This is a genomic window from Burkholderia savannae (genome assembly GCF_001524445.2).
Taxonomy (GTDB): domain Bacteria; phylum Pseudomonadota; class Gammaproteobacteria; order Burkholderiales; family Burkholderiaceae; genus Burkholderia; species Burkholderia savannae.
In genome coordinates this window covers 1,261,839-2,184,584 of record NZ_CP013418.1, presented here as the reverse complement: position 1 = coordinate 2,184,584, position 922,746 = coordinate 1,261,839, and the positions used below count along the sequence as shown (strand labels likewise).

The window sequence follows — 922,746 nt, the reverse complement described above, 5'->3', positions numbered from 1 at the left end:
GCGCCGTTCGGCGGCGTCAAGGAATCGGGCTACGGCCGCGAAGGATCGCGCTACGGGCTCGACGACTATCTCGCGATCAAGTATCTGTGCGAAGGCAATCTCGATTGACGCCTTTCACGATGAAACGTGCGCGCGCACGCATGAAATCGCTCACCGAACGGCGCCGTATGCGCGGCGCCGGCCAGGTTCGCGATCGCGCGCGCACGTGATCCGCCGCGACATTTTCATCGACTCCCGAAAAAGCTCACCATGACCGAATCGGCTCCCGTATTTCCTCACTATTCGATCGAGGTCGACTTTCCGAACCTCGATGCGCATCGTGCCGGCAACGCCGGCGTCGACTACGTGCATCGCTTCGATTCGGGCGCGCCCGGCCCGCACGTGATGATCAATGCGCTCACGCACGGCAACGAAGTGTGCGGCGCGATCGTCGTGGATGCGTTGTTGAAGATGAGGTTGCGGCCGCGCCGCGGCGTGCTGACGCTGTCGTTCGCGAACGTCGCCGCGTACGAGCGCTTCGATGCGGACAAGCCCGACGCTGCGCGCTTCGTCGATCAGGATTTCAATCGCGTATGGACGCCCGCGGTGCTGGACGATCCGTCGAAGCGCTCGGTCGAGCTCGATCGCGCGCGCGCAATGCGGCCGTTCGTCGACGAAGCCGACTGGCTGCTCGACCTGCATTCGATGCACGAACGCAGCGCGCCGCTGATCGTCGCCGGGCCGCTCGACAAGGGCACCGCGCTCGCGCTGCGGATCGGCGCGCCGGCAACGGTGATTCGCGACGAAGGCCATCCGGAAGGCAAGCGGATGCGCGATTACGGCGGCTTCGGCGATCCGGCGAGCGCGAAAAATGCGCTCCTCATCGAATGCGGTCAGCACTGGGAGGCGCGAGCGGCGGCCGTCGCGCGCGACAGCACCGCGCGCTTTCTGGTCGCCTCGGGCATCGTCGACGGACAGGATCTGCCCGTCGACTGGTTCCTGCCGCTGGCAAAGACGATGCGAGTCGTGCAGGTGACGGAACCCGTCGTCGCGACGAGCCACGACTTTCGTTTCGCCGATGCATACACCGGCCTCGAGCATTTCGCGAAAGCGGGCGAAGTGATCGGCTGGTCGAACGGCGAGCCCGTCACGACGCCGTATCCGGACTGCGTGCTCGTGATGCCGTCGCTGCGCCAGTTGCGCCCGGGCGTGACGGTCGTTCGGCTCGGCCATCTGGAGCGCGAGGTGCCGCAGCGAGGATGATGCGAACGGCACCGGGCGCCGCCGTTCGGGGCGCCGCCGAAGCGGCGCCCGATCGCATTCGACGCTCGCGACAGGCGGTCGTCGCGCTATGCTTAGCGTTTGGCGTTTGGCGTTTGGCGTTTGGCGCTTGGCGCTTGGCGCTTGGCGCTTGGCGCTTGGCGCTTGGCGCTTGGCGCTTGGCGTTCAGCGTTCGGCGTTCGGCGTTCGGCGTTCAGCGCTCTACGCGCGGCGTCCAAACATCGCACGACGCAACGCCCCGACGCATCGCAACCACCCGCGCTACCCATGACGAATCGCGCGACGCTTCGGCAACGCACGCCGCTCGATGGCGGCGCGACGTCGCGCGCCGCGCGCCGTCGCTCAAAGCCCGAGGTCCGACAAGCCCGGATGATCGTCGGGCCGGCGGCCGAGCGGCCAATGGAACAGGCGATCCGATTCGCGAATCGGCATGTCGTTGATGCAAGCGTGGCGATGCGCCATCAGCCCGTTCTCGTCGAATTCCCAGTTTTCGTTGCCGTACGAGCGGAACCAGTTGCCCGCGTCGTCGCGCCATTCGTACGCGAAGCGCACCGCGATCCGGTTGCCCGTGAACGCCCACAATTCCTTGATCAGCCGATAGTCGAGCTCGCGCGTCCACTTGCGGCGCAGCAGCGCGACGATCTCCGCGCGGCCCGTGGCGAACTCCGCGCGGTTGCGCCACTTGCTCTGCGGCGTATAGGCGAGCGACACGCGCTCGGGGTCGCGCGTGTTCCAGCCATCTTCAGCAGCCCGAACTTTTTGAATCGCGGTTTCGCGCGTGAACGGCGGAACGGGCGGGCGGATTTCGGTTGAATCGGACATCGTGTTCTCCAGATTGAGGACGTGAAAGGGCCTGCCCGGCTCGCCGACGGACGGCGGGCAGGTCGAGGTACGGCTATTCGAGTGAAGGAAAAGGGGGAGCGTCAGCCGGACCGGCTCGGCAACGTCGCGTCGAGCAGCAGCTCCGCCGCCGCGCGCGCGTCGCGCGCCGCCGATGCATCGCCGCTCACGAGCGCGACGCCGATCGCGCCGTCGATCAGCACGAGCCACTGGCGCGCGAGCCGCGCGACGTGCCGGCGATCCGCGCCGGCCTCGGCCGCATGCGCGTCGAGCTGCTCGCGCACGAACGCGCGCAGGCGTTCCTTGTGCTCGCGCGCGACGACACGCACCGGATCGTCCGGATGCTCGATCTCGCCCGCCGCGTTCAGGAACGCGCAGCCATGAAAATCCGCCTGCTCAAACCATTCGCGCAGCACGTCGAACATGCCGACGAGCCGCGCGCGCGGCGTCTTGCCGCGTTTTTCCGTCGCGTCGACGAACCACGTCATCCAGCGTTCGTCACGACGTTCGAGCGCGGCGGCGACGAGCGCCTCCTTCGATTCGAAGTGCGTATAGAAGCTCTTGCGCGCGGCGCCCGACAGCTTGACGATCGCGTCGACGCCCGTCGCATGAATGCCGCCCGCGTAGATCAGCGTCTCGGCCGCGTCGAGCAAGCGCTCGCGCGCGCCGGCTGCGGCGGGGGAAAGGTCAGGTTTCGTGTTCATGCGTTTACGGTAGAACGATCATTCTCCTTTGTCAACCTCGAATCGATGCGCTATCGTCTTTCGACGCGTTCGACAAACGAGGTTCGGATGAAACCGGCGAGATGGGCGGGATGGATCGCATGCGCGGTTGCGCTCGCGGGCGCGACGGCGAGCTGCACGCCGCTGCGGGTCGTCACGCACAGCGTGTCGACGGCGGAAGCCGCCGTTCCGGCCGGCCGCTACACGCTCGATCCGCACCACTGGAGCATCGTGTTCGACGTCGACCATTTCAAGTATTCGCGCTTCACGATGCGTTTCGATCGCGCGAGCGCGCAGCTCGACTGGCGCGCGGGCGGGCTTGCCGACAGCGGCGTGACGGCGTCGATCGACGCGGCAAGCATCGACACCAACGTGCCGCTGCTCGACAAGCTCGTCGCGGGCGCCGACGCGCTCGACGCCGCCCGCTATCCGCAGATCCGTTTCGACGGCGCGCACTTCACGCGCACGAGCGCGACGCAAGGCACGTTGGCCGGCAACCTGACGATCCGCGGCGCGACGCGCCCCGTCACGCTCGCCGTCACGTTCAATGGCTACGGCCGCAATCCGTTGACGAAGCAGGACACGCTCGGCTTTTCCGCGAGCGGCACGTTCAGCCGCGCGCAATTCGGCGTGACGAGCTGGTTTCCGGCCGTCGGCGACCACGTGCGCGTGCGCATCGAGGCGGAATTCGTCAAGGAAGGCGTAGCGCCGGCGCAATGACGCGCCGATGACGTACCCTCTCACGGCGCTCGCGATCCGCGACGATACTCGATCCTCATGCACCGCGACTCACGTCGCCGTCACGAAAATTTTTTACGACATTTTTTCTTGAAAGGCGCGCTCGCGCCTCCCTACACTTCGGGCAACCGTCGAGGTTTGGGAGGTGTCATGCAACAGCAACGAGCGAAGAACGAACGAGCAATGCATTTCGCATGCGCGAAGCGCGTGGAAGGCCGTGTCGTGCTGAGGCGTTTCGATCCGGCGCACGACTCGTACGAAGAGCTGACCGCGCTGCTGCATCGCGCATTCGCGCGGCTCGGCCAAATGGGACTCAATTGCCCTTGCGTCGATCAGCCGGCCGCCGTCACGCGGCAGCGCGCGCTCGCGGGCGAGTGCTTCGTCGCCGTCTGCAACGGCCACCTGGTCGCGACGATGACGCTTCATACGCGCGATTTGTCGTCGCCGTGCGAGCTCTATCGCCGCGCCAACGTCGCGACGCTGCGCCAGTTCGGCGTCGATCCGGTGTGGCAAGGGCGCGGCATCGGCTGCTCGATGCTCACGTTCGCCGCGCATTGGGCGGCCGCGCGCGGCTATCGGCGCCTCGCGCTCGATACGCCGCAACCCGCCGCGCATCTCGTCGAGTTCTATACGCGTCAAGGATTCCGAATCGTCGACGTCATGCATTTTTCCGGCAAAGGCTACGACAGCGCGATCCTCAGCAAGTCGACGGACGCATCGCCTTCGTATGGATGGAAAATGCGCGAACTGCCGCTGATACCGACGCCAACGCCGACACCGCTCGGTCGCGTCGCATGAGCGCCGACGACGAAACGCACCGGCGCGACCGCACGCACGATTCGGGCGATTCTGGCGATCCGAACGCGCGCAAGCCGGCCAACGTGCGAGCCGCGATGCGCGCGCGCGGGCTCGCCAAGGTCGTGTGCATCACGATCGCGGTGAGCCAGGTGTTGACGACGGCATTCGCCGGCCTCGCTCACGCATTCGGCCACGACGTCGAACCCGGCCCGCTGCTGCTCTTCAATTTCGTCACGTGCGCGCTCGTCAGTTTCTGGCTGCAATCCGATGCGCAGCGCGCCTATCTCGATGCACGAGCAAGCGGGCGCCTGCGCAAGGCCCCGACCGTCGATACGCTGCCCGACGTTCCGACCGGTTGCCCGAAACGTTGGCTAGTCATCCTGAACATTGAATTGAATCCGCATTTGCTCGACGAAGCGAAATAGAGCACGTGCGCATGGCGTGAAATCGCGGAGCGTCGCTTGGAAATATTGATGCGATGTTTACTCCCGCCACCCGAGTCTTTCGATCGATTTGACACGTGCCGCGCTGTAATGGAGACATGAAGCGCGGCCGAACCGACTGCCGAAGCGGGAGAATCGATGGACAAGCACGCGTATCTGCAAATCAGCCTTTTCGTCATCGTGCTGACGCTGCTCGTCAAGCCGCTCGGGCGCTACATCGCCCGCGTCGCAAACGGCGATCCGCCTTGGCCGATGCGAATGCTGCGGCCCGTCGAGCGATGGACGTATCGCGCGGCGGGCGTCGATCCCGAACAGGGGATGAGCTGGAAAACTTACGCGGTCGCGTTGTTGTCGTTCAGCGTGCTCGGCACGATCGCGCTCTACGCGTTGCAGCGTCTCCAGCACAGGCTGCCGCTCAATCCGCAGGCCCTGCCGGCCGTCGGTGCGGATTCGGCATTCAACACGGCCGTCAGCTTCGTCACCAACACAAGCTGGCAGGGCTACGCAGGCGAAACGACGCTCAGCTATCTGAGCCAGATGGGCGGCATCGCCGTGCAGAGTTTCCTGTCGGCCGCCGCGGGCATCGCCGTCCTGTTCGCGCTGATCCGCGCGCTCGCGACGCGCGGCACCGGCTCCGTCGGCAATCTATGGGCCGACCTCACGCGCGCGACGCTGTACATCCTGATTCCGTTGTCCGTGCTGTTCGCCGCCGCGTTCATCGCGCAAGGCACGATCCAGAACTTCTCCGCCTATCGCGCCGTTCACATCGCGCAAAGCGTCACCTGGCAGCAGCCCGCGCTCGACGCCAGCGGCACGCCGTTGCGCAACGCCGCCGGCCAACCGGTCGTGCGCACGATCACGAGCCGCGAGCAGCTTCTGCCGATGGGGCCCGTCGCGTCGCAGGAATCGATCAAGCTGTTGAGCGGCGACGGCGGCGGCTTCTTCAACGCGAACTCCGCGCATCCGTTCGAGAATCCCACGCCCTTCAGCAACTTCCTGCAAATGCTCGCGCTGCTGCTGCTTCCGGCCGCGCTTTGCTACACGTTCGGCGCGATGGTCGGCGACACGCGGCAGGGCTGGGCGATCTATGCGGCGATGCTCGCGATGTTCGTCGCCTGCGCCGCGGCAACGATGCGCGCGGAGCAGGCGGGCAGCGCGACGCTCACGGCGCCCGGCATCGACTCGCGCGCATCCGTAGCGATGCCGGGCGGCAACATGGAAGGCAAGGAGACGCGCTTCGGGATCGCGTCGTCCGCGCTCTACGCGGCGATCGCGACGGCGAGCGGCGACGGCGCCGTCGACGCGATGCACGATTCGCTGACGCCGATCGGCGGACTCGTGCCGATGGCGTTGATGCAGACGGGCGAAGTGGTGTTCGGCGGCCCCGGCTCGGGACTCTTCGGCATGCTGGTGCATGCGATGCTCGCCGTGTTCATCGCGGGATTGATGATCGGCCGCGCGCCCAAATATCTCGGCAAGAAGATCGATCCGCACGACATGAAGCTCGTCTCGATCGCGATCCTCGCGACACCGATCGTCGTGCTCGTCGGCACGGCCGTATCGGTGCTGCTGCCGGACGGCGTCGCCGGCATCGCGAACCCCGGCGCGCACGGCTTCAGCGAGATCCTCTACGCGTTCACGTCGGCCGCGAACAACAACGGCAGCGCGTTCGCCGGCCTCGCCGCGAACACGCCGTACTACAACACGGCGCTCGCGGCGGCGATGTGGCTCGGCCGCTTCGCGACGATCGTGCCGGTGCTCGCGCTCGCGGGCTCGCTCGCGCCGAAGGTGCGGCGCGCGGCCGGCCCCGGCACGCTGCCGACGCATGGCCCGCTCTTCGTCGTCCTGCTGATCGGAACGGTCTTGCTGATGACGTTGCTCACGTATCTGCCGGCGCTTGCGCTCGGGCCGATCGTCGAACAGGTGACGATGGGCGCCGCGCATTGAATGCCGCGCGAGGCTCGACATGCCGCCTCGCGCGGTTTTCGGATCATCGTTCGCAGTCCGTAGCGCGGCGTGACTCGTGACTCGTGACTCGTGACTCGTGACTCGTGACTCCCGGCCCGGCGTCACACGGTCCAGTCGAGAATCACCTTGCCGCTCTCGCCCGACAGCATCGCCGCGAAGCCCTTCTCGAACTCGTCGACCGGAAAGCGATGCGTGAGGATCGGTGACAAGTCGAGCCCGCTCTGCAACATCGCGACCATCTTGTACCAGGTCTCGAACATTTCGCGCCCGTAGATGCCCTTGATCTCGAGGCCCTTGAAGATCACCTGATTCCAGTCGATCGCGGTCTGCGCGGGCGGAATGCCGAGCAGCGCAACCTTGCCGCCGTGATTCATCGATTCGAGCAGCGACGTGAACGCGCTCGGCACGCCCGACATCTCGAGCCCGACATCGAAGCCTTCGGTCATGTGCAGATCGGCCATCACGTCGCGCAGCGATTCGCGCGACACGTTCACCGCGCGCGTCGCGCCCATCTTGCGCGCGAGATCGAGGCGATAGTCGTTGATGTCGGTGATGACGACGTTGCGCGCGCCGACGTGCTTCGCGATCGCCGCCGCCATCACGCCGATCGGCCCCGCGCCCGTGATCAGCACATCCTCGCCGACGAGGTTGAACGACAGCGCGGTGTGCGTCGCGTTGCCGAACGGATCGAAGATCGCGGCGAGATCGTCGGAGATCTCGGGCGGAATCTTGAACGCGTTGAACGCGGGAATCGCGAGATACTCGGCGAACGCGCCTTCGCGATTCACGCCGACGCCCACCGTGTTGCGGCACAGATGGCGCCGCCCCGCGCGACAGTTGCGGCAGAAGCCGCACGTGATGTGGCCTTCGCCGGATACGCGATCGCCGATCGAGAAGCCGCGCACTTCCTGGCCCATCTCGACGATCTCGCCGACATACTCGTGGCCGACGTGCATCGGCACCGGAATCGTCTTCTGCGCCCAGTCGTCCCACTTCCAGATGTGGATGTCGGTGCCGCAGATCGCGGTGCGGCGAATCTTGATCAGCACGTCGTTGTGACCGACCTCGGGCTTCTTCACGCGGGTGAGCGTAAGGCCCGGGCCGCGTTCGAGCTTGGCAAGCGCTTTCATCGCGAGCCTCCGTCTAAATGACGCCGAGCGTCTTGCCGACGCGCACGAACGCGTCGACCGCGCGATCGATCTGCTCGGGCGTATGCGCGGCGCTCATCTGCGTGCGAATGCGTGCACGGCCGCGCGGCACGACGGGATACGAGAAACCGATCACGTACACGCCTTCGGCGAGGAGCGCGTCGGCCATCCTGGATGCGACCTGCGCGTCGCCGAGCATCACCGGAATGATCGGGTGCTCGCCCGGCACGAGCGTGAAGCCCGCCGCGCTCATCTTCTCGCGGAAGTGCGCGCCGTTCGCGCGCACGCGCTCGCGCAGCCGCGCGCCCTCGTCGCTCGCGAGCAGCTCGAGCACCTTCAGCGACGCGGCCGCGATGCTCGGCGTCAGCGTGTTCGAGAACAGATACGGGCGCGAGCGCTGCCGCAGCAGTTCAATGATTTCGCGCCGCGCGGCGACATAGCCGCCCGACGCGCCGCCCAGCGCCTTGCCGAGCGTGCCCGTGATGATGTCGACGCGGCCCTCGACGCCGCAATGCTCGGGCGTGCCGCGCCCGTGCTCGCCGATGAAGCCGACCGCATGCGAATCGTCGACCATCACGAGCGCGCCGTAGCGATCGGCGAGATCGCAGACGCCTTTCAGGTTCGCGATGATGCCGTCCATCGAGAACACGCCGTCGGTCGCGATCAGCTTGAAGCGCGCGCCCGCGGCGTCGGCCTCGCGCAGCTTCGCTTCGAGATCGGCGAGATCGTTGTTCTTGTAGCGAAAGCGCTTCGCCTTCGACAGGCGAACGCCGTCGATGATGCTCGCGTGGTTCAGCTCGTCGCTGATGATCGCGTCGTTTTCGTCGAGCAGCGTCTCGAACAGGCCGCCGTTCGCGTCGAAGCAGCTCGAATACAGAATGCAGTCGTCCGTTTTCAGGAACGCGGAAAGCGCCGCCTCCAGTTGCTTGTGCACGGTCTGCGTGCCGCAGATGAAGCGCACCGACGCCATCCCGAACCCGTCCCGCTCGAGCGCCGCCTGCGCGGCGGCGATGAGGCGCGGATCGTCCGCGAGCCCCAGATAGTTGTTCGCGCAGAAATTCAGCACGTGCGCGCCGCCGGCAAGCCGGATGTCGGCCGCCTGCGGGCTCGCGATCTCACGCTCGGTCTTGTAGAAACCGTCCGCGCGAATCTGCTCGAGGGTGCCGCGTAGATGGGCGAGATAGGCATCACGCATCGCATAAGCTCCTGATATGGGCTGCAAGCCTCGGCGCTCGGCCGCGCTCGTGGCGGCGGCAAAGCAGCTTGCTACTGTTATAGTCGGCCGTCGGGTTCAGCGTATTTTTCCTGTATTTCGAACTAAAATTCGAAATACCGAACAACTCTAAGCGAACGGAATTCAAATGGCAAGCTCTTCCGGCGCGCGGCGCACAGCCGCGCCCGCTTCCGCCGGCGTCGCGCCGCCGCGGGTCGGCGAGCAAATTCAGCGCCTGCGCAACGAGCGCAAGCTGACGCTCGACGATCTGTCGCGCGCGGCGGGCGTATCGAAATCGATGCTGTCGGAAATCGAGCGCGACAAGGCGAATCCGACGATCGCGGTTGCGTGGCGGCTCACGAACGCGCTTGGCATCAGCCTCGACGAGTTGTTCGCGCAGCCGAAGGCGCCGGAGACGATCCGCGTCGACGGCCCGCACGACATCCCGACGCTCGCCGGGCACGACGCGCAATACCAGTTGCGCGTCTGGGGGCCGATCGAGCTCGCGGGCAAGTTCGAGTGGTATGAGTTGACGCTGCCGGCGCACGGCGCGCTCGTATCGAATCCGCACGAGCCGGGCACGCGCGAGCATCTGACCGTGCTGAACGGCACGATCGAAATCGAAGCGGCGGGCATCGCGCGGCGCCTGAAGGCGGGCGACACCGCGCGCTACGCGGCCGACGGGCCGCACGCGATCCGCAACGCGGGCAAGAGCGAAGCGAAGGCGCTCCTCGTCGTGATCCATCGGCAGCACGGCGTCTAGCCGGCTCGTCAGCCAGTTGCGCAAAATACTGTATATTCGTACAGGTGCGACCTGAAAGTCGCTATCACAACTGTCTTGCCAATAGCAACCGGACAAGACCTGCTGTTCTGCCAGCAGTAGCCCACTCGATCGTGCGTCGCTGGTAACGGCGGGGTGCGGAGCATCGGGGACAACAACCGGGGCCGCGAGGCCTAGCCCGAGCCGCGAGGTGAAGGTGACACCTGCAAGCACCGATGCGGGAGCCGTAAGGGCTTGGATGGCATGGTTAACGGAAGTGAATTCTCGCAAGCGTCGTGAGCACAGTCCAGCCAAAGGTGCTGTCAGGCTGAGGGCAAAAGCTAAGCGATCGGGTGCATTCAGTCTGTAGTGGGTGCACGCAGAACATGGCATCGCCGGCGTAAAGAGGAAACCTTCGTCATCTCGTTGCGATAGCGGAACAGGGTAAGCCCATCCCGTCGCCCGTACCGGGCAGGCCAACCGCAAGGAAAGCTGGTGGCGGAGTGGGTAAAGGAGGTTGGAGAAAGCGAACGCCTGACCGTAATGGCCGGGATACGGGCTGAAACATCGCTCGACACGAAAGTGGGCAGACTTCCAACTGGTCTCTCATCACGAGATAACTTGCGTAATCTTTGAAGGCGAGAAAGCAAATGAACGAGCAGTCAACGTGTGCACTGGCCGACCAAGGTACGTCGTGGCACAGCATCGACTGGGACACGGCCCACACCACGGTCAAAAGAATGCAGGCACGTATCGTGAAGGCGACACAGGCCGGTCGCTGGAACAGGGTCAAGGCCCTGCAGCGGCTACTGACCACCTCGTTCTACGGCAAAGCGTTAGCCGTTAAACGAGTGACGGAAAACCAAGGCAAACGTACACCGGGCGTCGACAAAGTGCTTTGGTCGACCCCGGATGCCAAATACATGGCGATAGGTTCTCTGACACGGAGCGGCTATCAACCGCTGCCGCTGAAGCGAATCTATATACCCAAAAGTAACGGCAAGCTGCGTCCGCTGAGCATCCCCACGATGCGAGATCGGGCGATGCAGGCCCTACACCTGCTCGCCCTCGACCCCGTATCCGAAACGATCTCCGACGGGCAATCCTATGGATTCCGAAAAGAGCGATCTACTCATGACGCGATAGCACAATGCTTCATGAACGCCCGATACCACGGCAACCCAAAAGACCGGGGCGCACGGGTTTCGGCGCAGTGGATTCTCGAAGCGGACATCCGCGGCTGCTTCGACAACATCGACCACACGTGGCTCCTAAAGCACGTGCCGACGGACAAGGCCGTGTTGGCGAAATGGCTGAGGGCCGGTTACTTGAAGGACGGTGTATTCGCGAGGACAACCGAAGGGACGCCACAGGGCGGCATCATCAGCCCGGTGCTCGCCAACTTTGCGTTGAACGGGTTGGACAAGGTTCTATCGTCCGTCTTCAAATACCCGTCACATCGCATAGCCCACAAGGTCAATCTTGTGCGATACGCCGATGACTTCGTCATCACTGGAGTGAGCCGGGAAGTGTTGCAAGACACAGTTACTCCGGCAGTCACCGCGTTTCTTGCAGATCGGGGACTGGAACTCGCTCCGGAGAAGACGAAAATCACCCATCTGACAGAAGGCTATGATTTCCTTGGCCAGAACATCCGGCGATACGGCAAGAAGTTGCTTATCAAACCGGCGCGGAAGAACGTGCAGTCCTTCCTGCAAAAGGTTCGGGACATCATTAGACGGCTATGGTCGGCGCCGCAGCATCTGCTGATCGACGCCCTGAATCCTGTGATAACCGGCTGGGCCATGTATCACCGCCACGTTGTTGCTCAGGAGACCTTCTCGAACGTGGACAGCCATATCTGGTACGCAATATGGCAATGGGCCAAGCGACGCCACCCCAAGAAACCTCCGGAATGGGTACGACGACGGTACTTCCACCAAATCGGCCTGCGACGATGGGTATTCGCCGCCGCCACCGACCAAGTGGACGATAGCGGACATCCCCTGCTTCGGACGCTTCGGTCGGCGGCAAGCGTAACCATCGAACGGCATCCGAAAGTCCAGTCGGACGCCAACCCCTACGACCGTGAGTGGTACACCTACTTCGCGCAGCGTGCTGCGATCCGAAGTCGGGTCTCCCGCGCACACCGCAAGGGGAGCGGCCGCAGCTAGTACGCGTGCTGCCATAAAGCAGGTACACACGCCGGTCGGTACGTTGTGCCGCCGGGTTAGTTTAACCACTGGCCTTATAGAGGCTTGAGCCGTATGCGGGGAAACTCGCACGTACGGTTCTTAGGGGGCGGCGGCGCAGCAATGCGTCGTCGCTACCCGACTATACGCAAAACAGGAGCCCGCGATGACCGAACAGGATCTGGCCGCGCTCAGCTTCAAGGCTGCGGCGCACGATATGGAAACGATTGTCCGCCACATTGCCGAGCGCTATATCCGGCAAGGCGTGCCGCTGACGTGGCGGCTCCTGCACGCGGTCGAGGCCGAAGCGCTCGCCGATCTCGGCTTCGCGAGCCGGCACGATTCGATGGTGCGCTGCCTGTTCGACCGCCCGGCCGAACTGTGCTTTCCCGAAACCGACGATCTCGTCGACTTCGGGCGGTCGAACGCGCTGCCTGCGGTGTTTTCGTTCGCAGTCGCCGCGTACGAGCGGGCCGCGAACGTGCGGAACGACGCGACGGAAGCGCCGGCGCGCCCCATGCGCGTGTCGCGCGCGTGGGGCGACTGACGCCACCGCGCCCAACCCAAGCCGTCGAGCGGCTCGCGCCTCGCACGCAGACAGCTGGCTTCCGGCGGCACGATGGCTGCCGAATTTGTTCGGCCGCTGACTCGAAACACTTTATCGAGCGAATGCGACACGCTATGATGAATTGCAACTAACGGGACAATAGACATGTCGCTGCCCACCTTGACGAGCCCCACATCGCCGCCCGACATCCCGAGCGATCTGTTCGATCGCGACACGTCGGATTGGCTCAACCGTCCGGACACCGCGTTCGACGCATGGCTGGCCGCCCAGGAATTTCGCCGTTCGTCGGCCGACGTCTATCGCGCGCAGTGGGGCGCGTTTCTCGGCTGGCTCGCAAAACGACAGAAAAACCTCGCGACGGTCGACACCGAGACGATCGCCCACTTCGTCGGCGAACTCCCGATCAAGAAGACGCAAAGAGTCCGCTATTTGAGGCTGATCGAGCGCGTGCTCGACCACGTGCGCAAGAGCGAGCTGGGCTCGACGAATCCTGCTCGCTTCATCGCTCAGGATGGCGAAGCAACTTGGCGTAGCGCGCGAGACAATGAACCAACCAGTTTCCTTGCGCCGGCCGAACGCGCGGCGCTGCTCGCGTATCTGTTTTCCCCGCTGCCGGCGATGGGCGCGGCGCTCTGGAAGGAGCGCCGCGATCGCGCGCTCATCGCCGCGTTCCTCGGCGGCGGATTGAAAACCGGCGAGGCGCGCACGCTCACGATTAGTTGCGTGAAACTTGGAACGACGATGCTGACGATCCCGGCGACCCAGCCGGAATTCACACGCGAAACACATCTTGCATCGTTCGCGATCGCGCTGTTCGACGCGTGGCTCGTCGAACGCCAACGCTGCGGCATTCCGGGCGAACTCGTCTTTCCCGCATCCCAATCCGGCCGGCCAATGCACAAGGCAACGATGCTGCGTGCGGTCGACGCGATCATCGACGCGGCGGACATCGCGCAATCCCGCACCGCGCGCGCCAGTCCGCAAACGCTGCGCAACACGTTCGCGGCCGAGTTGTTCGAAAACGGCGTCGATCCGGAGAAAGTCGGGCAGTGGCTGGGATTCGCGCAGCCGATATCGTCGAACCGGCTGCACCGCGCATGGAGAAACTGGCGAGAGAACCTCGCAAGTGCGCTGCCCGACGCCGAGCCGCTCACCGATGATGCGCCTGCCGCGTCAAGCCAGGCTTGAAGCCGGGATTTTTCACCCCCCGAAAACGCTCACCTTTCGACTCCCGAATTTCCTCACGTTTGAGAAATCCGGACGCATGCCGTCACCGCTTCCGGGCGAAATACGCGGCCGCCGCAAAGCGCGACGACCGCGCTCCCGACGTGTGCTCGCATTCTGGGCAGAGCAATTCGTAGCCGCGTGCGTCGTGTGACAGCTCGGGTTCGCCGTCGCCGCAATTCGGACAGCGCGCCGGCAGCGACACGTGCTGATCCAGTGATGTGCCGATCGCGTCGAACGCCGCTGCATCCAGACTCCCGGCGTCAGCCAGACGCTGAATCAGAGCGGCAATCTCGGGCGTCATGCCCTGACTGGCCCGCAATACCTCGACTTCCTTGACCGCGTCGGCCAATTCGTCGCCTTGCTCTTTCAACTGCGCGTCGAGCCGGTCCGCGCGCGCCTTGGCGGTACTCAATTGCTGCAGGAAATCGAATTCCTTGCGGTTGACGTCACGCAACCCCTGCTGGTAAGTCGACGCCATGCTGCGCAAGGAATCGAGCTCGACGAGCATCGGCTTCACGCGCCGCTCGGCTTCCGCGATCGCGTCCTTGATCTGCTGTGCGTAGTGCTCGGTGTTCTCGCGCAGCTCCGCGTGCAGCGCGTCGATGCGCTCGCGCAGCGCGGCGTTTTGGCCTTGCTCGGTTTCGAGGCGCTGATTCAGCAGCGCGTTTTCGTTTTCCATTCGATGGATCAAGCCCTGCAGCGAATCCTGATGGACTAGGCCTTGCGTCGACGCGGACGCCAGCTGCACCTCGACTTCGGTCAACCGATTCTGTAATTGCTCGGCGCGCGCGTCGCTCCGGCCAAGCGCGTTTTCAAGCGCTTCCTGGCGAATCAGCGCGTCGCGATATTTCTGTTCAGCGGCGGCTACGTCCTCGCTAGCCTGCTGCCGCTCGACATCGAGACTCTCCCGCGCCTGCTTCAATGCCTCTTCATATAGCGTGCCGAGCAGTGCCCCGGCCTTTTCTTCGAGGGCCTTCGGCAAAGCAGCGCCCTCGAGCCTGACTTTGGACGCCGCACGAATGCGTTCCCAAAAGTAGTCGATGTCCTTCGGGATGTCGCTCGCGCTGCCGGTCTGGGTCAGATCACGGACGTTCGCGGCGGACGGGCGGATGCCGAGATCGAAGAACAACCGCTTGCATGCGTGTAGCGACAGTTCTTGCCGACGGGCGCCGGATGCGCGCAACGCATCGAGTTCTTCGCGAATGGTTTGCCGGATCTCATCGAGCGTCATGGTCGTTGTGCTAAATCAAAACGTATCAATCATAACGAAACACGTTTGTTTCAATACGTTTTTGATCTGCTTGTTGTACTTTTGCTACTGCTGAAGCGGGGTTGGGAAATCTCGAGTCCTTTTGCTCACGTTGATGTCCTACATCCGTGAAACAAAGCGAAGAATCGTCATTAAGCCCATGTTTTTAAAAGATTACCGGATAGGGCCCGAATAACGGCAATTGTTTCACGTGCTGGGCGCTGCGGTTCTCGAGGCTTTTCTGGAGGCTCAAGGGGGTTCTGTGGAAAACTCGTCGGGGGCGTCTTGAGAGTATTAGAAGTAAACACCCTTGAACCTTCGTTAAAAACGTTAACGCCACGGGGAAGCCTTGCCCAGCAAGGGATTGCGGCCGATAAGGTGAAGTTATACGGGATATGAGGTGAAAATTTTCGGGAGCCGACGTGATGGGGTTCGGGGATCAGCGTGAGCCGATGCAGGAAAGATCGTGAGCGGGTTCAGGACAGTTTCCCACAGAAGAAATTTCCGAAGGTGAGGTTTTTCAGGGGCTCTGCGATGGTGAAGCCGCGTGGAGCCTGATTCGATCTGTCCACAGTTGGGTGGCCACAGGTGAGGCTTTTCGGGATGGGTGCGAGGTAGCGATTCTGCCCTTCTTTTAAGCAAAGTTGGGGCATAGGTGAGATTTCTCGGGATTCCAGCCTGTTTTGATGTGAGCGTTTCCGGGAAGGAGCGCCTGTAAAGGCCCGTCCGGCGGGGCTTCCGAGCCTGAAATGTGCCAAAGGTGAGGTTTTTCGGGAAACCTTCGTCGACCCAGGAACTAGGGTTGCCGCCAAAGGTGAGGGTATTCGGGCGTTTGATGCGATGGCGTCGATTGAACTCGAGGTGAGCTTTTTCAGGACCAGGAATGCTCCCGAGATTTGGTAAAGGTGAGCTTTTTCGGGAGAAGTTGACGCCTACTTGGTCGCGAACGCCCGTGGATATTGGCGGGCGAGCGCTGTTCACGTGCCCGCTTTTCATCAAAGGTGAGGATTTTCGGGAAATGGCGTCGCGCGAGCGGCATCAGCCCGCTTTGGTAAAGGTGAGGGAATTCGGGAGAAGAAGATTTCGACTGGCGTCTCAGCCATGTTTCGTAACTACTTGATGTAGTTATGTTTTTTGCCATTCGAATGCGATGGTGAGGCTTTTCGGGAGTATCCGGTGCGTTATCTAGTCGGACGAAAGTCGGCTTGAGGTGAGACTTTACGGGGGCTGAATGCCGTCGATCGCCCATGTGCTGGTCCTGTGGCAACGATCGTCGATGAGCTCGATGGATTTGAACGGTGAGCTTTTTCGGGAATAGGCCTGAATGGCGGGACCGGCGACGAGGGAAATATCTCTTTCAGATCCGTTCGACGGGCCTGCCGAAGGGCGGCGGGCGGTAGAAAACGACGACGTTTGGGGCGGTGAGGCGAGTCAAATGCGGACGTTCGCTTTGGCTGCCTGCGGCGCACAGTGAGTTGGTCGCTGCGAGGCGGTGTTTGGGTTTGGGCGAGTCGGAGCGTGCTTGCTCGAGCTATTTCTTTGGCGGGAGCGCCGCGAGCAGGACGTTGCCGCGGGTTGGTTCGGGGGAGTCGATTCGGGTGAGGACGAATGGGCGCCGGCAGTTCATGCCGCATTTCGGTGTCGTACGTCTGCGGCTGATGTGGATCGGTATCGTTTGGTTCGATGCTGCGTGGAAGAGCACCGCCGGTGCCGATGGTGAGCCACTGCGGCAAGGCGAACTCACGTCGCCTGGCGGGCGCCAACGAACGGTGGAATTGACCGTTCGCGTTGCCCAGCTTGGGCAGCGGCAGTCCGGCGGCGGGATTATTCGGATATCGATCGACGTGCTCCGAGACCGGCTTGGGGTGAGGCGCATCGGTTGCTGGTCGCTCACGTCGCGCGTCTTGGATGGTAATTGCCGGTCTCGACGTCTGCCGGCGGACGCCGCCCCATTCGCCGGCGGCTGCGTCCTGCTGATCTGTCGGTTAGTCGAAGCAACCCGTTGCGGCTCACGTTTGGTCCTCGTAGGGCTATTCGGTTAGTTCGAAACGTCCGATCCGCTCACGTTTGCCGGGATTTCGGGTGAGTCGATTCGGTCTGGAGGCGCTCACGCTCACGGCTTCGGGCTGATTGCAGCGCGGACGAAGAGGCTTGCGTTCGTGACGCCGGCGGCGGCTCGTATATCTCTTGGATGGTGCTTTTTCGTGCATGTCGCATTGCGAGGGGTGAGGCGAGCGAAGACGTGCACGCTCACGTTGTCGACCTGCGACGTCCTAATGTGCGCCATGCGTTGACGGACGTCGTTTGCATCGGCGGTGGCTGAGCGTGGTGACGTGCCATGCTCGAGGTCACGCGCGATCGGCTGCGGTCACTTGTCCGATCGCACGGGCGCTCGCGTGATTGCGGTGAGTCAAATCGTCTTCAGCTGCTCACGCGTCAGTCATTTACGTCGAGGGCTGGCGCCGATGCCCGTTCCGTACGGGCGGGCTCGGCAAAACCGCTCAAGCGCGTCGCTTGGGCGGGCTCCGCGTCGTCTGCCGGCGTCAGTCGGACCTCAACGCCCAAAGATCCGAGGCTGACGTCCTGCGAGTCCGCATATGCACATACATGACGCCTGAACTCTTCGGTAGCCGTTTGCCCGACGGATGGTCCGGCGCCATCCCGGGCGGTGACTCGGCCGACATCGAAGCCGGCCGCCTGTGCGCTGCTTTCCGATTCGGCACCGCGCGCCGGCCGCGGAAACGCGCGCGCACAGAAAATTCGTCGTAGCAATTTCGCGACAGGATTTGAGGTGAGACGATACGGGAACAGCCGCGCCGCGAAACGTGCGCGAGAAAAAGCCGGCATTCTCGGTGCCTGCCGCGGCGCGCAAAGGTGAGTCGGGGATGATCGAATTTTGGACCGGTGAGCCTATACGGGAGCTCGCTCGGGTGAGCGAGCGCAAATCGCCGAGCTTCACCGCATATGGTGAGCAAGCCGTTCTGGACGCACATCACCACAGACGCTATCCTTCCGGAAACTTCTCCTCCGACCCGACGCATGGCCACCAAGCGCGCCAAGAAAACCGATGTGGATGTGGTGAGTGCTAGTTCCGCCGAATTGCGTAAGGCCGTCGAGGCAATCGCAATTCAGCCGAAGAACGGCAAGATCACCCTGCTGACTCGCAAGCTGTTCAACGTGCTGCTTGCGGTCGCCCAGCAAGCCGACGATTCCGGCGACACTTATCGCGCGCTGCTGTCGGACATCGTCGCCAACTCCGCGTTCGACTCCAACGACACGGCGCTCGTCAAGGAGCACTTGCGACGCATGGTGTCGGTGCAGGTCGAATGGAGTACCGGCACATCGAGCCAGAAGCCCGGCCGGAAATGGGGGATCTCCACGCTGATCGCCGACGCCGAAATTCTCGAAGATCCGGCGACGCGGCGCGTGTGGGTTGAATTCTCGTTCGCGCCGAAGATCAAGAAAAAGCTGCTCGACCCGGTGCAGTACGCGCGCCTGAGCCTGCAATTCCAGAGCCAACTGCGCAGCAGCGCGGGGCTTGCGTTGTACGAAATCTGCGTGCGCTATCTGACGAACCCGAGCCATCTGACGATGCGCGAGCCTTGGGAATGGTGGCGGCCGATTCTGTCGGGCACGCCGGATACCGAAGCGGGCGACGAGGCGAAGCGCGAATACAAGTATTTCAAGCGGGACTACCTGCGTCCGGCGATCGCCGAGGTGAACGCCGTGACGAACATCTTCGTCGAACTGGTCGAGCATCGCGAAGGGCGCCGGGTCGCCGAGATCCAGTTCCGCGTGTCGGAGCGAAAGCAGCCGATGCTCGCCCTCGACGAGCATCCGAACGTGTTCGACAGCACGCTCGTCGACCGCATGGTGAAGATTGGCATTCCACTGAAGGAAGCGCAAACGCTTTACGCGGACAACGAGGAAAACCGGATTCGCGCGGCGCTCCAACTGACCGAGCAGCGGGTGCGCAGCACGACGTTGCCGCCTATTCGCAGCGCGCCCGCCCTCTTCAAGGACGCGCTGAAGAAGGGATATGCGCCGCCCGTCGATACGGTCGAAACGCCTCCGCTCGGAGGCAGCGGCAAACTGGCCGCTGCTGCGGCGGCGGCCAACGCCGGGCAAGCGGACGATCCGAAGGCGCGTCTGCGCAGCGAGTACGACGCGTACCGGCGCAAGGAAGCGAAACAGCTGTACGAGGAGCAAGGCGACGCGGAGCGGGAGGTTGCGCGCGAGTCGTTCGAATCCGACGTGTTGCCCGCGCTGGGCTCGCATCTGCGCGACGATTGGTGCCGGCGCGGGCTCGAGTCGAAGCTCGTCGAAACGGCCTTCTTCGACTGGCTCGCTCAAAAGACTTGGGGCGAACCGACCGACGGCGATCTGCTTGCCTTTACGCTCAGCCAATCTCGCGCGGCTTGAGCGATTGTCGATCGATTCGCGGATTCGACTTCTTCGGTAACGAGCAACAAAAAACGGGGCCCGCTGGGCCCCGTTTCTTTTTGACTCACGCGTTCAGTTCGACAACAGCATCCGCTCGAGTTGCTGAAGGATTTCGTCCCGCTTTTCTCGCGTCAGGCCGCGCAGCCGCAGTTCCAGTCGATCTTCGCCGTACGACTTCAGATCGCCGACCGATACGCCGTTTAGCTTGATCTCGTGCCGTTGCGCATATCGTTGCCGGCTCGCGGGCTTCGGGCTTTCCTGCGAGGTCGCCCTTCCCTTCACGATGTCGGCCACCTGGCGGGTGCTGAGATCATCGGACAGGATCTTGTTGATGAGGCGCAGCGTTGAGTCGGTGCCTCGCGCCGTATGGTATCGGCCGACTTGATACGCCATGTTCGAACCAAAGCGATCCGGGCGCGCCACCATCTCCTGCATCACGGCCTCGGGCAGTTTGCCGATCGAGAGCGCGACGGCGACCGTCGATTCGTCGAGTCCGAGATGCTCGGCCAGTTCCTTCTGGCTGTGAAAATACTTTTCCTCGAGAAAGCGCTTCCAGACGATCGCATTGTCGAAGACCGTTTGCGAGTCGCGCTGGACGTTGAGGTCGTAGCCGAGCTTGTAGCTCTGAATGCCGATCGGCAGATCGATGACGATTGCCTTGACCGATTCCTTGTTCGCTTCCTTCAGCGCACGGACGCGGCGGCCGCCGTCGCTGACGAAGTAGGAGCCGGGATTGTCGTAATCGGGGATGACGTGAATTGCTTGCTGCTGCCCTTGCTTTGCCAGATTGACGGCAAGTTCCGCGATCGACGATTTCAGATAAAAGTGCCGAGGATTGAAGGGGCTCGGCTTGATCGTCTTGAGCGGCAGTTCGATCACCTGGCCGGGCTGATAGCGATTCTCGATTCGCCACGTGCGATAGTGGCTCGATTCGTCGGCCGGATCTGTAGGAGGCGTTTCGACGATGGTGACAGGAATGTTTTTCTTCGATGATTTGCTGGCGGGAGCAGCGGGTGCGGCTGGGTCGGACTTGACGAGACCATCGATCGCGTTGAGCCGGTCGAGCGCCGTGCGCTTTTCGCTGGTTGTGATGTCGGGGCGCGCTTGGAAGCCTTTGGCGAATTGAGAGGGTTTCATTCAGGGTCCTTTATGCGCATAAAGTCAGGGCAGCATCGCGCCGATCTCGTCGGCACATGCACGGATTTCCGCCGCTGCGAGCTTTGCGCCGCGGTCGTTCATTTGCAAGACGGTTTGGCCTAGCGCCATCGCTTGTTTATAGGCTTCTCGCGTGGGAATTTGCGTCCTGAGGAGCGGGAAGCCGAGTTCTTCGAGTGCACGCTTCAATTCGCGCGTGAGCATCCGCTTCTCTTCGGTCTTGTTCAGTAGAAACACGGCGCGAAGATCCTCGTTCATCACCTGCGCTTGCTGAATCAGTTTGACGAGGCCGACGCTCGACCAATAGTCGGCCGGCGACGACGAAGTCGGGATCACCGCGATCGTCGCGGCGAGCAGTACGACACCGGAGACCTTCTCGGTGATCGACGGCGGGCAGTCGACGATGATGACGTCGTAGTCGTTGATGAATTTCTTGATTTCGCGGTGAATCTGGCTGCCCGCTTCGGCGAGGTTGACGACGGGGAACGGGATGCCGGTGTCGCTATCTGCGGAGGCGCTGGACCAGTGAACGAGGGTGTTTTGGCCATCGGCGTCGATTACCAGAACGCGTCGCCCTTTTTCGTGGAATGCGGCGCCGAGGTGCATCGCAATGGTGCTCTTGCCGACACCGCCCTTTTGCTGAGTGACTGCAATGATTTCAGCTGCCAATTTTCACTCCTATTTTGATCGGGAGAATTCTACCGGACGAATTTTTTATTTCAATGAATTTGTTGTGAACTGACCACGCGCTAGCCATTTGGCCGATGGTTTATGCGCATAAAGCCGAGGCGGGTGTCGGGCGAATCGACGGGGTGCGGTCGTGATGGGCGGCCGATCGATAACGCAGGTTCGACACTGCGATCTGAGTTGGTGGGCTGTAGCGCGTCGAGGGAGATCAAACTTGTGCGCGAAGCGGCCATCGTTGTCACGCAGATGCTGATGTGATGATGTTCGAAGCCGAAGCCGAAGCCGAAGCCGAAGCCGAAGCCGAAGCCGAAGCCGAAGCCGAAGCCGAAGCCGAAGCCGAAGCCGAAGCCGAAGCCGAAGCCGAAGCCGAAGCCGAAGCCGAAGCCGAAGCCGAAGCCGAAGCCGAAGCCGAAGCCGAAGCCGAAGCCGAAGCCGAAGCCGAAGCCGAAGCCGAAGCCGAAGCCGAAGCCGAAGCCGAAGCCGAAGCCGAAGCCGAAGCCGAAGCCGAAGCCGAAGCCGAAGCCGAAGCCGAAGCCGAAGCCGAAGCCGAAGCCGAAGCCGAAGCCGAATGTCATCGCATTGCGTCGGACTTTATGCGCATAAACTGGCGCCGCCGCGATATCGTCTGTTGCGTCCGTAGCCTACGATGCGCGTCGATTCAACCGCCGTGGGTCAACGACAACTAAGCACTTGACGCCCAGACCTACCAGCGATTCGCCCGCAATCCCCAGCGCCCAGCCGCCTAATGCCGCGGCCGCTACAATACCCGCGTCATTCACCCACTTTCATCCGCTGACCGATGATCACGATCTATCACAACCCTCGCTGCTCCAAATCGCGTGAAACGCTGGCGTTGCTCGAAACGCTCAACCAGGCCGGGGACGCCATTCATGTCGTCGAGTACCTGAAACAACCGCCGACCGTCGCGCAATTGAAGGCGCTCCATCGGCAACTGGGGCGCCCGGTGCGCGAAATGATCCGTGACAACGAGGTGCCTTACAAGGACCTCAATCTTGATGATCCCGCCATATCTGATACGCAGCTGTATGACGCGATCGCGGAGCACCCGGTCCTGTTGCAGCGCCCTATCGTCGTGTACGGCGATAAGGCAGTGATCGGTCGCCCGCCTGAAGTAGTGAAATCGTTGTTCGAATAATTATTGAAAAAATAAACTTTCGAAGAGAGTGTCGGTCCGGCAGCTTTCTTTGCTACGGATGCAGCCGGCCTGAGGCTTATCAGGTCAGCTATCGTGGTTGTCCAAGCGCAGCGTGGCAGAAGCGGTTTGAGCGCGCGTAGTTGCTCGCCCGATCCCGAGCAATTTCAGGCGAACGTCGAATTTGCCGCGCCGCTTGTAGATCGGCTGACCTGGCATTGAACGATCCACGCGGTTCTCCACCGCCCCGGCCACGCGCGATTCGTGCGCATCGAGGAACGAGGAGCGCTCACTCGCCCTGTTCCGTCCCGCGCCCGCCTGACACGCGCGCGGCCTCCCGCAGCAAGCGAATCTGCATGCGATAGTTGCGGCAGCCGGAGCAGGCCGGCAGATGCACGCGCACCCGGAGCCGTTCGTCGAGCGACAGCGAACGATCGAGTTCGTCCGACAATAGCCGCGTGATGTCCTTACATTTCCCCAGTAGCATCTTCGGTCGTCAGGCCTTTTTCGGTGAGACAGGTGCGCAGCCGGGTTCGTGCGCGGTATAGCAGGACGCTGCAATGATTCGCCTTCAACTCGAGCTCCATGCAGATGTCCTCGATGGCGAAGTCGAGGAATTCGCGCATCATGAACACGCGGCCGATCTGCTCCGGCAGATGATCGAGACACATCTCGAACAGCATCCAGAATTGCCGCTGCTGCAGGACGGTTTCCGGCTTCGGCCACGGACGCGGCTTCGCATGCGGCGCCCAGTGGCCATTGTCCGCGAACAGTTCGCGATCGAGAAGTGCTTCGCCGTCGAGTTCGGCGTCGAGCGCCGACGCATTGATCGTCCGCCGGCGTGCCCGCATCGTGTCGATCAGTTTGTTGCGTAGGATGCCGAACACCCAGGTCTTGTGGCTCGACTGTCCGTCGAAGCGCCCGGCCTGAGCCCACGCGGCCGCAAGCGCTTCCTGGACGGCGTCTTCGGCTGCATCGGCATCGCGCAATTGCAGGCGCGCGAAGCGGAGTAAATCGTGGCGCAATTGCGCGAGATAGGCGGGATCGTCGTGCGCGGGGCGCGCGTGCTGCATGGGATGGCTTCCGGTTCGTGCCCGCGCACACGGCACGCGCAGGCGGCAGCGCAAGATTATCCATGCGACGCGCGTCGTTGCAAGGGTGTTGCAAGCGATGCGTGTCGTTGTCGGGCGCGTTCGCGTTTCTCGACGCGCCGTCGCGCGCTATGCTCTCATCGTAGACCATGCCGCCAATCGGCAACATACGCGCTGAACTGACATCGGCGACATAAATGGAACGGCTATACATATTCACAAAGTTATCCACATTTTCTGTGGATAACTTTGTGGAAATCCGGTTCGAAGTCCCGATCTACCGGGATTCAAGCTGGCTTGCTCATAAAAGGGCCAATTGATGCGAAATCAGAAACAAAACAGATTGATTACCTACTGAACGGAAGGAGAATCAGATGGCTTATCGAATTGCGGTGATTGTCGGCAGTCTGCGGCGCGAATCGTTCAATCGCGCGCTCGCGCAGGCCGTAATTTCGCTTGCGCCCGCCGATCTGTCGTTCGAATCGATCGATATCGGCTCGCTGCCGCTATATAGCCAGGACTACGACGCGGATTTCCCCGACGTCGCGAAGCGTTTCAAACAGTCGATCGAAGCCGCGCAGGGGCTGCTGTTCGTCACGCCCGAGTACAACCGCTCGATGCCCGGCGTGCTGAAGAACGCGCTCGACTGGGGGTCGCGTCCGTGGGGCAGCAATTCGTGGACGGGCAAGCCGGCCGCCGTGCTCGGCACGTCGCCGGGCGCGACCGGCACGGCGCTCGCGCAACAGCACCTGCGCAACGTACTCGCGTATCTCGACGTCCCGACGCTCGGACAGCCCGAAATCTTCATCAAGCACGACGCGTCGAAGATCGACGCGCAGGGCAACCTCGTCAACGACGACACGCGCAAGTTCCTGCAAGGTTTCGTCGATCGCTACGCGGACTGGGTGCGCCGGCACGCGAAGCCGGCCTGAGCGATTGGCGGCGCGATCGGGACATACGGATGTCGAGGCGCGCGCGCGTTCAAGCGTTCGTCTTGGCATCGACTGCCACGGAAGGGTGACGGCTTGGCCTGACGCCATCGCGGCCCGATGCTGCCCGCCAACCGCCAACCGCCAACCGCCAACCGCCAACCGCCAACCGCCAACCGCCAACCGCCAACCGCCCACCGCCCACCGCCCACCGCCCACCGCCCACCGCCCACCGCCCACCGCCCACCGCCCACCGCCCACCGCCCGCCGACTCACTCGCGCATCGCCCCATCCTTCATCGACCAACGGGCAGCCGGCGCGCCGCCGCTCACCTCAATCAGCACGCCCCGCGTGCCCCATATCGCGCTCGTGCTGAATCTTCAGCAGCAAGTCGTCGAGCAGCGCGATGTCGAACGGCTTCGACAGCAGGCGCGCATGCACGCGCCGCGTCCGGTCGAATTCCTCCGCATAGCCGGTGATGAGAATCACCGGCAGCTTCGCGTCGCCGCGCTCGATCGCCTCCGCAAGATCGATTCCGTTCATCGTGCCCGGCATGTGGATGTCCGAGATCACGAGATCGAATGCGCCGGGCGCGGTCGGCTCGGCGTCTGCTTCGTTCAGCATGCGCAGCGCGTCGTCCGCATTCGGCGCGTGCGTGACCTGGTGGCCAAGCAGCTCGAGCAGCGCCTCGGTGCCCGCCGCAACTTCGCCGTTGTCTTCGACGAGCAGGATTCTCAAGCCCGCCGGCGTCGATGCGGCCGGCTTATCGATCGCGTCCGGCGCGGCGGCGGGCGGCGCGAGCTCCATCGTGCGCGGCAGATAGAGCCGCACCGACGTGCCGGCGCCGACTTCGCTCTCGATCGTCGCCAGGCCGCCCGAACGCTCGCAAAACGCGAACACCTGCGGCAGCCCGAGGCCCGTGCCCATCCCCTTCGCCTTCGTCGTGAAAAGCGGTTCGAACGCGCGCGCGAGCACGTCGGGCGGCATGCCCAGCCCCGTGTCCTCGACCGAGATCCGCACGAAGTCGCCCGTCAGCGGAAAGCCGTCCTCGCGGCGAAACGTAATGTTGTGCGCGCTGATCTTGAAGCGGCCGCCCTGAGGCATCGCGTCGCGGGCGTTGACGGCGAGATTGATCACCGCGAGCTCGAGTTCCGCGACGTCGACGCGTACGGGCCACAAGTCGAGCTGCGCGTCGACGGCGAGCGTCGATTTCGAGCCGAGCGATGTCTTCAGCAATTCGCGGCACGATGCGAGCCATTGCGCGATGTCGATCGTCTCGCTGCGCAGCGGCTGCTTGCGCGCGACGCCGAGCAACTGGCGCGTGAGCGACTGGCCGTTCTTCAGCGCGCGCTCGATCGCGGCGAGCTCCGTGTCGAGATGCTGGACGCCGCGCCGCCGCGCGATCTGCACGTTGCTCGAGATGATCATCAGCAGATTGTTGAAGTCGTGCGCGACGCTGCCGACCAGATTGCCGAGCGCTTCCATCTTGCGCGATTGCCGGTACGCCGATTCGATCGAGCGCCGCATCGACGCCTCCGCCTGCCAGCGCTCCCACGCCTCCTCCTCCGCGCGCAGCCGCTTGAGCGACAGCCAGATCACGCCCCACAGCGCGGCGGACGGCGCGAACATCGAGATGAACAGGACGCTCAGGTGTTCGTACCAAGCGCTGCGGATCGCCGACGTGCGGTACGCGCACGACACGAACACCGGATAGCTGCCGACCTGCCGGTACGCGACGATCTCGCTGTCGCCGTCGCGCTTCACGCGCACGACGCCCGCGTGCTGATCGCCTTGCGCGCCGCCGAACGGCGTCGCGCTGTCGGCCTGCGCGGCGGCGTCGCCCGGCGCGCCGCGCGGCGCGGGCGGATACGACGCGAGCACGGCGCCGTCGCTGCGCGTGAGCGCCATCGACATCGGCGCGTCCGCGCCGCCGAGCAGATCGCGATAGAACGCATTGAAATACGCTGATTTCAGCGCGATCGACACCATTCCCGCGAACGTTCCGTCGCTGTGACGCCGCGCGACGCCCGTGTTGAACACGGGCCCCGGATTCGCCGCCTTGAGCGGCCCCGGCATCACGCGCGAGATGTGCTCGATCACCTTGCCGTCGCGGATGCCGACGAAATCGTCGCGATTCGCGATCGACGCATACGGCGCCGGGTAATAGAGGCTGTTTGCGAGCAGCATCCCGCTCGCGCCGAAGATCGACACCGACGCGACCTGCGGATAGCCGCCGCCGATCGTGTTGAGCGCGTCGTGGATGTCGGCTTCGGCGTTGCGGACCGCGGCGTCGTCGAGATCCTGAACGAGATCGACGATGCGCGCGTCGAGCGTCTCCGACAGGTCGAACACCTTCAGCGCGTGTTCTTCCGCGACGCGCACGGTGCGCATCGTCACGTCGCGCGCGGTCGCTTCGCGCGTGCGCATGTCGTTGTACGCCATCACCGCGACGTAGACGCACGGCAGCACGATCGCGGCGACGAGCATCACGATGAGCGTCACGCGCCGCACCGCGAAGTCGTGCTCCGGCGCGCCGGATGCGAACGACGCATCGTCCTCCCAATCATTGTCGGGCGGTGTCGAGCGTGAGGCGTCGGGCCGTTCGGGCGTCATGGTTGGCGAACGAGTGCAAGAGGATTGATCGGCATCATAAACGAGTCGCGCGTGCGCGCCCCGATGCGGCGCGGGCATTGCGCAAGCCCGGATTTCCTTCGCTTGCGGCGGCTTCGCGCAAACAGCGACGAATTCAAAAGCGCAAACGTAAGCAAAGGAATAATTTGCGTGCTTATCGCGAAAACAACCCGAGCTATTCCCGGATTCGAATTCGGGCTAATCAATTCTGTTCGAACCCGCAAAAATGGCGAGTTGCAACGCACGGGGTTTACTCCCAGAATCCCGCATCGCTTTCCTATGCGGAAAATGCCCGCGATGCCCGGGCGCGGCCTCGGCGAGGTTCATCCGCGGGCGGGCGCATCCGGCGTGTCGAGCCGGTTCTTGCGAGCCGAGCGGTTCGCGCGTGGTTCGTCCCTCGTATCGCCCAGTCGCACCTTGCCTAAAGAAGCGCGGCGAACCGTCGTTAACGCGAGACACACGACTCCGTTTACCGTTACGACAGCCATGCCCCTGCCGATTGTGATCGCCGATGATTCCTTGCTCGCTCGCAAGCTGCTGACGAAGGCGCTGCCGGCGGATTGGGACGTCGACGTGAACTATGCGTCGAACGGTCGCGACGCGTTGATGCTGTATCGCGACGGCAAGGCATCGGTGATGTTCCTCGATCTGACGATGCCGGACATGAGCGGCTACGAAGTGCTCGAGACGTTGCGCGGCGAGGATCTGAACACGTTCGTGATCGTCGTGTCCGCCGATATCCAACCGATGGCGCAGGCACGCGTGCGCGAGCTGGGCGCGGCGGCTTTCGTCGCCAAGCCCGTCACCTCGGAAGCATTGCTGCCCATTCTCAAGGAGTATGGGTTGTATGTCTGAGACGGTGTTGACGGCGGAGCAACGCGACGCCTTGCAGGAGATCGCCAACCTCGCGATGGGACGCGCGGCGGCGCGCCTCGCGCTTCTCCTCGGCACCTTCATCGAGCTGTCGGTGCCGCGCGTGCGCGTCGTGCGCGCGGCCGACGTCGGGCGCGTGCTGCGCGACATGACGGGCATTCACGACAACGTGACCGCCGTGCGTCAGGGCTTCCGCTCCGACATCAAGGGCGAGGCGCTGATGCTGTGCCGCAGCGCGGGCGTCGGCCAGCTCGTGTCGCTCGTCGACGATGCGTACGCGGACGGCGAGTTCGGCACCGTCACGCAGGCCGAGCTGATGTTCGACATGGCGAACGTGCTGATGGGCGCGTGCGTGTCGTCGATTCTCGACGAACTCGGGCGCACGCCGGTGTTTTCGCCGCCGGGGCTGCTCGGCGAAGACATCGCGCTCGACGACGTGTTTCAGCCCGACGTGCTCGCGTGGAGCGAGACGCTCCTGCTCGAAGTGAATTTCGGCGTCGCGGACGACGGTGCCCGCACGCATTTCGTGATGCTGCTCGCGGAAGACTCGATTCGTCACATGAGCGACGCCCTCGATACGTTGCTGTCCAGCTTATGAACCTGCTTGCTTCGCTGAGCGATCTCGTCATCGAACGGGTCAGCTTCGGTATTTTCGTGCTCGACCGCGAGATGAAGGTGCTCATGTGGAACCGGTTCATGCAGGACCACAGCGGCGTCGCCGCGGCCGACGTGATCGGCCGCAATCTGTTCGACTGCTTTCCGGAGCTGCCGCGCGCGTGGCTGTCGCGCAAGATCGAGAGCGTGTTTCAGCTCGGCAGCTTTGCGTTCAGTTCGTGGGAGCAGCGCCCGTATCTGTTCCGCTTCGATCATGACCGGCCGATCACGGGCGGCGTCGACTTCATGCAGCAGGACTGCACGTTCGTGCCGATCGCGCGCGCACGCGAAGTGGAGGCCGTCTGCGTGACGATCTCCGACGTCACGCACGTGAGCGTGATGCAGCGCGAGCGCGAGGAGGCCGTCGCGAAGCTGCAGGAATATGCGAACCGCGACGGCCTGACGGGCATTGCGAACCGGCGCTTCTTCGAGGCGCGGCTGCGCGACGAGTTCTCGCGCTGGCAGCGTTACGGCGGCAATCTGTCGGTGCTGCTGTTCGATCTCGACCACTTCAAGACGATCAACGATCGCTTCGGCCATGTCGTCGGGGACAACGTGTTGCGCGTGATGGCGCAGCGCGTCGCGGACGTCGTGCGTTCGCAGGACACGTTCGGCCGCTTCGGCGGCGAGGAATTCGCGCTGCTGCTGCCGTGCACGTCGCTCGACGAGGCGATGCAAGTGGCCGAGAAGATTCGCCAGACGATCGGCAGCACGCCGATCGAAGCGGAAGGCGCGCGGGTGCCGGTGACGGCGAGCGTGGGCGGCGCGGCCGCGCACGTGGGCGCGCTCACGCACGAGACGCTCGTCAACGAAGCCGATGCCGCGCTTTACCGCGCGAAGCGGCAGGGGCGCAATTGTTCGGTTGCGTTTGGGTGAGGTGGTGGGTTGGGAGGGGGCGATGCGCTTGCTTTGGGGGCAAATGATTAGACTGCCTGATCGCCTGATCGCCTGATCGCCTGATCGCCTGATCGCCCGATCGCCCGATCGCCCGATCGCCCGATCGCCCGATCGCCCAATCGATCAATCGATCAATCGATCAATCGATCAATCGGGCAACCAGCATACGCTCGAGAAACGCTTCAGCGCGCACGAAGCGAGGCGATCGGCGCGCCGCACCGCTTCGGCGCGTGAGCGGCGAGGCGGCGAGCGTCAGCCGCGCGCGATCGCGGCGAGCGTATCGGCGACGGCGTGCGGCTGCGCGATGAACGGCGAGTGGCTGCTGTCGAGCGTGTGCACGCGCGTGCGGTTGCCGGGGGCGAGCGCGTCGGCCTCGTCGACGAAGCGCTGCTGCAGCGCGGGCAGCAACACCCGGTCGCGCAGGCATTTGATGTAGTGACGCTCGATCGAGCCCCACCGTGCGGCCGTCGTCTCGATGCGCGTCGCGAACGGCGCCGCGGGCACGTCGCAACTGAGCAAATGGCCGATCGCCGTGTGGTCGGCGTCGCTGGCGTCGTCGCAGAGCGCGCGCTTCGCCGCCGCGCGGTACGCCGGGTCTTCGCTGCGCGGGTCCATCCGCAGCGCGCCCGTCGCCTTCGGGCTCGCCATCATCAGCGGCGCGAGCATCTCGCCCTGGTTCTCGGGCGCGCGCACGTAGTCGAGGCCCGTGGTGCCCGCGGTCGGCATGAACGCAGCCAGGTAGACGAGCTTCGCGATTTTCTCGGGCGCGCGCTCGGCGGCCATCGTGATCGCAATGCCGCCCATGCTGTGGCCGACCAGCACGACCTGTTCGTGACCGAGCGCGCGAGCCTGATCGACGGTGCGCAGCACGTGGTCGACGTAGTCGTCGAGCGTCGTGCCCGCGACGGGCGACGGCTCGCTCGCGAACGCGGCGGCGTCGAGCGGGCGCTGGAAGAACGATGCGGGAAAGCGGGCGTTGATGCCGTGCGCGGGCAGATCGCGCGCGAGCGCCGCGTGGCCGTGCGCGGCGAGCGCGGGAATCACCCGTTCGTAGGCCCATGCGCCGTGCCACGCGCCGTGCACGAGCACGAAAGGCAGAGGGGACGAGGCCGCGGGGTCGCGGCGGTCGGCGGTGGTGTCGCGCGGTTCGGTCGGCAAGTCTGTCTCCTGTCGGTCATGGTTCTTGTGGCTGATCGTAAGCCAGCGCCATCTTAGTGAGGAATCGGCGCGGTGTCGCGTTTGATCGAGCCCCGAGAAAGTATCTTGTTGCGGGCATATGGCATGCGGGCGCCGACGGCGGATCGTTCGGCGCCGCGCGGATTGCGGGCTACCGAGCACCGTGTGCCGGATGGCGTACGCTCAACGCCGAAGCCGAAGCCGAAGCCGAAGCCGAAGCCGAAGCCGAAGCCGACGCCGAAGCCGACGCCGACGCCGACGCCCAAGCCCAAGCCCAAGCCCAAGCCCAAGCCCAAGCCCAAGCCCAAGCCCAAGCCCAAGCCCAAGCCCAAGCCCAAGTCAACGGCAACGGCAACGGCAACGGCAACGGCGATCGAAATGCAACAGACGGCAGAAAGGCACGGATTCCGCCGAATAATGATGGGGGCGGACCATATCCGCCAAAGAGGGCGTCAACTAAATTCGAACAGCCATTAATCCATATCCAATCCGACGATTCGAGGCCGTCGGAAAACGAAATCCGCCGCCACCGCCCAGCCATCGTCGCGTTTGCGCCCCCTATTCCATCAAGCCATCCAGTTCCGCATCGTCAACGAAAACGAACCACTGGCCGCACTATTGACAAGAACCCGCCACGAACCCGCCGCACGTCGCCGCCCGCCCGTATTCGACAGCCGAACCGCGCGGCAGCGACCCTTAAAGATTGCTATACTCTCGCCCAATTCCGGTTTCCCGCCGGTAATTTGTGCCTGTCTGCGCCGATCGTTCGCGCATCTCGCACGCATTTACCATCCCAGCCGGGCATGGCTTCTTCAATCGCCCCGCAAGGGCGCCATAGCGGAGCTCGTCTTGGCCGTTTCCAATCCCGTCGTGGACGATAACGAAACCGACGCCGCTGCCGCCACATCGGGCAGCTCTTTCTATCTCGCGATGCGCATCCTGCCCGCGGAGCAGCGCGACGCGATGTTTCAGGTCTATGCGTTCTGCCGCGCGGTCGACGACATCGCCGACGAAGGCGGCCCGCGCGCCGAGCGCGCGGCGCAGCTCGACCGCTGGCGCGCCGACATCGACGACTGCTATGCGGGCAAGCCGCGCGCGTCGCTCGCACCGCTCGCGCGCGAGATCGGGAAGTTCGGTCTGCATCGCGAAGACTTCCACGCGATGATCGACGGCATGGCGATGGACGCCGCCGAGGACATCTGCGCGCCCGACGAACAGACGCTCGACCTGTATTGCGACCGCGTCGCGAGCTCGGCCGGCCGGCTATCGGTGAGGATTTTCGGGATGCCGGACGAGCCCGGCCGCGTGCTGTCGCACCACCTCGGCCGCGCGCTGCAATTGACGAACATCCTGCGCGACATCGACGACGACGCGGCGATCAACCGCTGCTACCTGCCGCGCGAGCTGCTCACGCGCGAAGGGATCGCGATCACCGATCCGCAGACGATCGCGCGCGATCCGAATCTGCCGCGCGTCTGCACGACGCTCGTCGAGCGCGCGCGGCGGCACTTCGCGCAGGCCGATGCGGTGATGGATATGTCGCGGCGTGCGCAGGTTCGCGCGCCGCGCATCATGTCGGGTGCGTATCGTCTGATTCTCGAAGCCGCGGTGGCGCGCGGCTTCGCGCCGCCGCGCGCGCCGCTGCGCAAGCCGCGCGCGCGGATGCTGCTGCTCGCGGCGCGCTACGCGCTGTTCTGATTCGATGCGGGACACCGTCGATGCGGGCCGCGCACGCCCGTCGGGCCGCATCGCGACGCTCGAACGGCGGCGCGCGCCGCGCACCGCATCGCCATTTGCCGCCGCACACGGGCGGCGCCGATCCGATCGCACGCAGCGCATGACGATCGGATGCGGCGTGCGCATCGTGCCGACGGTTCGCCGCGCGGCTCCCGCGCGGCGGATGCAACCCCCCGGCACGCGTACGCGCGTGTCGAACCAGGTGCTCGCGGGCGCTTGGACGGCCGCAGGCCGGCCCGCGACGAACGGGCGCGCGCTTCGACCGGGCAAGATCGCCGGGCGCGCGCGCCGTCAATAAGAGAGGGACCGATGAACGACATGACCGAAATGCAGACGCTCGACGCAGCCGCCGCGCCCGCCGTGGCGGAAGGCCTCGATGCCGCCGTCGCGCGCGCGACCGACGCGCTCCTTGCCGCGCAGAACGCGGACGGCCACTGGGTCTACGAGCTCGAAGCCGATTCGACGATCCCGGCCGAATACGTGCTGCTCGTCCACTATCTCGGCGAGGAGCCGAACGTCGAGCTGGAGCAGAAGATCGCGCGCTATCTGCGCCGCATCCAGCAGCCGGAGGGCGGCTGGCCGCTGTTCACCGACGGCGCGCCGAACATCAGCGCGAGCGTGAAGGCGTACTTCGCGCTGAAGGTGATCGGCGACGACGAAAACGCCGAGCACATGCAGCGCGCGCGCCGCGCGATCCACGCGATGGGCGGCGCGGAGATGTCGAACGTGTTCACGCGGATTCAGCTCGCGCTGTACGGCGTCGTGCCGTGGTACGCGGTGCCGATGATGCCGGTCGAAGTGATGCTGCTGCCGCAGTGGTTCCCGTTCCATCTGTCGAAGGTGTCGTACTGGGCGCGCACCGTGATCGTGCCGCTGCTCGTGCTGAACGCGAAGCGCCCGGTCGCGAAGAACCCGCGCGGCGTGCGCATCGACGAGCTGTTCAAGAGCGCGCCCGTCAACACGGGCCTGCTGCCGAAGCAGCCTCACCAGAGAACCGGCTGGTTTGCGTTCTTTCGCGCCGTCGACGGCGTGCTGCGCCTCGTCGACGGCCTGTTCCCCCGCTACACGCGCGAGCGCGCGATCCGGCAGGCGGTCGCGTTCGTCGACGAGCGCCTGAACGGCGAGGACGGCCTCGGCGCGATCTATCCGGCGATGGCGAACGCGGTGATGATGTACGCGGAGCTCGGCTATCCCGAAGATCATCCGAACCGCGCGATCGCGCGCCAGTCGATCGAGAAGCTGCTCGTCGTCGGCGAAGAAGAGGCGTATTGCCAGCCGTGCCTGTCGCCCGTCTGGGACACGTCGCTCGCCGCGCACGCGCTCCTCGAAACGGGCGACGAGCGTGCGCGCGAAGCGGCTGTGCGCGGCCTCGACTGGCTCGTGCCGCGCCAGATTCTCGACGTGCGCGGCGACTGGATCTCGCGCCGTCCGCACGTGCGTCCGGGCGGCTGGGCGTTCCAGTACGCGAACCCGCACTATCCGGACGTCGACGACACGGCGGTCGTCGTGATGGCGATGGATCGCGTCGCGAAGCTCGATCAGACGGATGCGTATCGCGAGCAGATCGCGCGCGCGCGCGAATGGGTCGTCGGCATGCAGAGCAGCGACGGCGGCTGGGGCGCGTTCGAGCCGGAGAATACGCAGTACTACCTGAACAACATTCCGTTCTCGGATCACGGCGCGCTGCTCGATCCGCCGACTGCCGACGTGTCGGGCCGCTGCCTGTCGATGCTCGCGCAGCTCGGCGAGACGAACGCGTCGAGCGAGCCCGCGCGCCGCGCGTTCGACTACATCCTGAAGGAGCAGGAACCGGACGGCAGCTGGTACGGCCGCTGGGGGATGAACTATATCTACGGCACGTGGACCGCGCTGTGCGCGCTGAACGCGGCGGGCCTCGGCCATGACGACCCGCGCGTGAAGCGTGCGGCGCAATGGCTGCTGTCGATCCAGAATCAGGACGGCGGCTGGGGCGAGGACGGCGAAAGCTACAAGCTCAACTATCGCGGCTACGAGCGTGCGCCGAGCACGTCGTCGCAGACCGCGTGGGCGCTGCTCGGCCTGATGGCGGCGGGCGAAGCCGACAATCCGGCCGTCGCGCGCGGGATCGACCATCTGCTCGGCGCGCAGCGCGAGCACGGCTTGTGGGACGAGACGCGCTTCACCGCAACGGGTTTCCCGCGCGTGTTCTACCTGCGCTATCACGGCTACCGCAAGTTCTTCCCGCTGTGGGCGCTCGCCCGCTATCGCAACCTGAAGCGCGCGAACACGACGCGCGTGACGGTCGGGATGTAACGGACGATGGCAAGTTCCGGCCGGTCGGCCGCGCCCGTGATCGCCGTCGCCGGGATGGCGTTCGAAGCGCGCATCGCGCGCGGCGCGGGCGTCGAGGCGGCCTATGCGGCGCGCGCCGATCGGCTCGAGCGCGCGCTCGCCGAAGCGGCCGACGCGCACGGCTGCGCGGGCATCGTCAGCTTCGGAACGGCGGGCGGGCTCGCGCCCGATCTCGCGCCGGGCGCGCTGATCGTCGCCGATGCGGTCGACGGGCCGTTCGGCGTGCTCGACACCGATTCCGCGTGGAGCGCGCGCATCGTCGCCGCGCTCGCGGGCACGCCGGTCGCGTCGCGCACGCGGCGCGGCACGGTCGCGGCGGTCGGCGCGCCCGTCGTCGACGCGCGCGAGAAGGAAACGCTGCATCGGGCGAAGGGCGCGCTCGCGGTCGACATGGAATCGCACATCGCCGGCGCGTTCGCGGCGGCGCGCGGCGTGCCGTTCGCGGTGTGCCGCGCGATCGTCGACCCGGCATGGCGCACGCTGCCGAAAGCGGCGACGGCCGGGCTGCGCGACGACGGCAGCACGGCGATCCTGCCGATCCTGCGCGAGCTCGCGAAAGAGCCTTCGCAACTCGGCGCGCTGCTGCAGGTGGCGGGCGATGCGCGCGCGGCGCGCTCGACGCTCGCGCAAGCGCGGCGGGCGTTCGAGCGTGCGGGGGCGTGGCGGATCGGTTGAGCGCGGTGCGCGGCGGGCTTCGGTGCGTCGCGCAGCGGCTTGCGATGGGGCGCGTCTCTCGCGCGAGCGCGACGTGAATCGGTTCGCCGTTCGAAATGATTGCGGCGCGCCGTCTCGGCGTCGATTTCGCTTGGCACGGCGGCGATGTCGAGTTTAGGCTTCCGCTTTCCGCTTTCCGCTTTCCGCTTTCCGCTTTCCGCTTTCCGCTTTCCGCTTTCCGCTTTCCGTCTCGCGCTTTTCGTCTTCCTATTCGATCTGAATTCCGAGGCCGCAACGAGCGATCCGTACCCTCATGGCCATCCGTCATCGTCGGCACGGCGGGCCGCCTCCGCGGCCTCATGTTCCATGTGCGGCTGCTCGTGCTTGCCGCGCCGTTGCGCCGCCTACGCTGAGCCAAATCGCTCCGACCCCGATCCCGACCCGAATCCCCCGGTCCCGCGCGCGCATCGGCGGGCGCGCCCGGCCATCGGCCCGCTCTTCCTGCCGAGCCAGCCAGCCTCCCCGCAAACCTAGGGTTTCTCGCGACGCAAATTCCTGTTGCATTCTTTTTTGGCGGCTTAGCATCCGTCGTGACAACACATGTTGCACGATTTACAATCACGACATCGCGTGTTGCGGTGCGGCTGGTGTTCGTCGCCAATCCCCGATCGGATCGGGGCATCGCCACTCACTGCGGAGAAGAGAAATCATGGGACGCCGTTCGTTCATCAAGACAGTCGTCGCGGTTGCGCTTGCCGGCGCGAGCCTCGCGAGCGCGCATGCGAAGGAGCTCGTCGTCGGCACCGATACTTCGTTCATGCCGTTCGAGTTCAAGCAGGGCGACAAGTACGTCGGCTTCGACCTCGATCTGTGGGCCGAGATCGCGAAGGACGCGGGCTGGGCCTACAAGATCCAGCCGATGGACTTCGCCGGCCTGATCCCGGCGCTGCAGACGCAGAACATCGACGTCGCGCTGTCCGGAATGACGATCAAGGAGGAGCGCAAGAAGGCGATCGACTTCTCCGATCCGTACTATGACAGCGGCCTCGCCGCGATGGTCCAGACGGGCAACACGACGATCAAGTCGATCGACGATCTGAACGGCAAGGTGATCGCCGCGAAGACGGGCACCGCGACGATCGACTGGATCAAGGCGCACCTGAAGCCGAAGGAAATCCGCCAGTTCCCGAACATCGATCAGGCGTATCTCGCGCTGGAGGCGGGCCGCGTCGATGCCGCGATGCACGACACGCCGAACGTGCTGTTCTTCGTGAACAACGAGGGCAAGGGGCACGTGAAGGTCGCGGGCACGCCGGTGAGCGGCGACAAGTACGGGATCGGCTTCCCGAAGGGCAGCCCGCTCGTCGCGAAGGTCAACGCGGAGCTCGCGAAGATGAAGGCCGATGGCCGCTACGCGAAGATCTACAAGAAGTGGTTCGGCTCCGAGCCGCCGAAATCCTAAGCGATGAATCGCGCCGGCGCGGCGCGCCGCGCCGCGTCGATCGGAACTCAATCGGGAGCTGGATGTGCAATTCGACTGGTCAGCGATATGGGCTGCATTGCCGGACTTGATGGACGGCGTGCGGCTCACGGTTTTCATCGCGTTCTTCGGGCTGGCGGGCGGTTTTCTCGTCGGCATGATCGCGGGCATGTTTCGCGCGTACGGCCCCGCCGCGCTGAACGTGCTCGCGCAGGTATACATCGAACTGATCCGCGGCACGCCGATCGTCGTGCAGGTGATGTTCCTCTATTTCGCGCTGCCGCTGCTCGCGCACATTCGAATCGACGGGCTGACGGCCGCGGTCGTCGCGATCACGCTGAACTCCGGCGCGTATCTCGCCGAAGTCGTGCGCGGCGCACTGCTTTCTATTCCTAAAGGATTGACGGAAGCCGGGCTCGCGATGGGATTGCCGATGCCGCGCGTGCTCGTGAAGATCGTCGGGCCGCTCGCGTTCCGGCGGCTCATTCCGCCGCTCGGCAATCAGTGCATCGTCAGCCTGAAGGATACGTCGCTGTTCATCGTGATCGGTGTCGGCGAACTGACGCGCAAGGGGCAGGAGATCATCGCCGGCAACTTCCAGGCGGTCGAGATCTGGACCGCGGTCGCCGCGATCTATCTCGTGCTTACCGGCGTGATGACGCTCACGCTTCGCTTCGTCGAGAAAAGGATGCGTATCCTATGAGCATGGTCGAATTCCGCAGCGTGTCGAAAAGCTTCGGCCACGTGCCGGTGCTGAAGGACATCAACCTGCGCATCGACGCGGGCGAGGTCGTGGTCGTCGTTGGGCCGTCGGGCTCGGGCAAGTCGACGATGCTTCGCTGCATCAACGCGCTCGAGAAGATCACGGGCGGCGATCTGCTCGTCGACGGGCAGAGCGTGAAGGGCAAGGCCGCGGTGATCCACAACATCCGGCTCGAAGCCGGCATGGTGTTTCAGCAGTTCAATCTGTTTCCGCAGATGACCGCGCTCGAGAACGTGATGTTCGGGCCGATCCAGGTGCGCGGCGCGTCGCGCGCGCAGGCGCGCGATCAGGCGGTGGCGCTGCTCGCGAAAGTCGGCCTCGAGGCGCGCGCGAACCACTATCCGTCCGAGCTGTCGGGCGGCCAGCAGCAGCGCGTCGCGATCGCGCGCGCGCTCGCGATCAAGCCGAAGCTGATGCTGTTCGACGAGCCGACGTCGGCGCTCGATCCCGAGCTGCGCCACGAAGTGCTGAAGGTGATGCGCGATCTCGCGAACGAGGGCATGACGATGATCGTCGTCACGCACGAGATCGGCTTCGCGAAGCAGGTCGGCACGCGCCTGCTGTTCATGGACCAGGGCGGCATCGCCGAGGACGGCGATCCGAAGACGCTGATCGATCAACCGCCGACGCCGCGCCTGAGGGAATTTCTCAAACACGTTTCGTGATCAGGACAACCGATGAAGTTTCTCACGCCCGCCGTCGTGACGGGTTCGCCGCATGACATCGGCCGGCAGCTCGGCGAGCTCGCGCGGCCGGCGATGGACGCGTATTTCTCGCAGAGCAGCGCGTGGCGCGCAGTGGCGCGCTGGCGCGGCCATCCGTTCGTCGCCGAGCTGCGCCGTGCGGCCGAGGCGGCGTTTCCGGCGCTCGTCGCCGAACTCGACGGGATCGCGGCCGGGCTCGGCTGGCGTGCGGAAGACGTGTTCGTCTGGAACTGCCGCGGCGAGCTGATCCACAACGCGTCGGACGGCTGCACGACGCTCGCGGTGCGCACGCCGCGCGAGCGGATGATCGCGCACAACGAGGACGGCGATCCGCATCTGCGCGGCAAATGCAGGCTTGTCGACGTGCGGCCCGACGGCAAGCCGGGCTTCGTCAGCTTCTACTATCCGGGCTCGCTGCCGGGCCATACGTTCGCGGTGAATCGCGCGGGGCTCGTGCAGACGATCAACAACGTGCGCATCCGCCGCCCGGCGGCGGGCGTGCCGCGAATGATCCTCGCGCGCGCGGTGCTCGACGCGGTGTCGCTCGACGGCGCGCTGCGCGTGCTGCGCGATACGCCGCGCGCGAGCGGCTTCCATCACACGCTCGGCTGCGCGGGCGACGCGCGCGTCGTCAGCGTCGAGGCGAGCGTCGCGCGCACGTCGACGCTCGACGTCGACGGCGTGTACGGCCACGCGAACCATCTGATCCACCCGGGCTGCGACGGCGAAGCGCAGATCGTCACCGCGTCGTCCGCCGATCGGCAGGCGCGGCTCGCTCAGTTGCTGCCGCCGCTCGGCGGCGCGGCCGACGCGTCCGCGCTGTGGCGCGTGCTTGCCGATCGCGCGGGCGACGGCCTGCCGATCTATCGCGACGATCCACGCGATCCGGACGACGAGAACACGCTCGCGACCGCGCTGTTCTCGATCGGCGACGACGGCGTCGCGTTCGAGGTGCGCGAGCAAGGCTCGGTGCGCTTTCAGCAATTCGTGCCGCGGGACCCGCAGCGTCCTTCGGCGCTTCGACACGGACAAGGACACGCATGACCACCGTATTTCATCGCGCGCCGCGCGCGAACCTGCCGGTCGCGATCGCGGGCGACGGCATCGAGATCATCGATTCGACGGGCAAGCGCTACATCGACGCATGCGGCGGCGCGGCCGTGTCGTGCCTCGGGCACGGCAACCAGCGCGTGATCGACGCGATCAAGCGGCAGGCGCAGCAACTGCCGTACGCACACACGTCGTTCTTCACGACGCAGCCGGCCGAGGAGCTCGCGGACAGGCTCGTCGCGGCCGCGCCCGCCGGGCTCGAGCATGTGTATTTCGTGTCGGGCGGGTCGGAGGCGATCGAAGCCGCGCTGAAGCTCGCGCGCCAGTACTTCGTCGAGCGGGGCGAGCCCGCGCGCCGGCACTTCATCGCGCGCCGGCAGAGCTATCACGGCAACACGCTCGGCGCGCTCGCGATAGGCGGCAACGCATGGCGGCGCGAGCCGTTCCTGCCGCTCTTGATCGAAGCGCATCACGTGAGCCCGTGCTACGCGTATCGCGAGCAGCGCGCGGACGAAACCGAAGAGGCATTCGCGCAGCGTCTCGCCGACGAGCTTGAAAGCAAGATTCTCGAACTCGGGCCGGACACGGTCGCGGCGTTCGTCGCGGAGACGGTCGTCGGCGCGACGGCGGGCGCGGTGTCGCCCGTGCGCGAATATTTCCGCAAGATCCGCGCGGTGTGCGACAAGTACGGTGTCCTGCTGATTCTCGACGAGATCATGTCGGGGATGGGGCGCACCGGCTACCTGTTCGCGTGCGAAGAGGACGGCGTCGCGCCGGACATCCTGACGATCGCGAAGGGGCTCGGCGCGGGCTATCAGCCGATCGGCGCGACGCTCGTGAGCGACGCGATCTACCGGACGATCGTCGACGGCTCGGGCTTCTTTCAGCACGGCCACACGTACATCGGCCACGCGAGCGCATGCGCGGCGGCGCTCGAAGTGCAACGCGTGATCGCCGAGGATCGCTTGCTCGACAACGTGAAGGCGCGCGGCGAGCAATTGCGCGCGCGGCTGCGCGAGCGCCAGGCCGATCATCCGCACATCGGCGACGTGCGCGGGCGCGGGCTGTTCGTCGGTGTCGAGCTCGTGCGCGAGCGCGACACCAAAGCGCCGTTCGATCCGAAGCTGAAGCTGCATGCGCTCGTGAAGCGCGAGGCGATGCAGCGCGGGCTGATGGTGTATCCGATGGGCGGCACCGTCGACGGCAATTTCGGCGATCATATCCTGCTCGCGCCGCCGTTCATCTGCACCGCGCCGCAGATCGACACGATCGTCGAGCGGCTCGGCGACGCGATCGACGCGGCGCTCGCGTCGATCGGTGCGGCGGCGCGCTGATGCGTGATTGCGTGCGTTTGCACGGTCCCAATGAACCGACATGACGAAAGCGAAGATGAGGCTTCCTGAATTCCACCGCGAGACTGCAACCGACGAGCAGAAGGCAGTGCTCGACGAAATCCTGAGCGGGCCGCGCGGCAACCTGAACGGGCCGTTTCTCGGCTGGATCGCGAGCCCCGAGCTCGCGCAGCACGCGCAGCGGCTGGGCGCGTTCTGCCGGTATCGAACGGGGCTGCCGCTGCGGCTGTCCGAGCTCGCGATCCTCGTGACGGCGGCGCGCTGGCGCTCGCAGGCGGAATGGCACATCCATCATCCGATCGCGCTCGAAGCAGGCGTGCCCGCCGCGGTTGCCGAAGCGATCCGCACCTGCACGGCTCCGGCGTTCGACGAAGCGGACGACGCATTGATCTTCCGCTTCGCGACCGAGCTATACGAGACGAAGCGCGTGTGCGATGCGACATACGACGAGGCGGTTGCGCGTTTCGGGCATCAGGTGGTCGTGAATCTCGTCGCGCTGCTCGGCTACTACGCGCTTGTCGCGATGACGCTGAACGTGTTCGCGATGCGCGCGGACGGGCAGACGGTGCTGCCGTTCGCGGAGTGAGCGGCGGGAAGAAGTGCCGATGAGGCGGACAATGCGCGCGCCGCGTTCGGTTCGTGTGACGGCCGAAGGCCGAAGATCGATGGGCGCACGGCGTTGCCGCACGCCGGCTGATCGGCGGAAAGACGAAGCGCGAAGGACATGGTGCGGCGCGCGTGCGTGCCTGATCCGGATAAGACAACGGCGGCCGTTTCGGATTCGACGCGGCCGCCGTGTCGTTGCGCAGCGCGAGCGTCAGTTCGTCTTCGGCGAGGCGTTCGCGGCGGGCGCGGATGCAGGCTCCGCCGGCGCAGCCGCCGATGCGGGCGTGGGAGCCGTTGCGGATGCCGCAGCCGGCGCCGCGCCGCTTGCACCCGCGTCGCCCGGGTCCTGATACCGCGGCAGCCCGGCCGGCTCGCGTGCGTCGCCTTGCGCGCCGCCGGACGGCATGCCGCCCGCGCCCTCGCCCGGGTCCTCGTACTGCGGCAAGCCGCCCGGCGCGTTGCCGCCCGCGCCCTCGCCGCCCGGTTCGTTGTAGTTCGGCAGCGATTCTTCCTCGCTCTTGCCGTGATACGTGAGCGAGCGGCGCTGCTGCACGTACGCGTCGCGCACGAACGAGTATTTGTCGAGCGCCGCCTGCTGCAGCAGGTCGGTCGCGCCGAGCAGATCCGAGCGCGCGCTGATGAACTGCGCGATATACATCGGATTGCGCGCGGCGGGCTCGATGTAGTTGAGCAGATTGAAGCGGACGTCCACCGCTCGGCCGACGCCGTCGCGGATCGAGCTCGGCCCGAAGATCGGCAGCACGAGATACGGGCCCGCCGGCACGCCCCAGCGCGCGAGCGTAAGGCCGAAGTCCTGGTGATGCTTCGGCAGCCCGGCGAGCGTCGCGACGTCGATCAGCCCGGCGACGCCGAACAACGAGTTCATCGCGACGCGCATCACGTCCTCCGTTGCATCCGTGATCCGGAGCTGCAGCAGGTTGTTCGCGATGTTGCCGAGATCGCCGAGGTTCGAGAAGAAATTGCTGATCGCCGTGCGCAGCGGCGTGGGCGTCACTTTTTGATAGCCCTTCGCGATCGGCACGGCGATCGTCGAGTCGACCGCGTCGTTGAACTTGAAGACGGCGCGGTTCATCGGCTCGAGCGGATCGCCCGGGTGCCGGTTGGGGCCGGTCGCGCAGCCGCTTGCAAGCAGGCAGACGGCGAGCGCCGACGTGGTAATTCGCATTTTATTCATCGATTCCTTGCGATTGATTCGTCACACGCTTCGTGCGCGGCTTGCCCATCAGCACGGGCTGGAAGACGACGGCGCCGATCAGCGTGCACGACAGCGCGAGCGCGAGCAGCCGCCCCATGCTCGCCGTGCCCGGATGATGCGACAGCCACAGGCTGCCGAACGCGGTGGCCGTCGTCGCGGCGCTGAACAGCACCGCGTGCGTGAGGCTCGACTGCAGCAGGCCCGTCTGGCCCGCGCGCCACGCCATCACGAAATACACCTTGAACGCGACGCCGACGCCGAGCATCAGCGGCAGCGCGATGATGTTCGCGAAATTCAGCGGCATGCCGAACAGCACGCACAGCTCGAGCGTCACGACGCCCGACACGAGGAGCGGCACGAGCGTGCGCAGCACGTCGCCGAAGCGGCGCAGCGTGATCCACAGCAGCGCCGTGATCGATATGACGGACAGCGCGGCCGCCTGCAGGAATGCGCGGATGATCGTGTCCGCCGAATGCAGGATCGAGATCGGGCCGCCGATCGCGCCCGGCTCCGCCGCCTTCACGGCCTTCGCGAAACGGCGCAGCATCGCGTCGTCGCCGGGATCGACGCCCTTGGGCACCTTCGGCGAGATCTGCACGAGCGCGCGGCCGCCCGGCGCGATCCAGTCGCGCGCGATCTGCGGCGGCAGGTTCTCGCGCGTGATCTCGGACGGCTGCAAGAGCATCGCGAGCTGGTTCAGCGCGATCCGCAGCGGCGCGGAGAACGCGTGCTCCGCGCGGTCGCGCGTCGCGGCGTCGGCGGCGGCGAGCTTCGTGAGCGATTCGGACAGATGCTTCGCGGCCGCCGCGCCCGGGCCCGGGTAATCCTCGGACGCATATTCGAGCAGGTTCGACGCGCGCTTCAATGCCGCGACGCGCTGCGCGTCCGACGCGGGCGCCGCGGCCGGTTGCGTGAGCGCGGGCAGCAGGTCGCGCGCGGCCGCCGCGATCGTCGCGAGCTTTTGCGGCTGTGCGTCGGGGATGAACGTCGACAGCGTCGTCGTGCGGCCGACCTCGGGCAGCGCGTCGAGCCGCTTCGCGGCGGCGTCGGCGGCCGCGAGCGACGGCGCGAGCATCGACACGTCGTTGACCGACGCTTCCGGCGAATCCTTCAGTGCGAGCAGCGTCGCCATCGATTCGCTGCTCGGGTCCTTCAGATGCAGCGGGTTGAAATCGAAGCGCAGATGCGCGAGCAGCGGCAGCGCGCCGATCACGACGGCGAGCGTGCCGATCAGGATCGGCTTGCGATGGTGGTCGAGATAGTCGTCGACGGGCGCGAGGCGCGGAAAGCCCGGCGGCTTGCGCTCGCCGGGCGGCGCGAACAGCCTGAGCAGCGCGGGCAGGAGCGTGAGCGTCGTGAAGAGCGCGACGAACATCCCGACGCCCGCGATCAGGCCGAGCTCCGACACGCCGCGATACGCGGTCGGCAGGAACGAGAAGAAGCTCGCGGCGACGGCCGCCGTCGCGAGCGTGAGCGGCATGCCCATCGCGTGCGCGGCGCCGACGAGCGCGTGATCGAGATTCGGATAGCGGTGGCGCTCCTCGCGATACTTGACGCCGTACTGGATCGCGAAATCGACGCCGAGGCCGACGAACAGCACCATGAACGCGACCGAGATCATGTTCAGCGAGCCGACCATCATCAGCCCGAGCGCGGCCGTGACGACGAGGCCGACGAACAGCGTGACGAACACCGCCGCGATCATTCGCTTCGAGCGCAGCGCGATCCACAGGATCACGAGCACGATCGCCAGCGTCGCGATGCCGTTGACGAGCGCGCCGTCCTGCACCGACGCGAATTCCTCGTCGGCGAGCGGCTGCTCGCCCGTCAGCCGCACGGCGGCGCCGAAGCGCTTGTCGAGCTCGAGCGCCCGCGCGGTCGCGCGGATCGTCCGCGACGCCTGCTCGCCCGCCTTCAGCGCGCCGTAGTTGACGACCGGCTGCACGGTGACGAACGCGCGCGCGGGTGCGCGGGCGGCGTCTGCGTCGACGAGCGCGCGCCACGAGAACGCGGCCGGCTTGCCGGCGAGCACGTCGTCGACGGTCGCCGCGCTGCGCGACAGCAGCTTCGCCATCCCCGAGAGCTTGACCTGGCCCGACTGCAGCGGCACGCCGAGCGTCGTCGACAGCGTCGTCGCGAGGCCCGCGATGCTCGGGTCCTTCGCGAGCACGTTGACGAGCGGCCGCGCGCTCGCGAGCTGCGAGGTCGTCGTCGCGACGTCCTGCTCGGGCAGGAACAGCAGCCCGTTGTGCTCGAAGAGCGGCCCGCCCGCGGGCTCCGACACCTGGCCGATGCGGCCCGCCTCGGTTTCGCGGCGCAGGCCCTCGGCGAGCGCATCGGCCGCGGCGGTCGCGAATTCGGGCGCGGGCGCCTCGACGACGGCGAGGATCGTCTGGCTGCGCTGCGGGAACGCATCGTCGATCGCGTTGCCGAGCGCGGCCCATTGCGGGTCGTTCTCGACGAGCTTGCTGATGTCAGTGTTGATCTTGAAATGGTGCGCGACGTACACGCCGCTGAGCGCGGCGGCGACAAGCGACAGCACGACGACCCAGATCGGGCGCCGCACCGACCAGGCGACGAGTCGGACGAGGACGGAAGTCAGCATGAGGCGGCGGGTTGGGGGCTGCGAAAAGGCAAAGTAGCCAAGTATACCGGCGCGCGGGTTTGAGAGTCGGCTAGGTTCGGGCGCGTGCGAATCCCGCCGGATTGTTGCGAACCGGGGTTGGAATGCGGCGGAAAAAAGGCGGGGACATATCGAACGCGGGCCGGGGCCGGAGCGCGATGCGAATGCGGGCAGAGGGAAACGCGGGAATTCCGCGCGTGCGCCCGCCCGCAATCGCACCGATTCGTTCGCGACGGCCGCCAATCTGGAGTGCCGCGCGCGAATATCGATTTTCAGTCGGTTAATTCAAGATTTTTAACAAATATTGTCGTGAATCTGACTTTAAGATCGGGCCCGCGCGACGCGGCGCCATGCATATTCGATGCGTAAATGGGCACAGAAGATGTGTAGTTTGGCGAACATAGGTGTGTAAGCACGTATGTTACTTTACGCCAATGCATTAATGGATTTAAGGATTGCATATCGCCCCGCGATGCGTAATCGAATAAATGGACGGCAGGAGGCTGGGGAGACAGATTCTCGACCGATCGACATCGGGCCGTTTGGCATTGGTGGTGGGTAAAGGCAATCACATGGCGCAAGTTGCATTTCTGTTTCCCGGGCAAGGCGCATTCTATGCGGGCGCGACGCGGGCGTTGAGCGGCGCGTACCCCGTGGTACAGCGGGCCATGCAAGCCATCGACGCCGTTTCCGTGCGGCGGCTGCGCCGCCCGCTGCTCGCGACCGTGTGGGACGAGCACATCGGCGTGGAGGATCTCCTGCAATACGCGCCGGACCTGCTGCAGCTCGCGATCTACGCGACGTCCGTTTCGTACTTCGAAGCGCTGCGCGCGCGCGGCGTGCGGCCCGACGTGCTCGTCGGGCACAGCTTCGGCGAGGTCGCCGCGCTCGCGTGCGCCGGCGCGTTCTCGTTCGAGCAGGGCGCGGACATCGTCTGCGACCGCATCGACGCGCTGCGCGAAGCGGCGCCCGCCGACGGCCGGATGGCGGCCGTCGGCGCATCGCCCGACGCGGTGCGCGCGCACCTCGCCGCGTGCTTTCGCGGCGCGCCGCAAGGGCGCCCGGGGCGCGTGCAGATCGCAGTCGAAAATCATTCGTCGCAGACGGTCGTGTCGGGTGCGCGCGAATATGTCGACGAATTCACGGCCTATTGCGCGAGACACAATATCTCCGCGCAAATATTAAATTCGCCTTACGCATTTCATCATGACGATCTGGAAAATGTGCGCATCGAATTTGGACGGCGTCTGAAAGCTTATAAAAATAAAGCGCTCGAATATCCGGTTTATTCGCCGATATTGAATCGCTATTACGCGGCGGCCGACGATCTCGGCGCGTGTCTCGCGCGCCACCTGGTGCTGCCGGTCCGGTTCGGAGATGGGGTCGCAAGACTGAAAGCCGCCGGCATCGGCGCGCTCGTCGAGTGCGGGGCGCTGAACGCGCTCAGCAGGATCGCGGTGCGCGCGCTGGGGCCCGGCGCCATCAAGACCTTTTCGGGCGCGTCGAGCGTGGGAGGCGAACTCGGCGGCCTGGAGAACGTTCTCGCATATTTCAATGGGGGTAGTGTCATGAACGACGACATTCGCGCAAGCAATCTGCAACTCGATTTCGACGAGTTCTGGCGCAACAGCGGTCCGGGGATCGTCGAGAAGATCAAGGGCGAGCTCAAGCGCTTCTTCGACGCGCGGGGGCTGCAGGCGACGCCCGCGCCGCACATCGTGACTGCTCGCGGCGCCGCGGCCGGTTTCGCGCCGGTTGCGTCGGCTGCGCCCGCTGTGCCCACTGCGCCTGCTGCGCCCGTTACGCAGGCCACGCCGGCTGTCGCACCCGCGGCGCCGGCCGCGCCCGTTGCGCATGCAGCGCATGCCGCGCCGGTCATGCAAGCGCCGGCCGCGCCCGGCGCGGGCGCCGAACCCGCCGACGCGCCGGCCGCGCGCGTGCCGCGCGATCGGCTCTTCGCCGAGCTCGTCGCGATCTATGCGGAGGCGATGGAATACCCGGTCGAAGTGTTTACCGAGACTGTCGAGCTCGAAGCGGAGCTCGGCATCGATTCGGTCAAGCAGACGGAGATCATTCAGCGGATCAGCGCCCGCTACGGGCTGCCGCCGCTGCCGGCGAATTTCCGCGCCGGCGATTTCAAGGCGATGGGCCAGATCGTCGATTTCGTCTACGAGCATCAGGGCCAGGCGGCGGCGCTCGTCACGAGCTGAAGCGCCGCACACGCACCGCGCGCCACGAGAAGAACGAGAGGAGAGGGCCGGATCAGACGGAGAGTCTCGTCCGAATGTTTGGTAATCCTGACCACTGCGATTTATGTCGAATTCCTATCTGTTGGGGAAACGGGTTCTGGTGACGGGCGGGGCAAAGAATGTCGGCAAGGCGATCTGCCGCCGCTTTGCCGAAGAAGGCGCGCACGTCATCGTCAATTTCTTTCATTCGCTCGACGCGTCGAAAGAGACCGCGGCCGAGCTGCGCGCGCTGGGCGCGACTGTCGACGTCGTGCGCGCGTCCGTCGCGCAGCCGGCGCAGGTCGAGCGGATGTTCGACGAAATCGAAGCGAAGTACGGCAAGCTCGACATTCTCGTCAACAACGCGGCGTCGGGCGCGCTGTTGCCCGTCGACGACATCGAGGCCGCGCACTTCGACCGTGCGCTCGACACCAATCTGAAGGGCGCGTTCTGGTGCGCGCGCCGCGCCGCGCGGCTGATGGCGCGCGCGGGCGGCGGCGCGATCGTCAACGTGTCGTCGGTCGGCTCGACGCTCGTGCCGGCGAACTATCTCGTCGTCGGCACGGCGAAGGCCGCGCTCGAATCGCTGACGCGCTATCTGGCGGTCGAGTACGCGAGCCTCGGCATTCGCGTGAACGGGGCGTCGTCGACGCTGATCGACGGCGACGTGGCCGCGCAGTTTCCCGACCCCGACAACACGAAGCGCTCGAGCATCGCGGCGACGCCGCTCGGCCGCCTCGCGACCGCCGAGGATCTCGCGGACGTCGTGCTGTTCCTCGCGTCGGATGCGGCGCGCTGGATCACGGGGCAGGTGATCGTCGCCGACGGTGGGCTGTCGCTGTGCAGCGAGGCGCTGTCGCCGCGGCGCGAATGGAGCGGCGCGGCGAACGGCGTGCAGGGTGGCGACGCCGCGCCGTCGGCGGCCGCGTTTGCGAGCCGGGCGAGCGCCGGTGCGGCGGCTGCGCCGGTTGCGTCGCACGTTGCGGATGTCGGCGTCGCGACGGCGGCGATGGCCGGCGTTGGCGCTGCCGGTGCGGCGGCGTCGTCGGCGGCGTCGGCGATTGCGCGGAACGTCGCGAGCGAGCGTGCGAGCGCGCCGTCGAACGATTCCGCTTCGGCGCATGCGCCGGTCGAGCCGAGCGCATCGGCGTCCGGCGGGCGCGCCGACGTTTCGGCATCGTCGACGGGTTCCGCGTTGCCGCGGGTTTCGAGCCCGGCTTCGGCTCAGGCGGGCGCAGGCATCGACGCGCCGTCGTCTTTCGCCGTCGCGGCATCGCACGCGTTTGCTGACGCGAACGTCGCGGACGCGAACGGCGTTCGTCCCGCGACGCCGGCCGGCGAGATCGACGCGCCGCATGCCGAACGCGCATCCGACGACACCGAAGCCGACGACATCGCCGTAGTCGGCATGGGCGTCGCGCTGCCCGGCGCGAGCGACCCGGAAGCATTCTGGCAGGCGCTGCTGAACGGCCCCGAGCTGTTCGGCAACGTGCCGCCCGATCGTTGGGATTACAGATCGTTCTATTCGCCGGACTCGTCGGCGGAAGACAAGAGCTACCAGTCGCGCTCGGTGTTCATCGAGCGCTTCGAGCCCGAGGCGCGCCTGCGCGCCGAAATCGAAGCGGCCGCCGCGCCCGACGAGCTGACGACGCTGTGGCTGCGCCATTCGCTGCGCCAGGCGCTCGACGGCGTGCGCGTGCGCGCGGGCGACCGAACCTCGTTCCTCGTCGGTTACACGGCCGACGGCAGCCAGCATCTCGAGGAAGGGATGGTGCTCGCGGCGATGCGCGCACGGCTGCGCGACGCGCTCGACGAAACCGGCGCGTCACCCGACGAGCGCGAGAGCCGCATCGCGCAGATCGACGCGGTGCTGCGCGCGCGCTATGCGCGCGGCACGGGCGAGTTGTCCGAGTATTTTCCGCATCGCGTCGGCCTGAACGCGATGCGCGGCGTGCTGCCCGACGACGCCGAGTACATGATGGTCGACACCGCGTGCTCGTCGTCGCTCTATTCGGTCGATCTCGGCATCAAGAGCCTGCTCGCCGGCAAGCACGACGTCGTCGCGTGCGGCGGCGCGTTCGCGCTCGCGCCGCGCGGCTCGATCCTGTTCTCGAAGCTGCACGGGCTGTCGAAGAGCGGCGAAGTGCGGCCGCTCGACAAGGCGTGCGACGGCGTGCTGTTCGCCGACGGCGCGGGCGTCGTGATCCTCAAGCGCCTGAAGCGCGCGCTCGCCGACGGCGACCGCGTGCTCGGCGTGCTGAAGGCGTTCGGTTCATCGTCGGACGGCAAGGGCAAGGCGATCTACGCGCCGAACTCGGCCGGTCAGAGCATCGCGATCGAGCGCGCGTATCGGCAGACCGACGTGCCGAAGGCCGCGGTCGACTGGGTCGTCGCGCACGCGACGGGCACGCCCGCGGGCGACCTCGCCGAATTCCAGAGCCTGCGCGACATGCTCAAGCGCGACCGTCCGGTGTACGTGACGTCGAACAAGTCGCTCGTCGGTCACACCGGCTGGGCGGCGGGCGTCGTGTCGCTGATCCAGGTGCTGCTTGCGCTCGAGCACGGCCGCATTCCGCCGCAGCATCGGTTCTCCGAGCCGCCGCGGGAATTCGACATCGGCGCGAGCGGCTTCACGATTCCGACGCGCGCGGTCGACTGGCCGCGCAAGGCCGATGCGGCGCGCGTCGCCGCCGTGTCGGGCTTCGGCTTCGGCGGCACGAACGGCCATCTGATCGTCTGCGAATACCGGCCAGACCTGGGCGCGTCCATGCCTGCCGCGCGCGTCAATCGCGAGCCGCTCGCGATCGTCGGCTGGTCCGCGAATTTTCCCGGGCTCGACGGCCGCGACGCGATCGCCGCGTGGCTGAACGGCGCGGGCGCGGCGCCCGGCGCGAGCTTCGGCCTCACCTATCCGCTGCCGAGTTTCGACCGCGTACGGATGCCGCCCGCGGTGCTGCGCGCGCTCGATCGTTGCCAACTGATGGCGCTAGACGCCGCGCACGACATGCGCGAGCAACTGCGCGACTACTGGAGCGGGCATGCGAACACGATCGGCGTCGTGATGGGCCACATGGGGCCGACGCGCAACGCCGCGCTGTACGCGAGCCGCTGCTATCTCGACGACATCGCGACCGCCGTGCGCGCGAGCTTCGACGACGCATCGCGCGCGCCGCTCGACGATGCGCTCGCGCGCGTCGCGGAGCACACGAAGCGCCTCGTGCCGCCGACGACCGAGAATTCGTTTCCCGGCATGATGCCGAATGTGATTCCCGCGCGCGTCGCGAATTATCACGATCTGCACGGGATGAACATGACGGTCGACGCCGGGCACGCATCGACGCTCGCCGCGTTCGAGGTCGCGTCGCGCTTCCTGAGAAGCGGCGAGCTCGACATGGTGATCGTCGGCGGCATCAACGGCAATTCGGCCGACGAAGTGCAGCCGGCGTTCGACCGGCCGCTCGCCGAGGGGATCGTGCTGTTCGCGGTGACGACGAAGGCGCAGGCCGACGCAGCCGGGCTGCCGGCGCTCGCGTGGATCGAGAGCGGCCGCGAGTTCGCGGACGCCGCCGCAGCGGCGCTCGCGCCGCGCGATGCGCAAGGCCGCGCGGTCACGTACGCGGGCGCCGACGGCGCGCTCGCGGTGCTGCGCGCGCTCGTCGGCCGCGAGGACGCCGCGTCGATCGCGTTCGGCAACGATCGCGATCGGGTGCGCTTCGGCCTGCGCGTCGATCGCAACGCGCCGCCGGTGAGCGGCGACGGCGGACGCGCACGCGACGCTGCGGACGCGAGCGGCTTGTCGACTTCGGCGCCGGTGCCGGTGCCGACATCGACATCGACATCGACATCGACATCGACATCGACATCGACATCGACATCGACATCGACATCGACATCGACATCGACATCGCCGGCTCCCGTTTCTTCTCACCTTTCGGAACCGTCGTCGACGCCCGCCGTTGCGTCGGCGCCGCCGGCGCATCTCGTCGCGCCGCTCGCAACGACCGTGCACGCGGAGCCGCCGGTGGCCGTCGCGACGGCCGAGCCGATTGCCGGCGCGTCGGCCGACAAGCGCGTGCCGATTCCCTCGACGCTGAAGGCGACCGATGTCGCCGCCGACGGCGAGCCGCTCGGCGTCGCCCGCTATCGGATCGATCTGCAGGAGACGCCGTGGCACGCGGGCGCGGGCGCGATCGCGTATCTGCCCGCGGGCAGCGTTGTCGTGACCGACGCGCCCGAGCTGCTCGACGGCATCGGCATGCTGCCCGCCGATCTGCTCGTGCTGTCGACGCGCGCGACGGCGTTCGCGCGCGCGCGGCTCGTCGTCGTCGATACGCTCGGCGAAGCCGCGTTGCAAGGGCTGATTCCGGCGGGCACGCGCCACGTGCGGCTGCTGACGTCGCTGCACGCGGGCGCGCTCGCGCCGGACCGCTCGTCCGCGCCTGCGCCCGAGCTGCTGAAGCTGCACGACCTCGCGTTCCTCGCGCTCAAGCAGTGCTACGACGGCGTCGCGCAGCAGGGCTCGTTCATCGCGCTGCTGCTCGACGCGGTGAAGGACGACGTGCTGCATCCGGACGCGGGCATGTTCACGGGCCTCGTGAAGGCGCTCGCGATCGAGCTGCCGCATGCGCGCTCGCTCGCCGTGCTGACGGACGACGCGGACATCCGGCACGGCGTCGCGCGCGCCGAGCGCGAGAGCGGCGCGCAGCATCTGCTGCCCGTCGTCGCGCTGTGCGGCGGCCGGCGCCTGACGCCGCGCGTGACGCGCGACGCGGGCGAGCTGCCCGCCGACGGTTTCGCGCGGCTCGGGCCCGACTCGGTCGTCGTTGCGTTCGGCGGCGCGCGCGGGATCACCGCGGAGCTGATGAAGGCGGTTGCCGAGCACTTCCAGCCGACGATCCATCTGATCGGCAGCAGCGCGCTCGACGCATACGGCCCCGACGTGTTCTCGGGCAGCGACGAGGCGTTCGCGCGCCGTCGCCCCGACTACATCCGCGAGCAGAAAGCGCGCCATCCGCATTTGCCGCTGCCCGCGATCATCAAGGCGTTCGAGCGCCAGGTCGAGGCGCGCGCCGCGCGCCGCAACATCGACGTGATGAAGTCGTACTGCGGCCCGAACAAGGTGTTCTACCTGCGCGCCGACGTGCTCGACGCAGGCAGCGTGCGCGAGGCGGTCGGCCGGATCGCGGCGGCGGGCCAGCCGATCGATCTCGTCGTCAACGCGGCGGGCCTGAACCGCTCCGCGTCGGTCAACGTGAAATCGTTCGACGATTTCGTCGCGGTGCGCGACATCAAGATTCGCGGCTACTGGAACGTGCGCGACGCGTTCGGCGCCGCGCAACCGCGCGCGTGGTGCAACTTCGGCTCGTTCATCGGCCTGACGGGCCAGGCGGGCGAGACCGATTACGCATCGGGCAACGATTTCCTCAACACGCAGGCCGCCTACCATCGCGCGGCGCTCGCGCGCGATGAGTTCACGATCGGCTGGACGCTGTGGCGCTCGGTCGGTCTCGGCGCGAATCCCGTCACGCGCGCGTTCCTCGAAAAGAGCGGGCTCTTCACGAGCATGCGGACCAACGAGGGCATTCATCACTTCCTGCGCGAGATCAATCTGACCGAGCGCGCGGCGAGCTCCGTGCATCTCGGCGCGGCCGAGCGGCGCGCGATCGAGACGCATCTGCCGACGTTCTTCGATGCGCCGCCCGCATCCGTGCGCGCCGCGTCAACGCAGCGGCCCGTGCAATCGGCGAGCGGCGCGGCCGACGCGCAAGCCGTCGTCGCCGCACATGCGGGGCACGCGGCTTGGCCGTCGCCGCAATCGCATCCGACGCCGCCGCCGCGCGAGCGCATCGCGCAGCCGCCGAGCCACGATTTCTATCTCGGCCGCGAAGTGCGCCGCACGAGCGACAGCGTGACGTTCGAGCGCATCTTCGATCTGCGCACCGACGCGTATTTGCAGCACCACGTCGTGAACCGCTTCGCGACGCTGCCCGGCACGTTCGTGCCCGAGCTCGCGGCCGAGGCGGCGATGAAGCTGCTGCCGGGCCTGCGCGTCGTCGGCTTCCGCGACGCCGCGTTCCGCCACTTCCTGCGCGTGTACGACGCGCAGCGGCCGAGCACGAAGCGCATCCACGCGCAGGTTGTCGGCCGCGAAGGCGACGCGGCGGTCGTGCAGGTGCGAATCACGGGCGACGTGCTCGCGCCGAACGGCCAGGTGCTCGTGCAGGACAAGCTGCACTTCGAGATCAAGGCGCTCGTCGCGCCGCGCCACGCGAGCGCGCCCGCCTGGCCGATGCGGCCGGACGAGCCGCGCACGCCGGTCGCCGATCCGTATCATTTCGAATCGGCGCCCGTGCGCCTGACGGGCATGTTCGTGTCGACCGCGGATACCGGCGTCACCGCGTCGGGCAAGGTCGCGCGCTACCAGCTGAACGTCGCCGCCGACGATCCGGTGTTCTCGCGTTTCATCGTCCCGAGCATCATGCTCGACGGCCTCGCGCGCGTCGCGGTGCTGAATTACGTGGCGGACGACTACATTCCGCTCGCCGCGCCGGTGTCGATCGGCAGGATCGAACTGTACGAAAGCGGCAACGACTGCGAGCTCGCGCGCCGCTACGAGCGGATCGATTTGTACGCGACGCCCCGCGCATTCGCGCTCGAGGGTGCGCACGGCGGCAACCGCTTCGCCGCGGTGCGGCCCGACGGCCGCATGCTGATGGAGATGAGCGACGTGTCGGGCGTCGTGATCGGCTATGTGCACCGGACGACGGGCGCGTACGCGACGAAGGCCGAGGTCGACGCGCTCGCCGCGCGCCTCGCAACCGAGCGGGAGACGGCATGAGCAAGCACCGCCAGGCGCCGGGGCCGCGCGGCAGCCTCGTGATGGGCAACCTCGCCGCGTACAAGCGCAATCCGATCACGATGCTGCTGCGCCTGCATCAGCAGTACGGCGACGTCGCGCGCAACCGGCTCGGACCGTTCGTCACGCATGCGCTCGCGCATCCGGACCACATCCAGTACGTGCTGCAGGAGAACCATCGCAACTACGTGCGCGGGCGTTTCTACGACAACTTCAAGATGTTTTTCGGCGACGGGCTGCTGACGACGGACGGCGAATTCTGGCGCCGCCATCGGCGCGCGGTGCAGCCGCTCTTCCACAAGAAGCAGGTCGATGCGCACACGGCCGCGGTCGGCGACGCCGCGCTCGCGCTCGCGAATCGCTGGAGCGCGCTGCCGCCCGGCAAGTCGGTCGACGTCGTCGAGGAGATGATGCATCTGAGCCTGAGGATGCTCGGGCTGATGGTGTTCAACACTGACGTGTCGTCGCACGCGGAGGCGGTCGGCCCGGCGGTGCGCTTCGGCATCGAAGCGATGATGCCGCAGGGCAACATGAACGACTTCATCCCGCGCTGGGCGCCGACGCGCTTCAATCGTCGGATCGCGCACGCGCGCCGCGCGATCGACACGATCGTCGCGAAGATCATCGCCGATCACCGCGAAGAACGCTGCGAGCCGAGCGACGTGATCTCGCTGCTGCTGAACGCGCGCGATCCCGACACCGGCGCGCCGATGACGCAGCAGGAAGTGCACGACGAAGTGATGACCGTGTTCCTCGCGGGGCACGAGACGACGGGCGCGGGCCTGGCGTGGGCGCTGTACGCGCTCGCGCAGCATCCGGCCGTGCTGCGCCAGCTGCGCGACGAGCTCGACGCGCGCCTCGGCGGACGCGCGCCGACCATGCAGGACTTCGAACAATTGCCGTACCTGTCGCAGGTCGTCGACGAGGCGCTGCGCGTCTATCCGCCGATCTGGGGCTTCACGCGCGATCTCGTCGAGGACGACGAGATCGGCGGCTACCGGATTCCGGCGCGCACGTCGGTGTTCATGTCGCCGTACGTCACGCATCGCCATCCGGCGTTCTGGCGCAATCCCGACGCGTTCGATCCGGAGAACTTCGCGAGCGACGCGCCGGCGCGCCATCGCTTCGTCTATTTCCCGTTCGGCGGCGGGATGCGCAAGTGCATCGGCTTTCAGACCGCGCTCTTGCAGATGCGCGTGCTCGTCGCGGTGGTCGCGCAGCACTTCGATCTGAACGTGCTGCCAGGCCATCCGATCGAACTCGGCGCGACGATCTCGCTGCGGCCGGTGCACGGCATTCGTCTGATCGTGAAGCCGCGCGAGCGGCAGCAGAGCCATCTCGCGCGCGTGCGCGAGCAAGAATCGGTGCGCGCCCTGCGGCCGCTCGGCGATTCGGTCGAACCGACGGGCGCTGTGTGTCCGATGACGGCGGCGCACGAGATCGGCGCGAACGCGACCGCCGCCGCGGCGGCGGAGGCGGGCGCGCTCGCCTGCGCGCCTGCGGGCGGCGCGACCGTCGCCGCGGAGCACGAGCATGCGGCGGCCGGGCAGCCTGCCGATGCCGCGCGGCTGTCGCTGGCTACCGCGCCCGCGGCGGCGCCGCACGACGCGGCCGCCGACGCGAATGCGCGCGGCGTGCCCGCGTGGCGCTTCACGTGGAAGCCGGTGCCCGTCGATGCGGTGCCCGACGAGCCGTCGCCCGCGTTGAGCGGCAAGCGGATCGCGCTCGTCAACGGGCGCGGCGGCACGGTCGAGCGCGTCGCGGCCGCGCTCGCGCGGACCTGCGCGAAGGTATCGGTGTTCGCGCCCGCCGCGAGCGCCGATCACGCGGAAGCCGCGCGAACCTTCGTCAACGAAGCGGGGCCGCTCGACGGCATCGTCGATCTCGGGCTCGAAACGCCGTTCGCGCTCGACGACGCGAGCGCATGGGAAGCGCCGATGCGCCGCACGGTCGAGCTGCTGAAGGCATGCTACGGCGACTGGGCGGCGGAGGACGACACGTCGCGGCTCTTCTACGTCGCGCTCACGTGGATGGACGGGCAGATGGGCTACGGCGGCGACGCCGGCGCGCAGCCGCTCGGCGGCCTGTGGGCGGGGCTCGCGAAGACGCTGCCGCAGGAGCTGCCGAACTGCAACGTGCGCGTGCTCGACATCGCGCCCGACGAGACGGGCCGCGTCGACCGGCACGTCGTCAACGAGCTGTATCGCTGGGGCCTGTTCGAGGTCGGCTATCGCAACGGCGTGCGCTACACGTTGCACGCGAAGCGCAACGAACTGCCGCCGCTCGCCGTCGACGCGCAAACGGCGCTCGCGCCCGGCGACACCGTGCTGTTCTCGGGCGGCGCGCGCGGGATCGGCCTGCTGTGCGCGCGTGCGCTGGCCGAACGCCACGGCTGCGCGGTGATCGTCACGGGGCGCGAGGCGCCGCCCGACGGCAGCGAGCCATGGATGGCGCTCGACGACGAAGGCTTCAAGCGATACGGCCTCGAACAGCTGCGCGCGGCGACGCCCGACAATCCGCCGAAGTCGATCCGCGCGACGCTGCAGCGCCTGAAGCGGCGGCGCGAGCTGAAGGCGGCGCTCGACGAGATGGCCGCGCTCGGTCTGGCGGTGCATTACCGCGTATGCGACGTGACCGACCGCGCGGCCGTGCGCGCGCTGTGCGACGAGCTCGGCGATTCGCTGCGGATGGTGATCCACAACGCGGGCGTCGACCAGCCGGTGCGGCTGATCCAGAAGCGCGCCGACGATTTCGCGCACACGGTCCGCACCAAGGTGCTCGGCTTCGCGAATCTGTGCGATGCGGTCCGCGCGCGGCCGCGGCTCGTGCAGTTCTGCAACGTCGGCTCGCTGACGGGCCGCTGGGGCGGGATGACGGGCGAGACCGACTATGCGGCCGCGAACGAGGCGCTCGCGCGTCTGGGCCTGTGGGCGGCCAAGCACGCGCTTTCGCCCGCGTGCGGCGTGAAGACGCTCGTGTGGCCGACGTGGGAAGGCGTCGGGATGATCACGAACTTCGCGGTCACGCAGCGCTACATCACGCCGATGAACGTCGACGAGGGCGTGCGCCACTGGCTGCGCGAGCTCGCGTCGCCGGGCAGCGGCGAGGCGATGTTCATGGGCGCGGTCGGCCGCGCGCCGACGCCCGTGCAGATCAAGGGCTTCCAGCCGATTCGCGAGCTGCCGAACATCGGCGAGCTCGTCACGCGCCGGCATCACGTCGGCGAGCCGCTGCGCTTTCGGCCGTTCAAGCGTTTCGAGGGCCGCTACGCGATCGATCCCGCCGTCGCGCCGTACTCGCACGCGTTCCGCTTCAACGGCCGCGCGGTGCTGCCCGCGTCGCTCGTGCTCGAGCACGCGTGCGCGGTCGGCGACTGGGTGATGCCGCCGACGGGCGAGCCGCGCGACCTGAGCGAGATGACGAACGTCGTGTTGCGTCTCGACGCGCTGCCCGACGTGTCCGGCGGCGGCGAGCCCGTCGAGATCGGCAGCGAGGCGGCCGGCTACATGATCGGCGACGTCTGGTGTGTCGACGTGCGCTGCAGCGACGCGCGCACGCGCGCCGAGCTGCTCAGCATGACGCTCGTCTATCGGCCGCAGCCGGAGCAGATCGGCGCCGCGTATGCGCGCCCGCCCGGCACGACGCCGGAGCCCGCGCGGCTCACGAGCGCGCCGCATGCCGCGTGGAACGGCGAGCTGCTGCCGGCGGGCGACTGGAGCGTGCCCGACGACGCGTCGGCCGGCATCGTGCGGATCGGCCGCGTGCCGCCCGCCGCCGTGTTGAGCCTCTGGGCGCTGCCGTTTCCGCTCGAACTGCGCCTGCCCGTCAATCACGTCGAGCACGTGCTGCGCGTGCTGCTCGCCGAATGGGGCGCCGCGCAGCCCGACGCGCCGGCCGTGTGGCGGATCGGCGGCGCGAAGCTCGCGCGTCTGCCGGCGTCGTCGGCAGACAGCGTCGTCGAGTACGCGACCGGCCGCTTCGCGGTGCTCGACGCGCGCGGCTACGTGCTGCTGCGTGTCGACGACACGCGCGTCGGCGCCGATGCCGACGCCGCACATGCGACGCAGTCCGAAACAGGCGCGCTTGCCGATCCGCTGACGGCATGATGCGCGACCGTACAAGTGAAGGAACGACAACGATGACGACGACGAACACGACGACGGAACCGAGCGCGGCAGCGGCAGCGACGTCGGCGCACCGGGATTGCAGCGGCCGCTATTGCATCATCGGCGGCGGCGCGGCCGGCATCGCGACGGCGAAGAACCTGCGCGAACACGGCATCGCGTTCGATCTGATCGAGCGCGAGGACGACATCGGCGGCACCTGGTACTACGGCAAGCCGTGCAGCGCGATCTACAAATCGGTGCACATGATCAGCTCGCGCGAGTTCTCCGAATACACGGATTACCCGATGCCGGCCGATTACCCGACGTACGCGCGCGGCGATCAGGCGCTCGCGTATCTGCGCGACTACGCGCGCCGCTTCGGCGTCTACGAGCACGCGGAGTTCAACCGGACCGTGCTGGAAGTCGCGCCGCTCGCGGAAGGCGGCTTGTGGCGCGTCGAGCTCGACGGCCACGACGTGCGCCACTACAAAGGCGTATTCGTCTGCAACGGCCATCTGTCGAAGCCGCAGGTGCCGGATTATCCGGGCCGCTTCGACGGGCTGCAGCTGCATTCGGCGCTGTACAAGACGCCCGACGTGCTGAAGGACAAGCGCGTGCTCGTCGTCGGCGCGGGCAATTCGGGCTGCGACATCGCGGTCGAGGCGGCTCATCACGCGAGCGCGGTGTTTCACAGCACGCGGCGCGGCTACTTCTACTGGCCGAAATTCCTGTTTGGGATTCCTGCGGATCGCTGGGCCGAGTGGCCGCTGAAGCTGCGTCTGCCGCTGTGGGCGCGGCGCTTGTTCGGCGAACGGCTCTTGCGTCTGACGACGGCCGGCCAGCCGGAAGACTACGGGCTGCCGAAGCCGGACCACAAGCTGTTCGAAGCGCACTTCATCATCAATTCGACGCTGTTCTATCACCTCGGGCACGGCGATCTCGCCGCGAAGCCGGACGTCGTCGAGCTGAAGGGCGACCGCGTGGCGTTCGCGGACGGCAGCGAGGAACAGATCGACGCGATCGTCTACGCAACGGGCTTCCAGCTGAGCTTCCCGTTTCTCGACCAGTCGTATCTTCAATGGGACAAGATGCAGCCGCGCCTCTACCTGAACATCTTCGATCGCGCGCATCCGAACCTGTTCTTCATCGGCCTGTTCCAGACGTCGACCGGCAACTGGCCGCTGATGGATTATCAGGCGCAGCTCGTCGCGCGCTACCTGCGCGCGCGCGATGCGGCGCCGCGCAAAGCCGCTCGGATCGACCGGCTGACCGGCCGCGACCGCTCGAACTGGAACGGCGGAATTCATTTCAGCGCTACGCAGCGGCACGTGATCGAAGTCGAGCACTTCGCGTACCGGCTGCAACTGAAGCGGCTGATTCGCTCGCTGCCCGATTCGCGCGTCGCGTCGCGGCAGGCGCGGCCCGTGGCCGTCGCGGCTTCGGCTTCGCCTCCGGCGCAAGCCGCCGCGCGCGTGCAGGCGGGGGACGCGTGATGCCGATCGTGCGCGTCGAGAACGTCAGCAAGACCTACTTGCTCGACAGCGTGAAAGTGACCGGCCTCGCCGGCGTGTCGATCGACATCGACGCGAATCGCTTCACCGTGCTGAGCGGCCCGTCCGGCAGCGGCAAGACGACGCTGCTCAACATGATCGGCTGCATCGACCGGCCGGACGCGGGGCGCGTGAGCGTGGCGGGGCAGGACACCGCGACGTTGTCCGACGATGCGCTGTCGGATTTCCGCGCGAGACAGGTGGGCCACGTGTTCCAGTCGTTCAACCTGCTGCCGGTGCTGTCCGCGTACGAGAACGTCGAATATCCGCTGCTGATGGCGCGCACGCCTGCACGCGAGCGCGCGGAGCGCGTCGCGTATCTGCTCGATGCCGTCGGCTTGAGCGGCAAGGGCGCGCACCGGCCGAGCCAGCTGTCGGGCGGCCAGCGGCAGCGCGTCGCGATCGCGCGCGCGCTCGCGGCGGGGCCGTCGCTCGTGCTCGCCGACGAGCCGACCGCGAACCTCGACAGCGTCACGGGCCAGGCGATCATCGCGTTGATGCACAAGATGCAGCGCGAGAGCGGCGTGTCGTTCATCGTGTCGTCGCACGATCCGCAGGTGCTGGATGCGGCCGACGACGTCGTGCAAATTCGCGACGGGCGCATCGTCGATCGCCGCCGCGTCGCGCAGGAGGCGCAGAGCTGATGCATACCTTCATGTTGGCGCTGCGCAATCTGCAGCGAAACCGGCGGCGCTCGATCACGACGCTGCTCGCGATGATCGTCGGCGTCTGCGCGATCCTGCTGTTCGGCGGCTTCAGCAAGGACATCACGTTCGGATTGCAGACGGATTTCGTGCGGCGCAGCGGGCACTTGCAGATCCAGCGGCACGGCTATTTCCAGTACGGCAGCGGCAACCCGGTCGCGTACGGGATCGGCGGCTACGAGCGGCTGATCGCGCAGCTGCGCGACGATCCGGTGCTCGCGCCGATGATCGCGGTGATCACGCCGACGCTGCAGTTCGGCGGGATCGCCGGCAACTTCGAAGCGGGCGTGTCGCGCACGGTGCTCGCGCAGGGCGCGATCGCCGACGAGCAAGACCGGATGCAGCAGTGGAACGACTACGGCTTTCCATTGACGCCGAAGCCGTATCCGCTCGTCGGCACCGTGCCCGATGCGGCGATCGTCGGGCACGGCGTCGCGCGCGTGCTGCATCTATGCGGGCCGCTGCGCGTGCCCGATTGCGGCGACGGCGGCATCGCGAAGGGGGCCGCAACGGCCGCGTCCGGCGTGGCGACGCCCGACGCAGCGACGTCCGATGCATTCGCGCCCGCCGCGGCCGACGCGCCCGCCGACGTGCTCGCGCTCGCCGCGGCCGAGGCGGACGCGCAAAAGCGCGAGCGAAAGAGCGACGGCGCGGGCGCGACGCACATCGAGGTGCTCGCGGCGAACGCCTACGGCGCGCCGAACGTCGGCGGCTTCACGGTGGTCAAGGCCGAGCAGCAGGGCGTGAAGGAGCTCGACGACGTTTATCTCGCGATGCATCTGCCGCGCGCGCAGCGGCTCGTCTACGGCGGCGACGCGCCGCGCGTGACGGCGATCGAGATCCAGTTCAAGCACACCGCGCAACTGCCCGCCGCGCGCGCGCGGATCGACCAGCTGTTCGGCGGCCGCTTCGAAGGCCAGCCGCTCGACATGCTCGATTTCGCCGCGCTCAATCCGTTCTATGACCAGACGAACCGCATGTTCTCGATGATCTTCGGCTTCGTGTTCGTGCTGATCGGCGCGATCGTGCTGTTCGTGGTCAGCAACACGATGAGCACGGCGATCCTCGAGCGGACCGTCGAGATCGGCACGCTGCGCTCGATGGGCGTGCGCCGCGGCGGCATCCAGGCGCTGTTCGTCTGCGAAGGCGCGCTGCTCGGCATCGTCGGCGCGTCGGTCGGCGTGCTCGTCGCGCTCGGTCTCGCGGCAGCGGTGAATCACAGCGGGCTCGCGTGGACGCCGCCCGCGCGGATCGATTCGGTCGCGCTGACGGTGCGCGTGTGGGGCGAATGGCGCCTCATCGCGTTGACGTTCGTCGGGCTCGCGTTCGTCGCCGGGCTGTCCGCATGGCTGCCCGCGCGGCACGCGGCGCGGCTGTCGATCGTCGACGCGCTGCGCTACGTATGAGTTTCGTGAATTTTCAGTTTGAACAACGAAAGATCGAATCGATCGGGAGGTGGAGCGTGCGTCGCTTGTTTCGTACATGGTGGATCGGATTGAGTCTCGGCGCGGCGGCGCTCGCGCATGCGCAGACGCCGCCCGATCCGCAGAAGCTGCTCGCGGAAAGCGACGCGATCCGCACGCCGGCGAAGTCGTTCGTGCTCACCGCGACGCTGACCGAATACCGGTCCGGCAAGCAGGTCGACGGCAACACGCTGTCGATCTATTCGAAGCCCGACGCGCCGGGCGGCGCGTTCCGCACGCTGGTGCGCTTCGTCGCGCCCGCGCGCGATGCGGGCAAGCTGATGCTGAAGAACGGCAACGACCTGTGGTTCTACGATCCGGCGAACCAGGCGAGCATCCGCATCTCGCCGGACCAGCGGCTGCTCGGGCAGGCGGCGAACGGCGACGTCGTGACCGTCAATCTCGCGCACGATTATCAGGCGGAGCTCGAGGGCGCCGAGGACGTGATGGACGGCGACCGGCAGACGCGGCATTGTTACAAGCTGTCGCTGAAGGGCAATGCGCAGGGCCTCACGTACCATCGGATCGAGATGTGGCTCGACGCGTCGAACAGCCGGCCGGTGAAGGCGAAGTTCTATTCGGAAAGCGACCGGCTGCTGAAGAGCGCGTTCTATCGGCGCTATACGATGGAGCTCGGCGTGGAGCGTCCGACCGAGACGGTGATCATCGACGGCCTCGATCCGAACTGGGTGACGGTGATGCGCTTTTCCGGATACGCGTGGCGCGACATTCCGGACGCGTGGCTGCAGCGAGATTATCTGCCCCGCTTCCAGGCGCAATGACGCTCAGATCGTTGGCGGTCCTGATTTGCGCGGCGGCCGCGGCGATGCCGCTGCGCGCCGCGGCGGCAGGCGATGCTGACGCGCCGGGCGACGCGACGAACGCGGCGCTGGACCTGGCTGACGCAACGCCTGTCGCCGCGCCGGAAGCGGCGCGATCGTGGAAATTCAGCGTGCAGGATGCGGTGCGCTGGAGCGACGACCGTGACGCCGCTTCATCGTGGCGTAACCAGCTGTCGCTGGAATTCCAGTTCGAGCACGCGCTCACGCCGACGCTGAACGTGAACTTCGCGATGCGGTTCGATCGTTTCGATCCGTTGTCGTCCGGCGCGGCGTCGCACCGTGACGTGATGCTCGTCAAGGAGGCGTATGCGAGCTGGAAGCCGTCGCCGCTGCTGGCGATCGACGCGGGCCGGATCAACGAACGCATCGGCGCGGCGATCGGCTACAACCCGACCGATTTCTTCAAGGCGGGCGCGGTGAGCCTCGACGTGCCGCCCGATCCGGACAGCCGCCACACGAACCGGCTCGGCAGCGTCGGCGTGCGCGCGCAGCGCGTCTGGGATTCGGGATCGATCGCGTTGATGCTGTCGCCGCGGCTCGCGAGCCGCAGCGTGCCGGGCGATCCGTTCGCGTCGTCGGACCTGCGGCGCACGAACGGCGTCGATCGCTGGATGCTCATCGGCAGCCAGCGGATCACGCCGGCGATCCAGCCGCAGTGGGTGCTGTACGGCGAGAGCGGGCAATCGCCGCAGTTCGGGCAGAATCTGAGCGTGCTGCTGGGCAACGCGGTGGTCGCGTACGCGGAATGGACGCTCGGCTGGCGGCCGTCGCTGATCGGCTCGGCGACGGGCGGCGGCAACGGCAACCGCGCGTTTCGCACGCGCTCGGCGGTCGGCTTTACGTGGACGCTACCGATCGACTTGTCGCTGACGGCTGAGCTGCAAGGCAACAGCGGCGGCGCGTCGGCATCGCAATGGCGCGCGCTGCAGGCGAGCGATCCTTACGCGTGGGGCCGCGCGGTTCGTACGTCGATCGCCGCGCAGGAGTTGCCGTCGCGGCACGGGCTGTTCCTGATGGCCGCATGGCGCAACGTGTTCGTGCGCCGCCTCGACCTGACGGGCTTCGCGCAACTCGATCTCGGCGCGGGGCGGCAGTATTGGGTCGAGCTGCGGCGGCGCTTCGACACGTTCGACGTCGCCGTGCAGTTCCTGCGGCAGACGGGACCGTCGTGGAGCCGCTTCGGCGCGATGCCCGAGGCGAGCAGCGTTCAGGTGCTGGGCATTTTTTATCAATGAGACGTCGTCAATCGTCGAATAACAAGGACAAGGGCCACTCTTCGATGAGCAAACGCATTCTGCAAATCGCCACCGCGATTCTCGCGGCCGTGCCGGTCGCAACCGGCGCGCTCGGCATGATGGGCATTCACGATCCGCTGTACGCATCGCTCGGCGTCGCGCTGCCCGCCGACGCGACGCTCGACAGCAACCTGCGCTTCTACGCGGGCGTCTGGTTCGGCCTCGGTCTCGGCGCGTTCTGGACGATCCCGAACATCGAGCGCAACGGCGTCCTGTTCCGCGCGCTGTGGACGATGATCTTCGTCGGCGGAATCGGGCGTCTCATCTCACTCGTGTCGCTCGGCGCACCGTTCCCGCCGTTCATCGGCTTTACCGTACTCGAGATCGTCGGCGCGCCGCTGTTCGTCTGGTGGCAGCGCCGCGTCGCGGCGACGGCCGGCTGACGGGCGACGTCGAGCGCGCAGCGCGGCCGGCGCCGTCGGCGTGCGTTTGAAACACTTAGGTTGACTGACAAAAATGATGGCGGAAGGATTGCCGCGCGCGGCACCGCATGACGACGCGGCGGCGCTGCGGTTCAGCGTCGCGCGGCCGTCGGCGGCACTGACGGAGCGGTTGATGCGCGGCGAGGCGCACGTGTGGCGCGCACGCGCGGACGAAGCGGGTTCGTATCTGAAGCGCGATTGCTTGTCGCTGAGCGAATACGAGCGCGCCGCGCGGCTCAAGTTCGGCGCGCATCGCGAGTTGTTCGTGTTCGCGCGCGCGATGGTGCGCGTCGTGCTCGGCGAATACCTGAGCGCCGATCCGGCGCGGCTCGTGTTCGACGTCGAGCCGGGCGGAAAGCCGGTGCTGTTCGGCCGCGATCTCGAATTCAGCGTGAGCCATGCGTGCGGCGCGGTGCTGATGGCGGTCGCGAAAAAGCGGGTGGGCTGCGATCTCGAATCGCTCGGTCGAAAGCTCGACGTCGACGCGCTCGCGGCCGCGAGCCTCGGCGAACGCGAGCGCGACCTGTTCGAGCGCGCGCCGAAAAACGCGCGCGAGCGGCTGTTGCTGCAATTGTGGACGCGCAAGGAGGCGCTCTTGAAGGCGCACGGCGCGGGCCTGCGGCGCGATCCGCGGGAGCTGGAGATGCCGTGGCCCGTGTCGCCGGGCGCGCGGGACGAATGCGTGAGCGACGGCGTGCGGTGGGCGGTCGCCGACGTCGCGCTCGGCGCGCAGTGGCGCGCCGCGGTCGCGATGGAGGATCGCGGCGCGCACTTGCGCGGATTCTGTTTGGGGTGGTGAGCCGCCGTCCGGCGTCGCGATCGTGGCGATTGCGGCGAACGGGCGTGCGGCATCGTTCAAGTAACGCTACATGCAGGGGAATCGTTCATGGAGTCGATGTTCAAATGCGTCGCCGACGCGGCGCGGGCAGCAAGAAAAAGTCTGATGAATGCCTGGGCGACGGCGATCGTCGCCGCGATGTGCGCGATCGCCGCGCCGGCAGTGCACGCGGACACCGCGGCGGGCGCGGTCGACGATTACGCGGCGACGCGCTATCCGATCATCCTCGTCCACGGCCTGACGGGCACCGACGACTATTTCGGCATCGTGCCTTACTGGTACGGCATGCAATCCGATCTGCAGCGGCACGGCGCGACCGTGTTCGTCGCCGATCTGTCAGGATTCCAGAGCGACATCGGCCCGAACGGGCGCGGCGAGCAGCTGCTCGCGTACGTGAAGCAGGTGCTCGCCGTCACCGGCGCGCAGAAGGTCAACCTGATCGGCCACAGCCAGGGCGGGCTGACGTCGCGCTACGTCGCGGCGGTTGCGCCGGATCTCGTTGCCTCGGTGACGACGATCGCGACGCCGCATCGCGGCTCGCAGTTCGCCGACTTCGTGCTCGGCGCGCTGAGTCTCGATCCGACCGGCCTGTCGACGCCGATTTTCGGCGGACTGCTGAATATTTTCGGCATCCTGACAAGCCACACACACAACACGAATCAGGATGCAATCGCCGCGCTGAACGCGCTCAGCACGCCATACGCGACGCAATTCAACACGCTGTTCCCGAGCGCGAGCCTCGGCGCGGCCGGCGCGTGCGCGTCGGGCGTGCCGAGCGAGACGGTCGGCGGCAACGTGCACCTGCTGTATTCGTGGAGCGGCAGCGCGTACCAGCCGATCAAGGTGCTCGGCGTCACGACGGGCGCGATCGACACGAGCACCATTGCGCTCGTCGATCCGGCCAACGTGCTCGATCCGTCGACGCTCGTGTTCCTGACGGCCGGCAACATCATGGCGCTCAAGCAGGCGGGGCCGAACGACGGCTTCACGTCGACCTGCAGCTCGCTCTACGGAACGTCGATCTCGACGGATTACAAATGGAATCACTTCGACGAGATCAACCAACTGCTCGGCGTTCGCGGCGCGTATGCGCCCGATCCGGTCGCGGTGCTGCGCACGCATGCGAACCGGCTGAAATTACAGGGCGTTTGAAAGAAGGTTGAGCGGCGGCGCGCCGCGCGTCGTATGATTGTCCGACGAATGCGCCGCCGCTTGCGCGAGCGGCGGCGCACGCGCATTCATGCAGCGGACGCGTCATATGTAACGCGACGAGCAGACGAATGCGCGCAAGATGGCCAGTCTACGCACGACCTCCACGAGGATCTGCGAGACAGGCCACGCTTCGAGCATCTGGCGGCGGACCGGCAACGGGTCGCCGCCGGTTCGTTTCCGGCGTTAGCGCGCGCCGGGGGAATACGAGACCGCCGCGGTGAAGCGGCGCGGCGGCGGGGCTGAGGCAAGGTGGACGATGAACGGGACTTCCAGCATGCGCGAACAGGCGCTCGGCTTGAACGACGCAAGAGGCCAGGCGGCCGAACTGAGGCCGGCGCTCGACGTCTGGCCGATCCTGCTGATGGTGTCGGTGCTCGTGTGCGTCGTGATCGTGAGTCTGACGGTGGTGTCCTTCCTTAGGGTGTACATCGGCGGCGAGAGCACGTGGTCGAAGTCGCAGAAGGACGCGGTCATCTATCTGATCCGTTACGCGGAGACGGGCGACGAGCGCGCATACAAGCTCTACGAGGCCGCGATCGACAAACCCTATCGGCTGAGCCTCGCGCGCGCCGCGTTGCAGCGCAAGCCGCCCGATCGCGCGACCGCGCGCGAGGCGATCATCGCGAGCGGCATCGACCCTACCGACGCGGCGGCGGCCGCGCTGCTGCTGCCCGCGCTCAGCTGGGTCGCGAAGATCAACTACGCGCTGCAGTGCTGGATGCAGGCCGACGTCGAGCTCGCCGAGTTCCGCAGCGTCGCGAGCCAGCTGCACGCGCTCGTCAGCAGCGGCCATCGCGACGATCCGCGCGTGAAGGAGCTCGAATATCGCGCGTGGGACATCAACGAGCGCGTGTCCGGCCTGCCCGATCGCTTCTCGAAGGCGTTCAGCGACGAATTCCGCTCGAGCGTCGCGCTGCTGCTCGTCTGCTACTTCGTCGCGTCGATGTTCCTGATGTATCTCGCGCTCGTCTGGGCGCGCAAGGCCGCGTTGCAACGGTTGTCGATCCAGTACGCGCTCGACCGCAGCGAGGCGTTCGCCGAGGCGGCGCTGAGCTCGGTCGCGGAGGCCGTGATCACCGTGGGGCTCGCGAAGAACGTCGACTTCATCAACAACGCGGCCGAGCAGTTGCTCGGCTATTCGGCCGCCGCGTGCGTCGGCGCGCCGGTGTCGAGCGTGCTGATGCTGCTCGACAAGGAGACGGGGAACGCGGTCGACATCGTCGACGAACTCTGGGCGCGCGAGGAGCGTACGCCGATCAAGCGCGAGGTGCATCTGCTGCGCCGCGATCACTCGAAGATAGTTGTACAGACAACCATCTCGGAAATGGGCGACCGCGTGCATGGCCACATCGGCTACGTGCTGATCCTGCGCAACATGACGCGCGAGCAGCAGTTCCTCGAAAGCCTCGCATGGCAGGCGACGCACGACGTGCTGACGGGGCTCGTGAACCGCGTCGAGTTCGAGCGCCGTCTCGAAGTCGCGCTCGCCGACGCGACCTCCGGCAAGGCCCGCATCGATTCGATGCTGCTGATGCTCGACCTCGACCGCTTCAAGGAGATCAACGACACGTGCGGCCACGCGGCGGGCGACGCGATGCTGCGTGAAGTTACGCAGCGCTTCCAGAGCTGCCTCGACGACGAGGACGTGCTCGCGCGGCTCGGCGGCGACGAGTTCGGCGTGCTGCTGCCGCACGGCGCGGGCTCGTGGCCGTCGAAGAACAAGGCCGAGCGGCTGCGCCGCAGCCTCGAGGATTTCGTGTTCCTGTGGGAGGGCGAGCGCTTCACGGTCAGCGTCAGCATCGGCGTGCTCGAGCTCTGCAAGGCGCCGCGCAATCTCGAGATGGCCGTCAAGCTTGCCGACATCGCGTGCTACATCGCGAAGGAGCGCGGGCGCAACCGCATCCAGCTCGCCGACCCGAGCGACTTGCAGCAGGCGCGCCACGTCGGCGACGTGCAATGGAGCCGCCGGATCAAGACCGCGCTCGAAACCGACGGCTTCCGCCTGTACGTGCAGCCCATCGTCCACACGCGCCCGGATTCCGGCACGCCCGAGCGCGCGGAGGTGCTGCTGCGCATGACGGGCGGCGCGGGCCGCGACATCTCGCCCGCCGCGTTCCTGCCGGCCGCCGAGCGCTACGGGCTGATGGGGCTCATCGACCGCTGGGTGGTCCGCACCGTGTTCCACAAGTTGAGCGCGATGCCGGTACGCGAGTACCACGAATACAACGTGAACTTGTCGGGCGCGTCGATTTCCGACGAGCGCTTTCTCGAATTCGTGATCGCCGAGCTGTTGAGCTCCGGTCTCGAACCATCGGTGATCTGCTTCGAGATCACCGAAACGATCGCCGTGAAGAATCTCGAGCTTGCGTCGCGCTTCATGAGCGAGCTGCGCACGATAGGCTGCCGCTTCGCGCTGGACGATTTCGGCGCGGGCATGTCGTCGTTTCGCTATCTGCGCAACCTGCCGATCGATTACCTGAAGATCGACGGCGAATTCGTGTCGAACATGATGTCGGACCGGGTGAGTTTTGGCGTCGTCAGCGCGATCAACGCGGTCGCGCACTCGATGCGTTGCAGCACCGTCGCCGAGCATGTGGAATCCGACGCCGAGCTCGGCATGCTGCGCGAGCTCGGCATCGACTTCTGCCAGGGATATTTCTTTGCTCAGCCTTCGCCGTGGCGCGAGGGCGGCTATTGACGTGGTTGGGTGACTTTATCTAAGGAGAGGAAATTGCATATCCCTTTTGAACGCGAAGGCGACTTGATGGATATCGGGAGCTATCCACACTGGCTACAGGACGTGGTCGGCACGGTGCGGGCGGCGCGCGACCGCGTGCGCTTCCACGAGGTTTTCTCGCTGATGCGCGACGGCCGCCTCGCGCCGCGGCAGCTCGCCGCGTTCTTCGTGAACGGCTGGCCCGTCGTCGAGCAGTTTCCGAAGTACATGTCGATGAACCTGCTGAAGGCGAACGGCACGAGTTCGTCCGGCGACGAGAAGGCGCGCCGCTATCTGATTCGCAACATTCGCGTCGAGCTGAACCACGTCGAGCACTGGGTCAACTGGGCGGAGGCGAGCGGCTTGCCGCGCCGGCAGCTGATCGACGGCGACAGCCCGCCCGCCGCGCTCGCGCTCAGCCACTGGTGCTGGAAGAGCAGCAGCGCGGATTCGCTCGCGGCGAGCATCGCGGCGACCAACTACGCGATCGAAGGCGTGACGGGCGAATGGAGCGCGGACCTGTGCCGTTCGGACGTCTATGAAATGGGTTTTCCCGAGCATGTGCGCGGCCGTGCGATGCGCTGGCTGAAGCTGCATTCGAGCTATGACGACAAGCATCCGTGGGAGGCGCTCGACATCGTCGCGACGATCCTCGGCCAATCGCCGAGCACCGAGCAGGTGCGCGACGTCTCGGCCGGCATCGAGCGCAGCTTCCGTTATTTCGAGATGAGCCTTTCATGCTGCCTCGACGCGTGAGCTCCGCGCGTCGTCGTCTGGCGGCGGGCGAACGCAAGCCCGGCCGGCGACGGCGAGGCGAGCCCGCTTCGCGGGCGATCCGCGGTGGCGCGCGTCGATCGGTCGCGCATGCGTGTCCATGCGTGGCGGCGACGGAGAGGCGCACCGCTTCGCCGGCCGCGTCGTAAATATTTCGTCTATTCGGTAACAGACCGTCACGGCGCCGCGCGAGCGCGCCAAGCTCGGTATACTGTCCTGTCTGCGCCGGCGCCGTGTCGCGTCCGGCTTGTTCTCTTCCTAGTTCGATACACGCTACACGCATGAAACGTCATCTGTTTGCTTTTGTGGCCGCGGCCGTCGTGTCCGTTTCGGCAATCGCTCAAACCGCGCCCGTCGAGGTGGTCAGGAACGCCGTGGAGGGCACCGTCGGCGCGATGAAGGCGGACCCCGCCGCGCGCGGCGGCGACATGGCGAAGATCACGCAGATCGTCGAAGCGCGCTTTCTGCCCGCGACGAACTTCGAGCGCACGACGCGCATCGCGGTGGGCGATGCGTGGAAGCAGGCGAGCCCGCAGCAACAAGAGGAGCTGTACAAGCAATTCCGGATTCTGATGACGCGCACGTACGCGGCATCGCTCGCGCAGCTCGGCAGCCAGGACGCGAAGTTCAGTTTCAAGGCGGCGGGCGCGGGCGGCGCCGACGCGCTGGTGCGCTCGACGGTGACGACGCCGGGCGACAGCCAGTCGGTCGGCTACCGGCTCGGCAAGATCGGCAACGACTGGAAGATCTACGACATCGACATGTCGGGCGCGTGGCTGATCCAGGTCTACCAGGGCCAGTTCAAGGCGCAGCTCGCGCAGGGCGGCATCGACGGTCTGATCGCATTCCTGACGAAGCACAACGCGCGCGCGAACTGAGCGCGCCGGCCGATTCGTTCGGCATTCGTCATTCGTCATGCAAATGGGCGCTTCGGCGCCCTTTTTCATGTCGCGCGATGAAGATGCGGGGTGTGTCGAGCGCGCTGCGCGCTGCGCGTGGCGTGCGCTCGCCGCTGATGCTTGTGTCGCGCGTTCGCCTAGCGCCTGCGATGCTCGACCGCGAACTTGATCAGCTCCGCCTGGCCTTCGATATCGAGCTTGCGTTTCAGATTCAGCCGATGCGTTTCGACCGTGCGCACCGACAGGCCGTTGCGCTGCGCGATCTGCTTGCTCGACAACCCGTGCGCGAGCGCATCGAGGATGTCGCGTTCGCGCGGCGTGAGCCGGTCGAGCGGCGACGCTTCCGCGCTCGCGTGAATCATCCGTGCGGCGATGCCCTCGCTGAAGAACGTCTGACCGGCGAGCACCGCACCGATCGCGCGCACGATCTCGGTCGCGGGCGAATCCTTCAGCAGATAGCCGCTCGCGCCCGCGCGCACCGCCTGCGTCACGTATTCGACGTTGTCGTGCATCGACAGCATCAGCACGCGAATCGCAGGGAAGCGCTCGTGAAAGACGCCCGCGAGCGCGATTCCGTTCATGCCCTGCATGCCGATGTCCATCAGCGCAAGATCGGGCTCGAGCGATTCGGCGAGCGCGAGCGCTTCGTCCGCGTTGCCCGCTTCGCCGACGACGGCGAGGCCGGGCGCCGCTTCGAGGCGCATCTTGAGGCCGTCGCGCACGAGCGGATGGTCGTCGACGAGCAGGAGGCGCGCGGGGCGCGTCGTCGAGGAGGAAGTCGTCATCGCGTGGTTCCTGTTGAGTCGGCGCCGGACAGCGGCACGCGCGCGGCGACGACCGTGTGTCCGACCTGCGAGCTGATCGCGAGCGCGCCGCCGAGCGCGTCGAGCCGCTCGCGCATGTTGCGCAGGCCGACGCCGCCGCGCGCGTCCGCCTGCGCGCGTTCGGCGTCGAAGCCGCGGCCGTTGTCGGCGATCGTCAGCGCGGCTTCGCGCGACGACAGCTCGAGCGTAACGGCCGCGCGCGTTGCATGCGCATGGCGCAGGATGTTGGTCAGCGCCTCCTGCGCGATGCGAAAGAGCGCGGTTTTCACGGGTGCCGGCAACGACGGCGCGCCGCCGTGCTCGACCCGCGTGAAGCCGAGCTCGACGCCCGTCTCCACGCCGAGTTCGCGCACCAACTGGTCGAGCGCGGCTGCGAGGCCGAGGTCGTCGAGCATCGTGGGGCGCAGCGCGTGCGAGATGCGGCGCACTTCGCGCAGCGTGTCGCCGAGCCGCGCGATGCCTTTCGACAGCGCGGCTTCCGCGGCGGTCTCGCGCGTCGGCAGGCGCGCGAAGCGTTCGAGCGCCGATTCGAACATCAGCTTCGCCGACACCATCATCTGGCTGATGCCGTCGTGCAGCTCGCGCGCAAGGCGCGCGCGCTCCTGTTCCTGTGATTCGACGACTTGCTGCGCGAGGCGCTTGAGCTTCGCGTCCGCGCTGCGCGACTCGCTCACGTTCAGCACGAGCGCGCACAGCGCGATGACCGCGGCGCCCGCGAGCGCGATCGCGCTCAACCACGTCATCGTGCGCTCGATGTTCGCCGATGCGCGCGCGTCGATCCGCGCGAGCGCGGTGTCGACGTCGTCCAGATAGATGCCGGTGCCGACCATCCAGCCCCAGCGCGGCAGCGAAACGACGTAGCCGAGCTTCGGCGCGAGCTTGCCTGTCGACGGGCGCTGCCACACGTAGCGCACGTAGCCGCCGCCGCGCGACGCGGCCGCAATCAGCTGTTGAATCGCGAGCGAGCCCCGCGGGTCGCGCAGCGACCAGAAATTGTGACCGACCCGTTCGGGCTCGCGCGGATGCATCAGCGAATTGCCGTGCAGATCGTAGACGAAGAAGTAGCCGTCGGGGCCGAATTCCATCTTTTGCAGCATCGCGAGCGCTTGCTGGCGGAGCATCGCGTCGTCGCGCGCGTTGTCGCGGCCTGCCTCGTACAGCGGCGCGACGGCGCTCGTCGCGAGATCGACGTAGTGCTTGAGCTCGATTTCCTTGCTCGACAGGTACGCGGCCTCGATCGTCGCGTGCTGCGTGCGCGCGAGCAAGGTTGCTTGCTGGCGCACGCCCAGGCCGATCGCCGCGATCGTCACGAGGAAGGGCACGATCGCGAGCAGGAAGATCTTGAACTTCAGCCTCATCGCAATGGGCATCCGGCCGTGGGGGCGCGCGCCGCGCACGCGCGGCGGACCGCGCGCGGGGGCGCGCCGTCGATTGTCTGTCTGGTCGGCGGCGCGCCGCCTTCAATGATGTCGCGCGCGAGTCTCATCTGGGTTCCATCGCCGGGATTGGCACATGTCGGCGAGCGGCTTGTGGTTGTCGTTCGGCGCCGATCGTTCCGCCGAGCGCATTCTAGCGGAAGATTCGCGGCCTCGACTTGACGGCGCGCGGTATGCGCGCGGCGGATGCTCGAAGAAGCGGTCGGAAACGGGCGGCGTTCACCCGCGTCGTTTTGCGTGTATCGCTCGCGTGGCGACAAGCGCGTGCGAAGAGGGGGCCTTCCGGCGTCTCAAGCGCGAGTCGATCGGCACGACGGCGGCGCGGCGATCGAAGCCGCGACGCTCATGCCATGCCGGTCAGGCTGCAACCACCTGCTTCGTATGCGAATCGACAAGTCGCGCCGAGCGTCATGCGATGCCGCCGGCATCCCGATTCGAGCGCTCGCCGCCATGTGCGCGACGGCTGCCCGGAAGGGCGATGCGGGCTCTCGCGGTTTCGTTTCTCGGCATATTGATTAGAAATGCGAAGTAATGAGATGGGGGGGAATGCGCCTGAAGAGATGCGGTCGAAGGAGGGTATTTTTGAGATACGAGGATGCGCCGTAAAAGAAGACTTGAAATTGCAGCGCACCAAATAAGAGAATTACGCGGCTTAGAAGATAATCGAATTGCCAACCCATACAAATCAATTACTTTATCGACAATTTCAATTCAAATTCCTTACTAAATCGTTTTTCGAATAATTGCTCCAAATTTTGTGTGGGCACATCAAATAAAGTTTGACGGCAAAATTTTTTCCTTGCTATCTTCTGCTCCCAAGACACGCGCTACATACAGGCTGATCGAAGAAAGTGAATGAAGAACCGGCGTTTCGTCTGAGAAATGGGGTGCGGGCCTCAACCTGACGAATACCTGTCTGAAAAGCGTTGCTGCAACATCAAAACCGGCGAACCGGCCGCGGGGAATAAATCAATAGCGTCGTATCGATTGAATTCGCATCGTACACCGCGGCTAATAATTTGGATTCCAAAACAAATTGAAAGCTTGCGGGCCGATGGCGAATGAAGAGTCCAGCGCATCGCGTCGCAGCTGGACGGCTGGACGAATCGTGCTTTGGGGGTGAAAGTGGGTATGAAAGTCGACGAAGGCTTGGCTGTTTCAAACGACGGACTCGCTCGGCTCGGTCGTCCGCGCGAATTCGGCAAAAGGCAGCAGAACCCGGCTCGGCGCTTCGGCGGCCTCGCGATCGTGCTCGCGCTGCACATCGTGCTGGTTTATGCGCTCCTCAACGGCCTCGCGACGAAGGTCGTGCAAGTCATCCAGCATCCGATCGAGACGCGCATCATCGAACCGGTGAAGCCGCCGCCCCCGCCGCCGATGCCGACGGTCAAGCTCCCGCCGCCGAAGTTCGCGCCGCCGCCGCCTCCGTTCGTGCCGCCGCCGGAAGTGCCGGTGCAGGCGCCGACCCAGCCGACGATCACGCACCAAGCTGCGCCCGTGCAATCCGCGCCCGCCGTGCAGGCGCCGGTGGCCGCCGCGCCCGCGCCGGCGAAGGCGGTCAGCCATGAAGTGGGCGTCGTGTGTCCGAATTCCGACCAGATCCGCGCATCGATGCAGTATCCGAAGGAAGCCCAGGAGAACAACATCACGGGCGACGTGACGATCGAATTCGTCGTCGATGCGGAAGGGCGCATCACGAGCGAGCGCGTCGCGCAATCGGCCGATCCGGTGCTCGATCGTGCGGCGTTCAATGCGGTCAAGCAGTTCAAGTGCGTAGCGCAAGGGCAGTCGGTGCGCGTGCAGGTTCCGTTCTCGTTCAACCTGAACTGAGCCCGTACGCGGGCCGGACAGGATCGGGAGCGAACCCGGTTAATCAGTTCAACGAAAAATTTGGAGTGGGGTATGACCAAGCGTTCACTGGCCGCTCTGGCGGCAAGCATGTTGATCTCCGTCGCTGCGGTTGACGCGCTTGTCGCGCCGCAGCAGGCCTTTGCGCAGGCGAGCGACGCGGCGGTCGCGGTGTCCGCGGCCACGGCACCTCAGACGGCGAACACGGCGGCAGAACCCGCGCCGCCGCCCGCGCCCGCGGCGACCGAAGCTGTCGAGAATCCGTACGGCCTCGGCGCGTTGTGGAAGAACGGCGATTTCGTCGCTCGCTTCGTGCTGCTGTTGCTCGTCGTGATGTCGATGGGCAGCTGGTACATCATGATCACCAAGTTCCTCGATCAGCTGCGCGCGAACCGCCGCGCGAAGGTCGCCGACGAGCAGCTGTGGAGCGCGCCGTCGCTTGCCGAAGGCGCGAAGCGGCTCGACGAAGCGTCGCCGTTCCGCTTCATCGCCGAAACGGCGATCGAGGCGGGCGAGCATCACGACGAAGCGCTGCTCGAAGCGGTGGATCGCAATACGTGGATCGACGTGTCGGTCGAGCGGGCGATCACCAACGTGTCGAACCGCCTGCAGGACGGGCTCGCGTTCCTCGGCACGGTCGGCTCGACGGCGCCGTTCGTCGGCCTGTTCGGCACCGTGTGGGGCATCTATCACGCGCTGACGGCAATCGGCATCGCGGGCCAGGCGTCGATCGACAAGGTCGCGGGGCCGGTGGGCGAGGCGCTGATCATGACCGCGATCGGCCTCGCTGTCGCGGTGCCGGCGGTGCTCGGCTACAACTTCCTCGTGCGTCGCAACAAATCGGTGATGGAGCGCGTGCGCAACTTCGGCGCGCAACTGCACACGGTGCTGCTCGCGGGCGGAAAGCGGGCCTCGCGAGCGAACGTGCAGGCCGCGTCGCTCGTTCGCTGAAGCGGGGTGCGCCATGGGCATGAGCGTCGGGCAGGACGATAACGACGAGGTGATCTCCAACATCAACACGACGCCGCTCGTCGACGTGATGCTGGTGCTGCTGATCATCTTCCTGATCACGATTCCGGTCGTCACGCACACGATTCAGCTGCAACTGCCGAAGGAAACGATCCAGCCGCTGCAGACCACGCCGAAGAGCGTCGAGATCGCGGTCAATCGCGACGGCGATGTCTTCTGGAACGAGACGCTCGTCGACGCTTCGACGCTGCTGTCGAAGCTGAAGACCGTATCGGTGATGAATCCGCAGCCGGACGTGCACGTGCGCGGCGATCAGAGCACGCGCTACGAGTTCATCGGCCGCGTGATCACCGCATGCGAGCGGGCCGGCATCGCGAAAGTCTCGTTCATCACGGAACCGCCCGCGCGCGGCGGCTAGGAGGCGACGATGGGAATGAACGTATCTTCGGGCGGCGGCGAGCCGGACGTGATGGTCGACATCAACACGACGCCGCTCATCGACGTGATGCTGGTGCTGCTGATCATGCTGATCATCACGATCCCGATCCAGATGCACTCGATCAAGATGAATCTGCCGGTCGGCAATCCGCCGCCGCCCGCGACGCAGCCGGAAATCGTGCAGATCGACATCGATTTCGACGGCACGACGACGTGGAACGGCGCGCCCGTGCCGAACCGCGCGGCGCTCGAGGCGAAGCTCGCGCAGGTCGCGGCCGAGCCGGTGCAGGCGGAGATTCACCTGCGGCCGAACAAGCTCGTGCCGTACAGGGACGTCGCCGCGGTGCTCGCGTCCGCGCAGCGCATCGGCGCGACGAAGATCGGGCTGATCGGCAACGAGCAGTACATGCAATAACGAAGCGAGCGTGTCCCATGATCCAACGATGGTTGAAGTGCGCCGTGCTGGCGGCCGCGCTCGGGGGCTGCTGCGTCGTCGCCGCGCCGTTCGGCGCGGCGGCCGCTGCCGAAACGTTGCGCCCGGACGTCGCGCGGCCGCTCGGCGCCGCGCAGGACCTGTATCGAGCGCACAAGTACCGCGATGCGCTCGGCAAGATCGCGCAGGCCGCAGCGGTGCCGAACAAGACGCCGTACGAGACCTACATGGTCGAGGAGATGCGCGGCGCGGCGGCGATGGCGGCGGGCGATACCGGCGCGGCGATCCAGGCGTACGAGGCGGTGCTGGGTTCCGGCCGGCTGTCGAAGGACGACGAGCAGCGCACGACGGCGGCGCTCGCCGGCGTCTACTTCCAGCAGCGGAATTATCCGCAGGCGATCAAGATCGCGCAGCGCTATCTGAAGGCAGGGGGGGGCGATCCGGACATGCGCACGCTGCTGGTTCAGTCGTACTACCTGTCGAACGATTGCGCGGCGGTGATGGGCCAGCTCAAGCCGAGCGTCGACGCGCAGGCGCGCGCCGGACACGCGCCCGACGAGGCGCAGTTGCAGATGCTCGGCACATGCGCGCAGAAGATGAAGGATGGGGCGACTTATCGGGCGTCGCTCGAGAAGCTCGTCGCGTATCACCCGAACCCCGCGTACTGGGACGAACTGTTTCGTTCGATTCGCGACAAGCCCGGCTATCTGTCGTCGCTCGATCTCGACATGTATCGGCTGCGGCGCGCGACAGGCGCGCTGAACGGCGCCGACGCATACATGGAGATGACGCAGCTGGCGCTCGTCGCGGGTTCGGCGGCGGAAGCGAAGCAGGTGATCGATCAGGGCTTCGCGTCCGGCACGCTCGGGCGCGATGCCGGCGCGGATCGCGAGAAGCGGCTGCAGGCGCTCGCGGCGAAGCGCGCGCAGGCGCCGGCCGACAACGCGAATCCCGTCGCGCCGATCGACGCCGGGATGAATCTCGTGTTCGCCGGGCAGACGAAGCAGGGCATCGCGGCGATGGAGGCGGCGCTTGCGAAGGGCGGCATCGAGCATGTCGACGAAGCGCGGCTGCGGCTCGGCGAAGCGTACTACGTGGCGGGCGAGAAGGCGCGCGCGGTGCAGACCTTCCGCAGCGTGCAGGGCGGCGACGGCTCGGCGGATCTCGCAAGACTGTGGGCGCTCGTCGCGGCGAGATAGCGGCGCTCGCGCGCTTGGAGGGGCGGGAACGGCGGTTATCGGCGAAACACGGGGAAAGGAGCGGCTTTGCTGATCGGTGAAACGAACGGTGCCATCTTGCGCGGCGCATCCGGGCTCGGGACGTTCCCGGACAGCTTGCGCAAGGCGTGCACGTCGCCCGCGCGGCCCGCATCGCGTATGGCGGGTCGCCGCTTCGCGATGCGGGCTGCGCGGGCGCAGCGCAGCCGGCTTCTTCATCAAAAACGATTCTTGATCGCGGGATTGTGTGTTGCCATGGTTTTGCCACTCGACGAATCGGCGGTAGTCGCAGCCTCGATTGGAAACAAGATACGAGCGCTGCGCCAGCGGCTCAAGCTCACGCTCGACGAAGCAGCGGCGGCGGCCGGCATTTCGAAGCCGTTTCTGTCGCAGGTGGAGCGCGGACGCGCGACGCCGTCTATCACGTCGCTCGTCGGGATCGCGCGTGCGCTCGGCGTGACGATGCATTACTTCGTCGATGCGCCGACCGAAGCGCGTTCGGTATGCCGCAGCGAGGCGCTGCAGTATTTCAGCCTCGCGAACTCGACGAACGCGTTCGCGCGCCTGACGAACGTTGTCGACGGCCGGCAACTCGACGCGATTCTCGTGCGGATGCCGGCCGCGCAACCGCTTTCGGAAGTCACGACGCACGCGGGCGAGGAGTTTCTGTACGTGGTGAGCGGCCGCGTGGAACTGACGCTGGAGGACGTGACGTTCTCGCTGGCGGCGGGCGACACCGCGCATTACGAATCGACGACGCCGCATGCGTGGCGCAACGGCGGAGACAGCGAGGCGCTGGTCGTCTGGGTGGGGACGCCCAGGTTGTTCTGAGCAAGCCTGGCAACTCGGTTTGATCTTCGAATGTAAATGTAAGGAATCCTGATGTCATGAGGCGGTGAGATGCCGAAGCAGACGGGATGAAAAGAAACGAATAACAGGGCTCGCTTCGTAGAAATTTCGTGAACCTAACAAATTGAAAAGAAGCGAAGGGCCGTGAAGACGCGAGCGCGTCGATCGTTTGGCGGCGTCCGGCGGGCAGTCGGGCGGCAGCGGGGGCGGTACGCGAGTGCCGCGAGTCGGGCGCGGGGTTCACAAGATTGCCGCGCGCAACGGGTGGGGTCTTACTGACGAGTGAGAGGGGAAAGATGAAGCAAAGAGCATTGGCGTTGGCGATCAAGCGGATCGTCTGGGCCGAGTTGGCGTTGACGGCCACGCTGGCGGCGCCCGCGTTCGCGCAGAGCCAGCCGGCATCTGCCGGCGCGGCGGCATCGGCACAAGGCGCGAGCGTCGCGCTCGCGCAGGCGGATGCGGCGGCGAGCGCGACGGGCGCGGTTTCCGCGCCGGCCGCGGCGGCGCCCGCGGCCGCCTCGGGCGCCGCCGAAGCGGCGGGCGCGACGCCGGCTGCACCGGCTGCACCGGCCGCGAAGAACGGCGTCGCGCAGATCAAGCGCTTCGAGGTGACGGGCTCGCTGATTCGCAGTGCCGACAAGGTCGGCTTCCAGCAAGTGCAGACGGTCACCGCGAAGGACATCCAGGACAGCGGCTACACGAACGTCGCGGACTTCCTGCGCGGCGTGTCGGCGAACTCCGCGAGCAGCTGGAGCGAAGGGCAGACGAACGGCTTCGCCGCGGGCGGCGCGGGCATCGCGCTGCGCGGCCTGAGCGAGAAATACTCGCTTGTGATGGTCGACGGCCAGCGCGTCGCGCCGTACGCGTTCGCGTCGAACGGCACCGACACGTTCTTCGACCTCAACACGCTTCCCCTCAACATCATCGACCGCATCGAGATCGTGAAGACGGGCGCCGTGTCGCAGTACGGCTCGGACGCGATCGCGGGCGTCGTCAACATCATCACGAAGCACAACTATCAGGGGCTGCAGCTCGACGGCAGCTACTCGGGCGCGACGCAAGGCGGCGACGGCACGACGAAGTTCAGCATTCTCGGCGGCTTCGGCGATCTGAACTCGGACCGCTTCAACATCACGGCGGCCGCGAGCTACTACAAGGCGAACGGCTTCACGATCGCCGATCGCGACACGACGAAGAACCAGGATTTCACGAACCAGGCGGGCGGCCTCTCGCTGCTCGCGCCGTCGTTCTGGCAGACCAACGGTGGCGCGACCGCGCAGGCGCTCAGCGGCTGCCCGTTCGGCGGCGCCGTGCGCCCCGCCGCGAGCAACTATCTGAGCGCGGGTGCCGGCATGGGCGGCACCGTGTGCAGTTTCAATTCGGCGGAATCGACGTCGATCGCGCCGTGGACCGAGCGTCTGAGCGCGAAGGTGCATGCGGACTTCAAGATCGACGACAAGACGACAGCGTTCGCCGATCTGTGGGAAAGCAACAATACGACGGTGCAGAACAACGGCGTGCTGACGGTGGGCAGCCCGACGTCGCCGAGCCTCGTCCTCAATCCGGCGACCGGCAAGCTGAGCCAGTTCAATTCGGTCGTGCCCGCGAGCAATCCGTACAACCCGTTCGGCGTCGATACGCCGCTCGCCTATACGTTTCCGGCTGCGGCGTCCGACCGGACGAGCTCGAACTTCTGGCGCGCCGCGACGGGCGTCAAGGGTTCGTTCACGCTGCCGTACGGCGATTGGGACTGGTCGGCGGCCTACTCGCATTCGCAGAGCGTCGTGTCCAACACGTTCAATAACGTGCTGAACGCGTCCGTCGTCAACGACATCTATCAGAACGGCACGCTGAACTTCGCGAACCCGTCGGCGACGCCCAACGCGTTCAACGGGCTGTACATGTCGACGACCAACCTCGGCGTGTCGAAGCTCGACGCGGTCGATGCGACGCTGTCAACGCCGAACCTGTTCAAGCTGCCCACGGGCGACGTCGGCTTCGGCCTCGGCGCGCAGTTCCTGCACGAAAGCGAATTCATCGGGCAGGGCTCCGAGGCGCTGAGCGGGCAGGTGCTGAACCCGCTGACGCAATCGGTGAACGGCTCGCGCAACGTCGCGGCGGTCTACTATCAGTTCGATATCCCGATCATCAAGAACCTGACGTTCAGCCAATCGGGCCGCTACGACCATTACAGCGATTTCGGCGGCGCGTTCTCGCCCCGCTTTGCGCTGCGCTACCAGCCGATCAAGGAATTCACGATGTACGGTTCGTACAATCGCGGCTTCCGCGCGCCGACGTTCGTCGAGAACACGCCGTCGCAGAACATCGGCCTGCAAACGTTCGGCAACACGCTCGTCAACACGCTGCAGACCGGCAACACGAGCCTGCAGCCCGAACGCACGCGCAACATCAACCTCGGCTTCCAGGCTTCGCCGACGCGCTATACGGATTTCGGCTTCGACTTCTACAAGATCTTCATCGACAACGTGATCGGCCAGGCGAGCCTGAACTCGGTGATCGCGGCGAACAACCCGTCGCAGGTCGTGCGCGATCCGGCGACGGGGCAGATCACATACGTCGTGCTGCCGTATCAGAACCTCGGCACGCTCGAAACCGATGGCTTCGAGATGACGTTCCGCCAGGCGCTGCCGACGAAGTACGGCACGTTCACGCTGTCGGCCGACTGGGCATACGTGCATCACTTCAACATCGGCTTCCCGGGCTCGGCGACCGTCGATTCGGCGGGCAACAACTTCGCGATCACGCAGCCTTTCGGCGCGAGCATCCCGCGCTGGAAGGGCAATACGTCGCTGAACTGGGCGTATCGCAAGTGGAACGCGACGCTGAGCTGGGAATTCACGGGCCCGTACGCACAGGCGCTCGGCGTGGCCGCGCCGACGCAGGCGGCGGACCACGTGGGCTCGTACAGCCAGTTCAACCTGTACGCGAGCTACACCGGCTTCAAGAACTGGACGCTGTACGGCGGGATCAACAACATCTTCGACCGTGCGCCGCCGTTCGATCCGGTCTGGCAGAACGCGCTCAACCAGAACGGCTACGACCAGTCGCTGTACATGTACTACGGGCGGGTGATCCAGGTCGGCGCGACTTATAAGTTCTGACGCCGTTTCGCATCGTCCTTTGGCATTCGACGGGCCGCTCCGCTTCCCTAACCACCCCTTTGGAGCGGCCTCTTTTTATCCGATGCCGGAGTACTGCGATGCAGCAGGCAAACAGCGACGAAACGGGACTGGACGCGCGTTGCTGTTCATGCCGCCGCGTCGCGCGAGAATTGACTCTGCGTCGGCACAGCGCCGATGCGATCGTACGCAGGTGACGATGAGACCAACGAAGTTGCGTTTGCCGTTCGACGCGAGCTGGGCGATGCGCGCTTGGGCGGCCGTGCGGATCGCGGCCATCGCGTGCGGGATGCTCGTCGCAAGCGCCGCCGCGCCGTCGCACGCGCTCGCCGCCACGGCGCTCGCGCAATACGGCGAGCCGAAGTATCCGCCGACCTTCACGCATTTCGATTATGCGGACCCCGACGCGCCGAACGACGGCCCGTTGAATTTCGAAAACTACAACGAGGCGCAGAGCTACGACTCGTTGAATCCGTTCCTCGTGCGCGGCTCGCCCGCGCCGGACATCCAGAACCTGATGTTCGACACGCTGATGCAGCGCAGCTGGGACGAGCTCGCCTCCGAATATCCGCTGATCGCGGACAACGTCGACGTCGCGCCCGACGGCGGCTCGGCGACGTTCCACATCAATCCGGCCGCGCGCTTCTCGAACGGCGAGGCGATCACCGCGGCCGACGTCAAGTATTCGTTCGACATGCTGACGAGCCCGCAGGCGTCGCCGCTCGTCAACGCGCAGTTCGCGGTCATCAAGCGCGCGACGGTTGTCGACCGGCTGACGGTGCGCTTCGACTTCAAGCGCCCCGAACGCGCGGCTCCGCTGATCGCGGGCGACCTGCCGGTGTTCTCGCCGAAATGGGGGATGCGGGCGGACGGCACGCGGCCGCCGTTCGACCAGATCGTGAGCGAGCCGCCGATCGCGAGCGGCGCGTACCTGATCGAGCAGCGCAAGAACGACAAGCAGATCGCCTACGTGCGCAATCCGCGTTACTGGGCGGCCGATCTGCCGACGCGGCGCGGGATGTTCCGCTTCGCGCGCGTGTCGTTCAAGCTGTATCTCGATCAATACACGATGCTCGAAGCGTTCAAGGCGGGCGATGTCGACGTGCGGATGGAATACAGCTCGACGCAATGGGCGCGCCGCTACGTCGGCAAGAACTTCCGAAACGGCATGCTGAAGAAGGGTGAGTTCCCGGACGGCCCCGCGCAGATGCAGGGCTTCCTCATCAACATGCGCGAACCGAAGTTCCGCGACGCTCGCGTGCGTCATGCGCTTGCGCTCGCGTTCGATTACGACTGGATGAACCGGATGATGTTCTACGGGCAATATCGCCGCACGAACAGCTTCTGGGAGGCGAGCCCGTTCGGCGCGTCCGGAATGCCGAGCAGCGAGGAGCTCGCGCTGCTCGAACCGTTTCGCGCGGAACTGCCGCCCGAAGTGTTCGGCCCGATGGTCAAGCAGCCGTCGACGGTGCCGCCCGGCTCGCTGCGCGCGAACCTGAAAGAGGCGCGCGACCTGCTCGCGCAGGCCGGCTGGCACTATCGCGACGGCGCGCTGCGCGACGCGAGCGGCACGGCGATGACGATCGAGATCATGGACGACGAGCCGGGCATGGACCGGCTGATCCTGCCGTACATCCAGGCGCTCGGGATGCTCGGCATCCATGCGCACATGCACGAGATCGACAGCGCGCTGTATCAGAAGCGCCTCGACAACTTCCAGTACGACATGACGACGCTCATCTATCCGCCCGTCACGATTCCCGGCGCCGAGCTCGTGCGCCGCTTCGGCAGCGCGGCGGCGTCGGAAGTCGGTTCGGAGAACTACCCGGGCGTGCGCTCGAAGGCGGTCGACGCGCTGATCCGAGCGGCGCTCGCGGCGAACACGCTCGACGAGCTGAAGACGGCGACGCACGCGCTCGACCGCGTGCTGATCAACCTGTACATCCTCGTGCCGCAGTATTACCTGCCGAACGCGCGGATCGCCTACAAGACGACGTATGGGCATCCGCCGGTCATTCCGGCATCCTATCAATACGAGGACTGGATCATCGATTACTGGTTCAGGAAGAAGCCGGCGGCCGGCGCGGTTGCGCAAGAGCCGGAACCGGCCGCCTAGCGGGGAGCGACGATGCTTGCATACATTCTCAGACGATTGCTGCTGATGGTGCCGACGCTCGTCGGCGTCGTGACGATCACGTTCGTCGTCACGCAGTTCGTGCCGGGCGGCCCGGTCGAGCAGGTGCTGACGCAACTGCGCCACGGCACCGCGCGCGGCGGCGAGGCGGGCGGCGGCGGGGGCGGCTATCACGGCAGCCAGGGCGTCGATCCGCAGCAGATCGAGCAGATCAAGAAGCAGTTCGGCTTCGACAAGCCGCCGCTCACGCGTTACGTGATGATGCTGAAGAGCTACGCGACGTTCGATCTCGGGCAGTCGTACTACGCGCACGAGAGCGTGTGGGGCGTGATCCGCTCGAAGCTGCCGGTATCGATCACGCTCGGGCTTTGGACCGTGATCCTCACGTATCTGATCTCGGTGCCGCTCGGCATCGCGAAGGCCGTGCGCAACGGCTCGCGCTTCGACACCGTGACGAGCGTGCTCGTGCTCGCCGGCTACGCGATTCCCGGCTTCGTGCTCGGCGTGCTGCTGCTGATGCTGTTCGGCGGCGGCACGTTCTGGCAGGTGTTCCCGATGCGCGGCCTCACGTCGGACAACTTCGACGAGCTCACCGCGCTCGGCAAGGCGCTCGATTATCTGTGGCACGTCGTGCTGCCCGTCACCGCATCGGTCGTCGGCAACTTCGCGATCGTCACGATCCTGACGAAGAACACGTTTCTCGAAGAGATCGGCCGGCAATACGTGCTGACCGCGCGCGCGAAGGGCGCGCCCGAGCGCGACGTGCTGTGGAAGCACGTGCTGCGCAACGCGGCGATTCCGCTCGTCACCGGCCTGCCCGCCGCGTTCGTCGGCGCGTTCCTGAACGGCAACCTGCTGATCGAGACGCTGTTCTCGCTCGACGGCATGGGGCAACTGTCGTACGACTCGGTGATCCGCCGCGACTATCCGGTCGTGCTCGGCTCGCTGTTCCTGTTCACGCTGATCGGTCTCGTCACTAAACTCATCGCTGACGTCTGCTATGTCCTCGTCGACCCCCGCATCCAATTCCACCGCGTGGACCACTGATCCCGCGTGCGTCGCGTGCGCGGCGTCGCCGTCGCCGTGGCGGCGCACGTGGCTGCGCTTTCGCAGCCAGCGGCTCGGCTACTGGAGCCTCGTGATCTTCGCCGCGCTGTTCGCGATCAGCCTGTTCGCCGACGTGCTGTCCAACGACCGGCCGCTCGTCGTCCGCTACGAAGGGCATTATTATTTTCCGATCCTGAAGGATTATCCGGAGGCGCAGTTCGGCGGCGATTTTCCGGCGAAGACGAATTATCTCGATCCGTACATCCGCTCGAAGATCGAAGCGAACGGCAACTTCGCGATCTACCCGCCGAACCGCTATCGCTACGACACGATCGACTATTTCGCGTCGCGCCCGTATCCGGCGCCGCCGTCCGCGAGCAACTGGCTCGGCACCGACCAGTTCGGCCGCGACGTGCTGTCGCGTCTTCTGTACGGCTTCCGGCTGTCGGTGCTGATGGCGATCGCGCTGACGGTGTCGGGCGTCACGATCGGCGTGCTCACGGGCGCGTTGCAGGGCTTCTACGGCGGCCGCGCCGATCTGATCGGGCAGCGCCTGATCGAGATCTGGAGCGCGCTGCCCGACCTGTACCTGCTGATCATCTTCGCGGCGATCTTCGAGCCGACGCTGTGGCTGCTGTTCGTCCTGCTGTCGATGTTCGGCTGGCTCGTGCTGTCCGACTACGTGCGCGCGGAGTTCCTGCGCAACCGCGCGCTCGACTACGTGAAGGCCGCGCGCACGATGGGGCTCACGAACTGGCAGATCATCTGGCGGCACGTGCTGCCGAACAGCCTCACGCCCGTCATCACGTTCCTGCCGTTCCGGATGAGCGCGGCGATCCTGTCGCTGACGAGCCTCGATTTTCTCGGTCTCGGCGTGCCGCCGCCGACGCCGAGCCTGGGCGAGCTGTTGCAGGAAGGGAAGAACAATCTCGACGCGTGGTGGATCTCGATGTCGGCGTTCGCGGCGCTCGTCGTCACGCTGCTGCTGCTCACGTTCATGGGCGACGCGCTGCGCAACGCGCTCGATACGCGCACGCGCGGCTCGGCGTTCGGAGGAGGTCCGCGATGAACCGGCCGCTTCTCGAAATCGACGGTTTCTCCGCGGCGTTCGGCGAGAAGATCGCGGTGCGCGAACTGAGTCTGTCGATCGCGCGCGGCGAGCGCGTCGCGCTCGTCGGCGAATCCGGCTCGGGCAAGAGTGTCACCGCGCTGTCGATCCTGCGGCTCGTGCAGCACGCGACGCTGTCCGGACGGATGCTGTTCGACGGCGAAGACCTGTTGACGAAGACCGAGCAGCAGATGCGCGGCATCCGCGGCGCGGACATCGCGATGGTGTTCCAGGAGCCGATGACGGCGCTCAACCCGCTTTACACGATCGGCAAGCAGATCGCCGAAAGCCTGCGGCTGCACGAAGGGTTGCGGCCGGGCGAGGCGCGCGCGCGCGGAATCGAGCTGCTGCGGCGCACCGGCATTCCGGAGCCCGAACGCAGGATCGACAGCTTCGCGCATCAACTGTCGGGCGGCCAGCGGCAGCGCGCGATGATCGCGATGGCGCTCGCGTGCCGGCCGCGCCTGCTGCTCGCCGACGAGCCGACGACCGCGCTCGACGTGACGGTGCGCGAGCAGATCGTCGATCTGCTGATCGAGCTGCAGGAGCAGGAGGCGGCGGCGCGCGGGATGGCGGTGCTGCTGATCACGCACGATCTGAATCTCGTGCGGCGCTTCGCGCAGCGCGTCGCGGTGATGGAGCACGGCGAGCTCGTCGAGACGGGCGACACCGATGCGCTGTTCGCGAATCCGCAGCATCCGTATACGCAGCGCCTGCTCGACAGCGAGCCGCAGCGCGCGATCGAAACCGTCGCGCCGTCCGCGCGGACGATCCTCGACGTCAAGTCGCTCGCGGTCGATTACCGGATCGCGCCGAAAGGCTGGCGCGCGCTGTTCGGCAAGACGACGTTTCGCGCGGTGCACGACGCGCAGTTTGCGCTGCGGCGCGGCGAGACGATCGGCATCGTCGGCGAATCGGGGTCGGGCAAATCGACGCTCGCGTCCGCCGTGCTCGGGCTGCAGCGGCCGGCGGCGGGCGGAATCGAGATCGACGGGCTGCCGCTCGAAGCGCTGCGCTCGGCGCGCGGCCGGCGCGGCCTGTACCGGCGCATGCAGGTCGTGTTCCAGGACCCGTTCGGCTCGCTGTCGCCGCGGATGACGATCGAGCAGATCGTCGGCGAGGGGCTTTCCGTGCATCGGCCGGAAGTCACCGGCGACGCGAGGCGTGCGCGGATCGCCGGGCTGTTGCAGGAAGTCGGCCTGCCTGCCGAGGCGATGCTGCGCTATCCGCACGAGTTTTCCGGCGGCCAGCGGCAGCGGATCGCGATCGCGCGCGCGCTCGCGGTCGAGCCGGAACTGCTCGTGCTCGACGAGCCGACGAGCGCGCTCGACGTGTCGATCCAGAAACAGGTGTTGAACCTGCTGACGAATCTCCAAAAAAAGTACAAACTCAGCTACTTGTTCATCACGCACGACCTGGCGGTGATGCGGGCGATGGCCCATCGGGTGCTCGTGATGAAGGAAGGGCGCGTGGTCGAGGCGGGCGACACGCTGGACGTGTTGGGCGCGCCGTCGCACCCGTATACGCGGTCGCTGCTGGCGTCGTCGATGCTGACGCCGCGGCGCAGTGTGCGAGAGAGGGCGGATGATTGACGAACGCTGGGCGCAAGCCGCCCGACTATTGCGCAGCGACGCCGATTTCTGGTCGCTGCGCGTCGTCGACGAACGGATCGACGAACACGCGGTGCGCAACGACGTCGCGCAGCCGCTCGCGAGCGTGCGCGACCGCGGCGCGATGCTGATTGCGTGGTCGGGCGCGGGCGCCGGCTACGCGGCGACGGCCGATCTGTCGGCGGCCGGCCTGCAGGCGGCGCTCGATGCGGCCGCCGCGCGCGCGAAGGCGAGCGCGGCGCTGTCGCTGATCGACCATCGCGCGGTTGCGCGGCCGGACGCGAGCGGCGGCTATGCGTCGCCGCACGCGGACGAGGCGCTGCCGTCCCGCGCGGAATGGATCGAGCGCCTCGCGCATGAATGCGCGGCGGCGGCCGTCGATGCGCGGATCGTCGAGCGCACGGCGGGCGTGATGCTCGTGCATGCCGATCAGCTCTACGTGACGAGCGACGGCGTGCGGATCGATCAGCGCTTTCGCCACGTGATGCCGCAGCTGAGCGTCGTCGCGCACGCGCGCGGCGATACGCAGGTGCGCACGCTCGGCAACGCGGGCACGCTCGCGCAGGGCGGCCTCGACGTGCTCGCGCGCTACGGCTTCGACGGCGCGGGCGCGCGCGTCGCCGGCGAGGCGCTGCAACTGCTCGCCGCGCCGAACTGCCCCGCCGGAACACGCGACCTGCTGCTGATGCCGGACCAGATGATGCTGCAGATCCACGAATCGATCGGCCACCCGCTCGAGCTCGACCGGATTCTCGGCGACGAGCGCAATTTCGCGGGCTGGAGCTTCGTGAAGCCGGAGATGTTCGGCTCGTACCGGTACGGCTCGCCGCTCTTGAACGTCACGTTCGATCCCGCGATGCCCGGCGAGGCGGCGTCGTACGCGTTCGACGACGACGGCAGCGCCGCGCGCAAGCAATACCTGATCCGCGACGGCGTGCTCGAGCGGCCGCTCGGCGGCGCGCTGTCGCAGGCGCGTGCGGGCTTGCCGGGCGTCGCGAACGCGCGCGCGTCGAGCTGGAACCGGCCGCCGATCGACCGGATGGCGAACCTGAACGTCGAGCCCGGCTCGCATTCGTTCGAGGCGCTCGTCGCGGGCATCGAGCGCGGCGTCATGATGCGCACGAACACGTCGTGGTCGATCGACGATCACCGCAACAAATTCCAGTTCGGCTGCGAATTCGGGCAACTGATCGAAAACGGCGAGCTGACGCAGGTCGTCAAGCGGCCGAACTATCGCGGCGTTTCCGCGAGCTTCTGGCGCAGCCTGCGCGCGGTCGGCGACGCGAGCACGTTCCGCGTGTACGGCACGCCGTACTGCGGCAAGGGCGAGCCCGCGCAGATCATCCGTGTCGGCCACGCGTCGCCCGCCTGCGTGTTCGCCGACGTCGACGTGTTCGGAGGCGCGTGATGACCGACTTCGCGAAGCCGGGGCGCGCGGCCCCGATCGCCCCGATCGACTGGCACGCGCATTTCGCGCGGCTCGCGGACGAAGCCGAACGACTGAAGCAGCCGGGCGAGACGGTGCTGCTGTGGTTCGCCGGCGAGACGTCCGATTTCATCCGCTTCAACGCGGGCAGAATTCGCCAGACCGGGCGCGTGCTGCAAGGCAAGCTCGGCGTGCGGCTCGTGGCGCACGCGCGGCAGGCGTCGTTCACGCAGACGGTGAGCGGCGATCCGGCGACGGACGTGCCCGAGCTCGCGGATGCGCTCGCGACGCTGCGCGACGGCCTGCGCGACGCGCCCGACGATCCGCATCTGCTGTTCGATACGTCGACGTGGCGGCAGTCGACCCGCCGCGCCGGCAGCCTGCCCGACCCCGACGCGCTCGCGCGCGTCGTCGCCGAAGCGGCGCGCGGGCTCGACTTCGTCGGCTTCTACGCGGGCGGCTCGCTCGTGCGCGGCTTCGCGTCGTCGGCGGGCAGCCGCGGCTGGCACGAGGTGGAGAATTTCGATTTCAGCTGGTCGCTGTACGACCCGAGCGGCCGTGCGATCAAGACCGTCTACGCGGGCGACGCGTGGAGCGACGCCGCGTTCGCGCGCAAGGTCGAGGAGGCCGCCGCGCGCTTGCCGGTGCTCGGCCGCGCGCCGAAGGCGCTCGCGCCCGGCCGCTACCGCGCGTATCTCGCGCCGGCCGCGGTCGCGGAGATCGTCCGCCTGCTGCGCTGGGACGGCTTTTCGGCGCGCGCGAACGCGAGCGCGCGCAGCAGCCTGCACCGGCTGCACGCGGGCGAGGCGGCGCTCGATCCGCGCGTGACGATCACCGAGGATTTTTCGCTCGGCGTCGCGCCCGCGTTCAACGCGGACGGCTATCGCCGCGACAGCGTGCCGCTCGTCGTCGAGGGGCGCAGCGCGGGGCGGCTCGTGAGCGCGCGCACCGCGCGCGAGCACGGCCTGAGCCCGAACGGCGCGTCTGCGGACGAGATGCCGGAGACGCTGTCGATCGCGGGCGGCGCGCTCGCCGACGCCGACGTGCTCGCGGCGCTCGACACGGGCCTCTACATCGGCAATCTCTGGTATCTGAATTTCTCGGACAAGATGAATTGCCGGATCACCGGGATGACGCGCTTCGCGACGTTCTGGGCCGAAGGCGGCAGGATCGTCGCGCCCGTCGATGCGATGCGCTTCGACGACAGCCTGTACCGGCTGCTCGGCGGCGAGCTCGAGCAGCTCGGCGCGACGCCGGAAGTGCTGCTGAGCGACGAATCGTGGGGCGAGCGGCCGACGGGCGGCGCGAGGCTGCCGGGCCTGCTCGCGCGCTCGTTCGAGCTGACGCTGTAACGTGATGGAGCGCGCCGCGAGTTCACCGCCGCCGCCGGACGTGACGATCCGCGCGCTGCGCGCGGCGGACGCCGACGCGCTGCACGCGCTCGCGCGGCAGCCGTCGATCGACGGGCGCTTCGCGAGCGCGCCTCACGCATCGCTCGACAGGCGGCGCGAATGGCTCGATGCGCTGATGCGCGAGCAATACGCGCTCGGCGCATGGATCGGCGAGGCGCTCGTCGGCTGGAGCGAGCTCGCGCCGGGCAAGCTGCGGCGCTCGCATGCGGCGTCGATCTCGATCGCCGTGCATGACGCGTGGCATCGTCGCGGCGTCGGCGGCGCGCTGATGCGCGAGACGCTCGCGATCGCCGACGACTGGCTCGGGCTGCGCAGGATCGAGGCGCAGCTCTACGCGGACGATTTCGTCGCGCTCGCGTTCCATCGCAAGTTCGGCTTCGAGATCGAGGCGACGCAGCGCGGTGCGGCGCTGCGCGACGGCGTGCTCGTCGACGGCTGTCTGATCGCGCGCCTGAAGGACTCGCCGCCGCTTGCGGCGGCCCCCTCCGAGACTCCGGCATGACGACGCAACGAGCAGGCGATCGGACCGATGCGAACCCGTCGCGCGCGGGCGCGAGCCGCGTGATCGTGCGTGCGGCCGAGCTGGCGGACGCGGCGGCCATCGCGCAGATGCGCAACCAGCCGCTCGTGCAGCGCGGCACGCTCGCGATGCCGCACGCGTCGGCCGACGCGGTCGCCGCGTGGCTCATGCGGGTCGCGGCGCGGCGAGGCGGCGGCGTCAACCTGTGCGCCGAGGTGGACGGGCGCGTCGTCGGTCACGGCGGGCTCGAGACGTTTTCCGGCCGCCGCGCGCACTGCGCGCTGCTCGGCATCGGCGTGCACGACGCGTATGCGGGGCGCGGCGTCGGCGGCGCGCTGATGGCCGCGATCGTCGACTGCGCGGACCGCGCGCTCGGCCTGCGCCGCGTCGAGCTCACGGTGTTCGCCGACAACGCGCGTGCGATCGCGCTGTATCGCCGCTTCGGCTTCACCGAGGAGGGGCGCTCGCGCGGCTACGCGATCCGCGCCGGCGAGCTGGTCGACGTGCTGCACATGGCGCGGCTCGCCGACGCGCCGCCGTTTGCGCCGCGCTGAGCGCGCGAGCGGATGCCGGCGCGCCCCATTCGAACGACGATTGCGCAATCACGGAGACATCGATGAAGCACGCCGACGCAGCGGCGCTGGACCGGCTTGAAAACCTGCCGAGCGAGAATCGCCGGCTGCCCTGGCTGAGCGAGCGGGCGCGCGGCGTCTTCGCCCGTCGCGCGAAGGCGTTCCTGCATTTTCACGGCGATCCGCGCGGGCTCTTCGCGGATCTGCGCCGCGGTGAGCGCTTCAGGCGCTTCAAGTACTTCGATTGCTTCGATTGCTTCGGGCGCCTCGGCGCGAGCGCGGCCGCCGCGCGCCGCGTGATCGGCGCGACCGTGCGCGCCGAATTGAACGCGTCGCGCTGACGGAGCCGCACGCATGCCGTCGTTCTTCATCGACCGCCCCGTTTTCGCGTGGATCGTCGCGCTCGCGATCGTCGTCGCGGGCGTGCTCGCGATTCCGCAACTGCCGGTCGCGCAGTATCCGCGCCTCGCGCCGCCGCGCGTCGTGATCAACGCGACTTATCCGGGCGCGTCGACGGAGACGGTCGACGGCGACGTCGGCAGCATCATCGAGGAGAGCCTCGACGGCGCGGACGGGCTGCTCTATTACGAGACGAGCAGCGACGGCCACGGCAACCTCGAGATCGACGTGACGTTCGCGCCCGGCACCGATCCGGACCTCGCGCTCGTCGACGTGCAGAACCGGCTCAAGCAGGTCGAGCCGCGGCTGCCGCAGCAGGTCGTCCAGCAGGGCATCGGCGTGTTCAAGGCGGCGAACACGTTCCTGATGCTCGTCGCGCTGACGTCGACCGACGGCACGCGCGATTCCGCGCAACTGAGCGACTACCTGAGCCGCTATGTGCTGCGCGAGCTGAAGCGCACGCCGGGCGTCGGCTCCGCGCAGCTGTGGGACGCCGACGAGGCGCTGCGGATCTGGCTCGACCCGATGAAGCTGCGCGAGTACGGGCTCGGCGCCGACGACGTGATCGCGGCCGTCGCGTCGCAGAACGCGGCGGTGACGGCGGGCGCGATCGGCGATGCGCCGTTCGTCGCCGGCCAGCAGACGACCGCGTCGGTGATCGTGAAGGGCCAGCTCGCATCGCCCGCCGAGTTCGGCCGGATCGTGCTGAAGGCGAAGCCGGACGGCTCCGTCGTGCGGCTCGCGGACGTCGCGCGCGTCGAGCTCGGCCGCGACGACTATTCGTTCTCGTCGCGGCTGAACGGCAAGACGGCCGCGACGGTCGGCATCCAGCTCGGCCCGCGCGGCAACGCGCTCGAGACGTCGAACGCGATTCGCGCGCGCCTCGCCGAATTGTCGAAGCGGCTGCCGCCCGGCGTCGCGGTGGCCATTCCGTTCGACGGCGCGCATTTCGTCCGCATCGCGATCGACGAGGTCGTGCTGACGCTCGTCGAGGCGATCGTCCTCGTGTTCTTCGTGATGTGGCTGTTCCTGCGCGACCTGCGCTGCACGCTCGTGCCGACGATCGTGATTCCGGTCACGCTGATGGGGGCGTTCGTCGCGATGTGGGCGTTCGGGCTGTCGATCAACGTGTTCACGATGTTCGGCCTCGTGCTCGCGATCGGCATTCTGGTCGACGATGCGATCGTCGTCGTCGAGAGCGTGCATCGCGTGATGGAGGAGGAGCGCGTGTCGCCGCGCGAGGCGACGCGCCGCGCGATGAAGCGCATCGTCGGCGCGATCGTCGGCGTGACGGCCGTGCTGACCGCGGTGTTCGTGCCGATGGCGTTCTTTCCGGGCGGCGTCGGCGGGATCTATCGGCAGTTCTCGGTCGCGATGATCGCGTCGATGCTCGTATCGTCGTTCATGGCGCTGTCGCTCACGCCCGCGCTGTGCGCGAACCTGCTCAAGCCGCTGCCGCCCGGCGGCGCGCGGGCGCGGATCGGGCGGCGGCGCGGCGTGCGCGGGCTCGGCGCGTGGGCGGCGGACCGCTTCGCGGCGGGCTTCGCGCGCGCGTCGGCGGGCTATCGCTCGCTCACCGCGCGCACGGTCGCGCGCATCGGGCCGATGGCCGCGATCTACGCGGCGCTGCTCGTCTGCGGCGCGGCGCTGTACTGGGCGATGCCGAACGGCTTCCTGCCGACCGAGGACCAGGGGCAACTGCAGGTGATGATCCAGCTGCCGGCGGGCGCGACGCAGGCGCGCACGATGGCGGTCGTCGAGCGGGTGGAGGCGATCCTGCACGCGCAGCCGGCCGTCGCGAACGTGACGAGCGTGATCGGCTGGAGCTTCGCCGGCAGCGGGCAGAACGTCGCGATGGCGTTCGTCGAGCTGAAGGACTGGGCGAAGCGCGGCGTCGATGCGGCCGCGCTGCGCGATCGGCTGAACGGCGCGTTCGCGCGGATTCGCGACGGCGACGTCGATGCGTCGCTGCCGCCGTCGGTGCCCGGCATCGGGCATTCGGACGGCTTCACGCTGCGGCTCGAGGATCGCGGCGGCATCGGTGTCGACGTGCTGAAGGCGGCGCGCGAGCGCCTCGCCGACGCGGCGAAGGCCGATCCGGCGCTCGCGTCCGTGCGCACCGAGGATTTGCCGGACGCGCCGCGCGTCGAGCTCGACGTCGACCGCGCGAAGGCGTACGCGTTCGGCGTGCCGTTCGAGCGGATCGCGGGCCTGCTCGGCGGGCTGCTCGGCTCGAACTACGTCGACGATTTTCCGGCGGCGGGGCGGATGCGGCGCGTGATCATCGAAGCGGACGCCGGCGCGCGCAGCACCGACGATCAACTGATGGCGCTTTCCGTGCCGAACAAGACGGGCGACATGGTGCCGCTGTCGGCGATCGCGTCGCGGCGCTGGAGCGTCGGGCCCGTCGCGCTGAACCGCTTCGACGGCTATCCGTCGCTCGACGTGGTCGGCCGTCCGGCGAACGGATACAGCCTCGGCGCGGCGATGGCCGAAATGGAGCGGCTCGCCGCGAACCTGCCGACGGGCGTCGGCTATGACTGGGTCGACGCGGCGCGCGAGGAAACCGTCGCCGCGCGGCAGACGCCGCTGCTGATCGGCCTATCCGTGCTCGCGGTGTTCATGGCGCTCGCCGCGCTGTACGAAAGCTGGACGATTCCGCTGTCGGTGCTGACCGTCGTGCCGCTCGGCGTGATCGGCGCGGTGGCGGCCGTGCAGTTGCGCGGCATGCCGAACGACGTGTATTTCAAGGTTGCGATGATTACGGTGATCGGGCTGTCCGCGAAGAACGCGATCCTGATCGTGCAGTTCGCGCGCGATCTGCACGCGCGCGGCGTCGCGCTGCGCCAGGCGGTGGTCGACGCGGCGTCGGCGCGCTTTCGGCCGATCGTGATGACGTCGATGGCGTTCGTGCTCGGCGTCGTGCCGCTCGTGAGCGCGACGGGCGCGGGCGCCGAGAGCCGCCGCTCGATCGGCACGGGCGCGTTCGGCGGCGTGCTCGCCGCGACGCTGTTCGGGCTCGTGTTCGCGCCGGTCGCGTTTCAGGTGGTCGCGTCGCTCGGGCGGCGCGGGCGGCGGGCTGTCGAGCGCGATCGCGAATCGGGCGAGCACGGGGTAGCGGCGAACGAATGAGCGCGCCGATGCGGGCGGGCGCGCATCGGCGTTGTGCTCGCGCACTCGCCCGTTCGCCGGCTCGCGACGGCGACGCGGCCGGCGAGCGAGCAAGGGTGCGCGAGCGTCAGAGCGAGAATCGCAGGCCGAGGCGCGGGTTGACGATGTACGTGCGATGCGAAAGCTCGCGCTGAATCGCCTCGCAACGCTGCTGCTCGGGCAGATGGTCGTTTTCGGGCAGCTTCGCCTTGCGCTCGACCGCGCCGAGCCATTCGCCGCTGCCGGGATCGGGGCCGTGCCCGCCGTCGTCGGTGATGTGGAATTGCTTGTCGACCGCGTCGAACCATGCGTCGGTGCACGGTTGCGAGGTGGGCGCGAGCAGGATGGTCGTCGTCGCGGCGAGCCAGCCGACGACGGCGAGAAAAGCGATGACAGCGAGAATCTTCTTCATTGAGTCCTTCAAAAAAACAGTGGCTTTCGATGATCGTGCGCGCGCCGTGGGCGGATGCGGCCGGTTTCGCAGCGGAAGCCGGCCGCCGACGGTGACTCGCGCACTTGCGCCGGCCCGCGCCGGCCCGCGCCGACCCGCGACGACCCGCGACGACCCGCGACGACCCGCGACGACCCGCGACGACCCGCGACGACCCGCGACGACCCGCGACGACCCGCGACGACCCGCGACGACCCGCGACGACCCGCGACGACACGCGACGACACGCGACGACACGCGACGACACGCGACGACACGCGACGACACGCGACGACACGCGACGACACGCGACGACACGCGACGACACGCGACGACACGCGACGACACGCGACGACACGCGACGACACGCGACGACACGCGACGACACGCGACGACACGCGACGACACGCGACGACACGCGACGACACGCGACGACACGCGACGACACGCGACGACACGCGACGACACGCGATAAAGGGATCGCGATTCGTCGCGGAAGTTCACTATGAACGGCGCGAAGCGGCGAGATCGCTTCGCCCGGCGCGCGAACGTTGCGTGCGCATCGATTGCCTTTCGCCTACACTCCACCGGCGCGTGCGCCCGGCGACGCGCGACACCCGCGCCGTCAGCCCCGGCCCCGGCCCGGCCCCGGCCGCATCACGACAACAGGACGTACTCAGGACGTACTCGAATGAAACGACGCCATTTCCTTCACTCGCTCGGCGCGCTGAGTTCGGCGCATGTGGTGCTCGCGAGCGCGCCGGCATCGGCGACGACCGCTGGCGGCGAGCGCGGCGGCCAATCGGCGCTTGTGTCGCCGCGCGAAGAGCGCAGCGCGGCGCAGGCGGTGCGCGAGACGCTCGAGCGCGTCGCGCGCATCGATCGCGGCGGCCCGCGGCTGAACGCGATCATCGAACTGAATCCGGACGCCGAGGCGATCGCGCACGCGCTCGACGCCGAGCGGGCGGCGCGCGCCGTGCGCGGCCCGATGCACGGCGTGAGCGTCGCGCTGAAGGACAACATCGCGACGGGCGACCGGATGGCGACGACGGCCGGCTCGCTCGCGCTCGACGGCGTGCGCGCGGCACGCGATGCGCATCTCGTCGCGCGGCTGCGGCGCGCGGGCGCGGTGATCGTCGCGAAGACCAACCTGAGCGAGTGGGCGAACTTCCGCTCGACGCGCTCGACGAGCGGGTGGAGCGGGCGCGGCGGGCTGTCGCGCAATCCGTACGCGCTCGACCGGACGGCGAGCGGATCGAGCTCGGGCTCGGCGGCGGCGGTCGCGGCGGGGCTCGTCGAGATGGCGGTCGGCACCGAGACCGACGGCTCGATCGTGTCGCCCGCCGCGATCAACGGCTGCGTCGGGCTGAAGCCGACCGTCGGGCGCGTGAGCCGCGACGGGATCGTGCCGCTGTCGCACACGCAGGATACGGCGGGGCCGATCGCGCGCACGGTCCGCGACGCGGCGCGGCTACTCGGCGCGCTCGCGGGCGGCGATGCGAACGATCCCGCGACGGCGGGCGCGCCGCCTCCCGCCGACTACGTCGCCGCGCTCGACGCGAACGCGCTGCGCGGCGCGCGGATCGGCATCGCGCGCGCGTTCTTCACCGGGCATGACGAGGTGGACGCGCAGATCGAGCGCGCGATCGCTCGGATGCAGCGGCTCGGCGCGGTGGTGATCGATCCCGTCGACCTGCCGAAGCCCGACTACGAGGACGACGAGAAGACCGTGCTGTTGCACGAGTTCAAGCACGGCTTGCCGCTGTGGCTGCACGCGTTCGCGCCGCATGCGCGCGTGCGCACGCTCGCCGACGTGATCGCGTTCAACGCGGCGCAGCGCGCGAAGGAGATGCCGTACTTCGGGCAGGAGCTGCTATTGCGCGCGCAGGAAGCGGGCGGGCTCGACGCGGCGGCCTATCGCGACGCGCTCGCTCGCTGCGGCCGCCGCGCCCGCGACGAGGGGCTCGCGCGCGTGCTGCGCGACGCGCGGCTCGACGCGCTCGTCGCGCCGACCGAGGGCACCGCATGGCTGATCGACCTGATCAACGGCGACAGCGGCACCGACGGCTTCTCGACGCCTGCGGCCGTCGCGGGCTTTCCGCATCTGACCGTGCCCGCGGGGCTGGTGCGCGGCTTGCCGGTCGGCGTGTCGTTCGTCGGCGCGCCGTGGAGCGAGGCGCGGCTGCTCGCGCTCGGCTACGCGTTCGAGCAGGCGACGCAGTGGCGGCGCGAGCCGCGGTTCGTCGAGCGCTCGAACGTGCCGGCGGTCGATGCGTGATGCGCGACGGGCGGCTCGCCGCCCGCGACTGCCTGGCGTGCGCGACGCGCCGTCTCGGCGCGCGGGCGATGTCGGCCGGCCGCATGGCGGCGGCCGGCCGCGACCCGCCTCGGTGCCGGTGATGCGCATGCCATGCGGACCGTTCGGCGGATGTGCGGCGGCGCGAGGCGTCGTCGAACGAATTTGCCGGCCACCGCCCGATCGAGGGACAAACGCGACGCGCATTTGCGCAACGCGGCCGATCGATTGGCGGGCGGCCGCCGAGACGGCGGAGCACGCGGGTTCTTGGCACGGCAAGAACCCGGCGTCGCGCCGCTTCACGCGCGCATGAAGAGAGCGCACGCCCGGCCGGCGCGAAGCCGCGCCCGGGCCACCGACGCTCGGACGAACCTGTTCACTGGTTGTTCGGGTTGCCCGGCTAGTCGGTTTCTTCGGAACGCGGCCGCTTGCCTGCCTGCGGCGAGCCCTGCTCGCCATGCGCGCGCGGAATGCGCGCGTGAGCGTCTCGCCAGCCTTCCCGGCTCGGCAGATGCAGAGGGCGGTAGCCGTGGCGTCTGCCTGCCTGCGCGATTTCGCCGACGCGCGCCGCAGGCTTGCTCGAGTCGGGTGCGATCGGCCGATAGCTGAAGACCGAACGCGAAAGTTTGAGCGCCGCGCACACCTGGCGTTGGCTCGCGTCGAAGCGATGCATCAGGTCGACGGCGAGTTCGCGCAGCCGGGAAGGCTTCAGGCTTTTTTTGACAGGACATCCTGCAACATCGCCTTGTCGAGCGAGAGGTTTGCGACGAGCCGCTTGAGCTTCGCGTTTTCTTTCTCCAGTTGCTTGACGTGATTCACCTTCGTCGGCGTCAGGCCGCCGAATTTGGCGCGCCAGTTGTAGAAAGTCGCTTCGCTGATCCCCATATCGCGGCACACGTCCGCTATCGGTGCGCCCTGCTGCGCGCGCCTCAGCGCATCGGCGATCTGCTCGTCGGTGTATTTGCTTTTCCTCACCACGTTTGCTCCTCGTCTGAACGGCGCGCCGCGTGCCCCGGGCAAGCCCGGCGCTGCCTTGGATGACTGCCGATTCCGCGATCTGAAAGAACGTCACGCGCAGGACGAATCGCAGCGGACTCGATGCGCCGCGCGCACAACCGAGCGAGCAGGCTGCGGTCGACGTTCGTTGATCGGCGGTCACCGGCTTCGTTGAAAAATCGGACGGCCCGATGCCGTGCCGGCTCATGCGTTCTGCACGACGTGCGCCTCGGCGCGCGCGGGCGGTGATCGTTTCGCGTCGAGGATCGGCGCGATCCGTGCGACGCTCGGCGCGGCGAACAGATCGCGGATCGACAGCTTGACGCCGAATGTCGCCCGCACGCGATTGATGACGCGCATCGCGGCCAGCGAATCGCCGCCCATCTCGAAGAAATTGTCGTCCGGGCCGATGGTGTCGACGCCGAGAATGTCCGCGAGCAGCACGCAAAGCGCGCGTTCCTGCTCGCCGGCGGGCGTGCGCGTGCCGTGGCTCGAGAAAACAGGTGCGGGCAACGCGCGACGATCAAGCTTGCCGTTCGGCGTCAACGGCAGCGCATCGAGCGCGACGATCGCGGAGGGCACCATGTGCTCGGGCAGATGCCGCGAGAGATCCTCGCGCAGCGCCTGCGGCTGCGCGGAAAAGCCCGCCGCCGCGACGACGTAGGCGACGAGGCGCTTCTCGCCGGGCCGGTCCTCGCGAACGACGGCTTCCGCTTGCGCGATGCTTTCGTGCCGCATCAGCGCGTGGGCGATTTCTCCCAGCTCGACGCGAAACCCGCGGATCTTGATCTGATCATCCTGCCGGCCGATGAAGTCGAGCGTGCCGTCGGCGCGCCAGCGCGCGAGGTCGCCGGAGCGGTACATGCGCGCGCCCGGCGCGCCGAACGGGTCCGCGACGAAGCGCTGCGCCGTCAGGCCTGGTCGTCGGAGATAACCGAGCGCGAGTCCCGCGCCGGCGACGTAGATTTCGCCCGTGACACCGGGCGGCACGGGATTGAGCGCGCCGTCGAGGACGTAGAGGCGCAGGTCGGGAATCTTGCTGCCGATCAGGCTGTGAGCGGGCTCGGCGGCCATGCGCCGCGTCAGCTCGAGATAGCTGACGTGCACGGTCGTCTCCGTGATGCCGTACATGTTGATCAGTTGCGGCGCGTTTTCGGCGTGGCGCGCGTACCAGTCGTCGAGCTTGCGCATGTCGAGCGCCTCGCCGCCGAAGATCACGTAGCGCAGCCGCAACGACCGGCCGAGCGCCGGATCGTCGCGATCCGCCTGCATCAGCTGCTGGAACGCCGACGGCGTCTGATTCAGCACGGTCACGCGCTCGCGCGCGAGGAGGCTCAGAAATTCGACGGGCGAGCGGCTGACCGGAAACGGCACGATCACGAGCCGGCCGCCGCGTAGCAGCGCCCCCCAGCATTCCCATACCGAGAAATCGAATGCGCACGAATGGAACAGCGTCCAGACGTCGTCGGCGCCGAAGCCGAACCATCGATCGGTGCTCGTCAACAGACGGATCACGTTGGCGTGCGGCACGACGACGCCTTTCGGCTTGCCGGTCGACCCGGACGTGTAGATGACGTACGCCGGGTCCGACGCAAGCAACGGCCGGAGCCGGTCGCCGTCGGCCGGATCGTGTGCGGCGGCGGGCGATGCGTCGTTTTCGGCGGGGCTGTCGACGTACAGCACGTCGCCGCCGCCGCCGACGCGCGCCGCAAGCGCCGCGGTGGTCAGCGTCGCAGCGGGCCTGGCGTCGGCGAGCATGAACGCGAGCCGCTCCGGCGGATAGTCAGGATCGAGCGGCAGATAGGCGGCGCCCGCCTTCAGGATCGCAAGCAGCGCCACGATGAGCTCGGCCGAGCGGGGCACGCACACGGCGGCGATCGCGCCGGGACCGACGCCGAGCGCGATCAGCCGGTGCGCGATGCGATTCGCGCGTGCGTTGAGCGTCGCGTAGGACAGGTGCTGCGTGCCGAAGGTGAGCGCGATCGCGTCCGGCGTGGCGGCCGCCTGCTGCTCGAACGCGGCCGGCACGGTACCCGTCGGCGCCGTGACGACCGCATTCCAGTCGTGCAGGATGCGGTGCCGCTCCGCGGCGCTCGTCAGCGCGATCGTCGCGACTGGCCGCGCGGGCTCGGCCACTGCCGCCTCGATGAGCCGCACGAAGCGTTCCCGGTGGCGGCCGAGCTCGTCGTCGCCGTACTGCGCGGCGTTCGCGTCGAACGCGATGCACAGCTCCTCGTCGCCGCCGTGGGCGTAGACGGTCCACGAAAAATCGTCGACCGGGCCGGCCGACAAGTGGCGAAAGCGCGCGCGATGGCCGGCGAAATGGGCGTCCAAGTCGAATGTCATCACGTTGACGACGTGCGCGAAGAGCCGGGTGCTCTCGCCCTTTTGCTGCGCGTCGCGGAACAGCTCGACGCTGCGGTAGCGCGCATGGCGCAGCGCCTGCCGAACCTCTCGCGCGGCCTGGCGCGCGACGGCCCGCAGGGACGTCGCCGCGTCGAACGCGAAACGAAGCGGCAGCACGTTCGCGCACATGCCCGGCGTTTTGCGCAGGTCGGGCCCGGTGCGCGCGGTGGCGGACATGCCGACCACGATTTCGTCCTGGCCGAGCGCGCGATGCAGATAGGCGGCCGCCAGCGCGATCATCAATTGCGGGACGCCCGTGCCTTCGGCCTGCGCGAGCGCGCGCAGCGCGCGGCTCGTGTCGGCCGACAGGTGCTCCCATTCGCGGCGAAACCGGCCGAGCGGCGAGAACTCGCCGGGATTCGCGTCGCTCGCGAGGCTCGCGGGCGACGGCCGGCCGGCGAGCCGCGCGCTCCAGTACTCGCGGTCGAGCGCGAACGACGGCGACGCGCGATATGCCGCGTCGATCCGAAGCAGGTCGGCGAGCGTGCCGAACGGCGTCGGCGCCGGCGTCTCGCCGGCGGCGAGCGCCGTGTAGATCTCGGCGCCGCGCCGGATCAGCAGCGAGATGCCGAACCCGTCGATCACGATGTGATGAAAGAACAGATACCAGTAGAACCGGTCGGGCGCGACGCGCAGCAGCGCGAAGCGAAACGGCGGATCGCGGGTGAGATCCGTCGGGCGAACGCGATCGGCGGCCATCCATGCCTCGGCGGCTTCGTGCGGATCGTCCGCGAAACCGAAATCGAGATGGACGACGTCCCGGTCGTCGCGTGCGCGCGCGATCTGCACCGGTATCGAGCCGCGCTCCGCGAACGCGACGCGAAGACACTCGGTTTCGGCGACGAGGCGGCGGACGGTCGCGTCGAAGCGTCCGGCGTCGATCGGACCGTCGATGTCGAGATAGGCGGCGGTGTTGTACGCGCTGGTTCCCGGCGCGAGCTGCTCCGCGAACCAGATTTCCTGCTGCGCAGGCAGCAGCGGGTGGGATGGGGGGGCGAACTCGTTCGTCATGTCGGCGTGTCCTCGTTGGGCGGCGCGTGATCGGGCGATCGCCGCCGCGACGGCGGCGCGCGGCGTCCGCGTTCCGCGGTGAAGCGTCGGCGTGCGCGTGCGCGACGTCAGGCGGCGTGCGGGCGGCGCGGGGTCAGGTCGGTCCAGTGCGCATCGAGGTAGTCGACGCAGGGCTGACGCGCGGCTTGTCCGAACACGACGCTCCAGCCGGCGGGCGGCGCGATCGACGCCGGCCAGAGCGAGTGTTGTCCTTCGGCGTTCGACAGCACGACGAACGTGCCGTCGGGATCGTCGAGCAGATTAGTCATGGCTATCCTCTCTAGCGTAGGGTGGGAGCGACGGTGCCGGAGCGCGCGCGTGCGCGCCGGAGCCGCCGCGCAGGATGGCGGCGAGCGACAGCACGTACAGCGCCGCGGCAACCAGGAAGGGTGCACCGGGAAGGCGAAGCGGGGACGATGGCCCCGCGAAGAAGTGAAACAGGTTCGCGCCGGCGAGCGGCGCGCAGGATGCGGCCAATCCCATCAGGCAGACGAGCGCGCCCTGATATTCGCCTTGCCGGTCACTGCCGGCGCGCAGCGAGATCATCGTGCGCACGGCGGGATCGCTGACGAGCGCGAGAGCGTGCAGCGCGATCGCGACGATCACGACGGCAGGCGACGCGGCGATGCTGTAGCAGAGATAGGCCGGCACGAACAGCGCATAGCCGGCGGCCGCCGTCCCGCGCTCGCCGAGCCGCGACACGAGGCGCGGCAGCACGAAGCTTTGCGTGAGCGCGATGCCGAGACCCAGCATCGCGAGCGCCAGGCCGTTCTCTCTCGGTCCCCATCCGATCCGCTGCTCGTTCGAGATGACGAAGCAGGTGAGGAAGATGCCGTAGGCCATCATGCCGCAGCACACGGCGAACGACAGCCGGCGAAAGTCACTGTCCTGCCGCAGCAGCGCGAGGCTGCCGAACGGATTCGCGCGCCGCCGCGCAAACGGGCTGCGCCGCGTCGCGGGCAGGCTCTCGGGCAGCGCGAACAGCGCGCACGCGCCGTTGCAGAGCGCAAGCGCGCCCGCCGCGTAGAACGGCGCGCGCGGCCCGAGCGTGCCGAGCAGGCCGCCGAACGCGGGGCCGGCCACGAGACCGAGGGCGACCACGCCGCTCGCGAAGCCGAACCGCGCGGCGCGCAGGTGGGGCGGTGTGACGTCGGCGAGATAGGCGGTCGCGACGCCCGTGCTGGCCGCGGTGGCGCCGACGAGCAAATGGCCGGCGAGCAACCACGCGAAGTCGCGCGCGGCGGCGAGCAGCAGGAATGCCGTCGCGTTGCCGAACAGGGCTGCCAGCAGCACCAGCCGCCTTCCCTTTGCGTCGCTCAGCGTGCCGAGCAGCGGCCCAAACACGAACTGCATGAGCGCGGCGCACGTCATCAGCACGCCGATCAGCAGTGGCACGTTCGCGGCGCCGTACCCGATCGCCCGCAGCAGCTGCGGCAGCACAGGCACCGCGACGCCCATGCCGATCGCATCCACCGCGAGCGTCAGCAGCACCACGGCGACCTGCCTAGGCGGGCGGGGGGCACGCCTTTGCGTCGGAGGCGCGCTCATGCGACGGCGGGATTCGCGGCAGAGGCCGCGTCGGCCGAAGCGAGCGCCGCGCGCACGCAGGCGGACACGTGCTCGACGTAGTCGGGCATCAGGCACGAGTAGTGATTGCCCGGCACTTCGCGGCACTCGACCGGCAGGCTCGTGAACCGTTCCCAACCCCACGCGGCGGTGTCGCGGATCTCCGGCAGATTGAAGCCTTCCGGCGTCGGGCCCGCCGCCTTCACCAGCAGCATCGGAATCGGCCGCTGCACGCGCGGCGGATCGTACTTCGGCGACAGGTCGGCGGCCGCTCGATAGACGTTGAACAGCCCGCGGATCGAATTGCTGTCCGCTTGCGAGTGCACGACGCCGGATGCCGCGAGCCGTTCGCCGATGAACTCGAGCAGCGCGGCGCGCGAAAGCGGCGCGAGCGCGGCGTCGATGCCGTCGACGAGCTCGGGCTTGTCCGCGTAATACGCGAAGATGCCGAGGATGAGGCGAGCCATCTCTGCATCGTCTTGATACACCATGGGCGCATAGGGCGGCGCGGCGGAATCGAACAGCACGACGAGCCCGATGCGTTCGCCGGCGTCGATCAACTGCCGGGCGATTTCATAGGCGATCTTGCCGCCGAGCGAATGACCGCCGAAGTGATACGGGCCTTGCGGCTGCACCGACCGCATGCAGGCGATGTAATGCGCGGCGATCTGTTCGATCGACGTGTGAGGCTCGGCCATGCCGTCGAGCCCGAGATATTGAAGCCCGACGACGGGCCGGTCCGCGCGCAGCGTCTTCGCGAGCGGCAGCAGTTGCGTGATGTTGCCGCCCATGCCGGGAATGCAGAAGAACGGCGCCCGGCGGCCCTCGTCGACCATCGGCACGATGCAATAGCGGATCGCCGCGTCGTTCGATTGCGGCGAGTCGCTTGTCGCGTTGCCCGTCGCGTCGATCGAGCGCAGGATTCGCGAGATCGTCGGCGCGTCGAGAAACTCGCCGAGCGTCAGGCAGCGGCCATACAGATCGCGCACTTGCGAAATCAGCTGCGTCGCCAGCAGCGAATGGCCGCCGAGATCGAAGAAATCGTCGTCGATGCCGACGTCGTCGACGCCGAGCAGGTCGCGCCAAAGGCCGACGAGCGTGCGCTCCACGTCACTCGAAGGCGGCGCGGCGGCCGTTTTGCGCTGCGCGTTCGATGGCTGGCGATCGAAGCCGAACTTGCTGACTGCGAGTTGCGCGATGCCCGAGCCGGGCATGCGGATCGCGAGGTCGAAGATCGCGCGGCCCTCGCGATTGGTGAGGCCGCGCACCGAGTCGGCACCGCGATGCGCGGTGCGCTCGGTGTAGTCGACGGCCATGCCGGTTTCCGTCCACGCATCCCAGTTCAGCGAAACGACCGGGATGCGCGCTCGGCTCCAGTGGCGCGCGATCGCGTCGAGGTAGCCGTTCGCGGCCGCGTAATCGGCCTGACCGAGGCCGCCGACGAGTGACGCGAGCGACGAGCAGAGCACGACGAAGTCGAGGCGATCGGCTGCGACGAGATCGATGAGGTTGTGCGTGCCGGCGACTTTCGCGGCGAGCACGCGCCGCCACGCGTCGGGCGCGCCCGTCTCGATGAGGCCGCTCGCCTCGACGCCTGCCGAGTGGACGATGCCGTTCACCTGACCGAAGCGCGCATGCAGTTCGGCGATCGCCGTACGCATCTGCCGCGCGTCGGCGACGTCGGCGCGCAGCACGAGCACGTCGGCGCCCGCGGCTTCCAGCGCGCGTAGCCTGGCCGCTTGCTTGTCGGTCAACCCTTCGCGCTGGCGGCCGATCAGCGCGAGTTTCGCGCCCGGCGCCGTTTCCGCGATGTGCCGGGCAAGCTCGCCGCCGATGCCGCCCAGCCCCCCCGTGATTAGATAGACGCCGCCGTCGCGCAGCGGCGCGCCTTGCGTCGTATCGGGCGCCGGCGCATCGACGAACCGGAGCGTTTCGCGTGAGCCGGCCGCGAGGCAGACGGTCGCCGCTTTGTCGAAGTAGCCGATGCCGCTCTCGGAAATCTCCGGCACGATCGACAGTTCCGTGTGCAGCGCCTGTTGCGTCGACGGCTCGTCGTCGTCGACGTCGAGATGCCGGCAGACGATGTCGGGAAACTCCCACTGCACCGCCTTGAGCGACGCCGCCGTCGCTGCCGTCGCGCAGGCGGCGGGCGCGTCGGCGCGGCGCCATCGTCGCGTGACGAGCGTCACGCGCGGCGCGATCGCTCGGCGCGCGAGCGTCTGAATCAGCGTGACGAGATGCGTGAAGCCGTCGAGCGTTGCGTCGAGCGCCGGGCGCGATTCGTCGGCGCGCCACGCGTAGACGATCTGCGACGGCAGCCGTCCGGCGCGGGCGAGCGCGTCGAGCAACCGGGCGTAGTCGTCGCCGGAGCCGGCACGCAACGCGAAACGCGCGTCGTCGAGCTGCCGGAACGCGTCGCCCTTGACGACCAGCACGCTGCGCGGCGGCGCGTGCGCGGCAAGCGGTTCGTCCGGCGCATCGGCGAACGTCAGCCAGGCGCCCGTATCGCGTTGGTGCGCGGGCAGCGGCGCCCGCGCCCAGGCGGGCGTGCGGCACCAGTCGGCCGGCGTCGCGCCGCCGGCCCGGTTGGTTTCCCGCAGGCCGAATCCGCGGACTTCGACGAGCGTCGTCGCGCGCCGCGCTTGCGCGTTCCACGAGAACAGCGTGACGTCGAATGTCCGCGGCGCGCGTTCGATCGCGAGGCTGTAGCACTCGGCCGTCAGCGGCGCATGAACCGTCAGCGTCTCGTACCGGAACGGCAGCGATGCGTCGGCGGGGCGCAGGCACGCATGCAGGAACGCAACGCCGAGATCGAGCAGCGCCGGATGCAGCGCGAACGCGGGCAGGTCGCGCTCGAACGTGTGGGGCAGGCGCAGGCGGGCGAGGCCTTGGCGCTCGCCGAGCCACACCGCGTCGATGCAGTGCCAGCGCGGGCCGTACTCCGCGAACGCGCGCCGGAACTGCGCCGGCGCATCGGCGAGCGGCTGCAGCGACAGGCGGGCGCACAGCGCGTCGATCGAGCCGTCGGAAAGCGTTGGCGCGTCGGCGAGGCGCGTCGCCGAGACGTTGCCGCTCGCGTGCGGCGTCCAGGCGCCGGATGCGTCGTCGGGGCGGCTCTCGAGCACGAAATCCAGCGCGCCGTCGCGCTGCTTGAACACGGCGCGCAGGCTGCGCTGCACGCCGGCGTCGAACACGAGCGGTGACGGGAAATAAACGTCGCGCAGCACGGGCTGCGACGCGCCGTGCGAGATGACGAACGCGCGCCGCACGAGCTCGAGGCAGCCGGTGCCCGGCAGCACGCCGTGGCCGCCGAAGATGCGATGTTCGTCGACGAACCAGTAACGCTCGCTCAACGTGAAGCAGACGTCGATGCGCTGCGCGTCGATTTCCTTGCGCTCGAAGCGCAGCGTGCCGTCGTCCGGCGAGGACGGCGGTGCGGGAGCCGGCGCGGCGTCGGCTGCCGGGCGACTCAGCCAGTGGCGTTTGCGGGTGAACGGATAAGTGGGCAGTGCGACGCGGCGCGCGGCGGCGCCGTCGCGCAGGCGTTCCCATTCGACGTGCGCGCCGTGCGCCCACAGCGAGCCGACGCCCGTCAGCAACGCCACGTCGTCCGTGCGCGGCTCGCGCGCATGTCGCATCGTCGTCGCGACGCGCGAACGCTCGAGGCCGTCGACGCCGGCCGCAAGCGATGCGAGCGCGCGGCCGGGACCCACTTCGAGCAGCAGCGGGCGATCGAATGCGGCGAGCACGGTCGACAACCCTTCGGAGAACCGAACCGTGCGGCGCACGTGGTCACCCCAGTAGCCGGGGTCCCGTCGGTCGCTTTCGTCGAACCACCGGCCGCTGCGATTCGAGATCATCGGCACGGTGCCGTCGGCGGTCCGCAGCGATGCGCCGACGCGGTTGATCTCGCCCACCGCGTTTTCCATCAGCGAGCTATGGAACGCATGCGAGGTCGCGAGGCGCTGGCACGGCAGGCCGGCGAGCACGCACGCGTCTTCGAGCTTTGCGATGTCGCCGGGCGCGCCGGACAGCACGAACTGGTCGTCGCCGTTGACGGCGGCGAGCTCGCAGCCGGTCGCGTACAGCGCGTCGAGATGCTCCGGCGACGCGGTGACGGCGAGCATCGCGCCGGCCGGCTGCCGTTGCATTGCCGATGCGCGGGCGGCGACGAGCGCGAGCGCATCGTCGAGCGCGAGCCGGCGCGACACGCACGCGGCGACCAGTTCGCCCAGGCTGTGGCCGATCAGCGCGTCGGGGGCGATGCCCCAATCCTCGAGCAGGCGCGCGAGCGCGTATTCGACCGTGAACAGCGCGGGCTGCGCGTAGCGCGTCTCGCGCAGCCGGTCCGCGCCGGCCGTGCCGCCGCCGTCGCTGTCGCCGCGGATCAGCGCGCGGATGTCGACGTGAAGATGCGGCATGAGGATGTCCGCGCAGTGGTCGACGACATCGCGGAATACGCGATACCGGCGATACAGCGCCTGTCCCATGCCCGCGTGCTGGCTGCCCTGGCCGGGAAACATGAAGACGACGGGCGCCGACTTGCGCGCGCCGACGATCGGCAGGTCCGCGGCGCGCGCAAGCTGCGCGGCGACCGCGCTCATGTCGTCGCCGACGACGAAGGCGCGATGCGCGAACGCGGTGCGTCCGGCCTGAAGCGTGTGGGCGACGTTGCCGAGCGTCGCGCCTTCGACGCCGTTCGACAGGCGCGCCGACAAGCGTCGCGCGGCCTCGCCGACCGCCTCGGGCGATTTTGCCGACACCGGGAGCAACTGTGCGCCGTCGTCCGCGTCCTGCCGTTCGATCGGCGCGATCGGCGCTTCTTCGACGATCACGTGCGCGTTGGTGCCGCCGACGCCGAACGAGCTCACGCCCGCGCGCCGAGGCCTCGGGCCGCGCGCCCACGCACGCGCGGCGCGGACGACCTCGAACGGCGTTTCGTCGAAGCGGATTTCCGGGTTCGGCTCGTTGCAATGAATGCTCGGCGGAATCGTCTCGTGGCGCAGCGCGAGGATCGTCTTGATGAGGCCCGCGATGCCGGCCGCGGCGTCGAGATGCCCGATATTGCCCTTCACCGAGCCGATCCCGCACTTGCGGGCGGACGGCGCGGCGGCGTTCGCTTCCTCGCTCGAAGCCGCCGCGAACGCTTGCGTCAGCGCCCGCACTTCGACCGGATCGCCGAGCGGCGTGCCGGTGCCGTGCGCTTCGACGTAGTCGATCGTGTCGGCGGCGACGCCCGCGGCGCGCAGCGCGTCGCCGATCACGGCCGCCTGGCCGCTAACGCTCGGCGCCGTGTAGCTGACCTTGCTGCCGCCGTCGTTGTTGATCGCCGAGCCCTTGATGACCGCATGGATCGTGTCGCCGTCGCGAATCGCGGCGGATAGCTTCTTGAGCAGCACGAGGCCCGCGCCGCTGCCGCCCGCCGTGCCGTTGGCGGCGGCGTCGAACGGCCTGCAGCGGCCGTCCGGCGACATGATGCCGCCTTCCGAATAGACGTAGCCGGCCTGCTCCGGATCGAGTCCGACCGCCCCCGCGATCGCGAGTGCGCACTCGCCGGCGCGCACGCTCGCGCAAGCCATGTGAACGGCCGTCAGCGACGACGAGCAGGCCGTCGCGACGCTGACGGCGGGGCCGCGCAAATCGAGCTTGTACGCGGTGCGGGTCGCGACGAAATCCTTGTCGTTGCCGAGCATCCACTGACCCGCGTCGAGGCGGTGCGTGCGGATGTTCGGAATCACGTTCTCGACGAGGTAATAACTGAACGCGACGCTGCCGAACACGCCGACGGGCCGCTGCGCGTCGCGGTCGCCGTAGCCCGCCTCCTCGAGCAGTTCCCACGCGAGCTCGAGAAAGATTCGTTGCTGCGGGTCCATCACCTGAGCCTCGCGCGGGGAGTAGCCGAAGAACTCGGCGTCGAAATCCGCGACGCCGTCGAGCACTTTCGCGCGCCGCACGAAGTTCGGATGCGCGATGACCTCGGGGGGCACGCCGCGGGCGCGCAACTCGTCGTCAGACAGATCAGCGCCGGCGTCGTAGCCCGACAGCAGGCGCGTCCAGAACGTTTGCAGATCCGGCGCCTGCGGGAAGCGCCCGACAAGGCCGATGACGGCGATCGCGTGCTCGTCGACGGCGGCCGCCGCCGTTTCCGCCGGCGGCGGCGCTTCGCTCGCGGCCGGTTCGTGCCGGCGTCGCAACACGTCGATTTGCGCGGACAGTGCGTGAATGGTCGGATATTCGAACACGTCGGTAAGCGTGACCCAACTGCCGAATTCTTCGCCGAGGCGCTGATGCAGCGCGACCGCGCGCAGCGAATGGCCTCCCGCCTCGAAAAAATTCTCGTCGTCGCCGATGTCGGCGCGTCCGAGCAGTTCGCGCCAGATGGCCGAGACCTTGGCGATCGTGGCCGCGGGCGTTGCGCGCGGCGAGGCCGGCTTGTCGGGCGGCGTGCGCGCGATCGCGCGCGCAGCGCCGTCCGCCGTCGGCTTGATCGCCTTCAGCGCCTGCAGGTCGACCTTGCCGGTGCGTCCGGTCGGCAGGCGGTCGAGGAACACGAATGCGGTTGGAATCATCACGTCGGGTATCTTGCCGCGCAGCGCGTCGGCGATCGCATCCCGGTCGCTCGTGCCGACGACGTAGCCGACAAGCTCCGACTGGCCGCGCGCATCGGGATGGACGAGCGCTTCGGCCGCGCGCACGCCCGGCGCTTCCATCAACGCGGCGCGGACTGCGTCGAGCTCGATCCGGAAGCCGCGGATCTTCACCTGGCGGTCCGCGCGGCCGATGAACTGGACGCTGCCGTCGTCGAGCTGTCTGACGACATCGCCGGTGCGATACATCCGCGCGCCCGGGCGCGCGGCAAACGGATCGGCGACGAACGCCGACGCCGTGCGGGCGGGCTTGCCCAGATAGCCGTGCGACACGCAGACGCCGCCGACGAACAATTCGCCCGCGGCGCCGTCCCGCGTTTGCTCGAGCGCGTCGTCCAGCACGTAAAAGCGCGCGCCGCCGAGCGGGCGCAGCACGAGACGTTCGCCTTCGGCCCAGTATTCGGCCATCGAGACGGCGATCGCGCATTCCGTCGGGCCATAGCCGTTGAAGAGGCGTCGCCCGGCCGCCCAGCGCTGCGCGACTTCGCGCGGACACGCTTCGCCTCCGACGACGATCGCCTCCAGCGCGGGCAGCGGCGCGTGCGGCACGAGCGCGAGCGTGGACGGCACGATAACCAGATGCGTGATGCGCCGTTGCGCGAGCCATTCGACGAGATCGCTGCCGGGCAGCAGCCTCTGGCGGTCGCCGAAGACGATCGCCGCCCCCGACGCGAGCGGGGGGAATATCTCGGCGAGCACCGCATCGAAGATCGGCGAAAGGTACTGCGCGATGCGCGAGCCGTGCGTGATGCCCAATGCGTCGCGCATCGCGAGCACGTTGTGGCACACGCTTCGATGCGGGACCGCGACGCCCTTCGGCATGCCCGTCGAACCGGACGTGTAAATGACGTAAGCGGTGTCGCCGGGCGCGATCGCGGCGTCGGGCGCGGGCGCGCCGGCGGATGCGTCGACGTCGACGAGATCGGCATCGACGAGCGGCAGATTCAGGTGCGACACCTTGGCGGTGAGCGCGTTGCGGCTCACGATCGCGCGCAGCGCCGCGTCGTGCGCGATGTATTGGTTCCACTGCGGCTTTTGATCCGGATCGAACGGCACGAATGCGGCGCCGATGCGCGCGATCGCGAGCATCGCCGCGATGGCGTACGGATGGCGGCCCACGCAGATGCCGACGCGGTCGCCGCCGCGAACGCCGACGTTGCGCAGCGCCGTGGCGATCGCCGCTGACAGCGCATCGAGTTCGCGATACGTCAGTGAGAGATCGTCCGCTTCGACGGCGACGCGCTCGCCGCCGTCGGCGACGCGCGCGGCGAACAGCGCGTAGAGGTCGGCATGCCCGGCGTCGCTTTCGCCGTCCGCGTCGGCGATCGCGGCCGCCGCATGGCCGTTCGGCGCCGCATCGGTGCGCCAGTCGACGTCAGCCGCCGCGCGTGCCGCGAGCGCGAGCATGCGATCGCGCATCCGCGTGAGCGACGCGCCGCCGAACGAGCCGGGCCGCGACATCAGGTGCCCGAACACGGCGTCGCCTTGCCGCGTGACGGCGAACTCCAGGTCGAGCTTCGCGACGTAAGTCTCGAGCGGATGAGGCGTCGCGCGCACGCCATCGAGATCGAGCGAGCCGACTTCGTCGAGGTCGTACGAGAATCCCGCCTGGAAAATCGGGCTGCGCGTCGGATGACGCGCCGGATTGAGCGCCTGGACCAATTGCTCGAACGCAACGTCCCGGTGCTCGAACACGTCGAGGCAGGTTTGCTTGACCTGCTCCAGCAGGCTCCGGAACGTGCCGGCTTCGCCGAAGCGCACGCGCAGCGGCAGCGTGTTCGTGAAGAAACCGATGACGGAGTCGAACGCCTCGGTCGGGCGCAATGAAATCGGGATGCCGATCGCGAGGTCGTCGTCGCCCGTTTCGTCACGCAGCGCCTGCGCGAACAGGCTCAGATAGAACATCAGCGGCGTGCAGTTGAGTTGCCGCGATGTTTGCTCGATTCGCGCCGCGAGCGGCGCGGGAATCTCGAAGCTCGACGATCCGGGTTGCGCACGCGCGGCGTCGTCGGCGGGAATGCGCAGCGTCGGCGGCAGTTCACGCAGGCATTCACGCCAGTGCGACAGCGTCCGTTCGAGCGCGGGCGCGTTCGCGAGTGCGCGCTGTCGCGCGACGAAATCCGCGTACGTCGCGTCGGGCGGCGGCGGATCGAAGGCTTCGCCGCGCGCGCGGGCGTTGTAGGCAGCCTGCAGGTCGCGCCAGAAGATGCTGAGCGACGGGCCGTCGAACACGATGTGGTGGACGGTCACGCATAGCAGGTGACAGCGTTCGCCGCGAGCGAACAGAACGGCGCGCACGAGCGGGCCCGTCGTCAGGTCGAACGGCGCGGTTTCTTCGTCGTGTAGCAGGCGGGACAGTGTCTCGTCGTCGGCGACGTCGACGATGCGCAACGGCGCGTGCGCCGCGTCGGCGACGATCTGCGCCGGTTCGAGCGATGCGTTGCCCGATTCGTCGTCGAGCGGCACGAGCTTCGCGGAAAACGTCGTGCGAAGCGCGGGATGGCGGCGTGCGATATCGTCGAGCGCACGCGCGAGCGCGTCGCGATCCGGCGCGCCGTCGAGGCGCCAGACCATCGGGATGTTGTACGTGAAATCCCGAGGCCGCCGCTTCGCCGCGAGCCACAGGCTGTTCTGCGCGAGCGAGAGTCGGCGGGGATCGCCGGATCGCTGCGCGGCCGATCCGGGGGCCGGCGCGTCCGCGGCGCTCGCGAGCGGCGCTTCCGGCGCGTGGCTCGCCCGCGGGCACGCGCGTCGCGCGTCGTCGACGTGCTCGGCCATTTCGGCGACGGTCGGGTGCTTGAACAACGTCGCGACCCGCAGACGCACATCGAATGCGTCGTTGACGCGCGAGATCAGGCGCGCGGCGATCAGCGAGTGGCCGCCGCAGAAGAAGAAGTTTTCGTCGACGCCCGTGACGGGCGCGGGCAGCACGGCGCGCCAGAGCTCGAGCACGCGGCGCTCGGTCTCGGTGCGCGGCTCCGCCCGGCTGCCGCCGAGCGGCGACAGCTCGAGCGCCTGCAAACGCTTTCGATCGATCTTGCCGCTTGCCGTCAGCGGCAGCTCCGGCAGTTGTTCGATCACTGTCGGCAACATGTGCGCGGGCAGGCGTTCGCGCAGGAAGTGATAGAGCGCGGCAGTCGGCGCGTCGCTGACGACGTATGCGACGAGCACGGCGTCGTCGAACTGCTCGTTTTTCGTGGTGAGCGCGCATTGGCGCACGTCCGGATGCGCGGCGAGCGTGCTTTCGATTTCGCCCAGTTCGACGCGGAACCCGCGAATCTTGACCTGATGATCGCGCCGTCCGAGGAATTCGATCGTGCCGTCCGCCAGCATGCGGCACATGTCGCCCGTGCGGTAAAAGCGCGTCTGGCCGGGGGCCTGCGCGAGGCGGCCGCGCGCATCGAACGCGCCGGAGATGAACTTCTCGCGCGTGAGCTCGGGGTTGTTCAGATAGCGTTGCGACACGGCGGGGCCCGCGATCAGCAGTTCGCCCGGCACGCCGATCGGCGTGAGCTGCAGCCTGGCGTCGGCGACGTAGAGCTCGCAACTCGACAGCGGCCGGCCGATCGGAACGACGCTGCCGGGCGCGAGATCGTGCTCGGCCGGATCGAACACGGAGCTGTCGATCGTCGCTTCGGTTACGCCGTACGAGCCGAGCACGCGCGCGTGCGGCGCGCACAGCGCTTGCGCCGCCTGCAGTTCGTGGCCGAACCAGACGTCGGCGCCGCACACGAGGGTCGCGAGGCCGTCGAGTCGCGCATCGTGATCGTGACAGTAGCGGATCAGCTCGCGCAGCACGACGGGCGGAAAATCACCGAACGTGACGCGCTCGTGCTCGATCAGCGCATGCACCCTGGATGCGTCGAGCATCCAGTCGCGCGGGCACATCACGAGTTTGCCGCCCGAGCCGAGCGTCCGGCTGAGGTCGCCGATACCGAGGTCGAACGTCGGCCCCGCGAGCTGCAGCGCGATCGGATGGCCGGGCTGATCGAAGCGATAGGCCTGACGCCACGCGTGATACGACAGATTCAGGTTGCCGTGCGACACCTCGACGCCCTTCGGCTTGCCGGTGGAGCCCGACGTATAGATCACATAGGCGGGATCATCCTCCTGCAATGCCGGGATTTCGAACGGCGGCGCGCTCGAGGTGTCGCGGGCCGGGTCGCCGGCTGCTTCGTCGAGCACGAGCGCGAGCGCGCGAAGGTCGCCGTCGAGCCGCGCGAGATCGTGCGCCGTCGTGACGATCGCGAACGGCTTCGCGTCGTCGATCTTGTCGCGAAAGCGCGGATCGTCCGGTCCGATCGGCAGATAGACGCCACCGGCTTTCAGGATCGCGACGAATGCGATCGGGACCTCGTGCGAGTATGAGACGAACGACGCGACGCGGCTGCCCGCCGTCACGCCTCGCGCGCGCAGCTGCGCCGCGACGCGATCCGACAGCCGATCGAGTTGCGCGTACGTGAGCCGCGTCTCGCGATGAACGACGGCCTCCGCATCTGGCGTGCGTCGCGCCGCAGCGCGAATGCGCTGCGGAATCGGCGAGAATCCGTCCGACACGAGTGGTTCGCCGGGTTTGGCGAGCCGCAAAATGTCGGCAAGCTCGGCATCGCTCAGCAGCGAGCCCTTCGTCACGGGCTCGTTCGGCGCGTCGAGCACGGATTGCAGCAATTGATCGAGATGGCCGGCGAGGCGCGCGATCGTCGCTTCGTCGTAGAGGTCCGTGTCGTATTCGAGATAGCCGATCAACGCGTCGTCGATTTCCTCGAGCGACAACGTCAAATCGTATTTCGCCGTGCCGTTGTGGATCAGCGCCCCCTCGACTTGCGCGCCGGCGAGCGACAGCGCGTGCGACGAGCCCTTCAGGTAATCGAACATGACCTGAAAGACAGGGGCGTGGCTCAGCGAGCGCGGCGGCTGCACGGCGTCGACGATTTCGTCGAACGACAGGCCGATGTGCTCGAATGCATCGAGCACCGTGGTCGTCGCTTGCGCGAGCAGCTCGAGAAAGCTCGGTGCGCCGCTGAAGTCGAAGCGCAGCGGCGCCAAGTTGATGAAAAAGCCGATTTGCCGCTGCTCATCCTCGGTCGCGCGGTTCGCGAACGGGCTGCCGATGACGATATCGCTTTCGTTCGAATACCGATGGAGCAGCGCGGCGAACGCCGCGACGCCGATCGTGTACGGCGTCACGCCGGCCGTGCGACAGAGGCGCGCGATGCCGGTGGCGATCGACGGCGAGAACGCGTGCTCGACGACGGCCCCCGCGCCGCGCTGCTGCGGCGGGCGGGCCCGGTCGGTCGGCAGCTTGTGCAGGTTCGGAATGCCTTCGAGACGACGCTGCCAGTATTGGCGCGATTCGTCTTTGAGCGCCGCGTCGGCGAGCTGATCCATGGCCTCGTCGACCGTCGCGTACCGCACGGCGGCGAGCGCCGGCTCGCGGCCGTCGCGCAGCGCGCGATAGGCGTCGCCGAGTTCGCGATAAAAGAGATCCAGCGACCATGCGTCGATCGCCATGTGATGAATATTGACGAGCAGCACGTGGCGATCGCCGCCGATGCGCAGCAGCGTCGCGCGCAGCGGCGCTTCGTTCTCGAGATCGAACAGATGCGCGGCCAGCTCGCGCTCGTGCTGTTGCACGGCGGCCGATTGTGCGTCGGCCGCGAGCTCGCTCAGGTCCGCGACCTGCAGCAGCGAGCCGGCGGGGCGTACGTCGATGACGAGCTCGCCGTCCACGGTGCGCAAACGCGACGCGAGAATCGGATGCCGGTTCGCGACGAAGACGAATGCGCTGCCGAGCGCGCTTTCGTCGAGGTGACCGCGGATTCGAAATGCCGCTGCGATGTTGTAAGTGGCCGAGCGAACGTCGCCGCTCGTGATGAACCACAGACGACGCTGCGCCGCCGTTGGGGCGAGCGTGAGCACCCCGTGTCCGGCAGCGGCGGTGTCGCGCTCGACTTCTTCGAGCGATTTCAATCGAGTAGAGCGATTAGTCACGGACGGGCTCCGGATTGGATGTTGGCACGATTGGGCGAGCGGCGTCCGACGGTGAGCGGACGACTGCATCGAGCGGCGTGAAATCGATGAGGATGACGGTGCGCATGCCGCACGGCGCGCCGGGCGCGCACGAGATCGACGTCACGTGATGGCTGACGGCTGCGTCGTCGATGATGTAGCTCTCGAGCGGCACGTGAAGCGAGAATGCGCGAACCTGTTCGTCGGGGACGTCGTCCACCTGGCGGCCCGCATACTGCGGCGGCGCGATGTAATTGACGCCGCCGACCGCGCTGGTGCGGTCGATCAGATGGACGGCCGTGAACGGCTGGCCGTCCTGGTGCAGGCAGTCCGGCGTGATTCTCGACATGACGCCCGGCAACGCGCGCATCCGGAGCACGTGCAGACCGCACAGGAGCGGCTCGTCGAGTTCGCTCAGCGGCGTGAGCGCGAGATCGAAGCGGATGAGCTTGCGGATCAGCGGCAGTGCGAGAATGCTGTCGCTCGTTCGCAGGAAACGGCGGTGCACGCCGCCGTATTCGGGTTGAAAACCGATTTCCTGGCGATATTCGATTTCGATCGCGCCGTCGAGTCCGACGAAGCCCGGCTTCCATGCGACGTGGCCGTCGTTCGGCGCGAGAACGCCTTCCGCATAGCTGCGGTGCCGGCCGGCACCCCCGTGGCGATCGACAGGCAACTGATCGGCGTAACGGCTGAGCTGTGCGAGGCAGTGTGATTTTGCTTCGACGTGGTCGAGATCGGCGGCGTCGAATCTGGCCCAACCTTGCTGTTGCAACTTTCCTCGAATGCCTCCGTGTGTGGAGCCGGATGTTTCCGCTAGGGTTTGCGTCTCGATTAGCATTGCTAAATATCCGTCGAAGTCAAGATCAAATGAGCAGACATTGATAATCCGCTTGCCGCAGGCTGCTTTCCCGCACAACATTTGACAGCTTGGAATTTATTGTTATTTTCGAAGGAATGTCGGAGGCACTTTTGCCGGAATTTATCGTTATATCGGTTATTCGACTGAATCCTGCAAACAGGATGAATTCAATCGATGAGAGACGATGGCCCGGCGAGTCGAGTGAATTTAACCATAGGATTCTCGTAACTGTCTAATGAATTTTTAAGGATCTTGTAATTGATCTGTGACAATAACGTGTTGAAAGCGGAATTAGAGCCGATGTTAATTAGAAACTAAAATTTTGATCGTATTTGAAGTGGTTGATTTAAAAGGGTAATGTGGGATTCGTGGAAGCTGAATGGTGATCCTTGTCCGAGATATGTGAGACGGCTGTCTTTTGCGACCTGTCGGCGGCTAATGCGGCTTCCGCGCGTGGATTTATGATTGATGTGTCGGGTGGGCATTAATCGACTTCGGTCGCCGCGAATCGAGTTCGAAGTGGATCGGGGATGCTCGCATTGCGCGGCTGGGGCCGCGTAATCAAGATCGGCGCGGGCCGTTGGGGCAATAAGGCCTTCGCCGTCATGTGGCCGAGTAAGGCGCGCGCGAACCCGATTTCGACTTGAATGACCGCGTCGCGGCCGTCAACTGGCCTATTCGAAATCTGCAATGCGCGTCGGTTGCGTCGTGAATTCGGCTGATGCGTTCGTGCGCGCGCACGCTCCGGTGCCCGATATATGGTGTCGGTGTCGCGCGCGGCGAATCGGGCGGGCGCGGCGCCGGCGACATTGTCGCGGGCGCGTGCCGAGTTCGGCGATCCGGCGCCCATCATAACCATCGCAGAATTAATTGGTTTTCGGTTCGTCGTCCTGTCCGTATCGTTCAGCGATTCCAACAACAAGTCGACTACGAGGACAACCACCACATGAAGCAAACGAAGCACCTCGCCGCGCTCGCCGTGCCGGCCGGCCTCCTGCTCTGCGCCGGCGCGCACGCGCAAAGCAGCGTCACGCTGTACGGGATCGTCGATGCGGGCATCGCATACGTGCACAACGCGCAGGGAACCGACGGCCGCAATCAGTCGTCGCTCGTGAAATTCAGCAGCGGCAACCTGTCCGGCAGCCGCTGGGGCCTGAAGGGGACCGAGGATCTGGGCGGCGGCCTCGCGGCGCTGTTCCAGCTCGAAAACGGCTTCAATCTCGGCACCGGCCAGCAGAACGGCAATCGCGAGTTCGGCCGCAAGGCGATCGTCGGCCTCGCGAGCAACACGTGGGGCACCGTCACGCTCGGCCGCCAATACGATCCGGTCGTCGATCTCGTGCAGGGGCTTACCGAGGACAATTACTTCGGCGGCGTGTTCGCGACGCCGGGCGACCTCGACAACTACGACAACAGCCTGCGCGTGAGCAACTCGGTGAAGTACACGAGCCCGGTGCTGTCGGGCTTCCAGTTCGAAGCGCTGTACGGCTTCGGCGGCGTGGCCGGCGCGACGGGCAGCGGCCGCACGTACAGCTTCGCGGCGAGCTACGCGAACGGGCCGCTGTCGCTCGGCGCCGGCTATCTGTACGCGGACGGCGGCACGACCGCCGCGAACGGCGTGCGCACGTGGACGGGCAGCTCGGACACGCTGTTCAACACCGTGATCAACCAGGGCTTCGCGAGCGCGAAGTCGATTCAGATCGTGCGCGTCGGCGGCCAGTACGTGCTCGGCTCGGCGACGTTCGGCCTCGCGTATTCGAACACGCACTACGGCCGCGATTCGCTGTCGACGTTCAACGAAACCGCGAAGTTCAACAGCGGCTCCGCGTTCTTCAACTATCAGTTCTCGCCGGCGCTGCGCGCGGGCGTCGGCTACAACTACACGTCGCTGACGGGGCCCGCTTCCGCGCACTATCACCAGGTGAACCTCGGCGCGGGCTACGCACTGTCGAAGCGCACCGATCTCTATGCGCTGTTCGGCTATCAGAAGGCGAGCGGCCGCACGCTCGGCGCGAACGGCTCGGTGGTCGATGCGCAGGCGTCCGTCGGTTCGTATGGCGTGAACTCGGGCACCGATTCGCAGGAGCTCGCGATCGTCGGGATTCGGCACAAGTTCTGATCCGGGCGCGCGATTCGCGGTGCGCGACGGGCCGGGCGGGAGGTTGCGCGCGGGCGTCGTCGCGTCGCGTCGTCGATGGAATCGAGCGAATCGGCGCAAGCGATGCTCGCGATGCGGCGGACGAAAGCGCGACGGAGCCGCGCAGATCGGGTGTCGGGATCGAAGGGCGGGAAGCGATCGAGAAGATCTACGTCGCCGCCGCTCCGACTGCCATTGCGGCGATCGTCGCGAATCGCGCGCGTGTCGATGATGTCGATCCATCGCGACGACGTCGGCTCCGTCCGCCGCCGCGGACGTCTCGGCTGCCCGGCTGGTCGTGAACGACGCGCTCGTGTCGACGGCCGCCGCGCCCGCGGCACGGCGGTCAAGCAAGCCGCCGCGGCACACGAGCCCGTTGCCCGATCCCATTGGCGAGTCCGTTGCGCGACCCTTTTCCCGCCGAGCCCTTGCCGCGTTCTTGCCGAGTTCTCGCCGAGTTCTCGCCGCGTTCTTGCCGAGCCCTCGCCGAGTTCCCGCCGAGTCTCTCGCGTCACACATCGAGGCCTCCCGCAGCGCCCGAGATTGTTTCTATACTTCATACGATTGCGCCGTGAAAGAACGGAGCGCGCGGCCGGCGCGCTCGAACGTCAACCCGATGCGGGCCGCCACCAAGATGCCGAACGACGCGGCGCCGCCCCAACCGGACTCTCATCGATGAAAACTGCGATTCGAAAGCTGACGGCGTCGCTGCTCGTCGCCGCCGCGGGCGCGTGCTTCGCCGCCGACGCGCCGCACGCGCCCGAGCATCTGCCGCCCGGCATCGCGTGGCGGCAAGGCGACGTCGACGCCGCGTTCGCCGAGGCGAAGCGCACGAACAAGCCGCTGTTCCTGTATTGGGGCGCGGTCTGGTGCCCGTCGTGCAATCAGGTGAAGTCGACGATCTTCAGCCAGCAGGCGTTCAAAGCGCGCTCGTCGTTCTTCGTGCCGGTTTATCTCGACGGCGACACCGAGAATGCGCAGAAGATCGGCGAGCGCTTCAAGGTGCGCGGCTATCCGACGATGATCCTGTTCCGGCCGGACGGCGCCGAAGTCACGCGGCTGCCGGGCGAAGTCGATCTCGACCGCTACATGCAGGCGCTGTCGATCGGGCTGAACGCCGCGCATCCGTTCAAGCAGACGCTCGCGGCCGCGCTGAAGGACGGCGCGCGCGTCACGCCCGACGACTGGCGCGTGCTCGCCGACTACTCGTGGGACACCGACGGCGATCTGCCGGTGCCGAACGAGCGCGTCGCGACGACGCTGCAAACGCTCGCCCGCCACGCGCGCGCGGGCCATGCGAGCGCCGAGGGGCTGCGGCTCGATTTGAAGGCGGTCGTGTCGGCGGCGCTCGGCGATCCGCCGCAGCGGGGCGATGTCGACAAGGCGGCGGGCGCGGCCGCCGTGCGCGACGCGCTGCGCGACCCGAAGCTTGCGCGCGCGGACTATGACGTGCTCGTCGCCGCGCCGGACGACGTCGTCAAGTATCTGGCGGGCGGCGACGCGGCGGCGCGCGCGACGCTCGCGAAGCAGTACGATGCGGCGCTCGCGCGGCTGTCGACCGATAGGTCGCTCGCCGCGATCGACCGGACGATGGCGCTGCACGGCCGCGTGCGCATCGCGCGGCTCGACGCGAAGCCGGGCGCGCCGCTGCCGTCCGCGCTCGCCGACGCGGTGCGGCGGCAGACCGCGTCGGCGCTCGCCGAATCGACGAACGTCTATGGGCGGCAGGCGGTCGTCAGCGAGGCGGCGGACACGCTGACCGACGCCGGCCAGTTCGATGCGGCCGACGCGCTGCTGAAGGCGGAGATCGCACGTTCGCCGACGCCGTACTACTTCATGTCGGGGCTCGCGGCGAATGCGAAGGCGCGCGGCGACCGCGCGGCGGCGCTCGCTTGGTACAGGAAGGCGTATGAAGCGGCGACCGGCCCGGCGACGCGGCTGCGCTGGGGCGCGGCGTACTTCGCGAACGCGGTCGATCTCGCGCCGGACGACGCCGAGCGAATCCGCGCGATCGCAAGCGACGTGCTGACGCAGGCGAGCCAGACGCGCAACGCGTTCTACGGCGCGAACCGGCGCGCGCTGACGCGCGTCGTCACGCAGCTCGCGCATTGGCGGCAGGGCGGCGCGCACGACGTGGCGGCGCTCGCGGTCGTCAGGCAGTTCGAAGGCGTGTGCGGGAAGCTGCCGGCGGGCGATCCGCAAGTCGGGACCTGCGAGAGCTTGATCAGGAGCGCGAGGGCATGACGGCGTCGAACGACGCCTCGCGTGCAGGCGCGCGCGGGGCGCGAGAGGGGGACGCGCTGGGTTGGCGCGCTTGAGCGGCGCGCCCGCGAGCGCGCATTGCGCGCGGACGTCGCGCATTTCCGTGGCGCATGGCCGGAAGCAACATGCGTCGTCGCTCATGCGAAATCGTTTGTCGCGCGAGCCGGCAATGCGCCCGCGCCCGCCCGGCCGCACTGAAGCCACGCGAAGCCGGTGCCCGGAAGCGGTTCGCGCGGCCGGCCCACGCACTTTCCGGGTCAAAATCGAAACAAGCGCCCGGTATTCGAAAGAGGTTCGCGCCCGACTGCCTAACATTGGCGCCGTACGAGCAACCAAGAGCCAATCGATGGAAATGACGAACGCCCTGCTGGGCGAATTCGGCGCGCGGATCGGGCTATCCGATCTGAAATTCGACGCGACCGGCGTATGCCAGCTGCGAATCGACGATCTGAAGCTCGCGCTTTACGACAACCGTGCGCTCGACTGTCTGACGCTGCTCGCCGAATTGCCGATGCCGACGGTCGACACGCTGCAACGCGAAGCGTGGACGCGCTTCGTGCTCGCCCGCCAGTTCGACGCGTTGCACGAGCACGTGCCGACCATCGGCCTGAATCCGCAAACGGATGCGCTCGTGGCGATGCGTCATTTGTCGCCCGCGAACCTGACGCTCGAACGTCTGACGGGCGCATTCGCCGGGCTCGTCGAATGGCTGGCGGCCTGGAGCCGCGAGTCTTGCGCGATCGAGCAACAGGCGTTTTCCGCGTCGCACGATGCGCTTCGCTCGACCCGCGAATACGATGCGCTCGCCCATGCTTGAGCTTGATTCGGCCCCGTTCGTTTCCACGCAATCCGGCGTCGGCCCGGCCGCGGCGGCCGAGCGCAACGCCGGGCGTCTCGACGTCGCCGGAGCGCCGCGCACGATCGCTTCGGCGGCGCATCGTTTCGCTTCGATTTCGACGATCCGCATTTGCGCGATACCGCGTGGCTCAGCCTCGTCGAAATGTGTTTCGCGCGCACGCCGAAGCTCGATCGGCACATCGAAGGCCCGAGCCGGGACGAATGCGCGCGCTTGTCCGGGCGCACGCCGCAGCCGCTCCGGACGGCATTCGCCGGCGAGGTCATGAAGGCGGGCACTGCGCTGTCCGTCGTGCGCGACGGGCGCGCGAACCTGCCGCCGGACGCGCGGGCGCGCGTGCTCGGCGGCGTCGACGACGTGCCTGTCAACAAGCTCGCCGACGCCCTGCATCGCCCGGAGATCGGGGCGGCGCGCCGCGTCTTCTCGAACCGGTACATGGAAGTCGCGGTCAAGAAGGACGACAAGTTTTGACGCCGATGCGGCGGCGCGGATGACGGCCGCCGCCGTCGCCGCGGTGCGCGCCCGTTGCCCGGAACGACGGGCGTGAACCGCGGCGTCGCGGGCGGGGCCGCAGTTGCGACGCGTCGGCGTCAACGGCGGCATCGGCGGCAGCATCGCGATGCCGCTCCGGCCCCGCCATCCTTCGGGCGCGTCGCCGCGTTTGGTACGATGCACGCTTTCCCACCCATTCGCATCACCGCGTGAATCGCCGAATCGTGTCGTCCCTCCTCGACCGTTGCGCGGCCTGGCTCGCCGCCGCAAAGCCGCACGCCGCCAACGTCCTGCGCCGCTTGCGTCATCCGACGCGACGCGGCGTCCTGCTCGCGCTCGCCGCCGTCCCCGCGCTGTTCGTGATCTACGTGTTCGCGCTGATCCCGTTCACGCCGGGCATCGGCGACATCCGCAAGGCGCGCGTCGACGCGCCCGCGCAGATCCTGTCCGCCGACGGCAAGCTGCTCGCCGAGTTCAAGCCGTCGAACCGCGAATGGGTGCCGCTCGCGGGCATCTCGCCGAAGATGGTCGATGCGCTGATCTCGACCGAGGACCACCGCTTCTACGAGCACCACGGCCTCGACTGGCGCCGCACCGCGGGCGCCGCGCTGCGCACGTTCTCGGGCGAGCGGCAGGGCGGCTCGACGATCACGCAGCAGCTCGCGCGCAATCTGTATCCGGACGAGATCGGCCGCGCGCCGACGCTCACGCGCAAGCTGAAAGAGGCGATCACCGCGCTGAAGATCGAGGCGGTCTACAGCAAGCCGCAGATTCTCGAGACGTATCTGAACACGGTGCCGTTCCTGTACAACGCGTACGGCGTCGAGATGGCGGCGCGCACGTACTTCGACAAATCGGCCGATCAGCTCGACGCGCTCGACGCCGCGACGCTCGTCGGCATGCTGAAGGGCAACAGCTATTACAACCCGGTGCTGAACCCCGAGCGCGCGCTCGCGCGGCGCAACACGGTGCTTGCGCAGATGGTGAAGTACGGGAAGTTGTCGCCCGCCGCGTATGCGTCGCTGCAGAAGAAGCCGCTGCGGATCGACTTCGAGCGGCAGAAGGAGCCGCCCGGCCCCGCGCCGCATTTCGCGCAGCAACTGCGCAAGTGGCTGATCGCGTGGGCCGACCGCAACGACTACAACATCTACTCGGACGGCCTCGTCGTGCGCACGACGATCGATTCGCGGCTGCAGACGTACGCGACGCAGGCACTCGCGCGGCAGACGAATCAGCTTCAGGGCGTCGCGAACGGGATGTGGAACGCGGGCAGCGGCTGCGCGCCGGGCAATCCGCTATTCCGCGCGTTCGTGCGCGAGACGCCGCAGTTCCGTGCGGCGCTCGACGGCGGCGCGACCGAGGGCGCGGCGCTCAAGCGCCTGCTCGCCGATCGCGGCTTCGCGCGCGCGCTCTGCAAGACGAAGGCCGACGTGCAGGCGGGCTTTCTCGCGATCGATCCGCGCAACGGGCAAATCAGGGCGTGGGTCGGCAGCCGCGACTTCACGACCGAGCCGTTCGATCACGTGCAGCAGGCGCGCCGGCAACCGGGCTCGACGTTCAAGCCGTTCGTCTACGGCGCGGCGTTCGCGGCGGGCGCGACGCCCGACGACACGTTCGTCGATCAGCCGGTCGAGATTGCGCTGAAGGGCGGCGAGATCTGGCGGCCCGACGACGACGCGCCGCCGACCGGCAAGCCGATGACGCTGCGCGACGCGATCGCGTATTCGCGCAACCGGATCACCGCACAGCTGATGATGAAAGTCGGCCCGCAAAAGGTCGCGCGGCTCGCGCGCGCGATGGGCGTGCGCGACAGCGAGCTCGACGCGGTGCCGGCGCTCGCGCTCGGCACGAGCCCCGTCACGCTCAAGGAGATGGTGTCCGCGTACGCGACGATCGCGAACGTCGGCGAATACGTCGAGCCGCGGATGGTCACGCGCATCGAGGATCGCAACGGCGAGGTGCTCGCCGAATTCGCGAGCGCGTCGCCCGAGCGCGCGCTCGACGCGGCGGCGGCGCGCACGCTGATCGACGTGATGCGCGGCGTCGTCGAGCGCGGCACCGGCGCGCCGATCCGCTCGCGCTACGGCATTCGCGCGGACGTCGCCGGCAAGACCGGCACGACGCAGGGCGACACCGACGGCTGGTTCATCCTGATGCAGCCGGAGCTCGTGGCGGGCGCGTGGGTCGGCTTCGACGACGGCCACGTGACGCTCGGCAGCGACTGGGGGCAAGGGGCGAGGAGCGCGCTGCCGATCGTCGGCGACTTCTATCAGCGGGCGATTCGCGCGCGGATCGTCGATACGCGCGAGCGCTTCGCGACCGAGGCGCCGCCGGGCGCGTTCGACACGTTCCGCGACAAGCTCGGCGACTGGTATCGCTATCTGTTCGGGAAGCCCGAGCCGCAGAAGGCCGCGCCGCCGCCGAAGGCGCCGCGTGCGCCGGTGGAGGAGGTGATGCCGGCGTCCGAGGTCGAAGCGGCTTCCGAGGCAGCCGCGGCGGCGCGCGCCGCGTCCGAAGCGTCAGCCTCGGCCGCGTCGGCCGTGAGCGTTGCGCCGTTCGCGCCGGGCGGCGCATCCGCGCCTCAGATGCCGCCGCTGCTGCAGCCCACGCCGCCTTCGTCCGTGCAGCCGCCGCCCGCCGCGCAGCCGGATAACGGCTTGCCGAACGACAGCGCGCCGATGTCGCCGACGCCGACGCCCGACGCGCCGGCGGCGAGCGGAACGGGCGCAGGCAACTAGCGGCGCCGCGCGAAGGAGGGGCGGAGTCGCGACGCGCCCGCGCATGCCGGCGGCGTGCGCGTCGCCGGATCGGCCCGCGCCGGCTGGCGCGCAAGCAGGCGGTGCGCGGCGGCGCGGGACATCGGCGCGGCGGCGCGTGCCGCCGTCGAGCACACGCAAACACTGCGGCCTCGAGACGAGTTCGAGAGCGGCCGTGTCGATCCGCTCCGCGCGGCCACGCCGTGCCGCCGCGCGCTCATTTCGGCAACTGTTGCGGATCGTAGCGATTGCGCGCGTTCCACAGCATCCAGCCGTCGGTGTCGGCGGCCTCGGCGGCGTCGACCTGCGCGCGGATCTCCTCCGCCGCGAAATCGCGGCGGTCGAACGCATAGTCGCGAAACGCCTGCAGCCATGGCCGGAACCGCACGCCCGGCAGCCCGGTCCGCGAGCGCGCCTCGGCGAGCGAGCGGCGCACGATCTGCCCCGGATCGGCAGTCGGCTGCGTGCAGCCCGGCAATCCCCACGTGAAGCCGGACGGGTAGAGCATCGGCGAAATGTAGTCGAGCGGCCCGCCGAGCATTTCGATCTGCTGACCGATCGCGGTGTCGTCCTCGTTCCAGCAGACGTAGCCGAAGATATCGGCGGCGACGAACACGTTGTACGGCGCGAGCCGGCCGCGCGCCGCCTGCAGGAAGCCCGTGATCGCCGCGGTGCGGTTCGCGCGCGTGTTCGGCACGCTGAAGCGCAGCCCGCGCGCGTCCGGAAAGCGCACGTAGTCGAACTGGATTTCGTCGAAGCCGAGCTTCGCCGCTTCCTCGGCGACGTCGAGGTTGTGCGTCCACGCCTCGCGCAGCGTCGGATCGATCCAGCGCAGCTTCTCGCGATCGTGCCACACGTCGCCGTCCGCATCGCGCACCGTCCAGTCCGGATGCGCGGCGGCGAGCGGATCGTCCTTGAACACGACGATCCGCGCGATCAGATAGAACCCGCGCCGATGCAGATCGCCGACGAGCGCGGCGAAGTCGCGCACCACGGGCGCGTTCGGCGTTTGCGCGGCCGCGCCCGACGCGCGCCGCGCCGCGCTCGGATACGGCGCGATGCCGCGATCGCCCTTCATGTCGATGACGAGCGCGTTGATCGCGGTGTCGCCCTTGAGTTTCGTCGCGGCGTCGCGCAGCGTCTTGCTCGTGATCCCGAATACGGACAGATAGACAGCCTTCGGCCGGAACGGCGCGAGCGCGACGGTGACGGGTTTGCCGGTTTCGACGGCCGCGCGCGTCGCGAGATAGCCGGGCGCGCGCACGGCGATGTCGGCGGCGGCCGCGCCGCTCGAGAACGCGCCGTGGTCGTCCGCGCGCATCGGGCGGCCGCCGATCGTCACGACCGCGGCCGCGATCGTCTTGCCGGTTCGCGCGTCGACGACGGTGCCGCGGACGGCGGGCGCGGGCGTTGGAGTTGGCGTCGGTGTCGGCGTCGGCGTCGGCGATGCGGCCGCCGGTGCGCCGGATGATGCGTCGGCGGCGAGCGCATCGCCGGCCGGCGGCACGGCTGCCAATGCGACGGCGAGCACGCACGCACGGGCGCTCGTACGCAACCATTGTGCGATTGTGTTCATGTGCGGTCCTCTGCATGCGTCGCGACGAACGCGTCGGTAGGCGCGGCGGCGGCAATGGCGAGCGCGCGTGTGCAAGGGCTCGTTCGCAGCCGTCGGGCGAGCCCGTTCATGGTCGATCTCCCGCGTGCGTCACGGCGATCGCATCGATGAGTGCGGGCGGCGATGGCGAATGTGCGCGCACATGCGCAGGTTTTCAGCCATTGCGAACACGCGTTCATCGCCGGCCCGCCCGCATGCGTCGCGGCGAGCGCGCCGGCGGATGCGGCGGCCGTGACGGCGAGCGCGTCCGCAGCGGCGTTGGTCCGTGATCCATGATCGAACTCGGGCATGAGCGATGCTTCGAGTGAATATCGGCGCTCGCCGTGGCGGTTACGGCGGAGGTGGTTGCCGTGAGCGTGCGAGTGATCGCGCACCCGTGGCCGAGAGTCGATTTCGTTCACTGCGGAACCTCCGCGTGCATGTCGCCATGAGTATCGGCGTGAGACGCGGCGTGAGACGCGGTGTGAGAAGCGGCATGCACATCGTCGCGCTCGCCGAGCAGCCGCGCGAGCGCGGCCGGCGTGCAACCTTCGACGATCAGGAAGCGCGGCAGCGCGAGCGGCGCGTCGCCGCGCCGGGCCTTGCGCGCGTCGAGCGTGAAGCCCGCGACGTAGCCCGCCTGAGCGGCGAGCGCCGTGAGTTCGTCGTCGTAGAGGCCGAACGGCCATGCGAGCAGATCGATCCGGCCGCCGACTTCGCGCTCGAGCAACGCGCGCGAATGCGCGAACTGCGTCGCGGCGAAGCGGCGGAACGCGTCCGGCGCGAGACGCCGCCGCTCGGTGCGGAAGTTCGGATGCCACCACGTGTGCGACTGGATGTCGAAGCGGCCGGTGTCGCGCAATGCGCGCAGCTCGTCCCACGTCATTGCGTACGATGCGTTCGAGATCGCGGACGGATAGATGAACAACGTGACGGGCAGCCGCTCGCGCAGCACGATCGGCCGCAATAGTTCGTACACCGAGCGATGGCCGTCGTCGACGGTGATCGCGACCGCCTTGTCCGGCAGCGACGCGGACGGCGACGCCGCCCATGCGACGACCTCGCGCAGCGGCACGACGGTGTAGCCATGCGAGCGGAGGAATGCGAGCTGCGCTTCGAATGTGCTGACTCGGATGGTCATCGAGTCGGGCGGCGCCGATATCGAGAAACGGTGATAGACGAGAATCGCGGGGCGCGACGCGCCGTCGGCGGGCGGTGCGGCGGCATCGGCGTTTGCCCCGGCGAACGCCGGCGATGCGACGCTCGCCGCCGATGCGAGACACCAGGCCGCCGCCGCGAGCCGGAATCGGGTGAAGCGGGAGCCTGAGTGTCGCAATGGCGTTCCTTCGGTTGTTCGAAACTTGTTCGGGCGGACCGATCGCGATTGCGCCGGGGCGTCGCGAGTGGCGGCGAGCATGCGTGCGCACGCTTCGTCGCCGTGCGCTTCGCCTCGATCGGCGGGTGCTTTCGCCATGCGGCCGCGCTCACCGAGCCCGCCGCGCAAGCATGCCCGCCGCGCAAGCATGCCCGATGCATCATGCGGCACGATGATTCGCCGTCGGCGAGCCACGGCAGCGCGACGAGGCCGATTCACCCCGCTCTTGCGGGCGGCCCGGGGGCGACCGTCACGGCAGCGCGCCGAGCGGAGCCGGTGGACGCCACCGGTTCCCGTAAAGGCTCACGTCAGCTCCCGTAAAGACTCACCGCCGCGGCGCCGAACGCCGTTGCGGCGGCCACGTGAGCGGCCGGCGCGCGTGGCCGGGCGGATCGCATCGAATCGAACCGGTTACGCCATGTCGAACATGCTGCTATGGTTTGAGCGGCGGCGATTGATCGTGGTCAATAACGCCGGCCTTGGCGCCGCGAATTCGACGGACGCGGGTCGCGCGGACGGCGGCGCGAGCGAAGAGGAAAGACGAACGATACCGGGGCGCGACGCGAAAGACATCGGCAGGCGGCGTCGGCGGGGCGGCGGGGCGCTGCGGGGCGGCGCATGCGTCACGTCAGGCGGCGAGCGCCTCGGCCGAGCGCAACGTCCGCATGCCGGACGCGCGCATCGAGCGCAACCTCGATGCGCTCGATGCGCACGCGCCGTTCGTCACGCGGCGCTCTGGTAATAGACGTTTTGCGGATGCCGCGCTTCGGCGAAGAAAAACCAGCGTTCCGCGACGAGCCCCGCATACTGGATCGCGAACGCGCCGCACGCAAGCGCGAACGACGCGACGGCCGGCGCGGCCGCGCCGCCGATCGCGAGCAGCAGGAACGGCAACGCGAACGCGCAGATCAGGAACGTCCACTTCACGCGTTGCAGCGTGCGCGGCGTTTTCCCGTGAAAGAACTCGCGCAGGTTGAACGCGCCGGCCGTGAAGCCGCGCGATCGCTGGACGACCTGCCGCGCGCGAATGCCGGTCGCGCTCTGCACGGTCGAGCGCGGCCGCAGCCGCGCGTTGCGCGCGAGCGACGCGACGCGCGTCGCGCCGCCCGCGAGGGTCAGCGCGCATGCGCACGCGGCGAGCGCGGGCACGAGCGGCGGAACGAACCACGCGGCGCCGGCGGTCGCGAGCGTGAAGCCGGACGCGCAACCGAGCAGCACGAAATTGGTCATCGTGAGCGGCGTCGCCCATTCCTGCAGAAAGCGCAGACAGATGTAGATCATGCCGGTGCAGACGAACAGCGCGCCGCCCGCGATCGTCGCGAGCAGGCCGAGCGCGAGCGTGTACGGCAGCGCGAGCAGATGCGCGCCGCCGTAGGCGGTCGTGCACGCGAGAAACACCGGCAGCGCGATGCATTCGCGCGCGAGCCACGACGTGCGCCACATCGCGATCGCGCGCCACGCGCGCTCCGGATGCCCGAGATGGAAGAACGACGCGAACAGGCCGAGCGAGCCGAGCAGCACCGACAGCGCCGCGTTCGCGACGAAGAACGCCTGCGGCGGCGCTGCGAACAGCCCGAGCCGCGCCGCGAGCTCGACGCCGAACAGCGCGATCATGAGCCCCTGGCTCGCGCCGCACAGCGTCGTCAGGAAGATGACCGAGAAAGCGGGTTTCATGCGTGGTGCTCCGGATTCGTTATCAAAGGCGATGGCCGGTGACGCGCGCGTCCGGCGCGTTCAGGCGCGCTTCGCGAGCGCGGCGAGATTCACCGGTGCGTACGCGAAGTCGTCGTCGGCGGAAGCGGGCGCGGGCGCAGGCGAGACCGCCGCGTCCGCCGATCCGCATGCGCACGCGTTGCCGCCGCCGCCGCAGGCGGTCGTCGTGCGGCGCGGCAGATAGTGATTCGCGGGCCGCGTGCCCCATTCCGGCATCAGCTGATAGCCGCCGCGCTCGCGAATCGCTTGCGATACGGCCGAATCAGGATCGTGAATGTCGCCGAACAGGCGCGCCGACGTCGGACATGCGAGCACGCAGGCGGGCTGGCGGTCGCGCTCGGGCAGCGCGTCGTCATGGATGCGGTCCGCGCAGAGCGTGCACTTCGTCATTTCCTTGCGCGCCTCGTCGAGCTCCCGCGCGCCGTACGGGCACGCCCACGCGCAATACTTGCAGCCGATGCACTTGTCGTAATCGACGAGCACGAGCCCGTCTTCCTTGCGCTTGTAGCTCGCGCCCGTCGGGCACACGGGCACGCACGGGGGGTCTTCGCAATGCAGGCACGACTTCGGAAAGTGGATCGTGTCGGCGAGCGGAAACTCGCCCGCCTCGAACGTCTGCACGCGGTTGAAGAACGTGCCGGACGGATCGGCGTCGTACGGCCGCACGTCCGACAGCGCGCCCGCCGCGCCCGACGTGTTCCATTCCTTGCAGCTCGTCACGCAGGCATGGCATCCCACGCACACGTTCAGATCGATCACGAGCGCCATTTGCGTCATCGCATGCTCCTCGTCAACGGCGTTTCGCCGGGTTGCGCAGCCGGGCGGCGAATTCGCCGCGGCCCGCGAAATAGCCCTGCACGATGCGTCGCACCGCGCCCGTCACGCCCGGCAGCGCCGGCATCGGCGCGAATTGCGGCAGCGTGTGGTCGGCGTGCGCTTCGGCCGGGTAGATGCGCACGCGCACGTCGTACCACGCGGCCTGGCCGGTGATCGGATCGGAGTTCGAGATGCGCGGCGCACGCGCGGCGTCGCCGGGCAGCTCGTCGGTGATCACGTGGTTCAGCAGGAAGCCGCGCTGCGATTCGTTCGCGTGCGGGCCGAGATTCCACGCGCCCGCCGCCTTGCCGATCGCGTTCCAGGTCCACACGGTGCCCGGCTCGACAACCTCGCTGTAGCGTGCGCGGCAACGCACCTTGCCCCATTGCGATTCGACGTAGATCCAGCCGCCGTCGCCGATGCCCGCTTCGCGCGCGGCCTTCGGGTTCACGAACAGATAGTTCTCCCCATGAATCTGGCGAAGCCACGCGTTCTGCGAATCCCACGAGTGATACATCGCCATCGGCCGCTGCGTGACGGCGGCGAGCGGGTAGCGTTGCAGATCGGTCGCGCCGAGCTCGAGCGGCTCGTACCAGAACGGCAGCGGATCGAAATAGCGCGCGATGCGCGCGCGCAAATGGTCGGGCGGCTGCCGGCCGCTCGTCCTGCCCTGGGCGGCGAGGCGGAATGTCTGCATCACGTCCGAATAGAGGTGGATCACGATCGGCTCGTCGAACTTGCGAAAGCCCTTCTCGACCGCCCATTTCAGATACGGGCCGTTGCAGCCGCGCATGTACTGCAGCGTATCCGGCAGCGTGTGGTGGAACACGCAGCCGTGCTTCGCGTATTCGTCCCATTGGCGCGGATTCGGCGCGCCGACGAGCGCGTCGCCGCCGTTCTCGCCGCGCCAGCCCATCAGGAAGCCGACGCCGGAATTGGGCGCGGTCTGATAGTCGACGACGAAGTGCGGATAGTCGCGGAACTTGCGTGTGCCGTCCGGATTCGTGAACGCCGGCAGCTTCAGCCGGCTCGCGAGTTCGATCAGCACGTCCTGAAACGGCTTGCATTCGCCTGTTGGCGGCACCACCGGGACGCGCACCGAGTCCGCCGGGCCGTCGAATTCGGAGATCGGGCGGTCGAGCATCGACATCGCGTCGTGACGCTCGAGGTACGTCGTGTCGGGCAGGATCAGATCGGCGAACGCGGTCATTTCGGACTGGAACGCGTCGCACACGACGATGAACGGGATCTTGTATTCGCCGTTCTCGTGCTTGTCCGCGAGCATCTTGCGGACCTCGACCGTGTTCATCGACGAATTCCACGCCATGTTCGCCATGAAGATCATCAGCGTGTCGATCGGATAGGGATCACCGCGCCACGCGTTCGTGATCACGCTGTGCATCAGGCCGTGCACGGCGAGCGGGTATTCCCACGAGAACGCCTTGTCGATCCGCACCGGGCCGCCGTGCTCGTCGACGAACAGATCCTCGGGCGCGGCCGGCCAGCCGAGCGGGCCCGCCGCGAGCGGCGTGTTCGGGCGCACCGCGTCCGGGCCGTTCGGCGGCTTCGCCGAAGGCGGCACCGCGCGCGGATAAGGCGATTTGTGCCGGAAGCCGCCCGGCCGGTCGATCGTGCCGAGCAGCGACATCAGCACCGCGAGCGCGCGGATCGACTGGAAGCCGTTCGAATGGGCGGCGAGGCCGCGCATCGCATGGAATGCGATCGGGTTGCCGGTGACGGTGTCGTGCGTCTCGCCCCATGCGTCGGTCCAGCGGATCGGCAGCGTGATCCGGTGATCGCGCGCGACGTCCGCCATTTCGTGCGCGAGCCGGCGGATCGTCGCGGCCGGGATGCCCGTGATCCGCTCCGCCCATTCCGGCGTGCATTCGGCGGCGCGCTCGCGCAGCAGCGCGAACGACGGCGCGACGGGCGTGCCGTCGTCGAGCGCGTAGCGGCCCTCGAGCGCGGGCGTCGCGCCGCGCGTGTGATGCGGCACGGGCCGGCCGCTGCCGAGATCCCACCACAGATGGTTTTGCGGAAACAGCGGATTGCGCTCGGGCGTCGCCGCGTCGCGCACGAACAGGCCGAACGTGTCGGCGTCGGCGCGCATGTCGAGCAGTTCGGCCGCGTTCGTGTAGCGCGTGACGAAGTCGCGATCGTAGCGCTGCGTCTCGATCAGCTCGCGGATCAGCGCCATGAACAGCGCGCCGTCGGTGCCGGGGCGGATCGGCACCCATTCGTCGGCGATCGCCGCGTAGCCGGTGCGGATCGGATTGATCGCGACGAACCGGCCGCCCGCGCGCTTGAACTTCGAGATCGCGATTTTCAGCGGATTGGAATGATGGTCCTCGGCGGTGCCGATCATGAAAAACAGCTTCGCGCGATCGAGATCGGGGCCGCCGAATTCCCAGAACGAGCCGCCGACCGTATAGATCATTCCGGCCGCCATGTTCGCCGAGCAGAAGCCGCCGTGGGCCGCGTAATTCGGCGTGCCGTACTGTTTCGCGAAGAGGCCCGTCAGCGCCTGCATCTGGTCGCGGCCGGTGAAGAGCGCGAAACGCTTCGGATCGGTCGCGCGCAGGTGCGCGAGACGTTTTTCGAGCACGCCGAACGCGCGCTCCCACGACACCGGCTCGAACTGCGCGCTGCCGCGCTCGGCGTGCGCCGTGCGCATCAGCGGCTGCGTGAGCCGCGCGGGCGAGTACTGCTTCATGATCCCCGATGCGCCCTTCGCGCAGATCACGCCCTGATTGAGCGGGTGATCAGGGTTGCCGTCGATGTAGCGGACTTCGCCGTCGCGCAGATGCACGCGGATTCCGCAGCGGCACGCGCACATGTAGCAGGTCGTCGTCTTGACTTCGAGTTTCTCGTTGCCGGATCGCACACGATCGTTCATGTTCGCTCTTTGTCGTGGGGCCTGTCGAAGCGAGCGCGACCGTGGTCGACTCGCGCTTTGCATGCTACGTGCGACGTTCTCGTATGAAAAATCGCGATTTCGAACGGAAGTCATCAGCGGGGCCGATAGATCGCCGATGCAGGCGGAGCGTGCGCACACACAAGCCTCATACGCGGTGCGGTGCGGCGCGGCCGGGCACGTCGCGCGAGCGAGCGGCGGATGCTCGCCGTCCGGTCGCCGCCGAGCCGGCGCGGCGCGCGGACGGAACGAAACGAACCGAAACGAACCGGGCGCGCCGACGCGAGACATCGATGCCGCTGCGGCCCGTTCGGACACCCATGAGCGCTGATTGACTCATGTCAATGCCGGCCGGGCCTGCGGCGCTACGCTGAAATCGGCCGGTATCGATCCGGCCTGCATCAACGAATCGAGAGGCGTTCGGCGAGCGCCGGACGCCGTGTGCGGCGTCGGCCGCGCATCGTGCGCGGCTGCGAATTCCTGGAGAGAGCAATGAGCAATTTGACGCGTTACGACCCGTTTTCGCTGGAGCCCGTGTCCGACCTGTTCCAGGGTCTGTTCCGTCCGCTGCGCAGCATGGTCGACGTCGAAGAAGAGAAGCTCGCGTCGATGAAGATCGACGTGACCGAGAACGATCAGTCCTACATCGTCAAGGCCGAGCTGCCCGGCGTCGACAAGAACGACATCAACGTGCAGATCGAAGGCAACACTGTGTCGATCAACGCGAAGGTCGAGCGCAACAAGGAGCTGAAGGAAGGCGAGCGCGTGATCCGGCGCGAGCGCTATTCGGGCGAGTTCGGCCGGACCTTCTCGCTTGCGAACGAAATCGACCGCGACGCGGCGGTCGCGCAGTATCAGGACGGCGTGCTGTCGCTGACGCTGCCGAAGAAGGCGACGGCGGAGAAAAAGAAGCTGGCGATCAGTTGAGCATGCGCGCGCCGCGGCTGACGCGGCGTTGCGCGATGCGGGCCGGCGCGCGTTCGGCGGCGCGTCGGCCGCGCTTGTGCCGCTTGTGCCTTTTGGCCTGACGCGGCCCGCGCGCGGTTGCCGTCGCGCAATTGATCTGCGATGCATATGTCGCGCACGGCGAAGCGCGCGCTGAATGCGGCGCGTGCTCCATGCTACGGCGCGAGGCGCGCGGCGCGTGCTGAGCGCCGCCGGTCATCCGTTGCCGGTCATCCGTTGCCGGTCATCCGTTGCCGGTCATCCGTTGCCGGTCATCCACCGCCCGTCATCGCCAGCCCCGATCGACGCGCGGCGTCACGCACCGCTCCCACCCGCGACGCCGCCGCCGAATCGTCATGCGTTCAGGCGTGCCGCGCGCCGCCCGCGTGCGCCGCCGGCTTGCCGACCGTCTGCGCGAGGATCGGCAGTTCGTCTTCGTTCAGGCTGAGCGCGTCGGCGAGCAGCCGATGGTTGATCCAGCCGCGCACGACGCAGCCGAGTCCCGCCGACGCGCAATACAGCGCGACGTTCTGCGCGATCGCGCCCGCCGCCACCGCCGGGAACGCCTCGCGCAGCGGCTTGGGCATCGACAGCAGCCGCGACGTCCGCACGACGTACACGAGATCGAGCGGCGCGGCGCCGACGAAATCCTGGTAGCCGGTCAGGTTGCGCGCGTCGATCGAGCGTTTGAGCAGCAGCCGGTGCAGCGGCGCGTCGTAGCGATAGACGCCGTCCGGCAGCGCGACGTAAACGTCGATTTCGTTGAACGCATGCGCGGACGGCGCGGTGCGGCCGCCCGTTGCCGGGCGGTTGACGCCGTCGGCCGCCCACAGCAGCTCGCCGAGCGTCGTCGGCGCGAGCGCCGCGGACGAGAATTCGCGCGCGCTCGCCCGCAGCGACAGCGCGGCCATCAGCGGCAGGCCCGCGCCGAGATCGGGTTGCGGCAGGTCGATGATCGCGGGCGCCTGCGCTTCGGCAGGCGCGGGCAATGCTACGGCGATCGGTTGATAAGTCAGCAATTCGGGTTCGCTCATGTCCGTCTCCAAGACAGGGGAAAGCCGCGCCGCACCCGCGCGCGAGCGCGTCCGTTCGTCAACGATAGCGAGTGTGCCGGATGCCGAACTGATCCCGATCAAGCGTCGCGCGCCGGCGCGTGCGCGTCGCCACGTCGACGCCGACGCCGACGCCGACGTTGACGTTGATGTGCGTCAGAATGCGCGAAGGTCGCGCGTGCGACGCTGACCGTTCGCTTTAGCGCTCGCAGGACCGGGCACTTCACCGCATCTCGTTTCGTTTCGTGTCGTGCCGTTGCGCGCCGCGCTGCCGGAACGCCGTCGCGCGCCGGCCGCGCCGCGCGCGGGCGCCCTGCATATGAAAACGGAGGCCGATCGTGAACGCTGCCGAAATCTGCACCCGCGACGTCGCCGTGTGTCGCCGCACCGACACCGTGCTCGACGCCGCGCACCTGATGCGCGACCGCCATGTCGGGGACCTGATCGTCGTCGACGACGCGGGGCGCGCGCAAGAGCCGGTCGGCATGCTGACCGACCGCGACATCGTGCTGTCGCTGATCGCGAAGGAGATCGACCCCGCCGCGCTGTTCGTCGGCGAGATCATGTCCGCGCCGGCGACCGTCGTGCACGAGCAGGACAGCCTGTGGACGATCGCGCACCGGATGCGGCTGACGGGCGCGCGCCGGATGCCGGTCGTGAGCGCGGGCGGCGCGCTCGTCGGCATGGTGTCCGTGGACGACGTGCTGGCGTGCGCGGCGTCGTTGTTCGACGAGATCGCGTCGATCTCCCGGCGCCAGATTCACTTCGAGGAGAAGGCGCGGAGTTGACGCGCGCGCGGGGCGAAGGCGAGCGGGTGCGCTTCCGGCAGGCGATAGATATTCTCTGCGGCGAGATGCCGGAGAAAATTGTCGACCTCTCGGAATGCGCGACGAATTGCTCGTGCGGCGTCGGTAAGGAAGCCCCAAAAACCGCATGCGAGCACTTCGCAACCCCGTTTTCAACCGCCCGCCAGAACCTGCGATCAGCGTGACCCGGCTCTGGCCGGGTGCGACGTTCCGCGCGCCGTCATCGCCGCGGCTTCGCCAGCGAATGCGCGGAGCGGTTTCGCTGGAATGGCGTTGCGTCGCGGGCGCCGCGCGGCCAGTCTCGCCGCCGCATCGATCGCCTGCGCGCGAGCGCCGTTGCCGGTCGGTTTCGCGCTGCGTTCGCGCAACCGGTTCCATGTCCGCGGATTGCGGGCGATTCGCCGGAGATCGATGCGTGCCGTGTCGCGCGGTCGTGGTCGTATGTCCCGTCGCACCCTGCGCGGACGCCGTGCGCGGCGCGATCGCGCGCGCCGCCTTCACGCGATCGTTTCGTGCTCGCGGATGACGGAGGCATGTCTGCAATCGATCTCATCTGTTTCGCGCGATCGCCGCCGAGCGCCGCCGCCGGGCTTCGTTGCGGTGCTGCGGTCTTGCGAACGATGCACGATGCGTTGCCGCGGGCCGCATGCGAGCAACCGGTTTCATCCTCGCGGAGCGAGGGGCGGACCGCCGCCCGACGCGGCCTGAATCAGGCAATCGCCGTCACGCCTTCGCGGCGCGCCGAAATCGGCGCGGCGGCCGCACTGCCGTCGCGAGCCGCATGCGCGCCATGCGATCCGGGTGGTGTTCGACGAGCGAAACAACGCGGTTTCGACCGATTCCGCCGCGCGCGATCGCAGGCATGCGTGCGCAACGCAACGCGCCGCGCCTGCGCCGCACGCTCGGCGAAATTTCATCGCCGCGCCCGCCGCGCGGCCGCCGCGTCCTTGCGCACCTGCGCGAAGCGCGCAACCGCGTCCGTCACAGTCGGAAAGAAGTGATCCGCGCCGATCTTGTCGAAGAGCCCGTACGTGCGCAGCCGGTCCTTGACCGGCCCTTTCATCTCCGCGATGTACAGCGTGATGCGGCGCGCGGCGAGCTCGTCGCGCAGCGTCGCGAGCATGTCGGCGGCGGTGACGTCGACGTCGGTGATCGGCTCGGCCGCAATCACGACGCAGCGCACCGGCGCATCGGCATCGGCGATCGCGTCGCGCACGTGGTCGCGAAAGATCGTCGCGTTCGCATGAAACAGCGGCGCGTCCCAGCGGAACGCGACGAGACCGGGCGTGAGAGCCGCGTCCGGATGGCGCGACACGTCGTGAAAGCCGTGCATGCCTTCGACGCGGCCGAGCACCGCGTCATACGGATGCCACGCGCGCCAGACGAACGACAGCAGCGAGAGCCCGACCGCGAGCAGGATGCCCGGCACCACGCCGAGCAGCACGACGCCCGCGAAGCACAGCAGCGACACCGCGCACTCGCCGCGCCGCACGCGGTAGAGCCGGACGATCGCGCGCACGTCGACGAGGCCGCTCGCCGAATAGACGACGACCGCCGACAGCGCCGCGAGCGGCACGCGGGCGAGCAGCAGCGGCGCGACGAGCAGCAGCGCGATGCAGCCGGCCGCGACGACGCTCGTCAGCTGCGTGCGCGCGCCGGCCGCGAGCGCGACGGGCGTGCGCGACGAACTGCTGCTGACCGCGCAGCCGCGCAGCGCGCCGGCGAGCAGGTTCGCCGCGCCGAGCGCGATCAGCTCCTGATTGCGGTCGGTCTCGCGGCCGTCGTCGGCGGCGAACACGCGCGACAGCACGCTGATGTCGGCAACGGACACCAGCGCGATCGCGAGCGCGCCGGCGACGAGCCGGCTCGCATCGGCGAGCGCGATCGACGGCAGGCCGGGCGGCGGCATGACGCCGGCAAGCGAGCCGACGAGGGCGACATGCGCGTTTGCGACGTGCGCGTTTGCGACATGCGCGTTTGCGACGTGCAGATCCGGCGCGGCCCCTAGCCACGCGGCGGCCACTGACGCGGCGGCGACCGCGATCAGAATGCCGGGCCACGCGGGCGCGACGCGCCGCAGCAACACGATGGCGGCAAGACAGCCGCCGCCGAGCGCGAGCGATGCGATATCGATCCGGCTTTGCGCGACGGTGCCCGCGATGCTCGCCGCTTCGTCGACGAACGTGCCGCCGCAAGGCGCGGCGCCGAGCAGGCTCGGGAGCTGGCTCGCGATCAGCGTCAGCGCGAGCCCGTTCAGATAGCCGTATTGAATCGGCTTGGACAGCAGATCGGTGACGAAGCCGAGCTTCAGCAGCCCGGCGAGCACGCAGAAGCCGCCCGACATCAGCGCGAGCGCGGCCGACAGCGCGACCGCGTGCGCGGGATCGCCGTGCGCGAGCGGCGCGACCGCGCCGGCGATCAGCGCGGCGAGCGCGGAATCGGGGCCGAGCACGAGAATCCGGCTCGGCCCGAAGATCGCGTAGCCGACGAGCGCGGCGATCGTCGCATACAGGCCGGAGACGACGGGCAGGCCGGCCGCCTGCGCGTAGCTCATGCCGACCGGCACGAGGACGGCGGTCAGCGCGACGCCCGCGAACAGATCGCGCGCGAGCCACGCGCGCCGGTAAGTGCGCAGCGTCGCGACGCCGGGCAGCCAGCGGCGCCATGATTCGGTGCCGCCGCCGCGGTTGTCACTGCCACTGCCACCGCTACCGCCAATACGGCGGTTATCGTCGCGACTTCCGCCACTTCCGTTACCGCCGCTGCTGCCACCGCTGTCGCCGCCGCCACTAGGATCGCTATCGCCGCGACTTCCGCCGCTTCCTCTATCGCCGCGGCCACCACCGCTTCCGCCGCTTCCGCCGCTTCCGCCGCGCCGCGCGGCGTCCCGTCCGCGCGCGGCGCGTTCCCGCTCGATCAAGACACGACGTCCGTCAGCGGACGCCGTGGCGCGTGCGCGACGACCGGGCCGCGTCCGACGCGCAGCAGCAACTGCGGATGCGCGTCGACGTGCAGCAGCGGCCGCAGCCGCTCGCGCAGCGTGTCGATTTCGATCGGCTGATTCAGATACGACGCGGTGAGCCCCGCGGCCGTCGCGACGAGCAGCACGCGCTCGAGCGCCTGGCCGGTCGCGACCCAGGCGTCGCGATCGTCGCTCGCCGTCGAGATGCCGACGATGAGCGGCGAGCCGTCGACGAGCTTGTGATGCATCGCCGCCATGCCGCCGCCGAGATCGAACGTGCGGACCACCGACGCGACGACGGGCGTCGCGAAGTCGAGCAGCGCGGGCACGCCGGCCGCGAACGCCGGCATCCCGTCGTCGCGGCGGCGCGGATGCACCCAGTTCGCGAGCTCGCGGCGAAAGCGCGGATCGGCGAACTGCAGGCGGTCGGCGTCGGCGATCATCTCGGCGATCTCGTCGCGCGCGCCGGGCGCGTCCACGCACGCGATCTCCGCGCCTTCGGCCTCGCCGGCGTCGACGAGCGCGCGCTGGACCTCGCACGACACCGCCTCGCTCGCGAACGGCGCGCGGGTCGTCACGCGCTCGACGATCGCGTCGAACAGCGGCACGAGACTTTCGTCGTGGTAGCCGTGGGGATCGAGCCGCACGAGCGCGATCACGTCCGGGTCCGACGTCGACGGGAACATGTCGATCGAGTAAGCGAACCCGAAGCGGCTCAACGCGACGCGCAGATTGAAGAGCGCCGCGCCGCAGCTGATGAGCAGCTCGCGATCGTACGGATCGACGACGGACAGCGCGCGCAGCCGGTCCGCGCACAGCATCACCGACGCGTCGCCGAGGATGAAGCGCCACGGCTGCGTGTTGTGGCTCGACGGCGCGAGGATCGCGTAGCGGATCGCGAGGCGCAGCTGGTCCTCGACGCTCGCCGACGGATCGAACGGGGGGATGTCGTCGTGCGTCGTCGTCTGGAGCGGGGATGTTTCCATGTTGCAGGTCTCCTGTCGGGAAGCGCGGGGCCGCGCGCGGGCGGGTACGACGCGCCGGAATTCGAGGGCGGGGCGGATCGTGTAGGACCGATTTCAGTCTATGGAGCGGCCGTCCGGCGGAGCTTGACCCAGATCAACGGGGGATGGGCGGCGGGTGGAGCGCGCACTCGGTCGTAGGGCTGGCGGACGCATGTCTTTCTGCCCGAATGGACGCCCGTTGTAACCGGAGCAAAGGTGCGTGCGTTTCTCATCGAGACCGATCTGTTTTAATTGAGGTGGTAAATATGGAAAGCGGGCCTGTAATGCTTCATATGCGATTGAGGGATTCATTCGAACTTTGACGGGAAGTCAGGTATTTCGGGGGGCGTGGATTTGAATTGTGTGACGGTGAGTGAATTGCTTTGATGGATGGTAAATTGAATTCAAATCGATCCCGGAAGGCAAAATTGGTGACGGGCCCGCCGTTGTTCTTGTTATGGCGATTGCCGGGTTGGTGATTGCCATGATGTACGCGAAAGTCTGCGACGGAGGCGATGGAGTTTGCCCCGATACGACGCGACAGGAGATTAAATAAAAAATCGCGAGGTACGCGTATCGAAATAACAAGAATCCAAGAATTGACTTCGATGAATATTTTTTATATCCGAGCGATGTCGTGCAATGGAAGGTTCCATATAGGGTGCGACGGGCACCGGCACGTTGTCGAGATGACCTGCAAAGGCTGGGTCGTGGATAACGTCGGCCCGCATGGCTGAGCTGTTGGGCGAGCGCTCGCGTCGCACCAGAGCCAGTCGGCGGGATGCGCTGTATCGCTGCGGCGCGCTTCGTCAGATCATACGATCCGGTACGACGTATTGCCGGTATGAAATGGGCGGCCGCGGCAGCGCAATTGATCAGACCCAGGCGGTTCATCCGACAGTGGCGAGCGTTTCCGGCGCGGGGCCTTTTCGGCATCAACTCGTCGTCGCGGCATCAAGTGAGGCCGTATCGAGCGCGTCGAGCACCGGCCGCCAATATTCGGCCGACCGGATTGCTTGCAGCGGCACGTCGGTATCGAAGCCGATCGTGTGTGCGCGTTCGTCGGCGTCGAGCGGATCGGCGCTCGCGAGCTGCGTCGCGAGCACGGCCGCGCCCGCGTCCGAACGGTCGTTTTGCGCGGCGGCGCGCGCGTCGACGCGCTTTTCGAGACACGCGCGGCTCGCGCGGAAATCGAGAATGAAGACGGGCACGCCCATTTCGCGTGCGAGCGCGACGAAGCGCGCGCGGCGCGCCTGCGAGAGAAACGTCGCGTCAACGAGCGCCGTGTAGCCGGCGCGCAGCACGTCGCGCGCGAGCGCGCGCAGGCGCTCGTATTGCGCATCGATCTGTTGCGGCGTGTACGCGGCGGCGGGCAGCGGCCGCGCGTCGACCGCCGCGAACGGTCGCGCGCGCTTGCGCTCGCTGTCGCTCGACAGCCGGATCGCGCCGCATACGTCGGCGAGCGCGCGGCTCGCCACCGATTTGCCCGAGCCCGAATAGCCGTGGCACAGCAGCAGGCACGGGCGGCGCGCGCGGGCCTCGCGCGCGGCGACGTCGACATACCTGCGCGCGCGCTCGATGTGCGCGGCGCGCGCCGCGGCGTCGCCGCCGCCGCGCATCGTCGCGACGAGCGCGCGCACGAGCGCCCGGTACGCGACGTACAGCGGCAGCGCGGCGAGGCCCGCGAAATCGCCCGTCTCGTCGAGCCAGCGGTTCAGCAGCCGGTGCGCGAGATCGGCGCGACCGTGCGCGTGCAGATCCATCAGCAGAAACGACAGGTCGTTGATCACGTCGATCCAGCGCAGCGCGTCGTCGAAATCGATGCAATCGAACATCAGCGCGTCGCGGCCGTGCTTCACGACGTTGTCGAGATGCAGGTCGCCGTGGCACGCGCGGACATAGCCGCTCGCGCGGCGTACGTCGAGATGCGCGGCGAGCTCGTCGCAGCGGCGCACGCACCACGCGCGCAGCGGCGCGGGCAGCGCCGTGCCGAGTGCGCGCTCGAGCGGCGCGAACACGTCCGCGATCTGCCTGCGCAGCTCGCGCGCGCCGCCGTACTCGCGCCGCGGAACGTCGCGCGGCGCGTGCAGATGGTATGCGGCGATGCGCGTCGCGGCGGCGTCGATGTCCGCCGCGCCGAGCTCGCCGCGCGCGAGCAATCGGGAAAACAGCATCCGTTCGTCGAAGCGGCGCATCTTGACGACATGATCGACGGCGACGCCCGCGTCGAACAGGCGAAGGCCGCGCGCGCGGCGCACGATCGGGCCGGCCGCGAGATATATGGGCGCGGCGAGCGGGCGGTTCAGCGCGAGCTCGGCTTCGCACGCGCGGCGGCGCGCGGCCAGATCGCCGAAGTTCGCGAAGCCGAAGTCGAACGGCTTCAGGCGCTTGTACGCGAAGCGTCCGACAAGGTAGACGACGGAGATGTGCGTTTCGATGCGCACGATGCGGCCGGCCGGATGCGGGTATGTCGACGCGCGGCGCAGCGTCGCGTCGATGTCGCGCGACAGGCGGCGGGCCGCACGCTCGCGCACGGCCCGCCGCTGCGGGCCGTTGCCGCGCATGGCGGCTGCGCGCGCGCGGCGCGGCATGTCGGCGGATTGCGCGAGCTTCGGTCGGCGCGCACGGCGCATCTCGTCACCTCCGGGGTTCGTGATCACGCGGGACGGGACGCAGCCGGCCGCGCGGTCGACGTGCCATGGAAACCGCCGCGCCGCGATTGCGCCCGTTGTCATTCGACCCGATTGCGGCGAGCGCCGGCTTGACGTGGGTCAAGCGCTCGCGCGCGCCGCCCGTGGCCTCAGACGCCGCTGCCTTCGCCGCCCGCCCCCGCCCCCGCCCCCGCCCCCGCCCCCGCCCCCGCCCCCGCGTCGCGCGCGAGATCCGTGCGCCGTATCGCGACGCTCTTCAGCTTCGCGCGCCATGCGCCGAACAGCAGCGCATTGATCTCTTCGAGCGAGTAATGCTTCGCGAGCGTCAGCGTGCTCTCGACCCCCGCGTCGACATAAGGCTGCAGCGCCGCGCGCATCGCGAGGCGCTCGCTCGGCGCGACGTCCGCATCGGTCGCGAAATAGTCGGGCAGCGCGACGCGATCGCCGCGCAGCGACCGGAACAGCCGGTGCGCGTGGTTCTCCGCGCGCATCCCCGCCGCGCCCGCGCGCACCGCCCGGTGCTCGATCCACGCGTGCGCCGGCTCGACGCCCGGCGAGCAGTTGTCCCCGAACGCGAGGCTCACGCCGACGGCGGGCGCGAACGACGTCAGATGGCTGTTGCGCAGCCCGTCGCGCTCGATCGCGTGGCGAACCGCGTGCGGCAGCGGCGGCCCCGCGTGCAGCGCGTCGAGGTGCGCGTGCCGGTCGCACAGCGGATACGCGCCGCGCTCGGCGGCGAGCTCGGCCGACGCCGCATACGCATGATTGCGCAGATCGGACGCGATGTAGCGCGCCATCTCGCGCGCGGCCGGCGAGTCGTAGCGCAGCCGCATCATCGCGAGCATGTCCGCGAGCCCCGTCACGCCGACGCCGATCCGTCGCTTTTGATACGACTCGCGCGCATGCGCGGCGAGCGGCCAGCGCGTGACGTCGAGCGCGTTGTCGAGAAAGCGCGCCTGGACGCGCACCGCCGCGTCGAATGCGGCGAAATCGAAGCGCGGCTCGCCGCCGACGCCGAACGGATTGCGCACGAACCGCGACAGATCGATCGCGCCGAGCATGCTGCTGCCGTACGGCGGCAGCGGCTGCGCGCCGCACGGGCTCGTCGCGTCGATCCGCTCGCGGCCGCGCAGCGGGCCGGCGGCGTCGATCGCGTCGACGAACACGAGCCCGGGCCCCGCGCCGTCGCGCGCCGCCGCGACGATCTCGCGCCACAGATGTCGCGCGGGCACGGTCGCGTATGTCCATGCGCCGTCGGCGGCGGGCAGCGCGCCGCTCGGCGCGCCCTGCGGCGGCGCCGGATGCCGCAGCGTCCACGGCAGATCCTGCTCGACCGCCAGCATGAACGCATCGGTGGCGGCCACCGCGAGATCGAGCGTCGCCCGGCACGCGCGCTCCCGCTTGTGCTCCCGCTTCGCGGCGGCGAACGCGAGCAGGTCCGGATGATCGCAGCGCAGCACCGCGAGCTGCACGCGGCGGCGTCCGTCGCGCTCGCCCGCCTGCGCGCCGATGCGGTCGAACCGGTCGAGCGCCGCGCACACGCCGGGCGACGTCGACCGGTCGGTTTCGGGCCGCGCGCTCGCGGGCGGGATCTCCGAGAAGTCGTAGCCGATGTCGCCGCCCATCGCGAGCGTGAGGCGAGCCTCGTCGATCGCCTGGTCGAGGTCCGGATGAAAGCGCGTGAGCGCGGCGGGCGCGCGGATCGGATGAACGAAGCAGCTCGCCATCGTCTGATCCTGCGCGGCGCCCGCGCGCGCCATGATGCTGCCCGCGCCGAGCGCGCCGGTCAGCAGATTGCGGTAGAAGCGCCGCGCGGTGCCCGGGCGCGTCGCGACCGGCTCCGCGAGCGCGAGCGCGCGAGCGACCCGCGCGAACGCCTGGGAGCGCGAGTTCTCGCCCGGCAGCGCATAGCGGTCGGCGAATACGGCGTCGCAGATCGGTTGGTCGTCCATGACGCCGATCATGCGGACGAACGAATCCGTGTGGCGAGCGGCGCGCGTGCGTTTGTTGATCGTCCGCAAGCGGCGTGTGCGCGGGCCGGGCCGGGCGGCCCGATGCGCGGCGCGATGCTCGATTCAATGCGCGGCGCGGCGCGCGTGGTCCGAGTCCGGCGTTTCGGCGCGCGTCCAGAACGCCTCCAGCGCCGGATAGATCGATCGCTGCCAGCGCGGGCCGAGGAAGAGATCGTAGTGATCGCAGTCCGGCTCGGTGATCCGCTCGCGCGCGGCGTCGGGCGGCGCGTTGCACAGCCGCTGCGCGGCGTGCGTCTGGCCGGCGCCGGAGATGTCGTCGCGGCCGCCTTCGATCGTGCAGAGCGCGGTGCGCGTGAGCCGCTCCGGCGCGACGCGGCGGCGGCCGATCGACCAGCGGCCCTCCGCGAGCAGGCATTCGTGAAAGATCACGCGGATCGTGTCGAGGAAATAGCGCTCCGTCATGTCGAGCACCGCGCCGTATTCGTTCATCTCGCGCAGGCAGCGCGCGGCGCCCGCGAAGTCGCCCGTCATCCACGCGGCCCAAAGGCGGCTTTCGAGCGACACGCGCCGCTGCGGGTGCGCGACGACGATCGCCGCGTGCTGAACGAAGCCGGGATAGACGCGCCGCCCCGCGCCCGCGTACGGCGGCGGCACGACGTCGATCGCCGCACGGCGGAACCAGTCGAGGTCGTGCTCGAGCGCGAAGCGATCGACGAGCGTCGGGCTCGTGCGCGTGTCGATCGGGCCGCCGAGCAGCGCGACGCTCGCGACGTGGACGCCGCGCGCGGCAAGCAGCGCGGCCGCCGCGAGCGCGGGCACCGTCGCCTGGCAGACCGCCATCACGTGCAGCCCGTTCGCGTTCGCGCCGGCGATGAAGCGTTCGAGCGTGAGCACGTAGTCGTCCAGGCCGAACGCGCCCGCCTCGGGCGGGACGTCGCGCGCGTTGCGCCAGTCGGTCACGTAGACGTCGCGCGTCGCGAGCAGCGTTTCGACGGTCTCGCGCAGCATCACCGCGTGGTGCCCGGCGAGGGGCGTGCACAGAAACACCGCGGGGCGCGCGGCGGCTGCGCCCTGGAGCCGGCGGGAAAACTTGCGCAGCGCGCAGAACGGTGTGTCGCCGACGATGCGCTCGTCGATCGGGACGACCGCGCCGCCGCTCGCGACCGCCGCGATCGCGAACGGCGGCGGCACCGGCACGGCGTCGGCCGCGCGCGCCATCGGGCCCCATGTCGGCCAGCCGGCCGGGCGCGAGTTGGTGTCCGCGCGCTGCGCGGCGCCCGCCCAGGGCTGGCATGCCCGGACGAATTCACGTTGCGCTTCAAGCCACGCGTAGAGCATCGAATCTCCTTACTGGCGGCGCGGGATCGGGCGCCGCGGCCGCGTCGCGCGTAGGCCGCGGGTGGCGGCATGCGCGCGACGGCGAGGGCGGCGCTTGCGGCGGGCGGGGCGCTTGCGGCGCCGAAGCGCCCGCTGTCGCGAGGCGACATCGGCGATGGCGGCCAAGCGCCGCGCGCCTGCCGCCGCGCGCCGGATTTGCTGCGCATCGGATGGGGAAAGAATAGGCCGGCGGGCGCCGCATGACCAGATTAAAAGCCGGGCTCGCGGGGTTTTTGACGATCGTCAAGCAGGCGGCGGATGACGTTCGCCGCGGCGCGCGGCGGCTGGCTGTGACGCGCCGTTGCGGCCTCGGCTCGGCGGAACGCGGCGGGGACCGGCGTCGCGCTTCGCCTCGCGTTCAGGCGGTCGCGGCGCTGCGAACGGCCGCGCGGCGATACGGCGCGGCGGCGCCGCCGCGCCGCGGACGGCAAGCGGCGGCGGGCTGCACCGCGCACATGCGGCGCGACACGTTGCGGCGGACGCGGCGCGGTGGCATCGTGGCGGGAACGCGCTGCGGTGCGGCGCGTAGCCGCCGCATCGGCGAGCGCCGATTGACTCAAGTCAACGCCGGCGGGCCGGCTCGGCATACGCTTGCGCAGCAATCGGCCGAAGGCCGCGCCGAGCCGCCGCGTCCGAAAAACGGAAACGGAAACGGATCGGCGTCCGGCGTTCCGGCGCGCCCGTTCGTCGGGCGCGGCGCATGCGGCGCGCGCGACAGGGGCGGCGCATGCGCCGCGAACCTGTCGCGCGCACGAAACACGCGCACGAGCGGCTAGCAACCAGCCCGCCTCGTCCGCCCGTCGGTGCGGACCCGATGCGGCAACGCAATACGCGGAGGATCGGATGGCAGCGTTCGACGAGCATCAACTCCAGGTTCTAAGCGATCTGCTGCATGCGTGCAGGCAGGTGCTCCAGGCCGACGTGCGCGCATGCGAGCGGCAGCGCGCCGACGAACCGTACGCGAACCTCGCGGGCACGGCGCCCGACGAAGGCGACGAGGCGAACGCGAATCTGTTCGTCGACGTCGACCATGCGCTGATCGGCATGAAACTCGCCGAGCTGCGCGCCGTCGACGCCGCGCTCGAGCGGCTCGCGCGGGGCGGCTACGGCTACTGCGCGGACTGCAGGCAGCCGATCGAATACGAGCGCCTGCTCGCGCGTCCGACCGCGTCGCGTTGCGCGCCGTGCCAGCACGCGCACGAGCGGCGGTTCGCGACGCTGCCGAGGTCGTCGCTGTGAGCGGCGGGGCCCGGCCGCCCGCCGCATTCGCCGCGCGCGTCTGCTCGACGGGAGGCGCCGATGCGTGAATTCGACTATCTGCTCGTCGGCGGCGGCATCGCGAGCGTCACCGCCGCGCGGTCGCTGCGCGGCGAGGACGCTTCGGCGAGTATCGCGATCCTGTGCGGCGAACCCGTGCTGCCGTATCAGCGCCCGCCGCTCAGCCAGGAATTCCTGATGGGCACCGCGCAGGCCGCGAGCATCGCGCTGCACGACGCGGCGTTCTACGCGTCGCAGCGCATCGACGTCGTGCTCGGCGCGAGCGCCGAGCATCTCGATCTCGCGAAGCGGGTCGTGCGTGCGTCGAACGGCGCGGCGTACCGCTATCACAAGCTGCTGATCGCGACGGGCGCGAGCGCGAAGGTGCCCGCGCTGCCGGGCATCGAGCTCGACGGCGTGCACGTGCTGCACACGATCGCGCAGGCGCAGACGCTGAAGGACGCAGCCGCGCACGCGCGCCGCGCGACCGTGCTCGGCGGCGGCTTCCTCGGCGTCGAGATCGCCGCGACGCTGCAGGCGCTCGGCCTGCAGGTGACGCTCGTCGAGCATGCGCCGGAGCTGATGCCGCCGCTGCGCGCGCCGGCGCTCGCGCGCCATTTCGAGGCGCTGTGCACGGCGCGCGGCATCGACGTGCTGACGAGCCGCGAGGTGCGCCGCGTGCTCGGCGCGCAGCGCGTCGAGGCGGTCGAGACGAGCGACGGCGAGACGCGGCCGTGCGACCTGTTCGTCGCGGCGGTCGGCGTCGCGCCGAACTGCGGCTGGCTCGAAGGCAGCGGCCTCGCGCTCGGCAACGGGATCGAAGTCGACGCGTTCCTGCAGACGGCCGATCCGAACGTGTTCGCGGCGGGCGACGCCGCGCACTTCGACGATCCGATCTTCGGCGTGCGGCGGCGGATCGAGCATTGGGACAACGCGGTGCGGCAGGGCAAGATCGCGGCGCGCAACATGCTCGGCCACCGGCTGCCGTATCGCGACATATCGATCTTTTACGGCAGCGTGTTCGGGCTGTCGTACAACCTGGTCGGCTATCCGGTCGGCGCGACGGAGACGATAGAGCGCGGCGCGTTCGACGATCGCTCGTACGCGCTGCTCTATCTCGCCGACGACGTGCTGCGCGCCGCGTTCACGATCGACCGGCCGGCCGTGGAGATCGCCGCGCTGAGCGACGCGATCAGGCTGCACGTGAACGTCGCCGCGCAGCGGGCGACATTGAGCGATCCGAACTTTTCGCTCGACAAGCTGCCGGTGCAGACGATGCTGATCCTGCAGGGCGGCGGCGCGCTCGGCGCGTTCGAATGCGGCGCGATCAAGGCGCTCGAGCAGCACGGCGTGCGGCCCGACGTGATCTCCGCGGTGTCGATCGGCGCGTTCAACGGCGCGATCGTCGCGAGCCATCCGACGGGCGCGGCGAAGGCGCTCGAAGCGTTCTGGCGCGAGCTGTCGATCGCGCTGCCGTCGCCGTACGGCTCGCAGTGGCATGAGGCGTGGCTGTCCACTTACGTGCTGTGGTTCGGCGTGCCGAATTTCCTGAAGCCGCAATGGTCTCGGCTCGGCTTCGACCTCGACCGGCTGCGCGCGAAATGGACGAGCTTCTTCGACGCATCGCCGATCGAGAAGCTGATCACGCGCTACGTCGATTTCGATTCGCTCTGCGTGAGCCCGACGCGGCTGCTGATCAGCGCGGTCGACGTCGAGACGGGCGAGCCGCGCATCTTCGACAGCTACGTCGATCGCCTGAGCCCCGCGCATCTGCTCGCGAGCGGCAGCCTGCCGCCCGGGATGCCGTGGACCGTCGTCGACGGCCGGCCGTACTGGGACGGCGGCGTCGTCAGCAATTCGCCGCTCGATCTGGTGATCGAGCGGTGCGGGCAGATCGGCGGGCGCGTATTCATCGTCGATCTGTTCTCGGGCACGAAGACGCTGCCGACGAACGTCGTCGAAGTGATGCTGCGCCGCGAGGAAATCGCCTACATGGACCGCGTGCGCAACGATCTGCGCTTCGAGGAATACGCGAGCGATTTCGGCGATCTCGTCGACGGCATCCTCGCGCACGTCGACGCGCAGAGCGCGAACGAGATCCGTCAGCAGCCGCTGTACATCCGGCTGATGGGCAACCGCGGGGCGCTCGACATTGCGCGGATCACGCTGAATCGGGACGGGCGGCTGTCGTTCATCGAGGACTACGATTTTTCGTCGGACGCGGTCGCGCAATTGCAGAAGCAGGGCTACGACGCGGCGCTCGTCGCGCTCGCGAACGGCCGCGCGAATCATCGGCGCAGGCGTCGCGGCACGTGACGTGTGACGTGTGACGTGTGACGTGTGACGTGTGACGTGTGACGTGTGACGTGTGACGTGTGACGTGTGACGTGTGACGTGTGACGTGTGACGTGTGACGTGTGACGTGTGACGTGTGACGTGTGACGTGTATCGCGCGCGGCGGACGCCGCGCGCGATACCGTCGCGCCTGGGTTTCATGCGTGCACGTCGATCGCCACGCACCACACGCACCGTGCGCCATGCGCCGCGTCGACACCCCCCCCACGCCGCCCCCACTCACGCCGCGAGCTCTTCTCCGATGCTGTCCCAGCGCTGCTCGCCCGCGGCGGGCACGTGGCTCATTGCGTGCTCGGCGAGCGCGGTGATCGTGAGACTCGGGTTCACGCCGAGATTCGCGCCGAGCACCGAGCCGTCGCAGATGTACATGTTGTGATAGCCGAACACGCGGTTGCGCCCGTCGCACACGCCGTCGCGCGCGTTGCGCGCCATCGCCGCGCCGCCCATGCAGTGCGCGGTCATCGGCACGTTCAGCAGGATCTCGGTCAGCGACGTCATCGGCACGCCGCCGAGCGCGCGCGCCGCCTTCTGCGCGAAGTCGTTCGCGGCCGGGATGTACGCGGGGATCTTCGCGCCCGACGTCGCGAGCTGCTTCGAGAACGGCCAGAACCAGCGGCGCTTCAGGCGCATCGTCAGGTGCCCGTCGAGCGTCTGCATGCACAGGAAGATCATCGTCTCGCGCGCGAAGCCGCGCGGATCGATCATCCGCAGCGCGGTCAGCGGCCGCGTCGCGAGCAGCTTCGCGAGCGAGCCGAGCCACACGAGCGGACGCAGCCCGCCGGGCGCGCCGCGCGTGAGCACGGTCGTCAGCAGTCCCATCGTATCGGAGCCCGAAGGATAGCGGGTGGCCTCGATGTGCGTGTGCTCGTCGATATAGATGCCCGAGCCGATCGCGACGCCCTTCGAAAGATCGACGCTCGATTTCGGAAAGCGCACGCCGATCAGCGATTCGGCGTTCGTGCGCACGCGCTTGCCGAGCGCGCCCGACAGATGCGGCAGCGAGCGCTTCTCCCGCAGGCGCATCAGCAGATCCTGCGTGCCGAGCGACGACGCGGCGAACACGACGCCGCGGCACGTGATGCGGCGCTTCGCGCCGCGCGTGCCGGCCGCGAGCGACACGGTTTGCACCGCGTAGCCCGCCGCGCCGTCGTCGCGCGCGCCGAGCGGGCTCACGTCGACGACCTTCGTCTGCTCGCCCACCTGCGCGCCGAGGCGCTCGGCGAGATACAGGTAATTGCGATCGAGCGTGTTCTTCGCGCCGTGGCGGCAGCCGACCATGCAGCCGCCGCAGCCGATGCACGACGTGCGTTCCGGGCCCGCGCCGCCGAAGTAAGGATCGGCGTAGCGCGTGCCGGGCGCGTGCGCGTCGTCGCCGAAGAACACGCCGACCTCGGTCGGATAAAAACTCTTCTCCACGCCGATCAGCTTCGCCATCTCCTTGAGCCGGAAATCGGCCGCGTCCATTCGCCGGTTCGTGACGACGCCGAGCATGCGCTTCGCGGTCGCGTAATGCGCGGGCATCACGCGCTCCCAGTCCGCGAGGCCCGCCCAGGTGCCTTCGCGCCACACCTTGTCGGGCGGCACGAGCAGCGTGTTCGCGTAAGTGATGGAGCCGCCGCCTACTGCATTGCCGTGCAGCACGACGACGTGCTTGAAGAAGCGCATGCTGAAGAAGCCGCGCAGCCCGAGCGCGGGGCGCCATTGCCAGCGCGACAGGTTCCACGTGCTCTCGGGCAGGTTCTCGGGCGTCCAGCGACGGCCCTGCTCGATCACGAGCACGCGATAGCCTTTCTCGGCCAGACGCAGCGCCGACACGCTGCCGCCGAAGCCGGACCCGACCACGACGTAGTCGTAATCGTAGGACTGCTGCTTCATTCGGTTCACCTTTTATGATTGTTCGAACTGCCCGGCGTGCGCGACGACGCGCGTGCGGTTCGTCTCCCTGTCTTCTTCGTCGCGCGATCCGGCGCACGACGCGCGCCGGGCGCCGGATGCGCATGCGCTACGCACATGCGCGTCGATCCGATGCGCGTCCGCCCGCGCGAACCGTTTAGTTTCGAGCGCCTTTCGCCGAGCATCAATTCGAAACACGGCGCGCGCGTTATCGCATTGAATTCGAATTCGTTTACGCGGCGATTCAAACGGGCGGCGACGAAGCGTTCGGCCGGATCGGCGCGCGCGCTTGCCGGCCGGGCCGTGTTGATCTAGGGTTCCTGCACCAGCATCAGCCCGATGCGGAATTTGCCGCCACCACACGAACGATGACCGCCATGCCCATCTCGAGGAAACTGCTTTGCACCGCTTACGGCGTGATCGCGCTCGTCGCGCTGATCGGCACGTGGGCCAACAATCTGCAATATCTGCCGCTCGGCGCGGCGAACGCCGGGCCGCGCTTCCTGCTCGACACGCTCGCGAATCCCGCAAGCCGATCGATCACGGTCGACATCGTGCTGCTCGGGCTCGCGCTGTTTCTGTGGCTCGTGCTCGAAGCGCGCCGTCTCGCGATGCGCGGCGCGTGGATCTACATCGTGCTGAGCGTGGCCGTTGCGATCAGCGTCGCGTTTCCGCTGTTCCTGATCCATCGCGAGCGCGCGCTCGCGGCCGCGCAGCGGCCGACGCCGGAGACGCGCAGCCTGCGCGCGGGCGACATCGCGGGCCTGGTGCTGATCGCGCTGTTCGCGATCGGCTACACCGTCGTCGCGCTGCGGCACGCCTGAGCGCCGCCGCCGCGGCGCGCGTCACGCCGTCGCGCGTTCGGCATTCGCGACGATCGCACGATGCGTGTGCACGATCTGCTCGCGCAACCAGCGAAGGCCCGGCTGCGCATCCTGCTGCCGATGCCAGATGAGGCTTACCTGGATCGGCGCGATATCGACCGGCAGCGGCGCGATCTGCAGCGCGTAGACGTCGGCGAACCGTTCGGCGAGCCGGCGCGGAATCGTGCCGAGCAAGTCCGATTTCGCGACGAGCGCGGGAATCGTCAGATAGTGCGGCACCTGCAGATGCACGACGCGCCGCACGCGGGCGGAACCGAGCACGATCTCGAGCGGCGAGCCGCGCCGGTCGCGCGGCTGGATCGACACGTGGCCGCTTTCCTCGTAGCCGCGCAGCGTGAGACCGTTCGTGAACGCCGGATGGCCGTCGCGCCCGATCACGACGAGATGCTCCTCGTGCAGCGGCTCGTAGCAGAGCTCGGGATTGTCGAAATGCAGGTAGTCGATGGCGAGATCGAGCGTGCCCGTCGTCAGCTGAGCGGGAATGGAGCCGGCGTCGTCGCTCTGCACCGACAGCATCACGTTCGGCGCGCGCGCCTTGATGTGCGCGAGGAGATCGGGCAGCAGCACGGCCTGTCCGTAGTCGTTCATCGACAGCCTGAACAAGTGATGCGTGTCGAGCTCGAAACCGGATTGCGGGCCGAGCCCGATCTGCAGCAGATACAGCGCTTGACGCACCGGTTCGTACAGCGCGCGCGCCTGCGCGGTCGGCGTCATCCCGCGCGCGGTGCGCGTGAAGAGCGATTCGCCGAGCTGCTGGCGCAGCCGCGTCAGCGCGTTGCTGACGGCCGGCTGGCTCATGTGCAGCCGCACCGCGGCGCGCGACAGGTTCTGCTCCTGCATCAGCGCGTCGAAGACGAGCAGCAGGTTCAAGTCCAGTTGTCGCAGGTTCCGGATCATTCGGCGGCGCTCCGGAGCGTGCGCGCGCCGCTCGCGCAACGCCCGCCGCTCGCGCGACGGCGCGAGCGCGCGTTGCGCCGTCGCGCCGACACGGGCGGCGGACGTTCGCAATCGAATGCATCGTTCGACATATCGGAGCGGCGCATGATCGAATTCAGGTCGATGAATAAGTCAAATCACGATTCTCCATTGGAGAAATCATCGAGGCTACTCTAATCTGCCGTCAAGCCGGCGCGCATCGGATGCGCCGCGCTTGCCCGACGACAGGAGACGACGATGACCCAGGACGTGACCGCGTTCCGGACGCACTATCGCGCGAACGTTCATTCGCGCTACAACGCCTGGCGGCACGGCGGTTTCGTGTTCGCATACGGCGCGGCGGCGATCGCGTTTTTCCTGAAGGGCGTCGCGCACGTGAGCGCATATCAATGGGCGACCGTGCCCGTCGCGTTCCTGCTGTTCAACTGGCTCGAATTCTCGATTCATCGGCATGTGGGCCATTTCAAGCGCCGCTTCGGCGCGATGTTCTATCGGCGGCATACGGGCGATCATCACAGCTTCTTCGTGAACGAACAGATGACGTACCGCGACGCGCGCGACTGGCGCGTGATCCTGTTCCCGGCCTGGCTGATCGTCGCGTTCAGCATCGGGCTGTTCGTCGCGCATGCGCTGCTGAGCCGCGTCGACGCGAACGTCGCGGGGCTCTTCGCGAGCACGATGCTCGGCGGCTATCTGCTCTACGAATGCATGCACGCGTGCGAGCACTTGCCCGATGCGCATCCGCTCGCGAACTGGCCATGGATTCGGCAGATGCGCACGCTGCACCGGATTCATCATCGCCGCGACCTGATGCGCGCGTGCAACTTCGACGTCGTCTGGCCGCTGATGGACTGGCTGCACGGCACGCTGCGCTGGAGCGCCGAGCCCGGCGCGGAGTTCTCGACGCGCATGCGGCACGAGATCGATATCGCGCGCCGCCCCGAGGACGTGCTCGCGTATGCGAGCACCGCGGCGTGCTGGCCGCAATGGCATCCGTCGTCGCTGCGCGTCGACGGGCCGGCGGGATCGCTCGCGGCGGGCAGCCGTTTCGACGAGGACGTGCGTGCGGCCGGGCGCGTCGATCATCTGCGCTGGGACGTCGTTCGCCACGAGCCCGGCGTGATCTGGCAGGCGCGCGCGGCGAACGCGGCTGGCAGCCTGCGCATCCTGCTGACCTACGAGTGTCGCGGCGGCGCGCACGGCGCGCGTTTCGTCCGCACGCTGCACTATCATTCGCCGAATCCGCTGCTGCGGCTCGCGAATGCGCTCGTGATGCGCAGGCGCGTCGAACGCGAGTCCGCGCATTCGCTCATGCTGCTGAAGCGGCGGCTCGAAGAGGCGCGCGACGAATGACGTCGGGCGCGCGCGGCCGTTCGACGATGCGTTCGCCGGCGCGGCGACGCATGCCGGGCAAGGTGCAATGTTGCGCATGTCGCGTATGTTGCGTATGTTGCCCCTTGCGTCGCTCGAATCGTTCCGGCTGCCCGCGTCGCGCGTGTTTCGCACCTTCGGCACGTCGCGCGCTCCGCGCCCTCCGTGTCCTCCGCGCGCCGCGCGGCGGACACGCCCATTGCCGCATCCCGCACGCTCATGCCCAGAGCCGCCGCCGCGTCACTTTTCCGATCCCGCGGCGAATGCTGCCCTCGAGCACGTGCCGCACGATCGGCGCGACGAGCGGCACCTTGCCTTCGAACGTGATCACGTAATGAAAATACGTGCGGCGCTCGTCGATCGGAACGAAGCGCATCACGCCGTGATGGTCGCGTAGGGGGCTGCCGCGCGTGATCCGGTATTCGATCAGTTCGTTCTCCAGATAGGCGGTCACCGTCTCGACGAACGGCGGCGCGCCGGGCACGCGCATTTCGCGCGCCGAGCCTACGCCGTTGCGCGCCGGCTCGCCGTCGCTGATTCGGCGGATCTTCGCGGGCGAGAAGATTGACCCGAGATTCTCGTGCTCGCTGAAGAAGCGGAAGACCTGCTGGACCGGGGCGTCGAACTCTTCTGCGATTTCAATGCGTTGCTGTTTCATACGAAGGTCGCTTGTCGAGGGTTGAGGAGCGGCCGGCGGGCGGTCGAGCGGCGTGTCGCTCGATCGGGCGGCGGCCGATGCTGCGGTGCGTCACGATGGCCGGTGTTGTCGCGCATGCAATGACGATGACATTGATCAATGTCATCGTCAATCGGGGTGATTGCGCGTGCGAATGCGGGGTCGTATCGCAAGCGCGGTGCGTGCATGCTCGCTGCTGCTGCTGCTGCTGCTGCTGCTGCTGCTGCTGCCGTTGCCGTTGCTGCCGTTGCCGCGAACGGCGAACGGCGAACGGCGAACGGCGAACGGCGAAATGCGAAATGCGAAATGCGAAATGCGAAATGCAAAACCGCCGCGGCCCCGTATGCCCGAGCAAGCAAGCGCCGCGCCGCGTGACATCGCATCCGACGCGCGGCGGACCGCACGCGCATGGCGAGCCGTGGCGGCCGCGAAGCCGCGAACGCGGTGTTCAGGCGCCGCCGCCAAGCCGGCCGTTGCGCACCCACCGGCCGAATGCGAACGCGAGCGGGCCGGCGTGCAGATAAGCGGCGAACAGCCAATACGGCACGCGCGCGAACTGCTGCAACGCGTAGTCGAACAGGCCGAGCGACGACACGAATCCCTCGATCAGCGGCCCGGTCGCGGCCACCATGACGGACAGCGCGGCGATCCGCGCGCGATGTTCGGCCGTCGCGGCGATGCGCGCGAGCCACAGCGCGACGAGCGCGATCGACAGCGCGAGCGGATGCGTATTGCCGAACACGCCGGTTGCCGCATAGACGAGATGCGAGACGGCGACGAGCGCGATGAGCCTCGAAGCCGGCGGCGGCGCCGTGCCGCGCGTGAACGGATACGTCACGGCGAGTATCGCGCCCGCGCCGGCGACGAAGATCGGCCACACGAGCAGCGATTGACCGTCGAGCCGCGGCGCCCAGTTGTACCAGAGGATGCCGTTCCACACGTGATAGAAGTGATCGCCGACGCTGAAGATGCCGAGGCCCGCGATCAGCGCCGCGACGACGGCGCGCCCCATGACCGGCGATTGCGCGGCCGGTTGACGAGCGGCCGGAACGACTGAAGTCTCCATGTTTTCTCTCCCTGTTGATGACGTTGAAATGCCGTCTTTGATACCGTCGCGGCGCGCGATCCGATCCGGTTCCACCGCGCCGGCGAGCGGGCGCGCGAGAAGCGCGAGACGCGCGCGGAGGAGCGTCTCACGATCGATGCGACGTGCAGCCACGTGACGCGAGGCGATGCAACGCAACGCGATGCATCAGCGATACGACACCTCGCAATCGACGTACTCGATGTACCCGCGCCCGCTGTACGCGCGGCCCTTGACGCTTCCTTCGAAGCGATAGCTGGCGACGTAGCCGCGCCCGTGGCCGAAGCGCCACGGGCTGTCGATCGTGCCGTGCAGTTCGAGCCATGGCCGGCCCGCGTCGTCGCGCGCGGTCCACGACAAGCGATGCGGCAGCCGCATGCGCTTGCCGTCCGGCGACGTCGCGAGCGCGTCCCGATATTCGTCGACGACGAACGCGACGCCGCGCTCGTGAATCTCGGCCGTGCCGTCGAGCGCGCGCAGATGGATGCCCTTGAACGCCTTCTCGCCGAGCACGCGGACTTCGGTCAGCAGCAACTGCACGCCTTCGTCGAGATTCACGATCTGGTACGTGAAGAAATCGAGCGGCAGTTTCCAGCGCTCGCTCAACGGCCGCGCTAACCACGCTTGCGGCGTCGTCATCCGCGCGTATTCGAACGTGCACATCGTGTCGACCGGCATCGTGCGATCGCCGTGGCGGATCGTGCCCGAGCACGTCGCGAGCAGGCTCAGGTGGTCGTAAGCGACATTGCGGACGAACCACGAGACGACGTCGGTGCAATCGATCGCGATATCGAGGCCGAAGTGCGCGTAGTCGGCCTTCACCGTGTAGCGCGGGTACGCGCCCGAGATCGTCAGGTCGTCGCCGAACGCGACGACCGTGTCCGCGCGCCGCGCCGCGCATTCGCGCTTGATCGAATACGCGCGGTAGTGATGCGCGTCGTCGGCGGCCGTCGACGACAGCACCGTCGCGACGTCGCGCGGATCGCCGTCGACCAGATAGTCGTTGTCGAACGCGACGCTGCCCGTCGCGCCGAGCAGCGTCATCACGTTGCAGTACCGGTGCGGCTCGGGCAGGCTCGGAAAGAAGATGCCGTAATGCGTGAGCCCGTAGCGCTTTTCGCGCACGTGCGGCACGAGCATCTCCGGCGTGCGGAACGGATGCGTCGACGCGTCGGCCGCGCGATCGATTCTCGGCAATAGCGCGGCGACGACGAACCGGGCGATCGCCGCCATCAGCGGGCTCGTGCGTGCGGCGGAGGTGGGCGGGGCGTTGCCCGGGGCGATGACTGTGTTCATGGCGAGAGAGGTCGATGAGTCGGGCGGGTGGCGCGAGCGGCGAAGTCGTGACGATTCGGGATGCGAACGACGTCGCGCGCTCGTGCGGTCTCCATGTCGTGAATGAATCGAATATCGCGCGGCCGTGCGAGCTGCGCGACCGGCGCGCGACCGGCGCGAACGGCCGGCGCGGCCTCCGTGCGGTCGACCATTACATCGATCGATGTCATGTTTTGGTGAGTCTAGGACGAAACGCGAAGCGGCGGAAATTGAAAATGGTGATAAGCGATATTCGAATCGCTATGCGTCGCCGACGATCGGGCGCAAGCGAATAACTCGTGACGAGAGTGGGGAGATCGGCGGGGGCGCGCGCCGATTATCGGCGCGCGAATGCGCCGCGACATCGAACGCGCATTCATCCGCAAGCATTTGCGCGTCGCACAAAATACAGCCCGGCGAACATGCCGGCGGCGCGCGCAGCAAGACGAGGCGCGGCATCGCATTCGCAGCATCCGGCCGCCGCGATCGCGCCGCCGCGAACGAGCGTGCTGAAATACGTCATAACATTCCGGCGTCCGTTTGAGAATCGGGGCGACTCCGAGTCCGAAGAGACTTTCACCACGTGCGATAACTTTGTTACGCTCTGCGGCGAAGCGTGCGACAAAATCAAACGTGGAGACAATTGAATGAGCCAGTACGGGCCATTGCGATTGCATGTGCCGGAGCCTACCGGGCGTCCGGGATGCAAGACCGATTTTTCCTATCTGCACCTGTCGTCCCCCGGCAAGGTGCGCAAACCCCCCATCGACGTCGCCCCGGCCGACACGAGCGACTTGGCCTATGGCCTCGTGCGCGTGCTCGACGACGACGGACGGGCGCTCGGGCCATGGGCGCTCGATCTCGATCCCGACATCCTGCGCCGCGGCATCCGCGCGATGCTGAAGACGCGCGTCTTCGACGCGCGCATGCAGATCGCGCAGCGCCAGAAGAAGATCTCGTTCTACATGCAGTGCCTCGGCGAGGAAGCGATCGCAGTCGCGCATACGCTCGCGCTCGAACGCGGCGACATGTGCTTCCCGACGTATCGGCAGCAAGGAATCCTGATGGTGCGCGACTATCCGCTCGTCGACATGATGTGCCAGCTGATGTCGAACGAGCGCGATCCGCTGAAGGGCCGCCAGTTGCCGGTGATGTATTCGAGCCGCGAAGCGGGCTTCTTCTCGATCTCGGGCAATCTCGCGACGCAGTTCATCCAGGCGGTCGGCTGGGCGATGGCATCGGCGATCAAGGGCGACACGCGCATCGCTTCCGCGTGGATCGGCGACGGCGCGACGGCCGAAGCCGATTTCCATACCGCGCTCACGTTCGCACACGTGTATCGCGCGCCCGTGATCCTGAACGTCGTCAACAACCAGTGGGCGATCTCGACGTTCCAGGCGATCGCGGGCGGCGAAGGCGCGACCTTCGCCGGGCGCGGCGTCGGCTGCGGCATCGCTTCGCTGCGCGTCGACGGCAACGATTTCCTCGCGGTCTACGCCGCATCCCGCTGGGCGGCCGAACGCGCGCGCCGCAACCTCGGGCCGACGCTGATCGAGTGGGTCACGTATCGCGCGGGCCCGCACTCGACGTCCGACGATCCTTCCAAGTACCGCCCCGGCGACGACTGGACGTACTTCCCGCTCGGCGATCCGCTCGAGCGCCTGAAGCGCCACATGATCGGCATCGGCGCGTGGTCCGAGCAGGAGCACGAAGACACGAAGGCAGCGCTCGAAGCGGAAGTGCTCGCCGCGCAGAAGGAAGCGGAGCGCTACGGCACGCTCGCCGACGAGCACGTGCCGAACGTCGCGAGCATTTTCGAGGACGTCTACAAGGAGATGCCCGCGCACCTGCGCCGGCAGCGCCAACAGCTCGGGGTTTGACAGCGATGACGACAGCAAGCAAAGAAGGTCCGGCGGCTTCGCCGATGACCATGATCCAGGCTTTGCGCTCGGCAATGGACGTAATGCTCGAGCGCGACGGCAACGTGGTGGTGTTCGGGCAGGACGTCGGCTACTTCGGCGGCGTGTTTCGCTGCACCGAAGGACTGCAGAACAAATACGGCAAGTCGCGCGTGTTCGACGCGCCGATCAACGAAGGCGGGATCGTCGGCGCGGCGGTGGGGATGGGCGCGTACGGGTTGCGCCCCGTCTGCGAGATCCAGTTCGCCGACTATTTCTATCCGGCGTCCGACCAGATCGTGTCGGAGGCGGCGCGGCTGCGCTACCGGTCGGCGGCCGAGTTCATCGCGCCGCTGACGATCCGCATGCCGTGCGGCGGCGGCATCTACGGCGGCCAGACGCACAGCCAGAGCCCCGAGGCGATGTTCACGCAGGTGTGCGGGCTGCGCACCGTGATGCCGTCGAATCCGTACGACGCGAAGGGCCTGCTGATCGCCTCGATCGAGAACGACGATCCGGTGATCTTCCTCGAGCCGAAGCGGCTCTACAACGGCCCGTTCGACGGCCATCATGACCGGCCGGTGACGCCCTGGAGCAAGCATCCCGCGAGCCTCGTGCCGGACGGCTACTACACGGTGCCGCTCGATTCGGCGGCGATCGTGCGCCCCGGCGGCGACGTGACGGTGCTGACCTACGGGACGACCGTGCACGTGTCGCTCGCGGCCGTCGACGAGAGCGGCGTCGACGCCGAAGTGATCGACCTGCGCAGCCTCTGGCCGCTCGATCTCGACACGATCGTCGAATCGGTGCGCAAGACGGGCCGCTGCGTCGTCGTGCACGAAGCGACGCGCACGTGCGGCTACGGCGCCGAGCTGATCTCGCTCGTTCAGGAGCACTGCTTCCATTGGCTCGAAGCGCCCGTCGAGCGCGTGACGGGCTGGGACACGCCGTATCCGCACGCGCAGGAGTGGGCGTATTTCCCGGGCCCGAACCGGGTCGGCGATGCGTTGCGGCGCGTGATGGAGAATTGATATGGGCATCCACGTCATCAAGATGCCGGATATCGGCGAAGGCATCGCGGAAGTCGAGCTCGGGCTGTGGCACGTGAAGGTCGGCGATCGCGTGACGGAAGACCAGGCGATCGCGGATGTGATGACCGACAAGGCGTCGGTCGAGATTCCGTCGCCCGTGACGGGCGTCGTCGTCGCGCTGGGCGGCAAGGAAGGCGACGTGCTCGCCGTCGGCAGCGAGCTCGTGCGGCTCGAGGTCGAGGGCGAGGGCAATCACCAGGGCGATCAGAGGAGCGGCCACGGAGACGATCGCGTCGGCGCCGCCGCGAACGGCGTTGCAAATGAAGTTGCAAGCAGCGCTTCGAATGACATCGCGCGCGGCGAAACGGCCTCGTCCTCGGCGCGGCCGGAACGCTTCGCCGACGCGGCGCATGCGCGCGCGAACGCCGCCGCGAGGGCGGCTCGCGCCGGGCGCGATGCCGACGACGCGCGCGCCGCGTCGCATCCGGACGGCGATCGGGCGGCATGGGCCGAACCCGAAGCATCGCATGACGAAGCATCGCGGCGCGCATCGCCGCCGGGCGGCGGCGTCGCGCGCGATGTCGCATCGCCGCCGCCCGCGCGCCGGCCGGGCGAGCGCCCGCTCGCGTCGCCCGCGGTGCGCAGGCGCGCGTGGGATCTCGGCGTCGAGCTGCGCTTCGTGCATGGCACGGGCGAAGCGGGGCGCATCCTGCACGAGGATCTCGACGCGTACCTGCAAGGCCGCGGCGCGGCCGCGCAGGGCGCGCGCGGCGGCCACGCGGCCTACGTCGAGCGGCACGACGAGGAGGCGGTGCCCGTGATCGGCTTGCGCCGCAAGATCGCGCAGCGGATGCAGGACGCGAAGCGTCGGATTCCTCACTTCAGCTACGTCGAGGAGATCGACGTCACCGAGCTCGAAGCGCTGCGCGCCGAGCTGAACCGCACGTACGGCGAGTCGCGCGGCCGCCTGACGGTGCTGCCGTTCCTCGCGCGCGCGATGGTGATCGCGCTGCGCGATTTCCCGCAGATCAACGCGCGCTACGACGACGAAGCCGGCGTCGTCACGCGTCACGGCGCGGTGCATCTCGGCGTCGCGACGCAGAGCAAGGCGGGCCTGATGGTGCCCGTCGTGCGCCATGCTGAGGCGCGCGATCCGTGGTCGCTCGCGGCCGAGATCGCGCGGCTCGCGGACGCGGTGCGCACGGGCCGCGCGGAGCGCGACGAGCTGTCGGGCTCGACGATCACGATCACGAGCTTGGGCGCGCTCGGCGGCATCGCGTCGACGCCCGTCATCAATTCGCCCGAGGTCGGCATCGTCGGCGTGAACCGGATCGTCGAGCGGCCGATGTTCCGCGCGGGCGCGGTGGTCGCGCGCAAGCTGATGAACCTGTCGTCGTCGTTCGATCATCGCGTGATCGACGGCATGGACGCGGCCGAGTTCATCCAGGCCGTGCGCGCGCGGCTCGAGCAACCCGCCCTTCTTTTCGTGGAATGACCCGATGACGGACAACAAGACTACGACCCTGCTCGTGATCGGCGGCGGGCCGGGCGGCTACGTCGCCGCGATCCGCGCGGGGCAGCTCGGCGTGCGCACGATTCTCGTCGAGCGCGACAGGCTCGGCGGCACGTGCCTGAACATCGGCTGCATTCCGTCGAAGGCGCTGATTCACGCGGCGGGCGAATTCGACAAGGTGCGCGGCTTCGCCGGCGATTCGCCGCTCGGCATCCGCACGGAAGCGCCCGCGATCGACATCGCGCGCACGGTTGCGTGGAAGGACGACATCGTCAAGAAGCTGACGGGCGGCGTCGGCGCGCTCTTGAAGAAGAACGGCGTCGAAGTCGTGCACGGCGACGCGCGCATCGTCGACGGCAAGACCGTCGAAGTCGACGCGTGCGGCGGCGCGCGCGTGCGCATCCAGTGCGAGCACCTGCTGCTCGCGGCGGGGTCCGAGCCCGTCGAGCTGCCGGCGATGCCGTTCGGCGGCAGCGTGATCTCGTCGACCGACGCATTGTCGCCGGGCAAGCTGCCGAAGCGGCTCGTCGTCGTCGGGGCCGGGTATATCGGGCTCGAGCTCGGCATCGCGTACCGGAAACTCGGCGTCGACGTGACCGTCGTCGAGGCGCGCGAGCGTATCCTGCCGATCTACGACGCGGAGCTGACGAAGCCCGTTGCGGCGTCGCTCAAGCGCCTTGGCGTGCGCGTGCACCTCGGCCACAAGGTGCTCGGGCTGAACGCGCGCGGCGACGCGGTGCGCGTGCAGGACGGCGAGCACGCGCAGACCGAGCTCGCCGCCGACCAGGTGCTCGTGACGGTCGGCCGCCGACCGCGCACGCAGGGCTGGGGGCTCGAGGCGCTGCAGCTCGATCGCGCGGGCGCCGCGCTGAGGATCGACGACATGTGCCGCACGTCGATGCGCAACGTGTGGGCGATCGGCGACTTGACGGGCGAGCCGATGCTCGCGCATCGCGCGATGGCGCAGGGCGAGATGGTTGCGGAGCTCGTCGCCGGCAAGCGGCGGCACTTCACGCCCGCGGCGATTGCCGCGATCTGCTTCACCGATCCCGAGATCGTGTCGGCCGGGCTCGCACCCGACGAAGCCGAGCGCGAGTTCGGCGAGTGCCTGAGCGCGTCGTTCCCGTTCGCCGCGAACGGCCGCGCGCTCACGCTCGAAAGCGCGGACGGCTTCGTGCGCGTCGTCGCGCGCCGCGACGATCATCTGATCGTCGGCTGGCAGGCGGTCGGCGTCGGCGTGTCCGAGCTCGCCGCCGCGTTCTCGCAATCGCTCGAAATGGGCGCGCGCCTCGAAGACGTCGGTGGTACGATTCACGCACACCCGACGCTCGGAGAAGCGGTGATGGAAGCCGCGCTTCGCGCGCTCGGCCACGCGTTGCACATCTGAAGCACGCAATTGCGATCGCGCACGCCGCGCGGTCGCGTCCGATATCAACGACGCCGGGACGCGTCGCGATCCCGGCCATCAGGCACAGAGGCGAGCGAGGGCGAATGGCGATCTTCAACATCCACTACGACGAAAACTAAGCGGTACGGCGACGTGCCGGACGCGTTCGCGCGTCGCGGGCTGCGCCGGCCGACGCGTTTCGTTCGCCATTCCGGCGCGCGCCGCCGGCGTGGGGCGTCGTGCCTCGCGCCGGCGGCGTGCGGCGTGAGCGAACGCAGCCTCTGCCGCGCGCTTCGCGCGCGTTTTCGCCTTCGGTGCGCCGTGTCGGCGTACCGGTTCCAGCTCCGATAACGAGGCCCGCCGGGCCCGCCGGCGTTCGACTCGCCCGCGCATCGCGCGGGCGCGCCCTCCCTTTTTCCTTTGCTCGACTCCGCTTGACGACGGCAGCGCCGCTGCCGCGCGACTGATCACCACCGATGGCCGCCGGTGGCCGTGATGCAGGAGCAGCTCTTTTCTTTCCCGACTCCGCACGACGCGTTCACGTCACCGTTCGCAATTTGACCTGCTGCCGTGAGCCGCCCGGTCGTCGTGCGCTTTGCGGCCGTCGGGCCGAACCGCCATCGCCTTCCTACCCCAACCGATGGATCGGCGCCATGGCTCGACAATCCACCTCTGTTTCGTTCGAACTTTCTTCACCCGACCTCGCGCGCACCCGTGACGGCATCGTCGACGGCAAGCGCATTTCGCTCGGCGTCCGAGGCGACGCGCTGTGCGGCTTCGTGCTCGAGCGACGCTGCAAGAGCCCCGGCGAGCCGGTATCGACGCAGCGCGTCGGCCTGCGCGACCCGGCGGCCGTCGCGGCGTTCGTCGAACACGATCCGTATGCGGCGCAGCTCGGAATCGACTACCGGGCGCTGCTCGACGTGCATCGCGGAGCCGACGCGGCGGCTCCGCACGGCGCGCACGCAGCGCACGATGTGCGACATGCGCGTGCGGCGAACGACGCGCTCGATGCATCCCGCACATCGGAGCGCACCGGCGCGGCGGCTGCGGCGGCCGCGCCGGCGACGCAGCCGGAATTCGCGGCCGAATGCGAGCACGACGGCGCGCTGCTCGCGCTGATGCGCCGCATTTGCGCGTCGTGCGGCGCGACGCAGTGCTTCTATCACTGGTTCGTCGTCGACGAAGAGACGGACGAGTTCTCGACCCACGATCTGCTGATCGGCGGCGCACCCGCATGGGCGCAGCGTTACGTGCATCAGCACTGGTATCTGAACGATCCGGCCGTCGCGCACGCGCGCGACAACACGCAGCCGCTGCGCGGCTCGACGCTCGCCGAATTGCCGCCCGATCATTGGCTGAACCATTACGCGCAGACGCAGGGGCTCGGCAGCAACGTGTTCTTTCCCGCGCACCGCCGCGACGTTTCGACGTTCGGACTGCTGCACGTCGCGACGCCGCTGCCGGCGCCGCAGGGCGAGGACATGCCATGGCGCAACCGGCGCCTGCTGCGCGGGCTCGCGAACGAGATGCTCGAATGGCGCGTCGTGCGGCGACGGCGCGAGCTTGCGCAGGAGCTGTCGCTCGCCGCGCAGGACGTGCTCGCGCTGCGGCTCGTCGCACGCGGCGGCGGCGCGCGTCATGTCGCCGAGGAACTGCGGCTCGACGAGCGCGCGGTCTATCAGCTGTTTACCGCGATCAACCGCAAGATGGACAGCAAGCACATCAAGAGCAGCGCGACGAAGGCGAAGCGATTGGGATTGCTCGCCGAAGGCTATATCTCGAAATGAGCGGAACCTCGCCCGTCATATGCCGTAAACGATCTAACGCATTACGCGGGCGTTTTCCGTTAGCCTGTATCGCATGCATCGGCCGCCAAGCGCGATGCGTCTCGGGACCAACGCCGCGCACGCGCGCGGCGCGCCGTCCGGATGCGCGGTCAAGTTTGCCGCCGTATCCATTGCTTCACGATTCAAGCTGAACGAAAGACGCAGCGCGTTCGGCGCGGGCCGTATCCGCATCCGCATCGAACGCCGAGAAACAGAAACGAGCAGGTTCGAACGAGAGGCAATCGAACGACGAGGGGCCGGAAGTCATCGACGAACGATCGCGCACACGAATGCACGGACGCGCGCGGCATCGTTCGCCCGTGCGCCCGTGCGCGATGTCGGCTGAATCGCGACGGGAACGCGCCCCGCGTCGACGCTTCGCAGCGAGGGTCCGGTCAGATGGCGACATGCACCGAATGGGCGCGGCGGTTGCGGCGGATCGTGCGCGGCGCGGGAACGCGCGCGCTGTCGGCCGCCGTGGTGGGGGCGGGCGATGCACGGTGTCGAAGCGACGCCCGCATCGCGTCCGCCGGTCCGCTGTACATCGGTGACGGCTGGTTCCTGATCGGCGGCGCGGCTTCGCGTCCGGGCGCATGCGAATTCGCGCTGTTCGACGGGCCCGTCGCGTCGACCGCCCGAAATCCGAAGGAGGAGACGTAATGGCGAACCCATGGACCCACCGCGCGGCGCGCGCCGCAACCGACGCGCACGCCGCACTCGAGCTGCCGATGCTCGAGCGGGAACGCGAGCGGCGCGACGCGCCGCGCGCCGAGCACGGCATATCGGCGCCGAGCGGATACGCGCCGGCGTCGAACGGCGCCGCATCGCGCGCGCCCGACGCGCTGACGCAGCATTTCAAGGCCGCGATGCGCCGATTGACGTCGGCGGTGTCGATCGTCGCGACGCGCGACGCGTGCGCGCGCTTCGGAATGGCGGCGACCGCGGTGAGCGCGGTCAGCACCGATCCGCCCGCGATCCTCGTGTGCATCAATCGCGCGGCGACGCTGCATGCGCCGCTGATGCGCACGCGCCGCTTCTCGTTGAATCTGCTGCACGAACGGCAGCTCGACCTGATCGCGCCGTTCAGCGGCAAGCTCGATCACGACGCGCGCTTCGCGCACGGCGAATGGCGCGACGCGCACGGCGTGCCGATGCTCGCCGGCGCGCAGGCGACGCTGCTGTGCGAGGTCGACGGCGATTTCGGCTACGGCAGCCACACGATCGTGATCGGCCGGGTCGATTCGGTGTGGGTCGCCGGGCCCGTCGCGCCGCTGTTGTGGCAGGACGGCGGACCATGCGCGGCACGCGCCCTGACCCCAATCGCGCACGATGCGCAATGACACGACGCCGACGGCGGATTTCCTGCACAAATGCGAAACGCTCATATAGACTGCAAAGCGAATCATCCGATGGTTCCCTGGCCGCCGCGCGGCGCGTCGATGCGCGCCGGATTGTTGCGCTGCCAAGTCTTCGATCGCTCCGAGGCTCGCGCGCGGTGCGAGCGCAAGCGAGATCGTCGCGTGCAACCGAGGGCCGGCGACAAACCGCTTGCCGCACGACGCGCCACCGCGTTCGCGAGTACGCGCACTTGTCCGCGCCGCGTGACCGAGGGTGCGACGCCGTATCGACATAAAACGAATCGCGTTGCCCGCGACGCGCGCGCGCCGTGGGCAGCCGCCATAACAGGAGCGGACATGTTTGCACCCGAAACGCATCGACGCGACGGTTCCCCACGCATTTTCAATCCCGCGATGATCGCCGTGCTCGCCGGCGCGCTCATCATGAGCGCCGCGATGGGCGTGCGGCAGACCTTCGGCCTCTTCATCGGGCCGTTCTCGTTCGACCACGGCTTGCCCGTCACGACGATCGCATTCGCGATCGCGTTGCACAATCTCGTCTGGGGCGTTGCGCAGCCGTTCGCCGGCGCGGCCGCCGACCGCTACGGCGCCGGGCCGCTCGTCGCGATCGGCGCGCTCGTGTTCGCGCTCGGCCTCGCGATCGCGGCGGTCGTGCCGTCGGGCACGATGCTCGTGCTCGGGATGGGCGTGCTCGTCGGCATCGGCATCAGCTGCACGAGCTTCGGCGTCGTGCTGACGGCGGTCGGCCGCGGCGCGCCGCCCGAGAAGCGCAGCATGGCGATGGGCATCGCGAGCGCGGGCGGCTCGCTCGGCCAGGTCGCGCTCGTGCCGGTCGCGCAGTGGTTCACGACGCATTCGGGGACGATGGCGTCGCTCCTCGTGCTCGCCGGCTGCCTGATCGCGATCGCGCCGTTCGGCGTGCTGCTCGACCGCAACGCGGGCGCGGGCCACGCGAGCGCGCACGAAGCGGCGGCCGTGTCGCTGAAGGACGCGCTGTCGCACGCGGTGCGGCATCGCGGCTATTGTCTGCTGACGGTCGGCTTCTTTACGTGCGGGTTCCAGCTCGCTTTCATCGCGACCCATCTGCCGAACTATCTTCTGCTATGTCACATGCCGGTCGGGCTCGGCGCGACGGCGCTCGCGCTGATCGGTCTGTTCAACATGGCGGGCAGCTGGGCGTGCGGCTGGCTCGGCGGGCGCTACCGGCAGCATCACGTGCTCGGCTGGCTGTACCTGATTCGCGGCGCGACGATCGCGGTGTTCTTCCTCGCGCCGAAGACGGATGCGTCGGTCGTCGTCTTCGCGGCGATCATGGGGCTGACGTGGCTCGGCACCGTGCCGCTGACGAGCGGGCTCGTCGCGAAGGTGTTCGGCACGCGGCATCTGGGCACGCTGTTCGGCGTCTGCTTCCTGAGCCATCAGATCGGGTCGTTCCTCGGCTCGTGGCTCGGCGGCTACGTGTTCGACGTGACGGGGTCGTATTCGCTGATCTGGGGCGCGACGGCGCTCGCGGGGCTGTTCGCGGCGCTGCTGCATTTCCCGATCGATGACGCGCCCGCGCATGGCGGCGCGGCGCTCGCGCGGGCGTGACCGGCATGCGCCGGGCCGCGGCGCACGTGAGCGCCGCCGCAGTCGTGCGACGATGCCTTCGCGCCTTGCGCACGACGGACAGCGCCCGCGCGCTCGACGTGAACGCCCGGCACGCATGCGTGACGATGCGGTGCGTACACGCGGCGGCGCGGATGCAATCGCGATCGAAAACGCGAGTGCGAACCTGAAAACGTGAATGTGGACGCGAGTGCGCGCGCGAACGGCGCACTCGCGCACGATACGGCAACCCGAATGACAAACGCTTCGACGACCGACCCGACGATGAACGCACCGACCGCACTGCCGCTCGGCGAACGCGACGCGCACGTGTGGTACGCGCGCACCGCCGCATGCGATGCGCCCGCGCTGCGCGAACGGTATCGCGCGCTGCTGAGCGCCGCCGAGCACGAGCGCCTCGAGCGCTTCGCGTTCGATCACCTGAAGCTCGAGTACCTGGTGACGCGCGCGTTGTGCCGCACCGTGCTGTCCGCGTACGTCAATGACGTCTCGCCCGCGCAATGGCGGTTTCGCGCGAACGCGCACGGCCGGCCGGAGATCGACGCGGGCGATGCGCGGCCGCCGCTGCGCTTCAACTTGTCGAACGCGCGCAGCGTCGTCGCATGCGTCGTCACGCGGGCGGCCGATGCGGGAATCGACGTCGAGGAGGTGGCGCGCAGCAACGATCTCGACGGCATCGCCGCGTCGCATTTCTCGGCGAGCGAGCGCGCGGCGTTCTTCGCGCTGCCGCCCGAGCGGCGGCGCGAGCGCTTCTTCGAGCTGTGGACCCTGAAGGAGGCGTACATCAAGGCGCGCGGCGTCGGGTTGTCGATCGATCTCGGTCAGTTCTCGTTCGCGCTGCCCGCGCAGCCGATCCGCATCGCGTTCGATCGGCATGTCGACGACGACGCGAGCCATTGGCAATTCGCGCTGCTCGGCATCGGCGCGGAGCATCGGATGGCGCTCGGGATTCGCGACGCGCACGCGGCGGCGCGACCGTTCGACGTCCGGATGCGCGAAATCGTGCCGGACCCGGCGGCGAGCCTGCACGGCGAAGCCGCGATCGGCTGAGCGCGCCGAAGCGCCGATGTGCTGAAAGCGCTTGACGAAGCGCCGGCCGCACCGCAAGCGGAGCGGTCCTGCCGATTTATTTAGCATCGCGAACTGATGGGCGACGTTCGCCCGATGTTCGAGACAGGCGCTGCCGCGTGACGAAGTCCGGGTTCGGCGGACGGCGGCGCCGCGAGGCCGCGCGACGTCGCACGCGGCCTTCCCGGGCGCGCGGCCCGGCGGCATCTGCGCCGCGGCGTTCGCGCGCGCTGTTTGAACGTTTCGATAGAGCCTTCCCATGACCAGAAAACACATCCATTTCGGCGTCCTGATTCAAGGGGCAGGGGCGAACATGAACGCATGGAAGCATCCGAGCGTGCCCCCGGACGCAAGCATCAATTTCGACTTCTACGTGGATCGAGCGCGCCGTGCGGAGGCGGCCGGCATCGCGTTCGCGTTCATCGCGGATTCGGCGTACGTGACGCCGAAGTCGGCGCCGCATTTCCTTAATCGCCTCGAGCCGATCTCGCTGCTGTCCGCGCTCGCGGCCGTCACGTCGAAGATCGGTCTCGTCGGCACGGTGTCGTCGTCGTACAGCGAGCCGTACACGGTCGCGCGGCAGTTCGCGTCGCTCGATCTGATCAGCGGCGGGCGCGCCGGCTGGAACGTCGTCACGTCGTCGATCGAGGGCACCGGGAAGAACTACGGCCGCCCGCACCCGGATCATGCACAGCGCTATGCGATCGCCGAAGAGCATCTCGACGTGGTTCAGGGCCTGTGGGACAGCTGGGACGACGACGCGCTCGTCCGCGATCGCGCCGCCGGCCGCTTCTTCGATCCGGACAAGCTGCACCGTCTCGATCATCGCGGCCGCTTCTTCTGCGTCGAGGGGCCGCTCAACATCCGTCGCTCGCCGCAGGGGCAGCCGGTGATCTTCCAGGCCGGCTCGTCGGACGACGGGATCGATTTCGCGGGCCGCTGCGCGGACGCGGTGTTCTCGAACGGCGGTACGTTCGACGACGCGCGCGTCTTCTATCGCCGCGTGAAGGCGGCGGCCGCCGCCGCGGGCCGCGATCCCGATCACGTGAAGGTGTTTCCGGGCATCGGCCCGATCGTCGGCGCGACGCAGGACGAGGCCGACGACAAGTACCGGCAGGTGCGCGACCTGCTGTCCCCGCGCGAGGCGCTCGCGTATCTCGGTCACTTCTTCCAGCAGCACGACTTCAGCGCCTATCCGCTCGACGGCCCGTTTCCGGACATCGGCAATCTCGGCAGCGACGGGTTCCAGTCGACCACCGACAACATCAAGCGCCTTGCGCGCGAGCGCAAGCTGACGTTGCGCGAGGTCGCATACGAAGTGGCGACGCGGCGCTCGAACATCGGCACGTCCGAGGCGTTCATCGGCACGGCGGAGAAGGTCGCCGACGAGATGATCCGCTGGGTCGACGAGGGCGCGGCGGACGGCTTCATGCTCGGCCTGCCGGTGACGGGCTTCGGGCTCGACGATTTCGTCGACCGCGTGCTGCCCGAGCTGACCGCGCGCGGCTACTTCGATCCGGTGCTGCGCGGCGCGACGCTGCGCGACCATCTCGGTCTGCCCTACAAGGAGAGCCGCTACGCGCATGACGCACAGGTTGCGGCAATTTAGCTAAACTGGCCGGCGGCGCGGCGTGCAACCCGCCGCCAGCCAGGGCGCCCGGCCGGCGCCAGCGCACCGGTCGCCCGCAACCTATCCGATGCGCCGCCGCCACGAGCGGCGGCGAAATCATGGAGACGCTCATGAAAGTAGGATTCATCGGCATCGGCGTGATGGGGCAGCCGATGGCGCTCAATCTCGCGCGCGCCGGCACCGAGCTCGTCGTGTGGAACCGCACGCCCGAGCGCTGCGAACCGTTGCGCGCGGCCGGCGCGCAGGTCGCCGAATCGGCGGCCGACGTCTATCGACACGCGCACGTCGTGATCCTGATGATGGCGACCGACGCCGCGCTCGACGCGGTGCTCGGCCGCGGCACGCCCGCGTTCGCGGGCAACGTCGCGCAGCACACGATCGTCCATATGGGGACGGTGTCCGCCGAATATTCGCGCGGCCTCGAAGCCGATATTCGCGCGGCGGGCGGCCGCTATGTCGAGGCGCCGGTGTCGGGCTCGCGCAAGCCGGCCGAGGCCGGGCAGCTCGTCGCGATGCTGGCGGGCGATCCGGCGGCCGTCGACGAAGTGCGTTCGCTGCTCGCGCCGATGTGCCGCGAGATCGTCGTGACGGGACCGGTGCCGACCGGCCTGCTGATGAAGCTCGCGGTCAACACGTTCCTGATCTCGATGGTGACGGGGCTCGCCGAGGCCGCGCACGCGGCGCGCGGCTTCGGGCTCGACATGAAGCAGTTCCAGGCGGTGCTCGACGCGGGGCCGATGGCGAGCAGCGTGTCGCGCGTGAAGATCGACAAGCTCGTCAACGAAGACTTCGAAGTTCAGGCGTCGATTACCGACGTGTTCAAGAACAGCCGGCTCGCGACCGAGGCCGCGCACGCCGCGCATCTTGCGTCGCCGCTGCTCGACGTCTGCCGCGATCTGTATCGCGAGACCGAGGCGCTCGGGCACGGGCAGGCGGACATGGCGGCCGTCGTGCGCGCGATCGAGGCGCGCAGCGCGGCGCGCAACGCGGGCGGCTGACGAGCGCGCGCGTGCATCGAATGGGCCGCGACGTGCGCCGCATGTTTGCAATGGCTTGCCGCTCTCGACGCGAGGATCGTGCGCGCGAACGGTGGATCGTCGCGGCCGTTCGCGATCGGCGCGCCGCGCGCCGTTTGCATTTGCGCGCGAGCTCGCAGGCGCGCGCTCGCGCGCGAACGGCGTGCGGCGCGCGTGAAACGGATCGATCGGCGAGCCCGCCGACGCGTCGATCGGCTCGCCGGCACGCGATCGAAGCGGCGCAGGCGCGTTGCGCCGCGTCGATTGGCGACGGATGCCGCGCATGACGAACTTGCATCCGAACGGCCCGCCGGTCGCATTGACGGTCGCCTCGGCGGCGGACCGGCCGCTCGTCCGATCGATGTTGCATCGCTATCTGGCGGAACTCGGTCAGCATGACGAAGTGAGTTTCGACTATCCCTATTTCGATCTTTACTGGCAGCCCGGCGAAGCGCGCTGGCCCTATCTGCTCGACGTGGGAACGGCGCGCATCGGCTTCGCGTTCGTGCGCGCGCACGACGAACCCGAGGTCGACCATTCGATTGCCGAGTTCTTCATCCTGCCGCACGCGCGCGGCCACGGCTGCGGCGCCGCGGCGGCTTGCGCGCTGTGGCGCGCGCATCCGGGGCGCTGGGAAGTGAGCGTGATGCGCGGGAACGCGCCCGCGCAGCGTTTCTGGCCGCGCGCGATCGCCGCAGTCGGCGCGGCCGATGTCGTGTGGCTCGAAAGAAACGGCGGCACCGTCTTTCGTTTCGACCTGACCGCTTGATCTCGGATCGGATCGTTTGCATGCCGAAGCGTTTCTCGGCGGCGCATCGCCCACATGGCGCTTTCGTTCAAAAGCATCCGGCGAGACGATGCGCGCCGCGCCCACGCTAACGCGGTGCTTCGGTCTCGCGCACGCGCATCGGCGTAAGCCGGTTGTGCAGCGGCTCGAGGCCGATGCCGAGCGCCTTGGCGATGCGCGGCTTGTCGCCGTTGAAGTATTCGAGCGACGCGGCAATGAAGCGCTGCCGTGAGCGCGCGAGCGTCGCGCCGAGCGGCGGCGGCAGCGCGTCGCGGCGCACGTCGCCGTGACGCGGCGTGCGCCGCGACGGCGCCGCCTCGATCTGATCGTCGGCGAGGGTGAACGCGTGCCCGATCGCGTTGCGCGGCTTGCGCGCCGGCGTGCGGTGCGTGCGCGATGTCGAGACCGGCCGCGGCGCGCGCGCCTTCTCTTCGGCCGGCATCGCGGAAATCCGTTCGCCGTGGCCGAGCGTGCGATCGTTGATCCATCCGGCCGACACTTTCGTTACAGCGCATTGGTAAAAAAATGCGCGACGCAGCCGTCATCGCGCAACGAGCGGGCGCGCGAAGGGCCGCTCCGCGGTCGAACTTCAGGTTCTCGCGCGTGTGCATGGAGCAGCGAGCCGCGCGGGGCCGCGTGAGCGGCACGGCCGCTTGCGCGGCGCGCGGCGGACGGACGGGCCAACGGACGGACGGGCCAACGGACGGACGGGCCAACGGACGGACGGGCCAACGGACGGACGGGCCAACGGACGGACGGGCCAACGGACGGACGGGCCAACGGACGAACGGGCGGACGGACGAACGGACGAACGGACGAACCAACGGACCAACGGACCAACGGACCAACGGACCAACGGACCAACGGACCAACGGACGAACGGACGAACGGGCCAACGGGCCAACGGGCGAACGAACGGCCGGGCCGGGCCGTCCGCGGCCGCGAATGAGGGCGGCGACGAACGATTTGGCGTGCGACGGAGCGGTTGTCGCGGCAGGCAGCATTTCGTGCGCCGATCTTGACAAAAGTACACAGATCTTTTCCAAAATCGACACAGCCGAATGTAACGAAAAGTAATAATTCCGCGGCTCCCACCCGCGCCGACCGATGATCGGCTGAATGCGTTCAGTCCCGATGCAACACGAATCCGCAGCAAACTCCCCGATTCTGACCGTGCCGATCAGCTTGGCGCTGCGTCCCGTCATCGACGAAGTCGTCCATCGAAGCGTGTCGGAGGCGACGACCAAGAACGGCTACATGCGCTGCGCCGATTACGCGATCGTCGGCGCGCGCGTGCTGACCATGCTGACCGGCACGCGGTATCGGCCCGTCGCGGGCGGCGAGGTCATGGATTTCGGCGACGACACACTCTTCGTGCTCTGCTCGACGCGCGAGCGGCGCCGCGCCGCGAAGCATCTGTCGCAGCTCGCGCGCTATCACTGCTGGATCGAGGCGCGCCACACCGATGCCGCCGGGCTCGCGCGAACGGAGGTCATCGACTTCACGATGCGCCACGACGAAATTGTCGCGAGCATGGTCGGCATGTCGTTCTCGCGTTCGCATCAGGCGTATTTCTGGGGATGGGACGACGAGCACACGGTGCCGGCCGAATTGCGGGATCATCCGGCTTTCGCGAAGCAGGGGCCATACTGGCGCTGGGCGGAACGCGAATGCACGACGCTGCTGCGCGCGTACGAGCGTGAGCGCCCGGGCTACTTCGGGCGTCAGGTCGCGCGCGCGCTGAATCTGTTCGCGGATCGCGTCGAGCGCGAGGCTTGAGCTGACGCGCCGGCGTGCGCTCGAGGCGCCGGTGGCGCCGGTGGCGTCGGGGCGCGCGATGTGCTGCAATCGCGTGCCGGCAAAGGTTGGTTCGCGCGCGGGTTCGCCGCGGCGACAACAATCCGAACAACGAGGACAGCACATGGCCGACGCACGAGCCGTTCCAATCCGGGGAGCCGTCGCACCGCGCCGCGCGCCGGCGCGACGGCGCATCGATCGCATCGATCGCGCCGTGCGCGGCATCGTCTGCATCGCGTGCGCGGCGGCGGCCGTTTCGGCGCGCGCGCAGACGCCGTCGCCGGCCGCCGAGTGGCAGTATTCGGCCGGCGTGCCGCTCGACAAGCTTTTCGATCCGCAGCAGCCGGCATGGCAGATCGCGGTCGGCGCGGCCGCGACGCTGCAGCCGCGCTACGACGGCTCGAACCAGTATCGTCCGATGGCCGGGCCGACCCTCGACGTCCGCTATCGCGACCTGTGGTTCGTGTCGACGGGCGAGGGGATCGGCGTCAACGTGCTGCGCGGGCCGAACTGGCGCGCGACGATCTCCGTGGGCTACGACTTCGGCCGCCGCGAGGCCGACGACCGCGGTCATCTGACGGGCGTCGGCAACGTCAATCCGGCGGCGGTGATCAAGCTGTCGGCCGATTACGTGATCTCGCGCGATTTCCCGCTCGTGCTGCGCGCGGACGTTCGCCGCAGCGTCGGCGGCGCGAACGGGTGGGTCGCCGATCTCGCCGCGTACATGCCGCTGCCCGGCAGCTCGGAAACGTTCTACTGGTTCGCGGGGCCGACCGTCACGTTCGCCGATTCGCGCTACATGAACAGCTGGTTCGGCGTGAACGACGCGCAGGCGGCGCGCTCCGGCTATTCGCGCTATGCGCCGAGCGCGGGTGTGAAGTCGGTCGGCGGCGGCGTGACGCTCGTCTGGTTCGTCACGAAGCACTGGTTCGTGACGGCCGACGGCGCGGTCGAACAACTCGTCGGCAGCGCCGCGCGCAGTCCGCTCACGCAGCGCTCGACGGATTCGGCCGTCGACGTGTCGATCAATTACCAGTTTTAGCGGGGTGGCGCGTCGCCGCCGGTGGGCGGCGCGGCGGAGATCGCGAAGATCCTGCTCTATGCGTTCGCCGTGATCTTTCACGTCGTGCTCGCGCTGGGCATCGCACGACGATGACGGCCGCGAGCGGGAAAGCGCGCTCGGTGCAACGCCGGCCGGCCGTCCGCAACGGCCGATCGGCGCTCGTCTCGGCGGATGCGTCAGGGCTTGCGGCCGAACGCCTCGCGCAATTTTTTCTTCGCGAGCTCGAGCGTTTCCCGGCGCGCCTTCGGAAGGTTTCGGCCGGCGCGGTTCACGTAGAAATTGAGCATCGACATCGCCGATTGAAACGGATTGGCCTTGCGCCGCGTGCTGTCGAGCGCGGAGCGTTTCAGCGATTGCGCGATCGCTTCGGGGTCGTCGGACTTGAAGATGTCGGGTTCGAGATCGAGCGCGTTGCTGTGCCGCATCACGTCGTTCGACCAGTCACGGCCGGATTTTTCCTGCGCGGTGCGGGCGCGCTTGCGGCCGGACGCGGGCGGACGGGGCGCGGTCTTGCGCGGGGCGCTTTTGCGGGCGGGCGTCTTGCCGGTAGCCATCGCGCGCTCACAGCTTGATGCCGCCCGCCTCGGGCGCGTTCGACGAGCCGGGCTCGACGTCGCCGGCGCCGAACCGCTCGGGACGCCGAGGCTCGAACGGCGGCCGCCGCGTGCGCGACGCCTGCGGCGCATGCATGTGCGCGGCGTGCGGACGGCCCGCATGCGCGCGGCGCGACGGACAGGCGCGGCACGCCGCGCGCGCGCCGACGCGCGAACCGGCCAAGCCTTCGGAACGCGGCCGCCGGCCGGCGGCGCGCGAGAACAGCAGGGCGATCGTTTCGAATATCCGCATCGCGTGCTCCTGACGGGCGGCGAGCATGCGCGAGATGCGCGAGATGCGCGAGATGCGCGAGTCTCGGCTCGCGCGCCGCGCGCTCGCCGCGTTGGCGTTCGGCCGGCCACGAGGCGGCCGGCCGTGAATCGAGAATGCAGGCAACGGATGTTCCGACGCGCGAGGCGCACGTGCGTCGCGACGAACGGCGGCGATGTCCATCGTCGCATATATCGCATATAAATTCTTCCGCGCGCAGATGAATGAGCGAAATCGGGCGCGCCCGCGCGGTGATGGTCGAGGGAACGGTCACGCTCGGCTTGCGCTGTGCGCGCTTGCGGGACGATGCGGCGTTGGGGCGCACGGCGCGCATCGTTTCATTTCAGGAAACGGTGCGGCGGATATGTTTTTAATGCTTCGGGCGCGACGGCTAATGTGCACACATTGCGTGCGTCGGCGCGAGATCGAGCGGCGATCGCGGTTCGGCTGGATATCGGGCATCGCCGGCTTCGAGCGAGTCGGCCGCGCTGTCGAGCGCCGTCCGCGAATGCATGCCGCCGCTCGACGTTCGCATATGCCGGCGCGTTGAGAAAAACGACGCTTCGCGATCGGCAAGCCCGACGATCGCATCTGCGCGTTGCAGCCCGAACGTTCGTGCGCCCGATCGCGGGGCCGCTTCGGCGTGCGGATTCGTTCGGAGAACCGATCGAGCGGAGCGTTTTCGATTGCCGCATCGGCCGAGCGCATCGTTCGCGCGACGCGCCGGCGCTCATGCGCTCCCGCGCTCACGTGCGCGTGCGCGTGCCGCGTCGGCGCGCATCAACGATCGCGCGCCGGCGGCGCTTCGCGCGCCGCGCGTCAAACCTTGAACGACGGCAAATCCCGCACGATCTGCGCGAGGATCTCGTTCGCCGCGCGCGGCAGCGCGCGCTCGTTGTGAACGAGCACCTTGCCGCAGGGCGAGTTGAACAGCGGATTGCGCATCCGCAGCGCGACGATCTCGCCGCATTCGAGATCGTCTTCGATCAGCAGGCGCGTGAGGAACGCGACGCCGTTGCCCGAACGCACGAAGCGCCGCATCGCGGGCACCGAGTTCGTGACGAGCCGCGGCGCGAGCGGAATGTTCTCCGCATGCGCGACGGTGTGCACGATCTGCCCGACGCCGTAATACGGCGCGGGCATCAGCGCGAGCGGATAGCTGACGGCCTCGCGCAATTCGAGCGGCTCGCCGCGCTTCGCGAGCGGATGATCGGGCGCGACCGCGAGAAACGTCGGATGCGCGACGCTCAGGCACTCGCGAATCTCTTGCGGCAGCGACGGATTGTACGTGAGGCCGATATGCGCACGTTTGCGTAATACGTCATCTACGACGCCGTCCGCGGTGCGCACGTTCAATGCGACCGATACGTGCGGATGCCGATGCAAAAAACGTGTGATAACGGAATCCATCAGGTCTTCGACATAGCCGACCGTCAGTGCGATCTCGACGCGCCCGCGCAATTCGCCGTGCAAGGATTCGTGGAATTGCTCTAATCCGATTCGGCACGCGTGCGTGTATTCGACGAGGAGGGTGGCGGCTTCGGTCGCGATCATGCCGTGCTGCCGGCGCTCGAACAGCGGTGCGCCGATTTCGCTCTCGAGCAGCTGCAACTGCCGGCTGACGACGGATGGCGCGGTGTTCAGCCGTTCTGCCGCCGCGCGGATCGATCCGTGGTCGAGGATTGCGTGGAAGTAGCGGAGGCGGTTGAGATTGACCTGGAACGATTGATCCATACACTTGTTGCCTTGCAAAGCAACGGCCGTACACCAAAGTTGCTGTCACTGGGATCATACAGTATGGAGATAATGGCCACGACAAATGAGCGCGGGAGTACGCGCACGCAGATTCCAATACGGGCCATATGAGAGAACAGAACGCTTCCGGAAACGCGCGCTCGCGAATCTATCGAAAGGTCGACATCCGCATCCTCGGGTTTCTCGCAGTCTGTTACGTCACGGCCTATATCGATCGCATCAACATCAGTTTCGCGAAGCTCGCGATGCAGACGGACCTCGGATGGAGCGAGGCCGTGTACGGCCTCGGCGCCGGAATTTTCTTTCTCGGCTACATGGCGTTCGAGGTGCCGAGCAATCTCTGGCTCACCCGTATCGGCGCGCGGCTCACGCTGAGCCGCATCATGGTGTTGTGGGGGCTGACATCGGTCGCGATGATGTTCGCCACCGACGTGACGACGTTCTACGCATTGCGTTTCCTGCTCGGCGTGTTCGAGGCGGGTTTCAGCCCCGGCATGCTGTTCTGTCTGACACGCTGGTATCCGGAGGCGCGAATGGCGCGCGCGATGGCGATGCTCTTGTGTGCGGGACCCGTCGGCGCCGTGATCGGCGGGCCGGTGTCGACGCTCATCATGACGCAGCTCGCGGGCGTGTATGGTCTGACCGGCTGGCAGTGGCTGTTTCTGCTCGAAGGGTTGCCGGCGGTGCTGCTCGGCGTCGTGCTGTTCTTCACGCTGAGCGAGCGGCCCGCCGACGCGAAGTGGCTGAGCGAGAGCGAGAAGGCGATCCTGCTCGCCGAGATCGGTTCGGCGCCGCGTGCGGCAAGCCGGCACACCGCGTTTCGCGAGGTCCTGAAAGATCCACGAATCTATGCGATGGCGTTCTCCTATTTCGCGATCATCTGCGGTCTCTATGCGGTCAGCTTCTGGCTGCCGACGCTGCTGCGCGGCGCCGGCGTGAAGAACCTGCTGCATATCGGCGCGCTGACCGCGCTGCCCTATCTCGCGGCGATCGTCGCGATGCAGGTGATCGGCCGGCGCTCCGACAAGCGCGGCGAGCGGCGTCTGCACAGCGCGATCGCGCTGCTGCTGAGCGCGGCCGCGTTGACGGTCACGGTGGTCGCGGGCGATCGCTTCGTCGTCGCGATGGTCGCGCTCGTCGCGGCGACCGCGCTGATGTATTCGGCCTACGCGGTGTTCTGGGCGATTCCCGCCGATTATCTGAAGGGCGACGTCGCCGCGGGCGGCATCGCGCTCATCAATTCGATCGGCCTGTTCGGCGGCTTCGTGAGCCCGACGGTCATCGGCTGGATCAAGACCACGACGGGCAGCCTGCAGGCCGGGCTGATGGTGATGGTCGCGCTGTTCGTCGCGGGCGCGATCGTGCTGCTCGCGAACCGCGTCGACGCGAAGAAATGGAGCGCCGCCGCATCATGAAGATCCTGGTCGCCGGATTCCGGCACGAGACGAACACGTTCGCACCGAGCAGGGCGTCCTACGCGAGCTTCGTCGCGGACGGCGGCCGCTATCCGCTGTCGCGCGGCGCGGAGATGCACCGGCTGAAGGGCATGAACCTGCCGATCGCGGGCGCGCTGGCGGCGATCGAAGACGCCGGGCATGTCGCGCTGCCCGCGATCTGGGCCGACGCGGCGCCGTCGGGCGTCGTCGAATCGGTCGCGTTCGAGCGGATCGCGGGCGAGATCGTCGACGCGGCGAAGCGGTGCGACGCCGACGGCATCTACGTCGACCAGCACGGCGCGATGGCGGCCGAGCATTACGACGACGGCGAAGGCGAACTGCTGCGCCGGCTGCGCGAGACCGTCGGCGCGCGGGTGCCGATCGTCGCGTCGCTCGATCTGCACGCGAACGTCACGCGGCAAATGCTCGACAGCGCGGACGCGCTCGTCACATATCGCACCTATCCTCACGTCGACATGGCGGACACCGGGCGCCGCGCGATCGCGCTGCTCGACACGCTGCTCGGCAAGCGCGGCCGTCATCGCCATTTCCGGGCCGCGCGGCGCGTGCCGTTCCTGATTCCGGTCAACGCGATGTGCACGTCGCTCGAGCCTTCGAAGAGCGTGTTCCGGCTGCTCGACCGGCTGGAAACGGGCGGCGTGCGGTCGCTTTCGTTCGCGCCGGGCTTTCCGGCCGCGGACTTCGCCGAATGCGGGCCTTCGATCTGGGGCTACGGCGCCGATCCCGTCCAGCTCGCGCGCGCCGTCGACGCGCTGTACGAGCACGTCGTGTCGATCGAATCGGAGTGGTCGGTGCGCTTCATGTCGGCGGACGAGGCGGTGACGGAAGCGATCCGGATCGCGCGCCGCGCGGACAAGCCGGTCGTGATCGCCGACACGCAGGACAACCCGGGCGCGGGCGGCGGCTCGAACACGACGGGTTTGCTGCATGCGCTCGTTACGCATCGCGCGCCCGATACGGCGCTCGGGCTGTTCTTCGATCCCGCGGCCGCGTGCGCCGCGCACGCGGCGGGGCTCGGCGCGTCGCTCGAGATCACGCTCGGCGCGGAGAGCGGGCTGCCGTTCACGGGGACGTTTCGCGTCGAGTCGCTGTCGAACGGCCGCTGCCATTGCCATGGCCCGATGCTCAAGGGCGCGACGCTCGAGCTCGGCCCGACCGCGTGCCTGCGGATCGGCGACGTGCGCGTCGTCGTCACGTCGGCGCGCGTGCAGATGACTGACCGGAGCTTCTACCGGATCGCAGGCGTCGCGCCGGAAACGATGAAGATTCTGGTTAACAAGAGCTCCGTGCATTTTCGGGCGGATTTCGATGCGATCGCAGATTGCGTGCTGATTGCGAAAGCGGGCGGCTGGATGGCCGCCGACCCGGCCGATCTGCGCTGGACGTCGCTTGCCGACGGGATGCGCGTGAGCCCGTGCGGCGCGCCGTTCTTCGGCTGCGGCGCGCCGTGCTCGACGCACGCGGACGGGATCACGGGAGAGATGCGGATATAGGACGAATGCAGTGATGCGAGCGGCCGCGCAAGGTGCGCCAACACCCGGCGCGGCCTGACCACGGAAGACTTTCAGCGAAGACCCCACCATGGCTGTCGGCATTGTACGGCAACGTCCATGCCTCGTCGCGCGCGCGCCGCTGCGACGGCGCTGCGCGTTGCGTTTCCTGAGGCAGGCGCGAGGTCGCGGCGAGCGTCCGGCCGCGGCCCACGCGTTCGCGCTCGCGCTCGTGCCGCGCGCGGGCGCCGCGCATGCGGCGGCCAAACCGTCGCGCGCGCCGGACTCGCCGGATGCGCGCCGATCGCCGTGTGCGCGGGAACAGGAACAGGTCATTTCCTCGCTGCGCGCCGATGCCGCCGCGCCGGCCCGGCGCGCGCCCGGCTCGCCCGCTTTCCGCTCCTTCGCGCCCGGCACGCGCCCGGGCGCATCGAATCGATTGTCACGACGCGCTCCGCGCGCGTCGCGCCCCATCTGCCGCCCGGTGGCCCGGTTGTCTGCGGCAGTGGCCTTGCGATCGGAACATGCTCCGATCGCGCTTTTTATTCCCGAGGCAGCGATTGTCGCAGCCGGTCCCGCCTTCGCATGCGTTCGTCGCGTTGCGGATGCGTTCACGTCGTCGCGCCTTCCGTTTTCAGCGAAGGAACCCCGTTCCGAACTTGGATGAGTACGATGAACTCCTTTGATACCAACCATCTCCTTAACCCGGCGCGCGCGCTGGCGAGACCGTTCGGCGATTCGGCCGAGCGCCGTTCGCTGAAGGCGTCCCCGCGCGTGCAGCGCGTGCTCGACGAGCTCGTCACGCGCATCGTCGACGGCGAATACACGTCCGGCCTGCTGCCGCCGCAGGACGTGCTCGCGCGCGAGCTGGGCGTGCCGCGCTCGGTGATGCGCGAGGTCACGCGGATGCTGACCGCGCGGCGGATGCTGCACGCGCGGACCAAGGCGGGCACGCGCCTCACGCCGCGCAGCGAATGGCGGCTGTTCGACGATCACGTGATGCAGTGGCGGATGCGGATCGCGTCGGACACGGATTTCCTGCTCGACGTCGCCGCGATGTGCGACCTGATCGAGCCGGAGGCGGCCGCGCAGGTGGCGGTGCATTCGGACGACGCGCAGCGGCGCGCGATCCGCGCCGCGCATGCGGCGCTGCGCGAGGCGATCGAGCCCGACGCGCTGCGCCGCGCGCTCGAGCTGCTGCATGCGTCGATCGTCGAGGCGAGCCGCAATCAGTTCATCCGGCAGATGGCCGAGGTCGCGCGTGCGGGCGTGATGGCGATCGATCTCGACGCGGCGACGCTGCAGGAGCGCAACGACGCGATCCGCGACGCCGCCGCCAAGCTCGTCGCGTCGATCGACGGCCGCGACGGGGACGGCGCGCGCACGGCGATGGTCGCGCTGCGCGCGGCCGTCAGCGAGGCGAGCCTCGATCCGGCCTGAGCGGGCCGGGCGTCGTGATGCGCGCCGCCGCGCCGCCGCGCCGCCGCGTGTGCGGCGTGCGTCTGACGTTTCGCGCCTCGCGCTCCACGTCTCGCGCCCCGCGCTTCGCGCACGGCGGCGGCGCGCTTATCGCGGCAGCGTCTGCGTGTCGGCGAGCGCTTCCGGCCGGCGGCGATATCGCGCGAGATACAGCACGCTCAGCGCGACGAGAAACGGCACGCCGAACACGAGCGTCATGTGAAACTCGGGCGTGAAGTACGTCGTCGCCATGATCGCGAGCATCAGCGCCGCGCCGGCGAGCGTGGCGAACGGGAAGCCGGGCATCCGGAAGCCGGCCGCCGGCCGCCCGCTCGCCGCGCGCTTGCGGCGGAAGAAGTAGTGCGTGACGAAGATCATCATCCACGTGAACATCGCGCCGAACATCGAGATCGCCATCATGATCGTGAACGACGCGTCCGGGTAGACGATGCTCACGAGCGTCGCGATCGCGATGCCGGCCGTCGACAGCAGCAGCGCGTTGAGCGGCACGCCGCGCGCGCTGAGCCGGCCGAGGCCGTGCGGCGCGTGGCCCGCGCACGCGAGGCTGAACATCATCCGCGTCGTGATGTAGAGCTGGCTGTTCATCGCGGACAGCGCGGCGATCAGCACGACGAAGTTGATGACGCCCGCCGCGCCCGGCAGGTGAATCGCGGTCATCACCTTGACGAACGGGCTCTCGTCGCGTCCGGCGGCGGTCCACGGGACGATCGCCAGCATCAGCGCGAGCGTGACGAGGTAGAACAGCACGAGGCGGACGACCGTCGAGCGGAACGCGCGCGTGACCGCGCGCTCCGGGTCCTGCGCCTCGCCCGCGGCGACGGCGATCATCTCGATGCTCAGGTAACTGAAGATCGACACGATCACCGCGACCCACATCCCCCATGCGCCTTTCGGGAAGAAGCCGCCGTGCGCGACGTAATGGCGCAGGCCCGGCGCGCCCGCGTTCGAGCCCGCGACGAGCGACGGATCGACGAACACGACGTAGCCGCCGATCGCGATGAACGCGACGATCGCCGCGATCTTCACGACCGAGAACCAGTATTCGACCGAGCCGAACACGTCGACGCTCAGCGCGTTGACGAGCACGAGCACGGCCGAGAAGCCCGCGATCCAGATCCAGCCGGGCACCGCGGGAAACCAGTACTTCATGTACAGCGCGATCGCGGTGACTTCGGTGCCGACCGCGAGCACGATGCACGCCCAATACGCGTAGCGCACGAGAAAACCCGCCCAGGGGCCGAGGTAGTGCTCGGCGTGCGCGCCGAACGAGCCCGACGTCGGATGCGCGACCGTCATCTCCGCGAGGCAGCCCATCAGCAGCAGCGAGATCAGCGCGCCGATCGCATAGCTGATCAGCACGCTCGGCCCCGCGAAACCGATCGCGAAGCCGCTGCCGAGAAAGAGGCCCGTGCCGATCGCGCCGCCGATCGCGATCATCGTCATCTGGCTGGCGCTCAGCGTGCGGCGCAACCCGCCTTCGCGGGCCGCGATCGCGTGAAATTGCCCTTCCGAACTCATTGAATGCTCCTCCGATTGTCGTTATGGATGGCGGGCGCGCTGCGGCGCGCCCGCGCGATTGGCGTGAACGATCCGGACCGTTCGTCAGAACATGTGCCGCAGGCCGACCGCGACGCCCGTCTGATTGCCGCGGCCCGGCATCTCGGTGACGGCGCCGCCGGACACCTTGTTGTAGTCGACGCTCGCGTACGCCTGCGTCGCCTTCGACAATGCGTACTCCGCTTCGAGCACGCCCGCGTAGCGCTTGCCGCCGTTGCCGTCGATGCCGTTCACGTTGCGGATCGCATCGTAATAGAACGCGCCCGTGAGCGTGATCGCCGGATCGATCCGGTACGCGGCGCCCGCGTAGCCGATCGTGTCGTAGCGCGGATGATCGGCGAACGAGCCGTAGGCGACCGTGCGGCCCGGATCGTTCAGGTAGTCGCGATCGATCGTGCCCGTCGCGTCCTTGCCGCCGAGATAGCCGACGAACAGCGTCGCGGGGCCGACGGCGTAGCGGCCCGCCGCGCCCCACATCTGCTGCGCGCGGCCGCCGGCGTCGCGCGTCTGCTGATAGACGGCGCCGATCGTCAGTGCGCCGTGCGTGTACGCGGAGCGCACGCCCCAGTACGCGTTGCGGCTCATGCTGCCCGCGACGCCGCCGAAGCCGTAGCTCGCGCCGAGCGCGAGGCCGCCGAGCGTGTTCGCATAGCTGACGACGTTGTTCGCGTAGCCCTGCGTGAGGAAGTACGGCCACATGTTCGCCGTGTAGTTGCCGATCGTCAGCGGATCGAGATCGCCGAACAGGTTGAAGCCCTCGGTGGTCTGGCGGCCGAGCTCGACCGTGCCGAAGCGGCCCGACAGGCCGACGTACGCGTAGCGGCCGAACAGGCGAGCGCCGTCCGCTTGCCCCGATTGCGGCTCGAAGCCGTTCTCGAGGCGGAAGATCGCCTTCAGGCCGTCGCCGAGATCCTCGGCGCCTTTCAGGCCCCAGCGGCTGTTCGTGATCGCGCCGTTCGCCATTTGCACGGCGCCGCCGTTCGCGGCGTCCGCGTGCGTCGTGTAGCGGATGCTCTGATCGACGATCCCGTACAGCGTGACCGAGCTCTGCGCGAATGCAGGGCCCGACAGCGCGATGCCGATCGCGACCGGCCATGTCGTTGCTCCAAACCTGTTCATCTTCGTTTCCTTGTCGATGTGTCGTTGTGCCGGACGGCGGGAAGCCCTCGCCGCGCGGCAAACTGCCGCGGCGAGGCGAGCGGGCCGCCGCCGTCCGTGTTGCGACGCGCTCCGCGCGCGCCGCCGCCGGCCTCGTCGGCGGGCGGCGGCGCGTGGATCGAATGCGAAACTAGTCGGCCGCGCGGCTCGACGCGCGGCCGAGCGCGACGTGCGCGACGAGCTCGATGCGCATGTCCGGATGCGCGAAGCCGTGCACCGCGACGCATGCGCGGTTCGGGTACGGTGCGTCGAAGAACTCGCGGTAGACAGCATCGATGATGGGGATGTCGCGTGCGTCGGCGACGTACAGCAGCACCTGGGCGACGTCCTGCATCTGCGCGCGGGCGGCGCGCACGGTTGCGGCGAGGTTCGACAGCGTGAGACGCGCCTGCCGCGCGATGTCGCCGCCGACGATCGCGCCCGTCGCATCGACGGGACCGTGCGCGGTGAACATCAGGCCGTGCGCGTGCGTGGCCCACGAGAACGGCTGTGCGGGTGCGGGCAGATCGACGGGAATCAGTGCGGGCATGGGAGACTCTTTCGGATGTCTGATTATTGGAGCGGGGCCGCGGGCGTCGCGGCGCTCGCGCGCCGCGGCTCGGGGCGCCGGCTGGCTTCGGGTTCGGCTTGGGGTTCGGGTTCGGGTTCGGCTTCGGCTTCGACTTCGACTTCGACTTCGACTCCGGCTCCGGCTCCGGCTCCGGCTCCGGCTCCGGACCCGGACCCGGACCCGGACCCGGACCCGGCTTCGGTTCCGGAATTCGGCTGCGGCATCCGGCTTTGCCTTTCGATTTCAGCCCGGATGCCGTGCATCACGAATCACGCATCGCGCATCGCGCATCACGCCGCGACGCGCGCCCGGCGCGTCTTCAACACGCCGGCGATCGCGTTCGCGACATGATCGACGTTCGCGTCGCTCAGCCCGGCGATGCACGCGCGCCCGGAGCGCAGCAGGTACACGCCGTCGCGCTCGCGCAGCGCGTCGACTTCGGCGGGCGCGAGGCCGGTGTAGCTGAACATTCCGCGCTGCTCGACGAGGTAGTCGAACGACGCGCCCGGCACGAGCGCAGCGAGCCGCGCGGCGAGCGCCGAGCGCATCCGCTTGATGCGCTCGCGCATCGCGGCGACGTCGCGCGCCCATTGCTGCGCGAGGGCTGCGTCGTTCAGCACGGTCGAGATGAGCCGCGCGCCGTGAAGCGGCGGGCTCGAATAGATGCGGCGCACGCCCGCCTGAATCTGGCTCAGCACGCGGGCCGCCTCGCTTTCGTTCGCGCACGCGATCGACAGCCCGCCGCAGCGTTCGCCGTACAGCGAGAAATTCTTCGAGAACGAATGGCTGACGAAGACGGGCAGCCCCGCGTCGGTCATCGCGCGGATCGGCCAGGCGTCGTCGTCCAGGCTGTCGCCGAAGCCTTGATATGCGATGTCGAGGAACGGGATCAGCCCGCGCCGGCCGCACAGCGCGGCGAGCTCGCGCCACTGCTCGCGCGACAGGTCGATGCCCGTCGGGTTGTGGCAGCACGGCTGCAGCAGCACGATCGCGCGCGCGGGCAGCGTGTCGAGCGTCGCCGTCATCGCGTCGAAGCGGATGCCGTTCGTCGCCGCGTCGTAGTACGGGTACGTGTGCACGTCGAGGCCCGCCGCCGCGAACAGCACGCGGTGGTTGTCCCATGTCGGATCGCCGATCCAGATCGCGCTGTCGGGGAAATAGCGCTTCAGCAGGTCCGCGCCGAGACGCAGCGCGCCGGAGCCGCCGACCGTCTGCACCGTCGCGATCCGCTTGTCGCGCAACGCGGTGCTGTCGGCGCCGAACAGCAGCGATTGCAGCGCGCGCCGGTAGTCGGCCATGCCTTCCATCGGCAGATACGTGTGCGCGTCGTGCCGCTCGCTCAGGCGCGCCGCCGCCGCGCGCACGCTGTCGAGGACGGGCACGGCGCCGCTTTCGTCGTAATACAGGCCGATGCTGAGGTTGACCTTGCGCGGCTCGGGATCGCGCTGGAACGCCTGGAACAGCGACAGGATCGGGTCGCCGGGGTACGCGTGGATGTGTTCGAACATGGTGGAGGCGGCTTGCGGGTGACGGTGGCGGAAACAGCGGCTCGGCGCGGCGCGTCGCATCGCCCGCGGGCCGCGCCGCCGCGCCGCGTGCGGCCTTGCGGGCCGCCTCCGCTGCACGATTCATGGGGCGCATGTTATCGACGAAAAAATGAAATGTGCTTCGGAAATCGTGCTTGCCTACGTTTCGTCGTGATAGAGTCTGCGAATTGAGATTGTTTTTTTGCGGGATTCTGCGAAATGAGCCTGGATCGTACCGATATGCGCATTCTTCGCGAGCTGGAGAGCGACGGGCGCATCAGCAATCAAGACCTCGCGACGTCGGTCGCGCTGTCGCCGTCCGCGTGCTTGCGGCGCGTCAAGCTGATGGAGGAGCAGGGCGTGATCGAAGGTTATCGGTGCGTGATCGCGCCGAAGCGCATCGGCGTCGAATTCGAGGCGCTCGTGCATGTGTCGATGCGGCCCGACATCGACGACTGGCACGATTCGTTCGTCGCCGCGATCCAGTCGTGGCCGGAAGTCGTCGCCGCGCAGGTGGTGACGGGCGAATCGAACTACGTGCTGACCGTGCGGGCGCGCAGCCTCGATCACTTCTCCGAGTTCGTGATGAACAAGCTGCACCGCGCGCGCGGCGTGATGTCGACGAATTCGAGCATCGTGCTCGCGACGCTCAAGCGCGACGGCTCCGTGCTCGATCTCGCGGCCAAGCCCGCTTAGCGCCCGTTTGGAAATGCAAATTTCCGCCCTCGTAGCCACGCTGATGTAGAGCGCTGCTTTGAAAGTGGCCCGTGGGCAAGGAATGCAGGCGTGGGCCAGATGAGCTGGAATTCGCCATTTCATCCATTTTCAAACGGGCTCTGAGCGCGGCGCGCGGCGGGGCAAGCGCGAGCGCCTTCCGTACGTGATTCACGCCGCATGCGCGGCGTGTCTTCTTTCGGGTGATCGGGTGATCGGGTGATCGTGCAATCGGACGGCGCGGGCGTGCGGCGAACGTGCGGCCGCCGAACGCGGCGCGCGGCCGGCTTTCCCCGCCCCGCCCGCCGCGCGGCTTTCGCATTCTTGTCGTCGGCGCGGCGGGCCGGCCGCCCGCGCGGCGCCGGCGGCACGGCGATACCACCCGGCGCCGCCGCGAGCGCCGCTCAACCGCCCGTCATCGTCGGCAGCAGCGTCCGGTAGATATGGATGAACGCGGGCCCGAGCAGCACCGTCAGCAGCGCCGGGAAGATGCAGAAGATCAGCGGAAACAGCAGCTTCAGCGCGATCTTCGCCGCGCGCTCCTCCGCGCGCATCCGCCGCTGCGTGCGCAGCGTGTCCGACAGCACGCGCAGCGACGCGCCGATGCTCGTCCCGAAACGGTCCGCCTGGATCAGCATCGCGCTGAACGCGTCGACGTCCTCGGCGCCCGTGCGCAGCGCGAGGTTGCGCAGCGCGGCTTCCTTCGAGAAGCCGGAGCGCATCTCGAGCAGCATCAGCCCGAGCTCGTCCGCGACGACCGGGCTGCGCAGCCGCAGCTCGTCGGCGACTTTCGTCAGCGCCGCGTCGAGCCCGAGGCCGGCTTCGACGCACACGGTCAGCAGATCGATCGCGTCCGGAAAATCCTCGACGATCATGCGCTGGCGCGACGCGATGCGGCGCGCCAGCATGGCGTTCGGCAGATAGAAGCCGAACGCGCCGATCAGCACGAGCATCGCCGACACCGAGTACGGGCTGTCGCCGAGCGCGGTGCCGATCATGAACGGCATCGCGGCCGCGGGCAGCGCGAGCGCGAGCACGGTCTTCGCGGCGAAGTACAGGTGCGCCGCGCCCGGCGAACGCCATCCGGCGTTGATGAGGCGCAGCCGCAGCGGCGAATTCTCCCAGCCGGCCTTCGGCAGCGACAGCTTCGAGATCGGCTGCGAGATTTCGGCGAGCTTCTCGACCCAGACGGCCGGCGGCGCCGGGCCGTCGCCCGTCGCAACCGCGGCGCCGCCGATCTGCTCGAGGCGGCGCGCGAAGCCGCGCGGCGCGAGCGCGAGCCACGCGCCCATCACCCCCGCGACGACGACCGCGAACAGGCCGAACAGCAGCAGGATTTGCGTGACGTTGAGATTTTCCATGACAGTCCCCGAATGTCGTTCAACGAATGATTGATTGCCGGATGTGCCGCGCGCCGCTTCACACGCGAATGCGGATGATGTGCCGCATCCACAGGATGCCGAACGCCATCGACGCGATCGTGACCCCGACGAGCAGCATGCCGGCCGGGTCCTGCCAGAGCACCGCGATGAAGTCGGGATTCATGATCGACAGCAGGCCCGCCGTGCCGAACGGCAGCAGCGTCAGGATCAGCGCGGACAGCTTGCCTTCCGCCGACAGCACACGGATCTTGTCGAACAGCTTGAAGCGCTCGCGGATCAGCAGCGCAATGCCGTCGAGCAGCTCGGCGAGGTTGCCGCCCGTCTCGCGCTGGATCAGCACCGCGATCACGAAGTAGCGCAGGTCGGGCACCGGCACGCGCGTCGCGAGATTCAGCAGCGCTTCCTGAAGCGGCACGCCGTAGTTGATCTCGTCGAACGTGATCCGGAACTCGCCGCCCATCGGCTCGGCGAATTCGCCGCCCACCATCGAGATCGCGCTCGAGAACGCGTGGCCGGCGCGCAGCGCGCGCGCGATCATGTCGCATGCGTCCGGCAGCTGGCGTTCGAGCTTGCGCAGGCGGCGCGTGCGACACCGCAGCACGAACAGCGTCGGCAGGCTCACCATCGCGACCGACACCGCGGCGGCGGCCCACAGCGGCAGCGGCGCGAAGCTGAGCGCGACGAACACGACGAACGGCATCGCCAGCGAAATCCACGCGAGCTTCACGACCGACCACGCGAGGCCCGATTGCTCGATCATCAGGTCGAGCGTCTGCACGCGAGGCAGGCGCATCAGCAGGCGGTCGAACGGCTTCGCGTCGTTGAGCATCCGCTCCTTGAGGATCGACAGCCGCTCCTTCTGCACCTGGCCGCCCGCCGACATCGCGCGGATGCGCGCCTCGATGCGGCGCGCGGCCGGCCCGTGGCGGGCGTTCCACCATTGATAGACGCCTTCGAACGCCAGCACCACGGCGACGAACAGCAGCAGGATGAAACCGTAGAAGATCGGGTCCATGACAGGCTCCTTCATGCGGCGCGGGCTTTACGCCACTTCGAAGCGGCGCGCGGGATCGTACATCGCGTCGGGCAGCTGGATGCCGAACGCGTTCAGACGCTCGGTGAACTTCGGCCGCACGCCCGTCGCGGTGAAGTGGCCGAGCACGTTGCCGTTCGCGTCGAGACCGGTGCGCTTGAACGTGAAGATCTCCTGCATGTTGATGATTTCGCCTTCCATGCCGGTCAGCTCCTGGATGCTGACGATCTTGCGCTTGCCGTCCGTGAGGCGCGTGGTCTGCACGACGACCGACAGCGCCGAGCTGATCTGCTGGCGCATCGTCTTCGGCGGCAGCGAGAGGCCCGCGACGCCGATCATGTTCTCGAGCCTCGTCAGCGCGTCGCGCGGCGTGTTCGCGTGGATCGTCGCGAGCGAGCCCTCGTGGCCGGTGTTCATCGCGTTGAGCATGTCGAGCGCTTCGGCGCCGCGCACTTCGCCGAGAATGATGCGGTCGGGGCGCATCCGCAGCGCGTTGCGCACGAGCGTGCGCTGCGTGATCTCGCCCTTGCCCTCGATGTTCGGCGGGCGCGTCTCGAGCCGCAGCACGTGGTGCTGCTGCAGCTGGAGCTCGGCGGCGTCCTCGATCGTGACGATCCGTTCGGCATCCGGAATGTAGCCGGACAGGATGTTCAGGAGCGTCGTCTTGCCGCTGCCGGTGCCGCCCGACACGAGCACGTTGACCTTCGCGCGCGCGAGCGCTTCGAGCAGCTGCGCCATCGGCGGCGTGAGCGTCTGGTAGTTGACGAGATCGTCCATCTTCAGCGGGTTGACCGCGAAGCGGCGGATCGACATCAGCGGGCCGTCGATCGCGGAAGGCGGGATGATCGCGTTCACGCGCGAGCCGTCGGGCAGGCGCGCGTCGACCATCGGGCTCGATTCGTCGATGCGCCGGCCGACGCGCGACACGATCTTCTCGATCACCTTCATCAGGTGCGCGTCGTCGTAGAACGTGACGTCGGTCAGCTCGAGCCGGCCGAACCGCTCGACGTAGACGGCGCTCGCCGTGTTGACGAGGATGTCCGACACGGTCGGGTCGCGCAGCAGCGATTCGAGCGGGCCGAAGCCGAACATTTCGTCGTAGATGTCGATCGTCAGCTGGCGGCGCTCGAGATCGTTCGCGAGCAGCTTCTCTTCGTCGAGAATGCGCGCGATCAGCGTCGCGATCTCGTTGCGCACCTGCTCGGCGGGCAGCCGCGACAGGCGCTCGAGCTCGACGCGCTCGAGCACGGCGCCGTGCATCTGGCGGCGCAGCTTCTGATACGCTTCGCGCGCCATCGCGGTGGCCGCGCCGACGGCCTCGTTTCGGGACATGAACGGTGGCGCGCGCCGCGTGGACATCTGGTCTCGCAATGACATGATGGTCTCCTCGAACGGGTATTACATCGATTTGAGTTTGGGCGTCGCGCCGCGGCTGAAGAGCCGGGCGAACAGCGGCGCGTCGTGCTCGGCGTCGCGCCGCGGGCGCTGCGCGCCGTCGACGAGATGCTTCGCGAACGCCTGCAGGCTGCGCGCGACGGCGCAGCCGCGCGCGAGCCGCGACAGCGGCACGCCCTGGTCGACGGCCTCGCCGACCGCAGCGGGATCGTCGGGTATCACATACGAAGCGCGCATGCTCAGCACTTCCTCGAGCGCCGCGCGCGCGCGCTCGGACGCGCGCGTCTGCCGGTTCAACACGAGCTGGATGCGATCGAGCGGGCAGCCGAGCGACACGAGCAGCTCCTGCAGGCGCCGGGCCGCGCGCACGTGCGGCATGCTCGGCTGCAGCACCACTTCGATGTGATCGCTGCGGTCGAGCGCGACCATCGACACCGCGTTCAGGCTCACGCCGAGATCGAAGATCACGAAGTCGTAGCGCGGCGCGGCGACGCCGAGAATCCATTCGAGCGCGTCCTCGCGCAGGTCTGCGGCCTTGAGCGGATCGCCCGCGCCCGCGAGCACGTGAAACGTTTCGGTCACGCGCACCACGCTCGCGTCGAGAAACGCGCCGTCCAGTCTTTCGAGCTGCCCGCAGAGCTGCGCGATGGTCGACGGCGGCGTCTGGTCGCTGACGAGGAACGCGGCGTCGGCGAACTGCTGGTTCAGGTCGATGAGCAGCGTGCGGCGCTTCGAGTCTTCGGCGATCTCGTACGCGACGTTACCCGCGATGAAGCTCGTGCCCGCGCCGCCCTTGCACGACATGAACGACACGACGCGCGTGTCGGGCGTGTCGCGCTGCGTGCATTGCAAGGCCGCGCGCTCGAGCGCGGCGTCGAGCACGCGCGGCTCGACCGGCCAGGGCAGCACGTCGCGCACGCCGGCGCGCATCGCGTCGAGCAGCGTCTGCGACGACGCGTCGGTCGTCACGAGCATGCACGTGAGGCCCGGATGCAGGCGGCTCAGCTTCTCGATCGCGGCGAGCTCGGCGGTGTCGAGCGCGACGCCGTCGATCATCAGGATGTCGAATGCATCGAGGCCGTCGGTGCGCTGTACGATCTGCGCGGCGCGGCCGACCGTGCGCGTGACGCGATAGCGGCCGGCATCGCCGACGAGCCGCGCGAGATGCGCGAGCCGCGATGCGTCTTCGGAAGCGACGAGGATGTTGATCATGGTCGTTGACCTCGCGTGGATTTCATTGACAGACCGTGCCGCCCGTCGACGTCGCGAGACTTTCGCGGGGCAGCGTGGTGACGAAGGGGGGCATCGCGAGCGTGAGCGGCACGAACGGAATCAGCGTCTTGACCGTCACGTTCGTGACCGACACGGTGACGAACGTGCAGGTGCTGCGCGCCGTCGCCGCGTCGGAATCGCAGCCGGCGGGCGCGTACGACAGGCTCACGTTCGCATTGCCGATGAGCGGCATCAGCTGGCTGATGCGCGTCTTCACGACGGACGCGTCGGCGTCGCAGACGGCCGCCGTGCGTGCGCCGAGCCGGACCGCCTCGCTCGCGGTGTTCCAGTAGAACAGCACGCGGCTGAACTCGCAGATGCCGATCAGGATCGTGCAGAGGATCGCGGCGACGAGCGCGAACTCGACGGCCGCCATGCCGCGCTGCGCACGGCGCCGGGCGAGGGAGAAGGGGCGCGCGTTCATGACACTTGCCTCATCACGGTGACGATGTTGCCGAAGGTCAGCGTCGGCAGCCCCGGGAAGGCGGGGATCGGGCGGTATTGATAGCCCTTGATCTTGACCTCGACGAGATTGATGCTGCCCGCGAGGTTCGCCGGATCGGGCGAGCCGTTGTTGGTGTCGTAGGTCGGCACGTTCGCGAACTGCGCGGGATCGGACGCGTCGCCGCAGTTCGTCGTGTGCGACGCGTCGCACACGACGACCATCGACGTCGTGAGGCCGGGCGCGAGCTCGCTGCCGGTCGAGCCGCAGGTCGTGCTGCCGTAGACGGCGAGGCACTGCGCCTGCGCGACCGGATACGCGGGGTCGGTCGACAGGTACGTCGACAGATAGCGCGTCGCGTCGCGCGTCGCTTTCGTCAGCGCCTCGTACTGGTAGATCGCGCGGCCGAACTCCGCGACGCCGGTCACGAGCAGCACGAGCGGAATCATCACGATCGCGAATTCGACCGCGACGGCGCCGCGCATGCGCGACGCGCGGGGAGGCAATGAGAGTCGGTTCATGATCGTCTCGGTTGATCATGCGTTCATTGGAGCAGCACGGGCACTTGCGGGCCGACCGAGCTGCCGTTGCCGGGCGTGCCTTGCGTCGCGCACGGGCTGCCGGCCGCCGTCGACGAGCCGCGATATTCGAGGTGCACGGGGCTCGCGCTGCCGCCGGAGCCCATCGGGTCGAGCATCAGCACGCAGTCCCACGACAGCACGGGCGCGCTGTGGCCGTTCAGCAGCACCGAGCAGTCGACTTCCGGCGCGAGCGCGAGACGCCGGTCGGCGCCCGCGGGGTAGTAGCTCGCGTTGTACGAGCCGCCCGTGTTGATGCCGGTGATCAGGTCGCCCTGATAGCTCGTAAACGTCAGGCGCTTGCTGACGAAATCCGAGTACGCGCTGCTCTGCGCGGGCCACGTGGTCGCGTCGTACGCGTAGCCGGTGAAATCGGGCGTGCCGTACGACGGATTCTTGTACGGATTCGCGTAGATGCCGAAGCGGGTGTTGTATGCGTTCGTCGTCGCCGCCTTGTTGCCGGGCGTGCCGACCTGCGAGCCGGTCGCGGGCAGCGAGCAGTAGTTGCCCGTCAGCTCGTTGGCGATCGACGACGCGCTGTTCGATCCGTCGAGCGCCGACCAGCCGAAGTTGCCCGAGCCGAACGACGGCGGCGAGCCCGTCTTCGCGGCGAGCCAGTCGCCGATGTTGTACGACGCGCCGGCCACGGGCGGGCTCGTTTGCGTGCCGGCCTTGCAGATGAACACCGGGATCGCGCAGGTGGTCTGCGCGGCGCCGACGGTCGCGACGGCCGTCGCGGACACCGACGCGTTCGCGACGCTCACGCCCGGCACCATGTTGAGCGTCTGGATGAACCAGTTGACGATGCCCGTTCGCGACGTCGTGCACTTCACGTACTTGATCGACGACGGCGAGGCGATCGAGCTCTTCGGCTGGAACGGATTGCTGAGCGAATCGGTGAACGTGACGTTCGAGTTCGTCAGCATCTGAACGGGAAACTGCTCGAACAGCGCGTAGTTGAGGTGGCCGGCGGTGATGCCGGCCGCCTCCGGCACGGACAGGCTGATGGCGCCCGTCAGGTCGCGCGCCGCGGCGAGCGCGCACGCGTCAGCGCTGTTCTGCAGCTCGCTGCGCGTCACGTAGAGCTTGCCGAGATCCAGCGCGAGGCCGACGAAGCCGATCAGCACCGCGAGCATCAGCGCGACGAGAATCGACACGACGCCGCGCTGGCGGCGCCGCCCGCCGTGAAGGGCGGCGCCTGACGAGGAAGTGACGCGAGACATGACGGTCTCCCTGAGCGAATGGTGGTTATTGGCCGCCCGCCTTGCCGCCGCCGACGCCGATCACGAACGCGTTCGGCGTGGGCTCGATCTGCTGGAACGACTTGTCGTAGTTGTCGAGCGCGGCGGCGGCGGCGCGGCCGTCGACGCCGGCTGCCGACTTCGCGTGTTCGGCCGCGTGCGGATCGATGATCTGAGCCTGCATCACGGTGCGAACCGAGTCGCCGAAACGGCTGTCCCAGACGGGCGTGCTGGTCATGCAGCCGCCGAGCGAGGCGGCGAGCGACGCGGCGAGCACGAGGCGGCGCGTCAGCGTGAAGTAGTCGAGGTTCATGAGCGTCCCCTTGCGATGGTTCAGCGATCGAAGTCTTGCGCGATCGCGCTGGTGTTGGCGAGTTGTTGCGACGGCAGCGCGCCCTGGCGCTTCGCGGTCGCGCCGGCTGCGGCCGGCGCCGCGAGCGCGGCGGGTGCGGGCGATGCGGCGGCCGGCGCGGCGGGCACGGCGGCCGCGGTGGCGGCGGCGTTGGGCGATGCGGCGCGCACGCCTTGACGCTGCGCGAGCGCGGCCGCGGCCGGCGTTGCGGGCGGCGGCGCCTGCACGGTCGCCGACGGGCGCGCCGGTGCCGGTGCGGGTGCCGCGGGCTTCGCCGGCTGCGCGGCATCGGGCGCGACGCTCGCCGGCGCGGCGGGCGGCGCGGCAGGCGCCGGCGCGGCGGCCGCCGGTGCCGCAGGTGCTGCAGGCGCAGCGGACGTGGCAGGCGCAGTGGACGTAGCGGGCGCGGCAGGCGCCGTGGCCGTCGGCGCGGCACCGGCGGGCGCGGCGCTCATCGGCGCGGCGTTCGCGGGAGCGGCGTTCGCCGGCGCGGTTGCGTGCTGGCGCAGTCCGCCGCGGCCTTCCATGTTGCCCGTCGCATAGACGTCGATTTCGTTCGGCTTCGTGAAGCTGTCGGTCGGCAGCGGCACGTCGGCGGTGTCGAGCGGCTTCACCAGGTGCGGCGTGATGACGAACACGAGCTCGGTGCGGTCCTGCTGGAACGACGTGCTGCGGAACAGCGCGCCGAGCACGGGCAGCTCGCCGATGCCGGGCAGCGCCTTGAGCGAGCCTTGCGCGTTGTCCTTGATGAGGCCGCCGATCGCGAACGTTTCGCCGTCGCCCATTTGCACGGTGGTCGACGCGCGCCGAGTCGTGATGAGCGGCAGGATCGACACGTTGCCCACGTTCGCCGCGGACAGCGTGACGCCCGTCGGCGACAGCTCGGACACCTCGGGCGCGACCTTCAGGCTGATCCGCCCGTTCGACAGCACCGTCGGCGTGAACTTCAGCCCGACGCCGAATTCCTCTTCCTGCAGCGTGATCGTGTTCGTGCCGATGCCGCTGCTTTGCGGAACCGGGATGAAGATCTTGCCGCCCGCGAGGAACGTCGCTTCCTGGCCGCTGATCGTGACGAGCTGCGGCTCGGCGAGGATCTTCACCGGCTGGTCGGTGTTCTGCGCGTCGATCGAGCCGTTCAGCGGCAGCTTGTTCGACTTGCTCGCCGAGATGCCGCTGCCCACGCCCGTGAGCAGGCTCGTCACGAGCGCGCCCGTCCACGAGCCGAAGCCGCCTTGGATGTTGACGGCCGATCCCATCTGGTTGATCAGCGTCTTCGATACCTCGGCGACCTTCACCTCGAGCATCACCTGCTGCGGCGACGTGACGGTCAGCATGTTGAGCACGTCGGCGCGCGGGCCGCCGCCGCCGCCGTTGCCGTTGCCGTTGCCATTGGCGGCGGCGCCGGCGTTCGTGCGGTCGCTGTACGCCTTCGCGATCGCGACCGCCTGCTGCGCGGCCTGCGCGCTCGACACGTTGCCCGCGAGGACGATCGTGTCCGCCGCGGTCGACACGCGAATGTCGCGCTCGTGCGGCATCAGCTGGCGCAGCGACGCCTGCAGGCCGCCCGCGTCCGCGCCCACCGCGACGTCGATGATCTGGCACGCGCCGCTCTTGCCCTGGACGATCATGTTCGTCGTGCCGACGGACATGCCGACGAGATAGAGCGTGCGCGGCGACACCATCGTCGCCTGCGCGACGGCGGGATTGCCGATCGTGCGGTTGCGCACCGGCTCGTCGAGCGGCACGAGCAGCGACTTGCCGAGCGGCACGCTCACGCTGGTCGATTCGCGCATCTCGCCGACGCAGTTCGGGCCGCGCAGCGGCGCGGCGGCCGCCGCACCCGCGGCGCCGGCGACGGGCGCGGGCGCCATGCTGATCGTCATCTGCATCGGTCCGCGGCCGATCGCCATCGGCGCGGCCGAGGCGCCCTTCGCGATTGCGGCGTTCTCGACGGCGTCCTGCGCGGACGCGGCGAAGACGGTGAAGAGCCCGGCACAGCACGCGGCGGCGAGCGCCGCGCCGCGCACGACGCGCATGCGCGTCGGCGTCGGCCGGGAAAGTTGCGATTTGGTGTCCATTTCGTGTGGTCCCCCAGTGCCCGGCGCAGTGCGCCGGGTTTGACTATCGAAAGCTGCCGGAACGCAAGCGGGCAGCGGAAACGCCAGGCATCGTCAGTGCTTTGCCGCTTATGTCAGAAACATTCGACGCTGCCCGTCACGCCGGACAGCACGCCGACGCAGTCGCGGCCGGCCGCCGCGCGCGCATGCGCGACGACGACGCGCGTGCGCACGGTGCGCGGTTGCGCGGCGGGCGCCGCGACGGGCGCTGCCGCGGCCGCCGGCTGGCCGAGCAGCGTGTTCTTCGTCGCGCCGCCGGTGTTCAGCGCGTCCTTGTCGACCTGGTTGCGCAGCACGAGCGACAGCGTGCCGACGCTGCGCGCGAGGTCGAGCTTTTCCGCCTGGTCGGGCGTGACTTCGAGCGTGACCGCGTTGACGACCTTCGGTGCGGTGTCGTCGCGGCTCACTTGCTGCGCGACGGCGAGCACGAGGATCTTCTCGAGCACGATCTTCGAGATGCTCTGCTGCGGATCGGCCTTCGCCTGTTCCTGCGTGTTGACGATCACGTCGACGTAATTGCCGGGCAGCGCGAAGCCCGCGACGCCGACGACATCGTTCACGCGCACGGTGATCGCGCGGTCTCCGGGGGCGATCACGGCGGACAGGCCGCCCTTCGTGCCGACGGGCGCGAGCTTCGAGCCGAGCACGGGCTCGCCGCGCGCGAGGCTCGTGCGCACGACGCGGCCTTCGAGCGACTTGACGTCGTTGAACGCGCCGGGCGGCACGCTCGCCGTCGGCCAGTTGACGATGCGCAGCTGGTTCGGGCCGAGCGGCTCGCCGAGATTCACGTCGGTCGCGGCGACCGCGACGGGCGTGATGGCGCTGCTCGAGGTTTGCACGAGCCATCGCGAAGCGAAGGCGACGGCGGCCAGCCCCGCCAGGATGGCGATGGCGAGCATCGTGAATGCGCGACTGTTTTTCATGGCGGTACTCCTCGCTAGTCGTATCAAGAACCAATGGGCCGGACGCTACCAATCGCGATCCGCATCCGGCGGGGTGAGCGGCGGTTCGTCGGGCGCCGAGCCGAAGAAACTGCGCCACGCTTCGTGCAGCGCCTGCGGCGTGACCGTGGGCGTGTCGCCGCGATAGTGCACGGACGCCGCGACGAGCCGCAGCAGGTCGCCCGGATAGCACGCGAGAAACGGCATCCGCGCGGGCGCGTGCAGGCGTTGCAGCAGGTAGTCGAACGTCGATGCGTCCGAGTGCAGCGCGAGCGATGCGCAGCTCGCGTCGTACAGGTCGCGATAGCGGGCGACGGGCAGCGGCCCGACGTGCAGCTTCGAGCCGAGCCGGCGCAGGAACGCTTCGTCGCTGAACTGCGCGGGCGCGAGGTTGCTCGAGAACACCGGCCACACGTCGAACGGCATTTCGAGCCGCACGCCGCTCGCGAACGTCAGCTGATCGACGTTGCGATCGAGCGGCAGCAGCCAGCGGTTGAGCAGATCGCGCGGCGCGATGCGCTGGCGGCCGAGATCGTCGACGATGTAGAGGCCCATGTTCGCCTTCACGTGCGGCGGGGCCTGGTAGTAGCCCGTCGAGTCGTCCCGGCGCAGGTCGAGCTCGGCGAGCGTCAGCTCGCCGCCCGACAGCACGATGGGCCGGCGGCACAGGCGCCAGCGGCGGTCGCCGTTCGCGCTGTCGGTTGGGCGCGGCGCGTCGACGTGCGCGTGCGGATCATGAATCTTGATCACCTCGCCCGACGCATAGATCGCATACGGAATCGGCACGTTGCCGCGCAGCAGCGAGCCGAGGCGCTCTGCGAGATAGGTCTTGCCGCTGCCCGCGGGGCCGTAGATCAGCAGCGGGCGGCCCGCGTTCATCGACGCGGCCGCCGCGTCGAGCATCGACGGCTCGATCACGACGCCTTGGAACGCCGCGTGTGCGTCGGCGCGCGAAATCGTCACGTGCCGCACCGAATGCGCGGCGACGCTCGCGACGTACGCTTCGTGCGTGACGGGCGCCGGGCCGCAGTAGCTGTTGCGCGCTTTTTCCTCGAGCGCGAGCGCGCGGCCGAGGTCGGTCAGGCGCAGCGTCATGTCGATGTCGGACAGGCCGCGGTGCGTGACTTCGATCAGGCGCTCGCACGCGAGGAACGTCAGCACTTCGTCGAGCACGACGGGCGGCAGGCCGTGACGCTCGACGATTTCGGTGAGGCTCGAGCGTCCGTGCGCGAGCATCGATTTCAGCAGCAGCGCCGCGACGAAGGCTTCGTCCAGGCCGGTTTCCGCGAGCGTGCGCGGCGCGGCGGGCAGGCGCGCGGCGTGCCTTGCGCGGTATGCGCGCAGTGCGGATGGCTCCGGCAGATGGGCGATCTGCGCGTCATGCCGCGGTTCTGCTTGATCCAGGTTCATGGTCGCTCCAATCGTTGGGTGGGAGGCGGCATGCGCATCAGGCCGCCGCCGTGAACAGCACGCCGAGCGTGCCAATCGCGATCGCGACGCCGTACGGCAGCGTCCCGACCGAGTCGAACTCGGGTGCGGCGCGCGGCGCGGACGGATTGCGCAGCAGCGCCGCGCTCACGAGCAGATGACGCACGTTCGCGAGCAGCTTGCGGAACCGGCCGCGCTTGAGCACGACCGCGAGCGCCCATGCGCCGCCGACGACGAACGTCGCGAGCACGATGTGCAGCGCGAGCGAAGGGCCGACCCACGCGCCGATCGCGAGCATCAGCTTCACGTCGCCCGCGGCCATCCCGCGCACGAGGTAGAACGGCAGCAGCAGGCCGGCGCCCGTGGCCGCTCCGGCGAGCCACACGGCGAAGCCGGTGTGCGGGCCGGGCAGCCAGCACTGCGCGACGAGCGCGCCCACGAGGCCGAGCGCGATCAGTCGATTGGGAATGCGCCGGCTCGCCAGATCGATGCTGGCTGCTGCGATTGCAAGCAACGTCACGCAGAGCGGGATCGGTTGCGGCGGCAGGGCGGAGAACATTGAAGGCCTCGTGTCGTATTCGATCGTTCGATGAGCTGCTTTGGTGACGCCAGCCGGCATGCCGGACTGGCGCAACCAGGCGGGCTTGAGTTCACACATCCGAAGCGATAGTGCTGAACACCGACTGCAGATTGGTGCCGACGATCTGTACCGAGCCGATGATCACGATCGCGATGAGCGATGCGATCAGCGCGTATTCGATCGCGGACACCGCCGATTCGTCGCGCAGCCAATGCATGAAGGCATGGGCGGGTTGCGCGTCGATCCGGTGCGGACGGGTCGACTCCCGGCAAAAGGAATGGGTTCTCATGAATCGCTCCTCAGCGGTATCGAACGGAACATCTAAAGGAAACGAACGGAAGGGAAGCGACGGACGGCGAGTGGGGACATAGCCATCCGTCTTTCCGCCGACGCGCCCTTACAGATCGTTGCCGATCGTCGAGAAGACGGTGTTGAGGTTGGTACCGACCGTCTTCACCGCACCGATGATCACGATCGCGATCAGAGCAGCGATCAGGCCGTATTCGATGGCACTGACGCCGCCCTCGTCGCGAACGAACTGCTTCACGTATTGAACGAGGCTGGACATGACTCTCTCCTTTCGGATAACAAAAAAACCCCTTGCCATCGATGGCGCGGGACGTACAACGGGAACTGCTTCGACTACAAGGTGCTGCCGGAACTGCAAGGCACTACGGGTACTACGAGGCACTGCTGGTACTACAAGGCACTACGGGTGCTGCTGGCACGACAGGGCACTACAGGCACTGCAAGGCACTGCTAAAAAACGGGCCGCGGATCAGAACAGCCGCAGCGGGGCCTGCACGCGAATGCATGCGCCTGCGCGAGCGGAGCGATCGGCGGGATGAGGCTTGCCGGCGCGCGCGCATGAATCGATGCGCGCCGTGCGGCGCCAGCCTGGGAAAGTGCGGAACCGGCGGCCGTTGCGGCCGGCGGAGGGATAGCGGGAGACGGCGCAGGTGCGCGCCGTTTCACTGCTTGAGCGGCCGACGGGCCGCTGGACGGAATAAGTGGACATTGCCTTCACCCCGGTATTCACAACGAGCAATTTTTCCTGGCGCACGGCCGCAGCCGGCGCCCCGCTGGTCGAACGGCGACTGCCCTGTACACATCCGGCGCGGCACTTGCACTTGCATGCGTTGCACCGGATGCGACCCCGTGGGTGACGTCGGCGGATTCTGTCTGTTGATCTGGATGCCGTGAATCTTTCGATCGTCGCGTCGTCGTTTGCCGCGCAGGACATTTCGCAAGGAGTGGGCCAGCTTTCGGGAACGCACGGCGGGACAAGGACGAGCGGCTCACCGGTGTAACGCGGCGGGCATGACGCGGTGCAGAAGGTTTCGGATTTGATACACGCGAACGCGTGCCGGCGCGTGGCCGCCGCCCGCAAACGCCCGCCAGGCAAGGCCATAAAAATTTTGTCGGGATTTTCCCTGACCCGGCATTCCGTGAATCGGGCCGTGCCGGCCGACTTCGGCGGAGACGTCCGGCGAAGGAAAGTGTTTCAACGCCGAAACGCGGACACCGCCGTTCGTCATTTTTCATGCGGAATTCGCTTTTTCAGGCTTGCGCGCGGCGATATCGCGCGCCGCCGCGATTTGCATCGACTCGCTTTTTTATCTATCAATGGAAGCGCGACGACGTCATGCAAACAAGAACGCCGTCCGAATGAATCGATAAAAGAATTCGACGTGTTTAAACAAAACGCTTAATCACACATCGGGGCATCATGGATCTTGCGAATCGGGGAACATGCTTCGGCATGTTGCGTTCCAGCGGATGGCTGACCGGCGATCGCGTGCTCGCATACGGCGGCGCGACGCTGATTCTCAGCATCGCGCTGCTGGGCGCGTGGGGATGGACGACACACGGTTTCACCGCGAACACGACCGTGCGGCCCGGCATCGATTTCACGGTGTTCTGGAGCGGCTCGCACGTGATGCTGCACGGCGCGCCCGCGAGCGTCTACGACTATCCGGCGTTCTCGCGCGTCGAGGCGGCGCAGCTCGGCGCGTACGTGAACCGCAGCTTCCTGCCCTGGGTGTATCCGCCGACGCTGCTCGTGCTCGTCACGCCGCTCGCGCTGCTGCCTTATGTGCCGTCGCTGCTGCTCTTCTGCGCGCTCGGCCTCGCCGCCTATGCGAAGGGTGTCGGCGCGCTGTCGGGCTTGCGCGATCGGCTGGCGCGGCCGCGTCTCGCATCGTTCGCGATCCTGTCGTTTCCGGGCGTGCTCGTCGCCGCCGCGATCGGACAGAACTCGTTGCTGACGGCCGCGTGCGCGGCGCTTGCGGTGCGATCGCTCGCGAAGCGGCCGGCGATCGCGGGGCTTTGCATCAGCCTGCTCGCGGTCAAGCCGCAGATGGCGCTGCTGTTTCCGCTGCTGCTCGTCGCGACGCGCGCGTGGCGCGCGTTCTTCTTCGCCGCCGCCGGCACGCTGATCTTCGCGGCGGCGAGCGTCGCCGTTTGCGGCACGGCGTCCGTGCACGCGTTCCTGTCGGGCACGACGATGCTGCGCGAGCTCGTGCTCGAGCAAGGCACGCAATACTGGCTCGCGTCCCCCGCGCCGTTCTCGACGATGCGGCTCGCCGGCGCTTCGCTGCATGTCTCGTATGCGGTGCAGATCGCCATCGGCGCGCTCGCGGCGATGGCCGCGCTGAACGTGTGGCTGCGCACGAGCGACGCGCGCCTTCGCGCGGCGGCGCTTGCCGTCGCGACGCTGCTCGCGACGCCGTATCTGTGGCATTACGAACTCGCGTGGCTCGGCATCGCGCTGTTCTGCGTGCTCGCCTGCGCGCTCGATACCGGCTGGCTGCCCGGCGAGCAGCTGGTGCTCGTCGCCGGCTGGCTGCTGCCGTTCTTCGAGTTCTTCAATCGCGCGACCCGCTTTCCGCAGATCGGGCCCGTCGTGCTGCTCGCGGTGCTGCTGATCGTCGTGCGCCGCGCGCGGGCGATGCCGGGAGCCGCGCGATGAAAATGCATCCGCACGGCCATGCGCCGACGCGTCTCGACGTCGAGTGCCCGGAGCTGCCGGCGGCCGGGCCGCGCCGCCGTCCGCACTGGCTCGACGCGAAGCGGGTGCGCACCTATGCGATCGCGGCGCTCGTCTGCTATGCGGCGTTCGCAGGCGTCTGCGTGATGCGCTGGCTGTCGGGCGGACCGGACTCGCCGATGCCGCCGACGATGGACTTCGTGCCGACCTGGAGCGCCGCGTGGCTCGCGGTGCGCGGTCATGCGCTCGACGCTTGGCAATTCTCGACGCTGCATGCGGTCGAGCTGCACGCGGTGCCTTCGATGCGCGACATGCGCGGCGTGCTGTTGTGGCTGTATCCGCCGCAGACGCTGCTGCTCGTGTCGCCGCTCGGCTGGCTGCCGTATCCGGTCGCGGCGTTCGTGTGGATCGCCGGCACCGGCGCGCTGTTCGTCGCGACGGTGCGCGCGATCGTGCCGCGCCGTCTCGCGGCGCTCTGCGCGCTCGCGTTCCCCGGCACGTTCTTCGTTGCGCTCGTCGGCCAGAACAGCCTGCTGACGGCCGCGCTCGCGGGCTTCGGCCTCGTTGCGCTGCGCCGCCGCCCGGCGCTCGCCGGCTGTTGCTTCGGGCTCCTCGTCATCAAGCCGCAGCTCGCGCCGCTGTTTCCGCTCGCGCTGCTGTGCGCGTCGCAATGGCGCGCATTGCGCGCATGGGCCGTGACGGTCGCGCTCGTCCTGGCGCTCGGCACGCTCGCGTTCGGCTTCGGCGCGTGGACGGCGTTCGCGCACGCGGCCGCGTCCGTGATGCAGACGATCGGCGCCGGGCAGGCGCCGCTCGCGCGGATTCCGACGTTCTTCGCGTTGGCGACGTTCGCGGGGCTGTCGCCCGCCGCCGCGCAGCTGTTGCAGGCGTGCTCGATCGCGTTCGCGGCCGCCGCGGTGATCTATGCGTGGCGCGGCGCGTGCTCGCATGCGCTGCGCTCGGCCGCGCTCGTCTGCGCGAGCCTGCTCGTGAGCCCGTACCTGTACGACTACGACCTCGCGTGGTACGGGATCGTGATCGCGTGGGCCGTGCGCCACGCGCGCGCCGACGGCTGGCGTCCGCTCGAACGCGAAGGGCTCGCGTTGCTCGCGTGGATGCCGCTCGCGGGACTCTTCGCGGCCGGCCCGCTGCGGTTCCAGTTCCTGCCGCTCGTGACGGCGGGCGCGCTCGCGGCGATCGTGAGCCGCATCGCGCACGAGCGCCGCAGCGCACCGTGTCTGCCCGGCGACGAAGACGCGGCGGACGCGATCGATTCAGTTCGTTTCATGACGGCGCGCGGCGCATCGGACGCCGCCGCGCGGCACACGCGAGCGGCGCCGCCGCTGGCCGGCCGCGGTCGTCACGGGGATCAGGGAGAAACACCATGCGGGATCAAATAAACACACCGCTCATTTCGCTCGTCGTGCCGTTCTACAACGAAGGCGCTGCGGTCACGCGGTTCTTCGCGGAAGTCGTGCCGTTGATGGAGGCGATCGAATCGATCCGCTTCGAGATCGTCTGCGTGAACGACGGCAGCCGCGACGATACGCTCGATCAGCTCGTCGCCGTGAGCGCGCAGGACGCCCGGGTGCGCGTGATCGATCTGACGCGCAACTTCGGCAAGGAGGCCGCGCTGACGGCCGGCCTCGACGAATCGAACGGCGACGCCGTGATACCGATCGACGCGGACTTGCAGGACCCGCCGAGCCTCATTCCGGTGATGATCGAGCATTGGCGCGGCGGCGCCGAGGTGGTCGCGGCCAAGCGCAGCAACCGCGCGTGCGACACGTTCGCGAAGCGCACCGCGGCCGCGCTCTATTACCGCGTGCACAATGCGTTGTCCGAAGTGAAGCTGCCCGTCAACGTCGGCGATTTCCGGCTGATGGACCGGCAGGTCGTCAACGCGCTGCGCAGCCTGCCCGAACGCCGGCGCTTCATGAAGGGGCTGTTCGCGTGGGTCGGCTATCGGACCGTGATCGTCGAGTATCAACGCGAGGCGCGCTGCGCCGGGCATTCGAAGTTCTCCGGCTGGAAGCTCTGGAACTTCGCGCTCGAAGGAATCACGAGCTTCAGCACGGTGCCGCTGCGCAGCTGGACCTACATCGGGCTCGGGATCGCCGCGCTCGCGTTCCTGTACGGCGGCTTCATCGTCGCGCGCACGCTGTGGATGGGCAATCCGGTGCCGGGCTATGCTTCGTTGATCTCGGTGATGCTGTTCATCGGCGGGATCGAGCTTGTCGGCATCGGCGTGGTCGGCGAGTACATCGGCCGCATCTACTACGAATCGAAGGAACGGCCGATCTACCTCGTGCGCCGCCGCTATCAGGCGCGCACCAAGGTGAGCGCGCTGCCTGTCGGCAGCGCCGCGACGCGCGCCGCGCACGGCGCGCGGATCGATTTCGCGCGGCGGCGCGCGATGCCGCGCGCCCGCGCCGCGAGCCGCTGACGGACAGGAGGACGCCATGTCACCCGAAGCTTATCTGCAGATGGCCGCCACCGAATCCACGCACTGGTGGTTCCGCGCACGGCGCGACATCCTGCATGCGTTGCTCGCGAAGCTCGCGTTGCCGGCGGGCGCCCGCATACTCGAGATCGGCTCCGGCACGGGCGGCAATCTCGAGATGCTGGAGGAATTCGGCGCGGTGAGCGCACTCGAGATGGACGACACCGCGCGCTCGATCGCGAACCGCCGAACCGGCTGGCGCTTCGACATTCGCGCGGGCCGCTGCCCGGACGACGTGCCGTTCGGCGACCAGCGCTTCGATCTGATCTGCTTCTTCGATTGCCTCGAGCACATCGAGGACGACGCGGCCGCGCTGCGCCGCGCGAGCGACCATCTCGCGCCGGGCGGCGCGATCGTCGTCACGGTGCCCGCGTATCAGTGGCTCTGGAGCGCGCACGACACGTTTCTCCATCACTACCGCCGCTACGACCGCGCGGCGCTCGAGCGCTGCGCGCAGGCGGCCGGCTGCAAGATCGTGCGAAGCTCGTATTTCAACACGCTGCTGTTTCCGGTCGCCGTCGCCGCGCGGATGACCGACCGGCTGCTGCATCGCGCGCGCTCGAGCGGCGACGCGATCGGGCCGCGCGCGGTCAACTCCGCGTTGTACCGCATCTTCCGCGCGGAACGCGGCTGGCTGCCGAAGCATTCGCTGCCGTTCGGCGTGTCGCTGTTCGCGGTCCTGACGAAGCACAGCGCGCCGCAATGAGCGCCGTCACCGACATCGGCGTGCGCGCGCGGCTCGTGCGCTTCGGCGTGTCCGGCGCGCTGTCCACCGCGCTGCACGCGGCGATCGCCGGCGCGCTGATGGGTGCGTTCGCCGCGACCGCGGTGCAGGCGAACGCGGTCGCGTTCGTCTGCGCGACGGGCGCGTCGTATCTGCTGAACACGTTGTGGAGCTTTTCGGCGCCGCTGCGCTGGCGCAACGTCGTGCGCTTCCTTGCGGTGTCGGCCGCGGGCCTGATGCTGACGATGGCGATCTCGCGCGGCGTGCAGGCGCTCGGCGTCGCGGCCGCGTGGAGCATCGCGGCCGTCGTCGCGCTCGTGCCGCCGTTGACGTTCGCGATGCATCGGCGCTGGACGTATCGCTGACGGCGGCGCATGCCGGTGCTGGAGGGGCGAGATCGCGCGAGAGGGCGCGCGCCGCTCACTGCCGGCGGCCGCCGAACAGCGTGGCGTCGGCGGTGTCGCGCGCGCCGCTCGCGAAAACGCCACGTCTGCCGCATCGATTGCCCTGCACGGCGCATTCGGCTGCGCACGCTCGCCGCCGCGCGTTCGTTCGTCCGCGGTTGCGCAGCTTTCGTCACCTTTCGTTCGCTTCTCCTCTCCTCCTTTCGATGCATTGCCGCGCGCACGCTCGCGAATGGGCCGGAGATCGGCTAACGCGCGCATTTGTCGTGCGCGAAGCGGCGTTGGATCGGGCCTTCGCGTCGCACGCGTTCGACGCAGCCGCGCGCGCCATCGGCGCCCGCTCTCGCCGCGACGCGCGGCGCGACGCAACGGCGGCGCGAACGAAGCCGAGCCGTTCGCGGCAGCTCGCGCGCGTGTGCCGTCGAAGCCGCCGCCGCTGCCGCCGCCGTCGCCGTCGCTGCCGTCGCCATCGGCGAATGCGAAGCGCGCGGCCGCCGCGCGCAGGCCCGAGCGGCGACGCGGCGCGCACCGCACGCGCGGCGTCGGGCGGCGCCTTCGCTCGCCCCGATGCTTCGGCCACTGGCACACCGAAGCGGCGCCCGCCTAGGACGATCTTCCCGTTTGCGCGGCGCTCGCCGCCGGGCGCGCGAATCGATGCGAAACGCATGGTCCGGCGCGCAAGAACGCGGCGGTTGTGCCGAATCGGCTTTTTTGTCGACGATTGCCGCGATGCGCGCCCCATTACGATTTACGCCAGGACGTGACGAGCCGAAACCGCGCCGCCGGGACGCCGTTCGCCGGCGGGTTTTCGCGGATGCGCAGCAAATCGTGCTGCGCGGACCACCCAAAACGGTCGAATCGTGTTGTCGAGGCGCGTCTAATCGCGACATTCGGCATTTTTTTCGATGCTTAAATCGTCTTGAAACGCGCATCGCGGGAACCGGCGCCAGCAGGCGGACCCGGGCCAAACGTCGGAACAAAAAAACTGCTGGACACCCAGGATCAACCTTCTTGTTAGGAGCTGTTCGGATGAGCGACGAAATCAAGCATGGCGGCTTCACGCGCCGCGACATGATGCGCGTGATGGCCGCGGGGGGCGTGTTGGCGACGGGCGCGGCGGGCGGGCTGCTGGCCGGCGCGCGATCCGCGTTCGCCGCTCCGGCGCCCAAGCGCGGCGGCAAGATCCGCGTCGCGTACGACGCGAGCTCGACCGCCGACACGCTCGATCCGGCGAAGGGCTCGACGGGCGCGGACTACATCCGCTGCTTCCTGTTCTACAGCGGCTTGACGCAGCTCGACGAGAGCCTCACGCCGCAGCCGAACATCGCCGAATCGGTGCAGACGAAGGATGCGAAGACCTGGGTCGTCAAGCTGCGCCGCGGCGTGACGTTCCACGACGGCAAGCCGCTCGCGCCCGCCGACGTCGTCTATTCGCTGACGCGCCACAAGAACGCGGCGACCGCGTCGAAGGTGAAGTCGCTCGCCGACCAGTTCGCCGACGTCAAGGCGACGGGCCCGAACGAGGTCACGCTCACGCTCGACAACGCGAACGCCGACCTGCCGGTGATTCTGGCGACGCCGCAGTTCGTGATCGTGAAGGACGGCACGACCGATTTCTCGCAGGCGATCGGCACGGGCCCGTACAAGCTGAAATCGTTCAAGCCGGGCGTGTCGACCGTCGGCGTGCGCAACGACGGCTACTGGAAATCGGGCGCGCCGTATCTCGACCAGATCGAGCTGATCGGCATCGGCGACGCGGCCGCGCGCGTGAACGCGCTGCTGTCGGGCGATGTGCAGCTCATCAACGGCGTCGATCCGCGCTCGACGCAGCGGGTTGCGTCGACGGCGGGCTTCGTGGTGAAGGAGACGAAGTCGGGCCTCTACACGGACTTGATCCTGCGCCGCGACAACGCGATGACGGGCAACATGGATTTCGTCAACGGGATGAAGTACCTGTTCGACCGCGAGCAGATCCGCTCGGCCGTGTTCCGCGGCTATTCGGTGATCGCGAACGATCAGCCGATTCCGCCCGGGCATCGCTACTTCAACGCGTCGCTGGCGCAGCGGCCGTTCGATCTCGACCGCGCGAAGTTCCATTTCCAGAAGGCGGGCGCGATCGGCACGACGCTGCCGCCGATCTACGCGACGACCGACGCGAACGGCTCGGTCGAGATGGCGGTGCTGCTGCAGCAGACGGCCGCGAAGATCGGCGTGAACCTGACGGTGAACCGCGTGCCCGCCGACGGCTACTGGTCGAACCACTGGATGAAGCATCCGATCGGCTTCGGCAGCATCAACCCGCGCTCGAGCGCCGACGTGCTGTTCACGCAGTTCTTCAAGTCGGATGCGACGTGGAACGAGTCGGGCTGGAAGAACCCGAAGTTCGACCAGCTGCTGCTCGCCGCGCGCTCGGAAACCGACGAGGCGAAGCGCAAGCAGATGTACGGCGAGATGCAGGCGCTCGTATCGGAGCAGGGCGGGATCGGCATTCCGGCGTTCATCAGCCTGCTCGATGCGCACGACAAGCGCCTGAAGGGGCTCGGCTCGATCCCGACGGGCGCGCTGATGGGCTTCCAGTTCGCCGAGCATGTCTGGTGGGAAGCGTGACGCGCGCGTGATGCGCACGTGATGGAGCCGGCATCGCCGGGCGCGCGTCGCTCCCGGGCCCGGCTCGCCGCATATCGAAGAGGCTTCGAGCATGAACCAGACCATAGTCGAATTGATCGGCAAGCGGATCGCGCTGACGGCGCTCACGCTGCTGATCGTGTCGGTGATCATCTTCGCGATCACGAACCTGCTGCCGGGCGACGCCGCGCAAGCGGCGCTCGGGCAGTCGGCGACGCCGGAGACGGTCGCCGCGCTGCGCCAGCAGTTCGGCCTCGATCAGCCGGTTCATCTGCGCTACGGCCACTGGCTCGCGCAGGTGCTGCACGGCGATTTCGGCAAGTCGCTGTCGAGCGGGCTGCCGGTCGCCGAGATGATCGACGGGCGGCTGCCGAAATCGCTGACGCTCGCCGCGATCACGACGGCGGTGTCGGTGCCGGTCGCGCTCGTGCTCGGCATCCTCGCGGCGGTGAAACGCGAGACCGTGATCGACCGGATCGTGAGCCTCGGCACGCTGTCGCTCGTCGCGACGCCCGAGTTCCTGATCGCGACGGTCGCGGTGCTCGTGCTCGCGGTCAAGCTGCACTGGCTGTCCGCGCTGTCGTACGGCGGCGAGATCGACAGCGTCGATCACTTCCTGCGCGCGTATGCGATGCCGGTGCTCACGCTGTGCGCGGTCGTGATCGCGCAGATGGCGCGGATGACGCGCGCGGCGGTGATCGAGCAGCTCGGCGCGTCGTACGTCGAGATGGCGATGCTCAAGGGCGCGAGCCCCGCGCGCGTCGTGCTGCGCCACGCGCTGCCGAACGCGATCGGCCCGATCGCGAATGCGGTTGCGCTGAGCCTGTCGTATCTGCTCGGCGGCGTGATCGTCGTCGAGACGATCTTCAACTACCCGGGCCTCGCGAGCCTGATGGTCGACGCGGTGTCGAACCGCGATTTCCCGCTCGTCCAGGCGTGCACGATGATCTTCTGCTCCGGCTATCTGGCGCTCGTGCTGCTCGCCGACCTGTGCTCGATCGTCTCGAATCCGAAGCTGCGGACATGACGACCCCCGAACCTCTTTCGACGGAGACGCGGCCCATGAACCACGCCGATCTGATTCAACGCAGCAGCGCCACGCCCGCCGACGGCCGCGAGCCGGCGTGGAACGGCGGCTCGCCGCCCGGCGCGCCCGCCCCGCGCGCCGCGCGCAAGCCGCTCGCCGCGCGGCTGCGGCTGTCCAAGGGCGGCTGGGCGGGCCTCGCGATGGTGAGCGTCGCGCTGTTCGTCGCGGTGTTCGCGCCGTGGCTCGCGCCGCACTCGGTCGGCTCGATCGTGTCGGCCGACGTGTTCGCCGCGTTCAGCGCGAAGCTGCCGCTCGGCTCCGACTACCTCGGCCGCGACATGCTGAGCCGCATCATCTACGGCACGCGCCTGACGGTGCTGCTCGCGCTCGCGGCGGCGCTTCTCGCCGCGATCACCGGCACGTCGCTCGGCTTGCTCGCGACGGTCGCGGGCCGCGCGGTCGACGAAACGATGAGCCGCCTGCTCGACGCGATCACGTCGATCCCGTCGAAGATGTTCGCGCTGATGCTGGTCGCGGTGTTCGGCTCGTCGCTGCCGCTTTTGATCGTCACGGCCGCGATCAGCTACATGCCGGGCTCGTACCGGATCGCGCGCTCGCTCGCGCTCAACATCAGCACGTACGAATACGTGCAGGTCGCGCGCGCGCGCGGCGAGAGCCCGGTCTACATCGCGTGCGTCGAGATGCTGCCGAACATGATCCACCCGATGCTCGCCGACACCGGCCTGCGCTTCACGTTCGTCGTGCTGCTCCTGAGCGGCCTGAGCTTTCTCGGCCTCGGCGTGCAGCCGCCGTACGCGGACCTCGGCTCGCTCGTGCGCGAGAACATCGCCGGGCTCGGCGACGGCTCGCCCGTCGTCATCATGCCGGCGCTCGCGATCGCGATCGTCACGGTCGGCGTGAACCTGCTGATCGACGGCCTGCCGCACCGCGGCCGCCGCAGCGACGCGGCGCTCGCCGCAGGAGAACACTGAATGAACGCGAATCGCGAAAACCTCGTCGAGGTGCGCGGGCTGCGCGTCGTCGGCGGCCGCCCGGGCGAGCCCGTCACGACGATCGTGCACGGCGTCGACTTCGACGTGCGGCGCGGCGAAGTGCTCGCGCTGATCGGCGAATCGGGCTCCGGCAAGACGACGATCGCGCTGTCGCTGATGGGCCACGCGCGCAGCGGCTGCCGGATCGCGGGCGGCGCGATCCGCGTCGGCGACGCCGACGTGCGCGCGCTGTCCGACCCGGCGCTCGCGTCGCTGCGCGGCCGCAAGGTCGCGTACATCGCGCAGAGCGCGGCCGCCGCGTTCAATCCGGTGCGCACGATCCTCGATCAGGTGATCGAGAGCGCGCTGATCCACAAGACGCTGACGCGGCGCGCGGCCGAGGCGAAGGCGGTCGAACTGTTCCGCGCGCTCGCGCTGCCCGAGCCGGAGAAGATCGGCGCGCGCTACCCGCACCAGGTGTCGGGCGGGCAGCTTCAGCGGCTGATGGCCGCGATGGCGCTCATCACCGATCCGGAGCTCGTGATCCTCGACGAGCCGACCACCGCGCTCGACGTGACCACGCAGATCGACGTGCTGCAGGCATTCAAGCGCGTGATCCGGCAGTGCGGGATGACGGCCGTGTACGTGTCGCACGATCTCGCAGTGGTCGCGCAGATGGCGGACCGGATCGTCGTGCTGAGCGACGGCCGCATCCGCGAGATCGGCGACACCGAGCAGATTCTGCACGCGCCGGCGCATCCGTACACGCAGAGCCTGATCGCCGCGGTCACGCCGAGCGATTTCGCGCGCGCGGCCTCGGGCGCGACGGCGCGGGCCGCCGCGCGGCCGCTCCTCGAAGTGCGGCGCGTGACGGCCGGCTACGGCCGCAAGGACGCGAAGGGCCGGCCCGCGAAGACGATTCTCGACGACGTCGAGCTGTCGATCGGCCGCGGACAAACCGTCGGCGTGATCGGCGAATCGGGCTCGGGCAAGACGACGCTCGCGAAGGTGATCGCGGGCCTCGTGCCGGCCGCGGGCGGCCAGCTGCTGCTCGACGGCGCGCCGCTGCCGGGCGATCTGGGCCGCCGCACGAAGGAGCAGTACCGGCGCATCCAGATCGTGTTCCAGAACGCGGATACCGCGCTCAATCCGGCGCACACGGTCGAGCGCACGCTCGCGCGGCCGCTCGCGTTCTATCACGGGATGAAGGGCGAGCGCGCGCGGCGGCGCGTCGCCGAGCTGCTCGAGCTCGTGCGGCTGCCGGCGTCGATCGCCGCGCGCCGCACGGTCGAGCTGTCCGGCGGACAGAAGCAGCGCGTGAACCTCGCGCGCGCGCTCGCGGCCGAGCCGGATCTGATCCTCTGCGACGAAGTGACGTCCGCGCTCGACACGGTGGTCGGCGCGGCGATCATGGAGCTGCTGCGCGACCTGCAACGCAAGCTCGGCGTGTCGTATCTGTTCATCACGCACGACATCGCGAAGGTGCGCGCGATCAGCGACGACATCGTCGTGCTGTACGCGGGCCGGCGCGTCGAGACGGGCAGCCGCGACGCGCTGTGCGCGCCGCCGTTCCATCCGTATTCGCATCTGCTCGTGTCGTCCGCGCCCGAGCTGCGCGCGGGCTGGCTCGACGACGCGACCGAGCGCTGCCGCCGCCCGCTCGCGCCGATCGGCCCGCCGGCCGACAACCCCGAGCTGTGCGCGTTCCTGCCGCGCTGCGCGGCGCGCATCGACGGCGTGTGCAACCGGGCGACGCCGTCGATGCGCACGCTCGACAACGGCGCGCAGGTGCTCTGCCATCGCAGCGAGGCCGACCTGATCCAGTTCCAGGCGCTGCCCGCGGCGGCGGCGCTCGCGGGCGCGGAGCGCGCGTGAAGCGGGCGGGCAAGCGGCGCGGCGCTCGCCGGCGCGCGGCCGCGCGTCCCGAAGCGCGGCTTCGGATGGTCTTTCCGGTCGTTCGGCGGGCCGCGTCCGCCGGGCATCAATGAACGAGGAATCTTCGTGGGAATCCGAATCGGGGTGGACATCGGCGGCTCATTCGCCGATTTCGCGGTGCTCGACGACGCGACGGGCGAATTGAAGACGCTGAAGGTGTTTTCGCGGCCGGACAGCCCCGGCAGCGAAGTGCTGCGCGGAATGGAGGCGCTCGGCGAGCGCTACGGGATCGCGCCGCGCGACGTCGCGTACTTCACGCACGGCACGACGGTCGGCGTGAACGCGGTCGTGCAGCGCAAGGGCCTGCGGCTCGGGCTCGTGACGACGCGCCATTTCGAGGACGTGCTCGACCTCGCGCGGCTGAAGGGCCCCGACATGTACAACCTGCTGTCGAAGCGCCCCGCGCCGCTCGTGCCGCGCGAGCGCGTGTTCGGCGTGATCGAGCGGCTCGCGGCCGACGGCGGCGTCGAGACGCCCGTCGACGAGGCGAGCGTGCTCGACGCGATCGCGCGGCTGCGGCGCGCGAAGTGCGAAGGCGTGGTGATCGCGCTGCTCCATGCGTATCGCAATCCGGCGCACGAGCACGCGGTGAAGGCGATCGTCGAGCGCGAGATGCCGGGCTTCTTCGTGTCGTGCTCGTCGGACGTGTGGCCGATCATCCGCGAATACGAGCGCACGTCGACCGCCGTGATCGGCGGCTACGTGCAGCCGAAGGTGTCGCATTATCTCGGCTCGCTGCAGCGCGCGCTCGCGCAGACGGGCGTGGCGTGCGACATGAAGGTCACGAAATCCAACGGCGGCGTGATGAGCGCCGAAGCGGGCAAGACCAACTGCGTGCAGATGATCCTGTCCGGCACCGCGTCCGGCGTGATCGGCGCCGCGTACGTCGCGAGGCAGAGCGGCCTCGCGCGCTGCATGAGCCTCGACATCGGCGGCACGACGGCCGACGTCGCGCTGATCGTCGACGGCGAGCCGCAGTACGCGAGCGGCGAATACATCGGCGATTTCCAGATCCACATTCCTTCGGTGTCCGTGTCGTCGATCGGCGACGGCGGCGGCTCGATCGCGTGGGTCGACGATTTCGGCGTACTGAAGGTGGGCCCGGACAGCGCGGGCTCGAATCCGGGGCCCGTCTGCTACGGGCGCGGCGGCACGCGCGCGACGATCACCGACGCGTTCGTCGTGCTCGGCGTGATCGGCAACGCGAGCCTCGGCTACGACTCGGTGAAGGTCGACCGAGCGGCCGCGCATCGCGCGATCGACGCGCTCGCTGAGCGGCTCGGCGCGGATGCATACCGCACCGCCGAGGCGATCGTCGACGTCGCGGTGTCGGGGATGTACGCGGGCGTGAGCCGGATCGTGTCGCGCTTCGGGATCGATCCGCGCGCGTTCGCGCTGCTGCCGTTCGGCGGCGCGGGGCCGATGCTCGCGTGCCATTTCGCGCGCGCGATCGGCATCGACGAGATCGTCGTGCCGATCGCGCCGGGCGTGCTGAGCGCGCTGGGCGGCCTGATCGCCGATACGCGCAACGATTTCGTGAAGACCGCTTACTACGATCTCGACGCGGCGTCGCTCGCGCGCCTTTCCGACGACGCGCGCGCGCTCGAACGCGCGGCGCGCGCGTGGATCGCCGATCAGATCGGCGACGATCGCGACGCGCGAATCGCGGTGTCGGCGGACATGCGCTACAAGGGCCAGTCGTTCGAGATCGACACGCCGCTCGAGCTCGACTGGCTGCACGGCGGCGATCCCGCGCCGCTGCGCGACGCGTTTCATCGCGAGCACGCGCGCCTGTACGGCCACGGCGATCCGGGCGCGCGCGTGCAGGTGGTCGCGCTGCGGCTCGTGATCTCGGCCGCGACGCCGAAGCCCGCGCTGAAGGCCGTCGACGCGAGCGACGCGCCGCCCGCGCCCGTGAGCACGATCCGCGTGTTCATGAACGGCGCGTTCCACGACGCGGCGCTCTACCTGCGCCGCGACCTGAAGGCGGGCCAGCGCTTCGACGGCCCGGCCGTGATCGCGCAGGACGACTGCACGACGACGGTGCTGCCGGGCTACCGCGGCCGCGTCGACGCGCTCGGCCAGCTGATCCTCTTGCGCGCGAACTGATCCGGAGAACGCAATGCAATTCGACAAATCGGTGCTGCAGATCTTCGCGAACTATTGCGTCGCGGCGGCGGAAAGCATGGCGTACACGCTCGTGCGAACCGCGCATTCGACGTTCGTGAAGGAAACCGAAGATTTTTCGTGCGCGATCATGACGCCGGACGGGCTCACGTTCGCGTCGCCGAAGACGCTCGGCGCGACGTGGTACGTCGGGCTCGACTACGGCTCGGTGATCCGGATGATCGACAGCTACGCGCCGGGCGACGTCTGCATGACGAACGACGCGTACAGCGGCTTCGTCGCGACCCACACGCCCGACATCGTGATCTGGAAGCCGGTGTTTTACGCGGACGAGATCGTCTGCTTCGTCGGCGGGCACATCCACAACACCGACATGGGCGGCGCGGTGCCGGCGTCGCTGTCGCGCACGCTGACCGAGATCCAGCAGGAAGGCGTGCGCTTTCCGCCTTGCAAGATCGTGCGCGCGGGCGTCGTCGACGACGCGCTCGTGCGGATCATGGCGACGAACGTGCGCGCGCCCGAGCAGAACGTCGGCGATCTGCTCGCGCAGCTCGCGTCGCTGCACACCGGCGAGCGGCGCGTGCTGGAGATCGTCGAGCGCTTCGGCATCGACGGCTTCAAGGCCGGGATGCGCGCGCTCCTCGACTATTCGGAGGAGCAGGCGCGCACGATCCTGCGCGGCATTCCCGACGGCGACTACTCGTTCGCCGAATACGCGGACGAGGATTCGGCGAACGGCAAGCCGATGCGCGTCGCGCTGACCGCGCGCATTCGCGGCGGCGAGGTCGAGATGGACTACTCGGGCAGCGATCCGCAACTGCAATCGTCGCTGAACATGCCGACGGGCGGACACGAGCGGCATGCGCTCGCGCTCGTCGGCCTCGTGTACGTGCTCTATACGCTCGATCCCGACATCCTGCTGAACACCGGGATGCTGCGCGTCGCGCGCTGCGTGCTGCCCGAAGGCTCGGTCGTCAACGCCGTGCCGCCCGCCGCGGTCGGCATGCGCAGCCTCACGTGCAAGCTGCTGCATCTGCTGACCTTCGGCGCGTTCGCGCGCGCGGTGCCCGAGCGCCTCGCCGCGTGCCCGGCGGGCGGGCTGTCGATTCTCAGCGTGAAGACGATGAACCGCGAAGGGCAGACGGTGATGGCGTCGATCGGGCCGATCGGCGGCGGCGCGGGCGGCAGCGCCGCCGACGACGGCGAGGACGGCTCCGGCGCGAACAACGCGTTCCTGCGCAACACGCCGGTCGAGATCAACGAGACGGAAGTGCCGATCCGGATCACGCGCTACGGCGTCGCGCCGGGCTCGGGCGGTGCGGGGCGGCATCGCGGCGGGCAGGGGCTCGTGATGGAGTTCCAGGTGTTCGCGCCGAACACGCTCGTGACCGCGCGCAATCGCGATCGCACGCGCTTCGCGTCGTGGGGGCTGCACGGAGGGCGGCCGGGCGGCAACGCGCGCTTCACGCGCAATCCGGGCACGCCGCGCGAAGAGGCGCTCGACAACAACGATCTCGTCGTCTGCGCGCCGGGCGACGTGATCCGGCTCGTCGGCGCGGGCGCGGGCGGCTACGGCCGGCCGATCGAGCGCGAGCCGGCGAAGGTGCGCGACGACGTGCTGCGCGGCTACGTGAGCGCCGACGATGCGCGCGACGTGTACGGCGTCGCGCTCGACGGCGACGAGATCGACGTCGAAGGAACGGCCGCGCTGCGCGAAGCGGCGCGTGCGCGGCTAGCGGGCGACGCCGCGCCGGCGTTCGCGTTCGGCGCGTACCGCGACGCGTTCGAGGCGAAGTGGACGGCCGCGCGCTACGCGGCGCTCACGCGCATCCTCGCCGGCGTGCCGGTGCAATGGCGCCACTTCATCAAGCATCGGCTGTTCGACGCGCTCGATGCGCGCATCGCAGCCGACCGGGCCGGTTGCGCGGGCGGCGGCGGTGAACTCGTCGATGCGCTGTTCGCCGAGCTGTGCCGCGCGTATCCGCAATTGACGCAGGCGGCGTGACGCGATGCGCGGCGTCGTGCGAACGCTGCGCCCGATGCGTACGTCGCGGACGATCCGGGCGGCCGCGCGGACAGGGGCGGCGAACTCGTCGATGCGTCGTTCGCCGGGCCGCGCCGCGCGCATCCGCCACGGGTGCGGCCGGCGTAGCGCGATGCGCGGCGCCGCGCGACGAATGCACACGATGCGAGCGGCGCTGACGGCGTCGCGGGGCCTCGCGCGACGCGTCTCTCGCGGCGCGGTTTCGGTTTGTGCCGCAAGAGGCGGCCGCGTTGCGCGCATGGCCGGCGTTGCGGGCATCGACGGCGTCGCCCGCGGCGCGAGCATGCGCCGTCGTCGCCGCGCATCGCGAGCGCTGCCGCCGCGCGCGTCGCGCCGTTTTTTCTCCATGTTTCAGGAACACACACGATGGACAGTTTCGATCCCGCGCGCGTCGCGGTCCGCAGCGCGCACTTCATCGGCGGCCGGCATGTCGACGGCCCGGGCGTCATCGACGTGAAGCGGCCGTCGGACGGCGTCGCCTACGCGGCGCTGCCGGCGGCGGACGCGTCGCTCGTCGACCGGGCGGTGGACGATGCGTGGCTTGCGTTCAGGACGAGCGACTGGGCGCGCCGCGCGCCGCGCGAACGCGCCCGCGCGATGCGCCGCTGGGCCGAGCTGATCGAGGCCGACGTCGCGACGCTCGCGCCGCTCGAAGCGGTCGGCTCGACGCGCCCGATCGCCGACGCCGCGCGCTGGGACGTGCCGTTCACGGCCGAAGGCATCCGCTTCTTCGCCGAGTGCGCGGACCGCGTCGGCGGCGAAGTCGCGGCGACGCGCGCCGACCATCTCGGGATGACGATCACCGAGCCGTACGGCGTCGTCGCCGCGATCGCACCGTGGAATTTTCCGCTCGTGATGGCGTCGTGGAAGATCGCGCCGGCGCTCGCCGCCGGCAACGCGGTCGTGCTGAAGCCGTCGGAGCTCACGCCGTTCTCGTCGGTGCGGCTCGCGGAGCTCGCGATCGAGGCGGGCGTGCCGCCCGGCGTCTTCAACGTCGTGCACGGCGACGGCCGCACGACGGGCGATGCGCTGTGCCGGCATCCGAAGGTGTCCAAAGTGACGTTCACGGGCTCGAGCCAGACGGGCGCCGCGATCATGGCCGCGTGCGCGCAGCACGGCACCAAGCCCGTGACGCTGGAGCTGGGCGGCAAGAGCCCGCAGCTCGTGTTCGCCGACGCGCCGAATCTCGAGCGCGTCGCGCGGCGCGTCGCGGCGGCGATCGCGGGCAACGCCGGGCAGGTGTGCGTCGCGGGCTCGCGGCTGATCGTCGAGCGCAAGGTTCAGGCGCGCTTCGTCGACGCGGTGGCGGCCGCGTTCGCCGAGCTGCGCCCCGGCGCGACGTGGGCGCGCGGCACGACGCTGCCGCCGATCATCTCCGCGCCGCAGCTTCAGCGGATCGACGGCATCGTGCGGCGCACGCTCGACGGCGGCGCACACGCGGCCGCGGGCGGCGCGCGGATCGAGCTGGCGGGCGACGGCGCGTTCTACGCGCCGACGATCCTTACCGGCGTGACGCCGCAGGCGGAGGCGGTGCGCGAGGAAATCTTCGGGCCGGTGCTGACCGTGCAGGCGTTCGACGACGACGACGAGGCGCTCGCGCTCGCCGCGCACGACCGGTACGGGCTCGCGGCGGGCGTGCACACGGCCGATCTGAGCCGCGCGCTGCGGATGATGCGCGCGATCGAGGCGGGCACCGTGTGGATCAACCGCTACGGGCGCACCGCGGATTTCGCGATTCCGACGGGCGGCTACAAGAGCTCGGGGATCGGCAAGGATCTCGGCCGTCACGCCTACGAAGCGAACCTGCGCGTGAAGAGCGTGCTGATCGATTTCGGCGAGAACGTCTGATGCGGATGCGGATGCGCGGCGTGCATCGTCGGGTACGTGTCGGTTCGATGCGCCGATCGATCGCGCGAGCGTGCGCTTGCGCTCGCGCTTGCGCGATCGCGAAGCGTTCGACGCTGGCGGAAAAGCTGCCGGGCGTCGGCCGGACGGCTTTCGGACAGCATCCGGGCAGCGCCCGGACAGCGGCCGAAAAACACCGCGCCGCCGCGCCGAAATCCGCGCCGCATAGTGTGCTGCGCGGATCGGAAAAAACGGTGGATTCTGTGCCGCGCGAGCGCCAATACAAGGCAACTCGGCTTTTTGAAGGTGATTAAATGATTGGCAACAGGCGTGACCGGCGGCGTGATCGCGGTGCGCCGCGGCTTCGCGAAGGCGGACGGCGGGCATGCGTCGCGCACCCGCCGCCGCGCGGTTTCCGAGTTTCGAATGGTCCCGTCGCACGGGCCTGGTTTTGCTGATTACTGGACAAGCTACAGGACAAGGACATGACCCGATTCAAGCCCAAATACATCACGTTCGACTGCTACGGCACGCTCACGCGCTTCCGGATGGGCGACCTCGCGCGCGAGCTGTTCGCCGATCGCGTGAGCGCCGAGAACATGGAGCAGTTCGTCAAGGACTTCGCCGCGTACCGGCTCGACGAAGTGCTCGGCGCATGGAAGCCCTATCAGGACGTCGTGAAGAACGCGGTCCGCCGCACCTGCAAGCGCTGGCACATCGCGTACGACGACGCCGAGGCGCAGAAGTTCTACGACGCGGTGCCGACCTGGGGCCCGCATCCGGACGTGCCGGAAGGGCTCGCGAAGGTCGCCAAGGAGATTCCGCTCGTGATCCTGTCGAATGCGTCGAACGATCAGATCCAGCGCAACGTCGACAAGCTCGGCGCGCCGTTCCATCGCGTGTACACCGCGCAGATGGCGCAGGCGTACAAGCCGCGGCTGCAGGCGTTCGAATATCTGCTCGACAACCTCGGCTGCGGCCCGGAGGACATCCTGCACGTGTCGTCGAGTCTGCGCTACGACCTGATGTCCGCGCACGACATCGGCATCCGGAACAAGGTGTTCGTCGCGCGCGGCCATGAGCCGTCAACGCCGTTCTACGGCTACACCGAGATCAAGGACATCGGCGGCCTCGCGGGCGTCGTCGGGCTGTGATCGGCGCGAGCCGGCGTCGCGCGACGCCGGCTCGCCTGCGTGGGTCAATCGTGTGAAGGAACCGATGAAATTCGAATCGTACTGGCTGGATACGCGCCCGGAATTTTGCGAAGGCTGCGAGGCGCCCGTCGAAGGGCGCGCGGACGTCGTCGTGATCGGCGGCGGCTTCACCGGGCTGTCGGCCGCGCTCGAACTCGCGAAGCGCGGCGTGCAGGCGGTCGTGCTCGAAGCGGGGCAGATCGCGGCCGAGGCGTCCGGGCGCAACGGCGGCCAGTGCAACACCGGGCTCGCGCAGGATTACGCGGCGCTCGCCGCGCGCGTCGGCGCGCCGCGCGCGCAGGCGTTCTATCGCGCTTATGCGAGTGCCGTCGCGACCGTCGATTCGATCGTCGCCGAGCATGCGATCGACTGCGACTTCCTGCGCACCGGCAAGCTGAAGCTCGCGGCGAAGCCGCAGCATTTCGCCGGGCTCGCGAAGACTTTCGAGCTGCTGCGCCGCGACGTCGATCCGGACGTCGAGCTGATCGAACCCGCGCACATGCGCGACGAAGTCGGCTCGGACCGCTTCTACGGCGGCCTGCTGCAACGTACCGGCGCGCAGATGCACATGGGCAAGTTCGGCGTCGGGCTCGCGCGCGCGGCCGTCGCGCGCGGCGCGCGCGTCTACGAGCACGCGGCCGTCACGCAGTTGAAGCGCCTCGACGGCGAGCGCCATGAGATCACGAGCACGCGCGGCACGATTCGCGCGGATCGCGTGCTGGTCGCGACGGGCGCGTCGCAGCTCGGCCCGTTCCAGTGGTTCCGCCGCCGCATCGCGCCCGTCGGCAGCTTCATCGTCGTCACCGAGCCGCTGCCGAAGGCGCAGCTCGATCGCCTGTTTCCGAACCGGCGCGCGTACGTGACGACGCGCCACATCGGCAACTACTTTCGCGTGACGCCCGACGATCGCCTGCTGTTCGGCGGCCGCGCGCGCTTCGCGCTGTCGAATCCGCACTCCGACGCGAAGAGCGGCGACATCCTGCGAGCGGGGATGGCCGCGTATTTTCCGGAGCTCGCGAACGTGCGGCTCGACTATTGCTGGGGCGGCCTCGTCGACATCACGGCCGACCGCCTGCCGCGCGCGGGCCAGCACGAAGGGCTGTACTACTCGATGGGCTACAGCGGCCACGGCGTGCAGATGTCGGTGCACATGGGCCGCGTGATGGCGGACGTGCTGTACGGCGCGGCCGCGAGCAATCCGTGGCGCGAGCTCGACTGGCCGGCGATGCCGGGCCACTTCGGGCACGCGTGGTTCCTGCCGTTCGTCGGTGCGTACTATCGCCTGCAGGACATCCTGCATTGAAGCCGACGACGCCCGGCGCGCGCCGCGCCGCTTCCGATCACGATGCGCTTCGTTCACGCGGAGCGACTGGAGGGCACCCATGAAATCGCGATTCGTTCGGCTGGCCGAAACCGAACGCGCAACCGTGACGTTTCGCGTCGACGGGCGGGCGGTCGACGCGCTCGAAGGCGACACGCTGCTCGTGGCGATGCTTTGCCACACGGGCCATGTCCGGCAATCGGAATTCGGCCCCGAGGCGCGCGCGGGCTTCTGCCTGATGGGCGCTTGTCAGGACTGCTGGGTATGGACGGCCGACGGCGGGCGCGTGCGCGCGTGCACGACGCTCGTCGACGCGTCGCTCGACGTCGTCACGCGACAGCCGGAGGCGCAATGGCCGAACCTCGCGTGATCGTCGTCGGCGCGGGGCCGGCGGGCGTGCGCTGCGCGGCGGCGCTGGCGGAGGCGGGCGTGCGAGCGCTCGTGATCGACGAAGGGCGCCGCGACGGCGGACAGATCTATCGTCGGCAGCCCGAACAGTTCTCGCGGCCGTATGCGAAGCTGTACGGCACCGAGGCGCGACGCGCGCTCGATCTGCACGGCACGTTCGAGCGGCTGCGCGCGATGGTCGACTACTCGCCCGACACGCTCGCGTGGAACGTGTCGGGCGGCGCGCTCTACACGATGCGCGCGGGTTGCTCGGCGCGCCATCCGTACGATGCGCTGATCCTCTGCCCCGGCGCGACCGATCGGCTGATGCCCGTGAAGGGCTGGCAATACGCGGGCGCATACAGCCTGGGCGCGTCGCAGATCGCGCTGAAGGCGCAGGCGTGCGCGATCGGCTCGGAAGTCGTGTTCATGGGCACGGGGCCGCTGTTGTATCTGGTCGCGAGCCAGTACGTGCAGGCGGGGGCGAACGTCGCGGCGGTGCTCGACACGTCGCCCGCGCGCAACCGGCTGCGCGCGCTGCCGAAGCTGCTCGCGCGGCCCGACGCGCTGTTCAAGGGAGCGCGGCTCGTCGCGTCGCTCAAGGAGCGCGGCGTGACGATCGAAACCGGCGTGACGCCCGTCGAAATCCACGGCGGCGACGCGTGCGGCGTGACGGGCGTGAGCTATCGCGATGCGCGCGGCGAAGCCCGCCGCATCGGCTGCGATGCGGTCGCGCTCGGCTATCACCTGCGGCCCGAGACGCAATTGGCCGATCTCGCGGGGTGCGCGTTCCGCTTCGACGCCGGCACGCGCCAGTGGCTGCCGCAGCGCGACGACATGGGGCGGGCGACCGTCGAGCGCGTCTATCTGGCGGGCGACGGCGCGCGCATTCTCGGCGCGGACGGCGCGGAGGCGGCGGGCGAGCTCGCCGCGCTCGCCGCGTTGAAGGACCTCGGGCGTGCGGTCGACGAACGCCGGATCGCCGCGCTGCAACGCACGCTCGCGAAGATGGACCGCTTTCGCGCGGGCCTCGCGCAAGCGTTTCCGTGGCCCGCGCGGCAGGCTGCGCAACTGTCCGACGATACGATCGTGTGCCGCTGCGAGGGCATCAGCGCGGGCGAGCTGCGCCGCGTGATCCGCGACGAGGGCGCGTGCGAGGCGAATCGCGCGAAGGCGTTCAGCCGCGTCGGCATGGGGCGCTGCCAGGGGCGTTATTGCGGCCACGCGGCGGCCGAGGTGATCGCGGACGCGACGAAGCTGCCGCTCGAGGCGGTCGGCCGGTTGCGCGGGCAGGCGCCCGTCAAGCCGCTCGCGATCGCCACGCGCGCGAGCGAGGACACGCCGCGCACCCGCGCGACGGACGAAACAGTGGAGGAATCGTGATGCGGGCCGATGCGGATGTGGTGATCGTCGGCGGCGGCTTCATGGGCGCGGCGGCCGCGTTCTTCCTGCGCCGGCGCGGACGTTCGGTGATCCTGATCGAACGCGCGCTGATCGGACAGCAGGCGAGCGGCACGAACTTCGGCAACGTGCGCCGGCAGGGCCGCTACCTGCCGCAACTGCCGCTCGCGAACCGGTCGCGCGAGATCTGGGGGCGGCTGCCCGAGCTGATCGGACACAGCGCGGAGTTCCTGCAGACCGGGCACATTCGCGTGTGCTACCGGCAGGAGCAGGACGACACGTTCGAGGCCTACGCGAAGGAAGCGAGCCATTACGGGCTGAAGCTCGATCTGTACCGGGGCGCGGCGATGCGCGCGAAGTTTCCGTTTCTCGGCCCCGAGATCCTGAGCGCGTCGCATTCGGAGATGGACGGCCATGCGAACCCGCGGCTCGCGGCGCCGGCGTTCGGCCGCGCGGCGGCGCGCGCGGGCGCGAGGATCGAGGAGAACACCGCGATCGTGACCGTCGAGAAGGACGGCGACACGTTCCGCGCGAGCACCGCCGACGGCCGCGTGTTCTGCGCGCCGAATCTGCTCGTGACCGCGGGCGCGTGGGGCAGCCAGTTGAGCGCGCAGTTCGGCGAAGCGGTGCCGATCGAAGTGAACGGCCCGCAGATGGCCGTCACCGAGCCCGTGCCGTACGCGATCCGGCCGGTTGTCGGCGTATCTTCGCCGCACATCGAGGAAGTCGTGTACTTCCGGCAGGTGGAGCGCGGCAACATCGTGATCGGCGGCTGCGCGCGCGCGAGCGCGTATCTCGACGAGCGCCGCGCGAAGGTGCTGCCGGAAAGCACGCTGCTGCAGTTTCGCCAGCTCGCGCGCGTCGCGCCCGCGCTCGCGCGGCTGAACATCATCCGCGTGTGGAGCGGCGTGGAAGGCTACATGCCCGACGATCGCCCGATCATGGGACGCAGCGCGAAGGTCGACGGCCTCTATTACGCATTCGGCTTTTGCGGGCATGGCTTCCAGCTCGGGCCGGGCGTCGGCGATACGATGGCCGAACTGATCGACAGCGGCGCGACGCGCACCCCGATCGAGCCGTTTTCGATCGCGCGCTTCGTGTCGCCGCCAACGGTCGCGCAAGCGGCGGCGTGACGGAGCGCGCATGGCGAACGTTCCGGATCGCATCGACGCCGCCGCGCCCGCTGCGGCGTGCGCGGCGGCGCGCCCTGGGGCACGCCCGGAGTCTCGTCACGGGTCTCGTCCCGAGTCGCGCGCCGTATCGCGTCCCGAGTCGCGCCCCGTATCGCGCGCCGTGTGCTGCGCGCTGCGCTTCATCGACACGCACTTCGCGCAGCCGCTCAATCTGCACATGCTCGCGGACGTCGCGGGCCTGAGCGTGTCGCGATTCGCGGCGCGCTTTCGAGACGAAGTGGGCCTGTCGCCGCATCGCTATCTGTGCCGCGTGCGGATACGTCGCGCGCAGGATCTGTTGCTGCGGGGCGTGCCGCCTTCCGTCGTCGCGACCGAAGTCGGCTTCTTCGACCAGAGCCACCTCGGCCGGCATTTCCGGCGGGCGGTCGGGCTCACGCCGTGCGACTACGTCGCGCGGCCTGTCGCGCTGCTCGACGAACCGAATCTCGATGCGCCTGACGATGCGCCCGCGCGGATGAGCCGCGCGCGTGCGGCGTCGAGACCGCCGGGACGCGGCGCCGAGTGCTGCGGCGTTCGGTCGAGCGCGTGTGGCGACGCGTGAGCGTGCGGACTGAGCGCGATGCGGGCCGCACGCGGCGAGTGCGATGAGTGAGATGAGTGCGATGCGTGCGGCGCGATGTCCGCGCACGTCGCTCATTGCCGGATAGCGCTTTGCAATAAGCATTTCGCAAATCGATGTTTGTTCCGCTTCGGGCGATTCCATAAGCTTGGCGTTTCGTCGGTCGTGCGATCGTGCGCGGCGACGTTCGTTCGAGAGGCTTCCGCCGATGAATCGTCACGCTTTCCCGCCGCCGTTCGCCGCCCGCCGCCGCGCGTTGCGCTGCCTTGCCGTCGCGTCGGCCGCGGCGCTCGCCGGCCGCGTTGCGCCGACAACGGCGGCGCAGCGGGCGGCGGCCGCGACGGCGGGCGTCGACGTGTCCGGCGTCACGCTCGTGCTCGGCGATCAGGCGGGCGGCCTGCGTGCGCTCGCCGAGGCGGCGCGCGTGCTGAACGACACGCCGTATCGATTCCGCTGGGCGAATTTCCAGGGCGCGGCGCCGCTCTTCGAAGCGCAACGCGCGGGCGCGATCGACCTCGCGCCCGCGGGCGACTTGCCGGTGCTCACCGCCGCGCTCGGCGATCCGGCGCTGCGGATCGTCGCGACGCGCGTCGGCTCGCCGGCGTCGCTCGGCATCGTCGTGCAGCCCGATTCGCCGGTGCGCGACGTGGCCGACCTGAAGGGGCGCACGGTTGTCGTATCGTCCGCGCGCGGCAGCATTTCGCAGTACCAGCTTTACGGCGCGCTCGCCGAGCGCGGGCTGTCTCGGCAGGACGTCGACGTGAGATTCGTGCTGCCCGTCGATGCGTTCGCCGCGTTCGAGGCGAAGCGTATCGATATTTGGGCGACGTTCGATCCGTATTACGGGCATGTCGTGAGACGCGGCGCGCGCGTCGTGCGCGACGGCGGCGGCATCAACTCGGGCCTCGCGTTCCTGACGTCGCCCGTCGGTACGCTCGACGACCGCGCGAAGCGCGCGGCGCTCGCCGACGCGCTCGCGCGGCTCGAACGGGCGGGGCGCTGGGCGCTCGCGCATCCGGACGAATACGCGAAGGTCTATGCGGCGCTCACGCGGTTATCGCTCGACACGGCGGCGGACATCACGCGCCGCGCGGCGCTCGCGCAGCGGGCGGTCGGCGCGGCCGACATCGCGACGCTGCAGCAGGTGGCCGATCGCGCGGTGCGCGACGCGATCCTGCCGCGCCGCGTCGACGTCGCGTCGATCGCGGTGCAACGCATCGGCGCGGCTTGATCCGCGAGCGGCCTTCGTTGCGGCGCGATGCGATGTCGCGCGGCGCGAGGCTCATCGGCCGCCCCGGCGACCGGCGTCGGCCTCGATGATCGAGACGCCGTGCCGGCCCCGCTACGCGCGGTGCCGCCGAATCGGGCCGTTCCCGATCTCCGTCGTTGCGACGAAATCCGTCTGCTCGCCGGCCGGCGTCGCGCGCGGGCGCGCCGAGGCTTTTTGCTCGGTGAGCGCGTGACATTCGCGCGCCGCAACGTGATCCACTTCGAGCAACGACCGTCGCACGCCGAGGCCTAATTCATGGACAGCGATTCCCTGATTCGCGCGCACCTGGCTCCGCCTCCGCATAGAGCCGATACAAACGCTCGCCTTGACGATCGCACAGATGTAGCTCCCGTGGCCCCCGTCCGCGCAGCCAAAGCAGCCGCCAGCCGCCGTTCGCGGCGGGCAACAAGCCGCCGAAACGGAATCCGCCGCGCGTCAACACGGGCGCGTGCGCCACATTTTCCGCCGTGGCCGGCAAGCTCAGATCGAGCAACGAACGCGCGGGCAGCGCGGCAATCTCGGCGATCTGCGCTTCACTTGCCCGCGACGTCTCCAGCACGACCCGCAAGCCGTCCCGCGTCAGCGTGAAGTCCGACGCGGCGGAGTCCGGTGCCGGCGGCGCCTCGCCGAACGCCGCGCGCAAACTGTCCAGCCATGCGCGCCAGTGCGCCGGCCAGTCGAGCCGAGGCAGAGGCCACGCACGCAGCGGCAGGCACCCGACCACGATGCTCTCCCGTTCCGCCTGCCCGAACGGCGATTCGACGTAGTCGATCAGCAGCGCCGTGCTGCGAAACCCCAGCGCCAGCGCGACATGCTGGCTGCGCGGATGCGAACAGACCTGCTTGATCGTCACCATGCCGACGCCGAGCCGTCCCGCCGTCGCGTGCAGATGACGGGCGAGCCGGCTCGCGATGCGCTGGCCGCGCGCGTCCGGATGCACAACGTTCAGCGCCAGTTCCGCCAGCCCGGGCCGCGCCGCATCCCGCCACAATGTCGCGTGGCCCAGCAGCCGCCCGTCGCGGACCGCCACCGCCGAGCGCCATCGGCCGCTGACGTTGTGCGCGTGAATCCGGCTCGGCAGATAGACGTCCGGATACACGTAATGCTCGCCATAGACCGCGCGAAACAACGCGCTGACGGGTTCGGCATCGGCCGCCTGATAGTCGCGCACCAATGCCTCCAGCGGATCGCGCTCGCTCATCGCCAGGCCTCCGCATGCGCGTAGTCGCGCTGGTCGACGATCCGCAGCAGCTTGCCCGAGCGCGGATGGGTACGCATCCGTTCCAGTGGCGTCTGCCGTAGCGCCACGCGCAATTGCTGTTCGGCGCACAGTGCCGCGATCGCCGGCTGAGCCATGAATACGGCATCGCGGATTCGTTCGAGATCCAGCGGCGCGCGCGCCGCCAGCAGCAGCGTCAGGCAATCCACGCCGTCCGCGCGCGCGACTTCCAGTTGCCACCCCAGCAGCGCGCATGCTGCGTCGAGCACGCGCCCGAGCGCCTCCGGAAACAGCGACAGCGTGCCGACACGGACCCGGTGGCCATGCGCGGCGCGCCCGAGCAGCGCGAACTTGCGCGCGGGGCCGGGCGGTTCGCGCCAGCACGCGAGATCGCCGCTGGGATAACGGATCACGGGCATCAACCGGCGCTGCAGGTTGGTGACCAGCAGGACGCCCCGGCGCCCGGCTTCGTCGATGGGCTCACCACTCTCCTCGTCGACGATCTCGATCATGCTGTCGTCGTCGAACACGCGATGTTCGCCGTGCCCGCAAGCCTGATCGGCATAGCCGATCAGGCCCGCGTCGACGCTTGCGCAGCCCACCGAGCCGACGCGGGCACGCGGCAATACCTGTGCGAGCAGCGCGATCTGCTCGTCGAACAAGGTCTCGCCGCCGTAGAGCACTGCCCGCACGTCCGGCAAGGTGTGGCCATGCGCCGCCAGGTGACGGGCGAAACGCAGTAACTGCGCCGGCACGCCGGCCAGGACGTTGATGCGGTGCTGGCGAATCGCGGCCGCCAGCACGTCGTGGTCGACATGGCAGGTGAACGGGTACTCGACGAGGGCCACGGGCGCATGCGACAGCGCGCCGTGGATGAACAACAGGCTGGTGTAGAGGTCGCCCGCGAAGAACAGGTTGGCGACCCGGTCGCCGTCGCGCAGCTGGCGCGCGAGGCCCGCGCCGAACGCCTGCACGAACGCGCGCCATTCGGCGCGGCTGAACACCGACAGCTTGCCGTCGCCGGTGGAGCCGCCGGTCTTGAACACGTGGCCGTCGTTCGGCGCGGCGGTCAGCGCGCGCCAGCGCGTCAGGTCCTGCGAATCCCGCCAGTAATCGGCGGGATCGATCGTCGGCAGGTCGGTCAGGCGCCAGCCGTGGGCGGGCAACGCACGGTACAGCGCGCGGTAGTGAGGCGAATGCGCGCGCGCATGCTCGACGAGGGGAATGAGGCGTGGATGCATGGTGATGAGCAATGTATGGACGACGGAAGTTCAGCCGCGCAGATCCATGACGAACGGCGTCTTGCCGCTGTGTGGATGGCGCTGGAACGCGGCGGCCGCAACGGCGCTCACCTCGAGGCGCAGCAGCCCGCCGCTCACGACCTGGTTCAGCATGGCGTCGTCCAGCACGCGTGCGCGGATCGAGGCCGGATCACCGTCGACGAGCAGCCGGATGCGGTCGCGCCCACCGTCATCACGATCGATCAGCCACTGCATCGGCTGGCCGATGGGCCGGCTCAGTTGCTCCGGATCGACGAAGATCGTGCCGACCCGCAACAGCGCGCCATGGCGGCCGGCGAGCCGGAAGCGCGGCGTCTCCAGCCCGCATGGGCAGACCCCCGGTAACCACCGGCCCAGGTCGCCCAGGTCGTAGCGCAGCACCCGCTGGGCTTCGCGGTGGCGCGACGTGAACACCAGCCGGCCGGTCTCGCCCGGCGCGGCAGGGACGTCGCGCGCAGGCTCCAGCACTTCCAGCCATTGCGTGTCCGCCAGCAGGTGGAACTCGCCGTCGGCGCAGCTCGCACACGCATGGCCGAGCGGACCGGCGTCCACCGAGCCGTAGATCGCCGAGCGAATCAGCTCGACGCCGAAGCTCGCCAGATACGTGCGTTGCCCGGCGTTGACATGCTCGCCGCCGCAGAACACCTTGCGCACCCCGCCGTAGCGGCGCAGCGCGTCGCTTTCGCGTTCGAACAGCCGGTGCACGGTGCCCGGCATGCCGATCAGCGTGTCGATGCGCTGTTCGACGATCAGCCGGGCGATCTCGCTGAAATCATCGTCGACGGGGCCGCCCATCGGATACTGCGGCACCCCGAGCGCTTCGAGGATCGTGAAGAAGCTGAGCATGCCGCCGTACAGATTGCCGCCGTAGAGGAGATTCATCACCCGATCGGTGGCGGGGTCCAGTCCGGCGGCGAACAGGCCGTCGGCCGCGGCGCGCATCTGGCGGTGGTAGTCGCGATAGCTGAAGCGGGCCAGCTTGGGCGTGCCGCTGCTGCCGCCGCTCCGGAAGTAGAGTTGCGCCCGCGCGTGATCGGGCTGGTGTTGGAACGCGGCCTTGTCCATCACCGGCGACGCGTGCAGGCCTTCCGGCATGGCAGGCGGTGCGTCCAGGTGGGCGTGGCCGGGCAGCGTGGCGGGGTCGAGGCTCACCGACACGCGGCGCGACAGGCGTTGCAGCGCATAGGCGCCGTCGTGCGGCTCGCCGGCATAACCGTCGTGCATGCGACCGACGGGCGTGATGCGGCTCACGCCCGCCGCGAGCAGCAGCCGGCTCAGCTCGGGCACGCGGGCGGCGGCGACCAGTCCGCAACTTTGCAGACGAGTGCGCCACGGGCGCAGGATGCCGGCCAGTCTCGCACGCGGGGCCGGGCGCAGCTCGACGGTGCGGAACAGCGGCGATGGCGTCAATTCCTCGCGCAAGGTCCACGCGATCCGCCAACCGTCGCCGTCGATGACCTCGCCCGGCGCGTCGGCGAACGCCTGGTCCAGCCGATGGAAGGCCATGCGGGTGCTGATCTCCGCTGCCTCCTGCCGATCCGCGCGCAGCGCGGGCCAATGGGGCGCCCGGCGTCGCAGCGCGGCGGCGAGCCGGCGCGCAAGCGTGTCGAGCGTCGCCGGATCGTCGCTGTCCACCAGCACGGCCTGCGGACTGGAGCAGGCCTGCTGGTCGTGGCGGCACACGTCGTCGGCGAGCGCGTCGAGTTGCGCGTCGCTGAGGGCGTCCGGAGCCAGGTAGGCGAAGCTGATCCGGTGCCCCCAGTCGATCCAGCGGCAACCGGGCGGCAATTGCGCGCGCAGGGCCGCGAGCGCCGTGGCGCCGCCCCACGCGGACACGCCGTCGGCGCAGGCCAGCAACGCACCGAGTCGCGCGCTCGGCACCGGCAGCACGGCGATGTGCGCGGCGAGCCGGCCGCTCGCGTCGTGTCGCAGCAGTTCGGCGAGCAGGCGCGCGCTCAGGTCGTCGGTGCGGCTGCTCGGGCGCAGCCAGTTGATGTTGCCCGCCAGCAGACCTTCCAGCACGGCCATGAAGGGCAGCAGTGCGGCGTTGGCGGGCGTCACGTGCAGCACCACGCCGAGTGGCCGCCATGCTTCGAAGCGTGGCTCGCGGTAATCCGGACGACGCAGCGAGCCGGGCTGCTCGCCCAATTCCCGCGAGAGCTTGGCTTGCAGTGCCGGGCGCCGGCAGAACGCGGCCAGTTCGGCGCGCGCGGCGGTGTCCGGCAGCGCCGACGGCGCGCCTTCCTGCAGCGCCTCGGCGAAACGTTCGGCGCAGGCGAGCACGGTCTCGCTGTCGAGCGGATCGGCGAGCGTGTCGGCGAGCCGTTCGCGCAGCAGCGCGAGCGCCGTGTCGAGGTCGTGGTCGGCGTGCAGCACGCCGTGAAGCAGGTACATGTCAACGCTCCTTGATCAGTTCGGATGCCGCCATCGCGCAGCTCCGGTTCTTGCTGGTGCCGGCGCGGCCCAGCAGGTCGAACCAGTCGGTGGGCGCGCCGCAGCCGCAGCGCTCGGCCGGCCACAACACGGCCAGGTCGCTCAACAGCAGGCTGTGCGCCGGGCTGGAGGAAATGAAGGGCGACGCCAGGTGGAGAAAGCCCGGCGCACCATAGGGCAGCCGGGCCAGCGTGGCGGTGTCGCGGGCCCACGCGCGCGCCCAGCTCGGCACGTGAAAGCGATGGCGGGCACACTCGACGTAGGGCACCGGATGCTCGACCGAGCCATAACCGTCGCGACAGCGCGAATCCGGCACGCCGAGCTGTTCGCCCAGGCGGCGATACAGCTCGGGCTTTGGAATCGCGGCATCCGCATGGGTTTTCCAGCCGCCGCCGAGAAACACCAGCGAGTCGGGATGCAGCGTCAGCGGCGGGACGCCCATGTCGCCCATGCGCCGAAGCGTGAACCACAGGAACGCGGGAAAACCGAAGATGCGCACCGGCAGGCCTTCGTCGGCGAAACGCTGCAGCGCGCGGATCGCGCCAAACGGGTCGAACTCATGACCCGTGCCGGTATGGCGAAGCACATGGACCGCGTGATTGACCGGCGCGTACTTGCACAGGAACTGGTCGGTATAGGCCGTGCCGAGCGTGATCGCGCCGCGGGGTTCGTAGCTGAGCAGCAGGTAGTTGCAAGGTTGATCCGGCGTATGCCAGCCGTAATGCTCGAAGACCCGGTCCACCATCCGCTGGGCGGCGCCCATGCTGCGCGCGTCGTAGCGCATGCGGCTCTTCTGGCCGGTGGTGCCGGACGAGGTCAGCTCGAGTGCGTCCTGGCCGGTTTCGCTGAGCAGCAGATTGCGCTTGAAGTAGTTGGCGAAGATCGGCGGCAATGCCGACCAATCGGACAGTGCGCCCAGGTCCGCGGGCGGACAGCCGTTCCGCTCCAGCCAGCGGCGGTAGCCGGGGCTTGCGTCGCAGTGGTAAGCGACCAGTTCGCGCATCGCGGCGTCGAACAGGCGGTCGCAGGCGTCGTCGGCGCGGTATGGGTGTTCGAGCGCGCAGAGCGCGTCCACATGGGGCAGCGTAGTCATGAGAGGGGGAGCGGGGAAGGTGGAAATCGGGCGACGGTGGGAGCAGGGCGCGCTTGGCGCAGCACGCGCCAGAGCAGCGGCGCGGCCAGCAGCGAGACCAGCAGCGAGACCAGGCTGACGCTGATGCCGAAGCGGGTCGGCGAATCCCCGGCGCGGACCCACGCGAGGGCTGCGCCGCCGGCCGCCGGCATCGCGACGGACGGCATGCCGAGCGGCGCGGCGACGCTGCCCGTGGCCTCGTCGGTACTGTATAGCGTCAGCCGATAAGGCGTCGCGTTACCCAGGCCCACGCCGAATGGGTGGACGGAGAGGCCGGCACGCAGCAGTGGCAGCGTGGGTGACAGCGGCACGACGGCGCCCAGCAGTAGCAAGCCAGCGGTAGCCGGGTACAGCGCGATGCGCAGCAAGCGGGACACGTCGGGCCGGACGGTGAGCCGGTTCAATGCCAGGTTGCCGGCGATCACGGCGCCGAACACGGAAAGCTGCCAGAGTCCGTAGGCCAGCCCGCCGTACCCCGGATCGCGGATCAACCGCGGCGGCAGGCCGATCGACACGATCGGCGGCAGCGGCAACAGGCCGAGCGTGAGGCTGCCGTACACGGGGTCTCGATGACGTGGCTGCGTCGCGTAGTGGGCAAGCACCGCCCACGCGCGCGGCGGCCGGGGCGGCGGCGCGGCGCGCGCCGTTTCCGGCATACAGCGCCACAGGCCCAGTGTGACCAGCGCGCCAACGGCGCCGATCGCGACGAACAGCTCGCGCCACGACAGTGCCCGCAGCAGCAGCGTGCCGGCCAACGGTCCGGCGAGTGGCGACTGGAGCGCGATATCGGCGAACAGCGCCATCAGCCGTACCGCGTCGCGCTCGGCAAAGGTCTCTTGCAGCGCCGGGTAGCTGACCACGACGAAAAGGTGCCCTTGACGAAGCGCCGCAGGTTGAAGCCGCCGATATGCCGGCTGGCGACCGCGGCCAGGCAGGCGGCTGCGAACACTAGAGTGCCGGTGAGCAGCAACGGCCAGCAGCCGATGCGGTCCGACAGCGGCCCCCGCGGCCATTGGAACGCGATGTCGCCGAACAGGAAGGCATGGAGTGCGACAGGCGCGTGGTGCCGCGCGGCGGACAAGTCGTGGGTGACCTGCAACATCGTGGGCATCACCATATCGCTGGCGAGATGGGCGAGCAGTTCGAAGGTGGTCAGCGCAAGACAGAACAGCACGTCTTGACGGCGGGAAATTTCCAGCAACGGGCGAAATACGGATTCAGACATGGATGATGAATGCGTGATATATGCGGAAAATCAATGGAAATGAATTTTCCAAAGAAATATTGATTTATTTGATTTTAGAATTTCAGAAACTTATTGAACTGAAAAACAATCGTGCAATGAATTTTGAATGAGTCAATTGTCTCGTCATCAGATGCGGCGATGCCGCCTCAACAGTCTCAGGGAAGTCGATCCAGAAAGATTGACGAGGTCGTTGCCGGCAAAAGACGACGGCAGAACGATTCCGGCCACCCGTGCCACGCAGCCTGCGTCAACAATCTATATCAATAGAAATCGGACTAACTCGAAAGATGGATTCCGAAGAATGGCCATTCAAAATCAATTTGAATGGAATTTCTTGGCGCCAGATAATAGTCTAGATGAAATGGAAATGCAGCGATGTGTTTCGTCGGCGCTACAGTGAGAAAAATCAATTGACCGATCGGAATCGAAAAGAAAGTCAGCGAAATCGAAGAGGGGGGAGGTGTCGACGGCGGTCGCAATCCGCGCTTTTCCGGCGGCGTCATAGAGTGGCAGCACGACACATGCATAAAGACGCGGCGTTCGGTCTGCGCAACTGGCCGGGCACTTCGCGGTGCGGCCGGGGCTGCTGAAGGCGTCGACGAGCCTGTTCCGGATCGACGTGCGCGGCGCCGGCCGCCATGGCGCGATACCGCATCTCGGCTGCGATCTGGTGTTCGCGGTCGTGCAGATCCTGACCGCGCTGCAAGGAATCGTCACACGCAACAAGAATCCGCTCGACGCGGCGGTGTTGTCGGTCACGCAGATTCACGGCGATGAACGGAATCAACGATCAGTGTTTCAGCGCCGCCCATGGGGCGGGCTTCACGATGGCGAATCGGCCGGGCGACCGGCCCGTGCCGATTTGCTCGCACAGGCGATGCTCAAGCAGCAAGGGCAACGCTGCGTCGCTTGCATCATCATGGTCGACACGCCGTGGGTACGACGTCGTGATCGCCGGCGACTATTACGTCCCCGTGCTGGTAAGGTCCGGTCTGCTGTTCAGGCTCGATAAGAACAGGTTGCCGAACATGGCAGACATTCCTATCGTGCGGACCGGAGCCGTCCGCCCGCAACCGCCCGCAACCGCTCGGCCGGTGCGTCTCGCGAATTTCGAGCCGCCATCGGAGTTGCCCGATTTCGAGCGGAGGCGTTTGCGACAAGCCGGGCCAAGCCGCATCGCGGCCCCGATGAGCCACCCGCGACGGTTGCGAGTTCGCCATTCGATGCACCGGTGATACTCGTCACGGTCATGCGCGCGATGGCGTTGTTTGTGCGAACGCGATACGTTCGCGGCGAATACGAGGTTCTTGCTGACGCGCCAATGTCGCAGGATTGCCGATGGCGCTCCGTGGCTCGCGACGCAAGGCCGGCAGCGACGCCTGAGGGCCGCCAAGGAAAACCATGGATCTCCGCGGCTCCTCGTGTGGCCCGTGAATCCCATTGCAATCGACGCGTTCGCCCATGTCAGCCACCGTGACAAAACGAAGCAAGCACTGAATGCAAGCATTCAATGCTTGCCGTGTCGACTCTTTCGTTTTTCGCCGCCGCCGGCAGCCGGCCCCGAAAACACCGCCAACCGAGTCTCGATCCATTTGAGCAATTCGAGCGGACCGGGCGCGAGCGGCCGTCCCGACTTGACGAGCACCCGCGCATGCGTCCCCTCGAATAGCGGATGCGCGATCGGCACCGTCGTCAGCTCGCCGTTCGCAATCTCCCGATAGGCGGCGAACTCGCCGATCAGCGTGATGAAGTTCTCCGCGGTGACGATGCGCTTCAAGGCCGTCAGCGAATTCGTCGTCAACGTCGGCCGGATCGCGACGTTCTCGGCCAGCTCCAGCATCTTCACCACGTGACCGATGCCGAACGTCGGCGGCATCAGTGCGAGCGGGTACGCGCGAAGATCGTCGATGGCCGCCGGCCGCTTGCGCCGCGCGAGCGGGTGATCGCGCCGCAGCAACAGCACGACCGGCTGCGGCGAGCTCGCGCGATACGCGATCTGCGGATGGGGCGGCGGATTGTACGCGAGCCCGATGTGCGCGCGGCTTTGCGCGACCTCTTCGAGAATCGAATCGACCGCCAGCATGTCCACGCCGATCGCGAGCTTCGGGTATGTCGCGCAGAACGGCGCCAGCACGTCGTCGACGAGCGTGTCGACGAATCCTTCGCTGACGACGATCCGGATGTGCCCTTGCTGCAGGCCCTTCAGCGCGTGAAGCTGGTCTTCGAGCTTTTCCTGTTGCGACCGGTAGCCCCGCCAGAACTCGAGCAGATGCGCGGCGGCCTCAGTCGGCCGCACGCCGCGCGCCTGCCGCTCGAACAGCGCGGTGCCGAGCTCTTCCTCGAGCAGCCTGATCTGCCGCGTGATGACGGACGGCGACGTGTTGATGTGCTCCGCTGCGCCGCGAATGGTGCCGTGCGTCAGCACTTCATGAAAGTACCGAAGGCGCTGGAGGTTGATGTCTCGCATCGAGGGCTCCCGTGTCGATCTGTCGTTGCTCACGAGTCAACGATATGTGAACTTAGTTGCTCTTGCTAGTAGCGCCATGCGCTGCCAACATGAACGCCATGCAGCGATCGTCCGGCGAAGGCACGCACGAGATGCCGTCCTCCACACGGAAAGGCGAAATGAACATTCTGATTGCAGGCTTCCAGCACGAGACCAATACGTTCGCGCCGACGCGGGCGTCGTATCAGAGCTTCGTTCGCGGCGAAGGCTTTCCGCCGCTGGCGCGCGGCGCGGACGTGCTGTCGCTGCGCGACGTCAACGTGCCGGTCGGCGGCTTCATCCGGGCCGCTCAGGCGAACGGGCACGCGCTGCTGCCCGTGATCTGGGCGGGCGCGTGCCCGTCCGCGCACGTCACGGCCGACGCGTTCGAGCGGATCGGCGGCGAGATCGTCGCCGCGGTCGAGGCGGGCGGGTTCGACGCGATCTATCTCGACCTGCACGGCGCGATGGTCACCGAGCAGCACGACGACGGCGAAGGCGAGATCCTCGCGCGCGTGCGGCGGATCGTCGGCAGCCGGATGCCGATCGTCGCGTCGCTCGATCTGCACGCGAACGTCACCGCGCGGATGGCCGCGCACGCGAGCGCGCTCGTCGCGTATCGCACCTATCCTCACGTCGACATGGCGGCAACCGGCGAGCGCGCCGCGCAGGTGCTCGAGCGAATCGTGTCCGAACGCCGGCCGCTGCATTGCGCGATGCGCCGGCTGCCGTTCCTGATCCCGATCAACGGCATGTGCACGCACGCGGAGCCCGCGGGCGGCGCGTATCGATTGCTCGCGCAACTCGAACGGGACGGCGTCGTATCGATGTCGTTCGCTCCGGGTTTTCCGGCCGCCGATTTTCCGGAATGCGGGCCCACGGTGTGGGCGCACGCGTTCGATGGCGACGCGGCCGAGCGTGCGGTCGACGTGCTGTGCGCGAAACTCGTCGACGACGAAACGCGCTGGGGCGTGCCGTTCCTGACGCCCGACGCCGCCGTGGCCGAAGCGATTCGCCTGAGCCGCGGCGCGACGAAACCCGTCGTCATCGCCGACACGCAGGACAACCCCGGCGCGGGCGGCGACGCCGACACGATGGGCATGGTGCGGGCGCTGCTTCGCCGCGCGGCGACGGACGCGGCGGTGGGCGTGATCTGGGACCCCGACGCCGCGGCCGCCGCGCACCGCGCGGGCGTCGGCGCGCGCATCGGCCTGAGCCTCGGCGGCCGCTCGGGCGTGCGCGGCGATGCGCCGCTCGCGGCCGATTTCGAGGTCGAGCATCTGTCCGACGGGTGTTTTCGTTTCGACGGCCCGATGTTCAACGGCGCGCGCGGCGATCTCGGCGCGGTGGCCTGCCTGCGCATCGAAGGCGTCAGGATCGCGGTGAGCACGAACAAGATGCAGACCTTCGAGCGCAACCAGTTCCGTGTCGCGGGCATCGAGCCCGAGCGGATGCGGATCGTCGTGAACAAGAGCTCGGTTCATTTTCGTGCGGACTTCGAAGCGATCGCCGAGGCGATCCTCGTCGCGAAAGCGCCGGGGCCGATGGCCGCCGATCCCGCGGATCTCGCGTGGGCGCGCCTCGATCCGGACATTCGCCTCCGGCCGAACGGGCAGACCTTCGGGGCGTTTCGCGCGGCGATGCGTTAGTTCGTTTCCGTTTCCATTCGATTGCACGTCACCGGTGCGCGCGACGTCCGCCTGCCGGCCCGGCTCGCGCCCGCCGTTCCGCGAATGCGGGCGCGGCCCGCGTGTCCGGTGACGCCGATGGTTCGCAGTCCGTCGATTCGATGCATTGCTTCGTTCCGGGAGGCCGGGCGATGCCGCGCAATGCCGATCGATCGCCTGTTCATGCGGCGCGCCATGCGCCGCGCATTTCGCCGCCGCATGCGATGCGGCGTTTTCCGGCAACCTTGAAGGAGGACTGATCATGTCCAATGCGATAAACGTCCGGCGCCGCCGGCTGATGGGAACCGCGCTCGCGGGCGTCGGCGTGATGAACCTCGGTCTCGACGGGCTCGCCCGCGCGCAGTCCGCGCCGCGCTCGGCGGGCGCGAGCGGCGCAACGGGCGATTCAAGCACCCCGAACGTCCCGAACGTCCCGAACGCCCCGAACGCCGCGAACGCCGCGACGTTCGACACGATCCATCAGATCGACGCCGGCCCGCTCAACGTCGGCTACGCGCAAGCCGGGCCGAAGGACGGTCCGGCCGTCATCCTGCTGCACGGATGGCCGTACGACATCCACAGCTTCGCCGACGTGGCGCCGCTCGTCGCATCGGCCGGCTATCGCGTCGTGGTGCCGTACCTGCGCGGCTACGGCTCGACGCGCTTGCTGTCGGACGACACGCCGCGCAACGGCCAGCAGGCGGTCATCGCCGCCGACATCGTCGCGCTGATGGACGCACTGAAGATCGATCAGGCCGTGCTCGGCGGCTTCGACTGGGGCGCGCGCACGGCGGCCATCGTCGCGGCTTTGTGGCCCGAGCGCTGCAAGGCGCTCGTGTCGGTGAGCGGCTATCTGATCGGCGGCCAGGAGGCGAACCGCAAGCCGCTGCCGCCGAAGGCCGAGCTCGCGTGGTGGTATCAGTTCTATTTCGCAACCGAGCGCGGCGCGGCCGGCTATGCGGCGAACCGCGACGATTTCAACCGGCTGATCTGGCAGCTCGCGTCGCCGAAGTGGCGTTTCGACGACGCGACGTACGAACGCTCGGCGCAATCGTTCCGGAATCCTGATCACGCGGCGATCGTCATCCACAACTATCGATGGCGTCTGGGGCTCGCGCAGGGCGAGCGTCGATTCGACGCGCTCGAGGCGCGTCTCGCGGCCGCGCCTGCGATCACGGTGCCGACGATCACGCTCGAAGGCGACGCCAACGGCGCGCCGCATCCCGAGCCCGCCGCTTACGCGAAGAAGTTCGTCGGCAAGTATCTGCATCGCGACGTCGCGGGCGGCGTCGGGCACAACCTGCCGCAGGAGGCGCCGAAGGCGTTCGCCGACGCGATCCTGCAAGTCGCGCATCTGTGACGCGAGGAGGATAGTCGATGTCGAAGCGAAGTTTTCGAATGGCCCGCGCGCTCGCCGCAGGCGCGTTTCTGCTGTTCGCGGTGCGGGGCGGCGGCGCGTTCGCGGACGCATCGAAGCCGGCCGCGTCGCCGATCTACGGTGTGACGCTTCCCGAAGGCTATCGGAAGTGGGAGATGATCGCGCCGGCCGAAGAGGCGGCGCCGCTCGACGAACTGCGCGTGGTGCTCGGCAATCCCGCCGCCGTGAAGGCGATCGAGCATGCGACGTTGCCGTTTCCGGACGGCGCGATGCTCGTGAAGCTCGCGTACAAGCGCAAGCCGTCCGCCGAGTTCGAATCCGCGACCGTGCCGGGCCAGGCGACGACGGTGCAGGTGATGGTCAAGGATTCGCGCCGGTATGCGTCGACGGGAGGCTGGGGCTTCGGCCGTTTCGTCAACGGCGCACCGGCCGACGAAGCGCAGCATCGGACCTGCTTCGCGTGCCATCAGGCCCGCGTGAAGGATCGCGATTTCGTCTTTACGCGTTTTGCACCGTAGTGTCGCGCCGCAGCGCGCCGGCGAGGCGGCGGTTTCCTTTGTCGCCGTTCGGTTTTATATTCCGAGGAATCGAACGGCGCTCACCCCCTCGCAAACCCCTACGCAATGCTACGTAGATGCCGTACGTAGTCATGCGCTTGTTAGGTTTGCATCGAAGGCGAACAATATGGCCCCATCGCTACGTCCCGACGGAGCGTGACGCTTGCCGTCGTTGCGCGCGGCTCCCCGCCGCGCATATTTCGAAAAAATAGACAGGAGACGCCATGAATCGGGCTTCCGGTTATTTGCTCTGGATCGCCGTCGCGCTGCTCGGCGCGTTCGCGTTCGGCACGATCGCGCTCGCGCACGGCGAGCGGGTCAGCGCGCTATGGATCGTGATCGCCGCCGTTTGCGTGTATTTGATCGCGTATCGCTTTTACAGCCGCTTCATCGCGAGCAAGGTCGTCCAGCTCGACGGCCTGCGGATGACCCCCGCCGTCAAGTTCAACGATGGCCTCGACTACGTGCCGACCAACAAATACGTGCTGTTCGGCCACCATTTCGCCGCGATCGCGGGCGCGGGCCCGCTCGTCGGCCCCGTGCTCGCCGCGCAGATGGGCTACACGCCCGGCATGCTGTGGATTCTCGCGGGCGTCGTGTTCGCGGGCGCGGTGCAGGATTTCATCGTGCTGTTCATCTCGACGCGCCGCGACGGCCGCTCGCTCGGCGATCTCGTCAAGATGGAGCTCGGCGCGGTGCCCGGCGTGATCGCGCTGTTCGGCGCGTTCCTGATCATGGTGATCATTCTCGCGGTGCTCGCCCTCATCGTCGTGAAGGCGCTGACGAATTCGCCGTGGGGCACGTTCACCGTCGCCGCGACGATTCCGATCGCGCTCTTCATGGGCGTCTACACGCGCTACATCCGGCCGGGCCGCATCGGCGAAGTGTCGATCATCGGTTTCGTGCTGCTGATGGCGTCGATCGCGTACGGCCAGCACGTGCACGATTCGCCGACGCTCGCCGCGTGGTTCACGTTCAGCGGCACGCAGCTCACGTGGATTCTGATCGGCTACGGCTTCGTCGCGTCGGTGCTGCCGGTGTGGCTGCTGCTCGCGCCGCGCGACTATCTGTCGACGTTCCTGAAGATCGGCACGATCGTCGGCCTCGCGATCGGCATCCTGATCGTCGCGCCGGAGCTGAAGATGCCGGCGCTCACGAAGTTCGTCGACGGCACGGGCCCGGTCTGGTCGGGCAACCTGTTCCCGTTCCTGTTCATCACGATCGCGTGCGGCGCGGTGTCGGGCTTCCACTCGCTGATCGCGTCGGGCACGACGCCGAAGCTGCTCGACAACGAAACCAACGCGCGCTTCATCGGCTACGGCGCGATGCTGATGGAATCGTTCGTCGCGATCATGGCGCTCGTCGCCGCGTGCGTGATCGAGCCGGGCGTGTACTTCGCGATGAACGCGCCCGCGGCCGTGCTCGGCACGACGCCGGAGGCGGTTGCGCAGACCGTCACGCAATGGGGCTTCATGCTGACGCCCGACATGCTGACCGAAACGGCGAAGGCCGTCGGCGAGACGACGATCATCGCGCGCGCCGGCGGCGCGCCGACGCTCGCGGTCGGCATGGCGCAGATCCTGCACCAGGTGATCGGCGGCCAGGCGATGATGGCGTTCTGGTATCACTTCGCGATCCTGTTCGAGGCGCTCTTCATCCTGACCGCGGTCGACGCGGGCACGCGCGCGGGCCGCTTCATGCTGCAGGACCTGCTCGGCACGTTCCATCCGGCCTTGAAGCGCACCGAATCGCTGCCGGCGAACCTGATCGCGACCGCGCTGTGCGTGGCCGCGTGGGGCTACTTCCTGTATCAGGGCGTGGTCGATCCGCTCGGCGGCATCAACACGCTGTGGCCGCTTTTCGGCATTTCGAACCAGATGCTCGCCGCGATCGCGCTCGTGCTCGGCACCGTCGTGCTGTTCAAGATGAAGCGCGAGCGTTACGCGTGGGTGACGATCGTGCCGACCGCGTGGCTGCTGATTTGCACGCTGACGGCCGGCTGGCAGAAGGTGTTCGATTCGAACCCGAAGGTCAGCTTCCTCGCGCACGCGGCGAAACTGCAAGCGGCGGCGGCCGACGGCAAGGTGCTCGCGCCCGCGAAGACGCTTGCGCAAATGCAGCGGATCATCTTCAACGACTACGTCGACGCGGCGCTCGCGGCGCTGTTCATCCTCGTCGTCGTGAGCATCGCGGCGTACGGCGTGATCGCGGTCGCGCGCGCGCGCCGTGCCGCGCAGCCGACATCGCGCGAGACGCCGTACGAGCCGATGCCGGCCGCGCAGGCGCTCGGCAGCGGGCGCTGACGGGAGGCCGCGATGTTCTCCGATCTCGGCGGCGAATTGCGCACCGCGGGCCGTTATCTGGGGCAGGCGCTGCGATTGATGGTCGGCCTGCCCGACTACGAAGGCTACGTCGCGCACATGCGCGCGACGCATCCCGATCGTCCGGTGATGACGTACGAGGAGTTTTTCCGCGAACGGCAGAATGTGCGATACGGTTCGGGAGCGGGGAAATGCTGCTGACGGCGTAGTCCGCGGGCGGCGGCGGTTTCGCGATGCGCTTGTCGCGATCGCGCAAAAGCGTCACGGTGCGAGCCGTGGCGCTTTTTTCATGGGCGGATGCGGCGGGACGACGCGTTGGATCGAAGCGGCGAACGGCCAGGCGGATGGATGGACGATGGCCCGATGAGTATCCGCCGACATCTGCGCCGCTCAGCGCCGCTTCGACGGATCGCCGCAGAAATGCTCGATCAATTCCTGCATCAGATAGCGATGATGCGGCGAGAGCGCCTCGATCTTCGATGCCAGCTCGATGGTCTCCGCCGTCGGCGCGTATTTTTCGTCGCGTCGCGCCGGCTCGTGCGTCCTGCCGCCGGGCGCGCCGGGCGGCGGGCCGTAATGGAGCCAATGCAGATCGACGCGCAGCCAATCGGCGAGCGTGCGCAACTTGTCGGGCGTCGGGATCGTGCGGCCCGTCAGCCATTTGTGTGCGGTTTGCGGAGAAATCGGGTGTTCGCCGCGATGCCGCAGATTGAAGTGCAGCGCAAGGGCGGTCGCGCCGGAGATTTTCTCCGGGCTGCGCTGCAGGGCGAATTTGAGGCGTTCTGCGAACGCCGCTTTTTCTTCGAGCGTCGGCATGGCCGCATTGTGCGGCTGCACATCATCGAAGCGGACAACCAATCAGGCTATTAATAGCCTATATGAGATATATTTGGCTTGGCGTTGAAAGGTTGAGAAGATTTATTTTGGCTGCTTTATTCGCCGCCCAATCTGACATTGAATTCCGCATTGTGTCGCGACGAGTATCCAGTTGTCAGGTTTTAATTAACTCGCGTGAGATAATGTGTCTGGCATCCGGTTACTCGTGCGAACTGGCGCGCTATTCGGCATCCTCCGTGTTCCCGTCGCCGACAAGCGTTCCCGCGGCACGCATGCACGCACGCACGCTCGCATCGCTCTTCATGGCGTCCGCGCGACGTCGCTCAGACCATCTCCCCGATGCATGCATCGAATGCCGCGACCAGCCGATCGACGTCTTCCGCGCCCGTTTCCGGACACACGAGCATCATGTTGTGGAACGGCGTGATCAGCACGCCGCGGTTCAGCAGATACAGATGCACGATGTGCTCGAGCTCGCCGTCGAGCTGCATTCCGGCGATCGCGCCGTTGCGCGGCGGCGTCGGCGCGAACTGGAATTCGGTGCGCGCGCCGATCCGCGTCACGCACCACGGCAGCCCGCGCCGCGCGATCGCCTGTTCGAGGCCGGCCGCGAGCCGTGCGGCGAGGTCGAACATGTGCGCGTACGCGGCGTCCGTCATCACGTCGGCGAGCGTCGCGCGGATCGCGCGCATCGCCAGCATGTTCGCGGTCAGCGTCGTGCCGATGCCGGAATGACCGGGCGGCGCGCTCGCTTTCGCGTGCTGCGCGCGCTCGGCGAACGACGCACTGAAGCCGTACACCGCGCACGGCACGCCGCCGCCGATCGGCTTGCCGACGACGAGCAGATCCGGCTCGAGCCCATGCGCGACCGCGTAGCCGCCGGGGCCGCTGCTGATCGTATGGGTTTCGTCGATCGCGAGCAGCGTGCCGTGGCGGCGCGTCAGCGCGCGCGCTTCGCGCCAGAAGCCGGGGTCGGGCAGCACCATGCCGATGTTGGTCAGCGCCGGCTCGGCGAGCACGCACGCGACGTCGCCGCTCTCCAGCGCGGCTTTGAGCGCGGCGAGATCGTTGAATTCGACGACGCGCGTGTACGCGAGCAGATCGTGCGCCTGGCCGAGCAGGCTGTCGCGCTGCGCCGGCTTGCCGTCGACGAGATCGACGAACACGTCGTCGACGGTGCCGTGATAGCAGCCGTTGAACACGACGATGTGCTTGCGGCCCGTTGCCGCGCGCGCCCAGCGCAGCGCGAAGCGGTTCGCGTCGCTCGCGCTCAGCGCGAACTGCCAGTACGGCAGCCGGAAGCGGCGCGCGAGCTCCGCGCCGACCCACGCGGCGTCCTCGCTCGGCAGCATCGTCGTGTAGCCGCGCGTTGCCTGCTCGGCGAGCGCGCGCGCGACGGGCTCGGGCGCGTGGCCGAACATCGCGCCCGTGTCGCCGAGGCAGAAGTCGGCGTAGCGATGGCCGTCGACGTCGGTGAAATGCGCGCCGCGCGCGTGATCGACGTGCAGCGAGAAGGGCGTCGACCAGTCGCGCATCCAGTGCAGCGGCACGCCGAACAGCAGGTGCTGCGCCGCTTCGGCGCAGCGCGCGCGCGATGTCGGCATGGCTCGTTCGAAGGCGTCGCGTTCGCGTGCGAGGAGCGCGCGGGCGCGCGTCAGATTGACTCCGTGGCGAATTTCCAAGTGGGCTCCTTTGCGGAATGAAACGGAATCGCGGAACGTCGGCGAAAGCTTCGCATATTCATTCGAGTTGGTCGATCCGCGGGAGCCGGGCGGGCGTCGGCGCGCGCCCGGCGCGACAGGCGATGGTCGAGCCGGCGCGCGGGGACGGGCGGGGGACGGCGAAACGCGCCGCGAGATGTCGGAAGCGTCGCGCAAGGCGATGGGCGAACGGGCGTTGTCGGTCGCAGTGCGTCGCGGACGATCGACGGGCACCGGCGCTCGGCGCATTGACCGCCGTTGCGGGCGTCGAGACCGGAGCGGCGAGCGCGCCGAAAGACACCTATGCCGGGCGGCGAGTGTCGTCGTCGTCGGCGGCGCGGCGTCGAAACCGACCACGTCGCATCGGCATGCCGCCGCAGCGACGCCGCCGGCATGCGCCGTCCGCGCATCGCCGGCGCACGTTCGCGCCGGCGCCGACGGCCGAGCGTGGCGACTTCGGCCCGGATCGCCGCCTTGCGCATCAGGTCCGCCGCGCGTGCGTTTCGACGCCGGTTGCGCCGCTCGCTGCCGTGAGCCGCGCGGCGAGCGCCGTCGCCTCGCCGAGCGACGCGACCGCCTCGTGCGGAATCCCGAACGCCTTGACGGCCATCCGGCCTTGCTCGGCGACGGCCGCGCGCCGCTCGGGATCGGGCTCGACGCTGATGAGCGCCCTGCACACCGCGCCGAGCGCCGTCCTGTTCCGCTTGAGCCACATCGCGCGATGCTTGCGGTCGTCGTGGCTCTCGCCGGCTTCGAGCGAGACGTACACGACGACGAACGGCGCGCCGCCGCGCATCAGCGCGTCGATTTCCTTCTCCCATTGCGTCGCGTAGCCGGGCGTCGCGGCGCTTTCGCGGAATACGCACATCGGAAACCGGCTCACGTCGTGCACGACGAAATCCTGCGGATCGAGATTCATGGCAATGCTCCCGGAATGGATGACGAAAAAAAAATCCGAAGACGAAGACGATGGCAAAGGCAAAGGCAAAGGCAAAGGCGAACGCCACGACGAGGCGCGAAGCGAAGCGGCGCAGCGCGGCGGCCGTCAAGGCCCGCGCGCGTCCGGCGGGCCGTCGGCTTGCGCGACCGGCGCATCGCGCCGCCAGCCTGCGCCGAGCGCCTTGTACAGCGCGATCACGCCCTGCACATGCGCGAGGCGGCTCAGCGCGAGCGCGTCGCGCGCGCGGTACGTCGCGCGCTGCGCGGTCAGCACCGACAGGTAATCGCTCAGTCCGCCGCGATACAGGCGCATTGCGCGCGACTGCGCGTCCTGGCTGCTGTCGGCCGCCGCGACGAGCGCCTTCTGCCGGTCGCGCTCGGCGCGGATCGCGGTCAGCGCGTCCTCGACCTCGCGGAACGCGACGCGCACGCGCTGCGCATGCGCGATGCGCGCCGCCTCGGCGGCGGCCTGCGCGGCGCTGACGCCCGCTTTCGCGCGGCCGCCGTCGTAGAGCGTTTGCGTGCCTTCGAGCGCAATGGACCACGCGACGCTCGCGCTCGCGAACAAGTCCTGCACGAGGCTCGCGGTCGAGCCGACGCTCAGCGGAATCGCGAAGCGCGGCAATTGCGCGGCGCGCGCGACGCCGATCTGCGCGGTGGCGGCCGCGAAGCGCCGCTCGGCGGCGCGGATGTCGGGCCGCTCGCGGATCACGTCGGCCGGCAGCGCGACGGGCAACTGCGGCGCGACGGGCAGCGTCGCGCCGGGCGCGGCGAGCGCGTCGCGCAGCTCGCCGGGAAAGCCGCCCGTCAGCACGCCGATCGCGTGCGCGAGCCGCGCGACGCTCGCCTGCAGCGGCGGCAGCGCGGCCTGCGCGAGCTCGAGCTCGGCGCGCGCCTGCGCGACCTCGAACGATGTGCCGAGACCGCGCCGCTGCGCGCGCTCGGTCAGCCGCAGCGTCGCGTCGAGGCTCGCGACGTTGTCCGCCGCGAGCCGCAGCCGGGCCTGGCTCGCGCGCAGTTCCGCGTAATCGGACGCGAGCTCGGCGACGAGGCTCACGAGAATCGCGCGGCGGTCTTCGTCGATCGCCTCGACTTGCGCATCCGCGGATTCGATCGCGCGCCGCGTGCCGCCGAAGACGTCGAGCTCCCACGACGCGTCGAAACCGAGCCGATACGTTCGCGATTGGCCGATGCCCGGCGGCCAGTCGAGCGCGCGCGACGAACGCAGCGCGTCGGCCGTGCCGCCCGCGGAGACGGCCGGGCCGAGCCGGCTCGCGATCCGGTCGCGCTCGGCGCGCGCCTGCAACAGCCGCTGGCGCGCGATCGCGAGGTCCTGATTGCCGCCGATCGCCTGCGCGATCAGCTTGTCGAGCAGCGGATCGCGGAACGCGCGCCACCAGTCCTGCGATTGCGCGGGATCGGCCGGCGCGGCGTCGCCGCCGCGCGCCGTCCAGTCGGACGGATGCGCGGGCCGCGGCGGACGATAGTCGGGGCCGACCGCCGTGCACGCGGCAAGCGCGATCGCGCAGGCGCCGGCCGTGAGCGCGGCGGCGCATCGTGGCGGACGGAAAGAAATGGATCGCATCGCCGCCGCCTACATCAACGTGTGCAGCCACGACGCGAGCCGGCCGCGCGGCGTCGAGCGGCGGCCGGCCTCGCCGATCTCGACGCTGCAGGTCATGCCGGCCGCGAGCAGCACGCCCGCCGGCACGCGATCGAGCTCGATGCGCACCGGAATCCGCTGCGCGAGCCGCACCCAGCTGAACATCGGATTGACGCTCGGCAGTCCGAGTTCGTCGAGGCCGCCGTTCTCGTCGGCGATGCCGCGGCCGATGCTTGCCACACGGCCACTCAGCAGCGGATCGAAACCCATCAGCTTGATCCGCGCGGGCGCGCCCGTTGCGATGCGGCGCAGCTTCGTTTCCTCGAAATAGCCAGTGATCCAGAAGCTGTGCGCGTCGAGCACCGAGATGCCGGGCTTGCCCGCGACCGCGTAGTCGCCGCGACGCAAGCGCAGCTGCGTGACGTAGCCGTCGACCGGCGAGCGCAGCGTCGCGCGCTCGAGATCGAGCTCCGCGACTTCGAGCGCGGCGAGCGCCTTGCGGTATTCGGCCTGCGCGATCGACACCGCGCGGCCCGAGCGCTGGATGTCCTCTTGCGGCACGAGATCGTCGAGGCCGGTGCGGCGGCGCGCCTCGTCGCGTTTCTGCCGCATCGCCTCGGCGCTCGCGGCGACTTGCGCCTGCGCCTGCTCGAGCGCGAGCGCGAAGCGCCGCGGATCGATCCGGTACAGCACGTCGCCTTTCGATACGCGCTGGTTGTCGGCGACAGCGACGCCGATCACGGTTCCGGACACTTCCGGCGCGATTCGCACGACGTGCGCGCTCACGCGGCCGTCGCGGGTCCAGGGGGCGAGCACGTACGCGTGCCAGAGGGCGGCGACGAGCGCGATCGCGAGGCCGATCGCGACGAGCGTCGCCACGGAGCGGGTCAGGGGTTTGAGCGACATGGTGCGATGTGGCGAACTAGAGAAAGAGGATCAGCGCGGCGACGAGCACGAGCGAAACCGCGAACTCGAACAGCGCCGGGTGCCACACGCGGCGCAGCAGCCCGGCGCGCGCGAGCGCGGCGCGCACGGCCAGGTAGAGCGGCACGGTCGCGCATGCATAGACGAAGAACGGCGGCAGGTAGACGCCGGCCACGGCGAATTCACTGAGCACGGCGGGACCTCGGCGGAACGGGGGTGAAGTACGCGGCGTGCGTGTGCAGCAGCGTGTGCACGTCGGCGAACGCGGCCATCAGCCGCTTCAGCTCGACGTCGTGGCCGGGATGCGCGGCGGCGAGCCGGGCGATCGCACGGGCGGCGCGGCGCGCGTGCAGCGCCGCGCGCGCGGGCTCGGCGGCGCGGCGCGCGAGCCGCGCGAGGCCGGTGCGTGCGCAGTCGAGCGCGGGCGCGGGCAGATCGCCGCGCGCGACGAAGCGCCGGATGCGCAGCAATTCCTTGCCGACGTGCAGCGCGGCGAGCCCTTCGACGCTCGCCTGCGTCATCGCGGCCGGCCGGCTTTTCAGCAGCGCGGCGAGCTGCGCGATGCGGTGTTGCTGCCGCTGCGGCCACTGGGCCGCCGCCGGCCGCCTGTGGCGAGAAGCGAGGAGCCCGAGCGTATCGTCGCGGATCGTGCGGCGTAGCCGCGCGATGTCGGCGGCGAGGTTGCGCGGCAGGATCAGCTGGAACGCGAGCAGCGTGACGAACGTCGCGAGCACCCACGCGACCGATTGATTGAGGAACAGGCCGAGGTCGGGGCGAAACGGATTGGTCGCCGCGTTCAGCGTGTTGAACGCGACGAGATACGCGAGGCCCGCGAGCGCGGTCTTCGGCGTGCTCGTCGCATAGATGCCCGGCAGCCAGAACAGCGCGAGCGTCGCGACGAGGAGCGGAAAGCCCTCGATGCGCGGCAGCACGCCGAATGCGCAGACGAACGCGGCCGGCACCGCGGCGACCGTGCCCTTGATGAATGCCTTCGCGCCTGCTGCGGGATCGCCGGCCGTGGCGAGCAGCGCGCAATACGGCGCGACGACGAGCAGCATCATGTCGCCCTGATCCCAGCCGGTCGCGAACCATATCGCGCCCGTGATCACGATCGCGCACATCGAGCGCGCGCCGTTGCGCACGGCCGAGCGCGCGTCGCGATGAAAGCGCACGGGCGCGGGCTTGCCCTGCGGCCTTGGCCGCTGCAACTCGGCAAGGCCGCGCAGCGCGGCGAGATAGTCGTCGATCTGCTCGATCAGGCGCTCGCCCGCGATCAGCAGCGTCGCCTCGTCGCGCGGGTCGGCGAACGCGATCCCGGCGAGCGCGTTCCGCAAGCGCGTGCGCGCGTCGCCGAGCAGCGCGGCCGCGTGCGCGGCGCCGTCGGGACCGTCGTCGAGCGCGTCGGCGGCGGCCCGCCACGCCGCCTCGAGCCGCGGTTGCAGGCGCGCGATCGCGCGTGCGCCCGGACTGTCCGCGGGCAGCGGCGGCGTGCCGCCCGCGAGCGCGCCGAACAGCGACGCCATCCCGTGCCGCACGGCCATCGCGCGCTGCGCGAGGTCCTCCGATTCGGCCTTGCCGAGCGCGAGCAGATCGTCGATTCCGTAGATGTCGGCCAGCAGCGCGAGCCGCGTGTCGTCGCCGGGCGCGGCCGCGATGCCGCCGCGCTGCGCGGCGATCGCGCGCGCGACCGCCGCGGCGAGCCGCGTCACCAGCGCTTCGAGCTTGCCGCGAACGTCGCGGGCGCTGAACAGCATCGACACGAGGCTCAGGCACAGCACGCCGATCACGACGGTCGAGCCGCGGCCGATCACGCGTTCGAAGGTGAGCTCGGGGCGCAGCATCGCGCCGTATGTCGCGAGGCCGATCGTGTAGCCGGCGACCACCGTGCCCGACGCGCGAAAGTGCCGCAGCATCGTCATGCCGGCGACGCACAGGCCGAGCCAAAAGCCGAAGCCTAGAATGAAGAGCAGCGGCTGCTGCGCGAAGCAGCCCATCAGCACGAACGCGACGAGCATCCCGGCGATCGTGCCGGCGACGCGCCACACGCCCTTGCCGATCACCGCGCCCTGCACGGGATTGATCACGAGCAGCACCGTCGACGCGGCGGAATACGGCGTCTCGAGCGCCAGCAGATACGCGACGCCGAGCGCGAGCGCGGCCGCGGCGATCGAGCGCGCGACATACGCGCCGCGCGGCGTGAACAGATCGAATTCGAATCGCTCGAGGCGCGCGAGCAGCGCCGCCGTCGCTCGGCTCGGTCGTCCGCGCGCCGCCGAGACGGCGGCCGTCTGATCTGCTGCGTCACGCACTGATCGCGCTCCGTGATGAATGACGGAGGCAGTCTACGGGCGTCGCTCGCGTTCAGAAAAGTGAAGTCTTTGCAATCGGCGCATGCGTGAGACGCACGCGTCGCGCGCGCGTCACGCGTGCGCCGGCTGCAACGCGGTCGGGCCCGTGCACAGCCCGCGCACGACGCGGCGCAGCCATTGATGCGCGGGGTCGCTCTGGAAGCGCGGATGCCACGCCTGCGTGATCAGCACGGTCTCGAGCGGCACCGGCAGCTCGAACGCGCGCACGTCGAGCCCCGCCTTCACTGCGCCGCACGCGAGATGCTCGGGCAGCGGCAGAATCAGATCCGACGCGTGCAGCGCGAATACCGCCGCGTACGGCGTCGGCACGACGAGCGCGACGCGGCGCTTCAGCCCGCGCTCAGCGAGCGCGGCGTCGATCGGCCCGGACGACTTGCCGCGCCGCGACACGCCGATGTGCGGCCAGCGCGCGAAGCGCTCGGGCGTGATGTCGTCGCCGAAGATCGGATGATCGCTGCGCGCGAGCCCGACGAACGTCGTCGTGAAGAGCGGCTGCACGCGGATCTCGGGCCCGAGGCGGCGCGACGCGCTGATGAACAGGTCGATGCGGCCGCTGCGCAGCGCGTCGTCGTCGACGTCGTCCTCCTCGGGCGTGAAGCGCAGCATCGCGCGCGGCATGCCGCGCTCCATCTCCTCGAGCAGCCGGCCGCTGTGCATGCCGACGAAGATGTCGTTCGCGCGCACGTTGAACTGCTTGTCGAGCGTGCGCAAATCGATTTCGGCGCTCGGCGCGAGCAGTTGCGACGCGCGCTCGATGGTCTCGCGCACGACGCCGCGCAGCGCGAGCGCGCGCGGCGTGGGCACCATCCTGCGCCCGGCCTGGACGAAAATCGGATCGCCGACGGTTTCGCGGATGCGCGCGAGCGTGCGGCTCATCGCGGGCGGGCTGAGATTCATGCGGCGCGCGGCGCCGACGACGCTGCCTTCTTCGAGCAGTGCGTCGAGCGCAATCAGCAGATTCAGATCGGGGGCCATCGGCTTCTCCGTGTCGTGGCGTGCATGCCACGCAATGGTAGTGCGAGAGTCGATCGTCCGGCGTTACCGCGGCGCACGCATCGATTGCGCGGCGCGCAACGCTCGATGAACGTATCGGCGGCTTCGTTCGCCGGTTCGGGCATGCGACGGCGCGCGAACTGCGTCGCCGCTCAATCCGTTGCGATGTCGGTCTCGCGGCGAGATATTCGCGCAGATCCGCGCGTATTCGGCTGCATGGGCGATCGGTGTCGCCGCACGGCGCTCGCACGCGCGATCCGGATGACGGGCCGTCGACGTGGGTGCGGCGTGACGTTCGACGGAACTTCTTCGATTGCGACGCGGGCCGAGCTCGATATGACGCGATCGAATGCGGAGCGGGCGAAAGTGCTTCGGCCCGGCGCGACTCGGTCTGACGTGCGCCGGTTTGAGGCTGACGCGACTCGGTCTGACGTGGCCCGGCCCGGCTCGGTACGGCACGGCGTGACGTGGCGTGGCGTGGCGTGGCACGGCTCGGCACGACGCGACGCGACGTGACTCGGCCCGCGTGGCCTGGCTCGACCCGACCCGACCCGGTCCGACATGTTCCTGCTCGACGCGACCCAACCCGGCTCGACGTGCGCCGGTCGAGCGTTCGCCGGTCGAGCGTGACCCGGTCGAACCCGACGCTATCCGGCCCGATTCGCCGCTTTCGCGACGTGGCCGACTTCGCGGCGCGATACGCCGATGCGGCGCGCGTCGCGTCGTTTAGCCGCTCAACGCATCGAGATTCAACGCATATGAATGGCCGATCCAGACCGCGGCGTCGCGATGATCGCGCAGCTCGTCGCCCGTGTTCGGATGAAGGAACACGTCGAGCGCGCCGTGGTGCAGCACGAGCCACGGCACGACTTCGGCGAATTGCGCCGGCTCGAACGCGATCTGATACGACCACGTCGGATGCGGCCCGACGAGTCGCTCGTGAAAACGGCCGAGCTGCACGGTCGCGCCGAAGCGTCGTTCGACGATCGCGCGAAACGCCCACGCGGCGTCGCGGCTCGATGCGTCGAAATATACGTGGGCATGCCAGCCGATGATGTCGGCGACGTCGGAAGATGTCATGGCGGTTCTCGGAATGTCTGCGCGTGCGCGGCGGCGTCGTGCGCCCGTGCGCATCGTTGTCGGTGGCGGCGCGTCGTTGGCGCCGGCTCAACGCGCATCGTAACGCGGCGCGAGCAAGCGTGCTTGCGGGTTAGCGGCGCAAGTGGCGCACGCGGCGCAAGTGGCGCAAGTGGTGTGTGTGGCGCCGGCTCGGCTCGGCGGCCGTCGCATGCGACATCGATCGGTTGCGCAAGCGGACGTGACGAAAAAGTGCGACAAAGACGCGTGAAGCGGGGAATTTCGCTGAACGTGCGCCAGGATTTCCATGTCGAGGCGTTCGACGATGCGAAATCGCATCGGCATCGATATCGGTACCGATGCCGCCACGGCCACCGCCACCGCCACCGCCACGGCCACGGCCACCGCCACCGCCACCGCCACCGCCACCGGCCTGACACCGGCCTGACACCGCTCATTCATCCCAAAACATCGTCCGTCGCGCGCCGACCGACGTATCGCAACCGACGCACGGCGCGCCGAAAAAATGCATCGCGGCGAACTGCGCAAAGGCGCGGCCGGACCCCGGCGACACGCGCGCCAAAACAAAAGGCGCCCCGAATGTCATTCGGGGCGCCTCGGCCGTCGACGGCGGGCGCGCAATCTCGCGCGTCGCCGGCGATCGTCGGGTCAGGCCGTCGCGGCCGGCTTCGGCGACTTTTGCAGCTTGCCCTTGCCCGCGCGCTGGATCTCTTCGAGCTTGATCTCGACGTGGCGGGAGAACACGTACTCGGCCGGACGCTGCTTGTCGATCGGAATGTCCGGCGCGAACGGGCCGTCGGTCTTGATGCCCTTCTGGCTCACGCGCAGCGCCTTCAGCGGATGCGCGATCGTGTCCATCACGGCGGTCGCCTCGAAGCCGCAGTGGACCATGCAGTCCGCGCACTTCTCGTAGTTGCCGACGCCGTAGTTGTCCCAGTCGGTCGTCTCCATCAGTTCCTTGAACGACTTCACGTAGCCTTCGCCGACCAGGTAGCACGGCTTCTGCCAGCCGAACACCGTGCGCGCCGGGTTGCCCCACGGCGTGCACTTGTAGGTCTGGTTGCCGGCGAGGAAATCGAGGAACAGCGACGACTGGCTGAACGACCAGCGCTTGCCGCCTTCGCCGCGCTTCAGAATTTCGCGGAACAGGTTCTTCGTCTTGTCGCGGTTCAGGAAGTGCTGCTGATCCGGCGCGCGTTCGTACGCGTAGCCCGGCGACACCGTGATGCCGTCGACGCCGATCGGCTTGAGCGTATCGAAGAACTTCGCGACGCGCTCGGGGATCGCATCGTTGAACAGCGTGCAGTTGATGTTCACGCGGAAGCCGCGGCGCTTCGCTTCCTTGATCGCCGCGACGGCCTTGTCGTACACGCCGTCCTGCGACACGGAATGGTCGTGCATGTCCTTGTCGCCGTCGAGGTGAACCGACCAGACGAAATACGGGCTCGGCTGGTAGTCGTCCATCTTCTTTTCCATCAGCAGCGCGTTCGTGCACAGATAGACGAACTTCTTGCGCTTCATGATGCCCCGGACGATTTCCGGCATTTCCTTGTGGAGCAGCGGCTCGCCGCCCGCGATCGACACGACGGGCGCGCCGCATTCGTCGACGGCCTGCAGGCATTCCTCGATGGACAGGCGCTGGTTCAGGATCGGATCGGGGTAATCGATCTTGCCGCAGCCGTTGCACGCGAGGTTGCAGCGGAAGAGGGGCTCGAGCATCAGCGCGAGCGGATAGCGTTTGTTGCCGGACAGGTGTTGGCGCACGATGTACGCGCCGACGCGGGCTTGCTGGAGCAGCGGAATAGACAAGAGATGTCCTCCTTAAACTTCGCGGGCGACAGCTTGCATGAGCTTCGCCGGCAGCTTGAATTCGACTTTTTCCTCGCGGCCCGACATCGTCGCGACCTCGACCGGGCCGAGCGCGCGCAATGCGGCGATCACGTCCTCGACCATTTCCTCGGGCGCCGACGCGCCGGCCGTGAGGCCCACCGTGCGCGCGTTCGCGAACCATTCGGTGCGGATTTCCGAGCCGTCCGCGACGAGATAGCTCGGCACGCCGCTTTCGGCGCCGATCTCGCGCAGCCGGTTCGAGTTCGAGCTGTTCGTCGCGCCGACGACGAGCAGCACGTCGACCTGCTCGCTCAGTTCGCGCACGGCCGCCTGGCGGTTCTGCGTCGCGTAGCAGATGTCGCGCGTGTCCGGGCCGACGATGTCGGTGAACCGGCGCTGCAGCGCTTCGATGATGCCGCGCGTGTCGTCGACCGACAGCGTCGTCTGCGTGACGTACGCGACGGGCGCGTCGGCCGGCAGCGTCAACGTATCGACCTCGGCTTCGCTCTGGACGAGGATCACCTCGCCCGGAATCTGGCCGATCGTGCCTTCGACTTCCGGATGGCCGGCGTGGCCGATCAGGATCAGCCGGCGGCCGGCCGCGACGTACTGGCGCCCCTGCACGTGCACCTTCGTGACGAGCGGGCACGTCGCGTCGAGGACGTCGAGGCCCCGGGCATCGGCATCCTTTTCGACGGTCTGGGCGACGCCGTGCGCGCTGAAGATGGCCACGGCGCCATGCGGCACTTCGTCGAGCTCCTCAACGAATCGCGCCCCTTTATTTCTCAGGTTTTCAACTACGTGCCGATTATGGACGATCTCGTGACGTACATAGACCGGCGCGCCGTGCTGTTGCAGCGCGCGCTCGACGATCTCGATCGCGCGGACAACCCCCGCACAAAAGCCGCGAGGCTGGGCAAGGATGACTCGCATATTTGGGCGAACTCCGACGACTGACGCGGGGTGCGAGCGGCCGGCAGGCCGGGCCGATCGCCCCAACTTGGATGTTATGAATGCAGGAACGGGCCCGGCACCCCGAAGTAATCGCGCATTTTAACCCTATCGGCTTTTGCGTGCTTTACCGTTCCTGACGTTGTGGCAATTGGAGCAACCCCGGAGGTCCGGCGCTTGCGCGCGTCAAACCCAGTAAACTAGGCGGTTTTCACCGAACCTTTCGGCTCGCTGACGCCGGAGGGCACCTAAAGGGCTGATTTGCATGGAAGTCGATCGTAACGAAACGGGCGCGCCGGCGCGCGCGGCCGCCGGTCCGGGCGGCGCGCCGGGCCGCCGCCGCGCACGGGCGGAGGGCCGCGCATGACGCTCATCGTCGTGTTTCTGCTGTCGTGCCTGTCGCTCGTGATCTGGCTCGTGCTGCTGTTCGGGCGCGGCGGCTTCTGGCGCGCGCGCCCCGCGCGGCGGCTGCCGCCCGACGCGCGCGGCGCGGCCGCCGGCGCCGGCTGGCCCGCGGTGGCGGCCGTCGTGCCCGCCCGCAACGAGGCCGACGTGATCGGCGAGGCCGTCAAATCGCTCGTCGAGCAGGACTACGCAGGCTCGTTTCATCTGATCGTCGTCGACGACCACAGCACCGACGGCACCGCCGACGCCGCACGCGCGGCCGCGGCCGCCGCCGGCCGCGCCGACCGGCTGACCGTGCTGACCGCAGAGGCGCTGCCCGCCGGCTGGTCGGGGAAGGTATGGGCGCAGTCGCAGGGGATCGCCGCGGTGCGCTCGCTCGGGCTGCCCGCCGACTACCTGCTGCTGACGGACGCCGACATCGGCCATCCGCCGGACGCGCTCGCGCAGCTCGTCACGCGCGCTCAGGCCGAGCAGCGCGATCTCGTGTCGCTGATGGTGCGGTTGCGTTGCGATTCGTTCTGGGAAAAGGCGCTGATCCCGGCGTTCGTGTTCTTCTTCGCGAAGCTGTACCCGTTCTCGTGGGTCAACGATCCGCGCAACAAGACGGCGGGCGCGGCGGGCGGCTGCATGCTCGTGCGCCGCGACGCGCTCGAGGAGGCGGGCGGCATCGAATCGATTCGCGGCGCGCTGATCGACGATTGCAGCCTCGCCGCGCAGATCAAGCATCGCGGCGCCGGTCATCACCCGATCCGGCTCGACCTCGCCGAGCGCAGCGTGTCGTTGCGTCCGTACGATAGCTGGCGCGACATCTGGAACATGATCGCGCGCACCGCGTTCACGCAGCTTCGCTATTCGCCGGTGCTGCTGCTCGGCACGCTCGTCGGGATGACGATTATCTATCTGATGCCGCCCGTCGCCGCGCTCGCGTATGGCGCGCGCGCGTGGCCGGCGTGGCTCGCGTGGGCGTCGATGTGCACCGCGTATGCGCCGATGCTGAGCTATTACCGCCGCTCGCCGTGGTGGGCGCCGGCGCTGCCGCTCGTCGCGCTGTTCTATGTCGGCGCGACGTTCGCGTCGGCGGTGCGCTACTGGCGCGGCAAGGGCGGGCAGTGGAAGGCGCGCGTGCAGGCGCCGGTGCAGGATCGCTGAACCGTTGCGGGCCGGTCGGCGGCGTTCGGGAGCGGCCGCGTCGGCCGGTTGTTCGTCGGTTTTGGCTTCGACTGCGATCTTTGCCGGACTGCGCGCGCAAGCTGTTGCGCGAAGCGTTTCGTCGGGGTGCGAGGGCGCGGCACGGGGCACGCGGCCCGGTTTCCCCGATCGTCCGGGTGCGTGTGAGTGTGCGGGCGTGGCGCCGGCGCCGCGAAAACTGCGGATGCTTGCGGACCCGCGGGGCTCGGTTGCTGCTGCGGGCCGTTATCCGTTGTCAGTGGTCTCGATTGAGCGCGTCCCCCGCGTTTATTCAGGAGAATGCGCTCGCTCGATCGGGCGACTTCGCCATTTCCCGGCCGGCGGCCGTCTCGACCGCCGTTCCGGTCACCACTTCCCCTTTCCTTCCGACGGTGCGGCGCCGGCGCTGGCCGTGGTCGGCCGCGCCGCGTCACTTCTGCGTGAGCAGCATGTACAGCTGGATCACGACCTCCGGCGAGAACGTGAACGGCACCCAGCCGAACCCGCTGTGCCGCGCGACGAGCAGGCGGTCGCCGTTCGCCTGCTTCTGCACCGCCATCAGCGGATTGCGCGTCGTCACGAAGCGCCAGCCGTTCGGCAGCCCGTTCGGCTGCTCGATCGTCATCGACGCGCGCACGTGCGCCAATTCCTCGATCAACTGGCTGAGCTGCTGAGGCGGCAGCGACACCGAGTGCTCGCCGAGCGTGAGCGTGATCTGGTCCTGCGACGGCCGCGCAACGTGCAGCGATAGCTCGCCGTTCGCCGCTTGCACTGCCGCGACCGGCGCCGCGGCTTCGGCGGCCGCCCGGTTCTGCTCGGCCTGCGACGCGAGCGATTCCGCCGCCGCCTTGTAGCTCGCCGCGCGTGCGGCGGCGGCCTCGGCGGCCGAACGTTCGGTCGTGGCCTGCGCGAACAGCGACTCGGCCGCGTCCTTGTCGGCCGCCGCCTGGGCCGCGGCCTGCTCGGCCGCGGCGCGGTCCGCCGCGGCTCGGGCGGTGAGGGTTTCGGCTTCCGCCTTGTCGTTGGCGGCTTGTGCGGCCGCTGCGTCGGCGGCGCTGCGTTCCGCCGTCTCTCGTTCGGTTGCGCGCGTTTCGGCCGCAGTGCGCTCGGCGCTGGCCTGCGCGGCGAGCAATTCCGCTGCGGCTCGATCGGCCGCCGCCTGGGCGGCGATCTCTTCGGCTGCGGCCTTGTCGGCCGCCGCCTGAGCGGCGGCTTGCTCGGCGGCGGCACGGTCCGCCGCGGCTTGCGCGGCGAGCGTGTCCGCCTTTGCCTTGTCGTCGGCGGCCTGAGCGACAGCTTGCTCGGCGGCGGCCCGATCGGCCGCTGCGCGCTCGGCGATGCCCGCATCCGCCGCTGCGCACTCGCTCGCCGCTCGAGCCGCGAGCGATTCGGCCGCGGCCTTGTCGGCGGCCGCCTGCGTCGCAGCGTGTTCGGCGGCGGCTCGGTCCGCGGCCGCTAGCGCGGCGGCATGCTCGGCCGCCGTGCGCTCCGACGTCGCCTGCGCGACGAGCGCTTCGGCGGCGGTCTTGTTAGCCTCGGCCTGCGCCGTCGCGTGCGCGGCGGCGGCGCGATCCGCCGCTGCCTGAGCGGCGAGTGCTTCGGCGGCAGCCTTGTCGGACGACGCCTGTTCCGTCGCCGCGCGTTCCGTTGCGGTATGGGCGGCAAGCGCTTCGGCGGCCGATTTGTCCGCCGCTGCTTGTGCCGCGGCCTGTTCGGCGGCGGCCCGATCCGCGGCCGCCTGCATCGCGAGCATTTCGGCCGCGGTCTTGTCGGTGACCGCCTGCGCGGCGGCGGCTTCGGCCGCGGCCTGGACGGCGGCCGCTTGCGTCGCGAACGCTTCGGCCGCCTTCTTGTCGGCGGCCGCTTGGGCGGCGAGGGATTCGAGCGTCGACTGCTCGACGGACATTCGGGCGGCTTCCGCGTGCTTCGCCGCGGCGGCTTCGGCGGCGGTCGCGGAGGCTTCCTGCGCGGCGCTCGCTACGTCGCACACCGTATGGATGAGCTGATCGACGCGGCTGTCGAGCGTATCGATCTGATCGTTCAAGTTCATGCGTGCATTCTCTACGTAAGACCCGCGATTTTACCCGCAGGCCCTGTCCAGGTTCGAACGTTGCATGTAACAAAATGCTGGCAACGTGGCAGACGCGGCAGCGAGCGCGTGTCGGACCGCGCACTTGGAGCGGTTCGGCGACATTGGCTGACGTAATGGGCGAGAAGTCGACGGATGGTGCTGCCGAGGTCGACGTGTGCCCGAAGTGTGGGCCGGCGCCTCCCGGATCGTCTTCGATCTTCGAGGCCGCATGGGGGCGTTTCGTGTCAGCGGCGATCGGAAAGGGCGGTCGACGCGCGCCGGCGGCCCCGCCGGCGGCCCGTTAGGCAGGTTCGTCGTCGTATCGGCCGCGATACGGTGAGATCCGCGGCGAGATCGCGGCGCGAACGCTGGTTGGGCGGCGAGATGTCCTTTGCCCCGTGGTTGCCGCACGCTTTGCTGCTGCGGCAGCCTGCTCGAGGGTCTTTCTCGATCGAAAGCGTCGGGCGATCACATGCTCGACGCGTTCGCATCGATCGCTTCAAGATCGATGGGGATCTTGCCTGATGGCGACAAGAAGAGCGACGGCGCGAATGCGCATCGCAGCCGCGGGCCGCTCGTGGCGAGCCGAGCGCCGCGCGATGCGTCGCGATCGCCGATTTTCGATCCGGCACGCGGATGCGGGCGTCCCGTTTTCCGGGAAGAGGGGCGAATGCGTCGATAACCCGTCGCGGTCCACGATGAGTCGGCGAAAAATCGGAACGTTGCGCGGACCGTGAACGGCACGCGCAGAATTGCTGCCGAAACCCCGAAACCCCGAAACCCCGAAACCCCGAAACCCCGAAACCCCGAAACCCCGAAACCCCGAAACCCCGAAACCCCGAAACGCCGCTCAGCGCAAATAACCCGCCTGCCGGAACCAGTCGAGCGCGTCGCGAATGCCCTCGCGGTATGGCCGAGCGCGATAGCCGAGCTCGCGCTCCGCCTTCGCCGACGTGAAATACATCTTGTTCTTCGACATCCTGAGCCCGTCGACCGTCACGAACGGCTCGCGCTTCGTGATCTTCGCGACCGCTTCCGCGCCGAGCGCGATCGGATACAGCGGCCAGCGCGGCAGCGCGAGCGTCGGCGCCTTGCGGCCCGTCAGTTGCGCGATGTCGGCGAGCATCGTCTGCAACGGCAGGTTCTCGCCGCCGAGGATGTAGCGCTCGCCGGTCCGCCCGCGCTCGAGCGCGAGCAGGTGGCCGTGCGCGACGTCGTCGACGTGCACCAGGTTCAGGCCCGTGTCGACGAACGCGGGAATCTTGCCGAGCGCGGCTTCGACGATGATCCGGCCGGTCGGCGTCGGTTTCACGTCGCGCGGGCCGATCGGCGTCGACGGATTGACGATCACGGCGGGCAGCTTGTCCTCGGCGATCATCCGCTCGACCGCGCGCTCCGCGAGCACCTTGCTGCGCTTGTAGACGCCGATCGCCTGCTCGGCCGTGAGCGGCGACGACTCGTCGGCCGATGCGCCCGACGGCGTCACCTTCAGCGTCGCGACGCTGCTCGTGTAGACGATCCGCTCGACGCCCTCGGCGAGCGCCGCGCGCATCGTCGCGACCGCGCCTTCGAGATTCGCACGCTCGATCTCGAGCGGATCGGGCGCCCACAGCCGGTAGTCGGCCGCGACGTGCAGCAGGTAGCGCACGCCGCGCAGGGCGGCGCGCATCGACGCTTCGTCGCGCATGTCGCCCGTCGCGATCTCGGCGTCGAGATCCGCGACGTTCGTGCGCGGGCTCGTCGGCCGCACGAGCACGCGCACCCGATAGCCTTGCTGCCGCGCGGCGCGCGCGACGGCGGAGCCGACAAAACCGGAGGCGCCGGTCACCAGAACGAGATCGCGTTGTGTGTCAGTCATAGTCCTCATGGCCGCGCGCTCGTGCAGCGCGGCGTGTTGTGCGTCGTGCGAGATTGTACGTGGTCGCCTCGCGCGGGCGGCGCGCGGTTTCGTCGAGCATCGTTCGCGGCGCGCGACTACAATGCCGGGCTTGGATCGACTGGATGACACGGGGGATGCGATGAGCGGCGACGATCTGGACGAGCGTCTGGACGAGCGGATCGAAACCTATTACGTGCGGGTGCGCGGCGTGGTGCAGGGCGTGGGCTTTCGGCACGCGACCGTGCGCGAGGCGCATGCGCTCAAGCTGCGCGGCTGGGTCGCGAATCTCGACGACGGCTCGGTCGAGGCGATGCTGCAGGGCCCGGCGCCGCAGATCGACCGGATGCTCGCGTGGCTGCGGCACGGGCCGCCCGCCGCGCGCGTGACCGAGGTGACGTTCGAGGAGCGCCGGACGGACAAGCGCTTCGAGCGCTTCCAGCAGCATTGAGCGCCGCGGCCGATTATCCGCAGGCGGGGCGCGGGATCGCGCTGTCGGTGGCGGCGTCGGCGCTGTTCGCGCTGCTGTCCGCGTATGCGAAGCTGCTCGCGCCGCTCACGGGGCTCGACATCTTCGCGTGGCGGATCGTCTGGACCGCGCCCGGCGCGATCGCGGTCGTCGCGCTGCGCGGCCGCTGGCCCGCGTTGCGCGAGCTGCTCGCGCGCGCGTTCGCGAACCGGCGGCTCGCGCTGTCGCTCGCGGCGAGCGCCGCGCTGCTCGGCCTGCAGCTATGGCTGTTCCTGTGGGCGCCGCTGCATGGCCGGATGCTCGAGGTGTCGCTCGGCTATTTCCTGCTGCCGCTGACGATGGTGCTCGTCGGGCGCTTTTACTACCACGAACGTCTGAGCGGGCTGCAATGGCTCGCGCTCGCGTGCGCGGCCACGGGCGTCGCGCACGAGATCTGGGCGACGCGCGCGTTCGCGTGGCCGACGCTCGTCGTCGCGCTCGGCTATCCGCCGTACTTCGTGCTCCGACGCCGCGTGAATGCGGATTCGCTCGCGCTGTTCTCGGTCGAAATGCTCGCGCTGCTGCCGGTCGCGGCCGCGACGCTCGCGATGGGCGGCACGCGCGTCGCGGATCGGCCGCTCCTGTGGGCGATGCTGCTGCCGGGCCTCGGCGCGATCAGCACGTTCGCGCTCGCCAGCTATCTGAAAGCGAGCCGCATGCTGCCGATGGCGCTCTTCGGGATTCTCGGCTACGTCGAGCCGGTGCTGCTCGTCGCGGTTGCCGTGTTCGTGCTCGGCGAGGCGCTGAGCTGGGAGCAGCTCGCGACGTACGTGCCGATCTGGGCGGCGGTCGCGCTGACCGCGTGGCACGGATTCTTGCTCGCACGGAGGTAGGCGCGCGCGTTCGGTGCGCATGGCGATTGCGTGTTCGATGGCGCGGCGCGTGGCTCGAATGGCGGGCGTTGGCTGGCTGGGCGATGGGAGCGGATTGCCCATGCCGACCTGCCGGCGCGCTGACCTATCGACCTGCGGACCCGTCGACCCGCTGAACCGCTGAACCGCTGAACCGCCGAACCGCCGAACCGCCGAACCGCCGAACCGCCGAACCGCCGAACCGCCGAACCGCCGAACCGCCGAACGGCTGAACGGCTGAACGGCTGAACGGCTGAACGGCTGAATTAGCAATTCCGCAATTCCGCAATTCCGCAAATCGGCAAATCGGCAAATCGGCAATTCCGCAATTCGATGACCGATCAACGTCGAACCACGACCGGCGACCGGTGACGCGCTGCGTCACGGAGATCCCGGCTGACGGATTCGCCAATCGACGGCCGTGATGCGAGCCGGCGCATTGCAGCCGATTACACGATGCGTCCGCCGCGCGATTCGCTGCTGCGCGGCGACGCGCTTGCCGACGCCCACCGCGCGCCGACCGCATGACACGCACGCGAATCAATCCCGTTGCGCCGAGCACGCCGCATGCCCGGCGGCATTCGCGATGCGCGATCCGTCTTGTAATCCGGCTAAAGATTTCGTTGCATTTTGTTACTTAGGGCATACCCTGAGCGGCGATTAAAATTTTTAGACGAATTCTTTCGCCCACGGGCCCGCCCATGAACGGTCATGTTTTCACGTCGCAGGGGCGTTGCTCCGTCACGTCGGCGCATCGCCGGATTTTCAGCCGGCATTTGCATTGCGCCGCGGCAGAACGGCTCGCAAGCCCGACTTTCCCGCTTTCCGCAGATCGCCCGGCGCGCGCCGCGCGCATCGGTCCGGCCGTGCGATGAGCGTTCCCGTCATGTCTGCCCAAGCGGCCGCCGGACGCTCGATCGAGGTCGATTTCTTTCGCGGCCTCGTGCTGCTGACGATCGTCGTCGACCACATCGGCGCGAGCGTGCTGTCGCGCGTGACGCTGCACGCGTTCGCGTTGTGCGACGCGGCCGAGGTGTTCGTGTTCCTCGGCGGCTTCGCGACCGCGAGCGCGTATCTCGCGGTCTGTGCGCGCCACGGCGCGGGCGCGGCGCGGCGCCGTTTCGTGCGCCGCGCCGCGCAGATCTACCGCGCGTTTCTCGCGACGTCGACGCTGATGCTCGTGGTATCGGCCGCGCTCGATCACTACGGCATCGACGCGCCGAACATGGCGCTCGACGACATCAGCGTGCTGCTCGCATCGCCGCTCACGGGGCTCGTCGAGCTGCTGACCTTCAAGCGCCAGCCGTATCTCGCTTCGGTGCTGCCGATGTACGTGCTGTTCGCGCTCGCGACGCCCGCGGTCGTGCCGCTCGCGCGCGCGAAGCCGTGGTGGCTGCTGTTCGGCAGCGTGCTGATGTGGAGCTGCGCGCCGTGGCTCGCGGCCGACCTTCTCGACACCGATTCGTTCCGCTGGAGCTTCAACCCGTTCGCGTGGCAACTGATGTTCGTGGTCGGCGTGATCGTGCGCTGCTGGCCGCTGCATCGCGACGTTGCGGCGCGGCCGGGCGGCGCGGCGATCACCGCGGTCGCGCTGGCGGTCGTGCTCGCGTGCGCGTACTACAAGCTGTTTGCCGGGCTGCCGCTGCCGGAGGGTGAGCTCAAGCGCCATCTCGCGTGGCCGCGCGTGATGAACTTCGTCGCGTTCGCGTGGCTGATGGCCGAGCTCGTCCGCCACGGCTGGATCGCGCGGATCGCGCGGGCGGCGTGGCCCGTCGTCGCGGTCGGGCAGCGCGGGATGCTGTGCTTCGTCGTCGGCGCGGCGATCTCGCTGACGTTCGATTCGCTGCTGCACGGCATGCAAGGCAACGCGCGGATGCTGCAATTCGGCGTCGGCCTCGCCGCCGATGCGTGCGCGCTCACGCTGATGCTGACCGTCGCGAGCTCGGATCTCCTGTTCCAGCGCTTGCGCAGAAGCGTCATTGCGTGAAGCAAGCGGGCGACGCGCATCCGGATTCGATTTCGCCGCAGTTGCCGTTTCCGGGCCGACTCGTCTGCGTGTCGAGCCGCCGTCGTCCGGACGCGCACGAGCCGCTGACGCTCGAACGCCTTAGCCGCGCTCGACGCTCCAACGTGTCGATCAGTCTTGCCGACAGCCGCCTGATCGCCGCGATGCTCGCCGATATGTGCGCCTTGTGCCGCGCGCGGTCGATGCACCGCACCGGCTCGTCGCGGCAAGCATGCTCGATACGTTGCCGCTTGCCGTGAACGTATCCGCGCCGTTTGCGCCAAGTGTTTGCGAACCGCGAACCGCGAACCGCGAACCGCGAACCGCGAACCGCGAACCGCGAACCGCCAACCGCCAACCGCCAACCGCAAACCGCAAACCGCAAACCGCAAACCGCAAACCGCAAACCGCAAACCGCAAACCGCAAACCGCAAACCGCAAACCGCCGCTCGATACGGAGTCCGTAACGCGGCCGCTGCATCGGCATCGTCGCGAACGACGACGGCAGCGTCGCGCACGCATCGCCGCACGATTGCATGGCGGACATCGTCGACGAAATCGATCGGCGCGGCTTGCCCGAAAAGGCGAGCGCGGTCGGCCGGGCGGCGCGAGGCGTTACGTCGCGCGGCGCGAGCGCGCATTGCGTGCATTGCGCCTGTCGTGCGTTCGGCTCGAATTGCGCGCGCCGGCTTCGCCGCTCCAGCGCGATCGATCCATTTGACCAACGCGTCCGCGCCCGCCCGCTCGCGTGCGTCGCCTTGCGTTTAACCGCGCCGTCATGGGCGGTTCGTATACTCGGTCCCCGCCGTTGCGTCGCAATGGGCAGCAACGGACGAAATCGACCGAGGAAGAATCTTGCGGACTACGAATTCAATTGGCATCCTTGCCGCGCGCCTGCTTCCCGCCCTCGCGCTGGCGCTCGCGAGCTGCGGCGGCGACGATCTGACGCCCGCCGCGCAGCGCTGGGCGATGCCCGCGAGTGAAATGCCGCTCGGTCCGCAAGGGCTTGCGCAGAACGTGTCGTCGCAAACGGTCGCGACGGGCGTCGCCTATTACCAGATCAAGCGCGGCGCGCCGAGCGCGGCCGATTTCTGGACCGTCAACATCGGTTTCTACGCGACGCAGGCCGCAACCCAGGCCGATGCGGCGAACCTGGCCGCCGCCGGCTTCGCGACGCGCGTCGACGCGTCGGCGGGCACCGACCTGCAGGGCAAGGTGCTCGGCTACTGGCTGTCGGTCGGCCGCTACGCGGCGCAGGCCGATGCAACGGCCGCGGCCACGCAGATCGCGCAGGCGACGCAGAACCGCTACAAGCCCGGCACGCGGCATACGTCGCTCGCCGGCAATCCGACGACGGGGCCGTGGATCGTCAACGTGCTCGCGATCGATCCGTCGCAGGCCGGCGCGAAGCTGTCGATTGCGCTGCCGGGCGGCAACGATCTCGGCGCGGGCGGCGAGACGGTGTCGGCCGCGCGGGCGCGCGTCGACGCGCTCGCCGGCGTCAACGGCGGCTTCTTCACGAACGTCAATCCGTTCGGCGCGCCGCTGCCGCCGCGCTCGCCCGTCGGCGCGACGGTGGTCGACGGGCGTCTCGTCGCCGCGGCGATCGGCAAGCGTCCCGGCCTGCTGCTCACGCGCGACGCGAACGGCCGCCAGCGCGCGACGATCGCGCGCAATCTCGCGACGGCGATCACGCTGACCGACGCGCAGGGCGGCGCGATCGCGGTGCAGACGCTGAATCGGCCGATCCTCGGCACGGTCGCCAACTGCGGCGTGCAGGCGAAAGTGCCGACGAGCGAGCCCGCGCAGGACACGGTCTGCACGAATTACGACGATCTCGTGATGTACGACGCGCTGTACCTGCGCGGCGGCGCATCGAACACGCTCGTCGACGCCGGCTATCAGGGCGCGCGATATGAACTCGTGGTCGATGCGAACGGCGTCGTCGTCGCGGGTCACGCGACGCTCGGCGCGGCGCCGCCGCCGAACGGCTACGTGCTGCAGGGGCTCGGCGCGAGCGCCGCGTGGCTGCAGGCGCACGCGGCGCCGGGCACGCGCCTCGCCGCATCGCAGCGGCTGTCGGCGAACGGCGCGGATCTCGCGCTCGCGTCGGGCACGTCGCTCGTCGAGGCGGGGCCGACGCTGTCGGTGCCGAATCTCGCGCAAAGCGCCGCGCAGGAGGGTTTTGCGCCGACGGTGGGCGGCGTCGACGCGGGCGAAGGCGGCGCCGCGAACGGCAGCTGGTACAACGGCTGGTACGTCGCGCGCAACGGGCGCACGGCGGCGGGCGTCGCGGCCGACGGCACGATCCTGCTCGTCGAGATCGACGGCCGGCAGCCGGCGCTGAGCGTCGGCACGAGCATTCCGGAGACGGCGGCGGTGATGGCGTGGCTCGGCGCGACGTCGGCCGTCAATCTCGACGGGGGCGGCTCGAGCAACATGGTGATCGGCGGCAAAACGGTCGGACATCCGTCCGACGCAACGGGCGAGAGAGGCGTCGGCGACACGTTGATGCTGTTGCCGAGCTGACGGGACGAAAAAGCCGCGCGCAGGCGGCGCGCGCGGCGCGGCGGTGTCAATGGCGCAGATCGGTCCTCGCGCGCTTCGCGCTCGACGCGTCGTCCTGAGTCGCGTCGTCCGCGTCGGGAGGATCGTCGTCGCGCTCGGTCAGGAGCGCGTCCACGTCGGCGGCGGCCGCCGCCGCGCGCAGCGCCGTGCAGCGCTGTGCGCGGCGGATGTCCGACAGCATCCGCCAAAGCCTCGTAGTCTTGTTTTTCATCGTTCTCTCCCTGCCGATGTCGCCCGTGCCGGCGAGTTGGTTTCAGTGTAGGACGCTTGCGGGCGAACCGTAGGGAGAATGTGGCGCGCAAGTCACATGTCGAGGGATTTCACTAGTGCGCGGCAACCGCCTGCGCTTCGCGGCGCTCCGTCTCGCAGCGGTGATGCTCGCGCGACAGCTTGTTCATCAGCGGCAGCATCAGCAGGCCGATCGCCGTGCCGCCCGCGGCGAGCCAGCCGAGGCCCGTGAACAGCTCGATGTAGAGCGGCAGCGACGCGGTCGCCGGCAGATCGTTCGACGGCATCTGCGCGAAATTCGCGACGACGCTGCCGAGATATTGAGATACGCCCGTCGCGACGAAGTAAGCGCCCATCATGAAGCCGCCCATCCGGGCCGGCACGTAGCGCGCGATCATCGCGAGGCCGAGGCCGCTCACGAGCAACTCGCCGAGCGAGTAGAAGCCGTAGCCCGCGACCATGAACCACGACGACACGCGGCCGTCGACCGCGAAGCGCCCGCTGATCGCGAACGCGAGATAGCCGATCGCGACGACGGCGAAGCCGAGCGCGTACTTGCCGGCGACGGGCAGATCGCGGCCGCGCTTGCCGAGCCCGTTGTAGATCGCGACGAGCACGGGGCTCAGCAGCATGATCCAGATCGGATTGAGCGCCTGGAACTGCGCGGGGCTCCACGTGAAGAGCGTCGTGCCGAACAGCATGAAGCGCGGATCGACGTTGCGCAGCGCGAACAGCGTGAGCGACGTCTGCATCTGCACGTAGAAGATGAAGAACAGGATCACCTGCGCGATCAGCAGCAGCGCGGCGATGAGGCCCGAGCGCTCGGAACGGTTCGATTTCGCGATCATGTACGCGAAGATCGCGAGGATCGCGAACGCGGCGGCCCACACGCTCGCGACCGCGAGCTGCTTGTGGCCGAGCACGTACATCGTGACGAGGCCGAGCGCGATGCCGCCCGCCGCGACCGCGGCGAGGCGCCGCCAGTGAACGGGCTGCGCGTCGGGCTGCGAGCCGATGCGCGCGAGCGTGCGGTGCATCAGCACGAAGTTGAGGATGCCGAGCACCATCCCCGCGCAGCAGACGGCGAACGCCGTGTGCCAGCCCCAGTGATCCTTGATCCACGGCGTCGCGAGCATCGACGCGGTGGAGCCGATGTTGACGGCCATGTAGTAGATCGTGAACGCGCTGTCGATGCGCGCGTCGTCGCCCTCATAGATGCGGCGCACGAGATTCGCGGCGTTCGACTTGAAGAGCCCGTTGCCGACGACGATCACGCCGAGCGACGCGTACATGAACGCCAGATGATCGTTCGGAATCGCAAGCATCAGGTAGCCCACGCACAGCACGACGGCGCCGATGATCATCGAGCGGCGCGCGCCGAGCACCTTGTCGCCGATCCAGCCGCCGATCGACGGCGACGCGTAGACGAGCGCGGTGAACGCGCCCCAGGTCAGGTTCGCCCGGCCGTCGGTGAAGCCGAGCTTGTCGACCATGAACAGGACGAGCAGGGCCGCCATCCCGTAGTAGCCGAAACGCTCCCACATTTCGATCAGGAAGACCGTCGTGAACGAGCGGGTCTGGGAGACGCGAGTATTCATTGTGCACCTCTGGATTGAACAGACGAAACGCCGCGCGCGGCGGCGCGGCGGATGGCGGGCGAGACGCCGGCCGCTGTGCGGCCGCGAACCGGTCCCGGCGGATCGGTGCCGGCCGGAGGGTTGCGCGGTGAAGGGGGCGAGGTGCTCAGGCGCGCGCGCGCGGCGCGCGGCAAAGTGGAAAGGGTCGTCATGTCGATAAGCGGGCAAGCGCACCGATCGGGGCGCAAGACGAGGCGCGGCGCGCGGCGGATGGTCCGCGCGACTTCACCGTTGAAAAACATGCGGACCGCGAGATCGTCGCAGTCCGCCGGGCGGCCGCGATTTTCGCGGCGTGTCGGATCTTCGTCACTCAGGGTAATCCCCGAAAAAGAGGGCTGTCTTCTTTGCTGCTCATGGTCGTGGGCGGGTTGAAAGCCGTTGGTCGAGCTCCGCCGCAACACCCGCAAACCCGCTTGCAGCTTGCCTGTGAAGGCGGCGAGTCTGGCAAGATAGCGTGCTGTCTCGATTTCGGCGCCACGGCTTGCTGCGTCCGCTTCGGGGCGACAGCGCTGCGCGAGACGACGAAGAGTAAGTCATATCTATCAAACTTCGTTATTTTCCATCAAACATTTTTTGACGATAAGATTTCGGCCTGCTATGGTTCCTTCCACTGAAAACACGCGGCCTGCCAATGCCGGCATCGCGCTCGGGAGCAAGATTCGGGCGCTGCGGCAGAGGTTGAAGCGCACGCTCGACGAAACAGCGACCGCCGCGGGTATTTCCAAGCCGTTTTTGTCGCAGGTCGAACGCGGGCTCGCATCGCCGTCCATCACGTCGCTGGCCGGCATCGCGCACGCGCTGGGCGTCACGGTGCAGTACTTCGTCGAGACGCCGAGCGAGGAGCGTTCGGTTTGCCGCGGCGATCAGTTGCGCTTCTTCAGCTTCGCCGATTCGGCGAACCTGTTCGCGCGGCTGACGAACGTGCCGGAAGGGCGCCAGCTCGAGGCGATTCTCGTGCGGATGCCGCCCGGGCAGAAGCGCTCCGAGGTAACGACGCATGCAGGCGAGGAATTCCTGTATGTGATCGAGGGTGAAGTTTCGTTGACGCTGGAAGGCAAGTCGTTCGTTCTGTATGCAGGTGACAGTGCGCATTACCAGTCGACGGTCCCGCACAGCTGGGTCAACACCGCGAAGATCGAGTCGGTGGTGGTCTGGGTCGGGACGCCGAGGCTGTTCTAAGACGGGGCATTCCTTCGTTCTTTCGACGGGGTGCCTGTCGAAAGGAACGTAAGGATGACTAATATGAAATTCAGGAACCAGGGGCCTCCCGTTTTCGCGCGCCCATAAGCGTTCTTCGCGCCGCGCCGCGCACGGCCTCGTGTCGCGCGCTGCATTCCCGCTATCACTACCAATCGCACACGATGAAACACACGCATGCCTTCGCGGCCGTGCTGGCCGCGCTCGCCCTGACGACGTCGCAATCCGCCTCGGCCGTCTCCGTTCCCTCGAACGTCGTCCTCGCCGATCAGCAGGACATGACGCGACAGATGCCCGCGGAGGTCGAGTCGCTCGATCCCGCGCACATCGAATCGTGGACGGGCAACACGATCGGCCTCGATCTGTTCGAAGGGCTCGCGCGTATCGCGGCGGACGGAAGCGTGGTGCCGGGCGTCGCGCAATCGTGGGAGCACAAGGCGCCGGATACGTGGATTTTCAAGCTGCGCCGCGACGCGAAGTGGAGCAACGGACAGCCGGTGACGGCCGCGGATTTCGTGTATTCGTGGCAGCGTCTCGTCGATCCGAAGACGGGCTCGAAGTACACGATCCTCGTCGAGTTCGTGAAGAACGCATCGGCGATCATCGCGGGCAAGCAGCCGCCGAGCAGCCTCGGCATTCGCGCGGCCGATCCGTACACGATCGAAGTGCAAACCGAGGTGCCGGTGTCGTACTTCCCCGAGCTCACCGCTATGGCGCCGCTCGCGCCCGTCAACAAGGACGCGGTCGCGAAGTTCGGCGATGCGTGGACGCGCCCGAAGAACATCGTGAGCAACGGCGCGTACACGCTCGTCGACTGGCAGCCGAACAACCGCATCCTGATGGCGAAGAGCGACAAGTACTGGAACGCGCGCAACGTCGTGATCCGCAAGGTCACGTATCTGCCGATCGAGAACGACGAAACCGCGCTGCGCATGTACCAGGCGGGCCAGATCGACTACACGTATTCGATTCCCGCGGGCGCCTTCGGCCAGGTCAACAAGCAGTTCGGCAAGGAGCTGCGCCCGGGGCTGCAGCTCGCGACGTACTACTACTACTTGAAGAACAGCGATCCGGCGCTGAAGGACAAGCGCGTGCGCGAGGCGCTCGCGATGGTGCTCGATCGCGACATCCTCACGTCGAAGATCACGCAGGCGGGCGAAGTGCCGATGTACGGACTGATGCCGAAGGGCGTGAAGGGCGTGCAGAAGCCGTTCACGCCGGACTGGGCGTCGTGGCCGATGGCCAAGCGCGTCGACTACGCGAAGCATCTGCTGAAGCAGGCGGGCTACGGCGAGGCGAATCCGCTCGTGTTCACGCTGACCTACAACACGAACGACCTGCACAAGAAGGTCGCGCTTTTCGCGGCGTCCGAATGGCGCACGAAGCTCGGCGTGACGGCGAAGCTCGAGAACGTCGAGTTCAAGGTGCTGATGAAGCAGCGTCATGACGGCAAGGTGCAGGTCGCGCGCGACGGCTGGTTCGCCGACTACAACGATGCGATGACGTTCTTCGATCTGATCCGCTGCGGCAGCCCGCAGAACACGGTCGGCTATTGCAATTCGAAGGTCGATTCGCTCGTGGCCGACGCGAACCAGAAGCTCGACGAAGGCGCGCGCACGGCGCTGCTCACGCAGGCGCACGATCTCGCGATGAGCGACTATCCGATGCTGTCGCTGTTCCAGTATTCGGCGGACCGTCTCGTGAAGTCTTACGTCGGCGGCTACACGCTGACGAACTACATCGACATGCGCGCCTCGCAGGACATGTACCTGACCAAGCACTGAGCGGAGCCGACCATGCTGGCCTATGCATTGCGGCGCACGTTGTGGGCGGTGCCGACGATCCTCGCGGTCGTCACCGTCTGCTACCTGCTGCTGCACTTCACGCCCGGCGGGCCGTTCGACAGCGAGAAGCAGCTTTCCGCCGCGACGCTCGCGAACCTGAACGCGAAATACCATCTCGACGAGCCGCTGTGGAAGCAGTACCTGCTGTATCTTGGCTCCCTGCTGCACGGCGATCTCGGCCCGTCGTTCCGCTATACGGACTGGTCCGTCAACGATCTGGTGCGCAAGGCGTTTCCCGTGAGCCTCGGCGTCGGCGGCGTGTCGATTCCGCTGTCGATCGTGCTCGGCGTGCTGCTCGGCACGATCGCCGCGGTGCGGCGCGACAGCTTCGTCGATCGCTTCGTGATGCTGATCGGCAACTTCGGCAACGTGATACCGCCGTTCGTGCTCGGCCCCGTGCTCGTGCTGATCTTCGCGATCCTGCTGAAGACCTCCGAGGGCGTGGGCTGGCTGCCTGCCGGCGGCTGGAGCGACGGCGGCTGGCGCTATCGCGTGCTGCCCGTCACGCTGCTCACGCTGATCAACGTGTCGCTGCTCGCGCGCGTGATGCGCGGCTCGATGATCGAGACGCTGTCGAGCAACTACATCCGCACCGCGCGCGCGAAGGGCCTGCCCGGCCATACGATCGTGCTGCGCCACGCGCTGAAGCCCGCGCTGATGCCCGTCGTGTCGCTGTTCGGCACGGTCTGCATCTCGTCGATCACCGCGGCCGTCGTGACGGAATCGGTGTTCGCGCTGCCGGGCCTGGGCCAGCTCGTCGTCAACGGCGCGATCAATCGCGACTACACGCTCGTGCTCGGCCTCGTCGTGCTGACCACCGTCTGCGCGGTGCTGTTCAACCTGCTGGTCGACCTCGCGTACGCGTGGCTCGATCCGCGCATCCGCTATTGAGAGGGCGACGCGATGACGCCTGTTTCCTCTTCGATCGAGGTGCCGCAGCCGGCCGATACGCCGCCGCGCTCGCGCACGCCGCTCGAGCTCGCCGCACGGCGCTTCGTGCGCAACCGCGCGGCGCTCGCGAGCCTCGCGGTGCTCGTCCTGATCGCGCTCGCGTGCTTCGTCGGGCCGCTTCTTTCTCCTAACGATCCGGCCGCGAGCGACTGGTCGTCGATCAGCCTCGCGCCGACCGTCGCGAACATGCACTGGTTCGGCACCGACGAGCTCGGCCGCGATCTGCTCGTGCGCACGCTGATCGGCGGGCGCGTGTCGCTCGAAGTCGGCCTGCTCGGCACGTTCGTGTCGGGGCTCTTCGGCGTAGCGTGGGGGGCGATCGCGGGCTTCGCGGGCGGCCGCGTCGACGCGACGATGATGCGGGTCGTCGACATGATGTACGCGATTCCGTATCTGCTGATCGCGATCCTGATGATGACGCTGTTCGGCCGCTCGTTCATCCTCGTCGTGCTGACGATCAGTGCGTTCTCGTGGCTCGACATGGCGCGCGTCGTGCGCGGCCAGACGCTGTCGCTGCGCACGCGCGAGTTCGTCGACGCGGCGCGTGCGATCGGCGTCACGCCGGCCGCGATCGTCCGGCGCCACATCGTGCCGAACCTGCTCGGCGTGGTGGTGGTTTATGCCACCGTCAGCGTGCCGGCGATCGTGCTGACCGAATCGGTGCTGTCGTTTCTCGGGCTCGGCGTGCAGGAGCCGATGACGAGCTGGGGCGTGCTGATCCAGGACGGCGCGCAGAAGCTCGAAGCGATGCCGTGGCTGCTGCTCGCGCCCGCCGTGATGCTGTGCGTGACGCTCTATTGCGTGAACTTCGTCGGCGACGGTCTGCGCGACGCACTCGACCCGAAGGACCGCTGAGATATGGCGCTACTCGAAGTCAAGAATCTCGGCGTGCGCTTCACGCGCAGGGAAGGCGAGCCGGTCGACGCGGTGTCGGGCGTGTCGTTCTCGCTCGAAGCGGGCAAGACGCTCGGCATCGTCGGCGAATCGGGCTCCGGCAAGAGCCAGACGGTGATGGCGCTGCTCGGCCTGCTCGCGGGCAACGGCTCGACATCGGGCGAGGCGCTGTTCGACGGCGAGAACCTGCTGCGGATGAGCGCGCGGCAGTTGAACGAAGTGCGCGGCAACCGGATCGGCATGATCTTTCAGGACCCGATGACGTCGCTCAATCCGTTCCTGACGATCGAGCGGCAGATGACGGAAAGCCTGCAGCTTCATCGGAAGATGTCGCGCCGGGATGCGATCCGACGCGCGGTCGAGGCGCTCGAATCGGTCAGGATTCCTGACGCGGCGCGCCGAATCCGGATGTATCCGCACGAATTCTCGGGCGGCATGCGCCAGCGCGTGATGATCGCGATGGCGCTGTTGCTCGAGCCCGAAATCCTGATCGCCGACGAGCCGACGACCGCGCTCGACGTCACCGTGCAGGCGCAGATCATCGAGCTGCTGCGCGAGCTGAACCGCGAGCGCGGCACGTCGATCGTGCTGATCACGCACGACATGGGCGTCGTCGCGGGGCTCGCCGACGACGTGATGGTGATGTACGCGGGCCGCACGGTCGAGTACGCGAGCGCCGACGCGATCTTCTCCGCGCCGTCGCATCCGTACACGATCGGGCTGCTGAACGCGCTGCCGCGCCTCGATGCGCCCGACGGCGCGCCGCTCGTCGCGATTCCCGGCAATCCGCCGCTGCCCGGCCAGGGAATGCGCGGCTGCGCGTTCGCGAAGCGCTGCTCGCACGCGTCGGATCGCTGCGGCGCCGAGCGCCCCGAGCTGGCCGCCTATTCGGACGCGGGCGCCGTGCGCGCGTGTCATCGACCCATCGCGGAAATCATGGGAGGGCTGCGATGAGCGCCGCGATTGATCTCATTTCCTCTACGTCCTCGTTCGCGCCGGATTCGCCGGATTCGCCGGATGCGTCGGGCGGCGTGGGCGCCGCCGGCATCGGCGCGCCCAATGCCGATGCGCAACGAGACGGCGCGCCGCCGGATGCCGATGCGCTGCTGTCGGTGCGCGATCTCAAAGTGCATTTCCGCGTGCCGCTCGGCGGCTATCCGTGGTCGCCGAAGGGCACGCTGCGCGCGGTCGACGGCGTGTCGTTCGACGTGAAGCGGGGCGAGACCGTCGGGCTCGTCGGCGAATCGGGTTGCGGCAAGTCGACGCTCGCGCGCGCGCTGATCGGCCTCGCGCCGGTGACGGCGGGCACCGTGCAGTGGCGCGGCGAGCCGATCGTGACGGGCGCGCGCCGCGACGCGCGCAAGATCCGCCGCGAGATGCAGATGATCTTTCAGGACCCGCTCGCGTCGCTCGATCCGCGGATGACGATCGAGCAGGTCGTCGCCGAGCCCATCGTCACGCATCGGCCAGGCATCGGCCGCGACGAGGTGCGCCGCCGCGTGTTGACGATGCTCGAGCGCGTCGGCCTGAACGCGCATCATCTGCTTCGTTATCCGCATGAATTTTCCGGCGGCCAGTGCCAGCGCGTCGGCATCGCGCGCGCGTTGATCGGCGAGCCGCATCTCGTGATCTGCGACGAGCCCGTGTCCGCGCTCGATGTGTCGATCCAGGCGCAGATCGTCAATCTGCTGCGCGATCTGCAGCGTGAACTGTCGCTCTCCTATCTGTTCGTCGCGCATGATCTCGCGGTCGTCAAGGCGATCAGCCAGCGCGTGCTCGTGATGTATCTCGGCCGCGTGATGGAGTTCGGCGCGCGTCGCGACGTGTACGGCGCGCCGCAGCACCCGTACACGCGCGCGCTGCTCGCCGCCGCGCCGACGCCGGAGCCCGCGCGCGAACGCGCGCGGCGGCCGCTGTTGCTCGCGAGCGAGATGCCTTCTCCGCTCGATCCGCCATCGGGCTGCGTGTTCCGCACGCGCTGCCCGGATGCGATCGATGCATGCGCGCGCGAGGTGCCGCAGCCGGAGGTGCGCGGCGGATCGTCCGCGCGCGTCGCGTGCATCCGGGCAGGCGTCGCCGGCGCGCAGCGCTGAGCAGTACCGACAAAGACACAATAAGCCAACAGGGGTGTGGACGGCGCGAAAGAACTTCGCGCCGTGGGAAGACGCGCCGTTACGGCGGCGCGTTGGGGTGTCGCCGGCCGCGCATCGCGGCCGGCGCGTGGGTAGTCAACATAAAAAGAGAAGCGCAATGACACAACATCAACCGATGAAGAGGGTCGCGCGGGCAGTCATGCTCGCGTGGGGACTGCCGGTGCTCGCCGGCGTGTCGATCGCAGGCGCGGCGCGCGCGGACGATGCGGCGCCCGCCGCGCCGCTCGCGCAGCAGGCGACGACGCCGAACGCGGTCATCAACGCCGACGCCACGCAGGAGGTCATGCCGGCGGAACCGGTGTCGAGCCAGGCGAAGTCGAAGGGCTTCATTGCCGACAGCCATTTCGACGTGCTGCTGCGCAACTACGCGGACGTGCTCGACGCGAAGGGCGGACCGCATCGCCATGCATGGGTGCAGGGCGTGATGGCGAACTTCGAGTCCGGCTACACGGGCGGGCTGATCGGCTTCGGCGTCGACGCGTCGATCTACGCGGCGCTGAAGCTCGACGGCGGCGCGGGCGCGGGCAACATGGTGCACATCGCGAAGGGCGGCGGCGGCTCGAACCAGCTCGCGTGGGCCTTTCCCGGCATCTACGACGTGAAGGCGCGCATCTCGAACACGGTGATCAAGTACGGCCTGCAGGCGGTCGACAATCCGTTCATGGAGCAGCACGACAACCGCGCGCTGCCGCCGACGTTCCTCGGCGCCACGATCGTCAGCAACGAATTCAAGAACGTGATGCTCGAAGCGGGCAGCTTCACGAAGACCAACGCGCGCGGCCATACGACGCTCACGAACCTGACGACGCAATACGGCGGCACGCGCGTGGATCGCTTCACGTATCTGGGCGGCACGTGGGATTATTCGTCGACGGGCTCGGCGACGTTTTACGCAGGCCAGGCCGACGACGTATGGCGCCAGTACTACGGCTCGGTCAAGCAGAGCTACGGCTCGCCGCAGACGATCAAGTGGACGGGCTTCGGCAACTTCTATTCGACGCACGACACGGGCGATGCGCGCCAGGGCAAGATCGACAACAACGCATACAGCCTGTCGCTCGCCGCGCAGCATGGCCCGCACGAGCTGCTGCTCGGCTATCAGCAGGTGCTCGGCGACCAGTTCTTCGATTACCTGAACGAAACGAACGGCGTCTTCCTCGTCGATTCGATGGACGTCGACTACAACGCGCCGCACGAGAAATCGCTGCAGCTGCGCTACACGTTCTACGGCAAGGACGCGGGCCTGCCCGGCTTCAAGGCGACGGTGTGGGGCGTGACGGGCTGGGGCGCGGACGGCTCCGCGAGCGCGGCGCTCGATCCGACGCGCTCGAGCATCTACTGGAAGGACGGCGCGCCGGTGCAGGGCCGCCATCACGAGTTCGGCTTCATTCCGTCGTACACGATCCAGAGCGGCAAGTTCAAGGACACGAAGATCACGTTCATCGCGATGTGGCACGTCGGTTCGGCGCATTACTCGGACAGCACCAACCAGGAATACCGGCTCGTCGTGAACGTGCCGGTGAAGGTGTTCTGAGCACGCCGAAACGATTCGGGCGGCGGCGAGCGCGAGGCGGCCGACGGGGCGTCCGCGCTTTCGGCCGCGGCGACGGCGGTTGTGGCATCGGCATCGGTGTTCGGCGACGGCGTTCGACGTGAGTGTTCACGCGCCGGCCGGCACCGTTCGGCCTGATTCGCGTGATGCGCGCGTGTGCGGCCGCGCGCCCGACCGATCACGCGAATCGGGCAGCCAGGACGGATCGCTCCGATCAGCGGAAGTGGGATCAGGCGGTTTTGTGCGCGGGCGCGAGCCCCACTTCGCTTGCCAGTTGCGAATCGAGCTCGATCAACTGCCGGCCGGTGTCGCGCCATGCGTCGAGGCCGCCGCGCAGCGCGAGCGCATCGGCGAAGCCTGCCTGCTTGAGGCGCTGCGCCATCAGCGCCGCCGACACCTCGTTCGGACACGAGCAATAGATCACGAATTTCTGCGTCGCCGGATAGCGCGCGACGATGTCGCGCAGATCGCGCTCGTCGGCGAATTGCGCGCCGGGGATCGCATAGGGGTCGAGCTTGCGATGCTCCGCCGAGCGCGTGTCGAAGACGATCGGCGCGGAATCGGTTTGCAGCAGCCGATCGAGCTCGTCGACGTCGATCCGCGCGTTCGCGAGCTGACGAATCAGCGCGCGGCGGCGCATCCAGCGCACGGCCGTATAGAGCGCGAGCAGCGCGACGATCACGGCGAGCACCGCGCGGCCGAGCTGGTTCGCGCCGGTGAACAGCCAGTCGATCTGCCGCGCGAACACGAACCCGACGGCGACGCCGCAGCCCGCCCACAACAGCGCGCCGAGGCCGTCGTAGCCGACGAAGGTGCGATAGCGCGTGCCGAGCGCGCCCGCCATCGGCACCGAGATCAGCGACAGACCGGGAATGAAGCGCGCGACGGCGAGCACGCGCACGCCCCAGCGGCCGAAGAAACGCTCGGTCTTCTTCACGCAACTGTCACGCGACAGTGAAAGCTTGCATAAGGTTTTCAGCGCGCGGCCGCCGAAATGCCGGCCTGCCACGTACCACACGGTGTCGCCGATCAGCGCCGCGAGCACCGCGAGCGCGAGCACGGGCGCGAGCTGCGCGCCGAGCGCGTCCGGATGCAGCGTCGCCATCGCGCCGAACAGCACGAGCGTCGGCATGGCCGGCACGGGCAGGCCGATCGCGGCCGCGAGCACGTTGACGAACACGATGAGCGGCCCGAAACGGGCGACGAGATCATGAAGCATGACGAAACGATGGACGATCGCCGCGAAGCGCGCGCGGCATGAAGCGCGTTGATGTGCCGATTATCGGCTATTTTCGGAAAGGAGATCGCGCCGCGCATGGACGCGCGGCGAAGACGGCGAGGGCGCGGGCCAGCCTTGGCTTCACCGCGGCGGCGGATCAGGGCGCCGCGGTGCGGGCGAGCGGAACGGTGCCGTGCGTTTCGCCCGGCAGTTCCGCGCCGTGCGAACGTATCGCGGCGATCAACTCGGCGGGTGTGATCTCGTAGCGTACTTCCCGATGGATGCCGGGTTTGCGTTCGTCGATTTCGATAAGCAGTACGCTTTTACCGTCTTCGGTGGCCGCGAGACGCAGCGAGCGAAGCTCGCGCCCGTCGGCCTGATCGAATTCGGTCAACAGGGTCATGGCCCCGGAAGAACCGGTCGTGCGCATTGAACGTGTCCTCGTGTCGTGAAGTAGGAAATGTTGCTCTGCGAACTGCTTCAATGCAGTTTAGCCGAACCGGACGACGGCAATGAGAATTTTGCGAGATGTTGGAGCCGTGGGGCCGGGCGGCCCGACGGCGCGCTGCGGCGCGTTGAACAATGAGCCGTTCGGTGTACGCGCAAACCCGCATGTTGCGGCGGCGCGTCACGGCAAAAAGTATGAGCGAAAACGCAATCGGCCCGGCGCGCCGTCGATCGGCGAGCGCCGGGCCGATGCAGCGGGCGGCGCCGCGCCGAAGCAGTCGGGCTGCCGCCGCTGGACGGGCGCGTTGCGCCCGTCGCCGGATCAGACGAGCCCTGTCAGATAATAGACGGCGATCACGAAGAACACCGCGAGCGTCTTGATGACGGTCACCGCGAAGATGTCGCGATACGATTCGCGGTGCGTGAGGCCCGTCACCGCGAGCAGCGTGATCACCGCGCCGTTGTGCGGCAGCGTATCCATGCCGCCGCTCGCCATCGCGACGACCCGGTGCAGCACGTCCATCGGAATCTGCGCGGCCTGCGCGCCCTTGATGAAGAGATCCGACATCGCCGCGAGCGCGATGCTCATCCCGCCCGACGCGGAGCCCGTGATCCCCGCGAGCGAGCTGACCGACACGGCCGCGTTGACGAGCGGATTCGGAATGTTCTTCAGCGCGTCGCCGACGACGATGAAGCCCGGCAGCGCGGCGATCACGCCGCCGAAGCCGTATTCGGACGCGGTGTTCATCGCGGCAAGCAGCGCGCCGCCGACGGCCGCCTTGGTGCCGGTCGCGAAGCGCTCGTGCACGCGCCTGAACGCGGTGATGACGACGAGCAGGATGCCGAGCAGCAGCGCCGCCTCGACCGACCAGATCGCGACGACGGTCTTGATCGGCGTCGTGATCGGCGTGTGGACGCCCGGCAGCACGTCGGGCGGCACCGTGTACGATGCGCCGCCGTACCACACTGGAATCAGTTTCGTCAGCGTGAAGTTCGCGACGCCGACGAGCACGAGCGGCGACACGGCGAGGATCGGATTCGGCAGCGACTGCGTCTCGACGCGCTCCGGCTCGTTGACGAGCGACGTGCCGTAGCCTTCGCCGCGCGCGAGCGCCGAGCGGCGGCGCCATTCGAGATACGACAGGCCGACGACGATGATGAAGACCGAGCCGATCGTGCCGAGCGCGGGCGCGGCCCACGCGGTCGTCTTGAAGAACGTGGTCGGGATGATGTTCTGGATCTGCGGCGTGCCGGGCAGCGAATCCATCGTGAACGAGAACGCGCCGAGCGCGATCGCGCCCGGCATCAGGCGCTTCGGAATGTTGCTCTGACGATAGAGCTCGGCCGCGAACGGATAGACGGCGAACACGACGACGAACAGCGACACGCCGCCATAGGTGAGCAGCGCGCACACCGCGACGATTACCGCATTCGCGCGCGAGCGGCCGATGTAGCGGATCGCGGCCGCGACGATCGCCTCGGAGAAGCCGGACAGCTCGATCACCTTGCCGAACACGGCGCCGAGCAGGAACACCGGGAAGTAGAGCTTCACGAAGCCGACCATCTTTTCCATGAAGATGCCGGAGAAGACGGGGGCGACGGCGGCGGGGTCGGTCAACAGCACCGCACCGAGCGCGGCGACGGGCGCGAACAGGATCACGCTGTAGCCGCGGTACGCGGCGAACATCAGGAACGCCAGCGCGGCGAGGACGATCACGAATGACAAGAGAGTCTCCTAATCTTGGTTGTTGTGCGAGCGTGCGCGCCTCGCGGACGGCGCGACGCTGCGGCAGGCGCTGCCGCAGGATTCGTGCCATCCGCCGCGCGGCGGGCCGCTGCCGCACGGGCGGCGGGGCGCGCGCTGCGGCCGGGTGCCGGCTGCGTCCGATTCTACAGAAAACGTCTCTTTGGCTAGACGAATGCGCCGCCCGGTGCTCGTCGTTTCGCGGTTTGGTCTTTATTGACAAGCGCTTGCCGGATGTCTCCCGCGTGAGATAATTCGTCTCGTTTTGTGGACAAGAATGAAAAAGTGGAGACGAGTGCACAGATTTCGGACGGCTGGGCCGCGCTGCCCGCCGATTACGGCGATGTGCTGCGGCGCGCGGCGGCGTCGCTTTTCAAGACCTTCGAGCATTCGAGCGTCGGCACGCTGATCGTCGACAAGGACGCGCGCGTCGTCTGGATCAATCAGCGTTACGCCGCGCGCTTCGGGTTCGCCGATCCGCAGCAGGCGATCGGCCGCGATTGCGAAGCGGTCATTCCGCACAGCCTGATGCGCGAAGTGGTCGCGACCGGCCGGCCGATTCTGCTCGACATCATGGAAACCGGCCGCGAGCCGCTCATCGTCACGCGCCTGCCGCTCACGGACGACGCGGGCGAGACCGTCGGTGCGATCGGCTTCGCGCTCTTCGACGAGCTGAAGACGCTGACGCCGCTTTTCTCCCGCTACATGCAGGTCCAGCAGGAGCTGATCGCGACGCAGCGCTCGCTCGCGCAGGCACGGCGTCCGAAATACACGTTCGCGAGCTTCGTCGGCACGAGCGCGCTGATTCTCGAGACGAAGCGGCAGGGGCGGCGCGCCGCGCAAGTCGATTCGCCCGTCCTGCTGCTCGGCGAGACGGGCACCGGCAAGGAGCTGCTCGCGCATGCGATTCATGCGGCGTCCGCGCGCGCGCTGAAGCCGCTCGTGACCGTGAACGTCGCGGCGATTCCTGATGCGCTGCTCGAGACCGAGTTCTTCGGCGCGGCGCCGGGCGCGTACACGGGCGCGGACCGCAAAGGCCGCGTCGGCAAGTTCGAGCTCGCCGACGGCGGCACGCTTTTTCTCGACGAAATCGGCGACATGCCGCTGCCGCTGCAGGGCAAGCTGCTGCGCGTGCTGCAGGACAAGGAGTTCGAGCCAGTCGGCTCGAACCGGATCGTGCGCGCGAACGTGCGGATCATCGCGGCGACGTCGGCCGAGCTGCCGGCGCTCGTCGCCGAAGGGCGCTTTCGCGCGGATCTCTATTACCGGCTGAACGTGCTGACGATCCACGCGCCGCCGCTGCGCGAGCGCGCGTCGGACATCGAGGCGCTCGTCTACACGATGCTCGAGGAACTCGCCGCGCAGCACGGACTCGCCGAGCACTGCGAACTGACCGACGACGCGCTGCGTCTGCTATGCGCGTATCCGTGGCCCGGCAACGTGCGCGAATTGCGCAACACGCTCGAGCGGGCGCTGATGCTGTCCGATCGCGCGTTGATCGATGCGCGCGCGCTCGCGCCGTTCATCGGGCCGGGGCGCGGCGCGGCGTCGGGCGGCGGCGCAGGCGCCGGCTTCGGGGCGGGCGCGGGTTTGGCCGCGGGTGCGGCGCCGGCGGCCGTATCCAACGCAAGCGCTGCATCTTCTTCTTACTCGGACGCATTGGCCGCGTGGGAGCGTCAGTTCCTGACGGACGCGCTGGCCGCATGCAACGGCAAGGTGACGGAAGCGGCCGCGCGCATCGGCATCGGGCGCGCGACGTTCTACAAGAAGCTCGCGGCGCTCGGCATCGATACATAGCGGACGGTTCGCGCGACGCGCGGAACACGTGCGCTGCGAACGCGTCGGCGCTCGCACGCCGAGCGGGCGCATCCGTGTGGAGGTCGCGATGAAGCGCATCAGATTCGCCGCATCGTGCGTGGCGTTCGTCGCCGTCGCCGCGCAGGCGTTTGCGCAGGGCGGCGCGGTGCGCGTATTGCCTGCATCGCCTGCATCGTTTGCGTCGTCTGTGCCGTTTGTGCCGTCCGCACCGCTTGCGTCGCTTGCAGCGCTCGCATCGTCCGAATCGGCTGCGAAGTCGTTGCCCGCGATGTCGGCGTCGACGATTTTCGTGGCGTCGTCGCCGGCATCGTCAACGTCACCGGCATCGCCGGAATCATCGGTTTCGTCGGTGCCGGACGCATCGCCGGGATCGACCGCTTCGATCGAACGACGCAATTGGTACGACGATCCTTTTTTTGTATTGTCGAATTCGATTGCCGAATGTCCGATGCCGCTGGGTCCATTGATGACGCGTGCGCAAATGGAAGACGATGCGCATTACCGCGTCGAGCGCGGAACGACTTGCTGGCTCGCACGTCGCTGCAGCAAACCGAATTCCTATTTATACGACAAGCAGATTGCCGAAGAACTGAAGCAGCGATTTCTCGCCGGCGATCCGGCTTTGGCGGGCACGAGCATCTGGATCACGATTCAGCGCCGCTTCATTTATGCCGAAGGATGCGCGCCTGCGTCGTTCGATCGCGATGCGCTGCGACGCAGGCTCGAAGCGCTGCCGGACGTCGAGCAGGTATTCATTCGGCTTACCGACGATCCGCGCGGACGTGCGCCCTACAAGACACTCGTTGCACCTGATTGACCCTTTGCCGCGCGCGTTGGCATATACTCGCGTCGTCCAAGAAGAAAGCGGAGCGATAGGCAGATTCATGAAACAGACGGGTGCGCCAGCGCCGGGGCAATGCGGCGCGTTCTTGCGGACGGTATTTTTGATTGCTTTAATGGCGGTGCTCTCGGGCTGCGGGGGTAGCGCGCCGCTGTTTACGCCGGACGGGCGTGCGACCACGATGGTCCAGTGTCCGGAAGGCGGTCCTTGGGACACCTGCGTTCAGAATGCGCGCGGCATTTGCGGCGGCGATTTCGATACGATCAAGCAATCGGTCGATAACGGCGTGCGAAACCTTCTCTTCGCATGCAAGGCTAGAAATGGCTTTTGAGCATCGCTTGCGGAATATGAAAGCAATGCAAAAAATATTCGATTGATCCTGAATAGATTCATATAATTCCCTCTATAAATAACGAGACGGAGCTTCATCCATATGGCGACCTATAGGCAACTGACCGCACAGCTCGAAAAACTTCAGCAGAAAATCGACAAGGAACGCGAAAAAGCAATCGCGGACGCCATTGCCGATATCAGGGCGAAGATCGAGGAATACGACATCACGCCCGAGGAGTTGGGGTTCAGAAGCATCAAGACCGCGGCGAAGCCGAAGCGCCAGCTGCCGCCGAAATACCTCAATCCGAAGACGGGCGAGACCTGGAGCGGCCGTGGCCGTGCGCCGGCGTGGCTCGGCAAGAACCGCAACCGTTTCCTGATCAAGGACTGATCCCGAAAAACCTCACCTTTGGCGCCTTGAACGACGGTGCGAACGGCAAGCCTGCCATTCGCACCGTTTTGTTTTGGCCCAACGGCTGCTTGTTTCACGGCAGCCACGCGATGTCGTGCCGCACATGGTTGCACGCTGATTCGGCGATGAAACCCGTGGCTTTAGACGGATATTGCGTCATTTCACAATCGAAGCGAATTTTCCGATTCGTTGAAATTGTTTCACACCGCATCGCGCATATGGGACGGCGTTCGCGAATTTCCCGTTTTGATTCGAGATTTCGGCGCGACTCGACGACCTATCCCGAACATCCTCACCATGACTCCCGAAAACGCTCACCTTTGACGGGGCGAAGCGAGCCTCGTATTCGTCGCGGCGGCATACCTTTCGAGACTCGGTTCGGAAGCCGGGCACGCGCTTAGATCGCGATGCCAAAGACGCGATGACGTGTCGATGATGCGATTCCTCGGTCCTGATCCGCCGACCGGTATGCCGGAATGGACATCGCATTCGAACCGCGAATGTGTGCGGACGGCATTTTTGAGACGGGCTTCTCATCCGATTGACGATTGGTTTGAGTCGCACGGCGGCCGGCGAGAATGGAATGCGTTCGTTGTTTTCGCGAGATATATTTCTTAACGGCTTGTAATGTTTGCCGGTGTGCATGCGCATTCGCGTTCGTCGTGAAGCGCCGGCGCCGGCACTGCTACATTGCGAGCGACATGTCGCTTGCGGGACCTCGATCGCAGGCCCGTTCGACGAAGCACCATGCGCAATGGCCGTTGCGCCCGCATTCGAACGCAATCGTGCGATGGAGCCGCGCAATGAACGCGATTTCGGTCGCATGCCGGACTTCGTCGCTCGACCGATTCCGCAGTGAGCCCGCACACCGCACGAAAGTTGGCCGCTATTGAGCAATGCATCGAATTCGTTGAATCGGGGCGCGCGATGCTTCATCCGGCTGGATCGGATTTTCGAGACGATCGTTTCAACACGAATCAGCATGTCTTTTAAAGCCGTGTGGCGAGACATGTCGGCGCGTGCAATCAAATGCGGACGAACGGGCCGTTTCGGGATTGCGCGTCTTCTGTAATCGATTCCGGGGAATGGGCGCTCGTTCGGGCGGACCGTGGCCGGCCGTGTGTCGGGCAGCGGTATCGCGAGCCGCGCCGCCGAGGCAGGCGAATTTCGCGCCGCGCGCCGTTGGTCCGCATCGCCGCGTTCGCGGCAAAGCCGGCGGGCAGCTTCGTCGAAGACGAGTAGCGCCGCCGCCGATTGCGTGGCTTGCTCGATCCATCCTTGCATGTTGTCCTGCTCCATTTCAAAAGGCCGGTATCTCCGTTCCGTGTTTCTGGCGGAGATGGGGCTGCGTCGGCGACCGGCAGGGAGGTGTCGATGTCGATGATGCCGACGCTTGCGCGAATCGGCGACTCGGCCGAACGGCATATAGGCGACGTGTGGCGCTTCGCCTATCCTATGGGCTCACAGGTTCGGTTCGGCCCGGCCGCGCCGTCGAGTGCCGTCATTCAACCTTTCAACGGAGTTGCCGTGACCGTTCGCAATCTCGATGCGTTGTTCCAGCCGACTTCCGTCGCCGTTGTCGGCGCGTCGCCGCGTCCGGGCAGCGTCGGCGCGATGGTCTGGGCGTGCGTGCTCGACGGCCGGTTCGGCGGTGCGATCTGGCCCGTCAATCCGAAGTACGGCGAACTGAACGGGCACAAGGTTTATCCATATGTCGATCAACTGCCGAGCGCACCGTCGATCGCGATCGTCTGCACGCCGCCCGCGACATGGCCCGGCATCGTGCGCAAGCTCGGCGGCTTGGGCGTTCGCGCGGCGATCATCGTCGGCGCGGCCCGATCGAGCGCCGATCGGGCCGCGCTCGAACGGGCGCTCGCCGCGGCGAAGCCTCATTTGCTGCGGATCATCGGGCCGGGCAGCCTGGGTGTCGTTTCGCCCGTGCTGAACGCGCACTTCGGCGCGCCGGCATGCATCGTGAAGGCGGGCGGGGTCGCGTGGGTGTCGCAGTCGAATGCGCTGACGAACGCGGTGCTCGGCTGGGCGCATGCGCGCGGGCTCGGTTTCTCTCATGCGATCGCGCTCGGCGGCGAGGCGGACGTCGACGCGGCCGACGTACTCGACTACCTCGCGAGCGACGCCGCGACACGCGCGATTCTGCTCGAGCTCGACACGGTGAAGTCGGCGCGCAAGTTCATGTCAGCGGCGCGCGCGGCGGCGCGCAACAAGCCCGTGCTCGCATTGCGCACCGGCCGTGGCGATTCGGGCGATCTGCTTCATACGGCCGCGTTTCAGCGCGCCGGGATGGTGCGCGTCGACGCGCTCGACGATCTCCTCGACGAAATCGAGACGCTCGGCGTCGGCAGGGCCGCGGCGAGCGGCGCGGCGACGCTCGTGACGAGCGACAGGGGCGTTGCGAAGCTCGCCGTCGATGCGCTGGCGGCGGCCGGAGAGACGCTCGCGCAATGGCCGCAGGCCGCCGTCGACGAAGTCGGCGGCGCGCTGCCCGCCGGCATCGACGCGGGCAATCCGCTGCTGCTCGGCGACGATGCGCGTCCCGAATATTTCGGCGCGGCGCTGAAGGCGCTCGCGCAGCACCCGCAGACGGGCACCGTGTTCGTGGTGCACGCAACGTCGCATAGCGCGCCTGCCGACGACGTCGCGCGCGTGCTGATCGAAGCGCGCAAGTTCGCGCGCCGCGGCATGCTTGCATGTTTCTTCGGCGGCGTCGATGCCGCGACGCGCGACGCGTTGCACGAGCACGGCATTCCGGTGCACACGACCCCGCAGCGTCTCGCGCGCGCACATGCGCGCCTCGTCGACTATCAACTGGGGCGCGAACTATTGATGCAGACGCCGGAGGGCACGCCGCCGCAGCCGACTGCGTCGGTCGCCGCTGCGCAACAGGCGGCGCGCGCGGCGCTCGCACAGGGGCGGGACGTGTTCGAGGGCGACGCGGCGCTCGGCTGGCTGGCGGGTTTCGGCGTCGAGCGTGCGAGCGAGGCGGACGTCGGCGATGCGATCGTCGACATTACGGTCGAGATGTACGACGACCAGAACTTCGGGCCGGTGTTCCGCTATTCGGTGCCGCCGGCGGACGGCATCTCCGCGCCGTTTGTCGTCTACGGGCTGCCGCCTTTCAACACTGTGCTTGCGCGAGCGGTCGTCGCGCGTTCGCCGTATGCGCGCCGCGCCCCGCCCGAGCCGTTGTTGCATGCGCTGACCGCGCTTTCTCAGGCGGTGTGCGAGGTGCGCGAGGTCGTCCAGATGTCGCTCGTGCTGCGCGTGAAATCCGAGCGCGTCATCGCGGTGAGGCCGTGCATCAGGCTCGCGACGGGACGCAGCCGGCTTGCGATCGTGCCGTATCCCCGTTACCTGGAGCAGAGAATCGACTGGCACGGAGAGCCCATCACGGTGCGTCCGATTCGCCCCGAGGACGAGGCAGCGCATCGCGAGTTGCTGAGTGCGATGACGCCGGACGATTTGCGGATGCGCTTCTTCGGCGCGGTTCGCAACTTCGATCACTCGCAGATCGCGCGGATGACGCAGATCGATTATGACCGCGAGATGGCGTTGATCGCGACGGTCAACGACGCCGACGGCCGCGCGCATACGCTCGGCGCGGTGCGCGCCGTGACCGATCCGGACAACGAAGCGACCGAGTTTGCGATCGCGGTGCGGCCCGATCAGAAGGGCAAGGGGCTTGGGCGGCTGCTGATGGCGCGCATCATCGAATATGCGCGTTCGCGCGGAACGGCCTGGATGATCGGCGAAGCGTTGCGCGAGAACACGGCGATGATCACGCTCGCGAAAAATAGCGGCTTCGCGGTGTCGGCGACGGAAGAGCCGGGAGTGGTCGGGTTCAGGTTGAAACTGCAGCCGTGAGCCCGGCGGCGTGGCATTCGGCGTCGTGCGCGTGCGTTCGGATGAGGGGTTAAGTAGCCGCTGCCGGATGTCGTCGATGTGGCCGAAGTTTTGAAATCCGATGCTTGAGGCGCGGACGGTGCTTCGGGCGTTGCCGATATTTTCCAAGCCGTCGACATTGCTGATTGCAGACCGCGGCCGACGATTTCAGCGTCCCGGTTGCCATTGCCGCCAACGACGCCAACGACGCCAACGACGCCAACGACGCCAACGACGCCAACGACGCCAACGACGCCAACAACGCCAACAACGCCAACAACGCCAACAACGCCAACAACGCCAACAACGCCAACAACGCCAACAACGCCAACAACGCCAACAACGCCAACAACGCCAACAACGCCAACCGCCGGCGGTGAGACTTTACGGGACGCACCTTCAGAAGGCAGGTGAGATTTTTCGGGAGACGAACCGACCGACGCGAAACGCGGCGCGAACGGCTCGTCATCGACCACATCGGGCTGGGCGGCGACACATCGGCGGGCACGCACGAACGCGCATCCGTCGATCCGTCGCGCCCGAGCGCGAGTGAACGCGCTTGCCGGACGGGATCAGGCCGCGAGCTTCGTCGCGGCCTCATCCACCTGCATGCGCGAGACCGAGAGCTCTTCGAGCAGCGCTTCCGAGTAGACGGCGCCCGTCTCGCGTTCGAGGCGCGCGACCGTCAGCGCGCAGCGCGCGCTGTCCTTCGGCATCGCGATGAAGCGCTTGATCGATTCGCCCGCCTTGAATGCGTCGAAGAGCGGCAGCCGCACGTCGTCGGGCAGCGTCTTCGTCCATTGATACGGCTTGCCGTTGAACGTGAGCGACGGCGGCAGCGAGCGCTCCTTCTTGCCCGCCGCGATCAGGCCGTAGGTGCGCGCGGCTTCGCCGATCTGCTCGGGAGAGAAGAGCTCGTCGGGCGTGATGTCGAATTGCGCGATGTGGTCTTCGATTGCCTGCATCGCGGCCGCGCGATCGTCGCGCTTCTTCTGCGCGCGCGCGACGATGTCGCGCAGTTCGTCGGCCTCTTCGGGCGTGATCGTGAAGCTTGCCTGCTTCTGCTGAAGTTCGGAGAAACGTTGGAATTCGAGATCGGTCAGAAGTTTGGCCATGACATCCATGAGTCGCCCGCCGTCGGCGAAGACGGCGGCAGCGTTTTGAAGGGGGCGCTATTTTAGCGTAGCGCCGCGCGGGTGGCGGAATCGTGTGCGCGGCTCGCGCGCTGTGCGACGCGCCGCGTGTGCATCATGCGTGCGCCGCGTGTGCGTCATGCGATGCGTGCGAGCAGCCGCTCCACTTCGCGCGCGATCGCGAGCAAACGGCGGTCGTTGCCGGCCGGGCCTTCGAGCATCAGCCCGACCGGCATGCCGGTGTGCTTCGACAGGCCTGCGGGAATCGACACCGACGGCACGCCGCCGAGCGTCGCCGGCCCCGTCTGACGAATAACGCGTGCAAAAAGCGCGTGCGCGGCGTCGGGCGGAAGATCGTGGCCGCTGTCGGCGACGAGCGGCGCTTCGCATTGAACGGTCGGCAGCACGATGCAATCGACGCCCGTCCGATGGAACGCCTGGTCATACCATCGCACGATGCTTTGCAGCACGCGGATCGCGGCCGCGTACGCATCGCTCGACGGCGGCGCGTCGATCAGCGTTCGGAAGATGTGCCGCACGTCGTCGCTGCCGAGCCGGGCGACGAACTCCGTGAACGGTTGATCGAGCCGCTCGGCGCTGAAGCGTTGCCAGTACGCGAGCGCCTCGAAACCGGCGATCGGGAAGCCGCACGCTTCGTCCGCCTCGTACAGCGCGCGGGCGGCGAGCGGGATGAGCCGCGCGCCCGCACCCGTGAGCGCGGCGAGCGCGCGCTCGGTCAGTTCGGCGACGGCCGGATCGAGCCCGTCGAAGTATGGCGCGTCCGGCACGCCGATCGTCAAACCGGCGAGCGCGAGCGGCGCGGGCTCGGACGCGTCGCGCGTCAGCACCGCGTCGAGCAGCAGCAGATCGTCGACGCTATGCGCGATCGGGCCGACCGTATCGCGCGTCGGCGACAGCGCGAGCACGCCTTCCGTCGAATAGCGGCGCGGCGTCGGCCGCAGCCCGGCGACGCCGCAGAACGCCGCCGGAATCCGCACCGAGCCGCCCGTGTCGGTGCCGAGGCCGAACGGAATGCCCGCCGCGACGGCGGACGCCGTGCCCCCGCTCGAGCCGCCCGCGATGCGCGCCGGATCGTGCGGATTGCGCACCGCGCCGAAATGGCCGTTCGCGCTCGTGATGCCGAACGCGAGCTCGTGCATGTTCGCCTTGCCGATCGGCACGGCGCCCGCGTCGAGCAACTGCTGGACGGCCGTCGCGTTGTGCGCCGCGCGCAAGCCGAGCAGCGCGGGGCTTGCCGCGTGCGTCGGCATGTCGGCGGTGAAGATGTTGGCCTTGATGACGAACGGCACGCCCGCGAGCGGCAGCTTGCGGCCGCTCGCGATCTGCGCGTCGACGTTCGCGGCGGCCTCGCGCGCGATGTCCGGCGCGACGTGCGTCATCGCGCGGAGCGGCTCGATGAGCGCGAGGCGTTCGAGTGCGGCCTCGGCGTGCCGGATCGCGGGCGTGCGCCCGCTGTTCACGGCGTCCGCGACGTCCCGCACGCTGGCGGGCCGGGCGAAGGTTTCTCGGTGTGACGACATGGGCCTGTCTCCTTGTGCTGCGCGCCGGCGGACGCGGCGCGCGTTTTCGGCTGGATCGGAACGGCGAGGCCCTGATGATTTCACATTTGCTTCGGACGGATGCCGAGTGGGCGTCAGGCGGCCGTCTCCTTCCACATCGACAGATGCCTGGCGGTTGCGCGCAGCTGCGCGGCGACGTCGTCGATCGGCGGCGCGACGTATGCGTCGATCCGGCGGATGTACGGACACGTGAGCGTGGCGATCGCATGGCCCGAGGGCCCGAGCACCGGATACGCGATGTCGGTGACGCCGAACGCCTGGCGGCTTCCCTGCAGCAGCCGCCCGGTCGCGCGAATCTCGCGCAGCAGCGCGTCGAATTCGCCCATGTCGAGCGCGGTCTCGCCTTCCACCTTCGTATGCTCGGCGAGCATTTGCGCGCGCTGCTCCGGCGTCTGGAACGCGAGCATCACGGGGCCAGACGCGGTGTCGACGAGCCCGATGCGCGAGCCGAGCCGCACCGAAATGCCCCATCCGCCCGGCCCGTCGACCTGCGCGATCACGAGCAGGTTGCCGCGGTCGTAGACGGACAGGTGGCACGACTGCTCGGCGGCATCGGCGAAGCGCTGCATCGGCGGCAACGCCTCGGCGATCAGCCGCTTGAGCGGCGGATGGCGATGCGCGAGCGTATAAACCTTGAGGCTCAGCGTGTAGCGGTCGCCGCCCGGCGAGCGGATCACGTACTGGCGCGCGACGAGCCGCTCGAGCATCCGGTAGATCTCGCTCGCGTTGCGGCCGAGCTCCTTCGTGATCTCGGTGCGCGTGAGGCCTTCCTTCTGTTCGGCGAGCAGTGCGAGGATGTCGAGCCCCTTGTCGAGCGCAGGGGCGCGATAGCGTTCGATTTCCTCGCAATCCTGCGTCTCTTCCGCGGCGTCGGCGGGCTGGTCTTTCCTGGGTTTCATCGGTGAGTCGATCTGGTGGAACGCGACGCATCGATCGCCGGCGCGGCGCCTGCTTCGCGGCCGCGCGCATGCATCGATGGATCATTGATTTGTCTGTAAATTAAGTAACTGCTCCAACGGCAATGATAATCAACGGATGCGAAATCAACGCTAACTTTGCCGACAATTGTTGAATAAGAGTATCGGTGTTGCGTCGATGGAGTCAAAGTATGCGTCGGGCTGCTCGGCAAGAATCGGCGTGGGGCGGGAGCCCGGCGCGAACTCGGCGCGAAACCGGCGCCGGGAACGCGCACCGGTGCGAACGTTGGCGCGGGGATGCGCGCGGCAGGCCCGCGCGGCGGGCCTTCGGCGGCGATGACGAACGGCGTCGGGCGCCGTCGCCGACGGTGATCCCGCACGTCGCCAGCGTCTGCTCCAATAGTCGTTATCCGCGATGCAACGTCTCACCGTGTGCGACGGGTGGTACAAATTCCGCAACGGGCTCACGCACGGCGCCGTCGCGCCGGCCGCATCGCGCTCGCTGGGTTCCCGTCCGTCCAGAACTGAAGAGGTCGCCTGCCATGAAACTGCTTCGTTACGGCCCCGTGGGCCAGGAAAAGCCCGGTCTGCTCGATGCCGACGGCCGCATTCGCGATCTGTCGCCGCTGATCGGCGACGTCGCGGGCGACGCGCTGTCGGACGCGAGTCTCGCGCGGCTTGCCGCCGCCGATCCCGCGTCGCTGCCGCTCGTTCCCGGCGAGCCGCGGATCGGCGCGTGCGTCGGCCGGATCGGCAAGTTCGTCTGCATCGGCCTGAACTACGCGGACCACGCGGCGGAAGCGGGCCTCGCGGTGCCGGCCGAGCCCGTCGTGTTCGGCAAGTGGACGAGCGCCGTGTGTGGCCCGCACGACGGCATCGAGATTCCGCGCGGTTCGGTGAAGACCGATTGGGAAGTCGAGCTCGGCGTGGTGATCGGCCGCGCGTGCAAGAACGTCGACGAGGCGGACGCGTTGTCGCACGTCGCCGGCTATTGCGTCGTCAACGATGTGTCCGAGCGCGAATGGCAGATCGAGCGCGGCGGTCAGTGGGACAAGGGCAAGGGCTTCGACACGTTCGGGCCGATCGGCCCGTGGCTCGTCACGCGCGACGAAATCGCCGATCCGCAGGCGCTCGATCTGTGGCTCGACGTGGACGGCCGGCGCTATCAGAACGGCAACACGCGCACGATGGTGTTCACGGTCGCGCAGCTGATCGCGTACCTGTCGCGCTGCATGAGCCTGCAGCCCGGGGACGTGATCTCGACCGGCACGCCGCCCGGCGTCGGAATGGGCGTGAAGCCGTCGCCCGTCTATCTGAAGCCGGGGCAGACGGTGCGCTGCGGTGTCGCGGGGCTCGGCGAGCAGTTGCAGACGACGCGCGCGGCGGTGTGACGCCGCTGAGTGTCGGCGCGCGGCGGGCGATAAGCCGGTAGCGGAAGGGCGGCCGTCGGGCCGCCGCGGCGTGCGGTGGCGCCGCAGGCCGTGATGGAATGGCCGAAGCGCAATGTGCGTGAGCGATCGACATTCCACTTTATCGCGCGGCGGAATGTGATGAACGGTTGCATGCTCACGTGCCGTTTCCGCGGGCTGACCGGCAAGTCGCCGCCTCGGTGGCTTCAGACCGCGTATACCACGCAGACCGCGCGTGCGAGGCGCGCGCAGCAATGGCCGGAGACGACGGCGCTATCGGCCGCCGAGCAGATCGCGACCGAGGCGGGATTCGGCTCGGCGAACGCGTTGCGCGAGCGCTTCGGGCGGATCGTCGGCGCGACGCCGAGGCGAAACCGGCAGGCGTTCACGACGCAGGCCGCTGCTAGTTGACGGCGAAGCGGCGAGGAGGGTGGTGGCGCGGAAACGAGCGCGCGCCGGCAGTGTGCGTCGCGCGGCTTCGCCCGTCACTTCGAGCGTCGGCGGGCGTATCGTGTCGAGCCGACGAACCGACGAACCGACGAACCGACGAACCGACGAGCCGACGAGCCGACGAACCGACGCACCGAAGAACCGAAGAACTGGCGGAATAGAGGGACAGCGCAACACCGCAACACCGAAACACCGACGCGTCGACCACTGCCGCTGCGCCTTGCGCCGCGAATCGAACGCGCGGACGTTCGATTCGCGTCGTCGTCGTTCACACTTTCGCGAGCGCCTGATCGAGATCGGCGAGCAGATCGTCGATATGTTCGATGCCGATCGACAGCCGCACCGTCTCTTCCTTCACGCCCGCCTTCGCGAGCTCTTCCGGCGACAACTGGCGGTGCGTCGTCGAAGCGGGATGCGTCGCGAGCGACTTCGCGTCGCCGATGTTGACGAGCCGCGTGAAGAGCTGCAGCGCGTCCTGGAACGCGGCGCCCGCGGCGCGCCCGCCCTTCACGCCGAACGTGAGGATGCCCGGCGCGCGGCCCGACAGATAGCGGCCGACGAGCGCGTGATCCGGATGGTTCGGCAGCCCGGAATAGTCGACCCATTCGACCTTCTCGTGCCGAGCGAGATGCTGCGCGATCTTCAGCGCGTTGTCGCTGATGCGGTCGATGCGCAGCGCGAGCGTCTCGATGCCTTGCAGGATCTGGAACGCGTTGAACGGCGAGATCGCCGCGCCGGTGTTGCGTAGCGGGACCACGCGCGCGCGGCCGATGTACGCGGCCTCGCCGAACGCTTCGGTGTAGACGACGCCGTGATAGCTGACGTCCGGCTCGTTCAGCCGCTTGAAACGGTCCGCGTGCGTCGCCCACGGGAACTTGCCCGAATCGACGATCGCGCCGCCGAGGCTCGTGCCGTGTCCGCCGAGATACTTCGTCAGCGAATGCACGACGATGTCCGCGCCGTGCTCGAACGGGCGCAGCAGATAAGGCGTCGGCACCGTGTTGTCGACGATGAGCGGCAGCCCGTGGCGATGCGCGACGTCGGCGAGCGCGGCGATGTCGGTGATGTTGCCGAGCGGATTGCCGACGGATTCCGCGAAGATCGCCTTCGTGCGTGAATCGATCAGCGCCTCGAATGCGGCGGGGTTGCGCGGATCGGCGAAGCGCGTCGTGATCCCGTACTGCGGCAGCGTGTGCGCGAACAGGTTGTAGGTGCCGCCGTACAGCGTGCTCGACGAGACGACGTTGTCGCCCGCTTCGGCGATCGTCAGGATCGAATAGGTGACGGCCGCCTGCCCCGACGCGAGCGCGAGCGCGCCGACGCCGCCTTCGAGCGCCGCGACGCGCTGCTCGAGCACGTCGTTGGTCGGATTCATGATCCGCGAATAGATGTTGCCCTGAACCTTCAGATCGAACAGGTCCGCGCCGTGCTGCGTGTCGTCGAACGCGAACGCGACCGTCTGGTAGATCGGCACCGCGGCGGCGCGCGTCGTCGGATCGGGGCGATAGCCGCCGTGCACGGCGATGGTTTCGAGGCGCCAGTCGGCGGATGCGGGTTCGGTCATGATGGGTCTCCGGTCGGCCTGTTTTCGTGAAGGTGTCGGCCGATTATAGGAGCCGCGGTTGCGCGCTTTTAGCTTGTTTGGTGACAAGCTTATGCGCGGGCGGGAGAAATGCCGCGGGCGGCGTGCGATGCGGGGCGCAATGCCGCGCGGAAGGCGGACGGAAGGCGGGCGATGGATGGCGCGCCGGGCGCGAACGTGCCGGATGTGCGCTTTTGCCGCTGGATGGTTCGCGGGTTCGCGTGCGCGCTCGTTCTTCCGCTGCGCGCACGTGCCCGCGTCGCGCGCGAGCGTCAGCCGTCGACGTTCGCCGCGAAATTCAATTCGACGCCGTTGCCCGCCGGATCGTCGAAGAACAGCTGATGCTGGCGCGTGAGCGGCACGTCGGCGCTCGAAAACCGGATGCCGAACCGCTGCAGGCGCGCGATCGTTTCCGGCAGATCGCTGCACGCGAACGCGACATGATCGAACGTGTTCGTGACGTTCGGCGCGCGCGATTCGCCGGGGCTCGCTTCAGACAGATGCAGCACGGCCTGCGCGCCGGCATACAGCCAATAGCCGTGGCTGCGGAACGGCGGGCGATCGCCGGGCCGCAGTCCGACGACGTCGACATAGAAGTCGCGCAGCGTATCGAGGAGCGGGCGCGGCGCGCGCAGATTGTAGTGATCGAGGCCGGTGACGGACATGGCGGGCGGGCAGCTGGCTGGAGAATGGACCCGAAGCGGTCATTCTAGCGCGCGCCGGAGGGCGGCGTGACGGCGTGCGTCGATTCGGCGGACGCGCGTGCCGGCGATCGATTCGCCGCTTGCAACGCCGGCGAGGCGAGTTGCGCCGGGCGCGACGATGCTTCGAAAGATGCCGCTCGTTCGCTGGCGACGGTCGTGCATTCAAGACCGGCGACGACGTGCGGGGCATTCGGCGCGCACGCCGCACGCGTGCACGCTTGCCGGAGACGTCGGCTTCAGGATGTCTCGCGCGAAGCACGGCGGCGCTTCGGCGCGCGCGGCCCGCACGCCGCACGCGTGATGTCGGACGATGCGCGAATGTGCAGCCGCTTCGCGGTTTTTCGTGCCTCGGCGCGAGGAACCGCATCGTTGCGATGCGGCACGCTGTCGACGGGCGGCACGCGATGCGTCGCGCCGCAAGGGCGCGGCGCGCGATCGGCGCGGCCGTATCGAAGGCACGCGGCATGCGCACTTGCGAACGCCGGCTTGCGCATGCCGATGCTTGCGCAAGCCGCTCGTGCGACTCATCGGCGATGGGCGATCGAGGCGTGCGCCGGCCGGGCGCCGACAGGCTCGGTACGGTTGGGCGACGCGACATGTCGCCGTGCGATGCGGCGTTTCAAGCGCTTCCGCTACACTGCGCCGCATCGCATCGCATCGCATCGCATCGCATCGCGTCGCGTCGCGTCGTACGCACCGCATCGCGCCACGCCACGCCACGCCACATCACATCACATCGCAAAGCAAAGCAAAGCAAAGCAAAGCAAAGCAAAGCAAAGCAAAGCAAAGCAAAGCAAAGCAAAGCCGCGCCGCGCCTCCCAACACCTACGCGTCCGCCCGCCCCCGCAGATGACGCGCGACCGAAGCGAGCTTTTCGCAAGTCTCCGTCCATTCGCGCTCCGGCGTCGACAGCGGAACGAGCCCCGCGCCGGCCTGCAGCCAGCAGCGCTCGCCGTCCCGATACACGGAGCGCAGCACGAGCGCCGCGTCCATCGCGCCTTCGCTGTCGACGACGAACACGCAGCCGCTGTACAGGCCGCGCAAGCGTCGTTCGTGGCGCCGGATGCTGTCGAGCGCTTCCCGCTTCGGAATGCCCGACGCCGTGACGGCGGGGAACAGCTTCTCGAACGCATGCCACGCATGGCGGCCCGCCGCGAGCCGCCCGCGCACGCGCGACGCGAGATGCTGGACGGTGCCGCGCCGGTAGACGCTCATGAATTCGCTGACGCCGAGCGAATCGGCGTCACAGACGGACGACATTTCGTCCATCGCCAGTTGCACCGATACCGCATGTTCGGCGATTTCCTTCGCGTCGCGCAGCAGTTCGCGCCGCAGGCGCGCGTCTTCGGCGTCGTCGCCCGTCAGTGCGCGCGTGCCGGCGAGCGGCTGCGTGCTGACGAAGCCGTCGGCGCTCACTTCGACGACCGTCTCGGGGCTGAAGCCGTAGGCTTCGAAAGCGCCGTCGCGAAGCAGGAACGAGCGCGCCGGCGTGTTCGTCCGGCGGCCCGCGACGTAGCTCGACACCGTGTCGAGCGATGCCGGAACCTCGACCGCGCGCGACAGGATCACCTTCTGATACGCGTCCGCCTGCATCTCGCGCACCGCGGACGCGACCTGCTCCTTGTATGCGGCGGCGTCGCGATCGTCGTCGATCGCCTCGAGACGCGCGCCGGACTCGGCGTCGCGCGCGGCGTCCTGCGTCATGACCAGCTCGGCGAGCGTCGCGAGCGCGTCGGGCTCCAGGCTGCGGATCAGCGCGCGGCCGCTCGACATCCGGATCTCGCTTTGCGGAATCGCGAGCCGCAGCAGCGGCGCGTCGCCGCGCGCGCCGGCGACGCCGTACGTCAGATGCGCGAACTCGAAATGGGCGCGGCCGTACGCGCGCCATGCGTCGATCCCGACGTCGGCGAGCGCGGTCGCGATCGCGTCGCACGGCGGCACGTTGCGCCAGCATGCGCCGTCGCTGCGGCGCACCGCGCCGTCCGGCTCGACAATCACGCTCAACGCCGAATCGATGCCGACGCTCCATTCGCCGTCACGCTCGTAGAGCGTGCAATGCCGGCTCGGCAACGCGCGCATCACGCGCGACGCGAGCTCGAGCGGCTCGCTTCGCACGCTCAGTTGCCGCTCGACGTAACGCCGCGCCGGGGCGGCGTCGCGCGCGCGGGCGAGCGCGATCAGGCGCTGCTTGTCGATCTTGCCGACCGACGTCAACGGCCAATGCGCGGCGATTTCGATCTGGTCCGGCTGCTTGAATTCGCTGAGCCCGCGCGCGCGCAGCGCCTGCTTGAGCGTGGCGGCGTCGAGCGCATCGCGCTGCGGGCGCACGAACGCGCAGATGCGCTCGCCGAGCAGCGCGTCGGGAACCGCGACGACGGCCGAATCCTGCACGCCCGGCAGCGTATTGAGCAACTGCTCGATTTCCGCGGCGGAAATTTTTTCGCCGCCGCGATTGATCTGCTCCTTGATGCGGCCTTCGACGATCAGGTTGCCGGCCGCATCGCGGCGCACGAGATCGCCGGTGCGGTAATAGCCGTCGGCCGTGAAGCTGCGCGCGTTGTGCTCCGGCGCGCGATAGTAGCCGCGGATCGTGTATGGCCCGCGCGTCAGCAGCTCGCCGATCTCGCCGGCGCCGACGTCGCGGCCGTGCGCGTCGACGATGCGGATGTCGTCGCGCGACGACAGCGGCCGCCCCTGCGTGTGCACGATCGTATCGAGCGAATCGTCGAGCCGCGTGTAGCAGAGCAGCCCTTCGGCCATGCCGAACACCTGTTGCAGACGGCAGCCGAGCACGTCGGGCAGGCGGCGCGCGAGCGGCGGATCGAGCCGCGCGCCGCCGACCTGGACGAGCCGCAGGCTCGACAGATCGCTGCGCTCCCATTCGCGCGCCTGCGCCCAGAGCTGCGCGAGCGGCGGCACGAGCGCGACGTGCGTGACCCGCTCGCGCGCGATCAGCGGCATCGCTTCGTCGCAGCTCGCCGTGTCGGACAGCACGACGGTGCCGCCGCGCGACAGCGTGCCGAGTATGCCGGGGCACGCGAGCGTGAAGTTGTGCGCGGCCGGCAGCACCGCCAGATAGACGCTCGCTTCGTCGAGCCGGCAGAGCTCGGCCGACGCGCCGAAGTTGTACGCGTAGTCCGCATGCGTGCGCGGAATCAGCTTCGGCGTGCCGGTCGTGCCGCCGGACAGGAGCAGCAGCGCGACATCGGCCGGCGCGGGCGGCGTCAACGCGCGCGGCGGCGCATCGAGCGACGCGAGCGGCACGATGCGTTCGTCGCCGTGCCGGCCCGGCCCGCCGTCGACGACGACGCGGCGCAGCGACGGATGCGCGTCGAGCATCTCGACGGCGAGCGATCGCGCGTCGACGCCGTCGGTTTCGTCCGCGACGAAGTAGGCGGCGGGCTCGGCGATGCGGCAGAGCGCGTCGATGTCGCGCGAGCGCTGCGTCGGCATCGCGAGCACGGGCACCACGCCGAGGCGAAAGAGGGCGAAGCAGACGGTGACGAACGCGATCCCGTTCGGCAGCTGAACCATCGCGCGGTCGCCGGGGCGCAGGCCGAGCCCGTGCAGCCCGGCCGCGAGCCGATCGACGCGGCGATCGAGCGCGGCGAACGGCACGCGCTCGCCGCCCGCGACGAGCGCGGTGCGCGTCGCGTGATCGGCCGCCCAGCGGCGCAGATGCTCGCCGAGCGGCAGCGCGGCGCCGGAGTGGTCAGGGGCGGCCGCGACGGTGCGGGCCGTTTCGTTCGGATTCGGATGAAGAAGAGTTTCCATGAGCTTCTCTGAGGGTCACACACATGCGGAAGTCGACTCGAGCCGGCGCAGGATCTGTTGCAGAAACGCGCGCGGCCTGCGGGTCGCGTAGAAGTGGTCGCCGGGCATCGCGATCGGCTCGTCCGCGTGAGCGAGCCAGTCGCGCCACGCGGCGACTTCGTCGCGCGACGCCTCGGCGTCGCGGCTGCCGTAGACGAGCAGCGTCGGCGTGTCGATACGGCGCCGGGCGGCATGCGGCGGGCGGCGATAGGACTCGGTGATCCGGAAATCGGCGCGCAGCATCGGCAGGAAGATCGCGAGCAGCGACGGATCGGACAGCAGCGTCGGGTCGCTGCCGCCGATCTCGACGAGCTGATCGACGAACGTGCGGTCGTCGAGATGGCTGAGCAGGCGCCGCCCTTGCAGGTGCGGCGCGTGGCAGCCGGACAGCACGAGCGCGAACGGCGGCGCGCCGCGCCGCTCGAGGCGCTCGCAGGTTTCGAACGCGACCTGCGCGCCCATGCTGTGGCCGGCGAGGATCAGCTTGCCGGGCGACGCGCGCGTGTCGATCAACTCGTCGGCGAGCTGATCGGCGAGCCCGCCGATGTCGTCCGCGGCCGGCTCGCGCATCCGGTGGTCGCGGCCCGGATAGATCGCGAGCGCGACGTCGACGCCGAAATCGTCGACCTGGCGCCAGTCGCGGAACGCGCTGCTGCTGCCGCCCGCGAACGGGCACATGACGAGCCGCCACGCGGCCGGCTCCGGCGACGCGATCCATGGGCGCAGCATCCGCCGCTCGTTCATGCCGCCACCTGCTCGTCGGATTGCGCGTCGACGAGCGCGCGCGGATCGATCGCCGGCGGCGGCGCGACGCTGCGCTCGCGCGCGGGGCCCGCGCATTGCAGCGCCTTTTGCCAGACGCGGGCGAGCGCGAGCTGGTAGGCGGCGTCGAACGCGGCGGGCGGCAGCGCGCCGTCGAGATGCCGGCGCAGCGCGTGCAGCACGTGCGCGACGCCCGCGGGGCCGTCGGCCTCGAGCGCGTCGCGCCAGCTCGCCGGCGCGGGATGCAGCGGCAGTGCGGGCGGCAGGTCGAGATGCGCGCCGTCGGCGCCCGTCGTCCGGTACGCGCTGCGCTGGCTGTCGCGATGTCGCGGGTCGTACAGCGCGGCGGTCCAGACGACCGGGCCGTAGCTCGCCTCGAGCGACAGATAGCCGGACGGCCAGCCGAGCGTGAGCTGATGCATCGCGAGGCTGTGCAGATCGGGATCGTCGGGATCGAGATAGGTCTGCAAGCGCAGCGTCGCGCGGCATCCGGGCAGGCCGATTCGCAGCGTGCGGAACGCGGGATCGTCGTCGGCGGCGCCGTCGACGGTCGCGTCGACGGCGCCGCTCGCCTGCAGCAGCAGATCGAGCGACGAATAGAGCAATTGCCGGCTCGTGGCGAGGTGCGCGAAATGCGCGGGCTCGCCGCCGAGCGCATGCCGCACGCGCCGCGCGCGATCGATCCAGCAGCGGCCGGCCGGCGTGTGCGCATAGAAGCTGTTGACCCAGTGCGCGCATTCGCGCTGCGCGGCGAGCCGTTGCAGGCGGGCGATGTCGTCCGGATGCAGCGGATGCTCCTGCACGACGTGCACGCCGCGTTCGAGGAACGCCTGCGCGAGCGACGTGCCGGCGCCGCCGACGACCGTCGAGCGGACGACCACGCACGCGATGTCGATGTCGCCCGGCACCTCGTCGATCGACGTGTAGAGCGGAATGCCGAACGCGTGAGCCAGTTGCCGCGCGCGCGGGCTGCCGTTCGCGAGGAGGCCCGCGAGCTCGAGCCCCGGCTGCGGCGCGAGAAACGCGTTCAGATAGGTTTCGCCGAATTTCGCGCCGGCGACGAGTACGCGCCTGTTGCGCGCGTGAGTGGATTTCATGCGACTTTCTCCTGCGGGCGGCGATGGTCGTCGCGCCACTGCCGGAACAGGGCGGCGACATGTTGCGCTCGTGCGTCGTCCATCACGAGCGTCCAATGGTCTGCGTCGAGCGTGTGGCGTTGCGCGTGCGCGCCCCAGCCGTGCCAGTCGCGCTCGGCCGGCTGCCAGACGGACGGGCGATGCGCGGCGGCGATCCACAGGCAGCGGATCGGCAGCGGGGCGGGCGCGGGGTGGCGCGCGAGCAGGCCGAGCAGATCGCCGATGCGTGCGAGCCAGCGCTCGCCGTCGGCGGCGTTCGAGCGTTCGGGCAGCAGCCCGGCCGCCTGCGCGGCGTGGACGAAGCATGCGGTCTGCTCGTCCGCGTCGCGCTGTTCGAGATCGTCGGGCAGCGGCACGGCGACGCGCCCTCGTGCGAGCAGACGCAACAGCGATGCGCGATCGGCGTGGCGGAAATCGTCGCGGCACACGGGATCGAGCAGCACGAGTTCGACCGTCTCGCCGCGCGCGTGCAGCAGGCGCGCGGCCTCGGCGGCGACGGTCGCGCCGTACGACCAGCCGATCAGCGTGTACGGCCCGTGGGGCTGCGATGCGCGCATCGCCTGCACGTAACGGCCGGCGAGCGCGCCGAGATCGGCGGGCAGCGCGGCGTCCGGCGCGCGCAGGCCGTGGACGCGGCAGTCGAGGCGGCGCGCGAGCGTCACGTACGCGGCGAGCTCGCCGTCGGACGCGTGGAACACGAACACGCGCGCCGGATCGCGTCCTTCGGCAAGGGGCACGACGCAGTCGCCCGCCCGCGCTTCGGTCGCCGGCGGCGCGGTCAGCGTCGCGCAGAACGCGCCGAGCGTCGGCTGCGCGAAGAGCGCCTGCAGGCTCGCGCCGCGCATGCCGCCGCGATTGAGCTGCGCGATCATGCGCGTCGCGATCAGGCTGTCGCCGCCCGACTGGAAGAAGTCGCTGTCGCGATGGATCGGGCACTTCAGCAGCGCCTGCCACGCTTCGCCGACGCTGCGCTCGAGCGCGGCCTGTGCGTGCGGGTCGCGCGGCGGCGCGACGGGCGCGCGCGCCGCGCGGGCCGGCGTTTCGTCGGCCGCTTCGCGATGCCGCTCGGCGACGCGGTCCGCATATCGATCGATGCGCTCGCATTGCCGGATGCGCGCGGGCGGCAGCGCGCGGCCGAAGCGCGCGCGCAGCTCGCGTTCGAGCGCACGGGGCTCGAGCCGGCCGACGTGCGTCGCGCGCGCGAGCACGAGATGCTGGCGCAGCGGGCTGCGTTCCTGCTCCGGCCACGCGAGCTCGACGGTGAAGCCCGCCTGCCCGAGCGCGTCGCGCCATGACGGCAGATCGAGCATCGGCTTGTCGTCGGCCGTGCGGAAGTCTTCGTAGCCGTTCAGGCCTTCGATGAAGCCGATGCTCGCCATCTGCAGCGCGCTGTCGCGTTCGGTCGCCTCGATCATCAGCAGGCGGCCGCCCGGCTTCAGCAAGCGCCCGAGGCGGCGCAGCGAGCGCACGACGTCGCTCGCGTCGTGCAGCACGTTGACCGCGACCACGACGTCGTAGCCCGCTTCGGGATGCGCATCGAAATCGACCGGCGCGTTGATGTCGAAGATCGCGTAGTCGAGCTTCGCGTGATCGGCGAAGCGTTCGCGCGCGGCGTCGAGGAACAGCGTCGACACGTCGGTGAAGCGGTAGCCGTGCAGTCGGCCGTCGAGCGCGGGCACGAGATGGCGTGTCGTCGCCGCGGTGCCGGCGCCGACTTCGAGCACGCGCAACCCGCCCGCCGGCTCGCCGAGCGCGCGCGCGATCTGCGCGGCGCTTCGGTTCAGGCAGTCGATCGCCGGATTGTCGCTGTACAGCGCGCGGGTGACCGCATCGTCGTCGTCGAACAGCAGCGCGAGCGGCGCTTGCGTGCCGTCGAACAACGCGTCGTGGCGCGCGATGCATGCGTCGAGATACGCGCCGAGCGCGCGGCTCCAGTCGGCTTGCGGCAGCGCTTCGGCCGCATCGGGAACCGCATCGAGCGCGCGCTTGCAGACGAACGCGTCGCCTTCGCGCCGCAGCCAGCCGCGCTCGCCGAGCGCGATCAGCCATTGGCGCGCCAGCCGGCGATACTGCGGCAGCGCGCGCAGGCGCGATTGCACGTCGTCGAGATCGTGGCGCTGCCCGGCTTGCGCGAACAGGCCGTGGCGATTCAGCGTCCGGGCGATGCCGTGCAGCGCGCGCGCTTCGAGCCAGCGCCACGTCGCATCGATTTCCGCGAGCTGAGCGGCGTCGAGCATCGGCAGCGCGGACGCCAACGCCAGCGGCGCGTCGAGCGACGGCGGCGGCGCGCCGCATGCGTGCGCAGCGCAGACGACGATGTCGAGCGTGCGTCCGTCCTCGGCGAGCGCGGCGTCGGCGTCGGCCACGCCGTGCTGCGCGCGCAGTGCGTCCTCGATGTCGCGCAGATCGACGCCGGCGTCGACCGGGTCTTCCGAATCGCCTGCGTTGCCGACATGCAGCGGCCAGCGCCGACGTTCGAAATCCGCCCATGCGCCGTCGTCGCGCAGCTTCGCGAGCCCCGGCTGCATCATCCGCTCCGGTTGCGCGGCGGCGCCGCGCAGCAGGCACCGGTAATCGTCGAACATCGCCTGCGCGGCGCCGGGCGCGAGCACGTCGTCCATGCAGTACCAGCTGAACACGAGATCGCCGTCGACTTCCATCACCTGATGGTCGAGCCAGACCTGCGGCGTCTGCGTGAACACATGAACGGGCTCGCCGAACAGGCTCGTCATCGCCTGGTCGATGCTCAGGCCGTCGAGCGACATCCCGAGCATGCTCGTGAACACGACCGGCATCAGCGGCCGGCGCGGATCGTGCGCGCGGCCGCGCGACAGCTCGCGCATCAGCTCGACGCCGTTGACCTGGCTGTGCGCGAGGCGCTGCCAGAGCCGTTGCTGCGTGCGCTCGATCGTGTCGCGCAGCGTCGGCCCGCCGCCGAGCGCGAAATCGATCAGCAGCACCGACGTGAAATCGCCGATCAATTGGGAGACCTGCGGATGGTCGGGCCGCCGGTTGAAGAACGTCAGGTTCAGCGTGAAGTCCGGATGCCGGCTCCAGCGTTCGAGCGTGTGCGCGAAGAGCGCGAGCAGCGCGGCCGACGGCGTCGCGCCCCAGCGCTGCCATTCGCGTTTGAGCGTGTCCCAGTCCGCGCGCGCGAGGCGCGCCTGATACGTGGTGAAGCGGGGCCGCGCATCGTCGGCGCGCGCGGGCGCGAGCGGCAGCACGGGCGCGGGCGGCAATTGCGGCAGCGTGCGCTGCCAGTAGCGCCACGATGCCTGCCAGTCGGGCGCGTCGCGGCGTGCGTGCTCGGCGAGCACGTAATCGCGGAACGTGATCTGCAGCGGCTCGAGTGCCGCGCCGCGATACGCGCTCGCGAGATCGTCCATCATCACCTTGAAGCTCTGCACGTCGAACAGCAGCAGGTCGAGGTTCATGTGGAGCCGGTAGCGCGTGTCGTCCAGCTCGGTCACGACGAGCTCGAAGAGCGGCCAGCGGTCGGCGGGCAGCACGCGGTACGACAGCTCGTCGCGGGTGCGTTCGAGCGCGCGCGCCTGCTCGTCGGCGGCGGCGCGCGTCAGGTCGCGCCGCTGCGGCCGGTATGCGGGCACGTCGCGCAGAATCCGCTGGCGGCCGTCGGCGTCGACGATCATCCGGAGCATGTCGTGGCGCGCGACGAGCGCGTTCCACGCGGCCTCGAAGCGCGCGAGGTCGAACGTGTCGTGCCGCATGTCCCATTCGAACAGCACGTGGCATGCGACGCCGCCGTACGCGATCAGATCCGTGCGGCCGAGCCAGTACGCGTGCTGGATCGGCGTCAACGGGAACGGCTCGAAGCGGTTCGCGGGATCGTGGACGAGGATGCCCGCGGCCGGATCGGGCGCGCCGGCGCCAGCGGGCGCGGATTCGGCGATCAGGCGGCCGATTCCGGCGACTGTCATATCGCGGTACGCGCGCTCGGCGTCGAGCCTCACGCCGAGCTGCGACTCGACCGCGCTGCGCAATTCGAGGAACAGCAGCGAATCGAGGCCGAGCTTCAGCAGATCGCGTGTCGGCGTGAGCTGCGCGAGGTCGTCGAGCTTCAGTTGCGCGGCGATGCGCGCGGTCAGCCAGCGGCAGACGGCCTGGGCGTCGCGCGGATCGGGGCGCTCGGCGGCGAGCGTTGCGCCGGCGGCGGCCGGTGCGCAGGATTCGGCGGAAACCCCCGCCGCCGGGTTGCGCGCGAGTCGGGCGGGCGATTGATCGGCGTCGGTGCCGAACAGCGCGCGGCGGCCGACGTCGAGCCGCTCGTGCAGCACGCGCATCGCGAGCCGGTACGGCGCGCCGCGCATCACGGCCTGTTCCAGATGCCATAGGCCCTCCGCGGTCGACAGCACGCCCATTCCGTTTTCCGCGAGCTTGCGCTGCAACGCGGATTGCGCCGCGCGGCCGGCTTCGCCCCACGCGCCCCATGCAACGGAGATCACGCTCGGCGTTTCGTCGCCGGCGTGCGCGTCGGCGAGCCCGTCGAGATACGCGCTCGCGAGCGCGTGCGCGCCTTGCCCCGGCGCGCCGAGCGCGGCGGCCGCCGACGAATAGCAAACCAGATAGCGCGCGCCGTGCGCGCCGAGCCAGTCGCGCAGCACGCGCGCCGCGTCGGCCTTCAGCGCGAGCACGGGCGCGACGCGTTCGGCGTCGAGCGCGGCGAGCGGCGCATCGTCGAGGATGCCAGCCGCATGAATCGCGCCCGCGACGCCGCCGTCAGCGTGCAGCGCGTGCAATGCCGCCGCCAGTTGCGCGGGCTCGGCGACGTCGCAGCGCACCCAGCGCAATTCGCCTCGATGCTGCGCAGCGATTTCGCGCTGGAACGCGGGCCAGTCGTCGTGCGCGCGCGGCGCGACGAGCGCGATGCGGCGCGCGCCGTGGCGCGCGAGCCAGCGCACGCTCAGTCGGCCGAGGCCGCCGAACGCGCCGGTGACGACGTGCCAGCGTTCGTCGGCGAACCCGCCGGCGGGCAACGCGGGCGCGGCGTAGGGCTGAGCCGCGAGCGACGGCGCATGCACGCGGCCGTCGCGGACCGCGAGCCAGCGCGCGCCGTGGCCGAGCGCGCCGAGCGCGCCGAGCGCCGGCGGCAGATCGCGCCATGCGGCGTGCGGATGCAGATCGATCGCGGCGAGCATGCGGTCCGGCTGCTCGGCGGCCGCGACGCGCAGCAGCCCCCAGGCGGCGCGATGGGCGGGCGCGACGGGATCGTCGGCGCGGATCTTCCATGCGCCGCGCGTCACGACGACGAGCGGCGCACGGCTTGCATCGGACAGCGCGTCGAGCAAGGCGGCGGCGACCTCGTGCGGCGAATGCGCGTCGGAGTCAAGCACGAGCAGCCGGCACTCGGCGCTCGGCGAGACCGGGACGCCCGCCGCGCGCAGCGTGTCGGCGAGCGGCGCGGATTCGGCGTGCAAGGCGATGTCGCTCGCATCCGGCGACGCGTCGGGCACGGGCCGCCAGCGCCAGCCGTAATGCGTGTCGCGCGCCGGCTGCGGCGCGGGCAGGTCGCGGGCGTCGGAGCCGGAGTGGCCATGGCCGGAGTCGGCATTGGCGTCGGCGTCGAGCGGCCGCCACGCGCCGGCCTCGTCGCGCGCGTCGAGCGCGATTCGCGCCGCGCCGAACAGGCTGCCGCACCAGCGCAGGCGCACGAGCGTGAGCCATGCGGGCGCGCATTCGGGCGCACGAATCGCCGGAGCCGCCCGGCCGCCGCCGTGGCGGGCCGCGAGTTCCGCGGCGCTGCGCGCGAGCCGTTGCCGCCACGCGTCGCGCTCGCCCGCGCAATCGGACCAGTCGGCGAGATAGACGCCGTCGTCGGTGAGCGGCTGGCCGACCAGCGGATCGGCGTCTTCGTCGAGCCACGACGCGGCGCCCGCCGGGCGGCCCGGCATGCTCGCGAGCACGATGTGCTCGCTGATGCCGGACGTCGGCGCGCCGTCGTCCGGCAGCCAGTCGACGCGCTCGAAGCCCGCCTCGACGCATTGCGCCTTCCAGCGCGCGGTCGACAGGAACAGCTCGCCGCCGCGCGCGTCCTCGTCGTGCAGCGGCAGCACGAGCGGGCCGAACACGAAATCGAAGAGCCGCATCGGCCGCGTGATCTCGCGCATCAGCAGGCGGCCGCCCGGCTTCAGCAGCGGCGCGAGGTTCGCGAGCGTGCGGCCGACGTGCTGCGTCGCGTGGATCACGTTCGCCGCGACGATCAGATCGTATGCGCCCGCTTCGAAGCCTTGCGTTTGCGCATCTTTCTGCAAATCGAACACGCGATAGTCGACGCATCCGTGAGCGGCGAATTTCTGCTCGGCGCGCCGCGTGAAGATGGGCGAGATGTCGGTGAAGTCGTAGCGCACGTTCGGCGCGCCGTCGAGCTCCGGCAGCAGCCAGGCGGTTGTGCCGCCCGTGCCGCCGCCGACTTCGAGGATTCGGAACGGGCGATGCGCGCGCCGGCCCGCCTGCCGCTCGCGGACGAGCCCCGCGACGACGCCCGCGGCGATCTGGTTGAAATAGCGGCCGAAGCTGAATTCCTGATACAGCACCTCGACGCCGCTCGACGCGCTGTCCGGGAAGATCACCGCGACCGGCTCGATGTCGCCGCGCATCATCGCGTACAGGCTGTCCCCGGCGCGCGCGACGGTGTCGGCGATCGCGTCGAAGCCTTCGCAGCACTCGCGCAGGATTTGCAGCAGCGCGTCGCGATCGGCGTGCGGCACGGCGAGCGCGGGGGCGTAGCGGTCGCCGTCGCGGCGGTAGTAGCCGTCTTCGACGCATGCGTTCAGCAACCGCACGAGCAACTGGCGATGCCGCGGCAGCAGACGGCCCGCGCGCAGGATGCCGAGTGCGCTCGCGCCTTCGTCGAAGCGCTCGCCGACGCAGCGGCGCACGAGCCGGTCGACGTAGATCGCATGCAACTGCGTGACGCAATCGTAGAGCCGTTGCAGGCGCGGCAGATCGAGCGAGGCGGCGGCCGTGGCCGCGATTCGCCGGCCTTCGGCGAGCGCGAGATCGAAATCGCCGCCGTGCGCGGCGGGCGGTGCGGCGGCCGCTGCCGGCCGCGCGTCGCGCCAATAGCGCTCGGTATCGAACGGATAGCGCGGCGCGTGCAGCTTGCGGCCGGACGAAGGCAACACCTTCGCCCACGGTAGCGCGACGCCCGCCGCATAGAGCTCGAGCAGCGCCTGCCGCGTTTGCGCGAGCGCGGGCTGCCGCCGCCGCGCGCTCGCGATCCAGCGCGCGCCCGGCTGCGCGCCGCGCAGGCCGATGCCCGTCAGTTGCGCATCCGGCCCGAGTTCGAGAAACACGTTCGCGCCCTGCGCGAGCGCGTGACGGATCGCGTCGGCGTAACGGACCGGCTCGCGCATGTGCCGCCGCCAGTAGTCGCGCGCGTTGAGCCCGTGCGCATCGATCGGCCCGCCGAGCAGCGTCGACACGAGCGGCACGCGGCCGGGCGCGGCATTCAACTGCGCGGTCGCGCGCTCGAACGCGTCGAGAACCGGATCGAGCAGCGCCGAATGCGCGGCGCCCGTCACCGCGAGCCGCGCGTGCCGGATGTTGCGCGCGACGAGATCGGCCGCGAGCGTGTCGATCGCATCGCTTCGGCCGGAGAACACGAGATGGCGTTCGTCGTTGTACGCGGCGACGTCGACGCCGGCGCACGCCGCGAGCGGCAGCAACGCGTCGGCGCCGGCGAACGCGGCGAGCATCGCGCCCTGCGCGCAGCGCTGCATCAGCGCGCCGCGCAGCCGGACGAGCGGCATCGCCTGCTCGATCTCGTAATGCCCGGCGACGACCGCGGCCGCGTATTCGCCGACCGAATGGCCGATCACGAGCTGCGGTTCGAGACCGAGCGCCCGCCAGTGCGCGGCCATCGCGAGTTCGAACGCGACGATCGCGGGCTGCGCGTAGTCCATCCGTTCGAGCAGATCGCCGCGCTCGCCGAACATCGCGTCGCGCAGCGGGACGTCGAGTTCGCCGTCGCAGGCCGCGAAGCAGCGATCGAGACACGCGGCGAACGCGCTCGACTGCCGGTAGAGCGTCTGCCCCATGCCCGGCCAGTGCGAACCCTGGCCCGTGAAGAGCCAGGCCATCTGCCCGGCGTCGCCGCTGCCGCGATGGACGAGCGCATCGTCTTCGCCCGCCGCGAACGCGTCGAGCGCCGCGATCGTCTCCGCGCAGAACGGCACCGCGAGCCGGTGCGGCAGATCGAGCTGCCGGCCGTGCAGCGCGGTGTGGAGCAGGTCGCGCGCGTTCGCGCGCTTCAACGCATCCGCATAGCTGCGCGCGAGGCGCTGCAGCGCCGGCTCGCTCGCCGCGCTCAGCAGTAGCGCCGCGCCCGCGTCCGGCTGTGCGTGGCTGTCGTCGCTTTCGCTCTCGCTTTCGCCTTCGCTTTCGGTTTTGCCGTCGCCATTGCAGTCGATGTCGCCATTGCCGTCGCCGTCGCGGTTGCCTTCGCCATTGCCGCCGACGGCCGCGCGCAGCGCGTCCGGCAGCGACGCGACGACCATATGGCAGTTCGTGCCGCCGATGCCGAACGACGACACGCCGGCCACGCGCGATGCGTCGTTCCACGGCTGCGCGTCGGTGGGCACGAAAAACGGGCTGTCGTCGAGGCCGAGCGCCGGATTCGGCTTGCGCAGATGCAGGCTCGGCGGAATCGCGCGCCGCTCGACGGCAAGCACGGCTTTCAGCAGGCTCGCGATGCCGGCGGCTGTGTCGAGGTGCCCGACGTTGCCCTTGACCGAGCCGAGCGCGCAGCGCGGCCCTTCGTCCGCCCGATGGAAGACGCCGCGCAATGCTTCGAGTTCGATCGGATCGCCGAGCGGCGTGCCGGTGCCGTGCGCTTCGACGAGGCCGATCTGCGTGCTGTCGACGCCCGCGAGCATCAGCGCGTCGCGAATCGCGTCGCGCTGGCCGGCCGCCGACGGCGCCGTGTAGCCGACCTTGCGGTCGCCGTCGTTGTTGATTGCGCTGCCGAGCAGCACCGCGACGACGGGGTCGCCGTCGCGCAGCGCGTCGCCGAGCCGGCGCAGCACGATCGCGCCGACGCCGTTGCCGGCGAACGTGCCCTGCGCGTCGGCGTCGAACGGCCGGCAACGGCCGTCGGGCGAGAAGATCATGCCCGGCTGATGCAGATAGCCCGCGTGCTGCGGAAACGACACGGCCACGCCGCCCGCGACCGCCATGTCGCATTCGCCGGAGCGCAGGCTCTCGCATGCGAGGTGCGCGGCGACGAGCGAGCTCGAGCACGCGGTCTGCACGGCGAGCGCCGGCCCGCGCAGGTTCAGCTTGTACGCGACGCGCGTCGCGACGTAGTCCTTGTCGTTGCCCATCAGCGACTGCAGGCCCTTGACCTGCGCGACTTCGGCGATCCGCAGCGGTTCCTGGCCCGGATACGTGCTCACGCGCGCCGAGCCGAACACGCCGGTGCGATGCGCCACGTTGCGCGGCGCGTAGCCCGCGTGCTCGAGCGCATGCCAGACGATCTGCAGGAAGAGGCGCTGCTGCGGGTCGATCGATTCGGCTTCCTGACGGGAATAGCCGAACAGCGCGGCGTCGAACGCGTCGGCGTCGCGCACGACGGTGCCGACATTAACGAAGTTCGGCGCATCGATCGTCGCGGCGTCGAGGCCCGCGTCGAGCATTTCCTGCCGCGTGAAGCGGCGGCTGCATTCGGCGCCGGCGAGCAGGTTGCGCCAGAACGCGTCGCTGTCGTCCGCTTCGGGGAAGCGGCATGCGTGGCCGATCACGGCGATCGGCTCGCCGTGCGGGTAGTGCGTCGCGAGCAGCGCGTCGAGGTCCGCGGCCGGGCGCGCGGACGAGGTGGCTTTATCCATGACTGGTTTCGAGAGAGGGTTCGTGAACGGCGGGTGAGGGCGCGGCCGCGGCAGGCCGCGCGAGCCGGCGGCACAGCCGGATCGCGGGCCACAGGCTCGCGACGGCCAGCGCGGCGAGCAACGCGAGTACCGGGCGATAGCCGGTGACGTCGCTCACGCGCAGCACGGCCATCGACATCAGCATGGCGACGGCCATGTCGGTCGACTGGAACAGCGCATAGTCGGATGCCGGCTGGTGAGGGCGGGTGAGCCCCATCAGCACGTTGTAGAGCGTGACGAAGCCGATCGCCGCCGCGACGTTGACGGCGCCGAACGCGAGCGTCCATTCGCGCACGCCGAAACGCGGATAGCCCGCGGCGAGCACGCCCGCGATCAGCGGGAACGAGAGCATCACGGGCAGAACGCAGCGCCATGGGCCGAAGCGGCGCATCGCCCAGCCGCCGAGCGCGATGCCGACGCCGCTCGCGACCGTGCTGTAGATCGTGACGACTTCGCCGAGCGCGCTGAGGCCGAGCCCCGCGTCGACGAGCAGCACGGTTTGCAGCGCCATCAGCCCGCGCATCGCGACGAGGTAGACCGCGGTCAGCGCGAGCGCGGGCCCGATGCCGCGCAGATCGCGCCACCGCAGTCGCGGACGCGCCGAGCCTGCGGGCGTGGCTTGCATCGGCTGCCGGATCAGCAGCGGCGGGATCGCGAGCAGCAGCGACAGCGCGGCGATGGCCGCGAAGCCGTAGCGCCATCCGGCATGCTCGGTGATCGCGAGGAACACGAACGAGCCGAGCGGAATGCCGAGATAGCTGCCGCCGACCTGCGCGACGTTCGCGAGCGGGCGGCTGCGCGCGTCGGTCGTGCAGATCGCGATGCCGTTCGCATAGATGCCGTGGCTCGCGGACAGCAGCGACAGCAGCGTCAGCGCCGCGACGATCGCGCCGGCCGCACGCGCCGGCGGCAACAGGCCGATGCATGCGATGACGGCGGCCATGCAGAGCTGCAGTGCGACGAGGCTGCCGAGATAGCGGTTGCCGCGCAGCGGCCGTGCATGACGCTCGCACCACGGCGCCCACAGGAACTTGCCGACCCACGGCAGCATCGCGAGCGACAGCCAGCTCAGTTGCGCGAGATCGGCGCCCGCATGCCGGAAGTAGCCGACGACGCCCTGCATGGTCAGCGCGCTGACCATGCCCTGGTGCGCGTAGTACGACCAGTACGGCAGATAGCGCTTCATGCGGCGGCTCCTCGCCGGCGTTGCAGATTCGCCTTGCGTTGATCGAGGCGCGCGCGGCGGTTCGCGTCGTCGGCCGGGGCGGGCGCGCTCGCGCCGCCGAGATGCGCGGCGAGCGCGTGCGGCGACGCGTGCGTGAAGAGATCCGTCACCGCGAGCGACGCGTAGCCCGCGTGCCGGAGCCTGACGTGCCATTGGACGAGCTCGAGCGAAGTCGCGCCCGCCTCGAAGAAGCTCTGCCGCGCGGCGATCGGCAGGCCGAGCGTTTGCTCGAAGTGCTGGCGCAGCCGGCCGACGAGCGCGGCGTCGACGGGCGTGTCGCCGCGGGCTGCGTCGATCGGCGCGGCGGCGGCGTGCGTCGAGCGCGCGGCGTGCGTCGCGGTCGCGATGTTCGCGGCGGCGGGCGCGTCGCCGCGCGGCGTCCGCGCGCCGGCCTGGCCGACACGCGGCACGAGGACGTCGAGCGGCAGCCGCCACGCCGATGCGTCGGACGCGAGCCGCTGCAGCAGCGCGACGTACTGATCGAACATCGCGCGCAGCCGATCGGGCTCGAACAGCGCTTCGACCGCATCCCAGTTGAAGCGCAGCTCGCCCTCCGATTCGTACACCTGGTGATCGAGCCAGACCTGTGGCGTCTGCGAGATGCCCCATCGCGGTTCGAGCCAGGACGCGTGCGCGAGGAAGCGGTCGTGCTCGAAGCCGAGCGCGCTCGTGAACACGACGGGCATCTCGGCGGCGGCGCGGCCGTGCCGCTGCGCGAGCTGGCGCATCACCCAAAGCGCGGACACGTCGCGGTGCGCGAGGTCTTGCCACAGCCGCTGCTGCAATCGCTGCGCGCTCGTGAGCCAGTTGTTCGCGGGCTGCCACGCGAGCAGCAGCAGCGACGTGAAATCGCCGAGCACCTGCTCGATCTGCGGATGGACGGGCTGCCGGTCGAACAGCGTGAGGTTCACGCACAGCTCGCGCTGCGCGCTCCACGCGGACAGCACGGCCGAGTACGCGGCGAGCAGCAGTGCCGACGGCGTCAGGCTCGCCGCGCCGGCGCGCGCCTTCAGCGCGTCCCATTGCGCGCGCGTGAGCCGCGCCGACAGGCGCGCGAAGCGCGGCGTGCCGATTTCGCCGGGCGCGCGGCGAAGCGGCAGTTGCGGCGCGCACGGGAGATCGTCGAGCCGGCGCCGCCAGTAGGCGAGCGACGCTTCGCTCGCGCGGCGGCCGGCGGCGTGCGTCACGTAATCGCGAAAACCGATCTCGAGCGGCGGCAGCGCGCGATCGGGCGCGACGTACAGCTGTTCGAGCTCGGCGAGCAGGATCTGCATGCTGAGGCCGTCGAGCAGCAGATTGTCGAGGCATACGTAGAGCCGGCTGCGCGCGCCGCCGTCTTCGGCCGCCTGCACGTCGAACACCGGCCAGCGCGCCGGGTCGAGCACCTGGTGCGCGAGCCGCTCGCGCAGCGCGATTGCGTCGGGACCATCGAGGCTCGCGACGCGATGGCGCGCGAGGACGAACGGCGGCGCGTCGGCGAGCACTTGCTGCCGGCCGTCGCGCACGACCGCGCGCAGCATGTCGTGACGCGCGATCAGGCGGTTCCACGCCGCCTCGAAACGCGCGACGTCGAGCCGCTCGACTTCGAATTCGACGAAGAAGTGCGAGCCGACGCCGCCGAGCGCGAAGCCGGCCTGGCGGCCGACCAGATACGCCTGCTGGACGTTCGTGAGCGGGAACGGCGCGAAGCGCGACGCGGCGTCGCGCCGCAACGCGGCGGCCGCCGGCTCGGCGCGCGGGCGCAGCGTCGCGGCGAAGGCGGCGAGCGTCGGGTAGTCGAACAGATCGCCGAGCCGCGCCGCGTAGCCGGCCCGATCGAGCTCGCCGATCACGCGCGTCGCGAGCAGGCTGTCGCCGCCGAGTTGCAGGAAGTGGCTGTGCCGATGCACGGCATCGATCTGCAGCAGGCGTCGCCACACGTCGGCGACGGCCGTCTCGATTTCGCCCTGCGGCGCTTGCCGCGCGGCGTCGGCGGCGTCGGCAGCGGCGGGCGCGCAGTGCGAGAGGAGCGCCTTGTGATCGATCTTGCCGTTCGCGGTGAGCGGCAACGCGTCGATGAAATGCAGGCGCTGCGGCAGCATGTACGACGGCAGCTGCGCGGCGAGCGCTTCGCTCAGCTTGCGCGGATCGGGCGTGCGCACGACGGCGGGCGCGCGCAGCACGAAGCGCTGGTGCGCGCCGATGTCGTCCGCCTGCTCGCACGCGAGCCCGCGCGCGTCGAACGCGCGCCGCCAGTCTTGCGCGCCGCGCAGGCCGTGCTGCGCGGCTGCGCCGTGCGCGAGCAGGTCGGCGCTGACGAGCGCGAGCGCCGACGCGCGACGCAGCTCGGTCACGTAGACGAGCGCCGACGGCGCGGCCAGCGCGGCGAGTTCGCCGAGCGCGGGCTCGCCGAGGCGGTGCAGCGCGTTGTTGGCCCAGATCGCGTCCGCGGCGTGCGCGAGGTCCTTCAGCGCCGCGGGGTCCGCGCGCCGCGCTTGCGCATGCGGGAATTCGGCGAGGCGCGCCTGGGCGCGCAGCACCATGTCCTGCGATGCGTCGATAGCCGTGTAGGTGAGCTGCCGCGCGTCGAGACGGCGCAGCAGCGCCTCGCCGAACATGCCGCTGCGCGCGCCGGTCTCGACGAGTCGCACGGGCCGCGCGAGCGTGCGGGACAGCGCCGCGAGCGCGGCGGCGAGCGCGTCGATCGTCCGTCCGGCGCCGTCGCTGCGCAGCAGCAGCGATTCCGGCGACCAGAACGGGTGATCGAGCAGCGTGTGCGCCGGGCGTTGCCCGCGCAGGATCGCGGCGAGCGCGTCGTGGTGGGCGAGCAGCGCGTCCGCGGTCGTGAACAGCGGATCGTCGGCGCGCGGCCGGCGGCGCGCGCCGTCGTGGCGCGGGCCGCGGCGGTATGCGCCGCGCTCTTCGGCGACGCGGCCGTGCGCGGCGAGCAGCGCGAGCCAGCGTGCGAACAGCGCGCGCCACGCCGGCTGCGCGCCGTATCGCGCGAGCGCCGCGTCGACGTCGAGCGGCGTGTCGAAGTTCACGCCTTCGCGTTGCAGATGGTCGTGCAGGAAATCGGCGACGAGGCGCTCGACGTCCGCATCGGATTTCGCGATCGCGGCGGGGGCGTCGCAGGCGGCGGCGTTCGCGCGCGGGTCGCCGCCGGTGTCGGCATCGACATCGACATCGACATCGGCGGAGCGGGCGTCGTCGCCGTTCGCATTCGCATCCGCATCGGCGCTTCGCGCGATGCCGGATGCGTCCGGCGGCGCGAACCATGCGCGAAAGTCGGACGGCCATGCCGGATCGGCGCGCCGTTCGTCGAACAGCGCGTCGCCCGACGGCACGACGAACGCGGCGAGCGATTTGTCGCGTTCGCCGAGCGCGAGCGCGATGCCGGTCTTGACGCCGTCAATGCGATTGAGCGCCGCGTCGATCTCGCCGAGTTCGATCCGATAGCCGCCGATCTTCACCTGCTTGTCGCGCCGGCCGAGAAACTCGAGCGTGCCGTCGGGCCAGTAGCAGCCGAGATCGCCCGTCCGATACCAGCGCCCGTTCGCGTCGTCGACGAACTGCCGCGCCGTTCGCTCGGCGTCGTTGAAGTAGCCGAGCGCGACGCCTTCGCCGCCGATCCACAGCTCGCCCGGCACCCAGTCCGGGCAATCGCGGCGCTGCTCGTCGACGACGCGGTAGCGCTGGTTCGCGAGCGGAAAGCCATAGGGGATCGAGCGCCATTGCGGCGGCACGTCGCCGACGTCGTATGCGTTCGACCAGATCGACGCCTCGGTCGCGCCGCCCATTGCTACGAGCTCGCCGTCGGCGCGAAACGCGCGGTAGCGCGCGGGCAGGTCGAGGCCGATCCAGTCGCCCGAGAGCATCGCGATGCGCAGCGCCGACGGCGCGCCGAGCGCGAAGCCGTCGGCGTACGTGAGCAGCATGTCGAACAGCGCGGGCACGCTGTTCCATACGGTCACGCGATGGCGGTCGATCAGTTCGCACCACGCGGCGGGGTCGCGCCGCTGCGCTTCGTCGACGAGCACGAGCGCGCCGCCCGCCGCGAGCACGCCGAAGATGTCGTAGACCGACAGATCGAAGTGCAGCGCGGACAGCGCGAGCACACGGTCGCCCGCGCCGACGCGGTAGCGGCGGGTGAGCTCCGCGCACGTGTTGAGCGCGCCGCGATGCGGGATCACGACGCCCTTCGGCGTGCCGGTCGAGCCGGACGTGTAGATCACGTAGGCAGGCGTGCGCGGATCGACCGCGACGGGATCGCGCAGCGCGTCGGCCGCGATCGCGTCCTGCCACGCGAGGTAGCGCGCCGGATCGTCCGCCGCCGCGACCGCCGACGGATCGTCGCGACACGCGAGCACGAGCTTCACGCGCGCGTCGTCGTAGATCTTGCGGCGCCGCTCGTCCGGCTGGTCGAGCGGCACGGGCACGTAGACCGCGCCCGCGTGCAGCGCGCCGAGCACCGCGACGATCTGCCCGACGCCCTTCGACATGCTGACGGCGACCGTGTCGCCCGCGCGCACGCCGCGCGCCGCGAGCGCGCCCGCGCAGCGGCGCGCCTGCTCGGCGAGCGTCGCAAAGCTGAGCCGCGCGTCGCGATGGATCAGCGCGACGGCGTCGGGCGTGCGCGCGGCCGCGTCGAAGAAGCCGTCGTGCAGGCGGCCTTCCGGCACCGGCCGCGCGGTGTCGTTCGCGCGCGCGCGAGCCGCGCGCTGCGCGTCGGGCATCGGATCGGGCAGCGGCTTGCGCCATGCGTCGGGCTCGCGCACGAGGCGCCGCACGAGCGCGACGTACGCGTCGAACAGCGCGTCGACGAGGCCCGGCGGAAACAGCGCGTCGATGCTGTCCCATTGCAGCCACGCCGACGCGCCGTGCTCGAACGCGAGATGGTCGATCCACACCTGCGGCGTCTGCGAGATGCCCCACGCGGGCTCGCCGAGCGCCGCGGCGGTGTCGCGGCCGTACAGCGGCCGGCCGAGATTGCTCGTGAACACGACGGGCGCGCCGTACGGATGGCGTTGCGCCTTGCGCAGCTCGCGCAGCAGCTCGACGCCGGACCAGCGGCGATGCTCGTAGGCGTCGGCGAAGGTCGCCTGATTCTCGCGCGCGAGCGCGTCGAACGGCTCGCCTTCGGCGGCCAGATCGATCAGCAGGATGTTGGTGAAATCGGCGATCATCCGCTCGACGGCCGGATCGAGCGGCTCGCGGTCGAACAGCGTCAGATTCAGCAGCAGGCGCGGCTCGCCGCTCCAGCGCGCGAGCACCGCGCCGAAGCACGTCGCGAGCGCCATCGTCGGCGTGACGCCGGATGCGCTCGCGTGCGCCTTGAACGCGCGCCAGTCGGCGTCGACGAGCTCCGCGCGGCGGCGGCGGAAGCGCACCGGCGCGACGCGCTCGGGCTCCTGCGCGAGCGGCAGTCGCGGCGCGGCGGGCAGCGCGGGCAGCTTCGCGCGCCAGTAGCGTTGCGCGGCGTCGCGCGCGGCCGCGCCGTCGTGCGCCAGTTGCGCGACGTAGCCGCGAAAGTCGTAGCCGCCGCCGCCGACGTCCGGCAGCGCGCGGCCGCCGACGAGCGCCGCGAGTTCGTCGAACACGAGCGTGAAGCTCGCCGCGTCGAGCACGAGCAGATCGAGATCGACATGCAGGCGATGCCGCCCGCCCGGCAGCAGCGACAGCTGGAAGTCGAACGTCTCGCCGTGCTCGACGTCGAGCACGCGATGGCCGAGGCGTTCGCGCAACGCGGCGAGCGCAGCGTCGCGCGCCGCTTCGCCGCATTCGCGCAAGTCGTGCACGGCGACGCCGGGCCAGCTCGAGCGCGCGCGCCATTGCTGGCTGCCGTCCGCGCGGAACGCGACGCTCAGCATCGGATGACGGGCGATCAGCGCGCGCACGGCGGATTCCAGCCTGTCGGGCGTGAGCCCCGCGCCGTCGAATTCCTGATACAGATGGCAGCCGACGCCGCCGAGCGGCTGCTGCGCGGAGCGGCCGACGAGATACGCATGCTGAACGGGCGTCAGCGCGAACGCTTCGCCGTCGCGCATCGTCGGCCACGAGCGCGGCGCGGCGGGCCGCTCGACGGCGCGCGCAGGGCTGCGCCGCATCAGCGCGAGCCAGCCGGCGAGCGTCGGCTCGCGGTACAGCTCGCGCAGCGTCAGCGTATGGCCGCGCGAGCGCAGCCGGTTCAGCCACGCCATCAGGCGCATCGAGTCGAGGCCGAGCTGCAGCAGGTTCGCGTCGGCGTCGAGCCGTTCGGGCTCGACGGACAGATCGGCGGCAAGTTCAGCGGCAAGCTCGGCGCGCAGCGATGCGCCGTCGAGCGCGACGCGGTCGGCTTCGGCGGCGGGATCGGAGGCGAGGCTCGTGTGAAGGTCGGACATGAATGAAGCTCTCGAGTCGGTTGGAATGCGAAATCCCGGAACGCAAGGACGCTCCGCCGGCGCGTCGCGCCGCCGCCCGTTGGCGGGCGATGGCGCGACGCGTCGTGCGGTCGCCGGTATTCGGATGGGGGGGCGGAAACGCTCGCGTGACGAGGCGCGTCGGCTGCCGCGGCACGTGCGGCGCCGTGCGCCGGTCAACTCGGCGCGGCGTTCGCTCTCGCGGCGCTACGGACTTCTGCGCGCGGCGCGCGGCGCGGCCGGCGTTCGCGCGCGGCCGCCGCCCTGTTCAAGCCACGCCTGCGCCTGTGCGCGCGCTTCGACGTGCGTCGCGGCGATGCGAAACGGGTAGGGCGCATGCCCGGCGCGGTCCCACGCGCGGGCCTTGTCTTCATAGACGCGCCGCCGCGCGCCGTCCGCCTCGATGCGGATCGCGCCGGCGCACAGCCGCTGCTGCTCGGCGTTGTCGCGACTCCATTGAACATACGCGGATACGAAGCGCGGCGAATGACGCGGCAGCTCCTCGCCGTCCATCACCAGCACGAACGGCTCGGCGCGCGCGTACAGCGCCTTGAACTGCGCGAGCCGTGCATCCGCCTCCGTATCGGGCACCTGCGCGGGCATGTGCAGATACACGAGCGGCCAGGATCGGGTGTCGATGAAGTCGTTCATGAATCCCTCGTCGGTAACGCCACGCAAGCGACAAGACTCGGGACAGACGAACCCGCGCGCGGCCTTCGAGCGACACGCGCAATCGATCGGCGGCCGCCTGAAAGATCCGTTTGAGGATCGGCGAGCCATCGTCTGCCTGCCCCGAGTGCAACGGCGCTGTGCGACGCGCGCTGCCTCGATTTGTCGTGCTTCTTATTATTGAGAACGATAAGCGTTATTGTTTAGAGCCTCTACCCGAAACGGGTTTATTTGCGCTCGTATCGGTATCCGGCCGCCGCCGAAAAACGCTCGCCCGACACGGATGGCGCGGCATCCGCATCGGGCGAAAAGAGGGGGGGGAGGGCGCAGCCGGGGTGCGGACAGCGACGGGCGATGCCGCGAAAGAGCGCGTCATGCGGATATCGCGCAAGGCCCGGATGTCGCCGGACGAATCGTCAGCGGCGATGCTTGAACGCCGACGGGTTGACGCCGAACTGCTTCTGGAACGCCGCCGTGAAATGGCTCGCGTTCGCGTAGCCCATGTCGGCGGCGACGGTCATCACCGGCATGTCGGCGCACGCCAGCCGACGGCGCGCCTCGTGCATCCGCTCGTGCTGGAAGAGCCCGTAGACGCTGTGATCGAACAACTGGCGAAAGCCGCGCTTGAGCTTGAGCACGCTGAGCCCCGTTTCCTTGGCGAGCGCCGCGATCGTCGGCGCGCGGCTCAGATCCGCGAGCAGCAGATCGCGCGCGCGCAGCAGCTTTTGCCGGTCCGCGGCCGGCAGCGGCCACGCGTGCTGCGCGGGCTCGCCGTGCGCCTCGATCACGAGGCTCGCGAGCGCGAGGCTCTGCCCGAGCAGCCACAGCGACGGGCGGCCCGAGCGGCCCTGCGCGCATCGATGCCTGTCTTGCAGCGCATGGCTCAGCGCCTGCGCGGTCGCGCGCATCTCGGCGTCGCATCGGCATGGCGCGCAACAGCGCGCCGAATCGAGCTTGCGCTGAAGCGCCGTGTCGAGATCGGGCGCGAGCTCGCGCACGAGATCCGGCCGGATCGACACGGTCACGCTTTCGATTCGGCCCGCATGCATCGCGCGGCCGCTGCAATCGGGCGTGTAGCTGATGCATCCCGTGCCCGCCGACAGCACATGCTCGGTTTCGCGGACGCCGGTGTCGATCGAGAAGCGCGAGCGGCCCTGCAGCGCGCAACAGAAATGCACGCGGCCCCAGTCGTCGCGAAGGTTCATCGAGACCGGCTGCCGCAGCTCGCCTTGCCAGACGAGCACGTCGATGCCGTCCTGCAACGCGACGCGCAGCAGCCGGCAGTCGGGCGCGGATTCGGGGGGCGGCGTGGAATCCGCGAGCAGCGTCGATATCGCGACTTCGGGTGTTGTCGCATGCGTAGGACTGGTAGCAGGCATCGGTGATCGTCTCCGCGCACATACCGATCGGGGTAGAAGTCGATCCGATCGGGGTGGCAATGTAAATGAGAATTGTTATCATTATTGCAATTCCAGTCGCCGCCGTCGAGACGATTCGCTCATTCCGGGAGAGCCGGTCGGTTTCGGCGGCTTCACGCGCCCTCGGGCGCGCGACGGCTTCGTCTCGTCATGGCGCGCGCCCACGACGACACGGGATTGCTCGTGAGGCACGATCGCACGAGGAGTCCGCCGGCCGTCCTACGAGATCATCAAGGAGTGTGTTTCATGCGGTATCAGCGGGCCTGGCGGGGCAGGCTCCAGGCGTCGAACGCCTTTGCAACGGCAGTAGCGGTTTCTCTCATTTCTTTGGCGGGCATCGCCCGCGCAAGCGCGGCCGACGCATCGCCGGCGCAGCGGCCGGACGGCGCTCCGGCTCGGGCCGGCTTGCCGCCCGGCGCGGCGCAGGCCACCGAGCTGTCCGCGGTGACCGTCACCGCGAGCAAGCGCGATCAGCCGCTCGCGACCCTCAACGGCGCGGCGGTCGTCGTCGAGCAGCCGGCGCTCGACGACGCGCAGATCGCGAACACGCTCGATCTCGCGCGCGTGCTGCCCGGCGTGCAGATGACGGGCGGCGGTTCGCTGCTGTTTCCGCTGATCGGCTTGCGAGGCGTCACGTCGGCGCAGGATTTCTACAATCCGGCGCTGACCGTGTACGTCGACGGCGTGCCGCAGTTGCCCACGTTCGCGTCGCAGACGCTCATGAGCGTCGATCGCGTCGAGTTGCTGAAGGGGCCGCAGGGCACGCTGTACGGCAAGAGCGCGGAAGGCGGCGTGCTGAACATCGTCACGATGCCGCCCGACAACACGCCGCGCGTGCACCTGCGGGCGGGCGTCTCGAGCCGCGGCGGCAACGTCGAGCAGGCGGAGGTCGCGGGGCCGCTCGTCAAGGATTTGCTGTACGGCGCGGTGTCGCTCGCGCACGTCGACGCGCCCGGCGATCTGCGCAATCCGGTGAGCGGCGCGGATCATCAGGGCGGTTCCCGCTCATTGGCAGGCAGCGCGAAGCTGCGCGTCGCGCCGACCGGCGCGCCGTGGGAAGTGAACGTATCGGTCGGGCGCGATTGCGCGAAGGCGACGCAGGATATCTACGTGCCCTTCGACGACATCGGCGGCCGCACCGCGAACATCGATCCGCGGCTGCCCGCGCAATACGCGGAGTCGTACATGCGCCGCTGCGGGAACAGCTACGCGCTGTCCGGGCGCTACGACATCGGCGACTGGCGTCTGTCGGCGGTTTCCGCGTGGCAGACGCTCGACATCGAGCGGCGCTTCCCGTTTCTCCAGTACTTCGTGCAGCAGCCGGAGAACTGGCGGCAGAACGTCCAGGAACTGCGGCTCGCGACGCATGCGCCCGGCCGGCGCTGGGACGCGGTGTTCGGCCTGTATCGGCAGGACGTGCATCAGTCGCGCACGTACGTCAACGACATGATGATTCCGTCGGTCGTCAATCTGTCGACGACCGCGTCGAGCAACGAGAGCAAGTCGATCGCCGCTTACGGCGACGTCACGTGGCACGTGACGGGCGCGCTCGATCTGTCGGCCGGCCTGCGGGCGTCGCGCGATCAGGCCTGGACGCAGTTCGCCGGCACGGCGATGGCGTCCGCGTCGACATACGCGCCGTTCGCCGGCGCGAGCGGGATGGCAGGCAACCGGATTCTCGGCAAGCTGTCCGCCGGCTATCAGATCGATCCGGCGTGGCGCGTCTATGCGAACGTGTCGCAGGGCTACAAGCCGGGCGGCTTCAATCTCGCGCCGTCGAGCCTCGCGGATGCGCAAGGCTTCGGCCCCGAGCGCGCGGTGAGCTACGAGCTCGGCGCGCGGTACACCGGGCAGAAGCTGCGCGGCAGCGTGGCGCTCTATCGGATCGACATCCGCAATGCGCAACTCTACGGCAGCGATCCGCTCGGCTACCAATCGCTGCGCAACGTCGGCGACACGCGCTCGACGGGCGTCGAGTTCGGCGTCGAATGGGGCATCGCGCGCGGCTGGACGGCGGCGCTCGACGGCTTCTTCAACCACGCGACGTTCCGCAGCTACGTCGATCCGTTCGGCTGCGCCGCGTGCGCCGGCAACGACGTTCCGTTCGCGCCGCGCTACGGCTTCACGCTGAACGTGGGCGGCGACGTGCCGACGAGCGTCGGCACGGTCCGGCCGCGCGTCGCGGTGCGCTGGGTCGGCGCGCAGTACTTCGACGTCGCGAACAAGCTGCGCCAGGGCGGCTATGCGCTCGTCGACGCGTCGCTCGGCTGGCGCGTGCGCCGCGACGTCGAGCTCACGCTCTATGCGCAGAACCTGACGAACCGCGACTACCGCACGTATGCGTTCCGCGCGCCGACGGGCAATCTCGCGCAGGTCGGCCTCGGGCGCACGGTCGGGGTGACGGTTGCGTTCGACTACTGACCGCGCGAGCCGCGGCGCGGCGGATCGCTGCGCGCGCCGCGCCGCGCTCGATGCGCCCGCCCGCCGCGCGCCGCCGGGCGGCGACGTCGCCCGCGATGCGCCGCCGCGCGCGATCGCGTGCCGTCGCGCGACGCGGTGCACGGCCGTCGCGCGGACGCGCACGGTTTCTCCTGCCGCCGCGCGCCGCGCGTGATCGGCTTGCGCCGCCGCGCGCCAACCAGTCTCGCCCGTTGCCGGGCCCACGAGGAATCGCCATGTCCGAACCACCGACCGAATCCGCCCGTCCAGTACGCCGACGGCGCGCGGATGCCCGCCCCGACCCGTGGCGCATCATGCGCCCGGTGCGTGCGCAGATCCGCTTCGCGATGTTCGTCTCGTCGCTCGCGACGCTGCTGAACGTCGCGTTCCTGCTGTCGCTCGCATGGACCGTGCGGCAGCTCGCCGAGCGGCCGCACGCGTGGCCGGCGTGGCCTCTCGCGTGCGCCGTGCTGTGCCTCGCCGGCAGCTATTTCCTGCGGCTCGGCGCGTTCAGCCAGTCGCACTACGCGGCGTTTCGCCTCGAGAAGATCCTGCGCGGCGATCTGGCCGAGCGCCTGACGCGCGTGCCGCTCGGCACGCTGCAGCAGGTCGGCGCGGGCGCGCTGTCGAAGGTCGTCCACGACGATGTGAAAGCGCTGCACATCTTCGTCGCCGACAGCACGCCGCTCTATGCGCGCGCGTTCGTCGGGCCGGCGTGCACGCTCGTCGCGCTGCTGTGGCTCGACTGGCGGCTCGCGCTCGGTGCGGCGGCGGTGATGGCGATCGGGTTCGGCGTGCTGACGCTCGCGATGCGCAATTCGGTCGAGATGAGCCGGCTGTACAACGACGCGCGCGAGCGCGTGAGCGCGGCCGTCATCGAATTCGTGCAGGCGATGCCCGTCGTGCGTACGTTCGATGCCGGCTATTCGACGTTCGGCCGCTTCCAGCATGCGCTCGACGCGTATCTAGACGTGCTCACGCGCTGGTATCGGCAGGCGGGCTTTTCCGCACGCTTCTCGTTCGCGGCGCTCAATCCGCTGCCGACGTTGCTCGTGATGCTGTGGCTCGGCGCGTGGCTCGTCGCGCGCGATGCCGCGGATTTCGGCGCGTGGATCGCGGTGCTGCTCGTCGGCACCGGCATGGCGGAGGCGATGATGCCGATGATGATGCTCAACCACATGGTCGACAAGGCGAAGCTGAGCGTCGCGCGAATCCAGCAGACGCTGGCGTTGCCGACGCTGCCGATGCCCGCCGTTGGGCGAGCGCCGGCCGACGCGAGCGTCACGTTCGAGAACGTCGGCTTCGGCTACGGGGCGACGGCCGGGGACGATTCGGACGCCGCGCCCGCCTGCCGCGACGCCGGTCGCGTTCGGGGCGCCGGCGGTGGCGCGAGCGGCGACACAAGCGGCGACATAAGCGGCGACATAAGCGGCGGCACAAGCGGCGACAAGCACGCCGACGCCGACGCCGACGACCGCGACGGCGCGCGCGTGCTGCGCAACGTGAGCTTCCACGTTCCGCAGGGCTCGACGACGGCGCTCGTCGGCCCGTCGGGCGCGGGCAAGACGACCGTCGCGCGGCTGATTCCGCGCTTCTGGGACGTGGACGCGGGGCGCGTGCTCGTCGGCGGCGTCGACGTGCGCGACATGACGGCCGATACGCTGATGTCGCAACTGGCGTTCGTGTTCCAGGACACGTTCCTGTTCGCCGACACGATCGCGAACAACATCCGCCTCGGTTCGCCGAATCGCACGATGGACGACGTGATCGCGGCGGCGAAGGCCGCGCAGGCGCACGACTTCATCATGGGCCTGCCGCACGGCTATGACACGCGCGCGGGCGAGCGCGGCGCATTCCTGTCGGGCGGGCAGCGGCAGCGCGTCACGATCGCGCGCGCGATCCTGCAGAACCGCCCGATCCTCGTGCTCGACGAGGCGACCGCGTTTTCCGATCCGGAGAACGAGGCCGAGCTGATGCGGGCGCTGTCCGCGCTGATGCGCGGCAAGACGGTGATCATGGTCGCGCATCGGCTGTCGACGATCCGCCATGCCGACCAGATTCTCGTGTTCGATCAGGGCGAGCTCGCCGAAGCGGGGCGTCACGATGCGCTGCTGGCGGCGCGGGGCGTCTATGCGCGGCTGTGGGACAGCCACGAGCGCGTGCAACGCTGGGCGCTGCGCGGGGGCGCGCAGGAAAACCGGAACCGCGTCGAACAGGAGCGCGCGTGATGAAACACGAATCGACCGAAACCCCCTGCCCGACGTCGTGGCGCGTGACGTATCGCCGGCTGACGAGCGTCGCGGGCCCGAATGCGGCGGCGCTGCGCGCGAGCATCGTCGGCCTGTGCGTGGCCGCGGCCGCGCAGGGGCTCGCGCTCGCGTGCCTGTTTCCGCTGATCGCCGCGATCGTCGGCGCGCGCTCGATCGAGTCGGCGTTCGGCTGGCTGGTCGCGATGACGCTGATCGCCGCGTTCGCGACACTCGTTCGCTGGCGCGCGCAAGGCTTCGAATACAACGGGCGCATGGCGCACACGACGCACGCGCTGCGCATGCGGCTCGGCGAGCAGTTGCGCCGCATGCCGCTCGAAACGCTGCAGGACAAGCGCTCGGGCGAGATGAACGCGCTGCTGCTCGGCAACGTCGACGAGAACCTGAACTACACGCTCGCGATTGTCAACATGATCGCGCTCGCGACCGTCACGCCCTGCGTCGTCGCGCTCGCCGCGCTTTTCGTCGATTGGCGCGTCGGCCTGATCCTGCTGCTCGTGTTTCCCGCGATCGTGCCGCTGTACCGCTGGCGCCAGCCGGCGCTCGGACGCGGGATGCGCGCGCTCGCGGACGCGCACCGCCGCCTGAACGCCGACATCGTCGAATTCACGCAAGGGCTGCCGGTGCTGCGCGCGGCTTGCGGCGACACGGCGAAGGCGTCCACGCTCGCTGAGCGCTGCGACGAGTTGCTCGCCATGCAGACGGCCGCGCACCGCAAGAGCGCGAAGCCGAATCTCGTCGTCGCGAGCGTCGTCGAGCTGGGCCTGCAGCTCGTCGTCGCGGCGGCCGTCACGTGGGTCGTGATGGGATCGCTCGATCTGTCGGTCGTCGCGGCCGTGATGGTGATCGTCGTGCGCTTCTCCGAGCCGATGGCGACGCTGATCGGCTATGCGGCGGTCGTCGAGATGATCGAAGCCGCGCTGGAGCGCATCGAGGCGCTGCTCGCGGTCGAGCCGCTGCCGTTGCGTGAGCCGTCTTGCGTGCCGAGCCGCTTCGATTTGCGTTTCGACGACGTGTCGTTTCGCTATGCGCGTGCGGCGGGCGACGCGCTCGGCGGCTTCAGCGCGACGCTGCCGGCGAACGGGATGACGGCGCTCGTCGGCCCGTCCGGATCGGGCAAGTCGACGATCGCACGTTTGCTGCTGCGCCATGCCGATCCTCAGCGCGGTGCGATCGAGATCGGCGGCGTCGACATTCGCCGGATTCCGGAGGCGGCGCTGAATTCGCTGATTTCGGTCGTGTTCCAGGACGTCTACCTGTTCGACGACACGGTGCTCGCGAACATCCGGATGGCCCGCCCGGACGCGACGGACGACGAAGTCGAGGCGGCGGCGCGCGCCGCGCAATGCCACGCGTTCATCGAACGCCTGCCGCAGCGCTGGCAGACGCGGCTCGGCGAGATCGGCGGCCGGCTGTCGGGCGGCGAGCGTCAGCGCATCTCGATCGCGCGCGCGCTGCTGAAGAATGCGCCGATCGTGATTCTCGACGAGCCGACCGCGGCGCTCGACGTCGAAAGCGAACTGGCGGTGCAGCGCGCGATCGATGCGCTCGTGCGGGACAAGACCGTCATCGTGATCGCGCATCGTCTGTCGACGATCGTCGGCGCGGACCGGATTCTCGTGATCGACGGCGGCCGGCTCGTGCAGCAGGGGCGGCACGACGAGCTGATCGCGGCCGACGGGCGCTATCGGGCGATGTGGGACGCGCAGTATCGGGCAAAGGCGGCTCTCGACGGATTCGGCGGGGCGCCGCGCGGGCAGCGCGCAACGCCGGCGACGAACGCGGACGACGCGGTGGCGCAACGCCGCTGACACGGCGGCGGCGCGGTCGACGCATGGGTTCGGCTCGTTCTCGCGCGGACGTGAGCGGCGACGAAGCCGCATGCGAACCGGGCGCCGCGGCACGGCTCGGCGGCGTAATGGCGAACGGCACGAGGGTACGATCGCAAGACGGCTAGACCGCACGACCGCACGACCGCACGACCGCACGACCGCACAACCGCACAGCGGCGAAACAGCGAAACCCCAAGGCGGCGGCCTCGTCCGTCCGCGCCTGCTTGCATCAATCCGCGGTGTCGCCGCCCTTCGGCACCTTCGCCTGCGCCTTCTTGCCCGGCGCGGGCGACCATGCGGGGCGCGTCTTGCGCGCCGAATCGACGACGACGAGAAAGCGGCCCGCCCAAGGCGTGACTTGCCGATGCGCGCGCAGCACCCAAGGCGTGTCGCCGGTGGCGGCGCGCGCTTCATACTCGGCGTCGAGAATCCCGTGCTGATCGATGAAGACGTTCAGCGTCGCGGGAATCCGCACGCATCCCTTCGAGTGGCGAATGCCGAGCAGCGGCTCCAGATATTCCGGGTCCGTCGCGTGCATCTGAAAGCGCATCTGAGACACGCCGCCCTTGCCCCAGCCGCGCTCCGCGTCTGCCCAGCCGAAATCGTAGATGCGCATGTCGTGGCGGCCGTAGCCGCGAATGCCGTTGTCGTTCATCGTGCCTTCCGCGCGGAAATCCATGTTCGCGGGCGTGTGCTCGAACACGCCGAGCGGCGTCACGAAATGGTCGTACTGGCCGGGCAGGCCGGTCGCGACGGGCGATGCGCCGATCATCTCCCACGTGTTGTTCCGCGTCGTGCGGAAGTAGATGAATGCCGCCTGCACGTTCGGCGCGCGATCGACGAGCACGACGTATTCACGGGCCAGCTCGCCCAGATTGCGCGTATCGAGCATTTGTTGCAGGCGCTCGCCGTATGCGCGCTGCTCCGCTGCCGGGACGTTCAGGCGTCGCGTGACTTCGTGCGCGAACGTTGCGCGCAACGCGAGCGCGCGGCGCGTTACGTCCGCTGCTTCGGCTTCGGTCAGCGTCGGCAGCGGCGGGGCGGTTAGCACGCGGGGCGTTGCCGATTGTGCGCTCGACGCTTGCAAAGACGCGGATGCGCCGGATGCCTCCGACGCGCTCGACGCGCTCGATGCGCTCGAAGTGCCTGAAGTGCCCGAAGTGCTCGATGCGCCGGATGCGTTCGACGCGCCCGATGGAGCGCGATGTGACTTCGTGGCGGGCGCGACCACTGCCGAAGCCGCGCTGGCCGACACGGATGCTTTGGTGGTAATCGTCGCAGCCAGTTCGGCGCTAACCGGTTGCGATACGAATATCGCGAAGCCCGCAAGCGATGTGCGTGCAACGACGCAAAGCATGCATGCGCATTGAAGGAGACGTGGCTGCGTAGTGTGAGGACGGTTCATCGAAGCTGCCCCCGGCGAATCCGAAAATGCCGGTCGGTCTAGCCGCGGCACACACCGGTTCCATTCGCCGCGAATGTCGAGGCTTTCTTTGCTTGGTTTGCGATTCCGATGCCGAAGTTCCGGCTTTCATCGGTCGTGGGGGCGCGCCGCCGCTTGGGTGACGTGCGCTTCGTCATGCCCTTTCATTCTAGATAGCTGCGCCTGAGCCGCGTTGATCCGGATCGAATGCGCGCGTCGGGCGTCGCCGGAGTGTTTGCATTTCGCATTCGACACCCGGCAACAGCATGACGAGCCGGATCGTGCGCGTCTTCCCGTGACGGTTAGCGCGCACCGGTGCTTCGCGGCGGCGTGCGTCGCGCGGTGCGCTCGGAGCGTGTCGCGCCGCGCGATCGGCGTGGGTGGCGCGCTGCACGCCGGAACGCGTGACGCGCGGATGTCGAGCGAGGCAAGGCGGGACGCGCAATGATCCGGGCGGGGCGTGATCGTGGGCCGACCGTCCGGACGATTGCATGCGCGAGGCGGCGGCCGGTGAATTCGACGTTCGGCAGCGCCGGCGCGGAATGATTCGGTATCCGGTGCAATCGGCGCGCGGCCGTCGCTGAGGCGAAGGCGCTCTAAGGCACGTTCCCGTGATCGAAAAAATCCGTCGAGGGGCTGGCCGCCAGAAGGGCCGATCGCTGCGTCATGCTCCTCGCGAATACGTCGAGTATTCACTTCGTCGCAATCCTTGTGCTCGGCCCTTCTGGCGGCCAGCGCAAGCCCGTTATTAGCGGGAACAGGCCCTAGGGCGCTTTCGTTGACGTTCCATGTGCAATGCGCTTGGCATCGCGGCCCGGGGCTCTCGTCGTGTCCGCGGCGTCGAGACAGGCATCGAGACAGGCATCGAAACAGGCATCGAAGCGCGGCACGCGGCATCAGATCGCTTGTTGGAACCGTTTTTGTCGGCGCGCACGACGATTAGACGAACGAAACGTGCCGATGAGCGCAGGCGCGGCGGAATTCGCGCGAGCGCGCATGCGAGTGCATTCGTCTCGCGATCGGCCGATGCGCGGCCTACACTGGATTCATCGAACTTTTCAGACGAGGTGTCGACATGGCGTTGACAGCAGCGCAGACCGGCGCGCGACCGATTGCGATGGTCGCCGTCGAGCAACGGCTTCCCGCGGAGCGGCGCATCATCGTCGACGAACTGGCGGGCGCGATCGCGCCGCTTGGCACGCGAGCGATCGTCTCGTTGATCGGCCCGCGCGGGGCGGCCTGGATGGCCGCGAAGTCGGACCGGAATTTCCCCGGCGTCTGGGGCGGCATCCTGTGCCGCAAGCGCTTCATCGACGAGAAGTTGCTCGAATCGGCCGGCGAGATCGATTCGTTCGTCAATCTCGGCGCGGGTTTCGACACGCGCGCGTATCGGCTCGCGCCGCTCGCGAGCGTGCCCGTGTGGGAAGTCGATCAACCGCGGAACATCGATGCGAAGCGGCGGCGCCTTCGCCGCCTGTTCGGCGAGGTGCCCGAGCACGTGACGCTCGTGCCGATCGATTTCGAGCGCGAGACGCTCGCCGCGGAGCTGGCCCGGCACGGCTATTCGAGCGGCAGGCGAAGCTTCTTCGTGTGGGAAGGCGTCACGCAATATCTGACCGAGGCGGGCGTGCGCAAGGTGCTGGATTTTCTCGCGACCGTCGCGCGCGGCAGCCGGCTTGCGTTGACCTACGTGCGCAAGGATTTCATCGACGGCCGGAATCTGTACGGCGACGAGAATCTCCATCGGCGCTACGTCGAGCAAGGCCGGCTCTGGCATTTCGGCCTCGATCCGCAGGACTTGCAGGGCTTTCTCGAACCCTATCGCTGGCGCGTCGTCGAGCATCCCGAACCTGCGGCGCTCGCGCGGCGCTACATCGAGCCGACCGGTCGGGCGCTCACCTGCATGCCGCTCGAACGGACGGCTTACGCGGAGAAGATCTAGGCGCGATCGAGCGGCCGATCGCCGATCGCCCGATAGGCCGATAGTCCGGCGCGCCGACGAATTCACGTCGCGCAGGGCCGCCTCGAGCGTGCGCTCGACGGCGGGTGCCCGGGGAATCCGGGCTCTTACCTCCACCATGCGGGCCGCCGGCAGCCGCCGGCGGCGTTCGCGCTGCTCGTCGGCGCGTTGCGCCGCGACGGGTAGCGCGGGCGGCCGGGCGATGACCGCGCGCAAGCGGTGCTACCGGGCGCGGACTGGCGCGGACTGGCGCGGACTGGCGCGAACGGGCGCGCCGATTTTCCGTCGACTCGGCATAATGAAGCGTCGCTTTCGACGCCGAACCGGGGCTGCCGGCCGCCGGCCGACGATGCGCACCCGCGCCCGTCGTCCGCGCACGATCGCTCCGGTCGTTTTCTTCCATTCATCCGGAGCGCCTCTTGTACCCACCGATCGAACCCTACGCGCAAGGCTTGCTCGACACCGGCGACGGCCATCAAGTGTATTGGGAGCTGTGCGGCAATCCCGACGGCAAGCCGGCCGTCTTCCTGCACGGCGGGCCGGGCGGCGGCTGCCGCGCCGATCACCGCCGCCTCTTCGATCCCGCGCGCTACAGCGTGCTGCTGTTCGACCAGCGCGGCTGCGGCCGCTCGACGCCGCACGCGAGCCTCGAGAACAACACGACGTGGCATCTCGTCGACGACATCGAGCGGCTGCGCGAGATGGCGGGCGTCGAGCGCTGGCTCGTGTTCGGCGGCTCGTGGGGCAGCACGCTCGCGCTCGCGTACGCGCAAACGCATCCGTCTCGCGTGAGCGAGCTCGTCGTGCGCGGCATCTTCACGGTGCGCCGCGCGGAATTGCTGTGGTACTACCAGGAAGGCGCATCGTGGCTGTTTCCCGATCTTTGGGAGGCGTTCGTCGCACCCATTCCGCCGTCCGAGCGCTCGGACCTGATGGCCGCGTACCGCCGCCGGCTGACGGGCGACGACGAGGCGGCGAAGCACGAAGCCGCGCGCGCATGGAGCATCTGGGAAGGCCGGACGATCACGCTGCTGCCGAATCCCGTGCACGAAGCGCATTTCGGCGACGCGCATTACGCGCTGGCGTTCGCGCGCATCGAGAATCACTACTTCGTTCATCAAGGTTTCATGGAGGAAGGGCAGTTGCTGCGCGACGCGCATCGTCTCGCGGGCATTCCGGGCGCGATCGTCCAGGGGCGCTACGACGTCGCGACGCCCGCCCGCACCGCGTGGGAGCTCGCGAAGGCGTGGCCGCGCGCATCGCTCGAGATCGTGCCCGACGCGGGACACGCATATGACGAGCCGGGCATCCTGCGCGCGCTGATCGCGGCGACCGATCGCTTCGCGCGCGAGCGTTGATTCGCGATCGGGCATCGCGTGCGACGCACGTCTCGCCGCATCGCGAAGCGGTGCGCGCGTGGCGCGCCGCTTCGAGCCTTTCTTCGAAATCTCCGCCAGTGTAAGCCGCAGAACAGAGATGCGTGAGCGCGCATGACGATACTCGAAGCGAGTTCAACGAAGTGCGGCGATTCGCCGAGGCTGTCGGCGAAGAGGGGGAGTCGTGAACGCAGGTTTCGTGCAGGACCGCATCAATCAGGCCGTCTGGCGCAGCCGCAGCGCGCTTCGCGGATACGGGCGCGCATCCGGCTGGACCGATCCCGGCGAGGCGGCGGCGTTCGCATGGATCGCCGAGCGCGTGCGCGACGAGCCGATCCTCGACGTCGGCGTGGGCGGCGGGCGCACCGTGCCGCTGCTGAAGTCGATCAGCGCCGACTACACGGCCGTCGACTACACGCCCGAGCTCGTCGAGATCTGCCGGCGCAATCATCCGGGCACGCGCGTGCACCGGATGGACGCGCGCGACATGTCGACGTTCGCCGACGAGAGCTTTTCGCTCGTCGTGTTCAGCTACAACGGCATCGACGCGGTCGATCACGATGGCCGGATGTCGATCCTGAAGGAGTTCGCGCGCGTGCTGCGGCCGGGCGGCTTCGCGCTGTTCTCGACGCACAATCTCGCGGGGCCGAGCTATCGGGAAGGGCCGTCGCGGCTCGTTCGTCTGCCGCGGCGCTCGGCGAATCCGCTCGCGCTCGCGATCGATGCGGCGCGGATCGCCTATTCGCTGCCGGTCGGCGCGTTCAACTATGTCCGGAATTCGCGTTTCAATCGAACGTTCGACGGCTATGCGATGCGCGTGTGCGCCGCGCACAAGTTCGGGATACTCATCATGTATACCGATTTCGACACGCAGCAGCGGCAGCTCGAAGCCGCCGGCCTGAAGCTGCGCGCGGCGTTCGGCGGCTCGACCGGCAAGCCGTTGCGGCGCGAACAGGATCTCGGCGGCGAAGCGTGGTTTCACTTCGTCGCGAGCAAGCCGGGTGCGTAGCGTGGATGCGGTTGCATTGATGCGTCGCATGTGATTCGCTGCGTCGCGTTCAGTTTCGTTCTGTTGCGTTCAGTCGTTCGGTCACGCTCAGTCGCGCTTAGCCGAGCCGTGCCGTGCCGAGCCGTGCCGCGCCGTGCCACACCGAGCCACACCGAGCCACACCGAGCCGCACCGAGTTGCGCCGAGGCGAGCGCCGGTGGTATGCGCGCGGCTCGCCGGGCGTTCAGACAAACGCGTCCGCCAGCCGAAGTTTTTGCTCGGCGGGCTGCTGCGCGCCGCGAGCGTCGCCGCGCTCGCTCACGCGATCGTCTTGCAGCCTGAACACCGCGACCGCGCCGTGCAGCGCGCGCGCCTGCTCGGCGAGCGCGTGCGCCGCCGCCGACGCCTCCTCGACGAGCGCCGCGTTCTGCTGCGTCACGTTGTCCATTTGCGCGACGGCATGGTTGACCTGCTCGATGCCGACGCTCTGCTCGTTCGACGCCGACGCGATCTCGCTCACGATGTCCGTCACCTGCCGCACCGAGCCGACGATCTCGCCGATGATCCGCCCCGCGTCGCCGACGAGCGCGGAGCCCGCGCCGACGCGTTCGGCCGACTGCTCGATCAGCGCTTTGATTTCGCGGGCCGCCGTCGCGCTGCGCTGCGCGAGCGTGCGCACCTCGCCCGCGACGACCGCGAAGCCGCGCCCTTGCTCGCCCGCGCGCGCGGCTTCGACGGCCGCGTTCAGCGCGAGGATGTTGGTCTGGAACGCGATGCCGTCGATCACCGCGATGATCTCGGCGACCCGGCCCGAGCTGTCCGCGATCCCGCGCATCGTGTCGACGACTTGCCGCATCACGTCGCCGCCGCGCGTCGCGGTCGTCGACGCGCCTGCGGCCACCGCGCACGCATGCTGCGCATGCTCGGCGTTGCGGCGCACGGTCGACGTGAGCTCGTCCATGCTCGCCGCCGTTTCCTCGAGCGACGCCGCCTGTTCCTCGGTGCGCGACGACAGATCGAGATTGCCCGACGCGATCTGCGCGCTCGCGGTCGCGACGCCGTCGGCGCTGTGCCGCACGTCGTGGACGACGCGCGACAGGCTCGCCTGCATGTCCTTCAGCGCGGCGAGCAGCTCGGCGATCTCGTCGTCGCCGCGCGCGTCGATCGGCGTCGACAGATCGCCCGTCGCGACCCGGCGCACGCAAGCGAGCGCGCGCGCGAGCGGGCGCGTGACGGCGCCGCTGAACCAGACGCCGCCGGCGAGCGCGAGCGCGAACACGACGAGCGTCGCGACGATGCTGACCGTCGTCGCGTGCGCGGCGTTGCTCGCGGCTTCGGCCGATTCGCGCGCGCTGTCGGCGGCGATGTCCTGCGCGGCCTTTTCGAGGAGCGCGGCGGGCGCGCGATCGACGCCGGCCACGGCTTGGTCGCCCACCGACGGATCGAAGCCCGACGCCTTGAATGCTTCGAATCCCTTACGATAGCCTCGCCCCATTTCCACGTGCGCCGACGCGAATTGCTCGATCAGCCTGCGGCTTTCGCCGTCGGGCAGCTTCGATTCGAGTTCGGCGGCGAGTGCGCCGACGGTTCGTTCGCGCTGCTGGAACGCGCTCCAGTATTTGTCGAGTTTCGCCGGGTCCTTGCCGCGCAGCAGCGTGTCCTTCCATTCCTGCACTTGCAGCTTGAACGCGACGAGCGTCGCGGACACCATCCGCTCGTTCGCGGCGTTTTGCTGGACCGTCGTGGCGTACGTGTCGAGCGAGCGGTTGAGCGCATGAATGCCGTAGAACGCGCCGGCGGATGTGAGGACGAGGGCTGCCGCGAAGGCAAGCGGGATTTTGTGGCGGAGCTTCATCTGATTTCGGGCGTTGCTGGGTGAATGCCGTGTGGCCTGCGTCGATGGCTGGTTATCGGCGCGGGCCTGGGTTCCTTAAATCAGATGATTGAGCGCGACGGGCAGGCGAATCGCGGATGCCGGGATGCGATGGGATGCGTCGGGATGCGTCGGGATGCTCGGGATGCGCGTGCGAGCGGGCGGGGCGCGCAGGCAATGCGGGCGCGTTGCGGCCGACGAATCGCGTGACGAAGCGAGAATCGCGACGAAAGGCGCGAGGACAACGCGCTGCGAATGCCGCAAGCTGAAAATCGCGAGACGCGAGACGCGAGACGCGAGACGCGAGACGCGAGATGCAAGTTGCAAACCGCAAACCGCAAACCGCAAACCGCAAACCGCAAACCGCAAGAACCGAAGCGAAAGCGCTTCGCCGCAAGTTCCCGGTTGCGCGTCACACGCCGCCGCCGCGCTTACCGCTGCCGCGCTTTCCCTTCGTCGGCGGCGAGCTTGCGCCACAGCGTCGTCTTGCTGATGCCGAGCATCGCGCACGCGCGATCGCGATCGCCGCCGCATGCGTCGAGCGCGGCGCGGATTTCGTCGGCTTCCGCGCGCCGGCGGCGTTGCACGAGCGTCAGGCCTTGCGCGGCGTCATCGTCGCCACCATCGCCTGCATCCGCGTTGCCGCCGCGCTCGCCTTGGCCGCCCGCCGCGAACGCGTCGCTCGCGAGCACCTCGGGCGCGATCGCGCGCAGCGTGTCCACGCTCGCCGCCGCGTCGCCGCGCTCGTCGGCATCGGCGAGCTCCACCGCGATCCGCTCGATCACGTTTTGCAGCTCGCGCACGTTGCCGGGCCATCGATAGCGGCTCAACGCCGCGTTCGCCGCCGCGAGCGCGCGCGCCGCGTCGTGCGCGTCGCGCAGCCTGTCCGCGAGCCGCGGCTCGCGTTGCGCGGCCTGCGCGAGCAGCGTCGCGGCGAGCGCGGGAATGTCGGCCGCGCGTTCGCGCAGCGGCGGCAGCCCGATGTTCAGGATGTTGAGCCGGTAATAGAGATCCGCGCGGAACGCGCCCGCCTCGACGGCCGCGAAGAGCGGCCGGTGCGTCGCCGCGACGACGCGTATGTCGATCGGGATCGGCTCGGTCGAGCCGACGCGCACGACCTCGCGCTCCTGCAGCACGCGCAGCAGCCGGCTTTGCAGCGACGGCGGCATCTCGCCGATTTCGTCGAGAAACAGCGTGCCGCGATGCGCGGCCTCGAAGAGCCCCGCCTTGCCGCCGCGCCGCGCGCCCGTGAACGCGCCTTCCTCGTAGCCGAACAGCTCGCTCTCGAGCAGCGCTTCCGGAAACGCGCCGCAGTTCACGGCGACGAACGGATACTTGCGGCGCGCGGACAGCGCATGCAGGCTCTGTGCGATCATCTCCTTGCCGGTGCCGCTTTCGCCGAGGATCAGCACGGTCGCGTCCGATTTCGCGTAGCGCCGCGCGAGATCGCGCGCGTGCGCGATCGCGGGCGACGCACCGACGACGTCGTCGAGCCGGTAGCGCGCGGTGAACTGCTGCGCGTGCTGATGCGAGCGCAGCGTGCGGTCGAGCCGCTCGACCGCGCGCGATTCCTGGAACGTCAGCACGCTGCCGGGCGCGCCGCCGCTCGCGGCGAGCGGCCCGCGATGCACGACGTAGCGCACGCCGCGCAAGGTCGCGAGCGTGTCGCCGTCGGCCGCGCGCAGCGTGCGCAGCTCGGGCGTCAGCTCGTGCAGCGCGCGGCCGACGGCGGCCGACGGCTCGACGCCGAGCGCGAGCGCGAGCCGCTCGTTGATCGCCTCGACGCGCCCGTCGCCGTCGAGCGCGACGACGCCGTCGCGCAGATGCTGCAGCAGGTTGTCGAGGCGCTCGCGGCGCAGCGCCTCGGCGTGCGTCGCGTGCGCGACCTCGAGCGCGGTGTTGACGGCCGCGCGCACCGACGCGTGCGAGTACACGAACACCGCGCCCATCCCGACGTTCGCGGCGAGATCGGTGACGAGCCCCGGCCCGACGACGGTCTGGATGCCGCGCTCGCGCATTTCGAGCACGCGCGTTTCCGCTTCCTGCGCGCTTTGGTACGACGTGAACACGACGTCGAGCCCGTACGCGGCCACGAAGCTGCGCACCTCGGGCGGCGTTTCGCCGTAGCTGACGAGCGCGATCCGGCTCGCGTCGCGCCGCGCGCGGGCGAGCGCGTGCATCACGTCGAAGCCGGTCGGATTGACGAGCACGACGGGCACGCGCACGCGCGCCTTCAGGTAGGTGCCGTTCGAGCCGGCCGCGACGATCGCGTCGGGCCGCTCGCCGCCCGCCGTCGCGAGCGCGGTGATCGCTTCCTCGTAGCCGCGCGCGACGATCCGCAGGTCGGCGCGCTCTTCGTATTCGTCGGCGATGTCGCGAAAGAGGGCGCGCAGCCGGCTGATGCCGACCGCCCAGACGCGCGGGCGCACGCCGGTTTCGGGTAGGGTGCTCATGATCGAGACCGAAAGGCCGGGCGCGCGCGGCGCTCGGCCGGATGGATGACGATTCGCATTATCGCGCGTCGATTTCAAATATGGAATTTCAATTTCGAAATTGCAATTGTCCGACATGAGCGGCAAGCGCGGATTGCGCGCAGAATCAGCAGCTTAGCGGCCGGCGATCGGCCTGGCCCGGACCTTGCTCTTGACGAGCATCTTTCAGGAGGAGTCGATGGGCAACCCACAACTGATCAGCGCCGGCGCGAAGTTCCGCGCGGCGGTCGCGGCCGAGCAGCCGCTGCAGGTGGTCGGCGCGATCACCGCGTACGCCGCGAAGATGGCCGAGGCGGTTGGCTTCAAGGCGGTGTATCTGTCGGGCGGCGGCGTCGCCGCGAACTCGCTCGGCATTCCCGATCTCGGCATCAGCACGATGGACGACGTGCTCGTCGACGCGAACCGGATCACCAACGCGACGAACCTGCCGCTTCTCGTCGACATCGATACCGGCTGGGGCGGCGCGTTCAACATCGCGCGCACGATCCGCTCGTTCATCAAGGCGGGCGTCGGCGCGGTGCACCTCGAGGATCAGGTCGGCCAGAAGCGCTGCGGCCACCGTCCGGGCAAGGAATGCGTGCCGACGGGCGAGATGGTCGACCGGATCAAGGCGGCCGTCGACGCGCGCACCGACGAGACCTTCGTGATCATGGCGCGCACCGACGCCGCGGCGGCCGAGGGCATCGACTCGGCGATCGAGCGCGCGATCGCGTACGTCGAGGCGGGCGCGGACATGATCTTCCCCGAGGCGATGAAGACGCTCGACGATTACCGCCGCTTCAAGGAAGCGGTGAAGGTGCCGATTCTCGCGAACCTGACCGAGTTCGGCTCGACGCCGCTTTTCACGCTCGACGAGCTGAAGAGCGCGAACGTCGACATCGCGCTGTACTGCTGCGGCGCGTATCGCGCGATGAACAAGGCCGCGCTGAACTTCTACGAGACGGTGCGCCGCGACGGCACGCAAAAGGCCGCGGTGCCGACGATGCAGACGCGCGCGGAGCTGTACGAGTATCTCGGCTACTACGCATACGAAGAGAAGCTGGACCAGCTCTTCAGCCAAGGCCGGAACTGAAGCGCGGATGCGCGCGAGCACCGAAGCAGGGAATCACGGATTCGAACCCAGGAGAGTATAAGGATGAGCGAGACGAAGGAAGCGGCGGCGACGAGCGCCGCGGGCGGTTTCAAGCCGAAGAAGTCGGTTGCGCTGTCGGGCGTCGCGGCGGGCAACACGGCGCTGTGCACGGTCGGCAAGACCGGCAACGATCTGCATTACCGCGGCTACGACATTCTCGACATCGCCGGCTCGAGCGAATTCGAGGAGATCGCGCACCTGCTCGTGCACGAGACGCTGCCGAACGTCACCGAGCTGGCCGCGTACAAGGCGAAGCTGCGCGCGATGCGCGGGCTGCCCGCGAACGTGAAGGCGGCGCTCGAATGGGTGCCGGCGTCCGCGCATCCGATGGACGTGATGCGCACGGGCGTGTCGGTGCTCGGCACCGTGCTGCCCGAGAAGGACGATCACAACCTGCCGGGCGCGCGCGACATCGCGGACCGGCTGATGGCGTCGCTCGGCTCGATGCTGCTGTACTGGTATCACTATTCGCACAACGGCCGCCGGATCGAAACGGAAACCGACGACGATTCGATCGGCGGACACTTCCTGCACCTGCTGCACGGCAAGACGCCGTCGAAATCGTGGGTCGACGCGATGCACACGTCGCTGATCCTGTACGCGGAGCACGAGTTCAACGCGTCGACGTTCACGGGCCGCGTGATCGCCGGCACGGGCTCGGACATCTATTCGTCGATCACGGGCGCGATCGGCGCGCTGCGCGGGCCGAAGCACGGCGGCGCGAACGAGGTCGCGTACGAGATCCAGAACCGCTACCGCACGCCTGACGAAGCGGAAGCCGACATCCGCCGCCGCGTCGAGAACAAGGAAGTCGTGATCGGCTTCGGCCACCCCGTCTACACGATCTCCGATCCGCGCAACAAGGTGATCAAGGAAGTCGCGCGCAAGCTGTCGAAGGAAGCGGGCGACCTGAAGCTCTTCAACATCGCCGAGCGCCTCGAATCGGTGATGTGGGAGATCAAGAAGATGTTCCCGAACCTCGACTGGTTCAGCGCGGTGTCGTACCACATGATGGGCGTGCCGACCGCGATGTTCACGCCGCTCTTCGTGATCGCGCGCACGTCCGGCTGGAGCGCGCACATCATCGAGCAGCGAGTCGACAACAAGATCATCCGCCCGAGCGCGAACTACACCGGGCCGGAAGACCTGAAGTTCGTGCCGATCGAGAAGCGCTGATCGGCGGCATCCGGCGGCCGGGCGCGACGCCCGGCCGTTTCGCGACGATCGTTACCCAGTCTGTCCCCACGCAATGAACACTGCCAACCGCAAACCCCTGCCCGGCACGTCGCTCGATTATTTCGACGCGCGCGCCGCCGTCGACGCGATCAGCCCGGGCGCGTACGACGCCCTGCCGTACACGTCGCGCGTGCTCGCCGAGAACCTCGTGCGCCGCTGCGACCCGGCGATCCTCGCCGATTCCCTGAAACAGCTCGTCGAGCGCAAGCGCGAGCGCGATTTCCCGTGGTTTCCGGCGCGCGTCGTGTGCCACGACATCCTCGGCCAGACCGCGCTCGTCGATCTCGCGGGCCTGCGCGACGCGATCGCGGAACGCGGCGGCGATCCGGCGAAGGTGAATCCGGTCGTGCCGGTGCAGCTGATCGTCGATCACTCGCTCGCCGTCGAGTGCGGCGGCTTCGATCCGGACGCGTTCGCGAAGAACCGCGCGATCGAGGATCGCCGCAACGAGGATCGCTTCCACTTCATCGAGTGGACGAAGAAGGCGTTCGAGAACGTCGACGTGATTCCGCCCGGCAACGGCATCATGCACCAGATCAACCTGGAGAAGATGTCGCCCGTGATCCAGGCGCACGACGGCGTCGCGTACCCGGACACCTGCGTCGGCACCGACAGCCACACGCCGCACGTCGACGCGCTCGGCGTGATCGCGATCGGCGTGGGTGGCCTCGAGGCGGAGAACGTGATGCTCGGCCGCGCGTCGTGGATGCGCCTGCCGGACATCGTCGGCGTCGAGCTGACGGGCAAGCGCCAGCCCGGCATCACCGCGACCGACGTCGTGCTCGCGCTCACCGAATTCCTGCGCAAGGAAAAGGTGGTCGGCGCGTATCTGGAATTCCGCGGCGAGGGCGCGAAGAGCCTCACGCTCGGCGATCGCGCGACGATCTCGAACATGGCGCCCGAATACGGCGCGACGGCCGCGATGTTCTTCATCGACGGGCAGACGATCGATTATCTGCGCCTGACGGGCCGCAGCGACGAGCAGGTGAAGCTCGTCGAAACCTACGCGAAGGCGGCGGGCCTGTGGGCCGATACGCTCGCCAACGCGCAATACGAGCGCACGCTGACGTTCGATCTGTCGAGCGTCGTGCGCAACATGGCCGGCCCGTCGAACCCGCACAAGCGGCTGCCGACGTCGGACCTCGCCGCGCGCGGGATCGCCGGCCAGTGGGAGGAGAAGGCGGGCGAGATGCCCGACGGCGCGGTGATCATCGCCGCGATCACGAGCTGCACGAACACGAGCAACCCGCGCAACGTGATCGCCGCGGCCCTGCTCGCGCGCAACGCGAACGCGCGCGGCCTTACGCGCAAGCCGTGGGTGAAGAGCTCGCTCGCGCCCGGCTCGAAGGCGGTCGAGCTGTATCTGGAAGAAGCGAACCTGCTGCCGGAACTCGAGAAGCTCGGCTTCGGCATCGTCGCGTTCGCGTGCACGACCTGCAACGGGATGTCCGGCGCGCTCGATCCGAAGATCCAGCAGGAGATCGTCGAGCGCGACCTGTACGCGACGGCCGTACTGTCCGGCAACCGCAACTTCGACGGCCGCATCCATCCGTATGCGAAGCAGGCGTTCCTCGCGTCGCCGCCGCTCGTCGTCGCGTATGCGATCGCCGGCACGATCCGCTTCGACATCGAGAAGGACGCGCTCGGCCACGACCAGGACGGCAAGCCCGTCACGCTGAAGGACATCTGGCCGACCGACGAGGAGATCGACGCGATCGTCGCGTCGAGCGTGAAGCCCGAGCAGTTCCGCCGCGTCTACGAGCCGATGTTCGCGCGCGCGGCCGACGCCGGCGAGCGCGCGGCGCCGCTGTACGACTGGCGGCCGCGGAGCACGTACATCCGCCGCCCGCCGTACTGGGAAGGCGCGCTCGCGGGCGAGCGCACGCTGCAGGGCATGCGAGCGCTCGCCGTGCTCGGCGACAACATCACGACCGACCACCTGTCGCCGTCGAACGCGATCCTGTCGACGAGCGCGGCGGGCGAATACCTTGCGAAGATGGGCCTGCCGGAAGAAGACTTCAACTCGTACGCGACGCACCGGGGCGACCACCTGACCGCGCAGCGCGCGACCTTCGCGAACCCGACGCTGATCAACGAGATGGCGGTGGTCGACGGCGCGGTGAAGAAAGGCTCGCTCGCGCGCGTCGAGCCGGAAGGCAAGGTCATGCGGATGTGGGAAGCGATCGAGACTTACATGAATCGCAAGCAGCCGCTGATCGTCGTCGCCGGCGCCGACTACGGCCAGGGCTCGTCGCGCGACTGGGCGGCCAAGGGCGTGCGGCTCGCGGGCGTCGAGGCGATCGTCGCGGAAGGCTTCGAGCGCATCCACCGCACGAACCTGATCGGCATGGGCGTGCTGCCGCTCGAGTTCAAGCCGGGCACGAACCGCACGACGCTTCGCATCGACGGCACCGAGACGTTCGACGTGATCGGCGGGCGCACGCCGCGCGCGGATCTCACGCTCGTGATCCATCGCGGGAGCGGCGAGCGCGTCGAGGTGCCCGTCACGTGCCGGCTCGATACGGCCGAGGAAGTGTCGATCTACGACGCGGGCGGCGTGTTGCAGCGCTTCGCGCAGGACTTCCTCGAATCGTCGAAGGCGGCGTAACGGTGCGGTGACGCGCGTTGCCGGGCGATGCGGCGACGCGCCGCCTTGCGGGGCCGTTCGCCGCGCGCGGGCGGCCCCGGCCCACCTGCATTGCATGAGATCGGAGTCGGTGCCGAAGCACTCGCTCCGATCGATCGACACAGGACATCACGAACCATGGCTCACCTCCCTCAAATCAGGATTCCCGCGACGTACCTGCGCGGCGGCACCAGCAAGGGCGTGTTCTTCCGCCTGCAGGATCTGCCCGAGGCCGCGCAAAAGCCCGGCGCCGCGCGCGATGCGCTGCTGATGCGCGTGATCGGCAGCCCCGACCCGTACGGCAAGCAGATCGACGGGATGGGCGGCGCGACGTCGAGCACCAGCAAGACGGTGATCGTCGCGAAGAGCGCGCGTCCCGATCACGACGTCGACTACCTGTTCGGCCAGGTGTCGATCGACAAGCCGTTCGTCGACTGGAGCGGCAACTGCGGCAACCTGTCGGCGGCGGTCGGCCCGTTCGCGATCGCGGGCGGGCTGATCGATCCGGCGCGCGTGCCGGAGAACGGCGTCGCGATCGTGCGGATCTGGCAGGCGAACATCGGCAAGACGATCGTCGCGCACGTGCCGGTCACGCGCGGCGCGGTGCAGGAGACGGGCGACTTCGAGCTCGACGGCGTCACGTTCCCGGCCGCCGAAGTGCAGCTCGAATTCATGGACCCGGCGGCCGACGAGGAGGGCGCGGGCGGCGCGATGTTCCCGACCGGGAATCTCGTCGACGATCTGGAGGTGCCCGGCGTCGGCACGCTGAAGGCGACGATGATCAACGCGGGCATTCCGACGATCTTCGTCGACGCGGCGGCGATCGGCTACACCGGCGCCGAGCTTCAGGACGCGATCAACGGCGATGCGAAGGCGCTCGCGATGTTCGAGACGATCCGCGCGCACGGCGCGCTGCGCATGGGCCTCATCGCATCGCTCGACGAGATCGCGACGCGCCAGCACACGCCGAAGGTTGCGTTCGTCGCGAAGCCGGCCGACTACGTCGCGTCGAGCGGCAAGCGCGTCGCGGCCGCCGACGTCGATCTGCTCGTGCGCGCGCTGTCGATGGGCAAGCTGCATCACGCGATGATGGGCACGGCGGCCGTGGCCATCGGCACCGCGGCCGCGATTCCGGGTACGCTCGTGAATCTCGCGGCGGGCGGCGGCGAGCGTGAGGCCGTGCGCTTCGGGCATCCGTCGGGCACGTTGCGCGTCGGCGCGGAGGCGAAGCAGGCGGGCGGCGAGTGGGTCGTCACGAAGGCGATCATGAGCCGCAGCGCGCGCGTGCTGATGGAAGGCTTCGTGCGGGTGCCGGGCGACGCGTTCTGACGCTTCGGCGCTTGGACGGGGCGATGACCGGGCGTTCGGGTGTTTAGTCGTGGCGCTGTTTCGATGATCGGGTGCTTCGGCGTTTTGACGTTCCTGCTTTCCGATGCCCGGAAGCTCCGATGCTCGAAGGCTCGAAGGCTCGAAGGCTCGAAGGCTCGAAGGCTCGAAGCTCGAAGCTCGAAGCTCGAAGCTCGAAGCTCGAAGCTCGAAGCTCGAAGCTCGAAGCTCGAAGCTCGAAGCTCGAAGCTCGAAGCTCGAAGCTCGAAGCTCGAAGCTCGAAGCTCGAAGCTCGAAGCTCGAAGCTCGAAAGTTCCGGAGTTCCTTGAATTTAGTGCTTCAAAGCTTCGACGCGCGTGCGGTTCGCCATCCGGGCGCTTCCGCGTCCCGATGCCGCGGTGATCTGAAGCTTCCATGATTTGGCATCCCGACGATCGCGCATGGCGGTGATCCGGGATGCCGCTATTCCGATGTCCGGCGCGACCGCTTTGCAACGGCGGATTCGCTGCCGCACCGTGCGCCACCCAAGTCACCCAAGCCGCGTGCCATCTTCCACGCTTGCCCCGCCGTTTCACGCGGCCGACGAGGCCGCTCGCCTTCCCGCACGCGCAGCTTGCCGACGCGCTACGCCTTTTCTTCGACCGCACCCGGCTCGCGCCCGTCCCCGACACGGTTGATCGTGCCCTGAGCGACCGCGACGAGCCGTTCGTGATCGCCGTCGATCACGAACACGTGGCACTGGCAGGTCGCCTGATTCCGTCCCGCGTAAATCAGCTTCGCGCGCGCGATCAGCGTGCCGACGACGGCCGGGCGCAGGTAATTGATCTTGTATTCGCTAGTGACGACGCGCGGACCGAGCGCGAGCGCGCCGGCGAACGTCAGCGCGTTGTCGGCGAGATAGCTGATGACGCCGCCGTGGACGAAGCCGTACTGCTGCCTGAGCTCGTCGCGGATCGGCAGGCGCAGCGATGCCTCGTCGCCGCCGATGTGCACGAGCTCGGTGCCGAGCAGCATGCTGAAGGGTTGCGCGCGCAGGGCGCCGCGCGCGTGGTCCACGATGTCGGTCATCGACGTTCCTTCGCTATCGATTGAATTGATACGTTGAACAATGCGGTGCGATGCGCGCGCCGCCGATGCAATCCGGCTCTTTGCGCTCCACTCTAGGAAGGGGGCGGGCGATACGCAAGGAAATTCGTCGTGCCGGCGCACTATTGGCGGGGTTCGTTCGCCGAATCGCGCCGAAGCCGTGCCGAATCGCGCCGAAGCCGCGTTTGGCGGCGCGAAACCGGGGCATGCTCGAAGGCGGCGGCTCCCGACAATGCTGCCGCGGCTGGCGGCTGGCGGCTGGCGGCTGGCGGCCGGCGAATGACGGTTGGCGAATGGCGAATGGCGGCGCGCGGCGTGCTGCGTGCGGTGCGATGCACGGTGCGCGGCTTGCGATGCGCGATGCGCCGGCGCATCGTCGGACCGATGCCGAGCGGGGCGTCGGTCGCTGCATCGATCGCCGGCAGTTCGCCGGCGGATCGCGCGCCGAGCCCGCGCCGACCGCGCGCCGAGCCCGCGCGATGCAACGCTCGAGCCGAGCGTTGCGCATGCCTGGCGCCGGGCCGCTCGCTCCGCAGGCCCGGCATTCGGCAGACCACTACCAGTTTTGGTAGATAGCGAAAGCGCGCAGGCGACCTAACCTTAGTACGCAGACCCGCCGACGACGCGCAAGCGTCCCGCCTGACGGGCGTACGGAGACAACCGCGTTACCGCCGCAGAACAACGACGCGCCTGTTCAGAAGGACAAGTAATGGCAAATCACGGGCGGCAAGCGGCACGGCGCGGGACGCCGTGTCGCCGCATGGCGAGAAACGCGTCATTCATCGACGAAACTCCCGATCCTGCAGAACCACGACAGCCAGACGCATATCGCCGGTTGCAGGAGAGGGCACGGGGCTGTCGGCCATCGTCATTTTCAACGAGGAAATCATGAGTCAAGCACACGGTCATCCGATCACGCCGTATGGCGTGGCGATCCATCAGGCGATCGCCGGCGGCGATCTCACGCAGATGAAGTCGCTGCGCAAGCAGGCACAGACGCTGCTGAGCGAACAGGGCAACCTGGCCACGGCGCTCGAGCTGCTCGAGATCGAAATCGCCAAGCTCGAACAACGGAAGTAGCCGCGAGAGCGCCGCTTCGGCGCGCCGTTTCGCCGCGGCGGCGTTTCAGTGTTTCGTCGTCGTTCAACCACCCGCATCAAGGAGGCTCACATGTCCGAAGATCTTCGTGTCGGTTTGTTTCCGGTTCGCTACATCGTCGGCACCGGGCTGCCCGGCGCGCCGCAGCTCGTGCTCAATCTGGTGGTCGACACGGTCGACCATAGCGTCGTCGGCACCGCGACGATCTCGCAGGCCGTGAATCCGCCGCTCAACTTCCGCGCGGACGTCTGGGGCACCTACGTGTTCCGGCTCGGCCCGCCGCCGCGTCGCGACGGCCGCGGCGCGATCGTGCAGATCTCGCTGCAGGGCAACCAGGGCGGGCCGCACTCGAATTCGATGATCACGTTCTTCGGCGAGCTGCTGCTCAAGGGCGACGGCAAGACGGGCGTCGCGTCGTATCGCTATTACTCGAACGGCACCTGGCACGAAGTCGAGAACGTACCGGTCAAGGCCGATCCGGAAGTCGTGCCGCTCGAGCCCGGCCCGGTCATTCGCGAATCGTCGCGCACCCCTTACGGGCCGGTGCCGCTGTACGGGGTGACGATCCAGTATGCGGCCGCGTCCGGCGATCTCGCGCACATGAAGACGCTCGCCGCCTACGCGCGCCAGCAGCTGGAAAGCCGCGACGACATCGCGTCCGCGCTCGGCGCGCTGAAGGCGGAAATCGCCAAGCTCGAAAGCCGGCAGTGAGCGGCGCGGGCTCGCATCGACATCGTTCGTACATCTTCGTGGAGCTAACGTCATGGCTACTACCGGTCTGTTTCCCGTCCAACTTCGCGTCGCGACGCCCAATCTCGGCGCGCCGGTCCTCTGGTTGTATCTGCTCGTCAACGAAGTCGAGAAGATCGTCTCGGGCTTCGCACGCATCACCCAGCCGATCTATCCGCCGCTGCATTTCCGCGCGCGCGTCACCGGGCAGTTCCATCTGATGAGGATCGACCCGCTGTCGCCGCCGATGATCGCGCTGAGCGTCACGGGCAGCCCGAGCGGTCCGGTCGCGCCGCAGGTGGTGATTCTGGAGTTCAACGGCTTGCTGACCGAGGACTGGCAGTCGGGTACGGCGAATTATCGCTACCTGCACGAAGGGCGCTGGCATTCGATCGAGCACGCGATCGTGTCGAAAGACAACTCGCTGATCCCGCTCGATCCGCCGCACGAGCACGTGGGCGTGCTGTACGGAGTCAGCCTGCAGGAAGCGCGGGCGTCCGGCGATCTGAGCCGGATGAAGGGGCTCGCGCAGCAGGCGGAGCAGCAACTCGCCGACCACGACGCGATCGCCGCCGAGCTCGACAAGCTCGAAGCGGAAATCTCGCGCCTGGAAGCGCGCCGCTGAGCGCGGCCGCGCGACTTGCCGCACGCGCGGGGGTGTTCCGCGCGTGCGGCGGCCACTGCCCCACGAGGAGACATCGACATGAGCACACTGGACGCGCGCCCGGCCCGCTACCTGGTCGACCGCGACTATCAACGCTTCGTCCCGGTTCATGCCGTTTGGGAAATCACGCTCGCCTGCGATCTCAAATGCCTGCACTGCGGCTCGCGGGCCGGCCGCCGGCGGACGAACGAGCTGAGCACCGCCGAATGCCTCGAGGTGATCGACGCGCTCGCGCGGCTCGGCACGCGCGAGGTGTCGATGATCGGCGGCGAGGCGTATCTGCGCAAGGACTGGACGCAGCTGATCCGCGCGATCCGCTCGCACGGCATGTATTGCGCGATCCAGACGGGCGGCCGCAACCTGACGCCGAAGCGCCTCGCGCAAGCGGTCGAGGCCGGCCTGAACGGCGTGGGCGTGTCGCTCGACGGGCTCGCGCCGCTGCACGACAAGGTGCGCAACGTGCCGGGCGCGTTCGATCGCGCCGTCGACACGCTGCGCCGCGCGCGCGACGCGGGCCTCGCGGTGAGCGTCAACACGCAGATCGGCGCGCAGACGATGGCGGACCTGCCCGCGCTGATGGACACGATCATCGAGCTCGGCGCGACGCACTGGCAGATTCAGTTGACGGTCGCGATGGGCAACGCGGTCGACAACGACGAACTGCTGCTGCAGCCGTACCGGCTGGCCGAACTGATGCCGCTCCTCGCGAAGCTGTATACGGACGGCCTGAGCCGGGGCCTGCTGATGAACGTCGGCAACAACATCGGCTATTACGGCCCCTACGAGCATCTGTGGCGCGGCTTCGGCGACGAGCGCGTGCACTGGAGCGGCTGCGCGGCCGGCCAGACCGTGATCGCGCTCGAAGCGGACGGCACCGTGAAGGGATGCCCGTCGCTCGCGACGGTCGGCTTCTCGGGCGGCAACGTGCGCGACCTGTCGCTCGAGGACATCTGGCGCACGAGCGAAGGCATCCATTTCGGCCGGTTGCGCTCGGTCGACGATCTGTGGGGCTTTTGCCGCAGTTGCTATTACGCGGACGTGTGCCGCGGCGGATGCACGTGGACGTCGCATTCGCTGCTCGGCAAGCCGGGCAACAATCCGTACTGCCACTATCGCGTGCTCGAGCTGCGGAAACAGGGCCTGCGCGAGCGGATCGCGAAGGTGCAGGACGCGGGCCCGGCGTCGTTCGCGGTGGGCCGCTTCGATCTCGTGACCGAGCGCATCGAAGACGGCGAGCCAGTGTCGAGCATCGTCCGCTCGGGGCAGGTGATCGAGCTCGCGTGGAAGAACAGGGGCAAGCGCTCGCCGGACGTCGGGCGCGTGCCGCCGAGGCTGAAGCTGTGCCGCAACTGCGACGGCTACGTGTACCCGAGCGAGCGCACCTGCCCGCATTGCGGCAGCGACATCGAAGCGGCCGCGCGAGCCTACGAGCAGGAGACGCAGCGCCGGCACGCGCTGATGCAGGATCTGGAGCGCCTGCTGGGCCTGCCGGCGTCGACGTAGGGCGGCCCGCGCGGGCGGGCTCGCCCGCGCCTCGTTCGGCTCGCTCGGCTTGTCCGGCGGGCCTCGAGCGATCGAAGAGTCCCTACGCCGCATGCGTGATCGCTCAAGTCCGCCGCCGAAATGCCGCTAAAGCCAAGGCAGTATCTCTTCTTGGCTCTAACGGAAATTCATGTTCAGCAAAATCAAGCTCGCATCCGGGCTGCTCGGCGTGCTCGTCGTGTTCTGCCTGTTTCTGATCGCGGTCGAGGGGCTCGGCTTCTGGTCGCTGTCCGCGTCGCGCAGCAACGTCGACGATTTGTCCAACGTCGCGATCAAGCAGGTCGATGCCGCGACCGTCGCGACCCAGCACATGCTCGACGCCCGCACCAACCTGTCCCGCGCCAGCACGCGGATGGTGAAGGGCGATCCGATGCCCACCGAGACGCTCCAGCACGTGCGCGACCAGCTCACGCTCGCCGATCGCGCGTTCGCCGACTTCACCGCCGCGCCGACGATCAGCGCCGAGAACACCGAGCGCGCGGCGGCGCTCACCGACCGCTACCGCAAGTACCACGCGGCGCTCGTCGATCTCGTGCGGTTCCTCGAAACCAACAACATGCAGGCGTTCTTCGACCAGCCGACGCAGGAGATCCAGGACACCTATCTCGGCGAACTGCGCACGTTCTCGGACTTCAGCGGCCGGACGAGCCAGCACGCGCTCGGCATGATCGACACCGGGATGCGCTGGTTCGAGACCGTCGGCGTGGTGCTGCTCGTGCTGATGCTCGCGTGCATCGCCGGGATCTACGTCGTCGCGCGGCGCGCGGTGGTCGCGCCGCTCGCGCAGGCGTGCGTGCACTTCGACCAGATGGCGCGCGGCCGTCTCGACGAGAAGGTGACGCCGCACGGCGTCCATGAAATCGAGCGCCTGCTGCGCGGGCTCGCCGACATGCAGGCGAGCGTCGCGGGGACCGTGCGCACCGTGCGCAACGCGTCGAACGCGATCCACCTCGGCGCGGCCGAGATCGCGAGCGGCAACGCGGATCTGTCCGCGCGCACGTCGAGCCAGGCCGCGTCGCTCGAGGAAACGGCGGCGAGCATGGAGGAGCTGACCGCAACCGTGCGGCAGAACAGCGACAGCGCGCGCGCGGCGAGCGCGCTCGCCGACGATGCGTTGCAGACGACGAAGAACGGCGGCGCGATCGTCGACGACGTGATCGACAAGATGCACGCGATCGCGCACAGCTCGGGCCGGATCGCCGAGATCATCGCGGTGATCGACGGCATCGCGTTCCAGACCAACATTCTCGCGTTGAACGCGGCCGTCGAGGCGGCGCGCGCGGGTGAGGAAGGGCGCGGCTTCGCAGTGGTCGCGGGCGAGGTGCGCTCGCTCGCGCAGCGCAGCGCGCAGTCGGCGAAGGAGATCAAGGCGCTGATCGAGGAATCGGTCGCGCAGATCGACGGCGGCTCCGAACTCGTCGAGCGGGCGGGCGAGGCGATGCGCTCGGTGTCGGCGTCGATCGGGCGGGTCGTGCAGACGATGACCGAGATCACGGCTGCATCGATCGAGCAGAGCGCGGGGATCGAGCAGGTGAATCAGGCCGTCACGCAGATGGAGCAGTTGACGCAGCAGAACGCGGCGCTTGTCGAGGAAGTCGCGGCGGCGGCCGGGTCGCTGAACGAGCAGACCGAGCAGTTGCAGCGGTCGGTTTCGGTGTTCGAGCTGGGCGACGCGCGCGGACGCCGGCCGGCCGGCGCCGCGACGCGCGCCGATGCGGCCGAGCCGCGGCTCGCGGGCGCGTAGCGTCGAGCGAGCCGGGCGCGAGGCGCGAGGTGCGAGGCGCGAGGTGCGTGGTGCGAGGCGCGTGGTGCGTGGTGCGAGGCACGTGAGCGGCACGGGCCTTGCCTCATCCGTCGCTCCGCTCGGGCCGCGACAGCGGCGCGTTCACGCGGCCCGCTTCGGCGTCGCGCCGACGAGCAGCCGCACCGCGACGGCCGCCGCGAGCGCGAATGCGCCGCTCACGCACAGCGCGACCGAAAAGCCGCTCGCGAAGCCGGACGGCGCGATCCGCGCGAGCGCCGCGCCGGCATGCGGCGAGAGGCTGCGTAACGCCTGCGCGAGGTCGCCCGCGAGCAGGCTCGACATGAAGCGCGCGTCGAGCGCGCCGAGCAGGTCCGGCGTGTGCGCGACGCGTTCGGCGAGCGCCGCGTGGGTCCGCGCGGCGAGCACGGCGCCGAGCACGCCGACCGACGTCACGATCGCGGAAAAGCGCGTCGTGGTGCTGATGCCCGACGCCATCCCGGTCCGCTCCGGCGGCACGCACGCCATGATCGCCTTTTGCGTGTCGCCGTTCAGGATGCCCGCGCCGCATCCGGTGATCAGCATGCCGAGCGCGACGAGGCCGTAATGCGACGCGCCCGCGAACGCCGCGGTCGCGAAATTCCCGATGCCGATCAGCGCGAGCCCGCAGCCGAGCACGGTCGCGGCCGGCGCGCGCGCCGACAGCGCCGCGCCGAGCGACGGCCCGACGACCATCGCGAGCGCGAACGGCAGCATGCCGAGCCCCGCGTCGATCGCGGACATCCCGAAGCCGATCTGCAGATAGAGCGGCAGGAACGTCATCATCACCTGCGCGCACGCCGCGTAGCCGAACATCGCGAGCAGCGCGCCGACGAAGCGCGGTTCGCCGAACAGCGCGAGGTCGATCATCGGGCGCCGCTGCCAGCGCTCGACGCCGACGAACGCCACCACGAGCGCCGCGCTCGCCGCGAAGCGCGCGAGCGTGCCGGGCGCCGACCAGCCGAGCGACGGCGCGTCGATCAGCGCCCAGATGCCGATCGCGAGCGCCGAGCCGAACAGCACGCTGCCCGGCACGTCGATGCGCTTCGCGTGCGGGTCGCGCGATTCGTCGATCGTCGCGCGAACCGCCACGGCGAGCGCGATGCACACCGGCAGGTTCAGCAGGAAGATCCAGCGCCACCCGATCCATTGCGCGATCGCGCCGCCGACGAGCGGCGCGATCGTCGTCGCGATCCCCATGCACATCCCCCAGATCGCCCATGCGCGCGCGCGGTCGCGGCCGTCGGGGAAGCGGTTGGCGATCACGGCGAGCGCCGACGTGAGCACCATCGCGGCGCCGACGCCCTTGACCGCGCGCGCGACGTTGAGGAACACGGCCGACGGCGCGAGCCCGCAGCCGAGCGACGCGACGAAGAACACCGCGAGCCCGGCGAGCAGCACGCGCTTGCGGCCCGCGCGGTCGGCGAGGCCGCCCGCCGGCAGCAGGCACGCGGCGAACGCGGTCATGTACGCGCTCACCACCCATTCGATGTCCGCGAAGCTCGCGTGGAACGTGCGGGCGATCGACGGCAGCGACACCGCGACGACGTTGGTGTCGAGCACGATCAGCGAGCAGGTCGCGGAGGCGGTCGCGAGCGCGCGCCAGGCGGTGCTGCGGTGCGCGCGCGGGGGCGCGGCGGAGCCCGGCGCGGCAATGGGCGCGGGGGCGGGCGTGATCGCGGGCGTGGGTGCGGCGGGCGACCCCGGCACATGAAGGATGGGCTCCATCGGAGCGGATCGAGAAGGCGAATCGTGCATGCCGGACACCGTGACGCGAAGGGGGAACGGCATGTTAGGCTGGTCGCCTATTGCACGTCATTGATATAGAAATTCATCTTTATTGCATCATGGAGCAATAAATGGATCGCCTCGAACTGCGTCACGTCCGCGCATTTCTCTGCGTCGCCCGGCATTTGCACTTCGCCCGCGCGGCGGACGAGCTCGACATCGCGCCGCCCGCGCTGACGCGGCTCATCCAGGACGCGGAGCGGCTGCTCGGCGTGCGGCTGTTTCATCGCACGCGGCGCTCGGTCGCGCTGAGCGCGGCGGGCGCCGTGTACGTCGGTCAGGCCGAGGCGGCGCTCGCGCATCTCGCGCGCGGCCGGGAGCTGGCGGCGCTCGCCGAGCGCGGCGAGATCGGGCGGATCGAGGTCGGGTACGTGTCGTCGGCGGCGTACTCGGGCGTGCTGCAACGCACGATCGGCGCGTTTCGCGACGCGCATGCGGGCATCAGCGTGGACGTGCGGGAGGTCTCGATGGGCGCCGTCGCCGCGCAACTCGACGCGGGCACGCTCGACGTCGCGTACGTGCGTCCGCCGCTGCCGTTGCCGGACGGCGTGCTGACGCACACCGTGCATCGCGACGTGTTCGTCGCGGCGTTGCCCGCGCATTCGCCGCTCGCGGCGGGCGAATCGATCCGGCCGGCCGCGCTCGCGGGCGAGCGCTTCGTCGTGCCCGAGCAGGCGCTTGGCACGCTCGAAGTCGCGCGCCGCGGGCGTTTCGAGCCGATCGTCGCTGCGCGGCCGGGCGCGCTTGTCGCGGTGTTGGCGTACGTGTCGGTCAGCGGATTCGTCGCGGTCGTGCCGCAGGCGCTCGTCGGCTGCGTCTCGCTGCCGGGCGTCGCGTATCGGCCGATCGTGGGCAAGCCGATTCCGTCGGAAGTCGCGCTCGCGTACCGGAAGCACGAGAAGGCGCCTGCCGTGCGCGCGTTCGTGCGGTACGTGCGGCAGGCGACGCTTTAGCGGAGAGCCGAGTCGTGCGCGGCGGGGGATTCGGCGGTTGGGGGGATTCGTTTTCCGGGGCTCGATGCCGCGAGCTTGGGGGGCTCGGTTGGGAGCTCGGTTGGGAGCGCGGAATTCGGAACTTGCGGCTTGATGGTCGAGACGTGGAGCACGGAGCGCGAAACTCGGGGTTCAGGTTTCCGAACCGGGAACTCGGGACTCGGAGCCGGGTCCGGAGCTCGATGCTCGATGCTCGATGCTCGATGCTCGATGCTCGATGCTCGATGCTCGATGCTCGATGCTCGATGCGAGAGGCGCATGAACACACCTGCAGGCTTTGCGATATGAAATCGCGACTGCGCCGACGCAAATGCGCGGGCGCGCACGGCGGCGCGGCACATCGGCCTCTCGCGCCGAGGCGCCTTCGCCGCGCCCCGCGCCCCGCGCCCCGCGCATCAAGCATCAAGCATCAAGCATCCGCAGGCAGCGATGCGTACGCGGTCGCGAGGTGATACGGCGTCGTCGACGGCATGTCCGCGCGCGACACGTCGCCCTGCGCGGTCTTGCACTCGTACCAGCCGCGCGGATGCAGGAATCGCTCGGCGAAGCGGGCGATCTGACGGGCGAGCGCGTCCGGCTCGCCGCCGTGCGTCGCGAGCGCGCGCAGATATTCGGTCTGCGCCCAGATGCGCTGCGTGCCGTCGATGCATGCGCCGTGCTCGTCGGTCGCCGCGCGGACGCCGCCCGTGCCCGGATCGACGCCGTGCCGCTGCGCGAACGCGTACGCACGCGCGAGCGCGTCGGGCAGGCCCGTCGCCGCGAGCCGCGCGCCCGCCGCGTTGACGAGATAGAACCATTCGAACTGATGGCCGGGCTCGAAGCGATTGTCGGCGCTGCCGAGCGGGAGCTCCGCGACGCAGCCGGTATGCGGATCGACGAACGTGCGCTCGACCGCCTGCGCGGTGCGCAGCAGCGCGTCGTCGAACGCGGCGTCGCCGAACGCGCGGCTCGCGGCGAGCCAGCCTTCCGTCAGATGCATCAGCGGATTCTGCAGCGGGCCGCCTGCCGTCGCGGCGAAGTCCTCGCCGCGTGCCGAATCGAGCAGCGCGCTGCCGGGCGCCGGCGCGAAGCGCTCGCCGATCAGCGCCGCCGTGCGCTGCGCGACCTCGCGCGCGTCGCGATTGCCGAACGCCGCGAAGTACTCGGCGCACGCGAACACGACGAACGCGTGCGTATACAGATCCTTGGTGCGATCGAGCGGCGCGCCCTGCGCGTCGACGCTGAAAAACCAGCCGTCGTGGCGAGGATCGCGAAAGTGGCGGCACAATGCGGCGAAGAGCGCGTGCGCGTGCTCGGCGTCGCCCGCGTGCGAGAACACGAACAATTGACGCGCGCACGCCATCGCGCGATAGCGGGTGACGGGCAGCGGCGCGTGCGTGTCCGGCGCGACGGCCTCGAACGGCAGTTGCAGCGCCTGGTTGAAGCCGGGCCCGCGCCAGAGCGGCAAGACGACTTGCGCGAAGTGGCGGCGCAACTGAGCGGCCTGGCCGGAAGCGGAGACGGGTGCGGACATGGCGAATGACGACGCGGTTGACGGTGGAAGAACGCGGCCCCGGACATGCGGGCCGAGCGGCAAGGATAAAGCATGCGGCCCGCCGCCGTCGAAAAAAGGAGAGTGCGGATGCTGAACAACGTCGAACTCATCATGCGGCTGATTCTCGCGGCGGCGCTCGGCAGCGTCATCGGCATCGAGCGCGAGCGACTTTCGTGGGCGGCGGGGCTGCGCACGCACATGCTCGTGTGCGTCGGCTCGGCGCTCATCATGATCGTGTCGGCGTTCGGTTTCGCCGACGTGCTGGGCGAGGCGCACGTCGATCTCGATCCGTCCCGGATGGCCGCGCAGGTCGTCTCGGGGATCGGCTTTCTCGGCGCGGGGTCGATCCTGCTGCGCGGCGAGATCGTCCGCGGGCTGACGACGGCGGCGAGCCTGTGGTCGGTCGCGGCCGTCGGGCTCGCGGTGGGCGGTGGACTGTACGTGGCGGCGATCGCGGCGACCATCATCATTCTCGTGATCCTCGCCGGCATCAAGCCGCTCGAGCGGCGCTACCTGACCGTGCGCCAGCGCCGTCATCTCGTGCTGCTGGTCGAGCGCGGCACGCTGACGTTCGATTCGCTGCACGCGGCGCTCGGCGTCGACAGCGCGCGCGTCAAGCGCTTCATCGTCCAGCAGAGCGAGGATGCGGCGGACAGCGACGAAGTGACGATCGCGCTTAGCCGCGTATCGGACGGCGAATACGAGAGCATGTGCGCGCGGCTGCGGCAATTGCCGGGCGTGAGGGGCTTCACCGAGCAGAAGAGCGGCTTGCCGGACGATTGAGGCACGGGATCGCGCGGCGGGCGTGAGACAATGCGGCCTTCCCGAAATTGTTCGCAGCACATGCCCGGCGCGCGTGCGGCGCGCCGCTGAACGATCCATGACCGATTCCGCAGCATTCTCACGTACTCGTTCCTCCCGTTCGTCCACGACCAGGCGGCGGCCGCGCGCCGCGGCGGCGAACGGCCGCGTGCAATCGCGCGCGGCGGTGCGCTCCGGTCGTGACGCGGCCTCGAGCGAAGCGTTTCGCGACGAGCACACGCTCGATCTGTTCGGCGCCGCCGCCGCGGGAGCGCGCGCGCAGACGGACGATGCGGCTGCCGGTTCGGGGGGCGACGGGAAGCGCGATGCGCAGGGGCGTGCGCAGCAAAGCAGTTTTGAGGGCTTCGATTCGCCGCGCGGCGAGGCCGACTTGCGTGCGGGGCATGCGCGGGACGCGGAGGGAGCGGCTCGTGGCGGGATGGCGGGCGGCTCGGCTGCTGGCGTGACGGTCGTGGAGGCGGCGGCCGATGCCGTGGCGGCTGATGATCGGGCAGGGGCTCGCGCCGATGCTCAGGCCGATGCTCGTACCGATGCTCACGCTGACGCTCGTACCGATGATCAGGCCAACGCTTGGGCCAATGATCAGGCCAACGCTCAGGCCAACACTCAGGCCAACGACGGGACAGCCAGCGCTCCAGCCGACGAATCGGCGGACCAGACGAAAACGGGCGTGTCGATGGCCGAGCCTGCCGACAAGACATCGGACGACGCAACGCGGAGCGCGCCTGCCGCGCCGCCGATCGCAGAAACGGCGGATGCCGTCGTCATGCCGCGTGCGGCGGGCGCGGCGACGTCGAACGCCGAGGCGGAAAGCGCGCGCGGCGCGCGTGCGTCGGTGCGCGAAGCCGAAAGCGCCGGCGAACGGGCGGATCTGCTGGGCGGATTCGCTGACAGCACGACCGCACATACGCAAGACGGCGCGCACGAGCGCTCCGCCGCCGAGACGACGGGCGAACGCCCGCAAGACAAGACTTCGGCGCATGAAGCGACAAGCACCGCAGCGAGTTCCATCGAGGCCGCATCGGCCGATGCGGCCCCTGGGCGGCGCGATGCATCCACCGTCGACATATCGGCCCCGGTGGCGCCGAACGTCGGCGCTGACGACGCGGCGGCCGCCCGGCCGCCCCGTTCGCGCCGTTCGTCTTTGCGTCGCGCGAACGGCAAGAAGCAGGCGGCCGAAAGCGGCACGCGTGCGCGCCGCACGCCTGAAGGCGATGCAGCTCGCGGCCAGGCGAGCGGGGGTCGAACCGTCACAGGCGAAGCGGCTCGAAGCCAAGCGTCGGCGGAATCGGTGCGGCAGGAATCGGTGCGGCAGGAATCGGCCGAACACGGCCGGGCCGCCGAAGCGGCCGCGAAGAAGCGCGCGGCGGATCGCGCGCCAACGAACCCAAAGCGAGCCGATTCGATCCCGGCGAATTTGCAGCCGGCATCGCCGGTTGCGATTCGAACGGCAAGCGCCGCGGCGCGCAGCGACGCCGCCGCGTCGGATGACGCACAGGCGCCGTCGCAATTGTCGAACGCGCGGCACGCAAACGGCAATGCGACGCCTGCCGCGTACGCATTCGGGGCGACGAACGGCGCCGGCGGCGTCGGTAATAGCGTCAGCAACGACAATTCCGACAATCCCGGCAATCCGCCCCATCCCCCCGCGACTGTCGCGCATTCTGGATCGCCCGCGTCTGGCGGAGCGTCGGCGTCTCCCGCACCCGATCGCCAGACGGCCGAGCCGCACGCGGCTCCCGCGCCGTCGAATGCGCCCGCCGCGCCGCTCGACCTCGACGCCCAGTTGCGTCCGCTCGCCGACCGCGTCCGCGCGCTCCAATCGGAAACTATCGATCTGCGACGGGCGGCCGATACGGAGATGCGCCGGGTCAACCGTCTGCTGCTCGCGCTCGCGGTGGTCGTGCTCGCGGCGATCGCCGCGCTGATCGTGCAGGCGATCCAGTCATCGCGGCAGCGTGATGAATATGCTGCATTGCAGCAACGCATCGACCGACTCGTCGCCGCTCAGGCGACCCAGGAGGCAACGATCGCGACGCTGACCCAGCGCCAGGACGAGCTCGGCGCGCAGCTGGAACGCTTGACGACCCATCCTTACGGCGTCGCGACGCCGGCCAGGCGGCCACACCGAGGCCGCGGCCACTGATTGGAAAGGGACGGCTGGCCGATGCGGCGCGATGCCGCGCGCATGTTGCGAGAACGCGACGCGCCGGTTCCATTTGTGCGGGAAACGAACATTCCGCAGAGATTTTGCTGCGACGCACTAGCGCAATCTAGGGAAAACCCGTAGAATTTTATCTACGGGAAAACCCTAGATGCTAGCTGACAGGAGTCGCAAATGAGCCTCATCTTCGCACTGCTTCAAAAGATCGAAGACCTTTTCGCGTCGCCGCATCTGCCGCTCGACGCCGACTATTCGTACAAAGCCCGCCACGCCGAATCGGAGCGGGTGCGCAAGTCGCACGTCGCTCAGATCGGCCTGATCCGTCGCTGATTGACGCCGTCGGCGAGGTCGCGGCCCGTTCGCGCGTTCGCCAGCCGGCGGATGGGAAACCGCATCCGGTGAAATAGCGGCCCGCGCCGGCAGGCACGACGCGCCCGGTCACGGCGAATTCAACGAACCGCCGCTGCGCCGAAAGCCGGCGGCGCAGCGCGCCTTTGCGCCAGCCGCGATCGACCGGCGTCTTTCGTCGCGTGCATCGCCGATCGCGCCGTGATGCGGCCGACGATCGATCGACGACGGTGCGGCAGCGGCCGCGCCAGCCTCGGTTCGAACCGCCGCGCGCCGCTTCTCGCTTGCAGCTCACTCGCCGCCTTGGTGGAGCGCAGCCTCGCCGCGATAGACGCTGATCGCCATCGCGATCGCGGCGAGGCTGCACACGACGCCGACGACGAACACCGCCGACGTGTCGGCGAATTTCGCGACCACGCCGGCAAGCGGCGCTGACAGGCCGATCGCGATGTCGAAGCATGCGTCATAGAAGCCGATCGCCATCCCGAAGTCGTGCCGCGCGATACCGCGAATCGCGACGAGCGCGAGCAGCGGATAAATCATCGACACGCCGAAGCCGCTCAGCGCGGCGCCGAGCATCGACATCGACGGGCTCGTCGACTGCCAGATCAGCAGTTGCCCGACTGCCTCGATCGACAACATCCCCACCGCCATCACGGGCGAGCTGTTCCTGTCCGTGCTCGAGCCGAGCAGCAGCCGTGCGCTCACGTAGCCGATCCCGAACGCGGACAGCGCATATTCCGCGCCCGACCAGCCCTTCTCCATGTATGCGATCGCCACGAACGACGTGACGGTCACGTAGCCGACGGTCGCGAGCCCGAACACGAGGCCGGGCCGCCAGATTTTCCGGATCGTCCGCAACGCGCTGCCCTTGTGACCGGCGGGCGCGGCAAGGTGCGCGTTCGGCAACCGCACCGCGATGAGCAGGCCGATCAACGGAATGACCGCGGTCGCGAGCGCGACGATCGTGAAGCCGAACATCTCGTTGAGCGCGGCGGCGAGTGCCGCCCCGGCCGAAATGCCGGCGAACATCGCGATGCCGATCCACGACAGCGCCTTGCCCGCGTTGCTCGCGCCGAATATGCCGATCGGCCAGGTGCTGCCGCCCGTGAACAGCAGGCCCTGCGCGAAGCCCATCGCGATCCGGCCGACGACGACGAGCGCGAGGCCGAGCGCCGGCGTCGACGCGAATTCGCTGCCGACGAAGTAGAACGCGCCCGACGCGAAGCTGCCGATCAGGCCGATCGTCACGGCGATCTTGGGGCCCTTGCGGTCGGCGGTGACGCCGGCGAAGTGCCGCGTAAGCAGCGTCGCGACGGATTCGACGCCCATCACGAGCCCGACGACCGTCATTCCGTATCCGAGCTTCGCGTTGACGAACGCGGGGACAGATCCGAGCGGCATGCCCATCGCCATCAGGCCGAGAAAGACGACCACTGCTATCGGAACGAAGCGGCTCAGGCGGGCCGGCTGCACCTCCATACATTCGCTCATCGATGTTCCTGTCGGAAAAAAAGCGTCGAGAAAACGCTCGCCGTGAGCGATCGCCTTCTGCAAACGGACGCGTTGTGCAATGTCGTCGTTGTCGTGCCGACGCGCGGAGCCCGGTTTCCGACGGATTGTATCCGCTGCGGCGATTTTGTTCCGACGATTGATTCGCGCGGTGGAACGCTGCCGGTGTGACGGTTGAATTCGCGACGTCGAGGCCGTTTCGTCGGCGGACGGGCGGACGGGCGAGGAGAAGCGAGATCGCGTGGGAACGGGGCTAGACGGCGAACGAAGCAGCGAACGAGACAGCGGGCGAGGCAGTGAACGAGGCAGCAAACAAGAGGGCGGACGTGGCCGTGGGCACGGCGGGCACGCGGATCGCGCGAAGCGATGGGCGGAGACGCCGCCGGCGCGTTCGGCAAAATGGGAAACGGACGGCCGCGTACCGAGCGCGCAAATCGACGCGCTCGAACACGATCGAGCCGACAGCGCGAACGCACGCATCCGGCGGCTCGCGAGCGAATTCCGATTCGCGCAATCTCCCGCCGCCCGCTACACTGGGTGATACACCGGCATCTTCGAAGAGGTGCGGCATGCTCCAGATGCGCCCGATGACCCAGACGGAATTCCGCGAATACCGGGAACGCGCCGCGCGCGGCTATGCGCGGGATCTGATCGAATCCGGCCAGAGCGAGCCCGACGAAGCCGACGAGCGCGCGCTTGCCTGCATCGACACGCTGCTGCCCGACGGGCTCCTCACCGACGACCAGGTGTTGCTCACGCTGCGCGAATCCGGCGACGGCGTCGTGCTCGGCCACCTGTGGTACGGCGTGGTCACGGAAGGGCCGCACCGGACGCTCTTCATCTACGATCTCGAAATCGAGCCCGCCTTTCGCCGCCAGGGCTGGGCGACGCGCGTGCTGCAGGCGCTCGAGGACGATGCGCGGCAATTGCGCGTGAGCGAGATCGGCTTGTCGGTGTTCAATCACAACACGGCCGCGCTCGCGCTGTACAGCGAGCTCGGCTTCGCCGCCGCGACGACGACGTTCGTCAAGTCGATCGAACCGCTTTGAGCGGGCGGTCGCGCGGCCGCCGCGTGCGCGTCGCGCGTGGCGTATCGCCGCGCCGCCATCGTAGATTGCGGATCGCACGAATGCCGCCGATGTTGCCGATGTCGCGGGGCGGCGGCGCGAGGGGCCTTCGTCCTCGATGCGATTCGCGCCGTTTCCGCGTGCGTTTCGATATTCGCGCGCCGCTGGGCGATGCCGCGCGCGTTCCTGCTCCCGCGCTTATTCCGGCTCCTTGAGCCGCTTGTCGCGCCGGCACCTCGAGAGCGGCAGTTGCTTTGCTTTCAGCACCTTCACGATCCGGCGTTCCTGCTTGTCGGTGATCACGGTGAGGCACGCGCATGCATAGCCGTGCGGGCCGTTGGTCTCGACGTACTGCTTGCCCGCCATGTCGGGAATCAAATCCATTCCTTCGGCTTCGGGGCTGCCCATCGTGCCGAGCGTCCATGAGCCGGTGCGGTCGTCGAGCCACCAGTTCGCGGGCGTCGGGTTCTGGAGCCAGCCGCAGCGGATTTCGGCGTACGCGTATTGAGTGCCGGCCAGCGCGAGGACGAGCACGGCGAGCAGATGGCTTGCGGCGCGGCGCGATCGCGAGGTCGTCGCGATCGCCGGCGCGTGCTTGGCGTTGCGGTGGGTAGGGGATAAGGTCATGCTGCGTGATGCGCGGTGCGTTCGTCCGTCGCCGTCGTTCTATCGATGGATGAAGTCTAGCGCAGCCGCGCACGCGGGCGTGTCGCGATTTGTCGCGAGCGGTCGTGGCGAGCGGTGTGCGGTGCGCTGACGTCGAATGCGGAGTGCTGACCGCTGAGCGCTGAGCGCTGACCGCCGACCGCCGACCGCCGACCGCCGACCGCCGACCGCCGACCGCCGACCGCCGACCGCCGACCGCCGACCGCCGACCGCCGACCGCCGACCGCCGACCGCCGACCGCCGACCGCCGACCGCCGACCGCCGACCGCCGACCGCTGAAACGTTCAAACGTTCAAACGCAAAAGTGCAGAACCGCTCAACCGTGCCTCTCGCTTCACGCGCGGATCGCGCCTCTTCACGCTCAGAGCCCGTTTGAAAATTGATGAAACGGCGAATTCCAGCTCATCTGGTCCACGCCTGCATTCCTTGCCGACGGGCTACTTTCAAAGCAGCGCTCTACATCAGTGTGGCTACGAGGGCGGAAATTTGCATTTCCAAACGGGCTCTCAGCGCGCGTCGCCTTTCCAGCGCCGCAGCAGCAGCGCGTTCGTCACGACGCTCACGCTCGAGAACGCCATCGCCGCGCCGGCGATCATCGGATTCAGCCAGCCGAGCGCCGCGAGCGGAATCCCGACCAGGTTGTAGACGAACGCCCAGAACAGGTTCTGCTGGATCTTCCGATACGTGCGGCGCGAGATGTCGACCGCATCCGCGACGAGCGCCGGATCGCCGCGCATCAACGTGACGCCCGCCGTGTGCATCGCAACGTCGGTGCCCGTCGTCATCGCGATGCCGACGTCGGCGGCAGCGAGCGCGGGCGCGTCGTTGATGCCGTCGCCGACCATCGCGACGACGCCGTCGCCCGCCGTCGCCTTCATCTGCGCGACGACGCGCGCCTTGTCGTCCGGCAGCACTTGCGCGTGGACTTCGTCGATGCCGAGTGCCGCCGCGACGGCCGCCGCGCTGCCCCGGTTGTCGCCCGTCACGAGCGCGCTCCTGATGCCGCGCGCCGCGAGCCGTTCGATCGCGCGGCGCGCGTGCGGCTTCACCGTGTCGCCGAACGCGACGAGCGCGAGCGCCTCGCGCGGCGCATCGGCGCGCATCAGCCACGACACCGTGTTGCCCGCCGCTTCGAGCTCCGCTGCGCGGCGCGCGACGTCGGCGGGCACGGCGATGCCGAGCTCGTCGCGCCAGCGCGTGCTGCCGAGTGCGAGCAGGCGGCCGTCGACGTGCGCCTCGACGCCGCGCCCCGCGACCGCGCGCGGCGTGTCGGTACGCGCGGCGGCGAGAGGCGAGCGGCGCGCGTCGGCGTCGGCGTCGAACGCGGCGACGACTGCGCGGGCGAGCGGATGCGCGCTGTCGCGCTGGACGGCGGCCGCGAGCGCGAGCGCGTCGGCGCGCGCAACGCCGATCGCGTCGAACGCGGTGACGGTCGGCTTGCCTTCCGTCAGCGTGCCCGTCTTGTCGAATGCGACGATGCTCGCACGCTGCGCGAGCTCGAGCGCCTGCGCATCCTTGATCAGCACGCCGTGCCGCGCGGCGACGCCCGTGCCCGCCATGATCGCGGCGGGCGTCGCGAGGCCGAGCGCGCACGGGCACGCGATCACGAGCACCGCGACCGCGTTGAGGATCGCCGTCTCGACGCCCGCGCCCGCGACGAGCCAGCCGGCGAACGTGACGAGCGCGATCGCGACGATCGCGGGCACGAACACCGCGCTCACGCGATCGACGAGGCGCTGGATCGGCGCTTTCTCGGCCTGCGCGGATTCGACGAGGCGGATGATGCGCGCGAGCGTCGTTTCGGCGCCGATCGCGGTCGTCGCGACGGTGAGCGCGCCTTCGCCGTTGATCGAGCCGGCGGTCACGCGGTCGCCCGGCTCCTTCGGCACGGGCAGGCTCTCGCCGGTGATCAGCGATTCGTCGACGTGCGTGATGCCCGCTTCGATCCGGCCGTCGACAGGCACGCGCTCGCCCGGCAGCACGCGCACGACGGTGCCGATGCGCACCTGCGCGAGCGGGACGTCGCGCTCGACGCCGCGCTCGACGATGCGCGCGCGATCGGGGCGCAGCGCGTTGAGCGCGCGGATCGCATCGGTGGTCTGCCGCTTCGCGCGCGCTTCGAGCCATTTGCCGAAGCGCACGAGCGTGACGATCACCGCGGACGCCTCGAAATACAGATGCGCGGTGTGGCCGGGATCGCGCAGCATCAGCCAGATGCTCAGGCCATACGCGGCCGACGTGCCGAGCGCGACGAGCAGGTCCATGTTGCCCGCGCGTGCCTTGAGCGCGTGCCACGCGGCGCGGTAGAAGCGCGCGCCGAAGCCGAACTGCACGATCGACGCGAGCACGAGCTGCAGCCAGGCGGGCAGCGCGGCGTCGATGCCGAACGGCGCGGCGAACATCGGCAGCGCGAGCGGCGCGGTCAGCAGGGCGGATGCGATCACGAGCGCGCGCTCGCGGCGCGCCTCGGCGCGCTTGCGGTCTTCGGCGGCGGGCGGCGCGGGGCGGGTCGGGGCGGCCGGTGCAGCCGGTGCGGCTGCGGCGGAGGCCGCGGGCGCGGCGCTCACCGGCGATGCGCGATAGCCCGCTCGCTTTACCGCGTCGACGAGCTGAGCGGCGTCGAGATGCGCGTCGGCGTCGACCGTCGCTTTCTCGGTGGCGAGGTTGACCGTCGCGCGGGTGACGCCGGGAATGTGCGACAGCGCTTTTTCGACGCGGCCGGCGCATGACGCGCACGTCATGCCGTCGATGTCGAATTCGAACGTCGTGTGCGGTGCGGGGGAGGCGGCGGTTTCCTGCGGTGCGAATGCGGCTGCCGAGTCGCTGCTCACCGGCGATGCGCGATAGCCCGCTCGCTTTACCGCGTCGACGAGCTGAGCGGCGTCGAGATGCGCGTCGGCGTCGACCGTCGCTTTCTCGGTGGCGAGGTTGACCGTCGCGCGGGTGACGCCGGGGAGGTGCGACAGCGCTTTTTCGACGCGGCCGGCGCATGACGCGCACGTCATGCCGTCGATGTCGAATTCGAACGTCTTGGCCGCCGCGCCGTGCGTCGCGGGAGCGACGGTTGCAGTCGTTTCGTCGGTTGCGAGCGCCGTGGGCGACGCGGGCGAGTGCGCCGCGTCGTCGAGCAAGCATGCGGGCGGCGTCGGCGAAGCCTCCGCATGCGCGTTGCGCACCACGTCGGCGCGATACCCGGCCTGCTCGACGGCCGCGACGAGCGTTCGCGGATCGGCGTCGCGCGCGATGCCGACCGTCGCGCGCGCCGTCGCGAGATCCGCCGTCGCGGCCGTTACGCCGCGCACTTTCCGGAGCGCCTGCTCGACGCGTCGCGCGCAGCCGCCGCAAGTCATCCCGCCGACGGTCAGCGTCACGGTCGCCGTGCCCGTCGCGATGGCGTCGCCGTCGCCTGCTTGCGCGCCTTCGCGTTGCGTATCCGGGTCCCGGCGCGCGGCGGGGGGCGTTGCGACCGTCGCGCGGTATCCGGCGGCGCCGAGCGCGTCGATGAGGCGGGGCGCGTCGACGGCGGGCGTCGCGTCGACGGTCGCCGTGCCGGCGTCGAGGTCCACGGTCGCGCCGGTCACGCCCGGCACCCGGGCGAGCGCCTTCTCGACGCGCGCCGTGCAGCCGCCGCAATGCATGCCTTCGACGAACAGCGTCGTCGTGACCGATGGGGCGGGAACGAGCAGGTTTGTCATCTGCCATCCGATTCGATGAGGCGGACGATGCCGCCGATGACCCGAAGTATCAACTTTCCCATGATGGGAAGGTCAAGCGTGCGGTGGCGGGCCGATGGCGGTCGCGCGGAGGCGGGCGGAGCGGGGCGATCTCGGCCGAGGACCGCCGCGCGGCGCTGCGGCGGACGTTCGGGCGGCGGGCGCGGCGCCGTGGCCTTGAGCGACGCCGCGGCGTTTGGCCGCGTATCGGCGGAGGCACGGGGACGGTCGGGACATTCGGCTTGGGTCTTGCTGCCTGCAACCGCCAACCGCCAACCGCCAACCGCCGACCGCCGACTGCCGACTGCCGACTGCCGACTGCCGACTGCCTACTGCCGACTGCCTACTGCCTACTGCCGACTGCCTACTGCCACTGCCCCTTGCGTGCCCACCGCTCCCAATGTGCCTAATTCGCCCAACGTGCTGAATGCCAACCGCCAAACGCGCCAAATTTCCCCGACGCACCAGCTCGCTGCCGTTGTCGCCACCACCGCTATATCCGCCATCACTGCCGCTACCATTGCTAGCCGCTGCCGCTGCCGCTGCCGCTGCCGCTGCCGCTGCCACCGCCACCGCCACCGCCACCGAAGCGCACCTCGCGAACGTTCGCCGCATCGCCGAATCGAAGCACCGCAAGGAGGAACCATGTCGACGAATACGACACGACTGATGGCCGCGGCGCTCGGCGTCGCGCTGACGTTCGGCGCGCCGTTCGCGCGCGCCGCGAGCTTCGACTGCGCGCGCGCCGCGCGCGCCGCCGAACGCGCGATCTGCAAGACGCCCGCGCTCGGCGAGCTGGACGTCCGCATGGACGCGTACTACGAGATCCTGCGCAACGCACGTCCGGCCGACGAGGGAATGGCGTACCGCGAGTTCCGCGACGCGCTGCGCGACGAGCAGGAGCATTGGCGGCGGCGCGTGCGCGACGCATGCGGCGCGCGGACCGATTGCCTGACGAGTGCGTACACGGCGCGCATCGCCGCGTTGCGCGATGTCGCCGGCGAGCGGCTCGTGCTGCGAATGACGGGCGCGAACGCGTCGCCGCCCGGCGCCGCCGACGCGACTTACGTGATCGACGGCGAATCCGTCAAGCTGACGCGCGGCGAATCGGTGCAGGCGGCCGCGCCGGGCTCGGCGACGAAACGTGTAACGGCACTCGTCGCGCAGAGCGCACCGGCGACGATCGCCGGCCGCGCGGTGACGGCCGTCCTGTTGAGCGACGATCCGGGCGGCAGCGGCCGATTCCTGTATGTCGCGACCGCGCAGCCGGACGGCGGCGGCGCGCCGGCCGTGCTGCTCGGCGATCGGCTGACGCCGGTGTCGGTGTCGATCGAGCGCGCGGCGACGGGCGGCGCGCTCGTCGTCGTCGAATATCTGGACCGCCCGGAGGGCGCGCCGTTCGCGCAGGCGCCGACGGTCAAGGTCGTGCGGCGCTTCATGCTCGAGCGAGGCCGGCTCGCCGAGCGGCGCGGCTAGCCGCGTGCGCGGCCGGCGCGCACGGACCGGCGCGCATGCGAGGCTCACGTCATTCGGGCATTCGACTTGCGGCGCATGGGCGGCCGATTCCACCCGAACCGCGATGCGCCGCCGCCTATCGTTGATCGTCGGCCGCAACGCGCCGCCGCCCATCCGCTTTCCGCTGCCGCAATCCCAAATAGTGACCACGCGCCGCCGCAACCGTGCCGCCATCGCGCCGCGCCCCGTCTCGCGCCGCGCCGAATCGCCCTATTGTGCGATCAGGCATTGTTTTTGCCGGTGCGACGAGAGTACGATACTGCCGATCAAAAAATAAAGAGCTGATCAAGCAACAGCCGGCCGGCACGCACGCTACGAGGAAACCACCGCGCCCTACGCGCCGGCCGCCGATCAACACGCGCGGCCCTGCCGCGCGTTCGCCGTGCCACCGAATGACAACAAACCGACGAGAATCCGCTGTTTCTCTGCGGCGCGCTTGCGCGTCGCTTGCCGCGCTGGCGCTGCTCGCCGCCTGCACGTCGACGCCCGAGGCGATCCAGCGCAAGACGGGCTGGATGCGCAGCGAGGTCGCGGATTCCTATATCTACGCTTACCCGCTCGTGCTGATGGACGCCGCGAAGGAGGCCGCGACGGCCGACGGCGCGCCGGGCGGCACGCCCGTCAACACGCTGCGCCACGCGCAGGCGCAGCCCGCGCCGGGCTCGGCGAATCCGCCGCTCGCGAGCGTCGACCTGCTCGATTCGTCCGCCTGGCTCGACGTCGCCGACGAACCGGTCGTCGTCGTGCTGCCCGACACGCGCGGCCGCTATTTCGACGCCCGCGCGCTCGACATGTGGACCAACGTGCTGTGGTCGACCGGCCCGTCGGCGAATCCGCGCTCGGGCGTGAGCCGCGCGCGCGCGGTCGCGTTCGTCGGCGCCGGCTGGGAAGGCGCGCTGCCCGAAGGCGTCACGCGCGTCGACGTGCCCGCGCGCAACGCCTGGCTCGACGTGCGGATTCAGACGAGCGGCGGGCGCGATCTCACCGCCGTCAAGAAGCTGCAGCGCGCGATCCGCGTCGTGCCGCTGTCCGTCTACACGGGCGATGCGCGCGGCGCGTCGCGCGCGGTGCACGCGGGCGCGGCGTCCGCCGATCCGGCGTCGGAGGCCGCTTCGCCCGTTGCGCGGGTCGCGGCGCTCGATCCGCCCGCGTTCTTCTCGCGCGTCGCGCGCGCGTTGCAGGACAACCCGCCGCCCGCCGCCGACGCGCACGCGCAGGAAATCCTCGCCGACATCGGCGTGACGGCGGGCGCGCCCGTGCAATGGAAGGGCGACAAGCTGATCGGCGCGGAGAACGGCGCGGCCGAGGCGCGCGAGCGGCTCGCCGCGCTGCCGCCGAACGTGCTGGCCGCGAACGGCTGGAACTGGCTCGGCGACAGCGCCGGCCGCTACGGCCAGGACTACGCGCTGCGCGCGTACGCGGCGTCGACCCAATTCGGCGCGGCGACGCGCGACGACGAAACCGTCGCCGTCGTGAAGACCGACAGCGCGGGCCGGCCGCTCAACGGCGCGAATCGCTATGTGATCCGCTTCGCGCCGAACGCGTTGCCGCCCGCGCGCGCATTCTGGTCGCTCGCGCCGTACACGCCGGACGGCGCGCTGCCCGATCTCGGCCGCGCGCGCCGCTCGATCGGCGAGCGCGACCGGCTGCGCCGCAACCGCGACGGCTCGCTCGAGATCGTCGTGTCCGCGACGCCGCCCGGCAAGGGCTACGCGTCGAACTGGCTGCCCGCGCCGCGCGCCGATTTCGCGCTCGCGCTGCGGCTCTACGCGCCGAAGCGGCAAGCCGCCGACGGCACCTGGCAGCCGCCCGCCGTCGTTCGCAAGTGAACGTTCGCGCTCGCCGTCCGGTCATAAGGCCGGGCGCTGCGCGCGCCGACGCCCGTCTCCCACGCTGCGTCGCGAAAGGCGCAGCGCCTATACTGGCGAAAGCCGGACGCTCCCGTCCCGATTTCCTCGCTGCCGTTCCCACGGCGATTCAGTAATGGCATTCAACAAAGAAACCGTCCAATCGACCTTGCAGAAGCTCGGCGCGGCCGCCCGGTCGCGTCGCGCGAAGCGCGCCGGCATCGGCGTGCTGATTTTTCTCGCCGTGTTCGGGCTGCTGGGCTTCTTCGCGGCGCCGCCGCTGATCCGGCACGTCGCCGAGCAGCAACTGAGCCAGCAGCTCGACCGTCCCGCGACGATCGCGCGCATTGCATTCAATCCTTACACGCTGCGGCTCGAGGCCGACGGCGTCCATGTCGGCGAGCGCGGCGGGCAGGGCGATTTCGTCGACATCGGCAAGCTCGTCGTGCGCGCGTCGTGGTCCTCGCTCGCGCGCCTCGCGCCGATCGTCGACGAAGTGCGGCTCGATCAGCCGCGCCTGCGGATCGTTCGCTACGACGCGCAGCGCTTCAACTTCACCGATCTGGTCGACAAGTTCTCGAAGCCTTCGCCGCAGCCGTCGACGAAGCCGGCGCGCTTCTCGGTGTCGAACATCCAGGTCAACGACGGCCGCATCGATTTCGACGACCGGGTGCTGAACGCGAAGCACGTCGTCGACCAATGGTCGCTCGGCGTGCCGTTCATCGCGACGCTGCCGTCGAAGACCGGCATCTTCGTCGAGCCGAAGCTGCGCGCGCGCCTCGACGGCAGCCCGATCGCGCTCGACGGCAAGACGAAGCCGTTCGCGCAGTCGCGCGAATCGTCGATCAACCTGAAGTTCGACAGCCTCGACGTGCCGCGGCTGCTGTCCTATGCGCCGACGAAGCTGCCCGTCGACGTGCGCTCGGGCAAGCTGTCGAGCGACCTCGACGTCAATTTTTCGATGGCGGGCGAGACGCCGTCGCTGCGCGTGTCGGGCACGGTCGATCTGAACGACGCGCAGGTGACGAGCCCCGCGAACGAGCCGCTCTTCGCCGCGCATGCGGTGCACGTGGCGGCCGCGCAGCTCGAGCCGCTGCGCAACGTGCTGCATTTCGACGACATCCGGATCGATCAGCCGGTGGTGTCACTCGCGCGCGACAAGGCGGGCGCGCTGAACGTGATGAAGCTGGCGGGCGGCCCGGCGGGCGCGCCGGCCGCGGCGAGCGCCGCCGCGGCCTCGTCGTCGGCGGCTGCGGCAAAATCCGCGGCGGCATCGGCATCGGCATCGGCAGTGGCTTCAGTTTCAGCGGGGGCTTCAGCTTCGTCCGACCCGGCCGCTTCGGCGTCGTCCGCATCCGGCGCGGCTGCATCGGCCGCCGCGCCGGGTCCGGCCGCGCCGGGTCCGGCCGCGTCGAGCGCGGCGAGCGCCGACAAGGAAAAGGCGCAGCCGCTCGACCTGACGATCAAGCGCTTCGCGATCAACGACGGCCAGTTGAACCTGAACGACGCGTCGCTCGCGACGCCTGCCGCGATCTCGCTCACGCACGTCGCGACGACGCTCGCCGATTTCACGCTGGCGGGCAAGACGCCCGCGCGCTACACGCTTGCGACCGACGTCGCGAGCGGCGGCTCGCTGAAGGCCGAAGGCGCGTTCAGCCTCGCCGCGCGGCAGGCCGGCACGAAGCTCGTCGTCGACGCGCTCGCGCTGCCGGTGGTGCAGCCGTACCTCGCCGGCGCGACGTCCGCACGCGTGCTCGACGGCGCGCTCAGCACGTCGATCAACGCGAAGGCGGACTGGTCGAAGACGCCGCTCGACGCGCAGGTGAGCGACAGCGAGCTCGGCCTGAAGTCGCTGAAGATCGCGCTGCCGAACGCGAAGACGCCGGCCGTCGCGTTGCCCGAAGCCAGCGTGAAGGTGACGAAGATCGACCTGGCCGCGCGCACCGCCGAGATCGCGAGCGTCGACGCGACGGGCCTCGCGCTCGACGTCGCGCGCCTGCAGAACGGCCAGATCGATCTCGCGTCGCTCGCGGGCGAAAGCGGCAAGGCGGCGGGCGCGCGTGCCGCCGCGCGCGGCGCGCAGCCCGCCGCGCCCGCGTGGCGCTACCGGATCGACGAGCTGAACGTGAAGGACGCGAAGGCGAACTTCACCGACCGCTCGACGCCGCGCCCCGTGAAGCTCGCGTTCGCGCCGCTCGCGCTGAACGTCAAGCAGATCAGCGAGGACTTGTCGAAGCCGCTGCCCGTCAGGCTGACGACGACGCTGAACCGCAAGGGCTCGCTCGACGTGTCGGGCAACGTGACGGGCTCGCCGCTGAAGGTCGGCCTGAAGCTGAACGGCAACCGGCTCGACGCGGCCGCGTTCGAGCCGTACTTCGGCAGCATGCTGAACGCGACGGTCGCGAGCGCGCTCCTGAACGCGAAGGGCGATTTGAGCGTCGAGCAGGCGAAGCAGTCGATGAAGGCGTCGTATCGCGGCGACGCGGCGCTCGTCGACGTGCGGATGCTCGACAAGGTGACGTCCGATCCGTTCGCCGGCTGGCGCTCGCTCGCGCTCGCGAACCTGAAGGCGAACTACGACGACGTGCGCGGCACCGACGTCGAGGCGTCGCGCGTGACGTTCTCGAACTTTTACGGCCGCGTGCTGCTCGACGCGCAAGGCAAGCTGAACCTGCGCGAGGTCGTCGCGAAGGAAAGCGGGCCCGCGCAGTCGCTCACGCGCGACGCGAGCGGCAAGGAGCCGGTGCCGCTCACGCCGCAGGCGGCGCCGGAAGCGAAGGCGGCCGTCGCGGCGTCGGCGCTCGAGCCGGCGTCGGCGCCGATGCTCGCGTCGGCGGCCGCATCGGCGCCGGCCGCACCGGCCGCGGGCGCGTCGGCCGCCGCGGCAGCGCCCGCGTCGGGCACTGCCCTCGTGCGCGCGGCCGCGCCGCCGCAGCATCCGGTGCGGCTGCATTTCGGCCAACTGCTGTTGCAAAGCGGCCGCGTCACGTACACCGATAACTTCATCAAGCCGAACTACACGGCGAACCTCGTCGCGATCAAGGGCACGGTCGGCGCGTTCGGCACCGATTCGACGACGCCCGCGCCCGTCGACATCGCCGCGAATCTGGCGGCGAACGGCCCGATCACGATCAAGGGGACGGTGAATCCGCTGATCGAGAAGCCGGCGCTCGACCTGACCGCGACCGCGCACGACATCGAGCTGACCAACCTCACGCCGTACTCGGCGAAGTACGCGGGCTATCCGATCACGAAGGGCAAGCTGAACGTCGATCTGCACTACAAGCTCGACAACGATCAGCTGAGCGCGAACAACCACATCTTCATCGATCAGCTGACGTTCGGCGAGCACGTCGAGAACGACACGGCGACGAAGCTGCCCGTGCGGCTCGCGATCGCGCTCCTGAAGAACTCGCGCGGCGAGATCGACGTGAACGTTCCGGTGTCCGGATCGTTGTCGAACCCGGAGTTCAGCGTCGGCAGCCTGATCTGGCGCGCGGTGCTGAACCTGATCGCGAAGGCCGTCACGTCGCCGTTCACGCTGCTCGCGCACGCGTTCGGCGGCGACGGCGAGGAGCTCGGCTACGTCGAGTTCGAGCCGGGCCTGGCGACGCTGTCCGACGCGTCGCAGAAGAAGCTCGACACGATCTCGAAGATGCTCGCCGAGAAGCCCTCGATCCGCCTCGACCTGATCGGCCGCGTCGATCCGGACAAGGATCTGCCCGGCCTGCGCGCCGCGTACGTCGAGCGGCTCGTCAGGCAGCAGAAGCTGAGGGACGTGGTCGGCCAGGGCGAGAGCGTCGATCCGAGGGCGGTGAAGGTCGATCCCGCGGAATACACGAAGTACCTGACGAAGGCCTACAAGGCCGCCGACTTCAAGAAGCCGCGCAACATGATCGGCTTGACGAAGACGCTGCCCGACGACGACATGAAAAAGGCGCTCGCGGATCACGCGAGCGTCGACGATTCGAGCCTGCGCACGCTCGCGCAGGACCGCGCGGAGGCGGTTCGCCAGTATCTGGAGGGCAAGGTCGATTCGAGCCGGATGTTCATCGTCGCACCGAAGCTCGACGCGAGGGGCATCGAGGACAAGGGGGCGACGACGCGCGTCGATTTCGGCCTGAAGTGACGGCGCGCGACGCCGGCGCGATGCGCGCGGGCGGCGTCGATTCGACGAAGGCGGTGCGGCTCGGTGCGCGCCGCCTTTTTTTGTTGTCGCCGTGCTCGCGCGCGGCCCTCGCGCGCGGCGGGCGCGCCGCGTCAGCGCGTCGCCGCGACCGGATCTCGCTTGTCGCGCTCCTTGCGCGCGGCGAGCGGAATGCGCGGATCGTCCCATTCGGTCAGCCACTCGACTTCCTTCGCGGTGAACACCTGACCGTAGTTGCGCAGCGTGTACTGCAGCGCGTCGATGATGTGATGACGAATGATCTCGGGCGTGCGCGCGTCGTCGAGCACGCATCGGAAGGCTTCCAGCGTGGCCATCGTGATGCTCCGGATAAGGACGATCTTCTTATCGCATGACAATAGTCCGCAGCCAACCTCGAAAAAAAATCGCCCGGCGGGCCGGACGTGCGGGCGTCGCGGCGGGCGTCGGGCGGCAAGCCGCCGCAGTGGGCGGGCGGCGGACGCGCTGATGTGCGCAGCGCGGTGTTCGGATTAAACGGAACCGGGTGGTTTTCGGATCGGGCGGGCGCGCCGGCCGCCTGCGGCGGCGGCCGGCGCGCCCGCGCCGCTTCCGCGCTGTCAGCGATCGAGGCCGAGGCCCGGCAGCACGCGCGTGCCTTCGAGCGCGACCGCGTGCAGCAGGCGCGGCTCGAGGCCGAGCGAGCGCAGGATCGTCGGCGCGACTTGCGTCGTCAGCACCGGCGCGTCGATCGTGCGGCCCTGATGGAAACCCGCGTACGACACGACGAGGCCGAGATGGCTGTCGTCCGGCGCGTTGCCGCCGTGCTCTTCATCCTTCTTCTTGCTCGACGTGTAGATCACGCCCGGGTTCGGTTGCACGACGATGTCGGGCGTGCGGCCCTGCGCCGGATTGCCGAAGCGCTCGGCGACGCTCGCGCCGGACAGGATGTACGCTTGCGGGCCGTCCGCGCAGATCCCCGGCGCGTTGCAGCCGAGGTTCGCCTTCAGCTTCGCGACGACCGCGTTCAACTGGCTCTGGTCGCGCAGCCAGACGAGGCCGACGTCGTCGGTCTGCACGAAGCCCGTTCCGACGAGGCCCGTGCCGTCGTTCAGGTTGCCCGACGCCGTGTTGTTCTGGCCGAAGTTGCCGTTCGGGTCGAGGAAGTTGTTCGCCTCGAGGAGCGCCGTCAGCGTGTCGCCGTTCTTCACGAGCTTCGTGTGATCGGCCGGCGACTGGCCGTGCTTCGCGGTGACGATCACGACGGTCGAATCGTACAGGCCGCGCTGCTTGAGCTCGGAGACGATGCGGCCGAGCGAGCCGTCGACGTACGCGATCGCGTTCGCGACATCCGGCCCCGGCGTGAAGCTCGCGTCGAGATAGCCGCCGCCCGATGCGACGGTCGCCTTCTGCGCGACCGACAGCGTCTGGAAGTTCGTGCCGAACACGGTCGGCACGGGCGCGGCCGCGGTGCCCGTGGAGTTCTTGCCGTCGATCTGGTTGACGATCGCCTGCACGTGATAGTTGTCGAACTTCTCGGTGTGCGTGTAGATGTCGGTGTAGTTGCTGTTCGTCGCCGGATCGATCGAGTTGATCTCGGTGCGCGCGAGGTCGTCGACGCCCTTGCCCGACGGGCCGTTCACCCAGTCGTAGCCCCACGCGTGCTTGTCCGCCCAAGCGGTGTGCGAGCCGCGGATGTGCTCCTTGACGACTTCGAACAGCGTGTTCGTCTTCACGTAATTGTGCGGGTAGACGCTCACGCACTGGCCGTTCACGCGCGCATGCGGGATCGCCTGCGGGTTGAATGCGCCGCCGCCGTCGAGATGCGTGAGCGCGCCGCCGTTCTGCGCGTCGATGCCGGTGGTCTCGTCGAACACGACGTTCCAGCCTTGCTTGCCCGAGCACGTCGTATCCGACGGCGCGTACAGCGTGCGGTCGTACGACACGTCGTAGAAGAGGCCCGCGCTCTTCGGCGAGCCGCCCGTCACGAGCGCGGCGAGGCCCGGGAACGAATCCGACAGGCCCGGCGTGTGCGCGTTCGTGTACGTGACGCCCGATTTCGCGAGCAGCGCGAGGTTCGGGCACGTGTTCGCGCCGACGCAGCGCGCGAGGTCCTGCTCGTGCAGGCCGTCGACGCTGACGAGCAGCACGTGCTTCGCGTCGAGAGGGCGGCGATCGTGATCACGATCCTGCGCGGTGGCGGCCGAAGCCGCGCTCGCGAACGCGAGCGCGCCGGCGCCGAGCCACGCGCCGATTTCGAAGGACTTACTGTTGAGTTTCATCGTTGACCTCGTCGTTAGGACTGGCATACCCACACCCGGGGCTGCAATCTGCACGCGGATTGCGAACGTGTCGTGACGCGCCGCTTTCGTTTGTCTGTCGACGCGCGGCACGACGCGCGGCGCAAGCGAGACGGGCAGGGCGGCGAAGTTGTGAGAATTTGTTTCCGGGCGGGCGGCGCATCGGCGGCCGGGAGGGCGTTCGGGATCGGTGCAATGGGGCGCGGCGGCGCATTCGAGCGCGCGGGCCGATGTGCTCGGGGAGATCGCGTCGCGCACGCCCGCTCTTTGCGACGAGCGGGCCGCCGTTCAGCGCCCGACGGATGCGGCTCGCGCCGGGCGTCGTCAGGGATCGGACGAACGATCGATTGCGAAGGATGCTTGATCGATCGCGGCGGATGCGCCGCGACGCATGCGAAACTTCGTGTCGCGAGGCGCTTTCGGCGCGTTGTTCGTCGAGGTCATTGCATCGGGGCCGATCGGGAATCCGCGGCATTGCGGCGAAGCGGCGCGCGGCCGGCGCATCCGTCGCAGACGGAGAACGGCGAACTATGTCACCGGGATGGATGCGTGCGCAACGATCGCATGTCGCGCGTCGCGCCTGTTGCGCCGATGTCGCGCAGCATGATGCCCGGCGCACCGCACGACGCAACGCGCGCCGCGCGCAAACGCGATCGCGCGCGAGCGCTCAGCTCGGCTGCGAGTTCTGCAGGACGATCCGGTAGCCGTCCGGATCTTCAAACGTCACGCCTTCGCGATCCCAGTACGGATTTTCCGGGGGGAGCGGCACGGCGCCGTATGCACGCATGCGCTCGACGGCCTCGGTCCATGCGCCGCGATCGGGCAGATAGAAGACGAGCAGATGCTCGGCGGTCGGTGCGCGCGCAACCGTCACGCCATGCTGATGCGTGAATTCGATTTGCCACGGATAGCCGGCGCGGCCGACGATCGCGCCGTCGAAGCCTTCGTGATTCTCGAAGCGGGCGACGACGTCGAAGCCGAGCGCCTTTGTGTAGAAGCGGACGAGCGAGTCGATGTCGTTGGTCGGTCGGGCAACGCGCAGGACGGGTGGATTCATCACGGCACTCCTGTATTAGAGGATTCGACGAGAGCAAGGATGCGGAGCTGCGTTTTCAGCATAGGTCGAAAATGCGCCGCGGGCCCTGCATGACGTCACCGTGCGCGTCGCGCGACGCTCGCGGCGTTTACTTCGCGGTTTCGTCGAGGCCGCGCTGCAACAGTTCGGTCAACAATCCGGTCATCCCGTCCGGATGCGCTGCGGCCCGCTCGTTCAGGTGCGCGACGAGTTCGATGTTGAGCTTGCAGGCGAACGGCACCAGGCCCTGCGCCAGTTCGAGCCTGCGCCGCTCGCGGCGGTCGGGCGCGGCTTCGGAGCTCTTGCCGAAGCGCGCGGATGTCGACTGCTTCATCGCGTGCGTCAGCTTCAACGCCTTGTTTTTTTCGAGATCGGTTTTCTTCATGGCCATTGCGTTCACCTCTTGCGGGAAAGGATGCGATTGTACGCATTGCCGCGCGGCGCGGATATCGATTGCGGCCTCGTCGGGAGCTGCGTTGAGCGGATGCCGCGTGCGATGCGGCGGCGCGCTCCGGGCGCGGATGGGTGGCCTCGGGGTGGCGGCTCCGGTGCGTTCTTGCAGACGGGCGCGCGCGGCGTTGTGCGGGAACGTCGTTGCGACGATGGGCGCTGCGGCCTATCCTTCGCGTCGCTGCCGGAATTCGTTTCCGACAGTCGAACGCCCGCGACTCTGAGTTCGTCTGCGGCGAGCCGCGAGCCGCGAGCCGCGAACCGCGAACCACGGACTGAGAACCGAGAACCGAGAACCGAGAACCGAGAACCGCAATCGGCGAACCGCAAGCGCTGAGCCGCGCGCCGCGCGCCGCGCGCCGTAATCCGTGAGCCACGCACCGCGCGCCGATCGGCACGCACCGCCCGCTGTCCGCGAATCGCCCGGCGAGCCACGCGCGTTTGCCGATACAATGCGGCAGCAAATCGTATGACCGACCTGATCCGATCCATGGGCAATCCCTCCCGGGCCTTTCTGCTGGGCCCTCTGCTGAAGGGCGTCTCGCGCTCCTTCTATCTGACGTTGCGCGTGCTGCCGGAAGGCATGCGCGACCCGATCGGCCTCGCGTACCTGCTCGCGCGCGCGGCCGACACGATCGCCGACACGTCGCTGATCCCGCCCGCGCAGCGGCTCGAACTGCTGCTGTCGCTGCGCGCGCAGGTGAACGGCACGCCCGATCCGGGCGCGCTCGCGCGGATCGCGGGCGAAGTCGCGGGGCAGCAGATGCAGTCGGACGAGAAGACGCTGCTCGAATCGCTCGGCCCCGCGCTCGCGGTGCTGTCGCAACTGAGCGCGCCTGATCGCGACGCGGTGCGCGGCGTCGTGACGACGCTCACCGAAGGGATGGAGTTCGATCTGTGCACGTTCCCGGACGAATCGTCGGGGCGGATCGCCGCGCTGCGCGAATGGCCGGAGCTCGATCGCTACACGTATCTCGTCGCCGGCTGCGTCGGCGAGTTCTGGACGAAGATGACGTGCGCGCATTTGCCCGGCCTGCTGACCGAGCGCGAGGACACGATGGCCGCGCGCGGAATCCGCTTCGGCAAGGCGCTGCAGATGACCAACGTGCTGCGCGATTGCGGGAAGGATCTGCGGATCGGCCGCTGCTACCTGCCGCAGGCGATGCTCGACGAATACGGTTTGCGCGCGGGCGATCTGCTGCGGCCGGACGCGTCGCTGCGCGCGCGGGCGCTGATGCATGCGCTCGTGCGCAGGGCGCTCGAGCATTTTCGCGCGGGCATCGATTACACGTTCGCGATTCCGCGCCGCGCGCCGCGCTTGCGGCTCGCCTGCCTGTGGCCGATCGTGATCGGGCTGAAGACGCTGGCGCTGCTCGCGTCGAACGATGCGTGGCTCGATCCGGCGCGCGCGTCGAAGGTGCGGCGCGGCGATGTCTACCGGATCATCGCGTATTCGCTGCCGCTCGCGATGTCGAACGGGGCGCTGCGTGCGTGGCTCGACCGGCTGGTCGCGGATGTCGAGGCGCGGCTCGTGGCGTGAGGGCCGGCGCTCGCGCGAGCGCGTCCATGCTCGCGCTTCGCATCGCGCAACGAGAAAGAAGAGGGGGCGCGTGTTGCCGATTTTCAGCGTTCCGCAGCGGGTCTTGCTCGTTGCCCCGTCGCCTCGTTGCCCCGTCGCAGCTTGCCCGGTCCGTCCGCCGAACGTCGGTTCAACGCTCAGGCCCGGACATTCGTTTCGCACCTGTCATGCAATCGCATGCGATTCATGACGCCACATCGCGTCTCGCCTCATTCATGCCCGATACGCCCGCACTGCCCGAGTTGATTGCAGCGTTAAGCGAACGCGGAATCGACTTGTCCGGAGCCAACGTTCGAAATGGCGGCTATGGCGACTCGGAGGAGTCGTCCGCCATGCTCATTGCATTGATAGCGGCTAGGGTGAAGCGCTGCACGTCCAGCCTGCTGTGGTCGTGGGAATTTGACGGCGAACGCCTGCCGTGGGAAGGGGACATCGAAATCGTTCTGGATTTTCGCAATCGTCCCGTTCTGCTGCTACGGACGACGAAAGTCGAGATCGTGCCGTTCGAGAAAGTCTCCGGCGAGTTCGCGGCGGCAGAAGGAGAAGGCGACCGCTCGCTCGAATGCTGGCGCGTGGAGCACTGGCGGTTCTTCGGCAAGGAGTGTGAGCGCATAGGGCGGCAGCCTGTCGCGTCAATGCCGCTCGTTTGCGAGACATTCGATGTGATCGCCGATTTGGGGCGATAAGCGCGATTCGATTGCCGCGGGCCCGCAGGCAGACATGCGCCGGGTGGTTTCCATGGATCGTCGTTTCCGGCCGAACACGGGCGATTTGCCCCGTGTCCTCGCGCCGATCCGCGATGCGCCCTTTTAAGGACCGTTTAATTCCGAGTCTGCTATAACGATCGCGCGGCGGCCTCGCACGCTGGGCGGCCGCGCGAACGGCGGGCGATTCGGCGAACCGCGTTGCGCGTGCGACTTGAAATCCGGCGCCGAATCGCCACCTATGCGCCGATCGACTTCGATCATCGGCAATCCGACCAAGAGGAAATCACGATGCGTCTTCTGCTCGCCTTGCTGCTGCCCTGGCTGCAGTTCTTCACGATCGGCCGCCCGTTCGCGGGCATCATCTGCCTGATCCTGCAAATCACGTTGATCGGCTGGCTGCCCGCCGCGATCTGGTCGGTGTACGCGCTCAGCCAGTACAAGACCGACAAGAAGATCGAGGAGGCGCTCGGCCGGCGTTCGTGATCGCGCGGCGTGCGCGTTTTCGCGCATTGTCGCGAGGCGGAGTGCATAGCTTGGACAGCCGATAGGGCGGACGCGGCGCGCAATTTTCCGGCGCGTCGCGCCCGCCGCATCGTCATGTCACGGCTTCGATCGTCGATTGCACCGACGTTGCGCGATATGGTCGTCGCGGCGCATCGCGCGGCGGCGCGTTTATCGCGCGCTTATCGCGGCGGCATCGTTGTGGAAGCGCTTTGCATGGCGTCACCGCGTTGCATTGAGGCGCGGTGCGGCGGCGACGCATCACGGCAAGCATCGCCGCCGCGCTGCCTCGCAGCCCGAACGAGCCGCACGATGCACGATGCCCGACGCCCGACGCCGCATCGCGCGGCGTCCTCTCATTTCCGCTCCCGCTCACTTCACGGCGAACAGCGTCGCATACATGAACAGCTTGAACGCATAACCGAGCGTCACCGCGCCGGCGACGCCGCCCATCCACAGCAGTCCGAACCACATCCAGCCCGGCAGCCGCGTGCCGCGCGCGGCGGCGTGCGCTTCAGTGGTGGTAGTAATGCTGGTCTTCATGGCGCACCTTTCCACGGAACACCCAATAACCCATCGTCGTGTACGCGAGGATGATCGGGATGATGACGGCCGCGCCGATCAGCGTGAACATCTGGCTCGAGCGCGGCGCGGCGGCTTCCCACAGCGTCACGCTTTGCGGAATCGCATACGGCCACAAGCTCACGAGCAGACCGACGTAGCCGAGGAACACGAGCGCGAGCGCGAGCACGAACGGCACGGTGTCGTGGCGCTCGCGCACCGCGCGGCGCATCAGCACCGCGCAGCCGGCGACGAGGAACGGCACCGGCAGCAGGCGCCAGAACAGGCCCGACGCGAACCAGCGCTGCGCGATGCTCGGGTCCTGCAGCGGCGTCCACAGGCTCACGACCGCGATGAAGCCGAGCAGCACGACGGTGAGCGGCCACACGACGCGATGCAGGCGGCGCTGCAGATCGCCTTCCGTCTTCGCGACGAGCCAGCAACAGCCGAGCAGCGCATAGGTTGCGATGAGGCCCAAGCCCGTCAGCAGGCTGAACGGCGTGAGCCAGCCGAACGCGTCGCCGGCAAAGCGGCCGCCGTCGACCGGAATGCCCTGCAGGAACGCGCCGAGCGCCACGCCCTGGAAGAACGTCGCGCCCGTCGAGCCGCCGATGAACGCGAGATCCCACAGGTGCTTCGTGCGGCGCGCCTTCGCGCGGATCTCGAACGACACGCCGCGAAAGATCAGGCACACGAGCATGAACACGAGCGGCAGATAAAGCGCCGAGAGCACGGTCGAATAGACGATCGGGAACACCGCGAAGAGCCCCGCGCCGCCGAGCACGAGCCACGTCTCGTTGCCGTCCCACACGGGCGCGACGGTGTTCATCATCAGGTCCCGCTCCTTTTCGGCGGGAAAGAACGGAAACACGATGCCGATGCCCAGATCGAAGCCGTCGAGCACGACGTACATGAACAGGCCGAGTGCGATGATCGCGGCCCAGATTACGGTGACATCCATTTGCTAACCTCGCTTGGCTTTTTGGCGCGCCGGCTTCACGCGGCGTCGATCAACTGGTTCGCGGCCGACAGCGGGCGGCGGGCGGTGCGGTCGGCTCGCGCGTCGTGCGCGTCGTCGGGCGTGTCGCCCGGCAGCGCGGGGCCCTTCTTCATCAGCTTCAGCATGTAGTACGCGCCCGTGCCGAACACGAGGAAGTAGACGACGACGAACGTCATCAGCGATACGCTGACCTGCTGCGTCGACAGCGGCGACACCGCGTGCGACGTGCGCATCACGCCGTACACGACCCACGGCTGGCGGCCCACTTCGGTCGTCACCCAGCCGGCGAGCAGCGAGACGAAGCCCGTCGGGCCCATCGCGAGCGCGAACTGGTGGAACCATTTCGCTTCGTAGAGGCGCCCGCGCCGGCGCAGCAGCCACGCGGCGGCGGCGAGGCCGATCATCGCGAAGCCGAGCCCGACCATCACGCGGAAGCTCCAGAACACGACGGTCGAATTCGGGCGATCCTCGGGCGGGAACGACTTCAGCCCGCGGATCTCGCCGTCCCAGCTATGCGTGAGGATCAGGCTGCCGAGGTGCGGGATCGACACCGCGTAGCGCGTCGTTTCCGCCTTCATGTCGGGGATGCCGAACAGGTTCAATGCGGTGCCGCCCTGCTCGGTTTCCCACAGGCCCTCGATCGCGGCGAGCTTCGCGGGCTGGTGGTGGAGCGTGTTGATGCCGTGCTGGTCGCCGATCACGGCCTGCAGCGGCGCGAGCACGAGCAAGAGCCACAGCGACATCGAGAACATCTTCTTCACGGCCTTGTCGCGGCGGCCCTTCAGCAGGTGCCACGCGGCCGTCGCGGCGACGACGAGCGCGGCGACGATGAACGCCGCGAGCGCCATGTGCGCGAGCCGGTACGGAAACGACGGGTTGAAGATGATCGCGAACCAGTCGGTCGGCACGACCTGGCCGTCGACGATCTCGAAGCCCTGCGGCGTCTGCATCCAGCTGTTCGACGCGAGAATCCAGAACGTCGAGATGATCGTGCCGATCGCGACCATCAGCGTCGCGCCGAAGTGCGCGCGCGGGCTCACGCGGTTCCAGCCGAACAGCATGATGCCGAGGAAGCCCGCTTCGAGGAAGAATGCGGTCATCACTTCGTACATCAGCAGCGGACCGGTGACGGAGCCGGCGAAGCTCGAGAAGCCGGACCAGTTCGTGCCGAACTGATAGGCCATCACGACGCCGGACACGACGCCCATGCCGAACGCGACGGCGAAGATCTTCGACCAGAAGAGGCAAAGGTTTTTGTAGTACGCCTTGCCGGTCTTGAGCCATCGGTATTCGAGCACGGCGATGAAGCTCGCGAGCCCGATGCTCAGCGCGGGAAAGACGATATGGAAGGAGACGGTGAATGCGAACTGCACGCGGGCCAGATCGAGGGCCGAAATAGCGGTTTCCATGCGGGTAGACCGAAGCTGACGACACCCGCCGGCGGGGCTGCCGGCGGCCCCTGCGCCGCGCGTGCAAGGCCGCGGCTGAAGAGTCGGTTCGGAGTATGGCGCTGCATGTTGCGGTGCGAAATGCGCCAACTCGTCGCAGATGTCCAGCGCCGCCGCGCGGTTGGTCGACTTAAATCATTGATTGGTATCAAGTTTGAAGCGCTTTTGTGTGATAGCGCGGGGCGCGTCGGGTTGACGCGCCTGCGGCAATTGACCGCGCTGCGATTGCGCGGCCGGCGCGGCGCGAGCGCGCCGACGGCGCGAACTGCCGGCAGTTCGCGTTCGGGCAGGTGGGCGGCGTGAGCGCGAACCAGGCGTCGACGGCGAGCGCGCTCGGCAGCGCGGCGGTCGGCACGGCGCTCGGCGCGGCGGCGGGCGCGGCGTTCAACGGCGGGCGCGGCGCGGCGCTCGGCGCGGGAGCCGGCCTTCTCGCGGGCGGCGTGGTTGGCGCGGGCACCGCGCAGGGCTCGGCGTACGAAGTGCAGCGCCGCTACGACTATGCGTACATGCAATGCATGTACGCGGCGGGCGACCGCGTGCCGGTGCCGGGCGGCGCGCGGCGCGGCGGTTATGGCTACGGAGGCTACGGAGGCGGCGGCTACGCGCCGGACGCGCCGCCGCCGCCGCCCGGCATGCCGCCGCCACCGCCGCCGGGTGCGTACTGAGCGGCGTGCGGCGGGATCTGAGCGGCTCCGGCCGTCGGCATGCGCTGCCTGCCGGAGGTCGCGCCGGGCGCGGCGGCGCCACGGCTCGGCGGGCGAGAAGGCCGGCTCTCGCGCCGACCTCGCCGCGCCGGTCGTTCGTTCGCCGCACGCCGTTTCGCGCCGCCGCGCTCAGCGGCGCGCGGACGATTTGCGTACACTCGGAGTATCGCATCGCCGCGCGCGAGCGCCGGCGCTTCTTCGACGAGACTCCGACGGGAACCCAGATGATCGATTTACGCAGCGATACCGTGACGCGCCCGAGCGCGCCGATGCTGGCCGCGATGACGGCCGCCGAAGTGGGCGACGACGTGTGGGGCGACGATCCGACCGTCGCGCGTCTGCAGGCCGCCGTCGCGGAGCGCGCGGGCAAGGAGGCGGCGCTGTTCTTTCCGAGCGGCACGCAGAGCAATCTCGCCGCGCTGATGTCGCATTGCGAGCGCGGCGACGAGTACATCGTCGGCCAGGCCGCGCACACGTACAAGTACGAAGGCGGCGGCGCGGCGGTGCTCGGCAGCATCCAGCCGCAGCCGATCGAGAACGCCGCTGACGGCACGCTGCCGCTCGAGAAGATCGCGGCCGCGATCAAGCCGATCGACGATCACTTCGCCCGCTCGCGCCTCTTCGCGCTCGAGAACACGATCGGCGGCAAGGTGTTGCCCGCGGGCTACGTCGACGAAGCGGTCGCGCTCGCGCGCAGCCGCGGGCTCTCGACGCATCTCGACGGCGCGCGCGTGTGCAACGCGGCCGTCGCGTCGGGCCGCCCGATCGCCGAGCTGTGCGCGCCGTTCGATTCGATTTCGATCTGCTTTTCGAAGGGGCTCGGCGCGCCGGTCGGCTCGGTGCTCGTCGGCAGCCGCGCGCTGATCGACCGCGCGCACCGCTGGCGCAAGGTGCTCGGCGGCGGCATGCGGCAGGCGGGTGTGCTCGCGGCCGCGTGCCTGTATGCGCTCGAGCACAACGTCGAGCGCCTCGCCGACGATCACGCGAACGCCGAGCGCCTCGCGCAGGGGCTCGCGCGGATCGAGCCGGTGAAGGTGCTGTCGCAGGCGACGAACATGGTGTTCGCGCAGATCCCCGAGGCCGATTGCGCGCCGCTCGAAGCGTGGCTGAAGGAGCGCGGCATCCTCACGCAGATGCTGTATTCGTCGCGCTTCGTCACGCACTGCGACGTGTCGCGCGACGACATCGACACGGCCGTCGCCGCGATCAGCGCGTACTTCGCGCGTTCGCGCGCCTGACGGACGCGGGCCGCGCGGTCGCGGCGGCCGTCGCCCCGGCGGCGTGCGGCGGCGCGAGCAGTTGCCGCGCGGCCTCGACGACCCGCGACGACAGCGATTCCATCTTCGGCGACTGCACCGTCCACGCGTGCCAGTACAGCGACACGTCGGTCGAATGCGCGGGCGCGAGATCGACGAGCCCTTGCTCGGCGGGCGAGCCGGGGCCGAGCAGCAGCTCGGGCACCATCGCATAGCCGAGCCCGTGCCGCACGGCCGCGAAGTGCGCGTGCGTGCCCGGCACGTAATGGCACGGAAACGCGCCGTCCGGCAGGCCGAGCTTGTCCCTCAGAAACGACGACTGCAGCGTGTCGCGCCGGCCGTGCGCGACGACGGGCGCGTCGCGCGCGCTCTCGCGCGTCAGGCCGTGCGGAAACCAGCGCGCGGCGAATTCCCGCGCGGCGATCAGCCGGTAGCGCATCGTGCCGAGCGGCTTCGCGAAGCAGCCGCGCATCGGCTTGCTCTGCGTCGTCACGCAGCCGATCGCCATCCCGCTTTCGAGCAGCGCGAACGTGTGATCCTGATCCTCGACGATCAGCTCGAACAGCATCCGCTCGCCCGCGAGCACCGACGTCAGCGCGGGCAGGAACCACGACCCGAGGCTGTCCGAATTGAGCGCGATCGCAACCGCGATCGTCGAGCCGCGCTCCGCGTCGAGATCGGCCTGCAGATCCGCCTGCAACAGCGCCATGCGGCGCAGGTGCTGCAGCACGCGCTGGCCGGCGGCCGTCGGCCGGCACGGCCGCGTGCGCAGCAGGAGCGGCGCGCCGAGGCTCGTCTCGAGCGCGCGCACGCGCTGCGTGACGGCCGACGCGGTCACGTGCAGCCGGGCCGCCGCCTGCTCGAAGCTGCCGGTATCGGCAACGGCGACGAGCGCCGCCGCCTGTTTCGGATCGATCGTCATCTATGAATCGCGTTGCGCCGGCGAAACCGGCTTCCTAAATAAAATTTAGCGTAATCAACTTAAGCTAAATATTGTACCGATGTCTGTGTCCTCCCCGGACAATGCGCGCGTGCGCATCGTGCACTGCAACATTCGCACGACGCCGCACGCCGCATCTGCAAAGGAAGGATTTCGACATGACCGATTACACGCCGAACACGTCGCGGCAGGCCGCGCCGACGCCACCGCAGGAGCCCGCGCCGCGGCGCCGCCGCTATTTCCGCACGCTCGCGGGCCTCGTGCTCGGCGCGGCGATCGCGGGCGGCGCGGTCGGCACGTGGACGCTGCAGCGCATCTGGACGCAGTTGCCGTCCGTCGAGCCGCTCTCCGTCTACCGGCCGGCGCTGCCGCTGCGGATCTTTTCGCGCGACGGCGAGTTGCTCGCCGAATACGGCGTCGAGCGCCGCGAGTTCGTGCCGCTCGAACGCATCCCGCCGCTCGTGCGCCACGCGCTGCTCGCCGCCGAGGACGCGCAGTTCTACACGCACGGCGCGGTCGACATCGGCGGCCTCGCGCGCGCGACGTTCGCGAACGTCGTCACCGGCCAGCCGGGGCAGGGCGGCAGCACGATCACGATGCAAGTCGCGCGCAATTTCTTTCTCACGCGCGACAAGGTGCTGAGCCGCAAGCTCGCCGAGATCCTGATGTCGTACAAGCTCGAGCGCGCGTACAGCAAGGACAAGCTGCTCGAGCTGTACATGAACGAGATCTATCTCGGCGAGCGCGCGTACGGATTCGCGGCCGCCGCGTCGGTCTACTTCGGCAAGCCGCTCGATGCGCTCACGCCCGGCGAGGCGGCCGTGCTCGCCGGCTTGCCGAAGGCGCCGTCCGCGTTCAATCCGGTCGTCAATCCGGCGCGCGCGACGACGCGCCGCAACTACGTGCTCGGCCGCATGCGCGCGCTCGGGTATCTCGACGAAGCCGCATACCGGCAGGCCGCCGGCGCGCCGATCGCGCTCGCGACCACGCCGCCGCCCGGCATCGTCGCCGCGCCGTACGTCGCGGAGCGCGCGCGGCGGATGATGGTCGAGCGTTTTCATGACGATGCATATACGCTCGGCCTCGACGTGACGACGACGATCGCGATGCGCGATCAGCGCGCGGCCGAGGCGGCGCTCGCGCGCGGCCTCACGCGCGGCGGCCGGCGCGACGCGAAGGACGCGCTCGAGGGCGCGCTCGTGTCGGTCGACGCGGCGACGGGCGACATCCTCGCGCTCGCGGGCGGCGCGGATTTCGCGCGCAATTCGTTCGACCACGCGCTGCAGGCGTACCGGCAGCCCGGCTCGAGCTTCAAGCCGTTCGTCTACTCGGCCGCGCTGGAAAAGGGCATGTTCCCCGGCGTGCTCGTCGACGACGCGCAACGCACGCTGTCGCGCGAGGAGACGGGCGCGAACCCGTGGCGGCCGCGCAATTTCGGCAACAACTACGAAGGCTTCATTCCGGTGCGGCGCGGGCTGATGCGCTCGAAGAACCTCGTCGCGGTCAGCCTGATGCAGGCCGCGCAGCCCGACTTCGTGCAACAGCACGCGGCTCGCTTCGGCTTCGAGCCGCAACGCAATCCCGCGTCGCTGCCGCTCGCGCTCGGCGCGGGCGCGGCGACGCCGCTGCAGATCGCGAGCGCGTACGCGGTGTTCGCGAACGACGGCGTGCGCATGGAGCCGCGCCTGATCGAATCGGTCCGGCAGCGGCACGGCGGCGTGCTGTTCGACGCGCAGCCGGCAACCGGCGTGCGCGTCATTTCGGAGCGCAACGCATTCGTGATGGACGACATGCTGCGCGACGTCGTGCGTCACGGCACCGCGCGCCGCGCGCTCGCGCTGAATCGTTCCGACGCGGCGGGCAAGACCGGCACGTCGAACGGCTCGAAGGACGTCTGGTTCGGCGGCTATTCGTCGGGCGTCGTGTCGGTCGTGTGGATGGGCTACGACGCGCCGCGCAGCCTCGGCCGCGCGACGGGCTCGTCGCTCGCGCTGCCTGTGTGGGTCGACTACATGAAGACCGCGATCGGCGGCCGCAAGGCGATCGACCGGACGCCGCCCGCGGACGTCGTGCTCGTCGACGGCGATTTCGTCTACGCCGAAGCCGCGAGCGGCAAGTGCACGCCGCCGCTGCCGCCGTTCGTTCGCAGCCCGTTCGCGTGCGACGCGGTGCGCCGTGCGCCGGCGGCCGCCGGCGCGCCGGCCGCCGCGCTGGCGGGCGCGTCGACGCCGCCCGCCGTCGACGCGGCTGAACGCGCGCGCGTGCTCGAACTGTTCCGCACGGAAGACTGACCGAGGGCACGCATGCATACGCTCTACCTGATCGCGATCGTCGCGGAAGCGATGTCGGGCGCGCTGATGGGCATGCAGCGCGGGATGGACCGCTTCGGCCTCGCGCTCGTCGGCGCGGTGACGGCGCTGGGCGGCGGCACCGTGCGCGACGTGCTGCTCGGCCGTTATCCGCTCACCTGGGTCGCGCATCCCGAATACCTGCTGCTGACGCTCGCGGCGGCGACCTTCGCATCGATGACGGCGACGCACGTCGCGCGGCTGAAATCGCTGTTCACCACGGTCGACGCGCTCGGGCTCGCGGCGTTCTCGATCATCGGCTGCGACGTGGCGGCGACCGTCAACGACAGCCCGGTCGTGATCGTGCTCGCGGGCGCGATCACCGGCGTTTGCGGCGGGATGCTGCGCGACCTGCTCTGCAACGAGATGCCGCTCGTGCTGCGCAAGGAGCTGTACGCGAGCATCGCGTTGCTGACGGGCGGGCTGTATGTCGGCATGACGACGATCGGCGTCGCGCAAGGCATCGCGACCGTCGTCGCGCTGATCGCGGGATTCTCGGTGCGGATGCTCGCCGTGCGCCGCGGCTGGCGGCTGAAGGCGTTTCACGCGGCGGACGCGAGCTGAGGCCCGCGCCGCATGCGCGCGGCCCGCTCATGCAGGCACGATGACGGGCGCGACGCCGTCGCCCGCGTCGACGAGGCGCACGCGAAAGCCGTAGCAACGCTCGATCGCATCGGGGCGCAATACGTCGGCGGGCGCGCCGTCGGCGACGATCGCGCCGTCCGCGAGCATCGCGATGCGATCCGCGTGGCGCGCGGCGAGATTCGGATCGTGGACGATCGTCAGCACGCCGATGTTCCAGTCGCGCGACAGGCGTCGGACCGTGTCGAGCAATTGATGCTGGTGCGCGAGATCGAGCGCGGCGGTCGGTTCGTCGAGCAGCAGGTAGCGCGGCGCGCGCGCTGCGTCGCCGGACGGCCAGAGCTGCGCGAGCACGCGCGCGAACTGCACGCGCGCGAGCTCGCCGCCCGACAGCGTCGTCACGTCGCGCGCGTCGAGCGCCGAAGCGCCCGCCAGCGCGAGCGCCTGTGACGCGATCTCGTTGTCCTCGCGCGCGGGCGCGCCGGTGCGGCGCGTGTGCGGATAGCGGCCGAGCAGCACGACGTCGAGCGCGCTGAACGCAAACGCGGGCTGCGACGCTTGCGGAAGCACGGCGCGCAGCCGCGCGAGACGCGGGGCGTCGATCCGGCCAAGCGGCTCGCCGTTCAGCGTGACGTCGCCGCGCACGGTCGCGCCGCGCGCGCCGCCGCCCGTCGACAAGTCGCCCGCGAGCACCTTGAGCAGCGTGCTCTTGCCCGCGCCGTTGCGCCCGAGCAGTGCGGTGACGCGGCCGGGCGCGATCCGGACCGACAGGTCGTGAAGGATCACGCCGCCGGCGCGTGCGACGTGAAGGCGATCGGCGATCAGCATGGCGTTCGATGCGGCGTCGAAGTGCGATTCGATATGCGATTCGATATGCGATTCGATATGCGATTCGATATGCGATTCGATATGCGATTCGATATGCGATTCGATATAGCCGATCGCAAAGCGGCGCGTAAGTTCACCTTCGAGATCATATCGATGTGACAAATCGACCGGCGCGCGAAGAGGCGTGCGACATGCCGACCATGAAATCTCATGCGCATCCTACGCCCCCAGTGCGCCGCGCCGCTTCCACAGCAGCGCGAGAAAGAACGGCGCGCCGATCAGCGCGGTCAGGATGCCGAGCGGAATCTCCGCCGGCGCGGCGAGCGTTCGCGCGGCGAGATCGGCGGTGACCGCGATCAGCGCGCCGAGGAGCGCCGCGCCCGGCATCGCGATCCGCTGATCGGGGCCGGCCGCGAGGCGCACGCAATGCGGCGCGACGAGCCCGATGAAGCCGATCGCGCCGGTGCACGACACGAGCGCGCCGACGCACATCGCGGTTCCGACGAGCACGCGCCGCTTCACGCGCTGCACCGGCACGCCAAGATGCAGCGCTTCGGTTTCGCCGAGTTGCAGCGCGTTCAGCGCGTGCCGCTCGCGCGCGAGCAGCGCGCAGCCGGCGAGCGCGAACGGCGCGACGGCGGCGATCGCGCGCCACTGCGCGCCGCCGACGCTGCCGAGGCTCCAGAACGTCAGCGAGCGCAATTGTGCGTCGTCGGCGACATACGTGAGTAGTCCGATCGCGGCGCCGGCGAGCGCGTTGATCGCGATGCCCGCGAGCAGCAGCAGCGGCAGCGCGAGCCGGCCGCGCGAGACGGCGAGCCGGTAGACGAGCGCCGCAACGGCGAGCGCGCCGCCGAATGCGGCGACGGGCAGGAAGCCGAGCGCAACCGGAGCGGCCGCGAGCGGGCCGAGCACGATCAACGCCGATGCGCCGAGCGCCGCGCCGCTTGATACGCCGATCAGGCCCGGATCGGCGAGCGGATTGCGAAACAGCGCCTGCATCGCGGCGCCCGCTGCGCCGAAGCCCGCGCCGACGAGCAGTGCGAGCACGACGCGCGGCGCACGGATGTCGAGCAGCACCGCGCGCGCCTGGCGCAGCGCGGCATCGCTCGCGAGCCGCGCATCGGTCGCGGCGAGCGCGTCGAGCAGTTGCGCGGGCGTGAGCCGGTACGCGCCGATGCAGAGCGCGGCGATCGACGCGGCGGCGAGTGCGGCGATCAACACGGCGAGCGTCCACGTCGCGCGCCGTCGGCGGAGCGCGGCGGCGATCGACGATGCGAACGTCGGCCTGTGCGCGGCGGCGCGCGCGGGGTCGACTGACGGAGAACGGGCGGCGATGGTCATCGTGAGATATCGAACCGGTGAGACGGCGAGCGCGTCGACGCGGGCGAGAAACGGCCGACGTCCGCCGCGTGCCGTGATGGGGCGGACGCTTCGTGGCGCGCGAAGCGTGGCGTTTCGATCGCGCCGCCCCGGGGGCGCGCAAGTGCGGCGAAGACTTCAGGAAACCGAACGATTGCGTGCGATCGACGCGCGACGCGATGCGCCGCGGCGATCCGGCGCGGATGTCGTCGATCTCGCATGTTCAGGCGAGCGTGCTGTTCAGCCGGCGTTGCAGCGCGGCGACCGCCTGCGGCAGACGCGGCCCGAAGCCGAGCAGGAACAGCGCGTCGAGCGACACGACGCGCCGCGCGCGCCCGGCCGGCGTCGCCGCGAAGCCGGGCGCGGCGAGCAGCGCGTCGCGCCCGCCCGCCGCCTGCAGCCCCTCGTCCGAGATCAGCACGACGTCGGGCTCGGCCGCGACCAGCGCCTCGGCGGTCAGAGGCTTGTAGCGATCGAATCCCTGCATCGCGTTGTGCGCGCCCGCGTAGCGGATCATCGCGTCGGCGGCCGTCTGCTGGCCGGCGACGAGCGCCTGGTTGCCGGTGTGGTTGAGCACGAACAGCACGCGCGCGGGCGTGTGCCGCGGCGTGCGAGGCGGCGCGGCGTCGACCGCCGCGCGCGCCGCGAGCCAGTCGCGATCGAAGCGCGCGAGCAGCATGTCGCCCGCGCCCTGCAGCGACAGCGCCTGCGCGATGCCGCGGATCTTGCGGCGCACCGATTCGACATCGTGCGCCTCGTCGAACGCCGTGACGGCCACGCCCGCGCGCGCGACCTGCGAGAGCGCGGCGGGCGGCCCCGCTTCCGCCGACGCGAGCACGAGATCCGGCCGAAGCGACAACAATCCTTCCGCGGACAACGCGCGCTGATAACCGATCTTCGGCAAGCGCCGCGCGGCTTCCGGATACGTGCACGTGGTGTCGGTGCCGACGAGTTCGTAGCGCGCGGTCCGCGCGCCGCCCAGCGCGTAGATCGTCTCGGCGAGCGCGCCGCCGATCGCGACGACGCGCTTGGGCGGCGCGCTCGCCGGCGTGCGCGCGAAAGCGCCCGCATGCGCGGCCGCGAACACGAGCGCGCCCGTGCCCGCGAGCCATGCGCGCCGGCGTGCATCGATGCGCGAAGACCGGCTCATCGCGCGACCTCGGCGTCGGTCGAGTCGGGCGCGCCGGCCACGTCCGTCGCGTGGGCCGCATCCGCGGCGTCGATCGTCGGCAGCGCGCGCACGAGATCGCGCCAGCCCGCGAGCTCCGGCTGTCCCGGCTTGCGCGCGCCGAACAGCATCGCGATGTTGTCGCCCGCAGCATCGAACAGCTCGACCGACGTGACGACGCCGTCGCTCGTCGGCTTTCTCACGGCCCAAGCGGACGCGACGAGATCCTCGCGCAGATGCAGGTTGAAATCCTCGTCGAGCACGTTGATCCACGAGCCCATCCGGCGGATGTTCGTCACGGTCCCGGTGTGGATCTGAATCATGCCGCGATTGCCGACGAACACCATGATCGGCAGCCGCGTCTGCGAGGCGCGCTCGAGCACGCGCCGCATCGCATCGGTCGCGACGCGATGCGCGCGCTTGTCGCCGGCTAGCCGCAACGCCTGCGTGCGCGCGACGCCGAAGCGGCGCACGATGCCATGGAACTGGTGCGTGTCGGTCATCGCGTCCCACGCGGCGCGCAGGCCCGCCGCGTCGATTTCGCCGTCTGGCCGCTCGACGAACGCGAGCGGCGCGGGCGCGGCCTCGAACGCGGGCGATTGCACCGGCATCCGCCAGCGCGACACGAACGCGTCGAACGCATCGTGATCGCTGTGCTTGCGCAAATAGACCTTGTGCACCGCGTCGCCTTGCGCATCGAAGAACTGCAGGCTCTTCATCACGCCGTGCGCGGTCGGCTCGTACACGGCGAAGCCCGCCGCCCAGTTGCGGTAGAAGATGCGCAAATCGATCGCGCCGAGCGCGAGCCCGACCGGGCCGTCGTGGCTCATCTGCTCGAACGCGCCGTCCTTCTCGTGCACGGCGGCCGCGTTGCGCGTGAGCGCCATCACGGCGCCCAAGCGCGGCATCTCCTCGAACAGCTCGACGAAGCTCGGCTCGAGCCGCACGACGCGCTCGCCCGCGAACGCCGCGAGCGCTTCGCCTTCGCTGATGCCGAGCAGGTGCGCGACATCGCGGTTGCGCAGCTTGCGGGTTTCTTTCAGATGCAGGAACGCATCGCGCAACTCGGCCGGCGCGAGCGCGCGGGGCGACGAAGAGGCGGGAGCGGCGGTGTTCATCATGACGGAGATCCTCGATTGCCGGACGGGCCGGATTGGGAAAAGGCGTGCGGGCCGCATCAGAAATCCACCTTCATGCTGACCGCGACGCTGCGGCCCGGAGCCGTGTATGCGTCGAGCACGTTCGAATCGGCGGCGATGCCGCGCACGTCCGACCAGTTCCAGTACTTGCGGTCGAACAGGTTGTGAATGCCGAGGTACGCGCTCACGTGCTTGTTGAAGCGATAGCCGCCGCGCACATCGACGACGAACGACGAAGGCGGCGTGAAGCACGTTTTCTTCTGGCACGCGGCCGACGACACGTCGCGGCCGCGCTTGGCCGCCTGGAACAGCAGGTCGGCCTGCGCGAACCAGCGCTCGCTCGGCTCGTAGCGCACGCCGAGCACGGCGGAGAACGGGTTGACCGTGTCGAGCGGCTCGCTCGCCGCGCCGTTGTCCTGCGTCGTGCCCTTCGTGAACGCCATCGCGGTCTTCAGCGTGAAGCCGTTCGGCATCACCCACTCGGCGCGCCCTTCGAAGCCGTGGATGCGCGCGTTCGCGAAGTTCACGTACTGGAACACGAGCGGATCGTTCGGCCGGCCGCTGCCGCCGATCGTGCGTTGCGAGATGAAGTCGCGATAGCGGCCGGCGAACGCGGCGACGCTGTAGCGCAGCGGCCCGTAACCCGTGCCGAGCGTGCCGCGCAGGCCGGCTTCGACGGTGTCGCTCGTCTCGGGCTTCAAGTTCGGATTCCCGATCGACGTATAGCCGTAGAGCGGATTCGAGAAGCTGTTGTTGACCTGATCGGGCATCGGCGTGCGGAAGCCGTGCGCATACTGCGCGTACGGAATCAGCGCGGGCGTCACTTCGTACAGCACCGCCACGCGCGGCGAGAGCTCGTGATCGCTCGAGCTGACCGTCTTGCCGGTGAAGAGCGGATCGCCCGACGTCGGGCTCAGCCGATATGCGTCCAAGCGCAGCCCCGGCGTGACGAGCAGCTTGCCGAAGCCGATCTGGTCCTGCACGAACGCGCCGAACAGCGTGTAGTCGGTATCCGGAAACGCCTTGTTCGGAAACGATTCGCCTGGGCTCGCGACCGTGCCGTCGCGCAGGCTCTTGATCCGGTCGATGCTGCCGTCGACGCCGTACAGCAGCTTGTGCGCGAGCGGTCCGGTCGAGAAGCCGCTTTCGGCGAACGCGGAGCCGCCGAACGCGCGCTCGCTGTAATGGTTCGAGCGTGAGCGCGACTGCAGCCGGCCGCCGCGCGTCTCGAACGAATCCTGATCCTGCGTCGATTCCTGATAGTAGAACTGAACGTGCGCGGTCTGGAACCAGCGTGCGGCGTCGTCGCGGAAGTCGTAATCGACGCTGAAGCGGTTGCGCTCGAGCTTGTCGTTCGCGGTGAGGCCGAGCGTCGTCGGCGGGTTGATCGCCGACAGCACGTTTGTATCGACTCGGCGCCGCATCGTCTCGGCGGTGAACTTGAACGTGTCGCGCGACGTCGGCGTGATCGTCAGCTTGCCTAACAGCGATTCCGTGTAGACATCCTGAGGATTCGCGGTCGTGCGCTTCGTGCTCGCGGAATTGTCGCCGCCGTGCGTATCCACTTCGTGGCCGCGGCGGCCGGATGCGATCAGCATCCCCTGCACGCGATCGTTGCCCGCGGCCGCGGACACGGTTGCGCCGACGCTGCGGTCGACCGAGTCGTAGCTCGGCCGCAACGAGAAGTAGGTCTTCTTGCGATAGATCGACAGCAGGTCGGACGGGTCCTTCGTGATGAAGTTGACGGCGCCTGTCAGGCCGTCGCTGCCGTACAGCGACGACGCCGGGCCGCGCAGGATCTCGATGCGTCGGAGCGTATCGAGATCGGCGTAATCGCCGCGGCCCGCTTCGAGCGGGCCGAACGAAAACGCGCTCGGCAGCCGGATGCCGTCTTCCATCAGCAGCACGCGATTGCCTTCGAGGCCTCGGATGTTGATGCTCGAATCGCCGTCGCGGCCGCCGCCGAGCGCCGCCGTTGCCGGGCGGTACGCGGTGCGGCGCACGGTGACGCCCGGCTCGTAGCGCAGCGCGTCCTTGATGTTGTCGGCTTGCTGTTCTTCGAGGTCCGAATCGGTGATCACCGACACGCTCGCCGCGGTGCGGCTCGCAGCCGACGCGGTGCGCGTCGCGGTGACGGTGATCGGGTCGAGCGCGCGCGCGCCGGCGATCGCCGCATGCGGCGCGGACGCGGCGGACGGCGGCGCGGCGACGGCGGGTTCGGAGGCGGCGCCGGCGGCGCGCGCGGCTGCCGCGTAGATGCCGAAGGCGCCGAACAGCGCGGCGCGAAGCGGCCGCCGCGCCAACAGAGGTTGATGCACGGTTTGGTCTCCCAGTGACGTATGAGCCCGGAGGCTGGCTGGGTGACGCGTGCACCTGGCTGGCGCCCGCGCGCCGCGAACGGCGCGGGCAGGTTGAAAGGAAAGGTTCGTCGAAACGAACGCAGATTGTAATTGAGAATCATTCGCAATTCAATTCGAGAAACGGCCTCGCTCATCATGCGGGAAGCCGGTCGATGTGGCGGGCGACGTCATGCCGTCATGTCTGCGAGCGCTTATTGTCCGCAACTAACGGTCTGCGCCGGTCAACGCCTTCGAGGATGAGCGCACGCGGGGCTGCATCCAGCGCGAGCGCTGAACGGCGCCCGCCTTCGGCGTGCATGCGCGCCTCTCGACGCGGCGAGCCGATGCGGTTTCGATGTAGTTTCGATGTGGCGTCGATGTGGCTTCGATGTGGTTTCGCAGCAGCGGCCGTGCAGGCGGCACAATCAGACGGCATCGGCGGCCGTCGCCTAACGGCCTTCCGCGTTTTCTACCGCGGCGGCTCGCGGCGATTCTCCGCGATTCGTGGCGGGGGCTGCGCGCGCGCCGATTACGCCATCGATTCGAGCCGGATCAGCAGCTTGCGCACGTGCGCGAGAAACGCCTCATGCGCTTCTCGATCGCGCGGCGAGTCGAGATGCGACGATTCCGCGAGCTGGATCTGCCGGTCGAACTCGTCGGCGAGCGCTCGGCGCGTGTCGACCGGAAGCGCGCGGATCAGCGAGACGAGCAGCAATTCCTGAGCGTGAAGCATGCCGGACAGCGCCTGGACGTTCATGCCGACCTCCGTCGAAGAAAGCGAGGCGGCGCCGCGGGATCGCGGGCCGCTCACCTTTTCATACTAGGTCCGCCGCGCGCAAAAGCCGAGCGGCGCGCGCATTCGTCGCGACAAGGCGCCCGCGATGTGCGCGCGCACGAAACAATCCGGAGCGCATCACGTGCGTGCGCACTCGCCGAGCATCCATGCGCGCAAGCGCCGCAACGACTCGCTCGTTTCCAGCCGCTCGGGCGCATAGCACAGATAGTGGCCTTGCTCGTCGACGTCGACGGGCGCGTCGAGCGGCTGCGCGAGCGTGCCGGCCGCGAGCTGATCGCGGATCAGGAACGCCGGGACGAGCGCGATCCCGAGCCCTGCCTGCGCCGCCTGGATCAGTACGGAGTACTGCTCGAAGCGCGGCCCGGCGAGTGCGTTCATCTGCGTGACGCGATGCCGGTCCGCCCATGCGATCCACGCGCATTCGGCCTGCTCGTGCACGAGCCGCGGCGCGTTCGCGACGTCGGCGGGCGCGCGCAGCGCGTAGCGCTCGGCGAATTCGGACGCGCACACGGGCACGAACGTGCGGCCGTCGAGATAGTCGCATCGAACGCCTTCCCAGCGGCCGTCGCCGTAGCGGATCGCCGCGTCGAGCCCGAGCGGGAACGGGTCGCCCGGTGCGAGATGGCGTCGAAAGCTGAGCGTGACGTCGGGTGCGGTCTCGAGAAAGTGCGGCAGACGCGGCACGAGCCATTTCGTCGTGAACGTCGGCACGCTCGCGATCGTCAGCAGGTCGCTGTCTTCGCGCGCGCTCAGCAATTCGAGCGATGCATTGCCGATCTCGCGCAACGGCCCGGCGACGCGCGCCTGGTAGACCTGGCCCGCGCGCGTGAGCGCGAGGTTGCGGCCCTCGCGGACGAACAGCTTCACGCCGAGCAGCGCCTCGAGGTTCGCGATCTGCCGGCTGACCGCGCTCGGCGTCAAGCCGAGCTCGCGCGCTGCGTACGAAAAGTTCAGATGTTTCGCAGAACTGGCGAACGCATGCAGCTCGGCGACGTTCGGGTACAGGTGCTTCATCGTGAAGTGTTCCGTCGGTGCAAAGAGCGATGCGGAGTTTGTACGTTTTTTTCATGACGATGCCATGTCGCGCACACACACTGGCGGCCGTCGTCGCGATGCGCGCAACGCCTGCTCCAGCGGGCGTTGCGCGCGCCGCATCCCTTCGTCGCCTGCGAGACCAGTCATGCGCTCAACCACCGCCGCGGCCATTGCCGACGGTATTCCGTTTCGTCGCGGCAGAAGCCGTCCGTCGCTCGGCGCGGTCGTCGTCAACGGCACCGTCGCGCTGTTCGCGCTGTATCTGCTGATGCCGATCGTGCTGCTGCTGATCGGATCGGTCGGGCAGAGCTGGACGAACACGCTGCTGCCCGTCGGCTTCACGTGGCGCTGGTTCGCCGAGCTGGCCGCCGATGCGAGCTTCAGGCGCGCGTTCGGCGTGAGCTTTGCCGTCGCGCTCGCGTGCTGCGGGCTCGACGCGATCGTCGGCGTGCCGCTCGCGTATGCGCTGCATCACCGCGCGCTTCGCGGGCGCGGCATCGCGGCGCGCATCGTGATGCTGATGCCGATCGGCGTGCCCGCGCTCACGCTCGGCTTCGGCTACATCGTGATCTTCGGCGGCGATGCGCTGCCGTGGCTCGGCACGCTGCCGCTGATGATCGCCGCGCACGCGGTGCTGACGCTGCCGTACCTGCTGCAGACGCTGCTGAGCGACCTGCGCCATCTCGATCTCGCGAAGCTCGAAGCCTCGGCGGCGACGCTCGGCGCGCCGCCGTTGCGGCAGTTCTTCACGATCGTGCTGCCGAACCTGCGGCAGAGCCTGTTTTCCGGGCTCGTGATGGTCGCGGCGCTGTCGATCGGCGAGTTTCAGATGTCGAACCTGATCGCGGGCTTTCGCTATCGCAATTTCCCCGTCGTGCTGCTGCAGGCGTTCTACGGCGCGTCCGGCATCGCATGCGCGGCGACCGTCGTGCTGCTGCTGCTTGCCGTGCTGGCGACGCTCGCATCGATCCATTCCGTGCAACGACTGAAGTGAAGCCATGAGCCTCGAATTCGACAACGTCAGTTTCAGATACCCCGGTGCGGCGCACGGCGTCGACGCCGTCACGCTGCACGCGCAGCCCGGCGAGCTGCTCGCCGTGATCGGGCGCAGCGGCTCCGGAAAATCGACGCTCCTGCGCCTGAGCGCGGGGCTGCTGAGCGGTTACGACGGCCGCGTCGCGATCGGCGGGATAGACATGGCAGGCGTGCCGGTGTGGCGGCGCGAGGTCGGCATGGTGTTTCAGCAGTACGCATTGTTTCCGCATCTGTCCGTCGTCGACAACGTTGCGTATGGCCTGCGCATGCGCGGCGTCGCGGCCGCCGCGCGCCGGCGGCGCGCGCTCGAGATGCTCGAGCGAGTGGGGCTGGCGGCGTATGCGGCGCGCAGCACGACGCAGTTGTCGGGCGGTCAGCAGCAACGCGTCGCGCTTGCCCGCGCGCTCGTGATCGAGCCGGCCGTGCTGCTGCTCGACGAGCCGCTCGCCGCGCTCGACGCGGGCATCCGGCATCAGCTGCGCGACGAGATTCGCGCGCTGCAGCGCGCGTGCCGGGCGACGACGCTGTTCGTCACGCACGATCAGGACGAGGCGCTCAGCATGGCGGATCGCGTCGCGATCGTCGACGGCGGGCGCGTGCTGCAGGTCGGCACGCCGCGCAATTTGTACGAGCGACCTGTGTCGACGCAGGTCGCGCGTTTCATCGGCCACTCGACGATCCTGCGCGCCCGCGTGCTGGCGAGCGACACGATCGACGTGCGCTTCGCGACGCTGCGCGCGGATACGGGCTCGCATCGGCCGGGAGACGAGGTGGACGTGCTCGTGCGTCCCGAACACGTGGAGCCCGATCCGGCCGAGCACAGCGTGAACCGCATCGGCGGCGCGCTCGGCGAGGTTCGTTACTTCGGTGCGACGCATTGCTACGACTTCGTGCCGCACGGCGCAATGGAGCCGCTGCTGTGCGAGGGCCGCGTGCTCGCCATGCGCGGCATCGCGATTGATCCTCGCCATCTGCTCGTGCTGCCGGCGCAGGCCGGCGCGCAATGATTGTTTCGTTCAACGGAGATTCACGATGTTTTCAGGTCGACAAATCCTGACGGCGCTGCGTCGCGCCGCATGCGCGCTTGCGCTCGGCGCCTGCGCGACGCTCGTCGCGAACGGCGCGCAGGCCGCGCCGCTCTACGCGGGCGAAGACGCGCTTTATGCGAAGGCCGCCGACGAGGGGCTCGTCGTGTCGTTCGACACGGGCCCCGAGTGGGCGAACTGGAAGGCGCTGTTCGCGGAGTTCCGCAAGCGCTACCCGAAAATCGAGCTCACGTACAACGACATCGGCTCGGCCGCGACGGTCGTCGCGCTCGACAAGTCGCGCCGCCGTCCGCAGGCGGACACCGCGTACTACTTCGCGGCGTCGGCGCTCGACGCGGCGGGCAAGGACGTCGTCGCGCCGTTCAAGCCGATCAACTTTGACAAGCTGCCGCCCGTGTTTCGCGAGGCGGACGGCCGCTGGTTCACCGTGCATTCGCTGAACGTCGCGTTCCTCGTGAACAGGAAGCTCGTGAAGGACGTGCCGCAGCGCTGGTCGGATCTGCTGAAGCCGGAGTACAAGAATGCGGTTGTCTATCTCGATCCGCGCTCGACGGGGCAAGGGCAAGTCGTCGTGATCGCGGCGGCATCCGCGTTCGGCGGCGGCGTCGACCATCCGAAGCCCGGCGCCGATTTCTTCGGAAAGCTGAAGAATGCGGGCAACGTGTTGCGCATCGAGGGCACGACGCCCTATGCGAAGTTCGTGAAGGGCGAGATCCCGATCTTGATCGGCTACGAGAACGACGGCCTGAAAGCGAAGTACGCGGACGGCATGGGCGACGCGGTCGACGTCGTGATTCCGCAGGACGGCAGCGTGTCCGCGCCGTACGCGATGAGCCTCGTGAAGAACGGCCCGAATCCCGCGGCCGCGCAGCTCTGGCTCAACTTCGTGATGAGCGATGCCGGCCAGGCGCTCTTCGCGCGCGGCTACGTGCGGCCTGCGGTGCCGGGCGTCGCGCTCGCGCCGGACGTCGCGGCGAAGATGCCGAACGCGCCGCAGGTGCACCCGCTCGACGTCGTGAAGGCCGCCGCGCGCAAGGCTGAAGTCGACAGGCTGTGGTCGCAGGCGACGCTCGGCCAATAAGGAGCGCGACGTGCAACGATCGTCTCTCGAAGGCGGCCTGCTGCGCCGCTTCGGCGCGGCCCCGGCAGGCGGGCTGCTCGCGCTCTTCTTTGTGCTGCCGCTCGCCGCGCTCGTGAGCGCGGCGTTCGCGGAAGGCGGCCGCGCGTTCGGCGCCGTGCTGCGCGATCCGCTCGTCGCGGACGCGATCGGCCGCTCGGTCGCGCTCGCGATCGGCACGGGCACGCTGTCGACGTGCGTCGGCATGCCGCTCGCGATGTCGCTTGCCGATCAGACGCCCGCGCGGCGCCGCTGGTCGCTCGCGCTGCTCGGCGTGCCGCTCGCGTTCTCCGGGCTCGTGATCGCGTACGGCTTCATCCTGACCTTCGGCCGCGCGGGCTTCGTCACGACGCTGCTCGCCGGCCTCGGCGCGGACGCCGCGAAAGTCGGCGGCGTGATCTACACGACGTTCGGCCTCGTCGTCGCATACGCGTACTACCTGATTCCACGCGTCGCGCTGATGCTGTTTCCGGCATTCGCGAATCTCGACCGCAGGCCGCTCGAAGCGGCGATGTCGCTCGGCGCGAAGCCGTGGCGCGCGTGGCTCGACGTCGCATGGCGCGAACTGTGGCCGTCGATCGCGGCCGCGTGGTGCCTCGTGACGGCGATCGCGCTCGGCACGTACGGCACCGCGCTCGCGCTCGCCGGCACGCAGATCAACATCCTGCCGCTCCTGATGTACCTGAAGCTGTCCGACGGGCAGACCGATTTCTCGCAGGCCGCCGTGCTGTCGATCGTGCTGACGGCGCTGTGCACGTGCGTCCTCGCGATGGGGGAATACGTTGCGCGACGACATCATTGAACGCACGCCGGGGGCGAACGTTGCGCTCGCGCGCGTCGCGCGGCGCCAGCAGGGGCCGCGCCGCCATCTGATGCCGGTCGGCCTGATCGGCCCGCGTGACGCGACCGATGCGCAGCTGCACATCGCGGAGACGATCGCGCATGCGCTCGCCGCAGCGGGCATCGCGATCGTCGGCGGAGGCAAGGGCGGCGTGATGGAGGCGGCGGCGCGGGGCGCGCGCGGCGCGAATGGCCTCGTGATCGGACTGTTGCCCGAGGACGATGCGGCCGGCGCGAATCCGCATCTGAGCGTCGCGCTACCGACGGGGCTCGGCATCACGCGCAACGCGCTGATCGCGCGCGCGTCGCTGTGCCTGATCGCGGTCGGCGGCGGGCTCGGCACGTTGTCCGAGATCGCGCTCGGCCTGCAGTGGGGCAAGCCGGTTTTCACGATTTGCGATGCGCCGCAAGTGACGGGCGTCGAGAACTTCGGCGCGCCGGAGCCGCTGCTCGCGCGCGTCGCGCAATGGCTCGTCGATTCGGTCTAGGGCCTGTTCCCGTGATCGAAAAAATCCGTCGAGGGGCTGGCCGCCAGAAGGGCCGATCGCTGCGTCATGCTCCTCGCGAATACGTCGAGTATTCGCTTCGTCGCAATCCTTGCGCTCGACCCTTCTGGCGGCCAGCGCAAGCCCGTTATTAGCGGGAACAGGCCCTAGCCGCGTCTAGGTTGGGAGAGGAAGGCGCTTCATTCGTTTTGATCCTATTTAGCAGGAATCCTATTCATGAAAAAGGCGGCAGCAGCATTGTTGGTGACGGGGAGCGTGTGCGCGGGCGCGCATGCGCAGGGCACGGTGACGCTCTACGGGATCGTCGACGCGGGGCTCGGCTATGCGAGCGATCAGCGCGTCGCGCAGAGCAAGGGCGCGCTCGGCTCGCCAGTCAGCTATCGGAACGCGTCGAGCTACAGCTTCGCGAGCGGCACCTGGTCGGGCAGCCGCTGGGGGCTGAAGGGCAAGGAAGATCTGGGCGGCGGCCTCGCCGCGGTGTTCCAGCTCGAGAACGGCTTCAACATCGGCACGGGCCAGGCGGGGCAGGGCGCACGGATGTTCGGCCGACAGGCGTGGATGGGGCTGTCGAGCGAACGCTACGGCACGCTGACGATGGGCCGCCAGTACGATCCGATCGTCGACTTCGTCGGCACGATCAGCGCGGGCACGTTCCTGACCGGCATGGGCGCGCATCCGGGCGATCTCGACAACATCGACAACCAGTCGCGCGAGAACAACTCGATCAAGTACGTAAGCCCGAAGTTCGGCGGCTTCACGCTGGGCGCGTTGTACGGTTTCGGCAATCAGGCGGGCAGCGTGAAGAACCAGAACACGTGGAGCGTCGGCGGCCAGTACGTGAACGGGCCGTTCTCGATCGGCGCCGCGTACCTGTACGCGACGAACGCGTACGGCGCGAACGGCGGCGCATGGACGGGCTCGTACGACGGCACGTTCGCTTCATCGATCAACGAAGGCTTCGCGTCGGCGAAGCGCATGCAGATCGTCGCCGCGGCGAGCACCTATCAGGTCGGCGCGGTGACGCTCGGCCTGTCGTACAGCAACACGCGGTACAAGTCCGGCTCGTTCTCGACGTTCAACGGCGCGGCGACATACAACTCGATCGGCGGCACCGTGTCGTGGCAGGCGACGCCGGCGCTGCGCGTCGCGGCGGGCTACGATTTCACGCGCGGCAGCTCGATCGACGGCCAGCCCGCACCGAAATACCATCAGCTGAACTTCGCGTCGTACTACTACCTGTCGAAGCGCACCGCGCTGTACGGCCTCGTCGGCTATCAGAAGGCGAGCGGCAAGACGCTCGATCCGTACGGCAACGTCGTCGCGGCGACGGCGTCGGTCGGCGACGTCGGCAACGGCATCTCGTCGGCGGGCGATACGCAGACGCTCGTGCGCGTCGGCGTGCGCCACACGTTCTGACGCGCGATGCGCGCGCAGCGCCGGCCGTCTTGCACCAGCGGCCGGCGCTGCGCGCGCTCGTGCCGCGATCAGCGCGGCACGCTCACCCGCATCTCGCTCAGCAGATTGTCCGCGTGATCGAGATGATGCATCACCCACAGCATGTAGCGAACGTCGACGTGGATCGATCGATCCATGTCCGGCATGTAGCGCCAGCCGGAGCTCACGCCTTCCCACGTGCCGTCGAACGCGAGGCCGACGAGCCGGCCGTTCTTGTCGAGCGTCGGCGAGCCGGAGTTGCCGCCCGTGATGTCGAGATTCGCGAGAAAGTTGACGGGCAGCGTGCCGAGCGCCGGCGACGCGAAGCCGTCGAACGCGCGCTTGCGAATCGCATCCAGCTGCTCGGCGCTCGCATTGAACGGCTCGACGCCCGTCTGCTTTTGTGCGATGCCGTCGACGGTCGTGAACGGCGCATAGCGAACCGCGTCGCGCGGCGCATATCCCTGAACCGTGCCGAACGTCACGCGCAGTGAGCTGTTCGCGTCGTGATAGACGGGGCGGCCGCGCGATTGCTCGAACGCGATCAGCGCGGTCATGTAGCGCGCCCGCAGCCGCGAATCGTCGGCGGCGATCGACTTCTGCTCGCGCTCGTACGCGAGCAGGTCCGGCATCAGCGCGCGCATCAGCACGAGCCAGCCGTCGTCGCTCGCGGCGATCTGCGCGGGCGTCGCGTCGAGCCAGCGCATTCGCGTCGCGGTATCGGCGAGCTTCGAGCCGCGATAGAGATCGGCGACCTTGCTCGCGATCGACGCATCGTCCGACGCGCCGGCGAGCCAGCGATCGAGCGCGGCGAACCGCTGGCCGGCCGGCAGCTTCACGTGGCGCTCGAGCGCATAGACGAGCATCTGCTGGTCGACGGCCGGATTCATCGTGCGTTCGAGCCGCTGCGCCTCGCCCGCGATGCGGATCTCGTCGCGCTTCTGATAGCCGGTCTCGCGCTCGATGTCGTCGGCTTTCTGCTTTTCGTCGGCGAGCCGGACGATCTTGTAGGACGCCTGATACAACCCGACGTTCGACAGCAGCTCGCTGACGAAATCGCGCTCGCGCAGCGCGTTGCGCCGCGCGACGAGCTGCCGGAGCGCAGCGAAATCGGCCTTCAGGCCCGCGCCGTCGAGCTTGCCGCTTTCGGGCCGAGCGGCGAGCCAGCGATCGAGCGCGGCCTCGTCGGCGCGCTTGTCCGCGAGCGCGGAACTGTGCGCGAGCCCGTCGAGGTTGCCTTCGAAATTCTTCATCCTGTTGTTGAGCCCGGCGACGCGGTTCGCGTAGAGCACGCCGACCGCCGGATTCTTCTTGTTCGCCGCGTCGATGATCGCGAGGTTATCCTTCGCCATCCCGATTTCGGTCGGATAGCGCCAGTCGATCGCGTTCCGCAACTCGTCGGCGAGCCGGTAGCGCTCGGTGCGCCCAGGATAGCCCGCCACCATCACGAAATCGCCCGCGTTCACGCCGCCCGGATTGACCGTCAGCCAATGCGCGGGGCGATACGGTACGTTGTCCTTCGAATACGGCGCGGCGCTGCCGTCCTTCGCGACGTACGCGCGCAGGAAGGTGAAGTCGCCCGTGTGGCGCGGCCACGTCCAGTTGTCGACGTCGCCGCCGAACTTGCCGATCGACAATGGCGGCGCGTAGACGAGCCGCACGTCGCGCAGTTCGCGCTGCCGGATCAACTGGTAGCTGTAGCCGCCGCTGAACGTGTAGACGTCGCAGCGGTAGCCGGGCTGTTCGCAGTCCCGAACGAGACGCTTCCTCGCGGCGTCGATCGCGACGTAGCGCGCGTAACCCGCCATGCCAGGCGTGAGCGCGGCTTCGATCTTGCCGGTGACGTCGCTGATCCGCTCGGTGACGTACACGCGTTGAGTCGGGTCGGCGGGCAGCTCGTTGCCGCGTTGCCGCGCGAGAAAGCCGTTTTCGATCAGGTTGTTCTGCGGCGTCGAGTTGTATTGCAGCGCGCCGTAGCCGCAGTGGTGGTTCGTGACGATCAGCCCGTCGGGCGACACGAACGACGCGGTGCAGAAGCCGAGGCTGACGACGGCGTCCATCGGCCACGCGGTCAGCGTCGAGAGCGTGTGCGGGTCGAGCGCGAGGCCGCGCTGTTCGAGCGTATCGGCGAGGCCGGGAAGCTGGGGCGGTTGCCACATGCCTTCGTCGGCTTGGGCGGCGCTCGCGGCGAGCGCACAGGCGAGAAGCAGGGAGCGGGCGACTGACGGTGCGGGTGACGCGGGTGATCGCATGTGTTCCTCGGATGGTTCTTCGCATGCGGGCGCCTGCGCGCGGATCGGCGCGCGGGCGGGCGGTGCCGTGCGGCCGGGTAGGCCGCGGCGGCTCAAGCTGACGAAGCGAAAGCTGGGTGCAGCGCGCGGGGCTTCGCCGCGCGACAGTGTAGCGGCTGCGCGCGCATTTTCAATTTTCGCTCGTCGATCGAGCGATGCGCCGATGCGGCGATGAGGTAGTGCGCCGATGCGCCGATGCGCCGATGCGGCGGCGCGGCCCGCGTTCGGGCGCGCGAGAAGCGGCCGCCGAAAACGGCTCGCCGCCGCCGTGCGAAGCGCCTCTATTCCGCTGCGGCCGTCTCGGTCGCCTGCGCGAGGCTCAGCACCGTTTGCGCGATCGACTGCGTGGTCGCGAGCGTGTTGATCACGCCGGAGCGCAGCGCGCCGAGGATGCCCGTCGCCTTCGTCGGCTCGCTCGCCGTTGCGATCACGTTCGGAATTCGCTTCAGGTCTTCGAGCGTGAGGCCGATCACGCGGCCGCGCAGCATCGTCGTCGCCGGGCGGCCGTGGATGTCGATGAAGTCGTAGCCCATGATGTCGCCGACCGCGCCCGCGCGCTTCGCCTCCGCCATCTCCTCCGGCGTGAACCAGCCCATGCGGACCATGTTGCTGTCCTCGAGGATGTCGCCGATCCCGACGAGCGCGATCGACGCGCGGCGCGCCTTGTCGAGCGACTGGCGCACGACGTCGTTCTCGAGCAGCGCGGAGAAGAGTCGCGCATCGTTGACGAGCGCTGGCGCGTACAGCGTCTCGCTCTCGCCGCCGAAGCGCGCGGCGAGGCGGCGGCAGATGTGATCGGCGTTCATCGTCTCGCCGCCGCGATACGAGCCGCCGATCGCGGACACGAACGAGCAGTTGCGCTGCGTCGTCGACACCGCGTGGCGCGACACCGCGCTCACGTTGCGGCCCATGCCGACGGCGACGATCGCGCCGTCGGCGAGCACGCGGTCGAGATAGCTCGCGACGAGGCCCGCGAGCAGCTCGCGCTGGCTGTCCTGATCCTTGTGGTCGACCGAGATGATCGCGCGCTGGATGCCGAAGCGCGCGACGAGTTCCTGCTCGAGCTCCTGCACCGCGCGCGGATGATGGCGCACGCGGATCTCGACGATGCCCTCTTCGATCGCGCGCTTGAGCAGCCGGCCCACCTTCGGGCGCGAGATCGCGAACTTCTGCGCGAGTTCTTCCTGGGTCAACCCGTCGACGTAATAGCACTTCGCGAGTTGCGTGAGTTCTTCGTTCGTCATGTCGTTATCGAGTGGGGCGGCGCGCGGCGCGGCGTCATGAACCGCAGTGCGCGTCGTTCGGGCCGGCCTGGGTGAGGCCGGTCCGGCGTTCGTAGTCGGCGATCCGCTGCACCTTCGGCTGCGAGCGGCCGCCGTCGAATTCTGCCTTGAGCCACGCGTCGACGATGCTGTTCGCGAGCTCGGTGCCGATCACGCGCGCGCCCATCGTGATGATCTGCGCATCGTTGCTGCGCCGCGCGCGCTCGGCCGAATAGGTGTCGTGACACTGCGCGGCGCGGATGCCCGGCACCTTGTTCGCGGAGATCGCGACGCCGATGCCCGTGCCGCACAGCAGGATCGCGCGCGGGAACTCGCCCGCCGCGACCCGCTGCGCGACTTCGATCGCGATGTCGGGATACAGCACCGCCTCGTCCGCGCTGTGCGTGCCGAAGTCGGCCAGCTCGACTTCGGGATGCGCCGCGCGCAGGTGCCGCTTGATCGACTCCTTGAGCGCGTAGGCCGCTTCGTCGCAGCCGATCGCCACTTTCATGGTGGACCTCCGGAGGGCAGAGTGGAGTGCGCAAATGCGCAGGGTTGAGCAATTATAAAGGTCTGTCTGAACATTTGGCAAAGGATGAAATTTTGCTCACTGATCGCATCGCATTGAATATTTCCATGAAAATCAACAGAGTATGGGTATTTTGGCGGTGGTGGCTAGCGTTTACCAGTAATTGACACACCAAAAAACCGATGATTACCATGCCGTCACGCTGTATCAAATCATCGTGAATGAACAAAAGTTCAGTCACCATCCGGGATACGACAGTGACTCCTGTTCTGCTCGAAGCAAGTCAGGTAGCGAAGCGGTTCAACGGCGTGAGCGCATTGCGCGACGGGCGATTGAGCCTCATGGCCGGGCGCGTGCACGCGCTGTGCGGCGGCAACGGCACCGGCAAATCCACGTTCCTGAACATCCTGATGGGGCTTCTGCGTCGCGACGAGGGCACGATCCGGCTGAACGGCCGCGATGTCGATTTCGCGTCGCCCGCCGAGGCGCTTGCGAACCGCATGGCGATCATCACGCAGGAGTTGTCGCCCGTGCCGGGGATGACGGTGGCCGAGAACCTGTACCTCGGCCGCGAGCCGACCCGCGCGCGCATCGTCGTCGACTTCCGTGCGCTGACGCGCCGCGCGCAGGCGCTGCTCGACCGCCTCGGCTTCGCGATCGACGCGGGCGCGCCGATGCATCGGCTGAGCCTCGCGCAGACGCAACTCGTCGAGATCGCGAAGGCGTTCAGCCACGACTGCCAGGTGATGATCATGGACGAGCCGACGTCGGCGATCGGCGAGCGCGAAACCGAGACGCTGTTCGCTGCGATTCGCAACGTCACCGCGCACGGCACCGGGATCATCTACGTGTCGCATCGGCTGAGCGAGCTGTTCGATATCGCCGACGACTACACGGTGTTTCGCGACGGCGCGTATGTCGAGAGCGGCAGGATGGCCGACATCGATCGCGCGCATCTCGTGCGCGCGATCGTCGGCCGCGAAATGCCCGCTGTCGACAAGGCGCGCCGGCCCGCGCACGGCGAGCCTTGCCTGCGGGTCACGGGCCTCGCGCGCGCGGACGAATTCGAAGACGTGAGCCTCGACGTGCGGCGCGGCGAGATCCTCGGCATCTACGGGCTGATGGGCTCGGGCCGCAGCGAATTCCTCAACTGCGTGTACGGCTTGACGCGGCCCGACGCCGGCGCCGCGACGCTCGGCGGCGCGCCGCTGCCGCAGGGCGATCCCGCGCGGGCGATTCGCGCGGGCATCGCGCTCGTCACCGAGGACCGCAAGGATTCGGGCCTCGTGCTGACGGGCAGCGTGCAGGAGAACATCGCGATGGCCGCGTACCGGCGCCTGTCGCGCGGCGGCGTGATCCGGCGTTCGCGCGTGCGCCGCCTCGCGCAATCGATGGTCGAGCGGCTGCGGATCAAGGCCGCGTCGCTGCGCATGCCCGTGTCGGCGATGAGCGGCGGCAACCAGCAGAAGGTCGTGCTCGCGAAATGCCTGTCGACCGAGCCCGTGCTGCTGCTTTGCGACGAGCCGACGCGCGGCATCGACGAAGGCGCGAAACAGGAAATCTACCGGCTGCTCGATGCGTTCGCGCGCGACGGCGGCGCGGTGATCGTCGTGTCGTCGGAGGCGCCCGAGCTGCTGTATCTGAGCGATCGCATCGCGGTGTTCAAGGGCGGCCGCGTCGCGGCGATCTGTCCGGGCGACGGCGCCACTCAGGAATCCCTGCTCCATCTCGCTTCATGAACAAGACCATGAATACCCAGACCCTGTCCCGTCTCGATGCGGCGCCGAAGCGCGTGAATGTCGCCGAGCTCGCAAGCCGCTTCGGCATCCCGATCATCTTCGTCGCGCTGTGTGTCGTGCTCGCATTCGCGAGCCCGTACTTCCTCACGTGGCGCAACTGGAGCGACATCCTGCGGCAGACGTCGATCAACGGGATTCTCGCGATCGGCATGACATACGTGATCCTAACCAAGGGCATCGACCTGTCGGTCGGCTCGGTGCTCGCGCTCGCCGGCATCGTGAGCGGCCTCGCCGGCGCGGCGGGGCACGGGCTCGCGGCGTCGCTCGCAGCTGGCGTCGCGTGCGGCGCGGCGCTCGGCGCGATCAACGGCGTGACGATCGCGCGCTTTAACGTGCCGCCGTTCGTCGCGACGCTCGGGATGCTCAGCATCGCGCGCGGCGTCACTTACATCGTCAACGACGGCAGCCCGGTCGCGAACCTGCCCGACGATTATCTGTCGCTCGGCGTCGGCAAGCTCGGCCCGCTCGGGATGCCGGTGCTGATCTTCGCGGCGGTCGCGCTCGCGTGCTGGTGGGTGCTGCGCTACACGACGTACGGCCGCTATCTGTATGCGGTCGGCGGCAACGAGAAGAGCGCGCGCACGTCCGGCATCGGCGTGCGCAAGGTCGTGTTCTCGGTGTACGTCGTGTCGGGCGCGCTCGCGGGCCTCGCCGGGATGATTCTCGCCGCGCGCACGACGTCCGCGCTGCCGCAGGCGGGCGTGTCGTACGAGCTCGATGCGATCGCGGCCGTCGTGATCGGCGGCACGAGCCTGTCGGGCGGACAGGGCGGCGTCGTCGGCACGCTGTTCGGCGCGCTGCTGATCGGCGTGATCAACAACGGGCTGAATCTGCTCGGCGTGTCGTCGTATTACCAGCAGATCGCCAAGGGGCTCATCATCGTGCTGGCCGTGCTCATCGACGTGGCCCGCAAACAGCAGCGCTGACGCAGCGCATTCCCATCCGGACGGAGGAGACGACAATGCAAACACGAAAGACCTGGTTCGGCCGCTTCGCGGCCGCCGCGGCGCTCGGCGCGACGCTCGCGATCACGGCGGCGCCGGGCGCGGCGCACGCGGCGAGCGGACCGTATCGCGTCGGCGCGGCGGTCTACGGGATGAAAGGCCAGTTCATGCAGAACTGGGTGCGTGAGATCAAGGCGCATCCGGCCGTGAAGAGCGGCGCGGTGCAGCTCACGGTGTTCGACGGCAACTACGACGCGCTCACGCAGAACAACCAGATCGAGACGATGCTCACGCAGCAGTACAGCGGCATTCTGTTCGTGCCGATCGACACGAAGGCGGGCATCGGCGTGGCCACGCGTGCGGCCGCGTCGGACACGCCGCTCATCGCGTCGAACACGATGCTCGCGACGCCGAAGGTGCCGTACATCGGTAACGACGACGTCGAGGGCGGCCGCCTGCAGGCCGAAGCGCTCGCCAGGCAGATCGGCGGCAAGGGCAACGTCGTGATCATCCAGGGGCCGATCGGCCAGTCCGCGCAGATCGATCGCGAGAAGGGCGAGATGGAAGTGCTCGCGAAGTATCCGGGCATCAAGGTGATCGAGAAGAAGACCGCGAACTGGTCGCGCGCGGAAGCGATGAACCTGATGGAAGACTGGCTCAACGCGCATCCGAAGCAGATCAACGGCGTGATCGCGCAGAACGACGACATGGCGCTCGGCGCGCTGCAGGCGGTCAAGAATCGCGGGCTCACGCCGAAGGACATCCCGATCACGTCGATCGACGGCATGCCCGACGCGATCCAGGCGGCCAAGCGCGGCGAGATCACGACGTTCCTGCAGGATGCGCAGGCGCAGTCGCAAGGCGCGCTCGATCTCGTGCTGCGGCAGTTAGTCGGCGCGAGCTACAAGCCGCAGTCGGTGATCTGGCAGCGCTACGCGAAGGATCTGAAGTGGGACGGCGGCACCGCGAAGCGCTACATCCTGCCGTGGGTGCCCGTCACGCCGGCGAACGCCGATCAGCTGTACAAGCAGGTCACGGGCGGTTGAGCGAGGCGGCCATGACGAATCTCTGGGACAGGGCGTTCGATCTGACGGGCCGCGTCGCGCTCGTGACGGGCGGCGCGGCGGGCATCGGGCACGCGTGCGCGAAACTGCTCGCACAGCGCGGCGCGAGCGTCGCGCTCGTCGATCGGCATCCCGAAACGATGCGGATCGCCGCGATGCTTGAAGGCGGCGCCGCGCGCCATAGCGGGATGTCGCTCGACCTGCGCGACTGCTCGGCCGCGCAGGCTGCCGTCGAGCTCGTCGCGTCGCGCTTCGGCGGCGTCGATCTGCTCGTCAACAGCGCGGGCGTCGCGCTGCTCGACAAGGCGCTCGACGTCGGCGAGGCCGCGTGGGACGCGACGATGGCGATCAACGTGAAGGCGTCGTTCTTCGTCGCGCAGGCGGTTGCGCGGCAGATGATCGCGGGCGGGCGCGGGGGGCGGATCGTCAATCTCGCGTCGCAGGCGAGCGTGGTCGGGCTCGACAGGCACGCCGCGTATTGCGCGAGCAAGGCCGCGATCGTCGGGATGACGAAGGTGCTCGCGCTCGAATGGGCGCCGCACGGGATCACCGTGAACGCGGTGTCGCCGACGATCGTCGAAACCGAGCTCGGCAAGCAGGCGTGGGCGGGCGAAGCCGGCGAGCGCGCGAAGCGCGAGATTCCGGCCGGCCGCTTCGCGCAGCCGGACGAGATCGCCGCGCTGGTGCTTTATCTGCTGAGCGACGCGGCCGCGATGATGACGGGCGAGAACGTCGTGATCGACGGCGGCTATACCGCGCGTTGAAGCGGCGGCCGAGCCGCCGTCTGAACAACCGACCGACGAAAACATAGGAGACGTTGCATGTCGTCGATAGCCGAAGCGCCGCCGCAACGCGCGGCCGAGCGCAGCGACGCGGGCGCGCTGCCCGCCACGATGCGCGCCGTGGTCTGTCACGGCCCGCAGGATTACCGCCTCGAGCAGGTGCCCGTGCCGAAGCCGGGGCCCGACGAGATTCTGACCGAAGTGGAGCGCGTGGGCATCTGCATGGGCGACATCAAGACGTTCCGCGGCGCGCCGTCGTTCTGGGGCGACGCGGTGCAGCCGCGCTACGTGAAGCCGCCGATGATTCCGGGCCACGAGTTCGTGTGCCGCGTCGTCGCGCTCGGGCCGCTCGCCGAGCGGCGCGGCGTGAAGATCGGCGATCGCGTGATCTCCGAGCAGATCGTGCCGTGCTGGGGGTGCCGCTTCTGCGGGCACGGCCAGTACTGGATGTGCCAGAAGCACGATCTGTACGGATTCCAGAACAACGTGCACGGCGCGATGGCCGAGTACATGATCTTCACGAAGGAGGCGATCGTCCACCAGGTGCCCGATTCGATTCCGGTCGACGAGGCGATCCTGATCGAGCCGCTGTCGTGCTCGCTTCATGCGGCCGATCGCGCGAACGTCGGCTTCGACGACGTGGTCGTCGTGGCGGGGGCGGGCACGCTCGGGCTCGGCATCATCGGCGCGGTGCGGCTGCGCCATCCGAAGAAGCTGATCGTGCTCGACATGAAGCCCGAGCGCGCGGCGCTCGCGCTCGGAATGGGCGCGGACGAAGTGTGGAATCCGGGCGAGGAGAACGTGATCGAGAAGATCCGGTCGATCACGGGCGGCTACGGCTGCGACATCTACATCGAGGCGACGGGCCACCATCGCGCGGTCGGTCAGGGCCTCGCGATGCTGCGCAAGCTCGGCCGCTTCGTCGAGTTCAGCGTGTTCAACGACGACGCGGCCGTCGACTGGTCGATCATCGGCGACCGCAAGGAGCTCGACGTGCTCGGCTCGCATCTCGGCCCGTACATGTACCCGCGCGCGATCGAGTTCATCGGCTCACGCAAGATCGACGTGCGCGGCATCGTCACGCACACGTTCCCGCTGTCGCGCTTCGCGGACGCATTCGCGGTGATGGAGCGCGGCGAGCAATCGTTGAAGGTCGTCCTGGACCCACGAGGTTAATGCATGAATCGTGTCATCAATCATCCCGACTACGTCGTCGAGGATATGCTGCGCGGGATCGCCGCCGCGCATCCGGAGCTCACGCTCGATGCGGACAATCCGCGCGTGATCGGCGTCGCACGGCCGGCGGCGGGCAAGGTCGGCGTCGTCACGGGCGGCGGCTCGGGCCACGAGCCGGCGTTTCTCGGCTACGCGGGGCCGGGGCTCGTGGACGCGGTCGCGGTCGGCGAGATTTTCTCGTCGCCGACCGCGAAGAGCTTTCTCGACGCGTTCCGGCGCGCCGATCGCGGTGCGGGCGTCGCATGCCTGTACGGCAATTACGCGGGCGACAACATGAACGTGAAGATGGCGATCAAGATGGCGGCCGCGCAGGGCATCTGCGTGAAGACCGTCGTCGCGAACGACGACGTCGCGTCGGCGCCGCGCGACGAACGCGCGAAGCGTCGCGGCGTCGCGGGCGAGATCCTGATGTGGAAGGCGGGCGGCGCGCGCGCGGCGGCGGGCGGCGATCTCGACGCGGTGATCGCGAGCGCGCGCAAGGCGATCGACAACACGCGCTCGGTCGGCATCGGGCTGTCCGCGTGCACGATTCCGGCGAACGGCAAGGCGAATTTCCACATCGCCGACGGCGAGATGGAAGTCGGCATCGGCCACCACGGTGAGCACGGCGTGCGCGTGATGCGCACGGTGAGCGCGAAGGACATGGCCGCGATGATGCTCGACATCGTGCTGCCGGATTTTCCGCTCGAACGCGGCGAGGAGGTGGCCGTGCTCGTGTCGGGACTCGGCGCGACGCCGCTGATGGAGCAATATATTCTGTATGCCGAAGTAGCGGAGCGGCTCGCGGCTGCCGGATTGAAGATCGGCTTTCGCCTCGTCGGCAATCTGTTCACGTCGCTCGAGATGATGGGCGTCACGCTGACGATCACCCGGCTCGACGACGAGCTGAAGCAACTGTTCGCCGCGCCGTGCAGCAGCATCGGCCTCACCGTTGGAGACCGCGCATGAACGCCGCCACCCTTCAGAGCCTGCCGCTCGCCGGCGCCGGTTTCGTCGTGCGCGAGCTCGTCGACGTGATCCGGCGCAATCGCGATCAGTTATCCGAAATAGACGCGGCGATCGGCGACGGCGATCACGGCATCAACATGAGCAAGGGCTTCGGCCAATGCGGCGAGCGGCTCGACGCGCGCGGCGCGACGAGCCTGCCGGATGCGCTCGATATGTTGTCGACCTCGCTCCTGGACGGCATCGGCGGATCGATGGGCCCGCTTTACGGCAGCTTCTTCATGGATTTCGCCGTGGTGCTGAAGGGGCGCGACACGCTCGACGCGACACTGTTCGGCGAAGCGCTGTCGGCGGGGTTGGCGGGCGTGCAGGCCATCAGCGACGCGAAGGTCGGCGACAAGACGCTGATCGACACGCTCGCGCCGGCCGATGCCGCGTTTCACGAAGCGCTGCGCGCGGGCGACGATTTTCGCCACGCGCTCGCCGCGATGAGCGCGGCCGCGGAGCGCGGCAAGGAGTCGACGCGCTGGCTGCAGGCGAGGATCGGACGGGCGGCGCGGCTCGGCGAGCGGTCGGTCGGCACGCTCGATGCGGGGGCGGCGTCGTGCTGCCTGATTCTGTGCAGTATCGCGAGCTCGATCGGCGCGCGGCTGAACTGACCGGGCCGAACTATCCGGATAAGGCGCCGCGTCAGCGTTGCAGCGCCTTGCGAAAGAAGACCGCGCGCTCGGTTTCGGCGAAGCCGAGCGCGCGATGCAGCGCGTGCGACGCGGCGTTCTCGAGCGGCGCGTCCGACGCGAATTCGGTGCAGCCGCGCGCCTCGCCCCACGCGGCGGCGGCCGAGCACAGCGCGCGCGCGACGCCGCGGCGGCGCGCGGCCGGAGCGACGAAGATGCCTTCGAGAAACAGCACGGGCGACGTATCGCAGCCGTTCACGTAGTCGCGCCGAACAGCGACTTCGGCGAAGCCGAGCGCGGCGCCATCCGCCGCCGATGCGATGAAGCAGGCATGTCGATCCGGCGCGCCGAGTTGTCGCGCGATGTCGCGCGCGTGTGCGGCGTCGTCGGCATGCGGCCACAGCGCGCGCCGAAGCCGACGCCATGCGTCGTCGTCGGACGCCTCGGCGGCGCGAATCGTGAAATGCGCAAGCGAGTGCGTCAAGTTGCCGCAGCCGCCGCGCGTGCGGCGTTCACCGCTTGCGCGACGCGCTCGACGAATTCGCGGTCGACGCTCGTGATCGCCTCGCGCTTGCCGTCGGGCATGTCGACGATGAGCCGATGCGTGACGTCCTGCGTGGTCCACGCGAGATAGCCGACGACGACGAGCATCACGCCCGCGACGAGCGTCGCGCTCGAGCCGAGCGAGCCGCCCGCGACGGCGGCGGCGACGCCGATTAGCGAGATCGCGTACGGAACGATCTTGTTCTTCCTGACGGTGAGAACCTCGACGCCGCGAATCTCGCGCAGCGCGAAGATTTGCCCGGCGGCGGACAGACCGTTGCGCGTGACCATGACGCCGTGTTCGTTGAAGGCGTTTTCCATCAAAAGGGTGTCAATCGAAAACGCGCAGCGTAGCAGATTTGACCGATGCGCGAACGAGGCCCGCTGACGCACGACGCCGACATCGGGAACGAGCGTCGCGCGCGGCGAACGGGCGAATCGGCAAGGACTGCCGGCCACGGCGGCGGGAACGCGGCCTGGCCGGCGCGGTTCGCGAATGCGACGAACGGGGAGCGGCTCGCGAGCGCGGCGGATCACGCCGGCTCATCGGGCGAAGCGGCGAAAGAAGGGATGGAACGTGAAAAGCGAGGGAAGAGAGAGGCGAGCGCGCCGGCAGCGAGCGAAAGCCTCGCGTTGGCGCGGGAGCGCCGAAGCGCGCGCGGCCGGGGCGTGCCGCGACGTGTGCGCAGGCCCTCGTCGCGCCGAGCGGCGAACGAAGCCGCGGCGCTTGTCAGTAGAGCGCGGTGCCGCCTTCGTACAGACGCCCGGGCACGTGCGACGCGACCGCCTCGGCGATCTCCGCCTCGGTGCTCTCGGCCGGCACGACCTGGCGGCGCGCGGGCGCATCGAGATGCATCGTCCATTCGACGAGCCGATACGGGCGCCCCCACGGGCGCTGCATCGCAACCGACACGCGGCAGCTTTGCACGGGGAACGCGTGTTCGTGCGTGAGTAACGTGCGCAGGCCGCTGAAAACGGTATCTTCGACCATCGTTTCCTCCGATCCTGTCTTGCGTTGGACGGTCTACGCCGCCGCAATCCGGGTAAAAAAAATGCCGCCGATGCTCAGGCGGCCAACAGGGGGGGTGTGAGCATCCTCTCAACCCAGAATTAAACGAAACTTAAAAGCAGCAAAAAAAGCGCCCCGCACGAGGCGGGGCGCTTTTGCCGTAGTGTGCCGCGAGTTGTCGAGCGAATGCTCAGAACTTGTGGCGGATACCGACGCGCGCAGCGATCTGGTTCTTCGAGCCGGTGCCCGACGTGTTGAAGTAGCTCGTGCTCGAGCCGATCTGCGCTTGCAGGCCCTTGCCCGACGCCTGCTGATAGACCGCGAGCAGGTAGACGTCGGTGCGCTTGCTGAGCGCGTAGTCGAGCGCGCCGTTGACCTGGTTCCAGTGGCCCGAGTTCGCCCCCGACACGCGCGAGTACGTGTAGCCGACGCCCGCCGACAGCGCCGGCGTGAACGCATACTTGCCGCCGGCTTCGTATGCGTTGTACGTCGTGCTGCCGCCCGTGACCGGCTCGAGGCGCGTGTTCGTCCACAGCGCCCAGACGGTTGCCGGGCCCCAGATGTAGCGGCCGCCGACGCCGAGGCTGCGCAGGTCGCGGACGTTGTTGATCGTCAGGTTCGCGATGTTGGTCGTGAACGCCGGCGTCGATTGGCCCGGATAGCGGATGTCGGTGTACGCGGCGCCGAGGCCGATCGGGCCGTTCGCGTAGTTCAGGCCGAAGCTGTACGCGCGCGACGAGCCGGGCGTCGTCGTCGTGCCGTTCGTCGTCGCCGGCGCGCCGGCGAACGACGTCGAGTTCGAGAAGCCGTACAACGCGCCGAACGTGAAGCCCGAGTAGTTCGCGCTCTGGAACTTCACCGCGTTGTTGATGCGGCTCGACGTCAGCTGGTCGATGTCGTTCACGTGGTACGCGTAGTTGCCCGCGACCGTGTTGCCGCCCGTCGAGTAGTTCGAGCCGAGGATGTCGGTCGAGAACGAGTACTGACGGCCGAACGTCAGCGTGCCGGCGTCCTTGTGCGACAGGCCGACATAGGCCTGGCGGCCGAAGATCGCGCCGCCCTGGCCGATCGTGCCGTTGCCGCTGTTGAAGCCGTTTTCGAGCACGAAGATCGCCTTCAGGCCGCCGCCGAGGTCTTCTGCGCCGCGCAGGCCCCAACGGCTGCCCTGGGCGATGCCGTCGTCGTACTTGAAGAGCTTGCTGCTGCCGTTGGCGCTCTTGCTGTGGTTCACATAGCTGACGCCGGCGTCGATGAGGCCGTACAGCGTGACGCTGCTTTGTGCGTGAGCCGCGCTCGCGGTCGCGGCGAGGATAGCGGTGGTCAACAGTTTCTTGTTCAAGGCAAATCTCCGAGCAGTAAGAATGTTTGCGGTTCCGCTGCGCTCTTTAAGGCGTTTGGAAGGGGAACGGAAGCGCACTGTATCGACGGGGCGCTTAATGAATATGACAATTGCGGACATGTTCACGGTGTGTCGCGCCCACGCCACACGTGATGATGGCGACTTGCGCCGGCCGCGTTATACCGATTTGGCCGGTTGATTGACCGGGCGCAGGAATATATGTATGAAAATTGCTTGGTTTGTCCCTTCGACGCCACATGCGACGATGCGCGCTTTCCACATGACGGGATGCGAGGACAAGCCATGCAACGATTTGTTTCGATCTTCCGCCGGGCGGCCGGCGGCGCGGCGTTTGCAATCGCGGCGACGCTCGCGCACGCGGGCGGCCCGGCGCTGAAGATCGGCACGATGAGCGGCCCGGACGCGCAGATCTGGACGGAGGTGACGAAGGTCGCCGCGCGCGACGGGCTTGCGATCAAGGTGATCGAATTCAACGATTACGTGCAGCCGAACGCGGCGCTCGACGCCGGGGATCTCGACGCGAACGGCTTCCAGCACCAGCCGTTCCTCGACAGCCAGATCAAGCAGCGCGGCTACAAGATCGTGAGCGTCGGGCTCACGTACACGTCGCCGATGGGCTTCTATTCGAAGAAGCTCAAATCGCTGAAGGATCTGCCCGTCGGCGCGAAAATCGGGATTCAGAACGATCCGTCGAACGGCAACCGCGCGCTTCTGCTGCTGCAGAAGTACGGGGTCGTCAAGCTGAAGCCGGGCGCCGGCGCGAACGGCGTGAACGCGACGCCGCTCGACGTCGCCGAGAATCCGAAGAAGATCAAGCTCGTCGAGCTCGACGCCGCGCAGCTGCCGCGCGCGCTGCCGGATCTCGACGCGGCGTCGATCAACACCGACTACGCGGTGAAGGCGGGGCTGTCGCCGGTGAAGGACGCGATCGCGATCGAGGACCTGAAGGGCCCGTACGCGAACCTGATCGCGGTGCGTGCGCAGGATAGGGACAAGCCTTGGGTGAAGAAGCTCGTCGCCGCGTACGAATCGGACGACGTGCGCAAATTCATCGAAACGAAATTCAACGGTGCGATCATTCCGGCGTTCTGACGAACGAGGCCGACAGGGGCGGGCGGCGCGCGAAGCGTGCGCCCGGAAGCATCGCAGCGAGCGGTGCTCATAAAGGCTCGGGCGGGACGCGCCCGTCCATTCGAATAGAGCCGGTAAGCAACTCGCCCGCATTGCGCGGGCGAGTTTTTTTCACGTGACGGTTCGATGCACCGCCGCCGCTCGCGCGCTCAGGCCGACAGCAGTGATCCACTGCGGATCGGCGTCGCGCCGGCGATGCGCGCGACCTCCATGCCGGCCGTCGCGAAGCGCGCGATCTGCCGCGCGTACAGCACGCCGGACACGCTGCTCTTGAGCGTGACGACGCGGTCGGTCAGCGGATCGACGATGTCGGCCACTTCCTGGCCCGCTTCGATCCACACGCCGACCGGCGTGCGGAACACGATCACCCCCGACATCGGCGCGACGAGCGGATCGGTGCCCGCGAGCGGCGTCGCCGCGAATTCGAGCGGCGGCTGCGGCGCGGGCGCGCCGTCGATCGCGCCGCGCAGCGTCAGGTATTCGATCAGCGCCTGCGCGTCGTGCTCGGCGAGCTCGTACGACACGTCGCGTTCGCTGCGCAGCTCGACCGTCACCGAGATCGTGCCGTTTGGAATCGGATGACGCTCGCCGAAGCGATGGCGCAGCTCCGACCAGCAGAAGCTGTGGATCTCGTCGAACGGATTGCCCACCGAGTTCAGCGCGAGCAGCGACGCCTTCGCGCCCAGATAGCGCGACAGCGGCTCGACGTCTTCCCACAGGTCCGGATTCGTGTAGATGTGCATCACCGCGTCGCAGTCGCAATGCAGGTCGAGCACGATGTCGGCGTCGTGCGACAGCCGCTGCAGCGCGAGCCGCTGCGATTCGAGCTCGGTGCGCGGCTGCTGCTCGTCGAGCGCCTCGCGCATCGCGCCGCGCACGGCGGCGAGGTTCGCGGCCGCGTCGTGCGTGAGGCTGCCCTCGATGCGCGGGATCACGAGCGCCGCGAGGTCGTGGAAATTGCGGTTGAAGTTCTGCATCGAGCCGAGCTCGAAGCGGCCGAGGTGATCGCCGAACACGTGCTGCGCGAGGCCGATCGGATTCGCGACCGGCACGACGACGATCTCGGCGCGCAGCTTGCCCGCCGTTTCGAGCGCCGCGAGCTTGCGGCGCAGCAGCGTCGCGACGAGCATGCCGGGCAGCTCGTCCGCGTGCAGCGACGCCTGGATGTACACCTTCTTCCCGCTGCGCGGGCCGTAATGGAAGCTCGTGATGTGGCGCGCCGTGCCGACGGCCGGCGAGATCAGCGGATGGGTCTGCGTTTGCATGATGGGAATGAGCGGCGCAGCCGCCGCGCGTCGTTCGATGTCGGTGAATCAATGATTGTACGTGGATCGTCGCGGATGCACCAAACCTGTGCTGTATGCGCACGGTTTTTCTGTTCAATCAATGACTTGCGTCGAAATTCGCGCATTCGGCGAATCAAAATTATGGCGATTTTTTAATCGATACACTGTTGGCCGCAGCGGGTGCGGGGCGTCGATTTTTTTTAGCGTGAGCGCGCGTGCGGCGAAGGCGCGGCCGGGGATCGATCCGATGACAGTGAGCGAACTGCAGTTGACGGGCAGCCGGGCGGGCTTGCCGGGCGCGCGCGAGACGAGCGCCTACTTGCCGTACGTCGACGGCCTGCGCGCATGGGCGGTGCTGTCCGTGGTGCTGTACCACCTGGACGCGCGCTGGCTGCCGGGCGGCTTTTCCGGCGTCGATATCTTTTTCGTGATTTCCGGCTTCGTCGTGAGCGCGTCGGTCGCGAATCGGGGGCCGATGTCGTTCGGGCAATTTCTTTTGTTTTTTTACGCCCGGCGCATCCGGCGAATTCTGCCGGCGCTCTTCGTGGTCTTGCTCGCGACCGGCCTGCTCGCGGCGCTCTTCATCCCGGCTTCCTATCTGAGCGACAGAAACCAGAAAACCGCGCTGCTCGCATTCTTCGGCTCGAGCAACGTGATCCTCGGCGCGACGGGCGGCGATTATTTTTCGCCGAAGGCGGAATTCAACCCGTATACGCATACCTGGTCGCTCGGCGTCGAGGAGCAGTTCTATGCGATTTTCCCATTGCTGTTCTGGCCGTGGATCGCGGGCAGGGACCGCCGATACGTGTCGACCGCGCTGTTCGCGGCCGGGCTCGGCGCGTCGCTCGCGTGGGTGCTCTGGACGGGCCCCGCGCGGCACGCGCAGGCGTTCTATTTCATCTTCGGGCGCTTCTGGGAACTTGCCGCGGGCGTCCTGCTTCATCAGTGCATGGCGTGCTTCGGATTCGCGTCGGGCAGGCCGGCGCGATTGCCGGCGACGCCCGCGATCCGGGCGGGCGCGTGGGCGTCGGCGGCCGCGGTGCTGGCCGGATTCGTCGTGTCGAGGCCGGCGCTCTATCCGTTTCCCGGCGCGATCGTTCCCGTCGCCGGCACGCTGGGGCTGCTCGGCTTGCTGCACGGGCGCGGGCATGCGGGACCGATCTCCACGGCGCTCGAGAACCGGGCGCTGCGCTTCGTCGGCAGGATTTCCTATTCGCTTTACTTGTGGCACTGGCCGATCTTCGTCGTGCTTCGCTGGACGGTCGGGCTCGATTCGGCGGGCAGCCGCGCGTGCGCGCTGGTGCTCGCGTTCGCGCTGTCGGCCGCGTCGTATCGCTTCGTCGAGACGCCGTTTCGGCGCGGAGCATCCGCGCGGCGGGCGGCGCGCTTCGTCGTGCTCGCGTGCGCGGCGGGCGCGATGGCGGCGGGCGCGGCATTCTCGTCGATGCTGGCTGCCGCGCAGCCGCAGCTATCGCTCAGCACCGTCGCGCGAAATCGGCTCGACTGGTATCCGTACGGCGCCGACACGAACGCCGCGTATCCGGGTTGCGTCGCGGATGTCGACAGCGCCGACGTCGACGGCGGCAAGCTTTGGATCTATTCGCGCAAGCACTGCGACCTGCGGCCGGCAAGCCGGCATCGCGTGTTCGTGATCGGCGATTCGCACGCGATGGCGTATGCGGGCATGTTCAAGCAGTTCGTCGTGCGCACGGGCATCGCCGTCTATTCGTACAACAACGCGGGATGTCCGTTCGTCAGCCTGCAGCCGTGGCGCGAGCGCGGCGATCCCGGATGCCGCCGGTACGGCGACGCGGCGCGGCTGGACATGCTGTCGAAGCTCGAGCCCGGAGACGTCGTGTTTCTTCCGTCGCTTCGCCTGCCGCGGCTGACCACGCAGTGGGCGTTCGTCGGCGACGAAGCCGCGCGCCGCCTGATGTTCGGCGGCGATGCGGCCGAGCAGCGCGATCGGGCCGTTGCGGCCGCCATCCCGGTATTGCGGGACATCGAGCGACGCGGCGCGCGGATCGTGCTCGAAGCGCCGCCGCCGGTTTTCCGGATGGTTCCGTACCGCTGCTCGGACTGGTTCAATCGACGCAACGCGATCTGCGCGCACGGCCCGCTCGTCGGCCGTGGCGAGATCGACGAACTGAGGGCGCCCGTGCTGGAATCGTACGCGCGGATCGCCGCCCGGGTGCCGGACGTCCGCACGTGGGACCCGCTGCCGCTCCTGTGCGGCGAGAAGACGTGCTCGGCGTACGACGGCGGGCGGCCGTTGTTCTTCGACGGCGACCACATCAGCGGCTATGGAAATTCGCGCGTGCTTCCGGGTTTCGAGGCGTTCATGCGTCAGATGATGGGCGCTGCGTAGCGAGTTGCTTGCGCCGTGCCGATCGGATCGAGGCGCGAGGCGATCGCGAGCGCCGACGGTCGATGAAGGGAAGGCGCGCCGCGATGGGCCGTCTCGATAGCGCGACGTGACGAGACTCGCGACGAGCCGGCGCGGCAGGTGGATGAAAAACGGGCGGACAAAAATCGCGCAGACAAAAAGCCGGCAGACAAGAAGCCGGCAGGCGAAAGGCAAGCTGTCGGCGGCCGCTTCGTCGGCAGACTCGCGCGCCGGGACATTCCGATCCGGCTCACGTCGAGCGGCTCCGCTGTCCGACGGCGACGCGTGCCCGATGGCGGACACCGGCGCGGCCGCGCGCAAAAAAAACGGGCTTCGCCGCGAAGCGAAGCCCGTTTTCGCCGCGAACCGCGGCGGCGCGCCCTGCCGGACGCGCCGCGCGCGAGCCGGCTTACTTGCCGTACACGTTGAAGTCGAAGTATTTCTTCGCGATCTTGTCGTACGTGCCGTCCTTGCGCATGTCGGCGATCGCCTTGTCGATCTTCGCCTTCAGATCGGTGTCTTCCTTGCGCAGGCCGATGCCCGCGCCTTCGCCGAGCGTCTTCGGATCGTCGAGGTCCGAGCCGGCGAACGCGAAGTCCTTGCCGCGCGGCGTCTTCAGGAAGCCGATGTCGGCCTGCACCGCGTCTTGCAGCGCCGCGTCGAGGCGGCCGGCGATCAGGTCGGCGTAGACCTGGTCCTGATTCTGGTACGGCTGGACCTTCACGCCCTTCGGCGCCCAGTAGGTCTTCGCGTAGGTTTCCTGGATCGTGCCCTGCTCGACGCCGACCGATTTGCCCTTCAGCGAATCCGCCGTCGGCATCACGTTCGCGCCCTTCTTCGCGACGAGGCGCGTCGGCGTGTTGAACAGCTTCGACGAGAACGCGATCTGCTCTTCACGCTGCGGCGTCATCGACATCGACGACAGCACGCCGTCGAACTTGCGCGCCTTCAGCGCGGGGATCATGCCGTCGAAGTCGTTTTCGATCCACACGCATTTGGCTTTCACACGCTTACAGATCTCGTTGCCGAGATCGACGTCGAAGCCGACCACTTTGCCGTCCGGGCCTTTCGATTCGAAAGGCGGGTAGCTCGCGTCGACGCCGAAACGGATCGTCGACCAATCCTTCGCCTGGACGCCGCCTGCCGACACGGCCAGCAGGGCCACGGTCAAAGCCGCCAAGAATTTTTTCACTGTTATTCCTCGTGTAGTTCGATGGTTGCGCGCGGTCGTGCCGCGGATGCGCTTGCTGCCCGGCGCGGCAGCGGCCGGGCTGACTGGTGCCCTCGTCCGGTGCGGGGGACGAGCGGTGCGCCAAGCTTACCAAGACAAAATAGCGCGAGGCTGCCTAGTGGAAGACCCGATAGCGGTCCGGCGCGCGCCGAGGCGGTTTGCGCGGCACGGCGCGACGTTGCCGCTCGAGGAATGATTTACGTCAACGTTTCATCGGCCGCCTGGCGAAGACATGCGATGAACTGCGTGACGGCGGGCGTCGGCAGCAGGTCGCGGCGCGACAGGATCGACAGGTCGTAGCTCGGCAGCGTGTCGTCGAGGCGCGCGGCGCGAATGCCGAGCGGCGCGACCATCGCCGCGAGCGGCTTCGTGAAGCAGCCGATCACGTCCGAGCGCGCGACGAGCCCGAGCGTCACCGCGAACGACGACGGCGCGCGCAGCAGCCGCTGCGGCAGCGGCAGCCCGTGCGCGTTGAACATCGACATCATCACGCTGTGCGGAAAGTGATCTGCGCCGACCGTGACGATCCATTCGGCGTCGAGCAGCTCCGACAGCCGCCGCGCGCCCGCGAGCGGATGGCCTTCGCGCATCGCGACGACGAACTCCGTCGAGCACAGCGGCAACTGCGTGAAGTCGCGCTCGAGCGCGGGAATGTGATGGATCGCGGCGATGTCGAGCTCGCCGTTGCGCAGCCGCGCGAGCGCATCGGGCACCGTGACTTCCTCGAGCGACAGGCTCACGCGCGGCATCGTCGCGCGAAACTTCATCACCGCGCGCGGCAGCGCGGTCAGCGCGATCGACGGCATCGTGCCGACCGCGACGCGCCCGGACAGCTCGCCCCTCACCTGCTCGACCGCCTCGACGGTGCGGCGCATGTCGCCGAGCAGCTGTTCGGCGCGCGGCAGCAGCGCATGGCCGCACGCGGTGAGCTCGACGCCGCGCACGCTGCGCACGAGCAGCTCGGCGTTGAGCGCGCTTTCGAACTCGCGGATCGTGTGCGTGATCGCGGGCTGCGTGACGCCGAGCTCGCGCGCGGCGGCGCGCAGGCTCTTGTGGTGGGCGGCGGCGACGAACGCCTGCAGTTGCTGGAGCTTCATGGCGGCGAGGGCGGGTGATAAACGTAGTTTATCGCGGTGAAAAAAACTGCATCTTATTGAATCGTTATGGCGTGGCTATAGTGGCCCGCTTCTGCGCGTCCGATTGTCCGGGCGCCGCCGTCACGGAGCCTTCGATGAACGACGCACGCTTGACCGGGGTCGACGACCTCGCCCCGCTCGCCGACGAATTGCGCGAAATCCGCCATCGCATTCACCGCCATCCGGAGCTCGCGTACGAGGAGCTCGAGACGGCCGCGCTCGTCGCCGGCAAGCTCGAGGCGTGGGGCTGGCAGGTGGCGCGCGGCGTCGGCGGAACGGGCGTCGTCGGCACGTTGCGCGCGGGCGACGGCGCGCGCCGCGTCGGCGTGCGCGCGGACATGGACGCGCTGCCGATCGTCGAGGCGACCGGGTTGCCGTACGCGAGCGCCGTGCCCGGCAAGATGCACGCGTGCGGCCACGACGGCCACACGACGATGCTGCTCGGCGCCGCATGGCGGCTCGCGCAGACGCGAAACTTCTGCGGCACCGTCCATCTCTATTTCCAGCCGGCCGAGGAGCACGGCGTCGACAGCGGCGCGAAGCGGATGATCGACGACGGCCTGTTCGAGCGCTTCCCGTGCGACGCGGTGTTCGGGATGCACAATCATCCGGGCGTCGAGCCGGGCGTGTTCCTCACGCGGCGCGGCGCGTTCATGTCGGCGGGCGACAAGGCGGTGATCGAGATTCACGGCGTCGGCGGCCACGCGGCGCGGCCGCATCTCGCGGTCGATCCGATCGTCGTCGCGGCGAGCATCGTGATGGCGCTGCAGACGATCGTCGCGCGCAACGTCGATCCCGCGCAGCCTGCCGTCGTCACGGTCGGCTCGCTGCACGCGGGCACCGCGAACAACGTCATTCCGAACGGCGCGCGGCTCGAACTGTCGGTGCGCTCGTTCGATCCGGCGGTGCGCGCGCTGCTCAAGCGCCGCATCGCGGCGCTCGTCGACGCGCAGGCGGCGAGCTACGGCGCGACGGCGAGCGTCGAGTACATCGAAGGCTATCCGGTCGTCGTCAATTCGGACGACGAAACCGATTTCGCCGCGCAGGTCGCGAAGGAACTGGTCGGCGAGCGCAACGTCGTCGAGCAGGCCGACATCCTGATGGGCAGCGAGGATTTCGCGTTCATGCTGCAGCGGCGGCCGGGCTCGTTCGTGCGGCTCGGCAACGGCGCGGGCGAGGACGGCTGCATGGTGCACAACCCGAAATACGACTTCAACGACCGCAATCTCGTGATCGGCGCGGCGTTCTGGGCGCGGCTCGTCGAGCGGTATCTCGGGCGGTAGGCGTGCGCGTCGGCGGCGCAGACGCGTTTGCGGAGCGCCGGTGGGGCGGCCGGGCGGCAAATCGGCGGATTGGTGGATCGGTGGATCGGTGGATCGGCCGGTGCGCGGTTCGCGACTGATGCGCGGTGCGCGCGGGCGGGCGTTGCCGACCGACGCGGGCGGCGCGCGCGACGCCTGGACGGTTGCCGCGCGCCGCTTCCGCCGATTCGATGGCTTCGATGCCGGCTCGCCGGACTTCGTTGCTTGGTGTCGCTACGCGTCGCTTCGAATAGGCCGTGTTTGTCGGCTCCGCGAAGCGGCGTGCGAATGGGTTGCAAGTTGGCGTGCGAATCGGTGTGTGAAGCGGTGTGTGAGTCGGTATGTGAAGCGGCTTGCACATTGATATGCGAGGCGCGACGGCAACGCGCGGTTGCGCCTCGCGACGCGCGGCGAGTGGTTTGCATTCGCGGCTCGCGGCTTGTGGCGTGCGGCTCGTGGCTCGTGGCTCGTGGCGTACGGCGTACGGCGTACGGCGTACGGCGTGCGGCTTGCGGCTTGCGGTTCGCGGTCGTGGCCTGGCGTGAGGAAATCGGGCATGCGGATCGCTAGTTTGGGTTGGCGGCCGGCGGGTAACGCGACTGCGGCTGCGGCGCGCGTTTCGTCGCCCGTCTCGACAGCGGCGCCGAGGCGGCGCTGACCGGCTGCCGGCGACGACGCGAAGCCACGTGTCTCGTCGCTTGCCGCGCGGCACGAGAGGAACACGAATGACGACGGCCGGCCGATTTCGGCTGACCGCTCGCGAGCCGATTGCGATCGCAGCGAGCGACGCGCCGCTCGCGCCGGCGAGGGGCGCGAGGGGCGCGAGGAGCCGGCCGGCCGAAGCGGGGCGGCCCGTCGGCTGCCGATCGCGGTTCCGATTCGGTTCCGAGATATTCCAGGAGGAGACGACGACATGCATGACGACAATCTGACGATGCCCGCCGCCGACCGCGCGGGCGCCGCCGCAGCCGCATCCGCGCGCGCGGCGACCTCTCGCGCCGCGCGCGGCGGCGCCGTCGCGGCGGCGGTGATCGGCAACTGGCTCGAGTTCTTCGATTTCACCGTCTACGGCTTTTTCGCGGTGATCATCGGCAAGCTGTTTTTCCCGTCGCACGACGCGACGACGTCGCTGCTGCTGTCGGTCGCGACGTTCGCGGCGGGCTTCTTCACGCGCCCGCTCGGCAGCGTCGTGCTCGGCGTCTACGCGGACCGCCGCGGCCGCAAGGCGGCGCTGAACCTGACGATCATGCTGATGGCGCTCGGCACCGGGATGATCGCGCTCGCGCCGACCTACGCGCAGATCGGCGTGCTCGCGCCCGTGATCGTCGTCGGCGCGCGGCTGATGCAGGGCTTTTCGCAAGGCGGCGAGTTCGGTGCGGCGACGTCGACGCTCGTCGAGCAGGGCGGCGCCGCGCGCCGCGGCTTTCGCGCGAGCTGGCAGCTCGCGACGCAGGGCGGCGCGGCGCTGATGGGCTCCGGGTTCGCGGCGCTGGTGTCGAACACGCTCGCGAAGGACGCGCTCGAGAGCTGGGGCTGGCGCGTGCCGTTCGCGCTCGGCGTGCTGATCGCGCCCGTCGGCATGTATCTGCGCCGCCGCCTCGCCGACGACGCGCCGGGTGCCGGCCATCACGGCGTCGACGGCGGCGTGCTGCGCGAGCTGTTCGCGCAGCACGGCCGCACGGTGCTGCTGCTGACGCTCACGGTGATGGGCGGCACGGTGTCGACGTACATCCTGACGTTCTACATGCCGACCTACGCGATCCACACGCTCGGCTTGCCGATGAAGCTGTCGATGTTCGTCGGCGTCGCGTCGGGCTGCGTGATGCTCGTCACGTGCCCGCTATTCGGTTGGCTGTCCGACAGGATCGGCAGCCGGCGCCTGCCGATCTTCGTCGGGCGCGGCGTGCTCGTCGCGCTGCTGTTTCCGGCATTCGTGCTGATGAACCGCTATCCGTCGCTTGCGGTCGTGATGCCGCTCACGGCGCTGATGCTGCTGTTCTATTCGATGGGGTCGGCGTCCGAGTTCGCGCTGATGTGCGAATCGTTTCCGCGCCGCGTGCGCGCGACCGGCATCTCGATCGCCTATGCGCTCTCGGTGACGCTGTTCGGCGGCACCGCGCAGCTCGTCGCGACGTGGCTCGTGCGCGCGACGGGCAGCAAGCTCGCGCCCGCCGCGTACGTGGCCGCGTGCGTGACCGTGTCGCTCGTCGCGGTCGGGATGCTGCGCGAGACGGCGGTGGAGGCGGTCGATTGAGTGCGTGACGGCGCTCGGCGGCGCGGCGCGCGAGCGGTTCGCGGTGCGCCGTCGCCGGCCGGACGCGGCCGACAAATTGGAAGAAAAGGTGGGGGTGGCAGCGGCGTGTCTTGAATCTCGACCCCGAGCTCCCACCGAGTCACGAGCTTACCGAGGCCGTTTTTCAAGATTGAAGTGAGCCGAAGAAATCGGGCGGCGCGCTCGGAGGTCGAGGCCTAGCGTCCGAATCACAAAGCCCCGAGGCAGCGCCCGAGTTCGAGCCCGAGCCCTGAGTCCCGAGGTCGGGCCTAAGCCTCGAGCCTCGAGCCTCAAATCTCAAATCTCAAATCTCAAATCTCAAATCTCAAATCTCAAATCTCAAATCTCAAATCCCGAGCCCGAGCCCGAGCCCGAGCCCGAGCTCGAGCCCGAGCTCGAGCCCGAACCCGAACCCGATCTCGAACCCAAGCATCGGGCTCCAAGCCAAGTGCCGAGCCCAAAGCCGAGCCTCGAGCCTACGCCCAAGGCCAGCGAACCCTGAACCGCCGCCGGTCCCGCTCGCCGCGCCAGCCTACGCCCGATTCCGTGCGTGCGGCGACCGCGCGCCGCACGCGCGCAGGATCAGCCGCACGACCTCGTCGGTCGTCGCGTCGAACGCCTTCGCCGACAGCGCGCGCTTGCCGGACAGCGCGACGATCTGCGCGTCGAAGTCCGCGTAATGCTGGGTCGTCGCCCAGATCATGTAGAGCAGCGTCTTCGGCTCGACCGGCTCGACGAGCCCGCGCGCGATCCAGCGCTCGATCAGCGCGAGCCGCGTCTGCATCCACGGCTTCACGCGCTCGAGCAGCAGATCCTGCATGTGCTCCGCGCCGCTGATGATCTCGTTCGCCCACACCTTCGAGCCGAGCGGCCGCTTGCGCGACAGCGCCATCTTCGCGCGCACGTATCCGCCGAGCGCGGCGACCGGGTCGTCGCCGACGTCGAAGCTGTCGGCGGCCGCGTGCCAGTCCTCGAGCAGATCGTCGAGCAGGCGCCGGTACAGCGCGAGCTTCGTCGGAAAGTAATAGTGCAGGTTCGCCTTCGGCAGCCCGGCGCGTTCCGCGATCAGCGCGGTGCTCGCGCCCTCGAAGCCGCGCTCGGCGAACACGGCTTCCGCGCACGCGAGCAGGTGCGCTTCGTTCAGCTCGCGAATGTGCGCCTTGCGCGCGCGGCTCGGCGCGCGGGCCGCCTGGGTTCGCGCGCGGGGCGCGGGCGTGTCGGGAGGCGTCGTCGTCGGATCGTCGTGTTGCATGGCGTGCGCTCGTGGTCTGGCGGCAACGGGAGGCCGTCATTGTAGACGCCGCGCCGGCCGGCCGGCGCATCGCGGCCCGCCGGCGGCCGTTTCGCCGCGGTTGCGCGACATCCTTTTTTTAATTCATTGAATTCACGGCGCTAATGCGCTATAACCTGACCATTCGGACAGGATTCGATCGGCGAGCGGCGCTGCTTGATAAAGCAAAACAAAGATAGGGCCGTGCAAGCGCCGCCGTGCCGTTCTGGCCGAAGATGAAGCGGAGAGTGCGCGCTTGGGGGCAGGGCGGCTCCCAAGCGCGCCAATGTCAGCCGCGGCGCGCGACGAGCTGCGACACGGTCTGCGAGGCTTCCAGCAGCGGTTCGAGGAACGCCTTCACCATCTGCTTCGCGGTGTGCCGCTGCGCATTGCCGCTGATGTTCATTGCGGCGATCACGTGGCCGCGCCGGTTGCGGATCGGCGCCGACAACGAAATCAATCCCGCTTCGAGCTCCTGATCGACGATCGCCCAGCCCTGGCTGCGCACCTGCGCGATCTCTTCCTTCAGCGCCGCGGGCTCGGTGAGCGTGCGCGGCGTGTACGCGCGCAGCGTGCTTTGCGCGAGCGTGTCGTCGAGCGCGGCGTCGTCGAGTGAAGCCAGCAGCACGCGCCCCATCGACGTGCAGTAAGCCGGCAGCCGGCTGCCGATCGACAGGTTGATCGTCATGATCTTGTGCGTCGGCACGCGCAGCACGTAGACGATCTCGGTGCGGTCGAGCACGGCTGCCGAGCAGCTTTCGTGGATGCGCGCGGACAGTTGCTCCATCACCGGCTCCGCGAGATTCCAGAACGGCATCGACGTCAGATACGCGAACCCGAGATCGAGGATCTTCGGCGTGAGGCGGAACAGACGGCCGTCGGCCTCGACATAGCCGAGCGTCTGCAGCGTCAGCAGGATGCGCCGCGCGCCCGCGCGGGTCAGGCCGGTCGCGGCCGCGACCTCGGTCAGCGTCTGCTCGGGATGCTCGGCGTCGAACGCGCGAATCACCGCGAGTCCGCGCGCGAACGACTGGACGTACGAGTCGCCGGGTTTTGCCTCAAATTCTGTGCTCATGGCCGGTTGGAATAATGTGCAGCGGAGAAGATTAGCGCATGGGGTCGGGTTGCGCCAACCCGCGCCCCGCATGGCCACGCGCTTGACGGGAACCGGTGCGCTCCCTATGATCGCACGGGAACGTTCGATTGGCGATCTTAAGTTCATGGATCGAACAATCGTCGGGCGATTATCGCGACATTTTCGAGGCGAGCGGGGCGGCGCATCACGCCGGGCGGCTCGCGGAACCAGACCGACCGGAGACGACATGACCGAAGCATTCCTGTGTGACGCAATCCGCACGCCGATCGGCCGCTACGGCGGGGCCCTCGCGCCGGTGCGGGCCGACGACCTCGGCGCCGTGCCGCTCAAGGCGCTCGTCGAGCGCAACCGCGACGTCGACTGGGCCGCCGTCGACGACGTCATCTACGGCTGCGCGAACCAGGCCGGCGAAGACAACCGCAACGTCGCGCGCATGTCGCTGCTGCTCGCCGGCCTGCCCCAGGCCGTGCCCGGCTCGACCATCAACCGCCTCTGCGGCTCCGGGATGGACGCGATCGGCGTCGCCGCTCGCGCCATCAAGGCCGGCGAGGCCGGCCTCATGATCGCGGGCGGCGTCGAGAGCATGAGCCGCGCGCCGTTCGTGACCGGCAAGGCGACGAGCGCGTTCTCGCGCCAGGCCGAGATCTTCGATACGACGATCGGCTGGCGCTTCGTCAATCCGCTGATGAAACAGCAGTACGGCGTCGATTCGATGCCGGAGACGGCCGAGAACGTCGCGACCGATTACCGCGTGAGCCGCGCCGACCAGGACGCGTTCGCGCTGCGCAGCCAGCAGAAAGCGGCGCGCGCGCAAGCCGACGGCACGCTCGCGCAGGAGATCGTGCCGGTGACGATTGCGCAGAGGAAAGGCGAGCCGGCCGTCGTGTCGCGCGACGAGCATCCGCGCGAGACATCGCTCGACGCGCTCGCGAAACTCAAGGGCGTCGTGCGGCCGGACGGCACGGTGACGGCGGGCAACGCGTCGGGCGTGAACGACGGCGCGTGCGCGCTGCTCGTCGCGAGCGAGGCGGCCGCGCGGCGTCACGGGCTCGTGCCGCGCGCGCGCGTGCTGGGGATCGCGACGGCGGGCGTCGAGCCGCGGGTGATGGGCATCGGCCCGGCACCGGCCACGCACAAGCTGCTCGCGCGGCTCGGGATGACGATCGACCAGTTCGACGTGATCGAGCTGAACGAGGCGTTCGCCTCGCAGGGGCTCGCGGTGCTGCGCCTGCTCGGCGTCGCGGACGACGATGCGCGGGTGAATCCGAACGGCGGCGCGATCGCGCTCGGGCACCCGCTCGGCGCGTCCGGCGCGCGGCTCGTGACGACCGCGACGTATCAGCTGCATCGCACGAACGGCCGCTACGCGCTCTGCACGATGTGCATCGGCGTCGGTCAGGGGATCGCCATCGCGATCGAGCGCGTCTGATTCGCGCCGCCGCGCAGCGCGCGGCGATCGGCCAATCCGACCTTACGGCCCTACGGCCCGTGCCCGCAAGCGCACGGGCCGTTTTGCTTCATGCGCATCGCGACGGCGGCGTCGGGCGCACCACGCCGCACTGCACCGCACCGTGTCGCGCAATCGTGGCGAATCGCGTCGGGCCCATCGCCCCTTCCCGCAGGATCGCTTTCGCATCGTCCGGCGAGCTCTTCATTATTCGGATAACTCCTTGCTTGAAAAAGGTAAATCCGATTCGTCGCGGAATTCCCGCTCACTCATATTGGCGCGCGCCGCCCGCTTATCTCGTCATTCGAGGCAAGCTCCGAATATCAATGCATCTTATTTCCAATTCATGAATATTCCGGTGATAAAAATCGTGAAATAATTCATCTTGAATTATTTGATGTCGATCGGAAGCGCCGAATGGGTTCGAGCAAACATTCTAGTGCTGCAGGGCCGGCAACGACGACGAAAAGCCACGCCGGAAGCCCGCGTGCGGAACTCCGGTTTGATATGCGTCAAAGCGCAATTCATCATCTCGTGTTTTCGGGCGCGCCGGATTTGCCGAATGGCTGACGAAAACGGGGTGCAGGCCGATCGAACACAATTCGATCGATTTTTCTCGGCCGATGAAATCAATTAAAGGACACAGATCCAGCAATCGGAGCGTTCATGCGTAACAACCAACCCGTCACCCAACACGAATTCGATTATCCCGACGATGCGACCTTGATGTCGACCACCGATCCGCACGGCCGAATCACGTATGCGAACGCGACGTTCGTGCACGTCAGCGGGTATTCGAGCGACGAGATCGTCGGCGAGGCGCACAACGTCGTGCGCCATCCCGACATGCCGCGCGAGGCGTTCGCCGACATGTGGGCGACGTTGAAGCGCGGCGAGCCGTGGACCGCGCTCGTCAAGAACCGCCGCAAGAACGGCGACCATTACTGGGTGCGCGCGAATGCGGTGCCGGTGATTCGCGCCGGGCAGACGCAAGGCTACATGTCGGTGCGCACGAAGCCCGCGCGCGGCGAGATCGCCGCCGCCGAAGCGCTCTATCGCGGCTTGCGCGAAGGCCGCGCGGGCAGCCGGCGCTTCCACAAGGGCCTGATCGTGCGCACGGGGTTGCTGCGCGTCGGTTCGCTGCTGCAGACGATGTCGGTGCGCGCGCGCGTCCATTTGCCGATCGTCGCGCTGACGCCGGCGGTCGTCGGCGTCGCCTGGGCGGCGGGCGTGACGGGCGCGCCGCTCGCGCAGCTCGCGGGCGCGACGCTCGGCGGCGCGGCGCTCGCCGCGTGGTGGCTCGACGCGCAGATCGCGCGGCCGCTGCGCACGCTGCGCCGGCAGGCGCTCGACGTCGCGACCGGATCGAGCCGTCAGGGCGTCAACATGAACCGCACCGACGAGATCGGGATGACGCTGCGCACGATCAACCAGCTCGGGCTGATGTTCCGCTGGCTGATCGACGACGTCAGCGAGCAGGTGCTGACCGTGCAGCGCGCGATCAACGAGATCGCGCAGGGCAACAACGACCTGAGCGCGCGCACCGAGCAGGCGGCGACGAGCGTCCAGCAGACGGCCGCGTCGATGGCGCAGATGACGGCGACCGTGTCGAGCAACGCCGAGACGGCGACGCAGGCGAACCGGCTGTCCGAATCGGCGAGCCACGCGGCGGAGCGCGGCGGGCAGGCGGTGCGCGAGGTCGTCAGCACGATGGGCGAGATCACCGAGAGCTCGCGGCGGATCTCGGAAATCATCGGCGTGATCGACGGCATCGCGTTCCAGACCAACATCCTCGCGCTGAATGCCGCCGTCGAGGCCGCGCGCGCGGGCGAGCAGGGGCGCGGCTTCGCGGTCGTCGCGGGCGAGGTGCGCGCGCTCGCGCAACGCAGCGCGAACGCGGCGAAGGAGATCAAGACGCTGATCGGCGCGAGCGTCGAGCGGGTCGACTCCGGCGCGCAGACCGTCGACTGCGCGGGCAGGACGATGGACGAGATCGTGTCGCAGGTGAAGCGGGTGTCCGATCTGATCGCCGAGATCAGCGCGTCGACGAGCGAGCAGCGCGCGGGCGTCGCGCAGGTCGACGACGCGGTCGTCCATCTCGACAACATCACGCAGCAGAACGCGGCGCTCGTCGAAGAGAGCGCGGCGGCGTCGGAAAGCCTGCGGCAGCAGGCGACGATGCTCGTCGACGCGGTGGGCGTGTTTCGCTGAAGACGGGGCGGCGATGCGCGCGCATGCGTGCCGGCCTTGGCCGGGCGCGGTGCGGCGCGAAGCGCATGCGTGTTTCGTCGCCGCGCGAGGTTCGGGCTGGCCGGCGCGTCGCGGTGTCCGTGTCCGGCGATGCGCGTGTTCCGCCGATGTCGATGTCTGCCGCCGCGCGCGGCCGAACGCGCGCCGGCGTCTCGAGCGGCCGGTGCGGCGCGCATGACGCATGTGCGCGCGTCGGAGCGCGGGCTCGGCGACGCGGCTCGGGCGTTCGTCGTTTTGGCGTCTTGCTTGGAGGCGGCATCGGATGCGATCGCCCGCGCGCCGCCGATCGCGGTGCGTCGGCGGTGCGTCGGCGCGCGGGCTTGGCCCAGGTCTGCGTTCATCTCGGCGTTGCGCGCGTCGTCATGCGATCGCGCCATCGCATCGGCGGGCTTTTGCGCCTTGACGTCGCCGCCGCGGCGCGTGGCGCATGCGTCGCATGGCGCGTAGCGCCCGATCGTCGGGATGCCACGGCGCGGCGCGTGCGTCGCGCATGACCGGCATTTCCGGCGGCGGAATCCGCCGCGATTTCAGCGCGCAAAACAAGAAACGCCGCCGGAGCACGAGGCGCCGGCGGCGTTTCGCATGCCCGCGCCGCTCGCGCGGCGCGCGTCGGACATCACACGGCGACGCACATGTACTTGATCACGACGTAATCGTCGATCCCGTAATGCGAGCCCTCGCGCCCGAGCCCCGACTGCTTGACGCCGCCGAACGGCGCGACCTCGTTCGAGATGATTCCCGTGTTGATGCCGACCATCCCGTATTCGAGCGCTTCCGCGACGCGCCACACGCGGCCGATGTCGCGGCTGTAGAAGTACGCGGCGAGGCCGAACTCGGTGTCGTTCGCATGGCGAATCGCTTCGTCGTCGGTCGAGAACCTGAAGAGCGGCGCGAGCGGCCCGAACGTCTCTTCCTTCGCGACCTTCATCTCGGTCGTCACGCCGGTCAGCACGGTCGGCTCGAAGAAGCCGTGGCCGAGCGCGTGGCGCTTGCCGCCCGTCGTCACGCGCGCGCCCTTGCCGAGCGCGTCGGCGATGTGCGATTCGATCTTCTGCACGGCCGCCTCGTTGATGAGCGGCCCCTGCACGACGCCCGCGTCGGTGCCGAGCCCGACCTTCAGCTTCGCGACGGCCGTGGAGAGCTTCTCGGCGAACGCGTCGTAGACCTTCTCGTGCACGTAGAAGCGGTTCGTGCACACGCACGTCTGCCCGCTGTTGCGGTACTTCGACGCGATCGCGCCCTCGACCGCCGCATCGAGATCCGCATCGTCGAACACGATGAACGGCGCGTTTCCGCCGAGCTCGAGCGACACCTTCTTCACGGTCGGCGCGCATTGCGCCATCAGCAGGCGCCCGACGGGCGTCGAGCCGGTGAACGACAGCTTGCGCACGACGGGGTTCGACGTGAGCTCGCCGCCGATCGCCTTCGGGTCGCCCGTGACGACGCTGAACACGCCGGCCGGCACGCCCGCGCGCTCGGCGAGCACCGCCATCGCGAGCGCGGAGAACGGCGTCGCCTCGGCCGGCTTCACGACGATCGGGCAGCCGGCCGCGAGCGCCGGGCCGACCTTGCGCGTGATCATCGCCGCCGGGAAGTTCCACGGCGTGATCGCCGCGCACACGCCGACGGGCTCCTTCGTCACGACGATGCGCTTGTCGGCGGCGGGCGTCGGGATCGTATCGCCGTACACGCGCTTGCCTTCCTCCGCGAACCATTCGAGGAACGACGCCGCGTAGCCGATCTCGCCCTTCGCCTCGGCGAGCGGCTTGCCCTGCTCGGTCGTCAGGATGAGCGCGAGGTCGTCCGCATGCGCGACCATCAGGTCGTGCCACTTGCGCAGGATCGCCGCGCGTTCCTTCGCGGTCTTCTTGCGCCACGCGGGCCAGGCGGCGTTCGCCGCGTCGATCGCGCGACGCGTCTCGGCCGCGCCCATCGCGGGCACGGTGCCGATCAGCGCGCCCGTGGCCGGGTTGCGGACTTCGAACGTCGCGCCGCCTTCGGCGGCCTGCCATTCGCCCGCGACGAACGCGCGCTCGCGCAGCAGCGCGGGATCTTTCAGTGCAAGGGTTTCGTGAGCTGTAGTCATCGTGTGTCGACCGTATGCGGAACCGATTGGCGCCGCCCGCGCGGCGCGGCGAGGGCCGCGACGCGCGCGGGCGGGCGGCGAAAAACTCAGGCGGGCACGCCCACCGCTTCCTTCAGCACGCTCTCGAGAATGCCGAGCGCTTCGTCGAACACGGCGTCCTGAATGGTGAGAGGAAACAGGAAACGTATCACGTTCGCGTCGACGCCGCAGATGAGGAGCAGCAGGCCGCGCTCGAGCGCGAGCGTCTGCACGCGCTTCGTGAACGCGGCGTCGGCCGCGCGCGTGTCCGGATCGACGAATTCCGCCGCGACCATCGCGCCCGGGCCGCGCACGTCGGCGATCTGCGGCACGTCCGCGCGCCATGCGGCGAGCTTCGCCTTCAGCTTGTCGCCGAGCACGGTCGCGCGTTCGGCGAGCTTCTCTTCGTCGATCACGTCGAGCACCGCGTGCGCGGCCGCGACGGCGAGCGGGTTGCCCGCGTACGTGCCGCCCAGGCCGCCCGGCGCGGCGGCGTCCATCACGTCCGCGCGGCCGACGACGCCGGACAGCGGCATCCCGCCCGCGAGGCTCTTCGCGATCGTCATCAGATCGGCGGATACGTCGTAGTGCTCCATCGCGAACAGCTTGCCCGTGCGCGCGAAGCCCGTCTGCACTTCGTCGGCGATGAGCAGGATGCCGTGCGCGTCGCACAGCTTGCGCAGCGCGCGCACGAAATCGGCGGGCGCGGGGTTGAAGCCGCCTTCGCCCTGCACCGGCTCGAAGATGATCGCGGCGACGCGCTTCGGATCGATGTCGGCCTTGAACAGCGTCTCGACGGCGGCGATCGAATCGGCGGTCGTCACGCCGCGCAGCGCGTTCGGGTACGGCGCGTGGAACACGTCGCCCGGGAACGGGCCGAAGCCGATCTTGTACGGCGCGACCTTGCCCGTGAGCGCCATGCCCATCATCGTGCGGCCGTGGAAGCCGCCCGCGAACGCGATCACGCCCGGCCGGCCGGTGTATGCGCGCGCGATCTTCACCGCGTTCTCGACCGCCTCCGCGCCCGTCGTGAAGAACGCGGTCTTCTTCGGCAGCGCGATCGGCGCGCGCGCGTTGATCTTCTCGGCGAGCTCGACGTACGACGCGTACGGCACGATCTGGTACGCGGTGTGCGTGAAGTGCTCGAGCTGGTCGGCGATCGCCTTCACGATCTTCGGATGGCGGTGGCCCGTGTTCAGCACCGCGATGCCGGCCGCGAAGTCGATGAAGCGGCGCCCCTCGACGTCCCACAGCTCGGCGTTCTCCGCGCGCGCGGCGTAGAAGTCGCACATCACGCCGACGCCACGGGGCGTCGCAGCGTTCTTGCGGGCGTGCAGATCGGCATTTTTCACAATCGTCTCTCCTGGCGGTTCGAATGCGCGGGGGGCGGCGGCCGCCCGCGGGCACGTTGTCCCGGCGTGCGCGTTGAAACCACTATAATCAAACTTGGCTCTGAAAATCAGAGCCATTTTGATAAATATGTAGGAGCCAATTATGCGGGTGAGCGTGCTGTCGGACTGGCTGGCGCAGCGGATCGTGCGCGGCGGCGGCGCGCAGCCGATCTACCGGCAACTGCACCGGCTGCTGCAGCAGGCGATCCTGACCCGCGAGTTGCCGGCTGGCGCGCGCGTGCCGTCGTCGCGGCTTCTCGCGGCGGAGCTCGGGATCGCGCGCAACACCGTCACGCAGGTCTACGAGCAGCTCGCGCTCGAAGGCTACGTGAGCTCGGCGACCGGGCGCGGCACGTTCGTCGCGGACAGTGCGCCGGACGAGATCGTCGGCGCGCCGGCCGAATCGCCGCGGGGCGCGCGCGGCGCGGCGGCGTCGGGCGCTGGAGCGTCGATCGGCGGCTCGGCGTCCGGCACGGCATCCGGCACGGCATCCGGCACGGCATCCGACCCCGCATCCGCGCCCGGTTTCGCGCGCCGCTCGCTGTCCGCGCGCGGCGCGTGCCTCGTCGGCGGCGCGGGCGTGTCGAAGCGGCAAGGCGGCGCGTTCATGCCGGGCGTGCCGGATGTGTCGCGTTTCCCGGCGCGCGTGTGGACGCGGCTGCACAACAAGTACTGGCGGCGTCTGCGCCCGGAGCTGCTGACCTACGCGCCGGGCGGCGGCCTCGCGTCGCTGCGCGAGGCGCTCGCCGATTATCTGCGCACGTCGCGCTCGGTGCGCTGCGCGCCCGAGCAGATCATCGTGACGACGGGCATTCATCAGTCGATCGATCTCGCGGTGCGCCTCCTGACCGATCCGGGCGACGTGATCTGGACCGAAGACCCGTGCTACTGGGGCGTGCGCAGCGTGATGCACGTGTCGGGCCTGACGACGCGGCCGATTTCCGTCGACGAGGAAGGGATCGCGCCGACGCCCGCCGATTTCGCGGCGCCGCCGAAGCTGATGCTCGTCACGCCGTCGCATCAGTATCCGCTCGGCATGGTGATGAGCCTCGCGCGGCGGCGTACGTTGCTCGAATACGCGCGCCAGCACGGCGCGTGGATCATCGAGGACGATTACGACAGCGAGTTCCGCTACGGCAGCCGGCCGCTCGCGTCGCTGCAGGGGCTCGACACGGCGGGGCAGGTGATCTACGTCGGCAGCTTCAGCAAGACGCTGTTTCCGGGCCTGCGGGTCGGCTATCTGGTCGCGCCGGAGCCGCTCGCCGAGAGCTTCGCGACCGCGAGCGCCGAGCTGTACCGAGAAGGGCAACTGCTGCAGCAGGCGGTGCTCGCCGAGTTCATCGCGGAAGGGCACTTCGTGTCGCACATCCGCAAGATGCGCACGCTGTACGGGCAGCGCCGGCAGACGCTGCTCGACGCGCTCGCGCGCCGCTACGGCGATGCGCTGCCCGCGGTCGGCGGCGATGCGGGGCTGCATCTCGTGATGCGGCTGCCGGACGGCGCCGACGATCGCGCGGTCGCGCGCGCGGCGCTCGAGCGCGACATCGTCGTGCGCGCGCTGTCCGGCTATTACGCGGATGCGAAGCGTGCGGGCTCGGGCCTGCTGCTCGGCTACGCGTGCGTGCCGGAGGACGAGATCGGGCGCGCGTTCGACACGCTGTCGTACGCGATCGACGACATGGTGTTCGGGCGCGAGGCGGCGGCATCGGCGGCGGATCGGGCCGAGCGGGCCGCCGCCGCACGCTGAGCGGCGCGCGCGTTTGCCGGCGGCCGATCCCGCGCGGCGATCGCGATCGCGAGCGCGCCGCGCGATGCGCATCATCCGCACGCGAACGCGGGGGCGGCGTTTTCCGGTTTCCTGTCGAAGCGCACGGACGTCGATCCGAGCGGGTTTCGTCAGCGCACGTCGCCCGGGGGGCCGCGGCACCGTCGGGCACGCGCTGCGGAGCGCCGCCGCGGCGGGCATCCGGCACCAGTTCCGACGCGCCGCTCGCGCGCGGCCGCGCCGCGTCACAGCCGGATCAGCATCGCGCCCGCGACGACGAGCACGCATGCGGCGAGCCGTCGCGCGTTGGGCTGCTCGTGCAGCGCGAACCAGCCGATCGCGACCGCGAAGATCGAGCTCGTCTCGCGCAGCGCGGACACGGTCGCCACCGGCAGGTGCCGGTACGCGACGATCGCGATCGCATACGCGGCGAGCGACAGCGTGCCGGCGACGAGCCCGCGCGAGGCGGCGGCGCGCGTGCCGACGACCGCGCGCAAGCCGCGCAGCCGACAGATCAGCGTGAACTGCGGCGCGTTCCATAGCAGGTACACCCATGCGACGTACGCGAGCGGGTTGCCGGCGAGCCGCACGCCGCGGGCGTCGACGACGGAGTACGCGGCGATGAAAAGGCCCTTCAGGATCGCGTACGGCACGCTTTCGCCGGAAAAGCGCAAGCCGCGCTTGAACGCGAGCGACACGATGCCGAGCGACACGAGCGCGATGCCGGCGAGCGCGAACGGCGTCGGTTTTTCGCCGAGCGCGCCGAGCGCGAGCGCGCAGACGACGAGCGGCGACAAGCCGCGCGCGATCGGATAGATCTGGCTGAATTCGCCGCTGCGGTACGCGCGCAGCAGCGCGACGCAATAGCCGAGCTCGAGGAGCGCCGAGCCCGCGATGTACGGCCACGCGGCGGCGGGCGGCAGCGGCAGCGCGAGCGCGAGCGCCGCGCCGAACAGCAAATACGGCACCGACATCGTGCCGAGCTGCGCGACGCGGTCTTCGCTGACGTGCAGGAACGCGTTCCACGCCGCGTGCAGCAGCGCGGAGAACAGCACGAGCAGGACGAATAGTTGATCCATCGGCGCGGGAGCCAGCGGCCGGCGAGCGGCTTGCCGGAATGGCGGAGCGCACGATTATCGCCGCGTTTGCGATCTCGCGTCGGTTTGCGCGGCGGCCGCGCGTCGCGCGCCGTGCGCATGTGCCGCCCGAAAAAAGGAGCACAGCGAACGAGCGCGGCGGCGGCGCGGTCGGCTCGCGCGCAATTGCGCGCAGGATTGTCGATAATAGAGCGTTCTGTCCTTTATCGGATTCAGCGATGACCGAGACCAAGCCAACCGACGCGGCGGCGCCGCGCCTCACGAGCCTGTCGCACGGCGGCGGCTGCGGCTGCAAGATCGCGCCCGGCGTGTTGTCGGAGCTGCTCAGGCGCAATGCGCCGCCCGCGCTCTTTCCCGATCTGCTCGTCGGCACCGAGACGTCCGACGACGCGGCCGTCTATCGTCTGAACGACGAGCAGGCGATCGTCGCGACGACCGATTTCTTCATGCCGATCGTCGACGATCCGTTCGACTTCGGCCGCATCGCGGCGACGAACGCGCTGTCCGACGTCTACGCGATGGGCGGCAAGCCGATTCTCGCGCTCGCGCTCGTCGGCATGCCGATCAACGTGCTGCCGCACGAGACGATCGCCGCGGTGCTGCGCGGCGGCGAGGCGGTGTGCGCGGACGCGGGCATCCCCGTCGCGGGCGGGCATTCGATCGATTCGGTCGAGCCGATCTACGGGCTCGCGGCGCTCGGCGTCGTCCATCCGGCGCGCGTGAAGCGCAACGCGGCCGCGCGCGCGGGCGACGTGCTCGTGCTCGGCAAGCCGCTCGGCGTCGGCGTGCTGTCCGCCGCGCTGAAGAAGGACCGCCTCGACGCCGACGGCTACGCGCAGATGATCGCGACGACGACGAAGCTGAACCGGCCGGGCACGGCGCTCGCCGCGCTGCCGGGCGTGCATGCGCTGACCGACGTGACGGGCTTCGGCCTGCTCGGCCACACGCTCGAGCTCGCGCGCGGCGCCGGGTTGACCGCGCGCGTGCGCTACGGCGCGCTGCCGTGGCTCGCGGGCGTCGAGGCGCTCGCCGCCGACGGCGTGTTCACCGGCGCATCCGGCCGCAACTGGGCCGCGTACGGTCACGATGTGCGCCTGCGCGACGGCCTGCCCGCCGTCGCGCAGGCGCTGCTGACCGATCCGCAGACGTCGGGCGGATTGCTCGTCGCCTGCGCGCCGGAAGCGGTCGACGACGTGCTCGCATGCTTTGGCGACGACGGCTTCGATCGCGCGGCGGTGATCGGCGAAATGGTCGACGGGCCGGCGCGGGTCGATGTCAGCTGACGAGCGCTCGCGGAGGTTCACGCGAGCTCATGAGAGCCCGCGAGCGCCCACGAGGCGGCGCGATGCGCGCTCGCGGCGCGGCCCGCGGCCCGCGGCCATGCGCCGCGGCGAACGCGCCTGTCGCGTCGCCATGCGCCGCGAATCGCTCGGCGCGATCCTCATCGCACCTGCCTCGCCGGCCCGCGCTCGTCTCCTGCGCGAGCGCGCCGGCCGGTCAACGCTTTTCCTGCTCGCCGAACTTCGCCAGCAGGAAATCGATGGCGCTGCGCAGCTTGGCCGTCGGGCGGCGGTCCTGCGCGTAGACGAGATACATCGGCGACGGCGCGAGCGACCACGCGGGCAGGACGGGCACCAGGCGGCCGGCGGCGAGATCGTTGGTCAGCACGGCTTCAGGCTGCAGCACGATGCCGAGGCCTTGCAGTGCGGCGACGCGCAACGCATCGCCGTGGTTGGCGGTGAAGCTGCCGCGTACGGCGACCTCGCGGATCTCGCCGCGCGGCCCGACGAGCCGCCAACGGTCGCGGCGCCGCCAATACGACAGGCCGAGACACGCGTGCTCGGCCAAGTGCTCGGGACGCTTCGGGGCGCCATGCCGCGCGAGATAGGACGGCGCGGCGGCGAGCCGCCTGCGGTAGGGCTTCAGCGGCCGCGCAACCAGCCCCGGCGCGTCGATGTCGCCGATATGGACGCGCAGTTCGAAATCGTCGTGCCAGAAGCGCGGCGCGTCGTTGTCGAGCGTCAGGTCGACGCGAACCTGAGGATGTTGCGCCATGTATTCGGCGAGCGCGGGCACGAGGCTGTAGCTTCCGAAACCCACCGGCGCGACGACGCGCAGCACGCCGCTCGGCGTCGCGTGCAGTTCGGCCGCGCTGTGTTCGGCCGCTCGACTTCCGCCAGCGCGCGCTTGCAGCGCTCGTAATAGAGCTGGCCGACGTCGGACAACTGCTGCCGGCGCGTCGTGCGATGAAGCAGCCGCGCGCCGAGGCGCGCTTCGATGGCCTGCACGCGTTTGGCCACCATCTGGGCGGACACCTGGCTCGCTTCGGCCGCGGCGGCGAAGCTGCCGCATTCGACGACCCGCACGAACATCTCCATATCGGCGAGGACATTCACGATTGACAACCCATGGGTTTGGAGTGCCGTGAATTGTCGCATGTTTATTCGTCGCGTCTTTGCGCTCATCCTGTCGCTTCGCCCCGATTCCCGGGGTCTTGGACGAGGACATGCGATGCCTACGATTCATCTGGAAATGCACCCGGGCCGCACGCTGGAGCAGAAGCGCGCGTTCGTGAACGAAGTGACGCGCGTCACGGCGCAGACGTTGAACTGTCCCGTCGAGAGCGTCGACATCGTCATCACCGAAGTGCCGCGCGACGCATGGGCGAAAGCGGGGAAGCTGATTTCGGATCGCTGAGCATGAGCGCGCGCGCATCGGCCATGCGCGCGCGTTCGCGTGCTCGGCGTTCCGGGACGACGCACGACGAACGTACGTTCGCCGCGGAGATCGGGGCGCGTGGGAGCGGACTGATCGCTTGCTCGCGCATTCGCGATGAATGCGCTGAATGCGATGGGCGCTCGCATGCTGTCGCGGGCGAGCGCCCCATCCGTGCCGTGCGCCGGAAGAAGCACTGCCCGCATTGCGCGTGCGCCGGCGCGCTTCGCCGCGCTCGCGAGCCCGCGACGATCGTCCTCTTCTTCCACGCCGATGCGCCGCCACCGGCCGCGTCCGTTCGCGCGCATTGCCCGCCGCGCACGCACACGGCTTTTGCCGCCAGCCTCGCCGGACAGCGCATGTTCGCGCGCGGCCGCGGCGCGAACGCGCGTTTCGCCCGGTCTTCGAGCCGGCTCGCGGCGACGCGGGCCGCAACCGCCGTCGTCGTGCTCGCATGCGGCGCCGCAGCCTTTGCACCCGTTTGAATATTGACGTCCTTTATACTGCTCGCGCAGTCTCCGAACGCCGTTCTCATCGAACCTACTTTTAATAAGGAACGCTAATGCTGACTCGCTCGATACTTTCCGCAGCCGTGTTTTCGCTCGCCGCTTGCGCGACGGCGCAATCCGTCGCGCAGAACAACGGTGACGCGTTCGCCGAAGCCGGTGCACAGGGCCGCCCGGTGAAGGTGATGATCGTCACGATGTTCGGCCCCGAAGGCCAGGCGTGGCTCGACCGTCTCGGCCCGTGGAAGAACATCGCGGTGCCTGGCCTGTCGCCCGATTATCCGGACGTGCATTGCAACAAGCAGGACGTGTGCGTCGTTACGACGGGCATGGGCTACGCGAACGCGGCGTCGACGATCATGGCGCTCACGTTCTCGCGCCGCTTCGATCTGCGGCAGACGTACTTCCTGATCTCGGGCATCGCGGGCGTCGATCCGGCGCGCGGCACGCTCGGCACCGCCGCGTGGGCGAAATACCTCGTCGACTTCGGCCTGCAATGGGAGCTCGACGCGCGCGAGATTCCGGCCGGCTGGAGCGGCGGCTATCTCGGCATCAACACGAAGAGCCCGAGCGACAAGCCGCCGCTCGACTATCGCACCGAGGTGTTCCAGTTGAACGGCACGCTCGCGGACGCCGCGTACGCGCTGTCGCGCAACGTCCAGCTCGCCGACAGCGCGCAAGCGCAGGCGGCGCGCGCGAAGTTCAACTACGCGCCGGCGAACCAGCCGCCCGTGGTCACGCGTTGCGACACGTCGTCGGGCAACACGTGGTTCTCCGGCACGCTGCTCGGCGAGCGCGCGCGTCAATGGACGAAGATCCTCACCGACAACAAGGGCACGTATTGCATGACCGCGCAGGAAGACAATTCGACGTTCGAAGCGCTCAAGCGCGCGGCGAGCGTGAACCGCGTCGATCTGAATCGCGTCGCGGTGCTGCGCACCGGCTCGGATTTCGATCGCCCGTATCAAGGCCAGACGAGCGTCGACAATCTGCTGAACTACGCGGATCAGGGCGGCTTCCCGCTCGCGACCGAGAACCTGTATCGCGCGGGCAACCCGCTCGTGCAGGACATCGTCACGCACTGGGGCGAATGGAAGGACGGCGTGCCGCGCCGCTGACGCATGCGGCGCGCGTCGGTCAGCGTGACGGCGCGGTCGAGCGGAACGGTTTCCACACGGGCGTGCTGTCGTCCCAGTGATCGAGCTGCGATGGAATCGGACTGTTCATGATCGTGATCTCGCACTGAAGAATGACGTGGCTGCATGCTGCATGACGCGCCGCGCATCGGCTTCGATGCGCGGCGCGTCGCGTTTACCGGCCTGCGCCCGCGAGCTGATTCGCATCGGGGTCCGGACGATACGCACGCTGCGCGACGAGCTCGGCGCCGGGCGGTGCGTACGACATCGACTTGCGCAACGCGGCGAGCGTGCCGTCGCGTTGCGCCTGTTCGAGATCCGCGCGGACTTCGGCGCGCGTGCGGGGGCTGTGGCTGTGCCACGACGCGTCGCCGTCGCTGCCCGCAGGGCTGATCCCGCCGTCCGCGAATGCCGGCGCGGCAACGGCGAGCGCGAAGGCGGCGACGGCGAGAAGACTGCTGCGTTTCATGATGTGACTCCTGTCGATTCGATGCGCACGTCGAAAGCGGTGCGCGACAGGCTGTACTCTAGGCGCGCGCGCGGCGGCGATAAATGGCGATGTCGCGAATTGAATTGTCGCGAGGATGGAACAATCGGAGTCCGTGACGTCGGCAGGGGCTTGCGACGAGGGCGCGCGACGCGTGTCGTGGAAAAGTGGCGCGGCGTGCGAGCGGCGACGTGCGCGCCCGGGCGGAACGCCGCGCCGCGTGCGAATGCGCCGCGCACTTTCGCGGCGCGCCGCAACAAGCGCGGCGGCGCGTTGCGCGAATCATCGCGCCGAATTTTCCGGGCGAGGGCGGATCTGCGCATTACGCGATATGCGCTACGCGAACGGAGAGCGCAGCGAGCAGCGGCGACGTCGAACGCGAGCAACAAACTGGCTCGTCGTCCGAACGGGACGCGATGGGCTCGCGTCCACGTTTGCCCTCGATCATCGCGCGTCATGCGCGGGTTTCGATCGACAGGCGCTGCCGCGATCTCGCGTGCGGGCCGCGCCGGCCGTCGTGCGCCGCGCGTTGCACATCGCACATCGCACATTGCACGTCGCAATCAACCGTTGAAATGACGCAAGCCGGTGCGGCAAAGAGATTCGCGCAGTGCCGGGTGACATGCAGAGAAAGAGGACCTGCGAAGATTGTGCGCGTCGCCAGTCCGTTCATCGTTCACGCGCGCGCTGCGATATGCCCGAGCGCTTCGCAGGCGAGGGAGCCGGCGCGCATTCGCTGCTGCGGCTCGCAGGAACGCTGTCGGCGAAGGCGCTGCGAACGCCGCGCCGTCGACGTTCCGAATGCACTGGGAAGACGGTGCGGGGCCGGCAGACCGAATCGCGGCGCGCATTGCGCCGGGAGCGTTCTCGAGGACTGGCGAACGCCGCGAAGCGCCGATTGCGTCAACCGGCCGATCCGCTCTTAAGAAGGCGTTCAATTAAAAGTGGACAAACGAAAGAATGAGTTGCGTACGATCATTTATCGCGGCGCTTGCCGGCGCAACGCGGCATTCCCGCGCGCGGCCGCTGCGGCGCGCCCGTTCGTCGACGGCGAAAAAATTGGACGACCGGCCCGCGCGCGCTTTTGCCCGCGCGCGCGACCGACCCCGACCGCTCAAGCGACCCACTCGTTCAACACCGGCGTGTCGAGCGACGGCGCGCGCTCGGCTTCCTCGAACGTGCGCTTGCTGCAGGTCGCATCGAGCCCCTTGCGGCCGCTCAGCAGCGGGCAGCGCTCGAAGATCTCGGCGATCCAGTCGACGAACACGCGCACTTTCGGCGACAGATGCCGGCTGTGCGGATAGACGACCGAAATCGGCATCGGCAGCGGCTTGTAGCCCGGCAGCACCTCCTTCAGCGCGCCGTTGCGCAGTTGCGGCAGCACCATGAAGAGCGGCGGCTGGATCAGCCCGAAGCCTTCGATCCCGCAGGTCACGTACGCGTCCGCGTCGTTGACCGACACGAGGCCGTTCATCTTCACCTCGACTTCCTTGCCGTCGATCAGGAACGCCCAATCGATCGTGCGCCCGGTGCGGCTCGAGAAGTAGTTGACGGCCTTGTGCTGCGCGAGCTCCTCGATCGTCTGCGGCTCGCCGTACTTCTCGAGATACGCGGGCGAGGCGACCGTCGTGCCCTCGAACAGCCCGACGCGCCGCGCGACGAGCGACGAATCCTGCAGCGCGCCGACGCGGATCACGCAGTCGATGCCTTCCTGCAGCAGATCGACCGGCCGGTCCGACAGGCCGAGCTGCAGGTCGATGTCCGGAAAGCGCGAATGGAATTCGCACAGCGCGGGAATCACGATCAGGCGTCCGATCGAACCCGGCATGTCGACCCGCAGCTTGCCGTGCGGTTTTCGATTGTTCGTCTGGAAGCTCGCCTCGGTTTCCTCGACGTCCGCGAGAATCCGCACGCAGCGCTCGTAGTACGCGGCGCCGTCGGGCGTGAGGGACAGACGGCGCGTCGTCCGGTGCATCAGCCGCACGCCGAGGAAGGCTTCCAGATTCTGGATGATCGTCGTCACCGACGCGCGCGGCAGGCCGAGCGTCTCGGCCGCTTTGGTAAAGCTGTTCGTATCGACGACGCGCGTAAACACCTGCATGGCCTGCAGCCGGTCCATTACTTTACCTCCGCGATATTGACGCCCTGAACAGACGCAGGCCGCGACACCGATGAAGGCGGCGCAGCCGACGATTGTTCAGGGGACGTGAATTGTGTTGCCGGATTATAGGCATTTATCCCGATGTCTGCCGGACCCAGAATTCGATCCATCTCGTAATGGACGCGCGACGCCGCGCACGACACGTCATGGACGCATTCGATTTCCGCCGCCCAATCCCCCGCACGAGCGCAGAAGGCGCGCGCGCGCGGCCGGCGCTCGCGGTGTCGGACGTCGTGATCGGCGGCTACGCGCAGGACATCGTGCTGCGCCTCTACCGGCGCCCCGAAAAGTCCTCGTTGCCGGTAGTGCTTTATTTCCACGGCGGCGGCTTCGTGCGCGGCTCGCTCGACGATGCCGACCGCGCCGCGCGCCATCTCGCCGAGCACGTGCCGGCGCTCGTCGTGTCGGTCGATTATTCGCTCGCGCCGCGGCATCCGTTCCCGGCCGCGCCGGAAGACGCGTACTGCGCGGCGCGCTGGGCCGAGGCCCGCGCGCGCGCGTTCGGCGGCAATCCGCGCAAGATCGGCGTCGCGGGGCACGACGCGGGCGGCCAGCTCGCGAACTGCCTCGCGTTCATCGCGCGCGACCGCGGCGAGATCCGCATCGCCGCGCAGGCGCTGATCGGCCCGATGCTCGATCCGAGCCTCACGCGGCTCGCCGACGCGGCGCGCGTTGCGTCGTCCGACATCACCGCGCAGGAGTGCGCCGCGTGCTATCGCGCTTACTTGCCGCAGCCGTCGCAGCGCATGCATCCGTATGCGGCGCCGCTCGAATCGGTGCGCCTCGCGGGGCTGCCGCCGACGCTCGTCGCGACCGCGCAGAACGACGTGCTGCACGTCGAGGCCGAGAAATACGCGAGCTGCCTGATCGACGCGGGCGTGCCGACGCAGGTGGTCCGCTACCGGGACGTGTCGCACGCGGCGCTCGCCGATCACGCGCCCGCGCTCGAAGAGGCGGCGCGATTCTTTCAAAGCCGCTTCAGCGCGGGTTCGCCGGGCTGACGCTGCTTTCATCCGAATCCAGAACAACCGACAACTTGGGGGTTTATTCATGGCTATCTTGCGTACTTCCCGTTCGCGGATCGCGGCCGCGACGCTTGCGGCCGTCGTCATCGCGGGCCTCGGCGCGTTCGGCGCGATCCGCGTGAACGCGGGCGCGCCGGACAAGGCGGCGGCGCCGCTGCCGGAGGTCGACGTCGCGACCGTGCTGTCGAAGACGATCACCGACTGGCAGTCCTATTCGGGCCGGCTCGAGGCGGTCGAGAAGGTCGACGTGCGTCCGCTCGTGTCGGGCACGATCGTGTCGGTGAACTTCAAGGACGGCGCGCTCGTGAAGAAGGGCGACGTGCTGTTCGTGATCGATCCGCGTCCTTACCAGGCGGAAGTCGATCGCGCGGCCGCGCAGCTCGCCGGCGCGCAGGCCCGCAACGGCTACGCGCAGAGCGACTGGCAGCGCGCGCAGCGCCTGATCGGCGACAACGCGATCGCCAAGCGCGACTACGACGAAAAGCAGAACGCCGCGCGCGAGGCGACGGCGAACCTGAAGGCGGCCGAAGCCGCGCTCGAAACGGCGCGGATCAACCTCGGCTACACGAGGATCAGCGCGCCCGTGTCGGGCCGCGTGTCGCGCGCGGAGATCACGCTCGGCAACGTCGTGTCGGCGGGCGCGTCGGCCGCGCCGCTCACGACGCTCGTGTCGGTGTCGCCGATCTACGCGTCGTTCGACGCGGACGAGCAAACGTACCTGCAATACATCGGCGGCGCGAAGGACGGCCGCAAGGTGCCCGTCGAGCTCGGCCTCGCGAACGAGCGCGGCTACTCGCGGCAGGGCGTGATCGATTCGGTCGACAACCGGCTCGACACCTCGTCCGGCACGATCCGCGTGCGCGCGCGCTTCGACAACGCGGACGGCGCGCTCGTCCCGGGCCTCTATGCGCGCGTGAAGGTGGGCGGCAGCGCGCCGCATCCGGCGCTGCTGATCGACGATGCGGCGATCAACACCGACCAGGACAAGAAGTTCGTGTTCGTCGTCGACCAGCAGGGCCGCGTGTCGTACCGCGAAGTGCAGCTCGGCTCGCAGCACGGCAATCAGCGCGTGATCGCGGGCGGGCTCGCGGCGGGCGACCGGATCGTCGTGAACGGCACGCAGCGCGTGCGTCCGGGCGAGCAGGTGAAGCCGCATCTCGTGCCGATGACGGGCGGCGACGACGCCGCAGCCGCGACGCCCGTGGCGGGCGGCGTGCAGCGTCCGCAGGGCGCGCCGGGCAACGCGCGCGCGTGACGGGCGGCCGTATTCCCGGAGCGCCCGCCGCGCCGGCGCGCCTAATCAGATAGAGCCTTCCATGAACATATCGAAATTCTTCATCGATCGACCGATCTTCGCAGGGGTGCTGTCGGTCGTCATCCTGCTCGCCGGGATGATCGCGATGTTCCTGCTGCCGATTTCCGAGTATCCGGAAGTCGTGCCGCCGTCCGTGATCGTCAAGGCGCAGTACCCGGGCGCGAACCCGAAGGTGATCGCCGAGACGGTCGCGTCGCCGCTCGAGGAGCAGATCAACGGCGTCGAGGACATGCTGTACATGCAGTCGCAGGCGAACAGCGACGGCAACATGACGATCACCGTCACGTTCAAGCTCGGCACCGATCCGGACAAGGCCACGCAGCTCGTGCAGAACCGCGTGAACCAGGCGCTGCCGCGCCTGCCGGAAGACGTGCAGCGGCTCGGCATCACGACGGTCAAGAGCTCGCCGACGCTGACGATGGTCGTGCACCTGATCTCGCCGAACGACAGCTACGACATGACGTATCTGCGCAACTACGCGCTCATCAACGTGAAGGATCGTCTGTCGCGCATTCAGGGCGTCGGCCAGGTGCAGCTGTGGGGCGCGGGCGACTACGCGATGCGCGTGTGGCTCGATCCGCAGAAGGTCGCGCAGCGCAACCTGACGGCCGACGACGTCGTGCGCGCGATCCGCGAGCAGAACGTGCAGGTCGCCGCGGGCGTGATCGGCGCGTCGCCGACGCTGCCCGGCACGCCGCTGCAACTGTCGGTGAACGCGCGCGGCCGCCTGCAGAACGAGGACGAATTCGGCGACATCGTCGTGAAGACCGCGCCGGACGGCGGCGTCACGCACTTGCGCGACATCGCGCGCATCGAGCTCGACGCGTCCGAGTACGGGCTGCGCTCGCTGCTCGACAACAAGCCGGCCGTCGCGATGGCGATCAACCAGTCGCCGGGCGCGAACTCGCTCGCGATCTCCGACGAAGTGCGCAAGACGATGGCCGAGTTGAAGCAGGACTTCCCGGCGGGCGTCGACTACAAGATCGTCTACGACCCGACGCAGTTCGTGCGCTCGTCGATCAAGGCGGTCGTCCACACGCTGCTCGAAGCGATCGCGCTCGTCGTGATCGTCGTGATCGTGTTCCTGCAGACGTGGCGCGCGTCGATCATTCCGCTGATCGCGGTGCCGGTGTCGATCGTCGGCACGTTCTCGCTGCTGCTGCTGTTCGGCTATTCGATCAACGCGCTGTCGCTGTTCGGGATGGTGCTCGCGATCGGGATCGTCGTCGACGATGCGATCGTCGTCGTCGAGAACGTCGAGCGGAACATCGAGAACGGGCTCACCGCGCGGCAGGCGACCTACAAAGCGATGCAGGAAGTGAGCGGGCCGATCATCGCGATCGCGTTGACGCTCGTCGCCGTGTTCGTGCCGCTCGCGTTCATGTCGGGCCTGACGGGCCAGTTCTACAAGCAGTTCGCGATGACGATCGCGATCTCGACGGTGATCTCGGCGTTCAACTCGCTGACGCTGTCGCCCGCGCTGTCGGCGATCCTGCTCAAGGGCCACGGCGACAAGGAAGACTGGCTCACGCGCGTGATGAACCGCGTGCTCGGCGGCTTCTTCCGCGGCTTCAACAAGGTGTTCCATCGCGGCGCGGAGAACTACGGGCGCGGCGTGCGCGGCGTGCTGTCGAGAAAGGCGGTGATGCTCGGCGTGTATCTCGCGCTCGTCGGCGCGACCGTGATGATCTCGAAGATCGTGCCGGGCGGCTTCGTGCCCGCGCAGGACAAGGAGTATCTGATCGCGTTCGCGCAATTGCCGAACGGCGCGTCGCTCGACCGCACCGAGAAGGTGATCCGCGACATGGGCGCGATCGCGCTCAAGCAGCCGGGCGTCGAGAGCGCGGTCGCGTTCCCGGGGCTGTCGGTGAACGGCTTCACGAACAGCTCGAGCGCGGGCATCGTGTTCGTCACGCTGAAGCCGTTCAATCAGCGTCACGGCAAGGCGTTGTCGGCGGGAGCGATCGCGGGCGCGCTGAATCAGCAGTACGCGGCGATCAAGGATTCATTCGTCGCGGTGTTCCCGCCGCCGCCCGTACTCGGCCTAGGCACGCTCGGCGGCTTCAAGATGCAGATCGAGGATCGCGGCGCGGTAGGCTACGCGCGGCTCGCGGATGCGACGAACGACTTCATCAAGCGTGCGCAACAGGCGCCCGAGCTCGGGCCGCTCTTCACAAGCTACCAGATCAACGTGCCGCAGCTGAACGTCGACCTCGACCGCGTGAAGGCGAAGCAGCTCGGCGTGAACGTGACCGACGTGTTCGACACGATGCAGATCTATCTCGGCTCGCTGTACGTGAACGACTTCAACCGCTTCGGCCGCGTTTATCAGGTGCGCGTGCAGGCGGACGCGCCGTTTCGCCAGCGCGCGGACGACATCCTGCAGCTGAAGACGCGCAACGCGGCGGGCGAGATGGTGCCGTTGTCGTCGCTCGTCACGGTGTCGCCGACGTTCGGGCCGGAGATGGTCGTGCGCTACAACGCGTACACGGCGGCCGACGTGAACGGCGGGCCCGCGCCCGGCTACTCGTCGGGGCAGGCGCAGGCGGCCGTCGAGCGGATCGCCGCGCAGACGCTGCCGCGCGGCGTGAAGTTCGAATGGACCGATCTCACGTATCAGCAGATTCTGGCCGGCGACTCGGCGTTCTGGGTGTTCCCGATCAGCGTGCTGCTCGTGTTCCTCGTGCTCGCCGCGCTGTATGAAAGCCTGACGCTGCCGCTCGCGGTGATCCTGATCGTGCCGATGAGCATTCTGTCGGCGCTCACCGGCGTGTGGCTCACGCAGGGCGACAACAACATCTTCACGCAGATCGGGCTGATGGTGCTCGTGGGGCTGTCCGCGAAGAACGCGATCCTGATCGTCGAATTCGCGCGCGAGCTCGAGCATGACGGCAAGACGCCGTTCGAGGCCGCCGTCGAGGCGAGCCGGCTGCGGCTGCGCCCGATCCTGATGACGTCGATCGCGTTCATCATGGGCGTCGTGCCGCTCGTGCTGTCGACGGGCGCAGGCGCGGAGATGCGGCACGCGATGGGCATCGCGGTGTTCTTCGGGATGCTCGGCGTGACGCTGTTCGGCCTGATGCTGACGCCGGTGTTCTACGTGGTGCTGCGCACGCTCGCGGGCGGCAAGATTCACGTCGCGCAGAAGGATTCGGCGGGCTACGGGCTGCCGGCTCCGGACGCTTGAGGATAGGAAGATGAACAAGACCAACATCAACGAACGCATCGCGCGCGTCGCGAAGATCGCGGCGGCGAGCGGCCTGCTCGTCGCGCTGCTCGCCGCGTGCGCGGTCGGGCCCGACTACAAGCGGCCGGACGTCGCGACGCCCGCCGCGTTCAAGGAAGCGCCGACGCTCGCGCAGGGCGAGCAGGCCGGCACGTGGAAGGCCGCCGAGCCCGCCGACGACGCGCATCGCGGCGAATGGTGGCGGGTATTCGGAGATCCCGTGCTCGACGCGCTCGAGGAGCAGGCGCTCGCGGCGAACCAGAACCTGAAGGCCGCGGCGGCGCGCGTCGAGCAGGCGCGCGCGGCGACGCGCGCCGCGCGCTCGCAGTGGTTCCCGCAAGTGGGCGCCGGCTTCGGGCCGACGCGCGAGGGGCTGTCGTCGGCGTCGCAATTCCAGCCGCAAGGCGCGGGCCCGACGAACGCGACGCTCTGGCGCGCGCAGGGCACGGTGTCGTACGAAGCGGATTTGTTCGGCCGGGTCGGCCGCAACGTCGAAGCGTCGCGCGCGGATGAAGCGCAGAGCCAGGCGCTGTTCCGCTCGGTGCAGCTCGCGTTGCAGGCGGACGTCGCGCAAAATTATTTCGAGCTGCGCCGGCTCGATTCCGACCAGGATCTGTACCGGCGCACGGTCGAACTGCGCGAGCAGGCGCTGAAGCTCGTGCAGCGGCGCTTCAGCGAGGGCGACATCGGCGAGCTCGACGTGTCGCGCGCGAAGAACGAGCTCGCGACCGCGCAGGCGGACGCGGTCGGCGTCGAGCGGCGGCGCGCCGCATCCGAGCATGCGCTCGCGATCCTGCTCGGCAAGGCGCCCGCGGATTTCTCGTTCAAGGAAACGCCGATCGTGCCGGTGGCGGTGCGGGTGCCGGCGGGGCTGCCGTCGGCGCTGCTCGAGCGGCGGCCCGACATCGCGGCCGCCGAGCGCGCGATGATGGCCGCGAACGCGCGCATCGGCCTCGCGAAGTCCGCGTACTTCCCGAAGCTCGACATCACCGGCTCGTTCGGCTATGAAGCGGCGACGCTCGGCAATCTGTTCCTGTGGTCGAGCCGCACGTTCCTGCTCGGGCCGTTCGCGGGCACGGCGCTCACGCTGCCGATCTTCGACGGCGGACGGCGCAGCGCGGGCGTCGCGCAGGCGCGCGCGAAGTACGACGAGGAAGTCGCGAACTACCGGCAGCAGGTGCTTGTCGCGTTCCGCGAGGTCGAGGACAACCTCGCCGATCTGCGTCTGCTCGACGATCAGATTCGCGCGCAGAGCGATGCGGTCAACGCGTCGCGGCGCGCGGCGACGCTCTCGCGCACGCAGTATCAGGAAGGCGCGGTCAGCTATCTCGACGTGATCGACAGCGAGCGCTCGGTGCTCGAATCGCAATTGCAGTCGAATCAGCTGACGGGCACGCAGGCGGTGTCGACGGTCAACCTGATTCGCGCGCTCGGCGGCGGCTGGGCGGGCGACGTGGCCGTCGGTGCGCGCGAGCCCCGGCAGCAGGACGTCGCGTCGCGTTGAGCGGTGCGTGCGGCGGCTGCGGATCGTGAGCCGCCGCATGCGCCGATGCGCGTCTGACTTGCTTGGTCGGAAAACACGATAGCCGGGGGCACGGCGTCAGGAAGTCCGATGACGCTCACGAGCCTGAGAGTCGGAATCTGATGGGCCGAATGTTCGAACGCTCGATGATCGAAGCGCTCGAATGCTGAAGAGCTGAAGAGCTGAAGAGCTGAAGAGCTGAAGAGCCCTGCTGCCTGAGTGTCCAACTGCCTGCCTGACGGCCCAAGAGCCCAAGAGCCCAAGAGCCCAAGAGCCCAAGAGCCCAAGAGCCCAAGAGCCTGAGGACCGCGCGAACGCGACGGGCGCACGAATCCGACGCCCGTCGCGTGACGGCCGGCATGCGCGATGAAGAGCGGGAGGCGCAGCCGTCGCTTCGCATCGGCGGCGCAAGAACGACGATTCGTATCGAATCGATCCAACCGGCCTGCGGCGGCGCGACGCCTGTTTCGCGCGCCGTGTCTCGGCCTACACTTGGCAGCGGCGCATGAAACGCGAACTCATCGTTTCGTTGCGCCGCTGGGTCCGACAATAAAAAGCGCAGTCCCAGCGTGGGGCGACAGGGACTGCGTAACCGCCTGCATCCGAGGGCCAGAAATACTCGCAGACGGAACTACAATCGCGCGGGCGATGTCATGCGAGGCGGTTGCCGTGTCGTGCGCCGCCGCACGCGCGGCGTGCCGCATCCACCGAACCGCCGAGCATCGCGCTCGCAAAAACTTTCCCGCATCGGCCGGCGCGCCGCGCCGGTCGTCGAATCTTCGGTTTCCGGCAGCCTTCGCCGCGCCGTTTCCGCGTCGCGCGCCGGTGTCGACGGCGCGCACGACATGCTTCAGACGCGCGACGCGTGCGCCGCGGCGTCCGCGATCTCCGGCGTGACGCCCGACACGCGGCTCGCGAGCGTCGTCGCGACCGTGCTCGCGTACACGTTGAGCGCGGTGCGGCCCATGTCGAAGAACGCGTCGACGCCGAGAATCAGCAGCACCGCTTCGGCGGGCAGCCCGATCGCGGCGAGGATCACCGTGATCGCGACGACCGCGCCGGACGGCACGTTCGCGGCGCCGTCGATCGTGATGATCGTCAGCACGGCGATCGTGATCATCAGCGGCCAGCTCCATGCGAGCTGATACGCGTCCGCGAGATAGCACACCGCGAGCACCGTATAGAGCACCGCGCCTTCGCGATTGAAGATGTACGACAGCGGCAGCACCGTCGACGCGACCGACGCCGGCACGCCCATCTCCGTCAGCTTCTTCAGATGCACGGGGAACGTGATTTCGGACGAGCGCGTCGTGAAGCCGAGAATCAGCGGCTCGCTGACCTTGCGCACGACCGCGCGCGGCGAATGGCCGGCGAGCTTGACGATCAGCGTGAGCCACAGCGCGAGAACCGCCATGCCGAGGTATGCGATGCCGAGCAGCTTCGCGAGCGGCGCCATCGCGGCGAGCCCCTTCGACGACAGCAGCACTGCGATCGCAGCGAAGATCGCAATCGGGGACAGCGACACAACCCACTCCGTCATCTTGAAGAATGCGGCGAGCATCGATTCGCAGACGGCGACGAACGGCGCCGCGCGATCCTCGACGGCGGCGAGCGCGCAGCCGAGCAGCACGCCGAACACGAGCACCGGCAGCGAATTGCCGGCCGCGAGCGCGCCGACGATGTTCGACGGGATCATGTCGGTCAGGAACTTCAGCCAGTCGATGCCGCTTGCGAGATTCGCCGGCATCGACGCCGTCTGCGCATGGCTCGCGCCGATGCCCGGCCGGAACAGCCAGTTGAGCGCGAGGCCGAGCGACGCGGCGAGCACCGTCATCAACACGAAGAACACGAGGCTGAACGCGGCCGTCTTGCCGAGCCGGCCGCGCTGCGTGCCGGCGCGGAACGCGCCGAGCGTCACCGACAGCAGGATCAGCGGCAGCACGACCATCTTGATCGCGTGGCCGAACAGCGTCGAAATGAATGCCAGATCGCGGCTCGCGGCGGGCGCGATCAGGCCGAAGGCCACGCCGAACGCGAGGCCGAGAATCATCAGCAGCGATAAAGGAATTTTTTTATTGGCCAGTGTCATATTGAGCTCGAATTAATCGGATTCTGTCCGGAGTGCCGTCGATCACGTGATTCCACATCAGGCGCCGCGCCGTTTCCGCGTCCCGCATATCGATGGCCGCGCAAATCTCCAAATGTTCGAGCGTGCCGCGCCTGACCGTCGCGAAATCGCTTCGCGGCAATTCGTTCAGCGCGTGAGTTTGCGCGCGCAGTAGCTTGTATGTCGTAAATAGCCGGTCGTTGCGCGCGGCCTTGAATATTTCGTCATGAAAGACCCAGCCGATTTTCTGTTCGACCATGATGTCGGCGCTGTTTTCGTCGACGAGCCGGCGCATCTGCGCGTGCGAGCGCGACAGGCCGTCCGTCGCGCCGCCGCGCGCGGCGAGGTACGCCGCGGTGCTTTCCAGCGCGAGGCGCAGCTCGTAGATTTCGCGCAGATCGTCGCGTGTCGGCTCGTTGACGAAGGTGCCGCTCTTGTCGACGATGTTGACGAGCCCTTCCGACGCGAGCAGTTGCAGTGCGCTGCGCACCGGCATCTGCCCGACGCCCAACTCGTGTGCGAGGCCCCGGTGAGAGATTTTCTGCCCGGGCGACAATCGGCCGTCGAAGATCCGCGAACGGATCTCGTCATAGGCGCTGCCCGTATCGGACGAGATTTTCTCCATTATCTGTGATCGCAGTTTGTTTGCTTGAAATTAATGAAGCGAGCAACATTTATTCAGATTAACCGCATCGGCCGGGGTGAACAACAAATATTTTTTTGCGAACGAAAACATTCGCGCATTTAGAATGGGTCAATCAATTTTTTCGTAAACAGCCGATGCTCGTCGATCAACAGTCGTACTCAATCGTGACCGTGCCGGTTGCGTCCGTGTTGCCGCTCAGGGCCAGAATTCTGCTGGACGGGGACGAGAACGCGAGCCGCTTTCCGTGCGACGACCACGAGGCGACGCTTCATCTGGCGGCCCGAACGCCGGACGGGATCGTCGCCGTCGCGACGATCTGCCGGCAGGCGTTCCGCGATTTCCCGCCGGACAGCGCGTGGCGGCTGCGCGGCGTGGCCGTCGAGCCGTTCATGCAGGGGCACGGCGTCGGCACGCGGCTGATGCGCGCGTGCATCGAGTACGCGCAGCGGCGGGACGGAAAGGTCGTCTGGTGCACTGCACGCGATTCGGCGCGCGGCTTTTACGAATCGCTCGGCTTCGTCGCGTCGGGCGTGCCGCTGAAGATTGCCGCGCGGCCCGACATGGTGTTCCACGAAATGCACCGGTTGTTGCCCGACGGTGCGTGACGGCCGCGCGAGCGCCGTTGCGCCGCGTTCGACCGACGGGGCGCGGCGCGCTTTTCGCCACGGTTGCGGCGAGAACCGCCGCGTGCACGCGATATCCGCGCCGGGCCGGGCACTCGACGAAGACCGTGCGCCGCGGGCCGGACGGTTCGTGTTCCGAATCAAATCTCGCGGCCGTTTCGGCCGTCTCAATAGGGCAGCGCGCCGCGCCATAGCCACGCGGCCGCGATCGACGCCGGCACGCCCAGCGTCATCAGCGCGCCCGCGAGCGGCGGGTCGAGCTTCTTGTCGATCGCGATGAGCCCCGCGATGATCATCGGCGGCATCGTCGCCTGCACGAGCGCGACGGCGAGCGGCACGCCCCGCTGCGCGAACAGGTAGAGCCCGCACGCGAGCACGATCGCCGGCACGACGAGCAGCTTGAGGCCGATGCCCACGACGAAGTTTCGCGCGGCGTCGCGGGCGCTGCGCAGGCTGAAGCTTGCGCCCACCGAGATCATCGCGATCGGCGTGAGGGTTGCGCCGAGCGCGCTCAGCACGTCCTCGACGGCGGGCGGGAACGGCACCGGCCGCAACAGCAGCGCAAGCGCCATCGCCTGAATCGGACGGTAGCCGGCGAGCTGCCGCGCGACGCCGCGCCAGCTCGTCGCGCTGCCGGCATACAGATCGGCGGCGACGAGGCCCGCCGTGCACATCACGATGAAGTTCGCCTGGTCGACGACGAGCGCGTGGCCGACCGCCGCGCCGCCGATCAGCGCCTGCACGACCGGCACGCCGACGATCGACGTGTTGCTCGTGCCGCAGACGAGCGTGAGGCAGCCGACCGTCGCCTTGTCGAGGCCGAGCAGCGCGCCCGCCGCGAGCGCGAGCGCCGCGGTGGCCGCGAACACGATGACGGGCGTCGCGAAGAGCCACAGCACGTCCGCGCCGAAGGCGATTCGGTGCAGATGCTGCAGCACGAGCGCGGGCAGTGAAATCTGGATGACGAAATAATTGAGGCTGGCCGGGAAGTTGTCCGGCAGGCGCTTGCTCCGTGCGAGCGCGGCGCCCGCGACGAGGCAGGCGAGAACGAGAATCAACGAAGCCATCGATCGGCGTTTGAACGAATCGGATGCCGGACGGCCCGGCGGGCCGCCCGTGCGGGTTGGTGTCGAAGAACGGCGCGACGCCGGGGCGGAGGCGACGGGCGTGCGCGTGGCGCATGTCACGTCGCGCGGCATGCATGCGTGCGTGCGGCGCGCGCACGCCGGACTATAACCCGGTGTGCGGCGCGATGCGAGGATTCCGGCGATGCGTGTCCGCGAATTCCGCTCGATCCATGCACGGCGTTCGCGGGACCGACGATCGCCGCGCAGGTAGAAAGTGGAGCGTAGAACGTACGACGCACGACACGCGCGACACGCACGACTCACGACTCACGACACGCGACACGCGACACCCGGCGCAGAACGCAGAACGCAGAACGCAGAACGCAGAACGCAGAACGCAGAACGCAGAACGCAAAACACCGAACGCCGCCACGCGACCGTCCGAGGAATCGAGCGCGAGCGCCGCGCCGCGCGCGGTCAGGCGACGGCCCGCGCGTCGCCTGAAGCCTCGCGGCCACCGCCCGCGCACCGCTCGATCAGCGGCGCGAGCCACGCTTGCGCGGCGTCGTGCAAATGCGCATCCTCGATCGTGAACGCGCCGTCCGCGAGCATCTTCGCGCAGGTCGCGCGCTGGATCTTGCCGCTCGACGTCGTATGGATCTCGCCCTTCTTCACGCGGATCACGCCGCTCAGCGTCAGCTGGCACGCGTCCCACACCTCGCGGCCGATCTCCGGCGCGAGCGTCGCGAGATCGAACCGGCCGATCGCCTCCAGCACGACGACGACCCCCGCCTGCTCGTCGCGCTCGACCATGATCGCGGCGAGCCGGTTCGCGCGGATCTGGTCGGATACGTTGAGCACCGCGCCTTCGATATCCTGCGGATAGTAGTTGACGCCGTTCAGGATGATCAGATCCTTGATCCGCCCCGAGACGAACAGATGGCCGCGATCGTCGACGAAGCCGAGGTCGCCCGTGCGCAGCATGCCGTTCGGAAAGGCGTCGCAGCGGTATGCGCGGAACGTTGCGTCGGTTGCGTCCGGGCGGCCGAAATAGCCGTGGCAGACGCTGTCGCTCGCGACGCAGATCTCGCCGATCGCGCCCACCGGCTGCGGCTCGCCCGTCGAAGGATCGACGATGCGAAACGTCTGATCCGCATGCGCGAGCGTGCCGACCGACACGACGTCGATCGACCTGCCGTCCCCCTCGTGCGGTTCGAAGCGCCCGTCGGCGAGCGCGCCGTAGTCGGCGCGCCGGATGACGACGGGCGCGCCGAGCTGCTTCGACGTTGCCGCGAGCGTCAGCTCCGCGAGCCCGTAGCAGGGCGCGAAAGCGTCGTAGCGAAAGCCGGTGGACGCGAACGCGTCGGCGAACTCGCGCATCGTGCGCGGCCGCACCGGCTCCGCGCCGTTGAACGCCTGCTCCCATGTCGACAGATCGAGCCGCGTGAGATCCATGCGGCTCGCGCGCCGGCGGCACAGCTCGTAGCCGAAGTTCGGCGCGCCGCTGCAGGTCGCGCCGTAGTCGGACACCGCGTGGAGCCAGCGCGCCGGATGCTGGAGGAAGTCCTGCGGCGACATGAACACGGCGGGCCGCCCCGCGTAGATCGGATGCAGGATTGCGCCGATCAGCCCCATGTCGTGATAGTGCGGCAGCCACGACACCATCAGCCAGCGCTCGCGATCGCTGCCCCAGTGCCGGCGCAGCAGCCGCTCGTTCGCGAGCAGGTTGTCGTGGCCGACCATCACGCCCTTCGGATCGGACGTCGAGCCGGACGTGTACTGGAGGAACGCGATGCTGTCGGGCGCGACGGCGGGCAGCGCGGGCGCGGCATCGTCGGCGATCGCGTCGATCGCGTCGAACGCGTCGAACGCGTCGAACGCGTCGACTTCGCGGCACGGCGGCGCGACGACGCCCGCCGCGCACAGCTCGGCGAGCACGGTGTCCCGCTCGCCCGCGCCGCAGATCGCGAACGACGGCGCGCAATCGCGCGCAATCGAAATCAGCCGGCGGCGCTCTTTCTCGGTGCGCGGCGGCAGCGCCGGCACGGCCATCCGGCCCGCGTACAGGCAGCCGAAGAACGCTTCGATGAAGTCGGCGGCGGACGGGAAGATCAGCAGCACGGGGTCGCCCGGGCGGCCGTGCGCGACGATTTCGCGCGCGATCGCGAGCGCGCGGCGGTGAATGTCGCCATAGCGCATCACGCGGTCCGGCATGCGGCCGTAGCCGAGGTAGCCGTATGCGAACTCGTCGGGCGTCGTTTCGGCGCGAAAGCGCAGCACGTCGGCGAAGTTGGACGCGGGCGCGAGCGGCGGCGGCGCGGTCAGCGTCCGGCAGGCGGCGAGGGCGGATTGGAGGGGTGACATGTCGGATCGGTCCTCTTCAAAGAGATGCGGGTGACAGCGCGGCGGGCTGTTCGGGCTGTTCGCGCCGGATTGCGTCGACGAGGCGCGTCAGGACCCGGCGGCCGGGGCCGAGCTCGACCCATTCGTCGACGCCCGAGCGCAGCATGTGACGGACGCTGTCGCGCCAGCGCACCGGTTGGTCGAGTTGCTCGACGAGATAGTCGGCGGGCGTGCCGGGCGGCTGATAGGGGCGCGCGGTCACGTTCGACACGACGGGCCGCGCGGGCTCGGCGAGCGTGAAGCGCGCGAGGAATGCGTCGAACTCGGGCTTGAGCGGCGTCATGCAGCGCGAGTGGAACGCGCCGCTCACCTTCAGCGGATGAACGGTGACGTCGCCGCACGCGTCGAGCATGCGCGCCGCGCCGTCGACCGATGCGGCCGGGCCCGCGATCACGGTTTGCCCGGCGCTGTTGTAGTTCGCGAGGTCGACGTCGTCGAAGCCGCGCGCGCGCAGGCGGCGGCCGAGCTCGGCCGCGCTCACGCCGACGACCGCCGCCATCGCGCCGCCTTCGACGGACGCGAACAGCTCGCCGCGCCGCTTGACGATCTCGAGCCCGGTGCGGAAATCGAACACGCCCGCCGCGAGCAGCGCGCTGTATTCGCCGAGGCTGTGCCCGGCGAGCCAGACGTGCGCGTCGTCGTGCGTGTCGCGCCAGGCGGCGAGGCAGAGCGCGTTGACGACGAAGACGGCCGGCTGTGCATAGCGGGTGTCGGCGAGCAGGCCGTCCGGATCGTCGATGCAAAGGCGCGCGACCGACAGGCCCATCACGTCGTCCGCCTGCTCGACGATCCGCGGATGCCGTTCGAACAGATCGCTGCCCATGCCGGCCGCCTGCGAGCCCTGGCCAGGGAAAATCAATGCCTTCATTTATGCTCCTGCGAACATGTAGCCGCCGATGCCGAGCGCGACGAGCATCGCGATCGCGACGATCCCGCCGAGCTTGTGCTGCACGCGGTCGATGCGTTCCCACGCCGCGTAGTCGTCGCGCGCCGCGTAATGCCTGCGGCGCACGACGATCCACACGCACACGGCGTTCAATGCGATCGCGAGCGTGCCGAACGCGACCTTCGTGAGCAGCAGCGGCGTCGGCGCGCGATGCGCGAGCAGGATCGCGCCCGTGATCAATACGATCGTGAAGGCCGGAATCTCGACGTATTTGTCGGTGGCCCAGTGCAGCTTCGAGATGAACGCGCGCTGCTCCGGACTCCGATCGATCGCGTGCTCGAAGATGCCTTCGACGATCACGCAGCTCATCCACGCGGCAACGAAAATCAGATGCAGGAACAGTACGAGCTTCATGGCGTCTCCTTCATGGTCGGTCGATGCGGTTCGGTGAAATGCGCGAGGCCGGCGGCCCGGCGCGTCATGCGGATTCCCGTTCGCGCCGCGCCGCGAAGTGCTCGAGCAGCTTGCGCCGGAGAATCTTGCGCGTCGGGCCCTTCGGCAGCTCGGGCAGATCGTCGAGCTCGTTGAGCAGCACGACGTGGCGCGGGCACTTGTAATGCGCGATGCGGCCTTCGCACAGGCGGCGGACGTCGTCCTTGCCGAGCGTCGACGACGGCCGCAGCTTCACGTACACGCACACGTCCTGGCCGAGAATCGGATCGGGCACGCCGAGCGCCGCGCATTCGACGATGTCGGCGCAGCCGTGCAGCACGTTCTCGATCTCGGCCGGATAGATGTTCTCGCCGCCCTTGATGATCAGGTCGTCCGCGCGCGTCGCGAAGAAGAAATGACCTTCGTCGTCACAGTAGCCGTAATCGCCCGTGTGCAGCCAGCCGTCGCGAAAGCGCCCGGCGGTGAGCTCGGCGCGCGCGTGATAGCGCGCAGCGACGTTGTCGCCGCGGATCAGCATCTCGCCCGTCTCGCCCGCGGCGACGTCGCGGCCGTGCGTGTCGACGATCCGCAGCGCGTTGCACGGCAGCGCGACGCCGATCGAGCCGAAGCGGCGGCGCTCGGCGGGATGGCGGTTCATCGTCGCGAACGATGTCGTCTCGGTGAGGCCGAAGCCCTCGAACACCGGCACGCGGTATTCGCTCTCGAAGCGGTTGCGCACCTCGTCGAGCAGCACCTGGCCGCCGCAGACGATGCCGCGCAGCGTGCCGTCGGTGCGCTTGAGCCCGTATTCGAGGAACGCGGACAGGAACGCGGGCATCACGCTCGTCCAGTTCACGCGATACGCGTCGATCAGCTTCCAGAACGACGGCAGCGCCGATTTGCCTTCGAGGATCACCGAGCTGCCGCCCGCGATCAGCGGCGACAGCAGCGTGATCACCTGGCCGTTGTTGTGGAACAGCGGCAGGATGCACATCGTGCGCGTGCCGGGCTCGAACGCGAACCAGTCGGCGAGCGCGCGCGCGTCGGCCAGCAGGTTCCGGTGCGACAGCACCACGCCTTTCGGGTGGCCTGTGGTGCCGGACGTGTAGAGGATGCTCGCGTCGTCGTCGGCGGCGAGATCGGGATCGGCGGCGATCGTCGCGTGCTCGGCCGCCGCCGCGAGCGCTTCGAGGCCGAAGCCGGACGCGGCGTCGGCGCTCGCGAGGCGCGCGCTGTCATCGTCGCCGAGCTCGGCGCGCACCGCGTCGCGCAGGTTCGTCATTCGCCGGTCGAACACGACGAGCTTCGCGCCGCTGTTGCGGACGATGTACGCACACTCGGCCGCGCTCAACGCCGGATTGATCGGCACCGACACGACGCCGAGCAGATGCGCGCCGAAGTAGTACGCGAGGAACTCGGGGCCGTTCGGCAGCACGACCGACAGCCGGTCGCCGCGCCGCAACCCGTGCGCGCGCAGTGTTTCGGCGGCGGCGCGCGAGAGATCGTGGAACGCGCGATACGTGTAGCCGCGATCGTCGGCGGGAAAGAACAGGAACGGCTCGTCGGGCAGTGCGTCGGCGCGCGCGTGCAGCAGCGCGCCGATCGTGGCGGGGGCGGCGCCGGCCGTATCCGCGGCCGATATGGGCGTTGCGCCCGCTGGCGGCGCGTCGCCGGCCGGCCCGCGCTGCCGCTCGATGTAATGCAGCAGCCGCTCGAAGCTGTCGAGCCGGTAGGCGTCTTCGAGGCCGATGTCGATGCCGAATTCGGCGGCGACCTTGCCGAGCAGTTGCACATGCGCGAGCGACGACCATTCGGCGAGATTCTGCATCGACACGCCGGGGCCGAACGGCGCGCTCGTGAAGATCCGGCTGCCGAGATCGCTCAATTGTCGTGAAAGCGAGGACACGCTGGGGCTCCTTATCGTTGAAGTTGAGGTCAATGCGGCGCGGCGTCGAACAGCGCGAGCTCGCGGAACTGTCCGCGCAGGCAGTGGTTCGAGCTCATCGACGACGCGTAGCCGCCCGCGTTCAGCAGCGCGACGAAGTCGCCCGGCTCGACGGGCGGCAGGCTCACGTGGTCGCCCCACACATCGAGCGCCTCGTTGATGTTGCCGGCGAGACACACCGATTGCACGGCGCCCGGCCGCCGCACGCACGGCACGGGCTCGCACGGCAGGCCGTAGAACGCGGGCTCGATCGCGAGGTTGAAGCCGCCGTTCAGGCCGACGAAGCGGCGGTTGCGCTTGAGCTCGACGTACGCGACGCGCAGCACGAGCATGCCGCCGTCCTTCGCGATGAAATCGCCGGGCTCGATCGCGAGCGCGAGCGGGCGGCGGCCGAAGCGCGCGTGCACGGCCGCGCGCCAGCGCTCGAGGTCGAGCGGCCCGTCGGTCGCGCGATGCGGCAGGCCGAGCCCGCCGCCGAGGTTGACGCCGCGCAGGCCGGGCACGCGCGCGACGAACGCGTCCAGCGCGTCGAGCACGCGCTCGAACGACGCGAGTTGCGCATCGAGGTAGCCGCAGCCCGCGTGGCAGTGCAGCCACGTCACGGCGAGCCCGTGCCGCGCGGCGAGCTCGAGCGCCGCGCCGAACTGCTCCGCATAGATGCCGAACTTCGTCACGTTCGCGCCCGCGTAGCTCAGGCGTTCGCTGTCGCCGTAGCCGATGCCGACGCCGGGATTCACGCGGATGCCGATCTTGCGGCCGGGCGAGCGGCTGCCGAGCAGCGCGATCGCGCTGAGCGTGTCGCAGTTCACGTGCACGCCGGGCAACGCGGCGAGGAGGGCCGCTTCGTCCGGCATCATCCCGTGCGCCGTGTACGAGATGCGCTCGGGCGCGAAGCCGCACGCGAGCGCTTCGCGCAATTCCTCGGGCGAGCACGCGTCGATGCCGAAGACCGGCGAGCGCCGCAGCTCGGACAGCAGCGGGCGAAAGCGATTCGCCTTCATCGCGTAATAGACGCGGAAGTCGCCGCCTTGCAGGCCGCCGAGCGCGCGTTGCAGGCGTTCGACGTTGTCGACTGCGCGCTGCGTGTCGTACAGGAAGAGCGGTTCGGCGAAGGCGGCCGCGAGCTCGGCGACGTTGCGGCCGCAGAAGTGCAGCGCGCCGTCGCGGTAGTGCAGCCTGTCGCGCGCCCACCAGTCGTCGGGCGGTGCGGCGCGGGATGGGTTGAAGGCGTCGGGGTTCGCGTTCATCGGTGGGCGGTCGGGTAAGCGGTTGAACGGAAGAAGAGCGGGGCGAGGTCGAGCGCCTGCGCGCTCGACGCGAGCGCGTGAGGCGCTTTCGCGCAGGCGAGCACCGCGTCGGCGAGCGCGGCGGGCGCGATGCGCAGCCGCGCGCGCGGGCCGCTTCGCTCGACGGCGACGCCTGCCTGCGCGGCAATCGCGTCGACGAACTCGACGGCCGGCTGATTGCCGTCGGTGCGCACGTAGTCGAGCGCGACGGCCGGCAGCGCGGCGCGTTGCGCCGCGAGCGCGAGCGCGAGCAGCACGCCGTGCTCGGCCTGCTTGCCGAGCACCGTGCAGCTCAGCACGAATTCGGCGAGAACGGGCAGCCCGGCCTCCGCGCGCACGAGCACGAAGCCGCTGCAGCCGTATTGGCCGAAGCGGTCGGCGATGGTCAGCGCGAGGCCGCATGCGTCGCGCGCGATCGCGTCGAGCAGGTCGGCTTCGAGATACGGGCGGCCGCTCAGGTGGAACGTCGCGGCCGTGTGGCTCAGGCGCGCGCTTTTCGCGAGCGCCGTTTCGTCGTCGAGCGCCACGCTCGCGACGCGCAGTTGCAGGCGCTCGAAGAAGCGGGCGAGCGACGGCGCGGGCGCCGCGGCCGTCGTGCCGCTGGCTGGCGAGCCTGTGTGCGGCGGCGCGGCGTCGTGCGTGGCGGCGGTGTTCGTTTGAATGGCGGCCCCGGTGGCCCCGCCGAGCGCGGGGGCGTGCGCACTCGTCGCGGCGGCTCGCGAATCGGCGCTTGCGCGCGCGCAGGCCGGCGTGTCGGCGGCGCGGGTTTCGACGGCGCTGGCTTCGGCGGCGGCGGGCGAGTGCGCGCTCGCAACAGCGGCCAATTCGGCGCGTGCGGTATCGTTCGCGTTCGCCGCGGCACGCGTCGTTTCGCTTGCTTCGCCGCGCACACGCTCGGCGAGCCACCGCGCGAACGCGGCGAATCCCTCGATCGTCAGCGGCACGTGGCCGAGCTTGTCCGCGACCGGATCGAACGGCTGCGCGATCGCGCTCGACGCGGCGAAGTCGGCCCAGTCGAGCGCGCGCAAGCCGGGCACGCCGAGCAGCGCGTGTTCGAGCCGTCGGCACGCATCGGCGAGATTCGCGCCGCGCGCGTCGAGCGCGGGCGACGGCAGCACGACGATCCACGACGGCGCCGCACGGTTCGCGCCGAACGATGCGAGCGCGTCGAGCCATGCGTGCGCACGCTGCGCGAGCAGCGCGGCGAGCGCGTCCGGCGTTTGCGCGCGCTCGCCCGCTTCGTGACGCACGAAGTCCGCGAGCCGCACGAGCAGCAGCGTCGCGTCGCCCGCGTGCCGCGGATCGGGGGCGACGAGCGTTTGCAAAAGCTGGTTGTAGCGCGTGAACGCGACGTCGTCGAAACCTTGCGCGCGCAGCAGCGGATCGAGCGGCGACGCCGTGAACGTCGCGCCGACGAGAAGACGCCGGGCGCTCATCGTGCGATCTCCGGCTCGGCGTCGGCGGCGGCCGCCGCCGTCGATTGATAGAGCCCGCCCGCGCTCTCGGTCGGGAAGCGGAACGCCGCGCGCACTTGCGCGTGCGTCACGTTGAGCGGCCGCTTCAGCACCGCGCGGCGCGCCGCGTCGAGCGACGCGTAGTCGTTCGACGCATGTTCCTTCAGATAGGCGGAGAAGTCGCCGCTGTCGATCTGATCGAGCACGCGCGCGGCGAGCTCGCGCACGGCGGCGGGCAGCGTGCGGCCGCGCCAGCGGTGATAGCCGACCTGACAGGTCGGCGAGCCTTGCAGCGCGACGACTTCGTCGAGCCCGATATCCGCGCCGTCGAGCATCATCTTGCCCATCTCGCCCGAGCCGTAGACTTCGAGCAGCGCGGCCTTCGGATTGAAGCCGCGCTCGACGAGCGCCTGAAACCCCGCCTCGACGAGATCGACGAGCGCGGGCGCGAGGAACTGCTCCTGAAACAGATCGAGGAACGTCTCCTGCCGGTAGCCGAGCGCCATCACGCCCGCGCGCGTGAAGCCGACCGCGCGCGCGACGGCGAGCACCTTCTCGCGCGCGCGGCCGGTGTGGTCCGCGACGATGTCGAAGTAAGCGGGCGCGCCCTGCCCGGCGAGATAGTAGCGGCGGATCGGATCGCCGTACATGCGCGGCGCGAGCATCGCGAGATCGCGCCCGGCGAGCGGGCGCACGTCGCCCTGCACGAGCGAGTGCCCGTGCGCGACGCACAGCAGCGCGCCTTCGCGCAGGTTGGGCGCGATGCCGGCATCGAACACCGCGCCGTGCGCCTCGTCCGGAATCAGCAGCAGCACGATGTCCGCGTGCGCGACCGCCTCGGCGATGCCCGTCACGCGATGGCCTTCCACGCGCGCGAGCTCGAAGTAGCGGTCGTCGATGTTGCCGACGCGCACCGATACGCCGCTGTCGCGCAGATTCGCCGCGAACGCGCGGCCCTGAATGCCGTATCCGATCACGCTCACGGTCAGGCCTTCGAGCGGTTGCAGCGACGCATGTTCGTCTTGATAGATGAGATCGTCCATGAATTTCATTTCACGTGTGGGAGTGAAGGGAAGAAGCGCGCTCGCCGTCGTCCGGCTCGGGCGCGAGCGCGCGCAGGTCCGCGTCGTCGTCGAACATGCCGCGCAGGTATCGCTGCAACAGCGCGTCGTCGAACACGGGCACGACGATGCCGGCCGCCTCGAGCTCGCGATGCGTCGCCGTGCAGTCATAGATGAACGTGGTTTCCTCGCGCTCGCGGGCGAGCTTCACGAGCTCCGCGTCGCTCATGTTCATCATCCATTGCACGACGGGCACGATCGGCTGCACGTCGCCGCGCCGGTAGCGCACGCGCAGCTCGTCGATCCATGCGCGGTGCGTGAGCATGCGCATCGGCGCCGGCAGGTGCGCGTTCATCATTTCGAACACCGTGCGCATCGGCGTGACCTGCATCGTCGACAGATGAAACACGCGGCCGCCGCCCGGATGCTTCGCGCCGAGATGCGCGAGCGCGCGCGCGACGTAGTCGACGGGCGTGATCACGAGGTCGTAGCGGAAATCGTCGAACGCCGCGCCCATCAGCACGCAGCTCTTCAGCAGCCGGTAGTACGCCTGCAGCGCGTCGTAACGGCCGTGGCGCACGTCGCCCGTCACGAGGCCGAGACGGAACACGTTGCACGGCACGCCGCGCGCGGCCGCGAGATGCGCGAGCTGCTCGCCGACCCACTTGCTCGTCGTGTAGCCCTGGTCCGACGGATGCTGTTCGGCGTCGATCGGCGCGGATTCGTCGAATACATGCGTGCCGGTGCGCTCGCGCATGCTGAACACCGCGAGCGTCGACACGTAGTTGAACGTCTTCGGCCGGCCTTCGGTCGCGATCCGCAGCAGCTCGATCACGCCGTCGACGTTGGCCGCGCGCGCCATCTCGAACGATTCGAGATGGTTCATGCTGGTGCCGTTGTGATAGATCGCGTCGACTTCGGCGACGAGCCGCGCGCGGTCGGCGCTCGACAGGCCGATTCGCGGGCGGCCGAGGTCGCCCGGCACGGCGATCACGCGCGCCTCGTCGCCGTCGCGCCACAACGACCAGCGCTCGAGCGTCGCGCGCAGCCGCGCGAGGCCCTGCGCGGCGTCGGGCGAGCGCACGAGGCAGTAGATCGTCGCGCCGGTGCGGTCGATCAGCTCGCGCAGCAGATGGCGGCCGACGAAGCCCGTCGCGCCCGTCAGGAGCAGCGCGCGCGGCGTGCCGGCGACGGGCTCGGGCAGCGGCGCGACGTCGTCGGGCAGCACGGCCGCGCTCGCGAGGTCGACGTATTCCGGGCCGTCCGGCGCGTCGCGCATCCGCTCGGCGAGCCGGCGCACGGTCGGCGCCATGAAGATGTCCGCGACCGACAGCGACGTGCCGAATGCTTCGTTGATCTGATAGACGACGCCGATCGCGAGGATCGAATGGCCGCCGCAGTCGAAGAAGTTGTCGTCGACGCCGAGATCGTCGAGCTTCAGCGCGGCCGCGAAGATCGGCGCGAGCGTTGCCTCGGCGTCGTTCGTCGGCGGCGCGTACGGCGCGCGGCGCGCGCGCGCGTCGCCGGCCGGCACGGCGAGCAGGTGCTCGGCGTCGTCGCGGATCTGCGCGGCGAGCCGGTTCCATGCGTCGTCGAGCGGCACCGACGCGTGCTGGAACGCGGTGCGCGCGATGTAGCTCGCGAGCGCCGCGTAGTACTCGCTCGTGAACGGCACGTGGCCCGCCGCGTCCGCGTGCGGATCGAACACGTCGGCGACCGGATAGATCGCCGCGACGTCGCGCCAGTGCGCGACCGTCACGGCCGGCAGGTCCGCGAGCGCCGCGGCGAGCGTGCGGTACGGCGCGAACGTCGAATCGCGCGCGCGTTGCTCGCCGCAATCGCCGCCGCAATCGCCGATGCATTCGCCGCCGCTGAGCGTGTCGCACGCCGCGAGCGACGAGGCGTCGTCGGGCAGCACCAGCACGAGCAGCGGCACAGCGAGCGACGGCGCGGCGTCGGCGAGCGCGTCGGCAAGCTCGTCGACGTAGAGCGCGATTTGCTCAGCCGCGGCGCTCGCGTCGGCGTCCGCGTTGTCGTCTGCGTCTGCGTCCGCGTCCGCGTCTGCGGCTTCGGCGCTCGCGCTCGCCTCGCCGAAGCGCAGCCAGTCGCGCGGCCGGACGAGCACGACGTTCATTCCGCGCCGGTTCGCATGGAACGGCGTCGACGGATCGTAGAGCGTCTGGAGCAGTTGCCCGTACGGCGCGAAATTCGGCTCGATCGGCTGGCCCGTCGCGGCGCCCCAGTAGCGCAGCGTGCCGGCGAGCGGGCGATCCGTGAACGTCGACGCGATCTCGATGCGCAGCGGCGGCATCGCGTCGGCGATCGGTCGCGCGAGCGCGAGCCCGGCGGGCGGCGCGAGGCCCGCGAGCGGCAGCGACGGAAGCGCGAGCAGCGTATGCAGCAGCTCGACGTAGTACGTCGCGATCGCTTCGGCGGTCGAACGATCGAAGAGATCCGCGCTGAATTGCAGCACGCCTTCGATCGCGCGGTCCGATGCGCGCAGCCGCACGAACAGGTCGTAGTCGAGCCAGCCGGAATCCACTTCGACGGGTTCGACGCCGTCCGGCAGCGCAGGCATCGGGATCACGTTGAACATGATCTGGTAGAGCGGATTCGCGCCGCCGTGCCGTGCCGGATTCAGCGCCTCGACGAGCCGCGGATACGGCACGCCGAGGTGATCGAACGCGCCGTGCACGGTGCGTCGCACGAGCGAGACCGCATCCGCGAAGGTCTCGGCTTCGCCGACGCGCGTGCGCAGCACGAGCGCGTACGCGAGGCAGCCGATCATGTCGGCCGTGTCGTCGTCGGCGCGGTTCGCGTAAGGACTGCCGACGACCACATCGTCGCGGCCCGACAGCACGCGCAGCGCGACCTTGAACGCCGCGAGCATCACGACGAAGCGCGACAGCCCGTGCGCCTTGCAGTATGCGTCGAGCTGCGCGGTCAGCTCCGGCGGGAACGCGAGCGGCACGCTCTGCCCGCGATAGCTCGGCACGGGCGGCCGCGCACGGTCGCACGGCAGCGGCAACGGCGGCGGCACGTCGCGCAGGCGCTCGAGCCAGTAAGGCAGCTCGCGCTCGACGAGCGCGGCGAGCGGCTCGTCCTCGCGCGCGGCCCACTCCGCATATTGCGGATGCGCATCGCACGGCGCGCTCGCGCGGCCCGTCAGCGCGGCGCGCGCGAGCGCGTCGAGCAGCGCGACGACGGACACCGCGTCGCCGACGATGTGATGCAGGTTCAGCAGGATCACATGATCGTCGTCGCGCAATTCGAGCACCGTCAGCCGGCTCGGCTCGCCCTGTTCGAGCGCGAAGCCCTCCCGGCTCGATTCGGTCAGGCATTCGGCGATGCGTGCGGCCTGATGCTTCGGCAGGAGCGCCGACAGATCGTGACGGCGGATCGTCGCCGCGCGGTGCGGCGCGACTTCGGCGCACGGCTCGCCGCCGCGCACGACGAAGCGGGTGCGCAGCACGTCGTGCGAATCGATGAGCGCCTGATACGCGGCTTCGAGCGCGTCGGCGTGCCACTCGCCGCGCACGCGCAGCGCGCCCGGCAGGTTGAACGCCGGGTTCGCCGGGTTCAGGCGATCGAGGAAGAAGAACTGCTGCTGGTTCGGCGACAACTTGTGCACGCGCGGGATCGCATCGCGCGGCGCGGGGGCGCTGCGGCGCGGCGACGCGGCCTGCAACGACGATTCGTCCGCGGGCGACGTGCCCGGTTCGGACGCGAACGCGCGCAACGCGGGCTCGCCTATGTCGATCGAATCCGCCGTGGAGCTGCACGCCGCCGATGCGTCGCCCGCCGGAGTCAGCGTGCCGATCGCGCGCACGCAATCGGCGAGCGTCTTCGCTTCCAGCATCAGGCTGAGCGGAATCTTCACGCCGAGCGCCTGTTGCAGCGTCCGGTGCACGCGCGCCGCGCGAATCGAATCGCCGCCGAGCGACAGGAACGACTCGTTCAGATCGACCTCCGGATAGCCGAGCGCCTGCGCGACCGTGCGGCGCACGAGCGTTGCGACGTCGGGCGTCGATGCGGCGCGCGTCGACGCGTCCGGCGCGCCGGGCGCGTCGGCAATCGCGTCGCGCATCGCAGGCGTGCCGACGCGCGCGGCGTCGATCGCTTGCCGGCGCACGGGCTCGGCGGCGAGCGCCGCTTCGTCGCGCAGCCGGTAGCTCGGGCCGTCGAACGGATAGGCGGGCAGATGCATGCGCCGGCGCGCGCGGCCGCGATGCAGCTCGGACCAGTCGACGCCGAGGCCCTGGCACCAGAGCGCCGCGAGCCTGTCGAGCTTGCCGGTCGCGATGCATTGGCCGATGAGCGACGCGCGCAGCTCGGGATCGGCGTCGAGCTCGGCAAGGCCGTGGTGGCCGGCGGCGAGCCGATGCGCATGCCAGCCGTGCGGCGCGTCGCCTTCGACGAACGCGGCGAGCATCGCCTTAAGCGCGGCGGCGCAGCCGGCGACGCAGCCAAAGCGCGCGGCCATCGGTTCGCGGCCGACCTGCAGCGTATAGGCGAGATCGTGCAGGCGGTCGTCGCCGATTTCGCCTTCGGCGAGCAGCGCGTGAAGCTGTTGCGCGCGGCGGCGCAGCGCGTCGTCGGTCGCGGCGGACAGCACGACGATCGCGGGGCCGCGCGCGTCGTCGGCGGACGCGGCGCGCGCGTCGACGAACTCCTCGAGCACGACGTGCGCGTTCGCGCCGCCCGCGCCGAACGACGACACGCCCGCGATCCGCGGCCAGCCGTCGAGATCCGGCTTCGGCCACGGCGCGAGCCGGCGTTGCAGCGCGAACGGCGACTGCGCGAAATCGATGTCGGGGTTCGCTTCGTCCGCGTGCAGCGTCGGCACGAGTTCGCGATGCTTCATCTGCAGCAGCACCTTCGTCACGCCCGCGACGCCCGCCGCGCTTTCGCAATGGCCGATGTTCGATTTCACCGAGCCGAGCGCGCAGAAGCCGCGATCGCCGGTGGTGTCGGCGAACGCGCGCGTGAGGCCCGCGAGCTCGATCGGATCGCCTAGCGCGGTGCCGGTGCCGTGCGCCTCGACGTAGCCTACCGCGCGCGGGGGCACGCCGCTTCGCGCGAGCGCCGCGGCCACCACTGCCTGCTGCGCGCGCGGGTTCGGCACCGTGAGGCCGTGCGTCTTGCCGCCCGCGTTGATCATGCTGCCGCGGATGACGCCGTGGATCGCGTCGCCGTCGGCAAGCGCGCGCGACAGCGGTTTCAGCACGAGCACGCCGACGCCCTCGCCGTCGACGAAGCCGTCCGCGCCCGCGCCGAACGCGCGGCACGCGTCGCCCGCCGACAGCATCGTCAGCGACGACAGGCCGACCAGATGCTTCGGACTCTGAATCAGGTTGACGCCGCCCGCGAGCGCGCAATCGCAGGTGCCGCTGCGCAGGCTGTCGAGCGCGAGGTGGATCGCGGTGAGCGACGACGAGCACGCGGTGTCGACGGCGAGGCTCGGCCCATGCAGGTCGAGCGCGTGTGACACGCGGTTTGCGATGCTCCAGAACTGCGCGCCCGTCGGATAATCGCCGTTCATCACGCCGACGAACACGCCGACCTGGCGGTTCGCGCTGAGCGTCGCGCTCGTGTAGCCCGCATCCTCGATCGCGGCCCACGACTCTTCCAGGAACAGGCGGCCTTGCGGATCGATGTTTTCCGCGTCGCGCGGCGCAATCCGGAAGAACGCCGCGTCGAAGCGGTCGATCTGTTTCAGGAAGCCGCCCCAGCGGCTGTACGTGCGGCCGGGCGCGCCTTTTTCCGGGTCGAAATGCGTGCGCCAGTCCCAGCGCTCGGCCGGCACCTCGGTGATGCAGTGGCGGCCCGCACGGAGGTTCGCCCAGAACTCGCGCAGGTTGTCGGCCTGCGCGTAGCGGCCGGACATGCCGATCACGGCGACGGCCGCGTCGTCGGCGAACGCGGGGAGCGTGCGCGGGAACGCCGCGTGTGTTGTCGGCGTGGCCGGCATCGTCGTGCGCGATGCGGATGCGTTCCGCGCGGCCGGGTCGGGCATCGTCGATGCGTAAGCAGGTGCGGGCGCATCGATCGATACGCCGATGGCCGCGTGAGGCTGAGCGGCCGCGCGCGCGAACGTCGACGCGTTTGCATCGCTCGCGGCGTTTGCCGGGGCCGCGGCGTCGCCGCCGAGCACGCGCTCGCACGCGGCGCGATGCTCGGCGACGAAGAAATCGGCGAGCGCGTTCAGCGTCGCGTGCTCGAACAGCGTCGCGTTCGACAGCGCGACGCCGAGCGTCTCGCGCAGCGTCTTCGTGAGGCCGATCACGAGAATCGAGTCGACGCCGTAGCCGCCGAGCGGCTGATCCGGCGCGAGCTTGCCGGCGGGCATCTTCAGCGTCCGCGCGACGAGTTGCGTGAGCCATTGCACGCAGCGTGCGCGCAGGTCCGCGCCGGCGGATGCGGCGGCGGGCGGCGGGGCGGCGATGGCGCTTGCGGCAGAAGCGCCGGAAGCGGCCGATGCGGCCGATGCGGCGGCGCCTGCGTGCGCGCGCACGTCGCCGCGCGCCGCGTCGTGCGCGCCGACGATCGCGGGCTGCACGATCACGCCGTCGCTGACCGCGACGATCACGCCCTGGCCAGCCGGCGCGCGATCGGCGGGATCTCCGTCGAGCACCGCGAAGCCTGCCTCGCGCAGCGCGCGCGCCCAGCCGTCGCGCGACAGCAGCGGGCTGCCGGGCAGCCGCCGCGCGCTGTCGCGATGCCGCCACCAGCCGGGCAGCAGACCGAACGTCGCGTGCGCGAACGTGTGCGTGTCGAGCAGTTCGTTGACGATCAGGTGGCCGCCCGTCTTCAGCAGCGCCTTCGCGTTGCGCAGCGTGACGCCGATGTCCTGCGTCGCGTGCAGCACGTTGGTCGCGATCACGATGTCGTAGCCGCCCGCGTCGAGCGCCTGCTCGGCGATTGGCCGCTCGACGTCGAACAGCCGGTAGCGCAGGTCTTCGCGGCCGCGGCCGAACGATTGCTCGGCGTTCAGCAGGAACGCCTTCGAGATGTCGGTGAAGTCGTAGCGGCCGAGCCGCGCGCCGCTCGCGTCGAGTGCGGCGAGCAGCGGCGCGGTCGTGCCGCCGGTGCCCGCGCCGATCTCGGCGAGCGCCGCCGGCGGCGCGGCCGATGTGCCGCCGACGAGATGCAGCACCGCGTCGGCGAGCGCGCGATTGCAGCGGTCCGCCTGCTCGTTGCGCTGATAGACGGCCTCGACGCGGCTCAGGTCGCCGTCGGGGAACAGGATCGACGTCGCGCTCATGCGGCCTTCCAGGATCGCGGGCAGCGCGTCGAGCGTTGCGTCGACGAGCGCGAGGTGCGCGTCGACGAGCCCGGTGCGTGCGAGGTCGGCGCGCGCTTGCGTCCATTCGGCACGTGCATTGTCGACGGACGCCGGCACTTCGGCGAGGTGGCCCGTTCGGCCGTTCCACGCGATGCAGCCGTGCTTCGCGATCAGTGCCAGCGCGTGCGCGAGCCAGCGGCCGTATGCGGGTGCGATGCGGCCGGAGCGCAGCGCGGTGTCGACGTCGAACTTGCCGGCGTTCGACGCGTCGTCGCCGCCGAACACGCGCAGCGCGGCGAGCGCCGCGAACAGCCGGCGCGCGATCGCGCGGTCGAGCGCGGCGAGCGCGTGCCGCCACTGCGCGCTGTCGCCGGTCGCGTCGGCATGCGGCGGCGCATCGGCGAGCGCGTTCGTGCGCGGCGCGATGCGCGCGGCGAGCGCCGGTGCGAGCGTCGGCAGCGCGGCGCTCGCGGTCGTCTTCAGGTAGCCGACCTGATCGACGGACGCGCCGAGCAGCGCGTCGACGACCGCCATCGCCGCCGCGGGCTCGATCGAGCCGATGCCGAGCGCGGCCATCCGCTGGCGATACGGCTCGGACGCGACGACGCCCGTTTGCCCCCAGAAGCCCCAGTTCACGACCTTGACCGCGCAGCGGACCTGCGTGCGCAGCCAGTCGGCGAAGGCGTCGCGGAACGTGCAGCCCGCCGCGTAGTTGCCTTGGCCCGCCGCGACGAACGCGCTTTGCAGCGACGAGAAGAACAGGATGAAGTCGAGCGCGTCGCCGCCGAACACGCGCGCGAGGTTCGCGCTCGTCGCGACCTGAGCGCTCAGCGCCGCGCTGAATTGCGCTTCGTGCTGCTGCGCGAGGCCGCCGTCTTGCAGCACGATCGCCGTGTGCACGACGCCGTCGATCCGGCCGAAGCGCGCGAGCACCGTGTCGCGCGCGGCGCGCAGGGCGTCGGCGTCGCTCGCGTCGGCGCTCAGATACGATGGGCGCGGCCCGAGCGCAGCGAGTGCGCTGCAGTGCGCATCGATTTGCGCGTCGAGCGGCCGCCGCCCGATCCACACGACTTGCGCGCCGCACGCGCGGATCACGTGCTCGGTCCACACGCGGCCGATGCCGCCCGCGCCGCCGATCGCGACGTAGACGCCGCCCGGCCGGTACGGCGGTTCCGCGCGCGCGGGCAGCGCCGCGAGCGGCACGAGGCGGCGCGCGAACCATTGGCCGTGCCGGTGCAGCAGCAGCGGGGGGCCGCTTTCCGCTTCCCGCGCGCGCCAGTCGGCGGGCAGCGCGTCGTCGTCGGACAAGTCGACGAGCCGCACGCGCCAATGCGGATATTCGTTCGCGAGCGATCCGCACAGCCCGGCGAGATCCGCATGCGCGGGGAACGCGGGCGCGTCGCCCGGCATCGTCCACGAGCGGACGGTCAGCACCGTCAGCTCGAACGCGCGGTCGCCGACGCCGAGCGCGAGCAGCCGCTTGACGAGGCGGAAGCCGTCGAGGCCCGCGCATCGGGCGAGCGGCGCGTGCGCATCCGTGCCCGCATCCTCCGCCGCGGGCGGCAGCCAGACGAGATGCGAGACGTGCGCGTCGAGTTCGGCGAGGTCGTCGATCGTGTGCAACTTCGTCGGGTGCGTCGCCGCGAGCGCCGCGTGCTGCGCCGGCGTGCCGCCCAATACGGTCAGCGCGCCGGCGCGCGGCGCGGGCGCTGCCGTGCTCGCCGCGCCGTTCGCGCACGGCAGCCACTGCGGCGCGAGCAGATGGTCGCCCGGCGTCGTGAGGCGCGGCGCTTCGCGCGCCGCCGCGCGCCGCCCGGACGCGAGCGCGAGGCCGCGCAGCGCCGCGCACGGCTCGCCGCGCACCGTCACGAGATCGAGGTCGAACGTGCGGCGGCCCGCGTCGCTCGACACTTCGCGAATCCACGCGTGGGCGCTGTCCGCGAGCGGCCCCGTCAATTCGATGCGCGCGAGCGACGCGGGCAGGAGCGCGCCGTCGATGCGCCCGGCGCCCGCGAGCTGCAAGCCCGCGATCGCCTGGAACGCGCCGTCGATCAGCGCGACGAGGCGCGCATCGCCCGTCGTGCGCGCGAGCGCCGACGCGTCGAATTCGGCGAGCACTTCGTCGCGGCCGATCGCGAGCGCGCGCAGCGGGCGGAACGTCGGGCCGTAATCGATGCCGATCGCGGCGAACGCGTCGTAGCAGGCGTCGGCCGAGATCGGCTGCGTGCAGCGTGCGCGGATCGCGTCGATGTCGAGCGCGGGCGCGTTCGCCCGGGCGTTTGCGACGCGGCTTGCGTGGCCGCGGCCGAGCGGCGCGTCGACGGCGGGGGAGACGGCGATCGAGAATTGGAGCGCGCCGCCGGTTTCGTTTGCGTTCCGGTTTTCGCCGCGCTCCGGATTGACGTTGGCGTAGTCGTTGCCGCCGTTGTCGGCTCCCGCGTGCGCGAGCGCGACGTGCAAGTCGGTCGGCTCGGCGATCGCGATCGGCGCGAGCCATTCGATGTCGTGCAGCGCGATGTGCGTCGCGACGGCCGCGCCGATCGTGCTACGCGAGTCGTGCGGGCAGCCGGTGGCGTCCGAATCGGTCGAAACGCTCGAAGGATTCGGCGCGCTCGAGTTGCTCGAACCGTTCGAACCGCTCGAATCGCTCGAACCGTTTGATCCGGTCGGTTCATTCGATTCGCCTGCGCCGCTCGCGTCAATTGCATCAATTGCGTTCGCGTTCGCTTCGAGCGCGCGCCACGCGATCACGATCTGCGCGGCCGCGGCGAGCACGGGCTCGCCGGCGAGGCGATGGTCGGCGACGAGCGGCGCGTCCGGCGCGATAGACATCCGGTACGCGCCATCGCCTTCGGGCGCGAGCGCGAAGCGCGACGGCGGCGCTTCGTCGGTCGGCCAGTGCCGCTCGCCTTCGAACGGATAAACGGGCAGCCGCAGACGCGGCGTCTCTTCATCCCACGCGACGGGCAGCGGCGCGGCATCACCCGAGAGCCACGCGGCGTGCGCGGGGGCGGGCGGCCGCAGCCGTGCGTCGTCGCGCGTGAGCGATTCGGCGGAGCCGTCGAGCGCGATCGCGAGCTGCGCGCGAAGCTCGGCGAGCGACGAGCACGTGATGCCGAAGCGGCGCGCCATCGTCTCGCGGCCGATCGACAGCGTTTTCGCGAGCGCCGGCAGCGATGCGTCGTCGATGCGTTCGGCGTCGAGCCAGCGCGCGAGCTGCGCGACGCGTTCGCGCAACGCGGTGTCGGTGCGGGCCGATAGCGGGACGAACGATGCGGGCGAGCCGCTTGGGTCTTGCGCATTCGAGGCGCGCCGCGCGTTCGACGAAGGCGATCGGGCGGCGCTTGCGCGATCGATCGGCCGTGCGCCGGCCGATTGCAGCACGACGTGCGCGTTCGATCCGCCGAACCCGAATGAGCTGACACCCGCGCGCAGCGGCGTCGGCGTTGCCGCGCCCGGCCACGGCGCCGGCTCGGTGACGACGTAGTAGCGGCTGTCGTCGAGCTTCAGAAACGGATTCGGCTCGCGGCAATGCAGGCTCGGCGGCAGCGTCCGCCGGTTCATCGCGAGCACGACCTTGACGACGCCCGCGAGGCCCGCCGCCGCCTCGAGGTGCCCGATGTTGGTCTTGACCGAGCCGAGGCCGCAGCGCGCGGGCGCATGTGCGCCGGCGCGCTCGCGCGCGCACGCGTCGAAGCCCTGGCGCAGCGCCTGCACTTCGATCGGATCGCCGAGCGACGTGCCGGTGCCGTGCGCTTCGACGTACGAAACGGTGGCGGGATCGACGCGCGCGTCGCGATACGCGGCCTCGATCAGCGCGGCCTGCGCGTTCACGTCGGGTGCGGTCAGGAACGCCGCGCGGCCGCCGTGGTTGATCGCGCTGCCCTTGATCACCGCGAGCACCGGATGCCCGCCAGCGCGCGCGCGTTCGAGCGGCATCAGCACCAGCGCCGCGACGCCTTCGCCGCGCACGTAGCCGTTCGCCGACGCGTCGAACGTCTTGCAGCGCCCGTCGGGGCTCAGCATGCCGGCGGCGGCGAGCGCGCGGTGCAGCCGCGTCGTCAGCATCACGTTCACGCCGCCGACGATCGCGACGCCGCTCTCGCCGCGCCGCAGCGCGCGCACCGCGCGATGCAGCGCGACGAGCGAGCTCGAGCACGCGGTGTCGACGGCCTCGCTCGGCCCGTGCGTGCCGAGCAGATGCGACAGCCGGTTCGGCAGCATCGCGTGCGCGTTGCCGACGGCGAGATGGCCGTCCGCGCCGGGCAGCAGATCCATGTAGTCGGACGTGCTGACGCCGACGAACACGGCGGCGTCGCTGCCCATCAGGTCGGACGGCCGGATCGCCGCGTCTTCGAGCGCGGCCCATGCGGTCTGCATCAGCAGGCGCTGCTGCGGGTCCATCTGCTCGGCTTCGCGCGGCGAGATGCCGAAGAACGCGGCGTCGAAATATTCGACGCGCGGAATGAAGCCGCCCCAACGCGACGCGGGCTCGCCGTCGGCCGCGCGCCAGTCCCAGCGCGACGGCGGCGCTTCGGCGATCAGGTCGTCGCCCGCGGCGAGGTGCCGCCAGAATTCGGCGAGGTCGGCCGATTGCGGGAAGATGCCGGCCATGCCGACGATCGCGACGTCGCTTGCTGTTTCGTCATCCGTATCGTCGGATGCTTCGTTCAGGGATTCGCCGTTGGCGTCGCGGTGCGGCGCGTCGTCCGGCGCATGGGCATCCCGAAGCGGCTCGCTCTCGTGCGGCGGGCTCTCGATTGGCGCGGATTGCGCCAATTGCGCGGGCGCGGGCTGCTGCTGGCGCGCGCCGGCCTCCAACCGGCCGCCGGGCGCGGCGGCGGATGCGCCGGTCGCCGCGTGCGTTTCGTTCCCGAGCGCGAAGCCGTGCTTGCGCGCGACCTCGGCCGCGTGCCGCGCGAGCAGATGCTCGGCGATCGCGCGCGGCGCGTGCACCTTGAAGAACAGCGTCGGCGCGAGATCGAGACCGTAGTAATCGTTCAGGCATCCGGACAATTCGACGTACTGCAACGAGTCGAAGCCCAGTGCGTGCAGCGGGCGCTCCGCGGCCGACGCGTCGAACGTGCGGCCGGCGATGTCGGCGGCGAGCGACAGGACAGCCGCTTCGACGGCCGTGGCGAGTTCGCGGGAAGGAGAAGATGCGGTCATGGGAATCGTCTGTGTCGGGTTCGAAAAGTCGCGCGCTGCGCTCACGCGCCGCGCGCTGCGCCGTGCGCGTCAATGCCGCCACATCACGTGGCGCGGCTGCGTGTAGTCGGCGAGGCCGAGCGTCGACAGATCGCAGCCGTAGCCGGACTGCTTGGTGCCGCCGTGCGGCATGTCGGCCGTGTAGGTGAAATGCGCGTTCACCCACGTGACGCCCGCCTCGATGCAGGCGGCGAGCCGCATGCCGCGCGCCGCGTCGCGCGTCCACACCGACGACGCCAGTCCGTATTCCGAATCGTTCGCCCACCTGAGCGCCTGCGATTCGGTGTCGAACGGCGTCAGCGTGACGACCGGGCCGAACGCCTCGCGGCGCATCGGCGCATCGTCGTGCCGCACGCCGGCGATCACCGTCGGCGCGTAATAGCAGCCGGGGCCGGCGAGCGGCGCGCCGCCCGTGAGCACCGTCGCGTGCGGCAGCGAGGCCGCGTCCTGCACGAAGCGATCGACGCGCGCGCGATGCGCGGCGCTGACGAGCGGCCCCATCTCGACGCCGGCGCGATCGGGCGAGCCGACGCGCAGCGCGCCCGCCGCGTCCGCGAGCCGCCGCGCGAGCGCGTCGTAGACGCCGCGCTGCGCGTAGATCCGCGTCGCCGCCGTGCAGTCTTGCCCGGCGTTGTAGAAGCCCGCGTAGCGGATGCCGGCGACGACCGCGTCGAGATCGGCGTCGTCGAACACGAGGACGGGCGCTTTGCCGCCGAGCTCGAGATGCGTGCGCTTCAGGTTGCCGGCCGCCTCGGCGAGCACGGACTTGCCGGCTTCGACCGAGCCCGTCAGCGAGATCATCCGCACGCGCGGATGCGCGGCGAGCGCGCGGCCGACCGTCGCGCCGCCGCCGAGCACGACGTTGACGACGCCCGCCGGAAAGAGGCGCGCGAGCGCCGCCTCGAGCGCGACGATCGACAGCGGCGTCCACTCCGACGGCTTGAACACGACCGTATTGCCGGCCGCGAGCGCCGGCGCGAGCTTCCACGCCGCCATCATCAACGGGTAGTTCCATGGCGCGATCTGCGCGACGACGCCGACGGGATCGCGCCGCACCATGCTCGTGTGCCCCTCGACGTATTCGCCCGCGCTCGGCCCGCTCGCGGTGCGCGACGCGCCGGCGTAGAAGCGCAAGCAATCGGCGACGGCGGGCATCTCGTCCTCCATGACGAGATGCAGCGGTTTGCCGGTGTTGCGGCTCTCGATGCGCGCGAGCGTGTCCGCTTGCCGCTCGATTTCGTCGGCGAGCGCGAGCAGCAGGCGCGCGCGCGTTTGCGGCGTCGTCGTGCGCCACGCGGGGAACGCGGCTTCGGCCGCGGCGACTGCGTGCTCGACGTCGGCCGCGCTCGCGGACGCGGGCGCGGCGAGCGGCTCGCCCGTCGCCGGATCGACGATCGAAAGCGGCTCGCCGCTTCCTTCGATGCATTCGCCGTTGATCAGCATGTCGCGTTTTCCTCGTGAAGGGGCGCGCGTTTCGCGAGCTCGTGCTGCGTGCGCTCGAGCGCGGCGGCGAGAATCGCGCAGATTTCGTCGATGTCGGCGCGCGTCACGGTGAGCGGCGGCGACAGGATGCACATGCTCTCGTACGGCCGCACGAGCAGGCCCATCTCCTCGCAATGGCGGTCGACGCGTTGCGCGATCGCGATGTCCGCTGGCGTCGGCAGCGCGCCTGTCGCGCTGGCGCCGCTCGTGCATTCGATGCACGCCATCAGGTGATCGCCGCGCACGTCGCCGACTATGGGGAAGCGCCGCAGCGCGTCGAGCCGGCGGATGAAATACGGGCCGACGTCGCGCACGTGTTCGCAGATCCGCTCGCGCTCCATCAGCTCGATGTTCGCGAGCGCGGCCGCGCACGCGACCGGATGGCCGGAATACGTGAAGCCGTTCGTGAACACGCCGTTGCCGTATGCGTGCTCGCCGGACACCGCGTCGACGAGCCGCTCCGAGATCAGCACCGCGCCGAGCGGCTGGTAGCCGGACGTGAGCCCCTTCGCGGCGACGATCATGTCGGGCTCGATGCCGAAGTGCGCGTGCGACGCAAAGAAGTGGCCGACGCGGCCGAAGCCCGTGACGACTTCGTCGGAGATGTACAGGATGTCGTGCCGGCGGCAGCGCTCGCGCATCGCGGCGAGGTAGCCGGGCGGCGGCACGATCACGCCGCCGGACGCGAGGATCGGCTCGGCGATGAAGCACGCGATGCGATCGGCGCCGAGTTTCGCGATCAGCGCGTCGAACTCGTCGACGAGCATCGCGCAGAACGCGTCGACGCTCATGCCGGCCGGCCGCCGGTACGGATTCGGCGACGACAGGTGATGGACGATCGTGTCGTCGTAATGGAAGCACGTGCGGTCCCACGCCTTGCCGGACACCGACGCGGCGAGATATGTGCTGCCGTGGTAAGCGTCGCCGCGCGTGACGATGTGGCGCTTGCGCGGGCGGCCCGTCGCGCCGAAGTAGTAATGCGCGAAGCGCAGCGCCGATTCGACCGCGGTCGAGCCGCAGGTGGTCAGGTGCACGCGCTTCAGGTCGCCGGGCGCGAGCTCGGCGAGCCGCGCGCCGAGCGCGGCGGCCGGCTCGTTCGTCATCGCGCCGAACGGCGTGTAGAACGGCATGCGCAGCGCCTGGTCGCGGATCGCGTCCGCGATCTCGCGCCGGCCGTAGCCGACCGTCACGCACCACATGCCGCCGATCGCGTCGAGATACGTGCGGCCCTCGGCGTCGGTCACGCGCGTGCCTTGCGCGTCGACGACGACGGTCGGCGTCTCGCGGCCGAGCGCGGACAGGTCGGCCCATGGGTGCAGCAGATGCCGCGCGTCCTGCTGCGCGCTCGTGAGAGGAGAATCGTTTCGGTGTGCCATTGAAAACCTCAGTCGCTCAGGCTGACGAGATGCAGGCGCGGCCCGGAGAACGCGAAGCGGCCGTGCTGCACATAGACGTTGTCGAGCACGAGCACGTCGCCCGGCCGCATCGCGACCGCGCGCGACGTGCGCCACAGCGCCGCGCGCAGTTTCGTGACGAGCTCGGGGTCGATCGGCTCGCCGTCGCCGTACGTCGTCGTCGCCGGATAGCGCGCGTCGTTCCAGTCGGACGGGAAGAGCGGATGGCTGCGCCAGTACGATGCGTGCAGCTCCGTCACCTGGTTGAACCACAGCGGCGGGCCGCCCGCGGGATCGTCGAGGAATGCGTCGTGCACGTAGCCGTAGCCGAGGCCGTCGCCGTCGAGCCAGCGGTGTTCGTAGCCCTTTTCGCGCATCAGCGCGTCGACGGCGTCGCGCTCGCGCGCGCCGAACGTGTCCATCCAGCCGATCTGCGTCGGCGTCGATTCGCGCGGCAAATAGCGGTGGTAGCCGATCCGCTTGCGCTCGAACTTCGCGAGGACCTCGTCGGGGATCTGCTCGGCGGCGAGCCGGATGTCGTTGATCGGCACTTCGCCGCCTTCGTTCGCGGCGGCCGCGCAGAAGAAGAACACCTTGCGCGGCGGATTCGGCAGATACGCCATCTCGTTGTGCGGCGCCATCGTGATGCGCGGGTCTTCCTGGCTGGCGACGAGCGCGTAACCCGCGTCGCGCGAGCGCACCGCGATGCCGCCGTCGTAGCTGTGCGGCGCGTAGCCGAGCGAGCGCATGAACGCATCGAAGCCGGCGCGATCGGCGATCGGCAGGTTGCGCAACAGCAGCGCGCCCGTGTCGGGCAGGCGCGCGTCGATCGCGTCGCGGCAGAGCGCGGCGGCTTCGGCGGGCGTGTCGGCGGCACGCGCGAGCCCGAGCGCGAGATCGTTCGCGATCGGAATCGTTACCGGCACGAGCGGGCTGTCGGCCCCCGCCAGATAGGCGCGGCCGCGCACGGGCACCTGACGCCGGTCGTTTTCTTGCAGTTCGATGAAGGAATCCATAACGCGTTCTCCTTTCGTTCATGTAGTGGGCGTGGCGCGGCGCCGAGGCGCATGCGTGCGGCCCGTGTCGAGCAGCGCGTGATCGGGGCGGCGATGCGTTGCGTCGCGCGCGGCGTTGGCGACGGCGAGGCGTGTGACGGCGGCCAGGCGGTCGAATTCGAGGCCGGCGCCCGTGACGATGGCCACGCCGATGGCGACGCCGTCGACACCGGCGCTGCAAACGCATCGTCGGAGCCTGCATGTATGCATGCGTCGGCCGATGCCGTAGCCCGAGTCGGCGCGAGTGCAACAACGGTGGCTGCCGACGCTGCTGCGCATGTCGTGGCCGCCGACGTCCGACGTCCGACGCTCGATGCTCGATGCCCGATGCCCGATGCCTGATGCGATTGCGACATCGCCGTGCGCAACCGGCTTGCGCACCGGCATGAACGCGCGATGCGTGCGATCGCCGGGCATCGAAACGTCGCGTAACGCTCGACGAACGTTCGACATTGAACGTCTGGGCCTCGGCCACGGCCGCAACCGCAGAACCGCAGAACCGCAGAACCGCAGAACCGCAGAACCGCAGAACCGCAGAACCGCAGCCGGCGATCACGAACGTTCAGTCACCCGTCGGATCGCTACCATGCACAACTGCGGCGCACGGCCAGCCGCGCGAGGCACGCCGCGCCTATGTCACCAACGCAAACGGCAAACGGCAAACGGCAAACCGCAAACCGCAAACCGCAAACCGCAAACCGCAAACCGCAAACCGCAAACCGCAAACCGCATGCAGTGCAAACTGCGACGCACGCCGTCCGCCCCGCCCCGCGCCCCATCACGCGAGCGCGGCGGTCCGCAATTCCGCGAGGAGCGCCTGCCCCTTTTCGTTCGGCAGCTCCTTCGCGCCCGTGATCCAGCGCCGGCAATTCGGCGCGCCGCAGTGGCACTCGAACTGGCGCATCAGCTCGTCCTCGGTCGACGCGTAGTCCATCGTCAGCATCTCGCCCGCCGCGATGTCGCGCAGCGACCAGAGCTCGAAGCCCGCCATGTCGAGGCGCACGTTCGGATCGCACGAGTGCAGCAGCAGCCCGCTGAAGTGCGGGTCGTACAGGTGCGTGTGTGTGTTGATCTGCAGCGTGTGCAGCCGGCAGAACGCGGTGATCTGCCCGGACACGCGCGCCATCCGCCGGCCGCGCGCGAACGCCTTCAGGACGCGGACGCCCGCGCCGCGACCGTCCTGCGTCTGGATGATCTGGAACGTGTCGGTCGACGGGTAGCCGTCGTCGATCTTCAGATCGGACGACGGATAGATCCCCGTGCGTTGCTGGACGGGATCGATGAGGGTGATCGTCATGCTGCTCTCCTTGACTGGATTCGTGCGCCGGGCGGGAACGCCCGGCGGACCTCTTCTTTGCGGCCGCGTCGGAATGCGCGGGTGACGGGAAGGGCGGATCTACTCGTCCGCGATGCCGGCGACGTTCCGCATCCGGCGGGCCAGCTCGCCGATCTTCATGGTCGGCGACGCGAGCGTCGAAAGCGGTATCTGCACACCGAATTTCTTGAAAAAGCCGTTGCGCATCTGCGCGAGATCGAGCGAATCGAGGCCGAGCGTCGCGAGATCGAGCCGTTCGTCCCAGCGGCTCACGTAGTCTTCGAGGAACGCGCGGACGGGGTCGCGTGTGCTTGCGGATCGCGTCGCCCGGGCGGCCGGCGGCGAAGCGCACGCGGCGGCGGCGCAGCGCGCATGCTCGTGTGTCGGGAGCGACGAACGCGCGGAGCCCGAGTCGACTTCGGCGGGCGGGGCGGCCGTCTGCCCGAGCGAGTGCGCGGCGGACGACGCGCTCGTCGGCGTGCCCGCCGCGTTCGCTGCGCTTGTCGCGCTCTCGGCGTTCGCCGCATTCTTGGCGTGCGCGGCGTTCATCTCGTTCGTTGCGTCGCGCGCGGTCGCGGCAGCGGCCGCATCGTCACGCGCGATCTCGGCGACGAGCGGCGCATCGCGCCACGGCGAGCGTGGCCAATCGACGTCGCAGACCACGAACTGACGTCCGGCCGTCGCGCCGCCGAGCGCGCCCGCGAGCAGCGCGCCGAGCGCGGCGAATGCGGCGTCGGGCGCGAGCGGGCGCTCGCCGTCCTGAATCGCGCGGCGCAGCGCGCGGTCGCTGCGCGCGCTCATTCCGACCTCGGCCCAACTGCCCCACTGGATGCTCAGCACGGGCGGCTGTCCCGGCTGAGCGGGCCAGCACGCGAGCTGATCGAGCCATGCGTTCGCGGCCGCATAGTTCGCCTGACCCGGCACGCCGAGCAGCGCGCTCGTCGACGAGAACGCGACCGCCCAGCGCGTGCGCCAGCGCGGCGCGTGCGCGAGCAGCGCGGCGAGACTCTGCTTCGGCGCGAGCACGCGGCGCAGCCGCGCGTCGTCGAGATTCGCGATGACGCCGTCGTCGAGCGCGCCCGCCAGATGGAAGATGCCTTCGATCTCGCCGATCGAGGCGAGCGCGGCGTCGAGCGAGCGCGCGTCGCCGAGATCGGCGGCGACGGCGCGTACGCCGCGCGGCGCGGCGGCGGCGTCGCGGCACAGCGCGACGATGCGTTGCGGCGGCACCTGCTGCTCGTCGATCAGCCAGTCGACGAGCGCGCGCCCGACGCCGCCCGTCGCGCCGGTGACGAGATACGGGCCGCCCGCCGCGCCGAGCGCGCCTTCGGGCAGCGCGGGCGCCGCGTGCGGCATCAGGCGCGGCACGAACATCCGGCCGTCGCGGCGCAGCAGCCACGGCTCGTTCGCTAAGTGGGCGGCGGCGCGCGCGAGCTCGGCGGCCCAGCGCTCGCCGGCCGCGCACGGCGCGAGATCCGGATGATCGCCGGCCACGCACGGCGCGAGATCCGGATGATCGTCGGCGAGCGCGAGCCGCACGCGCAGCGCCGCATGCTCGGCGCTCGCGACGCGCGCCGCGCCGACGAGCGGGCCGCTGCGCGCGTCGGCGGGCAGCAGGAGCGTCAGCGTGCCGGCGCATTCGCGGGCGGCGAGCGCCCGCCACAGCGCGACGAAGCCCGCGCATTGCGCGACGCCGAGCGGATCGTCGATCGACCCGACGCACAGCAGCGCCGCGTGGCCGCCGCTCGCGCGCAGGCGCGGCGTGAGCCATTCGAGCGCGTTCGCTTCGCGCCCGGCTGCGTAGACGGCGCATTCAGGCAGAGACGTCGCGTGCATAGGATTCGAAGCGGCCGAGGTTGCCGACTGGTTCGAGACGCTCGACGCGTCCGAGGCGATCGTCGTGCTTGATGAGGCCGAAGTACCCGAAGCATCGGAAGCACCCGAAGCACCCGAAGCACCCGAAGCACCCGAAGCACCCGAAGCACCCGAAGCACCCGAAGCACCCGAAGCACCCGAAGCACCCGCACGCGGCTGCCAATGCAGCGCGAACGTCGGCGCGGGCGCGATCGCCCGCGCGTCGCGCCGCGGCCGCAGCCATGCGGCCGCGCGCGACACGATCTCGGCTTCGCATCGCATCATGAAGTCGTGGCCGCCCGGATACGCGTGCCGGCCCGCGAGCGGCGCGGACGAGATCCGCGCCCAGTCGTCCGCGAGCCGCCAGTCGAACGCGGGATCGGCGTCGCCGCCGTGAATCTGCAGCGGAACCGTCAGGAGCGGATGCCGGCCTTCGTCGCGCCAGCGCCGCGCGATCCGGTGCGCGGTGCGCGTGTCGGCGTCGAGGTCGGCTTCGAGCACGGGGCGGAACACTTCCTGCCACAGCGGATCGTCGCGCAGCGCGTTGGGGACGAGCAGGAAGCTGTCCGCGGGCGCGGCGATCGCCGGCTGCTCGAGGAGCGGTGCGCGCCCGACGACGACGAGCCCCTTCACCCGGCCGCTCGCGGCCCATGCGCGCAGCGGCCCGCACAGCAATTCGGTTGCGGCTGCGCCGCCGTAGCTCAGGCCGCAGAACGCGACGGGCAGCTCGCCCGCGTCCGCGACGATCGCGGCGGCGATCGCGTCGCGCGCGGCGCGGTCGTCGGCGTCGTCGCGCGGGAGCGCTTCCTCGGCGCGCGCGTTGCGGCCCGGCCATTCGATCGCGACGACGTCGAGCCACGCGGGCGCGCCGCGCGCCCAGCCGTCGAAGCTGCGGCTGCTGCCGCCCGCGTACGGGAAGCAGTACAGCTTCATGCGCGGCCGGCGGCGCGGCCTGAGCCGCACGAGCCAGCGCGGCGCGGAGGCTTGCGGCTGCGCGATGCACGAACCGGAGGCATCGTCGTGGCTGGCCGCGCCGCACGGTCGCGATTCGGCGGCGCAAGCGCCTGTCGACGCCGCATTCGCGGCGTTCGCCGGACGTTTCGCGCCCATCGCGTTCGCGATGTTGGTCGTGCGGCTCGTCGGCGTCCCGAATTCGTTCGGCTTCGGCTTCGGCGTCGCGTCGACGTAAATCGACGCTTCCGGCCGCGTCCAAAAGCTGTCGCGCTCGAACGCGTAGCCGGGCAGCGGCGTGCGCGCGAGCGCGCGGCCGGGCGATGCCGCTTCGTGCGCGTGATACGCGCGCCAGTCGATCGACACGCCCGCGCACCACAGTTCGCCGAGCATGCCGGCGAAGTGATCGGCGTCGTTCGCTCCGCTGCGTGCGGCGGGCAGCGACGGCAACACGCGCGGCGCGTCGATCATCCCGCTGGCGCCTTCGTCCGTCGCTCCGTCAGTCATCCTGTTAGTCGTCGCATTGGCCGCCGCATTGGCCGTCCCATCGGCCGCTCCGCGCGCGCCTGCCGACTCGTCGGCATCCGCGCGCGCGCCGGCCGCGAAATGCTTGCCGAGCAGGCTGCACAGCACTGTGCCGGGGCCGATCTCGAGCACGACGTCGGGCCGCCAGCGCAGCAGCGCGGCGACGTTGTCCGACCAGCGCACCGGCTCGAGCAGATGGCGCGCCCAGTAGTCGGCCGAAGCGGCGTCGGCGCCGAGCCAGCCGCCCGACACGTTGCACGTCATCGGAATCCGCGGCGCCGCGCCTTCGATGCGCCGCGCGGCGATCGCGTCGGCGACGGGCCGCATCAGCGGCGTATGGAACGGATGCGACACCGGCACCGGCCGGCATCGGCAATCGAGCGCGGCGAGCGCGCGCCCGGCATCCGCGAGCGCGGGCTCCGTGCCCGCGAGCACGAGCGTGTTCGGCGCATTGCGCACCGCGATCCAGAGATCGGCGCGCCCGGCGATCCATTGTTCGATGCGTGCTTCGTCGCCCGTCACGGCGAGCATGCCGCCGCGCGCGAGCGCGCCGTCTGCGGCGGCGAACGAGGCCAGCGCCTCGGTCGCGCTCGCGCGCGCGGCGACGAGCGCGGCCGCCTGATCGAGCGTGAGCGCCTCGGCGGCGACGGCCGCCGCATACTGGCCGATGCTGTGCCCCGCGACCGCGACGGGCCGCACGCCGTATTCGCCGAGCACCGACGCGAGCGCGTGCTCGACCGCGAACAGCCCGCATTGCGTGACGAGCGGGCGGCGCATGCCGGCGTCGTCGGCGTTCAGGATCGCGTCGGCGATCGGCGCGCCGAGCGCGCGTTCGAGCGCCGCGCACGCGGCGTCGAAGTGATGACGGAAGCGGCCGGCCTCCGCGTTCGATCGATACAGCTCGCGCGCCATGCCCGGATGCTGCGAGCCCTGGCCGGAGAAGCAGAACGCGACGCTCGCGCCGGGCTTCGCGCGAACGGGCGCGCCGAACGGATCGGATGCATCCGATGCGTCGGGTGCGTCGAGCGCTTCGGCAAGCACGTCGGCGCGCTCGCGCAGCGCGACGGCCGCGCGCGCCGGCTGCGCGGGCACGGCGAGCGCGACCCGCAGCGGATGCGCTTCGCGCGCGACGTGCAGCGTGTACGCCGCGCATGCGAGTTGGTCGGCGTCCATCGTCGCGACGCGTTCGGCGAGCGCGCGCAGATGGCGCGCGAGCGCGCCCGGCGTGCGCGCGGACGCGGTCATCAGGTGATGCGTGCGCGGCAAGCCGTCGGCGGCGACGCCAGAGACGGCAGAGGCGGCAGCGGCGGCGGCGGCGTGCGCGGGCGCTTCCTCGACGATCACGTGCGCGTTCGTGCCGCCGATCCCGAAGCTCGACACGCCCGCGCGCCGCGGCAATTGCGCCGACGGATCGGCGACCGTCCAGTCGTCGCCGCGCCGCTGCACGACGAACGGCGACGCGTCGTGCTCGACGAACGGCACGAGCTTCGGATTGAGCGTGTCGAAATGCACGGTCGGCACGCGCTGCCGATGCTGAAGCTGCAGCACGGTCTTGATGAGCCCGGTGATGCCGGCCGCGCAGTTCGCATGGCCGATGTTGCCCTTCACGCAGCCGATCGCGCAGCTGCCCGCCACAGGCGCATCGGCCCCGCGCGTCTGCGCGAATGCGTCGGATAGCCCTTTCAGCTCGATCGCGTCGCCGATCAGCGTCGCGGTTGCATGGCATTCGACATACGAGATCTGCTCGGAGCGCACGCCCGCCATGTCGAGCGCGTCGACGATGCAGCGCCGCTGCGCGTCCGCGTTCGGCGCGGTGTAGCCCGCCTTCATCCGGCCGTCGTTCGACAGCCCGACGCCCGAGATCACGGCGAGGATCGGATCGCCGTCCGCTTGCGCGAGATCGAGGCGCTTGAGCACGACCGCGCCGACCGCGTCGCCGAACAGCGTGCCGCTCGCGCGCGCGTCGAACGGCCGCACGTGGCCGTCGGCGCTGCCGACGAGGCCGTCCTCGTAGCAGAAGCCGAAGTTCGGAAACGACAGCGCGGACGCGCCCGCGATCGCCATCTCGCACTGGCCGGCGCGGATCGCCTGCACCGCCTGCACGAGCGCGACGAGCGCGCTGCTGCACGCGGCGCCGATCGACACCGCGGGGCCGCCGAGATCGAGCTGGTACGCCACGCGCGTCGCGATGTAATCCTTCTCGTTGCCGATCTCGGTGAGCATCAGCCGGCCCGGATCGAGCGGCGTGAGCAGCCCGCCGCCTTGCAGATGATGGACGAGATAGCCGTCGATCCCGCAGCTCGCGAACACACCGGTGCGCGTGCGGTAGCGGTTGTCGGCGCGCGCGTAGCCGGCCTGCTCGAGCGCGCTCCACGCGATTTCCATGAAGAGCCGGTGCTGCGGGTCCATCAGCGCCGCTTCGCGCGGGCCGATGCCGAAGAAGAGCGCGTCGAACTTGTCCGCGTCGCCGACGATCTGCGCGGCCGACACCCAGTCCGGATGATCGAGCTGCGCGGCGTCGACGCCCTTCGCGAGCAGTTGCTCGCGCGAGAAGCGCGACAGGCTGTCGACGCCTTCGGTCAGGTTGCGCCAGAACGCGTCGACCGAATCGGCGCCGGGGAAGCGCCCGGCCATGCCGACGATCGCGACCTTCGGCGCATCGGCGGCGGGCGCCACGCGCGCGGCGCGCGGCTCGCGGGCGTTGTCCGCGCGCGCTCGCGCCGCATCGTCGCGCGAGCGGCGGCAGTAGTCGGCGAGATCCTGCAGCCGGCTGTGCTGATACAGATCGACGACGGCGAGCGAAAGCCCGAGCCGCTCGCCGAGCAGGCCGACCGCCTTCGCCGCGCTCAGCGAATTGCCGCCGAGCTCGAAGAAATGATCGTCGCGCGCGACCGACGCGACGCCGAGCACGTCGCGCCACACGTCCGCGAGCCGCGCCTCGAGGCCGTCGCCCGCGACGTTCGCCGACGCGTCGCGCGCGGCGGGCGGCGCGGCCGTCGGCGCAGGCGGCGGCAGCGCGCTTTTGTCGAGCTTGCGCGACGTGCCCGCGCGCAGCGCAAACGCATCGAGGCCGATGAAGTGCGCGGGCACCGCGTATTCGGGCAGCTTCGCGCGCGCCTGCTGGCGCAGCCGCGCGAGCGTGGTCGCGGACGGCGCGCCGTCGTTGCCGACCACGTACGCGGCGAGCGCGGACGGCTGCTTCGTCTGCGGATCGTCGATCGGCACGACGAGCGATTTGCTGACGCCGTCGACCGCGTCGAGCACGTTCTCGATCGCATGCAGCAGCACTTTGAAGCCGCGAATCTTCACCGTGTTGTCGATGCGGCCGAGGATCGCGATCTGGCCGTCCGGCAGCAGCCGCGCGCTGTCGCCCGTGCGGTAGACGGGCGCGTCGTGGCCGCGCTCGGCGAGCGCGCGCACGGACGGCAGGAATTTCTCGGCGGTGCGGGCCGCGTCGTCGAGATAGCCGGGGCCGAGGCCGGGCGACGCGACGTACAGTTCGCCCGTTTCACCCGCCGGCACCGCGCGTCCCGCTTCGTCGAGCACCGCGAGCGCGCAGCCCGGCAACGGCCGGCCGATCGGCACGCGTCGGCCGTTCGCGCCGCCGTGCGACGGCAGCAGATCGGCGTAGCAGACGTCGAGGCTTTCCCACGTGCTGTACGCGTTGACGAGCCGCACCGACGGCGGAAACGCCGCGCGCGCCTTGTCGACGACGCGCCGCGGCACGACTTCGCCCATCAGGAACCACGCGGACATGTGCGCGAGCGCGTCGCGCAGCTGCGCGGCGACGCCTGGGAAATCGAGCACGCTTTCGAGCAGCGACGGCGTGACGACGAGCCGCGTGATCCGTTCCTGCCGCAGCAGCGCGACGAGCCTTGGAGGATCGAAGATCGCGTCGTCGCCGATCGCGACGGCCGGGCGGCCGAACATCAGCGCACGCAGGCATTCCCACGCGAGAAAGACGTTGAGGCCCTCGCGCTCGCCTTCGGCGTACGGATACAGCGCGTCGCGCGCATGGAAGCAGTAGCTCGTGCCGACGTGCGTGGTGAGAACGGCCTTCGGCTTGCCGGTCGAGCCGCTCGTCAGCGACACGAACGCGATGTCGTCGCGGCGTGGCGCGACGGGCGTCCATGCGCGATCCGCGCGGGTCGGCCGCGTGCCGACGAGCGTGCAGCGCGCGTCGCGCAGATGCTTGGCCGCGCGCGCGAGCAGCGCCGGAATCGTCGCGATCTGCGCAACGCGGCAGCTCGCGACGAATTCGCCGACGAGCGCATCGGGCCAGCTCTTTTCGAGCAGGCACACCGACGCGCCGATCGACCACGCGGAGACGATCGTCAGCACGTACTCGGCGCCGTGCGGCAAAAAGACGCCGACGACGTCCTGCCGCGCGACGCCCGCCTCGCGCAGCGCGTCGGCGAGCTCGGCCGCGTGCGACGCGAGCTCGCGGTAGGTCCACGTGCGCTCGCCGTCCTTCAGCGCGAGCGCATCGGGCGTGCGCGCGACGTGCTCGCGAATCGCGGCGAGCACCGAATGCGCGTCGCCCCAATCGTCGGCGGCGCGCAGGCAGGCCGCGACGCGCGAGTTCGCATCGGGCGTCGCCGCGACGATCGATGCGGGACGCTGCGCGAGCAGCCGCTCGACGTGGCCGGCGATGCTCGCGCACAGCGCCGCGCGCGACGGCGCGCCGAGAAAATAGAAGTGATTGCCGTCGAACGTTTCGACCGGGCACGCGTGTCGCGGCGAAACATGCGCGCGCCACGCGTGCAGATCGTCGATGGTCGTGCTCGGATCGGCGGCGCCGCCGTAGATCACGCAAGGCGCGCGCAGCGCGTCGCCGGACGCGTGCCGGTAGGTCTGCGCGAGCCGAAGGTCCGCTCGCAGCGGCGGGAGCACGTAGCGGGCGATGTCCGGATCGTCGAGCGTACCGTCGGGGAAGAAGCCCCAGCGCCGCACGGCTTCGATGAAGCGTGCGTCGGGCAGCGCGTGTGTCTGCTGACGCCATGCGTCAGCCGCGCGTTCGCGCGACGGGGCGGGATGGCCCGACAGGAACAGGCCGGCGGGCTGCACGCCGCCGCGCTGCTCGAGCGCGCGCGCCACTTCGTAGGCGAGCAGCGCGCCCAGGCTGTGACCGAACAGAAAGAGCGGCGTCCCGTCGTCGAGCTGCGCGACTTCGGTCGCGAGGTCGTCGACGAGAGACGGCCAGTCGTCGTAGAACGGGATGTGCTGGGCGGCGCCGCGGCCGGGCAGGCTGAGCGTCGTGAACGCGAACGCGTCGCCGAGTTCGCGCACGATGTCCGCGTAACTGGCATCGCTGCCGCCCGCGAACGGGAACGCGGCGATCCGGGCCCGGCTGACGAGAGATCCGTTGCTCGTTGAAACTATTTGCCTCATGAGAACCACTCCGAATGTCCGGCGGTAAATTATCAGAGGCTACGAAACGGTCGATACTGCAACTTCTTACAGTCGCTATGTAATCGGGTTGCAGTGTATTTCGCGTAAATCGAACACCGGAAATGTCCGTATCGTGAAAAATTCGAATTGTGATAAACCCTGACTCGGACTGATCCTAAAGTGTGAGAAAAAGCGGCGAGCAAAACATCGGGAATTCGACGAAATCATCTATAAAAGTGCGAATGAAATGCACGTTCAACGCCGTCGCGGCGCGTTTGATCGCCAGCATACTGGACCCGCACGCTCGGGAAATTTTTATCTTTCGAAATGCCGGGTTGGTATATTCAATCCGAGGCAACGATTCCGAATCCAGGTCATGACATCCGCAAAACGGAACATCGGCATTGTTCGTTGTGGATATCATCGATGCGGTGACTTCCGATAGCGTCGTGCAATTAATTATGTAGCTACCGAAAAATAAATCAGGAAATCCGATGCCATTATTTTTTCATCGTCAATGAATGGGCGCATGAAGCGAGATTTTGATCCGAGATACGAAATAGTTGGAGGCAGTTTAAAAATAAACTGAACTTCGTTCTTCCTGAAATGGTCGGAAATGCCGTTGCCGAGCCGCCGTGACGAAGGGCCATCGTCGAGGGGGCGCGCAGCGCGCTTGTCGTCGACGCTCTTATCGCTCGCCCCGGACGTCTTTGTCGCAGGCGCGGCATGCGATCGTCGCGTTCGCCGGCGGCATTCCGGGGATGTCTTGTTCGATAGTCGATCGACGTTTGTCTTGCGTGCATCGAGCCTGCTGAAAATCGATCTTCAGCTCGCGGCGCTCGATCACCGTGCGTACGAGGGCGCATGCCGCAGCCGGGCCGCGGCGGGCGGGGGCGCGCGTCGTCGAGCGGCAGCGTGTGGAGCAGCCTGTCCTGGGGCGAACGCTGTCGGAAAACATAGGAATTCGAACGATGCATGATCGATCGGTTATCCGGCGCCGGGAACGAATCGCCGTGCCCCGCCCGATGGATCGGGCGGCGCGGTTGCGCGCCGCGCGTCCGCGCAACGGCCGCGCACGCTTCGGGAGACACGCTCGCGCGACACGCGCGGCGAAGCCGCCGCCAAAGCGCGGCCCTTGCCACCTTGCCATTTCGAGCACGCTTTCTTCATTGCTTCGCTAATCTAATATTCTTACTTGAGCTGGGCGGTTCTATGTTCGAAGGCTTGTCAATTTGTTCGTTTAACGAAATTCTGAGCGCGACTTGCAAGAAGAGCCTCTTTGAGCAGACGGCGTACCACGTGCGTCAACTGGGCTTCAAGAACTTTGCGTATCGGCATCAGATCGCCGGGATGTCGTCGAGCCGCTGCATGCTCGACGGATTTCCCGCCGAATGGCGCCTGCGATACGACGCCGCCGACTATCTCTCGATCGATCCCGTCGTTCAGCACTGCCGTTGCCGGACCGTGCCGCTGATCTGGAACGACGAGCTTTACACGACGGGCCGCGCGAAGACGATGCGCGACGAAGCGAAGTCGTACGGCCTCGTCTATGGGCTCAGTTGCCCCGTTCACGATCGAAGCGGTGCGATCAGCATGCTCAGCATGGCGACCGACGATCCGTTCGAGCGCGACACGATCGACGTACTGCGGCTGCTGAGCCTGTCGCAACTGCTCGCGAGCTTCGTGCATGCGGCGATGCAGGAGCTGCTCGACTGCCGGCTGAGGCGGCAGGGCTCGTGCGATCTGACGGCGCGCGAGCGCGAATCGCTGCAATGGGCGGGGCGCGGCAAGACGGCTTGGGAAATCTCGAAGATCCTCGGCATTTCGGAGCGGACAGTCGTGTTTCATTTGTCGAACGCCGCACGCAAGATCGGCGCGAACAATCGCGCGCAGGCGGTCGTCATCGCATCGGCGCGCGGAATGATCTGACGGCGCGCGCATGCGGCCGTTCCCGGACGAGCGGGCCGAGCGGACCGAGCGACGGCGGCGCGCATCGTGCGTGCGCCCGGCCGATCGGGCGCACGCAATGGGCATCGCGGCGCGCATGCCCGCCGACGCGTGCGACGCCACGACATCGCGCGAACGCGCGATCCCGTCCCGGCGCACGCCGCGCTATATCGCCCGTCGCGATTTACTTTGCGAAATCGCTTCGTAGACCCGTCCCGCCGCGCGGCCCTATCATCGATCGCAGTTCATTTCTCAAATGAGGCAGCCGCACCGTCGCATGAGCGCGGGCGGCCTCGCACGCCCGCCGACTTCGCCCGGTCCAGCATTCTGAAGAGAGAATCTCCTATGCAGTCTCGCCTCGTTCTTGCGCGCATTGCCCGGCGCGCTTCGCGCGTCGTTGCCGCCGCGCTCGCGAGCGCGGCGCTCGCCGCGCCGCTCGTGCATGCCGAATCCGCGCCGCTGAAGGTCGGCATCGCGACGAGCCCGCAGATCGACGCGCTGAAGATCGCCGCGAAGGAGGCGAAGGCGCAGGGGCTCGACGTGAAGATCGTCGAATTCACCGACTGGAACACGCCGAACGCCGCGCTCGCGAACAAGGATATCGACGTCAACTACTTCCAGCACATTCCATTCCTCGAGAACGCGAAGAAGCAGGGCGGCTACGATTTCGTCACGATCGCGCCGGGCACGATCATGAAGATCGGCCTCTATTCGAAAAAGATCAAAAGCTTCGACCAACTGAAGGACGGCGCGACGGTCGCGATCGCGAACGATCCCGTCAACGGCGGACGCGGCCTGTTGCTGCTGCAGCGCGCGGGGTTGATCAAGCTGAAGCCGGGCACCGATTACCGTGCGACGACGCGCGACATCGTCGTGAATCCGAAGCATCTGAAGATCGTGCAGCTCGAGGCGTCGCAGCTCGCGCGATCGCTCGACGACGTCGATCTCGCACAAGGTTATCCGAGCTTCATCAAGCTCGCGGGCACGGCCGATCCGAACAGCGCGCTACTGTTCGACGGGCTCGAGAACAAGCTGTTCGCGCTGCAATGGGTCGTGCGGCCGGAGAGCGTCGGCGATCCGCGCATCCGCAAGTTCATTGCGATCTACCAGCATTCGCCGGCGGTCAGGAAGGCGCTCGACAACGCGTTCGGCTCGCTGTACGCGGTCGCTTGGTGACGCCGGAGCCCATGCGATGGCGAAGAAGAAGATCCTGCTGAACGCGTTCGACATGAATTGCGTCGGCCATATCAATCACGGCCTGTGGACGCATCCGCGCGACCGCTCCGCGCATTACACCGATCTCGACTACTGGGCTGATCTCGCGCGCACGCTCGAGCGCGGCAAGTTCGACGGGATCTTTCTGGCCGATATCGTCGGCGTTTACGACGTGTACGGCGGCAGCGCCGATGTCGCGCTGCGCGAATCGGTGCAGGTGCCCGTCAACGATCCGCTGCTGCTCGTGCCGGCGATGGCGCAGGTGACGAAGCATCTCGGCTTCGGCGTGACCGCGAACCTCACGTACGAGCCGCCTTATCTGTTCGCGCGGCGGATGTCGACGCTCGATCATCTGACGAAGGGCCGCATCGGCTGGAACATCGTCACGGGCTACCTCGACAGCGCCGCGCGCGGAATGGGGCTCGCGAAGCAGATCGAGCACGACGACCGCTATGCGCGCGCCGACGATTACATGGACGTCGTCTATCAGCTGTGGGAGCGCAGCTGGGACGACGACGCGGTGATCCGCGACCGCGATGCCCGCGTGTTCGCGCGCCCGGACAAGGTGCGTCGCGTGCGCCACGACGGGCCGTATTACTCGGTCGACGCGATTCATCTGAGCGAGCCGTCGCCGCAGCGTACGCCGGTGCTGTATCAAGCGGGATCGTCGGCGCGCGGCGTCGAGTTCGCCGCCAAGCACGCCGAATGCGTGTTCGTGAACGGCCAGAGCAAGGCGGCCGCGCGCTCGGCGGTGGCGGACATTCGCGCGGCCGCCGCGCGGATCGGGCGCGATCCGGAGTCGATCAAGATCTTCGCGGGCATCACGGTCGTGACGGACGAGAACGAGCGGGCCGCGCGCGAGAAGTTCGACGAATATCGGCGCCACGCGAATCCGGAAGCGGGGCTCGCGCATTTCGCGAGCTCGACCGGCATCGATTTCTCGCGCTTCGGCCTCGACGAGCCGATCGCGCACGTGAAGACCGATTCGATCCAGTCGGCGGTCGACGCGATCTCGAAGAAGAGCACGACCGGCGCGTGGACCGTACGACGCATCCTCGATCAGATGCCGATCGGCGGGCGCTATCACCCGGTCGTCGGCTCGCCGTCGCAGGTCGCGGACGAGCTCGCGGCGTGGGTCGACGAAACGGGTGTCGACGGTTTCAACGTCACGCGCACGGTGATGCCCGAGTCGTTCGAGGATTTCGTCGACCGGGTCGTGCCCGAGCTGCAGAATCGCGGCCTTTATAAGGAGGACTACGATTCGGAGCCGACGCTGCGCGCGAAGCTGTTCGGCGGAAGCGCTCGGCTGCCCGGCTGGCATGCGGGCGCGCAACACCGGTTCGGCCGCGCGCGCGAAACCGAGAAAGCATGACGACGCGACGAGGCGATCCGATGGTGCAACTGCTCGACTCCCTGGGTTTCATCGAAAGCTCGGCCGCCGCGCGGCGCGGGGCCGCGGCGGCTTCGCATGATCCGACCGCGGCCGCGGCCGCGGCTGCCGCATCCGCAGCCGGCGCGGCGGTGTCGTTCGAGCTCACGAGCAAGGTGTTCGACGGTCCGCGAGGCCCGTCGGCGGCGTTGCGCGAAGTGACGCTCGACGTCGCGCGCGGCGGCGTGTTCGGCGTGATCGGGCGCAGTGGCGCGGGCAAATCGACGCTTCTGCGGCTGATCAACGGGCTCGAACGGCCGACCTCGGGCGCGGTGCGCGTGAACGGCGTCGACGTCGGCGCGCTCGACGAGCGCGGGCTCGTCGCGCTGCGACGCCGGATCGGCATGGTGTTCCAGCATTTCAACCTGCTATCGGCGAAGACCGTCGCCGAAAACATAGGACTGCCGCTGAAGATCGCCGGCGTGCGGAAGGCCGAGCGTGCGCGTAAAGTCGATGCGCTGCTCGATCTCGTCGGGCTCGCCGCGAAACGCGATGCGTATCCGGCGAGCCTGTCGGGCGGCCAGAAGCAGCGTGTGGGCATCGCGCGCGCGCTCGTCCACGATCCTGATCTGCTGCTGTGCGACGAAGCGACCTCGGCGCTCGATCCGCAAACGTCGCAGTCGATTCTCGCGCTGCTCGCCGATGTCAATCGGCGGCTCGGGCTCACGATCGTGCTGATCACGCACGAGATGGAAGTGATTCGCGCGGTGTGCGACACCGTGGCCGTCGTCGAGCATGGCGAGGTGGTCGAGACGGGGCCCGTGTGGCGCGTATTCGGCGATCCGCAGCACGGCGCGACGCGCGCGCTGCTGCGCACGCTCGTCCACGATCTGCCGGCCGATCTCGCTACGCGCGTGCGGCCGCTCGACGGCCGCGCACCGCTGCCGTGCGGCGCGCAACTGCTGCTCGACGTTCGCTACACGGGCGCGGACAGCGGCGAGCCGGATCTCGGCGCGCTCGCGAGCGCGCTTGCGCGCAACGTGGGCGACACGGTGCGTTTCGTGCATGGCGGGCTCGATCGGATTCAGGGGCGCGCGCAAGGGCGGCTCGTGATCGCCGCGTCGCTTGCCGCGCGCGGCGCGGCCGGTCCGGAAAGGATCGCGGCCGCGCTCGCCGCCGCGCGCCGGCATGCGAATCGCGTGGAGGTGCTGGGCTATGTCTGAACTGTGGTTTCCCGAGCTCGCGGATGCGATCCGCGACACGCTGTGGATGGTCGGCGCATCGGCGTTCGTCGCGGCGCTTGCCGGCGTGCCGCTCGCGCTCGTGCTCGTCACGTCCGCGCGAGGCGGCATCTACGAGCGGCGCGGCCTGAACGCGGCGCTCGGCGCGGCCGTCAACGCGTTTCGCTCGACGCCGTTCATCATTCTGCTCGTCGCGCTGCTGCCGTTCACGCGCTTGGTGATCGGCACGACGATCGGCGTGTGGGCCGCGATCGTGCCGCTGTCGATCGCGGCGATTCCGTTCTTCGCGCGCATCGCCGAAGTGAGCCTGCGCGAGGTCGACAAGGGGCTTGTCGAAGCCGCGCAGGCGATGGGCGCCGAGCGGCGCCACATCGTCTGGCACGTGCTGCTGCCGGAGGCGCTGCCGGGAATCGTCGGCGGCTTCACGATCACGATCGTCGCGCTGATCGGCTCGACCGCGATGGCGGGCGCGGTCGGCGCGGGCGGGCTCGGCGATCTTGCGATCCGCTACGGCTATCAGCGCTTCGACACGGCCGTGATGGCGACGGTGATCGTGATCCTGATCGCGCTCGTCACCGTCGTGCAATTCACCGGCGATCGCATCGTGCGGCGGCTCGCGAAGCGCGTGTGAGCGTGGCGGCGCAACAGAGGGCTCGTCTGATGTCGAGCGGTTCGCGCGAACGAAGGCACGCGGTGGCGTGCGGGAATCGGCGGCGCGCATTGCGCGAGCGCGTGCGGAAGGCCGCGCATGCGCGGCGGCGGGCTTCACGTCGGCTCCCGAAGAGTCTCACCTTCGAGCGGCCGCGTCGATGTGGCGCGCTCGCGCCGTTCCCGGTGCGCGGCGAAGGAGGGCGGACGACGAGCGCGGCAGGCGCGCAGCGAATCGCGAGCGCCGCGATATTGACTGCGGAAACGCTCGCACATCGAACTGACATGCTCGTGCGTGACGATGGCGGCTTCCCGCATGCGGCGCCGACGCCAACCCGCACGCCGCCGCATCGTGACGATCGCGCGCCGACGGCCGTCACGATCGCCTTCGGCTGTCGACACCGCGCGTTCCGACCCGGCCGGAACCGGCCGAACGCGGCACGGTGTGCGACGCGCGCAAGCCGGGCGCACCAGCCTGGCGTGTCGATTCGCGCGCATCCGGATGGCCGCGTTCTCGTAAGTAATGTAAGCAATCCTTGTCAATCGGCCGGCGCGCGCGCCGCCGATCGACGCCGATGTGACGTCCGGCCGCCTGCCGCGCGTTTCGATTCGCGTCGGCCGGGCCATGTGACGCGATCATGTTCAGACACATATCTGTACATTGATTACAGTTGCGCAGCGCTAGTATTCGACGCACACCACACCGCTAATCGGGCGATCGACGATAACCGGCGGCGCGGCGTGCGCGGGCGCGTGTCATCGCGGCCCGCCGCCGCATCGACCGACAAGCCCACCATCTGGGAAGCTTTCGCATGAACGATCCACGAGTCCTGGTTGAACTGATTGCCGAAGCGAACCGGGCGCCGTACACGCTCGCCGAGCTGATCGCGGCGCTGCGCGCGAGCGCGCCGGAGCGCGACCGAGCGGGCGGCCACGCCGCGCACGAGAAGCGGTGGATCGCCGACGCCGGCCTGCTGACGCTTGCGGTGCCGCGTGAGTTCGGCGGCCAGGAAGCCGGCTGGCCGGTGATCTATCACACGATCCGCGCGCTCGCGCGCGTCGACAGCGCGCTCGCGCATGTGCTCGGCTTTCAGTGCCTGCAGATCGTCAGCGTCGACGTGTGGGGCAGCGCCGAGCAGCGCGAGCGTTATCTGCGCGGCACCGTCGAGCACAATTGGTGGTGGGGCAATGCAGTGAACCCGCTCGATGCGCGGCTCGTCGCGCATGCGACGGGCGACGGCGGCTATCGGCTCGAAGGCGTCAAGGGCTTCTGCTCGGGCACGCGCGGCTCGCAGCGGATGACGGTCTCCGCGCACGATCCGGACACGGGCAAGCCGGTGTTCGCGGTCGTGCCGACCGAGCGCGCCGGCATTGCCGTGCGCGACGACTGGGACCCGATCGGCCAGCGGCAGACCGATAGCGGCAGCGTGTCGTTCGACGGCGTGCGCGTCGAACCCGACGAGGTGCTGCATCGCTCGGAAACGCCGCCGACGCCGCGCGCGACGCTGCGCACGCTCGTGTCGCAACTCGTGCTGACGAACCTGTTCGTCGGCATCGCGGAAGGCGCGCTCGCCGAGGCGCGCGACTACGTGCAGCGGGCGGGGCGGCCGTGGGTGCATTCGGGCGTCGAACGCGCGGCGGACGATCCGTACACGCTGCAGCGCTTCGGCGACATGCGCGTGCAGACGGTGAGCGCCGAGGCGCTTGCGGATCGCGCGGCGCGCGCGCTGCAGGGCGCGTGGGAGAGGAAGGAGGCGCTCACCGCCGATGCGCGCGCGGAAGTCGCGCTCGCGATTTCGGAGGCGAAGATCGTCGCGCAGCGCGCGGCGCTCGACGTCAGCGAGGCGCTGTTCGATGCGTGCGGCGCGCGCGCGACGGCCGCGCCGCTCGCGCTCGACCGCTTCTGGCGCAACGCGCGCACGCACACGCTGCACGATCCGCTGGACTACCGGCTGCGCGACGTCGGCCGCCATGCGCTGACGGGCGCGCTGCCCGACGCGTCGCTCTACACGTGACGCGGCCGCGCGCGTCGCCCGTTCACGGTGCGCGCGATCGTCTTTCTCATCTTCATTCGACCGGCCGGCTCGCGAAGCGCGCGGCGAAAGCCTCGAATGCGGCGACGTCGGCGCGCGGCATGCCGATCGGCGCATCGGCCGGGGCGGCGTCGTTCATCTGCACCGGCTGGCAGTCGATCAGATGCCGCGCGCTCGGAAATTTCGACATCCTAGGCAATCGGTAGCGCAGCCGGAAGAGGCGCGGCAGCACGCCGCGCGGCTTGTGCAGATCGTCTATTTGCTGCACCGACGCGTCGAACCAGAAGCGCGACCACGCGGCCTGCTTTTTTTCGCCGCGCGGCGCGGCGATGAATTCCGTCAGCACGAGCAGGATGTACGGGATGTCGTGTTGCGCGAGTGTTGGCCATGCCCACAGCTTCAGCACGTCCGCGAGCTCGATCACGCGTATGAAACGCGCGATCCCGAACGCGGACGCCGTCTGCCGGATCGTGTGCAGATGCCGCTGCCAGTGCTGGAAAAAGGTCGCGCGCTGCCGGTGGCCACGCTCGTCGAGCGGCGGGCCGACGTGGACGGCGAGCGGGTTCGGCAGCGCGTCGTTCACGAGCGGGCAGCGCGCGAACTCGCCCGCGAGATGAACGAATCGGCGCGCGTGCGAGCGGTCGCGCAACTGCACGACGTACAGCGCCTCCAGACAGAGCGGACAGCGCGCCCACCCGCGCGGGACGGGGTCCGCGCGAAAGAGTTCGTCGACGTGGACCAGTCGATCGTCGACCGGGTGCAACGCGTATTCGAGCATCGGCCGTGCTTTCATGTCGGTGCCGGTCCGGTCCCGGGCGACGCGGCGCTTGCGCGCCGGCGCCGCATGCGGGCCGTGAGATCAACGAAGTCAACCAGGATCAGCCAAGAATCGGTATCCCGAATCAGACACGCGACATGTGACACGTTGATGTGAAGTCCGTGACGATTCGTTGTCTTGTTGTCTCGTTGTCGACGGACGGCGCGGCGTGCGATCGGGCGGCGGCTCACCGCCGCTCGCCGATGCGCATCGCCCGCGCGATTGATTGCGCGATTGATTACGCGACGACCGAGCGCTCATCGCGCAGCGCCCAGCGACACGCGCAGCCCGTCCATGATCCGTTGATAGCGCGCCGTCACGTCGTCGCGCGGCACGACGTTCGCGCTCGAGAAGCGCTCCGACCACGCGGGATTCCAGCGATACGTGCCGTGACCGATGCGGTCGCCGTCGGGGCTCGCGATCGTCGACTTGATGCGCGCGTCGTGGCCCGCGCCGGAATGCGTGTCGAACAGCGCGTCGAGGTACGACTGGTACGCGCGGTACACGTCGTCGTCGAACAGGTGGCGGTAGATGTGGATCGTCTGGTCGAGCTCGCGCTTCGTGCGGATCACGTCGTCGGGCGAGATGTCCTTCCACGGGCCGACCCACGTGTAGAAGCACAGCAGGCGGTTGAGGAGCGGCGCGACCGTGTCGTAGACGGCGAGCCGCTTTTCGATCAGCTTCTGGTTCGTCCACTGGACGAGCTCGAGCTGCTTGAGCCGGTGGTTGACGAGCCAGCCGAACGCAGCGACGGAAAGCGGCGTGAGGACGTCCGCGACGAGCTTGACGATCTCCAGCGAATTCCATGGATGGTCCGGCGTCGGCATGCGGGCTCCTCGTCGAAAAGCCCCAATTTAGCATCGGCCGCGGCGCTCGAGGCGGCCGCGGCGCGCCGGCGCGCTACGCGGCCTGCTCGTACAGCGTGCGCACGTATTGCAGATGTCGCTCGGCCGCCGCGCGCGCGCGTTCCGGGTCTTTCGCGGCGATCGCTTCGTAGATTTCGGTGTGCTGCTCGAGGAGCGCGCGCTCCAACGCGTCCGCATGGTTCACGAGCCGGTGCGACTTGTGCATCGATTCCTGCAGCAATCCGTGGATGCCGTGCATCACGTGGATCAGCGCGACGTTGTGCGTCGCGTCGGCGATCGCGAGGTGAAAGTTCGCGTCGACTTCGGCGAGCCGGCCGGGCTCGTGCTTGAGCGACAGGCCCGCGAGCGCGTCGAATGCGTCCTTGATCCTCACGAGATCGGCTGGCGTCGCGCGTTCGGCCGCGTATGCGGTCGAGATCGTTTCGAGGCCGTGGCGCAGCTCGAGCACGTCGTGGCTCGTCTCGGGGTTCTGCAGCAGCAGATCGGCGAGCGGATTCGACACGACGGGCGCCGTGATGTCCGAGACGACGAAGCCGCCGCGCCCGACCGAGCCGATGAAGCCGTCTGCCTCGAGCCGCACGAGCGCCTCGCGCAGCGAGGGGCGCGACACGCTCAGCTGCGCGGCGAGCTCGCGCTCGGTCGGCAGCTTCTGGCCGGGCAGCAGCTTGCCCGCCGAGATGAGCGACTTGATCTGGTCGGACACCACGTCGGACAGGCGCACGCGGGTGTAGGACTCGACTGGCTGAAACGTCATGCACGGGCCTTCTGGACGGTTGGGTGGCGCGGGCACCGGCTTTCGCGGCCGAGCGTTCGCGCGCGTCGGCCGGCTCGCGCCGGAGCGTGCGGCGGCCGCGCGGAATTATACCCGGCGGGGCGCAGGCGGCCGTTCGAGCCAATGCCGGAGCGGGTTTCGGCGCGATCGGCCGGGTTCGGATCGGCGTTTTCCCTGATGGCCGCGACATTGACAGCCGGTCGCCATCTCACTATCTTGGCCAGCGTGGTCAGACCAACATGACCAAGTATAGGTCATCGAAACCGGCCGCGCGCGAACGCGCGGCGATTCGTTGAAGCAAACCGTTGAAGCGAAGAAACGGCCGCGACGAGCGGCCGGGATGAAACACATGGACCAATCCCCGCAGGCCGTCGGCTCGTCCGGCGGCGCCCGCGAGACGCCGCGCGTCGGCCTGTTCGTCACGTGCCTCGCGAATCTCTTTCGGCCGAGCGCCGCGCTCGCCGCCGTGCAGTTGCTCGAAGCGGCCGGCTGCACGGTCGACGCGCCGCGCGCGCAGACCTGCTGCGGCCAGCCGGCGCTGAACAGCGGCGACTTCGACGGCGTGCGCGGCATCGCGCGCCGCACGATTGGCGTGTTCGAAGGCTACGACTACGTCGTGGCACCCTCCGGCTCGTGCATCCGCACGCTGCGTCACGACTACCCGGACCTGCTCGCGAACGATCCCGCGTGGAAGCCGCGCGCCGAGCGGCTCGCCGCGCGCGCGCACGAGCTGACGAGCTTTCTCGTCGACGTGCTCGGCTGGGCGGGCCCGGAGCGCGCCGCGGTGCCCGACTGCACGCTCGCCTACCACGACACCTGCTCGGGCCTGCGCGGCCTCGGCATCAAGGCGCAGCCGCGCGCGCTGCTGTCGCGCGTCGGCGGCGTCGAATTGAAGGAAATGAAGGATGCCGAAGTATGCTGCGGCTTCGGCGGCACGTTTTGCGTGAAGTACCCGGAAATCTCGACGAAGATCGTGTCCGACAAGACCGCGAACGTCGCCGCGAGCGGCGCGACCGTGCTCGCGGGCGGCGATCTCGGCTGCCTGATGAACATCGGCGGGCGACTGAAGCGCGAAGGCAGCCCGGTGCGCGTCTATCACGTCGCCGAGGTGCTGACCGGGATGAACGTCGAGCCGATCTGCGGGGAGGGCGAATGAGCGCGCAACCATCGGCCGCGACGACGAACTTCAAGGCGCGCGCGAGCGCCGCGCTGCACGACGCACAGCTTCAGGAAGCGCTCGGGATGCTCGGCGAGGGCTGGATCGAGAAGCGGCGGCGCGTCGTGTCGCTGCTGCCCGAGTTCGAAATGCTGCGCGAGCGCGCGAAGGTGGTGAAGGATCACGTGCTAGCGAATCTCGACACGTATCTCGAACGCTACGAAGCGGCCGTCACGTGCGCGGGCGGCGTCGTTCACTGGGCGAGCGACGCGGCCGAAGCGCGCGAGATCGTGCTGAAGATCTGCCGCGACGCGAACGCGAAAACCGTGACGCGCGGCAAATCGATGGTCGGCGAGGAGATCGGCTTGCCCGCCGCGCTCGAGGGCGCGGGGATGGAAGTCGTCGAAACCGATCTCGGCGAATACATCGTGCAGCTCGCGCACGAAGGGCCGAGCCACATCGTGTTCCCGGCGCTGCACAAGACGATCGGTCAGGTTACCGAACTGTTCGCCGGGCATCATTCGGCCGCGCAGTACGACGGGCCGCGCGAGACCGTCGCGGACGTCGTCGGCGAAGCGCGCCAGGTGCTGCGCGACAAATTCTTCGTCGCGGACGTCGGCATTACCGGCGCGAACTATCTCGTCGCCGAGACGGGCTCGAACGTGATCTGCACGAACGAGGGCAACGGCGATCTCACGTCGACGCTCGCGCGCGTGCACATCGTGACGGCGGGCATCGAGCGCGTCGTGCCGACGCTCGACGACGTCGCGCTGTTCGTGCGGCTGCTCGGCCGCAGCGCGACGGGGCAGGAGATCACGTCGTACACCACGTTCAGCACGGGCCCGAAGCGCGACGACGATCTGGACGGGCCGCGCGAGTATCACGTCGTGCTCGTCGACAACGGCCGCACGCGGATGCTCGCGGGCGAGTTCCGCGACATGCTCCGCTGCATTCGCTGCGGCGCGTGCATGAACCACTGCCCGGTGTACGGCGCGGTCGGCGGGCATGCGTACGGTTGGGTCTATCCGGGGCCGATGGGCGCCGTTCTCACGCCGCTTCTGCAAGGCATCGAGCACGACACCGATCTGCCGAACGCGTGCACGCTGAACGGGCGCTGCGCGGAGGTGTGTCCGGTGAAGATTCCGCTGCCGACGCTGCTCAAGAAGCTGCGCGGGATGCAGTTCGACGCGCGGCTCACCGCGCCCGGCACGCGCTTCCTGCTGCGCGCGTTCGGCGCGATCGCGCGGCGGCCGGCGCTCTATCACTGGCTGACGCGCGTCGGTGCGCGCGTGCTGCGCGCACTCGGCGGCACGCGCGGCAGCATCGCGCGCGTGCCGTTCGCGTCCGGCTGGACCGATTCGCGCGAATTGCCGAAGCCGCCGCCGCGCACGTTCTTCGAGACGTGGGACGCGACGCGCGCGAACGAACAGAGGGGGCAGCGATGAGCGGGCGCGACGACATTCTCGGCCGTATCCGCGCGGCGCTCGGCAGCGACCGCGCGCGGCTTGCCGCGCAGTTTCCGGCGCAGACGATGGGCGCGGGCGCGTCCGCCGCGCCGAATGCGCATGCCGCATCCGGTGCGGGCGCGGCGTCTTTCGCCGGCCCGGCCGCCTCGGCCGCTTCGGCCGCCGCGTGCGGGCCGGCGATCTCGCTCGGCGGCGTCGACCTCGTCGCGCGCTTCGTCGCGAAGGCGCAGCAGGTGTCGGCGACGTGCGCGCACATTGCGACCGCCGCCGATGCGCCCGCGGCCGTCGACGCGTATTTGCGCGAAGTGGGCCTCGCCGATGCGCCGCTCGTCGTCGCGGCGGCGCTCGAGGCGCTGCCGTGGCGCGCGCACGGCGCGCTGCCGGGCGCCGACCTGCGGCGCGACGGGCTCGTCAGCGTGACGCCGTCGTTCACGGCGATCGCGGAGACGGGCAGCGTCGTGTGCCTGTCGTCGAGCGCGACGCCGACGTCGCTCAACTTCGTCGCCGCCACGCACGTCGTGCTCGTCGATCGCAGCGCGATCGTCGCGACGATGGAGGACGCATGGGCGCGCGTGCGCGCGACGATCGCGACGCTGCCGCGCGCGGTCAACGTGATCACCGGGCCGTCGCGCACCGCCGACGTCGAGCAGACGGTGCAGGTCGGCGTGCACGGCCCGAAGCGCGTGCTCTTGCTGATTTGCGACGACGCGTGAAAGCCCGCGCGGAAACGACGGCGGCGGCACGCTGCGTTTCGGCGTGGCGCGCCCGGCGAATCGCGCGGCGCGGCATCGCGCGCGGCTAGTCGAAACCCGCGACGGCGCGCGAGACGGCCGGACGAGAAATTACGGTATGCAGATCATTGCGCGGCGGCACCGCGATGCCGCGATGCCGCGAACGCACCATTCAACACGCGAGGCGCGGCAGCAAGACATGCGACGCAAGAAGTAAGAGGCGACAACAAACGACGCAAGACGGCGCAAGACGGCGCGCGGCGATGCCGAGCGCACCGAAGCGAAAACCGGACGCGGCACGCCGGCGATTCGAAGACGTAGACATTCCCCGACAAGCAGCATCAGTCAGACGCCATGCGACGCGCGTTCTCCACGCACGTCGCTCACGTCGCGCACAGACCAAAGCGCCGGCACGGACCGGCGCGCCGATTCGGACGGCCGCGAGGCCGTCGCCCGATTCAGATTCACTCATGGAAGGAGACACACGTGCAGGTTTGGAACCAGGTCTATCTGCCGCTCGGCGGCGTCGGCTGGTCGGCGCTCGCAGCCGGCGCGCCGATCATTCTGTTCTTCGTGTCGCTCGCGGTGTTGCGGCTCAAGGGACACGTCGCGGGCGCGCTTACCCTCGCGCTTTCGCTCGCCATCGCGATCGCCGTCTACGGCATGCCCGCCGAGCGCGCGTTCGCATCGGCGGCCTATGGCTTCGCGTACGGCTTGTGGCCGATCGCATGGATCATCGTCACCGCGGTGTTCCTCTACAAGATCGTCGTGACGAGCGGCCAGTTCGACATCATCCGCAGCTCGATCGTGTCGCTCACCGACGATCAGCGCCTGCAGATGCTGTTGATCGGCTTCTCGTTCGGCGCGTTTCTCGAAGGCGCGGCGGGCTTCGGCGCGCCGGTGGCGATCACGGCCGCGCTGCTCGTCGGCCTCGGCTTCAATCCGCTCTATGCGGCGGGACTTTGCCTGATCGCGGACACCGCGCCCGTCGCGTTCGGCGCGCTCGGAATTCCGGTGATCGTCGCGGGCCAGGTGTCGGGCCTCGATCCGATGGCGGTCGGCGCGATGGCGGGACGCCAGTTGCCGCTCATGTCGTTTTTCCTGCCGTTTTGGCTCGTGTTCGTGATGGACGGCGTGAAGGGGGTGCGCGAGACGTGGCCCGCCGCGCTCGTCGCGGGCGGCAGCTTCGCGGTCGTGCAGTTCTTCACGTCGAACTACATCGGGCCCGAGCTGCCCGACGTGACGTCGGCGCTCGCGAGCCTCGTCGCGCTCGCGTCGTTCCTGAAGGTGTGGCAGCCGAAGCGCGCGCGTGAGGCCGCACGCGCGGCCTCGATCGTGTCGGCGGGCGGCGGCGCGCTCGCGCTGGGCGCGATGCCGGGCGGCATGGGCGGCGCGCGCGCGACGGGCGGCCGGCAGCCTTCGCCGTATTCGTTCGCGCAGATCGCGCGCGCGTGGTCGCCGTTCGTCGTGCTGACCGTGATGGTGACGATCTGGAGCATGAAGCCGTTCAAGGCGCTGTTCGCGAAGGGCGGCGCGCTCGCGTTCACGACGCTGCAATTCCACATCCCGCATCTCGACAAGCTCACGCAGAAGATGGCGCCCGTCGTCGCGCACCCGACGCCCGTGCCCGCCGTGTTCAACTGGGATCTGCTCGCGGCCACGGGCACCGCGATCCTGCTGTCGGCGATCGTATCGATGGCAATCCTGAACGTTTCCGCGCGCACAGGCATGCGCACGTTCTTCGAGACGTTGAAGGACCTGAAGCGCCCGGTGCTGTCGATCGGCCTCGTGCTCGCATTCGCGTTCGTCGAGAACTTTTCGGGAATGTCGACGACGCTCGCATTGCTGCTCGCGGGCACGGGCGCGGCGTTCCCGTTCTTCTCGCCGCTGCTCGGCTGGATCGGCGTGTTCCTGACGGGCTCCGACACGTCGTCGAACGCGTTGTTCTGCTCGCTGCAGGCGACGACCGCACAGCAGATCGGCGTGTCGAGCACGCTGCTCGTCGCGGCGAACACGACGGGCGGCGTCGCGGGCAAGATGATTTCGCCGCAGTCGATCGCGGTTGCGTGCGCGGCGGTCGGCCTCGTCGGGCACGAGGCGGATCTGTTTCGCTTCACGCTGCGGCATAGCCTGTTCTTCGTGCTGATCGTCGGCGTGATGACCTGCGTGCAGGCGTACTGGCTCACGGGAATGGTCGTGCATTGAGCGTGGCGGGGGCGAACGTGCGTGCGCGTTCGCCGCCGATCGTGACAGTGCGGACTGTCTCGTCGGCATCGGTCGATACGTCGCGCAAGCGGGCTCGCGTTCATCCGCTGTGTCCCTGTTTGCACCGATTCGCGCGGACAGCCGTGTAAAGATTTGCTACAACGTTAGACTGGCGTAATCAGTTCCCTAAGTTATTGATTTCTAAGGGGAAGGATTTTGCTCGCATCTGACAGCGAATCGAATCAAGGAGTTGCGCCCGTCACGTTTTCGTATACGGAAAAGCCAGTCCCTGTAGGGGCGCACGACGTAGCGGCGCAGAGAACCTGGGAGCACTTCCAGGTGAAGCGGGGCATCGAACGCTACCGCCGAACCCTCGCACGCGAGAAGGAGGACGGCACCCTGACCTCCCGGAACCTCGGTGAGGTCCAGCATGGTCAACGCATCGCCTCGGAGATTATAAAGCCGATGGTGGCGGCAGTGGTTCAGGCTCAAGCCGACTACGCCGCCAAGCTGGAAGACCCGAAGACGCGGCGCATCGCGGACGCCCAAGCCGTCTTCGGGGCACTCGATGCGGAAACTATTGCTGCGTGCGCCGTCCTCACGGCCCTGACGAACCCTGTTGACGCCGGCTGGACCGCAGTACGGGTAGCCTGCGCCGCCCGCCTGCGGCACGAACTGGAATACCAGGCGTGGGCGCGGGCCGAGAAGGAAGCCGAGAAGCATCGGAAGGAGCACGCGCTCGATGGCGTCAACATGTTCAAGCTGATGCTGCGCCGGAACCACGGCGAGATCGACAAGCGGGTGTTCGACAAGTGGAGTAAGAAGACCGACACCCTGGTCAAGCTGGACTGGTCCCACGAGCAGAAGATTCACATCGGGGACTCGGTGATGTGGCTCCTGGTCGAATCGAACGGCTGGTTCGAGGTCAAGGAGCAGCGCGACGAGGGGGCCAAGTTCCCCAAGCTGGTGTTCGGGATGACCGAGACCGCCCTGGCGCTTACCGAGAGTCTCCAGGAAACCTGCGAACTGCAACGGCCCTTTCTGGCTCCCATGATCTGCGAGCCGCAGGATTATTGTGCTCAGATATAAAGTGAGTCACTTATAATCGAATTGCTGACAAGGACCTGACACCATGAACACCATCAAGACTTTCGAATTTGCTCCGAACATGAGCCTCCGCGTCGTGGAGATCGACGGGGAGCCGTGGTTCCCTGCGAAGGACGTGTGTATTGCCGTGGGCATCGCGCATCTTGGAAGCGCAGTTAGGACGCTGGATTCTGACGAAAAGGGTGTGCGACTTTTGCACACCCTTGGGGGGCCGCAGAATACGACCGTGATCTCCGAGTCGGGCCTCTACGCGCTCGTGATGCGTTCTAACAAACCGATAGCGCGGGAGTTCCGCAAGTGGGTCACGTCGGAAGTCCTGCCGTCCATCCGTAAGCACGGGATGTACATGACGCAGGAGGTCGCACGGGAGACCGTTGAGGACCCGATGTCGCTCATGGCTCGCGCGGTGGTGGTAGCCAATGAACAACTGGGGATCATGACGGTGCGGGCGCATGGATTGGACCCCGCCAGTGAGCAATGGATCACCCTCAACGAATTCTTCAAGCGGCACGATATCCCGGTAAGCCCCGGCGACCGCAAGCGTATCGGCCGCACGGCTGGCGGCCTTTCCGATTCGGCAGGACGAGAACGCAAGTACCATCGCAGCGGCGCACGTCTGTTAGCTGTGGAAACGCTGGAGCGTGCTGCCCGTGCCCAAGGTGTGTCCGTTTCCGGACCGCTTCCGCCTGTCACTGGCGCTCCCAAGATCACCAAATACACGGCGACGCACAAGTACTGCCCTGACTGCACTGCGATGAAAACTCACGCGGAGTTCTACACCGTCCCTACAAGCAAGGCGCACGGGCTGTCGGTGTATTGCCGTGTGTGTTCCAACAAGCGCAGGACCGCGCGTAAGCGCCGCGTTCGTGCGGCTCAAAAATAAAGCGAGTTAATGACATGCATTCCACTGACCATCGCCGCGCCACGCTGACCGTGGGCGACAAGACCATCGACCTGAAGCTCCCGATGCCCATTCGGGTTGGGGACCCGCAGTACGACCAGAAGCTGGCCTTCGCAGTCGCGGAGGCCATCCTCGATCACTTTGACACCAAGGAAACGCAATGAGCCGCATCCAGAAAACCATCAGCGACCTCGCAGTGACCCGCTACGCGGAGTTCGAGACGAAGCGACACGGCGCACCGATTGCGCTGCACGACGACGGGACTTATTCCATGCCGATCCAGGTAACGATCGACGGGCACTGGTTCAGCGTTGACGACCTGCGGCACGCCGCGAAGCTGTTCAACAAGCTGGCCGACAAGCTCGAATCGGACGGTCGTGGCGTGACCGAGTAACCAGGAGACCACCATGAAGAAACTGATCTACATCGCTGCACTCGCACTCTCCACCGCTGCGCTGACAGGCTGCGACATGTATCCGCCGTACCGCGTCTACAACCAGAAGATGGACGGCGAGGCTGAACTGGCCCGCGCTGAGTCGGCCAAGAAGGTCCAGATTCTCGACGCCGAGGCGAAGAAGGCAAGCGCCCAGTCGTTCGCAGACGCCGAGGTCATCCGCGCTCAGGGCGTCGCCAAGGCCAACGCGATCATCGGCAAGTCCCTCAACGACAACGAGGCGTACCTGCGCTACCTGTACATCCAGAAGCTCGGTGACGCCGAGGGGAAGGGCCAGGTGATCTACGTCCCGACCGAAGCTGGCCTGCCGATCCTCGAATCGAACCGCCTGCGCAAGCAGTAACACCCCATGCCCATCCGGGCACCCCGAAGACGCTGACTGGATACTGAAACCATGACCAAGCTGCAAGGTGGCTACCTCACCCTCAAGACCGACGCCGTGAAGTCCACGGAGTTCGCTAACTCGCACACGTCCGCCCTGGACCTGCCCCTGAAGGGCGCTCACCTGGAGGCCCTGAACCACATCCAGAAGACCCGCTGGCGCATCAACCGTGATGTGCTCAACGTCGCGCTCCAGTGCAAGGCCCGTGGCCTGGATGTGGCAGGCTTCCCGTGCAGCGACGAACTGGCCCTGCCCGAGTACCCCGAGCACCTCGACAAGAAGTCCGACGAGTTCAAGGCGCACATCCGCGAGCGCGAGCGCATCCACACGGAGAACGCACGCAATGCCGGGATGCGCCTGAAGCTCTGGGGGATGCTCCAGATGGCCGAGGAACTGGCCGACTTCCCGGCGTTGTGGTTCCCGCACTACGCGGACTTCCGTGGTCGCTTCTACCCGCGTCCCCAGGACCTTCACACGCAGGGCGATTCCCTGGTCAAGGGCATCCTGGAGTTCTCGGAGCCGGTCCCCCTGACCGACCGGGGCTGGTACTGGATTCGCGTCAACACGGCCAACTACTTCGGTGAGGACAAGCTCCCCATCGCGGAGCGTGCCCAGTGGACGATGGACCACCTGGAGGGCATCCTGGCCGTCGCCACGGACCCGCTGGACGACCACAAGGCGTTCGAGTTCTGGAGCACCTGCGACTCCCCATGGGAGTTCCTCGCGGCGTGCCTGGAAGTAAAGCGAGTCGCTGACTTCATGCTGGCGCACGGGACGTGCGAGGGCTTCGAGTCCCGCATGGTATGCCGCTACGACGCGACGTGCTCCGGTATCCAGCACCTCGCGGCCCTCATGAAGGACGAGAAGTCCGCCGTGCGCGTCAACGTGCTTCCCACCGGCAAGCGCGAGGACATCTACAAGGCCGTGTGTGAGGTAGTGGTTGGTGACGTACAGCGCGACTCCGTGAATAGCGCCCTTGTGGCGATGGCATCCCTCTGGGTCGGCAAGGTGGAGCGTAAGACCGTGAAGCGGGCCGTGATGACGACCCCCTACGGTGTGTCCGAGCGCGGCATCCTGACCCAACTGGTCCAGGACGGCTTCGCGGATCACATCGCCAACGGGAAGGAGCGCTACGCCGCTGCGGAGTACCTGACGCAAAAGATCGTCGGTGCGCTGGACGAATCCATCGAGGCCCCGCGCCGCGCGATGGATTACTTCCGCGCGGTCGCCGTGTTCCTGGAGGAGCGCGGGCTTCCCCTCGTGTGGGATACGCCCAGTGGCTTTACCGGGAAGCAGGCGTACTACAAGACCGGCGAGAAACGCATCCGCACGCTCCACGGAGATGTCACCGTGCGTTTTGAGGAGCCGGACGCGGGCTTCAAGCCAGGTAAGCAGAAGCTCGGCGCGGCTCCGAACGTTGTCCACTCGTTCGACGCGGCCCACCTGGCGCTCGTGTGCGTCGAGATGAAGCGCCGTGGCGTCCGCGACCTGGCATTCGTCCACGACTCGTTCGGATGCCACGCCGAGAACAGTGACCTCCTCCTCGAAGTCACCAAGCAGCAATTCGTTGCGCTGTACAACAACGATACCCTGGAGCAATGGCGTCAGTCTGTCATCGCGCACTCGGGGTGCCCGGATATTCCTGAAGTCCCCGCGCTCGGCAACCTGGATGTGGAGCGCGTCCTCGAATCCGAATTTTTCTTCTCGTGAAGTAAAGCGAGTTACTTATAACTGAATCAATCACATGGACAACGCAATGCAGACCTTCAAGAAACTCGCGTACACCGACTTCCACCAGATGAAGGCCGCGCTCGAAGCGGGCACGGTGTTTCGCATCAAGGACGGCGCAGAGAATCGCCGCGTGACCCGTATCGAGCCGAGCGTCTCCGGTAAGACGGCTAACGTGTACTACGGAGGCCTCGCGAGGCATTACGGTCACTTCAACCCGAACGGTTCCAACAACGCCTGCGGGGCGTTCATCTACGTGGAGCCGCAGATTGCGAGCCTGGCCGACGAACTCAAGGGAAAGCTGACCGCAGCTACCGTGAATATTGCGGCCGTGTCCGTCCCCGCAAAGCCGTTCCTCGAACGCTTCATCGCAGGCGCGGAGTTCCACACGCCGCACACTTGCGAGGTCGTGGTGGGCGTGGCGTTCGTGCGCGGCCACAACCGCCTGGACGTGACGCTGCGCGACGAGGCGGGCAAGACCCGCGTGACCCCGCGCTACAACCCGGACGGCACGCACAAATTCCGTCCGGAGCGCAACCTGGTCGAAGGCAAGCTCCCGCCGAAGATGGTGGAGCGCAAGGTCTCCATCTACCGCCATGCCTACAACGGCTCGCTGTTCGTCATCCGTGAAGGCGAGGTGCTCCCGAGCATCCGGGGCATCTCGAACGCGACGAAGGTGGGCGAGACGACGATCACCGAGAAGCAGTGACCCCGTTCGTCTACAGCAAGTCCGGCCTGCAACTCACGGAGCAATTCGAGGGATGCAGGCTGACTGCCTATCAGGACTCTGTTGGCGTCTGGACCATCGGGTACGGTCACACGGGTCCTGATGTCTACAAGGGCCTCACGATCACCCAGGAGCAGGCCGAAGTGCTCCTCATGCAAGACAGCGCTAAGGCCGCAGCAGCGGTCAACAGGCTCGTCACGCTGGACCGCGCGGGGGACCCCGACACCGATGGTCTCCCGGACCTGACGCAGGAGGAGTTCGATGCCCTGGTGGACTTCACGTTCAACCTCGGCGCGGGGAACTTCGCTGGTTCCACGCTGCTGAAGAAGCTCAACGCAGGCGACATCGAGGGTACAGCCGCCGAGTTCCCCAAGTGGGTTCATGCAGGCGGCAAGGTGCTCGCCGGTCTCGTGAAGCGCCGCGACGCCGAGCGTGCCCTGTTCCTCCTCGGGGCGCACTTCCCCAAGCAATAACTCCGCACAGGGTGACGACCCTAACAACCCAGGCCCGCGCAAGCGGGCTTTTTCACATCCACTCGCAAACCAAACACACATGGCTGAAGCAAAGAAGAAGTCCAAGATCGTCGGAAAGTTCGTGACCCCGAAGGGTGTCTTCCAGTACGCATGGCTCGACAAACCGGATAACTCGGAATACGGCAAGGGCAAGTACAAGTGCGCGATTCTGCTGGAGCAGGGCGTTGCCGAGAACGACGCCTTCGCGAAGAAGCTCAACGAACTCCACAAGGCCGCGAAGGGCAAGAACGACGCGAAGCCTGCGAAGGACGGATCGGCACTGGCCGACGAGGCCGCAGAAGAAGGCAACGATAAGAAGGAGCGCCTGCGCGGCTTCTGGGTCATCACGGCCAAGTCGAAGCAGAAGCCCGAACAGAAGGCTGCTGACGGCAAGACCTCGCTGAAGGAGACCGCAAAGAGCGGTGACTTCGGCCGCCTGTCGGTCGCTGCTGCTGAGTACGACACCGGCAGCAACAAGGGCGTCACGCTCTACCTCAACGGCGTCAAGCTCCTGGAGCGCCGCGCCCAGTCGGACCTCGGCTTCGAGGACGAGTCGGAAGACTACGAGAACGACGAGGGCACGCCGTCGCTGGACTCGGACGAATCGGCTGACTCGGATGGTTCGGGTGACAACCAGGACTTCTGAGTTCCGTCTCGACGTGGTGCCCCTCCCAGCACCGCGTCCTCGCATGACGAAGTGGGGCTCGGCATACATGCCCGCCTCCTACAAGAAGTACCAAGCAGAGATTGTCCAGAAGCTCGGACCGAAGCCGCCTGACGCACCGCTCGAAGGCGAGCTATCGGTCGTCATCGAGTTCGTCTGCAAGCCCATCGCCAAGTCGAAGTTCACGACCCCTATGGGGGACCTCGACAACCTCGCGAAGGGCGTCATGGACACCCTCACCGATGAAGGGTGGTGGCTGGACGACCGCCAGATTGTCTCGCTGCACCTCACCAAGCGCTTCCCCGAACCGGGCGAAGCGCCGCACATCAACGTCGCTATCTCCCCCAACGACTGACCATGATCCAACTCCTCCTCAAGCTCCTCGTCAAGCTCGCCGCAGCGCTCGAAGCCGCCGCCGCGAAAGAACAGAAGAAGTGCGAAGCCGCACTCGCAGCCGCAGCCGCGAAGGTCTCGCAGGCCAACGCGCACCGTAGCGCCACGCGCCAGGCACGCCAGGTCGCATCGGCCCTCAAGGATGTCGTGGCCCCGGCCTCGGAAGTCCCGACCCCGCAGCAGTAACCCACACCGGTATCAGCGGCACCGCAAGCCGCTGGCTCTCAACCTCCCACCAATGAAAGACACGCAGACCATGAAACTCACCCCGCAAGCCCAGACCGTCCTCCGCCATCTCAAGTCGGTGGGCAGCATCACCAACGTTGAAGCGAATGCCGTCCACCGCGTGCGTTCGCTGTCGCGCCGCATCACCGAGATTCAGGACGCGGGATACCGCATCGCCAAAGTCCGCCGCCGTGACTGCACGGGCCAGCAGTACGTCCGCTACAGCCTGGAGAAGTGATGCGAACCGCACACCACACCTACCGCGCCGTGAGCAACGGCGACGAGCCGTCGTGTTCCGGCTGTGTTTTCGACCTCAAGAACGACATCAACGGCTGCGTCGGGCACGCCTGCTCGGGCTACGAGTGGCCCGAGGCCGACCCGCTCCACGACGCCAAGAACATCATCTGGATCAACCCGCAATGAATCGTCCTTACGAAAAGTCGAAGGACAAGTACATCGCCGCTGCGCAGACGGTTGGCCTGTTGGCGGCACTCCCGTTCGTCGCGGTCTACCGCGTAGGCGCAGGCTGCGTCCGCGCCACTGGCGAGGTCATGGAAGACGTGCGCCGCTGCTTCGCTGGCGGCGTCGTTCACACCGTCCGCGAAGTCCACTCCGAAATGATGGACCACGCCTCGGGCAAGCGCGCCCGCCGCGAGCGTCTGCGCAACCAGACGCAGTAATGCGCCGCTACCGCGACGTCCTGGTCCAGCCCGGGTGCTCGCTGGACCAGGCACTGGAGGCTGGCGACTACACCCGCGCCTCGCGAATCTACGAAGAGTGCGAGACGACGTTCTCGCGCCACTACCCGAACTTCACCGCACACCCGAACGTTGACTATGAGCAAGCACGAAAGCACCCTGAAGCTGCACTACGGGCTGATGCCCCGCACGGCGACCGCTGACGAGATCAAGCGCGAGCCGATGTTCTTCCGCGCAGATGTGGAGTACGCCTCAAAGCATGGCGGCGACCTCACACGCAACTTCATCGACGCGGCATACGAAGTCTGGGGCGACCTGTCGGGCGTCATCATCGACACGCGACACCACATGCTGATGCCGGGAATGTTCCCGTGCATCCCGGGCTGGCACACGGACGATGCGCCGCGCAGCAACCCGCAGTACGCCGGTCAGCCAGACCTGTTCGATCCTGAATACGTCACTGAGCACCTGCTCACGATCGTGGACAACGGAACGGGGAGTCTCACCGAATTCCTGCAAGGCGATGTTGCCCTAAACCCTAGGGTTCTCATCGACCGCTTCAACAACGACGGCGACAACTTCTACAAGACCGCCGACCAGATCATCGACCTCACCAGGCCGGGTTGGGTTATCCATCCGCGAGCTGGCGATGTCGTCGCATTCAACTCCCACTCGTGGCACCGGGGAACGCCTGCGCAGCAGCGCGGCTTCCGCTGGTTCGCTCGCATGACGCGCGGTTCGCGCCATGCAGTGCAAAACGAGCTTCGTTCCAACTCCCAGGTGTACCTCACCGACGCAACCTACGGATGGTAAGCATGACTCAAAAGAATTTCCCCACGACTGTTCGTTTCCGTGGCTACTTCGCCGAGCAAGGCGTCAACGGCATGTGGAAGCTGCGTGGTCGCGGCGAGCGTCGCCTCGTGACCCACAGCGAACTCCTCAACCTCGTCAACGCGCGTCCGAAGCGCAAGGGGAGCAAGTGATGTCCATCATGTATCTGAGCCGATTCAGCGTCACGCGTGACGACATGATCGTCGCGGGGCCATACCGCTCGAAAGGGGCGGGCACAGCCTACCTCAATCGGATGAAGCGCAGGATCGACGTGGCTACCAAGCTCTCGGAACGTCACGGGCGTACTCCGCCCGAATCCATCGACTTCTCCCGATACCGCATCGTTGAAGTTCGCTTCGTGTACGACCGGACCATCGAGCACACGCCGAAGGTGAAGTAATGCCCCAAGCGCACGAATCCGAATCCAATCTCGTGTCGAAGGGTCCGTGCGACAACTGCGGATCATCTGACGCAAACGCGGAGTATGACGATGGTCACACGCACTGCTTTTCCTGCGGTAACACCTGTCAGCCGAACGGCGCACGGGTACCGAGTCACGATCCTGTCGCTGGTCCCGGAGACACTTCGCTTATCCGTGGCGAATACCGCGCCCTCGGCAAGCGAGGCATCGCAGAGGAAACCTGTCGAAAGTACGGCTACCTCGTGGGCAAGGACCGCGACGGGGAGCCTGTCCAGATCGCGACGTACTGCGATTCCACTGGAAGCCCGGTAGCGCAGAAGCTGCGCACGCCCGACAAGGACTTCGTGGTCCTGGGCAAGCTGAAGCAGGCGGGCCTGTTCGGGCAGTACCTGTTCCGCTCGAAGGGCAAGCGCGTCATCGTGACGGAAGGCGAGATCGATTGCCTATCCGTGGCGCAGGCGCTCTCGCTGAAGTGGCCGGTGGTTTCGGTGCAGAACGGTGCCCAGGGCGCAGCCAAGTCTCTCGCGGCGCAGATTGAATGGCTTAAGGGCTTCGATGAGATCGTCCTCTGGTTCGACAACGATGAGCCGGGGCGCGAGGCCATAGAGGCGTGTGCCAAGGTGCTCCCGGTGGGGCGCGTGAAGTTCGTCACCACCCCGTTTGACCTGAAGGACGCGAACGACCTCCTGCGCGAGCACGGTCCCACGGCTGTCGTGAGCGCCTCATGGGAGGCCAAGGACTATCGCCCCGATGGCGTAATCACGGGCGCGGACCTCTCGGTGGAGCGCCTGAAGGCCAAGGCTGCACCAGGCTGGCAGACGCCTTACCCGCTGGTCAACGAGATGACGCGGGGAATTCGCCCGCGACAACTATGGCTCCTGACGGCTGGCACAGGTGTTGGTAAGTCCACCGATGCACGAGAGTGGCTGTACGCCGCGCTGTGCGAAGGCAAGAAGGTGGGCGCACTGTTCCTGGAGGAGTCCGTCGAGGACACCGCGAAGGCTCTGGTGGCACTCGACAACGACATCCCGTTCGAAGCACTGGACGAGGACTCGTCGCTCCTGACGGACGCGCAGTGGGACGCGAGCTACGCCAAGCTTTTTGGGCACGGCGACCGCTACCAAGCGTATGACCACTTCGGCGCATCAGACGCCGACGGTCTCGTGAACAAGATGGAATTCATGGCGCTCAACGGCGTTGAACTACTGTTCCTAGATCACTTGACCATCGCCGCAACCGGTCTGGACAACGAGGCGCAAGACGCCCTGCTGGTGAAGCTGCGTTCGATGGTGGAGCGTACCGGTTGCAGCGTCGTTGCAATCGCCCACGTCCGCAAGGAGCAGTCGGGCGCGAGGACGGCCGAGGAGGGCGCCCAGCTTTCGCTGTCCAGCATCAAGGGCAGCGGCTCGCTGAAGCAAGTACCCGATGTCGTCATCGCTAAGGAGCGCAACCAGCAGGCCGAGGACGACGACGAGCGTGACATCTCGCAAGTGCGCGTCCTGAAGGTCCGCAGAGGTGGCAGGACGGGTCCTGCTGACCGTCTGAAGTACGACGCCAAGACCGGCCGTCTGAAGCCCATACCGCGTCTCTCCGAGCCGGACATCATGGCTGACGACGAGTCCGAGGACGATGCCCCGTTCTAGCGGGATCGCACGCACGCTGCTTCGCAACTCCCGCTACCGCGCCAAGCGTGACGCCATCAAGCACACGCTGACCCTCGCAGACTTTGAAGTGCCGACGCATTGCCCTGTTCTGGGTGTGCGCCTCAGACCATCATCGGGCCGCGCAGGCCCCTATTCCCCCTCCCTCGACCGCATCGATCCGTCGCAAGGCTACGTGCCTGGCAACGTGGTCGTCGTGTCGTGGAGGGTCAACGAACTGAAGAAGGACGCAACCGTGCAAGAGATGGAACGCATCTGTGCCTTCTACCAACAAGTAGCTGACCGGAACAAATGACCGAAGAAGTCCTCGTTGACAAGCAGTATCAAATCCACCGACACGCAGCCGTGACGGAGCAACAACCGTTCGTCACGGCCATGAAGTCCGCAGCCGAGCGTGCCTACGCTGACGCCGTGAAGCAGGGCCGCAAGCCCGCGATGGTGGAAATCATCGTCTACGTCGCCCCTGAGCAGGGGGCGTAATGACCGACAACCCCACGGACATCCTGACGTGGGACTTGGAAACCGACGGCCTGCTGCGCGAACTCACCCGTATCTGGGTGCTCGCAATCGGCACCGTCGGCTCCGAAGTCATCACGACCTACACGGACCACGACCCGAAACACCCGCCGCTCATGGAGGGCGTGGAGCGCCTCAAGGCCCACGTCGCCCGTGGGGGTAAAACCGCAGCACACAACGGCATCAACTTCGACCGGAAGGCCCTGGCAAAAGTCACGGGCTACGAGATGCCGTACACCGCGATTCTCGACACGCTCGTCATGGGCCGCCTGGCCGAACCTGAGCGTCTCGGGGGGCACAAGCTGGAGTCCTACGGTGTCGAGATGGGCATCCTCAAGGGTTCCCATAACGAGTGGGACCGCTACTCCGAGGAGATGCGTTCCTACTGCGAGCAGGACATCGCCGTCACCAATGCGCTATACAAGCGGCTGGAGCGCGTCCGCACCTGGGGCGAGGCCTGCGACCTCGAACACGATGTCGCGTATCTCATCGACCTCCAGATGGAGAACGGCTTCCCGCTGAATATGCGCGAGGCCATGACTCTCGCAGCTGAACTCTGGGAGCGCCGGGACGGCTACCTGGCCGAGATGCAGCGGGTATTCCCGCCGATCTACGTCAGCGCTGGCGTGGCGGTTCCGAAGCGGTCCCAGAATCGCCTGGGCGTCTCGTACACCCAGGGCGCGGCATACACGAAGATCGTCCTGCAAGAGTTCAACCCTGGCTCTGAGTACCACGTAGCCAACCGCCTGAAGAAGAAGTACGGCTGGAAGGCTCCGCTGACGGAGAAGGGCAACCCGAACATCACCGAGGCGGTCCTGAAGAAGCTGGACTTCCCCGAGGTTCAGCCGCTCCTACACTTCGCTCGCGTGGATACGCAGTGGACCCAACTCGCCGCTCCGCCGAAGAAGAACGGCACTGGCGGCGGATGGATTCACCACGCCGACGAGAACCACCGCGTCCACGGGTACGTCAATCCGAACGGTGCCGTGACGGGCCGCATGACGCACTCGCGCCCGAACTCCGCGAACATCGACAAGGAGATGCGGCACATCTGGATTCCGCGCGAGTCGTGGAAGCAGGTCGGGTGCGACGCCGAGGGCCTGGAACTGCGCGTCCTTGCGCACTACCTGGCCCGCTACGACGGCGGGGCGCTGACCCGTGCGCTGCTAGAAGGCGACAAGGCCCAAGGCACTGACGCCCACTCGATGAACCGGAAGAACACGGACCTGTTCTCCCGAGACGGCGCGAAGACCCTCCTGTACGGCGCACTGTACGGGGCCGGGGACGAGAAGGCCGGGAACATCTGGATCGCTGACTGGCGCACGAGCGGCAAACCCGTGAGCGAGTGGCCGTCCTGGGCGCACGTCAACGGCAAGCTCAAGGCCGCCAAGGTCATCGGTAAGGTCGTCAAGGGCAAGCTGCTCGACGGTATCAAGGGCTTCCGCGCTCTCATCAAGGACATCGAGAAGGCGGCGAAGGCTCGCGGCTGGCTCAAGGGTATCGACGGTCGGCGCATTCGCGTGCGCCACGCCCACGCTGCGCTCAACACCCTTCTCCAGGGGACGGGCGCAATCATCATGAAGAAGGCCCTGGCGATCTACTGGCATGAGATCACCGAAGTACACGGCCTGGTTCATGGGAGGGACTTCGGCTTCCTAGCGAACGTCCACGACGAAGTACAGCAAGAGTGCCTGCCGCAACACGCGGAACTCATCGGCACGACCTTCAAGAACGCAATCACCAAAGCAGGCGAGCACTGGAATTTCCGGTGCCGTCTCGATGGTGCTTTCGACATCGGAAACAACTGGCATGAAACTCACTGACCTTCAGAACCTCGTCACCAAGATTCGCCGCGTCTATCCGGACGCCGTGATCTCCGGTGGCGCACCGCGCGACATCTTGCACGGCAAGCCGATCAAGGACATCGACGTGATGACCGGTTACGACGTGGGGCGCTCCGGCCTGGAGAAGATCGCGATGATCGTGGGCGGCCAGCTCGACGTGATCGAGCCGAAGGACCCCTCGGGCGTCGAGGAGTTCGAGTACGAGATTCACTTCGCTGACGGACGGCCCCGCCTCAACATCATCGACCTGAATCCGTTCGAGATCACGGACCCGCTGGAGAACCTGCTGGACTTCGACTTCGGGTTGTCCCAGGTCGCGGTGTTGCCCACGGGCATCCTGTACACGCCCGCATACGTTACCGACGCGGAGAGCGGCACGATCACCTACATGGGTGATAACGGCAAGGAGTTGTGGCGCATCGACTCGTCCGCGAAGCGCCTGCAACGCCTGAAGGCGAAGTACCCCCGGTGGGAGTTCGTGAACTGCGCGGGCCTTGAAGCGAGGGCCGTGTGATGACCGAGTTCGACCTGGAGAAGTTCAAGGCGGCACTCACGTCCGAGGACGATCCCATCGACGCACTCGATGACCTGGACGAGTTCATGAAGATCACGCGTGGCGAGTGGGTCTCGGATCACAAGCACGAGCACCGCGACACCGTGTACCTCCACAAGCCTTCGGGGCGGTTCGTTACCGTGGCCGAGTCGCGTAGCGGAAGCTACTGGTCGGACTACGAGTACGACAAGCCGATGCTCGCAGAGGTCGAGCCTCGGGAGATCACCAAGACCATCTACCACGCGAAAGGCGGGTGGGTGTGACTGTCGCGCTTATCGACGGTGACGAGGCCATCTACAAGGCGTGCGTCATCAAGGTCGAGGAGACCGACTGGGAGGCAGAGACTGTCACCGACCGGCCGCCGACGTTCGAGGAGGCAAGGGCCAAGTTCCACGAGATCGTCCGCGAGTGGTGCGAGGCCGTGGATGCCGATAGCTACATCGTATGCCTCAGTCCCAAGGAGCGCGGCTTGTTCAGGCGGGGCATCTACGCGCCGTACAAGGGCGCTCGTGGCGAGAAGCCCGAGCAGTACAAGCCCCTCGAAGATTGGGTGTTCGCGAACGAGAACTCGACCTGGCGACCGGGCCTGGAGGCCGACGACGTGATGGGCCTGCTGTCCGGGCCGGGTCACGTCATCTGCTCCAACGACAAGGACATGAAGACCGTCCCAGGGCGACTGTACATCACGGGCAAGAAGAAGCTCGTCACGATCACCGAGACCCGCGCTGACTGGCAGTGGATGTACCAGACGCTCATGGGCGACCCGACGGACGGCTTCGGAGGCTGTATTGGCTGCGGCCCCAAGGGAGCCGAGGCAGTACTCGAAGGGTGCCGGAATCTCGCGGAGATGGCGCACAACGCCGCGCTCCATTACCTCGCCCCGAAGAAGGGCAAGTACAAGGACGTTATCCAGACGGCCCTGGACTTTCGCCGCATGGCGGCACTCGCCCGAATCCTCCGACCCACCGACTACGACAACGAAACAGGCGACGTGCGTTACGCACTCCCTGGCGTCAAGGACATCGCATTCAATGCACAAGCAATCGCAAAGTAACCTGCCGATGATCGGTATCACGGGCCGTGCCCGCGCGGGCAAGGACACCATCGGCAACTACCTGGTTGAGCATCACAACTACGGCCAGGTGTCGTTCGCGGAGCCGCTCCGTCAGTTCGTGTGCAAGCTGGTCGGCATCGACCGTCGTGCCCTCGACTTCGTGAAGGAGGACCCCGTGCCCTGGCTCGGCAAGTCGCCGCGTCAGATGCTCCAGACCCTCGGCACCGAGTGGGGCCGGATGCTCGTCAACGAGAACATCTGGGTCCTGGTGGCGATGGACGAGGCCCGCCGTCTCCAGCGCCACTCGGGCAAGTCGGCGGTCATCACCGATGTCCGCTTCGACAACGAGGCGGATGCCATCCGACAACGCGGCGGCCGGATCATCCACGTCGCTCGCCCGGACGCCCTGGCCGTCGCCTCGCACGTAAGCGAGGCTGGCGTTACCCGCGAGCCTGCGGACTTCGTGATCGTCAATGACGGCACGCTGGACGACTTGTACGCCACAGTGGACGAGATCATGGAGCGACTCTGATGGCGTCTCTGCCCTCTTGGGCAGGCGCGGTCGTCGCAGGGGTTCTACTGGCGGTCGGCCTCGCGACTGGGGCGCTGGCCTATCGCTCTCACATCTACGACGAGGGCTTCACTGCGGGCCTCACGAAGGCCGCAGACGACCACCGCACTGCGCTCGACTCCCTTCGCCAAGCTGACGCCGCCGCTGCGGCCTCGGCTACCTCCGCCTTCACTGCAAAGCTCAAGGAAGTAAACGATGCTCACCAAGCTCGCACGACTCAACTGGAAGCTGCGCTTGCTGCTGCTCGCGCCGATAGTGTCCGCCTGTCTCAGCAGCTTGTCCGCCTGCACGACGCAGCAACCCAAGCCGGTGACGGTTCGAGACCTGCCGCCGATTCCGCCCGACCTGGCGCGGAGGGCGACGCCTCTGACTCCCCTTATTCGCTTGCCGATCTGATGAGGACCGTGAATGCGAATTACGCAATTTGCCAAGCGAATTCTGCGCAGCTTACTGCCCTCCAGGACTGGTACGAGTCCCTCCGGGCAGGCCGCACGGAATAAATCCGCACATGGTAGAGGGTCCCTATATATCTCTAAGACTCTTAGAGAAGGGGACGAGAACAACATCCCGGCTGACTGCCCTAGCTCGACGGATCTCCGTACCGTAGGCGGATGGCTCCTCACCCAATACCCCCTGGCTGGCCTGGTGGACCTCGTGCATGCGAAGGACTACCAAGCGGCCCACGAACTCGTCGGTGCTCACGATGCCATCCAAGCCGTCTTCCAACTGGCAGATGACCTGGACGCAGCGCAACGGGACGAGGACTCGAAGGCAGCAGAAGCGAGCTACGCTTGAACTTCTCGCTTTCCTGGCTCGTCACGTCTATCCGTTTCGCGCGGATTGGCCTCTCCGTCTACTGCACCGCTGCGACCTCTGGACTCTCCGCGATGGCGCTGGCATTAAGGCTGCGGTATGGCTGGAGCGGCTCGGCAACGGTACCGCTGCGCTGCACCTATGCGCCTCCCGTGACGCTCGTGGACGATGGGTTCTCCCCCGCGTCCTGCGGTCTCTCAGTGACGGCGCTCGCCGCTCGGGCTACCACACCCTGACGGCAGCGCCTCTCCCACAACACATCCCCTATCTGGAGCGCCTTGGTTTTCTCCGGGTGGGGCACGCATACCACCTGAGACTCTATGAGCAAACCCAACATCCCGAAGGCCCCTGATCCGCCGCAACCGGACGCCCCGGCTGCGAGGCTGATCCAGCCGGTTGAGGATAGTCCGGTGTCGTCCGCGAAGAACAAGGCGAGCATGCGCCGCTACCTGACGGTCGGCTCATCGCCTGACGCTCCGCGTGGGGTCGGCGTTCAGCTTTGAATCAGAAGCTCCAGGACCGCTATCAAGAGTTGGTCCCGGACCGTGACGCCTACTGGCGACGTGCGCATGCCTGCGCTGCTCTCACGGTCCCTTCGGTGTGTCCGCCTCAAGGGCAGACCCCGCAACAAGTTCTACCCCAGTCCTACACGTCATTCGGGCATCGCGGCGCTACCAACGTGGCCTCGAAGCTCATGATGGCGTTCATGCCTCCTGGCGATTCCGCGTTCAACATCGAGGTCTCGACCAAGATGTTGCTGAAGGAGGGCGTTCTATCGCCCCCGCCCGAGATCATCCAGGGCCTCGCCCAATGCGAGCAACTGATTAACGCGAACATCGAAGCGCTCAACTGGCGGCGGCAGACTTACCTGTCGCTCCTGCACCTCGTGGTTGCCGGGAACGTCTGCGAATACATCCAACCGGACGGCCGCTTGAAGCTGTTCCCGCTGACGCAGTTCGTCTGCGTCCGAGATTTCAACGGGCGCACGATGGAGATCGTTACGGCGGAGAAGCTCAAGGTGCGCGAACTCACCCCGGAACTCCGACGCCTCACGGCTAAGAAGGAGTCCGAGGAAGTCACGCTGTACACGCGATTCGAGTTCCTCACCGAGAAGACCTACGCGGTCCAGCAGGACCTGGACGACTCCCAGGTGGTCCCGTACAGCACGTACAACGGCATCATGCCTGCGAACGCGCTTGCCTGGGAGTTGGTGCCCGGTGAGTCCTACGGCCGCTCGCACGTCGAGCAGAACTACTCGGACCTCCTGGCGCTCGACAAGACCTCGCAGCAGCTGCTGGAGTGCGGCGCTATCGCGGCGCGTAACCTGATCTTTGTCGCGCCGAACGCGGCAGGCGGCAACCTGCGCAAGCGCATCATGGAGGCCCGCAACGGCTCCGTGATCTCCGCTCGCGGTGGATCGCAGGGTGACGTGCAGCCGTTCCAATTCAACAACACCGCAGCGATGCAGTCGCTCAACGCTGAGAAGCAGGACCTTAAGCGTGACCTCTCGGTCGCCTTCCTTCTCACGAACGACCTGCGCCGCGACGCGGAGCGCGTTACCGCCTACGAACTCCAGATGCTCGTCACCGAGATCGAACAGTCCCTGGGCGGTGTGTACTCGTACCTCGGCCCCGAGATGGTCGGCTGGCGGCTGCGCAAGCTCGTCGCCCAGATGCAATCGCGGGATGAACTGCCCCAGATTGGCACCGACTCCACCCAGATCACCGTGACCACTGGTCTCGCTGCACTGGGCAAGGACGCGAAGCTGAAGAAGGTGCAGTCGTTCCTTTCCCTCCTCAACGAGACACCGCAAGCGTTCCAGCAGGAAGCAGCAGCCTACGTGAAGTTCGACACGATCCTCACGCCTGCCGCCGCTGCGCTTGGATTCCCGCAGGCCATCAAGACGGCCAAGGAAGTTCAGCAGGAACAAGCCCAACAACAGGAGCGGGCAATGCAGGCTGACATGGCCCGTGCCGCTGCTGGTCCTGTCGCGGGTCAAATTGCGGCCAACTCACTCGCACCGGCTCAATGACGACCGACACCATCAACCCGAACAGCCCGGCAAGTCCGGGCACCCCCGAAACCCCTGCGCTGATTCCGGACTCCCCGGAGTACCGCGCGGCCATGATTGCGGCAGCGGACGCATCCAACGGCATCACGCCCACGGAACCCGTGGCTAAGACGGACCCGGCACCCGCCGACCCGAACGCCCCGACGCCGAAGCTGACGGACACGCCTGCTGACGAGAAGAAGCCGGAAGGCACGGAGAACACTTCGGAGAAGAAGGACGGCGAGGGCGATGCCCCGTCCGCCTACGACTTCGCCAAGGCGTTCGATGACGGCTCGCTCGTCACGGAGTTCAACGCAGAGAAGCCGAGCGACGCGCTCATCGCGGGCATGGCGAAGGCCCTGGGCATCTCGAACGAGCAGGTGCTCCAGATGCAGTCGCAGTTCCGCGCAGGCCAGGCGGCGCTCGCTGCACAAGCCGAGGCCAAGCTGTTCGAGGCTGCTGGCGGCAAGGACGAGTTCAATGCCGTCATCGCCTGGGGCCAGAAAAATCTCTCGCAGGACCAGAAGGTCTTCTACGAGAACCTCCTGAACGGCCCGGACGCCGCGTCGGCAGTCGGCATTCTGAAGCAACGGATGCAGGCAGCAGGCGACCCGGCTCTGGTCAGCGTGACCAGCCGCACGGGTGGCGCTATCGCGGCGTTCCGAGACCAGTCGGAACTCGTGGCCGCAATGGCCGATCCCCGCTACCAAACGTCGGAGGCGTTCCGCAAGGAAGTGGCCGACAAGCTCCGCATCTCCCGCATCTAATCCCCGCTTTACCTCCCTCGCCTCTGGGCGTCCATCCCGGACCAACCCATGCGGGGGGAATTCCCCTTCTCCCCTCCGTTGGCCCCGCTCGTGGGTCGGCAACACTCCCTTTCTAAAGAGACTTAATGACGTTCTCGACCAATCCGGGCAATCCGGTTGCGTTCGGCACGGGTCAATCGAACCCGGCTGACGATCGTTCGCTGTTCCTGAAGATGTTCTCGGGCGAGGTGCTCACCTCGTTCACGGCTGCAACGCTCACCAAGGGCAAGGTCCGCGAGAAGAACATCACCTCGGGCAAGTCGTACCAGTTCCCGCGCACGGGCACCTCGCAGGCTGAGTACCTCCAGCGCGGCCAGGAGATGCTCGGCAACCCGTTCGCAACGGGTGAAGTGGAAGTGACCATCGACGCGCCGATGGTTGCGCATCACGCCCTGTGGGACTTCGATCAGGCAATGTCGCAGTTCGACGTGCGTGGTCCGATGACGGCCGACATGGGCCAAGCGCTCGCCCGCATGTACGACCAGAACAACTTCCGCCAGATCGCGCTCGCGTCCCGGACGGCAGCTGTTGGTCCGTTCCCGGGCGGCGACCGCATCGTGGATTCCGCGCTGCTGTCGAGCGGTACGGCCATCGACGGCCTCGCTTGGATGGACGCCATCCGCAAGGCGAAGCTGGCGAAGGCATCGAAGAACATCCCGGCGTCCTCGCCGTGGTACATGACCGTGACCCACGCGACGTTCGACGCGATCAAGTACGCGAAGAACTCGGCGGGCCAGTTCGTCAACCTGAACTCGATGATCTCGCTGGCGACGGCGGGTACGGGCGCAGTGCCGACCGAGGCGATCCGCTTCGAAGGCGTGACGATTTTCCCGTCGAACCTCATCCCGCAGACGAACGACACGGCCAATAAGGACGTGTTCTCGAAGTACCGCGCGGACTTCTCGAAGCTCTCGGCGCTCATGTGGCAACCGGAAGCGGTGGCCGTCCTGACGCTGATGGGCATCTCGACGGAGACCGCACGCGACGTTCGCCGCCAGGAGGACTTCATCGTGTCGAAGCAGGCAGTCGGTCACGGCACGCTCCGCGCTGAGTGCGCCGTCGAGTTCGCACTCCCGGCCGCTTAACTCCCTATGGGGATCACTGGATTTATCTGGTGGTCCTCATTTTTTTCGATTCTTCAGCAATGGCTCTTACCCGACTTCAAGCGGTCAACCGCATGCTCACTGCCGTGGGCGAGTCTGTGATCCTGGTAGAGGTCACGGGCGCTGGCGACTACGCCAACTGTTCTGACATCCTCGACCAAGTGACCCAGGAGGTATTGCTCAAGGATTACAAGTGCAACACTGAGACGCGCACGCTAACCCCGGACGCTGACGGTCACATCGCAGTTCCACCGGAATGCCTGAAGGTGGACCCGGTGGACCCGTACCTGGACTACACGTTCCGCGCGGGCCGCCTCTACGACCGCGCGAAGGCGACGGACGTGTTCGAGAAACCGGTTGAGGTCCGCGTGACACTCGGCCTGTGCTTCGAGGACATCCCGTTCTCGCTGCAACTGGAAGTGGCGGCCAAGGCGGCACGGCGCTACCAGAAGTTCTACGTCGGCTCGCAGACAGCAGATGGGTTCCTGAAGGAAGACGAGGCTATCGCCGCGTCCATCGCGGAGGATGCCGAAGCAGATGCCGAGGACTACAACCTCCTGGACACCGCAGAACTATCGTGGCTGCGCCGCCGTACCTTCAATAACCGCACGATCAACTGATGCCCATTGACGGCCTGTTGCAGCCCCGCATCGGGTCGCTGCACGCGGGCGTGAGCCGCCAGGCTCCGCTCCTTCGGTCTCCGTCCCAGATGGACGAGATCATCAACTTCCTCCCCTCGGTGGACATCGGCGGTCTCGCTGATCGAGTGGGGACCTCGTGTATCGCGAACGTCGCGGCTGCACCGTATCAGCCCAACGGAGCGTACATGTTCCGGACGACGGACGGGCAGCGCTGGCTATTCGTTCGCCGCGCCGACCAAGGCTACCCCGAGATTCGCAACCTCGACAACGGGACGCAGGCCCAGGTAGTCGTGGGAGGCTTCGCTCAGAACTACATCAACTCGGCGAGTCAGCTGAAGTTCCTGACGCTGGCCGACACGACGCTGGTACTCAACACGGGAGTCGCCGCTCGCTTCTTGCCACCTTCGGCGGGCATCAACAAGACGCGGGCCTACGCAGTGATCCGTAAGCTGTCCTCGAATTACCAAACGTTCTATCTCAACTCGGAGGCTGGTAATGCGGTGACGGCCTACGACGGCTCGGGCGGCACAAAGACTCGCGAGTGGGTAGCGCAGCAGCTGTTGGCTCAGTGTGCCGCCCGCATGCCGGGTCTGTCCTTCACCCGAGTCGCCAACGTGATCCGAGTAGAAGGCCCGGAGAACCTCGTCGCCTCGCTCAACGGCGGCAACGACTGGGACGAGACTGCATTCGTGCTCATCAAGGGGCGCGTCAGTGCAATCACGGACCTACCAGCGCAGATGTTCCCCGGCGAGCCTATCCTGGTGGACCTCGGTAACGGCGACGCCAAGTCGGCCTACTGGGTGACGTATGACCTCGCGACCAACTCCTACAAGGAAACGTCGTGGCTCGACAACTTCGCCACGGCGGGGACTTGGGACAAGTCCACGATGCCGATGCGCGTCCACCAGACGGGCACCAACTCCTTCGAGATTCAACCTATCGACTGGACGCCGCGCAAGACTGGCGACGACGATAGCAACGTCCCGGCCCCGTTCAGAGACGCGCCTATCACGGACATGGCTCTGTGGAAGGGGCGGCTGTGGTTCTCATCGTCGTCTTGGGTGGTCGGCTCGCAGCCCGACGACCTGTTCAACTTCTGGCAGGGCAGCGCACGGGAAGTAGTCGCGTCGGACCCGGTGAAGGTCCAGGCCGAAGCAGACCTCGGGAACATCAATCACCTCGTCGGCTTCCGTGACGACCTCATGGTCTTCCTGCGTGGAGCGCAGTGTGCTCTGGATGGCTCGCAACCGGTCAAGCCCGACACCGCTGCGCTCGGTGTCTCCACACGCTATGACGTGGATGACGCGTGCCCGCCCTCGGTGGTCGGCACGGTCCTGCTGTACACCGGCTCGCAAGAGGGGCGCTCGGTTCTCTGGGAGTATCAGTACGAGCAGGCGACCATGAACAACTACGCCGAGGACCTGAGCAAACACATCCCGCGCTACTGCCCCGGCACTGTCCGGCGCATCGCGGGATCGGCTCAGTCCGGGCGCACGTTCCTCTGGACGCCACTGGACCCCGCCACGCTGTATGTGCAGACCTCGTATTGGCAAGGACAGCAGCGGGCGCAGAACGGCTGGAACAAGCTGACCTTCGCTCACGTCACGTCCATCTGGCATCACTGGGTAGACGAGGGGACGCTGTACATCCTGGCGCAGTCGAGCATCGGCTACCTGTCGCTGCTGTCCGTTCCGGTCGATGCGAACCTGGGCGAGAACCCGGACATCGACCTGCGCCTGGACATGCGGCAGCGAATTCAGGTGACGTGGAACGAGCCGCGTAAGCGCAGCGAAGTGGTCCTCCCGGACGGCTACTACCAGCACGATGACCTCGTGGTGTGTACACCTGACTCGGGCGGCTGGTTCGCAGAGAATGCGATCACGAAGGTGTGGGACGGCTCCCAATGGATCGGGCATTTTACCGCGCAGGTTCCGGGCGGTTACGGCTACATCGGTCTGCGGTACGACCGCATGTTCCGCTTCTCTCCGTTCTACCCGAGCGTAGGGAAGGAGCAGACCCCGATGGGCCGCTTCCAGGTCCACAAGGTGATCCTGGACTGCCTGCGGGCTGGCGACTTCACGGCGACGCTCACGCGTCCCGACCGGGTAGACATGAAGGTCCACCTCTCCCCGCGAACGATCGGGGACGCCCTGGTCGCCAATCGCGGCGAGGATCAGACCTTTGCCATTCCATTCAACGCCCAGGGGAACAAGGCGGCCCTCACGGTCTCCACGTCCTCCACGGCCCCGATGGTGGTCACGGGATACACCCTGGCCGCTCGCTACTCCAACCTGTTTGCGAACGCGTGATCCTCACTCCCGCAAAACCTCACCATATCGCGGCCCTCGCTGCGAACCTCCGGGCGTGTGACCGCGAGGAACTCCGGCTCTCCATTGGAGACGCGGGCCCCTACGGCCACATCCTGGGCCTCTGGATTGACGGCGGCACGACCGAGGCGATCCTGACGGGCGCTGGTGTAGTGGCGGGAGTGTGGGGAACTACACCCGGCCCCTCCCATGGGGTCGGCCTCATATGGATGCTCGGGACTCCTGCGATCAACGAGGTCGCACTCCCGTTCCTCCGTGCGTGCCCCGGACGCATTGACAAGGCGCACGACGCCTACGACATCCTCGCGTGCACACCGTGGCGCGAGAACACCCTTCACCTAGCGTGGCTCAACTGGTGCGGCTTCACCGCATTCGATCCGGGCCACGGCCCATTCATCGGATATACCCATGTGCGGTCCAGCAGTCGTACCACTGGTGATGCTCGCCGTATCGGCTGCGAGCGCCGTGGTGCAGAACAACCAGCAGAACAAGGCGATTGAGGCTCAGGCCGGTGCGGCCAGCAAGAGCCTATCGATGCAGTACCAGGCCGCTCAAACGAACCAACAGGCTCTCGATGAGCAGGCGTTCGAACAGCGGACCGACCGCGCCCAAGCAGCGGCGCGGCAGCTCGCGCAAGCCCGTGTCCTTGCGGCTCAAGGCAAAGGCTCGCTGGCGGCCATGGCCGTCAACATCACCGGCGCAGAAGCTGCTGACCTCTCCCGCATCGACGCGAGCGTCGCGAACCAGAAGTCCACCATCCGCACGCAAGCGGGCGCGGCTTCGATCTCGACCGAGAGCACGTTGGACGCCCTGTCGGCCCAAGGTCGCGCGAACACCGTCGGCACTGGCCTCGGTATCGCGGGCGCGGCGGCGCAGGCCGGTTCGTCTTACTACGGCAACGTGCAGGCCGAAAACACCGCCAAGGGGCTTCGTAACCACCGCCCGTACTTTACCGTGGGGAATTAAATGGCAGGCCAACAACAGCAGCAGTTTCGTAACGCCGCTTTGGCGCTTCCGGAACTGGACGCGACGGCGGCACCCGGCGTCACCACGACGCGAGCGCAAGCAACGGCGGCCCGTGTGGACGCCTCGGGCCAAGTGTCCGCGATCCAGTCACTCGCTAACTCGTTCGGCGGGTTCTTCGGGAATCTCCAGGGCGATCTCCAGCGGATCAACGCCGCTACGGAGCAGGCCCGCGTAGCCGACATCCACAAGGAGAACGAGGCGCTCGCGAAGCAGGCCCAGGCCGACCAGGCAGCAGGCCGCGCCCCTGACGAGGCCCACGCCAATCGCGAGTCCTACTGGAACGCATATCAGCAATCGTTCGCCCAGAACCAGGCGTTCGAGATGCAGCAGGAGCTAAGTGCGCGACTGCGAGAGATGCCGAAGGATGGCTCGGTGTCCCCTGAGGATGTCGCCAAGGGAGTCTGGAAGGACTTCTATGGCGCGGGTACTGGGGACGCCGACTTCGACTCCGCTCTCGTAGGCCGCTTCGGCCCCGCCGCGCAGACGATGGTGGCGCAGGCGTCGGAGCAAGTCGCGCAGACGCAGGAGCAGAATCACGCGCTGGAGATTCAGAACAGCGCAAACGCCCAGATCAACTCGCCGCAAGGTCTCTCGGAGGCGGGCTTCGCCACACTGGAGCAGCGCGTGCTGGCGTTGACCCGTGGGGACCAGACGCTCGCGGACAAGATGATCGGCGGCTTCATGGGCAGCGTGCGCAACAAGACGCAAGCCCTGGGACTCCTCAACGCCCTGGAGCAATCCGGGTGGGCGGACCGCAACCCGGTTGCCTACGACAAGATGTCCCACGATGCCGTGCAGCAGATTCAGACCGTCAAGTCGATCCAGGCGGCGCAGGAGGTCGATGGGGTTCGCCTCGCGGCCATTGCGCTCAAGGCCAATCCGAACGCCACGCCCGAAGATTGGGCGCAGTTGGTGTATCAAGCGAATCGCGTGGACTCCAATCACGGCGTCGGGATGGACAAGTTCGGTCCCGTTTTCCAGGGGCTGCTGGAGGCGTCGAAGCAGCAGGCCACCATCAACTACATGTCACTGGCAGAACGTGGCTACAACGGCTCACACAACATCCACACCATCGCTACCCTGGCGGGCGTAGACCCCGCCGAGGCCGTGAAGAAGTCCTTCGACAACTACATGGTCCAGAAGCTTCAGGGCAGCGGCCAGTACCCGGCGCTCGCCGCATCGATGCAGGGCAATGCCGGTCTCCCGGACCCGCTTGCGTCGGACCAGGCTGGCTCGGAGTTCGTGGGGTGGGTGACTGCCCCCGGCATCCGGGACATCTCGGACGGCACGATGCCCCCGCGCATCCAGAAGGACCTGACCTCGGCTATCAAGTCGGGCGACCCGGACCGCGCTTCGCGGGCCTGGCGCGTCATGGACCGCATCCACGACATCGTGGGCGATCACGCGTTCGGTCAGTATCTCGGGAAGGACGACGAGGCGTCCGGGATGTACTGGGGTGTCAAGGCGCTCGCCCCGACGAACGGCGACGTGTCCCAGGTCTACAAGGCCATCCGCGATGGCGGCATGGACTCGAAGGTTCTGGAGAAGGTCGGTAACGGCGGCAGCATCAACTGGGAGCCGCTGCTCCCCGGTAAGAAGCAGGCCGACGTGGACGTGGCGGTCAACAAGGCGATGGGCAAGGCGATGCTGGACGACGTGGGACGCAAGGGACTCATCTGGAACCCGGCGACCTCGATGTCCTCGGACCTCCGCCAACAGTTCCAAGGTATCGTCATCAAGCAGCTTATGGCTCAACGGGCCAACGGGAAGGTGGACCTGGACACCGCAGTCGCGAATGCGGCGACGGTGTTCAAGGGGACGCGCATGGCGACGGTCGGTATGAACGGTGCGGTGAAGATCATTGAGGACCCGTTCGCCGGTAAGGGCCGCGCGGCGGACTCGCCAATCAACGCGGACCCCAATCACCCGTACTCGATCACCAAGGGCTACGCGCCGATCTACTCGTCGTTCCCGATGGCGAACAAGGCCAACGCGCCTGAGGACCCGTTCAAGACGGCGCAGGACGACCTGGGCCATCTCAGCAAGGCGCTCCCCGGCCTCGTCCCGGACTCCGCTGGTTTGTCGCTGAAGCGCCCGGACCGCACTGGCCTGTCGGAGATTCACGACTCGATGGATAACCCCATCATCCTCCACGCGGGGCAGAAGCTGGCCGTCCGTAACAGGACCGCCCCGCAGCCCACCACGACCGGCGCGGCAGTACCGAACTCCGCTGGCAGCGTAAGCGCTGTCGGGAAGGGGCCATCCGTGGGTGAACTCGTGCAGTCTGAGGTCCCCTCGGACCCGAAGGCGGCTGCGAAGTTCTTCAAGGACAACCTGCCCCCTGGCGTGTTCGCGGTGTACGACCGGGAGCACAACCAGTACACGCTCAACTATGGGTTCCGCCTCCAGGTGGGTGATGCCAAGGCCGCCGAGATTCGTGCGGAGAAGGCCAAGACATTCCGTGACACGGAGGCTGAACGTCGGGCCGTCGCGGCCCACAACGCTAACCCGCTGTTCGTTCGATGACCGACACCACTGACGTATCACTCGACCCGGCGCAGATCACGCACAACGCTCTCCAGAACATCCTCGACGCAAAGACGATGGGCGGTGAGCTGCGCGTGCAGCGCCAGGTCGATGCGCAACCCGCGACGGCTGGTCCTCTCTGGGACCTCCCGTCGTTCTCGCAATACCTGAAGGAGAACACCGCAGTAGTCCCTCCGTTCCCCGGAGCGGCGCAAGACGGCGGCGGCTGGTTCGCCCAGGCCGACAAGGCCATCGGAGGGAGCGAAGGGTTCGAGGGCCGCGCCTATCACGGCGTCTATTCACCCCTACGTAAACCGGGCGATCCCTTCGTCAAACCTGGGCAAGTATCGGACGCCACGCAGTCCGAAGTGTCCATCGGCTACGGCTACAACCTGACCGGCAACCCGGACTCCCGCCAGGTCTTCGAGAAGGTGCTCGGCATCGGCGCGGCGGACTTCGACCGAATCCGGAACGGCGAGGGGGGCATCTCGCCCGAGCAGGGCCTGAAGCTGCGACAGTACATGATCTACCAGGCCAACGCCCAACTCGACCACCTGATCGGCGGAAAGCCGCTCACGGACCACCAACGGGCCGCGCTCGTCTCGATGATCTACAACTTCGGTCCCGGCAACTTCCAGAAGACCGGCGTACCGCAAGCCATCAAGGCGGGCGAGGACGCGCAGGCGATTGCCCAGAAGATTCGCACCGCGTCCTCGCGGCAGCGTGCCCTGGGCGCACGGCGCAAGGCCGAGGCCAACCTGTTCCTCGGCGTCAGCGGCGCGGCGGAACAAGTCGCGTCCACTACCACCAACTACACCCAATGATCTTCAAGCTCGCAAAGGGCTACGGCGGTATGCGCTGTTGGTACGAGCGTAGCCGTAAGCACAACATCCGTTCGTACCACGTTCTTTCGCTCTCCCGTCTGGTCTCGGCTAACGGGAGTTGCTGGAAGCTCATCGTAGGCCCGTTCGCATTCGCGTTCGGCTTCAAGTAGCACCCTCCCGCTTCGGCGGGTCTCTCAAACTATGGCAGACACGAACCAAACACCCAATGTGGTCGAGGCGGTCCCCGCCGACTCTGGCGTACCGCTCAAACCGGCTCAAGCGGGCTACGTCCCCGAGGACGTTGAGTACACACACCTGACTCGCCCCGACACGATGGACGTGGCTGCTGCGATGTGGCGCTCCACGACGCTCGTGGGCCAGCTCATCAACAACTACCGCGACCCTGACATTCAGGCGCAGTCGGACCGCTCGTTCAACCCGTACACGCACATCGAGCATAACAAGGACCAGTACAAGGATCTTCTGCCGCTGGTGACGGGCGGCTCCATGACGTTCGAAAGCGTGGACTCGCTGGCCGCCTTCGAGTCCTGGGCATCGGCGCAACGCCGGAACCTCAAGGACCGCGAGTCCCTGGCTGCTGCTGATACATGGCAGTCCGTGGCGACCATGCCCGTCTCGATGCTCGACGCGACGCTCCTGCTCGGCCCGGTGGCCGAAGGCGCAGCTGCGCTGACCACGGCCCGCCTCGGGTCCGGCCTAGCCGCAAGCGCTGCACGCGGCGCAGTTATCGGCGGCCTCGACATCGGCGCACAACAGGCGGGCGTCTACGCGCTTAACGACTCGCAGACCGCCGAGGAAGCGTTCATGAACATCGGGGTCGGCATGTCGCTAGGTGCTGGCCTCGGCGCGGTATTCCGTCACGCCACGCCGGACAATATGACCGCGATCCGTGCGGGCCTGCATCCGGACAACCTCGACAATCCGGTTCCCATAAACGAGCACCACATCGGCCAACTGCCCGAGGAAGGTTACGCGTTCGGCGCGGACTCCATCGGTGCGGCTCGCGCCACGGCAGACACTGATACGCTCATCGCCACGTCGAAGAATCCCATCGCCCGTGCGGTGGACTGGGCTACGAAGCTCGGCAGCTACACGCCGCTCCAGCGGCTCGGTGGCTATTCGAATGCGCTGACGCGAGACTCCATGCTCCGCTTGATGGACACGGGGGGTCTCCTGACGCGTGCGATGGCCGAGGGTAAGTCCACGGGCCTCGAAGCTGAGACCCTGAAGACGGTCTACGAGCAGCAAATGCAGAACGTGCGGCACAAGGTGTCCTCGATCTACCAGGCCGCCAATGCTGACCTGGGCCAATCAGGTGCGCGCACGGGCGCGGGCAACGTGGTCAACACGCTCACCCAAGGGTCCAAGGACATCAACGCCGTCTCACAGAAGGCATTTAACGATGCGGTCGCGCTGATCCAGTACGGGTCGAACGCGCAGGCGACGAACGAGGTTATCTCCAAGGCAGTCATGGATCGGCTCACGGCTGACGGGCTTTCGCTCGACCAGGCCAAGGCTGTACACCGCCGCGTATACGAGGCCGAGAAGACCTACCACGAGGCATACGAATCCATGAAGGACGAGGCTATCAAGCACGGTTTACTGGACACCGAGAACCTCGTGGAGGGCCGGTACGGGATGCCGCAACGCTGGATGCACAACGGCGTCGATGCGAACGCAGAGAAGCTCAAGGGCTTCTTCATGGAGCACCTGGGCGACAAGCCGACCGATGACTGGCTCCGCGAGAACGGATTCATCGCTGACCCGGCGCGGCCCCGCGTCGAAGGTGACGAGGCACTCCCGGAGTCCTGGGCCGCCCTGAAGAAGTCCGGCGATGACACGATGGTCAACTCTGTCCTGCGTCAGTGGGCCGGGGAGCAGCAGGACTTCCAGAACGCATACCTCCAGTCGAAACTCGCTGATTACCAGCAGCGGCAGTTGAAGGCGCAGGACCACGCCGCTGACATCCTGGGCACGCTGAAGGGGCAGGAGAAGGACTGGCGTGGCGCGAAGCTCAAGGAGATGCGGACGGCGGCACGGGACATCGAGCGCCGCTCCGTGCTGCGGTCTGTCGCATCCGCGCAGCTGAGGACGCAGCGGGCCAGTGAGAAAGTGCAGGCTGCACTCAACCGTCTTGGCGGTGACGAGTCTGTCCTGGGCGATCTCCAGCGCCAGCTGACCGATGGTGGCTACGCGCTGGACGAGGCCGGTGAAGCAGTAGCCAAGGCGCGTGCGCGTCATGCAGAGGCGCAGAAAGCCGCTGCCGACACGGGCGAGGCTAAGGCTCTCGTGGATGCGCTGAAGGGCAAGAGCGATACGTTGCTCGCGGAGAAGCGGGATGTCCTGGGGGAACTCAAGGATGTCCGCGCAAACCTCGAAGGCACCGAACTCGCACGCGCACGGAATCCGCTCAACCAACAACGAGCCGAGCTACACGCGCAGCGGCAGGCCACACGCACCGAAATTCAGAAGGTGCGTGAGGAAATCCGCGAGGCACTGGCCGAGCGCAATGAAGCGAGGGCAGACCTCCAGGAAGCCAATCGCAACTTCGACGCTCTGGCGAACCAGCAGGCCGAAGTGCGCCGTTGGCACGACGCCGCAGCGAAGGAGGTCAACACCATCGTCAACAGCGAGGGCGACGCACTGCTGGCTCCTGGGCTGCGCAAGGAGTTGGATGACCACATGGCTGCTGCTGCGGAGTTGAAGCAGACGCTGGACGAGGCGCGTGCTGCGCGGCGTCTCGCATACGACACGATGAAGAAGACGGGCATGGAGGCTCGGGCCGCTGCGAAGGCAGCAGATCGGGCGGCAAGCCAGCTTCGGAAGGTTGCGTTCCAGGCCCGCCGTGGTATCGCAGAACTCTCCCCGCTCACGCAGTACGTCGATGACCTGGTGAACTCCCTTCGCGGGACGGACCGGGCACCGCGTGGCATCTTGCTCGACAAGTCGCCCACCTCGGGCCGCCTGAAGGAGCGACAGTTCCAGTTCAACATGGACGAGTACCGGAAGCTCGTGGACGGCGGGTTCCTTGCGGGGAATGCCGACGACGCGTTCCAGGGCTACTACAAGGACTTGGGCGGCCAGCTGGCGGCACATCGCGCCCTGGATGGCCGAGACATCGGGGACATCCTGCGGGAAATCCAGGACGACTACGACGCGCACATCGGCAGCGTAGCCGACCCGAAGGAGCGCCAGGCTCTGCTGGCCGAGAAGAAGTCCGCGCTGGACGATGTACGTCACGCACACGACCGAATCCTCGGCAAGTACGACGTGAAGGATCACAACGGCCTGGTGTGGGCGGCAGACCGGCTGCGCCAGATGGGCGTCGTTCGCTACATGGGCGGCTTCGTGTTCTCGGCAATCGGGGACCTTGCTACGGCAGCGCTCACGGCCAAGGGGGCCGCCCTCAAGTCCATCGCGTTCAAGGGCGCACGGGACTACCAGTACATCCTGAAGCAGGCCGCTAAGGGCGACAAGGACGCAGAGGAACTCAAGATGATCCTTGGCTCCCTGGAGACCGGGGCGCACCTGAATTCATCGGACCGCTCTTTGGGCACCGGGGAAGCCGCAGACATCATGGGCTTCGGCACCGGCCGCACCCGGCAAGTCACGCGTTCCATTGAAGTCGCCATGAACACGGCGGCAGACTATGGGAACAAGCTGTCCCTGTTGAAGGGATGGTCGGACAACATTCGGCGCACCGCTGGTCTCGTCCAACTATCCAACGTCCGTAAGTGGGTCTCCCAGTACGACACTCTCGACAAGGGCAAGGTCGCCCAACTGGGGGCACTGGGCATCGGGGAACCCGAGGCTCGCCGCCTCAGCGAGTTGTTTGAGAAACACGGCTCGGAGATGCGGCAGGGCCTGTTCTCCCCTGGGATGTCCAAGTGGCTCGGTGAGCGTGACGGCGAGCACATGAAGTACGTGCTGGAGTCCGCGCTCATCAAGGCGCAGAAGCGGGCCTCGTACACCTCGGGGTACGGCAACCAGCCGCTCCTCATGGACAAGTGGTACGGGAAGATGTTTCTCCAGTTCCAGACAATGGCGATGCAGTTCTCGAACAACTTCATCCGCGCTGGTGTGCAGTACGGGTTCGTCACCGGGGACCACATGCGGTTCGCGTCTGCTTTCGGGACGGCGCTGGCGGCTGGTGTCCTCATCAACGTTATCGCGACGTTCCGCAAGGGGCAGGACGTGGGCGACCAGGAGCCGCAGCAGTTCGCGTACAACGTGATCCAGCGCTCGGGCCTGCTCGGTATGGCGGGGTCCTACACGGACGCCGCAGTGAAGCTCACGGACCCTGTGCTCAACTCGAACTTCGGGTGGACGCTCGGGGGTGGTGCTTCGAAGTTCTCCCAGAACTCCTGGCTCGCGAACCTCATGGGTCCGTGGAAGGGGAACGTGGAGACCCTCGAAAGCATCGCAGCGAACGCGCTCAACGGCGACCTCGACAAGGTGGGTAAGAAGGCCCTGTCCCTCGCCCCTCTCAACCAACAACTTCAAATGATCTCGCGCATCATCTCAACCAATCAGTGACGTTTCCAACGACGTACCAGACGGACGGCAGCGCGACTGTCTGGTCGTTCGACTTTCCGTACCTGGATCGTTCGAACGTCTTTGTGACCGTCAACAGCGCAGCGCGTAAGTTCTCGTTCGTTGACGACCACACAATCAAGTGCGCAGACCTGTACGGAAACCCGTTCCCTGCGGGTCTGCCGCTTGTCATCTCTCGGGCCACGCCCGACCTCATCACTCTCGCGGAGTTCAAGGACGCCGCGAATCTCACGGCCGAGGACCTCAACCGCGCAAGGCTCCAGTGTCTGTTTCTGATCCAGGAGCGTAGCGGTGGTATCGCGGGGTCCGTGGGCACGGTCATCTCGAACATGACCAACGAGATCGAGACGATCTCCGGAGCGCTCAACGACCTTTCGTACATGCAGGGGGTTCTCCAGGCTGGGATGGGCCAGTTCGACGGCCTCAACGATCGCCTCACGAAAGTCGAGAACAGCGCCCTCTCGCTGCTCGACCAAATCCAACAGGAGATCGACAACCGAACCTCTGGCGAGTCAGCGCTGTATCAGCGCATGGACAACGTGGACCTGAAGGTCGGCAACCTCGCTGCGTCGGTACGCTCGGACATCACGCTCCTGCAATCGGGCAACGAGATTCTCGCGGCCAAGACGGACCAGTTGTCCGCACACCTTGACGCTCTGGCGAACGGCGACGACACCAACGACGGTAGCGAAGAACTCGCGGCCTCGGTGATCTCGGCAGCCATCACGCAGGTTAAGCAGGACGCGGATCAGAACAACAAGCGCATGCTCCTGGCGCAGAAGGTGGATGCGCTCGAAGTCAAGATGTCCGATGAGATCGACGGGAAGCTCAAGGAAGTCTCGGCGCTGATCCAGACAGAGCAGCGTGCCCGTATCGAAGCCGACGCTGGCCTCGACGGGAATATCAAGGTGATGTCGGAGCAGATCACGACGCTCCAGTCGCAGATCAACGACAACCTGGCGGTCATCGTTCAGGACATGCACACCCAGATCGACCAGACGAACGGCAAGGTCAGGAACCTGGAGGCGCAGTACACGCTGAAGGCCCAGGTGACGCGCGATGACGGCACGGTAGTAATGGGCGGTATCGGCGTCGCCGCGACTGCGAACGACGAGTACGTCGGGTCCAAGATTGCCCTGATGGCGAACGACGTGGTCTTCTGCGATCCGAACAACGCCAACGGCCCTCTGGTCCCGTTCCTCGAATCGGGCATCGTTGACGGCTCGCCTACGCTCGTGGTCCCCTCAGCCCGTGTGGGAGACAAGACACTTCCGGGGCGTGTCCTCGTGGACGGTTCGGTGGAAGCACGGAGCATCAAAGCCAACACCATCACGGGCGACAAGATCGTCGGTGGGTCCATCTCGGCTGACAAGCTCCAGGTAGGTCTCGGCGTCAACCTGCTCAAGAACTCGACGCTCATGAACCTGCAAGGGTGGTACACCTGGTCGGGCGATGGCGGGTCCGGTGACTTCGGGAAGGACAACCCGGACTGGACGGTAGCGGGCGGGCACACGATGTACGTCCGCTCGGCGGGGCAGTGGGGGACCCTCGATCCCAACGCCGCGCTGGTCGGCGTGTACGCAGACAACGTACCAGTGACCGGGGGCAACTTCTACGAGTTCTCGGGCTACGTAGGGGTCCACCGATGCGCCGCTAACGTCGGAGTGGAATGGTTAGATAGCAACGGAGCCATTATTTCCGCCGCCGGGTTTGGCTCGGCGGGCACCCAGACCGGCGTGGGCCAGGCTGGAGGCGGCAAGGCGCTCACCGGCTACATCCGTATCGGCGCTATCGCGCGGGCTCCGGCTAACGCAGCGTCGGCTCGTCTCCAGTTCCACAAGGGGATGAACGTGGCACCTGACACGGACTCGTGGCTGTTCGTCACGCAGCCCATGCTGGCCGAGACGTTCTCCGGTGCCACGCGACTGTCCCCGTACTCCCCTTCGGGCCTCGGAACGCTCATCACCCCTGAGGGCATCTCAACGCCGTCCCTGTCAGCCTTGTCGGCAAATATCGGATTGCTGCGCACCTCAGCATCCGGTCAGCGTCTTGAGATCGACGGGAACCAGCTTCGGGTCTATGACGCAAACAACGTTCTGCGCGTTCGCGTGGGGGTGTGGTAATGCCATCTGGTCTTCAAGTGTGGGGCGCGGACGGCAGGCTGATCCTGGACACGTCCCACCGTTGCGGGCGGGTCAAGGGTTTCACGTACGCTAACGGCAGCGCCGGGAGCTACAACATCGACCTGTCCGACGGGACGCCATTCTGGTCCTTTCAGCCGGACTTCCTATTTCGACACATCGCGGGCAAAAACCCGATTCCCACCGTTACCGTGACTTCGACTGGAATCTCATGGACCTATAGCAGCCCTGACCTCCCAGGGTACGTCTACCCGATAACGGGCTATCTATTTGTTGGAGTCTACTGATGGCAGCAGGGTTTCAAGCGTGGAACGACGGGAACCTAGTACAGATCGATGGGATGACCCCGAACTACCAGATGGTCCGGCGAATCACTACGCACACGCAGCAGACCAGTTTGAAGTACGTTCAGAATAATCCGGGCACTTGGTACTACACGAGCCGCTGGTACGCGCAGTTCACCTTCACTGCGTCCAACCCGCTGTACGCTTTCGTGGGATCGGGCGGGGTGGGGGTGACTCCGTGGAAGTTCTCGCGTAACGGGAACACCTTTACGGCGGAGTTCATCGCTGTGTCCGAGTGCGATATCACTTTGTTCGTCTGGGACTACGCCGAACCGACCAACCTGGGTTTCGGCCTTCAGGTGTTCAACGCGCAAGGCACACTAGTTGCGGACGCAACTACGCCGTTTTGCCGCGTAATCGGCGTAGTCGAGGGGACGTATGTGGACGGATACGGCTGGCGCAACGGTGGATTCGGGATGCCGGGGGCTAACTCTCAGTCAAGGGACTACGGCGTTCCCGTGGCCTTCGCCGGGGCATGGCCTGCTGCGCTTTGTGGGGATAACGTCAAATTGGCGATGTCCGCTTTCGCTTGCTCTGGAGGCAGTATGACCTGGTGGCTCCACCGCTATATGGACGATGGCTACTGGAAAAACTTCGTGGGGTTCGCGGACAACGCGCACTACCGCTTCATGGTCTTGGATATGACCGGAATCATTTAAAAGGAAAGCATGCCGTGGTATTCGACCGGAACCGTTGCAGTCACGAACGGCTCCACTGCCGTCACCGCTGACGGCTCCAAGTTCATCGGTAACGTCAAGCCCGGTGACATCTTTGCGGTCTTGAATGATGGGCACATCTACGAGATCGATCAGATCGTCTCAGCGACGCAACTGACTCTCAAGCGCCCCTACGCGGGCGAAAATGGCACGGGCCTTGGCTACGACATCATCCCGTCCGCAACTTTCTTGAAGTCCCTTGCGGCCCAGGTGGCAGACCTTATCGCTCTGTACAACGCCGTGCCGCAGGGCGTCGCGGACTCCGCGGCCTCTGCTGAGGCGGCTGCAAAATCGGCGACGGCCTCGGCCAACTCCGCGACGGCGGCAGCTTCCGGCAAGGACGCGGCAGCGGCAAGCGCCACTGCTTCGGCCACCTCGGCCTCGGCTGCTGCATTGTCGGAGTCTCACGCAAGTACGTCGGAGGCAAACGCGGCGGCGTCCAAGGGCGCGGCGGCCACGTCGGCCGCCAATGCCAAGACGGCAGAGGTCAATGCAGCCGACTCGGCATCTGCGGCGAAGGCCGCAGAGACTAACGCGAAGGCATCCGAGGGTGTCGCGAGCGCCTCGCAGGCAGCGGCGGCGGCGGCAGCGGCCAATGCGAAGACTTCGGAGACCAATGCTGCGGCCTCGCAATCAGCGGCGGCAACGGCAGCGTCCAACGCGAAGGCTTCGGAGACCAATGCAGCGGCGTCCAAGAATGCTGCGGCTACGTCGGCGTCCAACGCGAAGACCTCGGAGACCAACGCTGCGGCCTTGGCCAACAGCATCGGGAACGCTGAGGCCAACGCGAAGGCGTCCGCTGACGCTGCGGCTAAGTCCGCGACGGACGCTGCTGCGAGCGCGGCGGTCGCCTCCGGGGCAATGACCGATGCGCTGACCAAGGCCAATAATCTGTCGGACGTGGCGGACAAGGCGGCGGCCCGGTCGAACCTTGATGTGCCGGCCAATGCTGATCTGACTGCTGTCAGCAATAGCAAGGTAAGCAAGAGTGGCGCTGTAATGACTGGCGGGTTGGCATCTCCGTTTTTCCAGTTGAGTCAAGGGCATGCGGATAGCGACACTACGAAGTCGATGATCTACAACGACACGGGTACGCGGAATGTCGTGGTTCGGACCGGCCCGAGCACGTCGTACCAGTACTACGTCTTCGACGTGGACGGAACACTCAAGCTCCCGCGTAGGCCGCTCTGGAATTACACGCCGTGGGACACCGGCAACTTCGATCCGAACTCCAAGTTGAATCGCGGCGGCGACACGATGGCGGGGCGGCTTAGTCTGTCCGGCTCCAATTGGCAGGCGGACCTTGGACTTCGTTCCGGCAGCAACGACAACACTTGGACGTATCTCCGCGCACGCCAAAGCGGCGGCATCGACATCATCAATAACGCCTACAACATGATTACGTGGGCTCTGGATGACTGGGGCAACATGTTCACGCGCGGGATGCATGTGATGCAGCCGAACGGGAATTTGTTCTGCCAATATCGAAACGCGTGGATGAGCGACATCCTCAACGACCTGTACAACCGCGACGACTCGAAGATTGATTGGGGTAACGCCAACGCCCGCTGGAACAATTCGTGGCAAGTAGCGGACCACCTCTTTGAGGCCCGATGGGACGGCGGGGCGGGGAACGTCAACATGTTCATCGACCATACGTTCGTTGCTTACGTCGCGCGTAACGTGTCGGATATGCGTTTGAAGACGAACATTGCGCCCACCCAGGAAGACTCCCTCGGCAAGGTGAACGCCCTCGCGTTCAAACAATTCGACTGGCGGCGCGACGGTAAGCGACAAAGCCTCGGCCTCATTGCGCAGCAGGCGAAGACCGTGGACGAGTCGTTTGTGTATCGCCCCCCCGGTGACACTCTCGACCCGACTACTAGTCCGTTGACGCTGGATACAAACGCCCTCCTGCTAACTGCGCTCCATGCGATACAGCAACTCAGCGCGGAAGTTTCCACCCTCAAGGCGCAATTGGCACCCGCCGCTTAACCCCTCCTACAACTACCTCACTACTAACATCAACATGGCAGACAAGAAACTCATCTGGACCAAGAACGGCCAAGTCTTCGCAGTGACCTTCCCCGGCGAACGCACGGACAACACCTACGGCACCCTAGCCGCCGAAGTGGATATCGACGCCCCGATCGGCGTGGGCGATATCTACCCGCCGACGGATGTACCAGATGTGCCGAAGAAGGGTGCGAAGAAGGCGGCTGGCGCTGAAGCCGCGTAATGGACGGCCAGTTCTCCTTCCGTCAGTTCCTCGCGGTCCTAGTCGGCATGGGCTTTGTTATTGGCCTGGGGAAGCTCCTCGCTTCCAATGAGAAGTTCACCTGGAGGCTCGCCATCGGGCGAGCCATCGTCAGCTCGGGTCTCGCCGTCGCGGCGGGTGCCCTGCTGGCATTCATCCCTGGCATGAGCCAGATGGCCGTCATCGGCCTGGCGGCGGCGTCCTCAGTCCTCGGTGAGCAGTTCCTGGAGAAGCTCATCCACCTCCGCGCTGGAGGCTCTGGCAATTGAGCCGGGGCCGCCCCAAGCGGCTCTGGATTCTCGGGCGGAACTTCGGTATCACCGAGACCCCCGAGGACTCCCGTGACGCCGTGTACGGCCTGATGGACCCAGACTCCCGCACCATCTACATCACCGATGGCATGGCGGGGTTCGATGAAGTCGATACAACCATCCACGAGATCATGCACGCAATCCGCTTCACCCAAGGCCGTGAGAACGGTGGAGAGGTCGAGGAGGACTACGTGCGTTCCCTGGCAACAGGGCTGACCAACGTATTCCGTGACAACCCCGGACTTCTCCGGTGGATCACTACAACTCTCAAACATGACACGACGTGAGTGACAAGCGCGAAGTCATCCAGCAGAAGTTCGAGCAGTGCCTGCTGGATGGCCTGACGGGGCAGCCCCTCGTCAACAAGGAAGGCCCGGTGATCGATCCGACGACCGGCGAAGTCCTGAAGGGTCCCCCGGACTCATCGTTCCTCTCGGTGGTCCGGGCGTACCTGAAGGACATCATGGACCCGAACTCGAAGGAGAAGGTGCCGCAGACCGGCAAGGCTCAGGGCATGCTCGCGCAGTTCGAGCGAAAGCTACCGTTCGGGGCACGTCCTAATTGAACGGTTGTCCTTGGTGGTGGGAGTCGGAAGACCCCATCCGGGAGGACTTCCGCAATCTGCTGTTCCTCATCTGGGAGCACCTCGCGCTCCCCATGCCGACCCCGGCTCAGATGGACATCGCCTACTTCCTCCAGTTCGGTTGGGCAGGCTATGGCATCGACCAGGATGGCAACTACTTCGAGTGGTACGGCCAGGAGGAGATTGAACCTGACCGCACAGGCTGCGTTCGAATGGGCGACGCGGACAACATGTTCCGCGAAGACATCATCGAAGCGTTTCGAGGTATCGGGAAGTCCTACGTGACTTCCGGGTTCGTCCTGTGGCGGCTCTACCGCGACCCGTTCCGCGAGAAGATTCTGGTCATCTCGGCCTCTGGCAACAAGGCCAAAGAGTTCGTCTCGATGACGAAGATGATCCTATTGAACATGGACATCTTGGCGCATCTGCGCCCACGGGAAGACCAGCGCGATACCGCGATTTCCTTCGATGTCAACGGGGCCTCGATCTCCCAGTCGCCTTCCGTGCGAAGCGTCGGTATCACCGGCCAGATCACCGGCTCGCGTGCGACGCTCATCGTTGCGGACGACATCGAGGTCGTGGACAACTCCCGGACTGAAGACGCCCGTGAGCGACTCCTACACAAGACCAACGAGTTCGCGGCGATCAAGGTGACGGGCGGGGCAGACGTGATCTACCTCGGGACGCCTCAGACGGAGGAGTCCATCTACACGAAGCTGATTCGCGAGATGGGCGCTACCGGCTGGATTCTTCCGGCGCGGTATCCGCTCCCCGACAAGCGCGAGTCCTACGTGTTCAAGCGCGAGGGCATGGCCGACCTGGACTGTCTCGCGCCCCGTGCGCGACGCGTAGACCTCGACGCTGCTCTCCAGTGGAAGCCCACGGACCCTGAGCGATTCAACGAGGTGGAACTCCAGGCGCGTGAGGCCAAGGGCCGCTCGTACTTCGCACTCCAGTTCCAGCTGGACACGTCACTGTCCGACGCGGAGCGTTACCCGCTGAAGCAGAGCGACCTGATCGTGATGGCCTGCAACCCGTTCAAGGCCCCCCAGATTGTCCAGTGGGGGCACGACAACAACGGGCGCAACAAACGTGTCGACATCAAGAACGTCGGCTTCACGGGTGATCAATGGCTGGCCCCGCTGTTCGTGGATAGCGAGTGGCGTGAGTACGAGCAGTCCTTGCTGTTCGTTGACCCCTCGGGGCGCGGCAAGGACGAGACTGCCTGGGCCATCGTGAAGACGCTCAACGGCATGCTGTACGCCGTGGCGAGCGGTGGCGTCTCGGGTGATCCTGGGACGGCGATGGCTGAGATCGCGATGGCGGCGAAGACCCACAAGGTCAACGAGATCGTTGTCGAGCCGAACTATGCTGGCGCAGTCTGGATCAACGCGTTCGAGCCAGTAATGGCGAAGGTGTGGCCCGCAGAGAAGCCAGGCGACACCGCAGGCTGCACCGTGCGGGAAGCTGAGTGGAGCCGCACCCAGAAGGAAGTCCGCATCATCGAGACGCTCGAACCGGTCATGGCTACGCACCGCCTGGTCGTGGATGAGCGCGTGGCGTCGGATGCAGTCCTGATGTACCAACTGACGCACGTAACCCGCGAGCGGAACTGTCTGCAACACGATGACCGCCTGGACGCACTGGCGGGCGCGGTGGCCGAGTTGGTCGCTACGCTACGCATCGACACGGACCAAGCTGCACGTGAGATGAAGGAGGCCGAGGAGGAGGCACTCCTGGAAGACTTCATCGAAGGGTGCCTGCGGAATGCGGCAGGGGACTACGCGCTGCGGACGTTCGAAGGCGAACCCGTCTACCAGCACGATCACTTCGCCCACCTGTAAAGCGAGTCACTGAGAAGCCCCGTGGCGGCCTGGTGCTCCTGGTGTGTAGGCATGCCTACCCCGGAGATCACCGGGCCGTCCTGGGGCGTCTCAGCGCGTCTCAGGCTGTTGCTGCTCCCCCTTGCGGCTTAGTCCTGCCCACGCCCCTACGGCGATGGTGAGCACCACGACGCCGATGGCGTAGTTGACGAACACGGAGTCACCGAACCCGATGGGAAGCACGGCGAGCGCCACGATCCCGAGGAGCCACGCGATTACGAATTTCATACGATAGCCATGTTGCTGTAAGTGAGCGGTAGGGTAGCATGAGGCTCATTTTTCTCCGGAAAATGCGCGGCAAGGTGTCCGCCCGCCCGCGAGCCAATTTCCCCCCTTGCGGCCCGGTACGGCCCTGGGGCGGAACGAGGGAATCTCAGCACACACGGGACGGCCTCGGCTGCGCCCTGACGTGCACGGAATCCGTCACGGTGCACGGTGCATCGCGGCTAACCCGTTGATCTATAAGGTGTTGTGGCGCACGAGCAAAGTTCTACTAATACGCTCTGCCGTGTTCTGCGGGCTTCGCGGCGTGGCACGGGCTGTCACGGCGACGCCTGCGCGTCACTGGCCGTCACGGGCGGGCGCGTGCTTTCGTTTGCTTGCGTGCACTTGCGAGCCTCTGTTTTTTTGGTCTCTGGGGTGCTCGCGCTTCGCGCTCGCTGCACGGGACGGCGCATGCTGCACGGGCCATCACGGACGCCCGAATAACTCAGCACAGGGTGATACCGCTGGGCCGCCTATGCCTCTATATGAGACCTGAGACCGCCTGCGCCGCATGGCTTTCCTTTGTTTGTCGCTGTATGCGGCTGCCCTGACCAAACCCAAACGACCCAATGACTCACGGGCCATCACGGGCAGTCACGGAGCATCACGGGACTGCACGGAATACCCGACTAAAGCGAAAGGTTATAAAGTGAGTTGTTGACATGGTGTCAAATCGCGTTCAATATTCGACCTAACGCAGCGAACGAAACGCCGCGATGTAAAGCGAGTCACTTATTCAAAGAAGGGGTTAGAATGGCGCAGACAGCATCACAAACGGGGAAGCCCTTGGACATTCTCAAGACCGAGGCGGAAATCGCCAAGCTACAAGTGGAAGCGGGTAAGTTGCTCGCTGAGACCCAAAAGCTGAACCGGGAAAGCCGGTGGATGCCGCTGATGTACGCGGTTGCCCTCGTCGGCGCAGTGACCGCGATTGCAAAGCTGTTTGTGCACTGACCGGGCCAAAGGGCGGGCTAAGGCTCGCCCGTAAGTAAAGTGAGTTGATGATATGAACAAAATTTACAAGATCGACGCGGACGGCTCCGGGGAAATGTTCAACGGCTTCCCTGAAGAAAAACTAGCCCGTGAAGTCATCACGACGGCGGGCGTGGATGCTTTCGACGCAATCGAGATTAGCGGCTGCATGTTCGTTGCGGGCGATTGCGTGGAAGCGTGTACGGAACCGGACGACGTGCCAGCATTCTTCAGTGTCTATCTGCACTGGAAAACGGGCGGGGTCGAATGTGTCGGCGACCTTGCGACGGCAGAACGTGCCCGCGCCTATGCCGCGCAAATCCGCGACGCGTTCGGATGGCCTATCGAAATCGACCGCACCGATACGGGGGTCCGCTCGTGACTTTTGCCGAACTGTTTCAGCGACAAACTTTGATGCCCGCCGAACTGGTCGAGCCGCTGACGCTTGATGAGATTGCGGACGCCATCGATTTACCCGCAAGTAAAGCGAGTGAATGAGAAGTAAAGGACGAAACCCGGAGATGTTCCGGGGCCGCACGTAAGGCGTGCGCTGACGAGTCCAAACACTGAGGAGTAGCAAGCATGAAAACGATCGATCTCACGCCTACCTGGGGTGAAGTGGGTTTGCTGTATGCACGGCTGGCGGCATCGCGTGAAGTCAAGGCGCTGGAGCATATGCGGCCCGAAGCGGCCCGCGCATTCGCGGCGGCCCAAGCGCTCCAAGCGATCACGGCGACGTTGACTGACACGCAGGCGGACATCGTAGCCCGGACGCTGGCGGCCGAACTCACCAAGCAAGGTTACTGATTCCCTAGCCCGCGCATGCGGGTAGGTCGAAACACCGGGAGGGGGCGTGGTAACGGCCCGGTGTCTACGCGTTAGGCGCGTACTGATGAGACCAACGAAACGGAGTAGAGCATGACGAAGTACAACGGACATAAGAACTGGAATCACTGGAACGTCAGTCTGTGGATTAACAACGATGAAGGCTTGTATCGCATGGCGCGATTCTGGGTGGTGCGTAATCGTCGCAACGGCGGCAAAGAGAAAGCCGCCCGCGACATGCTCGATGAACTGCACGGCATGAGCAACACGCACACGCCTGACGGCGCACCGTACAGCGTCAGCAGCATCCGCGCCGCAATGGTTGGCATGTAAGGAGGCGTGACATGTCGAATGATAAGAACATCGAGTTTCTGACGAAGCTCCAAGCCCTGCTCGCCGAGTATGGTGCGACCATCGCATGGTCGTGCAGTCCATACAGTGACACGCACGGCATTTACGACGAGGCCATGACCATAGAGGTTGGCAACAAAGAAATCGCTCGTACCGAAAGCGGGTGGCTGGATGCCGTCCAGCTGAAACAGATCATCGGGGACTGACACGGGGGGCGTTATGTTCGGAACGAAAATAATGAAGGGCGGGCGCGTCATCGGGGCGTCAAAGAACCTGCGCGGCATGCGGGATTACGCGCGGAAGTCTCCTGTTGCCTGCGTTGAAACGCTGCGTTCGCCTGCGAACCGGCACAACGGGCAGCTTACCGTGACCTATGCCGATGGCGCTTACTGCACGGCGCATTTCGCCTGTTACGAAATCATGATCGACTGGGTACGGGCGCGGCGGTCATGGCGACAGGCGCGGCACGTAATGCGCGATGAGGACATGGGCTATCTGACCACACCGGGCCTTGTCACGTCCAAAAGTAAAGCGAGTTGATGAGGTCGAAACCCCTGCGCGGGGTCTGCACGTAACGCGTGCACTGATGAGACCAACTAACGGAGTCCGACGATGACCACACACAACACGATCAAGGCGGCGATGGCTCGCGCATTCTTCGCGTCGGCGTATGCTGACCAGTGGGACGAAGCGGGCATAACGGGCCTGAATCCGTCCGGCCGCGATTGGCTGGACATGACCCCCGAAGATACCGACCCGGCCGCGCTGCATGCTGCTGACGTGTTGACGAATGATCTCGCGCGGTCGTATCCGAAGTGCCGAAAGGATGGCGCGTTTTCGCTCGATTTGCTGTACGCTGCCGCCTGTGCCGTGCAGCGGCGCGGAGACACGCTAGACGGCGACCGCGACCTGACGCCCGCCATGTTCGGTCATTACCTTGCCATGCAGGCAATGGGAACCGGCGTAGGGCTGCGCGACGCGTTCGGGCGTGCGGTGGGCGATGCGATCCGCGTTCCGCGTGTCGAATTCGGCGGTTGCTCGTTAAGCCGCGATTATTTCTAAGGCTGCGCCGCCGCTGGTCGATAGGGCGCGTACGTAGGACAGCCTGAGCCCGCCCAAATCCTCACGCGGAATAACTCCGCACAGGTTGACCGCCCAGGGGTCCCTTCGATCTATAAGAGGTAGCTCAGAGCTGCCGCCCGTACCAAACCACGCGCCCCACAATGCAGAACTCCCGCTGATCCTCTGGGCTACTAAGCGCCACTTCGTAAGGCGGGTAATCCGGGTTGGCCGAGATCACACGCACGGTAGCGGCTCCGACCCACTGAAGCCGCTTGACCAGCATCTGCCCATCAAGCCTGAGCACGTAGATGCCATCCTGCGGCGCGGTCTGCGCATGGTTGATGAGGATGTTGTCGCCCTCATGCAGCACCGGATACATCGAGTCTCCGTGAATCCGTAGGACGCTAAGGTCCTTGGGGTCGGCATGCAGGTAGTGCTCGACCCAGTGTCGGCGGAAGGCCATCGTGAACTTCGCCTTCGCCTCATCGCCAAGCCAAAAGCCTGTACCGGCCGACGCCTTGACATCGTAGCGGGGCACGTAGACGAACTCGCTACTCGCAGCGTTCGCGCCAGCTTGCTCGGCGGACACCAAGCTACCATTTGCTAACTCGGCTCGCCCAAGCAACCAATCGATTGAGCGCCCGGTCGCCTCGCTGATCGCGAGCAAGCCCTCAGCTTTCGGGATGCTCCCGCGCTTGATGGTCTGCAACAGGCCGTCCGAGATGCCAGCGGCCCGCCCCCAACTGTACAAGTTCTCGTGACCTATCGCGCTGTACAGACGCTCAAGGAACGTAGCGGCCAATTCCGCGTCCGTCATGACTTCCTCCCGCATGTGATGAGGCGCATGCGCCCCGCGCGAGTGTACGCGAACAGACAAGCATTTGGGAGTTTTCAATCGATAGATTTACTCTATGTGCGACCAAATGGCAATTAATAGATATTGTTTGGGAGTTTGCATATGGTCACTTACTATTCTTTCTGCGGCGGCTGAGAGCGCCGCGCTGTCGGGGTAAGAAAAGGAGAGTGATGTGAAGCGAGTGGGTTAGAGGATTTTGCTTATAAAGCGTCTTGGTGTATATTCGCGAACTCTAAAAACACTCTGTTATTTGGAGCATCACCATGACCGTGAAAGTTGACGAATCGACACTAACGCTTCGCGCTCGCTTCGGCCAATGGTTGAAGGCACAGCGTGAGGAGACAGGGATGACGCAGCTCGAAATGGCTGTGTATCTCGACTACGGATACCCCGTGTTCGTTAGCCAAGTTGAACGCGGCGCATCCGTTTTGCCTGAGCACGACATGCGCGTGTGGGCGGAGCTACTTCGGGTCGATTCGGCGGAGTTCGCAAAGCAGTACCTGTACTACTGCAGGCCGTTTGTGTACGAAGCCATGTATGGGAAAGACCCTTATGCACTCGAAAAACTTCCGCGAAGCGGAAAGACAATCAAAGCAGCAGCAAAGCCACGAGCTAGAAAGCCTGCATCAACAAGCAAGTAAGGCCTTTGCGGAGGGGCGTATCGGGGAGTATGTCGAGGACATTCCTGGTTGGCCCTGGTTCGCTGCGATTTTCGGCGAACTGGAGATGACGGCTGCGTACTACCCGACCGACAATGACTATGTGGTGATGACCGTGGAGCAGCAGACCATTCTGCGGTCCTCTGCGGATGCTGGCCTCGGCCCGGTCATGGCGTTTCTACAGCGCCTGTATGTCGCTCAATCGGCAAGCGAACAAGTGGAGGGTGTATGACTCTCTATAAGCGGCCTGACTCCGATATGTGGTGGTACAAGTTCGAGGTGGAGAAACGCATGTATCGCGGCTCCACTAAGACGACCATCAAGCGCGACGCGCAAGCAGTCGAAGTCGATAAGCGACGTGAAGCACTGGAGGACATCCGCCTTGAGCGTGCTGGCGTAAAGCGGCTCACTCTTTACGAGGTCGCTGTGAAGTGGATTGCTGTTACCGCGCGTACCCACAAAGACCATGCGGGCAACGTCAACAGAGTCCGGCGACTCTTTGGTGATCGGCTGCGGCGTGTGGGTTTCCACGAATACACGCTGGTCGAGGGGGATCGTCCTGGTCTACCGAAAACGCTGATGGTGCATGAACTGACCCAAGGTCACTTGGTGGGCCTCAAGGCCAAGCGTCAAGCTGAAGGGCTTTCGGACGGGACGATCAATCTGGAGATCGGTTTGGTCCAGACGCTCATGGGATACGCGGAAAGCCTCAATGCGGTGATGCCAGCCAAACCGATCATCTGGAGCGACAAGCGGAATCGCGCGGCGAGCCTGAAGGTGCGCCGGACGAAAGGGAAGCTCCGCTGGCTCACGTTGGATGAGGAGGCGGCGCTTCTGAAAGAACTGAGGCGGCGCATTCGTCCGGGAGATGTCTCCGGGCAGGACAACCTGGACCTCGCCACATTGCTGCTGGATACGGGGGCGCGGTACATGGAAATCGCGCAGATGCGCTGGCCCCAGGTGGACCTGGAGACCGGCGTGATTTATCTGTACCGGTCGAAGGTTGATAACGAGGGCGGCCTGCGGCTCACGAAGCGGGCGCTGGAAATCTTGAAGCGTCGCCGCGAAGACACCTGGCCCAGGACCTTCGTGTTCCCGGCACAGGTGCCTTCCGAGCAGGCGCGGAAAGCTTGGGCGGCCGAGGACGAATGCCGGGGGCACTCGGCTCGCGGCATCCAGGCGGCTATCGAGGCGTGCGACCTCAACGCGGACCCGACGCGGGACAAGGTGACACCTCACACGTTTCGGGACACGTTCGCATCACGGTTGGTGCAGAAGGGAGTCTCGCTGTTGAAGGTGCAGCATCTGCTCGGGCACGCAAGCCCGACGATGACTCAGAAGTATGCGCACCTCTGCCCGGACAACACTGGGCGCGAGGCGGCGGACATCCTCGATGGGTTACACGCGGAATAAATCAGCACAGGGTGACGACCCTAACGGAGACGCCTCTCGAAGAAGCGCAACACTCCGTCCGGGTCAACCCAACCCAAGGCTCGCTTCGGCGGGCCATTTTTCATGGAGGGCATCATGCACCCGTGGGTGATCTTGTTGCTTGTGCTGGCGTGGCCGGTGAGCGGGGCGGTTGCGTTTATATACGACTGGACGCGAAAGTGGGATTTAACGCTGGACGAGGTGGCACTCTTGCCGTTAGCCGCTATAGGCGGCCCGTTGATGGCTCTGGCAATTCTGATTGAGCGCAGTTCGTGGGATGGGGTGCTGATTCGGAGGAAGCCCGAATAACTCAGCACAGGGTGACGACCCTATGCCGGATAGCCGGGGTAGTAGGTTGCGAGGGTGAACAGCGCAGTGAACTCGTACTGGCAGTTCTCGCAGATGTATTCCTGGTGGACGGTGGTGCTGCCGACGCTACAGGCACCAGCAGTTACTTTGGCGGAATTGCAGGCGGGGCAGATGGTCCTACTTGTCGTAGCTACAAGCGCCTGCCAATCATCGGGATCGATCATAGGGGTAGAGAATAACTCAGCACAGGGTGACGGCCCTAACGGCACGGTGCAGTTACCCGTCACGTTAGAAGGCACATAAGCCCTCTCGGTGTAAAGTGACTCGCTTTATGATGTCGTGGTAACATCGTGATTCTGCTGGAGAAATTCTAGCATCGAGTTGGGGATTGGAAGCGCCGGAAACGTATTGCTACAACCTTTTGCTTGGAACGACGGACGAGACCTCCTATTCTGGCGGATTTACGAGATACGCCGCGCGCGGCGCGGCCCTCGTCGATCGATCATCAGGAGGTCATGCATGGCGCGTTCCGTCGATTCCGGCGTCATATTCTTCGCACGGCTCCTGCTCGCCGTGCTGTTCCTCTGGGGCGGCGCGATGAAGCTTCTGGGCTACGGCGAATTCGTCGGTTATCTGAAGGGGCTCGGCGTGCCGTTCACGCAGGTCGCGGCGCCCGCGATCGTCGCGCTCGAAGCGCTGGGCGGCCTGCTGCTCGTCGTCGGCTACAAGGTGAAGCCGCTTGCGCTCGTGCTCGCGCTCTACACGATTGCGACCGCGCTGATCGGACACAACTTCTGGGACGCAACCAATTCGGCCTTGCAGCGCGACATGGCCGTGCACTTCTGGAAGAACGTCGCGATCGCGGGCGGCTTCCTGCTGCTGTACGTGACGGGCGCGGGCGGTGCGAGCATCGACGGCGCGCGGCGGCCGTCGTCGTCGTATGGCTCGCTGCGCTGAGCGCGTTGCGTGCCGTGCAACGCTCGCGATCATCGTGGCGCGTTCGAATCCGATTCGACGAGCGAACCCGCGACGCGCTTATTTTCCTGCCCGATGAATGATGCGGCGCCGCGTGCGCTTCGCCGGCGCGCGGCGCGCGCTCACGCTCAGCGCGGATACGCGATCACGTCGTCGTCGACCGCGATCGCGATGCGCTCGCCCGCCGGCGCGCATCGATAGCCCGGCACGCGAGCGCGCACGCGCGCATCGGGGGCGTCGACGAGCCGCGCGTCCAGATAGGCATCCTGTTCATGGCGCAATGCCTCCTGCAATGGTTCGGAATCTTGATCGTCGGCGCTTACGCTTCGAACAGCGCGGCGCCGATGTACGAGCCGGGTCGTGCGCCCGGCGGGCAAGCGAAGATCGCGCTGCCGACGTGCGTCGTGAACTGGTTCATGATGTCCAGCTTCGCGAGCTTCTCGTTGATCGGGATGAAGCCGCGGCGCGGGTCGCGCTGGTGCGCGACGAACATCAGCCCCGCGTCGTATTCGGTCTGCTGGCGCCACGGCGGCCAACGCTCGATGTAGAAGTTCGTGCTGTCGTTGTACGAGTACGCGCGGCGCAGGATCTGCGCGCCGTCGTTCAACTGCGGCGACGCGAGGCGCGCGTGCGAGTTGTCGGGAATGACCGAATTGCCGTCCTTGTCGACCGCGTCGAGATCGAGCGGCTCGAACTCGCTCTTCCGGCCGAGCGGCGCGCCGCTGTACTTGTGGCGGCCCACCACCTGTTCCTGGAAGCCGAGCTCGGTGTTGTCCCAGTGCTCGAGCGTGATGCGGATGCGGCGCACGACCGTGTAGGTGCCGCCGTTCATCCACGCGGGGCCTTCGCCGCCGGCCCAAACGAATTCGTTCATCGCGGCCGGATCGGACATCGGCGGGTTCATCGTGCCGTCCTTGAAGCCCATCAGGTTGCGCGGCGTCTCGCCGGGCTTGCCGGACGTGAAGCCGGCCTGCCCCCAGCGCATTTGCGCGGCCCTCGCGCCGATGCGCGCGAGCTGGCGCACCGCGTGGAACGCCACCTGCGCGTCGTCCGCGCACGCCTGGATGAACAGGTCGCCGCCCGTTTTCTCCGGCAGCAACTGGTCGCCGTTGAAGCGCGGCAGGTCGACGAGCGCGGCGGGGCGGTGCTTCGCGAGCCCGTAGCGATCCTTGCCGGCGAGCGTGAACATGCCGGGCCCGAAGCCGAACGTGATCGTCAGCCGCGCGGGGCCCAGGCCGAGCGCGTCGCCGCCGTCGACGGGCGCCGCGTCTTCCCCGCCCGACGTCACGAGCGGCTGCGCGGTGTCGCCGCGCGTCAGGCGCGCGGCGGCGTCGGTCCAGGCCTTCAGGAGCGCGATCACGTCCGCGCGCGTGGTCGCGCTCAGGTCGAGCGCCGCGAAATACGCATGGCGCTGCTGCGGCGTCGCGATGCCGGCCTGGTGCGTGCCGTAGAACGGCTCGACGCCGTCTTGCGCGGCCGCCGCCGCGGGCGCATCCGCCGCCTTCGCCGCGGGCATCGTCGACGCGGCGAGACCCGCGGCCACCGCCGCGCCGCCGGCCTTGAGGAAGCCGCGTCGCGCGGGGCGCGGCGGCGCTTTGAGATCGTCTGCCATGATCGCCTTCGTCACTTTGCGAGCATCAGGGTGTTCACGTCGTCCTCGACGTAATAGAAGCCGTCGCCCGCCGGGGTCATCGCGATCCCGAACAGGTCGCCGTTGCCGGGCGGCGATTGCGCCTTGTCGGTGTCGATCCAGCGCGCGTAAAGCTGCTTGCCCGCCGCCGGATCGATCTCGACGACTTGGCCGTTCAGCGCGTTGGTCGCGAGCAGGTGGCCGTTCGGCGCGGTCGCGAGCGCGAGCGGGCGGCGCAGGAAGCCGTCCGCCGTCACCTGGCGGCCGACGCCCGCGCTCGTGTCGCGCGTCAATGGATCGTCGATCTCGACGATCCGGTTGCCGATCGCGTCGGATACGTACAGCTTCGTTTGGTCGCCGGACAGCGCGAGCCCGGTCGGGCCGACGAGGAACACGCCCTTGTCGGCCTGCGCGCCGAGGCCGCTCGCGACCACCGTTTCCCGCTTGATCACGGGCGGCTTGCCGTCGGCGATCGCGAGATCGAGGCGCAGCACGGTCGCCTGCTTGTAGACGGGCGGGCTGCCGTCGGCGCCGCCGACGCCGAAGCCCGCCATGCTGACGAACAGCGTCGCGCTGTCGCCGCGGTCGACGACGGCCATGTTGCCCCACGGGTCGTTGATGTTCGGGCTCGACCACGCCGACGCGACCTTGCCGTGCGGATCGAGCACGATCAGGCAGCCGGCGCCTTTCGTGTTGGTGGTGCCGTCGTTGCTCGGCGTGCTGCCGACGATCACCCAGCCGGATTTCAGCATCGTCATCGCGGCCGACAGGCCGACGCCGCCCGGGCATTCCTTCAGGTCGCGCGCAATCGCGGCGAACACGCTCATCTGCTTCGTCGACGGGCGATAGTCGACGATCGTCGAGCCCGTGCCCTGCAGGTTCGCCGCGTTGTTGAAGTTGTCGACGAGCACGTCGCCTTGCTGGATCGCGCCGGCCGACACCGGCGCGACGGCGATCGCGTACGGGTTCTGGTCGCCGTTCTCGGGCACGGTGTTGACGAGCGTCGTGTGGCGATGCAGCGTCTCGAGGAAGCCTTGCGGCTGCGCGTGCGCGGCCGCGGCCGCCGTGAGCGCGACGAGCGCCGCGGCGAACGCCTGCGCGGCGCGGCGCGCGCGCGGCGAGGACAGGGCGGTGGGCATGGGGCGATTCTCCTTGCTGATGAGGCGGCGGCGTGGCCGTCGCGGATACGAACGAAACCGGAATCTTTCGGCGTGCTCAGAACGTGACGTTGGTGCGCAGCCCGACGACGAACGTGTTGTGCAGCGGCTGCGTCGGATCGCTCGGGTTTTGGCCCGCGCCGGCGTTGAACGTGTATTGCGCGTCCGCTTGCAGTTGCCACCACGGCGTGACCTGGTACTGGTACGTCGCCTCGAGCGTCGTCTCGCTCGTGCGCACGCCGTACGGCCCGCCCGTGAAGTTCGCGAAGTTTTCGTCGAGCGCGCGCGCGTGCGAGCCGACCTTGACGTACGTGAGCGCGAGCCCGACGCTGTCGTTGTCGCGGCCCTCGAACGGCGCCTTCAGCACGACGCCCGCGTTGGCCGCGACGCTGACGAGATTGCGGTCGCCGGGCGCGGCCATCACGCGCGCGAACACGCCGAGGCTCTTCGCGCCCGTCGGGTCGGGCCGCCAGACCATCTGGTCGGCGACCGCGTAGAAGCTGTAGTCGCCGTGATGCGCGCGCGCGACGCCGCTTGTCGCCGGATTCGCGAGCGACAGGCCGGTGTTGTCGGTTTGCTGATCGGCGAAGCGGCCGTTGTGATACCAGAGGCCGATCTTGTAGGTGCCGGGCAGCGCGTTCGACGGCCCCGTGTCCATCTGACCGTCGGCCGGCTGGTTGAGTGCGTACTGCAGCTCGCCGATGAAGAGCGTGCCGTTGTGCAGGTTGAAATTGGTGCCGCTCAGGTTGCTCGGATTGTTGCCGAGCGGATCGCCGTCGAACACGCCGGCGAGCGCCGTCAGCGAAGGCGTGATGCGCCCGCGCACGCGCACGCCGAGCGACGAGAGCGGATACGCGGGGCCGCCGTTGGGCAGATCGTACGACGGCAACGCGGGCCAGCCGAACATCGTGTTGACGAACGTCGCGGCGTACTGGCTGACGATGAATTCCTGATCGAGGCTCTGCTGGCCGATTTTCACGTCGACGCGCTGATCGAGGAACGATTGCTGGTACCACAGCTCCCAGAGCCGCGTCGTGTCCTGCGCCTCGATGCCGCTCGCGGTGTTCAGCGTGCCGAGGTTGTACTGGCTCAGGTTGCGGCCGTGAATCTGCAGCGCGCTCGCGTTGAACGTGCCGCCCGGCAGGCCGAACGCCTTTTGCGTGTCGACGGTGACGGCCGCGGTCGTGAGGCCGTCGTAGGTGCCGCCGCGCAGGTTCGCCAGATATTCGCTCGTCTCCTGCAGGCTGAACGTGACGCCGTACTTGCCGAGCCACGGCCGCAGGCCGCCGATGTCGCCGAGCAGGTTCTGGCGCGTCCAGACGCCCGTCCATTGCGTTGCCGGTTGCGCGTGGATCGCGAGGTCGGCTTCGGGCGCTTCCGGCTGCGCGTCGGGCGACGCGGCGGCGAAAGCGGCCGAACTGAATAGCCATGCGCAGGCGAGCGTCGCGCGGCCGAAGGCATGGTGACGATCGCGGGGCGATCGTTCGGGGAGCGGCGCGAATTGCATTGAAGTCTCTTCCTCTTGTCGCGCGATCGCGGTGTCCGGATGCGCGCGTTGATCGTTGGCGAAACGCGCAAACGGCGCGATGCGGGCGCATCGTATGCAGGCCGGAATAGGCTGTCAATACAAATGAGAATGATTCGCATATATATTACCGTTCGTAATCTCGAGGATTACGAACGATCGGATTTCGCGTCGCGTGAGAAGGGAAAACGCAATGATTGGCGTAATGAAATCGTCGGCGCGAGCCGGGGCGAGCGGTGCTGCGAGGGTTGGCCGCGGGATCGCGCGGCGCGGGCGGAAACGGTCTGATCGGTCGCGCGAATGGAAACCGGCGGGCGGCTGGCCGGGGCGCGCGACCGACGGCGCGGCGGGCGCGGTCGGAACGCGACCGGCTAAGGACTAACGACTAAGGACTAACGACTAACGACTAACGGCGACCGAGCCCCGGCCCCGGCCCCGGCCCCGGCCCCGGCCTCGAACTCCGAACTCCGAACTCCGAACTCCGAACTCCGAACTCCGAACTCCGAACTCCGAACTCCGAACTCCGAACTCCGAACCTCGAACCTCGAACCTCGAACCCCGAACCCCGAACCCCGAACCCCGAACCCCGAACCCCGAACCCCGGCCCCGAACCCCTTGCCGCCCGAACGTCGTCAACGCGCGTTCGCGCTTGCGGGCTTCGCCGACGCCGCCGGATGCGGCGCGCCGCGCACGGCGCTCGCCATCGCCGCGGCGGCGACGAAGAGGGCGGCCGACACGCACGCCGACGCGTGCAGCCCCGGCACGATCTGCGCCGGCAGCGCGCCGCTCGCGAGCGCGCCGAACGCGGCGACGCCGATCGCGCCGCCCGCCTGCCGCGCGGCGTTGAGCACCGCCGACGCGGTCGCGGCGCGCGAGCGCTCGACCGACGCGAGCACCGTCGTCGTCATCGCAGGCACCGCGAGCCCCATGCCGCCCGGAATCAGCAGGAACGGCACGACGAGCGCCACGGTCGGCGTGTCGGCGCGTACGAGGCTCAGCAGCGCGAACCCGGTCGCGCCGATCAGCGCGCCGACGATCATCGGCCGGCGCGCGCCGTAATGCGCGGTCGCCCAGCCGCTCGCGACGTTCGACAGCAGGAAGCCGCCCGTGAGCGGCAGGAACGCGAGCCCCGCCTCGAGCGGCGAGTCGTGCCGCACGCGCTGCAGATACAGGCTCAGCACGAAGATGATGCCGTAGTACGACAGATTCATGCAGACGCCGAACAGCACGGCGACGCTGAACGTGCGCTGCTTGAACAGCGCGAGCGGCATCATCGGATGCGCGCTGCGCGACTCGACGAACACGAACGCGGCGGCGGCCGCGAGCGCGACGGCGACGAGCGCCGGACGCCAGTCGATCACCGCGCCGGTGAAGAGCGTCAGCGCGAAGACGGCGAGACATTGGCTGGGAAGATCGACGCCGCGCGGGCGGGCGGCGGCGGCGCGCACTGCGGCATTCGCGCGGGACGCGTTCGCGCTTGCCGTCGCGTCGGTCGTCGTCGCCTCGGCCGGACGGCCCGCGCCTGAATCGTCGCGGCCGGCTGCCGCCGCCCGCGCGCCGTCCTCGCCGATCCACAGGAACGTTGCAACGAGCCCCGCGGCGCACAGCGGCAGATTGACGAAAAAGATGCTGCGCCAGCCGAACTGCGCGATCAGCAGGCCGCCGATCACGGGGCCCGCCGCGATCGAGATCGCGCCCGACGCGGTCCACCAGCCGACCGCGCGCGCCCGCAGCCGCGGATCGTGCGCGCACGCATGGTTGAGGAGCGCAAGCGAGTTCGGCAGCATCGCGGCCGCCGCGAGCCCTTGCAGCGCGCGTGCGGCGATCAGCGTGCCCGCGTTCGCGGCGACGCCGCAGACGAACGACGCGAGCGCGAAGAGCGCGAGCCCGGTCGCGAACAGCCGGCGCGCGCCGAAGCGGTCGCCGAGCGCGCCGGCGGACAACATCAGCCCGGCGACCGCGAGCGTGTACGCGTCGACGATCCATTGCAGGCCCGCGACGCTCGTGCGCAGATCGGCGCCGATGCGCGCGAGCGCGACGTTGACGATCGTGACGTCGAGCTGCGTGATGACGAAGCCCGCGCTCACGGTCGAGACGATGCGCACGAGCGCGGCGCGGGAAAGGGCGGGGTGGGGAATGTGCGTGTCCATGCGTGCATCGTAGTGCCGTGCGATGGGGCGACGTTGCGAGCTCTTCTGAAATGTCGAATGCGGTGCGGGCGGCGAGCCGGGCGCGTGCGGCGGCGTTCGCGCGCACGCGCGGAGGATTGCGGCGATTCGCTGCGTGCGGCGGCGCGAGCGGCGAACGTCGAGCGGCGGCGGAGCGCAGGCCGGGCGGCGCGGAAACTGAAAGGCGGGAACCGAAGAAGCAGAACCGAAGAAGCAGAACCGAAGAAGCAGAACCGAAGAAGCAGAACCGAAGAAGCAGAACCGAAGAAGCAGAACCGAAGAAGCAGAACCGAAGAAGCAGAACCGAAGAAGCAGAACCGAAGAAGCAGAACCGAAGAAGCAGAACCGAAGAAGCAGAACCGAAGAAGCAGAACCGAAGAAGCGGGGTCGGAGGGTGCGAGGCGCGAGGCGTCGCGGCGCCATCGATGCGACGGATTCGCCGGATTCGACGGCGCCGGCCGGTCCGCCCGCCGGCGCGACAGCGAATCGCGCAGTCCGGCAAGCGTGCGTGCGTGCGGCCCTTCGCCGCCCGCACGCGTTCATGCGTTACTCGGCGTCCTTCGCGAACATCACCGCGACCGCGCCGAGCGCGCAGACCGCCGCGACATAAAGCGCCGGCGCGAGCGGATTCGATTTCATCATCAACGACACGATCACCGGCGTAAGCCCGCCGAACACCGCGTACGCGACGTTGTACGAGAACGAGATGCCCGAGAAGCGCACGACGGCCGGAAAGCTCTTGACCATCACGGTCGGCACCGCGCCGATCGTGCCGACGGCGAAGCCCGCGAGCGCGTAGAGCGGCACGAGGCGCGTCGCGTCGACGGCGAGCTGCGAGAACATCGCGTAGAAGCACGCCGCGATCGCGATGCCGCCGATCGACAGCACCGCCTTCGCGCCGAAGCGGTCCGCGAGCGTGCCGGCGGTGATGCAGCCGGCCGTCAGGCACAGCGTCGCGACGCTGGTCGCGAACAGCGCGGTCGCGGGCGCGACGTGGAACTGCTTTTGCAACAGCGTCGGCGTCATCAGGATCACGACGACGATCGCGGCCGACAGCATCCACGTGAGCAGCATCGACACGATCACCGCGCGGCCGTGGTCGCGGATCACCGCCTTCAGCGGGATCTCGGCCGCGAGCGTCTTGCGCGCCTTCATCTCGGCGAACACGGGCGTCTCGTGCAGCCAGCGGCGCAGATAGACGGAGAAAAGGCCGAACACGCCGCCGAGCAGGAACGGAATGCGCCACGCGAACGCGCCGACTTCGGCCGCCGAGAAGCGGCTGTTGACCGCCGTCGCGACGAGCGAGCCGAGCAGGATGCCGACCGTGAGGCCCGACGTGAGCGTGCCGCACGCGTAGCCGATGCGCTGCGGCGGCACGTGCTCGGACACGAACACCCATGCGCCCGGCACTTCGCCGCCGACCGCCGCGCCTTGCAGCACGCGGAACAGCAGCAGCGCGATCGGCGCGAGCAGGCCGACGCTGTCGTAAGTCGGCAGCAGGCCCATCAGCAGCGTCGGCACCGACATCAGCAGCACGCTCAGCGTGAACATCCGCTTGCGGCCGACGAGGTCGCCGAAGTGCGCCATCACGATGCCGCCGAGCGGCCGCGCGAGATAGCCGGCCGCGAAGATGCCGAACGTCTGCAACTGGCGCAGCCAGTCGGGGATGTCGTGCGGAAAGAACAACTGGCCGATCGCGGGCGCGAAGAACACGAAGATGATGAAATCGTAGAACTCCAGCGCGCCGCCCAACGCGGCGAGGCTCAGGGTCTTGTAGTCGCGGCGCGTGAGGGCGCGCGGCGCGGCGCTCGGCGCGGCGCTCAGTTCGGATGCGGGCATGGTCGGGGCGATCTTGGTTCGAATGGTTGTGTACCGCGCGGCAAACCGAGCCGGGCGGCGGGCCTCGTCGTCGGACTGACGGTGCAACGCGCGGGTTGGCGCACGGGACACGAACCGCGCGGCGGCCGGTAGGGGCCGCGCGGAGACGAACGTGACGCAGTGCCGGCGATTCTACAGGACTGACGAATGCCCGACGGCGCGGCCGGCATCGTGGAAATCGTCAATTGCCGACGGGCGGGCAACGATGCGTGGGGGCGCGCCGCCCGCTTGCGCGGCCGCGCATGCGGGCGGCGTTCGGCTTCGCCGCCGATAGGTCAATCGAGCAGCGCGAGGATCTCGTCGTGGAGCCGGGCGGAAATCCGCACGCCGTTCGCGACGCTGCGCGCGCGGGCGTCGAAGCGCCGCTGCGACGGCAGCCGCGCGCCCTGCGCGACGATCGCGTCGAGCATCCGCTCGCCGCGCGCGAGGCCGGCTTCGAGATCGTCGCCGAGAAACACCTTCGGATCGAGCGCGATCACGAGCTCGCCATGGCACGGCGTCGCGCCGACGCCCTCGTCGAACGCCATCGATTCGGCGCTCGTCATGTCGCCGATCAGCGCGCCGCCGAGCAGCTCGATCATCGCCGCGAGCGCCGAGCCCTTGTGCCCGCCGAACGTGCGCATCGCGCCTTGCAGCGCGGCTCGCGGATCGGTGGTCGGCGCGCCGTTCGCGTCGATCGCCCAGTGCGGCGGAATCGGCTTGCCTTCTTTCGCGTGCAGCTCGATGTCGCCGCGCGCGATCGCGCTCGTCGCGAAATCGAACACGAACGGCAGGCCGCCCGGGCGCGGCCACGCGAACGCGAGCGGGTTCGTGCCGAACACCGGCTTCGCGCCGCCTTCCGGCGCGACCCAGCTGTGGCTCGGGTTCATCGCGATGCCGGCGAGGCCGTGCGCGGCGATCGCCTCCACTTCGGGCCACAGCGCGGAGAAGTGGTAGCAGCGGTTGATCGCCATCGCGGCGATGCCGTGCCGCCGCGCCATCTCGACGAGCACGGGCAGGCCGGTCTCGAACGCGAGCAGCGAGAAGCCGCGATGCGCGTCGACGGACACGATCGACGACGAAAGCCGGCGCAGCGTCGGCACCGCCTGCGGATCGACCTTGCCGTGGCGCAGCGAGCGCACGCAGACGAGCAGCCGGTAGACGCCGTGCGAATGGCATTCGTCGCGCTGGCCCTGCGTGACGACGTTCGCGATCGCGCGGGCGTGCGCGTCGGACAGCCCGTGGCGCGCGAGCACGCGCCGCGCGAGCGCGTGCACTTCGTCGAGCGACAGCACGACGTCTTGCGCGAGGCGCCGAGGATCAGTCATCGCGCGGCTCCCGCTGCGCGATCACGCCGTCGATGCGCCGCGCGATGCGCAGCGGATTGTCGTCGCGCAGCGCGTCGGGCAGCAGCGCGGCGGGCACGTCCTGGTACGACACCGGCCGCAGGAAGCGCTCGATCGCGCGCGCGCCGACCGACGTCGTGCGCGTGTCCGACGTCGCCGGGAACGGCCCGCCGTGCACCATCGCATGGCCGACCTCGACGCCCGTGCCGAAGCCGTTCACGAGGATGCGGCCGGCGCGGCGCTCGAGCGTCGGCAGCAGCTTCGCGAACAGCGGCGCGTCGCCGTCGGCGAGATGCGCGGCGATCGTCAACTGGCCTTCGAGCGACTTCAGCACCCGATGCAGCGTGTCGACGTCCGCGCAACGCACGATCAGCGACGCGGGGCCGAACACTTCGTCGCGCAGCTCGGCGTGCGTCATGAACGCGTGCGCCGTCGTCGCGAACAGCGCGGCGCGCGCCTGATGGCGATCGCCCGCGGGGCCTTCGCCGAGCCGCTCGACCGCGTCGTGCGACGAGAGCCGCGCGACGCCTTCGCCATAGCTCGCATGGATGTGCGGCGTGAGCATCGTCGCGGGCGCGGCCGCGTCGACGGCGGCCGCGGCCGCGGCCTCGAACGCGCGCAGCGCCGGGCCGTCGAGCGCGAGGATCAGCCCCGGATTCGTGCAGAACTGCCCCGCGCCGAGCGTGAGCGACGCGACGAACTGCCGCGCGATCGCATCGTGTCGCGCGGCGAGCGCATCGGGCAGCAGCAGCACCGGATTGATCGAGCTCATCTCCGCGTAGACCGGAATCGGCTCGTGCCGCGCGGCCGCGATGTGCATCAGCGCGACGCCGCCGCGCCGCGAGCCGGTGAAGCCGACCGCCTTGACGCGCGGATCGGCGACGAGCGCCTGGCCGATCTCGCGCGACGCGTCGAACAGCAGCGAGAACACGCCGGCCGGCAGCGCGCACTCGCGCGCGGCCGCCTGGATCGCGCGGCCGACGAGCTCGGACGTGCCCGGATGCGCGGAATGCGCCTTGACGATCACCGGGCACCCGGCCGCGAGCGCGGATGCGGTGTCGCCGCCCGCGACCGAGAACGCGAGCGGAAAGTTCGACGCGCCGAACACGGCGACGGGCCCGATTGCGACGTTGCGCAGCCGCAGGTCGACGCGCGGCAGCGGCAAGCGGTCCGGGCGCGCGGGGTCGATGCGCGCATCGAGAAAACCGCCGTCGCGCACGAGCGCGGCGAACAGCCCGAGCTGGCCGATGGTGCGCGCGCGCTCGCCCTCGATGCGCGCGCGCGGCAATCCCGATTCGGCGACGCAGCGCTCGATCAGCGCGTCGCCGAGCGCGCCGATGTGGCGGCCGATCGCGTCGAGAAACGCGGCGCGCGCGTCGAGCGGGGTCTCGCGATACGCGTCGAACGCATCGTCCGCGAGCGCGCACGCGGTTTCCAGATCGCGCAGGCTCGCGCCGCCGAACGCGGGTTCGAGCGGCGCGCCGCTCGCGGCGTCGATCGCGAGAAACGAGCCGTTCTGCCCGAACGCCTCGGATTGACCGATCAAAAGCTGGCCTGTGAGTCGCATGGTTCTCCTCGAAAAAGTGCAGGCCGGGCGTTGCCTGCCCGGCCGATGAAAAAGCGGATGCGGCCGGGGCCGCGCGTCAGTTCTCGTCGTCGTCGAGCTGCAGCTTCGCGGCCGGCACGCCGGTATGCGCGCCCCAGTAATAGATGACGAGCGCGGCGGCGGCGACGACGACGGTGTCGTACGGATGCGCGAGCTGCCCGGTGCCGCCGAAGCCGCCGAAATACGACGCGACGATCATCAGCGCGTAGAACGCGATCAGCCACAGCGACGAGCGAACCTGCTCGGCGAGGCTCAGGTGCGCGGTCGGCACCCAGCGGCGGCACGCGAGATAGATGACGAACATCGCGATCTGCAGCCCGAGCAGCCAGGACACGGTGCTCCAGCCCGACCAGTAGACGATCAGCGCGGCGATCACGAACGACGCGGGCCCGGTGATCGCGAACGCGCTCGCGCGGAACGGCCGCGGCAGCTCGGGCGCGGTGCGGCGCAGCGCGGCGACCGACACGGGCGCGACCGCGTAGCTCAGCACGAGCGCGGCCGACACGGTGTTGATGAGCGCCTCCCACGACGGGAACGGCAGCGTCCAGAAGATCGCGAGCGCGAACGTGAGCCACAGCCCGGCGCGCGGAATGCCGGAGGCCTCGTCGACGCGCGTGAACACCTTGAAGAAGGTGCCCGTCTTCGCCCAGCCGTAGACGACGCGCGGCGTCGCGTTCATGTAGATGTTGCCGCAGCCGGAGGGCGAGATCATCGCGTCGGCCACGACCATGTACGCGAGCCAGCCGACGCCCAGCGCGAGCGCGATGTCGCGATACGGCAGCGAGAACGCGCGGCTCACGTCGTGCCAGCCGAGCGCGAGCATCGCGGTCGGGATGCTGCCCAGAAACGCGAGCTGCAGCAGCACGTAGATCAGCGTCGACAGCACGATCGACAGGATCAGCGCGATCGGGATCGTGCGCTGCGGATTGCGCACCTCGCTCGCGACCGACACGATCGGCGTGAGGCCGAGATACGCGAAGATGATGCCGCCCGCCGACACGGCCATCTCGATGCCGGGCATGCCGAACGGCGCGAAACCGTGGATCGTCAGGTTCGCGGGCTTGAAGAACGCGAACAGCACGCCGATCACCGACAGCGGCACGACGAACTTGAACACGCTGATCACGTTGTTCGCCTTCGCGAACGTCTTCACGCTCGAATAGTTCAGGTAGAAGAAGAAACAGAGGAGGCCCACCTGCACGAGCCAGCCGAGCGTCGTCGGCTCGCCCGAGCCCGCGGCCGTCAGGCCCGGAAACCACGCGGCCGCATACTGCCGCGCGGCCACGACTTCGATCGCGATCAGGCTCGAGAACGCGATCAGCGTGATCGCGCCCATCAGATAGCCGAGCAGCGGGCCGTGCGAGAACACCGGATAGCGGACGACGCCGCCCGCGCGCGGCAGCGCGGCGCCGAGCTCGCAGTAGACGATGCCGAGCAGCAGCACCGCGAAGCCGCCGAGCAGCCACGAGAGGATGCCGGCCGGGCCCGCGATCGTCGACACGTGGCTCGCGGCGAACAGCCACCCCGAGCCGAAGATCGCGCCGAGGCCGATGAACGTCAGGTCGGTGAGCGACAACTGTTTCTTGAACTTGCCGTGGCCGGCATCGGGAGCGGCGGGCCGTGCGAGCGGCACGGATCGTTGGGCGTTGCCTTGAGCGGGCATGGGCTTGTCTCCTTGATTTTTGATGGGCTTGCTTCGAGCGGCGGCCGGGGCGTGGCGGCTCGTGTGCGGCGGCGGCCGCGGTCGTTGCTGCGGTTGCAGTTACTTGCAGTTGCAGCTGCGGCTGCGGCTGCGGTTGCGGTTGCGGTTGCGACTGCGACTGCGACTGCGACTGCGACTGCGACTGCGGTTGCGGTTGCGGTTGCGGTTGCGACTACGACTACGACTACGACTGAGGGTGCCGTTGCGGTGAGCGGGGCGGCCCGCGCGGCGATGCCGTTCGCGTCGACCGGGTCGTTTGCGTCGTTTGTGCCGGTTCGGTCGTCCGGCACGGCTGCGGCGTGCCGGATCGCGCGGGCGCCGTACCGTCGCGGTTTCGCGCGCGGTGCGGCCGCAGCGCGTAACGGAAAGCCGGCGCGCGGGCTGCGCGCCGCGCCGCGCGAACGGCGGAGGGCGCGCGGCGGCGCGACCGCGACCGCGCACCGACGCGTCCCGCGCCGGCCGCCGCGGGCGTGCGACGCGCGCGCGTCGATCAGAGGCCGACGTCCGGCAGCGTCGGACGCGTTTCGAGCGCCTTCACGACGATCGCCTTCACCTGCGCGAGCGCGTCGCCTTGCAGCGGGAGGCGCGGCGCACGCGTGAGCGCGCTGCCTCGGCCGACCAGCTCTTCGCACAGCTTGATGCACTGCACGAGGTCCGGCCGTGCGTCGAGGTGCAACAGCGGCATGAACCAGCGGTACAGCGCGAGCGCTTCGTCGAAGCGCTTCTGCTTCGCGAGGCGGAACAGCGTCTCGCCTTCCTTCGGGAACGCGTTCGACATGCCCGACACCCAGCCTTCGGCGCCCACGGCGATGCTCTCGACCACCACGTCGTCGAGCCCCGCGAACAGCACGAAGCGCTCGCCGACGGCGTTGCGCAGGTCGATGAAGCGGCGCGTGTCGCCCGACGAATCCTTGAAGCAGACGATGTTCTCGCAGTCCTGCAGCGCGATCAGCACGTCGGGCGTCACGTCGTTCTTGTAGATCGGCGGATTGTTGTAGACCATCACCGGCAGGTCGGTGCCCTTCGCGACCGCGCGAAAGTGCGCGGCCGTCTCGTGCGGCTTGGCCGAATAGACGAGCGCGGGCATCACCATCACGCCGTCGACGCCGACGCGCTGCGCCTCGCGCACCGTGTTGCGCGCGAACTCGGTCGTGAACTCGGCGATGCCGGCGATCACCGGCACCTTGCCGCCCGCCGCGTCGCGCGCGGCCTCGATCACCTGGAGCTTTTCCGACGTGGACAACGACGTGTTCTCGCCGACCGTGCCGCAGACGACGAGGCCCGACACGCCGTCGTTCACCAGGTTCTTCACGACGCGGTGCGTCGCGTCGACGTCGAGAGAGAAGTCCGGCTTGAACTGGGTGCTGACGGCAGGGAAGACCCCGCTCCATTGAATGGCGTTACGGCTCACTGAATATCTCCTACGTTCGAATGGGGGCCGACGGGCGTCGTCGGTGCGTGAACCAGTATCGCCGCCGAAAAGCCGCGAGGCTTGAGCCTTTTCCAACCGTGAAAAGATGAAATCGGCACAATCGGGGCGCGATCGCCGGCGCGCCCGCCGGGCTGTGCCGATTTCGTCGCGCGCATCATCGAAAACGCACAAGCGGCGCGATGCGCGACAAGGGAAGCTGTGCGCATTTCCACCTTCGATCGACGCGACATGAAGCACATCCACATCATCGATTCGCATACGGGCGGCGAACCCACGCGCGTCGTCGTGTCCGGCTTTCCGGCGCTCGGCGGCGCGTCGATGGCCGAGCGCCTCGCGGTGCTCGCGCGCGAGCACGACCGTTTCCGCACAGCGTGCATCCTCGAGCCGCGCGGCAGCGACGTGCTCGTCGGCGCGCTGCTGTGCGAGCCCGTCTCGGCCGACGCGGCCGCGGGCGTGATCTTCTTCAACAACGCGGGCTACCTCGGCATGTGCGGGCACGGCACGATCGGGCTCGTGCGCACGTTGCATCACATGGGCCGCATCGCGCCCGGCGTGCACCGGATCGAGACGCCGGTGGGCGACGTCGAGGCGACGCTGCACGGCGATCTGTCCGTCAGCGTGCGCAACGTGCTCGCGTACCGGCACGCGAAGGGTGTCGTCGTCGACGTGCCGGGGCACGGCGCGGTGACGGGCGACGTCGCGTGGGGCGGCAACTGGTTCTTTCTCGCGAGCGATCACGGCCAGCGCGTCGCGGGCGAGAACGTCGCGGCGCTGAGCGCGTACGCGTCGGCGGTGCGCGAGGGGCTGGAGCGCGCGGGCGTGACGGGCCGCGACGGCGCGCCGATCGATCACATCGAGCTGTTCGCCGACGATCCCGAGCACGACAGCCGCAGCTTCGTGCTGTGCCCGGGCCACGCGTACGACCGCTCGCCGTGCGGCACCGGCACGAGCGCGAAGCTCGCGTGCCTTGCTGCGGACGGCAAGCTCGCGCCCGGCGCGACGTGGCGCCAGGCGAGCGTGATCGGCAGCGTGTTCTCGGCGAGTTACGAACCCGCCGAAGGCGGCATCGTGCCGACGATTCGCGGCAGCGCGCACTTGAGCGCCGAGGCGACGCTCATGATCGAGGACGACGATCCGTTCGGCTGGGGCATCGTGTCGTGAGCGAATCGCGGACCGACGTCGTCGTGATCGGCGCGGGCATCGTCGGCGCCGCGTGCGCGCACGAGTTCGCGCGGCGCGGGCTGCGCGTCGTGGTCGTCGACGACGGCAGCGGCGGCGCGACGGGCGCGGGCATGGGCCACTTGGTCGCGATGGACGACAACGCGGCCGAGCTTGCGCTCACCCACTATTCGATCGAGCTGTGGAACGCGCTGCGCGACGCGATGCCCGACGGCTGCGCGTATCGCAACTGCGGCACGCTGTGGCTCGCCGCCGACGCGCACGAGATGGACCTCGCGCGCGCGAAGCAAGCGGCGCTCGCCGAGCGCGGCGTCGCGGGCGAGCTGATCGATCGCGCGGCGCTCGCCGCGCTCGAGCCGATGCTGCGCGCGGGCCTGGGCGGCGCGCTGAGGATTCCGGGCGACGGCATCCTGTACGCGCCCGTCGCCGCGAGCTGGCTGCTCGGCCGGCTGCCGGGCGTCACGCAGCGGCGCGCGAAGGCCGTCGCCGTCGAGGGCGCGAGCGTCGCGCTCGACGGCGGCGACACGCTGCGCGCGGAGGCCGTCGTCGTCGCGAACGGCGTCGCGGCGCGCGCGCTCCTGCCGGAGCTGCCGCTGCGGCCGAAGAAGGGCCATCTGCTGATCACCGACCGCTATCCGGCGCAGGTGTCGCACCAGCTCGTCGAGCTCGGCTACGCGGCGAGCGCGCATGCGAGCGACGGCACGTCGGTCGCGTTCAACGTGCAGCCGCGGCCGACCGGGCAGTTGCTGATCGGCTCGTCGCGGCAGTTCGACACCGAGGACCCGCGCGTCGAGGCGCCCGTGCTCGCGCGGATGCTGCGTCGCGCGGTCGGCTATCTGCCCGCGCTCGCCGGCCTGAACGGCATTCGCGCGTGGACGGGCTTTCGCTGCGCGAGCCCGGACGGCCTGCCGCTTGTCGGCGAGCATCCGTCGCAGCGCGGGCTGTGGCTCGCGGTCGGGCACGAGGGGCTCGGCGTGACGACCGCGCCCGGCAGCGCGCGCGTGCTCGCCGCGCGGATGTTCGGCGAGCGCGCGGCGATCGACGTCGAGCCGTATCTGCCGGGGCGTTTCTTGTCGACGTCGAAATCGGCCGTGGCCGGAGAGCTTCAATGATCATTTATCTGGATCGCCGTCCGCTCGACGTGGCCGACGGCACGACCGTCGCGGCCGCGCTCGCACGCAGCGGCGACGACACGGCGCGCACGTCGTGCACGGGCGCCGCGCGCGCGCCGTTTTGCGGGATGGGCATTTGCCAGGAGTGCAGGGTGACGATCGACGGACGGCGCAGGCTCGCATGCCAGACGCTCTGCCGCGAAGGCATGCAGGTGGAGCGCACGCGATGACGAACGAGCATCTGATGGTCGACGTCGCGATCGTCGGCGCGGGGCCGGCGGGCCTCGCGGCCGCGCGCGCGGCCGCGCGGAGCGGCCGCACGGTCGCGATCGTCGACGACAACCCGCGCGCGGGCGGACAGGTCTGGCGGCAGGGGCCGGGCGCCGCGCCGAGCGCGCCGGCGCGCGCGAGCTTCGACGTGCTGCGGCAGCCGAGCGTGCGCCACCTGGCGGCGACGCGCGTCGTCGCCGCGCCGCGGCCCGGCGCGCTGCTCGTCGAGGACGCGGAGCGGGCGCTTTCGCTCGGTTACCGGAAGCTGATCCTGTGCTGCGGCGCGCGCGAGCTGCTGCTGCCGTTTGCCGGCTGGACGCTGCCCGGCGTGACGGGCGCGGGCGGGCTGCAGGCGCTGATCAAGGGCGGCCTGCCGGTGCGCGGCGAGCGCGTCGTGATCGCGGGCAGCGGGCCGCTTCTGATCGCGTCGCTCGCGACCGCGCGCGCGGCGGGCGCGCGCGTCGTCGCGGTCGTCGAGCAGGCGCCGCTCGACGCGCTCGCGCGTTTCGCGCTGTCGCTCGCGGCGACGCCGTCGAAGCTCGCGCAGGCGGCGCGGCTCACGCGCGGCTTTGCCGGCACGCGTTATCTGACGGGCGCGGTCGTGCGCGAAGCGCACGGCGACGCGCGCGTGCGTGCGGTCACGATCGAGCGGGGCGGCGCGCGCGCGATGCTCGAATGCGATCGCCTCGCGTGCGGCTTCGGCCTCGTGCCGAACGTGACGCTCGCGCTGGCGCTCGGCTGCGCGGTGCGCGACCGCGCGATCGCGATCGACGATGCGCAGCGCACGTCGGTCGAACACGTGTACGCGGCGGGCGAATGCACGGGCGTCGGCGGCGTCGAGCTCGCGCGGATCGAAGGCGAGCTGGCCGGGCTCGCGGCGGCTGGCGCGGACGCGGCGCCGGACGGCCGCGCGCGCGTTGCCGCGTTGCTGCGCGCGCGTGCGACGTGGCGGCGCTTCGCGTCGCGGGTGGCCGAGACGTTCGCGCTGCGCGACGCGGCGCGCGCGCTGCCGCCCGACGACACGCTGCTGTGCCGCTGCGAGGACGTGACGATCGGCGCGGTGCGCGCGCACGCGTCGGCGCGCGACGCGAAGCTGCAAACGCGCTGCGGGATGGGCGCGTGCCAGGGGCGCGTCTGCGGCGCGGCCGCGCACGCGTATTTCGGCTGGGACGACGCGCCGCCGAGCCCGCCGCGCCCGCCGTTTTCGCCCGCGCGAATCGACACGCTGCTCGTCGCGCCCGACGACGCGCTCCTATAATCGACGCCATCCGTGTTTCGACGCGCGAGATCCGTATGATGACTTTGCTTGCCGTACCGCCCGAGAAGCTGTCCGCCGCGTCCGCCGCATCGGCCGCGCCCACGACGGCCGCGTCCGCCTCGGCCGGGGCGATGTCGGCCGCTTCCGCTTCTGCTTCCGTCTCCGCTTCCGCCGCTCAGCCCGCCCCCCCGGACGACGACGGCTTCGCCGCGATGCTCGCGCATTTCGCGCAGCTGGAGCCGGTGTTCGACGCGCTGCCCGACGTCGCGTTCTTCGTGAAGGACGTGCATGCGCGCTACGCGCTCGTGAACCGCACGCTCGCGCAGCGCTGCGGCTACAAGGACAAGCGCGGCCTGTACGGCAAGGCCGCGGACGAAGTCTTTCCGCGCCGCTTCGGCCGCAGCTATGTCGAGCAGGATCTGGCGATCATCGCGGGCGGCCGGCAACTGACCGATCAGCTCGAGCTGCATCTGTACTCGGGCCGCCAGCCCGGCTGGTGCCTGACGTGCAAGGAGCCGCTGCGCAACGCGCAGGGGAGGATCGTCGGGATCGCGGGGCTGTCGCGCGACCTGCGCGCGCACGAGAGCTCGCACCCGGCGTACAGCCGCATCGCGGACGTCGTCCGCTACATCCACGCGCACTATGTGCAGCCGCTGAACCTGAAGCATCTCGCCGGGATGGCGGGGATGTCGGTCGCGCAGCTCGAGCGCTATTTCCACAAGGTGTTTCATCTGACGCCGCGGCAGATGCTGCTGAAGGCGCGGCTCGACGCGGCGACCGCGCTCCTCGTCACGCACGACAAGGTGACGGACGTCGCCGCGCTGTGCGGCTATACCGATCACAGCGCATTCACGCGGCAGTTCAAGGCGACGGTCGGCGTGACGCCGACCGAATATCGGCTGATGTTGCAGGAGGGGCGGGGGGGCTGAGATCGGGGCTTGCTCGGGGTTCGCTCGGGACTTGCTCGGGACTTGCTCGGGCGGCGGCGCGCGGGCGATCGCGCGTCGCGGCTGGGCGGGCGAGCGGGCGGCGGGGTTCGGAGAACGCGCGCGGCTTGATCGAAGCGCCGGTCGGCCGGGCGTATCGCGAGATCGACGGCAAGCCGGCCCGGATGCCGAGCGTTCGAAGCCTCGCGAAACCGATAATCCTGGAAGCCGAAGCCGAAGCCGAAGCCGAAGCCGAAGCCGAAGCCGAAGCCGAAGCCGAAGCCGAAGCCGAAGCCAACGCCAACGCCAACGCCAACGCCGGAGCCGGAGCCGAAGTGGAAAGCCTCGAAGGCTTGAAGGCTTGAAGGCTTGAAGGCTTGAAGCGAAGAAGCGAAGAAGCGAAGAAGCGAAGAAGCGAAGAAGCGAAGAAGCGAAGAAGCGAAGAAGCCAAAAGTCGGACAAAAGACTCCACAGCCCAACCGCACGCCTCAATTGCGTTCGCCAAAAAAACGAACCGGCCCATCGGGCCGGCCATGACGAAGACGAAGCGTCGGCGGGCGCGACCGGCATCGGCCGGCCGTCGCCGAATCGATCGGACGATTATCGGTAGCCGAGGCCCTTCAGCACGGCGCTGCCGTTTTCCGTCAGACGAAAGGACGGCGCCGCATCCATGTCGGTGCGGACCATTTCGACGAGGCCGGCTTCCTGCAATGCTGGCAGTTCCGGCTTCGCGTTCGCGCCGATCGGCGCGTGCAGCAGGATCAGCAGCGTCGCGATCTCGTGATGGCTGAGCAGGCGGCGCAGCATGGTTTTCGGTTTGGCCGAGGGGGCGGCCGGGCGAACCGCGGCGGACGTGTCGACGGCGCTCATCGGGAACCTCCTGAAACGATACTGGTGACGGATGGTGCCGGCCGAGTCTTAAACGATTCTTAAAGCGGCCGCGTTCGGCCGAACGGAAGATTTACCGCATGTAACAGCCTTGCTGGACAAGGGTGGCAGTGTGGTCGGAACAGTCTGAATGCAACGCGCGCGGGCGTTTTTGCGATGTTGCGTCGCCGCACCTTCGGGTTGCCCGGAAGTCGCGTAGCGCACGCGTTCCGGCGCATTGGCCGTGCGCGTACGCGACAAGGCCGGGCAAGTCGATTTCGTGCTTGCCTCCGATCAAAAGCATGCCCGACGCATGCCCGACGTACCGACCCAATCCGGACTCGGCATCGCCGGCATTGGCCCTCATGTCGAAGCCTCGAAGCCGCTCGTGCCGAAGCGGCCCGCGGCGATGTGACACGGGCCGAAGCGAAACGCAGCGCCCGGCCCGCGACGATTGCGGTCGCAGGCGACGGCGGCCGTGCGCCCGGGCTCGCGCGCGTCGACGCCGCGTCGCGGGCGGCGCATCCGTCGCACTCGGCATCCGTCGTACTCGAAGAAGCACTGACTTCCGTATGGCCACCGGGGGACTAAGCTCTATGCAGGCGTGATCGACGCCGGCCGCTACCGGTTCCGCTCACGCCGCCCGCGCTGCTCCCGCTGCGTGCAGCGATTGCGCACATCTTCGGCGCAGCCTGCCGCGCGGCGATTCCAGCCGCGCGGCCAGCGCCCGCCGCCGGACGCGCCGCGTTCCCGGCCACGCCGCTCGCGGCGACGCCCGAAGGCGGTGCGCCGGCGATCGTTGGCGGGCAGGCCGCGGGCAATTCGCGGGCAGGCCACGGGCAGGCCGCGGGCAAGTCGTGGCCGCGCTCGCCTCTGTATCGGGCGTAAGGCCCGATCGAAACGTGCGGATCGCGAACGCAGGCGCGAGCGCAAACGCAAGCAGTATCGCCGCACGAGCACGGCGGCGAGCGACGTAACCGACGGAGAAAGCAGCATGATCGAGCTACACGGACTCCAGGTCGACGAAGGTCTTGCCCGGTTCATCGAGCAGGAGGCGCTGCCCGGCACGGGCGTCGACGCGAGCGCGTTCTGGCGGGGCTTCGCCGCGCTCGTGCACGACCTCGCGCCGCGCAACCGCGCGCTGCTCGCCGAGCGCGACCGGCTGCAGCGCGAGCTCGACGGCTGGCACCGCGCGCACCCTGGACCGGTGCGCGATCCGCGCGCCTACCGCGCGTTCCTCGAGCGGATCGGCTATCTGGTGCCGCCGCCCGAGCGTGTCGCGGTGACGACGGCGAACGTCGACGCCGAAATCGCGTCGCAGGCGGGGCCGCAGCTCGTCGTGCCGCTGTCGAACGCGCGCTACGCGCTGAACGCGGCGAACGCGCGCTGGGGCAGCCTATACGACGCGCTGTACGGCACCGATGCGCTGCCCGAGGACGGCGGCGCGACGCGCGCGGGCCCCTACAACCCGGTGCGCGGCCAGCGCGTGATCGACTACGCGCGCGATTTCCTCGATCGCGCGGCGCCGCTCCTGCACGGCTCGCATCGCGACGCGCTCCGCTATCGCGTCGAGGGCGGCAGGCTCGCCGTCGACACCCGCGACGGCACGAAAACGCTCGCGCGCCCCGGGCAGTTCGCCGGCCACCAGGGCGAGGCCGACGCGCCGGGCGTCGTGCTGCTCACGCACCACGGGCTGCACATCGAGATCCGGATCGACGCGTCGGCGCCGATCGGCCGGAACGATCCGGCGCACGTGAACGACGTGGTGCTCGAGGCGGCGGTGAGCACGATCATCGATTGCGAGGATTCGGTCGCGGCCGTCGACGCGGACGACAAAGTTCAGCTCTACCGCAACTGGCTCGGGCTGATTCAGGGCACGCTGACCGAGGCGGTCGACAAGGGCGGGCGCACGTTCACGCGCCGCCTGAACGCGGACCGCGAGTACCGCGCGCCCGACGGCTCGACGCTGACGCTGCACGGCCGCTCGCTCCTCTTCGTGCGTAACGTCGGCCATCTGATGACGACGAACGCGGTGCTCGGGCGCGACGGCAACGAGATTCCGGAAGGTGTCCTCGACGGCGTCGTGACGACGCTTTGCGCGATGCACGATCTGCAGTCGAAGCGCAACTCGCGCACGGGCTCGATCTACATCGTGAAGCCGAAGATGCACGGGCCGGCGGAAGTCGCGTTCGCGGACGCGCTGTTCGCGCGCGTCGAGGATCTGCTCGGCTTGCCGCGCGACACGATCAAGATGGGGATCATGGACGAGGAGCGCCGCACGAGCGTGAACCTGTCCGCGTGCATCGCGGCGGCGCCGGCGCGCGTCGCGTTCATCAACACGGGCTTTCTCGACCGCACGGGCGACGAGATGCACAGCGCGATGGAAGCCGGGCCGATGTGCCGCAAGGGCGACATGAAGTCGTCCGCGTGGATCGCCGCGTACGAGCGCAACAACGTGCTCGCCGGGCTCGCGGCCGGGCTGCGCGGCCGCGCGCAGATCGGCAAGGGCATGTGGGCGATGCCGGACCTGATGCGCGCGATGCTCGAGCAGAAGATCGCGCATCCGCGCGCGGGCGCGAACACCGCGTGGGTGCCCTCGCCGACCGCGGCGACGCTGCACGCGCTGCATTATCACGAGGTCGACGTGCAGGCGGTCCAGCAGGAACTCGAAACGATCGACTACGCGCGCGAGCGCGACGCGCTGCTCGACGGCCTGTTGACGATTCCCGTCGTCGAGCGCGCCGCGTGGAGCGAGGACGAGATCCGCGCCGAAGTCGAGAACAACGCGCAGGGGATTCTCGGCTACGTCGTGCGCTGGGTCGAGCAGGGCGTCGGCTGCTCGAAGGTGCCCGACATCCACGACGTCGGCCTGATGGAAGACCGCGCGACGCTGCGCATCTCAAGCCAGCACATCGCGAATTGGCTGCATCACGGCGTCGTGACGCGCGCGTTCGTCGATGCGGTGTTCGAGCGGATGGCGCGCGTCGTCGATGCGCAGAACGCGGGCGACGCGCACTATCGCCCGATGGCGCCCGACGGCGCGAATTCGTACGCGTTGCGCGCCGCACGCGCGCTCGTGCTGGAGGGGCGCGACCAGCCGAGCGGCTATACCGAGCCGCTGCTGCACCGTTACCGGCTCGCGTTCAAGCGGCACCTGCAGGCGGGCTGACGCGGCGGCGGGGCGCTCCGCCGCCCGCCGCCATCGCCGCGCGTCCGGCGAAGACGCGCGTGCAAGGATGCGAGCGCACGCGCGCGGCGCGCGAAGCGCCGCCGACGACAAGGCCGACGACAAGGCCGACGACAAGGCCGACGACAAGGCCGACGACAAGGCCGACGACAAGGCCGACGACAAGGCCGACGACAAGGCCGACGACAAGGCCGACGACAAGGCCGACGACAAGGCCGACGACAAGGCCGACGACAAGGCCGACGACAAGGCCGACGACAAGGCCGACGACAAGACCGACGACAAGACCGACAACAAGACCGACAACAAGATCGACGACAAGACCGACGACAAGACCGAGACAGGAACCGTTCCGAGGGGAGACAGGAGACAACATGAACCCTTCAATCGCACTGCCGGCGGGGATCGCGTTCGCCCAGCCGCTGACCCCCGTCGCCCATTCGCTCGCGCTGTCGTTTCTCGTCGCCGTGCTGCCGATCGCGGTCGCGCTCGCGATGCTCGGGCTGTTCCGCCGTCCGGCGTGGCAGGCGTCGCTCGCGGGCCTCGCGACCGGCATCGTCGTCGCGGTCGCCGTCTGGGGGATGCCGGTCGGGCTCGCGCTGGACGCGGTCGGCGCGGGCATGGCGCTCGCGCTGATCCCCGTGATGTGGATCGTGTTCAACGCGCTGCTGCTGTACAACATCGCGGTGAAATCGGGCCGCTTCGACCAGTTCCGCCAATGGATGCTCGATCATCTGCCCGACGATCGCCGCCTCGTGCTGCTCGTCGTCGCGTTCTCGTTCGGCTGCCTGCTCGAAGGCATTTCCGGCTTCGGCACGCCCGTCGCGATCACGAGCGCGCTCCTGATCGCGCTCGGCTTTCCGGCGATCGAGGCGCTCACCTTCGCGCTGATCTTCAACACCGCGCCCGTCGCGTTCGGCGCGCTCGGCGTGCCGATCACCGTGCTCGGCGCGGTGACGTCGCTGCATCCGGACACGCTCGGCGCGATGGTCGGCCGCCAGCTGCCGTTCTTCGCGCTGCTGCTGCCGTTCTACGTCGTCGGGATCTACGGCGGCCTGCGCTCGATCGGCCGGCTGTGGCCGGCGCTTTTCGTGTCCGGCGGCAGCTTCGCGCTCGCGCAGTTCGTCACGTCGAACTTCATCAGCTATCAGCTGACCGACGTGCTGTCGTCGCTCACGTCGCTGATCGTGACGATCGGATTCCTGAAAATCTGGAAGCCGCGGCCCGATCCGCAGTTCGCGATCCCGCGCGGCGACGCGGCCGTCGGCGCGGGCGCCGCGCACGGGCGCGTCGGCTACGGCGGCTGGCTGCCGTGGCTCGTCGTGTCGGTGATCGTGATCTTCTGGGTGCACGCGGGCGTCGCCGCGATCGGCGACATGAAGATCAAGTGGCCCGGCTTGCACGACGCGGTCTACATGACGCTCTATCACAAGCCGTACGTGGCGATCTGGGATTTCCAGCCGCTCGGCACCGGCACCGCGATCCTGCTGTCGGCGATCGTCACGGCCGTGTGGACGCGCACCGGCGTCGCGAGCTTCTTCGGCTGCGTCGCGCAGACGTGGCGGCAGACGCGCATCGCGATCGTCACCGTGATGATGATCGTCGGGCTTGCGTACCTGCTCAACTATTCGGGGATGAGCTACACGCTCGGGATGGGCGTCGCGTCGACGGGCGCGCTGTTCCCGCTCGTGTCGGCCACGCTCGGCTGGATCGCGGTGTTCCTGTCGGGCAGCGACACGTCGGGCAACGCACTCTTCGGCAACCTGCAGGTCGTCGCCGCGAAGCAGCTCGGCTTCGATCCGGTGCTGATGGCCGCGACGAACTCGTCGGGCGGCGTGATGGGCAAGATGATCTCGCCGCAGAACATCGCGACCGGCGTGTCGACGACCGATCTGAAAGGGCAGGAAGGCGTCGTGTTCGCGCGGACTTTCTGGCACAGCGTGATCCTCACGCTGCTGCTCGGCGTGCTCGTGTTTCTCCAGCAGCACGTGCTGAGCTGGATGATTCCGGCGCTGCCGCATTGACGGCGCAGGGGGCGGCGCGCGCGTCGGCGGGCGGATCGCGGCGGCGCGCGGCGCGTCGCGGGACGTCGCGGGACAGCGCGGGACAGCGCGCTTTTTTCCCGCGATTTTCCGCGCGCGGTGCGCGCCAGGCGATCACGAAACGCGGCCGGTCGGGCGCAATGGTGCGTTCGAATTCACTCGACGGCGTCGCCGGACGCGAACGGCGGGGCGATCCGGCTCGCGTTCGCCGTGGCGGTACGACAAGGCGGTGTGGCGCGCTTCGGCGCATGCCGGAACGCGGGCGAAGTGGCATTTCGCGCCGCGATCGAATGCGATGCGGGACGTGCTAATTGTCGAGTGCCAAGTGCCAAGTGCCAAGTGCCAAGTGCTATGTGCTACGTGCTACGTGCTACGTGCTACGTGCGGCGTGCGGCGTGCGATGTGCGGCGTGCGATGTGCGATGCGCGACGCGCGGGCCGCGACGCACGGCATGGCGTGACGTCGCGAGCCGCCGCCGGGCCAATCGTCACGTCTTTTCGGCGCGCGACAGCCGTGCGCGTCGCCCGCCGGCCATGCGCGCGCCGGCCTGAACGCCGCCCGCGCCGGCTGCCGCGCCGCGCTCACTTGCGCCGCTGCGCCTGCGCGGCGAGCCGCACGGCCGCGTTCGCCGCGCCGTACCCGTCGTAGCCACCGCGCCGCTCGACGAGCTCGAACGAAAAGCGGTTGTCGACGAGCTCGGTGTACGCGTGCAGGAACTCGCCGCCCGCTTCGTCGCGGTCGTAGAGCAGATGATGGCGGCTGAGCGTATCGATCGTCTCGTCGGGCAGCGCGTAGCGCGCGGCGAGATCGTCGTAGTAATTGCGTGGAATCCGCAGGAACGGCACGCCGTCCGCCGCGAATTCGGCGATCGCCGCGACGATGTCGTCGGTGCGGAACGCGACGTGATTGAGCCCCGTGCCGCGATAGCGCTCGAGCGACTGGACGACGGCCGTATGCCGGTCCACCGACGCGTTCAGCGCGATCCGCACCGAGCCGTCCGGGCTGCGCACCGCGCGGCTGCGCACGAGCCCGTACGGATCGGGCACGAGCCAGTTGCGCTCGGCCTCGAAGCCGAACGCGGTCTTGAAGAACAGCACCCACGTGTCGAGCGCGTCTGCGGGCAGCGCGAGGCACACGTGATCGATGCCGGCGAGCGGGCCGACCTCGCTCGGCCCGTCGATGTCGGTGAGCACGAAGTCCGATTCGTACAGCGTCGGCGCGCCGGGCGCCTCGTCGACGAAATATTCGAGGCTGCCGTCCGGCGCGCGCACGCTTGGCAGCACGCGCTCGTTCGGGCCGACGCGGCCCGAGAACGGCGCGTAGCCGTAGCCCGCCGCGCGCTCGAACGCGAGCCGCGCGTCGTCGACGCGAAACGCCGACGCGCACAGCGACAGGCCGTGCTCCTGAAAGAACGCGTCGGCGAACGAGTCGCGCTCGGCGTTCAGCACGATCGACGCCGCGCCGTGCTGATAGAGCGTCACGTCCTTCGACCGGTGGCGGCCCGCGCGCCTGAAGCGCAGCTTGCCGAGCCAGCCGGCGACGTTCTCGGCGGCGGCCGCGTCCACCGCGAATTCGATGAACTGGAAGCCGACGTGCGTGGGCGCGGGCGGCGGCGCGAAGAGCGGCTGCGACGGCCTCGGGGCGATGCGCGGGCCCGCGCCGCGCGCGGCTTCCTGCCCGGCTTGTGCGGCGTGTCCCGTTTGTTCCGCTTGTCCCGCCTGCCCCACTTGCCCCGCCGGCGCCCGCCTTGCTTCGCGGGCGAGCCGCGCGCGCGTCGTTTCTTCGAGATAGAGCAGCGACCGGTAGCCGTCGGCCGCCGTCAGCGCGGTCGGCGCGGCGCGCAGGTCGTCGTTGAAGATTTCGAGCGACAGCGGCCCTTCGTAGCCCGATTCGATCACGCGCGCGGTGAATTCCGCGAGGTCGAAGTCGCCCTGGCCCGGAAACGACCGGTAATGACGGCTCCATTCGAGCACGTCCATCGCGAGCTTCGGCGCGTCGGCGATCTGCACGAACGCGATCCGGCTGCCCGGAATGCGCGCGATGCCGTCGGGCGAATCGTCGAGCGACAGCGTGTGGAAGCTGTCGAGCGCGAGCCCGAGGTTCGGATGGCCGACCGCGTCGACGAGCCGCCACGCGTGGCCGTAGGTCTTCACGATCCGACCCCACGCAAGCGCCTCGTACGCGACGACGACGCCCGCCTCTTGCGCGGCGCGCGCGAGCGCGCCCAACTGGGCGACGAGCAGCGCGTCGTCGCCGAGCGCGTCCGGCGACACGTTGCTGCATACGAGAATGCGCTCCGCGCCCAGTTCGTGCATCAGCTCGAACTTTCGCTTCGCGCGTTCGAGATTGCGCGCGAGGCGCTCGGGCGGCACGCCCTCGAAGTCGCGAAACGGCTGGAACAGCACGATGTCGAGGCCGAGATCGGCGGCGATGCGGCGCACGTCGGCGGGCGAGCCGTCGAAGTACAGCAAGTCGTTCTCGAAGATCTCGACGCCGTCGAAGCCGGCCGCGCGGATCGCGTTGAGCTTCTCGACGAGCGTGCCGGACAGCGACACGGTGGCGATCGAACGCTGCATGGTGAGTTTCCCGCTGGTGAGGGACGGCGCGCGGCCGGTTGCGCCGCGCCGCTGGAGGAGGCACGTTGCCGGCCGCGCGCCGTCGAAGGTCGGAAAGGCGCGAGTCGCAGAGTATACGAACTAACTAGATGGTACAAATTATAGAAAACCCGGAAAGACTTTGCGCAAGCGCAAGCGCACACTGACGCCGGATCTTGACGACGCAGGCGCGTTCGTCTACGGATGCGTACCCGTTTTTTACCGGAGTGTCATACATGAGCAAGCCGAAGGTGCTGGTCCTGAACGGGCCGAACCTGAACCTGCTGGGCAAGCGCGAGCCGCACATCTACGGCTCGGAAACGCTGCAGGACGTCGAGCGCCGCTGCGCGGACGCCGCGCACGCGCTCGGCCTCGCGCTCGAGTTTCGCCAGTCGAACGCCGAGCATCAGCTGATCGACTGGCTGCACGAAGCGCGCGAGCGCGTTGCGGGCGTGGTGATCAATCCGGCCGCGTACACGCACACGTCGGTCGCGATCGCCGACGCGCTCGCCGCGCTCGGCAAGCCGATCATCGAAGTGCACATCTCGAACATCCACCGGCGCGAGGCGTTTCGCCACCATTCGTTCGTGTCGGCGGTCGCCGACGGCGTGATCTGCGGCTGCGGCACCGAAGGCTACGTGCTCGCGCTGCAGCGGATCGCGACGCTGATCGGGCGGGAGGGCGCGCGATGAGCGGACGTTCGTTTCTGATCGGCCTGATCGGCTCCGGGATCGGCGGTTCGCTGTCGCCCGCGATGCACGAGGAGGAAGGCCGCCGCCAGGGCTTGAACTACGTGTACCGGCGCATCGATCTGGACGCGCTGCGGCTGACGGCCGACGCGCTGCCCGAGCTGCTCGCGGCGGCCGAGCGGATGGGCTTCGACGGGCTGAACATCACGCATCCGTGCAAGCAACGCGTGATCGAGCTGCTCGACGAGTTGTCGCCGGACGCGGCCGCGCTCGGCGCGGTCAACACGGTGCGCTTTCTCGGCGGCCGGCGGATCGGCCACAACACCGACTGGTCGGGCTTCGCGAAGGCGTTCGCGCGCGGGCTGCCGGGCGCGCCGCTCACGCGCGTCGCGCAGCTGGGCGCGGGCGGCGCGGGCGCGGCCGTCGCGCATGCGGCGCTGACGATGGGCGCGGCGGAGCTCGCGCTCTTCGACGTCGACCCGGCGCGCGCACGCGCGCTCGCCGATCAGTTGCAGGCGCGCTTCCCGCAAGCGCGCCTGAGCGCGGGCGGCTCGCTCGCCGAAGCGCTCGCGAGCGCGAACGGCCTCATTCACGCGACGCCGACCGGCATGCTCAAGCATCCGGGCCTGCCGCTGCCGGCCGAGTTGCTGCGCCCCGACCTGTGGGTCGCGGACATCGTCTATTTCCCGCTCGAAACCGAACTGATCCGCACGGCGCGCGCGCTCGGCTGCCGCACGCTGCCGGGGGGCGGCATGGCGGTGTACCAGGCGGTCGACGCGTTCGAGATCTTCACCGGCCGCGCGCCGGACGCCGAGCGCATGTTCGAGCACTTCCAGGCGCTCGTCGCGCGCTGAATTTCCCAACCAGACAGAACGACGGATACAACAGGAGACATCGATGCCCCAGCCGATCAACACCGACGCCGCGGCGAGCGCGGCCGTCGCGACCGCCCGCGCGCCGGGCGCCGCGCAGCCGCGCTCGAATGCGCGCTACCGGATTCTCGCGCTGCTCGCGATCGGGACGATGATCAATTATCTCGATCGCACGGTGCTCGGCGTCGCGGCGCCCGGCCTGACGAAAGAGCTCGGCATCGGCGCGGCGGCGATGGGCGTGATGTTCTCCGCGTTCTCGTGGACCTACGTGCTCGCGCAGGTGCCGGGCGGCCTGCTGCTCGACCGCTTCGGCAGCAAGATCACCTATTACTGGTCGATGACGCTGTGGTCCGCGTTCACGCTGCTGCAAGGCTTCGTTCACGGCGTCGCGCCGCTCCTCGCGTGCCGGCTCGGGCTCGGCTTCTCCGAAGCGCCGTGCTTTCCGACCAACAGCCGCGTCGTCGCGACCTGGTTCCCGCAGAAGGAGCGCGCGATGGCGACGGGCACCTACACCGTCGGCGAATACATCGGCCTCGCGTTCCTGAGCCCCGTGCTGTTCGCGCTGATGGGCGCGTTCGGCTGGCGCTCGCTCTTCTGGGTCGTGGGCGGCGTCGGCATCGTGTTCGGCTTCGTCTGGTGGAAGTTCTATCACGAGCCGCAGGACCATCCGCGCGCGAACGCGGCCGAGCTCGCGTACATCGAGGGCGGCGGCGGCCTCGTGCAATCGTCGCGCGACGGCCGGCGCGCGAAGTTCAGCTGGCGCATCGCCGGCCGGTTGCTGAAGAAGCGCCAGCTCGCGGGCATCTGCCTCGGCCAGTTCGCCGGCAACTCGACGCTCGTGTTCTTTCTCACGTGGTTCCCGACCTATCTCGCGACCGAGCGCCACATGGGCTGGCTCAAGATCGGCTTCTTCGCGGTGATGCCGTTCATCGCCGCGTCCGTCGGCGTGATGTTCGGCGGGATCTTCTCCGACTGGCTGCTGCGCCGCGGAAAGTCGGCGAACGTCGCGCGCAAGCTGCCGATCATCGCGGGCCTGCTGCTCGCATCGACGATCGTGCTCGCGAACTACGTGCAGAGCAACGAGGCGGTGATCGCGATCATGTCGGTCGCGTTCTTCGCGCAGGGGATGGCCGCGCTCGGCTGGACGCTCGTGTCCGACATCGCGCCCGAAGGGCTTCTCGGCGCGACGGGCGGCATCTTCAATCTCGCCGCGAACCTCGCGGGCATCGTCACGCCGCTCGTCGTCGGCTTCATCGTCGCGGCGACCGGGTCGTTCGTCGGCGCGCTCGCGTTCATCGGCGTCGTCGCGCTGATCGGCGCGCTGTCGTACATCTTCATCGTCGGCGACATCAAGCGGATCGAACTGTAAGCGGCGCGCGCCGAATGAACCGCGCGCGCGGCCCGATTGGATCGCGCGCGCCGTTTTTTCCGCGTCGGGGCGGATCGCGGTGGGCAGCTCGCGGCCGGATCGACGACGGCGCGCGCGCTCGGCCGCCGTCGCGTTTGCGCGATGCGCCGGCGCGCTCGACACGTGCCGTCCGTTGCCCCGCCGCGTCCGGGGCGACTTCGCCGCCTCTGTATTGCCGCGTCCGCATCACCACCTCCGATTACCACCTCTGCATCACCACCTCCGAATTACCACCTCCGATTACCACCTCTGCATCACCGCTTCCACATCACCGCATCGCAATCCCGAGCGACTTCAGCGCGCCGCCGATCGCCGCCACCGCCCCCCGCATCTCGTCCGCGCCGATCGCGCCGATGCAGCCGACGCGAAACGTGTCGGCCGTCGTCAGCTTGCCCGGATACAGCACGTAGCCGGCGTCGCGCACGGCCGCGTAGAACGCCGGGAACGCATACGCGGGATCGGCGGGCGCGTGGAACGTGACGATCACGCTCGCCTGCGCGCGCGCATCGAGAAACGGCTCGAAGCCGAGCGCGCGCATCCCGTCGATCAGCGTCGCGCAGTTGTTCGCATAGCGCGCGCCGCGCGCCGGCTGCCCGCCTTCGTCGAAGAACTGGTCGAGCGCGGTGCGCAGCGCGGCGAGCACGTGCGTCGGCGGCGTGAAGCGCCATTGCGACGTGCGCTGCATGTATGCGTATTGGTCGTGAAGATCGAGCGCGACCGACGCGGAGCGCCCTTCGGACGCTTCGAGCAGCGCGCGCCGCACGATCACGAAGCCCATGCCGGGCACGCCTTCGAGACACTTGCCGCTCGCCGAGATCAACGCGTCGACGCCGCTGTCGGCGAGCGCGATCGGCAGCGCGCCGAACGAGCTCATCGCATCGACGATCAGCGCCTTTCGGCGCGCGCGGCAGACGGCCGCGATGCCGTCGAGCGGATTGAGCAGCCCGGCGCTGGTTTCCAGATGCACGAGCGCGACGTGCGTGATGCGCGGATCGCGCGCGAGCGCATCGTCGATCGCCTGCGCGCTCGCCGGTTCGTCTTCGGCGAACGGCAGCTCGACGTGCGCGATGCCGAGCCGGCTCAGGATCGTCGCGATCCGCGCGCAGTACGCGCCGTTGTTCGGCACGAGCACGCGGCCGTCGCGCGGCACGAGCGAGCCGAGCGCCGCCTCGACCGCGAACGTGCCGCTTCCCTGCAGCGGCACGCAGACGAAGGCGTCGCCGCCGCCCGCGATCCGCACGAGGTCCGCGCAGACGCTCAGCGTCAGCTGGTTGAAAGCGGCGTCCCACGAGCCCCAGTCGCGCAGCATCGCGTCGCGCGTCTTGCGCGACGTCGTCAGCGGGCCCGGCGTCAACAGGATCGGATCACGTGCGTGCATGGCGTCGTCACTCCAGGAAAGGTCGAATCGAGTGATTCGATGATGTGGAGGATATTGGCGAAATGTGTCGTTTTTTGGAAATCGAGTCAATCGTCACGGCGCTGTCATCGAACGCTGTGATGCTTCGGGTGCCGCGAAAGACCGGAGCGTCCGGCCGCGGCGGGACGGCGGCGCGGCCCGCGCGGACGGCGATTTGCGCCGTTCGGCCGTTCGTGGTTCCACCCTACGGAGAAGCGACATGACGGATTCGAAGTTCCCGCGCGGCGGCGCCTGGCGCCGCTTCGCGCTCGCCGCCGGCGCGGCCGCGCTGTTGCAAGGCGTTGCGACGCACGCGCAAGCGGCGGCGGTCGTGCTGTACACGGCGGACGGCCTCGAGAACCTGTACCGCGACGTGCTGCCCGCGTTCGAGAAGCAGGAAGGCGTGAAGGTCAACATCGTGACGGCGGGCAGCGGCGAAGTGGTGAACCGCGCGAACGTCGAGAAGGGCTCTCCGAAGGCCGACGTGATCGTCACGCTGCCGCCGTTCATCCAGCAGGCGGGCCAGCTCGGCCTCCTGCAGCCGTACCGCAGCGTCAACTACAAGAACGTGCCGGCGATCGCGAAGGCGGACGACGGCTCGTGGGCCACCTTCGTCAACAACTACTTCTCGTTCGCGATCAACCCGTCGGTCGTGAAGAGCCAGCCGAAGACGTTCGCCGATCTGCTGCATCCGGATTACAGCGGCAAGCTCGCGTACTCGAACCCGGCGACGGCGGGCGACGGGATGGCCGTGATCATCCTGACGAGCGCGCTGATGGGCGAGGACAAGGCGTTCGACTATCTCGCGAAGCTCGAGCGCGGCGTGAAGTTCCACACGAAGGGCACGGGCTACCTGAACGTGCTGCTGTCGCGCAACGAGATCGCGGTCGCGAACGGCGATCTGCAGATGGATCTCGACGACGCCGAGCACGGCGGCCTGTCGATCAAGCCGATCTTCGTTTCCGCGAAGGACGGCGAGCCGCCGACGACGTTCCAGCTGCCGTACGCGATCGGCCTCGTCAAGAGCGGCCCGAACCAGGACGCGGGCAAGAAGCTGATCGACTACCTGATGTCGACCGACGTGCAGGCGAAGGTGCCCGACATGTTCGGCATCCCGGGCCGCACCGACGTGCCGCTCGCGGGCAAGAACGGCGAGGCGGTGAAGCGCGCGATCGCCGGCGTGAAGCTGATTCCGGTCGACTGGAACGCGGTGATGGCGAAGAAGCCCGTCTGGACCGAGCGCTGGAAGAAGGAAGTGATCGGCGATTCGGGCAAGCAGACCGAAGTCGTCAAGCCGAAATGAGCGGACGCCGCGGCCGCGACAAGCCGACGCGATGACGCGTCGAAGGACGAAACCTGTTGGATACCGCTAGTCTCACCCACCACGGCGCGTTCGATGCGGCGCGCCCGCACGCGAGCCCGTACGCGGGCTCACCGGGCGGCGTGCGCATCGAGCACTTGAGCGTGCGTTACGGCGCGCGCACGGTGCTCGACGACCTGTCGCTCGACATCGGCGCGGGCGAGCTGCTCGCCGTGCTCGGCAAGAGCGGCTGCGGCAAGACGACGTTGCTGCGCTTCATCGCCGGCTTCGTGAAGGCGGACGGCCTGACGGGCACGCTCGCCGTCGCCGGCCGCGACCTGACGCATGCGCCGCCGCACAAGCGCAATCTCGGATTGCTGTTTCAGAACTACGCGCTGTTCCCGCATTTGACGGTGTTCGAGAACGTCGCGTTCGGGCTGCGCGCGCGGCGCATGTCGTCGTCGGAAATCGCGCGGCGCGTGGCCGATGCGCTCAAGCTCGTGCAGCTCGGCGACGCCGGACATCATCTGCCCGCGCAGTTGTCGGGCGGCATGCAGCAGCGCGTCGCGCTCGCGCGCGCGCTCGTGATCGAGCCGGACGTGCTGCTGCTCGACGAGCCGCTGTCCGCGCTCGACGCGAACCTGCGCGCGTCGGTGCGCAGCGAGCTGAAGGCGCTGCACGAGCGGCTGCCGAACCTGACCGTCGTCTGCGTGACGCACGATCGCGACGATGCGCTCGTGCTCGCCGACCGCGCGCTGCTGATGCGCGACGGCCGCGTCGCGCAGCTCGGCACGCCGCAGCAACTGTACGACGCGCCCGCTGACGGCTTCGTCGCGCGCTATCTGGGCGCGGCGAACCTGCTGCCGCCGAACGTCGTGTTCCCGTTCGGCGATCCGCGCCACGACGTGCGCGACAAGGTCGCATGCGTGAGGCCGGAGCGCCTGACGGTGTGCCCGCTCGGCGTCGGGCGGCTGCACGGCACGATCGCGTCGGTCGAATGGCACGGCGCGGCGCTGTCGCTGACCGTGACGCTCGATGCGGCGTGCGACGAGCCGGTGCTCGTCTCGATGCAGCGCGGCCGGGGCCCGGCGCCCGAGCGCGGCGCGCGCGTGTCGCTCGATTGCGAGGCGGACGATGTCGCTCTTATCTCGCCTTGAGCCGCGCGCGGCGCTCGCCGACGATCCGGCTGCGCACGCCCGCATCCGCGCATCGGCCGACGCGCACGACGCCGCCGCGCGCCGGCGCGAGCGCGGCGCGAACGCGCGCGTCGTCGCGCTCGCGGCCATCGTGCTCGGCCCGCTCGTGCTGTATCCGCTCGCGCGGCTCGTGCTGCTGAGCGTGCTCGGCGACCACGGCCCGACGCTCGCCGCGTACCGGGCCTTCTTCGCGAGTCACGACGTGCGCGACGTGCTCGGCACGACGCTCTGGGTGCTCGTCGCGAGCGCGGGCACCGCGTCGGTCGTCGGCGTGCTGCTCGCCGCGCTGCTGTTCTTCCGGCCGTTCCCGGGCGCGTCGCTCGTTACGCGCTTCCTCGAGCTGTACGTCGCGTTCCCGTCGTTTCTCGTCGCGTTCACGCTGATCTTCCTGTACGGCTCGCAAGGCTCGGTCAGCATCGCGCTGCAGCGCGTTCTCGGCCTCGACGCGCCGCCGCTCGATTTCCTGTTCGGCGCGGGCGGCGTGATTCTCGCTCAGACGGTGTTCTACACGCCGTTCGTCGTGCGGCCGACGCTCGCGTCGTTCGCAACGCTCGATCCGCGGCTCGTCGAAGCCGCGTCGAGCCTGGGCGCGAACGGCTGGATGCTCGCGCGGCGCGTCGTGCTGCCGCTCGCGTGGCCGGGCATCGCGGCGGGCGTGATCCTGTGCTTCCTGCTCACGCTGAACGAATTCGGCATCCTGCTCGTGCTCGGCAGCGCGAAGCTCGTCACGCTGCCGGTGGCGATCTACAGCAGCGCGACCGTCGACATCGATCTGCCGGCCGCGGCCGCCGGCGCGGTCGTGATGCTCGCGATGTCGCTCACGCTCTACGCGCTGTACCGGCGAATGAGCCGGCGCGCGAGCGAAGGAGGGCGCGATGTCCGCTGAATTCCCGGCGCGCGCCGCCGCGGTGCCGCGCCGCGAGCCGCGCTGGACCGATACGGCGGCGCGCGTCGCGTCGCGCGCGCTCGTCGCGCTCGCGGCCGTCGCCTGCTGCTGGCTGTTCGTGCTGCCCGTCGTCGTCGTCGCGTTGTCGAGCGTCGCCGAGCACTGGTCGGGCACGATCCTGCCGGCGGGCTACAGCCTGCGCTGGTTCGAGCGCCTCGGCCGGCCCGAATTCGACGCGCTCGCGGCGAGCCTCGAGATCGGGCTCGGCGTCGCCGCGCTCGGCACCGCGCTCGGCATCGCGCTGGCGCTCGCGCTCGAAGGGCGCAGCCGGCGCGGCGTCGGCGCGCTCGTCGACGCGCTCGTGATGCTGCCGAACGGCGTGCCGAGCGTCGTGCTCGGGCTCGCCGTGCTGATCGCGTATCACGCGAAGCCCGTCGATCTGTCGAGCTCGCCCGCGATCGTCGTGCTCGTGCAGCTCGCGCTCGTGCTGCCGTTCTGCTACCGGTGCGCGGCCGCCGCGTTGCGCCCCGAGCTGACCGTGCTGCGCGAGGCGGCGGCGAGCCTCGGCGCGCCGCCCGCGATGGTGTTGCGCCGCGTGCTGCTGCCGCAGCTCGTGCCGGCGATCCGCGCGAGCCTCGCGCTCGGCTTCGCGCTGTCGCTCGGCGAGCTCGGCGCGACGCTGACCGTCTATCCGCCCGGCTTCGCGACCGTGCCGATCGTCGTGATCGGCGACGTCGAGCGCGGCTACTACCTGCCCGCGTCGGCGCTGTCGCTGCTGCTGCTCGGCGCGTCGCTCGTCGCGCTCGTCGCGATCGCGGCGCGCGCGCCGCGGCCGGGGCGGTGAGCGCGAGGCGGCGCGCGCGTTGCGCGTAACATGAACGAAAGGCCCCCAAGGGCGGACACCATGAATCGACACATCGAAGTCAACGGGCGCGTCTACCGGATGCCGGCCGAGCCGACCGTCGCCGTCTGCGTCGACGGCTGCGAGTACGCGTATCTGGAAGAGGCCGCGAACGCGGGCGTCGCGCCGTTCATCGCGCGGATACTGCGCGAAGGCTCGGCGTTCGACGCCGACTGCGTGATCCCGTCGTTCACGAACCCGAACAACCTGTCGATCGTGTGCGGCGCGCCGCCGTCGGTGCACGGCATCTGCGGCAATTTCTTCTGGGATTCCGACGCGCAGGGTGGCGCGGGCGCCGCGGTGATGATGAACGACCCCGCGTACCTGCGCGCGGGCACGCTGCTCGCCGCGGCGGCGGACGCGGGCGCGCGGGTCGCGGTCGTGACCGCGAAGGACAAGCTGCGGCGGCTGCTCGGCTGGCGAATGCGCGGCGTGTGCTTCTCGGCGGAGAAGGCGAATCAGGCGAACCTCGGCGAGAACGGCATCTGCGACGTGCTCGACTTCGTCGGCCTGCCGTCGCCCGACGTCTACAGCGCGGCGCTGTCCGAATTCGTGCTCGCGGCGGGCGTGCGGCTCGCGCAGAGCCGGCGCGCGGACCTGATGTACCTGTCGACGACCGATTACGTGCAGCACAAGTGCGCGCCGGGCAGCGACGGCGCGAACGCGTTCTACGCGATGATGGACCGCTACCTCGCGGCGCTCGACGCGCTCGGCTGGGCGATCGGCGTGACCGCGGACCACGGGATGAACGCGAAGCACGATCCGCGCACGGGCGCGCCGAACGTCGTCTATCTGCAGGACGCGCTCGACGCGTGGCTCGGCCCGCGCCGCGCGCGCGTGATCCTGCCGATCACCGATCCGTACGTCGTCCATCACGGCGCGCTCGGCTCGTTCGCGACGATCTATCTCGAGCAAGACGCCGACGCAGCCGCGCTCATCGGCCGCCTGCGCGCGCTCGACGGCATCGAGCTCGCGCTCGGCAACGCGACGGCCGCCGGGCGCTTCGAGCTGCCGGCCGACCGGATCGGCGACGTCGTCGTCGTGAGCCGGCGCGACGTCGCGCTCGGCACGCGCGCGAGCGAGCACGACCTGTCGGGCCTGACGGTGCCGCTGCGCTCGCACGGCGGCCTGTCCGAGCAGCGCGTGCCGCTCCTGTTCAATCGCCGGATCGAGGGCGTCGAGCCGGACCGCCGGCTGCGCAACTTCGATCTGTTCGATCTCGCGCTGAACCGGGCCGTGCAATGACGGCGGCGCTCCTTCGCGACCATCCGGCGTTTCGCGCCGAGACGCTGCGCTGGTGCGGCGAGCGGGCGGCGCGCGCCCGGACGCTCGACGTATTCGATCCGTATTCGGGGATGCGCGTCGGCACGGCGCCGCTCGCGTCGGTCGACGACGTGCGGTGCGCGTTCGACTACGCGGCCGCCTATCGGCCGGCGCTGTCGCGCTACGAGCGCTCGCAGATCCTCGAGCGCGCGGCGGCGCGGCTGAACGCATGCGCGGAAGAAGCGTCGACGCTGATTTCGCTCGAATCGGGCCTGTCGAAGCAGGATTCGCGCTACGAGATCGGCCGCGTCGCGGACGTGTTCAAGTTCGCGTCGATCGAGGCGCTGCGCGACGACGCGCAGAGCTACTCGTGCGATCTGACGCCGCACGGCACGTCGCGCCGCGTGTTCTCGCAGCGGCAGCCGCTCGACGGCGTGATCGTCGCGATCACGCCGTTCAATCATCCGATGAACCAGGTCGCGCACAAGATCGCGCCCGCGATCGCGACGAACAACCGCGTGATCGTGAAGCCGTCGGAAAAGGTGCCGCTGTCGGCGCTGTATCTCGCCGACGTGCTGTACGAAGCGGGATTGCCCGAGCCGATGCTGCAGGTGCTGACGGGCGATCCGCGGGAGATCGCCGACGAGCTGCTCACGCACCCGAGCGCGACGCTGATCACGTTCACGGGCGGAGTCGCGATCGGCAAGTACATCGCGGCGAAGGCGGGCTACCGGCGCATCGTGCTCGAGCTGGGCGGCAACGATCCGCTGATCGTGCTCGACGACGCCGACCTCGAGCGCGCGGCGGCGCTCGCCGCGCAGGGCTCGTACAAGAATTCGGGGCAACGCTGCACGGCGGTCAAGCGCATCCTGGTGCAGAAGGGCGTCGCGCCTCGCTTCACGGAGCTGCTCGTCGAGAAGACCCGCGCATGGACGTACGGCGACCCGTTCGATCCGGCGAACCGGATGGGCACGGTGATCGACGAGGCGGCGGCCGCGCTGTTCGAGGCGCGCGTCGACGAGGCGGTGTCGCAAGGCGCGCGCCTGCTGGCCGGCAACGCGCGGCGCGGCGCGCTGTATGCGCCGACGGTGCTCGATCGCGTTGACGCGTCGATGACGCTCGTGCGGGAGGAAACGTTCGGGCCGGTGTCGCCGATCATCGCGTTCGACACGATCGACGACGCGATCCGGATCAGCAACGGCACCGCGTTCGGCCTGTCGTCGGGCGTGTGCACGGATCGCGCGGACGCGATCGTGCGCTTCGTCAATGAACTGAACGTCGGCACGGTGAACGTGTGGGAGGTGCCGGGCTACCGGCTCGAGCTGACGCCGTTCGGCGGGATCAAGGATTCGGGCTTGGGATACAAGGAAGGGGTCCAGGAGGCGATGAAGAGCTTCACGAACCTGAAGATCTTCTCCTTGCCGTGGTCGTGACGAGATGGCGCTGACACTCGACGACATTCGCGCGCTGTTCGATCGCCACGGCGACATCGCGTACAGCGGCGAGCCGGTGACGCAGCGCGAGCATGCGCTGCAAAGCGCGCAGCTCGCGCAAGAGGCGGGCGCGGGCGACGCGCTGATCGCGGCGGCGCTGTTGCACGACCTGGGGCACCTGCTGAATCTCCAGGGCGAGACGCCGACCGCGCACGGCATCGACGATCTGCATCAGTACTACGTGCTGCCGTTCCTGCGGCCGTTGCTGCCTGACGCGGCGCTGGAGCCGATCCGCCTGCACGTCGACGCGAAGCGCTGCCTCTGCGCGATCGACGCGTCGTATCGCGCCTGCCTGTCGGCGGACTCGGCGCGCAGCCTGCAGCTGCAGGGCGGCGTCTTCTCGGGCGCGCAAGCCGATGCGTTCCTGCAGCACCCCTACGCGGCGGACGCGATCCGCCTGCGCCGCTGGGACGATCTCGCGAAGGCGGCCGGCAAGGCCACGCCGGATGTGGATCACTACATGCGTGTGGTCGCGCGCGTCGCCGCTTCCTTATAAACGGCCGCGCGAGCGTCCTCTTGTATAAGGATAAGGGCGCTCATGCAAGGCAAGGACGCTCGCGCGGACACGGTCGAGCACGGGCGCCGAACCGATGCGCGCGGCCGCACGCATCGGCCGCTTCGCGATCCCGAAGCGTCGGCGCAAAAAACTGTCGAAAGGGGCTTGCGCGTGGGAGGGGTTATGCCTACAATCACGCCTCTTTCGCGCCAAGCCGAACGCGGCGCGAGAGGGGAAGCGGGAAGTTCCGATGCCGAGGTGGTGCGGTCGAAGCGGTAGCCGGCTGGCGGTGCGGAAAGGTGATCAGGGCGGAGCGCGACGCGGTAGTAAAAAAAAAAGTTGTTGACGCGCTGCGAATAAGTGATCATAATCTCGTTTCTCTGCTGCAGACAACGCAGCGCTGCTGAGAAGGCGGCAGAAAGTAGTGAAGTCTTCTCGCAGATGTGCTCTTTAACAATGAACAGCCGATAAGTGTGGGCGCTTGATGGAAGCGGGCGATCCTTGGATCGCAAGCAAAAGTATCAAGAGTCTCACACTAAAGTAAGTCAGGTTTATGGAGCAATTCATATACCTGTCAGCTTTGAGTGAGCGACCGGTTGGAAACAACCGAAAACAGTAACAGGAATTGAACTGAAGAGTTTGATCCTGGCTCAGATTGAACGCTGGCGGCATGCCTTACACATGCAAGTCGAACGGCAGCACGGGTGCTTGCACCTGGTGGCGAGTGGCGAACGGGTGAGTAAAACATCGGAACATGTCCTGTAGTGGGGGATAGCCCGGCGAAAGCCGGATTAATACCGCATACGATCTACGGATGAAAGCGGGGGACCTTCGGGCCTCGCGCTATAGGGTTGGCCGATGGCTGATTAGCTAGTTGGTGGGGTAAAGGCCTACCAAGGCGACGATCAGTAGCTGGTCTGAGAGGACGACCAGCCACACTGGGACTGAGACACGGCCCAGACTCCTACGGGAGGCAGCAGTGGGGAATTTTGGACAATGGGGGCAACCCTGATCCAGCAATGCCGCGTGTGTGAAGAAGGCCTTCGGGTTGTAAAGCACTTTTGTCCGGAAAGAAAACCTTTGGGCTAATACCCTAGGGGGATGACGGTACCGGAAGAATAAGCACCGGCTAACTACGTGCCAGCAGCCGCGGTAATACGTAGGGTGCGAGCGTTAATCGGAATTACTGGGCGTAAAGCGTGCGCAGGCGGTTTGCTAAGACCGATGTGAAATCCCCGGGCTCAACCTGGGAACTGCATTGGTGACTGGCAGGCTAGAGTATGGCAGAGGGGGGTAGAATTCCACGTGTAGCAGTGAAATGCGTAGAGATGTGGAGGAATACCGATGGCGAAGGCAGCCCCCTGGGCCAATACTGACGCTCATGCACGAAAGCGTGGGGAGCAAACAGGATTAGATACCCTGGTAGTCCACGCCCTAAACGATGTCAACTAGTTGTTGGGGATTCATTTCCTTAGTAACGTAGCTAACGCGTGAAGTTGACCGCCTGGGGAGTACGGTCGCAAGATTAAAACTCAAAGGAATTGACGGGGACCCGCACAAGCGGTGGATGATGTGGATTAATTCGATGCAACGCGAAAAACCTTACCTACCCTTGACATGGTCGGAATCCTGCTGAGAGGCGGGAGTGCTCGAAAGAGAACCGGCGCACAGGTGCTGCATGGCTGTCGTCAGCTCGTGTCGTGAGATGTTGGGTTAAGTCCCGCAACGAGCGCAACCCTTGTCCTTAGTTGCTACGCAAGAGCACTCTAAGGAGACTGCCGGTGACAAACCGGAGGAAGGTGGGGATGACGTCAAGTCCTCATGGCCCTTATGGGTAGGGCTTCACACGTCATACAATGGTCGGAACAGAGGGTCGCCAACCCGCGAGGGGGAGCCAATCCCAGAAAACCGATCGTAGTCCGGATTGCACTCTGCAACTCGAGTGCATGAAGCTGGAATCGCTAGTAATCGCGGATCAGCATGCCGCGGTGAATACGTTCCCGGGTCTTGTACACACCGCCCGTCACACCATGGGAGTGGGTTTTACCAGAAGTGGCTAGTCTAACCGCAAGGAGGACGGTCACCACGGTAGGATTCATGACTGGGGTGAAGTCGTAACAAGGTAGCCGTATCGGAAGGTGCGGCTGGATCACCTCCTTTCTCGAGCTTATTTCCGCGAAGTTGAGCGCTCACGCTTATCGGCTGTAATCAAGACAGACTCAGGGGTCTGTAGCTCAGTCGGTTAGAGCACCGTCTTGATAAGGCGGGGGTCGTTGGTTCGAATCCAACCAGACCCACCAAGTTGTCTGGCGCAGGAAACCTGGGTGAAGTCTCTGTAGGGGGCATAGCTCAGCTGGGAGAGCACCTGCTTTGCAAGCAGGGGGTCGTCGGTTCGATCCCGTCTGCCTCCACCAATTGCGGTGCTCGTTAGTGCTTCAGCGCTTACGAGCATCTCACTCCCGAAGGGAGTCCCAATGGAGAATATTTGATTGGGTTCGAGAGAACGAATCGAGTATTCCCCATTGGCGATTGAGCCAGTCAGAGTGATACGTAGTATGTATCGGCTGTCGTTCTTTAACAATCTGGAAGAAGTAAGTAATTTGGATAGCGGAAGCGTCTAATGAGATGGACGTGGAAACTATCCGGGTTGTGATTGTATCGATGTATCTCAAGATGATTCGGGTCTACTCCCTTCGGGAGTGGGGCCGGCGTAAGCGCTAAAGCGCTAACGCCGGACCGACATCAATTTTGGAATACGGCACAACGCGAGAACTCAACCTGTAGCGACTGTCGTCCCCCATGCGGGGATGGGGCCCTCGTAAGCGCTAAAGCGCTAACGATGGCCGACATGAGACAGACTCGTTATAGGGTCAAGCGAACAAGTGCATGTGGTGGATGCCTTGGCGATCACAGGCGATGAAGGACGCGGTAGCCTGCGAAAAGCTACGGGGAGCTGGCAAACGAGCTTTGATCCGTAGATGTCCGAATGGGGAAACCCACTCCTTTTGGAGTATCCATGGCTGAATACATAGGTCATGTGAGGCGAACGCGGTGAACTGAAACATCTAAGTAACCGCAGGAAAAGAAATCAACCGAGATTCCCAAAGTAGTGGCGAGCGAAATGGGAAGAGCCTGTACTCTTTATCTGTATTGTTAGTCGAACGCTCTGGAAAGTGCGGCCATAGCAGGTGATAGCCCTGTAGACGAAAACAGTATGGAAGAACTAGGTGTACGACAAGTAGGGCGGGACACGTGAAATCCTGTCTGAAGATGGGGGGACCATCCTCCAAGGCTAAATACTCGTGATCGACCGATAGTGAACCAGTACCGTGAGGGAAAGGCGAAAAGAACCCCGGGAGGGGAGTGAAATAGATCCTGAAACCGCATGCATACAAACAGTCGGAGCCTCGTAAGGGGTGACGGCGTACCTTTTGTATAATGGGTCAGCGACTTACGTTCAGTAGCAAGCTTAACCGAATAGGGCAGGCGTAGCGAAAGCGAGTCCGAATAGGGCGTTCAGTTGCTGGGCGTAGACCCGAAACCAAGTGATCTATCCATGGCCAGGATGAAGGTGCGGTAACACGTACTGGAGGTCCGAACCCACTAACGTTGAAAAGTTAGGGGATGAGCTGTGGATAGGGGTGAAAGGCTAAACAAACTTGGAAATAGCTGGTTCTCTCCGAAAACTATTTAGGTAGTGCCTCGTGTCTCACCTTCGGGGGTAGAGCACTGTCATGGTTGGGGGGTCTATTGCAGATTACCCCGCCATAGCAAACTCCGAATACCGAAGAGTGCAATCACGGGAGACAGACATCGGGTGCTAACGTCCGGTGTCAAGAGGGAAACAACCCAGACCGCCAGCTAAGGTCCCCAAATATGGCTAAGTGGGAAACGAAGTGGGAAGGCTAAAACAGTCAGGAGGTTGGCTTAGAAGCAGCCACCCTTTAAAGAAAGCGTAATAGCTCACTGATCGAGTCGTCCTGCGCGGAAGATGTAACGGGGCTAAGCCATATACCGAAGCTGCGGATGCGTGCTTTGCACGCATGGTAGGAGAGCGTTCCGTAAGCCTGCGAAGGTGCGTTGAAAAGCGTGCTGGAGGTATCGGAAGTGCGAATGCTGACATGAGTAGCGATAAAGGGGGTGAAAGGCCCCCTCGCCGTAAGCCCAAGGTTTCCTACGCAACGTTCATCGGCGTAGGGTGAGTCGGCCCCTAAGGCGAGGCAGAAATGCGTAGCTGATGGGAAGCAGGTCAATATTCCTGCACCATTGTTAAATGCGATGGGGGGACGGATCGCGGAAGGTTGTCCGGGTGTTGGAAGTCCCGGTCGCTGCATTGGAGAAGGCGCTTAGGCAAATCCGGGCGCGGAATTCAAGGGTGTGGCGCGAGCTTCTTAGGAAGCGAAGCAATTGGAAGTGGTTCCAAGAAAAGCCTCTAAGCTTCAGTTTAACGATGACCGTACCGCAAACCGACACAGGTGGGCGAGATGAGTATTCTAAGGCGCTTGAGAGAACTCGGGAGAAGGAACTCGGCAAATTGGTACCGTAACTTCGGGATAAGGTACGCCCTGGTAGCTTGATGCGCCTGCGCGCAAAGGGTGAAGGGGTTGCAATAAACTGGTGGCTGCGACTGTTTAATAAAAACACAGCACTCTGCAAACACGAAAGTGGACGTATAGGGTGTGACGCCTGCCCGGTGCCGGAAGATTAAATGATGGGGTGCAAGCTCTTGATTGAAGTCCCGGTAAACGGCGGCCGTAACTATAACGGTCCTAAGGTAGCGAAATTCCTTGTCGGGTAAGTTCCGACCTGCACGAATGGCGTAACGATGGCCACACTGTCTCCTCCCGAGACTCAGCGAAGTTGAAGTGTTTGTGATGATGCAATCTACCCGCGGCTAGACGGAAAGACCCCATGAACCTTTACTGTAGCTTTGCATTGGACTTTGAACCGATCTGTGTAGGATAGGTGGGAGGCTATGAAACCGGAACGCTAGTTTCGGTGGAGCCGTCCTTGAAATACCACCCTGGTTTGTTTGAGGTTCTAACCTTGGCCCGTGATCCGGGTCGGGGACAGTGCATGGTAGGCAGTTTGACTGGGGCGGTCTCCTCCCAAAGCGTAACGGAGGAGTACGAAGGTACGCTAGGTACGGTCGGAAATCGTGCTGATAGTGCAATGGCATAAGCGTGCTTAACTGCGAGACCGACAAGTCGAGCAGGTGCGAAAGCAGGTCATAGTGATCCGGTGGTTCTGTATGGAAGGGCCATCGCTCAACGGATAAAAGGTACTCTGGGGATAACAGGCTGATACCGCCCAAGAGTTCATATCGACGGCGGTGTTTGGCACCTCGATGTCGGCTCATCTCATCCTGGGGCTGTAGCCGGTCCCAAGGGTATGGCTGTTCGCCATTTAAAGAGGTACGTGAGCTGGGTTTAAAACGTCGTGAGACAGTTTGGTCCCTATCTGCCGTGGGCGTTGGAAGTTTGAAGGGGGCTGCTCCTAGTACGAGAGGACCGGAGTGGACGAACCTCTGGTGTACCGGTTGTGACGCCAGTCGCATCGCCGGGTAGCTATGTTCGGAAGAGATAACCGCTGAAAGCATCTAAGCGGGAAACTCGCCTTAAGATGAGACTTCCCCGGGGACTTGATCCCCTTGAAGGGTCGTTCGAGACCAGGACGTTGATAGGTCGGGTGTGTAAGCGCAGTAATGCGTTCAGCTAACCGATACTAATTGCCCGTAAGGCTTGATCCTATAACAAGTCTGTCTCGGTAGTCGTTGGCGCGTCAGCGCTCACGGATATCGAGTGTCGAGTGCAAGGCGCTCGACGTACTGCGGTTGAAGTACCGCGTATGTGTGAGATACAACCTCACAACCCACCCAAGATTACTGCTTCTTCCCAGATTGGTTCTGTTGGCCGCGCCAGCAGAACAACCCTCTTTGCCTGATGACCATAGCGAGTCGGTCCCACCCCTTCCCATCCCGAACAGGACCGTGAAACGACTCCACGCCGATGATAGTGCGGATTGCCCGTGTGAAAGTAGGTAATCGTCAGGCTCCCCTCTGAAAACCCCCGCCCTCGCCGGCGGGGGTTTTGCTTTTTACGCCTCCGCCAATCCCCTGAACGCCCTCGGCAGGAGCCTCGCGCTCCAGCTCCCGCCTCGACTCCCTTCTCGCTCGAGCGCGGGCGGGCCTCTCGGACGCTCCGCACGCGCTCTTGGGATTCGACCGGCCCTCGCGTCTAGTCCGCCGATCGTAAGCGCGAATTTAACCCCACCTAGAATCGAAAGCTGAACGAGCGCAGGCTTGCGTCCGCAACTACAACTTGCGGACGCAACCGATGACACAGAACGAAGTTGATTTCCTGCCACTGCGGGTGACCGGCGTGACCGCGACGGGCAAGCGCAGGTTTGACGCCGAGGGTAAGCGCAAGCTGATTGAAGCCTGCCTGCAGCCGGGCGCGTCAATTGCCGGACTGGCGTTGAAGGCGGGTGTGAACGCGAACCAGCTGCATAAGTGGATTCAATTGCGCGAACGCGCGAATGCTGCTGTGACGGCGTGCGTCGAGCCCTTGCCATCGGCATTCGTGCCGGTCGTTCCGATCAACGAGGTGGCACCGGTGCGCACGAACCCCGAGCCGGTGAACGTACGGCGAACGTCACACAGGTACGAAGCGGCGAAGGCAATGACGCCGGCGCGACTATCAGCGCAGTTGCCCAACGGCGTAACGCTACAGCTCGAATGCGCCGCACACGATGGCGCTCTCGTGAAGGCGATGATCGAAGCGTTGGGGGCACGCTGATGTTCCGCTTCGACGCGGACCTGCAGATCTACCTGCACCGCGAGCCCATCGACTTCCGCGCCGGCATCAACAGCCTCGTCGCGCTGGTCGAGCAGTCGATGCTGCTCGATCCGCTTGCGCGAGCCGTCTTCGCGTTCCACAACCGCAAACGCGATCGCGTGAAGCTTCTGCTGTATGACCGGGCCGGATTCTGGCTCCTATTGAAACGCCTCGAGGCCGACCGTTTCGTTTGGCCCCGCCGTCAGCAAGCCGTGATCGAACTGACGGCCGAGCAGCTTCACCTGCTGCTCGACGGCGTCGATATCGACGCCGTGCGCCGCCACCCAGCGCGGCAGTACTGCCACACGAACTGAAGCAGGGTATCGCCGCTGTTGCCAGTAAACAACGGCGGCTTTAGCTGTTACAAATTCGCGTAAACCTATTTGGCTCTGCGTTTCGCTATCGTTGAGCGCATGTCCCCTCCCAATCTCCCCCAGAGGTGGCCTCACTCGTTCGGACAGTTTTCTGAGATTTTTAAGTGGAACGTCCGAGGCAATCATGCTGCCGATTTGATCGCAGGCAGCGTCGCGAAGTATGCCTCATCCGGCGTCCGATCCGCCAGGCTCGAATGGGGCCGTTTTCGGTTGTACAGCTCGATGTAGTCGCCGATGGAGCGCCGGGCATGGCTGACCGACTCGTAAGCTCGCAGGTAAACCTCTTCGTACTTGACGCTGCGCCACACGCGTTCGACGAACACGTTGTCGCGCCAGGCCCCTTTACCGTCCATCGACAGCCGCACGCCTCGACCCAGTACGGCCTCGGTGAACGCGCCCGCCGTGAACTGGCTGCCCTGATCGGTGTTCACAATGTCCGGCAGCCCGTAGCGCGCGAACGCTTCCTCGAGCGCCTCGACGGCGTGCACTGCTTCCAGCGTGATCGCCACCCGGTGCGAGAGCACCTTGCGACTTGACCAATCCACTACTGCCGTCAGGTACACGAAGCCTCGCGCCATCGGAATGTATGTCGTGTCCAGTGCCCACGCCTGATTGGCCCGGGCGATTTTCATGCCGCGCAGCAGGTACGGCCAGATCTTGTGCTGCGCATTGCGTCGGCTCGTGTTCGGCTTGCAGTACAGCGCTTCCACGCCCATGCGTTTCATCAGCGTGCGCACGCGGCGGCGGCCGACCTCATAGCCTTCCCGGCGCAACAGACGCGCCAGCATCCGCGCTCCGGCAAACGGAAACTCCATGTGCAGTTCGTCGATCCGCCGCATCAGCAACTGGTCCGCCTCGCTCACTGGCTGCGCCCGGTAATACGCGCTCGATCTCGCGATGCCAACCAGTCGCGTCTGTCGCGAAACCGGCAGCGCATGCGTACGGTCAATCATCGCTTTGCGCTCAGCAGTCCGGCTTTGCCGAGCGCTCCTGACAAAAAATCGTTCTCCAGCGTCAACTGTCCGATTTTCGCGTGCAGCGTTTTCACGTCCACCGGCGGCTCGTTCGACGGTGGAGCGGCCGCGCCGAACACATCCGCCGCACGCTCCTGCAGTTGCCGCTTCCACTCCGTGATCTGGTTCGGGTGCACATCGAACTGCTGCGCCAGTTCGGCCAGCGTGCGCTCGCCCTTGACCGCCGCCAGGGCCACTTTCGCTTTGAACGCCGCTGAGTGCGTCCGTCGGGTTCTCTTCGTCATCTTTCCGGTTCCTTTGCCTGCATTATCGCTGGCTCAGGCCCCGGGCATTCCACTTACCCGACTGTCCGAATTTGCGCGGCCACCTCTGTTTGAGTACCAGCCGGGGCGTGGCCAGCAGTACCCGAAGGAGTTCCTCGGAGACTACGCGGGCACGCTGATGACGGACGGCTGGCCTGCGTGGCGGACGGTCAAATCGGCCACGCACCTCGGATGCCTTGCGCATGGACGCCGGATGTTCACGGATGCGCTCAAGGGGCAGAAGAACAAACCGAGCCCCCGCATCACGAAGGCGCTCGAATTCTTCCAGGCGCTGTACCAGGTCGAGACGCTCGCCAAACAGACGTTGCCCGAAGGCGAGACGCTGGCCGATTACCGGTACCGCTTGCGCCAACAGCACAGCGTGCCGTTGCTAAACGCCTTCAAGAGTTGGCTCGACGAGCTCGCGCCGAAGGTTCTGCCCAAGAGCCTGCTAGGCGAGGCGATCGGCTACTGTCTCCGGCAATGGCCTTACCTGAGTCGCTATGTGGACGATGGCCGGTTTGCAATAGACAACAACGTCATCGAACGCGACATCAGGCCGTTTGCCACGGCGAGAAAGTCGTGGCTCTTCAGCGATACGGTCGACGGCGCGAAAGCGAGCGCGATGGTCTACAGCCTGATGCTCACGTGTCGAGCCTGTGGCGTCGATCCCCATGCCTATCTGCTGCACGTGCTGACCGAATTGCCGCAGCGCGCACCGGATGCCGATATTGGCGACCTGCTACCGTTCAACTTCGCTCGACAGCAAGCCGTTACCGGGTAACTCCGATCGCTACCGCGCTGGGCCGAAGTATTGGTCCCACTGTTCCGAATCGGGATCGAGTCGGCGCACAATCGCGTCGTCTGCCCGCGCGATCAACCGTTCCAGCATCTGGCGCTTCGTTACCGAGTAACGGCGAGCTAACCGCGTCAGAGCAAGATACGCTTCCGTGCTCACCCACATATCCAGACGTCGATCACCGTTGCCGTCCTTGCCTGCCGTCTCGCGCCTTGCCCGATAAGCCGCCTGCCGCTGCGCCGTCGTTTGCGTCATCTCGCATCTCCTTCGTTACCCGGTAACTATCGATTCGAAACATGTTACCCGGTAACACGTCACCTAACGACGTGTGGCGGATTTAGCGCTTACCGCCGATCTGCTCCACGCGTTTCGCGGTGTGAGCGCCTTGGTCACTGGCGAGCCTTTTCGGAGCGACGGCGATACTTATTCCGTCTTGAGCCGGTGGCCAGATGTTTTCCATCGAGTAAGCGCCTCGCGAAGGCCGTCCGCAATCCGGCGCGCACGTGAGGCATGATTGGTTATCGAGCGCTCGTGTTGGCCCGCTGGCAATCAGCCCGTGGAGGCAGGTGGGCAAGACTTCCCTGGCAGCTTTTTTGCCACGTTCCAGGGTAGTAATTCGTCGATGCGGTTAATGGGGTGATCAGCGATATGGGTCAGCACGTATTCGAGGTAAGCGCGCGGGTTGATCCCGTTCAGCTTGCACGTGCCGATCAGGCTGTACATCGCCGCGGCCCGTTTCCCCCCACTGTCGGAGCCGGCGAACAAGAAGTTCTTTCGACCCAGACTCACACAGCGCAACGCGTTTTCGGCCAGGGCGTTGCTGATCTCGGCACGGCCCTCTTCGCAGTACAGCACGAGGGCATCCCACTGATTAAGCGAGTAATGGATCGCTTTGGCCAATTCGGATTTCTTCGACAGCGTCGCGAGTTTGTCCGTCATCCACGTCTTGATGGCCGCGAGCAGCGGGATGCTTTTCTCCTGGCGCACGCGCAGCCGCTGCGCGGCGGGTTTGCCGCGGATGTCGGCCTCGATCGCGTAAAGTGCACCGATCAGCTCGAGCACCTCCCGGGTCGCCTCGGCAGGCGTTCGGGCATGCACGTCGTATATGTACCGTCTCGCGTGGTCCCAGCATGCCGCCTCGCGAATCTTGCCGCTCTCGTACAGTTCGTTGAAGCCGCTGTAGGCGTCGGCTTGCAAGATACCCTTGAATCCGTCCAGGTGGGTCTGGGGATGAATGCCTTTGCGGTCCGGCGAGTAAGCAAACCACACTGCGGCCGGTTCGGTCGAGCCCGAACGAGTGTCATCGCGCACATACACCCACAGGCGCCCCGTCTTCGTCTTCTTCTTGCCCGGCTCGAGTACCGGGATAGGCGTGTCATCCGCGTGCAGCTTCGACGGCGCCACCGTGTAGCGGCGCAGTGCCTCGGTCAGCGCATCGCAAAGGGCCTCGCACTGGCCGACCCAGCGGCCCATGCTGGCCGGGTCGAGCTTCACGCCGTCGCGCGCGGCTATCTGCGACTGGCGGTACAACGGGGCGTGGTCGGCGTACTTCGAGACGAGGATGTCGGCCAGCAGGCTCGGATGGGCGATGCTGCGCGTAATCGGCAGGCCGGGCATCGCCGGCTGCGAGAAGTGGTGGCCGCACGGGCAAACCGTCTTGCGCCGGATCGTACGAATCACCTTGAACACCGCCGCGACGCGGGCGAGCTGCTCGGACACGTCTTCTCCGAGCGGCTGCATTGCGCTGCCGCACTTCGGACACGTTGCGTCAGCCTCCAGTACACGTTCTTCGCGTGGCAGATGCGGCGGCAGCGCTTCTTTCGGCGATGCGTCGCTCACAGGCGTGCTTGCGCTTGATTGGCGGGCGCGCCGCACATCGGCGACGCCACGCTCGCCCGTCAGGTCCTCGAGCGCTGTTTCTAGCCGTGCAACCTCGCGGTCCAACTGCTCGGACTTGCGTCCGAATTGCATGCGCCTAAGCTTGTCGAGCTGAGCCTTGAGTTGCTCGATCTCCAGATCGCGCTCGGCAAGCTGAGCACGAGCCTCGAGCAGCAATGCTCGCAGCGTTTCAACATCGTCAGGAAGTTCGGCGCCGTTCGACATGCGGCGCAGTTTACGAGCCTTCTGCTCGGTTTACAACATCGACAGTGCAGCGGTGCGACGCGGTTGCCGCCAATCGATGCCTTCGAGCAACATGGACAATTGCGCTGCCGTCAGATGAACCTTGCCGCCATCGGCCTGCGGCCAGACGAAACGACCACGCTCAAGCCGTTTCGCAAGAAGCCAGAGCCCGTCCTCGGTTGCCCACATGAGCTTCACGAGATCGCCGCGCCGGCCCCGGAAGATGAACACGTTGCCGCTGAGCGCATTGTCCTCGAGCGCCGTGTGCACCTTCGCCGCCAGCCCTTGGAATCCGCAGCGCATGTCGGTGACGCCGGCCACCAGCCAGACTCGGGTACCCGTGGGAAGAGAGATCACGATTGCATGCTCCCCAGTACAACACGTAGCGTGTCGGCGTCCACAATGCCGTCCACCTTGACGACCACCTCACCGAATCGAATCTCGATTGTCCCGGCTCGAGTAGTGCGGTTGCCCACTGCCCGAGCTTCCGAGGGCATGGTCACGCGCTGCGCCGGCGTTTCATCGACCACCGCCACCGGAATCAGCGACGTCGTTTGGGCCAGCAATTGCTCGCGATAGTGACGCCGCCACGTGAACAGCATGTTTGCATTGATGCCATTCTCGCGCGCCAGCTTTGCGACCGAAGCACCCGGCTCGCATGCCGCGGCCGCAAGACGGCGTCGAAACTCGCGATCATAGTTTGGGCGCCCCTTGCGGCTCCCGGGCTTGGCTTCCGGCTCTGTCACGGTGATGTCTGCGTATTCCAGGCCAAAGCGAACGCGGATTCCAGAGCAAACCGAACGCAGTTTCCACGACAAACCGAACGCTGATTCCACGGCAAACCGAACGCACTTTCCACGCGTAAGCGAACGGTAGGAAGGACGGCGGCGATGCGGGATAACCATGGCACGCTGGACGATTTGGTCCAGGGTGCCACGAATGCCAAGAACAAGGTTATCCATGCGTCAGATCAAAGAGGTGCTGCGCCTGCGGTTTGTCTGCGAGCGCAGCCAAAGCGAAATCGCGCGCACGATTGGCGCGTCCAAGGCGACGGTCTGGGAGTACCTGGATCGGGCCAGACGGGCGCAAGTGAGCTACGAACGGGCGACGGCGATGGACGACGCGGCGCTCGAGGCACTGCTGTTCCCGCCGGCGCCGCCGTCGAACCGCGAGCGCCCGAAGCCCGATTGGCCGACGGTGCATCGCGAGTTGGGCAAGAAGGGTGTCACGCTCGATCTGTTGTGGAACGAGTACAAGGCCCAGGAGCCCGATGGCTACGGCTACAGCTGGTTCTGCGAGCATTACGAGCGTTGGGCGGCGACTCTGCCGGTGACGCTGCGTCAGACCCATGCGCCCGGCGAGAAGCTGTTCGTCGATTACTCGGGCAACAAGCTCGGCATCGTTGATCCGCACACCGGCGAGATCCGCGAAGCCGAGCTGTTCGTCGCGACGCTCGGCGCATCGAACTACACGTACGCGGAAGCGACGTGGAGCCAGCAGCTCGAGGACTGGATCGGCTCGCACGTCCGGGCCTTCACGTTCCTTGGCGGCTGCGTGGAGATTGTCGTGCCGGACAACCTGAAGTCCGGCGTGCACAAGCCCGACTTCTACGATCCGATTCTGAATCGCACTTACGGCGAGATGGCCGCGTATTACGGCGTAGCGATCATCCCAGCACGCAGCCGGCGCCCGCGGGACAAGGAGTAGGTTTCACATTGCACCTTGTCCGGTAGTTGGAGCGGCGATGAAGGTTGCTTGTGTTGCTTTGCGTCCACCCGCGCCTCTTACGAGCAGGACATTCCCCGGAGGTTCGTACAGACAGCGGTGATCATGCCCGTAAACCTGCCGCCGTAGAAGTCCTTGGCGACCCCATTGATGGATGGTGGTCTGGCTCACTTTGAACTGCGCGGCGAGCTCGGCGCCGGTAAGCAGACCGCGCGAGCGCAGTCGCTCAAATCGGCTCGGCAATCCATAGGTGGTCCGCACCAGCGCAACCTTCCTGGCGGTAAATGCTTGCTGCTGCCAGTTTGTATATCCAAGTTCATTGAGTCGCGTGGCGACCTGCTGATCGGTACACGTTTCGAGAAGCTCATCGATAACCGTCACGACGGCCGGTAGTGTCTTGCGTACAAGTGCCATCGGCCTGGGATTGTCGACCGCCAGTGAAGTCGTCCGGCCACCCCGGAAACGCACGTGGATCGAGACCTTCTCTGACTTCACAAGAGTGACGTCTTCGATAAGCAGTCCGAGCATTCGCTTGCGCTCGATGGATTCGACGCGCCTATCGTTCCAGACGGCGGCGAAGTCATCTGCAAGAGCGCGGATACGCGCACGAGCCTCATCTCCAAGCAGATCCTGGTCTGACCGGCGTTGGCGATCGTGTTCCTGCTGCAGCACGTCAAGTCGACGTAGGCGATCGTTCCAATCGGCTTCCAGCGCATCGGCAACCATCCGGTTCGCTGGATCGACATTCATGTAGCGACGGCGGGCGAGTTCGGCTTCGTATCGTGCGCGTTCCAGTTGCTTCAGACGCATGGAATCGGCCTGCTCAATACGTCCGGCGATCTCGTCCTCGACTGCGAGCGCCACTTCGATGGTTGCCGGCCCAACTGTCTCCAGGAGCAACGCACTGATTGCATCATCGATCGCACGCCCACGTATCGACTGGCATGGTTTGCCCGCATCGTGAGCAGCGACGTCGTGACATACGTAGTACGGCTCCATCCTGTCGCTTACCTTCTGATAGCGCACACGCATGCGATTGCCGCAAATACCGCAGATGACGCGCCCCTGCAGCAGTCCGTCCCCTTCGCGAGGGACCGTACCTCGCACGAGCGAACCGAAGCCATTCGCGCTTTGCCTAAGCGTCACCTGATTGCGCTCGAATTCGTCCCAGTCAATGTAACCGATGTGGGCGTCTCGTATGAGAACCTGCCAGTCGGATTGCGCGACCTTGAGTTGCGTGCTCGTCAAGTCGGCTTTGCGTCCAATTCTCGTCCGACCGTACACAAAGGCACCGGCATATCGGGGATTGTGGAGGATCTGTAGAACACGCGATGTGTTCAGTGCGCCCCAGTGCACTTCGCCTTTGCCGATGCCGCGGCGGATCCGGCGCGGGAAGGACCAGCCTTCGCGACGGAAGCGGCGTACCACCATGCTTGCCGAGTGCGTTTGCCGGTAGGTATCGAACAGCAGTCGCAGGCTCGCGTGGATTTGCTGGTCGGGGTCGAGCACAACCGATCCGTTTGGATGGTAGACCAGCCCGACGGGAAGTGGCAGTTCGAGTTCGCCACGTCGCGCCTTGTTGCGCATCCCACCCTGCAACCGCGCGTTCAGCACGTGCAGCTCCGCCTCGCTCATGGTTCCCTTCAGGCCGAGCAGCAGGCGGTCGTTGAAGTAAGCCGGATCATAGACCCCGTCTTCGTCCAGAATCAGGGTGTGGGTCAGTGCCGCAAGTTCGATGAGCCGATGCCAATCGGCGTTGTTGCGCGCCAGACGAGATACCTCAAGTCCGAGTACGATGCCGGCGTGGCCTATGGCGACCTCCGAAACCAGTTGCTGGAACCCGTCCCGGTGTTCTGCGCTTGCACCGGACAGCCCAAGATCGGTGTCGATAACGTGGATGCGTTCGATGGGCCAGCCCAGTGACACGGCGCGCTCACGCAAAGCATACTGGCGCTTCGTACTCTCGGTGTTCTCAAAGACCTGGCGTAGTGAAGATTGCCGCACATAGAGGAAGGCATCACGGCGCAAGTGGTCGTGCGTAACCTTCTGATACCGTTCAGTAGACATGGGCGAGCTCCGAATGGGTCCGTAGAACGAGGTTGGCCAGCAAACGCACAAACTCGTCGCCAGCCGGAAAGGCGTCCATACGCTGCGCCTGGTGACGCGAGGTAGCGTCTATGGCCGCCGTTGACTTCACGAGTACAGGAAGTCCATGCAGCATCCCGTGATAGCGCAGCGCTGCGGCGCCCTCGGCGCGCGGGGTGCCGTCGATCACCGCATCGCGTAGGGCCTCGTAAGCGGCGGTCAAGGCTTGCGCGAAGGGGACGGCGGCAACGGTTGGCTCTACGGTTTTTTTTTGCGCGCGATTGCGCGTTCGATGCTGCGGGGGTGGACAGAGATGCCGAGCTCGGATTCCAGTTGCTCGGCTAGCGCCCGGGCGTGAATCGCGCCATCGCCTTCGAGATGTCGTTCGACGAACGCCATCGCCTCGAAATTGAGCTTGTGCGCTCCCTTGGGCCCACGCTGCTTCGGAGCGAGTCCTGCCAAGCCATCGCGAGCAAACGCGGCCTCGGCCTGATAGAAGGTTGGCCGTGACATGCCGAACAGGGCCGCAGCATCGGCCTTCGATGCGCCGTCGACGCTGACATGGCGCAGCATCTCGTACTTGACTTGAATCAAGTCGCGGGCGTCGAAAAAATCGCTCGACTGGAACCAGGAAGCCTGCACCCTCTCGGGATGGGGATTCAGTACCCCGAGGCGCCTGAGACGTTCCAGCTTTGGATCGGGCTTGGTCAAGATCGCTGCACCGGTGCAAAGTGTGTAATCTAAAATATGCCGCACACACGTCAATGTCAAGGTCGGCGCGCAATCGAATGCGCCGGCCAAATCGCGATATTGTGGGTATATTGCTACGCACGTCGCGCTCACGCGAATCTGATGCGGCGTAATTTAACTTACATTGGCGGCGTAATTTACTTGACACGCCCCAGGACCTCCGGCCTCAGGTCGTCGATTAGCGCGCGCAGCCTCCGAAGGTCGTCGACACGAAAGGCGGAGCGCCCCGCCGCAGCCTGCGCGAACGCGTCCGGCTCATCCACGTTCGTCCATGAGGCCAGTATCGATACCAGCTGGCCATGTTCGTCGTAGAACATGACGCGGTCCTCTCCCCAGTTGATGCGCCGGGTAGCCAGCTGGATTCGTGTACCGCGTCGCGGGTGAAAGGGATGGGTGATCTCGACCGTTACGGCCGTGCAACCGTCGTCACGACAAGCAGTTGCTGACTTACGATAAGGCGAAGGTCGAGCAATCGGTGCTCCTCGTTCAGCGCTGGATTCTGGCGCGGCTGCGCCACCAGCGCCTGTTCAGCCTCGATGAAGCGAACCGCGCGATCGCCACACTGCTCGTCGGTTTGAACAACAAGCCGTTCAAGAAGCTGCCCGGCTGTCGCCGCAGTGCCTTCGAGGAACTCGATCGCCCGGCGTTGCGGCCGCTGCCCGAGCGGCCGTATCAGTTCGCCCAGTGGAAGCTCGCGCGCGTCGGGATCGACTACCACGTCGAAGTCGTCGAGCACTTCTACTCCGTGCCGTACCGCTACGCGCGCGAACAGGTCGACGTGCGCTACACCAGGACCAGCGTCGAGATCTTCCATCGCGGCCAGCGCATTGCCGCGCATGCCCGCAGTGAGCGGCGCGGCCATCACAGCACGATCGCCGCGCACATGCCGCCGAATCACCGGGTGGCCACCACCGAGTGGAACCCGCAACGCCTGCTCAAATGGGCAGCCAGTATCGGTCCGCACACCGCCGCCGTCGTCGAGCACCTGCTCAGTGGCCGCCAACACCCGGAGCAAGCCTACCGCGCCTGCCTGGGTGTGCTGCGGCTGGGCAAGGACTACGGGGCCACGCGGCTGGAGGCCGCCTGCAGCCGCGCCATCGATCTGAAAGCGTCGAACTACCGCTTCATTGCGTCGACGCTGAAGAACGGTCTGGAAAGCAAGGCCGAGACGGCCGCCGCCCAGGCCGAGTTGCCGCTCGTGCACGCGAACGTGCGCGGACCATCCTACTACCACTGACTGGAGATCGTCATCATGTTGCATCATCCGACCGTCGAGAAGCTCCATACGCTGCGCCTGTTCGGCATGGCAGCGGCGCTGGCCGAGCAGCAATCGCAGGCCAGCATCGATCAACTCGGCTTCGAGGAGCGTCTCGGGCTGCTCGTCGAGCGCGAGGCCAGCGAGCGCGATTCGCTCCTGCTCACGGCGCGGCTGCGCCGCGCCAAGCTGCGCTTCCCCGGCGCCGTGCCAGAAGACATCGACTACCGTTCGTCGCGCGGCCTGGACCGGACGCTGCTCGCCCGGCTGCTGACCGGCGAGTGGATTCGGGAGCGGCAGAATGTGATCCTGGTCGCGCCGACCGGGCTCGGCAAGAGCTGGTTGGCGTGCGCTCTGGTGAACCAGGCCTGCCGGCAGGGCTACTCGGCTGGCTATCTGCGCATGCCGAAGTTCAGTGAGGAGATGGCGATCGCGCACGGCGCCGGCCGCTATGCCCGGCTGCTCGCGCAGTGGGCTCGAACCGACGTCCTGGTGCTCGACGATCTCGCGATGGCGCCGATGTCCGATCAGGCGCGGCGCGACCTGCTCGAGGTGCTCGACGACCGGCACGGCTCCCACTCGACGATCGTCACCAGTCAGATCCCCATCGAGAACTGGCATGCCGCCATTGGCGACCCGACGCTCGCCGACGCGATCCTCGACCGACTCGTTCACAACGCCCATCGCCTCACGCTCGCCGGCGAATCGATGCGCAAGCGCCGAAATGGTTTGACCAGCAAGGAGGTGTCGGAGTAAAAACGCTCAGGCCCGCGTCGCCACGTCCGCAGCGTTCGCTTGCGCGTGGAATGCGTGTTCGGATAACCGTGGAATGGGCGTTCGCTTAAGCGTGGAATGAGCGTTCGGTTTGCGTGGAATACGCAGTGATGTCCATCAAATCGAAAATGATGGGCACCACTTTGATGTCGCTTCTCGCCCTCGTCTACGACGGTCGCCGTGAGGCGCTTACTCCATCGAGCAGTAACTTCCGGATGCTTCGCTGTCAGCCTAGTTCTGGTTCTCGTTCGTCGTGCGATACCCCTGGTCGGGGGCCTGACTTCAGCGCAAGCCGCAGCCGGACGGCGAAGAAGATATTTGGCAGAACGCGCTAACATTCGAGTCGTGATTCTGTCTGGAGCGAATTGTGAACATCGGAGAGGCCGCAAAGGCAACGGGCGTCAGCGCAAAGATGATCCGCTACTACGAAAGCGTAGGCCTTCTCAATCCGGCGAAGCGTACCGATTCGGGATACCGCGTCTACCACGATGAAGAAATCCACTTGCTCCGCTTCATCCGGCAGGCGCGACGGCTGGGGTTTCTCGTCGACGACATCCGGAAACTGCTGGCGCTCTGGCAAGATCGCTCGAGAGCGAGCGCCGAAGTCAAAGCGATTGCGATCGAGCACGTGGCCGAACTTGACGGCCGGATCGCCGAGCTTACCGATATGCGGAACACGCTTGCGAACCTTGCCGCGCATTGCAGTGGAGATGACCGACCGGATTGCCCCATTTTGGAGCGCTTGGCTAACCCTTGCTGTGACCCAAAATAGTGCATTCTGACGTGGGATTCTGGCGCAGCGGACTACGAAAGTGCCTCAAAAATCAGACGCTTAAGTTGGAATTGTTTGATCTATTCCAAATCGGCATGCATCACATTCGAGCATTTCACTGGCAAGTTGGTGCAATCAGGCTATAATCGGGTTAACCCTATACGGGATATCCCTGAAGTCGATTCACCAGGGGATCTCAACCTTCCTTGGAGAGACAACATGTTTGCCTACATCATCGAAAAGCTGAGCAACTGGTTTGAAGCTGCAGAGCGCGACCGCCGTGAAGCCTACTTGGCATCGTCGAGCGACATCGTTCAACTCGAACAGCGCATCCGTTCGCTGGAAGCCAACGGCTACTCGCTGTAACTCGAAGCGGCAAGACGTTGCGTCACGCGCTTAGTGCGCGAGTAAAGGAAAGCCCCGTATTGACGGGGCTTTGTCTTTTCATAAGCTGGAAACGTCCAGTACAGATATCGTAGCCTATCGGCGTACAATCAGCGTCGTCTGAAACGGGGGCCGGATGAAAGTCGTCAAGCGCTTTTTCTGCTTCGCGATCGGTTGCGTCGCACTATGCGGCATCGCAACGGCTGCGATTGCTGGAGCAAACGGTGGTGCGCCGCTGATCTTGGACACGCAAAGCGGCATTCACGACGGTAAGGGCGGTATCGTGCTGCAGAACGCGCCCTTATCGCATGCTTCGATTGTCGCGCCTGCGCAACCTGCGCCGATGACGGAACTGTCTTCCGGTTCAACGGCGCCGATGGTGATCATCCCGTACATCGCAGTGCCGAATTCGGCCGTTCCGCTCAAATCTCCCGCGCCGCATTAGTAAACAGCGCGAAGTCAGTTGCCGCGGTGCTCGATCGCAAACGTCGCGCCGCCATCTTGCCCAAGCTTTTCGACGAGATACGGGAGAGTCTCTTTCATCGAGTCGATCAGCGTATATGGCGGATTCAGGATGAACATTCCGCTGCCGAACAGGCCATAGCCGTCAGAAGGAGGACGGCTCACAGTCAAGCTCAGATGCAGCCAGTTGTTCGGCTGCAGTCGTTTCAGATGATCGGCGAATTTCTGAGATTCGGGGCGGCTCACCTGTGGATACCAGATCGCATAGCATCCCGTTGCAAATCGTTTCAGGCTTTCTTCCACGCAGGTGATCGTCTTTGCATAGTCGCGCTTGTCCTCGTATGACGGGTCGATCAACACGAGCGCGCGTCGCGGCGGCGGTGGCAGCAGCGCCTTGATGCCTTCGAATCCGTCGCCGGCGTAGATCATCGCGCGTCGCCCCGCATCGCGAAAATTGTGTCGTAGCACGTCGATTTCGGTAGTGTGCAGCTCGAACAGGCGCATCCGGTCCTGTTCGCGCATCATTCGCCATGCGAGATAGGGCGAGCCCGGATAGTAGCGCAGCTCGCCGCCGCTGTTCAGCGCGCGGACTTCGTCGACATAGTTGGCCAGTGCTTCGGGCAGATCCGCCGCATCCCAAATTTTTTCGATCCCCGTACTGAACTCACCGGTTTTCGCCGCATAACCGTCGAAGAGCGAGTAGACGCCTGCACCTGCGTGCGTGTCGATGTACCAGTACGACTTGTCCTTCTTGTTCAAATGACGCAGCAACTGCACGACAACGGCGTGCTTGAGGACGTCCGCGTGGTTGCCGGCGTGAAAGCCGTGACGATAGCTGAGCATGGCGAGAGAAATACGGAGCGAGACGTGGAAATCGGCCGAGCGGCGGGACGTGCGAATGATGTCGCAACGCCTGCTGGCATGGCTGGCAGATGCGGTCGCGTATTGTACGCGAGTATGCGATTCGGTCTGCCGTGCGGCTACTGGTAGGCATCGCCGACGAGCTGCTCGACCCGCTGCTTGACGTCCGGCGTGAGCTTTGCCGCCACGTCGAGCGAGCGCATGTTCTCGATGATTTGCTCGACACGCGACGCGCCGGTGATTACGGTGCTGACGCGAGGATTCTTCAGCACCCAAGCCAGCGCGAGCTGGCCGACGCTGCAGCCTAGGTCGCGCGCTACCTCGCCGAGCGCTTCGACGACGCTGTTCTTCGCCGGGTCCGTCAATTGTGCGCGCAGCCAGTCGTAGCCGTGAATTTCGGCTCGGCTGCCGGCGGGAACCCCGTGCCGGTATTTTCCAGTCAACAGCCCAGACGCTAGCGGGCTCCAGGTCGTGAGCCCCATTCCGAAATCCTCATAGAGGCGCCTATATTCTTGCTCGACGCGCTTGCGATGAAACAGGTTGTATTGCGGCTGCTCCATCGTCGGCTTGCGCAGGTGATGCCGCTCGGCGATTTCGTATGCGGCGCGGATCTCGTCGGCGCTCCATTCGGACGTGCCCCAGTAGAGCGCCTTGCCGCGCGCGATGATGTCGCTCATCGCCCACACGGTTTCCTCGATTGGCGTATTCGGATCGGGGCGATGGCAGAACACGAGGTCGACGTAGTCGAGCTGCAGACGTTGCAGTGACGCGTCGATCGCGTTCAGCAGGTATTTGCGGTTGAGGGTGTGGTACTGATTCGGCGCTTCCGCGAGCCCCCAGAAGAACTTCGTCGAAACCACGTAGCTGATGCGCGGCCAGCCGAGCGACTTCAGCGCATGTCCCATGATTTCCTCGGATTTGCCGCCCGCATACACTTCGGCGTTGTCGAAGAAGTTGACGCCGGCGTCGCGTGCGGCAGCCAGCGATTCTCGCGCGGCACGACGATCGACCTGGTTGCCATAGGTGACCCATGAACCGATCGACAACTCGCTGACTTGCAATCCGGAACGTCCCAGCCTTCGGTAGTTCATATCGCCTCCGATCGAGCGTGACCGACAACAAGCTTAGCCTGTTTGACCGCGGCGCGCGGCCTCGTTCATGCACAATAGCAATGTCGGCCGCGCGGCGACAGCCTGCCATTCGGCCTATGCCGCTCGGCCGACTGGATGAATGCCGGACGCGATGCTTTCATTGACTTAACTGATGGAGACTTCGGGAATGACTTCGAACTTGAACGGCAAAACTGCAGTCGTGACGGGCGCGGCAAGCGGCATCGGCAAGGAAATCGCGCTGGAGCTCGCGCGTGCGGGCGCGGCGGTCGCGATCGCCGATCTGAATCAGGACGGCGCGAACGCGGTGGCCGAGCAGATCAAGCAGGCGGGCGGCAAGGCGATCGGCGTCGCGATGGACGTGACCAACGAGGACGCGGTCAACGCCGGCATCGACAAGGTTGCCGAGACGTTCGGCTCGGTCGACATTCTGGTGTCGAACGCGGGCATCCAGATCGTCAATCCGATCGAGAACTACGCGTTCGCCGACTGGAAGAAAATGCAGGCGATTCACGTCGACGGCGCGTTCCTCACGACGAAGGCCGCGCTCAAGCACATGTACCGGGACGATCGCGGCGGCGTCGTGATCTACATGGGCTCGGTGCATTCGCACGAGGCGTCGCCGCTGAAGTCGGCGTACGTGACGGCGAAGCACGGGCTGCTGGGGCTTGCGCGCGTGCTGGCGAAGGAAGGCGCGAAGCACAACGTGCGCTCGCACGTGGTGTGTCCGGGCTTCGTGCGCACGCCGCTCGTCGACAAGCAGATTCCGGAGCAGGCGAAAGAGCTCGGGATCAGCGAGGAGGAAGTGGTGAAGAAGGTGATGCTCGGGCAGACGGTCGACGGGGTGTTCACGACCGTCGAGGACGTCGCGAAGACGGTGCTGTTTCTGTCGGCGTTCCCGAGCGCGGCGCTCACCGGCCAGTCGTTTGTCGTCAGCCACGGCTGGTTCATGCAGTAAGCCGTGTCCGAAACGGCGAGTGTCGGGCCGCGGCTCGGCTTCGCGTCGTTTCGCCTTGGTTCTCGCGTTGGCGCCCGCCCGCGGTTGACGACGCGCGGCTCGCGCCGCACACGACCATAAAAAACGCGCTCCATCAGGAGCGCGTTTCTCATTCCGGCGGTGCAGCCCCGCAGCGGCTCAAAGGCCGCGGCGTCGGCGTCCGGCTTACTTGAGCACCGTGGCAATCGCGCTCGCGACGACGTCGAGGTTGCGCGTGTTGAGCGCCGCGACGCAGATCCGGCCCGTGCTCACGGCATAGATGCCGAACTCTTCGCGCAAACGGTCGACTTGCGCCGACGTCAGGCCCGAGTACGAGAACATGCCGCGCTGCGCGTTGATGAAGCCGAAGTCACGCTCGATGCCGGCCGCCTTCAGGCGCTCGACGAGGCCGTTGCGCATCGCGCGGATGCGGTCGCGCATTTCGCCCAATTCCTGCACCCACGAGGCGCGCAGGTCCGGCGAAGCGAGCACCGCGGCGACGATCGCGCCGCCGTGCGTCGGCGGGTTCGAGTAGTTCGTGCGGATCACGCGCTTCAACTGCGAGAGCACGCGTGCGGCTTCGTCCTTGCTGTCGGTGATGATCGACAGCGCGCCGACGCGTTCGCCATACAGCGAGAACGACTTCGAGAACGACGACGACACGAACACGTTCAGATCCGCCGCCGCGAAGAGGCGCACCGCCGCCGCGTCGGCTTCGATGCTCTCGCCGAAGCCTTGATAGGCGATGTCGAGGAACGGCACGAGCTTGCGCGCCTTCACGACTTCGACGACCTGTGCCCATTGTGCTTCGTTCAGGTCGACGCCCGTCGGGTTGTGGCAGCACGCGTGGAGCACGACGATCGTGCCCGGCTCGTAGCCGTTGAGCGCGGCCAGCATGCCGTCGAAGTTGACGCCGTTCGTTTTCGCGTCGTAGTACGGATACGCGACGACCTCGAAGCCCGCCATTTCGAACAGCGCGCGGTGGTTTTCCCAGCTCGGGTCGCTGATCGCGACCTTCGCCTTCGGATTCAGCGTGCGCAGGAAGTCCGCGCCGATCTTCAGCGCGCCCGTGCCGCCGAGCGCTTGCGCCGTCACGACGCGGCCGGCCGCGATCAGCGGCGAATCGTCGCCGAGCAGCAGCTTCTGCACGGCGGCGTCATAGGCCGCGATGCCGTCGATCGGCAGATAGCCGCGCGGCAGGCCGGCTTCCACCCGCGCCTTTTCCGCGTCGCGCACCGCGCGCAGCAACGGAATCTTGCCGTCCTCGTTGGTGTAGACGCCGACGCCCAGATTCACCTTGGTCGGGCGCGTATCGGCGTTGAAGGCTTCGTTCAGGCCCAGGATTGGGTCGCGGGGGGCAAGTTCGACAGCGGAGAAGAGCGACATGATTGATTCGCAGCAGTTGTGAAAAGAGGGTCAGCTTCGGGCGCCGATGCGGACCGGGCGGGCCGTGAGGCGAAGCGCGGCAAAGGGCGGCGGCTCGGCGCGAAAAGCGAAGCGCGGCAACGCATCATTGTAGCGAATTCGACGTCTCCTTTCGGTCAATGTCGCGGCCGCGCACGCGCTTTTTTGCGCATCGGGCCTGCGAATCGCGAGCGCGGCGGGGCGGAGCCGGCCGAGCGTCGACGCGCTAGAATGATCTTTTGCTCCGCTTCGGCCCGCCGCCCTCGCATCCACATGTCCGAACATCATCCCGACACCCGCGACGATCTCGACGAATCGAAATTCGTGACGTTCGACGAATCTCCGTTCCAGCTATACCAGCCTTACCTGCCCTCGGGCGACCAGCCGAGCGCGATCGCGACGCTGGTCGAAGGCGTCGAGGACGGCCTTTCGTTCCAGACGCTGCTCGGCGTGACGGGCTCGGGCAAGACCTACACGATGGCGAACACGATCGCGCGGCTCGGCCGCCCGGCGATCGTGTTCGCGCCGAACAAGACGCTCGCCGCGCAGCTCTATGCGGAATTCCGCGAATTCTTCCCGCGCAACGCGGTCGAGTACTTCGTGTCGTACTACGACTACTACCAGCCGGAAGCGTATGTGCCTCAGCGCGATCTCTTCATCGAGAAGGACTCGTCGATCAACGAGCACATCGAGCAGATGCGGCTGTCGGCGACGAAGAGCCTGATGGAGCGTCGCGACGTCGTGATAGTCGCGACGGTGTCGGCGATCTACGGCATCGGCAACCCGTCCGAGTACCACCAGATGATCCTCACGCTGCGCACGGGCGACAAGATCGGCCAGCGCGAGGTGATCGCGCGACTGATCGCGATGCAGTACACGCGCAACGAGCAGGACTTTCAGCGCGGCACGTTCCGTGTGCGCGGCGACACGATCGACATCTTCCCGGCCGAGCACGCGGAAATGGCGGTGCGCGTCGAGCTGTTCGACGACGAGGTCGATTCGCTGCATCTGTTCGATCCGCTGACGGGGCGCGTGCGCCAGAAGATTCCGCGCTTCACCGTCTATCCGTCGTCGCACTACGTGACGCCGCGCGAGACCGTGATGCGGGCGGTCGAGACGATCAAGGACGAACTGCGCGATCGCCTCGAGTTCTTCCATCGCGAGAGCAAGCTCGTCGAGGCGCAGCGCCTCGAGCAGCGCACCCGCTTCGACCTCGAGATGCTGCAGGAGCTCGGCTTTTGCAAGGGCATCGAGAATTATTCGCGGCACTTCTCCGGCGCGGCGCCGGGCGAGCCGCCGCCGACGCTCGTCGACTATCTGCCGTCCGACGCGCTGATGCTGCTCGACGAATCGCACGTGCTGATCGGCCAGCTGAACGGGATGTACAACGGCGACCGCGCGCGCAAGGAGAATCTTGTCGATTACGGGTTCCGGCTGCCGTCGGCGCTCGACAACCGGCCGCTCAAGTTCCCGGAGTTCGAGCGCAAGATGCGCCAGGTGGTGTTCGTGTCGGCGACGCCCGCCGATTACGAGCAGCGCGTGTCCGGCCAGACCGCCGAGCAGGTCGTGCGGCCGACGGGGCTCGTCGATCCGGGGATCGAGGTGCGGCCGGCGAGCACGCAGGTCGACGACGTGCTGTCCGAGATCACCGAGCGCGTGAAGGCGGAAGAGCGCGTGCTGATCACCGTGCTCACGAAGCGGATGGCCGAGCAGCTGACCGAATTTCTCGCCGATCACGGCGTCAAGGTCCGCTATCTGCACAGCGACATCGACACGGTCGAGCGGGTCGAGATCATTCGCGACTTGCGGCTCGGCACATTCGACGTGCTGGTCGGGATCAACCTGCTGCGCGAAGGCCTGGATATCCCCGAAGTGTCGCTCGTCGCGATTCTCGACGCGGACAAGGAAGGCTTCCTGCGCGCCGAGCGCTCCCTGATCCAGACGATCGGCCGCGCGGCGCGCAACGTGAACGGCAAGGCGATCCTGTACGCGGACCGGATCACCGATTCGATGCGCCGCGCGATCGACGAGACCGAGCGGCGCCGCGCGAAGCAGATCGCGTACAACGAAAAAATGGGCATCACGCCGCGCGGCGTCGTGAAGCGGATCAAGGACATCATCGACGGCGTCTACAACGTCGACGAAGCGCGCGCCGAGCTGAAGGAGGCGCAGCAGCGCGCGAAGCTCGAGGACATGTCCGAGAAGCAGATCGCGAAGGAGATCAAGCGGCTCGAGAAGCAGATGGCCGATTACGCGAAAAATCTCGAGTTCGAGAAAGCCGCGCAGACGCGCGACCAGCTCGCGTTGCTGCGCGAGCGCTTGTTCGGCGCGAACGTGGGCGATCACGTGAGCGGGGTCGAGTGAGGGCTTCGCGGCCCCCCGCCGCATTCGTTAATCTCGCTGTAAGCCTTGTCGGATCAGGGATTTAGCGGCATCTCCATTTGTTTCGGAGGCCGTTCGGTGCTACACTTGCGCCTGTATTGAGAATAGTTCGCATTAACGTTCTTCATCGCTTTCTTGTCTTTCCCCCGGGTTCCGGGTCCGCGCGGGCGGGACGTGTATCACGAGATAAAAACAGGAGTGTCAATGTTGCGTGCTTCCTTTGTTCGCAGCGGTATCGCGTTGGCGGCCGCGTGCGCTGCGCTGTCGGCGACGGCGGCGGAATACCCGATCGGCAAGCATCAGATTCAAGGCGGGATGGAGATCGGCGCGGTGTATCTGCAGCCGATCACGATGGACCCGGAAGGGATGATGCGCAAGGCGTCGGATTCGGACATCCACCTGGAAGCCGATATCCATGCGGTCAAGAACAACCCGACGGGCTTCGCCGAAGGCGACTGGATGCCGTACCTGCAGGTCACGTACAAGCTGACGAAGCAGGGCGACGCGAAGTGGAAGGCGCAAGGCGATCTGATGGGCATGGTCGCGAGCGACGGTCCCCACTACGGCGACAACGTGAAGCTGGCCGGCCCGGGCAAGTATCACCTGACGCTCGTCGTGAAGCCGCCGATGCAGGCGGGCCACACGGCGTTCGGCCGCCACGTCGACAAGGAAACCGGCGTCGGCGCGTGGTTCAAGCCGATCACGCTCGAATACGATTTCCCGTTCGCCGGCATCGGCAAGAAGGGCGGGTACTGATCGCAGAAGCAGCAAACGGACGGCGCGCGACGAGCGCGCTGTCCTTTTAGAGAAATACGATGAAATTCCCCAGAGTATTCGCATTTGCCGCCGCGATCTTCGTCGCAGGCGCCGCGCATGCGGCCGATCTGCCGACCTTCAAGCTCGAGATGGCCGACGGCAAGCTCAATCCGGCGCGCATCGAAGTGCCGGCCGGGCAGCGCATCAAGATCCAGATCCGCAATACGGGCAAGGGCGCCGTCGAGTTCGAGAGCGTGCAGCTTCGCAAGGAGAAGGTGCTCGCGCCGGGCGGCGAATCGTTCGTCGTGATCGCGCCGCTGTCGCCGGGCGAGTACAAGTTTTTCGACGATTTTCACCAGCAGGCGCAGGGCGTCATCGTCGCGAAGTAACGGTTTTCGCGTTTGACGCGCGGACAGGCCGCGCGGCGGGCGCCGGGAGGTAAAAACAATGGGTCAGATCTTGTTCATCGTCTGGCGAGAGAGCGTCGAGGCGTTGCTCGTCGTCGGCATCCTCTATGCATGGCTGAAGAACGGCGACGACGATGCGCGCCGCGGCCTGCCTTATTTGTGGGCGGGCGTTCTCGCCGGCCTGCTGATGGCGGTCGGGCTCGGCGCCGCGCTCGTCGGCTTCACCGAAGTGTTGTCGGGCGACGCCCAGGACTATTTTCAAACCGCGATGGTGCTGATCGCGTGCGTGCTGATCGTGCAGATGGTGCTGTGGATGAAGCAGCACGGGCGCTCGCTGAAGCGCGACATGGAGCGCTCGTTGCAGAAGAGCACGCAGGACGCGAACTGGTGGGGCGTCGCGGTGCTCGTCGCGCTCGCGATCGCGCGTGAAGGCAGCGAGACGGTGATCTTTCTCTACGGGCTCGGCTTCGGTCAGTCCGGACATGTCGACGGCGGCCAGATGCTCGCCGTGCTGATCGGCCTCGGCCTCGCATTCCTGACGTTCTACGTGCTGCAACTCGGCGGCAAGTATTTCTCGTGGCGGCACTTCTTCCGCGTCACCGAGATCATGCTGCTGTTCCTCGGCGCGGGCCTGTTCCAGACGGGCATCGACAAGCTGATCGACAAGGAGATCCTGCCGCTCGGCATCGCGCAATTGTGGGATACGTCGGCGATCCTCGACGATTCAAGCACGTTCGGCTCGCTCGTCGCGACGCTGACGGGCTACCGCGCTCATCCGTCGCTCACGAACCTCGTCGCGTACGCAGTCTACTGGGCGGTTGTCTATCTGCTGCTCAAGCGCGCAGCGCGACACCCGGCGGCGACTGCGGGCCGGCCGGCATGAGCGCCGTCGTCGGCCGCCGCCGCACGAGCCTCGTCGCGGAAGCCGGGCACTGGATGCAGCGCCACGGCGCGCTGATCCGCGGCATCCAGTGGATCGTGGTACTCGTCTATGCGTTCCTGATCCTCGTGCCGGCGTTCACGCCGCTGCCCGACGACACCGCGCATCTGTGGAGCAACCTGACGCTCGCCGCGCAGTTCGTGTTTTGGGGCATCTGGTGGCCGTTCGTGCTGCTGTCGATGGTGATGCTCGGCCGCGTCTGGTGCGGTGTGCTGTGTCCTGAGGGCGCACTGAGCGAATTCGCGAGCAAGTTCGGCCGCGGCCGTGCGATTCCTCGCTGGATGCGCTGGGGCGGCTGGCCGTTCGTCGCGTTCGGCTTGACGACGATCTACGGCCAGATGGTCAGCGTCTATCAGTATCCGCGTGCGGTGCTGCTCGTGCTCGGCGGCTCGACGCTTGCCGCGATCGTGATCGGCTTTCTGTACGGGCGCGAGAAGCGCGTGTGGTGCCGCTATCTGTGTCCCGTGAACGGGGTCTTCTCGTTGCTCGCGCGCCTCGCGCCGCTGCGCTACAAGGTCGATGAACAGGCATGGCGCCGTTCGTACAAGAAAGGCGAACACGGCCACCGCGTGATTCCGATCAACTGCGCGCCGCTCGTGCCGCTTCGCAACATGAAGGGCGCGGCGGCGTGTCACATGTGCGGCCGCTGCAGCGGCCACCGCGGCGCGATCGAGCTGACGGCGCGTTCGCCGTCCGAGGAAGTGGTCGCGCTCGGCGACAAGCAGGCGAGCGGCTGGGACACGGCGCTCATCCTATACGGCCTGCTCGGCATTGCGATCGGCGCGTTCCACTGGACGGTGAGCCCGTGGTTCGTGCAGATCAAGCAGTGGCTTGCGGGCTGGCTGATCGACCACGACATCATGTGGCCGCTCGACACGAACGCGCCGTGGTTCGTCTTCACGCACTACCCCGAGCACAACGACGTGTTCTCGTGGCTCGACGGCTCGCTCGTCATCGCGTACATCTCCGGCACGGGTCTCGCATACGGCACGGCGCTTGCCGTGCTGCTCGCCGGCGCGGTCGCGATGCTCGGCCGCTTCGAGCGCGTGCGGCTGCACCATCTCGCTCAGGCGCTGATCCCGCTTGCGGGCGCCGGCGTGTTCCTCGGCTTGTCGGCGACGACGCTGTCGCTGCTGCGCGCGGAGCATGTGCCGCTCGACTGGGCATCGGGCGTTCGCATCGCGATTCTCGCCGGCGCGAATCTGTGGAGCGCATGGCTCGCCTGGCAGGTCACCGGCCGCTATGCGGGCTGGACGCGCCGGCTGTTCGCGATGGCCTGGTTCGGCGCCGCGCTCGCGGTGATCGACAGTGCGTGGTGGCTGATGTTCTGGGGATTCTGACGCGCTTCGAGCGCTATGATGCAGCCGTCGATGGGCTCTCATCACGAAGGAGTGTCGAGATGAAAACCAAACCCGTTTTGACGAGCGATGACGTGAAGAAGATGGCGACCGCCGCCGAGGCGTTCGCGGTTGCGAACCAGTGGTCCGTGACGGTTGCGATCGTCGACGACGGCGCGCATCTGCTGTATCTGCGCCGGATGGACGGCGCTGCGCCGAGCACCGTCGAGATGGCGATCAGCAAGGGCCGCACGGCCGCGCTCGGTCGTCGCGAGAGCAAGGTATACGAAGACATCGTGCTGCAGGGGCGCGTGTCGTTCCTGAGCGCGCCGCTCGTTGGCCTCGTGGAGGGTGGCGTGCCGATCATTGTCGAAGGCGAGACGGTCGGTGCAATCGGCGTGTCGGGCGTGAAATCCGAGCAGGACGCAACGGTCGCCCGCGCGGCGATCGCCGCGCTGATAGGCGCCGGCTGACCCCGACGGCGGCATTTCATTCGTCGACATCCGCTCAATCGTCGGCACGAGCCGGCGGCGGCCGTTCGCGCGTTTTCGCTTCGCAAGCCGTGCAAGCAAAAAAAGCGACGCGCCATCGGACGCGTCGCTTTCTCTTTCACGCAGTGAGAACCCCAAAAAAAGCGGCTTGGCTTGCTATAACGGCTGCTTGAATATGTTTGCACGAAGGGGTCTAGACTCGCGTGCAAGCCGTCATGGCTGGCTAATGCCCAACACCTCTCGTAGAGGTGGTCCCCACAATACTCGGTTCGTTACTTCGTCAGAATCAGCTTGCCCAGGCGGGTGGCCCGCAACTGGTAGGTTTCGCCGTTGTGCGCGATGCTCACGTGGCTTTGGCCTTGCAACAGCGCATCGCTGCTCACCACGCGCTGCCCGGCGTTCGTGGCTGCCGCGGGTTTCGCTGCGGACTTCACCGGTTCCGCCGGCGTCGTCACGGCCGCCTTGGGGCGGCTGCTGGATGCGGTGCCGCCCGGGCGGCGCAACGTAAGCGTATTGGAGCGCATAGGTTCGGTCATTCAGGCGATTGGTGAGTTGCGATTCGATGGAATGAATTCTAAATGATAACCATTCCCATTTACAACGTAAGTTTATTGATCGGAACCTGGATGTCGATAGGCATGGGCAAAGAGGGCGACGGATACGCCGTCGCCAGGCATGGTCAATGCAGCGGGTCCGGATCCTTGCGGCCCTGCGTGTACTCGCGAATCAGGCGGACGGTATCGATGTCGGACGTGCGGTAGGCTTCCTTCACGATCTCGTGCGTCTGGCGCGCGTCTTCGCTGTCGTTGCTGACGGGTAGCGTCGTCCGGTATTCGAAGCGCAGGAATAGTTGCTGATCGTCGCGCTCTTCGATTGTCATCGTCAGCGAGCCGCCGATCTCGCCGTCGGCCGCGTGGATGTCGTAGCGCACCTGCTCGTTCGGCGTGAACGTCACGCGGTCGCGGACCGTCGCTTTGCCGTAGTGCAGCTCGCGCTCGAGCGTCGTCTCCGTGCGTTCGTGGACGATGCAGCGGTCGAGGCCGATCACGAAAAGCTGCGGCTGCTCGGCGCGCAGCACGAGACCTTCCCATAGCTGCGCGCGAGTCAGCGTCGGCAGGGCCGGGTTGTCGGCGGCGTTAATCTGGATCAGATGTTCGAAGTTCAAAGCGGCGGATTCCTTCTGTAGTGCGGCCCTTGCCGGGCGCGAGAAGATATTGTGACGTAAATCCGCTGTAGTGGCGGACGTTGCCGCCCTCCGTCGTTTGGCCGACGCGCGCCGCCGGTGCCTAGGCGGGAATGCGGCCCATGCGGCCCGTCTGATAATCGACGACCGCCTCGCGGATTTCGTCCTCGGTGTTCATCACGAACGGGCCGTAGCGCACGATCGGCTCGTTGAGCGGCGCGCCGCCGATCAGCAGCAGTTCGAGCGGCGTGTCGCCCGCGGCAAAGACCACGGTGTCGCCGTCTTCCGCGTACACGACCATGTGGCGCGCGTCGACCGCCGTCCTGTCGGCGCCGTAGAATCCGCCGCCCTCGATCGGATACGCGAACACGCGAAAGCCAGCCGGCACGGGCTGCTCGACGAGCGCGCCGGGCGACAGCGTGAAATGCAGATAGAGCATCGGCGTGCGCGTCTCGATCGTCGCGCGCGCGCCGAATGCGTCGCCGGCGATCACGCGAACTTTCGCGCGGCCGTCGGCTGATTGGGCCGTGGGAATGCGCGCGGCCGGGATGTCCTGGTAGCGCGGCGCGATCATCTTGTCGCGGCGCGGCAGGTTCACCCAAAGCTGGAACGCGTGCGCGTGGCCGCCCCGGCGCGCGAATTCGGGGTCGGGCAGCTCGCTGTGGACGACGCCCGCGCCCGCCGTCATCCATTGCACGTCGCCGGGGCCGAGCGCGCCCGCGTGGCCCGCCGAATCGCGATGACGGAACCAGCCGTCGAGCACGTACGTGACCGTTTCGAAGCCGCGATGCGGGTGGTCGGGGGCGCCTTTCGCATCGCCCGGCGCGTAATCGACGGGCCCCATTTCGTCGAGCAGCAGGAACGGGTCGAAATCCGTCAGCAGGCGGGTCGGAAACGGGCGGTGAACCACGAAGCCGCCGCCTTCCGTGGTGCGAAGCGAGGGGTAGGTGCGCTGGATCGAGCGGGCGATAGTCATGGGAGGGCTCTAGGAATGGCTGGGAATAGCGATATTTTTGCAACGTAAGGCTATTATATTGAGCGAATTGCCGATTAAATCTGCTCGATTCGCAATGGATCGTTGTGGAATTGGAACGATGAAATGACTATCGACGCACATAACCTGAACGACTTGATGTACTTCTCTCAGGTGGTCGAGCACGGCGGCTTCTCGGCCGCGGAGCGCGTGCTCGGAATCTCGAAGTCGCGCCTGTCGCGGCGGCTCACCGAGCTCGAGGCGACGCTCGGCGTGCGCCTGTTGCAGCGTTCGACTCGCAAGCTCGCGTTGACCGAGGCGGGGCAGCTTTTCTATCAGCATTGCCAAGCAATGTTGTCCGAAGCGCAGGCCGCGATGAATGCAGTGCAGCAACTACGCTCGGCGCCGCGGGGCACGGTGCGTGTGAGCGTGCCCGTTACGTTGTCGCAGACGATGCTTTCGCGTCTGCTGCCGGAATTCCTGCGCCGCTATCCCGAAGTGCGCGTGCAGATTCGCGTGACGAATCGCGTGATCGATCTCTTCGAAGACTCGATCGACGTCGCGCTGCGCGTGCGATCCGAGCCGCCGCAGAACGCGAACATCGTCGTGCGGCCGCTGTGGCGCACCGAGCAGATGCTCGTCGGCGCGCCGAGCCTGCTGCAGCAGAACGCGCCGCCTCTCGTGCCCGACGATCTGTCGAGATTCGACACGCTCGATACGCCGTCGGGCGACGGCCGTCACGTATTCAACCTGATCGCGCCGGACGGCACGCGCCACGCGCATGAGCACGAGCCGCGCCTCGTGACGGCGGATCTGATGTCGATCCGCGAAGCGGTGCTCGACGGGGTCGGAATCGCGGCATTGCCGGAGTCGATGTACGGCAATGCGCTGCGAGCGGGGCAACTGTCGCCGGTGATGCCGGGCTGGACGCTGCCCGTGCCGCAGCTCTACGCGGTGTTCGTGTCGCGGCAGGGGATGCCGCCCGCCGTGCGTGCGTTCGTCGACTATCTCGTCGAGAAGCTCGACAGCGAAAACTACAAGGAGCCCAGCTGCCCGGAGCGCGGCGCGAAGGACGCGGACATGAAGATTTCGATCTGACGAAATCGGAAGCTCGCGTGTGCATCGGTTTTGGCATTTGACGCGCGTCACGCAATCGGTAGTTTCAATCGTCGGCTGCTTGAATGCGTGCGCGGCTAGACCTATATTGGAATCCCATTTCGTGAGGGAAGGTGCCAAGCGAAACAAGGTGGCCGCATATGTTGCGAGCCAGATAGGGCAGACCGCGCTAGTCCGTGCAGACCACGGCATGTCGCATCGCGTTGCTCGACGTGCAGCAGTCAGGCCGTCGGGTCCGCCGCCCGAAGGCGCCCGTGCGCGCATGAAAAAAGGCCTTCATCTGGCGATGAGGGCCTTTTACTTTGTGCCGCGTGCGTTTATCGCACGCGGCATGCAACACGGCGATTACTTCGCGTTCGACTTCGGCTCGGTCACGAAGCCGAGCTTCGTCAGGCCGCCTGCCTGCGCGGCCGACATCACTTCAGCGACCTTTTCGTACGCGACCTTGCGATCCGCGCGCAGATGCAGCTCCGGCTGCGGCGTCGTTTGCGCGGCTTGCGCGATTCGCGCCTGCAGATCGGTTGCGTTCACCGGATGGTCGTCCCACAGAACCGTGCCGTCGCCTTCGATCGCGACGTCGATCGTCTTCGGCTTCACTTCGACCGGCTGGCTGCTCGCGCGCGGAAGGTCGATCTTCACGGCGTGATGCATCGCCGGAATCGTGACGAGGAAGATGATCAGGAGTACGAGCATGACGTCGACGAGCGGCGTCATGTTGATCTCGTTCATCAGGCCGTCGTCGTCATCGTCGCCGAAGCTGGTGTTCATTGCCATCGCGAACCTCCGCTCAGTTCGCGCGCGCGGCGAGGCGCAGCCCGTCGCGCTGGGCCGACGACGCGAGGCGCGCGCCCGTCACGAAGTAGGCGTGCAGGCCATGCGCGAAGCGGCGCAGGCGGCTCACGATGCTCTTGTTCGCGCGCGTGAGCGCGTTGTAGCCAAGCACGGCGGGAATCGCGACGAACAGGCCGAACGCGGTCATGATCAGCGATTCGCCGACGGGGCCGGCGACCTGATCGATCGACGTCTGGCCCGTCGCGCCGATCACGAGCAGCGCGTGATAGATGCCCCACACGGTGCCGAACAGGCCGACGAACGGCGCGGTGCTGCCGATCGACGCGAGAATCGCGAGCCCGCTCTGCATTCGCGCGATGCCTTCGTCCATCGTGTCCTTCAGGCAGCGCGTGACCCAGTCGGACACGTCCATCCGGTCGTGCAGGTGCGGCTGTGTCTGATGGTGATGATCGGCGGCCTCCTGGCCGGACAGCGCGAGCGCGAGGAACGGGTTGTCCTGCGTCGACGACGATGCGCGGCCGAGCTTCTTCACGCCTTCCTCGAAATCGTCCGAATGCCAGAACGACTGCTCTGCATCTTTCGACAGACGCTTCAGGCGAATCACGTTCCAGCCTTTGATGACGATCACCATCCACGACAGGATCGACATCACGAGGAGCGCGATCGCGATGAACCGCGTAACGAAGTCACCTTGCGCCCACACGTGCGCGATTCCGTAGCTTTGCATTTCCTTTCCTTGTTGTTTCTTTCGGGTGTTGCCGAGATTAGTCGGTCAGAGTGAAGTCGTAGGGCTGCGTGTAGGCGGCGCGCATCGGCTGCCCGTTCTGCATGTATGGCTGGCACGGCGACGAGCGGATCGCGTCGAGCGCCGCGTCGTCGAGGCGCGCAAAGCCGCTGCTCTGGACGACTTGCGCGCTTTCGATCTTGCCCGTCAGGCCGACGACGAAGCGCACCTTCACGACGCCCGTCTCGCCGCGGCGCTTCGACAGCGTCGGATATGCAGCCTTCGCGATTTGGCAGGTCAGATGCGCGCCTTCCTTCGGCGCGACGATTTCCATCGTCGGGCGGCTCGTCGGCGCGCCGGCGGGCGGCGCTGCCTTCGCGCTCGTGTCGGCGGGAGCCGCGGGCGCGGGCGGTGCGGGTTCCGGCGCGGTGATCGCGTTCGGCGATGGCTCGTGCGACACGGGCAGCGGCGTCGGACTCGGTTTCGCGACCGGCCGGGGCGCGGGCGCCGGCTTCGGCTTGACCTTCGGGACGGGTTTCGGCGGCTCGGGCGTCGGCGCCGACTGGATGCCGACCGGCTGTGCGACGGGCGCGCTCAGCAACTGGGCGGTGATCGTCTTCGACTCGAGCGATCGATGCGGTGCGTCGTTGCGCATCAGCAGTGCGCCGGTCAGCAGGATCGCGTGTCCGGCGAGAACCGCCACGGCAGCGGTGACGACGCGGGGATTCATACGGGGAAAAACCGGCGCGGAGGCGGCCGGCAGGGAATTCGAAACCTGCATGTTAGCTTCGTAGCGCGGCGGCGCGCGTGACGTACGCCGCGAAGTGCGGCATCACTTGCGGAAGATCAGCAAAGAGATGCACACAGTAGTCACGAATCCGATCAGCAATTCCATTACGGGCTCCTTCGCAGGTAGGCCGTTGGCTCGCGCGGGCAGGCTTGCTGACGGGCTGGTAAAACGAGAGCGCGGCGCGCGCGGCGCCGCGTGCGATCCTGGCGCGCCGGTCAGGCCGCCTTGCGTTCGTAGAACGCGATGGGAACCGGCACGGCGGCGTGGTGCTCGACGCCGCAGCGGCTCGCACAAACGCCCTGTTCCGCCATGATGTCGCGCACGGTTTCCTCGCACTTGCCGCAGCACGTAGCGACCCCGAGTTCGAACTGGAGTTCGTCGAAAGTGTCCACGCCTTCCGCGAGGGATGCGCGAATCTTCCGATCGGAAACGGACTTGCACACGCAGACGATCATGATGGAGCGCGATAGCTAACGTTAATGCGAATTATTATCATTATATTTGTGGGGCTTGGCAAGCGCGGTCCCGGGTTTTTTGTAACAAAACCAGGCGCTTGGAAGGGTTTTCGGGCGACGGCGGGCGGCGCGGCTACGCCGGATGGGCGGCGGGCGCGGCCGTGCTCGGGGAGGAAATGGTGACGGATTCGGCCGGCACGTCGAGCCCGAGCAGTGTCGCGGCGAGAGACTGCAGTTGCCGGCCATCGCCCGTCGAGCAGAGGCGCGGCGGCGGTGCCGGCCGGGAGCCGGCCGGCGCGCGCAGATCGCGCTCGTCCAGTATCCGCGAAAGCTGGCGGGCGATCGCGTCGCTCGTGTCGATCAGATGCAGGCGGTTGGACGTTACGTCGCGGATCGCGGCGTCGAAGAACGGGTAGTGCGTGCAGCCGAGCACGAGCGTGTCGGCGCCCGCCGCAAGCATCGGCTCGAGGTAGCCCGCGAGCAGCGCGCGCAGCTCGGGCGAGCCGGTGTCGCCGCGCTCGACCGCCTCGACGAGGCCATGCCCCGCCTGGCAGATGAAGCGGCAGTCGGCGGCATGGCGCGCGATCAGCGCGCCGAAGCGCGCGCTGCGCAGCGTCGCCTGCGTCGCGAGCACGCCCGCAATGCGCGTCTTCGAATGCTGCGCCGCCGGCTTGATGCCGGGCTCGACGCCGACGAGCGGAATCGGCAGGCGCTCGCGCACGAGCGCGATCGATTGCGCGGTGGCGGTGTTGCACGCGACGACGAGCGCCTTCGCGCCTCGTGCGGCGAGCCATTCGCCGATCGCGAGCGTGCGCTCGACGATGAACGCGTCCTCGCGCGGGCCGTACGGCGCATGACGGGAATCCGCGACGTAGACGAGCGCCTCGTCGGGCAGCCGCTCGCGCACCGCGCGCAGCACCGACAGGCCGCCGAGCCCCGAATCGAAGATGCCGATCGGCGCATGGGCGGGCGATGCGCGGAAATCGGATGCGGGCGGCGGCGTCATGTCGGCGAGCGAGCGTGGATCGAATAGAAATCGAACGGGAGGAATTACTCCGGCGAGCCCATCATCGACTGCTGATAGTTCTGAATGCCGACCTTGCCGATCAGGTCGATTTGCGTTTCGAGCCAGTCGATGTGCTCTTCGGTATCGTCGAGGATCTTCTCGAAGATTTCGCGCGACACGTAATCACGCACCGATTCGCAATATGCGATCGCTTCCTTGCACGTCGACTGCGATATCTGCTCGAGCTTCAGATCGCATTTCAGGATTTCCTCGGTTTCCTCGCCGATCAGCAGCTTGTGCAGATCCTGCAGGTTCGGCAGGCCGTCGAGCATGAACACGCGCTCGATCAGCCAATCCGCGTGCTTCATTTCGCCGATCGATTCGTCGTATTCGTGCTTGCCGAGTTTTTCGAGACCCCAATGCTTGTACATCCGCGCATGCAGGAAATATTGATTGATCGCGGTCAGTTCGTTCTTCAACTGGGCGTTCAGATATTCGATGACTTTCTTATCGCCTTGCATGTTCGTTCCTTGTGACGTGTGGGGGCTTGAATTTCTGAACGATAAACGCTCGTTCCTGAAAAGCCAAGGGCGAATTCGTTCGAAATCCGAAAGGTGAACGAATTCGCCGCATCGAAAAGGCCGGATTGAAATCCGGCCTGAAAATCATTCTTATTTACGCGTTCGCGACAGGAATCTTGCCGATTTTCGCCTGCCATTCCTTCGGCCCCGTTTGGTGGACCGACGTGCCTTGCGAATCGACGGCGACCGTCACCGGCATGTCCTGCACGTCGAACTCGTAGATCGCTTCCATGCCGAGATCCTCGAATGCGAGCACCTTCGCGCCGCGGATCGCCTTCGACACGAGATACGCCGCGCCGCCGACCGCCATCAGGTAAGCCGCCTTGTGCTTCTTGATCGCGTCGATCGCCACCGGGCCGCGCTCGGCCTTGCCGACCATCGAGATGAGGCCCGTCTGCGCGAGCATCGTCTCGGTGAACTTGTCCATGCGCGTGGCCGTCGTCGGGCCGGCCGGGCCGACCACTTCGTCGCGCACCGGATCGACCGGGCCGACGTAGTAGATCACGCGGTTCGTGAAATCGACGGGCAGCTTCTCGCCCGCGGCCAGCATGTCGGCGATGCGCTTGTGCGCGGCGTCGCGGCCCGTGAGCATCTTGCCCGACAGCAGCAGCGTCTGGCCCGGCGCCCAGCTGGCGACTTCTTCCGGCGTCAGCGCGTTCAGATCGACGCGCTTGCTGGTTTCGGTGTTCGGTTCCCACTGGACCTTCGGCCACGCGTCGAGCGACGGCGCTTCAAGCTTGGCCGGGCCCGAGCCGTCGAGCACGAAGTGCGCGTGGCGCGTGGCCGCGCAGTTCGGGATCAGCGCGACCGGCTTCGACGCCGCGTGCGTCGGCGCGGCCATGATCTTCACGTCGAGCACGGTCGCCAGACCGCCGAGACCCTGCGCGCCGATGCCGAGCGCGTTGACCTTCTCGTGCAGCTCGACGCGCAGTTCCTCGACCCAGTCCTTCGGCCCGCGCGCGATGATCTCCTGGATGTCGATCGGCTCCATCAGCGATTCCTTCGCCATCAGCATCGCTTTCTCGGCGGTGCCGCCGATGCCGATCCCGAGCATGCCGGGCGGGCACCAGCCCGCGCCCATCGTCGGCACGGTCTTCAGCACCCAGTCGACGATCGAGTCGGACGGGTTCAGCATCACGAACTTCGACTTGTTTTCCGAGCCGCCGCCCTTCGCCGCGACCTGCACGTCGACCTTGTCGCCCGGCACGATCTCGTAGTGGATCACGGCCGGCGTGTTGTCCTTCGTGTTCTTGCGCGCGCCTTCGGGCGGATTCACGATCGATGCGCGCAGCACGTTGTCCGGATGCGTGTAGCCGCGGCGCACGCCCTCGTTGATCATGTCGGTGACGCTCATCGTCGCGCCGCCGTTTTCACTTGCCCAGCGCACGTCCATGCCGACCTTCACGAAGATCGTGACGATACCCGTGTCCTGGCAGATCGGGCGGCGGCCTTCCGCGCACATGCGGCTGTTCGTCAGGATCTGCGCGATCGCGTCTTTCGCGGCCGGGCTTTCCTCGAGCTCGTATGCGCGGCCGAGCGCCTCGATGTAGTCGAGCGGGTGGTAGTAGCTGATGTACTGCAGCGAATCCGCGATGCTCTGGATCAGGTCTTCCTGTTTGATGACGGTCATGGCTGAGACTCTGTGAGGACTGTGGGTATGGGAATCGACTCAGGCCGACTGTTGCGCCGGCTCGCGCGGCGCCGACGGCTGCGCCGGCGCTTCGTGGTAATGCTCGGGGTGCGTGTGCGTCGTCAGGCGGTCGACCCATGCCATCACGAGCGCCGACACGAGGAACGCGACGTGGATCAGCACCTGCCACATGATCGCGTGCACCGTGTGCTGGTCCGGATTGATGAACGTCTTCAGCAGGTGGATCGACGAGATGCTGATGAGCGCCATAGACAGCTTCACTTTCAGCACGCCCGCGTTCACGTGGTCGAGCCATTCCGGCTCGTCGGGGTGGCCCTCGACGCCGAGGCGCGACACGAACGTTTCATATCCGCCGACGATCACCATGATGAGCAGGTTCGAGATCATCACCACGTCGATCAGGCCGAGCACGGCGAGCATGATGTTTGTCTCGTCGAGGCCGGCCGCGTGCGACAGCAGGTGCCAGACTTCCTTCAGGAACAGGAACACGTAGATCGCCTGCGCGACGATCAGGCCCAGATAAAGGGGCACTTGCAGCCAGCGGCTCATGAAGATGACGGCGGGCAGCGGGCGCATCTTGCGGCGGGCCGGGCGGGCGGGGCGCGGATCGGTTGGGGCGGCGGACATGGTCGGGCGAAGCGGGGACGCGGGGATATGGAACGTTTTTGAAAAAAAGCGCGTTATTGTAACGCGTCGGCCAGACCGCTTGCAGCGGCGCAGCATCGCGGCCAGGCGCGCTCGACGCGCCCGCCGGCGGCGCGCCGAGCGCGTGCGCGGTGCGAATGTCGTGCGGTGCGGTGTGTGCGCGGTGCGCTTGCAGCGGTAAGGGTGCTTCGTCGCACGGACGGCGCGCCGCCCGCGCGGCGCTCGCTCAGGGCGAGACGGGCGGCGAGCGCCGCACGCGCAGGCTCGCGAGCACGATCCCCGTCACCACGCACGCGAGCGCGAAGCCGTGCGCGAGCGTCGGGCGTTCGCCGAGGAACAGGATGCCGTAAATCGCGGCCGAGATCGGCAGCACCGCGCTGAACACGCCGGCGAGGCTGCCCGGCACGTGGCGGATGCCCTTCATCCACAGCCAGAACGAGAAGATGCTCGCCGACAGGCCGTACCAGACGACGAGCGCCCAGATGCCCGCCGGCACGCTCGCGTAGTCGAAATGCCAGAGCGCGCCCGCGCCGAGCGGCAGCATCAGCAGCAGGCCGAACAGGTGCGTGTACGCGCAGATGTCGATCGGCGCGAGCGTTTGCGTGAGGCGCCGCGACAGGATCACGTAGATCGACTCGCAGCAGACCGCGCCGAGCATCAGCAGATTGCCCGAGAGCGAGCTCGCGTGGCCGCCGCCTTCGCTCGCGCCGCTGTTCGCGAGATTGATCGTCACGACGCCGACGATCGCGAGCGCGATCGACACGAGCGCACGCCCGTTCGGTTTCTCGCGCAGGAAGAGCCACGCGAACAGCGCGACGACGGCCGGAATCGTGCTCGTGATGACGCCCGCCGCGACGGCGCTCGTGCGCTGCACGCCGTTGAGCATCAGCAGCGTGAACATGAACGTGCCGAAGAACGCCTGCAGGAACAGGTTCAGCCACTCGCCGCGCTTGACGGTGCGCATCTTGACCGGGCTGAAGAGCGGCCAGAGCACCGCGTTCGCGATGACGAAGCGCAGCGTGGCGAGAATGGCGACGGGAACGAAGGCGACGATCGATTTGCCGATGCCGACGTTGCTGCCGACGAGCAACATCGACACGATGAGAAAGAGGGCGTAGCGATTCAAGCTGGAATCCGGGCGACGAGTTAGTTAGCATTGTAGGGTCGCGTGAAAGCTAGCGTAAAGCAGCATCGGCGCGCTCGTCGCGTAAGTGACGGGTAAGTTCCGGCGCTTATCGTGAAACGTCTGCATCGCTTCGCCGCGGCCGGTTGGCGTGGTGCGATGCAGCATCGCGCGCCGCGTGAGCCGCATGCGGCGCGCAGGGTGGGAGACAGGCGCATTGCGCGCCGAATTTGACACGGCGCGCCCGATCGCGCCGGCATGTAGTGTGTAGTGGATTCCATGTTCACCAAGGGGTAGTCGATGTCTGCGATTGAATCGGTTCTGCACGAACGCCGCCAGTTCGCGCCGCCCGCCGCAGTGGAGAAGGCGGCGGCCATTTCCAGCATGGCGGCTTATCGGGCGCTCGTCGAAGAGGCTGAGCGCGATTACGAAGGATTCTGGGCGCGCCTCGCGCGCGAGACGCTCGAATGGCGCAAGCCGTTCGGCAAGGTGCTCGACGAGACGAACGCGCCGTTCTACAAGTGGTTCGAGGACGGCGAGCTGAACGCGTCGTACAACTGTCTCGACCGCCACGTCGCCGCCGGCCTCGGCGAGCGCGTCGCGGTGATCTTCGAGGCCGACGACGGCACCGTCACGCGCGTCACCTACGCCGATCTGCTCGCGCGCGTCTCGCGCTTCGCGAACGCGCTGAAGAGGCGCGGCGTCGGCCGCGGCGACCGCGTCGTCATCTACATCCCGATGTCGGTCGAGGGCATCGTCGCGATGCAGGCGTGCGCGCGGATCGGCGCGACGCACTCGGTCGTGTTCGGCGGCTTTTCGTCGAAATCGCTGCACGAGCGCATCGTCGACGTCGGCGCGACCGCGCTCGTCACCGCCGACGAGCAGATGCGCGGCGGCAAGACGCTGCCGCTCAAGAGCATCGCCGACGAGGCGCTCGCGATGGGCGGCTGCGACGCGGTGAAGACCGTCGTCGTCTATCGCCGCACGGGCGGCCGGGTCGACTGGCACGAAGGCCGCGACGTCTGGATGCACGAAATCGTCGCGAACGAGGCCGACCAGTGCGAGCCCGAGTGGGTCGGCGCCGAGCATCCGCTCTTCATCCTGTATACGTCCGGCTCGACCGGCAAGCCGAAGGGCGTGCAGCACAGCACGGGCGGCTACCTGCTGTGGGCCGCGCAGACGATGAAATGGACGTTCGACTGGAAGCCGACCGACGTGTTCTGGTGCACGGCCGACATCGGTTGGGTCACGGGCCACTCGTACATCACGTACGGCCCGCTCGCCGTGGGCGCGACGCAAGTCGTGTTCGAGGGCGTGCCGACGTATCCGAACGCCGGCCGCTTCTGGAAGATGATCGGCGACCACAAGGTGTCCGTGTTCTACACCGCGCCGACCGCGATCCGCTCGCTGATCAAGGCCGCCGAAGCCGACGTCCACGTGCATCCGAAGAGCTACGATCTGTCGAGCCTGCGCATCATCGGCACGGTCGGCGAGCCGATCAATCCGGAAGCGTGGATCTGGTATCACAAGCACGTCGGCCAGGAACGCTGCCCGATCGTCGATACGTGGTGGCAGACCGAAACGGGCGGCCACATGATCACGCCGCTCCCCGGCGCGACGCCGACCGTGCCGGGCTCGTGCACGCTGCCGCTGCCGGGCATCATGGCCGCCGTCGTCGACGAAACGGGGCAGGACGTGCCGAACGGGCAGGGCGGCATTCTCGTCGTCAAGCGCCCGTGGCCGGCGCTGGCGCGCACGATCTGGGGCGACCCGGACCGCTTCAAGAAGAGCTACTACCCCGCCGAGCTCGGCGGCAGCCTGTATCTGGCGGGCGACGGCACCGTGCGTGACAAGGAAACCGGCTACTTCACGATCATGGGCCGCATCGACGACGTGCTGAACGTGTCCGGACACCGGCTCGGCACGATGGAGATCGAGTCGGCGCTCGTGTCGCACGAGCTCGTCGCGGAAGCGGCGGTCGTCGGCCGGCCGGACGACACGACGGGCGAGGCGGTCGTCGCGTTCGTCGTGCTCAAGCGCTCGCGTCCGGAAGGCGAAGAGGCGGCCACGCTCGCGAAGGCGCTGCGCGACTGGGTCGGCAAGGAGATCGGGCCGATCGCGAAGCCGAAGGACATCCGCTTCGGCGACAACCTGCCGAAGACGCGCTCGGGCAAGATCATGCGGCGCCTGCTGCGCTCGCTCGCGAAGGGCGAGGCGATCACGCAGGACACGTCGACGCTCGAGAACCCCGCGATCCTCGAACAGCTCGCCGAAGTGCGCTAAACGCGTGCGACGCGCGGCGCGCGATTGAGTGCGCGCCGCGCGAGCCCCTGCGCGGCAATCCCGATTGCCCGCGCAGGGGCTTTTTGTTACACAAGCGCATGGCCGCTTCTTCTTCAGGTTCTTCTTCGCCGACGCCGACGCATACCGCCGAGCCGCCGTTCGTGCCGGCACGGCTCGCGCGCGCACACGCGCGCTACTGGCGTTTCAACGTCGCGCTGATCGCCGTGTTGATGACGATCGGCTGCATCGTATCGTTCATCGTGCCGCTCTTCGCGCCGGCGCTCGAGCCTCTGCGCTTCGCCGGTTTCAGCCTGCCGTTCTACGTCGGCGCGCAAGGCGCGATTCTCGTCTATCTCGCGTTGATCGCCGTCTACATCGTGCTGATGCAGCGCGCCGACCGAATCCTGCGGCGCGACTACGACGCGTGTGCGGGCGAGGCGAAGCGTGACGACGCCCATCCGCATCCGACGGACGCCGACGCATGCTGACGAATCGGCTGGTTCGGGCGTATGCGCTATACACGATCGGCTTCGTCGCGTTCGTGCTGCTGCTCTGGCGGATCGAGCGCGCGACCGGACCGGGCGTGTGGATCGGCTACGTTTTCCTGTTCGTGCCGATCGCGGTGTATGCGGTGATCGGGCTGCTGTCGCGAACGTCGGATCTCGTCGAATACTACGTCGCCGGGCGGCGCGTGCCGTCCGCGTTCAACGGCATGGCGACCGCCGCCGACTGGCTCTCCGCCGCCTCGTTCATCGGCCTCGCGGGCTCGCTGTACGCGACCGGCTACGACGCGCTCGCGTACTTGATGGGCTGGACGGGCGGCTTCTGCCTTGTCGCGTTCCTGCTCGCGCCTTACGTGCGCAAGCTCGCGCGCTACACGATTCCCGATTTCCTCGGCACGCGCTTCTCGAGCACGCTCGTGAGGGCGCTTGCGGCGATCGCCGCGATCCTGTGCTCGTTCGTCTACCTCGTCGCGCAGATACAGGGCATCGGCCTCATCGCGACGCGCTTCATCGGCGTCGATTTCTCGATCGGCATCTTCTGCGGACTGGCGGGGATTCTCGTTTGCTCGTTTCTCGGCGGGATGCGCGCGGTCACGTGGACGCAGGTCGCGCAGTACATCATCCTGATCATCGCGTTCCTGCTGCCGGTTTCGCTGATCTCGATGAAGAACGGCCTCGGGCCCGTGCCGCAGTTCAATTACGGCCATCTGATGTCGCGCGCCGAAAAGCTCGAGGCGCAGATGCGCGACGCGCCGCAGGAGCGGCAGGTGCGCGACGCGTATCGCCGGCAGGCGGCCGAGATCCAGGCGCAGCTCGATAGGCTGCCGGCGTCGTACGACGACGCGCGCGCGCGGCTCGTGGCAGAAGTGGCCGCGCTGCGCCGGCACAACGGGCCGCTGCGCGAGATCAACCAGCGCGAGCGCGAGCTCGCCGAATTTCCGCGCGATTCGGCGGCGGCGCGGATTGCGTGGGAGCAGGCGCGCGACGATCTGCTCGCGCGCGCGGCCGATCCGGTGCCGATGCACGAGCCGTTTCCGGCCGCGAGCGACGACGACCGCCGGCCGCGCGAGCGCAACTTCCTCGCGCTGCTGCTGTGCCTGTCGCTCGGCACGGCGAGCCTGCCGCACATCCTGACGCGCTACAACACGACGACGTCGGTTGCATCCGCGCGGCGCTCGGTCGGCTGGACGTTGTTCTTCATCGCGCTGTTCTACCTGACGGTGCCGGTGCTCGCGGTGCTGATCAAATACGAGATCCTGACGAACCTGGTGGGGCGGCCGTTCGCCGATCTGCCCGCATGGATCACGCAATGGCATCGATTCGAGCCGGGGCTCATCAGCGTCGTCGATCAATTGCGCGACGGCATCGTCCACTGGTCCGAGATCCAGATGCAGCCCGACATCGTCGTGCTCGCGGCGCCGGAGATTGCGGGGCTGCCGTACGTCGTGTCGGGGCTGATCGCGGCGGGTGCGCTTGCCGCGGCGCTGTCGACGGCGGACGGGCTGCTGCTGACGATCGCGAACGCGCTGTCGCACGACGTCTACTACCACATGGTCGCGCCAGACGCGTCGAGCCAGCGGCGCGTGACGATTTCGAAGGTGCTGCTGCTCGGCGTCGCGCTGTTCGCGTCGTATGTCGCGTCGCTGAATACCGGGAAGATCCTGTTTCTCGTCGGGGCGGCGTTTTCGCTCGCGGCATCGAGCTTTTTCCCGGTGCTCGTGCTCGGCGTGTTCTGGAAGCGCACGACGACGCGCGGCGCGGTGGCGGGGATGGTGACGGGGCTGGGCGTATGCGTTTATTACATCGTGTCGACGTATCCGCTCTTCACGCAGATCACGGGCTTTGCGGGACCGAGCTGGTTCGGCATCGAGCCGATCAGTTCCGGCGTGTTCGGCGTGCCGGCCGGGTTTGCGACGGCGATCGCCGTGAGCCTGCTGGATCGGCGGCCGGACGCCTATACGAACGCGCTCGTCGACTACATCCGGCATCCGTGACGCGGGTTTTGCCAAGGGGTGGCGGTGCGGTTCCGGAATTTGCTATACTTGCCGTCTTCCGGAGAGATGGATGAGTGGTTTAAGTCGCACGCCTGGAAAGCGTGTATAGGTGAAAGCCTATCGGGGGTTCGAATCCCCCTCTCTCCGCCAGAATTCCTTTATAATTCAAGTGCTTGGCGAAGCGGGTGGCGATTAATTGCCTTGATTTCCTGCTGTTTTCTGTACGGAATCGCAACTTAATCGCAACGTCGATTCCGCAAACTTCTCCACTGCTTTTCCGCCCGCATCGGGGTCCGCCGTAGGCATCCACCTAGCGTAGATTCGAACGGTTGTGTTCTGGTTCGAATGGCCCATTTGGCGAGCTACCCACATTGGATGCTCCCCAGCGGAGAGCATCATAGATGCGTATGTATGGCGTGTCTGGTAAGGCTTTCTGTACTTGACCTGTGCCTTCTTTAGTCCCCGAGTCCACACTATCCGGATGGGGGAGTCCCCGGACCATCGAGCATCGTTTCGCGGGTCCTGGAATACTTCCCGGCCTTGTAGATACGTGTGAGCCTTTTGGGCGACTAGCGCAGACATGGCAGGCGGCAAGAGCTTTACCTCCCGGCGACTTGAACGTGTCTTCGTGTCCTCTGCCTCCTTTGCGGTCTGGGTCAATGCCCGTTTGACGACTATCACGCCGCGCTTCCAATCGATGTCCGTCCAATTGAGCGCGACAAGCTCCGAAGTACGTAGCCCGGTCCAAAACGCGAACCGAAACATATTTGCCGCCTGTGGAGGCATGGCTGCGACAATTTCCCGTTGCTCGTCCGCAGTGAATGGGTCTACGTCGTCCTCCTCCTTCGGTGCCTCCTTCTTCCGGTATGTCCACCCGTGGAGGGGATTGGCGGTCAACAACTCATCCTGTACCGCGTCTTCGAGTGCCTTCCGTACAACACTCTGGATGTTGGCAAGACGTTTGTTTGTACATTCCATCTTGTCCAGCCAGTCCCGGAAATCGTTTCGCTTGAGGCTGCCAAGCTCCCGTGAACCGAAGGTCGGAACAAGGTGATACGTCACGATCTTCCGGTACCCATCGAGCGTACTTGCCTTAAGGTGTTTGGCTTGGGCGCAGTCCTGCAAGTACGCATCCGGAATGCCACCACTCCCCGCAGCACATCCCGCCAGTAGGGCCGCCAAGACGACGGCCAACATTCCCTTACTTCCCTTCATCCGCATCCCCGTAGATCGCCTCCCAAATCGCATCAGGGACGACGGTCTGAGCCGTCGCGGGGTATGCCTTGACCGAATCACGCTTGGAGACATTCATGGAAAACAACTACGGACGGATGCTCGGCACGGCGACAAAACGGCCGATGCCAGACGGCTCATATCAGATCGTCGCCTCTTTCAGTTGTTACTCGTATCCGGGGTGTGATGCCGACTACGCTGCTTACGAATTTAACGCCTTGGTCAATATGGCCGGCTCACGTTGATCAAGGAGACGCATCTCATGGAACCACTGACCGGCTTCATCCTGTACGCAGTCTTTGCTCTGCTCGTGGCAGCCATCGCGAAGAAGAAGGGCTTGCGCGGATGGGTATATTTTCTCGTGACCATCGTTCTCGGACCGGTCGTTGTAATGGGGACATCGGTCGTGACCCAAGGGACCGCGAGTGGTGTCCTCGCGGCAACGCTGGCGTTCTTCGTGCCGGTTATCGCGCTGGTCGCGGTGTTGCTTGCCAAAAATGGCCAGCAGATCGCCGCTGAGACCGGGCGGTTCGGTGGATACAGGAAGTGTCCGTTTTGCGCCGAGCCAGTACGGGTTGAGGCGATCAAGTGCAAGCACTGCGGCTCGGCGCTGGAGCCCCCGGCTTCTGGCACTACTTCCGCGAAGGACGACTAGTGTCGGTTCAGCAGCGCATCTGTCCTATGTCGTCGCCCGGAGCCGGGGTATCCATATGTCGGCAGAGTTTTCATGGGCGAAGTTCGAGTATGATCAAGAGGCCTTAAACCAACTGCACGGATTATGGACATCGCTACTCAAAAACAACTTGAAGACCTGAAAGCGCAACACGCTCCGCTGATCGAGCAACTCGTGGCTCGCAGAAGAAATAGTGTGCAGAGCGCCTTGAACGTCGCTGGCGAGGAGTTTCGCAGCTATTTTGAAAGTCTTGGCTTTCAGGTGAGCGGCAGCTATCCGAGTCGGATGACCGCCAAATATCAATCGCTCGAATTTTCATTGCAGTTTGACGAGGCTCAGAGAATCGGATGCTGGGCCGTTGCAGAAGTTCAGCAAATTGCGCCGAAAAAGGCGGCCGCCAGCGCGATGCTCGTAATGAAAGGCACCGGGTCGACGCTGCACGCTGGGCAATCTGATCCTGTCACTGAAATGAAGCGTGAAATTCAGGAAACGCAGATTGCTCTCGCTGGCCCGGAGCCACAGTTTGAATTCATGACCAAGGAGGCTGCCGGCGTCGGGCAACGGCCGGGTATGCCAGCGCTTAAGCGATATACGTCGTTCGGCGAATTCCTTCGCGACAAATTCAAGTAAAAACGCCGTTCGCGAGCGAGTAGCGCTGCCTACTAGCTTGCGGAGGCACCCGGCGGACATATCTGACCACAACCGTCCGTTTTTGGACGTCTGACGACGACGTGTCCAAAAGCCTGCCTAGCGCCCGCGTACACCCTTCCAATGTTTTGCACGTCGTTTTCGGACATGAGGGGCAGCTGAGTTTTGCCCGGCGGGCGAGCGATACCGGGACCCAGGGGTTAGACTAGCGGCGTCCACAAGCACCGACAACAAGGACGCCGCCATGCCCGACACGAAGCCGGACCCGCAGTTTCAACTTGAGCACTTGCCGGCCGGGTCCGCCCCCAACCCGCGCAATCTTTATTTCACGGCCATCATGTCCCAGATGGCTTACAAGCTCGAAGAGTACAGCGGAAAGCAATTCGCAAACGGCACACTTTCCCACTTCCGAGTTGGGAATCTTCGCGGGCTCGTCTTGGACAGCCCGAGCGTCTTTGTCATCGCACTTACCGGCTCGGAAACTGCAAAGGACTGGCTGTCGAATCTGGACATGCGAAAGGTGCGCACTCCGTTCGGTGGCGTGCATTCGGGCTTCATGCGCTCCTTCCTTGAGATCGAGCACGAAGTGATTCCGTACATCTGGACCCTATCAATCGTGGACAAGCCAATCGTGATCTGCGGGCACAGTCGCGGCGGCGCGCTTGGACAGCTTCTGGCGGCCATCCTTCATCACCGGGGAACGCCCGTCCATTCCGTTTACACCTTCAACTCGCCAAAGGTCGGCGGACGAGATTTCGCGGAATACATGCAGCGCACCGGCATCCCACTGCATCTGGTCGTCAATGGCAATGATTTGGTTTCCCAATTGCCCCCGTCGTCGTGGGGCGAATGGTTTCGACTGGTGTTCTTCGTGCTTCCTATGAACTTGCTCTTGGCTGTCCCACTTATGCTCGTGGGCCGGATTTTGAGGCGAAACAAGCGTGTCCCTTGAAGGCAGAGCACTGCTTCACTATATCCCATGATCCAACCCGCTGTAGGGCCGATAACGCGTTACCGCGCGCCGCCTATCAATTGGCCGTTGCTCTTTGAGAGAGGTCAGAGGTGGCCTCACTCGTTCGGACAGTTTTCTGAGATTTTTAAGTGGAACGTCCGAGGCAATCATGCTGCCGATTTGATCGCAGGCAGCGTCGCGAAGTATGCCTCATCCGGCGTCCGATCCGCCAGGCTCGAATGGGGCCGTTTTCGGTTGTACAGCTCGATGTAGTCGCCGATGGAGCGCCGGGCATGGCTGACCGACTCGTAAGCTCGCAGGTAAACCTCTTCGTACTTGACGCTGCGCCACACGCGTTCGACGAACACGTTGTCGCGCCAGGCCCCTTTACCGTCCATCGACAGCCGCACGCCTCGACCCAGTACGGCCTCGGTGAACGCGCCCGCCGTGAACTGGCTGCCCTGATCGGTGTTCACAATGTCCGGCAGCCCGTAGCGCGCGAACGCTTCCTCGAGCGCCTCGACGGCGTGCACTGCTTCCAGCGTGATCGCCACCCGGTGCGAGAGCACCTTGCGACTTGACCAATCCACTACTGCCGTCAGGTACACGAAGCCTCGCGCCATCGGAATGTATGTCGTGTCCAGTGCCCACGCCTGATTGGCCCGGGCGATTTTCATGCCGCGCAGCAGGTACGGCCAGATCTTGTGCTGCGCATTGCGTCGGCTCGTGTTCGGCTTGCAGTACAGCGCTTCCACGCCCATGCGTTTCATCAGCGTGCGCACGCGGCGGCGGCCGACCTCATAGCCTTCCCGGCGCAACAGACGCGCCAGCATCCGCGCTCCGGCAAACGGAAACTCCATGTGCAGTTCGTCGATCCGCCGCATCAGCAACTGGTCCGCCTCGCTCACTGGCTGCGCCCGGTAATACGCGCTCGATCTCGCGATGCCAACCAGTCGCGTCTGTCGCGAAACCGGCAGCGCATGCGTACGGTCAATCATCGCTTTGCGCTCAGCAGTCCGGCTTTGCCGAGCGCTCCTGACAAAAAATCGTTCTCCAGCGTCAACTGTCCGATTTTCGCGTGCAGCGTTTTCACGTCCACCGGCGGCTCGTTCGACGGTGGAGCGGCCGCGCCGAACACATCCGCCGCACGCTCCTGCAGTTGCCGCTTCCACTCCGTGATCTGGTTCGGGTGCACATCGAACTGCTGCGCCAGTTCGGCCAGCGTGCGCTCGCCCTTGACCGCCGCCAGGGCCACTTTCGCTTTGAACGCCGCTGAGTGCGTCCGTCGGGTTCTCTTCGTCATCTTTCCGGTTCCTTTGCCTGCATTATCGCTGGCTCAGGCCCCGGGCATTCCACTTACCCGACTGTCCGAATTTGCGCGGCCACCTCTGTCGTTCGTTCCCAGCGCGGCGACTCGGATTCACGCAACGGGTCGTCAGTTGACCGTCAGGGTATAACATCCCGGCGACAAGCTTGACGCACGGCACCAAGGGGTTAATGTTCGGCCATATTTGTTCGATTGGGGGGCGCGAAGTTGAGCCGAGTCTTTGCCTACTGCCGGGTCTCGACAGCCGAGCAGACAACAGACAATCAAGTCGTCGAAATCCGTGCAGCCGGCTTCAGCCGCCAAACCATCATGCGGCTGCGTGCGCGAGGCGATGTGGTCAGCGTGACGTAAGGGTGGTCTGTGGGACCGATCTGCTTGGTCCTACAGACCACCCTTCGTTTCCTCAGTACACTGCTCCGATGGAGTACAGTTCGGCGACCTCGCAACGGCCACGGTGGCCGATCTGGTCGGCCAAATTGGCCGGTCGGTCTCTTTGGTTTTGCAACCAGTTTCAAAATATAGAGAACGTCTAAATGAGCACCATCACAGGGCGGTCCTCGCGCCGTCTGTTCAAACAGTTCAGCAACGTCCCGAACGGCGTGCCGGTGACTGAATCCGTCCGAGTGGTCTATAGCGTCGAGCCATTACACGCTGAAATCCTGCTGGCACGCCGTCTCGCTTATCAGAGCCAGGACCCGCGCTGCGGTGGGCTGCGCCTCTACGACGACACCTTCTTGTCCGAGGTCCGCGCTGTGCTGTCCCGCCGCCCGGAGGACATCGATCTGCCCGCTTCGTTCGAGCGTTGAGACCCATCTCGGCTTACATGGTAGCGGACTGCATCGCGCGGCCGGGGCGTGCGCAGGCTGGAGTTTGGTATTTCAAAGGGATTAGCGATGAATCAAGAATGGATTCTACAAACAAAAGAAACGCGCCGAGCCTTCGCGGAGGCAACCTGGGTTCCTTTGAGGGCGTCGCACAACGACGAGCAGGGTGAAGTTCGGAAAGTGGGCTATGTCAGCGAATACTTTGGCTGTGGGTCCGTTGCGTTCCCACCGGAGCATCGCGAGGTCGCCGAACGACTTAGCTGGTCTGATATCGGAATCAGTCACAACGTGCAGCCGTATGCTTACGAAGACGGACACTATTCGCCTATCGACCAGTACCAGTACAACGACAAGGAACCGATCGGAGTCGAACTTGTTTTCGAACATCCGCAACCGGTCGTTGGCGGAACGCAGTGGATTCTGAATCCCGACCTTGTCGTTGCTCTACATCTGATAAAGGATGGAGGCAACTGGGTAAGGCCTGAAGAGGATTTCGTGATTGTCGCGCGCGAAGTGCTTGATGAAAAAGACGGGCATCGCCTGATCGAGATCAAGCGCGAATTTCTCATGGACTATTTGGCAGCTAGGAATCTTTCGCTTCGCCTGTCGTACTACCGCCAACGGGTCGAAAACGTCGTCGCCCTTGAAGGCAGCGCATACGAGAATCTGGACGACCGCGAAGAAGAACGAGACGGCGGGCGGTTCGAGCTTCGTATTCGTAGCGTGGACGATGTATTCGGCGGAAGCTGGGCAACCTTCCGGGCATGGCGAACCGATGTTGACGAAGATGAAGACGCTCCCGTAATGGGACCGGAAAGCGACGACAACACCGATTACGAAACCGGACATGGGCATCACAGCGGCTTTGACGGTGTGCGGGTGGAGGGTGAATTTTGGCGCGACGAATGGATCGAACACCGAGGCCAAAGCGTCCGCGTTCGAGGTGACGCGGATAGGAACCTTCCTCAATTCATCGTTGAGACTGACGGAAAGCGCATGTCGTCTTCCGAATTAGACTATGAGGATGTCGGTCGTTGGCTGTGGTTCCGCTCTAGCATCGTCAACGAACTTCTCGGCCACCGTGGCTTTTCTCTTGGATGGTACACGGCGGAAACCGGCGGTATTCGATCCACGTCCGGCTATGTGACGCACTTCGGGGTCAACTCTTCGGATCTGGTCACGGTCTACGCCCATGATGTTGCGCGCCTTGCCGCATGGGAACAGCACATTTGGGCTGCTCACAACGTCGTGCCTGATGGAAAAGTTTCGAACGAGCTGCTGTCAGCGCAGGTGAAAGCGCAGGTAGCACCCACGCACGCTGTTGAAGAAATGCTGTTCGAAAGCATGCGGATGCTAGAAGGGGGCTTTCGCGAGAACTTCGGTGTCGGGCTGTACACACACGAGATTGATGATGTGGAGGTCATGCAGCATGTGTCGCGCTTTGCGAGCAAGGACCAAGCTTCATTGCTCAGGCTCGCGAAGGAGCTTGTTCGGGTATTTTCGGACCGCCTCGATGTGCGCGCACTCCGCAAGCTTTCGACGCATGCGGAGAAGGAGAAGCTGGGATCAAACAAGCTCCTTCAGGATATCTTGGCGCAAAAGGTTGGAGCCGAGAAAGCTCGCCGCATCTTTGGCCCTATCGCTGGTACCTATGATATGCGGGTAGGTGACGCGCATCCGACCAGCTCGAAAATCGGAGAAGCGCTCAAGCTTGCCGAAATTGATGTGAGCCGTTCGTTCATGCGACAGGGCGAGCAACTGATTCACAATTTCGGCCGATCTGTGTGGTGGACAGGTAAATTGCTCTTTGGCGAATCGCAAGAGCGAGGAGCGTAGAATCGGTGCGTTGCTGGGCCGATGCGATTACGAGGTCAACGGGACGTGCCGCATGACAAGCGCTGCCGGTGCCGCCGTTGAATGCCTCATAGTGGAGGGCGGGCGTGATTCAGTTTCTTGCCGATCAGCTTGACCAATTGGACTTGGCACTTGATCAGCTCGCGCTCAAGGACCGAAATTTCGACCGGTTCGCGCTGATGCTGATTGACAATGCAGTCGAACTGACATTGCACGAGCATGCACAGGATATTCGTCGCGACGCCGAACTGTATCCGCCGGACGATGGCCCCCGATGCGACCCAAAGCTCGTGACCGCCGCGTTAGGTCCATATTTCGATGCGAAGATAAAGCTTGCCCGGACGACGGGACTCGTCATTGGCGAGTTGGCGGACACCATCCAGTATCTGCATGGATTTCGCAATTCCGCCTATCACCGAGGCGCGCGCCACGATGGCATTCTGCATGCACTTGCGCTCTTCTACGCCCGCAGCGCGTGCCAACTGCTCGCGAAGTACGAGCCGCTTTTTTGGTCGACTTCCGGTAGAGACAGCATCCCGCATCGCGCCGTGAAGTACCTTGGCTCGGTGAAATCCGTTTCGCCTAGGGAAGCATTCAAGCTGGCGTGGGAGCGCTTGGGCGATGTTGCAGCCCATCACGGCGACACCTTAATCGATGATTTGCATTCGGATATGGCGCGCACGATTGATCTTGCCGATGAACAGGTAACGTTTCTCGCTCAACATCCCGAACCGAACGGAACGCCCCGCGATCAGGTCGTGATCGACTGCTTGTTGTGGCCGATCGCGTTCTCAGACGAAGGCGAGAAATATGCTGCGGCACATGGTGGCCCTGTGCCGATGACACCGGAATATCTGACGTGGATCGCGCAAAACTACCCGTGGCCGGTACGGACGGACCCAATTCCGTCATGGCGAAATAGGGCACCCATCTCGCACATCACGTTGATAGCGACGGGGGAGTGGAACAGTATGGGCGCTCGGACGCGACCTTCCTTCTCACGATGGCGGCTGCGGTAATCACGAGGGCCGCAGCGAGAGCGCCAGCTCATAAATGAGGTCGGGAAGTTCGCCGCGAACCGCATCAATTTCCGGAAATATTGGCGCTCTTCAACCGCCACAGGAAGTAGCCTGACCTGAGACGTTTCTTGTATCCATCTGGCAAGTGAGTTCTCTTTTATCCCAGAGGCAAGGAGAACTCGATGAAGAAGCGATTTACCGACGAGCAGATCATCCGGATCTTGCGCGAGGCCGAGAGCCGGGACGAGCCGGTGAAGGATCTGTGCAAGCGCCACAACATCTCGGAACAGACGTTCTATCGTTGGCGCAACAAGTTCGGCGGCATGGATGTGGCCGACGCCCGCCGGCTCAAGGATCTGGAATCGGAGAACGAGCGGCTCAAGCGTTTGATCGCCGAGCAATTGCTGGTTATCGACGGCCTGAAGGAATTCAGCCGAAAAAAATGAGTACCCCAACGGGCCGGCGCGAAGCGCTGGAAGTCCTGACTCGGCGGGGGCTATCACAACGCAAGGCATGTTCTATCTGGGGCTGAGTCGCCGGGCGGCCACCTATACGCTCAACCGGAGAAGGACCGGAGCCTGGGCGAGCGGCTGATCGCGGCTGCTCAGGAAGTGCCGCGCTTCGGCTACCGGCGGATGTCGGCTTGGCTGGCGCTGGGCGAATCGCGCGTGCGGCGAATGTGGCGAGCCTTGCAGCTCAACATTCCGCGTCGGCGGCCTCGCCGTCGTCGTTGTGGCAACGACATTCGCCTGCCCGGTGCGACACAACCGAATTCGGTATGGAGCTACGACTTCGTGCACGACCAGTTGGTGGACGGGCGGGCATTGAAGATGCTTTGCGTGATCGATGAATACACTCGCGAATGCCTGGCGATCGAAGTCGGTGCCAGCTTGCGGTCGCAGGATGTGATCTTGACGCTGTCGCGACTGATGCGGCTGTACGGCAAGCCCGCATTCGTTCGGTCTGACAACGGCGCTGAATTTACTGCTGCCAAGGTTATGCGCTGGCTGCGAGACGCTGCAATCGGTCCGGCCTTCATCGCGCCTGGCAGTCCGTGGCAAAACGGGTTCGTCGAGAGCTTTAACGGCAAGCTGCGTGACGAATTGCTGAACCGGGAATGGTTCCGCAGCCGTGCCGAGGCCAAGGTACTCATCGAACGCTGGCGGCAGTTCTACAACGAGCGCCGGCCCCATAGCGCGCATCGCTATCAACCTCCGGCCACGGTCCGTCGAGCCTGGTTGGATTCCGATAATATCGACGCGAAACTCACTGCCTGATTGGCTACAAAATCCCGCCGCAGGTCAATTCGACGCGGAGAGGAATTGGGGTGCGGGTGGGTGAGATGTGGCGTTAATCGAGGATGTTGTTTTGCTTGATGATTTCGTCGCTGGGGCGGCGCTTTTTTTGAATCGTGTGCGAGATAGCGCGTTCGAATTCGGGGGAGCCGGACTGAGCGGAATGAGCGAAATTTTGAATGACGAACATTCCGGCGATGGGCAGCTGTTCGTTCATCACTTGTTCACGGAGCTTCGGAGCCTTGAAGCGCTTGCGGTGACGAAGGCGCGCGGTCGCGTGGCTCGGCATGGCGATTCCGCCAAAACGGCGCACGACGACTTTCGCGGTGACGGGCGTAAAACATGTCGGAAACGGGGGCGTCGTATCGTTCGATGTCGAAAATCTGCATCGCATCGCATCGCATTGCAGCAGCCCATGCCGGCCGCGACCTTCCGAGAAATTCGCCGTCAGGTGATCCCATGGGCTTTCTTCCACTTGCGCAAACGCGCGCGCGCATTGGCATACGGCGACGACGTATTGAATTGGATCATCCGTCCCAGCGTGTATTTCTCGTACCAGCGCGCGCCATACAGAGATTCGTCGGTTTCCCGCTCGACGAGCGACACGATGCGCGCGTGCACGTCGGCGAACCGGTGCAGCAAGCCGGGATAGTCGTCATGGGCATGATCGGCATAGAACTTCTGTGCCAGGCGCCCCAGTTCGTTCCACTTGTACCCGGTATCGGGAAAATCCACCGGCCGGCCGTGCGCGCTGGCGTCGCACCATTTCAGCACCAACTGGTTCCAGCCGATCAGGTAGGCCACCAGATCGGCCGCGCTCATCCGCGTGCCTCGTGCGTGGCCTTCCAGGGTAGCCTCACGTGCGCGTTCCGGCGGCACGCCGGCAAGGTCCGCCGCCAGCTTTTCGTAAGTGGTGCGGATCGCATCCAGCAATTCCTGCCTGGTTTGTGGGATAGCCATGTCGTGTGATTCCCGCGCGTTGTCGAATGCGTTCGGATGCCGACGGACGACGGCCCGCCAGGCAGGGAACAATCGTTTTGGTTCGGCGGCGGCTACGTCGCCGCTGCAAGATAGCGGAAGTTGTCCCGTGCGGCGGCCGAGCCGAGCATCCGGCGCTCGTATCATGCGCAAGGCAACCGCGCGCCGATCCGTTTCGATTGTGAGCGCGTTGCGCGCGCGTCGGCAATGGTCAATCAACGTGCGAACTCGTTGGGCTTTCGCTTGTCGATTCGCCACAACGTCGAGGCGCTTGGCGCGATCGATCTTGATCTCTTTCGCTCGCGCCGCAGATTCGCCGGCGCAAGCCGCTTTCGATCGGCGAAATCGCGGCGATGCCGTTCTTCTCGATACGGCTCGCGCAGGACTTGCCGGCCGATTTTCGACGTTCGATCCGAATCGCTGCACACAGTTCAAAATCCCTTATCCTGCGTTTCTGGCGTCAGTCGTCCGGGCGGCAACGGACACGAACACCTGGAACGGTCGTCCGGCTTCGCGCCGGGCGTTCGAGCAACGGAACGGAATGCATCGGCGCGACGGGCGACGGCATGGCCTGCCGGCCGGCAAGAGAATCGCCGGGCGATGTGGCAAGGCCGCCGTCGTCGCCGATGCACGCCACGCACCGAGGAATTCAGGATGAAGCTGCTTCTCGTCGGATCGACCGGGCTCGTCGGCCGACACGTGCTGGACCTGGCGCTTGCCGATCCGCGTGTCGACGGCGTGGTGGCGCTCGCGCGCCGCGCGCTGCCTGCACATCCGAAGCTGCACGCGCCGCGCGTCGACTTCGATCGCCTGCCCGACGACGCGCCGTGGTGGCGCGCGGACGCGGTGATCTGCACGCTCGGCACGACGATGCGCGCCGCGGGCTCCCGGCCCGCGTTCAGGCGCGTCGATCACGACTATCCGCTCGCGGTCGCGCGCATCGCCCGGCAGCACGGCACGCCGACCTACGTGCTCAATTCGGCCGTCGGCGCCGATCCGTCGTCGCGCTTCTTCTACAACCGCGTGAAGGGCGAACTGGAGCGGGATCTGGCCGGTCTCGGCTTCGCTTCATTCACCGCAGTGCGGCCGGGGCTGATCGGTGGGCAGCGCGGCGAGTTTCGCGCCGGCGAGCGGGCCGCGGTGCTCGCGCTGACGCTGCTCGGGCCGCTGCTGCCGCGCGGCTGGCGGATCAACCCGGCGCCGCGGATCGCCCGCGCACTGATCGAGGCGGCGCTGGTTCCGGAGCCGGGCGGGCATGTCGTGGCGTCCGATCGATTGACCTGACCGCCACGCACGTCGGCCCGAACGTCGGCCGGTGGCGCTTGCGCGCCACGGGCGCCGTCAGCGAAGACGGCTAACGAACGCTATCCTTGCGCTTGTGCGAGCGCTGCCGGTAGTCGTCGGACGATGGACGATGAGCGATGGGTTACGGGTTACGGGCGTCGGCGTCGGCGTCGGCGTCGAAAGACGCATCGTCGAGCCGATCGGTGGCCGTTGCGTCGCGCCGCGCTTGCAAGTGCATGTCGGTCGGCTCGCCGCCGTCGCTTGGGCGGCGCAGGCGAGGTTGGAAGCGATGGATGCGATGCGCATGGCGACCGCATCGAAGCGAGGCCGTCGGCGCATCGGCGACGCATGGCAAGCAACGCGCTCCGGGCGCGCGGCGTGCGGTGCGCAGCGTGTGGCATGAGGTATGTGACGTGAGGCGCGCGGCGCCAAGCACGCGGCGTCGGCGAATCGATCACGTCCGAACGGTTGCAACCCGCCCGGCATCATCCCGTGGCAATTCTCTTTGTGGAGTCTGAATGGACAGTCATATCGCTGCGGTCGAGCTGAAAAAAGCTTATCGACTCATCAATCACGGTCCGACGGTGCTCGTGTCCGCGCGCCACGACGGCGTGGACAACGTAATGGCGGCGGCATGGGCGTGCGCGCTGGATTTCTCGCCGCCGAAGCTGACGGTGGTGCTCGACAAGGCGACGAAAACGCGCGAGCTCATCGAGAAGGGCGGTGGCTTCGTCGTCCAGGTGCCGACGGCGGCGCAGTTGCGACTTACGCACGAGGTCGGCAGCCATAGCCTGTCGGACCAGCCGGACAAACTGCAGCGTGCCGGCGTGCAGCTGTTTTCGATCGACGGCCACGACGTGCCTTTCGTCGCGGGCTGCTCCGCGTGGCTCGCGTGCAGGCTCGTGCCGGAGCCGCATAACCAGCAGGCCTACGACCTGTTCATCGGCGAGGTCGTAGCCGCATGGTCCGATACGCGCGCGTTCAAGGACGGGCATTGGCAATTCGAACAAGCGGAGCCGGCGTGGCGGAGCCTGCATCACGTCGCGGGCGGCCACTTCTATGCGATCGGCGACGCGCTCTCGGTTCGCGAGACCGGCGAGCAGCGCATCGAGGAAGCGTTGTAGGCACACGCGGCGCGCGCGAGGCGGGCGCGCTTCGTCGTGGGCTCGGCCGGCGAGCGCATGCTGAGTTTGCGTGCGGGCAGGCAATGAGAAGAGGGGCGATTGAATGGCGGCCCAGACACAAGCGGCCCGGAAGCGGGACACCGATCCAAGCGGTGAGCCGCCATTCAATCGCTCCTCTTCTCATTGTGGCTTGATCGTCTTCGGCCCAGCGCCGCTCGGGTGTGCCGACGAAGCCGCGCGTTACCGAAGTTTTCCCGCTCGGCTGAACCGGCTGGCGTGTTCCCGAGACGACGGCGAACCGACCGCCGGGCCGCGCGCCTGAACAGGCGTCTCTCGCCGATCGTCACGGCAGCGCGGCAAACGGCAGACGGCAGACGGCAGACGGCAAAGGCAAAGGCAAAGGCAAAGGCAAAGGCAAAGGCGCTCGCCGCCGGGCGGTTCGGGGCCGCTTCCGATCGCGTTCGTCGCCGCGCGGTCAAGTGTTCGCACGGTGCGGCGGTCGCTCGCGTATCCGCGACCGGCGCGTGCTTTGTCGGCCCGACCGCCGTTCCGTCCGGCGTTCTTCCGGGTCCTAAAAAGAATATTCGCCGATGACTCGCCTCACCTTGCGCAGCGCGTCGCGCAGCGTTTCCGGATCGACGGACCCGAGCGCGACGCGGATCGCATGCGGCACGTGCGCGGACGTCGCGAACGGCTCGGCGGTCGACACCGACACCTGCTCGCGCGTCAGCGCCATCGCGACCTGATCGGCCCGCGCTTCGTCGGCGAGCGGCAGCCACACGAAATACGATGCCGGATGACGAACGCAGTGCAGCCCCGCGAGCGCGTCGGTCGCGATGGCCTGCCGCGCCGCCGCGTCGCGGCGCTTGTCGGCCTCGAGGCGCGCGACGGTTCCGTCGTCGAGCCAGCCGCATGCGATCGCCGTCATCACGCCGGGCGTGTTCCACGTGGTGCCGCGGATCGCGCGCTCGATCGCCGGCACCCACTGCACGGGCGCCGCGACGAAACCGACGCGCAGCCCGGTCGCGACGTTCTTCGACAGCCCGGACACGTAGACGGTCGCCTCCGGCGCGAGCGCCGCGATCGGCGCGGGCGGATCGCCGGCGAGAAACGCGTACGCGGCGTCCTCGATGATCATCAGCCCGTGGTGGCGCGCGATCGCGACGAGCCGCCGCCTGCGATGCGCGCTCATCACCCAGCCGAGCGGATTGTGCAGCGTCGGCATCGTGTACACCGCGCGCACCCGACGCGTTTCGCACAGCCGCGCGAGCGCGTCGAGGTCGGGGCCCTGGCCGGACGCCGGAATCGGCGCGAGCTCGAGGCGCTGCGCGTTCGCGACGACCTTGAAGCCCGGATAGGTCAGCGCGTCGGCGGCGACGACATCGCCGGGCTGCAACAGCGCCATCGCCGTCACGGCGAGCCCGTGCTGAGCCCCGCTCACGATCGTCACCTGCTCGGCGTCGACCGACAGCCCGCGGCACGCGAGATGGCGCGCGACGGAGGCGCGCTCGTGCCACCGCCCGCCGTGCGGCTGGTAGCGCAGCAGCGCATCGAGGTCGCCCGACGATGCGAGCTGCCGCAGCGCGCTTCGCAGCAGCTCGGTCTGCTCGGGCAGCGACGGATAGTTGAAGCCGAGATCGACGACGCCGGAGGCGGCCGCGTGCTGGTCGACGCCGAGCCCGCGCGGCAGCGCGGTTTCCCGCACGAACGTGCCGCGGCCGGCTTCGCCGCTGACGAGCCCCATCGCTTCGAGTTCCGCGTAGACGCGCGTGGCTGTGACGAGCGCGAGCCCTTCTGCGGCCGCGAGCTTGCGATGGGTCGGCAGGCGCGTGCCGGGCGGCAGGCGGCCCGAGCGAATGTCGGAGGCAAGTGCGTCGACGAGGCGTTTGTAACGGGCGCGGGCCATACCGATGTATCCATGACAATTATTTGATTGTAGTGATTCTCGGGCATACGATGCGTCGTCGCAATCGATCACTGACGGAGACGACTTCATGCATATCGCCATTCTCACTTTCGAAGGCTTCAACGAGCTCGATTCGCTGATCGCGCTCGGCATTCTCAACTGTGTGAAGACGCGGGGCTGGCGCGTGTCGATCGCGAGCCCGACCGCGCGCGTGAGGTCGATGAACGGCGTCGAGATCGACGCGCAGGCGTCGCTGCGCGACGCGAGCGACGCCGATGCGGTGCTCGTCGGCAGCGGCGTGCGCACGCGCGAAGTCGTGGCCGACGACGCGCTGCTCGCGCAACTGCGGCTCGATCCGTCGCGGCAGCTACTCGGCGCGCAATGCTCGGGCACGCTCGTGCTCGCGAAGCTCGGGGTGCTCGACGGCGTGCCGGCGTGCACCGATCTCACGACGAAGCCGTGGGCGCAGGAGGCCGGCGTCGACGTGCTGAATCAGCCGTTCTTCGCGCGCGGCAACGTTGCGACGGCTGGCGGTTGCCTCGCGTCGCAGTACCTGGCCGCGTGGGTCATCGCGCGCCTCGACGGGCGGGAAGCCGCGGAGCGTGCGCTGCATTACGTCGCGCCGGTCGGCGAGAAGGAGGCGTATGTGTCGCGGGCGATGGGACATGTCGCGCCGTATTTGACGGAGGCGCCGACGGCTGCATGAGCGAATGGAGGCCGGAGACGGCTGGCGGAAGAGGCGGCCGGCCGCGCGCCCTTTGCGTCTTGACGCGGGCTTGGTTCGGATCGGGCGCAGGCCTAAGATGAAGCTTCGAGCTCGGCGGACAACGGGCGTTGCGCGGGCAGTGGCGTGACGGGGCCGGCGTTGGTCGAGGCGGAGGCGAGGTCGTGGTCGCGGCGGTGGCTGGCCGTGCGGCGCGGCCGGCGAGGCACGCGGCGCGCGACGTAGCGGTGCAGCGTTTCGTGCAGCGAAGCGGTTGATCGACGGCGAAACGATACAATCGCGGCGCTTCGATTCGTCATGCGAGGCGCGATGAACTGTGAGTGCGCGCATCGCGCTTCGAGCATCGAGCAGGGATAATCGGCCTGCCGAAGCCGAAGCCGAAGCCGAAGCCGAAGCCGAAGCCGAAGCCGAAGCCGAAGCCTGACGTCGAACGTCGAACGGGGCCCTCCTCGTCACTTCATGCATAGGCCACGCTTCATCCCGGCGAAGCACTTCGAACACCGATCGATCGCTTTCTGGAGACCCATGTCGAATTTCGGAATCGCACGCGGCGGGCATCGAGGCCCGCAAGCGGCCCTCCACGAAACGGCGGACGGCGCGGCGAGCCGCGACGCCGGCCGTCCGCCGCCCGCGCGGATCTTCGCCTTCAATGGCGACGCGGACGGCCTGTGCGCGCTGCAGCAGCTGCGTCTTGCCGAAGGGCCGGGCGGAACGCTCGTGACGGGCGTCAAGCGGGACGTTCGATTGCTGGACCGCGTGTCGGCCGCCGCCGGCGACGAGATCACGGTTCTCGACGTGTCGCACGACCAGAACCGCGCGGACGTCGAGCGGCTGCTCGCGGCCGGTGCGCGGCTGCGCTACTTCGATCACCACTTCGCGGGCGCGCTGCCCGACCATCCGAATTTCCACGCGTACATCGACACCGCCGCCGACGTCTGCACGAGCGCGATCGTCGACCGATTCCTGAACGGGCGTCACGCGCGCTGGGCAATCGTTGCGGCGTTCGGCGACGCGCTGCCGCAACTCGGCGAAGCGCTTGCGCGCGCGCATCGCGTCGAGCCGGCGGCGCTCGAGCAATACGCGCGGCTCGGCCGGTGCCTGAATTACAACGCATATGGCGAGCGCGTCGACGATCTGCATTTCGATCCCGCGGCATTGGCGGAGACGATGCAGCCGTTCGCGGACCCGCTCGGCTTCATCGACGGAACCGACGTGCTGCGCGTGCTGAGCGACGGTTACGAAGACGATCTGGGCCGAGCGCGCGCGGTGCGCCCGGAGGTGGCGACGTCCCGCGCGATGATGCTCGTGCTGCCGTCCGAGCGCTGGGCGCGCCGCGTGACCGGCGTACTCGCGAACGAGCTCATGCGCGAGCATCCGGCGTGCGCGCTGGCGATTCTGAGTCCGAGGACGGACGGCGGCTACGTCGTCAGCGTGCGCGTGCCCGAGAACGACGCGATCGGGGCGGACGATTTTTGCCGAGGCTTCGCAACGGGCGGCGGGCGAAAGCGCGCGGCGGGCGTCAATCATCTGCCGGCCGACCGGGTCGACCGGTTCGCCGCGCAATTCAGGGCGACGTTCGACGGGCGCGGCAAGAGCGCGTGAGACGCGCGAGCGGCCGGCTGTTGGGGAACGCGAGCGGAAGGGCGATCGGAGCGGGCTGCCGCAGGGCGGCGAACGTGGGTTGCGCGAGCCGGCGCTCGCGCATGCGGCGGCATTGCCGAAGCGCGTTGAGCGGCGGTGCGCGGCGCGCTCGCCGCATCGTTCGGTTCCGCGCGACGCGCGTCACGGTCACGAAACGGTTTCGCCGCCGGGCGCCGACTCGCGAACCGCGCCCGTGACGAACCCGCTGCCCCGCTCGTTCCGGCGCTCCGCGCCCCGGCTCAGCCGCCGCTCGCCGAATTCGCTTCCGTCACGCGCGCGCCGCCCGTCGTCAGCATCGCGCGCAGCCGCGCGGCGTCGAAGAAATCGGAATGACGCCCGGCGGAATCCAGCAGCACCATCACGACATCGCGCCCGTCGATCGTCGTCTGCATCACGAGACAAATGCCGGACTCCTTGATATAGCCCGTCTTCTGCACGCCGATGTTCCAGCCCGCGTCGCGCAGCAGGATGTTCGTGCTGTGGTAGTAGAGCGTGCGCAGGCCCGTGTCGACCTCGTATTTCAGATCGGTCGAATAGTCGCGGATCAGCGGATATCGATAAGCCGCCTCGACCATCTTCGCGAGATCGCGCGCGGTCGACATGTTGTATTTCGACAGCCCGGTCGGATTCTCGAAATGCGTGTCGACCATGCCGAGCGATCGCGCTTTCTGGTTCATCGCTTCGACGAATGCCGGGCGGCCGCCGGGGTAGTAGCGCGACAGCGCCGCCGCCGCGCGATTCTCGGACGCCATCAGCGCGATGTGAAGCATGTCGTCGCGGCTCAGCGCCGAGCCGATCGCGAGGCGCGAGCCGGTGAACTTGTCCTGGTCGCGATCGTCGTCGGTCACTTCGATCCGCTCGTCGAGCGGCGCCTTCGAATCGAGCACGACCATCGCGGTCATCAGCTTCGTCACCGACGCAATCGGCACGACTGATTGCGCATTTCGCTCGAACAGCGTTTCGCCGGTGTGCTGGTCGATCATGTAGGCGATGTTCGAACGGAGTCCGAACGGTTGCGACGTGCCGCGCGGCTCGAACGGGCGAGCGCCGAGCGGCGCGCGCGGCGAGAACGCGATGCGGTGCACGCCGCTCGCCAGCCGGTAGCGGCCGGCCTTTACGTGGTGCGTGGCGAGCGGCGCATGAGCCGATTGCGGATGAAAGCTCGCTTTCCTAATGAACACGGACGTGGCGGGATGCCGCTTCGGCACGGCGGAATTCGCGTGCGCGTCGAACGACGGGACGGCGAGTGCGGACGCGAGGGCGATCGGCAACGCCGCCCACTTCGATCGACGAAGTACGGTTCTGCACATCGCTTTCAACGAGGAAAACGGTGTCGTTTTCATGACGCCCCAATTATTGGATTGCCGCTTTGGAACGATTATAGTAACGGCCTATTACGTTAGCAATTACAGTGGGATAGGGAATTTTCCTCATCAAAATTATTGGAATTGAAACGGTCGTTTTTTCAATCCTGCTGGATGAAGATTCTCGACGCCTCGAACGAGGGCTCGGCGTCGATCGCAACGTATCGCATCCAGGCGACGCGCGTGATCACGCAGGCGATTCGGCGTGCGCGCGCGCCGGTGCGGCGGCGGCGTTCAGGTTCGTGGCAGTCCGAAAAAATCGAAGAAAACCGGCGCACGCGGCAAGCCGGCCGACACCTGCATGGAATCCGGAAGCAATGGAATCGAAAACAAGAAGCGACGGCGTCGACCTGATGCGCGGCATCGCGATCCTGCTCGTGCTGATCCTGCATTTCCATCTGACGTACCGGCTGAACGTCACGCCGATCGATTCGCCGTTTCTGTCGGACGCGATCAAGGCCGCCGCGCGAAACGGCAATTACGGCGTCACGATGTTTTTCGCCGCGTCCGGGTTCCTGATCACGTCGACGTCGATCCGGCGCTTCGGCTCGCTCGGCGCGATCGAGCCGGCGACGTTCTACGCGTATCGCGCGTCGCGGATCTTGCCGAGCCTCGCGCTCGTCCTCGTCGCGATCGTGGCGCTCGGCTGGCTCGGCCTGCGATCGTTCGTCGACAAACCGGACACCGCGAGCACGTTTGTCGCGGTGCTGTCGGTGCTGACGTTCTGGCACAACGTGCTGATGGCGAAGGTCGGCTATTTCAATTACGCGATGAATATTCTGTGGTCGCTGTCGGTCGAGGAGGTGTTCTATCTTGTGTTTCCGATCCTCTGCCTGGTGCTGCGCCGCCGGCGCCGCATCGTCGCGTTCCTGTGCGTGCCGATCGTCGCCGGTCCTCTTTACCGAAGCCTGCATGCGCAGGACGAAATTGTCGCGCTGTACGGCTACGTGTCGTGCTTCGACGCGATCGCGATGGGATGCTGCGCGGCGCTGCTGCCGTTTCGCCCGCTTCCGCGCGGCTGGAGCCGGGCGCTTCGGACGGCCGCCGCCGCCGCGATCGCCGCCGTCTACCTGAGCGGGCCGATCATGCGCAACGTCGTCTGGGGCGTGACTGCCGTCGCATTCTGCTCGGCGGTGCTGCTATACGGCTGCAGGGACGATGCGCGCGACGACGCGCGCGCGCCGCGCGTCGCGTCCCGCGTCATTCGCTGGTTCGGACAGCGGAGCTACGAGCTGTACCTGTTCCACATCGTCGTGCTCGGGATCTTGCGCGAGGTCGTCACGCGCGAGACGATCGGCGCGGGCGCGAAGCCGATGTGGCTGGTGTTTTACGTGAGCGTGTCGGCGCTCGTCGCGCAATGCGTGTTCCGGTTCTATTCCGAGCCGTTGAACGACGCGCTGCGGCGGGGCGCCGCGCGATTTTCGCCGGGATATCCGCAGAAGTGACCCATGCCGCGGCGTTTTTTTTCGGGCGCGATCGACGATTGGCCGCGGCGGATCGCGGATCGACGAACCTCGCCGGCCACGATTCGAAGTCGATATCGCGGCCGGTATCGCGGCCGGTATCGCGCGTTGCGGCGGCCGCAGTGGCTTCCTCGTGAAACGGTACAAGAAACCGGGCGGATGCGATTCTCCAGTTCTGGAATCGATTCCGGCGTCGCTTGCCGCAGGTCGGCGCGCATGTTCCGTACAGCTTGGCTTCGTGCAGCAACGCGCACATCATACGTAACGGCTGCCGCGAGCGCGCACGAAATTTGCGGCGTGCATCCGGTTGATCCAACGCAACGACACGCGCCGCGCCCTGCCTATGCTGAGCCTGTCGTGCCGGACGTCGAGCGGACGGATCGCGATGCCGGCAGCCGGCATGCGCCGCCGCCGGCGTCCGCGCACGGCCCCGATGCGCGTCGTGGTCTAAGCTGAAAAGGCGCGATGGCTGCGCGCGGTTGCGCGGCTGCGCGTCGGGCCGCGCGGCGTGACCGCGCTGCGTCGCGCGCCGACGCCGATGTGACGCGAGGTCGAACATGCCGATCCACAATGCCGATTTTGCGGCGGTTTTTGCTGAGATCGCCGATCTGCTCGAGATACAGGGAGCCAATCCGTTTCGCGTGCGCGCCTATCGGAACGCGGCGCGCACGGTCGGCGGGCTCGGTCGCGACATCGGAACGATGATCTCGGAGGGCCGGAACCTCGACGACATTCCGACGATCGGCCCCGATCTCGCCGCCAAGCTGCGAGAAATTGCGACGTCGGGCACGTGCGGGCTGCAGCAACAACTGCGCCAGGCGTTGCCGCCCGCGATCGTCGAGCTGCTCGGCGTGCCGGGGCTCGGCGCGAAGCGCGTGCGTGCGCTGCACGACGCGCTGCACGTCGAGACGCTCGAGCAACTGAAGGCGGCCGCCGAGAACGGCAAGATTCGCGGGCTGCCGGGTTTCGGCGAGAAGACCGAGGCGCACATCGCGGAGGCGACCGGCGCGCGGCTGCGGCGCAAGTCGCAGCGCTTCCTGCTGTCGTTCGCGACGCAGTATCTGACGCCGCTCCTCACGTATCTGCGCGAGACGCCGGGCGTGAGCGAGGCGCTTGCGGCCGGCAGCTTCCGCCGCAGGCGCGAGACGGTCGGCGATCTCGACATTCTCGTGACCGCGAGCGATCCGGCGAAGGTGTCGGCGCGCTTCGCCGAATACGACGAAGTCGCGCGCGTGCTCGCGAGCGGCGACACGCGCTCGAGCGTCGTGCTTCGCTGCGGAATTCAGGTCGACTTGCGCGTCGTCGCGCCGCCGTCGTTCGGCGCGGCGCTCGTCTACTTCACCGGGTCGAAGGCGCACAACATCGCGATGCGCCGCATCGCGCAGGCGCGCGATCTGAAGATCAACGAATACGGCGTGTTCCATGGCGAGCGGCGCATCGCGGGCGCGACCGAGGAATCGGTCTACGCGTCGATCGGCCTTGCGTGGGTGCCGCCCGAATTGCGCGAGAACCAGGGCGAGATCGAAGCCGCTCGCGAAGGCCGCTTGCCGCATCTCGTCGAGCGCCGGGACCTGCGCGGCGATCTGCATGCGCACACGAGCGCGACCGACGGCCGCGACGGCTTGAAGGACATGGCGCTCGAGGCGAGCCGGCGCGGCCTCGAATATCTGGCGATCACCGATCATTCGCACCGGCTCGGCGTCGCGCACGGGCTCGACGCCGCTCGCCTCGCGAGACAAATCGACGAAATCGATCGGTTGAACGAAACGCTCGACGGCGTCGTGCTGCTCAAGGGCATCGAGGTCGACATCCTCGAGGACGGCGGTCTCGATCTGCCCGACGACGTGCTCGCGCGGCTCGACCTGGTGGTCGGCGCGGTGCACGGCCGTTTCGATCTGTCCCGCGCGGCGCAGACTGAGCGGGTGCTGCGCGCGATGGATCATCCATATTTCACGATCCTCGCGCATCCGTCGGGACGGCTGCTCGGCGAGCGCGACGCATACGACATCGATCTCGCCCGCGTGATCGAGCATGCGCGCGCGCGCGGCTGCCATCTCGAGCTGAACGCGCAGCCGCAGCGGCTGGATCTTGCCGATGTCTGGTGCAGGCAGGCGGCGCAGGCCGGCGTGCTCGTGTCGATCGATTCGGACGCGCATCGCCGCGAGGATCTGATCCATCTCGGAATCGGCGTCGATCAGGCGCGCCGCGGCTGGCTTACGAAGGCACAGGTGCTGAACACGCGCACGCTCGCACAGTTGCGCCCGCTGCTCGCGCGGACGATGGGCGGGCGCGCCGCGTCGGCGGCGCGTGGCTCGGAGAAGCGTTCGACGGGCGAGCGCGAGCGAAGTGCCGGCGAAGGCGACGCGCACCGCACGAAGAAGGGCGGGCGCGCGCCGGCTTGAGCGCGGTGCGGCGTCACGGACGGCCGCGAACGGTTCCCGCCCGCTCTCGTTTGACCTCGTTCGCTTTTGTTCGCTTTCGTTTCGTCGCCGTTTTCGGGCAGGACGCAGCGCGTGCCGCGGGCGCGCGCGAATCCGCGGATTCGTCAGCCGTGCCGATGCCGAGTTGCACCGCGCCGCGCCGCGTTGCGTTGCGTTGCGTTGCGTTGCGTCCGCCGAGCGCCGGCCGGCTCTGCCAGCGCGGCAGCGCCGCGCCGCCGCATTTCGTTCGACGTGCAGAAAGCGCTTACGGCCGTCGTCGACGCATGTTAGACTCCGCCCCTATGTCATATTGGCGCAAGCTCCTCGTTATCGTGCTGTTGGCCCTGAGCCTCCCGGTTCAGTCGCTGGCGGCCGTCTCGATGAATTGCGAACCCGCGCGCGGCGACGGCGGCGCGCCTGCCCACCATCTGCCGCAAGCCGCGGCGGAAAACGGTCACGGTGCGAACGACGCGGCCGTGGCCGCCGACGATCATCGGCACTCCGATCCGCGCGGCGCGCATCACGCGCACCCATGCGCGACCTGCGTATCTTGCTGTGTGGGCGCGGGCTTGCCGGCCGGCTCCGTCGCGTCGGCGTCGTTCGACGCGACGCGCATCGCGCTTTTCCTTCCTCACGACGCCGGCGCGGTGTCGTTCCTGACGGGCGGCATCGAACGGCCGCCTCGAATCTCTCTCGTCTGATCCCTCGGGTCGCGGCGCGCTTGCCGCGATACGCAAACTCGTCCTGACGGCGCGCACGCGCGCCGCCGGGATGCCTGACGACGAGACAATTTCATGCGAAAGATTTCCGCAGCGCTGCTCGGCGCGTCGGCGGCATGGCCGGCGCTCGTGCACGCGACGACGACGTTCGCCGACCCGGCGGACGCCGCGGCGTCGGTGCCCGCGATCGTGGCGCCGTCCGCACTCGACGGCTACCGCCGCTACCGCGACGAAGACGGGCCGACCTGGCAGCAATTGAACCGCGCGGTGGCCGAACCGCCGCGCCGCGCGGCCGCGAAACCCATCCGAGCGGGTGACGACGCAGCAGCCGGACAGGCAGGACATGCAGGACATGCAGGACACGGCGGTAGCGACGGCCATGGCGGCCATCGTGCGATGCACGAAGAGGCGGCCCAATGACGACGCGCCTCACTTCTCTGCGGATCGGCGCCGCGGCCGCGGTGCTGGCGTTCACCGCGGGCTGCACGACCTTTTCGAAGGACGGCGGCTTCGACGCCGTCTCGGCCGCGGCTTCCGATCGGCTCGGAAAAGACGCGGCGCTGGTGAAGACCGACGCCGACCGCGACGCGGCCGCGCGCCGCACGCAGGCGCTGCTGTCGAAGCCGCTCGGCATCGACGACGCGGTACAGATCGCGCTCCTGAACAATCGCGGGCTGCAGGCTTCGTACGCGGAGCTCGGCCTGTCCGAGGCCGATCTCGTGCAGGCGGGCCGGCTGCCGAATCCGGGCTTCACGTTCAGCCGCACGCACTCGAGCAACGACTTGAGCATCGGCCGAACCTTTTCGATGGGCGTCCTGAGCATTCTGACGCTGCCGCTCGCGACGAGGATCGAGGGGCGGCGCTTCGAGCAGACGAAGCTCGAGACCGCCGACGCGATGCTCAATGTCGCGGCTAATGCGCGCCGCGCGTACGTCGAAGCGGTCGCGGCCGCGCAGGCGGCGGCCTACGCGGAGCAGGTCGCGGATTCGGCGGATGCCGGCGCGGAGCTTGCGCGCCGGATGCGTCAGGCGGGCAACTTCAGCCGGCTCGACGATGCGCGCGAGCAGGCGTTCTATGCGGACTCGGTCGCGCAACTCGCGAGCGCGCGGCTGCGCGCGGTCGCGGCGCGCGAGAAGCTCACGCGCGCGATGGGCCTGTGGGGCGCGTCGACCGCGTACGAGTTGCCCGATCGCTTGCCCGATCTGCCCGCCGAGCGGCCGCAACTCGACGGCGTCGAGCGCTTCGCGATCGCGCACCGCCTCGACATCCAGGCAGCGAAGCTGAGGACGCAGGGCGTCGCGACGTCGCTCGGCCTCACGCAGGCGACGCGCTTCGTCAACGCGCTCGAAGTCGGCTACCTCGACAACTACGAGACCGACAAGGGCCACGAGCACGGTTACGAGATCAGCGTCGAGATTCCGTTGTTCGACTGGGGCGGCGCGAAGGTCGCGCGGGCGAAGGCGACTTACCTGCAATCGGCGAACCGGCTCGCGCAGACCGCGATCGATGCGCGCTCCGAAGTGCGCGAATCGTATGCGGCCTACGTGACGCGCTACGACGTCGCGAAGCACTACCGCGACGAGATCGTGCCGCTGCGCAAGACGATCTCCGACGAAATGCTGCTCCGCTACAACGGGATGCTCGTCAGCGTGTTCGAGCTGCTTGCCGACTCGCGCGACCAGGTCGGCGCGGTGAACGGCTACATCGAAGCGCTGAAGGACTACTGGCTCGCGCAAACCGATCTTCAGCAGGCGATGGGCGGGCGCTTGCCGCGCGGCGCGCAGGCGGCGGGCGAGTCGCAACCGGCCGCACCCGCCGCGGCGTCGGCCGGGCGCGCTTCGTCGGCTTCGTCGTCGGCATCCGCTTCGGCGATCGCGGCGCCGGCATCGCCGGCTTCAGCGCCCGTCGCGCCGGCATCGTCCGCCGCGCCGGCCGCGCCCGCGCCCGCATCACACGCACAGGGGCAAGCTCCCGCGCTCGCGGCGCCGCCCGCGTCATCCACGAATTCGGAAGGTCAATGAAGATGGTGTCACGTCGAACTTTTCTCGGCGGCTCCGGAGCCGCGCTGCTGGGCGCGGCGCTCGTCAGCAAGGCCGGCGCCGCGTCGCTGCCGGAGGCGCCTACGATGGCGAAGGCCGCGACCCAGCCGCCGCTCGCGCCGCCGAACGGCCGCCCGTACACGCCCGTCGTCACGCTGAACGGCTGGACGCTGCCATGGCGGATGAAGAACGGTTGGAAGGAATTTCATCTGATCGCGGAGCCCGTCGTGCGCGAACTGGCGCCCGGGATGAACGCGAATCTGTGGGGCTACAACGGACAGACGCCGGGGCCGACGATCGAGGCCGTCGAAGGCGACAAGGTCCGCGTGTTCGTCACGAACAAGCTGCCCGAGCACACGACGGTCCACTGGCACGGGATGCTGCTGCCGTGCGGGATGGACGGCGTCGGCGGCCTCACGCAGCCGCACATTCCGCCCGGCAAGACATTCGTCTACGAGTTCCGGCTCGAGAAACCCGGCACGTTCATGTACCACCCGCATTCGGACGAGATGGTGCAGATGGCGATGGGAATGATGGGCACGTTCATCGTGCATCCGAAGGATCGCGGCGCGATGCCCGTCGATCGCGATTTCGTGTTCCTGATGTCCGCGTACGACATCGATCCCGGCAGCTTCACGCCGCGCGTGAACGAGATGACGGACTTCAACATGTGGACGTGGAACGCGCGCGTGTTCCCGGGCATCGATCCGCTGCCGGTGCGCGCGGGCGACCGCGTGCGGATTCGTTTCGGCAACCTGACGATGACCAATCATCCGATTCATCTGCACGGCTACGCATTCGAAGTCGCGGGCACCGACGGCGGCTGGATTCCGCCCGCCGCGCGCTGGCCGGAGGTCACGGTCGACGTCGCGGTGGGCCAGATGCGCGCGATCGAATTCGTCGCGGATCGTCCGGGCGACTGGGCGTTTCATTGCCACAAGTCGCATCACACGATGAATGCGATGGGGCATCAGGTGCCGAACCTGATCGGCGTGCCGCAAAAAGATCTCGCGAAGCGGATCAACAAACTCGTGCCCGATTACATGGCGATGGGCAGCACGGGCGGCGCGATGGGCGGGATGGAAATGCCGTTGCCCGACAACACGCTGCCGATGATGACGGGCACCGGGCCGTTCGGCCCGCTCGAGATGGGCGGGATGTTCACGGTCGTGAAGGTTCGGCAGGGTCTCGGCCGCAACGACTACCGCGATCCGGGCTGGTTCAGGCATCCGAAAGGAACCGTCGCGTACGAATACACCGGCGAATTGCCGGACAACTGAGTTTTACCGGGCCGGGCGGCGGCGTCCGGTTCGTTTTCCACCCCCAACGAAGGAGATGACACCATGAAGAACGTATTGGCGACGATCGCGATCGGATGTGCGCTTGCCGTTCCGGCCGCCGCGCAGGCGGCGGGCGAGATGAGCGGGATGGACATGCAGGGCGGCGCGCAGCGGGCGGGCGCCGCGAACGCCGGCATGTCGCACGGCGAAATCAAGAAGATCGATGCTGCCGCGGGCAGGCTGACGATCAAGCACGGCCCGCTCGAGAACCTCGGCATGGACGCGATGACGATGGTCTTCAAGGTCAAGGACCCGGCGATGCTGTCGCAGGTGAAGACCGGCGACAAGATCGATTTTGTCGCCGAAGAGGTGAACGGCGCGCTCACCGTCGTGAAGCTGCAAAAGCAATGACGGCACAAGTATGACGCCGCTTCGCCACGATTATTCAGGATTGGAAATCATGAAGAGATTCACTTACCCGCCGCGGCTTCGATTCGCCGCGATCGCGGCCGCTGTCATCTCCGCCGCCGCGGCGCCCGCCGTCGCGCTCGCGCACGGCAAGCTCGAGAGCGCCGTGCCGGCGGCGGGCAGCACCGTCGACGCGGCGCCCGACGCGCTGCGGCTCACGTTCAACGAAAGCCTCGAATCGACGTTCAGCACGGTGAAGGTTGCCGATGCGAACGGCGCGCCCGTCGCGGCGGAGAAGGCGCGCGTCGACGCGGCGAACCCGCGCGTGCTGACGCTCGCGGTGCCGAAGCTCGCGCCGGGCGCGTACACCGTCCAGTGGACGGTGATGACGGCCGATGCGCACAAAACCAAGGGCTCCTACGTGTTCAAGGTGAAGTGATGAACGACGGTTTCCTCGGCATGTTGCGGCTGGTCGGCGTCGCGTTGCAGAGCGCAGCCTTCGCGGTCGTCGTCGGCGCGCTGCTCGGCGATCAGTGGCTCGCGCGCGGCGCGTCGCCCTGGCAGGCGCAAGTGAGTCGCCGGTTGATTTGCGCGCTGCGGATCGCGGCGGTGGGCATGCTGCTGTCGAGCGTGCTTGCGTTCTGGGTGCATTGCGCGCTGATGAGCGAATCGGCGCTGTGGGACGCGTGGCCCGCCGTCCGCTCGATGCTCGTGGGAACCGGCTACGGCCACGCATGGCTCGTCAGCGCGGTGCTGATGCTCGCGGTCGTCGGGCTGTCGCTGTCGAAGTCCGGCGGCGACGCCCGTTTCCCGTTCGCGCTGTGGTTCGTGCTCGCGGGCGTCGCGCTCGCGCGCAGCAACGGCGGACATCCGGTCGACGCCGGGCTGTTCAGCGTGCCGGTGTGGGTCGACTGGCTGCATCTGCTCGCGATCAGCGCGTGGGTCGGGCTCGTGGCGATCGCGACGTACGTCGTCGTGCCGCAACTCGCCGATGCGCCCGGCGCGGATCGGCGCAACGGCGCGGCGTTCGTGCAGTCGCTGTCCGATGCGGCGACGTTCGCACTCGTCGTGCTGTTCGGCACGGGCGCGTACAACGGCTGGCGGGGCGTCGGCGCGGCCGCGAATCTGTTCGGCTCGACGTACGGGCAGGTGCTCTTGCTGAAGCTCGTGCTCGTGGCGATCGCCGCGGCGCTCGGCGGACACAATCGCTTCTTCGAGATGCCTTCTCTGCTGACGACGCTCGACGGCTCCTCGCCGAAATCGAACGCATTCGTCCGACCATTGCGGCGCTTCGGCATCGTGCTGCAGATCGAATCGCTGGTGCTGATGGGCGTGCTCGCGACAGCCGCCGTGCTCGCGTCGAGCCCGTTGCCGGGCACGATCTGAACGCCCTGAAAATGTAGACGAAAAGCCGCGGATGCGGCACGCGTGTCGATGTCGATCGCGTATCGACGTCGAATCTGATGCGCAGCACTTCAGTACATGCCCACGCGTGCCGTATACCGGGCTAACGGTGTCGGATAGCTATGCGCAGAATGCGTTCGAACCATACAAATGCATGACGGAAGCACGATCAATTTTCACACGATTGGCATCCGTCGTCGAACGCGCCTCTGTCTTGCAGTTGTCCGAATCGTTGCCCCCACAGTTACCCGCGTCTGCTACTCGCGCCTGAAAAATGAAACTCTTTTACGACATGAAGATCGGCGCCCGGCTGATCGTGCTGATTCTCGCCGCGCTCGTCGCCTTGTGCGCCATCACCGGCTTCGGCATCTACGAGAGCCGCCGCGTCTACACGGCCGCCAGCTATTCGACGGTCAATACGGTGCCGAGCTTCGTCGTGCTCGACGACGCGCAGCGCGCATTCGATTCGATGCTGCTGCTCGTGAATCAGCACGTGCTCTCGACGAATGCCGATCAGGCGAAGGATTTCGAACAGAAGATCGCGCAGGAACGGCGCAACGTCGACGATCAGTTCACGAAGTACGAACCGCTGCTGTCCAATGACAAGGACAAGGAGATGCTCGCGACCGACCGCGCGCTGATGAGTCAGCTCGACGCGGTGCGCGACAACGTGCTCGCGTTGTCGCGCGACGGCAAGAAGCAGGAGGCGGGCGACCTGATGGGCACGCGGATGATCGAGATCGCCAAGCAGATGGACTCGGCGCTCGCCGCGCATCGCGCGTTCAACGCCGATCTCGGGCAGGCCGGCTCGAACGAAGCGAAGGACATCATCGATCGCGCGGTGACGCTCGAGGTGTCCGCGGCGGCGGCCGTGCTCGCGGTCGTGCTGTGGCTCGGCGTGCTGATCTCGCGCTCGATCACGAAGCCGATGGGCGATGCGGTGAAGTTCGCGCGCACCGTCGCCGACGGCGATCTCACGACGCGCATCGACACGACGTCGAAGGACGAGACGGGCCAGTTGCTGAAAGCGCTCGCCGACATGAACGGCAGCCTGAAGGGCATCGTCGAGCGCGTGCGCATGGGCAGCGATGCGGTCGCCACCGCCTCCGGGCAGATCGCGGCCGGCAACCTCGATCTGTCGTCGCGCACCGAAGAGCAGGCGGCTTCGCTGCAGGAGACCGCATCGAGCATGGAAGAGCTCACGTCGACCGTCCGGCAGAATGCGGACAACGCGCAGCAGGCGAGCGGGCTCGCGTCCAATGCGTCGGACGTCGCGCTGCGCGGCAGTTCGGTCGTCGGCCAGGTCGTCGACACGATGACCGACATCAGCGAGCGCTCGTCGAAGATTGCCGAAATCATCGGCATCATCGAAGGGATCGCGTTCCAGACCAACATCCTCGCGCTGAACGCGGCCGTCGAGGCGGCGCGCGCGGGCGAGCAAGGGCGCGGCTTCGCGGTGGTCGCGGGCGAAGTGCGCAGCCTCGCGCAGCGCTCGTCGAGCGCGGCGAAGGAAATCAAGGATCTGATCAGCGCGTCGGTGCAGAAGATTCGCGACGGCTCCGCGCTCGCGGGCGAAGCGGGCAAGACGATGGCCGAAGTCACGCAGGCGGTCGCGCGCGTGACCGACATCATGGGCGAGATCGCGGCGGCGTCGGCCGAGCAGAGCCGCGGCATCGAGCAGGTGAATCTCGCGATCACGCAGATGGACCAGGTCACGCAGCAGAACGCGGCGCTCGTCGAGGAGGCGGCGGCCGCGTCGCATTCGCTCGAAGAGCAGGGGCGCGAGCTGAAGCAGACTGTCGCGTTTTTCCGGCTCGACGGCGCGTCGGCGGATTCGGCTTCGCATCGACGGAGCGCGTCGGCGTCCGCGACGTCGACGTCGACGGTGACCGCGCCGCGCGCGGCGCATGCGGTGCGCGTGGTCGACGCCGTGAAGCCGGCCCCGTCGGCGGCCCCGGCCGCGCCCGTCGTTCCGGCTGCGCGCGCAGCGGCTGCGGCGGACGCGACCGCGGACTGGGAAACGTTCTGATCGAACGATGACGGCGTGCGCGGTTGATTGCGCGACGGCATCGGCCGAAGCAGTCGCGCGGCGGCTGGAATGCAGGCTGCCGCGCCGTGCATCGCATGTTCGTTGCGCATGCAAGCAATCTCGCAAGCGGCGCGTGCGTCCATGTTCTACATCGATTCGACGGCATGCGCGGTGTTCGAATCGTCCGTCCGGCGCCGACCATGTGCGGCGGGCGGCGACCGGTCGCGCCGTCACGCCGTATCTAGCGGCGGCCCAGGGCGTCTGGCGCGCTCGCGTGCGCCCGCTCGCCGGCGCGACGCGCCATCACAGCAGATCGCGCAGCCGATGCCACGCCATCGCAAGCACGAGCGCCGGCGTCCTGAGCGCCGCGCCGCCGGGAAAGTCGCGATGGCGGATCTTGCCGAACACGTCGAAGCGCGCGGCCTGTCCGTCGATCGCCTCGGCGATCAGCTTGCCCGCGAGCCCCGTCGTGTTGACGCCGTGTCCCGAGAAGCCCTGAGCGAAATAGACGGTCGGCGACAAGCGGCCGAAGTGCGGCGCGCGATTCATCGTGATGTCGACGAAGCCGCCCCACGCGTAGTCCACCTTCACGTCCGCAAGCTGCGGGAACGTCTTCAGCATGTCGCGGCGCATCGCTTCGGCGAGATCGCGCGGCTCGAGCGTCGAGTAGCTGACCTTGCCGCCCCATAGCAGCCGCGTGTCGGGCGCGGGGCGGAAATAGTCGAGCGCGAAGCGGCTGTCGCAGATCGCCGCCTGCGCGGGCATCAGCGCGTGCGCGCGTGCCTCGCCGAGCGGTTCGGTCGCGATCACGTAGGTGCCGACCGGCATGATCTTGCGCGACAGTGCGGGTGCGAGCGCGCCGAGAAACGCATTGCACGCGAGCACGACGAACTTCGCGCGGACTTCTCCGCGCGCCGTCGATACGACGTGCGCCCCGGCTTCGCTCGCGATGCGCGTGACGGCGCTGTCCTCGTAGATGCGTGCGCCTTGCCCGACAGCCGCGCGCGCGAGCCCGAGCGTGTAGTTGAGCGGATGCAGATGGCCGCTGTCCGGATCGAAGAGGCCGCCGAGATAGCGGTCCGATTGAACGTATTGCGCGAGCGCGTCGCGCTCGACGTAACGCAGGCGATCGTAGCCGAAGCGGCGCGCGGCTTCGTCGCGCCAGCCGCGCAGCGCGCGAACGTCGCGCGGCTTGTTCGCGGCGCTCAGATGGCCGGGCACGAGCGCGCAGTCGATCGCATGCTTTGCGATCCGCTCCTTGACGATCGAAAGCGTTTCGAGCCCCATGTCCCACATCAGCCGGATTTCGCCGGCGTTCAGGTACGGCCCGAACGCGTCGATTCCGCATGCGAAGCCGCCGATCATCTGGCCGCCGTTGCGCCCGCTCGCCGCCCATCCGACTTTCGACGCCTCGACGACCGCGACCGAATGGCCGCGCTCGGCGAGATTGAGCGCCGCCGACACGCCGGTGAGGCCCGCGCCGATCACGCAGACGTCGGCGTCGATCGGGCCTTCCAGCGACGGATGGCGAGTGGTGTCGTTGAGGGTTGCCGCATAGTACGACGCGGCGTGCGGTTGGTTGACGAATGTGAGCATGACGTGCTGGACGATACGTGAGTGTCGGCCGGTACCTCGTCGCGATGACGGTACACAGGAAAGCTCGTATCAAAATGCGTCGCGAGCTGGCGATCGATGGGCAAATGAGTGGATGCGGCAACGCGAAAGCGCCGTGTTGGACCCGCGACGGGCGCGCGAGTTGCACGCCGAGACGCGGATATGCCGGCGGCGCGGGGGCAGGCCGATCGTCCGGATGCCGGCACGTGGCGCAGGAAGGGGGGGCCGCGTCGTGCTTCGTGCGGCGGCGATATGTTTCTCTTCGTATTCCGGATTGACGCCGTGTGCCGAGGGATTCCACCCTGCGCTCCGCCCATCGGCTCGAGGTGGCCGCCGCCCCGTCACGGAGCCGATCTTCCATGGAGGCGGGGCGTGCGTCGTTCTAGCGGTTCAACGAATCGAACAGGCCATCGCGCGTGGGCGAGAAGATTTCCAGATCGCTTTGATAGCGGGAATGGCCGTCGACGGCCAGCTCGACCAGCACGCGGCCGAACAGCGGGGCGTATTTGAATGCCCGGCCCGATTCCATGATGCACATGGCGGCGCGGGCATGGTACGACTCGCCGCGCGGCTGCGTCGGAATTCGGCCGATGACGAGCTTGCCGTCCGGGCTCATCGAGTAGAGGCACGTGCCCGCGTGCTGGTAACGATCCGCATCGATGACGTCCAGGTCGATGAGCTGCCCGAGATGCTCGGTGAGCTCGCGCATCAGTCGATCGCTCACGGTGGCCCGGATGGCCGAAGGTTCGTCGAAGACGTCGTAGGTGTAGTCCGCGCTCATCTTCACCATGTTGTGCATGGCCGGCGAGAAATCCAATTGAGGAAATCCGTAGAACGTTCCCCGGTCGCTCGCATCGACGTTGCCGAACTCGAACCAGATGGGCATCTTGGGATGGCTTGCCTTGAGGTCCCAGTACGCATAGTTCATCTGCCAGATTTTCCAGCGTCCGCTCTGTTTGAGCCCGAGGCCGCGCAGCACCGAATCCGCCCATACGCCGGGGCACGCGATGAGGTGGCGTCCATGTACCGTCATCGACGCACCGTCGCTCTGCGTGTGAAGCGCGTACGCGCAGTCGGCCGCCTGTTGGTGATGTTCGACGTTCACGACGGTTTGTCCGTCGAGCACGTGGAGACGACCGGTGCGCTTCGCGCCAAGCAGGAAGGTTCTCGCCGCCGCCTGCACGTTGATCGAGGCGCTGGCGGCCTGGACGAGCCCCACGTAATCGCGGGGCAGGGGGGCGAGATTGAAGATCGGAAAGCGCCGATGGATTGCCTCGGGCGAATCCAGATATTCATACGGCATTCCCATGCCGTCCATCGTTTTCCGGACCTGGGCGACGTTGCCTTCGGTGGTCATCGGGGCATCCCGGTGCCCGAAGAACAGGAGGTCGTCCATCGCGAGCAGGCGCGTACCCGTTGCGAGCTGGATTTCCATCCATAGCGCGAGCGACGCCTCGGCAAGCCGCGCCTCGGATTCGTTGTCCTGCATCAGCCGGAACATGCGCTCGACGCCCTTGGAGCTGTTGACGTCGTTCCGTACGCCAAATTGATCGACGATCAGCGTGCTCAAGCCTCTGGCCGTCGCGTAATAGGCGCTCGCGAGCCCGAGAATGCCGCCGCCGACGATCAACACGTCGTAGGTCGAACCGGGTTTGATGGATTGCATGGTAGCTTCCTGAGAGGTTATCGAGTGCGTGTGGTGTTCTTGCGGGAACCGTTCGGGCAGCGCGCCGCGCGTGACGGCGCTCCGGCCTCAAGCGTGCAGGGACGGTCGCGTCCTGTTCGAGCCCGGCCGGTAGCCGGGTTGATGCGCAATGGGCGGGAAACGGCCGTGAAGCTCGCGAGACGGTTCGTCGGCCCCCAACCGCCGGCGCCTACGAAGGGAGCGTCGGCGCGCAACAGGGGCATCGCATGCGTCAAGGTGCCGTCGCCGAGCAATCGGCGGCGCATCGGCCGCCGGACGCGGACGCGGACGCCGCGGCCGGCGATGTCCATGGCGACAGCGGCTTGCGCGGCGGCCCCCAAGCGTGTGGAGCGAACGCCGGCATGGCTGCGGCGAGCGCACGGCGCAGCGGCGTTCGACGTTGCGGCGAAACGTCGGTCGACATGCTGTTTCGCGATGAAAGCGGGCCGTCGGGACGAGCGGCCCGGACGGATAAGACGTGCGGCTGGGAGCGGGCCGGCCTGCTCGACGGACGCGGCGCCCGGCCAAGCCGCTGTTTCGCGCGCCGCGCCCCGATCGCGGGAATTCGGTACGACGGCGGTGCGCGTGCATGGCTTGCTCAGTGGACGCGCGACAACAGCGTATGCACGTCGCAGCCGAGCAGTCGCGCGCGCCTGAGCAGCTCCCCGGTCTTGGTGCTGATCAACGCGCCCGTGTATTCGTTCGCCTGCGCCTGCGTCATCGTCTGAAAGATGTCCGGGAACGACCGCTCAACGCTATCGCATATCACGGCTCCCGCGTTGCAGACGTAATCGGGTAGATATTGGACGCCGTTCGCGAGCAGTTTTGCCTGCGCTTCAGGGCTCGCGAAGGGCGAGTTGGAACTGCTCACGACCCAGCGCGTGCGGATGCGATCGACCGTATCGGCATCGAGTACGCCGGACAGCGACGCAATGCACAGCACGTCCGACGCGTGCGTCCAAAACGCGTCCTCGTCGTCGAGCATCGACACGCCTGCCGGAATGTCGTCGCTCGGCCGTATGTCATATCCGATCACGTCGTACCCATGCGCGAGACATTGCCGTGCGACTTCGCGTCCGACCTTGCCCATCCCGTGAATGGCGACGAGCGGCGCATCGTCGCGGCCGGGCGACTGATCGAGTATCGCCCTCAGGGCGCTCCAGACGCCGTAGCCGGTCGCGATCGAGGTATTGATCTGCGGGCTTTCCATCGCATCCAGTATCCATCGCGTGGATTTTCTGAGGTAGGTCATGTGGGTGCTGCTCGTGTTGATGTCGCAGCCCGTGTACATCGATCCGTCGTACCGGTTGAGCACCTGGCCGATGGCGTCGAGCACGTGCGGCGCTTCGTCGGGCCCGACTTTGCTGTTGACGACGATCTTGCCGCCGCTGAAGCCTGTCCGGTAAAGGCCGTGCTTCAGGTCCATCGCGTGGGCGAGCATGATCGCCTCGTCTTTCTGCCGCTCGAGCGACGGATACCGGTGCCACCGGATGCCGCCGTTGCTCGGCAGCAGATGCCTGCGCGGCGAGCAGGCAATGGTGAACGAGCTCTTGTCGTCCACCACGACGGTTTCGACTTCGTATTCGCCGAACCTGGGATGGTTGATGATGGCCATGATCAAATCTCCTTTCCTGAACTGTGTGCATCGATGACGTTGGCGGCGCCCGCGGCGGCGAGGCAGGCGCGCAATCCTGTTGGGGTGGGGGTGCGCATGAAGTCCGACAGACTCATTTCGACGCCCAGCTCCGACTCGGCCAGCACGACGAGCCGGATTGCCGCCAAGGAGTCGCCGCCGTCTTCGCTGAACGGTTGATGAGGGGCCGATGGCGCGATTCCGGTGGCCTTTTCCCAGAGTGCGTCGGCCGCCGCATCGAGCGTCGCGTAGCGTCGGGCGGATGGATGCGCAGCCGCCACGCGCGCCGATCGGGTTTCCGCATCCATGTCGGCGCCGGCGCCGTGCCGCTGCCTGTCGAACGGATAATGAGGCAACCTGACGTTCTCGCCCGGTTCGTTCCACGAAGGGCGCCAGTCGAGATCGAGGCCCGCCATCCACAGTTTGCGCAGCGCCGTGTGCCAAACCTCGCCGTCCTCCGTTTCGTCGCGTTCGCTCCGCAGTGTGCGCACCGACGCATCCTTGGGGCGCGACGACAGGCTCAACGCGGTCAGCGTGGCGCCCGGGCCGACTTCGACGAAAACCGTCTTTCCGCGATCGGGCAGCGAATCGAGCGCCTCGCGGAACCGCACGGGCTCGCGGGCATGGCGTGTCCAGTACGCGGCGTCCAGCCGCGCGCCCTCGGCGAGTTCCGCGCCCAGCAAGGTCGAGTGGAAGCGGATGTCCGGCGCCGCCGCGGAGCTTGTCGGCGCCACTGACGCAAGCTCGGGCAACGCCGGGTCCATCATCACGGAATGGAACGCGTGGGACACCGCCAACGTGCGGCAGCGAACGCCGCGCGCCTTCAAGGCCGATTCCGTCCGGCCGATCGCCGCCGGTGTGCCGGAAAGCACGCAGGCCTCGCTGCCGTTGACGGCGGCGAGCGACACTTCGTCGGACAGCCACGCGCTGCACGCTTGCTCGCTCAACGCGACTGCGAGCATCGCGCCGCCGGGAAGCCGGGACATCGACCGGCCCCGCTGCGCGGCGAACAGCAGCGCCTGCTCGTCGGTCAGCATGCCGGCGATGCAAGCGCCGGCGATCTCGCCCAGGCTGTGACCGATCACCGCGTTGGGGACGACGCCATGTTGCATCAGCAAGCGCGCCATCGCGATCTGAACCGCAATCAGCGCCGGTTGCGCCGTCGCCGTATCCGACAAGCCGGCAGGCTTGCCGCCGGCGTTCAGCAGGAAGGAAACGTCGACGTCCGCGCATGCGCGCAGCAGGCTCACCTGTCGACGCACAAGCGCGGCGAAGGCGTTGTTCGACTGCGCGAGACCCGTGGCCATGTCGACGAACTGGCTTCCTTGGCCGGGGAACTGAAACACGACGCGCGGCCCGCGGCGGCCCGTGTCGCGAACGTTCTCGATCGGCTCCAGTGCGCCTGCAGAATCGACGTGCAGCATGCCGCGGTATCTCTGCGACCGACGGGCCGTTTGCGCGCTCCAGGCCAGGGCATCGGCGGGCGAGCCGGAGAGTTCCGACCGGTAGGTCTGCATCAATCGATGGCACGCGGCCTCGCTGCGCGCGGAAACCGGGATGGCCGACGGATAGTGGAGTGGACGCGGCGCCGCGCGGCGATCACTCGCGCCGGGGCGGGCGAGCAACACGTGTGCGTTGGTGCCGCCGATGCCGAAGGCGCTCACGCCGATCGCGCTTCGCGGGTCTGCCGCGTCCCATGGTTCGGCGCCCGGCGGTAGGTAAAACGGGCTGCCATCGAGCGCGATGCGCGGATTCACCTCGCCGACATGGATCTGCGGCGTGATCCAGCCGTGACGGATTTCGAGCACGGCTTTGACGAGCCCCGCCATGCCGGCGCAGGTTTCCAAATGACCCACGTTCGCCTTGACCGAGCCCAACGCGCATTGGTGGCCGGCCGGCCCCTGCGCCACAAACAGCGCGTTCAGCGCATCGAACTCGATCGGATCGCCGGCGATCGTACCCGTTCCATGTGCTTCGATCGCCCGTATGTCGGCGGGCGCGAGGCCGGCGTCTCGCATGGCTTTGTCGATGAGCGTGCGTTGACCCGAGACGCTCGTCGCGGTGAAGCCGACCTTGTCGGCGCCGTCGTTGTTGACGGCGCAGCCTTTGATCACCGCCAACACGCGCTGCCCGTCGGCCAATGCCGCCGAAAGCGGCTTCAGCACCACGAGCGCCACGCCGCTGCCGAACACGGTGCCGCTTGCGTCTCGCGAAAAAGGCATGCAGTGGCCGTTCTTGGCGTAGATCATCCCCTGCTGCGCCCGATAGGGCGCGCGCTGAGGCAGGCGCACCGTGCAGCCGCCCGCCAGCGCGATGCGGCAGCGGCCGGCTCGCAGCGCCTCGACCGCCTCGGCGACGGCGACGAGCGACGTGGCGCAGGCGGCTTGCACGCCGAGCACGGGCCCCTCGATGCCGAGGTGCCAGGCGGCGCGGCTCGCGAGGTAGTCCTTATCGTTAGTGATCTGCAATTCGAACTCGGACGGCTGGAACTTCTCCATCAGTTCCGATCGCTGCAGTTCGTGCAGATACGACGAGCTGCTGCAACCCGCGAAAAGGCCGGCGTCTTTCAACTGCGCGGGCATCGTTGCGCTGTCTTCCAGCGCATGCCACGCGCATTCGAGGAACAAGCGGTGCTGCGGGTCCATCAACGCCGCATCGCGATGGCCGACGCCGAAGAACGCGGCGTCGAAAGACAGGACGTCGCAGTTGAGCGGCGCGGCGAACGGAACGGCATGCCTGTCGGGCGGCGCAACGCCGAGCTCGACCACGGATTCGACGCCGTTGATCAGGTTGTGCCAGTACTCGTCGGGATCGTTCGCGCCGGGAAAACGGCAGGCCATTCCGATGACGGCGATATCCCGCTCGCAGAGCTGATTGCGCATGGGGCACCTGGTTCAGTCGGCCGCGAATCCGCGCAGGATGCGGTCTCGCAAAGACGCGTCGGCGGCTTCGATCGGAATGAGCAAGACGAAGGACCTGTAGCGCATGCGCGGAACTTCCTGGTACAGCTGCCGGACGCCGAACATGCCGGTCACCGCTCCGCTGACGCCGGTGGCGAAAAGCGATTGCCAACGGCTCTGCCAGATCGCGGAGGAATTCCAGATGCCCGCCGTTTCGATTCTGCCGAGCGTCGTCTCCGCGGTTTCGCGATAGTAGGAGATGACGTCTTGCCCGATGCTCGCGATCTTCCATCCTTCGCCGCGCACCGTGCCCAGTTCGATGCCGTCGTCGCCGATCCACCGGTCGGTATGCGAGTTCACGTCGCCGACGCTGGGCCGGTCGTCGGCCTGGGCTTTGAACTTGATGTCGCACAACTCGAGCGCCGGAAGGATGACGATGTTTTCGCTGCCGATCCGCTCGGCGATCGTCCGGCGCGCGGCTTTCATTCCCGCGCCGTCATCGAGTCGGGTTCGCGCCAGATTGGCGAGGCCGACGAGGGTCGACATCATGTCGTTGTCAGGCAATGGCATGGCTTGCGCTCCCGGTTTCACGTCGTTCGATTGCGATCAATTGGCGACCGCGTTCGCGGTCGGCATCGTTGCCTGCGTCCGCGAACACGGTGACCACGTTCGCGTCCTTCCCCAGCCGTTCGGCGACGCTGCGCGCGACGAGCCAGTTCGCGGCCGAGGAGCCGCCGATCGGGATGCCGGTTGCTTCGAAGAACGCGTACATCGCCTTCAGCGATTCCTCGTGCGACACCGACTGGAAAGGCACGCTGAAGGGAATCAGCGAGACGAAAGGCTGACGGAATCCATAGCCCAAGCCGCCTGCGCCCGCGAATCGGGCGTGGCCGTTGGGCGGCTCCAGCGTGCCGAACGGCATTTCGCGCGGCGTGCATCCGATCACGCGCACATCGGGGTTCTGCTCCGCCAGCGCGGCATATACGCCTGCGAGCGTGCCGCCGGTGCCGACGGCCGCGACCCAGACGTGCGCGCGCATGCCGTCGAGTTGGCGGCGTATCTCCGCGCCCGTATGGTGCTGATGCACCGCGGTATTCACCTGGTTCAGATGCTGGGACAGCAAGGTCCACTCGGGTTCTTCGCTGGCGATCTGCTGGCTCCGCGCGATGATCCCGAGCAGGAAATGGTTGCGGTCCACTTTCGTGACGATCGCTTGGCTTTCTTCCAGCGATCGGAGCAGTTCTTCCGACGACGAGTCCGGTATCACGACCTGCACCGTCAGCCCGCACAGATGACCCAGATGGGCGAGCGCCTTCGCCATGTTTCCGCCCGACGAATCGAGCAATTTCAGGGGCGCCTGGCTGAAGTCGTGGGCATTGATCGCGTCGCAAAAGAGGCCGAAGGCGACGCGATCCTTGATGGAGCCCGACGGATTTTTTGACTCCAGCTTGGCGAAAATGCGGCCTCCGTTCTTCGGCCCCGGGACTTCCAGCAGCGGGGTGTTGCCGAGCGCGTCGCTATAGCGCTTGAGTCGAGGGAACATGGCCAGCGCCTTGCTGGGATCGGGGGCGAACGGCTGAGCATTGAACAGATTGAAATCCATAATGACTCTCCCGTAACGGGTTTGAAATGGGCGTAAATGCGGCATCTACGCCGCGAGTGATGCGCGATGCGGCTTCAGGAGGGCGTCAACCACTGCTTGAACCTGATCGCGGTGATAGAAGTGGCCTCCTGGAAACACTTCCATCCCCGCGCTTTGCGGCAGAAATCGCGACCAATCGGCAAGCGCGTCGGCGCTGATCAGCGGATCGTCCCGGCCGCCGAAGATGCGTGTCGGCGCAACGTCGCCGACGGGCAGTCTCGCCAGCTGTTGCAACAAACCCAGATCCCGTGCGACGGCCGAAGCGACCGCCGCGCGCAGATTTGCATCGAGTCTCGCGGGGGCCGTCACTTCACCCAGGCCGAGCGCGCTTTCCGCGAGGCGCTCGAGGTCTTGCGCCGTTCGCAGCGTTGCCTGCAGCGCGGGCGGCGTCATCTGCGATGAAAGGACGAGCTGCGCCGCGCGGAATCTGGACGACGTCAGCGCCGACGCGACATGCAGGGCGAGCAGTGCGCCCATGCTGTGGCCGAAAAGGGTGATCGGCGCGATGCCCAGCAGGCAGGCGAGCCCTCGCATGCAGCGCCGGATCGCCTCGCGCGGATCGCTCCAGGCCGGGAACGCGTCGCTTCGCGTCGGTCCCGGATACTGCATGACGATCAGATCCACATGCGCCGGAAGGCAGTCGCGCCATGCGCGATACATGTCGACGCCGCCGCCGGCGTGAGGGAACACCACCAGTTGGTGCCGCACGGGGGCCGTCGCTGCCACGCTGAATCTCACCGCCCCTTCGGCAAGGGTCTGCAGGCGCCTCATACTTGTCCCGTCCGGCAAGCGGCCGCGACGGCCGGTGCGTTCGCGCGGGTGCTTGCTCGCAACGCGGCGCGATCGATCTTGCCGATGCCTTTTCTGGGGATCTCGTCGATCAGCACCAACTGTTCCGGCAGTTTGAACGCGGCGACTCCGGCGGCTTCCAGATGCCTCCGGAGTTCCGCGAGCGACACCTGTTCACCGTCGCGTGCGACGGCGAACAGGCAGGAAACCTCGCCGAAGCGGCCGTCAGGCATGCCGACGCAAGCGGCGTCCTTCAATTTGGCGTGCCGCTTCATCAACGCCTCGAGTTCTTCCGGGCAGAATTTTTCGCCGCCGCGATTGATGGTGTCCGTGACGCGCCCGTCGATATAGACGTTGCCCGCCGCATCGAGATGGGCGACGTCTCCCGTGCGGTAGTAGCCGTTCGGCGTGAATGCTCGGCGCGAAGCGTCCGGATCGTTGAAATACTGTTCGATGGTGTAAGGGCCGCGGGTGAGCAACTCGCCCGATTGGCCGTAGGGAAGCGGTTCGTCCCGATCATTGACGATGAGGATCTCGTCGGCGTCCGAAAGCGGGCGCCCCTGGGAGTTGAAGCGGATCGCGTCGGGATCGGTGAAGCGGGTGAAGCAAAGCAGTCCCTCGCTCATGCCGTAGCACTGCTGGATGCGCACCCCCAGCCGGGATTCGGCCTGCGCCGCGAGATCGGCGGGTAATCGCGACCCGCCCACCTGCACGTACCTCAGCGTGCCTGAACCGGCTCGCGATTCGTCCGCGCGCTCCATCCATTGCGTCAAGAGCGCGGGGACCAGCGTGGTGTGAGTGACGCCGTGCGCGCCGATGAGCTCCAGAGAGGTTTGTGCGGAAGCGTCCGCCGCCAAGACCACTGTTCCGCCGCAAGCAAGCGTTCCGAGAATGCCCGGACAGTTGATCACGAAGCCGTGCGAGAGCGGCAAGGCGGCCAGATAGACGGCTGAACGGCTGAGCTCGAACACCTTGCAGCCTTCGGCGATCATGTATCCGTATCCGGCGTTCCGTCTTGCGATGGCCTTCGGCAAGCCGGTCGTACCGCTGGACAGCAGCATCATCGCGGTGTCGTCGGCGCGCATGTCGACCGGGCGCAGTTCGCGCGGCATCGAGTCGGCGGGCGCCAGGCAGAATTGCCGGAGATCCAGCCATTCCGGACGATCGTCGGCGCGGGAAGGGCCGTCGGCCAACAGAAGGTCGACTTCCAGGCCTTCTTCGGAGAGCAGGCCGACCACTGTCTGAAGCGGGCTGAAGCGGCGGCTGCCCTGGGTCAACGCGATGGCGCGCGGGCGAGTGGTCTTCAGAATGTGTCGAAGTTCCCGCTCGCGGTAGGCCGGCAAGATGGGAACGGGTATCGCGCCTGCCATGAGCGTCGCGAGCATCAGCACGGCCGCGTCGGCGGAGTTGGGCAACTGGAGCGCGACGCGATCGCCCTTGCCGATGCCATGGGCGTTGAGCCGCTCGGCGGTGATCGCGACATGCGACGTCAATTCCCGATGCGAGATCACTCGGCCGTCCGCGATCAGGGCGGGTGTTTCGCCTCCGGTCTGCAAGGCGCTGGCCAATCGTCGGTTCAGGGAAGCGAGGCGCGCGTTCATTGCGCTTCCCCGGCAGCCGAACCGCTCGGCGTGACGCGATCGCGAGGACAGGAGGCTTGGTCGGGGATCGACGCAATCAGCTTGTCCAACTCCTCGAGCGAGTGATCATGCTTGTCCCACAGCGAGAACCCGGTGCATCCCAACCGCTCCAGCCGCACTTGCAGTTCCAGTGTTTCGGCGGAACTCAAGCCCAGGTCCGCCCGTAATTGCCAGTCGCTTTCTGCCGATTGAAGCAGTTCCGCCGCTAGACCGATTTCAGTCAGCAGGCCGATGATCTGCATCGACGCCATCAGTCATCTCCTTGTTATAGATAGTAATGAAAATTATTACTTGTTGACCGTCGGTCGGTCAATAAGCTTTCGGATGTAAGGTTGCGTCGAAACGATGGAGTACCGCGTTCGGTAAATTCCTGCATTGTCGAAGCGGGTGGCGCTTGTTTTCGGCATCGCGAAACGAACCGTCGGAGCTGGACAACGCGTTCCAGTTCGATTGCGGCGCGGCTGCCCCGCGAGCGCATGACTTGCGCTTCAGACAGAAATAGTTGCCGTTGCATTTGACCGCGAGTCGGTCGATGTGCAATGCGAGCTCGACTTCGACGCTCGTCCGTGTCCCCAAGTGAAGTTCACTCACCCAGCGAAGGGCGGGCTGACGGTTCTTCCCTTATCGACTCCCCGCCATTCCAGTTCGCTCTCGGCGCCGAGACGCGGCTTGTATTGAGTTCTCCGACGCGAAACAGGAAAGATGCGTCTGCGGCATCCTGTTCGAACGCGACGAGTTGCATGTCGGGATATTTGCCGGCGTAGCCGCGCAGCGCCGTTTTGCTCCATGGCTCGTTGTGGCGGGTTGCGCCGACCACTCTGTCTCTTAAGCCTCGGGGGAGGGCGGCGCGCGGAATTTACCGTTTCTTTCGGATGGCGAAGTTGCCGCTTTGCTCGCCATCACCGTGACGCGCAATATCACCGCGGCCGGATGTCTCGCGACATTCCGGTCTGCGCGGCATGGCAACTGTCCGGCGTTGGTTCGGCAAGACATGTTCGCCTGCGCGAGCCTGACGATATTGGAGGCGGCGCTGACGGGTGCCGAGCAAGGCGGGGTGTGGCGTGCGGCTCTGCAGGGGCTCGGTGCCGCCCCAGGCTTCCTGCTTCGATCGACGAGGCCGCCCCGACGCCTTCGATCGACGCCTTCACTCGATCCCTCGCATGAGGGAGCCGACGCGATTCAATGCACGTTCAGCGTGCGCCGTTCGAATCGGATCGCCACATTCGCGATCATCGCGTCGGGGTTCGCGTCATCGCCGCGATGCCGCTCGCACGGACGCAATCACCGCGACCGACGGCGCGGCTTGGGCGTTTGCGCCTCGTCCGCAACGCCGACCATCTGCAGGCAAACGGCGGTGACGGCCCGGGCAAATTCGGAATAATCCGCTTCTCGAGCCGCGATGGCATCGTCCGTGGCGCCGTGAACGCCCGCATAGATCAGCAGCGCCGTGATGCGTGGTTGCGTCAACCGCCACACGCCGGCTTTTGCGCCGCCGCTGAGAATGCCCTGAAGCTGATCGAGAATGGCGTTCTTCTCGCGATTGTTCCGTGCGTGGTGGTGATGGTTGATGTAGACGATGTCGTGCGTGCGAAATGTTTCTGCGTAGGCTTCGATGCTCGTCCGTATCCATGCGCGCAGCCGACCTAACCAGTCGTCCGCCGCGCAAGCGTCAACGGCCTCTTCCAGGCGGCCGAGGTATTGCGCCGTGTAGCGCTGACCCATGGCCTCCAGGAGTTCGTTCTTCGAGGCGAAGTAATGATAGAAGGTGCCCTTGGCTACTTCGGCCAACTCAACAATTTCGTTGATCGTGGTGGCCTCGACGCCTTGTGCCAAAAATAGCTTCTCGGCCGCCGCCATCAATTCTTCCAGACGTACCTCGGCTGGCTTGGTGCGGGGTGTTTTGGGCGCTCCCTGCTCCCGCTGGCTTGTCTTGTATCTCATCGTGGGGTTCAGAACTTGCGTGCAAAAGTCAGAAGTCTAGGCTACGTCCTCGATGCCACCAACGTTTTTTGTCATCGACCGACCCTCGGCCCATTCAATGCATGAAGGCAAAGTCCGGCTCCTCCCGGCGGTCGCCATGCGCCGGCGTCGCGTTCCGGTTCCGAGCGTCGACGAAATTCCGGAGTGCTTCTCTTTGGGGAAACGTGTCGCAGGCGCATGCGCGCGAAGTCGGCATCGAGCAAGTGCGAAGAATCCGTCACGCATACTCTATCGTACGTTCCTCGCACGTTGACGGAGAGCATCTGGCGATGCGTCCGGTCAGAAAACCTTGTCGAGGCGGATGCTTTGCCGATATTCGGCAACATGCCCGGGCGGCGAGCCGCAATCTCGTTCAGGCGCGCTGCGCTTGATTCAACATCTTCCGCAGGATATAGCTGGCGACGACGGCGGCTCCCACGTTGAAAAACATGCTGTAGACGAACGCGCTTTGCAGTTGAGAAAATTCCTGCAGATGAGACATTTTTTTCAGCGTTATCTGCAGGATCGTACTGACCGCGGTAACGCCGAATGCCGCGCCCACCTGCTGCAAGGTCGAAACGACACCGGCGGCCATGCCCGCGAAATTTTCCTGCACGTTTGCCAGCACGATATTCAAAAGAGGGGTCATCACCATGCCTTGGGTAAAGCCCAGCGTCCACAATACCGGCATCAGGAGCCACGGCAGCTCGAGGATCGGGAAATATCGCACGGCGAGCATCAGCGCGACGAAACTCGCCGCGTAGGAGGCCGCGCCAATGGAAACGACTTGCGGGCCGGATCGGCCGATTAGCTTGGGCGTCAATAGCGATGAAATGGCGAACCCGATGCTGGTTGAAACATAGGTCATTCCCGCTTCAAACGGGCTTAGCTTCAACCCGGACTGAAGAAAAATTGAAAACACCAACGTGAATGAACCCGCGGTCGCATAGATGCACATTACCAACGACGAGCCCTTGATGAATCGTCTTTCCCTGAGGAGTTTCATGTTGATGAGAGGGACGCGGCCGCTGCGTGCGTAGCGGATCTCGTGTTGCATGAATAGATACAAGGTGCCCAGACCGATCAGCGTGAGGACGTAGCTTTTGAAGCTCCATCCCCAGACGGCGCTCATGAGCAGGGGAAGCAGCGAAACGGAGATCCCCAGGCTCGAAAGAGCGACGCCGGTCCAATCCAGGCTTCTTTTCTGTTCGATGGGCGTATTTCGTAAATGGCGAGAAAAAGCCAGGGCCGCCAGCCCGATGGGAAGGTTGATAAAAAAAATGGCTCTCCATTGCAACTCCAGCAGATTGGCCGAGATGATCAAGCCGCCCAGAACCTGCCCCGCCATCGCGGCGAGCCCGAGCGTCATTCCCAGGTATCCGAAAGCACGGCGGGCGCCGGCCTCGTCAAAATCCGCCCGGATGCTGGCGTAGATTTGCGGAAAGAGCACGGCGGCGGATAGCCCTTGCAAGAAGCGCGCGACGATCAGAACCGTCGCGTGGGGCGCCAGGCCGCAAAGAATCGACGACACCGTGAAGCACAGCATGCCGATCTGATAGGCTCTGCGGCGCCCCCATAGATCACCCAGCCTTCCTCCGGTGATCAGCAAGAGACCGAACGATAGCTCATAAGCCACGATGATCATCGTCAACTCGACATAGCTTGCATGCAGTGTCTTTTCAATGTTGACGATCGCGATATTGACGACAAATAAATCGAAAATCGTTACGAATCCGGATAGCAAGAGTGCGAATAAAGCATAGCGCTGCTGGTTGATCATGTGATCCTCGATTTCATTCGATATGCGGGTGGTGGTGCCACCTTGAATCTGGATAAATACCCATGTTGTTGGCTTGACGAAACGGACAGCCGAAGCTTCTTGAAACGTGGCGTGCAAACGTAATCGAACAAAGGTTCGAATACGCTCGAAATTTGCATTCCTGGTCGTTCGGGTGTGTATCGACAGAGGCATCGACATTTCATTGACCGACGGTCGGTCGTGAACTAGGATAGCAACTCATGCCGATGCTGTCACGCCGCGGTACGAGCAAGACGCCGACGAGGCGCGTCGAGTTCGGGCTTCCGGTCGGCGCGGTGCGGATCAGTGTGCGGATTCGGTTCGACGGCTACCGGGGCGGGTGCGTGCCGCAGCCGGATAGCGCGCCCATGTTGGAAATCGATCGAAACAATGCAATGCGAGTTGCGCCGGGAGAGATCGATGGCGACGAACGATGGCGAGACCTGAAAAACGCGGCACGCCATGACGATTCGATCGCCGAGGCGGCTCGGCCTGCTGCTCATGAGCGCGATGCCGCGATGCGCGTGGCGCGGCGAACGACGTGTCCGAGTCTAATGCCTAGCTATCGCGGGGCCTATTAATCATCGGACGCAGGGTTCATCCGCTCGTTCGCGGCACGGTGACTGCAGGCCGTTTTCAGATTTCCCGATTGGCCCAATGACAGAACAAATTGACCTTTCCAAGGTTATCGGAGGTGATGGGATGACGAGTCAAGGAATCGGAATTGTCGGTGCGGGGCACCTGGGAGTGGCTCTCGCGTCGCGCTTGATCGATATCGGGTTCGACCGTGGGAATGTTTGGCTCGGACATCGTGGTTCTCAAAAATCGCATGCGACGAGTGCGGCGGCGGGAGTCGAAGATCGTCTTGTAGACGTGAATGCGGTGATGAAGAATTGCGATGTGATCTTTTACACCGTTCGACCGATCGATTACCGGATGATTTCCGATTACGAGTTGAGGGAGGGGCAGACAGTCATCTCGTTCCTGGCCGGCGTTTCGCTTTCGAGATTGTCCGATGCGGCGCGTGGGCCGGGCTCGATTGCCCGGGCGATCATAAGCGCGCCGGATACGATTTCCAGCGGGCAGGCACTTGGCGCGACGTGCGGCGACGCGAGTGAATCGGCGAGGAAAGTATTGAAATCCGTCGTGGCGAATACGTTGAATGTGCGATCCGAGAATCAGGTCGAGCCGGTTACCGTCCTTGGCACGTGCCTTCCGTTCATATTGATGTACTGCGAATTCATGAGGGTGGCCGTTAGCGATCGAGATATATTGAAGTGCGCCGGAGATTACGGGCTCGATGAATGGGCAGGAGTGATCGACTGGGCGAGACGGGTTAGGCCTCGAGGCTTGAATCCTGATGAAATCGAAAACTATGTGAGCCGATGCGCGACTCCGGGCGGCATTGCTGAAAAAATTATCAACTCGCTTCGCCTTCATCGGGATTTTGCAAGGACTGTTCGAGAAGGGATCGAGCATGCCCAAACGATGCTCTGCGTTCAGATGGAGAAGCGCGAGTCCATCGGGCTTGGCGGGAACGTTTGACGGAATCGAAGGGGCCTTCGAGCGGCGTTCTCCATAGTGAGCTGAAACGGAGAACGCGCTCGCGAATATCGAATGCATGAAGGCAACGAACGCCCGGAGTCTTATGCATGCGCAGCGGCCGCTTGCCTGCGGCATCGTGGCAATCGAGTGACGAACGTGCCGGGCGAAGGCGGGTGAATTGCGCGTTCAGAACAGCAGCTCGCGCACGCGGTGGTACAGCATGCCCAGTTCGAGCGCGGGCTGCCGCCACGCGGGGCCACCCGGAAAGCGTCGATGCCTGAAGCGTGCGAACAGATCGAATGCGCGCGTATCGCCCGCGATCGCGTTCGCGACGATGCGGCCAGCGATGCCGGTCAGCGCGACGCCGTGGCCGCTGAAGCCCTGAAGGTAGAAGTAGTTCGGATCGATCGCGCCGAAGTCCGGCGCGCGATTGCGCGTCACGTCGACGAAGCCGCCCCACGCGAATTCGATGCGCACGTCGGCGAGCTGCGGGAACGCGCCGACCATCCGGCTGCGGATCGCGTCGACGAACGAGTCGGGCGATGCGCCCGACGAGCTCGCGCGGCCGCCGAACAGCATCCGGTGGTCGGCGGACAAGCGGAAGTAGTCGAGAAAGAAATTGTTGTCGCAAACCGCTTCGCGCCGCGGGATCAGCGCGTTCGCACGATCGGCGCCGAGCGCTTCGGTCGCGACGATGTACGACGCGATCGGCGCGATGCGCGCGGCCGTCGCCTCGGGCAGCACGCCGCCCGGGCCCGCGTTGCAGCACGCGACGACGTGGCGGCAGCGCACCTCGCCCGCTTGCGTGCGCACGACGGGCCGCGCGCCGCGCACGACTTCGAGCGCGGGCGTGTGCGAGAACAGCAGCGCGCCTTCGCGGCGCGCCGCCTGGGCGAGACCGAGGCAGTACTTGAGCGGATGCAGATGGCCGGACAGCGGATCGTGGACGCCCGCGACATAGCGCGGCGACGCGATGCGTGCGCGAATCGCATCGGCATCGAGCCATTCTAGCGAAGGGTGGCCCCAGCGCGACGTCGCGCTGTCCATCCATTGCCGCAGTTCCGGCACGCGGCGCGGATGCGTCGCGACCGTGAGATAGCCGCGCGTGAAGTCGCAGTCGATCCCGTAGCGCGCGATGCGCTCTTCGACGAGCGCGACGGCGTCGAGCGACAGCGCCCATGCGCCGCGCGCGCCGTCGATGCCGAGCTGGCGCTCGATTTCGCCGTCCTTCGCGAAACCCGCGATCATCTGCCCGCCGTTTCTGCCCGACGCGCCCCAGCCCGGCCGGTACGCATCGAGCACGGCCACCGACAGGCCGCGCGCGCGGCAGTCGAGTGCGGTCGACAGGCCGGCGAAGCCGGCGCCGATCACGCAGACGTCGACGTCGAGCGTGCCGTCGAGCGTCGGGTCGTCGTCGGGACGGGCGGCGGTGGCTTCGTAGTACGAGCGGCGTGCGAGCGCTTCGGCTCGGCGGGAGAAGGTGTCGGTCATGGGCAAATGGTGGAAGTCGATCGGCATCGGCGCATCGCGGGGTCATGCGGCCGCGATATGCGATGCGCGATATGCAATATGCGGCAATATGCGATACGGAAAACGGGATGCGGCGCGAACGGGCGTGCGGCACGCCGCCCGCCGTCGCGCCGTCGGCGTCAGAACGAATAGATGAACTGCGTCGCGAGCAGATCGTTGGACTTGCTGTACGAGCCGTCGTTGCGCAGGAACACCTTGTTGTTCGCCCAGTCGTGCCGGTATTCGACCTTCACGGTGATCTGCTGGGTCGGATAGAACAGCAGATCGAGTGCGACGTCCTGCCGGTTCGCGCCCTTGCACTCGAATCCGAGGCCGCCGTTCGCCTTCGACGTCGCGAGGCAGTCCGCGTCGATGCCGAAGCCGTCCGCGGTATCCATCCCGTTGCCGTTGAGCGCGATCCCGCCGCCGCCGCCGCCGTTCTTGCTGTTCGCGAGGAAGTCGTAGCGCACCGTCGCGCCCATCCGGCCGAGCACCGGCACGTTGAACTTGCGGTGCGCGAGCAGCGACAACCCGTACCACTGCGCGCGGCCGCCGTTGAACGCGGCGTGCTGTTGCTGGCCGTAGTCGATTTCCGCGTTGTACTGAATGTCGGCGAGCGTATAGGTGGCGTCCGCTTCCGCGAAGAAGAACGCGCCGTACGGGCTCGACGCCTGGCCGCCCGGACCGTAGACGATCGCGCCCGACTGCGTCGTCGCGCTGCCGAGCGTCTGTCGCCCGACGTTGAACGAGCCGCCGAGATCGAGCGCGCTCGACCACGTGTAGTCGACGCGCGCGGTGAACGTCGGCACCTTGTTGCTCGTCGTGATCGGATCGCCGAGCGCGTTCGTGCCCGTCTGCGTGACCGAGCCGTACGTGCGGTACTGCTCGTTGCCGAGCAGGAACTTCCACGCCCAGTTGCCCTTCGTGTAGTTCGCGCCGATGCCGATGTAGCTGCCCGGATCGGAGAAGTCGTACAGCAGGTTGTGCGTGAGCGTGAGCATCTGGTTCGACTGCTGCACCTCGTAGCCGCCGAAGCTCGGCACGAGGCCCGCGACGAGCGTCGTCGTCGCGCTGAGCGGCACGTTGACGACCGCGGTGTTGAGGATGTTGTTGCCGATGTTGCCGCGCGAGTTCTGCAAGAGCGTGATGCCGTTGCCGCGGTTCGGCATCAGCGTGATCTCGGCCGACGGCGCCATCGGGCCGACGCCGAACGTCTTCTTGATGTCGAGATACAGATCGCCGAACGTGCTGTTGAAGTAGTTGTAGTTGCTCTCGTGGTTCGCGAACAGGAACGACGACGTGCTCGCCGCGCGGTTGAACACGTAGGTCGGATCGATGTAGCCCGTCACCGACAGGCCCGCGATCGGCCCCGTGTTCGCCGCGTCGGTCAGCGAATCGACCTTCAGTTGCTGATTCGCGATCTGCTGCTTCATCTGCGTGACGTCGTCGTTCGTCAGCGCGGCGGGTGCGCGGCCGTAGTCCGGCGACGATTCGTCGACAGGCGCGGCGGCCGTCGCGGCTGCCGCACCCTTGCCCGCAGCGCCGCCGCCCGCAGCGCCGTTTTGCGATGCGAGCGCGGACCGCAGCTCCTTCACCTGCGCCTGCAGTGCGTTCAGCTGCGCCTGCAGCGCCTTGATCTGCGCGCTCGTCGATGCGGCGCCGGCGAAGCCGGGAAGCGACCCGGCCACGAGCAGACAGATTAACTTCTTTCTCATGCAAATTCTCCTGATTGATCGTATTGCGAAGGACTTCGGTGCTCGTTCGGGCGATCGGGGCGGCGTCAGGCTGTGCCGAGCGACTTTCTCGTCGCGGCGGTTTGCGGTGCGCGCGGCGCGCTGCCGGGCGCGTCGGATTCGGCGGCGTCGGACGGCGCGGGCTGCGCGAACGCAAGACGCATGTCGCGCTCGCGCCGGCGCTCGCGGCTCAGCATCATCTGGTTGACGAGGATCACGCCGATCGTGACGGCGGTGATGAAGAGCGTCGCCAGCGCGTTCATTTCGGGATTGAGGCCGAGGCGCACGCGCGAGAACACGACGAGCGGCAGCGTCGTCGAGCCGGGGCCGGACAGGAACGCGGACAGCACGAGATCGTCGATCGACAGCGTGAACGACAGCAGCCAGCCGGACAGCAGCGCCTGCGAGATCAGCGGCAGCGTGATCACGAAGAACACCTTGAGCGGCGTCGCGCCGAGATCGAGCGCCGCTTCTTCGAGCGACTTGTTCAGCTCCTTGACCCGCGACTGCACGATGATCGCGACGTACGACACACACAGCATCACGTGGCCGATCCAGATCGTCACCATTCCGCGGCCCTTCGGCCAGCCGAGCATCTGCTCGAGCGCGACGAACAGCAGCAGCAGCGAGATGCCCTGGATCACCTCGGGAATCACGAGCGGCGCGTTGATCATCCCGGTGTAGAGCGTGAAGCCGCGAAAGCGTCCGAAGCGCGCGAGCACGAAGCCCGCCCACGTGCCGATGAATACCGACGCGAACGCGGTCAACAGGCCGATCTTCAGCGACAGCCACGCGCTCGTCAGCAGCTCGTCGTCCTGCAACAGCGCCGCGTACCACTTCAGCGAGAAGCCGGACCAGACGGTGACGAGCTTCGATTCGTTGAACGAATAGACGACGAGGCTCGCGATCGGGATGTACAGGAACAGGAAGCCGAGCGTCAGCACGCCGGCGGAAAGCGGCTTGTTGGGCTTGATCATTTCGCGTCCCCCAGTTCCTTCACCTGGTAGTACTGGAACACGGCCATCGGCACGAGGAGCAGCAGCACCATCGCGACCGTCACCGCGGAGGCCATCGGCCAGTCCATGTTGTTGAAGAACTCGTCCCACATCACTCGGCCGATCATCAGCGTGTCGGCGCCGCCGAGCAGTTCCGGAATCACGTATTCGCCGACGGCCGGAATGAACACGAGCAGGCTGCCCGCGATGATTCCGTTCTTCGACAGCGGCAGCGTGATTTGCGTGAACGCGACCCAGGGCTTCGCGCCGAGGTCGTATGCGGCCTCGAGCAGCGTCAGGTCCATCTTCACGAGGTGCGCGTAGAGCGGCATCACCATGAACGGCAGGTACGAATAGACCATCCCGATGTAGACGCCCGCATCGGTGTGATAGAGGCGCAGCGGCGAGTGAATCAGGCCGATCGCGATCAGCGCGTGGTTCAGCAGGCCGTCGTCCTTCAGGATGCCGATCCATGCGTAGACGCGGATCAGGAACGATGTCCAGAACGGCAGCATCACGCCCATCATCAGCAGGTTGCGCGTCGCGGGCGCGGAGCGCGCGATGTAGTACGCCATCGGATAGCCGATCAGCAGGCAGAACAGCGTGGACACCGCGGCCATCTTCAGCGAGCTGACGTAGGTCGCGACATAGAGGCTGTCTTGCAGCAGGAACGCGTAATGGCCGAGCTGCAGCGCGAACTGCACCGCGCCGTCCTTGACGCTCATCAGCGCGGTGTACGGCGGGATGCCCATCACCTGATCGGCGAAGCTGATCTTCAGCACGAGCACGAACGGCAGCGCGAAGAACAGCGTGAGCCAGAGGAACGGCACGCCGATCGCGACGCTGCGGCCGGACGGCTTGAAGCGCGCCGCGATGCGCGTGACGAGCGCGCGCGCGGGCGACGCGCTTCGGGCGGCGCAGGAGGCCGCCGCGAGCGAGGAAGAGGGAGAGGAAAAGGGAGAGGTTCTCATTGCGTCAGCACCACGCCGCTTGCGGGCGACCAGGAGACGAACACGTCGTCGTTGTAGGCGGGCGCACCTTCCTGCATCAGGTGCGAGCTCGAAAGATTGGACACGACGGTCTTGCCGCTCGGCAGGCGCACGTGGTACAGCGAATAGCTGCCCATGTACGCGACGTCGGTGACGACGCCGCGCGCCCAGTTGTGCGGCGCGCTCGGTCGCTCGCGCGACACGCGCACGCGCTCGGGCCGCACCGAGATGCCGACCGGCATGCCGAGCGGCCCCGTGACGCCGTGGCTCACGTACATCCGCGCCTCCAGGTCCTCGCTCTCGACGAAGATGTGATCGGGCTCGTCCTCGACGACGACGCCCTCGAACAGATTCGTCGAGCCGATGAATTCGGCCGAGAAGCGGCTGTTCGGGAATTCGTAGACCGCGCTCGGCGTGCCGATCTGCACGATCCGGCCTTCGCTCATCACCGCGAGGCGGCTCGCCATCGTCATCGCTTCTTCCTGATCGTGCGTGACCATCACGCAGGTCACGTCGACCTTCTCGATGATGTTGACGAGCTCGAGCTGCGTCTTCTGGCGGATCTTCTTGTCGAGCGCGGACATCGGCTCGTCGAGCAGCAGCAGCTTCGGGCGCTTGACGAGCGAGCGCGCGAGCGCGACGCGCTGCTGCTGGCCGCCCGACAGCTGATGCGGCTTGCGCTGCGCGTAACGGCTCATCTGCACGAGGTGCAGCGCATCGGCGACGCGCTCGCGGATCTCGTGCTTGGGCGTGCCTTCCTGCTTCAGGCCGAACGCGACGTTCGACTCGACCGTCATGTGCGGAAACAGCGCGTACGACTGGAACATCATGTTCACGGGGCGGCGATACGGCGGCAGGGTCGCGAGATCCTCGCCGTCGACGAAGATGCGCCCGGACGTCGCCGTCTCCAGCCCGGCGAGCATCCGCAGCAGCGTGGACTTGCCGCAGCCGGAGCTGCCGAGCAGCGCGAACAGCTCGTTCTTCGCGATCGACAGGCTGACGTTGTCGACGGCGGTGCTGTCTCCGAATTTCTTCACGACGTTCTCGATGCGGACGAACTCGTTCGTTCCGGACGGTTTGCCGGCCGGGGGGCGCGCCAGTTGCGCGGTGTCGATTGAAGGCGTCGATTTCATGATGTAGCCATCCTTCGTTGGGGATCGCAGGCATGAGCGCTCCCGCGCGACGCGCACGATGCGAATCGCGGAGGCACTGCGACCGGGAGTCGAGGCGTCGGGCGTTTCAGGTCGAACGCGCCGGCGCCGGCTTGCTTGCTTCGGGCGGGCAGCGGTCGAGCGACTGCTGCCCGCGGCCGTCGTTCGTGATCAGTGTCCCGTCTTCAGTTGCGCCCACAGGCGGTTTTCGAGGCGCAGGATGTCGGCGGGCATCGGCCGCATCAGCGTCATCTTCTTCAGCACGTCTTCGGGCGGGTAGACGGTCGGGTCCTGCGCGACGCCCGGCACGACGAACTGTCGCGCCGCGCGGTTCGCGGTCGGGTAGAACACTTCGTTCGTGATCGCCGCGTTGACCTTCGGGTCCTCGATGTAGTTGATCCATTTCAGCGCGGCTTCCGCGTGCGGCGCGTCCTTCGGAATCACCATCACGTCGAACCACAGCAGGCCGCCTTCCTTCGGGTTCGAGAACTTGATGTCGTACGAGCGCTTCGCTTCGGCCGAGCGGCGGTGCGCGATGCCGACGTCGCCCGACCAGCCGAGCGCGACGCACACGTCGTTGTTCGCGAGATCGTTGATGTAGCCGGACGAGTTGAACTGCGTGATGTACGGGCGGACTTTCTTCAGCACGTCGAACGCCGCCTGGTAGTCGGCCGGATTCGTGCTGTTCGGATTCCTGCCCATGTATTGCAGCGTCGCGGCGAACACATCGACCGCCTGATCGAGGAACGACACGCCGCAACCCTTCAGCTTCGACAGGTTCGCCGGATCGAGCACGAGCGCCCAGCTGTCGACGGGCGCGTTTTCGCCGAGCGCCTTCTTCACCGCCTGCACGTTGTAGCCGATGCCGTCGGTGCCGAACGCCCAGGGTACGCCGTACTGATTGCCCGGATCGGCGTCGGAGATCATCTTCATCAGCGTCGGATCGAGGTTCGACAGATTCGGCAACTTCGACTTGTCGAGCTTCTGATAGACGCCCGCCTGAATCTGCTTGGCCATGTAGTTCGACGTGGGCACGACGATGTCGTAGCCGGAGCTGCCCGCGAGCAGCTTCGCCTGCAGCGTGTCGTCGCTGTCGTAATTGTCGTACTTGACGTGGATGCCCGTCTGCTTCTCGAAGTTCGGGATCGTGTCCTTCGCGATGTAGTCGGACCAGTTGTAGACGTTCAGCTCGACCCCGGCCGCCTGCGCGGCCGGAACGGACAAGGCCGACGCACCGGCGAGCGCGACGAACGCAGCGCGCGCGACCGCATGACGAAGATGGCTCACACTCATGTTGTTCCCCTGATGATGAAGGTGGGGAGCGGCGCACGAGCGCCGCCCGCCCGATTGGCAATACGGTTAGGAAAGGCCCAGTTGCTGCGCGGTCGCGTCGATCGCCTTCTTCGCTTTCGATACGATCTCGTCGATCTCAGTCTTCGAGACCACGAGCGGCGGCGACAGCAGCATCCGGTCGCCCGTCGCGCGCATGATCAGGTTGCCGTTGAAGCAGTAGTCGCGGCAGATCGTGCCGACCTCGCCGCCGTTCTCGAAGCGCTTGCGCGCGCCCGGCTCGCGCGCGAGCTGCAGGCCCGCGACGAGCCCCGCGCCCGAGATCTCGCCGACGATCGGATGATGCGAAAACGTCTCGCGCAGCAGTTTCTGGAAGTAGGGGCCCGTATCGGTCTTCACGCGCTCGACGATCTTCGCGTCGCGCAGCAATGTCAGGTTCGCCACCGCCACCGCCGCCGCGACCGGATGCCCGGAGTACGTCATCCCGTGATTGAACTCGCCGTGCGCGATCAGCGCGTCGGCGATCCGGTCCGACAGCGCGACCGCGCCCATCGGCACGTAGCCGCTCGTCAGCCCCTTCGCGAGCGTCATCAGATCCGGCTCGAAGCCGAAGTGCCGATGCGCGAACCATTCGCCGGTGCGCCCGAATCCACCGATCACCTCGTCGGCGACGAGCAGCACGTCGTACTTGCGGCAGATTCGCTCGATCTCGGGCCAGTACGTCGACGGCGGGAAGATCACGCCGCCCGCACCCTGGAACGGCTCGCCGATGAACGCCGCGACGTTGTCCGCGCCGAGCTCGAGAATCTTCGCCTCGAGCTGCCGCGCGCGCTCGAGCCCGAACGCCTCCGGCGTTTGCCCTTCGCTCGCTTCGCCGAAGTAATAAGGCTGATCGATGTGCACGATGTGCTCGACCTTCGACGGCATCTGCTCGTGCATGTAGCCCATGCCGCCGAGCGTCGCGCCCGCGATCGTCGAGCCGTGATAGCCGTTCTTGCGCGAGATCACGAACTTCTTCTGCGGGCGGTTCTGCGTGCGCCAGTACTGATGCGCGACGCGCAGCACCGTATCGTTGCCCTCGGAGCCGCTGTTGCAATAGAAGAAGCGGTTGAACGACGGCGGCGCGGTCTGGGCGAGCAGCGCGGACAGCTCGATGATCGGCGGGTGCGTGGTCTTGAAGAACGTGTTGTAGAACGGCAGTTCGCGCAGCTGCCGGCTGCCGGCCTCGATCAGCTCCTCGCGCCCGTAGCCGACGTTCACGCACCAGAGCCCGGCCATCCCGTCGATGATCTTGTTGCCGTCGGAATCCCACAGATACACGCCCTCGGCCTTCACGATCACGCGGCTGCCCGCGCGATTGAGCGAGCCCATGTCCGAGAACGGATGGATATGGTGCGCCGCGTCGAGCGCGCGATATTCGGCGCTCGTGCGGCGCTGCTGCGCGTGTGCGCCGGATGCGGGCGCGGTGGGCGCGGCGGGCGCGACCCACGCCGATTCGTTGTTCAGTCGGTAGCTCATCGTTTCCTCCTGTATGGATGCGGCTGCGTGCGCGTTCAGACGTGCAGCAGCAGATGCTTGCGTTCCCACGAGCTGATCACGCGGAAGAACGCTTCGTATTCGGTTTCCTTCAGCGCGAGGTAGGCCTTCACGAACTTTTCGCCGAGGATGCCGGCGAGCGGCTCGCATGCGCTCATCAGCGTGAGCCCCTCCTCGAGATTGCGCGGCAACTGGTACGGCAGGCTGTAGCCGTCGCTGACGAGCGGCTCGGTCGGCACGAGGCGCTGCGTCATGCCGAGATAGCCCGCCGCGAGCGTGCCCGCGATCGCGAGATACGGATTGCAGTCGACGCCCGGAATGCGGTTCTCGACCCGGCGCGACACCGACGACGAATGCGGAATCCGGAAGCCGACCGTGCGGTTGTCGTAGCCCCACTGCACGTTGATCGGCGCGGCCATGAAGCGCGACAGCCGGCGATACGAGTTGATGTACGGCGCGAAGATCGGCATCAGCGCGGGCGTGTACTTCTGCAGCCCGGCGATATACGCGTAGAACATGTCGGTCGGGCTGCCGTCTTCGGCGGTGAAGAGATTGCGCCCCGTCTCCTCGTTGATGATGCTCTGATGCACGTGCATCGCCGAGCCCGGCTCGTTCTCCATCGGCTTCGCCATGAACGTCGCGTACATGTGATGCCGCAGTGCAGCCTCGCGCACGGTGCGCTTGAACAGGAACACGCGGTCGGCGAGATTCAGCGGATCGCCGTGCAGGAAGTTGATCTCCATCTGCGCTGCGCCGACTTCGTGAATCAGCGTGTCGACTTCGAGATCCTGCACTTCGCAGTACTCGTAGATGTCCTCGAACAGCGGATCGAACTCGTTGACTGCCTCGATCGAGTACGACTGGCGGCCCGTTTCCGGCCGGCCGGTGCGACCGATGGGCGGTGCGAGCGGGAGGTCCGGGTCCTTGTTCATGTCGACCAGATAGAACTCGAGCTCGGGCGCGATCACGGGCTTCCAGCCTTTCGCCTTGTAAAGGTCGAGCACGTGGCGCAGCACGCGGCGCGGCGAGATCTCGACGGGCGTGCCGTCGAAATGCACGCAGTCGTGGATCACCTGCGCGGTCGGATCGATCGCCCACGGAATCAGGCGGATCGTCGATGCGTCGGGCAGGCACACCATGTCGGGATCGGTGACGCCCGTCAGGCTGCCGTCTTCGGGATAATCGCCGGTGACGGTCTGGATCATCACCGCCTGCGGCAGGCGCATCGATTCGCCGGTTTCGAACTTGCTGCGCGGAATGATCTTGCCGCGCGCGATGCCGGCCATGTCCGGGATGATCGCCTCGATTTCGGTGATTCGATGTTTCTTCAGGAATTCGTCGATGTCTTGCATGATCGTTCTCGTTGTAGTGGGCCGGGTCACGCGCCGATCGCGTGCGCCGGCGGCAGGTCGGCGTCGTGCTGCATGCGGGCGAGCATCCGGGCGCGGCACGCGTCGCCGAATGCGCGGAAGATCGCGGTGGATAGCGGATCGTCCGCGTGCTTCCATTCCGGATGCCACTGCACGCCGAGCGCGAATGCGCGTGCGCCCGGCACGGAGATGGCTTCGATCAGGCCGTCGGGCGCGAGCGCCTCGATCGCGAGACCCGCGCCGGGCTGCGCGATGCCTTGCCCGTGCAGCGAGTTCACGCGCGCGTTCGTCTCGCCGCCGCAGAGGCGCTGCAGCAAGCCGCCCGGCGCGAGCCGGATGTCATGCGCGGGCGCGTACTGCGCGTCGAGCGCGTCCTGCTTATTTTCGCGGTGATCGTCGAGGCCGTCGACCGCATGCACCTGCTGATGCAGCGTGCCGCCGAACACGACGTTCATTTCCTGGAAGCCGCGGCAGATCGCGAGCACCGGTACGCCTGTGTCGATCGCCGCGCGCACGAGTGGCAGCGTCGTCTCGTCGCGCGCGGGATCGTGCAGCGTGCCGGGCGCGCTCGGATGCCCGCCGTAGCGATGCGGCTCGACGTTCGAATGGCTGCCGGTAAACAGCAGCCCGTCGACGGCCGCGAGCACGTCGCGCGCCGCTTGCCGCGCGCCGAGCGCCGGCACGATCATCGCGAGCGCGAGCGCGCCCTCGACGATTGCCGCGATGTATTTTTCGCCGGCGACATGAGATGGATGCGCGCCCATCATCGTTTTGTCAGCGGTGATTCCGACCAATGGTTTGCTTTGCATGAATTTCACGTTTCGATGAATGCCCGGATTGCGAATCGCGCATCGAAAATCGCAATACGGCAGGCGTGACGGGGCCCGTCGGCTTCACGCGATGCGCGAAGTCGATGAGTCGGGGCGCGACGGTCGAACGGCGGCGGCAAGCCGGCAGCCGCACGGCGCGCGATGCAGGGGATTGCGCTCGCTCCGAGCGAACGCGCGACGCAGCGGGGATGGCCGAGCGCGCGCGTTCGATGTCAGGCCGCTGCGCCGATCAGGCGTCAGGGCGTGCGTTCGAAGCGAACAGCGGCAGAAGGAGAGGCGCTAGGGCAGCAGCGAGGCGACTTCGTCGATGTGCACGGCGATGTAGGCGCGTGCGGAGACGGCGTTGTGACGTCGCACGGAGCGACGGGACAGGATGGTGAATACGGACGGAAGCAGGCGAGGAACAAGCGCGCCGCTGCTGCCGTCGGAGAGGGCGACGTCATGCGGGATGTTCGCCGCATGTCTTCGATCCCACCTTACCAGAGGGCCACGGACTCTCACGATTACACTCGACTGGTGACGTTGAAAGTTTTGAACACCCCGGCTCATCGAACGCATCCTGCGTTTAATAAATCGGGGCGACGGTCCGGCGGCAAGATCGTCAACGTGCTGCATATTTCGGACACCGTCAGAAACGCACCGCAACATGACGATGATGTGATGCCGACCTGTGGATCAGCATATACGAGCCAAAAACGGCGTCAAATATTTTTCAAAAATACGAAGCATCGAGTGCTCGATGGTGGCGGGCATAAATCCTGCGTGAGCGAATGCGCGCCGCAGCGTGCATTATTTCGATCGTCTTGCAGGGTTTTCCCGGACAGAAAACGATTGAAAGTGATTAGAATATTCGACACTCGTGCCATGCAATCGTCGGTCGTCGACGCTCACCAATCGTGTCGGATTCCACATCGATGTCCAATGAAGTCGCCACCCGTCTGCGTCACGTGCGCATGAAGTACGGCCTGTCGCAGCGCGAGCTCGCGAAGCGCGCGGGCGTCACGAACGGCACGATCTCGCTGATCGAGCAGAGCCGCGTGAGTCCTTCGGTAGGATCGCTGAAGAAATTGCTCGAGTGCATTCCGATGAGCCTCGCGGAGTTCTTCACGTTCGAGGTCGACGAGGATCGCTCGGTCGTCTCGCGCCGCGGCGAGATGCCGAATCTCGGCAACGACGCGATCGGCTTCTATCTGGCGGGCTCCGGCGTCAAGGACCGCAACATGTGCATCATGCGCGAGGTCTATCAGCCGCTCGCGGATACAGGCCCGGAAATGCTCACGCACGCGGGGCACGAGGGCGGCGTCGTCGTGTCCGGTCAGATCGAGCTGACCGTCGACGGCACGACGTGGCTGCTCGATCCCGGAGACAGCTACTACTTCGAGAGCCGCTTGCCGCACCGTTTTCGCAATCCCAGCGCGGAACACGTCTGCGAGGTCGTGTCGGCGAATTCGCCGCCCACCTTCTGACGACGCGCCAACGCGATTCGCCGCCGCCCGCGCGTCGCAAGCATGCGGCGCCGGGCATTTAGTTTGCATGGCGAATCAAACCCTACGAGGCTATTCCGATGGACAAGACGACTTTGGCTTACTGGCAGGACAAGGCAGCGACGCTCGCGATCGAAGGGCGCGCATTCATCGGCGGCGCGTACCGCGACGCGCACGGCGGCAAGACGTTCGATTGCGTGAGCCCGATCGACGGCCGCGTGCTCGTGAAAGTCGCCGACTGCGGCGCGGCCGACGTCGACGCGGCGGTGGCGGCCGCGCGGCGCGCGTTCGACGAGCAGGCATGGGCGGGCCTGAACCCGCGCCGGCGCAAGGCGATCCTGCTTCGCTGGGCGGCGCTGATGCGCGAGCATCTCGACGAGCTGTCGCTGCTCGAGACGCTCGACGCGGGCAAGCCGATCGGCGACACGACGACGGTCGACGTGCCGGGCGCCGCGTACTGCGTCGAATGGTTCGCGGAAGCGATCGACAAGGTCGGCGGCGAAGTCGTGCCCGCCGATCATCATCTCGTCGGCCTCGTCACGCGCGAGCCGCTCGGCGTCGTCGCCGCGGTCGTGCCGTGGAATTTCCCGATCCTGATGGCGTCGTGGAAGTTCGGGCCGGCGCTCGCCGCGGGCAACAGCGTCGTGCTGAAGCCGTCGGAGAAATCGCCGCTCACGGCGATCAGGGTCGCGCAGCTCGCGCACGAAGCGGGCATTCCGGCCGGCGTGTTCAACGTCGTGCCGGGCGGCGGCGAGCCGGGCAAGCTGCTCGCGCTGCATCGCGACGTCGACTGTCTCGCGTTCACCGGCTCGACGGGCGTCGGCAAGCTGATCATGCAGTACGCGGGCCAGTCGAACCTGAAGCGCGTGTGGCTCGAGCTCGGCGGCAAATCGCCGAACATCGTGCTGCCCGACTGCCCGGATCTCGATCGCGCGGCGAAGGCGGCGGCGGGCGCGATCTTCTACAACATGGGCGAGATGTGCACGGCGGGCTCGCGCCTGCTCGTGCATCGCGACATCAAGGATGCGTTCCTCGAGAAGCTGATTGCCGCGGCGCGCGCATACAAGCCCGGCAATCCGCTCGACCCGAACGTGTCGATGGGCGCGATCGTCGACGCGATCCAGCTCGAGCGCGTGCTCGGCTACATCGAAGCGGGCCGCGGCGAAGCGAAGCTGCTGCTCGGCGGCGCGCGCGTGAACGAGCAGAGCGGCGGCTTCTACATCGAACCCACCGTGTTCGACACGGCGCCCGACGCGAAGATCGCGCGCGAAGAGATCTTCGGCCCGGTGCTGTCGGTGATCACGTTCGATTCGATCGACGAAGCGGTGAGGATCGCGAACGATAGCGAATACGGGCTCGGCGCCGCGGTGTGGACCGCGAACCTGACGACCGCGCACGAAGTCGCGCGCCGGCTGCGCGCGGGCACCGTATGGGTCAATTGCTACGACGAAGGGGGCGACATGAATTTTCCGTTCGGCGGCTACAAGCAATCGGGCAACGGCCGCGACAAGTCGTTGCACGCACTGGAGAAGTACACCGAGCTGAAGTCCACGCTCGTTCGGCTGCGCTAAAGGATTCGCAAGCCAGCGCGGCGGCGCGCATGCGTCGCGCCGCCGCGTTCCCAATGAATCCGACGCCGGCGCGCTCGCATTATCGGCGGCATCGCGAGCGCGCCGGTCCCTCCACCGGGTCATTCGATGACTGAAACGCTCTATGGCGACGGCGCGATCCGCCGCTCCTCCCCCTACGGTTCCTCGATCGAAAACACTTACGCGGGCGTGCTGTCGTTCATGCGGCGCAACTACACGCGCGATCTCGGCGGGGTCGACGTCGCCGTGTCCGGCGTGCCGCTCGATCTCGCAACGACGTTCCGCTCCGGCGCGCGCCTCGGCCCCGCCGCGGTGCGCGCGGCGAGCGTGCAGCTTGCCGAGCTGAATCCGTATCCGTGGGGCTTCGATCCGTTCGACGATCTCGCGGTGATCGACTACGGCGACTGCTGGTTCGACGCGCACAATCCGCTCACGATCAAGGCCGCGATTGTTGAGCACGCGCGGACGATCCTGCAGTCGGACGCGAGGATGCTGACGCTCGGCGGCGATCACTACATCACGTATCCGTTGCTGATCGCGCACGCGCAGAAGTACGGCAAGCCACTGTCGCTGATCCATTTCGACGCGCACTGCGACACATGGGCCGACGACGCGCCCGACAGCCTCAATCACGGCACGATGTTCTACAAGGCGGTCAAAGACGGGCTGATCGATCCGAAGACGTCGGTGCAGGTCGGCATTCGCACGTGGAACGACGATTATCTCGGCATCAACGTGCTCGACGCCGCGTGGGTGCACGAGCACGGTGTGCGCGCGGCGCTCGAGCGCATCGGCTTGATCGTCGGCGACCGGCCCGCGTATCTGACGTTCGACATCGACTGCCTCGATCCCGCGTTCGCGCCGGGCACGGGCACGCCGGTCGCGGGCGGGCTGTCGTCCGCGCAGGCGCTCGCGATCGTGCGCGGTCTCGGCGGCGTGAACCTGATCGGCGCGGACGTCGTCGAAGTCGCGCCCGCGTACGATCAGAGCGAAATCACCGCGATCGCGGCCGCGCATGTCGCGTGCGATCTGCTGTGTCTGTGGCGGCAGCGCAAGGTCGGCGCGCGTTGACGCGATCACGCGGCGATCGGCGGGCGGAGCGGCTGGACGGCGGCTCGACGGGAGGTGCTCCCGGAAGTGTTCGCCGTCCAGGCCATGGCGCTCCGGCCGCTAGACCCGCCGCCAATGCATTGCCCGCAGAACGTGCCGCGATTCCCGCAATTGCTGCGTTCATTCTCGACTATGCGTCGCCTCGATCCGCGTCGGCGGGGATTTCGACGGGTGTACGGCGGATTGAAGCTCGACAGGTGGTGGGAGGCGTCATCAATAAGCAGGTCGAGCTCGCAGAAACGCCTTCGGGCATGAGCTCCCCGATCGCCCGGCAGACATGCGATGCGCGTGCGCTTCATTGCATGCGGAAGGTGGATTTCAGTCCATTTCAGGCGGATATGCGTCCATTATCCAAACAACCGGACGCATTGGCGTTGACGCGGAGATAACGCGGTCTATATCGTACAGAGGCCTTGCAAATCGGCATCGCAGGTAGAAAGGAGGCAGTCGGCTCCGATCGTCGTGCAAACGGTTTGCGGTCACGAAGTCGTTTTGATCGCGCATATCTCGCGACGAGGACAACATGAAAATGAATATCGTCACGCGTACGCTCGCGATGTCGCCGCTGATGCTGGCGGCGGCTTGCAGTCAGATGCCCTTTGGCGGTACGGACACCGCCAAGTACGGGACCGCCTATATCAAGGAACATCTTGTCACCGGTGTCACGACGCAGGAGCAGGTGCGGACGCTGTACGGCAATCCGGATCGCAAGATGATGTACAGCGATGGAGGGGAGAGCTGGGATTACGATTTCAACCCCGGTGATAATCAGGTCAGCCATGCCGTCGATTATCTGTGGGGTTCGATCCCGAAGCCCGGAACGAGTGGCGTGACGGGCAATGCAGTCGGCACCGCGAACCAGGGCGTGTTCGACAAGATTTATTCCAGGGATGCACGGAAGTCGTTGTCGGTCACCTTCAAGAAGGGGGTCGTTTCAAATTACTATATTTCCGGAAAATAGCATCGCGGCCTTGCGCCCGGCATACGTCGCAGAGCGGGTATGACTCGCCGTCCCTTGCGTGTGCCACGAATGAAATTCGCGCAAAAGCGCATCACGCCGTTTCCGCGGCGGACCTTGTTCGTCGAAGAACGGGACGGGGCCACGCGGGCGCCGTCGTCACGGCGATTCGAAGCTGGTGTGCGTTCTTCGCATCGCTTACACTCATTCGCGTTGCCGATAGGCCGATGAGCCGGAGATTCCCGGCCATGTTCGGAATATCGCCCTTTGCCCGGCCGGCAAAGGCGCTGGCCGATTCACGCGGATCGGGGGCCACTTGGACAAAGCACCCGGCATCGGTATTTACCGCTGCACGACGCTGGAGATTCCGGCGCGTGACAGATTCGACGCGTGGGCGGCAGGCGGCAGCTGCCAGTATTCGATCGTCGACAGCGCCGGCGTGCCGTTCGATTGGGAATCGAGCGGCGCCACGGTGGGGCCGCTGTCGATCGGCTGGCATACCTGGTTGCATCCGTCGCGGCGAGCCGTGATCAAGGCCGATAGATCCTCTCGCCAGATTGCCGCGCGCGGGCTGGATCTTTACCAGTTCACGATTCATCTCGATGCCGGGTTCGTTTGGCTAAGCGGACCGGAACCATCGTTCAAGCAACGCAATGAACTGTACGTGATCGACGCAACCCAGCCGTTCGAATCGGAGATCACGACGGGCAACGTCGTTTGGATGGCGATACCCCGATCGTTGCTGCCGGTAACGGCCGAATGGCTGCACGGGAAATCGCTGAAGCAGGGAGTCGGTCAACTGCTCGCCGATCACCTGCGTTCGCTGGTCGCGAACCTGCCGCGTTTGAACGCCGACGACATCGGTCCCGTCGTCCAGGCGGCGCTGCATCTCGCAAGCGCTTGCGCGGCGCGCAGCCCGGATCTGTTCGAGCAGGCCAACGCGGCCATCGAAAGCGCGTTGCAGCAACGCGTGAAAAACTACATCGATGCGAACCTGTCGAGCCTCGAGCTGACGCCTGATCTGATCTGCAAGCAGGTCGGTCTTTCGCGATCGAAGCTCTATCAGTTGTTCGAGCCGCATGGTGGCGTGATGCGGCAGATACAGCGCAAGCGTCTCGAATCGGCCTATCGCAAGCTCGCCGATCCGGCGTACGTCCGGGAGTCGATCGCGACGATCGCATGGCGCCACGGCTTTCGCGACGAAAAATATTTCAGCCGGATCTTCAAGGCCGAATTCGGTCATACGCCGAGCGAGACGCTGGAGCGGGCCGGGCAACGGCTGCATCGGTGACGCCGCGCTGCCGGCGCGGGCCGGCGGCGGCGCCGCTGCGAAATGAAACAGGGCCGATCGCTGTGCGATCCCGGCCGCCGATCCGGCCTGCCGCCGCTAATGCCATCCATCGATAAGTTTTTGCGAATCCGTTATTGGAGCGATCGGCGACACGTTTCTATACTCGGGTTCCGGTTGGCACTCATTGAACTCGAGTGCGAGAACTTCGATAAAGGAAACGTGAGAATGAGCCTACGTCCGCTACACGATCGCGTCATCGTCAAGCGACTCGATCAGGAAACCAAGACCGCGTCGGGCATCGTGATTCCCGACAGCGCGGCCGAAAAGCCCGACCAGGGCGAGATCCTCGCGGTCGGCCCCGGCCGGCGCGACGCCGACGGCAAGCGCATCGAGCCCGACGTGAAGGTCGGCGAGCGCGTGCTGTTCGGCAAGTACGCGGGGCAGCCCGTGAAGGTCGACGGCAACGAATTGCTGGTGCTGCGCGAAGAAGAGATCGTCGCAGTCGTCCATTCCTGAGCGGGGAGCATCGAATCATGGCAGCGAAAGAAATCATTTTTCACGACGGCGCGCGCACGAGGCTCGTCGAAGGCGTCAATCTGCTCGCGAACGCGGTGAAAGTCACGCTCGGCCCGAAAGGCCGCAACGTCGTGCTCGAGCGCAGCTTCGGCGCACCCGTCGTCACGAAGGACGGCGTATCGGTTGCGAAGGAGATCGAGCTCGCCGACAAGGTGCAGAACATCGGCGCGCAGCTCGTGAAGGAAGTCGCGTCGAAGACGAGCGACGCGGCGGGCGACGGCACGACGACGGCCACCGTGCTCGCGCAGGCGATCGTTCGCGAAGGGCAAAAGTACGTCGCGGCGGGCCTGAATCCGCTCGATCTGAAGCGCGGCATCGACAAGGCCGTTGCCGCCGCGGTCGAGGAGCTGAAGAAGATCAGCAAGCCGACGACGACGAGCAAGGAAATCGCGCAGGTCGCGACGATCTCGGCGAACGGCGAGGAATCGATCGGCCAGCGCATCGCCGAGGCGATCGACCGCGTCGGCAAGGAGGGCGTGATCACCGTCGAGGACGGCAAGTCGCTCGCCGACGAGCTCGACGTCGTCGAAGGGCTGCAGTTCGATCGCGGCTACCTGTCGCCGTACTTCATCAACAATCCCGACCGCCAGCTCGCGGTGCTCGACGAGCCGTTCATCCTGCTGCACGACAAGAAGATCTCGAACATCCGCGATCTGCTGCCGGTGCTCGAGCAGGTCGCGAAGGCGGGCCGGCCGCTTCTCATCGTCGCCGAGGATATCGAGGGCGAGGCGCTCGCGACGCTCGTCGTCAACAACATCCGCGGCATCCTGAAGACCGTCGCGGTGAAGGCGCCCGGCTTCGGCGATCGCCGCAAGGCGCTGCTCGAGGACATCGCGATCCTGACGGGCGGCCAGGTGATCGCCGAGGAAACCGGCCTCACGCTCGAAAAGGCGACGCTGCAGGAGCTCGGCCGCGCGAAGCGCATCGAGGTGGGCAAGGAAAACACGACGCTCATCGACGGCGCGGGCGAGAAGGCGAACATCGAGGCGCGCGTGAAGCAGATTCGCGCGCAGATCGCCGATGCGACGTCCGACTACGATCGCGAGAAGCTGCAGGAGCGCGTCGCGAAGCTCGCGGGCGGCGTCGCGGTGATCAAGGTCGGCGGCGCGACCGAAATCGAAGTGAAGGAGAAGAAGGACCGCGTCGACGACGCGCTGCATGCGACGCGCGCGGCCGTGGAGGAAGGCATCGTGCCGGGCGGCGGCGTCGCGCTGATTCGCGTGAAGCAGGCGATCGCGGACCTCGCGGCCGCGAACGCCGATCAGAAGGCCGGCATCAGCATCGTGTTGCGCGCGCTCGAGGAGCCGTTGCGCCAGATCGTCGCGAACGCGGGCGAGGAGGCGAGCGTCGTCGTCGCGACGGTCGCGGCCGGCAAGGGCAACTACGGCTACAACGCGGCGACCGGCGAATACGGCGATCTCGTCGAATCGGGCGTGCTCGATCCGACGAAGGTCACGCGCACCGCGCTGCAAAACGCGGCGTCGGTCGCGGGCCTGCTGCTCACGACCGATGCGACCGTCCACGAAGCGCCGAAGGATGCGCCGCCCGCCGCGCCGGCCGGCGTGCCGGGCGCGGGCGGTCCGGGCTTCGACTTCTGAGCGAATCGCGCGACGCGCGACGCGCGAGGTGCGCGGCTCGACGGGCCGCGTGCCTCGGCGGCGCGTGCGGCGCGCGCCCGGTGCGACGCGATGCCGCAATCCTTCGCGCGTGACGTCGAACGCGAAGCGGAGCACGCGACGCATGAAGCGAAACATGGTCGACCGAACCGAGCGCTCGCCACGCGACAGGCGTCGAACCGACTGTTCGACGCCTGTCGCATCGCGTTTATTTCTCGCGCTCATAAGCGTCCGACAAAACGTTGGTTTGTCTGCCGGCGCGATGCCGCTAACGTAACGCGCACGAATTAATGCGATTACCATCGCATTCGACCAACACGACACGACCGGGGACGCGACGCATGCGGGCGCACACAGACAAGATCATTCACTGGCTGCTGTCGAGCCTCGAGCCCGTCGGCTCGATCTTTCATGTCGGCCAGTATTGCGGCGACGGCTGGCGCGCGTCGACGGCCGGGCGCGCGAAGGCGAGCTTCCACGTCGTGCTGAGCGGCCGCTGCCGGCTGCACTTTTTCGACGGCCGCGCGAGCGTGCCGCTCGCCGAAGGCGACGCGGCATTCCTGATGCGCGACGTCCCGCATGCGCTGACATCCGGCGCGAAGCCGCCCGTTCGCGCGCGCGACGCCGCGCGCGCGGCGCAGCCGGCGATGCAGCGCTTCGACCCCGGCGCGCCCGACGCGGTCGGCCTCGCATGCGGCTTTCTCGCGTTCCGCAGCGGCTCGAGCGACTGGATCGCATCGTACCTGCCCGATTGCCTCGTGGTCCGGCGCGCCAGCGCGGCGGCCGCGCAGATTCATGCGATCGTCGGGCTGATTCGCGCGGAGGCGGCGAAGCCCGGCTCGTTCGACGAGCCGTCGCCGCTCATCGCGCGGCTGACCGAGCTGCTGTTCTTCTACGCGGTGCGCGACGCGGTGGACGACGATTCGCTCGCGAGCGGCCTCGCGCCGCTGATGCGCCGCGCCGAGTTCGCGAGCCTGATCGCGGCCGTCATCGATCGGCCCGGCGACCCATGGACGACCGACGCGATGGCGTCGTTCGCGCACATGTCGCGTGCGACGTTCTTCAAGCGCTTCGTCGATGCGTGCGGCCAGCCGCCCGCCCAATTCGTCACGCTGATCCGGATGAAGATCGCGGCCGAGATGCTGCGGCAGGGCGAGGCGATCGCGCGCGTCGCCGAATGGGTCGGCTATCAGTCGGAATCGGCGTTCGCGCATGCGTTCAAGCGCATCGTCGGGCTGCAGCCGGGCGCGTACCGGCGTGAACAGGGCGCGGCGCCGCCGCGCGGCGGCGAGACCGGCGGCGCGCATGCCGCGGGAGCGAACGCCGCGCTGCATTGAGCGCGCGCCGTCGAAGCGGCGCTGAGCACTGAGCGCCGGGCGGCGGCGATCGTTTCGTCCGTTCGTACTTCGCTGCGCACGCGTGGACGAATCCGCAGCACTCGCAGACCTTCGCGCATTGCCCGCCGGCGGCGCGCTTCGGACAATGAGGCATTCCACCAGGAGCCTCACATGAGCCGCCTTCCTCTTCTCACGCCGAGCGACGCGCCCGAAGCGAGCGTGCCGTATCTGACGCGCGTGCTGAACAACAACGGCTTCCTGCCGAATCTCGTCGCGTCGCTCGCGAATGCGCCGACCGCGCTCGAAACGTACCTGACGGTCGCCGAGATCAACGGCCGCAGCGGCCTCACGCTCGCCGAGCGCGAGGCGGTGCAGATCACGGCCGCCGCGACGCACGGCTGCGGCTTTTGCGTCGCCGGGCACACCGCCGTCGCGCTGAAGAAGGCGCACGTGCCGAACGCGGACGTCGACGCGCTGCGCGCGGGCGAGCCGCCCGCTGACGCGCGCCTTGCGGCCGTCGCGACGTTCACGCGCGCGGTGATCGCGGCGCGCGGCGCGGTCGGCGACGCGCAGTTCGATGCGTTCGTCGCCGCCGGTTTCACGCGCGCGAACGCGCTCGAGGTCGTGCTCGGCGTGAGCCTCGCGACGCTCTGCAATTTCGCGAACAACCTCGCGCAGAACGAATTGAATCCTGAACTGGCCGCCTACCGATGGGAACCTCGCACGCAAACCGCATGACCCGGATCGCGCTCGATCCGGCGCTGACCGATTGGCTCGACGCACACGCGGCGTCGCTCGACGCTTCGTCGGAAGCGAAGCAGCAACTCGTGCCGCGCCTCGCGGCGGCGGGCGCGTTTCATGCGGGCCTGCCGGTGCGCGATGGCGAAGCGGGCGACGTCGTCGAGGCGGTGGCGACGATCGCCGCGCTCGCGCGGCATTCGCTGACGGCCGCGTTCGTGTGCTGGGCGCAGCGGACGTTCGTCGAATATCTGCTGCACAGCCCGAACGCCGAGTTGCGCGCGCGCTGGCTGCCGGCGCTGCTGAGCGGCGACGCGGCCGGCGCGACCGGCCTGTCGAACGCGATGAAGTATCTGCAGGGGATCGAATCGCTCCAGCTCGACGCAACGCCCGATCCTTCGTGTTCCGAAGCATGGCGGCTGAACGGCGCGCTGCCGTGGGTGACGAACGTACGGCCGGGCGGCGCGCTCGTCGCGGTCGCCGTCGCGCACGAAGGGCGCGCGGCGTCGATCTTCGCGGTGCGCGACGATGCGGCGGGCGTCGCGCGGAGCGACGATCTCGATCTGATCGCCTTGCGCGGCAGCAACACGGCGGCGCTGCGTTTCACCGACGTGGCGCTGGATGCGCGCTGGCGGATTCACGACGACGCGCATGCGTTTCTGCCCGCCGTGCGGCCCGCGTTCCTCGGGATGCAGTGCGCGATGGCGATCGGGCTTGCGAGCCGGTCGCTCGACGAGGCGGGCCGTTCGGCGGACGCCACGCGGCGAATCCTCGATGCCGAAATCGCCGGCGCGAGCGACGCGCTCGATGTGACGGCCGGGCGGCTCGTCGCCGGGTTGCGCGACGGCGCGTTCGGCGCGCAGCGCGCGCGGCTCTTCGAGATTCGGATCGCGCTCGCCGAGCTCGTGCAGACTGCCGTGCAGCTCGAACTGCAGGCGAGCGGCGGACGCGCGTACGTGCGGCGCGACGGTGCCGACAACGGTTTCGAACGGCGCTGGCGCGAGGCCGCGTTTGTGCCGGTCGTCACGCCGAGCCTCGTGCAGCTGAAGAGCGAGCTCGCGAAACACGCGGCGCGCGACGCCGCATGAGCGCGCCGTGGCTCGACGCCCGCGCGCTGACGCTCGGCTACGACGCGGCGCGGCCGCCCGTGCTCGACCGCTTCGATCTCGCGGTGGGCGCGGGCGAGTTGGTCGCGGTGCTCGGCGCGAGCGGCGCGGGCAAGTCGAGCCTGTTGCGCGTGCTGGCGGGCTTGCGCCGGCCCGCGTCCGGCACGATCGAGATCTCGGGCCGCCCGCTCGACGGGCCGCATCCGCACGTCGTGCTGATGTTCCAGGAAGCGAGCCTGCTGCCGTGGCTGTCGGTCGAGCGCAACGTCGCGTTCGGGCTCGGCTTCAAGCGGCAGCCGCGCCTGTCGCGCGGCGAGCGCGCGCGCCGCGTCGCATGGGCGATCGATGAAGTCGGGCTCGCGCACGCACGCGGCTACCATCCGGCGCAACTGTCGGGCGGGATGGCGCAGCGCGTCGCGCTCGCACGCGCGATCGCGCGGCAGCCGCAGGTGCTGCTGCTCGACGAGCCGTTCGGCGCGCTCGACGCCGCGACGCGCACCGACATGCAGGACCTGCTGCTGCGCGTCGTCGCCGACACGCGCGCGGCGACCGTGCTCGTCACGCACGACATCGACGAGGCGCTGCGCGTCGCCGACCGGGTCGTGCTGCTCGACGGGCGCGGCGGGACGGCCGGCGCTTGGACGGTTGCGTCGCGCGCGGCGGCGGCGGGCGGATGCGTCGAGACGCTGTCGGAAGTCGGCGAAGGGTGCGATGCGCGCGCCGCGCGGAATGAGCGGAATGAGCGGAATGAGCGGAATGAGCGGGACGCATGCGGCGCGCTCGCGATCGACGCCGCGCGCGGCCGTGGCGCGATGTCCGAACGATCCGAAGCGCCCGGCGCTTGCGCCGCGCCGGCCGCGCCCGATGCGTTGCGGGCGGCATGCGACCGGCGCGGGCCGCGGGAACGCCGCGAGCTGCGTGAGCTGCATGAGCTGCGTGAGCGGATCGAGGGGCACGACCCGCTCGACCCGCTCGACCCGCTTGAACGATTCGACCGTCTCGACGCGCTGCGCATCGAGATCCACCGCATGTTGCGCGCGCTGCGCGACGCGCCCGAAGCCGCAGGACGCGCGAGCGCGGACGATGCGCGTCCCGCCGCCTGATTTCTTCATTCTTCGAACGGACCGACCATGTGCGATGTATCGATCACCCGCCGCGAGTGGCTCAAGCTCGCCGCGCTGTTCACGAGCGCGGCGGCGTTGCCGCTTCTCGCGCAACGCGCGGCGCGCGCGGCCGTGGAGCCCGACGCGCCGGTGCGCATCGGCTATCTGCCGATCACCGACGCCGCGCCGCTCCTCGTCGCGCATCACAACGGCTATTTCGACGCGGCGGGCGTCGCGGCCGAGAAGCCGCGGCTGTTGCGCAGCTGGGCGCAGCTCGTCGAGGCTTTCCTGTCCGGGCAGGTCAACGTCGTCCATCTGCTGTCGCCGATGACGGTGTGGGCGCGCTACGGCAGCGGTGTGCGGGCGAAAGTCGTCGCGTGGAATCACGTGAACGGCTCGGCGCTGACGGTCGCGCCCGCGATCGACGACGTCCGCCAGCTCGGCGGCAAGACCGTCGCGGTGCCGTTCTGGTATTCGATTCACAACGTCGTCGTGCAGCATCTGCTGCGCGAGAGCGGGCTCGCGCCGGTGCTCAAGCGCACGGGCGGCATCGCGGCGAACGAAGTGAACCTCGTCGTGATGGCGCCCGCCGACATGCCGCCCGCGCTCGCGGCCGGACAGATCGCGGGCTACATCGTCGCGGAGCCGTTCAACGCGGCGGTCGAGCTGATGAAGATCGGCAAGATCCTGCGGTTTACCGGCGACGTGTGGAAGAATCATGCGTGCTGCGTCGTGTTCATGCACGAGCAGGATCTGAACGCGCGGCCGCAGTGGTCGCAGAAAGTCGTCGACGCGATCGTGAAGGCGCAGCTCTGGGCGCGCGCGCATCCGGACGAGACCGCGCGGCTGCTGTCGAAGGAGGGCGCGCAGCATTACACGCCGCATGCCGTGCAGACGCTGTCGCGTGTGCTCGCGCCGTCGGCGGCGCTCGACGCCGACTATCGCGCGCGCGGCGCGATCCGGCACGCCGGCTGGCGCGAGAAGCGAATCGATTTCCAGCCGTATCCGTTTCCGAGCTACACCGAAGAGCTGGTGCGGCGCCTGAAGCGCACCGCGATGGACGGCGACGCGCGCTTTCTCGAGCGGCTCGATCCGGCGCGCGTCGCGAGCGAGCTCGTCGACGCGCGGTTCGTCACGAAGAGCATCGCGGCCGTCGGCGGCCTCGCGGCGTTCGGGTTGCCCGAATCGTTTTCGCGCGAGGAGACGATCGTTGTCTGACGTATCGGTTCGGCGCGGGCCGGCGCGCGGCGGCGCGGGCGCTCATCGCGGAAGCGGCGCGCCGCCGCGGGTCGCCGCCGCATCTGCCCATGCCGGCCGCCGGCCGCTCGCTCGCCCGCTGCGCGACGCGGCGATCGGCGTCGCTGGCCTCGTCTGCGCGATCGCGCTCTGGTGGGCGGCGACGCACGGGCTGGCGGGGCCGCAGTCGCCCGTGCGCCTGTTCGCGCCGGAGCGTGCGCTCGAAAGCGCGCCCGCGCTGTTGCGCGACGAGCGCCTCGCGATGCACGTGCGCGTGAGCGTCGTGCGCGTGGCGACGGGGCTCGGCATCGCGCTCGCGCTCGGCGTGCCGCTCGGACTGCTGATCGGACGCGTGAGATGGCTCGACGCGCTGCTGTCGCCGACCTTCCAGTTCCTGCGGATGATCTCGCCGCTGTCGTGGATGCCGCTCGCGGTGATGTCGTTCGGCATCGGCGAGCGCTCGATCTGTTTCCTGCTCGCGTTCGCCGCGTTCTGGCCGATCCTGATGAGCACCGCGTCCGGCGTCGGGCAGGTCGACCGGCGCTGGCTCGAGCTCGGCGAGAGCCTCGCCGCGACGCGCGCCGAGCTCGCATGGCACGTGGTGCTGCCGGCGATCACCGCGTCGGTGCTGAGCGGCGCGCGGCTCGCAATCGGCGTGCTGTGGATCGTGCTCGTGCCGGCCGAGATGCTCGGCGTGAGCGCGGGGCTCGGCTATCTGGTGCTCGACACGCGCGACCGGCTTGCGTATTCGGAGCTCGCGGCGGTGATCGTCGTGATCGGCGCGATCGGGCTCGCGCTCGATGCGCTCGCACGGGCCGCGCTTGCCCGCTGGACGAAGGCGCGCGCTTGATGCGGCTGACATGCGTCGGCGTGATGCGGCGCGGCGCGCGATGGCTTGGCTGGGCGCGGCGCGGATGTTTTGGTGAACGAAGCGCGGTTCGGCATGCCGCGCTCGGCGCGGTCCGGTAACGCAAGTAAGAAAGGCTAGGACGGCGAGAAAGGCGAGAAAGGCGAGACCAAAACTACCCCATCCGTCCCGGCAAGCCTCGGCCTAACCTTCAGCGATGCCGCGCGTCGAATCGCCGGCCGCGCCAGACGTGTTCCAATCGGCTTACAGCCCTGCGCAATGCGATCCCGGCGCGCGCGTGCGCTCGTTCCCGCTCGCCAGCGCCCGCCGGTCGTGCGCCGCCCGCATGCTGCGAAGCGGCAAGCATCTTGCCGGCCGTCGCGTGGCTATGCTTGATCGACGGCGCGTCATTCGGCGCTCGTCGGCGTTCCGTTGATCCGCCCGTAGTTTTCGGCACGACGCCCGCGCGTCGCCGATTGCGGCGGAGTGGCGCCTGCGGTATGGTCGTCGGATGCGGCGACGCGCCGCTCTCGATCGCCACCTGCCGTGGCTATAGTGTCGAGCCCATCATCCACGCGCAGTGCCGTAGAGAGGCTGTCCATGGCGACCATCGCATCCGAGTTTCACCTCGCTCCGCAACAATTCTCCACCGACGTGCTGCTGGAAAAATACGCGAAGGGCGACGAGCGGACGGTCGACGACATTTACCGCCGCGTCGCCCACGGCGTCGCGCAGGCGGAGCCGGCCGAACTGCGCGACGAAGTCGAGGCGCGCTTCGTCGAGCATCTGCAACGCGGCGCGCTCGGCGCGGGCCGGATCATGAGCGCGGCGGGCAGCGCGATCGCGGCGACGCTGATCAACTGCTTCGTGCAGCCGGTCGGCGACTGCATCCAGGGCGTCGACGAGCGCGGGCTGCCCGGCATCTACGTCGCGCTGCTGCAGGCGGCCGAGACGATGCGGCGCGGCGGCGGCGTCGGCTACAACTTCTCGGCGATTCGCCCGCGCGGCGCGTACGTGCATTCGACGGGCTCGAGCGCGTCCGGTCCGTGCAGCTACATCGACGTGTTCGACGCGTCGTGCCGCACGGTCGAAAGCGCGGGTGCGCGGCGCGGCGCGCAGATGGCGGTGCTCGATTGCGATCATCCCGATCTGCTCGAATTCATCGAAGCGAAACATTCGAAAGGCCGCTGGAACAACTTCAACATCTCGGTCGCGGTGACCGACGCGTTCATGGACGCGGTCGAGCAGGATCTGCCGTGGCAGCTCGTGCACCGCGCGGAGCCGTCACCCGCGCTGCGCGCGGCGGGCGATCTGCATCGGCGCGACGACGGCATGTGGGTCTATGCGGAAAGGCGCGCGCGCGCGATCTGGGACAAGATCATGCGCTCGACGTACGACGTCGCCGAGCCGGGCGTCGTGTTCATCTCGAAGATGAACGACGACAACAACCTGCGCGCGATCGAATTGATTCGTGCGACGAATCCGTGCGGCGAGCAGCCGCTGCCCGCGTACGGCTGCTGCAATCTCGGCCCGCTGAACCTGACGCGCTTCGTGATCGACCCGTTCGCTCAACTGCGCGGCGGCGAAAGCGTGTTCGACTGGGCCGCGCTCGACGAGCGCACGCGCACGCACGTGCGCTTCCTCGACGACGTGCTCGACGTGACGCTGTGGCCGCTGACCGAGCAGCGCCACGAGGCGCATCAGAAGCGGCGGATCGGCATCGGCTTCACGGGCCTTGGCGACGCGCTCGTGATGCTCGGCCTGCGCTACGACTCGCAGGAAGGGCGCGACTTCGCCGCGCGCGTCGGGCGCGCGATGCGCGACGCCGCGTATCGCGCATCGGTCGAGCTCGCGCGCGAGCGCGGCGCGTTCCCGCTCTTCGACGCGAACCGGTATCTCGAAGCGGGCACGTTCGCGTCGCGGCTGCCCGACGACATTCAGGAAGCCATTCGCCGCGACGGCATCCGCAACAGCCATCTGCTGTCGGTCGCGCCGACGGGCACCGTGAGCCTCGCGTTCGCGGACAATGCGTCGAACGGCATCGAGCCCGCGTTCTCGTGGACCTACCAACGCACGAAGATCATGGCGGACGGCAGCCGCCAGACGTTCGCGGTCGAGGATTACGCTTATCGCCTGTACCGCGAGCTCGGCGGCGACGTCGACGCGTTGCCCGATTATTTCGTCAGCGCGCTGCAGATGTCCGCGCACGATCACCTCGCGATGATGGCGGCCGTGCAGCCGTACATCGACACGTCGATCTCGAAGACGGTCAACGTGCCGGCCGATTATCCGTTCGACGATTTCGAGAGCCTCTATTTCGATGCGTGGAAGAGCGGCCTGAAAGGGCTCGCGACGTACCGGCCGAACGACACGCTCGGCGCGGTGCTGCACACGTCCGAGCCGGACGATACGCTGACGGAGGCGGATCTCGATCCGCTGCGGATCGCGATCGACCACCGGCCGAAGGGCGAGTTGCCCGCGGTGATCGAGAAGGTCGAGTATCTGACGCAGCTCGGGAAGAAGTCGCTGTACGTCGCGGTGTCGTTCATGGAAGTGACGGGGCGCATCGGCGGCGAAGAGGTGACGATCGAGCGGCCGATCGAATTCTTCATCCCGGTCGGCCAGCGCGACGAGTCGCAGCAATGGATCACGGCGACGATGCGCTCGCTGTCGCTCGCCGCGCGCGGCGGCTTCGTCGCGCGCAATCTGCAGGATCTGCGCAAGGTGTCGTGGGATCGCGGACAGGTGCGGCTCGGCGAGACGCAGCGGCTCGACGGCCGGCGCATTCCGCTGTGGCACGACTCGGAAGTCGCCGCGCTCAGCTACGCGATTCAGCAGATATTGCATCGTCGCGGCTTTCTCGACGCCGAGGGCAATCAGGTGCCGTCGCGGCTGCTCGCGGCGCTGCCGCGCGGCGGCGCAGACCCGCATGCGGTTGCCGCGATGCTCTCGGCCGAGACGGAATCGGCATCGGCGGGCGGCGAAAGCGAGGAAGAAACGGCCGCTGCGACGCACAGCGCCGCCGAGCTGCGCACGATGTTCGGGCGCAAGTGCAACTCGTGCGGCGCGAATGCGGTGATCCGCAAGGACGGCTGCGATTTCTGCACCGCGTGCGGCGAGATCGGCGCTTGCGGTTGAGCGTTCGCTCGCCGCGTGCGTCGGCGCGGCCGCCGCTTCGCGATGAGTTTTTCAAGCCGGACCGTGCGGGACGATCGATCCCGCACGGCGCGTCAATCCGCTTTCGCGTCTTGTTCGTCCGATAGCGGGCGTCGCTTCGGCGTCGGTGCCGGCATGCGGCGTGCCCGCCGCGACGATAGTGAAAGGCACGAAGCTGTCGATCACGATTCGACCCATGCCGTGCGCATCGTCCGAGCGTCGCGCGGCGCGCTGATTCATCGCCGGGGCGTCACGACGATGCAATCGGCGCGATCGACGCCCGCGCATTCTCCTCAATCCTTCCTTCGGCTCGGTCCTGCCTGATTCGCGAGGGTCACGTGCCTGTCCATCCGACGCTTGCCCTTACGCGCGGCGATTCGCGCTCCACATGCGTCTTCTTCCGAACCGCTCGATTCGCGAGGCGCTCACGCGGCGCGCGAGCGCCGAGCCGCTCGACCGACGTCGGTCGAACGAGGAATCGCCGCGACGATCGGAATTTCCGGGCGGAGCGAATCTCGCCGCCGCGGCAACCAGCCGAATTCCGATTCAATTGGCGAAATTGAAAATGCGCGACAAAAAATATATCTACCTTTATTTCTGTTTTTGAAATGTCAAGCGATGCGCGCAAATCGCATTAAAAATATTTTGGCCGCACAAAACGAAGAGACCGACTATTTTGGTGAGAAAAGGAAATCTCGAGGAAAGTCGGGATGCCTGTAACCTCAATGATTTAGGGGTTGATGGGCGGATTATTCAAGGCGGGGTTTTCGCGCGGGGGCTTTATTTTTTTGAAATTTGTTTTTAACATTGCGCGCTCAAGATGAATCGAAAGATATTTCCCGAAGCATGCAATTTATCGAGCATGATTCAATGGATTGAAATGATCCAATCGAAGAGGGGAAAGCGGATTTAGACGAACTCGACATATCAATTCGAGCACTTTCGATGGGCGCCGGTGCGGCGTCCGCGGCCATTCCTGAGCCGAATGCGGCGAACGTCATGGCGTTGGCCGGCGCGGCGCCGCCGCCTTCGATCGAAGCGCGCTCGACCGACGACGCCGGCATGCGACACGCGCGGCTTCGTCGCGCCCGGTGCGCGTCAGGCGACGCGTGCGACGCGGAATCACCCCGGTTTCTCAGTCAACTTCCCGTGAGCACTGACGATGGACAACTTTTGCCGCATGAATCTGCCTGCAACGACCGATCTGCCGGAGTTCGTCTTCGAGTTGCCGGGCCTGCAGTTTCCGGAGCGCATCAATTGCGCGGCGGCGCTGCTCGACGACGCCGTGGCCAAGCGCGGCTGGGGCGATCGCGTCGCGATCCGGACCGAATCCGGCGCCGCATGGACGTATCGCGAACTGCTCGAACTCAGCAACCGGATCGCGAACATGCTGGTGCGCGACGGGGCTCTCGTGCCGGGCAACCGGGTGCTGCTGCACGGAACCAATCATCCGTTTCTCGCCGCCGCGTGGTTCGCGGTCGTCAAGGCGGGCGGCGTCGTGGTGACGACGATGCCGCTGTTGCGCGCGGGCGAATTGTCGAAAGTCATCGCGCAGGCGAAGGTCTCGCACGCGCTCTGCGAGGCGTCGGTGTCCGCGGAACTGCACGCGGCGACGCAGGCCATGCCCGGCGTCGGATTTCTCCGCTGCTACGAAACGGACGACGCCGCCGCGTTCGAGCGGCTGATGCGCGAATACCCGGCCGCGTTCGAGACGGTCGACACGCAGGCTGACGATCCGTGCATCGTCGCGTTTACGTCCGGCACGACGGGGCGGCCGAAGGCGACCGTGCATTTTCATCGCGACGTGATGGCGATCTGCCATTGCTTTCCGCAGCACGTGCTGAAGCCCCGCGCGGACGACGTGTTCTGCGGCACGCCGCCGTTCGCGTTCACGTTCGGCCTCGGCGCGCTGCTGCTGTTTCCGCTGAGCGTCGGCGCGAGCGCGGTGCTGTTGCAGCGCGCGAAGCCGGACCGGCTGTTCGCCGCGATCGCCGCGCACCGCGTGAGCATCCTCTTCACCGCGCCGGCCGCGTACCGGGCGATGCTCGACGACATCGGCGGCCACGACATCTCGAGCCTGCGCAAATGCGTGTGCGCGGGCGAGGCGCTGCCGGTGCCGACGCGCAACGCTTGGCTCGCGCGCACGAGCATCCGCATCATCGACGGCATCGGCTCGACCGAGATGCTGCACATCTTCGCGTCGGCGGACGAAACCCAGGTGAAGGAAGGGGCGGTGGGCCGGGCGGTGCCCGGCTACCGGCTCGCGATCCTCGACGAGCGCGGCGAACGTCTGCCGCCCTACCACGTCGGCCGCCTCGCGGTGCGGGGGCCGACCGGTTGCCGCTATCTGAACGATGCGCGGCAGCGCGATTACGTGCAGCACGGCTGGAACCTGACGGGCGACGCCGCCTATCTCGACGAGGACGGTTATCTGTTCTACCAGTCGCGCGCCGACGATCTGATCATCAGCCTCGGCTACACCATTTCGCCCGCCGAAGTCGAGGAAGCGATGCTGCGCCACGCGGACGTGCTCGAATGCGGCGTCGTCGGCGCGCCGGACGAACGGGGCGGCACGCTCGTGTGCGCGCACGTCGTGCTGCGGCCCGGCGTGTGCGCCTCCGACGCGCTGACGGCCGCATTGCAGCAGCACGTGAAGGCGCAGATCGCGCCGTACAAGTATCCGCGGCGCATCGAGTATCGCGCTGACGGCCTGCCGCGCAACGAGTCCGGCAAGTTGCAGCGCTTCAAGCTGCGGCAGGCGGCCGAGAGCGACGTGCAAGCGGCCTGACGGCCGCGCCGCGCGGCCGGCGTTCGGCGCCGGCAACGCCCAATTCAATCAACATCGAAGCGACATGAAAATACTAGGAGCGGGTATTGCGGTATCGGACGGCGCGAAGCACGCGCTGCCGTTTGCGAACGACTATGCGGTGAAGGCGGCGAGGCAGGCGCTCTCGAAGGCGCGCTGCCTGCCGTCGGAGCTCGATCTCATCGTCAGCCTGTCGGTTTCCCCGAACCGGATGGCGGACGCGGCGCCGATCGCGGGGCCGCGGCTCGCGCATCCGGTGCAGCGCGATCTGCGCGCGTCCAACGCGGCCGTGTTCGATCTGCTCGACGCGGACTGGACGCTCGCGCTCGATCTCGTGCGGAGCCATTGCCGGCAGCTCGGCTACCGCCGCGCGCTCGTCGTGAGGGCGGAGGCGCTCGCCGACGTCGAAGGCGCGGAGTCCGGCGGCTATGCCGACGGCGCGGGCGCGATCGTGCTCGCGCCCGGCCGCGACGATCGCTACCACGCGAGCTATGCGGACCTCGACGCGCCGAGTCTCGCGACCCTCGGCGCCGTGCCGGCGCGGCACATGCATGAAACAGGCATCGTCGCGCGCTTCGACGGCGGCTTCGATCCGGCCACGGGCCGTTTCCGCACGCAGCCGAGCAATGCGGACGCGGCCGTGCGCTCGGTCGTCGGCGACGTGCGAAGCAAGATCGACGCGCCGGTATCCGAACTGTTTCGTGAATCGTGGCTGCGGGGCTGGCTGTCCGACGAGCCCGGCTTCGCGAGCGAGACGCGCGTCGACATGATCGACGGCGCCGCCGACATACCCGCCGCGTTCCAGCTGCCCGCGTGGCTCGCGACCCGCGCGGCCGCCTCCGCGGGCGTGCGCGGCGACGCGCAGGTCGTCGCCGCGCTGACGCTCGACGCGTTCAAGCCGCGCATCGCATGCATCGCAATGGAGGTCTGATGTCCTACAACGTTCGTATGGCCAGTCTGGCGTGCAATCTGCCGTCGCGCTTGCTGCGCAACGACGATCCCGCATTCGACGACGTCGAGCCGATTCCGTCGGAGTGGTGGCACTTCTGGGGAATCAAGTCGCGCTATGTGATCGATCCGCGCGCGGGCGAGTCCGAGCTCGCGATGGCGGAGCATACCGCGCGCCAGGCGCTCGCGCGCGCGGGCGTCGATGCGGCCGATCTCGATCTCGTGCTGTTCAACATCACGTCGCCGTACGTCAACGCGGAAGGCGGCGCGAGGCGGTTCGCGCCGCGGCTCTCGCGCACGCTGCGCGAACGGCTCGGCGCGCGTCGCGCGCTCGATGCGGACGTCGAAATGGAATGCGCGAGCTTCGTGCTGCAGATGCAGCTCGCGACAAACCTGATCAAGCAAGGGCGCGTGAAGCGCGCGCTCGTGTGCTCGTCGGAGCGGATGTCGGGCGTCGTCGATTATGCGAGCAAATCGTCGACGACGTTCGGCGACGGCGCGGCGGCCGCCGTGCTCGTCGCCGACGCGCACGATCCGCAGGGCGCGGACTGGCTGAGCGCCGTCTATCGCAGCGACGCGACGCACTACGATCTCGCGACAATGCAATGGCGCTACCCGAGGCCCGCGGCGAACCGCGAGGAAGCGGAGCGTCAGGCCGAGCGATTCGGCGCGTATTTCACGCTGAAACCGGAGGCGCAGGAGCAGATCGCGCGCTTCATGCCCGAGGCGATTCCCGACATCGTCGAGCGGCTGTTGCGCAAGAGCGGCGCGAGCGCGAACGACATCGACGCGATGGTGTTCCATCAGCCATCCGAGATTCTCGTGCGCGCGTGGGCGCAGCGCCTCGGCCTCGCGCCGGATCAATACGTGATTCGCCTCGCCGATTGCGCGTGCCTCGTGTCGGCCGCGGTGCCGCTCGCGCTCTATGAATCGATTCGCAGCGGCGTCGTGAAGCCCGGCTCGCAGGTGGTGATCGCGGGCGCGGGCGCCGGCTGGGGGTTCGGCGCGCAGCTGTGGCGGTGGGGCGAAACGGTCGTGACCGATGCGGATTCGCCCGCCCAAGCCGCGGAGGCCGACCATGCCGCGTAACCTCGTCATCGCCGGGCTCGGTCATGCGCTGCCGGAGCGTATCGTCGACAACGACGAAGTCGCGAGCGTCATCGACACGAGCGACGAGTTCATCCGCACCCGCACCGGCGTGCGGCATCGCCGCTATCTCGCGCCGGGCCAGCAGCTCGCGGACCTCGCGTGCCCGGCTGCCGAGCGGGCGATGGCCGACGCGGGCGTCGCGCCCGCCGACATCGATCTGCTGATCGTCAACACGCTGTCGCCGGATCATCACGATCCGTCGCAGGCGTGCTACATCCAGCCGAGGCTCGGGCTGCGCGAGATTCCGTGCTTCGACATCCGCGCGCAATGCAGCGGCGGACTGTACGGGATCGAGATCGCGCGACACTTCCTCGCGAGCGGCCTGTATCGCAACGTGCTGCTGATCTGCGCGGAAGCGCTGTCGCGGCGAATCGACACGAGCAACGCGGGCCGCAACCTGTCGATCCTGCTGAGCGACGGCGCCGCCGCGATGGTGCTGAGCGCGCGGGACGACGCGACGCGCGGCCTGCTCGATCTGTCGCTCGGCGCGGACGGCACGCAGTTCGATCTGCTGCAGACGGAAGCGCCGGGCGCGAAGCGGCCGAACTTCATCGACGCCGACGACATCGCGGCCGGCCGCCACTGCTTCCGGATGCGCGGCGCCGACATGTTCGCGGACGCGACGCGCCGCATCGTCGACGCGTGCCGGCAAATGCTCGACAAGCACCGGCTGACGCTCGGCGACATCGGGCTCGTCGTGCCGCACCAGCCGAACCTGCGGATCATCGACGCGGTGATCGAGCAGCTCGGCCTGCCGCGCGAGCGCTGCATGATTTCCGTCGAGGATCTCGGCAACATGGCGAGCGCCGCGTTTCCGGTGGCGCTCGCGCTCGCGCGCGAGCAAGGACGAATGCGCTCCGGCCAACTGAACCTGTTCGTGACCTACGGCGCGGGCGCGACGTGGGCGTGCGCGCTCTACCGGAGCTGAACGACATGCGGCACAGCACCCCTGGCTGGATCGATTCGCAGCTCGCCATCGTCGGCGACGCGGACGTGCCGCTGTACGTGGTCGTCAACGACGAGGCCGCGACGCTCGTCGAAGGCGGGCTGAGCGGCATGACCGAGCTCGTGTGGCGTCAGCTTCACGATCTGCTGAAGGACTACGGCGGCATCCGGCATCTGCGCTACTGGCTGATCACGCATTCGCACTACGACCATTGCAGCCTGCTCGGAACCTTGCAGCCGCGCATGCCGTGGCTGCATGTCGTCGGCTCTCCCGATACCGCCGACGCGCTGCAGAGCCCGTCCGCGCGCCGCACGATCAGAAAGCTCGACGCTCAGGCGTCCGTTGCGTGGGAGCCGGTCGCGCAAGCCGATCTCGCGGACCTGTCCGACATCCCGCTGCATCCGCTCAATGCGGGCAGGGAGCTCGACATCGGCGAAGGGATGCGGATGCGCGCGATCGCGCTGCCGGGCCACAGCGCCTGCCTGTTCGGCTATCACTGCCCGCAGCTCGATCTGCTGTTCGTGTCGGACGCGCTCGGCGAATACCACGGGCCGGCGCAATGGCTGCCGCTCGTGTTCGAGGATCTGTCCGCGTATCGGCAGTCGCTCGGCGCGATCGAGCGGCTGCACGCGTCGCGGATCGCGCTCGGCCATCACGGGATCGTCGGCGGCGACATCGCGCGGCATGCGGTGCGGCACGCGCGCGACGGGCTCGCCGCGCGCGACGACGAAGCGCGCGCGACGCGCGGCGATGCGGCCGCGACGCGCGCGCTCGCGCAGCTATGGACCGAGCGCTACGCGGCGCGCAGCGCGAAAGTGGTGCCGCGCGCGCTGCATCTGAAGAGCATGGAACGAATGATCGACCTGTTTCAGCGCGCCGCGTAGGCGCGCGACCGCCGGCGCGGGCGACCTCTGCGCCGATTGCCCCACCGGCCGGCTCACCTCGGATCTTCGGCGCCGGCCGCCGAACGCTACCACCACGACCGTGGGTTTCATTTTCTGTCGGATGACGTCATGACCACCACCAATCTGCCGAAGACGATCAACGAGCTGCTGCGTTCGCGCGCGGCGAAGAGGGGCGAGAAAGTCGCCTATCTGTTCTTGAGCGGTCAGCCCGACGACGAGCAGCAGCAATCGATCACATTCGCGGATCTCGACCGCTCGGCGCGCCGCGTCGCGCTGCTGCTGCAGCGGCATTCAGTCGGCGTCGGCGAGCGCGTGCTGCTGCTGTGCCGGCCCGGCCTCGACTACATCTGCGGCTTTCTCGGCTGCCTGTACGCGGGCGCGGTTGCGGTGCCGGTCTATCCGCCGCGCAACCGGCAGCACGCGGCGCGTATCGTCGGCATCGTCGAGAGCGCGGGCGCGAAGGCGATCCTCTGCACGGGCGACGATTTCGCGCGCTGCACGAAGCTGCTCGAAGACACCGCGGCGTCGCACGTCGCGCTGCTCGATCTCGATGCCGCGAAGCCGCTCGACACGTCGCTCGAGCCGGCGGCCGTCGCGCCTTCTCACGTCGCGTTCCTGCAGTACACGTCGGGCACGACCGGCAAGCCGAAGGGCGTGATGGTCACGCACGGCAACCTGATGCACAACCTCGCGCTGATCGGCGAATGGATGGGCTATCACGAAGAGAGCACGATGGTGAGCTGGCTGCCGCCTTATCACGACATGGGGCTGATCGGCGGCATCCTGACATCGCTGTTCGGCGGCTTCCGTTGCGTGCTGATGGCGCCCGAGCGTTTCATCCAGCATCCGTTCCTGTGGCTGCGCGCGATCAGCGACTTTCGCGCGGACGTGACGGGCGCGCCCGACTTCGCCTATCGGATGTGCAGCCGCCGCATCCCGGACGAGCAGCTCGCGACGCTCGACCTGAGCTGCCTGAAGACCGCGTACAGCGGCGCGGAGTCGGTCCGCTACGGCACGCTCGCGGAGTTCGCTCAGCGTTTCGCGCCGACGGGCTTCGATCCCGAACGCTTCAAGCCTTGCTACGGCCTCGCCGAATGCACGCTGCTCGTCGCGGGGCGCAGCGCGCCGCGGCCGCTGCGCACGGTGTGCGTCGATCAGGCGGCGCTGCAGCGGCAGAAGGTGATGATCCGGCGCGAGTTCGAAGGCCTGTCGTCGCAGATGCAGGAGCGCGACGGCGAGCGCGTGCTCGTCAGCGTCGGCGTGGCGATCGGCGAGCAGCGGGTCGTCGTGCGCGATCTGAACACGAACGAGCGCTGCGCGGACGACGAAATCGGCGAGATCTGCGTCGCGGGCGAGAGCGTCGCGCCCGGCTACTGGCAGCAATACGAACAGACGATCGCGACGTTCCAGCGCGGCATCGGCGGCGAGGCGGGGCAGGAGTTCGCGGGCACGGGCGACCTCGGCTTCCATCATCGCGGCGATCTGTACGTCACCGGCCGCCTGAAGGACATGATCATCATCGCCGGGCGCAACTACTATTCGGAAGACGTCGAGTACGCGGTGATCGGCAGCCGGCCCGAGCTGGTGCCCAACGGCTGCGCGGCGTTCACGATCGACGCGGGCGACGAGGAGCGGCTCGTCGTCGTCGCCGAAATCGAGCGCACGCATCGCAAGGGCGATCTCGACGCGCTGCTCAAGAGCATTCGCGAATCGATCTGGCTTCGCCACGACATCAGCCCCGGCGCGGTGCTGCTGGTGTCGCCCGGCAGCGTGCCGAAGACGTCGAGCGGCAAGGTGCGGCGCAGCGAATGCCGCAACCGGTTGCGCGACGGCGAGCTGACGGTGCTCGCGCGCTGGGACGCGGACGATCGCATCGCCGACGCGACGCGGGGAGCGGCCACGCCGTCGGCCTCATCGGCTTCGCCGGCCGCATCGGCGCCTTGCGCCGCGTCGGGCGCGAAAGCCGATGCGGCCGACGTGGCCGACCCGAGCGGCGCCGCATCGCCGAGCGCAGCGAAGGTCGAGCAGCTCAAGGACTGGCTGCGCCACTATGCACGCACGCGGATCGATTCGCGAACCATCGACGAGCGCCGGACGATTCCGCCGCACATCGTGCTCGACTTCGGCAACGAAGGGCTGCTCGGCATGCAGATCGACCGCGCATACGGCGGCCTCGGCTTCACGAATCGCGAGATGCTGCAAGTGGTGTCGCAGCTCGCGACGATCGATTCGACGCTGGCATTCTTCGTCGGGCTGAACAATACGCTCGGCATCCGGCCGATCATGCTGCATGCGCAGCCCGCGCTGCGCGACGAGCTGCTGCCGCTGCTCGCCACGGGCCGCACGCTCGCCGCGTTCGCGCTCACCGAGCCGGCCGCGGGCTCGAACGTGCGAGCGATCGGGGCGACCGCGCAGCGCGTCGACGGCGATCACTGGCTCGTGAGCGGCCAGAAGAGCTGGAGCGGATCGTCGGCGTGGGCGGGCGTGATCAACGTGTTCGCGAAGCAGGCCGACGGCGCGGGGATGGTCGGGCTCGCCGTCAGGCAGGGCACGCCCGGCCTGCGGATCGGCGCGGAAGACCTGACGATGGGCGTGCGCGGCATGATCCAGAACACGCTGCATCTGGATCGCGCGCGCGTGAGCGACGCGTGCCGGCTCGGCGCGCCCGGGCAGGGGATGGCGCTCGCGCAGCAGACGATGAATTTCGCACGCCTGGGCATCGGCGCGGTCTGCGTCGGCGGGATGAAGCGCTGCGCGCAACTGATGCATCGCTACGGCGCGCGGCGCCAGATCGGCACGGGCCTGCTGCTCGACAACCCGCTGAGCCGGCAGCGTCTCGGCGATCTGCGGCACCGCATCGACGGCTTGACCGCGCTGATCGACCTGCTCGCCGCCGATTTCGACGCGGGACGCGACGCACCCGAAGACGGCTTGCTGATCGCGAAGATTCTCGGCTCCGAGTTTCTGTCGCAAACCTCCGACGAGCTGATGCAAATGCTCGGCGGGCGCGGCTACATCGAAACGAATCTCGCGCCGCAGATCTTCCGCGACGCGCGGCTGCCGCGGATCTTCGAGGGGCCGACCGAGACGCTGCTCGCGCATCTGGGCAGCCGCGTGCTGAACGGCGGCGACGATCTGCTCGGCTATCTGAGCGAACGAACGGGCGCGGGCGCGCTTGCTTCCGAGCTGCGCGGGCTCGGCGAGCAACTGCTCGAGGACGGGCTTGCGAACGGCGAGCCGCTCGGCGGCGCCGCGCATGCGACGAACTGGGTCAACTACTGGCTCGGCAGCGTCGCGCAGTGGGCGCTGCTGCTCGCGGCCGTCGAGCAGGCCGCGAAACGGCGCGGCGTCGACGCCGCGACGCTCGAATGGGCGCAGAGCCAATACGAGCTCGCAGTCGAGGCGGCGCAGCGTCAGGTCGGCCGGCGGCGCGTATTGTCGAGCGCCGCGCAGCTCGCCGAGTGGGCGCGGCGCGTCGAGCACGAAATCGGCCCGATCGAGCAGACGGTGCCGGGCGCGCAGCAGCGGCTCGATCCGCTGCTGCGCGCCGAGTACGACGCGCGTCCGGACGCGTCCGACGCGGACATCGCGCTTGCCGACGACGCACCGTCACCCGTGGCGGCCGTCGCGTCCGCGCCGATTGCGCCGATTGCGCCGGCCGATCCCGAGCTGAAGCGGGAATACGAGCAATGGCTGGTGACATGGCTCGGCGAGCGTCTGCGCAATCGCCGGATTTCGCTGACGGCCGAGACGACCTTCGCCGACATCGGCCTCGATTCGATCCTCGCTGTCGAGCTGACGATGGCGTTCAGCGACGCGTTCCGCACGACCGTCGACGCATCCGCCGTCTGGGACCACGCGTCGATCGACGCATTGGCGACGCATCTCGCCACCCGAACGGACCAAGGCGCGCGCCCGCACGCGGACGCGGCTCCGTCCGACATTTCTTCTTCCATGTGAGGCGCATCCGATCATGCAGTCGCTTTGTGAACTTGCCACGTCTGCCGGCACCCTGACCGCGCAGCTCGAAAACTACCTCCGCTCGCATGCGAACGACAGCTGCAAGCTGCTCGGCGTGCCGCTCGGCACGCCGCTGAACGTCGAGATCGTCGACGCCGGCGCACCGATCGAAACCCGCCGCGACGTTCAGGCGGCGACGCTGCGCATCGGCAGCGACGACGCGCAGCGCGTGATGGCCTACACGCGCAGTTGCAACTGGGCGAACGGCATCGTGCTCGTGCCGACGCTCACGCGCCTGGTGCTCGCGGGCGCGTTCGACGCCCTGAAGGCCGGCGAGCCCCGCTCGATGCGCGCGTTCGCCGCCACGCGCAAGGCCGATCCGACGCTCAACCTCGGCCTGCTGTGGGGCGCGCTGAACCTGCTCGGCCTCGCCGGCTGGGTGACGCTCGGCAGCGGCGACGAGCAGGTCGACTATGCGCTGACGCCGGCCGGCGCGTGCGTCGTCGAGTGCGTGAACGCGCAGCGGCCGCTCTTCACGCGATTGGCCGACGCGACGTCGATGCTGCAGCACCTGCATGCGCTCTGCCATCGTCGCCGCACGGACGACGACGAAAGCGCGCTCTACGCGGATCTCGCGCGCATCTGCGTCGAAGGGTGGCCGCTGCCGGAACCGCGCGACGGGCTCGAGCGGCACGTCCACGCGCAGCTTCGCACCGCGATGGACGGGCTGCTGCTCGGCCCGACGTGGGTCGCGCTCGACATGCCGGTGTTCGAGAAACAGGGCAAGCAGCAAGGCAAGGCCGCGCCGAGCTTCTTCGAGGCGTTCGACGCGCAGCGCGACTGGGTGTCGGCCGCCGATGCGTGGCCGCACGCGGACCGCGTCACGCTGCGCGCCGCCTGGGCGCTGATGCGTCACGCGGGCGCGGCGGAAGTCGAGGCCGACGGCGCGCGCGTGCGGCTCAACGAAGCGGGCCGGATTCATCGGCCGATCGCCGCGCCGTATGCGGGGCTCGCCGCGTCGTATCTGCGCTCGTATGCGCTGCTCGATGAACTGCTGTTCGGCGATCCCGATCCGCTCGACGTCGATCGCGACGGGCACGTCGATCGCGTGATGAACGTGTATGCGTCGAGCGGCGCCGGGTCGGGTCCGGCGTCGAAGGAAATCACGACGAAGATCATTCGGCGCCTGTTCGACGACACGCCGCTCGACCAGCAGCCGGCCGGCATCTCCGACATGGGCTGCGGCGACGGCAGCGCGCTTCGGCGCCTCGCGCAATACGTGATCCAGTCGACGCGGCGCGGCCGGCATCTCGCCGAGTATCCGCTCATCGTGATCGGCGCGGACTACAACGAATCGGCGCGCAGCCGCGCGGCGGACACGCTGTCCGAGCTGAGCGACGTGCCGGGCGTGCACGTGCGCGTGATCGACGCGGACATCTCGCGGCCCGATCGCTACGACGAAGCGGTGGCGGCGAGCGGCCTGACGCTGAAGGCTCCGGACGGCAGCCGTCGCGCGGCGCGGCTGAGCGATCTGCTGCACACGTTCATGTTCCTCGTGCACAACCGCCGCCTCGGCGTGCGCAGCGGCGACGCCGCCGACGCGATTCTCGAGCGCCATCTGCGGCAGGTCGATCGCGCGCATCTGCGCAGCGTCGTCGAGCGTTACTATCCGGGACAACTGACGGTATCGGACGATGCGGCGCTGCCGGTTCCGCTCGACGAGATCAAGCGTGCGTTTCGCGTCGCGTACAGCGATGCCGAAGGGCTCGTGCCCGGCTACGTCGCGGCCGCCGACCTGATCGATTTCGTCGCGCGCTGGAAGCCGCACGCGAAGCACGGCTTCCTCGTCGTTGAAGGGCACAGCCCTTGGGCCGCGAGCCTGCTGGACGACGCGGTCGCCGAGCCGGGGCGCTGGACGCGTACCGAGCAATTGCCGTCGGTGTTCAATTGGGGGATGCACTTCCTGTCGCGGCAGTTCATGGCGCCGTTCGACGAATTCATGCTCGCGATGTGCATGGCGGGCCTGTGCCCGCGAGACGCGATCCACGGACGCATTCACCCCGAGGGTTTCCCCGGGCCGGACCTGTTGAGCGAATACCGGTTCTTCAGCATCGCCGACTATGTCGCGTTCGACGCGGCACATGCCTGACGCGGCTCGCCCGCCGATTTCGGCGGGAACGCGGCGCGCGCAACGCGAGCGCCTTTCGTCCGTTTGCGGCGCTCGTCTTCCGGGCGGCGCAGGCAGACGGCGTGCGTGCGCGTCGCATGCCGCCGCGCGCCGCGCGCCGTGCGGCATGCGATGCCTTGCACGATGCCGCACGCTTGCTTCCTAGACTTCGTATTCGACATCGGTTCGAGCGAAATCCGCCTGTTTTTTCCCGTCGATCCCGTTGCCGCGCCGATGCGATGCCGTATAGTTCGGCTGGCGCGGCGGCGAACCGTGCCGCGCTTCGATCGCGACAATTTAACCGGTTCACCATAATCAATAGGGGAGGGGAAACATGACGGTGTCGCAAACTTGCCTGCTGATCACCGCACTGACGCCGTTCGTCTGGACGATGTGCGCGAAGTCGGGCAAGCAGTACGACAATCACGAGCCGCGCCGCTATCTCGCGCAACTCGAAGGCTGGCGGGCGCGCGCGTTCGCCGTGCATCAGAACTCGTGGGAGGCGCTCGCGCTCCTCACCGCGGCGCTCGTCGTCGCATGGCACAACGGCGCGAACGCGCAGCGCGTCGATCAACTCGCGGTCGTTTTCGTCGCGTCGCGCGCACTGTACGGCGTGCTTTATCTGCTGAACTGGGCGACGCTGCGCTCGCTGGTCTGGACCGTCGGCTTTGTTTGCGCGGTCTGGCTGTTCTTCGTCGCGCCCTGAGCGCGCACGTTCGGGGCCCGCTCGATGCCGGCGTCGCGAGCGGCCGGCGGGGCGGGCGGGGCGTGCTTTGGATGCTTCTCCGGCTCGACACGATGCACGAACGCTCGATGCGCCGGGCCATCGCGGCTCGGCATCAAAAAAAAGGCCCTCGTCACGATGCTCTCCACATCGCCACGAGGGCCAACGGTAGTGGGTAGAACGAATGGCGCGCGGGTCAGGCGGCGACGCTCTCCGCGCTCGCCGCGGCTTCGACGTCGGCCGCCAGCCCCGCATCCGCTTCGCTGCGGATCAGGTAGTCGAACGCGCTAAGCGAAGCCTTCGCCCCCTCGCCGACCGCAATCACGATCTGCTTGTACGGCGCGGTCGTCACGTCGCCGGCGGCGAACACGCCCGGCACCGACGTCGCGCCGCGCGCGTCGACGACGATCTCGCCGTGCTTCGACAACTCGACCGTTCCCTTCAGCCATTCGGTGTTCGGCACGAGGCCGATCTGCACGAACACGCCTTCGAGCTCGACGCGCTTCGCCTCGCCGGTGCGCATGTCCTCGTAGACGAGCCCGTTCAGCTTCGCGCCGTCGCCCGTGAGTTCGGTCGTGCGCGCCTGCATGATCACCGTCACGTTCGCGAGGCTGCGCAGCTTGCGCTGCAGCACGTCGTCCGCGCGCAGTTGCGCGCCGTATTCGATCAGCGTGACTTCGCGGACGATGCCGGCGAGATCGATCGCCGCTTCGACGCCCGAATTGCCGCCGCCGATCACGGCGACGCGCTTGCCCTTGAAGAGCGGTCCGTCGCAATGCGGGCAGTACGCGACGCCGCGGTTGCGGTACTCGCGCTCGCCGGGCACGCCGATTTCGCGCCAGCGCGCGCCCGTCGCGAGCACGACGGCCTTCGCCCTCAGCACCGCGCCGCTCGCGAGACGAATTTCGTGGACGCGGCCCGGGACGAGCTTGTCCGCGCGCTGCACGTCGATCACGTCGACTTCGTATTGCTTCACGTGCTGCTCGAGCGCGGTGGCGAACTTCGGCCCTTCGGTTTCCTTCACCGACACGAAGTTCTCGATTGCCATCGTGTCGAGCACCTGCCCGCCGAAGCGCTCGGCGACGACGCCCGTCTCGATGCCCTTGCGCGCCGCGTAAATCGCGGCCGCCGCGCCCGCGGGCCCGCCGCCGACGATCAGCATGTCGAACACCGGCTTCGCCGCGAGCGCCTGCGCCGCGCGCCGGCTCGCGCCGCTGTCGAGTTTCGCGAGGATCTCCTTCACGCTGCTGCGGCCCTGGCCGAACGTTTCGCCGTTCAGGAAAATCGTCGGCACGGCCATGATGCGGCGCGCTTCGATTTCGTCCTGGAACAGCGCGCCGTCGATCATCACGTGGCGGATGCGCGGATTGACGAGCGCCATCACGTTGAGCGCCTGCACGACCTCCGGGCAGTTCTGGCAGGTGAGCGAGATATACGTTTCGAACGCGTAATCGCCGTCGAGCGCGCGGATCTGCTCGATCACGTCGTCGTCGAGCTTGAGCGGATGGCCACCCGCTTGCAGCAGCGCGAGCACGAGCGACGTGAATTCGTGGCCCATCGGAATGCCGGCGAAGCGGATGCCGGCCGCCTTGCCGGGCTCGCCGACCGAGAACGACGGCTTGCGCTCGGCGTTGTCGCGGCGCTCGACGACGGCGACTCGCGGCGACAGTGACGCGATCTCGTCGAGCAGCGCGCGCAGCTCGCGCGACTTGTCGCCGTCGTCGAGCGTCGCGACGAGCTCGACCGGACGGGTGATCCGCTCGAGGTACGATTTCAACTGAGTCTTGAGATTGGCGTCCAGCATGACGATTCGGATTCCGTAACGAGAATGGGCCGCACGCGCGGCCGTCGCGCGATGCGATACGGCGACGGACGCAGCGGTGCGGGGCGCGGGCCGCTGCGAGACGCGGCCTGCTTGACGCGCACGGCGGGCACTGCCGCCGCGCGGCTTCAGATCTTGCCGATCAGGTCGAGCGACGGCGTGAGCGTGTCGGCGCCCGGCGTCCATTTGGCGGGGCAGACCTCGCCCGGGTGCGCGGCGACGTACTGCGCGGCCTGGACCTTGCGCAGCAGCTCGCCCGCGTCGCGGCCGATGCCGTTGTCGTGGATCTCGCACAGCTTGATCTCGCCTTCCGGGTTGATCACGAACGTGCCGCGCAGCGCGAGGCCTTCTTCCTCGATCAGCACGTCGAAGTTGCGCGAGATCGCGAGCGTCGGATCGCCGATCATCGGATACTTGATCTTCGAGATCGTGTCCGACGTGTCGTGCCATGCCTTGTGCGTGAAGTGCGTATCGGTCGACACCGCGTAGATTTCAACGCCGAGCTTCTGGAATTCGGCGTAGCGGTCTGCCAGATCGCCCAGCTCCGTCGGGCACACGAACGTGAAGTCGGCCGGATAGAACACGACGACGGACCATTTGCCCTTCAGGGTCTCGTCGCTGACTTGCACGAAGTCGCCGTTGTGATACGCGGTGGCCTTGAACGGTTTGATCTGGCTGTTGATGATCGGCATTTGCGCTTCCTCTTGAATCGGTGTGTGATCAGGAAGCGCCAGTATGGCGATGGGGTGCGATTCTGTGAAATTGCTTGTTTCAATGATCGGAATCGGTATTTCCTATCCGGCCGGCCCGGACGCGAGAGGGCAAAAAAAAGGCGGCGCATCGAGGATCGAGATGCGTCGCCCAATGCGGATATCGAGGGAATATCCGCAAGCACGCTATGTAAGGCGGCTGCGCGGCGCCGGCTTGCGGCGATGCGCGGCCGCCCGTCCGGAACGGACGGCGGCCCGCTATTTCGCGCCGACGACGCCGAGCGCGCTGCTGTAGTTCGGCTGCAGCCAGACCTTGTTCGCGTTCAGGTTCGTCGTGTCGAAGTAGATCGTGTTGCCCGAGCGCACGCCGATTCGCGCGATGTTGCCGTAGCGGCCGTTGACCTGATCGGCGATCTGCTTCGCCCACACGCTGCGATTGGTGTTGTACGGCGTGATCGGCTGCCGCACGTCAACGACTTCCGCGCCGCGCGCGTCGGTGCCCATCACGCGGAAGCGAACCTGTTGGCCGGCTTGCGGCACGACGCCCGGCTCGACGAACGCATGCGTCGCGACCCACGGGAAGCCCGATGCGCTCTCGTCCGCGGCGATCGTCACGTCGCTGCAGTTGAAGAAGCCTTCGTTGCCCGCGTCGATGCGCTGCCAGTAGCTGTACAGCACGGCGTCGCCGCTGCGGCCCGGTGGCAGTGTCACGTCGAGCTTGTAGAACGACTGGATCGAGCCGGGCAGATGGCCCGCGCCGTTCGCGGGGACGGGCGCGGGAGCCGGCGCTTCGTAGATCTGCTGCAGGTCGTCCCAGCGCAGCGGTCGCGACGGATCGTACGACGGCTTCGAGATGAACACGCGCATGCGCGCCGGATTGTGCGAGGTCGTGTTCTCCCAGAGGAGCTCGATGTGGCCGTTGCGTGGTGTCAGTTGCGTCTTGCGCCAGAGTGCAGTCGGCGCCTTGTCGAGACCGGCCTTCGACGTGTCGCCGCCCGCGCACAGCAGGCCGTCAGGCACCGCGGCCTTCAGTTGCGCGAGATCGTTGCCCTGGCCGACCGGGTTCGCGGACACCTCGTTCCATTGCGTGAAAGGGTAAGCCGAATTGTTGCCTGCGCGATAGGCGGCGCGGCAATCGTTGTTCGGGATACCCGAGCCGTTGGGCGGGTCCCAATAGCCGCCCTCGAGGCGGCATTGGTATTGACGCGCGATCGGGAAGCCGACCGCGCCGTGCGCGGCTGCATCGTCGATGGGCGCGAGCAATGCGGCAAGCGAAGCGGCAAGCGTGGCGGTGGCACCGAGTGTGACGGCGCCGCGCGCCCGCCGGCGAGATGACGGCGCATCGAAGTGCGACTTCATGTAGCGTTCCTCCAAGTGAGTCCAGGTGAGAAATGACACAGCTCGCGGTCCGCAGTGTGGTAAAGATGCGTCGATTGTTTTGGATGTCGAAATATGAGGCTTGCGCTTTCTTCTGAGGATTCCGTCAGGATGGTAGATGACGCCGCGCGTTCGCAGGCCTACCAGAAATGGCAGGCGCGGCGAAATCCGTGCGAGTCCGGCGCGCGAGACGTGCGCCGCCGCCCCGGCCGTTCGAGTCGCTCCGGGAAGAAAGTCGCAAGCAAAGAGATCGCAACCTATCGTGTGCCCGGCAGCGAGCGTTACCGCGAAACTTAGGAGGTTGACCGGGTGGAATCGTGCCGTGCCCGTGTTGCGAACGGCGATTTGGCGGCTCGTCGCCGGGCGTAGAAAAACGCGGCTCGTGTTGCAGGTGACGGGCTGAGCATCGGGCGTCGCAACCCGTGTGCCCGCCGCGCGCCCGACGAAGCCGTGCTTGATTCGCGCGAGCCGCCACCGGGCGTTTGTGCGGCGACATGTTCGCCGCGCGCGCGTGACTGATCTCGTCAGTGCACGTAGGCGGCGGGCTGCGCGGGAACGCGGATCGCGAGCCCCGCGTCGAGCAGTGCGATGGAGAACCAGCGGGCGATCTTCAGCACGCCGCTGTCCGCGCAGCGCGGCAGCCAGTCGGCGAGCGCGCGCAGCGCCGCTTCGCTGCGCGTCGATTGCAGATGGGCGAGCGCCTGCAAGAGCCGAGCCTCGTCGCTGGCGAGCCCGCTCGCGCAGTGGCAGTGCGTGTCGAGCGGATGACACGCGTCGCACGTCAGGAAGCGCATCAGCATGTCGAAGTGCACGAGGCCGTCGGCGCGCAGGCCGGCGGCGGCCAGTACGTCGCGCCACGACCGCCGGCCGCGACGCGCGTCTTCGCCGGCGGCGGCGCACGGATGCAGCCAGGTGCGCACCGCGGTCAGCACGACCCGCTCGGCGTCGGTGTCGCGCGATGCGGCGTCGGCGTCGGCGAGTGGTGCGCCGCTCGTGTCGGCATGAGGGAAATGCATGGCGGAACCTCCGGGTTCAGAGCGGCCCGCGATCGGCGGGCCGCGCATCGATGTCGATCGGCGCGGCGGTCAGCGTGCGGGGCCGAGCCATTCGCGCACGTGCGCGCTGCGATCCGGGCGCCGTGCGCCGCTCGCGAGCTCTGCCGGCGTGCCGACGAACAGGAACCCGACGAGACTTTCGTTCGGGCCGAAGCCGAGCGCGTCGCGCAGCGCCGGCTCGTACGAGTCGACGCCCGTTGCCCAGAATCCGCCGTAGCCAAGCTGATGGATCGCATTGAGCATGTTCATCGCGGCTGCGCCGACGGCGAGCAACTGCTCGATCTCCGGCACCTTCGACGTGCGGTTCAGCGCGGTGCCGAGCGCGACGATGAGGGGCGCGGCCAGCGCCTTGCCGCGACGATGCTCGTGCGAACCGGGCGGATCGTCGGGCGCTCTCGCATCGGCGAGTTCGACGAGCAGGTCGCCGAACGCGTGGCGCGCCGCGCCCCGGATGACGACGAAGCGCCACGGGCGCAGATTGCCGTGGTCGGGGGCGCAGAGAGCGGCGTCGAAGATCGCGTCGAGCTCGCGCGGGCCGGGCGCGGGCTCGGTCAGCGGCCAGCGGGAACGGCGCGAAAGCAGTCCCCGCAGCAGGCCGTGCGGGTTGTCGGCGGCGGCGGCGACGGCGGCGCGCGCGGGCGCCGCAGCGGCGATGGCATCCATGGTCGAGGCTTCGGTATCGGTCGATGAACGGAGCACATCATCGGATAGTTTTGCCTTAAATGCAAACGATTCTCATTTGCGAGTAGGGTTAATTCGACGGCCGGCGCGGCGATTTGGAGCGGTGAGACGTCTCGCCTCGTCTTGCCGGCCGTCGGGAAGCCGAATGGATTCCAGGCCGGGGGGCGACGCACACTTGCTGTCTTACGCGATAGATACGGAGGCGACGGCTGCGTCCGCTCGCTATTCGTGCAAATCAGGAAGCTTCCGGGCTATTCGTAGTCCATTCGATTTCTGTTGGTGCATGATCAAAATGCTCGAGCGCTTCTTGGGCGCCGGGGGCGGCGTCGCCAATTCGCGTCGCCAATTCAGCCTCACGTTCCGGTCCATTACGTGAATCGCAGTCGTCTCCGTGCGGGTCGCGTCTCCGGATATTAACTATCTGGTTAATCCATAAAATCCGGAGGGCGGTTCGATCCGTCCCCCGGGGTGATCGCCCGCATAGACAGACACGCCGGAAATCTGCCACGCTAGCCACGCGGGCGACGCCGGCTGCGCCGAGTCGGCGCATGCCGCCAACTGGCGGCCGCACCTTCGTGGTGCGGCGTGCCGCGCAAAAGTGCCAAATCAAACCGCGAAACGGATTCCAACAAGGCACGCTCTTTGCTCGCTACGCATTGCGCCGGTTCGGCATGGAGAGATGCCGAGTGAATGATGGATGGAGAACTTTTCGATGAAGCCGTTCGACGAAATGCTGCAACCCGGCGATACCGTACGCGCGCCGTATGAGCGCTTGAAGCAATGGCTCGACACGCAGGACCCCGCGAGCCTGGCCCAGAAGGCGCATGACGCCGAGGGCGTGTTCCGCAAGACCGGCATCACGTTCGCCGTTTATGGCGACGCCGAGGCCGCCGAGCGGCTGATTCCTTTCGATATCGTGCCCCGGATCATTTCCGGACACGAATGGAATCGGCTGTCGCAGGGGATCGAGCAGCGCGTGATGGCGCTCAATGCGTTCCTCGACGACATCTATCACCGTCAGGAGATCGTCCGCGCGGGGATCGTGCCGAAGCACCTGATCGCGCACAACGATGCGTTCCTGCCCGAGATGATCGATTTCCGGCCGCCCGGAAACGTTTACACGCACATCATCGGCGTCGACATCGTCCGGACTGCGGAAAATCAGTTCTACGTACTCGAAGACAATGCGCGCACGCCGTCCGGCGTGTCGTACATGCTCGAGAACCGCGAAACGATGATGCAGCTCTTCCCCGAGCTGTTCCAGCAGGTGAAGGTGCGGCCCGTCGAAACCTATCCGCAACTGCTGCGTCAGTCGCTTGCGGCCGTCTGCCCGCCCGGCGGCAACGCGGACAACCCCACCGTCGCGGTGCTCACGCCCGGCATTCACAACTCCGCGTACTACGAGCACGCGTTCCTCGCCGACCAGATGGGCGTGCATCTCGTCGAAGGAAGCGATCTGCAGGTGATAGGCGATCGCGTAGCGATGCGCACGACCGAAGGTTTCAAGCCGATCGACGTGCTGTATCGCCGCCTCGACGACGCGTTCCTCGATCCGCTCACCTTCCGGCCGGATTCGGTGCTGGGCGTCGCGGGGATCATGGACGTCTATCGCGCGGGCAACGTGACGATCGCGAACGCGCCCGGCACGGGCATCGCCGACGACAAGGCGATCTACTCGTACATGCCGGAGATCGTCGAGTTCTACACCGGCCGCCGGGCGATGCTCGAGAACGTGCCGACCTGGCGCTGCGCGGAAGCGGACAGCCTCAAGTACGTGCTCGAGCATCTGGAGGAACTCGTCGTGAAGGAGGTGCACGGCTCGGGCGGCTACGGGATGCTGGTCGGCCCGGCCGCGTCGAAGGCCGAGCGCGAAGCATTCGCGGCGAAGCTGCGCGCGAAACCGTCGAACTACATCGCGCAGCCGACGCTCGCGCTGTCGACGACGCCGATCCTGACGGAGAAGGGCCTCGCGCCGCGCCACGTCGATCTGCGGCCGTTCGTGCTCGTGTCCGACCGGATTCGCATCACGCCGGGCGGCTTGACGCGGGTCGCGTTGAAGGAGGGTTCGCTCGTCGTCAACTCTAGCCAGGGCGGCGGCACCAAGGATACCTGGGTGCTCGCCGACTGACGCACGCGCGAGGCGGCGCATGCGCGCGCGGCGCGCGCGTAGGGGCGCGCCGCACCGAACAACGATCGGAGTGGACGGCAAACATGCTTCTCGGACGCACAGCAAGCGGTCTTTACTGGATGTATCGCTATATCGAGCGAGCGGAGAACACCGCGCGGATCGTCGACGCGGGATTGCGGATGGCGCTCACCCGCACGTCGGACGCGCCGGCGGAGTGGTCGTCGGTGCTCGTCAGCTCAGGCGCGGACGACGGATATCGTCAGAAGTACGAAACTTATGCGGCCGACACGGTCGCCGACTATCTGCTGCGCGATCGCGACAATTCGTCGAGCGTGCTGTCGTGCATCGAATGCGCACGCTCGAACGCGCGGATGGTGCGCACGGCGCTCACGCGCGAGGCGTGGGAGAGCGTGAACGGCGCGTGGCTCGCGATCAAGCGCGCGCTCGCGCAGCCGATCCGCGCGAGCGCGCTGCCCGCGATCCTCGACGAGATCAAGCGCGAGACCGCGCTGATCCTCGGCAGCTTCTACAGCACGATGCTGCGCAACGAGATCTTCGATTTCGCGCAGATCGGCGCGTTCATCGAGCGCGCGGACAACACCGCGCGGATTCTCGACGTCAAGTATCACCTGCTGCTGCCGTCGGTGTCGCACGTCGGCACGATCCTCGACAACTATCAGTGGGAATCGATCCTGCGCTGCGTCGCCGCGCACCGGTCGTATCGCTGGGTCTACGACGTGCAATACAAGCCGACGAACATCGCCGACTACCTGATCCTGAACGGACGGATGCCGCGTTCGCTGCGCTATTGCTACGGACGCGTCGTGTCGAGCCTCGAGCATCTCGCGAAAGATTACGGCGTCACGCACGGTTGTCACGAAACGGCCGCCAAAATCAAGCAGTCGCTCGAAGACAACACGGTCGAACGCATCTTCAAGAGCGGGCTGCACGAGTTTCTGACGGATTTCATCGCCAAGAACAACAGTCTCGGCATCGAAATCGCCCAAGCCTACAACTTCGATTGAGATCAGCCATGCGCCTCGCCATCCGCCACATCTCGCGCTTCCAATTCGACGAACACGCTGCGTACGTGCTGCAGCGCCTGCGGCTGCGCCCGCAAAGCGGCCCGAGCCAGACCGTGAGGGCCTGGCAGGTGACGATCGACGGCGTCGAGCCGACGCTCACGTACGCGGATGGACTCGGCAATCGCGTCGACCTCGTGCGGCACGATCGCGACAAGCCGGAGATCGCGATCATCGCGGCGGGCGTCGTCGAGACGCAGGATCGCGCCGGCATCCTCGGCAACGCCGATTCGTATGCGCCGCCGTGGGTGTTCGAGCGCGCGACCGACCTCACGCGCGCGGGCGACGCGATTCGCGCGCTCGCCGACGCGCTGCCGATCGAGCACAAGAGCCTCGATGCGCTGCATTGGCTGATGACCGAGGTGCACAGCCGGATCGCCTACGAGCCGAACGCGCAGGCGGCGCCGCGCGACGCGGAGACCGCGCTGCAAAGCGGCGTCGGCACGAGCCGCGACCACGCGCACGTGTTCGTCGCGACGGCGCGCGCGCTGAAGATTCCGGCGCGTTACGTGTCGGGCTATTTGCTGACGGACGGCTCGATGCAGCGGATCGCCGAAGCGCTGCATCAGGCGAGCGGCGTCGCGCAGCAGGCGATGCAGATGCGGCATGACGCGGACGGCGCGCACGAAGCGCCGGGCGACGCGGTGCGCCAGACGAGCGTCGCGATACAGGAAGCGGCGGTCGCGATGCAGCCGCAATCGGGCCACGCGTGGGCCGAGGCGTACATCGAAGGGCTCGGCTGGGTCGGCTTCGATCCGTTCATGAACCGTTGCCCGGACGAGCGTTACGTGCGGATCGCGGCGGGCCTCGATTATCGCGACACGATGCCGGTCTACGGTCCCGGCGCGAAGCCGGTCGGCGTCGAGATCAGCGTGATCCAATCCCCGGAACTCGTCTGACGCGCCCGCGAGCCGCCACGCGGCGCAACGGACGGCGGCGCGTTCGCGCCGCCCCGCGCCGCCACGCCGTCTCATCCCGACGCCCCTGCAACCGCAACGAACGGCCCACGCCATGTCCATTCACGTCGCGCTTCACCACGTCACCCGCTACCGCTACGACCGGCTCGTCCACCTCGGGCCGCAAGTCGTGCGCCTGCGGCCCGCGCCGCATTGCCGCACGCCGATCCTGTCGTATTCGATGAAGATCGAGCCCGCGCAGCACTTCGTCAACTGGCAGCAGGACCCGTTCGCGAACTACATGGCGCGGCTCGTGTTTCCCGAGCAGACGCGCACGTTCGAGATCGCGATCGATCTCGTCGCCGAGATGTCGGTCTACAACCCGTTCGACTTCTTCCTCGAGGAGCGCGCGGAAACCTTTCCGTTCGATTACGACGATGCGCTGCGCCGCGAGCTTGCGCCGTATCTCGCGTGCGATCCCGATACGAGCGCGTCCGACGCATTTCGTTCGTATCTCGAATCGATCGACCGCACGCCGTCGGGCACCGTGAACTTCCTCGTCGCGCTGAACCAACAGTTACAGCGTGACATCCGCTATGTCGTGCGGCTCGAGCCGGGCGTGCAGACGCCCGAGGAGACGCTCACGCTCGCATCGGGCTCGTGTCGCGACAGCGGCTGGCTGCTCGTGCAGCTGTGTCGTCATCTCGGTCTCGCCGCGCGCTTCGTGTCCGGCTATCTGATCCAGCTGACGCCCGACGTGAAGTCGCTCGACGGCCCGAGCGGCGCCGAGGTCGACTTCACCGATCTGCACGCGTGGTGCGAGGTGTACCTGCCGGGCGCGGGCTGGATCGGCTTCGATCCGACGTCCGGACTGCTCGCGGGCGAGGGCCATATTCCGCTCGCCGCGACGCCGCAGCCGACGAGCGCCGCGCCCGTCGAGGGGCTCGTCGACGAATGCGAGGTCGAGTTCGAGCACGAGATGCGCGTCACGCGCATCTACGAATCGCCGCGCGTGACGAAGCCGTACACCGACGAAGCGTGGCGGCACGTGTTGCGGCTCGGCGCGCAGGTCGACGCCGAGCTCGAGGCGGGCGACGTGCGCCTCACGCAGGGCGGCGAGCCGACGTTCGTGTCGATCGACGACCGCGACGGCGCCGAATGGAACACCGACGCGCTCGGGCCGACGAAGCGCGGCCATGCGACGTCGCTCGTGCAGAAGCTGCGCGCCGAGTACGGCGCGGGCGGCTTCCTGCACTTCGGCCAGGGCAAGTGGTATCCGGGCGAGCAGTTGCCGCGCTGGGCGCTGTCCGTGTTTTGGCGCGCGGACGGCGAGCCCGTCTGGCGCGATCCGGCGCGCTTCGCCGACGAGCGCGAGCCGTCGGCCCATACGACCGCGGACGCCGAGCGCTTCGTCCGCGCGCTCGCGGCGCGCCTCGGTATCACGAGCGATTACGTGACGCCCGGCTACGAGGACGTCTGGTATTACCTGTGGCGCGAGCGGCAACTGCCGGTGAACGTCGATCCGTTCGATGCGCGGCTCGACGACGAGCTCGAGCGCGCGCGGCTGCGCAAGGTGTTCTCGCAGCAGCTCGACAGCGTGATCGGTTACGTGCTGCCGCTCAAGCCGCTCGCGCCGAATCCGGCGCTCGCGGGGCCGCGCTGGGAGACGGGCCCGTGGTTCTTCCGCGACGAGCGGATGTATCTCGTGCCGGGCGATTCTCCGATGGGCTACCGTCTGCCGCTCGATTCGCTGCCGTGGGTGAGCCGCGGCGATTATCCGTATCTCGTCGAGCGCGATCCGTTCGCGCCGCAGGGCGCGCTGCCGGACGCGAACGCGCTGCGCGCGCGCTATGCGGGCGGCGGTTACGACGTGCCGCGCGATCCGGCCGCGGCCGCGCGCGATTTCGCCGCGCACGCGCGGACCATGATGCAGGCGCGCGTCGGCGAAGGGGCGCGCGCGGCGTCGGCGGGCGCGGCAGACGATTCCGCGCGCTATCCGCAGCGCTTCGAGTCCGCCGCATGGATCACGCGCACGGCGCTGTGCGTCGAGGTGCGCAATGGCGTGCTCTACGTGTTCATGCCGCCGGTCGCGGCGCTCGAGGACTATCTCGATCTGCTGACGACGGTCGAGCTGACGGCTGAGTCGCTCGACGTGAAGCTCGTGCTCGAAGGCTATCCGCCGCCGCGCGACGCGCGCCTGAAGATGCTCCAGGTGACGCCCGATCCCGGCGTGATCGAAGTGAACATCCATCCGGCGCACGACTTCGACGAGCTCGTTCAGCACACCGAATTCCTGTACGACGCCGCGTATCGATCCAGGCTGTCGAGCGAGAAGTTCATGGTCGACGGCCGGCATGTCGGCACGGGCGGCGGCAATCACTTCGTGCTCGGCGGCGCGACGCCCGCGGACAGCCCGTTCCTGCGCCGTCCCGACCTGCTCGCGAGCCTGATCGCGTATTGGCACAATCATCCGTCGCTGTCCTATCTGTTCTCGGGGCTCTTCATCGGCCCGACGAGCCAGGCGCCGCGCGTCGATGAGGCGCGCGACGATCAGGTCTACGAGCTGGACATCGCGTTCGCCGAGATCCGCCGCAACAAGCTGCGCTACGGCGACGACATGCCGCCGTGGCTCGTCGACCGCGTGCTGCGCAATCTGCTGATCGACGTGACAGGCAACACGCACCGCAGCGAATTCTGCATCGACAAGCTTTATTCGCCGGATTCGGCGACGGGGCGCCTCGGCCTGCTCGAGCTGCGCGCGTTCGAGATGCCGCCGCACGCGCGGATGAGCGTCGTCCAGCAACTGCTGCTGCGCGCGCTGATCGCGCGCTTCTGGCGCGCGCCGTATGAGACTCCGCTCGCGCGCTGGGGCACCGCGCTGCACGATCGCTTCCTGCTGCCGACGTTCGTCAGGATGGATTTCGACGACGTGCTGACCGAAATGCGCGAAGCGGGCTTCGCGTTCGATCCGGCATGGTTCGCGCCGCACTTCGAATTCCGTTTTCCGCTGTTCGGGCAGATCGCGGTGCGCGGCGTCGCGCTCGCGCTGCGCGGCGCGCTCGAGCCGTGGCACGTGATGGGCGAGGAAGGGGCGATCGGCGGCACCGTGCGCTACGTCGATTCGTCGCTCGAGCGGCTCGAGGTCCACGTGAGCGGGCTGAACGACAGCCGCTACGTCGTGACCGTCAACGGCCGCGCGCTGCCGCTGCAGCCGACCGGCACCGCCGGCGAATACGTCGCCGGCGTGCGCTACAAGGCGTGGGCGCCGCCTTCGGCGCTGCATCCGACGATCGGCGTGCACGCGCCGCTCACGTTCGACATCGTCGACACGTGGATGCGGCGCTCGCTCGGCGGCTGCCGATATCACGTCGCGCACCCCGGCGGCCGCAACTACGACACGTTCCCCGTGAACGCTTACGAAGCGGAAAGCCGGCGGCTCGCGCGCTTCGTGTCGATGGGACACACGCCGGGCGCGATGACGGCCGAGCCCGCCGCGCCGAGCCGCGAGTTTCCGTTCACGCTGGATTTGCGGCGTGGCTGAACGGATTCGGGCGGCGCAGCGGTTGCGCGATGCGGCGAGGGTGTCGGCAACGCCGCGCGCGGCGGGCGTGCGCGGCGCAGCGGGCGTGCCGCGCCGGGCAAGAATGTTAGGATTCGACATCGATGAGCGGCGCGCGCCGCGCGCGGGCGGCGTTCGCCTCGCGGCGGCGCGGGCCGCCCGCCTTTGAAGAATCGAATCGTGCTTTCACTTTCCTCCGACGACGATCTCGCCGCCGACGCGATGCAGACGCTATTCGACACGGGTTCGCAGCAGGACGCGGCCGAGCTCGGCGCGGCGCTCGCCGCGCCCGCGGTCACGGGCCGCTACGACGAGCTGCGCGGCGGTGCGGCCGCGCTGTCGAGCGCATCGCTCGCGCCCGCGTGGCGCGCATTCTTCATGCAACTCGGCAGCGTCGGCTTCGCCGATCTCGACCGCCGCGCCGACGCGCTGCAGCGCCGGATGCGCGAGAACGGGCTCGCCTACCACCCGCACGAGCGGGCGGCGGGCGGCGGCGCGGTGCGGCCGTGGTCGCTCGACCTGCTGCCGCTGATTGTCGCGCCCGACGACTGGGCGACGATCGAGCGCGGCGTGCTCCAGCGCGTGCGGCTGCTCAACGCGATCCTCGCCGATCTCTACGGAGAGCAGACGATCCTGCACCGCGGGCTCCTGCCGCCCGCGCTCGTCACCGGACATCCCGGCTACCTGCGGCCGATGTGCGGCGCGCGCGCGCCGGGCGGCACGTGGCTGCACGTCGTCGCGTTCGATCTCGCGCGCGGGCCGGACGGCGCGTGGCGGATGATGGCGCAGCACACGCAGGGGCCGTCGGGGCTCGGCTATCTTCTGGAGAATCGGCTGATCGTGTCGCGGCTCTTCCCGCGCGCGTTCCGCGGCCTGCATGTGCAGCGGCTCGCCGCGAGCTATCGCGCGCTGTTGCAGAGCATGCAGGCGCTGAGCCCCGCGCGGAAGAATTCGCGCATCGTGCTGCTCACGCCGGGCCCGCATGCGGCGACCTATTTCGAGCATGCGTATCTCGCGCGCTATCTGGGCCTCACGCTCGTCGAAGGCGGCGACCTGACGGCGCGCGACCAGCGCGTCTACCTGAAGACGCTGCGCGGGCTCGAGCCCGTGCACGGCATCCTGCGGCGCGTCGACGACGAATGGCTCGATCCGCTCGAACTGCGCCCCGATTCGCTGCTCGGCGTGCCGGGGCTGATGCAGGCGGTGCGCGCGGGCAACGTGCTGCTCGCGAACCTGCCGGGCTCGGGCTTTCTCGAATCGCCCGGCATCCTCGGCTTCCTGCCGCGCCTCGCGCAGAGCCTGCTCGGCGAAACGCTGTCGCTGCCCGCGGTGCCGTCGTGGTGGTGCGGCGAGCAAGCCGCGTGCGACGAAGCGCTGCCGCTCCTCGCGCGTAGCATCGTGAGGCCGACGTTTCCCGCGAGCGTGCAGGCGGGCGGCGCGTTCGAGCCGGTGATCGGCGCGCGGCTCGCGCCGCCGCAACTCGCCGAATGGCGCGCGCGGATCGCCGCGCGGCCCGCGCACTACACGATTCAGGCGGACTTGCCGCTGTCGCAGGCGCCGACCTGGGCGGGCGGCGCGGGCGCCGGAGACGGCGGCGCGCGGATCGTGCCGCGGCCGCTGCTGCTGCGCGTGTTCGCGCTCGCGGACGGCGCGGGCTCGTGGCGTGTGCTGCCGGGCGGCCTCGCGCGCGTCGGCACGCGCGACGAGCTGTTCAACGCGCCGATGCCGCGCGGCGGCAGCAGCGTCGACACATGGGTGATGACCGAAGGCGCGGTCGATCCGACCACGCTGCTGCAGACGCATCTCGGCCCCGACGACTTGCAGGAGCGTTCGCGCGCGATCGCGAGCCGCGCGGCGGAGAACCTGTTCTGGCTCGGCCGCTACACCGAGCGCGCGACGAACCTCACGCGGCTCGCGCGCGCGGCGCTCGAGCGGCTGCGCGGCGAGGATGACGTCGAGACGCCCGTGCATCTTCATTTGCTCGACGCATTGTGTCGCGACAACGGGCTGCTGCCCGCCGACGCCCCATCGGCCGTCGAAGCGCCGCGCGGGTTCCAGCAGGCGCTGACGCTCGCGCTCACGCATCGAGCGGACCGCTCGACGGGGATCGCGTCGTGCCTGTTCGGCATGCGCGGCGCGGCGGCGGCGATTCGGGAGCGGCTCTCGCGCGAGCAATGGCGCCTGATCGACGACGCGACGCAATTGTTCGACGAAGGCGGCGACGACACGGAACCCGAGGAGCAGCTCGGCAACGACGCGCTGCAGCGTCTCGAGCGGCTGAATCTGCTGCTGTCGGCGATCACGGGCGCGCAGACCGACAACATGACGCGCGACGACGGCTGGCGCCTGCTGTCGATCGGCCGCCAGATCGATCGCCTCGAATTCCTGGGCGGCGTGCTAGGCCACGCGTTCGACGACGACGCGATTCACAAGCAGGAGGGCTTCGAGCTCGTGCTCGAGCTGTTCGACAGCGGCATCACGTTTCGCTCGCGGTTCCAGCGCTGCTTCGACGTGGCGCCGCTGCTGTCGCTCGTCGTGCTCGACACCGACAATCCGCGTTCGCTCGCGTGGGTCGCGCAGGCGCTGCGCGGCCGGCTGTCGAAGGTCGAGCGCAGCGAAGGCTATGCGCTGTCGGAGCTCGCCGACGGCATTCCGGACATCGCCGGCTGGCCGCTGCACGTGTTGTGCGAGACGGACGGCGACGGCCGCCACGCGGCGCTGCTCGCGCGCCTGCACGCATGCAGCAAGGCGGTGTGGGACTTGTCGAACCGGATCGGCGAGCGCTACTTCAGCCATGTGCGCGAGGCGGGCAGGTCGCTATGGGGATGACGACGCATTCGCCGGCGAACGCGAAGAAGGGCGCACGCACGCGCAAGACGGCTGCGCGCGCGCAGCCGGCAGGCAGCGCGCTCTTGCGCGTCACGCACGATACACGCTATCGCTACGCGGCGCGCGTGGAGTCCGCGCAGCATCAGGCGCGCTTGCGCCCGCTCGAGACGCCGCGCCAGCGCGTGCTCGAGTTCTCGCTCGAGATCGAGCCGCGCGCCGAAGGGCTCGTCGTCGACACCGATTCGTTCGGCAACGAGCGCACGTCGTTTGCGATCAACCAGCCGCACGAGGAATTGTTCGTGCGCAGCCGCAGCGTCGTGCGGGTCGCGCCGCCCGCGCTGTCGGCGGGCAAGCGCGGCGAGCCGCCGCCCGCGATCGCCGCGCCGCGCGCCGGATGCGCGAGCGCGTGGGAAGCGGTGCGCGAGCGCCTGACGTTTCGCGCGGGGCGGCCGTTCGATCCGGCGAGCGAATTCGTGTTCGCGTCGCCGCACGTCGAATGCCATCCGGATCTCGTCGCGTACGCGGCGTCGAGCTTCTCGCCGGGCCGGCCGCTCGTGCAGGCCGCGTGGGAGCTGATGCGCCGCATCCACGCCGATTTCGCGTACACGCCGAGCAGCACCGACGTCGGCACGACCGCGCTCGATGCGCTCGCACTGCGCAAGGGCGTGTGCCAGGACTTCGCGCACGTGATGATCGGTGCGCTGCGCTCGCTCGGGCTCGCCGCGCGCTACGTGAGCGGCTACCTGCTGACGCAGCCGCCGCCGGGACAGCCGCGGCTGATCGGCGCGGATGCGTCGCACGCGTGGGTCGAGGTCTACGATCCGGCGTGGCCCGAGGATGGCGGCTGGCTGCAGCTCGATCCGACCAACGATCGCGCGCCCGGCGACGATTACGTGATGCTGTCGATCGGCCGCGACTACGCGGACGTGACGCCGCTGCGCGGCGTCATCCGCGGCGGCGGCGCGGATCAGGTGCTGACGGTCGGCGTGACGGTGGAGCCGCTCGATTCGGCGTCTTGAATCTCGATGCGCGCGTGAGCGAGTCGCGGCGACGCGCGCGGGCATCGGTCGCTCGCGTGCGAACCGGAACGCGCGCATTGCGCGGCGCGAACGTTCGGCATACGTTGTTTCGGAATCCGATGCGGCGCTTGCGGTGCCGGAACGGTTCGTCGATGGCAGTCGGAGAAAGCGCGGCCGACGAGTTGCGGTGCGGCGCGAATCGAGACGCACGCTTTCGATCCGTGGCCGCATCGTTCAATGGTTGTGCCGCACGCGCGAGATGAGCGCTTGCTGCGGGGCCTTGCGGCTCAGCAGCAGCGTGACGATCGCGGACAGCGCGAGCGTCGCCGCGACGACGTACAGCCCCGCCGCATAGCCGCCCGTCAGATTCTTCAGCCAGCCGATCGCGAACGGGCCGACGAAGCCGCCGAGGTTGCCGATTGAATTGATCATCGCGATGCCCGCGGCCGCGCCCGCGCCGGACAGAAACATGCTCGGCATCGCCCACAGCGGCGCCTTCGCGGCGCTGATCCCGACGTTGACGACGACGAGCGCGAGCACGGTGAGCAGCGCGGTGCTTGCCTGGCCCGCGAAGACGAAGCCGACGCATGCGAGCACGCACGGAATCACGACATGCCAGGTTCGTTCTCCGGTGCGATCGGAGCGCCGCGCCCACAGGATCATCGCGACGACTGCGGCGAGGCTCGGAATCGCGTTCAGCAGGCCGGTTTCGAGCGCGCTGAAGCCGAATTGCCGGATCATTAGCGGCGCCCACAGGCCGAGCGTGTAGAGGCCCGCCGACGTGCCGAAGTAGATGAGCGAGAGCGCCAGCACGCGCGGATCGCGCAGCGCGTTCCACGCTCCCGCGGTGTGGCCCGCGTGCGCGTGGCGCAGATCGGCTTCCGCATCGAGTTTCGCGATCAGCCATTCGCGCTCGTCGGCTCGCAGCCAGTGCGCGTTCGACGGTGCATCGGTGAGGAAATTCAGGACGACGAAGCCTAGCGCGATCGCCGGCAGCGCCTCGATGACGTAGAGCGTTTGCCAGTTCGCGAGGCCGAACATCGGCGGCAACTGCATGATCGCGCCCGACAGCGGCGAGCCGAGCGCCGTCGAGATCGGCGCGGCCGCCATGAACCACGCGGCGGCGAGCGCACGTTGCTTCGCGGGAAACCACAGGCTCAGGTACAGGATGATGCCGGGAAAGAAGCCCGCCTCGGCGACGCCGAGCAGAAAGCGCAGCGCGTAGAAGCTCGCCGGGCCGGCCGCGAACGCGGAAGCCGCCGATACGATACCCCACGTGATCATCACGCGCGCGATCCAGATGCGCGCGCCGACGCGATGCAGGATCAGGTTCGACGGCACCTCGAACAGGAAGTAGCCGATGAAGAAGAGGCCGCCGCCGAGCCCGAACGCGGTCGGCGACAGCCCGATCGCCTTGTTCATCGTCATCGCGGCGAAGCCCACGTTGACGCGATCGAGAAAGCTGACGAAGTAGAGCAGCATCACGAACGGGATGATGCGCCACGTGAGTTTCCGGGAAACCCGGGACTCGAGATCGGATTGCATGTGTCTCCTCCTTGGAGGTCGAGCCGTGCTCTATTGGAAAGATCCGGACGACGCGCGACGGCTTCGAGGCGGGCGGCGCGCGATCGTTGTCGCGCGCGCCGGCCGGGAGACCGGTGCGTGCGCATCGCGCGGCCGCGCTGCGTTTCTCCGCGCGGTTTCTCGATCGAAATCCGCGCCGCCGTTCGTCGTTCGATCGAAGCGGCGTGACGCGCCGGCTTCGATGGGTGTTTCTCGGCGCATCGGCCATCGCTGCCACGCCGGTTTCTGCGAACTGGTCAGGCGCGATTGCGGCAGCAGTCGAACTGCATGACGTCATGGCTCATTCGCCGGCGCGCGCGTCACGATCGCGTGGCGATGCCTAATGCCTAATGCCTAATGCCTAATGCCTAATGCCTAATGCCTAATGCCTAATGCCTAATGCCTAATGCCTAATGCGTGATGCGTGATGCGTGATGCGTCGTGCCTAATGCAAAGCCAACCGAGAAGCGACGCGATGCCATACTGCGGCCGGCCGCACCCCGCGTTCGACGCGAAGCCGGTCCACGCGCCGCGCGATGCCGAAGCGATGCGGCTCGCGCGCATCGCATGCCCGCACCGGGCGTCACGCGGTGACTTCGGCCCTCTCGACGAGCGCGCAGACGGCGGCGGTCACCTGCGCCGTCGTCGCGCGGCCGCCGAGGTCGCCCGTGTGAAGCGACGGGTTCGCGGTGACGGCCTCGATCGCGCGCATCACGCGCGCGGCGCTTTCCGTTTCACCCAGATGCTCGAGCAGCATCACGACCGACCAGAACGTGCCGATCGGATTCGCGAGCCCCTTGCCCATGATGTCGAACGCGGAGCCGTGGATCGGCTCGAACATCGACGGATAGCGGCGCTCCGGATCGATGTTGCCGGTCGGCGCGATGCCGAGGCTGCCCGCAAGCGCCGCGGCGAGATCGCTCAGGATGTCCGCGTGGAGGTTCGTCGCGACGACCGTGTCGAGCGACGCCGGCCGGTTGACCATGCGTGCGGTGGCCGCGTCGACGAGCTCCTTGTCCCATGTCACGTCGGGAAACTCGGCCGACACCTGCTTCGCGATCTCGTCCCACATCACCATCGCGTGGCGCTGCGCGTTGCTCTTCGTGATGACCGTCAGCCGCTTGCGCGGACGCGATTGCGCGAGCCGGAACGCGAAGCGCATGATCCGCTCGACGCCTGCGCGCGTGAGAATCGACACGTCCGTCGCCGCTTCGATCGGATGTCCCTGGTGCACGCGCCCGCCGACGCCCGCGTATTCGCCCTCGGAGTTCTCGCGGACGATGACCCAGTTCAGATCGTCGGGCGTGCAGCGCTTGAGCGGCGCATCGATGCCGGGCAGGATGCGCGTCGGGCGCACGTTCGCGTACTGGTCGAAGCCCTGGCAAATCTTCAGACGCAAGCCCCACAGCGTGATGTGGTCGGGCACGTCGGGGTCGCCCGCCGAGCCGAACAGGATCGCGTCCTTGTCGCGCAGCGCGTCGAGGCCGCCGTCGGGCATCATCACGCCGTGTCGGCGATAGTAGTCGGCGCCCCAGTCGAAGTTCTCGAATTCGAACGCGAAGCGTCGAGTGGTTCCGGCGAGCGCCTCCAGCACCTGCTTGCCCGCGGGAACGACTTCCTTGCCGATGCCGTCGCCCGGAATGGTCGCGATTCGATAGGTCTTCATGCCTCCATCCTCTGAAATTCGTGAATGTGAGCGCACTTTATCGAACTGCGAGTCAAGAAACCGGTGCTAGACTCAAAGCATCCTTAACTTTAATTCACAAGCGAAACCGTGACGGATGCCGTTCAGCCCGCCGACCTGGGTTTCTTCTCGACGCTCGCCGCATCGGGCAGCCTGAGCGCCGCCGCCCGCGAACTCGGACTGACGGCGGCGGCCGTCAGCAAGCGGCTCACGCAGATGGAGCAGCGCGCCGGCGTGCCGCTCGTCAACCGCACGACGCGGCGGATGATGCTGACGCCGGAAGGGGAGGCCTATCTCGAGTACGCGCGCCGGATACTCGACCAGATCGACGAACTGGGCGAGCTGCTCGGCAGTGCGAAGAAGAATCCGAAAGGGCTGTTGCGCGTGAACGCGACGCTCGGCTTTGGGCGCAGCCACGTCGGGCCCGCGATTTCGCGCTTCGTGGCCCGCTACCCGCAGGTGGCCGTGCAGTTGCAGCTGTCGGTGATGCCGCCGCCGCTCACCGACGATGCGTTCGACGTGTGCGTGCGCTTCGGCGAGCCGCCGGACACGCGGGTCGTCGCGCGGCGTCTCGCGCCGAACCGGCGGCTGCTGTGCGCGGCGCCGTCGTACGTCGCGAGGCACGGGATGCCGGCGACGCCGCACGATCTCACGAAGCACAACTGCATCGGCATCCGGCAGGGCGACGAAGGCTACGGCGTTTGGCGGCTGACGAGCGGGCGCGGCGCATCGCGCAAGACGGAGGCGATCCGGATCAACGGCAATCTGACGACGAACGACGGCGAAATCGCCGTCAAATGGGCGCTCGACGGACACGGCATCCTGATGCGCGCCGAGTGGGACATCGACGAATATCTCGCCGACGGCCGCCTCGTCGTCGTGTTGCCCGAGTACGAAACGCCGAGCGCGGACATTTACGCCGTCTATGCGCAGCGCCATCAGATGTCGACGCGGATTCGCGCATTCGTCGATTACCTGGCCGACGAGCTCGGCAGGCTGCGCAAGGGGTAGGCGCTTCGCCTATCGCGAGCGCGGACGACGCGGCGGGTTTCGTTCGGATTCTTGATCGATGGCGAACGGCCGGGTGAGGCGGGTGCTTTGTCTGTCGAGCGCCGGCCATTCACGAAGACGATGTGACGAAATCGATTCGCGCTCCCGATTTTCGGCAATGCATCGACGGCGGATTTTGTTCGCCGCATACGGCGCAGCGGGTGTCGAGCATCGTGCTCCAGGCGCCGCGCAGGCAATCGGTCAGGCCATATCCTCGCGGCTCATGCCGACGATCGCTCGCCTATCGGCGGCGTCGCGCGCGGGCGCACGCGCTGCGATGGGCGGGCGAGCGCGCGTCGGTACGGCCGCCGCCCGCTCAAATGTTCCATTGCGGCGCGATATCGTGCAGCCGCTGCCTGAGCTGCTCGATCTCGTGCGCCAGTTTCGCCGTCAGCGACACGTAGCCGGATAATTGCGCGGGCGGCGCGTACTCGCCGGCCTGCGCGGCCGGCCCGTGCAGCGGCCCGAGCCGGCTCAGCGTGCCGAACTTGAGCGCGCGCGCCGCGCCGACGAGCATCTCCTGAATCCGCCGGTTGTCCGCCTTCATCTGGGCCTGGACGAAGCGCCTGCCGGCTTCGTCGTCGGCACCGGGCTGCAGGTTCGACAGGATTTCGAGCGAGCTCATGCACAGCCGCAGGCTCCGCTGAATCGCGTCGAGCTGCGCCATCGACACGGAGATCTCTTTCGATACCGACGGCATCAGCGAGCGGAGCTGGACGAGCAGCGTATTGAGCTTCGCCATGTCCTTCAGATGCTCGTTGTCGCTCACGTGGCGCTCGCCCGCGATTCGCGCGTGGACGGCCGCGCAGCCGCGCAACGCGTCGGCGAGCCTGTAGCGCCACGAGTAGGTCGCGTAAAGCGGCAGCGCGAACGAGAATGCGAGCGCGATCGCGATGCCGATCAGCACGTTCACCGCGCGCCAGAGGCCGTCGGCGATCTCGTTGTCGCCGTGGCCGGCGACGATCACCATCGTGATCGCGGACAGCAGCGCGATATAGCCGGCCTTGCCGATCGCGTGATATGCGCAGAAGCCGCACGCGACGCTCATCACGAGAAACGTCAACGGCGACAGGTGCGCGGTGGTTTGCAGCAGGATCAGCGACAGGCCGGCGATCGCGCCGATCAGCGTGCCGAGCGCGCGCTCGGCGGCTTTCTTGCGGATGTTGCCGTGATGCTGAAGCCCGCCGATCACGATCAGCACCGTGATCGTCGCCCATTCGCCGTGCGGAATGTGCAGGCCGGTCGTCAGCGCGATCGAGGCGAGCACGCTCAGCGCGACGCGCGCCGCGTGGATCAGTTTCGCGTGGCGATAGCGGCGGTAGGGATCGAGCACCGGGCGCAGCGCGTTGCGGGCGAATCCGGGCAGGCGGGTCTGTAAAGTCGAGGTCATGGTACTGCGCAGTGACAATGAGGGCGGCGCGCCGTGCGCGGCGCGCATCGTGGCGGAGTCGATCGTTACGCTAACCTAAGCATGATGCGCTGTCCATCGCGGCGAGCGCGCGGCATGGCGATTCCCGCGCGGCGCGTAATGTCGACGCGCGTGGCGGTGCGATTCGCGGAGAAGCGGGTGCGGATGAATGCATGAGAAGAAACGGCGGCCGGGCGTCGCTTCGATGTCCGATCGATGTGCGTCCGATTGCGGTTGCGGCCAACGTTTGCAGTGACACGGCGAGGCGCGCCCATATCGCGTTGCGCGCTGCGTGTCGTGTGCCGCGCAATGCGCATCGCGCGCTACGTGTCGCGCGCTACGCGCCGCGGAACCGGTCTCGATATTCGTGCAGCGACGTATCGAACGCACGCGCGAAGCTGCGCCGCAGCGTCGCGACGCTGCCGAACCCGCAGCGCTGCGCGATCTGCTTGGCGGGCAGCGCGGTTTCGCCGAGCAGGTTACGCGCGGTCTCGACGCGGATGCGCTCGACCGCCTTCGCGGGCGTCGTGCCGAATGCGTTGCGGTAATGGCGCACGAAGCTGCGCTCGCTCATGTTCACGCGGGCGGCGAGCGTCGGCACCGAGAGGTCGCCGGCCAGATGACGCCGAATCCACGCATGCAGATCGGCGAACTGCCCGGACGCGCTCTGCAGTTCGATCGGCGTGCTGAACTGCGCCTGGCTGCCCGGCCGCACGAGGAACACGACGAGATGGCGCGCGACCGCGAGCGCGAGCGTGTGGCCGCAGTCGTTCGTCACGAGGCGCAGGCACAGATCGATGCCGGCCGTGACGCCCGCGGACGTCCAGATCGGCCCGTCCTGCACGAAGATCGGCGCATGCTCGACGTGCACCCGCGGGTGGCGCCGCGCGAGCTCGTCGCAGCATTGCCAGTGCGTGACCGCGCGGCGGCCGTCCAGCAGCCCGCACGCGGCGAGCAGGAACGCGCCGTTGCAGATCGACACGACGCGCCGCGCCTGCCGCGCGTGCGCGCGCAGCCAGGCGAGCGTGTCGGCGTCGCGCGCGGCCGCGTCGACGCCGACGCCGCCCGCGACGATCACCGTATCCGCCAGCGCGTCGATGGGCGGAAGCGGCTGCGTCGACAGCGAGATGCCCGTCGACGTCCGCACGCTGCGCCCGCCGCGCGAGACGACGCGGACGTCGTACGGCGCTTCGCCGCCGGTGTCGCGCGCGAGCTCGTTCGCGCTCGACAGCACTTGCAGCGGGCCCGACAAATCGAGGAGATTCAGATCCGGAAAGACGAGGATATAGACGATCATGCGCGCATCGGGAAAGCGTTGGCGGAAATTGCAACCAGTTTGGCATAACCGCCAATCGGCCGCGCGCTAAGCTGGTCGTCGTGCGGGGCGCTGCGTATCGTCCCGCGAGCCTTGCATCTCATCATCACTTTTCGAAAAGGACGAACCGTGCCCCCGACTGCACAACGACCGCTGAAAATCGGCTTTCTCCTCGCGCCCGGCGTTGCCGTGATGGATCTCTTCGGCGCGCACGCCGTGTTCGGCTTCGCGCCGCAGACCGAACTGCACCTGCTGTGGAAGACGCGCGATCCGATCTGCGCGTTGCCGCCGTTCCCGATCGCGGCGACGACGGCCTTCGCCGATTGTCCGGACGATCTCGACGCGTTCGTCGTCGGCGCGGTGCCGGCCGACGTGATCGCCGACGACGAAGTGATCGCGTTCGTGCGCCGGCACGCGAGCCGCGCGCGCTACGTGATCGGGATCTGCGGCGGCGTGTTGCTGCTCGGCGCGGCGGGCTTGCTGAACGGCCGTCGCGCGACCACCAATTTCCACGTGCTCGACGCGCTCGCCGATCTCGGCGCGCAGCCCGTCGGCGGCGGCGAGGTCGTGATCGACGGCAATCTGTATACGGCCGGCCCGGCCACGGGCGGCTTCGAGGCGGCGCTGCTCGTGCTTGCCGAGTTGCGCGGTGTCGACGAGGCGAAGCACGTCGAGCTGACGATCGAATATCATCCGCGCCCGCCGTTCGGCGTCGGCACGCCGGCGCTGGCCGGCCCGGCGCTGACGAACGAGGTGCTCGCCGCGCACGCATGGTTCTTCGAGCCGTGCAAGGACGCCGCGACGGCGATGTATCGGCGCGGCGGCTGAATGCGACACACGCGATGCCCTCAAAAAAAGCGGCGCCGCGCAATCGAGCGCGGCGCCGTTTCTTGCTGGCGGTGCTAGTGTGTTAGCGCGTCAGCGCGTGAGCGCCGTGAAGCCGTCGAGCAGGCGCTCGACGTCCGCCGGTTCGATCGCGCCCATCGTCGACACGCGGAACAACGCGCTCGACAGCCCGCCTTGGCCCGCGTAGATCACGAAGCCGCGCGCCTTGAGCCCGTCGTGCAACTGCTCGTACGTGACACCGGCCGGGAGCCGGTACGCGCGCAGCACGACCGACGATTCGCCGTCCGGCAGCACGAGCGGCATCCCGCGCGCGGCGAGACCCGCGCGCACCTGCTCGGCGAGCGCCGCGTAGCGCGTGTGGCGCGCGCGCCAGCCGCCCGCCTCGTCGAATTCGCGCAGCGCCTCGACGAGCGCGTAGTACGCGTGAACCGACGGCGTGAACGGCGTGTTGCGCGCGTCCTGCAATGTCGCGAGCCGGCCGAGATCGAGGTAGTACGTGCGGCTCGCGGCCGACGCGAGCGCGCGGCGGCGCACGATCACGAACGCCGCGCCCGGCACGCCGTGGAGGCACTTGTTCGCGGTCGCGGCGATTGCGTCGATGTCACCGCCCGCGAAATCGATCGCTTCCGCGCCGAAGCTGCTCACGCCGTCGACGAGCATCCGCACGCCGCGCGCGCGGCACACGGCGGCGAGCGCGTCGAGATCGTTCAGGCGGCCCGTCGTCGTTTCATGGTGGATCACCGCGACGTGCGTGATCGCGCGATCGGCGTCGAGCCTCGCGGCGACGCGCGCGAGATCCGGCGCCTGCATCCAGTCGTGCTTCAGCACCTCGTGCGCGATCCGGTACTGCGCGGCGATCTGCGTGATCCGCTCGCCGTACACGCCGTTTTCGATCACGAGCAGCTTGCCGTTCTCGGGGACGAGCGCGGCGATCATGCTCTCGACCGCGGCCGTGCCGGAGCCCGTCATCAGCACCGCGCTCCATTCGGCCGGATCGAGCGCATACGTGGCGACGAGCCGCGCGCGCGCCTCGTCTTGCAGATCGAAGAACTCGCTTTCGCGATGGCACAGGTCCGGCTGGAGGAGGCTCCTGCGCACGCGTTCCGTCAGCGTCACGGGGCCGGGATTCAGCAACAGCATCTTCATTCTCCTCGTCGGGCAGGCGTCGCGCCGATGTGGCGCATCAGGCGCGCCTTCACGTCGACGGGCGTCACGCTCGGGCGAGGCAGGCCGTCGGGCACGCCGGTGCGGATCGACAGGCGCGCGAAGTGCGCGCCGCCATGCTTTTGCTTTTGCGCCTGCTCGCCCGCGCGTGCGGCGTCGAGCGCCGCGTCGAGCACGCCGAGATCGTCGCCTTCGATCGCCGACGCGTAGCCGCATGCGGCCGCGACGCCCGCGAACGACACGTATTGCGACACCGTCGCCTGGCCGCCCGTCGATTCGTGCGCGCCGTTGTCGAGCAGCAGGTGCACGAGGTTCGACGGCCCGTACGCGCCGAGCGTCGCGAATGCGCCCATGCGCATCAGCGCGGCGCCGTCGCCGTCGACCGCGACGACGGCGAGATCCGGCCGCGCGAGCGCGAGGCCCAATGCGAGCGGTGTCACGCAGCCCATCGAGCCGACCATGTACAACTGGTTCGGGCGATCGTCGATCGCGTACAGCTCGCGGCCGCAGAAGCCCGTCGACGCGAGCACGACCGTCGAGTCGACGGGCGTGCGCTCGACGATCCGCGCGAGCGCGTCACGACGCGTCGGCGACGCCGCGGGCTCGGCGGGCTCGGCGGCGCGCTGCGTCGAATGCGCGGCGACGTGCGCGCGGCGCTCGGGCATCGCCGCGCGCTCGAGCGCGTAGGGCGCGACGCTGCCTTTTTGCATCACGAGCGCGTACGGGCGGCCCGTCGCGTCCATGTGCGCGATCGCGCGATCGAGCGCCGGGCCGATCGCGTCGGCTTCCGTCGGGAATGTTTCCCACGGGATTTCCATCGTGTCGAGCATCGCCGGCGTGATCGGGCCCATCAACGCATGCTGCGGCTCGTCGTGCACGCCCGGCTCGCCGCGCCACGTGACGATCAGCAGTTGCGGCAGCCGGAACGTCCACGTGAGCGACGTGAGCGGGCTCACCGCGTTGCCGAGCCCCGAGTTCTGCATCATCGCGATCCCGCGCCGGCCGCCGAGCGTCGCGCCCGCGACGAGCGCGACCGCATCGCCTTCGTTCGCCGCCGACACGTAATGGAGCGCCGGGTCCTGCAACACGTAATTGATGAACGGCGTCAGATACGAGCACGGCACGCCCGCGTACCAGTCGAAGCCGCGCTCGCGCGCCGCCTCGACGAACTGTGCGGCTTCGATCATCTCGCGCCTCCGTTGGCCGCGCTCTGCTCCGCATACGGCGTCTGGCCGTGCGCGAAATCGCCCGCGCGGCGGAAGTCGTCGAGATCGTTGACGCCGCGCCAGTGGCCGTGCACGTATTGCACTTCGATCTTCTCGCCCGCGTCGACGAGCGCGTTCAGCAGCGCCGGCAAATCGAGCGAATCGAAATCGCCGCGCGCCTTCAGCGTGTCGAGCATCGCCTTCAGCCGCGCGACGCCCGCGCCGCGAACGTTGAGGAGCCCGATCCAGCGGCCGTGCGGCTCGCCCTCGCTCGCATCGCTCGACACGCGGCGCAGATGGGCCTTCTGGCCGAACAGTCCGCGGTCGTCGGCGGCCGAGCAGAAAGCGAAGTCGCGCACGCTCTGGTTCGACGGCTGCGTCTGCGACGAATCGACGACGACGCTGAACTCGGCCTCGCTCTCGGCGAGATCGCGCAGGATGTAGCTGCGGAACAGCAGATCGCCGTACGAGACGATGGTGTCGCCCGAGAGGCGCTCGGCCGCGCACGCGAGCGACGCTAGCTCGCCCGTTTGCGCGTGCCGCTCGTTGACGACGAGCTTCACGCCCGACGTGTCGATCGCATCGGCGCGATAGCCGCCGACGACCGTGATGTCGTTCACGCCCTGCTTCTTGAAGCCGTCGACGAGCCAGCGCAGGAGCGGCTTGCCGGCGATCGGCAGCATCACCTTCGGCTTGTCCTCTGTGACGGCCTCCAGCCCCTTGCCGCGGCTCGCCGCGAGCACGAGCGCCGCGCTCGACGCGCGCGAGCTCGACGACAGGTAGATCCGCTCGGCGGCCGAGTATTCGTCGGCGTCCTGCAGACGGAAGATCTCGTTGACGCTCGCCACGCGCTCCTCGACGTTGACGAGCGTTTCGCCGTCCTGGATTTCGCGCGCGACTGCCTGCATCGCGGACGCCGACGCGCGGATCAGATGATTCGCCCAGATCACGGTGCTGATGCCGGCCTGGCGGAACATGTCGGTCGGCGTGCTGTAATACTTGGTCGGCACGATCACGAGCGGCGCGCGGCCGCTCCATTCGCGCGCGAACTGCAGGATCTCGTCGGGCCGCGACAGCTTGCTGTGGATCAGGATCGCGTCCGCGCCGGCCTGCGCGTACGCGTTCGCGCGGCGCAGCGCCTCGTCCATCCCCCAGCCGGCGATCAGCGCCTCGACACGCGCGACGATCGAGAAATCCGGGTCGCTCTGCGAATCCTTGCCGGCCTTGATCTTGCCGCAGAATTCGTCGATCTCGGCGAGCGGCTGGCGCTCGCCGTCGATGAAGCTGTTGGTCTTCGGAAACTGCTTGTCCTCGATGCACACGCCGGCGATGCCGCGCTGCTCGAGCTTCTTCACGAGCCGGCGCACGTTGTTGAAGTTGCCGTAGCCGGTGTCGCCGTCGAGCAGGATCGGCAGGTCGCTCGCGTCGGCCATGAATTCGAGCACGTCGACGACCTGAGTCCAGCTCGCCTCGTTGTTGTCGCGCACGCCGAACTGCGCGGAGATCGCGAGCCCCGACGCCCAGATCCCCTTGAAGCCCGCCTCGCGGACGATCCGCGCGGACAGGCCGTTGTGCGCTTCCATCAGGAATTCGAGCTCGCGGCTCGTCAGCATCCGCCGCAGCCGCGCGCTGCGCGATTCGGTGAAGTTCGGTTCGCGTGCATTCATCGGATGGCCCCTATCGTTCGTTGTTGGATGTGCGGCAGGACTTCGTCGCGAGCCCGCGCGACGTCGCCCGGAAAATCGATTTCGATCCACGGCGCGCCCGTCACGTCCGCGATGTCGAATGCGCGGCCGCCTTCGAGCAGCAGGTCGCGCACGGCCTCTTCGTGCGGCATGTTCGCGCGGCCGCCGTTGACGTAGCCCGCGACGATCTCGGCGAGCCGGCGCGCGGCGCCTTCGCTGAAACGGAAGAAGCCGACGGATTCGCCGATCGTGTCGTAGTCGAGATTGGCGGCGACCTGCTTGCGCAGCTCGACCGGCACGCCGTCCTTCACGCACAGCTTGACGGGCTCGTCGCCCGTTTCGAAATCGCGGTCGATCAGAAGGCGATCGATCGCGCGCGACGGCTCCGCGACGAGCGCGTGCAGGATGCTCTCGTCGTACAGCACGTCGGCGTCCATCAGCAGCACGTCGCCGCCGCGCGTGAGCGCGTCGGCGGCCGCGTGCACAGTCAGCACGCTGCCGAGGTCGTAGCGCGGGTTGAGCACGATTTCGGCCTTGCGGTTCAGGCGCGCGAGCTCGGCTTCGACCTTCTCGGACTGGAAGCCGAGCGCGAGCACGATCTCGTCGACGCCCGCCGCGTCGAGCACGCGCAGGTGCCGCTCGAGGAGCGACTTGTCGTCGAAGCGCAGCAGGCACTTCGGGAATTGAGCCTCGGGAGGCAGTTGCAGGCGCAGGCCCAGGCCCGCCGCAAGAATGATGGCTCGCATGAGTTCTCCACGCAAAGGGCGCCGACCGTCTCGTCGTCGGATCAGTCGGCGATCGGCTGCGGCGCGCGCCGCCGCTGCCAGTTTCTTTCACTGAAATGCAGATACAGGATGCCGGGCAGGCCGAGCGCGAGCTCGCGCGCGCGCTTCGCGAGCGACAGCGCGAGCGCTGCGTCGGGCGGCAGCCCGACGAGCGGCGCGAGCAGCAGATAGCCGCCTTCCTGCGCGCCGAGCGAGCCGGGGATCGCGAACGCCGCGCCGCGGATCGCTTGCCCGACGCTCTCGAGGAGCAGCGCGTCGAGCCAGCTCACCGGATGGCCGAGAAAGCGCAGCGCGAGCCACACTTCCGCGGTGCCGACGACCCAGCCGATGAGGCTCAGCACGAATGTCGTGCGCACCTTCGCTCGCTCGCGGTACAGCTTGCCGAGCGCGTCGTCGATGGCGTCCGCGCGCGTCGCGAGCGACGACCAGTCGCGCGGGCCGAGCAGCTTCGACGCGGCGCGCAGCCCGCGCCCGAACAGGCCGCGACGCTGCGCGAAGTAGAAGAGCGCGGCGCAGCCGCCCAGCACCGCGGTCGCGATCAGCGCAGGCGTGCGCAGATGCGACGCGGCGTCGTGCGTCGCGTACGCGCTGAACGCCGCGATGCCGACGAGCGCGAACACCATCTGCGCGAGCGCCTGCATCGTCGTGCTGACCGTGATCGCGGCCGCCGCGTCGGCCAGGCGCGCGCCGCGCTGCGCGAGATGGCGGACCATCAGCACCGGCCCGCCGATCTGCCCGGCGGGCAGCAGGCTGTTGACCGATTCGCCGACCCAGCGCGCGCGCAGCGCGTCATGAAGCCCGCTGCCCGGCTCGCCGGGACGGAACATCACTGCGATCGCGGCCGCGTCGATGACGAGCGGCACCAGGTGGAACGCCGCGACGAGCGCGAGCCCCCAGCCGGCCGCGAACAGCGTCGCTGCGACCGCGCCGAAGCCCTGCCACGCGAGGAGGGCGACGAACGCCGCCGTCCCGAGCGACAGCAGGATCATGCCGGTGCGCGTCATGAGCGCGACGGGCGGCGCGTCGCCGTTTGCTTGAATACCTGACGGAAGCCGAAGTACGCGATCGCGTCCTTCATGTTCGACACGAAACGTTTCCACGGCCGCATCCCGGGGTCGGTCACGTACTCGAACGTCAGCGACACGCGGATCTCGTTCTCGCCGAGCGGTGTCACGCGGTGGCGCAGCTTGTCGCCGTCGAAGAACACGATGCCGCCGTGCGCGATCTGCACCGAACCCGGCTCGTCCGCGACGCCCGGGTTGCGCGTGTGCAATTCGTAGTCGAGGCGGCTCGTCGAATCGTCGATCACGCCGAAGAGCAGCGTGTAGCGGCGGCCGTCGTAGTACGACGTGTCGTAGTGCCAGCCGATGTGGTCGCCCGGCTTCGTGTAGTAATACAGCGCGTACGCGTGCGGATCGTCGTCCGGCGACGGCAGCAGCCTGTCGCCCGTCAGCGTCTCGAGGAAGCCGACGAGCGCCTTCGAGCGGTACAGCTCGGCGATGAGCGGCGCCTTCTCGTCGATCGTGTGGCGGCTTACGCTGCCGCCTTGCTTGTGCCCAGGCAGGAAGTTGCGGTTGATGTCGGGCACGAGCGCGCGGGCGCAGTCGGCGAGGCGGCCGGCGAGATCCTTCGGCAGGAATTCGTCCAGGTAGACAAACGCGTCCTGCCGCGCGAAATCGCCGCGCAGCCGCGCGGCGTCGAGCGCGCCGATGCGCGCGGCGACGGCTTCGTCTAGCGTGCCGTGGGCCGCGCAGGCTTCGGTTTCCGTGATCATTTGGTGGGTTGGATTTCGGTTGAATTGGGCGCGCGGGACGCGCTGCCGCGGCGCACGATGCGCCAGTAATCGATCACGACCCACGCCGCGAAGAGCGGCGCGCCGATCGCCGCCGCGAGGAGGAACGGCTCGACGCTGTCGAGCAGCGTGACGACGGGAAGCAGATACAGCACGTCCTCGGTCTCGAAGCCGCCGACGAATGCCTGCTTCGTGCCCGCCTTGCCCGCGAACGACTCGATCCGCATCCGCAGAAAGAAGATGAGCGCGACGGCCGCGCCCGCGAGCGCGCCGAGCAGCACGGGCGACGCGGCCATCTGGCCGCCCGCCGCGACGACGCCGGCGCCCATGCTGACGAAGAGCGCAACCGTGACGAGCGCGTCGCTCGCGAGATCGTAGAAGTGGCCGAGCTTGCTCGACTGGCCGCTGATCCGTGCGAGCTCGCCGTCGGTGTGATCGACGAAATTGGACAGCACGATCAGGAAAGCGCCCGCGTTGATCCAGCCGAAGCCGGGTTGCGCGAGGCACCACGCGCCCGCGAGGCCGATCAGCAGGCGCAGCGTGGTCAGGTGGTTCGGCGTCACCGGCGTGCCGACGAGCGGCGTGACGAGCCGGCGTGCGAGTCGGGCGTCCCACGTGCGGGGAGGTGGGCTCGAAATGCGGCTGGCGGCGGATTTTCTTGGGTCCATCGGCGAAATATATACGGAATCGTAATTTATTGCTTTTTCATGACTGAGGCGCCCGATTGTACGGGGGCGGAAAGTGTGGTGTAAGGTTTGGCCTTTGCCGGGAGCGGGACGCCGAGATGTGGCGGTCGCCCGCCGCGTGATGGCGCGCGTCGCCTGAAGTTGATTTCGGGCAAATATCCAGCAAATCCGGCAAGTTACTTTTGCACGGGGCGGACACTATGCCGCGGCGCGCTCTGCGATACTCGGGCCGTGCTTGCGCCGCCGGCCCGTGACCGCCGCCCGCGCCGCAAGCGCGCGCCACTCCGGAGACACCCTTGCGGCGCTGCGTCGCCAGATCTAATACAACCGTTCGACATTCAGCCATGCCAACCTCTCGTATCCTCGCTCCCAGCCTGCGCTCCCTCGTCCGCACCGCCGACGAGGCCGCCGCGCTGATCGGCCCGAACATGACCGTCGCGATGAGCGGCTTCACCGGCTCCGGATATCCGAAAGCGGTGCCGGCCGCACTCGCCGCGCGGATCGCGGCGTCCCACGCGCGCGGCGAAGATTTCCGCATCAACGTGCTGACGGGCGCGTCGACCGCGCCCGAGCTCGACGGCGCGCTCGCGAAGGCGAACGGCATCTCGATGCGCCTGCCGTACCAATCCGATCCGACGCTGCGCGACAAGATCAACGCGGGCGAGCTCGACTATCAGGACATCCACCTGAGCCACGTCGCGCAGTACGCGTGGTTCGGCCTGTTCGGCGAGCTGGACGTCGCGATCGTCGAAGTGGCGGGCATCCGCGAGGACGGGAGCCTGATTCCGTCGGCGTCGGTCGGCAACAACAAGACGTGGCTCGACCAGGCGAAGCGCGTGATCCTCGAAGTGAATTCGCGGCAGCCGCTCGGCCTCGACGGAATGCACGACATTTATTACGGCACCGCTTTGCCGCCGAACCGCAAGCCGATTCCGCTCGTGAAGAGCGACGACCGGATCGGCGAGCCGTATCTGCGCTGCCCGGCCGAGAAGATCGTCGCGATCGTCGAAACGGACGCGCCCGACCGCAGCAACGCATTCGCCGCGCCCGACACGGCGTCGAAGCAGATCGCCGGACTCCTGATCGATTTCCTGCGCCACGAGATCAAGCGCGGCCGCCTGCCCGAAAACCTGCTGCCGCTGCAGTCGGGCGTCGGCAACATCACGAACGCGGTGCTCGCCGGCCTCGGCGAAGGCGGCTTCTCGAACCTGACCGCGTACACGGAAGTGATCCAGGACGGCATGCTCGACCTGCTCGCGAACGGCACGCTGAGCTTTGCGTCGGCGACCGCGCTGTCGCTGAGCCCGGACGCCGTGAAGCGCTTCGCCGACGAGATCGACACGTTTCGCTCGAAGATCGTGCTGCGGCCGCAGGAGATCAGCAACCATCCGGAGCTCGTGCGCCGCCTCGGCATCGTGGCGATGAACGGGATGATCGAGGCCGACATCTACGGCAACGTCAATTCGACGCACGTGATGGGCACGAAGATCCAGAACGGCATCGGCGGTTCCGGCGATTTCGCCCGCAACGGCTATCTGTCGTGCTTCATGTCGGCGAGCACCGCGAAGGGCGGTGCGATCTCGCGGATCGTGCCGATGGCGAGCCACGTCGACCACACCGAGCACGACGTCGCGGTCGTCGTGACGGAGCAGGGGCTCGCGGATCTGCGCGGATTGTCGCCGAAGCAGCGCGCGCGCAAGGTCATTGCGAATTGCGCGCATCCCGACTATCGGCCGATGCTCGACGACTACTTCGAGCGCGCGAGCCGCGAGAGCTTCGGCAAGCAGACGCCGCATCTGCTCGGCGAAGCGCTGTCTTGGCACGAGCGCTATGTGCGAACCGGATCGATGAAGGCCTGACGATCGGTTCCTCGAGGCCCCGCGCGTGCGGTGGTCGACGCTCGGGCGGACATCGGACTGACGAAACGGCGCGGCGCCGGATGGTGGCCGCGCCGTTTCGTTATTGGCGGCGTCGTGCGCAGAGGACCGGCAAAGGGCGGCGTCGCGGCCGACGCGCCGCGGGGCGCGCAGGCGGGAGCGCCTTCTACTATCTAGTAGCGACTAGATAGATACTGGATACACGCCGACACGCTGGCGCGACGAAATGCGCTGCGTCGTTCGTTCCGATGCCCGTGTCGAGGAGCGAGCGAGCCGACCGGGGCGCAGCCGGGACGGGAGTGAGAACACGACATTGCCCGAATGGCGCGTTCGAGCAGGCAATCGAGTCCATGAGCTTCGGGTTGCTTATAAATATGGATCGTGGCACGAGCGCTGGCGCGGCACGGGGCATCGGGCGCGCAATTCCCGAGGATGTATTCGGTTCCGTGGGGAAACCGCAGGCACTTAATCGTCTCTAAAACTGTTCGTCATCCTACTGAATGACATGACGATCGATCCTGTCGGACCGATCGTCGCTGCCGTCGTGCAGCGGACGAGCATCCGGGCCTCAAACGACAAGTAAAACGCCTTCTTGGGACCACGCCGATCCATGCGCTATCGCGTTGGTATCGCGCTTATAGCGGACAGACGATCCAGTCGGCAAATAAGTTGTCTCTCAGTCGAGTTAAATTGATCCTAATGTAACAAAGATGTTTCACCCGCCGCCTTGATGCGCATTCGCGCCGCGTTCTCGCTTCATTGGCTTTGATGTACGTGCGGCGGGCATTTTCGGCCCGCTTGCAATTCCGGCGAGGTGGGTTTATTGTGGGTCGACAGGCCGCGCAAACGATTGCGAATACATATTAAGTAGTCGAAGAAGCCTGATCGGAATGTATGAAGTAGTGATTGAGTAATTCGGCAGGCGGGTTAAGAAAAAGCGATCGGAAGGATCGCGCAAGATAAAAATCTCCGCGTCGTTCGAAACTCGCTCCGCTTCGGAGGCAATCCTTATATTTCAATTTCATTGAATCAAACTTACAGTTCCGTTTGTAAGAAAAATTTATTTCTGCTTGCCAAATTTACGAGCGTTCTATAAGTTTACAGCGTAGACTGTAACGATATGAATGATTGTCACGCCGTTGTCGTTGAGGGCCACTAAGGTGTGACGTTTCAGATTAAACCCGGTGCTTGGATGATATTTCCGCCGCAAATGCGACGGCGTAGTGATTTATGTGCGCGCCGTATTTGATTTAATGGAAGTGCATCTTACCGATCGCCGATGCGGAAGGCTGGCGCTAGCCAGCTCGCAGGGATCGGGCTGGGCGGAAGGGGCGGGTTAATATCGCTGAGAAAAAAACCGGCGGCGTAAACGGTTTCCGTGGAATATTTTCCTGGAACCCGCAGGCGTTCGTTTGTCTTATTCCAGCGGATACTAATCTAATTCCCCAAAACGCTTTGGCAGATAGTAAGCATCGAGTTATGTGGTCGCTAATACATTCGAAGAATTAAGTTTGGGCATTTTGACGGAACGCAAACTAATCTAGCTTTGCGAAGTCGGTTCCCGACGCTTGTGATTTGTGGATAGACCATGAACGACGTTGCACTACCGGGCCAGTCGCCGGACTTGCTGGATTTCGACGAAGATTTTATCAAAATCGACGCAGCCATCTGCGAATACGATTCCGTCGGCTACGCGCCTCAGCGCAAGGGAGAGGGCGCGTTCCAGTGGGTCTCCGTCGAAACCGGATGTCTCGCCCTATTGAAAAAGGCGAAAGACGTGCGGGTCGCTATTTGGCATCTGCGCGCGTGCATCGCGCGGCGCGGCTTGAGCGGACTCGCCGACGGCACGCGATTGCTGGCCGATTTGATGAGCGCACCCGTCGAGGAATTGCATCCTCGCGCGTTGCCTGACGAGTCGCCCGGCGAAACCCTTTTGATTCATCTTGGCTGGCTTGCTGGTTCGCAGTTCCTGCATCAGCTCGGCAGTTCCCGGTTCGAAGACCGCGACGCAACGCTCAACGATCTGATCGGCGGGCGGGCGGCTTCGATCGTGGAGGATCCTGATTATCGCATTAGAGCGAATACTCTTGTACATGACATTCAGGATTCCTTATCGAGAATCAGGGAATCGATAGCTGCGGTGGAGCAGGAGCTCAACGTCGCACGCGCGCTCGAACTGTTGAGCGTCGCGTCGTCGCGGCTCGTGCAGGCGCATTCGGAGGCGGACGAGGTGAACAAGACGAACGCCGCAGGTACGGAGTCGGTGGACTCGACGCCCGGTGGCGCGCCTGCGCCCGATACGCGGCAACCGTCCGCCGGGCCGGGCGGCGCGCTGAGGTCGAGGCAGGAAGTCGGTGCGGCGCTCGAGCGAATCGTCGAGTACTTCCGCTTGCACGAGCCGAGCCATCCGGCGCCGATCTTCCTGTCGCGGATTCAAAGAATGCTAGGGGCGGGTTTCGAGGAGGTGATGGCGGAGCTCTATCCCGAGGCGGCGTCTCTCGTGGCCCAGCTGAACCGGCCGCAGAGCTCTATCAAGTAACGTGAACAACTTCGTGTAGAGGGTTTGCTCATCATGGTTCGACAAAAGGATGGACAGAAATTCATCGGGGAGAGTCGTGCGCCCCGTGTGCAGATTGAATACGACGTCGAGGTTTACGGGTCGCAAAAGAAGGTCGAGTTGCCGTTCGTCGCGGGCGTGATGGCGGACCTGTCGGGCGACAACGTCGAGCCGCTCGGCCCCGTCGAGGATCGGCGCTTCCAGGAGATTGACGTCGAGAACTTCGACGAGCGCATGGCGCAGATCGCGCCGTCGCTCAGCTATCACGTGAAGAACGTGCTGACCAACGACGGCACGCTGATTCCGATCGATCTGACGTTCACGTCGATGGAATCCTTCGAGCCCGCGGACGTCGTCAAGCGCATTCCCGAGCTGTCGACGCTGCTCGAGGCACGCAGTCGCCTGAAGGAGCTCTTGACCTACATGGACGGCAAGGCCGCGGCGGAAGACGTGATTCAGGAGTTGCTGAAGAGCCCGCAGTGGGCGAACGAGGCCGAGGCGACGGAGCAATCCGGCGGCAACGGCGAAGGCGACGGCCAACAACCGGAAGAGGGTGCGAAATGAGTATGCAGCAGCTTGAATCGTCTGCCGAGAAGGTAGTCGTCGATCAGAACAACGTCAACGAAGATCTGAAGGACATCCTGCGCCGCTCGTTCCGGCCGCGCACCAACGAGGCCGCGGAGGCGGTGCAGAACGCCGTCGAAACGCTGCTCACGTATGCGCGGCGCAGCCGGGTCGTGGTTCGCGAGGACGTCGCGCAGACGATCGAGCAGCTGGTCGCCGAGCTGGACAAGAAGATCTCCGAGCAACTGACGCTTGTGCTGCACAACAAGCGCTTCCAGAATCTCGAAGGCGCGTGGCGCGGATTGCACTATCTCGTATCGAACACCGACACGAGCGAGAACCTGAAGATCCGCTACCTGAACATCTCGAAAGCGGATCTCGGCAAGACGTTGCGGCGCTTCAAGGGCGTCGTGTGGGACCAGAGTCCGATTTTCAAGATGATCTACGAGCAGGAATACGGCCAGTTCGGCGGCGAGCCGTTCGGCTGCCTGATCGGTGATTTCTATTTCGACCACAGCATGCAGGACGTGTCGATCCTGACCGAGATGTCGAAGATCTCGGCGGCCGCGCACGCGCCGTTCATCGCGGCCGCCGCGCCGGGCCTGCTGCAGATGGACGACTGGAGCGAGCTGTCGAATCCGCGCGACGTGTCGAAGATTTTCACCGCGACCGAATATGCGTTCTGGCGCCGCCTGCGCGAGAGCAACGACTCGCGCTATCTCGCGCTCACGCTGCCGCGCTTCCTTGCTCGCGTGCCGTACGGCCCGAAGACGCAGCCCGTCGAGGAGTTCGGTTTCGAGGAGAAGGTCGACCCGAACCGCGCCGAGGATTTCTGCTGGGCGAATTCCGCGTACGCGATGGGTGCGAACATCACGCGCGCGTTCAAGACATACGGCTGGTGCACGAAGATTCGCGGCGTCGAGTCGGGCGGCGCGGTCGAGGTGCTGCCGAAGTTCGTGCTGCCTTCGCAGGATCGCGAAGTCGACCTGCACTGCCCGACGGAAATCGCGATCTCGGACCGGCGCGAGCACGAGCTGTCCGAATCGGGCCTGATGCCGCTCGTGTACCGGAAGAATTCGGATACCGCGGCGTTCATCGGTGCGAAGACCGTCCATCGTCCGGCGATCTACGAGGACGACGACGCGACCGCGAACTCGAACCTGTCGTCGCGCCTGCCGTACATCTTCGCGACGTGCCGTTTCGCGCACTACCTGAAGTGCATCGTTCGCGACAAGATCGGTTCGTTCAAGTCGGCCGAGGATACGCAGCGCTGGCTGAACGACTGGCTGATGAACTATGTGGACGGCGATCCGAGCATCTCGAGCGAGGTCACGAAATCGCAGCGTCCGCTGTCGGCGGCGGAAGTGGTCGTCGACGAGATTCCGGAAAACCCCGGCTACTATCGCGCGCAGTTTTTCCTGCGCCCCCATTTCCAACTGGAGGGTTTGACCGTTTCTCTCCGGCTGGTTTCGAAACTTCCGTCGACCAAGCACGAGGTGACGACCTGAGCCGCGACTACCGGGCCGGTTGCGGTTTCGCTTAAAGAAGGAGGTGTTCGAGGCGTTGCGGGGCGGAGTCGATGCGTCTCGCAGCGGATTCAACAGCGGTCTTTTCGATATGGTCTTGTTATAACTAATTAGGAGTTCATAGCATGGCAAATGCGTTGGTTGATTACTTCTTGCAGATCGATGGCGTCGAGGGCGAGTCGACCGATCAGCAATATCCCGGTCTGATCCAGATTCAGAGCTGGCAGTGGGCGGAAGAGAACTCGGGCCGTTGGGGCTTCGGCAGCGGCGGCGGCGCGGGTAAGGTCGAGATGAAGGACTTCGAGTTCCGCATGGTGTCGAACAAGGCGTCGCCGAAGCTGTTCCTGATGTGTGCGACGGGTGAGCACATCCAGAACGCGAAGCTGATCTGCCGCAAGTCGGGCAAGGGCCAGCAGGAGTTCCTGACGATCTCGTTCGCGAGCGGCCTCGTGTCGTCGTTCCGCACGCTCGGCAACATGCCGATTTCGCAGCTCGGCCACGCGAGCGGCGAAGTCGACGGCGTGCTGCCGACCGACCAGATCCGGATCAACTTCGCCCAGATCGAGTTCGAGTATCGCGAGCAGCGTAACGACGGCACGATGGGCGCAGTGATCAAGGCCGGATACGACCTCAAGCAGAACGCCCCGATCTAACCCGTCGGAAGGTTCTAGTTTCCAGGCTAACCTTGGGCAGTGTTGTGGCCTCGCGCCACAACACTCGGGAACATGCACGTGAGCGATCTTCAACTCTACAACAAGCTGTCCAGACGGATTCGTCGTCATTCGCTTCAAGAGGTCGTCGCGGATCACTTGGTCGACCTGATGAATTATGCGATTCGCGGCGCGCGCATGCGCATCGCCGACGACAGTCCGGCAGCGCATTCGGTGCTGAACTTCGGCTGTCCGCCGATGCAGGCGGCCGGCGCGACGAAGATCAATCCCGCGCATGCGGCCGCGCACATCTGCGAGGTGATTCGTCGCTTCGAGCCGCGCGTCGATTCCGCCAGCACGACGGTCAAGCCTCGGACCGAGAGCCACAGGCGCTTGCCGCAGACGATCTACTTCGACGTGTCGATGAAGGCGCGCGAAGACGGAGCCGAGCTCAGGGCGAGCCTCGCGCTCGATTACCTGAGCGGGTATTTCAGCCTAGCGGATGACCGGTGAGCGACGAACGGCGATGAATTTTCTCGACCACTACAACGACGAATTGCGCCAGCTGCGCGATGCGGGTGCGCGCTTTTCGAAAGAGCATCCGCAGGTCGCGTCGGCGCTCGGGCTGCATCCGGATGCGGTCACCGATCCGTTCGTCGAGCGGCTGCTCGAGGGCGTCGCGTATCTGTCGGCGCGCGTGCAGAAGCGGCTCGACCGCGAATGCGCGGAGTTCGCGCAACAGGCGCTCGGGCGCATTTGCCCGCTCTACACGGCGGCCACGCCTGCGATCTCGACGTTCGCGTTCCATCCGGATCTCGGCTCGCCCGACGCGTTTCGAGGCAACACGCTGCCGCGCGGCTCGCTCATCGCCGCTCATTTGCCGGGCCGCAAGCTGCCCGTGATGTTCTCGACCGCGCGCGACGTCACGCTGTTGCCGCTGCGCCTCGCGTCGGTCGAGTGCAGCCGCAGCATCACCGGGCTGCCGTCGCTGCTCGCACAGCGGCTCGCGTCGTCGCATGCGGTGCTGCGCTTCAGGTTCGAAGTGGAGGGCGGCGCGTCGGTCGCGGAGCTGTCGCGTGAGGACAAGGGATTCGCGCCGTTGCATCTGAGCCTTGCGGGCGACCTGCCGCGCGCGTACGCGCTGCATCGCGCGCTGCTTGCCGACACGACCGCGTGGTTCGCGCTCGTGTCGACTAATCGCGGCGACGAGGTGCTGACGCTGCCGATGTCGGGCATTCGGTTGTCCGGCGTAGACGATGCGGAGGCGCTGTTGCCGGAAGACTTCGGCGGCTTGCCGGGGCTGCGGCTGTTGCGCGAATACTTCGCGCAGCCGACGCGCCTGCTCGGCGTCTACGTCGATGCGCTCGCGGCGATTGCGGAGAAAGCGCCGTCGGCGCGCGAGTTCGATCTGTTCTTCGCATTGCGCGATGCGCCGGGCGATTTGATCGGCGACGTGGACGCGAGCCAGTTTCGCCTCTTCGCGACGCCGGCGATCAATCTGTATTCCAAACGTTTCGATCCGGTGCCGTACGACGCGAATCAGCCGGAGCAGTGGATTCCGGTCGACCGGATGCGGCCCGCCGCTCATCACCTGTGGGCGCTGACCGAGGTGTTCGTGTGCGAGACCAATGGTCGCGCGCATCGCGCTCGCTCGGTGCTCGAGACGGCGGGCTACGAAGGGCAGGACGGCTCGATTCGCTACGGCATGCGGCGCGAGGATGCGTTGCTCGTCGACGGCGTGCGGCGTGATCGGTTCGATCCGCTCGCAAGCCACGATCTGGTCGCGGTCTCGATGGTCGACGACACGCTCGATCCGGACGATGTCGCGACGATCACGGGCCGCGCGCTCGTTGCCGATCGCGACTGGCGACCGACCGCGCTGCTCGACGCCGAACTGCAACTGCTCGATCCGACGGCGGTGAAGCGCATCGAGTGTCTGTGGCCGGCGAGCGCGCCGCGCGGCAAGCCGAGCGTCGACGCGTGCTGGGAGGCCGTGTCGCACGTGGGCCGCAATCCGCTCGCGCTGCGCGCGTCGCAACAGCAGGACGTGACGGCGCGCATCGTCGAGCAATTGCTGCTCGCGATCGACAAGGACGACGCACTCGACCGCCAGCGGCTCGAGAGTTTGCGCTCGGTCATGCTGCGCTCGCGCTTCGTCGCGGCGGGCCGCTCGACGCCGACCGCGCTCGTGCGCGCGACGCAGGTCGAGATCGACATCGCCGAATCGCTGCACGCGGATCGCGGCGGCTGGCTGTTCGGGCGTCTGCTCGCGCAGGCGCTTGCCGAAGCCGCGACGCTCAACGACGGCATCGAGATCGCCGTGCGCCTCGACGGCGATGCGGCGAGCACGCACACGAACGTGGCGTCGCGCGACGGGAGGCTCGCATGACGTCGCTCGAACATGTAACGAAAGCGCTGACGCCGCGCCGCACCTTCTTCGAGTTGATGCGGCGGGTCGAAGCGTTGCAGCGCAAGCACGACAAGCGCTCGGCGCGCAAGCGGCGGTTGCCGAAGTGGCTGCGCATCGAGCAGCCGGCGGAGATGCATTTCGCGAGCACCGAAGTGGAGCGCGTGCACGTGACGCTGCCGCGCTTCATCGAGGACGACGATCACCCGGAGGTCACGGTGGTTCAGCGTCACTTCGGACTGTTCGCGCCGTACGGGCCGCTGCCGCTGCACGTGACCGAGCATGCGATGCAGGAAAAGCGCTTCGAGCGCAACGCCGCGTTCGAGCGCTTCGTCAACGTCGCGTGCGGCGACCTCGCGTGGTTGCATTACTCGGCTTGGTCGTCGATGCATCCGGTGCTCGGCTACGAGCGCGCGCGCAATCCGTTCGTCGAGCGCGTGACGGCGCTCGCCGATGCGCGCCGCGCGACGCAGGACGACGCCGATCTGCTCGAGCGTCATGCGCTCGCGTGCCGGCGCGCGTTTCCGGGCATCTACTGCGCGCCGCGCCGCTCGCTCGCCGATCTGCAACGGATGTTGCGCTCGTACTTCGGCGTTGCGCTGCAGGTGGTGCCGCGCCACGGCCGCTGGGTGCCGGTGCCGGCCGCGGCGAGTCACGCACGGCGGCTCGGCGGATGGCGGCTCGGCGCGCGGATCTGGGACGTGCAGCACTCGATCGAGATCGTGATCGGGCCGATCGAGGCCGACGAGTTTTACCGGTGGCAACGCCGCGCGGCCGCCGTCATGGCGGTGTCCGCGGTCGTGACGGATTTCGTCGACGGACGAATTTACCCCGTCATCAAGGTTCAGGTGTGGACGCGCCCTGAACTTGCAGGAAGGGTTGGGTGCATGCGCGTCGGCGTCGACGCGTGGTCAAGGCCGAATCGGGCGCTGCGCACCCTGACTGTCTTTGAATCTTTTCGGGACTAGACGTGAATCGCGAACGCATATTCAACTGTCTCGGCCGCACGACCTATGCGGCCCTCGTCGATGCGACGGCGCTAGGCCGATCGCGTCGGCACGCCTTCATCGACCTCGATCACTGGGCGCTGTGCCTGCTGCAGCGCGAGCAGAGCGATCTTGCGCGCCTGTTGGAGCAGTTCGGCAGCGACGTCGGCGAAGCGAAGCGCCGGATGGAGAAGGCGCTCGACGGCTTCGACGTGAGCGGCGACTCGCTGCGCGACATCTCGAGCTCGCTCGAGCGCAGCGTCGGGCCGGCCGTCATCTGGAGCCAGATCGCGGCGCGCGCGGGCAAGGTGCGCTCCGGCCACCTGCTGCTCGCGTGGCTCGACGAGGATCTGACGCGCCGCTGGCTGCAGCAGCGCGTGCCGAGCGGCATCACGTCGGTCGCGCTAGATGAAGTGGTGAAGCGCTACGAATCGCTCGCGGCCGGCTGGCCGGAAAGCAACGAAGCGCCCGCCGCGATCGACGGCGGCGCGCTCGGCGAGCACGCGGGCGAAGCCGCCGCCGACGGCACGAGCGACGCGCTCGCGAAGTGGGCGACGTGCGTGACCGAGCAGGCCGCGCGCGGCGAGCTCGATCCCGTCGTCGGCCGTGACGACGAATTGCGCACGGTGATCGACATCCTGTCGCGCCGTCGCCAGAACAATCCGATTCTCGTCGGCGAGGCGGGCGTGGGCAAGACGGCCGTCGTCGAGGCGCTCGCGCAGAAGATCCAAGCGGGCGCGGTGCCGCCGGGCCTGCTCGGCGCGCAGGTATGGGCGCTCGATCTCGCGCGGATGCAGGCGGGCGCCGGCGTGCGCGGCGAGTTCGAGCAGCGGCTGAAATCGCTGATCGACGCGGTGATCGCATCGCCTGATCCGATCATCCTGTTCTGCGACGAGACGCACACGCTGATCGGCGCGGGCGGCGCAGCCGGCACGGGCGACGCGGCGAACCTGATCAAGCCGATGCTCGCGCGCGGTCAGCTTCGGATGGTCGCCGCGACGACGTGGTCCGAATACAAGCAGTACATCGAACCGGACGCGGCGCTCGTGCGGCGCTTCCAGGCGGTTCCCGTCGACGAGCCGAGCGATGACGCGGCAGTCGACATGCTGCGCACGATCGCGCCGCGCTTTGCCGCGCACCACGGCGTGCGCATCGTCGATTCGGCGCTGCGCGGCGCGGTCGAGCTGTCGCGCCGCTATCTGCCCGCGCGGCAGTTGCCGGACAAGGCGATCAGCCTGCTCGACACCGCATGCGCGCGCGTCGCGATGAGCCAGAACTGCGCGCCCGCCGAGCTCGAGCGCTTGCAGCACCAGGCGTTCGCGATCGGCCAGACGCTCGATTGGCGCGCGAGCGATCGCCGGATGGGCGTGCGCACGCCGGGCGACGAGGGTGAACTCGAAGGCCGCCAGGCGAGCCTCGTGCAGCAGGCGGCGACGCTCGGGACGGTCGTCGACGCGCAGCGCGACGAGGTGCGCACGTGGCTCGCGCGTCTGAACGACGAAACGAATACGCCTGCCGACAGCGACGGCGATTCGTTCGCCGCGCGCATCGGCGCGAATCGCTGGGTGCGTCCGTGGGTCGACGAGCACGTCGTGTCGGAGGTGCTCGCCGAGTGGACGGGCGTGCCCGTCGCGCAGCTCGCGCAGGACGATGCGCAGCGCGTCGTCGAGCTCGAGGGCGCGCTGAATGCAGGCATCCACGGGCAGACGGGCGCGATGCGCTCGATCGCACAGGCGTTGCAGGTGTCGCATTCGGGGCTCAACGATCCGCGCCGGCCGCTCGGCGTGATGCTGCTCGCCGGCCCGACCGGCACCGGCAAGAGCCAGGCCGCGGCGAAGCTCGCCGAGCTGCTGTTCGGCGGCGAGCGCAACCTGCTCCAGTTCAACATGAACGAGTTCCAGGAAGCGCACACGGTGTCGACGCTCAAGGGCGCGCCGCCCGGATACGTCGGCTACGGCAAGGGCGGGCGCTTGACCGAGGCGGTACGCAAGAAGCCGTACAGCGTGCTGCTGCTCGACGAATTCGATCGCGCGCATCCGGACATTCATGAGGTGTTCTATCAAGTCTTCGATCAGGGTTGGATGGAGGACGGCGAAGGCCGCAGGATCAGCTTCCGCAACTGCCTGATCCTGTTGACGAGCAATCTCGGCGACGTCGAGATCGAAGCGGCGTGCAAGGCCGATCCGCAGATCTCGCAGGCGAAGCTCGACAAGCTCGTCGGCGAGCGGCTGCAAGGGCGCTTCTCGCCCGCGCTGCTCGCGCGGATTCAGCTCGTCGCGTTCCGGCCGCTCGATGTCGAAGCGCTCACCGGCATCGCGACGCAGGCGCTCGACGAACTCGGCGAACGCCTCGCGGAGAACGATTTGCAGTGGCGCGCGGACGAAGGCGTCGCGTCGTGGGTCGCGCATGCGGTGTCGCAGCATCCGGCGAACGGCCGCGCGGTGCGCGACCTGCTGCGCCAGCACGTGATGCCGGCCGTCGCGCGCGGCGTGCTCGCCGCGCGGGCGGAGGGGCGCGCGCTGAAGACGGTGCGGCTGTCCGCGCATGAGAAGCTGGCGCTCGTGTTCGACGAGGATGCGTGGGAGCTGAGCGGCACCGATGCCGCGGCGCTCGGCGAGCAGGCGGAAGCGGCGGCGCTCGAAGCCGCGGCGGCCGCTGCCGTGGAGGCGCACGAAGCACATGACGCACACGGCGCGCATGAAGTGGATGAAGCGCATGAAGCGATAGGCGGCTCGCACGCCGACGCGAACGTGGATGCAAGCGTGCAGGCGAGCGGCGCGCATCCGGTCGGCGCGCATGGGCCTGACGAAACGACATCGGCGAACGCCGGCACGACGGGAGAACCGTCATGCGTCTGATCGAACTGCGTAGTCCCCTGTTGGACCCGGATTCGGTTGCACTGAGCTTCGTGGTCCACGAGAACCTGTCGCAGGAGCCGTCGTATCAGCTCGATCTGCTGAGCCACGATCCGGACCTGGATTTCGACGCGCTGCTCGGCTCGTCGCTGTCGGCGGACATCGATCTGGGCGGCGGCGCCGTGCGGACGTTCAACGCGCACGTGTTCGGCGGGAACGACACGGGCCAGATGAGCGGGCAGTACACGTACACGCTGGAATTGAGGAGCTGGCTGTCGTTCCTCTCGGAGAACCGCAACAGCCGGATCTTCCAGAACATGAGCGTGCCGCAGATCGTCGAGCAGGTGTTCCAGGGCCATCAGCGCAACGGTTACCGGTTCGAGCTCGAAGGCACGTACGAGCCGCGCGAGTACTGCGTGCAGTTCCAGGAAACGGATCTGAACTTCGTGAAGCGGTTGCTGGAAGACGAAGGGATCTATTTCTGGGTCGAGCACGAGAAGGACAGTCACATCGTCGTGATCTCGGACACGCAGCGCTTCGATGATCTGCCGCTGCCGAACGACGAGCTCGAATATCTTCCGGACGGCGAAGAATCGCGTGCGATCCAGGGGCGCGAAGGCGTGCAGCGCTTGCAGCGTACGCGGCGGATCAAGTCGAACAACGTCGCGCTGCGCGACTTCGACTATCACGCGCCGTCGAACCGTCTGGACAGCGATGCGCAGCAGGTGTCGCCGCCGAATCTCGAAGGGATTCCGCTCGAATACTACGACTACGCGACCGGCTACAGCGAGCAGGAACAGGGCGAGCGCCTCGCGCGCCTGCGGCTCGAAGCGATCCAGGCGGACTCGCACGTGCTCGTCGGCGAGGCGAACGCACGCGCGCTCGCGACGGGCCGCGCATTCACGCTGGTCGGCCATCCGGCCGCGCAGCGCAATGGTCGGTACTACGTGACGAGCAGCGAGCTGACGTTCATTCAGGACGGACCGGATAGTACGTCGCAGGGCCGTAATGTCGCGGTGAAGTTCCGCGCGCTCGCCGACGACCAGCCGTTCCGCCCGCTTCTGACGACGTCGCGCCCCGAGGTGCCGGGCATCCAGAGCGCGACGGTGGTGGGCCCGGAGATGTCGGAGGTGCACACCGACAAGCTCGGGCGCATCCGCGTGCACTTCCACTGGGACCGCTACAAGACGACCGAAGCCGATGCGTCGTGCTGGATTCGCGTGTCGCAGGCTTGGGCGGGCAAGGGCTGGGGCGTGATCGCGATGCCGCGGGTCGGGCAGGAAGTGCTGATCACGTACGTCGACGGCGATCTCGACCGGCCGCTCGTGACGGGGATCGTCTACAACGGCGAAAACCCGACGCCTTACGATTTGCCGAAGGACATCCGCTACACGGGCCTCGTGTCGCGTTCGATCAAGCGCGCGGGCGGCTACCAGAACGCGAGCCAGATCACGTTCGACGACCAGCGCGGCGCGGAGCGCGTGATGATCCACGCGGAGCGCGACATGCAGCAGACGGTCGAGCGCAACAGCTCGACGTCGATCGCGCAGGACTTGAACCTGTCGGTGAAGGGCACGTCGACGTCGGTCGTCGGGATCTCGGTCAGCTTCACCGGCATCTCGGTGTCGTACACGGGGCTGTCGGTGAGCTTCACCGGCGTGTCCGCGAGCTTCACCGGCGTGAGCACGTCGTTTACCGGCGTGAGCACGAGCTTCACCGGCGTGTCGACATCGTTTACCGGCGTGAGCACGAGCTTCATCGGCGTGTCGACGTCGTTCACCGGCGTCGATACGGGCTTCAAGGGCGTATCGACCGCGATGATCGGCGTTTCGACCAGCGTCGTGGGTTCCAGCAACTCGGTGACGGGCGTGTCGAACAGCATGACGGGCATCTCGTCGTCATGGACCGACGTCAGCATGTCGACGACCGGGCAGTCGCAGAGCATCACCGGCGTATCGCTGTCGTACACGGGCACGTCGAACAGCATGACGGGCACGAGCACGTCGGTGACGGGCACGTCGACGAGCATCACGGGCACGTCGATGTCGAACACGGGCAGCTCGACGAGCATCACGGGCACGTCGATGTCGACGACGGGCAGCTCGACGAGCGTCACCGGATCGAGCGTGTCGACGACCGGCAGCTCGGTGAGCACGACGGGTTCGAGCGTATCGACGACGGGCAGCAGCGTGTCGGTGACGGGATTCAGCTTCTCGTACACCGGCGCGAGCTACTCGGACGTGGGCATCGACCTGAAGAAGGTCGGCATGCAAGTGAAGAGCTGACGCTATGCGCGATATCACACCATCATCGCTTTATGCGACTGAGGCGGCGAGACGAATTAGCACTCGGATCGATAGCGTCGCGGTACCCGAATGTGCGGCGCCGACCGATGCCCGTTGCCGTATCGAGGCACGTGCGTCGGCGGATGCGAAGGCAGAGGGAGGGGCCATATGCGTCTGATCGAACTACGCAGTCCGCTGTTGGACCCGGATTCGGTTGCACTGAGCTTCGTGGTCCACGAGAACCTGTCGCAGGAGCCGTCGTATCAGCTCGATCTGCTGAGCCGCGATCCGAATCTGGATTTCGACGAGTTGCTCGGCTCGTCGCTGTCGGCGGACATCGATCTGGGCGGCGGCGCCGTGCGGACGTTCAACGCGCACGTGTTCGGCGGGAACGACACGGGCCAGATGAGCGGGCAGTACACGTACACGCTGGAATTGAGGAGCTGGCTGTCGTTCCTCTCGGAGAACCGCAACAGCCGGATCTTCCAGAACATGAGCGTGCCGCAGATCGTCGAGCAGGTGTTCCAGGGCCATCAGCGCAACGGTTACCGGTTCGAGCTCGAAGGCACGTACGAGCCGCGCGAGTACTGCGTGCAGTTCCAGGAAACGGATCTGAACTTCGTGAAGCGGTTGCTGGAAGACGAAGGGATCTACTTCTGGGTCGAGCACGAGAAGGACAATCACATCGTCGTGATCTCGGACACGCAGCGCTTCGATGATCTGCCGCTGCCGAACGACGAGCTCGAATATCTTCCGGACGGCGAAGAATCGCGTGCGATCCAGGGGCGCGAAGGCGTGCAGCGCTTGCAGCGTACGCGGCGGATCAAGTCGAGCAACGTCGCGCTGCGCGACTTCGACTATCACGCACCGTCGAAGCGCTTGGACAGCGATGCGCAGGTCGAGCTGTCGAGCCTTGACGGCATTCCGCTCGAGTACTACGACTATGCGACCGGCTATAGCGATCCGGCGCAGGGCGAGCGGCGAGCGCGCTTGCGGCTCGAAGCGATCCAGGCGGACTCGCACTCGCTCGTCGGCGAGGCGAACGCACGCGCGCTCGCGACGGGCCGCGCGTTCACGCTGGTCGGTCATCCGGCGTTGAGCCGCAATCGTCGGTACTACGTGACGAGCAGCGAGCTGACGTTCATTCAGGACGGACCGGATAGTACGTCGCAGGGCCGTAACGTCGCGGTGAAGTTCCGCGCGCTCGCCGACGATCAGCCGTTCCGCCCGCTGCTCGTCACCAAGCGGCCGCGGGTGCCGGGCATCCAGAGCGCGACGGTGGTGGGCCCGGAGATGTCGGAAGTGCACACCGACAAGCTCGGGCGCATCCGCGTGCACTTCCACTGGGACCGCTACAAGACGACCGAAGCGGACGCGTCGTGCTGGATTCGCGTGACGCAGGCATGGGCGGGCAAGGGCTGGGGCGTGATCGCGATGCCGCGGGTCGGGCAGGAAGTGATCGTCGTTTATGTCGACGGCGATCTCGACCGGCCGCTCGCGACGGGGATCGTCTACAACGGCGAAAACCCGACGCCTTACGATTTGCCGAAGGATATCCGCTACACGGGCCTCGTCACGCGTTCGATCAAGCGCGCGGGCGGCATTCCGAACGCGAGCCAACTGACGTTCGACGATCTGCACGGCGCGGAGCGCGTGATGATCCACGCGGAGCGCGACATGCAGCAGACGGTCGAGCGCAACAGCTCGACGTCGATCGCGCAGGATTTGAACCTGTCGGTGGATGGCACGTCGACGTCGGTCGTCGGCATCAAGGTCAGCTTCACCGGCATCTCGGTGTCGTACACGGGGCTGTCGGTGAGCTTTACCGGCGTGTCGGCGAGCTTCACCGGCGTGAGCACGTCGTTTACCGGCGTGAGCACGAGCTTCACCGGCGTGTCGACATCGTTTACCGGCGTGACCACGGGTTTCACCGGCGTATCGACGTCGTTTGTCGGCGTGGACACGAGCTTCACCGGCATCAGCACGGGGTTCGTCGGCGTGTCAACGAGCTTGACGGGTTCCAAGAATTCCGTGACGGGCGTGTCGAACAGCATGACGGGCATCTCGTCGTCATGGACCGACGTCAGCATGTCGACGACCGGGCAGTCGCAGAGCACCACCGGCGTATCGCTGTCGTACACGGGCACGTCGAGCAGCATGACGGGCACGAGCACGTCGGTGACGGGCACGTCGACGAGCATCACCGGCACGTCGATGTCGAACACGGGTAGCTCGACGAGCATCACGGGCACGTCGATGTCGACGACGGGCAGCTCGACGGGCATTACGGGCTCGAGCATGTCGGCCACCGGCAGTTCGGTGGGCACGACGGGCTCGAGCGTATCGACGACGGGCAGCAGCATGTCGGTGACGGGATTCAGCTTCTCGTACATCGGCGCGAGCTACTCGGACGTGGGCATCGATCTAAAAAAGCTCGGGATGCAGACGAAGAACTGACCTATGCGACATATCAAACCACAAGCGGCCCTCGTGGCCACGACCAATACGCAGATCGGCGCGCAGCCGATGCTCGGGATCAGCATCGGCATGGGCTTCAGGCTCGATCAGCCGTCGATCCTCGTACACGAAGCGGCTGTCTGGGAAGCGCTGAAGGCAGCCGCGCCGTCGCTGCCGCTGTATGAATCGGCACTGCCGAAGCAGCGCGCCGAATGGCTGCTCGCCGGCCATTCGACGCATTCCGTCGGGCCCGGCGCGAGCTCGCGCAATGTCGACTGGACTGCATGGGTCGAGTTCGACGGCGTGCGCAAAGTCGTCTCGTGCGCGACGCAGCTCGGCGACGAGCATGCGCAGGGCGGCTTCGCGCGCATCGCGATCGATCACCGGCATGCGGCGGCGGGCGGCGCGCAGGAAAACCCGTTCGGCGTGGCGTCCGGCACGCCGCCGCTGCAACAGCTGCGCACATTCGGCGTCGGCCCATCGCCGCTCGCGGCGATGGGCGCGATCGGCAGCGACTGGCCCGAGCGCACGCAATGGATGCCGACGCGGCCGGGCACGGTCGACGCGATGGCGCAGGACGGCACGCATATGGGCTGGCCCGCGAACGTCGATTTGCGCTTCTTCCAGCAGGCGGCGTCCGATCAATGGGCGCGCGGCGAATGCTGGACGCCCGGCGCGCGTTTCGAGCTGAGCGGCTTCGGGCCGCAGGGCGAGGGCTTCGCGGGCGAGCTGCCGCGCCTCGTGCCCGTCGCGCTCGTGACGCGCAACGGCCGCCCGGGCATTGAGCGCCTGTCGTTCAAGCAGCAGACGGTGTGGTTCCTGCCCGATCGCGGCATCGGCGTGCTGTGGTGGAACGGCGCGGTCGCGCTCGATTTCCTGCTCGACGACAGCCCGACGATGCTCGTCACCGCATTCAAGGACGAGGCCGAGCGGATCGACGTCGACGCGGTGATGAAATTCGCCGATCAGCGCGCGGACCTGAACTGCACCGATCCGCTGCAACAGGCGGATCACGAACTGATGCCCGCTGTCGCGAGGGGCTGGACCTGGGAGATGATCCTCGACACGGAAGACCATCCGCGCTTCGCACCGGCGCCGCGCGGCTACGAAGAAGTCCGTGCGCGGGTCGAGCAGAACCGTCGGCAGCTCGTCGAGGCGCGCGACGCAAGCGAACGGCTGTCGGCGTTCGAGGAAGCGAATCGCAGCGCGAAGCTGCCGGGCGCGCCGCGCGGCGGCGAAAATTGGCGCACGCGGCTGCGTCAGGCGAAGACGCCCGAGCTCGCGAACGTCACGATTCGCGACGCCGATCTGTCGTCGCTGCGCTTCGACGGCTGGAAGTTCGACGAAGTGCGCTTCGAGCGCTGCACGCTCGATCGCAGCGAATGGACGAACTGCCGGCTCAATCAGGTGCATGCGGTCGACTGCTCGTTCGCCGACGTGAAGATGAGCGACGGCTGGTGGAAGGGCGGCAAGATCCAGCGCTGCAATCTCGAGCGCAGTGCGTGGCTGAACGTGGAGATCGAGCGGATCTCGATCGACGAATGCCGGCTCGACGATCTGAAAGTGGCGGGCGGCTCGTGGTCGATGCTGTCGGTGCAGGGCCGCGGCGGCGTGCGCGGCGACGTTCAGGATGTCGAATGGAACTCGGTGTCGTGGTCCGAGGTGAGCGCGCCCGGCTGGACCTGGACGCGCGTGCGCGCGGACGATCTCGCGATCGTCGAATGCGCGATGGCGGGCCTCGCGGTGTCGCAATGCACGCTCGCGAAGCCGAGCATTTTGCTGACCGACTTGTCCGCGAGCGTCTGGCAGCGCAGCATGCTCACGTTCGCGGTGCTGTCGCACGGCACGTCGATCAACGGCGCGCGGCTCACCGACTGCGTGCTCAAGTCGTCGAGCCTGCAGGAGCTGCGTGCGGACCGCGTGCAGGTTGACCACTGCTCGTTCATGCAACTGAACGCGCAGCATCTGCATGCGCAGCAGTCGCACTGGAGCCGCACGGTGCTCGACGGCGCGAACGTGATGCACGCGCAACTGACGGGCACGTCGTTCGACCGCTGCTCGCTGAAGGAGGCAATGTTCTATGGCGCCGACATGCGGCAGACGCGCATGCGCGACTGCAATCTCGTTCGGGTCCGCACGTCGTGGATTCACCCGCCGGAAGCAGGCGCGTGGCGCGGCAATCTGAACGCCGGCCAGCTCGACGTGCCGAGGAGGGTGTGATGAGCAAGATCCGCTCGACGGTGCCGCCGCCGCCGCTGCCCGAAGTCGTCGAGGGGCAGCACTACACGTTGCCGCAGCGCGACGTCGCGCTGGCGGACACGCTGTTCGTCGATTGCCACTTCGACCGCGTCGAATGGACGGGCTGCCGGCTGTCGAACCTGCGCTTCGTGAACTGCACGTTCGATGCGAACCGCTTCGATCGCTGCGAGCTGATGAAGCTCACGTACGAGTCGAGCCGGCTCCGGGCGAGCGCGTGGACGCAGAGCGCGTTGCAAGGCGTGTCGTTCAGCGAATGCGAGATCGAGGGCGGCACGTGGACGGGCAGCTTGCTGAAGGACGTCGTGTGCGCGCAGTCGAAGGGCGCGCGCTGGCTGTTCGACAGCGTGCGCGGCGCGCACGTGTCGCTCGTCGCGGGCGACTACGCGGGCGTCACGCTGCGCGGCGGGCACTGGAGCGACACGTCGTGGATCGGCAGCCAATTGGCCGAACTGCGGCTCGAATCCGTCGGGCTGGAGAACCTGATCGCAGGGCAAAGCGGCTTTCAGCACGCGGTGCTCGTCGAATGCCGCGGCGTCAACGTGCGCTGGATCGATTCGCGCATCGAGCGGTTGACCGTGCAGGGCTGCGAGCTGAAGCAGGCCGCATGGTCGCACAGCACGTGGGCGACGGGCGAGATCCACGCGAGCCGGCTGCCGCTCGCGAGCTTCGATCATGCGACCGTCAACGGCCTGACCGTGACGAACAGCGACTTGCCGCAGGCGATCTTCGACAGCGCGAGCGTGTCGGACAGCTCGCTGCAGGGCGTGCGCGCGCAGCGGATCGCGTTGCGCGACGCGTGGCTCACGCGCGTGAACCTGTCCGGCGCGCACCTGCAGCAGCTCGATGCACGCGGCCTGCATCTGGAGCGCGTCGACCTGCGCGGCGCCGATTGCCGAGGCGGCAATCTGATCGGCCAGCTTCGCCCGGTGTGGGCGGCGGCCGACACGCGGGATGCGGTATTCGAGGAAGCCACCGGCGCTGATGATCAGCTTTGGTGGCAACGAGTCCAACCGGGAGCAAGAGGAGTTTGACGATGAGCATGCGGGAAATGGTTGTCGCGCACGACGCGCTTGCATACGAATCGGACGACGACGCGGCGTCGCGTCACGCGCTGACGCGGATCATGAAGGGCGGTGCGCGCGTGCGCGATGAGAAGGCATGCGAGCAAGCCGAGCCGGCGGATGCGCCGGCATCGTCCTCGCCCGCCGCCGCGTCGACGACGCTCGCGCGCATCGACGGCAAGCGCACGGCGGCGGGCGAATGGCCCGTCGCGGTGCAGCCGGGCGTCGTGCTGCGCGCGAGGAAGGCGGTGAGCTGCGTGGTCGCGCCGGAGCCGGGCGATCTCGTGCAGATCTGCCGCGAAGGCGAGCACTGCTGGGTGCTCGCGGTGCTCGAGCGCGGCGCGGCGGGCGGCGAAAAGCGCGGTGAGAAGAACCGCGAGGTCTTATTGGATTTTGGCGACGCGCACGTCGCGCTTCGCGCGCGCGACGTGCGCGTCGAGGCGCGCGATCGGTTGTCGCTCGAGGCCGCGCAGCTCGCGAGCCGCGCGCAGGTGGTGACGCAGGCGGCGGCCGAGCGCCAGACGCACGTGAGCGGCACCGACGCGACGCACGCGGGCAGCACGGTCGTCCACACCGAGCGGCACATGGCGATGCACGCGAAGAGCGCGGTCGTCACCGCGGCGTCGCTGCTGAAGATCGACGCAGGCCAGATTCACATGGGCTGAGCGTCGCTCGCGCCCGGTTTCTTGAAGGAGGTAGTCATGTTTGCAAATTGCTCAGCCGGGGGGATGGCGATCGCGCCGGGGAACGACGTCTGCAAGACGCCGCCCCTCGCCATTCCCATGCCGTACACGAACATCGCGAACAAGCCCGAGGCCGTGCCGAACGTGCCGAACATCATCTATGCGGGCGGTCCGGTGCACAACCTGAACACGATCATTCCGGTCACTCACAGCGACGAGCCGGGCTCGATGGGCGGCGTTGCGTCGGGCACGGTGTCGGGGCCGTCGCGACACGCGAAAGGCTCGAGCAAGGTGATGATCCAGGGTGCGCCGCAGACGCGGCTCACGGACACCAACCTGCCGAACAACCAGAACACGGCCGGTTTTTCCGCTGTTCCGTCGCAGACGATCACGATGACTCTCAGCTGAACATCGTGCGTCGCAAGATGGGCCCCTTCAAATCGATCGCGGCGGCGCTCGCGCTCGGCGTGCTCGCCGGTTGTTCGGCGTTCTCGTCGTCGAAGCCGGAAGAACCGCGGCAACTGCACGTGACGCTCGTCGGCGGCGGCCGCCTGAACGCCGCGCCGGCTGGCGAGGCGCGTCCGATTCAGACGTGCGTGTACGTCGTGACCGCGGCCGACTGGCTGCCGACGCAGGGCGGCGACGATTCGTCGTGCGCATCGCGCGGGCAGGACAGCACGGTCGTCGCCGATTCGCGCCACGTGATCGCGCCGAACCAGGTGCTGCAGTTCTCGTTGAGCCTGCCGCGCTCGGGCGATCTCTGGCTCGTCGCCGACGCCGACTACGCGCGTCGGCCGGCGAACTACGCGCCGCTGCGCGTGCGCGTCGAGGGCCGCGGATTGATTCACATGGCCGTCTGGCTTGACCGCGACGGCATCTACAACGCGTTGTTGCCGGGGCCGGTGCCCGTCGGCGGTGTGATGTCCGCATCGGCCGTGCGCATCGACGAGCCGCCGCCCGAGCGCAAGACGAAAACCACCTATGGGACAAGGAGAAGCAGGCAATGAGTAGTCTGCCGGTAGGACCGGTCGCGTGGAGCGACGGCATGCTGATCGAGACGCAGCACTTCCAGCAGCTCGAGCGGCATCTCGCGCATCAGGCCGCACTGCGGCTCGGTCAGACGTCGAATCACGGCTGGGGCTTCACGCTGCTCGATCTCGATCAGGACGGCCTCGGGCTCGGCAGGCTCGGGCTGCGCCACGCGCGCGGCGTGTTCCAGGACGGCACCGCGTTCTCGCTGCCGTCCGACGATCCGCTGCCGCCGCCGCTCGAGACCGAGCTCGCGCAGGCGGGCGACATCGCGTGCCTCGCGCTGCAAGCCGCGCGCACGGGCGGCCCGGAGATGGCGTTCGGCGACGTCGCATCGGCGTCGCGCTATCGCGCGGTGTCGACCGAAGTGCCCGATCTCGCGGTCGGGCTCGACGCGCCCGGCACGCCGCGGCGCCTGACGATCGAGACGGGCCAGCTCGTTTCGCGCCTTTGCTGGAAGTCGCAATTGCGTTCGGATGAAGTCGCGCTGCCGATCGCGCGCGTCGCGGGCCGCAATGCGAGCCGCACGGTGTCGCTCGATCCGCGCTTCATCCCGCCGCTGCTCGACACGCGCGCGCATCTCGTGCTGCGCTCGCTGATCGACGAATTGCAGAGCACGCTGCGCGTGCGGCTCGCGAGCACGTCAGCGCAGCGCGTGCTGTCGACGGGCGGCGGCGTCGCCGATCTGATCGAGCTGCTGCTGCGCCAGGCGATCGCCGAGTACCGGATGCGTCTCGCGAACCTCGACGCGTTCGATCCGCTGCCGCCCGCGATGCTGTACCACGAGCTCGTCGGCCTGCTCGGGCGCCTGAGCGTGCTGCCGGGCGTCGACGAGGAGCTCGCCGATCGCGAGCTCGGCTACAACCACGACGATCTTCAGACGAGCTTCGAGCCGCTCGCGATGATGCTGCGCCAGGCGCTCGCGCGCGTGATCGAGACGCCGGTGTTGCCGCTGCGCTTCGAGGATCGCGGCGATCAGGTGCACATCTGCATCATCGACAAGCAGTGGAACCTGAAGAAACTGATTTTCGCGTTTTCGGCCGCGATGCCGGCGGAGAAGCTGCGGCAGTTGCTGCCGCAGCAGACGAAGCTGGGCGCCGTCGAGCAGATCCAGAAGCTCGTGGACCTGCAACTGCCGGGCGCGCGTCTGAACGCGTTGCCCAATCCCCCGCGCCAGATTCCCTACTACGCCCAAAGCACGTACTTCGAAGTGGAATCGACCGACCCGTTCTGGAAGCAGACCCTCGCCGGCTCGGCGATGGCGCTGCGCATCGTCGGCGATTTCCCCGATCTTCGCTTCGAAGCCTGGGGGCTGAGAGACGGCAAGGTGGCGTGACCCACGACATGAGACGCAATCTGCTATGAGCCTGCTACGAAACCTGTCCACCACGCTGCGCCGCGTATCGATGGCGTCCAACATGCTCGATCGCGCGGCGGCGAATCCGGATCTCGCGACGCGGATTCCGACGCTGTCGTCGCTGTCGAGCGCGGCGATGTCGAGTTCCGCCGTGTCGACCACCGGCACGACGAACGTCGCCGCGTCGGGCGGCGCGGCGAGCTCGGGTGCGCCGAGCTTCACATCGTCGGCCGCCGCGCCGAGCGCGCATCCCGCGAGCGACGCGCTGCCGCATGCCGACGGCTCGCCCCGCAATCCCGCCGTGCTGCAATTCCCGGTGCCGGGCGGCGCCGCGGCGCCCGCCGACACGCGCGGGGCGTCGCCCGTCGTCTACAACCCGCAGGGCGAGCAGGCCGCGATCATGAAGGCGGGGTTGCAGCAGGCGAGCTGGAACAACCCGTTCGTGTCGCACGCGCTGCCCGCGGTGCTGCAATTGCAGCGGCATCTCGCGGCCGGGCCGCTCAACCAGGCCGCGATCCGCACGCAGCTCGGGCTCGAAGTGCGGCTCTACCGCGAGCGGCTTGCCGGCTCCGGCTGCGAATGGGAGCAGATCCGCGACGCGTCGTACTTGCTTTGCACGTATCTCGACGAGACCGTCAACGATTCGGCGCGCGAGCACTCGCAGGTCGTCTACGACGGCGAGCGCAGCTTGCTCGTCGAATTCCACGACGACGCGTGGGGCGGCGAGGACGCGTTCGCCGACCTGTCGCGCTGGATGAAGGCCCCCGAGCCGCCGATCTCGCTTCTGTCGTTCTACGAACTGATCCTGTCGCTCGGCTGGCAGGGCCGCTACCGCGTGCTCGATCGCGGCGACGTGCTGTTGCAGGACCTGCGCTCGCAGCTGCATGCGCTCATCTGGCATCACGTGCCGCCCGAGCCGCTCGGCACCGATCTCGTCACGCCCGCGAAGCGGCGCCGCTCGTGGTGGACGGCCGGCCGCGCGGCGGTCGTCGCGCTCGGCGTGCTGGCGCTCGCCTACGGCGCGATCAGCCTGTGGCTCGATTCGCAGGGGCGGCCGATCCGCAACGCGCTCGCCGCGTGGATGCCGCCCACGCGCACGATCAACATCGCGGAGACGCTGCCGCCGCCGCTGCCGCAGATCCTGACGGAAGGGTGGCTCACGGCGTACAAGCATCCGCAAGGCTGGCTGCTCGTGTTCAAGAGCGATGGCGCGTTCGACGTGGGCAAGGCGAACGTGCGACCGGACTTCATGCACAACATCGAGCGGCTCGGCCTCGCGTTCGCGCCGTGGCCGGGCGACCTCGAGGTGATCGGCCACACCGATTCGCGGCCGATTCGCACGAGCGAGTTCCCGGACAACCAGGCGCTGTCGGAAGCGCGGGCGCGCACCGTCGCCGACGAACTGCGCAAGACCGCGCTGCCGGGCGGCGCGCGCGCGCCGGAGAACTCGGTGCAGCGCAACATCGAGTATTCGGGGCGCGGCGACGGGCAGCCGATCGACACGGCAAAGACGCCCGCCGCGTACGAACGCAACCGCCGCGTCGACGTGCTGTGGAAGGTGATTCCCGACGGCGCGCAGCGCCACGACCGCAACCTGAACCTGCAGCAGCCGGAGAAGCCCGGCCAGGTCCCGATGCGCCCGGCGATGCCGGAAGGCGTCGAGATCGCGCCTGAAGGACAACTGCCTTATGCGACGACGGAGGGCCGTCAACCATGATTCGCACGAGCTTGAGAGTATTCGCGGCGATCCTGATCGCGATCCTGATCTGGTGGGTGGGGCCGCTCTTCGCGTTCGGCATCTATCACCCGCTCGGCCCCGTGTGGGTGCGCGAGATCCTCGTCGCGCTGGTGCTGATCTGGGGCTTCTGGCCGACGCTCGCGCGCCTTTGGGCGCGGCTCGCGATGAGTCCGCGGCAGGTCAAGGTCGCGCCGAAGACGAAGCAGCTCGATTTCGTCGACAAGCATCTGCGCACCCTCGACCAGCAACTGAAGGAGCGCTGGCAGAAGGAGCCGCGCGGCCGCTGGAAGCGCTGGGTCGGCGCGCTCACGCGCCAGCATCGCGCGACGCTGCCGTGGTATCTGGTGCTCGGCTCGGAAGGCAGTGGCAAGACGAGCTTCGTCGCGAAGGCGGTCAACGTGTCGGGCTCGGTGCAGGACCGCGTGCTCGGCTCCGACGCGACGTACGGCCGCGGCGACGATTTCAACTTCCGGATCACGCGCGAAGCGGTGTGGTTCGATGTCGGCGGCCGCTGGAGCCTGCGCGCGGGTGTCGACGAGGCCGAGCTCGAAGCTTGGCGCAAGCTGCTGCGCGGCATGCGCCGGCTGCGCAAGGGCGCGCCGATCAGCGGCGTCGTGCTGTGCCTCGACGGCGTCGACATGATCGATGCGCCGCTCGACGCGCGCAAGCGTCTCGCGGACTCGGTGCGCGCGCGGCTCGACGAGATGCACGAGGCGTTCGGTCAGCAGGTGCAGGTGTATGTCGCGCTGAACGGGCTCGATCGGCTCGACGGCGCGGTGTCGACGCTGTCGCTGCTGGACGCGTCGAAGTGGGTGAGGGGCGTCGGCTTCAGCCTGCCTGACGACGGCGCCGAGGCTGACGCCGCGCGCGCCGACGCGACGTGGCAATACGCGCTGCAAGGCCTGCAGCAGCGGGTGCAGCAGCAGGTGCTGTATTCCGCGCCCGCCGCGACCGAGGTGTCGATGAACCATGCGCAGTTGCGCTTCGTCGAGACGCTGAGCCGCATGCAGAAGGCGCTCGTCGCATGGCTGCACGTCGCGCTCGCGCCGGGCGACACGCGTACGGCCGCGCGGCTGCGCGGCGTGTGGCTCGGCTCGATGGCCGAGCTCGCCGATGCGCATCCGGCGGCCGCGGCGGGCGCCGGCGCGGCGGGGCTGCCGGTGCCGTCGCGGTCGCTGAACGAGCTGTGGACGCCGCTCATCCGGCAGGTGTCGCTCGAGCGCGACGCCGTGCGGCCGAGCGGCCCGAAATCGTGGCGCGGCCGCCTGGGCGACGCGCTGCGCTGGAGCGCGGTGCCGATCGTCGTGTTGGGCCTCCTGCTGTGGTTCGGCTGGGGTTACGTCACCGAGCGCGACTACCTCGACGGCGTGTGGGCGCAGTTCACCGAGGCGAAGCGGCTCGCGCAGGCCGATGCGTCGTACGGTAACGACGGCGGCTCGACGCTCATCGAGATCGCGAACCAGATGCGCTACGCGCAGCTGCAGGCCGAGGACGCCGCGCAGGGGATGGCGACGCCGTACTTCGAGCACGGGCTCGTCGCCGAGACGGCGCGCGACACCTATTACCGGCACTTGCAGAAGATGCTGATGCCGGAGCTGTACAACGAAGTGCGGCGCACGCTCGTGTCGCAGGTCGACGGCACGCCGGGCGACATTTACCAGACGCTGAAGGTCTACCTGATGCTTTGCCGTCCTGATCGACGCTCGGCGGACGACGTCGTGCGCTGGCTCGACGGCCGCTGGGACACGCTGTCGGGCGGCCAGTACTCGGACGACGACCGGCGCTCGCTGCTCGCGCACGTGCGCACGCTGATATCGCTGAAGAACGTGCCGGCGACGCCGGAGGACGCGAACCTCGTGCGCTCGGCGCGCGCGAAGGCCGCGCAGATTCCGCTCGTCACGCGCGTGCTGCAGCACATCCACGCACAGGGGCTGCCGCAGCAGGTGAACGACATTTCGCTGTCGCGCGCGGCGGGCTTCGAGGCGGCGATGAGCCTGCGCATGCGCAGCAACGTGCCGTCGACCGATACCGCGGTGTCCGGCTGGTTCACGCGCGCGGGCTACACGGACGTGTTCCTGCCGAGGTTGCAGAAGAGCGCGCGCGCGATGCTCGAGGAAGAGAGCTGGGTGCTGCGCGACGAGACGCTGTCGGGCAACAGCTTCCAGATCGACGGGCTCGTGCAGAAGCTCGCCGATTCCGCGCGCAACCAGTTCCTTCAGGACTACATCGGCGCCTGGCAGAACTTCCTGAACGACGTGACGGTGCGCGGCGTGACGGGGCTCGACGACGCGTCGCAGCTCGCGGCCGCGATGATGGAGGCGCAGTCGCCGCTCGCGAACCTGCTGCGCTTCGCCGCGCGCGAGACGACGCTCACGGGCGCGAGCGACGAAGGCAACATCGACAGCTGGATCGATCGGCAGAAGTACCGCTTCGAGAAGGGCCGGCGGCAGATCGTCGGCGAGCTGAGCGGCCAGCACTATCGGACCGTGCTGCTGCCCGAGCACGTCGTCGAAGAGCACTTCCAGGCGATCCGCCAGCTCGCCGCGCAGTTGAACCGCAACAGCTCGGTGGCCACCAATCCGCTGTCGCGCCTGTTCGAGCCGCTGTATCGGCAGCTCGGGCTCGTCAACGGCGCGCTGCAGGCGGGCCAGGTGCTGCCCGCGCAGTACGACGCGTTCTCGCGGCTGAAGGAGACGGCCGCGCGTCAGCCGGAGCCCGTGCGCGGAATCATGCTCGACCTCGTGAGCAGCGGCAGCACGATGACGACGCGCGAATCCGGCGCGTTGCTCAATCGCGGCGCGGCGGGCGCGACGAAGATGGTCTGCGATCAGGGTTTCACGGGCCGCTATCCGTTGCGCCGCAACACGCAGGCGGACGCGGGCGTCGAGGACTTCGAACGATTGTTCAGCTCGCAAGGCCTGATGGCGACGTACTTCCGCGATCACCTCGCCGCGTACGTCGACACGTCCGCGAAGCCGTGGCAGGCGCTGCGCTCGAACGGCGGGCCGAACGGGATGGTCAGCCAGTCGGTCCTCAATTCGTACGAGACGGCCGACCGCATTCGCGGCGCGATGCTCGACGATTCGGGGCACTTGCGTGTGTCGACCGTGCTGCGCTTCATCGACATGGATTCGCAGTTGTCCGAAGCGCAGCTCGTGGTCGGCGGACAGACGCTGCGCTTCGCGCACGGCGTGACGTCGCCGCACCGGATCGACTGGACCAACCAGAACACGCAGCTCGCGATCAAGCTGCAACTGAAGTCCGTCGACGGCCGGATGACGACGTTGCAGTTCGACGGGCCGTGGGCGCTGTTCCGCTTCTTCGACGCGGGGCAGGCGATCGGCGGCACGGGTACGGCGGACCGTCGCGAGCGGCTGTATCAGACGAGCCTCGGCACGGTACGCATCGAATGGCAGGCGCTCACGCTGCCGTCGCCGATATGGTCGGGCATCCTGCAGTCGTTCAGGTGTCCGTCGTGATGCGTCGAGCATCGGTATTCATGCGCCGCAGGGCGCGCACATTGAAAAGGAGCAAGACATGATTGATCCGAAGGAAATCTTCGCCGCATGCAATAACGCGCACCAGTACGGGCAGGATGCGAGCGGCTCGATGGCCAAGCCGTTCATGGATTCGATTCCGAATCTGTCGACGGCGTCGTCGAGCAATGCGAGCAACCTGATCGGCAACGTGCAGGATGTGGGCTCGAAGATGCTCGAGCACATGTCGTCGATCAAGTCCGCGGTCGACAAGCAGGTGATGATCCACCAGGACAACCAGCAGCGTCAGAAGACCTACGACTTCAACGTCGACATGCGCGACCTGCGTCCGACCAACGCCGTCGGCTTCCCGGAGGAAATGCCGTCGATCTTCTTCGCGCCGTTCAGGACCGGAAAGTGATGCGGTTCGGCTGCGTGGGCAGCTGCGTCGGCGTCGGCGCGCTTCGCGCGCGGGCGTCGTCGCGCGCCGCGCGACGCCTGGCGGTGCACAGGCGAATTCCGGGCGCGCGCCGGCGCGCCCGTTTCAATCTTTTGTGAGGATGGAGAGATGTCGATGACGAAGCAAATCGTGGCGGGGATCGTGGTGGGGCTCATCTCGATGAGCAGCCATGCGCAGTTGGGTCAGCTGTTCCAGTCGGTGAAGGAGCAGGTGACGCAGGCGGCGACGTCGCAGGTCAACCAGGGCGTGCGCTCGGCGACCGACGAGGCGGTGCAGGCAACGTCGACGCGCACGCGCAAGGCGATCGATTCGGTGCGCTCGCCGTCGTCGTCGGCGGCGGCCACGTCGACTCCGACGACTTCGTCGACCTCGTCCACTAAGGAGACGAGCGACGCGACGCTGAACGAAGCGCGCAAGTAACCGAGCGGCCGCGCATCGAGCCGGCCGCAGGCCGCCATGTGGGCGATGCGGCGGGTCGGACGGCTTTCGCGACGTGTGGCGCGTTGCGTCTTCGTCGCGAAAGCTGATTGAACGATCATGAAACTATCGTATAACCGTCGATTTACGGGGGGAGTAATCGAGGCTCTTCTCGAAATCAACCAGGAGTGTCTTATTGACGGAAAGGGAGCGCATTTATGTTCCAGACTTCGATAATCAGCGTCGTCGGCGTATTGGTGGCGATTGTCTTGATTTTCGTGGTAGTGACGACGTCAATGACTTTGTCGACGGTCATGTCGTCGGTTCGGGCTCAGACCGTTGTGAAGAATGGTTATGAGGCCGTGGCCGATGTCGTGAATATCGGCCAAACCGGTGTGACGCTGAATAACGTGCCGATGATGCGCGTCGAGCTGCGCATTCACCACAATGGCGCATCGTGGGACGTGACGATCAAGCAATTCATCGATTTGGGGAATATCCCGCGCGTCGGCGAGCGAGTGCGGGTGATGGTCGACCCGGCGGACAATAGCCGCGTGATGTACATGGGGCTCGCGAACGGCGGACGTTGAGCTCGGCCCGCGTGCGCCGGCGCGGTTTCGGCGGCGGCGATTCTCGCGTGTGCGCTCGGATCGAGATAAGGGTGCGATGTCGTTTTTCAAAAGTGGTGCCGTAAATGCTCGATTGGGCTTATTCGATAATTCCATATCGACATGATGGTGATAAGAGAGTGCATTTTCGAAACTTGCTTCGAAAAATGAAAATCGAATTAAAAATGTTTACATTTAGGATTCGATATCTTATGCTGCATCGCAGAATCCTCGGTTCAATAACACACGTCGCCGCGCAACGGTAATTCGGGCGGCAAGACGTCGGAAAGTATTTATTCCATCAAGAGGCGTCATGCGAGATAGAGGCGCTGGAGACCACGGGCTAAAGGGAGCGGGGGAACCGCGACAGGCCCGGGGAGGCGTATTGCCTGTTGCGAATGCGGCATGGCGATGCGCGGCTCCGGCGAGTGGGTAGTCGTCACGGCGCGCGCGAGGCAGGGCGGGCAGATCGCGCGGGAGGGCGGGCGGCTACGTGGAGGCGTCCGAGAAGGGCGCGGGATCAGCTCATTTGCCGAGCAGATGCGGGAGAAACGCCATGCCTATCGAGAAACAGGTCGTTGCGCTGCCGAGCGGACTGAAGGTCCACGTCGAGCGTCACGTGTTCGATCCGGCCTTCGAGACGGCCATCCTCGTGAACGGCGCGCTGGCGACGACGGCGTCGTTCGGCCAGACGATTCGCTACCTGGGCGAGCGCCTGAACGCGGTGTGCTTCGATTTGCCGTACGCGGGTCAGTCGCGCCAGCACAATCCGGGCGAGTACATTCTGACGAAGGACGACGAGGTCGAGATTCTGCTGCACCTGGCCGAGCGGTTCGAGCCGAGCTACCTGCTGTCGGTGTCGTGGGGCGGGGTGGCGTCGCTGTTCGCGCTGTCGCGGGGCTGCGCGAGCGTGCGGCGTGCGGTGGTCGCGTCGTTCTCGCCGTTCCTGAACGACGCGATGACGGACTACGTGACGCGCGCGCGCGATCACATCGCGGCGGGCGAGAACCTGAAGGCGGCGCAGTTGCTGAACGACACGGTGGGCCGCTACCTGCCGCGGATCATGAAGCTGTACAACTACCGCTACCTGACGAAGCTGCCGCGCAAGGAGCAGGACCAGGTGGCGTTCCACGTCGACCAGATTCTGTCGATGCAGCCGGAGCAGTACCTGCCGGAATTCCGCAACATCGGCTGCGACGTGAAGTTCATCAACGGGGAGCTGGACGAGTACACGACGTCGTCGGACGTGCGTCGGCTGGCGGCGTACGTGCGCCGGGCGGAGTTCGCGACGATCCGGCAGGCGGGACACTTCCTGGACCTCGAGGGGCGTCAGCAGCAGGAGCAGGTTCGCACGGCGATCCTGGGGTTCTTCGGCGAGGAGCGGGCGAGCGCGGCGCGGGACGAGGCGCAGGGCGAGGCGCTCGCGCCGCTGGGGCAGATGCCGGCGCTGTCGTAACGGCGTGCGTGGGCCGAGGCAGGCGGGCGTTCGCGCGCGGCCGGTGTCGCGGCTCGTTCAAATCAGGCAGGCAGGCAGGCGTGGCGCGCGCCGCGTGACGCGGCGACGGCAAGGCGCGTTCGTGTCACGGAACGGTTCGTTCAACGGAAGATCCCGACGGCAGGCGGCCGAACCCCGGCCGGCGACGGGCGATCCGGTTTGAACGTTTCGCGTTCGCGCCGACGGCTGCCGCGCGCAATCGAGTGACGAAGCGATGTCGAAAGTAATCGTGACGGCGATCGGGTCGGCGGGGGACGTGCACCCGCTGCTCGGGGTGGGCCGGGCGCTGTCGGCGCGCGGCCACGAGGTGGTGTTCTGCACGCATCCGCCGTTCGAGGCGGCGGTGCGCGCGAGCGGCTTCGCGTTCGTGCCGGTGGGCACGGCGCGGGAGTACGCGCAGGCGATGGCGGACCCGGCGCTGTGGGACCCGCGCACGTCGTTCAAGACGCTGTGGCGGGTGATCGCGCCGGTGGTGCGGCCGCACTTCGACGCGCTGCGCGCGCTGAGCGACGCGGACACGGTGCTGGTGGGCACGCTGTGGGCGTTCTCGGCGCGGCTGATGCAGGAGCGCTACGGGACGCGCTACGTGTCGGTGCAGGTGTCGCCGTCGACGCTGCTGTCGGCGCACGCGCCGCCGACGCACAAGCGGCTGACGATCCCGGCGGGGCTGCCGCTGGCGGTGAAGGCGGGGCTGATGACGCTGATCGAGCGGCAGGTGCTGGACCGGGTGTGCGGGCCGGAGCTGAACGCGGTGCGGCAGGCGCTGGATCTCGCGCCGGCGAGGCGGATTCTGGGGCGGTGGCTGCATTCGACGGACGGGGTGCTGTGCCTGTTTCCGTCGTGGTTCGCGCCGGCGCAGCGGGATTGGCCGGCGAATCACCTGCAAAGCGGGTTTCCGCTGTTCAACGACGCGGGGCCGCACGAGGCGGACCCGGAGCTGGACGCGTTCGTCGCGTCGGGCGATGCGCCGGTGGTGTTCACGGCGGGCTCGACGCTGGTGGACGGGCGGACCTACGAGCGGGCGGTGACGCAGGTGCTGCAAGCGACGGGCGTGCGGGGCATCCTGCTCGCGCCGGACGCGCCGGCGGCATCGGACGGGACGACGGGGCCAACGGGAACGAGGGCGCACGATGATGCGCCACGCAACGGCGTGACGCTGCTCAAGCGGCGCTACGTGCCGCTGGCGGCGTTGCTGCCGCGCTGCCGGGCGCTGGTGCATCACGGCGGGATCGGGACGGCGTCGCTGGCGTACGCGGCGGGGGTGCCGCAGGTGGTGACGCCGTTCGCGCACGACCAGTTCGACAACGCGCAGCGGGTGGCGGCGAGCGGCTGCGGGGTGCGGCTGGACGCGCCGGTGCGGGGCGAGCCGCTTGCGCGCTCGCTGCTGCGGGTGCTGGGCGACGAGGCGATGGCGGCGCGCTGCGGTGAGGTGCGGGCGCGGATGGCGGCGCAGCCGAACGGCTGCGACGAGGCGGCGCGCTTCATCGAGCGCTTCGCGCCGGGGGTGGCGGCGCGGCAGGCGCAGCCGGCATGAGCGCGCAAGCGTTGCCGGCGGATCGGGCCGCGAGCGCGCCGCCGGCGCCGGCCGCACCGGCGCTGCGCGGCGCGAGGCTCGCGCTGCTGACGTTCGCGCTGTCGCTCGCGACGTTCATCGAGGTGCTGGATTCGACGGTGGCGAACGTCGCGGTGCCGGCGATCTCGGGCAGCCTCGGGGTGTCGAACAGCCAGGGGACGTGGGTGATCAGCTCGTACTCGGTGGCCGCGGCGATCGCGGTGCCGCTGACGGGGTGGCTCGCGCGGCGGGTGGGGGAGCTGAGGCTGTTCGTCGCGTCGGTGATCCTGTTCACGCTGACGTCGCTGCTGTGCGGGCTCGCGCGGGACCTGGAGGTGCTGGTGGCGTGCCGGGCGCTGCAGGGGCTGTTCTCGGGGCCGATGGTGCCGCTGTCGCAGACGATTCTGCTGCGCGCGTTCCCGCCGGCCAGGCGCACGCTGGCGCTGGCGCTGTGGGGGATGACGGTGCTGCTCGCGCCGATCTTGGGGCCGGTGGTGGGCGGCTGGCTGATCGACAACTTCTCGTGGCCGTGGATCTTCCTGATCAACCTGCCGATCGGGCTGTTCTCGTTCGCGGTGTGCACGCTGATGCTGCACCCGCAGGAGCAGCGGGGCGAGGCGAGCCCGATCGACGTGACGGGGATCGTGCTGCTGGTGATCGGGGTGGGGGCGCTGCAGGCGGTGCTGGATCTGGGCCACGACCGGGGCTGGTTCGATTCGTCGCTGATCACGACGCTCGCGATCGTGGCGGGGGTGTCGCTCGTGTCGCTGCTGATCTGGGAGCTGGGGGAGGCGCATCCGGTGGTGGAGCTGAGCCTGTTCCGGGAGCGGACCTTCACGTTCTGCGTGGTGATCATCTCGCTGGGGATGATGAGCTTCTCGGTGGTGGGGGTGGTGTTTCCGCTGTGGCTGCAGTCGGTGATGGGCTACACGGCGTACCAGGCGGGGCTGGCGACGGCGTCGATGGGGGTGCTGGCGCTGGTGTTCTCGATCCTGGTGGGGCTGTACGCGAGCCGGGTGGACGCGCGGGTGCTGGTGACGTTCGGATTCCTGGTGTTCGCGGGGGTGATGTGGTGGAGCACGCACTTCACGCTGACGATGACGTTCGCGCAGGTGGTGACGCCGCGGCTGATCCAGGGGATGGGGCTGCCGTGCTTCTTCATTCCGCTGACGGCGGCGACGCTGTCGCGGGTGTCGGACGACAAGCTGGCGGCGGCGTCGAGCCTGTCGAACTTCTTGAGGACGCTGTCGGCGGCGTTCGGCACGGCGCTGAGCGTGACGTGGTGGGACAACCGGGCGACGTATCACTACGCGGTGGTGTCGCAGTCGGTGACGCGAGCGTCGGAGAACACGCAGCGGTACGTGGACGCGCTGCACGCGATGGGTCTGCACGGGACGCGGGAGCTGAGTTCGCTGCACCAGGTGGTGCGGCAGCAGGCGTACATGATGGCGACGAACGACATGTTCTACATGGCGAGCGGGACGTGCGTGTTGCTGGCGGGGCTGATGTGGCTGACGCGGCCGAAGCGGGGCGCGGCGGCGACGATGGGGCATTGAGGCGCCATGCTCCGGGTGTGAGGGCGAAGGGCGATGCGTCGAAGTCCTGACGACTTGGCGCAGCGATAGGGTGCGCGGCGAGCACCCGAACCACCGAGGGAAGAGCGATGACGAGCTTGGGCGCGCTGGTGATTCTGTATTACCCGACGGACGAGCAGTTGTCGGGCCTGGAGGCGCTCGCGCGCGACAGCGACGCGCTCGTGGTCGTCGACAACACGCCGCACGAGCACGCGGCGGCGCGCGAGCGGGTGGGGGCGCTGTCGTCGCGGGGGAATATCGTATGGCGGCACCAGGGCAACCGCGGCGGGGTGGCGGGCGCGTACAACGCGGGGCTGTCGGCGCTGTTCGCGCAGGGCGTCGACGCGGTGGCGCTGTTCGACCAGGATTCGACGGTGCCGGCGGGGTACTTCGCGCAGATGCGCGATGCGTGCGCGCGGCTGGGCGAGGGGGCGGGCGCGGGCGCGTTCGTCGCGGGGCCGCGGATCTACGACGCGAACGAAGCGCGCTTCCTGCCGGAGCTGATGACGAGCGGCGTGACGGTGCGCCGGGTGCGGGTGGAAGGGGAGACGGCGCCGCAGCGCTGCGCGTTCCTGATCTCGTCGGGCAGCGTGATCTCGCGGGCGGCGTACGCGCGGCTCGGAAGGTTCGACGAGGCGCTGTTCATCGACCACGTCGACACCGAGTACTGCCTGCGCGCGCTCGCGCACAACGTGCCGCTGTACGTGGTGCCGTCGCTGGTGCTGACGCACCGGATCGGGGCGCGGCGGCGGCACAAGGTGGGGCCGTTCGAGCTGACCGCGATGCATCACTCGTGGCAGCGGCGGTATTACGGCGCGCGCAACGCGATGCAGCTGGGGCTGCAGTACGGGCTGCGGTTTCCGGTGGCGCTGGTGCCGAATCTGCTGACGGTGTGGCAGGTGATCCAGGTGGTGCTGTGCGAGCGGGAGAAGGGGGCGAAGCTGCGGGGGATCGCGCTGGGCGTGCTCGACGGCGTGTTCGGGCGGCTCGGATCGTTCGACGAGGCGCGCTCGGGCACGGCGGCTCGCGAGTCGCATCGAGGAGCCGGTCAGCCTGAATCGTTCAGTCACCCGAACGAATCTCGCCGCGACGCGACGCCGGACTCCCTGGAGCGCGATGGCGAGATCGTCGCGAGATGACATCGAACAGGTTGTCGATACAAACGGGATTGCAAGCGGACGATTGGTCGAATCCGACGCATTTCAACATCACGTCACGACACGCAACTCAGTGCGCATGAAGGAATGACGACGCGGATGAATCAGGCGGCAACGAGAACGACAGGAGGACGCGCGGCGCGCTGGTTCGCGGCGGCGGCGCTCGCATGGACGCTGGCCGGCTGCGTGCCGTCGGGGTTCAAGCCGACGCTCGCGCCGCGCGAGCCCGGCGACGACGCGCTCGCGCAGACGACGGGCGGCGCCACGCACGGCGCATGGCCGAGCCCGGACTGGGTGCGGCAGCTCGGCGATCCGCAGCTCGACGCGCTGGTCGCCGAAGCGCTGCAGCAGAACCCGACGCTGCAGGCCGCGCAGGCGCGAATCGGCGTCGCGCAGTCGCAGTTGCAGCAGTTCGAATCGCTCACGGGGCTCACCGCGACGACGGGCGCGTCGCTCAGCAAGGCGCACGTGCCGCGCTCGGGCGGCACCATCAATACGACGTTGAACGGCTTGCCGGTGTCGGTGCCGCTCGTGGGCGAGTCGGTGGTGTCGTCGTCGTCGCTGTTCGTCGGGCTGAACTACCAGCTGGATCTGTGGGGCAAGAACGCGGCGGCGACGCGCGGGCTGATGTCGATGCGCGACGCGGCGCGGGTCGAGGCGGAGCAGGCGCGGCTCACGCTGTCGGTGGCGATCGTGACGCTGTACGGCGAGCTGGACCGCGCGTACGCGCTGCGCGAGCTGCTGCTGCTCAAGCGCCGCTCGAGCGAGCAGGTCGAGACGGTGCTGCGCGAGCGCGCGGCGCGCGGGATCGACAACGGCTACGACGCGGACGATGCGGCGCTCAAGCGCAGCAAGCTGCTCGAGCAGATCGCGCTGCTCGACGAGCAGATCCAGCTGCAGAAGCTGCAGCTGGGGGTGCTGACGGGGCGCGGGCCGGAGCGGGGGCTGTCGCTCGCGCGGCCGAAGCTCGCGCCGCTCGCGGACGCGCCGCTGCCGGCGCGGCTGCCGGCGGGGCTCCTGGGTCGGCGGCCGGACATCGTCGCGGCGCGGCTGCGGGTGGAGGCGGCGTATGCGTCGATCGACGGCACGCGCGCGTCGTTCTACCCGGACGTGAACCTGGCGGCGCTGGGCGGGCTGTTCGCGCTGGCGCCGGCGTCGCTGTTCAAGCACGATGCGCTGGGCGGCTCGATCGGGCCGGCGCTGTCGCTGCCGATCTTCGATCGCGGCCGGCTGAAGGCGAAGCTGGGCGGCGACGTGGCGAACGCGGACGTGGCGCTCGCGCTGTACAACCAGACGGTGGATGGGGCGCTGGGCGAGGTGGCGCGGCAGCTGACGTCGCTGTCGACGGTCGATGCGCTGCTCAAGGAGCAGCAGCAGGCGGTGCGCTCGGCGCAGCGGATGGTGGCGCTGGCGGAGGACCGGCACCGTCGCGGGATGGGGATGCGGAAGGACGTGAACCTGGCGAAGCTGACGCTGCTGGACGAGCGCTCGCACGCGATCGAGCTGCAAGCGCGGCGTCGGACGTTGCGGGTGGGGCTGATCGGGGCGCTGGGCGGCGGGTTCGACGCGCGGCAGGCGAGCGGCGGGCCGCTCGCGCAGGCGGGCAAGCCGTTCGCGGCGGCGTCGCGGCCGGCCGAGGCGAACGAGCCGCAGCGCGACTGACCGGTGCGGTCGCGGGATTCGGCGGACGGTCGAAGCGACGGGCGAACGCGCGGCGGCGATCGAATGGCGGTCGACGCGATGCATGCTTCGGCGGGCGATGCAATGCTATTCGGGAGCGTCGAGCGCGCATGCATCAGGCACGAACGCATCGGGCATCAACGCATCGAGCACCATCAAGTAGGAAGACATCACCACGAGCGCCACCTCCATTGTGAATACGAGAGATTCAACCGACACTGCAACCGAACATCGAAGCCCTCCGGAGCGATCCGCGACGCCGCCCGGGCATGCCCGGCCAACGCACGATAGCGCCACCGACATCACGCACGCGAAGACCTTGAACGACACCGCCACTCACACCCGGCGCGCCAAGGCGCCGAACGATACGACGACCGCGGACGGCGCGCACGCGACGCCGGCGTCCGAGCACGCGCATCCCGACGCGGCCGCGTCGCTCGCCGCGCGCCGCGCGACGCGCCGCCGCCGCTTCACGCTGTTCTTCGGACTGCTGGCGATCGTCGCGCTCGCGGCGGCGCTCTACTGGTTCCTCGTCGGCCGCTTTAGCGAGGAGACCGACGACGCGTACGTGGCGGGCAACGTCGTGCAGATCGCCGCGCAGATTCAGGGGACGGTGACCGACATCCTGGTGACGGACACGCAGCGGGTGAAGGCGGGGCAGGTGCTGGTGAAGCTCGACGACGCGGACGCGTCGGCGGCATACGCGCAGGCGCGGGCGCAGCTCGCGCAGGCGGTGCGGCAGGTGGCGAACACGCGGCTGTCGATGGGGATGTACGAAGAGACGGTGAAGGCGCGGGAGGCGGACCTGAAGCTCGCGCAGCAGGCGTACCGGGCGCGGGTGGGGGCGTCGGTGGAGGTGGTGGCGCCGGAGGAGCTGGCGCGGGCGAAGTCGTCGCTGGCGAACGCGCAGGCGGCGCTGGCGGGCGCGCAGGCGCAGCTGGACGCGGCGCGCGCGCTGGGCAGCGAGCGGCCGGCCGGGCAGAACCCGGCGGTGCAGCAGGCGGGCGCGCAGTTCAAGCTCGCGTACCGGAACCTGAAGCGCACGACGATCGTGTCGCCGGTGGACGGGACGGTCGGGCAGCGGTCGGTGCAGATCGGGCAGCAGGTGGGGCCGGGGGTGCCGCTGATGTCGGTGGTGCAGTTGCGGCAGGTGTGGGTGGAGGCGAACTTCAAGGAAGGGCAGATCCGGCACATGCGGGTGGGGCAGCCGGTGCAGCTCGAGTCGGACCTGTACGGCGCGCGGGTGACGTATCGGGGCCGGGTGGAGGGGTTCTCGGCGGGGACGGGGAGCGCGTTCTCGATGCTGCCGCCGCAGAACGCGGCGGGGAACTGGATCAAGGTGGTGCAGCGGGTGCCGGTGGTGATCTCGCTGGAGCCGTCGGAGCTGGCGGCGCATCCGCTGCGGGTGGGGCTGTCGATGAAGGCGACGGTCCGCACGAAGGAGCGGGGCGGGCATCTGCTCGACGGCGAGGCGCCGCTGCCGGGCTTGCGCACGCAGGTGCACGACGGGTATGCGGGCGAGGCCGACGCGGCGGCGGAGGCGGTGATTCGGGAGAACGACGGCGGCCGGTGACGAGGCGCTCGCGGCATGTCGAACGACGGGGCGCGGCGAATGTTCGTCGACGATCCGAGAATCCGTTTTCTTCAGGAGCGCGAATTTCCGTTCGTCGCATATGGCTGGACCGCCAGCGCTGCGCCGTATGCGTGGTTCGATTTCGACAACGAGGCGGGCGCGCACGCGGCTGTGCAGCGGCTGATCCCGTTCGGGCATCAGCGCATCGCGCTCGTGTGTGCGTCGCAGACGCTGAACTTCGCCGCGCAGCGGCGCGCGGGCTTCGAGCGCGCGCTGCGCGAAGCGGGGATCGAGCTCGATTCCGCGCTGTTTCGCGAATGCGCATTCACGCGCGACGGCGGCTACGATGCGACGCAGGCTTTGCTCGCGCTTCCGAGCCAGCCGAGCGCGCTTGTCGTCGACAACAACATCGCCGGGGCGGGCGCGTTCCGGGCGATCGTCGAGAGCGGCAGGCGCTTCGTCGACGACATATCGCTGATCGTCTACGACGGCGTGTCGGGCGACATCTCGTTTCCGCACCGGGCGACCGCGGTGGTGCAGCCTACCGGGCAAGCGTCCGGCTTGGCGATTGCCGAGCTGATGCTCGGCGTCATCGCGGAGCCGCCGGGCATCGCGCATCGGCTCGCGTCGCCTGTTGTCGAGCCGGGCGATACGGACGGGCCGCTCGGCGGTTGACGCGCACCGGACGCAAGATGTTGCGACGCACGCATTGCGTCGTGCAGCATGACGCCGCTTGGCGCAATGCGTGCGTTATGCCGAGGCGATTGCATGTCGCACGGCTCACGCCGCAAATCGCAAATCGCAAATCGCAAACCGCAAACCGCAAACCGCAAACCGCCGATTACTATCCACTGCCCACTGCCCACTGCCCACTGCACGCAGCACGCAGCACGCAGATCGCAGATCGCAGATCGCAGATCGCAGATCGTCGCCGCCGCCTCAGTCACCGACGCCTCAGTCACCAGCGCCATCGCCATTGCCCTCCACCGTTACCGCTCCGATGTCGGCCGCAGCCAAGCCGATGTCGGTTTTTGGACGCTCGCCCCCCCGGCTCGCGGACTACCCTCGGAAAGCTCGCTGCAAGCCCGTCCGACGCGCCCGAGCGCTCGGGCCGGGCGAGGCGCGGCGCACCGCCAACGAGACATGGAGACAATGCGATGAGCAGCAACCGAGGTGTCGTGTATCAGGGGCCGGGCAAGGTCGAGGTGCAGAAGATCGACTACCCGAAGATGGTCGATCCGAGCGGCCGCGCGATCGGCCACGGCGTGATCCTGAAGGTGGTCAGCACGAATATCTGCGGCTCCGATCAGCACATGGTGCGCGGCCGCACGACGGCGCCCGTCGGCCTCGTGCTCGGTCACGAGATCACGGGCGAGGTGATCGAAGTCGGCCGCGACGTCGAGACGCTGAAGATCGGCGATCTCGTGTCGGTGCCGTTCAACGTCGCATGCGGCCGCTGCGCGATGTGCAAGGAGCAGCACACGGGCGTGTGCCTGAACGTGAACCCGTCGCGCGCGGGCGGCGCGTACGGCTACGTCGACATGGGCGGCTGGATCGGCGGCCAGGCCGAATACGTGCTCGTGCCTTACGCCGATTTCAACCTGCTGAAGTTCCCCGACCGCGATCAGGCGATGGCGAAGATCCGCGATCTCACCTGCCTGTCCGACATCCTGCCGACGGGCTATCACGGCGCGGTGTCGGCCGGCGTGAAGCCCGGCTCGACCGTCTACGTCGCGGGCGCGGGCCCTGTCGGGATGGCGGCCGCCGCGTCGGCGCGCCTGCTCGGCGCCGCGTGCACGATCGTCGGCGATATGAACGCCGAGCGTCTCGCGCATGCGAAGGCGATGGGCTTCGAGGTTGTCGATTTGTCGAAGGACGCGACGCTCGGCGAGCAGATCGAGCAGATCCTCGGCAAGCCGGAGATCGATTGCGCGGTCGACTGCGTCGGCTTCGAGGCGCACGGCCACGGTTCGTCAGGCCATGCGGAGGAAGCGCCCGCGACGGTGCTGAACTCGCTGATGGAAATCACGCGGCCCGCCGGCGCGATCGGCATTCCGGGCCTGTACGTGACCGACGATCCGGGCGCCGCCGACGTCGCCGCGAAGCACGGCAGCCTGAGCATCCGCTTCGGTTTGGGCTGGGCGAAGTCGCACTCGTTCCATACCGGCCAGACGCCCGTCCTCAAATACAACCGCAATCTGATGCAGGCGATTCTGTTCGACCGGCTGCCGATCGCGAAGATCGTCAACGTCGCGGTGATCTCGCTCGACGATGCGCCGGAAGGCTACAAGAAGTTCGACGGCGGCGCGCCGCGCAAATTCGTCATCGACCCGCACGGGATGCTGAAGGCCGCATGATGCGCGCATAGGCGGCCCGCCGCGATCGGGCGTCCTGCCGGGCGACGAGCATGGCCCGCCGGTTCGCAGAGCCGGCGGGCCATTCGTTTTGGGGTGCGAAGTTCGACGAAAAGCGAAGTTGCCAATGGAGCCGGAGCCGCCGAATCCGGCGCCGCTCGCGCGGACGAGCGCGCTCAGGCGTGCAACATCATCGCCGGCGCGGGTGCGCCGCCCGGCATCGCGGGTTGCGCGAGCGGCGCAACCTGCTTGCGGCGTTCGCGCGTCGGCGCGGTGCCGAACGCGTCGCGATAGCTCTTGCTGAAGTGACACGCGGACTGGAAGCCGCACGCCATCGTGATGTGCATGATCGACATGTCGGTTTGCAGCAGCAGCTCGCGCGCGCGGCGCAGGCGCAGCGTCAGGTAGTAGTGCGTCGGCGTCATCCCGAGATGCTCGCGGAAAAGGCGCTGCAACTGCCGCTGCGACATGTTCGCGAGCCGCGCGAGCTCTTCGCGCGACAGCGGCTCTTCGATGTTGTTCTCCATCAGCGCGATCACCTCGAACAGCGACTTGTTCGCGGAACCGAGCCGCGCGACGAGCGGCATCCGTTGCTGCGCGCTCGTGTCGCGCACGTGCTCGACGATGAACTGCTCGGCGATCTGCGTGACGCGCGCGGTGCCGATGCGCGCGGCGATCAGGTTCAGCATCATGTCGAGCGGCGCGACGCCGCCCGTGCAGGTCACGCGATCGCGATCGATCACGAACAGCTCTTTCAGAAAGCGGGTGTCCGGAAATTCTTCCTTCAGCGCCGAGAGGTTTTCCCAGTGGATCGCGCACGCATAGCCGGCGAGGAGCCCCGCCTTCGCGAGCGCGTAGGTGCCGGTGCACAGGCTGCCGAGCGCGACGCCCGCGCGCGCGAAGCGGCGCAGCGTCGCGAGATGCTCGGGCTGCGTCGCGCGCTGCACGTCGACGCCGCCGCAGACGAACACGATGTCCGGTTGCCCGACGCAGTCGGCCGGGCCGGTGTCGACCGCGAGTCCGTTGCTCGCCGTGACCAAGCCGCCTTCCGGGCTGACGATCGACCAGCGGTAAAGCGGCTGCCCGCTCAGGTAGTTGGCCATCCTGAGCACTTCGATCGCGTTCGTGAACGCGATCATCGTGAAGTTGGGCAGCGGCATGAACGCGAAATGAGACAGCGACGCAGTGCGGTCGGGCGACATGGGGAAGCGTTCCTTGGATCTGATCTTGATGCGGCCGGGGCGCTCGGCTCGCGTATTGTGAAATCGAGCGCAACAAGCGTGCCATACGGCTAAACCCTAGATCCGGGCGGCCGCCTGTCGGCGGCCTTTCGCTGCACCGCACCGTAACCGTGAGCGGCTGCGCCGCCCGAGTGCAGCGGCGGCACCGGGCCAGTGCCGGCCGCCAGCCGCCGCCGCGCCGCGGCTGCGGCGGCCGCCTCGGTCGCGGCGGCTACCGCAAAAACGCACGACCGGTCACTTGTTCAAAAGTGACGAACATGTCGGAAAAGGGAAAGAACGCGTCTGAATTCATCAATAGGCGAAAAATCCGAACGACAAGAATAGAGCCGTCGGCAGCCGCTGCGGCGGGACGCCAAGACGCCGCGCGGCGGGCCTTCGAGCCCGCTGCGGAGCCCCTCAAAATTCAGTGACGAGACGCCCTATGTCGAACGCCAGTCCCTTCTTCTCGCAATCGCTCGCCGAGCGCGACGCGTCCGTGCGCGGCGCGCTCCTCAAGGAACTCGAACGACAGCAGTCGCAGGTCGAGCTGATCGCGTCGGAGAACATCGTGTCGCGCGCGGTGCTCGAGGCGCAGGGCTCGGTGCTGACGAACAAGTATGCGGAAGGCTATCCGGGCAAGCGTTACTACGGCGGCTGCGAGTTCGCGGACGAAGTCGAGGCGCTCGCGATCGATCGCGTGAAGCGAATCTTCAATGCCGGCTATGCGAACGTGCAGCCGCATTCCGGCGCGCAGGCGAACGGCTCGGTGATGCTCGCGCTCGCGAAGCCGGGCGACACGGTGCTCGGGATGTCGCTCGACGCGGGCGGACACCTGACGCACGGCGCGAAGCCCGCGCTGTCCGGCAAATGGTTCAACGCCGTCCAGTACGGCGTGAACCGCGACACGATGCTGATCGACTACGACCAGGTCGAGGAACTCGCGCAGCGGCACAAGCCGAGCCTCGTCATCGCGGGCTTCTCCGCCTATCCGCGCGCGCTCGACTTCGCGCGCTTCCGCCGGATCGCCGACGGCGTCGGCGCGAAGCTGATGGTCGATATGGCGCACATCGCCGGCGTGATCGCCGCGGGCCGCCACGCGAATCCGGTCGAGCACGCGCACGTCGTCACGTCGACCACGCACAAGACGCTGCGCGGCCCGCGCGGCGGCTTCGTGCTGACGAACGACGAGGAGATCGCCAAGAAGATCAACTCGGCGGTGTTTCCCGGCCTGCAGGGCGGCCCGCTGATGCACGTGATCGCCGGCAAGGCGGTTGCGTTCGGCGAGGCGCTGACGGGCGACTTCAAGATCTACATCGACCGCGTGCTCGCGAACGCGCAGGCGCTCGGCGAAGTGCTGAAGGCGGGCGGCGTCGATCTCGTGACGGGCGGCACCGACAATCACCTGCTGCTCGTCGATCTGCGCCCGAAGGGGCTGAAGGGCGCGCAGGTCGAGCAGGCGCTCGAGCGTGCGGGCATCACGTGCAACAAGAACGGCATTCCGTTCGACACCGAAAAGCCGACGATCACGTCGGGCATTCGCCTCGGCACGCCGGCCGGCACGACGCGCGGCTTCGGCGCGGCGGAGTTTCGCGAGGTCGGCCGGCTGATTCTCGAGGTGTTCGACGCGCTGCGCACGAACCCGCAAGGCGATCACGCGGCCGAGCAGCGCGTGCGCCGCGAGATCTTCGCGCTCTGCGAGCGCTTCCCGATCTACTGAACCGAACGCCGCGCCTTCGCACGACGACCGACCGACGCGCAGACAAGACTGGAGAATTCATGAGCACGCTGCATCAGGACAGCATCATCATCGACGGCCTGAACATTTCGAAGTTCGAACGTTCGGTGTTCGAGGACATGCACAAGGGCGGTGTGACGGCCGCGAACTGCACGGTGTCCGTGTGGGAGAACTTCACGAAGACGGTCGACAACATCGCGCTGATGAAAAAGCAGATTCGCGACAACGGCGAGCTGCTGACGCTCGTGCGCACGACCGACGACATCTTTCGCGCGAAGCAGGAAGGCAGGACGGGCGTGATTCTCGGCTTCCAGAACGCGCACGCGTTCGAGGACAACCTCGGCTACGTCGAGGCGTTCGCCGACATGGGCGTGCGCGTCGTGCAGCTTTGCTACAACACGCAGAACCTCGTCGGCACCGGCTGTTACGAGCGCGACGGCGGCCTGTCGGATTTCGGCCGCGAGGTGATCGCCGAGATGAACCGTGTCGGGATCATGGTCGACCTGTCGCACGTCGGCGGCAATACGTCGTCGGAGGCGATCGCGTTCTCGAAGAAGCCCGTCTGCTATTCGCATTGCCTGCCGTCGGGGCTCAAGGAGCATCCGCGCAACAAGAGCGACGAACAGTTGAAGGAGATCGCGGACGCGGGCGGCTTCGTCGGCGTGACGATGTTCGCGCCGTTCCTGAAGCGCGGGATCGACGCGACGATCGACGATTACATCGAGGCGATCGATTACGTCGTGAACCTGATCGGCGAGGACGCAGTCGGCATCGGCACCGATTTCACGCAGGGCTACAGCGTCGACTTTTTCGATTGGCTCACGCACGACAAGGGCCGCTATCGCCGGCTCACGAATTTCGGCAAGATCGTGAATCCGGAAGGCATCCGAACGATCGGCGAATTCCCGAACCTGACGGCCGCGATGGCGCGTGCCGGCTGGAAGGAGTCGCGCATCCGCAAGATCATGGGCGAGAACTGGGTGCGCGTGTTCAAGGAGGTCTGGGGCGCGTAGGCGTTCCGCATTCTTCGTTTTCAACCGATTCGATTCAGGACGCGCCCGCGCAACGAGCGACGGCGCGCGGACGATGCCGCGCGTGCGCGAAGACGCCGCGCGTTTCACCCCACGGAGTCACACGATGCAACCGCAACTGCCGATCGACGTCGATCCGAACACCGGCGTCTGGACCACCGACGCGCTGCCGATGCTGTACGTGCCGCGCCATTTCTTCACGAACAACCATACGGCGGTCGAAGAGGCGCTCGGCCGCGACGTCTACGCGGACATCCTCTACCAAGCCGGCTACAAGTCGGCGTACCACTGGTGCGACAAGGAAGCGAAGCAGCACGGAATCGCAGGGATGGCGGTGTTCGAGCATTACCTGAAGCGCTTGTCGCAGCGCGGCTGGGGCCTGTTCTCGATCGTCGAGGCCGAGCCGGAGGCCGCGCGCGCGAAGATCGAGCTGCGCCATTCGTCGTTCGTGCTCGCGCAGCCGGACAAGGTCGGCAAGCTCTGCTACATGTTCGCCGGCTGGTTCGCGGGCGCGATGGACTGGGTCAACGACACGACGCCGGAAGGCAAGCGCGCGCCGCGCGCGCAATCGAAGGAAACGCGATGTGCGGCCGAAGGCCACGACCATTGCGTGTTCGAAGTGTCGCCGCTTTCGCACTGACACGACATCTTCCACGCCAACGTCACGCTCACGAGAACGCAAGAGGTCGCCCGCGATGCGCTATCCCAATCTGTTCAAACCCTTGACGCTGAATCAGCTCACGCTGCGCAACCGGATCGTCAGCACCGCGCATGCGGAGGTGTATGCGGAGCCGGGCGGGTTGCCCGGCGATCGCTACATCCGCTACTACGAGGAAAAGGCGAAGGGCGGCGTCGGCCTCGCCGTGTGCGGCGGGTCGAGCCCCGTGTCGGTCGACAGCCCGCAAGGCTGGTGGAAGTCGGTGAATCTGTCGACCGACAAGATCGTCGATCCGCTCGCGCGGCTCGCCGAAGCGATGCATCGGCACGGCGCGAAGATCATGATCCAGGCGACGCACATGGGCCGCCGCTCCGCATTTCACGGCGAGCACTGGCCGCATCTGATGTCGCCGTCGGGCGTGCGCGAGCCGGTGCATCGCGGCAACGCGAAGATCATCGAGGTCGAGGAAATCCGGCGGATCATCGGCGATTTCGCGGCGGCCGCGAAGCGCGTGAAGGATGCGGGGATGGACGGCATCGAGATCTCGGCCGCGCACCAGCATCTGATCGACCAGTTCTGGAGCCCGCGCACGAACTTTCGCTCCGACGAATGGGGCGGCAGCCTCGAGAACCGGCTGCGCTTCGGCGTCGAGGTGCTGAAGGCCGTGCGCGAGGCAGTCGGCCGCGACTTCTGCGTCGGCCTGCGGATGTGCGGCGACGAATTTCACGAGGACGGCCTCGGTCACGAGCAATTGAAGGAGATCGCGCAGGCGATGTCCGAGACGGGCCTGATCGATTATCTCGGCGTGATCGGCTCCGGCGCGGACACGCACAACACGCTCGCGAACTGCATGCCGCCGATGGCGCTGCCGCCCGAGCCGTTCGTGCATCTCGCGGCGGGCATCAAGTCGGTCGTCAAGATTCCGGTGATGCACGCACAGAGCATTCGCGACGCGGGCCAGGCCGAGCGCCTGCTCGCGAGCGGAATGGTCGATCTCGTCGGCATGACGCGCGCGCAGATCGCCGATCCGCACATGGTCATCAAGATCCGCGACGGCCGCGAGGACGAGATCAAGCAGTGCGTGGGCGCGAACTATTGCATCGACCGCCAGTACAACGGCCTCGACGTGCTGTGCGTGCAGAACGCGGCGACGTCGCGCGAGGCGACGATGCCGCACGTGATCGAGAAGTCGCGCGGACCGAAGCACAAGGTCGTCGTGGTCGGCGCGGGGCCCGCAGGGCTCGAAGCGTCGCGCGTCGCGCGTTCGCGCGGCCACGACGTCGTGCTGTTCGAGAAGAACACGGAAGTCGGCGGCCAGATCGTGCTCGCCGCGAAGGCGCCGCAGCGCGAGCAGATGGCGGGCATCGTACGCTGGTTCGACATGGAGACGAAGCGGCTCGGCGTCGATCGGCGGCTCGGGGTCGAAGCCGACGAGAAAATGATCATGGCCGAGAAGCCGGACATCATCGTGCTCGCCACGGGCGGGCGCAGCTTCACCGATCAGGTGCCGGCGTGGGGCGTCGCTGACGGGCTCGCCGTCAGCTCGTGGGACATCCTGTCGGGCCGCGTCGAGCCGGGCAAGAACGTGCTCGTCTATGACGGCGTCAGCACGCATGCGGGCGCGGGCGTCGCCGATTTCATCGCGAGCCGCGGCGCGAATGTCGAGATCGTCACGCCGGACGTGAAGATCGCCGACGACTGCGGCGGCACGACGTTCCCGATCTTCTATCGCCGCCTGTACGCGCAGGGCGTGATCCACACGCCGAACTACTGGCTCGATCGCGTGTACGAAGAGGACGGCAAGAAGATCGCGGTGCTGCGCAACGAATACACGGAGGAGCAGGAAGAGCGCGCGGTCGATCAGGTCGTGATCGAGAACGGCATCGCGCCGAACGACGCGCTGTACTGGAAGCTGAAGCCCGAGTCGGTCAATCGCGGGCAGATCGACGTGCACAAGTTGTTCGCCGCCGAGCCGCAGCCGTGCCTTTCCGAGGCGCTCGGCAACGGCCGCTTCCTGCTGTTTCGCGTCGGCGACTGCATCTCGATGCACAACATCCACGGCGCGATTTACGACGCGCTGCGCCTCGTGAAGGATTTCTGACGATGAATCCGGCCATCCTGATCACCGCGCTGTTGTGGCTGTCGCTCGCGGGCCTCGCGTTCGCGGTCGCGAAGCGTTCGTCGTACTGGCGGCTCGGCCGCGCGAGCGCGCCCGGCGCATTCGGGCTCGCGAATCTGCTTGAGATTCCGAAGCGTTACTTCGTCGATCTGCATCACGTGGTCGCGCGCGATCCGTATATCGCGAAGACGCACGTCGCGACGGCGGGCGGCGCGCTCGCCGCGCTCGCGCTCGTGTTCGTCAACTACGGGCTCGCGATCTACTCGCCGTGGCTCGACAAGCTGATCTTTCTAGCGGCGCTTTCGATGCTCGTCGGCGCGGTGTTCGTCTGGCGCCGCCGCCATGCGAAGGACGTGCCCGCGCGTTTGTCGCGCGGCCCGTGGAATACGCTGCCGTGGCTGCTCGGCGCGTTCTCGCTCGGGCTCGTGCTGTTCATGCTCGTGCCGACGGCCGCGATGTCGGGCGCGTTCGCCGTGCTTTGCGCGATGCTGATCGGCGTCGGCGCGTTCGCGATGACGCTCGGCGCGGCGAGGGGCGGGCCGATGAAGCATGCGATCGCGGGTCTCCTGCATCTCGCGTTTCACCCGCGCCAGGAACGCTTTGCGGCGACACGCGAGCCGTACACCGGCAATGGCGCGGCGACGCCGCCGACCGCATTGAAGCCGTCCGACATCGAACACGACGAGTACGGCGTCGCGAAGCCGGCCGAATTCCACTGGAACCAACTGCTGAGCTTCGATGCGTGCGTGCAGTGCGGCAAGTGCGAGGCCGCGTGCCCCGCGTTCGCGTCGGGTCAGCCGCTCAATCCGAAGAAGCTGATTCAGGATCTCGTCATTGGGATGGCGGGCGGCACCGACGCCGCTTACGCGGGCAGCCCGACGCCCGGCATTCCTGTCGGCCAGCACGGCGGCGGCCCGCAGCGTCCGATCGTGTCGTCGCTGATCGAGGCCGACACGCTGTGGTCGTGCACGACGTGCCGCGCGTGCGTGCAGGAGTGCCCGATGCTGATCGAGCACGTAGACGCGATCGTCGACATGCGGCGCAACCAGACGCTCGTGCACGGCGCCGTGCCCGGCAAGGGCGCGGAAGTGCTCGCGAACCTGCGCGAGACGGGCACGATGGGCGGCTACGACGCGGCCGCGCGCTACGATTGGTCGGTCGATCTGAGCGCGCCCGTCGCGCAGCCGGGGCGCAACGTCGACGTGTTGATCGTGGCCGGCGAGGGTGCGTTCGACATGCGCTATCAGCGCACGCTGCGCGCGCTCGTGAAGGTGCTGAACCACGCGGGCGTCGATTACGCGGTGCTCGGCCGCGCGGAAACCGATACGGGCGACGTCGCGCGCCGGCTCGGCGACGAAGCGACGTTTCAGCAGATGGCGAAGCGCCTGATCGGCACGCTCGGCGCGCTGTCGTTCAAGCAGATCGTGACGGCCGATCCGCACGTGATGCACAGCCTGCGCAACGAGTACCGCGCGCTCGGCAGCCGCTACACGGTCAAGCATCACACGACGTTCGTCGCCGAGCTCGTCGCGGCAGGCAAGATCAAGCCGCAGGCGGCCGAGGCGCTGCGCGAGAAGCGCATCACCTATCACGACCCTTGCTATCTCGGCCGCTACAACGGCGAGACTGAAGCGCCGCGCAAGCTTCTGAAGACGATCGGCATCCAGGTCGTCGAGATGGAGCGTCACGGCATGCGCGGCCGCTGCTGCGGCGGCGGCGGCGGCGCACCGCTCACCGACATTCCGGGCAAGCAGCGAATTCCCGACATCCGGATCGCCGATGCGCGCGCGGTAAGCGCGGATGTCGTCGCGGTCGGCTGCCCGAACTGCACCGCGATGCTCGAAGGCGTCGTCGGCCCGCGGCCCGACGTGCTCGACGTCGCCGAACTCGTCGCCGCCTCGCTGGAGTGACCCGATGACCACGCTCAAACGAATCGATCCGCGCCGGCCGTTCGTCGTCACTGCGGCCGGACTCAAACGCATCACGCTCGGCGAGACGGGCGGCGCATCCGGCGACGCCGCGCGGTGGACGCCGCACGCGCACGGCGCGACGGCCACGAAGCCGGTGCGCGTCGTGCGGGACGCGAAGCGCGTGTTCCTCGTTGCCGCGCACAGCGAGCGCGGCGCGCTCGACGAGCACGTGCGCCAGACGCTCGCGGCCGCCGCGTTGCTCGCCGATGCGCACACGGAAGTCGCGCTCGTCGTGTTCGGAGAACTGAACGATGACGCCGGCGCGCTCGGCGCCGACACGCTGATCGTGCTGCGCGGCCTCGACCGCCGCGCGTTCGCGCCGGAGCGCGAGCTCGATGCGCTGCGCGCGTGCGCGGCGGCGCTGTCGCCGCAGCACGTGTTCATGCCGGACAACGCGACGGGCGACGGCGATCTCGGCCGACGCTATGCGGCGGCCACGAACGCGAGCGTCGCGACGCACGTCGCCGAAATCGCGGCGGATCACGTCGGCGTGTACGTCAACGCGAAACGCAGCTTCGCGACGCGCACGCTGCCCGACGTCGTGCTGCTCGCGCCGAACGCGGTCGACCCGAAGCTGCCGTTCGTCGGCGCGGCGCTCGAGCGCACGCTCGATGCCGTTTCCGACGCACGTGCTTCGTCCGTCGACCATTACCACGACCTGGGCCTCGAAGAGATCGACGCCGCGCAGGTCGCGCTAGAAGAAGCGGACTTCATCGTGTCGGCGGGCAACGGCGTGACCGACGTCGCCGCGTTCGAGACGCTCGCGGCAACCTTCGGCGCGGCGATCGGCGCGAGCCGCGTCGCGGTCGACAACGGGCATTTCACGCGCGACAAGCAGGTCGGCGCGACCGGCAAGACGGTCGACGCGAGCGTGTACATCGCGTTCGGGATTTCGGGCGCGGTTCAGCACCTGCAGGGGATCAAGGATTGCCGTCACGTGATCGCGGTGAATCTCGACGGCAGCGCGCCGATCGTCAAGCGCGCGAACCTGACGATCGTCGGCGATGCGCAGGCGACGATCGCCGCGCTGATCGACGCGGTGAGCGCGGCTCGCGCCACGCATGGGCGATCGAGCGCCGCATCGAGGGAAAGCGAATACATGGGAGCCGCTGCATGAACGCGAATCGCAAGCTGGCAAGCATCGCGGTGCTGGTGTCGGTAGGGCGCCATCCGGTGTCGGGCGCGCCGCGTTACAGCCGCAACGATGCGGCCGCGCTCGAGATCGGCCGCGCGTTGGCGGCCGAACATCGTGCGCGGCTCGATGTTATCCACGCGGGCGATCCGCGCAGCCCGGCGCTGGCCGACTATCTCGCGCTCGGCGCGGCGCGCGTCGAGGTGCTCGAATGCGCGGACGGCGACGACGCTGCCGCCGCGCTCGCCGAGCGCGTGCGCGGCCACGATCTCGTGTTGACCGGCACGCGAGCCGAAGGCGCATACGACACGGGCATGCTGCCGTACCGCATCGCCGCGGCGCTCGGCTGGCGGTTCGCGGGTGCGGCGGTCGACGTGAGCATCGACGCGGGACGCGCGACGCTGAGGCAATTCTTGCCGAAAGGCGTTCGTAGGCGTGTCGACTCGGCGCTGCCTGCCGTCGTCGCCGTGCATCCGCTCGCGAATGCGCAGCCGCGCTACGCGTATGCGCGGCTGCGCGCGGGCGAGGTGCGCGCGACGCGCGTCGCGGTGCGCCCGTCGACCGACGCCGCGCGATGGACGACGCGTCCGGCCGAGCGCAAGCCGGTGAAGCTCGCGGCGGCCGACAAGCGCTCCGGCCACGCGCGGATGCTGTCCGCGACGACGACTGAAAGCCGCGGCGGAAACGTCGTAATTGAAGGGAGTTCGGTCGAAAAAGCACAAGTGATCCTTGCGTATTTGCGCGAGCATCAGCTCATCGACTACTGAACGAGGCCTGTCGGCAACAACACCATGGATGCAAGGAATCCGGAGCAAACGATGAAAGTATCGACAGACATCCGCGCGCTGGTGGCCCGGCGAAAGGCGGGCTACAGCCTCGAAGCCCCGTTCTATCTGAGCGACCAGATCTTCGCGCTCGACATGGACGCGATCTTTCGGCGGCATTGGATTCAGGTGGGTGTCGAGCCGGACGTGCCCGAGCCCGGCGATTACGTGACGGTTCAGCTCGGCGCGGATTCGATTCTGATCGTGCGCGACGACGACATGGAGATCCGTGCGTTCCACAACGTGTGCCGCCATCGCGGCGCACGACTGTGCAACGAAGAAAAAGGCTCCGTCGGCAACATCGTGTGCCCGTATCACAGCTGGACGTACAACCTGACCGGCCAGTTGATGTTCGCCGAGCATATGGGCGAGAAGTTCGATCGCTGCAAGCATAGTCTGAAGCCCGTTCATCTGCAGAATCTCGCGGGGCTCCTGTTCGTGTGCCTGGCCGACGAGCCGCCTGCCGATTTCGCGACGATGCGCGCGGCGATGGAGCCGTATCTGCTGCCGCATGATCTGCCGAACACGAAGATCGCCGCGCAGGTCGACATCATCGAGAAAGGCAACTGGAAGCTGACGATGGAGAACAATCGCGAGTGCTATCACTGCGTCGCGAACCATCCGGAGCTGACCATTTCGTTGTACGAATACGGCTTCGGCTATCAGCCGTCGCCCGCGAATGCCGAAGGGATGGCCGCGTTCGAGCGCACCTGCGTCGAGCGCGCCGCGCAGTGGGAAGCACTGAGCCTGCCGTCCGTCGAGGTCGAGCGCCTGACCGACGTGACGGGCTTTCGCACGCAGCGGCTGCCGCTCGACCGCAGCGGCGAATCGCAGACGCTCGACGCGAAGGTCGCGTCGAAGAAGCTGCTCGGCGAATTCCGCCGCGCCGATCTCGGCGGGCTGTCGTTCTGGACGCAGCCGAATTCGTGGCACCACTTCATGAGCGACCACATCGTCACGTTCTCGGTGATCCCGCTGTCGGCCGGCGAGACGCTCGTGCGGACGAAATGGCTCGTTCACAAGGACGCGAAGGAAGGCATCGATTACGACGTGAAGAACCTGACGGCCGTCTGGAACGCGACGAACGACCAGGATCGCGCACTCGTCGAGTTCTCGCAACGCGGCGCGGCGAGTTCCGCGTACGAGCCGGGCCCATATTCTCCGTACACCGAAGGACTCGTCGAGAAGTTCTGCGAGTGGTACATCGACCGCCTCGCCGCGCATTTCGGCGCATAGCACGACGACGGAGCGCAACATGATGCGAGATGCCGCGAATTTCGAACCGGCCGACAGCCGCGTGACGCGCCCCGCGTTCTGGCAGGCGCTGCCGGAGCGCTGGACGAGCGACGTCGAGGAGACGCTCGTCTGCTGCCACGTGCGGCAGGAAACGCACGACGTGAAGAGCTTCTTCTTCCGTTCGCCGCAGGGGCGCGCGTTCTCGTTCGAGCCTGGTCAGTTCGTCACGCTCGAGCTCGACATCGACGGCGAGACGATCAACCGCTGTTACACGATCTCGTCGTCGCCCGCGCGGCCGCATACGATCTCGATCACGGTCAAGCGCGTGCCGGGCGGCAAGGTGTCGAATTGGCTGCACGACAACCTGCAGCCGGGCGCGCCGCTGCGCGTGCTCGGCCCGGCGGGCGAGTTCACGTGCGCACGGCATCCGGCGCGCAAGTATTTGTTCCTGTCAGCGGGCTCGGGCGTCACGCCGTTGATGTCGATGAGCCGCGCGCACCACGATCTCGCGGAGGATCGCGACATCGTGTTCGTCCACAGCGCGCGCACGCCGGACGACATCATCTTCGCGCGCGAGCTCGACCTGATCGCGTCGACGCATGCGAACTTTCGCGCCGCGTTCGTCTGCGAGCGGCTCGGCGCGCGCACGAACTGGCACGGCGTGACGGGCTTTCTGTCGCTGCCGCTTCTCAAGCTGATCACACCGGATTTCTTCGAGCGCGAGGTCTTCACGTGCGGGCCCGCGCCGTACATGAAGGCGGTGCGCGAGATGCTCGACGAAGCCGGGTTCGATCTCAGCCGCTATCACGAAGAGAGCTTCTCGTTCGAGACGCTCGCCGAAAACGGCGCGCGCACCCTCGACGGAGAAGCCGCATCGACCGATACGTCGAGCGACGCTTCGAGCGATGCGCAGGCGCGGCAATTCACGGTCGCGTTCGCAAAGAGCAATCGCGAGATCGCATGCGGCTCGGACCAGCACGTGCTCGACGCGGCGCGGCGCGCGGGCGTGCGTCTGCCCGCGTCGTGCACGCAGGGCATGTGCGGCACCTGCAAGGTGAAGCTCGTGTCCGGCCAGGTCGACATGAAGCACAACGGCGGCATTCGTCAGCGCGAGATCGATCAGGGCATGGTGCTGCTGTGTTGCAGCAAGCCGCTGTCGGATCTCGTCGTCGACAAGTGAGCGCGTCGCGGGCGCGCAAGAACGTGTCGTAAAAGAACGATACCGGGCAATTGTGATTGAAGAACCTAGAGAGGCCCTTCGCTTTCCGACAACCTCAAGGAGATCGATCATGAAATTCCTCGCGAAACTAATGGGTTGCGGCGTGCTGTCGATGATGCTCGCCGCCGTCGCGCCTGTGCAGGCCGATACGAAGCCGACGTTGAAGATCGGCTATGTCGAAGGCTGGGACGACAGCGTCGCGACGTCGAACGTCGCCGCGCGCATCATCGAGATGAAGCTCGGTTATCCGGTGCAGCTCGTGCCGGTCGCGGCGGGCGTGATGTGGCAGGGCGTCGCGCGCGGCGATCTCGACGCGACGCTCTCCGCGTGGCTACCCGTCACGCAGGGTGCGTACTGGGATCAGTTCAAGACGAAGGTCGTCAATCTCGGCACTAATTTCCCCGACGCGAAAATCGGCCTCATCGTGCCGAGCTACGTGAAAGCGAAGTCGATTGACGATTTGAACGCGGAGAAGGGCGAGTTTTCCGGCCGCATCGTCGGCATCGACGCGGGCGCAGGCGTGATGCGCAAGACCGACGACACGATCAAGGCATATGGTCTGAACTATTCGCTGATGCCGAGCTCGGGCAGCGCGATGACGGCGGAACTCGCACGCTCGATCCATGCGAACAAGGCGGTGGTCGTGACGGGCTGGGCGCCGCACTGGATGTTCGCGAAATGGAAGCTGCGTTTCCTCGACGACCCGAAGAAGGTCTACGGCGAAGCGGAACACGTCGATAGCGTCGTGAATCCCGCGCTCGAAACGAAGGCGAAGCCCGTTGTCGCGTTCCTGAAGAAGTTCCAGTGGAAGCCGGGCGAGATCGACGGCGTGATGCTCGCGATCCAGAACGGATCGAAGCCCGCAGCGGCGGCCGACGCATGGATCGCCGCGCATGGCGATCGCGTCGGCGAATGGACCGCTTCCGCGCAGTGACGTTCGTGCGCTCAGGCCCGTGTGGTCGGGCTTGAGCGGTTGGGAGAAAATTCGAAGGTATCCGAACTAATTCGCAAAAATAGCGGGTTTCCCCGCAGGATTTTTGACATTTTTCGACTCGCACAACGAAGTGTTGTTAAAATGTACTCTTGTGCGGAGTCTTCACAGGAGGATTTTGGATGAGTCAAGCAGGACTGCGCGCGCGCAGCACCAGCGAGATTGAGGCAACCATCTCACATGAAGAAAGAGGCCGCACGCTGCATCGTGGCCTCAGTTGGAAGGACGCATTTTGGGTAACGAGCGGCGTGCCGGCAGGCGTGCTGTTCACGATCGGCGGCGTGTGCGCGACGATCGGCCAGCCCGCGTGGGCGGTGTGGATCGCCGCGATCACGATGGGTTTGATTCAAAGCGCGACTTATGCGGAAATTTCCGGGCTATTTCCCCATAAATCGGGCGGCGCATCGGTGTACGGTGCGATCGGCTGGGTGCGATACGGCAAGTTGATCGCGCCCGTTTCCGTGTGGTGCAACTGGCTCGCGTGGTCGCCGATGCTCGCGCTCGGCTGCGGCCTCGCGGCAAGCTATGCGCTCACCAGCCTGTTCCCGGCGGACGCAGCGATCCTGCACTGGCAATGGACGCTCGCCAATCTCGGTTTCATCAAACCCGGCCTGAACCTGCGGGTCAACGCCACCTTCGTGATCGCGACGATCCTGCTGCTGATCACGTTCAAGTTGCAGCACAGCGGCGCATCGAAAGCCGCACGCACGCAGCGTATTCTCGGCATCGCGTCGTTGACGCCGCTTCTCATCGTCGGCATCGTGCCGTTCGTCACGGGCGACGTGCCGATGTCGAATCTCCTGCCGCTGTTGCCGCTCGGTCACGACGCGCAGGGCAATCTCACCGCCGCCACGTTCGGCAGTTGGAACGGGCAGGGCGTCGTGATGGCGCTCGGTGCGATGTTCATGGCCGGCTGGGCGTCGTACGGCTTCGAAACGGCCGTCTGCTACACGCGCGAATTCCGCGATCCGCGTCGCGATACCGCGAAGGCGATCTTCTGGTCGGGCGCGCTGTGCCTGATCGTGATGACGCTCGTGCCGATGGCGTTCCAGGGCGCGCTCGGCACCGCGGCGATGCTTGATCCGCGCATCGGTGACGGCACGGGCGTCGCGGCGGCGATGGCGCGCATCGTCGGCGGCGGCGCGTGGATCGCGAACGCGATTGTCGTGATGTTGATGCTGTCGATCCTTCTGATCGTGATGACGTCGATGATGGGCTCGTCACGAACGCTCTACCAGGCGTCGGTCGACGGCTGGCTGCCGAAGTACCTGTCGCACGTGAACGAGCACGGCGCGCCGACGCGCGCGATGTGGACCGATCTCGGCTTCAACCTCGTGCTGCTGCTGATGTCGGACTACATGACGGTGCTGTCGATCTCGAACGTCTGCTACATGTTGTTCGTCTTCCTGAATTTGCAGTCGGGCTGGATTCACCGGATGGATCGCGGCGGATGGGAGCGGCCGTTCCGTTGTCCGACGTGGCTGCTCGTGCTCGGCTCGATCTGCGGCTACGCGAATCTTGTCTACGTCGGCGCGGGCGCCGACCTGCAAGGCGCGGGTACGTTGCGCAACGGCTTGATCGCAATGCTGCTGATCGTGCCGGTATTCGTCTATCGGCACTACTGGCAGGATCGCGGTCGTTTCCCCGCGCAGATGCAGCGTGACATGGAACTCGTCGTGCCGGCGCGCCGCACGTGGCTGAATGCGGCGCCATACGCGGCGCTCGCGGCTGCCGTGCTGACGATCGGGATGTCTTATTACTTCGCTTGGGTTCGATAGCCGGCGTGCGCCGGCGGGGATGCCCGGATGCATTGGCGCATCCGGGCCGTCGCGAATCGGCGAACGCGCCGTGCGCGCTACTGGAACACCACGGTCCGGTCGCCGTTCAGGAACACGCGGCGCTCGATGAATGCCTTCACCGCACGCGCAAGCGTGATGCATTCGACGTCTCGTCCCACCGCAAGCAGTTGCTCCGGCCGGTACGAGTGATCGACGCGCTCGACCACTTGTTCGATGATCGGCCCCTCGTCGAGATCGTCGGTGACGAAGTGCGCGGTCGCGCCGATCAGCTTCACGCCGCGTGCATGCGCCTGGTGGTACGGTTTCGCCCCCTTGAATCCGGGCAGGAACGAATGGTGGATGTTGATCGCGCGGTTCGCGAGCGTCGCGCTCGTTTCGGGCGATAGCACCTGCATGTAGCGCGCGAGAATCACGAGCTCGGCGCCGCTCGTCTCGAGCACGTCGAGCCATTGCGCTTCCTGTTGCGCCTTCGTGTCGGCCGTGATCGGGAAATGCCGGAACGGCAGCCCGTGCTGCGCGGCAAGCGGTTCGAGATCCGAATGGTTCGACACGATCCCGACGATGTCCATCTTCAGCTCCCCCATTTTCCAGCGGAACAGCAGGTCGGCGAGGCAATGCTCGAGCTTCGACACCATGATCAGCACCTTCGGCCGCGCGGCAACGTCGTGGATCGCCCATTGCATGCGAAAGCGCGTCGCGATCGGCTCGAACTCGCGTCGCAGCGCGTCGATGCGCAGCGAATCGACGTCGCCCGTCGCATGGAACACGCAGCGCACGAAGAAGCGCTCGCTGAGGTCGTCGTCGAAGACGGTCAGCTCGTCGACGTAGCAACGATGCCGGTCGAGCAGCCCGACGACGGCGGCGACCTGGCCCGCCGCGCTCGGGCACGACAGCGTCAGCACGAACTGAAGGGGACGTTGTGGAACGGACATGTGTTTCCTCTGACTCGATGGCGTCTCGTGCCCGGCGCGAGTGCCGGGCTTCCGAGGCGACGCACAAGTTAATCAAGCCGGATCGAATGCGGATAGAACCGAATCGCCGCGCCGCTGGAATCGGCGCGCCAATGCGTGGGGCGTCACGCGCACGCGTCGGGCAACCGGCGGCGAAATGGCAGCGAAACAGCATCGAAGCAGCATCGAAACAGCGGCACGGCGCGCGCCTGCGGGCAAACGGGCGATTGCGGACGAGGCGCTCGAGCCGGCGAACGGGCAACTCGTCGAACCGAGCGAGAAGGGGATGCTGACGCAGGTCGAATGCGCGGTGCGAGGCCGCCAACGGATCGAATTCCTCGGCTGAGAGCCGCATCTGATGAATACGGCATCCCATCTCGTTCACCTGTCGGGCGGGGACGCGTATTTTGGCCCGACCTCCAGAGGCGCAATCGGCGACACCGCCGCACGCGCGGATTTCTCGAACCAGTGAGCGAATCTCTCGCGCGCCTGTTCCGGCGGATGACGTTCACAGTCAATCTGGAGAACGGAATAATCGCCGCGATGCTGCAGGATAGACGTTCCGCTGTGGGCGCCGCGCAACGCGCGTCACGCACGCATTCGCCGCTTGTCGACGAATCGCTCGGCGGCGTGACCACCGCGAACGGCGCGCTGCGCTTGCCTGCAGCGCGAGCCGCGCTGACGGCCGACGTCGGCTTCGGCCCGGTTCGTCGCATCGTGACCATTCGACGTCGCCTGGAGACGGGTAGGGCGAAAAATGGGTTTGTATTTTTCGCCAACGGCATCCGATTGTGTGCGAGATGCGCAACGGCCGTCGGAGTGGTGCGTCGTTTCAGCAATAGTCGCGGATTCGCGTGGTCAAGGCGGGAATCTTTTTTCTTATCGAATGGGCAGGGTGGGGTGCCGACAATGAAGAAATCGAATGTTGCCGTGATGAGCGCGATCGCGCTCGCAATCGGAATCGTGCCGGGCGCAAGCCGCGCGCAGAGCAGCGTCACGCTGTACGGGATTCTCGATGCCGGTGTCACGTACGTCAACAACACGGGCGGCTCGCACGTCTTCAAGTTCGACGACGGCGTGTCGTATGGCAACCGGATCGGCTTCAAGGGCACCGAAGATCTCGGCGGCGGCTTGAAGGCGGTCTTCGTGCTCGAGAGCGGCTTTCGTCTGGGTAACGGCCAGCTCGGCTTCGGCGGCGCGGAATTCGGCCGGCAGGCTTACGTCGGATTGCAGAACAATTGGGGAACCTTGTCGTTCGGCAATCAGCTCGACATGACGGAGGAGATGGTCTATCTGAACAACATCTCTGCGTGGGCGAGCGGCTACGCGATCCACCAGGGCGACTTCGACCGTTTCAACGGCGACCGTCTGCCGAACTCCGTCAAGTTCCTGTCGAATGACTTCAGCGGCTTCAAGTTCGGCGCGATGTATTCGTTCGGCAACGTCGCGGGCGATTTCCATCGCAACAGCGCGTGGAGCGCGGGCGCGAATTACACGCAAGGCAATCTGTCGGTGGGCGCGGCTTACACGCATCTGAACAATCCTTCCGGCATCTATGCGTTCGATCCGTACGCGATGATCGGCACGAGGACGTTCCTCGGCCAGCCGACCGTCAGCGTCGATCCGGCGACGGGCAAGGTCACCGACCTGTTCGCGAATACGCCGATGAACGTCGACAGCCAGGGGACGCTCGGCGTCGGCGCGAGCTACACGCTCGACAAGCTGACGCTGTCCGGCAATTTCACGTATACGACGATCAAGGGCTTCGGCAACACGTCGCACATGCAGGTCTACGAAGGCGGCGGCCTGTACCAGTTCACGCCGGCGCTCAGCTTCGTCGCCGGCTACCAGCACACGCGTTTCGAAGGTCATCATTGGAATCAGGGATCGGCCGGCGTTCACTATCTGCTGTCCAAGCGCACGGACGTCTACCTCTCCGGCGACTACCTGCGCGCGTCCAACGGCGTCGATGCCGTGATCGGCTACAGCTTCACGCCGTCCAGCACGCAGACGCAAGCCGACATTCGCATCGGGATGCGTCACTCGTTCTGACCCGCGGCGACGCGCTCCGGCTCGGGAGCGGCGTGCGATGCGCGCCGCTCCCGTCGCGGCTTACCGCTTGGCGGACGGCGTCAGTCCGCCGCCCAGCTCGGCCGCATACGCGAGCGCGAGCTTGCCGAACTTCAGTGCGTGATTGCCCTGTGAGTCCGACCGGTCGAGCGTGTCGTACGCGGAGTGGATGTACGGATTGTCGTTCTGGTCCGCTTCGAACGGGAACGATGCCGGATAGCCTTGCGCGTTCCACGATGCGTGATCGGAACACGCGTACCCGCATTGCGAAGTGCCCACCGTCAGCTCGGGCAGATAGGTTTTCGCCAGGTTCGCGAGATACGTGTTTTGCGCTGAGTTGGTGTAGTCGGTAATCAGGTAGATGTCCTTCGGATCTCCCTTGTAGTTCGTCATGTCCAGCTGGAACGCACCGACCACGTTCACGTTCTGCGCCCTGAACTGCTTCGCGATCGCCTGCGAACCGAGCAGGCCTGCTTCTTCCGCAGCATAGCCGATGAACTTCAGCGTGCGCGTGGGCTGATAGCGGTTGGTGAGCAGCACGCGCAGCGCTTCGGTAAGGCTCGCGATGCCGGACGCGTCGTCGTCGGCGCCCGGCGCGCGCGTGTTTTCGCTCGTGCGGCCGACCGTCGAATCGAGATGGCCGCCGATCACGACGACGCCCGCGCCCGGATCGCTTCCCTTGATCGTCAGGATCACGGATTTTTGCGGCCAGCTGGTGTGCGTGAACTGCTCGACGGTCACGTCGGCGCGCGAGCCGGCGAGCTGCTTCCACTGCTGCGCGAGCCAGTCTGATGCGGCGACGCCGTGCGACGTCGTGTAGTAACGGTTCGTGAAGCCGGACAGCGACACGATCGTGCTGACGATGTTGCTCGCCTGCAGTTGCGAGATCCAGTTGCGGACCTGCTGGGAGTTGGTGATCGGGTAGTCGATCGCGGCCGCCTGCTTGGCGGCACTCGGTTGCAGCGACGTGCGCGCTTCGTCGAATGTGGCGTGGACGAAGAAGCCGGGGCCGTGGCCGCGCGTGCGGCGTATCGCCTGAGACAGCGATTCGAGCTGCGAATCGTCGATTTGCGCGACGTGGACCGTCTCGGTGCGTGCGGCGTTGCCCGTCGCGACGGCCGTGCTGTAGCGGCTCGTCGCGGCGGGATCGATCAGGCGCAGTTCGCGGAACGCGGGATCGGCGAGCGTGATCCACACCGGCGCGGCGTGGGCGGCCGACACGTAGAGGGCGCCGCATACCGCGGCGGCGACGTGCTGGAGCTTGGACATGTTCGATCTCCTCAGGTTGAGGGAGATACGGTCGTGGGGAAGGGCGCGCGGCAGATCGCGCCGCGCGCTCCGCGTACGTTGTCGCTTAGGTCTTTTTCTCGATGCGGGTTACAGCTTTTGCGGCACGGTCACGCCGTAGGTGCAGCTCTTGTTGTACGCGTTGCCGATCGCATCGAGCTGCGCGCTGCTGTAGCCGAGAGCCGCCGCCGCGGTCAGCACGGCCTGAGCCGCGGCCTTCTGGTTTGTCGAGCTGTTCGTCATCGACAGCCCCTTCAGGAATGCCTTGTCCATCGCCGTGCCGCCGATCGCGTCGCGCGCGACTATGTTGCACGACGCCCAGTACTGGCCGGCCGTGTGGATCTCGGAATTGCGGACCTGCGCATACGTGCGGCCGACGTTGTAGTTCGTGACGCGGCCGGGCCAGAACTCGTTGTGGCCGTCCCAGTTGTAGACCCAGTTATATTGCGCGTCGGACGGGCTCCATTGATTGAAATCGCGGCTGTACGCAGCCGCGAGGTAATCGCCCGTGCCTTCGGACAGGCCCTCGACCTGAGACAACCCGCCGTTCGTGATCCAGTCGTGGATACCGTGGCCGAGCTCGTGAATCACGACGTCCGCGTCCTCGGCGTCGTCGACGCCGCCCTGGCCGAACGACAACCGGCCCGAGCCAGACGAATACGACGAATTGTCGGCGCCGGATTCGCCGTGCGGATCGTACTGGACGCCGCCGGAATACTGATAGGGCAACGCTTTGATGCCGAGCGTGAGGTTCACGTAGCGCAGGAAGGTGTCGATGTGGTAGTACGCGTTCACCGCTTCGAAGTACAGGTTCGAGCGCGTGAAGTCGAAGGTCGGCGACGACTGCACCGGGCACGCGTTGTCGAACGGCGAATCGAAGTCGATGCACGACGCGTACGGCCCCGTCAGCTTGTAGCCGCCGCTCGTCTGCGCGAGATCCTTGAGCGTCACGCGCACGCGCGCGGCGTTCAATTGCGGTGAGTCGGCGTCGTTGTTGTCCTTGTAGCCGGTGCTGCCGTAGCTGCTTTTGGTCGACGACAGCGGGTCCGGCAGGAACACGAGCCCGGTTCCGTCCGTTGCATAGGATGCCTTGTCTTCGGCGCGCAGCACTTCACCGCTGTTCGCGTCGATGATCAGTTCCCAATCGCCGCGCAGGCTGTCCTGCGGCTTGCCGCGAACCTTCCACGCGGTATGGGTGCCCGCGCCGTCGACGAAAGCGACGAGTTGCGACTGCACGCTCGCGAAGCCGCCGACGCCGAGGTATGCGCGCGCACGATCGAGCGCCTGCTGCTCGTCGACCGCCTGCGTCTTGCTCGACACGGCGGCGACGCCGTTCACCGCGTTGCTCGCGACGTACAGCACGCGGCCGTCGGACGCGACCGTGACGGCGATGTCGCTATCGTAGACAGGCAGGCCCGCGGCGCGCTGCTGGAAGCGGACGACGGTGAAATCGGCGTCGGCGCGTTCGGACGCGACGACGAGATTCGAGAGCGCCGTCTTGTCGAGGCCGAGCTGCGTGGCGCGCGCGGCGACGAACTCGCGCGCCATCGTCGCCGCGTCGGATTTCTTCGCGTGGAACGACGGGCTTGCGAGCGTGACGGCGACGGCGCCCGGGCGGAACTGCCCGGTTTTGCCGGCCTTCTCCACGGGCGGCACGACGCCGCGCGTGAGGCTCGCGCGGCGGCTTTCTTCTTGCGGATTCGGGGCCTTCGAATCGGCCCACGCAGGCAGCGCGGCGCCGAGGCCGATGGCAAGGCTCAGTGCGAACGGCAACGCTTTGACGGATGTTTGCATAGATTGTCCTCGTCTTCAAAGGTTTGGATAACAAACGAAACCACGGGAACCGCAGGGACGACCTGGCCCGTGCGCCGGCCTCGACGGGCTGGTGCAGGCGGGCGAAACAACAACGAAAGCGGCGCGACGCCGAGAGGAATCAGCGCGCGCGAAGCGTGCGGGGTGGAGGGACGGGGAACCGCCAGAGAGCGGCGGGCGGAGCAAACGGCAAGCGCTGCGATGGCTGTATGAGCATCGTCATTACAAACCCCTCGGAATAAATATTTGGAATGCTGCTTTTCTATTCGGCAAATGACCAGCCGTACTGGAATTTCACGTCGTTAGTCTGCCTATCTATTTTTAGAACATGTTACAGAATATTTTCAATGATATTTCGAATTATTTTCGAGGGGCGGTTCGATAAGCGAAAACGGTCTGGCGGCGCGCGATTTTGCACCGCCGCAATCGCGGTTGCGGCAACGCGTCCGGCTCAGCGCAGCATGCGGTTCAGCGCAGCGTATTGCGGTCGCTTCTCGGGCTCGCGCCGAATTGCGCGCGATAAGTGCGGGAAAAATGCGAAGGCGATTCGAAGCCGCATGCCGCGCATACAGCGGCGACCGTCATATCGGTCTGCTGAAGAAGTTCGCGCGCGCGATCGAGCCGCAGGCGCAAATAGAAACGCGTCGGCGTATCGCCGAGGATCGTGCTGAACAGCCGCTCGAGCTGGCGGCGCGTGACGCCGACTGCCTGCGCGAGCGTGTCGGACGGCAGCGGGCTTTCCATGTGATGCTCCATCGTTCCGATCACCTGGATCAGCTTGCGGTTGTGTACCCCGTAGCGCGCGGCGATCTCGAGCCGCTGGCGATCGGAGCGCTGGCGGATTCGGCTCAGCACGAACTGCTCGGAGATCGTCGCGGCGAGATCGGCGCCGTGCCGGCGGCCGATCAGGTCGAGCATCATGTCGATCGACGCGGTGCCGCCCGCGCAGGTGATGCGCCGCTCGTCGATCTCGAACAACTCCTGCGTCGTTTTCAGGCGCGGATAGCGCTCCTGGAACGCGGCGAGCGCTTCCCAGTGCAGCGTCAGCGCATGCGACGCGTCGAAGATTCCCGCTTCCGCGAGCACGAAGCTGCCGGTGTCGATGCCGCCCGTCGTCGCGCCGCGCCGATACTCGCGCTTGAGCCAGTCGCCGAGCGTGCGTGTGTAGCACGCGAGCGGGTCGAAGCCCGCGATCACGAAGATCGTGTGCGCATGCTCGATCTGTGCGAACGCGGCGTCCGCGTTCAGCGAGATGCCGTTGCTCGCGACGACGGGCGCGCCGTCTGCGCTCACGATGCGCCAGCGATAGAGATTCGGCCTGAAGCGGTTCGCGACGCGCAGCGGCTCGACGGCGGACATGAAGCCTAGCGCGGAGAAACCGGGCATCAGCAGGAAATGGAACTCTTCTGGCATCGCGCGTGTGCTTCGGAAGCAATGGGCCGAGCGTAGCAAGCAGGACGCAGGCAGGCAAGGCGCGTCGCGCGATACATGCCGATCAATCGCCGCCATGCCTGACGATTCGTCGATCTAATGGTTTTTACGCATAGTCGCAAACAGGCAAGAAAAGGTCGCCGTCGGTCGCCTTGCCGCGAATATGGCCCGTTAACTTTGAGCCCACGGTGCAGGCCTGTCGTCCCCTTGAATTGCCTGCGGAATCCGTCGAACAGGGAGGCCACCATGAAGTCCACCACGACACTCGTACTCGGCGCCGCGCTCGCCATCGCATGCGCGCTGCCGCTGCCGTCCTTCGCGCAGGATTCGGCCGCATGCCGCAACGTGCGTTTCGCGGACATCGGCTGGACCGACATCACGTCGACGACGGCACTCGCGTCGCTGCTGTTCGACGGTCTCGGCTACAAGCCGACGACGACGATCTCGTCCGTGCCGATATCGTTCGCAGGCCTCAAGAACAAGCAGCTCGACGTGTCGCTCGGCTACTGGTGGCCGGTGCAGCAGCATCAACTGCAGCCGTTCCTCGATTCGAAGTCGATCGCCGTTGTCGAGCCGCCGAATCTGTCGGGCGCGAAGGCGACGCTCGCGGTGCCGGCCTACGTGTATCAAGCCGGGCTGAAATCGTTCGACGACATCGCGAAGCACCGCGCCGAGCTGGACGGCAAGATCTACGGGATCGAGCCCGGCAGCAGCGCGAACGCGACGATCCAGAAGATGATCGACACGAACCAGTACGGGCTCGGCGGCTTCAAGCTCGTCGAGTCGAGCGAGGCGGGGATGCTCGTCACGGTCGAACGCGCGATCCGCGACAAGAAGTGGGTCGTGTTCCTCGGCTGGGAGCCGCATCCGATGAACATTCAGATCAGCATGAACTATCTGTCGGGCGGCGACGCGGCGTTCGGTCCGAACTACGGCGAAGCGCGCGTGTATACGCTGACGGCGCCCGACTACATGACGCGTTGCCCGAACGCGGGCAAGCTCGTCGGCAATTTGCGCTTCACGACGCAAATGGAGAACCAGTTGATGCAGGCGGTGATGAACAAGGTGAAGCCGGCGGAAGCCGCGAAGGCGTACCTCAAGAAGAACCCGCAGGCGCTCGACGCTTGGCTTGCCGGCGTGAAGACCTACGACGGCAGGGATGGTCTTGCCGCGGTGAAGGCTTATCTGGGGCTCTGAGCCTAAGGTTCGCCGCCCATGATATCGGCGCGGCGGCGCGCATCCGAATTCGAATTTGAATCTGAACGAGGCGACAGCGATGAATCAGGAAGTCATTGTGACGTGCGCGGTGACGGGTGCGGGCGACACGGTCGGCAAGCATCCGGCGATACCGGTCACGCCGAAGCAGATCGCCGATGCGGCGATCGAAGCCGCGAAGGCGGGCGCGACGGTCGCGCACTGCCACGTGCGCGATCCGCTGACGGGCCGCGGCAGCCGCGATCCGAAGTTGTATCGCGAGGTGGTCGACCGGATTCGCTCGGCCGACGTCGACGTCATCATCAATCTGACGGCCGGCATGGGGGGCGATCTCGAGATCGGCGCGGGCGAAGACCCGATGCGCTTCGGCAAGGGCACGGACCTTGTCGGCGGATTGACGCGGCTCGTGCACGTCGAGGAGCTGCTGCCCGAGATCTGCACGCTCGATTGCGGGACGCTGAATTTCGGCGACGGCGATTACATCTACGTATCGACGCCTGCGCAATTGCGCGCGGGCGCGAAGCGAATCCGGGAACTGGGCGTGAAGCCCGAGCTCGAGATCTTCGACACGGGCCATCTGTGGTTCGCGAAGCAACTGCTGAAAGAAGGACTCCTCGACGATCCGCCGCTCTTCCAGCTTTGCCTCGGCATTCCGTGGGGCGCGCCCGCCGACACCGGCACGATGAAGGCGATGGTCGACAACCTGCCGCCCGGCGCGCACTGGGCGGGTTTCGGGATCGGCCGGATGCAGATGCCGATGGTCGCGCAGGCGATGCTGCTCGGCGGCCACGTGCGCGTCGGTCTCGAAGACAACCTGTGGCTCGATCGCGGCGTGCACGCGACGAACGGCTCGCTCGTCGAGCGCGCGCGGGAGATCGTCGAGCGCCTCGGCGCTCGCGTGCTGACGCCGGCCGAAGGGCGACGCAAGCTCGGCTTGCCGCCGCGCGGCGAGCGTCCGCTCGAGCGGCGCGCGATCGCCGAATCCGCATAGCGCGAGCGCGGCGCAGCACCGGACAACGTTGCGGGAGCGGCCGTGCGCGCACGCCGCGCCGGATCGGCCCTTTCGCGTCATCTTCTCGTTCAAGGATCGAAGATTCATGGCTGTCATCACCGAAATCAACACGTTCGCGGCGATCGGCGCGGGCGTCATCGGCAGCGGCTGGGTTGCGCGCGCGCTCGCGAACGGGCTCGACGTCGTCGCCTGGGACCCCGCCGGCGGCGCGGAGCAACAATTGCGCGCGAACGTCGAGAACGCGTGGCCCGCGCTCGAGCGCGCCGGGCTCGCGTCCGGCGCGTCGCCCGCGCGCTTGCGTTTCGTCTCGACGATCGAAGCGTGCGTCGCCGGCGCCGATTTCATTCAGGAAAGCGCGCCCGAGCGCGAAGCATTGAAGCTCGAGCTGCACGATCAGATCAGCCGGGCGGCGAAGCCCGATGCGATCATCGCGTCGTCGACGTCGGGCCTCCTGCCGACGGATTTCTATGCACGCGCGCGGCATCCCGAGCGCTGCATCGTCGGCCATCCGTTCAATCCGGTCTATCTGCTGCCGCTCGTCGAAGTGCTGGGCGGTGCGCGCACCGCGCCCGAAACCGTCGATGCGGCGATCGGCGTCTATCGCGCGCTCGGCATGCGGCCGCTGCGGGTGCGCAAGGAAGTGCCGGGCTTCATCGCGGACCGCCTGCTCGAGGCGCTGTGGCGTGAGGCGCTGCACCTCGTCGACGAAGGCGTTGCGACGACGGGCGAGATCGACGACGCGATCCGTTTCGGCGCGGGCATCCGCTGGTCGTTCATGGGCACGTTCCTCACGTATACACTGGCAGGCGGCGAGGCCGGCATGCGTCATTTCATGCAGCAGTTCGGTCCCGCTCTGGAGCTGCCTTGGACCAAGCTCGTCGCGCCGAAGCTGACCGATGCGCTGATCGACCGCGTCGTCGAAGGCACCGCCGAGCAGCAAGGACACCGAAGCATCAAGGAACTCGAGCGCTATCGGGACGAATGCATCACCGAAGTGATCGCGGCGATCGCCGCGGTGAAGGCGCGCCACGGGATGCGCTACGAGGATTGACGATGACGACGGCCGCGACGCAAGCGACGGAGCTGACGATTCACCGCGACACGGTGCGCGCGGAATGGGTCGATTACAACGGGCATCTGCGCGATGCGTTCTATCTGCTGATCTTCAGCTTCGCGACGGATGCGCTGCTCGACGCGATCGGTCTGGACGACGCGGCGCGCAAAGCGCGCGGCCGCTCCGTCTATACGCTCGAGGCGCATGTCAACTATCTGCACGAGATCAAGGAGGGGACGCGCGTGCGGGTCGATGCGCGCGTGCTCGCGCACGACGCGAAGCGGCTGCATCTGTATCTCGAGATGTTCGCGCAAGGGGCCGACGGCGCGGTGTCGGCGAGCGAACAGATGCTGCTGCACGTCGACACGAGCGGACCGAAGGCGGCGCCGTTCGACGCCGACGTCGCCGAGCGGATCGCGAATCTGCATGCGCGGCAGCGCGGGTATCCCGAGCCGGCTTACGCCGGGCGTGTGATCGGTCTGCCCGCGCGTCGCTGACGCGACGCGGATCGACGAACCGACGCAGGCGCGCGATGCTGGAACCGGAAATCGATGCGTTCGTCGCGCGTGTCGCCGCGTGGTATCCGGACGATGCCGCATCGCGCCCGATCGCCGAACAGCGCGTGCTCTACGAGCGCTTCGCCGCGGCGTGGAGGCCCGCGTTGCCTGCGGACATCGACGTGACCAACGCGCACTTCGCCGCGGCGGACGGCCGCACGATCGGCTTGCGGCGCTATCGTTCGCGGCGCTCCGAAGCGCGCGGGACGGTGCTGTTCTTTCACGGCGGCGGCTTCGTCGTCGGTTCGCTCGACAGTCACGCGCTCATCGCCGCCCGGATCGCGGCGGACACGGGGCTCGACGTGATCGCCGTCGATTATCGGCTTGCCCCGGAGCATCGTGCGCCGGCCGCGCTCGACGATTGTCTGGAGGTCTGCGTCGCGGCGCTCGACGGCCGGCTGCCGTTCCGCCCGATTGCATTGCCGCTTCGGCTCGCCGGCGACAGCGCGGGCGGCACGCTCGCGGCTTCGGTTGCGACGGCGCTGCGCGACGGCGGTCGCGCGGCGCATGGTGATGACGGGTGCGAGGGCGGCGGCGTGTGCGCGGTCGCGCTCGTCTATCCGATGCTCGGCTTCGAGCCGCAATCGCCCGCACGCGAGGCGGAGGCGTACGCGCCAATGCTCACGCTCGCGCACGTTCACGCGTATCGCCGCTTCTATTGGGGCGATGCCGAACCGCCGCGAGAAGCGATGCCGCTCGGCGCGCGGCGCTTCGACGGCTTGCCGCCCGTGCTGGCGGTCGGCGCCGAGCACGATCCGTTGCGCGACGATGCGCGCGTCTATACGGAGCGCATTCGATCGGCGGGCGGCGTCGCGCGCTTCTGGCACGGCGACGGGCTCGTCCACGGTTGCTGGCGCGCACTCGACACGAGTCCGCAGGCCGCGCGGATGCATCGGATCGTATGCGATTTTCTGGTCGCGCCCGGCGCGTGACGCGTGAAGTGCGCCGAACGCGCGGCGCTTCGGACGGCGGCGCCGGACGAGCGTTCACCGATCGCATCGGGAAAGATGGTGGGCGGTGGGAATACACACGCAGCACGCGCCGCATCGCGTCGCTCGGCAAGCGGATGCGAGCCGGGCGAAACGATCGACGTCGACGCGAAATCGAGAGGTTCGCGTCGATTGGAATGTGACCGGGCAGGATGCGGGCGAGTGTTTTTGTAGCCGAATGCGCGTCATGCCGCGCGCTGAGGAGGGGCCGTGCCGATGCTCGATACGGCCCGCGCACGACGCGTGCATGCAAGGCGCGCATGAACAAAATCGATCCTTACATATTGTGTAAGGATCGACCGTGTTTCGATTGACGGGGCCGCCGTAGCGGCGAACTTGCGCCTTAGCCGAAAAAGCGCCTAGGCGCCAGGCGCCCAGGCTAAGCCGCTCCTTGCGGAGCGGCGGAGGTTAGGGGCCCGAATGGGGGCGATGGCGCGCGGAAACGGCCGGTGCGCCATGCGGATTTCAGGCTGCGCGGCTGCCGGATCAGGCGGGGCCGCGCAGCGCGCGTGCTGCTTTACTGACCGAAGTAGATCGAATCGCGCGGCGAGCGGGGAGCCGTGGCGGCCGGCGCGCCGATGTGCGCGACGGGCGTGGCTTGCGCACCGTAGCCGCTCGTGTCGGCGGCGCCTTGCACGCGTGCTTGGGCAGCCTGGATGTCTTCCGGATAGTACGGGCTCGACACGCCCGGGTGGTAGCCGGCCTTCTCGAGCTGGACCAGCTCCGCGCGAACTTGCGCTCGGCTCAGCGACGGGTTGGATTGCGCGAACGCACCGAACGAAGCGCTCAGGGCGGAAGCGGTGACGACAGCGTAAACGAGCGATTTCATGAGAACCTCCGAATGTTTTATCGATTTCGCTTTCGACACCATGTCTTAAGCGATTGGTTACATCGTAGTCTTCGGGGTCCTACGGGTAAACGCTGGCTTTCGCGAAATATCTTTTCGTAAATTGAAAAAATCCAGACCGCAAGCGGTGGGGTGTCACAGCAAAAAAAACCGCCCGCCCGCTGCGGGGGCAGCGGGCGAAGCGGCAAGCTTGGGCTTGGCGAAATGCTTCAGAGCGCACGGAACGTCGCGTCGTAGCGCGAGTTTCCGCGGCGCGAGCCGGGCGACGGTGTGTCGAGATAGCGCACGCCGGTCAGTTGTTCGGATTTTTCCCATAGGCGGGCGCCCATCTGCGCGTCGCGCGCCTGGTGCGGGATGCGCGCGTCGGCCGGATAGCCGCGGGTCTCGCACAGGTGCGCGGGGCCGATGTACGCGCCGCCTACGACGTCGGCCGCCGTTGCCGCGTGGATCGCGGGCAGCGCGCCGACCTCGGCCGGCTGCGCGACGAGCCGGTTCGAGACGCGCATCGCGAATGAGCCGAGCGACGAATTCTCCATCGCCGGGCCGGCGAACTGCAGGTTCGTGGCCGCGTAGCCCGGATGCGCGGCCACGCTCAGGATCGACAGCCCCTCGCGATCGAAGCGGCGCTGAAGCTCGAGCGTGAACATCAGGTTCGCGAGCTTGCTGTCGCAATATGCGCGGTACTTGTTGTAGCCGCGCTCGGCGAGCATGTTGTCGAGACGGATCTTGCCGAGCCGGTTGAAGCCGCTCGACATCGTCACGACGCGCGCGCGGTGCGACGCGCGCAGCGCGGGCAGCAGCAGGCCCGTCAGCGCGAAGTGGCCGAGGTGGTTCGTTCCCATCTGCATTTCAAAGCCGTCGCGCGTGTGGCGCAGCGGCAGGAACATCACGCCTGCGTTGTTGCAGAGAATGTCGACGCGGCCGTGGCGATCGGTGACGGCGTCGGCGAAGCGGCACACGGATGCGAGATCGGCGAGATCGAGCGCTTCGACTTCGATCCGGGCGCGCGGATAACGGGTGCGGATCGTGTGCGCGGCCAGTTCGCCCTTCGCCGACTCCCGGCAGCCCATCACCACTTGCGCGCCTTTGGCGGCGAGCGTTTCCGCGATCTGCCAGCCGAGGCCGCTGTTGGCCCCGGTGACGACCGCGACTTTTCCGCCTTGCGGCAGCACGTGTTGCGCGCTCCATGCATGCATCTTCGTCTCCATCCGTTGGCGCGCCGTCGGGCAGCGCGTTCTCGGGCCCGCCGTTTGCGCGAATGGGCCCTGGGCCCGGTGCAGCGGAGCGTCGGCGTTTCCGCCGTTCGCACCCTTTACACCGTTACATTGATTGATGTAACGGTAGTGACGCAAGACGGCGAAGACAAGAAGCAGGCTAGAGACGCCGCTCTAACCGCGTGGTGTGGCGCGGCGTTACTTGCCGCTCGCGTGCCCGAGCACTTCGGCGGCGGAAATCATCGCGCCTGCATTGGCGGGCGCCGGGCGCTCGGCGGGGCGGAACACTTCGTCGCCGCGGTGGATCACCTGGCGCGACAGCGCACAAGTGCCGGTGCGTTGCGCGAAGCGGCGGCGCCAGCGTTGCTCGCCGTAGTGGCAGCGGCCGGGTTCGACCCAGCGGACGACGAGCAGCGTGTCGGAGCGTTCGAGGATTTCGACGTGAACGTCAGCGGGATCGAGCACAGGCTGGGATTTGGAGGACTTCATTTTGCCGTTTCCTAAAGCTCGTGCGGTATCGGCCTAGGCAGTTATTGCAACTGCTTTCCGTCGATTCCGTAGCGATTTCCATTAGAGGGGTGCGCTAAATGTAAGCGCGCTCGCGCGGAAAAAACATCCTGTCTGGCTCAAATTACTTTTTGCCGATTTAGAAACAATCGATTTCCATTTGCGGGCAAAAGTGGAGTGCGGAATCGTTCACTCGAATGGTGCGCGAACGGAGTGCGAGAACGCGTCCGAGCCGCGCCACAGCCTGCTGCACGCGGCATTCGCCGTTTGCGGATCGTCATCGCGCGGCGCGCGCATGCGGTGCGGGCGAGTGCTTTGTCACGTTGTTGCGCCGCGTGTCAAGGTTTCTCGCTTCAACGCGAAGACGGTTTGCGCGATCGTTTTGCGCGCGGCGCGTTCGAGTGCAATTCGGTTATTCGTGCGTCCGATTCGGCTGCATTGATTGTTCAGACGATGTTCGTTGTGAAAATTGCAAAGCACCATTCGTTCAACGTGCAATGATTCGCGGGCGGCGTAGCCCGTTGCTCGTTGCGCGATGACCGATTAGGCGCTCGTCGCGCTTCGACGATCGCGCAATATCGCTCCTGAGTTTCGCCGCCGCGCGGGTTTTGTTTAGTGGGCGAATAGCGAATCGGTCATGCGGCGCGTGGCGAGCGACATGATGCACGGATTATGTCGGCCGGTCCTTTGCCGTTGGAACGCATATGGGGCATGCATTCGCGGCGGCGCTTCTCGTCACGGTGCGCGAGCGAGCGTGCCGGCGTATCGAATGCCGCTGCCGCCCCCCGCGCTCCCGCGGGTTCCCGCTTCGAATCACAGAAACCGCTCGACGCGAAACGGCGCGACGTCCGCGACGGTCGGCTCGCCGCACATCATTTCCGCGAGCAGGCGCCCCGTGACGGGGCCGAGCGTGAGCCCGTGATGGTTGTGGCCGAACGCGAACCACATGCCGCGGTGTCGTGGCGCCGCGCCGATCACGGGGCGCATGTCCGGCATGCACGGCCGAAAGCCGAGCCACGGCGCGGGATCGAGCCGCGGGCCGAGCCTGAACGTCGGCTGCGCGATGCGCTCCGCGCGCGCGAGCTGCACGCCCGTCGGCGGCAGCGTGCGCGCGGCGATCTCGACGCCTGTCGTGAGCCGCAATCCGCCGCGCATCGGCGCGACGACGTAGCCGTGCTCGAGATCGACGACGGGCGCGGACAGCGGCGCGCCGCCGGGCGGCGCGTAATGCATGTGGTAGCCGCGTTTTTCGCGCAGCGGTATCCGGTAGCCGAGCTTCGCGAACACGGTATCCGACCAGGGGCCGAGCGCGACGACGACTTCGCGCGCCGTCGCGACGCCGTCGGCCGTGCTCACGTTCCAGCCGTCGCCGCTCGATTCGACGCTCGCGGCATCGCCTTCGAGCAGCGCGCCGCCGTCGCGCTCGAAGAGCCGCGCGTACGCTTTGACGAGCGTGCCGGGATCGACGACGCTCTTGGGGTCGAGCCAGTGCAGCGCGCCGCAGAACCCAGCGCCGAGCGCGGGTTCTTGCGCGGCGAGCGCGGACGCGTCGAGCGTCGCCACGCGCAGGCCGTGCCGGCTCGCGTCGCGCCGCGCACCGCGCGCCGCATGCTCGAGGCGCTCCGGCGTCCGATACGCTTCGATCCAGCCGCGCGCGTGCACGAGGTCGCCGGCGTTCGCGCGCGCGATCAGCGCATCGTGCTCGGCGACGCTGAGCTCGATGAGCGGCAGCATGTCGCGCGCGGCGGCCGCACGGCGGCGCGGCGACGATTCCCACCAGAAGCGCGCGAGCCACGGCGCGAACGACGGCAGCGACGCACGATCCCAATAGAGTTCGGTCGAGCGGTTCATCGCGTAGCGCAGCAGCGCGAGCGGGTTGCGCGGAAACGCGTACGGTGCGACGGAGGACCGCTCGATGAGCCCGGCGTTGCCGAAGCTCGTGCCGCCGCCGGGCGCGCCGCGGTCGACGAGCGCGACCCTGCGGCCGCGATCCTGCAGATGCAGCGCGGCCGATACGCCGACGATGCCGGCGCCGAGAACGATGACGTCGAAATCCATGAAGCGAGCGTAAATGATGCGTGGTGCGAACGGCGGCCGATTTCCGCCGGATCGGAGTTGGATCGGAGTCGAACGGCGGGCGAATCGCGCGACCGGCCGGCACGGTGCCGCCTGAACCGGGCAAGCCGGCTCGACGGGAAAATGAAAGGGCCGGCTGACCGATTGCGCGCTCGCATTATTTCATCGAAATTCCAAAATGCCTGCTATGTCCCCGATGAAATTGCCGGTATATGCGCGCATGCCGGCGGATATTGCATGGCGCTCGTGTCGTTCGGATGGTCGGGCGGTCGTACCTCGCTGCGGAGGTCGAATCGCGTGCCGCCGTCGCTCGACGTCCGGATCGGGTTCGGCTCGTCTTACGGTGCGCCGCAGCGTCGCGATAAACGTCCGCAGCGAAAGGGAAATCGCGCGAGGCGGTTGCGCGAACGGTCGCGCGGCCGTCGAATCCGGCTGCGGTGCAACATGCGAACGACGGGCGCAACCGAGCGCCCGAGAGGCCGCGCGGACTGCGTGTTTTCCCTGATTCGTCCGTTAATTCTGGTCAGATGGATGAAAAACGATCCTATAATTTCGGCTGCCTTGCCAACGGCTGTCGGCATATCCGTCCGACGAGCAGTGAGGTAAGCGGGGCAGGCGAATCGCTTGCGCAATACAAGACGCATCACGTTGTCTTTCCGAACCAAGGTCTCCGTCGCTCGCGACGGCGGCTGACACTGCCGGGCCCCGCAAGCGCTGTTCCATCTGCAGGTCCGTCTTTCCGTCTCGGGCGTGCTCCAAGTCGTTTCGTCCACGGGTGTTGTTCGATTGCGCAAGTCATGTTGCCTTGCCCGTATGACTAAACATAATCGAGGAGCTCCTGATGATGCTGTCCCGTCTTTCGTCCATCTCTCTCGCCGCGATGCTCGTTGCAGCCGGCGCCGCTGCCCATGCGGAAACCGTGAAGATCGCCATTGCCGGCCCGATGAGCGGCTCGGTCGCTCAGTACGGCGACATGGTCAAGGCCGGCGCGCTGACGGCGATCGAGCAGATCAACGCAGCCGGCGGCGCGGGCGGCAATAAGTTCGAGGTGGTGATGATGGACGACGCGTGCGAGCCGAAGCAGGCGGTCGCGGTGGCGAACAAGATCGTCAGCCAGAAGATCAAGTACGTGATCGGCCACGTGTGCTCGGGCTCGACGATTCCGGCGTCGGACATCTACGAGAACGAAGGCATCGTGATGATCACGCCGTCGGCGACCGCGCCGCAGTTGACCGAGGGCAAGAAGCGCAAGTTCGTGTTCCGAACGATCGGCCGCGACGACCAGCAGGGGCCGGCCGCCGCGCAGTACATCATCGGCAAGGTCAAGCCGAAGAAGGTCGCCGTGCTGCACGACAAGCAGTCGTACGGCCAGGGCATCGCGTCGGCGGTGAAGAAGGACCTCGACGCGGCGAAGGTGCCCGTCGTGATCTTCGAAGGCATCAACGCGGGCGACTCCGACTACTCGGCGGTCGTCACGAAGCTGAAGTCGCAGGGCGTCGACTTCGTCTACTTTGGCGGCTATCACCCGGAAATGGGGCTGCTGATGCGCCAGGCGCGCGAACAGGGCGTGAAGGCCGTGTTCATGGGACCGGAAGGCGTCGGCAACAAGGACGTGACGGCGATCGCCGGCCCGGCTTCGGAAGGCATGCTCGTCACGCTGCCCGCCGACTTCACCGCCGATCCGGCCAATGCGGCGCTCGTGAAGGCGTTCGCCGACAAGAAGCGCGATCCGAACGGCACGTTCCAGATGCCCGCGTATTCCGGCGTGAAGATCATCGCCGATTCGATCGCGGGCGCGAAGACCACCGATCCGGCGAAGGTCGCCGCGTACATGCACCAGCACAGCTTCGACACGCCGATCGGCAAGGTGTCGTACGACGCGCAGGGCGACCTGAAATCGTTCAAGTTCGTCGTCTACAAGTGGCACAAGGACGCGACCAAGACGGCCGCCAACTAACTGGAGTATCTGCCCGCCCGTCCGCCCCGCTGCACGTTCGAGCGGGGCGGGTCGCATTGGCCCTGCGCTGGCCCTGCGCCGTCGCGCGAGCGGGCCGCCGCGGGGCGGGCGCATCGAGATCGGACGCCCGTGCGCTGCATGCGCCGCCGCTTTCGCGAGCGGCGGCGCATGCATGCGCGTCGGCGCGAACGGGAGCTTCCCGCATGAATGAATTCTTTCCTCAATTCGCCCAGCAACTGGTCAACGGCCTCACGCTGGGTGCGATCTATGCGTTGATCGCCATCGGCTATTCGATGGTCTACGGGATCATCGGCATGATCAACTTCGCCCACGGCGAGATCTACATGATCGGCGCATACGTCGGGCTCGTCACGCTGACCGCGATCGGCACGTCGGCGGGCTATCCGCTGCCGCTCGTGCTCGGCGCGGCGCTTGTCGTGTCGGTCGTCGTCACGGGGCTCTACGGGTTCGCGGTCGAGCGCGTCGCGTACCGGCCGCTGCGCGGCGGGCCGCGGCTCGTGCCGCTCATCTCCGCGATCGGCATGTCGATCTTTCTTCAGAACTACGTACAGATCGGCCAGGGCGCGCGCGACATGTCGGTGCCCGTGCTGATCTCCGGCGCGTTCGATATTCACGTCGGCGGCGACTTCGACGTGACGGTGCCGTATGCGCGCCTGTTGATCGTCTGCGTGACGATCGTGCTGATGATCGCGCTCACGCTGTTCATCTCGCATTCGCGGATGGGCCGTGCATGCCGCGCGTGCGCGGAAGACATGCGGATGGCGAACCTGCTCGGCATCGACACGAACCGCGTGATCTCGTTCACGTTCGTGCTGGGCGCGATGCTCGCCGCGGTGGGCGGCGTGCTGATCGGGCTCACGATCGGCAAGCTCAATCCGTATATCGGCTTCGTCGCGGGCATCAAGGCGTTCACGGCCGCGGTGCTGGGCGGCATCGGCAGCATTCCCGGCGCGATGCTGGGCGGCGTGCTGCTCGGTCTCGCCGAGACTTTTGCCTCCGGGTACATGCCCGCCGAGTACAAGGACGTGGTGGCCTTCGGCCTCCTCGTGCTGATCCTGCTGTTCCGTCCGACGGGCCTGCTCGGCAAGTCGGACATCGAAAAGGTGTGAGGCCGCCCATGAATCAAGCGATGACTTCCGTCCGCACGACGGCCGGCGTGCCGGCCGTGCGATCGCTCAAGCACGCGGTGACGGCCGCCGTGCTGACCGCGATCCTCACGGTGCCGATCCTCGGCCTTCAGCTGAAGCTCGACGGCTATCAGGTCGTTCTCGAAGCGCACTGGCGGCCGGTCTGGATCGCGGTCGCCGCCGTGTTCCTGTTTCAGTTGTTCAAGCCCGCGCTCGTGCGCGCGAAGGCGGCCGTGCGCATGCCCGCGACGCCGCCGCTCGGCGCGCGCGAGCAGCGCGCGATCGTCTGGGCGCTCGTCGCGTTCGGCTTCGTGTGGCCGTTCTTCGGCTCGCGCGGCGCGATCGACGTCGCGACGCTCGCGCTCATCTACGTGATCCTCGGCCTCGGCCTGAACATCGTCGTCGGCTTCGCCGGCCTGCTCGATCTGGGCTACGTCGGCTTCTATGCGGTCGGCGGCTACACATATGCGCTTCTCAACCAGTACTTCGGGCTCACGTTCTGGGAATGCCTGCCGCTCGCCGCGCTCGCGTCGGCGACGTTCGGCTTCGTGCTCGGCTTTCCGGTGCTGCGGCTGCGCGGCGACTATCTCGCGATCGTCACGCTGGGCTTCGGCGAGATCATCCGCCTGCTCGCGAACAACCTGACGAGCATCACGGGCGGCCCCGACGGCGTCTCCGGCATCCCGAAGCCGACGGTGTTCGGCTTCGAGATGGCGCGAAGCGCGAGCGTCGAGGGCGCGAAAACCTTCCACGAGCTGATCGGACTCGAGTACAGCGGCGAGCACGTCGTGATCTTCCTGTACCTGATCGCGCTGCTGCTCGTCTGTTTCACGCTCTTCGTGACGAGCCGGTTGATCAGGATGCCGATGGGTCGCGCATGGGAGGCGCTGCGCGACGACGAGATCGCGTGCCGCTCGCTCGGCCTCAATCCGACGCGCATCAAGCTGTCGGCATTCACGCTCGGCGCGTCGTTCGCCGGCATCGGCGGTGCGTTCTTCGCGGCGCGCCAGGGGCTCGTGAATCCGGAGTCGTTCACGTTCATCGAATCCGCGCTGATTCTCGCCATCGTCGTGCTGGGCGGAATGGGCTCGCAGCTCGGCGTGATTCTCGCGGCGATCCTGCTGACCCTGTTGCCCGAGATCGCGCGCGGTTTCGCCGAATACCGGATGCTGATGTTCGGCCTCGTGATGGTGTTGATGATGATGTGGCGTCCGCAGGGCCTGCTGCCCGCGAGCCGCCCCCACGTGGAGCTGCCGCAATGAGCGCGACGACGGAAATGTTGAAGGTGTCCGCGCTGCAGATGCGCTTCGGCGGCTTGCTCGCGGTGGACGGGATCGATTTCGACGTGCGCCGCGACGAGGTGTTCGCGATCATCGGCCCGAACGGCGCGGGCAAGACGACGGTGTTCAACTGCATCGGCGGGTTCTATCGGCCGACGGCGGGCAGCGTCGTGCTCGACGGCCATTCGATCGGCGGGCTGACGAGCCACCTGGTCGCGCGCAAGGGGCTCGTGCGCACGTTCCAGAACATTCGGCTCTTCAAGTCGCTGACGGTCGTCGAGAACCTGCTCGTCGCGCAGCATCGGCAGGTGAAGTCGGGGCTCTTTCACGGCCTCTTCGCGACGCCCGCGTATCGCCGCGCGGAACGCGACGCGCTCGAGCGCGCGGCCGTGTGGCTCGACCGGATGAATCTGACGGCGGTCGCGAACCGGCCCGCGGGCACGCTCTCGTATGGCCATCAGCGCCGCCTCGAGATCGCGCGCTGCATGATCACGAACCCGCGCCTGCTGATGCTCGACGAGCCGGCGGCGGGCCTCAATCCGCAGGAGAAGGTCGAACTGCAGCAACTGATCGACCGGCTGCGCCGCGAGTTCGGCGTCGCGGTGCTGCTGATCGAGCACGACATGAGTCTCGTGATGGGCGTCTCGGATCGCATTCTGGTGATGGAGCACGGCCGGCCGATCACGATCGGCCGGCCCGACGAAGTGCGCAACGATCCGCGCGTGATCAAGGCCTATCTGGGAGAGGAGTGATGCTGAAGCTGGAGAAGGTCCATACGCACTACGGCGCGATCGAGGCGCTGTCGGGCGTGTCGATCGAAGTGAAGAAGGGCGAGATCGTCACGCTGATCGGCAGCAACGGCGCGGGCAAGACGACGCTGATGATGACCGTGTGCGGCACGCCGCGCGCGTCGAGCGGGCGCGTGCTGTTCGAGGGCAGCGACATCACCGCGATGCCGACGCACGAGATCATGCGCCAGGGGCTCGCGATCTCGCCGGAAGGGCGCCGCGTGTTTCCGAGCCTCACCGTGCTGGAGAATCTGAAGATGGGCGGCTTCTTCGCGAGCCGCCATGAGATCGACGAGGGCGTCGAGCATGTCTATCGCCTGTTTCCGCGGCTGAAGGAGCGCTCGGGGCAGCGGGCGGGCACGATGTCGGGCGGCGAGCAGCAGATGCTCGCGATCGGCCGCGCGCTGATGAGCCGGCCGCGCCTGCTGCTGCTAGACGAGCCGACGCTCGGCCTTGCGCCGCTCGTGATCGCGCAGATCTTCGACATCATCCGGACGATTCGCGACGAGGGCGTGACGGTGTTCCTCGTCGAGCAGAACGCGCACAAGGCGTTGCAGGTCGCCGATCGCGGCTATGTGCTCGAGACGGGGCGGGTCGTGCTCGCCGACACCGGCGCGAACCTGCTGGCGAACGACGGAATCCGCAGCGCGTATCTCGGCGCGTAGGACGGCGGCATCGCGGGCACGTCGCTCGCGCAACGAAACCGGCGGACGAACGCGCATCTCGGAAAATTAGAACATGGCGCGTTCGGTCGCATTCTCCGGTCAATGCGATTGTGTTTCAGGTTACATAACCGCCGATTCGAACGGATTCATGTAATCACGGCATTTATTTTTTAGAACCGCATCTTATCGGCGTGCATCATGAACGCGGTGAATGTCGATTTTTCCTGATCCGGTCGGCCGATTCATCGGTTGCCCGTGATTCTCGTGGATCATTGCATGCGTGACATTAAGCGCCTGAAAAAGAAGGCGTTTTGTGTTCTTGTTCGCATGACGGACATGCTTGGTCAGATCGATCGATCCGGCTCCGACATCATTCGGATTCCTTCCTTATTCGCCGTTTCGTGACGAGTAAATTCTCATGCGCCTATCAGAAACAATCACTATTTCAATATACGTTTCTGGTGCCAATATCGATGAAATAGTGGGATGGCTGCCTTCGTAAATCCGATCGATTTGTCGATTGCAAGGTTTACTTTTAGAGGAAAGTCACTATGATTCCCGGGGCGTAAGGGCTTTGTCGGTTTGGTCAAGCTGCTAAGCAGTCCGAATCGAGCTGTCAAGGTTCACCGTGGGATCGCTGTGGTCGCGTCGGCCGACGACACCGCATCGGGCCGCAGTCGGTCCCGTCCGTCGAAATGACGACGTTCACTGATAAGGGAGGCGTTCTTATGGGCCCGATGGTCTGGCGTAGTGCATCCGATTCCATCAAGCGCTTGATGGCCGTGCCGTTGATGGCGGCAGGCCTGTCCGGCGCCGCGTATGCGGTGCCCGTCGATGCACCGGACCTGCAGCAGGCAATCCGGCAGGCTTTCTCCACTCGGCTCGGCAAGCAGGGGCCGGCCGCGCCCGCTGCGCGCGACGACGTGATCGAGCCGATCAAGTCGGATCAGGAGGCCGGATGGGTGTTCGGCACCGTTACGCAGGTCGTTCCGAACGACTCGCCGGCCTACCCCGTGTCGAAGCTCTTCGTCGCGCAACGCGCAAAGGACGGATGGGTCGTCGGCATCGAAGGCACCGATGCGTTTTATGCGCTTGCCGCCGCGGCGCCGGCGAAGCTGCTGCCCCGCGACGAGCGCGCGCATCTGAATGCAGGCCGCGCGCCCGCCACGTCGCGGCCGAGCGCGGCGGCGGGGCAGACGGGGCTTGCGCTGCCGTGGCAGCAAGGCGCCGCGTGGTATTGGACGGGCGGCGCGCATGGCTGGAGCGGCGAAAGCCGCCCGTTCAACTCACTCGACTTTTCCATCGGCAACGGTCAGGTGCTCGCCGCGCGTGGCGGCGTTCTCTACAAAAGCTGCGAGCGCAACGGCAGCGCGATCGTCAAGGTCGTCCACGACAACGGCTATGCGACCACGTACTACCACATGGTTCAGCTGACTCAGGCCGGCAGCGGCACGCGCGTGCGCCAGGGCGAATACCTCGGGCGCGTCGGCAACGGCCTGCCGTGCGGTGGGCAGACGACCGGGCCGCACGTGCACTTCGCGCTGAGCCAGGGCGGCAGCGATGTACCCGTGAACGGCAAGACGATCGGCGGCTGGCAGTTCTTCGAAGGCGGCGGTGCGTATTCGGGCTATGCGATCCGCAATCAGCGGCGCGTGTCCGTGCAGGCGTCACTCACCAATTACGGCTCGGAGGACAGCGGCGGGCCGGCCGAACCGTCGCCGTCCGTGAAGGCGACCGTGCAGGCGCCGGGGCCTGTGAACCTGCGCAGCGCGCCGTCGCTGTCCGCTTCGGTCGTCGGCACCGTCGCGAACGGCGCGACGGTCCAGCTCGCGTGCTATGCGTACGGCGATACGGTGCGGGGCAACTGGGGTGCGACGCGGCTCTGGTATCGGCTCGGCTCGAATCAATGGGTGTCGGACGGTTTCGTCCATACGGGGAGCAACGATCCTGTCGTGTCGGCCTGCACCAGCCGATGACGGCGGCCGTTGTCTGTCCGCGTGCACGCAGGCGTTGCGCGGCGTCGGCGCGATTCGCGGCGCGAGCGGTGTGGTGTCGACTGTCGAGCGAAGCGCGCTCGATACGCGGCCGTGCATGTCTTTCGACCATGTGATCGGCGGCGGCCCGGCTGTCGGGCGGGCGCGCGGCGGCATGTGATCATGCCCGCCGTGCGCGGCCCGGCGCGGACACCTGCGATCTCCTTGCACGATCCCCGCGCGTGCGTTCATTCGGCGTCAGGCACCTCGATGACGAGATCGGATTGCGCGATCGCGACGCACGGCAGGATGTAGCCTTCCGCTTTTTCTTCGGCGCTCACGCCGGGCCAGTCGATCCGGTAGACGATCGAGCCTTCGCGCAGACGGCACAGGCAGGTCCGGCACGTGCCGTTGCGGCACGAGCGCGGCAGCGATACGCCGGCGAAGCCCGCGGCTTCGAGCAGCGACAGCGATTCGGGCGCGTCGAAGCCGGCTCCGAGCGGCTCGACTCGCACCCAGTGCGAACGTTCTTCGGTCATGCGATCGTAAGCGGCGGCGCGGTGTCGTGGACGATGAAGCCGCAAGGATACCCGATGCGCTCGCGCGTTTCGCCGCGCACGCAGCGCGGCCCATCTGCGCATCGTACGCAAGGCCGCACGCGCGGTGCCGCGCTCGTCGTCCGCGGCTGGCTGCGGCACCGGCGGCACCGACGATTCAGACGCCCGGCGGCCGTCGTCTGCGCAGATGTCGATAAACGGTGTTGCGCGCGAGCCCGAGCTCGCGCGCGGCCGCCGACACGTTGCCGCGATGCCGGTCGAGCGCGCCGTCGATCAGCGCGAACTGATGGGCTTGCAGCGTCGGCGCGGCGGTGGCGAACGCCGCTGCCGCGCCGGCCGCGTCGCCGTCGGTGGGTGTCGCCGTGGCTTCCCGCGCGGGCTGCGGGCAGTCGAGCCAGAAATCGTCGGGCAAATGCCCGACGTCGATTTGCGTTTCGCCTTCGGCGAGCATCCCGGCCGTGCGCAGCACGTTCGTCAGTTGACGCAGATTGCCGGGCCAGCGGCAGCGCGCAAATGCGGCGAGCACGGCCGGCGACACGGCGGCGGGCATCGGCTCGCTGCGCGCGAGCCGCGCGAGCACGCGGGCGACGAGCGTCTCGAGGTCCGAGCGCTCGGCCAGCGCCGGCAGCGTCACCGCGAGGCCATTGATCCGGTAGAACAGATCCTCGCGGAACGTGCCGGCGGCGATCATCCCGCGCAGATCGCGGTGCGTCGCGCAGACGATCCGCAAATCCACCGGCACCGCGCGCGCGCCGCCGAGCGGCATCACCGCGCGTTCCTGCAGCACGCGCATCAGCCGCACCTGCTGCGCGAGCGGCATGTCGCCGATTTCGTCGAGAAACAGCGTGCCGCCGTCCGCCTGCGCGATCTTGCCGGGGCTGCCGCGCTTGCGCGCGCCGGTGAACGCGCCGTCCTCGTAGCCGAACAGCTCCGCTTCGATCAGCGAATCAGGCAACGCCGCGCAATTGACCGCGACGAACGGACCGTCGCGGCGCGGCGACGCACGATGCAGCGCCCGCGCGAGCCATTCCTTGCCGGTGCCGGTTTCGCCGAGCACGAGCACCGGCAGGTCGCGCCCGCGCACCTTGCCGACGCGCTGCAGCACGGCGGCCATGCGCGCATCGCCCGTGTCGAGCGTCGCGAACGTGATCGCGTCGGGATCGTCGTCGCGCGTGCTCTCGGCGTTACGGGGCGGCGCGATGCGGCTCGTCACCGGAACGGCCGTGCGCTGCGCATCCGCGAATTCACAGCGCGCGCGCACGCGCACGCCGCTGCCGAGCGTCAGCGCGAAGCACGCGAGCGGCTCGTGCGCCGCATGCTGCGCGAGCTTCGCGAACGACAGGCCGAACAGCTCGTCGCAGCCGCGATGCTGCAGCGCATCGAAACCAGCGCCGAGCTGGAATTGCGCGCTGCGGTTCGCCGCGATCAGCGCGCCGCTCGGGCTGAACGCGACGAGGCCCGCGAACAGCGAGTCGACGAATTCGTCGTGTGCGTGAAAGCGCACGCGCAGCGCGTCGGCGCACTGGTTCGCGAACAAATGATTCTCGATCAGTTGCGCGGACATCTTCACGAGCGCGAGCGTGTGCGAGCTGAAGCCGCGCGGATCGCCGCTCACGTCCAACGCGCCGAGGATGCGGTCGAAGGGATCGACGATCGGCGCGCACGAGCAGGTCAGCACGTGATTCGCGCGCAGGAAATGCTCGGCGCCGTGGACGGCGAGCGCCTGGCCCGAGGCGAGCGCCGTGCCGATCGCGTTGGTGCCGCGCGTGTCCTCCGCCCACGACACGCCGGGGCAGAGCGCGACACGATTCGCCTTCTCGACGAAATCGGCGTCGCCGATGCTGTGCAGGATCACGCCGTCCCGATCGGTCAGGAGCACGAGGCTTTGCGTGTCGGCGATCTGCGTGTGCAGCGTGTCCATCACCGGGCGCGCATGCGTGTACAGCGACTGGCTGCCGTCGATCAGTTCGCGCAGCGCGGTGCGCGACAGCGGCGAAAAATCGGGCAATTCGGATGCGCGCAGGCCCACCGACGATGAGCGGGCGTGCGCTTGCGCGAGCAGGTCGACGCGGCTCGCCACGGCGGGCAGCACGGAAGATTGCGGCATGACTTGTCTCCATGGGGCCCGCCGACGGAGTGTGCGCTCCGCTCGACCGGCGCAGCGGTGGACGTGGCGGCGCGGGCACGCCCATCATACAAGCGCCGCGCGCGATGTGCGACCGCAAATCGAATTTCGCTTGCTTTTGTGCCCCGGCCTGCAATGATGGAAACAGGGTGCGCACGCGCCGCGCCCCGCCCGGACCGATGCGGAAATCATGAACGGTCCCCGCAATTCAGCATGCGCCGCGACATGCATCCGTTCGGGGAGAATCATCATGGTTCGGACGGAACTGAGAGTGGTGCTCGCCGCGATCGCGACGTTCGTCTCGCTGGCCGGCATTGCCGTGGCGATCCACGGATTGTTGTTCGACCAGGATGCTGCGGTGCGATATGGCGCTGCGGCGATTGCGCTCGGCGTGACGACTTGCGCGGTTGCACTGAACGTCTGGCCGAAGGACGAAAAGAAGTGAGCGGGATGGCCTGCGGGCGGCGCGACGGCGAGCGCGCTCGCGGCGCCGTGGGGCCCGATCGGCTCGCGCGTTGTGCGACGCGACGAGCGCTGCCGAATGCGATCGGTATATAACCCGCATGCCCGTCGCAATATAAAGGGCTTTGGCGCGGCGGTGCGCGCGTCGACTCGAGCGAAGGCCATCGAAGCTCGTTCGCGCGAAACCCGACGGCCCGCGAGCGGAGTTCGCCGGTCGACGAACCGCACGCGGAAATGCGGCGCGGACCATCGCTTCCTCTCGTTTGCAACTGCCTGATACCGGGATTCGCAGTCGAATCCGGTGTGCGATTCCCACGACGATTCATCGCACGATTCTTCCTGCAGTCAAGCCGTTGCGCGGTCAATTGACAGAAGAATGCGCGGGAGCCTGCGCGCGCGCAGGGTTTTTTGACGAAATCTTGTGTCGTGCCGGAAAGCGACTAAAGTGAAGTCAACCGGAGCATCCGGCGAGCGCGCGCCGCTCGCCGCACGACAGCCGCTCCGGTCAGCCCGCGCGCTTCCGGCCGGCGAACCCTTCCGGCGGCACGCGGTTTCTTGCATTCTCGAGCTACGGCAAAGGCGGTTCCGATGCAGATCCAGTTCACGAACGATGCGCCCGAATATTCGGGGCGCGAATTGACGCTCGCGTTCATGGCGATGGTCGACGGCGAGCCGGTTCAATGCCATATCACCGCCGAGGCGCTCGAGGACCATTACGGTGCCGCTTCGCCGCGCTTCGAGGATATGGTGGGGGCGTTCGATGCGCACCGGCTCCGTATCGAGGCCGCGGCGCGACGCCTGTTGTCCGAGACCCGCGCGCAATGCGTGGTGTTGAGAAGCGGGTACGTCAGGTTTTACGAGGCGAACGTGCGCTAGATTGCGCCGACTTCGCGAACGAGCGCTGCCCGCGGGTGGCGCTCGTTTTTTATGAGCCGAAGTGGATTCGTTCGGCATGCTTGCGAGATGCGGCGTGCAGGCCTGCGTCGACACGCGGGCGTGTTCGCTTCTGCGGGTCGTTGATTTGAGGATTCGCGGCAGTGGACGGCATGCGCGCGACGATGCGTTGCGTTGCGTTGCGTTGCGTGGCCCGTGGCCGGCTGCGCTTGCGCGAGCGCTGCGTCGGTTGTTCGTCGGGCTTCGTTCGGTCGCTTGCGAGCCGTTTATCGAACCGCTTTTTGAGCCGCTAATCGATTCGCTTATCGAGCCGCCTGTCGACGAGCGCGCAGGCGCGCTTCGAATGGTCGCGATGAGAACACGTGCTCCTTCCGGGCGCGACTGTCGCGGCGTTGCATGTTTCGCGGATCTCTCTTCGCAGTCGACTCTCGCACCGTCGAATCATCGGTTGCCGACGAGCCGTTCCGCCGCGCAAGCGAGCTTATTGGCCGCGCGCCGAATCGGTCGCTCGCGGTCGAGCTTCGTTCGATCGGTTATCCTAAAGACGAATGCGTCGCTGTCTGCGCCGAATGGAATTCGCAGTGAGGACGCCGGCTTCGTTGACGTCCTTCGGTCGGATATTACGTCGGACTCTCGCCGGTGTGCGGATGCGTCAGCGGTGACGTTCCTATTGCGTTCTGTCGCGGTCATAGCAGCCTCGCGAACGCACGAGCAAGCGCGCATGGGAGCCGCACGCGTGACAATCGCCGCCGGATCGCGGCGAGACGTCTTGCCGGCGCGCAACTGTCGCGCGGGCGGCGGGCTAGTTGGGAATTCAAGCATTGCCGACGAATCTGTCGCCCGGCGCATGCCGTCGTTGCGTCGGCTTCCGAGATCGCGCATCGTCGCGCGGCATTACCGTTCCCCATACGGCTGCGTCGTCGCCCGCGCGTCCAGACGCGGACGAGCCGTTTGCGGCGGCAGTCGCTTGCGCGTTCGCCGCCGCGCGTCGCGCCGTTATTCGGCGCCGAGGTAGAAGTAGCGGAACAGGAAGATCGCTGCGATGATCCAGACGATCGGCTTCACCTGCTTCGCGTGGCCCGTCAGCAGCTTGAGGCCGCCGTAGGCGATGAAGCCGAACGCGACGCCGTTCGCGATCGAGTACGTGAACGGCATCAGCAACGCGGTGAGCGCGGCGGGCACGGCCTCCGTCGCATCGTCCCACGGCACGTCGACCATGTCGCGCAGCATCAGGCACGACACGTACAGCAGCGCCGGCGCAGTCGCGTAGCCGGGCACGACGCTCGCGAGCGGCGCGATGAAGAGGCATGCAATGAACAGCACGGCGACCGTGATCGCGGTAACGCCGGTGCGCCCGCCCGCCTGCACGCCGGATGCGCTTTCGATGTATGCGGTCGTCGACGACGTGCCGAGCACCGAGCCCGCGACGATCGCGGTGCTGTCGGCGAGGAGTGCCTTGTTCAGGCGATGCATCTTGCCTTCGACGAGGAGCCCCGCGCGATTCGCGACGCCCATCAGCGTGCCCGTCGCATCGAACAGCTCGACGAGGAAGAACACGAGGATCACGTTGATGATGCCCGTCGACAGCGCGGCGCCGATGTCGAGCTTGAACAGCGTCGCGTCGATCGACGGCGGTGCGGAGAAGATTCCGTGAAACTCGTTGCCGCCGAAGAAGAACGACAGGATCGTCACGCCGATGATGCCGATCAGGATCGCGCCGCGCACGCGCAGGTAATCGAGCGTGACGATCGCGAAGAAGCCGATGATCGCGAGGACCGTCGTCGGCTTGTGCAGATCGCCGAGCGTGACGAGCGTCGCCGGGCTGCCGACGATCACGCCCGCCGTTTTCAGCGAAATGATGCCGAGGAAAAGGCCGATGCCCGCGGTGATCGCGATGCGCAGCGACTTCGGAATCCCATTGACGATCACTTCGCGCACGCGAAACAGCGTGACGAGCAGAAACAGGCAGCCGGAGATGAACACCGCGCCGAGCGCGGCCTGCCACGTAAAGCCCATGCCCTTGACGACGGTGTAAGCGAAATACGCGTTGAGGCCCATGCCCGGCGCGCAGGCGATCGGGTAGTTCGCGTACAGGCCCATGATGACCGATGCGAGCGCGGCGACGAGGCACGTGGCGACGAAGACGGATTCCTTCGGCATGCCCGCATCACCGAGAATCGCGGGGTTGACGAAGATGATGTAGGCCATCGTCAGGAACGTGGTGACGCCCGCGAGTATTTCGGTGCGCAAGTCGGTTCCGGCTTCCGCGAAGCCGAAGTACCGTTTGATCGATTCCATGTGGGCGATTCTCCGGTCGAGTAGTCGTGTTGCTGAATGCTTTGTGAGTTGTGTTGCCCGCGTGGCGGACGTACTGTAACCAGCCACTATTGGGCGGCTATCGGCGGATTGTAATAGCGGACATAGGCGGGACGATATATTTGCGGCGATTGATCGCGATTCGACATCGCGCTCGCGGCGGCTCGCGCAGCGAGCGCGGCGAGAATTCGGGCGGGCGGCGTCCGCGCACGCGTTCGTCGGCGAGTCGTTAAAATGACCGCTTGCCGGTAGCGAGAAGGGCGTGCGCCGCGTGCGGCGCCCTGGCGGCGTCGAACAACGAACAACGAACGGCGTCGACGCCCGTGCCGGTGCGCCGCCTATTCACGAACTGGAGAGTTCAGCTTGACGTCGATCGCTCGAATGCATGAAAGCGTCGTGCCGGCGCACGGCGAACAGCAAGCCGATGCCGGCCATCCTGCCTGGATGTCCGTCGCGCTCGCGGAACAGGGCGTTCGGCGTTTCAGGGCCGGCGCAAGCAATCCGCGCATCATCGAATACAACGGCTGCACGAATCTCGCCGGCTACGACGACAAGATTTCGTGGTGCTCGTCGTTCGTCAACTGGTGTTTCGCGCGCGTCGGGATATCGGGAACGGGCTCGGCGCTCGCGCGATCGTGGCTCGAGTGGGGCCGTGCGCTGAGCGAGCCGGCCTATGGATGCGTCGCCGTGCTGACGCGCGATCGTCCGACGAGCTGGCGAGGGCATGTCGGCTTCTATGTGCGGCACGACGACGAACGTGTGTATCTGTTCGGCGGCAATCAGCGCGGCGCGGTACGCGAGTTCGCGTATGCGCGTTCGAGGCTGCTCGGTTACCGGTGGCCCGACGAAGGCGGGCTCGGATGACGGACGGAATGCGGCTTGCGGATGAACGTTGCGCGTGACTGACGCATTGCGCGCGTTGTGCGCGCCGCACGCGACGCCGAGCCGGTGACGACATGCGGTGCGTGGCGGGTCGACGCGCCGCGCACGAATGACGGCTTGATATGCGCACGAGTGGCGAACAAGTTGCGTGCGAGTGGCGGACCGTCACGCATGGTTCGCATTGCCGATCGTAATATCTTCGAAAGCAACGGCGAGCCGTATCGCAGGCGCGACCGAGTGGGCGCATCGAAATCGGCCGAATGCGACGTGATGGACTTTCATGCCGCAATGGCGCGTGCTCGCGCGTTGCGACGGCGCGACGCCCCATTGTCGTGCATGCCGGTACGGCGTCATGTTCGACCGTACGCGGTCGAAACATGCGGCTGCATGGCCAGCCTCGCGCGATTCCTGGCGGATTGCACGGCAGGCAAGCTCGCCGGCTTTGCGGCCGCATGATGCCCGCGCCAATCGCATGAAAAGAAAAAAGTCCATGAGAATCGGCGTAAGGTTTCGGTCGAAAGCATGCGCTGCCAAACGATCGACATCCGGAAATTCACCCAATTCCTGCTACAAATCCGTTGATTTTAGAGATAGGTGTTTACATATATTTTTCGACGGATATTTTTCTTCTGGATCAATGGGATATCGTTGTTTTTTAGGATGTTGCAATAAGGTGGCTTGTGTAAAAGAATGCAAGTCGTCATCGCATTAACGCGATTCTCTCACTAGGATAGAGACAATGCTCGCGTCGGGGCCGTCGGGTGCCGGGAGCGGACGCGGGAATCGGCGCATTTCGCAGTGGCAGCTGAAGGTGAGTGCAGGGGCAGGGTTTCGCAGGTGGGACGCGCCCCACGCGATTTCATCCGTCAATACGGAGGCAAGCATGTTGAACTGGATCAGCCGATGGGCGTTGCGTCACGCCCCCACTCCCGAGAAGAGCGCGGCGTCGATGCTCGTGACTGCACGGATGGAGTTGTTCGCCGCCGAGCAGCGCGTGATCGACGCGAAGCTGCAGGCCGATTACTGGCGCGCGCGCGTGTCGTTTCTCGAAGAGGTGCAGAAGCAAGGCATCGATCCTTGGGTGAGCGCGCAGGTGCAAAAGACCGACGAAGAGCCGTCGACGGCCGTGCGCGGCGCGTCGGGGCCGCGTCTCGCGGCGAGCACGTAACGTCGCGTGCGAACGGTTCGCGGCGTGCGGCACGTGCCCGCCGGCCGCGATGTTTTCGGCGCGCTTTGTCGTGCGCGCTTCGCCGCCATTTCGAGCGCGCCGTTCATCGATCGGGGCGTCGTCGTTCAACACATGCGTTGCGTGCGTTCGTTCGGGGAACGGACCGAACCGGTGCGCGCAACGTTTCCTCATTTTTCCTGAAACGCCGTGCGCGCTTGCATGCAGGAATCGCGTGCTCGCGGTCATGCGATTCGGCACGACGTGCGCGATGCGGCTGGCGGCTGGCCGTCGGCGGGGCATCCGCGCGAACCGAGTTCGCAGTTGTCGTGCGTCGACGGATCATCGTGCGCGCATCGCGATTCGAAGGGCGGCGCGCGATTTTGTTCGATCGGTCGTGCGTGAGCGCTCCGATCCGATGCATCCGATGACGACGCACGGCCGACGGTATTCGACGGGCGCGGGCGACGGGCGAAGTCGCGTCACGCGGTACCGGCATCGATCGGCCACTTGGTGATTTCGTTTCTCTCGGCTTCGAAATACATAGCGGTCCTGATGATAGAAGGCGACGCGACTGCGCGAAATGCATGCGACGCGACGGTGAGCTTCACCGTCGCTTTCGCGAGGCGTCCGTTGTTCCGCTTCATCGCGCGAAGCAACAGACGCCAAACGGTTCACAACGGCGTCTGTCGCGTCGAGCCGGCGCGGCATGCCTCTGCGTCTGCTCGCACGACGCGTCAACGCGGGCGCGGACTGGTCAGATCCGCCGCGATGTCGAGCAGCCCGTCGATCATGCCGCCGATCCAGCCGCGCCGGCGCGCGTACGCCGTCGTCAGCGAGACCTCCGCGGCGGACGGCCCGTCGGCGCTGAGCCAGATGCGCTCGCCGCGCGGCACGTGTAGCACGTCACCCGGCCGCAGCCAGTAGTCGTCGACGCTGTACGAGCGCGTGAGCCAGACGCGCGAGCTCAGCACGCGGATCTCGGTGTGGCTGCGCGCAAGCCACGTCATCATCGCGCGCGGCTCGAGCGCGAAGTGAAGCGTCATGCGCGGCAGCTGGATCGCGTCATATCCGTCGTGCCGCGTCGAATCGGGACGAAATAACAACCGGCTTGCCTGGTCCATCGTCTTCTCCTGAATAGAGCCGGCGGAAGGAGCGCAGCGCAATGAAAAAGGCCCCAACCGTTTCCGGCGGGGGCCTCTTGACATCCGATGTTGCGGATAGCTAACGCGCGAGCGCCCCCGGTGACACGCCACAACGGGCGTTCATTGGCGGGTGGGCATTTACGATGGCGATGTGCAGGCGCGTATCCATGTCGATGAGTTTCGTCATCCTTCGTTGGCTTGTCAACGAAAATATTGTGGCAAGCGCGATTGCCGTGTTCGCCGGCGCGACGCGGCGTTCGCGACGACGATGCCAGCCGGCGGCGCATGCCGCCGCGGCGCGCGGTCCTCAGTAGGGCGGAACGAATCCGTTGCGCCGCGGCAGCGTGGTTCGCGTCACGGCCGGACTGGCGCGGGCGCCGAGTCGTCGAAAGGGGGATGTCGACATCAGATAGGTGGCGCAATGCGAGGCCTGCGTGAAGCGATCGCGTGTGCCGTATCGCGGAATCGAGCGGACCGGCGCACGGCGAGTCGTTCGACTCCGCGACGGCAACGCGAGCCGCAAACGGATCGTTGCCGGATCGTTGCCGAATCGGCAACGTGGCTTCGCCGCAAACGCGAATGGCACGTGGCGCGCCGAGCGCGCAGCGGCTATTCGGTCCGGCTGACGCACGGGCTTCGAATCAGCGCATCGCGCCCCACAGCAGCGTCGTGCCGGCCGACAGCATCACGAGATCGAGCAGCCGGTGGAACGCGCTCGTCGACAGGCGCAGCGTGACCGCCTTGCCGATCGAGATGCCCGCGGATAGCGATGCGCCGACGAGCGTGCCCTTGATCACCACGTCGAGCGGCAGGCCGCCAAGCTGACCGAACGCGGCAAGCTTGCTCGCATAGACGACGAGCGACGCCGCTGCTTCGGTTGCAAGCAGGCCGCCCTTGAGCAGCCCGTAGGCGGAGAAGATCGGCAGCGTCAGCGGGCCGGTGGAGAACACGATGCCGGTCAGATAGCCGACGACCGCGCCCGCTGCGGACAACTGCCACGCGGACAATGAAAATTTGTTTCGGCTTGCTACGTATCGGTATGGGATCATCGACAGGAAGAACACGCCGAGCGCGCAGTCGACCCATTGCGGCTTGAGCACCCACAGCGTCCGCGCGCCGAGCATGGCGGCCGGCGCGGCGGCGATCGAATAGGCGAAGAACGCTTTCCATGCGATGTCGCGGCGCCACACGTACGCGCGCGAGACGTTGCCCAGCACGGCGGCGATCGCCATGATCGGCACGGCCTGCTTCGGACCGAAATAGAACACGAGCGGCGGCAGCAGCATGATCGACGCACCGGTTCCGATGACGCCGCTGACGACGCCCGCGACGACGCCGATCAGCAATACGATCGCATAAGCAGTCATTGAAAATCCTCTTCGACCAGTCGACCTCCGGATTGGGGACGATCTTGCATCGTAGTCAATCGGCAAGTCGGGCACAGTGCTAAAATTTCACGCATCCGTGACATAAAGTACGAGCCATGTCGGCACTCCCCCCATTGGCGGCAATCCGAACGTTTTTGGTCGCGTGCCGCGCGGGAAGCTTCACGGCGGCAGCCGACGAGCTGTGCGTCACGCACAGCGCGGTCAGCCGCCAGATTCAGACGCTGGAATCGTGGCTCGGCACGAGCCTCTTCGAGAAGGACGGTCAGCGGATGGTCCCGTCCGTGCATGCGCGAGCGTTCGCGCAGGAGCTCGGCGGCGCGCTTGACGCGCTGACGGACATCGTTCAGCGCTACGGCAAGGGCAGCGCGCGGCAAGTGCTGCGCATCAGCGTGCCGACGACGTTCGGCATGCGCTGGCTGATTCCCCGTCTCGCGGCGTTTCGCGACGCGCATCCGGACGCGATGGTGCAGGTGTTGACCGTCACGACGCAGCAACAGCCGAGCGGCGGGAGTTGCGACGTCGCGATAAGACGCGACGATCAGGTCTTCAATCCCCAATCGGCGATCCGCTTTCTCAGCGATCATCACACGGTCGTCGCATCGCCGTCGCTGCTGAGCCGCGTGCCGCTCGATCGTCTCGAGGATCTCGCACGCCATACGATCCTCGAAACCGAAACGCGCCCGCGCCACTGGGACGACTGGTTCGCTGCGGCGAAACTGGACGCGAACCGCTTCACGAGGCGGCAGCGCTTCGATCATTTTCATGTGACGTTCCAGGGCATCGTCGACGATCTCGGCGTCGGCATCGGGCCGGTCGTCACGCTGAGCCGCGATTTCGCGAGCGGCAGGATCGTCGCGCCGTTCGGCGACATCCGGGTGGCGCCGCACGATTACTATGTGGTCACGCCGATCGGCATTCAGAAGACGGCGCTGCATCGCAAGTTCGAGGACTGGCTCGCGGCGGCGGCTGCCGGCTGACGCGCGCCGCATCGCGCATGCCCGTTCCTTCATGCCGCATCGGGTTGCGCGAGCGGGCCCCACGGCAGCGAATAGGTCTTCAGGTTCGTGAAGTTCTTGATCGCCTCCTGCATGCCTTCCTTGCTGCCGAGCCCTGAATCCTTGACGCCGCCAAACGGCGTGCTTTCCATCCGGAAGCCCGGCACCTCCCACACGTTGACGGTGCCGACATCGAGATGGGCGATCAAGTGCATGATGTAGTCGAACCGGTTCGTGCACACGCCCGATGACAATCCGTATCGCGTGCCGTTCGCGATCGCGATTGCTTCGTCGACGCCAGAGAACGTGATCACGGGCGACACGGGGCCGAACGTCTCCTCTTGGACGAGCCGCAGCGCCGGATCGACGCGGTCGAGCACGGTCGGCGCATAGGCGGCGCCGTCGCGGCGATGGCCGAACAACACGCGTGCGCCGGCGTCTGCCGCCTCGTCGACGCGTCGCGCGCATTCGGTCGCGGCCGCATCGTCGATCAGCGTGCCGATGTCGACGTGCTCGTCCATCGGATCGCCGGTTTTCCAGCTTCGGCTGTGTTCGACGAGCAGTTCGATGAACTTGCCCGCGACGGATCGCTCGACAAGGATGCGCTTGACCGCGGTGCAGCGCTGACCGGAATTCTTGTAGGAGCCCCTGGCGGCGAGTCGCGCGGCGCGGTCGAGGTCGGCGTCCTCCATCACGATCAGCGGATCGTTGCCGCCGAGCTCGAGGATCGCGCGCCGATAGCCGGCCATCTCGGCGATCCGCTTGCCGACCGCGACGCTGCCGGTGAACGCGACGAGTTCGACATGCTCGTTGCGAACGAGCTCGGAGCCGACCACGTCCGGCTCGCCGATCACGACGTCGAACATCGGTTCCGGCAATCCGGCTTCGCGAAACAGATCGAGCAGGTACAGCGCCGACAGCGGCGTCTTGTCCGACGGCTTCAGCACGACGCGGTTGTTCGACGCGATCGCCGGACAGATCTTGTGCGCGACCTGGTTCATCGGGTGGTTGAACGGCGTGATCGCGGCGACGACGCCGCGCAGCGGCTCGCGAACGGTGAAGATCTTGCGCTTGTCGGCGCTCGACGTGTTGTCGCACGAGAATGTCTGGCTGTCGTCTCGGTTCAGCTCGACGATCGCCGCGCGCAGCACGTTGATCACGCGGTCGATCTCGTACATCGTGTCCTTGCGGCACAGGCCCGATTCGAGCGTGACGAGGATCGACGCGTCGCGCTTTTCGGCCGCGAGCAACGCGATTGCCTTTTCGAACACGGCGATGCGGTCGTGGCGGCTGAGCGTGCTCCTGAAACGCGCGGCGGCCTGCAGTTTGCGCCGCGCGTCGTCGCCGTCGTTAAGCGGCAGTTCGGCGATCGTTTCGCGATTGTACGGATTGCTGACGATGAGCGTCGTGCCGGACGACGTTTTGCCACGGGCGCCGAGCGCGCGCGCGACGCGGTCGAAAGCGGCGGTGCGATGAGCGGTCAATTGGGCCTCGCAATCGTTCGTGTCGGATGTGCGGGTGCTACAGCGGCCGCGCGGGATCGGCCTCGATTTGCGTGCGCCACATCAGGCGCCGCGCATGCTCGTCGAACGCATCGCGCCGATGCATCGTGCAGCGGTTGTCCCAGATCATGATGTCGCCGACTTCCCATCGCTGCGTCCAGGTGATGCCGTCGAGCCGCGTGTAGCGCCACAGTTCGTCGAGGAGCGCTTCCGATTCGTCGACGGGCAGGCCCACGACGTACGCGTTCAATCGGCGCCCGAGATACAGATACGGCCGCTGCGTGACCGGATGGACGCGCACGATCGGATGGACCGAGCCGGGGCAGGCGGTCACGTCGACGACGGAGTCGAACCCATAGCGCAGCTCGCCGACCGCGGTGTAGCTGCGATCGTGCTTGATCGACAGGCCGGCGACCCGCTTGCGCAGCGACGCGGGCAGCGCGTCGTGGACGCTGTACATGTTCATGAACTCGGTGTTGCCGCCATGCGCGGGAACCTCGATCGCATACAGGATGCTCGCGATGGGCGGCACGTCGGTGTAGCACATGTCGGTGTGCCAGTACGCTTCCTTCGAGCCGAGATGCCCGATCGACACGCCGTTCTCCAAGATGTTCGACACGATCATCAGCTCGGGCAGATCGTCGCGCGACGTCAGCTTCTGCTCTTGGTTCAGCGCGCGTTCGGGCTTGCCGAAGATCCGGCTGAACTCGACGAACTCCGCCATGCCGAGCCGCTGCTGGCGAAGCCGGCAGATGCCGCCCGCATGCCACGCGTCGATCAGCGTCCGAACGGCGTCGGAATCGTTAGGGAATGGCGTGTCGAAGCCGTACACCTCACTGCCGAGCGCACTGGACAGCGTCCTGTACGCCACTTTCCTGCGCGTGGTCGTTTCGATCATGTGTTGCTCCGTTGTGGGATAGGAACGCCATGAAACCGCGCTTGTTCTCGGCGGGCGACGTGCGCGGCCTGCCGAGATCGCTTCGATAGCCTGGCTGGCACGTCACTTCGATGAACGCGCTGCCGTCCAGGAGGCTTGCGTGATGAAGCGCGCTCTCCAGCTCGATCGGCGTCGCGACGGTCCGGGCGAACGCGTAGCCGCACGATGCCGCGATGTGCGAAAGCCGCAACTGCGCGGCGAGCGTGCGCTGTCCGCCGACGGAATCGTGGACGCCGTTGTTGATGACGACGTGCACGAGGTTCGGCGCGCTCGCGCAGTATGCGAGGCCGCCCATATGCATCAGCAGCGCGCCGTCTCCGTCGATGCAGATCACCTGTTGTCGTGGGCGGGCGAGCGCGATGCCGACCGCGATCTGCGACGCGTGGCCCATGCCGCCGACCGTCAGGAAATCGCGCGCGTGCGACTGGCCGAGCCGTTCGCGCAGCTCATAGAGCTCGCGCGACGCGACGCCCGTCGTCGACACGATCGCCGTCGCGTCGCCCGCATGCTCGACGATCAGCTCGATCGCGCGTTCGCGCGTCATTTTGCCGAGCTGCGCGTGTGCGACGTTCGTCCGGTGGGCGGGCGCATCGTCGAACGTATCCTTGCGCGCGACGAGTGCGACGGGCTGCGACGTGCGCCGCGCGTCATCGATCAGCCGCGCGATCGCCGCGTCATCGTCGTACGCGCGGTTCAACACGAGATGACGGATCGACAGTGCGTCGAGCAGCGGCAGCGTGATGCGGCCCTGCGTCGCGTGCTGCGGCTCGTCGTGCGCTTGCGAGCCGTCCGCCGCGATTTCCGCGCGCCAGCCGACGATCAGCACGAGCGGAATGCCGTACACCGCGCGATCCGCGAGCGACACGAGCGGATTGATCGCATTGCCGATGCCGGAGTTCTGCATGTAGACGGCCGGCATGCGGCCCGTCGCGAGATGGTGGCCGATCGCGATGCCGATCGCGGCCCCCTCGCTGCTCGCGACGATGTGACGAAGCGGACAATCCGGATCGTTCAGGCGACCGCAGAACGATTTCAATAAGGAATCCGGAACGCCGGCCGCGAGGTCGACGCCGGCATCGGTCAGTATGCCGATCAGGTCTTCCGATTTCATGGTCAGGCGGTTCCCGGAATGAGCTTCAGGATTTCATTGACAGGCAGGCAGCGCTCCTCGATTTCGAGCGTGCGGCCGTGCGCGAGGATGCCTTCCGCGACCGCCAGCATCGCCGGATAAGCGGCGCGCAACAGATGATTCGCGTAGATGACGACGCTGAAGTGCCGCGCGAGCTCGCCGAACGAGATCGCATTGAAGCTCGTCGGAACGCAGACGAGATACGCGTCGTGGCCGAGCGCGCGAAACCGCTGCGCGAATTCGACGACTTCGTCCGCGTCCTTCTTCCGGCTGTGGATCATGATGCCGTCGGCGCCGGCTTCGCAGTAGGCGGCCGCGCGTTCGAGCGCGTCCGGCATGCCCTTGTCGAGAATCAGGCTTTCGACGCGGGCGATGATCTGAAAATCGTCGGTGATCTGCGCCGCTTTGCCGACGCGAATCTTTTCGCAGAAGTCGTCGATCGATTCCTGGTGTTGAATCACGTCGTTGCCGAGCAGCGAATTTTTCTTCAACCCCGTTTTGTCTTCGATAATCACCGCCGACACGCCGGATCGTTCCAGAGACTGGACATTCAGCGCGAAGTGTTCGGGCTTGCCGCCCGTGTCGCCGTCGATGATGAGCGGCTTGGTCGTGACATCGAAAATGTGCTGGACGTTCGGCAGCCGGCTCGCGATGTCCAGGATCTCGATGTCGGGCCGGCCACGCAGCGTCGAGTCGGTCAGCGAGCTCGACCAGAAGCCGTCGAACTCGGATTGCGTGGCACCGTCCGCCACGTAAACCTTCTCGCTGATCATTGCGGAAATCGGACTGTGGCTTTCGATGAAGCGCAGCGCGCGGCCGGCCGCCAGTTTGTCCCGAAATGATCGACGTCTTTGTTCGTTGGTAATCGGCGCGCTTATTAATTCTCTTATCGGCACGATTTGCTCCTTGTAAATGAAGCAATTTAATAATTTAAGTTCGGGGTCATTGTTATTGTTTATGAAGATTGGATGACAATGTCAAACCGGCTTCCGTGAAATAAAGTCACGCGTGCGTGCCGCGAATGTACGGATCGACGGAGACGGCAACAAGCGGCGCGTTCATTCCGTTTTCGGCATCGGCGGCATGGGGCTCGGCGCGCACAGGCGTTTTCCAGGTGTGCCGGGATGGCGCGGGGCGAATGGATCGAAAGGCGGCGCGGCACGGCGAGCGCGAGGTGCCGAGGTTGTCCAATGGCGCAGGTTCCGGTGGCATGCGCGGCGACTGCGGGCGGCGGCCGCGGCGCGACACGAATCGAGCAAGGTGGGTACGTGCGTCGTTCGATGCGCCGGAAGGCTCAAAGGCTCAAAGGCTCAAAGGCGAGAAGGCGAGAAGGCGAGAAGGCGAGAAGTACGGCAAGCCGGCGAAGCGCGACGACCCGGCCAGGCGGTGATGCGAGCGGCCGAGACGCCGCTGAACTGAAGCGACGAGTGCTGCGCCGGCGAAGCGGACGGCACGCGGGCACACAAAGTGAATCGAATCGGGCCCCGCGCGTGCTCGCACGGTGCCCGTCCGCCGTCGCGTCAGGGCGCTGCCTTCCCCGTTCCCCAGTTGCCGCCGTGCGCGGCGGCCTGCGCCGCTGGCGAGCGCGCGAGATATGCGAGCGCGACCTCGGTGGAGCCTTCGCCGTGCGGCGTGTAGCTCGGCCGGTAATAGCGCAGCGCCGCGCCGATCGTCTTCCAGAACGACGGCAGATGGCCGCGGCGCGACCCGCGCCACCACGACAGCACGAAGCCCGGATAGCGGCCGGTGCTCGGATCGCGCTCGTACATGTACTTCGCGCCCGACGTGATGAAGTAGAGCAGCACCAGGATCACGAACGTCATGTGGACCGCGCGCTCGACATAGTGGCCGCCGAGATGCTGGTAAATGTCGAACGCCACGGCCCGGTGCTCGACTTCCTCCGCACCGTGCCAGCGCAGCAGATCGACGACCGTCGGATCGGCGCGGCCGTCGTCGAGCCCACGCGCGTTCAGCACCCAGTTGCCGAGATAGCCGAAGAAGTGCTCGAGCGATGCGATCACCGCGAGCTGCTGGCGCAGCCAGAAGCGCGTGTGGCCGATCTTCAGGCCGAGCGGGCGTTCGCCCAGTACCTTCGTGAAGAGCCAGTTGATCCGCTGCGTGAACGGTTTGGTGTCGATCCCATGCCGCTCGTAGTAGTGCTTGAGCACGCTGCCGTGCGAGCGCGAATGCACGGCTTCCTGACGCAGGAAGCCGTCGGCGTCCGCGTGCAGCGCCGGATCGGTGATGAGGGGCAGCGCCTTGTTGTACACGCGGCAGAACCACAGCTCGCCTTCCGGGAACAGCAGGTTCAGCGTGTTGATGATGTGCGTGCTTTCGGGATCGCCTTCGATCCACTGGATCGGTGTCTTGGCGAAATCGAATTTGACGTGGCGCGCCTTGATCAGGTAGTGATTTTCAGGGGCATTCATCGATGTCTCCTCCAACGGTCGGGGCGGCTTCGCCGCTCAATGCGACGCCATGCTGATGCGGGCGATCATCCGGCCGAGCCACGGCGTGAAGCGCCCGACGAAACGCATCGCGTGCGCCTCCGCGCCGATCGCGACGACCGCCTTGTTCTGCAGCACGCCGTCGACCATCGCCTTCGCGACCGTCTCCGGCTTCAGGCCGCGCATCTGATAAAGCTTCGTCGCGCGCTTGCGCAGCCGCGCTTCGTCCTGCGCGCTCTTCGCGCCCGCGTACTGGGTCGACGCCATGATGCCGGTCTCGGCGAAGCCGGGGCACACGGCCGTCACGCCGATGCCGTGATCCGCGAGCTCGGCGCGCATGCATTCGCTGAGCATCAGCACCGCGGCCTTCGTCGTTGCGTAGGCGGGCAGGTCGCGCGACGGGCCGAACGCGGCCGCCGACGCCGTGTTGAGGATGTGGCCGCCCGCGCCGCGCGCGGCCATCTGCTTCGCGAACAGGCGCGAGCCGTGGATCACGCCCCACAGGTTCACGCGCAGGATGCGCTCCCAGTGCGCGGCCGACGTGTCGAGAATGCCGCCCGCCATGCCGATGCCCGCGTTGTTGACGACGATGTCCGCGCCGCCCAGCTCGTCGCCGACCCAATTCGCGAGCGCTTCCATGTCGTCGGCCGAGCCGACATCGACGCGCCGCACGTGCGCCTCGACGCCGAGCAGGCGCACGAGGAGCGCGGTGCGCTCGGCCGCCTGCTCGTCGATGTCGACGGCGACGATCGACGCGCCTTGCTTCGCGAATTCGACGGCCGCGCAGCGGCCGATGCCGCTGCCCGCGCCCGTGATCACGACGCGTTTGCCGACGAACGGCCCGGTGCCGCTCGCGCGGCGCGCAAGCGCGAGCGCGGGCGGCTCCGCGCCCGTCTCGACCGCTTCGATCAGCTCCTGCGCGAGCGCGGCGAAGCGTTCGGGTTCGGACATCGGCAGCCAGTGCCGCTCGGCCACTTCGCGGCGGTAATAGGCCGGCACCCAGCGCGCGATGTCGGCCGACAGCGCGGGGCTCACGAACTTGTCGCGCAGCGGCACGACGACCTGCACGGGCGCGTGCGCGTAGCGCTCGCGCGGCGCGAACACGCGGCGGATGAAGTTCGCGCGATAGAGGCGCACGCCGTTCACGCCGTCCTCGGTCTGCGTCGGGCGCGGGCCGACGTCGGTGCGCTCGAGCCGGCGCATCAGCGAAGGCCACGCGCGGCCGAGCCACAGACGCCAATTGAGCTCGGGGATGAACGGCAGATGGAACAGATACACGTACCACGAGCGCACGAGCTGGCCGCCGAGACGCTTGATCGACGCGGGCGACGGACGCGCGAGCTGCTGGCGCAGCCAGTAGCCGACGTGGTCGAGATTCGGCCCGGAGCACGACGTGTACGACAGGATGCGCCCCGCGAGCCGCGGCTCGGTGACGAACTCCCAGCCCTGAATCGAGCCCCAGTCGTGGCCGATCACGTGGACCGCGCGCTTCGGCGCGAGCGCGTCGATCACCGCGACGAAATCGTCGACGAGCCGCTCGAGCCGGTAGTCGGCCGTGCGCGCGGGTTTCGTCGACAGGCCCGCGCCGCGCACGTCGTACGCGATCACGTAGTAAGACTTCGCAAGCAGCGGCGCGACGCGGTGCCAGACGCTGCTGCTGTCGGGGTAGCCGTGCACGAGCACGACGGCGGGACGCGACGCGTCGCCCCAGGTCTTCGCGGCGAGCGTGACGTCGCCGGCCGGAACGGCGGTTTCGGCGTGAACCGATTCGAACAGCGCGAGCGGCGCTTCGTCGGAAAGAGGCTGCATCGTGATGTCTTGTCTTGTTGTCGGAAAGGAGGGCGCGCGGCGAATCCGGTCACGCGGCCTGTTCTTGCGCAAGCTGCTTGCTCGCCTCGCGCGCGTGCCAGCGGCGCACGTGCGGCAGGTCGTCATCGAGCCAGTACGCGTCGTCGTCGGTGATGACGAGCAACTCCTCGAATTTCGCGCCGACGCCGGCGAAGCCGAGATGCGGCTCGACCGCCCAGAGGCCGGGCGTCGGCGCGTGATCGGAGCGCGCGTCGATCGACCACAGCGGCGACCAGCCCTGTTCCTTGCCCGCGCGCGTTTGCTCGAGCAGCAGGTTGCGCGTCGAGTTGAGGCCGAAGCGCGCGACGAAACGCGGCTTCGACAGCTTGTGCAGCTTCGCGACGCGATGCGCGAGCACCTTGAACGGATACGCCTTGTGGCGCGGCTCGACGCCCTGGCGGCGGCACAGCGCGTCGACTTCCTGCGCGACTTCGGCGAGCGTGCGGCGCTCCTTGACGAGCTTCACGATCATCTCGCGGTGCGCGATCAGGTCGTCCTGCAGTTGCTCGAGGACCGGGTTGTGGCCGAGACAGGTTGCGTAGCCGACGTCGGCGACGATTCCGTCGACGACGGGCGCGACGTCGAGGATCACCGGCATGTCGGGCTCGAGCGTGCGGTTGCTCGGGAAGAATGCGAGGTTGAAGCCGCCCAGGTGCTTCAGTCCCGAGAAGCCCTCGAACGCGGTGCGATCGCCGAACCACGCGAACGGCTTGTGCAGCCAGTCGTGCACGCCGTGGTCCTGCGCCCATTCGATCATCAGCTTCGCAGCCTGCTTCTCGGTGATGCCGGGGTACAGCATGTCGCCGACCGTCTCGACGCAGCGGTACGCGAGCTGCTGGACGGAGCGGAACTGGTCCAGCTCTTCGATATGGATTTCCGGCAGCGGATGCTCGGCCATGGCGTCGTCTCCCTTTCTTCGTCGTTCTGAACGGCGATGCCGGCCGCGGATGCGTGCCGTCATTGCGCTGCGTCAGCAAATGTGACATTGATCAATGTAAGCATCTTATAGCAACTGACCGCGCGCGAGCGTGCGTTTGTGATGAGTACTTCTCCTAATTCGTCGGCGAAAAGCGCGGCGGCGCGGCGTGGGCCGCTACGGGGTGAAATGGGCGTCGAAACGGAAGTTGAAATGGGGAGCGATCTGCCGGACGAACGGCCGGCGAGTGAGCGGTCGGGCCGGCGGGCGGCCGAATCATCGAATCATCGAGCCGGCGGATCGGACGATCGGCGGATGGCGGATGGGCAGACGGCAGACAGCGGACAGCGGACAGCGGACAGCGGACGGCGGACGGCGCGGCCGACGGCGGACGCCAGGCGGCGAACGGCGGGCCGCGACGGGGCAGCCCGCGACGGGCACAACGGATTACCGCGGTGCGCCGCCGAAGCGTTCAAGCACCGAACTGAGCAGGTCGATCGGCAACGGAAAGACGATCGTCGAGTTCTTGTCGGCGGCGATCGTCGTGAGCGTCTGCAGATAACGCAGCTGCATCGCCTGCGGCTGCAGCGCGAGCCGCTGCGCGGCCTTCAGCAACTGCTCGGACGCCTGCAGCTCGCCTTCCGCGTGGATCACCTTCGCGCGCCGCTCGCGCTCGGCCTCGGCCTGCCGCGCGATCGCGCGGATCATCGTCTCGTTCAGGTCGACGTGCTTGATCTCCACCACCGATACCTTGATCCCCCACGCGTCCGTCTGCGCGTCGAGCGTCTTCTGGATGTCGGCGTTCAATTGCTCGCGCTCGGCGAGGAGCGCGTCGAGCTCGTGCTTGCCGAGCACGGAGCGCAGCGTCGTCTGCGCGAGCTGGCTCGTCGCGTCGAAGTAGCGCTGAACCTGGATCACCGCCTTTTCCGGATCGACGACGCGGAAATACACGACAGCGCTCACCTTCACCGACACGTTGTCGCGCGTGATCACGTCTTGCGCGGGCACGTCGAACACGACGGTGCGCAGGTCGATCCGCACCACTTGCTGGACGACCGGGATGATCAGCACGAGGCCCGGCCCCTTGACCTTCCAGAAGCGCCCGAGCAGGAACACGACGCCGCGCTCGTATTCCCGGAAGATGCGGATCGCCGACGCGATCACGAACAGCGCGAATACGAACAGCAGGCTGCTGAAGCCGAACGTGAAGCCCATCATGATTGTTCTCCTTGTGGTGGGGCGGTGTTGTCGTACAGCGGGGCGACGGTCAGCGTGAGGCCGTTGCGGCCCGTCACGCGCACGCGGCGGCCGGCCGCGATCGGCGTCGCGCTCGCGACGCGCCAGCGCTCGCCGTGCACGCGCGCCCAGCCGGCCGCGGACGGCGCGAGCGGTGCGGCCGGATCGGCGCTCGGGCCGATTTCGGGCGGCTGATCGGGGACGAGCCCGTCGTCGAGCACTTCGCCGACGCTGCCGACGATCGCCTCCGCGCCCGTGACGACGGGCCGCCGCCGCGCGCGCAGCGCGAAGCCCGACACGCCGAACACGAGGATCGCGCCCGAGGCCGCCAGCGAGACGATCACGGGCCACGGCACGCCGTAGCCGGGCACGTCGGTGTCGATCAGCATCAGCGCGCCGATCGCGAACGCGACGATGCCGCCGACGCCGAGCGCGCCGAAAGTCGGCAGGAATGCCTCGGCGATCAGGAACGCGATGCCGAGCATCACGAGCGCGAGGCCCGCGTAGTTGATCGGCAGCAATTGCAGCGCGAACAGGCCGACCAGCAGGCTGATCGCGCCCGCGACGCCCGGCAGCACGAAGCCCGGATTCGCGAATTCGAAGAAGATTCCGTACATCCCCAGCGTGACGAGCACGAGCGCGACGCTCGGATCGGCGATCGTCGCGAGCAGGCGGCTGCGCCAGTCGGGTTCGATCGTCTCGATCGGCGCCTGCGCGGTGTCGAGCCGGTGCGTGCCCGTCGCGGTGACGATCTTGCGGCCGTCGAGCTTCGCGGCGAGATCGGCCGGATCGTTCGCGATCAGGTCGACGACGTGCTGCGCGAGCGCGTCGTTCGCGGGCAGGCTCACCGCTTCGCGCACCGCGCGCTCCGCCCATTCGACGTTGCGGCCTCGCAGTTGCGCGAGGCTGCGGATGTATGCGGCCGCGTCGTGCAGCGCCTTGCGGGATTCGGTCGACTCGGCGTCGGTCGCGGCCGCGCCGGATGCGGCGCCGGGCTCGCGCCGCGCGGCGGGCGGCGCCGGGCCGCCGACGCCGAACTGCACGGGCGACGCCGCGCCGAGATTCGTGCCGGGCGCCATCGCCGCGATGTGGCTCGCATAGACGATGTAGGTGCCGGCGCTCGCCGCGCGCGCGCCGCCCGGCGCGACGAACGCGGCGACGGGCACGCCCGAGCCGACGATCGCCTTGATGATCTGCCGCATCGACGTGTCGAGGCCGCCCGGCGTGTCGAGCTGGAGGATCGCGAGCTGCGCGTGTTCGCGCGCGGCTCGCTCGAGGCCGCGGACGATGAAGTCGGCGCTCGCGGGCCCGATCGCGCCCGTGACCGGAATCACGACGACGGGCTCGCGCGTCGCGGCGGCGGCCGCGCAGGCGAGCAGCAGGCCGACCAGCACGGCCGCGCGCGCGAGCCGCGCGGGAAGCCTGCCGTGCCTGGGCGGCGGGCGCGGCGAAGGGTGGGGCGTTTGCATCGCGGTGTCGGCCGGCGGCGCGCGGCCGCATGGTGCGGCGCCGCAGCCGGGCCGTGAGAAGGGCGTGCGCCCGGTGTTTAAAGAGTAGGCGGTTTCCGGCGAAAGCGCGAAGCGGCGGCGCGCGCGGCGAGTGCGGCGTCGCGGTAGTCGGCGGGGCTCATTCCGCGCCACTTGCGGAACGCGCGGTAGAACGCGCTCGGCTCGGCGAAGCCCGCCGCCGCCGCGACGTCGGCGACGGTGCGGGCCGGATCGGCGAGCGCCTCGCACGCGAGATCGCGGCGCAGCGCGTCCTTGATCGACTGATACGAAAGGCCCTCCTGCTTCAGCTTGCGCCGCAGCGTCGCCTCGGCGACGTGCAGCCGCGCGGCGAGCGCGTGCGAGGTCGGCCACGCGGCGGGCGGCAGCCCGCGCAGCGTCGCGCGCACGCGCTCGCCGAACGCGTGCGGATTGCGATACTTCACGATGAAGCTCGCGGGCGCGTCGCGCAGGAACGGCTTCAGCGTCTTCGCCGTCTGCACGACGGGCAGCGCGGCGAACGCCGGATCGAAATCGACGTACGAATCGGACTGATCGAAGCGCATGTCGTCGCAGAACATCAGCTGATATTCGTGGACGGCGAGCGGCTCGCCGCACCGAAAGCTCGCGTGCAGCAGCGGAATGCGCCGCCCGATCAGCCAGCACGTGAGCCCGTAGACGATGATGAAATAGGTTGCGTACGCGAACATCGCCGGCGCGTTCGCGTTGTTGCGATGCACGAAACGCAGCCGCACGCGCTCGGCGTTCGCGTCGATCTCGGCGTGCAGATCGTCGAGCACGCAGTGCATGAAGTTGACCGCGCGCGCGAGCGCGCGCAGCCCGTTGTGCGCGGAGAGCGCCGCCTGGCTCATCGCGATGAAGCTGCCGCAGCGCATCGGATGCGAATCCTGGCCGAAGAACTCGTCGTCGAGCGCGCGCGCGATCGCGTTCCACAGCGCGCCGTATTGCCGCGCGGACACGCGCGCGTTCGGCTGCGCGAGCAGCGCGGCGGCAATGCCCGCCTGCGCGAGGAGCGGCGCGTCGTCGACGCCGCGCCGGCGCGACAGCGCGAGGCTCGACTCGACGAGCGCGATCGAAACGGTGCCTTTCTTCTCTTCGTGCTTCATCGCAGGGCGTGCCGTGGCGCGGTATGGCAAAAACGATCAGTGTAATTGAGCGAAGCGAGCATCGAACAGAATCCGCGCGTTGCCTACACTTGACTTATCGAGACAAAACGAACGAGGCGCGCCGCGCGACGACGCGGCTGGCCGCCCGGGAGACACACAGCAATGGACGATCTCTACACCGAAGATCAACGGATGATCCTCGACGCCGCGCGCGCCTTCTCCGCCGAGGCGCTCGCGCCGAACGCCGCGCAGTGGGACCGCGAATCGCATTTGCCCGACGAGGTCGTCGCGCAGATGGGCGAGCTCGGCTTTCTCGGCATGATCGTGCCCGCCGACTGGGGCGGATCGTACACCGACTACGTCGCCTATGCGCTCGCGCTCGAAGAGATCGCGGCCGGCTGCGCGTCGTGTGCGACGCTCGTGAGCGTGCACAACTCGGTCGGCTGCGGGCCGGTGCTGAATTACGGCACGCAGGAGCAGAAAGAGCGCTGGCTGCGCGATCTCGCGACCGGCAAGACGATCGGCGCGTTCAGCCTCACCGAGCCGCACGCGGGTTCCGAGGCGCACAACCTGCGCACGCGCGCGGAGCTGCGCGACGGCAAGTGGATACTGAACGGCAGCAAGCAGTTCGTCACGAACGGCGCGCGCGCGGGCCTCACGATCGTTTTTGCCATGACCGATCCGGGCGAAGGCAAGCGCGGGCTGTCCGCATTCGTCGTGCCGGCCGACACGCCGGGCTTCATCGTCGGCAAGCCCGAGAAGAAGATGGGCATCCGCGCGTCGGACACCTGCGCGATCACGCTCGAGAACTGCGCAATTCCGCAGGAGAATCTGCTCGGCAAGCGCGGCGAGGGGCTGAAGATCGCGCTGTCGAATCTCGAGGGCGGGCGCATCGGCATCGCCGCGCAGGCGATCGGCATCGCGCGCGCCGCGTTCGATCGCGCGCGCCGCTATGCGCGCGAGCGGGTCCAGTTCGGCAAGCCGATCGCCGAGCATCAGGCGATCGCCGAGAAGCTCGCGAACATGGCGACGCAGATCAACGCCGCGCGCCTTCTCACGCATCACGCGGCGCGGCTGCGCACGGCGGGCCTGCCGTGCCTGTCCGAAGCGTCGCAGGCGAAGCTCTTCGCGTCCGAGATGGCCGAGGCGGTGTGCTCGGACGCGATCCAGATCCACGGCGGCTACGGTTTCCTCGTCGACTACGAGGTCGAGCGCCATTACCGCGATGCGCGGATCACGCAGATCTACGAGGGGACCAGCGAAGTGCAAAGAATGGTGATCGCGCGGCAGCTCTGAGCGCCGCCGCGCGAATCACCGCGAAGAGGCACTCGCGCAACATGGATGGCTTTGCATGGGATCGGAGTAAGCGCCAAAGCGCCGACTCCGATCGACAGGAGACGACACGATGACGGCACAGGCGTTTCTCGACGCACGCGATTTCCTGCTGCGCCACCGCACCGACTACGAGAGCGCATATCGCGATTTCAAGTGGCCGGCGCTCGACGAATTCAACTGGGCGCTCGACTACTTCGACGCGATCGCGCGCGGCAACGACCGCCCGGCGCTGTGGATCGTCGACGCCGCGACGGGCGACGGCGCGCAGTACACGTTCGCGCAGATGTCGGAGCGCTCCGCGCGGATCGCGAACTGGCTGCGCGGCATCGGCGTTGCGCGCGGCGAGCGCATTCTTCTGATGTTGCCGAACCGCGTCGAGCTGTGGGACACGATGCTCGCGGCGATGAAGCTCGGCGCGGTGGTGCTGCCCGCGACGACGCAGCTGTCCGCCGACGACGTGCGCGAGCGCGTGCAGATCGGCGGCGCGCGCTATGCGATCGTCGACGAGAACGAAGCCGCGAAGTTCGAGCAGCCGGGGCTTGACGTGACGAAGATCGTCGCGGGCGCGCCGCGCGCGGGGTGGCTTCCGCTCGCCGACGGCTACGCGGCCCCCGCGGACTTCACGCCCGACGGGCGCACGCACGCGAGCGATCCGATGCTGCTGTATTTCACGTCGGGCACGACGTCGAAGCCGAAGCTCGTCGAGCACACGCACCGCACGTATCCGGTCGGCAGCCTGTCGACGATGTACTGGGTCGGCCTGCAGCCGGGCGACGTCCACTGGAACATCAGCTCGCCCGGCTGGGCGAAGCACGCGTGGAGCTGCTTCTACGCGCCGTGGAACGCGCAGGCGTGCGTGTTCGCGTTCAACTATGCGCGCTTCGAGCCGAAGGTCGTGCTCGATGCGCTCGTCAAATATCAGGTGACGACGATGTGCGCGCCGCCGACCGTCTGGCGGATGCTCGTCCAGCAGCCGCTCGCGACGTTCGCGGTGAAGCTGCGCGAGATCGTCGGCGCGGGCGAGCCGCTCAATCCGGAGATCATCGAGCGCGTGAAGAAGGCGTGGGGCGTGACGATTCGCGACGGCTACGGGCAGACCGAAACCACCTGCCTCATCGGCAACTCGCCGGGGCAGCCGGTCGTGCCGGGCGCGATGGGCCGGCCGATGCCGGGCTACGCGATCGCGCTGCTCGATCCGGACGGCGCCCCCGCGAGCGAAGGCGAGGTCGCGCTGCCGGTGGGCCCGGGCGTCGAGCGTCCGGTCGGCCTGATGAAGGGCTACGCGAACAATCCGGAGGCGACCGCGCACGCGATGCGCGACGGCCACTACCGCACGTCCGACATCGCGCTGCGCCGCGACGACGGCTACTTCGTCTACGTCGGCCGCGCGGACGACGTGTTCAAGTCGTCCGATTACCGGCTGAGCCCGTTCGAGCTCGAAAGCGTGCTGATCGAGCACGAGGCGATCGCCGAGGCGGCCGTCGTGCCGAGCCCGGACCCGGTGAGGCTGTCGGTGCCGAAGACGTTCATCACGCTGCGCGCGGGCTACGAGCCGAGCGAGGCGCTCGCGCGCGACATCTTCCGCTTCTCGCGCGAGCGGCTCGCGCCGTACAAGCGGATTCGGAGGTTGCAGTTCGCCGAGCTGCCGAAGACGATCTCCGGCAAGATCCGACGCGTCGAATTGCGCCGCCTCGAGCTGGAGCGCGGCGGCGACGCGTCGAGCCGGATGCCCGGCGAGTATTGGGAAGAGGATTTCGCGGCCGAGGGCAAGTGACGCCCGTCATGCCGCTTCGCATCAACCGGCCGGCGGCGCGCGCGACGCGCCGCCGGCCATAGCCAGGAGAATCTCACGATGAACGCAACTCCGTCGTCCCAGAAGGGACATCACGTGCCGACTGTGAAGCTGTTGATCGCCGGCGAATTCGTCGAATCCCACGCGACCGAGTGGCGCGACATCGTCAATCCGGCGACGCAGGAGCTGCTCGCGCGCGTGCCGTTCGCGACGGCCGCCGAAGTCGACGCGGCCGTCGAGGCCGCGCAGGCCGCGTTCGCGAAGTGGAAGAACACGCCGCTTTCCGCGCGGATGCGGATCATGCTGAAGTTCCAGGAGCTCGTGCGCGCGAACCTGCCGCAGATCGCGAAGACGTTGACGGCCGAGCAGGGCAAGACGTTGCCCGACGCCGAAGGCGACGTGTTTCGCGGCCTCGAGGTCGTCGAGCACGCGTGCTCGGTCGGCTCGCTGCAATTGGGCGAATTCGCCGAGAACGTCGCGGGCGGCGTGGACACCTACTCGCTGCGCCAGCCGCTCGGCGTGTGCGTTGGCATCACGCCGTTCAACTTCCCGGCGATGATTCCGCTGTGGATGTTCCCGATGGCGATCGTCTGCGGCAATACGTTCGTGCTGAAGCCTTCCGAGCAGGACCCGCTGTCGACGATGCAGCTCGTCGAGCTCGCGATCGAGGCGGGCGTGCCGAAGGGCGTGCTCAACGTCGTGCACGGCGGCAAGGAAGTCGTCGACGCGCTGTGCACCCATCCGCTCGTGAAGGCGATCTCGTTCGTCGGCTCGACGGCCGTCGGCACGCACGTGTACCGGCTCGGCAGCGAGCACGGCAAGCGCGTGCAGTCGATGATGGGCGCGAAGAACCACGCGGTGATCCTGCCCGACGCGAACCGCGAGCAGACGGTCAACGCGCTCGTCGGCGCGGCGTTCGGCGCGGCGGGCCAGCGCTGCATGGCGACGTCGGTCGCGGTGCTCGTCGGCGCGGCGCGCGACTGGCTGCCCGACATCGTCGCGAAGGCGAAGACGCTGAAGGTCAACGCGGGCGCGGAAGCCGGCACCGACGTCGGCCCCGTCGTATCGCGCGCGGCGAAGCAGCGGATTCTCGGCCTCATCGAAACCGGCGAGAAGGAAGGCGCGACGCTCGCGCTCGACGGCCGAGAAGTGAGCGTCGACGGCTATCCGCACGGCAACTTCATCGGCCCGACGGTCTTCGCCGACGTGACGCCGGAGATGTCGATCTACACGCACGAGATCTTCGGCCCGGTGCTGTGCGTGATGTCGGTCGACACGCTCGACGAGGCGATCGCGCTCGTCAACGCGAATCCGTTCGGCAATGGCGTGGGCCTCTTCACGCAAAGCGGCGCGGCGGCGCGCAAGTTCCAGAGCGACATCGACATCGGCCAGGTCGGCATCAACATTCCGATTCCGGTGCCGGTGCCGTTCTTCAGCTTCACGGGCTCGCGCGGCTCGAAGCTCGGCGATCTCGGGCCGTACGGCAAGCAGGTCGTGCAGTTCTACACGCAGACGAAGACCGTCACCGCGCGCTGGTTCGACGACGACGCGACGGCGGGCGCCGTCAACACGACGATTCGCTTGCACTGATCGGGGAGGCGCGATGAAGATCGGTTTTATCGGCTTGGGCCACATGGGCGCGCCGATGGCGCTCAATCTGCTGAAGGCGGGCCATGAGGTGCGCGCGTTCGATCTCAGCGAGGACGCGCTGCGCCTCGTGAAGGACGGCGGCGCGCAGGTCGCCGGCTCGCCGCGCGAAGCGGCGGCGGGCGCCGAGTTCGTCGTCACGATGCTGCCCGCGGCCGCGCACGTGCGCGCCGTGCTCACGCAGGAGAACGGCGTGCTGGCGGGACTTGCCGCGGGCGCGATGGTGATCGATTCGAGCACGATCGATCCGGCGAGCGCGCAGGCGTTCGGCGAGCTCGTGCGCGAGAACGGCGGCGCGTTCGTCGACGCGCCCGTGTCGGGCGGCACGGGCGGCGCGGCGGCGGGCACGCTGACGTTCATGGTCGGCGGCAGCGACGCCGACTACGAGCGCGTGAAGCCCGTGCTCGCGGCGATGGGCAAGAACATCGTCCACTGCGGCGCGGCCGGGATGGGGCAGGTCGCGAAGGTCTGCAACAACCTCGTGCTCGGGATCACGATGGCGGGCGTGTCCGAGGCGATGGCGCTCGGCGCGTCGCTCGGCATCGATCCGAAGGTGCTCGCGGGCATCATCAACACGTCGACGGGCCGCTGCTGGAGCTCGGACACGTACAACCCGTATCCGGGCGTGATCGAGACCGCGCCGTCGTCGCGCGGCTACACGGGCGGCTTCGGCACCGATCTGATGCTGAAGGATCTCGGCCTCGCGAACGACGCGGCCAAGCAGGTCCGGCAGCCGGTGTATCTCGGCGCGCTCGCGCAGCAGCTGTATCAGACGATGAGCAGCCGCGGCGACGGCAAGCTCGATTTCTCCGCGGTGATCCGCCTGTATCAACCGGTCAAGAAGGACGCCTGATGATCGAGCTCGACTACGCCGACGACGGCGCGATCGCGCTCGTCACGCTCAAGCGCCCGTCCGCGAATACGTTCAGCGCGGACGGGCTCCTTCAACTGCAGCGCACGATCGAGCGGCTCGAGGCCGATTCCCGCGTGCGCGCGCTCGTCGTCACGGGCGACGGCCCGAAGTTCTTCAGCGCGGGCGCGGATCTGAACTCGTTCGCGCAAGGCGATCACGCGATGGCGCGCACGATGGCCGCGCGCTTCGGCGCGGCGTTCGAGGCGTTGCACGACGCGCGCTTTCCGACGATCGCCGCGATCAACGGCTATGCGATGGGCGGCGGCCTCGAATGCGCGCTCGCGTGCGACATGCGCATCGCCGAGCGGCACGCGCAGATGGCGCTGCCCGAGCCGTCGGTGGGCCTCACGCCGTGCGGGCTCGGCACGCAGACGCTGCCCTGGCTCGTCGGCGAAGGCTGGGCGAAGCGGATGATTCTCGCGGGCGTGCGCGTCGATGCGCAAACCGCGCTGCGCATCGGCCTCGTCGAGGAAGTCGTCGACACGGGCCGCGCGCCCGACGCGGCGCTCGAGCTCGCGCGCCGCACGGTCGCGCTCGGCCCGCGCGCGGTCGGCGTCGCGAAGGAGCTGATCGGCCTCGTGCGGCAAGGCGTGCCGCGCGGCGCGGCGCTCGCGGTGGAGCGCGAGCGCTTCGTCGAGCTGTTCGACGGCGACGAACCGCGCGAAGGCGTCGCCGCGTTCCTCGGCAAGCGCGAGCCGCAATGGCGCACCGACGGAGGGCACCCGCAATGAGCACGCCGATGATGCACGACGCTCGCCACGACACGGCGGCGCGCGACGTGCAGATGCGCGTCGTGAACCGCGTCGCGCTGATCACGCTGAACCGGCCGGCCGCGCTCAACGCGCTGTCGCACGACATGGTGCGCGAGCTCGCCGCGTTGCTCGAACGCTGCCGCGACGATCGCTCGATCGTCGCCGTCGTGCTGCGCGGCGCGGGCGACAAGGGCTTTTGCGCGGGCGGCGACGTGCGCGCGCTCTACCGGATGGCGAAGGCGGGCGGCCGCGGCTGGCTGCCGTTCTTCGTCGACGAATACCGGCTCGATTACGCGATTCACACGTTCCCGAAGCCCGTCGTCGCGCTGATGGACGGCATCACGATGGGCGGCGGAATGGGGCTCGCGCAGGGCGCCGCGCTGCGCGTGTCGACCGAGCGCAGCAAGATCGCGATGCCGGAGACGCGAATCGGCTTCGTGCCCGACGTCGGCGCGACGCACTTTCTCGCGCAGCTGCCTGTCGAGCTGTCGCTCTTCGTCGGCCTGACGGGCGCGACGCTGTCGGGCGCGGACGCGCTCGTCGCGAAGCTCGCCGATCTGTCGGTGCCGTCGTCGTGGCTCGACACGTTCGAGACGCGGCTCGAGCGCGCGGACTGGGCGGGCGACGCGCTGCGCGCGTTGCGCGCGGTGTTCGAGCCGCCGTGCAACGTCGTGCCGCACGCGGCGCTCGACAGCCAGATGCCGTGGATCGTCCGGCATTTCGACAAGCGCTCGGGCGTCGAGCGGATCGTCGCGACGCTGCGGCAGGATCTGATGCGCGACGAGCTGTCGCGCGAGCACCGGCAATGGCTGAAGACGACGCTCGACGCATTGACGAGCCACTCGCCGACGATGCTCGAAGTCACGCGCGAGGCGCTGTTGCGCGGCCGGCAGATGACGCTCGCCGAATCGTTCCGGATGGAGCTCGGGATCGTCGCGCACGCGATCGAGGAGGGCGATTTCTGCGAAGGCGTGCGCGCGCATCTCGTCGACAAGGATCGCAGGCCGGGCTGGGCGCCCGCGTCGCTCGTCGAGGTGCAGCGCGAGCGTGTCCAGCATTTTCTCGCGTCGCCGTGGAAGCGCGACACGCATCCGCTCGCCGATCTCGGCGCGGCGTGACATGACATGACGCGAAATGACGTGACGGCCGGCGCGCCGCCGGGTGCGCCGGGCCGCGCGGTCCGGCGCGACGTCGCAAGGGCGCGACGGCGCATCGATGCGCCGTCGCGCGATGCGGCGCTCAGCGAGCCGCGTCGCGCAGCTCGCGCCGCAGGATCTTGCCGACGTTGCTCTTCGGCAGATCGGCGCGGAACTCGATGTGCTTCGGCCGCTTGTAGTTCGTGAGGCGTTCCTTGCAGTACGCGAGCACGTCCTGGGTGGTGAGCGCCGGGTCCTTCTTCACGACGAACAGCTTCACCGCCTCGCCCGAATGCTCGTCGGGCACGCCGATCGCCGCGACTTCGTACACGCCCGGATGGGACGCGACCACGTCCTCGATCTCGTTCGGATAGACGTTGAAGCCCGATACGAGAATCATGTCCTTCTTGCGATCGACGATCTTCACGTAGCCGCGTTCGTCCATCACGCCGACGTCGCCGGACTTGAAGAAGCCGTCCGGCGTCATGACCATCGCGGTTTCGTCCGGCCGATTCCAGTAGCCCGCCATCACCTGCGGACCGCGGATGCAGATTTCGCCCGGCTGGCCGAGCGGCACGTCGCGGCCGGCATCGTCGCGGATCGCGATCTCGGTCGACGGCAGCGGCACGCCGACGGTGCCGGTGTGCGCGGCGATCGTCACCGGATTGCAGGTCGCGCTCGGCGACGTCTCCGACAGGCCGTAGCCTTCGACGATCGGCACGCGCGTGCGCTCGTGCCAGCGCTTCGCGACGCTGTCCTGGATCGCCATCCCGCCGCCGTTCGCGACAATGAGCTTCGAGAAGTCGAGCTTCGGGAAGTCCGCATGATGCAGCACCGCGTTGTAGAGCGTGTTGACGGCCGGGAACGCGGAGATCGGATAGCCTTCGAGCGCGGCGATCATCCCGCCGATGTCGCGCGGATTCGGGATCAGCACGCCGAGCCCGCCCGCGTGGATCGTCATGAAGCCGCACACCGTCAGCGCGAACACGTGATAGAACGGCAGCGCGATCGCGGTCACGAACTGCACGTCCTTCGGCCGGCCTTCGACGAGCGGCGCGCGCCATGCTTCGGACTGCAGCACGTTGGCGACGATGTTCCGATGCAGCAGCGTCGCGCCCTTCGATACGCCCGTCGTGCCGCCCGTGTATTGCAGGAATGCGATGTCGTTCGGCTCGATCGGGATGCGCCGCAGCGCATGCCGCGCGCCCTGCGCGAGCGCCGCATTGAAGCGCGTGTACGACGGCAGGCTCCATGCCGGCACCATCTTCTTCACGCGGCGCACGACGTAATTGACGAGGACGCCCTTCACGCCGAGCAGATCGCCCATCGCGGCGACGACGACGTGCTTGACCGACGTCTTCGCGATCACCGCCTGCAGCGTCGTCGCGAAGTTCTCGAGGATCACGATCGCCTCGGCGCCGCTGTCCTTCAGTTGGTGCTCGAGTTCGCGCGGCGTGTAGAGCGGGTTCACGTTGACGACCACATAGCCCGCGCGCAGGATCGCGGCGATCGCCACCGGGTACTGCAGCACGTTCGGCAGCATGATCGCGACCCGCGCGCCGCGCGACAGGCCGCGCGACTGAAGCCACGCGCCGAGCTTGCGCGACAGCGCGTCGAGCTCGCCGTACGTGATCGATTTGCCCATGCAGACGAACGCGTCGCGCGCGCGATAGTCGCGAAAGCTCGCCTCCATCAGCGCGACGAGCGACGCATAGCGCGACGTGTCGATGTCGGCCGGCACGCCGGGCGGATAGGCCGCGAGCCAGATCCTGTTCATTCTCGTGTCTCCTCGTTGGTGTATTCGGCGTGCCGCGAGTGGCTCGCGGCATCGCTCGGCTGCATCGGCGATGCGTGGCGCGAGCCTGCGTCGCGGCGCGTCAACGCGCCGCCGCGGGTTCCGCGGCGCCTTCGCCCGCGCCGCCTTGCAGGATTCGCCGATACATGTCCGCCGCGCTGATCCGGCCGTAGCGTTCGCGCGCCTCGGCGGGCGTCAGCGTTTCGCCGCGCTCGGGCGCCACGCCTCGAATCACGGGCTCGATGACCGGGCGGGTCGACGGCGTGATCGCGTCGACGAGCGCGAGCGAAGCACGCTGCGTCGCGAGTAACTTCATCGCGGCGCGCACGAGCGGCGCGATGGCGGCGCCGATCCAATGCGGCTGGCGAATGCCGGCGAGCTCGCGCATGTACGCGGGCATCGTCGACAGCGTCGCGGCGCGCATGACCCATGCCGCGAGCTTCAGGAACGGGCGCGCGGCGCGCGACGTGTTGGCGTCGATCGTGATCCGGGAGCCGTCGAGCAGATACCGCATCGTCGATTGCGTGAGTTCCGATGCGGCGAGCCGCGGGCGCATCTCGGCGAAATACTGGCGGATGCCTTGCCGCGTGCGCGGCACGGCGGACGACGGGCATGTCTGCAGCTCGGCCGCGATCGCGCATTCTTCCCAATAGCGCGCTTCGTCGGCCGCGGACAGCTTGCCGGGGCCGAAGCGCTCGTACGCGATCAGCACCGAATGCCAGCCGGTGAGTAGAATCCACAGCTGCGAATCCGGATCGTTCGCGTCGAAGCGCTTGCCGCTGACGGGCTCGATGCCGACCGCTTTCGCGTGCACTTTCACGAGTATCTCGGACGCGTCGAGCGCGCTGCGCGCGTCGCCGACCGCCACCGTCGCGAAATACCGGATCGTCCGGTCGTAGCGCAGCTTCGGGTTCGTGTAGATGCCGCGCCGGGAGTTGACGGCCGCGAGCAGGAACGGATCGAGCTCCTCGACGACGACGGAGCGCTGAAAGCCGATGGTGAGCGCGGTGGGGCAGGTCCACACGCGCCAGGTCGGGGAATCGGGGCCGAAGAAACCGTAGTCTTCCTGTCGTTTCCGGTCCTGACGATCAATATTCCTGACTAAATCCATCGCAATGTCTCCTGTATGCGCCGCCATCGGAAGAATCCGGCCGTCAGGCTTTCATGAATCCGCCGAGCACGATCCGGCCCACGTATGCGCCGAGTTCGTCCGGCGTCCACTGCTGTTCGTCGTCGAGCATCGCGCGCACCGCGCCGTCGCCGAGCGACATGAAGATTTCGACGAGCACGGGCAGCTTCTTGTCGATCTGCTTGACGCCCGCCTTCTTCATCATCGGCCCCATCAGCGCGCCGACCTGCTGCGCGACGCGGCGTCGCGCATTGCCGTAGCGTTCGACCGCGTCGCGATCGTGATCCGCGGCGAGCACGAGCCGCCACGAATCGGCGTGTTCGGCGACGACCTTCAGCAGCGCCTGGAATCCGGCCGTCATCCATTGCTTCGGATCGCCGAACGGCGGCTCGTGCGGCAACGCGGAAATCACGCCGTCGAACAGGCGGCGCTCTTCGCGTTCGAGCAGCGCGTCGATCAATTCTTCGCGCGATGCGAAGCACGCGTAGACGACCGGCCGCGTGACGCCGAGCGCCTGCGCGATCGCTTCCATCGACACGCCCGCCAATCCGCGCGTGACGGCAATGCGCAGCGCGGCGTCCAGCACCTGCGGCCGTCTGCGCTCGGGGCCCAAATGGGCGGCACGAGTACGTTCTTGCATCGCTGTTCCTTCACATGCGTAGGAAATATATGCAGCGGCGTAGGATTTCGGCAAGCGAATTCGTTCGAGCGCGGACTCGAAACGGCGAGGCGCGCGCGGATTGGGGCTGCGCTCAGGACGGCCGGTCCGCGCCGCCCAGCGCCTTGTAGAGGCTCATCCGATTGTTGAGGCGGCCCAATTGGGCGCGCGCCAGCGCGCTTTGCGCATCGCGCAGCCGCTGCTGTTCGTCGAGCCACGGCTGCACGCCTGTCGCGCCGGCGACGAAGCGCGCCCTCGCAAGCGTTTCCGCACGCCGCGCCTGTGCGAGCGCGAGCGTGCGTTCGTCGGCCTCGGCGTCGAGCTGCACGCGCGCGGACAGCGCGTTCTCGACCTCGCCGAGCGCGCGATACAGGTTCTGGCGGAAATTGACGACCGCTTCCTCGTACTGCGTTTTCGACACCTTGATCTGCAACTGCATCGTGTTCCACTGGATGAACGGCAGCGCGAGCCCGAGGCCGAGCGTCGCGACCGGGTTCTGCAGCACGCGCTCGAGGCTCGTGCTCGCGGTGCCGACGCTGCCCGTCAGCGTGAAGGTCGGATAGAAGCTCGTGCGCGTCACGTCGACGTTCGCGAGCGACTCGCGCAGCCGGAACTCGGCCGCGCGCAGATCGGGGCGGCGGCCGAGCAGCTCGGCGGGCATGCCCGCGGCGATTTCCGGCAGCGGCGCGTCCGGCAACGCGTCGCGCTCGGCCGCTTGCCGTTGCGGCGGGCGGTCGAACAGGATCGCGAGCGCGTTGCGATTCTCGGTGCGCTGCTGGATCAGCTGCGTCTGGTCGGCGCGCAGCGCGGACAGGTTGCGCTCGGCCTGCGCGACGTCGAGGCCGGACGTCGCGCCCGCGTCGTGACGCGATTGCACGAGCCTCAACGTGCGCGCCGCGTAGGCGATGTTCGCGTCGCCGAACGCGATCTGCTGATTCAGATAGGCGATCTGCCAGTACAGCGCCGCCGTCGTGCCGATCAGCGACAGCCGCGCCGCGTCGCGATCGGCCTGCGTCGCTTCGAGCTCCCAGCGTGCGGCGTCGCGCTGCGCGGCGAGCTTGCCCCACAGGTCGAGCTCGTAGCCGAGCGTCGCGGTGACGCCGCTTGCGCGGCTCATCCGATGCGTGTCGAGCGTGCGCGATACGCTGCCGTTCGCGCCGAGCGTGACGTTCGGCGTCAGGTTCGTGTCCGCGAGCCCCGCCTGCAATTGCGCGCGATAGACGCGGATCGCCGCGGCCGCCAGATCGTTGTTGGTGCGCAGCGCGCCGTCGATCAGGCGATCGAGCGTCGGGTCGCCGAAGCGGCACCACCAGTCGTCGGGCGCGGCGCTCGCCTGCGCGGCGACGGGCGACGCCCATTGCGCGGGCAGCTCGACCGCGGGCGGCGGCGCGTGGCGCGACGACGTCGCGCAGCCGGACAGCAGCGCGCCCGCGCAGGCGAGCGCGACGGCGCGACGGGCGAAGCGGCGGGGCGTGAGAATCGTCATCGCTTCACCTCAATCGCGCGCGAGCGCATCGATCGGATCGAGCCGCGACGCGTTGCGCGCGGGCATGAAGCCGAACACGACGCCGATCAGCGTCGAGCACAGGAACGCGGACGCGATCGAGCCGGCCGAGAACACCATCTTCCATTGATCGACGAACAGAGAAAACACGAAGCTCATGCCGAACGACAGCACGATGCCGATCGCGCCGCCCATCAGGCAGACGGTCACGGCTTCGACGAGGAACTGCTGCATGATGTCCGCCTGCCGCGCGCCGACCGCCATCCGGATGCCGATTTCGCGCGTGCGCTCGGTCACCGACACGAGCATGATGTTCATCACGCCGATTCCGCCGACGACGAGCGAGATCACCGCGATCAGCGACAGCAGCAACGTGAGCGACTGCCCGGTCTTCTCGACCGTCTTGACGACGCTGTCCATGTTGTACGTGAAGAAATCCTTGCGGCCGTGCCGCTGCAGCATCAGCTTCGTCAGGCTCTTCTCGGCGGCGTCGCTCGGTTGGCCGTCGCGCACGCGCACCGTGATGCTGTCGAGATGGCGCTGGCCGAACAGACGCCCGGATGCGGTCGTGTACGGCACCCAGGCGTTGAGGTTCTTCATGTCGCCGAACGCGCTCTTCTTTTCCGCGGTCACGCCGATCACGACGCACGGCAGGTTGTCGATCAGGATCACTTCGCCGAGCGGGTTCGGATTCGCGCCGAACAGCTTGCGGCGCGTGTTCTCGTCGATCACCGCGACCTGCGCCTGGCGGCGCACTTCGTCGGGGCCGAACGCGATGCCTTGCGCCATCTTCATCCCGCGCACCTGGAAGAAGCGCTCGCCCACGCCGCTCACGAGCGCGTTGACGTCGACGTTCCGATAGCGCAGCAGCAGGCTGCGCGACGTTTCGGGCGTCGCGCTGTCGACGTAGATCTGTTCGGCGAGCGCGGAGGCGTCGGCGGGCATGAGCGTCTGGATCGTGTCCGCGCGGCTGTCGCCCCAGTCGCGGCCCGGATAGACGTTGATCGTGTTCGTGCCGATGCTGCCGATCTCGTCGAGCATGTAGCGCTTCGCGCCTTCGCCGATCGCGACGATCGACACGACCGACGTAATGCCGATGATGATCCCGAGCATCGTGAGCAGCGTGCGCAGCCGATGCGACACGAGCGCGATCCACGCCATCCGGAACGCTTCGGCGAAGCGGCCGACGCCCGCCGACAGCCGGCGCGCGCGGTGCGGCGCGGCGTCGCCGCTCGCGTTGCGCGCGCCGTCGGCATCGTCCGCGCGCGGGTTGAGCCGGTCGCCGACGATCCGGCCGTCGCTGATCTCGATGATGCGGCGCGCGTGCGCGGCGACGTGCTCGTCGTGCGTGACGATGATGACGGTGTGCCCCAGCGCGTTCAGCTCGCGCAGGACCCGGATCACCTCGCGGCCGCTCTTCGAATCGAGCGCGCCCGTCGGTTCGTCGGCGAGGATCACTTCGCCGCCGTTCATCAGCGCGCGCGCGATGCTGACGCGCTGCTGCTGGCCGCCCGACAGCTGGCTCGGCCGATGGTCGGCGCGATCCGACAGGCCGAGCCGCGCGAGCAGCTTCAGCGCGCGCTCGCGGCGCTGCGCGTGCGCGCTGCCCGCGTAGACGGCCGGCATCTCGACGTTCGCGGCCGCCGACAGATGCGGCAGCAGGTGATAGCGCTGGAAGATGAAGCCGAAGTGTTCGCGGCGCAGGCGCGCGAGCTCGTCGCTTTCGAGCTCGCTCGTCTCGCGGCCGCCGACCCGGTAGCTGCCCGAGCTCGGGTGATCGAGGCAGCCGAGGATGTTCATCAGCGTCGACTTGCCCGAGCCGGACGCGCCGATGATCGCGACGATCTCGCCCGCGTCGATCGACAGATTCACGTCGTCGAGCACGACGACGTCCTTGTCGCCCGCGGGAAAGCGCCGCGTGACCTGTGTGAGCTGGAGCAGCGGCTCGGCCATCGTCAGCTCCCCGCGTCGGACGCGGCCGCGCCCGCGCCCGCGGCCGCGGGCTCGTTCGCATCGCCGATGATCACGCGCTCGCCTTCCGCGAGGCCCGAGAGCACCTCGACCTTCACGCTGTTGTTGATGCCGGTGCGGATCTTGCGCGTCGCGACCTTGTCGTCGGCGCCGACGACGCGCACCGGATACGTGCCGTCCTTGTCCTTCGCGCCGAGCGCGGCGACGGGGATGTTGAGCGCGCGGCGCGCGGTGCCGAGCAGGATGTTCACTTGCGCGGTCATCGAGATGCGCAGCCGGCGGCCGGGATTCGGCACTTCGAAGAGCGCGTTGTAGAACACCGCGGTGTTCGCTTTCGACGAGCCGCCGCCGCTCATGCCGCCGATGCCGCCTTGCGTGTCGAGGAAGTTCTGCGGCGCGGGCTCGATCGCGCGCAGCTTGCCGTAGTAACGCTTGTCGGGTTCGCCCAGGATCGTGAAGTACGCGGCCTGATCGGGATGGATGCGGATCACGTCCGCCTCCGACACCTGCGCCTTGACCGTCATCGTGTCGAGCTCGGCGAGCTTCAGGATCACGGGCGCCTGCTGCTGCGCGATCACCGTCTGGCCCTGCTGCGTGACGATCGCGACTACCTCGCCGCCCATCGGCGCGACGATGCGCGTATAGCCGAGGTTCGCGCGCGCGGTCTCGATCTTGATTCGCGCCGCGCGGATCTGCGCGTCGAGCGCGACGAGGCTCGCGCGCTGCACGTCGAGCGTCGCGGCGGCCGCCTCGTAATCCTGGCGCGACGTCGCGTCGTCGGGCAGCATCTGTTGCTGCCGCTTGAACGCGAGCTCGGCCTGCTTGAACTGCGCGGCGCTCGAGCGCTTCTGCGCGACCAGGTTGTCGACGTTTGCCTCGGCCTGGCGCAACTCGTTCTGCGAGATCACCGGGTCGATCTCGGCGAGCCATTGATCCTTCGTCACCTTGTCGCCGAGCTTCACCTTCAGCGATTTCAGCTGGCCGGACACCTGCGCGCCGACGTCGACCTGCTTGAACGCGTGCAGCGTGCCCGTGGCCAGCACGGCGTTCTCGAGATCGGCGCGGGCGACCTTCGCGGTCAGATAGCGCGGCGCTTTGTCCTTCGCAACGAAGCGCTGATAGAGCACGGCGAGCGAGGCAAGCACGACGGCGCCGGCCGCCGCGGCGATCCAGCGGCGTTGGTTTTTTTTCATGGGAGGCAGAGCGGTAAGGCGTGGCAGGCGAGCAATTGTAATGAAAATGCAAACCGGACATTGGAATACGGAAACGCGCGCCGGGTTCAATGCGGCGACAAATTTCCTCAATATTTCGACAGTTCGTGACACGGCGCGGGCCGAAGCGGCGCAACGGCGCCGTTTTGGCCGCCGAAATGCGTCATTTACATATCTCGCCGCAGCGGGCATCGATAGCTGGATTCATTGGTTGGCCGAAATACCGGGCCGCCCTACGATGCGCCGAGACAGAACGCCGCGCGCGGGCGGCGCGCCCGAGGGCCATCGCCGACCGGCCGGCCGCGCGCCGCCGATTTCCCGCCGTCCCCTTCATGCTTCAAGGAACGATCCGATGAGTCACGAGCCGGACCCCCTCAAGTTCGCCTACTGGGTGCCCAACGTCAGCGGCGGCCTGGTCGTCAGCAAGATCGAGCAGCGCACGAGCTGGGATATCGACTACAACCGCCGTCTCGCGCAGCTCGCCGAGAAGAGCGGCTTCGACTACGCGCTGTCGCAGATCCGCTTCACGGCCGGCTACGGCGCCGAATATCAGCACGAATCCGTCGCGTTCAGCCACGCGCTGCTGGCCGCGACCGAGCGCCTCAAGGTGATCGCCGCGATCCTGCCGGGGCCGTGGCATCCGGCCGTCGTCGCGAAGCAGCTCGCGACGATCGATCAATTGAATCAGGGGCGCGTCGCGATCAACGTCGTGAGCGGCTGGTTCAAGGGCGAATTCACCGCGATCGGCGAGCCGTGGCTCGAGCACGACGAGCGCTATCGCCGCTCCGAGGAATTCATTCGCGCGGTGAAGGGCGTCTGGACGCAGGACAATTTCACGTTCAAGGGCGACTTCTATCGATTCAACGACTACACGCTCAAGCCGAAGCCGCTGCAGCATCCGCATCCGGAAGTCTTCCAGGGCGGCAATTCGCCGGCCGCGCGCCGGATGGCGGCCGCCGTGTCCGACTGGTACTTCATGAACGGCAACACGCTCGACGGCCACCGCGCGCAGATCGACGAGATCCGCGCGGCAGCGGCCGCGCAGGGGCGGCAGGTGAAGTTCGGCGTCAACGCGTTCATCATCGCGCGCGACACCGAACGCGAGGCGCGCGACGTGCTCGACGAGATCGTGCGCCACGCGGACGTCGACGCCGTCAACGCGTTCGGCCACGCGGTCAAGCAGGCGGGCAAGGCCGCGCCCGAAGGGCAGGGGATGTGGGCCGATTCGAAGTTCGCCGATCTCGTTCAGTACAACGACGGTTTCAAGACGAACCTGATCGGCACGCCAGAGCAGATCGCCGAGCGGATCGTCGCGCTGAAGGCGATCGGCGTCGATCTCGTGCTGGGCGGATTCCTCCACTATCTCGAGGAAGTCGAGTATTTCGGCAAGCGCGTGCTGCCGCTCGTGCGTGAACTGGAGCGGCAGCGCGACGCGCAGCCGGCCTGACGCGAAAGGCGGTCCCGTCGAACGAGGGACGGCGGGGCCGCGTGATTATTCGGCATGCGACGTATTTTTTCGACGACGATGAAGCCGCCGGCGCGCGCAGGTGTCGCTTTACGGCGCGCCGTTTGGCGTTCTCGTTTGAAACGTTCACGCCGAACATCCTCGCCGACGCGTGCGATCACAGGCCCAGCCGCAAACCTCGCTCGCCTTGCGCCGACCGTCGTCTCCATCGCGCGGCTTGTGTCGTCGCGCCCTCGCAAAGTCACACCGCTGCAATATTGACGAAAGCACAATAGGCACCCGACAGTTCACCAACATCGCGGCGCCGCTCGCGCGGCCGCCGCGTCCATACTGAGGGGGCCGGTATGTTTCGTACCTTCGCGCGCACCGCGTGCGCGCTTGCCGTCGCGTCGGCTTGCAACACCGCCAACGCATACGACTATCTGTTGCTCGCATCGTCCTGGGAGCCTGGCTTCTGCGCGACGCACAGCGCGACCGAATGCAATGCGCTGTCGGGTTCGTACGCGTCGACGAACCTGTCGCTGCACGGCCTGTGGCCGAACAATTACGACGGCAACCAGCCGTTCTTCTGCGGTGTGCCGCAAAACGAGGTCGACCTCGACAACGGCCATCAGTGGTGCAGCATGGACCCGTACCCGGTCAGCTCGTCGACGCTCGCCACGCTGTCGACGTACATGCCGGGCGTTGCGTCGTGCCTCGACAAGCACGAGTGGTACAAGCACGGCACTTGCGCGCAGGCGCCGTCGGCCGATGCGTACTGGAACAATGCGACGGGGATGGTGAGCCGTCTGTCGACCACGTCGTTCAACACGTTCCTGCAATCGAACGCGGGCAACAACGTGACGCGCACGCAGTTGCTGAACGCGTTCGAAGGCGCGTTCGGCAGCAACACGCGCAGCGCGGTGTCGCTCAAATGCGTGAAGGTCAACTATGTCAGCTACTTCACCGAAGCGTGGATTTCGGTGAAGACGGATGCGACGTCGCAGTTCCCGAGCGCGGCGTCGCTCGTGACGGATGCGGGCACGCAGGGCACGTGCCCGACGACCGGGATCTACATCGCGAAGTAGGCGAGCGGCGTTCGCTCGATCCGCGCGAAACGGCTCGGACGGGCTGCGCGATCCATGGACGGGCGCGCTTGTTCGGCGGATCGTCCTGATGCGGCGGGACAGCCGGGCGGCGGCATCGGTGTCGATGGTGTCGGCGCGATGCCGCTCGAAGGTCGTTTCTTCGTTGCGTTCTTGCGCGGCGTGGCGGTCCGTGAGCCTGTCACGCTCCGGCAGGTGTGGGCTTTGATCACCGAACCGGCGCCCGGCCAGGAGGTTCAGTGCGGCGAACTGGCCATCCGTGGGGTCGCCTGGTCCGGCGCCGGGCCGATTGCCCGCGTGGAGGCAAGCGTGGGCGACGGAAGCTGGCAGGAATCGCATCTCGTCGGCGAGCGCAAGCGTCGCAGTTGGCAATGGTGGGAACTGATCACGCGAGTCCGTGAACCGGGCGTTGTTGCTCTGCGCGCCCGCGCCACGGACCTTGCCGGCCGGACTCAGCGCCGAATGCGTCGAGTGGAACCGATTGAGGTACGGCAACAACACGATCCACGAGTTTCCGGTTCAGATAGTCTGAACGCGCCATGATCACTGCAATCGTCCAATATCGTCTGCCGCCGAGCATCGACATCAAGGCCTGCGAAGAGCATTTCCGCAAGATCGCGCCGGGCTTTCGGACGGTACCGGGGCTCACCTGCAAGCAGTTCATTTATGCCGAGGACGGCTGGGCAGGCGGCGTCTATCGGTGGAAGACGCGTGCCGATGCCGAGGCCTTCCTTCAATTCGGGGCCGTGGCTCGCCGGTATCCGCGAGCGCTACGGCATGGATCTGTTGATTTCCACGGGCTGGGTGGTCTGCGCGGTGGTGTGTAGATTTTCGTTTGAGAAAAGCAGATAGTTATTCATGTAGCTATGTTGGCGTGGTACGAATTGCAATCTTCTTGATCCTCCCGCGCGCACGAATCGTTCGAGTCACTTGAAGGCTATTCGCGGACCGCAGCGCTGCGCTATCTCGTGCCACAGGAACAATGAGCGCTGTTTGTGTAGGCATAGACAATGCCGTGCGAAGATTGCGACGGCGTGTGCGCCTTAGCCCACCTCCCACTTCCTGTGCCGCGTCAGGGACCGTAACGCCTGGTCGACACGACTCTATGCGGGGACGCCATGGAAGACGAAAAAGACGGACGAACCCCGCAGCGAATAAGGAGGCGCCTGTGGGCGATGTTGCGAGAGCGGGTTAGCGAATGGTTCATTGGGGGCGTTCTCTTGGCGCTTACCGGCTTCGCGCCGCAGGAATTCATCGCTCGACTCGTCCGCAATATTGCGGCGCCGGAGAGGGTGGAGCATTTGTCGCGCTTGGCGCTCGATGCCCGGCCGGTGATTGTCTTTGTTGGCATCGCAATCATTGTGGCTGATGCGCTGTATCGGAACCGGCACCGACCGGTCACTGCCATCCCAGGAAGGCCGCCGCTCACGGAGGATGGAGCGGGGCGCTTGCAACCTAACGACGGGGCGCTGGTGGAAAGCGAACCGAGTGAACCGGAAGCATTACCGCTCCCAAATCATCCATGGCTATCGGAGGGGCGAGTGATACTGGTCGTGCTTCCGTTCGAAAGTCTTGGTGGCGGCGACAAATATGATTACTTCAGTGAGGGCTTAACTGAAGACATGATCACCCAACTTGCCCGGCTCAGCCCGGAGCGCCTGGGTGTCATCGCCCGGACTTCGGCGATGCGCTACAAATCCACGACCAAGACCATTCATCAGATCGGCCAAGACCTCGGGGTTTCCCACGTGCTTGAGGGAAGCGTCCGGCGTGCCGGAGATCGGGTACGGGTTGCGGCGCAGCTCATCCGGGTAAGCGACGAAACGCACCTTTGGGCCGAGACCTACGAGGGGAACCGACGTGACATCCTGGCACTCCAGATCGAGGTGGCCAAGGCAATTGCCCGCGAAATCGAGATCAAGCTCACGCCGCACGAGCAAGGGCGTTTAGACCGTACTCCTGTCATTGATGCGCAGGCGCACGAAGCGTATCTCAAGGGGCGTCACTTCTGGTCCAAGCGCACCGAAGAAGGAATGCGAAAGAGCATTGAGTATTTTCAGCTCGCTATTGAACACCAGCCGAACTTTGCGGCCGCCTACGACGGAGTGGCCGATGCTTACACGATGCTTGCGTGTCGCGGCGTGAGCCCTGCGCGCGAAACGTTTCATCAAGCAAAAATGGCAGCCAGGAAAGCGCTGCAGATTGAACCCGATTTGGGTGAGGCTTATGCGTCACTGGCCCATGTACGTTTGCACGATTGGGATTGGGTCGATCTGGAACAGGATTTCCTGCGCGCCATTGAACTGAATCCAGGACACGCGATCGCCTACTACTGGTACGCGGAATACCTCATGATGGCCGGCAGAGCCGAAGAAGCCATTGCCAGGGTCAGGCAGTCCCAACAGATGGACCCCTTGAATTCCGTGCTGAATTCATCGGTTGCCATCATCTTGTACCTTGCTCGGCAATACGACCCGGCACGGGAAGAACTCCGTAAAGCCCTGGAAATCGATCCAAACCACTTTCTGCTTCACTTCAGGCTGGGGCTGGTTTACCAGCAACAGAAGTTGTTCCATGAAGCAATCGAGGAAATGCAGAAGGCTGTCACGCTTTCCGGCAGGAGCACTGAGACGCTGATGGGGCTGGCCCAGACCTACGCTGCCGCCGGCATGCGCGCGGACATGCAGCAGATCATGGATGCGCTGGAGACGGAATCCGAGAAGCACTACGTCCACCCCTACAACATGGCGAAAGTGTTTGGATCGCTCGGGGACAAAGAGCAGACCTTCGGCTGGCTGGAAAAAGCCTACGATGAGCACAGTCCTGACTTCATTGAGCTCAGGACAGAACCTACCTTCGACAGCGCTCGCTTCGATCCCAGATTCTCTGAACTGCTATCTCGCGTCGGGCTCGACCAGATCTGAAAGACGACGCTCTGTGATGGGCGCCAGGGCAAGTGGTTGCGCGTTACTCCGGCTGCAGTCGCTGAATCAGCGTCTCCCCCTAACGCTGTCGCGTTGGGGGGGAATGGCTGGTGTCAGCGTCGGACAGATACTCCCCCTTTCGTCGAAGTCATTTTCCCCGGTTTTTTATCTGACGGCACCGCGACCTACGTGATCGTCATTTTTTCCATGCTCGTGCAAGGAACGAGCTTCGGGCGTGTCCTCGGAAGGGCTATGCCCGCTATGAGCGAGATGCCTGTGCGCAAGTGGGAAACTCCACGGAACGCTCCGTTTTCCTCCATCCCTCGATCGCCCGTCGCCGTGAATAGGATGCTGCTTGAGCTGCCCGGATCAGGCCTTGGGGGTTCGCGCGCGCCTAGGGATCGAACGGCTCATATTTGCTTGCCCTACAGCCGCCGATTGAAAATGCTGTTTGACCGGCTCTTTTGGGTCGATCGCCGCGAAAGGACGAATTTCCCGTTCAGTGTGCCGGTGCGTGCCGATATTGATCTGTCGCCGTTGCAAAGAATGAGTCGCGCTTGACTTCGGTGTTTCAGAAGATCGACCGCCCTGAATAGGTCGTCAACCATTCCAGCGCGAGCGTCCCTGCGCTACGAATATATAAACTCCCATGTGATTCCATCGGTACCGACCGGACGGGCGAGTGCCGTGCTGCCTTCGACGACCGAGTTCGGCCAGGAAGAGCCGTCCACCACGGTCCGCTTTCGAAAAGTCCGGTTCGGTGACACGTCAAGGCAGGGAAGCGCATCATAGCCAAGCTCTAACGACGAAAACAGGCAACCCAACTATGACGTTGGACCGTGTGTCATTCGTCGTGTCTCCATCTCGTCGTCCACATAAATTGTGAACCGTCACTGCGCAATGTGAACGATGGCCGATTTGGCTACGAACTCGCTATCCTGTTTGCCACATTTTCCGATTGCCAATTCGGCGAATAGTGATACCGTCGATCCGGCCTTGACAACGAAAACCCGCATGTCGTCCAGTTCTGCCTTGGGCAGGACTTCGTACTCGCTGTCACCAGTTTCCTCGACAAGATCAGCCAGAAAATCAACCTGCTCCGGAAGCGGGTCACCCCACCACTTCGCGCCCGGCTTGGTATTCCCTTCGGGTATGACCTTGCCAAAGTCAAGGTCATCTTTGAGTACCCATGCTCCGAGCGAATACGTGGCTTTGGGACTCTTGAAGTTCAGTTTGCTGCGGCGCGGATTTTCCAATGTGACATGCACCACCAGCAGACGCAGGTCATCGCGATAGGGGAGCACCTGCGTGGTGAGCGTGATGTGGATCATCCATCTCGCTCCCCCTTCGAGGTAGTACCAGCGGAGCGCCCACCATCCACCTATTACAACCGCTAAGACCGACGAAATCCTGAAAGCGATTTCCGAAAGATCAAGAACGGTGCGCAGGTCCCAGCTGGTTCTGGTAATCGCCCAGCCTAGCCCGACAACGATGGCGATACTGCCCAATATCTTGAAGCTGAAGTCTGCGATGCGACGTGCACTCTTCATAGGCCTCCCTGCTTTCAATTGTCAGGCATCCACATGATATCGGCTGGTCGGAAATAGTGCGAGTAGATCGGGATGGCACGCAAGCAGCGTCTGACGACCGCTCTGCGGCGGTGCAATCGGAAGCCCTGGAGGGCCGCTTCGGGTCGATTGCTGCCGATGGCCGAATTTCCCATTGAGCGCTCTGGCGCGCGCCGATATGAATCTGCCGCCGTCGCGCCACATGAGGCACGCTTGACTTCGGTGTTTCAGAAGATCGAGCGCCCCGAATAGGTGGTCAACCATTCCAGCGCGAGCGTGCCCGCAAGCGAGTTGCCGTTCGTATCGAGCCCCGGCGACCACACGCACACCGCCATTTCGCCTGGCAGCACCGCGACGATTCCGCCGCCGACGCCGCTCTTCGCCGGCAGCCCGACGTGGTAGACGAAGTCGCCCGCGGCGTCGTAGGTGCCGCAGGTCAACATCAGCGCCGACAGCCGCTTCGCCGAGCTCGGATCGAGAATCCGCGCGCCCGTCGCGGGCGCGACGCCGCCGTTCGCGAGAAAGAGCGCGGCCTGCGCGAGCTCGACGCAATTCATCGAAATCGCGCATTGGCGGCAATACGCGTCGACGACCGTCTCCGGCGGCATCCGCATGTTGCCGAAGCTCGCCATGAAGTGCGCCATCGCGCGGTTGCGCTCCGCGTGCTGCAGCTCGGACAGCGCGACGCGCGAATCGTAGTCGATGTCGGCGATGCCGGTCAGGCGCCGGATGAATTCGACGAGCGCTGTCTCGGCGCGCACGAAGCGGCGGCTCAGCACGTCGGTGACGACGAGCGCGCCCGCGTTGATGAACGGATTGCGCGGCTTGCCGCGTTCGCTTTCGAGCTGCACGAGCGAGTTGAACGCGGTGCCGGACGGTTCGCGTCCGACGCGCTGCCACAGTTCGTCGCCGAGCAGCTGGAACGCGAGCGTGCACGCGAACAGCTTCGAGATGCTCTGGATCGAGAAGCGCTCGCGCGCGTCGCCGACCGTGTGGACTGTGCCGTCGAGCGTGACGACGGCCATGCCGAAGCGCTCGGCGGGCACTTTCGCGAGTTCGGGGATGTAATCGGCGACGCGGCCTGCGCCGATCCAGGGCGCGAGTTCGGCGTGGATGCGTTCTAGGATCGCTGGGTAATTCATCGAATCGGTACGCGGCGCGCCGCGGGTATCAGGCGAGCCCGTATGGAACCTTCTCGGCGGCAATTCGTCAAGCACCGGTGGCGCGGCGCATGCCTGCGCGGGGGAGAACGCGCGGCCGCGGCCGATCGCCTCGCCGAGCGACGCGCCGCATCCGCGACGGCCGTCGCGCCGGGCGTTCCGAAGCCGCGCCGCGCGGGCGGCGAACGCGGGGTTTCGGGGCCGCCGACACAAGAGGTTCGTCGGCCGGCGCGTGTCGCAGTATCATTCCAAATGTTTCAGGATCTTACAAAGTAGGCGCGTCAGTTTCGCCTGTTCGCGCTAAGTGATTGTTTCAAAAAACCTTTGGCTTCCATATCGACTGATTTGCCCATGCCTTTCCGGATTCTCCTCGTCGAGGACGACAATCGCCTGTCCACGCTGATCGCGGGCTACCTGCGCAAGCACGAATACGTCGTCGACACCGTGCTGAACGGCGACGACGCCGTCGGCGCGATTCTCACGGGGCGCCCCGATCTCGTGATCCTCGATGTGAACCTGCCCGGCAAGGACGGCTTCGAGATCTGCCGCGAGGCGCGCGAGCATTACGACGGCGTCATCATCATGGTGACGGCCCGCGACGAGCCGTTCGACGAGCTGCTCGGCCTCGAATTCGGCGCGGACGACTACGTGCACAAGCCGGTCGAGCCGCGCATCCTGCTCGCCCGGATCAAGGCGCAGCTGCGTCGCGCGCCGGTGCGCCAGGCGGACGGCGCGAGCGGGCAGCCGGAGCGCTACGCGTTCGGCAAGTTCACGATCGACCGCACGAACCGGACCGTCAACCTGCCCGACGGCACGACGCCCGAGCTGACTTCGGCGGAGTTCGACCTGCTGTGGGTGCTCGTCTGCCATGCGGGCGAGGTCGTGAGCCGCGACGATCTGATGCTGCAACTGCGCGGCGTCGAATTCGACGGCCTCGACCGGACGATCGACGGGCGGATCTCGAAGCTGCGCCGCAAGCTGCGCGACGACGCGAGCAGCCCGCAGCGGATCAAGACCATCCGCAGCAAGGGTTATCAGTTCAGCAAGAACGCGTGGGAGTAAGTTGCGCGTCGAGCTGTGCGGCGCCTGCGGCTCGCGCACGGGCGGGCCGCACGCTGGACCGCGCGTCTTACGGTTCGACGGTTCGAAACGGCGTGTGCCGCGCCGGCGATCTCGAACCTTGCGCGCATCGCCGCGTGGCGCGGCGATGCGCGGCGACGTTGCGCGACGCGACATGACATGACACGGGGCGACGCGATTTTCGCGACGGCTTTGTCCGATGCAACGCCGCTGCGTTCGCGCCCGCCCGCACGGCCGACGAGCCGGCCGCGCGCCCGCCGCCGGCTAGCCGGGGCAGTTCGCCGCCGCCGCTGCCGCCGCTGGCGCAGCCGGTTTCCGCTCGACGATTCACCGCACCGATTTCCGACATTCGCGACTCGATGATGAACAGCACGCAAGCGCACCGATTGTCCCCGTTCCGCTATTGCAAATGGCGCTGGCTCCATTTCCGCCGCTCGTGGACAGACACGCGCGCCGACCGGATTCCGAGCTGGTCGCGCCTTTATCTGCGGACCTATCTGCATCTCGTCGGCCTCGTGCTGGTGACGGTCGGCGGGACGATCGCGGCGCTGTGCTCGGCGCTCGGCGCGCGCGCGGTGTGGCGCGCGCTCGACGCGCTGCCGGGCGGCGCGCTGCCGCTCGCCGCGTTCGTGCTCGCGGTGCCGGCGCTCGCCGGCTATCGGTGGATGCGGCCCGTGTGGTCGGATCTCGTGATGGTGCGCGAGCGTGCGATCGACTTCACGGGCGGCCGCTTCAACACGCGCGCGCGCGAATCGCGCAGTGTGATCATCGGGCCGCTCGCGCGCACGCTGAACGCGCTCGCGATGCGCATGGAACGGCTGATCGCCGCGCAGCGCGACCTGACGAACGGCATCTCGCACGAGCTGCGCACGCCGCTCGCGCGCGTGCGCTTCGCGCTCGAGAGCCTGCGCGAGCCGGGATCGGCGGCCGAATATCAGAACGCGATCGACAGCATCGAGCAGGACGTGACCGAGCTCGACGAGCTGATCGACATGAGCCTCACGTACGCGCGGCTCGAGTACAGCTCGCTGCAGTCGAATCTCGAGCAGACGGCGCTCGTCGCGTGGTTCGACAAGCAGGTCGCCGACGCCGCGCTGCTGTACCCGAGCAAGACGATCGATGCGCGCGTCGCGCTGCCCGCCGATTTGCGCGTGAAGATGGACAAGCGGCTGATGTCGTATGCGATGCGCAACCTGCTGCGCAACGCGAGCAAGCACGCGCGCGGGCAGATCGCGGCGGGCCTGCGGATGCGCCACGGCAATATCGAGATCTACGTCGAGGACGACGGGGCCGGCGTGCCGCTCGACGAGCGCGAGCGGATCTTCGAGGCGTTCGTGCGGCTCGATCGCCATACGGCCGGCTACGGCCTCGGCCTCGCGATCACGCGGCAGGTGCTGCAGGCGCACAACGGGCGCGTCGCCGTCGTCGATCCGTTGCTGCTGCGGGGCGCGCGCTTCGAGATGAGCTGGCCGGTGTGACGTGCGCCGCGGGCGCGCGCGTTTGCGGCGAGCGGAGCGCGGCAGCGCATGCGCGCTTCCGGTTGGCGCCTCCGATTGGTGCCTCCGATTAGTGTCTCCGATTCGTACCTCAGATTGGCACTTCCGATTCTCGCCCCCGGTTTGCACGGTTGGTTCGTGCCGCCTGATGCGCCTCCGCCGGTTTGCATCCCTGATTCGCACCGCCGGGCGGCAACGCGCTGGCGGTTTGGCGCGGCACCGGGTGCCGGAACTCGTGCGACGTCGCCACGGCGCGGCCCCGCGCCGCGCGGCGCTTTCGTCGACGAGCCGGCCTGCCGCATGCACATGCGTCTTTTGGAGATGGCTTTTGGGGGGCGGCTCGTTCCGTGCGGATTCGCATCGTGCCCGCCGCATCTTGTCGCGTCGCCGGCTCCCGATTCACGCCCCCCGGCTCAATACGTGCGGCCGAGCTGGAAGTAAAGGTTGCGCCGCCCGCCCGGCGCGAACGCGACACCGACGTACACCGGCCCGAACGCGGTCGTGAGGCTCGTGAAGAGCGTGTAGCTCTGCTTGAGCGGACCGCTGGGCGTCGAGTCGAGCGACCACACGTTCCCGGCTTCCGCGCTCGCGCCGACGTAGAGCGCCTTGATCGGCGACGCGTTGAACGTCGCGAGCTGGTTCATGTACGTGATCTGCCCGTAGACGAGCGCATCGCCGCTCAGCTGGTCGGCCGCGTACGCCGACAGATGCTGGAAGCCGCCGAGCGTGTAGCCGAGCGGATTGCTGAGGTTCACGCCGCCGAAGCTCTTGCCCGCTTCGATGCTCGCGCTCACGCTATGCCGGCCGAAACGCTCGGCGACCATCAGCTTGCCGTAGACGTCGGTGAACTTGTCGTCGCTCGTCGCGAGGGATCTTTCGGCGCGGAATTCCGCAAAATAACCCTTGCGCGGAAAGACCTGATCGTCGAGCTGGTCGATGACGAGCCGGGCGCGCGCGTTGATCTGTCGCGCGTACCAGGACGGGAGCCACGCGTCGCCGTCGACCCACTCGCCGAGCAGGAGGTTGTACGTCGGCGCGGCCGACAGGTGCGTATACGCGAGCCCGACGCGGAAATCTCCGAGCCGCGCGAGCGGCAGCCCGAAATCGAGGCCGACTCGTGCCGTCTGGATACGGTATTGCGTGACCTTGATGTCGCTTTCCCCGTTGTAGAGGTTCGCGAAACGCCGCTGGTAATCCGCATACGGTGCGACGTAGTAGCCGATCTTGTTCGACAGCGGTTGCCGCAGCTCGACGTGCGCCGACTGCAGATCGCTGCCCAGCGTCGTATCCACGCGGAATTCGAGGCCGGACGGCGTGAGCCACGGCCGCCGGTAGCCGAGATGCAGCCGGAAGCCGCCTTCGTCCGTCGAACTGCTCGACATCCCGAGCCCGAACAGCAGGAAGTTCGGCCCCCAGTACTTCTCCTGCGCGTCGATCACGAGCCGGTGCTCGTCGCTTTCGTTGACGATCTGCTGCGCGACGTTCTCGAAATTGCCGCTCGTCGTGAGCGACAGCAGGTCGGCGCTCACCGCCTGCGGATCGTAGAGGTCGCCCGGTTTCACGCGCAGCGCGTTGCGCACGATCTGCGTCGGCACCGACGAGCCGTTGGTCCGGATCTCGATCGACGTGATGCGGATCGGCTGCGGCGGCGGCCGCCGGTGCGAGGCGCGGTATGCGTCGTATTGCTCGGGCGACAGCGCGTAGCGCTCGAGACGCGGCAGCGCGGCGACGGCGGCGGCCTCGCCCGCGGCGATCGACTGGTTCGCGGTCTGGAAATCGGTGAAGGTCTGCTTGCCGAGGTCCGGCGCAAGCAGGATGTCGTCCGGCCGCAGCTGCTTGCGCTGCTCGGCGACGTTCTGCCGGATCAGGATGCCGATCATCTGCTGCATCACGTCGGCGGGCGACGCGAGCGCGTTCAGCGGGCGCAGCGGCGAGCCGATGTCGACGGCGATCACGACGTCCGCGCCCATCCGGCGCGCGGCGTCGACGGGCAGGTTGCTGACGAGCCCGCCGTCCACGAGCGCGCGTCCGTCGATCTCGGCGGGCGAGAAGAGCCCCGGCAGCGCCATGCTCGCGCGGATCGCGAGCGGCAGCGAGCCGTGGTCGAGCACGACCTTCTGGCCGGTTTGCAGGTCGGTCGCGATCGCGCGGTACGGAATCGGCAGCCGGTCGAACGGCTGGTTGGTCGGCACGGCGGCCGTCCAGTTCGCGAGGAGCGCCTGCAGCCGGTTGCCCTGCACGAGCCCGACGGGCGCCTTGAAGCCTTTCGAATCGAAGCCGATCGTCAGGCTGTCGATGTACAGGCGCTCGTCCTCGCGCTTCTTTTGCGGCAGGTCCGCACGGTCGGTCACGTCGAACGCGATGTCGGCGAGGTTCACCTGCGACAGCCGCCGCTCCATTTCCTGCGCGGTCATTCCGGTCGCGTACAGGCCGCCGACGACGGCGCCCATGCTCGTCGCCGCGATGCAGTCGACGGGAATCCGGTGCGCCTCGAGCACCTTCAGCACGCCGAGATGCGCGTAGCCGCGCGCGCCGCCGCCCGACAGCACGAGGCCGATCGCCGGCCGGCCGGGCTTGCCGCCGTCCGGCGTGCAGACGGGCTCGCCCGCGGCGGCCGGCGATGTCGCGGCCTGCGCGGGCGTTTGCGCGGCGGCCCGATCGGGCGCCGCAGCGGTGGGCGCTGCGGTGGCGTTCGCGGCGATGTTCGGCGCGGGATTCGAGGCGGGATTCGAGGCGAGATTCGAGGCGGGATTCGAGGCGGGATTTGATACGGGATTCGAGGCGGCATTCGAGACCGCGGCTGTGGCCTGCTGCCGGGCGGCCCAGAACCAGGCGGGCGCCGCGTCGGCGGGCGCGGCCGATGCGGCCGATGCCGGGGCGGGCGACGTCCCGGCCGACGGCGCGCCGCCCGGCGAGGCCATTGCGCGTGTCGTCGCGTCGGCCGTCGCGGCAGTCGGCGCCGCGACGGCGCCCGCCATGGGCGCGGCGTCGGCCGCATGGGCGGCCGCGGGCCGGCCCGCCGCGACGCAGACGAACAGAAGGACGGCCACGAGGCCGGCGGCGCGAGCGCCCGGACGGGCGGAAGAGGCGAACACCGTCATTATCGTTGCTATGGCGTGGTCGGGCTGAACAGTCGGGAGGACCGATCCGGAATCGGCAAAAGCGAGAGAGTACCGCTTTTGCCCGCCCGCGGCCACGCGTCGGGCGCGATCCGCCCCGGCCCACGGTGCAAAGCGACCTGACGCTCTATAGAAATTTCATGAAATCTCCTAAAGTATTCAGGCATCCTGCCGCTAAGCGACTGAGTGGATTGTGCTCGTCGCCGGCAACCGGCCCGGGGGGGCGGCCGGCGACGCATCCGCGCAATCCTTCCACCAGATTCGATAGAGGCTTCACGATGGCGGCACCCTTTCTCGGAAGGTTTTTTGCGCACAACGTCGCGGTCGATCCGGGCACCGCGAGCACGCAGATCTACGTCCGCGATCGCGGCGTCGTGCTGAATCAGCCGTCGGTCGTCTGCTTCCGCAAGCGGGGCGGCCCGGCCGACAAGGCGCGCGTCGAGGCGGTCGGCGAGCAGGCGAAGGCGCTCCTCGGGCGCTCGCCCGAGCATCTCGAAGCCGTCCGGCCGCTCAGGCACGGCGTCGTTGCGAACTATCACGCGGCCGAGCAGATGATGCGGCAGTTCGTCGATATGTCGCATGCGCGCTCGCTGTTCGGGCGGCGCGTCGAGTTCACGATCTGCGTGCCGTCGAACGCGACCGCGGTCGAGCAGCGCGCGATCCGCGAAGCGGCGCTCGCGGCGGGCGCGTCGCGGGTCAGCCTGATCAGCGAGCCGCTCGCGGCCGCGCTCGGCGCGGGGCTGCCGGTGACGGAGGCGGTCGGCTCGATGGTCGTCGACATCGGCGGCGGCACGACCGAGGTCGCGGTGATCGCGCTTGGCGGGATCGTCTATCGCGAGGCGATTCGCGTGGGCGGCGACCAGTTCGACGCGGCGATCGTCAATCACGTCCGCAACCTGTACGGCGTGCTGCTCGGCGAGCACACCGCCGAGCACGTGAAGAAGGCGATCGGCACCGCGAGCTACCGGGTGCCGCGCGAATCGATCCATGCGGTTGGGCGCAGCGTCGCCGACGGCCTGCCGCGCACGATCCAGCTCAGCAACCACGACATCGCCGACGCGCTCGCCGCGCCGCTGAACCAGGTGGTGAGCGCGGTGAAGAGCGCGCTCGAGAACGCGCCGCCGGAGCTCATCACGGACATCGCGGATCGCGGGATCGTGCTGACGGGCGGCGGCGCGCTGCTCGCGAATCTCGGCAAGCGGCTCCACGACGAGACGGGGCTCGCCGCGCGCGTGGCCGACGAACCGCTGACCTGCGCGGTGCGCGGCGCCGGCGAGGCGATGGGGCGCGGCGGGTTCGAGGCCGGCGACGACGACGCGGGCGACATCGGCTTCAGCCGCTGACGCGCGCGTGTCGCCGCGTGCCCGTCCTCGGGCCGCGTTTCGCTAACGCGACTGCAACCACGCCGCGACGGCCTTCGCCTGATCGGTGTCGAGCGTATGCGCGACCGCGCTCATCACGGGCGCATTCGCGCGCGTGCCGTTCTTGAAGACCTCGATTTGCCGCAGCAGGTAGGCCTCGTGCTGTCCCGCGAGCCGCGGGAACGTTCCGACGCCTTGCCCGTTCTGTCCGTGGCACGACGCGCACGCCGGCGTGCCCTTTTCGGGCACGCCGTGCTCGAAGATGTCCTGCCCCTTCGCGACGAGCGCCGGATCGCCGGGCTCGCCGTGCGTCGGCTCCTGATGCGAGTAGTAGTCGGCGATCGACGCGATCGTCGCGTCGTCGAGCTGCGACGCGATGGCCCACATGTACGCGCGCGCGTCGGTCTCGCCGCGCGCGTGCTCGCGAAAGCCCTTGAGCTGCGCGCTCAGATACTCGTTCGTTTGCGCATTGAGCCGCGGGAACATCGGCGATTCGCTGCGGCCATGCGCGCCATGGCAAGCGGCGCAGAGCTGCGCGGCGAGCCGCGCGCCGTCCTGCGCGTGCGCGCGGACGGCGGGCCAGCCGCCGAGCGCGGCGGCGAGCGCGGCGATCCACATCGGTGATGCAAGCAGCTTTTTCATGATCGTTCTCGCGGAGCAGGCGGGTTGGCGAGGCAAGGTTCGGGCGGCGTCAGAACACGAACCACGCGAGCAGGTACAGCGTGTTGTTGTCGCTCGCGTTTCGGCCGTTGCCGTCGTAGTTGAAGCGCGCTCCGTTGAACTTGAGGAACCATGTGTACTGCAACGACAGCTTCACTTGCGGGAACGGCAGATAGTCGAGCTCCGCGATGACGCCTCGCGAGTCCGGGCTGCCGTTCGCGCTGCCCGTCACGGGCGTCGGCGAGTACAGCCCGGGATCGGTCGTGCCCGTTGTCGAGAAGTACGCGAGCGTCGCGCCGTACTTGCGCTGGTAGTAGTACGAAGCCTTCGCCTTGAACGTGTTGAGACGGTCGGTCGGGTTGGCTGGCGTCGGCCCCGCGCCGATTCCGCCGCTCGGGAAGCTCGCGCTCCAGTTCTGCTTCTCGTGGATGAACGTGAACTGCGTCGTGAACGCGTGCGACAGCGTCAGGTATTGATACTGCGCATCGAGCGCGATGTCGGTGAAGCGGTCGGTCGGCGTCGCGGGCAGCGTGTTGTCCGGATACACGTCGGCAATCAGGCCGAACGTGCCGAGCATCAGCGAGTGCGGGCCCCATTCGCGGTTGTACGCGACGCGCCAGTACGGGTTACCGCCCCGCAGCCGCGTCACGCCGCCCGGCGTGCTGATGTCCTGCCCCGTGCGGAACACCGAGAACATCTGGTCGGCAGTCCGATAGAGGCCGACTTCCGCGTAGATGCTGCGCTGCCAGAATGCGTACGCGGCGAAGCCCGCGACCTGCTGCGCGAGGCCGCCGTCGATCAGCGTGCTCGCCGTCGGCGTGAGCGACACGCTGCTCGACGCGTACGGATAGCCGAATGCCGGCGTGCTGTTCCAGACGTCGGAGACGGTCGGATTGTTGTTGACCGTGACGCCGTAGATGAAGTCGACGTCGTCGCGCGTGAAGTGCCCGGCCGCGCGGATGTCGGTGTTGTCGATGCCGCTGTGGTGCGCGATGCCGTCGTACGTCCATTGCGCGAACGCGCCGACCGGGCCGGCGATGCGCCCGCCGTAGAACAGGCTCGCCTGCTGCAGCACGACGTCCTGATTGCGCACGAAGTCGTAGTTGCGGTTGTCGATCGAGCGGGTATTGGTTTGCGACAGCTGCACCATGCCCGCGAGCGGAATCGTGAACCGGTTCGACAGCGTGTAGCCCGTCAGCTTGAAGAAGCGCCCGAACGGCGTGAGTTCCGGGAAGCTCACGTGGCACGCGACGCAGGCGAGCCCCGTTTGTCTCGCGAACGCCGGAACCGCGGCGGCGTCATTCGACAGGCACAGCACCCCGAACACGCATGCAAGCATGGCGGTAAGGCCGCGACGGATGCGATTGAACATACCGCCCCCTTCTTGTTTGTCGTCAGGGCTCGTGTATCCGGTTTCCGTTGAGAAACCGCCTTTTTCCAACGCATTGAAGCCGGTGTTTCCACTGATATCCGCTGCGGTCCTTCTCGTTTATTTCAATATCGTTCTGACTTCATCAAACGTGTCGCACCGCTAACGATCCATCTTTCGTCGCGACCGATGTCGATGATTCGAGTCTATGATCGCCACAATTGCGAAAATTGACTTGGATCAGCAACGAAGAGGGGGCGTCGCGCGTGCCGAACGGAACGCGATGCTCCGTTCGGCGCGCGAGCGGCTACTTGCCTTGCAGCAGATCCATGAAGGGCGGGAATGTCAGCAGGATGCCGAGCGCGAGCAGCACGAAGGCGACGGTCGTGACGCGGCCGAGCGCGACCGACGCCGCGTTCCATCGGCGCGACAGCGCCGCCCATGACAGCAGCCAGACGACGATCGCACTCGTCGTCACGCCCGAAAGCGGCCCGGTGGGCGTGTAGAACGTGAAGAAATGCGCAACTGAGCGGAACGCGTCGCCGGCGAGCGCAAAGAGCCCGACGGCGAAGCAGCCGATGCCGGCCGCGAGAATGGCGGCGGCGGCCGGGCCGTTCGGCAGCACTTCGGCGGCGGCGGGCGCGCTTGTTCGCGGCGAAGCGTTTGTCGGCTCGCTTGCTACGGATGACTGATTATGCGCCGTATCGGCGGCATGTTGCGCGGCGGTGTGCGGATGAGAGGCATGCATTTTCATTCTCCCGTCATGAGGTGGATGGCGGCGCCGCCGCGGACCGGCGCGTACTTGTTCAGGAATGCGCCGAACGCACCCGCGACGCCCGTCGCGACGAACGCGACGACGGTGAACGCCAGCACCGCGTTGCGAATCTGGCGTTGCTTGCCGAGCGCCGCGCCGTACTTGCCGAACACGTAGGCGACCATCGTCATCGCGATCGGCGCGAGCCACGCGACGTGCTCCTTCCATTCCATCCCGAGGCTGTGCCAGCCCGACGTGTCGCGGCTCGACATCAACAGGCGCTGCGGGTAGTTCGCGAGATCGGTCAGGCCGGCGGGCGGCACCGCGCGATACCACGGATAGACGATGTATGCGCCGGAGAACACGGTTGCCCACGCGAGGATCACCATCGCGGACAGATAGATCATCAACAGCCGATGTTCACGCGGCGCGGGCACGGCGGGCGCGCCCGGCGACGACGTGCGATAGAGCTCGGCGATCGCACCGGAAAACGCAAGCATGAACAACGCGCCGAATCCCATTCCGTGCAGCACCGTCAGCAGGTCTCTCAATGAAATTTCCATCATGGCCTCCGTTCATGTGGCGGGTTTCGCCTTTCATCGTGTTGGATGGCGGGCTTGCTGCGTTGAGACAGATCAATCGAAATGACGTGGCGAGTATTTATTCGAGATGCGAAATGAATTCGAAAACGATTCAAAGATTGCGAGTCGGCTATTTGTCAGACGGAGTCGTCTGACAAAAATGGTCGAATGAAATGATAGGATGAATCGGCGGAAAAGATAAAGGTGAGGCGAATGCATGTTGCCGTTCGGGACCGAAGCGCATCGCGCGTTCGCGAAGGCGTTGCGTTCGGCGCGTCGACCACGCGCGGCATTTACCTGTTGCATACGTTTCGCTTGCGGCAATCGCGAGATCTCGGCCGAAACGATTCTCGTTCTTTGAAGTCCATTGCGAAGCGCATCGCGGATGCGGCGGGAAAGCCGCATTGAAGCCGAGGCAAAGACATCGGCGCCGACCGTTCCGATTTTTTGCATATCGGCGTGCTTTGATATAGCCTTCCGACAAGTCGTCATCCGCATTAACTAGACCAACTCGAGATGTCGCCGCCATAAAGGGGGGGCGTCATGCCGTTCGCTTAGTCGATCAGATCGGCGTTCGCGCTTTCGCGGTTTTTCCGATTCCTGCGTTTCCTTCGAAACAGACGGCCGTCGCCGCGCGGCCGGAAGACTGTTTTGTCCCGACGATTCGCCGAATCGTCGACGCAATTCCCGCCGCGCCAGGCAGTTTCCTTCGACGTCTATTTTCGATGGCAAGGAAGGGGGCAACATGAACTGCACGCGTTCAAGAAAAAACAACGAGCTTGCCAAGCTCGTGCCGTCGATGGGCGTGTTCGTCGCGCTCGTCGGCGCCGGCATCGTTCAGGCGCACGCGGCCTGCACCCCGGCGGGCACCACCGTCACCTGCTCGGGGGCGGCCAATCCGCTCGCGCCGAGCTATTCGAACAGCGGCAACAATCTCAACGTGACGGTCGACAGCGGCGCGAGCCTGGGCGTGCTGCTCGGCATCGGCGGCACCGCGCTGTCGCTCACGGGCAGCGGCGTTTCGCTGACCAACAACGGCACGATCGATCCGACCGTGCTCGGCTCGGGGCTCGGCATCCTGTCGAGCGGCACCGTCGTCGGCAACGCGTCGCCGAGCACGACCAACGTCACGAACAACGGCACGATGAACGGCACGACAGGCGTGTCGATCAGCGGGCTGACCGGCATGGCGCTCGCGGTCCAGAACGGCACGGGCGGCGTGTCGAACATCACGAACACCGGGACGATCGGCTCGACGCCGCTCGTCGGCGCGACGCTGCTCGGCCCGGATTCGCCCGTGGTCGCCGCGTACGGCGGCGGCCAGGTCAATTTCAACAACAGCGGCACGATCACCGGCCGCGTCGCGTTCCAGCCGAACGGCGCCGCCGGGCAGGGCAACACGTTCGTCAACTCGGGGACGATCGACGGCAGCGTGTCGATGGGCGCGAACAGCACGAACACGTTCACCGCGATGACGGGCTCGACGGTCAGCGCGGCGGGCGGCACCGGGGTGGCGCTGAACATCGGCGTCGGCTCGCTCACGCTCGGCTTCGCGGCGACGGGCATCGTCGACGGCGGCGCGGGCGGCAACAACACGCTCTTGTTGCAGCAGGCCGCGGGCGGCCCCGCGAGCGGCACGATCGCCGTCAACAACTACATCAACTTCAATCATCTCGACGTGACGAGCGGCGCGTGGACGATCAACGGCGCGTCGAGCGCGCAGGACGCGACGCTGTCGGGCGGCGTCGCGATCATCGGCAACAACGCGTCGCTCGGCACGGGCACGATCGCCGGCAACGGCGGCGCGCTGCAGGCGGGCGCCGCGGGGCTCGGCGTGAGCAACAACGTGACGCTCGGCGCGGGCGGCCTGACGGTGCAGGGCGCGACGGGGCTCACGCTGTCGGGCGCGATCTCGGGCGGCGGCGCGTTGACGAAGAACGGCGGCGGCACGCTGACGCTCACGGGCGCGGACACGTACACGGGCGGCACGACGATCAATGCGGGCACGCTTGCCTTGGGCGCGGGCGGCAGCCTCGCGGCGGCGGGCTCGGTGAATCTTGCCGGCGCGGGCGTGGGCTTCGACATTAGCGGCGCGACGGGCAGCCAGACGATCGGCGGCCTGTCCGGTGTCGCCGGAACGACGGTCGCGCTCGGCGGCAACGGGCTGACGCTCGCGGGCAGCGGCGGCACGACGTTCGGCGGGACGATCGGCGGCACCGGCGGCCTGACGCTCGCCGGCACCGGCACGCAGGCGCTGACCGGCAGCAACACGTATTCGGGCGGCACGACGCTCGCGGGCGGCACGGTCGCGCTCGGCGGCAGCGGCGCGCTCGGCACGGGGGCGGTGACGGTCGCCGCGCCGACGACGATCGCCGCGACGGCCGCCGTGAACCTGTCGAACGCGGTCGCGCTCAACTCGACCGCGACGATCGGCGGCACGCGGAGCCTGACGCTGTCGGGCCCCGTGTCGGGGGCGGGCGGCCTCGTGATGAACGGCTCGTCGACGCTCACGCTCGTCGGCGCGAACACGTACGCGGGCGGCACGACGGTCGACGCGGGCACGGTCGTCGTCGGCAACGGCGGCGCGCTCGGCACGGGCGGCCTCACGGTGAACGGCGGCAGCGTGTCGCTCGGCGGCTCGAACGTGACGCTGCCGACGCTGAACGGCGCGGCGGGCGGCACGATCGACACCGGCGCCGGCAGCCTCGCCGTGACGGGCGGCGGCAGCTTCGGCGGCGCGCTGACGGGCGGCGGCTCGCTCGCGGTGTCGGGCGGCGCGCCGCTCACGCTGACGGGCGCGAACACGTTCACGGGCGGCACGACGATCGCGAGCGGCGGCACGCTGCAGATCGGCAACGGCGGAACGACGGGCAGCCTCGCGGGCAACGTCGCCGACAACGGCGCGCTCGTCTTCGACGAAGCGGCCAACGTCACGTACGGTGGCGCGATTTCCGGGTCGGGCTCGCTCACGCAGGCGGGCAGCGGCGTGCTGACGCTGACGGGCGCGAGCACGCTCGCCGGGCCGACGACGGTCGCGGCGGGCACGCTCGCCGTCGACGGCTCGCTCGCGAATTCGACGGTGAGTGTGCGCAACGGCGCGACGGTGACGGGCACGGGCACGCTCGGCGGGCTCGTGGTCGCGAGCGGCGGCACCGCGTCGCTGCCGCAGCCGGGGCAGGTGCTCAACGTGGCGGGCAACGTGACGTTCCAGGCGGGCTCGACGCTGCAGGTCGCCGCGAATCCGCAGCAAAGCGGCAGCCTCGCGGCGACGGGCTCGGCGACGCTGAACGGCGGCACCGTGCAGGTGCTCGCGAGCCAGGCGAACTATCAGGCGAACACGACCTACACGATCCTGAGCGCTGGCGCGGGCGTGCAAGGCCAGTTCGCCGGCGTGAACGCGACGTACGCGTTCGTCACGCCGACGCTCGCCTACGACGCGAACCACGTGTTCCTGCGGCTCGCGCCGAACGCGACGCCGTTCACGTCGGTTGCGGCGACGCAGAACCAGACGGCCGCCGCGGGCGCGCTCGGCACGCTCGGCGCGGGCAATCCGCTGTTCGACACCGTGCTCGTCACCGATGCGCCGACCGCGCGCAGCGCGTTTTCGCAGCTCGACGGCGAACTGCAGGCGAGCATGAAGAGCATGTTGTTGACCGACAGCCGCTACGTGCGCGACGCGGTGACGGACCGTGTGCGCCAGGGGCTCGCGCCGGGCTCGGGGCCGCTCGCGGCGCTGTCGTCGGGCGGGGCCGCGCTGTGCGACGACGCGGGCGGCGGCGCGCCGCGCCAGGACGCGACGCCGCCCGAGCGGCGGCTCGGCTCGCGCGAAAGCTGCGTCGGCGGCACGCCGTATCGGCCGGTGGTCTGGGGGCAGGCGTTCGGCGGCCGCAGCCGGCTCGCGAGCGACGGCAATGCGTCGACGCTCAACCGCAGCATGACGGGCTTCATCGCCGGTGCGGACGTCGCGCTGAACGACCGCTGGCGCGCGGGCGCCGCGGCGGGCCTCACGCACAGCTCGCTCGACAACGACCTGAATTCGTCGGCCTCGCTGAACAGCTACTACGTCGCGCTCTACGGCGGCGCACAGTACGGCGCGTGGGGCGTGCGCGGGGGCGCGGTGTACACGTGGTACCGGATCGACACGGACCGCTCGCCCGCGTTCGCCGCCTTCCGCGATCACGATTCGGCCGGCTACGACGCGAATTCGGGCCAAGTGTTCGGCGAGGTGGGCTATGCGATTCCGGTGGGACGCTTCGCGCTCGAGCCGTTCGCGGGGCTCGCGTACGTGAGCCTGCATACCGACGGCTATCAGGAGAGCGGCGGCGCGGCCGCGCTGAAGGGCGACGCGGACACGAGCAACGTCGCGTTCTCGACGCTCGGCGTGCGCGCGGCGACGGAGCTCGGCGTGCTCGCGAAGGGCACGCTGAGCGCGCGCGCGATGGCCGGCTGGCGGCACGCGTTCGGCAGCGCGCGGCCGACGTCGACGCTCGCGTTCGCGGCCGGCGGCTCGTCGTTCCAGGTCGCGGGCGTGCCGATCGCGCGCGACAGCGCGGTGCTCGAGCTCGGCATCGACGCGAGCGTCACGAAGAACCTGACGCTCGGCGTGTCGTACAGCGGGCAGTACGGCAGCGGCGTGCGCGACAACGCGGTGCTCGGCAACGCGCTGTGGCGGTTCTGATGCGCGCGTGACGCGCGCCGCGCGGGAAGGGCGAACGGCAGCGCGCCGCGCTGCCCGGCCGTTCGCGTTTCGACGATATCCCGGCGATGGGGCGTTCGACGAAATGCGCGGGCGGCGCTTGCCGGAAAACGTCCACCGGGAATATCCCGCCCGCTCTCACGCTCATTGGACAGGTGCCGATGCGCCGCTTTCGTTTTTGCCCAGTCCAGACAGGCGAACGGGACGGTTAGACCCACGCCGCTCCACATTCAAGCCTCGGCGCATATCGGCCGACAACGGATACGACAGCCGCGAGCGGGCCGAACTGATCGAACGCCGGGGCAGTAAAGCGGTGCAGTAAAGCGGTGAATCCGCCGCGAAGTTGCCGGCGACCGCGGGCATACGACAAAGCCCGCTACCGGCTACGCAATCGCATCGAGCGCGGCTTTGCCCGCTGATTTGCGCGCGTCAGGCAATGGAGGCGCGTTGCGGCACGCTACGTCCGCAAGCCGGTCAACTTCCTGGCAACCATTCAGTTGGCTTCCGTCATGCCATGGCTGCAGTGAATGTCGATTCAGCCTAGAAGTTTCATGGGGCGAGCAAGCGAATAAGGCTGCATGGATTCGATTTTCAGATTGCGAATCCGAGTTTTGCAATTAGCGGGTAATTTGATTTTTATAGGCTGTGATGATTTAACTGGATTTGAAAACCGTTTCCGCTATTATGCTTCATGTGTTTGTTTTCGATGCTGTATTTTCATTATTCTCGCCGTGGGCCATCACTTCCCCCTCCGGAAGCTTTGCGCTCAGCAAGGGTAACAACCACGCATTGATTTCTCCTTCAATGTGCAAAGCGATCCGGGAGACAAGAGCCATGTCTTCCCGGCTCGGCAATTTGGGTTTGAAACGGAACCCGAGGGGTATCTTGGTTTGCAACGAGTAGCAGGAGCGCGAAAGATTATCTTTTTCATCCGGGGCGCGACCATATCCGTTGCGTTGATGCAAGGATTTGTCGCGAGGCATGCGGTGTCGAGCGAGCCGGACAGCATGTGATCGCCCTTTTCTGACTGGCGGCCGGGGGCGCGCCTGCGGATTCCGGCTTGAAAATGTCGGAGGAACCGGATCTTGGTGAGAAGTATCGATCACTGATCTCGCGGCCGACGATCACTGGGGTTGTGCACTATCGTGCGGGCAATCGGGTCACTGACCAGTCACGACTTGTGCCCCCTGAATCTCTTCCGCCGCGCACGGGCGTGGGAGTCTTCACGAACGAATCGAAGGAGCCGTCTGATGAACAACGAAATGACGCCGACGCACGTGTGGCGCGTCGTCCTTGCCGCCGCACTGACGTTTCTCGCGGGCGCATGCACAGGGGGGAGGGCGGACATGACCTCCGAGGCGGCACCGAACGTCGCGTGTGCGTCGGACGACGTGACGCCGAAGCGGCAATTTCGCGCGTTCTGGATCGCGTCGGTGGCGAACATTGACTGGCCTTCCCGGGAGGGGCTCACGCTCGTCGAACAGCAAGACGAACTGCGAAAGTGGCTCGACGACGCTGTCCGGCTGAATTTCAACGCGGTGATCCTGCAGGTGCGGCCGGTATCGGACGCGTTCTGGCCGTCACCTTTCGCGCCGTGGTCTGAATTCCTCACCGGCACGCAGGGCGTAGATCCCGGCTACGACCCGCTCGCGTTCGCGGTCGCCGAGGCGCATCGGCGCAATCTCGAACTGCACGCATGGTTCAATCCTTATCGGGCGACGAGAAACACCCGTCTCGACGCGCTTGCGCCGATGCATCCGGCGCGTCTGCATCCTGACTGGCTCGTGCGTTACGGTGGGCAATTCTATTTCGATCCCGGTATGCCCGCCGCCCGCGAGCACATCGTCAGCGCCATCATGGACGCGGTCGACCGCTACGACGTTGACGGTGTCCATCTCGACGACTTCTTTTATCCGTATCCGATCGCGGGTCAGACGTTCGACGATGCCGCGACATACGGACAATACGGCGGAGGGTTCGCGACGCTTGCCGACTGGCGCCGTCATAATGTGGACGTGTTCGTCGAAACGCTCGCGCAACGCATCAAGGCGGCGAAACCGTGGGTCAAGTTCGGCATCTCGCCGTTCGCGGTGTGGCGCAACGCGCTCACCGATCCGCAGGGCTCGCAAACATCGGCCGGCGCGCAAACGTACGACGATCTATACGCCGATACGCGCCGCTGGCTCCGCGAGAACTGGGTCGATTACATCGCGCCGCAAGTCTATTGGGCGCAAGGCTTTCCGGTCGCGGACTACGACAAGGTCGTGCCGTGGTGGGTGGAGCAGGCCCGGATGTCCCGCGCGCATCTCTATATCGGCCAGGCGGCTTACAAGGTCGGCATATCGGAGCAATCTCCCGGATGGTCCGATCCCGGCGAGCTCGACAATCATCTTGCGTTCAATTGCAAGCTTCCCGAAGTGAAAGGCGATATCTATTTCTCCGCGAAAGACGTCCGCGCGGATCGCCTCGGCTCGATGTCGCAACTCGTTCGCAAGTGGTATTCGCGTCCCGCGCTCGTGCCGACCATGCCGTGGCTCAAAGCGACGCCGCCGCTCGCGGTGAATGGCCTGCGCGTTGAGCGGACTCCGGACGGCGTGCGGTTGAGATGGCAAGCCGGCTCGGCCGACACGGTGTCGTATGCGATCTATCGCCACGAACGGCCGCGGTGCGATGCGTGTCGGGACATCGACGCACGGCATCTGGTCGCAACCGTCAGAGGAACCGATTATCTCGACGCGAAGGCAAGCGTCGATCACGAATACATGTACTCGGTCACGGCGCTGGACCGTGTCTGGAACGAGAGCGCGCCAGTCGCCACGAAACCGATCCCCGCGCTTTGACGTTGACGGCAGCGCTCGTCAGGGCGCCGTCAAGTTGCTGGCACACGGATCATTCGTGGGCTGACAAGTCGGGTAGTCGTCCGATTCGTGCGAAATCCGGCGGCCAGCACCGCGGATGAATTTCAAAATCAGGGAACGTGCTTTGCCGGGAGCGCGGCAATGAGTCGCTCAGGCGCGACCGTGCGCGGCAACACGCCGGCTGCCCCGCTCGCCTGAGGGGCGACTGGGGCAATTCAACCGCAACCCGGCAGCCAGTTGCATGCGAGGCTCTTTTCGACAGCGCTCCGGTCGTCAAAACGAGGCGCTTTTCGACAGTCTGATTGCGCAGCATTCGCTCGGGCTGCTCGCGCTTGTCATGCCGTGTGAATCGAATTTTCGCGGGATCGGCCGACGCAAGCCCCGGTCGCCGGGGCGCGCGCGCCGCGAATGCGTCGAGCCGCCGCTTCGTCGCGAACCTCGAGCCTGGCCCTTCGATGGCGCATGTGAGTCGTCATTCGGGTGAACCGACCCTGACAACGCTGCGCGTCCGGTGCGTTCTGTCCTATCCTGTGCGGAAAACGCGGCACGCCGGGTGCGCCGCGTCCCCCCCAGGAGTTCCGATGCCGAGGCAAGCCGATTCCTCTTCCCCGCGCGCGCCGCAGGCCGCGTCTTCATCCTCGTCCGCGCCCGCCGCACCGGCACCGGCGCGGCCGGCGCCGTCCGCCCCCGCGTTCATCGCGCCCGAGTCCGACACGCAGAAGGCCGTGCGCGGCAGCCAGTTCGTGCTGAAGGCGGGCGACGCGTTCGTCGTGAGCGACGCGCTCGGCGACATCGGCGGCAGCGACGACGGCCTGTTCGTCGACGACATGCGTATGCTGTCGCAATGGCGGCTCACGTTCGGCGGCCGCGCGCCGTCGCTGCTGTCGGGCGCGACGAGCGCGGACAACGCGTCGTTCACCGCGCACCTGACGAACCGTCCGCTGCCGCCGCTCGGCGGCCGCGAGACGCCCGAGGGCGTGATCCACATCGAGCGGATGCGCGTGCTCGCCGACGACGTGCTGTACGAGGCGCTCACGCTGACGAACTACGGCACGAGCGACGCCGAGGTGCCGCTGTCGGTGTCGTTCGGCGCGGACTTCAAGGACATGTTCGAAGTGCGCGGAACGCGGCGCGATCGGCGCGGCGTGATCGCGCCGCCGTGCGTCGAGGCGGGCGCGGTCA

726 protein-coding genes, 3 tRNA genes, 3 rRNA genes and 16 pseudogenes (2 of these 748 running past the window's edge) are annotated in these 922,746 nt (G+C 67.7%); 449 read left to right on the top strand and 299 right to left on the bottom strand.

Annotated features, from left to right (window positions below):
* Positions 1-108 carry the 3' portion of an NAD-dependent succinate-semialdehyde dehydrogenase gene (locus tag WS78_RS30725; protein ID WP_038754606.1) on the top strand. The gene continues 1,365 nt to the left of window position 1, outside the view, so 108 of the gene's 1,473 nt are visible here — the last part of the coding sequence; its start codon lies beyond the left edge, outside the window; its stop codon occupies positions 106-108.
* Positions 109-249: 141 nt separating this feature from the next.
* Positions 250-1,242: a M14 family metallopeptidase gene (locus tag WS78_RS30720; protein ID WP_038754609.1), complete on the top strand. Its 993-nt coding sequence runs from the start codon at positions 250-252 to the stop codon at positions 1,240-1,242.
* A 360-nt stretch (positions 1,243-1,602) separates the two neighbouring features.
* On the opposite strand, the gene WS78_RS30710 is transcribed toward WS78_RS30720, so the two are convergent.
* Positions 1,603-2,082 (bottom strand): nuclear transport factor 2 family protein, encoded by a 480-nt coding sequence (locus WS78_RS30710; protein ID WP_059578429.1) that lies wholly within the window; start codon positions 2,080-2,082, stop codon positions 1,603-1,605.
* A 101-nt stretch (positions 2,083-2,183) separates the two neighbouring features.
* On the bottom strand, positions 2,184-2,804 hold the full coding sequence (locus WS78_RS30705) for a TetR/AcrR family transcriptional regulator (RefSeq protein WP_038754614.1): 621 nt from the start codon (positions 2,802-2,804) through the stop codon (positions 2,184-2,186).
* Positions 2,805-2,891: 87 nt separating this feature from the next.
* Here WS78_RS30705 and WS78_RS30700 point away from each other — a divergent pair, with 87 nt between their 5' ends.
* The 4 genes from WS78_RS30700 to kdpA all read left to right on the top strand — a co-directional run bounded on the left by WS78_RS30700 (position 2,892) and on the right by kdpA (position 6,748).
* Positions 2,892-3,542 carry a YceI family protein gene (locus tag WS78_RS30700; RefSeq protein WP_059578432.1) on the top strand — a complete coding sequence of 217 codons (651 nt, stop codon included), beginning with the start codon at positions 2,892-2,894 and terminating at the stop codon, positions 3,540-3,542.
* A gap of 168 nt (positions 3,543-3,710) precedes the next feature.
* Entirely contained in the window at positions 3,711-4,358 is a 648-nt protein-coding gene (locus tag WS78_RS30695; RefSeq protein ID WP_082717641.1) for a GNAT family N-acetyltransferase, read from the top strand.
* On the top strand, positions 4,355-4,783 hold the full coding sequence (locus WS78_RS30690; RefSeq protein WP_038754622.1) for a hypothetical protein: 429 nt from the start codon (positions 4,355-4,357) through the stop codon (positions 4,781-4,783). The genes WS78_RS30695 and WS78_RS30690 overlap by 4 nt, the downstream gene beginning before the upstream one ends.
* Before the next feature lie 156 nt (positions 4,784-4,939).
* The gene (gene kdpA, locus WS78_RS30685; RefSeq protein ID WP_059578440.1) at positions 4,940-6,748 is read left to right on the top strand and encodes a potassium-transporting ATPase subunit KdpA; all 1,809 of its coding nucleotides are present in this window, start codon (positions 4,940-4,942) and stop codon (positions 6,746-6,748) included.
* A gap of 122 nt (positions 6,749-6,870) precedes the next feature.
* On the opposite strand, the gene tdh is transcribed toward kdpA, so the two are convergent.
* Positions 6,871-7,899, bottom strand: coding sequence for an L-threonine 3-dehydrogenase (tdh, locus tag WS78_RS30680; protein ID WP_038755439.1), 1,029 nt, complete (start codon positions 7,897-7,899; stop codon positions 6,871-6,873).
* A 13-nt stretch (positions 7,900-7,912) separates the two neighbouring features.
* Positions 7,913-9,112, bottom strand: coding sequence for a glycine C-acetyltransferase (locus WS78_RS30675; RefSeq protein ID WP_059578444.1), 1,200 nt, complete (start codon positions 9,110-9,112; stop codon positions 7,913-7,915).
* Positions 9,113-9,278: 166 nt separating this feature from the next.
* Between WS78_RS30675 and WS78_RS30670 the strand changes: the two genes are divergently transcribed.
* The 4 genes from WS78_RS30670 (at position 9,279) to WS78_RS30655 (ending at position 13,838) form a co-directional block, all read left to right on the top strand.
* Positions 9,279-9,893, top strand: a complete 615-nt coding sequence (locus tag WS78_RS30670; RefSeq protein WP_038755443.1) for a helix-turn-helix domain-containing protein — start codon at positions 9,279-9,281, stop codon at positions 9,891-9,893.
* A 647-nt stretch (positions 9,894-10,540) separates the two neighbouring features.
* Positions 10,541-12,064, top strand: a complete 1,524-nt coding sequence (gene ltrA / locus WS78_RS30665) for a group II intron reverse transcriptase/maturase (RefSeq protein ID WP_059582608.1) — start codon at positions 10,541-10,543, stop codon at positions 12,062-12,064.
* A 184-nt stretch (positions 12,065-12,248) separates the two neighbouring features.
* Positions 12,249-12,629, top strand: a complete 381-nt coding sequence (locus tag WS78_RS30660; protein WP_059577582.1) for a DUF2471 family protein — start codon at positions 12,249-12,251, stop codon at positions 12,627-12,629.
* A 165-nt stretch (positions 12,630-12,794) separates the two neighbouring features.
* Complete coding sequence (locus tag WS78_RS30655) at positions 12,795-13,838, top strand: tyrosine-type recombinase/integrase (RefSeq protein ID WP_059577579.1); 1,044 nt, start codon at positions 12,795-12,797, stop codon at positions 13,836-13,838.
* Positions 13,839-13,920: 82 nt separating this feature from the next.
* On the opposite strand, the gene WS78_RS30650 is transcribed toward WS78_RS30655, so the two are convergent.
* A complete protein-coding gene (locus WS78_RS30650) occupies positions 13,921-15,108 on the bottom strand; it encodes a DNA-binding protein (RefSeq protein WP_059577577.1) in 1,188 nt (395 codons plus the stop codon).
* Between the two features lie 3,057 nt (positions 15,109-18,165).
* Between WS78_RS30650 and WS78_RS30645 the strand changes: the two genes are divergently transcribed.
* Positions 18,166-19,548: a replication initiation protein gene (locus tag WS78_RS30645; RefSeq protein ID WP_059577573.1), complete on the top strand. Its 1,383-nt coding sequence runs from the start codon at positions 18,166-18,168 to the stop codon at positions 19,546-19,548.
* Positions 19,549-19,641: 93 nt separating this feature from the next.
* Here the strand turns inward: WS78_RS30645 and WS78_RS30640 are convergent, their stop codons facing one another.
* Complete coding sequence (locus WS78_RS30640) at positions 19,642-20,706, bottom strand: ParB/RepB/Spo0J family partition protein (protein ID WP_059577569.1); 1,065 nt, start codon at positions 20,704-20,706, stop codon at positions 19,642-19,644.
* A gap of 24 nt (positions 20,707-20,730) precedes the next feature.
* Positions 20,731-21,393 carry a ParA family partition ATPase gene (parA, locus tag WS78_RS30635; protein ID WP_038755455.1) on the bottom strand — a complete coding sequence of 221 codons (663 nt, stop codon included), beginning with the start codon at positions 21,391-21,393 and terminating at the stop codon, positions 20,731-20,733.
* Between the two features lie 275 nt (positions 21,394-21,668).
* Here parA and WS78_RS37330 point away from each other — a divergent pair, with 275 nt between their 5' ends.
* Both WS78_RS37330 and arsC read left to right on the top strand, forming a co-directional pair.
* Entirely contained in the window at positions 21,669-22,097 is a 429-nt protein-coding gene (locus WS78_RS37330) for a hypothetical protein (protein ID WP_198174681.1), read from the top strand.
* 113 nt (positions 22,098-22,210) lie between these two features.
* Positions 22,211-22,567, top strand: a complete 357-nt coding sequence (gene arsC / locus WS78_RS30625; RefSeq protein ID WP_038755494.1) for an arsenate reductase (glutaredoxin) — start codon at positions 22,211-22,213, stop codon at positions 22,565-22,567.
* 286 nt (positions 22,568-22,853) lie between these two features.
* Here the strand turns inward: arsC and WS78_RS30620 are convergent, their stop codons facing one another.
* Complete coding sequence (locus WS78_RS30620; RefSeq protein WP_038755496.1) at positions 22,854-23,051, bottom strand: zf-HC2 domain-containing protein; 198 nt, start codon at positions 23,049-23,051, stop codon at positions 22,854-22,856.
* Entirely contained in the window at positions 23,032-23,637 is a 606-nt protein-coding gene (locus tag WS78_RS30615; RefSeq protein ID WP_038755498.1) for an RNA polymerase factor sigma-70, read from the bottom strand. The genes WS78_RS30620 and WS78_RS30615 overlap by 20 nt, the downstream gene beginning before the upstream one ends.
* Before the next feature lie 392 nt (positions 23,638-24,029).
* On the opposite strand from WS78_RS30615, the gene WS78_RS30610 reads away from it, so the two are divergent.
* Positions 24,030-24,587, top strand: a complete 558-nt coding sequence (locus WS78_RS30610) for an NADPH-dependent FMN reductase (RefSeq protein ID WP_038755500.1) — start codon at positions 24,030-24,032, stop codon at positions 24,585-24,587.
* Between the two features lie 330 nt (positions 24,588-24,917).
* Here WS78_RS30610 and WS78_RS30600 read toward each other — a convergent pair whose 3' ends face one another.
* Positions 24,918-27,197 carry a hybrid sensor histidine kinase/response regulator gene (locus WS78_RS30600; protein WP_059579739.1) on the bottom strand — a complete coding sequence of 760 codons (2,280 nt, stop codon included), beginning with the start codon at positions 27,195-27,197 and terminating at the stop codon, positions 24,918-24,920.
* A gap of 504 nt (positions 27,198-27,701) precedes the next feature.
* Here WS78_RS30600 and WS78_RS30590 point away from each other — a divergent pair.
* From WS78_RS30590 to WS78_RS30580, 3 genes are read left to right on the top strand one after another with little or no spacing between them, the layout of a single operon-like run.
* On the top strand, positions 27,702-28,070 hold the full coding sequence (locus tag WS78_RS30590; protein ID WP_038755504.1) for a response regulator: 369 nt from the start codon (positions 27,702-27,704) through the stop codon (positions 28,068-28,070).
* Positions 28,063-28,686, top strand: coding sequence for a chemotaxis protein CheC (locus WS78_RS30585; RefSeq protein ID WP_038755506.1), 624 nt, complete (start codon positions 28,063-28,065; stop codon positions 28,684-28,686). The genes WS78_RS30590 and WS78_RS30585 overlap by 8 nt, the downstream gene beginning before the upstream one ends.
* Positions 28,683-29,618 (top strand): sensor domain-containing diguanylate cyclase, encoded by a 936-nt coding sequence (locus WS78_RS30580; protein ID WP_038755507.1) that lies wholly within the window; start codon positions 28,683-28,685, stop codon positions 29,616-29,618. The genes WS78_RS30585 and WS78_RS30580 overlap by 4 nt, the downstream gene beginning before the upstream one ends.
* 273 nt (positions 29,619-29,891) lie before the next feature.
* On the opposite strand, the gene WS78_RS30575 is transcribed toward WS78_RS30580, so the two are convergent.
* Together WS78_RS30575 and WS78_RS30570 are read right to left on the bottom strand one after the other, a co-directional pair.
* Entirely contained in the window at positions 29,892-30,797 is a 906-nt protein-coding gene (locus WS78_RS30575; protein WP_038755509.1) for an alpha/beta fold hydrolase, read from the bottom strand.
* 53 nt (positions 30,798-30,850) lie between these two features.
* Positions 30,851-31,081 carry a hypothetical protein gene (locus tag WS78_RS30570; RefSeq protein ID WP_156437439.1) on the bottom strand — a complete coding sequence of 77 codons (231 nt, stop codon included), beginning with the start codon at positions 31,079-31,081 and terminating at the stop codon, positions 30,851-30,853.
* Positions 31,082-31,664: 583 nt separating this feature from the next.
* Between WS78_RS30570 and hpnD the strand changes: the two genes are divergently transcribed.
* From hpnD to WS78_RS30515, 10 genes are all read left to right on the top strand, one after another.
* The gene (hpnD, locus tag WS78_RS30560) at positions 31,665-32,513 is read left to right on the top strand and encodes a presqualene diphosphate synthase HpnD (RefSeq protein ID WP_038748981.1); all 849 of its coding nucleotides are present in this window, start codon (positions 31,665-31,667) and stop codon (positions 32,511-32,513) included.
* Between the two features lie 4 nt (positions 32,514-32,517).
* Positions 32,518-32,850: a hypothetical protein gene (locus WS78_RS37860; RefSeq protein WP_059579747.1), complete on the top strand. Its 333-nt coding sequence runs from the start codon at positions 32,518-32,520 to the stop codon at positions 32,848-32,850.
* A gap of 11 nt (positions 32,851-32,861) precedes the next feature.
* Complete coding sequence (gene shc, locus WS78_RS30550; RefSeq protein ID WP_059579752.1) at positions 32,862-34,844, top strand: squalene--hopene cyclase; 1,983 nt, start codon at positions 32,862-32,864, stop codon at positions 34,842-34,844.
* A 6-nt stretch (positions 34,845-34,850) separates the two neighbouring features.
* Entirely contained in the window at positions 34,851-35,558 is a 708-nt protein-coding gene (locus WS78_RS30545; RefSeq protein ID WP_059579756.1) for a phosphorylase, read from the top strand.
* Between the two features lie 688 nt (positions 35,559-36,246).
* Entirely contained in the window at positions 36,247-36,999 is a 753-nt protein-coding gene (gene glnH / locus WS78_RS30540; protein WP_038748990.1) for a glutamine ABC transporter substrate-binding protein GlnH, read from the top strand.
* 64 nt (positions 37,000-37,063) lie between these two features.
* Positions 37,064-37,720, top strand: a complete 657-nt coding sequence (gene glnP, locus WS78_RS30535) for a glutamine ABC transporter permease GlnP (RefSeq protein ID WP_038748993.1) — start codon at positions 37,064-37,066, stop codon at positions 37,718-37,720.
* Positions 37,717-38,445 carry a glutamine ABC transporter ATP-binding protein GlnQ gene (glnQ, locus tag WS78_RS30530; protein WP_038748996.1) on the top strand — a complete coding sequence of 243 codons (729 nt, stop codon included), beginning with the start codon at positions 37,717-37,719 and terminating at the stop codon, positions 38,443-38,445. Before glnP ends, glnQ begins: the two co-directional genes overlap by 4 nt.
* 12 nt (positions 38,446-38,457) lie before the next feature.
* A complete protein-coding gene (locus tag WS78_RS30525; RefSeq protein WP_059579759.1) occupies positions 38,458-39,528 on the top strand; it encodes a C45 family autoproteolytic acyltransferase/hydolase in 1,071 nt (356 codons plus the stop codon).
* A complete protein-coding gene (locus tag WS78_RS30520; protein ID WP_059579762.1) occupies positions 39,525-40,868 on the top strand; it encodes an aspartate aminotransferase family protein in 1,344 nt (447 codons plus the stop codon). The genes WS78_RS30525 and WS78_RS30520 overlap by 4 nt, the downstream gene beginning before the upstream one ends.
* Positions 40,869-40,908: 40 nt before the next feature.
* Positions 40,909-41,472, top strand: coding sequence for a carboxymuconolactone decarboxylase family protein (locus WS78_RS30515; protein WP_059579765.1), 564 nt, complete (start codon positions 40,909-40,911; stop codon positions 41,470-41,472).
* 231 nt (positions 41,473-41,703) lie between these two features.
* Here WS78_RS30515 and WS78_RS30510 read toward each other — a convergent pair whose 3' ends face one another.
* Positions 41,704-42,678 carry an MlaA family lipoprotein gene (locus tag WS78_RS30510; protein WP_059579770.1) on the bottom strand — a complete coding sequence of 325 codons (975 nt, stop codon included), beginning with the start codon at positions 42,676-42,678 and terminating at the stop codon, positions 41,704-41,706.
* A 1-nt stretch (position 42,679) separates the two neighbouring features.
* The gene (gene hpnN, locus WS78_RS30505) at positions 42,680-45,313 is read right to left on the bottom strand and encodes a hopanoid transporter HpnN (RefSeq protein WP_059579773.1); all 2,634 of its coding nucleotides are present in this window, start codon (positions 45,311-45,313) and stop codon (positions 42,680-42,682) included.
* Between the two features lie 590 nt (positions 45,314-45,903).
* Between hpnN and WS78_RS30500 the strand changes: the two genes are divergently transcribed.
* The 14 genes from WS78_RS30500 (at position 45,904) to WS78_RS30425 (ending at position 71,215) form a co-directional block, all read left to right on the top strand.
* On the top strand, positions 45,904-47,541 hold the full coding sequence (locus WS78_RS30500) for an acyltransferase domain-containing protein (protein ID WP_038749009.1): 1,638 nt from the start codon (positions 45,904-45,906) through the stop codon (positions 47,539-47,541).
* Between the two features lie 103 nt (positions 47,542-47,644).
* Positions 47,645-54,397 carry an SDR family oxidoreductase gene (locus tag WS78_RS30495; protein WP_059579776.1) on the top strand — a complete coding sequence of 2,251 codons (6,753 nt, stop codon included), beginning with the start codon at positions 47,645-47,647 and terminating at the stop codon, positions 54,395-54,397.
* Positions 54,394-58,521 (top strand): cytochrome P450, encoded by a 4,128-nt coding sequence (locus tag WS78_RS30490; RefSeq protein ID WP_059579780.1) that lies wholly within the window; start codon positions 54,394-54,396, stop codon positions 58,519-58,521. Before WS78_RS30495 ends, WS78_RS30490 begins: the two co-directional genes overlap by 4 nt.
* 32 nt (positions 58,522-58,553) lie before the next feature.
* Complete coding sequence (locus WS78_RS30485) at positions 58,554-60,014, top strand: flavin-containing monooxygenase (RefSeq protein ID WP_059579783.1); 1,461 nt, start codon at positions 58,554-58,556, stop codon at positions 60,012-60,014.
* Positions 60,014-60,715, top strand: a complete 702-nt coding sequence (locus WS78_RS30480; RefSeq protein WP_038749020.1) for an ABC transporter ATP-binding protein — start codon at positions 60,014-60,016, stop codon at positions 60,713-60,715. The genes WS78_RS30485 and WS78_RS30480 overlap by 1 nt, the downstream gene beginning before the upstream one ends.
* The gene (locus WS78_RS30475) at positions 60,715-62,181 is read left to right on the top strand and encodes an ABC transporter permease (protein ID WP_059579787.1); all 1,467 of its coding nucleotides are present in this window, start codon (positions 60,715-60,717) and stop codon (positions 62,179-62,181) included. The genes WS78_RS30480 and WS78_RS30475 overlap by 1 nt, the downstream gene beginning before the upstream one ends.
* A gap of 56 nt (positions 62,182-62,237) precedes the next feature.
* Entirely contained in the window at positions 62,238-63,020 is a 783-nt protein-coding gene (locus WS78_RS30470; RefSeq protein WP_059579882.1) for an outer membrane lipoprotein-sorting protein, read from the top strand.
* Positions 63,017-64,315 carry a hypothetical protein gene (locus tag WS78_RS30465; RefSeq protein ID WP_059579792.1) on the top strand — a complete coding sequence of 433 codons (1,299 nt, stop codon included), beginning with the start codon at positions 63,017-63,019 and terminating at the stop codon, positions 64,313-64,315. The genes WS78_RS30470 and WS78_RS30465 overlap by 4 nt, the downstream gene beginning before the upstream one ends.
* 44 nt (positions 64,316-64,359) lie before the next feature.
* Positions 64,360-64,758 carry a DUF4345 domain-containing protein gene (locus tag WS78_RS30460; protein WP_059579796.1) on the top strand — a complete coding sequence of 133 codons (399 nt, stop codon included), beginning with the start codon at positions 64,360-64,362 and terminating at the stop codon, positions 64,756-64,758.
* 73 nt (positions 64,759-64,831) lie between these two features.
* Positions 64,832-65,596: a 4'-phosphopantetheinyl transferase family protein gene (locus WS78_RS30455; protein ID WP_059579798.1), complete on the top strand. Its 765-nt coding sequence runs from the start codon at positions 64,832-64,834 to the stop codon at positions 65,594-65,596.
* An 87-nt stretch (positions 65,597-65,683) separates the two neighbouring features.
* Positions 65,684-66,787: an esterase/lipase family protein gene (locus WS78_RS30450; RefSeq protein ID WP_059579803.1), complete on the top strand. Its 1,104-nt coding sequence runs from the start codon at positions 65,684-65,686 to the stop codon at positions 66,785-66,787.
* A 334-nt stretch (positions 66,788-67,121) separates the two neighbouring features.
* Positions 67,122-69,545: a putative bifunctional diguanylate cyclase/phosphodiesterase gene (locus tag WS78_RS30440; protein ID WP_038749037.1), complete on the top strand. Its 2,424-nt coding sequence runs from the start codon at positions 67,122-67,124 to the stop codon at positions 69,543-69,545.
* Positions 69,546-69,578: 33 nt separating this feature from the next.
* Positions 69,579-70,319, top strand: a complete 741-nt coding sequence (locus WS78_RS30435; protein WP_038749040.1) for a TenA family transcriptional regulator — start codon at positions 69,579-69,581, stop codon at positions 70,317-70,319.
* Between the two features lie 299 nt (positions 70,320-70,618).
* Positions 70,619-71,215 carry an MlaC/ttg2D family ABC transporter substrate-binding protein gene (locus WS78_RS30425; protein ID WP_038749042.1) on the top strand — a complete coding sequence of 199 codons (597 nt, stop codon included), beginning with the start codon at positions 70,619-70,621 and terminating at the stop codon, positions 71,213-71,215.
* Positions 71,216-71,373: 158 nt separating this feature from the next.
* Here WS78_RS30425 and WS78_RS30420 read toward each other — a convergent pair whose 3' ends face one another.
* Complete coding sequence (locus WS78_RS30420; RefSeq protein WP_038749045.1) at positions 71,374-72,021, bottom strand: response regulator; 648 nt, start codon at positions 72,019-72,021, stop codon at positions 71,374-71,376.
* Positions 72,018-73,418: a cache domain-containing protein gene (locus tag WS78_RS30415; protein ID WP_059579887.1), complete on the bottom strand. Its 1,401-nt coding sequence runs from the start codon at positions 73,416-73,418 to the stop codon at positions 72,018-72,020. The genes WS78_RS30420 and WS78_RS30415 overlap by 4 nt, the downstream gene beginning before the upstream one ends.
* 1,209 nt (positions 73,419-74,627) lie before the next feature.
* Between WS78_RS30415 and WS78_RS30405 the strand changes: the two genes are divergently transcribed.
* From WS78_RS30405 to WS78_RS30325, 17 genes are all read left to right on the top strand, one after another.
* On the top strand, positions 74,628-75,326 hold the full coding sequence (locus WS78_RS30405; RefSeq protein ID WP_038749048.1) for an energy transducer TonB: 699 nt from the start codon (positions 74,628-74,630) through the stop codon (positions 75,324-75,326).
* A 72-nt stretch (positions 75,327-75,398) separates the two neighbouring features.
* A complete protein-coding gene (locus tag WS78_RS30400; protein WP_038749051.1) occupies positions 75,399-76,295 on the top strand; it encodes a MotA/TolQ/ExbB proton channel family protein in 897 nt (298 codons plus the stop codon).
* A 13-nt stretch (positions 76,296-76,308) separates the two neighbouring features.
* Positions 76,309-76,731, top strand: a complete 423-nt coding sequence (locus WS78_RS30395; RefSeq protein WP_038749054.1) for an ExbD/TolR family protein — start codon at positions 76,309-76,311, stop codon at positions 76,729-76,731.
* A gap of 9 nt (positions 76,732-76,740) precedes the next feature.
* The gene (locus WS78_RS30390) at positions 76,741-77,166 is read left to right on the top strand and encodes an ExbD/TolR family protein (RefSeq protein ID WP_038749057.1); all 426 of its coding nucleotides are present in this window, start codon (positions 76,741-76,743) and stop codon (positions 77,164-77,166) included.
* 17 nt (positions 77,167-77,183) lie between these two features.
* Positions 77,184-78,383, top strand: a complete 1,200-nt coding sequence (locus WS78_RS30385) for a tetratricopeptide repeat protein (RefSeq protein ID WP_059579807.1) — start codon at positions 77,184-77,186, stop codon at positions 78,381-78,383.
* Between the two features lie 273 nt (positions 78,384-78,656).
* Entirely contained in the window at positions 78,657-79,232 is a 576-nt protein-coding gene (locus WS78_RS30380; RefSeq protein WP_038749063.1) for a helix-turn-helix domain-containing protein, read from the top strand.
* 314 nt (positions 79,233-79,546) lie between these two features.
* Positions 79,547-82,372, top strand: coding sequence for a TonB-dependent receptor (locus tag WS78_RS30375; RefSeq protein ID WP_038749066.1), 2,826 nt, complete (start codon positions 79,547-79,549; stop codon positions 82,370-82,372).
* Between the two features lie 217 nt (positions 82,373-82,589).
* On the top strand, positions 82,590-84,506 hold the full coding sequence (locus tag WS78_RS30370) for an extracellular solute-binding protein (protein ID WP_394335889.1): 1,917 nt from the start codon (positions 82,590-82,592) through the stop codon (positions 84,504-84,506).
* A gap of 12 nt (positions 84,507-84,518) precedes the next feature.
* Positions 84,519-85,571: a microcin C ABC transporter permease YejB gene (locus WS78_RS30365; protein WP_038749069.1), complete on the top strand. Its 1,053-nt coding sequence runs from the start codon at positions 84,519-84,521 to the stop codon at positions 85,569-85,571.
* Positions 85,525-86,640 carry an ABC transporter permease gene (locus tag WS78_RS30360; RefSeq protein ID WP_059579812.1) on the top strand — a complete coding sequence of 372 codons (1,116 nt, stop codon included), beginning with the start codon at positions 85,525-85,527 and terminating at the stop codon, positions 86,638-86,640. Before WS78_RS30365 ends, WS78_RS30360 begins: the two co-directional genes overlap by 47 nt.
* Positions 86,637-88,271 (top strand): ABC transporter ATP-binding protein, encoded by a 1,635-nt coding sequence (locus WS78_RS30355; RefSeq protein ID WP_038749075.1) that lies wholly within the window; start codon positions 86,637-86,639, stop codon positions 88,269-88,271. The genes WS78_RS30360 and WS78_RS30355 overlap by 4 nt, the downstream gene beginning before the upstream one ends.
* Positions 88,264-89,697, top strand: a complete 1,434-nt coding sequence (locus tag WS78_RS30350; RefSeq protein WP_059579815.1) for a TldD/PmbA family protein — start codon at positions 88,264-88,266, stop codon at positions 89,695-89,697. The genes WS78_RS30355 and WS78_RS30350 overlap by 8 nt, the downstream gene beginning before the upstream one ends.
* Positions 89,697-91,067: a metallopeptidase TldD-related protein gene (locus tag WS78_RS30345; protein WP_059579820.1), complete on the top strand. Its 1,371-nt coding sequence runs from the start codon at positions 89,697-89,699 to the stop codon at positions 91,065-91,067. Before WS78_RS30350 ends, WS78_RS30345 begins: the two co-directional genes overlap by 1 nt.
* A gap of 4 nt (positions 91,068-91,071) precedes the next feature.
* Positions 91,072-91,629: a GNAT family N-acetyltransferase gene (locus WS78_RS30340; protein WP_038749084.1), complete on the top strand. Its 558-nt coding sequence runs from the start codon at positions 91,072-91,074 to the stop codon at positions 91,627-91,629.
* Positions 91,626-92,201 (top strand): GNAT family N-acetyltransferase, encoded by a 576-nt coding sequence (locus WS78_RS30335; RefSeq protein ID WP_038749086.1) that lies wholly within the window; start codon positions 91,626-91,628, stop codon positions 92,199-92,201. Before WS78_RS30340 ends, WS78_RS30335 begins: the two co-directional genes overlap by 4 nt.
* 62 nt (positions 92,202-92,263) lie before the next feature.
* Positions 92,264-92,560, top strand: a complete 297-nt coding sequence (locus tag WS78_RS30330; protein ID WP_038749088.1) for a hypothetical protein — start codon at positions 92,264-92,266, stop codon at positions 92,558-92,560.
* A gap of 13 nt (positions 92,561-92,573) precedes the next feature.
* Positions 92,574-95,750 carry a multidrug efflux RND transporter permease subunit gene (locus WS78_RS30325; RefSeq protein ID WP_059579824.1) on the top strand — a complete coding sequence of 1,059 codons (3,177 nt, stop codon included), beginning with the start codon at positions 92,574-92,576 and terminating at the stop codon, positions 95,748-95,750.
* A 106-nt stretch (positions 95,751-95,856) separates the two neighbouring features.
* Here WS78_RS30325 and WS78_RS36610 read toward each other — a convergent pair.
* Positions 95,857-96,536, bottom strand: a pseudogene (locus WS78_RS36610) (hypothetical protein).
* A 353-nt stretch (positions 96,537-96,889) separates the two neighbouring features.
* On the opposite strand from WS78_RS36610, the gene WS78_RS30310 reads away from it, so the two are divergent.
* Positions 96,890-98,476: an amidase gene (locus tag WS78_RS30310; RefSeq protein WP_038752040.1), complete on the top strand. Its 1,587-nt coding sequence runs from the start codon at positions 96,890-96,892 to the stop codon at positions 98,474-98,476.
* A 726-nt stretch (positions 98,477-99,202) separates the two neighbouring features.
* On the opposite strand, the gene WS78_RS30300 is transcribed toward WS78_RS30310, so the two are convergent.
* The 7 genes from WS78_RS30300 to WS78_RS37325 form a co-directional block, all read right to left on the bottom strand.
* The gene (locus WS78_RS30300) at positions 99,203-99,469 is read right to left on the bottom strand and encodes a transposase (RefSeq protein WP_038752045.1); all 267 of its coding nucleotides are present in this window, start codon (positions 99,467-99,469) and stop codon (positions 99,203-99,205) included.
* A gap of 225 nt (positions 99,470-99,694) precedes the next feature.
* On the bottom strand, positions 99,695-102,907 hold the full coding sequence (locus WS78_RS30295; RefSeq protein WP_059579829.1) for a non-ribosomal peptide synthetase: 3,213 nt from the start codon (positions 102,905-102,907) through the stop codon (positions 99,695-99,697).
* 107 nt (positions 102,908-103,014) lie between these two features.
* Entirely contained in the window at positions 103,015-103,215 is a 201-nt protein-coding gene (locus WS78_RS30290; RefSeq protein ID WP_038752032.1) for an MbtH family protein, read from the bottom strand.
* Positions 103,208-104,440 carry an MFS transporter gene (locus WS78_RS30285; RefSeq protein WP_226377260.1) on the bottom strand — a complete coding sequence of 411 codons (1,233 nt, stop codon included), beginning with the start codon at positions 104,438-104,440 and terminating at the stop codon, positions 103,208-103,210. The genes WS78_RS30290 and WS78_RS30285 overlap by 8 nt, the downstream gene beginning before the upstream one ends.
* A 50-nt stretch (positions 104,441-104,490) precedes the next feature.
* Positions 104,491-117,150, bottom strand: a complete 12,660-nt coding sequence (locus tag WS78_RS30280) for a hybrid non-ribosomal peptide synthetase/type I polyketide synthase (protein ID WP_226377259.1) — start codon at positions 117,148-117,150, stop codon at positions 104,491-104,493.
* The gene (locus WS78_RS30275) at positions 117,143-117,943 is read right to left on the bottom strand and encodes a 2OG-Fe dioxygenase family protein (protein WP_038752024.1); all 801 of its coding nucleotides are present in this window, start codon (positions 117,941-117,943) and stop codon (positions 117,143-117,145) included. The genes WS78_RS30280 and WS78_RS30275 overlap by 8 nt, the downstream gene beginning before the upstream one ends.
* Before the next feature lie 571 nt (positions 117,944-118,514).
* Complete coding sequence (locus tag WS78_RS37325) at positions 118,515-118,946, bottom strand: hypothetical protein (protein ID WP_197419410.1); 432 nt, start codon at positions 118,944-118,946, stop codon at positions 118,515-118,517.
* Positions 118,947-118,976: 30 nt separating this feature from the next.
* Between WS78_RS37325 and WS78_RS30265 the strand changes: the two genes are divergently transcribed.
* From WS78_RS30265 to WS78_RS30240, 5 genes are all read left to right on the top strand, one after another.
* The gene (locus WS78_RS30265; RefSeq protein ID WP_059579841.1) at positions 118,977-120,149 is read left to right on the top strand and encodes a porin; all 1,173 of its coding nucleotides are present in this window, start codon (positions 118,977-118,979) and stop codon (positions 120,147-120,149) included.
* Between the two features lie 693 nt (positions 120,150-120,842).
* Positions 120,843-122,411 (top strand): thioredoxin family protein, encoded by a 1,569-nt coding sequence (locus WS78_RS30255; RefSeq protein WP_059579845.1) that lies wholly within the window; start codon positions 120,843-120,845, stop codon positions 122,409-122,411.
* 370 nt (positions 122,412-122,781) lie between these two features.
* Positions 122,782-123,246: a type III secretion system chaperone gene (locus WS78_RS30250; protein WP_059579850.1), complete on the top strand. Its 465-nt coding sequence runs from the start codon at positions 122,782-122,784 to the stop codon at positions 123,244-123,246.
* Positions 123,247-123,396: 150 nt separating this feature from the next.
* Complete coding sequence (locus WS78_RS30245; protein ID WP_059579854.1) at positions 123,397-123,756, top strand: hypothetical protein; 360 nt, start codon at positions 123,397-123,399, stop codon at positions 123,754-123,756.
* Between the two features lie 230 nt (positions 123,757-123,986).
* Entirely contained in the window at positions 123,987-126,515 is a 2,529-nt protein-coding gene (locus WS78_RS30240; RefSeq protein WP_059579858.1) for a penicillin-binding protein 1A, read from the top strand.
* 235 nt (positions 126,516-126,750) lie between these two features.
* On the opposite strand, the gene WS78_RS30235 is transcribed toward WS78_RS30240, so the two are convergent.
* The 6 genes from WS78_RS30235 to WS78_RS30215 all read right to left on the bottom strand — a co-directional run bounded on the left by WS78_RS30235 (position 126,751) and on the right by WS78_RS30215 (position 134,927).
* Positions 126,751-128,109: a putative glycoside hydrolase gene (locus WS78_RS30235; protein WP_059579862.1), complete on the bottom strand. Its 1,359-nt coding sequence runs from the start codon at positions 128,107-128,109 to the stop codon at positions 126,751-126,753.
* Positions 128,106-128,549, bottom strand: a complete 444-nt coding sequence (locus WS78_RS36605; RefSeq protein WP_145986941.1) for a hypothetical protein — start codon at positions 128,547-128,549, stop codon at positions 128,106-128,108. The genes WS78_RS30235 and WS78_RS36605 overlap by 4 nt, the downstream gene beginning before the upstream one ends.
* Complete coding sequence (locus WS78_RS30230) at positions 128,546-129,463, bottom strand: polysaccharide deacetylase family protein (protein ID WP_059579890.1); 918 nt, start codon at positions 129,461-129,463, stop codon at positions 128,546-128,548. Before WS78_RS30230 ends, WS78_RS36605 begins: the two co-directional genes overlap by 4 nt.
* A 762-nt stretch (positions 129,464-130,225) precedes the next feature.
* A complete protein-coding gene (locus WS78_RS30225; RefSeq protein ID WP_059579865.1) occupies positions 130,226-131,176 on the bottom strand; it encodes a dimethyl sulfoxide reductase anchor subunit family protein in 951 nt (316 codons plus the stop codon).
* A gap of 60 nt (positions 131,177-131,236) precedes the next feature.
* The gene (locus WS78_RS30220) at positions 131,237-131,992 is read right to left on the bottom strand and encodes a 4Fe-4S dicluster domain-containing protein (protein ID WP_059579868.1); all 756 of its coding nucleotides are present in this window, start codon (positions 131,990-131,992) and stop codon (positions 131,237-131,239) included.
* Between the two features lie 13 nt (positions 131,993-132,005).
* Positions 132,006-134,927 (bottom strand): molybdopterin oxidoreductase family protein, encoded by a 2,922-nt coding sequence (locus WS78_RS30215; protein WP_059579872.1) that lies wholly within the window; start codon positions 134,925-134,927, stop codon positions 132,006-132,008.
* A gap of 510 nt (positions 134,928-135,437) precedes the next feature.
* Here WS78_RS30215 and WS78_RS30205 point away from each other — a divergent pair.
* The gene (locus WS78_RS30205; protein WP_038751997.1) at positions 135,438-135,872 is read left to right on the top strand and encodes an Hsp20/alpha crystallin family protein; all 435 of its coding nucleotides are present in this window, start codon (positions 135,438-135,440) and stop codon (positions 135,870-135,872) included.
* A gap of 380 nt (positions 135,873-136,252) precedes the next feature.
* Here WS78_RS30205 and WS78_RS30195 read toward each other — a convergent pair whose 3' ends face one another.
* Positions 136,253-136,924: a nitroreductase family protein gene (locus tag WS78_RS30195; protein ID WP_038755285.1), complete on the bottom strand. Its 672-nt coding sequence runs from the start codon at positions 136,922-136,924 to the stop codon at positions 136,253-136,255.
* On the opposite strand from WS78_RS30195, the gene WS78_RS30190 reads away from it, so the two are divergent.
* Both WS78_RS30190 and WS78_RS30185 read left to right on the top strand, forming a co-directional pair.
* Positions 136,923-137,132: a hypothetical protein gene (locus WS78_RS30190; protein ID WP_081990131.1), complete on the top strand. Its 210-nt coding sequence runs from the start codon at positions 136,923-136,925 to the stop codon at positions 137,130-137,132. The two genes, WS78_RS30195 and WS78_RS30190, sit on opposite strands and share 2 nt — an antisense overlap.
* A gap of 148 nt (positions 137,133-137,280) precedes the next feature.
* Positions 137,281-137,730, top strand: a complete 450-nt coding sequence (locus WS78_RS30185) for a CBS domain-containing protein (protein WP_038755286.1) — start codon at positions 137,281-137,283, stop codon at positions 137,728-137,730.
* Between the two features lie 931 nt (positions 137,731-138,661).
* On the opposite strand, the gene WS78_RS30180 is transcribed toward WS78_RS30185, so the two are convergent.
* The 6 genes from WS78_RS30180 to WS78_RS36595 form a co-directional block, all read right to left on the bottom strand.
* Complete coding sequence (locus WS78_RS30180) at positions 138,662-140,467, bottom strand: SulP family inorganic anion transporter (protein ID WP_059579894.1); 1,806 nt, start codon at positions 140,465-140,467, stop codon at positions 138,662-138,664.
* A gap of 197 nt (positions 140,468-140,664) precedes the next feature.
* Positions 140,665-141,696 carry an Acg family FMN-binding oxidoreductase gene (locus tag WS78_RS30175; RefSeq protein WP_038755287.1) on the bottom strand — a complete coding sequence of 344 codons (1,032 nt, stop codon included), beginning with the start codon at positions 141,694-141,696 and terminating at the stop codon, positions 140,665-140,667.
* 953 nt (positions 141,697-142,649) lie between these two features.
* Entirely contained in the window at positions 142,650-144,449 is a 1,800-nt protein-coding gene (locus WS78_RS30165; RefSeq protein ID WP_059579879.1) for a bifunctional aminoglycoside phosphotransferase/ATP-binding protein, read from the bottom strand.
* A 65-nt stretch (positions 144,450-144,514) separates the two neighbouring features.
* On the bottom strand, positions 144,515-146,386 hold the full coding sequence (locus WS78_RS30160) for a ribonucleotide reductase-like protein (RefSeq protein ID WP_198174680.1): 1,872 nt from the start codon (positions 146,384-146,386) through the stop codon (positions 144,515-144,517).
* Between the two features lie 54 nt (positions 146,387-146,440).
* Positions 146,441-147,676: a polyhydroxyalkanoate depolymerase gene (phaZ, locus tag WS78_RS30155; RefSeq protein ID WP_052145226.1), complete on the bottom strand. Its 1,236-nt coding sequence runs from the start codon at positions 147,674-147,676 to the stop codon at positions 146,441-146,443.
* 248 nt (positions 147,677-147,924) lie between these two features.
* A complete protein-coding gene (locus WS78_RS36595) occupies positions 147,925-148,275 on the bottom strand; it encodes a hypothetical protein (RefSeq protein WP_145986939.1) in 351 nt (116 codons plus the stop codon).
* Between the two features lie 283 nt (positions 148,276-148,558).
* Here WS78_RS36595 and WS78_RS30145 point away from each other — a divergent pair, with 283 nt between their 5' ends.
* Positions 148,559-148,954: a TraR/DksA family transcriptional regulator gene (locus WS78_RS30145; RefSeq protein ID WP_038755290.1), complete on the top strand. Its 396-nt coding sequence runs from the start codon at positions 148,559-148,561 to the stop codon at positions 148,952-148,954.
* 60 nt (positions 148,955-149,014) lie between these two features.
* Positions 149,015-151,288, top strand: a complete 2,274-nt coding sequence (locus WS78_RS30140; protein ID WP_059575707.1) for an FAD-dependent oxidoreductase — start codon at positions 149,015-149,017, stop codon at positions 151,286-151,288.
* Positions 151,289-151,546: 258 nt separating this feature from the next.
* Here the strand turns inward: WS78_RS30140 and WS78_RS30135 are convergent, their stop codons facing one another.
* Complete coding sequence (locus WS78_RS30135) at positions 151,547-153,202, bottom strand: GMC oxidoreductase (protein ID WP_059575705.1); 1,656 nt, start codon at positions 153,200-153,202, stop codon at positions 151,547-151,549.
* 135 nt (positions 153,203-153,337) lie between these two features.
* Between WS78_RS30135 and WS78_RS36590 the strand changes: the two genes are divergently transcribed.
* Together WS78_RS36590 and WS78_RS30125 are read left to right on the top strand one after the other, a co-directional pair.
* The gene (locus WS78_RS36590; RefSeq protein ID WP_059642733.1) at positions 153,338-153,535 is read left to right on the top strand and encodes a hypothetical protein; all 198 of its coding nucleotides are present in this window, start codon (positions 153,338-153,340) and stop codon (positions 153,533-153,535) included.
* Positions 153,536-153,597: 62 nt separating this feature from the next.
* Positions 153,598-154,044, top strand: a complete 447-nt coding sequence (locus tag WS78_RS30125) for a DUF2834 domain-containing protein (protein WP_063889423.1) — start codon at positions 153,598-153,600, stop codon at positions 154,042-154,044.
* Between the two features lie 21 nt (positions 154,045-154,065).
* Here WS78_RS30125 and bsrA read toward each other — a convergent pair whose 3' ends face one another.
* Positions 154,066-155,001, bottom strand: coding sequence for a LysR family transcriptional regulator BsrA (bsrA, locus tag WS78_RS30120; protein ID WP_059575700.1), 936 nt, complete (start codon positions 154,999-155,001; stop codon positions 154,066-154,068).
* A 276-nt stretch (positions 155,002-155,277) separates the two neighbouring features.
* Between bsrA and WS78_RS30110 the strand changes: the two genes are divergently transcribed.
* Entirely contained in the window at positions 155,278-156,393 is a 1,116-nt protein-coding gene (locus WS78_RS30110) for an SRPBCC family protein (RefSeq protein ID WP_059575698.1), read from the top strand.
* 235 nt (positions 156,394-156,628) lie between these two features.
* Here WS78_RS30110 and WS78_RS30105 read toward each other — a convergent pair whose 3' ends face one another.
* The 4 genes from WS78_RS30105 to WS78_RS30090 all read right to left on the bottom strand — a co-directional run bounded on the left by WS78_RS30105 (position 156,629) and on the right by WS78_RS30090 (position 159,467).
* Positions 156,629-157,069: an SRPBCC family protein gene (locus tag WS78_RS30105; RefSeq protein ID WP_038753903.1), complete on the bottom strand. Its 441-nt coding sequence runs from the start codon at positions 157,067-157,069 to the stop codon at positions 156,629-156,631.
* Complete coding sequence (locus tag WS78_RS36585) at positions 157,050-157,214, bottom strand: hypothetical protein (RefSeq protein WP_156437395.1); 165 nt, start codon at positions 157,212-157,214, stop codon at positions 157,050-157,052. The genes WS78_RS30105 and WS78_RS36585 overlap by 20 nt, the downstream gene beginning before the upstream one ends.
* A gap of 321 nt (positions 157,215-157,535) precedes the next feature.
* A complete protein-coding gene (locus WS78_RS30095; RefSeq protein ID WP_038753898.1) occupies positions 157,536-158,153 on the bottom strand; it encodes a DUF2878 family protein in 618 nt (205 codons plus the stop codon).
* A 186-nt stretch (positions 158,154-158,339) separates the two neighbouring features.
* On the bottom strand, positions 158,340-159,467 hold the full coding sequence (locus WS78_RS30090; protein ID WP_059575695.1) for a DUF6670 family protein: 1,128 nt from the start codon (positions 159,465-159,467) through the stop codon (positions 158,340-158,342).
* 665 nt (positions 159,468-160,132) lie between these two features.
* Between WS78_RS30090 and WS78_RS30080 the strand changes: the two genes are divergently transcribed.
* The 12 genes from WS78_RS30080 (at position 160,133) to WS78_RS30015 (ending at position 174,592) form a co-directional block, all read left to right on the top strand.
* Positions 160,133-161,365, top strand: a complete 1,233-nt coding sequence (locus tag WS78_RS30080) for a 3-methyl-2-oxobutanoate dehydrogenase (2-methylpropanoyl-transferring) subunit alpha (RefSeq protein WP_038753895.1) — start codon at positions 160,133-160,135, stop codon at positions 161,363-161,365.
* A 5-nt stretch (positions 161,366-161,370) separates the two neighbouring features.
* Complete coding sequence (locus WS78_RS30075) at positions 161,371-162,414, top strand: alpha-ketoacid dehydrogenase subunit beta (RefSeq protein ID WP_038753892.1); 1,044 nt, start codon at positions 161,371-161,373, stop codon at positions 162,412-162,414.
* A 1-nt stretch (position 162,415) separates the two neighbouring features.
* Entirely contained in the window at positions 162,416-163,909 is a 1,494-nt protein-coding gene (locus WS78_RS30070; protein ID WP_059575693.1) for a dihydrolipoamide acetyltransferase family protein, read from the top strand.
* 4 nt (positions 163,910-163,913) lie between these two features.
* Positions 163,914-165,314: a dihydrolipoyl dehydrogenase gene (lpdA, locus tag WS78_RS30065; RefSeq protein ID WP_059575691.1), complete on the top strand. Its 1,401-nt coding sequence runs from the start codon at positions 163,914-163,916 to the stop codon at positions 165,312-165,314.
* A 653-nt stretch (positions 165,315-165,967) separates the two neighbouring features.
* Positions 165,968-167,104, top strand: a complete 1,137-nt coding sequence (locus WS78_RS30055) for an autoinducer binding domain-containing protein (RefSeq protein WP_059575686.1) — start codon at positions 165,968-165,970, stop codon at positions 167,102-167,104.
* Between the two features lie 438 nt (positions 167,105-167,542).
* The gene (locus WS78_RS37855) at positions 167,543-167,803 is read left to right on the top strand and encodes a hypothetical protein (protein ID WP_059575685.1); all 261 of its coding nucleotides are present in this window, start codon (positions 167,543-167,545) and stop codon (positions 167,801-167,803) included.
* Positions 167,803-168,483, top strand: a complete 681-nt coding sequence (locus WS78_RS30045) for a flavin reductase family protein (protein ID WP_059575682.1) — start codon at positions 167,803-167,805, stop codon at positions 168,481-168,483. The genes WS78_RS37855 and WS78_RS30045 overlap by 1 nt, the downstream gene beginning before the upstream one ends.
* Before the next feature lie 354 nt (positions 168,484-168,837).
* Complete coding sequence (locus WS78_RS30040) at positions 168,838-170,091, top strand: MFS transporter (RefSeq protein WP_059575680.1); 1,254 nt, start codon at positions 168,838-168,840, stop codon at positions 170,089-170,091.
* Positions 170,092-170,343: 252 nt separating this feature from the next.
* Positions 170,344-171,159 carry a 4'-phosphopantetheinyl transferase family protein gene (locus tag WS78_RS30030; RefSeq protein ID WP_038753925.1) on the top strand — a complete coding sequence of 272 codons (816 nt, stop codon included), beginning with the start codon at positions 170,344-170,346 and terminating at the stop codon, positions 171,157-171,159.
* Positions 171,160-171,436: 277 nt separating this feature from the next.
* Positions 171,437-172,786 (top strand): LLM class flavin-dependent oxidoreductase, encoded by a 1,350-nt coding sequence (locus tag WS78_RS30025; protein ID WP_059575677.1) that lies wholly within the window; start codon positions 171,437-171,439, stop codon positions 172,784-172,786.
* A gap of 119 nt (positions 172,787-172,905) precedes the next feature.
* Complete coding sequence (locus WS78_RS30020; RefSeq protein WP_161788703.1) at positions 172,906-173,805, top strand: NAD(P)-dependent oxidoreductase; 900 nt, start codon at positions 172,906-172,908, stop codon at positions 173,803-173,805.
* 301 nt (positions 173,806-174,106) lie between these two features.
* Positions 174,107-174,592, top strand: a complete 486-nt coding sequence (locus WS78_RS30015) for a hypothetical protein (RefSeq protein ID WP_038753920.1) — start codon at positions 174,107-174,109, stop codon at positions 174,590-174,592.
* 106 nt (positions 174,593-174,698) lie between these two features.
* On the opposite strand, the gene WS78_RS30010 is transcribed toward WS78_RS30015, so the two are convergent.
* Positions 174,699-175,052: a hypothetical protein gene (locus WS78_RS30010; RefSeq protein WP_145986938.1), complete on the bottom strand. Its 354-nt coding sequence runs from the start codon at positions 175,050-175,052 to the stop codon at positions 174,699-174,701.
* A 692-nt stretch (positions 175,053-175,744) separates the two neighbouring features.
* Here WS78_RS30010 and WS78_RS30005 point away from each other — a divergent pair.
* From WS78_RS30005 to WS78_RS37850, 3 genes and pseudogenes are all read left to right on the top strand, one after another.
* Entirely contained in the window at positions 175,745-176,389 is a 645-nt protein-coding gene (locus WS78_RS30005; protein WP_038755014.1) for a hypothetical protein, read from the top strand.
* Between the two features lie 142 nt (positions 176,390-176,531).
* Positions 176,532-177,449: a MipA/OmpV family protein gene (locus WS78_RS30000; RefSeq protein ID WP_059575673.1), complete on the top strand. Its 918-nt coding sequence runs from the start codon at positions 176,532-176,534 to the stop codon at positions 177,447-177,449.
* A 27-nt stretch (positions 177,450-177,476) separates the two neighbouring features.
* Positions 177,477-177,563 (top strand): annotated as a pseudogene (locus tag WS78_RS37850) (DUF1328 domain-containing protein); the annotation flags it as partial.
* 83 nt (positions 177,564-177,646) lie between these two features.
* Here the strand turns inward: WS78_RS37850 and WS78_RS29995 are convergent.
* Together WS78_RS29995 and WS78_RS29990 are read right to left on the bottom strand one after the other, a co-directional pair.
* Positions 177,647-178,024, bottom strand: coding sequence for a DUF3175 domain-containing protein (locus WS78_RS29995; protein ID WP_059575671.1), 378 nt, complete (start codon positions 178,022-178,024; stop codon positions 177,647-177,649).
* 7 nt (positions 178,025-178,031) lie between these two features.
* Positions 178,032-178,316 carry a hypothetical protein gene (locus WS78_RS29990; RefSeq protein WP_038755269.1) on the bottom strand — a complete coding sequence of 95 codons (285 nt, stop codon included), beginning with the start codon at positions 178,314-178,316 and terminating at the stop codon, positions 178,032-178,034.
* Between the two features lie 242 nt (positions 178,317-178,558).
* On the opposite strand from WS78_RS29990, the gene WS78_RS36575 reads away from it, so the two are divergent.
* The gene (locus WS78_RS36575; protein ID WP_156437393.1) at positions 178,559-178,708 is read left to right on the top strand and encodes a hypothetical protein; all 150 of its coding nucleotides are present in this window, start codon (positions 178,559-178,561) and stop codon (positions 178,706-178,708) included.
* Positions 178,709-179,153: 445 nt separating this feature from the next.
* Here WS78_RS36575 and WS78_RS29985 read toward each other — a convergent pair whose 3' ends face one another.
* On the bottom strand, positions 179,154-180,068 hold the full coding sequence (locus WS78_RS29985) for a LysR family transcriptional regulator (RefSeq protein ID WP_038755020.1): 915 nt from the start codon (positions 180,066-180,068) through the stop codon (positions 179,154-179,156).
* 128 nt (positions 180,069-180,196) lie between these two features.
* Here WS78_RS29985 and WS78_RS29980 point away from each other — a divergent pair, with 128 nt between their 5' ends.
* From WS78_RS29980 to WS78_RS29965, 4 genes are all read left to right on the top strand, one after another.
* Positions 180,197-181,504: an MFS transporter gene (locus tag WS78_RS29980; protein WP_059575669.1), complete on the top strand. Its 1,308-nt coding sequence runs from the start codon at positions 180,197-180,199 to the stop codon at positions 181,502-181,504.
* Positions 181,501-183,039 carry a M81 family metallopeptidase gene (locus WS78_RS29975; protein WP_059575737.1) on the top strand — a complete coding sequence of 513 codons (1,539 nt, stop codon included), beginning with the start codon at positions 181,501-181,503 and terminating at the stop codon, positions 183,037-183,039. Before WS78_RS29980 ends, WS78_RS29975 begins: the two co-directional genes overlap by 4 nt.
* 88 nt (positions 183,040-183,127) lie before the next feature.
* Positions 183,128-183,703: a hypothetical protein gene (locus WS78_RS37845; RefSeq protein WP_226377258.1), complete on the top strand. Its 576-nt coding sequence runs from the start codon at positions 183,128-183,130 to the stop codon at positions 183,701-183,703.
* A 5-nt stretch (positions 183,704-183,708) separates the two neighbouring features.
* Positions 183,709-184,476, top strand: a complete 768-nt coding sequence (locus WS78_RS29965; RefSeq protein ID WP_059575667.1) for a FadR/GntR family transcriptional regulator — start codon at positions 183,709-183,711, stop codon at positions 184,474-184,476.
* Positions 184,477-184,602: 126 nt separating this feature from the next.
* Here the strand turns inward: WS78_RS29965 and WS78_RS29960 are convergent, their stop codons facing one another.
* From WS78_RS29960 to WS78_RS29940, 4 genes are all read right to left on the bottom strand, one after another.
* Complete coding sequence (locus WS78_RS29960; protein ID WP_059575665.1) at positions 184,603-186,033, bottom strand: amino acid permease; 1,431 nt, start codon at positions 186,031-186,033, stop codon at positions 184,603-184,605.
* A gap of 84 nt (positions 186,034-186,117) precedes the next feature.
* A complete protein-coding gene (locus WS78_RS29955; protein WP_059575663.1) occupies positions 186,118-187,191 on the bottom strand; it encodes a porin in 1,074 nt (357 codons plus the stop codon).
* A gap of 169 nt (positions 187,192-187,360) precedes the next feature.
* Positions 187,361-187,759 carry a RidA family protein gene (locus WS78_RS29950; protein ID WP_059575660.1) on the bottom strand — a complete coding sequence of 133 codons (399 nt, stop codon included), beginning with the start codon at positions 187,757-187,759 and terminating at the stop codon, positions 187,361-187,363.
* A 311-nt stretch (positions 187,760-188,070) separates the two neighbouring features.
* Positions 188,071-189,288, bottom strand: coding sequence for an amino acid aminotransferase (locus WS78_RS29940; protein ID WP_059575658.1), 1,218 nt, complete (start codon positions 189,286-189,288; stop codon positions 188,071-188,073).
* Positions 189,289-189,525: 237 nt separating this feature from the next.
* Here WS78_RS29940 and WS78_RS29935 point away from each other — a divergent pair, with 237 nt between their 5' ends.
* A complete protein-coding gene (locus WS78_RS29935) occupies positions 189,526-190,002 on the top strand; it encodes an Lrp/AsnC family transcriptional regulator (protein ID WP_038755035.1) in 477 nt (158 codons plus the stop codon).
* A 422-nt stretch (positions 190,003-190,424) separates the two neighbouring features.
* On the opposite strand, the gene WS78_RS29930 is transcribed toward WS78_RS29935, so the two are convergent.
* From WS78_RS29930 to WS78_RS29865, 14 genes are all read right to left on the bottom strand, one after another.
* On the bottom strand, positions 190,425-191,381 hold the full coding sequence (locus WS78_RS29930; RefSeq protein ID WP_038755041.1) for a type II secretion system F family protein: 957 nt from the start codon (positions 191,379-191,381) through the stop codon (positions 190,425-190,427).
* A gap of 58 nt (positions 191,382-191,439) precedes the next feature.
* Entirely contained in the window at positions 191,440-192,417 is a 978-nt protein-coding gene (locus WS78_RS29925; protein WP_059575736.1) for a type II secretion system F family protein, read from the bottom strand.
* Positions 192,418-192,444: 27 nt separating this feature from the next.
* A complete protein-coding gene (locus WS78_RS29920) occupies positions 192,445-193,812 on the bottom strand; it encodes a CpaF family protein (RefSeq protein ID WP_038755047.1) in 1,368 nt (455 codons plus the stop codon).
* A gap of 21 nt (positions 193,813-193,833) precedes the next feature.
* A complete protein-coding gene (locus WS78_RS29915; RefSeq protein ID WP_038755050.1) occupies positions 193,834-195,042 on the bottom strand; it encodes an AAA family ATPase in 1,209 nt (402 codons plus the stop codon).
* A 22-nt stretch (positions 195,043-195,064) separates the two neighbouring features.
* Positions 195,065-195,526 (bottom strand): TadE/TadG family type IV pilus assembly protein, encoded by a 462-nt coding sequence (locus WS78_RS29910; protein ID WP_038755053.1) that lies wholly within the window; start codon positions 195,524-195,526, stop codon positions 195,065-195,067.
* Positions 195,523-196,029 (bottom strand): TadE/TadG family type IV pilus assembly protein, encoded by a 507-nt coding sequence (locus WS78_RS29905; RefSeq protein WP_038755055.1) that lies wholly within the window; start codon positions 196,027-196,029, stop codon positions 195,523-195,525. Before WS78_RS29905 ends, WS78_RS29910 begins: the two co-directional genes overlap by 4 nt.
* Before the next feature lie 59 nt (positions 196,030-196,088).
* Complete coding sequence (locus WS78_RS29900) at positions 196,089-197,345, bottom strand: pilus assembly protein TadG-related protein (RefSeq protein WP_038755058.1); 1,257 nt, start codon at positions 197,343-197,345, stop codon at positions 196,089-196,091.
* Positions 197,346-197,370: 25 nt separating this feature from the next.
* Complete coding sequence (locus WS78_RS29895) at positions 197,371-197,676, bottom strand: hypothetical protein (RefSeq protein WP_059575654.1); 306 nt, start codon at positions 197,674-197,676, stop codon at positions 197,371-197,373.
* A gap of 20 nt (positions 197,677-197,696) precedes the next feature.
* Positions 197,697-199,793, bottom strand: coding sequence for a type II and III secretion system protein family protein (locus tag WS78_RS29890; protein WP_059575652.1), 2,097 nt, complete (start codon positions 199,791-199,793; stop codon positions 197,697-197,699).
* 113 nt (positions 199,794-199,906) lie between these two features.
* Entirely contained in the window at positions 199,907-200,755 is an 849-nt protein-coding gene (cpaB, locus tag WS78_RS29885; RefSeq protein ID WP_038755067.1) for a Flp pilus assembly protein CpaB, read from the bottom strand.
* Positions 200,756-200,800: 45 nt separating this feature from the next.
* Positions 200,801-202,183, bottom strand: coding sequence for a hypothetical protein (locus WS78_RS29880; protein ID WP_059575649.1), 1,383 nt, complete (start codon positions 202,181-202,183; stop codon positions 200,801-200,803).
* A gap of 37 nt (positions 202,184-202,220) precedes the next feature.
* Positions 202,221-202,760, bottom strand: coding sequence for an A24 family peptidase (locus tag WS78_RS29875; protein WP_038755073.1), 540 nt, complete (start codon positions 202,758-202,760; stop codon positions 202,221-202,223).
* Positions 202,761-202,851: 91 nt separating this feature from the next.
* Positions 202,852-202,998: a Flp family type IVb pilin gene (locus WS78_RS29870; protein WP_038755076.1), complete on the bottom strand. Its 147-nt coding sequence runs from the start codon at positions 202,996-202,998 to the stop codon at positions 202,852-202,854.
* 180 nt (positions 202,999-203,178) lie between these two features.
* Positions 203,179-203,349, bottom strand: a complete 171-nt coding sequence (locus tag WS78_RS29865; RefSeq protein WP_038755079.1) for a Flp family type IVb pilin — start codon at positions 203,347-203,349, stop codon at positions 203,179-203,181.
* An 805-nt stretch (positions 203,350-204,154) separates the two neighbouring features.
* Here WS78_RS29865 and WS78_RS29855 point away from each other — a divergent pair.
* The 21 genes from WS78_RS29855 (at position 204,155) to WS78_RS29745 (ending at position 229,281) form a co-directional block, all read left to right on the top strand.
* On the top strand, positions 204,155-204,493 hold the full coding sequence (locus WS78_RS29855; RefSeq protein WP_226377257.1) for a hypothetical protein: 339 nt from the start codon (positions 204,155-204,157) through the stop codon (positions 204,491-204,493).
* A gap of 50 nt (positions 204,494-204,543) precedes the next feature.
* Entirely contained in the window at positions 204,544-205,752 is a 1,209-nt protein-coding gene (locus WS78_RS29850) for a glycosyltransferase family 87 protein (protein WP_059575734.1), read from the top strand.
* Positions 205,749-207,170, top strand: coding sequence for a glycosyltransferase family 87 protein (locus WS78_RS29845; RefSeq protein WP_059575647.1), 1,422 nt, complete (start codon positions 205,749-205,751; stop codon positions 207,168-207,170). Before WS78_RS29850 ends, WS78_RS29845 begins: the two co-directional genes overlap by 4 nt.
* Positions 207,155-208,216, top strand: a complete 1,062-nt coding sequence (locus tag WS78_RS29840) for a glycosyltransferase family 2 protein (protein ID WP_059575645.1) — start codon at positions 207,155-207,157, stop codon at positions 208,214-208,216. Before WS78_RS29845 ends, WS78_RS29840 begins: the two co-directional genes overlap by 16 nt.
* Before the next feature lie 16 nt (positions 208,217-208,232).
* On the top strand, positions 208,233-208,979 hold the full coding sequence (locus tag WS78_RS29835) for a class I SAM-dependent methyltransferase (protein WP_038755087.1): 747 nt from the start codon (positions 208,233-208,235) through the stop codon (positions 208,977-208,979).
* Positions 208,976-209,362: a GtrA family protein gene (locus tag WS78_RS29830; RefSeq protein ID WP_038755090.1), complete on the top strand. Its 387-nt coding sequence runs from the start codon at positions 208,976-208,978 to the stop codon at positions 209,360-209,362. Before WS78_RS29835 ends, WS78_RS29830 begins: the two co-directional genes overlap by 4 nt.
* A gap of 1,068 nt (positions 209,363-210,430) precedes the next feature.
* Positions 210,431-212,008, top strand: a complete 1,578-nt coding sequence (locus tag WS78_RS29815; RefSeq protein ID WP_038755099.1) for an ABC transporter substrate-binding protein — start codon at positions 210,431-210,433, stop codon at positions 212,006-212,008.
* A gap of 91 nt (positions 212,009-212,099) precedes the next feature.
* Entirely contained in the window at positions 212,100-213,053 is a 954-nt protein-coding gene (locus WS78_RS29810) for an ABC transporter permease (protein ID WP_038755101.1), read from the top strand.
* 35 nt (positions 213,054-213,088) lie between these two features.
* Entirely contained in the window at positions 213,089-214,045 is a 957-nt protein-coding gene (locus tag WS78_RS29805; protein WP_038755104.1) for an ABC transporter permease, read from the top strand.
* Complete coding sequence (locus tag WS78_RS29800) at positions 214,046-215,920, top strand: ABC transporter ATP-binding protein (protein WP_038755107.1); 1,875 nt, start codon at positions 214,046-214,048, stop codon at positions 215,918-215,920.
* A gap of 126 nt (positions 215,921-216,046) precedes the next feature.
* Positions 216,047-218,089 (top strand): hydantoinase/oxoprolinase family protein, encoded by a 2,043-nt coding sequence (locus WS78_RS29795; RefSeq protein ID WP_059575639.1) that lies wholly within the window; start codon positions 216,047-216,049, stop codon positions 218,087-218,089.
* A 13-nt stretch (positions 218,090-218,102) separates the two neighbouring features.
* Positions 218,103-220,112 (top strand): hydantoinase B/oxoprolinase family protein, encoded by a 2,010-nt coding sequence (locus WS78_RS29790; protein WP_059575637.1) that lies wholly within the window; start codon positions 218,103-218,105, stop codon positions 220,110-220,112.
* A gap of 405 nt (positions 220,113-220,517) precedes the next feature.
* Positions 220,518-221,999 (top strand): aldehyde dehydrogenase family protein, encoded by a 1,482-nt coding sequence (locus tag WS78_RS29785; protein WP_059575635.1) that lies wholly within the window; start codon positions 220,518-220,520, stop codon positions 221,997-221,999.
* The gene (locus WS78_RS36570; protein ID WP_156437392.1) at positions 221,999-222,310 is read left to right on the top strand and encodes a hypothetical protein; all 312 of its coding nucleotides are present in this window, start codon (positions 221,999-222,001) and stop codon (positions 222,308-222,310) included. The genes WS78_RS29785 and WS78_RS36570 overlap by 1 nt, the downstream gene beginning before the upstream one ends.
* A 171-nt stretch (positions 222,311-222,481) precedes the next feature.
* A complete protein-coding gene (locus WS78_RS29775) occupies positions 222,482-223,150 on the top strand; it encodes a haloacid dehalogenase type II (protein ID WP_059575630.1) in 669 nt (222 codons plus the stop codon).
* 64 nt (positions 223,151-223,214) lie between these two features.
* Positions 223,215-224,492, top strand: a complete 1,278-nt coding sequence (locus WS78_RS29770; protein WP_038755125.1) for an NAD(P)/FAD-dependent oxidoreductase — start codon at positions 223,215-223,217, stop codon at positions 224,490-224,492.
* A 79-nt stretch (positions 224,493-224,571) separates the two neighbouring features.
* Entirely contained in the window at positions 224,572-224,880 is a 309-nt protein-coding gene (locus WS78_RS29765) for a (2Fe-2S)-binding protein (protein WP_038755128.1), read from the top strand.
* On the top strand, positions 224,862-226,280 hold the full coding sequence (locus WS78_RS29760) for an FAD/NAD(P)-dependent oxidoreductase (RefSeq protein ID WP_052145217.1): 1,419 nt from the start codon (positions 224,862-224,864) through the stop codon (positions 226,278-226,280). The genes WS78_RS29765 and WS78_RS29760 overlap by 19 nt, the downstream gene beginning before the upstream one ends.
* The gene (locus tag WS78_RS29755; protein WP_197419382.1) at positions 226,280-227,431 is read left to right on the top strand and encodes an NAD(P)/FAD-dependent oxidoreductase; all 1,152 of its coding nucleotides are present in this window, start codon (positions 226,280-226,282) and stop codon (positions 227,429-227,431) included. Before WS78_RS29760 ends, WS78_RS29755 begins: the two co-directional genes overlap by 1 nt.
* Before the next feature lie 160 nt (positions 227,432-227,591).
* A complete protein-coding gene (locus WS78_RS29750; RefSeq protein ID WP_226377256.1) occupies positions 227,592-228,032 on the top strand; it encodes a helix-turn-helix transcriptional regulator in 441 nt (146 codons plus the stop codon).
* Positions 228,033-228,258: 226 nt separating this feature from the next.
* Positions 228,259-229,281: a PhnD/SsuA/transferrin family substrate-binding protein gene (locus tag WS78_RS29745; protein ID WP_038755133.1), complete on the top strand. Its 1,023-nt coding sequence runs from the start codon at positions 228,259-228,261 to the stop codon at positions 229,279-229,281.
* A gap of 292 nt (positions 229,282-229,573) precedes the next feature.
* Here the strand turns inward: WS78_RS29745 and WS78_RS29740 are convergent, their stop codons facing one another.
* Genes WS78_RS29740 through WS78_RS29715 form a run of 6 tightly spaced genes read right to left on the bottom strand, consistent with a single transcriptional unit; the run spans position 229,574 to position 236,609 of the window.
* Entirely contained in the window at positions 229,574-230,521 is a 948-nt protein-coding gene (locus WS78_RS29740) for a GNAT family N-acetyltransferase (protein WP_059575627.1), read from the bottom strand.
* Entirely contained in the window at positions 230,518-231,792 is a 1,275-nt protein-coding gene (locus tag WS78_RS29735; RefSeq protein ID WP_197424675.1) for a phenylacetate--CoA ligase family protein, read from the bottom strand. The genes WS78_RS29740 and WS78_RS29735 overlap by 4 nt, the downstream gene beginning before the upstream one ends.
* An 18-nt stretch (positions 231,793-231,810) precedes the next feature.
* Complete coding sequence (locus WS78_RS29730) at positions 231,811-234,213, bottom strand: acyl-CoA reductase (protein WP_059575623.1); 2,403 nt, start codon at positions 234,211-234,213, stop codon at positions 231,811-231,813.
* Between the two features lies 1 nt (position 234,214).
* Complete coding sequence (locus WS78_RS29725; RefSeq protein WP_059575621.1) at positions 234,215-235,345, bottom strand: LuxE/PaaK family acyltransferase; 1,131 nt, start codon at positions 235,343-235,345, stop codon at positions 234,215-234,217.
* Entirely contained in the window at positions 235,342-236,244 is a 903-nt protein-coding gene (locus WS78_RS29720; protein WP_156437391.1) for a hypothetical protein, read from the bottom strand. The genes WS78_RS29725 and WS78_RS29720 overlap by 4 nt, the downstream gene beginning before the upstream one ends.
* A complete protein-coding gene (locus WS78_RS29715) occupies positions 236,187-236,609 on the bottom strand; it encodes a hypothetical protein (RefSeq protein WP_156437390.1) in 423 nt (140 codons plus the stop codon). The genes WS78_RS29720 and WS78_RS29715 overlap by 58 nt, the downstream gene beginning before the upstream one ends.
* A gap of 473 nt (positions 236,610-237,082) precedes the next feature.
* Here WS78_RS29715 and WS78_RS29710 point away from each other — a divergent pair.
* Positions 237,083-237,408 (top strand): annotated as a pseudogene (locus WS78_RS29710) (amidohydrolase); the annotation flags it as partial.
* 157 nt (positions 237,409-237,565) lie between these two features.
* Positions 237,566-237,670: pseudogene (locus WS78_RS36565) on the top strand (extracellular solute-binding protein); the annotation flags it as partial.
* Positions 237,671-238,137: 467 nt separating this feature from the next.
* On the opposite strand, the gene WS78_RS29705 reads toward WS78_RS36565, so the two are convergent.
* Entirely contained in the window at positions 238,138-239,097 is a 960-nt protein-coding gene (locus WS78_RS29705) for a LysR family transcriptional regulator (protein WP_038755148.1), read from the bottom strand.
* 158 nt (positions 239,098-239,255) lie between these two features.
* Here WS78_RS29705 and WS78_RS29700 point away from each other — a divergent pair, with 158 nt between their 5' ends.
* The 5 genes from WS78_RS29700 to WS78_RS29680 all read left to right on the top strand — a co-directional run bounded on the left by WS78_RS29700 (position 239,256) and on the right by WS78_RS29680 (position 245,239).
* Positions 239,256-240,764 carry a M81 family metallopeptidase gene (locus WS78_RS29700; RefSeq protein ID WP_038755277.1) on the top strand — a complete coding sequence of 503 codons (1,509 nt, stop codon included), beginning with the start codon at positions 239,256-239,258 and terminating at the stop codon, positions 240,762-240,764.
* Positions 240,765-241,044: 280 nt separating this feature from the next.
* Entirely contained in the window at positions 241,045-242,142 is a 1,098-nt protein-coding gene (locus WS78_RS29695) for an alpha/beta fold hydrolase (protein ID WP_038755150.1), read from the top strand.
* A gap of 17 nt (positions 242,143-242,159) precedes the next feature.
* Entirely contained in the window at positions 242,160-242,678 is a 519-nt protein-coding gene (locus WS78_RS29690; protein WP_038755152.1) for a cytochrome P460 family protein, read from the top strand.
* Positions 242,679-242,941: 263 nt separating this feature from the next.
* Positions 242,942-245,020: a carbon starvation CstA family protein gene (locus WS78_RS29685; RefSeq protein ID WP_038755154.1), complete on the top strand. Its 2,079-nt coding sequence runs from the start codon at positions 242,942-242,944 to the stop codon at positions 245,018-245,020.
* Positions 245,021-245,032: 12 nt separating this feature from the next.
* Positions 245,033-245,239 (top strand): YbdD/YjiX family protein, encoded by a 207-nt coding sequence (locus WS78_RS29680; protein ID WP_059575614.1) that lies wholly within the window; start codon positions 245,033-245,035, stop codon positions 245,237-245,239.
* A 189-nt stretch (positions 245,240-245,428) separates the two neighbouring features.
* On the opposite strand, the gene WS78_RS29675 is transcribed toward WS78_RS29680, so the two are convergent.
* The 9 genes from WS78_RS29675 to WS78_RS29635 form a co-directional block, all read right to left on the bottom strand.
* Positions 245,429-245,854: a transcriptional regulator gene (locus tag WS78_RS29675; protein WP_038755160.1), complete on the bottom strand. Its 426-nt coding sequence runs from the start codon at positions 245,852-245,854 to the stop codon at positions 245,429-245,431.
* A gap of 344 nt (positions 245,855-246,198) precedes the next feature.
* Positions 246,199-247,557: an aspartate aminotransferase family protein gene (locus tag WS78_RS29670; RefSeq protein WP_059575612.1), complete on the bottom strand. Its 1,359-nt coding sequence runs from the start codon at positions 247,555-247,557 to the stop codon at positions 246,199-246,201.
* Positions 247,558-248,056: 499 nt separating this feature from the next.
* Complete coding sequence (locus WS78_RS29665; RefSeq protein ID WP_038755278.1) at positions 248,057-248,494, bottom strand: hypothetical protein; 438 nt, start codon at positions 248,492-248,494, stop codon at positions 248,057-248,059.
* A 126-nt stretch (positions 248,495-248,620) separates the two neighbouring features.
* On the bottom strand, positions 248,621-250,099 hold the full coding sequence (locus tag WS78_RS29660) for an efflux transporter outer membrane subunit (protein WP_059575610.1): 1,479 nt from the start codon (positions 250,097-250,099) through the stop codon (positions 248,621-248,623).
* A 9-nt stretch (positions 250,100-250,108) separates the two neighbouring features.
* A complete protein-coding gene (locus WS78_RS29655; protein WP_038755169.1) occupies positions 250,109-251,023 on the bottom strand; it encodes an efflux RND transporter periplasmic adaptor subunit in 915 nt (304 codons plus the stop codon).
* Positions 251,024-251,039: 16 nt separating this feature from the next.
* Complete coding sequence (locus tag WS78_RS29650; RefSeq protein WP_038755172.1) at positions 251,040-251,234, bottom strand: DUF1656 domain-containing protein; 195 nt, start codon at positions 251,232-251,234, stop codon at positions 251,040-251,042.
* Entirely contained in the window at positions 251,224-253,350 is a 2,127-nt protein-coding gene (locus WS78_RS29645; protein ID WP_059575609.1) for an FUSC family protein, read from the bottom strand. Before WS78_RS29645 ends, WS78_RS29650 begins: the two co-directional genes overlap by 11 nt.
* A 111-nt stretch (positions 253,351-253,461) precedes the next feature.
* Positions 253,462-254,385 carry a LysR family transcriptional regulator gene (locus tag WS78_RS29640; protein WP_038755178.1) on the bottom strand — a complete coding sequence of 308 codons (924 nt, stop codon included), beginning with the start codon at positions 254,383-254,385 and terminating at the stop codon, positions 253,462-253,464.
* A 744-nt stretch (positions 254,386-255,129) separates the two neighbouring features.
* Positions 255,130-255,483 (bottom strand): DOPA 4,5-dioxygenase family protein, encoded by a 354-nt coding sequence (locus WS78_RS29635; RefSeq protein WP_038755181.1) that lies wholly within the window; start codon positions 255,481-255,483, stop codon positions 255,130-255,132.
* Positions 255,484-255,805: 322 nt separating this feature from the next.
* Here WS78_RS29635 and WS78_RS38070 point away from each other — a divergent pair, with 322 nt between their 5' ends.
* Complete coding sequence (locus WS78_RS38070) at positions 255,806-255,928, top strand: hypothetical protein (RefSeq protein ID WP_257789124.1); 123 nt, start codon at positions 255,806-255,808, stop codon at positions 255,926-255,928.
* A gap of 221 nt (positions 255,929-256,149) precedes the next feature.
* On the opposite strand, the gene hpnH is transcribed toward WS78_RS38070, so the two are convergent.
* Positions 256,150-257,310: an adenosyl-hopene transferase HpnH gene (gene hpnH, locus WS78_RS29630; RefSeq protein WP_059575607.1), complete on the bottom strand. Its 1,161-nt coding sequence runs from the start codon at positions 257,308-257,310 to the stop codon at positions 256,150-256,152.
* Between the two features lie 12 nt (positions 257,311-257,322).
* On the bottom strand, positions 257,323-258,264 hold the full coding sequence (gene ispH, locus WS78_RS29625) for a 4-hydroxy-3-methylbut-2-enyl diphosphate reductase (protein ID WP_038755192.1): 942 nt from the start codon (positions 258,262-258,264) through the stop codon (positions 257,323-257,325).
* Positions 258,265-258,645: 381 nt separating this feature from the next.
* Here ispH and WS78_RS29615 point away from each other — a divergent pair, with 381 nt between their 5' ends.
* Positions 258,646-259,836 (top strand): glycosyltransferase, encoded by a 1,191-nt coding sequence (locus tag WS78_RS29615; RefSeq protein WP_059575604.1) that lies wholly within the window; start codon positions 258,646-258,648, stop codon positions 259,834-259,836.
* 448 nt (positions 259,837-260,284) lie between these two features.
* On the opposite strand, the gene WS78_RS29610 is transcribed toward WS78_RS29615, so the two are convergent.
* Both WS78_RS29610 and hpnA read right to left on the bottom strand, forming a co-directional pair.
* Positions 260,285-261,904 carry a hypothetical protein gene (locus WS78_RS29610; protein ID WP_059575602.1) on the bottom strand — a complete coding sequence of 540 codons (1,620 nt, stop codon included), beginning with the start codon at positions 261,902-261,904 and terminating at the stop codon, positions 260,285-260,287.
* A gap of 871 nt (positions 261,905-262,775) precedes the next feature.
* Complete coding sequence (gene hpnA / locus WS78_RS29595; RefSeq protein WP_038755202.1) at positions 262,776-263,783, bottom strand: hopanoid-associated sugar epimerase; 1,008 nt, start codon at positions 263,781-263,783, stop codon at positions 262,776-262,778.
* 160 nt (positions 263,784-263,943) lie between these two features.
* Here hpnA and WS78_RS29590 point away from each other — a divergent pair, with 160 nt between their 5' ends.
* From WS78_RS29590 to WS78_RS29575, 3 genes are all read left to right on the top strand, one after another.
* Positions 263,944-264,252, top strand: coding sequence for an acylphosphatase (locus WS78_RS29590; RefSeq protein WP_038755204.1), 309 nt, complete (start codon positions 263,944-263,946; stop codon positions 264,250-264,252).
* On the top strand, positions 264,249-265,142 hold the full coding sequence (rarD, locus tag WS78_RS29585) for an EamA family transporter RarD (protein ID WP_059575599.1): 894 nt from the start codon (positions 264,249-264,251) through the stop codon (positions 265,140-265,142). Before WS78_RS29590 ends, rarD begins: the two co-directional genes overlap by 4 nt.
* Positions 265,143-266,046: 904 nt before the next feature.
* The gene (locus WS78_RS29575) at positions 266,047-267,147 is read left to right on the top strand and encodes an OpgC domain-containing protein (protein WP_394335888.1); all 1,101 of its coding nucleotides are present in this window, start codon (positions 266,047-266,049) and stop codon (positions 267,145-267,147) included.
* On the opposite strand, the gene WS78_RS36550 is transcribed toward WS78_RS29575, so the two are convergent.
* Positions 267,137-267,994 (bottom strand): hypothetical protein, encoded by an 858-nt coding sequence (locus tag WS78_RS36550; protein ID WP_157131164.1) that lies wholly within the window; start codon positions 267,992-267,994, stop codon positions 267,137-267,139. The genes WS78_RS29575 and WS78_RS36550 overlap by 11 nt on opposite strands.
* Positions 267,995-268,020: 26 nt before the next feature.
* On the opposite strand from WS78_RS36550, the gene WS78_RS29560 reads away from it, so the two are divergent.
* On the top strand, positions 268,021-269,694 hold the full coding sequence (locus WS78_RS29560; RefSeq protein ID WP_059575594.1) for a phosphodiester glycosidase family protein: 1,674 nt from the start codon (positions 268,021-268,023) through the stop codon (positions 269,692-269,694).
* Between the two features lie 46 nt (positions 269,695-269,740).
* Here WS78_RS29560 and WS78_RS29555 read toward each other — a convergent pair whose 3' ends face one another.
* Positions 269,741-269,944 carry a hypothetical protein gene (locus tag WS78_RS29555; protein ID WP_059575592.1) on the bottom strand — a complete coding sequence of 68 codons (204 nt, stop codon included), beginning with the start codon at positions 269,942-269,944 and terminating at the stop codon, positions 269,741-269,743.
* Between the two features lie 112 nt (positions 269,945-270,056).
* Positions 270,057-271,559: a peptide MFS transporter gene (locus WS78_RS29550; RefSeq protein ID WP_059575590.1), complete on the bottom strand. Its 1,503-nt coding sequence runs from the start codon at positions 271,557-271,559 to the stop codon at positions 270,057-270,059.
* Between the two features lie 636 nt (positions 271,560-272,195).
* Between WS78_RS29550 and WS78_RS29535 the strand changes: the two genes are divergently transcribed.
* The 7 genes from WS78_RS29535 to WS78_RS29505 all read left to right on the top strand — a co-directional run bounded on the left by WS78_RS29535 (position 272,196) and on the right by WS78_RS29505 (position 280,171).
* Positions 272,196-272,777, top strand: coding sequence for a cupin domain-containing protein (locus WS78_RS29535; protein WP_038755211.1), 582 nt, complete (start codon positions 272,196-272,198; stop codon positions 272,775-272,777).
* A 182-nt stretch (positions 272,778-272,959) separates the two neighbouring features.
* Entirely contained in the window at positions 272,960-274,579 is a 1,620-nt protein-coding gene (locus WS78_RS29530) for a peptide ABC transporter substrate-binding protein (RefSeq protein WP_059575588.1), read from the top strand.
* A gap of 12 nt (positions 274,580-274,591) precedes the next feature.
* The gene (locus WS78_RS29525) at positions 274,592-275,530 is read left to right on the top strand and encodes an ABC transporter permease subunit (RefSeq protein WP_038755215.1); all 939 of its coding nucleotides are present in this window, start codon (positions 274,592-274,594) and stop codon (positions 275,528-275,530) included.
* Positions 275,531-275,542: 12 nt separating this feature from the next.
* Positions 275,543-276,445: an ABC transporter permease gene (locus WS78_RS29520; RefSeq protein WP_038755217.1), complete on the top strand. Its 903-nt coding sequence runs from the start codon at positions 275,543-275,545 to the stop codon at positions 276,443-276,445.
* Positions 276,446-276,448: 3 nt separating this feature from the next.
* Complete coding sequence (locus tag WS78_RS29515; protein WP_059575586.1) at positions 276,449-277,438, top strand: ABC transporter ATP-binding protein; 990 nt, start codon at positions 276,449-276,451, stop codon at positions 277,436-277,438.
* Positions 277,435-278,577: an ABC transporter ATP-binding protein gene (locus WS78_RS29510; protein WP_059575584.1), complete on the top strand. Its 1,143-nt coding sequence runs from the start codon at positions 277,435-277,437 to the stop codon at positions 278,575-278,577. The genes WS78_RS29515 and WS78_RS29510 overlap by 4 nt, the downstream gene beginning before the upstream one ends.
* Before the next feature lie 157 nt (positions 278,578-278,734).
* A complete protein-coding gene (locus WS78_RS29505) occupies positions 278,735-280,171 on the top strand; it encodes an OprD family porin (protein WP_060823078.1) in 1,437 nt (478 codons plus the stop codon).
* 247 nt (positions 280,172-280,418) lie between these two features.
* On the opposite strand, the gene WS78_RS29500 is transcribed toward WS78_RS29505, so the two are convergent.
* From WS78_RS29500 to WS78_RS29480, 4 genes and pseudogenes are all read right to left on the bottom strand, one after another.
* A complete protein-coding gene (locus tag WS78_RS29500) occupies positions 280,419-281,408 on the bottom strand; it encodes a DedA family protein/thiosulfate sulfurtransferase GlpE (protein ID WP_038755225.1) in 990 nt (329 codons plus the stop codon).
* 157 nt (positions 281,409-281,565) lie between these two features.
* Positions 281,566-281,838: a hypothetical protein gene (locus WS78_RS29490; RefSeq protein WP_038755227.1), complete on the bottom strand. Its 273-nt coding sequence runs from the start codon at positions 281,836-281,838 to the stop codon at positions 281,566-281,568.
* A pseudogene (locus WS78_RS38305) lies at positions 281,808-282,040 on the bottom strand (hypothetical protein). Before WS78_RS38305 ends, WS78_RS29490 begins: the two are co-directional and overlap by 31 nt.
* A 137-nt stretch (positions 282,041-282,177) precedes the next feature.
* Positions 282,178-283,581 carry a GntP family permease gene (locus tag WS78_RS29480; RefSeq protein WP_038755230.1) on the bottom strand — a complete coding sequence of 468 codons (1,404 nt, stop codon included), beginning with the start codon at positions 283,579-283,581 and terminating at the stop codon, positions 282,178-282,180.
* Between the two features lie 285 nt (positions 283,582-283,866).
* On the opposite strand from WS78_RS29480, the gene WS78_RS29475 reads away from it, so the two are divergent.
* The 4 genes from WS78_RS29475 (at position 283,867) to WS78_RS29455 (ending at position 286,982) form a co-directional block, all read left to right on the top strand.
* Positions 283,867-285,396: a sigma-54 interaction domain-containing protein gene (locus tag WS78_RS29475; protein WP_059575580.1), complete on the top strand. Its 1,530-nt coding sequence runs from the start codon at positions 283,867-283,869 to the stop codon at positions 285,394-285,396.
* Positions 285,397-285,685: 289 nt separating this feature from the next.
* Positions 285,686-286,234 carry a BON domain-containing protein gene (locus WS78_RS29465; protein ID WP_082717498.1) on the top strand — a complete coding sequence of 183 codons (549 nt, stop codon included), beginning with the start codon at positions 285,686-285,688 and terminating at the stop codon, positions 286,232-286,234.
* A 67-nt stretch (positions 286,235-286,301) separates the two neighbouring features.
* Positions 286,302-286,589 carry a hypothetical protein gene (locus WS78_RS37315; protein ID WP_197419384.1) on the top strand — a complete coding sequence of 96 codons (288 nt, stop codon included), beginning with the start codon at positions 286,302-286,304 and terminating at the stop codon, positions 286,587-286,589.
* A 102-nt stretch (positions 286,590-286,691) separates the two neighbouring features.
* On the top strand, positions 286,692-286,982 hold the full coding sequence (locus WS78_RS29455; protein ID WP_038755234.1) for an H-NS histone family protein: 291 nt from the start codon (positions 286,692-286,694) through the stop codon (positions 286,980-286,982).
* A gap of 177 nt (positions 286,983-287,159) precedes the next feature.
* Here the strand turns inward: WS78_RS29455 and WS78_RS36540 are convergent, their stop codons facing one another.
* Positions 287,160-288,287 (bottom strand): hypothetical protein, encoded by a 1,128-nt coding sequence (locus WS78_RS36540; RefSeq protein WP_156437389.1) that lies wholly within the window; start codon positions 288,285-288,287, stop codon positions 287,160-287,162.
* Between the two features lie 243 nt (positions 288,288-288,530).
* On the opposite strand from WS78_RS36540, the gene WS78_RS29450 reads away from it, so the two are divergent.
* Both WS78_RS29450 and WS78_RS29445 read left to right on the top strand, forming a co-directional pair.
* Positions 288,531-290,885, top strand: a complete 2,355-nt coding sequence (locus WS78_RS29450; protein WP_059575578.1) for a bifunctional acetate--CoA ligase family protein/GNAT family N-acetyltransferase — start codon at positions 288,531-288,533, stop codon at positions 290,883-290,885.
* Positions 290,886-291,049: 164 nt separating this feature from the next.
* On the top strand, positions 291,050-291,283 hold the full coding sequence (locus tag WS78_RS29445; RefSeq protein WP_059627731.1) for a hypothetical protein: 234 nt from the start codon (positions 291,050-291,052) through the stop codon (positions 291,281-291,283).
* 192 nt (positions 291,284-291,475) lie between these two features.
* On the opposite strand, the gene WS78_RS29440 is transcribed toward WS78_RS29445, so the two are convergent.
* The 3 genes from WS78_RS29440 to WS78_RS29430 form a co-directional block, all read right to left on the bottom strand.
* The gene (locus WS78_RS29440) at positions 291,476-292,027 is read right to left on the bottom strand and encodes a hypothetical protein (protein WP_038755239.1); all 552 of its coding nucleotides are present in this window, start codon (positions 292,025-292,027) and stop codon (positions 291,476-291,478) included.
* Between the two features lie 146 nt (positions 292,028-292,173).
* Positions 292,174-293,577 (bottom strand): indoleacetamide hydrolase, encoded by a 1,404-nt coding sequence (gene iaaH / locus WS78_RS29435; protein WP_038755241.1) that lies wholly within the window; start codon positions 293,575-293,577, stop codon positions 292,174-292,176.
* A gap of 113 nt (positions 293,578-293,690) precedes the next feature.
* Positions 293,691-294,515, bottom strand: a complete 825-nt coding sequence (locus WS78_RS29430) for an IclR family transcriptional regulator (protein ID WP_059575576.1) — start codon at positions 294,513-294,515, stop codon at positions 293,691-293,693.
* A 560-nt stretch (positions 294,516-295,075) separates the two neighbouring features.
* Here WS78_RS29430 and WS78_RS29425 point away from each other — a divergent pair.
* Entirely contained in the window at positions 295,076-295,924 is an 849-nt protein-coding gene (locus WS78_RS29425) for an ureidoglycolate lyase (RefSeq protein WP_038755245.1), read from the top strand.
* 171 nt (positions 295,925-296,095) lie between these two features.
* The gene (locus tag WS78_RS29420) at positions 296,096-296,353 is read left to right on the top strand and encodes a helix-turn-helix domain-containing protein (protein WP_226377255.1); all 258 of its coding nucleotides are present in this window, start codon (positions 296,096-296,098) and stop codon (positions 296,351-296,353) included.
* A gap of 307 nt (positions 296,354-296,660) precedes the next feature.
* Here WS78_RS29420 and WS78_RS29415 read toward each other — a convergent pair whose 3' ends face one another.
* The 10 genes from WS78_RS29415 to WS78_RS29365 form a co-directional block, all read right to left on the bottom strand.
* Positions 296,661-297,956: an O-acetylhomoserine aminocarboxypropyltransferase/cysteine synthase family protein gene (locus WS78_RS29415; protein WP_038755247.1), complete on the bottom strand. Its 1,296-nt coding sequence runs from the start codon at positions 297,954-297,956 to the stop codon at positions 296,661-296,663.
* Between the two features lie 290 nt (positions 297,957-298,246).
* On the bottom strand, positions 298,247-298,639 hold the full coding sequence (locus WS78_RS29410) for a VOC family protein (protein ID WP_038755249.1): 393 nt from the start codon (positions 298,637-298,639) through the stop codon (positions 298,247-298,249).
* Positions 298,640-299,503: 864 nt separating this feature from the next.
* Positions 299,504-302,452: a salicylate synthase gene (locus tag WS78_RS29400; protein WP_059575572.1), complete on the bottom strand. Its 2,949-nt coding sequence runs from the start codon at positions 302,450-302,452 to the stop codon at positions 299,504-299,506.
* Between the two features lie 15 nt (positions 302,453-302,467).
* Positions 302,468-303,235 (bottom strand): thioesterase II family protein, encoded by a 768-nt coding sequence (locus WS78_RS29395; RefSeq protein ID WP_059575571.1) that lies wholly within the window; start codon positions 303,233-303,235, stop codon positions 302,468-302,470.
* Positions 303,232-304,350: a Gfo/Idh/MocA family oxidoreductase gene (locus WS78_RS29390; RefSeq protein ID WP_059575569.1), complete on the bottom strand. Its 1,119-nt coding sequence runs from the start codon at positions 304,348-304,350 to the stop codon at positions 303,232-303,234. Before WS78_RS29390 ends, WS78_RS29395 begins: the two co-directional genes overlap by 4 nt.
* Positions 304,347-314,234, bottom strand: a complete 9,888-nt coding sequence (locus WS78_RS29385) for a type I polyketide synthase (protein WP_059575567.1) — start codon at positions 314,232-314,234, stop codon at positions 304,347-304,349. Before WS78_RS29385 ends, WS78_RS29390 begins: the two co-directional genes overlap by 4 nt.
* Complete coding sequence (locus WS78_RS29380; protein ID WP_059575565.1) at positions 314,227-315,459, bottom strand: MFS transporter; 1,233 nt, start codon at positions 315,457-315,459, stop codon at positions 314,227-314,229. The genes WS78_RS29385 and WS78_RS29380 overlap by 8 nt, the downstream gene beginning before the upstream one ends.
* Complete coding sequence (locus tag WS78_RS29375) at positions 315,456-321,860, bottom strand: non-ribosomal peptide synthetase (protein WP_059575562.1); 6,405 nt, start codon at positions 321,858-321,860, stop codon at positions 315,456-315,458. Before WS78_RS29375 ends, WS78_RS29380 begins: the two co-directional genes overlap by 4 nt.
* A 225-nt stretch (positions 321,861-322,085) precedes the next feature.
* Positions 322,086-322,529, bottom strand: coding sequence for a hypothetical protein (locus WS78_RS29370; protein WP_038755257.1), 444 nt, complete (start codon positions 322,527-322,529; stop codon positions 322,086-322,088).
* 434 nt (positions 322,530-322,963) lie between these two features.
* The gene (locus WS78_RS29365; RefSeq protein WP_038755258.1) at positions 322,964-323,926 is read right to left on the bottom strand and encodes a helix-turn-helix transcriptional regulator; all 963 of its coding nucleotides are present in this window, start codon (positions 323,924-323,926) and stop codon (positions 322,964-322,966) included.
* A gap of 285 nt (positions 323,927-324,211) precedes the next feature.
* Here WS78_RS29365 and WS78_RS29360 point away from each other — a divergent pair, with 285 nt between their 5' ends.
* The 3 genes from WS78_RS29360 (at position 324,212) to WS78_RS29345 (ending at position 330,482) form a co-directional block, all read left to right on the top strand.
* Positions 324,212-326,386, top strand: coding sequence for a TonB-dependent receptor (locus tag WS78_RS29360; protein ID WP_082717490.1), 2,175 nt, complete (start codon positions 324,212-324,214; stop codon positions 326,384-326,386).
* Positions 326,387-326,718: 332 nt separating this feature from the next.
* On the top strand, positions 326,719-328,632 hold the full coding sequence (locus tag WS78_RS29350; protein WP_059575558.1) for an ABC transporter ATP-binding protein: 1,914 nt from the start codon (positions 326,719-326,721) through the stop codon (positions 328,630-328,632).
* Positions 328,632-330,482, top strand: coding sequence for an ABC transporter ATP-binding protein (locus WS78_RS29345; RefSeq protein WP_081990127.1), 1,851 nt, complete (start codon positions 328,632-328,634; stop codon positions 330,480-330,482). Before WS78_RS29350 ends, WS78_RS29345 begins: the two co-directional genes overlap by 1 nt.
* Before the next feature lie 250 nt (positions 330,483-330,732).
* Here WS78_RS29345 and WS78_RS29340 read toward each other — a convergent pair whose 3' ends face one another.
* A complete protein-coding gene (locus WS78_RS29340; protein ID WP_442854954.1) occupies positions 330,733-331,554 on the bottom strand; it encodes a hypothetical protein in 822 nt (273 codons plus the stop codon).
* A gap of 100 nt (positions 331,555-331,654) precedes the next feature.
* Between WS78_RS29340 and WS78_RS38555 the strand changes: the two genes are divergently transcribed.
* From WS78_RS38555 to WS78_RS29320, 4 genes are all read left to right on the top strand, one after another.
* Entirely contained in the window at positions 331,655-331,873 is a 219-nt protein-coding gene (locus WS78_RS38555) for a hypothetical protein (protein ID WP_156439868.1), read from the top strand.
* Positions 331,874-333,001: 1,128 nt separating this feature from the next.
* Entirely contained in the window at positions 333,002-333,868 is an 867-nt protein-coding gene (locus tag WS78_RS29330; RefSeq protein ID WP_038755264.1) for an SAM-dependent methyltransferase, read from the top strand.
* 437 nt (positions 333,869-334,305) lie between these two features.
* Positions 334,306-335,244: a prolyl aminopeptidase gene (gene pip, locus WS78_RS29325; protein WP_038755265.1), complete on the top strand. Its 939-nt coding sequence runs from the start codon at positions 334,306-334,308 to the stop codon at positions 335,242-335,244.
* Positions 335,245-335,446: 202 nt separating this feature from the next.
* Entirely contained in the window at positions 335,447-336,271 is an 825-nt protein-coding gene (locus WS78_RS29320; protein WP_059575556.1) for a class I SAM-dependent methyltransferase, read from the top strand.
* A 223-nt stretch (positions 336,272-336,494) separates the two neighbouring features.
* Here WS78_RS29320 and WS78_RS29315 read toward each other — a convergent pair whose 3' ends face one another.
* Both WS78_RS29315 and prpR read right to left on the bottom strand, forming a co-directional pair.
* Positions 336,495-338,105, bottom strand: a complete 1,611-nt coding sequence (locus WS78_RS29315) for a methyl-accepting chemotaxis protein (protein ID WP_059575554.1) — start codon at positions 338,103-338,105, stop codon at positions 336,495-336,497.
* A 449-nt stretch (positions 338,106-338,554) separates the two neighbouring features.
* Positions 338,555-340,576: a propionate catabolism operon regulatory protein PrpR gene (gene prpR, locus WS78_RS29305; RefSeq protein WP_059575723.1), complete on the bottom strand. Its 2,022-nt coding sequence runs from the start codon at positions 340,574-340,576 to the stop codon at positions 338,555-338,557.
* Between the two features lie 217 nt (positions 340,577-340,793).
* Between prpR and prpB the strand changes: the two genes are divergently transcribed.
* The 4 genes from prpB (at position 340,794) to prpF (ending at position 346,938) form a co-directional block, all read left to right on the top strand.
* Positions 340,794-341,687 carry a methylisocitrate lyase gene (gene prpB, locus WS78_RS29300; protein WP_038744230.1) on the top strand — a complete coding sequence of 298 codons (894 nt, stop codon included), beginning with the start codon at positions 340,794-340,796 and terminating at the stop codon, positions 341,685-341,687.
* A 63-nt stretch (positions 341,688-341,750) separates the two neighbouring features.
* Positions 341,751-342,923, top strand: a complete 1,173-nt coding sequence (prpC, locus tag WS78_RS29295; protein WP_038744225.1) for a bifunctional 2-methylcitrate synthase/citrate synthase — start codon at positions 341,751-341,753, stop codon at positions 342,921-342,923.
* Positions 342,924-342,996: 73 nt separating this feature from the next.
* Entirely contained in the window at positions 342,997-345,591 is a 2,595-nt protein-coding gene (acnD, locus tag WS78_RS29290; protein WP_059575549.1) for a Fe/S-dependent 2-methylisocitrate dehydratase AcnD, read from the top strand.
* A 156-nt stretch (positions 345,592-345,747) separates the two neighbouring features.
* On the top strand, positions 345,748-346,938 hold the full coding sequence (gene prpF, locus WS78_RS29285) for a 2-methylaconitate cis-trans isomerase PrpF (RefSeq protein ID WP_059575548.1): 1,191 nt from the start codon (positions 345,748-345,750) through the stop codon (positions 346,936-346,938).
* A 621-nt stretch (positions 346,939-347,559) separates the two neighbouring features.
* On the opposite strand, the gene WS78_RS29275 is transcribed toward prpF, so the two are convergent.
* Positions 347,560-348,003, bottom strand: a complete 444-nt coding sequence (locus tag WS78_RS29275; RefSeq protein ID WP_038754684.1) for a PaaI family thioesterase — start codon at positions 348,001-348,003, stop codon at positions 347,560-347,562.
* A gap of 140 nt (positions 348,004-348,143) precedes the next feature.
* Complete coding sequence (locus WS78_RS36530; RefSeq protein WP_156437387.1) at positions 348,144-348,506, bottom strand: hypothetical protein; 363 nt, start codon at positions 348,504-348,506, stop codon at positions 348,144-348,146.
* A 403-nt stretch (positions 348,507-348,909) separates the two neighbouring features.
* On the opposite strand from WS78_RS36530, the gene WS78_RS29265 reads away from it, so the two are divergent.
* From WS78_RS29265 to WS78_RS29245, 5 genes are all read left to right on the top strand, one after another.
* A complete protein-coding gene (locus WS78_RS29265) occupies positions 348,910-349,101 on the top strand; it encodes a DUF1843 domain-containing protein (RefSeq protein ID WP_038754687.1) in 192 nt (63 codons plus the stop codon).
* Positions 349,102-349,191: 90 nt separating this feature from the next.
* The gene (locus WS78_RS29260; protein ID WP_038754690.1) at positions 349,192-349,830 is read left to right on the top strand and encodes a DUF1842 domain-containing protein; all 639 of its coding nucleotides are present in this window, start codon (positions 349,192-349,194) and stop codon (positions 349,828-349,830) included.
* A 52-nt stretch (positions 349,831-349,882) separates the two neighbouring features.
* Complete coding sequence (locus tag WS78_RS29255; RefSeq protein ID WP_038754693.1) at positions 349,883-350,473, top strand: DUF1842 domain-containing protein; 591 nt, start codon at positions 349,883-349,885, stop codon at positions 350,471-350,473.
* Between the two features lie 78 nt (positions 350,474-350,551).
* A complete protein-coding gene (locus WS78_RS29250; protein ID WP_038754696.1) occupies positions 350,552-352,015 on the top strand; it encodes a GDL motif peptide-associated radical SAM/SPASM maturase in 1,464 nt (487 codons plus the stop codon).
* Between the two features lie 169 nt (positions 352,016-352,184).
* A complete protein-coding gene (locus WS78_RS29245; RefSeq protein ID WP_059575546.1) occupies positions 352,185-353,798 on the top strand; it encodes a methyl-accepting chemotaxis protein in 1,614 nt (537 codons plus the stop codon).
* 141 nt (positions 353,799-353,939) lie between these two features.
* Here WS78_RS29245 and WS78_RS29240 read toward each other — a convergent pair whose 3' ends face one another.
* Positions 353,940-355,562, bottom strand: a complete 1,623-nt coding sequence (locus WS78_RS29240; RefSeq protein ID WP_226377253.1) for an MFS transporter — start codon at positions 355,560-355,562, stop codon at positions 353,940-353,942.
* Between the two features lie 131 nt (positions 355,563-355,693).
* On the opposite strand from WS78_RS29240, the gene WS78_RS29235 reads away from it, so the two are divergent.
* On the top strand, positions 355,694-356,575 hold the full coding sequence (locus WS78_RS29235; protein WP_059575545.1) for a LysR family transcriptional regulator: 882 nt from the start codon (positions 355,694-355,696) through the stop codon (positions 356,573-356,575).
* Between the two features lie 448 nt (positions 356,576-357,023).
* Here the strand turns inward: WS78_RS29235 and WS78_RS29230 are convergent, their stop codons facing one another.
* On the bottom strand, positions 357,024-358,127 hold the full coding sequence (locus WS78_RS29230; protein ID WP_059575544.1) for an AGE family epimerase/isomerase: 1,104 nt from the start codon (positions 358,125-358,127) through the stop codon (positions 357,024-357,026).
* Positions 358,128-358,235: 108 nt separating this feature from the next.
* On the opposite strand from WS78_RS29230, the gene WS78_RS29225 reads away from it, so the two are divergent.
* From WS78_RS29225 to WS78_RS37310, 3 genes are all read left to right on the top strand, one after another.
* Complete coding sequence (locus WS78_RS29225; protein ID WP_038754708.1) at positions 358,236-358,931, top strand: MgtC/SapB family protein; 696 nt, start codon at positions 358,236-358,238, stop codon at positions 358,929-358,931.
* Between the two features lie 97 nt (positions 358,932-359,028).
* Entirely contained in the window at positions 359,029-361,116 is a 2,088-nt protein-coding gene (locus tag WS78_RS29215) for a hypothetical protein (RefSeq protein ID WP_156437386.1), read from the top strand.
* 192 nt (positions 361,117-361,308) lie between these two features.
* Positions 361,309-361,464, top strand: coding sequence for a hypothetical protein (locus WS78_RS37310; protein ID WP_162836180.1), 156 nt, complete (start codon positions 361,309-361,311; stop codon positions 361,462-361,464).
* A gap of 309 nt (positions 361,465-361,773) precedes the next feature.
* Here the strand turns inward: WS78_RS37310 and WS78_RS29210 are convergent, their stop codons facing one another.
* Positions 361,774-363,039 (bottom strand): MFS transporter, encoded by a 1,266-nt coding sequence (locus tag WS78_RS29210; protein ID WP_198174679.1) that lies wholly within the window; start codon positions 363,037-363,039, stop codon positions 361,774-361,776.
* A gap of 524 nt (positions 363,040-363,563) precedes the next feature.
* Here WS78_RS29210 and WS78_RS29205 point away from each other — a divergent pair.
* Positions 363,564-364,043: a GNAT family N-acetyltransferase gene (locus tag WS78_RS29205; RefSeq protein ID WP_059575538.1), complete on the top strand. Its 480-nt coding sequence runs from the start codon at positions 363,564-363,566 to the stop codon at positions 364,041-364,043.
* Between the two features lie 216 nt (positions 364,044-364,259).
* Here the strand turns inward: WS78_RS29205 and WS78_RS29200 are convergent, their stop codons facing one another.
* Together WS78_RS29200 and WS78_RS29190 are read right to left on the bottom strand one after the other, a co-directional pair.
* Entirely contained in the window at positions 364,260-364,688 is a 429-nt protein-coding gene (locus WS78_RS29200) for a DUF4087 domain-containing protein (protein WP_063889418.1), read from the bottom strand.
* A gap of 545 nt (positions 364,689-365,233) precedes the next feature.
* A complete protein-coding gene (locus WS78_RS29190; protein ID WP_082717486.1) occupies positions 365,234-368,422 on the bottom strand; it encodes a heavy metal translocating P-type ATPase in 3,189 nt (1,062 codons plus the stop codon).
* A 609-nt stretch (positions 368,423-369,031) separates the two neighbouring features.
* On the opposite strand from WS78_RS29190, the pseudogene WS78_RS29180 reads away from it, so the two are divergent.
* From WS78_RS29180 to WS78_RS29160, 4 genes and pseudogenes are all read left to right on the top strand, one after another.
* Positions 369,032-369,916, top strand: a pseudogene (locus WS78_RS29180) (lysozyme inhibitor LprI family protein); the annotation flags it as partial.
* A 431-nt stretch (positions 369,917-370,347) separates the two neighbouring features.
* Positions 370,348-371,784: a DUF1254 domain-containing protein gene (locus WS78_RS29170; RefSeq protein ID WP_059575534.1), complete on the top strand. Its 1,437-nt coding sequence runs from the start codon at positions 370,348-370,350 to the stop codon at positions 371,782-371,784.
* On the top strand, positions 371,781-371,939 hold the full coding sequence (locus tag WS78_RS37305; protein ID WP_161788684.1) for a transcriptional regulator: 159 nt from the start codon (positions 371,781-371,783) through the stop codon (positions 371,937-371,939). The genes WS78_RS29170 and WS78_RS37305 overlap by 4 nt, the downstream gene beginning before the upstream one ends.
* Complete coding sequence (locus WS78_RS29160; protein WP_059575533.1) at positions 371,939-375,931, top strand: DUF748 domain-containing protein; 3,993 nt, start codon at positions 371,939-371,941, stop codon at positions 375,929-375,931. The genes WS78_RS37305 and WS78_RS29160 overlap by 1 nt, the downstream gene beginning before the upstream one ends.
* A gap of 131 nt (positions 375,932-376,062) precedes the next feature.
* Here WS78_RS29160 and WS78_RS29155 read toward each other — a convergent pair whose 3' ends face one another.
* The 4 genes from WS78_RS29155 to WS78_RS29135 all read right to left on the bottom strand — a co-directional run bounded on the left by WS78_RS29155 (position 376,063) and on the right by WS78_RS29135 (position 379,700).
* Complete coding sequence (locus WS78_RS29155) at positions 376,063-376,284, bottom strand: hypothetical protein (RefSeq protein ID WP_038752168.1); 222 nt, start codon at positions 376,282-376,284, stop codon at positions 376,063-376,065.
* A 261-nt stretch (positions 376,285-376,545) separates the two neighbouring features.
* Entirely contained in the window at positions 376,546-378,207 is a 1,662-nt protein-coding gene (locus WS78_RS29150; protein WP_059575531.1) for an alkaline phosphatase family protein, read from the bottom strand.
* Positions 378,208-378,892: 685 nt separating this feature from the next.
* Complete coding sequence (locus WS78_RS29140) at positions 378,893-379,282, bottom strand: VOC family protein (RefSeq protein ID WP_059575527.1); 390 nt, start codon at positions 379,280-379,282, stop codon at positions 378,893-378,895.
* A gap of 127 nt (positions 379,283-379,409) precedes the next feature.
* Positions 379,410-379,700: a hypothetical protein gene (locus WS78_RS29135; RefSeq protein WP_186448634.1), complete on the bottom strand. Its 291-nt coding sequence runs from the start codon at positions 379,698-379,700 to the stop codon at positions 379,410-379,412.
* Between the two features lie 519 nt (positions 379,701-380,219).
* On the opposite strand from WS78_RS29135, the gene WS78_RS29125 reads away from it, so the two are divergent.
* From WS78_RS29125 to WS78_RS29115, 3 genes are all read left to right on the top strand, one after another.
* Positions 380,220-381,290, top strand: a complete 1,071-nt coding sequence (locus WS78_RS29125; RefSeq protein WP_081989950.1) for a phytoene/squalene synthase family protein — start codon at positions 380,220-380,222, stop codon at positions 381,288-381,290.
* Positions 381,291-381,496: 206 nt separating this feature from the next.
* On the top strand, positions 381,497-382,015 hold the full coding sequence (locus WS78_RS29120) for an ASCH domain-containing protein (protein WP_226377252.1): 519 nt from the start codon (positions 381,497-381,499) through the stop codon (positions 382,013-382,015).
* Positions 382,016-382,324: 309 nt separating this feature from the next.
* Entirely contained in the window at positions 382,325-382,519 is a 195-nt protein-coding gene (locus WS78_RS29115) for a YqaE/Pmp3 family membrane protein (protein WP_009914210.1), read from the top strand.
* A gap of 390 nt (positions 382,520-382,909) precedes the next feature.
* Here WS78_RS29115 and WS78_RS29105 read toward each other — a convergent pair whose 3' ends face one another.
* Genes WS78_RS29105 through WS78_RS29095 form a run of 3 tightly spaced genes read right to left on the bottom strand, consistent with a single transcriptional unit; the run spans position 382,910 to position 385,507 of the window.
* The gene (locus WS78_RS29105) at positions 382,910-383,080 is read right to left on the bottom strand and encodes a hypothetical protein (protein ID WP_162836177.1); all 171 of its coding nucleotides are present in this window, start codon (positions 383,078-383,080) and stop codon (positions 382,910-382,912) included.
* Entirely contained in the window at positions 383,052-384,059 is a 1,008-nt protein-coding gene (cydB, locus tag WS78_RS29100) for a cytochrome d ubiquinol oxidase subunit II (RefSeq protein ID WP_038752184.1), read from the bottom strand. Before cydB ends, WS78_RS29105 begins: the two co-directional genes overlap by 29 nt.
* A 35-nt stretch (positions 384,060-384,094) precedes the next feature.
* Entirely contained in the window at positions 384,095-385,507 is a 1,413-nt protein-coding gene (locus WS78_RS29095; RefSeq protein WP_059575521.1) for a cytochrome ubiquinol oxidase subunit I, read from the bottom strand.
* 287 nt (positions 385,508-385,794) lie between these two features.
* Between WS78_RS29095 and WS78_RS29090 the strand changes: the two are divergent.
* Positions 385,795-386,211 (top strand): annotated as a pseudogene (locus WS78_RS29090) (hypothetical protein); the annotation flags it as partial.
* A gap of 263 nt (positions 386,212-386,474) precedes the next feature.
* The gene (gene ltaE, locus WS78_RS29085; RefSeq protein WP_038752190.1) at positions 386,475-387,488 is read left to right on the top strand and encodes a low-specificity L-threonine aldolase; all 1,014 of its coding nucleotides are present in this window, start codon (positions 386,475-386,477) and stop codon (positions 387,486-387,488) included.
* Here ltaE and WS78_RS29080 read toward each other — a convergent pair.
* Positions 387,457-388,428, bottom strand: a complete 972-nt coding sequence (locus WS78_RS29080) for an HTH-type transcriptional regulator ArgP (RefSeq protein ID WP_038752193.1) — start codon at positions 388,426-388,428, stop codon at positions 387,457-387,459. The genes ltaE and WS78_RS29080 overlap by 32 nt on opposite strands.
* A 176-nt stretch (positions 388,429-388,604) precedes the next feature.
* Here WS78_RS29080 and WS78_RS29075 point away from each other — a divergent pair, with 176 nt between their 5' ends.
* Entirely contained in the window at positions 388,605-390,737 is a 2,133-nt protein-coding gene (locus WS78_RS29075) for a penicillin-binding protein 1A (protein WP_038752195.1), read from the top strand.
* Between the two features lie 12 nt (positions 390,738-390,749).
* Positions 390,750-391,358, top strand: coding sequence for a trimeric intracellular cation channel family protein (locus WS78_RS29070; protein WP_059575519.1), 609 nt, complete (start codon positions 390,750-390,752; stop codon positions 391,356-391,358).
* A 27-nt stretch (positions 391,359-391,385) separates the two neighbouring features.
* Here WS78_RS29070 and WS78_RS29065 read toward each other — a convergent pair whose 3' ends face one another.
* The 7 genes from WS78_RS29065 to WS78_RS29035 form a co-directional block, all read right to left on the bottom strand.
* On the bottom strand, positions 391,386-392,204 hold the full coding sequence (locus WS78_RS29065; protein ID WP_038752239.1) for a heme ABC transporter ATP-binding protein: 819 nt from the start codon (positions 392,202-392,204) through the stop codon (positions 391,386-391,388).
* 219 nt (positions 392,205-392,423) lie between these two features.
* Positions 392,424-393,548 (bottom strand): FecCD family ABC transporter permease, encoded by a 1,125-nt coding sequence (locus tag WS78_RS29060; protein ID WP_059575518.1) that lies wholly within the window; start codon positions 393,546-393,548, stop codon positions 392,424-392,426.
* 241 nt (positions 393,549-393,789) lie between these two features.
* Complete coding sequence (locus WS78_RS29055; RefSeq protein ID WP_059575516.1) at positions 393,790-394,716, bottom strand: heme/hemin ABC transporter substrate-binding protein; 927 nt, start codon at positions 394,714-394,716, stop codon at positions 393,790-393,792.
* Positions 394,713-395,855 (bottom strand): hemin-degrading factor, encoded by a 1,143-nt coding sequence (locus tag WS78_RS29050; RefSeq protein ID WP_038752209.1) that lies wholly within the window; start codon positions 395,853-395,855, stop codon positions 394,713-394,715. Before WS78_RS29050 ends, WS78_RS29055 begins: the two co-directional genes overlap by 4 nt.
* 56 nt (positions 395,856-395,911) lie before the next feature.
* Positions 395,912-398,176: a TonB-dependent hemoglobin/transferrin/lactoferrin family receptor gene (locus tag WS78_RS29045; RefSeq protein WP_038752212.1), complete on the bottom strand. Its 2,265-nt coding sequence runs from the start codon at positions 398,174-398,176 to the stop codon at positions 395,912-395,914.
* A gap of 565 nt (positions 398,177-398,741) precedes the next feature.
* Entirely contained in the window at positions 398,742-398,969 is a 228-nt protein-coding gene (locus WS78_RS29040) for a hypothetical protein (protein ID WP_038752215.1), read from the bottom strand.
* A gap of 156 nt (positions 398,970-399,125) precedes the next feature.
* A complete protein-coding gene (locus WS78_RS29035; RefSeq protein WP_059575514.1) occupies positions 399,126-400,022 on the bottom strand; it encodes a LysR substrate-binding domain-containing protein in 897 nt (298 codons plus the stop codon).
* 166 nt (positions 400,023-400,188) lie between these two features.
* Here WS78_RS29035 and WS78_RS29030 point away from each other — a divergent pair, with 166 nt between their 5' ends.
* The 6 genes from WS78_RS29030 (at position 400,189) to WS78_RS29005 (ending at position 406,003) form a co-directional block, all read left to right on the top strand.
* Positions 400,189-401,037, top strand: a complete 849-nt coding sequence (locus WS78_RS29030; RefSeq protein ID WP_059575512.1) for an ABC transporter permease — start codon at positions 400,189-400,191, stop codon at positions 401,035-401,037.
* A gap of 4 nt (positions 401,038-401,041) precedes the next feature.
* Complete coding sequence (locus tag WS78_RS29025) at positions 401,042-402,085, top strand: ABC transporter ATP-binding protein (RefSeq protein WP_059575510.1); 1,044 nt, start codon at positions 401,042-401,044, stop codon at positions 402,083-402,085.
* A 25-nt stretch (positions 402,086-402,110) separates the two neighbouring features.
* Positions 402,111-403,205 carry an extracellular solute-binding protein gene (locus WS78_RS29020; protein ID WP_059575508.1) on the top strand — a complete coding sequence of 365 codons (1,095 nt, stop codon included), beginning with the start codon at positions 402,111-402,113 and terminating at the stop codon, positions 403,203-403,205.
* Between the two features lie 10 nt (positions 403,206-403,215).
* The gene (locus WS78_RS29015) at positions 403,216-404,043 is read left to right on the top strand and encodes an ABC transporter permease (protein WP_038752230.1); all 828 of its coding nucleotides are present in this window, start codon (positions 403,216-403,218) and stop codon (positions 404,041-404,043) included.
* Positions 404,024-404,569, top strand: coding sequence for an SLOG cluster 4 domain-containing protein (locus WS78_RS29010; RefSeq protein ID WP_038752232.1), 546 nt, complete (start codon positions 404,024-404,026; stop codon positions 404,567-404,569). Before WS78_RS29015 ends, WS78_RS29010 begins: the two co-directional genes overlap by 20 nt.
* Positions 404,570-404,803: 234 nt before the next feature.
* Positions 404,804-406,003, top strand: coding sequence for a porin (locus WS78_RS29005; protein WP_059575506.1), 1,200 nt, complete (start codon positions 404,804-404,806; stop codon positions 406,001-406,003).
* 68 nt (positions 406,004-406,071) lie between these two features.
* Here WS78_RS29005 and WS78_RS29000 read toward each other — a convergent pair whose 3' ends face one another.
* The 3 genes from WS78_RS29000 to rpiB form a co-directional block, all read right to left on the bottom strand.
* Complete coding sequence (locus WS78_RS29000; protein ID WP_226377251.1) at positions 406,072-408,180, bottom strand: S46 family peptidase; 2,109 nt, start codon at positions 408,178-408,180, stop codon at positions 406,072-406,074.
* A 413-nt stretch (positions 408,181-408,593) separates the two neighbouring features.
* The gene (locus WS78_RS28995) at positions 408,594-409,556 is read right to left on the bottom strand and encodes a sugar-binding transcriptional regulator (RefSeq protein WP_038753067.1); all 963 of its coding nucleotides are present in this window, start codon (positions 409,554-409,556) and stop codon (positions 408,594-408,596) included.
* Between the two features lie 34 nt (positions 409,557-409,590).
* Complete coding sequence (gene rpiB, locus WS78_RS28990) at positions 409,591-410,085, bottom strand: ribose 5-phosphate isomerase B (RefSeq protein ID WP_038753069.1); 495 nt, start codon at positions 410,083-410,085, stop codon at positions 409,591-409,593.
* 239 nt (positions 410,086-410,324) lie between these two features.
* Between rpiB and WS78_RS28985 the strand changes: the two genes are divergently transcribed.
* The 7 genes from WS78_RS28985 to dhaL are packed head-to-tail and all read left to right on the top strand — an operon-like array spanning position 410,325 to position 417,532.
* Complete coding sequence (locus tag WS78_RS28985; RefSeq protein WP_059575502.1) at positions 410,325-411,842, top strand: sugar ABC transporter ATP-binding protein; 1,518 nt, start codon at positions 410,325-410,327, stop codon at positions 411,840-411,842.
* Positions 411,839-412,828: an ABC transporter permease gene (locus WS78_RS28980; protein WP_038753073.1), complete on the top strand. Its 990-nt coding sequence runs from the start codon at positions 411,839-411,841 to the stop codon at positions 412,826-412,828. The genes WS78_RS28985 and WS78_RS28980 overlap by 4 nt, the downstream gene beginning before the upstream one ends.
* A gap of 35 nt (positions 412,829-412,863) precedes the next feature.
* Positions 412,864-413,892, top strand: a complete 1,029-nt coding sequence (locus tag WS78_RS28975) for a substrate-binding domain-containing protein (RefSeq protein WP_038753075.1) — start codon at positions 412,864-412,866, stop codon at positions 413,890-413,892.
* 11 nt (positions 413,893-413,903) lie between these two features.
* On the top strand, positions 413,904-414,674 hold the full coding sequence (locus tag WS78_RS28970) for an SDR family oxidoreductase (protein ID WP_038753077.1): 771 nt from the start codon (positions 413,904-413,906) through the stop codon (positions 414,672-414,674).
* Positions 414,675-414,731: 57 nt separating this feature from the next.
* Positions 414,732-415,868, top strand: a complete 1,137-nt coding sequence (locus tag WS78_RS28965) for an MDR/zinc-dependent alcohol dehydrogenase-like family protein (RefSeq protein WP_038753079.1) — start codon at positions 414,732-414,734, stop codon at positions 415,866-415,868.
* Positions 415,869-415,871: 3 nt separating this feature from the next.
* Positions 415,872-416,876: a dihydroxyacetone kinase subunit DhaK gene (locus tag WS78_RS28960; protein ID WP_059575500.1), complete on the top strand. Its 1,005-nt coding sequence runs from the start codon at positions 415,872-415,874 to the stop codon at positions 416,874-416,876.
* Positions 416,873-417,532: a dihydroxyacetone kinase subunit DhaL gene (gene dhaL, locus WS78_RS28955; protein WP_059575498.1), complete on the top strand. Its 660-nt coding sequence runs from the start codon at positions 416,873-416,875 to the stop codon at positions 417,530-417,532. Before WS78_RS28960 ends, dhaL begins: the two co-directional genes overlap by 4 nt.
* 31 nt (positions 417,533-417,563) lie before the next feature.
* On the opposite strand, the gene aac(6') is transcribed toward dhaL, so the two are convergent.
* The 4 genes from aac(6') to WS78_RS28935 all read right to left on the bottom strand — a co-directional run bounded on the left by aac(6') (position 417,564) and on the right by WS78_RS28935 (position 420,441).
* The gene (gene aac(6'), locus WS78_RS28950; RefSeq protein WP_059575495.1) at positions 417,564-418,034 is read right to left on the bottom strand and encodes an aminoglycoside 6'-N-acetyltransferase; all 471 of its coding nucleotides are present in this window, start codon (positions 418,032-418,034) and stop codon (positions 417,564-417,566) included.
* Positions 418,031-418,414, bottom strand: a complete 384-nt coding sequence (locus tag WS78_RS28945; protein WP_059575493.1) for a DUF6232 family protein — start codon at positions 418,412-418,414, stop codon at positions 418,031-418,033. Before WS78_RS28945 ends, aac(6') begins: the two co-directional genes overlap by 4 nt.
* Before the next feature lie 409 nt (positions 418,415-418,823).
* The gene (locus tag WS78_RS28940; RefSeq protein WP_038753088.1) at positions 418,824-419,084 is read right to left on the bottom strand and encodes a DUF2866 domain-containing protein; all 261 of its coding nucleotides are present in this window, start codon (positions 419,082-419,084) and stop codon (positions 418,824-418,826) included.
* A 208-nt stretch (positions 419,085-419,292) separates the two neighbouring features.
* Complete coding sequence (locus WS78_RS28935; protein ID WP_038753090.1) at positions 419,293-420,441, bottom strand: porin; 1,149 nt, start codon at positions 420,439-420,441, stop codon at positions 419,293-419,295.
* A gap of 303 nt (positions 420,442-420,744) precedes the next feature.
* Between WS78_RS28935 and WS78_RS28930 the strand changes: the two genes are divergently transcribed.
* Entirely contained in the window at positions 420,745-421,554 is an 810-nt protein-coding gene (locus WS78_RS28930) for a MetQ/NlpA family ABC transporter substrate-binding protein (RefSeq protein WP_038753092.1), read from the top strand.
* 188 nt (positions 421,555-421,742) lie between these two features.
* On the opposite strand, the gene WS78_RS28925 is transcribed toward WS78_RS28930, so the two are convergent.
* A complete protein-coding gene (locus WS78_RS28925) occupies positions 421,743-422,858 on the bottom strand; it encodes a succinylglutamate desuccinylase/aspartoacylase family protein (RefSeq protein ID WP_038753106.1) in 1,116 nt (371 codons plus the stop codon).
* Between the two features lie 268 nt (positions 422,859-423,126).
* On the opposite strand from WS78_RS28925, the gene WS78_RS28920 reads away from it, so the two are divergent.
* Entirely contained in the window at positions 423,127-425,247 is a 2,121-nt protein-coding gene (locus WS78_RS28920) for an acyltransferase family protein (RefSeq protein WP_059575713.1), read from the top strand.
* Between the two features lie 427 nt (positions 425,248-425,674).
* Here WS78_RS28920 and WS78_RS28915 read toward each other — a convergent pair whose 3' ends face one another.
* Complete coding sequence (locus WS78_RS28915) at positions 425,675-426,457, bottom strand: ABC transporter substrate-binding protein (protein ID WP_038753094.1); 783 nt, start codon at positions 426,455-426,457, stop codon at positions 425,675-425,677.
* 236 nt (positions 426,458-426,693) lie between these two features.
* On the bottom strand, positions 426,694-427,593 hold the full coding sequence (locus WS78_RS28910) for a LysR family transcriptional regulator (protein WP_059575491.1): 900 nt from the start codon (positions 427,591-427,593) through the stop codon (positions 426,694-426,696).
* A gap of 134 nt (positions 427,594-427,727) precedes the next feature.
* Here WS78_RS28910 and WS78_RS28905 point away from each other — a divergent pair, with 134 nt between their 5' ends.
* Entirely contained in the window at positions 427,728-428,915 is a 1,188-nt protein-coding gene (locus tag WS78_RS28905; protein ID WP_038753109.1) for a M20 aminoacylase family protein, read from the top strand.
* A gap of 931 nt (positions 428,916-429,846) precedes the next feature.
* On the top strand, positions 429,847-431,187 hold the full coding sequence (locus WS78_RS28900) for an MFS transporter (protein ID WP_038753098.1): 1,341 nt from the start codon (positions 429,847-429,849) through the stop codon (positions 431,185-431,187).
* A 550-nt stretch (positions 431,188-431,737) separates the two neighbouring features.
* Here the strand turns inward: WS78_RS28900 and WS78_RS28895 are convergent.
* Positions 431,738-432,457 (bottom strand): TetR/AcrR family transcriptional regulator, encoded by a 720-nt coding sequence (locus tag WS78_RS28895; protein WP_059575489.1) that lies wholly within the window; start codon positions 432,455-432,457, stop codon positions 431,738-431,740.
* 307 nt (positions 432,458-432,764) lie between these two features.
* Positions 432,765-433,550, bottom strand: coding sequence for an IclR family transcriptional regulator (locus WS78_RS28890; RefSeq protein WP_038753102.1), 786 nt, complete (start codon positions 433,548-433,550; stop codon positions 432,765-432,767).
* A 247-nt stretch (positions 433,551-433,797) separates the two neighbouring features.
* On the opposite strand from WS78_RS28890, the gene pcaF reads away from it, so the two are divergent.
* Entirely contained in the window at positions 433,798-435,000 is a 1,203-nt protein-coding gene (pcaF, locus tag WS78_RS28885) for a 3-oxoadipyl-CoA thiolase (RefSeq protein ID WP_038744858.1), read from the top strand.
* Between the two features lie 454 nt (positions 435,001-435,454).
* Here pcaF and WS78_RS36515 read toward each other — a convergent pair whose 3' ends face one another.
* Complete coding sequence (locus WS78_RS36515) at positions 435,455-435,673, bottom strand: hypothetical protein (RefSeq protein WP_157131163.1); 219 nt, start codon at positions 435,671-435,673, stop codon at positions 435,455-435,457.
* An 11-nt stretch (positions 435,674-435,684) separates the two neighbouring features.
* Between WS78_RS36515 and WS78_RS28880 the strand changes: the two genes are divergently transcribed.
* The gene (locus tag WS78_RS28880; protein WP_038749620.1) at positions 435,685-437,229 is read left to right on the top strand and encodes a methyl-accepting chemotaxis protein; all 1,545 of its coding nucleotides are present in this window, start codon (positions 435,685-435,687) and stop codon (positions 437,227-437,229) included.
* 655 nt (positions 437,230-437,884) lie between these two features.
* On the opposite strand, the gene gabD is transcribed toward WS78_RS28880, so the two are convergent.
* Positions 437,885-439,354, bottom strand: a complete 1,470-nt coding sequence (gabD, locus tag WS78_RS28865; RefSeq protein WP_038749616.1) for an NADP-dependent succinate-semialdehyde dehydrogenase — start codon at positions 439,352-439,354, stop codon at positions 437,885-437,887.
* An 86-nt stretch (positions 439,355-439,440) separates the two neighbouring features.
* Positions 439,441-440,724 (bottom strand): 4-aminobutyrate--2-oxoglutarate transaminase, encoded by a 1,284-nt coding sequence (locus WS78_RS28860; RefSeq protein ID WP_038749615.1) that lies wholly within the window; start codon positions 440,722-440,724, stop codon positions 439,441-439,443.
* A 142-nt stretch (positions 440,725-440,866) separates the two neighbouring features.
* Here WS78_RS28860 and pdxR point away from each other — a divergent pair, with 142 nt between their 5' ends.
* Positions 440,867-442,510 carry a MocR-like pyridoxine biosynthesis transcription factor PdxR gene (pdxR, locus tag WS78_RS28855; RefSeq protein WP_059580299.1) on the top strand — a complete coding sequence of 548 codons (1,644 nt, stop codon included), beginning with the start codon at positions 440,867-440,869 and terminating at the stop codon, positions 442,508-442,510.
* A gap of 263 nt (positions 442,511-442,773) precedes the next feature.
* Here the strand turns inward: pdxR and WS78_RS28850 are convergent, their stop codons facing one another.
* Positions 442,774-443,607 (bottom strand): DMT family transporter, encoded by an 834-nt coding sequence (locus tag WS78_RS28850; RefSeq protein WP_059580295.1) that lies wholly within the window; start codon positions 443,605-443,607, stop codon positions 442,774-442,776.
* 236 nt (positions 443,608-443,843) lie between these two features.
* Here WS78_RS28850 and selD point away from each other — a divergent pair, with 236 nt between their 5' ends.
* On the top strand, positions 443,844-444,908 hold the full coding sequence (selD, locus tag WS78_RS28845) for a selenide, water dikinase SelD (protein WP_059580291.1): 1,065 nt from the start codon (positions 443,844-443,846) through the stop codon (positions 444,906-444,908).
* 214 nt (positions 444,909-445,122) lie between these two features.
* Here the strand turns inward: selD and WS78_RS28840 are convergent, their stop codons facing one another.
* On the bottom strand, positions 445,123-445,701 hold the full coding sequence (locus tag WS78_RS28840; protein WP_231752776.1) for a LysR substrate-binding domain-containing protein: 579 nt from the start codon (positions 445,699-445,701) through the stop codon (positions 445,123-445,125).
* A complete protein-coding gene (locus WS78_RS37835) occupies positions 445,647-446,090 on the bottom strand; it encodes a LysR family transcriptional regulator (protein WP_226377249.1) in 444 nt (147 codons plus the stop codon). Before WS78_RS37835 ends, WS78_RS28840 begins: the two co-directional genes overlap by 55 nt.
* 46 nt (positions 446,091-446,136) lie before the next feature.
* On the opposite strand from WS78_RS37835, the gene WS78_RS28835 reads away from it, so the two are divergent.
* The 3 genes from WS78_RS28835 to WS78_RS28825 all read left to right on the top strand — a co-directional run bounded on the left by WS78_RS28835 (position 446,137) and on the right by WS78_RS28825 (position 447,964).
* A complete protein-coding gene (locus tag WS78_RS28835; protein WP_038749606.1) occupies positions 446,137-446,322 on the top strand; it encodes a 4-oxalocrotonate tautomerase in 186 nt (61 codons plus the stop codon).
* A gap of 2 nt (positions 446,323-446,324) precedes the next feature.
* Complete coding sequence (locus WS78_RS28830; protein WP_059580288.1) at positions 446,325-446,825, top strand: hypothetical protein; 501 nt, start codon at positions 446,325-446,327, stop codon at positions 446,823-446,825.
* Between the two features lie 77 nt (positions 446,826-446,902).
* Positions 446,903-447,964: a purine-nucleoside phosphorylase gene (locus WS78_RS28825; protein WP_038749603.1), complete on the top strand. Its 1,062-nt coding sequence runs from the start codon at positions 446,903-446,905 to the stop codon at positions 447,962-447,964.
* A 193-nt stretch (positions 447,965-448,157) separates the two neighbouring features.
* Here the strand turns inward: WS78_RS28825 and WS78_RS28820 are convergent, their stop codons facing one another.
* Both WS78_RS28820 and ceoR read right to left on the bottom strand, forming a co-directional pair.
* Positions 448,158-448,451, bottom strand: coding sequence for a DUF4148 domain-containing protein (locus tag WS78_RS28820; protein ID WP_059580283.1), 294 nt, complete (start codon positions 448,449-448,451; stop codon positions 448,158-448,160).
* 1,132 nt (positions 448,452-449,583) lie between these two features.
* Positions 449,584-450,588, bottom strand: coding sequence for a putative multidrug efflux transcriptional regulator CeoR (gene ceoR, locus WS78_RS28810; RefSeq protein WP_038749600.1), 1,005 nt, complete (start codon positions 450,586-450,588; stop codon positions 449,584-449,586).
* Positions 450,589-450,776: 188 nt separating this feature from the next.
* Between ceoR and WS78_RS28805 the strand changes: the two genes are divergently transcribed.
* From WS78_RS28805 to WS78_RS28790, 4 genes are all read left to right on the top strand, one after another.
* Positions 450,777-451,631 (top strand): alpha/beta hydrolase, encoded by an 855-nt coding sequence (locus tag WS78_RS28805; RefSeq protein WP_059580326.1) that lies wholly within the window; start codon positions 450,777-450,779, stop codon positions 451,629-451,631.
* Positions 451,632-451,680: 49 nt separating this feature from the next.
* Positions 451,681-452,910: an efflux RND transporter periplasmic adaptor subunit gene (locus tag WS78_RS28800; protein WP_038749598.1), complete on the top strand. Its 1,230-nt coding sequence runs from the start codon at positions 451,681-451,683 to the stop codon at positions 452,908-452,910.
* 61 nt (positions 452,911-452,971) lie between these two features.
* Positions 452,972-456,157 (top strand): multidrug efflux RND transporter permease subunit CeoB, encoded by a 3,186-nt coding sequence (ceoB, locus tag WS78_RS28795; RefSeq protein ID WP_059580280.1) that lies wholly within the window; start codon positions 452,972-452,974, stop codon positions 456,155-456,157.
* Positions 456,158-456,167: 10 nt separating this feature from the next.
* Complete coding sequence (locus WS78_RS28790) at positions 456,168-457,700, top strand: efflux transporter outer membrane subunit (protein ID WP_059580277.1); 1,533 nt, start codon at positions 456,168-456,170, stop codon at positions 457,698-457,700.
* Between the two features lie 868 nt (positions 457,701-458,568).
* On the opposite strand, the gene WS78_RS28780 is transcribed toward WS78_RS28790, so the two are convergent.
* Both WS78_RS28780 and WS78_RS28775 read right to left on the bottom strand, forming a co-directional pair.
* The gene (locus WS78_RS28780) at positions 458,569-459,807 is read right to left on the bottom strand and encodes a dicarboxylate/amino acid:cation symporter (protein WP_038749590.1); all 1,239 of its coding nucleotides are present in this window, start codon (positions 459,805-459,807) and stop codon (positions 458,569-458,571) included.
* Complete coding sequence (locus tag WS78_RS28775) at positions 459,791-460,450, bottom strand: GntR family transcriptional regulator (protein ID WP_038749588.1); 660 nt, start codon at positions 460,448-460,450, stop codon at positions 459,791-459,793. The genes WS78_RS28780 and WS78_RS28775 overlap by 17 nt, the downstream gene beginning before the upstream one ends.
* Before the next feature lie 155 nt (positions 460,451-460,605).
* Between WS78_RS28775 and WS78_RS28770 the strand changes: the two genes are divergently transcribed.
* On the top strand, positions 460,606-461,076 hold the full coding sequence (locus WS78_RS28770) for a GNAT family N-acetyltransferase (RefSeq protein WP_038749586.1): 471 nt from the start codon (positions 460,606-460,608) through the stop codon (positions 461,074-461,076).
* Positions 461,077-461,261: 185 nt separating this feature from the next.
* Here WS78_RS28770 and WS78_RS28765 read toward each other — a convergent pair whose 3' ends face one another.
* From WS78_RS28765 to WS78_RS28690, 15 genes are all read right to left on the bottom strand, one after another.
* Positions 461,262-462,161, bottom strand: a complete 900-nt coding sequence (locus WS78_RS28765) for an AEC family transporter (RefSeq protein WP_059580271.1) — start codon at positions 462,159-462,161, stop codon at positions 461,262-461,264.
* A gap of 477 nt (positions 462,162-462,638) precedes the next feature.
* Complete coding sequence (locus tag WS78_RS28755; protein WP_059580266.1) at positions 462,639-464,525, bottom strand: fatty acyl-AMP ligase; 1,887 nt, start codon at positions 464,523-464,525, stop codon at positions 462,639-462,641.
* A 16-nt stretch (positions 464,526-464,541) separates the two neighbouring features.
* Entirely contained in the window at positions 464,542-465,432 is an 891-nt protein-coding gene (gene fabD, locus WS78_RS28750; RefSeq protein ID WP_059580262.1) for an ACP S-malonyltransferase, read from the bottom strand.
* A complete protein-coding gene (locus tag WS78_RS28745) occupies positions 465,433-465,864 on the bottom strand; it encodes a hypothetical protein (protein ID WP_059580258.1) in 432 nt (143 codons plus the stop codon). It abuts the gene before it with no gap.
* A gap of 64 nt (positions 465,865-465,928) precedes the next feature.
* Positions 465,929-467,788, bottom strand: coding sequence for an AMP-binding protein (locus WS78_RS28740; protein ID WP_059580254.1), 1,860 nt, complete (start codon positions 467,786-467,788; stop codon positions 465,929-465,931).
* Positions 467,789-467,817: 29 nt separating this feature from the next.
* Entirely contained in the window at positions 467,818-469,074 is a 1,257-nt protein-coding gene (locus WS78_RS28735) for a type III PLP-dependent enzyme domain-containing protein (RefSeq protein ID WP_059580251.1), read from the bottom strand.
* Positions 469,071-470,549 carry a hypothetical protein gene (locus WS78_RS28730; RefSeq protein WP_059580247.1) on the bottom strand — a complete coding sequence of 493 codons (1,479 nt, stop codon included), beginning with the start codon at positions 470,547-470,549 and terminating at the stop codon, positions 469,071-469,073. Before WS78_RS28730 ends, WS78_RS28735 begins: the two co-directional genes overlap by 4 nt.
* Entirely contained in the window at positions 470,546-471,610 is a 1,065-nt protein-coding gene (locus tag WS78_RS28725; protein ID WP_059580321.1) for an NAD(P)-binding domain-containing protein, read from the bottom strand. Before WS78_RS28725 ends, WS78_RS28730 begins: the two co-directional genes overlap by 4 nt.
* Positions 471,611-471,620: 10 nt before the next feature.
* Positions 471,621-484,082, bottom strand: a complete 12,462-nt coding sequence (locus WS78_RS28720; RefSeq protein ID WP_059580242.1) for a thioester reductase domain-containing protein — start codon at positions 484,080-484,082, stop codon at positions 471,621-471,623.
* 69 nt (positions 484,083-484,151) lie between these two features.
* Entirely contained in the window at positions 484,152-485,564 is a 1,413-nt protein-coding gene (locus WS78_RS28715; RefSeq protein ID WP_059580238.1) for a gamma-aminobutyraldehyde dehydrogenase, read from the bottom strand.
* Entirely contained in the window at positions 485,558-486,979 is a 1,422-nt protein-coding gene (locus WS78_RS28710; RefSeq protein ID WP_059580235.1) for an aminotransferase, read from the bottom strand. Before WS78_RS28710 ends, WS78_RS28715 begins: the two co-directional genes overlap by 7 nt.
* An 8-nt stretch (positions 486,980-486,987) precedes the next feature.
* Positions 486,988-488,013 carry a TauD/TfdA family dioxygenase gene (locus tag WS78_RS28705; protein ID WP_059580231.1) on the bottom strand — a complete coding sequence of 342 codons (1,026 nt, stop codon included), beginning with the start codon at positions 488,011-488,013 and terminating at the stop codon, positions 486,988-486,990.
* An 18-nt stretch (positions 488,014-488,031) separates the two neighbouring features.
* Positions 488,032-488,439 carry a hypothetical protein gene (locus WS78_RS28700; RefSeq protein ID WP_156437410.1) on the bottom strand — a complete coding sequence of 136 codons (408 nt, stop codon included), beginning with the start codon at positions 488,437-488,439 and terminating at the stop codon, positions 488,032-488,034.
* A gap of 391 nt (positions 488,440-488,830) precedes the next feature.
* The gene (locus WS78_RS28695; protein WP_059580223.1) at positions 488,831-489,349 is read right to left on the bottom strand and encodes an SET domain-containing protein-lysine N-methyltransferase; all 519 of its coding nucleotides are present in this window, start codon (positions 489,347-489,349) and stop codon (positions 488,831-488,833) included.
* A 99-nt stretch (positions 489,350-489,448) separates the two neighbouring features.
* Positions 489,449-498,088 carry a type I polyketide synthase gene (locus WS78_RS28690; protein WP_059580220.1) on the bottom strand — a complete coding sequence of 2,880 codons (8,640 nt, stop codon included), beginning with the start codon at positions 498,086-498,088 and terminating at the stop codon, positions 489,449-489,451.
* Positions 498,089-499,312: 1,224 nt separating this feature from the next.
* On the opposite strand from WS78_RS28690, the gene WS78_RS28680 reads away from it, so the two are divergent.
* From WS78_RS28680 to WS78_RS28655, 5 genes are all read left to right on the top strand, one after another.
* Positions 499,313-500,017 (top strand): LuxR family transcriptional regulator, encoded by a 705-nt coding sequence (locus WS78_RS28680; protein WP_197419400.1) that lies wholly within the window; start codon positions 499,313-499,315, stop codon positions 500,015-500,017.
* A gap of 363 nt (positions 500,018-500,380) precedes the next feature.
* Positions 500,381-501,211, top strand: a complete 831-nt coding sequence (locus tag WS78_RS28670) for a MetQ/NlpA family ABC transporter substrate-binding protein (RefSeq protein WP_059580214.1) — start codon at positions 500,381-500,383, stop codon at positions 501,209-501,211.
* A gap of 16 nt (positions 501,212-501,227) precedes the next feature.
* Positions 501,228-502,622: an LLM class flavin-dependent oxidoreductase gene (locus WS78_RS28665; RefSeq protein WP_059580210.1), complete on the top strand. Its 1,395-nt coding sequence runs from the start codon at positions 501,228-501,230 to the stop codon at positions 502,620-502,622.
* Positions 502,619-503,842, top strand: a complete 1,224-nt coding sequence (locus WS78_RS28660; RefSeq protein WP_059580207.1) for a methionine ABC transporter ATP-binding protein — start codon at positions 502,619-502,621, stop codon at positions 503,840-503,842. The genes WS78_RS28665 and WS78_RS28660 overlap by 4 nt, the downstream gene beginning before the upstream one ends.
* On the top strand, positions 503,835-504,491 hold the full coding sequence (locus WS78_RS28655) for a methionine ABC transporter permease (protein WP_038750903.1): 657 nt from the start codon (positions 503,835-503,837) through the stop codon (positions 504,489-504,491). The genes WS78_RS28660 and WS78_RS28655 overlap by 8 nt, the downstream gene beginning before the upstream one ends.
* 134 nt (positions 504,492-504,625) lie before the next feature.
* Here WS78_RS28655 and WS78_RS36510 read toward each other — a convergent pair whose 3' ends face one another.
* Positions 504,626-505,135 (bottom strand): hypothetical protein, encoded by a 510-nt coding sequence (locus WS78_RS36510; protein ID WP_156437411.1) that lies wholly within the window; start codon positions 505,133-505,135, stop codon positions 504,626-504,628.
* Positions 505,136-505,320: 185 nt separating this feature from the next.
* Between WS78_RS36510 and WS78_RS28650 the strand changes: the two genes are divergently transcribed.
* On the top strand, positions 505,321-506,523 hold the full coding sequence (locus tag WS78_RS28650; protein WP_059580203.1) for an acyl-CoA dehydrogenase family protein: 1,203 nt from the start codon (positions 505,321-505,323) through the stop codon (positions 506,521-506,523).
* A 52-nt stretch (positions 506,524-506,575) separates the two neighbouring features.
* Here WS78_RS28650 and WS78_RS28645 read toward each other — a convergent pair whose 3' ends face one another.
* From WS78_RS28645 to WS78_RS28635, 3 genes are all read right to left on the bottom strand, one after another.
* On the bottom strand, positions 506,576-507,319 hold the full coding sequence (locus WS78_RS28645; RefSeq protein WP_059580318.1) for a hypothetical protein: 744 nt from the start codon (positions 507,317-507,319) through the stop codon (positions 506,576-506,578).
* Between the two features lie 296 nt (positions 507,320-507,615).
* Positions 507,616-508,185 (bottom strand): hypothetical protein, encoded by a 570-nt coding sequence (locus tag WS78_RS28640; RefSeq protein ID WP_059580200.1) that lies wholly within the window; start codon positions 508,183-508,185, stop codon positions 507,616-507,618.
* Positions 508,186-508,258: 73 nt separating this feature from the next.
* Positions 508,259-508,978 (bottom strand): FadR/GntR family transcriptional regulator, encoded by a 720-nt coding sequence (locus WS78_RS28635; RefSeq protein ID WP_038750906.1) that lies wholly within the window; start codon positions 508,976-508,978, stop codon positions 508,259-508,261.
* Between the two features lie 367 nt (positions 508,979-509,345).
* Here WS78_RS28635 and WS78_RS28630 point away from each other — a divergent pair, with 367 nt between their 5' ends.
* The 48 genes from WS78_RS28630 to terL all read left to right on the top strand — a co-directional run bounded on the left by WS78_RS28630 (position 509,346) and on the right by terL (position 554,683).
* On the top strand, positions 509,346-510,152 hold the full coding sequence (locus tag WS78_RS28630; protein ID WP_059580196.1) for a (Fe-S)-binding protein: 807 nt from the start codon (positions 509,346-509,348) through the stop codon (positions 510,150-510,152).
* The gene (locus tag WS78_RS28625) at positions 510,149-511,597 is read left to right on the top strand and encodes a LutB/LldF family L-lactate oxidation iron-sulfur protein (protein WP_038750911.1); all 1,449 of its coding nucleotides are present in this window, start codon (positions 510,149-510,151) and stop codon (positions 511,595-511,597) included. The genes WS78_RS28630 and WS78_RS28625 overlap by 4 nt, the downstream gene beginning before the upstream one ends.
* Entirely contained in the window at positions 511,594-512,331 is a 738-nt protein-coding gene (locus WS78_RS28620) for a LutC/YkgG family protein (RefSeq protein WP_059580190.1), read from the top strand. Before WS78_RS28625 ends, WS78_RS28620 begins: the two co-directional genes overlap by 4 nt.
* A 504-nt stretch (positions 512,332-512,835) precedes the next feature.
* Entirely contained in the window at positions 512,836-514,554 is a 1,719-nt protein-coding gene (locus WS78_RS28615) for a lactate permease LctP family transporter (protein ID WP_059580182.1), read from the top strand.
* A 339-nt stretch (positions 514,555-514,893) separates the two neighbouring features.
* Positions 514,894-515,643: a hypothetical protein gene (locus WS78_RS28610; RefSeq protein WP_156437412.1), complete on the top strand. Its 750-nt coding sequence runs from the start codon at positions 514,894-514,896 to the stop codon at positions 515,641-515,643.
* A gap of 43 nt (positions 515,644-515,686) precedes the next feature.
* Positions 515,687-516,544, top strand: coding sequence for a BRO-N domain-containing protein (locus tag WS78_RS28605; protein ID WP_059580173.1), 858 nt, complete (start codon positions 515,687-515,689; stop codon positions 516,542-516,544).
* Positions 516,545-516,558: 14 nt separating this feature from the next.
* Positions 516,559-516,726, top strand: coding sequence for a hypothetical protein (locus WS78_RS36505; RefSeq protein WP_156437413.1), 168 nt, complete (start codon positions 516,559-516,561; stop codon positions 516,724-516,726).
* Entirely contained in the window at positions 516,723-516,956 is a 234-nt protein-coding gene (locus WS78_RS28600; RefSeq protein WP_059580169.1) for a hypothetical protein, read from the top strand. Before WS78_RS36505 ends, WS78_RS28600 begins: the two co-directional genes overlap by 4 nt.
* A 13-nt stretch (positions 516,957-516,969) precedes the next feature.
* Positions 516,970-517,359 carry a hypothetical protein gene (locus tag WS78_RS28595; RefSeq protein WP_059580165.1) on the top strand — a complete coding sequence of 130 codons (390 nt, stop codon included), beginning with the start codon at positions 516,970-516,972 and terminating at the stop codon, positions 517,357-517,359.
* 51 nt (positions 517,360-517,410) lie between these two features.
* Entirely contained in the window at positions 517,411-519,108 is a 1,698-nt protein-coding gene (locus tag WS78_RS28590; RefSeq protein WP_059580161.1) for a DNA-directed RNA polymerase, read from the top strand.
* Positions 519,109-519,154: 46 nt separating this feature from the next.
* Positions 519,155-519,835, top strand: a complete 681-nt coding sequence (locus WS78_RS28585; RefSeq protein WP_156437414.1) for a hypothetical protein — start codon at positions 519,155-519,157, stop codon at positions 519,833-519,835.
* A complete protein-coding gene (locus WS78_RS28580) occupies positions 519,832-520,326 on the top strand; it encodes a lysozyme (protein ID WP_059580153.1) in 495 nt (164 codons plus the stop codon). The genes WS78_RS28585 and WS78_RS28580 overlap by 4 nt, the downstream gene beginning before the upstream one ends.
* Positions 520,327-520,405: 79 nt before the next feature.
* Positions 520,406-521,011, top strand: coding sequence for an ssDNA-binding protein (locus WS78_RS28575; protein ID WP_059580150.1), 606 nt, complete (start codon positions 520,406-520,408; stop codon positions 521,009-521,011).
* Positions 521,012-521,054: 43 nt separating this feature from the next.
* The gene (locus WS78_RS28570) at positions 521,055-521,384 is read left to right on the top strand and encodes a RusA family crossover junction endodeoxyribonuclease (protein ID WP_059580147.1); all 330 of its coding nucleotides are present in this window, start codon (positions 521,055-521,057) and stop codon (positions 521,382-521,384) included.
* A gap of 2 nt (positions 521,385-521,386) precedes the next feature.
* Positions 521,387-521,608 (top strand): hypothetical protein, encoded by a 222-nt coding sequence (locus WS78_RS28565; RefSeq protein WP_059580144.1) that lies wholly within the window; start codon positions 521,387-521,389, stop codon positions 521,606-521,608.
* 70 nt (positions 521,609-521,678) lie between these two features.
* Positions 521,679-521,885 (top strand): helix-turn-helix domain-containing protein, encoded by a 207-nt coding sequence (locus tag WS78_RS37300; RefSeq protein WP_197419397.1) that lies wholly within the window; start codon positions 521,679-521,681, stop codon positions 521,883-521,885.
* Complete coding sequence (locus WS78_RS28555; protein WP_059580139.1) at positions 521,885-522,070, top strand: hypothetical protein; 186 nt, start codon at positions 521,885-521,887, stop codon at positions 522,068-522,070. Before WS78_RS37300 ends, WS78_RS28555 begins: the two co-directional genes overlap by 1 nt.
* Positions 522,067-522,327 carry a hypothetical protein gene (locus tag WS78_RS28550; protein ID WP_059580136.1) on the top strand — a complete coding sequence of 87 codons (261 nt, stop codon included), beginning with the start codon at positions 522,067-522,069 and terminating at the stop codon, positions 522,325-522,327. Before WS78_RS28555 ends, WS78_RS28550 begins: the two co-directional genes overlap by 4 nt.
* 156 nt (positions 522,328-522,483) lie before the next feature.
* Complete coding sequence (locus tag WS78_RS28545) at positions 522,484-523,158, top strand: hypothetical protein (RefSeq protein WP_059580131.1); 675 nt, start codon at positions 522,484-522,486, stop codon at positions 523,156-523,158.
* Between the two features lie 2 nt (positions 523,159-523,160).
* The gene (locus tag WS78_RS36500) at positions 523,161-523,328 is read left to right on the top strand and encodes a hypothetical protein (protein ID WP_156437415.1); all 168 of its coding nucleotides are present in this window, start codon (positions 523,161-523,163) and stop codon (positions 523,326-523,328) included.
* The gene (locus WS78_RS28540; RefSeq protein WP_059580127.1) at positions 523,328-523,576 is read left to right on the top strand and encodes a hypothetical protein; all 249 of its coding nucleotides are present in this window, start codon (positions 523,328-523,330) and stop codon (positions 523,574-523,576) included. The genes WS78_RS36500 and WS78_RS28540 overlap by 1 nt, the downstream gene beginning before the upstream one ends.
* Positions 523,576-525,240, top strand: coding sequence for a DnaB-like helicase C-terminal domain-containing protein (locus WS78_RS28535; RefSeq protein WP_082717413.1), 1,665 nt, complete (start codon positions 523,576-523,578; stop codon positions 525,238-525,240). Before WS78_RS28540 ends, WS78_RS28535 begins: the two co-directional genes overlap by 1 nt.
* Positions 525,227-525,553 carry a hypothetical protein gene (locus tag WS78_RS36495; RefSeq protein ID WP_156437416.1) on the top strand — a complete coding sequence of 109 codons (327 nt, stop codon included), beginning with the start codon at positions 525,227-525,229 and terminating at the stop codon, positions 525,551-525,553. Before WS78_RS28535 ends, WS78_RS36495 begins: the two co-directional genes overlap by 14 nt.
* Positions 525,550-525,738: a hypothetical protein gene (locus WS78_RS28530; RefSeq protein WP_059580119.1), complete on the top strand. Its 189-nt coding sequence runs from the start codon at positions 525,550-525,552 to the stop codon at positions 525,736-525,738. Before WS78_RS36495 ends, WS78_RS28530 begins: the two co-directional genes overlap by 4 nt.
* Positions 525,738-527,597 (top strand): DNA polymerase, encoded by a 1,860-nt coding sequence (locus tag WS78_RS28525; RefSeq protein WP_059580116.1) that lies wholly within the window; start codon positions 525,738-525,740, stop codon positions 527,595-527,597. The genes WS78_RS28530 and WS78_RS28525 overlap by 1 nt, the downstream gene beginning before the upstream one ends.
* Positions 527,584-528,132, top strand: a complete 549-nt coding sequence (locus tag WS78_RS28520) for a hypothetical protein (RefSeq protein ID WP_059580111.1) — start codon at positions 527,584-527,586, stop codon at positions 528,130-528,132. Before WS78_RS28525 ends, WS78_RS28520 begins: the two co-directional genes overlap by 14 nt.
* Positions 528,132-528,434, top strand: a complete 303-nt coding sequence (locus tag WS78_RS28515) for a hypothetical protein (RefSeq protein WP_059580108.1) — start codon at positions 528,132-528,134, stop codon at positions 528,432-528,434. Before WS78_RS28520 ends, WS78_RS28515 begins: the two co-directional genes overlap by 1 nt.
* Positions 528,431-529,225 carry a hypothetical protein gene (locus WS78_RS28510; protein WP_059580104.1) on the top strand — a complete coding sequence of 265 codons (795 nt, stop codon included), beginning with the start codon at positions 528,431-528,433 and terminating at the stop codon, positions 529,223-529,225. Before WS78_RS28515 ends, WS78_RS28510 begins: the two co-directional genes overlap by 4 nt.
* Positions 529,203-529,757, top strand: a complete 555-nt coding sequence (locus tag WS78_RS28505; RefSeq protein WP_063889456.1) for a deoxynucleotide monophosphate kinase family protein — start codon at positions 529,203-529,205, stop codon at positions 529,755-529,757. Before WS78_RS28510 ends, WS78_RS28505 begins: the two co-directional genes overlap by 23 nt.
* Positions 529,758-529,991: 234 nt before the next feature.
* Positions 529,992-530,192: a hypothetical protein gene (locus WS78_RS36490; protein ID WP_156437417.1), complete on the top strand. Its 201-nt coding sequence runs from the start codon at positions 529,992-529,994 to the stop codon at positions 530,190-530,192.
* Positions 530,193-530,929: 737 nt separating this feature from the next.
* Positions 530,930-531,112: a hypothetical protein gene (locus tag WS78_RS36485; RefSeq protein ID WP_156437418.1), complete on the top strand. Its 183-nt coding sequence runs from the start codon at positions 530,930-530,932 to the stop codon at positions 531,110-531,112.
* Positions 531,109-532,641 (top strand): portal protein, encoded by a 1,533-nt coding sequence (locus tag WS78_RS28485; RefSeq protein ID WP_082717415.1) that lies wholly within the window; start codon positions 531,109-531,111, stop codon positions 532,639-532,641. The genes WS78_RS36485 and WS78_RS28485 overlap by 4 nt, the downstream gene beginning before the upstream one ends.
* Positions 532,638-533,426, top strand: coding sequence for a capsid assembly protein (locus WS78_RS28480; RefSeq protein WP_059580081.1), 789 nt, complete (start codon positions 532,638-532,640; stop codon positions 533,424-533,426). Before WS78_RS28485 ends, WS78_RS28480 begins: the two co-directional genes overlap by 4 nt.
* A gap of 125 nt (positions 533,427-533,551) precedes the next feature.
* Positions 533,552-534,550 (top strand): major capsid protein, encoded by a 999-nt coding sequence (locus WS78_RS28475; protein WP_059580077.1) that lies wholly within the window; start codon positions 533,552-533,554, stop codon positions 534,548-534,550.
* A gap of 59 nt (positions 534,551-534,609) precedes the next feature.
* A complete protein-coding gene (locus tag WS78_RS28470) occupies positions 534,610-535,188 on the top strand; it encodes a hypothetical protein (RefSeq protein ID WP_059580073.1) in 579 nt (192 codons plus the stop codon).
* Positions 535,188-537,518 (top strand): phage nozzle protein, encoded by a 2,331-nt coding sequence (locus tag WS78_RS28465; RefSeq protein WP_059580070.1) that lies wholly within the window; start codon positions 535,188-535,190, stop codon positions 537,516-537,518. The genes WS78_RS28470 and WS78_RS28465 overlap by 1 nt, the downstream gene beginning before the upstream one ends.
* A 486-nt stretch (positions 537,519-538,004) precedes the next feature.
* A complete protein-coding gene (locus tag WS78_RS28460; protein WP_156437419.1) occupies positions 538,005-538,502 on the top strand; it encodes a virion core protein, T7 gp14 family in 498 nt (165 codons plus the stop codon).
* Positions 538,503-541,088: a hypothetical protein gene (locus tag WS78_RS28455; protein WP_059580064.1), complete on the top strand. Its 2,586-nt coding sequence runs from the start codon at positions 538,503-538,505 to the stop codon at positions 541,086-541,088.
* Positions 541,085-541,912, top strand: coding sequence for a glycoside hydrolase family protein (locus WS78_RS28450; RefSeq protein ID WP_059580059.1), 828 nt, complete (start codon positions 541,085-541,087; stop codon positions 541,910-541,912). Before WS78_RS28455 ends, WS78_RS28450 begins: the two co-directional genes overlap by 4 nt.
* A 201-nt stretch (positions 541,913-542,113) precedes the next feature.
* Entirely contained in the window at positions 542,114-546,469 is a 4,356-nt protein-coding gene (locus WS78_RS28445; protein WP_059580054.1) for a hypothetical protein, read from the top strand.
* Positions 546,466-548,610, top strand: coding sequence for a phage tail fiber domain-containing protein (locus WS78_RS28440; RefSeq protein WP_059580050.1), 2,145 nt, complete (start codon positions 546,466-546,468; stop codon positions 548,608-548,610). The genes WS78_RS28445 and WS78_RS28440 overlap by 4 nt, the downstream gene beginning before the upstream one ends.
* 304 nt (positions 548,611-548,914) lie before the next feature.
* Positions 548,915-549,631, top strand: a complete 717-nt coding sequence (locus WS78_RS28430; RefSeq protein ID WP_059580044.1) for a hypothetical protein — start codon at positions 548,915-548,917, stop codon at positions 549,629-549,631.
* A 9-nt stretch (positions 549,632-549,640) separates the two neighbouring features.
* Positions 549,641-551,683 (top strand): tail fiber domain-containing protein, encoded by a 2,043-nt coding sequence (locus WS78_RS28425; protein WP_059580040.1) that lies wholly within the window; start codon positions 549,641-549,643, stop codon positions 551,681-551,683.
* A 34-nt stretch (positions 551,684-551,717) separates the two neighbouring features.
* Positions 551,718-551,927: a hypothetical protein gene (locus WS78_RS28420; RefSeq protein WP_059580036.1), complete on the top strand. Its 210-nt coding sequence runs from the start codon at positions 551,718-551,720 to the stop codon at positions 551,925-551,927.
* The gene (locus WS78_RS28415) at positions 551,927-552,214 is read left to right on the top strand and encodes a phage holin family protein (protein WP_059580033.1); all 288 of its coding nucleotides are present in this window, start codon (positions 551,927-551,929) and stop codon (positions 552,212-552,214) included. The genes WS78_RS28420 and WS78_RS28415 overlap by 1 nt, the downstream gene beginning before the upstream one ends.
* Positions 552,211-552,543: a hypothetical protein gene (locus WS78_RS28410; RefSeq protein WP_059580029.1), complete on the top strand. Its 333-nt coding sequence runs from the start codon at positions 552,211-552,213 to the stop codon at positions 552,541-552,543. The genes WS78_RS28415 and WS78_RS28410 overlap by 4 nt, the downstream gene beginning before the upstream one ends.
* Positions 552,540-552,821 (top strand): hypothetical protein, encoded by a 282-nt coding sequence (locus WS78_RS28405; protein WP_059580025.1) that lies wholly within the window; start codon positions 552,540-552,542, stop codon positions 552,819-552,821. The genes WS78_RS28410 and WS78_RS28405 overlap by 4 nt, the downstream gene beginning before the upstream one ends.
* A 92-nt stretch (positions 552,822-552,913) precedes the next feature.
* The gene (gene terL, locus WS78_RS28400; protein WP_231752728.1) at positions 552,914-554,683 is read left to right on the top strand and encodes a phage terminase large subunit; all 1,770 of its coding nucleotides are present in this window, start codon (positions 552,914-552,916) and stop codon (positions 554,681-554,683) included.
* 90 nt (positions 554,684-554,773) lie between these two features.
* On the opposite strand, the gene WS78_RS36480 is transcribed toward terL, so the two are convergent.
* Positions 554,774-554,950: a hypothetical protein gene (locus WS78_RS36480; protein ID WP_156437421.1), complete on the bottom strand. Its 177-nt coding sequence runs from the start codon at positions 554,948-554,950 to the stop codon at positions 554,774-554,776.
* An 822-nt stretch (positions 554,951-555,772) separates the two neighbouring features.
* Here WS78_RS36480 and WS78_RS28395 point away from each other — a divergent pair.
* The 7 genes from WS78_RS28395 to WS78_RS28370 all read left to right on the top strand — a co-directional run bounded on the left by WS78_RS28395 (position 555,773) and on the right by WS78_RS28370 (position 558,196).
* Positions 555,773-555,940, top strand: a complete 168-nt coding sequence (locus WS78_RS28395) for a hypothetical protein (RefSeq protein WP_373558828.1) — start codon at positions 555,773-555,775, stop codon at positions 555,938-555,940.
* A 52-nt stretch (positions 555,941-555,992) separates the two neighbouring features.
* Positions 555,993-556,340, top strand: coding sequence for a hypothetical protein (locus tag WS78_RS28390; RefSeq protein ID WP_059580003.1), 348 nt, complete (start codon positions 555,993-555,995; stop codon positions 556,338-556,340).
* 200 nt (positions 556,341-556,540) lie between these two features.
* On the top strand, positions 556,541-556,765 hold the full coding sequence (locus WS78_RS28385; RefSeq protein ID WP_059579999.1) for a hypothetical protein: 225 nt from the start codon (positions 556,541-556,543) through the stop codon (positions 556,763-556,765).
* A 111-nt stretch (positions 556,766-556,876) separates the two neighbouring features.
* Positions 556,877-557,116: a DUF7249 family protein gene (locus WS78_RS28380; protein WP_059579996.1), complete on the top strand. Its 240-nt coding sequence runs from the start codon at positions 556,877-556,879 to the stop codon at positions 557,114-557,116.
* Positions 557,117-557,127: 11 nt separating this feature from the next.
* A complete protein-coding gene (locus tag WS78_RS28375; RefSeq protein ID WP_059579993.1) occupies positions 557,128-557,340 on the top strand; it encodes a hypothetical protein in 213 nt (70 codons plus the stop codon).
* 13 nt (positions 557,341-557,353) lie between these two features.
* Entirely contained in the window at positions 557,354-557,674 is a 321-nt protein-coding gene (locus WS78_RS36475; RefSeq protein WP_059608743.1) for a hypothetical protein, read from the top strand.
* A 72-nt stretch (positions 557,675-557,746) separates the two neighbouring features.
* Complete coding sequence (locus tag WS78_RS28370) at positions 557,747-558,196, top strand: hypothetical protein (protein ID WP_059579990.1); 450 nt, start codon at positions 557,747-557,749, stop codon at positions 558,194-558,196.
* Between the two features lie 124 nt (positions 558,197-558,320).
* Here WS78_RS28370 and WS78_RS28365 read toward each other — a convergent pair whose 3' ends face one another.
* On the bottom strand, positions 558,321-559,013 hold the full coding sequence (locus tag WS78_RS28365) for a LexA family transcriptional regulator (RefSeq protein WP_197419398.1): 693 nt from the start codon (positions 559,011-559,013) through the stop codon (positions 558,321-558,323).
* Between the two features lie 576 nt (positions 559,014-559,589).
* On the opposite strand from WS78_RS28365, the gene WS78_RS28360 reads away from it, so the two are divergent.
* The 4 genes from WS78_RS28360 (at position 559,590) to WS78_RS28340 (ending at position 562,408) form a co-directional block, all read left to right on the top strand.
* On the top strand, positions 559,590-559,943 hold the full coding sequence (locus tag WS78_RS28360) for a hypothetical protein (RefSeq protein ID WP_059579984.1): 354 nt from the start codon (positions 559,590-559,592) through the stop codon (positions 559,941-559,943).
* Complete coding sequence (locus WS78_RS28355) at positions 559,940-561,124, top strand: tyrosine-type recombinase/integrase (protein ID WP_059579982.1); 1,185 nt, start codon at positions 559,940-559,942, stop codon at positions 561,122-561,124. Before WS78_RS28360 ends, WS78_RS28355 begins: the two co-directional genes overlap by 4 nt.
* A 114-nt stretch (positions 561,125-561,238) precedes the next feature.
* The gene (locus WS78_RS28350) at positions 561,239-561,451 is read left to right on the top strand and encodes a hypothetical protein (RefSeq protein ID WP_157131162.1); all 213 of its coding nucleotides are present in this window, start codon (positions 561,239-561,241) and stop codon (positions 561,449-561,451) included.
* A gap of 519 nt (positions 561,452-561,970) precedes the next feature.
* Positions 561,971-562,408 carry a DoxX family protein gene (locus tag WS78_RS28340; protein WP_038750916.1) on the top strand — a complete coding sequence of 146 codons (438 nt, stop codon included), beginning with the start codon at positions 561,971-561,973 and terminating at the stop codon, positions 562,406-562,408.
* Positions 562,409-562,554: 146 nt separating this feature from the next.
* Here WS78_RS28340 and WS78_RS36465 read toward each other — a convergent pair whose 3' ends face one another.
* From WS78_RS36465 to WS78_RS28295, 10 genes are all read right to left on the bottom strand, one after another.
* A complete protein-coding gene (locus WS78_RS36465; protein WP_226377247.1) occupies positions 562,555-562,707 on the bottom strand; it encodes a hypothetical protein in 153 nt (50 codons plus the stop codon).
* A gap of 38 nt (positions 562,708-562,745) precedes the next feature.
* The gene (gene efeB, locus WS78_RS28335; RefSeq protein ID WP_059580312.1) at positions 562,746-564,038 is read right to left on the bottom strand and encodes an iron uptake transporter deferrochelatase/peroxidase subunit; all 1,293 of its coding nucleotides are present in this window, start codon (positions 564,036-564,038) and stop codon (positions 562,746-562,748) included.
* Between the two features lie 11 nt (positions 564,039-564,049).
* Positions 564,050-565,195, bottom strand: coding sequence for an NHL repeat-containing protein (locus WS78_RS28330; protein WP_059579974.1), 1,146 nt, complete (start codon positions 565,193-565,195; stop codon positions 564,050-564,052).
* Positions 565,196-565,271: 76 nt separating this feature from the next.
* Positions 565,272-566,720 carry a carbohydrate porin gene (locus tag WS78_RS28325; protein ID WP_059579971.1) on the bottom strand — a complete coding sequence of 483 codons (1,449 nt, stop codon included), beginning with the start codon at positions 566,718-566,720 and terminating at the stop codon, positions 565,272-565,274.
* A gap of 650 nt (positions 566,721-567,370) precedes the next feature.
* Positions 567,371-568,888 carry an MFS transporter gene (locus WS78_RS28320; RefSeq protein WP_059579968.1) on the bottom strand — a complete coding sequence of 506 codons (1,518 nt, stop codon included), beginning with the start codon at positions 568,886-568,888 and terminating at the stop codon, positions 567,371-567,373.
* A gap of 564 nt (positions 568,889-569,452) precedes the next feature.
* Positions 569,453-570,745: an MFS transporter gene (locus WS78_RS28315; protein ID WP_038750921.1), complete on the bottom strand. Its 1,293-nt coding sequence runs from the start codon at positions 570,743-570,745 to the stop codon at positions 569,453-569,455.
* Positions 570,746-571,059: 314 nt separating this feature from the next.
* Positions 571,060-572,091, bottom strand: a complete 1,032-nt coding sequence (locus WS78_RS28310) for an Ldh family oxidoreductase (RefSeq protein WP_059579964.1) — start codon at positions 572,089-572,091, stop codon at positions 571,060-571,062.
* Positions 572,084-573,676: an aldehyde dehydrogenase (NADP(+)) gene (locus tag WS78_RS28305; RefSeq protein WP_059579960.1), complete on the bottom strand. Its 1,593-nt coding sequence runs from the start codon at positions 573,674-573,676 to the stop codon at positions 572,084-572,086. The genes WS78_RS28310 and WS78_RS28305 overlap by 8 nt, the downstream gene beginning before the upstream one ends.
* A 76-nt stretch (positions 573,677-573,752) precedes the next feature.
* Positions 573,753-575,378: an APC family permease gene (locus WS78_RS28300; protein ID WP_038750924.1), complete on the bottom strand. Its 1,626-nt coding sequence runs from the start codon at positions 575,376-575,378 to the stop codon at positions 573,753-573,755.
* Between the two features lie 529 nt (positions 575,379-575,907).
* Entirely contained in the window at positions 575,908-576,828 is a 921-nt protein-coding gene (locus WS78_RS28295; protein ID WP_059579956.1) for a dihydrodipicolinate synthase family protein, read from the bottom strand.
* Positions 576,829-577,077: 249 nt separating this feature from the next.
* Between WS78_RS28295 and WS78_RS28290 the strand changes: the two genes are divergently transcribed.
* The 6 genes from WS78_RS28290 (at position 577,078) to WS78_RS37295 (ending at position 581,959) form a co-directional block, all read left to right on the top strand.
* Positions 577,078-578,010 (top strand): 4-hydroxyproline epimerase, encoded by a 933-nt coding sequence (locus tag WS78_RS28290; protein ID WP_038750926.1) that lies wholly within the window; start codon positions 577,078-577,080, stop codon positions 578,008-578,010.
* Positions 578,007-579,140, top strand: coding sequence for an NAD(P)/FAD-dependent oxidoreductase (locus WS78_RS28285; RefSeq protein ID WP_038750927.1), 1,134 nt, complete (start codon positions 578,007-578,009; stop codon positions 579,138-579,140). Before WS78_RS28290 ends, WS78_RS28285 begins: the two co-directional genes overlap by 4 nt.
* Positions 579,137-579,370, top strand: coding sequence for a (2Fe-2S)-binding protein (locus tag WS78_RS28280; RefSeq protein WP_038750928.1), 234 nt, complete (start codon positions 579,137-579,139; stop codon positions 579,368-579,370). Before WS78_RS28285 ends, WS78_RS28280 begins: the two co-directional genes overlap by 4 nt.
* Complete coding sequence (locus tag WS78_RS28275) at positions 579,367-580,668, top strand: NAD(P)/FAD-dependent oxidoreductase (RefSeq protein WP_059579951.1); 1,302 nt, start codon at positions 579,367-579,369, stop codon at positions 580,666-580,668. The genes WS78_RS28280 and WS78_RS28275 overlap by 4 nt, the downstream gene beginning before the upstream one ends.
* 35 nt (positions 580,669-580,703) lie before the next feature.
* Entirely contained in the window at positions 580,704-581,597 is an 894-nt protein-coding gene (locus WS78_RS28270) for an AraC family transcriptional regulator (protein WP_059579946.1), read from the top strand.
* Between the two features lie 125 nt (positions 581,598-581,722).
* On the top strand, positions 581,723-581,959 hold the full coding sequence (locus tag WS78_RS37295) for a hypothetical protein (protein ID WP_197419399.1): 237 nt from the start codon (positions 581,723-581,725) through the stop codon (positions 581,957-581,959).
* Positions 581,960-582,194: 235 nt separating this feature from the next.
* Here WS78_RS37295 and WS78_RS28260 read toward each other — a convergent pair whose 3' ends face one another.
* A complete protein-coding gene (locus WS78_RS28260) occupies positions 582,195-582,401 on the bottom strand; it encodes a hypothetical protein (RefSeq protein WP_317135476.1) in 207 nt (68 codons plus the stop codon).
* Here WS78_RS28260 and WS78_RS38300 point away from each other — a divergent pair.
* Together WS78_RS38300 and WS78_RS28255 are read left to right on the top strand one after the other, a co-directional pair.
* Positions 582,400-582,492 carry a malate synthase gene (locus tag WS78_RS38300; RefSeq protein ID WP_317135477.1) on the top strand — a complete coding sequence of 31 codons (93 nt, stop codon included), beginning with the start codon at positions 582,400-582,402 and terminating at the stop codon, positions 582,490-582,492. The two genes, WS78_RS28260 and WS78_RS38300, sit on opposite strands and share 2 nt — an antisense overlap.
* 963 nt (positions 582,493-583,455) lie before the next feature.
* A complete protein-coding gene (locus WS78_RS28255; protein ID WP_059579941.1) occupies positions 583,456-585,630 on the top strand; it encodes a malate synthase G in 2,175 nt (724 codons plus the stop codon).
* Here WS78_RS28255 and WS78_RS36455 read toward each other — a convergent pair.
* Positions 585,605-586,024: a hypothetical protein gene (locus WS78_RS36455; RefSeq protein WP_156437424.1), complete on the bottom strand. Its 420-nt coding sequence runs from the start codon at positions 586,022-586,024 to the stop codon at positions 585,605-585,607. The two genes, WS78_RS28255 and WS78_RS36455, sit on opposite strands and share 26 nt — an antisense overlap.
* Between WS78_RS36455 and WS78_RS28245 the strand changes: the two genes are divergently transcribed.
* A complete protein-coding gene (locus WS78_RS28245; RefSeq protein WP_038754932.1) occupies positions 586,023-587,672 on the top strand; it encodes an L-lactate permease in 1,650 nt (549 codons plus the stop codon). The two genes, WS78_RS36455 and WS78_RS28245, sit on opposite strands and share 2 nt — an antisense overlap.
* A gap of 599 nt (positions 587,673-588,271) precedes the next feature.
* On the opposite strand, the pseudogene WS78_RS38415 reads toward WS78_RS28245, so the two are convergent.
* Positions 588,272-589,339 (bottom strand): annotated as a pseudogene (locus WS78_RS38415) (4-hydroxyphenylpyruvate dioxygenase family protein); the annotation flags it as partial.
* 90 nt (positions 589,340-589,429) lie between these two features.
* Positions 589,430-590,266, bottom strand: a pseudogene (locus WS78_RS38410) (sugar phosphate isomerase/epimerase family protein); the annotation flags it as partial.
* Between the two features lie 254 nt (positions 590,267-590,520).
* Between WS78_RS38410 and aroQ the strand changes: the two are divergent.
* The 3 genes from aroQ to WS78_RS28215 are packed head-to-tail and all read left to right on the top strand — an operon-like array spanning position 590,521 to position 593,214.
* Positions 590,521-590,976 carry a type II 3-dehydroquinate dehydratase gene (gene aroQ / locus WS78_RS28225; RefSeq protein WP_038754938.1) on the top strand — a complete coding sequence of 152 codons (456 nt, stop codon included), beginning with the start codon at positions 590,521-590,523 and terminating at the stop codon, positions 590,974-590,976.
* A complete protein-coding gene (locus WS78_RS28220; protein WP_038754941.1) occupies positions 590,973-591,827 on the top strand; it encodes a shikimate dehydrogenase in 855 nt (284 codons plus the stop codon). The genes aroQ and WS78_RS28220 overlap by 4 nt, the downstream gene beginning before the upstream one ends.
* Before the next feature lie 43 nt (positions 591,828-591,870).
* Positions 591,871-593,214: an MFS transporter gene (locus WS78_RS28215; RefSeq protein ID WP_059579933.1), complete on the top strand. Its 1,344-nt coding sequence runs from the start codon at positions 591,871-591,873 to the stop codon at positions 593,212-593,214.
* 307 nt (positions 593,215-593,521) lie between these two features.
* On the opposite strand, the gene WS78_RS28210 is transcribed toward WS78_RS28215, so the two are convergent.
* A complete protein-coding gene (locus WS78_RS28210) occupies positions 593,522-594,631 on the bottom strand; it encodes a 2-aminoethylphosphonate--pyruvate transaminase (protein WP_038754946.1) in 1,110 nt (369 codons plus the stop codon).
* Between the two features lie 238 nt (positions 594,632-594,869).
* Between WS78_RS28210 and phnS the strand changes: the two genes are divergently transcribed.
* The 14 genes from phnS (at position 594,870) to tnpB (WS78_RS28125) (ending at position 609,334) form a co-directional block, all read left to right on the top strand.
* Positions 594,870-595,952, top strand: a complete 1,083-nt coding sequence (phnS, locus tag WS78_RS28200) for a 2-aminoethylphosphonate ABC transporter substrate-binding protein (RefSeq protein ID WP_038754949.1) — start codon at positions 594,870-594,872, stop codon at positions 595,950-595,952.
* 56 nt (positions 595,953-596,008) lie between these two features.
* On the top strand, positions 596,009-597,106 hold the full coding sequence (phnT, locus tag WS78_RS28195; RefSeq protein ID WP_059579928.1) for a 2-aminoethylphosphonate ABC transport system ATP-binding subunit PhnT: 1,098 nt from the start codon (positions 596,009-596,011) through the stop codon (positions 597,104-597,106).
* Entirely contained in the window at positions 597,084-598,031 is a 948-nt protein-coding gene (gene phnU, locus WS78_RS28190; protein WP_038754955.1) for a 2-aminoethylphosphonate ABC transporter permease subunit, read from the top strand. The genes phnT and phnU overlap by 23 nt, the downstream gene beginning before the upstream one ends.
* Positions 598,021-598,875: a 2-aminoethylphosphonate ABC transport system, membrane component PhnV gene (phnV, locus tag WS78_RS28185; protein WP_038754958.1), complete on the top strand. Its 855-nt coding sequence runs from the start codon at positions 598,021-598,023 to the stop codon at positions 598,873-598,875. The genes phnU and phnV overlap by 11 nt, the downstream gene beginning before the upstream one ends.
* A gap of 60 nt (positions 598,876-598,935) precedes the next feature.
* Positions 598,936-600,177 (top strand): phosphonoacetate hydrolase, encoded by a 1,242-nt coding sequence (gene phnA / locus WS78_RS28180; RefSeq protein WP_394335886.1) that lies wholly within the window; start codon positions 598,936-598,938, stop codon positions 600,175-600,177.
* Positions 600,174-601,628, top strand: a complete 1,455-nt coding sequence (phnY, locus tag WS78_RS28175) for a phosphonoacetaldehyde dehydrogenase (RefSeq protein WP_059579922.1) — start codon at positions 600,174-600,176, stop codon at positions 601,626-601,628. Before phnA ends, phnY (WS78_RS28175) begins: the two co-directional genes overlap by 4 nt.
* 4 nt (positions 601,629-601,632) lie before the next feature.
* Positions 601,633-602,184 carry a phosphonate degradation HD-domain oxygenase gene (locus tag WS78_RS28170; RefSeq protein WP_038754968.1) on the top strand — a complete coding sequence of 184 codons (552 nt, stop codon included), beginning with the start codon at positions 601,633-601,635 and terminating at the stop codon, positions 602,182-602,184.
* A gap of 627 nt (positions 602,185-602,811) precedes the next feature.
* Positions 602,812-604,344 (top strand): 16S ribosomal RNA (locus tag WS78_RS28160).
* A gap of 63 nt (positions 604,345-604,407) precedes the next feature.
* Positions 604,408-604,484, top strand: a tRNA-Ile gene (locus WS78_RS28155).
* Between the two features lie 38 nt (positions 604,485-604,522).
* Positions 604,523-604,598: transfer RNA gene (locus WS78_RS28150), tRNA-Ala, on the top strand.
* A gap of 454 nt (positions 604,599-605,052) precedes the next feature.
* Positions 605,053-607,933, top strand: a 23S ribosomal RNA gene (locus WS78_RS28140).
* A gap of 189 nt (positions 607,934-608,122) precedes the next feature.
* Positions 608,123-608,236 (top strand): 5S ribosomal RNA (rrf, locus tag WS78_RS28135).
* The 16S, 23S and 5S rRNA genes sit together here with 2 tRNA genes alongside, the layout of an rRNA operon.
* A gap of 283 nt (positions 608,237-608,519) precedes the next feature.
* Positions 608,520-608,981, top strand: a complete 462-nt coding sequence (gene tnpA / locus WS78_RS28130) for an IS66-like element accessory protein TnpA (RefSeq protein ID WP_059584105.1) — start codon at positions 608,520-608,522, stop codon at positions 608,979-608,981.
* Positions 608,981-609,334 carry an IS66 family insertion sequence element accessory protein TnpB gene (tnpB, locus tag WS78_RS28125; RefSeq protein WP_059580646.1) on the top strand — a complete coding sequence of 118 codons (354 nt, stop codon included), beginning with the start codon at positions 608,981-608,983 and terminating at the stop codon, positions 609,332-609,334. Before tnpA (WS78_RS28130) ends, tnpB (WS78_RS28125) begins: the two co-directional genes overlap by 1 nt.
* Positions 609,335-609,516: 182 nt before the next feature.
* Here the strand turns inward: tnpB (WS78_RS28125) and WS78_RS28120 are convergent.
* Positions 609,517-610,652, bottom strand: a protein-coding gene (locus WS78_RS28120) for an IS3 family transposase (RefSeq protein ID WP_394335868.1) whose coding sequence is annotated in 2 segments (ribosomal slippage) — positions 609,517-610,397 and positions 610,397-610,652 — 1,137 coding nt in all. Because the reading frame shifts where the segments join, the coding sequence is not laid out codon by codon here.
* Between the two features lie 85 nt (positions 610,653-610,737).
* Here WS78_RS28120 and tnpC (WS78_RS28115) point away from each other — a divergent pair.
* Positions 610,738-611,454 (top strand): annotated as a pseudogene (gene tnpC, locus WS78_RS28115) (IS66 family transposase); the annotation flags it as partial.
* A 9-nt stretch (positions 611,455-611,463) separates the two neighbouring features.
* On the opposite strand, the gene WS78_RS28110 reads toward tnpC (WS78_RS28115), so the two are convergent.
* The 4 genes from WS78_RS28110 to tnpA (WS78_RS28095) form a co-directional block, all read right to left on the bottom strand.
* Positions 611,464-611,724, bottom strand: a complete 261-nt coding sequence (locus WS78_RS28110) for a hypothetical protein (protein WP_045598729.1) — start codon at positions 611,722-611,724, stop codon at positions 611,464-611,466.
* A 294-nt stretch (positions 611,725-612,018) separates the two neighbouring features.
* Positions 612,019-613,572, bottom strand: coding sequence for an IS66 family transposase (tnpC, locus tag WS78_RS28105; protein ID WP_059584212.1), 1,554 nt, complete (start codon positions 613,570-613,572; stop codon positions 612,019-612,021).
* A gap of 30 nt (positions 613,573-613,602) precedes the next feature.
* Positions 613,603-613,911 (bottom strand): IS66 family insertion sequence element accessory protein TnpB, encoded by a 309-nt coding sequence (gene tnpB / locus WS78_RS28100; protein ID WP_348982041.1) that lies wholly within the window; start codon positions 613,909-613,911, stop codon positions 613,603-613,605.
* Positions 613,912-613,943: 32 nt separating this feature from the next.
* Positions 613,944-614,552, bottom strand: a complete 609-nt coding sequence (gene tnpA, locus WS78_RS28095; protein WP_226377246.1) for an IS66-like element accessory protein TnpA — start codon at positions 614,550-614,552, stop codon at positions 613,944-613,946.
* Here tnpA (WS78_RS28095) and istA point away from each other — a divergent pair.
* Positions 614,530-615,291, top strand: a pseudogene (istA, locus tag WS78_RS28090) (IS21 family transposase); the annotation flags it as partial. The gene tnpA (WS78_RS28095) and the pseudogene istA overlap by 23 nt on opposite strands.
* Positions 615,292-615,300: 9 nt before the next feature.
* Here istA and WS78_RS28085 read toward each other — a convergent pair.
* From WS78_RS28085 to WS78_RS28070, 4 genes are all read right to left on the bottom strand, one after another.
* Positions 615,301-617,382, bottom strand: a complete 2,082-nt coding sequence (locus WS78_RS28085; RefSeq protein ID WP_059581534.1) for a recombinase family protein — start codon at positions 617,380-617,382, stop codon at positions 615,301-615,303.
* Positions 617,372-617,623, bottom strand: a complete 252-nt coding sequence (locus WS78_RS28080; RefSeq protein ID WP_059581537.1) for a hypothetical protein — start codon at positions 617,621-617,623, stop codon at positions 617,372-617,374. Before WS78_RS28080 ends, WS78_RS28085 begins: the two co-directional genes overlap by 11 nt.
* A gap of 35 nt (positions 617,624-617,658) precedes the next feature.
* The gene (locus WS78_RS28075; protein ID WP_059581540.1) at positions 617,659-618,111 is read right to left on the bottom strand and encodes a helix-turn-helix domain-containing protein; all 453 of its coding nucleotides are present in this window, start codon (positions 618,109-618,111) and stop codon (positions 617,659-617,661) included.
* A gap of 176 nt (positions 618,112-618,287) precedes the next feature.
* Positions 618,288-618,548, bottom strand: coding sequence for a DUF5372 family protein (locus tag WS78_RS28070; protein ID WP_156432289.1), 261 nt, complete (start codon positions 618,546-618,548; stop codon positions 618,288-618,290).
* Between the two features lie 53 nt (positions 618,549-618,601).
* Between WS78_RS28070 and WS78_RS28065 the strand changes: the two are divergent.
* The 5 genes and pseudogenes from WS78_RS28065 to WS78_RS28045 all read left to right on the top strand — a co-directional run.
* A pseudogene (locus tag WS78_RS28065) lies at positions 618,602-619,387 on the top strand (Mu transposase domain-containing protein); the annotation flags it as partial.
* A gap of 15 nt (positions 619,388-619,402) precedes the next feature.
* Positions 619,403-620,161 carry an IS21-like element helper ATPase IstB gene (gene istB, locus WS78_RS28060; RefSeq protein WP_059580329.1) on the top strand — a complete coding sequence of 253 codons (759 nt, stop codon included), beginning with the start codon at positions 619,403-619,405 and terminating at the stop codon, positions 620,159-620,161.
* Between the two features lie 385 nt (positions 620,162-620,546).
* Complete coding sequence (cueR, locus tag WS78_RS28055; protein ID WP_038744516.1) at positions 620,547-620,951, top strand: Cu(I)-responsive transcriptional regulator; 405 nt, start codon at positions 620,547-620,549, stop codon at positions 620,949-620,951.
* A gap of 219 nt (positions 620,952-621,170) precedes the next feature.
* Positions 621,171-621,317 (top strand): DUF3563 family protein, encoded by a 147-nt coding sequence (locus tag WS78_RS28050; RefSeq protein ID WP_081989347.1) that lies wholly within the window; start codon positions 621,171-621,173, stop codon positions 621,315-621,317.
* Between the two features lie 154 nt (positions 621,318-621,471).
* Complete coding sequence (locus tag WS78_RS28045; RefSeq protein WP_052145007.1) at positions 621,472-621,780, top strand: hypothetical protein; 309 nt, start codon at positions 621,472-621,474, stop codon at positions 621,778-621,780.
* A gap of 14 nt (positions 621,781-621,794) precedes the next feature.
* Here the strand turns inward: WS78_RS28045 and WS78_RS28040 are convergent, their stop codons facing one another.
* Positions 621,795-622,640: a 23S rRNA (adenine(2030)-N(6))-methyltransferase RlmJ gene (locus WS78_RS28040; protein WP_038744515.1), complete on the bottom strand. Its 846-nt coding sequence runs from the start codon at positions 622,638-622,640 to the stop codon at positions 621,795-621,797.
* Between the two features lie 137 nt (positions 622,641-622,777).
* On the bottom strand, positions 622,778-623,749 hold the full coding sequence (locus tag WS78_RS28035) for a potassium channel beta subunit family protein (protein WP_038744514.1): 972 nt from the start codon (positions 623,747-623,749) through the stop codon (positions 622,778-622,780).
* Between the two features lie 187 nt (positions 623,750-623,936).
* On the opposite strand from WS78_RS28035, the gene WS78_RS28030 reads away from it, so the two are divergent.
* Complete coding sequence (locus WS78_RS28030; RefSeq protein WP_060819792.1) at positions 623,937-624,725, top strand: 3-hydroxybutyrate dehydrogenase; 789 nt, start codon at positions 623,937-623,939, stop codon at positions 624,723-624,725.
* Between the two features lie 204 nt (positions 624,726-624,929).
* Here the strand turns inward: WS78_RS28030 and WS78_RS28025 are convergent, their stop codons facing one another.
* A complete protein-coding gene (locus WS78_RS28025; protein WP_038748148.1) occupies positions 624,930-626,129 on the bottom strand; it encodes an amino acid aminotransferase in 1,200 nt (399 codons plus the stop codon).
* Positions 626,130-626,420: 291 nt separating this feature from the next.
* On the opposite strand from WS78_RS28025, the gene uvrB reads away from it, so the two are divergent.
* From uvrB to WS78_RS27990, 6 genes are all read left to right on the top strand, one after another.
* Positions 626,421-628,511: an excinuclease ABC subunit UvrB gene (uvrB, locus tag WS78_RS28015; protein WP_059574449.1), complete on the top strand. Its 2,091-nt coding sequence runs from the start codon at positions 626,421-626,423 to the stop codon at positions 628,509-628,511.
* 222 nt (positions 628,512-628,733) lie between these two features.
* Positions 628,734-629,285, top strand: coding sequence for an iron transporter (locus WS78_RS28010; RefSeq protein ID WP_038748151.1), 552 nt, complete (start codon positions 628,734-628,736; stop codon positions 629,283-629,285).
* 59 nt (positions 629,286-629,344) lie between these two features.
* On the top strand, positions 629,345-629,674 hold the full coding sequence (locus tag WS78_RS28005; RefSeq protein WP_038748152.1) for a cupredoxin domain-containing protein: 330 nt from the start codon (positions 629,345-629,347) through the stop codon (positions 629,672-629,674).
* Between the two features lie 58 nt (positions 629,675-629,732).
* Positions 629,733-630,575 (top strand): FTR1 family iron permease, encoded by an 843-nt coding sequence (locus WS78_RS28000; RefSeq protein ID WP_038748154.1) that lies wholly within the window; start codon positions 629,733-629,735, stop codon positions 630,573-630,575.
* A complete protein-coding gene (locus tag WS78_RS27995) occupies positions 630,572-631,972 on the top strand; it encodes a 4Fe-4S binding protein (protein ID WP_059574451.1) in 1,401 nt (466 codons plus the stop codon). Before WS78_RS28000 ends, WS78_RS27995 begins: the two co-directional genes overlap by 4 nt.
* Before the next feature lie 59 nt (positions 631,973-632,031).
* A complete protein-coding gene (locus WS78_RS27990; protein ID WP_059574453.1) occupies positions 632,032-632,442 on the top strand; it encodes a GlcG/HbpS family heme-binding protein in 411 nt (136 codons plus the stop codon).
* 290 nt (positions 632,443-632,732) lie between these two features.
* On the opposite strand, the gene hemP is transcribed toward WS78_RS27990, so the two are convergent.
* Positions 632,733-632,915 carry a hemin uptake protein HemP gene (gene hemP, locus WS78_RS27985; RefSeq protein ID WP_394335885.1) on the bottom strand — a complete coding sequence of 61 codons (183 nt, stop codon included), beginning with the start codon at positions 632,913-632,915 and terminating at the stop codon, positions 632,733-632,735.
* On the opposite strand from hemP, the gene WS78_RS38405 reads away from it, so the two are divergent.
* Positions 632,863-633,042: a hypothetical protein gene (locus WS78_RS38405; protein WP_394335884.1), complete on the top strand. Its 180-nt coding sequence runs from the start codon at positions 632,863-632,865 to the stop codon at positions 633,040-633,042. The genes hemP and WS78_RS38405 overlap by 53 nt on opposite strands.
* 97 nt (positions 633,043-633,139) lie before the next feature.
* Here WS78_RS38405 and WS78_RS27980 read toward each other — a convergent pair whose 3' ends face one another.
* Both WS78_RS27980 and WS78_RS27975 read right to left on the bottom strand, forming a co-directional pair.
* Positions 633,140-633,625: an SRPBCC family protein gene (locus tag WS78_RS27980; RefSeq protein ID WP_038748161.1), complete on the bottom strand. Its 486-nt coding sequence runs from the start codon at positions 633,623-633,625 to the stop codon at positions 633,140-633,142.
* Positions 633,626-633,746: 121 nt separating this feature from the next.
* Positions 633,747-634,619 carry a pirin family protein gene (locus tag WS78_RS27975; RefSeq protein ID WP_038748163.1) on the bottom strand — a complete coding sequence of 291 codons (873 nt, stop codon included), beginning with the start codon at positions 634,617-634,619 and terminating at the stop codon, positions 633,747-633,749.
* A gap of 123 nt (positions 634,620-634,742) precedes the next feature.
* On the opposite strand from WS78_RS27975, the gene WS78_RS27970 reads away from it, so the two are divergent.
* Positions 634,743-635,714 (top strand): LysR family transcriptional regulator, encoded by a 972-nt coding sequence (locus WS78_RS27970; RefSeq protein ID WP_038748165.1) that lies wholly within the window; start codon positions 634,743-634,745, stop codon positions 635,712-635,714.
* A 363-nt stretch (positions 635,715-636,077) separates the two neighbouring features.
* Here WS78_RS27970 and WS78_RS27960 read toward each other — a convergent pair whose 3' ends face one another.
* The 9 genes from WS78_RS27960 to WS78_RS27920 form a co-directional block, all read right to left on the bottom strand.
* Positions 636,078-636,506 carry an ExbD/TolR family protein gene (locus WS78_RS27960; RefSeq protein ID WP_059574454.1) on the bottom strand — a complete coding sequence of 143 codons (429 nt, stop codon included), beginning with the start codon at positions 636,504-636,506 and terminating at the stop codon, positions 636,078-636,080.
* 13 nt (positions 636,507-636,519) lie between these two features.
* Positions 636,520-637,251, bottom strand: coding sequence for a MotA/TolQ/ExbB proton channel family protein (locus WS78_RS27955; RefSeq protein ID WP_038748168.1), 732 nt, complete (start codon positions 637,249-637,251; stop codon positions 636,520-636,522).
* A 37-nt stretch (positions 637,252-637,288) separates the two neighbouring features.
* The gene (locus tag WS78_RS27950) at positions 637,289-638,029 is read right to left on the bottom strand and encodes an energy transducer TonB (RefSeq protein ID WP_038748170.1); all 741 of its coding nucleotides are present in this window, start codon (positions 638,027-638,029) and stop codon (positions 637,289-637,291) included.
* A gap of 224 nt (positions 638,030-638,253) precedes the next feature.
* Positions 638,254-638,493 (bottom strand): (2Fe-2S)-binding protein, encoded by a 240-nt coding sequence (locus WS78_RS27945; RefSeq protein WP_038748172.1) that lies wholly within the window; start codon positions 638,491-638,493, stop codon positions 638,254-638,256.
* 133 nt (positions 638,494-638,626) lie between these two features.
* Positions 638,627-639,499 (bottom strand): glutamate racemase, encoded by an 873-nt coding sequence (gene murI / locus WS78_RS27940; protein ID WP_038748174.1) that lies wholly within the window; start codon positions 639,497-639,499, stop codon positions 638,627-638,629.
* A gap of 44 nt (positions 639,500-639,543) precedes the next feature.
* Positions 639,544-640,020 carry a bacterioferritin gene (gene bfr / locus WS78_RS27935; RefSeq protein ID WP_038748176.1) on the bottom strand — a complete coding sequence of 159 codons (477 nt, stop codon included), beginning with the start codon at positions 640,018-640,020 and terminating at the stop codon, positions 639,544-639,546.
* Positions 640,021-640,174: 154 nt separating this feature from the next.
* On the bottom strand, positions 640,175-641,710 hold the full coding sequence (locus WS78_RS27930) for a fumarate hydratase (protein WP_038748178.1): 1,536 nt from the start codon (positions 641,708-641,710) through the stop codon (positions 640,175-640,177).
* Positions 641,711-641,749: 39 nt separating this feature from the next.
* On the bottom strand, positions 641,750-642,358 hold the full coding sequence (locus WS78_RS27925) for a TIGR00645 family protein (protein ID WP_038748180.1): 609 nt from the start codon (positions 642,356-642,358) through the stop codon (positions 641,750-641,752).
* A 244-nt stretch (positions 642,359-642,602) separates the two neighbouring features.
* Positions 642,603-643,502: a DMT family transporter gene (locus WS78_RS27920; RefSeq protein ID WP_038748182.1), complete on the bottom strand. Its 900-nt coding sequence runs from the start codon at positions 643,500-643,502 to the stop codon at positions 642,603-642,605.
* A 297-nt stretch (positions 643,503-643,799) separates the two neighbouring features.
* Between WS78_RS27920 and acs the strand changes: the two genes are divergently transcribed.
* The 4 genes from acs (at position 643,800) to WS78_RS27900 (ending at position 648,429) form a co-directional block, all read left to right on the top strand.
* Positions 643,800-645,782, top strand: coding sequence for an acetate--CoA ligase (gene acs / locus WS78_RS27915; protein ID WP_038748184.1), 1,983 nt, complete (start codon positions 643,800-643,802; stop codon positions 645,780-645,782).
* A gap of 161 nt (positions 645,783-645,943) precedes the next feature.
* A complete protein-coding gene (locus WS78_RS27910; protein WP_038748186.1) occupies positions 645,944-646,270 on the top strand; it encodes a DUF4212 domain-containing protein in 327 nt (108 codons plus the stop codon).
* Complete coding sequence (locus WS78_RS27905) at positions 646,264-648,279, top strand: VC_2705 family sodium/solute symporter (RefSeq protein ID WP_038748188.1); 2,016 nt, start codon at positions 646,264-646,266, stop codon at positions 648,277-648,279. The genes WS78_RS27910 and WS78_RS27905 overlap by 7 nt, the downstream gene beginning before the upstream one ends.
* A gap of 60 nt (positions 648,280-648,339) precedes the next feature.
* Positions 648,340-648,429: transfer RNA gene (locus WS78_RS27900), tRNA-Ser, on the top strand.
* Between the two features lie 42 nt (positions 648,430-648,471).
* Here WS78_RS27900 and WS78_RS27895 read toward each other — a convergent pair.
* The gene (locus WS78_RS27895) at positions 648,472-649,476 is read right to left on the bottom strand and encodes a site-specific integrase (protein WP_197419423.1); all 1,005 of its coding nucleotides are present in this window, start codon (positions 649,474-649,476) and stop codon (positions 648,472-648,474) included.
* Positions 649,477-649,589: 113 nt separating this feature from the next.
* Here WS78_RS27895 and WS78_RS36440 point away from each other — a divergent pair, with 113 nt between their 5' ends.
* From WS78_RS36440 to WS78_RS27880, 4 genes are all read left to right on the top strand, one after another.
* On the top strand, positions 649,590-649,757 hold the full coding sequence (locus WS78_RS36440) for a hypothetical protein (protein WP_156437466.1): 168 nt from the start codon (positions 649,590-649,592) through the stop codon (positions 649,755-649,757).
* A gap of 17 nt (positions 649,758-649,774) precedes the next feature.
* Positions 649,775-650,167: a zinc ribbon domain-containing protein gene (locus tag WS78_RS27890; RefSeq protein ID WP_059574463.1), complete on the top strand. Its 393-nt coding sequence runs from the start codon at positions 649,775-649,777 to the stop codon at positions 650,165-650,167.
* A 123-nt stretch (positions 650,168-650,290) separates the two neighbouring features.
* Positions 650,291-650,815 carry a hypothetical protein gene (locus WS78_RS27885; RefSeq protein ID WP_059574456.1) on the top strand — a complete coding sequence of 175 codons (525 nt, stop codon included), beginning with the start codon at positions 650,291-650,293 and terminating at the stop codon, positions 650,813-650,815.
* 262 nt (positions 650,816-651,077) lie between these two features.
* Complete coding sequence (locus WS78_RS27880; RefSeq protein WP_059574459.1) at positions 651,078-651,785, top strand: lipase family protein; 708 nt, start codon at positions 651,078-651,080, stop codon at positions 651,783-651,785.
* A 167-nt stretch (positions 651,786-651,952) separates the two neighbouring features.
* On the opposite strand, the gene WS78_RS27875 is transcribed toward WS78_RS27880, so the two are convergent.
* Positions 651,953-653,088, bottom strand: a protein-coding gene (locus tag WS78_RS27875; protein ID WP_394335868.1) for an IS3 family transposase whose coding sequence is annotated in 2 segments (ribosomal slippage) — positions 651,953-652,833 and positions 652,833-653,088 — 1,137 coding nt in all. Because the reading frame shifts where the segments join, the coding sequence is not laid out codon by codon here.
* A gap of 231 nt (positions 653,089-653,319) precedes the next feature.
* On the opposite strand from WS78_RS27875, the pseudogene WS78_RS36435 reads away from it, so the two are divergent.
* The 5 genes and pseudogenes from WS78_RS36435 to WS78_RS27855 all read left to right on the top strand — a co-directional run.
* Positions 653,320-653,409 (top strand): annotated as a pseudogene (locus WS78_RS36435) (recombinase family protein); the annotation flags it as partial.
* 236 nt (positions 653,410-653,645) lie between these two features.
* Entirely contained in the window at positions 653,646-653,918 is a 273-nt protein-coding gene (locus tag WS78_RS27870; protein WP_059579175.1) for a hypothetical protein, read from the top strand.
* An 87-nt stretch (positions 653,919-654,005) separates the two neighbouring features.
* Positions 654,006-655,772: a hypothetical protein gene (locus tag WS78_RS27865; RefSeq protein ID WP_059579178.1), complete on the top strand. Its 1,767-nt coding sequence runs from the start codon at positions 654,006-654,008 to the stop codon at positions 655,770-655,772.
* A 104-nt stretch (positions 655,773-655,876) separates the two neighbouring features.
* Positions 655,877-656,809 carry a hypothetical protein gene (locus WS78_RS27860; protein ID WP_059579182.1) on the top strand — a complete coding sequence of 311 codons (933 nt, stop codon included), beginning with the start codon at positions 655,877-655,879 and terminating at the stop codon, positions 656,807-656,809.
* A 182-nt stretch (positions 656,810-656,991) separates the two neighbouring features.
* Positions 656,992-658,086: pseudogene (locus WS78_RS27855) on the top strand (IS3 family transposase).
* A gap of 73 nt (positions 658,087-658,159) precedes the next feature.
* Here the strand turns inward: WS78_RS27855 and WS78_RS36430 are convergent.
* Both WS78_RS36430 and WS78_RS27845 read right to left on the bottom strand, forming a co-directional pair.
* Positions 658,160-658,579, bottom strand: coding sequence for a hypothetical protein (locus tag WS78_RS36430; protein WP_145986925.1), 420 nt, complete (start codon positions 658,577-658,579; stop codon positions 658,160-658,162).
* The gene (locus tag WS78_RS27845; RefSeq protein WP_269434506.1) at positions 658,552-659,301 is read right to left on the bottom strand and encodes a ClbS/DfsB family four-helix bundle protein; all 750 of its coding nucleotides are present in this window, start codon (positions 659,299-659,301) and stop codon (positions 658,552-658,554) included. The genes WS78_RS36430 and WS78_RS27845 overlap by 28 nt, the downstream gene beginning before the upstream one ends.
* 435 nt (positions 659,302-659,736) lie before the next feature.
* Here WS78_RS27845 and WS78_RS27835 point away from each other — a divergent pair, with 435 nt between their 5' ends.
* Positions 659,737-660,366: a Rossmann-fold NAD(P)-binding domain-containing protein gene (locus tag WS78_RS27835; protein WP_038748196.1), complete on the top strand. Its 630-nt coding sequence runs from the start codon at positions 659,737-659,739 to the stop codon at positions 660,364-660,366.
* A gap of 518 nt (positions 660,367-660,884) precedes the next feature.
* The gene (locus WS78_RS27830) at positions 660,885-661,490 is read left to right on the top strand and encodes a flavin reductase family protein (RefSeq protein ID WP_038748198.1); all 606 of its coding nucleotides are present in this window, start codon (positions 660,885-660,887) and stop codon (positions 661,488-661,490) included.
* A gap of 571 nt (positions 661,491-662,061) precedes the next feature.
* Here the strand turns inward: WS78_RS27830 and WS78_RS27825 are convergent.
* Positions 662,062-663,396: an aminotransferase-like domain-containing protein gene (locus WS78_RS27825; RefSeq protein ID WP_059579203.1), complete on the bottom strand. Its 1,335-nt coding sequence runs from the start codon at positions 663,394-663,396 to the stop codon at positions 662,062-662,064.
* An 88-nt stretch (positions 663,397-663,484) separates the two neighbouring features.
* Here WS78_RS27825 and WS78_RS27820 point away from each other — a divergent pair, with 88 nt between their 5' ends.
* Together WS78_RS27820 and WS78_RS27810 are read left to right on the top strand one after the other, a co-directional pair.
* Positions 663,485-664,102: a DJ-1/PfpI family protein gene (locus WS78_RS27820; RefSeq protein ID WP_059579206.1), complete on the top strand. Its 618-nt coding sequence runs from the start codon at positions 663,485-663,487 to the stop codon at positions 664,100-664,102.
* 543 nt (positions 664,103-664,645) lie between these two features.
* A complete protein-coding gene (locus tag WS78_RS27810) occupies positions 664,646-665,722 on the top strand; it encodes an acetyltransferase (RefSeq protein WP_082717327.1) in 1,077 nt (358 codons plus the stop codon).
* A 278-nt stretch (positions 665,723-666,000) separates the two neighbouring features.
* On the opposite strand, the gene WS78_RS27800 is transcribed toward WS78_RS27810, so the two are convergent.
* Positions 666,001-667,104, bottom strand: coding sequence for a serine hydrolase (locus tag WS78_RS27800; RefSeq protein ID WP_161788664.1), 1,104 nt, complete (start codon positions 667,102-667,104; stop codon positions 666,001-666,003).
* 338 nt (positions 667,105-667,442) lie between these two features.
* On the opposite strand from WS78_RS27800, the gene WS78_RS27790 reads away from it, so the two are divergent.
* The 10 genes from WS78_RS27790 (at position 667,443) to WS78_RS27745 (ending at position 678,887) form a co-directional block, all read left to right on the top strand.
* Entirely contained in the window at positions 667,443-668,570 is a 1,128-nt protein-coding gene (locus tag WS78_RS27790; protein ID WP_059579213.1) for an acyltransferase family protein, read from the top strand.
* Positions 668,571-669,145: 575 nt separating this feature from the next.
* Positions 669,146-670,990: a DNA polymerase/3'-5' exonuclease PolX gene (gene polX, locus WS78_RS27785; RefSeq protein WP_059579217.1), complete on the top strand. Its 1,845-nt coding sequence runs from the start codon at positions 669,146-669,148 to the stop codon at positions 670,988-670,990.
* Between the two features lie 320 nt (positions 670,991-671,310).
* Entirely contained in the window at positions 671,311-671,709 is a 399-nt protein-coding gene (locus tag WS78_RS27780; protein ID WP_038748210.1) for a hypothetical protein, read from the top strand.
* A 93-nt stretch (positions 671,710-671,802) separates the two neighbouring features.
* Positions 671,803-672,147, top strand: a complete 345-nt coding sequence (locus WS78_RS27775) for a hypothetical protein (RefSeq protein WP_038748212.1) — start codon at positions 671,803-671,805, stop codon at positions 672,145-672,147.
* The gene (locus WS78_RS27770; RefSeq protein WP_059579221.1) at positions 672,144-673,748 is read left to right on the top strand and encodes a TolC family protein; all 1,605 of its coding nucleotides are present in this window, start codon (positions 672,144-672,146) and stop codon (positions 673,746-673,748) included. Before WS78_RS27775 ends, WS78_RS27770 begins: the two co-directional genes overlap by 4 nt.
* Complete coding sequence (locus WS78_RS27765; RefSeq protein ID WP_038748216.1) at positions 673,745-675,046, top strand: copper oxidase; 1,302 nt, start codon at positions 673,745-673,747, stop codon at positions 675,044-675,046. Before WS78_RS27770 ends, WS78_RS27765 begins: the two co-directional genes overlap by 4 nt.
* Before the next feature lie 63 nt (positions 675,047-675,109).
* The gene (locus WS78_RS27760; RefSeq protein WP_038748218.1) at positions 675,110-675,457 is read left to right on the top strand and encodes a copper-binding protein; all 348 of its coding nucleotides are present in this window, start codon (positions 675,110-675,112) and stop codon (positions 675,455-675,457) included.
* Between the two features lie 49 nt (positions 675,458-675,506).
* On the top strand, positions 675,507-675,893 hold the full coding sequence (gene copC, locus WS78_RS27755) for a copper homeostasis periplasmic binding protein CopC (protein WP_038748254.1): 387 nt from the start codon (positions 675,507-675,509) through the stop codon (positions 675,891-675,893).
* On the top strand, positions 675,893-676,840 hold the full coding sequence (locus WS78_RS27750) for a copper resistance D family protein (protein WP_059579232.1): 948 nt from the start codon (positions 675,893-675,895) through the stop codon (positions 676,838-676,840). Before copC ends, WS78_RS27750 begins: the two co-directional genes overlap by 1 nt.
* A 292-nt stretch (positions 676,841-677,132) precedes the next feature.
* Complete coding sequence (locus tag WS78_RS27745) at positions 677,133-678,887, top strand: methyl-accepting chemotaxis protein (protein ID WP_059579237.1); 1,755 nt, start codon at positions 677,133-677,135, stop codon at positions 678,885-678,887.
* A 303-nt stretch (positions 678,888-679,190) separates the two neighbouring features.
* On the opposite strand, the gene WS78_RS27740 is transcribed toward WS78_RS27745, so the two are convergent.
* From WS78_RS27740 to WS78_RS27690, 12 genes are all read right to left on the bottom strand, one after another.
* The gene (locus tag WS78_RS27740) at positions 679,191-680,483 is read right to left on the bottom strand and encodes an NAD(P)/FAD-dependent oxidoreductase (RefSeq protein ID WP_059579241.1); all 1,293 of its coding nucleotides are present in this window, start codon (positions 680,481-680,483) and stop codon (positions 679,191-679,193) included.
* Positions 680,484-680,883: 400 nt separating this feature from the next.
* Positions 680,884-682,167, bottom strand: a complete 1,284-nt coding sequence (locus WS78_RS27735; RefSeq protein ID WP_082717328.1) for an FAD-dependent oxidoreductase — start codon at positions 682,165-682,167, stop codon at positions 680,884-680,886.
* 616 nt (positions 682,168-682,783) lie between these two features.
* Positions 682,784-683,800 carry a Glu/Leu/Phe/Val dehydrogenase dimerization domain-containing protein gene (locus tag WS78_RS27730; RefSeq protein ID WP_038748224.1) on the bottom strand — a complete coding sequence of 339 codons (1,017 nt, stop codon included), beginning with the start codon at positions 683,798-683,800 and terminating at the stop codon, positions 682,784-682,786.
* A 2-nt stretch (positions 683,801-683,802) separates the two neighbouring features.
* On the bottom strand, positions 683,803-686,700 hold the full coding sequence (locus WS78_RS27725) for a type I polyketide synthase (RefSeq protein ID WP_082717329.1): 2,898 nt from the start codon (positions 686,698-686,700) through the stop codon (positions 683,803-683,805).
* Positions 686,701-686,712: 12 nt separating this feature from the next.
* The gene (locus tag WS78_RS27720) at positions 686,713-687,288 is read right to left on the bottom strand and encodes an allene oxide cyclase barrel-like domain-containing protein (protein WP_038748225.1); all 576 of its coding nucleotides are present in this window, start codon (positions 687,286-687,288) and stop codon (positions 686,713-686,715) included.
* Complete coding sequence (locus tag WS78_RS27715; RefSeq protein ID WP_038748227.1) at positions 687,275-688,321, bottom strand: pyridoxal-phosphate dependent enzyme; 1,047 nt, start codon at positions 688,319-688,321, stop codon at positions 687,275-687,277. The genes WS78_RS27720 and WS78_RS27715 overlap by 14 nt, the downstream gene beginning before the upstream one ends.
* 45 nt (positions 688,322-688,366) lie before the next feature.
* Positions 688,367-689,131: a thioesterase II family protein gene (locus WS78_RS27710; protein ID WP_059579246.1), complete on the bottom strand. Its 765-nt coding sequence runs from the start codon at positions 689,129-689,131 to the stop codon at positions 688,367-688,369.
* Positions 689,128-690,750: an AMP-binding protein gene (locus tag WS78_RS27705; RefSeq protein WP_059579249.1), complete on the bottom strand. Its 1,623-nt coding sequence runs from the start codon at positions 690,748-690,750 to the stop codon at positions 689,128-689,130. Before WS78_RS27705 ends, WS78_RS27710 begins: the two co-directional genes overlap by 4 nt.
* Positions 690,747-691,040, bottom strand: coding sequence for a hypothetical protein (locus WS78_RS27700; RefSeq protein ID WP_063889452.1), 294 nt, complete (start codon positions 691,038-691,040; stop codon positions 690,747-690,749). Before WS78_RS27700 ends, WS78_RS27705 begins: the two co-directional genes overlap by 4 nt.
* 332 nt (positions 691,041-691,372) lie before the next feature.
* Positions 691,373-691,606 (bottom strand): hypothetical protein, encoded by a 234-nt coding sequence (locus tag WS78_RS36420; RefSeq protein ID WP_156432484.1) that lies wholly within the window; start codon positions 691,604-691,606, stop codon positions 691,373-691,375.
* A gap of 464 nt (positions 691,607-692,070) precedes the next feature.
* Positions 692,071-692,730, bottom strand: coding sequence for a TetR/AcrR family transcriptional regulator (locus WS78_RS27695; protein WP_059579253.1), 660 nt, complete (start codon positions 692,728-692,730; stop codon positions 692,071-692,073).
* Between the two features lie 391 nt (positions 692,731-693,121).
* Positions 693,122-694,528, bottom strand: coding sequence for an MFS transporter (locus WS78_RS27690; protein ID WP_059579257.1), 1,407 nt, complete (start codon positions 694,526-694,528; stop codon positions 693,122-693,124).
* 239 nt (positions 694,529-694,767) lie between these two features.
* Between WS78_RS27690 and WS78_RS36415 the strand changes: the two genes are divergently transcribed.
* Positions 694,768-695,127 (top strand): hypothetical protein, encoded by a 360-nt coding sequence (locus tag WS78_RS36415; RefSeq protein WP_156437569.1) that lies wholly within the window; start codon positions 694,768-694,770, stop codon positions 695,125-695,127.
* Positions 695,128-695,203: 76 nt separating this feature from the next.
* A complete protein-coding gene (locus tag WS78_RS27685) occupies positions 695,204-696,091 on the top strand; it encodes a pyrroline-5-carboxylate reductase family protein (RefSeq protein ID WP_059579261.1) in 888 nt (295 codons plus the stop codon).
* A gap of 186 nt (positions 696,092-696,277) precedes the next feature.
* Here WS78_RS27685 and WS78_RS27680 read toward each other — a convergent pair whose 3' ends face one another.
* From WS78_RS27680 to WS78_RS37830, 10 genes are all read right to left on the bottom strand, one after another.
* Entirely contained in the window at positions 696,278-697,582 is a 1,305-nt protein-coding gene (locus tag WS78_RS27680; protein WP_059579282.1) for an NAD(P)/FAD-dependent oxidoreductase, read from the bottom strand.
* A gap of 158 nt (positions 697,583-697,740) precedes the next feature.
* A complete protein-coding gene (locus WS78_RS27675; protein ID WP_038748239.1) occupies positions 697,741-699,315 on the bottom strand; it encodes a DUF3138 family protein in 1,575 nt (524 codons plus the stop codon).
* Between the two features lie 65 nt (positions 699,316-699,380).
* Positions 699,381-700,310, bottom strand: a complete 930-nt coding sequence (locus tag WS78_RS27670) for an ABC transporter permease subunit (RefSeq protein ID WP_059579264.1) — start codon at positions 700,308-700,310, stop codon at positions 699,381-699,383.
* A complete protein-coding gene (locus tag WS78_RS27665) occupies positions 700,307-701,299 on the bottom strand; it encodes an ABC transporter permease subunit (RefSeq protein WP_059579267.1) in 993 nt (330 codons plus the stop codon). The genes WS78_RS27670 and WS78_RS27665 overlap by 4 nt, the downstream gene beginning before the upstream one ends.
* Positions 701,296-702,450: an ABC transporter ATP-binding protein gene (locus WS78_RS27660; protein WP_038748245.1), complete on the bottom strand. Its 1,155-nt coding sequence runs from the start codon at positions 702,448-702,450 to the stop codon at positions 701,296-701,298. The genes WS78_RS27665 and WS78_RS27660 overlap by 4 nt, the downstream gene beginning before the upstream one ends.
* Positions 702,451-702,639: 189 nt before the next feature.
* Positions 702,640-703,761, bottom strand: a complete 1,122-nt coding sequence (locus WS78_RS27655; RefSeq protein WP_038748247.1) for a polyamine ABC transporter substrate-binding protein — start codon at positions 703,759-703,761, stop codon at positions 702,640-702,642.
* Between the two features lie 66 nt (positions 703,762-703,827).
* Positions 703,828-705,276, bottom strand: a complete 1,449-nt coding sequence (locus tag WS78_RS27650) for an aspartate aminotransferase family protein (RefSeq protein ID WP_085701539.1) — start codon at positions 705,274-705,276, stop codon at positions 703,828-703,830.
* Positions 705,277-705,311: 35 nt separating this feature from the next.
* Positions 705,312-706,646 (bottom strand): glutamine synthetase family protein, encoded by a 1,335-nt coding sequence (locus WS78_RS27645; RefSeq protein WP_059579553.1) that lies wholly within the window; start codon positions 706,644-706,646, stop codon positions 705,312-705,314.
* 26 nt (positions 706,647-706,672) lie between these two features.
* Complete coding sequence (locus WS78_RS27640) at positions 706,673-707,473, bottom strand: gamma-glutamyl-gamma-aminobutyrate hydrolase family protein (RefSeq protein ID WP_059748073.1); 801 nt, start codon at positions 707,471-707,473, stop codon at positions 706,673-706,675.
* Positions 707,474-707,773: 300 nt separating this feature from the next.
* The gene (locus WS78_RS37830) at positions 707,774-707,977 is read right to left on the bottom strand and encodes a hypothetical protein (protein WP_226377325.1); all 204 of its coding nucleotides are present in this window, start codon (positions 707,975-707,977) and stop codon (positions 707,774-707,776) included.
* Between the two features lie 431 nt (positions 707,978-708,408).
* Between WS78_RS37830 and WS78_RS27625 the strand changes: the two genes are divergently transcribed.
* The 13 genes and pseudogenes from WS78_RS27625 to WS78_RS27565 all read left to right on the top strand — a co-directional run bounded on the left by WS78_RS27625 (position 708,409) and on the right by WS78_RS27565 (position 722,488).
* On the top strand, positions 708,409-708,960 hold the full coding sequence (locus WS78_RS27625; protein ID WP_059579560.1) for a cupin domain-containing protein: 552 nt from the start codon (positions 708,409-708,411) through the stop codon (positions 708,958-708,960).
* Positions 708,961-709,058: 98 nt separating this feature from the next.
* Entirely contained in the window at positions 709,059-710,549 is a 1,491-nt protein-coding gene (locus WS78_RS27620) for an aldehyde dehydrogenase (protein ID WP_059579564.1), read from the top strand.
* Positions 710,550-710,675: 126 nt separating this feature from the next.
* Positions 710,676-711,638, top strand: coding sequence for an agmatinase (speB, locus tag WS78_RS27615; protein WP_059579566.1), 963 nt, complete (start codon positions 710,676-710,678; stop codon positions 711,636-711,638).
* A gap of 562 nt (positions 711,639-712,200) precedes the next feature.
* Positions 712,201-712,638 (top strand): hypothetical protein, encoded by a 438-nt coding sequence (locus WS78_RS27610; protein ID WP_059579570.1) that lies wholly within the window; start codon positions 712,201-712,203, stop codon positions 712,636-712,638.
* A 313-nt stretch (positions 712,639-712,951) separates the two neighbouring features.
* Positions 712,952-713,926 (top strand): helix-turn-helix domain-containing protein, encoded by a 975-nt coding sequence (locus tag WS78_RS27605; protein ID WP_059579573.1) that lies wholly within the window; start codon positions 712,952-712,954, stop codon positions 713,924-713,926.
* Between the two features lie 225 nt (positions 713,927-714,151).
* Positions 714,152-714,442, top strand: coding sequence for a co-chaperone GroES (locus WS78_RS27600; RefSeq protein ID WP_038752798.1), 291 nt, complete (start codon positions 714,152-714,154; stop codon positions 714,440-714,442).
* Between the two features lie 17 nt (positions 714,443-714,459).
* Entirely contained in the window at positions 714,460-716,100 is a 1,641-nt protein-coding gene (gene groL / locus WS78_RS27595; RefSeq protein WP_059579576.1) for a chaperonin GroEL, read from the top strand.
* A gap of 359 nt (positions 716,101-716,459) precedes the next feature.
* A complete protein-coding gene (locus WS78_RS27590) occupies positions 716,460-717,455 on the top strand; it encodes an AraC family transcriptional regulator (protein WP_059579580.1) in 996 nt (331 codons plus the stop codon).
* Between the two features lie 171 nt (positions 717,456-717,626).
* Positions 717,627-718,193 carry a carboxymuconolactone decarboxylase family protein gene (locus tag WS78_RS27585; RefSeq protein WP_059579585.1) on the top strand — a complete coding sequence of 189 codons (567 nt, stop codon included), beginning with the start codon at positions 717,627-717,629 and terminating at the stop codon, positions 718,191-718,193.
* The gene (locus WS78_RS27580; protein ID WP_059579589.1) at positions 718,166-719,281 is read left to right on the top strand and encodes an acyl-CoA dehydrogenase family protein; all 1,116 of its coding nucleotides are present in this window, start codon (positions 718,166-718,168) and stop codon (positions 719,279-719,281) included. The genes WS78_RS27585 and WS78_RS27580 overlap by 28 nt, the downstream gene beginning before the upstream one ends.
* Positions 719,278-719,946, top strand: a pseudogene (locus WS78_RS37825) (ABC transporter ATP-binding protein); the annotation flags it as partial. The gene WS78_RS27580 and the pseudogene WS78_RS37825, both read left to right, overlap by 4 nt.
* 483 nt (positions 719,947-720,429) lie before the next feature.
* Positions 720,430-721,620 (top strand): ABC transporter substrate-binding protein, encoded by a 1,191-nt coding sequence (locus tag WS78_RS27570; protein ID WP_059579596.1) that lies wholly within the window; start codon positions 720,430-720,432, stop codon positions 721,618-721,620.
* Complete coding sequence (locus WS78_RS27565) at positions 721,613-722,488, top strand: ABC transporter permease (RefSeq protein WP_038752812.1); 876 nt, start codon at positions 721,613-721,615, stop codon at positions 722,486-722,488. The genes WS78_RS27570 and WS78_RS27565 overlap by 8 nt, the downstream gene beginning before the upstream one ends.
* Before the next feature lie 404 nt (positions 722,489-722,892).
* On the opposite strand, the gene WS78_RS36410 is transcribed toward WS78_RS27565, so the two are convergent.
* Complete coding sequence (locus WS78_RS36410; protein ID WP_145986920.1) at positions 722,893-723,087, bottom strand: hypothetical protein; 195 nt, start codon at positions 723,085-723,087, stop codon at positions 722,893-722,895.
* On the opposite strand from WS78_RS36410, the gene WS78_RS27560 reads away from it, so the two are divergent.
* Complete coding sequence (locus tag WS78_RS27560; protein ID WP_059579599.1) at positions 723,086-725,623, top strand: adenosylcobalamin-dependent ribonucleoside-diphosphate reductase; 2,538 nt, start codon at positions 723,086-723,088, stop codon at positions 725,621-725,623. The genes WS78_RS36410 and WS78_RS27560 overlap by 2 nt on opposite strands.
* A 51-nt stretch (positions 725,624-725,674) precedes the next feature.
* Here the strand turns inward: WS78_RS27560 and WS78_RS27555 are convergent, their stop codons facing one another.
* Positions 725,675-725,881: a hypothetical protein gene (locus WS78_RS27555; protein WP_038752816.1), complete on the bottom strand. Its 207-nt coding sequence runs from the start codon at positions 725,879-725,881 to the stop codon at positions 725,675-725,677.
* Positions 725,882-726,029: 148 nt separating this feature from the next.
* Between WS78_RS27555 and WS78_RS27550 the strand changes: the two genes are divergently transcribed.
* The 9 genes from WS78_RS27550 (at position 726,030) to WS78_RS27505 (ending at position 739,228) form a co-directional block, all read left to right on the top strand.
* Positions 726,030-726,248, top strand: coding sequence for a hypothetical protein (locus WS78_RS27550; RefSeq protein WP_059579602.1), 219 nt, complete (start codon positions 726,030-726,032; stop codon positions 726,246-726,248).
* Positions 726,249-726,803: 555 nt separating this feature from the next.
* Positions 726,804-728,429 (top strand): AMP-binding protein, encoded by a 1,626-nt coding sequence (locus WS78_RS27545; RefSeq protein ID WP_059579605.1) that lies wholly within the window; start codon positions 726,804-726,806, stop codon positions 728,427-728,429.
* A 64-nt stretch (positions 728,430-728,493) separates the two neighbouring features.
* Positions 728,494-729,378: a beta-ketoacyl-[acyl-carrier-protein] synthase family protein gene (locus WS78_RS27540; RefSeq protein WP_059579609.1), complete on the top strand. Its 885-nt coding sequence runs from the start codon at positions 728,494-728,496 to the stop codon at positions 729,376-729,378.
* The gene (locus WS78_RS27535; RefSeq protein WP_038752824.1) at positions 729,378-730,484 is read left to right on the top strand and encodes a 3-oxoacyl-ACP synthase III family protein; all 1,107 of its coding nucleotides are present in this window, start codon (positions 729,378-729,380) and stop codon (positions 730,482-730,484) included. Before WS78_RS27540 ends, WS78_RS27535 begins: the two co-directional genes overlap by 1 nt.
* The gene (locus tag WS78_RS27530; RefSeq protein WP_059579613.1) at positions 730,474-731,472 is read left to right on the top strand and encodes a ketoacyl-ACP synthase III; all 999 of its coding nucleotides are present in this window, start codon (positions 730,474-730,476) and stop codon (positions 731,470-731,472) included. The genes WS78_RS27535 and WS78_RS27530 overlap by 11 nt, the downstream gene beginning before the upstream one ends.
* Before the next feature lie 5 nt (positions 731,473-731,477).
* Positions 731,478-732,374, top strand: coding sequence for an MBL fold metallo-hydrolase (locus tag WS78_RS27525; protein ID WP_038752845.1), 897 nt, complete (start codon positions 731,478-731,480; stop codon positions 732,372-732,374).
* Positions 732,375-732,503: 129 nt separating this feature from the next.
* Complete coding sequence (locus WS78_RS27520; protein ID WP_059579618.1) at positions 732,504-736,355, top strand: AMP-binding protein; 3,852 nt, start codon at positions 732,504-732,506, stop codon at positions 736,353-736,355.
* A gap of 13 nt (positions 736,356-736,368) precedes the next feature.
* The gene (locus WS78_RS27515) at positions 736,369-738,504 is read left to right on the top strand and encodes an AprA-related methyltransferase (protein ID WP_059579622.1); all 2,136 of its coding nucleotides are present in this window, start codon (positions 736,369-736,371) and stop codon (positions 738,502-738,504) included.
* Between the two features lie 352 nt (positions 738,505-738,856).
* Positions 738,857-739,228, top strand: coding sequence for an MAPEG family protein (locus WS78_RS27505; RefSeq protein ID WP_038752831.1), 372 nt, complete (start codon positions 738,857-738,859; stop codon positions 739,226-739,228).
* A 214-nt stretch (positions 739,229-739,442) separates the two neighbouring features.
* Here the strand turns inward: WS78_RS27505 and ahpF are convergent, their stop codons facing one another.
* The 5 genes from ahpF to WS78_RS27475 all read right to left on the bottom strand — a co-directional run bounded on the left by ahpF (position 739,443) and on the right by WS78_RS27475 (position 744,873).
* Entirely contained in the window at positions 739,443-741,050 is a 1,608-nt protein-coding gene (gene ahpF, locus WS78_RS27500) for an alkyl hydroperoxide reductase subunit F (protein ID WP_059579629.1), read from the bottom strand.
* 146 nt (positions 741,051-741,196) lie between these two features.
* The gene (gene ahpC, locus WS78_RS27495; RefSeq protein WP_038752835.1) at positions 741,197-741,760 is read right to left on the bottom strand and encodes an alkyl hydroperoxide reductase subunit C; all 564 of its coding nucleotides are present in this window, start codon (positions 741,758-741,760) and stop codon (positions 741,197-741,199) included.
* A 276-nt stretch (positions 741,761-742,036) separates the two neighbouring features.
* Positions 742,037-743,137 (bottom strand): lytic polysaccharide monooxygenase, encoded by a 1,101-nt coding sequence (locus tag WS78_RS27490; protein WP_059579707.1) that lies wholly within the window; start codon positions 743,135-743,137, stop codon positions 742,037-742,039.
* A gap of 542 nt (positions 743,138-743,679) precedes the next feature.
* Positions 743,680-744,171 (bottom strand): hypothetical protein, encoded by a 492-nt coding sequence (locus WS78_RS27480; RefSeq protein ID WP_059579632.1) that lies wholly within the window; start codon positions 744,169-744,171, stop codon positions 743,680-743,682.
* 69 nt (positions 744,172-744,240) lie between these two features.
* On the bottom strand, positions 744,241-744,873 hold the full coding sequence (locus WS78_RS27475) for a nitroreductase family protein (RefSeq protein ID WP_059579636.1): 633 nt from the start codon (positions 744,871-744,873) through the stop codon (positions 744,241-744,243).
* A gap of 730 nt (positions 744,874-745,603) precedes the next feature.
* Here WS78_RS27475 and WS78_RS27470 point away from each other — a divergent pair.
* The 6 genes from WS78_RS27470 (at position 745,604) to WS78_RS27445 (ending at position 756,404) form a co-directional block, all read left to right on the top strand.
* Entirely contained in the window at positions 745,604-747,019 is a 1,416-nt protein-coding gene (locus WS78_RS27470; RefSeq protein WP_038751525.1) for a circularly permuted type 2 ATP-grasp protein, read from the top strand.
* 83 nt (positions 747,020-747,102) lie between these two features.
* Entirely contained in the window at positions 747,103-748,044 is a 942-nt protein-coding gene (locus tag WS78_RS27465; RefSeq protein ID WP_038751509.1) for an alpha-E domain-containing protein, read from the top strand.
* An 8-nt stretch (positions 748,045-748,052) separates the two neighbouring features.
* Positions 748,053-749,000: a transglutaminase family protein gene (locus WS78_RS27460; RefSeq protein ID WP_038751506.1), complete on the top strand. Its 948-nt coding sequence runs from the start codon at positions 748,053-748,055 to the stop codon at positions 748,998-749,000.
* A 112-nt stretch (positions 749,001-749,112) separates the two neighbouring features.
* Complete coding sequence (locus WS78_RS27455; protein WP_059579640.1) at positions 749,113-752,538, top strand: transglutaminase family protein; 3,426 nt, start codon at positions 749,113-749,115, stop codon at positions 752,536-752,538.
* Positions 752,539-752,778: 240 nt separating this feature from the next.
* Entirely contained in the window at positions 752,779-755,385 is a 2,607-nt protein-coding gene (locus WS78_RS27450; protein ID WP_226377324.1) for a circularly permuted type 2 ATP-grasp protein, read from the top strand.
* Positions 755,376-756,404 carry a transglutaminase family protein gene (locus WS78_RS27445; protein ID WP_059579644.1) on the top strand — a complete coding sequence of 343 codons (1,029 nt, stop codon included), beginning with the start codon at positions 755,376-755,378 and terminating at the stop codon, positions 756,402-756,404. Before WS78_RS27450 ends, WS78_RS27445 begins: the two co-directional genes overlap by 10 nt.
* A gap of 234 nt (positions 756,405-756,638) precedes the next feature.
* On the opposite strand, the gene WS78_RS27440 is transcribed toward WS78_RS27445, so the two are convergent.
* Positions 756,639-757,949: an MFS transporter gene (locus tag WS78_RS27440; protein WP_038751498.1), complete on the bottom strand. Its 1,311-nt coding sequence runs from the start codon at positions 757,947-757,949 to the stop codon at positions 756,639-756,641.
* 11 nt (positions 757,950-757,960) lie between these two features.
* On the opposite strand from WS78_RS27440, the gene WS78_RS27435 reads away from it, so the two are divergent.
* A complete protein-coding gene (locus tag WS78_RS27435) occupies positions 757,961-758,311 on the top strand; it encodes a hypothetical protein (protein ID WP_059579648.1) in 351 nt (116 codons plus the stop codon).
* A gap of 239 nt (positions 758,312-758,550) precedes the next feature.
* Here the strand turns inward: WS78_RS27435 and WS78_RS27430 are convergent, their stop codons facing one another.
* A complete protein-coding gene (locus tag WS78_RS27430) occupies positions 758,551-759,633 on the bottom strand; it encodes a tartrate dehydrogenase (RefSeq protein ID WP_059579651.1) in 1,083 nt (360 codons plus the stop codon).
* A gap of 108 nt (positions 759,634-759,741) precedes the next feature.
* On the opposite strand from WS78_RS27430, the gene WS78_RS27425 reads away from it, so the two are divergent.
* Positions 759,742-760,662, top strand: coding sequence for a LysR substrate-binding domain-containing protein (locus WS78_RS27425; RefSeq protein WP_059579656.1), 921 nt, complete (start codon positions 759,742-759,744; stop codon positions 760,660-760,662).
* 355 nt (positions 760,663-761,017) lie between these two features.
* Here the strand turns inward: WS78_RS27425 and WS78_RS27420 are convergent, their stop codons facing one another.
* Positions 761,018-762,091, bottom strand: a complete 1,074-nt coding sequence (locus tag WS78_RS27420; RefSeq protein ID WP_059579659.1) for an FUSC family protein — start codon at positions 762,089-762,091, stop codon at positions 761,018-761,020.
* 355 nt (positions 762,092-762,446) lie between these two features.
* Complete coding sequence (locus WS78_RS27415) at positions 762,447-763,406, bottom strand: GlxA family transcriptional regulator (RefSeq protein WP_059579664.1); 960 nt, start codon at positions 763,404-763,406, stop codon at positions 762,447-762,449.
* A gap of 147 nt (positions 763,407-763,553) precedes the next feature.
* On the opposite strand from WS78_RS27415, the gene WS78_RS27410 reads away from it, so the two are divergent.
* On the top strand, positions 763,554-764,252 hold the full coding sequence (locus tag WS78_RS27410) for a DJ-1/PfpI family protein (RefSeq protein ID WP_081989918.1): 699 nt from the start codon (positions 763,554-763,556) through the stop codon (positions 764,250-764,252).
* Between the two features lie 90 nt (positions 764,253-764,342).
* Here the strand turns inward: WS78_RS27410 and WS78_RS27405 are convergent, their stop codons facing one another.
* From WS78_RS27405 to WS78_RS27375, 7 genes are read right to left on the bottom strand one after another with little or no spacing between them, the layout of a single operon-like run.
* Complete coding sequence (locus tag WS78_RS27405) at positions 764,343-765,410, bottom strand: 2-aminoethylphosphonate aminotransferase (RefSeq protein WP_038751520.1); 1,068 nt, start codon at positions 765,408-765,410, stop codon at positions 764,343-764,345.
* Positions 765,411-765,412: 2 nt separating this feature from the next.
* Positions 765,413-766,621, bottom strand: coding sequence for a phosphonopyruvate decarboxylase (gene aepY, locus WS78_RS27400; RefSeq protein WP_059579669.1), 1,209 nt, complete (start codon positions 766,619-766,621; stop codon positions 765,413-765,415).
* Positions 766,618-768,306, bottom strand: a complete 1,689-nt coding sequence (gene aepX / locus WS78_RS27395) for a phosphoenolpyruvate mutase (protein ID WP_059579672.1) — start codon at positions 768,304-768,306, stop codon at positions 766,618-766,620. Before aepX (WS78_RS27395) ends, aepY (WS78_RS27400) begins: the two co-directional genes overlap by 4 nt.
* Positions 768,303-769,070, bottom strand: coding sequence for a phosphocholine cytidylyltransferase family protein (locus WS78_RS27390; protein WP_059579676.1), 768 nt, complete (start codon positions 769,068-769,070; stop codon positions 768,303-768,305). Before WS78_RS27390 ends, aepX (WS78_RS27395) begins: the two co-directional genes overlap by 4 nt.
* Positions 769,071-769,111: 41 nt before the next feature.
* On the bottom strand, positions 769,112-770,113 hold the full coding sequence (locus tag WS78_RS27385; protein ID WP_059579679.1) for an HpnL family protein: 1,002 nt from the start codon (positions 770,111-770,113) through the stop codon (positions 769,112-769,114).
* Positions 770,110-770,883 (bottom strand): HalD/BesD family halogenase, encoded by a 774-nt coding sequence (locus WS78_RS27380; RefSeq protein ID WP_038751474.1) that lies wholly within the window; start codon positions 770,881-770,883, stop codon positions 770,110-770,112. The genes WS78_RS27385 and WS78_RS27380 overlap by 4 nt, the downstream gene beginning before the upstream one ends.
* Positions 770,880-771,569, bottom strand: coding sequence for a CDP-alcohol phosphatidyltransferase family protein (locus WS78_RS27375; protein WP_038751471.1), 690 nt, complete (start codon positions 771,567-771,569; stop codon positions 770,880-770,882). Before WS78_RS27375 ends, WS78_RS27380 begins: the two co-directional genes overlap by 4 nt.
* Positions 771,570-771,931: 362 nt before the next feature.
* Here WS78_RS27375 and WS78_RS27370 point away from each other — a divergent pair, with 362 nt between their 5' ends.
* From WS78_RS27370 to fdhA, 30 genes and pseudogenes are all read left to right on the top strand, one after another.
* Positions 771,932-773,446 carry an acetyl-CoA hydrolase/transferase family protein gene (locus WS78_RS27370; RefSeq protein ID WP_038751469.1) on the top strand — a complete coding sequence of 505 codons (1,515 nt, stop codon included), beginning with the start codon at positions 771,932-771,934 and terminating at the stop codon, positions 773,444-773,446.
* A 1,606-nt stretch (positions 773,447-775,052) separates the two neighbouring features.
* Positions 775,053-776,003 (top strand): type VI secretion system protein TssA, encoded by a 951-nt coding sequence (locus tag WS78_RS27360; RefSeq protein ID WP_059579684.1) that lies wholly within the window; start codon positions 775,053-775,055, stop codon positions 776,001-776,003.
* 33 nt (positions 776,004-776,036) lie between these two features.
* Positions 776,037-776,585 (top strand): type VI secretion system contractile sheath small subunit, encoded by a 549-nt coding sequence (tssB, locus tag WS78_RS27355; RefSeq protein ID WP_059579711.1) that lies wholly within the window; start codon positions 776,037-776,039, stop codon positions 776,583-776,585.
* A 2-nt stretch (positions 776,586-776,587) separates the two neighbouring features.
* Positions 776,588-778,093, top strand: coding sequence for a type VI secretion system contractile sheath large subunit (gene tssC / locus WS78_RS27350; protein WP_161788681.1), 1,506 nt, complete (start codon positions 776,588-776,590; stop codon positions 778,091-778,093).
* Positions 778,094-778,236: 143 nt separating this feature from the next.
* Positions 778,237-778,764, top strand: coding sequence for an Hcp family type VI secretion system effector (locus WS78_RS27345; protein ID WP_004530039.1), 528 nt, complete (start codon positions 778,237-778,239; stop codon positions 778,762-778,764).
* 78 nt (positions 778,765-778,842) lie between these two features.
* Complete coding sequence (locus WS78_RS27340) at positions 778,843-779,274, top strand: GPW/gp25 family protein (protein WP_059579716.1); 432 nt, start codon at positions 778,843-778,845, stop codon at positions 779,272-779,274.
* A 13-nt stretch (positions 779,275-779,287) separates the two neighbouring features.
* Positions 779,288-781,150 (top strand): type VI secretion system baseplate subunit TssF, encoded by a 1,863-nt coding sequence (gene tssF / locus WS78_RS27335; protein WP_038751460.1) that lies wholly within the window; start codon positions 779,288-779,290, stop codon positions 781,148-781,150.
* Positions 781,147-782,136: a type VI secretion system baseplate subunit TssG gene (gene tssG, locus WS78_RS27330; RefSeq protein WP_038751457.1), complete on the top strand. Its 990-nt coding sequence runs from the start codon at positions 781,147-781,149 to the stop codon at positions 782,134-782,136. The genes tssF and tssG overlap by 4 nt, the downstream gene beginning before the upstream one ends.
* A 2-nt stretch (positions 782,137-782,138) precedes the next feature.
* Positions 782,139-785,012, top strand: coding sequence for a type VI secretion system ATPase TssH (gene tssH / locus WS78_RS27325; RefSeq protein WP_038751454.1), 2,874 nt, complete (start codon positions 782,139-782,141; stop codon positions 785,010-785,012).
* A complete protein-coding gene (locus WS78_RS27320) occupies positions 785,003-787,294 on the top strand; it encodes a type VI secretion system Vgr family protein (RefSeq protein WP_059579687.1) in 2,292 nt (763 codons plus the stop codon). Before tssH ends, WS78_RS27320 begins: the two co-directional genes overlap by 10 nt.
* Positions 787,295-787,462: 168 nt before the next feature.
* A complete protein-coding gene (locus WS78_RS27315; protein WP_059579692.1) occupies positions 787,463-789,751 on the top strand; it encodes a type VI secretion system Vgr family protein in 2,289 nt (762 codons plus the stop codon).
* A gap of 3 nt (positions 789,752-789,754) precedes the next feature.
* Complete coding sequence (locus WS78_RS27310) at positions 789,755-791,971, top strand: DUF2169 family type VI secretion system accessory protein (RefSeq protein WP_059579696.1); 2,217 nt, start codon at positions 789,755-789,757, stop codon at positions 791,969-791,971.
* Positions 791,971-793,041: a pentapeptide repeat-containing protein gene (locus tag WS78_RS27305; RefSeq protein WP_038755430.1), complete on the top strand. Its 1,071-nt coding sequence runs from the start codon at positions 791,971-791,973 to the stop codon at positions 793,039-793,041. The genes WS78_RS27310 and WS78_RS27305 overlap by 1 nt, the downstream gene beginning before the upstream one ends.
* A gap of 2 nt (positions 793,042-793,043) precedes the next feature.
* Complete coding sequence (locus tag WS78_RS27300; RefSeq protein ID WP_038755428.1) at positions 793,044-793,736, top strand: DUF3540 domain-containing protein; 693 nt, start codon at positions 793,044-793,046, stop codon at positions 793,734-793,736.
* Between the two features lie 36 nt (positions 793,737-793,772).
* Positions 793,773-794,162, top strand: coding sequence for a DUF4150 domain-containing protein (locus WS78_RS27295; RefSeq protein WP_038755427.1), 390 nt, complete (start codon positions 793,773-793,775; stop codon positions 794,160-794,162).
* A 5-nt stretch (positions 794,163-794,167) separates the two neighbouring features.
* Positions 794,168-794,761, top strand: a complete 594-nt coding sequence (locus WS78_RS27290) for a type VI secretion lipoprotein TssJ (protein ID WP_038755425.1) — start codon at positions 794,168-794,170, stop codon at positions 794,759-794,761.
* Positions 794,758-796,119 (top strand): type VI secretion system baseplate subunit TssK, encoded by a 1,362-nt coding sequence (tssK, locus tag WS78_RS27285; RefSeq protein ID WP_038755423.1) that lies wholly within the window; start codon positions 794,758-794,760, stop codon positions 796,117-796,119. The genes WS78_RS27290 and tssK overlap by 4 nt, the downstream gene beginning before the upstream one ends.
* 82 nt (positions 796,120-796,201) lie before the next feature.
* Entirely contained in the window at positions 796,202-797,857 is a 1,656-nt protein-coding gene (icmH, locus tag WS78_RS27280) for a type IVB secretion system protein IcmH/DotU (RefSeq protein ID WP_059579700.1), read from the top strand.
* Positions 797,854-801,357: a type VI secretion system membrane subunit TssM gene (tssM, locus tag WS78_RS27275; RefSeq protein WP_038755419.1), complete on the top strand. Its 3,504-nt coding sequence runs from the start codon at positions 797,854-797,856 to the stop codon at positions 801,355-801,357. Before icmH ends, tssM begins: the two co-directional genes overlap by 4 nt.
* A gap of 58 nt (positions 801,358-801,415) precedes the next feature.
* On the top strand, positions 801,416-801,775 hold the full coding sequence (locus tag WS78_RS27270) for a DUF6277 family protein (protein ID WP_038755417.1): 360 nt from the start codon (positions 801,416-801,418) through the stop codon (positions 801,773-801,775).
* A 147-nt stretch (positions 801,776-801,922) separates the two neighbouring features.
* On the top strand, positions 801,923-802,234 hold the full coding sequence (locus WS78_RS27265) for a hypothetical protein (RefSeq protein WP_059579704.1): 312 nt from the start codon (positions 801,923-801,925) through the stop codon (positions 802,232-802,234).
* A 311-nt stretch (positions 802,235-802,545) separates the two neighbouring features.
* Complete coding sequence (locus WS78_RS27255; protein ID WP_059579720.1) at positions 802,546-802,821, top strand: hypothetical protein; 276 nt, start codon at positions 802,546-802,548, stop codon at positions 802,819-802,821.
* Positions 802,822-803,395: 574 nt separating this feature from the next.
* Positions 803,396-804,295, top strand: a complete 900-nt coding sequence (locus WS78_RS27245) for an alpha/beta fold hydrolase (protein ID WP_038744245.1) — start codon at positions 803,396-803,398, stop codon at positions 804,293-804,295.
* 253 nt (positions 804,296-804,548) lie between these two features.
* Positions 804,549-805,868, top strand: coding sequence for a glycosyltransferase (locus tag WS78_RS27240; protein WP_038744242.1), 1,320 nt, complete (start codon positions 804,549-804,551; stop codon positions 805,866-805,868).
* Positions 805,865-807,442, top strand: a complete 1,578-nt coding sequence (locus WS78_RS27235; RefSeq protein ID WP_038744240.1) for a DHA2 family efflux MFS transporter permease subunit — start codon at positions 805,865-805,867, stop codon at positions 807,440-807,442. The genes WS78_RS27240 and WS78_RS27235 overlap by 4 nt, the downstream gene beginning before the upstream one ends.
* A 107-nt stretch (positions 807,443-807,549) precedes the next feature.
* Positions 807,550-808,599: a glycosyltransferase family 2 protein gene (locus WS78_RS27230; protein WP_059669929.1), complete on the top strand. Its 1,050-nt coding sequence runs from the start codon at positions 807,550-807,552 to the stop codon at positions 808,597-808,599.
* Between the two features lie 117 nt (positions 808,600-808,716).
* Positions 808,717-810,279: an efflux transporter outer membrane subunit gene (locus tag WS78_RS27225; RefSeq protein ID WP_063889470.1), complete on the top strand. Its 1,563-nt coding sequence runs from the start codon at positions 808,717-808,719 to the stop codon at positions 810,277-810,279.
* A gap of 337 nt (positions 810,280-810,616) precedes the next feature.
* A complete protein-coding gene (locus WS78_RS27220) occupies positions 810,617-811,870 on the top strand; it encodes an HlyD family efflux transporter periplasmic adaptor subunit (protein WP_059582761.1) in 1,254 nt (417 codons plus the stop codon).
* A 36-nt stretch (positions 811,871-811,906) separates the two neighbouring features.
* Positions 811,907-812,545: pseudogene (locus WS78_RS27215) on the top strand (substrate-binding domain-containing protein); the annotation flags it as partial.
* Between the two features lie 482 nt (positions 812,546-813,027).
* Entirely contained in the window at positions 813,028-814,227 is a 1,200-nt protein-coding gene (gene fdhA / locus WS78_RS27205; protein WP_038752682.1) for a formaldehyde dehydrogenase, glutathione-independent, read from the top strand.
* A gap of 173 nt (positions 814,228-814,400) precedes the next feature.
* On the opposite strand, the gene WS78_RS27200 is transcribed toward fdhA, so the two are convergent.
* Complete coding sequence (locus WS78_RS27200; protein WP_038752680.1) at positions 814,401-815,426, bottom strand: GlxA family transcriptional regulator; 1,026 nt, start codon at positions 815,424-815,426, stop codon at positions 814,401-814,403.
* Between the two features lie 460 nt (positions 815,427-815,886).
* Between WS78_RS27200 and WS78_RS27190 the strand changes: the two genes are divergently transcribed.
* The 11 genes from WS78_RS27190 (at position 815,887) to WS78_RS27140 (ending at position 830,137) form a co-directional block, all read left to right on the top strand.
* The gene (locus WS78_RS27190) at positions 815,887-817,161 is read left to right on the top strand and encodes a serine hydroxymethyltransferase (RefSeq protein WP_059578965.1); all 1,275 of its coding nucleotides are present in this window, start codon (positions 815,887-815,889) and stop codon (positions 817,159-817,161) included.
* A gap of 59 nt (positions 817,162-817,220) precedes the next feature.
* Entirely contained in the window at positions 817,221-818,192 is a 972-nt protein-coding gene (locus WS78_RS27185; protein ID WP_059578962.1) for a dipeptidase, read from the top strand.
* A gap of 124 nt (positions 818,193-818,316) precedes the next feature.
* The gene (locus WS78_RS27180; protein ID WP_059578959.1) at positions 818,317-818,850 is read left to right on the top strand and encodes a DUF5943 domain-containing protein; all 534 of its coding nucleotides are present in this window, start codon (positions 818,317-818,319) and stop codon (positions 818,848-818,850) included.
* A gap of 55 nt (positions 818,851-818,905) precedes the next feature.
* Complete coding sequence (locus tag WS78_RS38090; protein ID WP_059578956.1) at positions 818,906-820,969, top strand: NADH:flavin oxidoreductase; 2,064 nt, start codon at positions 818,906-818,908, stop codon at positions 820,967-820,969.
* 2 nt (positions 820,970-820,971) lie between these two features.
* Complete coding sequence (locus WS78_RS27170; protein WP_059578952.1) at positions 820,972-822,897, top strand: (Fe-S)-binding protein; 1,926 nt, start codon at positions 820,972-820,974, stop codon at positions 822,895-822,897.
* Positions 822,898-822,901: 4 nt separating this feature from the next.
* Entirely contained in the window at positions 822,902-824,074 is a 1,173-nt protein-coding gene (locus WS78_RS27165) for an electron transfer flavoprotein subunit alpha/FixB family protein (protein WP_059578946.1), read from the top strand.
* Positions 824,071-824,856, top strand: coding sequence for a drug:proton antiporter (locus tag WS78_RS27160; RefSeq protein WP_059578942.1), 786 nt, complete (start codon positions 824,071-824,073; stop codon positions 824,854-824,856). The genes WS78_RS27165 and WS78_RS27160 overlap by 4 nt, the downstream gene beginning before the upstream one ends.
* Positions 824,857-824,880: 24 nt before the next feature.
* Positions 824,881-826,149, top strand: coding sequence for an aromatic ring-hydroxylating oxygenase subunit alpha (locus WS78_RS27155; RefSeq protein WP_100185421.1), 1,269 nt, complete (start codon positions 824,881-824,883; stop codon positions 826,147-826,149).
* A gap of 19 nt (positions 826,150-826,168) precedes the next feature.
* Positions 826,169-827,329 carry a hybrid-cluster NAD(P)-dependent oxidoreductase gene (locus WS78_RS27150; protein WP_059578936.1) on the top strand — a complete coding sequence of 387 codons (1,161 nt, stop codon included), beginning with the start codon at positions 826,169-826,171 and terminating at the stop codon, positions 827,327-827,329.
* A 109-nt stretch (positions 827,330-827,438) separates the two neighbouring features.
* Complete coding sequence (locus WS78_RS27145; protein WP_038752661.1) at positions 827,439-828,302, top strand: glycine betaine ABC transporter substrate-binding protein; 864 nt, start codon at positions 827,439-827,441, stop codon at positions 828,300-828,302.
* 179 nt (positions 828,303-828,481) lie between these two features.
* Complete coding sequence (locus WS78_RS27140; protein WP_059578932.1) at positions 828,482-830,137, top strand: APC family permease; 1,656 nt, start codon at positions 828,482-828,484, stop codon at positions 830,135-830,137.
* A 77-nt stretch (positions 830,138-830,214) separates the two neighbouring features.
* On the opposite strand, the gene purU is transcribed toward WS78_RS27140, so the two are convergent.
* Positions 830,215-831,090 (bottom strand): formyltetrahydrofolate deformylase, encoded by an 876-nt coding sequence (gene purU / locus WS78_RS27135; protein ID WP_059578928.1) that lies wholly within the window; start codon positions 831,088-831,090, stop codon positions 830,215-830,217.
* Positions 831,091-831,265: 175 nt separating this feature from the next.
* Between purU and WS78_RS38400 the strand changes: the two genes are divergently transcribed.
* Together WS78_RS38400 and WS78_RS27125 are read left to right on the top strand one after the other, a co-directional pair.
* Positions 831,266-831,454, top strand: coding sequence for a hypothetical protein (locus tag WS78_RS38400; protein WP_052145149.1), 189 nt, complete (start codon positions 831,266-831,268; stop codon positions 831,452-831,454).
* Between the two features lie 563 nt (positions 831,455-832,017).
* Positions 832,018-833,160, top strand: a complete 1,143-nt coding sequence (locus WS78_RS27125; RefSeq protein ID WP_059579000.1) for a porin — start codon at positions 832,018-832,020, stop codon at positions 833,158-833,160.
* A 60-nt stretch (positions 833,161-833,220) separates the two neighbouring features.
* On the opposite strand, the gene WS78_RS27120 is transcribed toward WS78_RS27125, so the two are convergent.
* From WS78_RS27120 to WS78_RS27110, 3 genes are all read right to left on the bottom strand, one after another.
* Positions 833,221-834,447 carry a M28 family metallopeptidase gene (locus tag WS78_RS27120; RefSeq protein ID WP_059578924.1) on the bottom strand — a complete coding sequence of 409 codons (1,227 nt, stop codon included), beginning with the start codon at positions 834,445-834,447 and terminating at the stop codon, positions 833,221-833,223.
* A 108-nt stretch (positions 834,448-834,555) separates the two neighbouring features.
* Positions 834,556-836,259 (bottom strand): M36 family metallopeptidase, encoded by a 1,704-nt coding sequence (locus WS78_RS27115; protein WP_038752649.1) that lies wholly within the window; start codon positions 836,257-836,259, stop codon positions 834,556-834,558.
* A gap of 486 nt (positions 836,260-836,745) precedes the next feature.
* Positions 836,746-837,690, bottom strand: coding sequence for a GlxA family transcriptional regulator (locus WS78_RS27110; RefSeq protein WP_059578921.1), 945 nt, complete (start codon positions 837,688-837,690; stop codon positions 836,746-836,748).
* Between the two features lie 264 nt (positions 837,691-837,954).
* On the opposite strand from WS78_RS27110, the gene WS78_RS27105 reads away from it, so the two are divergent.
* The 5 genes from WS78_RS27105 (at position 837,955) to WS78_RS27085 (ending at position 842,478) form a co-directional block, all read left to right on the top strand.
* Positions 837,955-838,905 carry a choline ABC transporter substrate-binding protein gene (locus WS78_RS27105; RefSeq protein ID WP_038752644.1) on the top strand — a complete coding sequence of 317 codons (951 nt, stop codon included), beginning with the start codon at positions 837,955-837,957 and terminating at the stop codon, positions 838,903-838,905.
* 79 nt (positions 838,906-838,984) lie between these two features.
* Positions 838,985-839,914, top strand: a complete 930-nt coding sequence (locus WS78_RS27100) for a BKACE family enzyme (RefSeq protein ID WP_038752712.1) — start codon at positions 838,985-838,987, stop codon at positions 839,912-839,914.
* 106 nt (positions 839,915-840,020) lie between these two features.
* Positions 840,021-840,986 carry an L-carnitine dehydrogenase gene (locus WS78_RS27095; RefSeq protein ID WP_038752642.1) on the top strand — a complete coding sequence of 322 codons (966 nt, stop codon included), beginning with the start codon at positions 840,021-840,023 and terminating at the stop codon, positions 840,984-840,986.
* 2 nt (positions 840,987-840,988) lie between these two features.
* Positions 840,989-841,486: a thioesterase family protein gene (locus tag WS78_RS27090; protein WP_059578917.1), complete on the top strand. Its 498-nt coding sequence runs from the start codon at positions 840,989-840,991 to the stop codon at positions 841,484-841,486.
* Between the two features lie 35 nt (positions 841,487-841,521).
* Positions 841,522-842,478: an alpha/beta hydrolase gene (locus WS78_RS27085; RefSeq protein WP_059578914.1), complete on the top strand. Its 957-nt coding sequence runs from the start codon at positions 841,522-841,524 to the stop codon at positions 842,476-842,478.
* 574 nt (positions 842,479-843,052) lie between these two features.
* Here WS78_RS27085 and WS78_RS27080 read toward each other — a convergent pair.
* The 3 genes from WS78_RS27080 to WS78_RS27070 form a co-directional block, all read right to left on the bottom strand.
* A complete protein-coding gene (locus WS78_RS27080; RefSeq protein WP_038752711.1) occupies positions 843,053-843,364 on the bottom strand; it encodes a DUF4148 domain-containing protein in 312 nt (103 codons plus the stop codon).
* 227 nt (positions 843,365-843,591) lie between these two features.
* Positions 843,592-844,578 carry an oxidoreductase gene (locus WS78_RS27075; RefSeq protein WP_038752710.1) on the bottom strand — a complete coding sequence of 329 codons (987 nt, stop codon included), beginning with the start codon at positions 844,576-844,578 and terminating at the stop codon, positions 843,592-843,594.
* Between the two features lie 216 nt (positions 844,579-844,794).
* Positions 844,795-845,085 carry a DUF3331 domain-containing protein gene (locus WS78_RS27070; RefSeq protein ID WP_038752632.1) on the bottom strand — a complete coding sequence of 97 codons (291 nt, stop codon included), beginning with the start codon at positions 845,083-845,085 and terminating at the stop codon, positions 844,795-844,797.
* A 285-nt stretch (positions 845,086-845,370) separates the two neighbouring features.
* On the opposite strand from WS78_RS27070, the gene WS78_RS36405 reads away from it, so the two are divergent.
* Positions 845,371-845,604, top strand: a complete 234-nt coding sequence (locus tag WS78_RS36405) for a hypothetical protein (protein WP_156437507.1) — start codon at positions 845,371-845,373, stop codon at positions 845,602-845,604.
* 312 nt (positions 845,605-845,916) lie between these two features.
* Here the strand turns inward: WS78_RS36405 and WS78_RS27065 are convergent, their stop codons facing one another.
* Positions 845,917-847,161: an NAD(P)/FAD-dependent oxidoreductase gene (locus WS78_RS27065; RefSeq protein WP_059578911.1), complete on the bottom strand. Its 1,245-nt coding sequence runs from the start codon at positions 847,159-847,161 to the stop codon at positions 845,917-845,919.
* Positions 847,162-848,020: 859 nt separating this feature from the next.
* Here WS78_RS27065 and WS78_RS27060 point away from each other — a divergent pair.
* The 6 genes from WS78_RS27060 to WS78_RS27030 all read left to right on the top strand — a co-directional run bounded on the left by WS78_RS27060 (position 848,021) and on the right by WS78_RS27030 (position 854,993).
* Positions 848,021-849,136, top strand: coding sequence for a branched-chain amino acid ABC transporter substrate-binding protein (locus tag WS78_RS27060; protein ID WP_038752628.1), 1,116 nt, complete (start codon positions 848,021-848,023; stop codon positions 849,134-849,136).
* 203 nt (positions 849,137-849,339) lie between these two features.
* On the top strand, positions 849,340-850,266 hold the full coding sequence (livH, locus tag WS78_RS27050) for a high-affinity branched-chain amino acid ABC transporter permease LivH (protein ID WP_038752624.1): 927 nt from the start codon (positions 849,340-849,342) through the stop codon (positions 850,264-850,266).
* An 8-nt stretch (positions 850,267-850,274) separates the two neighbouring features.
* Positions 850,275-851,546 carry a high-affinity branched-chain amino acid ABC transporter permease LivM gene (locus tag WS78_RS27045; RefSeq protein ID WP_038752622.1) on the top strand — a complete coding sequence of 424 codons (1,272 nt, stop codon included), beginning with the start codon at positions 850,275-850,277 and terminating at the stop codon, positions 851,544-851,546.
* Positions 851,543-852,316, top strand: coding sequence for a high-affinity branched-chain amino acid ABC transporter ATP-binding protein LivG (gene livG, locus WS78_RS27040; protein ID WP_038752619.1), 774 nt, complete (start codon positions 851,543-851,545; stop codon positions 852,314-852,316). The genes WS78_RS27045 and livG overlap by 4 nt, the downstream gene beginning before the upstream one ends.
* Positions 852,316-853,017 carry an ABC transporter ATP-binding protein gene (locus WS78_RS27035; RefSeq protein WP_038752616.1) on the top strand — a complete coding sequence of 234 codons (702 nt, stop codon included), beginning with the start codon at positions 852,316-852,318 and terminating at the stop codon, positions 853,015-853,017. Before livG ends, WS78_RS27035 begins: the two co-directional genes overlap by 1 nt.
* A 728-nt stretch (positions 853,018-853,745) precedes the next feature.
* Positions 853,746-854,993, top strand: coding sequence for a peptidoglycan DD-metalloendopeptidase family protein (locus WS78_RS27030; protein ID WP_059578908.1), 1,248 nt, complete (start codon positions 853,746-853,748; stop codon positions 854,991-854,993).
* Between the two features lie 245 nt (positions 854,994-855,238).
* Here the strand turns inward: WS78_RS27030 and WS78_RS27025 are convergent, their stop codons facing one another.
* Complete coding sequence (locus WS78_RS27025; RefSeq protein WP_059578903.1) at positions 855,239-855,529, bottom strand: 2Fe-2S iron-sulfur cluster-binding protein; 291 nt, start codon at positions 855,527-855,529, stop codon at positions 855,239-855,241.
* A 175-nt stretch (positions 855,530-855,704) separates the two neighbouring features.
* Complete coding sequence (locus tag WS78_RS27020) at positions 855,705-857,654, bottom strand: sigma-54-dependent Fis family transcriptional regulator (protein ID WP_059578897.1); 1,950 nt, start codon at positions 857,652-857,654, stop codon at positions 855,705-855,707.
* A gap of 268 nt (positions 857,655-857,922) precedes the next feature.
* Between WS78_RS27020 and WS78_RS27015 the strand changes: the two genes are divergently transcribed.
* Positions 857,923-858,117: a DUF2964 domain-containing protein gene (locus WS78_RS27015; RefSeq protein ID WP_038752606.1), complete on the top strand. Its 195-nt coding sequence runs from the start codon at positions 857,923-857,925 to the stop codon at positions 858,115-858,117.
* Between the two features lie 605 nt (positions 858,118-858,722).
* Positions 858,723-859,010, top strand: a complete 288-nt coding sequence (locus tag WS78_RS27010) for a DUF1488 family protein (RefSeq protein WP_038752603.1) — start codon at positions 858,723-858,725, stop codon at positions 859,008-859,010.
* A gap of 1,014 nt (positions 859,011-860,024) precedes the next feature.
* Here the strand turns inward: WS78_RS27010 and WS78_RS27005 are convergent.
* On the bottom strand, positions 860,025-861,326 hold the full coding sequence (locus WS78_RS27005; protein WP_038752600.1) for an NCS2 family permease: 1,302 nt from the start codon (positions 861,324-861,326) through the stop codon (positions 860,025-860,027).
* Between the two features lie 399 nt (positions 861,327-861,725).
* On the opposite strand from WS78_RS27005, the gene WS78_RS27000 reads away from it, so the two are divergent.
* The 3 genes from WS78_RS27000 to WS78_RS26990 all read left to right on the top strand — a co-directional run bounded on the left by WS78_RS27000 (position 861,726) and on the right by WS78_RS26990 (position 863,394).
* The gene (locus WS78_RS27000) at positions 861,726-862,208 is read left to right on the top strand and encodes an NlpC/P60 family protein (RefSeq protein ID WP_059578893.1); all 483 of its coding nucleotides are present in this window, start codon (positions 861,726-861,728) and stop codon (positions 862,206-862,208) included.
* Between the two features lie 189 nt (positions 862,209-862,397).
* A complete protein-coding gene (locus WS78_RS36400) occupies positions 862,398-862,682 on the top strand; it encodes a hypothetical protein (protein ID WP_156437508.1) in 285 nt (94 codons plus the stop codon).
* A gap of 427 nt (positions 862,683-863,109) precedes the next feature.
* Positions 863,110-863,394: a hypothetical protein gene (locus tag WS78_RS26990; RefSeq protein ID WP_038752594.1), complete on the top strand. Its 285-nt coding sequence runs from the start codon at positions 863,110-863,112 to the stop codon at positions 863,392-863,394.
* 734 nt (positions 863,395-864,128) lie between these two features.
* Here WS78_RS26990 and WS78_RS26980 read toward each other — a convergent pair.
* Together WS78_RS26980 and WS78_RS26970 are read right to left on the bottom strand one after the other, a co-directional pair.
* Positions 864,129-864,515, bottom strand: coding sequence for a DUF2917 domain-containing protein (locus tag WS78_RS26980; protein WP_059578878.1), 387 nt, complete (start codon positions 864,513-864,515; stop codon positions 864,129-864,131).
* Between the two features lie 662 nt (positions 864,516-865,177).
* On the bottom strand, positions 865,178-865,903 hold the full coding sequence (locus WS78_RS26970; RefSeq protein ID WP_059578873.1) for a sulfite exporter TauE/SafE family protein: 726 nt from the start codon (positions 865,901-865,903) through the stop codon (positions 865,178-865,180).
* Positions 865,904-866,019: 116 nt separating this feature from the next.
* On the opposite strand from WS78_RS26970, the gene WS78_RS26965 reads away from it, so the two are divergent.
* Entirely contained in the window at positions 866,020-866,901 is an 882-nt protein-coding gene (locus WS78_RS26965) for a LysR substrate-binding domain-containing protein (protein WP_059578869.1), read from the top strand.
* 29 nt (positions 866,902-866,930) lie between these two features.
* Here WS78_RS26965 and phnY (WS78_RS26960) read toward each other — a convergent pair whose 3' ends face one another.
* The 11 genes from phnY (WS78_RS26960) to WS78_RS26915 all read right to left on the bottom strand — a co-directional run bounded on the left by phnY (WS78_RS26960) (position 866,931) and on the right by WS78_RS26915 (position 879,545).
* Positions 866,931-868,403 carry a phosphonoacetaldehyde dehydrogenase gene (phnY, locus tag WS78_RS26960; protein ID WP_059578865.1) on the bottom strand — a complete coding sequence of 491 codons (1,473 nt, stop codon included), beginning with the start codon at positions 868,401-868,403 and terminating at the stop codon, positions 866,931-866,933.
* Between the two features lie 37 nt (positions 868,404-868,440).
* Positions 868,441-869,319, bottom strand: coding sequence for a TauD/TfdA dioxygenase family protein (locus tag WS78_RS26955; RefSeq protein ID WP_081989974.1), 879 nt, complete (start codon positions 869,317-869,319; stop codon positions 868,441-868,443).
* Complete coding sequence (gene aepY / locus WS78_RS26950; RefSeq protein ID WP_059578861.1) at positions 869,255-870,469, bottom strand: phosphonopyruvate decarboxylase; 1,215 nt, start codon at positions 870,467-870,469, stop codon at positions 869,255-869,257. Before aepY (WS78_RS26950) ends, WS78_RS26955 begins: the two co-directional genes overlap by 65 nt.
* Before the next feature lie 2 nt (positions 870,470-870,471).
* Positions 870,472-871,383 carry a phosphoenolpyruvate mutase gene (gene aepX, locus WS78_RS26945; protein WP_038752572.1) on the bottom strand — a complete coding sequence of 304 codons (912 nt, stop codon included), beginning with the start codon at positions 871,381-871,383 and terminating at the stop codon, positions 870,472-870,474.
* A gap of 106 nt (positions 871,384-871,489) precedes the next feature.
* Positions 871,490-871,678, bottom strand: a complete 189-nt coding sequence (locus WS78_RS36395; protein ID WP_156432313.1) for a hypothetical protein — start codon at positions 871,676-871,678, stop codon at positions 871,490-871,492.
* Between the two features lie 329 nt (positions 871,679-872,007).
* Positions 872,008-872,916: a metal-dependent hydrolase gene (locus WS78_RS26940; RefSeq protein ID WP_038752706.1), complete on the bottom strand. Its 909-nt coding sequence runs from the start codon at positions 872,914-872,916 to the stop codon at positions 872,008-872,010.
* A 36-nt stretch (positions 872,917-872,952) separates the two neighbouring features.
* A complete protein-coding gene (locus WS78_RS26935) occupies positions 872,953-874,743 on the bottom strand; it encodes an SDR family oxidoreductase (RefSeq protein ID WP_038752569.1) in 1,791 nt (596 codons plus the stop codon).
* Between the two features lie 49 nt (positions 874,744-874,792).
* On the bottom strand, positions 874,793-875,680 hold the full coding sequence (locus WS78_RS26930) for a M24 family metallopeptidase (protein ID WP_038752566.1): 888 nt from the start codon (positions 875,678-875,680) through the stop codon (positions 874,793-874,795).
* Between the two features lie 465 nt (positions 875,681-876,145).
* Entirely contained in the window at positions 876,146-876,916 is a 771-nt protein-coding gene (locus WS78_RS26925; RefSeq protein ID WP_038752564.1) for a slipin family protein, read from the bottom strand.
* Entirely contained in the window at positions 876,913-878,403 is a 1,491-nt protein-coding gene (locus WS78_RS26920; protein WP_059578856.1) for an NfeD family protein, read from the bottom strand. Before WS78_RS26920 ends, WS78_RS26925 begins: the two co-directional genes overlap by 4 nt.
* Positions 878,404-878,480: 77 nt before the next feature.
* Positions 878,481-879,545 carry an AraC family transcriptional regulator gene (locus tag WS78_RS26915; protein ID WP_038752558.1) on the bottom strand — a complete coding sequence of 355 codons (1,065 nt, stop codon included), beginning with the start codon at positions 879,543-879,545 and terminating at the stop codon, positions 878,481-878,483.
* Between the two features lie 162 nt (positions 879,546-879,707).
* Here WS78_RS26915 and WS78_RS26910 point away from each other — a divergent pair, with 162 nt between their 5' ends.
* The 6 genes from WS78_RS26910 to WS78_RS26885 all read left to right on the top strand — a co-directional run bounded on the left by WS78_RS26910 (position 879,708) and on the right by WS78_RS26885 (position 887,102).
* Positions 879,708-880,841, top strand: a complete 1,134-nt coding sequence (locus tag WS78_RS26910; protein WP_059578852.1) for an acyl-CoA dehydrogenase family protein — start codon at positions 879,708-879,710, stop codon at positions 880,839-880,841.
* Between the two features lie 109 nt (positions 880,842-880,950).
* Positions 880,951-882,654, top strand: coding sequence for an AMP-binding protein (locus tag WS78_RS26905; RefSeq protein ID WP_059578847.1), 1,704 nt, complete (start codon positions 880,951-880,953; stop codon positions 882,652-882,654).
* 78 nt (positions 882,655-882,732) lie between these two features.
* Positions 882,733-884,262, top strand: coding sequence for a CoA-acylating methylmalonate-semialdehyde dehydrogenase (locus WS78_RS26900; protein WP_038752551.1), 1,530 nt, complete (start codon positions 882,733-882,735; stop codon positions 884,260-884,262).
* A 13-nt stretch (positions 884,263-884,275) separates the two neighbouring features.
* Complete coding sequence (mmsB, locus tag WS78_RS26895) at positions 884,276-885,172, top strand: 3-hydroxyisobutyrate dehydrogenase (RefSeq protein WP_038752548.1); 897 nt, start codon at positions 884,276-884,278, stop codon at positions 885,170-885,172.
* Entirely contained in the window at positions 885,172-885,963 is a 792-nt protein-coding gene (locus WS78_RS26890; RefSeq protein WP_059578843.1) for an enoyl-CoA hydratase, read from the top strand. Before mmsB ends, WS78_RS26890 begins: the two co-directional genes overlap by 1 nt.
* Complete coding sequence (locus WS78_RS26885; protein ID WP_059578839.1) at positions 885,960-887,102, top strand: enoyl-CoA hydratase/isomerase family protein; 1,143 nt, start codon at positions 885,960-885,962, stop codon at positions 887,100-887,102. Before WS78_RS26890 ends, WS78_RS26885 begins: the two co-directional genes overlap by 4 nt.
* A gap of 121 nt (positions 887,103-887,223) precedes the next feature.
* Here the strand turns inward: WS78_RS26885 and WS78_RS26880 are convergent, their stop codons facing one another.
* The 6 genes from WS78_RS26880 to WS78_RS26855 all read right to left on the bottom strand — a co-directional run bounded on the left by WS78_RS26880 (position 887,224) and on the right by WS78_RS26855 (position 895,370).
* Positions 887,224-888,897 carry a long-chain fatty acid--CoA ligase gene (locus tag WS78_RS26880; RefSeq protein WP_059578834.1) on the bottom strand — a complete coding sequence of 558 codons (1,674 nt, stop codon included), beginning with the start codon at positions 888,895-888,897 and terminating at the stop codon, positions 887,224-887,226.
* A gap of 100 nt (positions 888,898-888,997) precedes the next feature.
* Positions 888,998-890,026: an oxygenase MpaB family protein gene (locus WS78_RS26875; RefSeq protein WP_197419444.1), complete on the bottom strand. Its 1,029-nt coding sequence runs from the start codon at positions 890,024-890,026 to the stop codon at positions 888,998-889,000.
* A 43-nt stretch (positions 890,027-890,069) separates the two neighbouring features.
* Positions 890,070-890,684: a TetR/AcrR family transcriptional regulator gene (locus tag WS78_RS26870; protein ID WP_226377317.1), complete on the bottom strand. Its 615-nt coding sequence runs from the start codon at positions 890,682-890,684 to the stop codon at positions 890,070-890,072.
* 112 nt (positions 890,685-890,796) lie between these two features.
* Positions 890,797-892,188, bottom strand: coding sequence for an efflux transporter outer membrane subunit (locus WS78_RS26865; RefSeq protein ID WP_059578825.1), 1,392 nt, complete (start codon positions 892,186-892,188; stop codon positions 890,797-890,799).
* Positions 892,189-892,197: 9 nt separating this feature from the next.
* Entirely contained in the window at positions 892,198-894,159 is a 1,962-nt protein-coding gene (macB, locus tag WS78_RS26860; protein WP_059578820.1) for a macrolide ABC transporter ATP-binding protein/permease MacB, read from the bottom strand.
* Positions 894,160-894,161: 2 nt separating this feature from the next.
* Positions 894,162-895,370 carry an efflux RND transporter periplasmic adaptor subunit gene (locus WS78_RS26855; protein ID WP_038752531.1) on the bottom strand — a complete coding sequence of 403 codons (1,209 nt, stop codon included), beginning with the start codon at positions 895,368-895,370 and terminating at the stop codon, positions 894,162-894,164.
* 370 nt (positions 895,371-895,740) lie between these two features.
* On the opposite strand from WS78_RS26855, the gene sfnG reads away from it, so the two are divergent.
* The 5 genes from sfnG to WS78_RS26825 all read left to right on the top strand — a co-directional run bounded on the left by sfnG (position 895,741) and on the right by WS78_RS26825 (position 900,862).
* Positions 895,741-896,835, top strand: a complete 1,095-nt coding sequence (gene sfnG, locus WS78_RS26850) for a dimethylsulfone monooxygenase SfnG (protein WP_059578815.1) — start codon at positions 895,741-895,743, stop codon at positions 896,833-896,835.
* Between the two features lie 362 nt (positions 896,836-897,197).
* On the top strand, positions 897,198-897,920 hold the full coding sequence (locus tag WS78_RS26840; protein ID WP_059578812.1) for a ribonuclease T2: 723 nt from the start codon (positions 897,198-897,200) through the stop codon (positions 897,918-897,920).
* Positions 897,921-897,974: 54 nt separating this feature from the next.
* Complete coding sequence (locus WS78_RS26835; protein WP_082717600.1) at positions 897,975-898,481, top strand: molybdopterin-binding protein; 507 nt, start codon at positions 897,975-897,977, stop codon at positions 898,479-898,481.
* Positions 898,478-898,765, top strand: coding sequence for a hypothetical protein (locus WS78_RS26830; RefSeq protein WP_052145147.1), 288 nt, complete (start codon positions 898,478-898,480; stop codon positions 898,763-898,765). Before WS78_RS26835 ends, WS78_RS26830 begins: the two co-directional genes overlap by 4 nt.
* A 291-nt stretch (positions 898,766-899,056) precedes the next feature.
* Positions 899,057-900,862 (top strand): tetratricopeptide repeat protein, encoded by a 1,806-nt coding sequence (locus WS78_RS26825; RefSeq protein WP_059578808.1) that lies wholly within the window; start codon positions 899,057-899,059, stop codon positions 900,860-900,862.
* 890 nt (positions 900,863-901,752) lie between these two features.
* Here the strand turns inward: WS78_RS26825 and WS78_RS26820 are convergent.
* Together WS78_RS26820 and WS78_RS26815 are read right to left on the bottom strand one after the other, a co-directional pair.
* The gene (locus WS78_RS26820; RefSeq protein ID WP_059578804.1) at positions 901,753-902,412 is read right to left on the bottom strand and encodes a hypothetical protein; all 660 of its coding nucleotides are present in this window, start codon (positions 902,410-902,412) and stop codon (positions 901,753-901,755) included.
* 245 nt (positions 902,413-902,657) lie between these two features.
* Positions 902,658-903,572 (bottom strand): glutaminase, encoded by a 915-nt coding sequence (locus WS78_RS26815; RefSeq protein WP_059578800.1) that lies wholly within the window; start codon positions 903,570-903,572, stop codon positions 902,658-902,660.
* A 369-nt stretch (positions 903,573-903,941) separates the two neighbouring features.
* On the opposite strand from WS78_RS26815, the gene WS78_RS26805 reads away from it, so the two are divergent.
* Positions 903,942-904,652: a response regulator gene (locus WS78_RS26805; protein ID WP_038752513.1), complete on the top strand. Its 711-nt coding sequence runs from the start codon at positions 903,942-903,944 to the stop codon at positions 904,650-904,652.
* 380 nt (positions 904,653-905,032) lie between these two features.
* Positions 905,033-906,148 carry an ATP-binding protein gene (locus WS78_RS26795; protein WP_038752508.1) on the top strand — a complete coding sequence of 372 codons (1,116 nt, stop codon included), beginning with the start codon at positions 905,033-905,035 and terminating at the stop codon, positions 906,146-906,148.
* Positions 906,149-906,579: 431 nt separating this feature from the next.
* On the opposite strand, the gene WS78_RS26790 is transcribed toward WS78_RS26795, so the two are convergent.
* Positions 906,580-909,267, bottom strand: a complete 2,688-nt coding sequence (locus tag WS78_RS26790) for a patatin-like phospholipase family protein (RefSeq protein ID WP_059578797.1) — start codon at positions 909,265-909,267, stop codon at positions 906,580-906,582.
* Positions 909,268-909,563: 296 nt separating this feature from the next.
* On the opposite strand from WS78_RS26790, the gene mreB reads away from it, so the two are divergent.
* Entirely contained in the window at positions 909,564-910,628 is a 1,065-nt protein-coding gene (mreB, locus tag WS78_RS26780) for a rod shape-determining protein (protein WP_038752503.1), read from the top strand.
* Positions 910,629-910,670: 42 nt separating this feature from the next.
* Here mreB and WS78_RS26775 read toward each other — a convergent pair whose 3' ends face one another.
* From WS78_RS26775 to WS78_RS36390, 5 genes are all read right to left on the bottom strand, one after another.
* Complete coding sequence (locus WS78_RS26775) at positions 910,671-911,288, bottom strand: c-type cytochrome (RefSeq protein WP_038752500.1); 618 nt, start codon at positions 911,286-911,288, stop codon at positions 910,671-910,673.
* A gap of 49 nt (positions 911,289-911,337) precedes the next feature.
* Positions 911,338-912,678 (bottom strand): cytochrome C, encoded by a 1,341-nt coding sequence (locus WS78_RS26770; RefSeq protein WP_081989967.1) that lies wholly within the window; start codon positions 912,676-912,678, stop codon positions 911,338-911,340.
* Between the two features lie 304 nt (positions 912,679-912,982).
* Entirely contained in the window at positions 912,983-913,429 is a 447-nt protein-coding gene (locus WS78_RS26765) for a hypothetical protein (RefSeq protein ID WP_038752497.1), read from the bottom strand.
* Positions 913,426-913,992: a hypothetical protein gene (locus WS78_RS26760; RefSeq protein WP_038752698.1), complete on the bottom strand. Its 567-nt coding sequence runs from the start codon at positions 913,990-913,992 to the stop codon at positions 913,426-913,428. Before WS78_RS26760 ends, WS78_RS26765 begins: the two co-directional genes overlap by 4 nt.
* Positions 913,993-914,064: 72 nt before the next feature.
* Positions 914,065-914,463, bottom strand: coding sequence for a hypothetical protein (locus tag WS78_RS36390; protein ID WP_156437509.1), 399 nt, complete (start codon positions 914,461-914,463; stop codon positions 914,065-914,067).
* A 292-nt stretch (positions 914,464-914,755) separates the two neighbouring features.
* On the opposite strand from WS78_RS36390, the gene WS78_RS26750 reads away from it, so the two are divergent.
* A complete protein-coding gene (locus WS78_RS26750) occupies positions 914,756-918,688 on the top strand; it encodes an autotransporter outer membrane beta-barrel domain-containing protein (protein ID WP_059578788.1) in 3,933 nt (1,310 codons plus the stop codon).
* Between the two features lie 707 nt (positions 918,689-919,395).
* Here the strand turns inward: WS78_RS26750 and WS78_RS36385 are convergent.
* Positions 919,396-919,689, bottom strand: coding sequence for a hypothetical protein (locus WS78_RS36385; RefSeq protein ID WP_145986914.1), 294 nt, complete (start codon positions 919,687-919,689; stop codon positions 919,396-919,398).
* Positions 919,690-919,956: 267 nt separating this feature from the next.
* Here WS78_RS36385 and WS78_RS26745 point away from each other — a divergent pair, with 267 nt between their 5' ends.
* On the top strand, positions 919,957-921,546 hold the full coding sequence (locus WS78_RS26745) for a glycoside hydrolase family 10 protein (protein ID WP_394335897.1): 1,590 nt from the start codon (positions 919,957-919,959) through the stop codon (positions 921,544-921,546).
* Between the two features lie 599 nt (positions 921,547-922,145).
* Positions 922,146-922,746, top strand: the 5' portion of a protein-coding gene (locus WS78_RS26740) for an amylo-alpha-1,6-glucosidase (RefSeq protein WP_059578784.1). The gene runs 1,673 nt beyond the window's last position; 601 of the gene's 2,274 nt are visible here — the first part of the coding sequence; the start codon lies at positions 922,146-922,148; the stop codon falls past the right edge of the window.

What these genes read in the sequence shown, in the direction of transcription:
- WS78_RS30720 (WP_038754609.1), top strand. Translation starts at nt 250, where the DNA reads ATGACCGAATCGGCTCCCGTATTTCCTCACTATTCGATCGAGGTCGAC.
- WS78_RS30710 (WP_059578429.1), bottom strand. Translation starts at nt 2,082, where the DNA reads ATGTCCGATTCAACCGAAATCCGCCCGCCCGTTCCGCCGTTCACGCGC.
- WS78_RS30705 (WP_038754614.1), bottom strand. Translation starts at nt 2,804, where the DNA reads ATGAACACGAAACCTGACCTTTCCCCCGCCGCAGCCGGCGCGCGCGAG.
- WS78_RS30700 (WP_059578432.1), top strand. Translation starts at nt 2,892, where the DNA reads ATGAAACCGGCGAGATGGGCGGGATGGATCGCATGCGCGGTTGCGCTC.
- WS78_RS30695 (WP_082717641.1), top strand. Translation starts at nt 3,711, where the DNA reads ATGCAACAGCAACGAGCGAAGAACGAACGAGCAATGCATTTCGCATGC.
- WS78_RS30690 (WP_038754622.1), top strand. Translation starts at nt 4,355, where the DNA reads ATGAGCGCCGACGACGAAACGCACCGGCGCGACCGCACGCACGATTCG.
- kdpA (WP_059578440.1), top strand. Translation starts at nt 4,940, where the DNA reads ATGGACAAGCACGCGTATCTGCAAATCAGCCTTTTCGTCATCGTGCTG.
- tdh (WP_038755439.1), bottom strand. Translation starts at nt 7,899, where the DNA reads ATGAAAGCGCTTGCCAAGCTCGAACGCGGCCCGGGCCTTACGCTCACC.
- WS78_RS30675 (WP_059578444.1), bottom strand. Translation starts at nt 9,112, where the DNA reads ATGCGTGATGCCTATCTCGCCCATCTACGCGGCACCCTCGAGCAGATT.
- WS78_RS30670 (WP_038755443.1), top strand. Translation starts at nt 9,279, where the DNA reads ATGGCAAGCTCTTCCGGCGCGCGGCGCACAGCCGCGCCCGCTTCCGCC.
- ltrA (WP_059582608.1), top strand. Translation starts at nt 10,541, where the DNA reads ATGAACGAGCAGTCAACGTGTGCACTGGCCGACCAAGGTACGTCGTGG.
- WS78_RS30660 (WP_059577582.1), top strand. Translation starts at nt 12,249, where the DNA reads ATGACCGAACAGGATCTGGCCGCGCTCAGCTTCAAGGCTGCGGCGCAC.
- WS78_RS30655 (WP_059577579.1), top strand. Translation starts at nt 12,795, where the DNA reads ATGTCGCTGCCCACCTTGACGAGCCCCACATCGCCGCCCGACATCCCG.
- WS78_RS30650 (WP_059577577.1), bottom strand. Translation starts at nt 15,108, where the DNA reads ATGACGCTCGATGAGATCCGGCAAACCATTCGCGAAGAACTCGATGCG.
- WS78_RS30645 (WP_059577573.1), top strand. Translation starts at nt 18,166, where the DNA reads ATGGCCACCAAGCGCGCCAAGAAAACCGATGTGGATGTGGTGAGTGCT.
- WS78_RS30640 (WP_059577569.1), bottom strand. Translation starts at nt 20,706, where the DNA reads ATGAAACCCTCTCAATTCGCCAAAGGCTTCCAAGCGCGCCCCGACATC.
- WS78_RS37330 (WP_198174681.1), top strand. Translation starts at nt 21,669, where the DNA reads ATGATGTTCGAAGCCGAAGCCGAAGCCGAAGCCGAAGCCGAAGCCGAA.
- arsC (WP_038755494.1), top strand. Translation starts at nt 22,211, where the DNA reads ATGATCACGATCTATCACAACCCTCGCTGCTCCAAATCGCGTGAAACG.
- WS78_RS30620 (WP_038755496.1), bottom strand. Translation starts at nt 23,051, where the DNA reads ATGCTACTGGGGAAATGTAAGGACATCACGCGGCTATTGTCGGACGAA.
- WS78_RS30615 (WP_038755498.1), bottom strand. Translation starts at nt 23,637, where the DNA reads ATGCAGCACGCGCGCCCCGCGCACGACGATCCCGCCTATCTCGCGCAA.
- WS78_RS30610 (WP_038755500.1), top strand. Translation starts at nt 24,030, where the DNA reads ATGGCTTATCGAATTGCGGTGATTGTCGGCAGTCTGCGGCGCGAATCG.
- WS78_RS30600 (WP_059579739.1), bottom strand. Translation starts at nt 27,197, where the DNA reads ATGACGCCCGAACGGCCCGACGCCTCACGCTCGACACCGCCCGACAAT.
- WS78_RS30590 (WP_038755504.1), top strand. Translation starts at nt 27,702, where the DNA reads ATGCCCCTGCCGATTGTGATCGCCGATGATTCCTTGCTCGCTCGCAAG.
- WS78_RS30585 (WP_038755506.1), top strand. Translation starts at nt 28,063, where the DNA reads ATGTCTGAGACGGTGTTGACGGCGGAGCAACGCGACGCCTTGCAGGAG.
- WS78_RS30580 (WP_038755507.1), top strand. Translation starts at nt 28,683, where the DNA reads ATGAACCTGCTTGCTTCGCTGAGCGATCTCGTCATCGAACGGGTCAGC.
- WS78_RS37860 (WP_059579747.1), top strand. Translation starts at nt 32,518, where the DNA reads ATGCGGGACACCGTCGATGCGGGCCGCGCACGCCCGTCGGGCCGCATC.
- shc (WP_059579752.1), top strand. Translation starts at nt 32,862, where the DNA reads ATGAACGACATGACCGAAATGCAGACGCTCGACGCAGCCGCCGCGCCC.
- WS78_RS30545 (WP_059579756.1), top strand. Translation starts at nt 34,851, where the DNA reads ATGGCAAGTTCCGGCCGGTCGGCCGCGCCCGTGATCGCCGTCGCCGGG.
- glnH (WP_038748990.1), top strand. Translation starts at nt 36,247, where the DNA reads ATGGGACGCCGTTCGTTCATCAAGACAGTCGTCGCGGTTGCGCTTGCC.
- glnQ (WP_038748996.1), top strand. Translation starts at nt 37,717, where the DNA reads ATGAGCATGGTCGAATTCCGCAGCGTGTCGAAAAGCTTCGGCCACGTG.
- WS78_RS30525 (WP_059579759.1), top strand. Translation starts at nt 38,458, where the DNA reads ATGAAGTTTCTCACGCCCGCCGTCGTGACGGGTTCGCCGCATGACATC.
- WS78_RS30520 (WP_059579762.1), top strand. Translation starts at nt 39,525, where the DNA reads ATGACCACCGTATTTCATCGCGCGCCGCGCGCGAACCTGCCGGTCGCG.
- WS78_RS30515 (WP_059579765.1), top strand. Translation starts at nt 40,909, where the DNA reads ATGACGAAAGCGAAGATGAGGCTTCCTGAATTCCACCGCGAGACTGCA.
- WS78_RS30510 (WP_059579770.1), bottom strand. Translation starts at nt 42,678, where the DNA reads ATGCGAATTACCACGTCGGCGCTCGCCGTCTGCCTGCTTGCAAGCGGC.
- hpnN (WP_059579773.1), bottom strand. Translation starts at nt 45,313, where the DNA reads ATGCTGACTTCCGTCCTCGTCCGACTCGTCGCCTGGTCGGTGCGGCGC.
- WS78_RS30500 (WP_038749009.1), top strand. Translation starts at nt 45,904, where the DNA reads ATGGCGCAAGTTGCATTTCTGTTTCCCGGGCAAGGCGCATTCTATGCG.
- WS78_RS30495 (WP_059579776.1), top strand. Translation starts at nt 47,645, where the DNA reads ATGTCGAATTCCTATCTGTTGGGGAAACGGGTTCTGGTGACGGGCGGG.
- WS78_RS30490 (WP_059579780.1), top strand. Translation starts at nt 54,394, where the DNA reads ATGAGCAAGCACCGCCAGGCGCCGGGGCCGCGCGGCAGCCTCGTGATG.
- WS78_RS30485 (WP_059579783.1), top strand. Translation starts at nt 58,554, where the DNA reads ATGACGACGACGAACACGACGACGGAACCGAGCGCGGCAGCGGCAGCG.
- WS78_RS30480 (WP_038749020.1), top strand. Translation starts at nt 60,014, where the DNA reads ATGCCGATCGTGCGCGTCGAGAACGTCAGCAAGACCTACTTGCTCGAC.
- WS78_RS30475 (WP_059579787.1), top strand. Translation starts at nt 60,715, where the DNA reads ATGCATACCTTCATGTTGGCGCTGCGCAATCTGCAGCGAAACCGGCGG.
- WS78_RS30465 (WP_059579792.1), top strand. Translation starts at nt 63,017, where the DNA reads ATGACGCTCAGATCGTTGGCGGTCCTGATTTGCGCGGCGGCCGCGGCG.
- WS78_RS30460 (WP_059579796.1), top strand. Translation starts at nt 64,360, where the DNA reads ATGAGCAAACGCATTCTGCAAATCGCCACCGCGATTCTCGCGGCCGTG.
- WS78_RS30455 (WP_059579798.1), top strand. Translation starts at nt 64,832, where the DNA reads ATGATGGCGGAAGGATTGCCGCGCGCGGCACCGCATGACGACGCGGCG.
- WS78_RS30450 (WP_059579803.1), top strand. Translation starts at nt 65,684, where the DNA reads ATGGAGTCGATGTTCAAATGCGTCGCCGACGCGGCGCGGGCAGCAAGA.
- WS78_RS30440 (WP_038749037.1), top strand. Translation starts at nt 67,122, where the DNA reads ATGCGCGAACAGGCGCTCGGCTTGAACGACGCAAGAGGCCAGGCGGCC.
- WS78_RS30425 (WP_038749042.1), top strand. Translation starts at nt 70,619, where the DNA reads ATGAAACGTCATCTGTTTGCTTTTGTGGCCGCGGCCGTCGTGTCCGTT.
- WS78_RS30420 (WP_038749045.1), bottom strand. Translation starts at nt 72,021, where the DNA reads ATGACGACTTCCTCCTCGACGACGCGCCCCGCGCGCCTCCTGCTCGTC.
- WS78_RS30415 (WP_059579887.1), bottom strand. Translation starts at nt 73,418, where the DNA reads ATGAGGCTGAAGTTCAAGATCTTCCTGCTCGCGATCGTGCCCTTCCTC.
- WS78_RS30405 (WP_038749048.1), top strand. Translation starts at nt 74,628, where the DNA reads ATGAAAGTCGACGAAGGCTTGGCTGTTTCAAACGACGGACTCGCTCGG.
- WS78_RS30400 (WP_038749051.1), top strand. Translation starts at nt 75,399, where the DNA reads ATGACCAAGCGTTCACTGGCCGCTCTGGCGGCAAGCATGTTGATCTCC.
- WS78_RS30395 (WP_038749054.1), top strand. Translation starts at nt 76,309, where the DNA reads ATGGGCATGAGCGTCGGGCAGGACGATAACGACGAGGTGATCTCCAAC.
- WS78_RS30390 (WP_038749057.1), top strand. Translation starts at nt 76,741, where the DNA reads ATGGGAATGAACGTATCTTCGGGCGGCGGCGAGCCGGACGTGATGGTC.
- WS78_RS30385 (WP_059579807.1), top strand. Translation starts at nt 77,184, where the DNA reads ATGATCCAACGATGGTTGAAGTGCGCCGTGCTGGCGGCCGCGCTCGGG.
- WS78_RS30380 (WP_038749063.1), top strand. Translation starts at nt 78,657, where the DNA reads ATGGTTTTGCCACTCGACGAATCGGCGGTAGTCGCAGCCTCGATTGGA.
- WS78_RS30375 (WP_038749066.1), top strand. Translation starts at nt 79,547, where the DNA reads ATGAAGCAAAGAGCATTGGCGTTGGCGATCAAGCGGATCGTCTGGGCC.
- WS78_RS30370 (WP_394335889.1), top strand. Translation starts at nt 82,590, where the DNA reads ATGAGACCAACGAAGTTGCGTTTGCCGTTCGACGCGAGCTGGGCGATG.
- WS78_RS30365 (WP_038749069.1), top strand. Translation starts at nt 84,519, where the DNA reads ATGCTTGCATACATTCTCAGACGATTGCTGCTGATGGTGCCGACGCTC.
- WS78_RS30360 (WP_059579812.1), top strand. Translation starts at nt 85,525, where the DNA reads ATGTCCTCGTCGACCCCCGCATCCAATTCCACCGCGTGGACCACTGAT.
- WS78_RS30355 (WP_038749075.1), top strand. Translation starts at nt 86,637, where the DNA reads ATGAACCGGCCGCTTCTCGAAATCGACGGTTTCTCCGCGGCGTTCGGC.
- WS78_RS30350 (WP_059579815.1), top strand. Translation starts at nt 88,264, where the DNA reads ATGATTGACGAACGCTGGGCGCAAGCCGCCCGACTATTGCGCAGCGAC.
- WS78_RS30345 (WP_059579820.1), top strand. Translation starts at nt 89,697, where the DNA reads ATGACCGACTTCGCGAAGCCGGGGCGCGCGGCCCCGATCGCCCCGATC.
- WS78_RS30340 (WP_038749084.1), top strand. Translation starts at nt 91,072, where the DNA reads ATGGAGCGCGCCGCGAGTTCACCGCCGCCGCCGGACGTGACGATCCGC.
- WS78_RS30335 (WP_038749086.1), top strand. Translation starts at nt 91,626, where the DNA reads ATGACGACGCAACGAGCAGGCGATCGGACCGATGCGAACCCGTCGCGC.
- WS78_RS30330 (WP_038749088.1), top strand. Translation starts at nt 92,264, where the DNA reads ATGAAGCACGCCGACGCAGCGGCGCTGGACCGGCTTGAAAACCTGCCG.
- WS78_RS30325 (WP_059579824.1), top strand. Translation starts at nt 92,574, where the DNA reads ATGCCGTCGTTCTTCATCGACCGCCCCGTTTTCGCGTGGATCGTCGCG.
- WS78_RS30310 (WP_038752040.1), top strand. Translation starts at nt 96,890, where the DNA reads ATGAAACGACGCCATTTCCTTCACTCGCTCGGCGCGCTGAGTTCGGCG.
- WS78_RS30295 (WP_059579829.1), bottom strand. Translation starts at nt 102,907, where the DNA reads ATGACGAACGAGTTCGCCCCCCCATCCCACCCGCTGCTGCCTGCGCAG.
- WS78_RS30290 (WP_038752032.1), bottom strand. Translation starts at nt 103,215, where the DNA reads ATGACTAATCTGCTCGACGATCCCGACGGCACGTTCGTCGTGCTGTCG.
- WS78_RS30265 (WP_059579841.1), top strand. Translation starts at nt 118,977, where the DNA reads ATGAAGCAAACGAAGCACCTCGCCGCGCTCGCCGTGCCGGCCGGCCTC.
- WS78_RS30255 (WP_059579845.1), top strand. Translation starts at nt 120,843, where the DNA reads ATGAAAACTGCGATTCGAAAGCTGACGGCGTCGCTGCTCGTCGCCGCC.
- WS78_RS30250 (WP_059579850.1), top strand. Translation starts at nt 122,782, where the DNA reads ATGACGAACGCCCTGCTGGGCGAATTCGGCGCGCGGATCGGGCTATCC.
- WS78_RS30235 (WP_059579862.1), bottom strand. Translation starts at nt 128,109, where the DNA reads ATGAACACAATCGCACAATGGTTGCGTACGAGCGCCCGTGCGTGCGTG.
- WS78_RS30225 (WP_059579865.1), bottom strand. Translation starts at nt 131,176, where the DNA reads ATGAAACCCGCTTTCTCGGTCATCTTCCTGACGACGCTGTGCGGCGCG.
- WS78_RS30220 (WP_059579868.1), bottom strand. Translation starts at nt 131,992, where the DNA reads ATGACGCAAATGGCGCTCGTGATCGATCTGAACGTGTGCGTGGGATGC.
- WS78_RS30215 (WP_059579872.1), bottom strand. Translation starts at nt 134,927, where the DNA reads ATGAACGATCGTGTGCGATCCGGCAACGAGAAACTCGAAGTCAAGACG.
- WS78_RS30205 (WP_038751997.1), top strand. Translation starts at nt 135,438, where the DNA reads ATGAGCAATTTGACGCGTTACGACCCGTTTTCGCTGGAGCCCGTGTCC.
- WS78_RS30190 (WP_081990131.1), top strand. Translation starts at nt 136,923, where the DNA reads ATGTCCGTCTCCAAGACAGGGGAAAGCCGCGCCGCACCCGCGCGCGAG.
- WS78_RS30195 (WP_038755285.1), bottom strand. Translation starts at nt 136,924, where the DNA reads ATGAGCGAACCCGAATTGCTGACTTATCAACCGATCGCCGTAGCATTG.
- WS78_RS30175 (WP_038755287.1), bottom strand. Translation starts at nt 141,696, where the DNA reads ATGGAAACATCCCCGCTCCAGACGACGACGCACGACGACATCCCCCCG.
- WS78_RS30165 (WP_059579879.1), bottom strand. Translation starts at nt 144,449, where the DNA reads ATGACAACGGGCGCAATCGCGGCGCGGCGGTTTCCATGGCACGTCGAC.
- phaZ (WP_052145226.1), bottom strand. Translation starts at nt 147,676, where the DNA reads ATGCTCTACGCGTGGCTTGAAGCGCAACGTGAATTCGTCCGGGCATGC.
- WS78_RS30145 (WP_038755290.1), top strand. Translation starts at nt 148,559, where the DNA reads ATGGCAGCGTTCGACGAGCATCAACTCCAGGTTCTAAGCGATCTGCTG.
- WS78_RS30140 (WP_059575707.1), top strand. Translation starts at nt 149,015, where the DNA reads ATGCGTGAATTCGACTATCTGCTCGTCGGCGGCGGCATCGCGAGCGTC.
- WS78_RS30135 (WP_059575705.1), bottom strand. Translation starts at nt 153,202, where the DNA reads ATGAAGCAGCAGTCCTACGATTACGACTACGTCGTGGTCGGGTCCGGC.
- WS78_RS36590 (WP_059642733.1), top strand. Translation starts at nt 153,338, where the DNA reads ATGCGCGTCGATCCGATGCGCGTCCGCCCGCGCGAACCGTTTAGTTTC.
- WS78_RS30125 (WP_063889423.1), top strand. Translation starts at nt 153,598, where the DNA reads ATGCCCATCTCGAGGAAACTGCTTTGCACCGCTTACGGCGTGATCGCG.
- bsrA (WP_059575700.1), bottom strand. Translation starts at nt 155,001, where the DNA reads ATGATCCGGAACCTGCGACAACTGGACTTGAACCTGCTGCTCGTCTTC.
- WS78_RS30110 (WP_059575698.1), top strand. Translation starts at nt 155,278, where the DNA reads ATGACCCAGGACGTGACCGCGTTCCGGACGCACTATCGCGCGAACGTT.
- WS78_RS30105 (WP_038753903.1), bottom strand. Translation starts at nt 157,069, where the DNA reads ATGAAACAGCAACGCATTGAAATCGCAGAAGAGTTCGACGCCCCGGTC.
- WS78_RS36585 (WP_156437395.1), bottom strand. Translation starts at nt 157,214, where the DNA reads ATGACATTGATCAATGTCATCGTCATTGCATGCGCGACAACACCGGCC.
- WS78_RS30095 (WP_038753898.1), bottom strand. Translation starts at nt 158,153, where the DNA reads ATGGAGACTTCAGTCGTTCCGGCCGCTCGTCAACCGGCCGCGCAATCG.
- WS78_RS30090 (WP_059575695.1), bottom strand. Translation starts at nt 159,467, where the DNA reads ATGAACACAGTCATCGCCCCGGGCAACGCCCCGCCCACCTCCGCCGCA.
- WS78_RS30080 (WP_038753895.1), top strand. Translation starts at nt 160,133, where the DNA reads ATGAGCCAGTACGGGCCATTGCGATTGCATGTGCCGGAGCCTACCGGG.
- WS78_RS30075 (WP_038753892.1), top strand. Translation starts at nt 161,371, where the DNA reads ATGACGACAGCAAGCAAAGAAGGTCCGGCGGCTTCGCCGATGACCATG.
- WS78_RS30070 (WP_059575693.1), top strand. Translation starts at nt 162,416, where the DNA reads ATGGGCATCCACGTCATCAAGATGCCGGATATCGGCGAAGGCATCGCG.
- lpdA (WP_059575691.1), top strand. Translation starts at nt 163,914, where the DNA reads ATGACGGACAACAAGACTACGACCCTGCTCGTGATCGGCGGCGGGCCG.
- WS78_RS30055 (WP_059575686.1), top strand. Translation starts at nt 165,968, where the DNA reads ATGGCTCGACAATCCACCTCTGTTTCGTTCGAACTTTCTTCACCCGAC.
- WS78_RS37855 (WP_059575685.1), top strand. Translation starts at nt 167,543, where the DNA reads ATGGCGACATGCACCGAATGGGCGCGGCGGTTGCGGCGGATCGTGCGC.
- WS78_RS30045 (WP_059575682.1), top strand. Translation starts at nt 167,803, where the DNA reads ATGGCGAACCCATGGACCCACCGCGCGGCGCGCGCCGCAACCGACGCG.
- WS78_RS30040 (WP_059575680.1), top strand. Translation starts at nt 168,838, where the DNA reads ATGTTTGCACCCGAAACGCATCGACGCGACGGTTCCCCACGCATTTTC.
- WS78_RS30030 (WP_038753925.1), top strand. Translation starts at nt 170,344, where the DNA reads ATGACAAACGCTTCGACGACCGACCCGACGATGAACGCACCGACCGCA.
- WS78_RS30025 (WP_059575677.1), top strand. Translation starts at nt 171,437, where the DNA reads ATGACCAGAAAACACATCCATTTCGGCGTCCTGATTCAAGGGGCAGGG.
- WS78_RS30020 (WP_161788703.1), top strand. Translation starts at nt 172,906, where the DNA reads ATGGAGACGCTCATGAAAGTAGGATTCATCGGCATCGGCGTGATGGGG.
- WS78_RS30015 (WP_038753920.1), top strand. Translation starts at nt 174,107, where the DNA reads ATGACGAACTTGCATCCGAACGGCCCGCCGGTCGCATTGACGGTCGCC.
- WS78_RS30010 (WP_145986938.1), bottom strand. Translation starts at nt 175,052, where the DNA reads ATGCCGGCCGAAGAGAAGGCGCGCGCGCCGCGGCCGGTCTCGACATCG.
- WS78_RS30005 (WP_038755014.1), top strand. Translation starts at nt 175,745, where the DNA reads ATGCAACACGAATCCGCAGCAAACTCCCCGATTCTGACCGTGCCGATC.
- WS78_RS30000 (WP_059575673.1), top strand. Translation starts at nt 176,532, where the DNA reads ATGGCCGACGCACGAGCCGTTCCAATCCGGGGAGCCGTCGCACCGCGC.
- WS78_RS29995 (WP_059575671.1), bottom strand. Translation starts at nt 178,024, where the DNA reads ATGGCTACCGGCAAGACGCCCGCCCGCAAAAGCGCCCCGCGCAAGACC.
- WS78_RS29990 (WP_038755269.1), bottom strand. Translation starts at nt 178,316, where the DNA reads ATGCGGATATTCGAAACGATCGCCCTGCTGTTCTCGCGCGCCGCCGGC.
- WS78_RS36575 (WP_156437393.1), top strand. Translation starts at nt 178,559, where the DNA reads ATGAGCGAAATCGGGCGCGCCCGCGCGGTGATGGTCGAGGGAACGGTC.
- WS78_RS29985 (WP_038755020.1), bottom strand. Translation starts at nt 180,068, where the DNA reads ATGGATCAATCGTTCCAGGTCAATCTCAACCGCCTCCGCTACTTCCAC.
- WS78_RS29980 (WP_059575669.1), top strand. Translation starts at nt 180,197, where the DNA reads ATGAGAGAACAGAACGCTTCCGGAAACGCGCGCTCGCGAATCTATCGA.
- WS78_RS29975 (WP_059575737.1), top strand. Translation starts at nt 181,501, where the DNA reads ATGAAGATCCTGGTCGCCGGATTCCGGCACGAGACGAACACGTTCGCA.
- WS78_RS37845 (WP_226377258.1), top strand. Translation starts at nt 183,128, where the DNA reads ATGGCTGTCGGCATTGTACGGCAACGTCCATGCCTCGTCGCGCGCGCG.
- WS78_RS29965 (WP_059575667.1), top strand. Translation starts at nt 183,709, where the DNA reads ATGAACTCCTTTGATACCAACCATCTCCTTAACCCGGCGCGCGCGCTG.
- WS78_RS29960 (WP_059575665.1), bottom strand. Translation starts at nt 186,033, where the DNA reads ATGAGTTCGGAAGGGCAATTTCACGCGATCGCGGCCCGCGAAGGCGGG.
- WS78_RS29955 (WP_059575663.1), bottom strand. Translation starts at nt 187,191, where the DNA reads ATGAACAGGTTTGGAGCAACGACATGGCCGGTCGCGATCGGCATCGCG.
- WS78_RS29950 (WP_059575660.1), bottom strand. Translation starts at nt 187,759, where the DNA reads ATGCCCGCACTGATTCCCGTCGATCTGCCCGCACCCGCACAGCCGTTC.
- WS78_RS29940 (WP_059575658.1), bottom strand. Translation starts at nt 189,288, where the DNA reads ATGTTCGAACACATCCACGCGTACCCCGGCGACCCGATCCTGTCGCTG.
- WS78_RS29935 (WP_038755035.1), top strand. Translation starts at nt 189,526, where the DNA reads ATGAGCCTGGATCGTACCGATATGCGCATTCTTCGCGAGCTGGAGAGC.
- WS78_RS29930 (WP_038755041.1), bottom strand. Translation starts at nt 191,381, where the DNA reads ATGGAAAATCTCAACGTCACGCAAATCCTGCTGCTGTTCGGCCTGTTC.
- WS78_RS29925 (WP_059575736.1), bottom strand. Translation starts at nt 192,417, where the DNA reads ATGGACCCGATCTTCTACGGTTTCATCCTGCTGCTGTTCGTCGCCGTG.
- WS78_RS29920 (WP_038755047.1), bottom strand. Translation starts at nt 193,812, where the DNA reads ATGTCATTGCGAGACCAGATGTCCACGCGGCGCGCGCCACCGTTCATG.
- WS78_RS29915 (WP_038755050.1), bottom strand. Translation starts at nt 195,042, where the DNA reads ATGATCAACATCCTCGTCGCTTCCGAAGACGCATCGCGGCTCGCGCAT.
- WS78_RS29910 (WP_038755053.1), bottom strand. Translation starts at nt 195,526, where the DNA reads ATGAACGCGCGCCCCTTCTCCCTCGCCCGGCGCCGTGCGCAGCGCGGC.
- WS78_RS29905 (WP_038755055.1), bottom strand. Translation starts at nt 196,029, where the DNA reads ATGCGCGGCGCCGTCGCGGTCGAATTCGCGATCGTGATGATTCCGCTC.
- WS78_RS29900 (WP_038755058.1), bottom strand. Translation starts at nt 197,345, where the DNA reads ATGTCTCGCGTCACTTCCTCGTCAGGCGCCGCCCTTCACGGCGGGCGG.
- WS78_RS29895 (WP_059575654.1), bottom strand. Translation starts at nt 197,676, where the DNA reads ATGAACCTCGACTACTTCACGCTGACGCGCCGCCTCGTGCTCGCCGCG.
- WS78_RS29890 (WP_059575652.1), bottom strand. Translation starts at nt 199,793, where the DNA reads ATGGACACCAAATCGCAACTTTCCCGGCCGACGCCGACGCGCATGCGC.
- cpaB (WP_038755067.1), bottom strand. Translation starts at nt 200,755, where the DNA reads ATGAAAAACAGTCGCGCATTCACGATGCTCGCCATCGCCATCCTGGCG.
- WS78_RS29880 (WP_059575649.1), bottom strand. Translation starts at nt 202,183, where the DNA reads ATGAACCTGGATCAAGCAGAACCGCGGCATGACGCGCAGATCGCCCAT.
- WS78_RS29875 (WP_038755073.1), bottom strand. Translation starts at nt 202,760, where the DNA reads ATGTTCTCCGCCCTGCCGCCGCAACCGATCCCGCTCTGCGTGACGTTG.
- WS78_RS29870 (WP_038755076.1), bottom strand. Translation starts at nt 202,998, where the DNA reads ATGCATTGGCTGCGCGACGAATCGGCGGTGTCCGCGATCGAATACGCG.
- WS78_RS29865 (WP_038755079.1), bottom strand. Translation starts at nt 203,349, where the DNA reads ATGTCCAGCCTCGTTCAATACGTGAAGCAGTTCGTTCGCGACGAGGGC.
- WS78_RS29850 (WP_059575734.1), top strand. Translation starts at nt 204,544, where the DNA reads ATGTTGCGTTCCAGCGGATGGCTGACCGGCGATCGCGTGCTCGCATAC.
- WS78_RS29845 (WP_059575647.1), top strand. Translation starts at nt 205,749, where the DNA reads ATGAAAATGCATCCGCACGGCCATGCGCCGACGCGTCTCGACGTCGAG.
- WS78_RS29840 (WP_059575645.1), top strand. Translation starts at nt 207,155, where the DNA reads ATGCGGGATCAAATAAACACACCGCTCATTTCGCTCGTCGTGCCGTTC.
- WS78_RS29835 (WP_038755087.1), top strand. Translation starts at nt 208,233, where the DNA reads ATGTCACCCGAAGCTTATCTGCAGATGGCCGCCACCGAATCCACGCAC.
- WS78_RS29830 (WP_038755090.1), top strand. Translation starts at nt 208,976, where the DNA reads ATGAGCGCCGTCACCGACATCGGCGTGCGCGCGCGGCTCGTGCGCTTC.
- WS78_RS29815 (WP_038755099.1), top strand. Translation starts at nt 210,431, where the DNA reads ATGAGCGACGAAATCAAGCATGGCGGCTTCACGCGCCGCGACATGATG.
- WS78_RS29810 (WP_038755101.1), top strand. Translation starts at nt 212,100, where the DNA reads ATGAACCAGACCATAGTCGAATTGATCGGCAAGCGGATCGCGCTGACG.
- WS78_RS29805 (WP_038755104.1), top strand. Translation starts at nt 213,089, where the DNA reads ATGAACCACGCCGATCTGATTCAACGCAGCAGCGCCACGCCCGCCGAC.
- WS78_RS29800 (WP_038755107.1), top strand. Translation starts at nt 214,046, where the DNA reads ATGAACGCGAATCGCGAAAACCTCGTCGAGGTGCGCGGGCTGCGCGTC.
- WS78_RS29790 (WP_059575637.1), top strand. Translation starts at nt 218,103, where the DNA reads ATGCAATTCGACAAATCGGTGCTGCAGATCTTCGCGAACTATTGCGTC.
- WS78_RS29785 (WP_059575635.1), top strand. Translation starts at nt 220,518, where the DNA reads ATGGACAGTTTCGATCCCGCGCGCGTCGCGGTCCGCAGCGCGCACTTC.
- WS78_RS36570 (WP_156437392.1), top strand. Translation starts at nt 221,999, where the DNA reads ATGCGGATGCGGATGCGCGGCGTGCATCGTCGGGTACGTGTCGGTTCG.
- WS78_RS29775 (WP_059575630.1), top strand. Translation starts at nt 222,482, where the DNA reads ATGACCCGATTCAAGCCCAAATACATCACGTTCGACTGCTACGGCACG.
- WS78_RS29770 (WP_038755125.1), top strand. Translation starts at nt 223,215, where the DNA reads ATGAAATTCGAATCGTACTGGCTGGATACGCGCCCGGAATTTTGCGAA.
- WS78_RS29765 (WP_038755128.1), top strand. Translation starts at nt 224,572, where the DNA reads ATGAAATCGCGATTCGTTCGGCTGGCCGAAACCGAACGCGCAACCGTG.
- WS78_RS29760 (WP_052145217.1), top strand. Translation starts at nt 224,862, where the DNA reads ATGGCCGAACCTCGCGTGATCGTCGTCGGCGCGGGGCCGGCGGGCGTG.
- WS78_RS29755 (WP_197419382.1), top strand. Translation starts at nt 226,280, where the DNA reads ATGCGGGCCGATGCGGATGTGGTGATCGTCGGCGGCGGCTTCATGGGC.
- WS78_RS29745 (WP_038755133.1), top strand. Translation starts at nt 228,259, where the DNA reads ATGAATCGTCACGCTTTCCCGCCGCCGTTCGCCGCCCGCCGCCGCGCG.
- WS78_RS29740 (WP_059575627.1), bottom strand. Translation starts at nt 230,521, where the DNA reads ATGAGCGAGCGCGATCCGCTGGAGGCATTGGTGCGCGACTATCAGGCG.
- WS78_RS29730 (WP_059575623.1), bottom strand. Translation starts at nt 234,213, where the DNA reads ATGTACCTGCTTCACGGCGTGCTGCACGCCGACCACGACCTCGACACG.
- WS78_RS29725 (WP_059575621.1), bottom strand. Translation starts at nt 235,345, where the DNA reads ATGACTACGCTGCCCCATGTGGACGCGCTCTGCGCGCTCGAACACCCA.
- WS78_RS29715 (WP_156437390.1), bottom strand. Translation starts at nt 236,609, where the DNA reads ATGTCTGAATCCGTATTTCGCCCGTTGCTGGAAATTTCCCGCCGTCAA.
- WS78_RS29705 (WP_038755148.1), bottom strand. Translation starts at nt 239,097, where the DNA reads ATGCGAGACATCAACCTCCAGCGCCTTCGGTACTTTCATGAAGTGCTG.
- WS78_RS29700 (WP_038755277.1), top strand. Translation starts at nt 239,256, where the DNA reads ATGAACATTCTGATTGCAGGCTTCCAGCACGAGACCAATACGTTCGCG.
- WS78_RS29695 (WP_038755150.1), top strand. Translation starts at nt 241,045, where the DNA reads ATGTCCAATGCGATAAACGTCCGGCGCCGCCGGCTGATGGGAACCGCG.
- WS78_RS29690 (WP_038755152.1), top strand. Translation starts at nt 242,160, where the DNA reads ATGTCGAAGCGAAGTTTTCGAATGGCCCGCGCGCTCGCCGCAGGCGCG.
- WS78_RS29685 (WP_038755154.1), top strand. Translation starts at nt 242,942, where the DNA reads ATGAATCGGGCTTCCGGTTATTTGCTCTGGATCGCCGTCGCGCTGCTC.
- WS78_RS29680 (WP_059575614.1), top strand. Translation starts at nt 245,033, where the DNA reads ATGTTCTCCGATCTCGGCGGCGAATTGCGCACCGCGGGCCGTTATCTG.
- WS78_RS29675 (WP_038755160.1), bottom strand. Translation starts at nt 245,854, where the DNA reads ATGCCGACGCTCGAAGAAAAAGCGGCGTTCGCAGAACGCCTCAAATTC.
- WS78_RS29665 (WP_038755278.1), bottom strand. Translation starts at nt 248,494, where the DNA reads ATGAATCTCGATCCGCAGGATTTCGTCGTGCACGACGTGAGCCGGTTT.
- WS78_RS29660 (WP_059575610.1), bottom strand. Translation starts at nt 250,099, where the DNA reads ATGCGATCCATTTCTTTCCGTCCGCCACGATGCGCCGCCGCGCTCACG.
- WS78_RS29655 (WP_038755169.1), bottom strand. Translation starts at nt 251,023, where the DNA reads ATGTCGCTCAAACCCCTGACCCGCTCCGTGGCGACGCTCGTCGCGATC.
- WS78_RS29640 (WP_038755178.1), bottom strand. Translation starts at nt 254,385, where the DNA reads ATGGCCCCCGATCTGAATCTGCTGATTGCGCTCGACGCACTGCTCGAA.
- WS78_RS29635 (WP_038755181.1), bottom strand. Translation starts at nt 255,483, where the DNA reads ATGACATCTTCCGACGTCGCCGACATCATCGGCTGGCATGCCCACGTA.
- WS78_RS38070 (WP_257789124.1), top strand. Translation starts at nt 255,806, where the DNA reads ATGCGAAATCGCATCGGCATCGATATCGGTACCGATGCCGCCACGGCC.
- ispH (WP_038755192.1), bottom strand. Translation starts at nt 258,264, where the DNA reads ATGCGAGTCATCCTTGCCCAGCCTCGCGGCTTTTGTGCGGGGGTTGTC.
- WS78_RS29615 (WP_059575604.1), top strand. Translation starts at nt 258,646, where the DNA reads ATGACGCTCATCGTCGTGTTTCTGCTGTCGTGCCTGTCGCTCGTGATC.
- WS78_RS29610 (WP_059575602.1), bottom strand. Translation starts at nt 261,904, where the DNA reads ATGAACTTGAACGATCAGATCGATACGCTCGACAGCCGCGTCGATCAG.
- hpnA (WP_038755202.1), bottom strand. Translation starts at nt 263,783, where the DNA reads ATGACTGACACACAACGCGATCTCGTTCTGGTGACCGGCGCCTCCGGT.
- WS78_RS29590 (WP_038755204.1), top strand. Translation starts at nt 263,944, where the DNA reads ATGAGCGGCGACGATCTGGACGAGCGTCTGGACGAGCGGATCGAAACC.
- WS78_RS29575 (WP_394335888.1), top strand. Translation starts at nt 266,047, where the DNA reads ATGTCTGCCCAAGCGGCCGCCGGACGCTCGATCGAGGTCGATTTCTTT.
- WS78_RS29555 (WP_059575592.1), bottom strand. Translation starts at nt 269,944, where the DNA reads ATGAAAAACAAGACTACGAGGCTTTGGCGGATGCTGTCGGACATCCGC.
- WS78_RS29550 (WP_059575590.1), bottom strand. Translation starts at nt 271,559, where the DNA reads ATGAATACTCGCGTCTCCCAGACCCGCTCGTTCACGACGGTCTTCCTG.
- WS78_RS29535 (WP_038755211.1), top strand. Translation starts at nt 272,196, where the DNA reads ATGGTTCCTTCCACTGAAAACACGCGGCCTGCCAATGCCGGCATCGCG.
- WS78_RS29530 (WP_059575588.1), top strand. Translation starts at nt 272,960, where the DNA reads ATGAAACACACGCATGCCTTCGCGGCCGTGCTGGCCGCGCTCGCCCTG.
- WS78_RS29525 (WP_038755215.1), top strand. Translation starts at nt 274,592, where the DNA reads ATGCTGGCCTATGCATTGCGGCGCACGTTGTGGGCGGTGCCGACGATC.
- WS78_RS29520 (WP_038755217.1), top strand. Translation starts at nt 275,543, where the DNA reads ATGACGCCTGTTTCCTCTTCGATCGAGGTGCCGCAGCCGGCCGATACG.
- WS78_RS29515 (WP_059575586.1), top strand. Translation starts at nt 276,449, where the DNA reads ATGGCGCTACTCGAAGTCAAGAATCTCGGCGTGCGCTTCACGCGCAGG.
- WS78_RS29510 (WP_059575584.1), top strand. Translation starts at nt 277,435, where the DNA reads ATGAGCGCCGCGATTGATCTCATTTCCTCTACGTCCTCGTTCGCGCCG.
- WS78_RS29505 (WP_060823078.1), top strand. Translation starts at nt 278,735, where the DNA reads ATGACACAACATCAACCGATGAAGAGGGTCGCGCGGGCAGTCATGCTC.
- WS78_RS29500 (WP_038755225.1), bottom strand. Translation starts at nt 281,408, where the DNA reads ATGCTTCATGATCTCGTCGCCCGTTTCGGGCCGCTCATCGTGTTCGTC.
- WS78_RS29490 (WP_038755227.1), bottom strand. Translation starts at nt 281,838, where the DNA reads ATGCGCACGACCGGTTCTTCCGGGGCCATGACCCTGTTGACCGAATTC.
- WS78_RS29465 (WP_082717498.1), top strand. Translation starts at nt 285,686, where the DNA reads ATGTCGGCGTCGACGATTTTCGTGGCGTCGTCGCCGGCATCGTCAACG.
- WS78_RS37315 (WP_197419384.1), top strand. Translation starts at nt 286,302, where the DNA reads ATGAAACAGACGGGTGCGCCAGCGCCGGGGCAATGCGGCGCGTTCTTG.
- WS78_RS29455 (WP_038755234.1), top strand. Translation starts at nt 286,692, where the DNA reads ATGGCGACCTATAGGCAACTGACCGCACAGCTCGAAAAACTTCAGCAG.
- WS78_RS36540 (WP_156437389.1), bottom strand. Translation starts at nt 288,287, where the DNA reads ATGCAAGGATGGATCGAGCAAGCCACGCAATCGGCGGCGGCGCTACTC.
- WS78_RS29440 (WP_038755239.1), bottom strand. Translation starts at nt 292,027, where the DNA reads ATGGATGTCATGGCCAAACTTCTGACCGATCTCGAATTCCAACGTTTC.
- iaaH (WP_038755241.1), bottom strand. Translation starts at nt 293,577, where the DNA reads ATGTCGTCACACCGAGAAACCTTCGCCCGGCCCGCCAGCGTGCGGGAC.
- WS78_RS29430 (WP_059575576.1), bottom strand. Translation starts at nt 294,515, where the DNA reads ATGAAACCCAGGAAAGACCAGCCCGCCGACGCCGCGGAAGAGACGCAG.
- WS78_RS29425 (WP_038755245.1), top strand. Translation starts at nt 295,076, where the DNA reads ATGAAACTGCTTCGTTACGGCCCCGTGGGCCAGGAAAAGCCCGGTCTG.
- WS78_RS29420 (WP_226377255.1), top strand. Translation starts at nt 296,096, where the DNA reads ATGCTCACGTGCCGTTTCCGCGGGCTGACCGGCAAGTCGCCGCCTCGG.
- WS78_RS29415 (WP_038755247.1), bottom strand. Translation starts at nt 297,956, where the DNA reads ATGACCGAACCCGCATCCGCCGACTGGCGCCTCGAAACCATCGCCGTG.
- WS78_RS29410 (WP_038755249.1), bottom strand. Translation starts at nt 298,639, where the DNA reads ATGTCCGTCACCGGCCTCGATCACTACAATCTGCGCGCGCCGCGCCCG.
- WS78_RS29400 (WP_059575572.1), bottom strand. Translation starts at nt 302,452, where the DNA reads ATGGAAACTCTTCTTCATCCGAATCCGAACGAAACGGCCCGCACCGTC.
- WS78_RS29395 (WP_059575571.1), bottom strand. Translation starts at nt 303,235, where the DNA reads ATGAACGAGCGGCGGATGCTGCGCCCATGGATCGCGTCGCCGGAGCCG.
- WS78_RS29390 (WP_059575569.1), bottom strand. Translation starts at nt 304,350, where the DNA reads ATGAAATCCACTCACGCGCGCAACAGGCGCGTACTCGTCGCCGGCGCG.
- WS78_RS29385 (WP_059575567.1), bottom strand. Translation starts at nt 314,234, where the DNA reads ATGGATAAAGCCACCTCGTCCGCGCGCCCGGCCGCGGACCTCGACGCG.
- WS78_RS29380 (WP_059575565.1), bottom strand. Translation starts at nt 315,459, where the DNA reads ATGAAGCGCTATCTGCCGTACTGGTCGTACTACGCGCACCAGGGCATG.
- WS78_RS29375 (WP_059575562.1), bottom strand. Translation starts at nt 321,860, where the DNA reads ATGTCCGACCTTCACACGAGCCTCGCCTCCGATCCCGCCGCCGAAGCC.
- WS78_RS29370 (WP_038755257.1), bottom strand. Translation starts at nt 322,529, where the DNA reads ATGAACGACTTCATCGACACCCGATCCTGGCCGCTCGTGTATCTGCAC.
- WS78_RS29365 (WP_038755258.1), bottom strand. Translation starts at nt 323,926, where the DNA reads ATGCCTGCTACCAGTCCTACGCATGCGACAACACCCGAAGTCGCGATA.
- WS78_RS29360 (WP_082717490.1), top strand. Translation starts at nt 324,212, where the DNA reads ATGCGGTATCAGCGGGCCTGGCGGGGCAGGCTCCAGGCGTCGAACGCC.
- WS78_RS29350 (WP_059575558.1), top strand. Translation starts at nt 326,719, where the DNA reads ATGCGCCCGGTGCGTGCGCAGATCCGCTTCGCGATGTTCGTCTCGTCG.
- WS78_RS29345 (WP_081990127.1), top strand. Translation starts at nt 328,632, where the DNA reads ATGAAACACGAATCGACCGAAACCCCCTGCCCGACGTCGTGGCGCGTG.
- WS78_RS29330 (WP_038755264.1), top strand. Translation starts at nt 333,002, where the DNA reads ATGGCGTTGACAGCAGCGCAGACCGGCGCGCGACCGATTGCGATGGTC.
- WS78_RS29315 (WP_059575554.1), bottom strand. Translation starts at nt 338,105, where the DNA reads ATGAAGCTCCGCCACAAAATCCCGCTTGCCTTCGCGGCAGCCCTCGTC.
- prpR (WP_059575723.1), bottom strand. Translation starts at nt 340,576, where the DNA reads ATGAGCACCCTACCCGAAACCGGCGTGCGCCCGCGCGTCTGGGCGGTC.
- prpB (WP_038744230.1), top strand. Translation starts at nt 340,794, where the DNA reads ATGGGCAACCCACAACTGATCAGCGCCGGCGCGAAGTTCCGCGCGGCG.
- prpC (WP_038744225.1), top strand. Translation starts at nt 341,751, where the DNA reads ATGAGCGAGACGAAGGAAGCGGCGGCGACGAGCGCCGCGGGCGGTTTC.
- acnD (WP_059575549.1), top strand. Translation starts at nt 342,997, where the DNA reads ATGAACACTGCCAACCGCAAACCCCTGCCCGGCACGTCGCTCGATTAT.
- prpF (WP_059575548.1), top strand. Translation starts at nt 345,748, where the DNA reads ATGGCTCACCTCCCTCAAATCAGGATTCCCGCGACGTACCTGCGCGGC.
- WS78_RS29275 (WP_038754684.1), bottom strand. Translation starts at nt 348,003, where the DNA reads ATGACCGACATCGTGGACCACGCGCGCGGCGCCCTGCGCGCGCAACCC.
- WS78_RS29265 (WP_038754687.1), top strand. Translation starts at nt 348,910, where the DNA reads ATGAGTCAAGCACACGGTCATCCGATCACGCCGTATGGCGTGGCGATC.
- WS78_RS29260 (WP_038754690.1), top strand. Translation starts at nt 349,192, where the DNA reads ATGTCCGAAGATCTTCGTGTCGGTTTGTTTCCGGTTCGCTACATCGTC.
- WS78_RS29255 (WP_038754693.1), top strand. Translation starts at nt 349,883, where the DNA reads ATGGCTACTACCGGTCTGTTTCCCGTCCAACTTCGCGTCGCGACGCCC.
- WS78_RS29250 (WP_038754696.1), top strand. Translation starts at nt 350,552, where the DNA reads ATGAGCACACTGGACGCGCGCCCGGCCCGCTACCTGGTCGACCGCGAC.
- WS78_RS29245 (WP_059575546.1), top strand. Translation starts at nt 352,185, where the DNA reads ATGTTCAGCAAAATCAAGCTCGCATCCGGGCTGCTCGGCGTGCTCGTC.
- WS78_RS29240 (WP_226377253.1), bottom strand. Translation starts at nt 355,562, where the DNA reads ATGGAGCCCATCCTTCATGTGCCGGGGTCGCCCGCCGCACCCACGCCC.
- WS78_RS29235 (WP_059575545.1), top strand. Translation starts at nt 355,694, where the DNA reads ATGGATCGCCTCGAACTGCGTCACGTCCGCGCATTTCTCTGCGTCGCC.
- WS78_RS29230 (WP_059575544.1), bottom strand. Translation starts at nt 358,127, where the DNA reads ATGTCCGCACCCGTCTCCGCTTCCGGCCAGGCCGCTCAGTTGCGCCGC.
- WS78_RS29225 (WP_038754708.1), top strand. Translation starts at nt 358,236, where the DNA reads ATGCTGAACAACGTCGAACTCATCATGCGGCTGATTCTCGCGGCGGCG.
- WS78_RS29215 (WP_156437386.1), top strand. Translation starts at nt 359,029, where the DNA reads ATGACCGATTCCGCAGCATTCTCACGTACTCGTTCCTCCCGTTCGTCC.
- WS78_RS37310 (WP_162836180.1), top strand. Translation starts at nt 361,309, where the DNA reads ATGAGCCTCATCTTCGCACTGCTTCAAAAGATCGAAGACCTTTTCGCG.
- WS78_RS29205 (WP_059575538.1), top strand. Translation starts at nt 363,564, where the DNA reads ATGCTCCAGATGCGCCCGATGACCCAGACGGAATTCCGCGAATACCGG.
- WS78_RS29200 (WP_063889418.1), bottom strand. Translation starts at nt 364,688, where the DNA reads ATGACCTTATCCCCTACCCACCGCAACGCCAAGCACGCGCCGGCGATC.
- WS78_RS29190 (WP_082717486.1), bottom strand. Translation starts at nt 368,422, where the DNA reads ATGACAAACCTGCTCGTTCCCGCCCCATCGGTCACGACGACGCTGTTC.
- WS78_RS29170 (WP_059575534.1), top strand. Translation starts at nt 370,348, where the DNA reads ATGACAACAAACCGACGAGAATCCGCTGTTTCTCTGCGGCGCGCTTGC.
- WS78_RS29160 (WP_059575533.1), top strand. Translation starts at nt 371,939, where the DNA reads ATGGCATTCAACAAAGAAACCGTCCAATCGACCTTGCAGAAGCTCGGC.
- WS78_RS29155 (WP_038752168.1), bottom strand. Translation starts at nt 376,284, where the DNA reads ATGGCCACGCTGGAAGCCTTCCGATGCGTGCTCGACGACGCGCGCACG.
- WS78_RS29150 (WP_059575531.1), bottom strand. Translation starts at nt 378,207, where the DNA reads ATGAAACTCAACAGTAAGTCCTTCGAAATCGGCGCGTGGCTCGGCGCC.
- WS78_RS29140 (WP_059575527.1), bottom strand. Translation starts at nt 379,282, where the DNA reads ATGAATCCACCCGTCCTGCGCGTTGCCCGACCGACCAACGACATCGAC.
- WS78_RS29125 (WP_081989950.1), top strand. Translation starts at nt 380,220, where the DNA reads ATGACCGACCTGATCCGATCCATGGGCAATCCCTCCCGGGCCTTTCTG.
- WS78_RS29120 (WP_226377252.1), top strand. Translation starts at nt 381,497, where the DNA reads ATGCAATCGCATGCGATTCATGACGCCACATCGCGTCTCGCCTCATTC.
- WS78_RS29115 (WP_009914210.1), top strand. Translation starts at nt 382,325, where the DNA reads ATGCGTCTTCTGCTCGCCTTGCTGCTGCCCTGGCTGCAGTTCTTCACG.
- WS78_RS29105 (WP_162836177.1), bottom strand. Translation starts at nt 383,080, where the DNA reads ATGAAGACCAGCATTACTACCACCACTGAAGCGCACGCCGCCGCGCGC.
- cydB (WP_038752184.1), bottom strand. Translation starts at nt 384,059, where the DNA reads ATGGATGTCACCGTAATCTGGGCCGCGATCATCGCACTCGGCCTGTTC.
- WS78_RS29095 (WP_059575521.1), bottom strand. Translation starts at nt 385,507, where the DNA reads ATGGAAACCGCTATTTCGGCCCTCGATCTGGCCCGCGTGCAGTTCGCA.
- ltaE (WP_038752190.1), top strand. Translation starts at nt 386,475, where the DNA reads ATGATCGATTTACGCAGCGATACCGTGACGCGCCCGAGCGCGCCGATG.
- WS78_RS29080 (WP_038752193.1), bottom strand. Translation starts at nt 388,428, where the DNA reads ATGACGATCGATCCGAAACAGGCGGCGGCGCTCGTCGCCGTTGCCGAT.
- WS78_RS29075 (WP_038752195.1), top strand. Translation starts at nt 388,605, where the DNA reads ATGACCGATTACACGCCGAACACGTCGCGGCAGGCCGCGCCGACGCCA.
- WS78_RS29070 (WP_059575519.1), top strand. Translation starts at nt 390,750, where the DNA reads ATGCATACGCTCTACCTGATCGCGATCGTCGCGGAAGCGATGTCGGGC.
- WS78_RS29065 (WP_038752239.1), bottom strand. Translation starts at nt 392,204, where the DNA reads ATGCTGATCGCCGATCGCCTTCACGTCGCACGCGCCGGCGGCGTGATC.
- WS78_RS29060 (WP_059575518.1), bottom strand. Translation starts at nt 393,548, where the DNA reads ATGACCATCGCCGCCCGTTCTCCGTCAGTCGACCCCGCGCGCGCCGCC.
- WS78_RS29055 (WP_059575516.1), bottom strand. Translation starts at nt 394,716, where the DNA reads ATGAGCCGGTCTTCGCGCATCGATGCACGCCGGCGCGCATGGCTCGCG.
- WS78_RS29050 (WP_038752209.1), bottom strand. Translation starts at nt 395,855, where the DNA reads ATGATGAACACCGCCGCTCCCGCCTCTTCGTCGCCCCGCGCGCTCGCG.
- WS78_RS29040 (WP_038752215.1), bottom strand. Translation starts at nt 398,969, where the DNA reads ATGAACGTCCAGGCGCTGTCCGGCATGCTTCACGCTCAGGAATTGCTG.
- WS78_RS29035 (WP_059575514.1), bottom strand. Translation starts at nt 400,022, where the DNA reads ATGAAGCACCTGTACCCGAACGTCGCCGAGCTGCATGCGTTCGCCAGT.
- WS78_RS29030 (WP_059575512.1), top strand. Translation starts at nt 400,189, where the DNA reads ATGCGCTCAACCACCGCCGCGGCCATTGCCGACGGTATTCCGTTTCGT.
- WS78_RS29025 (WP_059575510.1), top strand. Translation starts at nt 401,042, where the DNA reads ATGAGCCTCGAATTCGACAACGTCAGTTTCAGATACCCCGGTGCGGCG.
- WS78_RS29020 (WP_059575508.1), top strand. Translation starts at nt 402,111, where the DNA reads ATGTTTTCAGGTCGACAAATCCTGACGGCGCTGCGTCGCGCCGCATGC.
- WS78_RS29005 (WP_059575506.1), top strand. Translation starts at nt 404,804, where the DNA reads ATGAAAAAGGCGGCAGCAGCATTGTTGGTGACGGGGAGCGTGTGCGCG.
- WS78_RS29000 (WP_226377251.1), bottom strand. Translation starts at nt 408,180, where the DNA reads ATGTGGCAACCGCCCCAGCTTCCCGGCCTCGCCGATACGCTCGAACAG.
- WS78_RS28995 (WP_038753067.1), bottom strand. Translation starts at nt 409,556, where the DNA reads ATGACGAACGAAGAACTCACGCAACTCGCGAAGTGCTATTACGTCGAC.
- rpiB (WP_038753069.1), bottom strand. Translation starts at nt 410,085, where the DNA reads ATGAAAGTGGCGATCGGCTGCGACGAAGCGGCCTACGCGCTCAAGGAG.
- WS78_RS28985 (WP_059575502.1), top strand. Translation starts at nt 410,325, where the DNA reads ATGAACAAAAGTTCAGTCACCATCCGGGATACGACAGTGACTCCTGTT.
- WS78_RS28980 (WP_038753073.1), top strand. Translation starts at nt 411,839, where the DNA reads ATGAACAAGACCATGAATACCCAGACCCTGTCCCGTCTCGATGCGGCG.
- WS78_RS28975 (WP_038753075.1), top strand. Translation starts at nt 412,864, where the DNA reads ATGCAAACACGAAAGACCTGGTTCGGCCGCTTCGCGGCCGCCGCGGCG.
- WS78_RS28970 (WP_038753077.1), top strand. Translation starts at nt 413,904, where the DNA reads ATGACGAATCTCTGGGACAGGGCGTTCGATCTGACGGGCCGCGTCGCG.
- WS78_RS28965 (WP_038753079.1), top strand. Translation starts at nt 414,732, where the DNA reads ATGTCGTCGATAGCCGAAGCGCCGCCGCAACGCGCGGCCGAGCGCAGC.
- WS78_RS28960 (WP_059575500.1), top strand. Translation starts at nt 415,872, where the DNA reads ATGAATCGTGTCATCAATCATCCCGACTACGTCGTCGAGGATATGCTG.
- dhaL (WP_059575498.1), top strand. Translation starts at nt 416,873, where the DNA reads ATGAACGCCGCCACCCTTCAGAGCCTGCCGCTCGCCGGCGCCGGTTTC.
- WS78_RS28945 (WP_059575493.1), bottom strand. Translation starts at nt 418,414, where the DNA reads ATGGAAAACGCCTTCAACGAACACGGCGTCATGGTCACGCGCAACGGT.
- WS78_RS28940 (WP_038753088.1), bottom strand. Translation starts at nt 419,084, where the DNA reads ATGGTCGAAGATACCGTTTTCAGCGGCCTGCGCACGTTACTCACGCAC.
- WS78_RS28930 (WP_038753092.1), top strand. Translation starts at nt 420,745, where the DNA reads ATGCAACGATTTGTTTCGATCTTCCGCCGGGCGGCCGGCGGCGCGGCG.
- WS78_RS28925 (WP_038753106.1), bottom strand. Translation starts at nt 422,858, where the DNA reads ATGCAAACGCAGACCCATCCGCTGATCTCGCCGGCCGTCGGCACGGCG.
- WS78_RS28920 (WP_059575713.1), top strand. Translation starts at nt 423,127, where the DNA reads ATGACAGTGAGCGAACTGCAGTTGACGGGCAGCCGGGCGGGCTTGCCG.
- WS78_RS28910 (WP_059575491.1), bottom strand. Translation starts at nt 427,593, where the DNA reads ATGAAGCTCCAGCAACTGCAGGCGTTCGTCGCCGCCGCCCACCACAAG.
- WS78_RS28905 (WP_038753109.1), top strand. Translation starts at nt 427,728, where the DNA reads ATGAACGACGCACGCTTGACCGGGGTCGACGACCTCGCCCCGCTCGCC.
- WS78_RS28900 (WP_038753098.1), top strand. Translation starts at nt 429,847, where the DNA reads ATGCATGACGACAATCTGACGATGCCCGCCGCCGACCGCGCGGGCGCC.
- WS78_RS28895 (WP_059575489.1), bottom strand. Translation starts at nt 432,457, where the DNA reads ATGCAACACGACGATCCGACGACGACGCCTCCCGACACGCCCGCGCCC.
- WS78_RS28890 (WP_038753102.1), bottom strand. Translation starts at nt 433,550, where the DNA reads ATGAGCACAGAATTTGAGGCAAAACCCGGCGACTCGTACGTCCAGTCG.
- pcaF (WP_038744858.1), top strand. Translation starts at nt 433,798, where the DNA reads ATGACCGAAGCATTCCTGTGTGACGCAATCCGCACGCCGATCGGCCGC.
- WS78_RS28880 (WP_038749620.1), top strand. Translation starts at nt 435,685, where the DNA reads ATGCGTAACAACCAACCCGTCACCCAACACGAATTCGATTATCCCGAC.
- gabD (WP_038749616.1), bottom strand. Translation starts at nt 439,354, where the DNA reads ATGACTACAGCTCACGAAACCCTTGCACTGAAAGATCCCGCGCTGCTG.
- pdxR (WP_059580299.1), top strand. Translation starts at nt 440,867, where the DNA reads ATGCGGGTGAGCGTGCTGTCGGACTGGCTGGCGCAGCGGATCGTGCGC.
- WS78_RS28850 (WP_059580295.1), bottom strand. Translation starts at nt 443,607, where the DNA reads ATGGATCAACTATTCGTCCTGCTCGTGCTGTTCTCCGCGCTGCTGCAC.
- selD (WP_059580291.1), top strand. Translation starts at nt 443,844, where the DNA reads ATGACCGAGACCAAGCCAACCGACGCGGCGGCGCCGCGCCTCACGAGC.
- WS78_RS37835 (WP_226377249.1), bottom strand. Translation starts at nt 446,090, where the DNA reads ATGAGCGCAAAGACGCGACGAATAAACATGCGACAATTCACGGCACTC.
- WS78_RS28835 (WP_038749606.1), top strand. Translation starts at nt 446,137, where the DNA reads ATGCCTACGATTCATCTGGAAATGCACCCGGGCCGCACGCTGGAGCAG.
- WS78_RS28830 (WP_059580288.1), top strand. Translation starts at nt 446,325, where the DNA reads ATGAGCGCGCGCGCATCGGCCATGCGCGCGCGTTCGCGTGCTCGGCGT.
- WS78_RS28825 (WP_038749603.1), top strand. Translation starts at nt 446,903, where the DNA reads ATGCTGACTCGCTCGATACTTTCCGCAGCCGTGTTTTCGCTCGCCGCT.
- WS78_RS28820 (WP_059580283.1), bottom strand. Translation starts at nt 448,451, where the DNA reads ATGAAACGCAGCAGTCTTCTCGCCGTCGCCGCCTTCGCGCTCGCCGTT.
- ceoR (WP_038749600.1), bottom strand. Translation starts at nt 450,588, where the DNA reads ATGGACCGGCTGCAGGCCATGCAGGTGTTTACGCGCGTCGTCGATACG.
- WS78_RS28805 (WP_059580326.1), top strand. Translation starts at nt 450,777, where the DNA reads ATGGACGCATTCGATTTCCGCCGCCCAATCCCCCGCACGAGCGCAGAA.
- WS78_RS28800 (WP_038749598.1), top strand. Translation starts at nt 451,681, where the DNA reads ATGGCTATCTTGCGTACTTCCCGTTCGCGGATCGCGGCCGCGACGCTT.
- ceoB (WP_059580280.1), top strand. Translation starts at nt 452,972, where the DNA reads ATGAACATATCGAAATTCTTCATCGATCGACCGATCTTCGCAGGGGTG.
- WS78_RS28790 (WP_059580277.1), top strand. Translation starts at nt 456,168, where the DNA reads ATGAACAAGACCAACATCAACGAACGCATCGCGCGCGTCGCGAAGATC.
- WS78_RS28780 (WP_038749590.1), bottom strand. Translation starts at nt 459,807, where the DNA reads ATGACACTGGCCAATAAAAAAATTCCTTTATCGCTGCTGATGATTCTC.
- WS78_RS28775 (WP_038749588.1), bottom strand. Translation starts at nt 460,450, where the DNA reads ATGGAGAAAATCTCGTCCGATACGGGCAGCGCCTATGACGAGATCCGT.
- WS78_RS28770 (WP_038749586.1), top strand. Translation starts at nt 460,606, where the DNA reads ATGCTCGTCGATCAACAGTCGTACTCAATCGTGACCGTGCCGGTTGCG.
- WS78_RS28765 (WP_059580271.1), bottom strand. Translation starts at nt 462,161, where the DNA reads ATGGCTTCGTTGATTCTCGTTCTCGCCTGCCTCGTCGCGGGCGCCGCG.
- WS78_RS28755 (WP_059580266.1), bottom strand. Translation starts at nt 464,525, where the DNA reads ATGTCACCCCTCCAATCCGCCCTCGCCGCCTGCCGGACGCTGACCGCG.
- fabD (WP_059580262.1), bottom strand. Translation starts at nt 465,432, where the DNA reads ATGAAGGCATTGATTTTCCCTGGCCAGGGCTCGCAGGCGGCCGGCATG.
- WS78_RS28745 (WP_059580258.1), bottom strand. Translation starts at nt 465,864, where the DNA reads ATGAAGCTCGTACTGTTCCTGCATCTGATTTTCGTTGCCGCGTGGATG.
- WS78_RS28735 (WP_059580251.1), bottom strand. Translation starts at nt 469,074, where the DNA reads ATGAACGCGAACCCCGACGCCTTCAACCCATCCCGCGCCGCACCGCCC.
- WS78_RS28730 (WP_059580247.1), bottom strand. Translation starts at nt 470,549, where the DNA reads ATGAGCGCCCGGCGTCTTCTCGTCGGCGCGACGTTCACGGCGTCGCCG.
- WS78_RS28725 (WP_059580321.1), bottom strand. Translation starts at nt 471,610, where the DNA reads ATGGACGATCTCATCTATCAAGACGAACATGCGTCGCTGCAACCGCTC.
- WS78_RS28720 (WP_059580242.1), bottom strand. Translation starts at nt 484,082, where the DNA reads ATGACCGCATCTTCTCCTTCCCGCGAACTCGCCACGGCCGTCGAAGCG.
- WS78_RS28715 (WP_059580238.1), bottom strand. Translation starts at nt 485,564, where the DNA reads ATGCTGATCAACGGCGAATGCATCGAAGGAAGCGGCGAGCCGCTTTCG.
- WS78_RS28710 (WP_059580235.1), bottom strand. Translation starts at nt 486,979, where the DNA reads ATGGCACACCGAAACGATTCTCCTCTCACGAGCGCGCAGCAGGACGCG.
- WS78_RS28705 (WP_059580231.1), bottom strand. Translation starts at nt 488,013, where the DNA reads ATGGATTCCTTCATCGAACTGCAAGAAAACGACCGGCGTCAGGTGCCC.
- WS78_RS28700 (WP_156437410.1), bottom strand. Translation starts at nt 488,439, where the DNA reads ATGCCGGTGCGCAAGCCGGTTGCGCACGGCGATGTCGCAATCGCATCA.
- WS78_RS28695 (WP_059580223.1), bottom strand. Translation starts at nt 489,349, where the DNA reads ATGACGATCACCCTCATCGATCCCGTCCAGCAACGCACGGGGATCTAT.
- WS78_RS28690 (WP_059580220.1), bottom strand. Translation starts at nt 498,088, where the DNA reads ATGAGGCAAATAGTTTCAACGAGCAACGGATCTCTCGTCAGCCGGGCC.
- WS78_RS28670 (WP_059580214.1), top strand. Translation starts at nt 500,381, where the DNA reads ATGCAGTCTCGCCTCGTTCTTGCGCGCATTGCCCGGCGCGCTTCGCGC.
- WS78_RS28665 (WP_059580210.1), top strand. Translation starts at nt 501,228, where the DNA reads ATGGCGAAGAAGAAGATCCTGCTGAACGCGTTCGACATGAATTGCGTC.
- WS78_RS28660 (WP_059580207.1), top strand. Translation starts at nt 502,619, where the DNA reads ATGACGACGCGACGAGGCGATCCGATGGTGCAACTGCTCGACTCCCTG.
- WS78_RS28655 (WP_038750903.1), top strand. Translation starts at nt 503,835, where the DNA reads ATGTCTGAACTGTGGTTTCCCGAGCTCGCGGATGCGATCCGCGACACG.
- WS78_RS36510 (WP_156437411.1), bottom strand. Translation starts at nt 505,135, where the DNA reads ATGGCCCGGCCGACGCGAATCGAAACGCGCGGCAGGCGGCCGGACGTC.
- WS78_RS28650 (WP_059580203.1), top strand. Translation starts at nt 505,321, where the DNA reads ATGAACGATCCACGAGTCCTGGTTGAACTGATTGCCGAAGCGAACCGG.
- WS78_RS28645 (WP_059580318.1), bottom strand. Translation starts at nt 507,319, where the DNA reads ATGCTCGAATACGCGTTGCACCCGGTCGACGATCGACTGGTCCACGTC.
- WS78_RS28640 (WP_059580200.1), bottom strand. Translation starts at nt 508,185, where the DNA reads ATGCCGACGCCGGACCATCCATGGAATTCGCTGGAGATCGTCAAGCTC.
- WS78_RS28635 (WP_038750906.1), bottom strand. Translation starts at nt 508,978, where the DNA reads ATGACGTTTCAGCCAGTCGAGTCCTACACCCGCGTGCGCCTGTCCGAC.
- WS78_RS28630 (WP_059580196.1), top strand. Translation starts at nt 509,346, where the DNA reads ATGGACCAATCCCCGCAGGCCGTCGGCTCGTCCGGCGGCGCCCGCGAG.
- WS78_RS28625 (WP_038750911.1), top strand. Translation starts at nt 510,149, where the DNA reads ATGAGCGCGCAACCATCGGCCGCGACGACGAACTTCAAGGCGCGCGCG.
- WS78_RS28620 (WP_059580190.1), top strand. Translation starts at nt 511,594, where the DNA reads ATGAGCGGGCGCGACGACATTCTCGGCCGTATCCGCGCGGCGCTCGGC.
- WS78_RS28605 (WP_059580173.1), top strand. Translation starts at nt 515,687, where the DNA reads ATGAACACCATCAAGACTTTCGAATTTGCTCCGAACATGAGCCTCCGC.
- WS78_RS36505 (WP_156437413.1), top strand. Translation starts at nt 516,559, where the DNA reads ATGCATTCCACTGACCATCGCCGCGCCACGCTGACCGTGGGCGACAAG.
- WS78_RS28600 (WP_059580169.1), top strand. Translation starts at nt 516,723, where the DNA reads ATGAGCCGCATCCAGAAAACCATCAGCGACCTCGCAGTGACCCGCTAC.
- WS78_RS28595 (WP_059580165.1), top strand. Translation starts at nt 516,970, where the DNA reads ATGAAGAAACTGATCTACATCGCTGCACTCGCACTCTCCACCGCTGCG.
- WS78_RS28590 (WP_059580161.1), top strand. Translation starts at nt 517,411, where the DNA reads ATGACCAAGCTGCAAGGTGGCTACCTCACCCTCAAGACCGACGCCGTG.
- WS78_RS28585 (WP_156437414.1), top strand. Translation starts at nt 519,155, where the DNA reads ATGCAGACCTTCAAGAAACTCGCGTACACCGACTTCCACCAGATGAAG.
- WS78_RS28575 (WP_059580150.1), top strand. Translation starts at nt 520,406, where the DNA reads ATGGCTGAAGCAAAGAAGAAGTCCAAGATCGTCGGAAAGTTCGTGACC.
- WS78_RS28570 (WP_059580147.1), top strand. Translation starts at nt 521,055, where the DNA reads ATGACGAAGTGGGGCTCGGCATACATGCCCGCCTCCTACAAGAAGTAC.
- WS78_RS28565 (WP_059580144.1), top strand. Translation starts at nt 521,387, where the DNA reads ATGATCCAACTCCTCCTCAAGCTCCTCGTCAAGCTCGCCGCAGCGCTC.
- WS78_RS37300 (WP_197419397.1), top strand. Translation starts at nt 521,679, where the DNA reads ATGAAACTCACCCCGCAAGCCCAGACCGTCCTCCGCCATCTCAAGTCG.
- WS78_RS28555 (WP_059580139.1), top strand. Translation starts at nt 521,885, where the DNA reads ATGCGAACCGCACACCACACCTACCGCGCCGTGAGCAACGGCGACGAG.
- WS78_RS28550 (WP_059580136.1), top strand. Translation starts at nt 522,067, where the DNA reads ATGAATCGTCCTTACGAAAAGTCGAAGGACAAGTACATCGCCGCTGCG.
- WS78_RS28545 (WP_059580131.1), top strand. Translation starts at nt 522,484, where the DNA reads ATGAGCAAGCACGAAAGCACCCTGAAGCTGCACTACGGGCTGATGCCC.
- WS78_RS36500 (WP_156437415.1), top strand. Translation starts at nt 523,161, where the DNA reads ATGACTCAAAAGAATTTCCCCACGACTGTTCGTTTCCGTGGCTACTTC.
- WS78_RS28540 (WP_059580127.1), top strand. Translation starts at nt 523,328, where the DNA reads ATGTCCATCATGTATCTGAGCCGATTCAGCGTCACGCGTGACGACATG.
- WS78_RS28535 (WP_082717413.1), top strand. Translation starts at nt 523,576, where the DNA reads ATGCCCCAAGCGCACGAATCCGAATCCAATCTCGTGTCGAAGGGTCCG.
- WS78_RS36495 (WP_156437416.1), top strand. Translation starts at nt 525,227, where the DNA reads ATGCCCCGTTCTAGCGGGATCGCACGCACGCTGCTTCGCAACTCCCGC.
- WS78_RS28530 (WP_059580119.1), top strand. Translation starts at nt 525,550, where the DNA reads ATGACCGAAGAAGTCCTCGTTGACAAGCAGTATCAAATCCACCGACAC.
- WS78_RS28525 (WP_059580116.1), top strand. Translation starts at nt 525,738, where the DNA reads ATGACCGACAACCCCACGGACATCCTGACGTGGGACTTGGAAACCGAC.
- WS78_RS28520 (WP_059580111.1), top strand. Translation starts at nt 527,584, where the DNA reads ATGAAACTCACTGACCTTCAGAACCTCGTCACCAAGATTCGCCGCGTC.
- WS78_RS28515 (WP_059580108.1), top strand. Translation starts at nt 528,132, where the DNA reads ATGACCGAGTTCGACCTGGAGAAGTTCAAGGCGGCACTCACGTCCGAG.
- WS78_RS28505 (WP_063889456.1), top strand. Translation starts at nt 529,203, where the DNA reads ATGCACAAGCAATCGCAAAGTAACCTGCCGATGATCGGTATCACGGGC.
- WS78_RS36490 (WP_156437417.1), top strand. Translation starts at nt 529,992, where the DNA reads ATGCTCACCAAGCTCGCACGACTCAACTGGAAGCTGCGCTTGCTGCTG.
- WS78_RS36485 (WP_156437418.1), top strand. Translation starts at nt 530,930, where the DNA reads ATGAGCAAACCCAACATCCCGAAGGCCCCTGATCCGCCGCAACCGGAC.
- WS78_RS28480 (WP_059580081.1), top strand. Translation starts at nt 532,638, where the DNA reads ATGACGACCGACACCATCAACCCGAACAGCCCGGCAAGTCCGGGCACC.
- WS78_RS28475 (WP_059580077.1), top strand. Translation starts at nt 533,552, where the DNA reads ATGACGTTCTCGACCAATCCGGGCAATCCGGTTGCGTTCGGCACGGGT.
- WS78_RS28470 (WP_059580073.1), top strand. Translation starts at nt 534,610, where the DNA reads ATGGCTCTTACCCGACTTCAAGCGGTCAACCGCATGCTCACTGCCGTG.
- WS78_RS28465 (WP_059580070.1), top strand. Translation starts at nt 535,188, where the DNA reads ATGCCCATTGACGGCCTGTTGCAGCCCCGCATCGGGTCGCTGCACGCG.
- WS78_RS28455 (WP_059580064.1), top strand. Translation starts at nt 538,503, where the DNA reads ATGGCAGGCCAACAACAGCAGCAGTTTCGTAACGCCGCTTTGGCGCTT.
- WS78_RS28450 (WP_059580059.1), top strand. Translation starts at nt 541,085, where the DNA reads ATGACCGACACCACTGACGTATCACTCGACCCGGCGCAGATCACGCAC.
- WS78_RS28445 (WP_059580054.1), top strand. Translation starts at nt 542,114, where the DNA reads ATGGCAGACACGAACCAAACACCCAATGTGGTCGAGGCGGTCCCCGCC.
- WS78_RS28430 (WP_059580044.1), top strand. Translation starts at nt 548,915, where the DNA reads ATGGCAGCAGGGTTTCAAGCGTGGAACGACGGGAACCTAGTACAGATC.
- WS78_RS28425 (WP_059580040.1), top strand. Translation starts at nt 549,641, where the DNA reads ATGCCGTGGTATTCGACCGGAACCGTTGCAGTCACGAACGGCTCCACT.
- WS78_RS28420 (WP_059580036.1), top strand. Translation starts at nt 551,718, where the DNA reads ATGGCAGACAAGAAACTCATCTGGACCAAGAACGGCCAAGTCTTCGCA.
- WS78_RS28415 (WP_059580033.1), top strand. Translation starts at nt 551,927, where the DNA reads ATGGACGGCCAGTTCTCCTTCCGTCAGTTCCTCGCGGTCCTAGTCGGC.
- terL (WP_231752728.1), top strand. Translation starts at nt 552,914, where the DNA reads ATGCCGACCCCGGCTCAGATGGACATCGCCTACTTCCTCCAGTTCGGT.
- WS78_RS36480 (WP_156437421.1), bottom strand. Translation starts at nt 554,950, where the DNA reads ATGAAATTCGTAATCGCGTGGCTCCTCGGGATCGTGGCGCTCGCCGTG.
- WS78_RS28390 (WP_059580003.1), top strand. Translation starts at nt 555,993, where the DNA reads ATGAACAAAATTTACAAGATCGACGCGGACGGCTCCGGGGAAATGTTC.
- WS78_RS28385 (WP_059579999.1), top strand. Translation starts at nt 556,541, where the DNA reads ATGAAAACGATCGATCTCACGCCTACCTGGGGTGAAGTGGGTTTGCTG.
- WS78_RS28380 (WP_059579996.1), top strand. Translation starts at nt 556,877, where the DNA reads ATGACGAAGTACAACGGACATAAGAACTGGAATCACTGGAACGTCAGT.
- WS78_RS28375 (WP_059579993.1), top strand. Translation starts at nt 557,128, where the DNA reads ATGTCGAATGATAAGAACATCGAGTTTCTGACGAAGCTCCAAGCCCTG.
- WS78_RS36475 (WP_059608743.1), top strand. Translation starts at nt 557,354, where the DNA reads ATGTTCGGAACGAAAATAATGAAGGGCGGGCGCGTCATCGGGGCGTCA.
- WS78_RS28370 (WP_059579990.1), top strand. Translation starts at nt 557,747, where the DNA reads ATGACCACACACAACACGATCAAGGCGGCGATGGCTCGCGCATTCTTC.
- WS78_RS28365 (WP_197419398.1), bottom strand. Translation starts at nt 559,013, where the DNA reads ATGACGGACGCGGAATTGGCCGCTACGTTCCTTGAGCGTCTGTACAGC.
- WS78_RS28360 (WP_059579984.1), top strand. Translation starts at nt 559,590, where the DNA reads ATGGGAAAGACCCTTATGCACTCGAAAAACTTCCGCGAAGCGGAAAGA.
- WS78_RS28355 (WP_059579982.1), top strand. Translation starts at nt 559,940, where the DNA reads ATGACTCTCTATAAGCGGCCTGACTCCGATATGTGGTGGTACAAGTTC.
- WS78_RS28350 (WP_157131162.1), top strand. Translation starts at nt 561,239, where the DNA reads ATGCACCCGTGGGTGATCTTGTTGCTTGTGCTGGCGTGGCCGGTGAGC.
- WS78_RS28340 (WP_038750916.1), top strand. Translation starts at nt 561,971, where the DNA reads ATGGCGCGTTCCGTCGATTCCGGCGTCATATTCTTCGCACGGCTCCTG.
- efeB (WP_059580312.1), bottom strand. Translation starts at nt 564,038, where the DNA reads ATGGCAGACGATCTCAAAGCGCCGCCGCGCCCCGCGCGACGCGGCTTC.
- WS78_RS28330 (WP_059579974.1), bottom strand. Translation starts at nt 565,195, where the DNA reads ATGCCCACCGCCCTGTCCTCGCCGCGCGCGCGCCGCGCCGCGCAGGCG.
- WS78_RS28325 (WP_059579971.1), bottom strand. Translation starts at nt 566,720, where the DNA reads ATGCAATTCGCGCCGCTCCCCGAACGATCGCCCCGCGATCGTCACCAT.
- WS78_RS28320 (WP_059579968.1), bottom strand. Translation starts at nt 568,888, where the DNA reads ATGGACACGCACATTCCCCACCCCGCCCTTTCCCGCGCCGCGCTCGTG.
- WS78_RS28315 (WP_038750921.1), bottom strand. Translation starts at nt 570,745, where the DNA reads ATGCCCGCATCCGAACTGAGCGCCGCGCCGAGCGCCGCGCCGCGCGCC.
- WS78_RS28310 (WP_059579964.1), bottom strand. Translation starts at nt 572,091, where the DNA reads ATGACTGATCCTCGGCGCCTCGCGCAAGACGTCGTGCTGTCGCTCGAC.
- WS78_RS28305 (WP_059579960.1), bottom strand. Translation starts at nt 573,676, where the DNA reads ATGCGACTCACAGGCCAGCTTTTGATCGGTCAATCCGAGGCGTTCGGG.
- WS78_RS28300 (WP_038750924.1), bottom strand. Translation starts at nt 575,378, where the DNA reads ATGCCCGCTCAAGGCAACGCCCAACGATCCGTGCCGCTCGCACGGCCC.
- WS78_RS28290 (WP_038750926.1), top strand. Translation starts at nt 577,078, where the DNA reads ATGAAGCACATCCACATCATCGATTCGCATACGGGCGGCGAACCCACG.
- WS78_RS28280 (WP_038750928.1), top strand. Translation starts at nt 579,137, where the DNA reads ATGATCATTTATCTGGATCGCCGTCCGCTCGACGTGGCCGACGGCACG.
- WS78_RS28275 (WP_059579951.1), top strand. Translation starts at nt 579,367, where the DNA reads ATGACGAACGAGCATCTGATGGTCGACGTCGCGATCGTCGGCGCGGGG.
- WS78_RS28270 (WP_059579946.1), top strand. Translation starts at nt 580,704, where the DNA reads ATGATGACTTTGCTTGCCGTACCGCCCGAGAAGCTGTCCGCCGCGTCC.
- WS78_RS38300 (WP_317135477.1), top strand. Translation starts at nt 582,400, where the DNA reads ATGGTTTTCGGTTTGGCCGAGGGGGCGGCCGGGCGAACCGCGGCGGAC.
- WS78_RS28260 (WP_317135476.1), bottom strand. Translation starts at nt 582,401, where the DNA reads ATGCTGCGCCGCCTGCTCAGCCATCACGAGATCGCGACGCTGCTGATC.
- WS78_RS28255 (WP_059579941.1), top strand. Translation starts at nt 583,456, where the DNA reads ATGATCGAGCTACACGGACTCCAGGTCGACGAAGGTCTTGCCCGGTTC.
- WS78_RS28245 (WP_038754932.1), top strand. Translation starts at nt 586,023, where the DNA reads ATGAACCCTTCAATCGCACTGCCGGCGGGGATCGCGTTCGCCCAGCCG.
- WS78_RS36455 (WP_156437424.1), bottom strand. Translation starts at nt 586,024, where the DNA reads ATGTTGTCTCCTGTCTCCCCTCGGAACGGTTCCTGTCTCGGTCTTGTC.
- aroQ (WP_038754938.1), top strand. Translation starts at nt 590,521, where the DNA reads ATGAGCAAGCCGAAGGTGCTGGTCCTGAACGGGCCGAACCTGAACCTG.
- WS78_RS28220 (WP_038754941.1), top strand. Translation starts at nt 590,973, where the DNA reads ATGAGCGGACGTTCGTTTCTGATCGGCCTGATCGGCTCCGGGATCGGC.
- WS78_RS28215 (WP_059579933.1), top strand. Translation starts at nt 591,871, where the DNA reads ATGCCCCAGCCGATCAACACCGACGCCGCGGCGAGCGCGGCCGTCGCG.
- WS78_RS28210 (WP_038754946.1), bottom strand. Translation starts at nt 594,631, where the DNA reads ATGCACGCACGTGATCCGATCCTGTTGACGCCGGGCCCGCTGACGACG.
- phnS (WP_038754949.1), top strand. Translation starts at nt 594,870, where the DNA reads ATGACGGATTCGAAGTTCCCGCGCGGCGGCGCCTGGCGCCGCTTCGCG.
- phnU (WP_038754955.1), top strand. Translation starts at nt 597,084, where the DNA reads ATGTCGCTCTTATCTCGCCTTGAGCCGCGCGCGGCGCTCGCCGACGAT.
- phnV (WP_038754958.1), top strand. Translation starts at nt 598,021, where the DNA reads ATGTCCGCTGAATTCCCGGCGCGCGCCGCCGCGGTGCCGCGCCGCGAG.
- phnA (WP_394335886.1), top strand. Translation starts at nt 598,936, where the DNA reads ATGAATCGACACATCGAAGTCAACGGGCGCGTCTACCGGATGCCGGCC.
- phnY (WP_059579922.1), top strand. Translation starts at nt 600,174, where the DNA reads ATGACGGCGGCGCTCCTTCGCGACCATCCGGCGTTTCGCGCCGAGACG.
- WS78_RS28170 (WP_038754968.1), top strand. Translation starts at nt 601,633, where the DNA reads ATGGCGCTGACACTCGACGACATTCGCGCGCTGTTCGATCGCCACGGC.
- tnpA (WP_059584105.1), top strand. Translation starts at nt 608,520, where the DNA reads ATGACACAGAACGAAGTTGATTTCCTGCCACTGCGGGTGACCGGCGTG.
- tnpB (WP_059580646.1), top strand. Translation starts at nt 608,981, where the DNA reads ATGTTCCGCTTCGACGCGGACCTGCAGATCTACCTGCACCGCGAGCCC.
- WS78_RS28110 (WP_045598729.1), bottom strand. Translation starts at nt 611,724, where the DNA reads ATGACGCAAACGACGGCGCAGCGGCAGGCGGCTTATCGGGCAAGGCGC.
- tnpC (WP_059584212.1), bottom strand. Translation starts at nt 613,572, where the DNA reads ATGTCGAACGGCGCCGAACTTCCTGACGATGTTGAAACGCTGCGAGCA.
- tnpA (WP_226377246.1), bottom strand. Translation starts at nt 614,552, where the DNA reads ATGGATAACCTTGTTCTTGGCATTCGTGGCACCCTGGACCAAATCGTC.
- WS78_RS28085 (WP_059581534.1), bottom strand. Translation starts at nt 617,382, where the DNA reads ATGTCTACTGAACGGTATCAGAAGGTTACGCACGACCACTTGCGCCGT.
- istB (WP_059580329.1), top strand. Translation starts at nt 619,403, where the DNA reads ATGTTGCATCATCCGACCGTCGAGAAGCTCCATACGCTGCGCCTGTTC.
- WS78_RS28050 (WP_081989347.1), top strand. Translation starts at nt 621,171, where the DNA reads ATGTTTGCCTACATCATCGAAAAGCTGAGCAACTGGTTTGAAGCTGCA.
- WS78_RS28045 (WP_052145007.1), top strand. Translation starts at nt 621,472, where the DNA reads ATGAAAGTCGTCAAGCGCTTTTTCTGCTTCGCGATCGGTTGCGTCGCA.
- WS78_RS28040 (WP_038744515.1), bottom strand. Translation starts at nt 622,640, where the DNA reads ATGCTCAGCTATCGTCACGGCTTTCACGCCGGCAACCACGCGGACGTC.
- WS78_RS28035 (WP_038744514.1), bottom strand. Translation starts at nt 623,749, where the DNA reads ATGAACTACCGAAGGCTGGGACGTTCCGGATTGCAAGTCAGCGAGTTG.
- WS78_RS28030 (WP_060819792.1), top strand. Translation starts at nt 623,937, where the DNA reads ATGACTTCGAACTTGAACGGCAAAACTGCAGTCGTGACGGGCGCGGCA.
- WS78_RS28025 (WP_038748148.1), bottom strand. Translation starts at nt 626,129, where the DNA reads ATGTCGCTCTTCTCCGCTGTCGAACTTGCCCCCCGCGACCCAATCCTG.
- uvrB (WP_059574449.1), top strand. Translation starts at nt 626,421, where the DNA reads ATGTCCGAACATCATCCCGACACCCGCGACGATCTCGACGAATCGAAA.
- WS78_RS28010 (WP_038748151.1), top strand. Translation starts at nt 628,734, where the DNA reads ATGTTGCGTGCTTCCTTTGTTCGCAGCGGTATCGCGTTGGCGGCCGCG.
- WS78_RS28005 (WP_038748152.1), top strand. Translation starts at nt 629,345, where the DNA reads ATGAAATTCCCCAGAGTATTCGCATTTGCCGCCGCGATCTTCGTCGCA.
- WS78_RS28000 (WP_038748154.1), top strand. Translation starts at nt 629,733, where the DNA reads ATGGGTCAGATCTTGTTCATCGTCTGGCGAGAGAGCGTCGAGGCGTTG.
- WS78_RS27995 (WP_059574451.1), top strand. Translation starts at nt 630,572, where the DNA reads ATGAGCGCCGTCGTCGGCCGCCGCCGCACGAGCCTCGTCGCGGAAGCC.
- WS78_RS27990 (WP_059574453.1), top strand. Translation starts at nt 632,032, where the DNA reads ATGAAAACCAAACCCGTTTTGACGAGCGATGACGTGAAGAAGATGGCG.
- WS78_RS27975 (WP_038748163.1), bottom strand. Translation starts at nt 634,619, where the DNA reads ATGACTATCGCCCGCTCGATCCAGCGCACCTACCCCTCGCTTCGCACC.
- WS78_RS27970 (WP_038748165.1), top strand. Translation starts at nt 634,743, where the DNA reads ATGACTATCGACGCACATAACCTGAACGACTTGATGTACTTCTCTCAG.
- WS78_RS27960 (WP_059574454.1), bottom strand. Translation starts at nt 636,506, where the DNA reads ATGGCAATGAACACCAGCTTCGGCGACGATGACGACGACGGCCTGATG.
- WS78_RS27955 (WP_038748168.1), bottom strand. Translation starts at nt 637,251, where the DNA reads ATGCAAAGCTACGGAATCGCGCACGTGTGGGCGCAAGGTGACTTCGTT.
- WS78_RS27950 (WP_038748170.1), bottom strand. Translation starts at nt 638,029, where the DNA reads ATGCAGGTTTCGAATTCCCTGCCGGCCGCCTCCGCGCCGGTTTTTCCC.
- WS78_RS27945 (WP_038748172.1), bottom strand. Translation starts at nt 638,493, where the DNA reads ATGATCGTCTGCGTGTGCAAGTCCGTTTCCGATCGGAAGATTCGCGCA.
- murI (WP_038748174.1), bottom strand. Translation starts at nt 639,499, where the DNA reads ATGACGCCGCCGCCCGCATCCGATTTCCGCGCATCGCCCGCCCATGCG.
- bfr (WP_038748176.1), bottom strand. Translation starts at nt 640,020, where the DNA reads ATGCAAGGCGATAAGAAAGTCATCGAATATCTGAACGCCCAGTTGAAG.
- WS78_RS27930 (WP_038748178.1), bottom strand. Translation starts at nt 641,710, where the DNA reads ATGACCGTCATCAAACAGGAAGACCTGATCCAGAGCATCGCGGATTCG.
- WS78_RS27925 (WP_038748180.1), bottom strand. Translation starts at nt 642,358, where the DNA reads ATGTCCGCCGCCCCAACCGATCCGCGCCCCGCCCGCCCGGCCCGCCGC.
- acs (WP_038748184.1), top strand. Translation starts at nt 643,800, where the DNA reads ATGTCTGCGATTGAATCGGTTCTGCACGAACGCCGCCAGTTCGCGCCG.
- WS78_RS27905 (WP_038748188.1), top strand. Translation starts at nt 646,264, where the DNA reads ATGCTGACGAATCGGCTGGTTCGGGCGTATGCGCTATACACGATCGGC.
- WS78_RS27895 (WP_197419423.1), bottom strand. Translation starts at nt 649,476, where the DNA reads ATGTTGGCCGTCGTCTTGGCGGCCCTACTGGCGGGATGTGCTGCGGGG.
- WS78_RS36440 (WP_156437466.1), top strand. Translation starts at nt 649,590, where the DNA reads ATGGAAAACAACTACGGACGGATGCTCGGCACGGCGACAAAACGGCCG.
- WS78_RS27890 (WP_059574463.1), top strand. Translation starts at nt 649,775, where the DNA reads ATGGAACCACTGACCGGCTTCATCCTGTACGCAGTCTTTGCTCTGCTC.
- WS78_RS27885 (WP_059574456.1), top strand. Translation starts at nt 650,291, where the DNA reads ATGGACATCGCTACTCAAAAACAACTTGAAGACCTGAAAGCGCAACAC.
- WS78_RS27880 (WP_059574459.1), top strand. Translation starts at nt 651,078, where the DNA reads ATGCCCGACACGAAGCCGGACCCGCAGTTTCAACTTGAGCACTTGCCG.
- WS78_RS27870 (WP_059579175.1), top strand. Translation starts at nt 653,646, where the DNA reads ATGAGCACCATCACAGGGCGGTCCTCGCGCCGTCTGTTCAAACAGTTC.
- WS78_RS27865 (WP_059579178.1), top strand. Translation starts at nt 654,006, where the DNA reads ATGAATCAAGAATGGATTCTACAAACAAAAGAAACGCGCCGAGCCTTC.
- WS78_RS27835 (WP_038748196.1), top strand. Translation starts at nt 659,737, where the DNA reads ATGAAGCTGCTTCTCGTCGGATCGACCGGGCTCGTCGGCCGACACGTG.
- WS78_RS27830 (WP_038748198.1), top strand. Translation starts at nt 660,885, where the DNA reads ATGGACAGTCATATCGCTGCGGTCGAGCTGAAAAAAGCTTATCGACTC.
- WS78_RS27825 (WP_059579203.1), bottom strand. Translation starts at nt 663,396, where the DNA reads ATGGCCCGCGCCCGTTACAAACGCCTCGTCGACGCACTTGCCTCCGAC.
- WS78_RS27820 (WP_059579206.1), top strand. Translation starts at nt 663,485, where the DNA reads ATGCATATCGCCATTCTCACTTTCGAAGGCTTCAACGAGCTCGATTCG.
- WS78_RS27810 (WP_082717327.1), top strand. Translation starts at nt 664,646, where the DNA reads ATGTCGAATTTCGGAATCGCACGCGGCGGGCATCGAGGCCCGCAAGCG.
- WS78_RS27800 (WP_161788664.1), bottom strand. Translation starts at nt 667,104, where the DNA reads ATGAAAACGACACCGTTTTCCTCGTTGAAAGCGATGTGCAGAACCGTA.
- WS78_RS27790 (WP_059579213.1), top strand. Translation starts at nt 667,443, where the DNA reads ATGGAATCGAAAACAAGAAGCGACGGCGTCGACCTGATGCGCGGCATC.
- polX (WP_059579217.1), top strand. Translation starts at nt 669,146, where the DNA reads ATGCCGATCCACAATGCCGATTTTGCGGCGGTTTTTGCTGAGATCGCC.
- WS78_RS27780 (WP_038748210.1), top strand. Translation starts at nt 671,311, where the DNA reads ATGTCATATTGGCGCAAGCTCCTCGTTATCGTGCTGTTGGCCCTGAGC.
- WS78_RS27775 (WP_038748212.1), top strand. Translation starts at nt 671,803, where the DNA reads ATGCGAAAGATTTCCGCAGCGCTGCTCGGCGCGTCGGCGGCATGGCCG.
- WS78_RS27770 (WP_059579221.1), top strand. Translation starts at nt 672,144, where the DNA reads ATGACGACGCGCCTCACTTCTCTGCGGATCGGCGCCGCGGCCGCGGTG.
- WS78_RS27765 (WP_038748216.1), top strand. Translation starts at nt 673,745, where the DNA reads ATGAAGATGGTGTCACGTCGAACTTTTCTCGGCGGCTCCGGAGCCGCG.
- WS78_RS27760 (WP_038748218.1), top strand. Translation starts at nt 675,110, where the DNA reads ATGAAGAACGTATTGGCGACGATCGCGATCGGATGTGCGCTTGCCGTT.
- copC (WP_038748254.1), top strand. Translation starts at nt 675,507, where the DNA reads ATGAAGAGATTCACTTACCCGCCGCGGCTTCGATTCGCCGCGATCGCG.
- WS78_RS27750 (WP_059579232.1), top strand. Translation starts at nt 675,893, where the DNA reads ATGAACGACGGTTTCCTCGGCATGTTGCGGCTGGTCGGCGTCGCGTTG.
- WS78_RS27745 (WP_059579237.1), top strand. Translation starts at nt 677,133, where the DNA reads ATGAAACTCTTTTACGACATGAAGATCGGCGCCCGGCTGATCGTGCTG.
- WS78_RS27740 (WP_059579241.1), bottom strand. Translation starts at nt 680,483, where the DNA reads ATGCTCACATTCGTCAACCAACCGCACGCCGCGTCGTACTATGCGGCA.
- WS78_RS27735 (WP_082717328.1), bottom strand. Translation starts at nt 682,167, where the DNA reads ATGCAATCCATCAAACCCGGTTCGACCTACGACGTGTTGATCGTCGGC.
- WS78_RS27730 (WP_038748224.1), bottom strand. Translation starts at nt 683,800, where the DNA reads ATGGCCATCATCAACCATCCCAGGTTCGGCGAATACGAAGTCGAAACC.
- WS78_RS27725 (WP_082717329.1), bottom strand. Translation starts at nt 686,700, where the DNA reads ATGCGCAATCAGCTCTGCGAGCGGGATATCGCCGTCATCGGAATGGCC.
- WS78_RS27720 (WP_038748225.1), bottom strand. Translation starts at nt 687,288, where the DNA reads ATGCCATTGCCTGACAACGACATGATGTCGACCCTCGTCGGCCTCGCC.
- WS78_RS27715 (WP_038748227.1), bottom strand. Translation starts at nt 688,321, where the DNA reads ATGGATTTCAATCTGTTCAATGCTCAGCCGTTCGCCCCCGATCCCAGC.
- WS78_RS27710 (WP_059579246.1), bottom strand. Translation starts at nt 689,131, where the DNA reads ATGAGGCGCCTGCAGACCCTTGCCGAAGGGGCGGTGAGATTCAGCGTG.
- WS78_RS27705 (WP_059579249.1), bottom strand. Translation starts at nt 690,750, where the DNA reads ATGAACGCGCGCCTCGCTTCCCTGAACCGACGATTGGCCAGCGCCTTG.
- WS78_RS27700 (WP_063889452.1), bottom strand. Translation starts at nt 691,040, where the DNA reads ATGGCGTCGATGCAGATCATCGGCCTGCTGACTGAAATCGGTCTAGCG.
- WS78_RS27695 (WP_059579253.1), bottom strand. Translation starts at nt 692,730, where the DNA reads ATGAGATACAAGACAAGCCAGCGGGAGCAGGGAGCGCCCAAAACACCC.
- WS78_RS27690 (WP_059579257.1), bottom strand. Translation starts at nt 694,528, where the DNA reads ATGATCAACCAGCAGCGCTATGCTTTATTCGCACTCTTGCTATCCGGA.
- WS78_RS36415 (WP_156437569.1), top strand. Translation starts at nt 694,768, where the DNA reads ATGCCGATGCTGTCACGCCGCGGTACGAGCAAGACGCCGACGAGGCGC.
- WS78_RS27685 (WP_059579261.1), top strand. Translation starts at nt 695,204, where the DNA reads ATGACAGAACAAATTGACCTTTCCAAGGTTATCGGAGGTGATGGGATG.
- WS78_RS27680 (WP_059579282.1), bottom strand. Translation starts at nt 697,582, where the DNA reads ATGACCGACACCTTCTCCCGCCGAGCCGAAGCGCTCGCACGCCGCTCG.
- WS78_RS27675 (WP_038748239.1), bottom strand. Translation starts at nt 699,315, where the DNA reads ATGAGAAAGAAGTTAATCTGTCTGCTCGTGGCCGGGTCGCTTCCCGGC.
- WS78_RS27670 (WP_059579264.1), bottom strand. Translation starts at nt 700,310, where the DNA reads ATGATCAAGCCCAACAAGCCGCTTTCCGCCGGCGTGCTGACGCTCGGC.
- WS78_RS27665 (WP_059579267.1), bottom strand. Translation starts at nt 701,299, where the DNA reads ATGAGAACCTCTCCCTTTTCCTCTCCCTCTTCCTCGCTCGCGGCGGCC.
- WS78_RS27660 (WP_038748245.1), bottom strand. Translation starts at nt 702,450, where the DNA reads ATGAAATCGACGCCTTCAATCGACACCGCGCAACTGGCGCGCCCCCCG.
- WS78_RS27655 (WP_038748247.1), bottom strand. Translation starts at nt 703,761, where the DNA reads ATGAGTGTGAGCCATCTTCGTCATGCGGTCGCGCGCGCTGCGTTCGTC.
- WS78_RS27650 (WP_085701539.1), bottom strand. Translation starts at nt 705,276, where the DNA reads ATGAGCTACCGACTGAACAACGAATCGGCGTGGGTCGCGCCCGCCGCG.
- WS78_RS27645 (WP_059579553.1), bottom strand. Translation starts at nt 706,646, where the DNA reads ATGCAAGACATCGACGAATTCCTGAAGAAACATCGAATCACCGAAATC.
- WS78_RS27640 (WP_059748073.1), bottom strand. Translation starts at nt 707,473, where the DNA reads ATGCAAAGCAAACCATTGGTCGGAATCACCGCTGACAAAACGATGATG.
- WS78_RS27625 (WP_059579560.1), top strand. Translation starts at nt 708,409, where the DNA reads ATGTCCAATGAAGTCGCCACCCGTCTGCGTCACGTGCGCATGAAGTAC.
- WS78_RS27620 (WP_059579564.1), top strand. Translation starts at nt 709,059, where the DNA reads ATGGACAAGACGACTTTGGCTTACTGGCAGGACAAGGCAGCGACGCTC.
- speB (WP_059579566.1), top strand. Translation starts at nt 710,676, where the DNA reads ATGACTGAAACGCTCTATGGCGACGGCGCGATCCGCCGCTCCTCCCCC.
- WS78_RS27610 (WP_059579570.1), top strand. Translation starts at nt 712,201, where the DNA reads ATGAAAATGAATATCGTCACGCGTACGCTCGCGATGTCGCCGCTGATG.
- WS78_RS27600 (WP_038752798.1), top strand. Translation starts at nt 714,152, where the DNA reads ATGAGCCTACGTCCGCTACACGATCGCGTCATCGTCAAGCGACTCGAT.
- groL (WP_059579576.1), top strand. Translation starts at nt 714,460, where the DNA reads ATGGCAGCGAAAGAAATCATTTTTCACGACGGCGCGCGCACGAGGCTC.
- WS78_RS27590 (WP_059579580.1), top strand. Translation starts at nt 716,460, where the DNA reads ATGCGGGCGCACACAGACAAGATCATTCACTGGCTGCTGTCGAGCCTC.
- WS78_RS27585 (WP_059579585.1), top strand. Translation starts at nt 717,627, where the DNA reads ATGAGCCGCCTTCCTCTTCTCACGCCGAGCGACGCGCCCGAAGCGAGC.
- WS78_RS27580 (WP_059579589.1), top strand. Translation starts at nt 718,166, where the DNA reads ATGGGAACCTCGCACGCAAACCGCATGACCCGGATCGCGCTCGATCCG.
- WS78_RS27570 (WP_059579596.1), top strand. Translation starts at nt 720,430, where the DNA reads ATGTGCGATGTATCGATCACCCGCCGCGAGTGGCTCAAGCTCGCCGCG.
- WS78_RS27560 (WP_059579599.1), top strand. Translation starts at nt 723,086, where the DNA reads ATGGCGACCATCGCATCCGAGTTTCACCTCGCTCCGCAACAATTCTCC.
- WS78_RS36410 (WP_145986920.1), bottom strand. Translation starts at nt 723,087, where the DNA reads ATGGACAGCCTCTCTACGGCACTGCGCGTGGATGATGGGCTCGACACT.
- WS78_RS27555 (WP_038752816.1), bottom strand. Translation starts at nt 725,881, where the DNA reads ATGAATCAGCGCGCCGCGCGACGCTCGGACGATGCGCACGGCATGGGT.
- WS78_RS27550 (WP_059579602.1), top strand. Translation starts at nt 726,030, where the DNA reads ATGCGTCTTCTTCCGAACCGCTCGATTCGCGAGGCGCTCACGCGGCGC.
- WS78_RS27545 (WP_059579605.1), top strand. Translation starts at nt 726,804, where the DNA reads ATGGACAACTTTTGCCGCATGAATCTGCCTGCAACGACCGATCTGCCG.
- WS78_RS27540 (WP_059579609.1), top strand. Translation starts at nt 728,494, where the DNA reads ATGAAAATACTAGGAGCGGGTATTGCGGTATCGGACGGCGCGAAGCAC.
- WS78_RS27535 (WP_038752824.1), top strand. Translation starts at nt 729,378, where the DNA reads ATGTCCTACAACGTTCGTATGGCCAGTCTGGCGTGCAATCTGCCGTCG.
- WS78_RS27530 (WP_059579613.1), top strand. Translation starts at nt 730,474, where the DNA reads ATGCCGCGTAACCTCGTCATCGCCGGGCTCGGTCATGCGCTGCCGGAG.
- WS78_RS27525 (WP_038752845.1), top strand. Translation starts at nt 731,478, where the DNA reads ATGCGGCACAGCACCCCTGGCTGGATCGATTCGCAGCTCGCCATCGTC.
- WS78_RS27520 (WP_059579618.1), top strand. Translation starts at nt 732,504, where the DNA reads ATGACCACCACCAATCTGCCGAAGACGATCAACGAGCTGCTGCGTTCG.
- WS78_RS27515 (WP_059579622.1), top strand. Translation starts at nt 736,369, where the DNA reads ATGCAGTCGCTTTGTGAACTTGCCACGTCTGCCGGCACCCTGACCGCG.
- WS78_RS27505 (WP_038752831.1), top strand. Translation starts at nt 738,857, where the DNA reads ATGACGGTGTCGCAAACTTGCCTGCTGATCACCGCACTGACGCCGTTC.
- ahpF (WP_059579629.1), bottom strand. Translation starts at nt 741,050, where the DNA reads ATGCTGGACGCCAATCTCAAGACTCAGTTGAAATCGTACCTCGAGCGG.
- ahpC (WP_038752835.1), bottom strand. Translation starts at nt 741,760, where the DNA reads ATGCCGATCATCAACAGCCAGATCAAACCGTTCAAGGCCACCGCGTAT.
- WS78_RS27490 (WP_059579707.1), bottom strand. Translation starts at nt 743,137, where the DNA reads ATGAAGTCGCACTTCGATGCGCCGTCATCTCGCCGGCGGGCGCGCGGC.
- WS78_RS27480 (WP_059579632.1), bottom strand. Translation starts at nt 744,171, where the DNA reads ATGCATTTCCCTCATGCCGACACGAGCGGCGCACCACTCGCCGACGCC.
- WS78_RS27475 (WP_059579636.1), bottom strand. Translation starts at nt 744,873, where the DNA reads ATGGATGCCATCGCCGCTGCGGCGCCCGCGCGCGCCGCCGTCGCCGCC.
- WS78_RS27470 (WP_038751525.1), top strand. Translation starts at nt 745,604, where the DNA reads ATGAAGCCGTTCGACGAAATGCTGCAACCCGGCGATACCGTACGCGCG.
- WS78_RS27465 (WP_038751509.1), top strand. Translation starts at nt 747,103, where the DNA reads ATGCTTCTCGGACGCACAGCAAGCGGTCTTTACTGGATGTATCGCTAT.
- WS78_RS27460 (WP_038751506.1), top strand. Translation starts at nt 748,053, where the DNA reads ATGCGCCTCGCCATCCGCCACATCTCGCGCTTCCAATTCGACGAACAC.
- WS78_RS27455 (WP_059579640.1), top strand. Translation starts at nt 749,113, where the DNA reads ATGTCCATTCACGTCGCGCTTCACCACGTCACCCGCTACCGCTACGAC.
- WS78_RS27450 (WP_226377324.1), top strand. Translation starts at nt 752,779, where the DNA reads ATGCAGACGCTATTCGACACGGGTTCGCAGCAGGACGCGGCCGAGCTC.
- WS78_RS27445 (WP_059579644.1), top strand. Translation starts at nt 755,376, where the DNA reads ATGGGGATGACGACGCATTCGCCGGCGAACGCGAAGAAGGGCGCACGC.
- WS78_RS27440 (WP_038751498.1), bottom strand. Translation starts at nt 757,949, where the DNA reads ATGCAATCCGATCTCGAGTCCCGGGTTTCCCGGAAACTCACGTGGCGC.
- WS78_RS27430 (WP_059579651.1), bottom strand. Translation starts at nt 759,633, where the DNA reads ATGAAGACCTATCGAATCGCGACCATTCCGGGCGACGGCATCGGCAAG.
- WS78_RS27420 (WP_059579659.1), bottom strand. Translation starts at nt 762,091, where the DNA reads ATGACCTCGACTTTACAGACCCGCCTGCCCGGATTCGCCCGCAACGCG.
- WS78_RS27415 (WP_059579664.1), bottom strand. Translation starts at nt 763,406, where the DNA reads ATGATCGTCTATATCCTCGTCTTTCCGGATCTGAATCTCCTCGATTTG.
- WS78_RS27405 (WP_038751520.1), bottom strand. Translation starts at nt 765,410, where the DNA reads ATGCTGTTGCTGAATCCCGGCCCCGTGACGCTGACGGAACGCGTGCGC.
- aepY (WP_059579669.1), bottom strand. Translation starts at nt 766,621, where the DNA reads ATGATCGAAGCCGCACAGTTCGTCGAGGCGGCGCGCGAGCGCGGCTTC.
- aepX (WP_059579672.1), bottom strand. Translation starts at nt 768,306, where the DNA reads ATGAATGCACGCGAACCGAACTTCACCGAATCGCGCAGCGCGCGGCTG.
- WS78_RS27390 (WP_059579676.1), bottom strand. Translation starts at nt 769,070, where the DNA reads ATGCGAGCCATCATTCTTGCGGCGGGCCTGGGCCTGCGCCTGCAACTG.
- WS78_RS27385 (WP_059579679.1), bottom strand. Translation starts at nt 770,113, where the DNA reads ATGACGCGCACCGGCATGATCCTGCTGTCGCTCGGGACGGCGGCGTTC.
- WS78_RS27380 (WP_038751474.1), bottom strand. Translation starts at nt 770,883, where the DNA reads ATGATCACGGAAACCGAAGCCTGCGCGGCCCACGGCACGCTAGACGAA.
- WS78_RS27375 (WP_038751471.1), bottom strand. Translation starts at nt 771,569, where the DNA reads ATGGACCCAAGAAAATCCGCCGCCAGCCGCATTTCGAGCCCACCTCCC.
- WS78_RS27370 (WP_038751469.1), top strand. Translation starts at nt 771,932, where the DNA reads ATGCCAACCTCTCGTATCCTCGCTCCCAGCCTGCGCTCCCTCGTCCGC.
- WS78_RS27360 (WP_059579684.1), top strand. Translation starts at nt 775,053, where the DNA reads ATGAACGACGTTGCACTACCGGGCCAGTCGCCGGACTTGCTGGATTTC.
- tssB (WP_059579711.1), top strand. Translation starts at nt 776,037, where the DNA reads ATGGTTCGACAAAAGGATGGACAGAAATTCATCGGGGAGAGTCGTGCG.
- tssC (WP_161788681.1), top strand. Translation starts at nt 776,588, where the DNA reads ATGCAGCAGCTTGAATCGTCTGCCGAGAAGGTAGTCGTCGATCAGAAC.
- WS78_RS27345 (WP_004530039.1), top strand. Translation starts at nt 778,237, where the DNA reads ATGGCAAATGCGTTGGTTGATTACTTCTTGCAGATCGATGGCGTCGAG.
- tssF (WP_038751460.1), top strand. Translation starts at nt 779,288, where the DNA reads ATGAATTTTCTCGACCACTACAACGACGAATTGCGCCAGCTGCGCGAT.
- tssG (WP_038751457.1), top strand. Translation starts at nt 781,147, where the DNA reads ATGACGTCGCTCGAACATGTAACGAAAGCGCTGACGCCGCGCCGCACC.
- WS78_RS27320 (WP_059579687.1), top strand. Translation starts at nt 785,003, where the DNA reads ATGCGTCTGATCGAACTGCGTAGTCCCCTGTTGGACCCGGATTCGGTT.
- WS78_RS27315 (WP_059579692.1), top strand. Translation starts at nt 787,463, where the DNA reads ATGCGTCTGATCGAACTACGCAGTCCGCTGTTGGACCCGGATTCGGTT.
- WS78_RS27310 (WP_059579696.1), top strand. Translation starts at nt 789,755, where the DNA reads ATGCGACATATCAAACCACAAGCGGCCCTCGTGGCCACGACCAATACG.
- WS78_RS27305 (WP_038755430.1), top strand. Translation starts at nt 791,971, where the DNA reads ATGAGCAAGATCCGCTCGACGGTGCCGCCGCCGCCGCTGCCCGAAGTC.
- WS78_RS27300 (WP_038755428.1), top strand. Translation starts at nt 793,044, where the DNA reads ATGAGCATGCGGGAAATGGTTGTCGCGCACGACGCGCTTGCATACGAA.
- WS78_RS27295 (WP_038755427.1), top strand. Translation starts at nt 793,773, where the DNA reads ATGTTTGCAAATTGCTCAGCCGGGGGGATGGCGATCGCGCCGGGGAAC.
- tssK (WP_038755423.1), top strand. Translation starts at nt 794,758, where the DNA reads ATGAGTAGTCTGCCGGTAGGACCGGTCGCGTGGAGCGACGGCATGCTG.
- icmH (WP_059579700.1), top strand. Translation starts at nt 796,202, where the DNA reads ATGCTCGATCGCGCGGCGGCGAATCCGGATCTCGCGACGCGGATTCCG.
- tssM (WP_038755419.1), top strand. Translation starts at nt 797,854, where the DNA reads ATGATTCGCACGAGCTTGAGAGTATTCGCGGCGATCCTGATCGCGATC.
- WS78_RS27270 (WP_038755417.1), top strand. Translation starts at nt 801,416, where the DNA reads ATGATTGATCCGAAGGAAATCTTCGCCGCATGCAATAACGCGCACCAG.
- WS78_RS27265 (WP_059579704.1), top strand. Translation starts at nt 801,923, where the DNA reads ATGTCGATGACGAAGCAAATCGTGGCGGGGATCGTGGTGGGGCTCATC.
- WS78_RS27255 (WP_059579720.1), top strand. Translation starts at nt 802,546, where the DNA reads ATGTCGTCGGTTCGGGCTCAGACCGTTGTGAAGAATGGTTATGAGGCC.
- WS78_RS27245 (WP_038744245.1), top strand. Translation starts at nt 803,396, where the DNA reads ATGCCTATCGAGAAACAGGTCGTTGCGCTGCCGAGCGGACTGAAGGTC.
- WS78_RS27240 (WP_038744242.1), top strand. Translation starts at nt 804,549, where the DNA reads ATGTCGAAAGTAATCGTGACGGCGATCGGGTCGGCGGGGGACGTGCAC.
- WS78_RS27235 (WP_038744240.1), top strand. Translation starts at nt 805,865, where the DNA reads ATGAGCGCGCAAGCGTTGCCGGCGGATCGGGCCGCGAGCGCGCCGCCG.
- WS78_RS27230 (WP_059669929.1), top strand. Translation starts at nt 807,550, where the DNA reads ATGACGAGCTTGGGCGCGCTGGTGATTCTGTATTACCCGACGGACGAG.
- WS78_RS27225 (WP_063889470.1), top strand. Translation starts at nt 808,717, where the DNA reads ATGAATCAGGCGGCAACGAGAACGACAGGAGGACGCGCGGCGCGCTGG.
- fdhA (WP_038752682.1), top strand. Translation starts at nt 813,028, where the DNA reads ATGAGCAGCAACCGAGGTGTCGTGTATCAGGGGCCGGGCAAGGTCGAG.
- WS78_RS27200 (WP_038752680.1), bottom strand. Translation starts at nt 815,426, where the DNA reads ATGTCGCCCGACCGCACTGCGTCGCTGTCTCATTTCGCGTTCATGCCG.
- WS78_RS27190 (WP_059578965.1), top strand. Translation starts at nt 815,887, where the DNA reads ATGTCGAACGCCAGTCCCTTCTTCTCGCAATCGCTCGCCGAGCGCGAC.
- WS78_RS27185 (WP_059578962.1), top strand. Translation starts at nt 817,221, where the DNA reads ATGAGCACGCTGCATCAGGACAGCATCATCATCGACGGCCTGAACATT.
- WS78_RS27180 (WP_059578959.1), top strand. Translation starts at nt 818,317, where the DNA reads ATGCAACCGCAACTGCCGATCGACGTCGATCCGAACACCGGCGTCTGG.
- WS78_RS38090 (WP_059578956.1), top strand. Translation starts at nt 818,906, where the DNA reads ATGCGCTATCCCAATCTGTTCAAACCCTTGACGCTGAATCAGCTCACG.
- WS78_RS27170 (WP_059578952.1), top strand. Translation starts at nt 820,972, where the DNA reads ATGAATCCGGCCATCCTGATCACCGCGCTGTTGTGGCTGTCGCTCGCG.
- WS78_RS27165 (WP_059578946.1), top strand. Translation starts at nt 822,902, where the DNA reads ATGACCACGCTCAAACGAATCGATCCGCGCCGGCCGTTCGTCGTCACT.
- WS78_RS27160 (WP_059578942.1), top strand. Translation starts at nt 824,071, where the DNA reads ATGAACGCGAATCGCAAGCTGGCAAGCATCGCGGTGCTGGTGTCGGTA.
- WS78_RS27155 (WP_100185421.1), top strand. Translation starts at nt 824,881, where the DNA reads ATGGATGCAAGGAATCCGGAGCAAACGATGAAAGTATCGACAGACATC.
- WS78_RS27150 (WP_059578936.1), top strand. Translation starts at nt 826,169, where the DNA reads ATGATGCGAGATGCCGCGAATTTCGAACCGGCCGACAGCCGCGTGACG.
- WS78_RS27145 (WP_038752661.1), top strand. Translation starts at nt 827,439, where the DNA reads ATGAAATTCCTCGCGAAACTAATGGGTTGCGGCGTGCTGTCGATGATG.
- WS78_RS27140 (WP_059578932.1), top strand. Translation starts at nt 828,482, where the DNA reads ATGAGTCAAGCAGGACTGCGCGCGCGCAGCACCAGCGAGATTGAGGCA.
- purU (WP_059578928.1), bottom strand. Translation starts at nt 831,090, where the DNA reads ATGTCCGTTCCACAACGTCCCCTTCAGTTCGTGCTGACGCTGTCGTGC.
- WS78_RS38400 (WP_052145149.1), top strand. Translation starts at nt 831,266, where the DNA reads ATGGCAGCGAAACAGCATCGAAGCAGCATCGAAACAGCGGCACGGCGC.
- WS78_RS27125 (WP_059579000.1), top strand. Translation starts at nt 832,018, where the DNA reads ATGAAGAAATCGAATGTTGCCGTGATGAGCGCGATCGCGCTCGCAATC.
- WS78_RS27120 (WP_059578924.1), bottom strand. Translation starts at nt 834,447, where the DNA reads ATGTCCAAGCTCCAGCACGTCGCCGCCGCGGTATGCGGCGCCCTCTAC.
- WS78_RS27115 (WP_038752649.1), bottom strand. Translation starts at nt 836,259, where the DNA reads ATGCAAACATCCGTCAAAGCGTTGCCGTTCGCACTGAGCCTTGCCATC.
- WS78_RS27110 (WP_059578921.1), bottom strand. Translation starts at nt 837,690, where the DNA reads ATGCCAGAAGAGTTCCATTTCCTGCTGATGCCCGGTTTCTCCGCGCTA.
- WS78_RS27105 (WP_038752644.1), top strand. Translation starts at nt 837,955, where the DNA reads ATGAAGTCCACCACGACACTCGTACTCGGCGCCGCGCTCGCCATCGCA.
- WS78_RS27100 (WP_038752712.1), top strand. Translation starts at nt 838,985, where the DNA reads ATGAATCAGGAAGTCATTGTGACGTGCGCGGTGACGGGTGCGGGCGAC.
- WS78_RS27095 (WP_038752642.1), top strand. Translation starts at nt 840,021, where the DNA reads ATGGCTGTCATCACCGAAATCAACACGTTCGCGGCGATCGGCGCGGGC.
- WS78_RS27090 (WP_059578917.1), top strand. Translation starts at nt 840,989, where the DNA reads ATGACGACGGCCGCGACGCAAGCGACGGAGCTGACGATTCACCGCGAC.
- WS78_RS27085 (WP_059578914.1), top strand. Translation starts at nt 841,522, where the DNA reads ATGCTGGAACCGGAAATCGATGCGTTCGTCGCGCGTGTCGCCGCGTGG.
- WS78_RS27080 (WP_038752711.1), bottom strand. Translation starts at nt 843,364, where the DNA reads ATGAAATCGCTCGTTTACGCTGTCGTCACCGCTTCCGCCCTGAGCGCT.
- WS78_RS27075 (WP_038752710.1), bottom strand. Translation starts at nt 844,578, where the DNA reads ATGCATGCATGGAGCGCGCAACACGTGCTGCCGCAAGGCGGAAAAGTC.
- WS78_RS27070 (WP_038752632.1), bottom strand. Translation starts at nt 845,085, where the DNA reads ATGAAGTCCTCCAAATCCCAGCCTGTGCTCGATCCCGCTGACGTTCAC.
- WS78_RS27065 (WP_059578911.1), bottom strand. Translation starts at nt 847,161, where the DNA reads ATGGATTTCGACGTCATCGTTCTCGGCGCCGGCATCGTCGGCGTATCG.
- WS78_RS27060 (WP_038752628.1), top strand. Translation starts at nt 848,021, where the DNA reads ATGATGCTGTCCCGTCTTTCGTCCATCTCTCTCGCCGCGATGCTCGTT.
- livH (WP_038752624.1), top strand. Translation starts at nt 849,340, where the DNA reads ATGAATGAATTCTTTCCTCAATTCGCCCAGCAACTGGTCAACGGCCTC.
- WS78_RS27045 (WP_038752622.1), top strand. Translation starts at nt 850,275, where the DNA reads ATGAATCAAGCGATGACTTCCGTCCGCACGACGGCCGGCGTGCCGGCC.
- livG (WP_038752619.1), top strand. Translation starts at nt 851,543, where the DNA reads ATGAGCGCGACGACGGAAATGTTGAAGGTGTCCGCGCTGCAGATGCGC.
- WS78_RS27035 (WP_038752616.1), top strand. Translation starts at nt 852,316, where the DNA reads ATGCTGAAGCTGGAGAAGGTCCATACGCACTACGGCGCGATCGAGGCG.
- WS78_RS27030 (WP_059578908.1), top strand. Translation starts at nt 853,746, where the DNA reads ATGGGCCCGATGGTCTGGCGTAGTGCATCCGATTCCATCAAGCGCTTG.
- WS78_RS27025 (WP_059578903.1), bottom strand. Translation starts at nt 855,529, where the DNA reads ATGACCGAAGAACGTTCGCACTGGGTGCGAGTCGAGCCGCTCGGAGCC.
- WS78_RS27020 (WP_059578897.1), bottom strand. Translation starts at nt 857,654, where the DNA reads ATGCCGCAATCTTCCGTGCTGCCCGCCGTGGCGAGCCGCGTCGACCTG.
- WS78_RS27015 (WP_038752606.1), top strand. Translation starts at nt 857,923, where the DNA reads ATGGTTCGGACGGAACTGAGAGTGGTGCTCGCCGCGATCGCGACGTTC.
- WS78_RS27010 (WP_038752603.1), top strand. Translation starts at nt 858,723, where the DNA reads ATGCAGATCCAGTTCACGAACGATGCGCCCGAATATTCGGGGCGCGAA.
- WS78_RS27005 (WP_038752600.1), bottom strand. Translation starts at nt 861,326, where the DNA reads ATGGAATCGATCAAACGGTACTTCGGCTTCGCGGAAGCCGGAACCGAC.
- WS78_RS27000 (WP_059578893.1), top strand. Translation starts at nt 861,726, where the DNA reads ATGCATGAAAGCGTCGTGCCGGCGCACGGCGAACAGCAAGCCGATGCC.
- WS78_RS36400 (WP_156437508.1), top strand. Translation starts at nt 862,398, where the DNA reads ATGGTTCGCATTGCCGATCGTAATATCTTCGAAAGCAACGGCGAGCCG.
- WS78_RS26990 (WP_038752594.1), top strand. Translation starts at nt 863,110, where the DNA reads ATGTTGAACTGGATCAGCCGATGGGCGTTGCGTCACGCCCCCACTCCC.
- WS78_RS26980 (WP_059578878.1), bottom strand. Translation starts at nt 864,515, where the DNA reads ATGGACCAGGCAAGCCGGTTGTTATTTCGTCCCGATTCGACGCGGCAC.
- WS78_RS26970 (WP_059578873.1), bottom strand. Translation starts at nt 865,903, where the DNA reads ATGACTGCTTATGCGATCGTATTGCTGATCGGCGTCGTCGCGGGCGTC.
- WS78_RS26965 (WP_059578869.1), top strand. Translation starts at nt 866,020, where the DNA reads ATGTCGGCACTCCCCCCATTGGCGGCAATCCGAACGTTTTTGGTCGCG.
- WS78_RS26955 (WP_081989974.1), bottom strand. Translation starts at nt 869,319, where the DNA reads ATGATCGAAACGACCACGCGCAGGAAAGTGGCGTACAGGACGCTGTCC.
- aepY (WP_059578861.1), bottom strand. Translation starts at nt 870,469, where the DNA reads ATGAAATCGGAAGACCTGATCGGCATACTGACCGATGCCGGCGTCGAC.
- WS78_RS26940 (WP_038752706.1), bottom strand. Translation starts at nt 872,916, where the DNA reads ATGAATGCCCCTGAAAATCACTACCTGATCAAGGCGCGCCACGTCAAA.
- WS78_RS26935 (WP_038752569.1), bottom strand. Translation starts at nt 874,743, where the DNA reads ATGCAGCCTCTTTCCGACGAAGCGCCGCTCGCGCTGTTCGAATCGGTT.
- WS78_RS26930 (WP_038752566.1), bottom strand. Translation starts at nt 875,680, where the DNA reads ATGGCCGAGCATCCGCTGCCGGAAATCCATATCGAAGAGCTGGACCAG.
- WS78_RS26925 (WP_038752564.1), bottom strand. Translation starts at nt 876,916, where the DNA reads ATGATGGGCTTCACGTTCGGCTTCAGCAGCCTGCTGTTCGTATTCGCG.
- WS78_RS26920 (WP_059578856.1), bottom strand. Translation starts at nt 878,403, where the DNA reads ATGCAAACGCCCCACCCTTCGCCGCGCCCGCCGCCCAGGCACGGCAGG.
- WS78_RS26915 (WP_038752558.1), bottom strand. Translation starts at nt 879,545, where the DNA reads ATGAAGCACGAAGAGAAGAAAGGCACCGTTTCGATCGCGCTCGTCGAG.
- WS78_RS26910 (WP_059578852.1), top strand. Translation starts at nt 879,708, where the DNA reads ATGGACGATCTCTACACCGAAGATCAACGGATGATCCTCGACGCCGCG.
- WS78_RS26905 (WP_059578847.1), top strand. Translation starts at nt 880,951, where the DNA reads ATGACGGCACAGGCGTTTCTCGACGCACGCGATTTCCTGCTGCGCCAC.
- WS78_RS26900 (WP_038752551.1), top strand. Translation starts at nt 882,733, where the DNA reads ATGAACGCAACTCCGTCGTCCCAGAAGGGACATCACGTGCCGACTGTG.
- mmsB (WP_038752548.1), top strand. Translation starts at nt 884,276, where the DNA reads ATGAAGATCGGTTTTATCGGCTTGGGCCACATGGGCGCGCCGATGGCG.
- WS78_RS26890 (WP_059578843.1), top strand. Translation starts at nt 885,172, where the DNA reads ATGATCGAGCTCGACTACGCCGACGACGGCGCGATCGCGCTCGTCACG.
- WS78_RS26885 (WP_059578839.1), top strand. Translation starts at nt 885,960, where the DNA reads ATGAGCACGCCGATGATGCACGACGCTCGCCACGACACGGCGGCGCGC.
- WS78_RS26880 (WP_059578834.1), bottom strand. Translation starts at nt 888,897, where the DNA reads ATGAACAGGATCTGGCTCGCGGCCTATCCGCCCGGCGTGCCGGCCGAC.
- WS78_RS26875 (WP_197419444.1), bottom strand. Translation starts at nt 890,026, where the DNA reads ATGGATTTAGTCAGGAATATTGATCGTCAGGACCGGAAACGACAGGAA.
- WS78_RS26870 (WP_226377317.1), bottom strand. Translation starts at nt 890,684, where the DNA reads ATGCAAGAACGTACTCGTGCCGCCCATTTGGGCCCCGAGCGCAGACGG.
- WS78_RS26865 (WP_059578825.1), bottom strand. Translation starts at nt 892,188, where the DNA reads ATGACGATTCTCACGCCCCGCCGCTTCGCCCGTCGCGCCGTCGCGCTC.
- macB (WP_059578820.1), bottom strand. Translation starts at nt 894,159, where the DNA reads ATGGCCGAGCCGCTGCTCCAGCTCACACAGGTCACGCGGCGCTTTCCC.
- WS78_RS26855 (WP_038752531.1), bottom strand. Translation starts at nt 895,370, where the DNA reads ATGAAAAAAAACCAACGCCGCTGGATCGCCGCGGCGGCCGGCGCCGTC.
- sfnG (WP_059578815.1), top strand. Translation starts at nt 895,741, where the DNA reads ATGAGTCACGAGCCGGACCCCCTCAAGTTCGCCTACTGGGTGCCCAAC.
- WS78_RS26840 (WP_059578812.1), top strand. Translation starts at nt 897,198, where the DNA reads ATGTTTCGTACCTTCGCGCGCACCGCGTGCGCGCTTGCCGTCGCGTCG.
- WS78_RS26835 (WP_082717600.1), top strand. Translation starts at nt 897,975, where the DNA reads ATGGACGGGCGCGCTTGTTCGGCGGATCGTCCTGATGCGGCGGGACAG.
- WS78_RS26830 (WP_052145147.1), top strand. Translation starts at nt 898,478, where the DNA reads ATGATCACTGCAATCGTCCAATATCGTCTGCCGCCGAGCATCGACATC.
- WS78_RS26825 (WP_059578808.1), top strand. Translation starts at nt 899,057, where the DNA reads ATGGAAGACGAAAAAGACGGACGAACCCCGCAGCGAATAAGGAGGCGC.
- WS78_RS26820 (WP_059578804.1), bottom strand. Translation starts at nt 902,412, where the DNA reads ATGAAGAGTGCACGTCGCATCGCAGACTTCAGCTTCAAGATATTGGGC.
- WS78_RS26815 (WP_059578800.1), bottom strand. Translation starts at nt 903,572, where the DNA reads ATGAATTACCCAGCGATCCTAGAACGCATCCACGCCGAACTCGCGCCC.
- WS78_RS26805 (WP_038752513.1), top strand. Translation starts at nt 903,942, where the DNA reads ATGCCTTTCCGGATTCTCCTCGTCGAGGACGACAATCGCCTGTCCACG.
- WS78_RS26795 (WP_038752508.1), top strand. Translation starts at nt 905,033, where the DNA reads ATGAACAGCACGCAAGCGCACCGATTGTCCCCGTTCCGCTATTGCAAA.
- WS78_RS26790 (WP_059578797.1), bottom strand. Translation starts at nt 909,267, where the DNA reads ATGACGGTGTTCGCCTCTTCCGCCCGTCCGGGCGCTCGCGCCGCCGGC.
- mreB (WP_038752503.1), top strand. Translation starts at nt 909,564, where the DNA reads ATGGCGGCACCCTTTCTCGGAAGGTTTTTTGCGCACAACGTCGCGGTC.
- WS78_RS26775 (WP_038752500.1), bottom strand. Translation starts at nt 911,288, where the DNA reads ATGAAAAAGCTGCTTGCATCACCGATGTGGATCGCCGCGCTCGCCGCC.
- WS78_RS26770 (WP_081989967.1), bottom strand. Translation starts at nt 912,678, where the DNA reads ATGTTCAATCGCATCCGTCGCGGCCTTACCGCCATGCTTGCATGCGTG.
- WS78_RS26765 (WP_038752497.1), bottom strand. Translation starts at nt 913,429, where the DNA reads ATGAAAATGCATGCCTCTCATCCGCACACCGCCGCGCAACATGCCGCC.
- WS78_RS26760 (WP_038752698.1), bottom strand. Translation starts at nt 913,992, where the DNA reads ATGGAAATTTCATTGAGAGACCTGCTGACGGTGCTGCACGGAATGGGA.
- WS78_RS36390 (WP_156437509.1), bottom strand. Translation starts at nt 914,463, where the DNA reads ATGCAAAAAATCGGAACGGTCGGCGCCGATGTCTTTGCCTCGGCTTCA.
- WS78_RS26750 (WP_059578788.1), top strand. Translation starts at nt 914,756, where the DNA reads ATGAACTGCACGCGTTCAAGAAAAAACAACGAGCTTGCCAAGCTCGTG.
- WS78_RS36385 (WP_145986914.1), bottom strand. Translation starts at nt 919,689, where the DNA reads ATGCCTCGCGACAAATCCTTGCATCAACGCAACGGATATGGTCGCGCC.
- WS78_RS26745 (WP_394335897.1), top strand. Translation starts at nt 919,957, where the DNA reads ATGAACAACGAAATGACGCCGACGCACGTGTGGCGCGTCGTCCTTGCC.